847 protein-coding genes, 20 tRNA genes, 3 rRNA genes, 2 other RNA genes, 9 pseudogenes and 2 riboswitches (2 of these 883 cut by a window edge) are annotated in these 913,878 nt (G+C 71.6%); of the genes and pseudogenes, 532 read left to right on the forward strand and 349 right to left on the reverse strand.

All coding sequences use genetic code 11. The features are described 5' to 3' along the window. Positions 1–1,143: the 5' portion of a family 1 glycosylhydrolase gene (locus tag F4556_RS22695; RefSeq protein ID WP_184919004.1), read on the reverse strand. 48 nt of this gene lie to the left of the window's left edge; only the first 1,143 of its 1,191 coding nucleotides appear in the window; its start codon is at positions 1,141–1,143; the stop codon falls past the left edge of the window. A 119-nt stretch (positions 1,144–1,262) separates the two neighbouring features. Here F4556_RS22695 and F4556_RS22700 point away from each other — a divergent pair, with 119 nt between their 5' ends. Together F4556_RS22700 and F4556_RS22705 are read left to right on the forward strand one after the other, a co-directional pair. Beyond that, positions 1,263–1,880 (forward strand): TetR family transcriptional regulator, encoded by a 618-nt coding sequence (locus F4556_RS22700; RefSeq protein ID WP_184919006.1) that lies wholly within the window; start codon positions 1,263–1,265, stop codon positions 1,878–1,880. Positions 1,881–1,980: 100 nt separating this feature from the next. Then, on the forward strand, positions 1,981–2,766 hold the full coding sequence (locus F4556_RS22705; RefSeq protein WP_184919008.1) for a DeoR/GlpR family DNA-binding transcription regulator: 786 nt from the start codon (positions 1,981–1,983) through the stop codon (positions 2,764–2,766). A gap of 50 nt (positions 2,767–2,816) precedes the next feature. Here the strand turns inward: F4556_RS22705 and F4556_RS22710 are convergent, their stop codons facing one another. Continuing rightward, positions 2,817–4,814: an alpha-galactosidase gene (locus tag F4556_RS22710; RefSeq protein WP_184919010.1), complete on the reverse strand. Its 1,998-nt coding sequence runs from the start codon at positions 4,812–4,814 to the stop codon at positions 2,817–2,819. 295 nt (positions 4,815–5,109) lie between these two features. Here F4556_RS22710 and F4556_RS22715 point away from each other — a divergent pair, with 295 nt between their 5' ends. The 4 genes from F4556_RS22715 to F4556_RS22730 all read left to right on the forward strand — a co-directional run bounded on the left by F4556_RS22715 (position 5,110) and on the right by F4556_RS22730 (position 8,587). After that, positions 5,110–6,354 (forward strand): extracellular solute-binding protein, encoded by a 1,245-nt coding sequence (locus tag F4556_RS22715; protein ID WP_184919012.1) that lies wholly within the window; start codon positions 5,110–5,112, stop codon positions 6,352–6,354. Positions 6,355–6,629: 275 nt separating this feature from the next. Next, the gene (locus F4556_RS22720) at positions 6,630–7,184 is read left to right on the forward strand and encodes a DUF4262 domain-containing protein (RefSeq protein ID WP_184919014.1); all 555 of its coding nucleotides are present in this window, start codon (positions 6,630–6,632) and stop codon (positions 7,182–7,184) included. A gap of 255 nt (positions 7,185–7,439) precedes the next feature. Continuing rightward, positions 7,440–7,994 carry an SMI1/KNR4 family protein gene (locus F4556_RS22725; RefSeq protein WP_184919023.1) on the forward strand — a complete coding sequence of 185 codons (555 nt, stop codon included), beginning with the start codon at positions 7,440–7,442 and terminating at the stop codon, positions 7,992–7,994. 95 nt (positions 7,995–8,089) lie between these two features. Next, positions 8,090–8,587 carry a DUF4259 domain-containing protein gene (locus tag F4556_RS22730; protein ID WP_313068494.1) on the forward strand — a complete coding sequence of 166 codons (498 nt, stop codon included), beginning with the start codon at positions 8,090–8,092 and terminating at the stop codon, positions 8,585–8,587. A gap of 151 nt (positions 8,588–8,738) precedes the next feature. Here the strand turns inward: F4556_RS22730 and F4556_RS22735 are convergent, their stop codons facing one another. The 5 genes from F4556_RS22735 to F4556_RS22755 form a co-directional block, all read right to left on the reverse strand. After that, positions 8,739–9,275, reverse strand: a complete 537-nt coding sequence (locus F4556_RS22735; RefSeq protein ID WP_184919025.1) for a hypothetical protein — start codon at positions 9,273–9,275, stop codon at positions 8,739–8,741. 173 nt (positions 9,276–9,448) lie between these two features. Beyond that, complete coding sequence (locus F4556_RS22740) at positions 9,449–10,609, reverse strand: TniB family NTP-binding protein (protein WP_184919034.1); 1,161 nt, start codon at positions 10,607–10,609, stop codon at positions 9,449–9,451. A gap of 3 nt (positions 10,610–10,612) precedes the next feature. Continuing rightward, positions 10,613–12,754, reverse strand: a complete 2,142-nt coding sequence (locus tag F4556_RS22745) for a DDE-type integrase/transposase/recombinase (RefSeq protein WP_184919036.1) — start codon at positions 12,752–12,754, stop codon at positions 10,613–10,615. Next, entirely contained in the window at positions 12,751–13,515 is a 765-nt protein-coding gene (locus F4556_RS22750; RefSeq protein WP_313068495.1) for a TnsA-like heteromeric transposase endonuclease subunit, read from the reverse strand. Before F4556_RS22750 ends, F4556_RS22745 begins: the two co-directional genes overlap by 4 nt. Then, positions 13,512–15,434: a TniQ family protein gene (locus F4556_RS22755; protein ID WP_246511068.1), complete on the reverse strand. Its 1,923-nt coding sequence runs from the start codon at positions 15,432–15,434 to the stop codon at positions 13,512–13,514. Before F4556_RS22755 ends, F4556_RS22750 begins: the two co-directional genes overlap by 4 nt. Positions 15,435–16,007: 573 nt before the next feature. Between F4556_RS22755 and F4556_RS22760 the strand changes: the two genes are divergently transcribed. The 5 genes from F4556_RS22760 to F4556_RS22780 all read left to right on the forward strand — a co-directional run bounded on the left by F4556_RS22760 (position 16,008) and on the right by F4556_RS22780 (position 25,244). After that, the gene (locus tag F4556_RS22760) at positions 16,008–16,661 is read left to right on the forward strand and encodes an HAD family hydrolase (RefSeq protein ID WP_376775740.1); all 654 of its coding nucleotides are present in this window, start codon (positions 16,008–16,010) and stop codon (positions 16,659–16,661) included. A 92-nt stretch (positions 16,662–16,753) separates the two neighbouring features. Beyond that, entirely contained in the window at positions 16,754–18,379 is a 1,626-nt protein-coding gene (gene pruA, locus F4556_RS22765; protein WP_184924986.1) for an L-glutamate gamma-semialdehyde dehydrogenase, read from the forward strand. 273 nt (positions 18,380–18,652) lie between these two features. Beyond that, positions 18,653–23,593, forward strand: coding sequence for an NAD-glutamate dehydrogenase (locus F4556_RS22770; protein ID WP_184919042.1), 4,941 nt, complete (start codon positions 18,653–18,655; stop codon positions 23,591–23,593). A gap of 89 nt (positions 23,594–23,682) precedes the next feature. Then, a complete protein-coding gene (locus F4556_RS22775; protein WP_184919044.1) occupies positions 23,683–24,303 on the forward strand; it encodes an RNA polymerase sigma factor in 621 nt (206 codons plus the stop codon). Further along, positions 24,300–25,244, forward strand: a complete 945-nt coding sequence (locus tag F4556_RS22780) for a CU044_5270 family protein (protein ID WP_281403660.1) — start codon at positions 24,300–24,302, stop codon at positions 25,242–25,244. Before F4556_RS22775 ends, F4556_RS22780 begins: the two co-directional genes overlap by 4 nt. A gap of 144 nt (positions 25,245–25,388) precedes the next feature. On the opposite strand, the gene F4556_RS22785 is transcribed toward F4556_RS22780, so the two are convergent. Then, complete coding sequence (locus F4556_RS22785; RefSeq protein ID WP_184919048.1) at positions 25,389–28,136, reverse strand: FtsK/SpoIIIE domain-containing protein; 2,748 nt, start codon at positions 28,134–28,136, stop codon at positions 25,389–25,391. A 262-nt stretch (positions 28,137–28,398) separates the two neighbouring features. Here F4556_RS22785 and F4556_RS22790 point away from each other — a divergent pair, with 262 nt between their 5' ends. From F4556_RS22790 to prfB, 3 genes are all read left to right on the forward strand, one after another. After that, a complete protein-coding gene (locus tag F4556_RS22790) occupies positions 28,399–30,234 on the forward strand; it encodes a serine/threonine-protein kinase (protein WP_184919050.1) in 1,836 nt (611 codons plus the stop codon). A gap of 165 nt (positions 30,235–30,399) precedes the next feature. Further along, positions 30,400–31,689, forward strand: coding sequence for a serine/threonine-protein kinase (locus tag F4556_RS22795; protein WP_184919052.1), 1,290 nt, complete (start codon positions 30,400–30,402; stop codon positions 31,687–31,689). A gap of 9 nt (positions 31,690–31,698) precedes the next feature. Beyond that, complete coding sequence (gene prfB, locus F4556_RS22800) at positions 31,699–32,808, forward strand: peptide chain release factor 2 (protein WP_184919054.1); 1,110 nt, start codon at positions 31,699–31,701, stop codon at positions 32,806–32,808. A 59-nt stretch (positions 32,809–32,867) separates the two neighbouring features. Here the strand turns inward: prfB and F4556_RS22805 are convergent, their stop codons facing one another. After that, positions 32,868–33,062, reverse strand: coding sequence for a hypothetical protein (locus tag F4556_RS22805; RefSeq protein WP_184919057.1), 195 nt, complete (start codon positions 33,060–33,062; stop codon positions 32,868–32,870). A 442-nt stretch (positions 33,063–33,504) separates the two neighbouring features. On the opposite strand from F4556_RS22805, the gene ftsE reads away from it, so the two are divergent. The 9 genes from ftsE to ssrA all read left to right on the forward strand — a co-directional run bounded on the left by ftsE (position 33,505) and on the right by ssrA (position 40,099). Continuing rightward, the gene (ftsE, locus tag F4556_RS22810; protein WP_184919059.1) at positions 33,505–34,194 is read left to right on the forward strand and encodes a cell division ATP-binding protein FtsE; all 690 of its coding nucleotides are present in this window, start codon (positions 33,505–33,507) and stop codon (positions 34,192–34,194) included. A gap of 58 nt (positions 34,195–34,252) precedes the next feature. After that, the gene (gene ftsX / locus F4556_RS22815; protein ID WP_184919061.1) at positions 34,253–35,158 is read left to right on the forward strand and encodes a permease-like cell division protein FtsX; all 906 of its coding nucleotides are present in this window, start codon (positions 34,253–34,255) and stop codon (positions 35,156–35,158) included. A 35-nt stretch (positions 35,159–35,193) separates the two neighbouring features. Then, a complete protein-coding gene (locus tag F4556_RS22820) occupies positions 35,194–36,300 on the forward strand; it encodes a S41 family peptidase (RefSeq protein ID WP_184919063.1) in 1,107 nt (368 codons plus the stop codon). Positions 36,301–36,382: 82 nt separating this feature from the next. Continuing rightward, complete coding sequence (locus F4556_RS22825; RefSeq protein ID WP_184919065.1) at positions 36,383–36,682, forward strand: DUF6317 family protein; 300 nt, start codon at positions 36,383–36,385, stop codon at positions 36,680–36,682. Between the two features lie 9 nt (positions 36,683–36,691). Beyond that, positions 36,692–37,894 (forward strand): hypothetical protein, encoded by a 1,203-nt coding sequence (locus tag F4556_RS22830; protein ID WP_184919067.1) that lies wholly within the window; start codon positions 36,692–36,694, stop codon positions 37,892–37,894. Beyond that, positions 37,891–38,466, forward strand: a complete 576-nt coding sequence (locus F4556_RS22835) for a hypothetical protein (protein ID WP_184919069.1) — start codon at positions 37,891–37,893, stop codon at positions 38,464–38,466. Before F4556_RS22830 ends, F4556_RS22835 begins: the two co-directional genes overlap by 4 nt. Then, on the forward strand, positions 38,463–39,092 hold the full coding sequence (locus F4556_RS22840; RefSeq protein WP_184919071.1) for a hypothetical protein: 630 nt from the start codon (positions 38,463–38,465) through the stop codon (positions 39,090–39,092). Before F4556_RS22835 ends, F4556_RS22840 begins: the two co-directional genes overlap by 4 nt. 60 nt (positions 39,093–39,152) lie before the next feature. After that, a complete protein-coding gene (gene smpB, locus F4556_RS22845; protein WP_184919072.1) occupies positions 39,153–39,632 on the forward strand; it encodes an SsrA-binding protein SmpB in 480 nt (159 codons plus the stop codon). 90 nt (positions 39,633–39,722) lie between these two features. Then, positions 39,723–40,099: a transfer-messenger RNA gene (gene ssrA / locus F4556_RS22850) on the forward strand. Between the two features lie 85 nt (positions 40,100–40,184). Here ssrA and F4556_RS22855 read toward each other — a convergent pair. Then, a complete protein-coding gene (locus F4556_RS22855) occupies positions 40,185–41,537 on the reverse strand; it encodes a ricin-type beta-trefoil lectin domain protein (RefSeq protein ID WP_184919074.1) in 1,353 nt (450 codons plus the stop codon). 481 nt (positions 41,538–42,018) lie between these two features. Between F4556_RS22855 and F4556_RS22860 the strand changes: the two genes are divergently transcribed. The 5 genes from F4556_RS22860 (at position 42,019) to F4556_RS22880 (ending at position 49,823) form a co-directional block, all read left to right on the forward strand. Then, positions 42,019–43,398 carry a nitrate/nitrite transporter gene (locus F4556_RS22860; RefSeq protein ID WP_184919076.1) on the forward strand — a complete coding sequence of 460 codons (1,380 nt, stop codon included), beginning with the start codon at positions 42,019–42,021 and terminating at the stop codon, positions 43,396–43,398. 174 nt (positions 43,399–43,572) lie between these two features. Beyond that, the gene (locus F4556_RS22865) at positions 43,573–44,748 is read left to right on the forward strand and encodes a uroporphyrinogen-III synthase (RefSeq protein ID WP_184919078.1); all 1,176 of its coding nucleotides are present in this window, start codon (positions 43,573–43,575) and stop codon (positions 44,746–44,748) included. 213 nt (positions 44,749–44,961) lie between these two features. Further along, the gene (locus F4556_RS22870) at positions 44,962–47,244 is read left to right on the forward strand and encodes a HelD family protein (protein WP_184919080.1); all 2,283 of its coding nucleotides are present in this window, start codon (positions 44,962–44,964) and stop codon (positions 47,242–47,244) included. Between the two features lie 307 nt (positions 47,245–47,551). After that, positions 47,552–49,027 (forward strand): NAD-dependent malic enzyme, encoded by a 1,476-nt coding sequence (locus F4556_RS22875; protein ID WP_184919081.1) that lies wholly within the window; start codon positions 47,552–47,554, stop codon positions 49,025–49,027. 514 nt (positions 49,028–49,541) lie between these two features. Continuing rightward, on the forward strand, positions 49,542–49,823 hold the full coding sequence (locus F4556_RS22880; protein ID WP_057237508.1) for an HU family DNA-binding protein: 282 nt from the start codon (positions 49,542–49,544) through the stop codon (positions 49,821–49,823). Between the two features lie 74 nt (positions 49,824–49,897). Here F4556_RS22880 and murA read toward each other — a convergent pair whose 3' ends face one another. After that, complete coding sequence (gene murA, locus F4556_RS22885; RefSeq protein WP_184919083.1) at positions 49,898–51,238, reverse strand: UDP-N-acetylglucosamine 1-carboxyvinyltransferase; 1,341 nt, start codon at positions 51,236–51,238, stop codon at positions 49,898–49,900. A gap of 271 nt (positions 51,239–51,509) precedes the next feature. Between murA and F4556_RS22890 the strand changes: the two genes are divergently transcribed. The 11 genes from F4556_RS22890 (at position 51,510) to F4556_RS22940 (ending at position 63,234) form a co-directional block, all read left to right on the forward strand. Further along, on the forward strand, positions 51,510–52,079 hold the full coding sequence (locus tag F4556_RS22890; protein WP_184919085.1) for a YqgE/AlgH family protein: 570 nt from the start codon (positions 51,510–51,512) through the stop codon (positions 52,077–52,079). Between the two features lie 44 nt (positions 52,080–52,123). Further along, a complete protein-coding gene (locus tag F4556_RS22895) occupies positions 52,124–52,402 on the forward strand; it encodes a DUF3039 domain-containing protein (protein ID WP_184919087.1) in 279 nt (92 codons plus the stop codon). Between the two features lie 51 nt (positions 52,403–52,453). Then, on the forward strand, positions 52,454–54,055 hold the full coding sequence (locus F4556_RS22900; RefSeq protein ID WP_184919089.1) for a beta-N-acetylhexosaminidase: 1,602 nt from the start codon (positions 52,454–52,456) through the stop codon (positions 54,053–54,055). A 412-nt stretch (positions 54,056–54,467) separates the two neighbouring features. Then, positions 54,468–55,334, forward strand: coding sequence for an FAD binding domain-containing protein (locus tag F4556_RS22905; protein WP_184924992.1), 867 nt, complete (start codon positions 54,468–54,470; stop codon positions 55,332–55,334). Next, the gene (locus tag F4556_RS39760) at positions 55,331–56,323 is read left to right on the forward strand and encodes a (2Fe-2S)-binding protein (protein WP_376775741.1); all 993 of its coding nucleotides are present in this window, start codon (positions 55,331–55,333) and stop codon (positions 56,321–56,323) included. The genes F4556_RS22905 and F4556_RS39760 overlap by 4 nt, the downstream gene beginning before the upstream one ends. Further along, positions 56,320–58,662 carry a xanthine dehydrogenase family protein molybdopterin-binding subunit gene (locus F4556_RS22915; protein WP_184919091.1) on the forward strand — a complete coding sequence of 781 codons (2,343 nt, stop codon included), beginning with the start codon at positions 56,320–56,322 and terminating at the stop codon, positions 58,660–58,662. Before F4556_RS39760 ends, F4556_RS22915 begins: the two co-directional genes overlap by 4 nt. Positions 58,663–58,745: 83 nt before the next feature. Then, positions 58,746–59,045, forward strand: coding sequence for a hypothetical protein (locus tag F4556_RS22920; RefSeq protein WP_184919093.1), 300 nt, complete (start codon positions 58,746–58,748; stop codon positions 59,043–59,045). Between the two features lie 109 nt (positions 59,046–59,154). Beyond that, entirely contained in the window at positions 59,155–59,745 is a 591-nt protein-coding gene (locus F4556_RS22925) for a DUF3558 family protein (RefSeq protein WP_184919095.1), read from the forward strand. A gap of 172 nt (positions 59,746–59,917) precedes the next feature. After that, a complete protein-coding gene (locus F4556_RS22930; protein ID WP_246511069.1) occupies positions 59,918–61,282 on the forward strand; it encodes a S8 family serine peptidase in 1,365 nt (454 codons plus the stop codon). 148 nt (positions 61,283–61,430) lie between these two features. After that, entirely contained in the window at positions 61,431–61,757 is a 327-nt protein-coding gene (locus F4556_RS22935; RefSeq protein ID WP_184919097.1) for a DUF2563 family protein, read from the forward strand. A 1-nt stretch (position 61,758) separates the two neighbouring features. Continuing rightward, positions 61,759–63,234, forward strand: coding sequence for a WXG100 family type VII secretion target (locus F4556_RS22940; protein WP_184919099.1), 1,476 nt, complete (start codon positions 61,759–61,761; stop codon positions 63,232–63,234). Positions 63,235–63,402: 168 nt separating this feature from the next. Here F4556_RS22940 and F4556_RS22945 read toward each other — a convergent pair. Then, positions 63,403–63,474: transfer RNA gene (locus F4556_RS22945), tRNA-Cys, on the reverse strand. A 280-nt stretch (positions 63,475–63,754) separates the two neighbouring features. Then, a riboswitch (guanidine-III (ykkC-III) riboswitch) is annotated at positions 63,755–63,817 on the forward strand. A gap of 35 nt (positions 63,818–63,852) precedes the next feature. Between F4556_RS22945 and F4556_RS22950 the strand changes: the two genes are divergently transcribed. Together F4556_RS22950 and F4556_RS22955 are read left to right on the forward strand one after the other, a co-directional pair. After that, complete coding sequence (locus F4556_RS22950) at positions 63,853–64,167, forward strand: DMT family transporter (protein WP_184919101.1); 315 nt, start codon at positions 63,853–63,855, stop codon at positions 64,165–64,167. An 88-nt stretch (positions 64,168–64,255) separates the two neighbouring features. Continuing rightward, the gene (locus F4556_RS22955) at positions 64,256–65,713 is read left to right on the forward strand and encodes an MFS transporter (protein WP_246511070.1); all 1,458 of its coding nucleotides are present in this window, start codon (positions 64,256–64,258) and stop codon (positions 65,711–65,713) included. 23 nt (positions 65,714–65,736) lie between these two features. On the opposite strand, the gene F4556_RS22960 is transcribed toward F4556_RS22955, so the two are convergent. Next, complete coding sequence (locus tag F4556_RS22960; protein ID WP_184924997.1) at positions 65,737–67,011, reverse strand: polysaccharide deacetylase family protein; 1,275 nt, start codon at positions 67,009–67,011, stop codon at positions 65,737–65,739. A 248-nt stretch (positions 67,012–67,259) separates the two neighbouring features. Here F4556_RS22960 and F4556_RS22965 point away from each other — a divergent pair, with 248 nt between their 5' ends. The 4 genes from F4556_RS22965 (at position 67,260) to F4556_RS22980 (ending at position 74,403) form a co-directional block, all read left to right on the forward strand. Beyond that, positions 67,260–69,818 carry a phosphatidylglycerol lysyltransferase domain-containing protein gene (locus F4556_RS22965; RefSeq protein ID WP_313068502.1) on the forward strand — a complete coding sequence of 853 codons (2,559 nt, stop codon included), beginning with the start codon at positions 67,260–67,262 and terminating at the stop codon, positions 69,816–69,818. A gap of 90 nt (positions 69,819–69,908) precedes the next feature. Continuing rightward, on the forward strand, positions 69,909–70,559 hold the full coding sequence (locus F4556_RS22970; RefSeq protein ID WP_184919104.1) for a class F sortase: 651 nt from the start codon (positions 69,909–69,911) through the stop codon (positions 70,557–70,559). Then, complete coding sequence (locus F4556_RS22975; RefSeq protein ID WP_184919106.1) at positions 70,559–71,881, forward strand: alpha/beta hydrolase-fold protein; 1,323 nt, start codon at positions 70,559–70,561, stop codon at positions 71,879–71,881. The genes F4556_RS22970 and F4556_RS22975 overlap by 1 nt, the downstream gene beginning before the upstream one ends. Beyond that, entirely contained in the window at positions 71,878–74,403 is a 2,526-nt protein-coding gene (locus tag F4556_RS22980; protein WP_184919108.1) for an MprF family protein, read from the forward strand. Before F4556_RS22975 ends, F4556_RS22980 begins: the two co-directional genes overlap by 4 nt. 20 nt (positions 74,404–74,423) lie before the next feature. On the opposite strand, the gene F4556_RS22985 is transcribed toward F4556_RS22980, so the two are convergent. Further along, on the reverse strand, positions 74,424–74,867 hold the full coding sequence (locus F4556_RS22985) for an SsgA family sporulation/cell division regulator (protein WP_184919110.1): 444 nt from the start codon (positions 74,865–74,867) through the stop codon (positions 74,424–74,426). Positions 74,868–75,210: 343 nt separating this feature from the next. Here F4556_RS22985 and F4556_RS22990 point away from each other — a divergent pair, with 343 nt between their 5' ends. From F4556_RS22990 to F4556_RS23005, 4 genes are all read left to right on the forward strand, one after another. Beyond that, a complete protein-coding gene (locus tag F4556_RS22990) occupies positions 75,211–77,034 on the forward strand; it encodes a DEAD/DEAH box helicase (RefSeq protein ID WP_184925004.1) in 1,824 nt (607 codons plus the stop codon). Continuing rightward, positions 77,022–77,180, forward strand: coding sequence for a hypothetical protein (locus F4556_RS22995; RefSeq protein ID WP_184919113.1), 159 nt, complete (start codon positions 77,022–77,024; stop codon positions 77,178–77,180). The genes F4556_RS22990 and F4556_RS22995 overlap by 13 nt, the downstream gene beginning before the upstream one ends. Positions 77,181–77,513: 333 nt before the next feature. Next, on the forward strand, positions 77,514–78,164 hold the full coding sequence (locus tag F4556_RS23000) for an IclR family transcriptional regulator (RefSeq protein ID WP_057237549.1): 651 nt from the start codon (positions 77,514–77,516) through the stop codon (positions 78,162–78,164). 55 nt (positions 78,165–78,219) lie between these two features. Further along, positions 78,220–79,026 (forward strand): hypothetical protein, encoded by an 807-nt coding sequence (locus tag F4556_RS23005; RefSeq protein WP_376775742.1) that lies wholly within the window; start codon positions 78,220–78,222, stop codon positions 79,024–79,026. 57 nt (positions 79,027–79,083) lie between these two features. Here the strand turns inward: F4556_RS23005 and F4556_RS23010 are convergent, their stop codons facing one another. Together F4556_RS23010 and F4556_RS23015 are read right to left on the reverse strand one after the other, a co-directional pair. Continuing rightward, the gene (locus tag F4556_RS23010) at positions 79,084–79,845 is read right to left on the reverse strand and encodes an IclR family transcriptional regulator (protein WP_184919115.1); all 762 of its coding nucleotides are present in this window, start codon (positions 79,843–79,845) and stop codon (positions 79,084–79,086) included. A 153-nt stretch (positions 79,846–79,998) separates the two neighbouring features. Then, entirely contained in the window at positions 79,999–80,481 is a 483-nt protein-coding gene (locus F4556_RS23015) for an Lrp/AsnC family transcriptional regulator (protein WP_184919117.1), read from the reverse strand. 180 nt (positions 80,482–80,661) lie between these two features. Between F4556_RS23015 and F4556_RS23020 the strand changes: the two genes are divergently transcribed. Next, positions 80,662–81,192 carry a VOC family protein gene (locus F4556_RS23020; RefSeq protein WP_184919119.1) on the forward strand — a complete coding sequence of 177 codons (531 nt, stop codon included), beginning with the start codon at positions 80,662–80,664 and terminating at the stop codon, positions 81,190–81,192. A 10-nt stretch (positions 81,193–81,202) separates the two neighbouring features. On the opposite strand, the gene F4556_RS23025 is transcribed toward F4556_RS23020, so the two are convergent. Beyond that, positions 81,203–81,712: a hypothetical protein gene (locus tag F4556_RS23025; protein ID WP_184919121.1), complete on the reverse strand. Its 510-nt coding sequence runs from the start codon at positions 81,710–81,712 to the stop codon at positions 81,203–81,205. A 156-nt stretch (positions 81,713–81,868) separates the two neighbouring features. On the opposite strand from F4556_RS23025, the gene F4556_RS23030 reads away from it, so the two are divergent. From F4556_RS23030 to F4556_RS23045, 4 genes are all read left to right on the forward strand, one after another. Continuing rightward, the gene (locus tag F4556_RS23030; protein ID WP_184919123.1) at positions 81,869–82,579 is read left to right on the forward strand and encodes a response regulator transcription factor; all 711 of its coding nucleotides are present in this window, start codon (positions 81,869–81,871) and stop codon (positions 82,577–82,579) included. 80 nt (positions 82,580–82,659) lie between these two features. Continuing rightward, positions 82,660–84,024: a sensor histidine kinase gene (locus tag F4556_RS23035; RefSeq protein WP_184925010.1), complete on the forward strand. Its 1,365-nt coding sequence runs from the start codon at positions 82,660–82,662 to the stop codon at positions 84,022–84,024. 331 nt (positions 84,025–84,355) lie between these two features. After that, positions 84,356–85,903 (forward strand): cellulose binding domain-containing protein, encoded by a 1,548-nt coding sequence (locus tag F4556_RS23040; protein ID WP_184919125.1) that lies wholly within the window; start codon positions 84,356–84,358, stop codon positions 85,901–85,903. A 155-nt stretch (positions 85,904–86,058) separates the two neighbouring features. Next, positions 86,059–87,441, forward strand: coding sequence for a glycosyltransferase 87 family protein (locus tag F4556_RS23045; RefSeq protein ID WP_184919127.1), 1,383 nt, complete (start codon positions 86,059–86,061; stop codon positions 87,439–87,441). 199 nt (positions 87,442–87,640) lie between these two features. Here F4556_RS23045 and F4556_RS23050 read toward each other — a convergent pair whose 3' ends face one another. Further along, positions 87,641–88,057 carry an SsgA family sporulation/cell division regulator gene (locus tag F4556_RS23050; protein WP_057237567.1) on the reverse strand — a complete coding sequence of 139 codons (417 nt, stop codon included), beginning with the start codon at positions 88,055–88,057 and terminating at the stop codon, positions 87,641–87,643. Between the two features lie 228 nt (positions 88,058–88,285). On the opposite strand from F4556_RS23050, the gene F4556_RS23055 reads away from it, so the two are divergent. Both F4556_RS23055 and F4556_RS23060 read left to right on the forward strand, forming a co-directional pair. Then, entirely contained in the window at positions 88,286–89,548 is a 1,263-nt protein-coding gene (locus F4556_RS23055; protein WP_184919130.1) for an RDD family protein, read from the forward strand. A 92-nt stretch (positions 89,549–89,640) separates the two neighbouring features. After that, a complete protein-coding gene (locus F4556_RS23060; RefSeq protein ID WP_184919132.1) occupies positions 89,641–90,357 on the forward strand; it encodes an RDD family protein in 717 nt (238 codons plus the stop codon). A 69-nt stretch (positions 90,358–90,426) separates the two neighbouring features. Here F4556_RS23060 and F4556_RS23065 read toward each other — a convergent pair whose 3' ends face one another. Further along, positions 90,427–90,675 carry a hypothetical protein gene (locus F4556_RS23065; RefSeq protein ID WP_184919134.1) on the reverse strand — a complete coding sequence of 83 codons (249 nt, stop codon included), beginning with the start codon at positions 90,673–90,675 and terminating at the stop codon, positions 90,427–90,429. A gap of 183 nt (positions 90,676–90,858) precedes the next feature. On the opposite strand from F4556_RS23065, the gene F4556_RS23070 reads away from it, so the two are divergent. From F4556_RS23070 to F4556_RS23090, 5 genes are all read left to right on the forward strand, one after another. Continuing rightward, a complete protein-coding gene (locus F4556_RS23070) occupies positions 90,859–91,542 on the forward strand; it encodes an endonuclease V (RefSeq protein ID WP_184919136.1) in 684 nt (227 codons plus the stop codon). Positions 91,543–91,704: 162 nt separating this feature from the next. Next, the gene (locus tag F4556_RS23075) at positions 91,705–92,178 is read left to right on the forward strand and encodes a DUF2563 family protein (RefSeq protein ID WP_184919138.1); all 474 of its coding nucleotides are present in this window, start codon (positions 91,705–91,707) and stop codon (positions 92,176–92,178) included. A gap of 46 nt (positions 92,179–92,224) precedes the next feature. Then, entirely contained in the window at positions 92,225–93,610 is a 1,386-nt protein-coding gene (locus F4556_RS23080; RefSeq protein ID WP_184919140.1) for a WXG100 family type VII secretion target, read from the forward strand. A 98-nt stretch (positions 93,611–93,708) separates the two neighbouring features. Continuing rightward, complete coding sequence (gene mycP, locus F4556_RS23085) at positions 93,709–95,085, forward strand: type VII secretion-associated serine protease mycosin (RefSeq protein ID WP_184919142.1); 1,377 nt, start codon at positions 93,709–93,711, stop codon at positions 95,083–95,085. Between the two features lie 103 nt (positions 95,086–95,188). Then, complete coding sequence (locus F4556_RS23090) at positions 95,189–95,392, forward strand: hypothetical protein (RefSeq protein WP_184919144.1); 204 nt, start codon at positions 95,189–95,191, stop codon at positions 95,390–95,392. On the opposite strand, the gene F4556_RS23095 is transcribed toward F4556_RS23090, so the two are convergent. Further along, positions 95,385–95,960, reverse strand: coding sequence for a GNAT family N-acetyltransferase (locus tag F4556_RS23095; protein ID WP_184919146.1), 576 nt, complete (start codon positions 95,958–95,960; stop codon positions 95,385–95,387). The genes F4556_RS23090 and F4556_RS23095 overlap by 8 nt on opposite strands. A gap of 72 nt (positions 95,961–96,032) precedes the next feature. Here F4556_RS23095 and F4556_RS23100 point away from each other — a divergent pair, with 72 nt between their 5' ends. The 3 genes from F4556_RS23100 to F4556_RS23110 all read left to right on the forward strand — a co-directional run bounded on the left by F4556_RS23100 (position 96,033) and on the right by F4556_RS23110 (position 97,721). Further along, positions 96,033–96,533, forward strand: coding sequence for a GNAT family N-acetyltransferase (locus F4556_RS23100; protein WP_246511071.1), 501 nt, complete (start codon positions 96,033–96,035; stop codon positions 96,531–96,533). 64 nt (positions 96,534–96,597) lie between these two features. Beyond that, a complete protein-coding gene (locus tag F4556_RS23105; RefSeq protein WP_184919148.1) occupies positions 96,598–97,110 on the forward strand; it encodes a GNAT family N-acetyltransferase in 513 nt (170 codons plus the stop codon). Positions 97,111–97,187: 77 nt separating this feature from the next. Next, positions 97,188–97,721 carry a DinB family protein gene (locus F4556_RS23110; RefSeq protein ID WP_184919150.1) on the forward strand — a complete coding sequence of 178 codons (534 nt, stop codon included), beginning with the start codon at positions 97,188–97,190 and terminating at the stop codon, positions 97,719–97,721. Positions 97,722–97,728: 7 nt separating this feature from the next. Here the strand turns inward: F4556_RS23110 and F4556_RS23115 are convergent, their stop codons facing one another. Together F4556_RS23115 and F4556_RS23120 are read right to left on the reverse strand one after the other, a co-directional pair. Beyond that, a complete protein-coding gene (locus F4556_RS23115; RefSeq protein ID WP_313068510.1) occupies positions 97,729–98,796 on the reverse strand; it encodes a DUF2332 domain-containing protein in 1,068 nt (355 codons plus the stop codon). A 142-nt stretch (positions 98,797–98,938) separates the two neighbouring features. After that, positions 98,939–99,343: an RNA polymerase sigma factor gene (locus tag F4556_RS23120; protein WP_184919152.1), complete on the reverse strand. Its 405-nt coding sequence runs from the start codon at positions 99,341–99,343 to the stop codon at positions 98,939–98,941. A gap of 221 nt (positions 99,344–99,564) precedes the next feature. Between F4556_RS23120 and F4556_RS23125 the strand changes: the two genes are divergently transcribed. After that, on the forward strand, positions 99,565–100,581 hold the full coding sequence (locus tag F4556_RS23125; RefSeq protein ID WP_184919154.1) for a cation diffusion facilitator family transporter: 1,017 nt from the start codon (positions 99,565–99,567) through the stop codon (positions 100,579–100,581). A gap of 172 nt (positions 100,582–100,753) precedes the next feature. Here F4556_RS23125 and F4556_RS23130 read toward each other — a convergent pair whose 3' ends face one another. Further along, a complete protein-coding gene (locus F4556_RS23130) occupies positions 100,754–101,185 on the reverse strand; it encodes a hypothetical protein (protein ID WP_184919156.1) in 432 nt (143 codons plus the stop codon). A 318-nt stretch (positions 101,186–101,503) separates the two neighbouring features. Between F4556_RS23130 and F4556_RS23135 the strand changes: the two genes are divergently transcribed. Next, a complete protein-coding gene (locus F4556_RS23135; protein ID WP_184919158.1) occupies positions 101,504–102,538 on the forward strand; it encodes a hypothetical protein in 1,035 nt (344 codons plus the stop codon). Positions 102,539–102,591: 53 nt separating this feature from the next. Here F4556_RS23135 and F4556_RS23140 read toward each other — a convergent pair whose 3' ends face one another. Next, entirely contained in the window at positions 102,592–103,182 is a 591-nt protein-coding gene (locus tag F4556_RS23140; protein WP_184919160.1) for an isochorismatase family protein, read from the reverse strand. A gap of 98 nt (positions 103,183–103,280) precedes the next feature. Next, positions 103,281–104,597: a nicotinate phosphoribosyltransferase gene (locus tag F4556_RS23145; RefSeq protein ID WP_184919162.1), complete on the reverse strand. Its 1,317-nt coding sequence runs from the start codon at positions 104,595–104,597 to the stop codon at positions 103,281–103,283. A gap of 128 nt (positions 104,598–104,725) precedes the next feature. Here F4556_RS23145 and clpS point away from each other — a divergent pair, with 128 nt between their 5' ends. From clpS to F4556_RS23175, 7 genes are all read left to right on the forward strand, one after another. After that, positions 104,726–105,019, forward strand: a complete 294-nt coding sequence (clpS, locus tag F4556_RS23150; RefSeq protein WP_057237597.1) for an ATP-dependent Clp protease adapter ClpS — start codon at positions 104,726–104,728, stop codon at positions 105,017–105,019. Between the two features lie 79 nt (positions 105,020–105,098). After that, entirely contained in the window at positions 105,099–105,662 is a 564-nt protein-coding gene (locus F4556_RS23155) for a DUF2017 domain-containing protein (RefSeq protein WP_184919164.1), read from the forward strand. A gap of 171 nt (positions 105,663–105,833) precedes the next feature. Then, positions 105,834–107,276, forward strand: coding sequence for an amino acid permease (locus F4556_RS23160; protein ID WP_184919166.1), 1,443 nt, complete (start codon positions 105,834–105,836; stop codon positions 107,274–107,276). Between the two features lie 44 nt (positions 107,277–107,320). After that, complete coding sequence (locus F4556_RS23165) at positions 107,321–107,752, forward strand: M67 family metallopeptidase (RefSeq protein WP_184919168.1); 432 nt, start codon at positions 107,321–107,323, stop codon at positions 107,750–107,752. 149 nt (positions 107,753–107,901) lie between these two features. After that, positions 107,902–108,018, forward strand: coding sequence for a putative leader peptide (locus tag F4556_RS39525; protein WP_313068514.1), 117 nt, complete (start codon positions 107,902–107,904; stop codon positions 108,016–108,018). Between the two features lie 91 nt (positions 108,019–108,109). Continuing rightward, positions 108,110–108,382 carry a MoaD/ThiS family protein gene (locus F4556_RS23170; protein ID WP_057237604.1) on the forward strand — a complete coding sequence of 91 codons (273 nt, stop codon included), beginning with the start codon at positions 108,110–108,112 and terminating at the stop codon, positions 108,380–108,382. Positions 108,383–108,437: 55 nt separating this feature from the next. Then, positions 108,438–109,406, forward strand: a complete 969-nt coding sequence (locus F4556_RS23175) for a PLP-dependent cysteine synthase family protein (RefSeq protein ID WP_184919170.1) — start codon at positions 108,438–108,440, stop codon at positions 109,404–109,406. A gap of 55 nt (positions 109,407–109,461) precedes the next feature. Here F4556_RS23175 and F4556_RS23180 read toward each other — a convergent pair whose 3' ends face one another. Next, on the reverse strand, positions 109,462–109,863 hold the full coding sequence (locus F4556_RS23180) for a type II toxin-antitoxin system PemK/MazF family toxin (protein ID WP_184919171.1): 402 nt from the start codon (positions 109,861–109,863) through the stop codon (positions 109,462–109,464). A 184-nt stretch (positions 109,864–110,047) separates the two neighbouring features. Here F4556_RS23180 and F4556_RS23185 point away from each other — a divergent pair, with 184 nt between their 5' ends. Continuing rightward, complete coding sequence (locus F4556_RS23185) at positions 110,048–110,242, forward strand: helix-turn-helix transcriptional regulator (RefSeq protein WP_184919173.1); 195 nt, start codon at positions 110,048–110,050, stop codon at positions 110,240–110,242. A 185-nt stretch (positions 110,243–110,427) separates the two neighbouring features. Next, positions 110,428–111,177: an MBL fold metallo-hydrolase gene (locus F4556_RS23190; RefSeq protein ID WP_184919175.1), complete on the forward strand. Its 750-nt coding sequence runs from the start codon at positions 110,428–110,430 to the stop codon at positions 111,175–111,177. A gap of 60 nt (positions 111,178–111,237) precedes the next feature. Here F4556_RS23190 and F4556_RS23195 read toward each other — a convergent pair whose 3' ends face one another. The 3 genes from F4556_RS23195 to F4556_RS23205 form a co-directional block, all read right to left on the reverse strand. Then, entirely contained in the window at positions 111,238–112,503 is a 1,266-nt protein-coding gene (locus tag F4556_RS23195) for a PTS transporter subunit EIIC (RefSeq protein WP_184919177.1), read from the reverse strand. Between the two features lie 288 nt (positions 112,504–112,791). Further along, positions 112,792–114,039: a PTS transporter subunit EIIC gene (locus F4556_RS23200; protein WP_184919178.1), complete on the reverse strand. Its 1,248-nt coding sequence runs from the start codon at positions 114,037–114,039 to the stop codon at positions 112,792–112,794. A gap of 242 nt (positions 114,040–114,281) precedes the next feature. Further along, entirely contained in the window at positions 114,282–115,571 is a 1,290-nt protein-coding gene (locus F4556_RS23205; protein WP_184919179.1) for a PTS transporter subunit EIIC, read from the reverse strand. Positions 115,572–115,917: 346 nt separating this feature from the next. Here F4556_RS23205 and F4556_RS23210 point away from each other — a divergent pair, with 346 nt between their 5' ends. The 4 genes from F4556_RS23210 to rdgB all read left to right on the forward strand — a co-directional run bounded on the left by F4556_RS23210 (position 115,918) and on the right by rdgB (position 118,193). Further along, positions 115,918–116,151: a PTS sugar transporter subunit IIB gene (locus F4556_RS23210; RefSeq protein WP_030060521.1), complete on the forward strand. Its 234-nt coding sequence runs from the start codon at positions 115,918–115,920 to the stop codon at positions 116,149–116,151. Between the two features lie 136 nt (positions 116,152–116,287). Then, complete coding sequence (rph, locus tag F4556_RS23215) at positions 116,288–117,013, forward strand: ribonuclease PH (protein ID WP_184919180.1); 726 nt, start codon at positions 116,288–116,290, stop codon at positions 117,011–117,013. A 164-nt stretch (positions 117,014–117,177) separates the two neighbouring features. Further along, positions 117,178–117,564 (forward strand): DUF8711 family protein, encoded by a 387-nt coding sequence (locus tag F4556_RS23220; protein WP_184919187.1) that lies wholly within the window; start codon positions 117,178–117,180, stop codon positions 117,562–117,564. Positions 117,565–117,584: 20 nt separating this feature from the next. Further along, a complete protein-coding gene (gene rdgB, locus F4556_RS23225) occupies positions 117,585–118,193 on the forward strand; it encodes an RdgB/HAM1 family non-canonical purine NTP pyrophosphatase (protein WP_184919189.1) in 609 nt (202 codons plus the stop codon). A 66-nt stretch (positions 118,194–118,259) separates the two neighbouring features. Here rdgB and F4556_RS23230 read toward each other — a convergent pair. Further along, positions 118,260–118,334 (reverse strand) — tRNA-Leu (locus F4556_RS23230). Further along, positions 118,312–118,869: an HNH endonuclease signature motif containing protein gene (locus tag F4556_RS23235; protein WP_184919191.1), complete on the reverse strand. Its 558-nt coding sequence runs from the start codon at positions 118,867–118,869 to the stop codon at positions 118,312–118,314. Before F4556_RS23235 ends, F4556_RS23230 begins: the two co-directional genes overlap by 23 nt. Positions 118,870–119,235: 366 nt before the next feature. On the opposite strand from F4556_RS23235, the gene F4556_RS23240 reads away from it, so the two are divergent. The 4 genes from F4556_RS23240 to F4556_RS23255 all read left to right on the forward strand — a co-directional run bounded on the left by F4556_RS23240 (position 119,236) and on the right by F4556_RS23255 (position 126,828). Beyond that, positions 119,236–121,638 (forward strand): chitinase C-terminal domain-containing protein, encoded by a 2,403-nt coding sequence (locus tag F4556_RS23240; protein ID WP_313069245.1) that lies wholly within the window; start codon positions 119,236–119,238, stop codon positions 121,636–121,638. Between the two features lie 186 nt (positions 121,639–121,824). Then, entirely contained in the window at positions 121,825–122,421 is a 597-nt protein-coding gene (locus F4556_RS23245; protein WP_184919195.1) for a WXG100-like domain-containing protein, read from the forward strand. After that, on the forward strand, positions 122,418–126,368 hold the full coding sequence (locus tag F4556_RS23250; RefSeq protein ID WP_184919197.1) for a DUF6531 domain-containing protein: 3,951 nt from the start codon (positions 122,418–122,420) through the stop codon (positions 126,366–126,368). Before F4556_RS23245 ends, F4556_RS23250 begins: the two co-directional genes overlap by 4 nt. Positions 126,369–126,393: 25 nt before the next feature. Next, positions 126,394–126,828, forward strand: a complete 435-nt coding sequence (locus F4556_RS23255; RefSeq protein ID WP_184919199.1) for a hypothetical protein — start codon at positions 126,394–126,396, stop codon at positions 126,826–126,828. Between the two features lie 42 nt (positions 126,829–126,870). Here F4556_RS23255 and bcp read toward each other — a convergent pair whose 3' ends face one another. Then, positions 126,871–127,347, reverse strand: coding sequence for a thioredoxin-dependent thiol peroxidase (gene bcp, locus F4556_RS23260; RefSeq protein ID WP_184919201.1), 477 nt, complete (start codon positions 127,345–127,347; stop codon positions 126,871–126,873). 154 nt (positions 127,348–127,501) lie between these two features. Here bcp and F4556_RS23265 point away from each other — a divergent pair, with 154 nt between their 5' ends. Both F4556_RS23265 and F4556_RS23270 read left to right on the forward strand, forming a co-directional pair. Continuing rightward, positions 127,502–127,840, forward strand: coding sequence for a DUF3618 domain-containing protein (locus F4556_RS23265; protein WP_184919203.1), 339 nt, complete (start codon positions 127,502–127,504; stop codon positions 127,838–127,840). Between the two features lie 167 nt (positions 127,841–128,007). Further along, the gene (locus F4556_RS23270; protein WP_184925018.1) at positions 128,008–128,310 is read left to right on the forward strand and encodes a GroES family chaperonin; all 303 of its coding nucleotides are present in this window, start codon (positions 128,008–128,010) and stop codon (positions 128,308–128,310) included. A gap of 135 nt (positions 128,311–128,445) precedes the next feature. Here F4556_RS23270 and F4556_RS23275 read toward each other — a convergent pair whose 3' ends face one another. After that, entirely contained in the window at positions 128,446–130,701 is a 2,256-nt protein-coding gene (locus F4556_RS23275) for a transglycosylase domain-containing protein (RefSeq protein ID WP_184919205.1), read from the reverse strand. A 299-nt stretch (positions 130,702–131,000) separates the two neighbouring features. On the opposite strand from F4556_RS23275, the gene F4556_RS23280 reads away from it, so the two are divergent. The 7 genes from F4556_RS23280 to F4556_RS23310 all read left to right on the forward strand — a co-directional run bounded on the left by F4556_RS23280 (position 131,001) and on the right by F4556_RS23310 (position 138,261). Continuing rightward, positions 131,001–131,801, forward strand: coding sequence for an ABC transporter permease (locus tag F4556_RS23280; protein ID WP_184925021.1), 801 nt, complete (start codon positions 131,001–131,003; stop codon positions 131,799–131,801). Next, positions 131,794–132,621 carry an ABC transporter permease gene (locus tag F4556_RS23285; protein WP_313068521.1) on the forward strand — a complete coding sequence of 276 codons (828 nt, stop codon included), beginning with the start codon at positions 131,794–131,796 and terminating at the stop codon, positions 132,619–132,621. Before F4556_RS23280 ends, F4556_RS23285 begins: the two co-directional genes overlap by 8 nt. A gap of 23 nt (positions 132,622–132,644) precedes the next feature. After that, positions 132,645–133,604, forward strand: coding sequence for an ABC transporter ATP-binding protein (locus F4556_RS23290; RefSeq protein ID WP_184919207.1), 960 nt, complete (start codon positions 132,645–132,647; stop codon positions 133,602–133,604). 138 nt (positions 133,605–133,742) lie between these two features. After that, positions 133,743–134,861 carry a DegT/DnrJ/EryC1/StrS family aminotransferase gene (locus tag F4556_RS23295; RefSeq protein ID WP_184919210.1) on the forward strand — a complete coding sequence of 373 codons (1,119 nt, stop codon included), beginning with the start codon at positions 133,743–133,745 and terminating at the stop codon, positions 134,859–134,861. A gap of 58 nt (positions 134,862–134,919) precedes the next feature. Then, complete coding sequence (locus F4556_RS23300; protein WP_184925027.1) at positions 134,920–135,864, forward strand: Gfo/Idh/MocA family protein; 945 nt, start codon at positions 134,920–134,922, stop codon at positions 135,862–135,864. Then, positions 135,861–136,958 (forward strand): glycosyltransferase family 2 protein, encoded by a 1,098-nt coding sequence (locus F4556_RS23305; protein ID WP_184919212.1) that lies wholly within the window; start codon positions 135,861–135,863, stop codon positions 136,956–136,958. The genes F4556_RS23300 and F4556_RS23305 overlap by 4 nt, the downstream gene beginning before the upstream one ends. 13 nt (positions 136,959–136,971) lie before the next feature. Then, a complete protein-coding gene (locus tag F4556_RS23310; protein ID WP_313068525.1) occupies positions 136,972–138,261 on the forward strand; it encodes a nucleotide sugar dehydrogenase in 1,290 nt (429 codons plus the stop codon). A 7-nt stretch (positions 138,262–138,268) separates the two neighbouring features. Here the strand turns inward: F4556_RS23310 and F4556_RS23315 are convergent, their stop codons facing one another. Beyond that, positions 138,269–139,267, reverse strand: a complete 999-nt coding sequence (locus F4556_RS23315) for a Gfo/Idh/MocA family protein (RefSeq protein ID WP_184919214.1) — start codon at positions 139,265–139,267, stop codon at positions 138,269–138,271. Between the two features lie 114 nt (positions 139,268–139,381). Here F4556_RS23315 and F4556_RS23320 point away from each other — a divergent pair, with 114 nt between their 5' ends. Further along, positions 139,382–140,689 carry a DUF445 domain-containing protein gene (locus F4556_RS23320; RefSeq protein ID WP_376775798.1) on the forward strand — a complete coding sequence of 436 codons (1,308 nt, stop codon included), beginning with the start codon at positions 139,382–139,384 and terminating at the stop codon, positions 140,687–140,689. A gap of 12 nt (positions 140,690–140,701) precedes the next feature. Then, positions 140,702–141,778 (forward strand): adenosine deaminase, encoded by a 1,077-nt coding sequence (locus F4556_RS23325; protein WP_184919216.1) that lies wholly within the window; start codon positions 140,702–140,704, stop codon positions 141,776–141,778. A 2-nt stretch (positions 141,779–141,780) separates the two neighbouring features. On the opposite strand, the gene F4556_RS23330 is transcribed toward F4556_RS23325, so the two are convergent. The 4 genes from F4556_RS23330 to F4556_RS23345 form a co-directional block, all read right to left on the reverse strand. Beyond that, complete coding sequence (locus tag F4556_RS23330) at positions 141,781–142,464, reverse strand: YidC/Oxa1 family membrane protein insertase (RefSeq protein ID WP_184919218.1); 684 nt, start codon at positions 142,462–142,464, stop codon at positions 141,781–141,783. Positions 142,465–142,577: 113 nt separating this feature from the next. Continuing rightward, positions 142,578–142,871 carry a DUF6412 domain-containing protein gene (locus F4556_RS23335; RefSeq protein ID WP_221503679.1) on the reverse strand — a complete coding sequence of 98 codons (294 nt, stop codon included), beginning with the start codon at positions 142,869–142,871 and terminating at the stop codon, positions 142,578–142,580. A 131-nt stretch (positions 142,872–143,002) separates the two neighbouring features. Beyond that, positions 143,003–144,091, reverse strand: coding sequence for a Gfo/Idh/MocA family oxidoreductase (locus tag F4556_RS23340; RefSeq protein ID WP_184919222.1), 1,089 nt, complete (start codon positions 144,089–144,091; stop codon positions 143,003–143,005). Positions 144,092–144,147: 56 nt separating this feature from the next. After that, on the reverse strand, positions 144,148–145,053 hold the full coding sequence (locus F4556_RS23345) for a lytic polysaccharide monooxygenase auxiliary activity family 9 protein (protein ID WP_184919223.1): 906 nt from the start codon (positions 145,051–145,053) through the stop codon (positions 144,148–144,150). Between the two features lie 297 nt (positions 145,054–145,350). Between F4556_RS23345 and F4556_RS23350 the strand changes: the two genes are divergently transcribed. Together F4556_RS23350 and F4556_RS23355 are read left to right on the forward strand one after the other, a co-directional pair. After that, positions 145,351–146,130, forward strand: a complete 780-nt coding sequence (locus F4556_RS23350) for an HAD-IIA family hydrolase (RefSeq protein ID WP_184919225.1) — start codon at positions 145,351–145,353, stop codon at positions 146,128–146,130. Between the two features lie 156 nt (positions 146,131–146,286). Then, positions 146,287–146,997: a uracil-DNA glycosylase gene (locus F4556_RS23355; RefSeq protein ID WP_184919227.1), complete on the forward strand. Its 711-nt coding sequence runs from the start codon at positions 146,287–146,289 to the stop codon at positions 146,995–146,997. Positions 146,998–147,138: 141 nt separating this feature from the next. Here F4556_RS23355 and F4556_RS23360 read toward each other — a convergent pair whose 3' ends face one another. Further along, the gene (locus tag F4556_RS23360; RefSeq protein ID WP_184919229.1) at positions 147,139–147,801 is read right to left on the reverse strand and encodes a 3-oxoacid CoA-transferase subunit B; all 663 of its coding nucleotides are present in this window, start codon (positions 147,799–147,801) and stop codon (positions 147,139–147,141) included. A gap of 3 nt (positions 147,802–147,804) precedes the next feature. Then, positions 147,805–148,584, reverse strand: coding sequence for a CoA transferase subunit A (locus F4556_RS23365; RefSeq protein ID WP_184919230.1), 780 nt, complete (start codon positions 148,582–148,584; stop codon positions 147,805–147,807). 285 nt (positions 148,585–148,869) lie between these two features. Here F4556_RS23365 and F4556_RS23370 point away from each other — a divergent pair, with 285 nt between their 5' ends. The 6 genes from F4556_RS23370 to F4556_RS23395 all read left to right on the forward strand — a co-directional run bounded on the left by F4556_RS23370 (position 148,870) and on the right by F4556_RS23395 (position 154,936). Further along, positions 148,870–150,207, forward strand: a complete 1,338-nt coding sequence (locus F4556_RS23370) for a substrate-binding domain-containing protein (protein WP_184919232.1) — start codon at positions 148,870–148,872, stop codon at positions 150,205–150,207. 5 nt (positions 150,208–150,212) lie between these two features. Then, positions 150,213–151,088, forward strand: a complete 876-nt coding sequence (locus F4556_RS23375) for an ABC transporter ATP-binding protein (RefSeq protein WP_184919234.1) — start codon at positions 150,213–150,215, stop codon at positions 151,086–151,088. An 89-nt stretch (positions 151,089–151,177) separates the two neighbouring features. Further along, the gene (locus F4556_RS23380) at positions 151,178–151,987 is read left to right on the forward strand and encodes an ABC transporter ATP-binding protein (RefSeq protein WP_184925036.1); all 810 of its coding nucleotides are present in this window, start codon (positions 151,178–151,180) and stop codon (positions 151,985–151,987) included. Further along, entirely contained in the window at positions 151,987–152,853 is an 867-nt protein-coding gene (locus F4556_RS23385) for a branched-chain amino acid ABC transporter permease (protein WP_184919236.1), read from the forward strand. The genes F4556_RS23380 and F4556_RS23385 overlap by 1 nt, the downstream gene beginning before the upstream one ends. 95 nt (positions 152,854–152,948) lie before the next feature. Further along, positions 152,949–154,049 (forward strand): branched-chain amino acid ABC transporter permease, encoded by a 1,101-nt coding sequence (locus F4556_RS23390; RefSeq protein WP_313069248.1) that lies wholly within the window; start codon positions 152,949–152,951, stop codon positions 154,047–154,049. Continuing rightward, entirely contained in the window at positions 154,046–154,936 is an 891-nt protein-coding gene (locus F4556_RS23395; RefSeq protein WP_184919238.1) for an alpha/beta fold hydrolase, read from the forward strand. Before F4556_RS23390 ends, F4556_RS23395 begins: the two co-directional genes overlap by 4 nt. Before the next feature lie 138 nt (positions 154,937–155,074). Here F4556_RS23395 and F4556_RS23400 read toward each other — a convergent pair whose 3' ends face one another. The 3 genes from F4556_RS23400 to F4556_RS23410 form a co-directional block, all read right to left on the reverse strand. Next, positions 155,075–155,761: a VC0807 family protein gene (locus F4556_RS23400; RefSeq protein ID WP_184919240.1), complete on the reverse strand. Its 687-nt coding sequence runs from the start codon at positions 155,759–155,761 to the stop codon at positions 155,075–155,077. A 184-nt stretch (positions 155,762–155,945) separates the two neighbouring features. After that, positions 155,946–157,211: a polysaccharide deacetylase family protein gene (locus tag F4556_RS23405; RefSeq protein WP_184919242.1), complete on the reverse strand. Its 1,266-nt coding sequence runs from the start codon at positions 157,209–157,211 to the stop codon at positions 155,946–155,948. A gap of 299 nt (positions 157,212–157,510) precedes the next feature. Beyond that, the gene (locus tag F4556_RS23410) at positions 157,511–158,110 is read right to left on the reverse strand and encodes a DedA family protein (RefSeq protein ID WP_184919244.1); all 600 of its coding nucleotides are present in this window, start codon (positions 158,108–158,110) and stop codon (positions 157,511–157,513) included. Between the two features lie 570 nt (positions 158,111–158,680). Here F4556_RS23410 and F4556_RS23415 point away from each other — a divergent pair. Further along, entirely contained in the window at positions 158,681–159,814 is a 1,134-nt protein-coding gene (locus tag F4556_RS23415) for an LLM class flavin-dependent oxidoreductase (protein ID WP_184919246.1), read from the forward strand. 23 nt (positions 159,815–159,837) lie between these two features. On the opposite strand, the gene F4556_RS23420 is transcribed toward F4556_RS23415, so the two are convergent. Both F4556_RS23420 and F4556_RS23425 read right to left on the reverse strand, forming a co-directional pair. After that, a complete protein-coding gene (locus F4556_RS23420) occupies positions 159,838–161,883 on the reverse strand; it encodes a putative bifunctional diguanylate cyclase/phosphodiesterase (protein ID WP_221503680.1) in 2,046 nt (681 codons plus the stop codon). Positions 161,884–162,275: 392 nt separating this feature from the next. Continuing rightward, positions 162,276–162,704: an OsmC family protein gene (locus F4556_RS23425; RefSeq protein WP_184919248.1), complete on the reverse strand. Its 429-nt coding sequence runs from the start codon at positions 162,702–162,704 to the stop codon at positions 162,276–162,278. Positions 162,705–162,929: 225 nt separating this feature from the next. On the opposite strand from F4556_RS23425, the gene F4556_RS23430 reads away from it, so the two are divergent. Then, the gene (locus tag F4556_RS23430; RefSeq protein ID WP_184919250.1) at positions 162,930–163,316 is read left to right on the forward strand and encodes a chorismate mutase; all 387 of its coding nucleotides are present in this window, start codon (positions 162,930–162,932) and stop codon (positions 163,314–163,316) included. Positions 163,317–163,559: 243 nt separating this feature from the next. Beyond that, entirely contained in the window at positions 163,560–164,327 is a 768-nt protein-coding gene (lepB, locus tag F4556_RS23435) for a signal peptidase I (RefSeq protein ID WP_184919252.1), read from the forward strand. A gap of 59 nt (positions 164,328–164,386) precedes the next feature. Here the strand turns inward: lepB and F4556_RS23440 are convergent, their stop codons facing one another. From F4556_RS23440 to F4556_RS23455, 4 genes are all read right to left on the reverse strand, one after another. Then, positions 164,387–165,397 carry an EamA family transporter gene (locus tag F4556_RS23440; RefSeq protein WP_184919254.1) on the reverse strand — a complete coding sequence of 337 codons (1,011 nt, stop codon included), beginning with the start codon at positions 165,395–165,397 and terminating at the stop codon, positions 164,387–164,389. 90 nt (positions 165,398–165,487) lie between these two features. Next, positions 165,488–167,779 carry a transglycosylase domain-containing protein gene (locus F4556_RS23445; RefSeq protein WP_184919256.1) on the reverse strand — a complete coding sequence of 764 codons (2,292 nt, stop codon included), beginning with the start codon at positions 167,777–167,779 and terminating at the stop codon, positions 165,488–165,490. 161 nt (positions 167,780–167,940) lie between these two features. Beyond that, entirely contained in the window at positions 167,941–168,300 is a 360-nt protein-coding gene (locus F4556_RS23450) for a DUF427 domain-containing protein (protein WP_184919258.1), read from the reverse strand. Positions 168,301–168,415: 115 nt separating this feature from the next. Next, a tRNA-Lys gene (locus F4556_RS23455) sits at positions 168,416–168,489 on the reverse strand. Between the two features lie 97 nt (positions 168,490–168,586). Here F4556_RS23455 and F4556_RS23460 point away from each other — a divergent pair. Continuing rightward, positions 168,587–169,288, forward strand: a complete 702-nt coding sequence (locus tag F4556_RS23460; protein WP_184919260.1) for a DUF998 domain-containing protein — start codon at positions 168,587–168,589, stop codon at positions 169,286–169,288. After that, complete coding sequence (locus F4556_RS23465; RefSeq protein WP_313068532.1) at positions 169,285–170,142, forward strand: alpha/beta fold hydrolase; 858 nt, start codon at positions 169,285–169,287, stop codon at positions 170,140–170,142. The genes F4556_RS23460 and F4556_RS23465 overlap by 4 nt, the downstream gene beginning before the upstream one ends. Here the strand turns inward: F4556_RS23465 and F4556_RS23470 are convergent, their stop codons facing one another. From F4556_RS23470 to F4556_RS23485, 4 genes are all read right to left on the reverse strand, one after another. Then, the gene (locus F4556_RS23470; RefSeq protein ID WP_184919262.1) at positions 170,143–170,805 is read right to left on the reverse strand and encodes a methionine ABC transporter permease; all 663 of its coding nucleotides are present in this window, start codon (positions 170,803–170,805) and stop codon (positions 170,143–170,145) included. Next, positions 170,802–171,797 carry a methionine ABC transporter ATP-binding protein gene (locus tag F4556_RS23475; RefSeq protein WP_184919264.1) on the reverse strand — a complete coding sequence of 332 codons (996 nt, stop codon included), beginning with the start codon at positions 171,795–171,797 and terminating at the stop codon, positions 170,802–170,804. Before F4556_RS23475 ends, F4556_RS23470 begins: the two co-directional genes overlap by 4 nt. Further along, positions 171,794–172,675: a MetQ/NlpA family ABC transporter substrate-binding protein gene (locus tag F4556_RS23480; RefSeq protein ID WP_184919266.1), complete on the reverse strand. Its 882-nt coding sequence runs from the start codon at positions 172,673–172,675 to the stop codon at positions 171,794–171,796. Before F4556_RS23480 ends, F4556_RS23475 begins: the two co-directional genes overlap by 4 nt. 121 nt (positions 172,676–172,796) lie before the next feature. Continuing rightward, a complete protein-coding gene (locus F4556_RS23485; RefSeq protein ID WP_246511072.1) occupies positions 172,797–175,067 on the reverse strand; it encodes a Dyp-type peroxidase in 2,271 nt (756 codons plus the stop codon). 233 nt (positions 175,068–175,300) lie between these two features. Here F4556_RS23485 and F4556_RS23490 point away from each other — a divergent pair, with 233 nt between their 5' ends. From F4556_RS23490 to F4556_RS23515, 6 genes are all read left to right on the forward strand, one after another. Continuing rightward, positions 175,301–177,223 carry a galactose oxidase early set domain-containing protein gene (locus F4556_RS23490; RefSeq protein ID WP_184919268.1) on the forward strand — a complete coding sequence of 641 codons (1,923 nt, stop codon included), beginning with the start codon at positions 175,301–175,303 and terminating at the stop codon, positions 177,221–177,223. 278 nt (positions 177,224–177,501) lie between these two features. Continuing rightward, entirely contained in the window at positions 177,502–178,998 is a 1,497-nt protein-coding gene (locus F4556_RS23495) for a sensor histidine kinase (protein ID WP_184919270.1), read from the forward strand. Continuing rightward, on the forward strand, positions 178,995–179,402 hold the full coding sequence (locus tag F4556_RS23500) for a roadblock/LC7 domain-containing protein (RefSeq protein ID WP_184919271.1): 408 nt from the start codon (positions 178,995–178,997) through the stop codon (positions 179,400–179,402). Before F4556_RS23495 ends, F4556_RS23500 begins: the two co-directional genes overlap by 4 nt. Beyond that, positions 179,399–179,758, forward strand: coding sequence for a DUF742 domain-containing protein (locus F4556_RS23505; protein WP_184919273.1), 360 nt, complete (start codon positions 179,399–179,401; stop codon positions 179,756–179,758). Before F4556_RS23500 ends, F4556_RS23505 begins: the two co-directional genes overlap by 4 nt. Next, positions 179,739–180,341 carry a GTP-binding protein gene (locus F4556_RS23510; RefSeq protein WP_184919275.1) on the forward strand — a complete coding sequence of 201 codons (603 nt, stop codon included), beginning with the start codon at positions 179,739–179,741 and terminating at the stop codon, positions 180,339–180,341. The genes F4556_RS23505 and F4556_RS23510 overlap by 20 nt, the downstream gene beginning before the upstream one ends. Before the next feature lie 46 nt (positions 180,342–180,387). Next, a complete protein-coding gene (locus tag F4556_RS23515; protein ID WP_184919277.1) occupies positions 180,388–181,803 on the forward strand; it encodes a cytochrome P450 in 1,416 nt (471 codons plus the stop codon). A gap of 48 nt (positions 181,804–181,851) precedes the next feature. Here F4556_RS23515 and F4556_RS23520 read toward each other — a convergent pair. The 8 genes and pseudogenes from F4556_RS23520 to F4556_RS23555 all read right to left on the reverse strand — a co-directional run bounded on the left by F4556_RS23520 (position 181,852) and on the right by F4556_RS23555 (position 188,255). Next, positions 181,852–181,925 (reverse strand) — tRNA-Lys (locus F4556_RS23520). 79 nt (positions 181,926–182,004) lie between these two features. Further along, positions 182,005–182,358 (reverse strand): DUF6755 family protein, encoded by a 354-nt coding sequence (locus tag F4556_RS23525; protein ID WP_184919279.1) that lies wholly within the window; start codon positions 182,356–182,358, stop codon positions 182,005–182,007. Further along, entirely contained in the window at positions 182,355–182,939 is a 585-nt protein-coding gene (locus tag F4556_RS23530; RefSeq protein ID WP_184919281.1) for a QcrA and Rieske domain-containing protein, read from the reverse strand. Before F4556_RS23530 ends, F4556_RS23525 begins: the two co-directional genes overlap by 4 nt. A gap of 137 nt (positions 182,940–183,076) precedes the next feature. Beyond that, positions 183,077–183,640: pseudogene (locus tag F4556_RS23535) on the reverse strand (4Fe-4S dicluster domain-containing protein); the annotation flags it as partial. 1 nt (position 183,641) lies between these two features. Next, positions 183,642–185,933: a molybdopterin oxidoreductase family protein gene (locus F4556_RS23540; RefSeq protein ID WP_313068536.1), complete on the reverse strand. Its 2,292-nt coding sequence runs from the start codon at positions 185,931–185,933 to the stop codon at positions 183,642–183,644. Beyond that, the gene (locus tag F4556_RS23545; RefSeq protein WP_313068537.1) at positions 185,930–186,979 is read right to left on the reverse strand and encodes an MFS transporter; all 1,050 of its coding nucleotides are present in this window, start codon (positions 186,977–186,979) and stop codon (positions 185,930–185,932) included. The genes F4556_RS23540 and F4556_RS23545 overlap by 4 nt, the downstream gene beginning before the upstream one ends. A gap of 100 nt (positions 186,980–187,079) precedes the next feature. Further along, positions 187,080–187,841, reverse strand: a complete 762-nt coding sequence (locus F4556_RS23550) for a bestrophin-like domain (protein ID WP_313068538.1) — start codon at positions 187,839–187,841, stop codon at positions 187,080–187,082. Between the two features lie 123 nt (positions 187,842–187,964). After that, entirely contained in the window at positions 187,965–188,255 is a 291-nt protein-coding gene (locus F4556_RS23555; protein ID WP_184919285.1) for a hypothetical protein, read from the reverse strand. Positions 188,256–188,456: 201 nt separating this feature from the next. Between F4556_RS23555 and F4556_RS23560 the strand changes: the two genes are divergently transcribed. Beyond that, positions 188,457–189,227, forward strand: a complete 771-nt coding sequence (locus F4556_RS23560; RefSeq protein ID WP_184919287.1) for a sirohydrochlorin chelatase — start codon at positions 188,457–188,459, stop codon at positions 189,225–189,227. Here F4556_RS23560 and F4556_RS23565 read toward each other — a convergent pair. From F4556_RS23565 to F4556_RS23580, 4 genes are all read right to left on the reverse strand, one after another. Beyond that, the gene (locus tag F4556_RS23565; protein ID WP_184919289.1) at positions 189,217–191,304 is read right to left on the reverse strand and encodes a phosphocholine-specific phospholipase C; all 2,088 of its coding nucleotides are present in this window, start codon (positions 191,302–191,304) and stop codon (positions 189,217–189,219) included. The genes F4556_RS23560 and F4556_RS23565 overlap by 11 nt on opposite strands. Before the next feature lie 172 nt (positions 191,305–191,476). Further along, positions 191,477–192,127 (reverse strand): pentapeptide repeat-containing protein, encoded by a 651-nt coding sequence (locus F4556_RS23570; RefSeq protein ID WP_184919291.1) that lies wholly within the window; start codon positions 192,125–192,127, stop codon positions 191,477–191,479. A gap of 34 nt (positions 192,128–192,161) precedes the next feature. After that, positions 192,162–193,343, reverse strand: a complete 1,182-nt coding sequence (locus F4556_RS23575; RefSeq protein WP_246511073.1) for a low temperature requirement protein A — start codon at positions 193,341–193,343, stop codon at positions 192,162–192,164. 362 nt (positions 193,344–193,705) lie between these two features. Beyond that, positions 193,706–195,406 (reverse strand): ABC transporter family substrate-binding protein, encoded by a 1,701-nt coding sequence (locus tag F4556_RS23580; protein ID WP_184919293.1) that lies wholly within the window; start codon positions 195,404–195,406, stop codon positions 193,706–193,708. A 363-nt stretch (positions 195,407–195,769) separates the two neighbouring features. Between F4556_RS23580 and F4556_RS23585 the strand changes: the two genes are divergently transcribed. The 5 genes from F4556_RS23585 to F4556_RS23605 all read left to right on the forward strand — a co-directional run bounded on the left by F4556_RS23585 (position 195,770) and on the right by F4556_RS23605 (position 203,193). Continuing rightward, entirely contained in the window at positions 195,770–196,753 is a 984-nt protein-coding gene (locus tag F4556_RS23585) for an ABC transporter permease (RefSeq protein WP_184925060.1), read from the forward strand. Further along, positions 196,753–197,646, forward strand: coding sequence for an ABC transporter permease (locus tag F4556_RS23590; RefSeq protein ID WP_184919295.1), 894 nt, complete (start codon positions 196,753–196,755; stop codon positions 197,644–197,646). The genes F4556_RS23585 and F4556_RS23590 overlap by 1 nt, the downstream gene beginning before the upstream one ends. Further along, positions 197,643–199,646 carry a dipeptide ABC transporter ATP-binding protein gene (locus tag F4556_RS23595; protein WP_184919297.1) on the forward strand — a complete coding sequence of 668 codons (2,004 nt, stop codon included), beginning with the start codon at positions 197,643–197,645 and terminating at the stop codon, positions 199,644–199,646. Before F4556_RS23590 ends, F4556_RS23595 begins: the two co-directional genes overlap by 4 nt. A 447-nt stretch (positions 199,647–200,093) precedes the next feature. Continuing rightward, on the forward strand, positions 200,094–200,798 hold the full coding sequence (locus F4556_RS23600; protein ID WP_184919299.1) for a DUF3800 domain-containing protein: 705 nt from the start codon (positions 200,094–200,096) through the stop codon (positions 200,796–200,798). A 124-nt stretch (positions 200,799–200,922) separates the two neighbouring features. Next, positions 200,923–203,193: a hypothetical protein gene (locus tag F4556_RS23605; RefSeq protein ID WP_184919302.1), complete on the forward strand. Its 2,271-nt coding sequence runs from the start codon at positions 200,923–200,925 to the stop codon at positions 203,191–203,193. A 3-nt stretch (positions 203,194–203,196) separates the two neighbouring features. Here F4556_RS23605 and F4556_RS23610 read toward each other — a convergent pair whose 3' ends face one another. The 4 genes from F4556_RS23610 to adhE form a co-directional block, all read right to left on the reverse strand. Continuing rightward, positions 203,197–203,994: a phosphoribosyl-dephospho-CoA transferase MdcG domain-containing protein gene (locus tag F4556_RS23610; protein ID WP_184919304.1), complete on the reverse strand. Its 798-nt coding sequence runs from the start codon at positions 203,992–203,994 to the stop codon at positions 203,197–203,199. 28 nt (positions 203,995–204,022) lie between these two features. Further along, on the reverse strand, positions 204,023–204,790 hold the full coding sequence (gene pflA / locus F4556_RS23615; protein WP_184919306.1) for a pyruvate formate-lyase-activating protein: 768 nt from the start codon (positions 204,788–204,790) through the stop codon (positions 204,023–204,025). Positions 204,791–204,792: 2 nt separating this feature from the next. Continuing rightward, positions 204,793–207,060: a formate C-acetyltransferase gene (gene pflB, locus F4556_RS23620; RefSeq protein ID WP_184919308.1), complete on the reverse strand. Its 2,268-nt coding sequence runs from the start codon at positions 207,058–207,060 to the stop codon at positions 204,793–204,795. A gap of 110 nt (positions 207,061–207,170) precedes the next feature. Beyond that, positions 207,171–209,810: a bifunctional acetaldehyde-CoA/alcohol dehydrogenase gene (gene adhE, locus F4556_RS23625; RefSeq protein WP_184919311.1), complete on the reverse strand. Its 2,640-nt coding sequence runs from the start codon at positions 209,808–209,810 to the stop codon at positions 207,171–207,173. A 285-nt stretch (positions 209,811–210,095) separates the two neighbouring features. On the opposite strand from adhE, the gene F4556_RS23630 reads away from it, so the two are divergent. After that, positions 210,096–210,293: a hypothetical protein gene (locus tag F4556_RS23630; RefSeq protein WP_184919312.1), complete on the forward strand. Its 198-nt coding sequence runs from the start codon at positions 210,096–210,098 to the stop codon at positions 210,291–210,293. 68 nt (positions 210,294–210,361) lie between these two features. Here the strand turns inward: F4556_RS23630 and F4556_RS23635 are convergent, their stop codons facing one another. Beyond that, entirely contained in the window at positions 210,362–213,583 is a 3,222-nt protein-coding gene (locus tag F4556_RS23635; RefSeq protein WP_313068542.1) for a S41 family peptidase, read from the reverse strand. A gap of 269 nt (positions 213,584–213,852) precedes the next feature. Here F4556_RS23635 and F4556_RS23640 point away from each other — a divergent pair. After that, positions 213,853–215,530 (forward strand): annotated as a pseudogene (locus F4556_RS23640) (chitinase). Positions 215,531–215,584: 54 nt separating this feature from the next. Here the strand turns inward: F4556_RS23640 and F4556_RS23645 are convergent. Then, positions 215,585–215,658: transfer RNA gene (locus tag F4556_RS23645), tRNA-Lys, on the reverse strand. Between the two features lie 46 nt (positions 215,659–215,704). Continuing rightward, positions 215,705–216,622 (reverse strand): NADP-dependent oxidoreductase, encoded by a 918-nt coding sequence (locus tag F4556_RS23650; protein WP_184919314.1) that lies wholly within the window; start codon positions 216,620–216,622, stop codon positions 215,705–215,707. Positions 216,623–216,788: 166 nt separating this feature from the next. On the opposite strand from F4556_RS23650, the gene F4556_RS23655 reads away from it, so the two are divergent. After that, positions 216,789–218,369: a Na+/H+ antiporter gene (locus F4556_RS23655; RefSeq protein WP_184919315.1), complete on the forward strand. Its 1,581-nt coding sequence runs from the start codon at positions 216,789–216,791 to the stop codon at positions 218,367–218,369. Positions 218,370–218,579: 210 nt separating this feature from the next. Beyond that, positions 218,580–220,232: a glucose-6-phosphate isomerase gene (gene pgi, locus F4556_RS23660; protein WP_184919317.1), complete on the forward strand. Its 1,653-nt coding sequence runs from the start codon at positions 218,580–218,582 to the stop codon at positions 220,230–220,232. 90 nt (positions 220,233–220,322) lie between these two features. Here the strand turns inward: pgi and F4556_RS23665 are convergent. From F4556_RS23665 to F4556_RS23690, 6 genes are all read right to left on the reverse strand, one after another. Continuing rightward, a tRNA-Lys gene (locus tag F4556_RS23665) sits at positions 220,323–220,396 on the reverse strand. Between the two features lie 53 nt (positions 220,397–220,449). After that, positions 220,450–220,989, reverse strand: coding sequence for a bifunctional DNA primase/polymerase (locus tag F4556_RS23670; protein WP_184919319.1), 540 nt, complete (start codon positions 220,987–220,989; stop codon positions 220,450–220,452). A 126-nt stretch (positions 220,990–221,115) separates the two neighbouring features. Continuing rightward, positions 221,116–221,433, reverse strand: coding sequence for a DUF8844 domain-containing protein (locus F4556_RS23675; protein WP_184925066.1), 318 nt, complete (start codon positions 221,431–221,433; stop codon positions 221,116–221,118). A gap of 414 nt (positions 221,434–221,847) precedes the next feature. Then, the gene (locus F4556_RS23680) at positions 221,848–223,218 is read right to left on the reverse strand and encodes a DEAD/DEAH box helicase family protein (RefSeq protein ID WP_184919321.1); all 1,371 of its coding nucleotides are present in this window, start codon (positions 223,216–223,218) and stop codon (positions 221,848–221,850) included. A gap of 8 nt (positions 223,219–223,226) precedes the next feature. Next, on the reverse strand, positions 223,227–224,801 hold the full coding sequence (locus tag F4556_RS23685) for a hypothetical protein (protein ID WP_184919324.1): 1,575 nt from the start codon (positions 224,799–224,801) through the stop codon (positions 223,227–223,229). Further along, a complete protein-coding gene (locus F4556_RS23690; protein ID WP_184919326.1) occupies positions 224,798–225,991 on the reverse strand; it encodes a hypothetical protein in 1,194 nt (397 codons plus the stop codon). Before F4556_RS23690 ends, F4556_RS23685 begins: the two co-directional genes overlap by 4 nt. A 162-nt stretch (positions 225,992–226,153) precedes the next feature. Here F4556_RS23690 and F4556_RS23695 point away from each other — a divergent pair, with 162 nt between their 5' ends. Continuing rightward, entirely contained in the window at positions 226,154–226,801 is a 648-nt protein-coding gene (locus tag F4556_RS23695; protein WP_184919328.1) for a histidine phosphatase family protein, read from the forward strand. Between the two features lie 151 nt (positions 226,802–226,952). Here the strand turns inward: F4556_RS23695 and F4556_RS23700 are convergent, their stop codons facing one another. Beyond that, positions 226,953–228,314, reverse strand: coding sequence for an NsdA family TPR-like regulatory protein (locus F4556_RS23700; protein WP_184919330.1), 1,362 nt, complete (start codon positions 228,312–228,314; stop codon positions 226,953–226,955). A gap of 343 nt (positions 228,315–228,657) precedes the next feature. Here F4556_RS23700 and F4556_RS23705 point away from each other — a divergent pair, with 343 nt between their 5' ends. Both F4556_RS23705 and F4556_RS23710 read left to right on the forward strand, forming a co-directional pair. Then, positions 228,658–229,077, forward strand: a complete 420-nt coding sequence (locus F4556_RS23705) for a hypothetical protein (RefSeq protein ID WP_221503682.1) — start codon at positions 228,658–228,660, stop codon at positions 229,075–229,077. Positions 229,078–229,161: 84 nt separating this feature from the next. Next, positions 229,162–230,085, forward strand: coding sequence for a spermidine synthase (locus F4556_RS23710; RefSeq protein ID WP_376775743.1), 924 nt, complete (start codon positions 229,162–229,164; stop codon positions 230,083–230,085). Positions 230,086–230,122: 37 nt separating this feature from the next. On the opposite strand, the gene F4556_RS23715 is transcribed toward F4556_RS23710, so the two are convergent. The 5 genes from F4556_RS23715 to F4556_RS23735 form a co-directional block, all read right to left on the reverse strand. Further along, complete coding sequence (locus F4556_RS23715; protein WP_184919334.1) at positions 230,123–230,893, reverse strand: hypothetical protein; 771 nt, start codon at positions 230,891–230,893, stop codon at positions 230,123–230,125. 46 nt (positions 230,894–230,939) lie between these two features. Next, the gene (locus F4556_RS23720) at positions 230,940–232,379 is read right to left on the reverse strand and encodes a GH1 family beta-glucosidase (protein ID WP_184919336.1); all 1,440 of its coding nucleotides are present in this window, start codon (positions 232,377–232,379) and stop codon (positions 230,940–230,942) included. A gap of 42 nt (positions 232,380–232,421) precedes the next feature. Continuing rightward, on the reverse strand, positions 232,422–233,336 hold the full coding sequence (locus F4556_RS23725) for a carbohydrate ABC transporter permease (RefSeq protein WP_184919338.1): 915 nt from the start codon (positions 233,334–233,336) through the stop codon (positions 232,422–232,424). Positions 233,337–233,339: 3 nt separating this feature from the next. After that, positions 233,340–234,278 (reverse strand): carbohydrate ABC transporter permease, encoded by a 939-nt coding sequence (locus F4556_RS23730; RefSeq protein WP_313068546.1) that lies wholly within the window; start codon positions 234,276–234,278, stop codon positions 233,340–233,342. A gap of 129 nt (positions 234,279–234,407) precedes the next feature. Then, complete coding sequence (locus F4556_RS23735; RefSeq protein ID WP_184919340.1) at positions 234,408–235,736, reverse strand: ABC transporter substrate-binding protein; 1,329 nt, start codon at positions 235,734–235,736, stop codon at positions 234,408–234,410. A 263-nt stretch (positions 235,737–235,999) separates the two neighbouring features. On the opposite strand from F4556_RS23735, the gene F4556_RS23740 reads away from it, so the two are divergent. Further along, the gene (locus F4556_RS23740) at positions 236,000–237,145 is read left to right on the forward strand and encodes a LacI family DNA-binding transcriptional regulator (protein ID WP_246511076.1); all 1,146 of its coding nucleotides are present in this window, start codon (positions 236,000–236,002) and stop codon (positions 237,143–237,145) included. A 69-nt stretch (positions 237,146–237,214) separates the two neighbouring features. Here F4556_RS23740 and F4556_RS23745 read toward each other — a convergent pair whose 3' ends face one another. From F4556_RS23745 to F4556_RS23760, 4 genes are all read right to left on the reverse strand, one after another. Then, complete coding sequence (locus F4556_RS23745; protein WP_184919342.1) at positions 237,215–237,661, reverse strand: DUF4442 domain-containing protein; 447 nt, start codon at positions 237,659–237,661, stop codon at positions 237,215–237,217. Between the two features lie 138 nt (positions 237,662–237,799). After that, positions 237,800–237,875 (reverse strand) — tRNA-His (locus F4556_RS23750). 99 nt (positions 237,876–237,974) lie between these two features. After that, positions 237,975–238,577: an oligoribonuclease gene (gene orn, locus F4556_RS23755; protein WP_184919345.1), complete on the reverse strand. Its 603-nt coding sequence runs from the start codon at positions 238,575–238,577 to the stop codon at positions 237,975–237,977. 4 nt (positions 238,578–238,581) lie between these two features. After that, positions 238,582–240,066: a helix-turn-helix domain-containing protein gene (locus F4556_RS23760; RefSeq protein WP_221504433.1), complete on the reverse strand. Its 1,485-nt coding sequence runs from the start codon at positions 240,064–240,066 to the stop codon at positions 238,582–238,584. A 933-nt stretch (positions 240,067–240,999) separates the two neighbouring features. Between F4556_RS23760 and F4556_RS23765 the strand changes: the two genes are divergently transcribed. Continuing rightward, complete coding sequence (locus F4556_RS23765) at positions 241,000–241,827, forward strand: GNAT family N-acetyltransferase (protein WP_184919348.1); 828 nt, start codon at positions 241,000–241,002, stop codon at positions 241,825–241,827. Here the strand turns inward: F4556_RS23765 and F4556_RS23770 are convergent. Beyond that, the gene (locus F4556_RS23770) at positions 241,808–242,671 is read right to left on the reverse strand and encodes an HAD family hydrolase (RefSeq protein ID WP_184919350.1); all 864 of its coding nucleotides are present in this window, start codon (positions 242,669–242,671) and stop codon (positions 241,808–241,810) included. The two genes, F4556_RS23765 and F4556_RS23770, sit on opposite strands and share 20 nt — an antisense overlap. Positions 242,672–243,557: 886 nt before the next feature. Between F4556_RS23770 and F4556_RS23775 the strand changes: the two are divergent. Next, a pseudogene (locus F4556_RS23775) lies at positions 243,558–243,989 on the forward strand (universal stress protein); the annotation flags it as partial. A 553-nt stretch (positions 243,990–244,542) separates the two neighbouring features. Here F4556_RS23775 and F4556_RS23780 read toward each other — a convergent pair. After that, positions 244,543–244,743, reverse strand: a complete 201-nt coding sequence (locus F4556_RS23780) for a hypothetical protein (RefSeq protein ID WP_184919352.1) — start codon at positions 244,741–244,743, stop codon at positions 244,543–244,545. 844 nt (positions 244,744–245,587) lie between these two features. Here F4556_RS23780 and F4556_RS23785 point away from each other — a divergent pair. Then, positions 245,588–245,818 (forward strand): hypothetical protein, encoded by a 231-nt coding sequence (locus F4556_RS23785; protein ID WP_184919354.1) that lies wholly within the window; start codon positions 245,588–245,590, stop codon positions 245,816–245,818. A gap of 61 nt (positions 245,819–245,879) precedes the next feature. Further along, entirely contained in the window at positions 245,880–246,653 is a 774-nt protein-coding gene (locus F4556_RS23790; protein ID WP_184919356.1) for a bestrophin-like domain, read from the forward strand. Between the two features lie 93 nt (positions 246,654–246,746). On the opposite strand, the gene F4556_RS23795 is transcribed toward F4556_RS23790, so the two are convergent. The 4 genes from F4556_RS23795 to F4556_RS23810 all read right to left on the reverse strand — a co-directional run bounded on the left by F4556_RS23795 (position 246,747) and on the right by F4556_RS23810 (position 253,003). Further along, complete coding sequence (locus F4556_RS23795; protein WP_184919358.1) at positions 246,747–247,937, reverse strand: acyl-CoA dehydrogenase family protein; 1,191 nt, start codon at positions 247,935–247,937, stop codon at positions 246,747–246,749. 89 nt (positions 247,938–248,026) lie between these two features. Then, positions 248,027–249,025 (reverse strand): hydroxymethylglutaryl-CoA lyase, encoded by a 999-nt coding sequence (locus F4556_RS23800; RefSeq protein WP_184919360.1) that lies wholly within the window; start codon positions 249,023–249,025, stop codon positions 248,027–248,029. Continuing rightward, on the reverse strand, positions 249,022–251,205 hold the full coding sequence (locus F4556_RS23805; protein WP_184919362.1) for an ATP-binding protein: 2,184 nt from the start codon (positions 251,203–251,205) through the stop codon (positions 249,022–249,024). The genes F4556_RS23800 and F4556_RS23805 overlap by 4 nt, the downstream gene beginning before the upstream one ends. Before the next feature lie 79 nt (positions 251,206–251,284). Continuing rightward, on the reverse strand, positions 251,285–253,003 hold the full coding sequence (locus F4556_RS23810) for a carboxyl transferase domain-containing protein (protein ID WP_246511077.1): 1,719 nt from the start codon (positions 253,001–253,003) through the stop codon (positions 251,285–251,287). A gap of 144 nt (positions 253,004–253,147) precedes the next feature. Here F4556_RS23810 and F4556_RS23815 point away from each other — a divergent pair, with 144 nt between their 5' ends. The 4 genes from F4556_RS23815 to F4556_RS23830 all read left to right on the forward strand — a co-directional run bounded on the left by F4556_RS23815 (position 253,148) and on the right by F4556_RS23830 (position 260,869). Beyond that, positions 253,148–253,765 (forward strand): SACE_7040 family transcriptional regulator, encoded by a 618-nt coding sequence (locus tag F4556_RS23815; protein ID WP_184919364.1) that lies wholly within the window; start codon positions 253,148–253,150, stop codon positions 253,763–253,765. Between the two features lie 115 nt (positions 253,766–253,880). Continuing rightward, positions 253,881–255,092: a 4-hydroxybenzoate 3-monooxygenase gene (locus tag F4556_RS23820; protein WP_184919366.1), complete on the forward strand. Its 1,212-nt coding sequence runs from the start codon at positions 253,881–253,883 to the stop codon at positions 255,090–255,092. Positions 255,093–255,252: 160 nt separating this feature from the next. Further along, positions 255,253–256,971: a methyltransferase gene (locus F4556_RS23825; protein ID WP_184919368.1), complete on the forward strand. Its 1,719-nt coding sequence runs from the start codon at positions 255,253–255,255 to the stop codon at positions 256,969–256,971. Between the two features lie 184 nt (positions 256,972–257,155). Further along, a complete protein-coding gene (locus F4556_RS23830) occupies positions 257,156–260,869 on the forward strand; it encodes an ABC transporter ATP-binding protein (RefSeq protein ID WP_184919369.1) in 3,714 nt (1,237 codons plus the stop codon). Positions 260,870–260,876: 7 nt separating this feature from the next. On the opposite strand, the gene F4556_RS23835 is transcribed toward F4556_RS23830, so the two are convergent. Further along, positions 260,877–262,139, reverse strand: a complete 1,263-nt coding sequence (locus F4556_RS23835) for a methyltransferase (RefSeq protein ID WP_184919371.1) — start codon at positions 262,137–262,139, stop codon at positions 260,877–260,879. Further along, positions 262,136–263,110 (reverse strand): hypothetical protein, encoded by a 975-nt coding sequence (locus F4556_RS23840; RefSeq protein WP_184919373.1) that lies wholly within the window; start codon positions 263,108–263,110, stop codon positions 262,136–262,138. The genes F4556_RS23835 and F4556_RS23840 overlap by 4 nt, the downstream gene beginning before the upstream one ends. Positions 263,111–263,188: 78 nt before the next feature. Between F4556_RS23840 and F4556_RS23845 the strand changes: the two genes are divergently transcribed. The 3 genes from F4556_RS23845 (at position 263,189) to F4556_RS23855 (ending at position 264,870) form a co-directional block, all read left to right on the forward strand. Continuing rightward, on the forward strand, positions 263,189–263,857 hold the full coding sequence (locus F4556_RS23845; RefSeq protein WP_184919376.1) for a TetR/AcrR family transcriptional regulator: 669 nt from the start codon (positions 263,189–263,191) through the stop codon (positions 263,855–263,857). A 102-nt stretch (positions 263,858–263,959) separates the two neighbouring features. Continuing rightward, positions 263,960–264,418: an RNA polymerase sigma factor gene (locus F4556_RS23850; RefSeq protein ID WP_184925077.1), complete on the forward strand. Its 459-nt coding sequence runs from the start codon at positions 263,960–263,962 to the stop codon at positions 264,416–264,418. Further along, positions 264,415–264,870: a hypothetical protein gene (locus F4556_RS23855; RefSeq protein ID WP_184919378.1), complete on the forward strand. Its 456-nt coding sequence runs from the start codon at positions 264,415–264,417 to the stop codon at positions 264,868–264,870. Before F4556_RS23850 ends, F4556_RS23855 begins: the two co-directional genes overlap by 4 nt. 7 nt (positions 264,871–264,877) lie before the next feature. Here F4556_RS23855 and F4556_RS23860 read toward each other — a convergent pair whose 3' ends face one another. Then, positions 264,878–265,756, reverse strand: a complete 879-nt coding sequence (locus tag F4556_RS23860) for an alpha/beta fold hydrolase (RefSeq protein WP_184919380.1) — start codon at positions 265,754–265,756, stop codon at positions 264,878–264,880. A gap of 299 nt (positions 265,757–266,055) precedes the next feature. On the opposite strand from F4556_RS23860, the gene F4556_RS23865 reads away from it, so the two are divergent. Beyond that, on the forward strand, positions 266,056–267,219 hold the full coding sequence (locus F4556_RS23865) for an MFS transporter (RefSeq protein ID WP_184919382.1): 1,164 nt from the start codon (positions 266,056–266,058) through the stop codon (positions 267,217–267,219). Here the strand turns inward: F4556_RS23865 and F4556_RS23870 are convergent. Beyond that, entirely contained in the window at positions 267,206–268,078 is an 873-nt protein-coding gene (locus F4556_RS23870) for an ATP-grasp domain-containing protein (protein ID WP_184925079.1), read from the reverse strand. The genes F4556_RS23865 and F4556_RS23870 overlap by 14 nt on opposite strands. A gap of 77 nt (positions 268,079–268,155) precedes the next feature. Between F4556_RS23870 and F4556_RS23875 the strand changes: the two genes are divergently transcribed. Beyond that, positions 268,156–268,659, forward strand: a complete 504-nt coding sequence (locus F4556_RS23875; protein ID WP_184919384.1) for an NUDIX hydrolase — start codon at positions 268,156–268,158, stop codon at positions 268,657–268,659. 45 nt (positions 268,660–268,704) lie between these two features. Here F4556_RS23875 and F4556_RS23880 read toward each other — a convergent pair whose 3' ends face one another. Further along, positions 268,705–269,811 (reverse strand): ABC transporter substrate-binding protein, encoded by a 1,107-nt coding sequence (locus F4556_RS23880; RefSeq protein ID WP_313068551.1) that lies wholly within the window; start codon positions 269,809–269,811, stop codon positions 268,705–268,707. A gap of 277 nt (positions 269,812–270,088) precedes the next feature. Here F4556_RS23880 and trpS point away from each other — a divergent pair, with 277 nt between their 5' ends. The 14 genes from trpS to F4556_RS23950 all read left to right on the forward strand — a co-directional run bounded on the left by trpS (position 270,089) and on the right by F4556_RS23950 (position 286,255). After that, a complete protein-coding gene (gene trpS / locus F4556_RS23885) occupies positions 270,089–271,096 on the forward strand; it encodes a tryptophan--tRNA ligase (protein ID WP_221503684.1) in 1,008 nt (335 codons plus the stop codon). A gap of 64 nt (positions 271,097–271,160) precedes the next feature. After that, positions 271,161–272,132 (forward strand): S66 peptidase family protein, encoded by a 972-nt coding sequence (locus F4556_RS23890; protein ID WP_184919386.1) that lies wholly within the window; start codon positions 271,161–271,163, stop codon positions 272,130–272,132. A gap of 10 nt (positions 272,133–272,142) precedes the next feature. Continuing rightward, the gene (locus F4556_RS23895; protein ID WP_184919388.1) at positions 272,143–272,868 is read left to right on the forward strand and encodes a nucleoside/nucleotide kinase family protein; all 726 of its coding nucleotides are present in this window, start codon (positions 272,143–272,145) and stop codon (positions 272,866–272,868) included. 513 nt (positions 272,869–273,381) lie between these two features. Next, positions 273,382–274,905 (forward strand): 16S ribosomal RNA (locus F4556_RS23900). Between the two features lie 277 nt (positions 274,906–275,182). Further along, positions 275,183–278,304 (forward strand): 23S ribosomal RNA (locus F4556_RS23905). An 88-nt stretch (positions 278,305–278,392) separates the two neighbouring features. Beyond that, a 5S ribosomal RNA gene (gene rrf / locus F4556_RS23910) occupies positions 278,393–278,509 on the forward strand. Together the 16S, 23S and 5S rRNA genes form the textbook arrangement of a ribosomal RNA operon. Before the next feature lie 109 nt (positions 278,510–278,618). Further along, on the forward strand, positions 278,619–279,326 hold the full coding sequence (locus F4556_RS23915) for a SigE family RNA polymerase sigma factor (RefSeq protein ID WP_184919390.1): 708 nt from the start codon (positions 278,619–278,621) through the stop codon (positions 279,324–279,326). A 16-nt stretch (positions 279,327–279,342) separates the two neighbouring features. Further along, on the forward strand, positions 279,343–280,224 hold the full coding sequence (locus F4556_RS23920; RefSeq protein ID WP_184919392.1) for a hypothetical protein: 882 nt from the start codon (positions 279,343–279,345) through the stop codon (positions 280,222–280,224). A gap of 505 nt (positions 280,225–280,729) precedes the next feature. Then, positions 280,730–281,746: an ABC transporter substrate-binding protein gene (locus F4556_RS23925; RefSeq protein WP_184919394.1), complete on the forward strand. Its 1,017-nt coding sequence runs from the start codon at positions 280,730–280,732 to the stop codon at positions 281,744–281,746. Positions 281,747–281,750: 4 nt separating this feature from the next. After that, positions 281,751–282,557 carry an ABC transporter ATP-binding protein gene (locus F4556_RS23930; RefSeq protein WP_184919396.1) on the forward strand — a complete coding sequence of 269 codons (807 nt, stop codon included), beginning with the start codon at positions 281,751–281,753 and terminating at the stop codon, positions 282,555–282,557. Next, positions 282,554–283,402 (forward strand): ABC transporter permease, encoded by an 849-nt coding sequence (locus F4556_RS23935; protein WP_184919398.1) that lies wholly within the window; start codon positions 282,554–282,556, stop codon positions 283,400–283,402. The genes F4556_RS23930 and F4556_RS23935 overlap by 4 nt, the downstream gene beginning before the upstream one ends. A gap of 10 nt (positions 283,403–283,412) precedes the next feature. After that, a complete protein-coding gene (locus F4556_RS23940) occupies positions 283,413–284,978 on the forward strand; it encodes an FAD-dependent oxidoreductase (RefSeq protein ID WP_184919400.1) in 1,566 nt (521 codons plus the stop codon). Then, the gene (locus F4556_RS23945; RefSeq protein ID WP_184919402.1) at positions 284,975–285,310 is read left to right on the forward strand and encodes a 4Fe-4S dicluster domain-containing protein; all 336 of its coding nucleotides are present in this window, start codon (positions 284,975–284,977) and stop codon (positions 285,308–285,310) included. The genes F4556_RS23940 and F4556_RS23945 overlap by 4 nt, the downstream gene beginning before the upstream one ends. A 60-nt stretch (positions 285,311–285,370) precedes the next feature. Beyond that, a complete protein-coding gene (locus tag F4556_RS23950; protein ID WP_184919404.1) occupies positions 285,371–286,255 on the forward strand; it encodes a TauD/TfdA dioxygenase family protein in 885 nt (294 codons plus the stop codon). Between the two features lie 69 nt (positions 286,256–286,324). Here F4556_RS23950 and F4556_RS23955 read toward each other — a convergent pair whose 3' ends face one another. Together F4556_RS23955 and F4556_RS23960 are read right to left on the reverse strand one after the other, a co-directional pair. After that, positions 286,325–287,647, reverse strand: a complete 1,323-nt coding sequence (locus F4556_RS23955; RefSeq protein WP_184919406.1) for an LLM class flavin-dependent oxidoreductase — start codon at positions 287,645–287,647, stop codon at positions 286,325–286,327. 105 nt (positions 287,648–287,752) lie between these two features. After that, the gene (locus F4556_RS23960) at positions 287,753–288,955 is read right to left on the reverse strand and encodes an ROK family transcriptional regulator (protein ID WP_184919408.1); all 1,203 of its coding nucleotides are present in this window, start codon (positions 288,953–288,955) and stop codon (positions 287,753–287,755) included. Between the two features lie 274 nt (positions 288,956–289,229). On the opposite strand from F4556_RS23960, the gene F4556_RS23965 reads away from it, so the two are divergent. The 4 genes from F4556_RS23965 to F4556_RS23980 are packed head-to-tail and all read left to right on the forward strand — an operon-like array spanning position 289,230 to position 293,665. Further along, complete coding sequence (locus tag F4556_RS23965; RefSeq protein WP_184919410.1) at positions 289,230–291,788, forward strand: DUF4118 domain-containing protein; 2,559 nt, start codon at positions 289,230–289,232, stop codon at positions 291,786–291,788. Continuing rightward, a complete protein-coding gene (locus F4556_RS23970; protein ID WP_184919412.1) occupies positions 291,785–292,465 on the forward strand; it encodes a response regulator in 681 nt (226 codons plus the stop codon). The genes F4556_RS23965 and F4556_RS23970 overlap by 4 nt, the downstream gene beginning before the upstream one ends. A gap of 55 nt (positions 292,466–292,520) precedes the next feature. Beyond that, a complete protein-coding gene (locus F4556_RS23975) occupies positions 292,521–292,925 on the forward strand; it encodes an OB-fold nucleic acid binding domain-containing protein (protein WP_057238435.1) in 405 nt (134 codons plus the stop codon). A gap of 2 nt (positions 292,926–292,927) precedes the next feature. Next, positions 292,928–293,665 (forward strand): DUF3159 domain-containing protein, encoded by a 738-nt coding sequence (locus F4556_RS23980; RefSeq protein ID WP_313068552.1) that lies wholly within the window; start codon positions 292,928–292,930, stop codon positions 293,663–293,665. 51 nt (positions 293,666–293,716) lie between these two features. Here F4556_RS23980 and F4556_RS23985 read toward each other — a convergent pair whose 3' ends face one another. Both F4556_RS23985 and F4556_RS23990 read right to left on the reverse strand, forming a co-directional pair. Further along, positions 293,717–294,388 (reverse strand): potassium channel family protein, encoded by a 672-nt coding sequence (locus F4556_RS23985; RefSeq protein WP_184919414.1) that lies wholly within the window; start codon positions 294,386–294,388, stop codon positions 293,717–293,719. Then, complete coding sequence (locus F4556_RS23990) at positions 294,388–295,056, reverse strand: potassium channel family protein (protein ID WP_184919416.1); 669 nt, start codon at positions 295,054–295,056, stop codon at positions 294,388–294,390. Before F4556_RS23990 ends, F4556_RS23985 begins: the two co-directional genes overlap by 1 nt. Before the next feature lie 244 nt (positions 295,057–295,300). Here F4556_RS23990 and F4556_RS23995 point away from each other — a divergent pair, with 244 nt between their 5' ends. Together F4556_RS23995 and F4556_RS24000 are read left to right on the forward strand one after the other, a co-directional pair. Next, on the forward strand, positions 295,301–297,358 hold the full coding sequence (locus tag F4556_RS23995) for an APC family permease (protein WP_184919418.1): 2,058 nt from the start codon (positions 295,301–295,303) through the stop codon (positions 297,356–297,358). Between the two features lie 302 nt (positions 297,359–297,660). Continuing rightward, positions 297,661–299,016 (forward strand): class I SAM-dependent RNA methyltransferase, encoded by a 1,356-nt coding sequence (locus tag F4556_RS24000; RefSeq protein ID WP_376775799.1) that lies wholly within the window; start codon positions 297,661–297,663, stop codon positions 299,014–299,016. 128 nt (positions 299,017–299,144) lie between these two features. Here the strand turns inward: F4556_RS24000 and F4556_RS24005 are convergent, their stop codons facing one another. Together F4556_RS24005 and F4556_RS24010 are read right to left on the reverse strand one after the other, a co-directional pair. Further along, the gene (locus F4556_RS24005; RefSeq protein ID WP_184919420.1) at positions 299,145–299,324 is read right to left on the reverse strand and encodes a hypothetical protein; all 180 of its coding nucleotides are present in this window, start codon (positions 299,322–299,324) and stop codon (positions 299,145–299,147) included. An 82-nt stretch (positions 299,325–299,406) separates the two neighbouring features. Further along, positions 299,407–300,111 (reverse strand): hypothetical protein, encoded by a 705-nt coding sequence (locus F4556_RS24010; protein WP_184919422.1) that lies wholly within the window; start codon positions 300,109–300,111, stop codon positions 299,407–299,409. A gap of 344 nt (positions 300,112–300,455) precedes the next feature. On the opposite strand from F4556_RS24010, the gene F4556_RS24015 reads away from it, so the two are divergent. From F4556_RS24015 to F4556_RS24060, 10 genes are all read left to right on the forward strand, one after another. After that, positions 300,456–301,082, forward strand: coding sequence for a KpnI family restriction enzyme N-terminal domain-containing protein (locus F4556_RS24015; protein WP_313068553.1), 627 nt, complete (start codon positions 300,456–300,458; stop codon positions 301,080–301,082). Positions 301,083–301,168: 86 nt separating this feature from the next. Further along, positions 301,169–302,584, forward strand: a complete 1,416-nt coding sequence (locus F4556_RS24020) for a transcriptional regulator (RefSeq protein ID WP_184919423.1) — start codon at positions 301,169–301,171, stop codon at positions 302,582–302,584. Further along, complete coding sequence (locus F4556_RS24025; RefSeq protein ID WP_184919425.1) at positions 302,581–304,413, forward strand: DEAD/DEAH box helicase; 1,833 nt, start codon at positions 302,581–302,583, stop codon at positions 304,411–304,413. The genes F4556_RS24020 and F4556_RS24025 overlap by 4 nt, the downstream gene beginning before the upstream one ends. Before the next feature lie 276 nt (positions 304,414–304,689). Continuing rightward, the gene (locus tag F4556_RS24030) at positions 304,690–305,745 is read left to right on the forward strand and encodes a calcium:cation antiporter family protein (RefSeq protein WP_246511746.1); all 1,056 of its coding nucleotides are present in this window, start codon (positions 304,690–304,692) and stop codon (positions 305,743–305,745) included. Positions 305,746–305,883: 138 nt separating this feature from the next. Next, entirely contained in the window at positions 305,884–306,120 is a 237-nt protein-coding gene (locus F4556_RS24035) for a toxin-antitoxin system HicB family antitoxin (RefSeq protein ID WP_057238448.1), read from the forward strand. Further along, complete coding sequence (locus F4556_RS24040) at positions 306,117–306,548, forward strand: fic family toxin-antitoxin system, toxin component (protein ID WP_184919427.1); 432 nt, start codon at positions 306,117–306,119, stop codon at positions 306,546–306,548. Before F4556_RS24035 ends, F4556_RS24040 begins: the two co-directional genes overlap by 4 nt. A 43-nt stretch (positions 306,549–306,591) precedes the next feature. Further along, complete coding sequence (locus F4556_RS24045; protein ID WP_184919429.1) at positions 306,592–307,419, forward strand: putative RNA methyltransferase; 828 nt, start codon at positions 306,592–306,594, stop codon at positions 307,417–307,419. Positions 307,420–307,529: 110 nt separating this feature from the next. Then, positions 307,530–308,810 carry an AAA family ATPase gene (locus F4556_RS24050; RefSeq protein WP_184919432.1) on the forward strand — a complete coding sequence of 427 codons (1,281 nt, stop codon included), beginning with the start codon at positions 307,530–307,532 and terminating at the stop codon, positions 308,808–308,810. A 2-nt stretch (positions 308,811–308,812) separates the two neighbouring features. Beyond that, positions 308,813–309,133: a nucleotide pyrophosphohydrolase gene (locus F4556_RS24055; protein WP_184919434.1), complete on the forward strand. Its 321-nt coding sequence runs from the start codon at positions 308,813–308,815 to the stop codon at positions 309,131–309,133. A 184-nt stretch (positions 309,134–309,317) separates the two neighbouring features. Next, on the forward strand, positions 309,318–310,196 hold the full coding sequence (locus F4556_RS24060) for a DUF6099 family protein (RefSeq protein ID WP_184919436.1): 879 nt from the start codon (positions 309,318–309,320) through the stop codon (positions 310,194–310,196). A gap of 330 nt (positions 310,197–310,526) precedes the next feature. Here the strand turns inward: F4556_RS24060 and dapD are convergent, their stop codons facing one another. After that, on the reverse strand, positions 310,527–311,516 hold the full coding sequence (gene dapD / locus F4556_RS24065; protein WP_376775744.1) for a 2,3,4,5-tetrahydropyridine-2,6-dicarboxylate N-succinyltransferase: 990 nt from the start codon (positions 311,514–311,516) through the stop codon (positions 310,527–310,529). A 170-nt stretch (positions 311,517–311,686) separates the two neighbouring features. Between dapD and F4556_RS24070 the strand changes: the two genes are divergently transcribed. The 3 genes from F4556_RS24070 (at position 311,687) to argF (ending at position 317,050) form a co-directional block, all read left to right on the forward strand. Further along, the gene (locus F4556_RS24070) at positions 311,687–313,276 is read left to right on the forward strand and encodes a 3' terminal RNA ribose 2'-O-methyltransferase Hen1 (RefSeq protein WP_184919440.1); all 1,590 of its coding nucleotides are present in this window, start codon (positions 311,687–311,689) and stop codon (positions 313,274–313,276) included. Next, positions 313,276–315,891: a polynucleotide kinase-phosphatase gene (locus F4556_RS24075; protein WP_184919442.1), complete on the forward strand. Its 2,616-nt coding sequence runs from the start codon at positions 313,276–313,278 to the stop codon at positions 315,889–315,891. Before F4556_RS24070 ends, F4556_RS24075 begins: the two co-directional genes overlap by 1 nt. A gap of 157 nt (positions 315,892–316,048) precedes the next feature. After that, complete coding sequence (argF, locus tag F4556_RS24080; RefSeq protein ID WP_184919444.1) at positions 316,049–317,050, forward strand: ornithine carbamoyltransferase; 1,002 nt, start codon at positions 316,049–316,051, stop codon at positions 317,048–317,050. A gap of 34 nt (positions 317,051–317,084) precedes the next feature. Here the strand turns inward: argF and F4556_RS24085 are convergent, their stop codons facing one another. Both F4556_RS24085 and F4556_RS24090 read right to left on the reverse strand, forming a co-directional pair. After that, a complete protein-coding gene (locus F4556_RS24085) occupies positions 317,085–317,606 on the reverse strand; it encodes a superoxide dismutase (RefSeq protein ID WP_184919446.1) in 522 nt (173 codons plus the stop codon). Between the two features lie 144 nt (positions 317,607–317,750). Next, positions 317,751–318,149, reverse strand: a complete 399-nt coding sequence (locus F4556_RS24090) for a type II toxin-antitoxin system VapC family toxin (protein WP_184919448.1) — start codon at positions 318,147–318,149, stop codon at positions 317,751–317,753. Positions 318,150–318,521: 372 nt separating this feature from the next. Here F4556_RS24090 and acnA point away from each other — a divergent pair, with 372 nt between their 5' ends. The 4 genes from acnA (at position 318,522) to F4556_RS24110 (ending at position 324,978) form a co-directional block, all read left to right on the forward strand. Further along, on the forward strand, positions 318,522–321,167 hold the full coding sequence (gene acnA / locus F4556_RS24095) for an aconitate hydratase AcnA (protein WP_184919451.1): 2,646 nt from the start codon (positions 318,522–318,524) through the stop codon (positions 321,165–321,167). 437 nt (positions 321,168–321,604) lie between these two features. Continuing rightward, a complete protein-coding gene (gene ngcE / locus F4556_RS24100) occupies positions 321,605–323,005 on the forward strand; it encodes an N-acetylglucosamine/diacetylchitobiose ABC transporter substrate-binding protein (protein ID WP_184919453.1) in 1,401 nt (466 codons plus the stop codon). An 82-nt stretch (positions 323,006–323,087) separates the two neighbouring features. Next, on the forward strand, positions 323,088–324,020 hold the full coding sequence (locus F4556_RS24105) for a carbohydrate ABC transporter permease (protein ID WP_184919455.1): 933 nt from the start codon (positions 323,088–323,090) through the stop codon (positions 324,018–324,020). 13 nt (positions 324,021–324,033) lie between these two features. Next, positions 324,034–324,978, forward strand: a complete 945-nt coding sequence (locus F4556_RS24110) for a carbohydrate ABC transporter permease (RefSeq protein ID WP_184919457.1) — start codon at positions 324,034–324,036, stop codon at positions 324,976–324,978. A 63-nt stretch (positions 324,979–325,041) separates the two neighbouring features. Here F4556_RS24110 and pepN read toward each other — a convergent pair whose 3' ends face one another. After that, positions 325,042–327,606 carry an aminopeptidase N gene (gene pepN, locus F4556_RS24115; RefSeq protein ID WP_184919459.1) on the reverse strand — a complete coding sequence of 855 codons (2,565 nt, stop codon included), beginning with the start codon at positions 327,604–327,606 and terminating at the stop codon, positions 325,042–325,044. Between the two features lie 169 nt (positions 327,607–327,775). On the opposite strand from pepN, the gene F4556_RS24120 reads away from it, so the two are divergent. Beyond that, on the forward strand, positions 327,776–328,411 hold the full coding sequence (locus F4556_RS24120) for a mycothiol-dependent nitroreductase Rv2466c family protein (RefSeq protein WP_184919461.1): 636 nt from the start codon (positions 327,776–327,778) through the stop codon (positions 328,409–328,411). A 65-nt stretch (positions 328,412–328,476) separates the two neighbouring features. Here the strand turns inward: F4556_RS24120 and F4556_RS24125 are convergent, their stop codons facing one another. Next, on the reverse strand, positions 328,477–329,793 hold the full coding sequence (locus tag F4556_RS24125; protein WP_246511750.1) for an amino acid permease: 1,317 nt from the start codon (positions 329,791–329,793) through the stop codon (positions 328,477–328,479). Positions 329,794–330,163: 370 nt separating this feature from the next. Between F4556_RS24125 and F4556_RS24130 the strand changes: the two genes are divergently transcribed. Together F4556_RS24130 and F4556_RS24135 are read left to right on the forward strand one after the other, a co-directional pair. After that, positions 330,164–330,763, forward strand: coding sequence for a biotin transporter BioY (locus F4556_RS24130; protein WP_184919464.1), 600 nt, complete (start codon positions 330,164–330,166; stop codon positions 330,761–330,763). Between the two features lie 50 nt (positions 330,764–330,813). Then, positions 330,814–331,299 (forward strand): ribose-5-phosphate isomerase, encoded by a 486-nt coding sequence (locus tag F4556_RS24135; RefSeq protein ID WP_057238497.1) that lies wholly within the window; start codon positions 330,814–330,816, stop codon positions 331,297–331,299. Between the two features lie 63 nt (positions 331,300–331,362). Here the strand turns inward: F4556_RS24135 and F4556_RS24140 are convergent, their stop codons facing one another. Next, a complete protein-coding gene (locus tag F4556_RS24140; RefSeq protein ID WP_184919466.1) occupies positions 331,363–332,643 on the reverse strand; it encodes a GNAT family N-acetyltransferase in 1,281 nt (426 codons plus the stop codon). Between the two features lie 270 nt (positions 332,644–332,913). Here F4556_RS24140 and F4556_RS24145 point away from each other — a divergent pair, with 270 nt between their 5' ends. Together F4556_RS24145 and F4556_RS24150 are read left to right on the forward strand one after the other, a co-directional pair. Beyond that, positions 332,914–334,062, forward strand: coding sequence for a PP2C family protein-serine/threonine phosphatase (locus tag F4556_RS24145; protein ID WP_246511751.1), 1,149 nt, complete (start codon positions 332,914–332,916; stop codon positions 334,060–334,062). A 343-nt stretch (positions 334,063–334,405) separates the two neighbouring features. Then, on the forward strand, positions 334,406–334,600 hold the full coding sequence (locus tag F4556_RS24150; protein WP_057238501.1) for a hypothetical protein: 195 nt from the start codon (positions 334,406–334,408) through the stop codon (positions 334,598–334,600). A 40-nt stretch (positions 334,601–334,640) separates the two neighbouring features. On the opposite strand, the gene F4556_RS24155 is transcribed toward F4556_RS24150, so the two are convergent. Beyond that, the gene (locus tag F4556_RS24155) at positions 334,641–335,378 is read right to left on the reverse strand and encodes a DUF6348 family protein (RefSeq protein WP_184919470.1); all 738 of its coding nucleotides are present in this window, start codon (positions 335,376–335,378) and stop codon (positions 334,641–334,643) included. A gap of 333 nt (positions 335,379–335,711) precedes the next feature. After that, positions 335,712–335,885, forward strand: a riboswitch (cyclic di-AMP (ydaO/yuaA leader). Positions 335,886–335,893: 8 nt separating this feature from the next. Here F4556_RS24155 and F4556_RS24160 point away from each other — a divergent pair. After that, a complete protein-coding gene (locus F4556_RS24160; protein ID WP_184919472.1) occupies positions 335,894–336,907 on the forward strand; it encodes a M23 family metallopeptidase in 1,014 nt (337 codons plus the stop codon). Positions 336,908–336,969: 62 nt separating this feature from the next. On the opposite strand, the gene F4556_RS24165 is transcribed toward F4556_RS24160, so the two are convergent. After that, positions 336,970–337,043 (reverse strand) — tRNA-Gly (locus F4556_RS24165). Positions 337,044–337,219: 176 nt separating this feature from the next. On the opposite strand from F4556_RS24165, the gene F4556_RS24170 reads away from it, so the two are divergent. The 5 genes from F4556_RS24170 to clpX all read left to right on the forward strand — a co-directional run bounded on the left by F4556_RS24170 (position 337,220) and on the right by clpX (position 342,240). Then, positions 337,220–337,293: transfer RNA gene (locus tag F4556_RS24170), tRNA-Pro, on the forward strand. A 463-nt stretch (positions 337,294–337,756) separates the two neighbouring features. Beyond that, positions 337,757–339,133 carry a trigger factor gene (tig, locus tag F4556_RS24175; protein ID WP_184919474.1) on the forward strand — a complete coding sequence of 459 codons (1,377 nt, stop codon included), beginning with the start codon at positions 337,757–337,759 and terminating at the stop codon, positions 339,131–339,133. 262 nt (positions 339,134–339,395) lie between these two features. Further along, the gene (locus tag F4556_RS24180) at positions 339,396–340,013 is read left to right on the forward strand and encodes an ATP-dependent Clp protease proteolytic subunit (protein ID WP_376775800.1); all 618 of its coding nucleotides are present in this window, start codon (positions 339,396–339,398) and stop codon (positions 340,011–340,013) included. A 55-nt stretch (positions 340,014–340,068) separates the two neighbouring features. Continuing rightward, positions 340,069–340,716 (forward strand): ATP-dependent Clp protease proteolytic subunit, encoded by a 648-nt coding sequence (locus F4556_RS24185; protein ID WP_184919476.1) that lies wholly within the window; start codon positions 340,069–340,071, stop codon positions 340,714–340,716. Between the two features lie 234 nt (positions 340,717–340,950). After that, complete coding sequence (gene clpX / locus F4556_RS24190) at positions 340,951–342,240, forward strand: ATP-dependent Clp protease ATP-binding subunit ClpX (RefSeq protein ID WP_057238515.1); 1,290 nt, start codon at positions 340,951–340,953, stop codon at positions 342,238–342,240. Positions 342,241–342,319: 79 nt separating this feature from the next. Here the strand turns inward: clpX and F4556_RS24195 are convergent, their stop codons facing one another. Continuing rightward, entirely contained in the window at positions 342,320–343,348 is a 1,029-nt protein-coding gene (locus F4556_RS24195) for a hypothetical protein (RefSeq protein ID WP_184919479.1), read from the reverse strand. A 159-nt stretch (positions 343,349–343,507) separates the two neighbouring features. Between F4556_RS24195 and F4556_RS24200 the strand changes: the two genes are divergently transcribed. The 3 genes from F4556_RS24200 (at position 343,508) to F4556_RS24210 (ending at position 348,042) form a co-directional block, all read left to right on the forward strand. Beyond that, complete coding sequence (locus tag F4556_RS24200; RefSeq protein WP_184919488.1) at positions 343,508–346,147, forward strand: valine--tRNA ligase; 2,640 nt, start codon at positions 343,508–343,510, stop codon at positions 346,145–346,147. Between the two features lie 191 nt (positions 346,148–346,338). Continuing rightward, positions 346,339–347,385, forward strand: coding sequence for a rod shape-determining protein (locus F4556_RS24205; protein ID WP_184919490.1), 1,047 nt, complete (start codon positions 346,339–346,341; stop codon positions 347,383–347,385). A 144-nt stretch (positions 347,386–347,529) separates the two neighbouring features. Continuing rightward, positions 347,530–348,042 carry a hypothetical protein gene (locus F4556_RS24210; RefSeq protein WP_184919492.1) on the forward strand — a complete coding sequence of 171 codons (513 nt, stop codon included), beginning with the start codon at positions 347,530–347,532 and terminating at the stop codon, positions 348,040–348,042. Positions 348,043–348,057: 15 nt separating this feature from the next. Here F4556_RS24210 and F4556_RS24215 read toward each other — a convergent pair whose 3' ends face one another. From F4556_RS24215 to F4556_RS24225, 3 genes are all read right to left on the reverse strand, one after another. After that, a complete protein-coding gene (locus F4556_RS24215; protein WP_184919494.1) occupies positions 348,058–349,569 on the reverse strand; it encodes a chitinase in 1,512 nt (503 codons plus the stop codon). Positions 349,570–349,668: 99 nt separating this feature from the next. Then, positions 349,669–350,817 (reverse strand): non-hydrolyzing UDP-N-acetylglucosamine 2-epimerase, encoded by a 1,149-nt coding sequence (gene wecB / locus F4556_RS24220; RefSeq protein WP_184919496.1) that lies wholly within the window; start codon positions 350,815–350,817, stop codon positions 349,669–349,671. A gap of 13 nt (positions 350,818–350,830) precedes the next feature. Continuing rightward, positions 350,831–352,252 carry an XrtP-associated glycosyltransferase gene (locus F4556_RS24225; RefSeq protein WP_184919498.1) on the reverse strand — a complete coding sequence of 474 codons (1,422 nt, stop codon included), beginning with the start codon at positions 352,250–352,252 and terminating at the stop codon, positions 350,831–350,833. Between the two features lie 170 nt (positions 352,253–352,422). Between F4556_RS24225 and folC the strand changes: the two genes are divergently transcribed. The 20 genes from folC (at position 352,423) to F4556_RS24325 (ending at position 375,844) form a co-directional block, all read left to right on the forward strand. Then, entirely contained in the window at positions 352,423–353,820 is a 1,398-nt protein-coding gene (gene folC, locus F4556_RS24230; protein WP_184919500.1) for a bifunctional tetrahydrofolate synthase/dihydrofolate synthase, read from the forward strand. 1 nt (position 353,821) lies between these two features. Next, on the forward strand, positions 353,822–354,157 hold the full coding sequence (locus F4556_RS24235; protein WP_184919502.1) for a DUF4233 domain-containing protein: 336 nt from the start codon (positions 353,822–353,824) through the stop codon (positions 354,155–354,157). 127 nt (positions 354,158–354,284) lie between these two features. Beyond that, on the forward strand, positions 354,285–354,698 hold the full coding sequence (gene ndk / locus F4556_RS24240; RefSeq protein WP_184919504.1) for a nucleoside-diphosphate kinase: 414 nt from the start codon (positions 354,285–354,287) through the stop codon (positions 354,696–354,698). Between the two features lie 302 nt (positions 354,699–355,000). Then, positions 355,001–356,026, forward strand: coding sequence for a rod shape-determining protein (locus tag F4556_RS24245; protein WP_073927935.1), 1,026 nt, complete (start codon positions 355,001–355,003; stop codon positions 356,024–356,026). 85 nt (positions 356,027–356,111) lie between these two features. Further along, positions 356,112–356,993, forward strand: a complete 882-nt coding sequence (mreC, locus tag F4556_RS24250) for a rod shape-determining protein MreC (RefSeq protein ID WP_184919508.1) — start codon at positions 356,112–356,114, stop codon at positions 356,991–356,993. 2 nt (positions 356,994–356,995) lie between these two features. Beyond that, positions 356,996–357,637 (forward strand): rod shape-determining protein MreD, encoded by a 642-nt coding sequence (mreD, locus tag F4556_RS24255; protein WP_184919510.1) that lies wholly within the window; start codon positions 356,996–356,998, stop codon positions 357,635–357,637. Positions 357,638–357,650: 13 nt separating this feature from the next. Further along, positions 357,651–359,861 (forward strand): penicillin-binding protein 2, encoded by a 2,211-nt coding sequence (gene mrdA, locus F4556_RS24260; protein WP_184919512.1) that lies wholly within the window; start codon positions 357,651–357,653, stop codon positions 359,859–359,861. After that, positions 359,858–361,051: a rod shape-determining protein RodA gene (gene rodA, locus F4556_RS24265; RefSeq protein WP_184919515.1), complete on the forward strand. Its 1,194-nt coding sequence runs from the start codon at positions 359,858–359,860 to the stop codon at positions 361,049–361,051. Before mrdA ends, rodA begins: the two co-directional genes overlap by 4 nt. 60 nt (positions 361,052–361,111) lie before the next feature. Next, positions 361,112–363,040 carry a TIGR03960 family B12-binding radical SAM protein gene (locus tag F4556_RS24270; RefSeq protein WP_184919516.1) on the forward strand — a complete coding sequence of 643 codons (1,929 nt, stop codon included), beginning with the start codon at positions 361,112–361,114 and terminating at the stop codon, positions 363,038–363,040. An 81-nt stretch (positions 363,041–363,121) separates the two neighbouring features. Next, the gene (locus F4556_RS24275) at positions 363,122–363,715 is read left to right on the forward strand and encodes a hypothetical protein (protein WP_184919518.1); all 594 of its coding nucleotides are present in this window, start codon (positions 363,122–363,124) and stop codon (positions 363,713–363,715) included. Positions 363,716–363,846: 131 nt separating this feature from the next. Continuing rightward, the gene (locus tag F4556_RS24280; protein WP_184919520.1) at positions 363,847–364,611 is read left to right on the forward strand and encodes a TIGR03936 family radical SAM-associated protein; all 765 of its coding nucleotides are present in this window, start codon (positions 363,847–363,849) and stop codon (positions 364,609–364,611) included. A 420-nt stretch (positions 364,612–365,031) separates the two neighbouring features. Further along, the gene (locus F4556_RS24285; protein ID WP_184919522.1) at positions 365,032–368,478 is read left to right on the forward strand and encodes an Rne/Rng family ribonuclease; all 3,447 of its coding nucleotides are present in this window, start codon (positions 365,032–365,034) and stop codon (positions 368,476–368,478) included. Between the two features lie 218 nt (positions 368,479–368,696). Next, the gene (gene rplU / locus F4556_RS24290; protein ID WP_184919524.1) at positions 368,697–369,014 is read left to right on the forward strand and encodes a 50S ribosomal protein L21; all 318 of its coding nucleotides are present in this window, start codon (positions 368,697–368,699) and stop codon (positions 369,012–369,014) included. Positions 369,015–369,026: 12 nt separating this feature from the next. Beyond that, positions 369,027–369,284, forward strand: a complete 258-nt coding sequence (gene rpmA / locus F4556_RS24295) for a 50S ribosomal protein L27 (RefSeq protein WP_057238555.1) — start codon at positions 369,027–369,029, stop codon at positions 369,282–369,284. A gap of 106 nt (positions 369,285–369,390) precedes the next feature. After that, positions 369,391–370,875 carry a GTPase ObgE gene (gene obgE / locus F4556_RS24300; protein ID WP_184919526.1) on the forward strand — a complete coding sequence of 495 codons (1,485 nt, stop codon included), beginning with the start codon at positions 369,391–369,393 and terminating at the stop codon, positions 370,873–370,875. A 143-nt stretch (positions 370,876–371,018) separates the two neighbouring features. Beyond that, entirely contained in the window at positions 371,019–372,155 is a 1,137-nt protein-coding gene (gene proB, locus F4556_RS24305) for a glutamate 5-kinase (protein WP_184919528.1), read from the forward strand. 64 nt (positions 372,156–372,219) lie between these two features. Then, positions 372,220–372,672, forward strand: coding sequence for a DUF8830 family protein (locus tag F4556_RS24310; RefSeq protein ID WP_184919530.1), 453 nt, complete (start codon positions 372,220–372,222; stop codon positions 372,670–372,672). A 64-nt stretch (positions 372,673–372,736) separates the two neighbouring features. Further along, positions 372,737–374,050, forward strand: coding sequence for a glutamate-5-semialdehyde dehydrogenase (locus tag F4556_RS24315; protein ID WP_184919532.1), 1,314 nt, complete (start codon positions 372,737–372,739; stop codon positions 374,048–374,050). Positions 374,051–374,146: 96 nt separating this feature from the next. Continuing rightward, the gene (locus tag F4556_RS24320) at positions 374,147–374,728 is read left to right on the forward strand and encodes an SCO2584 family spore wall biosynthesis protein (RefSeq protein WP_184919534.1); all 582 of its coding nucleotides are present in this window, start codon (positions 374,147–374,149) and stop codon (positions 374,726–374,728) included. An 87-nt stretch (positions 374,729–374,815) separates the two neighbouring features. Further along, positions 374,816–375,844, forward strand: coding sequence for an SCO2583 family membrane protein (locus tag F4556_RS24325; RefSeq protein ID WP_184919537.1), 1,029 nt, complete (start codon positions 374,816–374,818; stop codon positions 375,842–375,844). Positions 375,845–375,990: 146 nt separating this feature from the next. Here the strand turns inward: F4556_RS24325 and F4556_RS24330 are convergent, their stop codons facing one another. Then, complete coding sequence (locus tag F4556_RS24330; RefSeq protein WP_184919539.1) at positions 375,991–377,028, reverse strand: M48 family metallopeptidase; 1,038 nt, start codon at positions 377,026–377,028, stop codon at positions 375,991–375,993. 184 nt (positions 377,029–377,212) lie between these two features. Here F4556_RS24330 and F4556_RS24335 point away from each other — a divergent pair, with 184 nt between their 5' ends. The 8 genes from F4556_RS24335 (at position 377,213) to F4556_RS24370 (ending at position 381,439) form a co-directional block, all read left to right on the forward strand. Next, positions 377,213–377,359, forward strand: a complete 147-nt coding sequence (locus F4556_RS24335; RefSeq protein ID WP_184919541.1) for a hypothetical protein — start codon at positions 377,213–377,215, stop codon at positions 377,357–377,359. A 130-nt stretch (positions 377,360–377,489) separates the two neighbouring features. Further along, the gene (locus F4556_RS24340) at positions 377,490–377,648 is read left to right on the forward strand and encodes a hypothetical protein (protein WP_184919542.1); all 159 of its coding nucleotides are present in this window, start codon (positions 377,490–377,492) and stop codon (positions 377,646–377,648) included. A gap of 67 nt (positions 377,649–377,715) precedes the next feature. Beyond that, on the forward strand, positions 377,716–378,345 hold the full coding sequence (gene nadD / locus F4556_RS24345; RefSeq protein ID WP_184919545.1) for a nicotinate-nucleotide adenylyltransferase: 630 nt from the start codon (positions 377,716–377,718) through the stop codon (positions 378,343–378,345). Beyond that, a complete protein-coding gene (locus F4556_RS39530) occupies positions 378,342–379,970 on the forward strand; it encodes a LytR C-terminal domain-containing protein (protein ID WP_184919546.1) in 1,629 nt (542 codons plus the stop codon). Before nadD ends, F4556_RS39530 begins: the two co-directional genes overlap by 4 nt. Before the next feature lie 103 nt (positions 379,971–380,073). Continuing rightward, positions 380,074–380,511, forward strand: coding sequence for a ribosome silencing factor (gene rsfS / locus F4556_RS24355; protein WP_184919554.1), 438 nt, complete (start codon positions 380,074–380,076; stop codon positions 380,509–380,511). Then, positions 380,508–381,155 carry a histidine phosphatase family protein gene (locus F4556_RS24360; protein WP_246511755.1) on the forward strand — a complete coding sequence of 216 codons (648 nt, stop codon included), beginning with the start codon at positions 380,508–380,510 and terminating at the stop codon, positions 381,153–381,155. The genes rsfS and F4556_RS24360 overlap by 4 nt, the downstream gene beginning before the upstream one ends. 101 nt (positions 381,156–381,256) lie before the next feature. Continuing rightward, positions 381,257–381,329, forward strand: a tRNA-Ala gene (locus F4556_RS24365). A gap of 37 nt (positions 381,330–381,366) precedes the next feature. Then, a tRNA-Ala gene (locus tag F4556_RS24370) sits at positions 381,367–381,439 on the forward strand. Positions 381,440–381,493: 54 nt separating this feature from the next. Here F4556_RS24370 and F4556_RS24375 read toward each other — a convergent pair. After that, positions 381,494–382,393: a helix-turn-helix transcriptional regulator gene (locus F4556_RS24375; RefSeq protein ID WP_184919558.1), complete on the reverse strand. Its 900-nt coding sequence runs from the start codon at positions 382,391–382,393 to the stop codon at positions 381,494–381,496. Between the two features lie 96 nt (positions 382,394–382,489). Here F4556_RS24375 and F4556_RS24380 point away from each other — a divergent pair, with 96 nt between their 5' ends. From F4556_RS24380 to leuS, 4 genes are all read left to right on the forward strand, one after another. Next, on the forward strand, positions 382,490–383,935 hold the full coding sequence (locus F4556_RS24380; protein WP_184919560.1) for an MFS transporter: 1,446 nt from the start codon (positions 382,490–382,492) through the stop codon (positions 383,933–383,935). Between the two features lie 61 nt (positions 383,936–383,996). Further along, positions 383,997–384,069: transfer RNA gene (locus tag F4556_RS24385), tRNA-Ala, on the forward strand. A 100-nt stretch (positions 384,070–384,169) separates the two neighbouring features. Continuing rightward, on the forward strand, positions 384,170–385,453 hold the full coding sequence (locus F4556_RS24390; protein ID WP_184919562.1) for an NsdA family TPR-like regulatory protein: 1,284 nt from the start codon (positions 384,170–384,172) through the stop codon (positions 385,451–385,453). A 278-nt stretch (positions 385,454–385,731) separates the two neighbouring features. After that, positions 385,732–388,608, forward strand: coding sequence for a leucine--tRNA ligase (gene leuS / locus F4556_RS24395; protein WP_184919564.1), 2,877 nt, complete (start codon positions 385,732–385,734; stop codon positions 388,606–388,608). Between the two features lie 53 nt (positions 388,609–388,661). Here the strand turns inward: leuS and F4556_RS24400 are convergent, their stop codons facing one another. After that, a complete protein-coding gene (locus tag F4556_RS24400) occupies positions 388,662–389,273 on the reverse strand; it encodes a TetR/AcrR family transcriptional regulator (protein WP_221503687.1) in 612 nt (203 codons plus the stop codon). 107 nt (positions 389,274–389,380) lie between these two features. On the opposite strand from F4556_RS24400, the gene F4556_RS24405 reads away from it, so the two are divergent. The 5 genes from F4556_RS24405 to F4556_RS24425 all read left to right on the forward strand — a co-directional run bounded on the left by F4556_RS24405 (position 389,381) and on the right by F4556_RS24425 (position 395,110). Next, on the forward strand, positions 389,381–389,959 hold the full coding sequence (locus F4556_RS24405; protein ID WP_184919566.1) for an alpha/beta fold hydrolase: 579 nt from the start codon (positions 389,381–389,383) through the stop codon (positions 389,957–389,959). 203 nt (positions 389,960–390,162) lie between these two features. Continuing rightward, positions 390,163–390,849 (forward strand): hypothetical protein, encoded by a 687-nt coding sequence (locus tag F4556_RS24410; protein ID WP_184919568.1) that lies wholly within the window; start codon positions 390,163–390,165, stop codon positions 390,847–390,849. A gap of 60 nt (positions 390,850–390,909) precedes the next feature. Next, positions 390,910–391,755, forward strand: coding sequence for a DegV family protein (locus F4556_RS24415; RefSeq protein ID WP_184919569.1), 846 nt, complete (start codon positions 390,910–390,912; stop codon positions 391,753–391,755). Positions 391,756–391,859: 104 nt separating this feature from the next. Next, positions 391,860–392,669 (forward strand): ComEA family DNA-binding protein, encoded by an 810-nt coding sequence (locus tag F4556_RS24420; protein WP_184919572.1) that lies wholly within the window; start codon positions 391,860–391,862, stop codon positions 392,667–392,669. Beyond that, on the forward strand, positions 392,666–395,110 hold the full coding sequence (locus F4556_RS24425) for a ComEC/Rec2 family competence protein (RefSeq protein WP_184919574.1): 2,445 nt from the start codon (positions 392,666–392,668) through the stop codon (positions 395,108–395,110). The genes F4556_RS24420 and F4556_RS24425 overlap by 4 nt, the downstream gene beginning before the upstream one ends. A 4-nt stretch (positions 395,111–395,114) precedes the next feature. Here the strand turns inward: F4556_RS24425 and F4556_RS24430 are convergent, their stop codons facing one another. Then, a complete protein-coding gene (locus F4556_RS24430) occupies positions 395,115–395,969 on the reverse strand; it encodes a helix-turn-helix transcriptional regulator (RefSeq protein WP_184919576.1) in 855 nt (284 codons plus the stop codon). A 95-nt stretch (positions 395,970–396,064) separates the two neighbouring features. Continuing rightward, positions 396,065–396,322, reverse strand: a complete 258-nt coding sequence (locus F4556_RS24435; protein WP_184925100.1) for a hypothetical protein — start codon at positions 396,320–396,322, stop codon at positions 396,065–396,067. A gap of 80 nt (positions 396,323–396,402) precedes the next feature. Here F4556_RS24435 and holA point away from each other — a divergent pair, with 80 nt between their 5' ends. Next, positions 396,403–397,398 (forward strand): DNA polymerase III subunit delta, encoded by a 996-nt coding sequence (gene holA / locus F4556_RS24440; RefSeq protein ID WP_184919578.1) that lies wholly within the window; start codon positions 396,403–396,405, stop codon positions 397,396–397,398. Between the two features lie 50 nt (positions 397,399–397,448). On the opposite strand, the gene F4556_RS24445 is transcribed toward holA, so the two are convergent. The 3 genes and pseudogenes from F4556_RS24445 to F4556_RS24455 form a co-directional block, all read right to left on the reverse strand. Next, on the reverse strand, positions 397,449–398,621 hold the full coding sequence (locus F4556_RS24445; RefSeq protein ID WP_184919580.1) for an MFS transporter: 1,173 nt from the start codon (positions 398,619–398,621) through the stop codon (positions 397,449–397,451). A gap of 57 nt (positions 398,622–398,678) precedes the next feature. Further along, positions 398,679–399,209 (reverse strand): GNAT family N-acetyltransferase, encoded by a 531-nt coding sequence (locus tag F4556_RS39765; RefSeq protein ID WP_376775802.1) that lies wholly within the window; start codon positions 399,207–399,209, stop codon positions 398,679–398,681. After that, positions 399,183–400,478, reverse strand: a pseudogene (locus F4556_RS24455) (DUF6271 family protein); the annotation flags it as partial. The pseudogene F4556_RS24455 and the gene F4556_RS39765, both read right to left, overlap by 27 nt. A 234-nt stretch (positions 400,479–400,712) precedes the next feature. Here F4556_RS24455 and F4556_RS24460 point away from each other — a divergent pair. Both F4556_RS24460 and F4556_RS24465 read left to right on the forward strand, forming a co-directional pair. Further along, a complete protein-coding gene (locus F4556_RS24460) occupies positions 400,713–401,777 on the forward strand; it encodes an ATP-binding protein (protein ID WP_184919582.1) in 1,065 nt (354 codons plus the stop codon). Further along, a complete protein-coding gene (locus F4556_RS24465; RefSeq protein ID WP_184919584.1) occupies positions 401,774–403,546 on the forward strand; it encodes a vWA domain-containing protein in 1,773 nt (590 codons plus the stop codon). Before F4556_RS24460 ends, F4556_RS24465 begins: the two co-directional genes overlap by 4 nt. Before the next feature lie 14 nt (positions 403,547–403,560). Here the strand turns inward: F4556_RS24465 and F4556_RS24470 are convergent, their stop codons facing one another. From F4556_RS24470 to F4556_RS24480, 3 genes are all read right to left on the reverse strand, one after another. Continuing rightward, positions 403,561–404,298 (reverse strand): hypothetical protein, encoded by a 738-nt coding sequence (locus F4556_RS24470; RefSeq protein WP_184919586.1) that lies wholly within the window; start codon positions 404,296–404,298, stop codon positions 403,561–403,563. Between the two features lie 286 nt (positions 404,299–404,584). Next, positions 404,585–404,842, reverse strand: a complete 258-nt coding sequence (rpsT, locus tag F4556_RS24475) for a 30S ribosomal protein S20 (RefSeq protein ID WP_184919588.1) — start codon at positions 404,840–404,842, stop codon at positions 404,585–404,587. A gap of 132 nt (positions 404,843–404,974) precedes the next feature. Further along, a complete protein-coding gene (locus F4556_RS24480) occupies positions 404,975–405,280 on the reverse strand; it encodes an antibiotic biosynthesis monooxygenase family protein (RefSeq protein ID WP_184919590.1) in 306 nt (101 codons plus the stop codon). 188 nt (positions 405,281–405,468) lie between these two features. Here F4556_RS24480 and lepA point away from each other — a divergent pair, with 188 nt between their 5' ends. Beyond that, positions 405,469–407,340 (forward strand): translation elongation factor 4, encoded by a 1,872-nt coding sequence (lepA, locus tag F4556_RS24485; RefSeq protein WP_184919592.1) that lies wholly within the window; start codon positions 405,469–405,471, stop codon positions 407,338–407,340. 51 nt (positions 407,341–407,391) lie between these two features. On the opposite strand, the gene F4556_RS24490 is transcribed toward lepA, so the two are convergent. The 3 genes from F4556_RS24490 to F4556_RS24500 are packed head-to-tail and all read right to left on the reverse strand — an operon-like array spanning position 407,392 to position 409,942. Then, entirely contained in the window at positions 407,392–408,465 is a 1,074-nt protein-coding gene (locus tag F4556_RS24490) for an NAD(P)/FAD-dependent oxidoreductase (protein WP_184919594.1), read from the reverse strand. 55 nt (positions 408,466–408,520) lie between these two features. After that, positions 408,521–409,417, reverse strand: a complete 897-nt coding sequence (locus F4556_RS24495) for a sigma-70 family RNA polymerase sigma factor (RefSeq protein ID WP_313068566.1) — start codon at positions 409,415–409,417, stop codon at positions 408,521–408,523. A gap of 18 nt (positions 409,418–409,435) precedes the next feature. Beyond that, complete coding sequence (locus F4556_RS24500; RefSeq protein ID WP_184919596.1) at positions 409,436–409,942, reverse strand: MarR family winged helix-turn-helix transcriptional regulator; 507 nt, start codon at positions 409,940–409,942, stop codon at positions 409,436–409,438. Positions 409,943–410,003: 61 nt separating this feature from the next. On the opposite strand from F4556_RS24500, the gene F4556_RS24505 reads away from it, so the two are divergent. After that, positions 410,004–410,933 carry an EamA family transporter gene (locus F4556_RS24505; protein ID WP_184919598.1) on the forward strand — a complete coding sequence of 310 codons (930 nt, stop codon included), beginning with the start codon at positions 410,004–410,006 and terminating at the stop codon, positions 410,931–410,933. A 72-nt stretch (positions 410,934–411,005) separates the two neighbouring features. Here the strand turns inward: F4556_RS24505 and F4556_RS24510 are convergent, their stop codons facing one another. Then, positions 411,006–413,000: an ABC transporter ATP-binding protein gene (locus tag F4556_RS24510; RefSeq protein WP_184919600.1), complete on the reverse strand. Its 1,995-nt coding sequence runs from the start codon at positions 412,998–413,000 to the stop codon at positions 411,006–411,008. Continuing rightward, positions 412,997–414,730 (reverse strand): ABC transporter ATP-binding protein, encoded by a 1,734-nt coding sequence (locus tag F4556_RS24515; RefSeq protein WP_184919602.1) that lies wholly within the window; start codon positions 414,728–414,730, stop codon positions 412,997–412,999. Before F4556_RS24515 ends, F4556_RS24510 begins: the two co-directional genes overlap by 4 nt. Positions 414,731–415,009: 279 nt before the next feature. Between F4556_RS24515 and F4556_RS24520 the strand changes: the two genes are divergently transcribed. The 3 genes from F4556_RS24520 to F4556_RS38445 all read left to right on the forward strand — a co-directional run bounded on the left by F4556_RS24520 (position 415,010) and on the right by F4556_RS38445 (position 418,424). Beyond that, positions 415,010–416,905: an AMP-dependent synthetase/ligase gene (locus F4556_RS24520; protein ID WP_184919604.1), complete on the forward strand. Its 1,896-nt coding sequence runs from the start codon at positions 415,010–415,012 to the stop codon at positions 416,903–416,905. A 49-nt stretch (positions 416,906–416,954) separates the two neighbouring features. Beyond that, positions 416,955–418,184, forward strand: coding sequence for a radical SAM family heme chaperone HemW (gene hemW, locus F4556_RS24525; protein WP_184919606.1), 1,230 nt, complete (start codon positions 416,955–416,957; stop codon positions 418,182–418,184). A gap of 75 nt (positions 418,185–418,259) precedes the next feature. Next, the gene (locus F4556_RS38445) at positions 418,260–418,424 is read left to right on the forward strand and encodes a hypothetical protein (RefSeq protein ID WP_313068568.1); all 165 of its coding nucleotides are present in this window, start codon (positions 418,260–418,262) and stop codon (positions 418,422–418,424) included. A 106-nt stretch (positions 418,425–418,530) separates the two neighbouring features. Here the strand turns inward: F4556_RS38445 and F4556_RS24535 are convergent, their stop codons facing one another. The 3 genes from F4556_RS24535 to htpX are packed head-to-tail and all read right to left on the reverse strand — an operon-like array spanning position 418,531 to position 420,930. Beyond that, complete coding sequence (locus F4556_RS24535) at positions 418,531–419,358, reverse strand: DUF3097 domain-containing protein (RefSeq protein WP_184919608.1); 828 nt, start codon at positions 419,356–419,358, stop codon at positions 418,531–418,533. Between the two features lie 55 nt (positions 419,359–419,413). After that, positions 419,414–419,998, reverse strand: coding sequence for a PspA-associated protein PspAB (gene pspAB / locus F4556_RS24540; protein WP_184919610.1), 585 nt, complete (start codon positions 419,996–419,998; stop codon positions 419,414–419,416). Between the two features lie 14 nt (positions 419,999–420,012). Continuing rightward, a complete protein-coding gene (gene htpX, locus F4556_RS24545) occupies positions 420,013–420,930 on the reverse strand; it encodes a zinc metalloprotease HtpX (protein WP_184919612.1) in 918 nt (305 codons plus the stop codon). A gap of 220 nt (positions 420,931–421,150) precedes the next feature. Here htpX and hrcA point away from each other — a divergent pair, with 220 nt between their 5' ends. The 14 genes from hrcA (at position 421,151) to era (ending at position 435,249) form a co-directional block, all read left to right on the forward strand. Then, positions 421,151–422,182: a heat-inducible transcriptional repressor HrcA gene (gene hrcA / locus F4556_RS24550; protein WP_184919614.1), complete on the forward strand. Its 1,032-nt coding sequence runs from the start codon at positions 421,151–421,153 to the stop codon at positions 422,180–422,182. Positions 422,183–422,239: 57 nt separating this feature from the next. Then, positions 422,240–423,379 (forward strand): molecular chaperone DnaJ, encoded by a 1,140-nt coding sequence (gene dnaJ, locus F4556_RS24555; protein ID WP_184919616.1) that lies wholly within the window; start codon positions 422,240–422,242, stop codon positions 423,377–423,379. A 40-nt stretch (positions 423,380–423,419) separates the two neighbouring features. Continuing rightward, positions 423,420–424,169: a 16S rRNA (uracil(1498)-N(3))-methyltransferase gene (locus tag F4556_RS24560; protein ID WP_184919619.1), complete on the forward strand. Its 750-nt coding sequence runs from the start codon at positions 423,420–423,422 to the stop codon at positions 424,167–424,169. A 184-nt stretch (positions 424,170–424,353) separates the two neighbouring features. Then, positions 424,354–427,545 (forward strand): S41 family peptidase, encoded by a 3,192-nt coding sequence (locus F4556_RS24565; protein ID WP_184919621.1) that lies wholly within the window; start codon positions 424,354–424,356, stop codon positions 427,543–427,545. Positions 427,546–427,647: 102 nt separating this feature from the next. Continuing rightward, positions 427,648–428,001: an HIT domain-containing protein gene (locus tag F4556_RS24570; protein ID WP_184919622.1), complete on the forward strand. Its 354-nt coding sequence runs from the start codon at positions 427,648–427,650 to the stop codon at positions 427,999–428,001. Between the two features lie 4 nt (positions 428,002–428,005). Then, positions 428,006–428,923: a ribonuclease Z gene (locus F4556_RS24575; protein ID WP_184919624.1), complete on the forward strand. Its 918-nt coding sequence runs from the start codon at positions 428,006–428,008 to the stop codon at positions 428,921–428,923. A 167-nt stretch (positions 428,924–429,090) separates the two neighbouring features. Further along, positions 429,091–430,197, forward strand: a complete 1,107-nt coding sequence (locus F4556_RS24580) for a PhoH family protein (protein WP_184919626.1) — start codon at positions 429,091–429,093, stop codon at positions 430,195–430,197. Positions 430,198–430,211: 14 nt separating this feature from the next. Beyond that, a complete protein-coding gene (ybeY, locus tag F4556_RS24585) occupies positions 430,212–430,706 on the forward strand; it encodes an rRNA maturation RNase YbeY (protein WP_184919628.1) in 495 nt (164 codons plus the stop codon). 13 nt (positions 430,707–430,719) lie between these two features. Beyond that, a complete protein-coding gene (locus tag F4556_RS24590; RefSeq protein ID WP_184919630.1) occupies positions 430,720–432,051 on the forward strand; it encodes a hemolysin family protein in 1,332 nt (443 codons plus the stop codon). 47 nt (positions 432,052–432,098) lie between these two features. After that, a complete protein-coding gene (locus F4556_RS24595) occupies positions 432,099–432,611 on the forward strand; it encodes a DUF4383 domain-containing protein (RefSeq protein ID WP_184925108.1) in 513 nt (170 codons plus the stop codon). A 93-nt stretch (positions 432,612–432,704) separates the two neighbouring features. After that, entirely contained in the window at positions 432,705–433,706 is a 1,002-nt protein-coding gene (locus tag F4556_RS24600; RefSeq protein ID WP_184919632.1) for an aldo/keto reductase, read from the forward strand. Positions 433,707–433,726: 20 nt separating this feature from the next. Further along, positions 433,727–434,083, forward strand: coding sequence for a cytidine deaminase-like protein (locus F4556_RS24605; protein WP_184919634.1), 357 nt, complete (start codon positions 433,727–433,729; stop codon positions 434,081–434,083). Between the two features lie 44 nt (positions 434,084–434,127). Continuing rightward, on the forward strand, positions 434,128–434,283 hold the full coding sequence (locus F4556_RS24610) for a hypothetical protein (protein WP_184919636.1): 156 nt from the start codon (positions 434,128–434,130) through the stop codon (positions 434,281–434,283). Between the two features lie 36 nt (positions 434,284–434,319). Continuing rightward, positions 434,320–435,249: a GTPase Era gene (era, locus tag F4556_RS24615; protein ID WP_184919638.1), complete on the forward strand. Its 930-nt coding sequence runs from the start codon at positions 434,320–434,322 to the stop codon at positions 435,247–435,249. A gap of 179 nt (positions 435,250–435,428) precedes the next feature. On the opposite strand, the gene F4556_RS24620 is transcribed toward era, so the two are convergent. After that, positions 435,429–436,442, reverse strand: a complete 1,014-nt coding sequence (locus tag F4556_RS24620; RefSeq protein ID WP_184919640.1) for a LacI family DNA-binding transcriptional regulator — start codon at positions 436,440–436,442, stop codon at positions 435,429–435,431. 130 nt (positions 436,443–436,572) lie between these two features. Between F4556_RS24620 and F4556_RS24625 the strand changes: the two genes are divergently transcribed. The 13 genes from F4556_RS24625 to F4556_RS24690 all read left to right on the forward strand — a co-directional run bounded on the left by F4556_RS24625 (position 436,573) and on the right by F4556_RS24690 (position 454,806). Next, positions 436,573–437,814 carry an MFS transporter gene (locus tag F4556_RS24625; protein WP_313068572.1) on the forward strand — a complete coding sequence of 414 codons (1,242 nt, stop codon included), beginning with the start codon at positions 436,573–436,575 and terminating at the stop codon, positions 437,812–437,814. 26 nt (positions 437,815–437,840) lie between these two features. Further along, the gene (locus tag F4556_RS24630) at positions 437,841–438,554 is read left to right on the forward strand and encodes an alpha/beta fold hydrolase (protein ID WP_184919643.1); all 714 of its coding nucleotides are present in this window, start codon (positions 437,841–437,843) and stop codon (positions 438,552–438,554) included. A 26-nt stretch (positions 438,555–438,580) separates the two neighbouring features. Continuing rightward, on the forward strand, positions 438,581–441,037 hold the full coding sequence (locus tag F4556_RS24635) for a beta-glucosidase family protein (protein WP_184919645.1): 2,457 nt from the start codon (positions 438,581–438,583) through the stop codon (positions 441,035–441,037). Between the two features lie 164 nt (positions 441,038–441,201). Then, positions 441,202–441,567: a hypothetical protein gene (locus F4556_RS24640; protein WP_184919647.1), complete on the forward strand. Its 366-nt coding sequence runs from the start codon at positions 441,202–441,204 to the stop codon at positions 441,565–441,567. Continuing rightward, a complete protein-coding gene (gene pstC / locus F4556_RS24645; protein ID WP_184919649.1) occupies positions 441,564–442,565 on the forward strand; it encodes a phosphate ABC transporter permease subunit PstC in 1,002 nt (333 codons plus the stop codon). The genes F4556_RS24640 and pstC overlap by 4 nt, the downstream gene beginning before the upstream one ends. Next, positions 442,562–445,381 carry a phosphate ABC transporter permease PstA gene (gene pstA, locus F4556_RS37615; RefSeq protein ID WP_221503690.1) on the forward strand — a complete coding sequence of 940 codons (2,820 nt, stop codon included), beginning with the start codon at positions 442,562–442,564 and terminating at the stop codon, positions 445,379–445,381. The genes pstC and pstA overlap by 4 nt, the downstream gene beginning before the upstream one ends. After that, positions 445,378–448,026, forward strand: a complete 2,649-nt coding sequence (locus F4556_RS24660) for a hypothetical protein (protein WP_184919651.1) — start codon at positions 445,378–445,380, stop codon at positions 448,024–448,026. Before pstA ends, F4556_RS24660 begins: the two co-directional genes overlap by 4 nt. Positions 448,027–448,169: 143 nt before the next feature. After that, positions 448,170–449,177 (forward strand): substrate-binding domain-containing protein, encoded by a 1,008-nt coding sequence (locus F4556_RS24665; protein WP_221503691.1) that lies wholly within the window; start codon positions 448,170–448,172, stop codon positions 449,175–449,177. Between the two features lie 49 nt (positions 449,178–449,226). Beyond that, positions 449,227–450,819 (forward strand): Ig-like domain-containing protein, encoded by a 1,593-nt coding sequence (locus F4556_RS24670; RefSeq protein WP_184919652.1) that lies wholly within the window; start codon positions 449,227–449,229, stop codon positions 450,817–450,819. 134 nt (positions 450,820–450,953) lie between these two features. After that, the gene (locus F4556_RS24675) at positions 450,954–452,639 is read left to right on the forward strand and encodes a WxL protein peptidoglycan domain-containing protein (protein WP_184919656.1); all 1,686 of its coding nucleotides are present in this window, start codon (positions 450,954–450,956) and stop codon (positions 452,637–452,639) included. After that, entirely contained in the window at positions 452,636–453,577 is a 942-nt protein-coding gene (locus tag F4556_RS24680; RefSeq protein WP_221503692.1) for a sortase, read from the forward strand. Before F4556_RS24675 ends, F4556_RS24680 begins: the two co-directional genes overlap by 4 nt. A gap of 37 nt (positions 453,578–453,614) precedes the next feature. Continuing rightward, positions 453,615–454,436: a phosphate ABC transporter ATP-binding protein gene (locus F4556_RS24685; RefSeq protein WP_184919658.1), complete on the forward strand. Its 822-nt coding sequence runs from the start codon at positions 453,615–453,617 to the stop codon at positions 454,434–454,436. A 55-nt stretch (positions 454,437–454,491) separates the two neighbouring features. Continuing rightward, positions 454,492–454,806, forward strand: a complete 315-nt coding sequence (locus tag F4556_RS24690; protein ID WP_184919660.1) for a hypothetical protein — start codon at positions 454,492–454,494, stop codon at positions 454,804–454,806. 66 nt (positions 454,807–454,872) lie between these two features. On the opposite strand, the gene F4556_RS24695 is transcribed toward F4556_RS24690, so the two are convergent. The 4 genes from F4556_RS24695 to F4556_RS24710 form a co-directional block, all read right to left on the reverse strand. Further along, a complete protein-coding gene (locus F4556_RS24695) occupies positions 454,873–455,271 on the reverse strand; it encodes a PPOX class F420-dependent oxidoreductase (protein WP_184919662.1) in 399 nt (132 codons plus the stop codon). 25 nt (positions 455,272–455,296) lie between these two features. Further along, a complete protein-coding gene (locus F4556_RS24700; RefSeq protein ID WP_184919664.1) occupies positions 455,297–456,733 on the reverse strand; it encodes an MFS transporter in 1,437 nt (478 codons plus the stop codon). A gap of 88 nt (positions 456,734–456,821) precedes the next feature. Continuing rightward, on the reverse strand, positions 456,822–457,304 hold the full coding sequence (locus F4556_RS24705) for a MarR family winged helix-turn-helix transcriptional regulator (RefSeq protein WP_184919666.1): 483 nt from the start codon (positions 457,302–457,304) through the stop codon (positions 456,822–456,824). Between the two features lie 48 nt (positions 457,305–457,352). Beyond that, positions 457,353–457,637 (reverse strand): protealysin inhibitor emfourin, encoded by a 285-nt coding sequence (locus F4556_RS24710; protein WP_184919668.1) that lies wholly within the window; start codon positions 457,635–457,637, stop codon positions 457,353–457,355. Between the two features lie 369 nt (positions 457,638–458,006). Here F4556_RS24710 and leuA point away from each other — a divergent pair, with 369 nt between their 5' ends. The 4 genes from leuA to F4556_RS24730 all read left to right on the forward strand — a co-directional run bounded on the left by leuA (position 458,007) and on the right by F4556_RS24730 (position 462,498). Continuing rightward, a complete protein-coding gene (leuA, locus tag F4556_RS24715) occupies positions 458,007–459,788 on the forward strand; it encodes a 2-isopropylmalate synthase (protein ID WP_184919670.1) in 1,782 nt (593 codons plus the stop codon). A gap of 213 nt (positions 459,789–460,001) precedes the next feature. Then, positions 460,002–460,667: a TerB family tellurite resistance protein gene (locus tag F4556_RS24720; protein ID WP_184919672.1), complete on the forward strand. Its 666-nt coding sequence runs from the start codon at positions 460,002–460,004 to the stop codon at positions 460,665–460,667. Positions 460,668–460,924: 257 nt separating this feature from the next. Continuing rightward, on the forward strand, positions 460,925–461,671 hold the full coding sequence (recO, locus tag F4556_RS24725; RefSeq protein ID WP_184919674.1) for a DNA repair protein RecO: 747 nt from the start codon (positions 460,925–460,927) through the stop codon (positions 461,669–461,671). A 2-nt stretch (positions 461,672–461,673) separates the two neighbouring features. Next, positions 461,674–462,498: an isoprenyl transferase gene (locus F4556_RS24730; protein WP_184919676.1), complete on the forward strand. Its 825-nt coding sequence runs from the start codon at positions 461,674–461,676 to the stop codon at positions 462,496–462,498. A 55-nt stretch (positions 462,499–462,553) separates the two neighbouring features. Here the strand turns inward: F4556_RS24730 and F4556_RS24735 are convergent, their stop codons facing one another. The 4 genes from F4556_RS24735 to F4556_RS24750 form a co-directional block, all read right to left on the reverse strand. Next, a complete protein-coding gene (locus tag F4556_RS24735) occupies positions 462,554–462,961 on the reverse strand; it encodes a Fur family transcriptional regulator (protein WP_184919678.1) in 408 nt (135 codons plus the stop codon). 35 nt (positions 462,962–462,996) lie between these two features. Continuing rightward, the gene (locus F4556_RS24740; protein WP_376775745.1) at positions 462,997–463,917 is read right to left on the reverse strand and encodes a metal ABC transporter permease; all 921 of its coding nucleotides are present in this window, start codon (positions 463,915–463,917) and stop codon (positions 462,997–462,999) included. Positions 463,918–464,002: 85 nt separating this feature from the next. Next, a complete protein-coding gene (locus F4556_RS24745) occupies positions 464,003–464,818 on the reverse strand; it encodes a metal ABC transporter ATP-binding protein (protein WP_184919680.1) in 816 nt (271 codons plus the stop codon). A 17-nt stretch (positions 464,819–464,835) separates the two neighbouring features. After that, positions 464,836–465,783 (reverse strand): metal ABC transporter substrate-binding protein, encoded by a 948-nt coding sequence (locus tag F4556_RS24750; protein ID WP_184919682.1) that lies wholly within the window; start codon positions 465,781–465,783, stop codon positions 464,836–464,838. A gap of 211 nt (positions 465,784–465,994) precedes the next feature. On the opposite strand from F4556_RS24750, the gene F4556_RS24755 reads away from it, so the two are divergent. Continuing rightward, a complete protein-coding gene (locus F4556_RS24755) occupies positions 465,995–467,377 on the forward strand; it encodes a glycine--tRNA ligase (RefSeq protein ID WP_184919684.1) in 1,383 nt (460 codons plus the stop codon). 49 nt (positions 467,378–467,426) lie between these two features. Here the strand turns inward: F4556_RS24755 and F4556_RS24760 are convergent, their stop codons facing one another. Further along, positions 467,427–468,602: a hypothetical protein gene (locus F4556_RS24760; protein WP_184919686.1), complete on the reverse strand. Its 1,176-nt coding sequence runs from the start codon at positions 468,600–468,602 to the stop codon at positions 467,427–467,429. Between the two features lie 100 nt (positions 468,603–468,702). Continuing rightward, a complete protein-coding gene (gap, locus tag F4556_RS24765) occupies positions 468,703–469,710 on the reverse strand; it encodes a type I glyceraldehyde-3-phosphate dehydrogenase (RefSeq protein ID WP_184919688.1) in 1,008 nt (335 codons plus the stop codon). A gap of 148 nt (positions 469,711–469,858) precedes the next feature. Here gap and F4556_RS24770 point away from each other — a divergent pair, with 148 nt between their 5' ends. Beyond that, entirely contained in the window at positions 469,859–470,401 is a 543-nt protein-coding gene (locus F4556_RS24770) for a CGNR zinc finger domain-containing protein (protein WP_184919691.1), read from the forward strand. Between the two features lie 209 nt (positions 470,402–470,610). On the opposite strand, the gene ybiA is transcribed toward F4556_RS24770, so the two are convergent. From ybiA to F4556_RS24815, 9 genes are read right to left on the reverse strand one after another with little or no spacing between them, the layout of a single operon-like run. Continuing rightward, positions 470,611–471,183 carry a riboflavin biosynthesis intermediates N-glycosidase gene (ybiA, locus tag F4556_RS24775; protein ID WP_184919693.1) on the reverse strand — a complete coding sequence of 191 codons (573 nt, stop codon included), beginning with the start codon at positions 471,181–471,183 and terminating at the stop codon, positions 470,611–470,613. Then, positions 471,180–472,223: a PfkB family carbohydrate kinase gene (locus F4556_RS24780; protein ID WP_184919695.1), complete on the reverse strand. Its 1,044-nt coding sequence runs from the start codon at positions 472,221–472,223 to the stop codon at positions 471,180–471,182. The genes ybiA and F4556_RS24780 overlap by 4 nt, the downstream gene beginning before the upstream one ends. Positions 472,224–472,241: 18 nt before the next feature. Continuing rightward, positions 472,242–473,324: an LLM class flavin-dependent oxidoreductase gene (locus F4556_RS24785; RefSeq protein WP_184919697.1), complete on the reverse strand. Its 1,083-nt coding sequence runs from the start codon at positions 473,322–473,324 to the stop codon at positions 472,242–472,244. 9 nt (positions 473,325–473,333) lie between these two features. Further along, entirely contained in the window at positions 473,334–474,332 is a 999-nt protein-coding gene (locus F4556_RS24790; protein WP_184919699.1) for an LLM class F420-dependent oxidoreductase, read from the reverse strand. Positions 474,333–474,357: 25 nt separating this feature from the next. Next, on the reverse strand, positions 474,358–475,983 hold the full coding sequence (locus tag F4556_RS24795) for an ABC transporter substrate-binding protein (protein ID WP_184919701.1): 1,626 nt from the start codon (positions 475,981–475,983) through the stop codon (positions 474,358–474,360). A gap of 10 nt (positions 475,984–475,993) precedes the next feature. Continuing rightward, positions 475,994–476,761: an ABC transporter ATP-binding protein gene (locus F4556_RS24800; RefSeq protein WP_184919703.1), complete on the reverse strand. Its 768-nt coding sequence runs from the start codon at positions 476,759–476,761 to the stop codon at positions 475,994–475,996. Between the two features lie 53 nt (positions 476,762–476,814). Then, the gene (locus F4556_RS24805) at positions 476,815–477,618 is read right to left on the reverse strand and encodes an ABC transporter ATP-binding protein (protein ID WP_184919705.1); all 804 of its coding nucleotides are present in this window, start codon (positions 477,616–477,618) and stop codon (positions 476,815–476,817) included. Continuing rightward, a complete protein-coding gene (locus tag F4556_RS24810) occupies positions 477,615–478,457 on the reverse strand; it encodes an ABC transporter permease (RefSeq protein WP_184919707.1) in 843 nt (280 codons plus the stop codon). The genes F4556_RS24805 and F4556_RS24810 overlap by 4 nt, the downstream gene beginning before the upstream one ends. A 2-nt stretch (positions 478,458–478,459) precedes the next feature. Next, positions 478,460–479,404: an ABC transporter permease gene (locus tag F4556_RS24815; RefSeq protein WP_184919709.1), complete on the reverse strand. Its 945-nt coding sequence runs from the start codon at positions 479,402–479,404 to the stop codon at positions 478,460–478,462. Positions 479,405–480,026: 622 nt separating this feature from the next. On the opposite strand from F4556_RS24815, the gene F4556_RS24820 reads away from it, so the two are divergent. From F4556_RS24820 to F4556_RS24850, 7 genes are all read left to right on the forward strand, one after another. Further along, positions 480,027–480,914 carry a LuxR C-terminal-related transcriptional regulator gene (locus tag F4556_RS24820; RefSeq protein WP_184919711.1) on the forward strand — a complete coding sequence of 296 codons (888 nt, stop codon included), beginning with the start codon at positions 480,027–480,029 and terminating at the stop codon, positions 480,912–480,914. Positions 480,915–481,197: 283 nt separating this feature from the next. After that, on the forward strand, positions 481,198–481,977 hold the full coding sequence (locus F4556_RS24825) for a hypothetical protein (RefSeq protein ID WP_184919713.1): 780 nt from the start codon (positions 481,198–481,200) through the stop codon (positions 481,975–481,977). Then, on the forward strand, positions 481,977–483,806 hold the full coding sequence (gene asnB / locus F4556_RS24830) for an asparagine synthase (glutamine-hydrolyzing) (protein WP_184919714.1): 1,830 nt from the start codon (positions 481,977–481,979) through the stop codon (positions 483,804–483,806). The genes F4556_RS24825 and asnB overlap by 1 nt, the downstream gene beginning before the upstream one ends. Next, positions 483,803–484,327: a flavin reductase family protein gene (locus tag F4556_RS24835; protein ID WP_184919716.1), complete on the forward strand. Its 525-nt coding sequence runs from the start codon at positions 483,803–483,805 to the stop codon at positions 484,325–484,327. Before asnB ends, F4556_RS24835 begins: the two co-directional genes overlap by 4 nt. After that, positions 484,324–485,802, forward strand: a complete 1,479-nt coding sequence (locus F4556_RS24840; protein WP_184919718.1) for a 4-hydroxyphenylacetate 3-hydroxylase family protein — start codon at positions 484,324–484,326, stop codon at positions 485,800–485,802. The genes F4556_RS24835 and F4556_RS24840 overlap by 4 nt, the downstream gene beginning before the upstream one ends. After that, a complete protein-coding gene (locus tag F4556_RS24845) occupies positions 485,799–486,650 on the forward strand; it encodes a class I SAM-dependent methyltransferase (RefSeq protein ID WP_184919720.1) in 852 nt (283 codons plus the stop codon). Before F4556_RS24840 ends, F4556_RS24845 begins: the two co-directional genes overlap by 4 nt. Before the next feature lie 54 nt (positions 486,651–486,704). Then, complete coding sequence (locus F4556_RS24850; RefSeq protein ID WP_184919722.1) at positions 486,705–487,562, forward strand: helix-turn-helix transcriptional regulator; 858 nt, start codon at positions 486,705–486,707, stop codon at positions 487,560–487,562. Between the two features lie 53 nt (positions 487,563–487,615). On the opposite strand, the gene F4556_RS24855 is transcribed toward F4556_RS24850, so the two are convergent. Continuing rightward, positions 487,616–488,821 (reverse strand): MFS transporter, encoded by a 1,206-nt coding sequence (locus tag F4556_RS24855; RefSeq protein WP_184919724.1) that lies wholly within the window; start codon positions 488,819–488,821, stop codon positions 487,616–487,618. A 202-nt stretch (positions 488,822–489,023) separates the two neighbouring features. On the opposite strand from F4556_RS24855, the gene F4556_RS24860 reads away from it, so the two are divergent. Beyond that, positions 489,024–492,818 carry a wHTH domain-containing protein gene (locus F4556_RS24860; RefSeq protein ID WP_446684979.1) on the forward strand — a complete coding sequence of 1,265 codons (3,795 nt, stop codon included), beginning with the start codon at positions 489,024–489,026 and terminating at the stop codon, positions 492,816–492,818. A 125-nt stretch (positions 492,819–492,943) separates the two neighbouring features. Here F4556_RS24860 and F4556_RS24865 read toward each other — a convergent pair whose 3' ends face one another. Together F4556_RS24865 and F4556_RS24870 are read right to left on the reverse strand one after the other, a co-directional pair. Continuing rightward, positions 492,944–493,207: a CopG family transcriptional regulator gene (locus F4556_RS24865; protein WP_184919728.1), complete on the reverse strand. Its 264-nt coding sequence runs from the start codon at positions 493,205–493,207 to the stop codon at positions 492,944–492,946. Between the two features lie 17 nt (positions 493,208–493,224). After that, positions 493,225–494,640 carry an MFS transporter gene (locus F4556_RS24870; RefSeq protein WP_313068586.1) on the reverse strand — a complete coding sequence of 472 codons (1,416 nt, stop codon included), beginning with the start codon at positions 494,638–494,640 and terminating at the stop codon, positions 493,225–493,227. A gap of 102 nt (positions 494,641–494,742) precedes the next feature. Between F4556_RS24870 and F4556_RS24875 the strand changes: the two genes are divergently transcribed. The 10 genes from F4556_RS24875 (at position 494,743) to F4556_RS24920 (ending at position 505,289) form a co-directional block, all read left to right on the forward strand. Continuing rightward, the gene (locus F4556_RS24875) at positions 494,743–495,585 is read left to right on the forward strand and encodes a helix-turn-helix transcriptional regulator (protein WP_184919732.1); all 843 of its coding nucleotides are present in this window, start codon (positions 494,743–494,745) and stop codon (positions 495,583–495,585) included. Between the two features lie 37 nt (positions 495,586–495,622). Next, positions 495,623–496,786 carry a tRNA dihydrouridine synthase DusB gene (dusB, locus tag F4556_RS24880; RefSeq protein WP_184919734.1) on the forward strand — a complete coding sequence of 388 codons (1,164 nt, stop codon included), beginning with the start codon at positions 495,623–495,625 and terminating at the stop codon, positions 496,784–496,786. Between the two features lie 562 nt (positions 496,787–497,348). Next, positions 497,349–500,057, forward strand: coding sequence for a pyruvate, phosphate dikinase (gene ppdK, locus F4556_RS24885; RefSeq protein ID WP_184919736.1), 2,709 nt, complete (start codon positions 497,349–497,351; stop codon positions 500,055–500,057). A gap of 184 nt (positions 500,058–500,241) precedes the next feature. Beyond that, positions 500,242–500,634, forward strand: a complete 393-nt coding sequence (locus F4556_RS24890; protein WP_184919738.1) for a guanyl-specific ribonuclease — start codon at positions 500,242–500,244, stop codon at positions 500,632–500,634. Between the two features lie 67 nt (positions 500,635–500,701). Beyond that, entirely contained in the window at positions 500,702–501,163 is a 462-nt protein-coding gene (locus F4556_RS24895) for a hypothetical protein (RefSeq protein WP_184919740.1), read from the forward strand. Further along, complete coding sequence (locus F4556_RS24900) at positions 501,160–501,468, forward strand: transcriptional regulator (RefSeq protein WP_184919742.1); 309 nt, start codon at positions 501,160–501,162, stop codon at positions 501,466–501,468. The genes F4556_RS24895 and F4556_RS24900 overlap by 4 nt, the downstream gene beginning before the upstream one ends. 43 nt (positions 501,469–501,511) lie before the next feature. After that, positions 501,512–502,798: a phospholipase D-like domain-containing protein gene (locus F4556_RS24905; RefSeq protein WP_184919744.1), complete on the forward strand. Its 1,287-nt coding sequence runs from the start codon at positions 501,512–501,514 to the stop codon at positions 502,796–502,798. 61 nt (positions 502,799–502,859) lie between these two features. Next, on the forward strand, positions 502,860–503,693 hold the full coding sequence (locus F4556_RS24910) for an alpha/beta fold hydrolase (RefSeq protein WP_184919746.1): 834 nt from the start codon (positions 502,860–502,862) through the stop codon (positions 503,691–503,693). 27 nt (positions 503,694–503,720) lie between these two features. Further along, positions 503,721–504,599, forward strand: a complete 879-nt coding sequence (locus tag F4556_RS24915) for an ADP-ribosylglycohydrolase family protein (protein WP_184919748.1) — start codon at positions 503,721–503,723, stop codon at positions 504,597–504,599. A gap of 42 nt (positions 504,600–504,641) precedes the next feature. Next, entirely contained in the window at positions 504,642–505,289 is a 648-nt protein-coding gene (locus F4556_RS24920; RefSeq protein WP_184919751.1) for an MOSC domain-containing protein, read from the forward strand. Here the strand turns inward: F4556_RS24920 and F4556_RS24925 are convergent, their stop codons facing one another. Continuing rightward, on the reverse strand, positions 505,290–506,009 hold the full coding sequence (locus tag F4556_RS24925; protein ID WP_184919753.1) for a GNAT family N-acetyltransferase: 720 nt from the start codon (positions 506,007–506,009) through the stop codon (positions 505,290–505,292). 645 nt (positions 506,010–506,654) lie between these two features. On the opposite strand from F4556_RS24925, the gene F4556_RS24930 reads away from it, so the two are divergent. After that, on the forward strand, positions 506,655–507,599 hold the full coding sequence (locus F4556_RS24930) for a proteasome assembly chaperone family protein (RefSeq protein ID WP_184919755.1): 945 nt from the start codon (positions 506,655–506,657) through the stop codon (positions 507,597–507,599). After that, complete coding sequence (locus F4556_RS24935; protein WP_184919757.1) at positions 507,599–508,456, forward strand: SGNH/GDSL hydrolase family protein; 858 nt, start codon at positions 507,599–507,601, stop codon at positions 508,454–508,456. Before F4556_RS24930 ends, F4556_RS24935 begins: the two co-directional genes overlap by 1 nt. A gap of 75 nt (positions 508,457–508,531) precedes the next feature. Here the strand turns inward: F4556_RS24935 and nirD are convergent, their stop codons facing one another. The 3 genes from nirD to F4556_RS24950 are packed head-to-tail and all read right to left on the reverse strand — an operon-like array spanning position 508,532 to position 512,771. Further along, complete coding sequence (gene nirD / locus F4556_RS24940; RefSeq protein WP_184919759.1) at positions 508,532–508,879, reverse strand: nitrite reductase small subunit NirD; 348 nt, start codon at positions 508,877–508,879, stop codon at positions 508,532–508,534. Beyond that, positions 508,876–511,500, reverse strand: coding sequence for a nitrite reductase large subunit NirB (nirB, locus tag F4556_RS24945; RefSeq protein ID WP_246511080.1), 2,625 nt, complete (start codon positions 511,498–511,500; stop codon positions 508,876–508,878). Before nirB ends, nirD begins: the two co-directional genes overlap by 4 nt. Then, positions 511,497–512,771: an NAD(P)/FAD-dependent oxidoreductase gene (locus F4556_RS24950; RefSeq protein ID WP_184919761.1), complete on the reverse strand. Its 1,275-nt coding sequence runs from the start codon at positions 512,769–512,771 to the stop codon at positions 511,497–511,499. The genes nirB and F4556_RS24950 overlap by 4 nt, the downstream gene beginning before the upstream one ends. 185 nt (positions 512,772–512,956) lie before the next feature. Here F4556_RS24950 and F4556_RS24955 point away from each other — a divergent pair. After that, positions 512,957–513,232, forward strand: a pseudogene (locus tag F4556_RS24955) (MarR family winged helix-turn-helix transcriptional regulator); the annotation flags it as partial. Positions 513,233–513,252: 20 nt separating this feature from the next. On the opposite strand, the gene F4556_RS24960 reads toward F4556_RS24955, so the two are convergent. The 3 genes from F4556_RS24960 to F4556_RS24970 form a co-directional block, all read right to left on the reverse strand. Further along, positions 513,253–514,242, reverse strand: coding sequence for a ParB/RepB/Spo0J family partition protein (locus F4556_RS24960; protein ID WP_184919765.1), 990 nt, complete (start codon positions 514,240–514,242; stop codon positions 513,253–513,255). Beyond that, the gene (locus F4556_RS24965) at positions 514,239–515,393 is read right to left on the reverse strand and encodes a ParA family protein (protein WP_184919767.1); all 1,155 of its coding nucleotides are present in this window, start codon (positions 515,391–515,393) and stop codon (positions 514,239–514,241) included. The genes F4556_RS24960 and F4556_RS24965 overlap by 4 nt, the downstream gene beginning before the upstream one ends. A gap of 123 nt (positions 515,394–515,516) precedes the next feature. Beyond that, positions 515,517–516,482 carry a GlxA family transcriptional regulator gene (locus tag F4556_RS24970; protein ID WP_184919769.1) on the reverse strand — a complete coding sequence of 322 codons (966 nt, stop codon included), beginning with the start codon at positions 516,480–516,482 and terminating at the stop codon, positions 515,517–515,519. A 120-nt stretch (positions 516,483–516,602) separates the two neighbouring features. Here F4556_RS24970 and F4556_RS24975 point away from each other — a divergent pair, with 120 nt between their 5' ends. After that, a complete protein-coding gene (locus tag F4556_RS24975; RefSeq protein WP_184925126.1) occupies positions 516,603–517,532 on the forward strand; it encodes an NADP-dependent oxidoreductase in 930 nt (309 codons plus the stop codon). Between the two features lie 160 nt (positions 517,533–517,692). On the opposite strand, the gene F4556_RS24980 is transcribed toward F4556_RS24975, so the two are convergent. Next, entirely contained in the window at positions 517,693–519,765 is a 2,073-nt protein-coding gene (locus F4556_RS24980; protein ID WP_184919771.1) for a molybdopterin oxidoreductase family protein, read from the reverse strand. Between the two features lie 162 nt (positions 519,766–519,927). Between F4556_RS24980 and F4556_RS24985 the strand changes: the two genes are divergently transcribed. The 4 genes from F4556_RS24985 to F4556_RS25000 all read left to right on the forward strand — a co-directional run bounded on the left by F4556_RS24985 (position 519,928) and on the right by F4556_RS25000 (position 525,138). Further along, positions 519,928–520,698, forward strand: coding sequence for a sirohydrochlorin chelatase (locus F4556_RS24985; RefSeq protein WP_184919773.1), 771 nt, complete (start codon positions 519,928–519,930; stop codon positions 520,696–520,698). Positions 520,699–520,753: 55 nt separating this feature from the next. Continuing rightward, positions 520,754–522,031 carry a deoxyguanosinetriphosphate triphosphohydrolase gene (locus F4556_RS24990; protein ID WP_184919775.1) on the forward strand — a complete coding sequence of 426 codons (1,278 nt, stop codon included), beginning with the start codon at positions 520,754–520,756 and terminating at the stop codon, positions 522,029–522,031. Between the two features lie 9 nt (positions 522,032–522,040). Continuing rightward, on the forward strand, positions 522,041–523,942 hold the full coding sequence (gene dnaG, locus F4556_RS24995) for a DNA primase (protein ID WP_184919777.1): 1,902 nt from the start codon (positions 522,041–522,043) through the stop codon (positions 523,940–523,942). Positions 523,943–524,034: 92 nt separating this feature from the next. Continuing rightward, positions 524,035–525,138, forward strand: a complete 1,104-nt coding sequence (locus tag F4556_RS25000) for an RNA polymerase sigma factor (RefSeq protein ID WP_376775746.1) — start codon at positions 524,035–524,037, stop codon at positions 525,136–525,138. 2 nt (positions 525,139–525,140) lie between these two features. On the opposite strand, the gene F4556_RS25005 is transcribed toward F4556_RS25000, so the two are convergent. Next, positions 525,141–526,574: an FGGY family carbohydrate kinase gene (locus F4556_RS25005; RefSeq protein ID WP_184919781.1), complete on the reverse strand. Its 1,434-nt coding sequence runs from the start codon at positions 526,572–526,574 to the stop codon at positions 525,141–525,143. A 94-nt stretch (positions 526,575–526,668) separates the two neighbouring features. Next, a complete protein-coding gene (locus F4556_RS25010) occupies positions 526,669–526,962 on the reverse strand; it encodes a hypothetical protein (protein ID WP_184919783.1) in 294 nt (97 codons plus the stop codon). A gap of 311 nt (positions 526,963–527,273) precedes the next feature. On the opposite strand from F4556_RS25010, the gene F4556_RS25015 reads away from it, so the two are divergent. Both F4556_RS25015 and F4556_RS25020 read left to right on the forward strand, forming a co-directional pair. Next, positions 527,274–527,346, forward strand: a tRNA-Asn gene (locus F4556_RS25015). A gap of 35 nt (positions 527,347–527,381) precedes the next feature. Continuing rightward, positions 527,382–527,454: transfer RNA gene (locus F4556_RS25020), tRNA-Asn, on the forward strand. Between the two features lie 96 nt (positions 527,455–527,550). On the opposite strand, the gene F4556_RS25025 is transcribed toward F4556_RS25020, so the two are convergent. Beyond that, positions 527,551–528,309, reverse strand: coding sequence for a trypsin-like serine peptidase (locus tag F4556_RS25025; protein ID WP_184919785.1), 759 nt, complete (start codon positions 528,307–528,309; stop codon positions 527,551–527,553). Between the two features lie 83 nt (positions 528,310–528,392). Further along, entirely contained in the window at positions 528,393–529,265 is an 873-nt protein-coding gene (locus F4556_RS25030; protein ID WP_184919787.1) for a trypsin-like serine peptidase, read from the reverse strand. A 223-nt stretch (positions 529,266–529,488) separates the two neighbouring features. Between F4556_RS25030 and F4556_RS25035 the strand changes: the two genes are divergently transcribed. Next, positions 529,489–529,562, forward strand: a tRNA-Ile gene (locus F4556_RS25035). A gap of 274 nt (positions 529,563–529,836) precedes the next feature. Next, the gene (locus F4556_RS25040; protein ID WP_184919789.1) at positions 529,837–531,240 is read left to right on the forward strand and encodes a hypothetical protein; all 1,404 of its coding nucleotides are present in this window, start codon (positions 529,837–529,839) and stop codon (positions 531,238–531,240) included. Between the two features lie 64 nt (positions 531,241–531,304). Here F4556_RS25040 and F4556_RS25045 read toward each other — a convergent pair whose 3' ends face one another. Then, positions 531,305–532,930, reverse strand: coding sequence for a site-specific integrase (locus F4556_RS25045; protein WP_184919791.1), 1,626 nt, complete (start codon positions 532,928–532,930; stop codon positions 531,305–531,307). A 290-nt stretch (positions 532,931–533,220) separates the two neighbouring features. Between F4556_RS25045 and F4556_RS25050 the strand changes: the two genes are divergently transcribed. Both F4556_RS25050 and F4556_RS25055 read left to right on the forward strand, forming a co-directional pair. Then, positions 533,221–533,478 (forward strand): DNA-binding protein, encoded by a 258-nt coding sequence (locus tag F4556_RS25050; RefSeq protein WP_246511081.1) that lies wholly within the window; start codon positions 533,221–533,223, stop codon positions 533,476–533,478. A gap of 75 nt (positions 533,479–533,553) precedes the next feature. Further along, on the forward strand, positions 533,554–534,558 hold the full coding sequence (locus F4556_RS25055; protein ID WP_184919793.1) for a recombinase zinc ribbon domain-containing protein: 1,005 nt from the start codon (positions 533,554–533,556) through the stop codon (positions 534,556–534,558). 18 nt (positions 534,559–534,576) lie between these two features. Here the strand turns inward: F4556_RS25055 and F4556_RS25060 are convergent, their stop codons facing one another. Together F4556_RS25060 and F4556_RS25065 are read right to left on the reverse strand one after the other, a co-directional pair. Further along, positions 534,577–535,350 carry a hypothetical protein gene (locus tag F4556_RS25060; RefSeq protein ID WP_184919794.1) on the reverse strand — a complete coding sequence of 258 codons (774 nt, stop codon included), beginning with the start codon at positions 535,348–535,350 and terminating at the stop codon, positions 534,577–534,579. A gap of 43 nt (positions 535,351–535,393) precedes the next feature. Further along, the gene (locus tag F4556_RS25065; RefSeq protein WP_184919796.1) at positions 535,394–535,918 is read right to left on the reverse strand and encodes a hypothetical protein; all 525 of its coding nucleotides are present in this window, start codon (positions 535,916–535,918) and stop codon (positions 535,394–535,396) included. 251 nt (positions 535,919–536,169) lie between these two features. Here F4556_RS25065 and F4556_RS25070 point away from each other — a divergent pair, with 251 nt between their 5' ends. From F4556_RS25070 to F4556_RS25105, 8 genes are all read left to right on the forward strand, one after another. After that, on the forward strand, positions 536,170–536,373 hold the full coding sequence (locus F4556_RS25070; RefSeq protein ID WP_184919798.1) for a hypothetical protein: 204 nt from the start codon (positions 536,170–536,172) through the stop codon (positions 536,371–536,373). A 166-nt stretch (positions 536,374–536,539) separates the two neighbouring features. After that, positions 536,540–537,637 (forward strand): ParB/RepB/Spo0J family partition protein, encoded by a 1,098-nt coding sequence (locus F4556_RS25075; protein WP_184919800.1) that lies wholly within the window; start codon positions 536,540–536,542, stop codon positions 537,635–537,637. A 1,236-nt stretch (positions 537,638–538,873) separates the two neighbouring features. Continuing rightward, entirely contained in the window at positions 538,874–539,128 is a 255-nt protein-coding gene (locus tag F4556_RS25080; protein WP_184919802.1) for a hypothetical protein, read from the forward strand. Between the two features lie 157 nt (positions 539,129–539,285). Then, positions 539,286–539,561, forward strand: a complete 276-nt coding sequence (locus tag F4556_RS25085) for a hypothetical protein (RefSeq protein ID WP_184919804.1) — start codon at positions 539,286–539,288, stop codon at positions 539,559–539,561. A 105-nt stretch (positions 539,562–539,666) separates the two neighbouring features. Next, on the forward strand, positions 539,667–540,338 hold the full coding sequence (locus tag F4556_RS25090) for a ParB N-terminal domain-containing protein (RefSeq protein WP_184919806.1): 672 nt from the start codon (positions 539,667–539,669) through the stop codon (positions 540,336–540,338). Beyond that, complete coding sequence (locus F4556_RS25095) at positions 540,331–541,743, forward strand: ParB N-terminal domain-containing protein (protein ID WP_184919808.1); 1,413 nt, start codon at positions 540,331–540,333, stop codon at positions 541,741–541,743. The genes F4556_RS25090 and F4556_RS25095 overlap by 8 nt, the downstream gene beginning before the upstream one ends. A gap of 69 nt (positions 541,744–541,812) precedes the next feature. Next, positions 541,813–542,478 carry a hypothetical protein gene (locus F4556_RS25100; protein ID WP_184919810.1) on the forward strand — a complete coding sequence of 222 codons (666 nt, stop codon included), beginning with the start codon at positions 541,813–541,815 and terminating at the stop codon, positions 542,476–542,478. Positions 542,479–542,699: 221 nt separating this feature from the next. Then, a complete protein-coding gene (locus F4556_RS25105; RefSeq protein ID WP_184919812.1) occupies positions 542,700–543,269 on the forward strand; it encodes a site-specific integrase in 570 nt (189 codons plus the stop codon). A gap of 97 nt (positions 543,270–543,366) precedes the next feature. Here F4556_RS25105 and F4556_RS25110 read toward each other — a convergent pair. From F4556_RS25110 to F4556_RS25140, 7 genes are all read right to left on the reverse strand, one after another. Next, positions 543,367–543,446: transfer RNA gene (locus F4556_RS25110), tRNA-Tyr, on the reverse strand. Position 543,447: 1 nt separating this feature from the next. After that, positions 543,448–543,542: transfer RNA gene (locus F4556_RS25115), tRNA-Ser, on the reverse strand. 20 nt (positions 543,543–543,562) lie between these two features. Continuing rightward, positions 543,563–543,647: transfer RNA gene (locus tag F4556_RS25120), tRNA-Ser, on the reverse strand. A 10-nt stretch (positions 543,648–543,657) separates the two neighbouring features. Beyond that, positions 543,658–543,730 (reverse strand) — tRNA-Gln (locus tag F4556_RS25125). Positions 543,731–544,338: 608 nt separating this feature from the next. Continuing rightward, positions 544,339–545,010, reverse strand: a complete 672-nt coding sequence (locus F4556_RS25130) for a hypothetical protein (RefSeq protein WP_184919814.1) — start codon at positions 545,008–545,010, stop codon at positions 544,339–544,341. 178 nt (positions 545,011–545,188) lie between these two features. Continuing rightward, positions 545,189–545,539: a hypothetical protein gene (locus F4556_RS25135; RefSeq protein WP_184919816.1), complete on the reverse strand. Its 351-nt coding sequence runs from the start codon at positions 545,537–545,539 to the stop codon at positions 545,189–545,191. A gap of 304 nt (positions 545,540–545,843) precedes the next feature. After that, entirely contained in the window at positions 545,844–546,863 is a 1,020-nt protein-coding gene (locus tag F4556_RS25140; RefSeq protein ID WP_184919818.1) for an SRA domain-containing endonuclease, read from the reverse strand. Between the two features lie 265 nt (positions 546,864–547,128). On the opposite strand from F4556_RS25140, the gene F4556_RS25145 reads away from it, so the two are divergent. Continuing rightward, entirely contained in the window at positions 547,129–547,680 is a 552-nt protein-coding gene (locus F4556_RS25145) for a hypothetical protein (protein WP_184919820.1), read from the forward strand. Beyond that, a complete protein-coding gene (locus F4556_RS25150) occupies positions 547,677–549,209 on the forward strand; it encodes a terminase large subunit domain-containing protein (protein ID WP_184919821.1) in 1,533 nt (510 codons plus the stop codon). The genes F4556_RS25145 and F4556_RS25150 overlap by 4 nt, the downstream gene beginning before the upstream one ends. 64 nt (positions 549,210–549,273) lie before the next feature. Here the strand turns inward: F4556_RS25150 and F4556_RS25155 are convergent, their stop codons facing one another. Then, complete coding sequence (locus F4556_RS25155; RefSeq protein WP_184919823.1) at positions 549,274–549,843, reverse strand: hypothetical protein; 570 nt, start codon at positions 549,841–549,843, stop codon at positions 549,274–549,276. A gap of 246 nt (positions 549,844–550,089) precedes the next feature. Next, positions 550,090–551,340 (reverse strand): IS110 family RNA-guided transposase, encoded by a 1,251-nt coding sequence (locus F4556_RS25160; RefSeq protein WP_184919825.1) that lies wholly within the window; start codon positions 551,338–551,340, stop codon positions 550,090–550,092. Between the two features lie 349 nt (positions 551,341–551,689). On the opposite strand from F4556_RS25160, the gene F4556_RS38450 reads away from it, so the two are divergent. Continuing rightward, a complete protein-coding gene (locus F4556_RS38450) occupies positions 551,690–551,911 on the forward strand; it encodes a helix-turn-helix domain-containing protein (RefSeq protein WP_246511771.1) in 222 nt (73 codons plus the stop codon). A gap of 54 nt (positions 551,912–551,965) precedes the next feature. Next, the gene (locus tag F4556_RS25170) at positions 551,966–552,319 is read left to right on the forward strand and encodes a hypothetical protein (RefSeq protein ID WP_184919829.1); all 354 of its coding nucleotides are present in this window, start codon (positions 551,966–551,968) and stop codon (positions 552,317–552,319) included. A gap of 57 nt (positions 552,320–552,376) precedes the next feature. Here F4556_RS25170 and F4556_RS25175 read toward each other — a convergent pair whose 3' ends face one another. Then, a complete protein-coding gene (locus tag F4556_RS25175; protein WP_184919831.1) occupies positions 552,377–552,634 on the reverse strand; it encodes a hypothetical protein in 258 nt (85 codons plus the stop codon). After that, positions 552,631–553,032 carry a hypothetical protein gene (locus tag F4556_RS25180; RefSeq protein ID WP_184919833.1) on the reverse strand — a complete coding sequence of 134 codons (402 nt, stop codon included), beginning with the start codon at positions 553,030–553,032 and terminating at the stop codon, positions 552,631–552,633. Before F4556_RS25180 ends, F4556_RS25175 begins: the two co-directional genes overlap by 4 nt. 296 nt (positions 553,033–553,328) lie before the next feature. On the opposite strand from F4556_RS25180, the gene F4556_RS25185 reads away from it, so the two are divergent. From F4556_RS25185 to F4556_RS25215, 7 genes are all read left to right on the forward strand, one after another. Beyond that, positions 553,329–555,140 carry a hypothetical protein gene (locus tag F4556_RS25185; RefSeq protein ID WP_184919835.1) on the forward strand — a complete coding sequence of 604 codons (1,812 nt, stop codon included), beginning with the start codon at positions 553,329–553,331 and terminating at the stop codon, positions 555,138–555,140. Between the two features lie 432 nt (positions 555,141–555,572). Continuing rightward, on the forward strand, positions 555,573–556,196 hold the full coding sequence (locus F4556_RS25190; RefSeq protein WP_184919837.1) for a hypothetical protein: 624 nt from the start codon (positions 555,573–555,575) through the stop codon (positions 556,194–556,196). Between the two features lie 129 nt (positions 556,197–556,325). Next, a complete protein-coding gene (locus F4556_RS25195; protein ID WP_221503694.1) occupies positions 556,326–556,748 on the forward strand; it encodes a head decoration protein in 423 nt (140 codons plus the stop codon). A 1-nt stretch (position 556,749) separates the two neighbouring features. After that, complete coding sequence (locus F4556_RS25200) at positions 556,750–557,805, forward strand: major capsid protein (RefSeq protein WP_184919839.1); 1,056 nt, start codon at positions 556,750–556,752, stop codon at positions 557,803–557,805. Continuing rightward, positions 557,805–558,077: a hypothetical protein gene (locus tag F4556_RS25205; RefSeq protein ID WP_184919841.1), complete on the forward strand. Its 273-nt coding sequence runs from the start codon at positions 557,805–557,807 to the stop codon at positions 558,075–558,077. Before F4556_RS25200 ends, F4556_RS25205 begins: the two co-directional genes overlap by 1 nt. Positions 558,078–558,152: 75 nt before the next feature. Continuing rightward, the gene (locus F4556_RS25210) at positions 558,153–558,482 is read left to right on the forward strand and encodes a hypothetical protein (protein ID WP_184919843.1); all 330 of its coding nucleotides are present in this window, start codon (positions 558,153–558,155) and stop codon (positions 558,480–558,482) included. Further along, on the forward strand, positions 558,479–559,273 hold the full coding sequence (locus F4556_RS25215) for a hypothetical protein (RefSeq protein ID WP_184919845.1): 795 nt from the start codon (positions 558,479–558,481) through the stop codon (positions 559,271–559,273). Before F4556_RS25210 ends, F4556_RS25215 begins: the two co-directional genes overlap by 4 nt. A gap of 52 nt (positions 559,274–559,325) precedes the next feature. Here the strand turns inward: F4556_RS25215 and F4556_RS25220 are convergent, their stop codons facing one another. Continuing rightward, entirely contained in the window at positions 559,326–560,648 is a 1,323-nt protein-coding gene (locus F4556_RS25220; protein ID WP_313068599.1) for an NsdA family TPR-like regulatory protein, read from the reverse strand. Between the two features lie 163 nt (positions 560,649–560,811). Here F4556_RS25220 and F4556_RS25225 point away from each other — a divergent pair, with 163 nt between their 5' ends. From F4556_RS25225 to F4556_RS25265, 9 genes are all read left to right on the forward strand, one after another. Further along, positions 560,812–562,707 (forward strand): nucleotidyltransferase domain-containing protein, encoded by a 1,896-nt coding sequence (locus F4556_RS25225; protein ID WP_313068601.1) that lies wholly within the window; start codon positions 560,812–560,814, stop codon positions 562,705–562,707. Beyond that, entirely contained in the window at positions 562,704–563,804 is a 1,101-nt protein-coding gene (locus F4556_RS25230) for a hypothetical protein (RefSeq protein WP_184919847.1), read from the forward strand. The genes F4556_RS25225 and F4556_RS25230 overlap by 4 nt, the downstream gene beginning before the upstream one ends. A 2-nt stretch (positions 563,805–563,806) precedes the next feature. Then, positions 563,807–564,598, forward strand: coding sequence for an SDR family NAD(P)-dependent oxidoreductase (locus F4556_RS25235; protein ID WP_184919849.1), 792 nt, complete (start codon positions 563,807–563,809; stop codon positions 564,596–564,598). 29 nt (positions 564,599–564,627) lie between these two features. Beyond that, positions 564,628–565,065 carry an NUDIX hydrolase gene (locus F4556_RS25240; RefSeq protein WP_184919851.1) on the forward strand — a complete coding sequence of 146 codons (438 nt, stop codon included), beginning with the start codon at positions 564,628–564,630 and terminating at the stop codon, positions 565,063–565,065. Positions 565,066–565,173: 108 nt separating this feature from the next. Beyond that, a complete protein-coding gene (locus tag F4556_RS25245) occupies positions 565,174–565,479 on the forward strand; it encodes a DUF6087 family protein (protein WP_184919853.1) in 306 nt (101 codons plus the stop codon). A 131-nt stretch (positions 565,480–565,610) separates the two neighbouring features. Then, entirely contained in the window at positions 565,611–565,949 is a 339-nt protein-coding gene (locus F4556_RS25250; protein WP_313068603.1) for a hypothetical protein, read from the forward strand. Continuing rightward, positions 565,873–566,391 carry a DUF6879 family protein gene (locus F4556_RS25255; protein ID WP_184919856.1) on the forward strand — a complete coding sequence of 173 codons (519 nt, stop codon included), beginning with the start codon at positions 565,873–565,875 and terminating at the stop codon, positions 566,389–566,391. Before F4556_RS25250 ends, F4556_RS25255 begins: the two co-directional genes overlap by 77 nt. Positions 566,392–566,426: 35 nt before the next feature. Beyond that, positions 566,427–567,281, forward strand: coding sequence for a helix-turn-helix domain-containing protein (locus F4556_RS25260; protein WP_184919857.1), 855 nt, complete (start codon positions 566,427–566,429; stop codon positions 567,279–567,281). A 130-nt stretch (positions 567,282–567,411) separates the two neighbouring features. Next, positions 567,412–567,858, forward strand: coding sequence for an ASCH domain-containing protein (locus F4556_RS25265; RefSeq protein WP_246511083.1), 447 nt, complete (start codon positions 567,412–567,414; stop codon positions 567,856–567,858). Between the two features lie 157 nt (positions 567,859–568,015). On the opposite strand, the gene F4556_RS25270 is transcribed toward F4556_RS25265, so the two are convergent. Together F4556_RS25270 and F4556_RS25275 are read right to left on the reverse strand one after the other, a co-directional pair. After that, positions 568,016–568,915: an aminoglycoside phosphotransferase family protein gene (locus F4556_RS25270; RefSeq protein WP_184919858.1), complete on the reverse strand. Its 900-nt coding sequence runs from the start codon at positions 568,913–568,915 to the stop codon at positions 568,016–568,018. Positions 568,916–568,948: 33 nt separating this feature from the next. Then, entirely contained in the window at positions 568,949–570,334 is a 1,386-nt protein-coding gene (locus F4556_RS25275) for a helix-turn-helix domain-containing protein (RefSeq protein WP_184919859.1), read from the reverse strand. Between the two features lie 248 nt (positions 570,335–570,582). Between F4556_RS25275 and F4556_RS25280 the strand changes: the two genes are divergently transcribed. From F4556_RS25280 to F4556_RS25315, 8 genes are all read left to right on the forward strand, one after another. After that, a complete protein-coding gene (locus F4556_RS25280) occupies positions 570,583–571,170 on the forward strand; it encodes an ATP-binding protein (RefSeq protein ID WP_184919860.1) in 588 nt (195 codons plus the stop codon). Positions 571,171–571,352: 182 nt separating this feature from the next. After that, positions 571,353–573,431: a B12-binding domain-containing radical SAM protein gene (locus tag F4556_RS25285; protein WP_313068604.1), complete on the forward strand. Its 2,079-nt coding sequence runs from the start codon at positions 571,353–571,355 to the stop codon at positions 573,429–573,431. Positions 573,432–573,466: 35 nt separating this feature from the next. After that, complete coding sequence (locus F4556_RS25290; RefSeq protein ID WP_184919861.1) at positions 573,467–574,561, forward strand: aldo/keto reductase; 1,095 nt, start codon at positions 573,467–573,469, stop codon at positions 574,559–574,561. Then, positions 574,558–575,229: a dTMP kinase gene (locus F4556_RS25295; protein WP_184919862.1), complete on the forward strand. Its 672-nt coding sequence runs from the start codon at positions 574,558–574,560 to the stop codon at positions 575,227–575,229. The genes F4556_RS25290 and F4556_RS25295 overlap by 4 nt, the downstream gene beginning before the upstream one ends. A gap of 11 nt (positions 575,230–575,240) precedes the next feature. Next, positions 575,241–576,434, forward strand: coding sequence for a DegT/DnrJ/EryC1/StrS family aminotransferase (locus F4556_RS25300; RefSeq protein ID WP_184919863.1), 1,194 nt, complete (start codon positions 575,241–575,243; stop codon positions 576,432–576,434). Continuing rightward, complete coding sequence (locus F4556_RS39160) at positions 576,431–577,717, forward strand: formyltransferase family protein (RefSeq protein ID WP_184919865.1); 1,287 nt, start codon at positions 576,431–576,433, stop codon at positions 577,715–577,717. The genes F4556_RS25300 and F4556_RS39160 overlap by 4 nt, the downstream gene beginning before the upstream one ends. Continuing rightward, entirely contained in the window at positions 577,714–578,385 is a 672-nt protein-coding gene (locus F4556_RS25310) for a hypothetical protein (RefSeq protein ID WP_184919867.1), read from the forward strand. Before F4556_RS39160 ends, F4556_RS25310 begins: the two co-directional genes overlap by 4 nt. After that, positions 578,382–579,200 carry an endonuclease/exonuclease/phosphatase family protein gene (locus F4556_RS25315; RefSeq protein WP_184919869.1) on the forward strand — a complete coding sequence of 273 codons (819 nt, stop codon included), beginning with the start codon at positions 578,382–578,384 and terminating at the stop codon, positions 579,198–579,200. Before F4556_RS25310 ends, F4556_RS25315 begins: the two co-directional genes overlap by 4 nt. Positions 579,201–579,212: 12 nt before the next feature. On the opposite strand, the gene F4556_RS25320 is transcribed toward F4556_RS25315, so the two are convergent. After that, positions 579,213–579,899 (reverse strand): nucleotidyltransferase family protein, encoded by a 687-nt coding sequence (locus tag F4556_RS25320; RefSeq protein WP_313068606.1) that lies wholly within the window; start codon positions 579,897–579,899, stop codon positions 579,213–579,215. 190 nt (positions 579,900–580,089) lie between these two features. Here F4556_RS25320 and F4556_RS25325 point away from each other — a divergent pair, with 190 nt between their 5' ends. The 12 genes from F4556_RS25325 to F4556_RS25380 all read left to right on the forward strand — a co-directional run bounded on the left by F4556_RS25325 (position 580,090) and on the right by F4556_RS25380 (position 591,508). Then, positions 580,090–580,437 (forward strand): hypothetical protein, encoded by a 348-nt coding sequence (locus tag F4556_RS25325; RefSeq protein WP_184919871.1) that lies wholly within the window; start codon positions 580,090–580,092, stop codon positions 580,435–580,437. 7 nt (positions 580,438–580,444) lie between these two features. Then, positions 580,445–581,071: a response regulator transcription factor gene (locus tag F4556_RS39535; RefSeq protein ID WP_184919873.1), complete on the forward strand. Its 627-nt coding sequence runs from the start codon at positions 580,445–580,447 to the stop codon at positions 581,069–581,071. After that, positions 581,068–581,592, forward strand: a complete 525-nt coding sequence (locus tag F4556_RS25335; RefSeq protein ID WP_184919874.1) for a hypothetical protein — start codon at positions 581,068–581,070, stop codon at positions 581,590–581,592. Before F4556_RS39535 ends, F4556_RS25335 begins: the two co-directional genes overlap by 4 nt. Positions 581,593–581,605: 13 nt before the next feature. Continuing rightward, positions 581,606–582,517: an endonuclease/exonuclease/phosphatase family protein gene (locus F4556_RS25340; RefSeq protein ID WP_184919876.1), complete on the forward strand. Its 912-nt coding sequence runs from the start codon at positions 581,606–581,608 to the stop codon at positions 582,515–582,517. 41 nt (positions 582,518–582,558) lie between these two features. After that, positions 582,559–583,827, forward strand: coding sequence for a hypothetical protein (locus F4556_RS25345; RefSeq protein ID WP_184919878.1), 1,269 nt, complete (start codon positions 582,559–582,561; stop codon positions 583,825–583,827). 130 nt (positions 583,828–583,957) lie between these two features. After that, on the forward strand, positions 583,958–584,773 hold the full coding sequence (locus tag F4556_RS25350) for a protein-L-isoaspartate O-methyltransferase family protein (RefSeq protein WP_184919880.1): 816 nt from the start codon (positions 583,958–583,960) through the stop codon (positions 584,771–584,773). Then, positions 584,770–585,837 carry a phosphotransferase gene (locus F4556_RS25355; RefSeq protein WP_184919882.1) on the forward strand — a complete coding sequence of 356 codons (1,068 nt, stop codon included), beginning with the start codon at positions 584,770–584,772 and terminating at the stop codon, positions 585,835–585,837. The genes F4556_RS25350 and F4556_RS25355 overlap by 4 nt, the downstream gene beginning before the upstream one ends. Then, positions 585,834–586,850 (forward strand): phosphotransferase enzyme family protein, encoded by a 1,017-nt coding sequence (locus tag F4556_RS25360; RefSeq protein ID WP_184919884.1) that lies wholly within the window; start codon positions 585,834–585,836, stop codon positions 586,848–586,850. Before F4556_RS25355 ends, F4556_RS25360 begins: the two co-directional genes overlap by 4 nt. Beyond that, positions 586,847–587,566, forward strand: coding sequence for a hypothetical protein (locus F4556_RS25365; RefSeq protein ID WP_184919886.1), 720 nt, complete (start codon positions 586,847–586,849; stop codon positions 587,564–587,566). Before F4556_RS25360 ends, F4556_RS25365 begins: the two co-directional genes overlap by 4 nt. Next, on the forward strand, positions 587,563–588,597 hold the full coding sequence (locus F4556_RS25370; RefSeq protein ID WP_246511084.1) for a serine hydrolase domain-containing protein: 1,035 nt from the start codon (positions 587,563–587,565) through the stop codon (positions 588,595–588,597). Before F4556_RS25365 ends, F4556_RS25370 begins: the two co-directional genes overlap by 4 nt. Positions 588,598–588,884: 287 nt before the next feature. After that, positions 588,885–590,843, forward strand: a complete 1,959-nt coding sequence (locus F4556_RS39165) for an ATP-binding cassette domain-containing protein (protein WP_313068609.1) — start codon at positions 588,885–588,887, stop codon at positions 590,841–590,843. Positions 590,844–590,905: 62 nt separating this feature from the next. Beyond that, complete coding sequence (locus tag F4556_RS25380) at positions 590,906–591,508, forward strand: 3'-5' exonuclease (RefSeq protein WP_184919888.1); 603 nt, start codon at positions 590,906–590,908, stop codon at positions 591,506–591,508. 161 nt (positions 591,509–591,669) lie between these two features. Here F4556_RS25380 and F4556_RS25385 read toward each other — a convergent pair whose 3' ends face one another. After that, positions 591,670–591,912, reverse strand: a complete 243-nt coding sequence (locus F4556_RS25385) for a hypothetical protein (RefSeq protein ID WP_184919890.1) — start codon at positions 591,910–591,912, stop codon at positions 591,670–591,672. Positions 591,913–591,983: 71 nt separating this feature from the next. Between F4556_RS25385 and F4556_RS25390 the strand changes: the two genes are divergently transcribed. The 4 genes from F4556_RS25390 to F4556_RS39170 all read left to right on the forward strand — a co-directional run bounded on the left by F4556_RS25390 (position 591,984) and on the right by F4556_RS39170 (position 593,545). Next, positions 591,984–592,430 carry a DUF6093 family protein gene (locus F4556_RS25390; RefSeq protein ID WP_184919892.1) on the forward strand — a complete coding sequence of 149 codons (447 nt, stop codon included), beginning with the start codon at positions 591,984–591,986 and terminating at the stop codon, positions 592,428–592,430. Then, on the forward strand, positions 592,427–592,858 hold the full coding sequence (locus F4556_RS25395) for a DUF6093 family protein (RefSeq protein ID WP_184919894.1): 432 nt from the start codon (positions 592,427–592,429) through the stop codon (positions 592,856–592,858). The genes F4556_RS25390 and F4556_RS25395 overlap by 4 nt, the downstream gene beginning before the upstream one ends. A gap of 291 nt (positions 592,859–593,149) precedes the next feature. Beyond that, a complete protein-coding gene (locus F4556_RS25400; RefSeq protein WP_184919896.1) occupies positions 593,150–593,335 on the forward strand; it encodes a hypothetical protein in 186 nt (61 codons plus the stop codon). A 78-nt stretch (positions 593,336–593,413) separates the two neighbouring features. Further along, positions 593,414–593,545 carry a hypothetical protein gene (locus F4556_RS39170; protein WP_281403664.1) on the forward strand — a complete coding sequence of 44 codons (132 nt, stop codon included), beginning with the start codon at positions 593,414–593,416 and terminating at the stop codon, positions 593,543–593,545. Here the strand turns inward: F4556_RS39170 and F4556_RS25405 are convergent. Further along, a complete protein-coding gene (locus tag F4556_RS25405; protein ID WP_184919898.1) occupies positions 593,542–594,480 on the reverse strand; it encodes an HNH endonuclease signature motif containing protein in 939 nt (312 codons plus the stop codon). The two genes, F4556_RS39170 and F4556_RS25405, sit on opposite strands and share 4 nt — an antisense overlap. 62 nt (positions 594,481–594,542) lie before the next feature. Between F4556_RS25405 and F4556_RS25410 the strand changes: the two genes are divergently transcribed. From F4556_RS25410 to F4556_RS38480, 61 genes are all read left to right on the forward strand, one after another. Further along, complete coding sequence (locus F4556_RS25410; protein WP_184919900.1) at positions 594,543–594,950, forward strand: hypothetical protein; 408 nt, start codon at positions 594,543–594,545, stop codon at positions 594,948–594,950. Next, on the forward strand, positions 594,950–595,354 hold the full coding sequence (locus F4556_RS25415; RefSeq protein WP_184919903.1) for a hypothetical protein: 405 nt from the start codon (positions 594,950–594,952) through the stop codon (positions 595,352–595,354). The genes F4556_RS25410 and F4556_RS25415 overlap by 1 nt, the downstream gene beginning before the upstream one ends. Continuing rightward, positions 595,351–595,617: a hypothetical protein gene (locus F4556_RS25420; protein ID WP_184919905.1), complete on the forward strand. Its 267-nt coding sequence runs from the start codon at positions 595,351–595,353 to the stop codon at positions 595,615–595,617. Before F4556_RS25415 ends, F4556_RS25420 begins: the two co-directional genes overlap by 4 nt. 21 nt (positions 595,618–595,638) lie before the next feature. After that, positions 595,639–596,055, forward strand: a complete 417-nt coding sequence (locus F4556_RS25425; RefSeq protein ID WP_184919907.1) for a hypothetical protein — start codon at positions 595,639–595,641, stop codon at positions 596,053–596,055. Positions 596,056–596,230: 175 nt separating this feature from the next. Continuing rightward, complete coding sequence (locus tag F4556_RS25430; protein ID WP_184919909.1) at positions 596,231–596,722, forward strand: phage tail tube protein; 492 nt, start codon at positions 596,231–596,233, stop codon at positions 596,720–596,722. An 11-nt stretch (positions 596,723–596,733) separates the two neighbouring features. Continuing rightward, positions 596,734–597,342, forward strand: a complete 609-nt coding sequence (locus tag F4556_RS25435; RefSeq protein WP_184919911.1) for a hypothetical protein — start codon at positions 596,734–596,736, stop codon at positions 597,340–597,342. A 26-nt stretch (positions 597,343–597,368) separates the two neighbouring features. Next, a complete protein-coding gene (locus F4556_RS25440) occupies positions 597,369–597,671 on the forward strand; it encodes a hypothetical protein (RefSeq protein WP_246511085.1) in 303 nt (100 codons plus the stop codon). A gap of 10 nt (positions 597,672–597,681) precedes the next feature. Then, on the forward strand, positions 597,682–601,848 hold the full coding sequence (locus F4556_RS25445) for a phage tail tape measure protein (RefSeq protein WP_184919912.1): 4,167 nt from the start codon (positions 597,682–597,684) through the stop codon (positions 601,846–601,848). Further along, entirely contained in the window at positions 601,848–602,756 is a 909-nt protein-coding gene (locus F4556_RS25450) for a phage tail family protein (protein ID WP_184919914.1), read from the forward strand. Before F4556_RS25445 ends, F4556_RS25450 begins: the two co-directional genes overlap by 1 nt. Before the next feature lie 26 nt (positions 602,757–602,782). Continuing rightward, a complete protein-coding gene (locus F4556_RS25455) occupies positions 602,783–603,715 on the forward strand; it encodes a hypothetical protein (protein ID WP_184919916.1) in 933 nt (310 codons plus the stop codon). Then, positions 603,715–604,809, forward strand: coding sequence for a hypothetical protein (locus F4556_RS25460; protein ID WP_184919918.1), 1,095 nt, complete (start codon positions 603,715–603,717; stop codon positions 604,807–604,809). The genes F4556_RS25455 and F4556_RS25460 overlap by 1 nt, the downstream gene beginning before the upstream one ends. Positions 604,810–604,811: 2 nt before the next feature. Further along, a complete protein-coding gene (locus tag F4556_RS25465; protein ID WP_184919920.1) occupies positions 604,812–606,821 on the forward strand; it encodes a hypothetical protein in 2,010 nt (669 codons plus the stop codon). Positions 606,822–606,961: 140 nt separating this feature from the next. After that, positions 606,962–607,321: a hypothetical protein gene (locus tag F4556_RS25470; protein WP_184919922.1), complete on the forward strand. Its 360-nt coding sequence runs from the start codon at positions 606,962–606,964 to the stop codon at positions 607,319–607,321. 56 nt (positions 607,322–607,377) lie between these two features. Further along, on the forward strand, positions 607,378–608,163 hold the full coding sequence (locus F4556_RS25475) for a peptidoglycan recognition protein family protein (protein ID WP_184919924.1): 786 nt from the start codon (positions 607,378–607,380) through the stop codon (positions 608,161–608,163). A 65-nt stretch (positions 608,164–608,228) separates the two neighbouring features. Beyond that, complete coding sequence (locus F4556_RS25480) at positions 608,229–609,086, forward strand: peptidoglycan-binding protein (RefSeq protein ID WP_184919926.1); 858 nt, start codon at positions 608,229–608,231, stop codon at positions 609,084–609,086. Positions 609,087–609,115: 29 nt separating this feature from the next. Further along, on the forward strand, positions 609,116–609,367 hold the full coding sequence (locus tag F4556_RS25485; RefSeq protein ID WP_184919929.1) for a hypothetical protein: 252 nt from the start codon (positions 609,116–609,118) through the stop codon (positions 609,365–609,367). 308 nt (positions 609,368–609,675) lie between these two features. Then, positions 609,676–610,236, forward strand: coding sequence for a hypothetical protein (locus F4556_RS25490; protein WP_184919930.1), 561 nt, complete (start codon positions 609,676–609,678; stop codon positions 610,234–610,236). 211 nt (positions 610,237–610,447) lie between these two features. After that, positions 610,448–610,810, forward strand: coding sequence for a hypothetical protein (locus F4556_RS25495; protein ID WP_184919932.1), 363 nt, complete (start codon positions 610,448–610,450; stop codon positions 610,808–610,810). A gap of 30 nt (positions 610,811–610,840) precedes the next feature. Further along, a complete protein-coding gene (locus F4556_RS25500) occupies positions 610,841–611,956 on the forward strand; it encodes an AAA family ATPase (protein ID WP_184919934.1) in 1,116 nt (371 codons plus the stop codon). 302 nt (positions 611,957–612,258) lie between these two features. Continuing rightward, positions 612,259–613,398 carry a hypothetical protein gene (locus F4556_RS25505; RefSeq protein ID WP_184919936.1) on the forward strand — a complete coding sequence of 380 codons (1,140 nt, stop codon included), beginning with the start codon at positions 612,259–612,261 and terminating at the stop codon, positions 613,396–613,398. A 49-nt stretch (positions 613,399–613,447) separates the two neighbouring features. After that, positions 613,448–614,350, forward strand: a complete 903-nt coding sequence (locus F4556_RS25510; protein ID WP_184919938.1) for a helix-turn-helix domain-containing protein — start codon at positions 613,448–613,450, stop codon at positions 614,348–614,350. Between the two features lie 97 nt (positions 614,351–614,447). Then, positions 614,448–614,837, forward strand: a complete 390-nt coding sequence (locus tag F4556_RS25515; protein WP_184919939.1) for a hypothetical protein — start codon at positions 614,448–614,450, stop codon at positions 614,835–614,837. Between the two features lie 87 nt (positions 614,838–614,924). Continuing rightward, complete coding sequence (locus F4556_RS25520) at positions 614,925–615,329, forward strand: hypothetical protein (RefSeq protein ID WP_184919941.1); 405 nt, start codon at positions 614,925–614,927, stop codon at positions 615,327–615,329. A 48-nt stretch (positions 615,330–615,377) separates the two neighbouring features. Next, the gene (locus tag F4556_RS25525) at positions 615,378–616,202 is read left to right on the forward strand and encodes a hypothetical protein (RefSeq protein ID WP_184919944.1); all 825 of its coding nucleotides are present in this window, start codon (positions 615,378–615,380) and stop codon (positions 616,200–616,202) included. After that, positions 616,195–616,398 (forward strand): hypothetical protein, encoded by a 204-nt coding sequence (locus tag F4556_RS25530; protein ID WP_184919946.1) that lies wholly within the window; start codon positions 616,195–616,197, stop codon positions 616,396–616,398. Before F4556_RS25525 ends, F4556_RS25530 begins: the two co-directional genes overlap by 8 nt. Further along, positions 616,395–616,517 (forward strand): hypothetical protein, encoded by a 123-nt coding sequence (locus F4556_RS39175; RefSeq protein ID WP_281403665.1) that lies wholly within the window; start codon positions 616,395–616,397, stop codon positions 616,515–616,517. The genes F4556_RS25530 and F4556_RS39175 overlap by 4 nt, the downstream gene beginning before the upstream one ends. 89 nt (positions 616,518–616,606) lie before the next feature. Then, on the forward strand, positions 616,607–617,041 hold the full coding sequence (locus F4556_RS25535; RefSeq protein WP_184919948.1) for a hypothetical protein: 435 nt from the start codon (positions 616,607–616,609) through the stop codon (positions 617,039–617,041). A gap of 59 nt (positions 617,042–617,100) precedes the next feature. Further along, on the forward strand, positions 617,101–617,577 hold the full coding sequence (locus tag F4556_RS25540) for a hypothetical protein (protein ID WP_184919950.1): 477 nt from the start codon (positions 617,101–617,103) through the stop codon (positions 617,575–617,577). Positions 617,578–617,638: 61 nt separating this feature from the next. Further along, entirely contained in the window at positions 617,639–618,184 is a 546-nt protein-coding gene (locus tag F4556_RS25545) for a hypothetical protein (RefSeq protein ID WP_184919952.1), read from the forward strand. A gap of 11 nt (positions 618,185–618,195) precedes the next feature. Then, positions 618,196–619,689, forward strand: coding sequence for a DNA cytosine methyltransferase (locus F4556_RS25550; RefSeq protein WP_184919954.1), 1,494 nt, complete (start codon positions 618,196–618,198; stop codon positions 619,687–619,689). A 124-nt stretch (positions 619,690–619,813) separates the two neighbouring features. Next, positions 619,814–620,254 (forward strand): hypothetical protein, encoded by a 441-nt coding sequence (locus F4556_RS25555; RefSeq protein ID WP_184919956.1) that lies wholly within the window; start codon positions 619,814–619,816, stop codon positions 620,252–620,254. Positions 620,255–620,369: 115 nt separating this feature from the next. After that, entirely contained in the window at positions 620,370–620,717 is a 348-nt protein-coding gene (locus F4556_RS25560) for a hypothetical protein (RefSeq protein WP_184919958.1), read from the forward strand. 140 nt (positions 620,718–620,857) lie between these two features. Next, the gene (locus F4556_RS25565) at positions 620,858–621,484 is read left to right on the forward strand and encodes a hypothetical protein (protein WP_246511086.1); all 627 of its coding nucleotides are present in this window, start codon (positions 620,858–620,860) and stop codon (positions 621,482–621,484) included. Between the two features lie 72 nt (positions 621,485–621,556). After that, positions 621,557–621,925 (forward strand): hypothetical protein, encoded by a 369-nt coding sequence (locus F4556_RS25570; protein ID WP_184919962.1) that lies wholly within the window; start codon positions 621,557–621,559, stop codon positions 621,923–621,925. Positions 621,926–622,016: 91 nt separating this feature from the next. Then, complete coding sequence (locus F4556_RS25575) at positions 622,017–622,385, forward strand: hypothetical protein (RefSeq protein ID WP_184919964.1); 369 nt, start codon at positions 622,017–622,019, stop codon at positions 622,383–622,385. Between the two features lie 159 nt (positions 622,386–622,544). Continuing rightward, positions 622,545–622,889: a hypothetical protein gene (locus F4556_RS25580; RefSeq protein ID WP_184919966.1), complete on the forward strand. Its 345-nt coding sequence runs from the start codon at positions 622,545–622,547 to the stop codon at positions 622,887–622,889. Between the two features lie 44 nt (positions 622,890–622,933). Continuing rightward, positions 622,934–623,287, forward strand: coding sequence for a hypothetical protein (locus tag F4556_RS25585; protein ID WP_184919968.1), 354 nt, complete (start codon positions 622,934–622,936; stop codon positions 623,285–623,287). 152 nt (positions 623,288–623,439) lie between these two features. Beyond that, a complete protein-coding gene (locus F4556_RS25590) occupies positions 623,440–623,736 on the forward strand; it encodes a hypothetical protein (protein WP_184919970.1) in 297 nt (98 codons plus the stop codon). A gap of 260 nt (positions 623,737–623,996) precedes the next feature. After that, entirely contained in the window at positions 623,997–624,296 is a 300-nt protein-coding gene (locus F4556_RS25595) for a hypothetical protein (RefSeq protein WP_184919972.1), read from the forward strand. 81 nt (positions 624,297–624,377) lie between these two features. After that, positions 624,378–624,935 carry a hypothetical protein gene (locus F4556_RS25600; protein WP_184919974.1) on the forward strand — a complete coding sequence of 186 codons (558 nt, stop codon included), beginning with the start codon at positions 624,378–624,380 and terminating at the stop codon, positions 624,933–624,935. Beyond that, positions 624,932–625,426: a hypothetical protein gene (locus F4556_RS25605; protein WP_184919976.1), complete on the forward strand. Its 495-nt coding sequence runs from the start codon at positions 624,932–624,934 to the stop codon at positions 625,424–625,426. Before F4556_RS25600 ends, F4556_RS25605 begins: the two co-directional genes overlap by 4 nt. Before the next feature lie 19 nt (positions 625,427–625,445). Continuing rightward, complete coding sequence (locus F4556_RS25610; RefSeq protein ID WP_184919978.1) at positions 625,446–625,586, forward strand: hypothetical protein; 141 nt, start codon at positions 625,446–625,448, stop codon at positions 625,584–625,586. Between the two features lie 31 nt (positions 625,587–625,617). After that, positions 625,618–626,748 carry a PP2C family protein-serine/threonine phosphatase gene (locus F4556_RS25615; RefSeq protein ID WP_184919980.1) on the forward strand — a complete coding sequence of 377 codons (1,131 nt, stop codon included), beginning with the start codon at positions 625,618–625,620 and terminating at the stop codon, positions 626,746–626,748. Between the two features lie 128 nt (positions 626,749–626,876). Next, complete coding sequence (locus tag F4556_RS25620) at positions 626,877–627,158, forward strand: hypothetical protein (RefSeq protein ID WP_184919982.1); 282 nt, start codon at positions 626,877–626,879, stop codon at positions 627,156–627,158. Between the two features lie 62 nt (positions 627,159–627,220). Beyond that, entirely contained in the window at positions 627,221–627,568 is a 348-nt protein-coding gene (locus F4556_RS25625; protein ID WP_184919984.1) for a hypothetical protein, read from the forward strand. 55 nt (positions 627,569–627,623) lie between these two features. Then, positions 627,624–628,064, forward strand: coding sequence for a hypothetical protein (locus F4556_RS25630; protein WP_184919986.1), 441 nt, complete (start codon positions 627,624–627,626; stop codon positions 628,062–628,064). Positions 628,065–628,124: 60 nt separating this feature from the next. Next, positions 628,125–628,475 (forward strand): hypothetical protein, encoded by a 351-nt coding sequence (locus tag F4556_RS25635; RefSeq protein ID WP_184919988.1) that lies wholly within the window; start codon positions 628,125–628,127, stop codon positions 628,473–628,475. Between the two features lie 66 nt (positions 628,476–628,541). Further along, positions 628,542–628,895, forward strand: a complete 354-nt coding sequence (locus F4556_RS25640; protein WP_184919990.1) for a hypothetical protein — start codon at positions 628,542–628,544, stop codon at positions 628,893–628,895. Between the two features lie 20 nt (positions 628,896–628,915). Then, the gene (locus tag F4556_RS25645; protein ID WP_184919992.1) at positions 628,916–629,572 is read left to right on the forward strand and encodes a hypothetical protein; all 657 of its coding nucleotides are present in this window, start codon (positions 628,916–628,918) and stop codon (positions 629,570–629,572) included. Then, a complete protein-coding gene (locus tag F4556_RS25650; RefSeq protein WP_184919994.1) occupies positions 629,569–630,168 on the forward strand; it encodes a hypothetical protein in 600 nt (199 codons plus the stop codon). The genes F4556_RS25645 and F4556_RS25650 overlap by 4 nt, the downstream gene beginning before the upstream one ends. A gap of 92 nt (positions 630,169–630,260) precedes the next feature. Further along, complete coding sequence (locus tag F4556_RS25655) at positions 630,261–631,346, forward strand: N-6 DNA methylase (RefSeq protein ID WP_184919995.1); 1,086 nt, start codon at positions 630,261–630,263, stop codon at positions 631,344–631,346. 169 nt (positions 631,347–631,515) lie between these two features. Further along, positions 631,516–632,460, forward strand: coding sequence for a hypothetical protein (locus tag F4556_RS25660; RefSeq protein ID WP_184919996.1), 945 nt, complete (start codon positions 631,516–631,518; stop codon positions 632,458–632,460). Between the two features lie 30 nt (positions 632,461–632,490). Continuing rightward, positions 632,491–632,703: a hypothetical protein gene (locus F4556_RS25665; RefSeq protein ID WP_184919997.1), complete on the forward strand. Its 213-nt coding sequence runs from the start codon at positions 632,491–632,493 to the stop codon at positions 632,701–632,703. A gap of 74 nt (positions 632,704–632,777) precedes the next feature. After that, on the forward strand, positions 632,778–633,653 hold the full coding sequence (locus F4556_RS25670; protein ID WP_184919998.1) for a hypothetical protein: 876 nt from the start codon (positions 632,778–632,780) through the stop codon (positions 633,651–633,653). After that, the gene (locus F4556_RS25675; protein WP_184919999.1) at positions 633,650–634,003 is read left to right on the forward strand and encodes a hypothetical protein; all 354 of its coding nucleotides are present in this window, start codon (positions 633,650–633,652) and stop codon (positions 634,001–634,003) included. Before F4556_RS25670 ends, F4556_RS25675 begins: the two co-directional genes overlap by 4 nt. A 4-nt stretch (positions 634,004–634,007) precedes the next feature. Continuing rightward, positions 634,008–634,427, forward strand: a complete 420-nt coding sequence (locus F4556_RS25680; RefSeq protein WP_184920000.1) for a hypothetical protein — start codon at positions 634,008–634,010, stop codon at positions 634,425–634,427. A 60-nt stretch (positions 634,428–634,487) separates the two neighbouring features. Further along, a complete protein-coding gene (locus F4556_RS25685; protein ID WP_184920002.1) occupies positions 634,488–635,039 on the forward strand; it encodes a hypothetical protein in 552 nt (183 codons plus the stop codon). Continuing rightward, positions 635,036–635,596, forward strand: a complete 561-nt coding sequence (locus F4556_RS39180) for a hypothetical protein (protein WP_184920004.1) — start codon at positions 635,036–635,038, stop codon at positions 635,594–635,596. The genes F4556_RS25685 and F4556_RS39180 overlap by 4 nt, the downstream gene beginning before the upstream one ends. Beyond that, positions 635,565–636,206, forward strand: coding sequence for a hypothetical protein (locus tag F4556_RS25695; RefSeq protein WP_184920006.1), 642 nt, complete (start codon positions 635,565–635,567; stop codon positions 636,204–636,206). The genes F4556_RS39180 and F4556_RS25695 overlap by 32 nt, the downstream gene beginning before the upstream one ends. Further along, positions 636,203–636,649, forward strand: a complete 447-nt coding sequence (locus F4556_RS25700) for a hypothetical protein (protein WP_184920008.1) — start codon at positions 636,203–636,205, stop codon at positions 636,647–636,649. The genes F4556_RS25695 and F4556_RS25700 overlap by 4 nt, the downstream gene beginning before the upstream one ends. 17 nt (positions 636,650–636,666) lie before the next feature. After that, positions 636,667–637,566: a DUF6349 family protein gene (locus F4556_RS38480; protein WP_184920010.1), complete on the forward strand. Its 900-nt coding sequence runs from the start codon at positions 636,667–636,669 to the stop codon at positions 637,564–637,566. 779 nt (positions 637,567–638,345) lie between these two features. Here F4556_RS38480 and F4556_RS25710 read toward each other — a convergent pair. After that, a complete protein-coding gene (locus F4556_RS25710) occupies positions 638,346–639,575 on the reverse strand; it encodes a hypothetical protein (protein ID WP_184920012.1) in 1,230 nt (409 codons plus the stop codon). Further along, positions 639,565–640,149, reverse strand: a complete 585-nt coding sequence (locus tag F4556_RS25715) for a SigE family RNA polymerase sigma factor (RefSeq protein WP_184920014.1) — start codon at positions 640,147–640,149, stop codon at positions 639,565–639,567. Before F4556_RS25715 ends, F4556_RS25710 begins: the two co-directional genes overlap by 11 nt. 87 nt (positions 640,150–640,236) lie before the next feature. Here F4556_RS25715 and F4556_RS25720 point away from each other — a divergent pair, with 87 nt between their 5' ends. Beyond that, positions 640,237–641,118, forward strand: coding sequence for a 1-aminocyclopropane-1-carboxylate deaminase/D-cysteine desulfhydrase (locus F4556_RS25720; protein ID WP_184920016.1), 882 nt, complete (start codon positions 640,237–640,239; stop codon positions 641,116–641,118). A gap of 134 nt (positions 641,119–641,252) precedes the next feature. Then, positions 641,253–641,765: a DUF3995 domain-containing protein gene (locus F4556_RS25725; protein ID WP_184920017.1), complete on the forward strand. Its 513-nt coding sequence runs from the start codon at positions 641,253–641,255 to the stop codon at positions 641,763–641,765. Between the two features lie 165 nt (positions 641,766–641,930). Here the strand turns inward: F4556_RS25725 and F4556_RS25730 are convergent, their stop codons facing one another. The 3 genes from F4556_RS25730 to F4556_RS25740 all read right to left on the reverse strand — a co-directional run bounded on the left by F4556_RS25730 (position 641,931) and on the right by F4556_RS25740 (position 646,281). Further along, positions 641,931–644,021, reverse strand: a complete 2,091-nt coding sequence (locus F4556_RS25730; protein WP_184920019.1) for a hypothetical protein — start codon at positions 644,019–644,021, stop codon at positions 641,931–641,933. 165 nt (positions 644,022–644,186) lie between these two features. After that, positions 644,187–645,641 (reverse strand): LCP family protein, encoded by a 1,455-nt coding sequence (locus F4556_RS25735; RefSeq protein WP_184920021.1) that lies wholly within the window; start codon positions 645,639–645,641, stop codon positions 644,187–644,189. 169 nt (positions 645,642–645,810) lie between these two features. Next, positions 645,811–646,281, reverse strand: coding sequence for a MarR family winged helix-turn-helix transcriptional regulator (locus tag F4556_RS25740; RefSeq protein ID WP_184920023.1), 471 nt, complete (start codon positions 646,279–646,281; stop codon positions 645,811–645,813). A gap of 101 nt (positions 646,282–646,382) precedes the next feature. Between F4556_RS25740 and F4556_RS25745 the strand changes: the two genes are divergently transcribed. Further along, on the forward strand, positions 646,383–647,408 hold the full coding sequence (locus tag F4556_RS25745) for an NADP-dependent oxidoreductase (RefSeq protein ID WP_184920025.1): 1,026 nt from the start codon (positions 646,383–646,385) through the stop codon (positions 647,406–647,408). Between the two features lie 401 nt (positions 647,409–647,809). Further along, complete coding sequence (locus F4556_RS25750; RefSeq protein ID WP_184920027.1) at positions 647,810–648,304, forward strand: DUF3145 domain-containing protein; 495 nt, start codon at positions 647,810–647,812, stop codon at positions 648,302–648,304. A 74-nt stretch (positions 648,305–648,378) separates the two neighbouring features. Here the strand turns inward: F4556_RS25750 and fabF are convergent, their stop codons facing one another. The 5 genes from fabF to F4556_RS25775 all read right to left on the reverse strand — a co-directional run bounded on the left by fabF (position 648,379) and on the right by F4556_RS25775 (position 653,331). Beyond that, positions 648,379–649,644 (reverse strand): beta-ketoacyl-ACP synthase II, encoded by a 1,266-nt coding sequence (fabF, locus tag F4556_RS25755; protein ID WP_184920030.1) that lies wholly within the window; start codon positions 649,642–649,644, stop codon positions 648,379–648,381. A gap of 114 nt (positions 649,645–649,758) precedes the next feature. After that, complete coding sequence (locus F4556_RS25760; protein WP_184920032.1) at positions 649,759–650,004, reverse strand: acyl carrier protein; 246 nt, start codon at positions 650,002–650,004, stop codon at positions 649,759–649,761. 74 nt (positions 650,005–650,078) lie between these two features. Beyond that, entirely contained in the window at positions 650,079–651,110 is a 1,032-nt protein-coding gene (locus F4556_RS25765) for a beta-ketoacyl-ACP synthase III (RefSeq protein WP_184920034.1), read from the reverse strand. Next, positions 651,107–652,045, reverse strand: a complete 939-nt coding sequence (locus tag F4556_RS25770; protein WP_184920036.1) for an ACP S-malonyltransferase — start codon at positions 652,043–652,045, stop codon at positions 651,107–651,109. The genes F4556_RS25765 and F4556_RS25770 overlap by 4 nt, the downstream gene beginning before the upstream one ends. Positions 652,046–652,134: 89 nt before the next feature. Next, positions 652,135–653,331, reverse strand: coding sequence for a PucR family transcriptional regulator (locus F4556_RS25775; RefSeq protein WP_184925161.1), 1,197 nt, complete (start codon positions 653,329–653,331; stop codon positions 652,135–652,137). Between the two features lie 230 nt (positions 653,332–653,561). Here F4556_RS25775 and F4556_RS25780 point away from each other — a divergent pair, with 230 nt between their 5' ends. After that, complete coding sequence (locus tag F4556_RS25780; protein WP_184920038.1) at positions 653,562–654,338, forward strand: pirin family protein; 777 nt, start codon at positions 653,562–653,564, stop codon at positions 654,336–654,338. A 144-nt stretch (positions 654,339–654,482) separates the two neighbouring features. Here F4556_RS25780 and F4556_RS25785 read toward each other — a convergent pair whose 3' ends face one another. Next, on the reverse strand, positions 654,483–655,313 hold the full coding sequence (locus tag F4556_RS25785; RefSeq protein ID WP_184920040.1) for a serine hydrolase domain-containing protein: 831 nt from the start codon (positions 655,311–655,313) through the stop codon (positions 654,483–654,485). A gap of 101 nt (positions 655,314–655,414) precedes the next feature. Here F4556_RS25785 and F4556_RS25790 point away from each other — a divergent pair, with 101 nt between their 5' ends. Continuing rightward, entirely contained in the window at positions 655,415–655,939 is a 525-nt protein-coding gene (locus F4556_RS25790; protein WP_376775803.1) for a MerR family transcriptional regulator, read from the forward strand. Beyond that, positions 655,897–656,901 (forward strand): aldo/keto reductase, encoded by a 1,005-nt coding sequence (locus F4556_RS25795; protein WP_184920042.1) that lies wholly within the window; start codon positions 655,897–655,899, stop codon positions 656,899–656,901. Before F4556_RS25790 ends, F4556_RS25795 begins: the two co-directional genes overlap by 43 nt. A 175-nt stretch (positions 656,902–657,076) precedes the next feature. Here the strand turns inward: F4556_RS25795 and F4556_RS25800 are convergent, their stop codons facing one another. From F4556_RS25800 to F4556_RS25835, 8 genes are all read right to left on the reverse strand, one after another. Then, entirely contained in the window at positions 657,077–657,514 is a 438-nt protein-coding gene (locus tag F4556_RS25800; protein WP_184920044.1) for an RICIN domain-containing protein, read from the reverse strand. Positions 657,515–657,539: 25 nt separating this feature from the next. After that, entirely contained in the window at positions 657,540–658,751 is a 1,212-nt protein-coding gene (locus F4556_RS25805) for an alpha/beta hydrolase (RefSeq protein WP_184920046.1), read from the reverse strand. Positions 658,752–658,856: 105 nt separating this feature from the next. Further along, a complete protein-coding gene (locus F4556_RS25810) occupies positions 658,857–659,219 on the reverse strand; it encodes an MmcQ/YjbR family DNA-binding protein (protein ID WP_184920048.1) in 363 nt (120 codons plus the stop codon). Between the two features lie 34 nt (positions 659,220–659,253). After that, positions 659,254–660,471 (reverse strand): acyltransferase family protein, encoded by a 1,218-nt coding sequence (locus F4556_RS25815; RefSeq protein ID WP_184920050.1) that lies wholly within the window; start codon positions 660,469–660,471, stop codon positions 659,254–659,256. 21 nt (positions 660,472–660,492) lie between these two features. Beyond that, a complete protein-coding gene (locus F4556_RS25820; protein WP_184920051.1) occupies positions 660,493–661,608 on the reverse strand; it encodes an alpha/beta hydrolase in 1,116 nt (371 codons plus the stop codon). 106 nt (positions 661,609–661,714) lie between these two features. Beyond that, positions 661,715–662,389, reverse strand: a complete 675-nt coding sequence (locus F4556_RS25825; protein WP_184920053.1) for a response regulator — start codon at positions 662,387–662,389, stop codon at positions 661,715–661,717. After that, the gene (locus F4556_RS39185; protein WP_184920055.1) at positions 662,386–663,705 is read right to left on the reverse strand and encodes a sensor histidine kinase; all 1,320 of its coding nucleotides are present in this window, start codon (positions 663,703–663,705) and stop codon (positions 662,386–662,388) included. Before F4556_RS39185 ends, F4556_RS25825 begins: the two co-directional genes overlap by 4 nt. Before the next feature lie 213 nt (positions 663,706–663,918). Then, entirely contained in the window at positions 663,919–664,584 is a 666-nt protein-coding gene (locus F4556_RS25835; RefSeq protein ID WP_184920057.1) for a TetR/AcrR family transcriptional regulator, read from the reverse strand. A gap of 245 nt (positions 664,585–664,829) precedes the next feature. Here F4556_RS25835 and F4556_RS25840 point away from each other — a divergent pair, with 245 nt between their 5' ends. Continuing rightward, the gene (locus F4556_RS25840) at positions 664,830–666,440 is read left to right on the forward strand and encodes an MFS transporter (RefSeq protein ID WP_184920059.1); all 1,611 of its coding nucleotides are present in this window, start codon (positions 664,830–664,832) and stop codon (positions 666,438–666,440) included. Positions 666,441–666,467: 27 nt separating this feature from the next. Here F4556_RS25840 and F4556_RS25845 read toward each other — a convergent pair whose 3' ends face one another. Both F4556_RS25845 and aceE read right to left on the reverse strand, forming a co-directional pair. Beyond that, a complete protein-coding gene (locus F4556_RS25845; RefSeq protein ID WP_184920061.1) occupies positions 666,468–667,775 on the reverse strand; it encodes a cryptochrome/photolyase family protein in 1,308 nt (435 codons plus the stop codon). Between the two features lie 103 nt (positions 667,776–667,878). Beyond that, a complete protein-coding gene (aceE, locus tag F4556_RS25850; protein WP_184920063.1) occupies positions 667,879–670,629 on the reverse strand; it encodes a pyruvate dehydrogenase (acetyl-transferring), homodimeric type in 2,751 nt (916 codons plus the stop codon). Positions 670,630–671,157: 528 nt separating this feature from the next. Here aceE and F4556_RS25855 point away from each other — a divergent pair. The 5 genes from F4556_RS25855 to F4556_RS25875 all read left to right on the forward strand — a co-directional run bounded on the left by F4556_RS25855 (position 671,158) and on the right by F4556_RS25875 (position 674,974). After that, a complete protein-coding gene (locus F4556_RS25855) occupies positions 671,158–671,595 on the forward strand; it encodes a DUF3052 domain-containing protein (protein ID WP_184920065.1) in 438 nt (145 codons plus the stop codon). A 219-nt stretch (positions 671,596–671,814) separates the two neighbouring features. Next, on the forward strand, positions 671,815–672,273 hold the full coding sequence (locus F4556_RS25860) for a peroxiredoxin (RefSeq protein ID WP_057238818.1): 459 nt from the start codon (positions 671,815–671,817) through the stop codon (positions 672,271–672,273). A gap of 165 nt (positions 672,274–672,438) precedes the next feature. Then, on the forward strand, positions 672,439–673,014 hold the full coding sequence (locus F4556_RS25865; protein ID WP_184920067.1) for a TerD family protein: 576 nt from the start codon (positions 672,439–672,441) through the stop codon (positions 673,012–673,014). A 260-nt stretch (positions 673,015–673,274) separates the two neighbouring features. Beyond that, positions 673,275–673,850: a TerD family protein gene (locus F4556_RS25870; protein ID WP_184920069.1), complete on the forward strand. Its 576-nt coding sequence runs from the start codon at positions 673,275–673,277 to the stop codon at positions 673,848–673,850. Positions 673,851–673,897: 47 nt separating this feature from the next. Further along, complete coding sequence (locus F4556_RS25875) at positions 673,898–674,974, forward strand: DUF475 domain-containing protein (RefSeq protein WP_184920072.1); 1,077 nt, start codon at positions 673,898–673,900, stop codon at positions 674,972–674,974. 63 nt (positions 674,975–675,037) lie between these two features. Here the strand turns inward: F4556_RS25875 and F4556_RS25880 are convergent, their stop codons facing one another. Further along, positions 675,038–676,108: a DUF2637 domain-containing protein gene (locus F4556_RS25880; RefSeq protein WP_184920074.1), complete on the reverse strand. Its 1,071-nt coding sequence runs from the start codon at positions 676,106–676,108 to the stop codon at positions 675,038–675,040. A gap of 277 nt (positions 676,109–676,385) precedes the next feature. Between F4556_RS25880 and F4556_RS25885 the strand changes: the two genes are divergently transcribed. After that, positions 676,386–677,123, forward strand: a complete 738-nt coding sequence (locus F4556_RS25885) for a TerD family protein (protein WP_184920076.1) — start codon at positions 676,386–676,388, stop codon at positions 677,121–677,123. Between the two features lie 9 nt (positions 677,124–677,132). On the opposite strand, the gene F4556_RS25890 is transcribed toward F4556_RS25885, so the two are convergent. Next, on the reverse strand, positions 677,133–677,966 hold the full coding sequence (locus tag F4556_RS25890) for a TerD family protein (protein WP_184920078.1): 834 nt from the start codon (positions 677,964–677,966) through the stop codon (positions 677,133–677,135). A gap of 336 nt (positions 677,967–678,302) precedes the next feature. Between F4556_RS25890 and F4556_RS25895 the strand changes: the two genes are divergently transcribed. The 3 genes from F4556_RS25895 to F4556_RS25905 all read left to right on the forward strand — a co-directional run bounded on the left by F4556_RS25895 (position 678,303) and on the right by F4556_RS25905 (position 682,897). Then, entirely contained in the window at positions 678,303–679,478 is a 1,176-nt protein-coding gene (locus F4556_RS25895) for an HpcH/HpaI aldolase/citrate lyase family protein (RefSeq protein WP_184920080.1), read from the forward strand. 75 nt (positions 679,479–679,553) lie between these two features. Next, entirely contained in the window at positions 679,554–682,025 is a 2,472-nt protein-coding gene (locus F4556_RS25900) for a phosphoribosyltransferase (RefSeq protein ID WP_184920082.1), read from the forward strand. Next, entirely contained in the window at positions 682,025–682,897 is an 873-nt protein-coding gene (locus F4556_RS25905; RefSeq protein WP_184920084.1) for an HAD family hydrolase, read from the forward strand. Before F4556_RS25900 ends, F4556_RS25905 begins: the two co-directional genes overlap by 1 nt. A gap of 43 nt (positions 682,898–682,940) precedes the next feature. Here F4556_RS25905 and F4556_RS25910 read toward each other — a convergent pair whose 3' ends face one another. The 3 genes from F4556_RS25910 to F4556_RS25920 form a co-directional block, all read right to left on the reverse strand. Next, positions 682,941–683,159: an FmdB family zinc ribbon protein gene (locus F4556_RS25910; RefSeq protein ID WP_184920087.1), complete on the reverse strand. Its 219-nt coding sequence runs from the start codon at positions 683,157–683,159 to the stop codon at positions 682,941–682,943. A gap of 34 nt (positions 683,160–683,193) precedes the next feature. Next, the gene (locus F4556_RS25915; protein WP_246511087.1) at positions 683,194–683,664 is read right to left on the reverse strand and encodes a DUF4442 domain-containing protein; all 471 of its coding nucleotides are present in this window, start codon (positions 683,662–683,664) and stop codon (positions 683,194–683,196) included. Positions 683,665–683,725: 61 nt separating this feature from the next. Continuing rightward, positions 683,726–684,982, reverse strand: coding sequence for a coiled-coil domain-containing protein (locus tag F4556_RS25920; protein ID WP_376775747.1), 1,257 nt, complete (start codon positions 684,980–684,982; stop codon positions 683,726–683,728). 181 nt (positions 684,983–685,163) lie between these two features. Between F4556_RS25920 and F4556_RS25925 the strand changes: the two genes are divergently transcribed. Next, a tRNA-Val gene (locus F4556_RS25925) sits at positions 685,164–685,235 on the forward strand. A 466-nt stretch (positions 685,236–685,701) separates the two neighbouring features. On the opposite strand, the gene F4556_RS25930 is transcribed toward F4556_RS25925, so the two are convergent. Further along, a complete protein-coding gene (locus tag F4556_RS25930; protein ID WP_184920089.1) occupies positions 685,702–685,911 on the reverse strand; it encodes a hypothetical protein in 210 nt (69 codons plus the stop codon). Between the two features lie 155 nt (positions 685,912–686,066). Between F4556_RS25930 and F4556_RS25935 the strand changes: the two genes are divergently transcribed. Further along, complete coding sequence (locus F4556_RS25935) at positions 686,067–687,068, forward strand: helix-turn-helix domain-containing protein (protein ID WP_184920091.1); 1,002 nt, start codon at positions 686,067–686,069, stop codon at positions 687,066–687,068. A 339-nt stretch (positions 687,069–687,407) separates the two neighbouring features. Here F4556_RS25935 and F4556_RS25940 read toward each other — a convergent pair whose 3' ends face one another. Genes F4556_RS25940 through F4556_RS25965 form a run of 6 tightly spaced genes read right to left on the reverse strand, consistent with a single transcriptional unit; the run spans position 687,408 to position 688,840 of the window. Next, positions 687,408–687,656, reverse strand: coding sequence for a hypothetical protein (locus tag F4556_RS25940; protein ID WP_184920093.1), 249 nt, complete (start codon positions 687,654–687,656; stop codon positions 687,408–687,410). After that, positions 687,653–687,826 carry a hypothetical protein gene (locus tag F4556_RS25945; protein WP_184920094.1) on the reverse strand — a complete coding sequence of 58 codons (174 nt, stop codon included), beginning with the start codon at positions 687,824–687,826 and terminating at the stop codon, positions 687,653–687,655. Before F4556_RS25945 ends, F4556_RS25940 begins: the two co-directional genes overlap by 4 nt. Further along, positions 687,813–688,040 (reverse strand): hypothetical protein, encoded by a 228-nt coding sequence (locus F4556_RS25950; protein ID WP_184920096.1) that lies wholly within the window; start codon positions 688,038–688,040, stop codon positions 687,813–687,815. Before F4556_RS25950 ends, F4556_RS25945 begins: the two co-directional genes overlap by 14 nt. Continuing rightward, the gene (locus F4556_RS25955; protein ID WP_184920098.1) at positions 688,033–688,338 is read right to left on the reverse strand and encodes a DUF7848 domain-containing protein; all 306 of its coding nucleotides are present in this window, start codon (positions 688,336–688,338) and stop codon (positions 688,033–688,035) included. Before F4556_RS25955 ends, F4556_RS25950 begins: the two co-directional genes overlap by 8 nt. Positions 688,339–688,367: 29 nt before the next feature. Continuing rightward, on the reverse strand, positions 688,368–688,613 hold the full coding sequence (locus tag F4556_RS25960; protein WP_184920100.1) for a hypothetical protein: 246 nt from the start codon (positions 688,611–688,613) through the stop codon (positions 688,368–688,370). Then, the gene (locus tag F4556_RS25965; protein ID WP_184920102.1) at positions 688,613–688,840 is read right to left on the reverse strand and encodes a hypothetical protein; all 228 of its coding nucleotides are present in this window, start codon (positions 688,838–688,840) and stop codon (positions 688,613–688,615) included. Before F4556_RS25965 ends, F4556_RS25960 begins: the two co-directional genes overlap by 1 nt. A gap of 186 nt (positions 688,841–689,026) precedes the next feature. On the opposite strand from F4556_RS25965, the gene F4556_RS25970 reads away from it, so the two are divergent. Continuing rightward, positions 689,027–690,451: an NsdA family TPR-like regulatory protein gene (locus F4556_RS25970; protein ID WP_184920103.1), complete on the forward strand. Its 1,425-nt coding sequence runs from the start codon at positions 689,027–689,029 to the stop codon at positions 690,449–690,451. Here the strand turns inward: F4556_RS25970 and F4556_RS25975 are convergent. Then, positions 690,423–690,980, reverse strand: a complete 558-nt coding sequence (locus F4556_RS25975; protein ID WP_184920105.1) for an NUDIX domain-containing protein — start codon at positions 690,978–690,980, stop codon at positions 690,423–690,425. The genes F4556_RS25970 and F4556_RS25975 overlap by 29 nt on opposite strands. A 74-nt stretch (positions 690,981–691,054) precedes the next feature. Here F4556_RS25975 and F4556_RS25980 point away from each other — a divergent pair, with 74 nt between their 5' ends. Next, on the forward strand, positions 691,055–691,369 hold the full coding sequence (locus tag F4556_RS25980) for a hypothetical protein (protein ID WP_184920107.1): 315 nt from the start codon (positions 691,055–691,057) through the stop codon (positions 691,367–691,369). Positions 691,370–691,396: 27 nt separating this feature from the next. Here the strand turns inward: F4556_RS25980 and imuA' are convergent, their stop codons facing one another. The 14 genes from imuA' to F4556_RS26055 all read right to left on the reverse strand — a co-directional run bounded on the left by imuA' (position 691,397) and on the right by F4556_RS26055 (position 704,186). After that, positions 691,397–692,128, reverse strand: coding sequence for a DnaE2-dependent mutagenesis accessory factor ImuA' (imuA', locus tag F4556_RS25985; protein ID WP_184920109.1), 732 nt, complete (start codon positions 692,126–692,128; stop codon positions 691,397–691,399). After that, the gene (locus tag F4556_RS25990; RefSeq protein WP_184920111.1) at positions 692,125–692,736 is read right to left on the reverse strand and encodes a hypothetical protein; all 612 of its coding nucleotides are present in this window, start codon (positions 692,734–692,736) and stop codon (positions 692,125–692,127) included. Before F4556_RS25990 ends, imuA' begins: the two co-directional genes overlap by 4 nt. A 128-nt stretch (positions 692,737–692,864) precedes the next feature. Further along, on the reverse strand, positions 692,865–694,049 hold the full coding sequence (locus F4556_RS25995; protein ID WP_221503700.1) for an XRE family transcriptional regulator: 1,185 nt from the start codon (positions 694,047–694,049) through the stop codon (positions 692,865–692,867). After that, entirely contained in the window at positions 694,018–694,650 is a 633-nt protein-coding gene (locus F4556_RS26000; protein ID WP_184920113.1) for a hypothetical protein, read from the reverse strand. Before F4556_RS26000 ends, F4556_RS25995 begins: the two co-directional genes overlap by 32 nt. Positions 694,651–694,827: 177 nt before the next feature. Further along, positions 694,828–695,094, reverse strand: coding sequence for a hypothetical protein (locus F4556_RS26005; RefSeq protein ID WP_184920115.1), 267 nt, complete (start codon positions 695,092–695,094; stop codon positions 694,828–694,830). Further along, complete coding sequence (locus tag F4556_RS26010) at positions 695,091–695,333, reverse strand: hypothetical protein (RefSeq protein ID WP_184920117.1); 243 nt, start codon at positions 695,331–695,333, stop codon at positions 695,091–695,093. The genes F4556_RS26005 and F4556_RS26010 overlap by 4 nt, the downstream gene beginning before the upstream one ends. Before the next feature lie 35 nt (positions 695,334–695,368). Further along, positions 695,369–696,172 carry a peptidoglycan recognition protein family protein gene (locus F4556_RS26020; RefSeq protein ID WP_246511088.1) on the reverse strand — a complete coding sequence of 268 codons (804 nt, stop codon included), beginning with the start codon at positions 696,170–696,172 and terminating at the stop codon, positions 695,369–695,371. Positions 696,173–696,289: 117 nt separating this feature from the next. Next, positions 696,290–696,673 carry a hypothetical protein gene (locus tag F4556_RS26025; protein WP_184920120.1) on the reverse strand — a complete coding sequence of 128 codons (384 nt, stop codon included), beginning with the start codon at positions 696,671–696,673 and terminating at the stop codon, positions 696,290–696,292. Positions 696,674–696,739: 66 nt separating this feature from the next. Next, complete coding sequence (locus F4556_RS26030) at positions 696,740–697,471, reverse strand: hypothetical protein (protein WP_184920122.1); 732 nt, start codon at positions 697,469–697,471, stop codon at positions 696,740–696,742. Further along, entirely contained in the window at positions 697,471–698,571 is a 1,101-nt protein-coding gene (locus F4556_RS26035; protein WP_184920124.1) for a hypothetical protein, read from the reverse strand. Before F4556_RS26035 ends, F4556_RS26030 begins: the two co-directional genes overlap by 1 nt. Then, complete coding sequence (locus F4556_RS26040; RefSeq protein ID WP_184920126.1) at positions 698,568–699,722, reverse strand: hypothetical protein; 1,155 nt, start codon at positions 699,720–699,722, stop codon at positions 698,568–698,570. The genes F4556_RS26035 and F4556_RS26040 overlap by 4 nt, the downstream gene beginning before the upstream one ends. A 16-nt stretch (positions 699,723–699,738) precedes the next feature. Continuing rightward, positions 699,739–700,656: a phage distal tail protein gene (locus F4556_RS26045; protein WP_184920128.1), complete on the reverse strand. Its 918-nt coding sequence runs from the start codon at positions 700,654–700,656 to the stop codon at positions 699,739–699,741. A gap of 6 nt (positions 700,657–700,662) precedes the next feature. Next, entirely contained in the window at positions 700,663–703,986 is a 3,324-nt protein-coding gene (locus F4556_RS26050; protein WP_184920130.1) for a phage tail protein, read from the reverse strand. A gap of 32 nt (positions 703,987–704,018) precedes the next feature. Then, positions 704,019–704,186 (reverse strand): hypothetical protein, encoded by a 168-nt coding sequence (locus F4556_RS26055; RefSeq protein WP_184920132.1) that lies wholly within the window; start codon positions 704,184–704,186, stop codon positions 704,019–704,021. Here F4556_RS26055 and F4556_RS26060 point away from each other — a divergent pair. Then, positions 704,181–704,450: a hypothetical protein gene (locus F4556_RS26060; RefSeq protein ID WP_184920134.1), complete on the forward strand. Its 270-nt coding sequence runs from the start codon at positions 704,181–704,183 to the stop codon at positions 704,448–704,450. The genes F4556_RS26055 and F4556_RS26060 overlap by 6 nt on opposite strands. Here the strand turns inward: F4556_RS26060 and F4556_RS26065 are convergent. The 13 genes from F4556_RS26065 to F4556_RS26125 form a co-directional block, all read right to left on the reverse strand. Beyond that, a complete protein-coding gene (locus tag F4556_RS26065) occupies positions 704,402–704,740 on the reverse strand; it encodes a phage tail assembly protein (protein ID WP_184920136.1) in 339 nt (112 codons plus the stop codon). The genes F4556_RS26060 and F4556_RS26065 overlap by 49 nt on opposite strands. A gap of 68 nt (positions 704,741–704,808) precedes the next feature. Then, entirely contained in the window at positions 704,809–705,372 is a 564-nt protein-coding gene (locus tag F4556_RS26070; RefSeq protein WP_184920139.1) for a phage tail tube protein, read from the reverse strand. Positions 705,373–705,386: 14 nt separating this feature from the next. Further along, positions 705,387–705,812 (reverse strand): phage tail termination protein, encoded by a 426-nt coding sequence (locus F4556_RS26075; RefSeq protein WP_184920141.1) that lies wholly within the window; start codon positions 705,810–705,812, stop codon positions 705,387–705,389. Next, complete coding sequence (locus F4556_RS26080) at positions 705,809–706,096, reverse strand: DUF5403 family protein (RefSeq protein WP_184920143.1); 288 nt, start codon at positions 706,094–706,096, stop codon at positions 705,809–705,811. Before F4556_RS26080 ends, F4556_RS26075 begins: the two co-directional genes overlap by 4 nt. A 2-nt stretch (positions 706,097–706,098) precedes the next feature. Further along, positions 706,099–706,416, reverse strand: coding sequence for a hypothetical protein (locus F4556_RS26085; RefSeq protein WP_184920145.1), 318 nt, complete (start codon positions 706,414–706,416; stop codon positions 706,099–706,101). Between the two features lies 1 nt (position 706,417). Further along, a complete protein-coding gene (locus F4556_RS26090) occupies positions 706,418–706,813 on the reverse strand; it encodes a Gp19/Gp15/Gp42 family protein (protein ID WP_184920147.1) in 396 nt (131 codons plus the stop codon). Then, entirely contained in the window at positions 706,810–707,820 is a 1,011-nt protein-coding gene (locus F4556_RS26095) for a glycosyltransferase family 4 protein (RefSeq protein ID WP_184920150.1), read from the reverse strand. The genes F4556_RS26090 and F4556_RS26095 overlap by 4 nt, the downstream gene beginning before the upstream one ends. After that, entirely contained in the window at positions 707,820–708,773 is a 954-nt protein-coding gene (locus tag F4556_RS26100; RefSeq protein WP_184920152.1) for a phage major capsid protein, read from the reverse strand. Before F4556_RS26100 ends, F4556_RS26095 begins: the two co-directional genes overlap by 1 nt. Positions 708,774–708,801: 28 nt before the next feature. Then, the gene (locus F4556_RS26105; RefSeq protein WP_184920155.1) at positions 708,802–709,323 is read right to left on the reverse strand and encodes a hypothetical protein; all 522 of its coding nucleotides are present in this window, start codon (positions 709,321–709,323) and stop codon (positions 708,802–708,804) included. Between the two features lie 49 nt (positions 709,324–709,372). Continuing rightward, positions 709,373–710,353, reverse strand: a complete 981-nt coding sequence (locus F4556_RS26110; protein WP_184920157.1) for a VG15 protein — start codon at positions 710,351–710,353, stop codon at positions 709,373–709,375. Then, a complete protein-coding gene (locus F4556_RS26115) occupies positions 710,343–711,797 on the reverse strand; it encodes a phage portal protein (protein ID WP_184920158.1) in 1,455 nt (484 codons plus the stop codon). The genes F4556_RS26110 and F4556_RS26115 overlap by 11 nt, the downstream gene beginning before the upstream one ends. Positions 711,798–711,819: 22 nt before the next feature. Next, on the reverse strand, positions 711,820–713,484 hold the full coding sequence (locus F4556_RS26120) for a terminase large subunit domain-containing protein (protein WP_184920160.1): 1,665 nt from the start codon (positions 713,482–713,484) through the stop codon (positions 711,820–711,822). 1 nt (position 713,485) lies between these two features. After that, positions 713,486–714,007, reverse strand: coding sequence for a phage terminase small subunit (locus tag F4556_RS26125; protein WP_313068634.1), 522 nt, complete (start codon positions 714,005–714,007; stop codon positions 713,486–713,488). A 68-nt stretch (positions 714,008–714,075) separates the two neighbouring features. Here F4556_RS26125 and F4556_RS26130 point away from each other — a divergent pair, with 68 nt between their 5' ends. Beyond that, positions 714,076–714,846: a hypothetical protein gene (locus tag F4556_RS26130; protein ID WP_184920170.1), complete on the forward strand. Its 771-nt coding sequence runs from the start codon at positions 714,076–714,078 to the stop codon at positions 714,844–714,846. Positions 714,847–714,973: 127 nt separating this feature from the next. Here F4556_RS26130 and F4556_RS26135 read toward each other — a convergent pair whose 3' ends face one another. Continuing rightward, complete coding sequence (locus F4556_RS26135) at positions 714,974–715,258, reverse strand: HNH endonuclease (protein WP_184920172.1); 285 nt, start codon at positions 715,256–715,258, stop codon at positions 714,974–714,976. Beyond that, entirely contained in the window at positions 715,258–715,434 is a 177-nt protein-coding gene (locus F4556_RS26140) for a hypothetical protein (protein ID WP_221503701.1), read from the reverse strand. The genes F4556_RS26135 and F4556_RS26140 overlap by 1 nt, the downstream gene beginning before the upstream one ends. A 227-nt stretch (positions 715,435–715,661) precedes the next feature. Here F4556_RS26140 and F4556_RS26145 point away from each other — a divergent pair, with 227 nt between their 5' ends. Next, positions 715,662–715,883 (forward strand): hypothetical protein, encoded by a 222-nt coding sequence (locus F4556_RS26145; protein WP_184920174.1) that lies wholly within the window; start codon positions 715,662–715,664, stop codon positions 715,881–715,883. A 332-nt stretch (positions 715,884–716,215) separates the two neighbouring features. After that, positions 716,216–716,812, forward strand: coding sequence for a hypothetical protein (locus tag F4556_RS26150; protein WP_184920176.1), 597 nt, complete (start codon positions 716,216–716,218; stop codon positions 716,810–716,812). A 114-nt stretch (positions 716,813–716,926) separates the two neighbouring features. Here F4556_RS26150 and F4556_RS26155 read toward each other — a convergent pair whose 3' ends face one another. The 14 genes from F4556_RS26155 to F4556_RS26220 form a co-directional block, all read right to left on the reverse strand. Then, positions 716,927–717,136, reverse strand: coding sequence for a hypothetical protein (locus tag F4556_RS26155; protein ID WP_184920178.1), 210 nt, complete (start codon positions 717,134–717,136; stop codon positions 716,927–716,929). Between the two features lie 20 nt (positions 717,137–717,156). Continuing rightward, positions 717,157–717,315, reverse strand: coding sequence for a hypothetical protein (locus F4556_RS26160; RefSeq protein WP_184920180.1), 159 nt, complete (start codon positions 717,313–717,315; stop codon positions 717,157–717,159). Between the two features lie 24 nt (positions 717,316–717,339). After that, positions 717,340–717,918, reverse strand: coding sequence for a hypothetical protein (locus F4556_RS26165; protein ID WP_184920181.1), 579 nt, complete (start codon positions 717,916–717,918; stop codon positions 717,340–717,342). Between the two features lie 83 nt (positions 717,919–718,001). Then, on the reverse strand, positions 718,002–718,985 hold the full coding sequence (locus tag F4556_RS26170) for a C1 domain-containing protein (RefSeq protein WP_184920183.1): 984 nt from the start codon (positions 718,983–718,985) through the stop codon (positions 718,002–718,004). 2 nt (positions 718,986–718,987) lie between these two features. Continuing rightward, positions 718,988–719,200: a hypothetical protein gene (locus F4556_RS26175; RefSeq protein WP_184920185.1), complete on the reverse strand. Its 213-nt coding sequence runs from the start codon at positions 719,198–719,200 to the stop codon at positions 718,988–718,990. A 3-nt stretch (positions 719,201–719,203) separates the two neighbouring features. Further along, positions 719,204–719,419 carry a hypothetical protein gene (locus F4556_RS26180; protein ID WP_184920187.1) on the reverse strand — a complete coding sequence of 72 codons (216 nt, stop codon included), beginning with the start codon at positions 719,417–719,419 and terminating at the stop codon, positions 719,204–719,206. 217 nt (positions 719,420–719,636) lie between these two features. Beyond that, entirely contained in the window at positions 719,637–719,921 is a 285-nt protein-coding gene (locus F4556_RS26185; RefSeq protein ID WP_184920190.1) for a hypothetical protein, read from the reverse strand. A gap of 11 nt (positions 719,922–719,932) precedes the next feature. After that, on the reverse strand, positions 719,933–720,814 hold the full coding sequence (locus tag F4556_RS26190; protein ID WP_184920192.1) for a hypothetical protein: 882 nt from the start codon (positions 720,812–720,814) through the stop codon (positions 719,933–719,935). A gap of 86 nt (positions 720,815–720,900) precedes the next feature. Beyond that, positions 720,901–721,539 carry a hypothetical protein gene (locus tag F4556_RS26195; protein ID WP_184920194.1) on the reverse strand — a complete coding sequence of 213 codons (639 nt, stop codon included), beginning with the start codon at positions 721,537–721,539 and terminating at the stop codon, positions 720,901–720,903. After that, positions 721,536–721,676 (reverse strand): hypothetical protein, encoded by a 141-nt coding sequence (locus tag F4556_RS26200; protein ID WP_184920196.1) that lies wholly within the window; start codon positions 721,674–721,676, stop codon positions 721,536–721,538. Before F4556_RS26200 ends, F4556_RS26195 begins: the two co-directional genes overlap by 4 nt. After that, complete coding sequence (locus tag F4556_RS26205) at positions 721,673–722,137, reverse strand: hypothetical protein (RefSeq protein ID WP_184920198.1); 465 nt, start codon at positions 722,135–722,137, stop codon at positions 721,673–721,675. The genes F4556_RS26200 and F4556_RS26205 overlap by 4 nt, the downstream gene beginning before the upstream one ends. After that, a complete protein-coding gene (locus F4556_RS26210) occupies positions 722,134–722,466 on the reverse strand; it encodes a hypothetical protein (RefSeq protein WP_184920200.1) in 333 nt (110 codons plus the stop codon). Before F4556_RS26210 ends, F4556_RS26205 begins: the two co-directional genes overlap by 4 nt. Before the next feature lie 101 nt (positions 722,467–722,567). Next, positions 722,568–722,816 (reverse strand): helix-turn-helix domain-containing protein, encoded by a 249-nt coding sequence (locus F4556_RS26215; RefSeq protein WP_184920202.1) that lies wholly within the window; start codon positions 722,814–722,816, stop codon positions 722,568–722,570. Next, the gene (locus F4556_RS26220) at positions 722,813–723,019 is read right to left on the reverse strand and encodes a helix-turn-helix domain-containing protein (protein WP_313068639.1); all 207 of its coding nucleotides are present in this window, start codon (positions 723,017–723,019) and stop codon (positions 722,813–722,815) included. The genes F4556_RS26215 and F4556_RS26220 overlap by 4 nt, the downstream gene beginning before the upstream one ends. Before the next feature lie 190 nt (positions 723,020–723,209). Here F4556_RS26220 and F4556_RS26225 point away from each other — a divergent pair, with 190 nt between their 5' ends. From F4556_RS26225 to F4556_RS26235, 3 genes are all read left to right on the forward strand, one after another. Further along, the gene (locus F4556_RS26225; RefSeq protein WP_184920206.1) at positions 723,210–723,734 is read left to right on the forward strand and encodes a helix-turn-helix domain-containing protein; all 525 of its coding nucleotides are present in this window, start codon (positions 723,210–723,212) and stop codon (positions 723,732–723,734) included. Between the two features lie 112 nt (positions 723,735–723,846). Then, complete coding sequence (locus tag F4556_RS26230; RefSeq protein WP_184920207.1) at positions 723,847–724,026, forward strand: hypothetical protein; 180 nt, start codon at positions 723,847–723,849, stop codon at positions 724,024–724,026. A 78-nt stretch (positions 724,027–724,104) separates the two neighbouring features. Next, positions 724,105–725,382: a hypothetical protein gene (locus tag F4556_RS26235; RefSeq protein WP_184920209.1), complete on the forward strand. Its 1,278-nt coding sequence runs from the start codon at positions 724,105–724,107 to the stop codon at positions 725,380–725,382. Between the two features lie 199 nt (positions 725,383–725,581). On the opposite strand, the gene F4556_RS26240 is transcribed toward F4556_RS26235, so the two are convergent. Continuing rightward, positions 725,582–725,881: a DUF3303 domain-containing protein gene (locus tag F4556_RS26240; RefSeq protein ID WP_184920211.1), complete on the reverse strand. Its 300-nt coding sequence runs from the start codon at positions 725,879–725,881 to the stop codon at positions 725,582–725,584. Between the two features lie 1,203 nt (positions 725,882–727,084). On the opposite strand from F4556_RS26240, the pseudogene F4556_RS26245 reads away from it, so the two are divergent. The 4 genes and pseudogenes from F4556_RS26245 to F4556_RS26255 all read left to right on the forward strand — a co-directional run bounded on the left by F4556_RS26245 (position 727,085) and on the right by F4556_RS26255 (position 732,926). Next, a pseudogene (locus F4556_RS26245) lies at positions 727,085–728,278 on the forward strand (IS110 family RNA-guided transposase). Between the two features lie 128 nt (positions 728,279–728,406). After that, positions 728,407–728,760, forward strand: a pseudogene (locus F4556_RS39770) (dsDNA nuclease domain-containing protein); the annotation flags it as partial. Next, positions 728,761–731,757 (forward strand): tetratricopeptide repeat protein, encoded by a 2,997-nt coding sequence (locus tag F4556_RS26250; protein WP_344369657.1) that lies wholly within the window; start codon positions 728,761–728,763, stop codon positions 731,755–731,757. It abuts the pseudogene before it with no gap. Positions 731,758–731,966: 209 nt separating this feature from the next. After that, positions 731,967–732,926: a transposase family protein gene (locus tag F4556_RS26255; protein ID WP_184920215.1), complete on the forward strand. Its 960-nt coding sequence runs from the start codon at positions 731,967–731,969 to the stop codon at positions 732,924–732,926. 289 nt (positions 732,927–733,215) lie between these two features. On the opposite strand, the gene F4556_RS26260 is transcribed toward F4556_RS26255, so the two are convergent. From F4556_RS26260 to F4556_RS26275, 4 genes are read right to left on the reverse strand one after another with little or no spacing between them, the layout of a single operon-like run. Then, positions 733,216–733,422 (reverse strand): hypothetical protein, encoded by a 207-nt coding sequence (locus F4556_RS26260; protein ID WP_184920217.1) that lies wholly within the window; start codon positions 733,420–733,422, stop codon positions 733,216–733,218. Further along, positions 733,415–733,720 (reverse strand): DUF7848 domain-containing protein, encoded by a 306-nt coding sequence (locus F4556_RS26265; protein ID WP_184920219.1) that lies wholly within the window; start codon positions 733,718–733,720, stop codon positions 733,415–733,417. Before F4556_RS26265 ends, F4556_RS26260 begins: the two co-directional genes overlap by 8 nt. Positions 733,721–733,749: 29 nt before the next feature. Beyond that, the gene (locus F4556_RS26270) at positions 733,750–733,995 is read right to left on the reverse strand and encodes a hypothetical protein (RefSeq protein WP_184920221.1); all 246 of its coding nucleotides are present in this window, start codon (positions 733,993–733,995) and stop codon (positions 733,750–733,752) included. Next, positions 733,992–734,168 carry a hypothetical protein gene (locus tag F4556_RS26275; RefSeq protein WP_184920223.1) on the reverse strand — a complete coding sequence of 59 codons (177 nt, stop codon included), beginning with the start codon at positions 734,166–734,168 and terminating at the stop codon, positions 733,992–733,994. Before F4556_RS26275 ends, F4556_RS26270 begins: the two co-directional genes overlap by 4 nt. Positions 734,169–734,373: 205 nt before the next feature. On the opposite strand from F4556_RS26275, the gene F4556_RS26280 reads away from it, so the two are divergent. After that, complete coding sequence (locus F4556_RS26280) at positions 734,374–735,651, forward strand: NsdA family TPR-like regulatory protein (RefSeq protein ID WP_184920225.1); 1,278 nt, start codon at positions 734,374–734,376, stop codon at positions 735,649–735,651. Here the strand turns inward: F4556_RS26280 and F4556_RS26285 are convergent. Next, entirely contained in the window at positions 735,632–736,294 is a 663-nt protein-coding gene (locus F4556_RS26285) for an HAD family hydrolase (protein WP_184920227.1), read from the reverse strand. The genes F4556_RS26280 and F4556_RS26285 overlap by 20 nt on opposite strands. A 251-nt stretch (positions 736,295–736,545) precedes the next feature. Here F4556_RS26285 and F4556_RS26290 point away from each other — a divergent pair, with 251 nt between their 5' ends. Continuing rightward, positions 736,546–736,713 carry a hypothetical protein gene (locus F4556_RS26290; RefSeq protein WP_184920229.1) on the forward strand — a complete coding sequence of 56 codons (168 nt, stop codon included), beginning with the start codon at positions 736,546–736,548 and terminating at the stop codon, positions 736,711–736,713. 198 nt (positions 736,714–736,911) lie between these two features. Here the strand turns inward: F4556_RS26290 and F4556_RS26295 are convergent, their stop codons facing one another. The 3 genes from F4556_RS26295 to F4556_RS26305 form a co-directional block, all read right to left on the reverse strand. After that, positions 736,912–737,346, reverse strand: coding sequence for a DUF7878 domain-containing protein (locus F4556_RS26295; RefSeq protein WP_246511089.1), 435 nt, complete (start codon positions 737,344–737,346; stop codon positions 736,912–736,914). A gap of 138 nt (positions 737,347–737,484) precedes the next feature. Continuing rightward, on the reverse strand, positions 737,485–738,108 hold the full coding sequence (locus F4556_RS26300; protein WP_184920231.1) for a YoaK family protein: 624 nt from the start codon (positions 738,106–738,108) through the stop codon (positions 737,485–737,487). Positions 738,109–738,294: 186 nt separating this feature from the next. After that, positions 738,295–739,092, reverse strand: a complete 798-nt coding sequence (locus F4556_RS26305) for a trans-aconitate 2-methyltransferase (RefSeq protein ID WP_184920232.1) — start codon at positions 739,090–739,092, stop codon at positions 738,295–738,297. Positions 739,093–739,293: 201 nt separating this feature from the next. Between F4556_RS26305 and F4556_RS26310 the strand changes: the two genes are divergently transcribed. The 3 genes from F4556_RS26310 to F4556_RS26320 are packed head-to-tail and all read left to right on the forward strand — an operon-like array spanning position 739,294 to position 741,564. Further along, a complete protein-coding gene (locus tag F4556_RS26310; RefSeq protein ID WP_221503702.1) occupies positions 739,294–739,695 on the forward strand; it encodes a VOC family protein in 402 nt (133 codons plus the stop codon). A gap of 49 nt (positions 739,696–739,744) precedes the next feature. Further along, a complete protein-coding gene (locus F4556_RS26315) occupies positions 739,745–740,671 on the forward strand; it encodes a pseudouridine-5'-phosphate glycosidase (RefSeq protein WP_184920234.1) in 927 nt (308 codons plus the stop codon). Next, a complete protein-coding gene (locus F4556_RS26320) occupies positions 740,668–741,564 on the forward strand; it encodes a carbohydrate kinase family protein (RefSeq protein WP_184920236.1) in 897 nt (298 codons plus the stop codon). The genes F4556_RS26315 and F4556_RS26320 overlap by 4 nt, the downstream gene beginning before the upstream one ends. 7 nt (positions 741,565–741,571) lie before the next feature. Here F4556_RS26320 and F4556_RS26325 read toward each other — a convergent pair whose 3' ends face one another. Continuing rightward, on the reverse strand, positions 741,572–741,946 hold the full coding sequence (locus tag F4556_RS26325; protein ID WP_184920238.1) for a MerR family transcriptional regulator: 375 nt from the start codon (positions 741,944–741,946) through the stop codon (positions 741,572–741,574). A gap of 59 nt (positions 741,947–742,005) precedes the next feature. Here F4556_RS26325 and F4556_RS26330 point away from each other — a divergent pair, with 59 nt between their 5' ends. Both F4556_RS26330 and F4556_RS26335 read left to right on the forward strand, forming a co-directional pair. After that, positions 742,006–742,806 (forward strand): alpha/beta fold hydrolase, encoded by an 801-nt coding sequence (locus F4556_RS26330; protein WP_184920241.1) that lies wholly within the window; start codon positions 742,006–742,008, stop codon positions 742,804–742,806. A gap of 213 nt (positions 742,807–743,019) precedes the next feature. Next, positions 743,020–745,020 (forward strand): NADPH-dependent 2,4-dienoyl-CoA reductase, encoded by a 2,001-nt coding sequence (locus F4556_RS26335; protein ID WP_184920243.1) that lies wholly within the window; start codon positions 743,020–743,022, stop codon positions 745,018–745,020. A gap of 16 nt (positions 745,021–745,036) precedes the next feature. Here F4556_RS26335 and F4556_RS39190 read toward each other — a convergent pair whose 3' ends face one another. Then, positions 745,037–745,171 (reverse strand): hypothetical protein, encoded by a 135-nt coding sequence (locus F4556_RS39190; RefSeq protein WP_281403667.1) that lies wholly within the window; start codon positions 745,169–745,171, stop codon positions 745,037–745,039. 272 nt (positions 745,172–745,443) lie between these two features. On the opposite strand from F4556_RS39190, the gene gcl reads away from it, so the two are divergent. Further along, entirely contained in the window at positions 745,444–747,231 is a 1,788-nt protein-coding gene (gene gcl, locus F4556_RS26340) for a glyoxylate carboligase (RefSeq protein ID WP_184920245.1), read from the forward strand. A gap of 57 nt (positions 747,232–747,288) precedes the next feature. Here the strand turns inward: gcl and F4556_RS26345 are convergent, their stop codons facing one another. Together F4556_RS26345 and F4556_RS26350 are read right to left on the reverse strand one after the other, a co-directional pair. Next, positions 747,289–748,470, reverse strand: a complete 1,182-nt coding sequence (locus F4556_RS26345) for an alginate lyase family protein (protein ID WP_184920247.1) — start codon at positions 748,468–748,470, stop codon at positions 747,289–747,291. Positions 748,471–748,492: 22 nt separating this feature from the next. Next, positions 748,493–749,899: a chitinase gene (locus F4556_RS26350; protein ID WP_184920249.1), complete on the reverse strand. Its 1,407-nt coding sequence runs from the start codon at positions 749,897–749,899 to the stop codon at positions 748,493–748,495. A 263-nt stretch (positions 749,900–750,162) separates the two neighbouring features. Between F4556_RS26350 and F4556_RS26355 the strand changes: the two genes are divergently transcribed. Beyond that, positions 750,163–752,013, forward strand: a complete 1,851-nt coding sequence (locus F4556_RS26355; protein WP_184920251.1) for a ricin-type beta-trefoil lectin domain protein — start codon at positions 750,163–750,165, stop codon at positions 752,011–752,013. A 109-nt stretch (positions 752,014–752,122) separates the two neighbouring features. After that, a complete protein-coding gene (locus F4556_RS26360; RefSeq protein ID WP_184920253.1) occupies positions 752,123–752,965 on the forward strand; it encodes a trypsin-like serine peptidase in 843 nt (280 codons plus the stop codon). Positions 752,966–753,014: 49 nt separating this feature from the next. Here the strand turns inward: F4556_RS26360 and F4556_RS26365 are convergent, their stop codons facing one another. Continuing rightward, positions 753,015–753,380, reverse strand: coding sequence for a DoxX family protein (locus F4556_RS26365; RefSeq protein ID WP_313068645.1), 366 nt, complete (start codon positions 753,378–753,380; stop codon positions 753,015–753,017). A 218-nt stretch (positions 753,381–753,598) separates the two neighbouring features. Here F4556_RS26365 and F4556_RS26370 point away from each other — a divergent pair, with 218 nt between their 5' ends. From F4556_RS26370 to F4556_RS26405, 8 genes are all read left to right on the forward strand, one after another. Then, positions 753,599–753,970, forward strand: coding sequence for a hypothetical protein (locus F4556_RS26370; RefSeq protein WP_184920255.1), 372 nt, complete (start codon positions 753,599–753,601; stop codon positions 753,968–753,970). Continuing rightward, positions 753,951–754,619, forward strand: a complete 669-nt coding sequence (locus tag F4556_RS26375; protein WP_184920257.1) for a class F sortase — start codon at positions 753,951–753,953, stop codon at positions 754,617–754,619. Before F4556_RS26370 ends, F4556_RS26375 begins: the two co-directional genes overlap by 20 nt. A 98-nt stretch (positions 754,620–754,717) precedes the next feature. After that, positions 754,718–755,494 (forward strand): hypothetical protein, encoded by a 777-nt coding sequence (locus F4556_RS26380; RefSeq protein WP_184920259.1) that lies wholly within the window; start codon positions 754,718–754,720, stop codon positions 755,492–755,494. A 134-nt stretch (positions 755,495–755,628) separates the two neighbouring features. Next, positions 755,629–756,282, forward strand: coding sequence for a response regulator (locus F4556_RS26385; RefSeq protein ID WP_246511799.1), 654 nt, complete (start codon positions 755,629–755,631; stop codon positions 756,280–756,282). Next, complete coding sequence (locus tag F4556_RS26390) at positions 756,279–757,499, forward strand: ATP-binding protein (protein WP_184920263.1); 1,221 nt, start codon at positions 756,279–756,281, stop codon at positions 757,497–757,499. The genes F4556_RS26385 and F4556_RS26390 overlap by 4 nt, the downstream gene beginning before the upstream one ends. A gap of 78 nt (positions 757,500–757,577) precedes the next feature. Continuing rightward, complete coding sequence (locus tag F4556_RS26395; RefSeq protein WP_184920265.1) at positions 757,578–758,225, forward strand: TetR/AcrR family transcriptional regulator; 648 nt, start codon at positions 757,578–757,580, stop codon at positions 758,223–758,225. Continuing rightward, a complete protein-coding gene (locus tag F4556_RS26400) occupies positions 758,209–759,846 on the forward strand; it encodes an acyl-CoA dehydrogenase family protein (RefSeq protein WP_184920267.1) in 1,638 nt (545 codons plus the stop codon). The genes F4556_RS26395 and F4556_RS26400 overlap by 17 nt, the downstream gene beginning before the upstream one ends. Next, entirely contained in the window at positions 759,839–760,714 is an 876-nt protein-coding gene (locus tag F4556_RS26405) for an amidohydrolase family protein (RefSeq protein ID WP_184920269.1), read from the forward strand. The genes F4556_RS26400 and F4556_RS26405 overlap by 8 nt, the downstream gene beginning before the upstream one ends. Before the next feature lie 5 nt (positions 760,715–760,719). On the opposite strand, the gene F4556_RS26410 is transcribed toward F4556_RS26405, so the two are convergent. Further along, positions 760,720–761,208, reverse strand: coding sequence for a DUF2269 family protein (locus F4556_RS26410; RefSeq protein ID WP_184920271.1), 489 nt, complete (start codon positions 761,206–761,208; stop codon positions 760,720–760,722). Between the two features lie 207 nt (positions 761,209–761,415). Here F4556_RS26410 and F4556_RS26415 point away from each other — a divergent pair, with 207 nt between their 5' ends. Next, positions 761,416–762,825 carry a choice-of-anchor A family protein gene (locus F4556_RS26415; RefSeq protein WP_184920273.1) on the forward strand — a complete coding sequence of 470 codons (1,410 nt, stop codon included), beginning with the start codon at positions 761,416–761,418 and terminating at the stop codon, positions 762,823–762,825. A 54-nt stretch (positions 762,826–762,879) separates the two neighbouring features. Here F4556_RS26415 and F4556_RS26420 read toward each other — a convergent pair whose 3' ends face one another. Next, positions 762,880–763,377 (reverse strand): F0F1 ATP synthase subunit B, encoded by a 498-nt coding sequence (locus F4556_RS26420; protein ID WP_221503704.1) that lies wholly within the window; start codon positions 763,375–763,377, stop codon positions 762,880–762,882. A gap of 154 nt (positions 763,378–763,531) precedes the next feature. Between F4556_RS26420 and F4556_RS26425 the strand changes: the two genes are divergently transcribed. From F4556_RS26425 to F4556_RS26440, 4 genes are read left to right on the forward strand one after another with little or no spacing between them, the layout of a single operon-like run. Then, the gene (locus F4556_RS26425; protein WP_184920275.1) at positions 763,532–763,879 is read left to right on the forward strand and encodes a CU044_2847 family protein; all 348 of its coding nucleotides are present in this window, start codon (positions 763,532–763,534) and stop codon (positions 763,877–763,879) included. 9 nt (positions 763,880–763,888) lie between these two features. Then, positions 763,889–765,703, forward strand: a complete 1,815-nt coding sequence (locus tag F4556_RS26430) for a VMAP-C domain-containing protein (RefSeq protein ID WP_184920277.1) — start codon at positions 763,889–763,891, stop codon at positions 765,701–765,703. Positions 765,704–765,719: 16 nt separating this feature from the next. Beyond that, a complete protein-coding gene (locus F4556_RS26435) occupies positions 765,720–766,727 on the forward strand; it encodes an AAA family ATPase (protein WP_184920279.1) in 1,008 nt (335 codons plus the stop codon). Beyond that, positions 766,717–769,263: an SAV_2336 N-terminal domain-related protein gene (locus tag F4556_RS26440; RefSeq protein ID WP_184920281.1), complete on the forward strand. Its 2,547-nt coding sequence runs from the start codon at positions 766,717–766,719 to the stop codon at positions 769,261–769,263. Before F4556_RS26435 ends, F4556_RS26440 begins: the two co-directional genes overlap by 11 nt. A gap of 6 nt (positions 769,264–769,269) precedes the next feature. Here the strand turns inward: F4556_RS26440 and kynU are convergent, their stop codons facing one another. Beyond that, positions 769,270–770,508 (reverse strand): kynureninase, encoded by a 1,239-nt coding sequence (gene kynU / locus F4556_RS26445; RefSeq protein ID WP_184920282.1) that lies wholly within the window; start codon positions 770,506–770,508, stop codon positions 769,270–769,272. Beyond that, on the reverse strand, positions 770,505–771,338 hold the full coding sequence (locus tag F4556_RS26450) for a tryptophan 2,3-dioxygenase (RefSeq protein ID WP_184920285.1): 834 nt from the start codon (positions 771,336–771,338) through the stop codon (positions 770,505–770,507). Before F4556_RS26450 ends, kynU begins: the two co-directional genes overlap by 4 nt. A gap of 154 nt (positions 771,339–771,492) precedes the next feature. Here F4556_RS26450 and F4556_RS26455 point away from each other — a divergent pair, with 154 nt between their 5' ends. After that, entirely contained in the window at positions 771,493–771,927 is a 435-nt protein-coding gene (locus F4556_RS26455; RefSeq protein ID WP_184920287.1) for an Lrp/AsnC family transcriptional regulator, read from the forward strand. 7 nt (positions 771,928–771,934) lie between these two features. Here F4556_RS26455 and F4556_RS26460 read toward each other — a convergent pair whose 3' ends face one another. The 4 genes from F4556_RS26460 to F4556_RS26475 form a co-directional block, all read right to left on the reverse strand. Then, complete coding sequence (locus F4556_RS26460; protein ID WP_184920290.1) at positions 771,935–772,561, reverse strand: MarC family protein; 627 nt, start codon at positions 772,559–772,561, stop codon at positions 771,935–771,937. 62 nt (positions 772,562–772,623) lie between these two features. Beyond that, entirely contained in the window at positions 772,624–773,022 is a 399-nt protein-coding gene (locus tag F4556_RS26465; protein ID WP_184920292.1) for a RidA family protein, read from the reverse strand. Then, on the reverse strand, positions 773,019–773,786 hold the full coding sequence (locus F4556_RS26470; RefSeq protein ID WP_221503705.1) for an IclR family transcriptional regulator: 768 nt from the start codon (positions 773,784–773,786) through the stop codon (positions 773,019–773,021). The genes F4556_RS26465 and F4556_RS26470 overlap by 4 nt, the downstream gene beginning before the upstream one ends. Then, positions 773,783–774,808 carry a sugar kinase gene (locus F4556_RS26475; protein WP_313068650.1) on the reverse strand — a complete coding sequence of 342 codons (1,026 nt, stop codon included), beginning with the start codon at positions 774,806–774,808 and terminating at the stop codon, positions 773,783–773,785. Before F4556_RS26475 ends, F4556_RS26470 begins: the two co-directional genes overlap by 4 nt. A 127-nt stretch (positions 774,809–774,935) precedes the next feature. On the opposite strand from F4556_RS26475, the gene F4556_RS26480 reads away from it, so the two are divergent. The 3 genes from F4556_RS26480 to F4556_RS26490 are packed head-to-tail and all read left to right on the forward strand — an operon-like array spanning position 774,936 to position 778,404. Then, complete coding sequence (locus F4556_RS26480; RefSeq protein ID WP_184920294.1) at positions 774,936–776,183, forward strand: alanine racemase; 1,248 nt, start codon at positions 774,936–774,938, stop codon at positions 776,181–776,183. Further along, positions 776,183–777,781: an N-acyl-D-amino-acid deacylase family protein gene (locus tag F4556_RS26485; RefSeq protein WP_184920296.1), complete on the forward strand. Its 1,599-nt coding sequence runs from the start codon at positions 776,183–776,185 to the stop codon at positions 777,779–777,781. The genes F4556_RS26480 and F4556_RS26485 overlap by 1 nt, the downstream gene beginning before the upstream one ends. Next, positions 777,778–778,404 (forward strand): bifunctional 4-hydroxy-2-oxoglutarate aldolase/2-dehydro-3-deoxy-phosphogluconate aldolase, encoded by a 627-nt coding sequence (locus tag F4556_RS26490; protein WP_184920298.1) that lies wholly within the window; start codon positions 777,778–777,780, stop codon positions 778,402–778,404. Before F4556_RS26485 ends, F4556_RS26490 begins: the two co-directional genes overlap by 4 nt. Positions 778,405–778,407: 3 nt before the next feature. Here the strand turns inward: F4556_RS26490 and F4556_RS26495 are convergent, their stop codons facing one another. Next, entirely contained in the window at positions 778,408–778,701 is a 294-nt protein-coding gene (locus F4556_RS26495; protein WP_184920300.1) for a barstar family protein, read from the reverse strand. Positions 778,702–778,801: 100 nt separating this feature from the next. Between F4556_RS26495 and F4556_RS26500 the strand changes: the two genes are divergently transcribed. After that, positions 778,802–779,359 carry a DoxX family protein gene (locus F4556_RS26500; RefSeq protein ID WP_184920302.1) on the forward strand — a complete coding sequence of 186 codons (558 nt, stop codon included), beginning with the start codon at positions 778,802–778,804 and terminating at the stop codon, positions 779,357–779,359. A 21-nt stretch (positions 779,360–779,380) separates the two neighbouring features. On the opposite strand, the gene F4556_RS26505 is transcribed toward F4556_RS26500, so the two are convergent. The 5 genes from F4556_RS26505 to F4556_RS26525 form a co-directional block, all read right to left on the reverse strand. After that, positions 779,381–780,001, reverse strand: coding sequence for an L-threonylcarbamoyladenylate synthase (locus tag F4556_RS26505; RefSeq protein ID WP_184920304.1), 621 nt, complete (start codon positions 779,999–780,001; stop codon positions 779,381–779,383). Positions 780,002–780,032: 31 nt separating this feature from the next. Continuing rightward, positions 780,033–781,034 (reverse strand): C40 family peptidase, encoded by a 1,002-nt coding sequence (locus F4556_RS39195; protein ID WP_281403670.1) that lies wholly within the window; start codon positions 781,032–781,034, stop codon positions 780,033–780,035. An 86-nt stretch (positions 781,035–781,120) separates the two neighbouring features. Then, the gene (locus F4556_RS26515) at positions 781,121–781,855 is read right to left on the reverse strand and encodes a hypothetical protein (RefSeq protein ID WP_184920306.1); all 735 of its coding nucleotides are present in this window, start codon (positions 781,853–781,855) and stop codon (positions 781,121–781,123) included. Between the two features lie 97 nt (positions 781,856–781,952). Continuing rightward, positions 781,953–782,828, reverse strand: a complete 876-nt coding sequence (locus tag F4556_RS39540; protein WP_184920308.1) for a M56 family metallopeptidase — start codon at positions 782,826–782,828, stop codon at positions 781,953–781,955. After that, the gene (locus tag F4556_RS26525; RefSeq protein WP_184920310.1) at positions 782,825–783,208 is read right to left on the reverse strand and encodes a BlaI/MecI/CopY family transcriptional regulator; all 384 of its coding nucleotides are present in this window, start codon (positions 783,206–783,208) and stop codon (positions 782,825–782,827) included. The genes F4556_RS39540 and F4556_RS26525 overlap by 4 nt, the downstream gene beginning before the upstream one ends. Positions 783,209–783,305: 97 nt before the next feature. Here F4556_RS26525 and F4556_RS26530 point away from each other — a divergent pair, with 97 nt between their 5' ends. The 3 genes from F4556_RS26530 (at position 783,306) to F4556_RS26540 (ending at position 788,841) form a co-directional block, all read left to right on the forward strand. Continuing rightward, the gene (locus F4556_RS26530) at positions 783,306–783,797 is read left to right on the forward strand and encodes an FxLYD domain-containing protein (RefSeq protein WP_184920312.1); all 492 of its coding nucleotides are present in this window, start codon (positions 783,306–783,308) and stop codon (positions 783,795–783,797) included. Positions 783,798–784,142: 345 nt separating this feature from the next. Beyond that, positions 784,143–785,948, forward strand: coding sequence for a glycosyl hydrolase family 18 protein (locus F4556_RS26535; protein WP_184920314.1), 1,806 nt, complete (start codon positions 784,143–784,145; stop codon positions 785,946–785,948). 187 nt (positions 785,949–786,135) lie between these two features. Continuing rightward, the gene (locus F4556_RS26540; RefSeq protein WP_184920316.1) at positions 786,136–788,841 is read left to right on the forward strand and encodes a right-handed parallel beta-helix repeat-containing protein; all 2,706 of its coding nucleotides are present in this window, start codon (positions 786,136–786,138) and stop codon (positions 788,839–788,841) included. Between the two features lie 86 nt (positions 788,842–788,927). On the opposite strand, the gene F4556_RS26545 is transcribed toward F4556_RS26540, so the two are convergent. Continuing rightward, the gene (locus F4556_RS26545; protein WP_184920318.1) at positions 788,928–789,488 is read right to left on the reverse strand and encodes a MarR family winged helix-turn-helix transcriptional regulator; all 561 of its coding nucleotides are present in this window, start codon (positions 789,486–789,488) and stop codon (positions 788,928–788,930) included. Positions 789,489–789,610: 122 nt separating this feature from the next. On the opposite strand from F4556_RS26545, the gene F4556_RS26550 reads away from it, so the two are divergent. The 5 genes from F4556_RS26550 to F4556_RS26570 all read left to right on the forward strand — a co-directional run bounded on the left by F4556_RS26550 (position 789,611) and on the right by F4556_RS26570 (position 795,577). Continuing rightward, a complete protein-coding gene (locus F4556_RS26550; RefSeq protein ID WP_313068654.1) occupies positions 789,611–790,906 on the forward strand; it encodes an MFS transporter in 1,296 nt (431 codons plus the stop codon). A 124-nt stretch (positions 790,907–791,030) separates the two neighbouring features. Further along, positions 791,031–792,404 (forward strand): FAD-binding oxidoreductase, encoded by a 1,374-nt coding sequence (locus F4556_RS26555; RefSeq protein ID WP_184920319.1) that lies wholly within the window; start codon positions 791,031–791,033, stop codon positions 792,402–792,404. Positions 792,405–792,478: 74 nt separating this feature from the next. After that, positions 792,479–794,026, forward strand: coding sequence for a dolichyl-phosphate-mannose--protein mannosyltransferase (locus F4556_RS26560; protein ID WP_184920328.1), 1,548 nt, complete (start codon positions 792,479–792,481; stop codon positions 794,024–794,026). Then, positions 794,026–794,769, forward strand: coding sequence for an ABC transporter permease (locus F4556_RS26565; RefSeq protein ID WP_184920330.1), 744 nt, complete (start codon positions 794,026–794,028; stop codon positions 794,767–794,769). Before F4556_RS26560 ends, F4556_RS26565 begins: the two co-directional genes overlap by 1 nt. Before the next feature lie 223 nt (positions 794,770–794,992). Continuing rightward, the gene (locus F4556_RS26570) at positions 794,993–795,577 is read left to right on the forward strand and encodes a TMEM165/GDT1 family protein (protein ID WP_184920332.1); all 585 of its coding nucleotides are present in this window, start codon (positions 794,993–794,995) and stop codon (positions 795,575–795,577) included. A 2-nt stretch (positions 795,578–795,579) separates the two neighbouring features. On the opposite strand, the gene F4556_RS26575 is transcribed toward F4556_RS26570, so the two are convergent. Both F4556_RS26575 and F4556_RS26580 read right to left on the reverse strand, forming a co-directional pair. After that, complete coding sequence (locus F4556_RS26575; RefSeq protein ID WP_184920334.1) at positions 795,580–796,557, reverse strand: BUD32 family EKC/KEOPS complex subunit; 978 nt, start codon at positions 796,555–796,557, stop codon at positions 795,580–795,582. 5 nt (positions 796,558–796,562) lie between these two features. Beyond that, positions 796,563–797,561 carry a peptidoglycan-binding domain-containing protein gene (locus F4556_RS26580; protein WP_184920336.1) on the reverse strand — a complete coding sequence of 333 codons (999 nt, stop codon included), beginning with the start codon at positions 797,559–797,561 and terminating at the stop codon, positions 796,563–796,565. Positions 797,562–797,809: 248 nt separating this feature from the next. Between F4556_RS26580 and F4556_RS26585 the strand changes: the two genes are divergently transcribed. Continuing rightward, on the forward strand, positions 797,810–799,861 hold the full coding sequence (locus F4556_RS26585; RefSeq protein ID WP_184920338.1) for an MFS transporter: 2,052 nt from the start codon (positions 797,810–797,812) through the stop codon (positions 799,859–799,861). Positions 799,862–799,873: 12 nt separating this feature from the next. Here F4556_RS26585 and F4556_RS26590 read toward each other — a convergent pair whose 3' ends face one another. Next, a complete protein-coding gene (locus tag F4556_RS26590; RefSeq protein ID WP_184920340.1) occupies positions 799,874–800,305 on the reverse strand; it encodes a helix-turn-helix domain-containing protein in 432 nt (143 codons plus the stop codon). Positions 800,306–800,358: 53 nt separating this feature from the next. Beyond that, positions 800,359–801,213 carry a GNAT family N-acetyltransferase gene (locus tag F4556_RS26595; protein ID WP_184920342.1) on the reverse strand — a complete coding sequence of 285 codons (855 nt, stop codon included), beginning with the start codon at positions 801,211–801,213 and terminating at the stop codon, positions 800,359–800,361. A 199-nt stretch (positions 801,214–801,412) separates the two neighbouring features. Here F4556_RS26595 and F4556_RS26600 point away from each other — a divergent pair, with 199 nt between their 5' ends. Beyond that, positions 801,413–801,748: an antibiotic biosynthesis monooxygenase family protein gene (locus tag F4556_RS26600; RefSeq protein ID WP_184920344.1), complete on the forward strand. Its 336-nt coding sequence runs from the start codon at positions 801,413–801,415 to the stop codon at positions 801,746–801,748. A 35-nt stretch (positions 801,749–801,783) separates the two neighbouring features. Here F4556_RS26600 and F4556_RS26605 read toward each other — a convergent pair whose 3' ends face one another. The 5 genes from F4556_RS26605 to F4556_RS26620 are packed head-to-tail and all read right to left on the reverse strand — an operon-like array spanning position 801,784 to position 807,391. Continuing rightward, positions 801,784–802,647, reverse strand: coding sequence for an ECF transporter S component (locus F4556_RS26605; RefSeq protein ID WP_313068656.1), 864 nt, complete (start codon positions 802,645–802,647; stop codon positions 801,784–801,786). Next, a complete protein-coding gene (locus F4556_RS26610) occupies positions 802,644–804,251 on the reverse strand; it encodes an ABC transporter ATP-binding protein (protein WP_184920346.1) in 1,608 nt (535 codons plus the stop codon). Before F4556_RS26610 ends, F4556_RS26605 begins: the two co-directional genes overlap by 4 nt. Further along, complete coding sequence (locus tag F4556_RS38500) at positions 804,248–805,384, reverse strand: energy-coupling factor transporter transmembrane component T (protein WP_376775748.1); 1,137 nt, start codon at positions 805,382–805,384, stop codon at positions 804,248–804,250. The genes F4556_RS26610 and F4556_RS38500 overlap by 4 nt, the downstream gene beginning before the upstream one ends. Before the next feature lie 10 nt (positions 805,385–805,394). Further along, on the reverse strand, positions 805,395–806,039 hold the full coding sequence (locus tag F4556_RS37625) for an SCO2322 family protein (RefSeq protein ID WP_313068657.1): 645 nt from the start codon (positions 806,037–806,039) through the stop codon (positions 805,395–805,397). Continuing rightward, on the reverse strand, positions 806,036–807,391 hold the full coding sequence (locus F4556_RS26620) for an SCO2321 family membrane protein (RefSeq protein WP_184920350.1): 1,356 nt from the start codon (positions 807,389–807,391) through the stop codon (positions 806,036–806,038). Before F4556_RS26620 ends, F4556_RS37625 begins: the two co-directional genes overlap by 4 nt. 244 nt (positions 807,392–807,635) lie before the next feature. Between F4556_RS26620 and F4556_RS26625 the strand changes: the two genes are divergently transcribed. Continuing rightward, on the forward strand, positions 807,636–808,382 hold the full coding sequence (locus F4556_RS26625; protein WP_184920352.1) for an SGNH/GDSL hydrolase family protein: 747 nt from the start codon (positions 807,636–807,638) through the stop codon (positions 808,380–808,382). A 30-nt stretch (positions 808,383–808,412) separates the two neighbouring features. On the opposite strand, the gene F4556_RS26630 is transcribed toward F4556_RS26625, so the two are convergent. Next, positions 808,413–809,003 (reverse strand): TetR family transcriptional regulator, encoded by a 591-nt coding sequence (locus tag F4556_RS26630; RefSeq protein ID WP_184920354.1) that lies wholly within the window; start codon positions 809,001–809,003, stop codon positions 808,413–808,415. Between the two features lie 334 nt (positions 809,004–809,337). Between F4556_RS26630 and F4556_RS26635 the strand changes: the two genes are divergently transcribed. The 3 genes from F4556_RS26635 (at position 809,338) to F4556_RS26645 (ending at position 812,531) form a co-directional block, all read left to right on the forward strand. Next, positions 809,338–810,657 (forward strand): glycosyltransferase family 4 protein, encoded by a 1,320-nt coding sequence (locus tag F4556_RS26635; RefSeq protein WP_184920356.1) that lies wholly within the window; start codon positions 809,338–809,340, stop codon positions 810,655–810,657. 84 nt (positions 810,658–810,741) lie between these two features. Then, positions 810,742–811,476: a class I SAM-dependent methyltransferase gene (locus F4556_RS26640; protein WP_184920358.1), complete on the forward strand. Its 735-nt coding sequence runs from the start codon at positions 810,742–810,744 to the stop codon at positions 811,474–811,476. Next, positions 811,473–812,531 carry a prenyltransferase gene (locus tag F4556_RS26645; protein WP_313068658.1) on the forward strand — a complete coding sequence of 353 codons (1,059 nt, stop codon included), beginning with the start codon at positions 811,473–811,475 and terminating at the stop codon, positions 812,529–812,531. The genes F4556_RS26640 and F4556_RS26645 overlap by 4 nt, the downstream gene beginning before the upstream one ends. 61 nt (positions 812,532–812,592) lie before the next feature. On the opposite strand, the gene F4556_RS26650 is transcribed toward F4556_RS26645, so the two are convergent. From F4556_RS26650 to F4556_RS26665, 4 genes are all read right to left on the reverse strand, one after another. Then, the gene (locus F4556_RS26650; protein ID WP_184920360.1) at positions 812,593–813,543 is read right to left on the reverse strand and encodes a hypothetical protein; all 951 of its coding nucleotides are present in this window, start codon (positions 813,541–813,543) and stop codon (positions 812,593–812,595) included. Between the two features lie 142 nt (positions 813,544–813,685). Beyond that, positions 813,686–814,612, reverse strand: a complete 927-nt coding sequence (locus tag F4556_RS26655; protein WP_313068659.1) for an N-acetylmuramoyl-L-alanine amidase — start codon at positions 814,610–814,612, stop codon at positions 813,686–813,688. A gap of 7 nt (positions 814,613–814,619) precedes the next feature. Then, a complete protein-coding gene (locus F4556_RS26660) occupies positions 814,620–815,882 on the reverse strand; it encodes a hypothetical protein (RefSeq protein ID WP_184920362.1) in 1,263 nt (420 codons plus the stop codon). Between the two features lie 207 nt (positions 815,883–816,089). Beyond that, positions 816,090–816,725, reverse strand: coding sequence for a class I SAM-dependent methyltransferase (locus tag F4556_RS26665; RefSeq protein ID WP_184920364.1), 636 nt, complete (start codon positions 816,723–816,725; stop codon positions 816,090–816,092). Between the two features lie 196 nt (positions 816,726–816,921). Between F4556_RS26665 and F4556_RS26670 the strand changes: the two genes are divergently transcribed. Beyond that, positions 816,922–817,998 carry a Zn-dependent alcohol dehydrogenase gene (locus F4556_RS26670; RefSeq protein WP_184920366.1) on the forward strand — a complete coding sequence of 359 codons (1,077 nt, stop codon included), beginning with the start codon at positions 816,922–816,924 and terminating at the stop codon, positions 817,996–817,998. 60 nt (positions 817,999–818,058) lie between these two features. On the opposite strand, the gene F4556_RS26675 is transcribed toward F4556_RS26670, so the two are convergent. The 6 genes from F4556_RS26675 to lanL all read right to left on the reverse strand — a co-directional run bounded on the left by F4556_RS26675 (position 818,059) and on the right by lanL (position 826,691). Continuing rightward, a complete protein-coding gene (locus tag F4556_RS26675) occupies positions 818,059–818,214 on the reverse strand; it encodes a hypothetical protein (protein ID WP_184920368.1) in 156 nt (51 codons plus the stop codon). Positions 818,215–818,301: 87 nt separating this feature from the next. Continuing rightward, positions 818,302–820,047: an ATP-binding cassette domain-containing protein gene (locus F4556_RS26680; protein WP_184920370.1), complete on the reverse strand. Its 1,746-nt coding sequence runs from the start codon at positions 820,045–820,047 to the stop codon at positions 818,302–818,304. Next, positions 820,044–821,648 (reverse strand): ATP-binding cassette domain-containing protein, encoded by a 1,605-nt coding sequence (locus F4556_RS26685; RefSeq protein WP_221503706.1) that lies wholly within the window; start codon positions 821,646–821,648, stop codon positions 820,044–820,046. The genes F4556_RS26680 and F4556_RS26685 overlap by 4 nt, the downstream gene beginning before the upstream one ends. A 101-nt stretch (positions 821,649–821,749) precedes the next feature. Continuing rightward, complete coding sequence (locus F4556_RS37630) at positions 821,750–821,884, reverse strand: VenA family class IV lanthipeptide (RefSeq protein ID WP_200948492.1); 135 nt, start codon at positions 821,882–821,884, stop codon at positions 821,750–821,752. Positions 821,885–821,965: 81 nt separating this feature from the next. Next, on the reverse strand, positions 821,966–823,930 hold the full coding sequence (locus F4556_RS26690; RefSeq protein WP_184920372.1) for an alpha/beta hydrolase family protein: 1,965 nt from the start codon (positions 823,928–823,930) through the stop codon (positions 821,966–821,968). Between the two features lie 55 nt (positions 823,931–823,985). After that, positions 823,986–826,691, reverse strand: a complete 2,706-nt coding sequence (gene lanL / locus F4556_RS26695) for a class IV lanthionine synthetase LanL (protein WP_184920374.1) — start codon at positions 826,689–826,691, stop codon at positions 823,986–823,988. A 399-nt stretch (positions 826,692–827,090) separates the two neighbouring features. Between lanL and F4556_RS26700 the strand changes: the two genes are divergently transcribed. From F4556_RS26700 to F4556_RS26710, 3 genes are all read left to right on the forward strand, one after another. Continuing rightward, positions 827,091–827,921 carry a Nif3-like dinuclear metal center hexameric protein gene (locus F4556_RS26700; protein WP_184920382.1) on the forward strand — a complete coding sequence of 277 codons (831 nt, stop codon included), beginning with the start codon at positions 827,091–827,093 and terminating at the stop codon, positions 827,919–827,921. A gap of 67 nt (positions 827,922–827,988) precedes the next feature. Continuing rightward, a complete protein-coding gene (locus tag F4556_RS26705) occupies positions 827,989–828,732 on the forward strand; it encodes a zinc ribbon domain-containing protein (protein WP_184920384.1) in 744 nt (247 codons plus the stop codon). 4 nt (positions 828,733–828,736) lie between these two features. Further along, entirely contained in the window at positions 828,737–829,885 is a 1,149-nt protein-coding gene (locus F4556_RS26710; protein WP_184920386.1) for a bifunctional RNase H/acid phosphatase, read from the forward strand. Between the two features lie 43 nt (positions 829,886–829,928). Here the strand turns inward: F4556_RS26710 and F4556_RS26715 are convergent, their stop codons facing one another. Beyond that, positions 829,929–830,435, reverse strand: coding sequence for a DinB family protein (locus tag F4556_RS26715; RefSeq protein WP_184920388.1), 507 nt, complete (start codon positions 830,433–830,435; stop codon positions 829,929–829,931). A 56-nt stretch (positions 830,436–830,491) separates the two neighbouring features. Continuing rightward, positions 830,492–831,292 (reverse strand): peroxide stress protein YaaA, encoded by an 801-nt coding sequence (gene yaaA, locus F4556_RS26720; protein ID WP_184920390.1) that lies wholly within the window; start codon positions 831,290–831,292, stop codon positions 830,492–830,494. A 99-nt stretch (positions 831,293–831,391) separates the two neighbouring features. Between yaaA and F4556_RS26725 the strand changes: the two genes are divergently transcribed. The 4 genes from F4556_RS26725 to F4556_RS26740 all read left to right on the forward strand — a co-directional run bounded on the left by F4556_RS26725 (position 831,392) and on the right by F4556_RS26740 (position 835,984). Further along, the gene (locus F4556_RS26725; RefSeq protein WP_184920392.1) at positions 831,392–832,843 is read left to right on the forward strand and encodes an RNB domain-containing ribonuclease; all 1,452 of its coding nucleotides are present in this window, start codon (positions 831,392–831,394) and stop codon (positions 832,841–832,843) included. Then, positions 832,843–834,297 carry an MFS transporter gene (locus tag F4556_RS26730; protein ID WP_184920394.1) on the forward strand — a complete coding sequence of 485 codons (1,455 nt, stop codon included), beginning with the start codon at positions 832,843–832,845 and terminating at the stop codon, positions 834,295–834,297. The genes F4556_RS26725 and F4556_RS26730 overlap by 1 nt, the downstream gene beginning before the upstream one ends. Before the next feature lie 13 nt (positions 834,298–834,310). Then, positions 834,311–834,713: RNase P RNA component class A (rnpB, locus tag F4556_RS26735), an RNA gene on the forward strand. 143 nt (positions 834,714–834,856) lie between these two features. Continuing rightward, positions 834,857–835,984 (forward strand): hypothetical protein, encoded by a 1,128-nt coding sequence (locus tag F4556_RS26740; protein ID WP_184920396.1) that lies wholly within the window; start codon positions 834,857–834,859, stop codon positions 835,982–835,984. Positions 835,985–836,156: 172 nt separating this feature from the next. Here F4556_RS26740 and F4556_RS26745 read toward each other — a convergent pair whose 3' ends face one another. Beyond that, on the reverse strand, positions 836,157–836,747 hold the full coding sequence (locus tag F4556_RS26745) for a TetR/AcrR family transcriptional regulator (RefSeq protein ID WP_184920398.1): 591 nt from the start codon (positions 836,745–836,747) through the stop codon (positions 836,157–836,159). A gap of 161 nt (positions 836,748–836,908) precedes the next feature. On the opposite strand from F4556_RS26745, the gene F4556_RS26750 reads away from it, so the two are divergent. Further along, a complete protein-coding gene (locus F4556_RS26750; protein ID WP_184920400.1) occupies positions 836,909–837,640 on the forward strand; it encodes a hypothetical protein in 732 nt (243 codons plus the stop codon). A 17-nt stretch (positions 837,641–837,657) separates the two neighbouring features. Here the strand turns inward: F4556_RS26750 and cutA are convergent, their stop codons facing one another. Then, entirely contained in the window at positions 837,658–837,984 is a 327-nt protein-coding gene (gene cutA, locus F4556_RS26755) for a divalent-cation tolerance protein CutA (RefSeq protein WP_184920402.1), read from the reverse strand. A gap of 93 nt (positions 837,985–838,077) precedes the next feature. On the opposite strand from cutA, the gene F4556_RS26760 reads away from it, so the two are divergent. From F4556_RS26760 to F4556_RS26770, 3 genes are all read left to right on the forward strand, one after another. Further along, positions 838,078–838,755 carry a VC0807 family protein gene (locus F4556_RS26760; protein ID WP_184920405.1) on the forward strand — a complete coding sequence of 226 codons (678 nt, stop codon included), beginning with the start codon at positions 838,078–838,080 and terminating at the stop codon, positions 838,753–838,755. Between the two features lie 106 nt (positions 838,756–838,861). After that, the gene (locus tag F4556_RS26765) at positions 838,862–840,604 is read left to right on the forward strand and encodes an immunity 49 family protein (RefSeq protein ID WP_184920407.1); all 1,743 of its coding nucleotides are present in this window, start codon (positions 838,862–838,864) and stop codon (positions 840,602–840,604) included. 166 nt (positions 840,605–840,770) lie between these two features. Beyond that, positions 840,771–842,147, forward strand: coding sequence for an MATE family efflux transporter (locus F4556_RS26770; protein ID WP_184920409.1), 1,377 nt, complete (start codon positions 840,771–840,773; stop codon positions 842,145–842,147). Here the strand turns inward: F4556_RS26770 and F4556_RS26775 are convergent. Both F4556_RS26775 and F4556_RS26780 read right to left on the reverse strand, forming a co-directional pair. Continuing rightward, positions 842,073–843,452, reverse strand: a complete 1,380-nt coding sequence (locus F4556_RS26775) for an MFS transporter (RefSeq protein ID WP_184925215.1) — start codon at positions 843,450–843,452, stop codon at positions 842,073–842,075. The genes F4556_RS26770 and F4556_RS26775 overlap by 75 nt on opposite strands. Before the next feature lie 50 nt (positions 843,453–843,502). After that, entirely contained in the window at positions 843,503–844,066 is a 564-nt protein-coding gene (locus tag F4556_RS26780) for a TetR/AcrR family transcriptional regulator (protein ID WP_184920411.1), read from the reverse strand. A gap of 313 nt (positions 844,067–844,379) precedes the next feature. Here F4556_RS26780 and F4556_RS26785 point away from each other — a divergent pair, with 313 nt between their 5' ends. Next, positions 844,380–846,668, forward strand: coding sequence for a glycosyl hydrolase family 18 protein (locus tag F4556_RS26785; protein ID WP_184920413.1), 2,289 nt, complete (start codon positions 844,380–844,382; stop codon positions 846,666–846,668). Positions 846,669–846,907: 239 nt separating this feature from the next. Beyond that, positions 846,908–848,140, forward strand: coding sequence for a serine hydrolase domain-containing protein (locus F4556_RS26790; RefSeq protein WP_184920414.1), 1,233 nt, complete (start codon positions 846,908–846,910; stop codon positions 848,138–848,140). 58 nt (positions 848,141–848,198) lie between these two features. On the opposite strand, the gene F4556_RS26795 is transcribed toward F4556_RS26790, so the two are convergent. The 5 genes from F4556_RS26795 to F4556_RS26815 form a co-directional block, all read right to left on the reverse strand. Beyond that, entirely contained in the window at positions 848,199–849,296 is a 1,098-nt protein-coding gene (locus F4556_RS26795; RefSeq protein WP_184920415.1) for a glycoside hydrolase family 19 protein, read from the reverse strand. 371 nt (positions 849,297–849,667) lie between these two features. Next, positions 849,668–850,066 carry an ACT domain-containing protein gene (locus F4556_RS26800; RefSeq protein WP_184920416.1) on the reverse strand — a complete coding sequence of 133 codons (399 nt, stop codon included), beginning with the start codon at positions 850,064–850,066 and terminating at the stop codon, positions 849,668–849,670. Positions 850,067–850,120: 54 nt separating this feature from the next. Beyond that, positions 850,121–851,089, reverse strand: a complete 969-nt coding sequence (locus F4556_RS26805) for a hypothetical protein (protein ID WP_184920417.1) — start codon at positions 851,087–851,089, stop codon at positions 850,121–850,123. Between the two features lie 129 nt (positions 851,090–851,218). Beyond that, positions 851,219–851,566 (reverse strand): DoxX family protein, encoded by a 348-nt coding sequence (locus F4556_RS26810; protein ID WP_184920418.1) that lies wholly within the window; start codon positions 851,564–851,566, stop codon positions 851,219–851,221. Between the two features lie 142 nt (positions 851,567–851,708). Then, complete coding sequence (locus F4556_RS26815; RefSeq protein WP_184920419.1) at positions 851,709–851,924, reverse strand: DUF8847 domain-containing protein; 216 nt, start codon at positions 851,922–851,924, stop codon at positions 851,709–851,711. Positions 851,925–852,314: 390 nt separating this feature from the next. On the opposite strand from F4556_RS26815, the gene F4556_RS26820 reads away from it, so the two are divergent. Then, on the forward strand, positions 852,315–853,019 hold the full coding sequence (locus tag F4556_RS26820; RefSeq protein WP_184920420.1) for a bifunctional DNA primase/polymerase: 705 nt from the start codon (positions 852,315–852,317) through the stop codon (positions 853,017–853,019). An 18-nt stretch (positions 853,020–853,037) separates the two neighbouring features. Here F4556_RS26820 and map read toward each other — a convergent pair whose 3' ends face one another. After that, positions 853,038–853,883 carry a type I methionyl aminopeptidase gene (gene map, locus F4556_RS26825; protein ID WP_184920421.1) on the reverse strand — a complete coding sequence of 282 codons (846 nt, stop codon included), beginning with the start codon at positions 853,881–853,883 and terminating at the stop codon, positions 853,038–853,040. A 97-nt stretch (positions 853,884–853,980) separates the two neighbouring features. On the opposite strand from map, the gene F4556_RS26830 reads away from it, so the two are divergent. Beyond that, positions 853,981–854,202 (forward strand): hypothetical protein, encoded by a 222-nt coding sequence (locus tag F4556_RS26830; RefSeq protein ID WP_184920422.1) that lies wholly within the window; start codon positions 853,981–853,983, stop codon positions 854,200–854,202. A gap of 7 nt (positions 854,203–854,209) precedes the next feature. On the opposite strand, the gene F4556_RS26835 is transcribed toward F4556_RS26830, so the two are convergent. Together F4556_RS26835 and F4556_RS26840 are read right to left on the reverse strand one after the other, a co-directional pair. Then, on the reverse strand, positions 854,210–855,529 hold the full coding sequence (locus F4556_RS26835; protein ID WP_313068668.1) for an MFS transporter: 1,320 nt from the start codon (positions 855,527–855,529) through the stop codon (positions 854,210–854,212). Positions 855,530–855,593: 64 nt separating this feature from the next. Next, entirely contained in the window at positions 855,594–856,166 is a 573-nt protein-coding gene (locus F4556_RS26840; protein WP_184920423.1) for a hypothetical protein, read from the reverse strand. 47 nt (positions 856,167–856,213) lie between these two features. Between F4556_RS26840 and npdG the strand changes: the two genes are divergently transcribed. Further along, positions 856,214–856,900: an NADPH-dependent F420 reductase gene (gene npdG, locus F4556_RS26845; RefSeq protein WP_184920424.1), complete on the forward strand. Its 687-nt coding sequence runs from the start codon at positions 856,214–856,216 to the stop codon at positions 856,898–856,900. A 6-nt stretch (positions 856,901–856,906) separates the two neighbouring features. Here the strand turns inward: npdG and F4556_RS26850 are convergent, their stop codons facing one another. Further along, entirely contained in the window at positions 856,907–858,550 is a 1,644-nt protein-coding gene (locus tag F4556_RS26850; RefSeq protein ID WP_184920425.1) for a transposase, read from the reverse strand. Positions 858,551–858,760: 210 nt separating this feature from the next. Here F4556_RS26850 and F4556_RS26855 point away from each other — a divergent pair, with 210 nt between their 5' ends. The 3 genes from F4556_RS26855 to F4556_RS26865 are packed head-to-tail and all read left to right on the forward strand — an operon-like array spanning position 858,761 to position 860,743. Further along, positions 858,761–858,946: a hypothetical protein gene (locus F4556_RS26855; RefSeq protein WP_184920426.1), complete on the forward strand. Its 186-nt coding sequence runs from the start codon at positions 858,761–858,763 to the stop codon at positions 858,944–858,946. 55 nt (positions 858,947–859,001) lie between these two features. Next, on the forward strand, positions 859,002–859,652 hold the full coding sequence (locus tag F4556_RS26860) for a ThuA domain-containing protein (protein WP_184920427.1): 651 nt from the start codon (positions 859,002–859,004) through the stop codon (positions 859,650–859,652). Beyond that, entirely contained in the window at positions 859,637–860,743 is a 1,107-nt protein-coding gene (locus F4556_RS26865) for a Gfo/Idh/MocA family protein (protein WP_184920428.1), read from the forward strand. The genes F4556_RS26860 and F4556_RS26865 overlap by 16 nt, the downstream gene beginning before the upstream one ends. Here the strand turns inward: F4556_RS26865 and F4556_RS26870 are convergent. Beyond that, on the reverse strand, positions 860,740–861,555 hold the full coding sequence (locus F4556_RS26870) for a site-2 protease family protein (protein ID WP_184920429.1): 816 nt from the start codon (positions 861,553–861,555) through the stop codon (positions 860,740–860,742). The two genes, F4556_RS26865 and F4556_RS26870, sit on opposite strands and share 4 nt — an antisense overlap. A 147-nt stretch (positions 861,556–861,702) precedes the next feature. On the opposite strand from F4556_RS26870, the gene F4556_RS26875 reads away from it, so the two are divergent. Then, positions 861,703–865,008 (forward strand): AfsR/SARP family transcriptional regulator, encoded by a 3,306-nt coding sequence (locus F4556_RS26875; protein WP_184920430.1) that lies wholly within the window; start codon positions 861,703–861,705, stop codon positions 865,006–865,008. 7 nt (positions 865,009–865,015) lie between these two features. Here the strand turns inward: F4556_RS26875 and F4556_RS26880 are convergent, their stop codons facing one another. Both F4556_RS26880 and F4556_RS26885 read right to left on the reverse strand, forming a co-directional pair. Then, the gene (locus F4556_RS26880; protein ID WP_184920432.1) at positions 865,016–865,846 is read right to left on the reverse strand and encodes an ABC transporter permease; all 831 of its coding nucleotides are present in this window, start codon (positions 865,844–865,846) and stop codon (positions 865,016–865,018) included. Next, positions 865,843–866,862 (reverse strand): ATP-binding cassette domain-containing protein, encoded by a 1,020-nt coding sequence (locus F4556_RS26885; protein WP_184920434.1) that lies wholly within the window; start codon positions 866,860–866,862, stop codon positions 865,843–865,845. The genes F4556_RS26880 and F4556_RS26885 overlap by 4 nt, the downstream gene beginning before the upstream one ends. Before the next feature lie 196 nt (positions 866,863–867,058). On the opposite strand from F4556_RS26885, the gene F4556_RS26890 reads away from it, so the two are divergent. Next, positions 867,059–867,487: a hypothetical protein gene (locus F4556_RS26890; RefSeq protein WP_184920437.1), complete on the forward strand. Its 429-nt coding sequence runs from the start codon at positions 867,059–867,061 to the stop codon at positions 867,485–867,487. A gap of 67 nt (positions 867,488–867,554) precedes the next feature. On the opposite strand, the gene panB is transcribed toward F4556_RS26890, so the two are convergent. Then, on the reverse strand, positions 867,555–868,430 hold the full coding sequence (gene panB / locus F4556_RS26895) for a 3-methyl-2-oxobutanoate hydroxymethyltransferase (protein WP_184920439.1): 876 nt from the start codon (positions 868,428–868,430) through the stop codon (positions 867,555–867,557). Positions 868,431–868,648: 218 nt separating this feature from the next. On the opposite strand from panB, the gene F4556_RS26900 reads away from it, so the two are divergent. The 3 genes from F4556_RS26900 to F4556_RS26910 all read left to right on the forward strand — a co-directional run bounded on the left by F4556_RS26900 (position 868,649) and on the right by F4556_RS26910 (position 872,094). Continuing rightward, positions 868,649–870,241, forward strand: a complete 1,593-nt coding sequence (locus tag F4556_RS26900; protein ID WP_184920441.1) for an MFS transporter — start codon at positions 868,649–868,651, stop codon at positions 870,239–870,241. A gap of 51 nt (positions 870,242–870,292) precedes the next feature. Continuing rightward, a complete protein-coding gene (locus F4556_RS26905; RefSeq protein WP_184920443.1) occupies positions 870,293–870,967 on the forward strand; it encodes a TetR/AcrR family transcriptional regulator in 675 nt (224 codons plus the stop codon). 119 nt (positions 870,968–871,086) lie between these two features. Next, entirely contained in the window at positions 871,087–872,094 is a 1,008-nt protein-coding gene (locus F4556_RS26910) for an endonuclease/exonuclease/phosphatase family protein (RefSeq protein WP_184920445.1), read from the forward strand. Positions 872,095–872,101: 7 nt separating this feature from the next. Here F4556_RS26910 and F4556_RS26915 read toward each other — a convergent pair whose 3' ends face one another. Beyond that, positions 872,102–873,841 carry an NAD+ synthase gene (locus tag F4556_RS26915; protein WP_184920447.1) on the reverse strand — a complete coding sequence of 580 codons (1,740 nt, stop codon included), beginning with the start codon at positions 873,839–873,841 and terminating at the stop codon, positions 872,102–872,104. Positions 873,842–874,039: 198 nt separating this feature from the next. Between F4556_RS26915 and glnA2 the strand changes: the two genes are divergently transcribed. The 5 genes and pseudogenes from glnA2 to F4556_RS39775 form a co-directional block, all read left to right on the forward strand. Next, complete coding sequence (gene glnA2 / locus F4556_RS26920; protein ID WP_184920450.1) at positions 874,040–875,401, forward strand: gamma-glutamylpolyamine synthetase GlnA2; 1,362 nt, start codon at positions 874,040–874,042, stop codon at positions 875,399–875,401. 138 nt (positions 875,402–875,539) lie between these two features. After that, positions 875,540–875,926, forward strand: a complete 387-nt coding sequence (locus F4556_RS26925; RefSeq protein ID WP_184920452.1) for a type II toxin-antitoxin system RelE/ParE family toxin — start codon at positions 875,540–875,542, stop codon at positions 875,924–875,926. Further along, positions 875,923–876,255 carry a helix-turn-helix domain-containing protein gene (locus F4556_RS26930; protein WP_184920453.1) on the forward strand — a complete coding sequence of 111 codons (333 nt, stop codon included), beginning with the start codon at positions 875,923–875,925 and terminating at the stop codon, positions 876,253–876,255. Before F4556_RS26925 ends, F4556_RS26930 begins: the two co-directional genes overlap by 4 nt. Positions 876,256–876,279: 24 nt before the next feature. Next, positions 876,280–876,644, forward strand: a pseudogene (locus F4556_RS26935) (IS110 family transposase); the annotation flags it as partial. Positions 876,645–876,815: 171 nt separating this feature from the next. Beyond that, a pseudogene (locus F4556_RS39775) lies at positions 876,816–876,893 on the forward strand (glutamine synthetase); the annotation flags it as partial. Positions 876,894–877,453: 560 nt separating this feature from the next. On the opposite strand, the gene F4556_RS26940 reads toward F4556_RS39775, so the two are convergent. The 3 genes from F4556_RS26940 to F4556_RS26950 all read right to left on the reverse strand — a co-directional run bounded on the left by F4556_RS26940 (position 877,454) and on the right by F4556_RS26950 (position 880,357). Next, positions 877,454–879,145, reverse strand: a complete 1,692-nt coding sequence (locus F4556_RS26940) for a serine/threonine protein kinase (RefSeq protein ID WP_184920455.1) — start codon at positions 879,143–879,145, stop codon at positions 877,454–877,456. 175 nt (positions 879,146–879,320) lie between these two features. Beyond that, positions 879,321–879,704 (reverse strand): carboxymuconolactone decarboxylase family protein, encoded by a 384-nt coding sequence (locus F4556_RS26945; protein ID WP_184920457.1) that lies wholly within the window; start codon positions 879,702–879,704, stop codon positions 879,321–879,323. Continuing rightward, positions 879,701–880,357: a class II aldolase/adducin family protein gene (locus tag F4556_RS26950; RefSeq protein ID WP_184920459.1), complete on the reverse strand. Its 657-nt coding sequence runs from the start codon at positions 880,355–880,357 to the stop codon at positions 879,701–879,703. The genes F4556_RS26945 and F4556_RS26950 overlap by 4 nt, the downstream gene beginning before the upstream one ends. Before the next feature lie 105 nt (positions 880,358–880,462). Between F4556_RS26950 and F4556_RS26955 the strand changes: the two genes are divergently transcribed. Continuing rightward, positions 880,463–880,843: a MerR family transcriptional regulator gene (locus tag F4556_RS26955; RefSeq protein ID WP_184920461.1), complete on the forward strand. Its 381-nt coding sequence runs from the start codon at positions 880,463–880,465 to the stop codon at positions 880,841–880,843. 54 nt (positions 880,844–880,897) lie between these two features. Here F4556_RS26955 and F4556_RS26960 read toward each other — a convergent pair whose 3' ends face one another. Continuing rightward, positions 880,898–883,654, reverse strand: a complete 2,757-nt coding sequence (locus F4556_RS26960) for a PKD domain-containing protein (RefSeq protein ID WP_184920463.1) — start codon at positions 883,652–883,654, stop codon at positions 880,898–880,900. Positions 883,655–884,071: 417 nt separating this feature from the next. Here F4556_RS26960 and F4556_RS26965 point away from each other — a divergent pair, with 417 nt between their 5' ends. Further along, positions 884,072–885,280, forward strand: coding sequence for a hypothetical protein (locus F4556_RS26965; RefSeq protein ID WP_246511091.1), 1,209 nt, complete (start codon positions 884,072–884,074; stop codon positions 885,278–885,280). Here the strand turns inward: F4556_RS26965 and F4556_RS26970 are convergent. Further along, a complete protein-coding gene (locus F4556_RS26970) occupies positions 885,244–886,377 on the reverse strand; it encodes an acyltransferase family protein (RefSeq protein ID WP_184920464.1) in 1,134 nt (377 codons plus the stop codon). The two genes, F4556_RS26965 and F4556_RS26970, sit on opposite strands and share 37 nt — an antisense overlap. Before the next feature lie 124 nt (positions 886,378–886,501). Here F4556_RS26970 and F4556_RS26975 point away from each other — a divergent pair, with 124 nt between their 5' ends. Beyond that, complete coding sequence (locus tag F4556_RS26975) at positions 886,502–889,504, forward strand: bifunctional [glutamine synthetase] adenylyltransferase/[glutamine synthetase]-adenylyl-L-tyrosine phosphorylase (protein WP_184920466.1); 3,003 nt, start codon at positions 886,502–886,504, stop codon at positions 889,502–889,504. 130 nt (positions 889,505–889,634) lie between these two features. Here the strand turns inward: F4556_RS26975 and F4556_RS26980 are convergent, their stop codons facing one another. Further along, entirely contained in the window at positions 889,635–890,585 is a 951-nt protein-coding gene (locus tag F4556_RS26980) for a phosphatase PAP2 family protein (RefSeq protein WP_184920467.1), read from the reverse strand. Between the two features lie 289 nt (positions 890,586–890,874). On the opposite strand from F4556_RS26980, the gene pulA reads away from it, so the two are divergent. The 4 genes from pulA (at position 890,875) to F4556_RS27000 (ending at position 901,077) form a co-directional block, all read left to right on the forward strand. Next, positions 890,875–896,403 carry a pullulanase-type alpha-1,6-glucosidase gene (gene pulA / locus F4556_RS26985; RefSeq protein ID WP_313068675.1) on the forward strand — a complete coding sequence of 1,843 codons (5,529 nt, stop codon included), beginning with the start codon at positions 890,875–890,877 and terminating at the stop codon, positions 896,401–896,403. 505 nt (positions 896,404–896,908) lie between these two features. Beyond that, a complete protein-coding gene (locus tag F4556_RS26990) occupies positions 896,909–899,236 on the forward strand; it encodes a M4 family metallopeptidase (RefSeq protein WP_184920469.1) in 2,328 nt (775 codons plus the stop codon). A gap of 198 nt (positions 899,237–899,434) precedes the next feature. Further along, positions 899,435–900,742 (forward strand): ammonium transporter, encoded by a 1,308-nt coding sequence (locus tag F4556_RS26995; RefSeq protein WP_184920471.1) that lies wholly within the window; start codon positions 899,435–899,437, stop codon positions 900,740–900,742. After that, positions 900,739–901,077, forward strand: a complete 339-nt coding sequence (locus F4556_RS27000) for a P-II family nitrogen regulator (protein ID WP_184920473.1) — start codon at positions 900,739–900,741, stop codon at positions 901,075–901,077. Before F4556_RS26995 ends, F4556_RS27000 begins: the two co-directional genes overlap by 4 nt. 7 nt (positions 901,078–901,084) lie before the next feature. Here F4556_RS27000 and F4556_RS27005 read toward each other — a convergent pair whose 3' ends face one another. From F4556_RS27005 to F4556_RS27015, 3 genes are all read right to left on the reverse strand, one after another. Then, the gene (locus F4556_RS27005; RefSeq protein WP_184920475.1) at positions 901,085–901,915 is read right to left on the reverse strand and encodes a hypothetical protein; all 831 of its coding nucleotides are present in this window, start codon (positions 901,913–901,915) and stop codon (positions 901,085–901,087) included. A gap of 30 nt (positions 901,916–901,945) precedes the next feature. Continuing rightward, positions 901,946–902,440: a SigE family RNA polymerase sigma factor gene (locus tag F4556_RS27010; RefSeq protein WP_184920477.1), complete on the reverse strand. Its 495-nt coding sequence runs from the start codon at positions 902,438–902,440 to the stop codon at positions 901,946–901,948. Positions 902,441–902,519: 79 nt separating this feature from the next. Then, entirely contained in the window at positions 902,520–903,164 is a 645-nt protein-coding gene (locus F4556_RS27015) for a TNT domain-containing protein (RefSeq protein ID WP_184920479.1), read from the reverse strand. Positions 903,165–903,531: 367 nt separating this feature from the next. Here F4556_RS27015 and F4556_RS27020 point away from each other — a divergent pair, with 367 nt between their 5' ends. Further along, on the forward strand, positions 903,532–905,613 hold the full coding sequence (locus F4556_RS27020; protein WP_184920481.1) for a carbohydrate binding domain-containing protein: 2,082 nt from the start codon (positions 903,532–903,534) through the stop codon (positions 905,611–905,613). 96 nt (positions 905,614–905,709) lie between these two features. On the opposite strand, the gene F4556_RS27025 is transcribed toward F4556_RS27020, so the two are convergent. Continuing rightward, on the reverse strand, positions 905,710–906,453 hold the full coding sequence (locus F4556_RS27025; RefSeq protein ID WP_184920483.1) for an SDR family oxidoreductase: 744 nt from the start codon (positions 906,451–906,453) through the stop codon (positions 905,710–905,712). A gap of 233 nt (positions 906,454–906,686) precedes the next feature. Between F4556_RS27025 and F4556_RS27030 the strand changes: the two genes are divergently transcribed. From F4556_RS27030 to F4556_RS27045, 4 genes are all read left to right on the forward strand, one after another. After that, positions 906,687–907,943 carry an ROK family transcriptional regulator gene (locus F4556_RS27030; protein WP_184920485.1) on the forward strand — a complete coding sequence of 419 codons (1,257 nt, stop codon included), beginning with the start codon at positions 906,687–906,689 and terminating at the stop codon, positions 907,941–907,943. A gap of 281 nt (positions 907,944–908,224) precedes the next feature. Further along, positions 908,225–909,238, forward strand: a complete 1,014-nt coding sequence (locus F4556_RS27035; RefSeq protein ID WP_184920487.1) for an alpha/beta hydrolase — start codon at positions 908,225–908,227, stop codon at positions 909,236–909,238. 162 nt (positions 909,239–909,400) lie between these two features. After that, positions 909,401–910,129, forward strand: coding sequence for a hemerythrin domain-containing protein (locus tag F4556_RS27040; protein ID WP_184920489.1), 729 nt, complete (start codon positions 909,401–909,403; stop codon positions 910,127–910,129). Positions 910,130–910,154: 25 nt separating this feature from the next. Then, positions 910,155–911,117 (forward strand): DUF1152 domain-containing protein, encoded by a 963-nt coding sequence (locus F4556_RS27045; RefSeq protein ID WP_184920492.1) that lies wholly within the window; start codon positions 910,155–910,157, stop codon positions 911,115–911,117. Here F4556_RS27045 and F4556_RS27050 read toward each other — a convergent pair. Next, positions 911,114–911,665: a DUF1697 domain-containing protein gene (locus tag F4556_RS27050; RefSeq protein ID WP_184920493.1), complete on the reverse strand. Its 552-nt coding sequence runs from the start codon at positions 911,663–911,665 to the stop codon at positions 911,114–911,116. The two genes, F4556_RS27045 and F4556_RS27050, sit on opposite strands and share 4 nt — an antisense overlap. 51 nt (positions 911,666–911,716) lie before the next feature. Here F4556_RS27050 and F4556_RS27055 point away from each other — a divergent pair, with 51 nt between their 5' ends. Continuing rightward, positions 911,717–912,190: a pyridoxamine 5'-phosphate oxidase family protein gene (locus tag F4556_RS27055; RefSeq protein WP_184920495.1), complete on the forward strand. Its 474-nt coding sequence runs from the start codon at positions 911,717–911,719 to the stop codon at positions 912,188–912,190. A gap of 28 nt (positions 912,191–912,218) precedes the next feature. On the opposite strand, the gene F4556_RS27060 is transcribed toward F4556_RS27055, so the two are convergent. Continuing rightward, positions 912,219–912,578 carry an arsenate reductase family protein gene (locus F4556_RS27060; protein ID WP_184920497.1) on the reverse strand — a complete coding sequence of 120 codons (360 nt, stop codon included), beginning with the start codon at positions 912,576–912,578 and terminating at the stop codon, positions 912,219–912,221. Between the two features lie 117 nt (positions 912,579–912,695). Between F4556_RS27060 and F4556_RS27065 the strand changes: the two genes are divergently transcribed. Next, a protein-coding gene (locus F4556_RS27065; RefSeq protein WP_184920499.1) for a cytochrome P450 crosses the window boundary here: on the forward strand, positions 912,696–913,878 show its 5' portion. 35 nt of this gene lie beyond the right edge of the window; the window shows 1,183 of its 1,218 coding nt (coding positions 1–1,183); its start codon is at positions 912,696–912,698; its stop codon lies beyond the right edge, outside the window.

Raw genomic sequence — 913,878 nt, forward strand, 5'->3', positions numbered from 1 at the left:
CGCCGACGGCTTGGGCACCCGCAGGAAGCTCTGCGGGTCGACGGTGATCAGGCCGAAGGTCGGCCGGTACGAACCCCACTCGTACCCGTCGAGTGCGCTCCGGTGCAGGTAGCCGCGGATGTCGAGGCCGTCGGCGAGTGCCGCCGCGAGGTCGCGGAGGGCCTGGTGGGTGTAGCTGATGCGGCGGCTGTCGTCGCGGGTGGCGAGGCCGTTCCCGGTGACGATGACGGGGACGTCGCCGACGACCTCGGCGGTGTGCCGGACGGCTTCGCCGAGCGCTTCCGGGTAGAACTCCCGGCCGGTGAGGGTGAGTTCGGCTCCCTCGCGGACCGGGAGAGGACCGCGCGGGCCGATCCGGGTCCGGGTGTACGCCTGCACGCCTACCCAGTCGTCGGCTCGGGCGGCCTCCAGGAAGACGTCCTCGCGGGGGTGACGGTAGGCCGCCGTCACCTCCTCGGCGCCGGGGACGGCCTGGTAGCACTGGTTGGCGACCGACCAGCCGACCTGGATCCGGGGCGAGACCGCCCGGACGGCCGCGGCGGCGGCCCGGTGCGCCGCGATCAGGACGGCGGTCAACTCCGGGTCGGGGAGCGGGAGTCCGGGTGCAGACGGCGGGTCGGCGGCGGTCAGGGTGTGCAGGGCGGCCACCGTGTTGGGCTCGTTGATGGTGCACACGTGCCGTACGCCGTCGGTGATCACCGGCGCGGTGGCGGCGACATAGCGGGCGAAGCGTTCGACGGCGTCCGGGGCCCGCCAGCCGCCGCGTTCGGCGAACCAGCGCGGCAGGGTGAAGTGGTGCAGGGTGACCATCGGGCGGAGGCCGCGTTCCAGGGCGCCGTCGACCATCCGGCGGTAGTGGGCCAGCGCGGCGCGCGAGAAGTGGCCGGGTTCGGGTTCGATCCGGGCCCACTCGATGCCGAACCGGTAGTCCGTGAAGCCGAGTTCGGCGAGCAGGTCCATGTCGACGGGCCAGCGGTGGTAGCTGTCGGCGGCGTCGCCGCTGGGCTCGGGGATCCGTCCGGTGCGGTGTTCGAGCTGCCACCAGTCGCTGGTGGTGTTGCCGCCCTCGGTCTGGTGGGCGGAGGTCGAGGTGCCGAACAGGAATCCGTCCGGGAACGCGATGCCTTTGGCGCAGGCGAGCATGGCAGGGCCTTTCGGGTGGGACGGGCGGGTGTGGGCACCGCCCGGTCCTGCCAAAGGTAAATCTCAAAACCTTGAGAGGCAAGGTTTTGGGAAATCCGCCGCCCGGCTAGATTGCCCGGATGAGCACTCGTGGCCCCCGGGGGCCGTACGCGAAGAGCGCGGCGAAGCGGCAGCAGATCATCGAGGCCGCGCTGGCGGCCTATGCCGAGGCGGGCAGCCGGGGCGTCTCGGTCCGGGAGATCGCCGAGCGGGTCGGCATGACGGACGCCGGCGTCCTGCACCACTTCGGTGGCCGGGAAGCGCTGCTCACCGCCGTGCTGGAGGCCCGCGACGTGGCCGCCGCCGAGCGGCACGGTGAGGAGGGGACGCTGTGGCGTCCCGAGCTGCTGGCGGAGAACGTCGCGACGCCGGGCCTGGTGAAGCTGTTCGTGGACCTGGCGGCGGCCGCGGCGGAGCCGGGGCACCCGGCGCACGCGTACTTCACCGAGCGGTACGCGACGCTGCGCGAGCGCGTCGCCCGTGCGCTCACCGAGGGCCGCCCGGACGGCGGGGCCGAGCCCCCGGCCCGCCCGGACGTCGACGCCGACTGGGCGGCCCGGGTGCTGCTGGCCGCCACCGACGGCCTCCAGCTGCAGTGGCTGCTGGACCCGTCCGTCGACATGGCGGCGGACCTGCTCCGACTGCGCGATGTGGTGCTCGGCGCCCTGGACGACGCCGGGTCGCGCGGAGACAACTGAAGCCGCGCCGTATCCGGCCTGTCGAGTCATCAGGATGGGGCAGTGCCCGGCTGTCTACGCGCGATACGCTCGGGCTCTGCGCAGGATGCAAGGAGCGGTGATGAGCACGCACGAACGGTGGACGCGGCTGCTGGAGATCCTCGGCGAGCAGGGGCGGATCGAGGTCGTCGAGGCCGCGGAGGCGCTCGGGGTGTCCACGGCCACCGTCCGCCGGGACATGGAGGAGCTCGCCCGGCAGCAGCTGCTGACGCGTACGCGGGGTGGAGCGGTGCTGAGCGGGGTGGCCTACGACCTTCCGCTGCGCTACAAGACGGCGCGTCAGGCGGACGAGAAGCACCGGATCGCCCGGGCGGCGGCCGGGCTCGTCCCGCCGGGCGCCGTGGTCGGGCTGAACGGCGGGACCACCACCTCGGAGGTGGCGCGGGAGCTGGCGTCCCGGGCCGACCTGGCCGGCCACGGCCACGCGGTGGCGCTGACCGTCGTCACCAACGCCATCAACATCGCGCACGAGCTGGCGGTGCGGCCGTACGTGAAGACCGTGGTCACCGGCGGTGTGGCCCGGCCCAGCTCCTACGAGCTGACCGGGCCGCTGGCCATGACGGTGCTTCAGGGGATCTCGCTCGACTACGCGATCATCGGGGTGAACGGGATCGACCCGAAGTTCGGTGCCACCGCCCATGACGAGGGCGAGGCCGACGTCAACCGGGCGATGGTCGAGCGGGCCGAGAAGGTGATCGCGGTGGCCGACTCCACCAAGATCGGGAAGCGGGCCTTCGCGCAGGTCTGCGCGCTGAGCGGGATCTCGACGCTGGTCACCGACAAGGACGCCCCCGACGAGCTGGTGGAGCAACTCGCCGCTCACGGCGTCGACGTGCTCTGCGTGTGACTGCTCCGCGGTGAGCCGGACGACGGCTCACCGCGGAGACCGATGGTGCGTCAGGCGGCAGGCGGGGTACGGAACGGGGCGGCCCAGGTCTGGTTGGCCTGGATCGCGTTCGGCGCGGCGCCGCAGGTGTAGAGGCTGACCGGGGTGCCGGAGGTGGTGGTGGCGCCGTTGAAGACGTCGAGGCACTTGCTGGTGCCGGCGAGCTTCAGGTTGCCGTCACGGTTGTAGGTCCAGGTCTGCCAGCCGGGGGCGGAGCCGCAGGGCGCGACGCCGACCCACTGGCCCTGCTGACCGTTGATCACCCCGGTGGTGACGGTGCTCTGCGCGGTCAGGCAGAGGTTCGACGCCCCGGCCTGGAGCAGCTGGACCGAGCCGTCGTCGTTGCGCTGCCACTGCTGGTTGGAGCCGCCGGAGCAGGGGTAGACGTCGACGGCCGTGTTGCTGGTGCGGGACTGGTAGTTGTCCAGGCAGAGGGACGCCTTGGCCCAGTTGTCGCGGGAGGCGGTGATCTGGCCGCGCGGGGTGGTGGTCGAGCCGCTCGGCGGGGTGATCCTCAGCATGGCGCTGTCGTGCGAGCCGATGGTGAGCGCGACGGTGCCGGTCGAGGTGCCAGTGGTGTGCGCCCAGAGGTCGCGCACGGTGTAGCTGCCGCCGGTGGTGTTGAAGCCGGCCGCCTTCAGGTCGAGGGTGTAGTTCGCCGTCGCGGCACCCTTGTTGAGCACCACCACGGCACGGCCGCCGTCGGCCAGCGGCTTGACGACCACGTCCAGGCCGGCGGTCGAGGCCGGGCTGCCGTCCGCGTTGGCGGCGCCGCCCGAGACGCGCTGGCCACCGGCGCCGAGCGGGTCCTGGTCGACCGCGATCACCTCGCTGTTGCCGAGGATCCCGATCGAGGCCCTGAGGTGGGCGGCCTCGGCGGGGTGCGAGTCCAGGTACGCGGGGGAGAACTTGCGGGCGTCGGTGGAGATCACCAGCGGCGCGGCCAGCGCGGAGAACAGCGACAGCTGGCTGCGCTCCTCGGCGGTGGTCATGCCGTTGTCGCCGATCAGCAGCATGTCGGCGTCGTTCCAGTTGCCGGGCCCCTGGTAGCGGCTGAGGTCCACGGCGGCGTCGAAGCTCTGGTACGCGCCGAAGTTGTACGAGGACTGCACGCCGAGCGGCTGGCTCCACGGGTCGGTGGTGCCGTTGTCGCGGTCGTTCCAGATGTCCGGAGCGATCCGCCAGAGCTGGCCGAGGCCGCGCACCCAGTTCATCGCCGCGGACTTGGTCGAGCCGTTGTTGTACGCGGCGGGCGCGGAGATGTTGAACATCACGTTCGGCCGGGGCGTCCCGGCGTTGTTGGCGTTGGTGACGGCCGTGTTGAGGGCGTTCGCCATCCGGGTGTCGAGGGTCTGGAGCGGCTCCTCGGTCCCGCAGTTGTCGTACTTGAGCGCGTCGACGCCCCAGGCGACGAAGGAGTTGGCGTCGGCCTGCTCGTGGTACTCGCTGCCGTTGGCCAGGCTGGGCGCGACCGGCGCGTAGGTGGAACAGGTGTGGGTGCCGGAGGTCTCGTAGATGCCGAACTTGGCGCCGAGGCTGTGCAGGTAGGCGCCGTACGCGGTCAGCTCGTGGTCGAAGCCGGGCTGCTTGGCGGCGTCGCGGACGTCGGTCCTGGCGTCCCAGTTGAGCGCGCCGTGCAGGTAGCCGGCGCTGTTCCGGTACATCCAGCAGTCGTCGACGGTGACGGTGCGGTAGCCCGCACCGATCAGGCCGGCGTCGTACAGGCCCTTGGCGTTGTCCTGCATGTACTGCTGGAACGAGTAGTTGATCCGGGGCGAGCCGTCGAGCGGAGCCTGCGGACGGCACTCCGCACGGGCCCAGTTGTTGAAGCCCATCGGCGGGGCGGCGGCGATCGCCCCGCCCGGCGAGGCGGCGGTGGAGTAGTTGGCGGCCGTCTGGTTCACGCCGTCGTTGGCGGCGGCCGACGGTGCCACCAGGGCGGAGCCGGCGGCGACCAGGACGGCGCTGAGCAGGAGCGGCGCGGCCCGGTGGAGGAGGCGATTGGTCATGAGGGTCCTTCCAGGTCTGATTGATATTGCGCTAATCACCCGTTGATCGCGCATCTTCAATCACGTGCGGGCATAGCTTCGATCCCGGGGGCTCGAAGCGTCAAGCACTTGGCACCAGCCGTTTCTGGCGGCTTCCTGCCGCGCAACGCTTCGATAACGCCCGCTGTCCGCCGCGGGGCGGCGGGTGCACACTGCCGGGGATGCCTGCGCGCAACTGCGTTAATCAGCTTGTTTCACTCATGTCCGAGCAGGCTCGGCATGCTTCCGGTCACCCTCACGGACGGTGGTTCTCCTGATGGCTCCGCGCGCCCTCGCCCTCACGGCCGCCGCACTGAGCGCCGTGCTCGTCCTGTCCGGCTGCGGTGGCGGTCCCGAGGCGGGTGACGTCGCCACCATCAGGTTCGTCGCCGCGGACTACGGGGCCAACGGGCAGCACCCTTCCGAGGCGTACTGGCGCGAGGTGATCTCCGCCTTCGAGCGGCAGCACACCGGGATCAAGGTCGACCTCAGGGTGATCGGCTGGAACGACCTCGACACCCAGGTCAGGGCCATGGTGCGGAGCGGCGACCAGCCGGACCTCCTGCAGACCGGCGGCTACGCCGACTTCGCCCGGGACGGCCTGCTCTACCCGGCCTTTGACGTGCTGTCAGGACCGACGGCGATCGACTTCCTGCCCAGGATGGTCCGGGTCGGCGAGCAGAACGGCGTCCAGTACGGCATCCCGTTCGTCTCCAGCGCCCGGATGTTCCTGATCAACAACACCCTGTTCCGAAGAGCGGGCCTCGACCCCGCCAAGCCCCCGAAGACCTGGGCCGAGGTCACCGCCCAGGCCACCGCCCTGAAGAAGGCGGGGGTGGAGATCCCGCTCGGCATCCCGCTGGGCAAGGAGGAGGCCCAGGCCGAGTCCTTCCTCTGGATGCTGGAGAACCACGGCGACTACCAGGACTCCAGCGGGCACTACACCATCGACTCACCCGCCAACATCGAGACGTTCACCCAGCTGCGGAGCTGGGTGACCGCGGGCCTGACCGAGCGGAACCCGGCCACCGTCGACCGCACCGAGCTGGCCAAGGACTTCGCGGCCGGCAAGGTCGGCATGCTCAACGGCTTCCCCGGCCAGCTCGCCGACCTGAAGGGCATGGACGTCAGCTGGACCGCCATGCCCAGCAAGGACGGCGTCACCAGCGCCACCCTGGGGGTCGGCGACTGGATGATGGCCTTCAAGAAGGGCGGTCACCGGAAGCAGATCAGGGCCTTCCTCGACTTCGCCTACGCCCCGGAGAACACGGTGCGGTTCGCCAAGGAGTACAACCTCCTGCCGGTCACCCAGTCCGCGCTCGCGGCACTCGCGGCCGACCCGGAGGCGAACGACCTGCAGCCCTTCCTGCGGATCCTGCCCACCGCCGGCTTCTACCCGCTCAGCGACCCGACCTGGCCGGCCGTCTCCGCCCAGATCAAGGCCCGGATCGGCGCCGCCGTGACCGACCCGGAGAAGACCCTCGAAGCCCTCCAGCGGACCGCCGAGCAGACCGGCCGGTGACCCGAGGCCCGTCCGACAGACCCCTGTCGAGCGGCGCTGCAGGTTGCAGTAGCCAGGCCTGTGAGCTGGGAGCTGAAATCTTCTGTGCGGCGACAATCCGGGCGGCTGCCGCACGGAAGATTTCAGTCGGGTGGGCCTGCGACGCTGACTGCATCAAGGTGTGACTACTGCGTGTGATGGCAGGGCACGTCGGGGTACACCTCTGGATGGCCCTGGCAACGCATGGGTAGTGGGTGGCAACACGCGCGGTGGCATGGCCGGGTACCGTCGCGGGCATGCATAGTGATCGTCCTGCCTGCCGCTGCGTGATCTGCCATGACTACGGGGACCGTCATGAGGCCGGTCGCTTGGACGTGCGGACGGTTGAACAGGTCCATGAGCACGGCTGGAGCGTGGTGATGGTTCCGGCCGACGACGAGGGACCGGCGTTCGCCTACACCATTGGGTTGTGGCACTCCCACGGATCGCCGGAGCTGGCCATGTTCGGTCTGGATGTCCGCACGATGCAGGCAATGCTCAACATCATCGGCCACCAGGTTGCAGCAGGAGCATCGCTTGCGGCCGGCCAAGAGCGCCACGATGTCGCCAAGGGCTACCCGGTCGTGCTCAAGGACGCCGATCTCCGCTGGTACCGGACGTTCTTCGGGCGGGCGATCGCCTTCTACCGGCGGCCCCCGTTCCCGGTCCTGGAGGTGGTGTGGCCCGACGGCGACGGTTTCTTCCTGTGGCAATCCGAGAGCGACGAGCGCTACCGGCAGTCCCAGCCGCAACTGTGGTTGACGCCTGCTCAGCACCCGGCAGGGGTCTGGACCGCACTCGCGGACTCCTGACCGAGGTAAGACGATCTCCGGCTACGAAAACCCGGCCAGAGCCACATTCATGTGTGCGCCCGCATGGGGAGGCCCTCCCCATGCGGGTCGGCGGTCGTTGGTGGCTCGCCGGGGTCTGTGGTCGGTGACTATGGGCTACGGTGCGAACCTCCTGGAAGGCCGGTCCCAGCAGAGGGCTTGGCGTCGTCGCCGTCGGTGGCACAGGTGAATATGTGCTGGATGGGCTCAACCCGAGCCGCGATGGAAGGACTCCTGATGCATCCGAGTGTGGCCAGGCTTGTCGAGCTGATGCCGCCGCATCCCGATGCCGGCGATGCGCTCGACTGGGACGAGGCGACCCGGAGGTGGGGCACGGACTTCCCTACGGACTACCGCGACTTCGTGTCCCTCTACGGCGGCGGTTCCATCGGCTTCGGCTTCCACATAGGACTACCGTTGGCGGTCGCCACCGGAGTCCGAGGCCCGATGACGTTCGAGGGGCTGAACGAGTACGGATACGGCCTGCTGAACCTGGAACCGGATGAGGATCCCGAACTTCGCGGCCGGATCTCCTGGGCCACCGACTGCAGTGCCAACCACGCCTTCTGGAACACGTCTGATCCGGATCCAGACAGGTGGACCACCCTCGTACTGAGCGGGTACGGGGAGTGGACCGATCACGGCTGCGGCATGGTCGACTTCCTTGTCGGCCTCATGACCGAAGAGATCACCGGCATGGGAGGCTTCTCTCCCGAGCGGCCGATCTTCCTGAACTGGCGCGAAGAACGGCGCCTCAGGGAGGCAGGAATCGACCCCTGGCCTCACACCTGACCCTGCGAATTCGGGATCAGCTGGCCAGCAGAACCCGTTTCCGCAGAAGGCCGAAGCTGGCTCAGCCTTCTGCGGAAACGGGTCCTGCTCGCATCGTGACCTCGCTGACGGTGGCCAGTGCGAAGATCCCAGAACAGCGACACGAGGAGATCAGCATGGGCACCTGGGGCATCGGCCCTTTCGAGGACGACACGGCGGCGGATTTCGCCGACACCCTCGACGAGACGGCCCTGGACGAGCGCGCGAACCTCATCCGGAGCACACTGAACCGCGCCGTCCAGGCCCAGGACTATCTCGACTTTTCAGAGGCCGTGGAGGCCGTCGCTGCCGCCGCCCTCATCGCCGCGCAGTGCCCCGACGGCGAGCCGGTCATCACCAGCTTCGGCCCCGACCAAGCGTTGCCGATCTTCGCCGCCGACCTTCGGACACTTGCCGCCGAGGCGCTCGACCGAGTCCTCGCCGACGAATCCGAGCTCGCCGAACTCTGGGACCAGACCGCCGATGGCCCACGATGGCGTCAGAGTGTCAGTCGCCTGCGAGGAATCCTTGATCCCCGGAGCGAGCCTCAAGAAGACCCGCTGTTCGAGATCTAACCTGCTGACTCAGTGTCACCGACCACAGAAATGATGCTGTTTGTGATCTTCAGGGTTGATGCCTCAGTACGGCGGTTTCATAACAGGCGCTGGCACCATCAAGATCACGCCGGAACGCCGCCGAGACGCGGCCTGGATCCGGCACATCTGGTCATGGGCCTGTGTTTCCCTCGAACGCGCCCAGGTTGATCAGGCTCACTCGGTGGTCCCAGGCGTCCCACCTCACATGCTTCTGCGCGCCCCAGTAGTAGTTGTCATAGCCCATGAGGTCGCCGTATGCCTCGTCTTCGTGCGCCTGGTCCGGTCTGCCGAACGCGGCCAGGAGTTCCTCGTACGAGGTCAGGTGGGCGAAGTGGGACAGATGCGGGCCGTAGATCGTGAAGCCGACGACCGTCCCGGCTCGAACCTTGTAGGTGAGCTTGTCGGCGCAGTACAGGAATCCGTCTGACCGGGCAGCATGGTTGACGACCTCGTCGAGGGTCAGCCGCCGTCCGTCGGCGTCGTAGTACTCGCTGCCGATGTCGGTCCCGCCGCGGTACTGGGCGACTACGGAGGAGTGGGCCTGGATGATGCTCCGGCGCGGGACGCTGGTGGCTGGCGCCCCCAGGGCTATGCCGTCCATCTCGACAGTCGTGAGGTCGAGGTGTGGCTGGGACAGCACATCCAGGTTGTCGAGGATCTCGATCATCGGCAGAGTCTAGGCTCAGATGTGGTCGCTCAGCTTGTCTTGATGCCCTCTGGTATCGAACGGCATGCTGCTGTGGCGCTGATGAAGATCATCAACAGCATCCAGAAATTGAGCCAGAACCCCAGGGAACCTGCCACCGACAGACTTCGCCAGTTTCTCTTCCGAGTAGGTGCTCAGCTGGCCATGCGGTCGTTGGAGCCTGGTTCTTGGCCGGTGTGCTTGGTGTGGTCGTGGGGTGTGCTGGCGTAGGTGGTCTGGGCATGTTCGTTGATCTCGATGCGGTTCATGACTGTGCGGTTGATCGTTTCGGTGCCGGTCAGGACGGCTTCGGTGGCGGCTTCGCGGACAAGTTCGGCGAGGGAACTGATGTTGCCGCCGGTGCGCTGGTGGAGGTACTTCCATGCGCGTTTGAGGGTGCCGGGCTGGTGGCGGTGGAGGATCAGGGCGTCTTCCATGGCGCTGATGACGCTGATCCAGGTCTGTTTGTCCTCGCGGGTTGCGGCGGTGAACGGCTGCATGCGGATCAGGGTGTTGCGGCCTGAGGTCTGGGTGACGCGGGAGCCGCCAGTTCCTTCGAGGAACAGGCCCGAGTGCTTGAGGTCGACGCCGGTGTAGATGAACGTCGCGGCGGTGTGGTTGGCGATGTACTTGAGGTGGTCGTTGACGACTTTGCCCTCCTTGAGGGACAGGTCCATGAAGTGGGCGTCATCGATGATCACCAGCTGGACACCACAGCGGCGCATCTCGGCCAGGACACGGTCGGTGATGTCGCTCTTGGTGGCGCCGGGCCGGTAGGCCATGCCCATGTAGTTGGCGAGGGCGATGGAGAGGTCCTTGGGGGTGGCCTGGGAGGGGATGTTGACGTACACGACGGGCGTGTAGTCGATGGTGTGACTGTCGATGCGGTAGGTGACCTCGAACCGTTCGGGGTGTTCGCGCCGGAGTTGGTGCTCGAAGTCGGCGGCGAACATCTTGACCATGGTGGACTTGCCGACGGTGGCGGGCCCGTCGACGACGATGCCGCGCCGGGCGCCGGCCGGCTGGTGAGTGTTGGTGAGCATGCGGCGTCGCATCTGGTGGTGGACGGCCTGCATGTGGGCGGTGCGGACGATCACGAGGGCGCTGTGATGCGCCAGTCGTGCCTGGTCGTACCGAGTCTTCTGCCCGGCGGCGAGCCGCAGGTACTCGGCGGTGGTGAGCGCGGCCGGTTTCCCCGGGGGGAGGGTGTGGAGGTAGGTGCGCCATTCGAGTTTGGTGCGGGGCTCGGCGAGCCCGGGGTGTTCGAAGTACTCGGGGCGCTCACCGTCGTCGGGGAAGGCGGTGGCTGACGGCACGGGTCAGCGCTCCTGGGCGGTGGGCAGGGTCCACACGGGAGCTGCCTCGATGGAGTCGAGGTCGAGGTCCTCGTCCGTGGCCTCCGTGGCCTCCGGGACCTGGGCGGTGGGCAGAGGGGTGTGTTCGGCGGTGCCCCGTCTGGTGGTTGTGGTCGGGGGCGTGGCGGGCTGGGCGGGGGTTGAGCGCTGGGCATCGCTCTGCTGGGCGCGGGCGCGGTGGTCGTCGCGGTGCCAGCGCTTGCGGGCGGTCTTGGTCCAGGTCTCGGGCGCGTCGGTGCGGTTTTGCAGTTTCCGCAGTGCTTCGGCGATCTGGGCCTGGTCGCCGGGGTCCTTGCCGCGTTGGAGGAGCAGGCGTTTGGCTTCGCGCAGGGTGATGTCGGTGAACGGCTGCAGGTCGTTGAGGGCGTGGGTCCAGCGCAGGGTGTACCAGCGGCTGTCGTGGGGGTTGTGGAAGTAGGCGTGCAGGAGGTTGCGCGGGTCGTAGCGGATGGGCCAGCGGCCGTTGGGATAGGGCGACTTGGTCTTGCGGAACTGGTAGAGGATGTCGGCGTTGTAGACGAGATGGTTCAGGTCGACGCCGTAGGGGTGGATGACGCGGCCGGGTTCCGCGATGGGCAGGAGCTCGTAGTACAGGTCGGGGTTGCGGGGGCAGTCGACGTAGCCGGCCGCGCCGAGGGCCATGGCGTAGGCCTCGTTGGGGCTGACGGACAGGTCGGGGAAGCCGTGGAGGTGGAGGCCACGGTGGTGCTGGCGCTGGTAGACGGCGACGACGTACTCGGCGAAGAATTCGGCGATCTCGGCGATGCTCCAGCGGGCCTGGTCCTCGGCGGTGCGGCCGCGGTGGGCGACGTTGAAGCTGGTGTAGCCAGCGACGTGCATGGAGAACTGTTCGCGGATGCGGCCGAAGAGCCGTTCGATCTGGGGTTTGTCGGTGGGTTTGAGTTTGCGGGCGTCCTGGATGTCGATCTTCCATGAGCGGCAGGCCCGTCGGACGACGTCGGACTGGTAGGGCTTGCCGTGGTCAAACAGGAGGGTCTCGGGGTAGATGACGGGGCGGGCGGCGGCCTCGGCGAGGCGTTCGTCGACGCTGAGCATGCGCTCGTGCGGGATGCGGAGCATCGAGTGGCGCAGGGCGTCGTCCCAGGCCGGGCGCATGGGTTCGGGGGTCATGACGTCGGCCAGCAGAAGGCCGATGTCGATGGCCTTGGTGCCCGCCGGGGTGAGGCGCCAGGCGAGGATGGAGCGGGTGGCGACGTCGAGGGCGATGGTGAGTTCGGCGCGGGTCATGGCCTTGGTCTCGGGATCGAAGGCCAGGACGTCGAGTGGGGTGGTGTCGAGCATGACGACCTGGCCGGGCCGGTGGGCGATGACGTTGCCGTAGGTGCGGTCGGGCTGGGTGGTGACCTGGGCCCGCTGGTGGGCGGGGTCGGAGGGGCTGCGGTCGAGCAGCAGCCGGACGGCGCGGCGGAAGGTGTCGTCGTTGGGTAGCGTGACGATGCCGGGGCCGTGGTCGGCGTCGAGGCGGTTCTGGGTGCGGCGGCTGAAGCGGGTGGTGACGGCCGAGGAACTGTCGAGGGCCTCCGCCTTGGCCTGCTCGCGGATGGCCTGGACGACGCGAGGGTCGATGTTCTTGAGCGGGTTGCGGATGCGGGCCTTGCGCCGGTCGACCAGTGCCCACACGCCGTGGGTGTCCCAGGCGTCGAGGAGCTGCCAGATTCGCCGGGCGGTCATGCCCAGTTCGCCGGCCTTGGCCTCCACGCGCGCGGTTCGGGGAAGGTCGGGATGGTACTGGGGGCGCGGCTCACCGGGCAGCGCGCCCAGCGGGTCTCCGCCGCGGTAACCGGTGGTGGCCTCCTGCAGGTGTCCTTCCAGCTTCAGGGCGGCGTCGCGGACGGTCCCGGGCAGGGTGGCGAGCACGCCACCCGGGTCGAGACCGAGAGCGGTGTCGTCGTACCCGGCGCCGTCCGGGGGTTGGGCGTGGGAGCGGAAGGAGGGGTCCGTCAGGAGCTCGGACAGCATGATTGTCAGGCGGTGGCCTGTGACGGACCGCAAACGCACGTGGGAGCCGTCGATGGCGGTGACCTGGTGGCGCTCGTCCTCGAACTCGACCCAGTCTTCGACGGTGATACGGCTGTAGTGGTTCATGGCGTGTTCCCTCGGTGGGCGGTCCACACCGGGGTGTGGTCGCGCAGCGGGCGGGTGAGGTCGAAGCGCAGGCGGTGGTGCCACATCAGGTGGTAGACGACCGGGCGTGCCAGTTCCGGGTCGAGGAAGCTCACCAGGGCGCCGATGGGGACCGGGTCGGTGGCGAGGTCCAGCAGGGGGCCGATGAGGTCGGCGGTGGCATTCAACGGACGCCGGTATCCGCCGAGCCACTCGACGGTTGCCCACAGCTGGGGGTCGGGTTCACCGACCATCTGGTAGTCCCAGCCCATCAGTTCGCAGGCCGAGGCGGTGCGGCGGGCCTGGTGCAGCACGCGCGGTGTCTGGATCCGCAGGGGGTTCTTCACGTCCAGCAGCAGCGCGGAGCCGTCGGTGCGGCGCACGAACAGGTCCGGGGTGTGCCTCCACTTGCCTGACCTGTCGGCTCCCTCGAAGAGGAACGGCTGAGCGGAGAGAGCCTTGACTTGGTGGTCGAAGTCGAGCAGGCGCATCCACTTGGACTCCAGGTAGCTCTCGTAGTCCAGCACGGCATCGCAGCACGCGGCCCAGTACGAGCCCGGGGTGTGCCGGATCCCGGGGTAGGAGGGCAGGTCGCGTGCGGGAAGGCAGTCCTCGAAGGGGACTGTGGTGGCGTCTGCGGCGGGGACGAGGTGTTCGGTGCCCGTGGCGTCGTAGTAGCGGAGGAACAGTGGTGCGGGAGTGTGGGGGAGGGGCTGCAGGGTGCGGGTTCTCGTCGCTCTCACGCGCATCCTTTCTGGCGGAGGAGCTCGGTGCTGAAGGCTGTGAGGGACTGCGGGAGAGCCGGGGTTTCGAGGAGGGTGAAGCGGTGCCAGCTGCGGTGGATCGAGGCGATCTGGAAGCCGGCCCACTGGGTGGGTTCGTGGGCGGGCGCCTCGCGGATGTCGCCGCTGGTGAGGTGCCGCCACAGCCAGGCGGCGCCGTGCCGGAGCCGGGCGGCGGTGGGCTCGCAGCCGGGCGGCAGCAGCGGCGCCAGGACGCCGGCGGGCATGGTGGTGAGGCCGGCAAGGGCGCGGCGTCGGGCCTGGTAGTCGATGAGCCCGCGCTCGGTGAGGGCGTGGGCGGTGCGGTCGATGTCGTACCAGAAGGCGTCGGGGTCGGCGATGCGTCCCGCGAGCGCGCCGGTCAGATAGACGGCCCGGTTTGGATCCCTCAGGCCGAGGTCCTCGGCGGCCTGCTTCCAGGTGGCCGACCCGGTGCGGCGGGCGAGCGCGAGGGTTGCGAAGCGACGGCCCCGCACGGGCGTGGTGTCCGGCAGGTGTGCGGTGAGCGGGGCGTAGTCGTCCTCGCTGACCAGGTGCGGGATATGCCGGGTCTCTAGCAGGTGGGGCGGTTCGAGGGCGGGCAGGAGGCCGACGATCCTGGGTGCGCTCGGAGCGGCGACGGCGATCAGCGAGGCCAGGCACGGTGGCTGCGGGATCTGCCGCAGGAGGGCGTTCTTCCCGCTCTCGCGGCGTTGCCTGGCCACTTCCCCCACCCACGGTTGGAGCATCTGCCGGCACGTGCCCTGGTCGGGGGCGGCCAGGACCGGCTCGACGAGGGCCAGCAGCGCACCGGCGTGAGCCGAGCTCGGCGGGCTGGTGCCGAGCTTCGCGGACGAGCCGGCTGACCGCTGTCGGCGCCGCTCGGCCACATCCGCCCCGAAGACACCAGCGACCACTGGCGGAATCCGGGCGAGGTCGGCTGCCGAGACGCACACGCGGGCCAGCGCCGTCAGGTACTTGAACGCGGCGAAGTACTCCGTGGCCGCGACGGCGCGGCCACCGACCTGCGCCTGGCCGCTGTCCACCGCGGCCAGGACCCGGGACTGGCTTTCGGCGAGCGAGCGGGGTACGGCGGAGGCTGGGATCTCCCCGAGGACCTGGTCGCACATCCAGGCCGTGCGGTCCCTGGTCGGGAGACGGGCGTTGCACAGACGCGGGTCCAGTGAACGGCCGCGGGTCGGCAGTGTCCGCGTGCCCGTGCCGGTGCCACGCTGCAGCCGTACCTCGCAGCGCGGGCACACATCCACCAGCAGGACCCGGTGCTCGGGGCAGACGGCCGCCAGGCCAAGACGCCACCACAGCGGCCACACCGGCGATGCGGCCAGGCACGGCGGGCAGCCGCGGCTGGAGTCGAACAGGGCCCACTCGCGCAGGCTGACCGGCTGTACGGAGCGTTCGAAGGCCAGGTCGAGGCCGGTCATGTCCAGTACCCGCCCGTCGAACGCGGACAACTGCATCGCCTGGAGCTCCGCCGCCTCCAGGCCGGTCACCGCCCGGATCCGCCCGGCATGTGTCGCCGTCAGGGCGGTGCCGAAGAACGGCGGTTTCATGTAGCCCGTGTTCCCACGCGGTTCGAATCCGAGCAGACGCGCCGCCTGCCCCGGCGGCACGTCCAAGTCGGCCGCCAGCCGATCCAGCCAGGAGGGAAACGACTCCCCGGCCGCCGGGATCAGCACCGACGGAAACCGCACCGGTGACACCCAGTCCGACACCTGTTCCCCACCCCGTGATCCGGCCTCGCAGGAGGCTTCCTGCCGAGGGAACGTATTGCCCTTCGCAGCCCGGTGAGGCGAACCCCTGGAGCAGCTGACCGCCCCGGTGCGGACACGGCGGTCACAACGCCCTTGCGGCGGAGGGGAATCCGTGTCACCGGGGCACATACCGGTACGGCAGCCGGTCCGGGAAGATCATCTGTTCTATGTCGGGTCGAAGCTGCCCGGGGCGGCGCTGCTGCCGGGGCCGTCGCCAAGATGGAGGACGGTCAGGACGGTGCCCGGAGCGGCGTGTGGCAGTACAGGACGAGGGGTGGCCGGTTCATCGCCGCCTCATGCCTGCTGTCGCGGGCACGAGGCCACGGACTCTCGGAGCGTCCGGATCCCATGGTGTGGGAACTCCGCCAGTCTGCGCCAACTACATTCCGCTGCACGGGATTTCATGCCATGGCGCTTGGACTGCTGCGGCCTGCCGGCAGTTGGCTGTCCGAGGCGCTGCACCAGCAGCGCCGCAATCCGGAGCCCCCGGAATCGTCGCGCTCTGTCCACAGGTCGACGGCAGCACAGTGACTGCCTGTCCGACCGCCTCCGCAGCGGCCGGGTCTGCTCGGTGACGTCACGCTCCGTGGCGGCTATCCGGCTACTGAAATGTCTGCTGCGGTACTGAAGAAACGACTGAAAAGAATCATGCGCTACCGAAATCTTCCGAGCCGCTCGACACCCCTCGGGTACCGTTCCCGGGTGCGTACTCACATCGTCTGGGACTGGAACGGCACCCTGCTGCACGACATGGCAGCGGTGGTGGCGGCCAGCAACGCCGCCTTCGCGACGCTCGGGGTGGCGCCGATCACCGTGCAGCAGTACCGGGAGCTGTACTGCTTCCCGATACCGAAGTTCTACGAGCTGCTGCTCGGCCGGGAGCCGAGCGCGGACGAGTGGCTGGTGCTGGACGCCGCCTTCCAGGACCGGTACGAGGAGCTCAGCGACGCCTGCGGTCTGACCGAGGGCGCGGCCGAACTGCTGACGGGGTGGCAGGCGGCGGGCCGCAGCCAGTCGCTGCTGTCGATGCACGAGCACCACCGGCTGGTGCCGCAGGTCAGGGCCCGGGGGATCGAGCAGCACTTCGTCCGGGTGGACGGCCGGGTCGGCGAGTCGTACGGCACCGGCAAGACCGACTACCTGCGGCAGCACCTGCTGGCCCTCGGCACGGACCCGGCGCGCACCGTGCTGATCGGCGACGCGGCGGACGACGCGGTGGCCGCCAGGAACGCCGGGGCGCACGCGGTGCTCTACACCGGCGGTTCGCACACCCGGGAGAAGCTGGAGCCGCTCGGCGTCCCGGTGGTGGACTCGCTGGCCGAGGCCGTGGAGCTGGCCGGGCGGATCGTGGTGTGAGCCACGTCGCTCACCGCGTGTCAGCTGCGGCGATTCGGTTGACGGGTGGTCAGGCTGGGGGCTGAGCGGAAGAGAGTGAGCCAGCCATGCCCATCGACGCAGTCACCCAGGTCCCCGAGCCGGTCAACGAGCCCGTGCACGGCTACGCCCCGGGCAGCCCCGAACGAGCCAGGCTGGAGCGCAGGCTGGACGAACTGGCGGCGGAGCAGATCCCGCTGCCGATGACCATCGGCGGCGAACAGCGGTTCGGCTCCGGCGAGCGGATCGACGTGGTGCAGCCGCACCACCACGCGGCCAAACTCGGCCTGCTGGGCAACGCGACCCGGGAGGACGGCCGGCTCGCGGTGGACGCCGCGCTGGCGGCGGCGGCCGACTGGCGCTCGCTCTCCTTCGACGACCGGGCCGCGGTCTTCCTGCGGGCCGCCGAGCTGCTGGCCGGGCCGTGGCGGGAGACGGTGGCGGCGGCCACCATGCTGGGGCAGTCCAAGACCGTCCAGCAGGCGGAGATCGACGCGCCCTGCGAACTGGTCGACTTCTGGCGGTTCAACGTGCACTTCGCCCGGCAGATCCTGGCCGAGCAGCCGAAGTCCTCGCCGGGGGTGTGGAACCGCACCGACCACCGCCCGCTGGAGGGTTTCGTCTACGCGGTCACCCCGTTCAACTTCACCGCCATCGCCGGCAACCTGCCGACCGCGCCCGCGCTGATGGGCAACACCGTGGTCTGGAAGCCCGCGCCCACCCAGACCCTGGCGGCCCACCACCTGATGCGCCTGCTGGAGGCGGCCGGGCTGCCGCCGGGGGTGATCAACCTGGTGACCGGCGACGGCCAGGCGCTCTCCCAGGTCGCGTTGGCCGACCCGGCGCTGGCCGGGCTGCACTTCACCGGCTCGACCGCCACCTTCCAGTCGCTCTGGCGCACCATCGGCACCAACATCGGCTCGTACCGGACCTACCCGAGGATCGTCGGCGAGACCGGCGGCAAGGACTTCCTGGTCGCGCACCGCTCGGCCGACCCGGAGGTGCTGCGCACCGCGCTGCTCCGCGGCGCCTTCGAGTACCAGGGCCAGAAGTGCTCGGCGCTGTCCCGGGCCTACCTGCCGCGCAGCCTCTGGCAGAAGATCAAGGACGAGTTCCTGGCCGAGGTGGACGCGCTCACCGTCGGCGACGTCAGCGACCTGTCCAACTTCATGGGCGCGCTGATCGACGCCAAGGCGTACGCCCGGGTGACCGCCGCGATCGACCGGGCGGTGGCCGACCCGACGGTGGAGCTGGCGGCCGGCGGCCAGTACGACGACGCGATCGGATGGTTCGTCAGGCCGACCGTGCTGGTCAGCTCGGACCACCGGAACGAGATCTTCAGCCAGGAGTACTTCGGCCCGGTGCTGGCCGTGCACGTCTACGAGGACTCGCGCTGGGACGACGTGCTGCACCGGGTGGACTCCGGCGCCCCGTACGGGCTGACCGGCGCGGTGATCGCCACCGACCGGCACGCGATCGCGCAGGCGATGGAGCGGCTGCGGTTCGCGGCGGGCAACTTCTACGTCAACGACAAGCCGACCGGCGCGGTGGTCGGACAGCAGCCGTTCGGTGGCGGCCGGGCTTCGGGCACCAACGACAAGGCGGGGGCCGCGCAGAACCTGCTGCGCTGGACCTCGGCCCGGTCGATCAAGGAGACCTTCGTGCCGCCGACCGGGTACCGCTATCCGCACATGGGCTGAGGACGGATTGGACATGGTGTCCAGGACGGCCCGATCTTCCTACGGGTTTGCTCCTCCCTGTCCCCTGACACCTTCGTTTCCTCCGGTTAGGCTGACTGGCGTCGTCGGGTTTCGGCCGCAGGCCAATGTTTCGTGATACCCGGACGAACGTCGCGTCATGCGTGCCATGACCGTCTTTCTTCCGGGCGATGCGGAAGGATTGCGGGTGGACCCGGCGATGGACCCGAACCATCACCGAGTCACGCAACGGCGCGCGACAGGAGCCAAACAGCCATGCAGACCAAGCTGGACGCAGCCAAGGCCGAACTGCTCACCAAGGCAGCCCAAGCCGCTGAGAACAGCCAGGTGGGGGGAGCGGCGCCAGGGGAAGGTCTGAGCAACGGCGCTCTGGCCGCGTACCTGCACCACTACTACCTCCACACCGCCCCCGAGGACCTGGTGGACCGGGACCCGGTCGACGTCTACGGCGCGGCCGCCTCCCAGTACCGGCTGGGCCTGAAGCGGCCCCAGGGCACCGCCGAGGTCCGGGTGTACACCCCGACCGTCGAGGAGAACGGGTGGTCCTGCGGCCACACCGTGGTCGAGGTGGTCACCGACGACATGCCGTTCCTGGTCGACTCGGTCACCAACGAGCTGACCCGCCAGGACCACGGCATCCACGTGGTGATCCACCCCCAGCTCGCAGTGCGCCGTGACATCACCGGCAAGCTGCTGGAGATCCTCGACCTGGACGCCTGCTCGCGCAGCCAGGCGGCCGGCGCCGAGTGGCCCGCCGACGCCACCGTCGAGTCCTGGATGCACATCGAGATCGACCGGGAGACCGACCGCGAGGACCTGCGCGTGATCGAGACCGGTCTGCGCCGGGTGCTGGGCGACGTCCGCGAGGTGGTCGAGGACTGGGGCAAGATGCGCGACTCCGCGCTGCGCCTGGCCGACGAGCTCGCCGAGGTGCCCCCGGCCCACCTGTCCGAGCAGGAGGTCGGCGAGGCCTGGGAGCTGATGCGCTGGCTGGCCGACGACAAGTTCACCTTCCTCGGCTACCGCGAGTACGACCTCGCCGAGCACCAGGGCGAGGAGGTGCTGCGGGCCGTCCCCGGCACCGGGCTCGGCATCCTGCGCTCCGACCCGCTCAGCCACGACACCGACCACCACCCGGTCGCCGAGGCGTTCGGCCGGATGACCGCCCCGGTCCGGGCCAAGGCGCACGAGAAGAAGCTGCTGGTCCTCACCAAGGCCAACAGCAAGGCCACCGTGCACCGCCCCGCGTACCTGGACTACGTCGGCGTGAAGAAGTTCGACGCCCAGGGCAACGTGATCGGCGAGCGCCGCTTCCTCGGCCTGTTCTCCTCCGCCGCGTACACCGAGTCGGTCACCCGGATCCCGGTGGTCCGCCGCAAGGTGCAGGAGGTGCTGGCCGGTTCGGGCTTCTCCAGCGAGAGCCACGACGGCCGCGACCTGCTGCAGATCCTGGAGACCTTCCCCCGGGACGAGATCTTCCAGACCCCGGCCGAGCAGCTGCTCTCCATCGCCACCAGCGTGCTCTACCTGCAGGAGCGCCGCCGGCTGCGGCTGTTTCTCCGTCAGGACGAGTACGGGCGCTACTTCTCCGCGCTGATCTACCTGCCGCGCGACCGCTACACCACCCGCATCCGGCTCCGCCTGATGGAGATCCTCAAGCAGGAGCTGAACGGCGACAACATCGAGTACTCGGTGTGGTCCACCGAGTCGGTGCTGACCCGTCTGCACTTCGTGGTCCGGGTCGCCAAGGGCAGCGAGCTGCCCAGCCTGACCGATGCCGAGATCGAGCGGATCGAGTCCAAGCTGGCCGAGGCCGCCCGGTTCTGGATGGACGGCTTCAACGACCAGCTGCACATCGAGCTGGGCGAGGAGCGCGCCGCCGAGCTCGGCCGCCGCTACGGCAACGCCTTCCCGGACGGCTACCGGGCCGACTTCCCGCCGCGTACCGCGGTCGCCGACCTCAAGCAGATCGAGTCGCTGAGCGGCGAGGGCGACTTCCGCCTGAACCTCTACCAGCCGGTCGGCGCGGGTGACGACGAGCGCCGGTTCAAGATCTACCGGGTCGGCGGCCCGATCTCGCTGACCGAGGTGCTCCCGGTGCTCCAGCGCCTGGGCGTCGAGGTGCTGGACGAGCGCCCGTACGCGCTCGCCCGCGAGGACGGCACCAAGGCCTGGGTCTACGACTTCGGCCTGCGGCTGCGCGAGGCCGTCGCGCTCACCGACGAGGCGCGCGAGCGCTTCCAGGACACCTTCTCGGCCACCTGGACGGGCAAGGCGGAGAACGACGGCTTCAACGAGCTGATCCTCAGCGCCGGGCTGACCTGGCGTCAGGCCGTGGTGCTGCGCGCCTACGCCAAGTACCTCCGGCAGGCCGGGAGCACCTTCTCCCAGGACTACATGGAGGACGCGCTCCGCAACAACATCCACTCCACCCGGCTGCTGGTCAACCTCTTCGAGGCCCGGCTCAGCCCGGCGCACCAGCTCGGCGCGGCGGAGAACACCGAGGCGATCCTGGAGGAGCTGTCCGGCGCCCTGGACGAGGTCGTCTCGCTGGACGAGGACCGCATCCTGCGCTCCTTCCTGCACCTGATCAAGGCCACCCTGCGGACCAACTTCTTCCAGCGCGCCGCGGACGGCGACTGGCACTCCTACGTGTCGATGAAGTTCGACCCGAAGGCCATCCCGGACCTGCCCGCGCCCCGCCCGGCCTTCGAGATCTGGGTCTACGCGCCCCGGGTCGAGGGCGTGCACCTGCGCTTCGGCAAGGTCGCCCGCGGCGGTCTGCGCTGGTCCGACCGGCGCGAGGACTTCCGGACCGAGATCCTCGGCCTGGTCAAGGCCCAGATGGTCAAGAACACCGTGATCGTCCCGGTCGGCGCCAAGGGCGGCTTCGTCGCCAAGCAGCTGCCGGACCCGTCGGTGGACCGGGACGCCTGGTTCGCCGAGGGCATCGCCTCGTACAAGACCTTCATCTCGGCGCTGCTCGACATCACCGACAACCTCAAGGCCGGCGAGGTCGTGCACCCCGTCGACGTGGTCCGCCACGACGAGGACGACACCTACCTGGTGGTCGCCGCCGACAAGGGCACCGCGACCTTCTCCGACATCGCCAACGGCGTGGCCGAGGAGTACGGCTTCTGGCTGGGCGACGCGTTCGCCTCCGGCGGCTCGGCCGGGTACGACCACAAGGGCATGGGCATCACGGCGCGCGGCGCCTGGGAGTCCGTCAAGCGCAACTTCCGCGAGCTGGGCGTCGACACCCAGACCGAGGACTTCACCGTGGTCGGCATCGGCGACATGTCCGGTGACGTGTTCGGCAACGGCATGCTGCTCAGTGAGCACATCCGGCTGGTGGCCGCCTTCGACCACCGGCACATCTTCCTCGACCCGAACCCGGACGCGGCGGTCTCCTACGCCGAGCGCCGTCGGCTGTTCGACGTGCCGCGCAGCTCCTGGGACGACTACGACAAGTCGCTGATCTCGGCCGGCGGCGGGATCTTCCCGCGCAGCGCCAAGTCGATCCAGCTGACCGCCCAGGTCCGCGAGCGGCTCGGCATCACCGAGTCCAAGCTGACCCCGGCCGAGCTGATGAAGGCGATCCTGCAGGCCCCGGTGGACCTGTTCTGGAACGGCGGCATCGGCACCTACATCAAGGCCACCGCCGAGACCAACGCCGAGGTCGGCGACAAGGCCAACGACGCGATCCGGGTGAACGGCGGTCAGGTCCGGGCCCGGGTGGTCGGCGAGGGCGGCAACCTCGGCTGCACCCAGCTCGGCCGGATCGAGTACGCGGCGGTCGGCGGGCCCGAAGGCACCGGCGGCTGGATCAACACCGACGCGATCGACAACTCGGCCGGCGTGGACACCTCGGACCACGAGGTGAACATCAAGATCCTGCTCAACCAGGTGGTCGCCGACGGCGACATGACGGTCAAGCAGCGCAACAAGCTGCTCGCCGAGATGACCGACGAGGTCGGTCACCTGGTGCTGCGCAACAACTACGCGCAGAACGTGGTGCTGGCCAACGCGGTCGCGCAGGCCGCCTCGATGGTCGACGTGCACGCCCGGATGATCAACCGGCTGGAGGCCGACGGCCAGCTCGACCGGGCGATCGAGTTCCTGCCGACGGACCGTCAGATCCGGGAGCGCCAGCAGGCCGGGCGCGGGCTCTCGCAGCCCGAGCTGTCGGTGCTGCTCGCCTACACCAAGATCACCCTGGCCGACGAGCTGCTGGCCACCGAGCTCCCCGACGACCCGTACTTCCGCGCCGCGCTGCACGAGTACTTCCCGAGCGCGCTGCGGGTGAAGTTCGCCGAGGCGATCGACAACCACCCGCTGCGCCGCGAGATCATCACCACCCTGATCGTCAACGACACGATCAACCGCGGCGGTTGCACCTTCGCGTTCCGGCTCCGCGAGGAGACCGGCGCCACCATGGAGGAGATCGCCCGCACCCACGCGGCGGCGCGCGCGGTCTTCGGCCTGGAGCGGATCTGGGGCGAGATCGAGGGCCTGGACAACGCGGTGCCGGCCCGGGTGCAGACCAAGATGCGGCTGCACACCCGGCGCCTGGTCGAGCGGGCCACCCGGTGGATGCTCAACAACCGCCGCCAGCCGCTGGACATCGCCGAGAACATCGCGTTCTTCCAGGGCCGGGTCAACCAGGTCTGGGACAGCCTGCCCAAGCCGCTCCGCGGCGAGGACCTGGCCTGGTTCGACTCCATCCAGCGGGAGCTGGCCGCCGCCGGCGTGCCCGACGAGCTGGCCGGCCGGATCGCCGGGCTCTCCTCGGCCTTCCCGACCCTGGACATCGTCGGTGTCGCCGACCGCAACGGCGGCGAGGTGACCGACGTCGCCGAGCTCTACTACGACCTCGCCGACCGGCTCCAGATCACCCACCTGCTGGACCGGATCATCGAACTGCCGCGCACCGACCGGTGGTCCTCGATGGCCCGCGCGGCGATCCGCGAGGACCTGTTCGCGGCACACGCGGCACTGACCGCCGACATCCTCTCCTGCGGCCCCGAGGGCGCCTCCCCGGAGGAGCGGTACGCGGCCTGGGCGGAGCTCAACTCCACCCTGCTGAGCCGGGCCAAGACCACGCTCGACGACATAAGGGGTTCGGACAAGTACGAGCTGTCCAGCCTCTCGGTCGCGATGCGGGTGATCCGCACGCTGCTGCGCAGCACGCGCTGACCGGTAGCTGAGTGCGGGCGGGACCGTTTCGGTCCCGCCCGCACTTTTTTGTGACTGGAACTCAGGGGCGCGAGCGGACAGGTAGGGGCGTGGAACTGTCACTGCGGTCCCGGCTGCGCGCCGGTGACCAGAGCGCGTTCGGGGAGCTCTTCGATGACCATGCACAGGCTGTGTACGGGTACGCCGTACGGACATTGGGGGACTGGGCCGCCGCCGAGGACGCCGTCTCGCTGACCTTCCTGGAGGCCTGGCGGCTGCGGGCCGCGCTGCACGAGGACGGCGAGTCGGTGCGGCCCTGGCTGTTCGGCATCGCCACCAACGTGCTCCGCAACACCGCCAGGGCGGCCCGCCGGCACCGCGCCGCACTCGCCCGGCTGCCGGCCCGGGACGTGGTGCCCGACTTCGCCGACGAGCTGGTCGGGCGGCTGGACGACAGCGCCCGGCTGGCCGCCGCCCGGCGCGCGCTGGCCCGGCTCCGGCGCGGCGAGCGGGAGGTCTTCCACCTCTGCGTCTGGGTCGGCCTGGACTACGTCTCGGCGGCCCAGGCCCTCGGCGTACCCGTCGGCACCGTCCGCTCCCGGCTCTCCCGGGCCCGGACGCGACTGCGGTCCCTGGCGGCGGAAGAACTGATGGAACCCGGCCCGGGTGCCGGACAGGTAGGGGATGACCGCATCGAAGCGGTCCGGTCGAACCAGGGGAAGAACCGATGAACCGTGAGCAGGAACCGTTGCTCCCCGCCGACCGCCACCAGCTGTTGAGGGGACATCTGATGAGCGAGATCAGCCGCGAGAACGTCGTCGCGCGGAAGCGGCCGGCCCGCCGGTACGGGTGGGTGGCGCTGCCCGCGCTGGCCGGCGGACTGGCCCTGGCCGTGGTGCTGAACACCTCCGGCGGGGGTACCCCCGACGGTCCGTCAGGGGCCGTCGCGCCGGTCGGGGCGGTGCAGTTGCTCGACCGGGTCGCCCAGGTCGCGGCGGCCAAGCCGGTCGCGAAGGCGGACGGCAAGTTCGTCTACACGAAGTCGCTGGTCGCCTTCGCGAGCACGAACCTGGCGACCGACGAGACCACCGTGCCGGCCCCGCACCTGCGGGAGAACTGGCAGTCGGTGGACGGCAAGCAGCCCGGCCTGGTCACCGAGGAGGGCTGGAAGGCCCCGTCCGTCACCAAGCCTGGCGACCCGTACCCGGCCAACCCGGACGGCAGCCGCCCGACCGAACCGAACACCGCCCCGACGGTGAACAGCCCGACCTACCAGTTCCTGGCCACCCTGCCGACCGACCCGGACGCGCTGCTCGCCGCGCTGTACGGGCAGCCCTCCGGGGGCAAGTCCCTGCCGGTCGACCAGCGGGCCTTCGGCACCATCGGAGACCTGCTCCGGGAGCAGATCGCTCCACCGGCCGTCACTGCCGCGCTGTACCGGGCGGCGGCCAAGCTGCCGGGGGTCCAGCTGGTGGATGACTCGGTGGACGCCTCCGGCCGCCACGGCTGGGGCGTGGCCCGGACGGACGACGGCATCCGGAAGGAGTGGATCTTCGACCGGACCAGTTACGAATTCCTCGGCGAACGCTCCGTCGAGGTCGCCTCCGGCACCGTCCTCGGCCAGAGCGCGATGCTCACCCACGCCCTCGTCGACCGCCCCGGCCAGCGCTGAGGCACACGCTGCGGCAGCCAGGGGCTCGGGGAACTGCGAGGAGGTCTGGCGCCGGGGTCACTGCGAAGGTGCCTGACCGCCTACGCACGGATCACCTTGTAAGGGTCGGCGTCGCAGTTCCCCGAGCCCCTGATGGCTGATGCCTCAGGCCTGGGCGGCCCGCTGCAGGGCACTCGCCAGCAAGGCGAGGTCGGTCGGCCCGTTGCCCAGCTCGCGGACCGGCCGCCGGGTCGGCGGTGCGCCGAGCTGGGCGGGGTCGATGGCGACGACGGTGGGGCGGAGGGTGGCGGTGCGGGGGATCCGGCCGCTGACCCGGGCGGACTGAAAGGCCGTCACCCCGCCGTCCGGCCGCCGGAGGTACGCGCGGCCGGGCGTGTCCTCCGGCAGCGCCGCCGCGTCGGCGAGGTGGATCAGCTGGTCGGAGTCGGCCGGGTCAGCCGTCCGGAGGGCGATCCGGAGCTGGGCGACCTCGTCCAGCTCGGTACCGGCCGTCTGTTCGGGGGAGCCGGTGGCGGCCACCAGGTGGACGCCGAGCCGGCCGCCGCGTTCGGCGACGGCGGCCAGCGCGCGGCCGAGCGGCCGGCCGGCCGGGGAGGTGGGGGCGAGCAGGGCGTCGTAGTCGTCGACCACCACGACCAGCCGGGCCGGGACGGCGGTCAGCACGTCGGGTGCCTTGCGCGGGGCGGTGACCCGGACGGTGGCCTCGGGCGGGGCGCCGCCGCCGGCCGTGACCAGGGACGGGACGGGGGTGCCGAGAGCTCGGGCGGTGTGCCAGCCGGTGAAGTCCTGATCGCCGAAGAGCGCTTCGCGGTGCGCCAGTTCGTCCAGCAGGGTCTCGGCCGCGAGCATCGCCCGGCGGGGGTCGGCCCCGGCGTCGATGTGCTCGGTGACCTGGGGGAGGTCGGTGCAGCCGCGCAGGCTGGACGGGGCGTCGGGGGCGGAGCCGCGGCCCTCGACGATGGTGATCCGGAGCCGTTCGGGCTGCTCGGAAACGGCGAGCGAGGCGACCAGGGTGCGGAGCAGCTCGGTCTTGCCGGTGCCCCGGGCGCCGCCGACCAGGACGTGCGGGCCGTTCGGCTCGTCCGGGTCGGCGAGGTCGATCAGGCAGGGTTCGTCCCTGGTGGTGCCTAGCAGGGCGGTGGCGGTGCCGGGGCCCGAGGGCAGGGCGGCCCAGCGGGCCGAGAGCTTGGCGGGGGTGACGGTGTCGAGGCGGAGCAGGTCGAGCAGCCGGAGCTGGTCGGGCAGCGGGCCGCGGGCCACCGGGGTGGCCTCGCTGAGCGGGGCGAGGGCCCGGGCGAGGCGCTCGGCCCAGGCGGGGGAGACCGCGTCCACCGCGATCTCCTCGATCCGCTCGCGGCCGCCGCCGCCGAGCGGGCGGTCCAGGGTGAGCTGGGTGGCGACCTCGCCGGTGAGGACGGCGGTGGCGCCGAGCCCCTCGGGCAGGGCGGTGCTCTGCTCGGCCAGGCAGATCGGGAAGACGCCGAGGGCGGGGCCCTGCTCCAGCAGGACGGCCAGCGCGGCCCGGCCCTCGGGGGTGCCGGGGGTGCCGTCCAGCAGCAGCACGGTGGCGGGCGGACCTGACAGGCCGTCACTGGGGCCGTTGGCCAGCTCGGTGAGCCGGGCCTCGGTCTGCTCGGGGCCGAACCCGACCAGCAGGCGGCAGGCCTGACCGTGCGTCGGCTGGAGCTGCGGCAGCCAGAACGACCAGGACCAGTCGGCGGTCTGCTCCTCGGCGGTGCCGACCACCACCAGGCTGAGCGCGCTCGGCGGGTGCAGCACGGCGAGCTGGGCCAGGACGGCGCGGGCGAGCGAGGTCAGCCGGGCCCGGGGGCCCGCCAGGCCGAGGCTGCCGGCGGTCTGCAGGTCGACGGTGACCGGGACGGCGGGCAGCACGGTGCCGGGGGTGGTGCCGGGGCCGCCGGGCCGGTCGGCGGTGCCGAGCCGCAGGGTGAGCGAGTCGGGGTGGGCCTGGCCGCGCTCCCAGAGCCGGGGGCCCGGGCCGAGCGCGGTGAGCAGCACGGTGGCCAGGTCGGGCCAGCGCTCGCGCTGGGCGGCGGCCTGCCGGAGCCGGACGGCGGCGTGCTGCTGGGCCGGGTTCGGCGCGGTGGGCTCGGGACGGGCGCGGCGGCGGGACAGCAGGGCGCGGGCCCGGCCGCCGGTGGCCGGTGGTTCGGGGGTGGCCGGCTCGGGCTCGGGAGCGGCGGCCTGCCGGGGCGAGGGGGTGACGGTGAGCTGGAGGTGGCCGAGCCCGTCCGGGCTGGTCCGCGACCCGGAGCTGTCCCTGAGATCGGAGCCGGCCCGGAGATCGGTGCGGACCACCTGGAGGGTCGACTCGCCGATCCGGACCAGCCCGCCGTCGGCCAGCTCGACCGCCTCGTCGCGGAGGAAGCGGCCCTCCAGGCCGGTGCCGTTGGTCGAGTTGAGGTCACGGACCGTCACTCGGCCGTCGGCGCCCAGGTTGAGCGAGAGGTGCAGGCGGGAGACGTCGGGGTCGTCGAGCGGGACGTCGGCGGCGCTGGAGCGGCCGACGTGGATCCGGTCCCCGTGCAGGCGGTGCACGCCGCCCGCGTCGGGGCCGCCGGTGACCCGCAGTTCGGCGGGGGCGGGCGGGCCGTCGTCGTCCGCGTCCGGATCGGGCTCGTTGAGCGAGAGCACGGCGCCGTCCAGCAGCGGCGGATGGCCGAGCAGGGTCTGCTCGTCGATCCGCTCGGCACCGGCGTACAGGTGCACATGGGTGGCGGAGCGCGGGCCGCGCACGCCCACGGCGCCCGCGAGCGCCCCCGCGACTGCGCCGAGCGCCGTACCGACCGGGGCGGTGACCAGGACGTCGGTGGCCGTTCCGACGGCTGCCGGGCCGCTGCGCGGTCGGAGGACAGTGAGCCGGATCTGCATCGCCCCCGCACTCCCCTTCAGTGATGCCGTTGGGCCACAAGAGTGGTGCCTGTCATCCTGCCACCCCGGACCGACACCGCGCGCCCGGCACCGGATTTGACGATCTTGCGATGATCGCCATGGTGGAGCCGACGAACCGTCAGGTCAACCTCCACTCATCCCCAGGTCGGACAGCCCCCTACGGGACGCGGTCCGGGCACCTCGGAAACCTGAGCGGGCACCGTTAGAGTTGCCGAAAACACGGCGGCGCGAGGAGTCGTAGGTGCGGCCAGTCGGCAGCAAGTATCTGCTTGAGGAAGCCCTCGGGCGCGGGGCCACCGGCACCGTCTGGCGGGCCAGGGTGCGCGAGGACGTCGTGGTGCCCGGGATCGAGCCCGGGCGGCCGGTGGCGATCAAGATACTGCGCGAGGAACTGGCCGCCGACCCGGACGTGGTGATGCGCTTCCTGCGCGAGCGCTCGGTGCTGCTCCGGCTGAGCCACCCGAACATCGTCCGGGTCCGTGACCTGGTGGTCGAGGGCGAGCTGCTGGCCCTGGTGATGGACCTGGTCGACGGCCCCGACCTGTTCCACTACCTGCGCGGCAACGGCCCGTTCAGCCCGATCGCCGGGTCCCTGCTGATGGCCCAGATCGCCGACGCGCTGGCGGTCAGCCACGCCGACGGCATCGTGCACCGCGACCTCAAGCCCGCCAACGTGCTGCTCGCCAGCAGCACCGTGGACGGCGCCGAGCAGATGCACCCGATGCTGACCGACTTCGGCATCGCCCGCCTCGCCGACTCCCCGGGCATCACCCGCACCCACGAGTTCGTCGGCACCCCCGCGTACGTCGCCCCCGAGTCCGCCGACGGCCGCCCGCAGACCTCCGCGGTGGACGTCTACGGCGCCGGAATCATGCTGTACGAGCTGGTCACCGGCCGGGCGCCGTTCCAGGGCGACAGCCCGATCGCGATCCTGCAGGCCCACCTCCAGCAGGACCCGGAGCGCCCGCGCACCATGCCCGAGCCGCTCTGGACGGTGGTCGAGCGCTGCCTGCGCAAGGACCCGGCCGAGCGGCCCGGCGCGGTCGCGCTGGCCCAGGCGCTGCGGGTGGTCGCGGCCGGTGTCGGCGTGCACGCCTCCCCGGCCCAGGCCGAGGCGGCCTTCGAGGTCGGCGCCCTGCTGCTGCCCGACCCGCGGCCGACACCCGAGTACGTCGCGCCGACCGAGCCCGGGGTGCCGGTCTCCGCGCAGTTCGCCGACTCCGCCTTCGGCGGTGCCGACCCGACCCAGGTGCTGCCCTCGGGGCAGTACGACGCGGCCGCCGCCACCCAGTTGATGACCCCTCAGGGCGCCGCCGACCGGACCTCCGTGCTGCCGCCGATGCCGCCGGCGGGCCCGCCGCCCGCCGCCCCGTCGGCCCCGCCCGTCCCGTCGGCCCCGGAGCAGCCGCACCCGTGGCAGACCCAGCTCCGGGCCGCCCGGGACCGCAACCAGCAGACCGAGGTCAGCTACTTCGACCCGGCCGACTTCGACGAGCCGCAGATCGCACCGCAGCCGTACCAGGCCCGGCCGCAGCAGCAGCGCCCGCCGCAGGGCTACCAGCAGGCACCCCCGCCGCAGCCGTACCAGCCCTACCGCCCGCAGCAGCCCGGCCAGCCGCAGCAGGGCCGGCCGCAACAGGGTCAGCAGCGCCCGCAGCCGCCCGGCGGCTACAACCAGCGCCCGCCGGTGGCCCCGCCGCCGTACCAGGCGCAGCAGCAGCCCCAGGGGTACCCGCAGCAGGGCTACCCCCAGCAGGCCCCGCAGCCGCAGCCGTACCAGCAGCAGGCCCCCGCCCCGGCCCGCCGTCCCGAGCCCGCCCCGCCGCGCCGCCAGGAGCCCCCGGCCCCGCAGCAGCGCGAGCCGGAGCCGGCCCGGGAGCCGCGCCGTCGCAGCCGGAACCGGATGTACATCCCCGGCCTGGGCTGCCTCAAGGGCTGCCTGATGGTCATCGTGGTGCTGGCGGTGGCCGCCGTGGCGCTGTGGAACTTCACCGACCTGCCGATCTGGTGGCAGAACGTCCAGGACTGGTTCACCAGCGCCAGCGACTGGGTGAGCAACCTGACCGGCAGTCAGTAATAGGTATTTGTCGACACTTCACGATTTTTCCTGTCCCCGGAGGGCTTACAGGGCCGTTCGGCGTCCCCCGAACGGCCGTCGGGCGCGTAGGTTGGTGGGCTGAAGCACCGACCTACCGAGCGCGCAGCACCACCGTGCGCTCCCGCCGCCTACGGAGCAGCAGCATTGGCACGCAAGATCGGCAGCCGGTACACCGTCCACCAGGTGATCGGCCGGGGGTCCGCCGGGACCGTCTGGCTCGGCGAGGGCCCGGACGGACCGGTGGCAGTCAAGCTGCTGCGTGAGGATCTGGCGTCCGATCAGGTACTCGTGGGGCGGTTCATCCAGGAGCGCACCGCGCTGATGAGCCTGGACCACCCCCGGGTGGTCGGGGTCCGCGACATGGTGATGGACGGCGACGACCTGGCCCTGGTGATGGAGCTGGTGCAGGGCGCCGACCTGCGCTCCCGGCTGGACCGGGACGGCCCGCTGACCCCGCTGGCCGCTGTCTCGGTGATCGCCGACGTGGCCGACGGCCTGGCCGCCGCCCACGCCGCCGGGATCGTGCACCGGGACGTGAAGCCGGAGAACGTCATGCTCGACCTGGCCGCCCCGGCCGGGCCCGGCGGCGCCCCCCGCGCCAAGCTCACCGACTTCGGCATCGCCCGCCTGGTGGACGCCCCGCGCCGGACCAGGGCGACCAGGATCATCGGCACCCCCGACTACCTGGCCCCCGAGATCATCGAGGGCCTGGAGCCGCGCGCCGCCGTCGACATCTACGCGCTGGCCACCGTGCTGTACGAGCTGCTGACCGGCTTCACCCCGTTCGGCGGCGGCCACACCGGCGCGGTGCTGCGCAGGCACGTCACCGAGACCGTGCCGCCGATCCCCGGCCTTCCCGACGGACTGTCGAGGATCATCGGCGAGTGCCTGGCCAAGGCCCCGGCCTCCCGGCTGCGCGCCGCCGAGCTGGCCGACCGGCTGCGCGAGCAACTGCCGTACCTGGCCGGGCTGCCCGCGCACGTCCCGCCGCAGGGCAAGGCCCCGGCCGAGGAGCTGATCACCCCGGGCGAGGCGGTCTACGCCGAGGTGGACGCGGGCCCCGGCACCCACCGCCGTCGCCGCGGCCCGGCCGTCCCGCTGGTGCCGGCCCCCTCGCCGGACTCCACCCGGGACACCCACACCAGCCTGCGCCGCCCGTCCGCCCAGGAGCTGGCCTCGTACGCGGCCGAGTCCCAGGCCCAGCGCCGCGAGGCGGCCCCGGCGAGCGGCCACCGGAAGGGGCGGCGGGCCCTGGTCCGGCGCCGCCGGCTGTACGCGGTGCTGCTCGCCGTGGTGCTGCTGTTGGCGGGTGCGGCGGCCGCGTACTCGGCCTTCGCCGCCTCGTCCCCCGGCACCCGTGCCGGGGCCTCCGCTCCGTGGTCGACCGACCCCGGCGCGGATACCCATGCACGGTCGGCGGCCCCGAACCATTAGGCTGGTGGCGTGGCAGCCGTCGATCCTTCCGAAGAAATCAAGTCCCTCGAAACGACCATGGGGTCCATCGAGGCCGTCCTCGACCTGGACAAGATCCGGGCCGACATCGCCGTCCTTGAGGAGGAGGCAGCCGCCCCCAACCTGTGGGACGACCTGGCGAACGCGCAGCTGGTGACCAGCCGGCTCTCCTTCCTGCAGGGTGAGCTGCGCAGGGTGCAGACCCTCCGCGGCCGGGTGGACGACCTCTCGATCATGTTCGAGCTGGCCGAGGACGAGGACGACGCGGACACCCTCGCCGAGGCGCTGTCCGAGCTGACCTCGGTGCAGAAGGCGGTCGAGGAGCTCGAGGTCCGCACCCTGCTCTCCGGCGAGTACGACTCCCGCGAGGCCCTGGTCAACATCCGGGCCGAGGCCGGTGGCGTGGACGCCGCCGACTTCGCCGAGCAGCTGATGCGGATGTACCTCCGCTGGGCCGAGCGGCACGGCTACCCGACCGAGGTCTACGACACCTCGTACGCGGAAGAGGCCGGCATCAAGTCCGCGACCTTCACCGTGAAGGTGCCGTACGCCTACGGCACGCTCTCGGTCGAGCAGGGCACCCACCGCCTGGTCCGGATCTCGCCGTTCGACAACCAGGGCCGCCGGCAGACCTCGTTCGCGGGCGTCGAGGTGCTCCCCGTGGTCGAGCAGTCCGACCACGTCGACATCGACGAGGGCGAGCTGCGGATCGACGTGTACCGCGCCTCCGGCCCCGGCGGCCAGGGCGTCAACACCACCGACTCCGCGGTCCGGATCACCCACCTGCCCACCGGCACCGTGGTCTCCTGCCAGAACGAGCGCTCGCAGATCCAGAACAAGGCCTCGGCGATGAACGTCCTCCAGGCCAAGCTGCTCGAGCTGCGCCGGCAGGAGGAGAAGGCCGCGATGAACGCGCTCAAGGACAGCGGCAGCTCCTGGGGCAACCAGATGCGTTCGTACGTCCTGCACCCTTACCAGATGGTCAAGGACCTCCGGACGGAGTTCGAGGTCGGCAACCCGCAGTCCGTGCTGGACGGCGACATCGATGGCTTCATCGAGGCCGGTATCCGCTGGCGCAAGCAGCGTGAGACCGCCGCGTAAGACGGCATGAGGAAGGGCCCCGGGACATCGTCCCGGGGCCCTTCTCGTCGTTCGGTTGGTCAGGCCAGGGCCTGTCGGGCGATCAGTGCCACGGCCAGCAGGCCGACCAGCAACGCGAGCAGCGTGGCGGGTGTCAGCGCGGCGAACGGACCCTGCTGCCCCTGCAGCCGGGCTCGGTTGGCGCGGCAGACCGGGCAGCGGCCGTCACTCACGCGGCCGTTGCAGTTGGCGCACACCAGATGGTCGCACGTCATGCGATCTCCTCCTTGCTGCTTACAGCAACGCGCCGGGAGGGCTTCCGGTTCCTTCGGCTGCCCCATACGGCCGCTCTCTGCCTACCACTGTGCCAGGTTCCGGACGATCCGGCCCGTGCGTGGTGGCCGACGGCCGCTCAACCGCATGCGGAGCTGTGACATGGCTCGCATTTATCCGGTCAAAACGGAACATTGTCCACCAATTCTCAGGCCGTTGGGGCGGCCGAGCCTGCGGGCCCGGATGAGCTTCGCGTATGGTCCGAGACCGGAGAAGTGGCAGTCGGCCACTTCCGCCGCCGCTTCCGGCCTGTCGCGGAAGTGGAACCGACCGAGGAACGGTGCCGTCCGGCCAGCCCTCCGGAAGCCCGAAGTAACGATCGGGTCACGGAAGTTCGGCCGAAGCGGTCGCCATTCCACCTAGGATGGCCCCCGTGATGCAGCCGTGATCAGATTCGACAACGTCTCCAAGACCTATCCCAAGCAGAACCGTCCGGCCCTGGACAACGTCTCGCTGGAGATCGAGAAGGGTGAGTTCGTCTTCCTGGTCGGGTCCTCCGGCTCGGGCAAGTCGACCTTCCTCCGGCTCTGCCTGCGCGAGGAGCGGCCGAGCGTCGGCGAGGTGCACGTCCTGGGCAAGGACCTCGGCAAGCTGTCCAACTGGAAGGTGCCGCACATGCGCCGCCAGCTGGGCACCGTCTTCCAGGACTTCCGCCTGCTGCCGAACAAGACGGTGGCGCAGAACGTCGCCTTCGCCCTCGAGGTGATCGGCAAGCCGAAGAGCGCCATCAACAAGGTCGTCCCCGAGGTGCTCGACCTGGTCGGCCTCGGTGGCAAGGAGGACCGGATGCCCGGCGAGCTCTCGGGTGGTGAGCAGCAGCGCGTGGCGATCGCCCGTGCCTTCGTGAACCGTCCGATGCTGCTGATCGCCGACGAGCCGACCGGAAACCTCGACCCGCAGAACTCGGTCGGCATCATGAAGCTGCTCGACCGGATCAACCGCACCGGCACCACGGTCCTGATGGCCACCCACGACCAGGCCATCGTCGACCAGATGCGCAAGCGGGTGATCGAGCTCGACAAGGGGCTGCTGGTCCGCGACCAGGCCCGTGGCGTCTACGGCTACCAGCACTGAGCCTGACGCCCCGTCCGCCTGCCCGCCCTACCGCAAATCCCTGGAGTGAGACAAAGCCATGCGCGCCCAGTTCGTTCTGTCCGAGATCGGCGTCGGTCTCCGCCGCAACCTGACCATGACCATCGCGGTCGTGGTCAGCGTCGCGCTGTCGCTCGCCCTGGCCGGAGCCAGCCTGCTGGTGCGTGACCAGGTCAACTCGATGAAGGACTTCTGGTACGACAAGGTCGAGGTGAGCATCTACTTCTGCACCAAGGCCGACTCCAAGTCGGCCCAGTGTGCGGCGGGTGCGGCCACCGACCAGCAGATCGCCGACGTGAAGGCGAAGCTGGAGAAGATGCCGCTGGTGCAGAACTTCACCTTCGAGAGTTCGCAGGAGGCGTTCAAGCACTGGAAGGACCTCAACCCGGACAACCCGCTGATCGTCGCGGTGGGCGCGGAGGCGATGCCGCAGTCCTGGCGGGTGAAGCTGACCGACCCGACCAAGTACGACGTGATGCAGAGCGCCTTCGCGGGCAACGCGGGCGTCAAGTCGGTGCAGGACCAGAAGAAGATCCTGGAGAACCTGTTCGGGCTCTTGAACGGTCTGCAGACGGCCGCGTTCGTGATCATGGTGTTGATGCTGTTCGTTGCGCTGTTGCTGATCGTCAACACCGTCCGGGTGTCGGCGTTCAGCCGACGGCGTGAGACCGGCATCATGCGCCTGGTCGGTGCTTCGAACTTCTACGTCCAGATGCCGTTCATCGCCGAGGCCGCGTTCGCCGCGCTGCTCGGGGCGGCGCTGGCCTCCGGGCTGCTGGTCGGCGGGCACTTCTTCGTGCAGGGCTTCCTGGCGAAGAAGGTGGAGTTCATCCACTTCATCGGCCTCTCCTCGGTGCTGTCGGTGATCCCGCTGCTGGTCGTGGTCGGCATGGGGATGGCCGCGATCGCGGCGTTCTTCACCCTGCGGAAGTACCTGAAGGTCTGACGCAGGCCCGAGGACCGCGCCTAGACTCCGGTGCCATGCCGGTGACACTGCGCAGTGGGGTACGCCAGGGGGCCATGCTCTCGCTGGTGTTCGGCGCCGTGCTGCTCGGCGGTGCGATGACCGGCGCCTGGAGCGAGCCTCCGGAGTACGCCCAACTCGCCACCTCCTCGGACGCGCTGGCCGGCCGGCCGCTGGCCGGGGCCGAGCTCTCCCGGCAGCAGGCCGAGCAACTGCTGGCCGGGGGCGGCGATCCGTGGGCCGCGTACTACAGCCAGGAGGCGTACACCGACCTCACCCAGGGCCGCTACCACGGCGTCGGCCTCTCGGTCCGCCGTACGCCCGACGGGGTCACCACGGTGGCCCAGGTGACCCCGGCCGGGCCGGCCGAGCAGGCCGGGATCGCGGTCGGGGACCAGCTGTTGCGGATCGACGGCACCCCCGCCGACCGGCTGCCGGTCACCGAGGTGGTGGCCGGGCTGCGCGGCGCGGCCGGTTCGACGGTCGCGCTGGCGCTGCGCGGACCCGGCGGCGAGGAGCGTGAACTCACCCTGCGGCGGGCCGAACTGGCGGCCCGTGACGTGACGGTGGACCACCCGCGGGCCGGGGTGGTCCGGATCGCGGTGCACGGCTTCACCGCCGGGGTGGCCGAGCAGGTCAGGACGGCCGTCCAGGGCGCCCGCGGGGTGCTGCTCGACCTGCGCGGCAACTCCGGCGGGCTGGTCGACGAGGCCGCCGCCACCGCCGCGCTGTTCCTGGACGGCGGCCCGGTCGGCTCGTACCTGGAGCACGGCGAGCGGCGCCAACTCACCGCCGCACCCGGCGGCGACACCGGCACCCCGCTGGTGGTGCTGGTGGACGGCGGCACCATGAGCGCCGCCGAACTGCTGGCCGGAGCGCTCCAGGACCGCAGCCGCGCCGTCCTGGTCGGCTCCCGGACCTTCGGCAAGGGCACCGTCCAGCAGCCCAGCCGGCTGGCCGACGGCGCCGTGCTCGAACTGACGGTGGGCCGGTACTTCACCCCGGCCGGCCGCTCCCCGGACGGCACCGGCCTGACCCCCGACGTCCCCCGCCCGGCCGGCGCCACCCCCACCGACACCCTCCGGCTCGCCGACACCGTGCTCTCCGGCCTCGGCCGTAAGTAACCCCCAGGCTCGGCCGTGTCGGAGCGTGTGACTACCATGACCGAACGCCACGACGGGTGGCCACGCGCTGGGGGGCGAAGAAGTGACATCTGATTTCCGCGTCGACGTGGGGCAGCTGGACCAGCTGGCACGTCAACTGGGCGAGAGCACCGGCGCTATGGGCGCCGCCATGCGCGCGATGGAGACCACCGGGCCGAAGACCACCGGCAGCAAGCGGCTCGACCACGCCTGCGACGACTTCCAGGAGAAGTGGGAGTACGGCCTCAAGCAGCTGACCCAGACCGTCCAGGCCGTCACCAAGGGCCTGGACCAGACCGTCGCCGCGTACCGGCAGACCGAGGCCGCGCTGACGGCCGTGTACCAGGGCGCTTCGGCGAGCTGAGGGAGCACCATGTTCGAACGTGACTTCCCCGCGCTGGGGTTCGACCCCGCGCCCGGCGACCCGGGCCGGATCGACGCCCTGGTGCTGCAGCTCACCACCTCCGCCAAGTACCTGGAGGACGCGCACGCGACGCTGACCCGGGCCGTCTCCGGCGACGCCGGGTGGCAGGGTGACGCGGCGTCGGGTTTCGCCGCGAAGATCCAACCGCTGCCCCGGCAGCTGGAGATCGCCCGGCAGTCCTTCGACCGGGCCGCCCGGGAGCTGGACCGCTGGGGCGCCGACCTGGCGGGCCTGAAGTCCAAGGCCCACGCGTACGAGGACTCGGCCCAGGCGGCCAAGGCCCGGCTGAAGCGGGCCAAGGACAACCCCGACCTCGACCTGGCCAACGTGCTGTTCACCGACGGCGACCAACTGGCTGACGCCGAACGGCGGCTGGCCGCCGCGGCCCACGAGGTGGACAGCGCCGAGGACGAACTCGCCGGCCTGCGGCGGCAGGCCGCCGAGCTCTCGGCCCTGCACGAGGACCTCTCCGAGAAGTGCGCGGCAGCCCTGCGGGCGGCCGCCGAGGAGGCCCCGGACGGCCCCGGGCTGCTGGCCCGGCTCGGCGAGTCCATCGAGCAGGTCGCCATGCTGCAGATCAAGGCCGGCCAGGAGGTGGTGAAGTTCGTCCAGGACCACGCCAACTCCATCGCGGCGGTCGGCGACGTGCTCTCGAGCGTCAGCGCGGTCACCGGGCTCGTCGGGGCGGGCCTGGACGCCATCCCGGGCGGCGCGATCGTCGGCGGGCCGTTGGGAGTGATCTCGGGTGTCACCGGGCTCGGCGCGTTCGGCCTGCACGGGGTGGCCAAGGCCGGTGGCGCGGACGTCTCGTGGGGGAAGCTCGGCGAGGACGCGCTCAGCAGCCTGACCTTCGGGGTCGGCAGGGCCGCGGAGGCAGGCGGGCAGGTGTCGGCGGGGGTGGTGGCCGTCGCCGTCGGGGCCAAGCCCGCGTCGGACGGTATCGGCGCGATCCTCGACTTCAAGGAGCTGCTGGGCGGAGCCGAGACGCTCGAGTACTTCGTGCCGCAGAACAACCGGCAGAAGGCCGAGCTCGGATTCGGGCTGATGCCCGTGGTCGGGACGGGCATGCTGCTCGCCCCCGCTTTCGAGAACGCCTGGAACGCGGGCGCCGAGAAGGACCGCCAGGCCGCCGCCGAGAGGGGATCACGATGAGTCACGCCGAAAAGGTGCCGGCCCTCGCCGACGGGCGCCCCGAGTTCTCGATCACGTACACCGCGGGGGTGCCGGGGGATGTGGTCTGGGTGGCGCACCTCTACGGCTACGCACTCGCGGGCATGTCGGCCGGGGACAGTTCGACGAGCATTCGGTTCGTCCGCGACGACAGCCCGCCGGCCCGCCGCCGGGCGGCGTACATGTGGAACCCACAGGCGGACCCGTCCTTCGCGCCGCCGTTCAGCTGGCGGACGGACACTCCCTTCGGCTTCAACCCGCCCGGCTGGCACCCGGCGGTACGGATCTCGGGGATGACGCCGCAGGACGCCAAGGACGTGCAGATGCTGGCGGGCCTGACGCGCGCGTCCAGGTTCAGTGTCCTGGCGATCGTGCTGATCTTCGGAGGGGGTCTGGCCTGGGCCCTGCTCAAGTCGACCGACAACTGGGAGTGGAAGACCGCGCTCGCGCTCGGTCTGTGCGCCCTGTTCGTCGCGCTCCGCACGTTCGGCTACCGGACTTCCCACCGGGCAGCGGCTGCCCGCGCTCAGAAGAAGTGGGGGCCCGGCGGATGAGCCCCGAGTACCGGATCCGTTTCGAATTGCCGCCCGACTTCCGGGAGATCCCGGTCGGGGCGGACCTGGCCGAGCTCACCGACGACCTGCGCGGGCGGATCGGCGAGGACCGGGTCGAGGACACCGATCCCGTCCTGCTGAAGCAGCTGCTGATCGGTTACCGGCGGACGTCCTGGCAGCTCGCGGAGACCGGCGCGTACTACGCGGCCTCCTGCTTCGGGCTGATCGACGAGGGCCGTCCGTCCGCCGCCTCGCTGCTGATCTCCCATCAGGAGGTGGACTGCTCCGATCCGGAGACCGCCGTAGCGGGGATCATCGAGATCCGCCGACGTGGCTCCGACCGACGGCAGCTTCAGCGGTACGAACTGCCCTGCGGTCCCGCCGCCGTGGAGATCGAGCTGGACGAGCCGCTGATGGTCCCCGCCGCTGTCTCGCCGACCGGCGCCGACGTGCCGATCCCGGTGGCCACCCTGCAGGCGTGGATCCCGGTGCCGGCCGAGGCCGACCCGACCCGCCGGAGTCTGACGGTGGTGACCTTCAGTACGCCCTCGGTGCAGGACTGGGAGACGTACTGCCCGGTGGTGGTGGAGCTGCTGCGCACGGTCTCCTTCGATGCCGCGGCCTGACGCACCCGCCGGTAAAGGGGCTGCCGGTGGGTCGTCCGAGGTGCGAGAATGATCGGCGCTATGGCTAAAGAAACCGGAAAGAAGCTGATCGCGCAGAACAAGAAGGCGCGACACGAGTACACCATCCTCGACACGTACGAATGCGGTCTGGTGCTGACCGGCACCGAGGTCAAGTCGCTCCGCGAGGGGCGGGCCAACCTGGTGGACGGCTACGCCTACGTCCAGGCGCGTGAGGTGTGGATCGACAACGTGTTCATCCCCGAGTACACCCAGGGGACCTGGACCAACCACTCGGCGCGGCGGAAGCGCAAGCTGCTGCTGCACCGGATGGAGATCCACAAGATCGAGTCGAAGACCAAGGAGACCGGCCACACCCTGGTGCCGCTCTCGCTGTACTTCAAGGACGGCCGGGTGAAGCTCGAACTGGCCCTCGCGGTCGGCAAGAAGCTGCACGACAAGCGGCAGACCCTGCGTGAGAAGCAGGACCGCCGTGAGACGGACCGGGCGGTCGCGGCGGTCCGCCGCCGCCAGCAGGGTTAATCTGCTTGGCCAGGCCGGTCGCTGCGCGTAGTATGGGCGCAGCACCAACCGGAGGGTCCGCCCGCCGGGAGCTGTTTCTCAACAAAACATGGGGATGATCGGTTTCGACAGGGGAAGTCGAAACAGGAGAAGCGAGCCGAGGAACGCGGCAATGATCTCGTTAACCATCTGCCGCAAAACAATAATCGCCAACTCTAAGCGCGATGCCCAGCAGTTCGCTCTCGCTGCCTAAGCGAAAGTGAACGGGTGTCAGACCGGGGAGTTCCCGACCCGGACCCTGGCATAATTTAGGGAACTCAACCTTCCACCCCGGTCACGGGGGTCGGCGGGGAAATCAAACAGTGACTGGGCCTGTTGGCGGCTTGTCCGCGTGACTGCCAGGGCCGAGAAACTCACAGCGGACTGCGCTCGGAGAAGTCCTGAATCCACTCCACTGGACCCGGGTTCGATTCCCGGCATCTCCACCACCCCATGTGTATCGAAGGCCACCCTCCACACCGGAGGGTGGCCTTCGTGCTTCCCGGCCTCGCACGTACTGTCAGGCGGCCCCGGTCAGCTCTGCAGTCGCCACTGCTGGTTCGACCCGCCCGAGCAGCTCCACAGCTGGATCTTCGTACCGTTGGCCGTGGCCACTCCGGTCGCGTCCAGGCACAGCCCCGACTGGACTCCGGTGATCGTGCCGTTGGAGTTGACGGTCCACTGCTGGTTGGTCTGGCCGTTGCAGTCCCAGATCACCACGGCGGTGCCGTTCGCGGTGCCCTTACCGGACGCGTCCAGGCACTTGTTGCCGTAGATCGTGAGCTGCTTGCCCGCGGTGTAGGTCCACTGCTGGCCGGCGGCGCCGTTGCAGTCCCACAGCTGGGCCTGGGTGCCGTTGGTGGTGGTGGAGTTGTTGATGTCGACGCACCGGCCGGACTGCTGCCCCACGAGCCGCTGGGCGGTGGGCGTCGGAGTGGGAGGGGTGCTCGAGTCGAACTGGCTGAAGAACTTCCACACCTCGCCCGAGGTCCAGGTGCGCCAGCCGTCACCGGTGGAGCCGTCGATCGGGCCGGGGTCGTGGCCCGCTCCGTCGAAGGCCGCCCAGACCACGGGATATCCGGCGCGGCAGCCGGAGTAGGTGGTGACGATGTGGGTCAGGCTGCCGTTCGCCGGCTCCGGCGGGTTCTGCGCGGTGCAGCCGTTGTTCCGGACGAAGGTGTCCCGGAGCGAGCGGCCCGAGGCGATGGGCAGGACGTTGTCCCGGAGGCCGTGCAGGCCCATGTACGCGATCGGCTGCGTTCCGCCGGCACACCCGCTGAGGTTCGCGCCGGCGTAGACCGCGACCGCCCGGAAGACGGTCGGCCGGGCGCAGGCGAGCGCGTACGACATGGCGCCGCCGTAGCTGAAGCCGGCGGCGAACAGCTGCGTGCTGTCGACGCAGAGCCCCGCCTCGAGCTGGCGGGTCAGGTCGTCGACGAGGGTCACGTCCTGGCCGTTGTTGTTGGCCCAGCCGTTGTCGAAGCCCTGGGGGGCGACGAAGATGGTGCCGTTGTTCGCGCCGTCCGCCAGTCGCCGGAGGCCGTAGTAGGACCAGTTGTATCCGTCGGTTCCGCCCGAGTCGACGTCGTTCGCGGTGCCGCCCCGCCAGTGGAACCCGAAGACCAGGCGGTAGGGGCGGTTGCTGTCGTAGTTGGCGGGGACCCTGAGGATGTAGCTGCGGTTCTGGCCGCTGCTCTGGATCGTGTGGGCGCCGCTGCTCAGCGTCGGGGCCTTGCCGCAGCCGGCGGTCGGCGCGGCGGCCGCACTGACGGCCGCGGGTGCGGCGGTCACGCCGGGGGTCTGGCTCTGTGCGGTGCCGGTCCCGGCGATCCCGAGCACGAGGAGCGCGGCGGCGGTGACGGACGCTAAGAAGGTGGTGGGCTTCATCGGGTCGTCCTTCGTTGTGGGGGAGGGGCGCGACCCCGGGCCGATGGGTGGCAGCCGAGGGGTCGGAGGTGACGGCGGGTCAGCCGTTCGGCGGGCTTCTGACGTTCACGCAGGTCTCCTGGCGGGGGCGGCAGCCAAGTGCGACACGCACAAGTCATGTGAGCGTTAACACGCCGCCCCGTGGGAAAGGGCGGCGGTTGTCGTCGGAATGACGGCAGCGTGCTCCCCTGCGCGTGCACTGTCAACCCTTCTCACACCCGGAGGCGGCGGAGAGAAATAGCCCAACGGGGCGATGGAAATCCGTGGCGGCCGAGGCCATCCTGTTCCCCGGCGGCCTGATCGACCCGCTCGGCTGCCCTCACAACGCCGCCGTCCGTCGGGTGAGAGGACGGTTCCTCCGGCGTCACAGGCCACAACGAGGGCGAAATCACCGCCTCCTAACGTCAGTTGGCACAGGGCACCGGCAGGCAAGGGGAGCGCGATGGGCACGGACACGGCAGCGCAGGGCAGAGCGGGCGGTCGCTGGATCCAGGAATGGCAGCCGGAGGACGCCGGCTTCTGGGAGCGGACCGGACGGAAGACCGCGAACCGCAATCTGGTGTTCTCGATCATCTCCGAGCACATCGGTTTCTCGATCTGGAGCCTCTGGTCGGTGATGGTCCTCTTCATGGGGCCGAAGTACGGCGTGGACCCGGCCGGCAAGTTCTTCCTGGTCGCGGTGCCCACCCTGGTCGGCGCGTTCGTCCGGATCCCGTACACCGTCGCGGTGGCCCGGTTCGGCGGGCGGAACTGGACCGTGATCGCGGCGCTCCTGCTGCTGCTGCCGACCCTGGCGGCCGCGTACGTCATGCACCCCGGGACCTCGTACACCACCTTCATGCTGGTGGCGGCGCTGACCGGGCTCGGCGGCGGCAACTTCGCCTCCTCGATGACCAACATCAACGCCTTCTTCCCGCAGCACCGGAAGGGCTGGGCGCTCGGCCTGAACGCGGGCGGCGGCAACATCGGCGTCCCGGTGATCCAGCTGGTCGCGCTCGGCGTGATCACCTGGGCCGGGGCCACCCACCCGCGGCTGGTGCTGGGCATCTACCTGCCGCTGATCATCGTCTCGGTGACCTGCGCGGCGCTGTTCATGGACAACCTGGCGCCGATGAAGAACGACACCGGTGCGCTGGCCGAGATCGTGAAGCAGAAGCACACCTGGCTGATGTCCGTCCTCTACATCGGCACCTTCGGCTCCTTCATCGGCTTCAGCTTCGCCTTCGGTCTGGTGCTGCAGAACCAGTTCGGCCGCACCCCGCTGCAGGCCGCCCAGCTGACCTTCGTCGGCCCGCTGCTCGGCTCGCTGATCCGGCCGGTCGGCGGCTGGCTGGCGGACCGGCTCGGCGGTGCCCGGATCACCCTGTGGAACTTCGCCGCGATGGCGGTCGCCGCCGGGGTGGTCACGTACGCCTCCTCGATCAAGTCGCTGCCGGTCTTCCTGACCGGTTTCATCGCCCTGTTCGTCTTCGCCGGACTGGGCAACGGCTCCACGTACAAGATGATCCCGGTGATCTTCGAGGCCAAGGCGCAGGACCGGATCGCCCAGCTCGGCGACACCGTCGAGCAGGCCGCCGCCTGGTCCCGCCGGATGTCCGGCGCGGCGGTCGGCGTGATCGGCGCGGTCGGGGCGCTCGGCGGCCTGTTCATCAACCTGGCGTTCCGGCAGTCCTTCCTGGTGGCCAAGACCGGTACGCCGGCCTTCGTCTCCTTCCTGGTGGCGTACGCGGTCTGCTTCGCGCTCACCTGGGTGGTGTACCTGCGCCGGCCGAGCGCCGCCCCCGGCGAGGCGGTACCGAGCCCCGCGCTGGCCCGGGCCTGACCTGGGGCCTGCTCCGCGACCGGCCGTCCACCCCTTGGACGGCCGGTCCGACCTGCGAAACAAGCCGGAAATCGGACCGACCCCGCTGCGACACCGCCGGGGGAGACGATTTCCGTCCACCCACCCTTTCGGCCTGCCGCAGCCGTGAGGGGCACCACCGAAGGACCAACAGCCATGGACGATCTGACGAGCAGTCGCCCCACCGACCGCACCGAACCGGTACCGCCACTGGCCGGGTTCACCATCGGCATCACCGCCGCCCGGCGGGCCGACGAACTCGCCGCGCTGCTCCAGCGCCGGGGCGCCGCCGTGCTGCGGGCCCCCGCCCTGCGGATCGTGCCGCTCACCGACGACACCGAACTGCTCGCCGCCACCCGCGCGTTGGTCGCCGACCCGCCGGACATCGCGGTGGCCACCACCGGCATCGGCTTCCGGGGCTGGATCGAGGCCGCCGAGGGCTGGGGGCTCGGCGACGACCTGATCGACCGTCTTGGCAAGGCCGTGGTGCTGGCCCGCGGCCCCAAGGCCAAGGGCGCGATCCGGGCCGCCGGCCTGCGCGAGGAGTGGTCGCCCGAGTCGGAGTCCTCGGTCGAGGTGCTCGAACGGCTGCTGGAGCAGGGCGTGGACGGTCGGCGGATCGCCGTCCAGCTGCACGGCGCCCCGCTGCGGGACTTCGTCGAGTCGCTGAAGGCGGCCGGCGCGGAGGTGGTGGAGGTCCCCGTCTACCGCTGGCTGCCGCCCGCCGACCTGAACCCGCTGGACCGACTGCTGGACGCCTGCTGCGCGGGCGCCCTGGACGCGGTCACCTTCACCAGCGCCCCCGCCGCGATCAGCCTGCTCGACCGGGCCGAACAGCGCGGCCTGACCGCCGAGTTGCTGCACGCACTGCGCCGGGACGTGCTGCCGGTCTGCGTCGGCCCGGTGACGGCGGCCCCGCTGGAGGAACTCGACGTCGCCACCGTCTGGCCGGAACGGATGCGGCTCGGCGCGATGGTCCAGACGCTCACCGCCCAGCTGCCGGGCCGCGCGCGACGGCTCTCGGTGGCCGGGCACCTGCTGGAACTGCGCGGCCAGGCCGTGCTGGTGGACGGCGAGCTGCGACCCGTACCGCCGGCCGGGATGGCCCTGCTCCGCGCGCTCGCGAAGCGGCCGGGGTGGGTGGTGCCGCGGGCCGAGCTGCTGCGGGCGCTGCCGGGGAGCGGGAACGACGAGCATGCGGTGGAGACGGCGATGGCGCGGCTGCGCTCCGCGCTCGGCGCCCCGCGCCTGGTGGCCACCGTCGTCAAGCGGGGGTACCGGCTGGCGCTCGACCCGGTCGCGGACCCGGGGGAGAAGTACGGCGCGGCGTAGCTGAGGCGGGCCCCGCAGGGGCTCGGGGAACGGCGACGGTTCGTGGCTGGTGGGTATCACTGCGAAAGTGCCTGACCATTTACGGACGGATCACCTTTTTCGAGGTCGGCGTCGCAGTTCCCCGAGCCCCTGTTGTGGTCGCCCATGTGCCTTGGGGCGTAGGATCATCCGTCCGTCTCTTTTCCGAGGTCCTTCGCCGCACCCCCCGAGGCCATGCACAGCAGCTCTGACTCAGACACCATCCGCGACCGCGAGATCGCGGGCGAACAGCGCCATCTCGACACGGTGTACCACCGGCTGGAGGAGAAGCTCGCCGAGGCCGAGTACATCCTGGAGGACGCCGCCAAGCGCGTGCAGGTCGGTACGCCCGGCGCGCTCGCCGAGCGCGATGCCCAGGTGTACCGCGCGGGCGCGCACCTGCACCGGCTCAACGCCGAGTTCGAGGACTTCCTGTTCGGCCGGATCGACCTCCAGCAGGCCGACGCTCCGGAGGAACACGGCATCCCGTCGCAGACCCCGCTCGACCCGGCCGACCCGGCCGTCGCCGAGACGTTGCACATCGGGCGGCTCGGCGTGCTCGACGCCGAGTTCGGGCCGCTGGTGATCGACTGGCGGGCGCCGGCCGCCGCGCCGTTCTACCGGTCCACCCCGCTGGAGCCGGGCCGGGTGATCCGACGGCGGGTCATCCGGTCGAAGGGCCGCAAGGTGCTCGGGGTCGAGGACGACCTGCTGCGCCCGGACCTGACGCCGACCCTGGACGGCCAGGAGCTGGCGGTGGTCGGCGACGGTGCGCTGATGGCCTCGCTCGGCCGGGCCCGCAGCCACTCGATGCGCGACATCGTCTCCTCGATCCAGCGCGAGCAGGACGAGGTGATCCGGGCCCCCGCGCCGGGCGCCACCCTGGTGACCGGTGGTCCCGGTACCGGGAAGACGGCGGTCGCGCTGCACCGGGCCGCGTTCCTGCTCTACCAGGACCGCCGTCGGTACGCTGGCGGCATCCTGGTGGTCAGCCCGACCGCGCTGCTGGTCTCGTACACCGAGGGCGTGCTGCCCTCGCTGGGCGAGGAGGGCCAGGTCGCGATCCGGGCCGTCGGCAGTCTGGTGGACGGCATCGAGGCGGGCCGGTACGACACGCCCGAGGCCGCGCACGTGAAGGGCTCGGCCCGGATGGTGACGCTGCTGCGCCGGGCGGCCAAGGCCGCGCTGGAGCTGGGCGCGCCGACCGAGCTGAAGGTGTTCGCCAAGGGCGAGGCGCTCCGGCTGGACGCCAACAAGCTCCGTACGGTGCGCGGCAACGTGATCGGCAGCGGCGGCACGCCGCTCAACCTGCTGCGCCCGCGGGCCAGGCGGCTGCTGCTGGACGCGCTCTGGCAGGAGGCGATCAGGCACCAGCCGCGCCCGAGCGACCACTACGCCAGGGAGCAGCGCCAGGAGGAGAAGGAGGCCTTCGACGAGTACGTCTCCGACGAGGCGGTCTTCCTGGACTTCCTGGACGCCTGGTGGCCCGCCCTGACGCCCCGTCGGGTGCTGGCCACCCTCAAGCAGTCCCGGCACACCAACCGGATCGCCCGCCGGGCCGTCACGCCGGACGAGGCGCGCCTGCTGGCGTCCTCCCTGAGCGGGCTGACGGACCGTGGCGAGGGCCCGCTCTCGGCGCACGACGTGGCGATGGTGGACGAGCTGCAGCTGCTGCTCGGCGAGGCGGCCAGGCGGGTGGTCCGCGAGGTGGACGCGGTCGACATGCTGACCGGTCTGGACGAGGTCACCACGTACGCGGACCGGTCGTCCCGGCAGCGCGACCGGGTGCCGGTCGAGCGGGTCGAGTACGCGCACGTGATCGTGGACGAGGCGCAGGACCTCACCCCGATGCAGTGGCGGATGGTCGGCCGGCGTTCCCGGATGGCGACCTGGACCATCGTCGGCGACCCGGCGCAGTCCTCCTGGCCGTTCCCGCAGGAGGCGCAGGCGGCGATGGACGAGGTGCTGGCGGGCAAGCCGCGCCGTCGGCACACGCTGACCGTGAACTACCGCAACCCGTCTGAGATCGCCGAGGTGGCGGCCAAGGTGCTGGCGCTGGCCGCGCCCGGCACCCCCTCGCCGACGGCGGTCCGCTCGACCGGTCTGGCGCCGCGCTTCGCGGCGGCGGCCTCGGCCGACCCGGCCGTCTTCGCGGCGGCCGCCCGGGCCGAGCTGACCCGGCTGCTGGCCGAGGTGGACGGCACCGTCGCGGTGGTGGTCCCGATGGACCGCCGGGCCGAGGCGGCCGGCTGGATCGAGGGTCTGGGCGAGCGGGCGGTGGCGCTCGGCAGCCTGGAGGCCAAGGGTCTGGAGTACGACGCCACGGTGGTGGCCGACCCGGTCGGCATCGCGGGGGAGTCCGAGGCCGGCCTGCGGGTGCTGTACGTGGCGCTGACCCGGGCGACCCAGCGGCTGACCGTGCTCTCCGGCCCGGACGACCTGCCGGACGTGGACGGGGTGCCGGCGCTGCTGCGCTGACGGACCGACACGAAGAAGGCCCCTCACCAGTGGTGAGGGGCCTTCCGACGTTATGACACCGACCCGCCATGCTCGCCTCGCGGCAAGTGGTCGCTCGTAGCGACGAAGGTTGGGCCCGGGGGCTTGGATCGAGTCGGTGCCTTGTCCAATGTAACGCATCGCCCGTGAAGGGCAAGAAACCTTGTCGAGTCCGGACACTCAATGAACGTTATTTCTGGCAGGCCCTTGGTTGGTGCGACGATCGAGGTCTAGCATGCCCAAGGCGTGAGATTTTCAACAAAGTGTTGATCCAGGAAGAAGGACGTCGATGGCGACGGTGCCCAGTGTCTCGAACTCGATCACGGTGCGGCTGGAGGTCCCGGCCACCGGAAACGCGGTGAGCTCGATCACCACCGCGGTCGAGTCCTCCGGCGGTTCGGTCACCGGTCTCGACGTCACCGCCTCGGGCCTGGAGGCGCTCCGGATCGACGTGACGGTGGCCGCCTCCTCGGTGGCGCACGGCGAGGAGATCGTCGAGAAGCTGCGCGCGATCGACGGCGTGGCGATCGGCAAGGTCTCGGACCGTACCTTCCTGATGCACCTCGGCGGCAAGATCGAGATGTCCTCCAAGCTGCCGATCCGCAACCGTGACGACCTCTCGATGATCTACACCCCCGGTGTGGCCCGGGTTTGCATGGCGATCGCCGAGAACCCCGAGGACGCCCGCCGCCTGACCATCAAGCGCAACAGCGTCGCGGTGGTCACCGACGGCTCCGCCGTGCTGGGTCTGGGCAACATCGGCCCGATGGCCGCGCTGCCGGTGATGGAGGGCAAGGCCGCGCTGTTCAAGCGGTTCGCCAACATCGACGCCTGGCCGATCTGCCTGGACACCCAGGACGCCGACGAGATCGTCGCGATCGTGAAGGCGATCGCCCCCGGCTTCGCGGGCATCAACCTGGAGGACATCTCCGCGCCGCGCTGCTTCGAGATCGAGGCCCGGCTGCGCGAGGCGCTGGACATCCCGGTCTTCCACGACGACCAGCACGGCACCGCGATCGTGGTGCTGGCCGCGCTGACCAACGCGCTGCGGGTGGTCGGCAAGGAGATCTCCGAGATCCGGGTGGTGATGTCGGGCGCCGGCGCCGCCGGTACCGCGATCCTCAAGCTGCTGCTGGCGGCCGGTGTCGAGCACGCCACCGTGGCGGACGTCCGCGGCGTGGTGCACAGCGGCCGGGACGACCTGAACGACTCGCTGCGCTGGATCGCCGAGCACACCAACCGCTCGGGCCGTACCGGCACGCTCAAGGAGGCGGTGGCCGACGCCGACGTCTTCATCGGCGTCTCGGCCCCGAACCTGCTGGACGGCGACGACCTGGCCACCATGGCCGAGAACTCGATCGTCTTCGCGCTGGCCAACCCGGACCCGGAGGTCGACCCGGCGGTGGCCCGGCAGACCGCCGCCGTGGTGGCCACCGGCCGCAGCGACTTCCCGAACCAGATCAACAACGTGCTGGTCTTCCCCGGCGTGTTCCGCGGCCTGCTGGACGCGCAGAGCCACACCGTCAACACCGAGATGATGATCGCCGCAGCCCGGGCGCTGGCCACCACGGTCGCCGACGACCAGCTGAACGCCAACTACATCATCCCCAGCGTCTTCCACCCCGACGTGGCCAAGACCGTGGCAGCGGCCGTCCGGGAGGCCGCCCTGGCGGCCCGTGGCGGCGCGGAGCCCGCCCCGTCGAAGCCCACCCCGGGCATCGTCGGCACGCTCGACACCGCGGCTTTCCCGGCCGTTCGGCTGTAGGTCGCACGCCTGCTCGGGGACGGCCCGGGACTCGGGCAAATGCCCGGTCGGCGGCCTTACCCATCCACACATGCCCCGAACCCTTGCGACACAAGGGGAAGGGGCGTGTTTGGGCTTGTCGGTGCCAGGGCGTACGGTAGCCCTGCACGGGGCAGGCGTGTCCGACAAGTACGGAACGTCCCCCTGGGCTCTCGGCGTGTCCTCCGGACCGTCGCCCGATCCGGTCCGCCGGAGCCGACGGAGCGTCACAACTCCGGTGGGCGGGCGCTGTTCGGGTCAACCGCGCCGGGGTCCGATTGGCTTTCTCAGTGCCGGTCGGGGCAGGATTCGTACCCAGGCAGTGCGGTTTGAGGCGCTTCGGGGTGCAAGCCCGACCCCTGACCAACCCTCGCCTGAATGAGCACAGTGTGCGGACCAGCGGCCCGTCCGGTCATCCTCCAGAACATGGGGGCCCCGGGAGGGACGACCGATGGGCCCCCGCACACCGCAACGCGAACAGACCACAGGAGTACACATGAACCGCAGTGAGCTGGTGGCCGCTCTGTCGGAGCGCGCCGAGGTGACCCGCAAGGACGCCGACGCTGTTCTGGCCGCCTTCGCCGAGGTTGTCGGCGAGGTCGTCGCCAAGGGCGACGAGAAGGTCACCATTCCCGGCTTCCTGACCTTCGAGCGCACCCACCGTGCCGCTCGTACGGCCCGTAACCCGCAGACCGGCGACCCGATCCAGATCCCGGCCGGTTTCAGCGCCAAGGTCAGTGCCGGTTCGAAGCTGAAGGAAGCCGCCAAGGGTAAGTAACCCCGAAGCAGCTGTAGACGACCGTGGCCGGTCTCCCTGAGGGGAGACCGGCCACGGTCGTCTGTACGTGCGGATCAGGCGGGGACGAGCTCCTCGTTGGGCAGCTCGACCTGGGCGCCGAGGTCGCGGAGCTTCTCCATGAAGTTCTCGTAGCCCCGGTTGATCAGGTCGATGCCGTGCACGGTCGAGGTGCCCTCGGCCGCCAGCGCCGCGATCAGGTACGAGAACCCGCCGCGCAGGTCGGGGATGACCAGCTCGCCGCCGATCAGCTTGGACGGGCCCGAGACCACCGCGGAGTGCTGGAAGTTGCGGGCGCCGAACCGGCAGGGGGTGCCGCCCAGGCACTCGCTGTAGAGCTGGATGTGCGCGCCCATCTGGTTCAGCGCGCCGGTGAAGCCGAGCCGGGACTCGTACACCGTCTCGTGCACGATCGAGAGGCCGTCGGCCTGGGTCAGCGCGACCACCAGCGGCTGCTGCCAGTCGGTCTGGAAGCCGGGGTGCACGTCGGTCTCCAGGGCGATCGCCTTGAGCTCGCCGCCCGGGTGCCAGAACCGGATGCCCTCGTCGTCGATCTCGAAGGCGCCGCCGACCTTCCGGAAGGTGTTCAGGAAGGTCATCATCGGGATCTGGTCGGCGCCGCGGACGTAGATGTCGCCCTTGGTGGCCAGTGCCGCGCAGGCCCAGGAGGCCGCCTCGAGGCGGTCCGGCAGGGCGCGGTGGTTGTAGCCGGAGAGCTCGTCCACGCCGGTGATCAGGATGGTCCGGTCGGTGCCCAGCGAGATGATCGCGCCCATCTTCTGCAGCACGCAGATCAGGTCGACGATCTCCGGCTCGACGGCCGCGTTCCGCAGCTCGGTGACGCCCTCGGCGAGCACCGCGGTGAGCAGCACCTGCTCGGTCGCGCCGACCGACGGGTACGGCAGCTCGATCTTGGTGCCCTGCAGCCGCTGGGCCGCCACCAGGTAGGTGCCCTGCGGGTGCTTCTCGATGGTCGCGCCGAACTGGCGGAGCACCTCGAAGTGGAAGTCCACCGGCCGGCCGCCGATGTCGCAGCCGCCCAGGCCCGGGATGAAGGCGTGGCCGAGGCGGTGCAGCAGCGGGCCGCAGAACAGGATCGGGATCCGCGAGGAGCCCGCGTGCGCGTCGATGTCGGCGACGTTGGCGCTCTCCACGTGCGAGGGGTCGAGGATCAGCTCGCCCTCCTCGTCACCGGTGCGCACCGTCACACCGTGCAGCTGCAGCAGCCCGCGGACCACCTTGACGTCACGGATGTCCGGGACGTTGCGCAGTCTGCTGGGGCCCGTGCCGAGCAGGGCGGCGACCATGGCCTTGGGGACCAGGTTCTTCGCACCACGGACGCGGATCTCGCCTTCGAGCGGGTTTCCGCCGTGGACCAGCAGTACGTCGTCGGTCATCGTTCTCGCAATCCGGGAGGCCATAGGGGGGTGAGTCGGCTGCGGAGCAGGGCAGACGCAAGTGGAAGGATCTTCCACCGGAGTAGAAGGCCCTTCCACCACCTATAGATGGTAAGGGGCGGACGATTGGTTCCCTTGCGCCCTATTGGTGATCATGCTCTCCCGGTGGTCGACACGGCGGGCCGGTACGTCCGTTCGGGTGGTGCCGGACCCGGCACGGCTTTCGTGTTGGACCTCCCGGGCCGGGGCGGACTGCGGGATCATGTGAGGCATGACCCCGGCCTCCTCGTACACCGGCCGACTCCTGGTCGCCACGCCGATGCTCACCGACCCGAACTTCGCCCGCTCCGTGGTCCTGCTGCTGGACCACGACGAGCAGGGCGCGCTCGGCGTGGTGCTCAACCACCCGACCCCGATCGAGGTGGCGGCGGTGCTGGACGGCTGGTCAGAGCTGGCCGGCCGCCCGGCCGTGCTGTTCCAGGGCGGCCCGGTCGGCCTGGACTCGGCGCTCGCGGTCGCCGTGGTCCCGGGTGAGCCCGGTCACGCCGAGCCGCTCGGCTGGCGGCGGCTGCACGGCGCGATCGGGCTGGTCGACCTGGAGGCCCCGCCCGAGCTGCTGGCCGGGGAACTGGGCGGGCTGCGGGTCTTCGCCGGGTACGCGGGCTGGTCGCCCGGCCAGCTGGAGGCCGAACTGGCCGAGGGCGCCTGGTACCTGGTGGACTGTGAGCCAGGTGACATTTTCTGCCCGGACCCGGAACGGCTCTGGCGCGCGGTACTGCGGCGCCAGCGCGGCCCGCTCGCGGTGCTGGCGACGTACCCGGACGACCCGACGCTGAACTGAGGCAGGCTCCCGCACGGGCCCCGGGCCCCATAGACTTGGCCCCTATGAGCACTCTTGAGCCCGAGCGCGGTCTCGGTACCGGCACCCTGGTCGAGCCCGTCCCCCAGGTGTCCAACGGCGACGGCGACCACGAGCGCTTCGCGCACTATGTCCAGAAGGACAAGATCATGGAGAGCGCGCTCTCCGGCTCCCCGGTGGTCGCGCTCTGCGGCAAGGTCTGGGTTCCCGGGCGCGACCCGAAGAAGTACCCGGTCTGCCCGATGTGCAAGGAGATCTTCGAGGGCATCGGCAAGCCGCAGGGCGGGGATGACGACAAGAAGTAGGCAGGACGATTGGTCTATGCCACTGGTGGTCCGGCGGGGCAGGATGAGGTCATGGATCTCATTCCGGCCCCGCTGAGTGTCACCCGTCCCGAGACCGGCGAGTACGTGCTGGACACCGGCACGACGCTGACCGCCGAACCCGGCCTGGAGGGCGTCGAGTCCTGGCTCCGCGCCACTCTCAACGCCGCCACCGGCCTCCCGCTGCGCCCCGGCGCGGGCGGTGTCGAGCTGCGGCTCGACGAGTCGCTCGCCCCGGAGGCGTACCGGCTCTCGGTCGGCCCCGGCGGCGCCCGGCTGGCGGCGGGCGCCGCGGCCGGCGCCTTCCTCGGCGCCCAGACCCTCCGTCAGCTGCTCGGCCCCGACGCCTACCGCCGGGCCCCGCTGCGCCGCACCGGCTGGGCGCTGCCGTACACCGAGATCGAGGACGCGCCCCGGTTCGGCTGGCGTGGGGTGCTGCTGGACGTCTCCCGGCACTTCCTGCCCAAGGCGGACGTGCTGCGCTTCCTGGACCTGATGGCCGCGCACAAGCTCAACGTGCTGCACCTGCACCTGACGGACGATCAGGGCTGGCGGATCGAGATCAAGCGCTACCCGAGGCTCACCGAGGTGGCCTCCTGGCGGGATCGTTCGATGGTCGGCTTCCGGGCCGCCGAGCGCCGCAACGACGAGCCGCACGGCGGCTTCTACACCCAGGACGACCTGCGCGAGATCGTCGCGTACGCGGACGCCCGGCACATCACCGTGGTCCCGGAGATCGACCTGCCGGGCCACTCGCAGGCCGCCATCTCGGCCTACCCCGAACTCGGCAACACCGATGTGGTGGACACCGCCGGGCTGTCGGTCTGGACGGACTGGGGGATCAGCGAGAACGTGCTGAACGTCTCCGAGCAGACCCTGCGGTTCTTCGAGGGGGTGCTCGAGGAGGTGCTGGAGATCTTCCCCTCGCAGTTCGTGCACCTCGGCGGCGACGAGTGCCGCAAGGAGCAGTGGAAGCTCAGCCAGGCCGCGCAGAACCGGATCAAGGAGCTCGGGGTGGCCGACGAGGACGGGCTGCAGAGCTGGTTCATCGGCCACTTCGACAGCTGGCTGGCCGACCGCGGGCGGCGGCTGATCGGCTGGGACGAGATCCTGGAGGGCGGTCTGGCGCCCGGCGCCGCGGTCTCCTCCTGGCGCGGCTACGAGGGCGGGGTGGCGGCCGCGAAGGCGGGCCACGACGTGGTGATGTGCCCCGAGCAGCACGTCTACCTGGACCACCGGCAGGCGGCCGGGGAGGACGAGCCGATCCCGGTCGGGTTCGTCCGCACCCTGGAGGACGTCTACCGGTTCGAGCCGATCCCGGCCGAGCTCGACGCGACTGCGGCCGCCCGGGTGATCGGGACCCAGGCGAACCTGTGGACCGAGTTCATGAACGACGCCCGGGACGTCGACTACCGGGCCTTCCCCCGGCTGGCCGCGTTCGCCGAGGTGGCCTGGTCGGACCTGCCGCGCGAGCCCGCCGCCCGCGACTGGGCGGACTTCGAGCGCCGGATGGCCACCCACTACGCCCGGCTCGACGCGCTCGGCGTGGAGTACCGCCCGGCCGCCGGGCCGCACCCGTGGCAGCGCCGCCCCGGGGTACTCGGTCGTCCGTCGGAGGGCCCCGGGAACTCATAGAGGTTCCGCCGGTGGGGGGCCGGCGTCGCGACGCCCGGGCTCTCGCCTGGACGGCTTCTCCTCGGTCGCCGATGCTCCGCATGGACTCCCTCGTCGGCACCGCCCAGACTCGGCCCGGACGCCGCTCCTTCATCCGGCCCCCCACCGGCGGAACCTCTGAACCCGGCTCGTACGTCAACAACAGGTGAAGATCCGATCCGGTCCGACCGGATCGGATCGTTCGCTGCCTGGATTCGTCCGGGATTCTCCCCGCCTGTCCGTCCCCCGGGAAATGATCACCAGGCTTTGTGTGCCAGAGTTGCCCAACCCGCCCCGATCGCCCGTACCCTACGGGCCAGGCCGCACCGCCGGGAGACGGCGGGCAGTTGATGAGCAAGTGGAGCACGGTGGATTCCTGGTGAACCGGACGATCATGCTGCCGGCCTCGCTCGACGAGGCCGTCGAGGCGCTCGCCGCCACTCCCGGCGCGGTGCCGGTGGCCGGCGCCACCGACCTGATGGAAGCGGTCAACGCGGGCCGGCTCCGTCCGGCCGCGCTGATCGGCCTCGGCCGGATCACCGAACTGCGCGGCTGGCGCTACGAGGACGGCGGCACCGCCGTCCTCGGCGCCGGGCTGACCCACGCCCGGATGGACCGGCCCGACTTCGCCGCGCTGATCCCCGCGCTGGCCGACGCGGCCAGGACCGCCGGGCCGCCGCAGATCCGCAACGTCGGCACGCTGGGCGGCAACATCGCCACCGCGGCCCCGGCCGGGGACACCCTGCCGGTGCTCGCCGCGCTGGAGGCCACCGTCACGCTGGCCCGGGCCGGCGGCACCCGCGAGGTGCCGGTCAGTCACCTGCTGACCGGCCTGGACCCGGTCCGCCCGGGTGAACTGCTCACCTGGGTAAGGGTCCCGCTGCTGCACGCCCCGCAGGTCTTCCTGAAGGCCACCGGCCGCAGTGGCCCGTCCCGCGCCACCGCCTCGGTCGCCCTGGTGCTCGACCCGGCCCGGCGGGCCGTCCGGTGCGCCGTCGGCGCCGTTGCCCCCGTACCGCTGCGCCCGCTGGAGGCCGAGTCCTGGGTGGCCGGCTGCATCGACTGGGACGCCCGCGGCGACCAGGCCGCCAGCGCCATCGACCCGGCCGCGGCCGCCGCGTTCGGCGAGTACGTGGCCGCCGCCTGCGTGCCCGACGGCATGACGGAGAGCGGCCCCGGGGGGGCGCACGCGGCCGCGCTGAGGCTGCGGCGTACGGTATCCGTGCTGGCCCGCCGGGCACTGGGAAGGGCGCTGAAGTGACGGACGACCTCATGGGCGCCGACGTGCGTCCGACCGCCTCGTACACGCTGCGGGTCAACGGCTTCGAACGGCCGGTCAGCGACGCGTGGATCGGCGAGAGCCTGCTCTACGTGCTGCGCGAGCGGCTCGGCCTGGCCGGCGCCAAGGACGGCTGCGAGCAGGGCGAGTGCGGGGCCTGCTCGGTGCAGGTGGACGGCCAGTTGGTGGCCGGCTGCCTGGTGCCCGCCGCGCTCGCCTCGGACAGCGAGATCGCCACCGTCGAGGGCCTGTCGGCCGGCGGCGCGGCCAGTGACGTGCAGCAGGCGCTCGCCGACTCCGGTGCCGTGCAGTGCGGTTACTGCACCCCCGGGATGGCGATGGCCGTCCACGACCTGCTCCAGCGCAACCACCGGCCCAGCGAGGTGGAGGCCAGGCAGGCGCTCTGCGGCAACCTCTGCCGCTGCACCGGCTACCAGGGCGTGCTGGCCGCCGTGCAGGCCGTCGCCGAGGCGCGCGGGGTGGTCGAGGAGGAGCCCGCCGCCGAGCCGGCCGCCGCCGCCCCGTCGGTCCCGCTGGTCCCGCAGGTCCCGGCGCAGGCCACCCAGTCCGCGGCCGACCTGCCGCTGGCCGGGGAGCACCCGCTGTACGCCGACTCCGAGGTCTGGGTCGAGGCCGAACCGCAGCCGGCCGTCCGCGAGTACGCCGCCACCACCCACCAGACCGGCGTCTACGAACCCGAGTACCCCGCCCCGTACTACGATCCGCCGCCGTACGACCCGGGCTTCGAGGCCCCGTACGAAGCCGGCCGGCACGAGGCCACCCCGGCCCACGGCACCGCCGCGGACGGCCCGGTCGGGACCCCCGCGCACGGCACGCCGTACTACCCGACGCCCGCGCACGGCACGCCCTTCGACGGTCCGGTGTACGGCGGGGCCGCCGACCAGCAGCCGGTCTACGACGGCAACACCCCGCCCCACGGCATCCGGCTCCCCGAGGACGATCGCGCATGAGCTCGCCCACCGACCTCACCGCCCCGCTGGCGCCCTCGGCCGACGAACTGCCGGACGGCGCCGAGCCGTTCGGCCTCGGCAGCTCCGCCCCGCGCACCGACGCGCTGCCCAAGGCGCTCGGCATCTACCCGTACGCCGCCGACCTGTGGGCCGAGGGGCTGCTCTGGGGCGCGGTGCTGCGCTCGCCGCACCCGTACGCCCGGATCGTCTCGATCGACACCAGCGCCGCGCTGGCGCTGCCGGGTGTGCACGCCGTGATCACCGCCGCCGACCTGCCGCCGGTCCCCGAGGGCACCCCGGAGGGCACTCCCGAGGCCGCTTCGGACGGCCGCGGTTCCGCGGACCGGCCGGTGCTGGCCTCCGGCGTGGTCCGCCACCACGGCGAGCCGGTGGCCGCGGTGGCGGCCGACCACCCGGACACCGCCCGGCTGGCCGCCGCCTCGATCGTGGTCGAGTACGAGCCGCTGGAGCCGGTCACCGACCCCGAGCAGTCCTTCAACGTCCCGCCGCTGCACCCCGACGGCAACCTGTTCCGCCACCTGCCGCTGCGCAGCGGCGACCCGGAGGCGGTCGGCGAGGTGATCGTCGAGGGCCTGTACCAGGTCGGCCGGCAGGACCCGGCGCCGATCGGTGCCGAGGCCGGGCTGGCCGTGCCGCGCCCGGACGGCGGCGTCGAGCTGCACCTCTCCTCCACCGACCCGCACGGCGACCGGGACCGCACCGCCGCCGGCCTCGGCCTCGACCCGGACCGGGTCCGCCTGGTGGTCACCGGAGTGCCCGGCGCCACCGCCGACCGCGAGGACCGCTCGTTCCAGGTCACCCTCGCGCTGCTCGCGCTGCGCACCGGCCGCCCGGTGAAGATGACCCTCACCCGCGAGGAGTCCTTCCAGAGCCACACCAGCCGGCACCCCGCGCTGCTGCGCTACCGTCACCACGCCGACGCCGAAGGCAAGTTGGTCAAGGTCGAGGCGCAGATCCTGCTGGACGGCGGAGCCTACGCCGAGGTCTCCGCCGAGGCGCTGGCCGCCGCCGCGGCCTTCTCGGTCGGCCCCTACGTCTGCCCGAACGTCTTCGTCGACGCCTGGGCGGTGCGCACCAACAACCCGCCCGCCGGGCGGATGCGCGGCGAGGGCGCGCTGCAGACCTGCTTCGCGTACGAGTCCCAACTCGACCAGCTGGCCGCCCAGTTGGGGATCGATCCGCTGGAGATCCGGCGCCGCAACGCGCTCGCCACCGGTGACCCGATGCCGACCGGACAGGCCGTCACCTGCCCCGCCCCGGTCGCCGCGCTGCTCGACGCGGTCTCCACCGCGCCGCTGCCGCCGCTCCCGCTGGACGACCCGGACAGCGAGTGGCTGCTGCCCGGCGGCCCGGGCGGCGCCGGTGACCCGGCCGCCGTCCGCCGGGGGATCGGCTACGCGGTCGGCATGGTGCACATGCTCGGCGCGGAGGGCGAGGACGAGGTCTCCACCGCCACCGTCCGGGTCAGTGGCGACCACGCCACCGTGATCTGCGCGGCGGTCGACTCCGGGCAGGGCTTCGCCACCCTGGCCCGGCAGATCGTGCAGTCCGTGCTGGGCGTCTCCGAGGTCTACATCGCCCCCGCCGACAGCGACCAGTCCTCGGCCGGACCGTCCGCCCGCGGGCGGCACACCTGGGTCTCCGGCGGGGCGGTGGAGCGGGCCGCGCTGATGGTCCGGCACCAGCTGCTGCAGCCGATCGCGGCCAACTTCGGGATGTCCGTCGAGCTGCTCACGATCGCCGACGGCAAGATCACCTCGTACGACGGCGTGCTCGGCATGCCGGTCACCGAGGCGCTGGAGGGCAAGGAGCTCTGGGCCACCGCCCAGTGCCGGCCGCACCCCACCGAGCCGCTGGACGAGGCCGGTCAGGGCGACGCCTTCGTCTCGATCGCGTTCTGCGCGATGCGGGCCGTGGTGGACGTCGACATCGAGCTCGGCGCCGTCCGGGTGGTCGAGATGACGGTCGCCCAGGACGTCGGCCGGGCGCTGAACCCGCGTCAGATCGAGGACCGGATCGAGGCCGCGGTCGCCCAGGGCGTCGGCCTCGCACTGCTGGAGGACCTGCGCACCGAGGGCGGCCGCCTGGTCAACCCCTCGCTCACCGGGTACCGGCTGCCCACCGCACTGGACACCCCCGAGGTCCGGATCGCCGCCCTGATCGAGGACCGCGACGTGGTCGCCACCTTCGGCGCCAAGGCGGTCAGCGCCGTCCCCGCCGTGGTGGCCCCGGCCGCCGTGGCCGCCGCCGTCCGGGCCGCCACCGGGCTGCCGGTCGGGCGGCTGCCGATCCTGCCCGAGGACGCGACGGTCGGCTGACGGGTCGTCGGACGGCGTGGTTAGGGTGGTCCCCGGTAAAGCCGATTTTTGGCGGGGGACGGGCGGGGGTCCGGATGCAGGGCGTGAACATCACCACCAGCGGGGTGCGCGGGGCGGGCGACAGCAGCTCGGCGAACGAGTACGACGCGGTCGACGCCGACCTGAAGGACATCGCCGACCGGCTGGAGGCCGGCGCGGACATCATGCGCGGCGTCACGATGGTGCCGATGACGCTCCGTCGGGCTGTTGCCTGGCCCGGTCTCCTCGGCGTGGCAGCGGCTGTCCGCGAGTTGCCGGCCAACGGCGGTATGCGGGTGGGGGCTTGGGGTGCGCCGACGTTCGGGCTGTCGGCCGCGGGGCCCTCGTGGGAACCGGCGCCGTGATGATCTCCGACACGCTCGAGCAGCACAGTGGGCGGCGGCTCTGCACCGGTGCCGCGCCGTTGCGGTGAGCCGCGCCCGAAACCCCTATCCGTCTCCGAATCGAGGACATATGCAGCTCCGACGCTTGACCGCCACCCTGGCACTGCTGGCACTCCCGCTCACGCTCGCCTCCTGCTCCAAGATCAGCCAGGCGACCGGCCACCCCACCTCGGTGGACCTGCCGGTCGAGTCCGAGACCCCGGACACCTCCCCGAACGCGGCCCCGGTGAAGGTGCAGAAGCGCACCCAGACGATCCAGGTGTGCTCGGTGTTCACCGCCGAGGACATCAACGCGGCCACCGACGACGAGATGGAAGGCCAGAAGGACCCGGGCAACTACTGCGTGGTTTCCACGAAGAAGTCGATGCTGGCGATCTCGGTCCAGGCCATCCGCTACGAGCAGGGCGTCCAGAGCCAGGAGGGCGGCGGCACCAAGCTCCGCTTCGGCGGCAACCGGGCCTCCCAGAAGCTGACCAAGGCCAGCGGCAAGGAGCTCGACTCCTGCGACATCGTGGTCCAGCTCAACAGCATCAACGAGTTCGGGGACAACTCGGTCGACATCAAGATCACCAACTACGACAAGGCGACCAAGCCCGACGTCTGCGGGGTGGCACGGAAGATCACTCAGATGATCTTCGACAAGATCCCGAACGCGTCCTGATGGCCCGCTCGGGGAACGCCGTAATTCGGCTGTGGTGAAGGCGTGCAGAGGCGTGGGGTTCTGCCCATGTCAGGTAGTCGGGCGATACGATCGAGCGGTGCGTGCCTCCAAGGCACGCGCCGCAGTCTCCAACTGACGGGGTAACGGGGTAGGGATGACGCTCACCAGGACCATGCGCGCGCTGGGCGCCACCATGCTGGCCTCCGGGTTGTTGCTGGCCACCGTACCGATTGCCTCGGCGGACCAGGTGCGCGACGGCCAGTGGGCCATCAAGCAGTTCGACGTGGAGAAGGTGTGGTCGGTCACCCGAGGCGAGGGGATCAAGGTCGCCGTCATCGACGACGGGGTCGACGCCAGTAACCCCGATCTCGCGGGACAGGTGCTCCCGGGGTTCGATCCGGGTGGCAAGGGTCGTGAGGCCAAGTCCGAATCGGGGCACGGGACCAGCATGTCGGCCCTGATCGCGGCCAAGGGTCACGGAGCCGGCGGCGGTGACGGGGTGACCGGCCTGGCCCCGGGCGTGAAGATCCTGCCGATCTACAAGAACAGCGCCTCCAACAGTGACGCCATCCCTGAGGGCATCCGCTGGGCAGTGGACAACGGTGCCAAGGTCATCAACATCTCGCAGGCCGGCAAAGTCGGTAACAGCAAGTGGGTGCTGGAGGCGATCGCTTACGCGGCCTCGAAGGACGTGCTGATCGTGGCGGGCGCGGGCAACGACGGCGCAGGGCTCGCCAGTCCGGCGAGCGCGCCCGGTGTCCTGGCGGTCGGTGCGGTCGACCAGTCGGGCAAGGTCTGGGCGAAGTCGAACTTCGGGCCCGGTCTTATGCTCACCGCGCCGGGGGTGGAGATCGTCAGCGCGGGATCCTGCTCGGGCAGTCAGTACTGCATGGCGAGCGGCACCTCGGACGCAACCGCGTACGTCTCTGCGGCCGCCGCGCTGGTCCGCGCCAAGTACCCGAACCTGACAGCAGGTCAGGTGGCGAACCGACTCGTGAAGTCCGCCAAGGCGCCGTCCACGTCTGCTGCGCCGAAGCTACCCGACGACCGGTACGGCTACGGGACGATTCGTCCGTACGAGGCGCTGACCCAGGACATCCCGGCCGGTCCCGCGCAGGGTCCGCTGACCAAGCCGGATGCTGGCGGGGCATCGGGCAGCAGCGCCCCGAGTGCCGCTGCCACGGCGCCCGGAGGGACGCTGCCGGGTGGGACGGACCCCGGGCAGCAGGCGATGGAGGATCCGGGTGACTTCTCCATTGTCGGCAAGGGCCTCGTTGTGGCGGCCGTGATCCTGGTGGTCCTGGCAGTTCTGGCCATCATTGTGATCGTTGTCCTGGTGAAGGCGTCCAAGCGCCGCCGGGCGGCTCGCGCGGGACAGCCGCCGGTACCGCCGTACGGATACCCGCAGGCCCAGCCGCCGTACCCGAACCAGCCCTACGGTAACCAGCCTCCGCCGCAGGAGTACCCGCCGTACGGCAGTCAGCCTCCGCAGCAGCCGCCGTACCAGAATCCTTACGGTTCCGGTGGCAACCAGTGACGCTGAGGGAGTGTCAGCACACCTTCAGGAAGCGATACGATCGAACGCCCTGACCAGTTGGCAGTAACCTGCCGCGCGGGGCGAGTTCAGGCCCGGACGAGGACAGCGTCGGACGGGGAAGCAGCGACACTCCAGGGGGAGGAGCCGTATGTCGGACGGATATCAGGTCAACACCGACGAGTTGGAGGCGGTCGTTAAGCGACTGCGGGCGCTCCAGCAGAACATCGGTCAGACCGCGGACAAGACCAAGTACAACACCGTCGTCAAGCGCGAGGACTTCGGTGGCAATTTCCCCGAGGCGTCGGCACTGTTCACAGCGCACGATGGCATGCAGGCGTTCCTCGCCAAGACCATCGCTGATCTGAACTCGCTGATCAACGACTTCGGTGACAAGACCAAGATGGTCACTGAGAACTACCGGGGCCTCGAGGAAGACCAGAAGTCGGTCATGAACAGCCAGCAGAGGGCGGTCTGACATGGCACGGAACCCGTACTTCGAGAGCAAGGCACTGATCCCGCTCAAGGGGATGCTTGAGGTCTCCAAGCCCGAGCGGCTGAAGGAGGTCAGCGAGCACTGGAAGAACGTGGAGGCTGAACTCCGCAGTGCCGCCGACGATTTGAAGAAGGCAGTGGAGCACGCGACCCAGAACTGGCAGGGGGTCGCAGCTCAGGGGTTCGCCACCCGGGCAGGGGTCATCCACACCAGCATGTCGAACACGGCCGCGCACGCCGTGCAGACCTCCAGCGCGATGAACTACGCCAGCCAGGCGCTGAGCCAGAGCAAGTCGGCCATGAACGGTATCGACGTGCCCAGCTCCTTCGAGAGTGGCATGAAGTGGGCCAGCGACCTCGGCCAGCGCTCGGACGCTCAGTTCAAGGCTGACGTCGCCGGTGGTATGGACCGTGTCAGCGCAGTCAACAAGAACTATGACGAGCTGTCGGCCACCGAGATCGCGCACCAGTACGCGATCGGTGTCATGGAAGACCTCGCGCCCCACTACGAGGAGGCTGCGAAGTACATGCAGCCGCCGAACGAGAATGTCGAAGACCCGAGCAAGCCGTACCCGCCCGCGCCCGACAAGCAGTGGACGCAGCCGCCGCCCAAGGACCGCACGGGCGACATCCGCAACCCCCAGGTGCCGCCGGGCTCGGGTGACTCGGGCGACAAGCCCAGGCAGATCGACCCCAACACGCCGAGGCACCCGGGGCCGGATATCCCGGTGCACCCGGGGCCGACCCTGCCGCCCGGGCCGGGTGGGCCGGGGCACACGTTGCCGCCGGTGACGACGTTGCCGCATCCGGGGCTTGACCTGGACAGTGTCAAGCCGCCCGTGACGGGTACTCCGCTGCCGTCGACGCACAACCCGCTGCCGGGTGGTCCCGGTATCGGTGGTGGGCACCAGCCGGGTGGCGGGCCTGGGCTCGGGTTGCCCGGGTTCGGTGGCGGGCCGGGGCTCGGTGGTGGTGGCGGTGGCCGCGGTGGTGGCCTCGGTGGGGGCAGTGGCCGCGGTAGCGGTGGGCTGTCCGGCAGTGGTGCCGGTGGTGGTGCGGGTGGCCGGGCCGGTGGCGCGGGTGCCGGTGCCGGTGCTGGTGCGGCCGGTGGGGCTGCCGGGCAGGGCCGTGGGGGTGCGCCCGGTATGGGTGGCATGCCCGGTGGCGGTGCGGCCGGTGGCAAGGCCGGTGCCGGTAAGCCGAGCCTGGTCCGGCGTGAGGGCGGTACGGTCGGTGGCGCGAAGGCGGGCGGCGCGAGCGGCCGGGCCTTCACCCAGGGCGGTTCCGGTCTCGGCCAGGGTGGCCAGGGCCGTGGCGGTGCGGCCGGTGCGGGCGGTATGCCCGGGGCCGGCGGCAGCGGCGGGAAGAAGAAGGACAAGGGCAACCGTCCCGACTACCTGGTCGAGGACGAGGACACCTGGCGTTCCGGCGGCCGGGCCAACCCGCCGGTGATCGAGTAGCGGGTGGTCCGGTCCGAGTGACGGCCCGGCCATGGGGGAGACCCCGTGGCCGGGCCGTTCCCGTTGCGGGGGCCGAAGGCAGGACCGAAGGACCAAAGGGCCGAAGGAAAAGAAAAAAGAATGCGCCGAATTCCCCCCGCGCAGGGGAATTCGACGCATCCGGTAAAGAGGCCATGACGGGAATCGAACCCGTGTAAACCGCTTTGCAGGCGGTTCCCTAAGCCACTCGGGCACACGGCCGTGAAGGTGTGGAAGGGTGAAAAAAGGGTGCAGAAGATCTGACGGCAGGTCAGTGCCCGCCGCCGGCAAGGGGGAGAACGTCAGCGACAGGACGGACAACAGGGAGCGGCACAGGTGCGGGGCATCGAGATCGCCACCGTCTTCCTGCTCATGGCCTGCTCCTGTCGTCGTGGCCCCCGGATCGACCGGGCGCGCTGTTCGTGAATTCATGGTGCCCGAATAAGCGGCCCCGCGTCAATGCCCGAATATGAATTCCGTGTGTCGCGCGTGCTAGCCTCGATGGCAGGCGAGCTGATCGCCCCGGACGAGGCGCGTCGTACCCGGTCTGACAAGACGGCGCAGTAGTGAACTGACACCTACTGCGAGGGAGTGCTCGTCATGGCCTGGGTTGTTCTGATCATCGCCGGTGTGCTGGAGACGGTGTGGGCGGTCGCCCTGGAGGCGTCCAAGGGGTTCTCGCGGCTGGTGCCGAGCGTGGTGTTCGGGGTCGCGCTGGTGCTGAGCATGGGCGGGCTGGCGTACGCGATGAAGTCGATCCCGCTCGGTACGGGGTACGCGATCTGGGTCGGCATCGGGGCGATCGGGACCGCGCTGTACGGCATGGCGGTGATGGGGGACGCGGTGACGGCGGTCCGGATCACCTGTCTGGTGCTGATCCTCGGCGGTGTGGTCGGGCTCAAGGTGCTGCACTGACGCACCAGCGGTCCTAGGACCAGGGGTGGAGCGGGACAGGACCGCAGGTCAGGAGTAAAAGGTTGCCACGGCACTTACGATGGCGGTCATGACCACAGCCTCCCCCACCTCGGTCGATGCCGTCCGCCCGGAAGACCCGCTCCCGGAAGAGGAGAGCGGCGGCGTGCTGAGCGGCCCGTACCGTGCGCTCACCCTCGGGATCGTCTCGGTCGTCCTGCTGCTCGCCTTCGAGGCGACGGCGGTGAACACCGCGATGCCGGAGGCGGCCAGGCAGCTGCACGGGTTCGGGCTGTACGCCTTCGCCTTCTCGGGGTACTTCACCTCGACGCTGTTCGCGCTGGTGGTCTCGGGGCAGTGGGCGGACCGGCGTGGGCCGATGGGGCCGCTGTTCACCGGGATAGCCGTGTTCGGGGTCGGCCTGGTGGTGGCCGGGGCGGCGGTGAACATGTGGATGTTCGTGGCGGGCCGGGCGGTGCAGGGACTCGGTGGCGGGCTGGTGATCGTGGCGCTGTACGTGGTGGTCGGCCGGGCGTTCCCGGAGCGGCTGCGGCCGGCCGTGTTCGCGGCCTTCTCGGCGGCCTGGGTGCTGCCCTCGATCCTCGGGCCGCTGATCTCGGGTGCGGTGACCCAGCACCTGGGCTGGCGCTGGGTGTTCCTGGCGGTGCCGGTGCTGATCCTGCTGCCGCTGGCGGTGATGGGCCCGGCCCTGCGCCGGGCCGAGCGGGCCCAGCCGCCGCGGCTGGGTGCGGAGTTCGACCTGCGGCGGACCGGACTGGCGGCGATGGCCGCGGTCGGCGCGGCACTGTTGCAGTACGCGGGGCAGCGCCGGGACCTGCTCGGGCTGATCCCGGCGGCGGTGGGGGCGGCGCTGCTGGTGCCGGCCGTGCTGCGGCTGCTGCCGGCCGGGGCGCTGCGGGCGGCCCGCGGGCTGCCGACGGTGATCGTGCTGCGCGGGGTGGCGGCGGGGGCGTTCTTCACCGCCGAGCTGTTCATCCCGCTGATGATGGTCACCCAGCGGCACCTTTCGCTGACCATGGCGGGGCTGACGCTGACCAGCGGCGGGCTGTCCTGGGCGCTGGGTTCCTGGCTGCAGGGGCGGCCGGCGGCGGACCGGCACCGGGAGGCGCTGATCCGGCTGGGCTTCCTGCTGACGGCGGTGTCGATCGCGGGGGCGGCGCTGGTGCTGATACCGGCGGTGCCGGTCTGGGTGCCTGCGGTGGCCTGGGCGGTCGGCGGGATCGGGATGGGGCTGGCGGTGGCCAGCATCAGCGTGCTGATGATGAAGCTCTCCACGCCGGAGGAGGCGGGGATCAACTCCGCCTCGCTCCAGCTCAGCGACGCGCTCGGGAACGTCGCGCTGGCCGGTCTGGCCGGCGTGCTGTTCGCCGCGCTCGGCGGTGGCTCGATGGCGGTGTCGGACGTGGCCGCCGACGCGGTGGCGGAGGCGGCGAGCGTGCCGGTCGCGCCGTTCGCGGTGATCTTCGCGGTGATGACGGGCGTGGCCCTGCTGGGTGCCGCCCTCACCAGCCGGGTGAAGGCGGCCTGAAGCTGGCCTGACGGCCCCGGCGGTCAGCCCGCCGCCGGGCTCGCGGCGGCGGCCGCCGGGGTGCCGAGGAAGGTCTCCCAGCCGCCGGTCGGCGCCTGGCCGGGGGTGAGGGTCTGCAGCTTGCGGAGCACCGCCGGGTCCTGAACCTCCAGCCACTCGACCAGCTGACGGAACGACACCAGCCGGACCTCGGGCTTGCCCGCGATGGTCTTGATGGTCTGTTCGACGGCGTCCATGTAGATGCCGCCGTTCCACTGCTCGAAGTGGTTGCCGATGTAGAGCGGTGCCCGGTTGGAGTTGTACGCCCGCTCGAAGCCGGCCAGGTACGACCCGGCGGCCTGGGTGCGCCAGGCGTCGTACGAGCCCGAGCTGCCCTTGGTGTTGTTGCCGGACTGGTTGTACATGATGTTGTAGTCCATCGAGAGCACCTGGAAGCTGTGCCCGGGGAACGGGACGGACTGCAGCGGCATGTCCCAGAGCGCCCCGCCCTGGAACTTCTGCGGCCAGACCTGGGTGCCGCCGGGGCCGCTGCTGTCGTACTTCCAGTTCCGCTTGACGGCGGTCGGCAGCAGGCCGCGCTGGCCCTCCAGGCAGGGGGTGCGGCCGCCGATCAGCTCCTTGCGGTAGTCGAAGGGCAGCGCGGGCAGGTCGGTGAAGCCGGTGTTGGTCTTCCAGTTCATCACGAAGGACATCGCCTGCTCGATCTCACTGTCCCACTCCTCGGGGGACCACCGGCCGCCGCCGTTGGCGCCGCAGAAGTGGCCGTTGAAGTGGGTGCCGATCTCGTGGCCCTCCAGCCAGGCGGCGCCGATCTGCTCGATGGTGTCGTGGATGTGCTGGTCCGTCAGGTAGCCGATGTCGCTGGCGCCGACCCGGTGCTGCGGCGGGTGGTAGAGGTCCTTCTTGGCCTCCGGCAGGGTGTAGATGCCGGACAGGAAGAAGGTCATCGAGGCGTTGTTGTCCTTGGCCAGCTGCCGGAACCGGGTGAACAGGCGGTTGTCCAGCTCGCCCGCGCCGTCCCAGGAGAAGACCACGAACTGCGGCGGCCGCTCACCGGGCTTGAGCTTCTCGGGCGCGGGCTGGTGGGGCTGCGGTCCGGTGTCCGAGGTGGAGCCGTCGCCGATCAGGGTGGCCGGGGGCTTGGCCGGGACGCTGGAGTGGGCTCCCGGGCTGCCGGCGGCGGCCGGGGCACCGGCCTGCTCGCCGTCGCTGCCGGTCGAGCTGCCGCAGCCGGCCGCCAGTGTGGCGGCGGTGGCGGCCCCGGCGGCCAGCAGTGTGCGGCGGGAGAGTGCGTCCATGGTCACGTCCGTTCCTGAAAGGGCCGTGCGGTGCTGCCGGGCCGAGGCCGTCGGGAGCGGCCGATGATTAGTCCGATAAGTGCACGGATGTGGCTAATGGGCCACAGCCTGCCACGGCGCGCGCCCTCCGGCGGGTAAGGCGGGGCGGTGGCGGGGGTGATCCTCGGGGCGTCGGGGCGACGCTCGCCCGTTCGGAGTACCCGGCTGGCGACCGGGCCTGACCCGGCGTCAGATGGGAGCCCCGGACCGTGGAGGCAGACCCGTCCATGTGGCAGTCGGTGCTCGATGCCTACCACGAGCGGATCGTCGACCCCGGTCGGCAGCCGCTCTTCCTGCTGCTGCTCGGGCTGATCGGCTCCTTCCTGTTCATCCGGTTCAGCGTCCGGATGATCCGGCGCGGCACCTCCTGGTGGCCCGGCAACGTCACGCCCGGCGGCCTGCACATCCATCACGTGGTGTTCGGCCAGGGGCTGATGGTGATCTGCGGGGTCGGCGCCTTCGCCGTCCGGGGTGACGGCGGGGCGCTTCGCGAGGTGCTGGCGGCCGGGTTCGGGATCGGTTGCGGTCTGGTGCTGGACGAGTTCGCGCTGGTGCTGCACCTGGAGGACGTGTACTGGAGCGAACAGGGCCGGACCTCGGTGGACGCGGTGATCCTGACCGTGTCGCTGATCGGGCTGCTGCTGCTCGGCGAGGTGCCGCTGGGCGGCTTCGTCGGCGGGGTGACCGGCAGTCAGCTGCTGGGTGCCGGGCTGCTGCTGGTCCCGGTGCTGGTCAGTCTGTTCAAGGGCAAGATCTGGACCGGTCTGCTGGGCGTGATGCTGCCGCCGCTGGCGTTCGTCGGCATGCTCCGGCTGGCCCGGCCGCGCAGCCCCTGGGCCCGCTGGCGCTACCACGCCCGCCCGCGGCGGCTGGCCAGGGCGGAGCGCCGGGAGGAGCGGATCCACCGGCGGCTGGTGGCGGCCAAGACCTCGGTCTACGACGTGCTGGCCGGCGCCCCCGACCCCAGCCCGCGCCCGGAGCACCCGGAGCCGGTGGCTGAAGCACCGTCACCCCCGCCCATGCCGGTCGAGGTGCCGCCCTGGCGCGGTCGTTGCGCCACCGCGGCCGAGTGGTACCTGCGGGTCGCGGCGGCGCTCAACCTGCTGGCCGGGCTGATCGCGCCGTTCCGGGACCGGGTGCACCGGGCCAACAGCGGCGAGTTCTTCACCCCGGTGCTGATGACCGCGGGCTTCACGGCGGCGCTGTTCGCCGCGCTGCTCGCGGTGATGCTGCGCCGCCGCAAGCGGGCCGCCTGGGTGGTGGCCACCGTCGTGGTGGCGCTTTACACGGCGCTGTTCTCGATCGCGCTGGCCGTCCTCCCGGAGGACCGCGCGCACCCCTTCAACTGGGTCTCGGCCGGGCTGACCCTGGCCGTGCTGCTCGCCCTGCTGCTCGGCCGTCCGGCCTTCCGGGCCCGCGGCGAGCCGGGCAACCTGCCGCTCGCGCTGGCCTTCCTGGTCGGCGGCGGCGCGCTGCTCACCGGCCTGGGCGCGATCCTGCTGCGCCTCGCCGACCAGGGCACGGCACCGGACTGGGGCGAGAGCGCGACGTACGTGGCGCTCCGGTTGGTCACCCTCTCCGGCATCGGCGAGTACGCCGACCTGGCGGTGCCCGGCTGGTTCGACCTGCTGCTGAACGTGCTGGGCGCGGGGCTGCTGCTGGTCGCCGTCCGGCTGCTGTTCCGCTCGCCGCGCGGGCTGGTCCGGCTGGAGCCCGAGGACGAGGAGCGACTGCGGGAGCTGCTGGCCCGGCACGGCGAGCGGGACTCGCTCGGCTATCTGGCGCTCCGTCGGGACCGCTCGGTCTGCTGGTCGCCCTCGGGCAAGGCGGCGGTGCTGCACCGGGTGGTCAACGGCGTCACCTTCGCCACCGGCGATCCGATCGGCGATCCGGAGGCCTGGCCGCAGGCGATCGAGGTCTGGCGGCAGCAGGCCAGGCAGTACGCCTGGATCCCGGCGGTGCTGGGCGCGGGGGAGCGGGCCGGACAGGCGTACCGGCGGTCCGGGCTGCGGGCGCTGGAGTTCGGCGCCGAGGCGGTGGTCGAGGTGGCGGGCTACCGGCCCGTCGAGGAGCTCCGGCAGGTCCGCGAGCGGGTCACCGCGGCCGGGTACCGGGTGCTGGTGCGCCGTCACCGGGACGTCCCGGCCGCCGAGTCGGCCGAGCTGGTCCGGCTCGCCGACGCCTGGCGGCACGGCCGGGGCGAGCGCGGTCTGACGATGACCCTGGGACGGCTCGGCGACCCGGCGGACGGCGACTGCCTGCTGGCCGAGTGCCGGGACGAGTACGGCCGGGTCTGCGCGCTGATCAACCTGGTGCCCTGGGGCACCGACGGTCTGACCCTCGACCTGGTCCGCCGGGACCGCGAGTCCGACGACGGTCTGGTCGACCTCCTGCTCACCGAACTGCTGCTGCGGGCCGGGGAGTTCGGGGTGGCCAGGGTCTCGCTGAACTTCGCGATGTTCCGGCACGTCTTCGAGCGCGGCGACCGGGTCGGCGCGGGCCCCGTACTCCGGCTGGCTCGGGCCGGGCTGGGGTCGCTGGCCCGCTGGTGGCGGCTGGAGGAGCGGTACCGGGCGAACGCCAGGTACGGCCCGCGCTGGGTGCCGAGGTTCCTGCTGTACGAGAAGTCCGCCGAGCTGCCCGCGATCGTGCTGGCCGGCGTGAGCACCCAGGGGCTGCTGTCCAGGCGCAGGCTGCCGGGCGGTGCGGTCACTCGTTCGGGGCAGGCCGGGGTCACCGCCGGTGCTGAGCCGTCGTCAGGGCGCTGACCTGCGGTCATCTTCCGTACGGCGGCCGCCGTACGGGCCGGCTCGCCGTGCGGTGCGGCGGAGGCGGCGATTGACTGGCACGGATCACGGATGGATGGACGAGGGGAGTCGGGAGTGACCGGGCAGGTCTCCAGGAGCCCGTGGCCGGGCTCGCTCGCGGCGGGCGGGGCCCTGCTGCTCGGCGCGTGGCTGCTCTCCGGCGGGCACGGCGGCCCGCTCGGCCCGGACCGTAGCCAGGCGATGGACGGCGCCACCACGGCCGCCCTGCTGGTGCCGCCCAGGGCGTACGCGGTGCCGACCCGGATCAGGATCCCCGCGCTCCGGGTGGACGCCCCGGTGGCCGCGCTCGGCCTGGACGGCGGCGGCCGGCTGGAGACCCCGGCCGAGCGGGACCGCAACCTCGCGGGCTGGTACCGGGAGGGCGTCACCCCCGGCCAGCGCGGCACCGCGATCATGGCGGGGCACGTCGACATCGCGACCGGACCGGCCGTCTTCTACGGCCTCGGCACCCTGCGCAAGGGCGACCAGGTGGAGGTGGACGGCGCCGACCGGGGCACCGCGTTCTTCACGGTGGACGGCGTGGAGAGCTTCGCCAAGAAGGACTTCCCCGACGCCCGGGTGTACGGCCAGGGCGCCGACTCCCAGCTGCGGCTGATCACCTGCGGCGGCGGGTTCTCGTCGGCGCACGGCTGGGACGCCAACGTGGTGGTCTTCGCCCACCTGGTACGGAGCGCGACCTGATGAGCCGTCACACGGAGCTGGCCGGCTGGAACCCGCTGGACTGGCCGCTGACCACCGGGGTGATCCCGTCCCTGGTGCTGGCGGTCGGCTCGGCCGCGCTGCTCGGGCTCGCGTACTCCCGGAGCAAGCACTGGTGGACCAGGCGACTGCCGTGCGCCGTGGTGCTGGCGGCCGCGCTCACCGTGCTGCTGCGGTTCGTGGTGGACGACTGGTGGGTGCCGTTCCCGGACGGCCTGCCCAGGCCGACCCTGTTCTGGATCGGGGTGGCGGTCCTCGGGCTCTGCCTGGCCGCGCTGCGGATGCCGCCGCTGCGCTGGCGCGGACGGGCGCTGGCCGCGCTGGCCGCCGCGCTGGTGGTGCTGATGGCCTCCTCGGAGATCAACCGGCAGTTCGACCAGTACCCCACCCTGCGGGTGCTGCTGGCGCCGTGGATCGGCAAGACCGACGCGCTGACCACCGGTCAGGTCACCCCGGTGCACGTACCGGAGGGCAAGACCCTCGCCGAGGTCTGGCACGCCCCCGCCGGGCTGCCCGCCAAGGGCACCGTGTCCACCACCCCGATCCCGGGCGTCAAGTCCGGCTTCAACACCATGGACGCCTACGTCTACCTGCCGCCCGCCTACCAGGCGGACCCCCGGCCGCTGCTGCCCGTGCTGGTGCTGCTGACCGGCCAGCCGGGCTCACCGGTGGACTGGATCGGCACCGGGCAGGTGCCGGAGCAGCTGGACGCCTTCGCCGCCGCGCACCAGGGCCTGGCCCCGATCGTGCTGGTGGTCGCTCAGAACGGTTCCCAGTGGGGCAACTCGCTCTGCATGAACTCGAAGATCGCCCAGGCCCAGACCTACCTGGCCGAGGACGTGCCGGACTGGGCGCACAGCCACCTGCAGACCGCCACCGGCCGCAAGTCCCTCGCGATCGGCGGGCTCTCCCAGGGCGGCACCTGCTCGATCCAGCTGGCCGTGAACGCCCCGGAGGTCTACGGCACCTTCCTGGACATCTCCGGCCAGGAGGAGCCGACCCTGGGCAGCCGTCAGGAGACCGTGCAGAAGGCGTTCGGCGGTGACCAGGCGGCCTTCGAGGCGGTCGACCCGCTGCACGTGATGGCCCGGAAGAAGTTCCCGGACACCGCCGCCGCCTTCGTGGTCGGTGACGGCGACGGCGAGTACGGGCCGCAGCAGCGGAAGGTCTACCAGGCCGCGCAGGCGGCCGGCATGCAGGCCCATTTCCAGACCGTCCCCGGCGGCCACGACTGGAACACCTTCCGGGCCGGACTGGGCGTCAACATCCCATGGCTGGCCCAGCAGGCGGGACTGATCCGATGACCGAGAACCGCTCTGCGGCGGAGGCCGCCCCGATCGCCCCCGAGCCCGAGCGCGGCTGGCACCGCTGGCTGCGGCTGCTCGGCCTGCTGGCCGGGCGGCTGCGCACCGCGCCGCTCACGGTGACCCTGTTCGTCGCGCTCTGGGCGGTCGGCGCGGCCACCGGCAGCCTCGGCGACGGTCCTGACCAGTCGCTGCTCGAACAGGTCGGGGTCGGCCTGCCGAGCCTGCGGGAGGGCCACTGGTGGGCCCTGGTCGGCTCGCTGCTCTGGTGCCCGGGCATCGGCGCGTACGTGTCCACCAGCCTGCTGCTGCTGGTGCTCGGCCCGGTGGCCGAGCAGCGGCTCGGCACCCCGCTGACCGCCGGGGCGCTGATCGTCTGTCAGGTGCTCGGCTCGCTGCTCGGCACCGGGCTGACGCGGCTCGGCGTGGCCGCCGACCTGGACTGGCTGAACTCCATCCAGGACCAGATCGCCACCGGCCCCGGCGTCGGCCTGCTCGGCCTGGCGGCGGTGCTCAGCTACCGGCTGACCGCGCTCTGGCGGCGCCGGGTGCGGTTGCTGGCCGTGCTGGTGCCGCTGGTGGCGATGCTCTACATCGGCCACCTGGAGAGCGTGCAGCGGTTCGCGGGCGTGCTGGTCGGCCTGCTGCTGGGCGCGCTGCTGCACCACCGCAGGCCGGTGCTGCCGCGCGGGATCTCGCACACCGAGGCCCGCGTGCTGGTCGCGCTCTGCCTGCTGGCCACCGCGCTGGGCCCGTTGGTCGCCTCGCTCTACCGGGACGCGATCGGGCCGTTCAACACCATGAGTGAGCTGTACTTCTCGCACGTGCCCTCGGCCGAGGAGGTCACCGAGGCCTGCGCGGAGTCGGCGAAGGCCTGCGCCCGGGCGCACTCCACTCAGCGGTTCTTCGACTCGCCCGGGCGGCTGATGGCGGCCCTGGTGCCCGGGCTGCTGGTGGTGCTCGCCGAGGGCCTGCGCCGGGGCCTGCGATCGGCCTGGTGGATCACCGTCTGCACCGAACTGCTCTGGACCGGCCTGCTGGCCTGGGTGCTGGCGGACAACTACGACGACTTCGCCCAGAGCGGCGGCGCGGGCTACCTGATCCAGCTGATGGGCGAGGCGATGCTGCTGCCGGTGGCGATGCTGGTGCTGCTGCTGATCACCCGTCAGCGCTTCGACCAGCGGCTGCCCGGGCGGGACCTGCGCCGGCTGGCGCTGGTGATCGGCTCGGCGCTGCTGCTGAGCTGCGGGGCGTACGTCGGGATCGGCTGGCTGGTCCGGGAGCAGTACGAGCCGGACGCCACCCTGGGCGAGCTGTTCGCCGGGCTGCCCTCGGAGCTGCTGCCGCCCGCCTACAACGACCTGGTGCCGGACTATCCGATCGCGGCCGGCGGCACCGCGCAGGCGCTGGAGATCTGGTGCGGGGTGCTGTTCTGGGCGGTCGCGCTGGTGGCGCTGCTGCTCGCGTTCCGCCGCCCGGTGGTGCACGTGGACGCCGAGGACGCGGCCCGGGCCCGGGAGCTGCTGATCCGGTACGGCGGCTCGACGCTCTCCTTCATCTCCACCTGGGACGGCAACCACTACTGGTTCGACGAGCGCGGCGAGGCGGCCGTCCCGTACCGGGTGATCGCGACCGTGGCGCTGACCACCGGCGACCCGTTCGGCGAACCCGAGGCCCGGCGCCGGGCGGTGGCCGGGTTCGCCCGGTATTGCGACGAGCGCGGCTGGACCCCGTGCTTCTACTCCGTCACCGCCGACACCCGGCAGGCCGCCGACCAGCTCGGCTGGCGCTCGCTCCAGGTCGCCGAGGACACCGTGGTGCCGCTGCCCGACCTGGCCTTCACCGGCAAGAAGTGGCAGGACATCAGGACCTCGCTGAACAAGGCGGGCAAGGAGGGCATCACCGCCGAGTGGTGGACCTGGCAGGACGCCCCGATCGCGATCCGGGACCAGATCCGCTCGATCTCGGAGGAGTGGGTCTCGGACAAGGGCCTGCCGGAGATGGGCTTCACCCTGGGCGGCCTGGAGGAGCTGGCCGACCCGGCGGTCCGGGTGCTGGTCGCGGTGGACGCCGACCGCACCGTGCACGGGCTGACCAGCTGGATGCCGGTCTACCGGGACGGCGCCCCGGTGGGCTGGACGCTGGACTTCATGCGGCGGCGCTCGGAGGGCTTCCGGGGCGTGATGGAGTTCCTGATCGCCTCCGCCGCGCTCGGCTTCAAGGAGGAGGGCGCCGAGTTCCTCAGCCTCTCCGGCGCCCCGCTGGCCCGGGCCGAGCGCGGTACCGAACCGAGCACGCTGGACCGGACCATGGACTGGCTGGGCCGGAGCATGGAGCCGGTGTACGGCTTCCGCTCGCTGCTCGCCTTCAAGGCCAAGTTCCAGCCCGAGTACCGGCCGATGTACATGGTCTACCCGGACCCGGCCGCGCTGGGCAGCATCAGCCGGGCGATCGGCAAGGCCTACCTGCCGCACCTGACGCCGGCTCAGGGGGTCCGGTTGATGCGCAAACTGTCCGGCTGACGGGCCCCCGGTCGAGCACCTCAGCCGAGCAGCTCGGCCAGTGCCCGGTCCGCGTCCAGGAGGCTGAACTCCTGGCCCTCGGGCACCGCGAGGTAGCTGCGCCAGAGGAAGCGGCGCAGCTCGGGCTCGTCGAACTGGAGCAGCGCGACGCCCTCGGGGGCCCGCAGCTCGACCATGGTGCGCCGGCCGAGCGCGGGGCGGACGTGCACGTCGCCGTCGCCGGTCGGCAGGTCGAGGCCGGTCGCCAGCAGCTGCCGGGCGAACACCCACTCGACCTCGGGCTGTGGCTGCGGGGTGTCCAGCAGCTCGGGCTCGACGTCCAGCGAGTACTCGGCGGGGAAGCCCATCCGCACCGCCAGCGGGTCGTCGGCCCGGTACCGCAGGGTGACGCGGAGCAGGGCGGAGCGGTGGGTGCTGACGATGAGCCGGGCCTGCACGACCTGCTCGACAACGGCGGCGGACATGGGTTCCTCCCGATCGGGCGCGGCCCGGTTGTTCGGGTCCGCACCAGTGAGAGGTGGGGGACCCCTGGGGCTTACGTCACTTTTGGCAGAAAATGGCGTGATCCACGTCACATTGCCCATGTCCTTTCCGTCGAAACCGCCCGGTCAGCTCGGGTTGAGCCCTGCCGAGATCCACCGTCCGGACGGTCCCGCGGACCTCGTGTCGGGCGGCCGACCGGGGCGGCTGCCGGTAGGCTAGGCGGGTTGTCCGACCGCTGCCCGACTGCGGGACGGGCCTGCCGCATAGGCCCTGACCTGCGATGATCCCCCTTCGGAGACCGTGAGTACTGCCGCTTCCTCCGCCATGGCCCCGCTCTTCTCGGACGCCGCCGACCCGCATGCGCCGGTCCGCGCCGTCGCCGCGGGCTCGCACCACCTGTCCCCGGCCTTCCCGAGCCGCGCCGCGTACGGCACGGCGGGCAAGCTCCGGGCTTGGCAGCAGGGTGCGCTGGACAAGTACGTCGAGAAGCAGCCGCGGGACTTCCTTGCGGTCGCCACCCCCGGCGCCGGTAAGACCACCTTCGCGCTCACGCTGGCCTCGTACCTGCTGCACAACCACCTGGTGCAGCAGATCACCGTGGTCGCCCCGACCGAGCACCTGAAGAAGCAGTGGGCCGAGGCCGCCGCCCGGATAGGCATCAAGCTCGACCCGGCGTACTCCTCGGGGCCGCTGTCGAAGGAGTACCACGGCATCGTGGTCACCTACGCGGGCGTCGGGGTCAACCCGATGCTGCACCGCAACCGCACCGAGGCCAGGAAGACCCTGGTGGTGATGGACGAGATCCACCACGCCGGTGACTCCAAGTCCTGGGGCGAGGCCTGCTTCGAGGCCTTCGAGCCGGCCACCCGGCGGCTCTCGCTGACCGGTACGCCGTTCCGCTCGGACACCAACCCGATCCCGTTCGTCCAGTACGAGCAGGACACCGACGGGCTGCGGAAGTCGGTCGCCGACTACACCTACGGGTACGGGCACGCGCTGGCCGACCACGTGGTCCGCCCGGTGATCTTCCTCTCGTACAGCGGCAACATGCGCTGGCGGACCAAGTCCGGCGACGAGCTGGAGGCCCGGCTCGGCGAGCCGATGACCAAGGACCTGATCGCGCAGGCCTGGCGGACCGCGCTGGCGCCGCAGGGCGAGTGGATCCCGAGCGTGCTGCAGGCCGCCGACAAGCGGCTCACCGAGGTCCGCAAGGCGATCCCGGACGCCGGTGGTCTGGTGATCGCCACCGACCAGAACGTGGCCCGGGCCTACGCCAAGATCCTGCGCGAGATCTCCGGGGAGAAGGTCACCCTGGTGCTCTCCGACGAGACCGAGGCCTCCCAGCGGATCTCCGACTACGCGGCGGGCACCTCCCGCTGGATGGTCGCGGTCCGGATGGTGTCCGAGGGCGTCGACGTGCCCCGGCTCTGCGTCGGGGTGTACGCCACCTCGATCTCCACCCCGCTGTTCTTCGCCCAGGCGGTCGGCCGTTTCGTCCGGGCCCGCAAGCGCGGGGAGACCGCCTCGGTCTTCCTGCCCACCGTGCCCACCCTGCTCGGCTTCGCCAACGAGATGGAGCTGCAGCGCGACCACGTGCTGGACCGGCCGAAGAAGGAGGGCGACGGTCTCTTCGACGAGGAGGACCGGCTGCTCGCCGAGGCCGAGCGGGCCAACGACGGCCCGGACGGCGCGGGCGGCGACGAGTTCAGCTACGAGGCGATCGGCTCCGACGCGGTCTTCGACCGGGTGCTCTACAACTCCATGGAGTTCGGGATGCAGGCGCACCCGGGCAGCGAGGAGGAGGACGACTACCTCGGTATCCCCGGTCTGCTGGAGCCGGACCAGGTGCAGATGCTGCTGCAGAAACGTCAGACCCGGCAGATCCAGCGCTCCAAGGGCAAGCCGGCCGAGGAGGCCGACCTGCTGGAACTCCCGGCCGAGCAGCGCCCGGTGGTGACCCATCAGGAGCTGCGTGACCTGCGCAAGGAGCTGAACGGGCTGGTCGCCGCCTGGCACCACCGCACCAACCAGCCGCACGGCACCATCCACAACGAGCTGCGCCGGCAGTGCGGTGGTCCGCTCACCGCGCAGGCGACGGCCAACCAGCTGAAAGCCAGGATCGCCAAGGTCCGCGAGTGGGCGAACTGACCGTTTCGGGCCTGTTTCGTCCGATCGGTCGACGAATCGTCAGAAATCACCCCGGCCGGGGTTCCGGCCTGTCCTGCCCCGGCTGCGGCTCGGCCGCCGTGCTGACCGTCGCGGTGCTCTGGACGGTCGGTCGTAACCTCTGGTGACTGTCCGCTCTCCGGACTCCGTTCGAACAGACAGTCGGAAAAGGCCCATTCGAATGGGCTTGTTGTCCGGATTTGCGGTCTGTTCGATAACAGATCTTGCCCGAATTTTGGACAGACCCTTCCGCAGCGTGCCCCTCCTTCACTACTTTCTCCACACGCTCTCTCGAACGACCCACCCCAACCCGAGACGGGCACCGCAGGGCTGTCCGTTCGTCGACGACGCCGACGGACCGCTCCAGGGCGGAAACCCCACCTGCGCGTAGAAACCCGGACCCCGGGTCAGGCCCCGTCCTGCCCGCAAGCCGGTGACCACCGCAGAAAGGAATGCGCGTCGTGACTGCCGAGACCTCCCAGACCCTGGACCGTGGTGTCCGGGTCCTCAAACTGCTGGCCGACTCCGAGCGCGGCCTGACCGTCACCGAGCTGGCGGCCCGCCTGGCCGTCAACCGGACGGTCGTCTACCGGCTGCTGGCCACCCTGGAGCAGCACGGGCTGGTCCGCCGCGACATCGGCGGCCGGGCCCGGGTCGGGCTCGGCGTGCTGCGGCTGGCCCACCGGGTCCACCCGCTGCTCCGGGAGGCCGCGCTGCCCGCGCTGCGCAGCCTGGCCGAGGATCTCGGCGCCACCGCCCACCTGACCCTGGTCGACGGCGCCGAGGCACTCGCGGTGGCCGTGGTGGAGCCGAGCTGGACCGACTTCCACGTCGCGTACCGGACCGGCCTGCGGCACCCGCTGGACGAGAGCGCGGCCGGCCGGGCGATCCTGGAGGCCCGCAACTTCCCCGGTCAGCGACGGCCCGAGCAGGGCTTCGTGATCACCCGGGCGGAGGAGCAGTCCGGGGCCAGTGGTGCGGCGGCGGCCCTGCTCGGGCTGAGCGGCATCGAGGGCAGCGTCGGCGTGGTGATGCTCAACGGGCTGGTGCCCGAACGGGTCGGCCCGCGGGTGGTGGAGGCCGCGACCGAGGTGGCGGACGCCCTCCGGTAGTCGGTGCTTGGTCGAGGCGCCGCCGCCCGGCGGGGTTGCCCCGTACGATTCCGGTGTGTCCGATGCGAAGCTTCCCCCGGTGCTGACCCGTCCGAAGACCCGCGCGCTGGCCCTGTGCGGGGTGCTGGTCGCGGGGCTGTTCGGGACGGCGGCCTTCGTGCCGCTGCCGTTCACCCTGACCATGCCGGGGACCACCGCGGACGTGCTCGGCTCGTACGAGGGGCAGCCGGTGCTGACGGTCACCGGGGCGCCGCTCCGGCAGACCGACGGGCAGCTGCGGATGGTGACCATCGCGGCCACCAACCCGGGCGAGCGGACCAGGCTGTTCACCGCGCTGGACGCCTGGCTGAACCCGGACGAGGCGGTGCTGCCGTCCGAGGCGGTCTACCCGCAGCGGGATCCGGCCAAGGCCGAGCAGGTGACGGCGGAACAGATGACGGAGTCCCAGGACAGCGCCACTGTCGCGGCGCTGAACTACCTGAAGCTCTCGCCGACCCAGGTGAAGGTGAAGGTCGACCTGGGCTCGATCGGCGGCCCGAGCGCGGGCCAGCTGCTGGCGCTCGGCATCGTCGACAAGCTGGCCGGTGACGGCAAGGGCGGTGACCTGTCCGGCGGCAAGGTGATCGCGGGTACCGGCACCATCGACGACCAGGGCAACATCGGCGCGGTCGGCGGCGTACCGCTGAAGACCCAGGCGGCCGCCCGGGACGGCGCGACCGTCTTCCTGGTGCCGAGGAGCGAGTGCTCGTCGGCCAAGGTGAACACCCCGGCCGGACTGCGGCTGGTGCCGGTGGAGACCCTGGCGGGCGCGGTCGCTGCTCTGACCGCGTTGAACACCGGTGGTTCGGTGCCCGCCTGCTGACGCTCCTTCGACCTGCTCAGATCCGTCCGGCCCGTGCTGCTTGCCGGGCCGGTCGGGTCACAGTCCGAACGCGACCGACGCGAAGTCGTCGCTCAGCCTGGTCCGCAACTGGGCGGCGATCTGCGGTAACCGGTGCGCCTGGGTCATCGGCAGCGAGACCGAGACCGCGGCCAGCCCGCTGCCGGCCACGATCGGCACCGCCGCCGCCGCGGTGCCGAGCACGAACTCCTGGTACTGGGTGATCGGCGCGGCCCGCTGCGGCCCCTGCCGGGGCAGCAGCGGCAGCTGGGCCGGGTCGCGCAGGGTGTACGGGGTGAACGCGACCATCGGGTACCTGGCCAGGTAGGACCGGCGCTCCTCGGCGGACATCAGCGCGAGCAGGGTCTTGCCCGCCGAGGTGGCGTGCGCCCCGGCCGGGAAGTCCGCCAGGTCGACGGTGGGCGCGCCGGGCGCGGCCTGGGCCGCGACCAGCACCACCTCGCCCTGGTGGTACCGGGTCAGGTAGACGGCGGCGGCCAGGTCGTCGCTGAGCCGGCGCAGCAGCCGGTCGAGCCGCCGGTGCCCGGCGGCCGGGCTCTCCTCCCGACAGAGCCCGGCGACCGCGGGACCGGTCAGGTAGCGGCCCTCCCGGCGTTCCAGGTAGCAGTCGTGCACCAGGGTGCGGAGTAGGTGGTACGCGGTGCCCAGTGCCAGCCCGGTGTCCCGGGCGAGCTGCTTGGCGGTGGCCCCGCGCGGGTAGCGGGCGACCGCCTCCAGCAGCCGCAGGGCGCGCTGGGCGGAGGCGATCAGGGTGGGCGGACCGCCGATCTCGGGGCTCACCGTGCTCCTCCGGGCGGGTGGGGGGCGGGAGCTGACGGAATGGCAGGTGATGGGTATTCACACCACGGTATGGATCTCATGCTTGTGATCTTTACGCGCACGAGCCGTTGGCATATGCCAATTCGGGTCTGTGTTGCCCGCTGCCGGCGGGTACTACTCCCGGGCGGCCTGATCCACCAGCGGCATGATCCGGAACGGCACCGGATTCTCCAGCGCGATCGCGGTCGAGGCCCGGACGATCCCGTCGAAGCCCACCACCCGGTCGATCACCCGCTGCAGATCGGCGTTCGACCGGGCCACGATCCGCACCAGCATGTCCCCGTGCCCGGTGATGGTGTGCAGCTCCAGCACCTCCGGAACGGAGGTCAGATGGGCCCGGACGTCCACCCCCTGACCCTGCGAGATCTCCAGCGTGGCGAAGGCCGTGACCGGGTAGCCGATCGCCGCCGGGTCCACCTGGGGACCGAACCCGCCGATCACGCCCCGGGCCTGCAGCCGGTCCAGCCGGGCCTGCACGGTGCCCCGGGCGACCTGGAGCCGGCGGGAGCACTCCAGTACCCCGATCCGGGGCTCCTCGCTGAGAAGTCTGATCAACTTGCCGTCGAGCGCGTCGATGGCGTCGTTCGGGGTGTGCACGGCCGCTCCGTCCGGTGGGCAATCTGTCCAGCTGCGCCTGTCATTGTCCGGCCCGGTCGCACAGCTTGCCCAGCGGAAAACGGAACAGTTGCGCAACGCCGGTCCGGACGGCACGCTCCCCCCACCGCCTCGTGGTGCGGGCCCCCACACCGCGCCACGAGGCCAACCGGGGAGGTTCTCTTGACCGACGTCTCCATGGCACCGCTCGCCCTCCACCCGGACGAGAACGGTCCGCTGCCGGCCCTGCGCACCGATGCCTTGCTCGCCGTCCGGGACGCCCGCCGCACCGCCCGCTACTACTGCTCCGCGCTGGCCATGCGGTGCACCGCGTACGCGGGCCCCGAGACCGGCCGTCCCGACACGCTCTCCTTCGTCCTGGAGTCCGGGGCGACCCGACTGATCGTCAGCTCCGCCCTGCACCCCTTCACCGAGCGGGCCGAACGGATCGCCCGGCACGTCTCCCGGCACGGCGACACCATCCTCGACCTGGTCATCGAAGTGCCCGACGCCTACGCCGCGTACGACTACGCGGTCGACCGCGGCGCCCTCTCGGTGGCCGAACCGTACGAGCTCACCGACCGCTACGGCACCGCCGTACTGGCCACCCTGGGCACCCCGGGGCCCGCCCACCACGTGCTGGTCGAGCGCACCGCCTACCCGGGGCCCTACCTGCCGGGCTACCTCGCGCCGCCGCCGGGCATCCTGGGCTGACCGCGGTCTCTCAGCGCACCACGGTCTGCACGTCGGGGTGGTGACCGTTCCAGGTCGCGAACACCGAGTTGGTGCTGCCGTCCTTGGTGAAGTCCACCCGGAGCCACTGGTCGCCCTGCCAGAGCTGCATCTGCCAGCCCTGGTCGGGCGTCGCGGAGACCAGCTCGGCGGTGGTCGGCTGCATGTCCAGCGCGACCCGCCCGCCCGGGACCCGGAAGCTCTTCACCGAAGCCGTTCCCGCGGTGGCGGTGGGCTTCTTGCTCACCTTGGCCACCGGGGTGGTCGCGGCCGCCGGCGTCGGGCTGGCCGGACTCGTCGTGGGGGCGGGCGTGCTCGCGGGCGGCGACACCGGAACTGACGGTGCGTCGGAGGTCCGGACGGCCGCCGACGGGAGCGGCAGGGCCGAGGGCTGCTCGAACGCGGCGTCGGTCAGCACCGCGTGCACGCCGAGCCAGGACAGCGCCACCGCTGCCCCCGTGGCCGCCGTCCAGGCGCCGAGCTGTACCAGTCCGTTCCGCATCGCGTGCACATCCTGCCGTACCGCCGGGACCGGTAGGAGTGCAGGTCAGCGAATCGGCAGGGAAGTTGCACAAATGACACCGGAGCGGTCGACGACTGTTCCGGAACCGCCCCGCGGTACAGACCAATGCACCCGAATGGCGTACCCTGCGGCCCCATGGCAACAGTGCTCGTGGTCGAGGACGACCCTTTCGTACGCTCCGCCCTCATCCGGCACCTGACCGAGTCCGGCCACGCGGTCCGCAGCGTCGGCACCGCGTTGGAAGCCCTCCGTGAGGTCGCCCAGGTCGGCTGCGACCTGGTGATCCTCGACCTCGGCCTGCCCGACCTGGACGGCAGCGAGGCGCTCAAGATGATCCGGGGGCTGACCAACGTCCCGGTGATCATCTCCACCGCCCGGGACGACGAGGCCGAGATCGTCCGGCTGCTCAACGACGGCGCCGACGACTACCTGGTGAAACCCTTCTCCGTCGAGCACCTGACGGCCCGGATGACCGCCGTGCTGCGCCGCTTCGGCAGCGGCACCGCCCCGGTCGCCCAGGTGCTCCGGGTCGGTGGGCTGGCCATCGACGCCCAGCGCCGCGAAGCCGTCCTGGACGACCGGCCGCTGGACCTGACCCGGCGTGAGTTCGACCTGCTCGCCTTCCTGGCCGCCCGGCCCGGCGTCGTGGTGCCGCGCAAGGAGATCCTGGCCGAGGTCTGGCGGCAGACCTACGGCGGCGACCAGACCATCGACGTGCACCTGTCCTGGCTGCGCCGCAAGCTCGGCGAGACCGCCTCCAAGCCGCGCTACCTGCACACCGTCCGGGGCGTCGGGGTCCGGCTGGAGGCCCCTGCGGCGGGGCTCGACGGCGGGGAGCCGACGTGAGGCGTCGCAGCCGCTCGGCCGCCGGCTCCGGGGGGAACGGGCAGTCGCTGCGGCCGGCCGCGGGCCGGAGTGGGCAGTCGCTGCGCTGGGCTCTGATCAAGGCGGCGGTGGCCGGCACCACGATGGTCGCGCTGGCGTTCCTGATCCCGCTCGGCCTGATGGTCCAGCAGACCGCCAGGGACCGCGCCTTCACCTCCGCCGAACGCCAGGCCGCCGCCCTCGGCCCGGCCCTGGCGATCACCACCGAACAGGACGCCATCGCCCGCGCGCTGGCCAGCACCGACGCGGGCGCCCAGGAGAAGATGGCCGTCCACCTGCCGGTCACCGGCTTCGGCCCCGGCACCGTGGTCGGCCACGGCCGGGCCTCCCAGCTCGCGGTCGCCACCGCGGCCGGCCAGGGCCAGTCCTTCATCGACCGGGCACCCGGCGGCTTCGTACTGCTCCAGCCCGTCGCGGTGGACGCCCACCGGGTCGCCGTGGTCGAGGTGTACGTCGCCGGGGGAGACCTCACCCGGGGCGTCGGCACCGCCTGGCTGGTGCTCTCGCTGGTCGCGCTCGCCCTGGTCGCCATCTCGGTCCTGGTGGCCGACCGGATGGGCGCCCGGATCGTCGGCTCCGCCCGCCGACTGGCCGCCGCCGCCCGCTCGCTCGGCAGCGGCAACCTCGCCGTCCGGGTCCCGGTCGAGGGCAGGCAGGCCGACGGCGCCCCTGAGGAACTCCAGGAGGCCGCCCTCGCCTTCAACGCGATGGCCGACCGGGTGGTCCACCTGCTGGCCGCCGAACGCGAACTCGCCGCCGACCTCTCGCACCGCCTGCGCACGCCCCTGACGGTCCTTCGGCTGAACACCGCCTCGCTCGGCACCGGCGACGCCGCCGACGCCACCCGGCACGCCGTCGCCCAACTGGAGCGCGAGGTCGACCAGATCATCCGGACCGCCCGCCGCGCGCCCGAGGACGTCCCCTCGGTGGCCTTCGGCTGCGACGCCGCCGAGGTGATCCGGGAGCGGGTCGGCTTCTGGTCCGCCCTCGCCGAGGACGAGGGCCGCCGCTGGCAGCTCGCCGGCGCCGAGGGCGCGGCGCCCGTGCCCGTCCAGCGGGGCGACCTGGCCGCCGCCGTGGACGCGCTGCTCGGCAACGTCTTCCGGCACACCGGCATCGGCACCGCCTTCTCGGTCGACGTCCTGGTCACCGAGGGCTCGGTGATCGTCCTGGTCGGCGACGCAGGCCCCGGCTTCGCCGACCCCGACGCCGCCCTCCGCCGCGGCGAGGGCCAGGGCGGCGAGGGCTCCACCGGCCTCGGCCTCGACATCGTCCGCAAGCTCGCCGAAACCACCGGCGGCGACCTCGCCCTCGGCCGCTCCGCCGTCCTCGGCGGCGCCGAACTCCGGCTCCGCCTGGAGACCCGGCCGGCCCTGCCCCGGCTGTCGCGCAAGCGGCGCAGCTAGACCCTCCGGGCTCAGCCACCAGGGGCTCGGGGCTCTGCTGATGTGCGGCTCCGCCGCGCGGGCGACGCCGACCCTTGCAAGGTGATCGTGCGTAGGTGGTCAGGCACTTTCGCAGTGACCCGAACGCCAGATCTCCTCGCAGTTCCCCGAGCCCCTGGATAGTGCAACCTTGCGCCGTGCCGACAGCGCAGACCCCTTGCCTTAAGTGATCCCTAACAGAGGTGTTCGGGTGGCTGAGGCGGGCCCCGAGGCCCGCGGGGCGGCGCTAGCGTCGGCCGGGCCGGTGGCGTGGGGCCCCGGTTGACGGTCACTCAGCCGGAGGTCTCAGCCCATGACGAACCAGCCCACCCGCCGCTCCGGGCACCGCCGCCGCAGCCGCAAGGGCACGGTGATCGGCGCCTCCGCCATCGCCACCGCGATCGTCGCGGGCGCGGTGGTGACCTTCGCCGCCTCCGCCAGCGCCGCCTCCCCGGGGGCGGTGTACAGCCGGACCAGCGCCTGGGAGACCGGGTACACCGGCCAGTACCTGGTGACCAACCCGGACAGCAAGGCCATCGACGGCTGGACCCTCAGCTTCGACCTCCCGGCCGGCGCCCGGATCGACTCGCTCTGGAACGCCACCTTCACCGCCACCGGCCAGCACGTCACCGTGAAGCCGCAGGACTGGAGCAAGCGGATCGAGCCGGGCAAGTCCCTGGACGTCGGCTTCGTGGTGCAGGGCAGCGGTGCCGCCCAGGCCGAGCCCGCCAACTGTCTGATCAACGACGCCCCGTGCACGGCGGGCTCCACCACCCCGCCGACCCCCTCGGGCCGCCCGACCACCGCGGCCCCGAGCACCGCGCCGACCGCGTCGGCCAGCCCCACCGTGGCTCCCACCACGGCGAAGCCCACTCCGACCCCGACCCCGACGCCGACGCCGACCCCCACCGCGTCGGCCAGCACGCCGCCGCCGGTGGTGACGAACGGTCACTTCGCCCCGTACGTGGACACCTCGCTCTACCCGCCGTTCGACCTGGTGGCCACCGCCAAGGCGACCGGCGTGAAGAACTACACCCTCGCCTTCGTGGTCTCCGGCGGCGGCTGCACCCCGAAGTGGGGCGGCGTCAGCGACCTCGGTGCCGACGCGGTGGCCGCGCAGATCGGTGCGCTGCGGGCGATCGGCGGCGACGTCCGGGTCTCGTTCGGTGGCGCCAACGGCAGCGAACTGGCCACCGCCTGCTCCTCGGTGGCCGAGCTGACGGCCGCCTACCAGAAGACCGTGGACGCGTACGGCGCGACCAAGGTGGACTTCGACGTCGAGGGCGGTGCGCTCGGCGACGCCGCCGCCAACACCCGTCGCGCCCAGGCCATCGTCCAGCTGCAGAAGAACGCCGCGGCCAAGGGGAAGACCCTGGACGTCTCCTACACCCTGCCAGCCCTGCCCAGCGGGCTGACCCAGGACGGCGTGAACCTGGTCGCCAACGCCAAGAGCAACGGCGTCGCGATCGGCGCGGTGAACATCATGGCGATGGACTACGGCGACGGCGCCGCCCCCAACCCGCAGGGCCGGATGGGCAAGTACGCGATCGACGCGGCCACCGCGACCCAGGCGCAGCTCAAGAGCGTGCTCGGCCTGGCCGACGCCGCCGCCTGGGCCAAGGTCGCGGTCACCCCGATGATCGGCGTGAACGACGTCGCCAGCGAGGTCTTCACGGTGGCCGACGCCACCCAGCTCGCCGAGTTCGCCAAGACCAAGCACCTGGCCTGGCTGGCGATGTGGTCCGGCACCCGGGACAAGGCCTGCGCGGGCGGCGCCAAGCCGTACGCCGACGCCACCTGCAGCAGCATCGCCCAGCAGCCGCTGGACTTCACCCGGGCCTTCGGCGCCTACACCGGCTGACGTTCCGTCGGGGTGCCCCTGCCCAACGGGGGGTCAGGGGCACCCCTTCTCTCCGTGTGGTGCCCGCGCCCGGATTGCGGGCCGGGCGCCAAGTCGCGGGTTTCCGGTGGTCCGGTAAGGTCGCTAGCTGGTCTACCGGCGGACGGAGCTATCACGTGACAACGGCGCAAGAGCAGCGCAGGGCCCCCCAGGAGCCCGCCCCCGCTGCCCCTGTCACGCCCGGACGGCGGGTCACCGCCGCCCTCGGCGCCCCCGTCCGGGCGCTTCGGGAGGCTCCCCGCCGTCCGCTGGCGATCGCCACGGCGGTGGCGCTGTTCTCGCTGCTGACGTACGCGACGGTGCGGCACTTCGTCGGTACCTCGATGGTCGACATGATCGTCTACCGGGCCGAGGGCGCCGCCGTCGCGAAGGGCCAGGACCTGTACGGGCTCAGGGTGACGGAGTGGAACCTGCCCGCCACCTACCCGCCGTTCGCGGCGATGCTGTTCGTGCCGACCACCTGGTTCGGCATCGGCTTCCTGCGGGTGGCGATCACGGTCGGCAACGTCGGGCTGCTGGCCCTGCTCGCGCACCTCTCCTTCAAGCTGGTCGGCTGGCCCCGCCGGGACCTGCGCGCGGTCGGCGTGGTGCTGGTGGCCGGGCTCGGCGTCTGGCTGGAACCGGTCTTCACCACGCTCCGGTACGGGCAGATCAACCTGGCGCTGGCCTGCCTGGTCCTCTGGGACCTGACCCGGCCGGACGGCCGCCGCTCCAAGGGCATCGCGATCGGCATCGCGGCCGGGATAAAGCTCACTCCCGGCCTGTTCGCCGTCTACCTGCTGATCACGGGCCGGATCAAAGCCGCCTTCGTGGCCGGGGCCACCTTCCTCGGCACCTTCCTGCTCGGCGCGCTGATCCTCCCCGACGCGACCTGGGGCTTCTGGACCAAGTACCTCTACGACTCCTCGCGGGTCGGCAAGACCGAGATCGTCGACAACCAGTCGATCAGCGGCGCGGTCGCCCGGCTGCTGCACACCGCCCACCCGGGGGCCGTCGCCACCGCGGTCGCGGCGCTGGTCGCGATCGCCGGGCTGGCCACGGCGGCCTGGGCGTTCCGCAGCGCCCGCTGGCTGCCCCGGGCCGACGCCTGGGGCGTCTGCTGCGCGGCCGTCACGGCGGTGCTGATCTCACCGATCAGCTGGACCCACCACTGGATCTGGTGCGTGCCCGTGCTGGTGCTGCTCGCGGCTGAGGCGGCGCACGAGCGCTCCCGGCCGGCTGCGGTCCGGCGGCTGCGGTGGCGGCTGATCTTCGCTGCCACGCTGCTCGCCTTCCTCTCCTTCGGCATGTGGCTCGTCCCGCACAAGGGCGACCTCGACCTGCACCTCTCACCGCTGGCCCAGCTCCCGGCGGGGGTCTACCCGCTCACCGGTCTGTGCTTCCTGCTCGTCGCGGCGCTGCGGATCCGCTCCCGGCGGCGGGCGGCGGGGGCGCCGCTGATCCGCCTGCCGCGGCAGCGTACGTCTGCCGGGGTGGCCGAGCCGCTGCGGCAGCGCTGACGGTTGCTGGTGCGGGGGTTCACGTTGGCGTGAACGCTCATGCTGGCGTGAGCGTTCATGGCGGGGGTGACGTTCGCGTTCGGGCCGACGTTCGCGCCTGGGGTGGCGTTCACGTCGGGGGCAGCATTCACGTTCGGGTCGACGTTCGCGTCAGGGTTGATGTTCGCGCCTGAGTTGGCGTTCACGTCTGCGTTTATGTTCACGCGAGCAGTTCCGCCAGCGAGTGGTCGAGGTCCAGCGCCGCCAGCTCGGCGCCCGGCGGCACCAGGCGGTGCGCCCGCTCCAGCCAGGCCGCCACGGCGGGCAGCGGTGCCTCGAGGAGGGCGTCCCCGGCCGGAGAGCTGAGCGCCATGCAGAGCACGCTGCGCCGCCCGGACCTGGTCGGCCAGATCCGCACGTCCCCCTGGCCGCACGGCCGGAAGGTCCCCTCGACCAGCAGCTCGCGGGCGAACACCCAGGTCACCGGGGTGCCGGTGTCCAGGTGGAAGGTGATGTGCACGGCGAACGGGTCGTGGCTGCCGTACGACAGCCGGGCCGGGACCGGGACGCTGCGCTCGGGGGACAGCACCAGGTTGAGTTCGAGTTCGTGCTCGATGACGCTCGTGGACCGCTCCATGACGGGATTCCTCTCGATGTCGTGGGGCCCGCCTCCGAGCCCCTGCATCAGGAGAGAGTGAGCTCCGGCGAAGCTCTTACACGCATTCGCCCAACGTCCTGGAATTGACCAACTGCCCGCCGTCGGGCCCCCGAGGCACTACCCTTTGTGACTGCTCGACGACTGTCCGCCCGCATGCGGGTGCTGACGGGTCGTCCGCTCCACGGTGCTGCCAGGAAAGAGATCCCCATGACGGAACGGCCCCTCGCCGGTGACCTGGACACAGCCCTCGACCCGGCGCCGGGCTACTACCCCGACCCGTCCGTCCCCGGCTTCGTCCGCTACTGGGGTGGCTCCGCCTGGGTGCCGGGCACCAGTCGCCCGGCCCCGCCCGCCGGTGAGTCGCTGGCGCCGCCCCGGGGGGCCACCCATCGGGCGGCCGCCACGTTCGCCCCGGCCGCGCCGCCGCCCCGGCCGGTGGTCGGGTCACCTGGCCGGGTGGAGCCGTCGCTGTCCGCCCTGGCCGCCCCGCCCGCTCCGCTGGCCCCGTCCGCGCGGTCCGTCCCGGCGGCCGAGGAGACCGGTCCGGTCTTCTTCGATCAGACCTCGGGTGGCGCGTCCTTCGTACTGGCGCCGTACGTGGAGCGGGAGTTGCAGCAGACGGTTCAGGAACCTCCCGTGGCCACCGCGTGGCAGGCCATGCCCACCCCGCAGCCGGAGGTGGTCTCCTGGGGTGCGCCCGCCGCGACCTTCGCCGAGCCGACGTTCCGTTCCGAGCCCGCGCCGGCCCCGGAGCCGACCCCCGTTACGCCGCTGCCCGCCCCGCAGTCGGCGCCGCCGGTCGCGGTCGCCGTGCAGCCGCCCGCCGTCGCGAAGCCGGCGGCCGCGAAGCCCGCGGTCGTGAGGCCCGCCGTGGTGAAGCCGGTCGCGGTGAAGCCGACCGCACCCGCGCAGGCGCCCGCCGGCGCCACCACGCGGCCCCCCGTGCCGCGTCGGGCCGGCTCCCGCAAGCCGCCGACACCGCTCCCCGCCGGTCTCGGCCGTCGCGCCGTGGCCCGGCTGGTCGACACGGTGGCGCTAGCCGTCGTCGCCGTCGCGGCGGGTGTGCCGATGATCGGCTCCGTGATCACCCACATCGAGGACAAGGTCCGCCTGGCCGAGGCGGCGAGCGCAGGCCGCGCCGGTCAGCAGGTACGGGTCTGGCTGGTGGACGGGTTGGTGCTCGGCCGGGTGGCGGCGCTGCTCGGCGTCCTGGTGCTGGCCGCGCTGCTGTACGAGGTGCTGCCGGTCTCCCGGACCGGACAGACCTTCGGCAAGCGGCTGGCCGGCATCCGGGTCGCCGACATGACGCGGGCGGCTCTCGCGCCGACGTTCGGCCGTTCGATGGTGCGGTGGCTGGTCCGGCAGGTGGCGGTGCTCTCGGTGGTCGGACTGTTCGCGCCGTTGTGGGACCGTTCCGCCCGGCGGGGTTGGCCGGACCGGGCGGCGCGGACCCGAGTGGTGCGCGCCTGACTGGCCTTCAGTGCGCCGGAGTGGACGGCCCGATGGGGCAAAACGGACTAAATATCCCAACATCGTAGTATCCGTGATGTTCTACTCGGGTCATGAGCACCCATGACCCCTCGTCAGACCCCGCGCCGGAGGGGGGCGACAAGCCCTCCTTCGACAAGCAGCCCCCGCAACCGGGCGGGCAGCAGGGTGCGCCGTCCGATCCCTACGGCGCACCGTCCGATCCGTACGGCGCCCCGCCCCCGCCGGCGGCCCATCCCTACGGCACGCCGCCCCCCGGCGGCCCCTACGGTGCGCCCGGCGGCTACGACGGGAGCCCGTACGGCGCGCCGCCCCCGCCGCCCGCCTACGGTGCCCCGTACCAGGCGGGTGCCGGCCCGGTTCCCGGGATGCCGCCGCTCGGTGGTTGGGGCGCCCGGATCGTGGCCCGCCTGATCGACTTCCTGCTGGTTCAGGCCGTCGCGGTGGTGGTGGTGCTCCCGTTCGCCAACCTCGGCAACCAGGGCGGCTGGGTCGGCGCGGCCTGGCTCGGCTACGCCCTCTACCTGATCTACGAGGGCATCATGCTCAGCCGGGACGGCCAGACCGTCGGCAAGAAGCTGATGAAGATCCGGGTCGCGATGCTGGTCGACGGCAGCGCCCCGACCGGTTCGGCCGCCTGGACCAGGGCGGCGACCTTCGTACTCCCGGCGGTGATCTGCTGCGGCGGGCTGTGGTGGCCGGTGAACGGCCTGTTCGGCGTCTTCGACAAGCCGTACCGCCAGTGCATCCACGACAAGGCCGCCAAGACCGTGGTCGTCTCCACCGTCTGAGCCGCCTGGCGATGTGTCAGGGCCCGTGAGCTGTACCCCGGCTCGCGGGCCCCGGCGCGTGGTTCATCGTCAGCGCTGCGTCGCGTACTCCGGGGTTGTCGTCGGCCGGGCCTGTGGCCGGTGCGAGCCGGCCGCCCGCCGCTGTGCCGAGACCGTCACCAACAGCGCGGTCGCCAGGGTGCCGAGTGCCACCGCGAAGGCCACCAGGACCGCGATCTCGAACACCCCCCGCGACCCGGAGACGGCGAGCAGCACCGCGGCCGCGGCCACCACGGTCAGGGTGCCGGTGAGGAGTTGGGCGATGGTGGGACGCGACATGACAGGACCGTCCTTCGCACGAGTCTTGCGCCGCCGGGAGAAGCCTTGCCTTACCAAGGTGTACCCAGCGCTCGGTCCGGACAAGTACGCCTTCGGCCGACAGCGGGGGCGCAGGGGCGCACGGGCTCACTCGCGTGCTCGGTACGGTGGCATCGAACAGCCGTAGTCACCTGGGGGAAGTCCATGCCCATGCCCGCCGATTGGCCCACCACCGAGGCCGAGGCCCTCGCCGTGCAGCAGCGCCTGCGGGGCCTGGTCGAACCGTCCGGCCCCGGCCCGGCCCCCGACGCCCTGATCGCCGGTGTGGACGTGGCCTACGACGACGACCGGGACGTGGTGGTCGCGGCGGCGGTCCTGCTCTCACTGTCCACCCTGGCCGTCGTGGAGGAGACCACCGCGACCGGGCGGATCAGCTTCCCGTACGTCCCCGGACTGCTCGCCTTCCGCGAACTGCCCACCGTGCTGGACGCCTTGGCCGACCTCCGGCACACCCCCGACCTGGTGGTCTGCGACGGGTACGGTCTCGCCCACCCACGCCGCCTCGGGCTCGCCAGCCACCTGGGCGTACTCACCGGCCTGCGCACCCTCGGTGTCGCCAAGACGCCGTTCACCTTCGTGTTCGACCAGCCCGGTCCCGAACGCGGCGCCACCGCGCCGCTGCTCGACCCCGAAACCGGCGAGCAGGTCGGCGCCGCACTCCGCACCCGGGAGGGCACCAAGCCGGTCTTCGTCTCGGTCGGCCACCGCATCGGCCTGGCCGAATCGGTCGCCACCACCCTGAACCTGACGGCCGGTTACCGCCAGCCCGAGACCACCCGCCGGGCCGACTCGCTCTGCCGCCGGGCGCTGGCGGCGGCCGTGTCCTGATTCGGTACCAATCGCTTCCACGGTGTCACGTCGCCGTTCAGGCCGACGGCGGTATGTGTTAGACATGAGGGTTGTAGGCCCGTGTCCTCAAGACCGGGTCGTACCGGAACAGTTGATACCAGGGCAGAGAGTCGAGTCCTGGCTCCATGGGGGAGGACAGTCGTGAGCACGGGGAACGGCGGCGGTGCCGGCTACCGCGTCGAGGTCGACAACCTACGGGCGTTCGCGTCGCAGGTACGGGGGCTGCTGGACGAGTTCCAGGCACGTGCGGACGGCAGCCGGACGCACGGGCAGAGCGGGGTCGGGCGGGCGGCCTTCGGGACGTTTCCTGAGGCGCAGGCGCTGTTCGACAAGTACGAGGTCATGCGGGACAGCCTTCGGGGCGTCATGGACTTCCTGCAGAACGCCATCGACGAGGCCCAGCGTAAGGCTGATCTCACCGCGGCCAACTACGAAGAGCAGGAGAGCGAAACCGTCCACAGCCTGAAGGTCAACTCGGATGGCTGGTCGGTAGGGAGCGCCACGCCTGCTGTCTACACCTCGCCCGCATCGCGTTCCGGTGCCAGGCAACCCAGTCCGACGGCACCTGCGGGCGCGACTCCGGTCGGTAGCGGTGAGCCTCAAGCGACATGGTGAGCACTCGAGGACCTAGGACTTCGCAGCGGACAGGAGGCACCTACTCATGAGCGATTTCACGAACTTCAACGGCTACAGCCACGGCGATCTCCGTCGCATGGTGAACAGCATGGATTCCGGCGGCATCATGTCGGCGGCGGACCCCTGGCGCCGCGCCACCGATACGCTGAAGCAGATCCGGACCTCTCTCACCACTGCCTCAGGTGATGCCACGGCTAGTTGGGAAGGCTCCACCAGCGAGGCTTTCCACACCAAGATGACCAAGCTGGCCGCCAGTATCAACAATGCGGCGGCTTACGCCAATGATGCTGCGGTGACCCTTGAGCTGATGTCTGCGGCCATCGACGAAGCCAAGCGGACGATGCCGGAGGAACCGAGTTTCTGGTCCAAGGCCGCCGATGCCGTTGGCGACACTGTCGCATCTGCCGCCGGCTCGGAGAGCGAAGACACCCAGACTGCTGTCACGGACGAGAAGAAGTCTCAGGCAGTGGCGGTCATGAACCTGCTGGCAAGTCGCTACCGTGCAGGTACCAACTACCTCAAGCCGCCGCCACCCCCTCCGCACGGCGAGGACTTCGACGTCATCGCCCCTGATTCTTCCGGTCCGGCAGCGCTGACCGGTTTGATCATGGGTGGTGGCGTGGGGTTTGCGGGTGCCAACGGCTCTGGGGGTACGGCGACCAAGGCTCGCTCCACCAGCTCCGTCGGTAGTGTCGGCGCACAGTCTCCGAAGAAGATTCAGCCCAGTGGTCCTACGGATTCCGGTATCAAGGGTGGGACTGCGAACCCGCTTCCCAAGCCGCAGTCTCCGACGCCCTACGGGCCGGTAACTGGGATTGATGGCGTGACAGGGGTCGCTCCGAAGCCGGGAACGGCCTCGCCTGCCGGCCCCGGAGGACCCGGCAGCGGTAATGCCGGGGCGGGTGCCGGATCTGGCCACGGCCAAGGTGGCACCAGTGTGATCGGCGGTGGCACGACGGGTGGTGTGCCCAAAACTGCCACGGTAGGTGGAGCCGCAGGGGCACAGGGGTCGAATGCATTCAGCTCTCGAAGCGGTGGTGCGGCCGGCGGCCGCGCCGGAGCCGCTTTCGGAGCATCCGGAATGCCTGGGACGGGTGGAGGTGCTGCCGGAACTGGTGGCAGCGGCGCCCACGGTGGGTCGAGTTCGAGTTCTGCCCGTCGTGCCGGAGGTACGGCTGGTGCGCTCGGATCCGGTGGTGCAGGCCGTGGTGCTTTCACCGAGGGCGGGTCCGGGCTCGGTCGCGGCCGTGGTCAGGCTGGGCAAGGTTCAGCTGGTCAGGGCGGGGGCATGCCCAGCGCTGCGCAGGCCGGAAAGAAGGACAAGAACGACAAGCGGCGCCCGGATTACCTTGTCGAGGACGAGGAGACCTGGGCGTCCGGTCGGCCGACCAATCCGAACGTGGTGGAGTGACGATCACCAGCTCAGGGCTGGGCCAGGTCGGCGATCGCTGACCTGGCCCAGCCCGAAAAGTACGGCAACGGTTCCAGTGAGCGGAGTAGTCAGTCTTGATGTCCAGCCGGCAGGTTCGGGGAGCAGCTGTTCTTGTTCTGGGGTCCCTGCTGTGGGGCACCACCTATGGCCCGGCTGCTGCGGACAACATCCGCACTGGGCAGTGGGTCATTGACAAGTACGAAGCTGAAACCAAGGTTTGGCCCATCAGCCAGGGCGACAACGTCGTGGTGGCGGTGATCGACAGCGGTGTGTCGGCCACGCACCAAGATCTTGTAGGACAGGTCCTGCCTGGCGCTGACTTCTCCGGGGAGCAGAGCGACGGCAGAGTTGACAAGATCGGCCACGGAACAAGCATGGCGAGCCTGATCGCCGGTCGAGGACACGGTGCCAAGGACGGGATTATCGGTCTTGCGCCGCACGCCAAGATTCTTCCCGTCAGAGTCAACATGTCCCCCCTGGGTGAGGTGGGAAGCGGCGGCGAAGATCGCATTCCGGAGGCTATTCGCTACGCCGTGGACAAGGGCGCCAAGGTCATCAACATGTCCCTGGGAGGTGGTGCTGACAAGAAGGTCCGAGAGGCCATCCAGTACGCCATCGACAAGGATGTGGTTGTGATTGGGGCCTCGGGGAACACCGGAAATCGGGGAACCCCGGTGGACTACCCCGCAGCTGTTCCCGGCGTCGTTGCCGTGGGTGCCGTGGACAGGGACGGGAAGGTCTGGGAAAAGTCGAACCGTGGCCCCGAAACGACACTGGTAGCGCCCGGAGTCGACATCTACTCGGCCGGCCACCAGTCGGCGACGGACTATCGCACGGGCAATGGGACTTCTGATTCGACCGCATACGTCTCCGCGATCGCGGCGTTGGTGCGCTCGAAGTACCCGGAGCTGTCGGCCGGTCAGGTCATCAACCGGCTGATCAAGTCGGCGGTGGTCCCGGCAGGTCAGCAGGTGCCGAACGACAGCTACGGCTACGGCATCGCCTCGCCGCAGAAGGCGCTGGCGGCCAACCCGGCAGTGGACAGCGGGCCGAAGGAGAATCCGCTCCTGTCGCGGGCCGAGTCGCAGCGTCAGCCGTCGTCCGCGTCGTCCGCCGCGCCGCAGCCGTCCGCTCCCGCGAGTGGGGCCACCGCTGGTGGCAACCAGGCGGCGGAGGCGAAGAGTGACGGCGGGGTCCCGGTGTATGTCTGGGCCGGCGTCGGGTTGTTGGCGGTCGTGGTGGTCGGTGGCGTGATCGTGTTGGTGCGGCGGAACAAGGGGGGTGGCGGTGGTCAGCCTCCGTACGGGGGTGGGGGTGCGCCGCAGCAGCAGTTCCCGCAGTACCCGCCGCAGCAGCCGTACGGCGCTCCGCAGCCGCCGCAGCCGCCCTACGGCGGTCACCAGCAGTACCCGCCCCAGCCCGGTGGTGACGGTGGTGGCAACCCGTACCGCTGACACGCCCACGAACGGCGCATAATCCCCGCTCAGGGGGCGGCCCTTCGGGTACTGATGGCCCGTCAGTAAGCCATCGCACCTGAAGGGCCGTCCTGTTATGCGCATGCGTAGCCGCCGTCTGAAGTTCGTCCTGCCCGTTGTCGTGCTCGCGGTGAGCCTCGGCTCGCCGGTGGTGGCCGGTGCCACCGAGGGGCACCCGCCGGCCAATGCCGAGGAGGCGAAGGTCTGTTCGGAGTTGCTGGGGTGGGCGCAGTCGATCGTCGGGCTGCCGGGCACGTCGGTCGACTCGAGTTGCACGGTCAAGTAGCGGCGGGAGTCGGGGTGGCCGCCCGCCATTCGGTGGCCAGGGCGGCCATCAGCAGGGTGTCGTGCCACTGGCCGTTCCAGTGGTGGGCTTGGCGGAGGCGGCCTTCGAGGGTGAAGCCGGCGTTTTGGTAGGCGCGTTGGGCGCGGGTGTTGAAGTCGTAGACCTCCAGCTGGACGCGGTGCAGGCCGATGGCGGTGAAGGCGTGGTCGAGCAGCAGGCGGGTGGCTTCGGTGCCGATTCCCCGGCCGGTGGCGGTCGGGACCAGCGCGATCCGGAAGGCGGCGGACCGGTTGTCGCGGTCCAGGTCCGTCAGGGCGAGTTCGCCGAGGTAGTGGCCGTCGAGGTCCTCGATGGCGAGGTCGAGGCGGTCGGGCTGGTCGGCGCGGGTGGCGCACCAGTGTTCGATGTCGGCGAGGGTGAACTCCCGGCGGGTGCCGGTGAGTCGGCGGTCCTCGGGGTCCTGGGTGGCGCGCCAGGAGTCCTCGGCGTGGCGGGGTGAGAGCGGGACCAGGCGGAGGTGTGCGCCGGTCAGGGTGGGTTTGCGGAGCAGGGCTGCGTCGTTGATCACCTGGTAGTTCTATCGGCGGGCGGTCACCAGCGCCACCGGTAAATGCGTTGCCGCCGCCGGGAGAATGGCGGCATGAGCACAGCACCCCTGACCTGGACCGTCTCCCTGACCGCCGTGGACCACCCGGAGGCGGCCACCGTCCTGTACGAGTACATCGACGAGCTCGCCAGCCGCTACTACGGGCGCCAGGCGACCTCCGAGGAGATCGTGGCGGCGCTCGGGGACGGGGCGGATCTGCGGGAGCCCCGAGGGGCCTTGCTGGTCGCCAGGGACGGGGCGGTGCCGGTGGGCTGCGTCGGGCTGCGCTGGCAGGGGGCGGGTCTGGCGGACGGCGATGCGGAGCTGACCCGGATGTTCGTCCGGAAGGCGGCCCGTCGGGGTGGGGCGGGGGCCCGACTGGTGGGCGCGGCCGAGGAGTTGGCCCGGGCGTGCGGGGCGGGGCGGATCAGGTTGAACACCAGGAAGGACCTGGTCGAGGCGATCGCGCTGTACGGCAGGCTGGGCTACCGGCCGATCGATCCGTACGGGGACGACCCGTACGCGGAGGTCTGGTTGGCGAAGTCCCTCGGCTGAACGGCGCGGGGCCCGGCGCGAAAATCCGTTGGTCCGGAGCGGCCGGGCGGGGCAGACTGCCGGGGTGATCATTCGTGAGGCGACCGCGGCCGACTGGCCCGCCATCTGGCCCTTCCTGCACCGCATCGTCGCGGCCGGCGACACCTTCACCTGGCCCAGGGACATCTCCGAGGAGTTCGCCCGGGAGATCTGGATGAAGAAGCTGCCGGGCCGGACGGTGGTCGCGGTGGCGGAGGACGGCACGGTGCTGGGCACGGCCGAGACGCACCCCAACCAGATGGGGCCGGGGTCGCACATCGCCAACGCCGGTTTCATGGTGGACGAGGCGCACGCGGGCCGGGGCGTCGGCCGGGCGCTCTGCGCGCACGTGATCGAGCAGGCGCGCGCGGACGGGTACCGGGCGATCCAGTACAACGCGGTGGCGTCGAGCAACTCCCGTGCGGTGGCGCTGTGGAAGTCGTTCGGGTTCACGGTGCTGGCGGCCGTGCCGGAAGGGTTCCTGCACCCGGAGCTCGGCTATGTCGACCTGCTGGTGATGTACCTCCCGCTGAAGGCCACCGACCCGGCCGAGGTCTAGCAGCCTGGCGGTATCTCGGCGGCGGCTGGCCGTTCCGGCCCTGGCAGGGGCCGGTGCGCGGCCAGCATCCTGGAGCCATGATCACTCCTGACACCAAGGACTGGACCTGGGTCCTGCACCGCCCCTGCCCCGACTGCGGCTTCGACACGCCGGCGGTCGTCCGGGAGGAGGTCGCGGGACTGGTCCGGGCCAACGCCGCGGCCTGGGCCGCCCTGTTGACCGAACGCCCGGCGGCGGAGCTGCGTCGGCGGCCCGCCCCCGAGGTGTGGTCCGACCTCGAGTACGCCTGCCATGTCCGGGACGTCTTCCGGGTGTTCGACGTCCGGCTGCGGCTGATGCTCGACCAGGACGGTCCGCTCTTCCCGAACTGGAACCAGGACGAGACCGCGGTCGCCGAACGCTACGGCGAGCAGGACCCGGCCCTGGTGGCGGCCGAACTGGTGCCCGCCGCCGAACAGTTGGCGCAGGGCTTCGAGTCGGTGAGCGGGGCGCAGTGGCAGCGCACCGGGGACCGCAGCGACGGCGCCCGGTTCACCGTCGAGTCGTTCGCCCGGTACCTGATCCACGACCCGGTGCACCACCTGTACGACGTCACCGGCGGCAAGCGGTAGTCGGCGGCTACCAGGCCCGTGCGGGCAGCCCGTGCGGTACGGCTTCGGCGAGCACCTGCGCGGGGCCCGTCCCGGTCCGGACGGTGAGCACGAACCGGTGCCGGTCCGAGCCGGCCACCCGGCTGGGCTCGAACGCCAGGTGCGCGAACGGCGCGGTGGGGGTGGCGGCGGCCGCGAGGCGCGCCAACTCGGCCTCCACCTGGGCCCATTCGGCGGCCGGGACGTACTGCCGCATGATCGAGTGCCAGACCACGGTGAGCGCGCCTTCGGCCACCGTCACCCCGCCGAGGAACTCGGCCGCGCCGAGCCGCTCGACCGTCACCGGGTGCTTGGCGGCCAGCGCCAGCGCGCCGTCCAGCCGGGCGGCCCGCTCGGGGCGGTCGGCCCAGACGTACGAGCGCAGCGCGAGGGCGCCCTCCGGCGAGAGCGGGTCGATCGGGGTCGGGTCGCAGCCGCGCCGTTCGGTGAACTCCAGGTCGGGCAGCGGCCGGTCGAGCGGGAACACCGGATCGCCGCGCCAGGCGTCGGTCAGCCGGACGGGGGAGTCGGCCGGGCCGTGGGCGCCGCCGGACCACTCGCAGCGGAACCGGTCGGCGAGCAGGTTGAGGCCCGCGCTGGCCCCGAGTTCGAACAGCCGGACCGGCCGCGGGGCGTCCGCCAGGACGTGCAGCAGCCCGGCGATCAGCAGGTTGGCCCGGCCGGTCTCGTTGGTCTGCGGGGGCCTGGTGAGCCAGTTCCTGACCCAGTCCAGGTGCTCGGCGACGGTGGCGCGGAAGACCGTCCAGGCGGCCTCCGGGACGGGCACGGTGAACGCCCCGCCGGCGCTCGGGTAGTACGCCGCCAGGGCCGGGGCCCGGCCGGTCAGCACCAGCGCGTGCACCCCGCCGAGCAGCCGCAGGGCGATCGCGTCCGGTCCTGGGGCCTGCTCGTGTCCCACGATCGCCGCCGCGCACGGGCCGCCCGCCGCCACGTCCAGTGCCGCTCGGCGGAGCAGGAACTCGTAGAGCGGGGAGCCCAGTTCACCGCAGGCGTCGGCCTGCCGGTCGAACATCGCGGCGGCGTGGGGGAGTGGCACCGGCGGGCTCCTCGGTCGAGTGACCACCCGTCAGGGGCGGCGCCTCCCATCATTCGCCCGTCTGGAGCCGAGGTGAAGGTGCCACGGGGGTGACGACGATCACCGGCGGGCGGGCCGCCCGGCTGGGGCGGTCACCAGTCGGTCACCAGTCGGCCGCCTCGCGCAGGGCGTGCCGGAGCTGGCTGGCCACGTTCGCCGTGTCGGTGCCGACCACGTCGGCGATCTCCGGGGTGGCCAGGCCGACCACGTAGTGCAGGATGGCCAGATCCTCGTCGGCGGCGGTGACCCGCTGGGTCGGCACCCGGGCCGGGTCGAAGCGGGCGGCGACGGTGGCTCGCAGGATCCGCCAGGCGGCCGCCGTCGGGTTGGGACTGCCCAGGATCTCCGCCCAGCCCGCCGCCATCACCGCGAAGGCCTCCTCCACCACCGACGCGGCCAGCCCGCCCTCGCGGAACCAGACCCGGGCGTAGCTCAGGTACCGGGGGTGGTGAAGCTCGCGGAAGGCAATGAACTCCACGGAGGAGAGCGGGTCATGACGATTGGTCACATCAGCCTCTCGATCCGGTGGGTGGGGTGGCGGGTGACGGGTGGTCCATGCTCACTCTAGGGCCTTGCGCGGCTGCTTTGAGTGACAAGTCCCATCAGCTGCCCGGGAAGGGTGCGATTGAGCCGTTGTATGACGGTGTGTCAGTTGCGAGCGCTGCGCACCTGGTCAAGGTGGGTAGAACGGCAGTGGCTGCAAGGGAGTTGGTGTGCCACCGTACCTCCATGGAGCCGCACGGACACTCGCACGAGCACCGGAACGAGCACCACCACGGGCACGAGCACGAGCACGGGCACGGGCATCCGCAGGGGCACTGGTCGTCGCTCAGGCACCTGCTCCGGCCGCACTCGCACGACGCCGCCGACCGCCTCGACAGCACTCTGGAGACCTCCGCCGAGGGCCTGCGCACGCTCTGGATCTCGCTGGTGGTACTGGCGCTCACGGCGGGCGTGCAGGCCGTGGTGGTGGCGCTCTCCGGTTCGGTCGCGCTGCTCGGCGACACCGTGCACAACCTCGCCGACGCACTGACCGCGGTGCCGCTCGGGCTGGCCTTCCTACTCGGCCGCCGGGCGGCCAACCGCCGCTACCCGTACGGCTACGGCCGGGCCGAGGACCTGGCCGGGGTGGCGGTGGTCGCCGTGGTCGCCGCCTCGGCGGTGTTCGCGGCGGTCACCGCCGTGCACCGGCTGCTGCACCCGCAGCCGGTCGGCCAGCTGTGGGCGGTGGTCGGTGCGGCGCTGGTCGGCTGCCTGGGCAACGAGTGGGTGGCCCGCTACCGGATCGGTACCGGGCGGCGGATCGGCTCCGCCGCGCTGGTCGCCGACGGTCTGCACGCCAGGACCGACGGGCTGGCCTCGCTGGCCGTCCTGCTCGGCGCGGCGGGCAGCGCGGCCGACTGGCGGCTGGCCGACCCGGTGGTCGGGCTGGTGATCACGGGAGCGATCCTGCTGGTGCTGCGGAGCTCCGCGCGGGAGGTCGGGCGGCGGCTGATGGACGGTGTCGATCCGGCGCTGCTGGACGTGGCGGAGCGGGAGCTGCGGGCGGTTCAGGGGGTGTACGGGGTCGGTGCGCTGCGACTGCGGTGGATCGGGCACTCGTTGCGGGCCGAGGCCGACGTCCTGGTCGACGGCAGCCTCACCGTGGCGGCCGGGCACCAGGTCGCCGAAGCGGCCGAACACGCCCTGATCCGGGCCGTCCCCCGCCTCCGCGCGGCCACTGTCCACCTGGATCCGTACACCTGATGCTTCCGCAGGCGCCCAGCCGGTTACGGTCCAGGGGCTCGGGGAACGGCGACGGTTCATGGCTGGCGGGGCAAAATGCGAAAGTGCCTGACCATCTACGCACGGATCACCTTGTACGAGGTCGGCGTCGCAGTTCCCCGAGCCCCTGGTGGCGCGGCCTTGCGAGCCGCCGTCAGCAAGTGCGGTTGGGTTCCTCGGGTTTGCTGCGGGCGCGCTTCGCGGCTGCGCCGGCGGCGGTGGCCGCCGCGGCGGCTGCGGCGGAGGCCGCGGCGCGGCGGTTCGGCTGCTCGGGGATGCCGGCGGCCTCGGCGGCCTCCCGCGCTTCGAGGTAGGCGTGCACGGCGGCGATGCCGTAGACCGGCTGGATGAGCTGGTTGCCCTTGAAGAACGGGCGGGCCGGGGCGAAGCCGGCCGCGATGACCAGATCGCGGATCTCGGCTATCTCCTCCTCGGTCCGCGCGGTGAAGCGGACCTCCCAGCCCTTCTTGTACATGTGGCCGTCGTCGCCGCTGCGCCGGGCCAGGTCCGGCTGGCGGACGTAGCCGGGCAGGCGACCGAGGCGCAGCTGGGCAGCGCGCAGGGCGGCGGATTCGTCACGTGGCATGAAGCGATGTTAGGCAATCCTGAGGGGCGGCCGTGACCCCCGGACGGCGGGGGAGCGTATGGCGCTCGTCACTCTGGGTCAGCCATCGCAGGTGACGGGGTGTTCGAGTGGGTCGAGGTGGCCGTACAACCGCCGTGCGGAAAATCGGATGGTACAGGCCAAGTCCGATCGATACCGGCATTCGGTTGAACATCAATTGGTCCGAATGGGTGAGGGTATGGGGACTTTAGTGCGGGCGAGTCCCGGTTTCGCGACGGTTGCGTAACGGTGCGTCAGGTCGTGGGTGCGGAGCGGGGCCGGATGGGGAGGGTTGTCGGCATGAGCAGCTACCAGATTCCGTCGCAGTCGCCCTCCCTCGAGGAGCTGGCCCGCCGCCAGCAGAACGTGATCACCGCCAGCCAACTACGTGCTCGCGGGGTGCCGACCAGGGTGGTCAGCGGCCACTGTCGCGAGGGCGGTCCGTGGCAGCGGCTGTTGCCCCGGGTCTACCTGCTGCAGGGTGGTGAGCCGACGCCGGAGCAGCGGATGTGGGCCGCTCTGCTGTACGCCGCGCAGAACGGGCGGGAGGAGGGCCGCCGGGACGGCGCGGTGATCACCGGCGCGGCGGCGCTCGCGCTGTACGGATTCAGCTCGGCGCCCCGGCTGCCCGCCGTGACCGGGGTGGAGGTGCTGGTGCCCCGGCAGCGACGGCTGAAGGACGCGGGGGAGGTCCGGATCCGGCGTACGGAGCGGGAGTTGGTGGCCCGGTCGGTGCACGGGCTGGCCTGTGCCCCGGTGGCCAGGGCGGTGGCCGACACGCTCCGGGAGTGGACCGACGCGGGTGCCTTCGACACCGGCGCGGTGCCGGCCGGGCAGCTCAGGGCGGTGCTCCGGGAGGCGCTGGCCAAGACCGAACCCGGCTGCACGCTGCGGGAGTTGCTGGCCGAGCTGCGGGAGGCCGACCTGCTCGGCGAGGACCGGGTGCGGGCCGCGGTGGACGAACTGCTGGCGGCGGAGCGGGAGTCGGTGCTCGGCCGGATCGGCGAGCTGGTGGACGAGTGGCTGCTGCCGGCGCCGCTGGTCGGGCCGGAGCTGCGGATGCGCGGCGGCACTTTCGTGGCCGTGCCCGACCTGTACTGGCCGGCGGCCGCGGTCGCGGTCGAGGTGGACTCGGAGCTGCGCTGCGTCAGTGAGGGCGAGGCGGCCTGGGTGCGGGGCGGCCAGCACCGGATGGAGTACCTGGGGGTCCGGGTGGTGTACGTGTCGGGGGAGCGGCTCGCCGCCGAGCCGGACGTGGTCGGCGGCGAGCTGCGGGAGGAGTTCCTGGCGGGCGGCACCGATGTGGTCGAGCTGCTGGTGACCAGTGACGACTGAGCGCGCACGCGGCGGGGGTGGACCGGGAGCCGAGTGGTCGGGCTCCCGGTGGATCAGCCGCGGACGATCGGCGTGCCGGTCAACTCCACGCCGGATTCCCGGAGTTCGGTCAGCGCGGTCTCGGTGGTGGTGGCCGCGACACCTGCGGTGAGGTCGAGCAGGACCCGGGTGGTGAAGCCCTCCCGCCGGGCGTCCAGCGCGGTGGCCCGGACGCAGTGGTCGGTGGCGATGCCCACCACGTCCACCTCGGTGACGTCCCGCTCGCGCAGCCAGTCGGCCAGCGTCGCCCCGTTCTCGTCGAAGCCCTCGAAGCCGCTGTAGGCGGCCGAGTGCGCGCCCTTGTCGAAGACCGCCTCGATCGCGCCCGAGATCACCGCGGGCGAGAAGTTCGGATGGAAGCCCACCCCCTCCGTCCCGGCCAGGCAGTGCACCGGCCAGGAGCTGACGTAGTCCGGCTCGGCGGAGAAGTGCGGCCCCGGGTCGATGTGGTGGTCCCGGGTGGCGCAGATGTGCGCGTAGCCGGGGGTCGACTCGGCGATCAGGTCGGTGATCGCGGCGGCCACCTCGGCGCCGCCGGCCACGGCCAGGCTGCCGCCCTCGCAGAAGTCGTTCTGCACGTCCACGACGATCAGTGCCCGATGCATGGGGTTGCTTCCTTCTCCGCCACCGGGGGCGGTGTGGTGGGCCTCGATGGTGGCCACTGTAGGGAGTTACGCGCGTAGGCGGAAGGGGTGACGCCCTGTCAAGGGGCCAGTCGCAGCTCGGTGGGCAGCACCGGCTCGCCCTTGGAGAGCTGGGTGGCCGAGAGCGGCAGCGAGTCCCGGACCCGGAGGTGCCGGTCGCGGGCGGCGGCGAGCGGTTCGCGGCCGACCACCTTGCCGCCGCGGATCAGCGGGACGTGCAGCAGGTACGGCTCCAGCTCGGCCGGCACCGGCCCGGTGCCGACCACCTCGGCCGCCGCCACGCCCTCGGCGTCGGGCTGCCGGGCGGCCCACTTGCGGCCGCCCACGCTGGACTTGGCGCCGGCGGAGCGCTTGGCGACCGAGACCAGCGGCCCGTCGGGCGCGGTGGCCCGGGCGACCAGCTTGTAGACCATCGCGCAGGTCGGTTCGCCGCTGCCGGTGACCAGGCTGGTGCCGACGCCGTAGCCGTCCACCGGGGCGGCGGCCAGGGCGGCGATGGCGTACTCGTCCAGGTCGGAGGTGACGATGATCCGGGTGCCGGTGGCACCGAGTTCGTCCAGCTGGCGGCGGACCCGGTGGGCCAGCAGGGTGAGGTCGCCGGAGTCGATCCGGACCGCGCCGAGCCCGGGCCCGGCCACCTCGACGGCGGTGCGCACCGCCTCGTTCAGGTCGTAGGTGTCGACCAGCAGGGTGGTGCCCCGGCCCATCGAGTCGATCTGCGCGGTGAAGGCGTCCCGCTCGCTGTCGTGCAGCAGGGTGAAGGCGTGCGCGGCGGTGCCGGTGGTCGGGATGCCGTAGGTGAAGCCCGCCGCCAGGTCCGAGGTGGCGCCGAAGCCCGCGACGTACGCGGCCCGGGCGGCCGACACGGCGGCGTCCTCGTGCGCCCGGCGTGCACCCATCTCGATGCACGGCCGTCCGCCCGCCGCGCTGGTCATCCGGGAGGCCGCGGCGGCGATCGCCGAGTCGTGGTTGAGGATCGACAGGATCAGGGTCTCCAGGATCACCGCCTCCGCGAAGCTGCCCTCCACGGTGAGCAGCGGCGAGCCGGGGAAGTAGACCTCGCCCTCGGGGTAGCCGTGGATGTCACCGGAGAACCGGTAGTCGGCGAGGTACCGCAGGGTGGTCTCGTCGACCACCTTCTGGTCGGCCAGCCAGTCCAACTGCGGGGTGGTGAAGCGGAAGTCCTCGACCGCGTCCAGCACCCGGCCGACCCCGGCCAGCACGCCGTAGCGGCGGCCGTTCGGCAGTCGTCGGGTGAACACCTCGAAGACCGAGCGCCGGTGGGCGGCGCCGCTGCGCAGGGCGGCCTGCAGCATGGTCAGCTCGTAGCGGTCGGTGAGCAGCGCCGTGGAGCGGCGCACGGTGTCGGCATCCATGGGGATGATGCTACTGGACTTAGCGTCACTTTGACGATTTCTCGCGCCGATCGACCCGGATTCGCTCGTGAGTCCCCCGGATGGAAGCATGAGAGGCGGTAAACCGTGTCCCGACGAGGAGTGCAGCCGTGAGTGTCGCGCCCGTGGAGATCGAGCGCCCGGAGGTCGAAGGCATTCCAGCGGTGGAGCCCGACACCCCCTGGGTCACGATCGTCCACAACGACCCGGTCAATCTGATGAGTTACGTGCAGTACGTCTTCCAGGCCTACTTCGGCTTCCCGAAGGAGAAGGCCAGGACGCTGATGATGGAGGTGCACCAGAAGGGTCGCGCCGTGGTCTCCAGCGGCTCCCGCGAGGAGATGGAGCGGGACGTCCAGGCGATGCACGGCTACGGCCTGTGGGCCACGCTCCAGCACGACTGACCGACCGCGACCGACCGACCGGGATCGACCACCACGACCGAGCAATCACTCCACCACGACGACGGGTTGACGACTAATCATGGTTCGGCTGTTCGAGAGCACGGGCGACGGCGGCGCGCGGGCCGCGCTGGACGAGGGTGACGCCGCTCTGCTGCGCTCGCTGTTCGTGCAGGTGCTGGAGATGATCGGCCCCGGTCCGGCCGCGAGTGCCGACCCGCTGGCCGCGCTGTTCGCCGAGGGGCCGAGCAAGCCGCCCGCCGACCCGGCGCTGGCCCGGCTCTTCCCGGACGCCTACGGCGACCCCGAGAAGCCGGTGGACCAGGAGGCGACCGCGTTCTCGGCCGAGTTCCGCCGCTACACCGAGCCCGACCTGCGGGCCCGCAAGCGGGACGACGTGCTGGCGGTGATCCGCAGCCTGGACGGGCTCGACGCGGGCGAGGAGCTGACGGTGCCGGCCGAGGAGTGCCCGCGCTGGCTCGGGGCCACCAACGACCTGCGGCTGATCCTCGGCACCCGGCTCGGGGTCACCGAGGAGGACGACTTCTTCGGGCTGCCGGACGACGACCCGGCCAAGCCGCTGGCGATGGCCTACCTGTGGCTCGGCGCCCTGCAGGAGTCCCTGCTGGAGGCGATGGCCGACTGACCCGGCCGCCCCTGAGTCCCCGTCCCACACCGTGGGACGGGGGCTCCGGCATTTCCGGCATCACGCCACCAAACCTGACATCACATGCTCAAATATCGCTCAGATACGCACCGGTATCCGGGCGCCGCGTGGTACGACTGCCACTCCCCACGAGTCAAGGACGGTGGCCCGATGACCCAGCAGCAGTACGACGAGGTGACCGACCCGGTACCGGACGAAGAGGGCTACGCCCGAGGTCTGGGCAGCCGTCAGATCCAGATGATCGCGATCGGCGGCGCGATCGGCACCGGCCTCTTCCTCGGCGCGGGCACCGCCATCTCCAAGGCGGGCCCGAGCCTGATCCTCAGCTACGCCGTGGCCGGCCTGGTGATCTTCGCGATCATGCGGGCGCTCGGCGAGCTGCTGACGTACCGTCCGGTCTCCGGCAGCTTCGCCGAGTACGCCCGCGAGTTCCTCGGCCCGTTCGCGGGCTACGTGACCGGCTGGACGTACTGGCTTTTCTGGGTGGTCACCGGCATGGCCGAGACCACCGCCGCCGCCGTGTACGTGAAGTTCTGGGCGCCGGACATCCCGCAGTGGATCTCCGCACTGGTCTTCCTGGTGATCCTGTACGGCGCCAACCTGATCTCGGTGAAGCTGTTCGGCGAGATCGAGTTCTGGTTCTCGATGATCAAGGTGACCGCGATCATCGGCATGATCCTGATCGGCATCGGGGTGCTCACCCTCGGCTTCAGCGACGCCGGTGACACCGCCGCGCTGAGCAACCTCTGGTCGGACGGCGGCTTCTTCCCCAAGGGCATCGGCTCCACCGTGATGACCCTGCAGATCGTCATGTTCGCCTACCTCGGCGTCGAGCTGGTCGGCGTCACGGCGGGGGAGAGCGAGAACCCGCAGAAGACCCTGCCGCGCGCGATCAACACGCTGCCCTGGCGGATCGCGCTGTTCTACATCGGCGCGCTGGTGGTCATCCTGGCCGTGGTGCCGTGGCGGGAGTTCTCCCCGGGCGTCAGCCCGTTCGTGGCCGCGTTCGAGAAGATGGGCATCCCGGCGGCGGCCGGGATCATCAACTTCGTGGTGCTCACCGCCGCGCTCTCCTCCTGCAACTCCGGGATGTACTCCACCGGCCGGATGCTCCGCGACCTCGCGCTGCGTGGCCAGGCCCCCGGGCAGCTCACCTCGCTCAACCGGCAGAAGACCCCGGCCGCCGCGATCACCGTCTCCTGTCTGCTGATGGGCCTCGGCGTGGTGCTCAACTACCTCGCCCCGGCCAAGGCGTTCGAGTACATCACCTCGGTCGCCACCGTCTGCGGCCTGTGGACCTGGGCGATGATCCTGATCTGCCAGATCCGCTACCGGACCGCCTGGAAGGCCGGTCACCTGCCCGCGCCGACCTTCAAGGCGCCGGGCGGCGTGGTGGCCAGCTGGGCCGCGCTGGCCTTCCTGGTGATGGTGATCGTGCTGATCGCGATCGACGAGGACAGCCGGATCTCGCTGTACGTCTTCCCGTTCTGGGCGCTGCTGCTGGTGGTCGGCTACCAGGTGCTCAAGCGCCGCAACCCGGCGGCCGTGGTGCCGCACGGGCACGACCACGTCCACGCCAAGTCCGGCAACTGAGACGGCTGATGGGGGCGGCGCGGACGGCTGGCTATCCTGACCGGATGCTGACCATCACCCGAGAGCTGCACGACGCGATCGTCGCCCACGCCCGTGCCGACCACCCGGACGAGGCCTGCGGCGTGGTCGCGGGCGCGGCCGGCAGTGGCCGCCCCGAGCGGTTCATCCCGATGCTCAACGCGGCGCGCTCGCCCACCTTCTACGAGTTCGACTCCGGTGACCTGCTCAAGCTCTACCGCGAGATGGACGACCGGGACGAGGAGCCCGTGATCGTCTACCACTCGCACACCGCCACCGAGGCGTACCCGTCGCGGACCGACGTCAGCTACGCCTCCGAGCCGAACGCCCACTACGTGCTGGTCTCCACCGCCGACGGCACCGAGCCGGGCGACCCGTTCCAGTTCCGCTCGTTCCGGATCGTGGACGGCGTGATCACGGAGGAAGACGTCGAGATCGTCGAGGCGTACGCCGCCTGACCGGCTCCCGGCCCGCCGCACCGCCTGACCAGGCCGGTACGGCGGGCCGCGGCGCGTCCGGACCCCGCCATCTCACCTGTAGATACGGAAACATCCGGATGTCGAGACGGAGATGTCGGAGCGGGGGCGGGAATCTATACGATGAGCCCATGCGTTCCGTCGATGTGAGCAACCAGGCCCCGGGCATCCGCCTCGTGGCGCGCCTGCACGTCGACCTGTGCCGGCTCGCCAGCGCGATCTGTCCCGGCCCTGCCGACGCCCGCTGACCTCGGCACCATCCGCTTTTCCCGGCCCCCGGGGCCACCCTCCCCTGCCGCGCCCGCGGCCACCCGAACCCTTCCGATCAGGAGCGCAGCCATGGCCATCGAGGTCCGCATCCCGACCATCCTCCGCACGTACACCGACGGCCAGAAGGCCGTCGAGGGCGCCGGCGCCAACCTCGGCGAGCTGTTCGCCGACCTGGACGCCCGGCACCCCGGCATCGCCGCCCGTCTGCTGGACGGCGGCGAGCTGCGCCGCTTCGTCAACGTCTACCTGAACGACGAGGACGTCCGCTTCCTGGAGGGCATCGGCACCGGCCTGACCGACGGCGACAGCGTCACCATCCTCCCGGCCGTGGCCGGCGGCTGAGCCCCGAGATCCGCCGCACCACGTCCCGCTCCTCGACTGCCGGAGGCTCCGTCAGATGAAGTACGACAGCCCGCTCGAAGCCGTCGGCAACACTCCGCTGGTCCGCCTGCCGCGGATCTCCGCCGCCGTGCCCGGCAACGGGGACGGGCTGGTGACCCTGTGGGCCAAGCTGGAGGACCGCAACCCGACCGGTTCGATCAAGGACCGGCCGGCTCTGCACATGATCGAGCGGGCCGAGGCGGCGGGGCTGCTCACCCCCGGCTGCACCATCCTGGAGCCGACCAGCGGCAACACCGGCATCTCGCTCGCCATGGCGGCCAAGCTCAAGGGCTACCGGATGGTCTGCGTGATGCCGGAGAACACCAGCGAGGAGCGTCGCGAGCTGCTCCGGATGTGGGGCGCGGAGATCATCCCCTCGCCCGCCGCCGGCGGCTCCAACACCGCCGTCCGGATCGCCAAGGAGATCGCCGCCGAGCACCCGGACTGGGTGATGCTCTACCAGTACGGCAACCCGGACAACGCCGGCGCGCACTACGCCGGCACCGGCCCGGAGATCCTCGCCGACCTCCCCGGCATCACCCACTTCGTGGCCGGTCTGGGCACCACCGGCACCCTGATGGGCGTCGGCCGCTACCTGCGGGAGAAGTCCCCGGGCGTCCAGATCGTCGCGGCCGAGCCGCGCTACGACGACCTGGTGTACGGGCTGCGCAACCTGGACGAGGGCTTCGTGCCCGAGCTGTACGACGCCGAGGTGCTCACCACCCGGTTCTCGGTCGGCTCGGCCGACGCCGTCCGCCGCACCCGCGAACTGCTCCAGCAGGAGGGCATCTTCGCGGGCGTGTCGACCGGGGCGATCCTGCACGCGGCGATCGGGGTGGGCCGCAAGGCCGCCCAGGCCGGGGAGCGCGCGGAGGTGGTCTTCGTGGTCGCCGACGGCGGCTGGAAGTACCTCTCCACCGGCATCTACACGGCCGAGTCGACCGAGGCCGCCGTCGAGGCGCTGCAGGGTCAGCTCTGGGCCTGACGGCCGGTCGGCCCGGTACGGCGCGGTCCCCGAGGGGGCCGCGCCGTCCGTCGTTTCAGCGCAGGGCCCGCTGGGCCTTCGCCCAGGTCGGCGCGTCCAGCGGGCCGACCCGGCGGCGGAACGCGCGCAGCGGCACCTCGCGCAGCTCGTCCGTCTCCAGCCAGCTGGCCCGGCCCTGCCGGTCGCCGACCGCGCCCGGCGGCAGGGCCAGCACGCCCAGGCGGTCGTCGCGCCGCTTGCTGGTGATCTTCGCGACGGTGGCGGTCCGCCGGTTCACCCGCAGCACCAGGCACGGCCGGTCCTTCGTGCCGGGCCCGTCCTCGAACGGCACCTCGGCCCACCACACCTCGCGGGCCACCGGCCCGCCGGCCGGGGCGGGGGTCCGTCGTCGGCGGACCGCGACCAGCACCGCGAGCAGGACCAGTACGACCAACGCCGCTATCAGCCACTTCTCCATCCGCAGACCGTACAACCACGTCCCGGTACAGCTGTGACAGTTGAGCATTTATCCGTTTGGTGCTGCTGATTTGTCACGGAACGACCACGGAGTCCCTTCTGCACTAAAGATTCTCGTTGGGCCGGAAAAGCTGATCGCGAGCTCCCGACAGCAACCCTCGGAACCCTCCCTGAAGGTGGCCCAGATGTCCTCACGCAGCGACGAGTTGTGGTCGTACACCGAGATCGCCCGGCACATCAACGTGCAGGCCGACACCGTGCGCAACTACCGGCGGCACGGCCTGCTGCCGGATCCGGACATGATCGACGGCAGTGGCCATCCACGCTGGTTCGCGGGCACCATCCGCGCCTGGGCCCGGAACCGCCCCGGCAACCGCTGAGGCTCCCCGCCCCCGTCTCCCGCACCGCCGTCCGGCGCGCCCCGTTCTGGTGACATCAGCCACAGCACGGCACGGAGACGGGGGCAAAGTGCCTCCCGGCCCTTACTCTCATCTGGCAGCCGGCCGCTACCACCAGGTAGCTCCGCAGGCACGGACCATGACCCATCGGGGTGGAGGGGCTCGGCATGAAACTGACCGTGGTGGGGTGCTCGGGAAGCTTCCCGTCCGCCGAGTCGCCCTGCTCCAGCTACCTGATCGAGGCCGACGGCTACCGGGTGGTGCTGGACCTCGGGAACGGCGCGCTCGGCGCGCTGCAGAAGTACTGCGGTCTGTACGACATCGACGCGGTCCTGCTCAGCCACCTGCACGCGGACCACTGCATCGACCTCTGCGCCTACTGGGTCGCCCGGAACTACCGGCTGGAGGGCTGCCCCGAGCCCGTCCCGGTGTACGGACCCGCGGGCACCGCCGACCGGCTGGCCCGGGCGTACGACATGCCCGAGCAGCCGGGGATGACCGAGGTCTTCGACTTCCGCACCCTCACCGAGGGCAGCTTCCGGCTCGGTCCGCTGACCGTCACGACGGTCCGGGTCAGCCACCCGGTGGAGACCTTCGCGTTCCGGATCGAGCACGGCGGCCGCAGCCTGGTGTACTCCGGCGACACCGGCGAGTGCGCGGCACTGGTCGAACTCGCCCGGGGCGCCGACCTGTTCCTCTGCGAGGCGGCCTACACCCACGGCAAGGAGACCTTCACAGCCGTCCACCTGAACGGCCGGGAGGCGGGCGAACATGCCGCCGCGGCCGGGGTCGGCCGCCTGGTGCTCACCCACATCCCGCCGTGGACCGACCCCGAGGTCAACCGCCGGGACGCCGCTGCGGTGTACGCCGGCCCGGTCGAACTCGCCCGCCCGGGCGCCACGTACGAGCTCCGCTAGCACAACGAGCGGACCCCGCCCGGCAGTTGCCGGGCGGGGTCGTCAAGTACGGGTGGCGGATCAGGCCTTGGTGAGCTCCTCGAGCTCCTCGTCGGTCTCGCGACCGGGAGTCGGCAGGTTGAACTTGGTGATGGCGAAGCGGAAGACCCCGTAGTAGACCGCCGCGAAGACCAGGCCGATCGGGATGATCAGCCAGGGCTTGGTGGCCAGGTTCAGGTTCAGCAGGAAGTCGATCGCACCGGCGGAGAAGGTGAAGCCGTCGTGCACACCGAACGCCCAGGTGACCATCATCGAGACGGCGGTCAGCACCACGTGCACCACGTACAGCAGCGGTGCGATGAACATGAACGAGAACTCGATCGGCTCGGTGATGCCGGTCATGAACGAGGTCAGCGCGAGCGACAGCATCATGCCGGTGACGGCGGCGCGACGCTCCGGGCGGGCGCAGTGCGCGATCGCCAGCGCGGCGGCCGGGAGGCCGAACATCATGATCGGGAAGAAGCCGGACATGAACTGACCGGCCGTCGGGTCACCGGCGAAGAAGCGGTTCAGGTCACCCTGCCAGACCTTGCCGGCCCCGTCGGTGAAGCTGCCGGACTGCTGGTAGAAGAAGGTGTTCACGAACTGGTGCATGCCGACCGGGATCAGACCCCGGTTCGCCAGGCCGAAGATGCCGGAGCCGACCGCGCCCAGGCCGATCGCCCAGTTGCTGAAGCTGTCCAGCGCGCTGCCGATCGGGCCCCAGGCCAGGCCGACCACGATGCCGGTCAGGGTGCCGACGAAGGCCATGATGATCGGGACGAGCCGACGGCCGTTGAAGAAGCCGAGCCAGTCGACCAGCTTGGTGCGGTGGTACTTCTGCCAGAGGACCGCGCTGAGCAGACCGATGATGATGCCGCCGAGCACGCCCGGGTTCTGCGGCTTGCCCGCCGGGAGGGCGGCGGTCACGCTGCCGTCCACCGGGAAGACGGTGAGGACCTGCTTGAAGACCAGGTAACCGACCAGCGCGGCCAGCGCGGTGGAGCCGTCCGCCTTCTTGGCGTAGCCGATCGCGATGCCGACGCAGAACAGCAGCGGCAGGTTGTCGAAGACCGCACCACCGGCGGCCCCGAAGGTGGCCACCAGCTTCGCGGGCAGGTGCAGCTTCTCCTGCAGGTCCGGCTGGCCGAGGCGGAGCAGGATGCCGGCGGCCGGGAGGACGGCGATCGGGAGCTGGAGGCTGCGGCCGATCTTCTGCAGGCCCTGGAGCAGGTTCTGCCCGAACTTCTTGGCCCGAGACGGCGTCGGTGCCGCGGCAGGCGCCGGTGCCGGTGCGGTCGTGGTCATGGGGGTGGTTCCTAACGGCAGGGCGGATCGGTCGGGGGAGGAGCATCGGGGGCCGAACCGCGAACTGGTCTACACCACTAGTGGTGTAGACCAGTTTTCTAGCACGCCGGGAAGAGAGCCGGAACCCCTGGAAGGCGTGCAGGTGGGAAGCGCTATGAAATCGAAACCTTCTTTTGGATTAATGATCATGGCTACCCGCCGTAATCGCTGTTTTGGCGAGTTGCGCAACAAAAGGCCCGCCCCCGGCGGCGGGTGCCGTCGGGGACGGGTTTTCGGATTGACCGGGCGTCAGGCCTTGGTGATGTCCTCGATCTCGTCCTCGGGCTCACGGCCCGGGGTGGTGAGGTTGAACCTGAGGATCGCGAACCGGAAGAGCGTGTAGTACAGCGCCGCGAAGCAGAGCCCGATCGGGATGATCAGCCAGGGCTTGGTGGCGAGGTTCCAGTTCAGCAGGTAGTCGATCAGTCCGGCCGAGAAGCTGAATCCGTCGTGCACGCCGAGGGCCCAGGTGAGCGCCATCGAGAGGCCGGTGAGCAGGGCGTGGATCACGTACAGCACCGGGGCGATGAACATGAAGGAGAACTCGATCGGCTCGGTGACGCCGGTGATGAAGCTGGTCAGCGCGACCGAGACCATCATCCCCATGACCGCCTTGCGGCGCTCCGGGCGGGCGCAGTGCGCGATCGCGATCGCGGCGGCGGGCAGGCCGAACATCATGATCGGGAAGAACCCGGACATGAACTGACCGGCCGTCGGGTCACCGTGGAAGAAGCGCGGGATGTCGCCGATCCAGGTCTGGCCGGAGGTGTCGGTGAAGCTGCCGACCTGCTGCTGGAAGAAGGTGTTCAGGAACTGGTGCATGCCGATCGGGATCAGCAGCCGGTTGGCCACGCCGTAGATGCCCGCGCCGGCCGAGCCGAGGCCGACCAGCCAGTCGCTGGCGTTGGTCAGGCCGGTGCCGATCGGGCCCCAGGCCAGGCCGACCACCACACCGACGGCGGTGCCGACGAAGGCCATGATGATCGGGACGAGGCGGCGGCCGTTGAAGAAGCCGAGCCAGTCGACCAGCTTGGTGCGGTGGTACTTCTGCCAGAGGATCGCGCTCAGCAGGCCGATCACGATGCCGCCGAAGACGCCGGGGTTCTGCGGCTTGCCGGCGGGCAGCGCCTCGGTGACCGTCCCGGCCACCGGAAAGGCCGTCAGCACATTGTGGAAGACCAGATATCCGACCAGCGCGGCCAGCGCGGTCGAGCCGTCGGCCTTCTTGGCGAAGCCGATCGCCACGCCGACGCAGAACAGCAGCGGCAGATTGCTGAAGACGGCGTCACCGGCGGTGGCGAAGACGGTGGCGACCTTGCCCCAGCCGAGGCCGTCCTTTCCGAACACGTCGTCCTGCCCCAGGCGCAGCAGGATGCCGGCCGCGGGCAGTACGGCGACCGGCAGCTGCAGGCTGCGGCCGATCTTCTGGAGGCCCTGCAGCAGGCCGGCACCCGGCTTCTTGGCGGGGGCCGCCGCAGGGGCGGTCGTCGTACTCATGGGCTGTCCTTCGGCGGTGGGCGACTCTGCGCACCGATCGGCGGGCTGGCCGATTGGTCTACACCAGTTGAGGTGCAGCCCTTTTCTAACACGCTGCTGACACGGAACTGAAAAAATTCCGACACCGAATATGTGGTGAGTGTTTCGCGGAATTCCGACAGGGGCGTTGGTCCTGTTCGGGGCATGCCGAAAGGCCCCCGGGCCGGTGGGTCCGAGGGCCTTTTCCGGGAATTGTCGGAGCGTCAGGCCTTGGTGACGTCCTCGATCTCGTCCTCGTCCTCGCGGCCGGGGGTCTTCAGGTCGAACTTGGTGATGATGAAGCGGAAGAGCGCGTAGTAGACCACCGCGAAGCAGAGTCCGATCGGGATGATCAGCCAGGGTTTGGTGGCCAGGCTCCAGTTGATGACGTAGTCGATCAGACCGGCCGAGAAGCTGAAGCCGTCCTTCACGCCGAGCGCCCAGGTGACCGCCATCGAGACGCCGGTCAGCAGCGCGTGCACGCCGTACAGCGCGGGGACGATGTAGGCGAAGGAGTACTCGATCGGCTCGGTGACACCGGTGACGAAGGAGGTCAGGCCGACCGAGAGCATCAGGCCGGTGATCTCCTTGCGCCGGTGCGGCTTGGCGCAGTGCGCGATGGCCAGGGCGGCGGCGGGCAGCGCGAACATCATGATCGGGAAGAAGCCGGAGGTGAACTGACCGGCCGTCGGGTCGCCGGCCAGGAAGCGCGGGATGTCGCCGTGCACCACCGAGCCGTCCGACTTGGTGAAGTCGCCGAACTGGAACCAGAGGAAGGTGTTCAGCAGCTGGTGCATGCCGATCAGCAGCAGGGCGCGGTTGGCCAGACCGAACAGACCGGCACCCCAGGCGTCCAGGTCGGAGAGCCACTGGCTGAAGTCGGTCAGCGCGTCGCCGATCGGCGGCCAGACCCAGAGGCAGAGGCAGGCGAACGCCAGGCCGAACAGGGCGGTGATCATCGGGACCAGGCGGCGGCCGTTGAAGAAGCCGAGCCAGTCGACCAGCTTGGTGCGGTGGTAGCGGACCCAGAGCCAGGCCGACACGAAGCCGATCAGGATGCCGCCGAGCACGCCGGGGTTCTGGTAGACGGCGTTCGCCGCCTTCTTCGAGCTGTAGTCCACGCACTGGTTCCCGACCAGGGTGGTGGTGCCCGCGCAGTCGACCGGGAAGGCCTGGAGCACCTTGTAGTAGACGAGGAAGCCGACGACCGCCGCGAGCGCGGTCGAGCCGTCGGCCTTCTTGGCCATCCCGATCGCCACACCGATGCAGAACAGCAGCGGCAGGCCGAGGTTGGAGTCGAGCAGGGCGCCGCCGGCGGCGGCGAAGACCTTCGCCACGTTGTCCCAGCCGAGGCCGTCCTTGCCGAAGACGTCGTCCTGGCCGAGCCGGTTCAGGATGCCGGCGGCCGGCAGCACCGCCACCGGGAGCTGGAGGCTGCGGCCCATCTTCTGGAGGCCGCCGTAGAAGCCGTGCCACCACTGGGCCTGTGGAGCCGTGGCGCCTGCCGAACTCATCATCGTCCTCCGAGTGCCGGATGTGTCCGGGCCCGGAACACCGGCGGGCGTTTCCGCGTTGTCCGAAGTGCACCTAATATTGGTGTAGACCACTTGCGGGGCAGTGTGGACGCGCCGGGTCCAAGGTCCTGCTGATCGTCATCCTGTGATGAAGATCGGCAGCGCGCGCGTCCTGCTGGGCCAAAAGTGAACTAACGTGGCAAGTCGGTCGAACTCGGGCGATGCTGGTCGCGCGCTGTTGTGGGCGCGGCAACTGAGTCCGTGTCACCTTCCGACGACAGCCATCAGCACCGAGCGGTACGGCACCGGGCAGAGCTGCCGGGAGCCGAGACAGAGGGAGAAAGACATGGCCAGCAAGGCTGAGAAGATCGTCGCCGGTCTCGGCGGCATCGACAACATCGAAGAGGTCGAGGGCTGCATCACCCGCCTGCGCACCGAGGTGAAGGACGCCTCCCTGGTCGACGAAGCCGCGCTGAAGGCCGCCGGCGCCCACGGCGTCGTGAAGATGGGCACCGCGATCCAGGTCGTGATCGGCACCGACGCCGACCCGATCGCCGCGGACATCGAGGACATGATGTGAGCTGAGACCTCATCGGTCTCACCGCTCCGGCCCGTCACCCCGTCAGGGGGTGGACGGGCCGCAGTGTTTCCCGAACGTCTTTCCCGACCGGCGGTGTTTCCCGCCGCTTCGTTCGGAGCGGCTAGGCTCGGTGCCTATGTCACGCATCGACGGCCGCACCCCCGAACAGCTCCGCCCGATCACCATCGAACGAGGCTGGAGCAAGCACGCCGAAGGCTCCGTCCTGGTGTCCTACGGCGACACCAAGGTGCTCTGCACCGCCAGCGTCACCGAGGGCGTCCCCCGCTGGCGCAAGGGCACCGGCGAGGGCTGGGTCACCGCCGAGTACTCCATGCTCCCGCGCGCCACCAACACCCGCGGCGACCGCGAGTCGGTCCGCGGCAAGATCGGCGGCCGCACCCACGAGATCAGCCGCCTGATCGGCCGTTCGCTGCGCGCGGTGATCGACCACCGGGCGCTCGCCGAGAACACCATCGTGCTCGACTGCGACGTGCTCCAGGCCGACGGCGGCACCCGCACCGCGGCCATCACCGGCGCGTACGTGGCGCTGGTGGACGCGGTCTCCTGGGCCCGCGACAAGAAGCTGCTCCGGGCGAAGGGGCAGCCGATCACCGGCGGCGTCAGCGCGGTCAGCGTCGGCATCATCGACGGCGTCCCGATGCTCGACCTCCGCTACGAGGAGGACGTCCGGGCCGAGACCGACATGAACATCGTCTGCACCTCCGACGGCCGCTTCGTCGAGGTGCAGGGCACCGCCGAGGGCGCGCCGTTCGACCGCGCGCTGCTCGACCAGCTGCTCGACCTGGGCACGCTGGGCTGCGCCGAGCTGGACGAGATCCAGCGCAAGGTGCTCGAGGGCTGACCGGGCGTCAGACCGTACGGGCTCCGGGAGTGGCCGCTGTACAGGCGGGGCCCGGAGCCCGTACGGTTCGGGCCGTCAGCGCGGTACGGGAACCGGCGGCGGCCGTGCCGTCGTCCTCCTGACCGTCGGACCCGCCCCAGCGTCTTCACATCGGAGGACCTTCGATGCCCCTCAGCATCAACCGTTCCGCCACCCTGTCGGTGGCCGCGCTCGCGCTCCTGCTGCCGCTCGGCGTGGGGTGCTCGGCCGCCCAGAAGGCGCTCGACTGCGGCAACACGGCGGTGCGGATCAGCAGCGACTTCGCCGCGGTGAGCCAGGCCTGGGGCAACGCGGGCAACGACCCGCAGGCCGCCGGGCAGGCGCTGCAGACGCTCAAGAACGACCTCGACGAGCTGGGCCGCAACTCCAGCGACACCGACGTCAGCAAGGCGATCACCGACCTGCAGACCCAGGTCGAGAAGACCCAGCAGGCGATCAACGCCAAGCAGGTGCCCGACCTCAAGCCGCTCGGCGACGCGGCCTCCAACCTGAGCAAGGCCTGCACCGGCTGACGGCGAATAGGGTGGTCGGCATGACTACCCGACGCCTCGTCCTCGCCACCCGGAACCAGCACAAGGTCGCGGAGCTGCACGCCATCCTCGGCGCGGCCGGACTCGACGTGGAGCTGGTCGGCGCCGACGCCTACCCGGAGATCCCGGACGTCCCCGAGACCGGCGTGACCTTCGCCGAGAACGCCCTGCTGAAGGCGCACGCGCTGGCGCGCGCCACCGGCCTGCCCGCCGTCGCGGACGACTCCGGTCTCTGCGTCGACGTGCTGAACGGCGCGCCCGGCATCTTCTCCGCCCGCTGGGCCGGCAAGCACGGCGACGACCGGGCCAACCTGGAGCTGCTGCTCGCCCAGCTCGGCGACATCGCCGAGCCGCACCGGGGCGCGCACTTCGCCTGCGCCGCCGCACTCGCCCTCCCGGACGGCACCGAGCGGGTGGTCGAGGGCCGGCTGCTCGGCACCCTGCGCACCACCCCGGAGGGCGACGGCGGCTTCGGCTACGATCCGATCCTCCAGCCCCTCGGCGAGACCCGCACCTGCGCCGAACTCACCCCCGCCGAGAAGAACGCCATCAGCCACCGCGGCCAGGCCTTCCGCGCCCTCGCCCCGGTGGTGCGCGAGCTGCTGGGCTGACAGTCCGTCGGCCGACGGGACGGCAGGAGCCCCGACTGCGTTCGGCAGTCGGGGCTCCTGTGCGTGTGCGCCCGGTGGGACTCGAACCCACGACAATGCGGACCTAAACCGCACCCCTCTAGCCAGCTGGGGTACAGGCGCTCGGCATCGTCAGCCTACCGCGTGCCCCGCACACGGAGGTATCGAGAATCGGGGAGGCCGGCTCGCGGCGCTTCTGGTTCCGGCCGCAGTACGTGGGTGTGATGGAGTGACAGTTCGGGCAGAGCAGGCGCAGGTTCTCCGCCCGGTTGTCGAGCCAGTTGCCGTCGATGTGGTCGACCTCCAGGGTCAGCTCGCAGCCGAGCCAGCGGGGGCCGGTCCCGCACGACTCGCAGGCCAGCGGCTGCCCGATCCGGACCAGCGCGGCCCGGAGCCGGCGACCGGGCACGCGCGGGCCGCCGGGCGGGCGCACGGTCAGCACCTCGGACGGCTCCCGCCGGGGCCCGAGCTGCTCGCCCCGGTTGTGTGCCTGGCCCGTGACGTGGCCGGTGTCGATGCCGTAGTGCCTGAGCCGGCCGCTGAGGTAGCTGTGGGTGCCGCCCGCCAGCGGCACGTCGAGTCGGCGCAGCATGGCGTTGACGCTGTCGCACTCGGCGGCCAGCGCGGTCAGTAGCTCGCGGGTGTACTTGACTGTCATGTCCGCCCCTTCCGGGTCGCGTTGCTGCGCCCGTCCCCACGGATACGAACGAGTGTTGGGGCCCAAGGGCACGGGGCGTGCGGAAGATGAACGGGTGATGAGGATCACCTGACGAAGCATGTCTCGGATGACTACCGATTGGTACAGACCTATTGACCTATGTGGTTCAGACCACATAGCTTCGCGCCAATCTGCAGCGCGGCAGCCGGGGTGTTGACCGGTCGTCAGCTGTGGTGTGTCCGACCTCCCCCACTGCGCGCCCCCACAGCGCGCGCCGGCACTCTCCCCCTGGAGGACCGAGTGTTGATCCGATCCACGACGGAGCAGCGTCCCACCGCTGCGGGCCGTCAGACGTCCGGCAAGCGGGTGGCCTTCGCCACCGCTGCCGCCGCCGGGTTGGCCGGTCTGCTGGTCGCCACGCTCGGTACGGCGCCCTCGCAGGCGGCGGCCGCTGTCGACAACCAGTCCTGTCGCCCTGACGGTATGTACACCACGCCCGGCGTGGACGTGCCCTACTGCAGCGTGTACGACACCGAAGGCCGCGAGAAGATGGGCGCCGACCACCAGCGCCGCATCATCGGGTACTTCACCGGCTGGCGTACCGGCAAGGACGGCACCCCCGCCTACCTGGTGAACAACGTCCCCTGGGACAAGGTCACCCACCTGAACTACGCGTTCGGGCACATCGACGGCAGCAACAAGCTCTCGGTCGGTGACGACACCCCGACCAACGAGGCCACCGGGATCACCTTCCCGGGCGTGGCCGGCGCCGAGATGGACCCGACGCTTCCGTACAAGGGTCACTTCAACCTGCTGACCAAGTACAAGAAGCAGTACCCGAACGTCAAGACCCTGATCTCGGTGGGTGGTTGGGCCGAGACCGGTGGCTACTTCGGGGCCGACGGCAAGCGCGTCAACTCGGGCGGCTTCTACTCCACCACGGTCAACGCGGACGGTTCGGTCAACCAGGCCGGCATCAACACCTTCGCGGACTCGTCGGTCGACTTCATCAAGAAGTACGGCTTCAACGGCGTCGACATCGACTACGAGTACGCCACCTCGATGAAGGACGCGGGCAACCCGCTCGACTGGACCACCGCGAACGCCAAGCGCGGCTCGGTGGTCAAGGCGTTCGACGCCCTGCTGAAGACCCTGCGCGAGAAGCTGGACCGGGCCGGGGCCACCGACGGCAAGCACTACATGCTGACCGTGGCCGCGCCGTCCTCCGGGTACCTGCTCCGCGGCATGGAGACGTACCAGATGGCGAAGTACCTGGACTACGTCAACATCATGTCGTACGACCTGCACGGCGCCTGGAACAAGTACGTCGGCCCGAACGCCTCGCTGTTCGACGACGGCAAGGACGCCGAGCTGGCGGCCGCCAACGTGTACGGCACCTCGCAGTACGGCGGCATCGGCTACCTGAACACCGACTGGGCGTACCACTACTTCCGTGGCGCGATGACGGCCGGCCGGATCAACGTCGGTCTGCCGTACTACACCCGTGGTTTCAAGAACGTCACCGGTGGCACCAACGGCCTGTGGGGCACCTCCTCGACCAACACCTGCCCGGCGGGCTCCGGTCTGACCACCTGCGGTGACGGCGCGAGCGGCATCGACAACATCTGGAACGACAAGGACACCAACGGGGTCGAGTCCCCGGCGGGCTCCAACCCGATGTGGCACGCCAAGAACCTGGAGAAGGGCATCGTCCCGGACTACCTCTCCAAGTACGGCGTGACCGACACCGCGCTCCAGGGCAGCTACACCCGCAACTACGACTCGACCCTGGTCGCGCCGTGGCTGTGGAACGCCACCAAGAAGGTCTTCCTCTCCACCGAGGACGAGCAGTCGGTCGGCGCCAAGGCCGACTACGTCGTGAACAACGGCATCGGTGGCGCGATGATCTGGGAGCTCGCGGGCGACTACCAGTGGGACGCCGCGAAGGGCCAGTACGTCCAGGGCTCGACCCTGACCTCGCTGATGTACGACAAGTTCAAGGCCGCCTCGGCGTACGGTGCGAAGCGCTCCACCATCGCGCTGCCGCAGCAGACCCTGCCGATCGACATCCAGTTCAACAACTTCGCGCTGGGTGACTCCAACTACCCGATCAGCCCGAAGATGCAGATCACCAACAACTCCACGGTGACCCTGCCGGGCGGTACCGAGTTCCAGTTCGACTACTCGAGCTCGGCCCCGGGCAACGCCAAGGACTCCTCCGGCTTCGGTCTCACGACGATCCGTCAGGACCACACCGGCAACAACGTCGGTGGTCTGAAGGGCATCTACAACCGGGCCTCGGTCAAGCTGCCGAGCTGGCAGTCGCTGGCCCCGGGTGCGTCGCTGACCATGGACTTCACCTACTACCTGCCGGTCTCGACCCCCTCCAACTGGACGGTCAACGTCGGCGGCACGCTGTACGGCCTGACCGGCGACCTGACCCGGGGCGGCAGCGGCGCGACCTCCTCGCCGTCCTCGTCCCCGAGCGGCAGCCCGTCGAGCAGCCCGAGCAGCAGCCCGTCCTCCTCGCCGAGCAGCTCCCCGTCGAGCAGCCCGTCGTCGAGCCCGAGCAGCAGCCCGAGCACCAGCGCCAGCCCGTCCACCGGGACCTGCACCGCTCCGAGCTGGAGCGCGGGCGCGGTCTACGCCACCGCCGGCACCAAGGTGTCCTGGAAGGGCCACCACTACACCAACAAGTGGTGGACCACCGGCGAGGACCCCTCGACCACCGGTCAGTGGGGTGTCTGGAACGACCTCGGGGTCTGCTGACCTGACGAGGTGAGAGACGGCGGTGGCGGTGCACCCGGTCGGGGGGTGCACCGCCACCGCTCTGTTGTCCCCGCAACCACCCCGGGACTTGTTCGCGTCCGAGGTTGCGGAACTTCCTTCGGACACGGGTGAGTTCACGTAGCCTTCCGGGGAATTGATCCAAACCTGCCAAGGGGGGGGCTTGTTGTGGGTGTGGTGCTGCCGGACGAACTGGCCTGGGTGCTCGATCTGATCGGGGTGAACTGGCCGAACGTCGACGAGGATGACTATCGCGAAATGGCCGATGCCATGCGGGAGTTCGCGAGCGAGATCGACGGCGGGGTGGCGGATGCCCACTCGGCGGTGCAGGACATGCTGGGAGCCAATGCCGGCCTGGCGGTGGAGGCGTTCGAAGCGCACTGGGGGAAGGTCTCCGGTGAGCATCTGCACCAACTCGCCGAGGGCGGGCGGTTGGTGGCCGTCTGTCTGGACGGCGTGGCGGTGGTCATCGAGGGCGCGAAGATCGCCGCGATCGTGCAACTGGGCATCATGGCGGCCGAGGTGATTGCTGCCCAGGCGGCGGCGCCGTTCACCTTCGGGCTGTCCGAGGTGGGTGCGCTGGGCGCGACCCAGGTGACCAGGGTGATCGTACGGCGGCTGTTGAAGGAGGCTGAGCAGCAGATCATCGACGAGCTGATCTCGATGGCGACCGGGCCGGTGATCGAGGCGCTGGGCGACATGGTGGGCAAGTTGGTGGTCAACCTGCTGGAAGGTGCGGCGGCGGACGGGGGCAAGGCGGCATGAGCGACGGCTTCAAGCACGACCCGGACTCGATGGAGAGTCTGGCCAAGAAGTTCGACCGGCACTCCGACGACCTGGCGGACTCGCACCGGAAGCATCACGGCAAGGCCCGGGCGGCATTCGGCCGGACCCGGGGCAAGGGCGGCCTGGCGTCTGCTGCGGAGCAGGGCATCGGCCAGTTGATGGACGTCATGGAGCAGGGGCAGAAGGCGCTCCGGAAGCACCTCAAGGACATGGGGACCGGTCTTCGGCAGACCAGCGCCAACCACAAGGCCACCGAACAGCGGATCGTGGACGCCCTCAAGGGCAAGGACGGCGGCCGTGACCCGGGCCGTAGTCCGGGCAAGGGCAACGGCTCCGGCAACGGGCCGGGTGGGCGACCGGGGCCACGTCGGCTGCGGGACAACGTGGCCGAGCCGCGGAAGGTGGCCGTGCCGCCCTCACGGCGCAAGTGCCGCAGCGATCCGATCGACATCGCGACCGGGGAGATGCTGCTGGAGCACGAGGACGTCCGGCTGCCGGGTGTCCTGCCGCTGATCCTGCGGCGTACCCACCTCTCCTCGTACCGCAGCGGCGGCTGGTTCGGCCCGTCCTGGGCCTCGACCCTGGACCAGTGCCTCGAACTCGACGCCGAGGGCGTGGTGTTCGCGGCGGAGGACGGGACCTTGCTGGTGTATCCGGCACCGGAGCCGGGTGAGTCGGTGCTGCCGCTGGAAGGTTCCCGGCTCCCGTTGCGTCGGACCGACTCCGGGTACCGGATCGGCCTTCCGGGGAGTGGTCAGGTACTGCACTTCGACGGGCCTGAGTCGGCGGCCGCGGACGGGGTGCGGTTGCCGCTCCGGGAGATCACCGACCGGAACGGTAACCGGATCGAGGTGGTGCGGTCCGCGGCCGGTGTGCCCGTCGAGCTTCGGCACAGCGGTGGGTACCGGGTGGCGGTCGAGGTGACGGGCCGTCGGATCACCGGCTACCGGTTGGTGGGGGCCGGGGCGGCGGACGACCCGAGGGGCGCCTTTCTGGCCGCCTTCCGCTACGACGGCAACGGCAACCTCTCGGAGATCCTGGACGCGGCCGACCGGCCGTTGCGGCTCGGCTACGACGAGGCCGGGCGGATCACCTCCTGGACCGACCGGAACCAGTTCCGCTACCGGTACCTCTACGACCGGGCCGGGCGGTGTGTCCAGACCAGGGGTGACAGCGGCTCGCTGGACGCGGTGTTCGGCTACGACCCGGCGAATCGGCTCACCACAGTGCGTGACTCGCTCGGGCGGGTGACGGTCTACCAACTCAACGAGTTGGGCCAGACGGTGACCGAGACCGACCCGAGCGGTGCCGTGGTCCGCTCGGAGTGGGACCGGTACGACCGCCTGCGGTCACGGACCGACGAGTTGGGCCGGACCACGTCCTACGAGTACGACGTGGACGGGAACCCGGCGTCGGTGACCCTGCCCGATGGGGCACTGGCCACCGCCGTGTTCGACCGGCACGGCAAGCCGCTCCAGGCCACCCAGCCCGACGGAACGGTCTGGCGCTACGAGTACGACGAGCGCGGCAACCTGCTACTGGCCGTCGACCCGATGGGCGCCGAAACCCGGTGCAGCTACGGTGACTTGGGGCACCTCCGGTCGGTGACCGACGCCTTGGGCGGTACCACCCGGTACACCACGGACGCCGCCGGGCTGGTGCTCTCCAGCACCGATCCGCTCGGTGCGGTGAGCACTTGCACCAGGGATGCGCTCGGCCGCCTGGCCACCGCGACGGACGCGGTGGGCGGTGTCACGTCCTACGGCTGGACGGATGACAGCCTGCCTGCCTGGCGGACCGATCCGGAGGGGCGTACCGAGCGCTGGAGTTACGACCCGCGCGGCGATCTGACGGAGTACCTGAACGCGGACGGCCGGGCCACCCGGTTCGAGTACGGCCCGTTCGGGACGACCAAGGCCCGGACCGGCCCGGACGGCACCAGGTACGAGTTCCGGCACGACACCGAGCTGCGGTTGGCCGAGGTGGTGAACCCGAAGGGCCTCCGGTGGAGTTACGAGTTCGGCCCGGCCGGCGAGCTGCTCTCCGAGACCGACTTCAACGGCCGTACGGTCCGTTATGTCAGTGATGCAGCCGGGCAGTTGACCGAGCGGACCAACGGCGCCGGGCAGTCCGTGACGTTCATCCGGGACGCAGCGGGCCGGGTAGTGGCCAGCCGGGCCGACGGAGGTGCGCAGACCTCCTTCGAGTACGACCCGGCAGGTCGGTTGGTCCGGTCGCTCGGGACTGACTGCACGGTTGAGTTCAGCCACGACCCGGCGGGCCGGATCATTGCCGAGACGGTCGACGGGCACCGCACGACCAGCGAGTACGACCTGCTCGGCCGGCAGGTCCGCCGGACCACACCGACCGGCGCGGTCTCCCGGTGGAGCTACGACGCCAACGGCCTGCCGACGGCGCTGTCCACCGTCGGGGGCGAATTCACCTTCGGGTACGACCCGCTGGGCCGTGAGACCGCGCGGCACTTCGGTGGGGCCGTGGCACTGACCCAGAGCTGGGACGGTTCGCACCGGCTGGTCGGCCAGGCGCTCTGGCGTGCCGACGAAGGAGTGGAAGGCACCGGGTACCGGCAGCTCCAGGGGCGTGGTTACGGCTATCGGGCGGACGGCCACCCGGAGATGGTCACCGACCAGTTGGGTGGGGACCGCCGGTTGGAGCTGGACCCGGCCGGGCGGGTCACCGCCGTGCGGGCGGAGCACTGGAGCGAGAGCTACGCCTATGACGCGCTGGGCAATCTGGCCGGGGCGAGCTTCCCCGGCCGGGACGACTCCGGTCAGGGCGAGCGCGAGCACGAGGGGACGCTGGTCCGCCGGGCTGGTCGGACCACCTACCGGCACGACGGCCAGGGCCGGGTGGTGCAGGCGGTCCGCCGGACCCTCTCCGGCCGGGAGCGCGAGTGGCGGTACAGCTGGGACGCGGAGGACCGCCTGGTCCAGGCGGTCACGCCGGACGGCGCGGTCTGGCGTTATCGCTACGACGTGCTGGGACGCCGGGTGGGCAAGACCCGGTTGGCGGACGACGGCAGGGTCGTGGAGCACACCCGGTTCAGCTGGGACGGGACGACCCTCGCCGAGCAGTGCACGACTTCCCCCGGCAGCGAACGGGCCGTCACCTGGGACTGGGAGCCCGAGGGCTACCGGGCCGTCAGCCAGCTGGACCGGTCCTGGCGGATCGAGGGCACCGAGCGGACGGAGACCGACCGGCGGTTCCACGGCATCGTCACGGACCTGGTGGGTGCTCCGGCCGAACTGGTCACCGCCGAGGGCGAGATCGCCTGGCGGGCTGTCGGCACGCTCTGGGGCCATCGATCCGGAGCTCCGGGCGCGATGGCCGACTGCCCGCTGCGGTTCCCCGGGCAGTACCACGACGCCGAGACGGGCCTGCACTACAACCTCGCCCGGTACTACGACGCCGACACCGCGAGCTACCTCTCGCCGGACCCGCTCGGACTGGCCGCGGCGCCCAACCACCATGGCTACGTGGGGAACCCGCTCTGGTGGGCCGACCCGCTCGGCCTCAAGGGCAAGAAGATCAGGCGGGTCTACGACGACTCGGAGTACGACAAGCACGGCAGTTCGTCCGGCTCTTCCGGCAAGGGCGAGGTCAGCCGGGCACCCTCCAACGGCCAGGCGGCGCTGGACCGTTCGATCGACATGGACCCGGACAACCCGAACGTCACCCGGCGCCTCGGGGTGGACCACGAGAACGACGAGATCGTGGTCCTGGACCGGCACCGCGAGATCAGCGACCCTCATGGCAACGTGACCGAGTACTACCACGGGCACGTCCAGTCCAAGTACCCGTCGAAGAGCGTGACCCAGGGCGATCTGACCAAGCTGAAGAAGGCTGGGATGATCGACAACATCAAGAAGCAGCGGGTGCTGCCGCCGCCGCCGTGCGAGAGCTGACGGGTCGCGCTGAGAGGTTGACGAGATGACTGGAGCGGCCGAAGGGGCGCTGACCGGGGTGGATGCCGCGTTCGAGCGAGGGGACCCCGAGGTGGGGACGGCGGTGGTCAGGCTGGTGTTCAGCGGGGCCGGGGTCGAGGAAGTGGCGCCTCGGGTGGTGCGGGCGCTGGGGTCGGCGGATGCCGGGGTCCGGCGGCTCGGCGGAGTTGCGGCGGGAGACCTCGCCAGGACTGCCGGGCGGCTGACGCCGCAGCTGTACGAGGTGCTTCGGGCGGAGGGGTTCGGCGGGGTGGCGGACACGGCGATCAAGGACGTCCTGACCTTCGTGCCGTTCCGTCGGCTGCCGGGCTGGTACCGGTGGCAGTGGCTGCGGCTGACGGTGCGTGACACCGTGCAGGGGTGGTGGCTGCGCCTGGTGGACCTGGCGGAGACGGGTTGGGCGGCCCTCCGACGGAGGTGACGGGGTGGTGGGCCGGAGAAGCCCACCACCCGTGACAAGGGGTCAGGCGGTCTCGACCTTGAGGTCGCGGAGCAGCTTGGCGACGTGGCCGGTGGCCTTGACGTTGTAGAGGGTGCGCTCGACCTTGCCCTGTTCGTCGACGATCACGGTGGAGCGGATCACGCCGACGTAGGTGCGGCCGTAGTTCTGCTTCTCGCCGTAGGCGCCGTACGCCTCCAGCACCGCGTGGTCCTCGTCGGCCAGCAGGGTGACCTTGAGGTTCTCGGTCTCGCGGAACTTCTCCAGCTTGGCCGGCTTGTCGGGGGAGATGCCGATCACGTCGTACCCGGCGCCCGCGAAGACCTCCAGGTTGTCGGTGAAGTCGCAGGCCTGCTTGGTGCAGCCGGGGGTGAGCGCGGCGGGGTAGAAGTACACGATCACCTTGCGGCCGAGGTGGCCGGCGAGGGAGACCTGGTTGCCGTCGGCGTCGGGCAGGGTGAAGGCGGGGGCGGTGTCGCCGGGCTGAAGGCGCTCGCTCATGGTGGGGCTTCTCCTCGTGCGGACTCGTTGGTCGTACCAGCGGCCAACCTACCCCCGTTGGTGGGTGGCACTGCGCGAGCCGGGCGGCGAGCTGACAGACTGACACCTGTCGTAACGGACACTGACGGACGCAACCAGTGAAGGGGTGGCCCGAGTGGGCAAGGCCGGGACAGACAAGGCGGCGCGGACGACCGCCCAGATCGAGGCGGACATCGCGCGGACCCGCACCCAGCTCGCGACGACCCTGGACGAGCTCGCGGTCCGGGTGCACCCGAGCACCATCGCGGCCCAGACCAAGGCCAAGCTGCTCGGTTCGGTCGAGGAGAAGGCCGGGCGGGCGTACGTCGCCGCGAGCGGTGCGGTGGAGCAGCTGAAGGCGCAGTTCACCGACGAGAAGGGGCAGCCGCGCAAGGAGCGGATCGTCCCGGCCGCGCTGGTCGGCGTCGGGGTGCTGCTGCTGGTGGCCTCGGTGCGCAGGCGCAAGCGCGGCTGACCGCCGTTCGTTCGGGAGGGGCCGGATCCGTCCGGCCCCTTTCGGCTGCCGGGGCAGCGTCACACCGACCGGGTCGGGCGGGTACCGTCGGGAGCGTGAACGAAGAGCGGAACGAACAGCACGAGGAGACCCGGCACGACCGGCTGGGCGCCAAGCTGCCGATCAAGATGCTGCACGACCGGGTGCTGGTGAAGACCGAGGGCAGCGAGGGCGAGCGCCGCTCGACCGGCGGCATCCTGATCCCGGCCACCGCCGAGCTGAGCAAGCGATGCACCTGGGCGGAGGCCGTCGCGGTGGGTCAGAGCGTGCGCTCGGTGGAGCCAGGTGACCGGGTGCTGTACGACCCCGAGGACAAGCTGGAGGTCGAGGTCCGCGGCGCGACGTACGTGCTGCTGCGCGAGCGCGACCTGCACGCCGTGGCGGCGACGCGGTTCGGCGACACGGAGGGTTCGACCGGTCTCTACCTGTGAGACCTGTGAGACCCGTGGGCTTCAGGCTTCGTCCGGGAGCAGGTCGACCTGCTCGAGGAACTCCAGCTGGTCGAAGTAGAGCCGGTAGCTGACGATCCGCGGCCCGGTGTTCTTGCCGCCATTGTCCCACCGGGGCTAGGGGCTCGGCAGCGGGGAACCGCTCGGGCTCGGGCTGGGGGAGGGGGAGCTGCTCGGGCTGGGCGTCGGGCTCGGGGACGGCGAAGGCGACGGCGACGGCGAGGGGGTGGGCGTCCGGAACGGCGTCGGGCTCGGGGTCGGGGTGGGGGTGACGGTGGGTGAGGCCGGGGTGCTGGGCTGGGTGTTGCCCCGGCTGGGCCGGAGGTCGAAGGTCTGTACCGGGGTGCCGCGGAGGGCGGCGGTCATGTAGCTGGTCCAGATCTCGGTGGGGAAGGCGCCGCCGTTGATCCGGCTGAAGCCGGCCGTGCCGGCCAGCGAGAGCTTGGCGTGGGTCTTCGGATCCTCCCGGAACAGGCCCACCACGGTGGCCAGTTCGGGGGTGTACCCGGCGAACCAGGCCGAGCGGTTGTTGTCGGTGGTGCCGGTCTTGCCGGCCGCCGGGCGGCCCAGGCCGAGGGCCCTGGCACCGGTGCCGGCGGGGCTGATCACGTCCTGCAGCACGTCGGTGACGGCATCCGCGGTGCCCCGGCCGACGGCGTTGCGGGCCGGGTGGGCGGGCAGCTCGGGCAGGTCGGAGTAGCCGCCGGAGCGTTCCAGCTTGAGCACGGCCCATGGGGTGAACGCCTGGCCGTGGTTGGCCAGTGTGGCGTACGCCGAGGCCAGGTCGATCGCGCTCGGGGTGGCGGTGCCCAGGGTCATCGAGCTGTTGGCCGGGTCCATGCCCGGCACGGTGTCCGGGAGGCCGAGCCGGATCGCGGTCTGCCGGACGTGGTCGAGGCCGGCGTCCACGCCCTCCTGGGCGTAGACCGAGTTCACCGACTTCACCATGGCGTACCGCAGGGTCACCGAGCCGTAGTCGACGTCGTCCTCGTTGGGCGGGGCGTAGGCGGTGGGCCCGCCGGCCACCGGGCGGCGGCTGGTGCCCTCGTACAGGGTCTGGGTGGTGATCGGGCGGCCGTCCTGGGTGGTGTGCTCGCCGTCGAGTCCGGCCGCCAGGTCGATCGGCTTGAAGGTGGAGCCGACCTGGTTGTCCTGCCGGACCGCGTCGTTGTACTGCTGCTTGGCGTAGTCGGGGCCGCCGTAGACCGCGACGATCTTCCCGCTGGCCGGTTCGACCGAGGCGCCGGAGACCCGGACCGCGGTGTCGGTCTCCGGCCGGGCGGCCGGGTCGAGCTCGGCGGTCAGCTCCTGCTGGACGGCCTGCACGAAGGCGTCCTGCCTGGGCTTGTCGAAGGTGGTGGTGATCTTCCAGCCGCCCGCCTTCAGGGTGGCCGCGTCCAGCACGTTGGTGCTGGTCAGGTAGTCGTCGGCGATGTCCACCAGGTACCCGGCCTGGCCGCTCAGGCCGGTGGCGGGCTGCGGGTCGATCGGTTCGGGGAAGGTGGTGGCGGCCCGGGTGGCGGCGTCCAGGAAGCCGAGCTGGACCATGCCGTCCAGGACGTAGTTCCAGCGGGCCAGCGCCTTGGCCTGGTTGGCCGGGGTGCTGTTCTTCACGTCGTAGGCGCTCGGGGCCTGCAACAAGGCGGCCAGGTAGGCGCCCTGAGCAAGGGTCAGCCGCGAGACGTCCACGCCGTAGTAGGCCCGGGCGGCGGTCTGGATGCCGTACGCGTTGCGGCCGAAGTAGCTGGTGTTGAGGTAGCCGGCCAGGACCTCGTCCTTGCTCTGCTGCTGGTCCACCTTGAGGGCGATGAAGAGCTCCCTGACCTTGCGGGCGACGGTCTGGTCCTGGGTCAGGTAGTAGTTCTTCACGTACTGCTGGGTGATGGTGGAGCCGCCCTGGGTGCCCTTGCCGGTGGCCGTGTTCCAGGCGGCCCGGACCATGCCGCGCAGGTCGACGCCCTTGTTCCGGTAGAAGCTGCGGTCCTCGGCGGAGACCACCGCGTGCTGGGTGTCCAGCGGGACCTGGCGGATCGTCACGTCCTGCCGGTTGACCGAGCCGGTACGGGCCAGTTCGGTGCTGCCGTCGGCGTAGTAGTAGACGTTGCTCTGCGCCACCGCCTGGGAGTTGGCGTCGGGCACCGGGACGATCAGGTAGAGCGTGACGAAGCCCGCGAGGGCGAGCAGGACCAGGCCGAGCAGCCCGCCGACCGCCATCCGCCAGGTCGGCACCACCCGCCGCCACCAGGGCAGGGCCCGGCGCCGGGCCTTGCGGGCGGCCCGCCGGGCCCGGCGGCGGCCGCGCCGGGAGCCCTCGGCGCGGTCCTCCCACTCGAGGCTGTCGGGCGCGGGCGGCAGGTCCGGCTGCTGGCTCATGGGGGGAATTATGTGGGATCTGATCCACCATCAGACCGGTTTGACGATGCGTGGCCCTCGGTAATTCGGCTGCGCGGGAACCGGGTCGGCGCTACGTTGAAAGGTGACAACCACATAGCGCAGCAGGACAGACGCAGCTCCGCCCGCAATCCCCGGTACCCCCGGGGGTCAGCCGGTCGGGGCCGTTCGGGGCTGCCCCCGAGGTCTTTTCGGCTGTGCCCTCCTGCCTGCCAAAAAGTCGACAAGGAGACAAAATGCAGCTCGCTCAGCGGCTCCGGCCACCCGGAGGGACCGGCCCGGTGCGCCTCTACCTCGCGGTCGCCGCCGGCTCGTTCCGCCGCTACTCCACCTACCGGGCCGCCACCCTGGCCGGGGCCTTCACCAACACCGTCTTCGGCTTCATCCTGGCGTACACCTTCCTCGCGCTCTGGCAGGCCAGGCCGGGGGTCGGCGGGTACGACACCAACCAGGCGGTGACCTACATCTGGGTCAGCCAGGCGCTGCTGATCACCGTCGCGGTCTGGGGCGGCGGCTTCCAGGACGACGTCCAGGAGCGGTTCAGGAACGGGGACATCGCCGTCGACCTGTACCGGCCGGTGGACTTCATGGGCTGGTGGCTGGCCGCCGACCTGGGCCGGGCCGCGTTCCAGCTGATCGGGCGCGGCGTGGCACCCACGGTGGCCGGGGTGCTCGCCTTCGACATCCGGCTGCCCGCGCACCCGTACACCTGGGCGGCCTTCCTGGTCTCGGTGCTGCTGGCCGTGCTGGTCAGCTTCGGACTGCGCTACCTGGTCTCGCTCACCGGCTTCTGGCTGCACGACTCCGAGGGGGTGCGCTCGGTGATGGTGGTGGTCGCGCTGTTCTTCTCCGGGGCACTCCTGCCGCTCACCCTCTTCCCGGGCAGGCTGGGCGAGTTGGCCCGGCTGCTGCCCTGGTCCGCGCTGATCCAGCTGCCGACCGACGTCTTCCTGGAGCGCCGCTCCGGCACCGCCCTGCTCGGCGGGCTGGGCTTCCAGGCGGCCTGGGCGGTGCTGCTGCTGGCGGCCGGCCGGCTGGTCCAACTGCTGGCCACCCGCAAGGTGGTGGTGCACGGTGGCTGACACAATGACGGCCCGGACGGCCTGGGCACTGCGCTCCTGGTGGCTGATGGCCGGGATGTGGACCCGCTCGACGATGGCCTACCGGGCCTCGTTCGTGATGATGCTGGCCGCGAGCACCACGGTGACCGCGCTCGACTTCGTGGTGCTGCTGCTAATGTTCCAGCACACCGAGCAGCTCGGCGGCTGGTCGCTGGGTGAACTCGGCTTCCTGTACGGGACGTCGAGCTTCGCGCTCGGGATGGCCAACCTGCTGGTCGGCAGCGTGGACGCGCTCGGCGAGCGGATCCGTACCGGGACCCTCGACACCATGCTGATCCGGCCCGCGCCGGCGCTGGCCCAGGTCTGCGCCGAGCGCTTCTCGCTGCGCCGGGTCGGCCGCCCGGTGCAGGCCGCGGCGATCCTGGCCTGGTCGCTGACCCGGGTCGAGGTGCACTGGACGGCCGACCGGGTGCTGCTGCTGGCCGTGCTGCTGCTCTGCGGCAGCGTCATCTTCTGCGCGATCTTCATCGGCTTCGCCACCGTGCAGTTCTGGTGGGGCGAGGCGGGCGAATTCCAGAACGCCTTCACCTACGGCGGCGCCACCATGCTCCAGTACCCGCCGACGGTCTTCGCCAAGGAACTGGTGGCCGGGACGGTCTTCGGCCTGCCGATCGCCTTCGTCAACTGGCTGCCCGCGCTGCACATCCTCGGCAAGCCCGACCCGCTCGGCCTGCCGGCGGCGTTCCGGTTCGCCTCGCCGCTGGCCGCCCTGCTCTGCGTGCTGGCCGCCGGACTGGCCTGGCGGGCCGGACTGCGGGCCTATCGCGGCACCGGCAACTGAACACTCGTGACAAGGAGTTGGACATGGCACTGATCGAACTCGAAGACGTCCGACGGGACTTCACCATCCGGACCAGGGCCGGGCGGCTGCGCCGGGAGAAGCGGGTGGTGCACGCGGTGGACGGGCTGAGCTTCACCGTCGGCGCGGGCGAGTGCGTCGGCTACATCGGCCCGAACGGCGCGGGCAAGTCCACCACGATCAAGATGCTCACCGGGATCCTGGTGCCCACCGCGGGGCGGCTCCGGGTGGCCGGGGTCGAACCGGCCAGGGAGCGGGTCGGGCTGGCCCGGCGGATCGGCGTGGTCTTCGGCCAGCGCACCACCCTGTGGTGGGACCTGCCGCTGCGCGACAGCTACGAACTGGCCCGCAGGATCTACCGGATCCCGCCCGACCGGTACCGGGCCAACCTGGCGCGTTGTGTCGAACTGCTCGACCTGGGCGCCCTGTTGGACACCCCGGTCCGGCAGCTCTCGCTCGGCCAGCGGATGCGCGGGGATCTGGCGGCGGCGCTGCTGCACGACCCGCAGGTGCTCTACCTGGACGAGCCCACCATCGGTCTGGACGTGGTGAGCAAGGCGAGGGTGCGGGAGTTCCTGCGCGAGGTGAACCGGGCGGAGGGCACCACGGTGCTGCTCACCACCCACGACCTGACCGACATCGAACAGCTCTGCGGCCGGGTGATGGTGATCGACCATGGCCGGGTGGTCTACGACGGCAGCCTGGACGGGCTGCACACCGCGGGCCGCAGCGAACGCACCCTGGTGGTCGACCTGGCCGAGCCGCGGCCTGCGATCGCCGTGCCGGGCGCCCGGGTGGTCAGGGTGGACGGCCCCCGGCAGTGGCTGGCCTTCCCGGCCGAGCAGAGTGCCGCCCCGCTGGTCGCGGCGGTGGCGGAGCGCTATCCGCTGGTGGACCTGTCGGTCCGGGAGCCCGCCATCGAGGACGTGATCGCCCGGATGTACGCGGAGGTGGCGATCGGCTGAGCCGGCGGTCGTCGTGAGGCCGAGCCGTCGGTTGCCGTTCGGCCGCGGTCACTCGTCCGGGTGAAGCCGGTGACTCCGGGGTGTCGTGGACAGTTGACACTCCGGATCACCGGACAGGCTTGTGAGGGGTGCGCGCGGATGGCTCAGCTGGTCGGGGAGTCGGTGCCGCCGGCCCGCTCCGGCACCGGGACGGTGCCGGTGGCGCGGCCGGTGATCGGGGAGGCGGAGATCGCCGCCGCCGTCCGGGTGCTGCGCAGCGGTTCGGTCGTCCAGGGACCCGAAGTGGCCGCCTTCGAGCGGGAGTTCGCCGAGCTGGTGGACGGCAGGCACTGCGTGGCCGTCAACTCCGGTACGTCCGCGCTGCAGTTGGCGCTGACGGCGCTCGGGATCGGGCCCGGCGACGAGGTGGTGGTGCCGTCCTTCTCGTTCGCCGCCACCGCCAACGCCGTCCGGCTGGTCGGCGCCGAGCCGGTCTTCGCCGACATCGACCCGGACAGCTTCTGCCTCGACCCGGCGGCGGTGCTGGCCGCGATCGGCCCGCGCACCGCCGCGCTGCTCCCGGTCCACCTCTACGGGCACCCGGCCGCGATGGCCGAGCTGACCCGGCTGGCCGCCAGGGGCGGCCTGGCCGTGGTCGAGGACGCCTGCCAGGCGCACGGCGCCACCCTGGACGGCCGCCCGGTGGGCTCGTTCGGCGCCGCCGGGTGCTTCAGCTTCTACCCGACCAAGAACATGCACGCGCTGGAGGGCGGCATGGTCACCGTCGCGGACCCGGCGCTGGCCCGGAAGCTGCGGCTGCTCCGCAACCAGGGGATGGAGCAGCCCTACCGGAACGAGATCGTCGGGGCCAACCTCCGGATGACCGACGTCTCGGCGGCCGTCGGCCGGGTCCAGCTCGGCCGGCTGCCGGGGGCGACCGAGGGCCGCCGGGCCAACGCGGCCGTACTGGACCGGGAGTTGGCCGGCACCGGCCTGCGGACTCCGCCGGTGGCGCCCGGCGCCCGGCACGTCTACCACCAGTACACCGTCCGGGTGCCGGGCCAACGGGAGGAGTTCCGCCGGGAGTTGGCCGCGGCCGGGGTGGGGACCGAGGTGTACTACCCGGTGCCGATCCACCGGCTGCCGCCCTTCCCGGGGCGGTGGGAGCTGCCGGAGACCGAGCGGGCGGCGGCCGAGGTGGTCGCGCTGCCGGTGCACCCCACCCTGTCCGAGGCCGAACTGGCCCTGGTGGTCGAGGCGGTGCGGCGTGCGGTCTGACGGTCGGTCGGCGGGTCGTGGGCGGCCGCTGCGGGCCGGGCTGATCGGCCTCGGCGCGATGGGACGCAACCACGCCCGGGTGCTGGCCGCGCTGGCCGGGGTCGAACTGGTCGGCGTGGTGGACCCGGCGGGCGGCACCGCCCCCGGCGGCGTCCCGGTGCTGGCCGAGCTCAACGACCTGCTCGCGCTGGGTGTCGACTACGCGGTGGTGGCCTGCCCGACCGCCCAGCACGAGAGCGTCGGCCTGCGGCTGGCGGTCGCCGGGGTGCCCGCGCTGATCGAGAAGCCGCTCGCGCACGACGCCCGGGCTGCCCGCCGACTGGTGGACGCCTTCCGGGGTCAGGTGGCCGGGGTCGGCCACGTCGAGCGCTACAACCCGGCCCTCCAGCAGCTCAGGGCCAGGCTGGCGAGCGGCGAGATCGGCGAGGTCTACCAGGTGTCGACCCGCCGTCAGGGGCCGTTCCCGCGCCGGATCGCCGACGTCGGGGTGGTCAAGGACCTGGCCACCCACGACATCGACCTGACCGGCTGGATCACCGGCCAGAGTTACGCCTCGGTGGCCGCCAGGACGGTGCGCAAGAGCGGCCGCCCGTACGAGGACATGGTGGCCGCGGTCGGCACGCTGGCCGACGGCACCATGGTCAGCCACCTGGTGAACTGGCTCAGCCCGCAGAAGGAGCGCTACGTCGCGGTGACCGGCGAGCGCGGCTGCCTGGTCGCCGACACGCTGACCGCCGACCTGACCCTGCAGGTGAACGGCGCGGTGGCCACCGAGTGGGACACCGTCCGCACCTTCCGGGGAGTGACCGAGGGCGACGTGATCCGGTACGCCTTCCCGAAACGGGAGCCGCTGATGAGCGAGCACGAGCAGTTCCGCGAGGCGGTGGCCGGGCGCCCGGCCGAGACCGTCGCGCTGACCGAGGGCCTGCACACCGTGGAGGTGGCCGAGTCGGTGCTGGCCGCCGCCGGACGGCAGAGCCTGCTGGGGGTGACGGTCCGATGAGCACGCCCGACGTCACCGTGGTGGTCGCGGTCTACAACACCATGCCGTACCTGACGACCTGTCTGACCTCGCTGGTCGAACAGTCCATCGGCCAGGGCCGGTTGGAGGTGGTCGCGGTCGACGACGGCTCCACCGACGGCAGCGGCGCCGAGCTGGCCCGGTTCGCCCGCGAGCACCCCGGTCTGTTCCGGATCGAGCGGCAGGCCAACTCCGGCGGCCCGGCCGCGCCCACCAACCGGGCGATGGAACTGGCCAGGGGCCGCTACGTGTTCTTCCTCGGCGCCGACGACTGGCTCGGCCCGCAGGCGCTGGAGCGGCTGGTCGCGATGGCCGACCGGTACGAGTCGGACGTGGTGCTCGGCAAGATGGTCGGGGTCGGCGGCCGGCACGTCCCGCAGGGCATCTTCGACCGCACCGAGCCCTCGGTGGGCTTCACGGACTCCGCGCTCGCCTGGGCGCTCTCGGACACCAAGCTGTTCCGCCGCGAGCCGCTGGTCCGGCACGGACTGCGCCGCCGGGAGGACCTGCCGGTCTACTCCGACCAGCCGTTCACCCTGCAGGCACTGCTGCGGGCCCGGCGGGTCTCGGTGCTGGCCGACTACGACTGCTACCACGCGGTGCTGCGCGCCGACCGGGCCAACGCCACGGTGCGCTCGGGACACCGGGACCGGCTGCGCGGGCTGACCGAGATCCTGGCCGTCACCGACCGGCTCACCGAGCCCGGCAGCGAGGTTCGCCTCGCCCTGCACCGGCGCCACTTCGGCTGGGACGTACCGCAGTTGCTGCAGGCCGAGCTGCTCGGGAAGCCCGAGGCCGAGCAGCGCCACGTGGTGGCCGAGGTGGGCCGGCTGGTCCGGGCGCACTGCGACGTGCTGGCCGAACTGGGTGAGCCCGAACGGCTCCGGCTCGAACTGGCCCGCGGCGACCGGTTCCGGGCGGTCCGGGGGCTGATCGAGGACGAACTCGGCCGGGGCACACCGCGGTTCGAGCTGCCCCGGCAGCTCTGGCGCGACATGGTCCCGGAACGGGCCCGGCGCGAACTGCGCCGACGGCAGGGCTGGCGGAGCTTCGCCAACCGGATGACACGGGGCTGAGGGGGAGTTGACGGTGGGTCGGACGATCTGTGTGGTCGGTCTCGGGAAGATCGGGCTGCCGCTCGCGGTGCAGTGTGCCGGAAAGGGGCACCGGGTGCTCGGCGCGGACACCGCGCCCTTGGTGGTCCGCCAGGTGAACGACGGTCAGGCGCCGTTCCCCGGTGAGGCGGACCTGCCCGAGCGCCTCAAACTCGCTGTCACCGCTGGGCAGTTGACGGCACACTCGGACACCTCGGCGGCGGTCGCCGAGGCGGACGCCGTGCTGGTCGCGGTGCCGCTGCTGACCGGCGAGGACGACCAGCCGGACTTCACCCTGCTGGACGCCGCCACCCGCGCCGTGGCGGCCGGGCTGCGCCCCGGCACGCTGGTCGGTTACGAGACCACGCTGCCGGTCGGCACCACTGCCGGGCGGCTGGCCGGCCTGTTGGCCGAGGGGTCGGGGCTCCGGCCCGGGGCGGACTTCGCGCTGGTGTTCAGCCCCGAACGGGTCTCCTCCGGACGGGTCTTCGCCGATCTGCGGCGCTACCCGAAACTGGTCGGCGGGATCGACGAGCGCTCCACCCGGCAGGGCGTCGAGTTCTACCGCGAGGTACTGGACTTCGACCCGCGCCCGGACCTGCCCCGCCCGAACGGCGTCTGGGCGCTCGGCTCGGCCGAGGCGGCCGAGTTCGCCAAGCTGGCCGAGACCACCTACCGGGACGTCAACATCGGCCTGGCCAACCAGTTCGCCCGGTACGCCGACCGGATCGGGGTGGACCTCGCCGAGGTGATCGAGGCCTGCAACTCGCAGCCGTACAGCCACCTGCACCAGCCGGGCGTCGCGGTCGGCGGCCACTGCATCCCGGTCTACCCGAGGCTCTACCTGGCCGGCGACCCGACCGCGACGGTGGTCGAGGCCGGGCGGGTGGCCAACCTGGCGATGCCGGAGTACGCGGTCGGACGCCTGGCCGACGCGCTCGGCGGTCTGACGGACCGTGCCGTGCTGGTGCTCGGTGCCGCCTACCGGGGCGGGGTCAGGGAGACCGCGTACTCCGGCGTCTTCCCGCTGGTGGCCGCGCTCCGGGCGGCCGGGGCGCGGCCGTACGTCGCCGATCCGCTCTACGACGCGGCGGAGCTGACCGCCCTGGGCCTGCCGCCGCACCGGGGCGAGCCGGTGGTGGCGGCGGTGGTGCAGGCCGACCACGCGGAGTACCGCACGCTGGGGGCGGCCGACCTGCCGGGCGTCCGGGTGCTGCTGGACGGGCGCCGGGTCACCGACCCGGCGCGTTGGGCGGGCGTGCGGCGGATCGTGCTCGGCGCCTGACGGTCCGTCACTCGCCCGGGTAGCGCACCCCGACCTGGGCCCGGACGGCGTCCAGCGTGCGCATCACCGCGAGCGTGCCGTCCAGCGGTACCAGCGGCGACTCGGTCAGCCCCGCCCGCAGGCAGCGGACCACCTCGGCGGCCTCCAGGCCGAGCCCGTGGCCCGGGCCGCGGTCGAGCACGTACTCCTCGGCGGGCTTCCCGTCCTGGTGCAGCACGAAGCTCGTGGCGTGGAAGAAGTCGGCGGGCAGCTCGATCCGGCCGGTGGTGCCGTGCACCGAAGCCCGCTGGCCGTAACCGGCCACCAGCGAGCAGCTGAGCAGCGACAGTGCTCCGCCGGGGTGGCCCAGCACGATGCCCGTGTGCTCGTCCACGCCGTCCGGCGACAGCGTGGCCACCGCCTTGACCTGCTCGGGCTCACCCAGCAGCAGGTGGGCGAAGGAGACCGGGTAGACGCCGAGGTCCAGCAGGGCGCCGCCGCCCACCGCCGGGTCCCAGAGCCGGTGGGCGGGGTCGGCCGGGGCCGGGAAGCCGAAGTCGGCGTGCACCGCCCGCACCTCGCCGATCGCGCCGTCCCTGACCAGCTCGACGATCCGGCGGACCGCCGGGTTGAGGTACATCCACATCGCCTCCATCAGGAAGCTGTTCCGCGCCCGGGCGGTGGCGACCAGCTCCTCGGCCTGACGGACGTTCAGCGTGAACGGCTTCTCGCACAGCACCGCCTTCCCCGACTCCAGCATCAGCGTGGTGGCGGCCAGGTGGGCGACGTGCGGGGTGGCCACGTACACCACGTCGACCCCGGGGTCGGCGGCCAGTTCCGCCCAGGAGCCGTACGCCCGGGGGATGCCGAAGCGGTCGGCGAAGGCGCGCGCCGAGGGCTCGCTCCTGGAGGCCACGGCGGCCACCTCGGCGCCGGGGACGGCGAGCAGGTCCTCGGTGAAGGCGGCGGCTATCCCGCCGGTGGCGAGCACGCCCCAGCGGATCGGTCGGTCGGAGCTGGTCGTCATGCGTGACACCCTTCGGAGGTCCGGTCCCTCGCGGGCCCGGAGCGTGCTGCGTCCCTGATCTGTCCCGGAGAAGAACGTGGCTACGTCGGATGATCGGGCCGGGCGGGGCAGACTATCCAGGTGAGCGTCGATCAGAAGGTCAGGCCGGTGACCGGTTTGGGCGTCAGCTTCACGGCGGCCGACGAGGAGAAGCGCCGGGGCGTCCGGCGGATGAAGCTGTTCGCCACCGGGCTGCTCGGGCTGGCCACGGTGGTGTTCGCGCTGGCCACCTGGGCGGACGCGGCCGGTGCGGGAGCCTGGGCCGGGTACGTCGCGGCGGCGGCCGAGGCGGGGATGGTGGGTGCGCTGGCGGACTGGTTCGCCGTCACCGCGCTGTTCCGCCGCCCGTTCGGACTGCCGATCCCGCACACCGCGATCATCCCGACCAAGAAGGACGCCTTCGGCCAGTCGCTGGGCGACTTCGTCGGCGACAACTTCCTCTCCGCCCCGGTGGTCCGGGACCGGCTGGGCCGGATCGGCATCGCCCGCCGGCTCGGCGAGTGGCTGGCCGCGCCGGGCAGCGCCGAGCGGGTCACCAGCGAGGCGGCGGCCGCGCTGCGCGGAGTGCTCGCGGTGCTCAACGACGACGACGTGCAGGCCGTGGTGGCCGAGGCGGTCACCCGGCGGGCCGCCGCCACCTCGGTGGCCGAACCGGCCGGGCGGCTGCTCGGCAAGGTGGTCGCCGACGGCGGGCACCACGGGGTGGTGGACCTGATCGCCGTCCGGGTGCACGACTGGCTGACGGAGCATCACGAGGATGTGGTCCAGCGGGTCACCCAGAAGACTCCGGGCTGGACCCCGAAGTTCATCGACCATCAGGTCGGTGAGCGGGTCTACAAGGAACTGATGCGCTTCGTCACCGACATCCGGGACGACCCGCAGCACCCGGCCCGGGGCGCCGTCGACAACTTCCTGGCCGACTTCGCCACCGAACTCCAGCAGGACCCGGCCACCATCGCCCGGGTCGAGCGGGCCAAGGCCGACCTGCTGGCCCGCCCCGAGGTGCAGGAGCTGATCGCCTCCTCCTGGTCGGCCGTCCGAACGTTGATGCTGTCCGCCGCCGAGGACGAACAGAGCGAGCTGCGCCGCCGGATCAGGGACGGGCTGCGCTCGTTCGGCCGGCGGCTGGCCACCGACGCCAGGCTGCAGGCGAAGACCGACGGCTGGCTGCAGGACGCCGCCCAGTACGTGGTGGAGACCTACCGGGCCGAGATCACCGCGCTGATCTCGGAGACCGTGGCGGGCTGGGACGCGGACGACGCCTCCCGCAAGATCGAGGCCAACGTCGGCCGGGACCTGCAGTTCATCCGGATCAACGGCACGGTGGTCGGCGCGCTGGCCGGACTGCTGATCCACACCGTGGCTCTGGCCCTGGGCGGTTGAGTGCGGGTTAGCATGGCGCGTCTGCAGCGTACGAAGGAGAACGAAGTGGTGGCTCAGGGCAAGCGCGGCATCGAGGCGTTCATCGCGGGGATGCCCAAGGCCGAACTGCACGTCCACCACGTCGGTTCCGCCTCCCCGCGGGTGGTGGCCGAACTGGCCGCCCGGCACGCCGGGCAGAGCAAGGTGCCGACCGACCCGGCCGCGCTGGCCGAGTACTTCAACTTCACCGACTTCGGGCACTTCATCGAGGTCTACCTGAGTGTGGTGGACCTGATCCGCGACGCCGAGGACGTCCGCTCGCTCACCTTCGGGGTGGCCGAGGACATGGCCCGGCAGAACATCCGGTACGCCGAACTGACCGTCACCCCGTACTCCTCGGTCAGCCGGGGCATCCCGGACGTGGCCTTCATGGAGGCGATCGAGGACGCCAGGATCAGGGCCGAGAAGGAACTCGGCGTGGTGCTGCGCTGGTGCTTCGACATCCCCGGCGAGGCCGGTCTGGCCGCCGCCGAGGAGACCACCCGGCTGGCCGTCGACCTGGCGCCCGAGGGTCTGGTCAGCTTCGGGCTCGGCGGCCCCGAGATCGGCGTGCCGCGCCCGCAGTTCAAGCCGTACTTCGACCGGGCCCGCGCGGCCGGCCTGCGCAGCGTCCCGCACGCCGGTGAGACCACCGGACCCGAGACGGTCTGGGACGCCCTGCGGGTGCTCGGCGCCGAGCGGATCGGCCACGGCACCCAGGCGGTCAAGGACCCGTCGCTGCTGGACTGGCTCGGCGAGCACCGCATCCCGTTGGAGGTCTGTCCGACCTCCAACATCGCCACCCGCGCGGTGCAGCGGATGGAGGAGCACCCGATCCGTCAGATGGTCGACGCCGGCCTGCTGGTGACGGTCAACAGCGACGACCCGCCCATGTTCGGCACCGACCTGAACACCGAGTACGCGGTCGCCGCCCGGCTGCTTGACCTGGACGAGTCCGGGGTCGCCGCGCTGGCGCGGAACGCGGTCGAGGCGTCCTTCCTGGACGCACCCGGCAAGGCCCGGATCATCGGTGAGATCGACCAGTACCTTGCCGGGTGGGACCAGGGCTGAGGTCAGCCCGCCTGCGGTGAGCTCTGGGTAGTGCGCTCGCGGTGCAGCCAGGCCCGCTCCGCGAGCGTCCAGGCGGTGGTGGTGAGCAGGTAGAGCGCGCCGGCCAGTGGTAGCAGGACCGCGAACAGCGCGGTGCCGTACGAGAGGTACGGCATCAGCGCGGCGCCGGGTGCCGAGGGGTCGACGATGCTGCGGCGCCCCCGGCGGAAGCCGACCCAGCCGAGCGCGGCCAGGGCGGCGAACAGGGCCCCGAAGACGAGCAGTTCGGCGGGGGCGTGGGCGCCGGCCGGGTGCAGGCCGAGCGGGACGCCGAACACGGTCGCGCCGAGCAGGTCGTTCGGCGTGGTGAAGAGCCGGTACATCACGGTGAAGAACGGCAGTTGGACCAGCATCGGCAGGCAGCCGGTGAACGGCGAGGCGCCCTCGGCACGGTAGAGCTCGGCGCTGGCGGCGCGGAGCTTCTCCGGCTGCTTGCCGTGCTTCCGCTTCAGCTCGGCGAGCTGGGGTGCGAGCCGGATCCTGGCCCGTTCTCCCCGGGCGGCGGACCGGGACAGCGGGTGCAGCAGCAGCCGGACGCCGATGGTGAACAGCACGATCGCCAGGGCGGTCGGCAGCGGCTGGGCCAGGGCGGCGACGGCGTCGTGCGCCAGGCCGACGGCGGGGTCGAGCAGGGTGAAGACGGACATGACGGGGTGAGCCCTCCGGGGTCTCGGATACGAGAGGTCGGCGGAGGACGGCCGGTGAGCCGTAGCTGTTGCTCGGTGTGGTGGCGCGCGATGGGTGTGTCGGCGCGGTGGGCTCAGGCGGCCGTCAGGGCCGCGCCCGGTGCCCTGGGGCGACGACGGCCCCGGGCGTCCGGATCACGCTGGGGCAGGAAGGCGGACCGGAACGCGCGCCTGCGCAGCGCCCGGTCCCGCACCGCGCTCGGAGCCTGCGCCCCGAGCAGCCGGGCCGTCGACAGCGCGGCCGCCGCCACCCCGGCCAGCAGGACCAGGGTGGCAGCGGCGGCGACGACGCCGAGGCCGCCGGAACCGGCCAGTTGATCACCCGTCAGCACCCGGACCAGGCCGAGGAGTACGGCGAGCAGTGTCATGGCCGGACCTCCTCCGGTGCGGGGCGAGAGCTTCGGCGTCATCTTACGCCGACGGGGTGACGGGTTGGCCGGGCGGGTTCAGGTCAGCGGTCCGGTCAGCGGTCCGGTTGGTGGGCCGGTTGGTGGGCCGGTCAGTGGCCCGGGCCGGGCAGTCGGACGGTGCTGCCGGTGGCGGCCGAGCCGCGGGCGGCCTCCAGCACGGCGAGGGTGGCGACGGCGTCGCGCGGGTCGACCGGGGGCGGCGTGCCGTCGGCGAGGGCGGTGGCGATGCCCGCGTAGTAGGCCGGGTAGTCGCCGGGTGCGGTGGGGCACGGGGCTGACGACTCGTCGGTGCCGAGCGTGCCGTGCTGGGCCGGGTCGTCCGCGCCCCACGGGGTGCCGGTGCCCGGGCGGCGTCCGGCCCTGAGGTCGGCCTCCTGCGGGTCCATGCCGAACTTCACGTACCCGGCGGCGTCGCCGAGCACCCGCAGGCGGGGGCCGCCGAGGGCGGCGATCGCGCTGGTCCACAGGTGCGAGCGGACGCCCGAGGCGTGGGTGAGGGCGAGGAAGGCGTCGTCGTCCACCGCCGCGCCGTCCCGGCGGACGTCGATCTCGGCGTAGACCGACTCGACCGGGCCGAACAGCGTGAGGGCCTGGTCCACCAGGTGGCTGCCCAGGTCGTAGAGGGTGCCGCCGACCTCGGCGGGGTCGGCCAGTTCGCGCCAGCCCGCCTTGGGCTTGGGCCGGAACCGCTCGAACCGGGACTCGAACCGGTGCACCCGGCCGAGCGAGCCGTCCTCGACCAGCCGACGGGCGGTCAGGAAGTCGCCGTCCCAGCGGCGGTTCTGGAAGACCGACAGCAGGGTGCCGGTGCGCTCCGCGAGCCGGCACAGCTCGGCCGCCTCGGCGGCGGTGGCGGCCAGCGGCTTGTCCACCACGGTGGGCAGCCCGGCGGTCAGCGCGGTGCGGGCCAGCGGTACGTGAGTGCGGTTCGGGGAGGCGATCACCACCAGGTCGAGCCGGCCCTCGGCGGCCTGGTCGAACAGCTGCTCGGGCGTGCCCAGCGGGCGGGCGTTCGGGTGTTCGCGGTGCAACTGGGCGCGGCGGTCGGGGTTGGCGGTGACCACCGCGTCCAGCTGCAGTCCGGGGGTGGTGGCGATCAGCGGGGCGTGGAAGGCGGAGCCTGCCAGGCCGTAGCCGACCAGGCCGACACGGAACGGGGGGCGGGGCGTGCTGCTCATGCCCTTACTCAACCACGACCCCCGCTCCGGGCCGGTGCGGCGCGGTTGCCCCGGCGTCAGCGGGCGGTCCGGCCCTCGATCCGGCGACGGCGGTGCAGGACGGCGACGGCGCCGCCGGCCAGGACGAACGAGCTGCCGACGGCGGCCATCAGGCCGGTGGAGCGGTCGGTGCCCGTTTCGGCCAGCTGCTGGGCGGTGGCGGGGGCTGCTGCGGGTGCGGCGGCCGGGGCGGCTGCGGGTGCGACGACCGGTGCTGCGGCGTGGTCGTGGTGCGCGGAGGTGTCCGAGGCCGGGACCACGGCGGCCGGGGCGGCGGCCGTACCGCTGCCGTCGAAGGCCACGTCGGAGCAGGTGTAGAACGCCTCCGGGCTGTCCGAACGCTGCCAGATCGCGTAGACCATCTGACGGCCGGTCTTGCCGGTCGGGATGGTCACCGGGAACGAGTAGTAGCCGTTCACCACCTGCGGGTCGGTGATGCTGGCGAACGGTGTGGTGTCCAGGTTCGACCAGCTCAGCGGGAGGTTCGGGTTGTAGCTGCTGTTGGTCATGAAGAGCTGGAAGGTGCCCCGGTGCGGCGCGGTGGCCCGGAACTTGAACGTGGTGCTCGCACCGGCGGTCAGGTTGGTGGCCGGCCAGTCGTTGCGGGCCAGGTCGAGCCCGACGAACTCGGCGGCGTTCGCGCTGCACAGGCGGCCGTCCGGGATCAGCTGGCGGTGCCGGCCGGCCGCGTCGCCGATCCGGACGCCGTTCCAGTCGTACATGGCCTGGGTGCCGCCGACGGCGATGGCGGCCTTGCAGGCGGCCGACTTGGGCTGCTCCGGGTTCTCCAGATAACAGCCGTACACCCGGCTGAGCGGGTTCTGCAGGGAGCCGTGGGCCGTGGCGGTGCCGGCGCCGAGCGCGGTGGTGGCCAGTGCGGTGCCGGCGAGGGCGACGACGACGGCGGTGCGACGAAGAGACATGGTGGGGGTGCTCCTTCAGCGGTGGGGGTCGCTGAGAAGTACGCTAGCCAGGCGCCGCTTGGCAGTTGACGGGCACTCAGATCTGTTAGGAACCCTTTAAGCCTGCCTTGAGGTGGCCATGAGGATCGATCCGAGAGGCGGAGCCGGCCGTCCGGTGGGCGGGACGTGCTCCCGTCGGGCAGGCGTGCGGATTAGGCTGTGCCCCGTTGGGGCAGCGCAGTATCCCTGGTGGGGCTCTCCGGGGCACCACTCTCACCGCTATCCGCACGACCTCGCACGACTTCGGGAGACACGCACGTGGCAGAGCGCAAGCCCATCGAGTCCTGGCTGACCGACATGGACGGCGTCCTCATTCACGAGGGCACGCCGATCCCCGGCGCGGAGGAGTTCCTCCGCCGCCTGCGGGAGTCCGGCAAGCCGTTCCTGGTGCTGACCAACAACTCCATCTACACCCCCCGGGACCTCAGCGCCCGGCTGGCCGGTATGGGCCTGGAGGTGCCGGAGGAGTGCATCTGGACCTCGGCCCTGGCCACCGCCAAGTTCCTCAAGGGCCAGCGCCCGGGCGGCACCGCGTACGTCATCGGCGAGGCCGGTCTGACCACCGCGCTCTACCAGGCCGGCTACGTGCTGACCGACAAGGACCCGGACTACGTGGTCCTCGGCGAGACCCGCACCTACAGCTTCGAGGCGCTGACCAAGGCGATCCGCCTGATCAACGCCGGGGCGCGGTTCATCTGCACCAACCCGGACGAGACCGGCCCGTCCCCCGAGGGCGTGCTGCCGGCCACCGGCTCGGTCGCGGCGCTGATCACCAAGGCGACCGGTGTCGACCCGTACTTCGTCGGCAAGCCCAACCCGCTGATGATGCGCGAGGCGCTGAACAGCGCGGGCGCCCACTCCGAGACCGCCGTGATGATCGGCGACCGGATGGACACCGACATCGTCGCGGGCATGGAGGCCGGCATGGAGACCATCCTGGTGCTCACCGGTCTGACCGCCGAGGCGGACGTGGAGCGCTTCCCGTACCGGCCGACCCGGGTGGCCAAGTCGATCGCCGACCTGATCGAGCTGATCTGATCGGGTCGTCTGATCGAGTTGCTCTGACCTCTGCTCGACTCCTGTGCCCCTTCGGTCCGGCTGGTAGCCGGTGGCCGGAGGGGCGCTGTCGTGTCGGTACGGGTGTGTAGCGTTCGGGGTGTCAGATGACGTTGTGCGGTGAGAGGCAGTGGGGCTGTGACGGAGCTGGTGGAGACGGTGGCCGGGTTCGAGGTGCCGGAGTCCTGGCGCGGGGCGCTGGCGGGGGAGTTGGCCAAGCCGTACTTCGGTGAGCTGGCGGCCTTCGTGGCGGAGCAGCGGGCCGAGCACCAGGTCTTCCCGCCCAGCGGGCAGGAGTTCGCGGCGCTGGCGGCCACGCCGTACGAGAAGGTCCGGGTGCTGGTGCTCGGCCAGGACCCGTACCACGACGACAACCAGGCGCACGGGATGAGCTTCTCGGTGCAGCCCGGCGTCAAGACCCCGCCCTCGCTGCGGAACATGTTCAAGGAGCTGGACGCCGACCTCGGCATCCCCGCCCCCGACAACGGCTACCTGATGCACTGGGCCGAGCAGGGCGTGCTGCTGCTCAACGCGGTGCTCACGGTGCGCGCGCACGAGGCCAACTCGCACAAGGGCAAGGGCTGGGAGAAGTTCACCGACGCGGTGATCACGGCGGTCAGCGACCGACCCGAGCCGTGCGTCTTCGTGCTCTGGGGTAACTACGCGAAGAAGAAGCTGCCGCTGATCGACACCTCCCGGCACGTGGTGGTGCAGGGGGCGCACCCCTCGCCGCTGTCGGCCCGGCTGTTCTTCGGCAGCCGTCCGTTCTCGCAGATCAACGAGGCGCTGACCGGGTTCGGCAGCGAGCCGATCGACTGGCGGGTGCCGAACCTGGCCGAGCAGGGCTGACGAGGCGTCCGGTCACCCGGGCCCGGCCTGTCGAGGTGGGCCGGGCCCGGCATGACCGGTTGAGGGTGGGTCAGCTGGTCGGTAGATGGCCGGTCAGATGGTGTGTCGGATAGTGTGTCGGATGGTGTGTCGGATGGTGTGTCAGAGCAGCTTCGGGCCGGTGGCGGCCTGCACCTCGTCGAAGGTGTGACCGGGGGCGACCTCGACCAGGCGGAGGCCCTCGGGGGTGACGTCGATGACGGCCAGGTCGGTGACGATGCGGTGCACCACGCCCCGGCCGGTGGCGGGCAGTGACAGCTCGTCAACGATCTTGGGGGAGCCGTCCCGGGCGGTGTGCTCCATCACCACGATCAGCCGGCGGGCGCCGTGCACGAGATCCATCGCACCGCCCATCCCCTTGACCATCTTGCCGGGGATCATCCAGTTGGCCAGATCGCCGGCGGCGGAGACCTGCATCGCGCCGAGCACCGAGACGTCGATCCGGCCGGCCCGGATCATGCCGAACGAGAACGCCGAGTCGAAGTACGCGGCGCCGTCGGCGACGGTGACCGTCTCCTTGCCCGCGTTGATCAGGTCGGGGTGCTCCGCGCCGTCGTACGGGTAGGGGCCGACACCGAGGATGCCGTTCTCCGAGTGCAGCACCACGTGCACGCCGGGCGGCAGGTGACCGGGGATCAGGGTGGGCAGGCCGATGCCCAGGTTGACGTACTGGCCGGCGCGGAGCTCGCGGGCCGCCCGGGCGGCCAGAGCGTCGCGCGGGTCGAGCGCGGTTGTGGTGGCGGTGGTGGTGCTGTCGGCGGTCATGGCTCAGCTCCCCTGGGGGGTGGTGGAGTTGGTGGGCAGGGCCCGGACGGTGCGGCGTTCGATCCGGCGGTCGGCGGGGTCGGCGGCGACCACCCGGTCGACGTAGACGCCGGGCAGGTGGATCGCGTCCGGCGGGAGCTGGCCGGGCTCGACGATCCGGTCCGCCTCGACCACGGTGGTCCGGCCGGCGGTGGCACAGAGCGGGTTGAAGTTGCGCGCGGCGGCGTTGAAGACGCAGTTGCCGTGCCGGTCGGCCACCTCGGCGCGGACCAGCGCGTAGTCGGCGGTGATCGCCTCCTCCAGCAGGTACCGCCGACCGCCGAACTCCCGGACCTCCTTGGGCGGTGAGGCCAGCGCGACGCTCCCGTCGGCGGCGTACCGCCAGGGCAGGCCGCCCTCCTCGACCTGGGTGCCCACCCCAGCGGGGGTGAAGAAGGCGGGGATGCCCGCACCACCCGCGCGCAGCCGCTCGGCCAGTGTGCCCTGCGGGGTGAGCTCGACCTCCAGCTCGCCGGACAGGTACTGCCGGGCGAACTCCTTGTTCTCACCCACGTAGGAGGAGGTCATCCGGGCGATCCGGCCGGCCCGGAGGAGCAGGCCGAGCCCCCAATCGTCCACCCCGCAGTTGTTGGACACCACCCGCAGACCGGAGGTGCCGGCGCCGACCAGGGCGCCGATCAGCGTGCTCGGAATGCCGCAGAGACCGAAGCCGCCGACGGCGAGCGTCGCGCCGTCGGGGATGTCCTCGACCGCGCGGGCGGGGGAGTCCAAGACCTTGTCCAAGGGAGTCACCTCATGAGGGGGTTGGGACGGTGCCGCAGGAGGTCGGGACCTTGCTGCGCCCACCACCTTCTCCGCAGCCGACCGGGGCTTTCCATGGCGGCCGTGGCCATGGGAGTGGCCCGTCCCATGTCGATCAGGCACATGAGCCGGGGTGATGGCCGGGGATATGGCGGTCCGGCACATATCGACAGCTGACGCTGCGTCGTCCCGTCACATGTCGCCCACCCGACGCCGCACCTACGGTTCCGGAATCCACCACCGCCGTGTCGTCAGGAGTCGGCCATCATGCGCAGTTCCACCAACAGCCCCAGACCCGCAGCTCAGGCCGTGAGCTCGACCGTTTGTCCCGCCGCGCGATCGACGGCTCCCTCGACGGCTCCCTCGACCGCTCGCCCGACCGCGCGCCGAGGGAGTCGGCGCCTGCTCGCCGCCGCGCTGGGTGGCCTGCTCGCGGTGACCGTGGTCGGCTGCGCCAAGGCCGGGACGGCGGGCAGCACGGCGGCCGACGCGGGTGGCAGCAAGACCCCGGTGAAGGTCGGGCTGGTGTACTCGAAGACCGGTCCGCTGGCGGCCTACGGCAAGCAGTACCTGGAGGGCTTCAAGGCGGGGCTCGACTACGCGACCAAGGGCACCGGCACGGTGGACGGCCACAAGATCGAGCTCGCCGAACAGGACGACGCGGGCGACCCGGCCAAGGCTGTCTCCGCCGCCAAGGACCTGATCGGCAAGGGGCACAAGATCCTGGCGGGTTCGACCGCCTCGGGCGTGGCGCTCCAGGTGGGCCCGATCGCGGCGCAGAACAAGGTGCTCTTCATCAGCGGCCCGGCCGCCACCGACAAGGTCACCGGGCTGAACAAGTACACCTTCCGTTCGGGTCGGCAGTCGTACCAGGACATTCGTACGGCGGCCTCGTTCATCGGGGACGCCAAGGGCAAGAAGGTCACGGTGCTGGCCCAGGACAATGCCTTCGGGCAGGGCAACGTGGCGGCCGTGAAGGCGGTGCTGGGCGGTCAGGGCGCGATGGTGGACGCGGTGCTCGCTCCGCCGAGCGCGACCGACCTCACCCCGTTCGCCACCCAGGCGAAGTCCGCCAAGCCCGACCTGCTGTACGTCGCCTGGGCGGGGGAGACCGCTTCCGCGCTCTGGACCTCGCTCAACCAGCAGGACGTCTTCGCCTCGACCAAGGTGGTGACCGGCCTCGACCTGGCGGCCTCCTACCCGCTGTTCGGCCCGGCGGCCGAGAAGATCTCCTTCCTGAACCACTACTTCGACGGCGCGGCCGGCACCGAGGTCGAGAAGGCGATGACCGCCGCCGTCGGCAAGGCCGGCGCCAAGTCGGACATCTTCACCCCTGACGGCTTCACCGCCGCGCAGATGGTGGTGCACGCGATCGAGGCCAATAAGGGCTCGGCCGACGACACCGACGCCCTGGTGAAGGCGCTGGAGGGGTGGAGCTTCGACGGGGTCAAGGGCAAGCTGACCGTCCGGGCCGAGGACCACGCACTGCTGCAGCCGATGTTCCAGGTGAAGCTCACCGGGTCCGGCGCAGACGCGAAGCCGACGGTGGAGAAGACCCTCCCCGCTGACCAGGTGGCACCCCCGGCCACCCCGATCGCGGGCTGATCCACATGTCGAACCGTGCAGCCGCAGCCGCCTCCTCGGCCACGGCGGGAGCCTCGGCCGGGGTGGTGGGAGCCTCGGCCGGGGTGGTGAGTGCCCCGGTGGAGGTGGTGGGAGCCTCGGCGGAAGCCTCGGTCGATTCGGTGCTGCGGCTGCGCGGGGTGGGCTGGTCCGTCCGTGGCGTGCCGATCGTCGAGGAAGTCTCCTTCGACGTGCACGAAGGCGAGTTCATCGCTTTCATCGGCCCGAACGGCGCGGGCAAGACCTCCTTGTTCAACCTGATCTCCGGGATCTACCCGGCGACGCACGGGGTCATCGAGCTCGACGGTGCGGACATCACCACCGAGTCGGTGCACGGCCGGGCCCGCCGCGGACTGGGCCGGACCTTCCAGACCTCCTCACTGTGGAACGGGATGACGGTGGCCGACCACGTCCGGCTGGCCGCCCAGGCGGCGGCCGGGCCGGGCGCCTCGTACCGGATCTGGCGCCGGGCCGGCCGGTACGCCGGGCAGGTCGCCGAGACCCTGGAGCGGACCGAACTCGCCCACCGGGCCGACACTTTGGCGAGTGCGCTGTCGCACGGCGAGAAGCGCAAGCTGGAGCTGGCCGTCCTGCTGGTCTCCGACCCCCGGCTGATCCTGCTGGACGAGCCGATGGCCGGAGTCAGCGCGGAGGAGGTCCCGGCCCTGACCGCGCTGATCCGCTCGGTGCACCGGGACCTCGGCCGCACCGTGCTGATGGTGGAACACCACATGGACGTCCTGCTCGGCCTCGCGGACCGGCTCGCCGTGATGCACCACGGCACGCTGCTCGCGCTCGACACCCCTGCTGCCGTGATGGCCGACGCCACCGTGCAGCAGGCCTACCTGGGAGAGGGACTGTGACGGACTCCTCCTTCCTGACCTCCGGTCAGACCGACGAGGCTGCCGCTGGTGCTGCTGTCGCCGCCGTTGACCCGGAGGCGTTGCTGACGGTGCGTCACCTGCGGGTGGTGATCGACGGGTTGCACATCCTGCACGGGGTGGACCTGGACGTCGCGCCGAGCGGGGTCACCGCCCTGCTCGGGCGCAACGGCGCGGGGAAGACCACCACGGTCAAGGCGATCATGGGGCTGGTGCCGCGGACCGGGAGCCTGCGGTTCGCTGGGGCCGAACTGGTGAAGCTGCCGACCCACCTGGTGGTCCGTCAGGGCATTGGCTATGCCCCGGAGGACCGGGGGATCTTCGCCGGCCTGACCGTGGCCGAGAATCTCCGACTCGCCGAACGGGACGGCTCCCCGGCGTACGACCTGGTCCACGAGCTCTTCCCGGAACTCAAGCAGCGGGCCGGGCAGTTGGCCGGGACGCTGTCCGGCGGTCAGCAGCAGATGGTGGCGATCGGACGGACCCTGCTCAACGGCAACCGCCTGATCATCGCCGACGAGCCGACCAAGGGCCTGGCGCCGAAGATCGTGTCCGAGGTCGCCGACGTGCTGGAGCGGGCCGCCGCGACGGTACCCGTCCTGCTGGTCGAGCAGAACCTCGCTCTGGTCCGCCGGTTGGCCGGCACCTGCGTCGTGCTGGCCGACGGCCGGACCGCCCACCGGGGCGGCACGGCCGAGTTGCTCGCCGACGAGGAGGCCGCCCGCCGACTGCTCGGCGTCGGCCGCCCCGCGCCCGGTCCTGCTGCTGGTCCTGCTGGCGGTCCTGCTGCTGGTTCCGGCTCGGCGCCCGCGTCGTCGACCGTTGCCGTACCTCCTCCCGTCGCTCCGACTGCCGCTGTCACCACGGAGGTGGCTCCCTGATGGACACTGTCGTCCTCCTCACCTGTACCGGTCTCGGACTGGGTGCGCTGTACTTCCTGGTCGCCTCCGGGCTCTCGCTCATCTTCGGTCTGATGGACGTGCTCAACTTCGCCCACGGGGCGCTGCTCTCGGTCGGTGCGTACGCCACCTGGTGGGCGGGCACCGAGGGCGGGATGAGCTTCTGGCTCGCGGTCGTCTTCGGTACGGCGGTCGGGACGGTCGCGGCCGTCCTGCTCGAACTGGTGCTGATCCGTCCTCTCTACAACCGCCCCCGGGACCAGATCCTGGCCACGGTCGGTGTCGGTCTCGCGGTGCCCGCGCTGCTGATGGGGATCTGGGGAGCGGACTCCCGTCCCTTCCCCCAACCCGCCGCGCTCTCCGGCACGGTGGGGTTGTTCGGCGCGATCGTCCCGGTCAATCGCTTCGTCCTGCTCGCGGCGGCGGCCCTCGTCCTGGTGGCGCTGCGGCTGTTCCTGAGTCGGACCCGGTACGGCCTGGTGGTCCGGGCCGGCGTCGAGGACCGCGCGATGGTCACGGCCCTGGGTATCGACGTCCGCAAGGCGTTCACGCTGGTCTTCGCGATCGGTGGCGCGGCCGCCGCGCTCGGCGGGGCGCTGAGCGGCCTCTACTTCGGCTCGGTCCACCCCGGCCAGGGGACCAGCCTGCTCATCTTCGCCTTCGTCGTGGTCGTGATGGGAGGCATGGGCTCCGTCACCGGAGCGGCAGTGGCCTCCGTCGCGGTGGGCCTCGTCCAGCAGTTCGCCAACTACTACACCGCTGCCGGGCTCGGCGACCTCTCGGTCGTCGTGCTGCTGGCCGTACTGCTCCTGGTGCGACCGCGCGGACTCACCGGGAGGCTCGCGTGAGCACTGACACCTCAACCACGAGCACCGGAAGCGCCGCTGACGACAAGTCTGCTGCACCGGGGGGCGATCGCACCATCCCTCGAACAGGTGAATCAATCACAGAACGCTCGACACTCATATACAGAGCGCTACGCTGGTGGCCGATCGCTCTGCTGATCCTGTTCCTTGTCGCCCCATATAGTGCGCTTCCGCTTCCCGGACTCCTCGACGGCCCGCTCGGCAGTCCCGGAAGCCTGCAGCTCATCGCCCTCTGCCTGGTCTACGGCGCGCTAGCCACCGGCTACGACCTCCTGCTCGGCCGCACCGGTCTGCTCTCCTTCGGGCACGCGCTCTACTTCGCCACCGGTCTCTACGCGACCGACCTCGCGATGCTCGAACTCCAACTCCCCTTCGCCGCCGCCGCACTGTTCGGCATCGGCTGCTCCATCAGCCTCGCGCTGCTGCTCGGCTCGGTCAGCCTGCGGGTGACCGGCATCGGCTTCTCCATGGTGACGCTCGCGTTCGCCCAGGCTGGCTCGATCCTGGTCCAGCGCAACCCCGGCGGGGTGACCGGCGGCGAAGAGGGTCGGGCCGCGCCGGTCGAGATGCTGCCCGACAGCCTGGTCGGCATCGAGAACACCGCCAACCTCTACTGGATCGCCCTCGGCTATCTGGTGCTGACCCTGGCCGTCGTCCACTGGACCGTCAACTCTCCCACCGGCCGGGTCTGGGAGGGCATCAAGGAGAACGAGCGCCGGGTCGAGGTGCTAGGCCTGCGCCCCTACGGCTTCAAGTTGGTGGCCTTCGTCATCGCCGGCGGCCTGGCCGGTGCCGGCGGGGTGGTCTACCTGCTGCTGACCGGCGGCGCGACCCCGCAGGCAGCCACCTCGGACGCGACCCTCGCGCTGCTGGTGATGGTCGTGCTGGGCGGTTCGGGTACTCGATGGGGCCCGCTGCTCGGCGGCGTCCTCTACACCTGGGCGGGCCACCGGCTGGGTGACCTGGCGAACTCCGCGGCCATCGCGGACCTCCCGGCTGTGCTCCGAGTACCGCTGTCGCAGCCGCTCTTTTTGCTCGGTGCACTCTTTGTCGCGGTGGTCTATCTGCTCCCCGGTGGCCTGGCTAAGCTGCCAGCTCGTATCCGGGCCGGCCGTTCCAACGCCGACAAGGTCGGGGTTCCCGGCCCGGCCCACTCCCTGGAAGGTGGCACCACGTGAGCTCCGGATCCGCCCGCTACGAAGAGCTGACCGTCCCCGTCCCGGGTGGTGACCTGACGGTCCTTCGGTGGCCGGCCACCGACCCCGACGCCCCGACCGTGGTGGCCCTGCACGGCATCACCGCGAACGCCCTGGCCTGGAGCGAGGTGGCCCGTCAGCTCGCCGGCCGGGCCACCCTGATAGCTCCCGACCTGCGCGGTCGGGCAGCCAGCCGTACAGTCGCCGGGCCGTACGGTCTGGCCCGGCACGCCGACGACGTGGCCGCCCTGGTGGCGGCGCTCGGCCTCGGCCCGGTCCGCCTCACCGGGCACTCGATGGGCGCCTGGATCGCGGCGCTCGCCACCGTCCGGCACCCCGAGCTGGCGTCCTCGCTGCTCCTGGTGGACGGGGCGGTCAGCTTCCCGCTGCCGGTCGGGGTGACCGAGGACGCCGCGCTGGCCGCCGTGCTCGGCCCGGCACTGGCCCGGCTGTCGATGACCTTCCCGAGCCGGGACGCCTACCGCGCGTTCTGGCGGCAGCACCCGGCCTTCGCCGGAGCGTGGACGGCCGAGTTCGAGGCCTACATCCAGCGGGACCTGGTCGGCACCGAGCCCGAACTCCGGTCCTCCTGCGTGCCGGAGGCGATCCGCCAGGACGGCGGCGAGGTCCTGCTCGACAAGGACGCCGCCGGGGCGGTCCACCGGCTCCCACTGCCCGCCGAGCTGCTCTGGGCCGAGCGCGGCCTGATGGACGAGCCGCAGGGGCTGTACGACGTGAACCGGATCGAGCTCGCGGGGCTCGACCTGGAGCGGGTCAAGGCCACCCCGGTGCCGGACACCAACCACTACACGATCGTGGCCGGTGCGGCCGGAGCCGAGCAGATCGTGCTGCGGCTGCTCGCGAGCTGACCAGGGCCACCTCCGATCGGTAGCAGTCGTCGTGGTGACGACGTATCAGCTCCGTCCGAGCAATGCCTCGAGCCCTTCCGGAGGGCGCCCGGAAGGGCTCGAGACAGCAGGGGAGGGGCAGTCGGGCCGGTGCCGAGGTCAGACCGTCTCGGTGCCGATGCGCTCGGCCATCCGTCCGGCGAAGACATTGCCAACGGCGATGCCGCAGGTGATGGCCGCGGAGAGCATGACCGGGCCCAGCCACACCATGGTCTCGACGGGGAAGGTGTAGGCGCCGACGACCTTGGCCGCGCACTCGACGAGCAGGACGGTGCCCCAGGCGAGGGAGAAGTTCCGCTCGTTGCGGCGGAAGACGGCGTCCCCGGCGGAGAGCCGCAGCCAGGCCGCCTCCCGGTCGGCGCTGTTCTTGACCAGGAAGGGCCGCAGCCCGGCGCTCATCGCCGGTCGGCCGAGCAGTGCCGAGATCACGATGGCGCCGCCGATCACGCTGGAGACCGCACCGTCCTTGGCGATCATCAGCCGGGCGTCACCCGCCACGGCGGACAGCGCGATCCCCACCACGTTGACGGCCAGCATCAGCAGCGCGAGCGCGTTCACCGGCTGCCGCCGCACCAGGCTCGCCACTGTCCGCACAGCCGGCACCGCACTGCCGAGGCCGAGCGCGGTGACCAGTCCGAGCCCGAGCAGCGAGTGGGCCGCGAAGTACACCGCCAGCGGCAGCGCCACGTCGACGGCGAGCGGGGCGAGCCCGGCGATCCTCGGGTCGACTCCGGTGCCGCGGTTGATCCGGGTGCCGCTGGTCCGAGTGCTGGTGATGAGTGCCATCGCTGTGTCCCCTGTCCGATGATTCCCTGGCGGCTGTCTGCTGCCTCATCGAGAATCCCGCGACCGGGGTACCGCCCGGCAGTGCCGCCGGTGATGACATCCGAATGACGGATGTCATGGCCTGCCGCACCACTGACCCACCGTCAACTGTCCGCCATCACCTGGGCGGCACCCCTCGGGGGTGTCAGCCCGCCGAGCCGAGGAAAGCCGGCCAGCCCTCCGCGGGCGCCTTGCCCACGCCGAGGGTCCGCAGCTTCCGCAGCGTCGACTGGTCCTGGACCTCCAGCCACTCGACCAACTGACGGAACGACACCAGCTGGACCTCGGGCTTGCCCGCGATCACCTTGAGCGCCTCCTCGACGGCGTCCATGTAGATACCGCCGTTCCACTGCTCGAAGTGGTTGCCGATGAACAGCGGCGCGCGGTTGGAGTTGTACGCGCGGTCGAAGCCGGCCAGGTAGGCGTCCTTGGCCTGGGTGCGCCAGGCGTCGTACTTGGCCGGGTCACCCTTCGTGCTGCCCGCGGACTGGTTGGCCAGGATGTTGTAGTCCATCGAGAGCACCTGGAAACCGTGCCCGGGGAAGGGGACGGACTGCAGCGGGAAGTCCCAGATCTTCCCGTCCTGCACCTTCTGCGGCCAGATCTGCAGACCGCCCGGCGAGCTGGCGTCGTACTTCCAGCCCAGCTTGACCGCCGTCGGCAGCAGCGCCTTCTGCCCCTCCAGGCACGGGGTCCGACCGCCGATCAGCTCCTTCTTGTAGTCGAAGGGGAACGGATCGACGTCGGTGAAGCCGGTGTTGGTCTTCCACTGGGTGACGAAGGAGATGGCCTGGTCGATCTCGCTCTGCCAGTCGTCGGGGCTCCACTTGTTGACGCCGTTGCCGTCGGAGCGGGTGGAGCAGAAGTGCCCGTTGAAGTGCGTGCCGATCTCGTGCCCGGCCAGCCAGGCCTGGCTGATCAGCTTGATGGTGCTCTTCACCGCGTTGTCGGAGAGGAACGGGATGTCGGACGCGCCGACCGAGTGCTGCGGCGGGTGGTAGAGGTTCGACTTGCTCTTCGGCAGCGTGTAGATGCCGGAGAGGAAGAAGGTCATGTTGGCCTTGTACTGCTCGGCCAGCTTGAGGAACCTCGGGAACTGGTTGTCGTCGGTGCCGCCGGCACCGTCCCAGGAGAAGACCACGAACTGCGGCGGACGCTCACCGGGCTTGAGCTTCTCGGGCTTCGGCTGGTTGGGCTGAGCCCCGGTGTCCGAGGTGGAGCCGTCTCCGATCGGCTTGCCCTTCACCGGCGCGGTGCTCGAACTCCCGCTGCTCCCCGGGCTTCCCGACGCGGACGTGCCGCCTCCCGAACCGCCGCTCCCGGATCCGCTGTCGCCACAGGCGGCCACCGCTCCGAGGGCCGCGGTCGCGGCGGTGGCACTGAGTACGGTCCTGCGCGAGATGCTGCCCATGGTCTCCCCAGCCGTAGTGCATCCGACAGTCCGTGCGGAAAAATCGGATATTGATGGATATTTCAGCGCCAGCATGCCATGTGGGACGAGAGCACTTCAAAAGCCCCTTCGCTGCGGAACAACACGCAGCCAAGGGGCGTCCGGCTCCACGATAGGAGCACTGTTGCAGTCTTGGGACAGTTCGCCGGAACAGTCGTCAGCGGGGCGCCGGTCGACGAGACACCGCCCGGCGGGGAGCCCGGCCGGAGCGTCGAACTGGGGGAGTGTCAGATGGGCGTTGGGCCGGCGTCGGGCGGACGTCAGGTGAGCGCGAGCTCGCGGCGCCGACGGCGGACCAGCCGGGCCACCGCGGTGCTGATCGCGGTCGCCGCGACGCAGGAGACCGCCAGGCTCAGCCAGTCGGTGTTGAACCAGTGGCTGTTCAGCCAGCCCAGGCTCACGATGTACGAGGCCCAGATCAGCGCGGCCAGCGCCGACATCCGGAGGAAGCGGCGCGAGGAGGAGGAAGAGTGGCCGACCGCCAGGTCGAGGACGGTCCGTCCCGCCGGGACGAAGCGGGCCACGATCACCACTGCGGCGGCCGTCCGGCTGGTCTGCCCGGTGAAGTACTGCTGGAGCCGTTCGACGCTGGCCGCAAGTTCTGGGCGGTCGTCGAGTCGGCGCTGCACCCGCGGCGAACCGCGGCGGGCGAGATTCAGCAGAACGAAGTCACCCAGGAAGGACGCCACCGCGACACCGGCCGCGAGCAGCAGCGGCGCACCGTCCACCTCGGTGGTGTTCAGGACGGCCAGGATCACCAGGGTGCCACTCGGCAGGAAAGGCAGGAAGGCGTCACCGAGTACGGCAAAGAGCGCCAGTACGCAGATCCATACCGGCCCTACCAGCGCTGCGGCGTCCAAGGCGATGCTCCCTCAACAAGTCTCCGAGAGGTGTCCCGGTGACTACGGGGGTAACGCTAGCGGGTAGACGTTTCATGCCATGAAGCACCCCCGTGTGTCGCGCATCACGATACGTCCCTGGCGAGCCGGTTGCCGGACGAAGAGGGTGCTGCGGATTGACGTGAGCCCCTGAGGCGGGGTGCCGCTCCAGGGGCTCACAGGGGTCCAGCGGAACTGGTCCAGCCCGCCGACCTTGCAGGTGGGAGTAGGGACGCCGGTGCATTGCCCTACCGATCGGAAAGCCTGCCCGAAGGGGTGTGGGCGGCGCGAGTCCTACGGCTGGCGACTTCTGGCGCTGGCGTCAATTCGCCACCCCCTGACTTGACCCCTAATCCACGTCCAGGTGAAGGCTCCTGTCGGATCGTCAGCTAAAAGCGGGCGGCCGGATCAGAGAGTCGGTGGCGTCCGGCGCGGCCCGGTCGACGGCCACCACGCCCGACCGCCGGGAACAGGAGGCCGCCCGGCTCGGTTGATTGAGTCCCGACGGCAGGAACGGACAACCCGCATCCCGCCAGAAGGGAGAACCCCGGCATGACCTCCGAGGACGAGCAGCAGGCGAGCACCCCGCCGGCAGCAGCCGCAGACCCCATCCGTGGCGTGGCCCGGGGCACCGCCCCGGCCCCGCTCTCCATCCTCGACCTCGCGACGATCGGCGTCGGTCACTCGCCCACCGAGGCGCTGGCAGCCACCACCGAGCTGGCCCGCAATGCCGAGCGCTGGGGCTACCACCGCTTCTGGGTCGCCGAGCACCACGGGATGCCCGGCGTCGCCAGCTCCACCCCGGCCGTGCTGCTGGCCCACCTCGGCGCGCACACCCGCACCCTCCGGCTCGGCTCCGGTGGCGTGATGCTGCCCAACCACGCGCCGCTGGCGATCGCGGAGCAGTTCGGCCTGCTGGAGTCGCTGCACCCGGGCCGGATCGACCTCGGCCTCGGCCGGGCGCCCGGCACCGACCAGGCCACCGCCCGCGCGCTGCGCCGGGGTGTGGCGGAGAGCCCGGACGACTTCCCGCAGCAGCTCTCCGAGCTGCTGCACTTCATGGACGGTGACTTCCCGGACGGGCACCCGTACGCCCGGCTCAGCGCCGTCCCCCAGGGCGACGGGCGGCCGCCGGTCTGGCTGCTCGGTTCGTCCGGCTTCAGTGCGCAGCTGGCGGGGCGGCTCGGCCTGCCGTTCGCCTTCGCGCACCACTTCAGCGCGGCCAACACCGTCCCCGCGCTCGACCTCTACCGCTCGTCCTTCCGCCCCTCGGCCGTCCTGGACGAGCCGTACGCGCTGATCGGGGTGAGCGCGGTGGCGGCCGACGACGAGGACCGGGCCAGGCGGCTGGCCCGCTCGGCGGGGCTGGCCATGCTGCGGCTGCGGCGGGGCACACCCGGGCTGATCCCGACCCCGGAGGAGGCGGAGCAGTACCCGTACAGCCCGGCCGAGGCCGAGTTCCTGGACAGTTGGCTCGCCAATGTCGTACTCGGTTCCCCCGGAGAGGTGGCCGACGGGCTGGAGGCCCTGCGCAAGCGGACGGGCGCCCAGGAGCTGATGGTCACCTCGCACATCCACGGGCACGAGGCGAGGCAGCGTTCGTACGGACTGATCGCCGAGGCGTACGGCCTGACCGTCGACAGCGGGGCAGCCGGAAAGCCGGAGAGCACTGACGGAGAGTCCTGACGGACAGTGAGTGCGACGGCCCGTCAGGCCGAGCGGACGCGACCCTCGCGCAGTATGGCCGCGATCCGCTCGGCCTCGCCGGGTCGGGCGAAGTACCAGCCCTGGGCGGTGTCGCAGCCGGTGAGCCGGAGGCGTTCGGCCTGGGAGGCGTTCTCGATGCCCTCGGCCGTCACGGTCAGGCCGAGTGCGTGCGCCAGCTGGACCATCGCGCCGACGATCTGCTCGTCCGCGTCGGTGCGCCGGAAGCGGCTGTCCGGGCGTCCGCCCGGAGCCGGGTCGCGGAAGCCCTCGATGAAGCTGCCGTCCAGCTTGAGCACGTGCACCGGCAGCCGGGACAGGTAGGCGAGGTTGGAGTAGCCGGTGCCGAAGTCGTCGATGGCGATCCGGATGCCCATGTCGGCCAGGGCCTGGAGCGCCTGGACCGGGCGGCCGCCGGGGCCGAGCACCGCGCTCTCGGTGATCTCCAGTTGGAGCAGTCGGGCAGGCAGACCGGTGAGCTTCAGCGCGGCGGCGACGTCGGCGACCACGTCGGAGTCCCAGATCTGACGGGCCGCCAAGTTGACGCTGACGAAGGTCTCGGCTTCGGGGAACTCCTGCAGCCAGCGCTTGGCCTGCCGGCAGGACTCCTCCAGCACCCACTTGCCGAGCGGCACGATGGCGCCGGACTCCTCGGCGAGCGGGATGAAACGGTCGGGGGAGAGCGTCCCGTACCGGGGGTGCCGCCAGCGGACCAGGGCCTCGGCGCCGTGCACGGTGCCGTCGGCCAGCCCGACCAGCGGTTGGTACTCGACGGTGAACTCGCCGCGTTCCAGCGCCGGGCGCAGCGCGGTGGCGAGCCGCTGCCTGGTCAGCTGGTGGGCGCCGCGGTCCGGGTCGTAGAGCGTCCAGCGGGCCCTGCCGTCGGCCTTGGACCAGTAGAGCGTGGCGTCGGCGTCCTTCAGCAGGTCGGTCGGAGTGGTCTCGACGATCCGACGCTCGACGACTCCGACGCTCGCGGTCACCACCAGCTGCTGGCCGGCCACGTCGAACGGCTCCTCCAGCATCTTGATCAGCTCGGCGGCAAGCGTGGTCAGCTGCTCGCTTCCGTCGCTGTCGCAGACCAGTACGGCGAACTCGTCCCCGCCCAGCCGGGCCACCAGCCGCCCGTCGCCCCGGGCGAAGCCGTGCTCCAGCCGGGCGGCCACCGCGACCAGGAGCTCGTCGCCGACGTGGTGCCCGAGGGTCTCGTTGATCGCCGCGAAGCCGTCCAGGTCCACGTAGCAGAGGCCGACCCGCTTGCCCTGGCCACCGAGCTCACTGAGTCCGTCGAGCTCGCCGAGCCCGCCGAGCTCGGTCAGTCCGGCGAGCCCGGAGAGTCCGTCCAAGCCGTCGAGGCCGTCCAAGCCGTCGAGTCCGTCCAGACCGTCGAGCCTCGCCGACCCGTCCAGTTCGACGAGGTCGACGGCGTCCGCCGAGTCGAGCAGGGTGGCGTCGGCGGGTTCGCCCGCGCCCGGCCCGAAGACCGCGTTGAGTCGCTCGAAGAACAGGGTGCGGTTCGGCAGCCTGGTCAGCGGGTCGTGCATCGCCTGGTAGGCGAGCTGGTCGCCGAGCAGCCGCTGCTCGGTCACGTCCTCGACCATGGCGAGGGTGTACATCGGGTGTCCGGCGCCGTCCCGGATCAGCGAGATGGTCACGTTGCTCCACACCACGCGACCCTCGCGGTGCTTGAGCTGCTTCTCCACCCGCAGTCGGTCACGCTCGCCGCGGAGCAGCTCCAGGTAGAGCTGCCGGGGGGAGTCCTCGGGGTCGATGATCTCGTGGATGTGCGTTCGCACCAGGTTCGGCGCCTCGTGGCCGATCATGGCGGCGAAGGCTGGATTGGCCTCGATGATCCGGTCGTCGGCGCCGATCAGGGCCATCCCGATACCGGCGTCGGCGAAGGCCGCGCGGAAACGGGATTCGCTGGCCTGGAGCGCGTCGACGAGTGAGTCCGGGCTGTTGTCACCGCTGCTGTCACTGCTGTCACCCAGGCCCAGCGGTCCGGAGCAGACCGGGCAGACGCGGTCGGGCCCCTCGTTCCGACCCGGCACGGCATGCTCCCGTCCGCTGCTGATGCTGCTCCCGCCGACCGCACCGCAGTGGCCGGCTCACCGCTCCGTGAGGCCCTCGACGTTCGGTCGACGTTCGGTGCGGAGAACGCCGGGTGGAGGGCGTTCGGCAAGGAAGCAGGGCACTGCGGTGATCATAGGACGCGCGCAGTTGCAACGGCGACCGCCGCCAGGGTGATTCGTCAGGTTTCGCAGCAACCGTGCCGGTACGTGACGGCGCCCCCGGTACGCATCGTGAGATGCATACCGGGGGCGCACGCGCCCCCTTCCGCACCTCTCGTCAGACAGCATTACCGGTCCGACGAGAGCGGGCCGACGGAGAGTCAGCCGGACGGAGGGTCAGGGAGCGGGGAGAACGGAGCCGACGAGCGGCGTCAGGCGAGCTTCGCGGTCAGCGTGATGGTGGTGCCGGTCAGCGCCTTGCTCACCGGGCAGTTGGCCTTGGCGTCCTCGGCGGCCTTCACGAAGGCCGCCTCGTCGAGACCGGGGACCTGGCCGACGACGGTCAGGTGGATGCCGGTGATCCCGGCGCCCGGCTGGAAGGTGACGTCGGCCTGGGTGTCCAGTGTGGTGGGCGGGGTGCCCGCGCCGGCCAGGGCGTGCGAGAACGCCATCGAGAAGCAGGCCGAGTGCGCGGCCGCGATGAGCTCCTCGGGGCTGGTCCGCCCGTTCGCCTCCGCGTCCGTGCGGGCGGGCCAGGAAACCGGGAACTGGCCGATGCCGGAGGAGGCGAAGGTGACCTCGCCCTTGCCTTCGAGCAGGTTGCCTTCCCAAGCGGTGCGAGCGGTACGGGTGGCTGCCACGATCAGGTACCTCCTGTGTTGGGGGTGTACTGCGGACTGCTGGTCCGTCAGTTCCGGTCCTGCCGCGTTCAGCCTACGTGCCGTGCGCCACACGGAGTCCCGAAACCGGCCACTGGTCCGCCGGAGCGTCCACATGGCGGGACGAAGGTGACATACTCCGGGATCGCCAGGTGGCCGCCCTGTTAGATTGCCAGGGCCAAGTCAGCTAGCTCCGGAGCCACCCCGATGACGGATCAGCCCACGAACTCCGCCGCCCCAGCCGCCGCCAGCACGGCCGGTTCCACGGCCGCCACCGGCGCCGCAGCCGACGGGAACGGCGGGATCGCCGAGTCGGTCCGGGCCGAGCTGGTCAGCCTGCGCGAGAGCATCGACAACATCGACGCCGCCGTGGTCCACATGCTGGCCGAGCGGTTCAAGGCGACCCAGCGGGTCGGCCGGCTCAAGGCCGAGCACAAGCTGCCGGCCGCCGACCCGGCCAGGGAGCGGGCCCAGATCGCCCGGCTGCGTGAGCTCGCCGCAGGCGCGCACCTGGACCCGGTGTTCGCGGAGAAGTTCCTGAACTTCATCATCGCCGAGGTGATCAGGCACCACGAGGCGATCGCCCAGTCCTGAGGCGGCCCTGGCCCCCGTAGCGGCCGCGTGGCGGCCCCGCTCGGCGCCCGCTCCGTCGGTGGTGGCTAAATGTCTGATTTCGCGACAGTTCCAGTGCGGCGTTAGCGTGCTGTTCTCCCCGGATCCCCGGAAAGGCAGGACAGCGCGATGGCCAGGAAGTCCCAGCCCCAAAAAGCCCAGCCCCGGTCCAAGCAGCAGGACGCCCGGTCCGCACTGGGCTTCGGCCTGCAGGCGGCCTGATCCGTGACCCTTCCTCAGTCCGGCCCGGCGGTCGAGATGTCGACCGGTGCCGCCGAGTACCACGCACAGCACCACCTCACCGGAAGCACCGGGAGTGCCGAGACCGGCGCCAAGGCCGGCGGACGTCGCCGACGGCTGCCCTGGTGGGCCGAGTTCCCCGCGATGATCGTGCTCGGCCTGGCGATCGCGCTGGCCGTCAAGACCTGCCTGTTCCAGGTGTTCAGCATCCCGTCCGGTTCGATGGAGAACACCCTGCGGATCGGCGACCGGGTGGCCGTCAACAAGATGGCGCCGCTGCTCGGCTGGGAGCCCAAGCCCGGCGAGCCGGTGGTCTTCAAGGACCCGGGCGGCTGGCTGCCGGTGCAGCCCGCCAGTGGCAACGCGTTCTCCGACGCCGTCGGCAGCGCGCTCAGCTTCGTCGGCCTGCTGCCGCCGAAGGACGACAACTACCTGGTCAAGCGGGTGATCGCGACCGGCGGTGAGACCGTCCGGTGCACCGGCAAGACCCTTACGGTGAACGGTGCGCCGATCGCCGAGCCGTACCTGCACCCGGGCGACGACTCCTGCTCGGGTCTGGACTTCGGCCCGGTCACCGTCCCGCAGGGGTACATCTGGGTCGAGGGTGACCACCGCAGCGACTCCGCCGACTCCCGCTACCACCAAGGCGGCCCGGGGGCCGGTGCCGTCCCGGTGTCCGACGTGGTCGGGCCGACCTCGGCGGTCGTCTGGCCGCTGGGTCACCTGGACTGGTTCGGCTGGGTCGGCAAGTGACACCCGACCGGTAGCTGACCCCCCATCAGCTCCCGGTCAGTGTCCCGATCAGCTCCCGTTCAGTGCGGGCGACCGCTCGTGACGATCCGGTCGGCGGGCGGCTCGGCGGGCGGCTCCGCCGTCTCCGGAGCGGGCTCGGCGGGTTGGCGGGTCTGGGCGGTGAAGGCGCCGATCAGCACCAGGACGCCGCCGACCAGCTGCCAGCCGCCGAGCCGTTCGCCGAGCAGGAACCAGGCGGCGACGGTGGCGACCACGGCCTCCAGGTTGGCCACCACGGCGGCCACCGCCGGTGAGAGGAACTGCACCGAGACCACCCCGGTCAGGTAGGCCAGCACGGTGGCGATCAGTACCATCCAGCCGGCCGCCAGCGCGGCGGGCAGCACCCGCCCGTTCATCACCACGTCGCCGCCGAGCACGCTCCAGTCCGCCGTCCACGGCTGCGTGAACGCGGTCAGGGCGACGGCACCGATCAGCAGGCCGTACGCGCTGATCGCCATCGGGTCGACCGGGTTGTCGCCCTGCCGTCCGGCGTCGGCGAGCAGGAAGTAGCCCACCTGGCAGCAGGCGGCACCGAGCCCGAACAGGACGCCGAGCGCGTCGAACGCCAGCCCGTGCCAGACCTCGACCACGCAGGCCAGGCCCGTCACCGCGACCCCGGCGCCGATGGTGGCGGCCCGGGAGACCGGCTTGCGCTGGACGAACTTGAGGTAGCCGAGCAGCAGCAGCGGCCCGAGGTACTCGATCAGCAGCGCTACCCCGACCGGGATCCGGGAGATCGAGGCGAAGTAGCAGGCCTGCACTCCCGCCACCGCGAGCAGCCCGAAGCCGACCATCAGCCGCGGCCGGCGCCGCACCGCGTCCCGGTGCTTGTACGCGAGCGGGAGCAGCACCACCGCCGCGCCGGTGACCCGGAGCCAGACCACGTGCAGCGGTGAGAGCCCGGCTTCGATCAGCGGTTTGGCCGCCGTGCCTGAGCCGCCGAAGGCGAGCGCCGAGACCAGGGCGAGCGAGAGGCCGAGCGTCCGGGGGGAGAGCCAGGAGACCTGAGGGAGCGGTGATGAGCTGTGCACCGACGCATTGTGCCAGTCCGAACCACTTCTCGGTAAGGGGTGTCCATGCCTGACGGTCCTGCCACCCGAAGCCCGTCCGAAGAGCTGCGGTCAGCCCGTCGGTACCGCCTGCTGTGAGGCGGCGCCGCCGCCGGAGGTCGGCTCCCGGCTCGGGTCCGGCGGCGTCGGGGTGGGCTTCGGCTTGGGCGTCGGGGTGGGCGTGGGCGTCGGGGTGGGCTTCGGCTTGGGCGTCGGGGTGGGCGTGGGGGTCGGCGTCGGGCTGGACCGGTCGGGGTCGGCCGGGGTCGACGACTGCTCGGCCGGCGTCCAGGGCGCGCTGCTCGGTGCGCTCGGGGAGTCGGACGGCGTCGAGGATGGGGTCGACGACGGCTCGGCGGCGGAGCTCCGGCCGCCCTTCGGCTCGGGGAAGTCGGCGACCGGCTGACCGTCCAGCGCCGCCGACATGTAGGCGGTCCAGATCCGGGCCGGGAAGTTGCCGCCCGCCGCACCGGCGACGCCGCCGGTGCCGTCCAGCGAGACGTGCTTGCCGCTGCCCGGTTCCTGGCCGAACAGCGCGACGGTGGTGACCAGTTCGGGGGTGTAGCCGGCGAACCAGACCGACCTGAGGCCGTCGGTGGTGCCGGTCTTGCCGGCGGCCGGCCGGTCGAGCTCCTTGGCCCGGTACCCGGTGCCGCCCGGGTCGCTCACCACGCCCTGGAGCATCGAGGTGACCGTCCGCGCGGTCTCCTCGCTGATCGCCTGGGTGGTCTTCGGCGCGGGCAGCGCGACGTTCTCGCCCTCGTGCTCCAGCGACTTCACCAGCCAGGGGGTGATCTGCTTGCCGCCGTTGTCCAGGGTGGCGTACACCCCGGCCATGTCCAGCACGCTCGGCGTGGAGGAGCCGAGCGCGATCGAGCCGTTCGCCTCGAGACCGGGGGTGGCGGCGGGCAGTCCGAGCGCGACGGCGGTCTCCCGGACCTTCTCCAGGCCGGTGTCCTGGGCGAGTTGGGCGAAGGCCGAGTTCACCGACCAGTCGGTGGCCTGCTGCAGGGTGATCTGACCGTAGCTCTTGTTGCCGTCGTTCGGCGGCGCGTACGGCTTGCCGCGGCCGCCCACCACCGGGCGGTTGCTCCGGCCGTCGTACACGGTCTGCGGGGTGATGGTCTGTCCGGACTGGGTCTCCGCACCGCTCTCCAGCGCGGCGGCCAGCGCGATCGCCTTGAAGGTCGAACCGGCCTGGTAGTCCTGCCGGGTGGCGTTGTCGATCCAGTGCTTCGTGGCGTCCTGGCCGCCGTACAGGGCGACCACCGCGCCGGTCTTCGGGTCCAGCGAGACGGCTCCGGCCTGCGCGGCGGCGTCCACCGGGCGGCTGTCCGGCTTGAGCCGGTCGGTGAGCTGCCCGCGGACGGCGGCGTCCAGGTCCTGCTGGCGCTTCGGGTCCACGGTCAGCTTGATGGTGTAGCCGCCCTGGGCGAGCTGGGCGTCGGTGAGCACGTTGTGCGCGGTGAGGTAGTCGGTCGCGGCGTTCACCAGGTAACCGGCCTGGCCGGCCAGGCCGGGGGCGCTCTTCGGCTCCTTCACCTCGGGGAAGGTGATCGCGGCGCGGTCGGTGGCGGAGAGCCAGTTCTCCTGCACCATCGCGTCGAGCACGTAGTTCCACCGGTTGGTGGCGTTCTGCTTGCCGGTGGGGGTGGCGGTCGAGACGTCGTACGCGCTGGGCGCGTTGAGCAGGGCGGCCAGGTAGGCGCCCTGGGCGGCGTTCAGCTGGGTGGCGTCGATGCCGTAGTACGCCTGGGCGGCGGCCTGGATGCCGTACGCGCCGCGACCGTAGTAGGAGGTGTTGAGGTAGCCGGCCAGCACCTCGTCCTTGGTCTCGGTGGCGTCCACCTTGACCGCGATGAACAGCTCCTTCACCTTGCGGGCGACGGTCTGCTTCTGGTTCAGGTAGGTGTTCTTGACGTACTGCTGGGTGATCGTCGAGCCGCCCTGGGTGCTCCCGCCGGTGGCGGTGGCGAACGCCGCCCGGGTCAGGCCCTTCAGGTTGACCGCGCCCTCGTGGTAGAAGTTCCGGTCCTCGGCGGCGAGCGCGGCGTGCTGGGCGTCCTGGGAGATCTTGTCCAGGCCGACGGTCTGCCGGTTGGTCTGCCCGGTCCTGGCCAGCAGCGTGCCGTCCTGGTAGAGCCAGGTGTTGCTCTGCGCGGTGGCCTGCGCGTGCGCGTCCGGCACCTTCACCAGCAGCAGCCCGAGCGCGAACAGGCCGACCCCGAGCACCGTGCAGACCAGCGTGCCGACCAGGGTGAACCGCCAGGTCGGTATCAGCCGGCGCCAGCCGGTCCGGCGGGGCCGGGACCTGCCGGGCTTCGGCGGGCGGGGACGGGAACCGTTCGGGGCACTGCGGGGCAACGGGAGGCCTTTCCTGCGAGACCTGTGACAGTTGCTCACGCGGTCGGGATCAGATGATCTGCCCCAGTCTGCCCCGAACGGTATGGGTGATGTCAGGGACCTATGTCCTGTTTTATCTCACATCGGGTTTACGCCCGCCGACTTCACCACGCGTCGGCCCCCTACTCGGGGAGGGCGCCCTCCACGCTCAGCTCGGCCACGGTGTCGTAGAAGCAGACGTACCCGGCGATCGGCGCCACCGAGTCGATCGGCTCCGGGTAGTACCAGGCCACGTCGGCCCGCTCGCCGAACGACCAGTAGGAGGCCTCGCCCTTGAACGGGCAGGTGGTGTGCGTCTCGCTCGGCCGGAGCTGCGCCAGGTCGACGTCCTCCGGAGGCAGGTAGTAACGGACCGGCAGCCCGGTCTCGAACAGCGCCAGCGGGCGGCTCGACTTGGCGACCTGGGCGCCGTCGATCTGTACCGTCACGGTCTGCTCGGGGAAGACCAGGTCGATCCGGTGGCCCTGGGCGGGGTTCGGCATGGGGTGCTCCTCTGGTGGGGTGTCCTCTCCCTTCCATTGGACAGCGCGGCCGGCCGTTCCGGAGCGGAAACGCCGGAAGGCCCCTCACCGAAGTGAGGGGCCTTCCGACCGTCTGTGCGCCGCCAGGGACTCGAACCCCGGACCCGCTGATTAAGAGTCAGCTGCTCTAACCAACTGAGCTAGCGGCGCCTGTCTGACCCCGAGAACAATACACGGTCCGGCGGGAAGCTCCGAATCGGTTCCGGCACACAGCCGGTACGGGCCGCGCGGTGATTACGCTGGCCTGGTGCCCAGCTCCGCAGCCCGCCGCCCCGGCCGGACGACCACGGCGACCGCCGTCCTCCTGCTGCTGAGCGCGCTCGCCTACACGGCGTGGGTGCTGGAGGTGGTGATCGGCACCGGGCTGGACCCGGTGCAGACGTACGTCAGCGAGCTGGCCGCCGAGGACCAGCCGCTCGGCGGTCTGTTCCGCGCCACCGACCTGGTCGCCGGGCTGGCCGTGCTGGCGGCGGCGGGCACCGCGCTGTGGCGGCTGGAGCGTCGCCCCTGGGCGGTGGCCGGCTGGTCGGCGCTGGCGCTGTTCGGCGCGGCCACGGCGGTGGACTCCCGGTTGCCGCTGAGCTGTACGCCGACCGCCGACCCGGAGTGCGCGGCCCGTGAGACGGCCGGTCTGGTCCCTGCCACCCACACCGCGCACGCCGTCAGCAGCAGCCTGGCCATGGTCGGTGCGATCGGCGCCGTGACGCTGCTCACCGTCGCCGCCCGCCGGTATGGCTGGTGGCCGCCGCTGGCCAGGTACGGCCCCTGGCTGGTGGCTGCCGAGCTGGCCGCCACGGTCTGGAGCCTCGCTGCGATCGCCGCCTTCGAGGCCGGGCACGGCACCTGGACGATGGGCGCGGGGCAGCGTTCGCAGATCCTGCTGATCGCGGTCTGGCTCGCGGTGCTGGCCCGCGGGGTCGCCGCCGGGCAGCGAACGGTGGAGCGGTGAACGGCGGAGCGGTGAACGGCGCGCGGTTCGTCCGGGTCGGCGGCCGGGCGGTGCACACCGTGGTCTCCGGCCGGGGGCCGGTGGTGGTGCTCAGCGGTGGTCTCGGCTGCTGCTGGTTCGACTGGGACCGGGTGGTCCCGCTGCTCGAACCGCACCGGACGGTGGTCCGCTTCGACCGCCCGGGCTTCGGCCTCAGCGAGCCCGTTCCCGGTCCGCCCACCGCCCGGGGCGAGGCGGACCGGATCGCCGCCCTGCTGGACGCCCTCGCGGTGGACACCCCCGTCACCGTGGTCGGCCACTCGATCGCCGCCTTCCACGTCGAGGCCTTCGCCCGGCTGCACCCGGCCAGGACCGCCGCGCTGGTGCTGCTCGACGGCAGCACCGAACCGGCCGCCCGGCCATCCCGGGCCCAGGCCCTGCGCGAACTGACGGTCCGTACGCTCGGCGGGCTGGCCACCGCCACCGCCGTCCCGTACCTGCTCGGCCCGGTCGCCCGACGGGCGGCGGGGGCGGCGAACACCCTCGGGCACCGCGATCCGGCACCGGCCGAACTGGTCCGGCGCTGCTACCGGACCAGCCGGTCGTTCCGGGCCTTGCTCGCCGAGAACACCCACTACCTGGACGTGGCAGCCGAGTTGAACGAGCTGCGCCGTACGCGGCCGTCGGCCGACGCCCCGGCGATCGTGCTGGCCGCCTCGACCGGGCGGGGCGGCCGGGCCTGGCTCGCGCGGCAGCGGGAGCTGGCGGCGGTGCTGGACGCGGAGTTCCGCCTCGCCGTCCCGTCCGGCCACCTGTTGATGGAGGACCGGCCGGGCGACGTGGCCGCCGCCGTACTGGACGCGCCCGGGCCGTAGTCAGCGCCGAAGGACCTTGCGGGCCAGCAGGTTCCCGGCCAGCTGGGCGATCTGCACCAGCACGATCAGCACGGCCACCGTCACCACCATCACCGAGGTGTCGAAGCGCAGGTAGCCGTACGTCATGGCCAGGTTGCCCACCCCGCCGCCGCCCACCGTGCCGGCCACCGCCGAGAAGTCGATCAGTGCCACCAGGATGAAGGTCAGCCCGAGGATCAGCGGGCCGAGCGCCTCGGGCACCAGCACGGTCAGGATGATCCGCACCGGCCCCGCTCCCATCGCCCGGGCCGCCTCGATCACTCCGGGCTCGACCGCGACCAGGTTGTTCTCGACGATCCGGGCCACCCCGAAGGTGGCGACCACCACCATCGGGAAGATCGCCGCCTCGGTGCCGATCATCGAGCCGGTGACCGCGCGGGTGAGCGGGGCCATAGCGACGATCGCGATGATGAACGGCACCGGCCGGACCAGGTTGATCAGCAGGTTGAGCAGGGAGAAGACCGCCCGGTTCTGCAGCAGGTTGCCCTTCCGGGTGGCGTACAGCAGCAGGCCGAGCACCAGTCCGAGGGCCGAGGAGAGCAGCAGGGTGACCAGCACCATGTAGACGGTCTGGCCGGTGGCGTCGGCCAGCTTGGGCCAGAAGACGTTCCAGTCGACCTTCACGCGGCCAACACCTCCGCGCGCTCCCAGGCGGCCAGAAAGGCCGTCAGATCGGCTTCGTCGCCGTGCAGTTCGACGGTCAGGCTGCCCAGTGGCAGCGAGCCGACCTCGCTGATCCCGCCGTGCACCAGGGAGAAGTCGAGCCGGTGCTCCCGGAGCAGCCGGGAGAGGCCGCGGCCGAGGTCGCCGTCGTGGGTGAACGGCACGGTGAGCAGTTGCCCGGTGTGCCGTCCGCGCAGTCGCGTCAGAGTGGCGCCCGCCGGGCGGTCGGGCAGCACGGAGCGGACGAACGCGGCGGTGGTGGGGTGTTGGGGGTGGGCGAAGACCCGGTAGGCGTCGCCGGTCTCCACCAGCCGCCCGCCGTCGAGCACCGCGACCCGGTCGCAGATCCGTCGCAGCACGTCCATCTCGTGCGTGATCAGCACGATGGTGACGCCCAGTTCGGTGTTGATCCGCCGGAACAGGTCGAGCACCTCCAGGGTGGTCTCCGGGTCGAGCGCCGAGGTGGCCTCGTCGCTCAGCAGCACCTTGGGGGAGTTGGCCAACGCCCGGGCGATGCCGACCCGTTGGCGCTGTCCGCCGGAGAGCTGCTCCGGGTGGCGCTTGGCGTACTCGCCGAGGCCGACGAACTCCAGCGCCTCCAGGGCCCGTTGCCTGACCACCGGGCGGGGGAGCCCGGCCAGCCGGAGCGGGTAGGCGACGTTGCCGAGCACGGTGCGCGACTTGAACAGGTTGAACTGCTGGAACACCATGCCGATCTCCCGCCGGTGCGCGCGCAGTCGGCGCTCGCTCAGGCCGGTCAGCTCGGTCCCGTTCAGCCGGACCGAGCCGGCCGTCGGCCGTTCCAGCTGGTTGATCAGCCGGAGCAGGGTGCTCTTGCCCGCCCCGCTGTGGCCGATCACGCCGAAGATCCCGCCGTCCGGCACGGTCAGGCTGACCCGGTCCAGGGCGCGGAAGTCCCCGTACTCCTTGCTGACCTCGACCAGCTCGATCACCTGCCCTTCACCTGCTTGGCCAGCCGGTCCAACTCGGCCTGCAGGGCGGGCCGGTCGAGGTCGCTGGGCACGCTGGCGCCCTTGGACTCCTCGGCCGCGGCGGCCTGTACCTCGGGGGAGTGGTAGAGCTCGGCGATCTTCAGGTAGGTGGGGTTGTCCCGGTCGGTGGCCCGGGCCGCGATCACGTTGACGTACGGGCGGGTGCCCGGGTTCTTCGGGTCGTCCCGGAAGATCGCCTGCTTGACCTCGTACCCGGCCTGGCCCGCCACGCCGGAGTTGATCACGGCGGCGGCGGTGTCCTGCAGGCTGCGCGGGGTCTGCTGGGCGTCCACCGGCACGATGGTCAGGTGCTTCGGGTTGCCCGAGATCGACTCCGGGGTGCCGTACAGGCCGGTGTCGGCCTTCAGCTCGATCAGCTTGGCCTGTTCCAGTACCCGCAGCGCCCGGCCCTGGTTGGACGGGTCGTTGGGGACGGCGATCTTCGCGCCGTCCGGGATCTGGTCGACGCTCTTGTGCTTGAGCGAGTACAGCCCGAGCGGGGAGACCGAGGTGGCGCCGATCGGCACGATGGTGGTGCCGTTGTTGGCGTTGAACTGACTGAGGAAGGCCAGGTGCTGGAAGGCGTTGAGCTCGATGTCGCCGGCCGCCAGCGCCTTGTTCGGCAGGGCGTAGTCGTCGAAGGTGACCAGCTCGATCTCGATGCCCTCGGCCTTGGCCTTCTGCTTGAGCACGTCCCAGTCGGAGCTGGCCCCCGAGATGCCGATCCGGACCTTTCCCGAGCCCGCGCTGTCGGTGGAGCAGGCGGTCAGCAGGGTGGTGGAGAGGGCGATGGCAGCGGCGGTGGCCGCGAGCCGGACAGGGAAGGAGGGGTGATCCATGCCTTTAATCCAAGCATGGGAAAACCTGATGACCTTCAAATCGAAGGCATATTTCACATCAGTTCAAGAGATTGAAACATCCCGTGCGAGCCCCGGTGGGGTCGCACGGGATGACCCACCGTCAGCTGGTGAGCGAGGTCCAGAGCGTCAGCGCCCGGTCGGCGACCGACTCCTGATCCGGGTGGCCGGCCCCGCTCCTGATCGAGATGATCCGGTACTTGTCCTGGTGGAACACCCAGAACAGGCTGAAGCCGTTGACCAGTTGGAGGTCCGGGACGGCCAGGAACTCGTCCACCTTGCTGATCCCGGCCAGCGACTGCCACTGCGACAGCGAACGGTCACCGCGCTCGATCACATCGGTGTGCGCGTTCCCGTCGGCGATCGAGATCAGCCGGTAGACCTGCTGGCCCATGAAGGTGTGGAAGACCCAGAACCAGCTCTTGCCGTTCTCCCGCTGCTGGTCGGGCACCGGGAGGAAGGCGTCCACCTGCTGGATGCCGTCGAACGAGGACCAGGCCGTGAGCGCCCGGTCGCCGCGGTCGACCGTGCCGGCCTGGTCCGGCGGCAGGCCGGACTCGGCCCGGTCGGCGATCGAGATCAGCCGGTAGACCTGGCGGCCCTCGGTGGTGTGGAACAGCCAGAACCGGCTGCGCCCGTTCTTCCGCTGCTCGTCCGGCACCGGGAGCACCGCGTCCACCCGGTCGACCCCGGTGTAGATCTGCGGCCAGGTGGAGAGCGGCCGGTCGGGCCGCTCCACCTTGTCGTGGTGCTCGCTGCCGTCGGCGATCGAGATGGTCCGGGCGACCGGGCCCGAACTGCCCGTCCCGTACGCCCAGAACCAGCTCTTGCCGCCCTGCCGGTAGAGGTCGGGGACGGCCAGGAAGGCGTCGGTCGGCCGGACGGCGCTGGGCAGCTTGTCGGTCAGCCGCCCCTCGCCGAGCAGCCGCAGCGTGGTCAGCGACGGCGCGAAGCCGTACACCGAGCCCTCGGTGGTGACGAACTGGTTGAACGTCAGCTTGGTCGAGGCGCCGGGCGACTCCCAGGTCACCGTGCCGGTCGGGCCGACGTCCGGGTCGGGGCCGGGCTTGTTGGGCCGGTTCGGCGGGAAGTCCACGTTGTTGATCCAGGACTTCTGAATGAACTCGAACTGCTCGACCAGGTCGGACTGGTAGCTGACGAACAGCAGCCCGCGCGGGTCGTCCGGACCGCCGGGACCCTCGGAGGCCGGGTCGAAGGGCGCGCCGTACGGGGAGCCGCGGCGCATGATCCGCCGACGGTCCATCACCGGGTTCTCCGGGAACGGCTCGGCGCCCGGGCGCTCCTGCAGACCGTCCCGGGGGTTGGTCTTGCGCAGGTGGGAGAAGAGCGGGGTGGTGAAGCCCTCGGGGTCGTTCTTGAAGCCGAAGTCGTTGTCGTCGCCGGACAGCGCGTTGAACGGCCGGTCCGCGTTCGGGCACTTGGCCACCGGGGTGCCCGAACGCCAGCGGCCGACCACCCGGGCGGCCAGCCACTCGGGGGTGGCCTCCTCCGGCACCGCCTTGGCCTCCTTCAGCACCTTGAGCTGAACGGAGATCTGGGCCCACCAGCCGGGGACGTCCTGGGCCAGCCGGCGGACCACGTGGAAGCTGCCGTTCTCCGCCCACTCCGGCATCGGGTCGTAGGTGATGCCGCCGATTCTGGGATGCCCGATCACGAACTCGCCGGCCGGGATCAGCCGGGTGCCCGGCTTGCCCTTCTCGTACTCGGGCTTCTCCGGGTCGGGCTCGTCGAAGCCCTGGACGGCGGGCTCGCTCACGCCGTCCTTGAAGCCGAAGTGCTCCTTGCCCCGGCGGGTGCCGGTGAGGGTGGCGCCGTTCTGCTGGAAGACGATTGAGATCCCGGCCTTGGCGGTCGCCTCGCGCTGGGCGGTGACGGCGGCCTGCAGGTCCACCAGGGTGTCCGAGGCGATGGTCAGCACCGCGTGCACGGTCTGGCCGTGACCGTCGCCGAACAGCCACTTGTCCGGCCGGCTGCCGTCGACGTCGCCCAGCGAGCGCTTGTCCGAGCCCTGCTTGAACGCCTCCAGCGTGCCGCCCGCGGGCACCGTGGGCAGCGGCTCCTTGCCGACCAGGTGCTTGAGGCCCTCGTAGCTGAAGCTGACGTTCATCCAGGTCGCTTTGAGCTTCTGCGGGTCGTCGCCGCCCGAGGACTTCCGGGCTTTGCTGAACGCAGCGTTGAAGGCCGCGACCTGTCTGGTGGTGGAGATCTGCGGCTCCAGCTGCCGCACCCACGTCCGTGCCCTGGCCGCGTCCTCGAACTTGAGGAACAGCAGGGTCATCTGGTCCTTCTTGAAACCGGCGATCACGTCGCCCTGGATGTCTTCGCTCTCACGCAGTTTCAGCTCAGTCGGCATGATGCCTCCCGTGGTCATGTGGTTACACAGAGCATCGGTGACGCTACGGTATGCATGCGAACGGCAACAGGGCCGGCGGCCGGAATGACTCGACCGGACGAATAGTCAGACCGGCTCACCCGGCTGCCCGCCCCGGAGTGACAGTCAGTCGTGCGCGACTCAACACTGAGTGACGGTGCGTCCGCCGTGCCGATGTCCCCGGTTCACCCAGTCCCAGCTTCGCTAGGAGTCCCATGTCCCGCAGGAATCCGCCCGTCCCCCGGCGGCTGCTCGCGGCCGCGGTGGCGGTCTGTGCCGCCTCCGCGCTGACCGTCTCGGTGGCCGGCCCGGCGCTCGCCCACGATCACGACCGGACCGCCGACACCCAGACCAGCGCAACGGCTGCCGACCCGGTCAAGGCCGACCCGGACGAGGCGGCGGTGCTCGGTGAGGAGCACGCCGAGGAGCACGCCCTGACCAGGAAGCTGCTGGCCGCGGTCGGCGAGTACCCGCAGTCCACCAGGACCGAGCGGCTGAAGGCGCTGGGCGAGTCCCAGGCCGCCGCCAACACGGGCTTCGACCCGAGCGAGTCGGGGCGGTTCCGGGAGTACTTCCCGTCCCCCGACTTCGCCGCGCACATCGCCCAACTGCCCACCGGCAAGGTGCTGCTGTTCTCCTTCGAGCGGATCGAGAAGAACCCGCAGAAGGAGCCCGCGCCGACCGACACGATCGGCAAGGAGAACGCCGGCCGGGCGTACCTCTGGGACCCGGCCAAGGGCACCGGCACCGCCGCCTTCACCAAGGTCACCCCGCCCGTGGTGAACATGCCGGACGGGCTCAACCAGCCGCGCCCCGCGCCGTTCTTCTGCGCCGGGCACTCCTTCCTGCCCAACGGCATGCTCGGCGTCTTCGGCGGCAACCTGGGCGGCAACGGCGGCAGTGGCGCCAAGCTCTCGCTGGTCTTCGACCCCTGGCAGGAGGTCTGGTACCAGAACAAGGACATGGCGGTCGGCCGCTGGTACCCGAGCGTGGTGACCGGCATGGACGGCCGACAGCTCATCATGTCCGGCCAGTCCGAGCTGGGTTGGGGCACGCCGACCGCGATCGTCGAGCGCTTCCCGGCGCTCGACAAGTCGGTGCCGGTGGCCAAGACCGACAAGCCGGAGGGCTGGTCGATCGGCAGGTTCAAGGCGGACGCCCCGTTCAAGCGGGACTACCCGCACCTGTTCTCGCTGCGCGACGGCAGGATCTACGGGCTCGGCCGCAGCCCCGAGCAGCAGTGGACCTTCGACATCAACACCGAGACCAGGACCAGCCTGCCGGCCCGGCCGGACAACCCGCCGGGTCCGGGCGCGATGGCCCCGCCGCAGGGCTTCGGCCGCAACTACGGTTCGGCCGTCCCGCTCCCGGCCGGCTTCCGCGGCCCGGACTCGGTGCTGGTGCTCGGCGGTGACCGCGACGACCCGAACACCTATCAACTGGTCGGCGGGCAGTGGAGCAAGCAGCAGCCGCGCGCCTTCGGCCGCACCCAGGACGACACCCTGCTGCTGCCGGACGCCACCCTGCTCACCGTGAACGGCGCCTTCGACATCCGCGACTACGGCAACGGCACCTACAACCCGAACGCCGACCTGAAGTACCGGCAGACCGAACTCCGGGACGCGAACGGCAACTGGAAGCTCGGCCCGGCCCAGCGGCTGCCGCGCGGCTACCACTCCAACGCGGTGGTGCTGCCGGACGGCCGGGTGATGGTGACCGGTGACGAGCTCCAGCAGCTCGCCAACGACCCGGACATCAACGACGACATGAACGGCAGCATCGAGATCTACGAACCGGCCTACCTGCACCAGGGCAGCCGGCCCAACCTCGGCCTGGTGTTCAACCCCTCGGTCACCTACAACGAGAAGATCACCGTCAGCAGCAGCACCGCCAACGACGTGACCCGCGCGGTGCTGCTCGCCCCGACCACCGCGACCCACTCGGTCAACACCAGCCAGCGGCACCTGGAGTTGCGGATCAAGAGCCGCTCGGGCAACTTCCTGGAGCTGCAGGCACCGCCCTCGGCGGCCGCCGCGCCGCCCGGCTACTACATGCTCTTCCTGCTGAACGAGGAGGGTGCGCCGAGCACCGCGGGCTGGGTCCAGCTGAAGCCCGCCTCGGGTGGCCTGACCCCCTGAGCAGCCCCCCGAGATGCGCGGCCCGCCGTCCCCGACGGCGGGCCGCAGTCGTGCGGTCCGGATGTGATCTGCACCCAAAAGGCCACGTGAAAGGCCCAAGTGTGATAGCTGATCGGCATGTTGAGCACCCGTCAGGGTGATCCGAAAAACCGGCTATGCTACTCCCGCCCAGCCCCGCCCACCCCGTGCCGGTCACGGTGGGCGAGGACCGGAAAGGCCCCTACCGGGCCGGTACGCGACGCGTAAGTCCGTACACCTTCCGACAGTTGAGGACGCTGATGCTTGGTGCTGGAGAGACGCCCGGAGATCTGCGCCCCGCGCGCACGCTGGGATGGCTCCTGCCCACGGTGTTGACCGCAGCCGCGGCCGTGGTCGCCACCTTCCTGATCGCCAAGGAAGCCAGGGCGGCCGTCGGCTGGTGCGGCGCGGTGGCCACCCTCGCGGTCGCCCTGGTGGCGGCCGAGGCGGCCCGCCGGGGCCGTGCGCTGACCGCGCTGCGCGAGCGCTCGGCCCGCCAGGAGGCCGAGCTCAGAGGCCAGTTGGCGGCTCAGGAGGCGGAGACCGCGGAGCTCGCCGAGGTGCTGCCGCAGGCGGTGGCCCGGCTGCAGGCCGGCGAGTTCCTGGACGACGTGCTGCGCGAGCTGTCCCCCGGGGCGGGCTCGCCCGGCTTCCAGCAGGCCAGGCAGGCCGTGCTGCGGACGGTGCTCGAGGCGGTCGACGCCGAGGAGGGCCTGCGCGAGTCGGCCCAGCGGGCGTTCGTGAACATCGCCCGCCGGGTGCAGGCGATCGTCCACCGGCAGGCCCAGGACCTGCGGGAGATGGAGGACCGGCACGGCACCGACCCGGCGGTCTTCGACGACCTGCTCCGGCTGGACCACGGGAACGCCCTGGTCGGCCGGCTGGCCGACTCGATCGCGGTGCTCGGTGGCGCGCGCCCGGGCCGCCAGTGGAGCAAGGGAGTTCCGCTCTACAGCGTCCTGCGCGGTGCGATCTCCCGGATCCTGGACTACCAGCGGGTCGAGCTGCACCCGGTCTCCGAGGTGGCCGTGATAGGCACCGCGGTCGAGCCGCTGATCCACGCGCTCGCCGAACTGCTGGACAACGCCACCCGCTACTCGCCGCCGCACACCAACGTCCACCTGACGGCCGTCGAGGTGCAGACCGGCATCGCGATCGAGATCGAGGACGGCGGCCTCAGCCTGAGCGAGGAGGGCCGGGCCCGGGCCGAGCGGATGCTCCGCGAGGCGCAGGAGGGCATCGACCTGAACGACCTCGGCGAGACACCCCGGCTCGGCCTCGCCGTGGTCGGCCGGCTGGCCCAGGCGTACGGCTTCCAGGTCTCGCTCCGCCCGTCCGCCTACGGTGGCGTGCGCGCGGTGCTGATCGTTCCGCAGGACCTGCTCACCGCCACCCCGGCGACCACCGAGCGGGCGCACGGCATCGGCGTGGCCTCGGGACCGCGCCGGGCGGCGCCGGCGATAGCCCGGCCGGCCCTGACGGCCCGGCACGCGGTGACCGCCCCGGCGGCGATCCGGCCGCCGTCCGGGCCGCAGCCCTGGGAGAGTGAGCAGAACCCGGCAGTGACCGAGCGGGCCGCCAACGGCCTGCCGCAGCGCCGCCGGCACGCCGCGGCGAGCCGCCCGGTGCCGACCCCGCAGGCCGCCCCGGCGGCGGAGCCGGAGCAGCCCGGGATGTGGCTGGCGGCGTTCGCCAACGGTGTGAACGGCCGGCCGGGCGACCATAGTGACGAGTCCTCAGGTAAGGGTGAGCAGTGATTCAGCAGCGGGCCAACATGGACTGGATGCTCAAGGAACTGGCCGAGGGCGTACCGCAGACCCGGCACGTGGTGGTGCTGTCCTCGGACGGGCTGCGGATGGCGCAGTACGGCACGGACACCGACACCGCGGACCGGCTGTCCGCCGCCTGCGCCGGACTGCAGAGTCTGGCCACCGCGATCGGCTCCGAATTCCCGCACGGGGACGGCCGGATGCGGCTGGTGGTGATCGAGACCACCGGCGGGTTCTTCTACCTGATGGCGGCCGGCGCCCGGGCCTACCTCGCGGTGCTCGCCGACCAAGGCGTGGACGCCGGACTGATGGGCCAGCGGATGCGCGACCTGGTGGCCCGGATCGGTGAGCATCTGAGCACCCCTCCGCGCCATGGTGAGCAGGTCGCATGACCGACCCCGGCGCGGACTGGGAGGCGGGTAACCCGGAGCGGCTGTACGTGATCACGCGTGGACGCAGCGGGCTGACCGAGCGGGTCGTACTGGACCTGGTCACCCTGATCGTCGCCAAGTCCCGCCCGCAGCCCGCGATGCAGCCGGAGCAGGCGGCGATCCTGCGGCTCTGCGAGTCGCCGCTCTCGGTCGCGGAGGTGTCCGCCCACCTCAACCTGCCGATGAGCGTGGTCACCGTGCTGATCGCCGACCTGCTGACGGACGACCGGGTCGAGGCCCGGGCCCCCGTCCCCAAGGCCGAACTCCCCGACCGTGCCCTGATCGAAGCGGTGATGAATGGACTTCAGAAGCTCTGAGCCCGGGGGCCCGAGCGGCTCCGATCTGCTGCCCGCCACCGCCGCCACCGCCGTCAAGGTGGTCATCGTCGGCGGCTTCGGGGTCGGCAAGACCACCCTGGTGGGCTCGGTCAGCGAGATCCGTCCGCTGACCACCGAGGAGACCATGACCCGGGCCGGGGCCGAGGTGGACGACGCCACCGGCGTCGAGCGGAAGACCTCCACCACGGTCGCGATGGACTTCGGCCGGATCAGCATCTCCGACGAGCTGGTGCTCTACCTCTTCGGCACCCCGGGCCAGCAGCGGTTCTGGTTTCTCTGGAACGGCCTGTTCGAGGGCGCGCTGGGCGCGGTGGTGCTGGTCGACACCCGCCGCCTGGAGGTCAGCTTCGACGTGATCGGACGGCTGGAGGAGCGCGGCGTGCCCTTCGTGGTGGCCGTCAACACCTTCCCGGAGTCGCCGAGTTACCCGATCGACGAACTGCGGGCGGCGCTCGACCTGCCGGACGAGGTGCCGATCGTGGCCTGCGACGCCCGCAGCCGGGGGGCCAGCCGCGACGTGCTGCTCGCCCTGATGCGCTACCTGTACACGCTCAGCTCCTGAGCCGCTCCACCTGACGCCTGCTCACACTCACTCCCGGAGACAACCCGTGACCACCCCCGACGGCCAGCTCACCCCGCCGCCCGGCTGCCCGGCCCACGGCCTCGGCACCGACCAGATACGGCGGCTGTACGGCCCGGAGGCCGAGGCCGACCCGAGCGGCCTGTACGAGAAGCTGCGCGCCGAGCACGGCTCGGTCGCGCCGGTGCTGCTGCACGGTGACCTGCCGGCCTGGCTGGTGGTCGGCCACTCGGCCAACCTGACCGTGATGCGCAACCCGTCCAGGTTCTCCCGGGACTCCCGCCGCTGGACGGCGTTCCAGCAGAACCAGGTGGCGATGGACTCGCCGCTGATGCCGGTGCTGGCCTGGCAGCCGCTCTGCCTGTTCGCGGACGGTGCCGAGCACCGCCGGCTGCGCGGCGCGGTCACCGACGCGCTGAACCGGTTCGACCGCCGCGGCATGCGACGCTACGTCACCCGGTTCGCCGACCAGCTGATCGACGGCTTCACCGGCCGCGGCACGGTCGACCTGGTGGGCGAGTTCGCCGAGCACCTGCCGATGCTGGTGATGACCCAGCTGCTCGGTGCGCCGGACGAGTACGGCCCGCAACTCGTGGTCGCCGCCCGGGACATGATGCTCGGCACCGAGACCGCGATCGCCAGCAACGAGTACGTGGCCACCACGCTCCGTCAGCTGGTCGCCCGCAAGCGGACCGAGCCGGGCAACGACCTGGCCAGCTGGCTGATCCAGCACGAGGCCGGGCTCTCCGACGACGAGCTGATGGAGCACCTGCGCCTGGTGCTGCTGATGGCCAACGAGTCCACCGTGAACCTGATCGCGGACACCCTGCGGATGGTGCTCACCGACAGTCGGTTCCGCGCCAACCTCTCCGGCGGTCACATGACCCTGCCGGACGCGCTGGACCAGGTGCTCTGGGACAGCCCGCCGCTGTCGATGATCCCCGGCCGCTGGGCCACCATCGACACCGAGCTCGGCGGCCAGCAGATCAAGGCCGGCGACATGCTGCTGCTCGGCCTGGCGGCCGGCAACGTCGACCCCGAGGTCCGCCCCGACCTGGACACCCCGCTCTACGGCAACCGCTCGCACCTGGCGTTCAGCGGCGGCCCGCACGAGTGCCCCGGCCAGGACGTCGGCCGGGCGATCGCCGAGACCGGCATCGACATCCTGCTCACCCGCCTGCCCGACCTCCAGCTCGCGGTCGCCGAGGAGGACCTGCGCTGGAGCGGCGCCTGGCTGGCCCGCCACCTGACCGGCCTCCCGGTTCGCTTCACCCCGGGCCGCCCGAAGCCCGCGCCCGCACCGGCCGGCGCACCCGCTGCAGCCGTCCCGGCCCAGGCCACCGCCCCGACGGTCACCCCGGCCGCCGCGCCGATCGCCGCCGCGCCCGCCCCGGCCCCGCGCCGCAGCTGGTGGCGCCGGATCTTCGGCCGCCGCCAGGGCTGAGCACGAAGGAAGGCCCCCACCGTGAGGTGGGGGCCTTCCTGGTGTCTGTGCGCCGCCAGGGACTCGAACCCCGGACCCGCTGATTAAGAGTCAGCTGCTCTAACCAACTGAGCTAGCGGCGCCTGTCTGACGTCGAAGACTGTACGCGACATCAGCGGGAAGTCCGAAATCGTGACCGCGCGGTCACGGTCGGCTCCTGGTTCAGTGATCGTGCGGCGAGATCCGCCAGGCCAGCAGGACGACCAGGAAGGAGGCCGCCGAGAAGCCGGTGCACCACCAGGCGGTCGTGGTCTCGCCGCGCATCCAGGCGTCGGTGGCCACGGTCAGGGCCCAGAGCTGGCCGATCACCACGGTGATCGCCAGCACCAGCCGGGCGGTCAGGATCGCCGAGCGCTCCGGCTGCTGCTCACCGCCCGCGCCCGGCCCGGGACCGGTACGGCGGATGCGCGGGTCGGCGTAGCCGCTGGTGGCCCGGATCTGCGGATAGCGTTCCGGGACAGGGCGGTTGAGCCGCGGTTCGTCGCTGCCGGGGTGGTAGTTCTCCGGGTACGTCATGACGCTCCCTCGGCGGCGCAGCCGGCCCGTTCGGCCAGCACCGGGTTGGACTCCTCCAGGCCGCGGCAGAGCCCGGCCCGTTCGCTCTCGCCGGAGCGGGCGGTGCCGATCGCCCAGACCGCGCCCTGGTCGTCCTCGACCATCACCACCCGGGGCAGCGGCCGGGGCGGCGGTCCGGCCGTCACCTCGCCGGTCCGGGCGCTGAACACCCCTTCGTGGCAAGGGCAGTAGAGCTCGCCCTCGGCGCCGCGCTCCTTGCGCCAGAGCACCCCGCAGGCCAGGTGGGTGCAGACGGTGGAGTACCCGACCACCGAGCCGTCGGTGAGCCGGATCGCCATCGCCCGGTCGTGCTCGCCCGGGTAGTTGAAGGTGACCGCCTGCCCCTTGGGCAGGTGTTCGGCGACCTTGAGCGGGGGAGCGGTGCCGTCGCCGTGCCGGTGCAGCACCCCGGCCGAGACCACGGTGGAGCCGACCACCAGGCCGCCCGAGACGGTGGCCACGATCCGCAGGTAGTCCCGCCGGGTGGTCAGGGAGTCGGCGCTGATCCGGTCGATCAGTTCGTCCTGCTCGGTACCGGTCATGCCGGTGCTCCGTTCCCGGGCGTGGGGCGCCCGTTGACCTCGATCACTCTCAGCAGGCCGCCCGCCGCAATCCCGTCCGAGCGGGTGGCCGCCGACCCGGCGTCCACCAGTACGTCCCCCACCAGCACCCCGCCCGCCGGCAGCCCGCCGGGGACGGCGGCCCGCTGCTCGGCCGGCACCACCATCGCGACGCCGGTGGACACCGTCACGTCGCCGAAGGCGAACATGGTGGAGACGTCCACGTTCGGCCGCTCGGCTTGGAGCTCCTCCAAGGTGCCGTAGAACAGCGCCCCGGTCGGGCAGACCGTCGCGCACATCGGCGCCAGGCCGTAACTGGTGCGGTCGTAGCAGAGGTTGCACTTCATCTGGAGCTTGGCGTCCAGGTCGATCTTCGGCACACCGAACGGGCAGGCGTTGACGCAGTTCGCACAGCCGATGCACCTGGTCGGGTCGGCCTCCTGCACCACGCCGTCGGCGGTGATCAGGATGGCGTCCGCCGGGCAGACCTCGGCGCACGGGGCGACCGGATCCTCGCAGTGCATGCAGACGGTCGGCAGCGAGGCCACCGAGTGGCCCTCGTCCGGGTAGTCCAGGTGGATCATCGACTTGCCGCGGTGCGAGTCGCACTCCCGGCAGGCCGAGACGCAGGCCTGGCAGCCGATGCAGCGGCCGGGGTCGATGAAGATCGTCCTACCGAGCACGTCAGCCCCTCTCGGAGGTGCCGCGCCCCTGCGGGGAGGTCGGCGGCAGCGGGTCGGTCCGGGACGCCTGGGCCTCGGGGTACGCCTCCCGGCCCGGCGGGGTGGGCGGTGCGGGCACCTCGTCGAGCGCGCTCGCCCGTTCGATCCGGACCGCGCAGACCTTGTACTCGGGGATCTTCGAGCGCGGGTCCAGCGCGTCGATGGTGAGCGCGTTGGCGGCCACCGGCGAGGGCCAGTGGTACGGCACGAAGACGTGGTCGGCCCGGATCGCCTCGGTCACCAGCGCGGGCAGTACCGACACCCCGCGCCGGGTGACCACCCGGACCGGGTCGCCGGTGCGGAAGCCGTGCGAGGGGTGCACCTCGACCCAGGGGCGTGGGGTCTGTTCCACCAGCGCGCCGAGCCGCCGGGTCTGATTGCCCGACAGGAAGTGCGCCACCGTCCGGCCGGTGGTCAGCGTCATCGGGTACTCGTCGCTGTACGGGTCGGCCGGCGGGTGCCACTCGACCACCTGGAGATGCACCTTGCCGTCCGGGTGGTAGGTCTTCCCGCCCTCGAACAGCCTTGGCGTGCCCGGGTGTTCGAGGTCCGGGCAGGGCCAGGCGATGCCGCCGGTCTGCTCCAGCCGCTCGTACGTGATGCCGTAGTAGTCGATCACGGTGCCCTTGGAGGCGGCCCGGAGCTCGTCGAAGACCTGCCGCGAGCCGGGGAAGTCGAACTTGTCGCCCACCCCGAGCCGCCGGGCCAGCTCGCACATCACCCAGGTGTCGGTGCGGACGCCCGCCGGGGGCTCCTGGGCCTTGTTGTGCTTGACCACCCGGGCCTCGGCGTTGGCCATCACGCCCTCGTCCTCGGCCCAGGTGGTGACCGGGAAGACCACGTGCGCGTTGGCGGCGGTCTCGGACAGGAAGAAGTCGAACTGGGCGTGGAACTCCAGGGTGTCGTAACCGTCCTTCACCACCGCGTAGTTGGGCAGTGAGACGAAGGGGTTGTTGCAGATCCCGATCAGGCCGCGGATCTCCTGGCGCTGCATCTGCCAGACCATCTCCATCATCGACGTTCCGGCGAGCGGGAGTTCGGCCTCGTCGATGCCCCAGATGCCGGCGATCTGCCGCCGGTGCTCGGGGTCGTTGATGGAGCGTCCGCCGGGCAGCAGGTCGGACTTCTGGCCGTGCTCGCGGCCGCCCTGGCCGTTGCCCTGGCCGGTGATGGTGCCGTAGCCCGCACCCGGCTTGCCCAGATTCCCGGTGGCCGCACAGAGGTTGATGACGGTCAGGCAGTTCTCCACACCCTGGGTGTGGTGCTCGATGCCGCGCGCGTGCCAGGCCATCGCCTTCCCCGCGCCGCCGAACATCCGGGCCACCTCGACCACCTGTTCGGCCGGGATGCCGCAGATCCCGGCGGCCCGCTCCGGGGTGTACTGCTTGACGGTCTGCTTCAGCTCGTCCCAGCCGGTGGTGTGCGCGGCGACGAACTCCTCGTCCACCAGGCCGTCCTCGATCACCACGTTCAGCACCGCGTTGAAGAAGGCCGCGTCGGTACCGGACTTGAGCGCCACGTGCACGTCGGCGGTGCGGGCGATCGCGGTCTCCCGGGGGTCCACCACGATCAGCTTGGCGCCCCGGTCCCGGGCGCCCCAGACGTACTGGGTCATCACCGGGAAGCACTCGCCGACGTTGGACCCGGCGATCAGCAGGCAGTCGGTCCGCAGGATGTCGGAGAACGGGTTGCCCGCCCGGTCGATCCCGAACGCCAGCTTGTTGGCCCCGGCGGCGCTCACCATGCAGAGCCGGCCGTTGTAGTCCACGTGCCGGGTCTTCAGCGCGACCCGGCCGAACTTGCCCACCAGGTAGGTCTTTTCGGAGAACAGGCTGGCCCCGCCGAGCAGGCCGAAGGCGTCTGCCCCGTGCTCGCCCTGGATCCGGCGGATCTCCTCCACCGTGTGGCTCAGCGCCTCCTCCCAGCTCACCTCCCGGAACGGCTCGTCCCGGCTGCGCCGCATCAGCGGCGCGGTCAGCCGGTCCGGGTGGTTGACCTGCTGGTACGCGTTGATGCCTTTCGGGCAGAGCCGCATCCGGTTGATGTCGTGGTTGCGTGGCTCGACCCCGAAGACCTTGCCCGCGCTGTTCACCCGCAGGTACATCCCGCACTGCACGCCGCAGAAGCAGCAGTGTGTCGGCACCAGGGTCTGCTCGGTCTGGTCGGCCCGCCAGGCGGCGGCCGGCAGCCCGCCCGCGTCCCGGAAGTCGCCGGTGCCGCGCGGGGCGACCGTCGGGTCCACACGCTCGCTCACTGGAAGCCCTTCTTCACCTGGGAGAGGTAGGCGCTGCCACGCAACACCCGCTTGCAGCGCGGGCAGTACTCCGCCCACTGGTCGAAGCCGAGGCTGAGGTCCTGCATGGTGCCGCGCAGGTTCGCCACGTACTCGGGGGTGTCGATCGGCTCGCCGCACTTGCGGCAGGCGAACAGGTCGTCGGCGGCCTCGGGGATCTTCCGCTTCGTCGTGTACTTGAACAGCTGCATGCCGACCGCGGCCGGGCGCTGGACGATGTGGAAGAACTTGCCGAACGGCAGGTAGACCAGGGTCAGCACCACCGAGGCCATGTGCAGGATGGCGAGGAACTCGTAGCCGCCGCCGTGCAGGAAGACCGAGGAGAAGGTGAGCAGCAGGCCGGTCACCGAGATGGTGATCAGCGCGAGCAGCGGGACGAAGTCGTAGCCGAAGCGCTGCCCGGTGGTGGCCGCGCGGTCCCGCATCCGGCGCCAGAGGAAGTAGCCCGCCCCGCCGATCACCATCACCGCCGCCAGGTCGAGCCCGTGGTACATCGCCCAGCCGAAGAAGCTGCCGGAGTCGAAGCCGAGCACCTTGAAGCCCCAGATCCGCATCTCGTAGCCGGGTCCGGCCGCGCTCGAGGCGGTGAAGGTGAACCAGCCCCAGGTCAGCGGGAAGGTGATCGCGGCGGCCAACAGGCAGCCCCAGAACATCAGTTGGTGCGCCGCCCAGCGGGAGTGCGAGCGGGCGCCGAGGAACTTCTGGAAGCCCAGGTAGGTGACGATCAGCCGGGGCAGCGCGGTCGGCGCGGAGCGCAGGTTCCGCCAGGACAGCGCCGAGCGCCAGCCCTGCCTGAACAGCCGCCGGGCGGCGGGGGCGGAGATCCAGACCACGTAGCGGTAGACCACCCCGAAGGTCAGGAAGACGGTGGCCACCGCGTACGGGACCAGCGCGGAGTCGAAGTCCCTGAGGCCGCGGCTGCCGAGCACGATGGCGAGGACCAGGAGCAGCGACGCCCCCGTGGCCACCGCCGTCGCCCGGACAGCCGTGGACTGTCGTTGTGCCACCTGCGCGCTCCGTTCGGTCGACTGATTCGCAAATTACTGACGGGCCGTCGGCCGCGCGCGCGGGGAGGTCCGAGTGGGTGAGCGCGGGGGTGACGGAGGCTCAGCGCACCGGAGGGAGCCGGGAGAGGAAGACCCGGAAGGCCTCGGGGTCGATGCCGTACAGGCCGTCGAACGGGTAGTCCATCTCCTTGATGGTGACCAGCAGCAGGGCCATCAGCCCGGTCATGGTGACCACCATGACGATCTGCACCAGCAGATTGGGCAGGCCGAAGAAGAAGGTGAAGCCGACCGTCACCACGGCGCCGATGATCAGCGCGACCCAGAGCAGGTTCGGCACCACGTCATCGGTCTGGTTCAGCCGGGCCCGGCGCTCGCTGGCCAGCTGCTCCACGTCCGCGACCAGCTGCTGGTAGACGCCCTGCAGCCGGGTGTCCTCGCCGGGCTGGAAGCTCAGCGCGGACTCCCTGATCCGGTAGATCAGCGCGGTGGAGGCCGGATCGGAGTGGTGCCGGGTCATCATCGGCCACTCCACGGTGATCACCTCGTGGGCGTAGTCCAGAGTGAGCCGCTCCAGCTCGGGGCCCTCCGGCAGCGGCATCTGCCGGGACAGCCAGTAGACCCCCGCCAGGGCGTCGGCCTCCTTGAAGGTGGTGGCCTTGGCCGCCTCGGTGTTCTCCCAGACCACGATCACCACGAACGCCAGCAGGACCGCGTACAGGACGCCGACCATCGAGAACAGCACGCCGCCGACCTCGTTGAACGGCATCCGCCGCCCGTTCGGCACCAGCCGGTGGGTCAGGTACAGGCCGAAGGCCACCAGCACCATCGGTCCCACCAGCAGTGCGAGGTCCGCGGCGCTCACCGGGGCAGCCGGGGTGACTGGGCGTCAGGGGGTTTCCACATGAGGTCATTCTGTGCACGGAGTGCCACCGGCCCGCGCGGCGGGCTGCTCCAGCCGGTGTGCGCTCCGTCCCGGCGGGCCGGGTCAGGCGGGCCTGCGGTGCCGTCCCGCCGCCTGCTCCTCGTGCCGCCGGCCCAGCCAGCCCATCAGGGCGAACATGGTGGTGAGCCAGACCAGGCTGAACACCGACATGGCGATCGCGTTGTCGGTCTGCACCGCGACCAGCACCAGGCCGATCGACACGGACAGCAGCAGCACCAGGGTCATCCCGCTGACCTGCTCCAGCAGCTGCCAGGCGCCGCGCGGCCCGCCGACCTTACGGGGCTTGGCGTACCGGTCCGGGCCGAACCCCTCTTCTTCGGAATCCATCGCCATCCCACTCACCTCCGGGAACGGCCGGGCGGCGGGTGACCGACCGGCTCGATACCTCCAGCCTGCGCCGATCGCCCGCCGGCTGCGCGCCGGTGTACGGAAAGGCCCGACCGGTGCGGACCTTCGGCCCGTGCGCGGGTGGCCTCGGGCCGGTCCGGACACACCGTCGCGGTGCCTAGCGTGGAGGCGACAAGGGAGGAGCCGATGACCATCTTCGCGCCGGTGCTCGAACCGGGACCACTGCCCGAGGCCGGGCGGCCGACGCCGCCGCTGGTGCTCGCGGTGCGCGGCAGCGCGCGGCCCGAGGCGGCCCGGGCCGTCGACCGGTTGCGGGCGAGCCTCACCGCGCTGGCCGGGGCCGAACCGCTGGTCGGCCGCCTCGATCGGCGGTCGCCCTCGCTGGGCGAGGCACTGGCGGCGGCGGGGCAGCGGGCCGTGGTGGTGCCGCTGCTGCTCGGCGACGGCCGCCACCGCTCGGTGGACCTGCCCACGGCGGTGGCGGCGGCCACCGGCCTGCGGGCGGTGGTCACCCCGGGGCTGAGCGGCGCCGCCGCCTCGCTCGGGCTGGCCCTGTACGGGCGGCTGCGCGAGGCCGAGGAGCGGGCCGGCGGCCGGGCCGACGCGGTGGTGCTCGCCGCGGCGGGCTCCACCCGCCCCGGCGGCAACCAGGGCGCGTCGGCCGCGGCCGCCCGGCTGCGCGAACTGCTCGGCGACGTCCCGGTGGTGCCCGCGCACTGCGCGGCCACCGGGCCGACCGTGCCGGCGGCGCTGGCCGCGCTGCGGGCCGAGGGGTACCACCGGGTCGCGGTCGCCACCCACCTGCTCGCCCCCGGACGGTTCACCGACGCGCTGGCGGACACGGCCGCTTGGGCCGTGTCCGCACCGCTCGCCGACCACCCGCTGGTGGCCCGGATCGTGCTCCGCCGTTACGCGCTGGGCCAGTTGGAGCCGGCCGGACCCGGGCTCAGCCGCTGATGCTCGGCGCGCCGGTCTCGATGTGCCCGGTGAACCGCTGCGACCAGCTCGGGTCGGAGCTGACCGTGACCGTGAAGTCGTACCAACCGTTCTGGTACGCAACGGCGTTGAAGTAGTCGCTGGTGTTGCCGCCGGGCTGCACGGTGTACGTCCAGGGGCCGTCGGCGCGGTAGTTGTTCGGGGTGACCGTGAAGGTCACCGCGGCGGTGCCCGCGTTGGCCAGCCGGAACCAGAGCGCCGCCTTGCCGGTGTCGGGCGCGTTGGCGTACGAGGCGGTCACGGTGACGGTCTTGCCGGGCTTGGTGGCGTCGCCCTTGAAGCGGCGCAGGAAGCGGTTCGGGCCGGTCACGCTCAGGTCGTACGGGCCGTTGCCGAAGTTGGTGCCGCAGTTGAAGAAGTCGCTGGTGCTGCCGCCAGGGTCGATGGTGTACTGCCACGGCCCACCGCTCCGGTAGGCGTTCGCGTACGCCGCGAGGTGCGTCGAACGAGTGGCCACGGCACCCTCGTTGGCCATCTTGATCCAGACCTTCATCACGCCGTTGGCGCCGAACTCCAGGTGGTCCAGGTTGGCGTTCGGCTGGTACGGCAGTGCGCGGGCCGGGCGGGTGCCGGCCTCCTGCAGCGGCAGGGCGTTGTTGGTCGGCGCGGGGTTGGGCAGCGGGCCGCAGGTGGACTGGCCGATCACGAAGGAGGTGTCCGGCAGCGCGGGCATCCCGTACACCGGGTTGGCGAAGTCGAAGGCGCCGGTCAGGTCGCCGGTGACCTTGCGCCGCCAGGCGCTGATGTTCGGACAGCTGGCGGGCTTGCCGAGGGCGGCCGTCCAGGTCTCCAGGAAGCGCAGCACCGAGGTGTGGTCGAAGACCTCGGAGCTCACCCAACCGCCGCGGCTCCAGGGCGAGATGGCGATCATCGGGACCCGGAAGCCGAGGCCGATCGGCTGGCCGTTGTAGAACTCCCCGGCGGTGCCGGCCACCGGGACCGGCGGCGGGACGTGGTCGAAGAAGCCGTCGTTCTCGTCGTAGTTCAGGAACATCACGGTGGAGTTGAAGACCGCAGGATCGGCGTTGAGCGCGTCCATCACCAGGTGCACGAAGTGCGCGCCGTCGTTCGGCGGCGCGTAGGGGTGCTCGGAGGAGGCTTCGTCGGCGACCACCCAGCTGACCTGCGGCAGTGTGCCGTTCAGCACGTCGGCGCGGATCGCGGCGGCTATGTCCTCCGGGGTCTTCCCGGTGACCTTGGGGACCGAGCCCATGCCCTTGACCTTGAGCGGACTGCCGGCCGGGGCGCTGGTGAACTGGGTGAAGTAGGCGAGGGCGTTGTCGCCGTAGTTGTCGGCGGCGTTCTGGTAGAGCTTCCAGCTCACCCCGGCGTTCTCCAGCGCCTCGGCGTAGGTCTGCCAGCGCAGGCCGGACTCGTCGCCGCCGTTGTAGGCCGGGCCGCCCGCCTTGCCGTCGGGGTCGATCTGGCCGCTCCAGTGGAAGGTCCGGTTCGGCCCGGTGGCGCTCAGCGTGGAGCAGAAGTAGGCGTCGCAGACCGTCCAGTTGTCGGCCAGCGCGTAGTGGAACGGGATGTCCTTGCGGTTCAGGTAACCCAGCGCGCGGACACTGGACTTGGCGGCCACCCAGTTGTCCATCTTGCCGGTGTTCCAGGCGCTGTGCTGGTCGTTCCAGGAGTGCGCCAGGTCGCCGCTGCACTGGGCCAGCCGCTCCGGGGTCTGGCCGCCGGCCGGGTTGGTGGCGCTGAACGCCCACGGGTACTGGCGGCCAGTGCCGTTCGGCTGGTTGAAGACGCTGTGCCCGCCGGGGATCTGGATCGCGGCCCGGTCGGCGAAGCCCCGGACGCCCTTGAGCATGCCGAAGTAGTGGTCGAAGCTGCGGTTCTCCTGCATCAGCACCACGATGTGCTTCGCGTCGGTGATCGTCCCGGTCGCGTCCAGACCGAGCGCGGCAGCCTCGGCCGTGCCTCCGGCCACGGTGGCCGCGGCGCTGACCTCGGCTCCCGCCGAACCGACCACCGCCGCCCCGGCCGCCGCGCTCGCCGACAGTGCCATGAACTTCCTACGACTCAGCTCGGACATGCCGCCTGCCCGTCCCTTCGGTAGCGATGTTGTGCACACACGTTGTGTCCACGCCATCGTTCAGGCGGCATCTTTGTGCAGGTCCCGGCTCCGGTCCAGGACTTTCCATCAAGGCTTGTTGGATTGTTCAACTCGGACCGGCAGAGCGAAGGCCGGGTGAACGGCCGGGGGCTCAGTCCCGCACGATGATCCCCAGGGCCTGGGCGAACTGCGGTGCCAGCTCGAAGAGTTGGGTGCTGCCGAGAATCGCGCCGCGCAGCCCGTTCGGCCCGTCGGCCAGGCCGAGCCGGGTGGCGCCGCGCAGGTCGACCTGACGGAGCGTCGCCCCGCCGAGGCGGACCTCCTCCAGGGTGGAGCCGGGGAAGGAGAGCTCGGTCAGTTTGGCGTCGCCGAAGTCCACGTCCCGCAGCAGGCAGTCCTCGAAGACCACGTCGCGCAGGGTGGCCCCGCGCAGGTTGACCGCCTCCAGCTTGCACTGCCGGAACACCACCCGGCGCAGCGCCGAGCCGTAGGCGGTCAGCCCGGCCAGCACGGTGCCGACGAAGCCGGCGTCCTGCCACTCGGTCTCCGCGCAGTCCACCGCGACCCAGCGGCTGCCCTGCACCCAGACCTCGTTGAACCGGGCCTGCCGGAGCTTGGTCCCGCTCAGCTGCACGCCGGTGAAGGCGCACTCCAGGAAGGTCGCGCCGTTGGCCGGCCCGGCCAGCTCCGGGCCCTCGAAGTGCACGGTGTCGTACCGCTCGTCCCGCCGGAGCGGCCCGCTGTGCGGGGCGAGCAGGTGCGCGTACGGCAGGTCGGCGAGCTGGTCGGGGACGGACGGCATGCGGGACTCCAGACGTAGCGGGGTCCGCCCATCCTCACACCTGGGACTGACGGGAGTGCAGCGTGACGCCCACCGCCACCGCCGCCGCGCAGACCAGCCCGGCCGCCAGGACGCCGGACTCGCCGAACAGGGTGCAGAGCAGTACGGCGACCGCGGCGACCGGCAGCAGCACCTGGGCCGGGCCGCGCTTGGAGTGCCGGGCGTGCAGCAGCCAGACGGTGAACAGGTAGAGCGCGGCCGGCACGGTGACGGCGGCGGTGGCCGCCTTCGCGCCGATGTGCGCCTCGCCGGTGGCGTACTCGATCGCGACCTCCATCCCGGCACCGATCGCGGCGGCCGAGCCGAGCACCAGGTAGTGGCCGTAACCCCAGAGGAAGGAACGCCGGTTGGAGGTGAGGATGTGGTGCACCGGCCGGGCGAAGTAGATCCACCAGGCGGCGAAGCAGATCAGGATGCCGCCGGCCGCGAGCGGGATCAGTTCGCCCAGCGCCTCGTGCTCGTCGAGCGCGGCCTGCATCGCCAGGGTGGCGGCGGAGACCGTCTCGCCGAGCACGATCAGGGTGAACAGGCCGTACCGCTCGGCGATGTGGTGCGGGTGCCAGTTGCTCTGGGTGTGCAGCTCGGCCAGTGCGGGCACCGAGAGCTCGGCCACGATGCCGAGCGGCAGCACCCAGACCCGGGCGCTCTCCGGCACCAGCAGCACCAGGCCCCAGCCGACCTGGCAGACCGTGATGCCCGCCGCGTAGCGCAGCGCCATGGTGCGCGCGCCGCCGCTCTCGCAGGAGGCGGCGCGCAGCCACTGGGTGACCATGGCCAGGCGCATCACCACGTAGCCGACCACCGAGAGGGTGAGGTCCTGGTCGGCGAAGATCCGGGGCACCCCGGCGGCCAGGATCAGCACCCCGGTGATCTGCACCAGTGTGGTCAGCCGGTACGGCACGTCGTCCACGTCGTAGGCGGAGGCGAACCAGCTGAAGTTCATCCAGGCCCACCAGATCGCGAAGAACGCGAACGCGTAGCTGTAGAGCCCGTGGCCGAGGTGACCCGCCGCCAGGTCGTGGGCGAGCTGGGAGCCGGCCTGGGCGACCGCCACCACGAAGCAGAGGTCGAAGAAGAGCTCCAGGGGAGTGGCGGCCCGATGGCTCTCCGCCTTGCTCCGGGGCACCATCCGGCGGAACGGCGCCGGTTCGGTCGGGACGGCTTCACTACTGGTCATACCGCGATCCTGACAGCCCGTCAGCCGTGGCGCACGTACCGGTGCGGCACGCCGTATGTCCGACTTACGCCTGTTCTGACCCGTCGTCAGCGAGAGTTGACGACGTAGTGCGCGAACCGGGTGACAGCGGCCGGGTCCACTGGCGTGCCCCCTTGATGCTGTCCGGCGTGTCCGGTTTCGACCGGATAGATTCCTCGGCAGTGCAACGACGACGCGGGCGGTCTGCGAGCAACGCGGAAGGTCAAGGCCGGTGGTGGTACACGGGGGCGGGCTCATCGCTTGCCCCCGTGCCACCGGTCTCGTGATCACCGCGCTGCTCGTCAGTGCCGTCTGTCGTCCGTCAGTCCGGATCTTTCAGGGGGTCACTTCTCCCAGCCGACCTTGGTGATGTCGGTGTCCGCCAGGCTGCCGGCCCCGAAGTTGGCCAGGCCCTTGCGGACCGCCAGGATGCTCGGCCGCTGGTACAGCTCCAAGGTGTGCCCCAGCTCCCAGATCTGCGCGTCGGCCTTGTTGTAGAGCTTGACCGCCTCGGCCGGGTCGAGGGTGGCGGCGGCGGTGCGCAGCAGCTCGTCGATCTCCGGGGTGGCCAGCTTGGAGTAGTTGCCGAACACGTTGTCACCCTGCGGCGCACGGTAGTTGGCCACACCCGCGGAGAGCGGGAAGGAGTCGGTGTTGCGCCAGCTGGCCAGGTCGAACTTGCCCTGGTTGACGTACTTGCCGAAGTACTCCTTGCTCGGCACCTTGTCGACGGTGAGCTTCACCCCGACCTGCAGGAGCATGTTCTGTACGGCGGTGGCCATGTCGATCTGGGCCTGCGCCGAGCCGTCGCTGAGCACGTAGTGCAGCTCCAGCGGCTGCCCGTCCTTGGTGCGCGGCTGGCCGGCCGCCGCCTCCTTCCAACCCGCCTTCTCCAGCAGCTCCTTGGCGCCCGCGACGTTGTACTTGGCCCAGTCGCCGGAGTTGTCCTGGTAGCCGCTCTGGTTGGTCATGAAGAGGTGGTTGCCGAGCGGCTTGAACTCCACCGGCACGCCCTGGTTGACGATCTTGATCAGGGCGGCCCGGTCCAGTGCCAGCCCGAGCGCCTGCCGGAGCGACTTGTCGGCCAGCGGCCCGTTGCCGCCGAAGGAGATGTGCACCTCGTCCCACGGCGTGCCGGTCCGGATCACGCCGTCCTTGGCGTCCTTGAGCTGGCCGTATGCGGTGGCGCTGCCCGCCGAGGCGTAGTCCACCTCGTTGTTGAGGAACGCCTGGGTGATCGCCGGGATGGCCAGCACCCGGTAGGTGATCTTGTCCAGCTTGGGCTTCGGGCCCCACCAGTCCGGGTTGGGTACCAGGGCGATGGTCTGCGCGGTCTTGTCGATCGTGCCGATCTTGAACGGCCCGCCGAAGATCGGCACCTTCTCGATCCAGCCCTGGTTGAACGCCTCCGGGGTGGCGATCCCGGCCGCCGGGATCAGCGGGTCGAACAGGTTCTGCCAGTCCGCGTACGGCTTGTCGAAGGTGACCTTCACCTCCTGGGCGTCGGCGCCCTGCTCGACCGAGGAGATCTGCTCGTAGCCGGAGGAGTCGGCGATGTTGTAGGCCGGGTTCTTGCCGTTGGTGGACTCCCAGACCGCCTTGAAGTCCTGGACGCCGATCTGCTTGCCGTCCGACCACTTGGCCTTCGGGTTGATCTTGTAGGTCACCACCTGCGGCGACTTGGAGGTGACCTCGGCCGAGACCAGGTACTCCGGCACCGGCTTGAAGACGCCCTTGGCGTCGGTGCGGAACAGCTTGGCCTGGGTGTACTCCATGATCGAGACCGCGTCGCCGTACCGGCCGTCCACCTGGTACGGGTTCCACTGGGTGATCCACTGCTGGAGCGGTGGCCGGAACTCGCCGCCGTCCTTGATTCTGTCCAGCGGTTGCGGGTTGTTGTCCTCGGCGTCCTGGGTCGGCACCACGTTCTTGGTCACGTCCCCCGAGCCCGAGCCGGCCGAGCTGCACCCGGTGACGGCCAGCGTCAGTGCGATCGCGAGGACGGCGGCGCGGCGCAGGCCGCGGGCGGTGGTGAAGGCGTCCATCAGGGGTTCCCCCGGGAAGAGTTGGAGGCCGCCAGGTGTGGCGACGCTTGAGCATGGGCAGCCAAGTCGGTGTCCGGCCGAGCAGAACGTAACAGCGGATCAGTTCACGTACCAGGGGGTCCTGTTCACACCTGATCGAATCGAAACGGGCCGCAACACTGCGGCAATACGCCGTCAGCAACTCGCTGAAACACTCTGACCTGCTGCTTCGCCCACCGGCTGGAGCGGCGCGTGCCAGAACTATGGACGGCCGACCGGCCATGCCGTAGAACTGCTGCGCGCGAAGCTGCTCCAAATACCCCTAGAGCGAAGGCAATTCGTCATGCTGACCAGGTGTACGAACCTCCGGACCGGCGGTGCGGGGTGATCCGGTACCTGGCCAAACGCCTCGGCTACTACGTGGTCCTGCTGATCGTCGCGGTCTTCCTGGCGTACGCCCTCTCCAGCACCGCGCTCGGGCCCCGGAGCTACTTCGAGGCCAAGCAGCCCCGGCCCTCCGCCGCCTCGGTGGACCGGCAGTTGACCGCGCTGAACATCAACGACCGCACCCCCGTGGTGGAACGCTTCGGCACCTGGGCCGAGGGCCTGGTGCTGCACGCCGACCTCGGCCGGACCATCCACGACACTTCGGTGAACGAGGAGTTCGGCCGCCGGATCTGGGTCTCGCTGCGGCTGCTGCTGGTCGGCAGCCTGCTCGGCATGGTGCTCGGCGTGGCGGTCGGCGCCTGGGGAGCGGTGCGGCAGTACCGCTTCTCCGACCGGGCCACCACACTGACCTCCTTCGTGCTGCTCTCCACCCCGGTCTTCCTGCTCGCGCTGCTGCTGAAGAACGGCGCGATCGCCGCCAAGGACGCGGCCGGCCACGAGGTGATCCCGTTCACCGGCTACGAGACCCCGGGGCTGGCCGGCGGGCTCGGCGCCCACCTGGCCGACTGGGGGCTCCATCTGCTGCTGCCCACCCTGTCGTTGGCGCTCGGCGGGATCGCGGTCTACAGCCGCTACCAGCGCGCCACCATGCTCGACGTGCTCGGCTCCGACTACCTGCGCACCGCCGAGGCCAAGGGCCTGACCAGGAACCGGGCGCTGCTCAAGCACGGACTGCGCACCGCGGTGATTCCGATGGCCACCATGTTCGCGTACAGCTTCCTGGGCATCTTCACCGGCGCGGCCTTCACCGAGACCATCTTCGGCTGGCACGGCATGGGGGAGTGGTTCATCCAGGCGATCAACGAGCAGGACATCAACTCGGTGGTCGCGGTCAACCTGTTCGCCGCGGTGGTGGTGCTGGCGTCCGGCTTCCTGGCCGACCTGCTGACCGCCGCCCTCGATCCCCGGGTCAGGTCCTGATGACTGCCGTCCTGCCGCTGCCCACCGCCGAACTCCCGGCCCCCACCGGACGGTTGCGCCTGGTCACCGGGCGCCTGCTGGCCGCCAAGGGCGTGCTGATCGGTGCGGTGACCGTGCTGCTGCTCTTCCTGCTGGCCTTCGTCGGCCCGTTCCTGACGCCCTGGGACTACGCGACGCCCGACTATCTGGCGCTGCGTCAACCCCCGTCCGGCACCCACTGGTTCGGCACCAACGGGCTGGGGCAGGACGTCTTCGCGCAGACCGTCCGGGGGCTGCAGAAGTCGCTGGTGATCGGGCTGCTGGTGGCGCTGTTCTCCACCGTGCTGGCCGGGCTGGTCGGCGCCTGCGCCGGGTACTTCGGCGGCTGGGCGGACCGGGGCCTGACCTTCCTGGTCGACCTGATGCTGGTCTTCCCGAGCTTCCTGATCATCACCATCATCTCGCCCCGGCTCAAGGGCTCGGGCTGGATCGCCTTCGTGGTGCTGCTGGCCGCCTTCAACTGGATGATCACCGCCCGGGTGGTCCGCTCGATGACCCGCTCACTGCGCGAGCGCGAATTCGTCCGTGCCGCACGGTTCATGGGCGTCCATCCGCTGCGGATCATCCTGCGGCACATCCTGCCCAACGTCGCCTCCTTCCTGATCACCGACGCCACCGTCGCGGTCGGCGGCGCCGTGATGAGCGAGGCCGCCCTCTCCTACTTCGGCTTCGGCGTCCGCGCCCCCGACGTCTCGCTCGGCACCCTGCTCGCCGCCGGGACGGACCAGGCGCCGGTCTTCCCCTGGCTGTTCTACTTCGCGGCCGGACTGCTGGTGCTGTTCGTGCTCGCCGTCAACCTGATCGGGGACGGCCTGCGGGACGCCCTCGACCCGACCTCCGGGAGCCGACCGTGACCACCCCGCTGCTCGAAGTGGCAGACCTGGCCGTGGACTTCGGCTCCCAGCCGGCCGTCCGCGGGGTGGACCTGGCGCTCCGGCGCGGCGAGACCCTGGGCATCGTCGGCGAGTCCGGCTCCGGCAAGTCGGTCACCGCACTGGCCGTGCTCGGGCTGCTGCCCGGCACCGCGCGGGTCCGCGGCTCGGTGAAGCTGGAAGGCCGGGAACTGGTCGGCCTGCCGGGCCGGGAGCTCGCCGGACTGCGCGGGCGCAAGGTCGCGATGGTCTTCCAGGACCCGCTCTCCGCCTTTACCCCGGTCTACCGGATCGGCGACCAGATCGTCGAGGCGATCCGGATCCACCAGCGGCTGGACAAGGAGGCCGCTCGCAAGCGTGCGGCCGAACTGCTCGACCTGGTCGGCATTCCGGACCCGTCCCGCGCCCTGGACGCCTACCCGCACGAGTTCTCCGGCGGCATGCGGCAGCGCGCGATGATCGCCATGGCGATCGCCAACGACCCCGACATCCTGCTCGCCGACGAGCCCACCACCGCGCTCGACGTCACCATCCAGGCCCAGGTGCTGGACGTGCTGCGCACCGCGCAGCGCGAGACCGGCGCCGCGTTGGTGCTGGTCAGCCACGACCTCGGGGTGATCGCCGGGATGGCCGACCGGGTCGCGGTGATGTACGCGGGCCGGGTGGTGGAGACCGCCCCCGTGGACGAGCTGTTCGCCCACCCCCGGCACCCGTACACCCTCGGCCTGATCGGCGCCGTCCCCCGGCTGGACGCCGACGGCGGTCCGCTGGTGCCGATCCCCGGTCAGCCGCCGGCGCTCGGCTCGGTCGGTCCCGGCTGCCCGTTCGCCGACCGCTGCCCGCTGGTGCAGGACCGCTGCCGGCAGGCCGAACCCGAACTGACCGGCACCGGTGACCACTTGGCCGCCTGCGTCCGGGCCGACGAACTGGCCGAGCGCCGCCCCCGGCCGGAGGAGGTCTACCCCGTCCCGCCGCTGCCCGCCGCCGATCCGACGCCCCGCGCTGAGCGGGAACCGGTGCTGCGGGTGACCGGGCTGACCAAGACCTTCCCGGTCCTGAAGGGCACCGTCTTCAAGCGCCGGGTCGGCTCGGTCTACGCGGTGGACGGGGTCGAGCTCGACATCCGCCGGGGCGAGACGCTCGGGCTGGTCGGGGAGTCGGGCTCGGGCAAGTCGACGACGCTGTTCGAGCTGCTCAACCTCGGCAAGCCCGAGGGCGGCCGGATCGAACTGCTCGGCCAGGACACCGCGAAGCTCGACCGGGCCGGAGCGCACCGGCTGCGCGGTGAGGTGCAGATCGTCTTCCAGGACCCGATGGCCAGCCTCGACCCCCGGCTGCCGATCGGCGACGTGATCGCCGAACCGCTGCTCGCCCAGGGCGCGGCCCGCGAGCTGATCAACCGTCGGGTCCCCGAACTGCTCCGGCAGGTCGGGCTCGACCCCGCGTACGCCGCCCGCTACCCGCACCAGTTCTCGGGCGGCCAGCGGCAGCGGATCTCGATCGCGCGGGCGCTGGCGGTGCAGCCCCGACTACTGGTGCTGGACGAACCGGTCTCCGCGCTGGACGTCTCGGTGCAGGCCGGCGTGCTCAACCTGCTGCAGCAGCTCAAGGCCGACCTCGGCCTGGCCTACCTGTTCGTCTCGCACGACCTCTCGGTGATCCGCCACCTCTGCGACCGGATCAGCGTGATGTACCTAGGCCGCACCGTCGAAGCCGGCGCGGCAGCCGAGGTCTTCGCCCACCCCCGCCACCCGTACACCCAGGCCCTCCTCTCGGCCGTACCCCTCCCCGACCCGGCAGCCGAACGGGCCCGCACCCGCGTCCTCCTCCCGGGCGACCCACCCTCGCCGACCGAACGGCGGACCGGCTGCGCGTTCCGCACTCGGTGCCCGTTGTACGCCACCCTCGACGCCGGCCGACAGGGTCACTGTGAGTCGACAACACCAGTTCTGGAGAGCGGAGTTGCCTGCCATCACGGTTAGCCCTTGGGGGCGATGCCGGTTGCGGTCGTCGGCGCCCGTGGGCGGTGGTGATGGCTAAATCCCGTCATGCGAAATGAAGTTGGCGTGATCTGGCCCCAAGTCGAGGTTTAGGAGGTGGATTTGTATGACGTTGGAGTTGGGATCCGTTTATAGTTGCGGGTGAACGTAGTGCGAAAACACGCTGAGGTGTATGGGTCCGAGGGTTGCCTCGGAGGCTCCGGTGCCGGACTATCGACCGGTCAGAGCCGTTGCCGGTGATGAGGTGCGACGCAAGGCGTCTTCACCCACGCGCGGCGGCGACCGCGCAGGCCGACATCGCGAGGCGTCGCGCGTGGTGTATGGGACTCCCACCGCCCTGTTACGTCGGTTTGCCGACGGCATCAGGAAGATAGCCCGGCGCGTTGCCGAACTTGGCTAGCGGTGGTCCCAGTACGGAGTTTGGTCACGGTGACCATCACACCGCAGCCGTCCAGCGTCTACTTCGTGGATGACAGCGGCGACTCGCGCAAACTGGCCGTCCTGGGCTGGGTCGAGGTCGACTTAGACAGTTCCCCGAGCGGTCTCGATACCGTTCTCAGCGGCTGGCAGACGTTCCGTGCGGAACTCCAGGCCGACCCCTATCTCAATATCCTCCCGAGCGATGGCCTGCACGCGGTCGACCTCGCGGCGGGACGCGGTCGCCCGGTCTACGGGGTCGTGCGACCTCTTGGTAGCTCTGCGAAGCAGCCGTATCGCGACGTAATCCGCCGGGCGCTGGTCGCTATCGACTCGCTGGTCGGCGTCCGCGTCGGCAGCGCGTATCGGGTTGGCGAGCCGGGAGATTCGTTCGGACGGACCAAACAGGATCTTTACGAAGCGCTGGTGCAGCACCTCAACGACCGGCACGCGGCCGCGGGCACCTATGCGTCGGTCGTCTTCGACGGCAACGGAACCGAGTCCGGTCTGCGTGGCGCGCACCGCCGCCTGCGCGGTCCCCGCCACATCATCGGCGGGCCGCACCTGATCCCGGCCCGCGACCATGATCTGCTCCAGATGGCGGACCTGGTTGCCTACGTCGCGTTCCAGGAGCTGACCCGCGACGAGCGCCGCCGGTTCCTGTGGGACCTGCTCACGGGCCTCATTCGGGAGGCTGAGGGACCGCTCCGACTTTGAGACTCCACAGTCCGGGCCCCGGCATCGCTGCCGGGGCCCGGTATGCGGACCTGGTGCCCCGGTCAGACCGGGCCAGGACCGCCGCTCACAGTTTCCCACATCAGTGAACTCACGACGGAGCATCATGACCAGTCCTGCACCGCACCCTGTTCTCACTGTCGACTGGGCAGGCGAAACCATCATCGTGTCGAATGTCGACCGCGAGCTGCCGGCATCACCGGTGGGCGACGATCGCTCGGAAGTCGTCACGGTGGCTGCCTCAAACCCCCTGACTCCGCTGCCCGTCGACGCTTGGCACGCCGTGGCGCGCGCCGTTGTGACGCCCGGGGCGGTGTCTGCCCAGCTCCGTCCGGCGAAGACCGTGAACGGCAGCCTTCTCATGGAGGAGCATGTCGAAGGCGCGACGCTGCGGTCGGTCCTCTCGAAGACCTGGTTGCTGGAGCTGTTTCCCGGGATTCAGCCGCGCACCAGCATGGAAGCCATGCAGACCCCCGACCCACGGGTGGAAGGTGTCACGGACAACGGCCGGGCATCGACCCTGCTGCGTTACACCTACCGGGACCTTGACCATCTCAAGAAGCATGTGTGGCAGACGATCCAGGGCACTCTGGCACAGAACAACTACGCGCCCTCCATCGTCAGCCGGAAGGTGACTCGCGCGCTGATCACGCACCCGGTCGAGTTCGCCTTCGAGGACGGTACCGACTCCGTCTACGCCCTAGTGGTGCGAGATGGGATCACCCGATTGGCCAGTGCCTGGAAGGTGCTGGCGGGTCCAACGGCGACCGAGGCGGAGGCAGCGGACATGGCGGTGGCGGCCTTGTTCGGGTCGGTTGCCCCGTCCAAGCCTGGGGAAGGCCGGCCGCTGACCCAGCGGATGGCCATCAGCCGGGAGGCCAAGCGGCTGGATCTCGCTGGGGAGTTCGCCCGTGATTGGGCGGGCGCCGAGCCGGGGATGCGAGCGGTCCAGATCGCGCAGACGTACGTGATGCCTGCTCAGATCGCGGTCGGAGCACAGCAACACCCCGGGGGGCTTGCCGCCGGTGACCTCTTTGATGACGCGATGCGGTCGATCCTGGCCTCGGTGCACCTGGAGTTCAAGGAGTGGGATTCGGCGGCGCAGAACGTCGAGGTGGCCACCCGTGCCCTCAAGCGAGTCATGCAGCTCGGTCTTGGCGGTTGGGACAAGGACGAACTGCAGGTGGTCTACGGGTTGGCCGTCGGCCGTACCCCTGTGGCGGACCTTCCAACTGAGTACGGTGACGACACCATCCCCGGCACCGCCCTCTGGCGTGCCGTCTATCTGGTGCACGCCCTGACACACCCGGATCTCTATGGGCCGATCAAGGAACAGTCCAAGGCGATCAAGGGCGAACGCCGAATGGCGGACAAGGGCTTCGCCGGCCTGCTCGGCCCCATCGTGGACCAACCGTGGCGTAGCTCGAAGAAGGACGTCACCAAGCAGGCGCGTAACGCCTGGGCGAATGGCGGTGTGCTGACCAAGGACATCCTCACCGTGCCGTGGAAGCCTCTCCCGACCCGCGACTTCACCTCCCTGGTGGATCTTGCGAGGGCTGGTGACGAGGACGCGCGCGGCACCCTGGCAGTAGCAGGCGGCATCGCCCTGATCGCTGACAAGTTGCTGACCAGGAACGTGGGTTCGGCCTTGATGGCGCCCAAGGACAAGGGCGGGGTCCCGTTTCGCGCCGACGTCAACGTCGTCATCGGTGATCTGGCCATGGCGGACAATGAAGCGGGACTGTGGACGCTTGCCCTGGCGGCGCAGCGGTTTGAAGCGGACCGGCTGCCCCGCAACTCCGTGACCACCCGACAGATCGTCCGCAAGCCGACGGCTGTTCCTGACAGCGACTACGTCCATGTGGTAGTGGATCTCTCCCGCCCTGACCGGATAGCTCGTGACGCGGCTGGGCAGCCGGTTGCCCTCACCCAGTGGGACGTCGTGTGGGCGTCCGATGAGCGGCGTGCCCGTCGAGACACCGCCGCCAGGCCCTCTCCGGTCACGTACTTTCTGCCGCAGGTGGGTGGTGCGGTTTTGCCGCAGGACACCGTCGGCGGAACGGGAGCCGACACCTCCGACGAGGATTCCCCGGGGGTGTCGGCACCAGCCCTGTCCACAGCCCAGCTGGCCGCCGACGAGTGCAGGGCGCTCAAGGAGGCGCTTGACGATGCCCGTCGCGCCCTCGACGCACTGGGAGTCCTGGAGCCCGAGCTTGGCACCTGGCCGCCACTTTTCACCATCGAGTCGCTTGGTGCCCTGCACTCGGCCGCCCAGGCGCTTGAGCACGAGCTGTACCAGCGGCTCAAGGCGCAGACCGACGAGCTCGAACAGGAAGAGGACGAGAAGCTGGAGGCCGAAGAGGAGGCCGAGGACTGAGCCTCAGGCGGTGCGCGGGAACCATGGGTCGCCGACGATGCGGGGGCCGTCCGGGGTGTGGAGGGTGAGGGACTGGGGGGAGGTGGAGTACTCGGCGAGGGAGACGGCGCCGTGGCGGGTCTCCAGTTCGGCTTCGAACCGGACCGGGAGTTTGCGGAGCCTGCGGCGCAGCAGCAGTGCGTCGCGGCGGCTGAACGGCAGCGGGCTGCGGAGCAGCAGTCGGAGCGGGCTGTCGGGGGCGGTGACCGGGACGCCGGTGGCGAGCTCGCAGCCGACGGCGCCGATCGGGCCCCAGGTCAGGTTGTAGCTCTCGACCGCCGCGGCGGCCTCCGGCAGGGCGGCCAGGGCGGGGACCGCCAGCCGGGAGGTGTCCAACTGGGCGAGGCGGACCGGGAGTTGCTCGGGCTTGAGGGTGACCGCGACGGCGGAGCGTGGGGCGTAGCCTTCGGCCCGCTGGTCGAGGCGGGGGCCGCGCAGGGAGACCGGGAGCCAGGATTCGGGGGCGGCCGACGGGTCCCGGGTGCAGCGGATCCGGTCGGGGGCGAAGCCGGCCAGGACGGGGGCGCGCCGGACGGTCACCCAGGGGTTGCCGCGGAGCACCGCCCGGGCCCAGTTCTGGAGTGGTTCGCCGCCGGAGACGGTCTGCCGCAGGGAGCTGGGGCAGTGCAGCAGGAGCAGGTCGTGCGCGGTCGGCGTCCGGCCGTCCATCGCGGGGACCGGGCCGACCATCCGCCGGGGGCGGCCGGGGTGTTCGTCCTGCTCGTGGGACCGGCTGCGGCGGCGGGGTGCTGCGGTGGTCATGGTTACCGTGCTCCTGCGTGAGGGGTGGTCAGATGGCGTTCAGGCCGTGCCGGGCGAAGACGGCGCGTGTGGCGGCCACCTGGTCCGGGGTCGGCGACGGGGTGTCGGCGAGCGCGAAGTCCTGGCCCAGGGCCTCGTACTTGGCGGCGCCCAGCTTGTGGAACGGCAGCACGTCGACCCGGGAGACGTTGCCGAGCGAGGCGGCGAAGGAGGCGACGCCCGCCACGTTCTCCGCCGGGTCGGTCAGGCCGGGCACCAGGACGAACCGCACCCAGACCTCCTTGCCGAGGTCGGCGAGCCGCCGGGCGAAGTCCAGGGTCGGGTCCAACTGCCGTCCGGTGACCTTGCGGTAGAGCTCGCGGTCCCAGGACTTGATGTCCAGTAGCACCAGGTCGACGTCGGCGAGCAGCGCGTCGGTGGCCCGGGCGCCGAGGAAGCCGGAGGTGTCCAGCGCGGTGTGCAGGCCGAGTTCGTGCTTGAAGCGGTGGAACAGCTCGCCGGCGAAGACCGGCTGGAGCAGGGGTTCGCCGCCGCTGACGGTGGCGCCGCCGCCGGAGGCCCGGATGAAGGTGGTGTACTTCGCGGCCTCGGCCAGCACCTCGTCGGCGCCGGTGCGCTTGCCGTTGCGCATCTTGATGGTGTCGGGGTTGTGGCAGTACAGGCAGTTCAGCGGGCACCCGGCGAGGAAGGTGACGAAGCGGGTGCCGGGGCCGTCCACTCCGGTGGAGAGGTCCCAGGAGTGCACCGAGCCCGCGGGCGGGCCGACCGGGATGTCGGTGCCGAGCAGGACGGCCATGGCTACAGCGCGCCGTGGAAGGTGCGGTTGAGCACGTCGAGCTGCTGCTCGCGGGTCAGCCGGACGAAGTTGACCGCGTAACCGCTCACCCGGATCGTCAACTGCGGGTAGTTCTCCGGGTGTTCCATGGCGTCCAGCAGGGTGTCGCGGTTCAGCACGTTGACGTTCATGTGGAAGCCATTGGAGGCCATGTAGCCGTCCAGCACCCCGGCCAGATTGCGAATCCGCTCCTCCGGGGTCCGGCCGAGCGCGTCCGGCGTGACGGTGTTGGTCAGCGAGATGCCGTCCTCGGCGTCCTGGTACGGCAGTTTGGCGACCGACAGGGCGCTGGCCACGTAGCCGTGGCTGTCCCGGCCGTTCATCGGGTTGGCGCCGGGGGAGAACGGTTCGCCGGCCCGGCGGCCGTCGGGGGTGTTGCCGGTCTTCTTGCCGTAGACCACGTTCGAGGTGATGGTCAGCACCGACTGGGTGTGCTCGGCGTTCCGGTAGGTCGGGTGCTTGCGCACCTTCTTCATGAACTCCTCGACCAGCCACACCGCGAGCTCGTCGGCCCGGTCGTCGTTGTTGCCGTACGCCGGGTACTCGCCCTCGATCAGGTAGTCGGTGACCAGGCCGGTCTCGTCCCGGACCGGGCTGACCCTGGCGTACTTGATGGCGGAGAGCGAGTCGGCGGCGACCGACAGACCGGCGATGCCGCAGGCCATGGTGCGGCGGACGGCGCGGTCGTGCAGCGCCATCTCGATCCGCTCGTAGGCGTACTTGTCGTGCATGAAGTGGATGACGTTCAGCGCGTGCACGTAGGTGGCGGCCAGCCAGTCCATCTGCTGGTCGAAGCGGGCCATCACCTCGTCGAAGTCCAGGACCTCGGAGGTGATCGGGCCGGACTCCGGGCCGACCTGGGCGCCGGACTTCTCGTCCCGGCCGCCGTTGACCGCGTAGAGCAAGGTCTTGGCGAGGTTCACCCGGGCGCCGAAGAACTGCATCTGCTTGCCGACCGTCATCGCCGAGACGCAGCAGGCGATCGCGGTGTCGTCACCGAACCGCGGGCGCATCAGCTCGTCCGACTCGTACTGCACGCTGGAGGTGTCGATGGACACCTGGGCGCAGAACTCCTTGAAGCCCTGCGGCAGCCCGGGCGACCAGAAGACCGTCATGTTCGGCTCGGGGGCCGGGCCGAGGTTGTACAGGGTCTGCAGGTAGCGGAACGAGCTGCGGGTCACCAGCGGGCGGCCGTCCTCGCCGATGCCGCCGATCGACTCGGTCACCCAGGTCGGGTCGCCGGAGAACAGCTCGTCGTACTCGGGGGTGCGCAGGAAGCGGACGATCCGCAGCTTGATGATGAAGTCGTCCACCAGCTCCTGGGCCTGCTCCTCGGTCAACAGCCCACTGTCGAGGTCCCGTTGGAGGTAGACGTCGACGAAGGTGGAGGTCCGCCCGAGCGACATCGCCGCGCCGTTCTGCTCCTTCACGGCCGCCAGGTAGGCGAAGTACAGCCACTGGATCGCCTCGCGGCCGGTGCCCGCCGGTCCCGAGATGTCGTATCCGTAGGCGGCTGCCATCTGCTTGAGCTCGCCCAACGCCCGTACCTGCTCGGCGAGTTCCTCGCGCTCGCGGATGGTCTCCTCGAGCAGCGCCGGGTCGCTCGGCAGCCGGTCCAGCTCGGACTTCTCGGCCAGCTTGGCCTCGATCAGCCGGTCCACGCCGTACAGCGCGACCCGGCGGTAGTCACCGATGATCCGGCCACGCCCGTAGGCGTCCGGCAGGCCGGTGACGATGCCGGCCTTGCGGGCGGCCCGGATCTGGGGGGTGTAGGCGTCGAAGACGCCCGCGTTGTGGGTCTTGCGGTACTCGGTGAAGACCTTCTCCAGCTCGGCGGAGACCGGGTAGCCGTACGTCTCCAGCGCACCGGCCACCATCCGCCAGCCGCCGTAGGGCATGATCGCCCGCTTCAGCGGGGCGTCGGTCTGCAGGCCGACGATCAGGTCCCGGTCCCGGTCGATCCAGCCCGGCGCGTGCGCGGTGATGGTGGAGGGGATGTCGTGCGCGACGTCGTACACGCCCTTGGCGCGCTCCTCGGGGAACCGGTCGGTGATCTTCTTCCAGACCGCGGTGGTGCGCTCGGTCGGGCCGGCCAGGAAGGAGCTGTCACCCAGGTACGGGGTGTAGTTCTGCTGGATGAAGTCCCGGACGTCGACGCTGTCCCGCCACAGCCCGCCCTTGAAGCCCTCCCAGGCTCCGGCGGCCGTCTTCTCGATGTGCTGGGTGCTCATGGTCTGCTGCTCCCGCTCTTCGGTTCCTTGCCCCACGGATATATTGTGAAACGATTCACAAAGTCACACGGGCTCGAAAAGTCCTGATTCGAAGGGACCTTCGTCCCCGCTCAGATGTGGTCCCCGTAGTACGCCTGCCGCATCAGCTGCTGCATGTCGGCCAGCATCGGCATCCGGGGGTTGGCCGGGGCGCACTGGTCCTCGTAGGCGTACATCGCCTGCTGCGGCAGGGCGTCCAGGAAGGCGGTCTCGTCCACGCCCGCGTTCTTGAAGGACTGCGGGATGCCCACCTTGTCGCGCAGCCGCTCGACCGCCACGGCCAGCGACTCGACGCCCTGCTCGGGGGTCTCGGCGGCCAGGCCGAGCATCCTGGCGATCTGCTGGAAGCGCTCCGGTGCCACGTAGCTCTGGTACTTGGGCCAGCTGGTCACCTTGGACGGGGCCGCGCCGTTGTAGCGGATCACGTGCGGCAGCAGGATCGCGTTGGTCCGGCCGTGCGCGACGTGGAAGGTGGCGCCCAGGGTGTGCGCCATCGCGTGCACCACGCCGAGGAAAGCGGAGCCGAAGGCCATGCCGGCGATCGTCCCGGCGTTGTGCATCTTCTCCCGGGCCACCGGGTTGTCCGGCCCGTTGACGACGGCCTCCTCGAGGTTCTCGAAGATCAGCCGGATGCCCTGCAGGGCGAGGCCGTCGGTGAAGTCGTTGGCGTAGACCGAGACATAGGTCTCGATGCAGTGCGTCAGCGCGTCGAAGCCGGAGTCGGCGGTGACGGCCTTCGGCAGGTCGGTGGTCAGCGCCGGGTCGCAGATCGCCACGCTCGGGGTGAGCGCGTAGTCCGCCAGCGGGTATTTCTGGCCGGTCTCCGAGTCGGTGATCACCGCGAACGGGGTGACCTCCGAGCCGGTGCCCGAAGTGGTCGGGATGCAGACCAGCTTGGCCTTCTCGCCCAGGTCGGGGAAGGTGAAGGCGCGCTTGCGGATGTCGAAGAACTTCTCCTTCAGGTCCGCGAACACCGTCTCCGGGTGCTCGTACATCAGCCACATCACCTTGGCCGCGTCCATCGGGGAGCCGCCGCCGAGCGCGACGATGGTGTCCGGCTGGAAGCCGCGCATCAGCTCGGCACCCTTCTCCACCGTGTCGATGCTCGGATTCGGCTCGACGAAGTCGAGCACCCGGATCTCGACCGGCTCGCTGCGCCGGTTCAGGATCGACCTGACCCGCTCCAGGTGCCCGATCTCCACCATCGTCCGGTCGGTGACGATCACCACCCGGTGGGCACCGCGCATGTCGGCCAGGTACTTGACGGAGTTGCGCTCGAAGAAGACCTTCGGCGGGATCTTGAACCACTGCATGTTGGTGTTGCGCCGCCCGATCCGCTTGATGTTGACCAGGTTCAGCGCGGTCACGTTGCCGGAGACCGAGTTGGCGCCGTAACTGCCGCAGCCCAGCGTCAGCGAGGGCATGAAGGCGTTGTAGACGTCGCCGATGCCGCCCTGCGAGCTGGGCGCGTTCCAGATGATCCGGCAGGCCTTCACCGCGTGGCCGAACTCCTCGGCGAAGGCCGCGTCCTCGGTGTGCACGGCGGCCGAGTGGCCCAGGCCGTGGAACTCCACCATCTCGGTGGCCAGCTTGAGACCCTGCTTGCGGGTGTCCGCCTTCAGCACCGCGAGCACCGGGCAGAGCTTCTCCCGGGTCAGCGGCTCGTCGGGGCCGACGAAGTCGACCTCGGCCAGGATGATCGAGGTGTCCGCCGGGACCTCGAAGCCGGCCGCCTCGGCGATCGCCACCGGGGACTGCCCGACCACGGCCGCGTTCAGCTTGGCGCCCGCGCAGTTGCGGTCCTCGCCGACCCCGAAGATGTACTGCTCGAGCAGCGCCTTCTCGGCCTTGTCGGCCAGGTACGCCTTGAGCCTGCGGAACTCGCCGAGCGCCGGACCGTAGATCTCCTGATCCAGGATCACCGCCTGCTCGGAGGCGCAGATCATGCCGTGGTCGAAGGACTTGGACACCACCACGTCGTTGACCGCGCGCTTGAGGTTCGCGCTCTTCTCGATGTACGCGGGCACGTTGCCCGCCCCGACCCCAAGGGCCGGCTTGCCGCAGCTGTACGCCGCCTTGACCATCGCGTTCCCGCCGGTGGCCAGGATGGTGGCCACGCCCGGGTGGTTCATCAGCGCCCCGGTGGCCTCCGTCGAGGGCGTCTCGATCCACTGCACGCAGTGCGCCGGGGCGCCGGCCGCGACCGCCGCGTCCCGGACGATCCGGGCCGCCTCGGCCGAGCAGCGCTGCGCGGCCGGGTGGAAGCCGAAGACGATCGGGTTGCGCGTCTTCAGCGCGATCAGCGCCTTGAAGATGGTGGTGGAGGTCGGGTTGGTCACCGGGGTGACGCCCGCGACCACGCCGACCGGCTCGGCGATCTCCACGATGCCGTCGATGTCGTCCCGGCGGATCACCCCGACCGTCTTCATGTCGGCCATCGAGTGGGTGACGTGCTCACAGGCGAAGATGTTCTTGACGGCCTTGTCCTCGAACACCCCCCGCCCGGTCTCCTCCACCGCCAGCACCGCCAGCCGGGTGTGCGCCGCCAGTGCGGCCAGCGAGGCCTTCTTGACGATGTGGTCGACCTTCTCCTGGGTGAACCCGGCGTACTCCTGCAGGGCCTTCCGGCCGTTGCCGACCAGGATGTCCACCGCTGTCGCGGCGTCGGACGGGGCCGGGGTCCCGGTTGCTGCGGCTTGCTGGCGGGCCATCTCGCTCACCTCGGGGAACGGTGCTGCGCGGCGCTCCGGCGGCGCTGCCGGAGCGGCTGACAAGCTCCACCCTCCGTCGGGAGCGGATGCGTCGGCCATGGCCCTACGATCGAAGTCGAGGGGGACCAAAGCCCCAACGACCGGGAGTCGTAAGGGCTGAGAGAGGAACGGCCGCGGCCGCGCCCACTCCGCCGTCCGGGTGAGCGGCCCGCCTCGGGGTGCGGAGCGTCGTGGCCGGTGAAAGATTGGTGGCAGTCCGTCATCCGACCGATCGGAGGAGGAGACATGGGCATTCTGGACAGACTCCGCCACAAGGCCCACGAGACCGTGGACCCGGCCGAGCGGCAGCGGCTCGCCCACGACGAGGCAGCCGACGCCTTCCCCGACACCGCCCAGCGCAGCGCCATGCACAAGGCGGAGCCCACCGAGGAGGACCGCCGGGCAGCCGAGGAGATGACCGCCGAAGGTGATCCCTGGGACTGAGGTACCGCACCGCAGGGGCGTATCCGCCAACGGATGCGCCCCTTCTGCGCGACTCCTTCGTGCCGGGCTCAGCGCGGCGGCAGCGGCGGGCGGCGCAGGTCGGGCCGGGGCGCGTCCGACGGCGGGGGAGTGGCCGCCGGGTGCTCGGCCAGCAGCTCCAGCGCCAGCCGGACGGCCGCCTCCAGCTCGGTGTGCAGCGAGGCGGCCCACTCGTGCGGGCCGCGCACCACCCGGACGTCCGGTGCCACGCCGTGGTTCTCCACCGACCAGCCGATGCCGCCGGTGAACCAGGCGGCGTTCTTCGGCACCGAGATCTGGGTGCCGTCGCCCAGGGTGTGACGGCCGGTCATGCCGACCACCCCGCCCCAGGTCCGGCTGCCCACCACCGGGCCGAGGCCGAGCAGCCGGATGGCGGTGATGATCACGTCGCCGTCCGAACTGGTGGCATGGTCGGCCAGCGCCACCACCGGACCGCGCGGCGCGTCCTTCGGGTAGCGGACCGGGTGCCGGCCCCGGCTGTGGTCCCAGGCCAGCACCCGGCGGCTGAGCTTCTCCAGCACCAGCTCGGAGACGTTGCCCCCGGCGTTCCCCCGGACGTCCAACACCAGCGCGGGGTGGTCGAGTTCGCGCCGCAGGTCGCGGTTGAACTGGGCCCAGCCCGAGCCGCCGAGATCCGGGATGTGCAGATAGCCGCACCGGCCGTCGCTCAACTCCCGTACCAGGGCGCGCCGTCGGGTCACCCAGTCCTGGTAGCGGATCGGCCGCTCGTCGGTCAGCGGGGTGACCGCGATCCGCCGCAGGGTGCCCTCGGCGGCGGTCCGGAAGGTGAGTTCGACGGTGGTGCCGCCGGTGCCCACGAGCAGCGGGGCGGGGCCGAGCAGCGGGTCGGGCGGGCGGCCGGAGACGGCCACGAACTCGTCGCCGTCGCGCAGCCCGTACCCGGCCAGCGGGGCGCGGGCGCGGGGGTCGGAGGACTCGCCGGGCAGGATCCGGTCGACCAGCCAGCGGCCGTCCGGGGCGCGGTGGATGTTGGCGCCGAGCAGGCCGAGCGGCTGGCCGGTCGGGGCCGGGCCCTCGCCGCGGCGGGACGGGGAGACGTAGGCGTGCGAGGTGCCGAGCTCGCCGAGCAGCTCCCTGAGCAGGTCGGCGAAGTCGTCGGGGCTGGCCACCCGGTCCACCAACGGGGCGTACTGCTCGACCAGTTCGGGCCAGTCGAGGCCGCACATCCCGGCGTCCCAGAACTGGTCCCGAACGATCCTGGCCGCCTCGTGGTACGCCTGCCGCCACTCCTGGGCCGGGTGCACGGTGTGCGTGATCCGGCGCAGGTCGACAGTCAACGGCTGGCTGCCGGAGGGGAGTTGGAGCAGGCGCAGGGTGCCGGCCGAGAACGCCAGGACCGAGCGGCCGTCGCCGGAGACCGAGTAGCCGTCCAACTGCTCGGCGACCATGGTCCGGGTGCCGTGCGCCAGGTCGAAGTACTCCAGCGACGGACGGCCCGAGGTGTCGGCCGGGTTGGCGAAGGTCTGGCCGAGCGCGCCCGCGATCGGCCAGCGCAGCCAGAGCAGACCGCCCCGGGCGGCGGCGGTGGCCGAGTACTTGGAGGCGATCACCGGGAACGGCACCAGCCGGGTGGAGAGCCCCAGCGGGTCGACCGTCACCGTGCCGTCGCCGCCGGTCTGGTCCGGATCCAGGCCGACCGGGGGGCGTCCCTCGGCGGGGGCGGCGAAGGGTGACGGAGTGTCGGCTGCCAGCGGCACCAGGTACGGGCGGCAGCCGAGCGGGAAGGACATGTCGCCGGTGTGCACGTCGTGCACCGGGTCGAAGCCGCGCCAGGAGAGGAAGACCAGGAAGCGGCCGTCCCGGGTGAAGACCGGGTGCTCGTCCTCGAACCGGCCGCCGGTCACGTCGATGGTGTGCGCCGGATCGGCCACCCGGGCCAGCTGGATCGAGCGCAGCGAGCGGCCCGCCACCGGCTGGGACCAGGCCAGCCACTGCGAGTCCGGCGAGAAGGCCGCGCTGCCGACCGGCCCGTACCCGGAGCTGGCCGCCTCGGTGACGGTGCCGTCGGCGGTGGCCACCAGCAGCAGCCGGCCGTCCGAGGTGACCACCGCGAGGGTCTGGCCGTCGGGTGCGGCGGTCAGCTCCAGCACCCGGCCGAGCTGCCCGGCGGCGATCCGGCGCGGCGGGGCGTCCGGGCCGCCCCGGCTCGGGACGGGGGCCAGCTCGATCGCGTCGGCGCCCTCGGCGTCGGTGACCCAGGCGAGCTGGCCGCTGTGGCCGAGCAGGACCGGCAGCCTGGTCCGCACCCCGGGGGTGTCGGCCAGCACCCGGGCCGGGCCGTCCCGGTGGGCGAGCCAGTACAGGCTGCCGCGCACCGTGACCGCGCTGGCCCGGCCGGTGGAGTCGCAGGCCAGGTCCTTGACCTGACTGGCCGTCGGCACCTGGTACGGGCGGCGCCCGGAGCGCGAGCCGCCGAGCGGGACGTCCAGTCTGCGCGGGTGCGGATGGTCCAGGCTGTCCAGCAGCCAGAGGTCGCCCGCGTGCTGGTAGACGATCCGGGTGCCGTCGCCGGCCGCCTCGCGGGCGTAGTACGAGGCGTGGTCGGTGTGCCGGCGCAGGCCGGTGCCGTCGGGGCGGCAGGAGTAGAGGTTGCCGACGCCCTCGTGGTCGGACAGGAAGGCGATCCTCGGGTGGTCGGGCCCGCCGACCGGCATCGGGGAGGACAGGTGGCCGGGGTGGTCGGGGAGCAGCTGGGTGGTGTCGAGCCAGAGCCGGCCGGTGGCGCCGCCCCGGTAGCGCTTCCAGGCGGCCGGTTCGTGCGGGGCGGCGGAGGTGAGCAGCACGGTGTGCCGGGCGTCCATCTGGGCGTCGCTGACCGGGCCCCAGGGCATCCGGCGGCCGGGGGAGCCGTCCGGCGGCAGCGCCCAGGCCCAGGTGTAGTGGGCGAACGGCTCGTGGTACGAGGTCAGCGCGAGCAGTTCGCCGTCCGGCAGCCAGCCGCGGACCCGGGTGTCCTGGCTGCCCCAGTACGTCAGCCGGGTGGCCCGGCCGCCGTCCGAAGGGGCGGTCCACACCTCGGGGCTGACGGTGAGCCAGCTGGTCCAGGCGATGGTCGTGCCGTCCGGGGAGAGCCGGGGGTGGCTGACCCGGGTCCGGTCGCAGCTCACCCGCCAGGCCCGGCCGACGGTGCCGTCGCCTGCCAGCGGGGCGGCCCAGACGTCGTCCTCGGCGGTGAACGTGAGCAGGCCGCCGCGCAGGTGCGGGTACCTGAGATAGCCGGGCTCGGTCACCCCTTCATGCAACGGGCCCGCTGGGCGGGTCGCAACTTGGACGGACCGTCAGAACGCCGTGCCTGACCGGTTCTGCGACTGTGACGCTCCTGGGGTCGGCGTCGCAGTTCCCCGAGCCCCTGACGGGGCTCGGTTGCTGTGGTTCAGACCATTGACACTCGTGCGCCGGAACCGCTTCAGTGGTCCAGTCCAATCTGGTTTCCCCGCACCGTGCCTTCCCCAGAGGCGAGTTGGACAACCCCCACAGATCGAGGCAGGAGCATCCCCACATGCGAACTCCCCGAACCACCAGAAGGGTGGTCGCCGCCGCGACCGCCTGGAGCACGGCCGCGGCAGGTGCCGTCGCGCTCAGCTTCACCCTGGCGCCGACCGCGAGCGCCGGCGAGTTCCTCAGCAACGGCGGCTTCGAGACCGGCAGCGTCTCCCCGTGGAGCTGCACCGGCGGGCTAGGCAGCGTCACCGGCCAGTCCAGGAGCGGCGGTTACGCCCTCGCGGCGGCCGCCAGCGCGAGCGACAACGCCAAGTGCAGCCAGACCGTCACGGTCAAGCCGAGCACCACGTACCAGCTGACCGGCTGGGTCAAGGGCGCGTACGTCTACCTGGGTGTGGACGGCGGCACCAGCACCTGGACCCCGGGCACCGGCGGCGCCTTCCAGAAGCTCTCGGTCAGCTTCACCACCACCGCCTCGCAGACCAGCGCCACCGTGTACACCCACGGCTGGTACGGGCAGGGCACCTACTACGCCGACGACCTCTCGCTGGACGGCCCCGGCGGGCCGAGCCCCTCGCCGAGCTTCACCGTGATCACCGACCCGCCGCCTTCGCCGTCGGTCTCCGCCTTCGCCGTCGGTCTCCGCCTCGCCGTCCGCCTCCGCGTCGGCCTCGCCGTCCCCGTCCCCCTCGGTCTCGACCCCGCCGCCGAACGGTCTGCCCGCGCACGCGTTGGTCGGCTACCTGCACGCCAGCTTCGCCAACGGCGCCGGCTACACCAAGGTCGCCGACATCCCGGACTCCTGGGACGTCATCAACCTCTCGTTCGGCGAGCCGACCTCGGTGACCTCGGGCGACATCCGGTTCAACCGCTGCCCGGCCACCGAGTGCGCCGGGGTGGAGTCGGACGCCGACTTCAAGGCGGCGATCGCGGCCAAGCAGGCCAAGGGCAAGAAGGTGCTGATCTCGATCGGCGGCCAGAACGGGCAGGTCCAGCTCACCACCACGGCCGCCCGGGACACCTTCGTCAGCTCGGTCTCGGCGATCATCGACAAGTGGGGCCTGAACGGCCTGGACATCGACTTCGAGGGCCACTCGCTGTCGCTGAACACCGGCGACACCGACTTCAAGAACCCGACCTCGCCGGTGGTGGTCAACCTGATCTCGGCGCTGAAGACGCTCAAGGCCAAGTACGGCCAGAACTTCGTGCTGACCATGGCGCCGGAGACCTTCTTCGTCCAGCTCGGCTACCAGTACTACGGCTCGGGCCCCTGGGGCGGCCAGGACCCGCGCGCGGGCGCCTACCTGCCGGTGATCCACGCGATGCGCAACGACCTCACCCTGCTGCACGTCCAGGACTACAACTCCGGCTCGATCATGGGCCTGGACAACCAGTACCACTCGATGGGCGGCGCCGACTTCCACGTCGCGATGACCGACATGCTGCTCAAGGGCTTCCCGGTGGCGGGCAACACCGCCAACATGTTCCCCCCGCTGGCCGCCTCGCAGCTCGCCATCGGCATGCCGGCCACCACCAACGCCGGTAACGGCTACGTCGGCCCGGCCGAGGTGAACAAGGCGCTGGACTGCCTGACCAAGCTCACCAACTGCGGCACGTACGTCCCGCGCAGCGGGGCCCAGCCCAACCTGCGCGGCCTGATGACCTGGTCGATCAACTGGGACCAGTACAACGGCACCCGGGAGTTCTCGAAGAACTTCGACAGCTACTGGCCGTGAGCCGGTGAACGACGGAAGGCCCTCCACCGAGGTGGAGGGCCTTCCGACTGTCTGTGCGCCGCCAGGGACTCGAACCCCGGACCCGCTGATTAAGAGTCAGCTGCTCTAACCAACTGAGCTAGCGGCGCCTGCTGACGAAGAGAACATTACCTGGTCAGCAGCGGAAAGCAGAAATCAGTCCGCCCAGGGGGTGATGACCGCCTTGCCCCGGACGTGTCCGTCCTCCACCAGCCGGTGGGCCTCGGCCGCCCGCGCCAGCGGGAAGGTCGCGGCGATCTCCAGCCGGAGCGCGCCGGACTCCCAGACCTCGGTCAGCTCGGCCAGCCGGGCGGCGGTGCGCGGGCCGCGCAGGGCGGTCAGGCCGAGCCGCTGGGCGCCGGCGTAGTCGACGATGGTGCCGATCCGCGCCTGGTCGGGGACCAGCTCGACCGAGACCTCCAGCGCGCCCCGCCCGGCCGCGTCCAGCGCGGCGTCCACCCCGTCCGGCGCCAGCTCGCGGACCCGGTCGGCCAGGCCCTCGCCGTACGTGACCGGGATCGCGCCGAGCTCGCGCAGGTAGGCGTGGTTGCGCTCGCTCGCGGTGCCGATCACGGTGGCGCCCCAGGCCCGGGCCAGCTGGACGGCGACCGTGCCGACCCCGCCCGAGGCGCCGTGGATCAGCACCGTGTCGCCCCGGCCGACCTTCAGCTCGGTCAGCGCGACGTGCGCGGTCTGCGCGGAGGCGGAGAACGAACCCGCCTCGGCCCAGCTCATCCCGGCGGGCTTGGGCACCAGCTGGGCGCCGTCCACCGCGACGTGCTGGGCGTGGCAGTTCAGCAGCCGGAAGCCGAGCACCTCGTCGCCCACCTCCCAGCCGAAGCTGCCGGGGCCGAGCTGCTCGACCACCCCGGCGAACTCGTTGCCCGGGACCGCCGGGTACGTGATCTCCGCGCCCGGCGGCGACCAGCCGGACCGGACGGCGGTGTCGGCCGGCTGGATGCCGGCCGCCAGCACCCGGACCAGCACCTCGCCCGGGCCGGGCACGGGCACCGGCAGCTCCCCCACGTACAGCACCTCGGGGCCACCGGGTTCGTTGAACATCGACGCCAGCATGGGACCGCTCCTCTTGGCTCTCGGCTTCTTCCGTCCACTCTGGATGTTCAAGCGCGCTTGAAGTCAAGTACCCGACGGCGAGCCGGAGCGTGGCCTGGCGCATTGTCAGATTTATCCTGGCCCGAGGGATCGTCAGAATCGTTCAGAACCGAGAGGACCTCACTCCGTGGGCCAGCTGTCACTGCTCTTCCTGGTGCTGCTCGCCTCGGTGGTGACCATCCCGATGGCCCGGCTCACCCGGGTGCCGCAACCGGTGCTGATGACCGCGATCGGGATGCTGTTCGCCTGGCTGCCGCAGGTGCCGGACGTGACCATCGACCCCGAGCTGATCCTGCCGCTGGTGCTGCCACCGCTGATCTTCGCGGTGGCCCGGCGCTCCTCGGTCCGATACTTCCGGGCCAACATCCGCTCGATCCTGCTGCTCGCGGTCGGCCTGGTGATCGTCACCACCACGGTGGTGGCCGGGGTCTTCCACTGGCTGGTGCCCACCCTCCCGCTGGCCGCCGCCGTCGCCCTCGGTGCGCTGGTCTCGCCGCCCGACCCGGTCGCGGCCGTCGCGGTGGCGGGCAGCGTCGGACTGCCCCGGCGGCTGGTCGCGGTGCTGGAGAGCGAGGGCCTGTTCAACGACGTGACCGCGATCGTCATCTACTCGGTGGCCGTCCAGGCGGTGGTGACCGGGGACTTCTCGGCGGGCGGCGCGGCGCTGCGGTTCGTGCTCTCGGCGGTGCTCGCGGTGGTGATCGGGGTCGCGCTGGGCTGGCTGAACGCGAAGCTGGCCGGCCTGCTGGACGACCCGACCCAGCAGGTCGCGCTCAACCTGCTGGTGCCGTTCGCCGCGTACGTGCTGGCCGAGGAGGTGCACGGCTCGGGTGTGCTGGCCGTGGTGGTCTGCGCGCTCTACCTGGCCGACCGGGCCGCCGACGCCGACGACGTGGCGTACCGGCTGGTCGGCAACGCCTTCTGGGAGATCGTCGAGATCCTGATCACCGGGGTCGCGTTCGGGCTGATCGGCCTGGAGCTGGCGCCGCTGCTGGCGGAGGTGAAGGACCGCTGGCACGGCATGGTCGGCGACGCGGCCTGGGTGATCGGCGCCCTGGTGCTGGTCCGGCTGCTCTGGCTGCTGCCGGCCGCCTGGATCTCCAAGCGGGTCAGCCGGGCGGACGAGGACACCCCGATCAGCTGGCGGGAGACGCTGGTGCTCTGGTGGTCCGGGATGCGCGGGGTGGCCACCGTCGCGCTGGCGCTCGGCATCCCGCTCACCATCGACGGCGGTGCGTCCTTCCCCGGCCGGGAGGAGATCGTGGTGGTCGCCTTCGCGGTGGTGCTGTTCACCCTGCTGGTCCAGGGTCTGACGCTGCCTCTGGTGGTCCGGCTGCTCGGCCTCGGCGGCGCGGCGGACGCGCACGAGGAGGCGGTCAAGCGGATGTGGTGGCGGGCCGCCAAGGCCGGACTGACCCGGCTCGGCGAGCTGGAGGACGAGCGCGACCTGCAGCCCGAGGTGGTCGAGCGGCTGCGGGAGCGTCAGCACGACCGGCTGGCCAGGCTCTGCCCGGAGAAGTACGCCGAGGAGGAGGCGCAGGAGGCCAGGGAGCGGTTCGTCCAGTGGCAGGCCGCCGCCGACATCGAGCAGGAGATGATCGCCGCCTCCCGCCGCGAGGTGCTGGCCGCCCGGGGCGAGCCAGGCGGCGATCCGGAGATCGCCGACCAGGTGATGCGCAAGCTCGACCTGCGCTCCCGGCGGGTCTGAGCTGGTCAGGTGACCTGCGGGTGTGGAACCGGCGAAGTGTCCGTGACCGCAGGTGGCGGCGCGGGTGACGGCCCGCCAGGACGCGTAGGCTGGCCCGGGCAGGCCGTCAACGGAGTCGGCGCACCCCACCCTGTACTACCGCCGGACCTCGCGTCACCCTCCCGCTGGGCCTGCCGGTAATCACCACCGGATGACTTCGAGGAGCAACCGATGACGGCGCTGAACCGTACCCCCCTGGACCGGCTGCCGCAGTGGACGGCACTGGCCAAGCACCGGGAGGAGTTCGGTGACACCCACCTGCGCGAGCTGTTCGCGGCCGACTCCGGCCGCGGCGCCGACTACACGCTGCGGGTCGGCGACCTGCTGGTGGACTACTCCAAGCAGCTGGTGACCGACCAGACCCTGGGCCTGCTGCGGGAGTTGGCGGCCGCCACCGGCGTCGCCGAGCTGCGCGACGCGATGTTCCGCGGCGAGAAGATCAACATCACCGAGGACCGGGCCGTCCTGCACACCGCCCTGCGCGCCCCGCGCGGCGCGGTGGTCGAGGTGGACGGCGAGAACGTGGTGCCCGCCGTGCACGCGGTGCTCGACAAGATGGCGGCCTTCGCCGACCGGGTCCGCTCCGGCGCGTGGACCGGGCAGACCGGCAAGCGGATCAGGAACATCGTCAATATCGGCATCGGCGGCTCCGACCTCGGCCCCGCGATGGCGTACGAGGTGCTCCGCTCCTACGCGCAGCGCGACCTGACGGTCCGTTTCGTCTCCAACGTGGACGGCGCCGACCTGCACGAGGCGGTCCGCGACCTGGACGCCGCCGAGACGCTGTTCATCGTCGCCTCCAAGACCTTCACCACGATCGAGACCATCACCAACGCCACCTCGGCGCGGGAGTGGCTGCTCGGCGAGCTGGGGGCCGGTCAGGAGGCGGTCGCCAAGCACTTCGTGGCGCTCTCCACCAACGAGGCCGGCGTCGCCGACTTCGGCATCGACGTGGCCAACATGTTCGAGTTCTGGGACTGGGTCGGCGGCCGCTACTCGTACGACTCCGCGATCGGCCTCTCGCTGATGATCGCGATCGGCCCGGACCACTTCCGCGAGATGCTGGACGGCTTCCACCTGGTCGACGAGCACTTCCGCACCGCGCCCGCCGAGGAGAACGTCCCGCTGCTGCTCGGCCTGCTGGGCGTCTGGTACGGCGCGTTCTTCGACGCCCAGGCGCACGCGGTGCTGCCGTACTCGCACTACCTGGCGCGCTTCACCGCCTACCTCCAGCAGCTCGACATGGAGTCCAACGGCAAGTCGGTCGACCGGGACGGCAATCCGGTGGCGTGGCAGACCGGCCCGGTGGTCTGGGGCACCCCCGGCACCAACGGCCAGCACGCGTACTACCAGCTGCTGCACCAGGGCACCAAGGTGATCCCGGCCGATTTCATCGGCTTCGCGAAGCCGGTCGCCGAGCTGAGCCCGGCGCTGGCCGCGCAGCACGACCTGCTGATGGCCAACTTCTTCGCCCAGACCCAGGCGCTGGCCTTCGGCAAGACCGCCGAGGAGGTCGCCGCCGAGGGCGTGCCCGCCGAGCTGGTCCCGCACAAGACCTTCCAGGGCAACCACCCGACCACCACCGTGCTGGCCGCCGAGCTCACCCCGTCGGTGCTCGGTCAGCTGGTCGCGCTGTACGAGCACAAGGTGTTCGTCCAGGGCGCGGTGTGGAACATCGACTCCTTCGACCAGTGGGGCGTCGAGCTCGGCAAGGTGCTGGCCAAGCGGATCGAGCCGGTGCTGCTGACCGGTGAGGGCACCGCCGCGCTGGACAGCTCGACCGCCGCGCTGGTGGCGAACTACCGCTCGCTGCGCGGGCGCTGACCCGTCGGTGGCCCCCGCTCCGGCGGGGGTCACCCGGCCGGGGAACGCAGGAAGGCCCCCACCGTGAGGTGGGGGCCTTCCTGGTGTCTGTGCGCCGCCAGGGACTCGAACCCCGGACCCGCTGATTAAGAGTCAGCTGCTCTAACCAACTGAGCTAGCGGCGCCTGTCTGACGTGGAAAACATTAGCAGCGTGGTCGGGCGGAACCAAAATCGGTTTCAGGCTTCCGAAACCTCGGGCTGCGTTTTGGCCCGGGAGGCCCGGACGCAGGCCCAGAGCACCGTGGCGGCGCCCGGCAGCCAGGGCTCCCGGGAGTCCGGTGCGACGATCCAGCGGCCGGCGCCCTGGCCCGGCGAGACCGGGGCGTCCACCATCCGCTGGATCGGTGGCACGGTCACCGCGTCGCCCTGCCCGTGGCAGAGCAGCGGCGGCACCTCGCGGGCCCACTCCTCCCAGGCCAGCAGGGTACGCAGCCGGGGCGCCGCGCCCGGCTGGACGAACAGCAGGGTCCGGCCCCGGAAGGAGGCGACCGGGCCGCAGCCCGGCCCGGAGGCCCAGAGCTCGTCCAGCACGGCGCGCCCGAACACGGCCGGCATGCTGATCACGTCGAAGACCCGCCCGCAGGGCAGGACGGTCGGCGCCCACGGGCGTGACTCCCAGAGGGCGCGCATACTGCGCGGGTACTCACTCGCGGAGGCCAGCCAGGACTCCCCGGCCACGGTGACGTACTCCACGGATTGATACGTCCAGATGTCCACGGGCAGCAGACTGGCCCGGTCGGGGCGGGCTGCGCCGGGAAAGTCGGGTTCGGCGGACAACGGGCGGGGGAGGGGCGTACCCTTCCCGCCTGCATATGCCAGAGGCGTGTCGGCGGGTGCGGCGGCTCAGTGCTCGCCGCTGTGCTGCTGCCGGATCAGCGTGTGGCCGTACTCGACCATCCGGGCCGCGTAGTCCGGCGTCCAGTCGATCCGGGCGGCGATCTCGGCGGGCGAGAGCGCGTCGAACCGGCGGGTGTCGGCGAGCTGGGCGGCGGCGATCGCCTGGAAGTCGGCGGCCCGCTCGGCGGCGACCCGGAAGGCCAGGGTCAACTCGGTGGCGCGGCGGAGCAGTTCGGCCGGGTCGTCGATCGACTCCAGGTCGAAGAACCGTTCCTCCTCGGGCTCCTCGGCGGGCGGCTCGAACAGCAGCTGGGCCGGCCGCAGGCGGCGCGGCGGCGGGGTCTCGGCCGTGGTGGGCGGGGTGCTGCTCGGCTCGCCAGCGGAGGGGCCGGCCTGCGCCGGGAGCGGCGCCACGGCTTCGCGGTCGACCGGCTGGGCGGACACCGGCGGATGGCGGTCGGGCATGGGGGGACACCTCCGAGGTGGCGGGTGAGGGGACTGCCGTCCATTGTCGCGCGGGAACGGCCGGTAACGGAACGGTGCGCGTGCGGGCGCTATTCCCCCGGCGCGCGCCCCCTAGGCCCTGCGTCGGTTGGGGGGCGGCGTCGCGTCGCCGGGGCACGCACCTCGCCGGCTTCTCGTCAGTCGCCGATGCTCCGCATGGACTCCCTCCTCGGCACCGCCGAGGCACGCACCCCAACGCCGCTCCTTCACCCACCCCCCAACCGACGCAGGGCCTTAGCGCAGCTGCACCCGGTGTTCGTTCAGCTGGGCGAGCACCGCGTGGTTGGCCTCCCAGCCATCCGGGAACTTCATCGTCACCCCGAGCTGGACCGGCTCGGTCGCCGGGTGCTCGTCCAGCAGCTCGGGGATGCCGGCCCTGGCCACCACGATGCAGGCGTGCCGGTGCCGGGAGGCGAGGACGCAGAGCCGCCCGGTCTCCAGGTGGAAGGCGGTGGCGTCCGGGCGGCCGGAGAGCGGGTGCAGCACGACGGTGACGTCGTACTCGCGGCCCTGCAGCCGGTTCGCGGTGTCCACGGTGACCGCGGGGCCGACCGAGCCGTCCACCGGCACGCCGAGCCGCAGCAGCGCGGCCCGGACGGCGGCCGCCTGGTCCCGGTGGGCGGTGCCGACCGCGATCCGGTCGGCGGTCAGCGGGGTGCTGCCCTGCTCCGAGTGCGCGGTCAGCCCCCGGGTGAGCAACCGGTGCACGGTGGCGGCGGTGGCGGCCACCGCCTGCGGATCCGTCCGGACGGTGTGCCGGGCGGGCAGCTCCAGCAGCGCCCAGCCGTGCTCGGCCGCCTCGTCGATCGCGGCGTCCAGCGCGGAGCCGTCCGGGGCGGTGCCGGTGGTCAGCCGCCGGTCGTCGGGCCCGGTGCCGGAGCGGAACGGGGTGTACGGGTAGAAGGCGGCCGAGATCAGCGGCGCGGCGGAGTACGGCAGCCGCCAGGAGACCGGCAGGCGGTGCGGCCGGATTTCCGGGTTGTGCGCGAGCAGGGTGACCACCGCGCTGCTGGACGGGTCGTAGGACAGGCCCGCCCACTGGTCGGTGCCGACCACCGTGAACGGGTCCAGCTGGCCCGGGTCGCCGACGAACAGGGCCCGGTCGAACAGCCCGGCCACGGCGAGCAGCGCGTCCGAGCGCATCTGGTACGCCTCGTCCACGATCGCGTGCCGCCAGCGCGCCTCGGTCTTGACCCACTGCCACTTGGCCGCCGTGGAGATCACCACGTCCTGCTCCAGCAGGTCGCCGACCTTGGCGGCGGCGGTGACGTTGGCGTACCGGGACAGCTCGGCGGCGGGCTTGCCATCGGAGGCGTGCAGCCGGCCGATCGTCAGATCGGGACCCTTCTCGGCCAGCCGGCCGACCAGGTCGTCCACCTGACTGTTCGTCTGGGCCACGATCATCAGCTTCTCGCCGCCCGCCACCAGCTCCCGGGCGGCCCGCACCACCAGGGTCGACTTGCCCGCGCCCGGCGGCGAGTCGACCACCACCCCGCGCGGCGCCCCCGGGGCGGGGTGGACGGTGGCGGCCAGGATCGCGGCCACGGCGGAGTCGGCGGCGGCACCGGGGTGCTCGGGGGCCGGGCTGGTCTGACTGATGGTCATGCCGGTGGTCATTCCCACTCTTCGGTGGCGGTAGGCGAACGATCGCTGCCGCCGGGCGGTCCGCCGTGCGTCCACGGCGTGTCGTCCGGCTCGGGGAGCGGGGCGGACTGGCGGGGCGTCAGCTCGAACAGGGTCAGCACGATCCGCTCCCCGGGCTCCGGCAGGCTGCCCGGCTCCGGCTCCTTCTTCCGGCCCATCCCGTTCAGCACCCGGACGGTGACGGTGCCCGCGGCCTGGTCCGACCCGACGATCACCGCCTCCTGGGCCGAGCTGTGGTTGGCCCGGTACACCTTGCGGCCCGGGTCGGCGTGCGGGCGGTCGGTGGTCCGGATCACCAGCAGCGGGCGGGGCTTGGGGGAGCGGCCCGAGGTGTCGTACTCCGGGACCACCTCGGTGACCACCCCGGCGAACGCCTCGCCGGACAGCCGGTGCCCGGCCATCGCCAGCGGGTCGTCCAGCGCCTCCTGGACGTCCAGCCGGGCCTGCTCGCGCTCGCGCTGGGCCAGTTTGCGGGCGGCGGTGACCGCGTCGTCCTGCTTGGGCTGCGGCGGCTCGCCGGCCGCCAGCCGGTCGCGGTGGCCGGTGTAGGACCAGCGGTCGCCCTCCCAGCGCTCGGCCAGGTGGGCGGCCGGGGGGAGGGTGCGGAGCAGGTCGAGGCCGCGCCAGACGTCCTGCCAGGTGGGCAGCAGCACCCGGAGCAGCGCGGCGTGCAGCTCCTCGGCGGTCTGCTTGACCCGGAGCCTGGCCGGGTCGTCCTGGGCGGCGGCCAGCGCGGCGAGCGCCGTGTCGTGCCGGGTGATCGCCGGGGCCAGCACCCGGGCGTCGAAGGCCGGGTCGGTGGCCGGGCCCGCCGGTGGGTGCAGCAACTGGCCGGCGGCGTCCCGCTCGGTCTCCACCCGGGTGGCCAGCTCGGCCCCGCCGACGCCGGACGGCGGTTCGTGCCAGGCGAGTTGGGCACCGAGGTGCTGGTCCTCCAGGTGGCTCTGACCGGTCGCCCAGTGCCGGGCCAGCAGCCCGGTCATCGGCAGCAGCAGACTGGATCCCGGGACCTGGGCCCGCTCGGTCAGATGCGTCAGCCAGCGGCCCAGCAGCGGCACCCTGGTCGGTGCCGGGTAGGGCCCCGGATCCGGGTCCTCGGCGGTGCGGCGGAACCGGGTGGACCGGCCGAGCAGCGCCAGGTGCTGGACCGAGCCGCTGTTCGGCACGATCAACTGCGGGGCGTCGGCGCAGAGTTCGCGGAAGGTCTGGGTCTTCTCGCCGGTCTCCGGATCCTTCTCGGTGCGCTCGATCTGCTCGACCTCGGCGCCGTACGACTCCAGGTAGGGCACCAACTCGGCGGCGAAGTCGGCCAGGAACTCGAAGCGCTGACCGCGGTTCAGCGGCTGCGGCACCAGGTGCAGCCGGGGCGCATCCCGCTCGGTGCCGAGCAGCACCGCGAGCGGGGCACCGGCCTCACCGGCGGCGGCCAGCGGGATCAGCACCATCGGCCGGTCGGACAGGTGCCGGTGCCGGACGGTGGCCAGCGGCTCGGCGTGCCCGCTGCGGACCGCCTCCAGCCGGGCCAGCGTCGAGAGCAGGCTCACTGGTCGGCTCCCGGGGCTTCTGCTGCGAGTGCCTCGGCGCGCAGGGCGGCCGCGTACGACAGGCGGGCGGCGGCCTCCTGGTCGGCCTGCGGGGCCTGGTCGGTGGCGGCCGCCAGGGCAGCGGTGACCGTCCGGAGGCTGCCCAACTCGCCCCGGACGCCCCGGCCGAGCTGCTCCACCGCGTCCGCGCAGCGGGCCTGTGCCCGGCAGTGGAAGCCCAGCTCGCAGGTGGAGAGGCAGTCCGGACTGTAGGCGGCCGGAACGGCGGCGACGGACTCGGTCAGCTCGGCCACCGGACGGGTCGGCACCCCGGCCTGATCCGGCGCCAGATCGAAGCTGGTACCGACCGGGAGGGCGTCGAGCAGCTGCTCGATCCCGGTCAGCCGGGCCAGCTGCCGACGGGTGGTGGCCAGCTCGCGGCGGACGTCCACCACGGTGGCGGTCGGCCGGTTGGAGAAGTCCCTCGGGCAGACCAGCAGCACGCTCAGCTCCGGGCTGCCGGGGAACTCGTCGGTGGCGTACGGGGACTGATCGGCCGTCGTACCGGCCAGCCCGGCCGCCGTCTCCTGCAGCGCCAGCACGTACACCGCGGCCTGCCGGGCGGCCGCCCCGACCTTGGCCGGGTCGGCCGAACCGTCGATGATCGGGAAGGACTTGATCTCCACCACCGTGCAGCGGCCGCCGTGCACCACCACCGCGTCCGGCTCCAGGTAGGCCGGGCTGCCCGCCACGGTGAGCCGGAACATCGGGTGGTCGAGCAGCGTCCAGCGCCCGGGATCGGCGGCGGCCTCGGCCAGCGCCTGGGCCGTCCGCTCGGCCCGGGTCGCGGGGGCCGAGCGCGGCAGCAAGCCGGGCACGGCCAGCTCGACGCCCTCGGGCGGCGCGCCGAGCAGCCGGCGGAGCGGCTCCAGCAGCGCCGCGTAGCCGTCGTCCTTGAGGCGGGCCTCGAAGACGTTCCCCCGGGTGATCGCGAACGGGGACTGCCCGAACGGCGCCGGGTGCCCGAGCCGCTCGGCGACCGCCCCCTTGTCGACCCCCGCCGCGTCCAGCACCGCGCGACGGCGGCACCCCGGATTGGCGGCGAGCGCGGCCAGCGCCCGGGCGTCGAGGCTGCGCTGCGGCGCCGGGCCGCGCAGATCACGGAGCCGCCGCGCGACCGGCTCCGCCTGCCCGTAGGTCAAGACGTTCATGGTGCGGCCAAGTCTCGCACCCGGCACCGACAAACCACCCCGGAACGCGCTCCCCGGACCTTCCGGGGCCATCCGGACCCTGGACGGCCACGCCGGAGTACCCGGCCGGTGAGGGATCATGGGGAGGTCGAATCAGCACCCTTGTCTGCGAGGAGTTCGCTCATGCCCGCCCGTATCGTGCTTGTCCGGCATGGCGAGACCGCCTGGTCGGCCAGCGGCCAGCACACCGGCCGTACCGACATCCCGCTCACCGAGGAGGGCCGCAGGATGGCCCTGGCCCTCGGGGCCCGGCTGGCCAAGGCACCGTGGAACGGCCTGCCGGACGCCCTCGTCTACACCAGCCCGCTGTCCCGGGCCAAGGAGACCTGCGAGCTGGCCGGTTTCGGCGACCGGGCGGTCGAACGGGACGAACTGCTGGAGTGGGACTACGGCCAGTACGAGGGCCGCACCGGCCCCGACATCCGGGCCACCGACCACCCCGGTTGGCTGATCTGGCGGGACGGCGTCCCCGGCGGCGAGAAGCTCGCCGACGTGGCGGCGCGGGTGGACGCCTTCCTCGCGGAGCTCAACTCCGCACACGGGACGCCGGATCCGGACACCACCACCATGCACTGCGCCGACCGCGACGTGGTGCTGTTCGCGCACGGGCACCTGCTGCGGATCCTGACGGCGCGGTGGCTGGGGCTGCCGCCCGAGTTCGCGCAGCGGTTCAAGCTCGGGACGGCGGCGCTTTCGGTGCTGTCGTGGGAGTACGGGGCGCCGGCGGTGGAGATCTGGAACGACACCAGTCACCTTGTGCACTCTGACTAGGCATCTACGGTCAGGGGCTCGGGGAACTGCGAGGGTTCGTGGCTGGCGGGTATCACTGCGAAAGTGCCTGACCAGTTACGTACGTTGAACGCTCCTGAGGCTGGCGTCGCAGTTCCCCGAGCCCCTGGTTTCAGATGGCTGAGCGCCTGCGTCAGGCGGCGTCGTACGTGGTGAAGAACGCGGCGACCTCCGGGACGGTGCGGTGTGGGCGCAGCCGGTCTGCGGTGGTGGCGAGCATGCTGCGGATGCGGGCCGAGCGGACCTGGCCGAGCAGGGTGGCGGCGGCCGTGCCGTGGACCGCTGCGCCGGCCAGGTCGCCGAGGCCGAGGCGGTCGTGGGCGAGTTCGGCGGTGTAGAGGACCCGGTTGCGGACGAAGTGCGGTTCCTGCAGGGAGATCGCCCGGCTGACCCGGTCGGTGGCCCGGTCGAACTCGCCGAGGGCGGACCAGCACTGGGCCTCCAGGCCGGCGATCTCCGCCTCGCCGAAGAAGCTCATCCACTCCGGGTCGGCCTCCGACTCGCCGCGGTCGAAGAGGGTGTGGGCCCGGCCCAACGCCCGTTCGCAGGCGGCCCGGTCGCGCAGCAGCGCCCAGGCCCCGGCCTCCCGCATGACCAGCAGCGAGAGCAGCCGGTCGGAGTCCAGGTGCCGGGCCGCGGCCTGCCCGGCCTGGGCGGCCCGGAGGGCTTCCCTGGCCCGGCCCGCGTCCCGCGCCAGGAAGGCGCTGTTGGAGAAGACGTGCGCCTCCAGGGCCGCGTCGTTGGCCATCCGGGCGGTGGCGAGCGCCTCGGAGTAGAACGAGCGGGCGTCCGCCAGGCGGTTCGAGTCGTGGGCCAACCACCCGACCGAGATGGCCAGTTCGCCCGCCCCGGACTGCAGTCGGCGCTCGGTGGCGGCGCTGTACTCGCCGTCGTTGAGCATCACGTACGCGCCGCGCAGCGACTGCCCGGCCAGCTCGAACAGGGCGTCCGCGCCGTGCACGTCGTCCAGCAGCCGGATGTCGCGGACGGCCTGCTCGACCCCGAGCACCTCGGCCGCGCCGACCCGGCGCGGGGGCGGGACGGCCGGCGTCGCGGCCTGCGCGGGCAGGTCGAGGCCGAGCGCGGTCACCAGGGCGGTGGAACCGCCGTTCAGGAATGTACGGCGACGCACGTCGTCGTTCTCCTCGTCGGGATGGTACGAGTCGTCGAGCCGGTTCGGCCCGCCCGGCCCGAGCCTGGGGGCCGGGACCGACGGCGGGTCGGCCGCGCGGCGGCGGACCGCCGTACGCGGGGTGAACCCGAGCTCGGACAGGGAGCGGTCCGGCCACATGTGCCGGAACACCCGCTCGTAGGCGTAGTTGGGACAGCGGATCTCCCCGGCCTCCACCCGGCCGATGTAGCGGGCGTCGCAGGAGACGTGTTCGCCGATCTCCCGGGCGGCCCGGCGGATCGCCACCGCGAACTCGCCGGGGGAGAGGTCGCCGCGCAGGGCTCGCATGGCGGCGTTGGGGGTGAGGGGCCTCTTGGCTGCCATCTGGTGCGCTCCGAGCTGGTGCGTCGGGGGTCGGTCCGTGGTGCGTCCGTGATCGGTGGTGCCGGTGGCCCGGGCGGGCCTCGATCCAGCGCAGAGAGTACTCGCCGTCACGGACCGAACACGTCCGGTTGTGGGGTGATCTACGGTCAATTGGCATCAAATCGGGCGCTGTTGCCGAGATCCGCCATGAAATGCCATGCCTTGCTGTACGTCGCCCCGTGGCCTTTCGGGGCCGCCCGGCGTTGTCCTGATACGTGGAAGCCCACCGTCGTGCCCCCACCGATCCGGTCCTTCGATCGAGCGACTCCAGGCTTCCGACCTGACGAGGTGACAGGAGGGCCCCATGGCCACCGGACTTCCGCAGTACCGACGCATCGCGGCCGGGGCAGGCCGGAGCCTCCCCGGCCCGGCGCCGGCCCCGATCCCCGCCCAGGTGGGCTTCGACACCGTCACCGTCCCGGTCCGGCACGGCCTGGAGACGGTGGACATCCTCCGGCTCCGCCGGGCCTGCGGCACGGTGCACCAGACCGGCGGCGGATCGGCGATCGCATTCCTGGTCCCCGCCGGGGTCGCCGGGCAGTGGCACCTGCCCGGCACCAGCTGTACGGCGGGGGCCAAGCAGCTCCCCGCGACCGACCCGCGCTGGGTGATGCCGCCCGCCGGTCCGGCCGCCTCGGCCCGGGCGACCGACCCGTGGGTGCTCCGCTCGGCGCTCTGCGAGGCGGCCTGCACCCTGACGGCGAGCGGCCTCGGCCCGCTCTGACCTGCGCCCTCGTCCTGCCGCCGTCCCCCCGTCACCGCGCCGCCCGGGGCGGTCGGCCCGCCCAACCCGGCGATAATGGGCCCCATGGGACGCAGCAACCGGGCCGGTCGGGCTCGCACCGAGGCCGAGCCCGCCACGACGGCCCCCGCCGGGTCGCCCGGCGGCCGTACGCACGCACAGGGGTCGCTGGCCCGCCCGGTCGGCTCCGGCCTGGCCGAGCTGATCCCGGACCGTGACCGCCCCAGTGCTTGGACGCTGCTGCTCGACGGAGCTCCGCAGTCCCTGGTCGACCTGGCCGACCCGAGCCACCTGGGCTTCGAGTACCAGCGCCGCCTCGGCCACCTGATCGACCTCGCGGCCCCGCCCGGCAAGCCGATCACCGTGCTGCACCTGGGCGGTGGCGCCCTGACGCTGGCCCGCTACACCGCCGCGACCCGGCCGAGGTCCCGTCAGCAGGTCGCCGAGATCGACCCCGAGCTGACCGAACTGGTGCGCGCCGAACTGCCGTTGGAGCGCACCTGGCAGATCAAGGTGCGCGGTGCCGACGCGCGTGCGGTGCTCGAACGGACCCCCGAGGGCACCGTCGACCTGGTGATCGCCGACATCTTCTCGGGCGCCAGGACCCCGGCCCACTGCGCCACGACCGAGTTCGCCGCGCTGGCCGCCCGGGCGCTCGCCCCCGGTGGCCGGTACGCCGCGAACATCGCCGACGGCGGGACGCTGGGCTTCGCCCGCTCCCAGGTCGCCACCCTGCTGGCGGTTTTCCCGGAGGTCTGTCTGACGGCCGATCCGGCGGTGCTGCGGGGCAAGCGGTTCGGCAACCTGATCCTGACCGCCGCTCACCAGCCGTTGCCGCTGGACGAGTTGGGCCGCCGGGTGGCCTCCGACTCCTACCTCGGCCGGATCGAACACGGCCGCCCGTTGGCCGACTTCACCGCCGGCGCCGTCCCGGCCACCGACGCCACGGCGGCACCCTCCCCGGCGCCCCCGCCGGGCGTCTTCCGCTGACCCTGGCTCAACTGGCCCGACATCAGCTGACCCGACGTCAGTGCCCGCTGGGGATGCCCCGGTGCTTGTACATCGCCGCCCCGGTGAGCAGCAGTCCGGCCGCGATCGGGACCAGCACGGCGGTGAGCTTGCCCTCGGTCTCCACCGGCGCGGCGGTGGCCACCGTCGGCTCCGGCTGGACGGCCTCCCAACTGCCCTGCACCAGCTGGACGTCGGTGGCCCTGGCGACCGCCGCGGACCGGCCGGGAGCGGCGGTGGTGACCGCCGACGCCGACTCGGCCACCGTCGGGCGCAGCGCGGCGCCGACGGCCAACGGGGTGTCCGCCGGCGCCGTCTCGGCACCCCCGGTGGACCGGGAGGCCCTGGGCTCGCCGTCCCCCCGGGGCTGCGGCGGCACGGCGGGCAGCAGGACCGCCGCGATCGCGAAGGCGTCCGGCACCGTGGTGGCCTGGCCGGGCAGCGGCAGCCCGTCGGTCCTGATCCGGTCCTGCAGGGCGCGGGCCACCGAGGCGGTCTGCTGCTCCAGTACGGGCACCGTCGCCCCGGTCAGGCGGCCCAACAGCTCAGGGGCGTCGGCCTGGTTGACCAGGTCGGTGACGGCCGGGCCGTCACTGGCGTACGCGCTGGTCACCCCGAGGCCGATCCCCCAGACGTGGGCGAGCACCGCGCCGGCGGCGAGTGTCCGGGCCCGGGGGCGGGGCAGCCGTCCTCGGCCCCGCTCCCCTCGCTCCGGGCCCGGACGCTCCTGACACTCCGGGTCGCCGCTCGGGCCCTCGACTCGCGGCCGGGCCGCGTGATTTGCTCGCACGACAAGAGAGAACGACCGGTCGGGTGGTCAGGTCACGCCGCCGTCGTCACCCCTGTCCCGGCAGGGTTCCGGTACGGATCACCTCGGCGTACCAGCGGGCGCTGGCCTTCGGGGTGCGGGCCAGCGTGGCGTAGTCGACGTGCACGGCACCGAACCGCTTGGCGTACCCGTACGCCCACTCGAAGTTGTCCAGCAGCGACCAGAGGTAGTAGCCCCGGACGTCGGCCCCGGCCGCCACCGCGTCGGCCACCGCGGCCAGGTGGCCGTGCAGGTAGGCGATCCGGTCCTGGTCGTCCACGGTGCCGTCCGGACCGACGACGTCCTCGAAGGCGGCGCCGTTCTCGGTGACCAGCATCGGCAGCCCGGGGTGCGTCCGGTGCACGTCGAGCAGCAGGTCGGTCAGGCCGGTCGGGTCGATCGGCCAGTCCATCGCGGTGCGTTCGCCGGCGGCGAGGTGGAAGGCGACGTCCTCGGCGCCGGGCCAGGGCGACTGGTCGCCGCCGCCGTGGCCGTCGTGGCGGGGGAGGTCCTTGGCGTTCTCGGCGCTCGAAACCACGGTCGGGGTGTAGTAGTTGATGCCCAGCAGGTCGATGGGCCGGCCGATCTCGGCCTGGTCGCCGGGCTGGACCAGGGTGTCCCAGTCGACCAGGTGGGCGGTGTCGGCGAGCAGGTCGGCGGGGTAACCGCCGTTCAGCATCGGGCCGGTGAAGACCCGGTTGCCGACGGCGTCGATCCGGCGGGCGGCCGCCAGGTCGTCCGGGTGGTCGGTGAGCGGCCGGATCTGGTGCAGGTTGAGCGAGACGGCCAGCTGGGCGGTGCGCGGCAGGGCGGCGCGCAGGGCGCCGACCGCCAGGCCGTGGCCGAGGTTGAGGTGGTGGGCGGCCTTGAGCGCGTCGGCAGGGTCGGTCCGCCCCGGGGCGTGCACGCCGGAGCCGTAGCCGAGGAAGGCGCTGCACCAGGGCTCGTTCAGGGTGGTCCAGGTGGCGACCCGGTCGCCGAGCGCCTCGGCGGCGAGTGCGGCGTAGTCGGCGAACCGGTACGCGGTGTCCCGGGCCGGCCAGCCGCCGAGCTCCTCCAGGTGCTGGGGCAGGTCCCAGTGGTAGAGGGTGGCGACCGGGGTGATGCCGTGGGCCAGCAACTCGTCGGTCAGCGCCCGGTAGAAGTCCAGCCCGCTCTCGACGGCCGGGCCGCGCCCGGTCGGCTGGATCCGCGGCCAGGACAGCGAGAACCGGTAGGAGGTCAGGCCGAGTTCGGCCATCAGCCGGACGTCCTCGCGGAACCGGTGGAAGTGGTCGACGGCGATGTCGCCCGTGTCGCCGCCGGCCACCTTGCCCGGGGTGTGGCTGAAGGTGTCCCAGATCGACGGGGTGCGCCCGTTCTCGGTGACGGCACCCTCGATCTGGTAGGCGGCGGTGGCCGCGCCCCAGGCGAAGCCGGACGGGAAGGCCGGGCCGGTGTGGATGGTGCTCGGTTCGGTCACGGTCATTGCGGGAGCGCTCCCATGGTGAGTGTGGACGCTGACGTGTGATCAGCTCTTGACGGCACCGGCGGTGATGCCACCGACGATGTGCTTGCCGAGCACGGCGAAGATCAGCAGCAGCGGCAGGGTGCCGACCAGCGCACCGGTCATGATGACGGCCTGGTTGATGTCGTACGCGCTGCCGCCGCCGATCGCGGAGAGCGCGACCTGCACGGTCGGGTTCTGCTGGGTGAGCACCACGAAGGGCCAGAAGAAGTCGTTCCAGGACTGCACGAAGACCAGCATGCCCAGGACCGCCATGGCGGGACGGGCGATCGGGAAGACCACGTGCCAGATGATCCGCAGACTGTGCGCGCCGTCCACCCGGGCGGCCTCGATCAGCTCCACCGGCAGTGCCTCGGCCAGGAACTGCCGCATGAAGAACACCCCGAAGGCGGCCACCAGCGAGGGCAGGATCACCGACTGGAGCTGGTTGCCCCACTCCAGGTCGGTGATGATCTGGTACAGCGGGATGACGCTGAGCTGGGGCGGGATGGTCATGGTCGCCACCACCAGGGTGAGCAGGATGTTCCGCCCCCGGAACGGGAGTTTGGCGAAGGCGAAGCCGGCCAGCGTGGAGAACAGCACGGTGGAGAGCGACACAAGACCGGCCACGATGGTCGAGTTGAGCAGGGCCTGGCCCATCGCGGCCTGGTTCCAGACGGTGGAGATGTTGGTCCACAGCTCCCCGCCCGGCAGCAGCGGCGGCGGCGACTGGGCCACCCGCTCGCCGGTGTGACTGGCCGCCACGAAGGTCCAGTAGAGCGGGAAGAACGAGATCACGGCGGCCAGGCCGAGCAGCACGTACGTGACCGGGCCGGCCTTGTCGTGGTCGCCGGCCCCGGCCCGGAACCACCGCCGGGTGGCCACCGGCCGTGCGGTGCCCGGGACTTCGGCCGGTCGGGGCGTGGTCAGGGTGCTCATGGCTCAGCCTCCCAGCTTGGCGCGGTTGCGACGGGCGATCAGCAGATTGACCGCGCCGACCAGCAGCAGGATCAGCAGCATCGTCCAGGCCACCGCCGAGGCGCGGCCCAACTGACGGCTGGGCCAGCCGAGTTCGTACAGGTAGAGGCTCAGGGTCTGGTACTGGTGCGCGGAGCCGCCGCTCACCCCGACCCCGCCGCCGAACAGCATCGGCTCACCGAACAGCTGGGTGGCGCCGATGGTGGAGACGATGATGGTGAACAGGATGGTCGGCCGGATCGACGGGATGGTGATCCGGGTGAACTGCTGCCAGCGCGAGGCACCGTCCAGGCTCGCCGCCTCGTACAGGTCCTTCGGCACGGCCTGCATCGCGGCCAGGTAGATCAGCGCGTTGTAGCCGGTCCAACGCCAGGTCACGATGGAGGAGATGGCGATCTGGGAGGGCCAGGTGTCGGCGAACCAGTCGGTGCGCTCGACGCCCACCGCGGAGAGCGCCCAGTTGATCATCCCGTAGTCCGGGTTGTAGAGCTGGACGAACACCAGGGTGGCCGCGGCGATCGAGGTCGCGTACGGGGCGAGCACCGCCACCCGGAAGAAACCCCGGGCGCGCAGACGGTAGTTGAGCAGGTGGGCCAGGCCGAGGGCCATCAGCAGCTGCGGGACGGTGGAGAGCACCCCGATGGTGAAGGTGTTCCGGAGCGCGGTCCAGAACTGCTCACTGTCCCAGAGCCGGGTGTAGTTGCCCAGGCCGCGCCACTCCATGACGTCCGGCGTGAGCAGGTCGACCTGGTGCAGGGACAGCCAGCCCGTCCAGACCAGCGGGATCAGCCCGAAGGCGGCGAAGCAGAGGAAGAACGGGGCGATGTAGGCGTAGGGGGAGGCCTTCAGGTCGAGGCGGTAGAGGCGCGAACGCCAACTGGTGGGCGGGGCTGGGGTGGCCACGGGGTGTCCTCCCGGAAGGGCTGCTGATGGTGCCGCCCGGCCGATGCGTCGTCAGGCCTCGGCCGGGCGGGTACTGGGGTTGGTACGGCGGCAGTCGGCGGGGGGAGGCCGCCGACTGCCGTGAAAGCCTTAGCCGTTGACCTTGTCCGCGATGCCCTTGAGCACGGTCTGCCAGGCCTTGGCCGGGTCGGTGCCGTGCTCCTCGATGTCGAGGATGCCGTTGTCGGTGATGATGGTCTTGGCGGTGCCGTCGTCCGGGCCGATCTTGGCGGGCTTGATGGACGAGGCGGCGGCCGCGTAGATCTGGCCGGTCGGGGTGTCACCGAAGTAGTCCAGCTTGGCCGACTGCACGGCGGGCAGCTGGAGGCCGGCCGAGGTCGAGGGCAGGTTGCCGACCTTGGTGAAGACCTTGGCCTGCTGCTCCGGCGCGGTCAGCCAGGCGGCCAGCGCCGCGGCCGCCTTGGTGTGCTTGCCGGCCTTCGGGACGGTCAGGAAGGCGCCGCCCCAGTTGGCGGCGACCGGCGCCTTGGCGATGTCCCACTTGCCCTTGCCGGCCTCGCCGGACTGCTTGCTGACGATGCCGGTCATCCAGGACGGGCAGGCCACGGTGGCGAACTTCGCGTTGGCGAAGGCCGCTTCCCACGGCTTCTGGAACTGCCGCAGCCCGGCGCTGATCTTCGCCTGCGAGGCGGCGACCGAGAGGTCCCAGGCCTTCTTCACGGCCGCGCTGTCCTTGACGTTCAGCTTGCCGGAGGAGTCGGAGTACTGCTCGGACTCGCCGGAGATCACGGCGTTGAACAGGCCGCTCGCCGAGTCGGTGAAGAAGGTCCCGGCCGGGGCCTTGGCCTGGAACGCCTTGCCCTGCTCGATGAACTTGCCCCAGTCGCCGGCCCAGAGCTGGCCGACCGCCTCCCGGTCGGTCGGCAGGCCGGCCTGCTGGAACAGGTCCTTGCGGTAGCAGATCGCCATCGGGCCGATGTCGGTGCCGAGGCCGATCAGCTCGCCCTTGGCGGTGGTGGCCTGCGTGGACTTCCAGGGCAGCCAGGCGCCGGCGGTGATGCCCTCGGTCTTGCCGAGGTCGACGAACTTGTCGCCCAACTTGCTGGTCGCCTGGGCGATGTAGCCGACCTCGACGGCCTGGATGTCGGTCAGGCCGCTGCCCGCCGCCAGGTGGGTGGTCAGGGCGTCCCAGTACTTCTGGCCGTCCTGTGCGGTCTCGGCCTTGATGGTGATGTTCGGGTGGGCCGCCATGTACTCGGTGTAGAGCCCGGCCTCCTGGTAGCCGAAGGTGCCGAAGTCGCCGACGGTGAGGGTGATCTTCTCGTTGGTGTCCCCGCCCTTCGCGTCACCGGAGCCGGAACCGGAGCTGGAGCAGCTGGTGAGCAGCAGGGCGGTGGCGGCCACCGTGGCGGTGGCGAGGGCGGCAGCTCTGCGGGGGCGGGTGGTGCTGCGGCGCATGACGTTCTCCTTGGTCCGGGGTGGGGCAGGGGTGCTGTGTGCGCGGTGATTGGCCAGTAGAGTGTGGGAGCGCTCCCACGGAAGGCATGCCGGAAGGTTGCTCGGTCGCGGGGGTGAGTGTCAAGAGCAGAAGTCGGAACCGTTGCCGGAGTGTGTCCTGAGTGGCCTCCCGCCGGCCGTACGGACACCGGCCGGTCGGCCCACGCCCGAACCGGCCACAATGAGCGATGACGACCACGACGACCTGTCCCACGAGGTGAGCGATGAGCCAGACCGCACAGCGGCCGACGGGGCCGAACGGGCCGCAGAGGTCGCAGAACCCGCAGGGCTCGCAGGGCTCGCAGGGCTCGCAGGGAGAGCCGGGTGGTTCCGGCCGCGCCTCGACCCGGGTCCCCGCAGGGGCGGCGCGGCCGACCCTGGAGGAGGTGGCCGCGCTGGCGGGCGTCGGGCGCGGGACGGTCTCCCGGGTGGTGAACGGGTCGCCCCGGGTGAGCGAGAAGGCGCGGGAGGCGGTGAACGCCGCGATCGCCGAACTCGGCTACGTCCCGAACCGGGCCGCCCGCACCCTGGTCACCTCGCGGACCGATTCGATCGCGCTGGTGGTGCCCGAGGCGGAGACCCGGCTGTTCTCCGAGCCGTACTTCTCCGACATCATCAGCGGCGTCTCGGCCGAACTCGCCGAGACCGACATGCAGCTGCTGCTGATCCTGGTCCGCAACCAGCGCGAGCGGGAACGACTTTCGGCCTATCTGACCGCCCAACGGGTGGACGGCGTACTGCTGGTGTCGGTGCATCAGGACGATCCGCTGCCGAGCCTGCTGGAGAGCCTGGAGATTCCCTCGGTGCTGGCGGGGCGGCGGGGGGACCTGGAGCCGCTGAGCTACGTCCACGCGGACAACGCGGGCGGGGCCAGGATGGCCGTCCGGCACCTGCTGCGGCGCGGCTGCCAGGAGGTCGCGACCATCACCGGGCCGCTCGACATGGAGGGGGCCAGGGCCCGGCTGTCCGGGTACCGGCAGGCCCTGGAGGAGGCCGGGCGGCCGTACCGGGAGGAACTGGTGGGGCCGGGCGACTTCACCGAGGCGGGCGGACGGCTGGCGATGCGCGAGCTGCTGGAGCGCCGGCCCGGGCTGGACGCGGTGTTCTGCGCCTCGGACGTGATGGCGGCGGGCGCGCTGCAGGTGCTCCGGGCCGCCGGGCGGCGGGTGCCGGACGACGTGGCGGTGATCGGCTTCGACGACTCGATCGTGGCCCGGCACACCGACCCCCCGCTGACCAGCGTGCGGCAGCCGATCGAGGAGATGGGGCGGACGATGGCCCGGCTGCTGCTGGAGGAGATCGCCGAGCAGGGGCGGGCGCGGCGGCAGGTGGTGCTGGCCACCGAGCTGGTGGTGCGGGAGTCGGCGTAGGGCCGCCTGCGGGGCGGTGGGTTGGTGCGGGGCCCGGGGTGGCCGGACCCCGCACCGGGTGACCGCGCGTCAGGAGTTGGGGCGCAGGGTCCAGGTGATGGTCATCACGCCGGTGACGTCGCCGTCGGCGCGGGTGATGTCGACCGTGACGGTGAACTCCGGGCGCTCGCCCTTGTCCAGCTCGGCGACCACGTCGGCGGCCGGGCGGTCCAGGGTGGCGGTCGCGGTGACCACGCCCTTCGCCAGCTTCTTGTACGCGATCTCGGCCTTCACGGCGAGCGGCACGGCCCGGTGCAGCTGGTCGCCGAACGCGGCGAGCACGATGCAGCCGCTGGCCGACTCGGCCAGCGTGAACATCGCGCCGGCGTGCGGGCCGCCGACGTGGTTGTGGTACGCGGGCTGGTCCGGCAGCCGGAGCACCGCGCGCTCGGGACTGGTCTCCAGGTACTCGAGGTTGAGGGTGTGCGCCATCGGCACCGTGGAGTCGAGCAGCTGGCCGATCGAAGGTGTGGTCATGGAGGAGATGTTACTAGTGAGTAGGTTCCGGGGGTAGTGCCGCACCGGTGCGCTCGCCACGGCGGGCTGGACAGGCAGTGAGGGAACGCGAAAAGCCTTGAGGGCCCGATCTCCAGGAGATCAGGCCCTCAAGGCTGTTGGGGTGAGTAACGGGACTCGAACCCGCGGCCACCTGGACCACAACCAGGTGCTCTACCAACTGAGCTATACCCACCATCTGCCGGTGCGTTCCCGCTCCGACAGGAAGAACTCTACAGGATCGGAACGGGTGCTCGCGCCAGGATTTCGGCGACCGGAGGGAGGGGCTGGCTGGTCAGCTGGTCGGCAGCTGGTACTTGGCCGCGATGGCGCGAGCGGCGTCGGTGTCCGGACCCGGCTGGGCGACGAACACCGCCTCGCGGTAGTAGCGGAGTTCGGCGATGCTCTCCCGGATGTCCGCGAGGGCGCGGTGGCTGCCACCCTTCTGCGGGCTGTTGTAGTAGGCGCGCGGGAACCAGCGACGGGCCAGTTCCTTGATCGAGGAGACGTCCACGATGCGGTAGTGCAGGTGGCTTTCGAGCGCGGGCATGTCCCGGGAGAGGAAGCCGCGGTCGGTGGCCACCGAGTTGCCGCAGAGCGGCGTCTTGCCGGCCTCGGCCGCGTGCTCCCGGATGTAGGCGAGCACCCGCGCCTCCGCCTCGGCGAGCGTGACGCCGTTCGCCAGCTCGTCGAGCAGGCCGGAGGAGGTGTGCATCTGGCGCACCACGTCCGGCATGGTCTCCAGGGACTCGGCGGGTGGACGGATGATGACGTCCACGCCCTCCCCGAGGATGTTCAGTTCGGAGTCGGTCACCAGAGCGGCGACCTCGACCAGGGCGTCCCGGCCGAGGTCGAGCCCCGTCATTTCACAGTCGATCCATACCAGGCGGTCATTCACACACTCACCCTACGGCGCGATCACGGGAGCCGGACAGCTGTCGGCCCGTCCGTCCGTCCGTGGCTTCGCCCGCGGCGGTGTCCTGCGCCTTGCCGGAGGTGGCCGCGGCACCGCCGTGGCCCGGGCGGGGCGCGGACGCCGGTGCGCCGTCCGGACGGTGACCCTGGCCCAGATCACGGGCCGTCGGCTGGCCGTAGCCCTCCTCGGTCGCGGCGGCGTGCGCGTGCTCCACGGCGCGCTCGGCGGTGTTGGTGCTGGTGTGGCTGTCGGCGCCGGAGTGTCCGGGGTGCCCGGGGTGGGCGCCGCGGGCGGCCGGGCGGGCGGCGCCGCCGGACTGCGGGGGCACCAGTGGACGGACCGGACCCGCCGTCAGATGCGTCGCCCCGCCGGGAGCACCAGCGGACCGGTCGGCCGGGTGCGCCTGGGCCGGCACGGTCGGGTTCGGCCCGGTGGGCAGCGCCGGACCGGCGGTCGACTGGGGAGCCGGACGCCGGGCGCGGTAGCCCGTCCGGTACGCGGCGGGGGAGACCCCGAGCTGGCGGCGGAAGTGCCCGCGCAGCGCGACCGGGGAACGGAAGCCGCAGCGGCGCGCGACGTCGTCCACCGAGAGCTCGGACGCTTCCAGCAACCGCTGTGCCTGGAGCACCCGTTGGGTGATCAGCCACTGCAGCGGGGCGCTGCCCGTGAGGGTGCGGAACCGCCGGTCGAACGTACGGCGGCTCATGTAGGCGCGGGCGGCCAGGACCTCGACGTCGAACTGCTGGTTGAGGTTCTCCAGGGCCCAGGTCACGACCTCGGCGAGCGGGTCGTTGCCGATCTCCTCAGGTAAAGACTGATCGATGTACTGGGCCTGACCGCCGCCGCTGCGCCGGCTCGGCACCACGAGGCGGCGGGCCAGCGCGTTGGCGGCCTCGGCGCCGTGGTCGCTGCGGACCACGTGCAGGCAGAGGTCGATGCCCGCGGCCGTACCGGCCGAGGTGAGGACGTCGCCGTCGTCGACGAACAGCTCGCGCGGATCGACGTGCACCTTGGGGTAGCGCTTGGCCAGGGTCGGCGCGTACATCCAGTGGGTGGTGGCCGGGCGGCCGTCCAGCAGGCCGGCCGCGGCGAGCACGAACGCGCCGGTGCAGAGGCCGATGATCCGGGCCCCCTCGTGGTGGGCCTTGCGCAGCGCGGCGATCGCCTCCGGCGGAGGGGGCTGCGAGATCGACCGCCAGGCCGGGACCACGATGGTGCCGGCCCGGGCGAGCGTCTCCAGGCCGTACGGCGCGGTGAGGGTCAGCCCGCCGGTGGTCGCCAGCGGGCCGTCCTCGCCCGCGCAGACCAGCAGGCGGTAGCGCGGTACGCCGGCGTCCTGGCGGTCGACGCCGAAGACCGAGAGCGGGATCGAGCTCTCGAAGATCGGGGCGCCACCGAAGATCAGCACGGCCACCGTCTCGCGACGGCGTCGGCCGGAGAGCTTGCGCGGTGTGGTGGCGTGGCCGAGCAGGGCGGAGTTCGACGCCGCGGAGGAGGCCGGGGCCGGGAGGGTGGCCGTCGCCGAACCGGCGGCGAACTGGCCCTGGGTCACTTGCCCGGCACCGGTGCTGTTCTGACTGACCGCCAGGCTGGCGGAAGAAGAGATTCCGCGTCGGGGCGTGGAGTTGGCGGACTGCTGGTGCTGCTGCTGTCCGGCCGGGTGGCCCGCTTGGTGTCCGGCGGGATGCCCGGCCTGCTGCCCGGGCTGATATCCGAGGGGTGGGGCGGAGGAGTGGCCCTGGTGCTGATGTGACTGGTGGGGCGCGTTGTCTCTCGAAGCGCGGTTCGTGAAGCCGGCCGACGACTGGCCGCCGTCAGGACCCGTGTCGCTCCTGCTCACCCTGCTCAAGGCGCTCCAGCCCCCTCGGTGGTGTGTGTGGTGGTGCCGTGGTGCCGAACTGCTCGCCGTGATCGCCGAATCGTCCTGCAGATCGCCCTGTTCGCCAAGATCGAATCTACTGGTTGGACCGTTGCCGTTGTGACAAGTTCACCATCCGACGCTATGTCGACATGGCAATTTGGCGTGATGCATTCGATCACGAAGCGTGGCAGTCGTCGACCCCCCTGTGAAGAGGGCCGGAGGATCGATGGCTGGTTGCCGCACGACCTACCTGTCGGCCGCACGGAAGAATGAGCCGCGCCGGGCGCCCTGGGCTGCGGCTTTGCCGAACGGGACGGACGGGCACTGAGATTGACCGAAAACAGCCGGTCCGTACCAGGGGCGCTCGCGGTAGAGGCGCGCGCCTGCGTGCGCCCTCCGGGCCGGGGCGCGGCGGAGCGCGGCGGGCGTGAGCGGCGGGCGTCCGGCCGGACCCGGTCGGACCTGGTCGGACCTGGTCGGGGGAGTGGGCGGGAGGTGGGACCGGGCTGGGGCAGGTGTCCGGCCGCTGACTAGGGTCGAGTCATGACGAATCGGGGTCGGCTCGAACAGGCCAATGACAATGCGGCAGCCTTCTGGCTGGCCCAGGCGCGGGTGCACGGCTGGGAGTTCACCAGCCGCCCCGGCTTCACGGCGGTCCGATGTGCGCGGGACCCCGCCGACACCCACCGGGTGGTGCTCACCCGCCCGTACGGGCCGGACGGGATCGAACCGCTGCTCGCCGAGCTGGCCGAGCTGCGCAAGGAGTGGAACACCGAGCACCTCATCCTGGAGGACCCGTACAGCGGGCTCGACCTGACCGGTGAGGGGCGGGAGTCCGGGCTCGGCATGGCGGTGATGGTCCGCGAACCGGACGCGCCGTCGATCGCGGAGCTGCCGCCGTCGCTGCGGCTGGCCGGGACGCCGGAGGCGGCCTCGGTGGAGGGAGCCACGGTCGGCGGAGTCTCGGCGGAGGGGGTCTCGGTCGCGGAGGTACGCGGAGCCGACGAACTGGCCGACCTGGAGCGGGTCGTGGTGGACGGCTTCCCGATCGCGCCGAGGCAGCCGTGGCAGCGGGGCGTGCACCTCCCGCCCGGGCTGCTGGCGGAACCCGGCTACCGGGCCTGGCTGGGACGCGTGGACGGTGCGCCGGCCGCCGCCTGCATGACGTACGACAACGGGGAGACGGTGGGCGTCTACTGGGTGGCGGTGCTGCCCGAGTACCGCTCGAAGGGGCTGGGCCGGGTGGTGCTCTCGGCCGCCCTGGCGGCGCAGCCCGGCAGGGTGACCACCCTGGTGGCCACCCTGCTCGGCGAACCGCTCTACCGGCGGCTGGGGTTCGTGGAGCGGGGCGTCACGCGCTGGTGGCGGTAGCGGCAGCGGTGGCTGGAGTGCTGGTGGCCGGGCCGGGGGGCACGGAGGCGAACCGGGGTGGCGTGGAGCCGAGGACGGCGCCCGGGTGGCGCGTCGGCTTGGCGGTGGAAGCGGCTCCGGCTCCCGTTGTGGTCGCGGCCCCGGTTGCGGTCGTGCGGCGGGGGCTCGGGGCGGAGCGGGCGGACAGGATCAGGCCGACGGCCTCGGGGATGCCGGCCGCGCTGAGGGTCGGCCGGTAGCCGAGCTCGGCCCAGGGGCGGCCGTGGTGGAGCCAGACGCTGCGCAGGCCGGTCAGTTCGGCGCCGGCGATGTCGGCGGGGGCGTGGTCGCCGACCATCCAGGTGTGGGAGGCCCAGTCGCCGGTTGGCGGGACTCCACAGCGTTGGGCGGCGATCTCGAAGATCCGTGGGTCGGGCTTGAGGTACCGGGCTTCTTCGGAGATCACCCAGCCGTCGACCAGTGAGCCGAGCCCCACCCGACGGATCTTCTCCAGCTGGGGCCGGGTGCCCCCGTTGCTGACGATGCCGAGCGACCAGCCGGCCGATCGGGCCGCATTGAGTGCCTGGATATGTGAACTGGGGCAGTGGATATGTGAGTTGATGCCACGCCGGTAGTGGGCGAGCAGGAAGTCCATCGACCGGTCGAGCCCGTAGCGACGCTTCGCCGCCCCGAGTACCGTGCTGCGCGGGACGTGCCCGCTGCCGTCGATGGTGGTGAACCAGTCCAGGTCCCCGGCCGGAAGCCGGTGTTCGGCCAGGAAGTCCTCCGCCCAGGCGCGGAACGCGGCGTCCCGGGGCAGCAGGGTGTTGTCGAGATCGAACAGCAGCAGCGGCATGCGCTGCATGCTGCCAGTGGACTGGCGTATGCAGCAGGCATTTGCCCGGTCGCGTTCCGTAGCGGACCGAATTGGCCGGAAGCGGCCGGTCTGCCGACTTTCGGGGTTTGGGGCGTGGTCGGACGGGTGCGGAGTGTGCCGGAGGGTGGAAGCGGGGGAGTCGGCGAGGCGCCGGCCGCCGATTGGGCGGGCTCGTGACGTGGGCGTATTCGCGGGCGTATATAGGGGACAGGAACAGACAGACCGGCCGGTCGGGTCGGCTACCGGACGATGACAGTCGGGTCACGTTGTGTGGCGGCACTGTTGCGTCCCGGGGCTTCCTCGGGGAAGCTCCAGGGAACCTTCTCGTCGGGCGGCGCGCGGCCTCAACAGAGGGGCGCGAAAGCCACGGCGCGCGCATCCTCCGTTAGCGGGATCGTCGCCGTTTCAGGGCTCCGCAGCTGGGCGGGGGCCTGGGCCCGTCGTACTCTGAGAGGAACAGGTCACATTCGGTGGTGCTCGGCAGAGACCGACTCGGTGTCGGGGGTGGGCCTGTTGCCCGGGCATCCGTGCCCCTTCCTGTCGGCCCATCTCACTCGAAGAGCTTTGAGCCATGGTCGGTTTTGAGCCCCCCAGATCCGCTGCCACCGACGATGCGGTCGGCGCGCGGATGGCGGTTGAGTTGTCGCCCGGTCTGCCGGGCCACCGACGTTCGCCGTTCGTCCTCGCGCGCGAGGTGGTCCGCCGCGGCTGGCCACGACCGCGTCAGCGACGGGCCGGACAGCGGGGCGAGGGTGTGGTGGGGGACGCCATGACGGACGGCATGATCGCGGACGGCGCCGGTGCGAACTCGGGTGCAGCGGGGTCCCGAGCCAAGCGGAGCGACGAACCCACGCCGCAGGAGCAGGCGGTACCTGCCTGCGACCCGGCCTTCCAGCACGGTGTGGTGGTCGGCTTCGACGGTTCCCTCTCCAGCGAGCGGGCGCTCGCCTACGCGGTGGGCATGGCCCGCCGCTCGCGTTGCGGACTGGTCATCGTGCACGTGGCGAACCGGTTGCCCGCCACGGTCTGGGCCGGCTGCGAGCCGCCCGTGTTCGTCGACATGCCGGACCATCGGACCGAGCTCCTCGGCCTGGAACTGGCCTGCGCCGACTACCTGGCCGGTGTGCCGTGGATCCTGGTCGAGCGGGGTGGGGACATCTGCCACGAGATCGAGGAGGTCGGCCGTGAGTACGCCGCCGACGCGATCGTGGTCGGCAGTACCCACGGACTGCTCGGCAAGCTCTTCGGTTCGGTCTCCGGGCGACTGGCCCGCCGGGCGAACCGGCCTGTCATCGTCATCCCCTGACCGACCCCGATGAGCTGCTTCGGCCCCGGAGAGCGGCCGATGCCCGGGGCGATTCGATGGCCATTGGTACGTATTCGCACGGCTGTTGCGGCGGGAGTGCCGCGCCGAAGCGGCGTGGGCCGATCGAGTCATCTTGATCGCTGATGCGGCGTCAGGGTGCAGAGTGGCCGGACGAACCGGGCAGACATGACAACATGATCATTCGACCAGAGGCCGAAGCTGTCCGTCGACGCCCCGGTGCCGCAGTGCGGAACTGGGGCGTACGCATGGCAGTCGTGGCACTCGCCGGCCTGGTGCCGGGGGTCGTCGGATCGGGTGGCGAGGTGGCTCAGGCCGCCGCCGTCCCGGCCGGAGCGCAGCGCGGTGGAGAGGCCCGTGATGCGTTGCGTCTGAGTGTCCGTACCAACGCCACGGAGGGAGCTGCCGTCCGAGTCCGGGCGGGGGAGCAGGTGCTGCGGAGCTATCGGATCGTCAACCGGGCCGAGTACGGGCTGAGTGCGGTGATCAGTGATCAGCAGGTGCCGGGTGGGCAGGCCCGCTGTGGTCAGGGCGGTCAGGGTGTGGCGATCGCGGTGCCGCCGCTGGGGACGGTGGAGTGCAGCGTCAGGTTCGTGGCCGGGGCCGGTCCGCAGGAGACCACGGTGACCGTGAACGGGGCAGCTCCGGACGGTCTGCCGAAGGCGGTGGCGACCGCCCGCGCCGGGTACCAGGGGATCGCCTCGGGGCTGGTGCTGCGATCGGTCGGACGGCCCACCGGAGCCGGGGTGGCGGGGCGGTCGAGGCTGGTCGAGGCGCCGCCGGTCCGGCTGGTGCAGGCCGGTCCGGCAGCTGGGGCGGTTGAACTCCACGTTCAGGTCGAGGTGTTGGGTGAACTGCCGGTCAGCGGGATGAAAGTGGCGTCCGAGCTGCCGGGAGTGGGGTCGGTCTCCTGCGCCGGCTTGTCCGAGGGCGGGCTGCTGGTGCCGGGGCGTCCGGCGGAGTGTGTGCTGAGCGGATCCGCTCGCCCTGGCCGGCAGGCGGGAGCCGTCCGGGGCGAGGGGTATGCGGACGACAGCGTGGTCGGGGAGAGCGGGCAGCGACTGACCGCACGTCGGCTGACGGCCGAGGTGGCCGCCGGATATGACGGTGCATCGGGAAGCCAGGGCGGCGGTCAGAGCGGTGGCGGTGGCGGCACCGGATCGGGCGGTGGTGGCGGCAGCAGCAACGGTGGTGGCGGGACCGGGCAGGGCGGTGGAGCGAGTGGCGGAAGCGGGAGTGGCGGGAGTGGCGGAGGCGGGAGTGGCGCCGGGCAGGGTGGCGCAGCCACCGGTGCGGGTACAGGGGGCGGAGCAGCGTCCGGCGCAGTCGGAGTCGGTGATGTGGGTACGAGCACCGGCCAGGCCGGTGGCCCGGTGGCGAGTTCGGACGGGCTGACGGTAGGTCAAGCCGCCGGAGGGCTGGTCGTGCCGTACCGGCCGGGTGTCGGTCCGCTACCCGGGTTCGGCAGCCCGTTCCGTGCGGTGATTGCCGGACGGAGTCAGCCAGGATCGCGCGGGCCGGGGGCGGATGCCCTCGGAGGAGCCGCACCAGGGGCGGCCGGGGTCGGGGTTGGCAGTGGAGTGCCCGCGGACAGTGCGCAGGCGCCAGGAGCGGGGTCGAAGGCAGCGGCCGAGGCGAACCTGGGCCACCCGGTGGCCGCCGAAGCGCTGTCGCCGGACGGCCGGCCCGACTCGGAGGACGACAGCGAGCCCTGGGAGGTGGACGAGGTGATGGTGCTTCTGCTCGCGATGATGCTCCCGGTGTTGTGCGCCCTGGCCGCCGCCTTCGCCGTTCGCGGGCGGCGCCCATAGCGCGGAGAGGAGCGGGCGAAGTGACCGGCGGCGGAGGTGTTCGGAGGAGGAGTGGCAACTGATGTGGATGATCGGTCTGGTCTGCCTGGCGGGCGCCGCTCTGGCGCTGCTGTTCGGTCTGCTCTTCGGACGGACGAAGCGCTCCCGGGAGGGGACGACCTCCCCTCAGGCCCTGGCCTTCGCGGGCGCGACGGTGCTCGGGTTCTTCGCTCTCTTTACCGGCTTCAGCGTGGCTGGGGCGTGGCAGCAGCTGAACTCCGCCCGCCAGCAGACGTATGCGGAGAGCCGGGCGCTGACAGAGGTGTACTGGGTGGCGAAGGGGCTCCCGGATCCGGACCGTGCGGCGGTGCGGCAGAAGGTCCGGGAGTACACCAGGGACGTGGTGGGCGACGAGTGGGCGCAGATGCAGAAGGGGCGCGGCAGCGCCGTGGCCTGGCAGGCGCTCGACCAGGTCAGGATGGCGGCGGACGGGGCCAAGATCGCTTCGCCTGCCGAGGTCACGGCGAAGAACGATGTGATGCGGAATCTGACCGACGCCTACGCCAGGCGGAACACCCGCCTGGCCGACGTCAAAGCGGTGGTGCCGGAGGTGGTGTTGGGCGGCTTGTTCGTCGGGGCCGTCTTCGTGGTGGCGACACCGCCGGTGATCGGGCTCACCGTCAACGCGCGGAATCTGGTGCTGATGGGCTTTCTCGGGGCGTGCGTCGCGTTCGGAGTGAGCCTGGTGGTGGAGCTGAGCGGGCCGTATTCGGGGTTGGTGCGGCTGCAGCCGACCGCGTTCGAGCTGGCCCAGGTCAGGTACGACCAGATCGACGCTCAGGTGACGGGGAGTTGATGTGGTGTCAGGAAGGTCCGGGCGGTGCGCACCACCCGGAACCCCCAGACGCTCGGTGACGGAAGCCCGGTCAGCCCGCCGTCCCCGCCGGGATCAGACGTTGACCCCCAACTCGCGTGCGATGAGCATCCGCTGGACCTCGGAGGTGCCCTCCCCGATTTCCAGGATCTTGCAGTCGCGCCAGAACCGGGCGACCGGGAACTCGTTCATGAAGCCGTAGCCGCCGTGGATCTGGGTGGCCTCGCGGGCGTTGTCGACGGCGGCCTCGGAGGAGAACAGCTTGGCGATCGCGGCCTCCTTCTTGAAGGGCTCGGCGTGCAGCAGCCGGGAGGCGGCGTCCCGCCAGGCCAGGCGGGAGGTGTGTGCGCGCATCTCCATGTCGGCGAGCTTGAACTGGATGACCTGGTTGGCGCCGATGGGCCGCCCGAAGGCGCGGCGGGTGCCGGCGTAGCTGACTGACTGGTCGACACATCCCTGGGCCAGGCCGGTGGCCAGGGCTGCGATGGCGATGCGCCCCTCGTCGAGGATGCGCAGGAACTGGGCGTAGCCGCGGCCTTGGGCGCCGAGCAGGTTGGCCGCGGGGACTCGGCAGTCGGTGAAGGACAGTTCTCGGGTGTCGGAGGCGTTCCATCCGACCTTGGAGTATTTCTTCGAAACCGTGAAACCACTGGTACCAGTGGGCACGATGATGGAGGAGATCTCCCGGCTTGGCGAGGGGTCCGAGCCGTCTTCACTCGAACGAGCGATCGGTTCGGTCAGTGCCGTCACCGTGACCAGACCGGTCATCTCCGTGCCGGAGTTGGTGATGAAGCACTTGGTGCCGTTGATCACCCACTCGTCGGTGGCCTCGTCGTACCGCGCGGTGGTCCGGGTGGCGCCCGCGTCCGAACCGCCCTCCGGCTCGGTCAGGCCGAAGGCGCCCAGCAGCTCGCCCGAGGTCAGCCGGGGCAGCCACTCGCGCTTCTGCTCCTCCGTGCCGAACCGGTAGATCGGCATCGCGCCGAGCGAGACCGCGGCCTCCAGCGTGATCGCCACCGAGGAGTCGACCCGGGCCAACTCCTCCAGTGCCAGGCCGAGCGCGAAGTAGTCGCCGCCCATGCCGCCGTACTCCTCGGGGAAGGGCAGGCCGAACAGGCCCATCTGCCCCATCTCGCGGACGATCTCGTACGGGAACTCGTTCTGCTCGTAGTAGTCACCGATCTTCGGGGCGACGACGTCGTTGGCGAACTGTTCGACGGTGCGCCGAAGTTCCTCGTACTCACTGTCCAAGCGGTGATCGAGCATGGTGATCCTCCTGGATCGAGGCGGCTGCGGAGCCGAAGAAGGGGGATGGGGGCTCGACCGGGCCGCAGCCCGGTCGAGAGGGGGACGGCTCAGACGGGCCGGCCGGCCAGGGCCTGGACCGCCCGGGACGGGCTGGGGCGGCCGAGCTGCCCGGCCATCCAGGCGCTGGTGGAGACCAGTGCCCGCAGGTCGACGCCGGTCTCGATGCCGAGGCCGTGCAGCATCCAGACCAGGTCCTCGGTGGCCAGATTGCCGGTGGCGCTCTTCGCGTACGGGCAGCCGCCCAGGCCGCCCGCCGAGGCGTCGACCGTGGTGACCCCGGCGCGCAGCGCGGCCAGCGTGTTGGCCAGCGCCTGGCCGTAGGTGTCGTGGAAGTGGACGGCGATCCTGGCCATCGGGACCCCGGCCTCCGCGAAGCTCTGGAGCAGTGCGCCGACCTGACCCGGGGTGGCCACCCCGATCGTGTCGCCGAGGCTCAGCTCGGTGCAGCCGAGCTCGAGCAGCCGGACCCCGAAGTCGACCACCTGGGCGGTCGGGACGGGCCCCTCCCACGGGTCGCCGAAGCACATCGACAGGTAGCCGCGGGTCGGCACGCCGACCGCACCCGCCCGTTCGACGACCGGCCGGAACATCTCCAGGGCCTCGCCCGCCGTCCGGTTGAGGTTCCGGCGGGCGAAGGTCTCGGTCGCGCTGGCGAACACGGCGATCTCGGTGGCGTGGTGGGCGAGCGCGCGGTCGAGGCCGCGCTCGTTCGGCACCAGGACCGGCAGCCGCAGCCCGGGGTACTGCTCGGGCAGTCCGGTCAGCCGCGGCATCAGCTCCTCGGCGTCCGCCAACTGCGGTACCCACTTGGGGTGCACGAAGCTGGTGGCCTCCACCGTGCGCAGCCCGGCGGCGGCGAGCCGGGCGATGAACTCGGCCTTCACCGTCACCGGTACGAGTGAACTCTCGTTCTGGAGACCGTCACGAGGCCCGACTTCGTGGATACTGACCCGACCGGGCAGGCCGGGTTCCGGTACGGGGGCGGGCAGTCCCAGTTCGAGTGCGTCGGGCTCATGGGTGGCCGGCGTTCCGGTGGGCTGGCTCATGACGCAGCCCCGGTGGGCTCCTCGACGGTGTCCTCGACGGGCTCCACCACGACCAGCAGTTCCTCCATCGCCACGGTGGCCCCGGCGCTGGCCCGCAGCTCGCTGACGGTGCCGTCGTGCGGTGCGGTGATCACGTGCTCCATCTTCATCGCCTCCAGAACCAGCAGGGGTTGCCCACGGCGGACCAGTTCGCCGAGGGCGGTCTTGACCACGGTGACCGTGCCCGGCATCGGTGCGGTCAGGCCACCGTGGTGGGCGGCGCTCGCGCCCGCCCGGTCGACCACCGGGTCGTACGGGTGCACCGCCCAGGCGTCCCCGTCCACCCCGAGCCACTGCGCCGGTCCGGTGCCGGTGTCAGTGGTGTAGGCGAAGGTCGTCCGCAGGCCGTCGACGGTGAGGTGCAGCCGTCCCGGCGTCAGGGTGACGCGGGCGAGCCGTACTTGGCCCTGATCGCCGATCCGGATCTCGAACTCCGGCCCGAACTCCGGCCCGGCCTCCGACGGGGTGTCGACGGTGGCGGGGCGGACCAGGACGGTGACCGGGTCGTGCCCCGGGAGCCTGAGCCGGTGCGTGGTCCAGGCGGTGCCGCCGCCGAGCCGCCAGCCGGACGGTACGGCGAACGGGTCGGTCCAGCCGTCGGGGGCGGTGGCGGGGGTCAGGCCCAACTGCCGTGCCAGCGCGGCCGCGTAGTACAGACTCTCGGCCGATTCGGCGGCGGGGTCAGACAGCTCACGCAACAGAGGGGAGGCCAGTGCCTCGGGCGTCCGCTCCACGGTGCGCTCGACCAGCCCGGTGTCGAGTCGGCCTGCCACCACGTCGGGGTGGGCGAGCAGGCGTCGGAGGAAACCGGTGTTGGTGGTGACACCGAGCACCCGGGTGTCCGCCAGGGCGGCCCGCAGGCGGCGGAGCGCGGTCGGGCGGTCCGGCCCGTACGCGATCACCTTCGCCAGCATGGGGTCGTACAGGCTCCCGATCTCGGTGCCCGGCTGGATGCCCGAGTCGACTCGGATGCCCTCGCCGGTCGGCTCGTCCAGCAGCAGGATCCGCCCGCCGGTGGGCAGGAAGTCGCGCTCGGGGTCCTCGGCGCAGATCCGGGCCTCGATCGCGTGGCCCAGGAAGGAGATCTCCGACTGATCGAACGTCAACTCCTCACCGGCGGCGACCCGCAGCTGCCACTCGACCAGGTCGAGCCGCTCGGGGGCCGGGGTGTCGGCCCGGACGGCCACGGCGAGTTCGGTGACGGGGTGCTCCACCTGGAGCCGGGTGTTCATCTCCATGAAGAAGAAGTCCAGGACACCGTCCGGAGCCGGCCCGTCGGGGTCGATGCCCGGCACGATGAACTCCACCGTCCCGGCGCCGGTGTAGCCGCAGGCCTGGGCTGCCCGGACGGCCGCCAGACCCATCGCCTCCCGGGTCTCCGGGTTCAGCAGAACGGAGGGCGCCTCTTCGATCAGCTTCTGGTGCCGGCGCTGCAGGCTGCACTCGCGCTCGCCGAGGTGCACCGTCCGGCCGTGGGTGTCGGCCAGGACCTGTACCTCGATGTGCCGAGGGCGGTCGACCCAGCGCTCCAGCAGCAGGGTGTCGTCGCCGAAGGCCGTCCGGGCGACCCGTCGGGCGGCGGCCAGCTCACCGGCCAGCTCGGCCGGGTCGTGCACCAGGCGCATGCCCTTGCCGCCACCACCGGCCGAGGGCTTGAGCAGCACGGGGTAGCCGATCTCGGCCGCGGCGGCGGTGAGTTCGGCGTCGGTCGGCGAGCCGCCCTGGCTGCCGGGCACCACCGGTACGCCGGCGGCCCGGACCGCCTGCTTCGCGTTGATCTTGTCGCCCATCAGCTCCACCGCGGCCGGCGGCGGGCCGATGAAGACCAGACCGGCCTCGGCGCAGGCCCGGGCGAAGGCCGGGTTCTCGGCCAGGAAACCGTACCCGGGGTGGACGGCCTGCGCCCCGCTGCGGCGGGCGGCGTCCAGCAGCAGGTCGGTGCGGAGGTACGTCTCCGCCGCCGAGCTGTCGCTGCGCCCCGGCGGGCCGAGCCGGACGGCCAGGTCGGCCGCCCGGGTGTGCGGTGCGTCGGCGTCCGCGTCGCTGAACACCGCGACCGAGCGCACGCCGAGACGGCGGAGGGTGCGGATCACCCGCACCGCGATCTCGCCTCGGTTGGCGACCAGAACTGTGTCGAACATGGGAGGTGTTCCTCCGAGTCGGAAGATCAAGATCAGGAGAACAGCAGGGCGGGCCGAGCGGCGGGCAGCCGACCGGGCGTCACATCCGGAAGACCCCGTACGGCTTGGCCGGGGCCAGCGGGGCGTTGGCGCAGGCGGTCAGCGCGAGGCCGACCGCGGTACGGGTGTCCAACGGGTCGATCACGCCGTCGTCCCAGAGCCGGGCGGTCGCGTAGTAGGCGTTGCCCTGCCGCTCGTACTGCTCCCGGACGGGCCGCTTGAACTCTTCCTCGGCCTCGGCCGGCCACTCCTCGCCCTGGGCGTCGAACTGGTCCCGGCGGACGGTGGCCAGCACCGAGGCGGCCTGCTCGCCGCCCATCACCGAGATCTTGGCGCCCGGCCACATCCACAGGAAGCGGGGTGAGTACGCCCGGCCGCACATCGAGTAGTTCCCGGCGCCGTACGAGCCGCCGATCACCACCGTCAGCTTGGGCACCCGGGTGCAGGCGACGGCGGTGACCATCTTGGCGCCGTGCTTGGCGATGCCGCCCGCCTCGTACTGGCGCCCGACCATGAAGCCGGTGATGTTCTGCAGGAAGAGGAGGGGGATGCCGCGCTGGTCGCACAGTTCGATGAAGTGCGCGCCCTTCATCGCCGACTCGGCGAACAGCACGCCGTTGTTGGCGACGATGCCGACCGGGTGACCGTGGATCCGGGCGAAGCCGGTGACCAGGGTGGCGCCGTACTCGGCCTTGAACTCGGCGAACCGGCTGCCGTCCACCAGCCGGGCGATCACCTCGCGGACGTCGTAGGGCGTCCGCGGGTCCACCGGCACCGCGCCGTACAGTCCGGCCGGGTCCACCGCGGGGGCCTCGACCGGCGAGAGCGGCCACGGCTTGGCGGGCCGGGCGCCGAGCCCGGCCACGATGGTCCGGACGATGGCCAGGGCGTGCGGGTCGTCCTCGGCCAGATGGTCCGTCACGCCCGAGGTACGGGAGTGCAGGTCGCCGCCGCCCAGCTCCTCGGCGGTGACCACCTCGCCGGTCGCGGCCTTCACCAGCGGCGGGCCGCCCAGGAAGATGGTGCCCTGGTTCCGGACGATCACCGCCTGGTCGCTCATCGCCGGGACGTACGCGCCGCCCGCCGTGCAGGAACCGAGCACCGCCGCGATCTGCGGGATGCCGGCGGCGGACAGTCGGGCCTGGTTGTAGAAGATCCGGCCGAAGTGGTCGCGGTCCGGGAAGACCTCGTCCTGCATCGGCAGGAAGGCGCCGCCGGAGTCGACCAGATAGATGCAGGGCAGCTGGTTCTCCAGCGCCACTTCCTGGGCCCGGAGGTGCTTCTTGACCGTCATCGGGTAGTAGGTGCCGCCCTTGACGGTGGCGTCGTTGGCGACCACCACCACCTCGCGCCCGGCCACCCGGCCGATGCCAGCGATCACGCCCGCCGCCGGGGCAGCCCCGTCGTACAGGCCGTCCGCCGCGAGCGGGCTGAGCTCCAGGAAGGGGGAGCCGGGGTCGAGCAGGGTGTCCACCCGGTCGCGCGGCAGCAGCTTGCCCCGCGCGGTGTGCCGGGCGCGGGACTTGGCGCCGCCGCCGAGGGCCGCCGCCGCAAGCTTCTCGCGGAGTTCGGCGACCAGGGCTCGGTGGGCGGCGGTGTTGGCCCGGTACGCCTCCGAGCCGGGGTCGGCCGCGCTGGTCAGCCGGGGTGCGGGCGCCGCAGCCGGATCGACGGGTGCGGCCGACGGCTGAGCAGCAGCAGGCCCGGCGAACGGGCCCGCAAACGGACCGGCGAGCGGACCGACGGTGGAGATGGCCATCCCAAGAGCTCCCTTGCCCTCGGAGAGCGGACGGGACGGGCGGTCGAACGGGTAGCCCGACACCCGAATCCGCCCAAGGTTAATGAGCGTTAACTCGTGGGCTCAGGTTAACCATGGATAACCCCACTGTCTACGATGGGTGGCATGCCGAACGTCCCAGCAACCCCCGCAGTCCCGCGTCGCGACCAGATCCGCAAGGAAGCGGCCCGGCTGTTCGCCGCGCGTGGCTTCCTCGGCGTGGGCGTGGACGAGATCGGCAAGGCGGTCGGGATCAGCGGTCCCGCGCTCTACCGCCACTTCTCCGGCAAGGACGCGATGCTCGCCGATCTGCTCATCGGCATCAGCGAGCGTCTTCTGGAGGAGGGCCGCCGCCGGGCGGGTGAGGCGACCGCCCCGGACGGCGCACTGGACGCCCTGATCGTCGGGCACGTCGACTTCGCGCTGGACGACCGCGACCTGATCACCCTGCACGACCGCGAGCTGCTGCACCTCAAGGAGGAGGACCGCCGCCGGGTCCGCCGCCTCCAGCGCGCCTACCTCGAGCTGTGGGTCGAGGTGGTCCGGCGGACCTACCCGGCCCTGGCCGAGCCGACCGCGGAGCCCACCGCCCGGACCGCCGTGCACGCCGTCTTCGGTCTGCTCAACTCCACCCCGCACAGCGCCGACCGCACCGGCCTGTCCCGGCCGGCCATGGCGGGCCTGCTGCGCGGTCTGGCCCAGGGCGCGTTCACGGCCGCCGCCGAGCAGGGCGCAGCGCAGTAGGAGGGCGCAGCGGAGTGGGGCGCGGCCGTCCGCCAGAGCGGTCTGCGGATCCGGTGCGTGCATACGGGTGAACTTTCCCGTTGGCCGACTTGGCGATTGCCTATGATCCACTTTCATGACGGAGAGTCAGATCATCGGAGCTGTGCGCCACGCGGCTGACGTGGTCATCCTCGGAGCCGGGCCCGCCGGGCTGGTGCTGGGCAACCTGTTGCTCGCGGCCGGGGTGGACTGCGTCATCCTCGAACGCGCCACCCGGGCCCAGTTGACCGCGAGGTCCCGGGCCGGGTTCCTGGCCGCCAACACGGTGCGGGTGCTGGATCGGCACGGCCTCGCCGAGGGCCTGCGCCGGCACGGCAAGGAGCACGCGGTCTGTGAGTTCCGTACCGAGGACGGCCGGTTCCGGCTGGACTACGGCGGGCTCGGCCTGGGCGAGCGGCACACGGTCTACCCGCAGCACCTGCTGGTGGCGGACCTGCTGACGCACTACCAGCAGGCCGGTGGGCAGATTCGTTTCGGCACCGAGGCACAGGCCGTCGCCGACATCGGCACCAGCCGCCCCCGGGTCACCGTCCGCGAGTCCGGCGGCCGGGAGGAGACCTGGCAGGCCCGGTACGTGGCCGGCTGCGACGGGCGGCACGGCGCGGCCCGCCGCTCGCTCCCACCGGGCAGCTTCCGCCACCACCGGCACGACCACGGCATCTCCTGGCTCGGTCTGCTCGCCGAGGCGCCGCCGAGCCTGGATGCCGTGGGCTACGCCGTTCACCCCCAGGGCTTCGCCGGACACATGGCGCGCACCCCCTCGGTCACCCGGTACTACCTCCAGACCGAGCGCGGCAGCGCGGCCGAAGCCTGGTCCGAGGAGCGGATCTGGGCGGAGTTGGAGCTGCGGATGCGGGCCACCGAGCACGGTCCGCTGCACCGGGGCCCGATCGTCCAGCGTGCCGTGGTCGACCTGGAGTCCGACGTGCTGGAACCGCTGCGCCACGGCTCGCTGATCCTCGCCGGTGACGCCGCGAGCCTGCTCAGCCCGTCGGCGGCCAAGGGGGCCAACCTGGCTGTCCTGGAAGCGGAGTTGCTGGCCGAGGCGCTCGTCGCGGACCTGATGCACGGCGATGGCGGCGGGCTGGCCACCTACTCGGAGCGGTGCCTCCGGTACATCTGGCGCGCGCAGGAGTTCTCGAACTGGATGGTCCGCCTCCTGCACACCACGCCCGGCCACGACGCCGGAGCACCGTTCCAGGACGCCCTGCGGCGCTCACGCCTGGACTCCCTGCGCACCTCGCGCAGCCACCAGGACTGGTTTGCCGAGCACTACGTCGGCGTCTGACGTCGGCGTCTGACCCTCCGTCCGGAGAATCGTTTCCCCCGAACCACCACCTCCGTGGCACCGCCATGCCCGAAACCGGCGCCCCGAGGGCCGGCGCCCCCCAGAAGTCGCGCCCCACCCCAGAAGTCGCGCCCCACCCCAGAAATGAGGACCCGTCACCATGACCACCACCACCTACCCCACCGACCTGGACCAGTTAAACGAGACGGTCGGCTTCGTCCGGGCGCAGGACACCGCCACCCTGCTGCCGCTCCTCCTCCCCGGGCTCGACGCCCTCGAGCTGCGCGCGCTGATGGACCGCTGCCGGTTCTCCCACGCGGCCCTGCTGGTCTTCCCGTCCTCCACCGAGGCGCTGCGCGCCCTCCTCGCCGACAGCGGACTGCCTCCCGACGCGACGGCGCGCCCCAGCGTGGTCGTCCGTGACCGCCTGGCCGCCCGGCACGGGTGTGATCCGGCCGAGCTGGACGTGCGGATCCTCCGCCCACGGGTGTCCGGATCGGACCGTACGGTCGAGGTGTTCGCCCTGCTCGTCCCGCCGGGCTCGGACCTCACCGACCTGGCCGAGCACGAGCGCAGCCGGGACCACGAGGCCCATCTCGCCCTGGAGGTCGAGCAGTCGGACCCGCTGGTGCTGCGCGGACTGTGCGCGCTGCTCACCCGGCACGGCGCCGCCGCCGACGGTGGCGGCTACAACCCGCACGAGGACGGCACCGTCCTCTACTTCACGGCGCCCGCCGACTCCAAGACCGGGTACCGGCGGCTGGAGCTGTACGTTCCCGGGGAACACCCCGACGTGCTCGCCGCCCACCTGGCCCGCTACCGAGCCGGCCGGCCCGCCGAATCGCTTCTGCGCCTGCTGACCGGGGCGTGGACCACCCAGGCGCTGGCCGTCTCCGCCGAACTCGGGCTGCCCGACGCCCTCGACACCGACACCGCGCTCGGCGCACCGAAGCTGGCCCGGGCGGTCGGTGCCGACCCGGACACCCTGGTCTCCCTGCTGCGCTACCTCGCGATGCTCGACGTGGTGTCGGCCGACGGGGACGGCTACCGGCTCACCGAGACCGGCGCCCTGCTGCGCACCGACGTCCCGGCCTCGATGCGTCCGCTCGCGCTGCTGTACGGCGGGCCGTTCTACCGGTCGTTCGCCGCCCTCGGACACACGGTGCGGACGGGCGAGACCGCCTTCGACCACCTGCACGGCGAGAACCACTTCGACCACTTCGCCCGGGATCCCGAGCTCGCCGCGCTCTTCGACGAGTCGATGGCCGCGAGCTCGCGGATGTTCGACCCGCTCCCCACCCACCCCGTCGTCACAGCTGCGGCCCGGGCATCCGCCCCCGCCACCGTGGTCGACGTCGCGGGCGGGAACGGGGAGCTGCTCGGCCGCCTGCTCGCCGCCCACCCCGGGTTGAAGGGGGTACTGCTCGAACGTCCGCACGCGGTCGAGGCCGCCCGCCGCGCCCTGGACGCGGCCGGCCACGGCGACCGGTGTGGGTACGTGGCGGGCGACTTCGCCGACGTCCCGGCGGGCGGGGACGTCTACCTGCTCTCCCGGATCCTGCACGACTGGGACGACGATCGGTGCCGGGAGATCCTGCGGCACTGCGCCCGCGCGATGGCCGCCCACGCCGACCTGCTCGTCGTGGAGCGGATCCTCCCCGCCGACGACTCGCCCTCCCTCGCCACCGCCTGGGACCTCCACATGCGCTGCAACGTCGGCGGCCGCGAACGCCGGGCCGACCACTACGCCCGCCTGTTCGCCGACGCGGGCCTCACCCTGGTGGACACCTCCCCGCTCCCGCTGGACGCCACCGTCCTGCACGTCCGCAAGGCCGGGGCTCCCCTCCCGAGTCAGGCAGCCCGCCCGAGCGGCGCCTAGCACCGCTGCGGTACTAGGTCCAATGGAGGGCTGGACAGAGTCCGCTCGCCTGGTCCGGCCGGGTGCCCCGGAGGGGCATCCTGGTCGGGACGGGAAGCAGCTCGGCCGGAGAGCTGTTCGGTCCGATACGTGCCCGTCGAAAAGCGATGGGGGGCGGACGATGAAATGGTTAGTATCCCTAAATATGTCTGAGACTCACGGATCGCACGGAGCACCCAGAGAGCACGGAGCACCCAGAGAGCACGGAGCCCCCGGATCTGACGAATCCACAGCCGGGCAGGGCTGGCTCCGCCGGCTGGTCGGCTACAGCTGGCGGCACCGCCGTAACGTGCTGCTCTCCTTCGGCGCCTCGCTGGTCGGCATGGCCGTCACCGCCACCGTCCCGCTGATCACCAAGGTGATCATCGACGACGTGATCACCACCCACACCCGGCCGCTCACCCCGTGGGCCGTGGCCCTGCTGGTGGCGGCCGCGCTGGTCTTGGTCTGCACCCAGGTCCGCCGCTACTACGGCGGGCAGCTGGCCGTCGACGTCCAGCACGAGATGCGGTCCGACCTGTTCCGTTCGCTCACCCGGCTGGACGGTGACCGGCAGGACCGACTGGACACCGGTCAGGTGGTCGGCCGCGCGACCTCGGACCTGCAGCTGATCGTCGGCCTGCTGTCGATGCTGCCGATGATGACCGGCAACGTCCTGATGTTCGGCATGTCCGTGCTGGTGATGCTCTGGCTCTCGCTGCCGCTGACCCTGGTCGCGCTGGTGATGGGCCCCGCGCTCTGGTGGTTCGCCACCCTCAGCCGGAAGCGGCTGTTCCCCGCGACCTGGGCCGCCCAGCAGGAGGCGGCGGCAGTCGCCGGGGTGGTGGACGGCGCGGTCGGCGGCGTCCGGGTGGTCAAGGGCTTCGGCCAGGAGGCCCAGGAGCGGGGCAAGCTGGAGCGCGCCTCGCGCGAGCTGTTCGGCGCCCGGCTCCGCTCGATCCGGCTGAACAGCCTCTACACCCCGGCGATGCAGGCCATCCCGGCCCTCGGCCAGGTCGCGGTGCTGGCGCTCGGCGGCTGGCTGGCCGTCCGGGGCCAGGTCACCCTGGGCACCTTCGTCGCCTTCTCCACCTACCTGGCGCAGCTCACCGGCCCGGTCCGGATGCTGACCATGGTGATCACGGTCGGCCAGCAGGCCAGGGCCGGGGTCGAGCGGGTGCTCCAACTCGTCGACCAGCGTCCGAAGGTGCAGGAGCGTCCGGACGCCGTCGACCTGACCACGGCAGCACCGAACCCCGCCCCCGCCATCGAGTTCGACCAGGTCGACTTCGCGTACGGCGAGGCCACTCCCGTCCTGCACAAGCTGAGCTTCCGGCTCGCCGAGGGCGAGACGCTGGCGCTGGTCGGCGGCTCCGGCTCGGGCAAGTCGACCGTGGCGCAGCTGCTGCCGCGCTTCTACGACGCCACCGAGGGCGCCGTCCGCCTCTACGGTCACGACGTCCGGGAGCTGACGCTCGATTCGATCCGGGCCACCGTCGGCATCGTGCCCGAGGACAGCTTCCTGTTCTCCGACACCGTCGGCAGCAACATCGCGTACGGCCGCCCGGAGGCCACCGAGGCCGAGATCGAGGCCGCCGCCCGGGCCGCGCAGGCCGACGGGTTCATCCGCGAACTCCCGGACGGCTACGCCACCAAGGTCGGCGAGCAGGGCCTCACCCTGTCCGGCGGCCAGCGGCAGCGGATCGCGCTGGCCCGGGCGATCCTGAGCGACCCGCGCATCCTGCTGCTGGACGACGCGACCTCGGCGGTGGACCCGCAGGTCGAGGCGGAGATCCACCAGGCCCTGCGCGGGGTGATGGCCGGCCGCACCACGCTGCTGATCGCGCACCGCCGCTCCACCCTGCAACTCGCGGACCGGATAGCAGTGCTGGAGCGCGGCCGGCTGGTCGACCTCGGTACGCACGAGGAGCTCGACGCCCGATGTCCGCAGTACCGGGCCCTGATCAGCGACCCCGACGCGATCGTCGACGCGGTCCCCGAGGAGGAGACCCCCGAGCAGGCACCCGAGGCGGCGAGCGGCACCGACCCGGCGCTGCTCGCCCAGGTCGCGGCGCTGCCCCCGGCCACCGACACCCCCGACATCCCAGTCGAGCAGGCCGAGGCCGGTGACCCGGACTTCAGCCTCCGCCGGCTGCTCGCCCCGTTCCGCGCGCCGCTCACCGTCGCCCTGCTGCTGGTCGCGCTGGACGCCGCCGCCGGGCTGACCCTGCCGATCCTGATCCGGCACGGCATCGACGACGGCGTCAGCAAGGCCGCGATGGCCGGGGTCGCCACCGCCTCGCTGCTCGCCCTGACGATCGTGCTGCTGGACTGGGTGGTGCAGACCGCCGAGGCCCGGGTCAGCGGCCGGACCGGCGAACGGGTGCTCTACACCCTGCGGTTGAAGATCTTCGCGCACCTCAACCGGCTCGGCCTGGACTACTACGAGCGCGAGCTGTCCGGCCGGATCATGACCCGGATGACCACCGACGTCGACTCGGTGTCGAGCTTCCTGCAGACCGGTGTGGTCACCGCCGTGGTCAGCCTGTTCACCTTCTTCGGCATCTTCGCCGCGCTGCTGGTGATCGACGCGGGCCTGGCCCTGATGGTCTTCGCGGTGCTGCCGGTGCTGGCGGTCGCCACCCTGGTGTTCCGCCGCAAGTCCAGCACCCAGTACCAGGTCTCCCGGGACCTGATCAGCACGGTCAACGCCGAGCTGCAGGAGAACGTCGCGGGCATGCGGATCGTCCAGGCGTTCCGCCGGCAGACCGTCAACACCGACCGGTTCGTGGCCAGCGGGCTGGCCTACCGGCACTCGCGGGTCAAGGCGCAGTGGTACATCTCGCTGTACTTCCCGTTCGTGCAGTTCCTGTCCAGCGCCGCCGCCGCGCTGGTGCTGATCGCCGGTGCCGCCCGGGTCGAGTCGGGCACCCTGACGATCGGCGCGCTGGTCGCGTACCTGCTCTACATCGACCTGTTCTTCGCCCCGGTCAACCAGCTCTCGCAGATCTTCGACGGGTACCAGCAGGCCGCCGTCGGCCTCGGCCGGATCCGCGACCTGCTGCGCACCCCGACCAGCACCCCGGATACGGCGGATCCGCTGCCGGTGAAGAAGCTGCGGGGCGAGATCACCTTCCAGGACGTCAGTTTCGCCTACCACGGCGGTGCTGACGGGCACTCCGACGTGCTGACCGGCATCGACCTGCACATCCCGGCCGGGCAGACGGTGGCGCTGGTCGGCGAGACCGGCGCGGGCAAGTCCACTCTGGTCAAGCTGGTCGCCCGGTTCTACGACGCGACCGGCGGCACCGTCCGGATCGACGGCACCGACATCGCCGCGTACGACCTGGCGGAGTACCGGCACCGGCTCGGCGTGGTCCCGCAGGAGGCGTACCTGTTCGCGGGCACGGTGCGCGAGGCGATCGCGTACGGCCGGCCGGAGGCGAGCGACGCGGAGGTGGAGGCGGCCGCGAAGGCGGTCGGCGCGCACGAGATGATCATCCGGCTGACGGGTGGTTACGCTCATCGGGTCGCCGGCCGGGGCCGCAACCTCTCCGCCGGGCAGCGGCAGCTGATCGCGCTCGCCCGGGCCGAACTGGTCGACCCGGACATCCTGTTGCTGGACGAGGCCACCGCCGCGCTCGACCTGGCCACCGAGGCCGCCGTCAACCGCGCCGCCGACCGGATCAGCGGCGGCCGCACCACCCTGGTGATCGCCCACCGCCTGACCACCGCGGAGCGCGCCGACCGGGTGGTGGTGCTGGACCACGGCCGGGTGGTCGAGGACGGCACGCACGCCGGCCTGCTGGCCGAGGACGGCGCGTACGCCCGGCTCTGGCGGGCCTTCGTCGCGGACAGCCACCAGGAACAGCGGGTCTGACGGCGGGTCAGCGCCCCGCCGGTGCCCGCAGTTCGCGCGGGCCACCGGCGGTGGCGTCGGCGACCAGCTGGGCGAACCAGGCCAGCCCGGGGATCAGCAGTACCCAGCCGAGCAGTGCCCAGCCCAGGTGGAAGTGCTGCAGCGCCCGGCCGAGCGCGGCCACGCCCTCCGCGCGCTCCAGGCCGTCCGCCGACTCGTAGGTGATCCGGCGCAGTCCGGCCGGGTGCTCCTCGGCCGGGCGGACGGTGAGGGCCACCGGCGAGCGGGCGATGATCCAGCGGCCGACGCCGCTGCACACCCCGCAGGTCTGGGCGACGTGGATCTCGGCCGGAGCGGTGCCCGGCCACGGGCGCAGCCGGGGCAGCCAGGAGCGGACCCCGGCGGTGTACTCGGCCCAGGCCGGCCCGTACCGCAGCCCGAGCTCGGCCCCCTCGTGCCAGGCGGCCAGCCCGGCGCTGTAGGCGAGGCTGACCCCGGCCGCCAGCAGCAGCCAGGCGTTGCAGGTGAACGCCGCCAGCACCAGGTGACAGAGCACCAGCGAGACCTGGATCGGATTGCGCACGTACGCGTACGGCCCGCTGGTCACCAGCCGGTGCGGCGGGTCGTACGGCAGCGGGGTGCCGCCGCCGCGCACCACGAACTCCCGTACGGCGGCGACCCCGAGCAGCATCGGCACGGCCAGTACCTGGAGACCGGAGCTGAGTGCGGCACCGTGCGGGAGCCGCGCCCCGGCCGCGACCACGGGCAGGGCGAGCATCAGCAGGGCGGCCAGCAGGACCTGCCCGGCGGCGCGCAGCCGAAGCCGTTCGGCGCGGGCGGTCCAGCGGGCCAGCAGCAGTCCGGGCAGCAGGCAGAGCGCGATGGCCACCGACTCGCCGGTCAGCCAGTGCCCGCCGAGCCGGACCACCGGGTCGAGCAGCGGCATCGCGGCCAGGTCCAGCCAGCCGAGCAGGGCGGCGGTGAGCGGCCACGGCAGCCGGTCGGCGGCCAGCGGCGGCAGGACGCCCCAGAGCAGGACCCAGCCGAGCAGCAGGTCGACCGGCAGTCCGGCGACGGTGCCGCCCTCGGTCTGGAAGCTCCACCAACCGAGCTGCCCGGCCAGCAGGTTGACGGCGGGCAGCAGGGCGAGCTGCCAGGCCCCGCCGACGATCGCGGCCGCGATGCCGGCCCGGCTCGGCCGCCGGACGGCGGCCGCCAGCACGACCGCGAGCAGCGGTCCGAACAGGCAGGCGGCGCGGATCAGGGCCGGACCGGTGTCGACGGTGGTCATGATCCGGGGGCGAAGGTGTCGGCGAGGTAGTTGGCGGCCTGCTCCATGCCGTAGTTCTGGATCGGGTCGAAGTACCAGCCCGGGTCGAAGGTGCGCTGGTAGCCGAGCTTCCAGGAGACCTGGGTGCCGCCGTCGGCGGTCGGCTGCCAGCGCACCTCGGAGGTCTGGAAGTTCAGCCAGCGGGCGGTGGTGGAGTCCTGCTCGATCCGGAACAGCACCCGGCCCTGGTCGCTTTCGGCGATCCGCAGCGTCATGGACCGTGGCGTGGGGGTGGCCCCGATGCCCAGCGACTTGCGCGGGTTGAAGGTGATCAGACGCCCGTCGCCGACCGCCAGGCCGCTGCCGGTGACCTGCTGCGGCCGGGGGAACGGGACCTTGAGGAAGACCGGGCGGGGGGTGCCGAAGACCGGCGGCGCGGCCAGCGCGGCGGCGAACTGATCGGGCGTCACGGACAGCGTGCGGGTGACCGTCACCGTGCTGTCGCGCTCCACCGTGCCGTCGGCGCCCTGGAGGGCGACCAGTCCGAGCAGCGGGGCCAGTGCGAAGGCGTTCAGGCGCTGCCGTCCGCCGGGCTCCTTGGCCGGCCGGCGCGAGTAGTCGACGGCCCAGCCGATGCAGGCCGCCACCAGGTAGAACAGCGGCGCGGCGATCAGCAGGCAGATGATGCCTTCGTTGAGCAGCGGACCGGCCAGCGCCAGCCCGATGGTGACCGAGGCCATCGCGGTGCCGGTGGCGCTCTTCGGTCGAGCACTCAGCGCCACGGTGATCGCGATCACGGCGGGCAGGCCGACGTAGAACAGGGCGGTCTGCTCCAGGCCGCCCGCGTGCAGCACCTTGTAGCCGAGCATCGCCAGGAAGAGCGCGGCCAGCACGACCGCCAGTCGGCGGCGGGCCGAGTGCTGGGCCTTCCGCTCCGGCTCACCGTAGACCGGTATGTCCTGATTGTCGCCGTCGTTCTGACCCTCGGTCATGTCCCACCCCTTGATCGGTCGGTTTAATCACCTGATTAAACCGTATGATGAACGAACCTAGCGACGGGGGGTAAGTGCATGGCGGCGACTGCGGACAGCGGGGCGCAGACCAGGGAACGGCTGATCGAGGCCGCGACGCGGGTCCTCCGGACCCACGGCTACGCGGGGTCCAGCGCCCGGGTGATCGCGAAGGAGGCGGGCGTCAACTCCGCCCTGGTCTTCTACCACTTCGGCGGCGTGGACCCGCTGCTGCTGGCCGCCTTCGACCGGGTCTCCGAAGCCCGGATGGCCCGGCACGTGGTCACCGTCGCGGAGGTCCGCACCCTGGAGGAGCTCACCGCCGCCGCCGAACAGATCTACCGCGACGACCTCGACGGCGGACACCTCACGATGTTCTCCGAACTGGTCGGCGCCGCCCTGGCCCGGCCCGAGCTGCGCACCGCCGTCTCCGAACGCGCCGAACCCTGGCTGAACTTCGTCGAGACCACGCTCGAGCGGGTGATCGGCGGCACCCCGCTGGCCAGGCTCACCCCACCCCGGGACCTCGCCAACGCCGCCATCACCTTCTACCTCGGCGTCAACCTCTTCACGGTGCTGGACGCCGACCGGAGCCGCACCGAGTCGCTGTTCGCGATGGCCCGGCGGCTCGCCCCGCGCGCCCGGCTGCTCACCATGCGGCTGCCCGGCCGCCGTCGCCCCACCGCGGCCGCACCCGCGCAGCTGGAGGCCGGACCGGCCGAAGGCTGACGGACGGTCAGGAGTACGGTTCCGACCGTGGACGACGACCTGCGGCCCTGGGACGTGGCGGCGCCGCTGGTGCGGGCGGCGCAGCGCGGCGACGCCCTGGCCATGGACGATCTGCTGAAGCTGATCACCCCGTACGTCACCCGGCTGTGCGCGTCGATCGCCCCGGCCGACACCGCCGACGCCGTGCAGGAGTCGCTGCTCGCCGTCTTCCGCGGTCTGCGCGGGCTGCGCGACCCGGTGGCGGTCTACGGCTGGGTGCGCGCGGTCACCGTCCGGGAGGCGGTCCGGGTGGCCCGGCGGACCGGCGCGGAGACCCCGGCCGAGCCCGAGCAGATCGCCCGGCTCCGGGACCTGCTGCCCGCCGCCGGCACCGACCTGACCACCGAGGTACGGGACCTGCTGGCCCGGCTGCCCGTCCAGCACCGCACCGTCCTGGTGCTGCGCGAGCTGGAGGGGCTGGACGAGCGCACCATGGCCGAGCTGCTCGACGTACCCGAGGGCACCGTGAAGTCACGGCTGAGCAGGGCCCGTTCCTCCTTCCGGAAGGCGTGGACGCGGTGAACGGACCGGATCGGATCGCCCGGCTGCGGGTCCTGGCGGCCGGGCTGCGCGCCCCGCTGTACGCCGAGCGGCGGCTCGACCTGCCCTTCGAGCAGGTCTGGGCGGTGGTCGCCGACCTGGAGGGCGAGCTGCCCCATCTGATCCCCTTCGTCCGGGAGTTCCGGGTGCCGGCCGGGGACAGCGAGCTCAAGCAGGCCCGGGCCGTGGACACCCTCGGGTTCCGGGGACGGTTCGAGGTGCGGCTCGGGCCCGGCTGGTGCCTGATGCAGTCCCGGCTGGTGACCATGGGCATGGCCGCCGAGTCCGAGGGGGAAGGCACCCGGTTCGCGGTCTGCGGCGCGCTCCGGCCGGCCGCCCTCGGGCCGGTGCAGCGCGGGTACCGACGTCTGATCGGCGAGCGCCGGGCCCGCGCCTTCCTCCGCGAGGTGGAGCGCCGGGCCCGGCTGCGCTGACCCTCCGTCAGCCCGTCCGGGCGATCAGCTCCCGCAGGGCCCGGGCCACCTGTTCCGGGCACTCCTCGGGCAGATGGCCGCCCACGCCGGGCAGCACCGACACGGTCAGGTCGTCGGCGTTCGGCTCACCGCGCAGCAGGGCCGGCGGGATCACCGGATCGTGCTTGCCGCCCAGCACCACGGTGGGGACGGCCAGCCGACGCCGGCGGTGCGTCCCGCGCAGCCCCGCCGGGATGTCCCGCAGCACGTACTGCCAGAACAGCGACTGCCCGGCCCGGGCGGAGCACCGGGTCGCCTCGGTGAACTCGGCCAGCTCCGCCGCCGACCAGCAGTCCGGGTCGGGGGCGCCCCGGCGCAGCAGGTAGCGGGTGAAGGCCGGCCAGTGCCGCAGCACCAGCCGCCCGACCACCGGGTACTCGATGAACGCGGTGAACCACATCCGCCACAGGTTGGGCAGCACCTGACGGTGCTCCGTCCAGGGGTGGGCCATGTTCAGCGCCAGGAACGCGCGGAACCGCTCCGGGGCCTGCTGGCAGATCCGGAAACCCACTCCGGCGCCCCAGCTGTGCCCGACCAGCGTCACCCGGTCCAGGCCGAGCGCGTCCAGCAGCGCGAGCACGTCCGCACCGAGGGCGTCGGTGTCGTAGCCGCGCCGGGTCTGCTCGGACCAGCCGAAGCCGCGCAGGTCCACGCAGATCAGCCGGTGGTCGGCCGCGAGCAGCGGCACCAGTCGCCGCCAGGCGTACCAGTGCTGCGGGAAGCCGTGCAGCAGCAGTACGGGCTCGCCGCTGCCGAACTCGGCGAGGTGGAACCGGGCGCCCCGGACCTCCACCCAGCGGTGCTCCGCACCTTCCAGGTGCGGCATCGGACGGTTGCTGACGGTCATGCGGTTCTCCTTCGCGGGATGCGGTCGTCCTGCCAGGAGGGGCGCGATCCGGCAAAGGTTCCACGGAGTTCCGAGTCGGGGTCGTTCGATCACGGAGCGATCTCGGGCCGGACGCAACTGTGCAGCCCGGCGATTGCGAAGCGGCTCTGACGGGACGTCACCCGAGGTGCGGCTGATAGACAGACCGGGCGACCGGGCACGAGGCCGGGAGCGACTCCCCGGTCCACCCTGGTCGAGAGGCCATGCCCATGTCTTCGCGGACGGGGCGCAGCTCTGCGCGCCTTGCCGTCACCGCTCTGGTGACCCTGTTCTCCGCCGGATACCTGCCCGCCTACCTGCTGCCGACCGTGGTCGGCCGGCTGGTGACCGGCTTCGGCCTGACCACCCCTCAGGCCGGGGCGGTCGGCAGCGCCCTGCTGCTCGCCTCGGCCGGGACGGGCCTGCTGCTGGCCGGCCGGGTCCGCGCTCTCGGGTCGGTCCGGCTGGCCAGGGCCGGGCTCGGGCTGCTGATCGCCGGCGCGCTGCTGGCGTCCGGTGCCACCGCCCTGCCGCAGCTGCTGGCCGGCTGCCTGCTGACCGGCGCCGGCGCGGGGGCCGCGACGGCGGTGGCGGCGGTCGGGGTGGCCGCCTCGGCCGACCCGCACCGCAGCTCCGCGCTCGGCCTGCTGGCCACCTCCTGCGTGGCCGCCGCGCTCTTCCTGCTGCTGCCCCGGCTCGGCGCCGGGCACCCGCCGCCGTTCGCTGCACTGGCCTGCTGGGCGGCCCTGGCCTGGCTGACGGCGGGTCGGCTGACGCTGGATCGGGACCCGGCTCCGGCCAGGGCCCGGACCGCGTTGCCCCGGCGGTCGGCGGGGCTGGTGCTGGCGGGCGGCATGATGCTCTGGTCGATGGCGCAGAACGCCCTCTGGGGCGTCAGCGGACAGATCGGCCTGGGGCGGGTCGGGCTCTCCGAGCAGACCATGGGCCTGGTCTTCGCGCTCGCGCTGGGCGGCGGACTGCTCGGTGTGACGGTGGCCGGCGCCGTCGGTGCCCAGTTCGGCCGGGCCCTGCCGGTCGGCGTCGGCACGGCGGTGATCGCGCTCTGCGTGCTGCTGACCGGCAGCGCCGAGTCGGTCGGCCCGTTCGCCCTCGGCGAGGTGCTCTGGAACACCTGCTACCCGCTGGTGCTCACCTACCTGATCGGCCTGGCGGCCACGCTCGACCAGGGCGGCCGGTGGGCGGTGCTGGCCAGTTCGGCCTCCTCGCTCGGGGTGGCCTGCGGCCCGGTGGTCGGTACGGCGCTGTCGGCGGCCGCCGGGTTCCCGGCGATGGGCGCGGTGCTCGGCGGGCTGCTCGCCGCGGTCGCGGTGCCGCTGGTGTTGGTCGCCCGGCGGCGGCCGGCCACCCGGGTCTTCGTCCCGGCCCAGCGGACCGGCACCGCCGAGCTGTCGACCGTGGACTACCGGACCCTCAGCCCCCGCTGACCGCGAGCAGCGAGGACAGCAGCCGCCCGAGGTCGGCCCCCCGCGGCAGGTCGCTGACCTGGCCGTCGCCGACCTCGACCACCCGCCAGGCACCGCCGTCCGCGGCTTGCGCCAGGTCGGTGGTGACGAACCGGCAGCCCAGGGCCCGGACCAGCTGCCTGATCCCGTCGAGCTCCGGCCGGACGTCCGCGTCGGGGCAGTCCGGGTGCGGCCCGACCAGCACCGGCTCGCCGTCCAGCCACCAGACCCGGGCCTCCACCGCCCGCCCGCTGGTGTCCTTCCGGAACTCCTCGAACCGCCGCAGCACCACCCCGCCGGTCAGGAATTCCCCCTGGAGCTCCACGAACCGCCCCACCACCCGCGCCAGCCCGGCCCGATCGCCCAGCTCGGGTACGTAACAGGCCTCGGCCCACTCGTGCTTGCGCGACTTCACGTAGTCCTTGACGATCGCGGGCCCGTGCCCGCCCAGCTGCCGGGCCGCCTCGGCGAGCTGCTCCGGCGTCGGCCCCGCCAGGCCCGGCACCCAGACGCTGTCCGGCGTGCACCCCTCGAAGACCGGGTACCAGCCGGGCAGTTCATGGGCGTCCGCGTACGAGGCCGGTGAGGTCAGCAGCGGCCGACCGCGCTCGGCGAGCGCCTCGGCCAGCGCCGCGTACGCGGGGACCGGCACCATCCAGCCCCGGTACCAGAGCGGCCCGCCGCCGGCCGGCACCCGGCGGACCGCCGCCCGGACGTCCCCCGCGAGCAGTGCGTCGTGGTCGAGCAGCACGAACCCGCCGCTCAACTCCTCCACCCGGCGCGCCTCCGGGAGGTAGTGCGGGTCCGGGCGGCCGGGGGTCAGCGGGTCGGCAGGCAGCATGATCACCGGCTCAGGGTAGAACCTGTCCACCGGAATTCCAGTGGTTTGACGCGAGGACGTTCTGCCAGGGTGACCGGATGCGAACCCCACGACGCGCGGCCAGGACCGCCGTACTGGAACCCGGCGGCGCGGTCTTCCTGCTGCGTTCCGACAACAGCGAGGTCGGTGTCCACTGGAACATGCCGGGCGGCGGCATCGAGGACGGCGAGTCCCCGACCACCGGGGCCCGGCGGGAGCTCTGGGAGGAGACCGGCTGGACCGACCTCGAGCCCGGCCCGCTGCTCTGCACCTGGGAGCACGACTTCACCTGGCACGGCATCCCGGTCCGGCAGTCCGAGCACATCTACCTCGGCCGCGGCCCGCGCCGCGGCCCGGTCGGTGACGTCAGCGAGATGCACCGCGCCGACGGGATCCTGGACTGGCGCTGGTGGACGCCCGAGGAGCTGTCCGCCCCGGCGGCCGACCCGTTCTGGCCGCCGAAGCTGCCCGAGCTGCTGGCCGGCGTCCGGGACGACTGGCTGGCCGGGCGGGACGCGGTGACGCCGGTGCACTTCGGCTACGTACCCAACCAGCCGCGCTGACCCGGTCCGGTGGGGGTGACGCCCCGTCACCTCCACCGGCGGGCACTACGGGGCGACGAAGCCCTGAAGGTCCTTCAGCACCGCGTTGGCCGCCATCACACCGAGGCCGAGGAACCAGGTCTCGTCCGCGACCGGCCTGGCCTGGCCGGACTTGACCGCGCCCAGGGTCTTCCAGAGCGCGCCGCCGAGCACCGCGTCCTGGCTGGTCGCGCTCGGCGAGCCGTACACGCCGTAGAACACCCAGTCGGCGTCGGCCTTGTCGATCTGCTCGGCGCTGACCTCCACCGCCAGCTCCTTGACCTGCTCGATCTTCGGCTGCGGCAGCGGGATGTCGGCCAGCATGGTGCCGATGAAGGAGAGCTCCGCGTACAGCCGGATCTTGCCCGGCATGAAGCGCAGCGGTGTGATGGTCGGCAGTTTGCCGCCGGTCCGCGCGCTCACCTTGGCGCCGATCTCCTTGGCCGCCGCCTGGTACGCCGTCAGCTGGGCCCTGGCCTCCGTCTCCAGGCCGAACGGTGCGGCGTTGAGGACGAAGTTCTCCTTCCACGGGTAGCCCGGGCGGATCGAGAACACCGTCGGGGCGATCTTCGAGAGCGCCGCGTACTGGTCCTGCGCGCGCAGCTGGCTGCCGAGGATCAGGTCCGGCTTGAGGGCGGCGATCGCCTCCAGGTTGAGGCTGGAGATGGTGCCGACACTGGCCGGGGTGCCGGCCTGTCCCTTGAGGTAGCCGGGCATGGTCTTCGACCCGTCGGTGAACGCGACGCCGACCGGCTGGATGCCGAGCGCCACCACGTTGTCCAGCTCGCCGGTGTCCAGCACCACCACCCGGACCGGCTTTTTCGGGATCTCGGTGCTGCCCATCGCGTGCCGGACGGTGCGGGGGAAGACCCCGGCCGCCGCGTCGGTGCCGAAGCCCTTCATCTTCCCGATCACCGTGGCGTAGTCGTCACCGCCCTGGGTGACCGACTTCTGGTTCACGCCCGCCCCCGCCGAAGGGCTCGCCGACCCGCTGCCGCCCGACCCGCCACCCGAGCTGCCGCAGGCGGTGAGCAGCCCGCCGAGACCGAGCACGGCACCGCCGGTCAGTCCGACGGCGAGGAAGCCGCGCCGGGAGGAACGGAAGGGGGTCCGGTCGGCGGGGGAGGGGGCCACGGGCTGCTCCTTGTACGAATCGGGATTAGGTAAGGCAAACCTATCCGATCGCTCGAAAGGAAAGGTGCCACCCCCGAAAACCCGTGCCACCGCCCGCCCCCGGCCGCTACGCTGGACGGCATGAAGCAGCAGCCGTGCCTGAACTGGTGGCCGTCCTAGGGCGGCCATCCCTTCACGCACGACTCCAGGGCCGTCCGACCGGACGGCCCTGTTGCGTTCCCTCAGGGCACCCCGGCGGACCGGTCCGACCCACCGTCAGCCACCGAGGAGCCCCCTGATGCAGATCGAGACCGTCCAGCAGCACCCCGACCGGTACCGCGTCCTGACCGGCGACCGCCCCACCGGCCCGCTCCACCTCGGCCACTACTTCGGCACCCTGCACAACCGCGTCCGACTCCAGCGGATGGGCGTCGAACTCCTGCTGGTGGTCGCCGACTACCAGACCCTCACCGACCGGGACCGGGCCGACCGCCCGGCCGAACACGCGGAGAACCTGGTCCTCGACTACCTCGCCGCGGGGATCGACCCGGAGCGGACCACGATCTTCAAACACAGCTCCGTCCCGGCACTCAACCAACTGCTGCTCCCCTTCCTCAGCCTGGTCAGCGTCGCCGAACTCGGCCGCAACCCCACGGTCAAGGACGAGATCGCGCACTCCAGCCAGGCCACCGTCAGCGGGCTGATGTTCACCTACCCCGTCCACCAGGCCGCCGACATCCTGTTCTGCAAGGCCAACCTGGTACCCGTCGGCCGTGACCAGCTCCCGCACCTGGAGACCACCCGCACCATCGCGCGCCGGTTCAACGACCGCTACGCCACCTCGCTGTTCCCCGAACCGCAGCCGCTGCTCTCCGACGCACCGCTGCTCCCCGGCACCGACGGCGGCAAGATGAGCAAGAGCCGCGGCAACGCGATCGCCCTGGGCGCGACCGAGGACGAGACCGCCCGGCTGATCAAGGGCGCCACCACCGACACCGACCGGCACATCACGTATGACCCGGAGCGCCGACCCGGAGTTTCCGGCCTGGTCCAGCTCGCCGCGCTCTGCGAGGACCGCGACCCGGCCGAACTCGCCGCCGAGATCGGCGACGGCGGCGCGGGCGCCCTCAAACGCCGGGTCACCGAGACGGTCAACGAGTACCTCCGCCCACTCCGCGCCCGGCGGACCGAACTCGCCGCCGACCGGGCCCTGCTGCGGGCCGTCCTGGCCGGGGGAGCCGAGCGGGCCAATGCCATCGCGGAAGCCACCCTGGGGGAGGTCAGGTCCGCGATGGGCATGGGGTAGGACTGTCGGCAGGCGCGCGGATCCGGGTCGCGCGCCTGCCCTGCCCTCGGAGTAAGGACTGACGATGCCTCAGCAGAACCCGCCGACCCCGCCGACCCCGTCGACCGCGTTGCGCCGCGCCCGCCGACTCGTGCCGGGCGACCGGGTCGCCCTGGTCGCCACCAGCGGCGCCATCGACCTGGACCAACTCACCGCGGGCACGGCGATCCTGCGTTCCTGGGGACTGGACGTCGTCCCCGGCGAACACCTGACGGACCGCCACCTCGGCTACCTGGCCGGCACCGACGCCGACCGCGCCGCCGACTTCCAGCGCGCCTGGCTCGACCCCACCATCGCCGCCGTCATCTGCGCCCGCGGCGGCTACGGCGTCCAGCGGATGGTCGACCTGCTCGACTGGGACGCGCTGCGCACCGCCCCGCCGAAGGCACTGGTCGGCTTCAGCGACATCACCGTGCTGCACGAGACCGTCGCCCAACGCCTCGGCGTCCCCACCCTGTACGGCCCGATGGGCACCGGAGCCACCTTCATCGCCGACCCGCCCACCGCCGAACACCTGCGCCGCACCCTCTTCACCCCGGACACCACCCTGGTCGTCGGCACCCCCGGCGCCGGACCGCTCTTCCCCGGCACCGCCCACGGCGTCACCGCGGGCGGCTGCGCCCACCTGCTCGCGGCCGAACGCGGCACCGCCACCGCCCGCCCCTCCTTCGCCGGCACCATCCTGCTGCTGGAGGACATCAGCGAGCACCCCTACCAACTCGACCGCATCGTCACCCAGCTGATCCGCTCCGGCGCCCTGGACGGCGTCGCCGGGATCGCACTCGGTTCCTGGGAAGGCTGCGAACCCCTCGACCAGGTGCGGGCGGTGCTCGCCGACCGGCTCGCCCCGCTCGGCGTCCCGGTCGCCTGGGAGCTCGGCTTCGGACACTGCCCCTCCACCCTCACGGTGCCGCTCGGCCTGCCCGCCACCCTGGACGCCGACGCCGGGACGCTCACCTTCGACGTACCGGTTCTCACGACCGAACTCGCTGAGTAGGGTGCCGCCCATGCACGAGGAAGCCCGAGCGGCTCGCACCACTGACCCGGCCCCCACCACCGACCCCACCGCACTCGTCGAACTGGCGGCCCGGCTGCTGAACGGACGCACCGTCCACAAGGGCCGCTCACTCCTCGGCCTGACCGGCCCGCCCGGCGCGGGCAAGTCCACCCTGGCCCGGCACCTGGTCACCGAGCTCAACCGCACCGAGGGCCCCGGCACCGCCGCGTACCTCCCGCTCGACGGCTTCCACCTCGCCAACGCCCAGCTCGACCGCCTGGACCTGCGCAGCCGAAAGGGCGCACCCGCCAGCTTCGACTCGCTCGGCTACCTCGCCCTGCTGCGCCGGGTCACGGTGGAACGCTTCAACGACATCTACGCCCCCGGCTTCGACCGCCGCCTGGACGAGCCGGTGGCCGGCCGCCACGTGATCCAGCCGCACACCCGCCTGGTCATCACCGAAGGCAACTACCTCGCCAATGACGAGCCCCCGTGGAGCTCGGTCCGCGCCCTGCTGCACGAGCTCTGGTACATCCAGGCCGAGGACGCCGTACGGGACGAACGCCTGATGCGACGTCACGTGGCCGGCGGCCGGACCCGGGAAGCGGCCCGGGACTGGATCACCAGCAACGACGACCCGAACGGCGAGTACGTGAAGCTGGGCCTGACCGCCTGCACCAGGGTGGTGTGCGCCGGTGATTTGCGGCAGGTCCCTGGCGGGGGTAGTGTTCTCTAGTCGCTCGGCAGGGAGCACCGGACACGCATCGGCGCGGACGGTCCCGGGGTGGCCAATCCTCTGAACACATCTTCTGATCGAACTGTTCTGCGCTTCTGCGTGGGGTGGGTTTATTTGTCGTGTGCGTTTATATGGGTTGCGGCTGGATTCGCTTTTCGGAGCGGGGATCGGCTAGAGTTTGAAACGTCGGAAGGGGCCGCGAGGCCAATGAAGACAAGAGCTAGTCGGAAAAGCCGAAAAGCGGATCTGATAAGCTCGGAACACGAAAGAACGAACGAAGCGCCCGGAGGGTCCGCCTGATAAGCGGCTCGAAGGAAGTGTCCGTTCCTTGAGAACTCAACAGCGTGCCAAAAGTCAACGCCAGATATGTTGACATCCCCGGCCTCACCTTTTGGTGGGGTTGGAGATTCCTTTATGAAGTAAAACACTAGCGAGGACGCAGTGCGCGGGACCGCCTATTCCGGTGGTTGCCGTGCCGCTCTTCCGAAGTGGTTACCCGATTACGGGTAGACATTCACGGAGAGTTTGATCCTGGCTCAGGACGAACGCTGGCGGCGTGCTTAACACATGCAAGTCGAACGATGAAGCTCTTCGGAGTGGATTAGTGGCGAACGGGTGAGTAACACGTGGGAAATCTGCCCTGCACTCTGGGACAAGCCTTGGAAACGAGGTCTAATACCGGATATGACCTTCCTCTGCATGGGGGTTGGTGGAAAGCTCCGGCGGTGCAGGATGATCCCGCGGCCTATCAGCTTGTTGGTGGGGTAATGGCCTACCAAGGCGACGACGGGTAGCCGGCCTGAGAGGGCGACCGGCCACACTGGGACTGAGACACGGCCCAGACTCCTACGGGAGGCAGCAGTGGGGAATATTGCACAATGGGCGAAAGCCTGATGCAGCGACGCCGCGTGAGGGATGACGGCCTTCGGGTTGTAAACCTCTTTCAGCAGGGAAGAAGCGCAAGTGACGGTACCTGCAGAAGAAGCACCGGCTAACTACGTGCCAGCAGCCGCGGTAATACGTAGGGTGCGAGCGTTGTCCGGAATTATTGGGCGTAAAGAGCTCGTAGGCGGCTTGTCGCGTCGGTTGTGAAAGCCCGGGGCTTAACCCCGGGTCTGCATTCGATACGGGCAGGCTTGAGTGTGGTAGGGGAGATCGGAATTCCTGGTGTAGCGGTGAAATGCGCAGATATCAGGAGGAACACCGGTGGCGAAGGCGGATCTCTGGGCCATTACTGACGCTGAGGAGCGAAAGCGTGGGGAGCGAACAGGATTAGATACCCTGGTAGTCCACGCCGTAAACGTTGGGAACTAGGTGTTGGCGACATTCCACGTCGTCGGTGCCGCAGCTAACGCATTAAGTTCCCCGCCTGGGGAGTACGGCCGCAAGGCTAAAACTCAAAGGAATTGACGGGGGCCCGCACAAGCAGCGGAGCATGTGGCTTAATTCGACGCAACGCGAAGAACCTTACCAAGGCTTGACATATACCGGAAACGGCTAGAGATAGTCGCCCCCTTGTGGTCGGTATACAGGTGGTGCATGGTTGTCGTCAGCTCGTGTCGTGAGATGTTGGGTTAAGTCCCGCAACGAGCGCAACCCTTGTTCTGTGTTGCCAGCATGCCTTTCGGGGTGATGGGGACTCACAGGAGACTGCCGGGGTCAACTCGGAGGAAGGTGGGGACGACGTCAAATCATCATGCCCCTTATGTCTTGGGCTGCACACGTGCTACAATGGTCGGTACAAAGGGCTGCGATGCCGCGAGGCGGAGCGAATCCCAAAAAGCCGGCCTCAGTTCGGATTGGGGTCTGCAACTCGACCCCATGAAGTTGGAGTTGCTAGTAATCGCAGATCAGCATGCTGCGGTGAATACGTTCCCGGGCCTTGTACACACCGCCCGTCACGTCACGAAAGTCGGTAACACCCGAAGCCGGTGGCCTAACCCGTAAGGGGAGGAGCCGTCGAAGGTGGGACCAGCGATTGGGACGAAGTCGTAACAAGGTAGCCGTACCGGAAGGTGCGGCTGGATCACCTCCTTTCTAAGGAGCACATAGCCGGATGTGAGCGAATGTCTCACACGGTTGCTCATGGGTGGAACGTTGACTATTCGGCACACACAGACGCGTCTCTTAGTACTGCTTCGGCGTGGAAAAGGGTCTGGGTTTGGGTGTGTCGGGCACGTTGTTGGGTCCTGAGGGAACGGCCGTATGGTCGTTGCTTCAGTGCCGGTCCTACTTGAGGACATCCCGATAAGGGGTGCCGAGGGTGGGTGTCTGGTCGTTGTTTGAGAACTGCACAGTGGACGCGAGCATCTGTGGCCAAGTTTTTAAGGGCGCACGGTGGATGCCTTGGCACTAGGAACCGATGAAGGACGTGGGAGGCCACGATAGTCCCCGGGGAGCCGTCAACCAGGCTTTGATCCGGGGGTTTCCGAATGGGGAAACCCGGCAGTCGTCATGGGCTGTCACCCGCACCTGAACACATAGGGTGTGTGGAGGGAACGAGGGGAAGTGAAACATCTCAGTACCCTCAGGAAGAGAAAACAACCGTGATTCCGGGAGTAGTGGCGAGCGAAACCGGATGAGGCTAAACCGTTTTGGTGTGAGACCCGGCAGGGGTTGCCAGAGCGGGGTCGTGGGAAAGTTCTTGATTGGTCTGCCGGCCGGTCGGTGAGTCAGAAACCGTATGGATAGTCGAAGGACATGCGAAAGGTCCGGCGTAGAGGGTAAGACCCCCGTAGACGAAATCTGTGCGGCTCACTTGAGCTTCTCCCAAGTAGCACGGAGCCCGAGAAATTCCGTGTGAATCTGGCGGGACCACCCGCTAAGCCTAAATATTCCCTAGTGACCGATAGCGGATAGTACCGTGAGGGAATGGTGAAAAGTACCGCGGGAGCGGAGTGAAATAGTACCTGAAACCGTGTGCCTACAAGCCGTGGGAGCGTCGGATGTGAGGCTTGCCTTACGTCTCGTGACTGCGTGCCTTTTGAAGAATGAGCCTGCGAGTTTGCGGTGTGTAGCGAGGTTAACCCGTGTGGGGTAGCCGTAGCGAAAGCGAGTCCGAATAGGGCGTCTGAGTTGCATGCCCAAGACCCGAAGCGGAGTGATCTAGCCATGGGCAGGTTGAAGCGGAGGTAAGACTTCGTGGAGGACCGAACCCACCAGGGTTGAAAACCTGGGGGATGACCTGTGGTTAGGGGTGAAAGGCCAATCAAACTCCGTGATAGCTGGTTCTCCCCGAAATGCATTTAGGTGCAGCGTCACGTGTTTCTTGCCGGAGGTAGAGCACTGGATAGGCGATGGGCCTCACCGGGTTACTGACCTTAGCCAAACTCCGAATGCCGGTAAGTGAGAGCGTGGCAGTGAGACTGTGGGGGATAAGCTCCATGGTCGAGAGGGAAACAGCCCAGAACACCGACTAAGGTCCCTAAGCGTGTGCTAAGTGGGAAAGGATGTGGAGTCGCAGAGACAACCAGGAGGTTGGCTTAGAAGCAGCCACCCTTGAAAGAGTGCGTAATAGCTCACTGGTCAAGTGATTCCGCGCCGACAATGTAGCGGGGCTCAAGTACACCACCGAAGTCGTGTCATTGCAGCTATAGGGCCAACGCCCGCTGTGATGGGTAGGGGAGCGTCGTGTGCCGGGTGAAGCAGCGGAGGAATCCAGTTGTGGACGGTTCACGAGTGAGAATGCAGGCATGAGTAGCGATACAAGAGTGGGAAACTCTTGCGCCGATTGACCAAGGGTTCCTGGGTCAAGCTGATCTGCCCAGGGTAAGTCGGGACCTAAGGCGAGGCCGACAGGCGTAGTCGATGGACAACGGGTTGATATTCCCGTACCCGCTTTGAAGCGCCAACGTCGAACCAGGTGATGCTAAGGCCGCGAAGCCGGCCCGGAGTCTTCGGACAATGGGACGTGGTGGAGCCGCTGAACCAAGTCTGTAGTAGGTGAGCGATGGGGTGACGCAGGAAGGTAGTCCAGCCCGGGCGGTGGTTGTCCCGGGGTAAGGGTGTAGGCCGAGTGATAGGCAAATCCGTCACTCATTAAGGCTGAGACCTGATGCCGAGCCGATTGTGGTGAAGTGGATGATCCTATGCTGTCGAGAAAAGCCTCTAGCGAGTTTCATGGCGGCCCGTACCCCAAACCGACTCAGGTGGTCAGGTAGAGAATACCGAGGCGTTCGGGTGAACTATGGTTAAGGAACTCGGCAAAATGCCCCCGTAACTTCGGGAGAAGGGGGGCCGGAACTGGTGATGAGTCTTGCACTCTGAGCTGGGGCCGGCCGCAGAGACCAGCGAGAAGCGACTGTTTACTAAAAACACAGGTCCGTGCGAAGCCGTAAGGCGATGTATACGGACTGACGCCTGCCCGGTGCTGGAACGTTAAGGGGACCGGTTAGTCAATCTTCGGGTTGGCGAAGCTGAGAACTTAAGCGCCAGTAAACGGCGGTGGTAACTATAACCATCCTAAGGTAGCGAAATTCCTTGTCGGGTAAGTTCCGACCTGCACGAATGGCGTAACGACTTCTCGACTGTCTCAACCATAGGCCCGGTGAAATTGCATTACGAGTAAAGATGCTCGTTTCGCGCAGCAGGACGGAAAGACCCCGGGACCTTTACTATAGCTTGATATTGGTGTTCGGTTCGGCTTGTGTAGGATAGGTGGGAGACTTTGAAGCAGCAACGCCAGTTGTTGTGGAGTCGTCGTTGAAATACCACTCTGGTCGTGCTGGATGTCTAACCTGGGTCCGTGATCCGGATCAGGGACAGTGTCTGGTGGGTAGTTTAACTGGGGCGGTTGCCTCCTAAAGAGTAACGGAGGCGCCCAAAGGTTCCCTCAGCCTGGTTGGCAATCAGGTGTTGAGTGTAAGTGCACAAGGGAGCTTGACTGTGAGACCGACGGGTCGAGCAGGGACGAAAGTCGGGACTAGTGATCCGGCGGTGGCTTGTGGAAGCGCCGTCGCTCAACGGATAAAAGGTACCCCGGGGATAACAGGCTGATCTTCCCCAAGAGTCCATATCGACGGGATGGTTTGGCACCTCGATGTCGGCTCGTCGCATCCTGGGGCTGGAGTAGGTCCCAAGGGTTGGGCTGTTCGCCCATTAAAGCGGTACGCGAGCTGGGTTTAGAACGTCGTGAGACAGTTCGGTCCCTATCCGCTGTGCGCGTAGGAATATTGAGAAGGGCTGTCCCTAGTACGAGAGGACCGGGACGGACGAACCTCTGGTGTGCCAGTTGTTCTGCCAAGGGCATGGCTGGTTGGCTACGTTCGGGAGGGATAACCGCTGAAAGCATCTAAGCGGGAAGCCTGCTTCGAGATGAATATTCCCACCTCCTTGAGAGGGTAAGGCTCCCAGTAGACGACTGGGTTGATAGGCCGGATGTGGAAGCCCTGTAAGGGGTGGAGCTGACCGGTACTAATAGGCCGAGGGCTTGTCCTCAGTTGCTCGCGTCCACTGTGTTGTTCTGAAACAACGACCCCACACCGTTTGGTCACGGGTGTGGTGCGGTCATACAGTTTCATAGTGTTTCGGTGGTCATAGCGTGAGGGAAACGCCCGGTTACATTCCGAACCCGGAAGCTAAGCCTCATAGCGCCGATGGTACTGCAGGGGGGACCCTGTGGGAGAGTAGGACGCCGCCGAACAATCATTCACAGAAAGCCCCTCCGGGTCTCCCGGAGGGGCTTTCTGCATTTCCGGCCCTTGACCCTATCCAGTTGCCTCGGCGTTCCGTCCACGGCACACTGACCCGTCATGGGCGGTGACCGAGGGCACGAGGCGGAGAGCGACTTCCGGGCGTTCTACGAAGGTGCGTACGGTCAGTTGGTTGCTCACCTCTACGCCCTGACCGGGGATCTTGGCGATGCCCAGGACGCCGCGCAGGAGGCGTTCGTGAGGGCCTGGAGCCACTGGGGCCGGCTCAGCGCGTACGAGAACCCGGTGGCCTGGGTGCGGTTGACCGGTCAGCGGATCGCGATCAGCCGGTGGCGGCGGGCCAGGACGGCTTTGCGGAGCTGGGTGCGGCACGGCGAGGGGAGTCCGCTGCCGGGGCCCGGGCCGGAGTCGGTGGCGTTGGTGGAGGCGTTGCGGCGGTTGCCGGAGGCGCAGCGGTCGGCCCTGGTGCTGCATCACATGGGTGGCCGGGCGGTGGCCGAGATCGCGGCCGAGGAGGGCGTCCCGGTCGGGACGGTGAAGGCGCGGCTGCACCGTGGGCGGCAGGCGTTGGCCGAGTTGCTGGGGGAGGAGGACGGTGAGGGTGGTCTGCGAATGCCGCTCCGTCAGCCGGAGGTGCCGTCGGGCCCGAAGTCCGCGTCGGCCCCGAAGCCCGGGCAGCCGCCGCGGCCGCGCTCGGAACCAGAACAGCAGCGGGGTGCGGCCGAAGCCGGACCCGCTCCTGCGGTACCGGAGCAACGCAGCGGCCGGGAGCGTAACTTGAAGAGGACGCTGAGCGCTCGTGGCTGAGAGGACGACGATCACCGTGGACGATCAGGATCGTCCGGCCATCACCACCGCGCGGTTGGACGGCCTGTTCGACGGCCTGCGCGGGGAGTTGAGCGGGCTGCGGGTGCCCGAGCCCGAGGAGTTGCTGGGCCGGGCGTTGCGTCGGCGGCGTTGGCGACGGATCGAACTCACCTTGGTCGCCGGGGTGTTGGCCTCGGCCGGGGTGTGGGGTCTGGCGAAGATGTCGGACGGCGGCGGCGGGATCGCCGCCGAGCTGGTGGGGCCGCCGTCGTTGCGGACCATCACGCCGACCCTGGTCCTGCCCGGCCCCGGCAGTCCGTTCGGCTCGGTGGAGACGATGATGCCGGTGGACGCGACGGGTGGTCAGTTACTGCTCGGCCGGGAGCAGTTGCCGGTGAGCCCGGGGCGGTACGGCCCGTGGGGGTCACAGCTGGTGGCGGCTTCGGCGTTCGCGCTGCCCACCCTTCAGGGCTGTGTGCCGGAGCTGGTGGACTCGTTGGGGGCCCTGCGCCGCTGGGAGCTGGTGCACGGGGACGTCGCCCGGGCCGATGTGACGGCGGTGCAGTACCTGCTGGAGTTCGAGGCGGAGCCGCAGGCGGCGCAGGCGGCGACCCGGTTGCTGGGCACGGCGGAGTGCACGGGTCTTGGCTGGCCGGCGGGGGAGCGGGCGGAACGGGCGGCGGCGGTCGGTTCGACCGGGCGGCCGGGCCGGGTGGAGGAGTTCACCACCCGGCTGAGTGGCCGTCAACTGGCGGTGCTGACGGTGCAGTACAGGGCCGACAAGTCCGCCGAATCGGTGGTGCTGGACCCGGAGTTCCGGGTGGCGGCGGAGCAGTTCGGCGAGGTCGGAACGGGTGCTGCGGGCCCGGTGGCCAGGGGTCTGCCCAGCCGCGGCTGACGGCGGTGGGGCTCCGGAAGTCCTGCCGAAGTTTTTCCGGATTTCGATGCAACCTGTTCTCGTCGAGCGGCGTGTCCTGTACGAGCCGAGGGCGGGCCAGCGATCGCCCGGTCCCGGCCAGGTGGGTGCTGTGGAGAACAGGGGACTCCACAGCACCCACGCCGCACATCGCCCGACCGGGGTTTCTTCCGGCGGGGGAACATTCGTTGACCGGGCCCCGCAGCGCTGGAACGCTGAGGGACGTGAACCGAGCCGTGAGCCTTGTGGGCCGCCTGCACGTCGATCTCCGACGGCACGCGAGCGCGATCTGTGCCGTCTGTCGCTGACGACGACGCACCGCCCGCCCATGCCCGGCCGCCGTTCTCCCGGCGCTCCGTAACGCCGAAACCGCTGACCGCGTACCCGAGTCCGCCCGTCTCCCGGGCGGGCCGTTCGACGACCCCGTAGCCTCGCGACCGCCCTCGGCGGCCGGGCGCTCCCCGCTGCCCCGAAAAGGACCACACCCATGGCCTCGACCACCTCCAGGCGCACCTTCCTCGCACTGGCCGCCGTCGGCGCGGCGTCCGCGGTCACGGCCTGCGGCCGGGCCACCGCCAGCGAGGGCGGCCGCGAGACCGGGAAGCTCCGCTACCAGGGCTGGGCCGGGCAGGTCACGCTGCCCGAACTGGCCGAGGACCTCGGCTACTTCGGCGAGGTGAAGCTGGAGTGGGTCGGCAACACGATCAGCGGTCCGCAGGACATCCAGTCGGCGGCGACCGGCCAGACCGACTTCGGCGGTGCGTTCAACGGCGCGGTGGTGAAGCTGATCGCGGCCGGTGCCCCGGTGAAGGCGGTGATCAGCTACTACGGCGTGGACGAGTTCACCTACAGCGGCTACTACGTGCTGGCGGACAGCCCGATCCGGTCGGCCCGGGACCTGCAGGGCAAGAAGGTCGGGATGAACACCCTGGGCGCGCACAGCGAGGCGCTGCTCGACATCTACCTGCAGCGCAACGGGCTGACGGCGGCGGAGATCGCCAAGGTCGAGCCGATCGTGATCCCGCCGGTGAACGGCGAGCAGACCCTGCGGCAGAAGCAGATCGAGGTCGCGGTGCTGGGCAGCATCCTGCGCGACAAGGCGCTGGCGACGGGCGGGATCCGGCCACTGTTCAGCGACTACGACCTGCTCGGCAAGTTCAGCGCGGGCACCTTCGTGCTGACCGACCGCTTCCTGAAGCAGAACCCGAACACCTCCCGGATCTTCGTCACCGGCGTGGCCAAGGCGATCGAGTGGGCCAGGACCACGCCGCGCGAGGAGGTGATCGCCCGCAGCACCGCGATCATCAAGAAGCGGGGCCGGAACGAGGACACCGCCGCCCTCCAGTACTGGCGCTCCACCGGCGTGGCCGAGACCGGTGGCCGGATCAACGACCAGGAGTTCCAGCTCTGGATCGACTGGCTGGTCGCGCACGGCGACATCAAGGCCGGCCAGGTCAAGCCGGGCGACCTGTACACCAACGCGTTCAACACGTACGGGGGTTGAGAGCATGACGAGTGGGATCAGCTTCGAGCAGGTGACCAAGACCTTCCCCGTCAGGAACGGCGCCGAGTTCACCGCGCTGGACCGGGTGGACCTGGACGTCGCCGCCGGTGAGTTCGTGGTGATCGTCGGGCCCAGTGGCTGCGGCAAGTCCACCCTGCTGGACCTGGCGGCCGGCCTGACCAGGCCGAGCGGTGGCCGGATCCTGCTGGACGGCCGGCCGGTCACCGGGCCGGGGCTGGACCGGAGCGTGGTGTTCCAGCAGTACGCGCTGCTGCCGTGGCGCACCGCGCAGGGCAACGTCGAGTTCGGCCTGGAGGCGACCGGGGTGCCGCGCCGTCAACGGGCCGCGCTGGCACGGGAGTACCTCGGTCTGGTCGGCCTGACCGGCTTCGAGGACCGGCATCCGCACGAGCTGTCCGGCGGGATGAAGCAGCGGGTGGCGATCGCCCGCAGCCTGGCGTACGACCCGGGGGTGCTGCTGATGGACGAGCCGTTCGCGGCGCTGGACGCGCAGACCAGGGAGCTGCTCCAGGACGAGCTGCTGCGGATCTGGGAACGCACCGGCAAGACCGTCGTGTTCATCACGCACGGCATCGAGGAGGCGGTCTACCTCGGCCAGCGGGTGGCGGTGCTGACCTCCCGTCCGGGCCGGGTGAAGGAGGTGGTCCCGATCGACCTGGGCGAGCGGACCAAGGCGCAGGACCTGCGCTCCGCACCGGAGTTCGCCCGGTACCGGCACGAGATCTGGAGCCTGCTGCACGACGAGGTCAGCCGGGCCCAGCAGTTGGAGCGAGAGGTGGCCCACGTATGAGCACCGACCTGCGGTCCGCGCCGTCGATCAGCCTGCCGGTCCCGAAGCCGCTCGCCCCGGCCCGCCGTCCGTCCCGGCTGCCGGGTCTGCTGTTCACCGCCGTCACCAAGTCGGTGGCGATCGCCCTGCTGCTGGTGCTCTGGGAGCTGGCGCCGCGCTTCGAGCTGGTGGACCGGACCTTCCTGCCGCCGGCCAGTGAGGTGCTGGACGCCTGGCTCGGCCTGCTGGACAACGGCCAGTTGGGCGTCAACACCTGGGCCAGCCTGAACCGTTCACTCAGCGGCTTCGGTCTGGCGGTGCTGATCGGGGTCCCGCTGGGGCTGCTGATCGGCTGGTACCGCCCGGTGGCCAACCTGCTCAGTCCGCTGCTCGAACTCTTCCGCAACACCGCCGCGTTGGCGTTGCTGCCGGTCTTCGTACTGATCCTCGGGATCGGCGAGACCTCGAAGATCTCGATCGTGCTGTACGCCTGCCTGTGGCCGATCCTGCTGAACACCATCAGCGCGGTGCGCAGCGTCGACCCGACCCTGCTGCGACTGGCCCGTTCGCTGGACCTGTCGCCGGTGAAGCTGTTCCAGAAGGTGATCCTGCCTGCCTCGGTGCCGGTGGTGTTCACCGGCATCCGGCTGGCGGGGGCGGTGTCGATCCTGGTGCTGGTGGCGGCCGAGATGGTCGGCGCGAAGGCCGGTCTGGGCTATCTGATCAACGCTTCGCAGTACAACTTCGCGATCCCGCAGATGTACGCGGGCATCGTCACGATCTCGGTCATCGGGGTGGTGTTCAACCAGCTGCTGGTCCGGCTGGAGCGCCGCTTCACCGCCTGGCGGGCCCCGCTCAACAGTTGAGGAGAGAGTCGTGCAGGAGCTGAGTACGGACGTCCTGGTGGTCGGCGGCGGTCCGGCCGCCACCTGGGCCGCGCTGGACGCGGCCCGGGCGGGCGCGGACGTGGTCCTCGCCGACAAGGGCTACTGCGGTACCAGCGGCGCAACTGCCGCCGGTGGCACCGGAGTCTGGTACGTGGAGCCCGAACCGGCGGCCCGCGAGGCCGCGATGGCCAGCCGGGAGGCGCTCGGCGGCTACCTGGCCGACCGGCGCTGGATGGGACGGGTGCTGGACCGGACCTACGCCAACATCAACGAGCTGGCCGAGACCCGGGGTTACCCCTTCCCGACCGGTCCGGACGGGCGGCAGCTGCGGAACGGTCTGCAGGGGCCCGAGTACATGCGCCGGATGCGGATCCGGGTGAAGCGCGCGGGGGTCCGGGTGCTCGACCACAGCCCGGTGACCGAACTGCTGCGGGCCGCCGACGGATCGGTGGCCGGGGCGGCGGGCCACCGGCGGCAGGAGGGCCACGACTACCTGTTCCGGGCCGGGGCGGTGGTGCTGGCCACCGGTGGCTGCGCGTTCCTGAGCAAGGCGCTGGGCACGGACACCGACACCGGGGACGGTGCGCTGTTCGCGGCCGAGCTGGGGGCGGAGCTGTCCGGGATGGAGTTCTCCAACGCGTACGGGATCGCGCCCGAGCACACTTCGGTGACCAAGACCGCGTTCTACTCCTTCGCCACCTTCTACCGGGAGAACGGCGAGGAGTTGGAGGGCGCGGCCAGCCAGGGCGGGCGCTCGGTGATCGCCCGGGAGCTGCTGACCGGCAAGGTGTACGCCCGGCTCGACCGGGCGGACCCGGCGGCCAGGGCGGCGATGCGGCTGGCCCAGCCGAACTTCTTCCTGACCTTCGACCGGCTCGGCATCGACCCGTTCACCGAGCGGTTCGCGGTCACCCTGATCGCGGAGGGCACGGTGCGCGGCACCGGTGGCATCCGAATCGTCGGGGACGACTGCCGGACCACGGTGCCCGGCCTGTTCGCGGCGGGGGACGCGGCCACCCGGGAGGAGATCTGCGGCGGGTTCACCGGCGGCGGCAGTCACAACGCGGCCTGGGCGATGTCCTCCGGCAGCTGGGCCGGACGCGGTGCGGCCGGGTACGCGCTGGCGCTGGGGGCCGGTGCGGCCCGACGGTCCGTCAGCGCGGCCGGCGGCGCCGGGTTGCGGCCGCTCGGCGCCCGGGACGTCGACGCCCGCGAGGTGATCCGCGCGGTGCAGGGCGAGGTGCTCCCGTACGAGAAGAACTACCTGCGGCACGGCGAGGTGCTGACCGGGGCGCTCGCCGTGCTGGACGAGACCTGGACGCGGCTGCGGAGCGGGCTGCACGGCACCGGCCGCGACGCCGTGGTGGCCCGGCAGGCGGCGGCGCTGACCGCCAACGCCCGCTGGATGTACCGCTCGGCGCTGGCCAGGACGGAGAGCCGGGGGATGGCCAGGCGGCTGGACTTCCCCGGGCAGGACGCGGCCCAGCACCACCGGATCGCCTCCGGGGGTCTGGACGAGGTCTGGACCCGGCCGCTGACGGCGGTGGCGGCGTGATCGAACTGGTCTCGCCGGAGCGCTGCATCGCCTGCGACAAGTGCATCAGGGTCTGCCCGACCGACGTCTTCGACCGGGGCGCCGACGGCCTCCCGGTGATCGCCCGCCAGAGCGACTGCCAGACCTGCTTCCAGTGCGAGGCGAACTGCCCGACGGACGCGCTGTTCGTCGCCCCGCACACCCACCCGCAGCCGGCCCAGGACGAGCGCGAGCTCGCCGAGTCCGGCCTGCTCGGCAGCTACCGGGCCCAGATCGGCTGGGGCCGGGGCCGGACCCCGGGCGCACTGCGCGCGGTCGGCCCGGCGTTCGGCGCCGCCCCGATCACTTCCTGAGCCCCGATCACTTCCTGGCCCAATCATTTCCTGAATACCCGTCAAGAGGGGACACGAGTCATGAGCCTGGAGATCCACAAGGTCGGCGGCCGGATCGGCGCCGAGATCACCGGAGTCGACACCTCGAAGCCGCTGGACGCGGACACCGTGGGCCGGCTGAACGCGGCGCTGGTGGCACACAAGGCGCTGTTCTTCCGGGAGCAGCACCTGGACGACGAGGGCCAGTTGCGGTTCGCCGCCAACTTCGGCGCGCTGACCACCGCGCACCCCACCGTCCCGTCCCTGGCGGGGCAGCCGAGCGTGCTGCCGGTGGACAGCGAGGACGGCGGCCGGGCCAACCGCTGGCACACCGACGTCACCTTCGTCCGTACCCCGCCGAAGGCCAGCACGCTGCGCGCGCTGGTGGTGCCGCCCTACGGCGGCAACACGCTGATCGCCGACTCCCAGGGGGCGTACCGGGACCTGCCGGACGCCCTGCGCGAACTGGCCGACCGGCTCTGGGCGGTGCACACCAACGACTACGACTACGCCCAGGGCAAGGAGCTGGACGAGGCGGACGCCGAGCGCCGCCGGGTCTTCACCGCGGTCAAGTACCGGACCGCCCACCCGGTGGTCCGGGTGCACCCCGAGAGCGGCGAACGCGGACTGTTCGTCGGCGGGTTCGCGCAGAGCGTCATCGGTCTGCCGTCCGCCGAGTCGCACGACCTGCTGCGCAGCCTGCAGGCGTACGTGACCCGGCCGGAGAACGTGGTGCGCTGGCGCTGGTCGGTCGGTGACCTGGTGCTGTTCGACAACCGCTCGACCCAGCACTACGCGCCGGACGACTACGACGACCTGCCGCGTCGGCTGCACCGGGTGACGGTGGCGGGGGACGTGCCGGTCGGGGTGAGCGGTGAGGCGAGCTACCTGATCGAGGGGGACGAGGCTCCGCACTACACCTCCTGACCCAAGGCCGAAGGGGCGCCCACCAACCGGTGGGCGCCCCTTTCGCGTTGGGTCAGTCGGTCAGTCAGGTCAGGAGAAGCGCCCGGCCGGGCGCGGCAGGCCGTAGTGCTCGCGCAGGGTGCGGCCGGTGTAACCCTCGCGGAACAGGCCGCGCTTGCGCAGGATCGGCAGCACCTGCTCGACGAAGTCGGTCAGGCCGTCGGGGAGGATCGGCGGCATGATGTTGAAGCCGTCGGCGGCGCCCTGGGTGAACCAGGTCTCGATGTGGTCGGCGAGCTGCTCGGGGGTGCCGACGACGACCTGGTGGCCGCGGCCGCCGCCGAGCCGGCCGACGAGTTGACGCAGGGTCAGGCGGTCGCGTTCGGCCAGGTCGCGGATCAGCTCGAACCGGCTCTTGGCGCCGTTGATCTCGGTCACCGGCGGCAGCGGGGGCAGCGGCTCGTCCAGCGGGTGGTCGGTGAGGTCGACGCCGAGCACGGTCGAGAGCACGCCCACCGCGCGGGCGGGGTTGATGAGTTCGTCCAGCTCGCGGTCCAGGCGGTGGGCCTCCTCCTCGGTGGAGCCGAGCACCGGCACCACCCCGGGCAGCACCACGAGCTGTTCGGGGGCCCGGCCGAAGCCGGCCGCCTGCCGCTTGAGGTCGGCGTAGAAGGACTGCCCCTCGGCCAGGGTCTGCTGCGCGGTGAACACCGCTTCGGCCCAACGGGCGGCGAACGCCCGGCCGTTGTCGGAGGAGCCGGCCTGCACCAGCAGCGGGTGGCCCTGCGGCGGGCGGGGGATGTTGAGCGGTCCGCGGACCTGGAAGTGCTCGCCGACGTGGTCGATCTCGTGCACCCGGTCGGCGTCGGCGAAGGCGCCGGTGGCCCGGTCCAGGGTGAGCGCGCCGTCCTCCCAGCTGTCCCAGAGCGCGGTGACCACGTCGAGGAACTCGGCGGCCCGCTGGTAGCGGACGCCGTGTTCCTGGTTGGCGGAGCGGCTGAAGTTCTGCGCGGAGCGTTCGCCGGCCGAGGTGACGATGTTCCAGCCGGCCCGGCCGTGGCTGATGTGGTCCAGCGAGGCGAACTGCCGGGCCAGGTTGTACGGCTCGCTGAAGCCGGTGGAGACGGTGCCGATCAGGCCGATCCGTTCGGTCACCACGGCCAGCGCGGTGAGCAGCGTGAACGGTTCGAAGTGGCTGATCAGGCCCCAGCCGCCGTCCGAGCGGGCCTCCACGCCGTCGGCGAGGAAGACCGAGTCGAAGGAGGCGGCCTCGGCGGTCTGCGCGAGGCGCTGGAAGTGCGCGATGTCGGCGGCCTGCTGCGGGTCGGTGCGCGGGTGGCGCCAGGCCGCCTCGTGGTGGCCGACGCCCATCAGGAAGAGGTTGAAGTGCAGTTGCCGGTCGGCAGTGGGCATGGTGAGGTGCTCCGGATCCGGAGGAGACAGGGGATTGTCCCCAATTCTCCTTCCGGGCAAGGGAGTCGGACAGTGATTCGCCCGCTGACGGAATTAATCCGCCCGTCATGAGCTGCGCGCGGTGCGCAGCTCCATCGGCCGCTGGTACGCGCTGTCCAGTACGCCCGCGCAGGCCGCCACCGCCAGCACGTCGGTGCCGAAGGAGGCGGCCGTCACCAGCTGGCCGGGCTCCACCGGACCGTGCCGGGCGACCTGTTCGTACAGGTAGCCGGCCAGGTCCGGACGGACCGTCAGCCCGGCTTCGCTGACCACCAGGACCTCGGGGTTGAGGACGTTGAGCAGCAGCGCGGCGGCCGGTGCGGCCAGCCGCAGCCGCTCCCGGAGCAGCGCCTCGGCCCGTTCGTCGCCGGCCCGGGCCAGGGCCAGCAGCAGTTCGAAGTCCGGTGCGGGAACGAGACCTTGGGCGTGCGCGCGGCGGGCGATGGTGCGTTCGGAGACGGTGGCCTGGAGGCAGCCGGTGCGGCCGCAGACGCAGGGTTCGGTGGAGCCGGGCACGGGCAGGTGGCCGACGTTGCCGGCCCGGGAGCGGCGGCCGCGCAGGACGGTGCCGCCGGTGGCGAAGGCGGCGTCGACCACGTTGCCGACGAAGAGCTGGACGAGTTCGGTCGATCCGCTGCCCGCGCCGAACAGCAGCTCGGCCTGGGCCAGGGCCCGGGCGTGGCTGTCGACGTGCACCGGCAGCCGGGTGGCGCGGGCGAGTTCGGCCCGGACGGGGACGTCCCGCCAGCCGAGCGGGCCGTGCTCGACCACGGTGCCGCGGTCGGAGTCGACCCAGCCGCCGGTGACCACCCCGAGGCCGAGCAGCGAGCGGCCGGCCGCCCGGCGGGCCAGGAAGCCGGGCAGGTGGTCGCGGATGGTGGCCAGCACGGTGGCGGCGTCGCCCCGGCGGGGCAGCCGCTCGTGCGCGACCACCCGGCCGCGCAGGTCGAGCAGCGCGAAGGTGAGGAAAGGGACGCCGATGTGCACCCCGCAGGCGAGGTGGTGGCGGCTGTCCACGTCGAGCGGCAGCTGCGGGCGGCCGGCCCGGGGCGGTCCGTCCGGGGCGGGCAGTTCGCGGACCAGGCCGAGGCCGATCAGGTCGGCGGTGTGCCGGGAGACCGCCGCCGGGCTGAGCCCGGTGGCCCGTCCGACGGCGCCCCGGGCCAGCGGCCCGTCGGCCAGTACGGCCCGCAGCACCGCCCCGGCACCGCCGCCCTCGGCGGGCTGCGGCGCCCGGGCCGTCGTGGGGGGAGCGACCAGAGAGAGCATGCGGTCGATGCTCCCAGCGGGGTGTTGCACGGGCGTGGCCGCGGCGTGAAGCGGCGCCGGAGCGGCGGCCCGGCGCAGCGGTACCAGCACGCCGAGGAGTTCCGGGCGGCGCTGGAGTCCGTTCCCGAATTCGCCGACCCGCCGTCAAGAGCTCGCTAAGACTGGCCGGACGGATCACCTGATCAGCGGATTCCCGGCCGGACGGCCGTACGCTCGGGGCAGACGAACAGGTGTCCGGGGGCGTGGCCCGCCCGGCTGACCAAGAATGGTGCGCATGGCACGCGGCAGGCTGCGGATCTACCTCGGGGCGGCACCCGGCGTCGGCAAAACGTACGCCATGCTGGCCGAGGCGCACCGGCGCGTGCGGCGCGGCACCGACGTGGTGGTCGGCTTCGTCGAGCACCACGGGCGGGACCGGACCGCCGAGCTGATCGAGGGTCTGGAGCTGGTCCCACGGCGGGAGCTGACGTACCGGGGGGTGACCCTGGGCGAGCTGGACCTCGACGCGGTGCTGGCCCGGCGCCCGGCCGTCGCCCTGGTGGACGAGCTGGCCCACACCAATGTGCCGGGCAGCCGCAACGCCAAACGCTGGCAGGACGTCGAGGAGCTGCTGACGGCCGGCATCGACGTGGTGTCGACCGTCAACATCCAGCACCTGGAGTCGCTCGGCGACGTGGTCGAGGGCATCACCGGGGTCCGCCAGCGCGAGACGGTGCCGGACGAGGTGGTCCGGCGGGCCGACCAGATCGAGCTGGTCGACATGTCACCCCAGGCGCTGCGCCGCCGCCTGGCGCACGGCAACGTCTACCCGCCGGACCGGATCGACGCCTCGCTGGCGAACTACTTCCGGCCCGGGAACCTCACCGCGCTGCGCGAGCTGGCGCTGCTCTGGACCGCCGACCGGGTGGACGAGTACCTCCAGCGCTACCGGGCCGAGCACGGTATCGAGGGCACCTGGCAGGCCCGCGAGCGGATCGTGGTCGGCCTGACCGGCGGCCCCGAGGGCGCCACCCTGATCCGGCGCGCCGCCCGGATCGCCGACCGGGCCTCCGGCGGCGAGCTGCTCGCCGTGCACATCGCCCGCTCGGACGGACTGGCCGGGGCGGGCAGCTCCTCGCAGACCCTGATCGAGCAGCGCGCCCTGACCGAGAGCCTCGGCGGCACCTTCCACACCGTGCTCGGCGACGACCCGGCCGCCGCCCTGCTGGACTTCGCCCGCGGGGTGAACGCCACCCAGATCGTGCTCGGCAGCAGCCGCCGCCGGGCCTGGCAGTACCTGTACGGCCCCGGGGTCGGGGCCACCGTCACCCGGGGCAGCGGCGACATCGACGTGCACACCGTCACCCACGAGCAGGTCGCCAAGGGCCGGGGCCGGGTGCCGCTGCGCAAGGTCACCGACCTGGGCCGGACCAGGACGCTGCTCGGCTGGCTGATCGGGGTCGGCGGCCCGCCGCTGCTGACCCTGCTGCTCACCCACGTGAACGGCCTCGGGCTCTCCACCGACATGCTGCTCTTCCTCTGCCTGACCGTCTGCGCGGCGCTGGTCGGCGGGCTCGTCCCGGCGATCGCCTCCGCGCTGGTCAGCTCCTCGGCGCTGAACTACTACTTCGCGCCGCCGATCCACACCTTCACCATCTCCGAGCCGCAGAACATCCTGGCCGTGGCGATCTTCACGGCGGTCGGCATCGCGGTCGCCTCGGTGGTCGACCTGGCCGCCAGACGCACCCAGCAGGCCGCCCGGGGCCAGGCCGAGGCGCAGTCGCTGAGCGCGCTGGCCGGCACCGTGCTGCGCGGCGCCCCCGGCGGCGACGGGATGCTGTCCGCCCTGCTCGACCAGGTCAGGGAGACCTTCCAGCAGGACTCCGCCGCCCTGCTGGAGCGAGCCGACGACCACGCGCCCTGGCAGCCCGCCGCAGCCCGCGGCCCGCACCCGCCGGCCCGGCCCGAGGACGGCGACGTGGACGTACCCGTCGGCGAGCACCTCGCCCTGGTGCTGCGCGGCCGGGTCCTGCCCGCCGCCGACCGCCGTCTGCTCGGCGCGTACGCCGCCCAGGGCGCGGCCCTGCTGGAGCGCCGCCGGCTGGCCGGGGAGGCCGCCGCCGCCCGCCGGGAGGCCGAGGGCAACCGGATCCGCACCGCCCTGCTGGCCGCCGTCTCGCACGACCTGCGCACCCCGCTGGCCGGGATCAAGGCAGCCGTCAGCTCGCTGCGCGCGGACGACGTCGAGTGGAGCCCGGAGGACGAGGCCGAGTTGCTGGCGGGGATCGAGACCGGCGCCGACCGGCTCGACCACCTGATCAACAACCTGCTGGACATGAGCCGCCTGCAGACCGGCACGGTGGCCCCGCTGATCCGCGACACCGACCTGGACGAGGTGGTCCCGTACGCGCTCGGCGGGGTGCCGCCCGGCTCGGTCCGCCTCGACGTGCCTGAGACGCTCGCCATGGTGCGGGCCGACGGCGGACTGCTGGAGCGGGCGCTCGCCAACCTGGTGGAGAACGCCGTCAAGTACAGCTCCGACGTGCTGGTGCGGGCCGCCGCGATCGACCGCCCGGGCGCCGCCCGCCAGGTCGAGGTGCGGATAGTGGACCGCGGCCCCGGCGTGCCGGAGGACGCCAAGGAGCGGATCTTCGCCCCGTTCCAGCGCCACGGCGACGCCCCGCGCGGCGCCGGCGTCGGGCTCGGCCTGGCCGTGGCCCGGGGCTTCGTCGAGGCGATGGGCGGCACGCTGGCCGCCGAGGACACCCCGGGCGGCGGGCTGACCATGGTGGTCGTGCTGCCCGCCGCCGTACCCGAACCCACTTCCTCCAACGGAAAGGCGGAGCCCGTATGACCCGGGTCCTCGTCGTGGACGACGAACCGCAGATCGTCCGCGCCCTGGTGATCAACCTCAAGGCCCGGAAGTACGAGGTGGACGCCGCCCATGACGGCACGTCGGCCCTGGAACTGGCCGCCGCCCGGCACCCCGACGTGGTGCTGCTCGACCTCGGCCTGCCCGACCTGGACGGCGTCGAGGTGATCCGCGGCCTGCGCGGCTGGACCAGGGTGCCGATCATCGTGCTGTCCGCCCGGCACAGCTCGGACGAGAAGGTCGAGGCGCTGGACGCCGGGGCCGACGACTACGTCACCAAGCCGTTCGGCATGGACGAACTGCTGGCCCGGATGCGGGCCGCGATCCGCCGGGCCGAACCGGTGGTCGGCGAGGACGAGTCGACCGTGGTCACCGAGGGCTTCACGGTCGACCTGGCCGCCAAGAAGGTCAACCGGGACGGCACCGACGTCCGCCTCACCCCGACCGAGTGGCACCTGCTGGAGGTGCTGGTCCGCAACGCGGGCCGGCTGGTCAGCCAGACCCAGCTGCTCCAGGAGGTCTGGGGCCCGGCCTACCGCACCGAGACCAACTACCTGCGGGTCTACCTGGCCCAGCTGCGCCGCAAGCTGGAGGCGGACCCGAGCCGGCCCAGGCACTTCATCACCGAACCCGGCATGGGCTACCGCTTCGAACCCTGACCCCGGAGGCTGCTGGTACTGACGTTCGGCAAGCTGAAACCGGTACCCTTCCGACATGAGTGGTGACAACAGCAGCGAGCAGCCGCAGGGCCGTTTCCGCCGCATGATCAGCCGCCTCACCTCCTCCTCCGAGGAGCTGGACGCGGAAGAGCTGCGGCAGGACACGGCGGAGTCGGGCTGCACTCCGATCGCCAGCTGCGGGGACCGCGAGGTGGTCACCGTGGCCGGGACCCTGCGCACCGTTACCCTCCGCCCCCGGGCCGGGGTCCCCGCCCTGGAGGCCGAGCTCTTCGACGGCAGTGACGCGCTGGACGTGGTCTGGCTCGGCCGCCGTTCGATCATCGGTATAGAGCCGGGCCGTCGGCTCATCGCGACCGGCCGGATCAGTCACGCACGCGGGCGCCGCGTGCTGTTCAACCCCCGCTACGAACTGCGTCCGGCCGGACACGGGAGCGAGTGAGTGTGACCAACCTGCCCGGCGGCGACCCCGCCGCCCAGCTCGACCTGGCCAAGCCCGTCCCCCCCGCCCTGACGGCGGAGGAGGAGCGGGCCGGTCGCGAGGCTGCCTCCAAGGAGGCGGCCGACACGGTGCTGAAGGCCTTCGGCGGTGTCCGGGGCATGATCGACATGACCCTGCCCGGTCTGGTCTTCATCATCACCTTCAACATCACCCACGAGGTGGCCCCAGCCGCCTGGGCAGCGCTCGGGCTGAGCCTGCTGTTCGTGGTGGTCCGGCTGTTCCGCCGGGAGACCGTCCAGCACGCCTTCAGCGGCGTGTTCGGGGTCGCGCTCGGCGCCTGGATCTCGATGAAGACCGGCAAGGCGGAGAACTTCTACCTGCCCGGCTTGCTCTGGAACGTCGGCTACTGCGTCGGCCTGGCCGTCTCCGCGCTGGTCCGCTGGCCGCTGATCGGCGTGATGCTCGGCCCGATCACCGGTGAGATGTTCACCTGGCGCAAGCAGAACCCGGGCCGGCTGGCCGCGTACACCAAGGCCACCTGGGCCTGGGTGGTGATCATGGGCATCAAGCCGGTGATCCTCTTCCCGCTCTACTTCACCGGGAACGTCAACCTGCTCGGCTGGCTCAAGGTCGCGCTGGGCATCCCGCCGCTGCTGCTGGCGATGTACGTGACCTGGCAGATCCTGCTCAAGGCGCCGCCGCCGATCAAGGCGGAGCTCGAGGACGAAGAGCCCAAGTAACGCCGAAGGGCCCCACCGCACGGTGGGGCCCTTCGTCAGTTCCCGTACCCGCTACTGGGCGCCGGAGCCCGCCGACAGGAGCTCCTCGAGCTCCTCCTCGCGCTCCTGGGCCGCCACGAAGAGCAGCTCGTCGCCGCCCTCCAGGGTGTCGTCCTTGCCCGGCACCAGCACCCGGCCCTCGCGGATGATGGTCACCAGCGCGGTGTCCGGCGGCCAGGCCACGTCCCCGACCCGGGTGCCGACCAGCTCGGTGTCGGCCGCCAGGGTCAGCTCGACCAGGTTGGCGTTGCCCTGGCTGAACCGCATCAGGCGGACCAGGTCGCCGACGCTCACGGCCTCCTCGACCAGCGCCGACATCAGGCGCGGGGTGGAGACGGCGACGTCCACGCCCCAGGACTCGTTGAACAGCCACTCGTTCTTCGGGTTGTTCACCCGGGCGACCACCCGGGGCACCCCGTACTCGGTCTTGGCCAGCAGTGAGACGACCAGGTTGACCTTGTCGTCACCGGTGGCGGCGATCACCACGTGGCAGCGCTGCAGGGCGGCCTCGTCCAGCGAGGTGATCTCGCAGGCGTCGGCCAGCAGCCACTCGGCCATCGGGACCCGCTCGACCGAGATGGAGTTCGGGTTCTTGTCGATCAGGAGGACGTCGTGGCCGTTCTCCAGCAGCTCGCCCGCGATCGAGCGGCCGACCGCGCCGGCTCCGGCAATGGCGACTCTCATCAGTGCTCATCCTCCTGCGGGCCCTGCGCGAACGCGGCCTCGACGGTGTCCAGGTCGGCCCGGCGCAGCATCACGTGCACCAGGTCGCCCTCCTGGACCACGAGCTGAGGGGTCGGCAGGACGCCCTCGCCCAGCCGGGTCAGGAACGCGATCCGGGCCCCGGACGCCTCCTCCAGCGCGGTCAGCTTGTGGCCGACCCAGGCCGGCGCGTACGCCACCTCGGCGAGCTGCACGCCGCCGCTGGGGTCCTGCCAGAGCGGCTCGCCGCCGCTGGGCAGCAGCCGGCGCAGCATCTGGTCGGCGGTCCACCGGACGGTGGCCACGGTCGGGATGCCCAGGCGCTGGTAGACCTCGGCCCGGCGGGGGTCGTAGATCCGGGCCGCGACGTTCTCCACGCCGAAGTTCTCCCGGGCGACCCGGGCGGCGATGATGTTCGAGTTGTCACCGCTGGAGACCGCGGCGAACGCCCCGGCCTCCTCGATGCCGGCCTCGCGCAGGGTGTCCTGGTCGAAGCCGACCCCGGTCACCCGCCGGCCGTTGAACCCCGAACCGAGCCGCCGGAAGGCGGTCGGGTCCTGGTCGACCACGGCGACCGAGTGACCCTGTTTCTCGAGCGCGCGCGCAAGGGCGGAACCCACCCGGCCGCAGCCCATGATGACGATGTGCACGGGACTACCTCACCCGGTCCGTTGGGATCATGACCTGCGCAGACACCGCTCATCATCCTTCCGCCCCCGACTCCGGGGGGACAGTTCGCCGACTCCTCGGCACCGTGTGGCGCGGGGTGTTCTCGATGTTTCCCGCGCACTCATCATCCGACACGCTAGTCCCTCCACCGAACACAGTCCCGACAAAGGGGCCACCAGAGGGCGTCGTTCCGGAGGCGACCCCCTACGATTCCTTAACGTGCCTATGCCTGCTGACCTACCGAAACGCATTCTGATCGGCCGCGCACTGCGCAGCGACAAGCTCGGGGAGACCCTGCTCCCCAAGCGGATCGCCCTGCCGGTGTTCGCCTCCGACGCCCTCTCCTCCGTGGCGTACGCGCCCGAGGAGATCCTGCTCACCCTGTCGGTGGCGGGTGTCTCGGCGATCCACTTCTCCTGGCAGATCGGCATCGTGGTCGCCGTCGTGATGCTCGCGGTGGTCGCCTCGTACCGGCAGAACGTGCACGCGTACCCGAGCGGCGGTGGCGACTACGAGGTCGCCACCGTCAACCACGGGCCGAACTCCGGCTTGGTGGTGGCCAGTGCCCTGATGGTCGACTACGTGCTCACCGTGGCGGTGTCGACCACCTCGGGCGTGGCCAACGTGGTGTCCGCGGTGCCGTCGCTGCGCGGGCACGAGATGGGCATCTCGATCACCCTGGTGATCCTGCTGATGGGGATGAACCTGCGCGGGGTCCGGGAGTCCGGCGGCGCGTTCGCGGTGCCGACGTACGCGTTCATGTTCGGCATCACGGGCATGATCGGCTACGGCCTGGTCCGGGACGTGTTCTTCGGTTCCGACATGCCGGCCGAGAGCGCCGGGTTCCAGCTGCAGGCGCTGCCGGGTGACGAGGGGCTGGCCGGGTTCGCGCTGGTGTTCCTGCTGCTCAAGGCGTTCTCCTCGGGCTGTGCCGCGCTGACCGGGGTCGAGGCGATCAGCAACGGTGTGCCCGCCTTCCGCAAGCCGAAGAGCAAGAACGCCGCGACCACGCTGCTGATGATGGCGGTCTTCGCGGTCGTGATGTTCATGGGCATCATCTACCTGGCCCGGCTGACCGGCGCCCAGATGGCGGAGGAGCCGAGCCAGCTGGTCGGCGCCCCGGCGGACTACCACCAGAAGACCGCGCTGGCGCAGATCAGCGAGGCGGTGTTCTCCAACTTCACCCCGGGCTTCTACTTCATCGCCGCCGTCACCGGGCTGATCCTGGTGCTGGCCGCGAACACCGCCTTCAACGGCTTCCCGGTGCTCGGCTCGATCCTGGCGCAGGACCGCTACCTGCCCCGGCAGCTGCACACCCGCGGTGACCGGCTGGCGTTCTCCAACGGCATCATCCTGCTGGCGGGCGCGGCGATCCTGTTCATCGTGGCGTTCAACGCCGACCCGACCCGGCTGATCCAGCTGTACATCGTCGGCGTCTTCGTCTCCTTCAACATGAGCCAGTCCGGCATGATCCGGCACTGGACCAGGCTGCTGCGCACCGAGCAGGACTCGAAGAAGCGCGCGCAGATGCAGCGCAGCCGGGCGATCAACGCCTTCGGCCTGGTGATGACCATGGCGGTGCTGATCGTGGTGCTGGCCACCAAGATCGGCCATGCCTGGATCGCGATCGCCGCGATGGTGGTGCTGTTCGTGATGATGAAGGCGATCCGCAAGCACTACGACCGGGTCTCCCGCGAGCTGGTCGCCGCCGAGGAGCCGGACGACGTGGTGCTGCCCACCCGGGTGCACGCCATCGTGCTGGTCTCCAAGCTGCACAAGCCCGCCCTGCGCGCGCTGGCGTACGCCCGGCTGACCCGGGCGCACACCCTGGAGGCGGTCACCGTCAACGTGGACCCCTCGGACACCGAGGCGCTCCGCCGCGAGTGGGACGAGCGCGGCATCGAGGTGCCGCTCAAGGTGCTGGACTCGCCGTTCCGCGAGGTCACCGGGCCGGTGCTGGACTACGTGAAGAACCTGCGCCGCAGCAGCCCGCGCGACGTGGTCGCGGTCTACATCCCCGAGTACGTGGTCGGGCACTGGTACGAGCACCTGCTGCACAACCAGAGCGCACTGCGGCTCAAGGGACGGCTGCTGTTCAAGCCCGGAGTGATGGTGACCTCCGTACCCTGGCAGTTGGAGTCCTCCGAACGGCGCAAGCCGCAGAAGGCCTGGTCCGCTCCCGGCGCCGTCCGGCGCGGTGAGCCCCGGCCGCAGCGCGTAGAGTCGAGGACTTCCGCATCCGCCAGTAACGCCAGCAACCCCAGCAAGGACGCCGACTCGTGACCCCCAACAACCCGCCCCGCTCCTCCGGCTCCGGCCGTACCGGCAAGGGCAAGGGCAAGTCCGGCAGCAAGCCGGGCCAGGTCGCCCGGCCCCGCTGGGGCGCCAAGCCGGTCCGCCCGGAGGCGACCGACCGCGACGGCTTCACGGCGCAGACCGCGCCGCTCGCGCCGGGTGAGCCCGAGGTGCGCCCGCAGTCCAAGCGCGCGGCCGGCGCCGCTGCCGCCAACGCCGCGAAGAAGCAGACCGCGCGCCCCCCGAAGACCGCCCGCACCGGCACGCCCGCCGCCCGGGCCGCCCGTCCGGTGAAGACCGAGCGTTCGACCAAGGCACCGTCCACCCCCCGGGTGCCGGCCGGTGACCCGCTGGTCGGCGAGCGCTACGAGGTCGAGGTCGGCGCGGTCGCGCACGGCGGCGGCCACTGCGTCGCGCGGCACGAGGGCCGGGTGCTCTTCGTCCGGCACGCGCTGCCCGGCGAGAAGGCGATCGTCCAGGTCACCGAGGGCACCACCAAATCCCGCTTCCTGCGCGCCGACGCGGTGGAGATCCTGGAGCCCGCCAAGGACCGGATCGCCGCCCCCTGCCCGTTCTCCGGCCCCGGCAAGTGCGGCGGCTGCGACTGGCAGCACGTCACCCCCGGCGGCCAGCGCAAGCTCAAGGTCGCGGTGCTCACCGAGCAGCTCGCCAAGCTGGGCGGTCTGACCCCCGCCGAGGCCGGCTGGGACGGCACCGTCGAACCGGTCGGCGGCAAGCTCCCGGCCGGCGAGGTCCCGGCCTGGCGCACCCGGATCCAGTACGCGGTGGACCCGGCGACCGGCAAGGTCGGCCTGCGCCGGCACCGCTCGCACGAGCTGGAGCCCGTCGACCGCTGCCTGATCGCCGCCGAGGGTGTCACCGAGCTCGGCGTCGAGGCCAGGACCTGGCCCGGCATCAGCTCGATCGACGTGATCGCCGCGGCCGGCTCCTCCGACCGTCAGGTGATCATCACCCCGACGCCCGGCTCCCAGCTCCCGATCGTCGAGCTCGACAAGCCGGTCTCGATCTCCCGGGTCGACGAGCAGGACCTGATCCACAAGGTGCACGGCCGCTCCTTCGTCCGTGAGCGGGCTGCGGGCCGCACCTGGCGGGTCTCCAACGGCGGCTTCTGGCAGATCCACCCGGAGGCCCCCGACACCCTGGTCGGCGCCGTCCTGGACGGCCTCGACCCGCAGTGGGGCGAGAGCGCGCTCGACCTCTACTGCGGCGTGGGCCTGTTCGCCGGCGCGCTGGCCGACCGGGTCGGCGAGGAGGGCGCCGTCCTCGGCATCGAGTCCAGCAAGCAGGCCGTCGTCGACGCCCGCCACAACCTGGCCACCCTCGACAACGTCCGGATCGAGCACGACCGGGTGGAGACCCTGCTGCCCCGCACCGGCATCACCTCCACCGACCTGATCGTCCTCGACCCGCCCCGCGCGGGCGCCGGCCGCGAAACCGTCGCCCACCTGGCCGGCCTCTCCGCCCGCCGGATCGCCTACGTCGCCTGCGACCCCGCCGCCCTCGCCCGCGACCTCGCCTTCTTCCGCGAGGGCGGCTACCAGCCGGTCTCGCTCCGGGCGTTCGACCTCTTCCCGATGACCCACCACTTCGAGTGCGTGGCCATCCTGGAGCCGATCGGCGAATAGGCCAGTGTGGCAAAAGGGGCGGTGCGCACACCTGTGCGCACCGCCCCTTTTGCCACACTGAAGGCACCGTTGCCTCCGGCCGGCCTGAGGGCCAACCGAGCCGGCCCGAAAGCCGATATGACGCTGAGTCAGGACGCCTTGTCCGTGGGGTTGGTATCGGCGCTTCCGCTCCGCGTCACGGTCAGTGTGGTGCGCTCGATGATGGACCAGTCCCCGTCAGCGTAGATCGTGGGTTCGACACTCTGGGTCTGCTCAAGGCGAGCCGTGATCTCGATCCAGCTCTCGGCCTGACGGTCGGCGTTGCTCATCGGTTCTGATTCTCCTGACAGGGAAGATGGAAGTGAATGTTCGACCGGCATACGGATGAACGATTTCTTGCCTTTGGGCTGGTCAGTGCGCCAGCGTGGGCAGGACTGCCTGCATGAGCTGCTCAGCGGCTGGGGCCAGCCCCTGGTCGATCAAGGCCAGGGCCAGACGCATCGTGTCTGCGGTAGAGCGGTCCCGGCCGCCGAGCAGGACGGCCTCGGCGAGGTCGGCATCACCATCGGCGTGCAGGGTGGTCACGACCGTGCCGATCTCGCCTGGTGTCAGGGTTTTGTTGGCGGACCAGGCGATGGTGATGACGCTCCGCCGGTCTCCGGCGGCGTGTGCTGTGCCCAGATCGGCAAGAACCTGGCGGATGCTGGCGTCTGCCGCGCCCTGCCGGTCCTGCGCCGGTCCTGCGCCGGTGCTTGCCGTGGAGACGGAAGGTGCGGCGTCCTTCGGCGCTGGGGTGGCCGTCACCGAAGAGAACCTTCGCTGAGCGGCAGTGATCCGGCGCTGTTCGAGCTCCTGGAGGGTGACGGGCACGTTGGCGTGCCCGACGGATGCGGTGACTGCAGCGTGGAGCCCCCGGAGCGTCGCAAGGTTGGGAACCCGGCGCCCGCTCCAGTAACAGGACAGCGTGCTGGTGGGGATGGCGAGAATCTGAGCCCGCTTCTCGTGCTTCTTATTTTCCAGTACATCGATGAGCCCCCTGAGCCCGTCGACAAAGGCGATGCGGGCAGGGGTGCACCCCTCCCAGTAATCCGTTTTGGCGCGCCCAAAAGCGCCCATGGAACCCCCTTAGCCTGCAGTGCTTCCCGATCCGAACCAGTATCCCGCACAGTCCTGCACTTTGAGCAAGCCCGGACGGCCGGTCATGCCGATTTGTCCTCGAAAAAGTGTTTGCATCTCGATGCCGGGGTGTTTGCGTTTGGGTCGCCGCCTGCGCTACTTGTTTGCGTTTGGCTGCGCAAGGGGGATCCGCCTTGCGGATGCGCCGATTTTATGGTTCCAATGGGCGCACTGTGCGCTGCGCCGCTATGCGAGGAGAGGTGGATAAAAAAGTGACAAATGGGGAAATTCCGTCCTGGCGGGATGCCGGCCGGGGGACGATGGTCCGCTGTGCCCTCTGGTTGGTGGCTGAAGTAGGGGTCGGGGAGGTCTTCACGAAGACCGACCTCAGGGAGGCGTTCCCCGAGGTGTCCCAGATCGACCGTCGCATGCGAGATCTCAGGGATCGAGGTTGGAGAATTGCCACCAATAGGGAGGATCCAACCCTGACCTCGAGCGAGCACCGTTTTGTCGAGATGGGTGCTGAGGTCTGGAAGCCCGGTCAGTCGCGGGCCAAGACGCCGGCTGCCGCCATCACGGCCACCCAGCGTCGTGAGATCTTTGACGTGGACGGCCATCTCTGCCGCATCTGCGGTATCGCGGCCGGCGAGGCGTACGACGGCGGGGTGGAGACCGCTCAGCTGGACATCGCTCGCCGTGACGTCCGCAAGCCTGGTGTGGGCGTGGTGACCGAGATGGTCACTGAGTGCCGCCGATGCCGGGTGGGCGGTCGGGGCGGAGTAGTGGACTTGGAGGCTCTTCTGGCTGGTCTGAGGCAGATGAGCCGGATCGAGCGGGACCATTTCGGCCAGTGGATGGCGGCTGACCACCGGGACTTCAGCATGATGGAGCGGCTGTGGGGTGAGTACCGTACTCTGCCGGCTGAGTCGCGTCAGGTGGTTCGAGACGCGGTCAGCTCAGCGCAGGGGTGAGTTTGGGCGTTCTTGCGCCCGAAGGGCCTGACAGGCCGGTGGTGAAAGGTCCGGGAGCGGGCCGGGTACAGAGGAGAAGTGTGACCATGCTGAAGTTCGCGTCCCCGCCGAACGCGGCTGAGAACGCCGAGTTCGTAGCACGGCGGCTCAAGGAGGCTGTCGATGGCGACGGGCCGAGGGAGACGGTCACGGTTGAGTGGAATGGCCGTCCGCTTCATGTCGGAGTGATTGACGTACCGCTGCGGATCCTCTACTACAATCCCGCCACTCACCGGATCCGGGCGCAGATGTCCCATGACCCGGTGCTTGCCGAGGGTCTGGCGACTCAGCCATGGGCTGATGAAAGCCAGCAGTACCTGCACCGCCTGCTGGTCGGCAAGCCGGCCAGTCCGGACGAAACAGATCCTGAGTTCGAAGCACTGCGGGCCAGTCTGGAGACGGTGGATCAGCAGGAGCCGGGGCTTATCACCCACGAGGGCATCCTGGTGAACGGCAACACCCGTGCTGCCGCCCTGAGAAACCTGAACAGGCCGTCGATCCGGGTTGGTGTCCTGCCGCAGTCATTCACCTGGGACGACATCAATGCTGTCGAGCTGGCGCTGCAGCTTCGACCGGACAAGAGGCGCGATTACTCCTATATCAACCGCCTCCTGGCAATGGAGGAGCAGGAGCTGAGCGGAAGGGCCGCGGTCGATATTGCCCGCTCCTTCCATATCCAGCTCAAGACGTTCAGGCAAGAGCGTTGGATCCTCGGGGTGATCCAGGAGATGATCACGCGCAGTCGGACGCCTGAGGGAGTTCAGCTGAGTCTCGCCGACTTTGAGGGTCACCAGGAGAACCTCAAGGAGCTGCACCGGAACTACGTCAAGGCAGAGGCCACCAGCCGGGAGATGGCCGAGCAGATCAAGGAGAACAGGATGGCTGCCATCGTTCTCGACTTCGCGAAGACAAGGACCCGGCTGATCAGTGACGGCTTTCAGGGGGACTACCTGGACAAGGTGCTCCCCGAGAGCTTCTCTCAGAATGGCGCTCGCCCGGACGCTGCGCCTATCGCGATCGCGGGTCTGAGCGTCTCAGTGGCGGCTCCTTCCGGATTTGTGGTGCAGGCCCGGAGCGTCACGGACCGCATCCTGCAGGCCAAGGCCGCAGAGTCGGCCCGCCACCTGCCAGTCGAGATCCGCGAAGCCGCTCGCCAGGAGGTGGTGACCGCCCGGAAGGCCATGCGGCGTGCTCTGGACGCGGCAGACCGGGACGACCGGCTCAAGCGGGTGCAGCAGACCACGGCGGAAAGGCTCGACGATGCGACGGCGGCTATCGATCAGAGCGTCCACGACCTGGCACAGGCGCTGGCGAGCGGCAGCCTGGACCAGGACGGGTTCGACAAGGCGTTGTTGCGGATGAGGTCCAGTCTGGTCAAGCTGGCACGGCAGGCCAGCCGCGGTGTCTCCCGGTCGGGTGACGGCATGACGTGGCTGATCCGGGCCAGCGAGGACCAGACGTGACTTCTTCCGCACCATCCCCGCTGCGCCTCGGTTTCGACGAGACCCGGACCAAGGTCGTGCTGAGGACGGATCAGGCGAGCTACTCGGATTTGGTCAAGCTGGCTGCCCGGTACAGCTCCGGCAGCCAGCGGGGGAAGCTCGCCGCCGAGGTCGATCTTGAGGATTTCCTCGCCCATCTGACGCTCGTCAACGAGTGGCCTGACCTGGCGGCAGTCTCCTTCGACGCTGACTTGAGAGCGCTGGCCGAGGGATCGGTGCGGGATGCGCAGGCTGTTGAGAGCCGTCTCGATGCCGGCCGCCAGGGCATGGAAGTGGCGGGCGAGGTCAGCCCGCACGAGGTGGCGCCCCGGCTTGGTGCTGCCTGGCAGGCACCGCTCACCGAGTTCCAGACGCGCGACATCGCGAAGCTGTTGTCGATCAGGCACGGAGCGAACTTCAGCGTGCCCGGGGCGGGCAAGACCCGTACAGCGATGGCGGTTTACGCTGCCCTGCGGGAGGAGGGGAAGGTCAGACGTCTTCTCGTTGTCAGCCCCAAGTCTGCCTATGAGGCATGGCGGGAGGAAAGCGAGGGCTGCTTCACGGTGCCGCTCCGGATCAGCCTGTTCGAGCGCCGGCCGGACCAGGGGGCTGAGGTCCTGCTGGTGAACTACGAGCGGCTCTACCGCTATCAGGCGGAACTCGCGGACTGGATGAGCGCCGTACCTACGCTGATGGTCCTGGACGAGGCGCACCGGATGAAACTCGGAGTAAGAGGCACCTACGGCTCTACGTGCATGGCGCTTGGCCCGCTTGCCCATCACCGGCTGATCCTGACCGGGACACCAGCGCCGAATGGTGCCAAGGATCTTGAGAGTCTGCTCTCCTTCGTCTGGCCTGGCCACGGTCGGCGGGCGGTCGACAAAGCAGTGGCCGGCGGCGATCTGGTGCACGCGAGCAAGGTGCTCCGGCCGCTGTTTACCAGGACAACGAAGAAGGAGCTCGGCCTGCCGCCGGTCGATATCCGGGCTCGTTACGTCGACCTTCCGGCGGCTCACCGCAAGCTGTACTCGGCACTCCGCGGCGAGGCGGTGGGGGGAGACCTCGCCGAGCAGGAGGAGCTCGCCCGGCTCGGAAAGGTACTCGTCTACCTCATGATGGCGAGTACGAGCCCGGCACTGCTGGCCAAGGGGCTGGACCGTTTCGAGCCGCTGCCCTTCCAAGTGCCGCCGCTCAGGCTGCCCATTGACAGCCGGCTGAGTGAACTCCTGCGGGACCTACCGCAGTACGAGACGTCACCGAAGTACGAGGCCGTGCTCAGGACGGTTGCGGAGAATGCTCGAGAAGGGCGCAAGACGCTGGTTTGGTCGACGTTTGTCCGGAACCTCACGACACTCGGCGGGGCGCTTGCCAAGTTCAACCCCGCGATCGTGCACGGCGGAACAGCAGACCGTGACGAGCAGATTCGCAGGTTCCGCCAGGACCCTGACTGCATGGTGCTGTTGTCCAACCCCGCGACGCTGGGAGAGGGGATCAGCCTCCATCACGTCTGCCACGACGCGATCTACGTGGATCGTGACTTCGCGGCAGGCCGCTTCCTGCAGAGTCTTGACCGCATCCACCGACTCGGTCTCACTGCCGACACCCATACGCGGATCACCGTGCTGGTTGCCAGCGGGACGATTGATGAGGTCATTCATGAGCGCCTTGGACACAAGCTGAACTTCATGGCCAGCATCCTGGATGACCCGTCGGTGCGCGAGCTTGCCGATCCGGAAGAGGAGGTGGCCCCGTGGGGGATGGACAGAGCTGATCTCAACGCTCTTATGGACCATCTGAGGGGCCCCGGATGAGGTGTACTCGCCTCAGGGTGAGCCCGATCGGGTAGAGGTCGCCTTCTGCCCGGGCCGTTGGGCGCCGGGTGAAAGACGCACACCCTAGCCTGCGGGGATGGTCTCCGATCCGCCGTCAGCCGTTCCGCCGTCCGTGCGGATCACCGTTCTGCGGCTCGGGGCGGCCGGGGCGGGGCCGCGCCCGCTGTGGTGTTGCGGGTGGCGGGGGTGCATTCGGAGCCGGTGGTGGGGATGGCGGTGTTCGGGCTGGGGGTGCTGTCGGCGGCGTTGCTGTTGATGTGGGCGGCGGAGACGGCGCGGGCGGACATCGCGGGGCCGTTGGCGCTCGCGTTGCTGGCGTTCATCGCGGTGTTGCCGGAGTACGCGGTGGATCTGTGGTTCGCGTACACGGCGGGCAGCAGGCCGGAGTACGCGGCGTACGCCGCTGCCAACATGACCGGCGCGAACAGGCTGTTGGTGGGCGTGGGGTGGCCGCTGGTGGCGCTCGCCGCGTACTTCGCGGCGCGGCGGGCGGGCGTGCGCCCCGGGGTGGTGCTGCGGGAGCACCGGCGGATCGACGTGGCGTTCCTCGGGGCGGCGGCGCTGCTCGCGTTCGTGATGCCGCTGACCAGGGAGATCTCCTGGGCGGTGGCGGTGGTGCTGATCGCCTGGTACGCCTACTACCTGTTCCGGATCGGGCGGTGCAGCGAGACCGACGAGGAGGAGCTGATCGGGGTGCCGGCCCGGTTGGCCCAACTGCCCACCCGGCGGCGCCGGATGACGACGGTGCTGGTGTTCGCGGCGGCCGCGGCGGTGGTGTTGGCGTGTGCGGAGCCGTTCGCGACCTCGCTGGTGGACGCGGGGGCCTCGCTCGGGATCGACCGGTTCCTGCTGGTGCAGTGGCTGGCCCCGCTGGCCTCCGAGGCGCCGGAGTTGATCGTGGCGGTGGTGTTCGCCTGGCGGCTGCGCGGCGACGACGGCCTCGGTGCGCTGCTCTCCAGCAAGGTCAACCAGTGGACCCTGCTGATCGCCTGTCTGCCGCTCGCGTACGCGGCGGGCGGTGGCAGCTGGTCGTTGCCGCTGGTGGAGCGTCAGGTGGACGAGGTGATGCTGACGGCGGCGCAGACCGTGCTCGCGGTGGTGCTGCTGCTCGACCTGCGCTTCCTGCCGTGGAAGGCGGGGCTGCTGTTCGGGCTGTTCGTGGTGCAGTTCGTGCTGCCCGGCGAGAACGCCCGCCTGCTGCTCGGCTACGTCTACCTCACGCTGGCGCTCGCCCTGCTGACCCGCCACTGGCGCGAACTCGCCCCGACCGCGCGGGCGCTCGGCGGCCGGATCGAGGGCGACCAGCACTGAGCCACCGACGGGCCTGACCTCATACCGAGCTCGGAAACACCGGGCCGTCGGGGTGCCAACCGGCCCGCGCGCGGGTAAGGGAGTGCGGAGACCGGAATGCGCCCTTGTTGTGCTAGCACATCGGCGCTAGCGTGAAGCATGGCCAAAAAGCAGCTGAACGTCAGGGTGGATGCCACGACCGCCGAAATCGCCCGGGAGCGGGCCGAGCAGCAGGGGATCAGCATGAACCAGTACATCGAACGGCTCGTACAGCAGGACATGGGTGAGGCCGGGCGACTGTTCGTCGACACCGCCGCGCAGTTCATGAAGGAGTACGAGACCGCCTTCCTCGCCGAGTTCGAGCGCGGCGCCGAGCTTCAGGACGTGCGCCGTTGAAGCTTGAGGTAGACCTGTCCTGGCTGCTCATGACAGCCGAGCAGTACACCCCGGGCGACCCGCAGGTGACCGACTACGGTTCGCTGCTCGCCTCGGTTGCCCGGCACCAGGCCGAGATCTTCGACATCGCCGTCTACCCCGAGCCGCAGGACCGCGCCGCGGCCCTGATGCACCAACTGATCCGCGTTCCTGCCCTGGAGCGGACCAACGAGCTGTTCGCCACCGCCGTCGCCTACTCCTACCTGGTGGCCAGCGGCTGCACCGTCGCCACCACCGCCCGCGAGGTACGCAGCCTGGCCCGGGCCATCCGGGAGGGCAAGCTCGGCGTCAGCGGAGTCGCCGAGCGGCTGGCCGGCTGGATCGTCGACGACCCCGAGGACGAGGAGGTCAGCGGCGAGGACGACGGCGAAGAGGGCGAAGCTGATTGAGTAGCCTGGTGGTCCACCCCCACTCCGGCGAGGACCACCCACGTTGTTGCAGGACATCGAGCGCTACCTGGCCTGCCCGCACTGCGTCCGGCCGTTGACCCTGGACGGCCGGACCTTGCGTTGTGCGGCGGGCCACAGCTTCGACCAGGCCAAGCAGGGCTACGTCAGCCTGCTCGCCGGTGACGCGCACACCGGTACCGGCGACACCGCCGGGATGGTCGCCGCCCGGGGGGACTTCCTGGCCGCCGGCCACTACCGCCCGATCGCCGACGCGCTGGCCGAGGCGGCCGCCGGCGCCTTCCGGGGCGACGGTCTGGTCGCCGACCTCGGTGCGGGCACCGGCTACTACCTGGCCCACGTACTGGACCGGACCGGTGGGGTCGGTGCAGCGCTGGACATCTCCAAGTTCGCACTCCGGCGCGCGGCCAAGGCGCACCCCCGGATCGGCGCGCTGGTCTGCGACGCCTGGCGCCCGCTGCCGCTCCTGGACGGCTCCGCCGAGCTGCTGCTCAACGTCTTCGCGCCGCGCAACGGGCCCGAGATCCGCCGGGTGCTCCGCCCGGGGGGCCGGATGCTGCTGGTCTCGCCGACCTCCCGTCATCTCCGGGAACTGGTGGACGCGTTGGGGCTGCTCTCGGTGGACGAGGACAAGGAGCGCCGGACCGACGAGAAGCTCAGCCCCTGGCTGACCCGTACCGACCGGACCGAGGTCGAGTTCCGGCTGCGGCTCTCGCACGCCGAAGCCCACGAGGTGGTCGCGATGGGCCCGAACGCCTGGCACACCGACCCGGCCCGGCTGGCCGCCGCGCTCGCCGAACTGCCCGACCCGGTCGAGGTGACGGGCTCGGTGCACCTCACCACGTACCGCTGAGCGAGCGCCTGTTCTCGCCCGGTTACCGTCGGACCCGGCCGGGACTCGTTGGGATGAAGATGCGCCGCAGGCACGTTTCGCCACCTCCGACGGCGGCTAACGTCCCCCGAGTGACCAGCGAAGTCGTCCGTCCCGCCGCCGTCCGCCCCGTCCTCCGCCCCACCGTGGAGGAGCTGCGCCTCACCTCCTTCAAGTCCTATCGCCGGACCACCCTGCCGCTCTCGCCGCTGACCGTCCTGCACGGCCCCTCGGGCGTCGGAAAATCGAACGCGCTGGACGCGCTGGCCACCCTCTCCCGGCTCTCCCTCGGCGAGCCCATCGGCCCTTCGCTGGACGGGCTCGGCGGCATCTCGGGGCCGCTCGCGCTGCCGATCCGGGGCGGCCTGCTCGGCTGTGTCCCGCACGGCCGGAACGCGATCATCCTCGGCTGCACCGTCCGCTCCGCCGCCGGGCCGATCCGGCTCGAACTGGTGGTCCGCACCGACGGCCCGGTCCGGGTCGCCCGGGAGTGGCTCACCTGCGCCGGGCAGACCCTGGTGGAGACCGGGGAGCAGGACGTCGCGCACGGCAGGGTGAACGTCACCTGGCACAACGACACCCGGCAGGGCGACATCCGGGCACCGTTCCCCAACGACAGTCTGATCACCGCTCAGATCCCGCTCCGGGTGGCGGGCTCCTCGAACGGCGAGCGCCAGGTGCTGGCCGCCGCCGAGCAGCTCCTCACCGCCCTGCGCGAGGTCTTCCCGCTGCACCCGGTGCCCGCCCTGATGCGCGACTGGGCCGAGCCCGAGGAGGACGCGCGGCTGCTCGCCTCGGCCGCCAACATCTCACCCGTACTGGCCCGGGTGAAGCAGCAGTGCACCCGCCGGTACGGCCGGCTGCTGAAGGCCGTCCAGCAGGCGGCCCCGCACCCGTTGCTCGGCCTGGACGTGGCCCGGCGCGGCCCGGAGGCCCGCGAGCAGCTGCTCGCCGTCTTCGACGAGGGAGTGCTCGGCCGGACGGGCGCGGACCAGGCCTCGGACGGCATGCTGCGGCTGCTCGCCTTCGCCACCGTGCTGCTCACCGGCGCCGGGGTGCTGGACGTCGATCCGGCCGTCGAGGTCCCGGCGGCGCACCGTCAGCTCACCGTCCTGGCCGAGGATCTGGCCGCCGGGCTCGGGGCGGAGCAGGTCTCGGCGCTGCTCCGGCTGGCCCGGGAGGTGTGCGAGAAGGAGGACATCCGGCTGCTCGGTGCGGTGCAGGACGCGGCCCCGGCGCGCGAACCGGGCCTCGGCGTCGAGCTGATCGAGTGCCGGCGCGATCCGGCCAGCGGGCACAGCGTGCTGCGGCCCGAGTCGGCCCGGGTGCCGCTGCAGGGCGCCCGCAGCGGCACCGATGGGGTAGACCTGTAGTCGTGACGGACAAGACCTTCGACGAACTTCAGCAGCGGCTCACCGACTTCGCGGCCGCCCGGGGCTGGGAGCCCTTCCACACCCCGAAGAACCTGGCGGCGGCGCTCAGCGTGGAGGCGGGCGAACTGCTGGAGATCTTCCAGTGGCTGACCCCCGAGCAGGCGGCGACGGTGATGGCCGATCCGGACCGCGCGCACCGGGTCCGGGACGAGGTCGCCGACGTGCTGGCCTACCTGCTCCAGTTCTGTACGGCGGTCGGCGTGGACCCGGCGGCCGCGCTGGCGGCCAAGATCGAGCGCAACGAGATCCGCTTCCCGATCTGACCGTCAGTCTGACCGCGAGCTGACCCGTTGGTCCCTCGTGTGGGTGACGGAAGTTGTCCACAGGGGGCGGGTTGTCCACAGCTTTCCGGCTGTTTCGGCCACAACACCCGGACCCGCCGCACTCTTGCCGCGTGACACACCGTCAGAGACGACGGTCGGACGCGAGTGAGGGGAGCGGCGAGGCATGGACGCGCTGCGATTGATCAAGACGGCCCGGCACGCCCTGGCGGAGGCCCGGAGTGCGTCGGACGCGCTGGTGGAGGCCTGGCAGGCGGGGCTGCTCACCGAGGCCGTCGGGGCCGGGATCGCCGGGCGGGAGAGCGGGGAGCTGGCCGCCCTCGGGCAGATGCTCTGCGATGCGGGCGCACACGCAGTCAGCTGCCTGGAGGAGCCAAGCCCGGCCGAGAGCGCGCAGGAGACCGCGGACGCGGAGTGGCACCGGGCCGACTGGGGCGGCAACGGCCGGGCCGCCCGGCTGGACGAGCTCGGCGAGCTCGAGCCGGTGCTGACCGAACTCGGCCTGCTGCTGCACGACATGGCCGAGGCCCTGGTGGTGCTGGCCTGCGGAGCGGACGGGGAGAGCCTGTACTGGCGCTGCATCGACGGCGTGGACGCGGGCTCGGAGTGCAAGGACGTGGTGGTCGAGCTGCTCCGGACACTCCGCCGGGAGGCGGCGGAGGCGGCGGAGCGGGAGCCCGAGACCACGGCCGAGCCTGGCCGCGGAGCGGTGACCGGGGCCGGACCGGCGGAGAGCCAGGGGGTGCCGACCTTGGTCGTACCGCTGGGGCCGCCGGCCACGGCGCGGGGCGGTCAGCCCCGGCCGGCGGACTCGGTGGACCGGTCGTCCGCGTCGCGCTGCTCGCCGGTCCGTCCGGCCGAGGACTGCAGGTCGGCGTCCAGCCCCGCGAGGTTGGCGTTCAGGTCGGCGAGCATGCGCTGCATCTGCTCCAGCAGAGTGCCGGGGGAGGCCGCCGGGGCGGGCGCGTCCTGCTGCGGTGTAACGGGTGCCTCGGACCAGGGCTCGGACATGAGCGGACCCCTCCAGCTCGGTAGTGCGGTGTGAACCGACGGGCGTCGGTGGCAGAGCCGCCGCTCGGGCAAGCGGCCCCGCCGGTCCAACGACCTCTGCCGACGCCCGGTCACCACAGACCACTCGTAGAGGTCCAACACCCGCCCCCGGTCAGCCTCAGGGGTGATCCCGGTTTGCGGCTCGCCCGGCCGCTGGGCTAAACGGTCCTGCCCGCGCCACCGCCCCGAGCCCACCGGCGTCGGGGAGAGCACCGGAAATGCCGGAGGCGCGGCGCCGGTTGCCCGGCCCCGCGCCTCCACCGCCCTGCCGGTCGGCTCAGTCCTGTCCGCCGACCGATGTCCTCCGACCGACCCTGACGGGAGATCAGTTGTGAGCGTGCAGCTCCGCGTTGAGGCCGCCCCACGAGCCGGACCGCGCGATGACCTCGACGGCGCCGCTCTGCGAGTTGCGGCGGAACAGCAGGCTGTCCTGGCCGGACAGCTCCACCGCCTTGGCGATCTTCCCGTCCGGGGTGGTGACCCGGGTGCCGGCCGTCACGTACAGACCGGCCTCCACCACGCAGTCGCTGCCCAGCGAGATGCCGATGCCGGCGTTGGCGCCGAGCAGGCAGCGCTCGCCGACCGAGACGACCTGCTTGCCGCCGCCCGAGAGGGTGCCCATGATCGAGGCGCCGCCGCCGATGTCGCTGTGGTCGCCGACCACGACGCCCGCGCTGATCCGGCCCTCGACCATCGAGGTGCCCAGGGTGCCCGCGTTGAAGTTGACGAAGCCCTCGTGCATCACGGTGGTGCCGACGGCCAGGTGCGCCCCGAGCCGGACGCGGTCCGCGTGCGCGATCCGGACCCCGCTCGGCGCGACGTAGTCGGTCATCCGGGGGAACTTGTCGATCCCGTACACGGCCAGCTGCCCGCCCTGCGCGCGGACGGCGAGCCGGGCCCGCTCGACCTGGTCCACCGGCACCGGGCCGATGGAGGTCCAGGCGACGTTGGCGAGCAGGCCGAAGAGGCCGTCCAGGTTCTGGCCGTGCGGCTGGACCAGACGGTGGCTCAGCAGGTGCAGACGGAGGTAGGCGTCGTGCGCGTCGATCGGCTTCTCGTCCAGCGAGGCGATGGTGGTGCGCACCGCGACGACCTCGACGCCCCGGCGGGTGTCGGCGCGCAGCGCCTCGGCGGCGCCCGCACCGAGCGCGGCATCGGCCTCCTCGGCGGTCAGCCGGACGGTGCCGGCCGGGCCGGGGGCGGCGGCCAGCTCCGGGGCGGGGTACCAGGTGTCGAGGATGGTGCCGTCGGCGGCGATGGTCGCCAGGCCGACGGCCACGGCACCACTTACGAGGGAGGAGGTTTCAGCAGTCACATCGAGCACGTTAACGAATCACCGCCCGGGCTGACGAACACGCTCACCGTGCGGACATCAGGCCACCCCTCCGAACGGCGGCCGGGCAGCCCTCCACCTCGGGAAACGGCCGGCTCAGCGCCGGGAAAACCCGGTGCCCCCCGCATCCGCCGTCAGCAATACTCGGACGGGTGTTCATCTCGATCTCCACCACAGGCACGGCTGAACGCCCGGCTTCCGACCTGGGCTTTCTGCTCCACAAGCACCCCGACAAGGTGCAGCGCTTCTCCACCTCGCACGGTGTCGCCCACGTCTTCTACCCGGAGACCGGCACCGAGTCGTGCACGGCGGCGATGCTGCTGGACGTCGACCCGATCGCACTGGTCCGCAAGGGCCGGGGCAAGGGTCGCGGGGGCTCACCCAACTTCGCGCTCGCGCAGTACGTCAACGACCGCCCCTACGCGGCCTCCTCGTTGCTCGCGGTCGCGCTGCGGACGGTGTTCCGGACGGCGATGAAGGGTGTCTGTGAGCAGCGTCCCGGTCTGGCGGAGCAGTCGCGGCCGGTGCGGATCTCGCTGCCCGCGGTGCCCGCCAACGGCGCGGGGGAGGAGGGCGGCCCGGCCATGGTGCGGCGGCTGTTCGAGCCGCTGGGCTGGCAGGTCGAGGCCACCGCGATCCCGCTGGACGAGACCTTCCCGGAGTGGGGCGACTCCCGCTACGTCCGGGTGGAGCTGTCCGCCGAGATCCGGCTGGCCGACGCGCTGCAGCAGCTCTACGTGCTGCTGCCGGTGCTGGACGGTGCCAAGCACTACTGGGTCGCGCCCGACGAGGTGGACAAGCTGCTGGCCGCGGGGGAGGGCTGGCTCGGGGCGCACCCGGAGCTGGCGCTGATCACCCGTCGGTACCTGGCCCGCCGCTGGTCGCTGACCAGGACGGCACTGGAGCGGCTGGAGCTGGCCCGGCTGGCCGAGGCCGACGACCGGGAGGCCGAGGAGGTGGACAACGCGGTCGACGACGCACCGGAGTCCGACGACGCACCGGAAGCAGCCGAGCAGCGGGTGGACCCGACGTCCGACCCGACGACGGCTCAGGAGCCCAAGCCGGTCAGTCTCGGGGTCCGCCGCCGGGAGGCGATCCTGGCTTCCCTGACCGAGGTCGGCGCCGCCCGGGTGCTCGATCTCGGCTGCGGCCAGGGCGAGTTGGTGGAGGCACTGCTGAAGGACGTCCGGGTCACCGAGGTGCTCGGTGTGGACGTGTCCTCCCGCGCCCTCACCGCCGCCGCCCGCAAGCTGCGGCTGGACCGGATGTCGGAGCGTCAGGCGGCCCGGGTCCGGCTGGTCCAGGGCGCGCTCACCTACACCGACGACCGGCTCAAGGGCTACGACGCCGCGGTGCTCTCCGAGGTGATCGAACACCTCGACCTGCCGCGGCTGCCCGCGCTGGAGTACGCGGTGTTCGGCGCGGCCCGCCCCGGTGCCGTGGTCGTGACCACCCCCAACGTCGAGTACAACGTCCGCTGGGAGACCCTCCCGGCCGGTCACGTCCGGCACAGCGACCACCGGTTCGAGTGGACCAGGGCGGAGTTCCTGGCCTGGTCCGAGCGGATCGCGGCCGACTACGGCTACTCCGTCACCGTCCGCCCGGTCGGCCCGCTGGACGAGGAGGTCGGCGCGCCGACCCAGCTCGCCCTGTTCCGCCGCGCCTCCGAAGCAACTGTGGCCGAAGCAACCGCGGCCGAAGCCACCGCACCGACCGTCACCACCGAAGGGAGCGCAGCCTGATGACCGACGACACCGACACCAGCAGCACCGACGCCGGCACCCCGGCCGAGCGCCCGTCCACCCGCTCCCTCCCCGTCACCGACGTCTCGCTGGTGGTCCTGGTGGGCACCAGCGGCTCCGGCAAGTCCACCTTCGCCCGCCGCCACTTCCGCCCGACCGAGGTGGTCTCCTCGGACTTCTGCCGCGGCCTGGTCGCCGACGACGAGAACGACCAGTCGGCCTCGGCCGACGCCTTCGACGTGCTGCACTACATCGTCGGCAAGCGCCTGGCGGCCGGCCGGCTCACCGTGGTGGACGCCACCAACGTCCAGCCGGAGAGCCGCAAGCAGCTCGTCAAGCTGGCCCGCGACCACGACGTGCTGCCGGTCGCGATCGTGCTCGACCTCCCGCAGGAGGTCTGCGTCGAGCGGAACAAGGCCCGGCCGGACCGCCAGTTCGCCGCGCACGTGATCCCCCGTCAGCAGCGCGAGCTGCGCCGCTCGCTGCGCGGGCTGGAGCGCGAGGGCTTCCGCAAGGTGCACATCCTGCGCGGTGTGGCCGAGGCCGAGGCGGCCGAGGTGGTCACCGAGAAGCGCTACAACGACCTGCGAGAGCTCACCGGACCGTTCGACATCGTCGGTGACATCCACGGCTGCCGGTCCGAGCTGGAGACCCTGCTCACCACCCTCGGCTACACGCTGGCCAGGGACGAGCGGGGCCGCCCGGTCGACGCCGTGCACCCCGAGGGCCGTACCCCGGTCTTCGTCGGTGACCTGGTCGACCGCGGCCCGGACAGCCCGGGAGTGCTGCGCCTGGTGATGGGCATGGTCGAGGCGGGCCACGCGATCTGCGTGCCCGGCAACCACGAGAACAAGCTCGGCCGCTGGATGGACGGCCGCAAGGTCACCGTCTCGCACGGTCTCCAGGAGAGCATCGACCAGCTGGCCGAGGAGAGCGAGGAGTTCCGCGCCCGGGTCCGCGCCTTCATGCGCGGTCTGGTCAGCCACTACCTGCTGGACGGCGGCAACCTGGTGGTCTGTCACGCCGGTCTGCCGGAGAAGTACCACGGCCGCAACTCCGGCCGGGTCCGCTCGCACGCGCTGTACGGCGACACCACCGGCGAGACCGACGAGTACGGTCTGCCGGTCCGTTACCCGTGGGCGGAGGAGTACCGGGGCCGGGCCCTGGTGGTCTACGGCCACACCCCGGTGCCGACCGCGAGCTTCGTCAACAACACCATCTGCCTGGACACCGGCTGTGTGTTCGGCGGCAGCCTGACCGCGCTGCGGTACCCGGAGCGCGAGCTGGTCACGGTCGAGGCGGAGCAGGAGTGGTACGCCCCGGTCCGGCCGATGCACACCGACGCGCCGGGCGCCCGGGAGGGCCGTCCGCTCGACCTCCAGGACGTCGCGGGCCGCCGGATCGTGGAGACCGCCCAGCACGGCCGGGTCTCGATCCGGGAGGAGAACGCGGCCGCCGCGCTCGAGGTGATGAGCCGGTTCGCGCTCGACCCGCGGCTGCTCGCCTACCTGCCGCCGACCATGGCGCCGGTCGCCACCTCGCGCCGGGAGGGGTTCCTGGAGCACCCGGAGGAGGCCTTCCTGGGCTACCGCAACGACGGGGTCCAGCAGGTGATCTGCGAGGAGAAGCACATGGGTTCCCGCGCGGTCGTGCTGGTCGCCCGGGACGCCGCCGCGCTGGAGCGCCGGTTCGGCCTGGCCGGTTCGGGCGCGATCTGGACCAGGACGGGCCGGGCCTTCCTGAACGGCCAGGAGCTCACCGACGCCGTGCTGGAGCGGCTCCGGGCCGCGGCCGAGCGGGCCGGGCTGTTCGAGGAGCTGGGCACCGACTGGCTGTTGCTGGACGCGGAGCTGATGCCCTGGTCGCTCAAGGCGGTCGAGCTGCTGCGCCGTCAGTACGCGGCGGTCGGCGCGGCGGCCGGTGCCGCGCTGCCGGAGGCGCTCGCCGCGCTGGAGCTCGGTGCCGCCCGCGGGCTGCCGCTGGACGAGCTGATCGGGCGTCAGCGGCAGCGGTCGGCGGACGCGGCGGCGTTCACGGTCGCGTACCGGCGCTACTGCTGGCCCACCGAGGGCCTGACGGGTCTTCGGCTGGCCCCGTTCCAGGTGCTGGCGGCCGAGGGGGCGAACCTCGCGGTCCGTTCGCACGACGAGCACCTGGGCTGGATCGACCGGCTGGTGGCGGCGGACGACCCGGCGGCCCCGATCCTGCACCGGACGGGCCGGCTGCTGGTCGACACCTCCGACGCGGCCTCGGTCGCGGCCGGTGTCGCATGGTGGGAGGAGCTGACCGGCGCGGGCGGCGAGGGCATGGTGGTCAAGCCGCTGGCCTCGCTGGTCCGTGGCGGTGCCGGCGGCCGGGGCGGTCTGGTCCAGCCGGGGGTGAAGGTCCGTGGCCGGGAGTACCTGCGGATCATCTACGGTCCGGACTACACCGAGCACCTCAGCGAGCTGCGGCAGCGTTCGCTCGGCCACAAGCGTTCGCTCGCGCTGCGGGAGTACGCGCTCGGCCTGGAGGCGTTGGACCGGCTGGCCGGGGCCGAACCGCTCTGGCGGGTGCACGAGGCGGTCTTCGCCGTCCTCGCCCTGGAGTCGGAGCCGGTCGACCCCCGGCTCTGACACCGGCCCGGGCGGGCCACCTACGCGGGCGGGCCACCCACGCGGGCGGGCCACCCGCATGGACGGGTGGCCCGCCACGCTCGGCTCCTGCTGCATAAGAATTCTGGAAGTCGTATACACTTCCCGTCTCACTGTCCCCGCAACCCAGGAGCCCGGCATGGCCTTCAACCTCCGGAACCGGCACTTCCTCAAGGAGCTGGACTTCACCGCGCAGGAATTCCGTTTCCTGCTGGACCTGTCCGCCCAGCTCAAGGCCGCGAAGTACGCGGGGACCGAGCAGCCCCGACTGACCGGCAAGAACATCGCGCTGGTCTTCGAGAAGACCTCCACCCGCACCCGCTGCGCGTTCGAGGTGGCCGCCCACGACCAGGGTGCCAGCACCACGTACCTGGACCCGTCCGGCTCGCAGCTCGGCCACAAGGAGTCCATCAAGGACACCGCCCGGGTGCTCGGCCGGATGTTCGACGGCATCCAGTACCGGGGTCACGGTCAGGTGCTGGTGGAGGAGCTGGCCACCCACGCGGGCGTCCCGGTCTGGAACGGGCTGACCGACGAGTGGCACCCCACCCAGGCGCTGGCCGACATCCTCACCGTCGTCGAGCACGGCACCAAGCCGCTGGAGCAGACCACCCTGGTCTACCTCGGCGACGCCCGCTACAACATGGGCAACTCACTGCTCGTCACCGGAGCGCTGCTCGGGATGGACATCCGGATCGTCGCGCCGAAGCAGCTCTGGCCGACGGCGGAGGTACAGAAGGCGGCCCAGACGCTGGCCGAGACCAGTGGCGCCCGGATCACCCTCACCGAGGACGTCGCCGAGGGCGTGGCCGGGGCCGACTTCCTCTACACCGACGTCTGGGTCTCGATGGGCGAGCCCAAGGAGGTCTGGGCGGAGCGGATCGCGCTGCTGAAGCCGTACCAGGTCTCGATGGAGACGGTCCGCGCCACCGGCAACCCGTCGGTGAAGTTCCTGCACTGCCTGCCGGCCTTCCACGACCTGGGCACCGAGGTCGGCCGCCAGCTCTTCGAGGTCTCCGGCCTCAGCGAGCTGGAGGTCACCGACGAGGTCTTCGAGTCCGCCCACTCGGTGGTCTTCGACCAGTCCGAGAACCGCCTGCACACCATCAAGGCGATCCTGGTGGCGACGCTCGGCTCCTGAGCAGCCCTCAGCAGCCCTCAGCAGTCCAACCCCGTCAGAAGCCCACGTTGACGCAGCCCACCCGCTGCGCCAAGGCGTGCCCGTGCCCGTCCTGGCCGGCGTGCAGCACCAGCGAACCGGCCGCACCGTCCCGGAACTCCCACTCCACGGTGCTGCTCGCGGTGGCGCGGCCGGTCTCGTCGGTGCGCAGGGTGAGCCAGAGCTCGTTCCGGTCGTTGGCGTAGGCGGGGTCGGTGGAGGGCTGCACCGGGTCAGGCCGGTCCTGGTAGTGCGGGCCCGAGTCGGCCGGGACGGTGCCGCAGCCCCGCGCGTGCGCGTGCACGGGGTAGACGTGACCGGGTGTCAGCCCGTCCACCGTCATCGCGACGGTGGTGTGGCCCTCGGCCCGGTGCACCACGATCCGGACGCCCGCGCCGTACGGGACGACGTCCGGGGCGAAGCTGACGGCGGTGGCGGGCGCGATGCCGTTCGTCCTGTCGAAGGTGGCCTCCACCGTGCAGGCCGGCGGGAGGAGCGGCTGCAGCAGGGCGAGCGCCAGGACGGGGGCGGCGTACATGAGTGGGCCTTTCCGGAGGGTTCAGCCCCAAGCTGCCAGTTCCGGCGGGGCCTGGGCGCACCCCGGCCCGGGAAGTCACCCGTACGGGGCGTCCGCCATGAGCCCGTCCGTGCGGCTCACCTGACCGGACCAGCCACTCACCCGTCAGCCGCCGATGCCCCGGATCTCGCAGCGCGGCCCGCTGGCCCGCATCAGCCGCAGGTCCGCCGTCACCAGCGGCACCCCGAGCTGCTCGGCCACCGCGACGTACGCCGCGTCGTCCGGCGTCAGGTTGTCCTTGAGCTCCCAGACCCGTCCGAGCAGCGGGGCGACCGAGATCTTGCGGATGGTCAGCCCGGGCAGTTCGGCGGCCAGTTGGCCCACCCGCTCGGCCGGTACCTCGCGGGCCAGGTAGAGCCCGCGCAGGGACTGCATCACCTCGATGAGCACGTGCTCCGGCGCGGCCCACTCCCGGTCCGCCGCCAGCTCGGCCCGGGCGGCCTCGCCGCGGGGGCCCTGATCGGCCAACGCCAGTACCAGCGCGGAAGCATCGACGACGATCACGGGAACACCCTCCGACCGGACCACAAACCGACCACAAACCGAACACGAACCGGCCCCACCGTAGCCTGACGGCGGATCAGCACCCCCGCCCCGGGGCCCTGCCGGGGGCCGCCGTCCGAGCGGCGAAGTTGCGTGACGGCAGCGGGGGCGGAAGTTTGGAGAAGTATCGCGGCCGGAGCGTCGAACAGGGGCCTGCCTGACGCGGGGCTCACCCGGGCATGCACTATGGTTTATCTCGACATCGAGATAACTCCGCGCTATGGTTTATCTTGACGTCAAGATAGTTGCCGAGAGGCGTACGCCCCCACCGGAGGCCGGGCGGGCCCAAGTTAGGGTCACCTTACCACCGGGTGGATCCAAAAGGAGTCAGTCGTGTCCGCGAACAGCTTCGACGCCCGCAGCTCGCTGCAGGTGGGCGACGAGTCGTACGAGATCTTCAAGCTCTCCGCCGTCGAGGGTTCCGAGCGGCTGCCGTACAGCCTCAAGGTGCTGCTGGAGAACCTGCTCCGCACCGAGGACGGCGCGAACATCACCGCCGACCACATCCGGGCGCTGGGCAACTGGGACGAGAACGCCCAGCCGAGCGAGGAGATCCAGTTCACGCCCGCCCGCGTGATCATGCAGGACTTCACCGGTGTCCCCTGTGTGGTCGACCTGGCCACCATGCGCGAGGCCGTGAAGGAGCTGGGCGGCGACCCGGCGAAGATCAATCCGCTGGCGCCGGCCGAGCTGGTCATCGACCACTCCGTCATCGCCGACAAGTTCGGTACCCAGGACGCGTTCACCCAGAACGTCGAGATCGAGTACGGCCGTAACAAGGAGCGCTACCAGTTCCTGCGCTGGGGCCAGACCGCGTTCGACGAGTTCAAGGTCGTCCCGCCGGGCACCGGCATCGTGCACCAGGTCAACATCGAGCACCTGGCCCGCACCGTCATGGTCCGCAACGGCCAGGCGTACCCCGACACCTGCGTCGGCACCGACTCGCACACCACCATGGTTAACGGCCTGGGCGTGCTGGGCTGGGGCGTCGGCGGCATCGAGGCCGAGGCCGCGATGCTCGGCCAGCCGGTCTCCATGCTGATCCCGCGCGTGGTCGGCTTCAAGCTGAGCGGCGAGCTGCCGGCCGGCACCACCGCCACCGACCTGGTGCTCACCATCACCGAGATGCTGCGCAAGCACGGTGTGGTCGGCAAGTTCGTCGAGTTCTACGGCGCCGGCGTCACCGCCATCCCGCTGGCGAACCGCGCCACCATCGGCAACATGTCGCCGGAGTTCGGCTCCACCTGCGCGATCTTCCCGATCGACGCCGAGACGATCAGCTACCTGAAGCTGACCGGCCGTTCCGCGCAGCAGCTCGCGCTGGTCGAGGCGTACGCCAAGGAGCAGGGCCTCTGGCACGACCCGTCGGTCGAGCCGGTCTACTCCGAGTACCTCGAGCTGGACGTCTCCACCGTCGTCCCGTCGATCTCCGGCCCGAAGCGTCCGCAGGACCGGGTCATCCTGGCCGAGGCCGCGACCAAGTTCGCCGAGGCGCTGCCGGTCTACTCGGCCGAGGCCTCGAAGCCGACCGCGGTGACCGCCCCCGACGGCTCGCAGTACGAGATCGACAACGGCGCGGTCGTGATCGCCTCGATCACCTCCTGCACCAACACCTCCAACCCCTCCGTCATGCTGGGCGCCGCCCTGCTGGCGAAGAAGGCCGTGGAGAAGGGCCTGCACGTCAAGCCCTGGGTCAAGACCACCCTGGCCCCCGGGTCCAAGGTCGTCATGGACTACTACGAGAAGGCCGGCCTCGTCCCCTACATGGAGAAGCTCGGCTTCAACCTGGTGGGCTACGGCTGCGTCACCTGCATCGGCAACTCGGGCCCGCTGCCCGAGGAGGTCTCGGCGGCCGTCAACGAGGCCGACCTCGCGGTCGTCTCGGTGCTCTCCGGCAACCGCAACTTCGAGGGCCGGATCAACCCCGACGTCAAGATGAACTACCTGGCCTCGCCGCCGCTGGTGGTCGCCTACGCGCTCGCGGGCAACATGAACATCGACATCACCCGGGACGCGCTCGGCCAGGACCAGGACGGCAACGACGTCTTCCTCGCCGACATCTGGCCGACCGAGAAGGAGGTCGCCGACACCGTCGCGAGCTCCATCGACGAGGCGATGTTCGACAAGGGCTACCAGGACGTCTTCGCCGGTGACCACCGCTGGCAGTCGCTCCCGATCCCGACCGGCAACACCTTCGAGTGGGACGCCGAGTCCACCTACGTCCGGAAGCCCCCGTACTTCGAGGGCATGGCCAAGACCCCGAGCCCGGTGAACGACATCACCGGCGCCCGCGTGCTGGCCAAGCTGGGCGACTCGGTCACCACCGACCACATCTCCCCGGCCGGCAACATCAAGCCGGGCACCCCGGCCGCGCAGTACCTCACCGAGAACGGTGTGGAGAAGCGCGACTTCAACTCGTACGGCTCGCGCCGTGGCAACCACGAGGTGATGATCCGCGGCACCTTCGCCAACATCCGGCTGCGGAACCAGATCGCCGAGGGCACCGAGGGCGGCTACACCCGCGACTTCACCCAGGCCGACGCGCCGGTGTCGTTCATCTACGACGCCTCGCAGAACTACCAGGCCGCCGGCATCCCGCTGGTCGTCCTGGCGGGCAAGGAGTACGGCTCCGGCTCGTCCCGTGACTGGGCCGCCAAGGGCACCGCGCTGCTCGGTGTGAAGGCCGTCATCGCCGAGTCCTACGAGCGCATCCACCGCTCGAACCTGATCGGCATGGGCGTCCTCCCGCTGCAGTTCCCGGAGGGCCAGACCGCCGAGTCGCTGGGTCTGACCGGCGAGGAGACCTTCTCCTTCACCGGCGTGACCGAGCTCAACGAGGGCCGCACCCCGAAGACCGTCAAGGTCACCGCGGGCGACGTCTCCTTCGACGCGGTGGTCCGGATCGACACCCCCGGTGAGGCGGACTACTACCGCAACGGCGGCATCCTGCAGTACGTGCTGCGCAGCCTGATCGGCTGACCTGCCTGAAAACGAAGGGCCCGGACCGCACGGCGGTCCGGGCCCTTGTGCGTTCCGACGTCCTGATGGATGCTCAATCCGCCCCAAAAGCCGCGCGCAGCTTGATGTGTCACTGTTCTGTGATGCGCAAAGCTGCGCGTTTCTATGTTCAAACGAACACTAGCGCGCTAGATTCTCCTCCATCGACGGGCCAGATGGGGAAATATGCAGGCCCCCTGCACATTGCACATGCTGCATCGCCGACAACGCTTTGGCCCCCAGGGGCCGCTTCGAGCGGTTCGGCTATTGCTGCCAGATGAACAGTGGACTATACCTTTGCCCATCACAGAAACCGCCTCTGACCGGCCCCTTGGCCGCTGGGCGCGCCTCACTGGCAGGAATTGACGATCCGTCAGTACCTGTACGCATCTTCTGGACACCGAGGGGTTAGGGCACTCATGGGCTCTGCAACCGAGTACAACCGCCGTGACATCTTCAAGCGGGCCGCGGCCATCACCGTGCTCGCGGCCGGCAGCGGCTCGCTGCTCGCCGCCTGCGCCGGCGGCAGTGGCAGCAGCGACAGCAAGAAGGCCGGCGAGTACAACCTGAAGGACGCCAAGAACCCGTTCGGGGTGGACCCGAAGGCGGGCCTCGAGGCCTTCATCTTCGACGGTGGCTACGGCAAGGACTACCTGGCCGCGTTCGCCGCGATCTACTCCAAGACCTACCCGGACGCCAAGGTCAACCAGCAGGCCGACAAGGACATCACCGGCAAGCTGCAGCCGCGCTTCAACGCCGGCTCCCCGCCGGACGTCATCGACGACTCGGGCAACAAGCAGATCAAGCTGGACGTCCTGGTCAAGGACAAGAGCCTGGTCGACCTGGCCCCGCTGCTGGACGCGCCGTACATCGACGACCCGTCGAAGAAGGTCCGCGACGTCCTGATGCCCGGCACCATCGAGTCCGGCACGATCGACGGCAAGGTCTACAACCTGTCGTACGCGTACACGATGTGGGGCCTCTGGTACTCCGGCAAGCTCTTCAAGGACAACGGCTGGACCGTGCCGAAGACCTGGGCCGAGTTCATCACCGTCTGTGAGCAGGCCAAGGCCAAGGGCATCGCCCCGCTCGCCCACCAGGGCAAGTACCCGTACTACATCAACGTCGCCATCCTGGACATGATCGCCAAGCAGGGCGGCCTCGACCTGATGGCCCGGATCGACAAGCTCGACCCGACCGCGTGGGACGACCCGGCCGTGAAGACCGCCGTCGAGGCGTTCTTCCAGGTGGTGGAGAAGGACTTCCTGCTCCCCGGCACCAACGGCATGACCCACACCGAGTCGCAGACCGCGTGGAACCAGTACAAGGCGGTCTTCATCCCGTCCGGTTCCTGGCTGGAGAACGAGCAGCTCACCTCCACCCCGGCCGACTTCGAGATGACCTTCCTGCCGATGCCGTCGCTGCCCGGCGACAAGCTTCCGTTCGAGGCCATCCGGGCCGGCTCCGGCGAGCCGTTCGTGGTGCCGACCAAGGCCAAGAACGTGGCCGGCGGCCTGGAGTTCCTCCGGATGATGCTGACCAAGGAGGCGTCGGGCAAGTTCGCCCAGGCCGCCAACAGCCTCACCTGCCTCAAGGACGGTGTCGGCCCGGAGGTCCAGCTGAAGCCGGGCACCAAGTCGACCGTGGTGGCGCTGAAGGCGGCGGGGGCCAACGTCTTCAACTTCCAGTACCCGAACACCGCGAGCAAGTTCGACGAGGACCTGCAGAACGCCTCGGGCGAGCTCCTGGCCAAGCGCATCACTCCGGCGGAGTGGATCAAGCGCGCCAAGGAGTCGGCCACCAAGAACAAGACCGCCTGACCGGCGAAGTGACACCGCGCACCGGGGGGCTCCCGCACCAGTCCCCCGGTGCGCTCACGCCTGACGGACAGGAGATGTGACCATGCGTCACGGCAAGTACCCCTTCATCGTGGGGTTCCTCTTTCTTCCGATTTTGCTGTACGTGGGCTTGGTGCTCTGGCCCTACGCGCAGACCTTCGGATACTCCCTGACCGACTGGTCCGGGCAGAGCCAGGAGATGAACTTCGTCGGCCTGGACAACTACACCAAGCTCCTCGGTGACGAGGTCTTCCTCGGCGCGCTCTGGCACAACCTGCTCCTGCTCGCCGTGCTCCCGGTCGCCACCATCCTGATCGCGCTGTTCTTCGCCTTCATGCTCAACGTGGGCGGCAAGGGCGGCACCGGCGGGGTCCAGGGCGTGGCCGGCGCCGCGTTCTACAAGGTGGTCTTCTTCTTCCCGCAGGTCCTGTCGATCGCGATCCTCGCGGTGCTCTGGCAGGCCGTGTACCGCAGCGACGCCGCGGGCCTGGCCAACGGCGCGCTGATCAAGCTCGGCCTGGTCGACCCGCAGCATCCGATGGAGTGGCTGAACAGCCCGAACCTGGTGCTCTGGTGCATCATGGGCGTCCTGGTCTGGGGCGGTGTCGGCTTCTACCTGGTGCTCTTCTCGGCGGCCATGCAGTCGATCCCGAAGGACATCTACGAGGCGGCGCTGCTGGACGGCGCCAAGCGCGGGCAGACCTTCTTCAAGATCACCCTGCCGCTGCTCTGGGAGACCATCCAGACCGCCTGGGTCTACCTCGCCATCGTGGCGATGGACGCCTTCGCGCTGGTCGCCAGCATGACCCCGGGCCGCACCTACGGCGGTGGCCCCGACCACCACAGCGAGTTGATGTCGACGTACCTGATGCGCAACTTCCTCGCCTTCGGTGAGGCGGGCTACGCCTGCGCGATGGGTGTTGTGATCTTCTTCTTCACCCTCATCCTGTCCGTCGTCTCGCTGCGGGTCACCCGGCGCGAGCGCATCGAGTACTGAGCGGGGCCATGGCATGAGTACCAGCATCGACAAGACCGGGACCGTTCCCGCCCAACGCTCCGTCAAGCCCCGGCCGCCGGTCAAGGAGGCCCGCTTCGGCGACGGCGGCGGTGTGCTGAACGTGTTCTCGCACGGCTTCCTGGCCATCTGGGCCGTGATGATCATCTTCCCGCTGGCCTGGGTGGTGCTCGGGTCGTTCAAGACCGACTCCCAGATCAACACCAGTGCCTGGAGCTGGCCCACCGAGTGGAGCTTCAAGAACTTCGGCACCGCCTGGGAGAAGGGCATCGGCGGCTACTTCGCCAACACCCTGATCGTGCTCGCGGGTTCGCTCACCCTGACCATGCTGCTCGGTGCGATGGCGGCCTACGTGCTGGCCCGCTACGAGTTCAAGGGCAACCGGCCGATCTACTTCCTGTTCGTCGCGGGCGCGATGTTCCCCGTCTACCTCGCGCTCGTCCCGCTGTTCTTCATGGTCCGCAACCTCGGTGAGATCAGCCCCTACCTCGGTCTGAACAGCTACGCGGGCCTGATCCTGGTGTACACGGCGTACTCGCTGCCGTTCACCGTGTTCTTCCTGCACTCGTTCTTCCGCACCCTGCCGACCGCGATCCACGAGGCGGCCATGCTGGACGGCTGCTCGCACTCGCGGGCGTTCTTCCGGGTGATGGTGCCGATGGCCAAGCCCGGCCTGATCAGCGTCGGCATCTTCAACGTGCTCGGGCAGTGGAACCAGTACATCCTGCCGGTCACCCTGATGCAGCCGACCTCGGCCGGCGAGGCCGACCACTCGATGCTGGCCCAGGGTCTGGTCAACCTCGCCCTGCAGTCCGGCTACAAGAGCGACGCCCCGGCGCTGTTCGCGGGCATGACCATCGCGATGCTGCCGGTGCTGGTGGTGTACCTGTCCTTCCAGCGTCAGGTGCAGTCGGGTCTGACCTCGGCCACCCTGAAGTAGCACCCCCGGACAGACCGAAGGGGCCGCCCACTTGAAGACAAGTGGGCGGCCCCTTCGGCGTGTTCAGGCCTGGTCGACCGCCTGCGCGCGCAGCGCGCGGGCCAGGTCGTCCCGGCACTCCAGCACCAGGCGGCGCAGCGCGGGCGCGGCGCCCTGGTGCTCCGTCAGCCAGGCGTCGGCGGCGGCCAGGGTGGCCGGGTCGGTCTGGAACCGCGGGAAGAAGCCGCCGACGATCCGCATCGCGATCTCGATCGACCGCTGGGCCCAGACCGCCTCGATGACCTCGAAGTAGGTGTCGGCGTAGCCGGCGGTCAGCTCGCGCTGGCCGGGCTGGGCGAAGCCCGCGATCTGGGCCTCCACCAGCGCGTTCGGCAGCTCGTCGGAGTCCACCACGGAGGCCCAGGCGGTGGCCTTGGCACCGGGGGTGGGCAGCGCGGCCAGACTCTGCGTCAGGTGCTGACGCCCGCTCGCGGTGTTGTCCAGCTCCAGCTCGCCGCGCAGCTGCTCGGGTGTCGCCCGCCCGGTGGCGGCGAGCGCCAGCCAGAGCGCCCAGCGCAGCTCCTGGTCCACCACCAGACCGTCGATCCGGGCGGTGCCGGCCAGCAGGCCCTCGACCAGCTGGAGGTGCTCGGCCTCGTGCGCGGTCAGCGCCAGGAACCGGGCCCAGGCCAGCTGGTGGTCGCTGCCCGGCTCGGCGGCGCGCAGCTCGCGCAGCGCGCAGGCGGCCAACTGCCGTGCGCCCGCCGCCCGGTGCTCCGGCGCGGCGTACAGGTCGAGCGCGCCCTTGGCCTGCTGGTGCAGCGACTGCAGCACCCCGATGTCCGACTCCGGGCCGGCGAACCGGTCCACCAGGTCGAGGTAGTCCCGGGTGGGCATCAGCCCGTCCCGGGTCAGGTTCCAGGCGGCGGACCAGGCCAGCGCGCGGGACAGCGGTTCGGTGATGTCGCCGAGGCCCTCGCGCAGCGTCTCCAGCGAGTGGTCGTCGAACCGGATCTTGCAGTACGTCAGGTCGTCGTCGTTCAGCAGCACCAGCGCCGGGCGCGGCTTGCCGGCCAGCTCGGGCACCACGGTGCGGGCGCCGTCCACGTCCAGCTCGACCCGCTCGGTGCGCACCAGCGCGCCGTCGGCGTCCCGGTCGTAGCAGCCGATCGCGATCCGGTGCGGGCGCAGCGTCCCGCCGTCCTGGAGCACCGCGAACTCGGTGATCCGGCCGTCGGCGTCCACGGTGAGCTGCGGGGTGAGCGAGTTGACCCCGGAGGTCTGCAGCCAGGCGGCGGCCCAGGAGGTGAGGTCCCGTCCGCTGGTGCCCTCCAGCGCGCCGAGCAGGTCGCCGAGCACGGTGTTGCCGAAGGCGTGCCGCTTGAAGTAGTGCCGGGCACCCTCGAAGAACGCCTCCGCGCCGACGTACGCCACCAGCTGCTTGAGCACCGAGGCGCCCTTGGCGTAGGTGATGCCGTCGAAGTTGAGCTTGGCGTCCTCCAGGTCACGGATGTCGGCCGTGATCGGGTGGGTGGTGGGGAACTGGTCCTGCCGGTACGCCCAGGCCTTGCGCCGGTTGGCGAAGGTGATCCAGGCCGCCTTGTACTTGGTGCCCGCGCCGATCAGCCCGTACGAGCCCATGAAGTCGGCGAACGACTCCTTCAGCCAGAGGTCGTCCCACCACTTCATGGTGACCAGGTCGCCGAACCACATGTGCGCCATCTCGTGCAGGATGACGTTGGCCCGGCCCTCGTACGCGGCCTCGGTGACCTTCGAGCGGAAGACGAACTCCTCGCGGAAGGTGACGCAGCCCGGGTTCTCCATCGCGCCGATGTTGTACTCGGGGACGAAGCACTGGTCGTACTTGCCGAACGGGTACGGGTAGTCGAACTCGGTGTGGAAGAAGTCCAGGCCCTGCTTGGTGACGGTGAAGATCTCGTCGGCGTCGAAGTGCTTCGACAGCGACTTGCGGCAGGTCGCCGCGAGCGGGATCTCCAGCGTCGAGCCGTCGGCCAGCTTCCGGCTGTAGTGGTCGCGTTCGACGTGGTACGGGCCGGCCACCACGGCGGTCAGGTAGGTGGAGATCGGCTGCGTCGGCGCGAACTCCCAGACCCGGGCGGTGCCGTCCTCGGTGATCGCGGTGTGCACCCCGTTGGCGTACACGTCCCAGGCGGCCGGGGCGGTCACCGTGAAGGTGAACGGGGCCTTCAGATCGGGCTGCTCGAAGTTGGCGAACACCCGCCGGGAGTCGGCCGGTTCGAAGTGCGTGTAGAGGTAGGTCTCGCCGTCCACCGGGTCGACGAAGCGGTGCAGGCCCTCGCCGGTGCGGCTGTAGGCGCAGTCCGCCTCGACCACCAGCAGGTTCTGCGCGGCCAGCTCGGCCAGCGCCACCCGGGTGCCGTCGAAGACCTCGGCCGGGTCCAGCTGACGCCCGTTCAGGGTGACGGACCTGACCTGCGGGGCCAGCAGGTCGGCGAAGCTCGCCGCTCCTGCCTCGGCGGAGCGGAAGGCGATGGTGGTGGTCGACCGGAAGGTGGCGGCCGTCGGATCGACGGCCGAGGTGAGGTCGAGGTGGACGCGGTAGCTGTCCACCGAGAGGATGGCGGCCCGCTGCTGGGCTTCCTCGCGGCTCAGGTTCTTGCCCGGCACGGGCGGTACTCCTTTGTCCGGCTCGCACGGTCTCTGTCGGGAGGTCGTCCCAGGCGCATCCTTTCATGGGCGTCCCGCGGTGCCATTGCACCAGTCGGCCGGAATCAGCGGTGGCCCGCCGCTGTTGCTGACCGTGGAACCCGCCCGTACCGAGCGAAGGACGCCGTCAGTGACGACCGCAGACTCCAAGAAGATCGCCGACTTCTGGTTCGACCCGACCTGCCCGTGGGCCTGGATGACGTCCCGTTGGATGCTGGAGGTGGAGCAGCTCCGCCCGGTGCAGACCCGCTGGCACGTGATGAGCCTGTCGGTGCTGAACGAGCACCGCGAGGACCTGCCGCAGCAGTACAAGGACTTCGTCGCCAAGGGCTGGGGCCCGGTCCGGGTCCTGATCGCCGCCGCCCAGGCGCACGGTGACAAGGTGCTCGGCCCGCTCTACACCGAGCTCGGCACCCGCTTCCACAACCAGAAGCTGCCCAACGAGCGGGCCACCATCGAGGCGGCCCTGGTCGCGGCCGGCCTGCCGGTCGAGCTGGCCGACGCGGCCGACTCCACCGAGTACGACGAGGCGCTGCGCGCCTCGCACGCCGAGGGCATCGGCCTGGTCGGCGAGGACGTCGGCACCCCGGTGATCGCGGTGGACGGCCCGGAAGGCGGCCGGGTCGCGTTCTTCGGCCCGGTGGTCACCCCGACCCCGCGCGGCGAGGCCGCCGCCCGGCTGTGGGACGGCACCCTGCTGGTGGCCGGTACCCCCGGCTTCTACGAGATCAAGCGCACCCGCACCGCGGGCCCGTCCTTCGAGTGACGGCACGCCGGAGGCCCCGTACCCGCGTCGGCGGGTCCGGGGCCTCCGGGCTGTCGAAGGGCTGATCAGGCGTCGGCGCGGGTGGCGTCCCGGCGCTGCTTGAACCAGCCGGCCAGCGAGAGCGCCAGGGTGAGCGCCGCGGTGAAGTAGAGCTGGACCCGGTTGTCGTGATCCAGCGTCATCAGCCCGAGCACCGTGACGATGCCCGCCAGTGCCACCCAGGTCAGGTACGGGAAGGCCCACATCCGCACGGTGAGCAGCTCGGGGGCCTCCCGCTCCAGCCGCCGCCGCATCCGCAGCTGGGCCACCGCGATGAAGCCCCAGACCACCAGCACCGCCGCGCCGACCATGTTGAGCAGCCAGGCGAACACCGTCTCCGGCCAGATGAAGCTGAGCAGCACCGCGAAGAAGCCGAAGGCCGAGGAGGCCAGCACCGCGAGCCGCGGCACCCCGCCGCTGACCTTGGCCAGCACCCGCGGGCCCTGGCCGCGCTGGACCAGCGAGTACGCCATCCGGGAGGAGCCGTAGATGTTGGCGTTCATCGCGGAGAGCAGCGCGATCAGCACCACCACGTTCATCAGCTGCGCGGCGTTCGGGATGCCGATGACGTCCAGCACCGCGACGTACGGGCCGCTGCTGACCACCTCGGGGTCGTTCCACGGGACCAGCGTGACGATCACGGCCATCGAGCCGACGTAGAACAGCGCGATCCGCCACATCGCGGTGCGCACGGCGATGCTCACGCTGCGCCGGGGGTTCTCGGACTCGGCGGCGGCGATGGTCACCGTCTCGAGCCCGCCGTAGGCGAAGACCGAGGCGAGCAGACCGGTGACCAGTCCGCTCAGCCCGTTCGGGAAGAACCCGCCCTGGCCGGTCAGGTTGGCGGTGCCGGGGGCCGAAGTGCCGGGCAGCAGACCGAGGATGGCGAGCACGCAGATCACCAGGAAGGCGACGATCGCCGTCACCTTGATCGCGGCGAACCAGAACTCGAACTCGCCGAAGTTCTTCACGGCGGCCAGGTTGGTGGCGCAGAAGAAGGTCATGAACAGCGCGACCCAGGCCCAGCTGGGCACGCCGGGCAGCCAGCCGTGCACGATCCCGGCGGCGGCGATCGCCTCGGCGGCCACCCCGACGCAGAGCAGGGTCCAGAACACCCAGCCGGACGCCACCCCGGCCCAGGGGCCGATCTCCTTCTCGGCGTGCACCGAGAAGGAGCCGCTGGCCGGGCGGGCCGCCGACATCTCGCCGAGCATCCGCATCACCAGCATGACCAGCAGGCCGGAGGCGGCGAACGCCAGCACGATGGCCGGACCGGCCGCGGCGATGCCCGCCCCGGAGCCGACGAACAGCCCGGCACCGATCACGCCGCCGAGCGCGATCATCGACAGGTGACGCTGCTTCAGGCCGTGGGTGAGGCCGCTCGGCGCGGCGGTGGCCGACCGCTCGGTGGGCTCCAGCGTCGGCTGGGGGGTGGGGGAGGACATCAGGCAGGTCCAGACCTTGTACGGATAGCGGGAGGGACCGTCCACTATTCGGTACAAACGGTGGGCATGCCAATATCCGGGGCCGGTAGACCGCCATCCGGACGGTCATCTGACGGAAAGTGATCGCTTCCTCACTCCAGCTGGCCGAAATGCGCCGAACACGACAAGCCAGGGCAGCGGCCCTTGGCCGGATCCGACGCCCTCACCGGCCCGGGCGACGACATAGGTTCACAAGTGATCACCCAACGAGTCGTCAGGAGACCCGCCCATGGCCATCGCCACGCCCGCCGCCGCCACCCCGGTCCTGGCCGACCTGCTCCCGCAGGCCGGTTCCCGGTTCGGCGCCCAGGCCCGTGAACTCGCCCTGGTCGCCGGGGGAGCGGCCGTCACCGGCCTGGCCGCCCAGCTCTCGGTGGCCGTGCCGGGCTCGCCCGTCCCGGTCACCGGCCAGACCTTCGCCGCCCTGCTGGTCGGCACCGCGCTCGGCACCCGGCGCGGCATCGCCGCCCTCGGCCTCTACCTGCTGGCCGGGATGGCGGGCCTGCCCTGGTTCGCCGGCGGCAGCTCCGGCTTCGCGATGCCCAGCCTCGGCTACGTGATCGGCTTCGTGCTGGCGGCCGGCCTGGTCGGCGCGCTGGCGCGGCGCGGCGCGGACCGCAGCCCGCTGCGGACGGCCGGCGCGATGCTGCTCGGCACCCTGGCGATCTACGCCGTCGGCGTCCCGTACCTGGCCGCCTCGCTGCACGTCCCGTTGGCCCGCGCGGCCGAACTCGGGCTCTACCCCTACCTGGTGGGCGACGCGCTGAAGCTGGTGCTGGCGATGGGCGCGCTGCCGCTGGCCTGGAAGCTGGTCCGGCGCGCCTCCTGATCCGACCTGTCGACGGCGGTCCGGGTACCCGCGCATGCCACAATCTGCGCATGCGCGTGTACCTGGGTTCCGACCATGCCGGATATGACCTCAAGAACCACCTCGTCCAGTGGCTGAAGGAGAACGGCCACGAGCCGGTCGACTGCGGCCCGCACATCTACGACGCGGTGGACGACTACCCGCCGTTCTGCCTCCGGGCGGCCGAGCGCACCGCCGCGGACCCGGAGTCGCTGGGCGTCGTGATCGGCGGCTCCGGCAACGGCGAGGCGATCGCCGCCAACAAGGTCAAGGGTGTCCGGGCGGCGCTGGCCTGGAGCGAGCAGACCGCCTCGCTCGGCCGCGAGCACAACAACGCCAACGTGATCAGCGTCGGCGGCCGGATGCACACCGAGGCCGAGGCCACCCGCTTCGTCGAGATCTTCCTCAACACCCCGTACAGCGGCGAGGAGCGGCACACTCGCCGGATCGAGATGCTCTCCGAGTACGAGACCACCGGCGAGCTCCCCCCGATCCCCGCCCACCACCCGCAGGTCTGACCTTCCCGATCCGCCGGGGGCAGGGGCCGACGCCCCTGCCCCCGGCGTTTTCGTGTCGTGCCGTCAGAAGCCGTGCGGCAGCCAGGGGGCGAGGTCCGAGGCGAAGGCCCGGTCGGCCTCGGCCAGCGCACCGTCGCCCAGCTCCCGCACCAACCCGGCCCGCCCGAGCGCCGCGAGCCTGACCCCGCCCAGGTAGGCGGCCCCCAACTCCCGTACGTCCAGCACCAGATCGGCCGGATCGTCGGTGCGCACGCAGCTCGCGCCCTTGCCGGGCCCGCCGCTGCGCAGCCGCCAGCGTCCGGTGTTCCACGGACAGAAGCCGTCGGTCACCTCCAGCACCACGTCCAGCGCGGTCGCGTACTCGCGCAGCTCCAGCGCCTCGCCGAGCCGGACCAGCCGGACGTGCAGCGCGTCGCCGAGCCGGGGCTCCAGCCGGCGCGGGTCGTCGACCAGGTGCAGCACCGGGTCGTCCACCGGGCGGTTGGCGACGGTCACCCGCTCGACCAGGTCCAGGTTCAGCAGGTAGTCCCAGAGCGTCGCGTACACCTCGGGCGTGCGCGCCTCGATGTCGCGGACCCGGACGGTGCCGTCCGGGAGGTCCTCGGTGCCCCAGGCGACCGAGACCGAGTACCGGGCGTAGCCCAGCAGCCGGCCGCTCTCCCGGTCCTCGGCGAGGACGCACTGCCGGGGCGAGGCGCCGTCCCGCCCGGCCGGCGGGTCGAGCAGCGGGAGCTTCTCCCAGCCCGGCCGGCGCTCCAGCATGCCGGGACGCCCGGCCACCAGCCCGGCGTACAGCTCCTCGCAGGCCGGGCCGCTCTCGACCGGGTCGGCCAGCCGCAGCCGGACACCGCGGTCCACCGGGGTCCGCACCGCGACCTTGCCGGTCGGCACGGTCAGCGCCATCCGCCAGCTGCCCAGGCCGTAGCCGAACCGGCCGTAGATCCCGGACTCCGAGGCGGTCAGCACCGCCACCGCCTCGCCGCCGTCCCGCAGCTCCGTCAGCTGACGCCGCATCAGCCCGGTGAGGATGCCGCGCCGCCGGTGGGTCGGCAGCACCCCGACCATGGTGACCGCCGCGACCGGGACCACCACCCCGCCCGGCACGGTCATCCGCAGCGAGAACGCCCCGGCGCAGGCCACCGGTGCGGCGCCGTCCCAGACGCCCAGCGAGCGGGCCGGCTCGGTCAGCTCGCGCCAGAGCGCGCGCTCCTCGGGGTGCTCCTCCTGGCCGCCGAAGGCGACCTCCAGGGTCCGGTACCAGCCGTCCCACTCCTCGCCCGTCAGGGTGCGTACCGTCAGGCCGTCGACTGTCAGGTTGTCAAATGTCTCGGTATCAGCGGTCATATGCCAACAGCTATCACCGAGTTGCATCGTGCGCGACTGACATTCGGCGGCTTGACCGCACGGGTTCCGGCGGCGGGTGGGCGCCTCCGGCGGCCGAAATCCGCGCGTTCCGCGCGGAACGGTGCGCCCGGCGGCGCCCCAACCGTCGACGGCGGGCCGCGCCGGTGGATAAGGTCAGAGCCCATGGCTGGCAGCACGCCGGGTCTCACACCCCGGCCGACTGAGACGGGCCCGGCCGCACAGGCGGCCGACACCCCGTGGACGGCCCGGTTGCGCGGCAGGCTCTACCGGGTCCGCCGAGTGCTGCGCCGGACCGGAGTGGACTACTTCCGCGGCGACGCCTCCGACTGGCTCGCCTTCGCGGTGCTGTTCGCGGCCGTCCCGCTGCTGGTGGTGCTCAACGTCCTGATCCCGGCCTGGGCCCCGCCCACCGCGCTGGTGCTGCCGATCCTGGCCGGCGCGCTGCTGCTGCGGCCCGGCACCCTGGTGCTGCTCTACGCGGCCGCCGCGCTCGGGCTCTCGGTCGAGTCGCTGATCCACACCGGCGAGCGGGTGGCCAGCGACCGCCCCGACACGTACGTCTACGGCGTCACCCCGGGCGCCGCCCTGGTGGTCGGCGCGGTCGGGGTGGCCGGGCTGCTGCTGGCCCAGTTCCGCAGCCGGGTCGGCGTGCCGTGGCGCGGCGGCGGCTCGATGCTGTTCGACCTGCGCGAGCGGCTGCGGGTGCAGAGCAGGGTGCCCGCGCTGCCCGCGGGCTGGTCCGCCGACATGGCGCTCCGCCCGGCCGGCGGCCAGTCCTTCTCCGGCGACTTCGTGGTGGCCACCCGGACCGGCCCCGGCCGGCGGACCCTGGAGGTGGTCCTGGCCGACGTGTCCGGAAAGGGCATGGACGCGGGCTCCCGCGCGCTGCTGCTCTCCGGCGCGTTCGGCGGGCTGCTCGGCTCGCTGCCGGCCCAGCAGTTCCTGCCCGCCGCCAACGGCTACCTGCTCCGGCAGGACTGGGACGAGGGCTTCGCGACCGCCGTGCACCTGGTGCTGGACCTGGAGACCGGCGAGTACGAGCTGCTGTCGGCCGGGCACCTGCCCGGGATGCAGCGGCACGCGGGCACCGGCCGCTGGGAGATCAAGGAGTCCACCGAGGGCGCGCTGCTCGGGGTCTACGACGGCGCGGTGTTCGAGGCGGTCCGCGGCCGGCTGGACCAGGGCGACGTGCTGATGCTCTGCACCGACGGCATGGTGGAGATCCCCGGCCGGGACCTGACCGAGGGGATGGACCGGCTGATGGGGGAGGCGGACCGGCTGATCGGCGGCGCCCCGTTCTCCCAACACGGCGGCCGGGGCTCGGCGGTGAGGCTGATCGAGTCGGTCGCCAAGGACGTGAACGACGACCGGGCGGTCCTGCTGCTCTGGCGTGGGTGACCGACCGGTAGCCGAAGTGTGTCAAGTCGGTGCACCGGTCTTCGGCCATTCCTGATCGCGGCCCGGTGCAGTGGATCTAGGTCCGGCCCCACCAGCCCGGGAGCGGTCAACTTCCAGTTAGGGGTACCCGTTCGACGGCCCGTCAGGTCGGCTGGGCTATCGTCTCGGTCGGCGGAAATTCGTCTCACATCGCAGGATCTTCGCGGCTGGCTTCCGGCAAGTCCTTTACGCAGTCGGCACGAACGACCACACTGAGTTCGGGTGGGACGGTCGGTTCTCGGGGGTCTCGGGGGATTGGGCCCGCCACGAAGCTCGCTACGAAAGAATGAGGAAGTGAGTCCTGGTGGCCTTCTCCGTCTCAGCGCTGGTCCTGTTCGGGATCATCGTGGTCATCTTCATCCGCAACAAGCAGTTGAAGACCAGTCACGCGGTCATGGCCGCACTGTTCGGCTTCATGCTCAGCCAGTCCACGGCGGCCAAGCCGATCCAGGACTTCCTCACCCAGCTCGCGCAGACCATCTCCTCGGTCGCCAGCTGACGACGCACGGCCTCGGGCGCGGCTGACCCGGGTCAGGCTTTCAGCGACGACTCCGCCACCAGCGGCCCAACCAGCGGCGCGGCGGCGGGGGTTCAGCCTGTCCCGGGTGCTCCGGCTGCGGGTGCTCGGCGACCAGCAGCAGGAACAGCCGGGCCCAGCAGAGCCGTTCGCCCCGTGGCCAGTCCAGTGCGCGCAGGGCGGCCGAAGCCGGCTCGCAGACCGTCCCGTTGATCCGGACCTCGGCGACGTCGTCGCCCGCCTTGCCGCCGAAGAACAGCTTCACGCCGTTGACCTGACGCTCGGTCAGCTTCGGCAGCACGGCGGCCGCCAGCACCGGGCCGAGGTCGCGCTCGGTGACCCAGTCGAACAGCGGGTCGGTGTCGGCGCCGAACACCGCGGCCGGGCCCTGCACCACGTGCCAGCCGGGGAACTCGGGGGCGTCGTAGTGGTCGCCCTCGCCGGTCAGCAGGCTCAGTACGGCGGTCGCCGTGGTGCCCGCCCACATCCGCACCGCGCTGTCCAGCCGCTCCACCTCGGTGCCGCCCACACCGGCCGCGCAGTCCCAGAGCACCGGTGCGTCGCCCTGGCCGAGCCGCAGGACGTAGCCGAGGTCGACATGGCCGGCGCCGGTGCCGTGCTCGTCGTGGTCGCGGAAGGCCACCGCCGTGGTGCCGGGGCCGCGCACCAGCGGGCCGTCGAGGGTGAACTCCTGACCGAGTCCGGCCATCTCGCGGATCACCGCGCGCTGGATGACGGCCAGCCGTTCCTCGGGGCGCACAGGCGGGGCTCCTTGCTCAGCGGCGCCTCGAACACCTGCGTTCGAGCTCGACCGTGGGCGAGCGTATCGGCCCGACGTGAGCGGTGTCACGGTGAACGCTGGCGGAGCGGGTCCGGCCGGGCACGGACGGCGATATCGGACACCCTCCGTAGAAAGGTCGGGGACGAAGCGTCGCCGATTCGGGGTGTCAGGGGCGCAAGTCCCGACCGGGACGTGACCTTCGTCCCTGATCATCCTTGTTCAGCGTTCAACCGGGGCTTGCCACTTCGCGACCGATCGGCTTTGCTTCGAGGCCTGTCCGGTGAACGACCGGACGGGCTCATCCGGGCGGAACGCCGAATCCTGCCGCCGCCCGGCGCCTCGTACAAGGCACGCATGGCAGGAGCGGGGGACCCAAGGTAAGTCGCCGAACCGGTGTGAACCGGGACGGCTTGGGGTTAAGCCGCATTCCTGCGGCCGGGCATCTCCAGTCCGCACCCGACAGCTCACCTCGTAGGCGTCGGAGAGGACCCCCCATGTCCGCACAGGGCAAGCACCGTCGCGTCCAGCTGTCCCACCTGACCCGGATCGCCGTCGCGACCGGCGTCCTCGGCGCCACCTTCGCACTCCCGGTCGCCGCCGCCAGCGCCCACCAGGGCCACGCCGCCGCCTCCGTGCCGCAGGCCGCCCCGGCCGCCGTGACCACCATCGCCACCGAGACCGCTCCGGCCGCCACCGCGGTGACCCCGGTCGCCGCCGCCACCCCGGCCGCGAGCAGCTACCAGGTCGTCAGTGGCGACACCCTCTCGAAGATCGCCTCCGCCAAGCAGGTGGACGGCGGCTGGGAGAAGCTCTACCAGGACAACCGCACCGTGGTCGGCGGCAACCCGAACCTGATCTACCCGGGTCAGCAGCTCTCGCTCGCCGGCAAGGCCGTGGCCGCCACGCCGGCGCCCGCCGCGGAGGCCCCGAAGGCCGTCGTCGAGGCGCCGAAGACCGAGACCAAGTCCTCCTCTTCCTCCTCCGCGAGCACCACGGACTCCACCAAGGCGTCCCGCTCCAAGGCGACCACCGCGGCCCCGAAGGCGAGCACCGCCCCGAAGGCTGCTGCGGCTCCGAAGGCCGAGTCGGCCGCCGTGGCGGCCGGCGGCTACGTCGCCCCGGTCAGCGGCGGCACCTCCACCGCGTACCACGCCTCCGGTTCCTCCTGGTCCAGCGGCTACCACACCGGTGTCGACTTCCGCGCCTCGACCGGCACCAGCGTCAAGGCCATCACCTCCGGCACCGTGGTCAAGGCCGGCAACGGCGGGTCCTACGGCAACGAGGTCGTCGTCAAGCACGCCGACGGCAAGTACTCCGAGTACGCCCACCTCTCCTCGATCTCCGTCAGCGTCGGCCAGTCCGTCTCGGCCGGCCAGCAGCTGGGCCTCTCCGGCGCCACCGGCAACGTGACCGGCCCGCACCTGCACTTCGAGGTCCGCACCGGCCCGGCCTACGGCTCCGACATCGACCCGGTCGCCTACCTGCGCGCGCACGGCGTCAACGTCTGATCCGACTGACTCGGCCTCAGACGACTTCGGCCCCCTGGTCATTGACCAGGGGGCCGAGGCGTTGGAGCGGGTGACGAGAATCGAACTCGCGTGACCAGTTTGGAAGACTGGGGCTCTACCATTGAGCTACACCCGCGTGCGGTGCCGGAGCGCACAGTGACCTCGGGGCCGTTGCCGGTCGCGAGGACAGGGTCAGCGTACCTGGTCGGGTCGGTTGCTCGCACACCGCTTTGGCGGTTCGGCCCGTTCGGTGGGTCTCCGATATGACCATGGGGGCGGCCGGGGCGGCGTGTACGCTTCCTCTCGGCACCACGGGGTGTGGCGCAGCTTGGTAGCGCGTCCGCTTTGGGAGCGGAAGGCCGTCGGTTCGAATCCGGCCACCCCGACAGTGCGGCAGGGTCTCGTCAACACGCGGGGCCCTGTTGGCGTTTCCGGGGGCGGATGCCCGAGCGGCGGGTACGCCAATGGCGAACCTGACGGTGTGCCAGGCGACCTTCCCGTTCGCCGGGGGCCGCCCCGTGCCACCGGGATTCGGAGGCTGCCGGGACCGTCCCGGGCCGTTCGGGGAGCCGGGTTCGGGGGTCGGTCGGGCCCTGTGGGTGACCCGAACAGCGGCGCCCTGGCGTCCGCCTTTCGTGCTACCGGTAGGATGGGCCGCTGGCGGTCGTCCCTGTGGCATGTGCACAGGTCAGACCGCCCGAGGGCGAGGAGTCACGCTCACCGTCCACCCCCGTACGGGAGATGCAGCTCCAACCGCCCATCACCCGTCTCGTCCGAACCCGATCGGCCCACGGCCGGTCGTCGGAGGGCGTAGACAACCTGACCGCAAGCCCCCAAGGAGACCCAACCGTGAAGAGCGCCGTCGAGACTCTGAACCCGACCCGGGTTCGACTCACCGTCGAGGTGCCCTTCGAGGAGCTCAAGCCGAGCCTCGACGCTGCTTACAAGAAGATCAACTCGCAGGTCTCGGTCCCGGGCTTCCGTAAGGGCAAGATCCCGAACCGCGTCATCGACCAGCGCTTCGGCCGTGCCGCCGTGCTGGAAGAGGCGGTCAACGACGCCCTGCCGCGCTTCTACACGCAGGCCGTCGACGAGGGCAAGATCGAGGTCCTCGGACAGCCCGACATCACCGACATCCAGGGTGTCGAGAACCTCGCCGACGGCGGTGACCTCAGCTTCGTCGCCGAGGTCGACGTGCGTCCCGAGATCACCCTCCCGGACTTCGCCGGCATCGAGGTCGTCGTCGACCCGATCGTGGTCGCGGACGAGGACGTCGAGAAGTCGCTGGAGCAGCTGCGCGAGCGCTTCTCCTCGGTCAAGGACGTCGAGCGCGCCGCCGCCGAGGGCGATGTCGTGGTCGTCGACCTCGAGGCCAAGGTCGACGGTGAGGTGCCGGAGGACGGCACCGCCACCGGCGTGAGCTACGAGATCGGCTCCGGCCGCCTGCTGGACGGCATCGACGAGGCCGTCATCGGCCTGTCCGCCGGCGAGACCAAGACCTTCACCACCGAGCTCAAGGGCGGCACCCAGGCCGGCCAGAGCTCCGAGGTCACCGTCACCGTGACCGCCGTCCAGGAGAAGGAACTCCCCGAGCTGGACGACGAGTTCGCCCAGATGGCGAGCGAGTTCGACAGCCTGGAGGAGCTGAAGGACGACTCCCGCAAGCGCCTCGAGCGGATGCGCGAGTTCGACCAGGCCACCCAGGCCCAGGAGCGGGTGCTCGACGAGCTGCTGAAGCTGGTCGAGATGGAGTACCCGGAGAAGCTCCTCAAGGACGAGGTCGAGACCCGCAAGCACAACCTCGAGCACCACCAGCTCGAGCCCATGGGCCTGACCCTCGAGACCTACCTCGCCACCCAGGACAAGTCCGTCGAGGACTTCGCCAAGGAGACCGAGGACCAGGCCAAGAAGGGCATCAAGACCCAGTTCGTGCTCGACGAGATCGTCGACAAGGAGAAGCTGGGCGTCAACCAGGAGGAGCTCACCGAGCACCTCATCCGCCGTGCGGCGGGCTCCGGCATGACGCCGGACCAGTTCGCCCAGCAGGTCGTCCAGGGCAACCAGGTGCCGCTGCTGGTCGGCGAGGTCGCCCGCGGCAAGGCGCTGGCGCTGGTCGTCGAGGCCGCCAAGGTCACCGACACCAACGGCGACGTCGTCTCCTTCGAGGACGACGAGGACGAGGCCACCGAGGGCGTCGAGGCCGCGGCCGAGACCACCGAGGCCTGATTTCCCCGGTAGTACCCGAGCTGTTCCGGACGGCCCGGACACCCCGTCAGCGGGGTGTCCGGGCCGTCCGTTGTTCCCGCTCCGACCCTGCGCTCACAGCGAACAGTTCTGCGTGGGGGATTCTGCGGCCGGGCCTGCGCGTTAGGGTCCTTAGACAGCGACATTCACGCAGTGATATCTAGCTGTGCGACAGAGCGGCGGCTGTAGCGCGGCCGTCCAATTCGACTGAGCAGGTGGCTAAGTGACGTTCCCGCAGATGCAGATGCCTGGCCTGATGGCGCCGCACGCCGCCGGTGGTGACGTGCTCGGCGGCCTGGGAGACCAGGTCTACAACCGGCTGCTCAACGAGCGCATCATCTTCCTCGGCCAGCAGGTCGACGACGACATCGCCAACAAGATCACGGCCCAGCTCCTTCTCCTCGCGGCCGACCCGGAGAAGGACATCTACCTGTACATCAACTCGCCCGGTGGCTCGATCACCGCGGGCATGGCGATCTACGACACCATGCAGTACATCAAGAACGACGTGGTCACCATCGCGATGGGCATGGCCGCCTCGATGGGTCAGTTCCTGCTGACCGCCGGTGCCAAGGGCAAGCGCTTCTCGCTGCCGAACGCCAACATCCTGATGCACCAGCCCTCCGCCGGTCTCGGCGGTTCGGCCACCGACATCCGGATCCAGGCCGAGCAGCTGCTCCGCACCAAGAAGCGGATGTCCGAGCTGATCGCCGCGCACAGCGGCCAGTCCTTCGAGCGGGTCACCGCGGACTCCGACCGGGACCGCTGGTTCACCCCGGAGCAGGCCAAGGAGTACGGCCTGATCGACTCGATCATGCACAGCGCCGCGGACGTTCCCGGCGGCGGCGGCACCGGCGCCTGACAGCAGCCGGCAGCAGACCCAACCGACCGTCACGCTTCGGAGGACCGAACACCCCATGAACACCGCGCGCACCGAGTTCACCGCCCCGAGGGCCGAGGGCCGCTACATCGTCCCGCGCTTCGTCGAGCGCACCTCGCAGGGCATCCGCGAGTACGACCCGTACGCCAAGCTGTTCGAGGAGCGCATCATCTTCCTCGGCTCCCAGGTGGACGACGTCTCGGCCAACGACATCATGGCGCAGCTGCTCTGCCTGGAGTCGATGGACCCGGATCGTGAGATCCAGATGTACATCAACTCGCCCGGCGGCTCCTTCACGGCGCTCACCGCGATCTACGACACCATGCAGTACGTCAAGCCGGACATCACCACCGTCTGCATGGGCCAGGCGGCCTCCGCGGCGGCGGTCCTGCTGGCGGCGGGCACCCCCGGCAAGCGGATGGCGCTGCCGAACGCCCGGATCCTGATCCACCAGCCGTACACCGAGACCGGCCGCGGTCAGGTCTCCGACCTGGAGATCCAGGCCCGGGAGATCTTCCGGATGCGCGAGCAGCTGGAGGAGATGCTGTCCAAGCACTCCAACAAGCCGGTCGAGCAGGTCCGCGAGGACATCGAGCGGGACAAGATCCTGACGGCCGAGGAGGCGCTGGAGTACGGGCTGATCGACCAGATCATCTCGACCCGGAAGTCCTCGCTGACCTCCTGAGCCCACTGGGTTCACCGGGCGGGGCATGGCAGTGAGCCGTGCTCCGCCCGTGCCGTCCGACGGCATCTGTTCGGTATCAATTCGCCCTGGGCGTACGGCAGAGCTGTCGAAGACGACGGAATTGGCGGCTCGGCAGAGTACCGTCGGATAGCGAGACCGATCGCTCGACGGCGACCGGTCCACAGCACCAGGCCCCGGACCCCCGCGGGGCCCCTGGCGAAGGGGAAGCACCTCGTGGCACGCATCGGAGACGGTGGCGACCTGCTCAAGTGCTCGTTCTGTGGCAAGTCCCAGAAGCAGGTGAAGAAGCTGATCGCCGGGCCAGGCGTGTACATCTGCGACGAGTGCATCGACCTGTGCAACGAGATCATCGAGGAGGAGCTCGCCGAGACCTCCGAGGTGCGTTTCGAGGAGCTCCCGAAGCCCCGCGAGATCTACGAGTTCCTGGACCAGTACGTGGTCGGCCAGGACACCGCGAAGAAGTCGCTGTCGGTCGCGGTCTACAACCACTACAAGCGCGTCCAGGCCGGCGAGGCCGGGCGCAGCGGTGGCAACGGCCGCGAGGACGCGATCGAGCTGGCCAAGTCCAACATCCTGCTGCTCGGCCCGACCGGCTCCGGCAAGACGCTGCTCGCGCAGACCCTGGCCCGGATGCTGAACGTGCCGTTCGCGATCGCCGACGCCACCGCCCTCACCGAGGCCGGTTACGTCGGTGAGGACGTCGAGAACATCCTGCTGAAGCTGATCCAGGCCGCTGACTACGACGTCAAGAAGGCCGAGACCGGCATCATCTACATCGACGAGATCGACAAGGTCGCCCGCAAGAGCGAGAACCCGTCGATCACCCGCGACGTCTCCGGCGAGGGTGTCCAGCAGGCGCTGCTGAAGATCCTGGAGGGCACCACCGCGAGCGTGCCGCCGCAGGGCGGCCGCAAGCACCCGCACCAGGAGTTCATCCAGATCGACACCACCAACGTGCTGTTCATCGTGGGTGGCGCGTTCGCCGGTCTGGAGCGGATCGTCGAGGGCCGGGCGGGTGGCAAGGGCATCGGCTTCGGTGCCAACATCCGCTCGAAGCGCGAGTCGGACAGCAGCGACCACTTCCGTTCGGTGATGCCGGAGGACCTGGTGAAGTTCGGGATGATCCCCGAGTTCATCGGCCGGCTCCCGGTGATCACCAGCGTGCACAACCTGGACCGCGAGGCGCTGCTGCAGATCCTCACCGAGCCGAAGAACGCGCTGGTCAAGCAGTACCGCAAGCTCTTCGAACTGGACGGCGTGGAGCTGGAGTTCAGCCGCGACGCGCTGGAGGCGATCGCCGACCAGGCGATCCTGCGCGGCACCGGTGCCCGTGGCCTGCGGGCCATCATGGAGGAGGTGCTGATGTCCGTGATGTACGAGGTGCCGTCCCGGCAGGACGTGGCCCGCGTGGTGGTCACCGGCGACGTGGTCTCCAAGCACGCGATCCCGACCCTGGTCCCGCGCGACATGATCAAGCGCGAGCGGCGCGACAAGAGCGCCTGACCCGCAGCGACAGGAAGGCCCCGCACCCTCCAGGGTGCGGGGCCTTCCTGCTGTCGCGGAGCTGGTGGACCTGGTGGACCTACTTGGCGACCACCAGGGCGTCCCGGATCGCCCGGGTCTGGTCGGCGGCCTGGGCCGGGGTGAGCGGGCTGCTCTTGCCGTCCAGCGAGACCTTGGTGAAGGTGACCGAGCCGGCCGTGGAGTGGTTGGCCCAGAGGCAGATCGGGATCTCGATCCCGCTGCTGCTGGCCACCCCGCAGGAGAGCTTGCCGCCCGCGTCCTTGGCGTCCTTGGCGTCGACCGAGGCCAGCGGGGTCTTCCAGGTCAGCGTGGACAGACCGGCGGCCTGCTTGTTGACCTGCTTGGTGATCGCCTCGGGGTCGGTGATGGTGCCCCAGGAGCCGCCGATGGTGAGGCTGTCGGTCGCGTCCTTGCCCTTCACGTAGGTCGCGACCAGCCCGCCGTCGTACGAGCTGTAGCCCTTGCCGGACTCCTTGGGGTCGCCCGGGGCGTCCTTGCTGGTCTTCAGGGTGTACCCGCCGGGCAGGGTGGCCGGGGCGGCCAGCTTGAACTTGCCGGTGGTGGAGCTGCCGGCGCCGACCGGCGAGTCCGAGGAGGTCAGCGCCCAGACCAGGCCGCCACCGCCGACCAGCACCACGGCGCCGACCACCAGGCCGATCACCAGACCGGTCCTGCTCTTCGGCTGCTCGGGCATCGGCCCGCCGAACTGCGGCTGGCCGTACGGCTGCGGCTGCTGCCCGTACGGCGGCTGCGGCGCGCCGTACTGCGGGGCCTGCCCGAACTGCGGCGGGGCGCCGAACTGGGGTGCCTGCGGCTGGCCGTACGGGGGCTGCGGCTGGCCGAACTGCGGTGCGGGCGGCTGCTCCTGGGGCTTGCCGAACTGCGGCGGGCCCGGCTGCTGCGGCGGCGCGCCGTACGGTCCGGCGGGCGGCTGGGCCTGGGGCGGGTAGCCGTAGCTCTGCGGCGGCTGGCCGTACGGGGGCTGCGGCGGCGCGCCGTAGGGCTGCTGTTGCGGCGGCTGGCCGTACGGCGGCTGCGGCTGTTGCGGCGGTTGGCCCTGCGGATACTGCTGCCCCGGCCCGTTCATCGGTCTCCCCCACGTCGGTTGTGACTGTTCGTCAGTGCGCGCCAAACGGGCGTGCGAGTATCGGGGCACGGTACCGCACCCGTCAAGACCGGCCCCGTCCGGGTGGTCGGCGCGGAATGCGGTCGAAGGCGGTCTCCAGGTTTACGTAAACTGTGTGTCGTGACCGACACGACGAACCAGCGCCCCGGAACCTTCGACGGGGACAACGCAGCCACCCTCCCGACGACCTACGCCCCGGCGGAGGTAGAGGGCGTGCTGTACGAGCGCTGGGAGGAGCGCGGCTACTTCACCGCCGACGCCAAGAGCGACAAGCCCGCGTACACCATCGTCATCCCGCCGCCGAACGTCACCGGTGCGCTGCACCTCGGCCATGCCTTCCAGCACACCCTGATGGACGCCCTGACGCGCCGTAAGCGGATGCAGGGTTTCGAGACGCTCTGGCTGCCCGGCATGGACCACGCCGGCATCGCCACCCAGAACAAGGTGGAGCAGCAGCTCGCCGAGTCCGGCCTGTCCCGGCACGACCTGGGCCGGGAGGCCTTCGTCGAGAAGGTCTGGGAGTGGAAGGAGAACTACGGCGGGCGGATCCTCGGCCAGATGCGCCGCCTCGGTGACGGGGTGGACTGGTCGCGCGAGCGCTTCACCATGGACGAGGGCCTGTCCAAGGCCGTCCAGACCATCTTCAAGAAGCTCTTCGACGACGGCCTGATCTACCGCGCCGAGCGCATCATCAACTGGTGCCCGCGCTGCCTCACCGCGCTCTCCGACATCGAGGTCGAGCACGAGGACGAGGCCGGCGAGCTGGTCTCGATCCGCTACGGCGACGGGGACGACTCGATCGTGGTCGCCACCACCCGGGCCGAGACCCTGCTCGGCGACACCGCCGTCGCGGTGCACCCGACCGACGAGCGCTACGCCCACCTGGTCGGCCGCACCATCAAGCTGCCGCTGACGGACCGTGAGATCCCGGTGGTCGCGGACGAGCACGTCGACCCGGAGTTCGGCACCGGCGCCGTCAAGGTGACCCCGGCGCACGACCCGAACGACTTCGCGATCGGCCAGCGCCACGGCCTGCCGAACCTGACCGTGATGGACGACCACGGTGTGATCACCGTGCACGGCCCGTTCCTCGGTCTGGACCGGCTGGAGGCCCGCTCGGCCGTGGTCGGCGCGCTGCGCGAGCAGGGCCGGATCGTCGCCGAGAAGCGCCCGTACATGCATGCCGTGGGCCACTGCTCGCGCTGCCACACCATCGTCGAGCCGCGCCTCTCGCTGCAGTGGTGGGTCAAGGTCGAGCCGCTGGCCAAGGCGGCCGGCGACGCCGTCCGCGACGGCAAGGTGGACATCCACCCGAAGGAGCTGGAGCGCCGCTACTTCGACTGGGTCGACAACATGTACGACTGGTGCATCTCGCGCCAGCTCTGGTGGGGCCACCGGATCCCGGTCTGGTACGGCCCCGAGGGCCAGGTCGTCTGCGTTGGCCCGGACGAGCAGGCGCCCACCGGCGAGGGCTGGCACCAGGACCCGGACGTCCTCGACACCTGGTTCTCCTCCGGCCTGTGGCCGTTCTCCACGCTCGGCTGGCCGGAGCAGACCCCGGACCTGGAGAAGTTCTACGCCACCGACGTGCTGCTCACCGGCCACGACATCATCTTCTTCTGGGTCGCCCGGATGATGATGTTCGGCCTGTACGCGATGGACGGTCAGGCGCCGTTCAAGACCGTCGCGTTGACCGGTCTGGTCCGTGACCAGTTCGGCAAGAAGATGTCCAAGTCCTCCGGTACCGCGGTCGACCCGCTGGACTGGATGGACGAGTACGGCGCGGACGCCGTCCGGTTCACCCTGGCCAGCGGCGCCAACCCCGGTGCGGACGTGCCGGTCGGCGAGGACTGGGTCAAGGGCTCGGGCAAGTTCTGCAACAAGATCTGGAACGCCACCCGGTTCGCCCTGATGAACGGCGCCACGGTCGAGGGCCCGCTGCCCGCGCCCGAGGAGCTCACCGCGGTCGACCGGTGGATCCTGTCCCGGCTGAACGCGACCATCACCCAGGTGGACGCGTTCTACGAGGAGTACGAGTTCGCCAAGGTCTCGGACGCCCTCTACCACTTCGCCTGGGACGAGGTCTTCGACTGGTACGTCGAGCTCTCCAAGACCACCCTGTTCGCGGGCGGCCCGCAGGCCGATGCCGCGCGCCGGGTGCTCGGCGAGGTGCTGGACAAGACCCTGCGCCTGCTGCACCCGATCGTGCCGTTCGTCACCGAGACCCTGTGGACCACGCTGACCGGCGGGGAGTCGCTGGTGATCGCCGAGTGGCCGGTCGCCGACGCCGCCCGGATCGACGCCGCCGCCGAGGCGGAGGTCGCCACCGTCCAGCAGGTGATCACCGAGGTCCGCCGGTTCCGTTCCGACCAGAACCTGAACCCGGGTCAGCGTCTGCCCGCTCAGCTGGAGCTGACCGGCAGCGCGCTGGTCGCGCACGAGGCCGCGATCCGTTCGCTGGCGCGGCTGACCGAGCCCGAGGAGGGCTTCACCGCCACCGCCTCGCTGCCGGTCGCCGGGATCACCGTGGCGCTGGACCTGTCCGGCACCATCGATGTGCCCGCCGAGCGCAAGCGCCTGGCCAAGGACCTGGCCGCCGCCGAGAAGGAGAAGGACCAGGCCATCGCCAAGCTCGGCAACGAGGCCTTCCTGGCCAAGGCGCCGGACAACGTGGTCGACAAGATCAAGGCCCGCCGGCAGGCGGCCGAGGCCGACATCGCCCGGATCACCGCGCAGTTGGCGTCGCTGCCGCAGGCCTGACGCCCGTTCACCGAGGGCCGTACCACCGCTTCGCGCGGGGGTACGGCCCTCGGCGTTTACCGGGAAAGGGAGTTGATTACCGATCGGATTCCCGTCGGCTCCGGATAACCCGTTCGGCCGAATTCCATCGCGTACGCTGGCAGGTGGCGGATGTGCACGAAGAGTTCGAAAGCGGAGAAGGCGGGCGGCCAATGGCGGGTACCGAAGCGCGGCGCGGGCAGGACATCGGCATCGATCTCGGAACGGCGAACACCCTGGTCTACCTCCGGGGCAAGGGAATTGTGCTGAACGAGCCCTCGGTGGTCGCGATGGACCGGAAGACCGGCGAGGTGCTGAGCGTCGGTGCCGAGGCCAAGCGGACGCTGGGCCGCACCCCCGCCGACGTGGTGGCCAGCCGGCCGCTCCAGGACGGCGTGATCGCCGACTTCGAGGGCACCCGGCACCTGCTGCGGTACCTGATGGCGAAGGCGACCGGCACCGGCGGCCGCTGGTTCCGGGCCAAGCCCCGGGTGGTGGTCTGCGTGCCGAGCGGGATCACCGGGGTCGAACGCCGGGCCGTGATCGAGGCGGTGGGCAGCGCCGGGGCCAGGTCGGTGCACCTGATCGAGGAGCCGATGGCGGCCGCGATCGGGGCCGGGCTGCCGGTCCAGGAGCCGACCGGCTCGATGGTGGTGGACATCGGCGGCGGCACCACCGAGGTGGCCGTGGTCTCGATGGGCGGCATGGTCGCCGCCCGGTCGATCCGGGTCGCGGGGGACCGGATGGACGCCGCGATCACCCGGCAGGTCAAGAAGGACCACGGCCTGCTGATCGGCGAACGGACCGCCGAGGAGCTCAAGCTGACGATCGGCTCGGCCGGTCCGGTGCCGGAGGACGAGGAGGGTCCGGCCGAGCACCTGGTCCGCGGCCGGGACGCCGTCGAAGGTCTGCCCAGGACGGCCACCGTGACGGCGGCTCAGGTCCGCGAGGCGCTGGACGAGCCGGTCGCCGAGATCGTGCTGGCGGTCCGCCAGACCCTGGACACGGTGCCGCCGGAGCTGGCGGGCGACGTGATGGGCCACGGCGTCATGCTCACCGGCGGCGGGGCGCTGCTGCGCGGCCTCGACCGGCGGATAGCCCGGGAGACCGGTCTGCCGGTGCGGGTCGCGGAGAATCCGCTGGACTGTGTCGCGGTCGGTTCCGGGAAGTGCGTGGAGGATCTCGAGGAGCTGCGGCGGACCTTCGCGCGGAGTGTCTGACCGTGAATCAGTAAATTCCTGAATTGGCGTTCGGCCGATCGGGTCTGGTTCTTTTGCGCGCGGGTTAAGGGGCGTTTGCAGTTCGACTGTGTACGGTAAGTGGGAGTTCTGGGCAGCGTATGTCGACTGACGGGAGGGCACGGCGTGGTGGTGACCAGGGAGTTGGCCGACGAACTGCCTGCGGAGGCGGTCGACGTGGCCAAGGCCAGGGCGGCGACGCTGCTGCTCGCCTTCCGGCACGGCAACCAACTCGCCTTCGACCGCGAGCTGGAGCGCCTGCTGGCCGACCAGGCCGAGCAGGAGGTGACCACCCTGCTGGTGTGGATCGCCGCCGAGGCGGTCCGCAAGGCGTACGCGCCCGAGGTCGGCGACCGGGTGCTGCGCGGCCTGGCCAGGCTCGCCCCGGTGGACACCTCCGGGGTCGCGGTGGACGAGGAACTCGTGGACGTGGCCGAGCTGGTGGAGGCGGTCGACGCCGGTGACGTGGGCACCGTCCGCTCGCTGGTCGCCTCGACCCCGGACACCACCTTCCTGGTCGGCGGTCTGCTCCAGGCGGTGGCGATGATGCTCCCCTTCCTCCCCGACGGGGAGTTGGGGGAGATCACCGCCGAACTCCGGCACCGGCACGGCTGCCGGAGCATCCCGCGCCAGGCCTAGACCGGCGCTGCTGTTTTACGGCATGGCGTGCAGGTGGCCGCCGACGGTGGAGGCGATGCCGCCGCCCGCCTTGGCGTCCCAGTTGGTCGACCAGGTCATCGCGCCGCCGATGCCGGGCCACTTGGTGTCCGGCTTGAAGGTGCCGCAGTTGGTGCCCTGGGCCAGGCAGTCGAGCGCGGCGTTCGCGACGCTCGGGCTGACGTAGCCGCCGCCCGCCGCGCTGGTGGAGGCCGGGACGCCGAGGCCGACCTGCCGGGGCTCCAGGCCGTTCTTGAGCTGGATGCAGGCCAGCGCGGTGAGGAAGTTGACCGTCCCCTGCGCGTGGACGTTGCCGTCGCAGCCGAGCATGGTGCCGGAGTTGTAGTACTGCATGTTGACGATGGTGAGGACGTCCTTCACGTTCAGCGCCAGCTTGAAGTACTCGGCTCCGGCCGACTGCATGTCGATGGTCTGCGGCGCCATGGTGAGCACGAAGCCGCTGCCGACCTTGCCCGCCAGCGTGTGCAGGGCCTGGCCCATGTACGTGGCGCTGACGCCGTTCTCCAGGTCGATGTCGATCCCGTCGAAGCCGTACTCCCGGATCACCGAGTACGCGGTGTCGGCGAAGTTGGTCGCGGAGGCCGAACTGTTCACCGAGACCGTGCCGTTCTGGCCGCCGACCGAGACGATCACCTTCTTGCCGGCCGCCCGCTTGGCCGCGATGTCGGCCTTGAACTGCGCGACGGTGTAACCGCCGAGGCGGCTCGCGAGCGTGCTGTCCAGGGTGAAGCTGATGCCGCCTGCGCTGCCGGTGGCGTCCGCGAAGGAGACCGCGATGATGTCGTACGCGGCCGGTACGTCGCTGATCTTCTGCACCGTGGCGCCGTTGTCGAAGTTCTGCCAGTAGCCGGTCAGCAGGTGCTTGTTGGCCGGCGGCGGAGTGCTGGTGCTGGTGCTCGGGCTGGGGCTGGGGCTCGGCGACGGGGTGACCGGCGCGCTGGTACTGGGCTTGGGCGTGGTCACGCTGGGGGACGGCTTGGGATCACCGGGGCCGATCAACGAGATGTCGTCCATCAGGAACGAGCTCTGGCCGTACCAGCCGTGCAGGTACACGGTGACCGCGGTGGTGCTCGCTCCGGTGGTGAAGGTGGTGCTCAGCTTGGTCCAACTGGTGCTGCTGGTCCAGGTGGAGGCAGTGGCGCCGCCCTCCACGCCGAGGTAGACGTACGGGCCGTTCACCCAGGCGCTCAGCGCGTAGGTGGAGTTCGGCTTGACGGTCACTCCGGTGGTGCACTTGCCGTTGTCGCTCGCGGTGGGGGTTACCCGCAGCGAGATGCCCCGGCCGCCCGTGGAGTCGGGTTGGCCGGAGCTGTTGGAGCAGGTCCACGGGTAGACGTGGTTGCCGCTCTCCAGGTTGCCGTTCTCGATCAGCTCCACGTCGCCGGGCGCCGCCGCTGCTCCTGGGGTGCTCAGCAGCAGGCCCACCAGGGCCAGGGCGGCGGCCACCAGGGCGACCAGGAACGTGTTCACCGTGCTTCTTGCGCGCATGCCATCTCCGTGTGGGGGAGTGAGGATGGTGCGGAGCAGTGCAGGGAGTCAAGTACCGGTCTGGACCAGTGACTTGGGACACACGGTGGAGTAGACCACTCAGGCTGTCAAGGGCTTGGCCAGCGCCAGGGTGAGTCTGGCGATCCGCTCGCTGGCCAGCCCGTCGCCGTACGGGCTCGGGGTGGCGGCCAGCCGGGCCAGCCGTTCGGGGGTGTCGGAGAGCCACTCGGCGGCCAGCGCGCCCAGCTCGGGGCCGGGCCGGACCAGGGCGGCGAAGCCCGCGGCCACCGACTCGGGGCGCTCGGTGGAGCGCCGGACCACCAGCAGCGGGCGGCCGAGCACGGTGCACTCCTCCTGCACGCCGCCGGAGTCGGAGACCAGCAGGGCGGCGTGCCTGGCCAGCCCGAGGAAGTCGCCGTAGCCGACCGGCTCGGTCACCGTCAGACGCTCCAACAGCCGTTGCAGGCCGCGCCGTTCGACCGCGGCGCGGGTCCGCGGGTGGATCGGGAACAGGACGGCGGTGCCCGCCGCCGCGAGCGCGTCCAGCTCGCCGAGCACCGCGCCGAGCGCCTCGGCGGTGTCGGTGTTCTCGGGGCGGTGCACGGTGGCCAGCACGTAGCCGTCGGCGCGCAGTCCGTACCGGGCCAGCAGGGCGGCCCTGGCCGCGGCGTCCGGCAGCTGACGGAGCACCACCTCGACCACGGTGTTGCCGGTCACCGCGATGGCCCGCTCGTCCAGTGCCTCGGTGCGCAGGTTGGCGGCGTTCTCCTCGGTGGCGGCGCAGAGCAGGTCGGCGATGTGATCGACCATCACCCGGTTGTGCTCCTCGGGCATCGCCCGGTCGTGGCTGCGCAGTCCGGCCTCGACGTGCACCAGCGGGATGCCGTGCGCGTTGGCGGCCAGCGCCCCGGCCAGGGTGGCGTTGGTGTCGCCCTGCACCACCACGGCGCCGGGGCGCTCGGCGGTGAAGGCGGCGTCCAGCTGCTCCAGCGAGGCGGCGATCTGCCCGGCCCGCGGCCTGCCGCCCACGCCGGAGAGCAACTCCGGTTCGGGCAGGTCGAGTTCACGCAGGAAGCGGCCGGACATCGCCTCGTCCCAGTGCTGGCCGGTGTGCAGCAGCCGGGCGGCCGGGCCCAGTTCGTGGATCAGCGGGGCGAGCTTGACCAGCTCGGGGCGGGTGCCCAGCACCACGGCGATCCGGTTGCCGGTGAAAGAAGCGAAAGGGGAGGGGAGGCAGGACACGGTCATCGGACGGTTCCGTTCAGGCTTCGAGCGCGGTCGGGGCACCGGCGGCGGCCTGCTCGGCGTTGCGGCGGGTCTTCGCCCAGCCGTTGCGGCCGAGCAGCAGCCGGACGGCCGCCCGGGTGGCCACCAGGAAGATGTGGTACGTGTACAGCCAGAGCGCCAACCCCCAGAGCAGGCCCAGCAGTCGGCTCCGGTTGGGGTACACGGTGCGGCGGTAGGCGAAGCCCCAGCAGACCAGCGGCAGCGCGGCGAGCACGAAGGCGAGCAGCATCAGCGGGCCGTACCTGGCCTCGAAGGTGGTCGCGTCCGCGCTGAAGAAGATCCGGGTGGCCAGCGAGATGCCGAGCGAGAGCGGGAAGAGCAGCACGAGCAGCACCGCGACCACCGGCTGCAGGAAGGTGTACATCACCTCGGCCTTGCCGCCGAGCGTGTAGTGCGGGGAGCGCAGCACCCGGCCGGTGTAGCGCAGGCACTGCATGTTGCCCTGTGCCCAGCGGGTCCGCTGGGTCAGGAAGCGGCGGCCGGAGACCAGGCCCTCCTGGGACACCCGGGTCTCCTGCACGTGCGTCAACCGGTAACCGGCCAGCCGGAGTTCGAGGCCGGACTCGTAGTCCTCCAGCAGCGCCCGCTCGGGCCAGGGGCGCTGCCCGCCGCCGGCCAGCGCGTCGAGGGCGGCGAGCCGGACGAACTGGCCGTTGCCGCCCAGGCCGACGCTGCCGGTGCGGCGGCGGAGCAGCTGCATCCCGGCGTTGCCGGCCTGGAACTCGACGTCCTGCATCCGGACCAGGGCCCTGGCGAAGGCGTTGGCGACCCGGCCGCGGTCAGGCAGCGGGCGCGGGTCGTCGGCGTTGCGCATCCGGACGCCGATCTGCACCGCGCCGGTGTCCGGGCGGCCGAACGCCTTCCCGCTGCTGACCAGGGCGAGGGTGTCGGTGGCCAGTTCGCCGTCGGCGTCCACCACGCCGAGCACCACCCGCTCGTGGTCGGTGCCGGCCGGCAGCCAGTCGGAGATCTGCCGGTAGGCGGCGTTCAGCGCGGCGCCCTTGCCGATCCGGGCGTCCGGGCGGCGGCGCTGCACCAGGTGGATCATCGGGTCCCGGTCGGCGGCGGCCAGCACCAGGTCGCGGGTGCGGTCCTCGCTGTCGTCGTCCACCACCCAGAGGTGCGCCTCGGGGGAGGACCGGCGCAGCCCGGTGAGGGTCTGGCCGACCACCGCCTCCTCGTCCCGGCAGGGGATCACCAGGTGCCAGCGGAAGGCGGCCGGATCGCCGGGTTCGGCGGGCCGGTTGCGTCGGAAGGCGTCGGCCGAGCCGGCCCAGTAGAGCAGGAACCGGCCGAACACGAAGAGCATGTAGGCCAGCAGGGCGAGCGAGAGCAGCTGGGCCGTCCACAGCACCTGGGTCCGGTGGCTCAGGAAGAAGGCGTGAACGGCATCCATCGCAAGGCTCCATCGGAAAATGATCTTTGATTCGATGGTGATCTTGTGAAATCAACATCCATTCACATGGTAGACCTTTGCCTTGGTGAACTGTTTGCCAAGTGAGGGCACTCACGTGAGTCATGGACCACCCGGACCGGAGTGGGGGAGCGGCTCCGTAGACTGGGCGCGTGAGCGACAAGGCCCCGCAGAACCCGTACACGATCCGCCCCGGCAACCCGGACCCCGCCGACCCGGCGGGTGAGTTGCGCGAGATCGAGACCGCCCTCTCCACCCGCTGGCCGGAGAACAAGCTGGAGCCGTCGCTCGACCGGATGGCCGCGCTGATGGACATCCTCGGCCAGCCCCAGCGGGCGTACCCGGCGATCCACATCACCGGCACCAACGGCAAGACCTCGACGGCCCGGATGATCGAGCAGCTGCTGCTCGCCTTCGAGCTGCGCACCGGCCGCTACACCAGCCCGCACGTCGAGTCGGTGACCGAGCGGATCAGCCTGGACGGCGCGCCGATCAGCGTGCAGAAGTTCATCGAGACCTACCGCGACATCGAGCCGTACGTGCAGATGGTCGACGCCCAGCAGCCGATCGCGATGTCCTTCTTCGAGGTGCTCACCGGCATGGCGTACGCCGTCTTCGCCGACACCCCGGTGGACGTCGCGGTGATCGAGGTCGGCATGGGCGGCTCCTGGGACGCCACCAACGTGATCGACGGCTCCGTCGCGGTGATCACCCCGGTCGGCCTGGACCACACCGACCGGCTCGGCGACACCACCGGCAAGATCGCCACCGAGAAGGCCGGAATCATCAAGCAGGGCGCGCTCGCCGTGGTCTCCCAGCAGCCGCTGGACGCCGCCGAGTCGATCCTGCGGCGCGCGGTCGAGGTGGACGCCACCGTCGCCCGCGAGGGCATGGAGTTCGGGGTGATCCGCCGTGAGGTCGCGGTCGGCGGGCAGCTGGTGACGATCCGTGGACTCGGCGGGGCCGAGTACGAGGACATCTTCCTCCCGCTGCACGGCGCCCACCAGGCACACAACGCGGCGCTCGCGCTGACCGCGGTCGAGGCCTTCTTCGGCGTCGGCGGCGCCCGCGGCGGCTCACTGGACGCGGAGAAGATCCGGGCCGCGTTCTCCGGCGTCAGCTCGCCCGGCCGCCTCGAGGTGGTCCGGCGCAGCCCCACCGTGATCCTGGACGCCGCGCACAACCCGCACGGGGCCGAGGCCAGCGTCGCCGCGATCAACGAGTCGTTCGCCTTCAGCAAGCTGGTCGGCGTGATCGCCACCAGCGGGGACAAGGACGCCTCCGGTTTCCTGGAGGCCTTCGAGCCGATCCTGGCCGAGGTGGTCATCACCGAGAACTCCACCCACCGGGCCACCCCGGTGGACCAGCTGGCCGCGATCGCGGTGGAGATCTTCGGCGAGGACCGGGTCCGGATCGAACCCCGGCTGGACGACGCGATCGACGCCGCCGTCACGATGGCCGAGGAGGAGGACCTCGGCGGCGCCGGGGTCGTCATCACCGGCTCCGTGATCACCGTCGGCGAAGCCCGCATTCTGCTCGGGAAGAAGTGACATGCGCGTCCTCTGCTCCTCCACGCTGATCGGCGAGGCGCTGCTGATCATGTTCGCGGCGCTGGTCGCGATGCAGCTCTCGGACGTCCCCACCGCGACGGTGTGGATCGTCAGCGGGATCGCGATGCTGCTCTGCGTGCTGCTCTGCGGCGCGATCACCCGGCCCGGGGCGGTGGCGGTCGGCTGGGCGCTCCAGACCGGACTGATCGTCAGCGGCTTCGTGCTGCCCACCATGTTCGGTCTCGGCCTGGTCTTCGCCGCGCTCTGGTGGTGCTCGGTGCACTACGGCCGCCGGATCGACGAGATCAAGGCCGCCCGGGAACTCGCCGAGGCGTGAGCCGACCGGGACGCGGGGCCGCAGCTGTGCGAGCCCCGCGTCCCCGGCAGCACGTACCTGCGGGTTCAGTCGAATACGCAAGGTAGCCTTTCGGGTGACCGACCCCTAGTCCCCAGGAGCCGTTACCGTGTCGCAGCGCACTCTCGTCCTGCTCAAGCCCGACGCCGTCAAGCGAGGCCTGGCCGGCGAGATCATCAGCCGGATCGAGCGCAAGGCCGGCTGGCAGCTCGCCGCGGTCGAGCTGCGCACCTTCGACCGGGAGACGCTGGAGCAGCACTACGCCGAGCACGTCGGCCGCCCGTTCTACGAGCCGCTGCTCGAGTTCATGACCTCGGGCCCGTCGATCGCGCTGATCGTCGAGGGCGAGAACGTCGTGCCCGGCATCCGCGCGCTGGCCGGTGCCACCGACCCGCTGCAGGCCGGCCCCGGCACCATCCGCGGTGACTTCGCCACCATCACCCGCGAGAACCTGATCCACGCCTCGGACTCCGAGGCGTCGGCCGAGCGCGAGATCAAGATCTTCTTCCCCGCCCAGGCCTGACCGGTCTGACGGGCCTTCACCTGGTCGGGCCGCGCACCGCCAGGCCCGACCAGGTGAATATCGACGTTTCATCCTCCTATACGGAACTCGAAGCCCCGACACGGCGTCCCAATCCTCGGAGATGCCGACGAGCCGCCGGAGAATGGGCAGCACGCCGTACCTCGCAGTCCGAGACGACCGGCGTGGCTACGATGGAGCACAACTCACGGGCTCGGTACGGCTGGTCAGCCGTCGTCCGCCCCCATCTCCCCGCCATCTGATTCCGAGCTCGGGAAGGCACCACACACCCCATGGCCAACAATCTGTCGTTCATCGGCCGTGACATGGCGATCGACCTGGGCACTGCCAACACGCTGGTGTACGTCAGGGGCAAGGGGATCGTCCTCAACGAGCCGTCCGTGGTCGCGGTGAACACCAACACCGGCGGCATCCTGGCGGTCGGGTCCGAGGCGAAGAAGATGATCGGGCGCACGCCCGGCAACATCGTCGCGATCCGCCCGCTCAAGGACGGTGTGATCGCCGACTTCGAGATCACCGAGCGGATGCTGCGCTACTTCATCCTCAAGATCCACCGCCGCCGCTACCTGGCCCGCCCCCGCGTCGTGGTCTGCGTGCCCAGCGGCATCACCGGAGTCGAGCGCCGCGCCGTGATCGAGGCCAGCTCGCAGGCCGGCGCGCGCCAGGTGCACATCATCGAGGAGCCGATGGCGGCCGCGATCGGCGCCGGGCTGCCGGTGCACGAGGCCACCGGCAACATGGTGGTGGACATCGGCGGCGGCACCACCGAGGTCGCGGTGATCTCGCTCGGCGGGATCGTCACCGCGCAGTCCATCCGGGTGGCCGGCGACGAGCTGGACAACGCGATCGTGCAGCACATCAAGAAGGAGTACAGCCTCCTGCTCGGTGAGCGCAGCGCGGAGCAGATCAAGATGAGCATCGGTTCGGCCTTCGCCCTGGAGGGCGAGAAGGACGAGCACGCCGAGATCCGCGGCCGCGACCTGGTCAGCGGCCTGCCGAAGACCGTGGTGATCTCCGCGGCCGAGGTCCGCGAGGCGATCGACGAGCCGGTCAACTCCATCATCGACGCGGTGAAGACCACCCTGGACCAGTGCCCGCCCGAGCTGGCGGGCGATGTGATGGACCGTGGGATCGTGCTCACCGGCGGCGGCGCCCTGCTGCGCGGCCTGGACGAGCGGCTCCGCCGGGAGACCGGCATGCCGATCCACATCGCGGAGAACCCGCTCGACTCGGTCGCGCTCGGCTCCGGCAAGTGCGTCGAGGAGTTCGAGGCGCTCCAGCAGGTACTGGACGCCCAGCCCCGTCGTTGAGCGGGAAAGAACACAAGTCAACTGAAGGGCCCTCAGCCGTCCACAGCGGGTGGGGGCCAGGCACCGAAGGGGCAGCTCCAGCATCGTGAGGGACACCCGAGAGAGCCGACTGCTGCTCGTCCTGCTGGTAGCGGTCGCCTTCGCCCTGATCACCGTGGACATCAAGGGCGGCGAGAGCTCTCCGCTCAGTGGTGCCCGTCGCGCCGCCGCGAGCGTGCTCGGCCCGGTCGAGCGCGGCGCGGCCGGCGTGGTCGACCCGGTGGCCGGCACCGTACGGGCCGTGCGGGACGCGGGCACCCACCAGGCCCGGCTGGACCAGATCACCCGGGAGAACACCGACCTGCGCCAGCGGGTCGCCTCCTCCGACACCGCGTCAGGCCGCACCAAGCAGCTGGACGAGCTGCTGCGCACCGCCGGGAACGGCGGATACACCGTCAAGGCCGCCCAGGTGATCGCGATCGGCGCCGCCCAGGGCTTCTCCTGGACCATCACCATCGACGCCGGCAGCGACGACGGCCTGACCCGGGACATGACCGTGATCAACGGTCAGGGCCTGGTCGGCCGGATCACCACCATCGCGCCCACCACCGCCACCGTGCTGCTCGCCTCCGACCCCGGCTTCAGCGTCGGGACCAGGATGGAGGGCACCGGCGAGATCGGCTTCGCCAACGGCCAGGGCACCGGCCCGATGAAGGTCTCGCTGCTGAACGGCAAGGCCCAGGTCAAGGCCGGAGACCGGCTGGTCACCTTCGGCTCGCAGAGCGGCCGCCCGTTCGTCCCCGGCGTCCCGGTCGGCAAGGTGGTCGAGGTGGAGGCGACGCCGGGTCAGCTCACCAAGACCGTGCTGGTCGAGCCGTACGTCCAGTTCACCCGGCTCGACCTGGTCGGCGTGGTGGTGGTCCCGCCGCGGACCGACCCGCGGGACGCCGTACTGCCGCCCGCCTCGACACCCGCAGGGGGGAACTGACCATGCGGATCAACCGCATCCTGCTCTCCGCCGTCCTGATCCTGCTCGCCCTGGTGATCCAGGTCAGCGTGCTCGGACGGCTCCAACTCCCGGGCGCCACACCGGATCTGCTGCTCCTCGTGGTGGTCGGCCTGGCCCTGGTCTACGGGCCCACCGGCGGCTGCCTGGTCGGCTTCTCGGCCGGCCTGCTGGCCGACCTGGCCCCGCCCTCCGACCACGCCATCGGCCGCTACGCCCTGGTGCTCTGCCTGCTCGGCTACGCCACCGGGCTGCTCCGCCCGGACGGCGCCCGGCAGCGCTCGGCGGTCAGCGCGCTGCTGATCGTGGCGGTCGCCGCGGTCGCCTCCACCCTGCTGTACGCGACGGTCGGCGCCCTGGTCGGCGACACCGCCGCCCGGCACGTCGGCCTGACCGGCCTGGTGTTCAGCGCCCTGCTGTACGACGTGCTGCTGGCCCCGTTCGTGGTGCCCGCCGTGATGATGCTGGCCCGCCGGTTCGACGGCGGCAGCGTGGTCACCGAGTCCGAGGACTCCAGCGGCTCGGGCCTGGGCACGCTGGCCCGCTACCGCACCACCCGCGAGGCGTCCCCGCTGCCCGGCTACGGCCGGAAGCGGCGGATTCCCGGCCTGGCCAAGCGCCCCTGAGGAGCGAGCACCGTTGAGCAACATCCCGGAGACCGGCCGCACCCAGCGGGTGACGATCCGTCTGATCGTCCTGCAGGTCCTGGTGCTGTCGCTGCTCGCCACCCTGGGCGGACGGCTCTGGTACCTGCAGATCCGCACCGGCCACGAGTACGTGGAGAAGGCGGCGGGCAACCACGTCCGCGAGGTGGTCGAGCCGACCGTGCGCGGCGAGATCCTGGACGCCTCGGGCCGGATCCTGGCCGGGAACGAGGCCAAGCTGGTGGTCTCGGTCAGCCGCACCTCGCTGCTCCAGCAGAAGGACCGCGGCAAGGCCGTGCTGGCCCGGCTCGCCGACGTGCTCGGGATGCCCGCCAAGGACGTCCAGGACAAGGTCAGGCTCTGTGACGCCAAGACCGCGCAGCCCTGCTGGAACGGCTCGCCCTACCAGCCGATCCCGGTGACCAAGGCGGCCACCACCCAGCAGGCGATGCAGATAATGGAACGTCACGAGGACTTCCCCGGCGTGACCGCCCAGCCCACCTCGCTGCGCCGCTACACCGGCGTCGAGGGCGCCAACCTCGCCCAGGTGCTCGGCTACCTCTCGCCGGTCACCGACGAGGAGGTCACCAAGTCCAAGGACAAGGAGGGCCGGGAGCGCCGGTTGCCGGTCGACCAGATCGGCCGGGCCGGCCTGGAGTCGGTGTACGACAACGACCTGCGCGGCACCACCGGCATCGACCGGCTCGAGGTGGACAACCTCGGCCGGGTGATCGGCAGCGCGGGCAAGACCCCGGCGGTGCCCGGCAACAACCTGGTCACCAGCATCGACGCCCGGGTCCAGAAGGCCGTCGAGGACAACCTCGCGCAGGCCATGGTGGACGCCCGCAAGGCGTGGGACAAGGACACCAAGCGCAACTACGAGGCCGACTCCGGCGCGGCCGTGGTGCTGGACGTGCACACCGGCCGGATCGTCGCGATGGCCAGCGCCCCGACCTACGACCCCAACCTCTGGGTCGGCGGCATCGCGGGCAAGGACTACACGAACCTGACCAGCAAGGAGTCCAACTACCCGCTGCTGAACCGGGCCATACAGGGTCAGTCCGCCCCCGGCTCCACCTTCAAGGTGGTCTCCGCCGCCGCCGCCGCGCAGGCCGGCTACTCGCTGAACAGCAACTACGACTGCCCGAGCAGCATGACCATCGGCGGCCGCGAGTTCAAGAACTTCGAGAGCAAGGGCTACGGCCCGATCAGCCTGGCCCGCGCCCTGGAGGTGTCCTGCGACACCGTCTTCTACGGCCTCGCCTACGACCAGTGGATGGCCGACGGCGGCATCAAGCCGAAGAAGGACGCGGCGGACTGGTTCTTCAAGACCGCCAAGCAGTTCGGCCTCGGCGCCAAGACCGGCATCGACCTGCCCAGCGAGGCCCCGGGCCGGATCCCGGACCGCCAGTGGAAGCAGGAGTACTACGACGCCAACAAGGACGCCTGGTGCAAGCAGGCCCAGTCCGGCGGCAACGACTACGGCACCCTGGTGGCCAAGGAGAACTGCGCCGACGGCAACCAGATGCGCGCCGGTGACATGGTCAACTACGCCATCGGCCAGGGCGACACCCTGGTGACGCCGCTCCAGATGGCCAAGATCTACGGCGCGCTGGCCAACGGCGGCACGCTCTACCGCCCGACCATCGGCAAGGCCGTGGTCAGCCCGGACGGCACGGTGATCCGGGAGATCGCCCCGCAGGTGGACGGCAAGCTGCCGACCGACCAGCGCACCCTGCAGTACATCGACCAGGCCACCAAGGGCGTCATCGAGCAGGGCTCCGCCGCGTGGAAGTTCACCGGCGCGGGCTGGCCGCAGGGCAAGATCGAGCTGCACGCCAAGACCGGCACCGCCGAGGTCTTCGGCAAGCAGACCACCTCGTACCTGACCACCTACAGCCGCGACTACGCGGTGGTCATGACGATGAGTCAGGCCGGTACCGGCTCCGGTGCCTCGGGTGACGCCGTCCGGCGGATCTACCAGGCGCTGTACGGCGTGGACGACAAGGGCAACATCGACACCGGCAAGGCCCTGCTCAGCAAGCCGCAGGCCGAGCTGCCGAAGTTCAACCCGGACGGCACGGCCGTCCACCCGGTGGCGCTCTTCCTCGACCCGCAGCCGCCCACCGCCCCCGCCGCGCCGGGCACGCTCACCCTGGCCGCGCTCGAACCCACCACCCGCACCGCCGGAAGGGGCCGGGCATGACCTCCTCGTACAGCCAGTACCGGCTGGCGCCGCAGCGCGGCACGGTCGGCCGGGCGCTGGCCAAGGGCTCCCCGCTCCGCCGGCTGGACTGGATCATGGTGCTGTCCGCCCTCGGCCTCTCGCTCGGCAGCTCGCTGCTGGTCTGGTCGGCCACCCGGGGGCGCGACTCGCTGACCCACGGCGACCCGCAGTACTTCCTGCTCCGGCACCTCACCAATCTGGCGATCGGTCTGGTGCTGTGCGGGATCGTGGTCCTGATAGGGAGTCGGCGCCTGCGCACCGCCGTGCCGGTGGTGTACGTGCTGACGCTGCTGATGCTGCTCGCGGTGCTCACCCCGCTGGGCTCGACCATCAACGGAGCCAAGGCCTGGATCCAGTTCGGCGGCGGATTCTCGATCCAGCCCGCCGAGTTCGCCAAGTTCGCGATCATCCTGGCGATGGCCGTGGTGCTGTCCGCCCGGGTGGACGCGGGGGAGCGGGAGTACCCGCCGAACCGCAGCGTGCTCCAGGCGCTCGGGCTGGCCGCGCTCCCGATGGCCGTGATCATGCTGATGCCCGACCTCGGCTCGGTGATGGTGATGGGCGTCATCATCCTCGGCATCCTGCTCGCCTCCGGCGCGGCCGACCGCTGGGTCTTCGGCCTGATCGGCGCCGGCGCGCTCGGCGCGGGCGCGATCTGGCAGCTCGGCGTGCTGAGCAAGTACCAGATCGACCGGTTCGCCGCCTTCGCCAACCCCGCGCTCGACCCGGCCGGGGTGGGCTACAACACCGCCCAGGCCCGGATCGCCATCGGCTCCGGCGGCCTGACCGGCATGGGCCTGTTCAAGGGCACCCAGACCACCGGCCAGTTCGTCCCCGAGCAGCAGACCGACTTCGTCTTCACGGTGGCCGGCGAGGAGCTCGGCTTCGTCGGCGCGCTCGGCCTGATCCTGCTGCTCGGCCTGCTGCTCTGGCGGGCCTGCAAGATCGCCCGGCAGGCCACCGACCTGTTCGGCACCATCGTGGCGGCCGGAGTGATCAGCTGGTTCGCCTTCCAGGCCTTCGAGAACATCGGGATGAACCTCGGCATCATGCCGGTCGCGGGCATCCCGCTGCCGTTCGTCTCCTACGGCGGTTCCTCGATGTTCGCGGTCTGGATCGGCGTCGGCCTGCTCCAGTGCGTCCGCACCCAGCGGCCGATAGGGATTTGACCGTAGCTGGTTCGGCTACCCTTGAGGGTCACCTTGTCCCCGCCGAAAAGGGCTCACCGCATGCCAGTCGAATCGGTCTTCCCACGCCTGGAGGCCCTCCTCCCGCACGTCCAGAAGCCGATCCAGTACGTCGGCGGCGAGCTCAACTCGACCGTCAAGGACTGGGACAGCGCCGACGTCCGGTGGGCCCTGATGTACCCCGACGCCTACGAGGTCGGGCTGCCCAACCAGGGCGTCATGATCCTGTACGAGGTGCTGAACGAGCGCGAGGGCGTGCTCGCCGAGCGCACCTACAGCGTCTGGCCGGACCTGGAAGCGCTGATGCGCGAGCACGGCGTCCCGCAGTTCACCGTCGACGCGCACCGGCCGGTCAAGGCCTTCGACGTGTTCGGGCTCTCCTTCTCCACCGAGCTCGGCTACACCAACATGCTGACCGCGCTCGACCTGGCCGGCATCCCGCTGAACGCCGCCGACCGGGGTCTGGACGACCCGATCGTGCTGGCCGGCGGCCACGCCGCGTTCAACCCCGAGCCGATCGCCGAGTTCATCGACTGCGCGATCATCGGTGACGGCGAGCAGGCCGTGCTCGACATGACCGAGATCATCCGGGCCTGGAAGGCCGAGGGCCGCCCCGGCGGCCGCGACGAGGTGCTGCTCCGGCTGGCTCGTACGGGTGGGGTCTACGTCCCGCGCTTCTACGACGTGGACTACCTGGAGGACGGCCGGATCGCCCGCGTGGTGGCCAACCGCGAGGGCGTGCCGTGGCGGGTCTCCAAGCACACCGTGATGGACCTGGACGAGTGGCCCTACCCCAAGCAGCCGCTGGTCCCGCTCGCCGAGACCGTGCACGAGCGGATGTCCGTGGAGATCTTCCGCGGCTGCACCCGCGGCTGCCGTTTCTGTCAGGCCGGCATGATCACGCGCCCCGTGCGGGAGCGAAGCATCACCGGCATCGGCGAGATGGTCGAGCGCGGCCTGAAGGCCACCGGCTTCGAGGAGGTCGGCCTGCTCTCGCTGTCCTCCGCCGACCACACCGAGATCGGTGACATCGCCAAGGGCCTGGCCGACCGCTACACCGAGGACAAGATCGGCCTCTCGCTGCCGTCCACCCGGGTCGACGCCTTCAACATCGACCTGGCCAACGAGCTGACCCGCAACGGCCGCCGGTCCGGTCTCACCTTCGCCCCCGAGGGCGGCTCGGAGCGGATCCGCAAGGTGATCAACAAGATGGTGTCGGAGGAGGACCTGATCCGCACCGTCGCCGCCGCCTACGGCAACGGCTGGCGCCAGGTCAAGCTGTACTTCATGGTCGGCCTCCCCACCGAGACCGACGAGGACGTCCTGCAGATCGCCACGATGGCCAAGAACGTGATCCAGAAGGGTCGCGAGGTCACCGGCCAGAACGACATCCGCTGCACCGTCTCGATCGGCGGCTTCGTCCCCAAGCCGCACACCCCGTTCCAGTGGGCGCCGCAGCTCTCCGCCGAGGACACCGACGCCCGGCTCGGCAAGCTCCGCGACGCGATCCGGAACGACCGCAAGTACGGCAAGAACATCGGCTTCCGCTACCACGACGGCAAGCCCGGCATCATCGAGGGCCTGCTCTCCCGCGGCGACCGCCGGGTCGGCGCGATCATCCGCGCGGTCTACGAGGACGGCGGCCGCTTCGACGGCTGGCGCGAGCACTTCTCCTACGACCGCTGGATCGCCGCCGCCGAGAAGGGCCTGACCGGCACCGGCGTCGACGTCGCCTGGTACACCACCCGCGAGCGCAGCTACGAGGAGGTGCTGCCCTGGGACCACCTGGACAGCGGCCTCGACAAGGACTGGCTCTGGGAGGACTGGCAGGACGCCCTCGAGGAGGTCGAGGTCGAGGACTGCCGCTGGACCCCGTGCTTCGACTGCGGCGTGTGCCCCCAGATGGACACCTCCATCCAGATCGGCCCGACCGGCGTGAAGCTGCTGCCGCTCACGGTCGTCAACTCATAGTACCGATCCACAACCTGACGGCCCCTCCCGTGCGTACTGCACGGCAGGGGCCGTCAGGCCATGTCGAGGGGGGAAACACCGATGGACCAGCAGGACGGACCGGGCGGCTGCCTGACCGGGGTGGCGAGGGTGATCGCGCTGGTGGTCGTGGTGCCGCTGCGGTTCCTCTGGGAGCTGTTGGCGCTGGTGCTGCGCGGGGTCGGCACCGTCCTCTACTGGGTGCTCCTCTGGCCGCTCGCCCAGCTCTGGCGGTACGTGGCCGAGCCGCTGCTGCGCTATCTGCTGGTGATCCCGCTGAGCTGGCTCTGGCAGCAGGTTCTGGCGCCGTCCGGCCGCTGGCTCTGGTCGTGGGCGCTGGCGCCCGTGGGCCGGGCCGCGGTGGTGGTGTTGGAGTGGGTGCTCACCTACCTGGTGATGCTGCCGCTGAAGTTCCTCTGGGAGTACCTGCTGTGGCCGGTGCTGCACTATCTGGTGCTGATTCCGCTGCGCTGGCTGTGGCGCTGGGTGCTGGCACCGGTGTTCCGGGTGCTCGGCTGGGCCTGGGGGATCGCGGGCCGGGTCGGGCGGTTCCTGGTGGTCCGACCGTGCCGTTGGGTGCGCCGGGAGGTCTGGTGGCCGGTCAAGGCGGAGGTCGCCCGAGTGCTGCGGGAGGTCCGGCGGGCGCTGCTGGGCTGAGCAGGCCGTACCCTTGAGCCTGACAGAGTCCGGCCGGAGCCCGTTGGTGCAGTGGCCGGACCGGCCTACTGACTAAGGACTGAGCGACCCTGGCACGCCGCACGCCTGACGGTCCGCCGCCCGCGCCGACGGTGCAGCGCATCCGTCTCCGGTACACCAAGCGCGGCCGTCTGCGCTTCACCAGCCACCGTGACTTCCAGCGGGCGTTCGAGCGCGCGCTCCGCCGCTCGGCCGTCCCGATGGCGTACTCGGCGGGATTCACCCCGCACCCGAAGGTCTCGTACGCCAACGCCGCCCCGACCGGGGTGGCCAGCGAGGCCGAGTACCTGGAGATCGGCCTGGCCGAGATCCGCGACCCGGAGGCGCTGCGCGCGCAGCTCGACGAGTCGCTGCCGGACGGTCTGGACATCACCGACGCCGTCGAGGTCCGCACCCCGAACTTCGTGGAGCGGCTGGAGGCCTCCGAGTGGCAGGTCCGACTGGACCGGGTCACGCCCGAGGAGGCGGGCCGCGCGATCGCCGCTTTCCTGGCCGCCGAACGGGTCGAGGTCGAACGCCTCACCAAGAACGGCGTCCGGGTCTTCGACGCGCGCGGTCCTGTCGCGGCACTCGAACTGCTTTCGCCGCAGGTCGGCGATGGTAACGAGACCGGCACGGACGGTACCGCCGATGTTCGTACCACCAATCCCTGTGCGATACTGCGGCTGGTAGTACGACACGCCACACCCGCCGTACGACCCGACGACGTTTTGTCCGGTCTCCGTGCGACGGCCGACCTGGCGCCGCCGGTCCCCGCTGAGGTGACCAGGCTGGCGCAGGGGCCGCTCGACGAGGAGACCGGCACGGTGACCGACCCGCTGGCGCTCGACCGCGCCGCGGCCCCGGCCGGCCTGTAGGCCGCCGGGCCGCGCGCACCTGCGTCCGCCTAGCGGGAGGAGGGCCGGCCTGGGTTTCCAGGCCGTGTCCCCTCCGGGCCGCCGCGGCTCCCCAGGGGAGCGAGCGCCGTCGAACGCAGGCCAGCCCCTTGTGGCCCGCCGCCCCGGATGGGCGGTGGGCCCGAGGACCCCTCCGGCAGCCATCCGGGACGGGGGACGGCACCGGCCCGGAAAAACTTGAAGACTGGTCAGAACCAGAAGACTTTCGACACCCCGCACTGTGCGGGGCGCCGAGCGAGACTACGAGCCCCTGTGCGGCATCGGCGTCCCGCACGGCGACGCCGTGGAGGTCGGCCCGCGAAGCTCGCGACCGACCGGAACCAGCGGCGTCGCGCCGTGCCCGGATGCGGAGCCCGGGGGCCTGACGGGAGATCCACCCGCATGCTCGAGAACGAGAACAACGAACCGCAGCAGCCCGCGGCCGACGACAGCGCGGCCCCGCCGCGTCGCCGCCGCCGCGCGGTGTCCCGCCCGGCGGGTACCCCGCAGGGCGCCGCCACCGAGACCGCCGAGACGGTCCTGCCGGCCGAGCCGCACGAGGCCCCGGCCGTTGCGGCCGCCGCCGAGGAGCCCGCGCCGGAGAAGCCCGTCCGGGCCCGCCGCACCCCCCGCAAGCGCGTCGAGTCCCCGGCCGGTGCGCCGGAGGCCGTCGCCGAGGCACCCGCGCCGGTCGAGGCCGCTGCCGAGGAGCCCGCGCCGGAGAAGCCCGTCCGGGCCCGCCGCACCCCCCGCAAGCGGGCCGAGGCCGCGCCGGTCGCCGTCGAGGAGGCCCCCGTGGTCGAGGTCGCGGCCGAGGAGCCCGCCCCGGTCGAGGACGCCGCCCCGCCGCGCCGTGCCCGCCGCCGCCGGGTGGTCGAGGCCACCCCGGTCGTGGTCGAGGAGCCGGTCGTCGAGGAGGAGCCCGAGGCTCCCGTCGAGGAGCCGGTGGCCGAGGCCCCGGTCGCCGAGCCCGCCCCGGTGGTCGAGGACGCCGCCCCGCCGCGGGCCCGCCGCCGTGCGGTCCGCCCGTCCACCGCGATCTTCCAGGCCCCGGTCTTCCAGGAGCCCGCGCCCTACGTCGCCCCCGCCGCACCGGCCGCCGCCGTGACCGCCGCGCCGGCCGCCGCCGCCCCGGTGGCCGCGCCCGCCGCCGCCAAGGCCGCCGCGCCGGTCGCCGCTCCGGCCGCGCCGCAGGAGGAGGACGAGTTCGAGTACAGCGGGGTCGGCCGTCGCCGCCGCACCAGCCGCCAGGTCCGGGTGCAGACCCCCTCGCGCCAGTCCCGCGGTGGCCGTCAGGAGGCCCGCCAGGAGGCTCGTCCGGAGCCCCGGGTGGAGCAGCCGGAGCCGGTCCGCGAGGTGCCCAAGGTCGAGGCGCCCAAGGCCGAGGCCCCGGCCGCGGTCGAGGAGGCGCCCGTCGAGGTGACCGCCGGTCCGGAGACCGAGGGCGAGTGGGAGGACGACCGTCCGTCCCGCCGTCGCCGCCGTGGTGGCCGTCGCCGCCGCCGTGGTGAGGCCGAGGAGTTCGAGGCCGAGCAGGGCACCGAGCCGACCGCGGCCGCCGTCGAGGAGCCCGAGGAGGACGTCGAGGAGGAGGACGAGGACGACCTGGCCGGTGGCCTGGCCTCGTCCCGTCGTCGCCGTCGCCGTCGTCGCCGCAGCGGTGACAGCGCTGGTGGTGTCGAGGTGGTCGCCGAGACCAACGAGGACGGCGTCCGAACCGTCGTCAAGGTCCGGGAGCCGCGCCGCCGTTCGACCGAGCCGGCCTTCGACCCGGACGAGGTGCAGTCCATCAAGGGCTCGACCCGCCTGGAGGCCAAGAAGCAGCGCCGTCGCGAGGGCCGCGAGCTGGGCCGCCGCCGGGTGCCGATCATCACCGAGGCCGAGTTCCTGGCCCGCCGGGAGTCGGTCGAGCGGGTCATGGTGGTCCGTCAGAACGGCCTGCGCACCCAGATCGGTGTCCTCGAGGACAACGTGCTGGTCGAGCACTACGTGAACAAGGAGCAGGCCACCTCGTACGTCGGCAACGTCTACCTGGGCAAGGTCCAGAACGTGCTGCCGTCGATGGAGGCCGCCTTCGTCGACATCGGCAAGGGCCGCAACGCGGTGCTGTACGCCGGTGAGGTCAACTTCGGCGCGCTGGGCGGCCACGGCGGCCCGCGCCGGATCGAGTCGGTGCTGAAGTCCGGCCAGTCCGTGCTGGTCCAGGTCTCCAAGGACCCGATCGGCCACAAGGGCGCCCGCCTGACCAGCCAGATCTCGCTGCCCGGCCGCTACCTGGTCTACGTGCCCGAGGGCTCGATGACCGGCATCAGCCGCAAGCTCCCGGAGAACGAGCGGGCGCGTCTCAAGCAGATCCTCAAGAAGATCGTCCCGGACGACGCGGGCGTGATCGTGCGCACCGCCGCCGAGGGCGCCAGCGAGGACGAGCTGACCCGCGACGTGCAGCGCCTGCAGGCGCAGTGGGAGGAGATCCAGAAGAAGGCCGCCACCGGCAACGCCCCGGCGCTGCTGTACGGCGAGCCGGACATGACCGTCCGGGTCGTCCGCGACATCTTCAACGAGGACTTCACCAAGGTCATCGTCTCCGGCTCGGAGGCCTGGAACACCATCCACGAGTACGTCACCAACGTGGCGCCGGACCTGACCGAGCGTCTGCAGCGGTGGACCTCGGACGTGGACGTGTTCGCGACCTACCGGATCGACGAGCAGCTGATGAAGGCGCTGGACCGCAAGGTCTGGCTGCCGAGCGGCGGTTCGCTGGTGATCGACCGGACCGAGGCGATGGTCGTGGTCGACGTCAACACCGGCAAGTTCGTCGGCCAGGGCGGCAACCTCGAGGAGACCGTCACCCGGAACAACATCGAGGCGGCCGAGGAGATCGTCCGTCAGCTGAGGCTCCGTGACCTCGGCGGCATCATCGTGATCGACTTCATCGACATGGTGCTGGAGTCCAACCGGGACCTGGTGCTGCGCCGACTGCTGGAGTGCCTGGGCCGGGACCGGACCAAGCACCAGGTGGCCGAGGTCACCTCGCTCGGCCTGGTGCAGATGACCCGCAAGCGGGTCGGCCAGGGCCTGCTGGAGTCCTTCTCCGAGTCCTGCGTGCACTGCAACGGCCGCGGCGTGATCGTCCACATGGAGCAGCCCACCTCGGTGGGCGGCGGCGGTGGCCCGGTCGGCACCGCGGGCGAGCTCGCGGCCGGTGGCTCCAAGCGTCGTCGCCGGGGCAAGGGCGGCACCGCGCTGGAGGAGTCGCACGCGGTCGCCGAGACCACCGAGGACGAGCACGACCACGAGGAGTTCGAGGTCATCCCGAACGGCGGCGAGCAGCTGGAGATCGCCGTTCCGGAGACCGTCGAGGTGGCCGAGGCCGTCGAGACCGTGGTCGAGGCGCCGGTCGCCGAGCCCGCTCCGCAGGTCGACCTGGTCGAGATCGAGGCGGCCCCGGCCGCTCCGGCCGGCCGGACCCGCCGCCGCGCGGTCCGCAAGGCGACGGCTCCGGCCGGTGCGCCGGGCGAGGCCGAGATCGTGGTGCTGCAGGCCCGTGCCGAGGCCGCGATGGAGGCCGCGCTGACGGCCGCCGCCGTGCCCGCGGTCGAGGAGCCTGAGGTCGTCGTCGAGGCGCCCGAGGCCGAGCCGGTCGCCGAGGAGCCCGCCGTCGAGGCCCCGGCCGAGGAGGAGCCCGCGCCGAAGAAGCGCGCGGCCCGCAAGGCTCCGGCCAAGAAGGCCGTCGCGGCCAAGAAGACCACGGCCGCGAAGAAGACCACCGCCCGCAAGACCGCCACCAAGCGGACGAGCGCGGCGGCCAAGAAGGCCGCGGCCGCCGAGGGTGATTCGGCGGCTGAGTAAGCCCTGGTGCGGGGGCGGTTCGTTCGAGCCGCCCCCGCTCCGGTAGGGCCCGGTTTGCCCAAGTGGGTGCCGGTCCGTATTCTTGACCCTTGGCGTGTCTGACGCCGCGCTCCCGAGCACATCACCTCTCGAAACTCGTTTCGGGGGAGGCCGCCTGTGTCCGTACCCAGGTGGCTGGCATCGAGAGTTCCGATCGAGTTAGAGAAAGCAGGTACCGCATGTACGCGATCGTTCGCGCAGGCGGCCGCCAGCACAAGGTCGCCGTCGGCGACGTGCTGGAGATTGACCGTGTTGACGTCAAGCCGGGTGACTCGGTGGAGCTCTCGACCATCCTGGTCGTCGACGGTGACGATGTCACCTCCGACCCGTGGGTCCTCGCCGGCGTGAAGGCTCACGCCGAGGTGGTCGACCACACCAAGGGTGAGAAGATCATCATCCTGCGCTACAAGAACAAGACCGGTTACCGTCGCCGCCAGGGCCACCGTCAGCGCCACACCGCTGTCCGGATCACCAGCATCGACTCCGTCAGCAAGTAAGGGGATAGCGAGATGGCACACAAGAAGGGCGCAAGCTCTACCCGGAACGGCCGTGACTCGAACGCCCAGCGCCTCGGCGTGAAGCGCTTCGGCGGTCAGGTCGTCAGCGCCGGCGAGATCCTGGTCCGCCAGCGTGGCACCCACTTCCACCCGGGTGCGGGCGTCGGTCGCGGTGGCGACGACACCCTGTTCGCGCTGAACGCCGGTGCGGTGCAGTTCGGCACCCACCGCGGTCGCCGCGTCGTGAACATCGTGGCCGTCGAGGCCTGATTCTGACCCAGCGTCGGAATTCCTGTGGAGGGTGGGCCGGAATTTTCCGGTCCACCCTCCATGCTTTGAAGCAGAGACTGTTTTTCCCTATCTGGAGGCACACCCCATGACCACCTTCGTGGACCGCGTCGAACTGCATGTCGCCGCGGGTAACGGAGGCCACGGCTGCGCCTCCGTTCACCGAGAGAAGTTCAAGCCGCTGGGCGGGCCCGACGGCGGCAACGGCGGTGAGGGCGGCAGCGTGATCCTCATGGTCGACGCGCAGGTCACCACGCTGCTCGAGTACCACCACTCGCCCAAGCGCAAGGCCACCAACGGCAAGCCGGGCGCGGGCGGTCACCGCACCGGCTCGACCGGTGGGGACCTGGTGCTGCCGGTGCCGGACGGCACCGTGGTGATGGACAAGCAGGGCAACGTGCTGGCCGACCTGGTCGGGCACGGCACCAGCTTCATCGCCGCGGCCGGCGGCCGTGGCGGTCTGGGCAACTCGGCGCTCTCCTCGGCCCGCCGCAAGGCCCCCGGTTTCGCCCTGCTCGGCGAGCCCGGCGAGGCCCGCGACATCGTGATGGAGCTCAAGTCCGTCGCCGACGTCGCCCTGGTGGGTTACCCGAGCGCGGGCAAGTCCTCGCTCATCTCGGTGATCTCGGCGGCCAAGCCGAAGATCGCGGACTACCCCTTCACCACCCTGATCCCCAACCTCGGTGTGGTCACCGCGGGCGAGACGGTCTACACCGTCGCCGACGTCCCCGGCCTGATCCCGGGCGCCAGCCAGGGCCGCGGTCTGGGCCTGGAGTTCCTCCGGCACGTCGAGCGCTGCACCGTGCTGGTGCACGTGCTGGACTGCGCCACCCTGGAGCCCGGCCGGGACCCGGTCACCGACCTGGAGACCATCGAGGCCGAGCTCTCCCAGTACGGCGGTCTGGAGGACCGGCCGCGGCTGGTCGCGCTCAACAAGATCGACGTGCCGGACGGCCAGGACATCGCCGACCTGACCCGGGCCTCCCTGGAGGAGCTCGGCTACCGCGTCTTCGAGGTCTCCGCCGCCTCCCGCGCGGGCCTGCGCGAGCTCAACTACGCGATGGCCCAGATCGTCGCCGAGGCGCGGGCCGCCAAGCCGCTGCAGGAGGCCACCCGGATCGTGCTGCGGCCCACCGCCGTGGACGACGCCGGCTTCACGGTCACCGAGGAGGACGGCGCGTACCGCGTGCGCGGCCTCAAGCCCGAGCGCTGGGTGCGGCAGACCGACTTCTCCAACGACGAGGCGGTCGGGTACCTGGCCGACCGGCTGGCCCGGCTCGGCGTCGAGGACCAGCTCTGGAAGGTGGGCGCCCAGGAGGGCGACACCGTCATCATCGGTCCGGACGAGAACGCCGTGGTCTTCGACTGGGAGCCGACCCTGGCCGCCGGTGCGGAGATGCTCGGCCGCCGTGGCGAGGACCACCGCCTGGACACCCAGCGCCCCGCGCTGGACCGCCGCCGGGACAAGCAGAAGCTGCGCGACTCGGCCGAGGACGAGTTCCTCGCCTTCGAGGCGCTGTCCAGCAAGCGGCCCGCGGCGCTGGACGTGGACGACTCGGGCGACGAGGAGTAACTCGCTTGCTGGCACAGGGGCGTGGGGAGCCGAGAGGCTGCCCGCGCCCCTGTGGCGTGTCCACGGGCTGAAAAGCCGTCGGGGGCGAGGGCCCGGATCGCGTAGATTACGACCCGTCGATTCTCGTGTGGAGGCAAGCCCGGATGACGGACCAGACCCTGCGTCAGGAGGTCCTGACCGCACGCCGCATCGTGGTCAAGGTCGGCTCCTCCTCGCTCACCACCGCCGCCGGCGGGCTCGACGCGGACCGGGTGGACGCGCTGGTCGACGCGCTCGCCAAGGCCCGCAGCCAGCCCTCGGCCCCCGAGATCGTGCTGGTCTCCTCCGGCGCCATCGCGGCCGGCCTGGCCCCGCTCGGTCTGGACCGCCGCCCGCCGGACCTGGCCCGCCAGCAGGCCGCCGCCAGCGTCGGCCAGGGCCTGCTGGTCGCCCGGTACACCGCCTCGTTCGCCCGGTACGGCGTCCGGGTCGGCCAGGTGCTGCTGACCGCCGAGGACGCCAGCCGCCGGGCGCACTACCGGAACGCCTACCGGACCCTGGACCAGCTGCTGGCGATGGGCGCGATGCCGATCGTCAACGAGAACGACACCGTCGCCACCGCCGAGATCAAGTTCGGTGACAACGACCGGCTGGCCGCGCTGGTCGCCCACCTGGTCCGGGCCGACCTGCTGGTGCTGCTCTCCGACGTGGACGGCCTGTACGACGGCGACCCGAGCAAGCCCGGCACCACCCGGATCGACCAGGTCAGCGGCCCGCACGACCTGGACGGGATCGAGATCGGCAGCACCGGCAAGGCGGGCGTGGGAACCGGTGGCATGGTCACCAAGGTGGAGGCCGCCCGGATCGCCACCGGTGCCGGCATCCCGGTGGTGCTGACCGCAGCCAGCCAGGCCGCCGACGCCCTGGCGGGCCGTCAGACCGGCACGCTGTTCCTGCGCACCGGCAGCCGCTCCGCCGACCGGCTGCTCTGGCTGGAGCACGCCAGCAGCCCGCGCGGTGCCCTCCAGCTGGACCCGGGCGCGGTCGAGGCGGTGGTCTCCGGCGGGAAGTCGCTGCTGCCCGCCGGGGTGACCCGGGTGGACGGGGAGTTCTCCGCCGGTGATCCGGTGGACCTTCTTGGCGAAAACGGCCACATCGTCGCCCGTGGGCTGGTCAACTTTGATGCGAGGGAGTTGCCCCGTCTGCTCGGCCGGTCCACCAGAGAGCTGGCCCAGGAGCTCGGTGCCGCGTACGAGCGCGAGGTCATCCACCGCGACGACCTGGTCATCCTGCGCGGCTGACGGGCCCGACCCCTAGGCCGTCCGCAGCGGCCACGACACGACGTCGCCGAACAGGAGGCCGCCGGTGGGACGAAGGCTGACCAGCATCGACGGCGGCCGGGGCGAACACGTACCCGAAGAACCCGGCGCCACCGTACGCCAGTTGCACGACCGGGCCGAGCTCCCCGAGGAGGAGCAGCCCCGGCTCTGGCACGTCGTGCTGAGCGTGGCGGGCAAGGTCACCCCGCTGGCCGAGCTGCGGGCCGGGCTCGAACAGCTGGCCCACGACCACTCGTTCTTCCTGACGGCTCGTTACGCCGCCGACCACGCCGAGATCCGCTACTGGGAACAGGCCAGGGACCTGCACGACGCCGCCGCGATCGCGCTCCGGCTCTGGGGCGAGCACAAGAGCTCGGCGAACTTACCGCCGTGGGAGATCGTCGGCCTCGAAGTGGTGGACCGTCCGACCTACCACAAGCGGATCTCCGAGGGCTTCGGCGATCCGCCGCCGCACCTGGGCGGGGTGCACCCGTACTAGCGCGCTGTCTCAGCGCTCGATCAGCGGCTCCGGGCGGTCGGGCGCAGTCGCTACCCTTGGCCGCATGACCAGCGACCAGACCACCGACAGCCCCGTCCTCGCCGTCGCGCGCCGTGCCCGTGAGGCGGCCGCCGTGCTCGCCCCACTGCCGCGTTCGGTGAAGGACGCCGCGCTGCTGGCGATCGCCGACGCGCTGCTCGCCCGGACGGCCGAGATCACCGCCGCCAACGCTGAGGACGTCGCGAAGGCCCGCGCGGCGGAGACCCCGGAGTCGGTGATCGACCGGCTGACGCTCGACGACGAGCGGATCGCGGCGATCGCCGCCGACGTCCGCTCGGTGGTCGGCCTGCCCGACCCGGTCGGTGAGGTGATCCGGGGCTACACGCTGCCGAACGGTCTGGACGTCCGTCAGATCCGGGTCCCGCTGGGCGTGGTGGGCATCATCTACGAGGCCCGCCCCAACGTCACGGTGGACGCCGCCGCGCTCTGCCTGAAGTCCGGCAACGCCGTACTGCTGCGCGGTTCGGCCTCCGCCTACCGCTCCAACACCGCCCTGGTCGGCGTGCTCCGGGACGCGGTGGCCGGGGCCGGGCTGCCCGCCGACGTGATCCAGCTGGTGCCGGGCGAGAGCCGGGAGTCGGTGCAGGAGCTGATGCGGGCCCGCGGCCTGGTCGACGTGCTGATCCCGCGCGGTGGCGCCTCGCTGATCAAGACCGTGGTGGAGGGCTCCACCGTGCCGGTGATCGAGACCGGCACCGGCAACTGCCACGTCTACGTGGACGCCGACACCGACCTGGCGATGGCGGTCGGCATCCTGCTGAACTCCAAGGCCCAGCGGGTCAGCGTCTGCAACACCGCCGAGACCCTGCTGGTCCACCAGGACGTCGCGGACGCCTTCCTGCCGCTCGCGCTGGCCGCGCTGGCCGAGGCCGGGGTGACCGTGCACGGCGACGACGCGGTGCTCAAGGCCGCCGAGGGCTCCGCCGCCACCGTGGTGCCGGCCACCGAGGAGGACTGGGAGACCGAGTACCTCTCGTACGACCTCGCGGCCGCCGTGGTGCCGTCGCTGGATGCCGCCGTCGCGCACATCCGGCGCTGGTCCTCGGGCCACACCGAGGCGATCGTGACCACCTCGCAGGCCGCCGCCCGCCGCTTCACCCAGTTGGTCGACTCCACCACCGTGGCGGTCAACGCCTCGACCCGGTTCACCGATGGGGGTGAGTTCGGTTTCGGCGCGGAGATCGGCATCTCCACCCAGAAGCTGCACGCGCGCGGCCCGATGGGCCTGCCCGAGCTGACCTCCACCAAGTACATCGTCACCGGTGACGGTCACGTCCGGGGCGGCGTCACGCCCACCGTGGGTGGTACGAACGGCTGACGCCGGCTCAGCGGCGGCGGTTCGTCCGGGGCTTCCGCTCCGGACGAACTGCCGGGACCCACAGACAAAAGCCCCGGCCGGTAATACATTGAATCCGTGGCTGAGGACTTGGGGGGCTCGCCGTACTCCGACGGCGCCGACCATGGTGGAGCGGACGACGAGTTCGCCACCGTGGTCCTTGACGAGGCATTCATCCGGTCCGCCGCCGTGCACGAGCCGAGCGCCGAGGAGCGGCAGCTGGCCGCCGCCGAGGCCAGGTTCGAGCCGGACACGGCGGCACTCGGCCGGGTCCCGGAGTTCACCGCGACGGACGGGGTGCCGCTCGAGCTGCGCCCGCACCCGAGCGGCCTGGACGACGACCGGCTCTACACCGACCCCTGGTCCGGCGGCCGGGCCGCCCGGCGGCTGCGCTGGAGCCGGGCCGACGGTTTCGACCCCGGCCGGGCGGGCGGCGGCCGGCAGGTCGCCCAGCAGCGCTGGCACCGTCCGGTCGCCTGGGTGCTCGCGGTGGTGATGGGCGTCAGCGTGGTGGCCGTCGCGGTGGCCGCGATCTACCGCGGCACGGGCGGCGGCGAGCAGCCGGCCAGCCGCCCGGAGACCGGCACCAGCACCAGCGGTGCGCCGCCACGTGGCGAAACCTCGCAGGCGCCACCGGTGACGGTTTCGATCAGCCGCTGAGCCGGTTACCGGCGGGTTCACCGGCAGCCACGAAGAAGTTACGCACAGCCTCTCGTGGCGCGCCAACACCGGCTCTACCCTTGAGTCATGGGTGACCCGGTCGAGCCTCCGGAGGGTACGCCCGACGGTGGTTCCGGTAACGAGGACGAGTACCGATCCGTCGTCTTCGACGAGTCGTTCGTCCGAGCTGCCCGGATCCAGGAGCTCTCGGCCCGGGAGCGGCTGGGTGGCAACTACCCTCGCGCGGTCCGTCGGCGCGGCCTCTTCGGCTCGCTGTCCCGGCAGGCGCTGGCCCTGTTGCTGCTGGTGGTGCTGGCCTTCGCGGCCGCGGTGTACTTCGGGATCTCCTCGCCCCAGTCGCAGTCCGGCCGGCCGAGCGGCAGCCAACTGACCGTCAGCCTGGTGGCGCTGGCCCCGAGTTCGGCCGTCACGCCGGTGGACGACCCGAACGCCCCGTTCGCCGGCCTGCCCGCGAGCTACCGGGACGGCATCGTCGGTCTCGGCACCCCGGGCGGCTCCGCCACCACGCACTTCACCCGCGCCGAGGTGATCCGCGCGCTCGACACCGTCCAGCGCTACCTGAACGCCTCCTCGCTGGCCCCCGGCACCCTGGTCCGCGGCGAGACCGCGGACGCCCGCCGCCTGATCACCCCCGGGCAGCAGACCCAGTACGACCAGAGCATGGCCACCCCCAGCGATGACCAGCACCACGAGGCCACCGGCTGGCTGGTCCGCTTCGACCCCGGCAAGGTCGCGCTGGCGGTGGACACCGTCAAGGCGGTCGGCGCGATGACGATCGACGAGGCGGGCGCGGGCGTGCTGGTGGTCGACACCGACCACACCTTCGTCTACGCGCTCCGGCCCGCCGAAGCTCCGGGCGGGCCGGTCACGTTGCACACCGTGCGGCGGGCGCTCCGCTTCGAGTTCGACCGGGCGGACCTGGCGGCGGGGCGGCTCCGCCTGGTGGACTCGGTGGTCCAGACGGGGCCGACCCCCTGCAACAGCCGGCTGGCGGCCTACCTGCAGCCGATCCTCACCGGCACCACCCCACCGGCCGTCACCGACCCGGGCGACCACTCGCGGTCGGCTTGGGCGATCTGCGCGGTCCTGAGGTGAAACGAGCCCCGCAGGGGCTCGGGGAACGGCGAGGAGATCTGGCGTTCGGGTCAAACTGCAAAGTGCCTGACCACTTACGTACGGATCACCCTTTACGAGGTCGGCGTCGCAGTTCCCCGAGCCCCTGTCTGCCGAAGCGTGTGCGATTACTCGCCGGTGTTACGGGGCCCCGTGAAGGTGTCGCGGAGTTTGCCGCCCATGGTGGCGGCGCCGCCTGCGACGTCGCGGATGAGGCCGATCAGCGGGTCCTTGGTCTCCTTCATGGACTTGGAGTAGGAGTCGGCCGCCGCCTTCCACTGCTCGCCGACCGAGGTGTCCGGGTCGTCGGCGCGGCGCGGGTAGGCGCCGGCCAGGATGGAGCGGTACTCGTCGCTGTCAGCCCACTTCTTGAGCTTGGCGACCCGGACCACCGCGAAGGGGTGGGTCTGCGGGAGGACCTGGAGCAGCTTGAGCACGCCGTCCCGGAGGTCGCCGGCCTTGTCGTACTCCTCGGCCTGCTCGAGGAAGGCGTCGACGTTCATCTCGGCCAGGTTGTGGCCGCCGGCCAGCTTCATCAGGCCGCGCATCGAGGCCTGCAGGTCCTGACCGGCCAGCAGGCCGGCCCGGTCGCAGGAGAGTTCGGCCTTGCGGAACCACTCCTTGAGGGCGGTGATCACGGCGGTGATGGCCAGGGTGCCGAGCGGGATCCAGGCGATCCGGGTGGCGATGTTGGTGAGGATCAGCAGCATCGTCCGGTAGACCGCGTGGCCGGACATCGCGTGGCCGACCTCGTGGCCGATCACCGCGCGGAGCTCCTCCTCGTCCAGCAGGTCGACCAGGCCGCTGGTGACCACGATGATCGGGGTGTCCATCCCGATGCACATCGCGTTCACGGTGGGGTCCTGGGTGACGTACAGGTCGGGGACCTGCTCCAGGTCGAGGATGTAGGCCGCGTCCCGCACCATCGCGTGCAGCTCCGGGAACTGACGCTCCGACGTGCGGACGGCGGTGGCCAGGAACATCAGCCGGACGCTGCGCTCGGAGACCAGGCCGGCCAGCTTCTTCAGGACGTCGTCGAAGCCGGACAGCTTCCGCAGGGCGACCAGCGCCGAGCGGTCGGCCGGGTGCTCCCAGGCCCGGGTGGAGATCCCGGGGAAGCGCTCACGGCGGCGGCTCGGCGTGTTGTCCTTGGTCATGTCCGTCATGTGCTGAGTACCTCCTGCTCGACGCCGGCACCGGCTCTGCCCGGCCCCCGCTGCTGTTCGCTACAACGTCTGTTCGCGTGTACTCGTCCCCGCCGCCCACAGTACGCCCGGGGGTGCCGTCCGATGTCCGGTACGTCCGGGTCTACGCTGGGCCCGAGCCGTACGGACCGAGGAGAGACCGCTGATGAACCCCGCCACCTTCGCCCAGCTGGCCGGACCGGTCTCCACCGAGCCGGGCCCCGGACTGTTCCTGCGGATCGTCCTGATCGGCTCCGTGGTCGGCATCGGCCTGCTGGTCTGGGTGCTGGCCCGGGCCGGGCGCGACAACTGACGGCACGTCCGAGTCCCCCACGCCGAGTCAGACGCGGTGGGGCGCCGCGCGGTTGCGCGTGCCACCCCCGTACGATGAGCGCGCAGACAAGCCCGAGCCCCCTCACCGAGTCGAGAAGGTCCTGCCGACCATGAGCACTTCCGCACTGCCCCTCCTGACCCAGCTGGCCGAAGGCGCCTCCGAGGGCGGCAACCACGAGAGCCTCAGCCCGTACCTGACCGGCGGCGCCGGTCTGGGCATCCTGCTGCTGCTGCTCTGGATCACCACCCGGTTCAACCGCGACCGCTGAGCTACTCCGTGGCAGCGGCCGGGCGGGCTTGCCCGGCCGCGATGCGGGTCGCGTAAGGTGTGGCGGCATGGGACAGCAGGCCGAGACCCCCGACGTGCGGGCACGCAAGCGCCTCGGCGTGATGGGTGGCACTTTCGACCCGATCCACCACGGACACCTGGTCGCCGCCAGTGAGGTGGCGAGTGCGTTCCACCTCGATGAGGTGATCTTCGTGCCGACCGGGCAGCCGTGGCAGAAGAGCGACCGGGTGGTCACGCCGGCGGAGGACCGTTACCTGATGACGGTGATCGCCACGGCGGAGAACCCGCAGTTCTCGGTCAGCCGGATCGACATCGACCGCAAGGGGCCCACCTACACCGTGGACACCCTGCGCGACCTGCGCGCGATGCACCCGGACGCGGACCTCTTCTTCATCACCGGCGCCGACGCGCTGGCCCAGATCCTGTCCTGGCGGGACTCCGAGGAACTGTTCTCGCTGGCCCACTTCATCGGCTGCACCCGCCCCGGCCACGTGCTCTCCGATGCCGGTCTGCCGGTCGGCGGGGTCTCGCTGGTCGAGGTGCCCGCGCTGGCGATCTCCTCGACGGACTGCCGGGCCAGGGTCGCCAAGGGCGACCCGGTCTGGTACCTGGTCCCGGACGGTGTGGTCCGGTACATCCACAAGCGGGCGCTGTACGCGCGGGGAGGTACGGCGTGACGGGTCCCGAGGAGCGCGGCAACCAGGAGTGGTACCCGCAGCAGGAGCCTTACCAGGAGTACCAGCAGCAGCCGCAGCCCCAGGTGTACTACGACGCCTACGGCCAGCCGCAGCAGTACGTCCAGGACCCCTACCAGCAGCAGCAGTACTACCAGCAGCAGCCGCAGCCCCAGGTGTACTACGACGCCTACGGCCAGCCGCAGCAGTACGTCCAGGACCCGTACCAGCAGCAGCCCGAGTACCAGCAGCCGCCGGCACCGCCCGTGCAGCCCGCCCCGGTGCAGCCCGTCCAGCCGGTCCGGCCCCCCGTGGCCGAGCCGCCGGTGGCCGCCGTGCCGCCGCAGGCCCGGAAGGCCGCTGCCCCCGAACCGGACTACCCGACCGGTGAGTTCACCTTCGTGGACGAGGAGGCGGAGCAGTCCGAGGACGTCATCGACTGGCTGAAGTTCGCCGAGTCCAGGACCGAGCGTCGGGACGAGCGCCGGCGCAAGCTGCGCAACCGGCTGGTCGGCGCGGCGCTCGTGTTGGTGCTGGCCGCGGGCGGCACGGCGGGCTACCTCTGGTGGCAGGGCGATCTCGGCGGGCCCGGCTCGGCGGCCAAGGCGGCCGGCGGCCGGACGGTGAACGTGGTGCACCTGAGGGACCTTCAGGGCAAGGTCACCAGCGCCCTGCTGGTGAACGACCAGTCCGGCCAGAAGGCCTCGGTGCTGCTGCTGCCGGACACCCTCAAGCTGCCCGGCTCCGGGGTCTCGGCCACCGAGCAGCTCGGCAAGTCGCTGGACGCCACCGGCGCCTCCGGCACCCGGGAGGGCCTGAGCACGGTGCTCGGCGCCCCGGTCGCCGGGACCTGGCGGCTGGACACCCCGTACCTGCTGCTGCTGGTGGCCCACCTCGGCGGGATCAGGGTGGACACCAACGTGGCGGTCCGCAAGGACAACCAGCCCGCCGGCAAGGAGCTGGCCCCGGCCGGCAAGGCCGTCTCGCTGACCGCGGAGGCCGCCGTGGCGTACGCCACGTACCAGGCGCCGGGGGAGACCGCGGACGCCCAGCTGGCCCGGTTCGGGCAGGTGCTGGACGCGATCCTCCGGGTGATGCCCACCGATCTCAAGGAGGCGCAGGACCTGGTGCACCGGGTCGGCGCGGTGCCGGACCCCTCGCTGCCGGAGCCGGCCCTGGCCGGGGTGCTGGTGCAGCTGGCCCAGTACACCAAGGACAGCCACCTGACCGTCGGCGCCCTCTCGGTGCAGCCGGACGGCACGCTGGACGAGGCCACCGCGGGCAAGCAGGTCAAGGACGTGCTCGGCGGCACGGTGAAGAGCGCCGCGGCGGCGAGCAAGTTCACCCGGGTCTCGGTGCTGAACGGCTCCGGCGTCGACGCCTCGGCCGACGCGGCCGGCAGCCAGGTCACCAACTCGGGCCTGGAGCTGCTGCCCAGCGGTACCAAGGTGCCGGTCCAGCCCGCCAGTGAGATCCGGTACACCGACGACGCGAAGCTGGCCGCCGCCCAGCAGCTGGCGATCAGCCTCGGGCTCAAGGACACCGCGGTGAAGAAGGTCACCACCGCGCAGAACGCGGACCTGGTGCTGGTGCTGGGCAAGGACTACCAGCCGCCCAAGCCGCAGTAGCGGACACCCGGCGGACCCGGGCCCCGGTTTTAACCGACCGGGGTCCGGGCGGGTTCGTGAGATCCTGGAAGGCGAATCTCATAGGACGAGCCGGAAGAACACCTTGACTGCCACCGAGTACAGCCAGGACCTCATCAACGTCGCCGCCCTCGCGGCGGCCGACAAGCTGGCCCACGACATCATCGCCTTCGACGTCAGCGACGTGCTGTCGATCACCGACGCCTTCCTGATCGCCTCGGCCAACAACGACCGCCAGGTGAAGGCGATCGCCGAGGAGATCGAGGAGCAGCTGCGCGAGAAGCTCGACATCAAGCCGGTCCGCCGCGAGGGCGAGCGCGAGGGCCGCTGGATCCTGCTGGACTACCTGGACATCGTGGTGCACGTCCAGCACTCCGAGGAGCGCTCCTTCTACTCGCTCGACCGCCTGTGGAAGGACTGCCCCGAGCTGCCCGTCCCGGCCGAGGCGATGGCCACCCGGAACCGCCCCGAGAACGCCGTCACCGACGCCGCGGGCAACGCGATCTCCGAGGACGAGAGCTGAGCGGCAAGGCGCGGGGTCCGCGCATCGTCTTCTGGCGGCACGGTCAGACGTCCTGGAACCTCGAGTCGCGGTTCCAGGGCAGCACCGACATCGAGCTGACCGACCAGGGCATCTTCCAGGCCCAGCGGGCGGCCAAGCTGCTCTCCGGTCTCCGGCCCGACCTGCTGATCTCCTCCGACCTCAAGCGCGCCCGGCGGACCGCCGCCGAGCTGGCCAAGGTCACCGGCCTCGAGGTGGACCACCACGAGGGCCTGCGGGAGACCTACGCCGGTGACTGGCAGGGTCTGACCAACGCGGAGATCCGGGCCCGGTTCCCGGAGCAGTACGACGCGTGGGCGCTCGGCGAGCCGGTCCGCCGCGGTGGCGGCGAGCTGAGCACCGAGGTGGCGGACCGGTCCGTCCCGGTGGTGCTGGCCGCGGTGGAGAAGCTGCCGGAGGACGGCACCCTGGTCGTGGTCAGCCACGGCGGGACGATCCGCACCATGCTCGGCCGGCTGCTCGATCTGGAGCCGGTCCAGTGGGAGCGGTTCGGCGGTCTCTCCAACTGCTGCTGGTCGGTGCTCGGTCAGGGCGCCCGCGGTTGGCGGCTGCTGGAGCACAACGCGGGCACCCTGCCGCAGCCGGTGATCGGCGACGAGACCTGAGCGGGGCCGGATTTCGCAGTTCCGGGCCTGACCAGCTAGAGTCTTCCTCGTTCGCAGGAAAGAACGCAGGCCGGAAGGCAGGCGGGAAAACCTTCGAGTGCGGGGCTGTAGCTCAGTTGGTAGAGCGCTTGCATGGCATGCAAGAGGTCCGGAGTTCGATTCTCCGTAGCTCCACTCCGCTTCGGCGGTCCGTCAGGACCGTGCGGCACGCGGGGCTGTAGCTCAGTTGGTAGAGCGCTTGCATGGCATGCAAGAGGTCCGGAGTTCAATTCTCCGTAGCTCCACAACACACCGAAGGCCGTCTCCCTCAGGGGAGACGGCCTTCGGCCGTTCCCGGCTCAGTCGTGCCGGTGGTCGGCGGGCGGGGAGTCCGGGTGGGCGGCCAGCCACTCCAGGCCGGCCCGGTCGGCCGGGCCCTCCGGGGTGTAGACCACCAGGTAGCACTCGGGCGCGGTCGGCATGGTCAGGTACGCGGCCTGGAACCGCAGGTCGCCGACGGCCGCGTGCCGGAACACCTTGAGCGAGGACCGCGGCGGCGCCACCTCCTGACGGGCCCACAGCTCGCGGAACTCGGGGCTGGCCGCCGCCAGGTCCCGGATGTACTCCTCCCAGGCGGGCTCGCCGACGTGCCGCCCGTACGCGCCGCGCAGCACGCCGACCATCCGGGGCAGCTCGGTCTCCCGGTTCAGGAACGGGTTGCAGCAGGACGGCACGGTGAACGCGCACCACATGCTGTTCCGCCGCCCGCTCGGCGACCTGGGGCGGGTCGCGCCGGGGAACAGCGTGTCGTACGCCGCGTTGTGCGCCAGCAGGTCGTAGCGGCCGTTGCTGACGGCGGCCGGCAGCGGGTTGAGCTGATCCAGGATCAGCTGGGTGGCCGGCTCGAGGGTCGGGAAGGCCGGGTCGCCGGTCCGGACCACGCTGAGCCCGGCCAGCCGGAACAGGTGGTCGCGCTCGGTGCCGTCCAGCCGCAGCGTCCGGGCCACCGCCTCCAGGACCTGTTCGCTGGCGTTGATCGGCCGCCCCTGTTCGAGCCAGGTGTACCAGGTGACCCCGACCCCGGCGAGCTGCGCCAGCTCCTCGCGGCGCAGCCCCGGCGTACGGCGGCGCGGGCCCGGCGGCAGCCCGACCGCCTCGGGGGTGATCCGGGCCCGGCAGGCCCGGAGGAAGGCGGCCAGCTCCGTCCGGCGCTTCTCGGGGGCCGGGGTGGTCGAGGTGCGTTCGTCGAGCACGGTCATGTCCCCATCCTGACGGATCGTCGGGAGCGGGGTGCTGCCAGTACCAGGATCCGCAGGCTCTAACCACCAGTACCGGGTCGGCCGCAGGCTGGTCCCATGACGGACCTTCAGACACCGCCCGTGGTCGCCGCACCGACCCCGGCCCCGACCCGTTCGGGGCCGCTGCTCGCCCTCGTCCTGCTGGGCCAGTTCATGGCCCTGCTGGACGTCTCCATCGTCAACGTCGCGGTCCCCGGCATCCGGACCGGCCTGGGCGCCTCGGGCGCGGCCCTGCAACTGGTCGTCGCGGGCTACACCATCGCGTACGCGGTGCTGCTGATCACCGGGGCCAGGCTCGGCGCCCGGCACGGGTACAGCCGGCTGTTCCGGATCGGCCTGGCGGCCTTCACCGCCGCCTCGCTGGCCTGCGGTCTCGCGCCGGGCACCGGCTGGCTGATCGGCTTCCGGGTGCTCCAGGGGGCCGGGGCGGCGCTGATGGTGCCTCAGGTGATGAGCCTGATCCAGCGGACCTTCACCGGGGCGGCCCGGGTCAGGGCGCTCGGGCTGTACTCGGCGGTGCTGGCGGGTGGGATGGCGGTCGGGCAGGTGCTCGGCGGGGTGCTGGTCAGCGCGGACCTGTTCGGCACCGGCTGGCGGCCGGTGTTCCTGGTCAACGTGCCGATCGGGGTGCTGCTGCTGATCGCCAGCCGACGGCTGCTGCCGGTGCTGCCGGGGGACCACGGCCGCCGGTTCGACCTGGTCGGTCTGGTGGTGCTGGCGGCCGCGCTCGGCCTGCTGGTGGTGCCGCTGGTGCTCGGGCACGAGCTGGGCTGGCCGGTCTGGGGCTGGGTGATGCTGGCGGGCAGCGCGGTGCTGTTCGGGGTGTTCGCCGTGGTGGAGCGCCGGATCGCGGCTCGGGGCGGCCAGCCGCTGGTGCCCGGCCGGGTGCTGCGGGCACCGGGTCTGCTGCCCGCCGCCGGGGCGGTCTTCCTGATCATGGCGGCGTTCGCCGGCTTCCTGTTCGCCTTCGCCCTGCACCAGCAGGCCGCGCTCGGTTACAGCGCGCTGCGGGCCGGGCTGCTCTCCGCCCCGCCCGCGCTCGGCTTCGGCCTCTCCAGCCTGTACTGGCAGCGGCTGCCTGCCCGGCTGCACCGGCCGCTGCCGCCGCTGGCGCTGGCCACCACGGCCGGGGCGTACCTGCTCTTCGGCGTACTGGTGAGCGACGGCGCCGACCTCGGCCTCGGCGCCGAACTGGCCCTCGCGGTGGGCGGCCTGGCGGTCGGGTGCGCGTACAGCCCGCTGTTCGCCGCCGCGCTCGGCCGGATCGACCCGGCGGACGCGGCGGACGGCAGCGGCGTGCTGGTGACGGTGATCCAGCTCGGCCAGGTGGTCGGGGTGGCCCTGCTCGGCACCCTCTTCCTCGGCCGGGCCGCGCTCCCGGCGCCGCCCGCCGAATCGGGCCGGGCGCTGCTGGTGACGGTCGTGGCGGTGGCCGCCGCCTTCGTGCTGGCCACCGGCTTCGCGCTGCGCACCCGGCGGGCGACGGCCGCCGGAAGGGATTAGGGGAGTAGGCCGGGGAGCGTGTAAAGTGAACGACGTCGCCGGGGGAAACGCCGGATGACGCGGGGCTGTAGCTCAGTTGGTAGAGCGCTTGCATGGCATGCAAGAGGTCCGGAGTTCAATTCTCCGTAGCTCCACAGTTCGAGAAGAGAGCCCCTCCCGGGTAACGGGAGGGGCCCTCTTCCGTTTCGGGGGTTCCCTGTCCGGCCGCCGGAGCGGCCGGATACCGTCGGTGCCATGGCCGACCTGGAGCGCAGACGGAACGAGGAGCTGGCCCGCATCCTGCACCAGCTCGGCTGGAGCCCGGAGCGGCTGGCCCGCGAGCTCAACGCCGCGCTCCCGCCCGCGCTGGCGATCAGCTCCACCGCCCCGTACAAGTGGCGCGACCGGGGCATGGTGCCGCGCAGCCCGCACGACCAGACGGTCTGCGAGGTGCTCAGCCGCACCGTCGGCATCGCGGTGACGTACGAACAGCTCTGGGGCCAGATGGGCAGCGGCCGCGGCGCCAAGATCCTCTCGCCCCGGCTGCTCACCGACCCGTGGACCGCCGACACCGCCCAGACCGCGCTGCGCGAGGCCGGCGCGGACGCCACCCCGGTCCGGCTCACCGACCTGTTCCGCGGCGACGAGCTCCAGCAGGCCGCCCGGCACTGGGCCTCCCCGGCACCCGAACTGACCGGCGGCGAGGGCGCCCTGCGGATAGCCACCGAGCAGCTCGCCGACCTCCGGCTCAGCTACGACAGCAAGCAACGGCTGGAGCGGGCGTACGGCGGCGGCCTGATCCTCGACCTGGCCAAGGCCGAGCTCGCCATGATCGGCAAGCTGCTCGAACTCGGCGCGTACGACGAGCCGCTCGGCCGCGAGCTGTACGGCGCGGCCAGCCGGCTCGCTCGGCTGGTCGGCTGGGCCAACTACGACCTCGGCAACGACGCGGCGGCGCAGCGCGCCTTCGTCGCCGCGCTGCGGGCGGCGCACGTCTCCGGTGACCCCCGGCTCGGCGTCAGCGTGGTCGGCTGCCTCGCCGTCCAGGCCACCCACAACTCCGGCGGGCGGGGGCTGGACGCGGTCGCCATGCTCTCCACCGCGCTGCGGGCGGCCGATGAGGTCCTGACGCCCCGTGAGCGGGCGCTCCAGCTGGGCCGGATCGCCCGGGCGCACGGCCGCAAGGGCGAGCAGATCAGTGCCGAAGCGGTCGCGGAGCGGGCCTTCCAGGCCCTGGGGGACGATGCTGAGCACAGTCAGGAACGGGCCGACCTGGAGGGCATGGTGGGGGAGGGCTACCTCTTCCTCGGCGACCACGAACGGGCCCAGCAGCTGCTCGCGGGCGCGATCGCCGTGCTCGCGCCCGAACGGGCCCGGGCCAAGGCGCTGCTGATGGTCCGGCTGGCCGACTCGTACCTGCGGACCGGCGAACGCGACGAGGCCAACCGGGTGGCGGACCAGGCCCGGCAGCTCGCGGCCGGCATGCAGTCGGCCCGAGTCGCCCGCGCCCTCCGGGAGTTCGACTCTGCGGCTCGATAAGGCACACGCAGCCGCGCCCGGGGTTGGCCGCTCCCGCACTTTGCCCCCGTCCCGGGGCTGGCGTCGCAGTTCCCCGAGCCCCTGTCTTCCGGAGCCGTCTGCCAAGAGCGGGTGCGGTACCCTGTTGGCCATGCGAACTGTGCGCCTGCTTCTTAGCCGGCCGCGCTGACCAGGACCGGCCGTGGGCCGGAGTCGGCGTGGCGTCCCCTCCTGCGAGGGGCTTTTTTGTTTTTCCCGCCGCCGTTCGCGAACTGACATCAGATGGAGCCCGAAGGACCATGAGCGAGACGACCCCCGCCGCGGCCGAGGCCGCTGCCACCGAGCCCTTCCGCTACGGCGCGACGCTGGCCGCCGAGATCGAGTCCCGCTGGCAGGACATCTGGGAGAAGGAGGGGACGTTCAACGCCCCCAACCCGGCCGGTGCGCTGGCCGACCCGAACGCCGGTGACGTCGTCTCGAAGCCGCACAGCTTCATCATGGACATGTTCCCGTACCCGTCCGGTGCGGGCCTTCACGTCGGCCACCCGCTGGGCTACATCGCGACCGACGTCTACGCCCGCTACCAGCGGATGACCGGTCACAACGTGCTGCACACCCTGGGCTACGACGCGTTCGGCCTGCCGGCCGAGCAGCACGCGGTGGCCACCGGCCAGCACCCCCGGATCACCACCGAGGCCGCGATGGCGAACATGCGGCAGCAGCTGCGCCGCCTGGGCCTGGGCCACGACCCGCGCCGGTCGATCGCCACCATCGACCCGGAGTACTACCGCTGGACCCAGTGGATCTTCCTGCAGATCTTCAACTCCTGGTACGACCAGGAGGCCGGCCAGGCCCGCCCGATCGCCGAGCTGATCGCGCAGTTCGAGTCCGGTGAGCGCGAGGTGCCGGGCCGCGCCTGGGCCGAGCTGTCCGCCGCCGAGCGGGACGAGCTGCTGGGCGAGTACCGGCTGGCGTACTCCAAGGAGGTGCCGGTCAACTGGTGCCCCGGTCTGGGCACCGTGCTGGCGAACGAGGAGGTCACCGCCGACGGTCGCTCCGAGCGCGGCAACTTCCCGGTCTTCAAGTCGAACCTGCGCCAGTGGATGATGCGGATCACCGCGTACTCCGACCGGCTGATCGCCGACCTGGACCTGCTGGACTGGCCCGAGGCGATCAAGCTGCAGCAGCGCAACTGGATCGGCCGCTCCGAGGGCGCCCGGGTCGACTTCGCGGTCTCGTCCGACGCGGCGATCACCGTCTTCACCACCCGTCCTGACACCCTGTTCGGCGCCACCTACATGGTGCTGGCCCCCGAGCACGCGCTGGTCGACTCGATCGTCCCGGCCGCCTGGCCGGCCGAGACCCACGAGGACTGGAAGGGTGGCGCCCCCACCCCCGCCGAGGCCGTCGCGGCCTACCGCGCCGAGGCCGCCGCCAAGTCGGACGTCGAGCGCCAGGTCGACGCGAAGGTGAAGACCGGCGTCTTCACCGGCGCGTACGCGACCAACCCGGTCAGCGGCGAGCCCGTGCCGGTCTTCATCGCCGACTACGTGCTGATGGGCTACGGCACCGGCGCGATCATGGCCGTGCCCGCGCACGACCACCGCGACTTCGCCTTCGCCCGGGCCTTCGCGCTGCCGATGCGCTGCGTGGTCGAGCCCACCGACGGCCGCAGCGAGGACCCGTCGACCTGGGACGACGCGTTCGACACGTACGACTCGGTGATCGTGAACTCCGCCCATGACGACCTGTCACTGAACGGCCTGAGCGTAGTCGACGCCAAGGCCGCCGCGACCGAGTGGCTGGCCGGGCGCGGCATCGGCGAAGGCACCGTCAACTACCGCCTGCGCGACTGGCTGTTCAGCCGTCAGCGGTACTGGGGCGAGCCGTTCCCGATCGTCTACGACGCCGACGGCGTGATGCACGCGCTGCCCGAGTCGATGCTGCCGGTCGAGGTCCCCGAGGTGGAGGACTACTCGCCGCACACCTACGACCCGTTCGACTCGACCTCCTCGCCGAAGACCCCGCTGTCCCGCAACGAGGACTGGGTCAACGTCGAGCTGGACCTGGGCAACGGCCCGCAGCTGTACCGCCGCGAGACCAACACCATGCCCAACTGGGCCGGTTCCTGCTGGTACGAGCTGCGCTACATCGACCCGGCCAACGGTGAGAAGGTGGTCGACCCCGCCAACGAGCAGTACTGGCTGGGCCCGACCGCGCAGAAGCCGGGCGGCGGCGCCGACCTGTACGTCGGCGGGGCCGAGCACGCGGTGCTGCACCTGCTGTACGCGCGCTTCTGGCACAAGGTGCTGCACGACCTGGGGCACGTCTCCTCGGTCGAGCCGTTCCACAAGCTGTTCAACCAGGGCATGATCACCGCCGACGTCTACCGCGACGAGCGGGGCTTCCCGGTGCCCGCCGCCGAGGTCGAGGAGCGCGACGGCCAGTACTTCTGGAACGGCGAGGCGGTCAAGCGCGAGGCCGGCAAGATGGGCAAGTCGCTGAAGAACGCGGTCGCGCCCGACGAGATCGCGGACGAGTACGGCGCCGACACCCTGCGCCTGTACGAGATGTCGATGGGCCCGCTGGACGTCTCCCGTCCGTGGGACACCCGCGCGGTGGTCGGCTCGTACCGCTTCCTGCAGCGGCTGTGGCGCAACATCGTCTCCGAGGCCACCGGCGAGCTGGTGGTGACGGAGGAGGAGCCCGACGAGGCGACCCTGCGCGCGCTGCACAAGGCGATCGACGGCATCCGCGGCGACATGGCCGGGCTGCGCTTCAACACGGCGGTGGCCAAGGCCATCGAGCTGAACAACTTCCTGGTCAAGCGCGGCTCCACGCCGCGTTCGGTCGCGGAGCAGATCGTGCTGATGGTCGCCCCGCTGGCCCCGCACATCGCCGAGGAGCTGTGGCGCCGGCTGGGCCACACTGAGTCGCTGACCTACACCGACTACCCCGTGGCCGACCCGGCCTACGCGGTGGACGAGGCGGTCACCTGCGTGATCCAGATCAAGGGCAAGGTGAAGGCCCGCCTGGAGGTCTCGCCGGCCATCTCCGACGCCGAGCTGGAGGCGCTGGCCCTGGCCGACCCGGCCGTGATCGCCGCCATCGGCGACGCCCCGGTCCGCAAGGTGATCGCGCGGGCGCCGAAGCTGGTGAACATCGTCACCGGCTGACGATCCGTCAGGCGAGCGGCCCCGTCCGGGATTCCGGGCGGGGCCGCTGTTTCCTAGTGCGCGCTGTTGAGCAGCTGGGCGACCAACTGGGGTGCGCGGGCCGGGTCCAGCGGGAGGTGGCCGACCAGCAGGCGGTACCAGAAGAGCCCGAACAGCTGGTCGGTGAGGGCCTCCAGGTCGGTGGCGCGCGGGAGTTCGCCCCGGTCGACGCCCCGGGCCAGCACCCGCAGGACCACGGCCCGGCGGCTCTGCACCCAGGCCCCGAACGGTTCGGCGAAGTCCGGGTCGAGCTGGGCCTCCGCCATCAGCCCGCGCAGCGCCCGGGCCCGTAGCGGACGCTCCGTCACCGAGTGCAGCGCGGCCACGAAGACGGTCAGGTCCTCGGCGGTGCTGCCGGTGTCGGGGTCGGGCATCCGCTGCTCGACCGTCTCCCGGTAGGCGTCCAGCACCAGGGCGGCCTTGGACTTCCACCAGCGGTAGATGGTGCTCTTGGCGACGCCGGCGCGGGCGGCGATGCGTTCGATGGTGACGGCCTGGTAGCCGATCTCCTCCAGCAGCTCGACGGCGGCGGCGAGCACCGCCGACCGGGCCTCCTGGCTGCGGGTCCGTCCGCCGGTGCGGGGTGGCCGCGGCGCGGGGTCGGCGGGGGGTTCCTGTGCGGGCATGGCAGTCACGGTAGCAGCGTGCTAGGTTAAATCGAAACGCGACGGATCGTTTCGATTTGGCGCCCGTCGTGATGCTGGTCCGATGCTCGGAATCATGGGGAGAGATCATGAGCAAGGTGGTTGTGTCGCACGGTTACGGTGCGAGTGATGACAGTGTCTGGTTCCCGTACCTGACAACGGAGTTGGCGAAGTCCGGCCACCAGGTGACGGTGCCCCGGCTGCCGGGGACGGCGGCGCCGCAGCTGGAGCCGTGGCGCAAGACGTACGGCGAGGCCGCCCTCGCGGCGGGCCCGGCGGCCGACACCGTGCTGGTCGGCCACAGCATCGGCGGGGTGAACCTGCTGCGCTTCCTGGAGCGGCACGACCCGGCCGTGGACGGGGTGTTCGCGGGGGTGCTGCTGGTGGCCGCCTCCGCCCACGAGGTCGGGTACGACGCGCTGGCGGAGTTCTTCGAGGAGCCCTTCGACTGGGCCAGGATCCGCCGGGCGGCCAGGGGTTTCCGGGTGCTCCAGGCCATCGACGACCCGGTCAACGCCCCCGATCCGGCCGCGCACGTCAGCGCGTTCGTGACCGGCCTCGGCGCGACCGCGCTGCTCACGCCGACCGGGGCGCACTTCGGTGCGACCCCGGACGACCACGTCGAGGTGCCGGAGGCCGTCCGGCTGGTGCTGGAGCTGCTGGGCTGACAGTCAGGGGGCGGGACTCGGGGACATCCCTGACCCCGCCCCCTATCTCTGCCTGATTCCTGCCCGCCCGGCCGTTCCGACGGGTGGTTCCGGCGATCGGTGCGGCTACCTTGGAACCCTGGGTGGTCGCACCGCCGTTCTCCGGGGGAGCGGTGGGCGTACGGCTGCGGTGGCCGACGTGGTGTGGTGGAAGGTGGCTCGCGATGGACGTGCTCGGCGTGGTTCTCGGTCTGGCCCTGTTGTTCGGTGTGGGGCTGCTGGTCATGCTCGGGGTCGGTGCCGTCAAGCTGGGGAAGGCCGCCGCCGCCAAGATCTCGCAGGAGGAGGCCAAGGCCCGCCGCGCCTTCGAGAACACCGCGCTGAAGGCCAAGTCCTTCGCCAAGCCGGGTGCCCACGGCCAGATCTCCACCGTCCGCCTCGCGCTCCGTTCCTCGCTCGACAGCACCCGCAAGGTGCTCGCGGCCGGGCTCGCCGAGGACTCCCAACTGGCCGAGTCGCTCCAGCTGTTGACCCGCCTGGACGCGCACGCCGCCGAACTGGACGGCGAGCTGCGGGCCCTGGAATTCGAGCCGGAGGCCGGCCGGGTCGCCGGCAAGCTCCCGGAGCTGCGCGAGCGGGCCGACCGGATCACGCACGCGGCCGAGTCGATGCGCTGGGCGGCGCAGGACCGGATGCAGCGCTTCGCCGACGACGAGCTCGCGCGGCTCGCGGAGGAGTGCGAGAGCGAGGCGGGGGCGCTCCGGCACTGGGACTCCGCCTCTTCGTCTGCCTCTGCCTCTTCGGCCCCGCAGGCCGAGCGGCCGGGCATCGCGGCCAAGCGCGGGGTGAGCGCCGAGGAACTGCTCGGACTGACCGACCTCGCCCAGCGACTGCGCAAGCGGTCCGCCTGAGCCGCCGCCGAACCGACCCGTGGTGTCCGCACCCGACGAGCGGGGAGTACCCTCCGGCTCATGTCCCACCGCCTCGCCCTCGTCACCGACTCCACGGCCTACCTTCCGCAGCAGGCCATCGACCGGCACCGGATCACGGTGGTCCCGCTCAGCGTGGTGGTCGGTGACACGGTCCTGACCGAGGGCGTCGAGATCTCCCCGAAGGACGTCGCCGAGGCGCTCCGCGGCAAGCAACGGGTGACCACCTCCCGCCCCAGCCCGGAGACCTTCGCCGCCGCCTACCGGGCCGCCGCCGAGGCCGGGGCCACTGGCATCGTCTCGGCGCACATCTCCGCCGAGCTGTCCGGCACCGGCGAAGCGGCCAGGCTGGCCGCCGCCGAGGCCGGGATCCCGGTCCGGGTGGTCGACAGCCGCCTGGTCGGCATGGCGCTCGGCCACTGCGTCCTGACGGCGGCTCAGGCCATCGAGGACGGGCTCGACCTGGACGCGGTGGCCGCCGCCGCGACCGCCAGGGCGGAGCGGACCAGCGGCTTCTTCTACGTGGACACCCTGGAGTACCTGCGGCGGGGTGGCCGGATCGGCGCCGCGCGGGCGCTGCTCGGCTCCGCGCTCTCGGTCAAGCCGCTGCTGCACCTCTCCGGCGGCCGGATCGAACCGCTGGAGAAGGTCCGGACGGCCTCCCGGGCGATCGCCCGGCTGGAGGAGATCGCGGTCGAGAAGGCGGGCACCGACGAGGTGGACATCACCGTGCACCACCTGGCCGCCGAGGACCGGGCCGAGCCGTTGGCGGAGCGGCTGCGGGCGCGGGTGCCGGGGCTGCGCGAGCTGTCGGTGGTGGAGGTGGGCGCGGTGATCGGCGCCCACGTCGGTCCCGGGCTGCTGGCCGTGGTGGTCGCACCGCGCTGAAACTCCCTCCTTCGAGGGACCAGGGTTGTCCACAACCCCAGGGTTTTCCACAGCTGATGGCTGGTTGGCCGGGCTTCTTGCCGGGCGCTCGTACCGTCTTCGGCATGAGAACGATGACCCCGGGCGCAGCCCGTCGCCAGGAGACCGCCGAGACCGTCCGTGGGCGGCTGACCTATCTCTTCCTGACACCGGCTCAGGCGGATCCGGCAGCTCGGGCGGCCCCGCCGATCGATCCTCCCGAGCCGTCCGAGGACGTGCTGCCGCCGCCCGCGCCGCCTCCGGCTGTGCGCGGTCTGCTGTTCGACCGGCGGGCGGTGCTCGGCCTGTCGGTGCTGCTGTTGCTCGCGGTCGGGTACGCCGTGCAGCACTTCTGGCTCGGCCGTCCCTCGGCGGTCGCCGTCCCGGCCACGGTGGCCGCGGGCTCCTCGGCATCGGCCCCGGCCTCGACCGGGCCGCGCTCGGGGGCAGGGCCGGCGTCGGGAGCGCCGCCGGGGCCGGCGTCGGGGCCGACCGTGGTGGTGGATGTCGCGGGGAAGGTCCGGCACCCGGGCCTGCGGACACTGCCGAGCGGAGCCAGGGTGGCCGACGCGCTCGTGCTGGCGGGCGGTCCGCTGCCCGACACGGCCACCGACGGGCTCAACCTCGCCCGGGTGCTCACCGACGGCGAGCAGATCCTGGTCGGCGCGGGAGCCGTCGCCGGGGCCGCGCCGGGTGCCCGGGCCGGGCCCGTCAGCGTCAACCTGGCCACCAGGGAGCAGCTCGACGCCCTGCCCGGGGTGGGCCCGACGCTGGCTCAGCGCATTCTGCAGCACCGTCAGGAGCACGGCCCGTTCCGCTCCCTCGACCAGCTCCGTCAGATCAGCGGCATCGGTGACCGGAAGTACGCCGAGCTCCGGGCGCTGCTGACGCTGTGACGGTTCACCCGGTCGCGCCCCACCCGGCCGAGCCCGCCGACCTCCGGCTGCTGGCGCCCACGGTCGCGGTCTGGGCGGTCACCGCCGCCGTGCTCGGCCTCGGTGCGCAGCACCGTCCGCTGCTGCTGGGTGCGGCGGCCCTGCTCGTCGTCACCGCCCTCGTCCTGCTGCACCGCACCGCTCCGTCCGGCGCCCTGATCGCCGCCACCCTGCTGGCCGCGGCCGCCGCGACGGCCGGCACCACCCTGCACACCGCCGACCTGCACCGGGGCCCGATCCCCGCGCTCGCCCGCTCCGAGGCCCCACCCCAGCTGACCGTCGAACTCACCGTCACCGGCGACCCCAAACCCCGTACCTCGCACGCCCGGGGCACCACCCCCGGGCAGTCCATGCTCACCCTCGCCGCCACCGTCGACCGGGTCGGCGCGGAGGTGGCCACCACGACGCCCGTCACCGTGGTGGTCCGCGCCCAGGACGTCGCCGCCTGGCGCGAGGTGATCCCGTCCACCCGGCTGCGGGCGGACGTCCGACTGCTGCCCGCCACCGAGGAGTACCGCAGCACCGCCGCCGCCCTGCTGGCGCAGGGGCCACCCCGACAGCTCGAAGCCCCCGGCCACGCCCAGCAGTTGGCCGCCCGGCTGCGGGCGGGCCTGCGGGCGGCCACCGACCACCTCGCCACCGACCCCCGGGGTCTGCTCCCCGGCCTGGTGGTGGGTGACACCACCCGACTGCCCGCCGATCTCGACCAGGCGTTCCGGGCCACCGACCTGGGGCACCTGACCGCGGTCTCCGGGGCCAATCTCGCCATCGTGCTGGCCGTCCTGCTCGGCACGCCCAGCCGGGCGGGCAGCACCGCCAGGGGCGGCCTGGCGGGCCTGCTCGGGCTGCCGCTGCGCACCACCGCCCTGGTCGGGGCCGCGCTCACGGTGGCGTTCGTGACGGTCTGCCGCCCGGAGCCGAGCGTGCTGCGGGCCGCCGCCACCGGGCTGGTCGGCCTGCTCGCACTGGCCACCGGACGTCCCCGGCAGGCGCTGCCCGCGCTCTGCTCGGCCGTCCTGCTGCTGCTCCTGTTCGACCCGTACCTGGCCCGGTCCTTCGGCTTCCTGTTCTCCGTCCTCGCCACCACCGGTCTGCTCACGCTCGGCCCGCGCTGGTCCGCCGCTCTGCGGGCCCGGGGCTGGCCCGAGTACCTGGCGGCCGCAGCCGGGGCCACCGCCGCCGCCCAGGCCCTCTGCGCCCCGGCCACCATCCTGCTGGCGCCCCGGATCAGCCTGGTCGCCATCCCCTGCAACCTGCTCGCCGAGGCGGCCGTCGCACCGGCCACCCTGCTCGGCTTCGCCACGCTCGCCGTCGATCCGCTGTCCCGCCCCGCCGCCCGGCTGCTGGCCGATCTGGCGGCCGTCCCCACCGGCTGGCTGGCCGCCGTCGCCCGGCACGGCGCGGCCCTCCCCGGGGCCCAACTCAATTGGCCCGGCGGCCTGTTCGGGGCCGCCCTGCTCGCGCTGGCCACCCTTGCGCTGGCCTGGTCCGCTCGCCCGCTCCGGGCCGCGAGCCGGTTCCGGCCGGTCGCCGCCACCCTCCTCACCCTGACCCTGCTGCTCGCCGTGCTCCGCCCGGCTCCGCTCGCCCGGCTCGCCACCGGTTGGCCGCCGCCCGACTGGCGGTTCGTCATGTGCGATGTGGACCAGGGCGACATGTCCGTGCTCCCGATCGGTTCGCCCGCCGACAGCGCGATCGTGGTGGACACCGGTCCCGACCCGCTCGCCGCCGACCGCTGCCTGCGCGAACTGGGCATCACCACCGTGCCGTTGATCATCCTGAGCCACTATCACGCGGACCATGTCGAGGGCCTGCCCGGTGTGCTGCGCGGCCGTACGGTCGGGGCCGTCCAGGTCACCACCCTGGACTCGCCGCCGGGCGAACGGGCCCGGGTGCTGGCCTGGTCCGCCGCCGCCCAGGTCCCGGTGCTGCCGGCCCGGCCGGACGAGCGGCGCAGCGCGGGCCCCGACCTCTCCTGGCAGCTGCTCTGGCCCACCGACCCGCTCGACCCGACCGCCCCGGGGGCCAACAACGCCAGCATCGCCCTGATCGCCACCGTCGGCCGACCACCCGACGTGCTCCGGATCGCCCTGCTCGGCGACCTCGAACCACCGGCGCAGGCAGCCCTGCGAGCCCGGCTGACGCCGCCTCAGGTGGAGGTCCTCAAGGTCGCCCACCACGGCTCGGCCCACCAGGACGAGGAACTCACCAGCGCCCTGCACCCCCGGCTGGCCCTGATCTCCTGCGGCCCGGAGAACCCGTACGGCCACCCGTCCCCGGCCACCGTCGACCGGCTCCGCTCGCTCGGCGCGACGGTGCTGCGGACCGACCGGTCCGGGGCGATCGCCGTCATCGGCAGCGCCACTACGCTGCACGCCGTCACCCAAGGAGCGGAGCCGTGACGCGCTACTCCCCGGCGCTGCTGAACTGCTCGCTGCCGATCACCCGGAGCAGTTCCAGGTGGTTGATGTCCGGGGTGCCCGGGGGCGGGGTGAAGATCAGCAGTCGCTGGTCCTCAGCCGGGGTGGCCAGGGTCTGGAGGTCCAGGTTGATGGGGCCGATGGCCGGGTGGCTGACGCGCATCCGGCTGGTCCGGCGGACGGCCACCTCGTGCAGTTCCCACAGGGTGCGGAACTCCTCGCTGGCGGCGGATATCCGCCGTACCAGCTCGGTCGACGCCGCGTCAGCGCCCCGCCGGGCCACGGCGGCCCGCAGGTCGGCGACCTGGACCCGGCTCAGCTGGTCGTGCTCCTCGGCGGGGTAGGCCGCGCGGAGCGAGGGGTCGGTGAACCAGCGTTCGATGACGTTGCTCTCGTTCGGCCGGAGCGAGCAGACGCTGCCGAACAGGGCGGTGGCCATGTCGTTCTGGGCCAGCAGCTGGCCCAGGTCGCTGATCAGCTGGGCCGGGGTCTCCTTGAGCCGGTCGAGCAGGTAGAGCAGGCCGGGCTCGATGTGCCCGCCGACCTGCCGCCCGGCCGGTGGGCGGTGGCCGGCGAGCAGGTAGAGGTGGTCCCGTTCGTCCTCGCTCAGCCGCAGGGCGCGGGCCAGCGAGGAGAGGATCTGCGGCGAGGGCTGGGGGCTGCGGGCCTGCTCCAGCCGGATGTAGTAGTCGGCCGACATCCCCGCCAGCTGGACCACCTCCTCGCGGCGCAGCCCGGGAGTCCGCCGCCGGGTGCCGGCCGACAGCCCGACGTCCTGGGGGCTGATCCGCTCCCGGCAGCGGCGGAGGAAGTCGGCGAGCTCGCGGCGGTCCATGTCCATGCGGATCATGATTCCGCAGTAGCTGACGCTCAGCCAGGGATTACCGATCCCAGTCAGCGCGGGACCCGGTCAGCCCAGGCTCCGGCCGGCCCCGGTCAGCCCTCCTCGCGCCAGCCGTCCTGCTCCGCGCTCAGCCGGTCCAGGGCGGCGAGCTGCTCCGCCGTCCAGCCGCCCTCCTCGGGCGCCTCCAGCACCACCAGCCACTGCGCGTCCTCCGCGTCGTCCTCCCCGGCCAGGGCGTCCCGGACGAGCTCGATCTCGCCCAGCTCGGGCCAGCGGGCGGACAGCTCCTCCGTCACCTCCTCGGCGGAGTCACGGTCGGGGAACACGAGCAGTTGGCGGGTGAGGTTCATGGTCACGGCACTATTGTCCACGGACCGCCGGGCACGCATTGGCGGGGTGCTGTCGGCGGCACGTGCGATCCTGGTTGGCGATGGCCAGGAAGAGTGCACCCGACGACCTGCTCGCCCCGCTGACCCTGGTGGTCGGCCAGGAGGAGCTGCTGCTCGACCGCGCGGTCGCCGCCGTGGTCGCCGCCGCCCGGGCGGCCGATCCGGACACCGACGTACGCGACCTCGCCCCCGGTGCCCTGCAGCCCGGCAGCCTGGCCGAGTTGACCACGCCCTCGCTCTTCGCCGAGCGCAAGGTGATCGTGGTCCGGGCCGCGCAGGACCTCGGGGCGGATTCGGTCAAGGAGCTCCGGGCCTACCTCGACTCGCCCGCCGAGGAGGTCATGGTGGTGCTGGTGCACGCCGGTGGTGCCAAGGGCAAGGGCCTGCTGGACGCCGGGCGCAAGCTCGGCGCCCGCGAGGTGACCTGCCCCAAGCTCACCAAGGCCGGGGAGAAACTGGCCTTCATCAAGGGCGAGTTCCGCACCCTGGGCCGGTCCGCCACCCCCGAGGCCTGCCAGGCCCTGCTGGACGCGCTCGGCAGCGACCTGCGCGAGCTGGCCGCCGCCTGCAGCCAGTTGACCGCCGACATCGAGGGTGCGATCGACGAGACCGCGGTCGCCCGCTACTACGGCGGCCGGGCCGAGGCCACCGGCTTCGAGGTGGCCGACCTGGCCGTCACCGGCCGGACGGCCGAGGCGCTGGAGCGGCTGCGCTGGGCCCTGGCGGTCGGTCAGCCGCCGACCGGTATCACCTACGCGCTCGCCTCCGGCGTCCGCAGCATCGGCCGGCTGGCCAGCGCGGGCCGGAACATGCGGCCGGGCGACCTGGCCCGGGAGTTGGGCATGCCGCCGTGGAAGGTGGACCGGGTCCGCCAGCAGATGCGCGGCTGGACGGGCGACGGGGTCGCCACCGCCCTCACCGCGATCGCCCGGGCCGACGCCGACGTCAAGGGCGGCTCCGGTGACCCGGCCTACGCCCTGGAGCGCGCCGTGGTCGCGGTGGCCAGGGCCTCCCGCGCGGGCGCCCGCTCGTACTGACGGGCACCCGGGCGGGCCGCCGGTACGAGCGGGCGGGTCTACAGTGCCGGTCACACCTCGGCGAGGGCCTGCCAGCGGATCCGGGTGCTGCACAGCGAGACCAGCCCGGCCGAGGCCGCGACGGCGGCCATGCCCCAGACCAGGCTGCTGCCGTCCGCGATGAAGCCGATGACCGCCGGGCCGGCCAGCAGGCCGATGGTGCCCATCGCGGCGACCAGCGCCAGCGCGTCCGGGCCCTGGCGGGCGGCGGCCACGTAGACGCACGGGGTGATCGCCGCGGTGCCCAGGCCGACGCAGGCGAAGCCGATCAGCGCGGGGACGACCCCGCCGACCAGCAGGGCGGTGGCGAGCCCGGCGCCGGCCAGCGCGCTGCCCGCGACCACGATCCGGCCGTCGCCCCAGCGGGCGCGCCAGCCGTCCGCGAAGATCCGGGCCAGCACCATCATCCCGGAGACCACGGCGATGCCCAGCGGTGCGACCTGGGCCGAGGCGCTGACCACGTCCTTGAGGTAGAGCGTCGACCAGTCGTTCATGGCGCCTTCGGTGATGGTGCCGAACACCATCGCCAGGCCCATCCAGACGGTCACCCGGGTCGGCAGCGTCAGCCCGCGCTTGGCGGGCTGCTCACCCGGCTCCGCGTCCTGCGCGGGCTGCTGATCACCCGTCAGCAGTCCGGACCGGGTGAGCCCGACCGCCAGGAGCAGCAGCACGGTGGTCACGCCGAAGTGCACGGCCAGCGCCGAGGTGAAGAAGGTGACGCCGGAGGCGACCAGCGCGGCGGCCAGCGAACCGGCGCTGAAGGTGGCGTGGAACCTGGCCATCGCGGTGCGCCGGTACTCGACCTCGAGGGCGGCGCCCTGGGCGTTCATCGCGACGTTCAGGAAGCCCACCGCCACCCCGTCCAGGCAGATCACCAGCAGGGTGACGGGGTAGTTCGGCGTCACGGCCAGCACCAGCAGGATCACGGCCAGCGCGAGGGCGGCCAGCAGCGACAGGCGCCGTGAGCCCAGCCGCCTCATCGCCGGCGCCACCAGCGGGTAGGAGGCCGCCGCGCCCACGCCGCCGGCCATCAGCAGCAGCCCGAGCTGCGCCTCGGTGAGGTCCAGCTCCGTCTTCAGCGCGGGGAGCCGGGAGACCCAGGTGGCGTACTGGAACCCGAGGAAGAAGAACAGCGCGGCGATCGCCAACTGGGCTCTACGGAAGGGGTCGTGAACGCGGAGCATGTGTGAATCAGCCTTCTTCGTCTTCGGTGGGGGTCTTCGAGCTCGGGGGCGGACCGGTCAGAGCGCCTTGGACATGTAGACCGCCTCCGCGCCGTAGCTCGCCGGGAGTTCGACCTCCCGGTGGGCGGTGTAGCCGAGCCGGGCCCAGAGCACGTGGCTGCGCTGCACGGCGACCATGGAGAGCCGCTCGAAGCCCCGGGCGCGCGCGGCCGCCTCGATCTGCCGGACGAAGTGCGGGGTCAGCCCCCGGCCGCGCAGTTCCTCGGTGATCACGAAGTCGTGCGCGTGCAGGTTCTCCGAAGCGAAGCCCGAGGTCTCCGCCAGGCTCAGGTCCGGGCACCGGCCCAGCGGGTACGGCAGGGCCAGCAGGTAGCCGCCGAACTCCCCCTCGTACTCCAGCGCGAAGCACGTGGCGGGGGAGACCGCGGCCCGCGACCGCAGCGTCTCGCCGCCCTCGGAGAGGCCGCTCTCGGCGTAGGCGCGGGCCTCCAGCGCCACCAGCTCGTCCCAGTCCCGCTCGACCAGCGGACGGATCCGGATGCCGTCGCCGGGCGCCCGCTCCAGCCCGACGGCCCGGGCGGCCGCCACCAGGGGACCCCAGGCGTCGATCAGCCGCGCGAAGGACTCGATGTCGGCCTGCGCCTCGTCCAGCAGGCGGTCCCGGAGCGGTGCCAGGTGGTCGGCGAACTCGGCGTACTTGCCGCCCAGTTGGCGGTAGCAGCGGTCGACCACGTCCAGCCGCCGGACGTTCTCCGCCCGGTCCGCCCCGGCGGTCTGCCGGGCGAACTCGGCGATGGCCGCGGCGCGCACGTGGTGCTCCGCGTCGAGCAGCGCGGGGCCGGCCGCCTCCAGGGCGAAGTAGACGGGGTGGAAGTAGAGCATCGACAGCAGGAACTTCACGAACCGCACCTGGTAGGCGAGGAACCCGTCGCCGGTCCGCCGTTCCGGGGTGTAGTAGTTGACGATGTGCCGGTTGTGCACGACCGCCGGGAGCGGGGCGTGCCGCACCACGTGCAGCAGGAAGTAGTCGCTGCCGATGGTGGCGGTCGCGGGCGGCAGCGGGACGCGCTCGTACAGCTCGCGGTCGAAGCCGATGTTGCACATGTCGATCCGCCAGATGTCGGGCACGTCCAGCACCGACACGTCGTGGGTGAACGGATCGGTGCCACCGCCGATGAAGGACTCCTCGACCAGGCCGTCGATCTCCTCCCGCGACCACTCGGGCGGGGCCCAGAGGCTGACCACCTCGTGGTAGATCGCGGGGTCCAGTTCGCGGATCTCGCCGACGTCCACGGACAGTTCGCCGATGAAGGAGCTGCCGACCATGGAGACCGGCTTGGCCCCGTGCGCCGGGTCGAGCGCGTTGTCCGTGACACCGTCGGCCGCGTCGGTGCCCGTCCTGCCGAGCGAGAGCAGCTCGTGGTGGATCGGGAACACCGGTTCGCCGTCCAGGAGTTGGTAGCCGCTGTCCGAGTCCCGGCGGTGGATCGAGGCGCAGCCGAGTGCGCCGGCGATCAGGAACGCCCGGTTGGTGCAGGCGCCGTAGGAGACGGCGTCCGGGAGCATCAGGTCAAGCAGCAGCTCCGGGTCGGCCGCGCCGGAGCGGTCGATCACCGTCCGCAGGAAGTCGCGCTGGGCGGCCTCGTCGAGGTGGTGCACGATCACGTGCGGCAGCACCGGCAGCTCGCCGACGGCCTTGGCGTGCTCGGTGAAGGTCGACTCGTCGGAGGAGTCGAGGATCAGCAGCCTGACCTCGACGCCGAACTGCTCGGCGGCGTAGGCGGCTTCCGCGCCGATGTCCGAAATCGTGGTGGTGCAGGCGCGGTTGGTGGGAAGGGTCAGGCAGATCCTGCGCAAGTCGGTGCTCCGCTTCACGTGTCGGGCGTTGCGCCAGTGTGCCAGAAATTGGACTAGACCAACTAGGCTCTTCGGCGGAACACTGCCCGGACGGTCCCCCCGGATCCGGCCAAAAGGGCAGACCGCGAAGGCCGGTGACCACGGATCGGACGCGCGGAAAACAAGGTGCGGCCCGTCGGGGCGTCCCGCAGACTGGCGCGGAATCCCCCCGAAAACTCCGAAGGAGTCCCCGCCTTGCAGGGTGCCGTCACCGTCTCGCCGTCCCAGGTCCCCGAGCTGCTGCTGGGCCTGGCCACCGTCAGGCCGGTGTTCCTGTGGGGCGCGCCGGGGATCGGGAAGTCCTCCCTGGTACGGGAGTTCGCCGACTCGCTCGGGCTGGAGTGCGTCAGCCTGATCGGCACCCAGCTGGCACCGGAGGACCTGATCGGCATCCCGCAGATCACCCCGGAGGGGCGGTCGCGGTTCTGCCCGCCGGAGTCGATCGCCCGGGACGAGCCGTACTGCCTCTTCCTGGACGAGCTCAACGCGGCCACCCCGGACGTGCAGAAGGCGTTCTACTCGCTGATCCTGGACCGCCGGATCGGCTCGTACGAGCTGCCGCCGGGCTCGATCGTGATCGGTGCCGGGAACCGGTCCACCGACGGGGCGCTGGCCCGGCCGATGGCCTCGGCGCTGGTCAACCGCCTGGTCCACGTCCACCTGCGGGCCAGCGCCACCGACTGGCTCGACTGGGCCGGGGCCAACGGCATCCACCCCTGGGTGGTCGACTACCTCACCGACCGCCCGGACCACCTGTGGTCCGCACCGCCGAAGACCGAGGAGCCGTTCTCGACCCCCCGGGCCTGGCACATGCTCTCCGACAGCCTGCACTCCTTCGGCCCGACCCTGGACGAGACGACCCTCAAGGTGCTCGCGCACGGGCTGCTCACCCCGCCGCACGCGGTGGCGTTCTGCGGCTACGCGAAGATCGTCCGCAACTCCTACGGCCTGGACGCGATCCTCAAGGGCGACGCCCGCTGGCCGCACCGGCTGGAGGACCGCGACCTGCTCTACTACCTGGCCGACTCGTTCCGCGGCCGGCTGGTCAAGGAGCTGCCGGCCCGCAAGGAGCACGCCTCCAACTCCCTGCGCCAGACCGCGTTCCGGGCCAAGACCCTGCTGGTCCAGCTGGCCGAGATCTCGGTCGAGGTGGCCCAGACGGTGATCGCGGACGGTCCGGACGGGAACCCGGTGCTGCCCGCCTGGTTCCTGATCGAGGCTGCCCGCGACCTGCCGCGCCTGGTCGAGGCCCGCCGGTGAAGCCCGCCACCCCGCAGCGGGACCCAGTGGCGGAGGCGTTCACCGAAGGGCTCGGGCTGCTCCGTGGCAACCACGCCTTCGCCGCCCTGAACTTCACGGTCTGCCGGGACCAGGACTGCGAGCAGGCCCCACCGGACGGCTGGGCCGTGGTCGACTCGGCCGGCACCGTGCACGCCAACCGCCGGCGCCGGGCCGAACCGGCCGAGTGGGCCTGGGTGTTGGCGCACTGCCTGCTCCACCTCGGCTTCGGCCACGTGCCCGCCGAGCGGGGCCGCCGAACCGCCCCGGACGCGTACCTGCGGACCGCCCGGTGCGCCGTGGTGAACCGCTTCCTGGCCACCTTCCCGACCGGCCGCGCCCCGTTCGAACTGCCGCCCGCCGTCCCGGCCGGTGACGAGGAGGAGCTGGCCGCCCGCTGGCGCCGGGACGGGCTGCCCCGGATCCCCGGCACGGGCGGCGGCAGCCCCGACCAACTGCTGGTGCCCTGGCCCAACTGGTCCGAACCCGAGGACTGGACCACCGCCTTCGCCGCCGCGCTCACCCGCACCATGTCCGCCGCGATGGACGTGGCGGGCGGCCGCCGCGAGGAGCTGACCGGCGAACGGCTGCCCGAGCGCCCGTGGACCAGGGCGCTCAACTGGTTCATCTCCTCCTACCCGCTGCTCGGCGGCATCGCGGCCGGGATCACCCTGGTCGCCGACGCCGAACTGGCCCGCGCCCAGGGCATCTCGGTGGCCGCCGTGAACGCCGAGGCCGGGGAGATCTACCTCAACCCGCTGCGCCACCACACGGACGGGGAGTGGCGGTTCATCCTGGCGCACGAGATGCTGCACGCCGCCCTGCGGCACGGCGAGCGCTGCGGAGCCCGCGACCCGTACCTGTTCAACGTCGCCGCGGACTACGTGATCAACGGCTGGCTGTTGGAGATGGGCATCGGCGAGATGCCCGAAGGGCTGCTGCACGACCCGCAGTTGGCGGGCCTGTCGGCCGAGGAGGTCTACGACCGGATCGTCCGCGACCAGCGCCGGATCCGCCGGCTCGCCACCCTGGCGGGCAAGGGGAAGTCCGACCTGATCGGCGAACCGCTGGGCCGCCCGCGCGACTACGTGGACCTGGACGACTTCTACCGGCGCGGCCTCCAGCAGGGTTTCGAGCTGCATCAGCGCGAACGCGGCCTGCTGCCCGCCGGGCTGGTCGAGGAGATCCGCGCACTGGCCCACCCGCCGCTGCCCTGGGACGCACAACTCGCCCGCTGGTTCGACGAGTTCGTGCCCTCCCCGCAGCCGGTCCGGAGCTACGCCCGGCCGTCCCGCCGACAGGCCGCCACTCCCGACATCCCGCGCGCCGGACGGTACTTCCCGCCGGAGGAGGTGGCCTGCTGCACCTTCGGCGTGCTGCTGGACACCTCCGGGTCGATGAGCCGTCAGCTGCTCGGCAAGGCGCTCGGCGCGATCGCCTCGTACGCCGCCGCCCGGGACGTCACCGCCGCCCGGGTGGTGTTCTGCGACGCGGCCCCGCACGACGCCGGGTACCTGCCCACCGACGAGATCGCCGGCCGGGTCCGGATCCGCGGCCGGGGCGGCACCGTCCTCCAGCCGGGCGTGGACCTGTTGGAGCGGGCCGAGGACTTCCCGCCCGGCGCCCCCGTCCTGCTGATCACCGACGGCGAGTGCGACGTGCTCCGGGTCCGCCGCGAGCACGCCTACCTGGTCCCGCAGGGCGCGGGGCTCCCGTTCACCCCGCGCGGCCCGGTCTTCCGGATGCGCTGACGGTCGACCCGGCGTCAGAGCCCGGCCAGCGCGCGGAGCACGTCCCGGCTGTCCATCAGCAGCGCCTGCCGCACGGTCTCCCGGTCGGGGGCGACGGCCTTGCCCTCCTGGTACGAGCCGGACCAGCTCAGGTAGTACGTCAGCCCGCCGTCCCGGACGTACAGCACCTGGGTGAGGTAGTGCCAGGTCCGGTCCGAGCTGCTCCGGTCGTCCAGGTAGCCGACGTACGCCTGGTCGCCCAGGTCGGGAACCTCGGTGATCAGGTACTTCCGCTGCCGCAGCCCGGACTGCTGGGCGTCGAACTCGGCCCGGGGGTTCACCTTCCGGTGCAGCTGCGCCTGCATGTAGAGCGAGGAGTACTCGGTCTCCCCGGCGCTCTTCTTCAGGTACTTGCTGCAGTACATGTCGTCCAGCGCCGCGTGCCGGGTCGAGTAGTGGTACGGCGTGCCGGACTGCGCGGGGTAGAGCTGGGTGAAGCGGCTCAGCTTGGCGGTGGCGCAGAGGTCCTCGACCACCCGGTAGTCGCCGATCTCGGGCGCGGGCCCGTCCGGGAGGACCACGATGCCCGGCACGGTCAGCACCGCGACGGCCCAGACCGCCGAGGTCAGCAGCGCGCTCAGCACCCCCCAGAGCAGCGGACGGCGGCGCCGGGGCCGGGCGGTGGCCCGGGGCGGCGGCCCGTACGGCAGCGGGGTGGGGAGGCCGGGGAACACCGGACCGGTGTCCGTCGGTGCCGGCAGCTGATGCGACATCTGATGAGCCCCCAACCGGGATGCGTGCTGGCCACGTCGGAGCGAACCCTATCGGTGAACGCAAGGTGGCAGAGGGTGAGGGCACACCCGTACAGACGGCGACAGGCGCCGTAGCCGGAGCTACGACGCCTGTCGTGTACCGCACCCGCGTGGCGAACGCAGGCCGCGTGCGGTACGGAGTCCTACGCCTCACGAGTTCCGGGTAGAGGGCCGGAAAGTTGACGTGAGGGCTGGTCGTCGGAGGCGGGTAGAGGGCCGCCGTGCCCGTCGACCGGGGGGCCGAACGTCAGGCCGCGGCACGCTTGGTGATCGCGGACTTCTTGTTGGCGGCCTGGTTCTTGTGGATGATGCCCTTGCTCGCGGCCTTGTCGAGCGCCTTGGAGGCGGCCCGGGCGAGCTCGGTGGCCTTCGCGGTGTCGCCGGCAGCGGCGGCCTCGCGGGCCTTGCGGATCGCGGTCTTCAGCGAGGACTTGACGGCCTTGTTGCGCAGGCGCGCCTTCTCGTTGGTCTTGTTGCGCTTGATCTGGGACTTGATGTTCGCCACGAAAATAGCCTCAGTCTTGAGTCGAGAGATTGAACGGGTTGCACCGGACGGCCGCCGGCAGGCTGAGAGGGCATGCCGGTGCCAGGTGCAGCGGCCAACGCTACCAAAGCCGACAGCCCCGGCCCAAACCGGCTACGCCGTGAGCAGCGCCTCGCTGTAGTGCTCGACCTCGGGGAAGGGCTCGTAGAAGCGGTGCAGCAGCTCGCGCCACCGCTGGTACTCGGCCGAACGGCGGAAGCCCTCGGTGTGGTCCTCCAGGGTCTCCCACTCCACCTGGAGCAGGAAGCGTGAGCCGCGGCCCTGGTCCAGGCAGCGGCGCAGCTCCAGCGAGCGGAAGCCGCGCTGGACCGCGATCAGCGGCCGGGCCTCGGTGAAGGCGGCCAGGAAGTCGTCTTCCAGGCCCGGGCGGACGTCGAGCAGTGCACTCTCCAAGATCATGGAAGCCGATCCTGCCGCAGCCGGGCCGCGCAGCGGAAGAGCTGGACACCGCGCCGGTCCGGGCTCGTGGGAAGATGGCAGGAACCATTTCGATCGGACGAGACCGTCCGGTCCCCGGGAAGCCGCTCGGCGCCGTCAGCGCCGGGCCGGAGCGCCCGGCCCCCGGACCCACGGAGAATCGGACCAAGGTGCCCGCGACCCCCAGCAATGTGCCACAGCCCAGCCGTACCGACCCGGCGCTGATCCGCAACTTCTGCATCATCGCCCACATCGACCACGGCAAGTCCACCCTCGCCGACCGGATGCTCCAGATCACCGGCGTGGTGGACCCCCGGCAGATGCGCGCCCAGTACCTCGACCGGATGGACATCGAGCGCGAGCGCGGCATCACCATCAAGTCGCAGGCGGTCCGCCTCCCGTGGGCGCCGACGGTCGGCGAGGGTGCGGGGAAGACCCACATCCTGAACATGATCGACACCCCGGGCCACGTGGACTTCACCTACGAGGTGTCCCGTTCGCTCGCCGCCTGCGAGGGCACCATCCTCGTGGTGGACGCGGCCCAGGGCATCGAGGCGCAGACCCTCGCCAACCTGTACCTGGCGCTGGAGAACAACCTCACGATCATCCCGGTCCTCAACAAGATCGACCTGCCGGCCGCCCAGCCGGAGAAGTACGCCGCCGAGATCGCGCACATCATCGGCTGCGAACCCGAGGACGTCCTGAAGGTCAGCGCCAAGAGCGGCCTGGGCGTCGCGGACCTGCTGGACCACGTGGTCGCCAAGGTCCCCGCGCCGGTCGGCGTCAAGAACGCCCCGGCCCGCGCGATGATCTTCGACTCGGTCTACGACACCTACCGCGGCGTGGTCACCTACGTCCGGGTGGTCGACGGCGAGCTCACCAAGCGCGAGCGCATCCAGATGATGTCCACCGGTGCGACGCACGAGCTGCTGGAGATCGGTGTCATCTCGCCCGAGCCGAAGATCTCCGACGGCCTCGGCGTCGGCGAGGTGGGCTACATCATCACCGGTGTGAAGGACGTCCGGCAGTCCAAGGTCGGTGACACCATCACCTCGATGCACAAGGGTGCGACCGAGGCGCTGGGCGGCTACAAGGACCCGCGTCCGATGGTGTTCTCCGGCCTGTACCCGCTGGACGGCAGCGACTACCCGCTGCTGCGCGACGCCCTCGACAAGCTCCAGCTGAACGACGCCGCCCTGGTGTTCGAGCCCGAGACCTCGGTCGCGCTGGGCTTCGGGTACCGCTGTGGCTTCCTCGGGCTGCTGCACCTGGAGATCGTCCGGGAGCGGCTGGAGCGCGAGTTCAACCTCGACCTGATCTCCACCGCCCCCAACGTGGTCTACCGCGTGGTGATGGAGGACGGCAGCGAGCACACCGTCACCAACCCGAGCGAGTTCCCGACGGGCAAGATCTCCGAGGTGCACGAGCCGGTGGTCCGCGGGTCCATCCTGGTGCCCAACGAGTTCGTCGGCGCCGTGATGGAGCTCTGCCAGAGCCGTCGCGGCAACATGCAGGGCATGGACTACCTCTCCGAGGAGCGGGTGGAGCTGCGCTACACCCTCCCGCTGGCCGAGATCGTCTTCGACTTCTTCGACATGCTGAAGTCCAAGACCCGTGGCTACGGCTCCTTCGACTACGAGCCGATCGGCGAGCAGACCGCCGACCTGGTCAAGGTCGACATCCTGCTGCACGGCGACCCGGTGGACGCGTTCTCCGCGATCGTGCACAAGGACAAGGCGTACAACTACGGCGTCATGATGGCCGGCAAGCTGCAGAAGCTGATTCCCCGTCAGCAGTTCGAGGTGCCGATCCAGGCCGCGATCGGCTCCCGGGTGATCGCCCGTGAGACGGTCCGCGCGATCCGCAAGGACGTCCTCGCCAAGTGCTACGGCGGTGACATCTCGCGGAAGCGGAAGCTGCTGGAGAAGCAGAAGGAGGGCAAGAAGCGGATGAAGATGGTCGGCCGGGTGGAGGTCCCGCAGGAGGCCTTCATCGCCGCACTGTCCACCGACGCGGACGCCCCCAAGGGCGAGAAGAAGTAACGGTGACACCGAAGGGCCCGGTCCAGGCGGACCGGGCCCTTCGGCGTACCGTCAGCGCAGCCCCCACAGGACACCGTTGACGATGAGGCCCTTGATCAGACGCGCGGTGGTGCCGGTCAGGACCTTCGGCTTCATCGAGTCGTCCTTGTGGACCAGCTGGACCAGGCCGTCCTTGCGGCCCAGGCTCAGGCAGTGGATCACGTACCCGAAGTCGAACGGCTTGTCGGTGCCCCCGGTCAGCAGCTTGCCCAGGTAGACGCCCATCGGCTGGGCGGTGGCGCAGCTCATCCGCAGCTCGCCGACGCCCTCGACCACGACCTGGGCCGCGTCGCCGATCACGTACACCTCGGGGTGCGAGACCGAGCGCAGGTGGGCGTCCACCACGGCCCGGCCGTCGGGGGTGACCGCGAGGCCGGCCTCGGCGGCCAGCTCGCGCGGCTCCATCGAGGCGGCCCAGACGACCAGGTCGGCGTCGATGGTGCCCTGGTCGGTGCGGAGCCCGGCCGCGGTCACGGCGGTGACGGCCGACCGGTCGTGCGCCTGGACCCCGAGCCGGCCGAACACCCGGTTTACGTGCGCCCGGCCGTTGGGGGAGAGCCAGCCGCCGACCTGGCCGGCCGCCACGATCCGGATCTGCCAGGCGGGGTGCGCCTCGGCCAGCTCGGTGGCCAGCTCGATGCCGGTCGGGCCGCCGCCGACCACCGCGACGGTGCCGGGCTGCGCGGCGGTGCGCATCCGCTCGGCCAGCTCGGCGGCCCGCTCGGCCGGGTAGGCGTGCTCGGCCGCGCCGGGGATGCCGTGCAGGGCGGTGCGGCTGCCCAGCGCGTACACCAGGGTGTCGTAGCTCAGCGCCTCGCCGGAGTCCAGGAAGACCTTGCGGCCGGCCAGGTCGAGCTCGGTGACCCGGGCCTGGCGGTGGGTCACCTGACGGCCCCGCAGCACCTTGGCCAGCTCGGGCCGCTGGGCGGGCCGGCCGGCCGCGGCCTCGTGCTCGCGGACCCGGTGCAGGAACCGGCTCTCCGGGGCGACCAGGGTGACCCGGTGCTGCTTGCCGATCCGGGCGGCCGCCGCCAGGCCCGCGTAGCCGGCGCCGATCACGACGATGTGCTGCTGCTGACCGGTCATCTCGTCCTCCTGCGAAGCGTGTTCGTTGCTTACGGGAGGTGGACGGCGCAGCCGCTCAGGATGTGACAGTGAGCTGGGTCACATGGGTCAGCTTCTCCGGATTGACCACCGTGTACGCGGCCGTGATCCGGCCGTCCTCGACCGCGAAGGCGATCACGCCCAGCACCCGGCCCTCGGCGTCGTGCCAGGCCAGGCCCGGTTCGCCGTTCACCAGGACGGGGCTGCCGGTGACGTTCGCCGGGCCGAGGAACTTGGCGTAGAGCCCGGCCACCAGACGGGAGACCTTGTCCGCGCCGAGGATCGGGCGGACGCCGGCCGAGACGATGCCGCCGCCGTCCGAGTGCCAGACCACGTCCGGGTCGAGCAGGGCGACCAGCCCCTGGAGGTCGCCCTCGGTGGCCGCCGTCGCGAAGGCGGAGACCACCTGGCGGTGCGCCACCTGGTCGACCGCGCCGCGCCGGCCGCCGGTCTTCACCCGGCGCCGGGCACGCGAGGCCAGCTGGCGGGTGGCGTCCGGGGTGCGGTCCAGCGAGCCGGCGATCTCCTCGAAGCCGATCGAGAACACGTCGTGCAGCACGAAGGCGGTCCGCTCGGCCGGGGTGAGCTGCTCCAGTACCGCGAGCAGCGCCATCGACACCTCCTCGCCGAGCTCGGCCAGGTGGGCGGGGGTGTCCTCCTCGGAGACCAGCGGTTCGGGCAGCCACTCGCCGTAGTACGCCTCGCGGCGCACCCGGGCCGAGCCCAGCTGGTCGTAGCAGAGCCGGGTCACCACGGTGGTCAGGAAGGCGCGCGGCTCCTCCACCTTGCTCCGGTCGGTGGACCGCCAGCGCAGCCACGCCTCCTGCAGTACGTCCTCGGCGTCGGCCACCGACCCGAGCAGCCGGTACGCCACCGAACCCAGGTAGCGCCGCAACGACTCGAAGACATCCACCCCTGATGCGTCGTCAATCACGTCCGGAACCGTACCCGGTCAGCTCCCGGCCGACGCCAGCAGGCGGCGGAGCAGGGCGTTCAGGGTGGCCGCCTCCTCGGGGGTCAGGGTGGCCAGCACCCCGTCGTAGACGCCGATGTTGGAGCCGATCATCCGGTCCGCCAGGTCGAGCCCCTCCGGGGTGAGGGTGATCCGCAGGCCCCGGCGGTCGTTCGGGTCGGGGGAGCGGGTGACCAGGCCGGCCCGCTCCAGCTTGTCCAGCCGGCCGGTCATGCCGCCGGTGGTGAGCATCAGGGTGGCGGTCAGCTCGCGCGGGGAGAGCGTGTACGGGGCGCCGGAGCGGCGCAGCGTGCCGATCACGTCGAACTCGCCGGTGCCGATGCCGAACGCGGCGTGGGCCTGGCCGAGCTGGTCGGTCACGGTGCGGGAGATCCGGAATATCCGGCCGAACACCTCCATCGAGTCGGTGGAGAGGTCGGGGCGGACCGTGTTCCACTGCGCGGCGATCGCGTCCACTGCGTCCGGGGGCGGAGGGCTCTGGCTCATGGCAAAAGTCTGCCACAGAAAAGAAGCTTGACGGCAAGTAGCTTAGTGCTAAGTTACTTACATGCTTCCGACCTCCAGGGGCACCCTGGCCCTCACCGCTCTGGCCCCGCTCGTCTGGGGCTCCACCTACCTGGTCACCACCGAGTACTTGCCGCCGGACCGGCCGCTGCTCACCGCCACGCTCCGGGCGCTGCCCGCCGGGCTGGTCCTGCTGGCCGTCACCAGGCGCCTGCCGAAGGGCGGTTGGTGGTGGAAGGTCGCGCTGCTCGGCACGCTCAACATCGGGCTCTTCCTCGCCCTGCTGTTCGTCGCGGCCTACCGGCTGCCCGGGGGAGTGGCCGGGGTGCTCGGCGCCGTGCAGCCGCTGCTCGCGGCCGGGCTGGCGATCCCGCTGCTCGGCGAGCGGCCCGGCGGGCGGGCCCTGCTGGCGGGGCTGGCCGGAGTCTTCGGGGTCGCGCTGGTGGTCCTCAAGGCCACCGCCCAACTGGACACCATCGGCGTCCTGGCCGGCCTGGCCGGGGCCGGGGCGATGGCGGTCGGCACCGTACTGACGAAGCGTTGGGGACGCCCGGAGGGCGTCGGCCCGCTGGCCATGACGGGCTGGCAGCTGACGGCGGGCGGGCTGCTGCTGCTTCCTGCGGCCTTGCTGGTGGAAGGCATGCCGCCGGCCCTGACCGGCACCAACCTGCTCGGCTACCTCTACCTCGCGGTGCCCAACACCCTGGTGGCGTACTGGCTCTGGTTCCGCGGCATCGGCAAGCTGCCCGCCTCCTCGGTCGCCTTCCTCGGCCTGCTCAGCCCGGTCTCGGCCACCGCGATCGGCTGGATCGCCCTCGATCAGGCGCTGACGCCCGTTCAGCTCCTCGGCATGGCCATTGCCCTGGGCAGCACGGCAGTAGGAGCACTCTTCGGCACCCGCGTTCGGCAGACAGGGGCTCGGGGAACTGCGACGCCGACCTCGCAAAAGGTCGCATCCCGCGTGCATGGCTAGGCACTTTCGCTCGTTGCCCCGCCAGCCACGAACCGTCGCCGTTCCCCGAGCCCCTGGGTAGTGCAACTTCCGTCAGTCGATTTCCGCGACCGCCTGGCTGAACTGCGCCGCGTAGAGCCGCGCGTACGCGCCCTTGGCCGCGATCAGTTCGTCGTGCGACCCCTGCTCGACGATCGAGCCGTCCTCCATCACCAGGATCACGTCCGCGTCCCGGATGGTGGAGAGCCGGTGCGCGATCACGAAGCTGGTGCGGCCGGTCCGCAGCCGGGCCATCGCCCGCTGGATGAGCACCTCGGTCCGGGTGTCCACCGAGGAGGTGGCCTCGTCCAGGACCAGGATGGACGGCTGGGCCAGGAACGCCCGGGCGATGGTGATCAGCTGCTTCTCGCCCGCGCTGACCCCGGCGCCCTCGTCGTCGATCACGGTGTCGTAGCCGTCCGGCAGGGTCCGGACGAAGCGGTCCACGTGCGCCGCCTTCGCGGCCTCGACCACGGCCTTCCGCGATGCGCCTTCGGCGCCGTACGCGATGTTGTCCGCGATGGTGCCGCCGAACAGCCAGGTGTCCTGCAGCACCATGCCGATCCCGGCCCGGAGTTCCTCCCGGGACATCGCCGCGATGTCCACGCCGTCCAGGGTGATCCGGCCGCCGGTGGTCTCGTAGAACCGCATCAGCAGGTTGACCAGGGTGGTCTTGCCCGCGCCGGTCGGGCCGACGATGGCGACGGTGTGGCCGGGCTCGACCTTCAGGGAGAGGTCGTCGATCAGCGGCTTCTCCGGGTCGTACCGGAACGAGACGCCGTCGAAGGAGACCAGGCCGCGGAGCACCTCGGGCCGCTCGGGGGCGAGCGGTTCGGCCGACTGCTCGGGGGCGTCCAGGAGTTCGAAGACCCGCTCGGCCGAGGCCACGCCGGACTGCACCAGGTTGGCCATGCTGGCGACCTGGGTGAGCGGCTGGCTGAACTGCCGGGAGTACTGGATGAACGCCTGCACGTCACCGATCGAGAGCGCGCCGCTGGCCACCCGGAGACCGCCGACCACCGCGACCAGCACGTAGTTGAGGTTGCCGATCAGCATCATCGCGGGCTGGATGATGCCCGAGATGAACTGGGCCTTGAAGCTCGACGCGAACAGCGCCTCGTTCTCCTGACGGAACGTCTCCGCGGCCTCCTGCTGCCGGCCGAAGACCTTCACCAGGGCGTGCCCGGTGTACATCTCCTCGATGTGCGCGTTCAGCGTGCCGGTGGTCTTCCACTGGGCGATGAACTGCGGCTGGGCCCGCTTGCCGACCTTGGTGGCGACCACCACCGAGACCGGGACGGAGATCAGCGCGATCAGCGCGAGCAGCGGGGAGATCCAGAACATCATCGCCAGCACACCGACGATGGTGAGCAGCGAGTTCACCACCTGGCCCATGGTCTGCTGCATGGACTGGCCGATGTTGTCGATGTCGTTGGTGACCCGGCTGAGCACCTCGCCGCGCGGCTGCTTGTCGAAGTAACTCAGCGGCAGCCGGGAGAGCTTGGCCTCGACGTCCTCGCGCAGCCGGTAGACCGCCCGGTTGATCGCGGTGGCGGCCAGCCGGCCCTGCAGGATGCCGAACACGGCGGAGCCGACGTAGAGCAGCAGGGCCCAGAACAGCACGGTGCCGATCGCGCCGAAGTCCATACCCTGGCCGGGGACGAAGTCGACCGCGCCGAGCAGGTCGGCGACGCCGCCCCGGTCGGTCTGCCGCAGGCCTTCGAGCACCTGGGCCTTGTCCATCCCGGCCGGGGTCTGCCGGCCCACCACGCCCGCGAAGATCAGGTCGGTGGCGTTGCCGAGCACCCGGGGGCCGGTCACCGCGAGGCCGATGCTGAGCACACCGAGCGTCAGCACGCCGAGCAGCAGCGGGCGTTCGGGGCGGAGCATGCCGATCAGGCGCTTGGCGGAGTTCTTGAAGTCGAGCGACTTCTCGGCGCCCTGGCCGCCCATGAACCGGCCCGGTCCGCCCGGACCGCGCCGGGCGGCGGCGGTCTGGGAGTCCGCCAGGGACTTCTTCGGGGTGTCCCCGCGGTCCGAGGTACTCATGCCGCCTCCTGCTCGGTGAGCTGGGAGAGCACGATCTCCCGGTATGTCGGGTTGTCGGCCATCAGCTCGTGGTGGGTGCCGCTGCCGACCACGGCGCCCTCGTCCAGCACCACGATCCGGTCGGCGTCCCGGATGGTGGAGACCCGCTGGGCCACGATCAGCACCGCGGCCTCGGCGGTCTCCCGGGCCAGCGCCTTGCGCAGTCTGGCGTCGGTCGCGTAGTCGAGCGCGGAGAACGAGTCGTCGAACAGGTACACCTGCGGACGGCTGACCAGCGCGCGGGCGATCGCCAGCCGCTGGCGCTGACCACCCGACACGTTCGAGCCGCCCTGGGCGATCGGGGCGTCCAGGCCCTCGGCCAGCTGCTCGACGAAGTCCTTGGCCTGGGCCACCTCGAGCGCGTGCCAGAGCTCCTCGTCGGTGGCGTCCGGCTTGCCGTAGCGCAGGTTGCCGGCCACCGTGCCCGAGAACAGGTACGGCTTCTGCGGGACCAGGCCGACCGTCTCGGCGATCAGCACCGGGTCGAGCTCGCGGACGTTCACCCCGCCCAGCAGCACCTGGCCGCCGGTGGCGTCGAACAGCCGGGGCACCAGGCCGAGCAGGGTGGACTTGCCGCTGCCGGTGGAGCCGATCACGGCGGTGGTCTGGCCGGGCCGGGCGATCAGGTCGATGCCGCGCAGCACCGGGGCCTCGGCGCCCGGGTAGCGGAACTCGACCGCGCGCAGCTCCAACTGACCCCGGGTCAGCAGCTTCGTCACCGGGTCGGTGGGCGGCACCACGCTGCTGTCGGTGGCCAGCACCTCCTGGATCCGCTCGGCGCAGACCTCGGCGCGCGGCACCATCATGAACATGAAGGTGGCCATCATGACGCTCATCAGGATCTGCATCAGGTAGGAGATGAAGGCGGTCAGCGCGCCGATCTCCATGTCGCCGGAGTCGATCCGGTGCGCGCCGAACCAGATCACCGCGACGCTGGAGACGTTCACCACGAACATCACGCTGGGGAACATGAAGGACAGCAGCCGGCCGACCTTGAGCGAGACGTCGGTCAGCTCGGTGTTGGCACCGGCGAAACGATCCTGTTCGTGACGGTCCTTCACGAAGGCCCGGATCACCCGGATCCCGGTGATCTGCTCGCGCAGCACCCGGTTCACCGTGTCGATCCTGGTCTGCATGGTGCGGAACTGCGGGCGCATCCGGCGGACCAGCACGGTCACCACGCCGCCCAGCACCGGCACCACGACCAGCAACAAGGCGGACAGCGGCACGTCCTGGTTGAGCGCCATCAGGATGCCGCCGAAGCACATGATCGGCGCCGCCACCATCAGCGTGAAGCCCATCAGCACCAGCATCTGGACCTGCTGGACGTCGTTGGTGGTGCGGGTGATCAGCGAGGGCGCGCCGAAGGAGTTCAGCTCCCGGGCGGAGAAGCTCTGCACCCGGTCGAAGACGGCGGCCCGGATGTCCCGGCCGATCGCCATCGCGGTCCTGGCACCGTAGAAGACGGCGGCGACCGAGCAGATCGCCTGCACCACGGTGACGCCGATCATCACCCCGCCGAGAGCCAGGATGTGTCCGGTGTCGCCCTTCACCACCCCGTTGTCGATGATGTCGGCGTTCAGGGCGGGCAGGTAGAGCGCTGCGAGGGTCGAGACGAGCTGGAGCAGCACCAGCAGGGTGATGGGCCGTGAGTACGGACCCAGATGGGCCCGCAGAAGTTTGATCAGCACCGTGACACTTTCGTAGTCGGCCGGGGGAGTCGCACCTCATTTTCCGGGTTCCGGCGCGCCGTGTGGGGGTTTACGGTGGCTCGACCAAGCGGTTTTGTACTGTCTTTGCACGGGATAACGGTCAGGGTGCCAGCTCCTTTCACCCCCTTACGGATCGGCCGTCGAGCCCCTAGGCTGCTGATTGCCAGCTTGTTACTCGCTGGTTAACCAAGCAGCCGGTCGGCAGGCCCCCACGCCACCGCGCTCCACCCTCGGCCACCCGCCCCCCGGAGGTCCTCGTTGAGTTCCGCGCAGTCCACGATCGACCGGCGTCCGCCCTCGGTGGCCCACCTCTTCCTGAGCCGTGTCGAGGCCACCCCGAATGGTGAGGCCTACCGGTTCCCCGTCCCCGTGGACGAGCACGCGGCCGACGGCGCCCCCGGCGCCGAGCAGTGGCGCTCGCTGACCTGGGCGCAGACCGCGGAGCGCGTGACGGCCGTGGCGGCCGGTCTGATGTCGCTCGGCATCGGTCCCGAGGACCGGGTCGCGCTCTCCTCGTCCACCCGGATGGACTGGATCGTCGCCGACCTCGGCAACATGTGCGCCGGTGCGGCGACCACCACGGTCTACCCGAGCACCAACGCCGAGGAGACCGCCTTCATCCTGGCGAACTCGGCCAGCCGCGCGATGTTCGCGGAGAACGCCGCCCAGCTCGCCAAGGTGGTCGCCCGCCGCGAGGAGCTGCCCGAGCTGCGTACCGTGATCCTGTTCGACGCCCCGAAGGGCGACGAGGAGACCGGCGGCCTCGAGGTCCTGTCGCTGGCCGAGCTGGAGCAGCGCGGCGCCGCACACCTGGCCGAGCACCCGGACGCGGTGACCAAGGCGGTCGAGGCGCTCGACCGCGAGCAGCTGGCCACGCTGATATACACCTCGGGCACCACCGGCCGCCCCAAGGGCGTCCGCCTGGTGCACGACTGCTGGGCGTACGAGGGCGTGGCCCAGCAGGAGAGCGGCCTGCTCCGCTCGGACGACGTGCAGTTCATGTGGCTGCCGCTGTCGCACGTGTTCGGCAAGACCCTGATCTCGGGTCAGATCGCCACCGGTCACGTGATGGCGGTGGACGGCCGGGTGGACCGGATCATCCACAACCTCCCGGTGATCCGGCCGACCATGATGGCCAGCGCCCCCCGGATCTTCGAGAAGGTCTACAACGGCATCGCCGGCAAGGCCCGGGCCCAGGGCGGCGCCAAGTACAAGATCTTCCTGTGGGCCGCCAAGGTCGCCCGGGACTACGCCCGGACCACCCAGGCCAACCGGATCGCCACCGGGCAGAACACCGCCCCGCTCGGTCTGACGATCCAGCACACGATCGCCGACAAGCTGGTCTACGCGAAGATCCGGGCGGCCTTCGGCGGCCGGATGCGCGGCGCCGTCTCCGGCAGCGCGGCGCTCGCCCCCGAGATCGGCTACTTCTTCGCCGGCGCGGGCGTGCCGGTGCTGGAGGGCTACGGCCTGACCGAGACCAGCGCGGGCTCCACGGTCAACCGCGAGGAGGACTACCGGGTCGGCACCGTCGGGCAGCCGCTGCCCGGCACCGAGGTCCGGATCGCCGAGGACGGCGAGATCCTGCTCAAGGGCCCCGGCGTGATGCGCGGCTACCACAACCTCCCCGAGCAGACCGAAGAGGTGCTGGAGGCCGACGGCTGGTTCCACACCGGCGACATCGGCGAGCTGGACGGCGGCTTCCTGCGGATCACCGACCGCAAGAAGGACATGTTCAAGACCTCGGGCGGCAAGTACGTCGCGCCCAGCGAGGTGGAGGGCAAGTTCAAGGCGGTCTGCCCGTTCGTCAGCAACATCCTGGTGATCGGCAACGGCCGGAACTACTGCACCGCGCTGATCGGCCTGGACGAGGCGGTCATCATGCCGTGGGCCGCCGAGCACGGCCTGGCGGGCAAGAGCTACGCCGAGGTGGTGGCCTCCCCGGAGGTGAACCAGCTGATCGAGGGCTTCGTGCAGCGCCTCAACGGCGAGCTGCAGCGCTGGCAGACCATCAAGAAGTTCACCCTGCTCCCGCGCGACCTGGACATCGAGCACGGCGAGCTGACCCCGAGCCTCAAGATCAAGCGCCCGGTGGTCGAGCGGACCTACGCCGACGCGGTCACCGAGATGTACGCGGGCACCGTCGAGGCGTGAGTCTTGTTGTCCGGTACGGTCCACCTGGGCCGTACCGGACAATGGGTACATGCCCTCCGCACTTCCCGACGGTGAACCGCTGCCGTCCGATGGTTCGCTGCCCGCCTCCGCCCTCGAAGGGCTGGGCGGGCGGCCGTTCGGTTTCTACCTGCACGTGCCGTACTGCGCCAGCCGCTGCGGCTACTGCGACTTCAACACCTACACCGCGACCGAGCTGCGCTCCTCCGGCGCGGTGGCCTCGCAGGAGACCTACGCCGACAACCTGGTGGCCGAGGTCCGGCTGGCCCGCCGGGTGCTCGGTGACGTGGACCTCCCGGTCGAGACGGTCTTCCTCGGCGGCGGCACCCCGACCCTGCTGCCCGCCGCCGACCTGGTGAAGGCGCTGGCCGCGATCCGGGACGAGTTCGGCCTGGCCCCCGGCGCCGAGGTGTCCACCGAGGCCAACCCGGAGTCGGTCGACCCCGCCTACCTGGCCGAGCTGCGCGAGGGCGGCTTCAACCGGCTCTCGTTCGGCATGCAGAGCGCCAAGCCGCACGTGCTCCAGCTGCTGGACCGGCACCACACCCCCGGCCGCCCGGAGGCCTGCGTCGCCGAGGCCCGCGCGGCGGGCTTCGAGCACGTCAACCTGGACCTGATCTACGGCACCCCCGGCGAGTCCGACGACGACTGGCGGGCCTCGCTGGACGCCGCGATCGGCGCCGGGCCCGACCACGTCTCGGCGTACTCGCTGATCGTCGAGGACGGCACCAAGCTGGCCGCCCGGGTCAAGCGCGGCGAGCTGCCGATGATCGACGACGACGTGCACGCCGACCGCTACCTGATCGCCGAGGAGGCGCTCTCCGCCGCCGGCTTCTCCTGGTACGAGGTCTCCAACTGGGCCACCTCGCCGGAAGGCCGCTGCCGCCACAACGAGCTCTACTGGACCGGCGCCGACTGGTGGGGCGCGGGCCCCGGCGCCCACAGCCACGTCGGCGGCGTCCGCTGGTGGAACGCCAAGCACCCCGCCGCCTACGCCCAGGCCCTCGCCGAGCAGCGCACCCCGGGTCAGGGCCGCGAGGTCCTCCCGGAGGAGGACCGCCGGGTCGAACGCATCCTGCTGGAGCTCCGGCTGCGCGAGGGCTGCCCGCTGGGCCTGCTGACCGCCGACGGCCTCCGCGCCGCCGAACGCGCGCTGGCCGACGGCCTGTTGGACGCCGACGCGTACGCTGACGGGCGGGCCGCGCTCACCCTGCGCGGGCGGCTGCTGGCCGACGGCGTGGTCCGCGACCTGGTGGACTGACCGTCAGCCTTTTGGGGACTGACCCCGGGGGCGGTCGCCCGATACCGTGGGAGCAGCCGTCCGAGGGAGCCAGTGATGACAGCCGTGGATGACCGGATGATAACGATCTTCGAGAACCTGGAGGTTCCGGAGGGCATCAAGGCTGAGCTCATCAAGGGGGAAATCGTGATGATGGCCGGGCCCGACCGGGTTCACAACTTCATCGTGGAGAAGGCGTCTGCGTACTGCTCACCGACCTGAGCAGCGACGACGTGCCGGACTACCGCTCCGAGGAGGTCAGCCGGTTCAAGGCTGCCGTCCCGGTCGAGGTGCTCGGGCTGACCCTGGAGACCGAGGAGTTCCAGACCTACTCGGACTGAGCGGTCACGAAGTCGATCAGTTCCTCGACCCGGCCCAGCAGGGCCGGGTCGAGGTCGCGGTAGGAGTCGACCGAGGCCAGGATGCGCTTCCAGGCGGCGGGGGTGTCCTCGGGCCAGCCGAGGCGGCGGCAGACGCCGAGTTTCCACTCCTCGCCGCGCGGGACGTCGGGCCAGGCGGGGATGCCGACGCTGGTGGGCTTCACGGCGGCCCAGACGTCGATGTAGGGGTGACCGACGATCAGGACCTCGGTACCGGTGACCTGTTGGGCGATCCGGTGTTCCTTGGTGCCGGGCAGCAGGTGGTCGACCAGGACGCCCAGGCGGCGGCCAGGGCCCGGGCCGAACTCGGCGACGATGGCGGGGAGGTCGTCGATGCCCTCCAGGTACTCGACCACCACGCCCTCGATCCGCAGGTCGTCGCCCCAGACCCGTTCGACCAGCTCGGCGTCGTGCCGGCCCTCCACGTAGATCCGGGACTCCCGGGCCACCCGGGCCCGCGCACCGGGCACCGCGAGCGACCCGGAGGCGGTCACCTTCGGCCGGGCCGGGGCCGCCGCGACCGGGCGGACCAGGGTGACCACCCGCCCCTCCAGCAGGAAGCCGCGCGGCACCAGCGGGAACACCCGGTGCTTGCCGAAGCGGTCCTCCAGCGTGACGGTGAACCTCTCCGCCGTCCGCTCGCAGCGCACCACCGCCCCGCAGAAACCGGTGGCCGCCTCCTCCACCACCAAGTCCCGCTCGGCCGCCACCTCGGGGGCGGGCTGCTGCCGCTTCCACGGCGGGGTGAGGTCCGGGCCGTACTCCCTGCTGCGCATTCCACCGAGTCTACGAGAGCTGACCGGCCGTCACCCGGCAGCGTGTGACTCCGGCTCAGCCGTCCATGCCCGGGGCGCCCCAGACCGGGAACCAGCGGGTGAGGTCCTGTTCCAGGCGGAGGTCGTTGCCGAGGAGGGCCTTGACCTGGAGCTCCAGGGGGTTGTCGCGCTTCTCGCCGGGGAGTGGGGCGAAGGGGTAGAAGGTGCCGCGTTTGTAGAGGTAGACCAGGCCGAGGGGGCGGTCGGTGTCGTTGTGGAAGCCGACGATGGAGCAGAGGAGTTGGGGGCCGAAGCCGTTCGCCTCCAGTTCGCTGTTGACCGCGTGCAGGTCGTTGACCAGGGCGGGGAGGTCGTCGGGGGAGTGGCGGGCGAGCAGCCAGGTGTAGCCGTAGGAGTCCTGGGAGACCTCGACCGGGATGCCGCCGCGTTCGGTGTCGGCGTCGAGCAGGGCGCGGATCCGGGTGGCCACCTCGGTGAAGGCGGCGCCCTCGACGGCGGCGAAGCAGACCGAGCCGAGGCCGGTGGGGCGGAAGCCGGCGGCGGCCTCCAGGGTGAGGGCGGCGGAGGGGACGCCGAAGAGCTGGTCGAGGTCGGGCCGGACCGGCTTGCTGCGGCCGAAGAGGGCGTTCAGGAATCCCATGGGGCGGTGGCTCCTCAGCGGCCGAGCTCGGCGGAGATCCGGCCGAGCTGCTCCAGCCGCTGCTCCAGCGACGGGTGGGTGGACATCAGTTGGCTCGCGGCCTCCCGGGCGCTCAGTGCCGGGGCGAAGTAGAAGGCGTTGTACGGCTGCGCCCGGCGCAGGTCCTCGCTCGGGATGGCGGCGATCTGGCCGGTCACCTTGGTCAGGGCGGAGGCCAGTGCGCTGGGCCGCCCGGTGAGCTGGGCGGCGGCCCGGTCGGCGGCCAGCTCGCGGTAGCGGGAGAGCAGCCGGGTGAGCAGGAAGCTGGCCGCGTAGACCACCATGCTGACCAGCGGGACCAGGATCATCGCGAGCGCCGCGTTGCTGTCGTTGCTGCGGCCGCGGCCGTTCATCAGGCCGCCGTACAGCGCGATCCGGGTGATCACCCCGGCCAGGACGCCGAGGAAGCCGGCGATGGTCATCACCGCCACGTCCCGGTGCGCGACGTGCGACAGCTCGTGCGCGAGCACGCCCTCCAGCTCCTCCGGCTCCAGTCGCCGGAGCAGGCCGGTGGTGACGCAGACCACGGCGCGTTCGGGGTTGCGGCCGGTGGCGAAGGCGTTCGGCATGTCGGTGACGGTGACCGCGACCCGGGGTTTGGGCATGTCGGCCAGGGCGCACAACCGGTCGATGGTGCCGTGCAGTTGCGGGTACTCCTCGGGCGTGACCTCGCGGGCGCCCATCGCCCGCTGGGTGATTTTGTCGCTGAACCAGAACTGGGCCACGAACAGCCCGCCGGAGATCAGTACGATCAGCGGCCAGGCCCCGCGGAGCAGCACTATCAGCAGTCCGGTGAAGCCGACGTAGAGCAGCCCGATCACGAACATCGTGGTGACCATCCGACCGGTCAGCCCGCGGTCGGGTGCGAAGCGGGAGTGCTGGCCTGACGACATGACTGCTCCTTATGTCCGGATCTGTCGCTTTCGATGCTGCCACTTGCCGAAGGCATTCGGCGGGCGGCACGGGTGGGACAGCGGCAAGGATCACCAGGCGGCACCGTTCCTGCCGCCGGAGTCGGGCCTTACACTGGCAGGTACTGTCCTGGCACTCTGCCCAGCTGAGTGCCAGGGGACGGACCGGATCAGGACGAAGCGAAGACGGAGGTGCGTGGCCATGTACAGCGAGCGGCCGTTGGACGACCGCAAGCTCGCGGTGCTGCGCGCGATCGTCCAGGACTACGTCGGCACCGAGGAGCCGGTCGGCTCCAAGGCCCTGGTCGAGCGGCACAACCTCGGCGTCTCCCCGGCCACCGTGCGCAACGACATGGCGGCCCTGGAGGAGGACGGCTACATCCACCAGCCGCACACCAGCGCGGGCCGGATCCCCACCGACAAGGGGTACCGGCTGTTCGTCGACCGGCTGGCCGAGGTCAAGCCGATGACCGCCCCCGAGCGCCGGGCGATCCGGCACTTCCTGGACGGCGCGGTGGACCTGGACGACACGGTGGCCCGTACGGTCCGGCTGCTCGCGCAGCTGACCCGGCAGGTCGCGGTGGTCCAGTACCCCTCGCTGTCCCGGTCGACGGTGCGTCACGTCGAGCTGGTGGCGCTGGCCCCGGCCAAGGTGATGCTGGTCCTGATCACCAACACCGGCCGGGTCGAGCAGCGGATGGTCGACTGCCCCGGGGCGGTCGGCGAGACGGTGCTGGCCGACCTGCGGGCCAAGCTCAACACCCAGGCGGTCGGCCGGCCGCTGCCCGAGGTGCCCGGTCTGCTGGAGGACCTGCCGGCGGCTTTCGAGCCCGCCGACCGGCCCACCGTCAGCACCGTGCTGGCCACCCTCTTCGAGACCCTGGCCGAGCAGAACGAGGAGCGGATCATGCTGGCCGGCACGGCCAACCTGACCCGCTTCGGCCACGACTTCCCGCTCACCATCCAGCCGGTGCTGGAAGCCCTGGAGGAGCAGGTCGTCCTGCTCCGTCTCCTGGGTGAGACGGCGGACGCGGGGATGACGGTCCGGATCGGCCACGAGAACGCCTACGAGGGGCTCAATTCCACCTCCGTGGTCTCGGTCGGCTACGGTTCGGGCGATCAGAGTGTCGCGAAGCTGGGCGTGATCGGACCGACCCGGATGGACTACCCGGGCACAATGGGGGCGGTGCGAGCGGTCGCACGGTACGTGGGTCAGATCCTGGCCGAGTCCTAACAGAGCACTGTCAGACCAGTCGCAGCACTTCTAGAGGCGGAACAAGCGGAGCATTTGGTGGCCACGGACTACTACGCGGTACTCGGCGTCCGACGGGATGCGGGGCAGGACGAGATCAAGAAGGCGTTCCGACGCCTTGCCCGCGAACTGCACCCGGACGTCAACCCGGACCCGAAGACGCAGGAGCGGTTCAAGGAGATCAACGCCGCCTACGAGGTGCTCTCGGACCCGGCCAAGCGCCAGGTCTACGACCTCGGCGGCGACCCGCTGTCGCCCAACGGCGGCGGCGCGGGCGGCTTCGGCGCGGGCGCGGCGGGCTTCGGCTTCTCCGACATCATGGACGCGTTCTTCGGCGCGGCCTCCGGTCAGCGCGGCCCGCGCTCGCGCACCCGGCGCGGCCAGGACGCGATGATCCGGCTGGAGATCACCCTGGAGGAGGCCGCGTTCGGCACCACCAAGGAACTCCAGGTGGACACCGCCGTCACCTGTACCACCTGCTCCGGCGAGGGCGCGGCCCCCGGCACCTCGGCGCAGACCTGTGACATGTGCCGCGGCAAGGGCGAGGTCTCCCAGGTCACCCGGTCCTTCCTGGGCCAGGTCATGACCTCCCGCCCCTGCCCGCAGTGCCAGGGCTTCGGCACCGTGGTCCCGACCCCGTGCCCCGAGTGCGCGGGCGACGGCCGGGTCCGGGCCCGTCGCACCCTGACGGTGAAGATCCCGGCCGGTGTCGACAACGGCACCCGGATCCAGCTCGCGGGCGAGGGCGAGGTCGGCCCCGGCGGCGGCCCGGCCGGCGACCTGTACGTCGAGATCGCCGAGACCAGCCACCCGACCTTCCAGCGGCGCGGGGACGACCTGCACTGCACGGTCACCATCCCGATGACGGCCGCCTCGCTCGGCACCCAGGTGCCGCTGCAGACCCTGGACGGTCTGGAGGAGGTCGACATCAGGCCCGGCACCCAGTCCGGCCAGTCGATCCCGCTGCACGGGCGGGGCATCACGCATCTGCGCGGCGGCGGCCGGGGCGACCTGATAGTGCATGTCGAGGTGCAGACGCCCACCAAGCTCGACCCCGAGCAGGAGGACCTGCTCCGGCGGCTGGCGGTGCTGCGCGGTGAGGAGCGGCCCTCGGGCACGTTCGCACCGGGCCAGCAGGGGCTGTTCTCCCGGCTGAAGGACGCGTTCAACGGCCGCTGAGCCGGTTCCGGTTACGAAAGTACGAAGGTAAGGCAAGCGCATGACCGCCCCCGTGTTCGTCGTGGAGACCGACCGTCTCGCCGGGATCGCCCCCGGCGGTCTGGTCCGGCTGGACGGGCCCGAGGGGCGGCATGCCGCCGCCGTGAAGCGGCTGGAGCCCGGCGAGGCCGTCACCCTCGCGGACGGGCTCGGTCTCGGCGTCGAGGGCACCGTGGCGGCCGTGCACGGCAAGGACGCGCTGGACGTCACCGTGCTGAGCGTCCGTCAGGAGCCCGCGCCCGCACCGCGGATCATCGTCGTCCAGGCCCTCCCGAAGGGCGACCGCGGCGAGCTCGCGGTGGAGACCATGACCGAGGTCGGCGTCGACGTGGTGATCCCCTGGGCCGCCTCCCGCTGCATCACCCAGTGGAAGGGCGACCGCGGCGCCAAGGCGCTCGCCAAGTGGCGGGCCACCGCCCGGGAGGCGGGCAAACAGTCCCGCCGGCTGCGGTTCCCCGACGTCCGCGAGCTGATGACGACGCGTCAGCTGGCCCCGGTGCTCGCTTCGGCGGCCTTCGCCGCCGTCCTGCACGAGGAGGGCTCCGCCCCGCTCGCCACCGCACCGCTGCCCGAGACCGGCGACCTGATCCTGATCGTCGGCCCCGAGGGCGGGGTCTCCCCGGACGAACTCGCGGCCTTCGCCGAAGCGGGGGCCGCTCCGCACCGGCTCGGGCCCTCCGTGCTCCGGACCTCCACGGCGGGCGTGGCGGCGGGGGCACTGCTGCTGGGGCGCACCGGCCGCTGGGGATAGGCACGCGCTGCGGCAGCCAGGGGCTCGGGGAACTGCGACGCCGACCTCAGGAGCGTTCAACGTACGTAAATGGCCAGGCACTTTCGCAGTGACCCAAGCGCCAGACCTCCTCGCAGTTCCCCGAGCCCCTGGATAGTGCAACTAACCCGTGTGCGGAAGCGCCCGCGCTGCATAAGGTGACTCGGTGACGACCTCTGCGAGCGCGTATCTGCGCCATCCCCACCTGCACGGCGACCTGGTGACCTTCGTGGCCGAGGACGACATCTGGCTCGCGCCGCTGGACGGCGGACGGGCCTGGCGGCTGACGGCCGATCAGGTGCCGGTCAGTCATCCGAGGTTCGCGCCGGACGGGCGGCACGTCGCCTGGACGTCGACCCGGGACGGTGCGCCGGAGATCCATGTCGCGCCCACCGAGGGCGGCCAGTCCCGGCGGCTGACGTACTGGGGTGCGCCGCGCACCAGGCTGCGGGGCTGGACCAAGGACGGCCGTCCGGTCGCGGTCTCCAGCGCCGGGCAGTCGACCCCGCGTCGCAGCTGGGCGTTTGCCGTCCCACTGGACGGCGGCGAGCCGACCAGGCTGCCGTACGGGCCGATCGGCGGCCTGGCGCAGGAGCCGGACGGCGACCGCACGCTGCTGCTCGCCCCGTTGACCACCGAGCCCGCGTACTGGAAGCGCTACCGGGGTGGCACGGCGGGCAAGCTGTGGATCGGCGAGCGCGAGTTCGAGCGGGTGCACGCCGGGCTGGACGGCAACATCGACTCGCCGCTCTGGGTCGGTGACCGGATCGCCTTCCTCTCCGACCATGAGGGCATCGGGCAGCTGTACTCCAGCCTGCCGGACGGCACCGACCTGCGGCGGCACAGCGATGGTGAGTTCTACGCCCGCAACGCCACCACCGACGGCACCCGGGTGGTCTGGCACAGCGCCGGTGACCTGTGGATCCTGGACGACCTGGTGGGCGCCGAGCCGCGCCGGCTTGAGGTCCTGCTCGCGGGGCCCCGGACGGGCCGTCAGCCCCGGCCGACCTCGGCCGCCGGGCAGCTGGAGACCGTGACGCCGGACCGTACCGGCCGGGCCAGCGCCGTGGTGGTGCGGGGCAGCGTGCACTGGCTGACCCACAAGGAGGGCCCGGCCCGGGTGCTGGCCGAGACCCCCGGGGTCCGGCACCGGCTGGCCCGGATCGTGCCCGGCCAGGACGGTGAGCAGGGCGCGGTGTGGATCACCGACGCCGAGGGTGACGACGCGGTGGAGTACGCCCCCGCCGTGCTCGGCGCCGAGCGCCGCCGGTTCGCGGCCGGGCAGCTCGGCCGGGTGCTCGGCCTGGCGGTCTCGCCGGACGGCGGGACGCTGGCGCTGGCCTCGCACGACGGCCGGGTGCTGCTGCTCACGCTCGCCGACGGCACCCTGCACCAGCTGGCCAGGAGCGGCCAGGGCGAGGTCACCGGGCTGGCCTTCTCGCCGGACTCGCGGCGGCTGGCCTGGTCGCAGCCGACCCTGGGGGCCGAGTCGCTGCGGCAGATCATGCTCGCTGACCTGACGGACCGTACGGTCGCCGAGGCCACCCCGCAGCGCTTCCTGGACTACTCGCCCGCCTTCACCGCGGACGGCAAGCACCTGGCCTTCCTGTCGGTGCGCAACTTCGACCCGGTCTACGACGCGCACGTCTTCGACCTGTCCTTCCCGACCGGTGCCCGGCCGTTCCTGATCACGCTGGCCGCCGACACCCCGTCACCGTTCGGCCCGCAGCGGGCCGGCCGCTCGCTCACCGGCGAGGACGAGGAGCCGAAGAAGAAGGACGAGGAGGCGGCCGAGGAGCCCACCGTCCCCGAGACTCGGGTGGATCTGGACGGGATCGCCGACCGGATCATCCCGTTCCCGGTCGAGGGCGGGCAGTTCGGCAGCCTGCGGGCGGCCAAGGACGGCGTGCTGTGGACCAGGCACCCGCTGCTCGGCATGCTCGGCGACAACGCCGCCTCGCTGGAGGACGACCACCCGCGCCCCGCGCTGGAGCGCTTCGACTTCAAGAAGCTCAAGGCCGAGCAGCTGGTCGAGGAGCTGGACGACTTCCGGGTCAGCGGCGACGGCAGCCGGATCGCGGTGCTCGACGAGGGCGGTCTGCGGATCCTCCCGGCGGACCACAAGGCCGGTGACGACGACGATCTGACGGTTGATCTGGAGCGGATCAGGGCCACCGTGGACCCCACCGCCGAGTGGCGGCAGATGTTCGACGAGAACGGCCGCCTGATGCGGGACAACTTCTGGCGGGCCGATCTCGGCGGCTTCGACTGGGCCGGCGCGCTGGCCAGGTACCGGCCGCTGGTGGACCGCGCGGGCACCCACGACGACCTGGTCGACGTGCTCTGGGAGACGGTCGGCGAGCTGGGCACCTCGCACGCGTACGTGATGCCGCCCGGGCGGGGCACCGAGGCGGCGCGCCGGCAGGGCCTGCTCGGCGCCGACCTGGCGAAGGACGGCGAGGTCTGGCGGGTGGCCCGGGTGCTGCCCGGCGAGTCCTCCGACCCGCGGGCCCGCTCGCCGCTGGCCGCGCCCGGCGCGGCGGTCCGGGCCGGGGACGCGATCCTGGCGGTGAACGGCCGCCCGGTGGACCCGGTGACCGGCCCCGCGCCGCTGCTCGCGGGCACGGCGGGCCAGCCGGTCGAGCTGACCGTGGCCGCCAAGGACGGCCCGGAGCGCCACCCGGTGATCGTGCCGCTGGCCGACGAGGAGGCGCTGCGCTACCACGACTGGGTGGCCGGGCGCCGGGCCGCCGTCCGGGAGCTGTCCGCCGGCCGGCTCGGCTACCTGCACATCCCGGACATGCAGAGCGTCGGCTGGGCCCAGCTGCACCGCGACCTGCGGGTCGAGATGGCCAAGGAGGGCGTGCTGGTCGACCTCCGGGAGAACCGGGGCGGCCACACCTCGCAGCTGATCATCGAGAAGCTCAGCCGGAAGATCGTCGGCTGGGACCTCGGCCGCGACCTGGACGGCGCCGCCCCGTACCCGGCGGACGCCCCGCGCGGTCCGGTGGTCGCGCTGGCCGACGAGTTCGCCGGTTCGGACGGGGACATCGTGAACGCCGCGATCCAGGCCCTGAAGATCGGCCCGGTGGTCGGCACCCGGACCTGGGGCGGTGTGGTCGGCATCGACGGCAAGTACAGCCTGGTCGACGGCACCGGCGTCACCCAGCCCAAGTACGCCTTCTGGCTGGAGGGTTACGACTGGGGCGTGGAGAACCACGGCATCGACCCGGACGTCGAGGTGGTGATCGCCCCGCACCAGTGGGCCAACGGCGAGGATCCGCAGCTCGCCGAGGGCGTCCGGATCGCGCTGGCCGCGCTGGCCGAGACCCCGGCCGTGACCGGCCCGGAGCTGTAACGCACCGTCAGCGGGGCGGCCCTGCACCGGGCCGCCCCGCTGCGGTGGGCCGTCTCCGTTAGGCTGCGGCCAGTAGCGACGATCACTGCGAAGGAGCGCGACATGGCCGGAGAGCCGCAGTCCGACTGCCTGTTCTGCAAGATCCTGGCGGGGGACATCCCCGCGACCGTGGTCCGGAAGACCGAGCGGACGCTGGCCTTCCGGGACATCCACCCGCAGGCGCCCACCCACATCCTGGTGATCCCGCACGTGCACTACCCGAACGCCGCCGCGCTGGCCGCCGCCGAGCCCGCGATCGCCGCCGAACTGCTCACCGAGGCGGGGGCGGTGGCGAAGGACGAGGGTCTCGACGACTACCGGCTGATCTTCAACACCGGTGCCAAGGCGGGGCAGACCATCTTCCACGCCCATGTGCACGTGCTCGGCGGCAAGCCGCTGCGCGAGGGCATGGTCTGATCCGGTGTCACAGCGCGAACTCGTCGTCCTCGGCACCGCCAGCCAGGTGCCCACCCGGCACCGGAACCACAACGGCTACCTGCTCCGCTGGGACGGCGAGGGCCTGCTCTTCGATCCGGGCGAGGGGACGCAGCGTCAGATGCTGCACGCCGGGGTCTCGGCCACCCAGCTGACCCGGATCGCGGTCACCCACTTCCACGGCGACCACTCGCTCGGCCTGGCCGGGGTGATCCAGCGGATCAACCTGGACCGCGTCCCGCACCCGGTGGACGCCTACTACCCGGCCAGCGGCCAGGTGTTCTTCGACCGGCTGCGGCAGGCCACCGCCTTCCACGAGACCGCCGAGCTGCGCCCGCACCCGATCGAGGAGCCGGGGCCGCTGCCCGCGCCGGGCGCCCCGTTCGAACTGGCGGCGGTCCGGCTCTCGCACCCCGTGGACTCCTTCGGGTACCGGCTCACCGAGCCCGACTCGACCCGGCTGCTGCCCGACCGGCTGGCCGAGTTCGGGCTGCGCGGCCCGGCGGTCGGGCAGCTCCAGCGGGACGGCCGGATCGAGCTGGCCGGACGGGTCGTCACGCTGGCCGAGGTGAGCGAGGTCCGCCGGGGCCAGCGGTTCGCGTTCGTGATGGACACCCGGCTCTGCCCCGGCGTCGGCGAACTCGCCGAGGGCGCCGACCTGCTGGTGATCGAGGCGACCTTCCTGGAGAGCGAGGCGCAGCTCGCCGAGGACCACGGCCACCTGACCGCCGCCCAGGCCGCCCGGGCCGCCGCCGAGGCGGGGGTACGGACCCTGGTGCTGACCCACTTCTCGCAGCGCTACCCGGACCTGAACGGCCACCTGGCCGAGGCCCGGAAGTACTTCGACGGCGAGCTGGTGGTGGCCGAGGACCTGGCCAGGGTCCCGGTGCCGGCCCGGCTCTGAGCGAAAAGCACTCGCGTCCCGGGGACAACTCCCGGACCATCGAACTCCGTCGCCCCGGCGGCGGGCCGCACCGCCGCAACGGTCCACGGTGCGGCGTACCCTGGTGACCCCGGAGAGACCGAGCGGCACCGAGACGGATGGGATGAGGCAGGCCACAGCGCCGACCCATGACTGAGACACCGCAGACCCGTACCAATGGACAGCCGCGTCCCGACGGGGACGCCGCCACCGCCAGGTTCACCATCCCCGAGAAGCACCCGATGGTCACCCTGCTCGGTGCCACCGACTCTCTGCTCCGGGTGATCGAGGAGGGGTTCCCGACCGCCGACATCCATGTCCGCGGCAACGAGGTGACCGCCACCGGCGCCCGCGCCGAGGTGGCGATGGTCCAGCAGCTGTTCAACGAGATGATGCTGGTGCTGCGCACCGGCCAACCCCTGACGGAGGACGCCGTGGAGCGCTCCATCGCCATGCTCAGGAGCGCCGCCGAGGACCCGGACCACCCGGCCCCGTCCGAGGTGTTCACCGCGAACATCCTGTCCAACCGGGGCCGCACCATCCGCCCCAAGACCCTCAACCAGCAGCGCTACGTCGACGCGATCGACAAGCACACCATCACCTTCGGCCTCGGTCCCGCCGGTACCGGCAAGACCTACCTGGCGATGGCCAAGGCCGTCCAGGCCCTGCAGGCCAAGGAGGTCAACCGGATCATCCTGACCCGGCCGGCCGTCGAGGCGGGGGAGCGGCTCGGCTTCCTGCCCGGCACCCTCTACGAGAAGATCGACCCGTACCTGCGCCCGCTCTACGACGCGCTGCACGACATGATGGACCCGGACTCGATCCCCCGGCTGATGGCCGCGGGCACCATCGAGGTCGCCCCGCTGGCGTACATGCGCGGCCGGACCCTGAACGACGCCTTCATCATCCTGGACGAGGCGCAGAACACCTCGCCCGAGCAGATCAAGATGTTCCTCACCCGGCTGGGCTTCAACTCCCGGGTGGTGGTCACCGGTGACACCACCCAGATCGACCTGCCGAGCGGCACCCGCTCGGGGCTCAAGGTGGTCCAGGAGATCCTGATGGACGTCCCGGACATCCACTTCTCCGTGCTCACCAGCACCGACGTGGTCCGCCACAAGCTGGTCGGCCGGATCGTCGACGCCTACGAGCGCTGGGACGCCCTGCAGGAGACCGACGCACCCGCCGTACCCCGCAAGCCCGTTCAGCGGAAGGGCGCCCGTGCCCCCCGCCAGTCCCATCGCACCGAAAGCTGAGTACCGACCCCGACATGTCGATCGACATCGCGAACGAGTCCGACTGGGAGGTTGACGAGGAGTCAATCCTCGACGTCGCCCGCTACGCCCTCGACCAGATGCGGATCCACCCGCAGGCGGAGCTCTCCGTCATCCTGGTGGACAGCGCCCAGATGGAAGAACTGCACATCCAGTGGATGGACCTGCCCGGTCCGACCGACGTGATGTCCTTCCCGATGGACGAGCTGCGCCCCGGCAAGGAGGGCGAGGAGCTGCCGCAGGGTCTGCTCGGCGACATCGTGCTCTGCCCCGAGGTGGCGAAGCGGCAGGGCGAGGAGGCTCCCTCGAAGCACTCCGTGGACGACGAGCTCCAGCTGCTCACCGTCCACGGGGTGCTGCACGTCCTCGGGTACGACCACGAGGAGCCGGAGGAGAAGGAGGTCATGTTCGGCCTCCAGAAGCGGATCCTGGACGACTGGCGGGCCGGCCGCGGGCTCTCGGGGATCTCCCCGGCGCCGACCACCCACTGAGGCCCGGCCGTCTGTGAGTGGTGACAGTACGAGCTTCCTGATCGGAGCTCTCCTGCTGGTCGGCTTCGGCTGGCTGGCCGCCTGTGCGGAGGCGGGGATCTCCCGGCTCTCCCGGTTCCGGGCCGAGGAGGCCGTGCGGGCCGGGCGGCGCGGGGCCGACCGGCTGCTGACGCTGGCCTCCGACCCGATCCGCTACCTCAACCTGGCCACCCTGATCCGGGTGGCCTGCGAGATGGCCGCGGCCGTCCTGGTCACCGTGGTCTGCGTGCGCACCCTGCACCAGACCTGGGAGGCCGTGCTGCTGGCGATCGGGGTGATGGTGCTGGTCTCGTTCGTCGCGGTCGGCGTCTCGCCCCGCACCATCGGCCGCCAGCACCCGCTGACCACGGTGACCGCCGCCTCCTTCGTGCTGCTGCCGCTGGCCCGGGTGCTCGGCCCGATCCCGCGGCTGCTGATCCTGCTCGGCAACGCGCTCACCCCCGGCAAGGGGTACCGCGAGGGGCCGTTCGCCTCCGAGGCCGAACTGCGGGCGCTGGTCGACCTGGCGGAGAAGGACGACCTGATCGAGGACGAGGAGCGCCGGATGGTGCACTCGGTCTTCGAGCTCGGCGACACCATCGTCCGCGAGGTGATGGTGCCGCGCACCGACCTGGTGATGATCGAGCGGCACAAGACGGTCCGTCAGGCGCTCACCCTGGCGCTGCGCTCCGGCTTCTCCCGGATCCCGGTGGTCGGCGACAACGAGGACGACGTGGTGGGCATCGTCTACCTCAAGGACCTGGTCCGCCGCACCCACATCAACCGGGACGCGGAGTCCGAGCCGGTCTCCTCGGTGCTCCGCCCGGCGGTCTTCATCCCGGACTCCAAGCCCGCGGCGGACCTGCTGCGCGAGATGCAGCAGATGCGCTCGCACGTGGCGATCGTGATCGACGAGTACGGCGGCACCGCCGGTCTGGTCACCATCGAGGACATCCTGGAGGAGATCGTCGGCGAGATCACCGACGAGTACGACCGGGAGCTCCCGCCGGTCGAGGACCTCGGCGACGGCTCGTACCGGATCACCGCCCGGCTGCTGGTCGAGGACCTCGGCGACCTGTTCGGCCTCCAGCTGGAGGATGAGGACGTGGAGACCGTCGGCGGTCTGCTCGCCAAGCACCTCGGCCGGGTGCCGATCCCCGGCTCCTCCTGCGACCTGCCGATCCCCGAGGACGCGCACACCGACCTGACCGCGATCCGGCTCACCGCCGAGAGCGCGGCCGGGCGGCGGAACCGGATCGGCACCGTGCTGGTGGCCCCGGTCCGGGCCGATTCGGGACCGGAGGAAGGCTCCGAACCGGAGGAGTAGCGTCGATTCCAGGGGGTTTGTGCTTGTGCCGCCTGGAGGACGTCATGCTGAAACTCAGGGACGAACTGCCGATGGACCACCGGCTGGCCCAGGTCTACCGCTTCGGTGCCGGTCTCGGCGGGGTGTTCCTGCTGGTCTTCGGCATCCTCGGTCTGGTCGGCCGCCCGGGCTTCCTGGACACCCAGGGGGACCGGGTGGTCGGCATGAGCAGCAACGGTCTGCTCGGTCTGCTGTCCGTGGTGGTCGGCCTGATCCTGATGGCCGGTGCGGTGATCGGCGGCACCATCGCGTCCTGGATCAACATGGTGGTCGGCACGGTCTTCGTGCTGGCAGGATTCGTCGGGCTGATGATCATCTCGACCGACGCGAACTTCCTCGCCTTCGGCATGAGCAACGTGATCTTCAGCTTCGTCTTCGGCCTGGCGGTCGCGACCTTCGGCATGTACGGCCGGGTCAGCGGCCACCTCCCGCACGACAACCCGTACTGGCGCGAGCGGCACGCCCGCTACGCCGCGGGCCTGCGCGGGCCCGCCGGGCCGCCGGTGGTGCTCAGGCACTGAGACGGGGCGGCGATCTTCCCGGATTCGCCTGACGGGGCGTCAGGGGGCGGGTAGGAAGGGATCTCCGGTGTACCCACACGCAGAGGAGATCCGATGGCAACCCGCACCCTGGGAGCCCTCAGCACCGCCCCGGTCGGCTTCGGGGCGATGGTGCTCTCGCCCGGCATGTACGGCGAGATCGACGACGAGCGCGGCGAGCGGGCCGTGCGCACCGCGCTGGACAGCGGGGTGACGCTGATCGACAGCTCGGACGGCTACGGCGCCGACGGCCACAACGAGCGGCTGATCGGCCGGGCGATCGCCGGGCGGCGGGACGAGGTGGTGATCGCCACCAAGTTCGGCTTCCGGATACCCGAGGGGGCCGCGGCGCACCGCTTCCCGGTCACCTACGCGTTCGGCGAGCTGGCCGTGAACGCCGAGCCCAAGTACGTCCGGGGCTACGCCGAGCAGTCGCTGCGCAACCTCGGCACGGACGTGATCGACCTCTACTACCCGCACTTCCCGGACCCGCAGGTCCCGCTGGCCGACACCGTCGGGGCGGTCGCCGAGCTGGTCGGGGACGGGCTGGTCCGGCACCTCGGGCTCTCCAACGTCACCGCCGCGCAGCTGCGCGAGGCGCACGCGGTGCACCCGGTGGCCGCCGTCCAGGTGCAGTGGTCGATGTGGCAGCCGGTGCAGCCGGAGCTGCTGGCCGCCGCCCGCGAGCTGGGCGTCGGCCTGGTGGCCTGGAGCCCGCTCGGCGGCGGCTTCCTGACCGGCACCGTGCAGCAGCTGGCCGAGGGCGACTTCCGGCAGCACCTGGAGCGCTTCGACCAGGCCAACCTGAAGGCCAACAACGACCGCTACGCGCCGATCCGGGCGATCGCCGCCGAGCTCGGCCTGACGCCGGGACGGCTGGCGCTCGCCTGGCTGCTGCACCAGGACGACCACGTGGTGCCGATCCCCGGCAGCCGGACGCCCGGGCACATCGAGGACAACACCGGGGCCGGGGCCATCGAGCTGTCGGCCGGCGACCTGGCCCGGGTCGACGCGGCGCTGGCCGAGTTCGCCCCGGCCGGGCGAGGCGGGCTGCTGGAGGACGCGGCCGGTTCCTGAGGGTCTCCGGGTGGACGCTTATGCTCGGCGGCATGAGTGAGCTGACTGAGCTGGACCCCGAGGACAAGAAGATCATCACGCTGGCCCGCTCGGCCCGCGCCCGCAACGGCGTGGCCGAGGGGGCGGCGGTCCGCGACGAGACCGGGCGGACGTACGTGGCGGGCACCGTGGCGCTGCCCTCGCTGGAGCTGAGCGCGCTGCGGACGGCCGTCGCGATGGCCGTCGCCAGCGGCGCCAAGGGCCTGGAGGCGGCCGCCGTGGTGACCGAGGCCCTGACGGTCACCGAGGCCGATCTGGCCGCCGTACGGGACCTTGGCGGCCCGGAGGCGCCGGTGCACCTGGCCGGTCCGGACGGGGTCCTGCGGCACAGCTTCTGAGACGCCGTACCCCGTCGGGCTCGGCGGTCGATAATCTGACCGGCATGGGTGCGTTCGCGTTCTTCGCCGGGGTGTTGCTGAGCCTGATGGGGTTGGGGCGGTGGCAGGAGACCGGGTCGCCGTACTGGCTGATCGGCTCCTTGGTGCTGTTCCTGCTGGTGCTGCTGGGCGCGCTGACGGGGAAGAAGAAGACCGGGTGACCGTTCCCGCTCGGTGGATCAGGGAGAATGGTCGGCATGACTGCCCCTTCCTCCCCGTACCGCTCCGGGTTCGCCTGCTTCGTCGGTCGTCCCAACGCCGGCAAGTCGACCCTGACCAACGCTCTGGTCGGGACGAAGGTCGCGATCACCTCGGACCGTCCGCAGACCACCCGCCACACCGTCCGCGGCATCGTGCACCGGCCCGACTCCCAGCTCGTCCTGGTCGACACCCCCGGCCTGCACAAGCCGCGCACGCTGCTCGGTGAGCGCCTCAACGACCTGGTCCGCTCCACCTGGGCCGAGGTCGACGTGATCGGCTTCTGCCTCCCCGCCGACCAGAAGCTCGGCCCCGGCGACAAGTTCATCGCCAAGGAACTCGCCGAGGTCAAGAAGACCCCCAAGGTCGCCATCGTCACCAAGACCGACCTGGTCGACTCCAAGAAGCTGGCCGAACAGCTCATCGCCGTCCAGCAGCTGGGCCAGGAACTCGGCATCGAGTGGGCCGAGATCATCCCGGTCTCGGCCGTCGGCGACCAGCAGGTCCAGCTGGTCGGCGACCTGATCACCAAGCTGCTCCCCGAGGGCCAGCCGCTCTACCCCGACGGCGACCTGACGGACGAGCCGGAGCTGGTGATGGTCGCCGAGCTGATCCGCGAAGCCGCCCTGGAGGGCGTCCGGGACGAGCTCCCGCACTCGCTGGCCGTGGTGGTCGAGGAGATGATCCCGCGCGAGGGTCGCCCGGCCGACCGCCCGCTGCTCGACATCCACGCCAACGTCTACATCGAGCGGCAGAGCCAGAAGGCCATCGTCATCGGCGCGAAGGGCGCCCGGCTGAAGTACGTCGGGACGACGGCGCGGAAGCACATCGAGGCGCTGCTCGGGACGCCGGTGTTCCTGGACCTGCACGTGAAGGTGGCGAAGGACTGGCAGCGGGATCCGAAGCAGCTGCGCAAGCTGGGGTTCTGACTTTTCTGCGGGACCCGAGGTTGCACTATCAGGGGCTCGGGGAACGGCGACGAGATCTGGCGTGTGGGTCACTGCGAAAGTGCCTGACCGCCTACGTACGGATCACCTTGTACGAGGTTGGCGTCGCAGTTCCCCGAGCCCCTGGGCCGTAGCCGGCTGGGCAGCTGCCTGAGGCGTCGTCAGGACGAGTCGCGGGGGATCAGGCGGACCGTCAGGAGGTTGCGGGTGGCCGGGGTGGTGGTGGGGTCGGCGATGATCTCGTCGATCAGGGTGGCGAGGGATTCGCCGCCGGGCAGGGTCATGTGGACGGTGCTGAGGCGGGGGCGGAGCAGGCGGCCGAGCAGGAGGTCGTCCGCGCCGACCAGGGCGACCCGGGCGGGGACGTCGAGGCCGAGGTCCTGCAGGGAGCGCAGCAGGAGCATGGCGTACTCGTCGTTGTAGCCGAACACCCCGTCCAGTCCGAGGTCGCGGCAGCGGGCCGCCGCGGCGGCTCCGGAGGCTTCGGTGAAGTCGAGTGGGAGGGTCTCCACCGGTCCGGCCAGGGCGGAGGCGGCGGCGGCCCGGAGGCCGGCCAGGCGGGGGGCGCTGAACTGGTCGAGGCCGGGGTCGGCGGGGATCACGACGCCGAGGCGGCGGCGGCCGGTGGCGAGCAGGTGGGCTCCGGCGGCGGCGCCGACCTCGCGTTGGTCCATGATCAGGGCGTGGGCGCCGGCGACCGGGGCGGTGCCGAGGGTGAAGACCGCCCGGGTGCCGGAGCGGTGCAGCAGGTCGACGCCGGCGGGGGTGAGGACCGGCTCCAGGCAGAGCACCGCCGCCGGCCTCAACTCGGCCCAGGCGCGGGCCGGTTCGTCGCCCTCGCCGGGGCTGGGGCCGTACAGCACGCTGGTGTAGCCGCGGCGGCGCAGGGCGCCCTGGAGCTCGCGGTAGAACTCGCTGAACAGTGGCCCGATCGGGGCCGAGGAGCCGCCCAGCAGGACCACACCGGTGCGGCCCGCGCGCAGTGAGCGGGCGGCGGCGTGCGGGACGTAGCCGAGTTCGGCGGCGGCCGCTCTGACCCGCTGTCGGGTCTGTTCGCCGACCCGGCCTCCGGCGGTGTCGTTGAGCACGAAGGAGACGGTGGCGCGGGACACCCCGGCCAGGCGCGCGACGTCGGCGCTGGTGGGTGGGGTGGCGGCGGCGGGTGGGTTGCTCATAACGGTTCGAATCTTTTCATGCCCGACCTCTGGCCGGGGTGCGGACGGAGCGGTTACATGGCTGCTTACACGAGTAAGCGTTACACGTGTAACCTCACCCATGACTTCCCCCGAGTCCTTGGAGGGCACTGTGGCCCTTTCCCCCACCCACCCCGGCGTCGGCGCCCCATCCGCCGACGGCCGCCGCACCACCCGCGGCCTGCTGCCGCTGCTGTTCACCGGCAACACCGCGATGTACGCGCTCTACCTCGGCGTCGGCGGCGTCCTGCTGCCGCTCCAGGTCGAGCAGTTGGACGCGGCGCACAAGGTGGCCAACCTCGGTCTGGTCAGCGGGGTCGCGGCGATCTTCGCGACCTTCTTCAACCCGCTCGCGGGCGCGCTCTCGGACCGCTCCGGGCGGCGCAACCCGTGGATCCTCGGCGGCGGCCTGGCCACCGTCGCCGCGATGGCGCTGCTCGGTAGCGTGGACACCGTGCTGCTGGTCGCGATCGCCTGGTGCCTCGGGCAGGCGGTGATGAACTTCTACCAGTCCGCGCTCACCTCGGTGGTGCCCGACCGGGTGCCGCTCGGCAGACGCGGCGCCGCCTCGGCGGCGGTCGGTCTGGGCCTGCCGGTCGGCTCCACGGTCGGGGTGCTGGTCGCCTCGGCCTGCTCCGACCACTACCGGACCGGCTACCTGGTGCTCGGCGTGCTGGTCGCGCTGGCGGCGGTGCTGTTCACCTCCGCCGCCCGGGAGCAGCGGATGCCCGCCAAGTCCCCCACCCCGCTGCGCGAGCAGGCCGCCGCCTTCCTCGGGGTGCTGCGCGAGCACGACTTCCGCTGGGCCTTCATCGGCCGCTGGTTGCTGGTGCTCGGGTACTTCGCGGTGGTCGGCTACCAGCTCTACATCCTGCAGGACCACATCGCGCTGCCGGCCGGCCTGGAGCCGACCGAGGCGGTGGCGGTCCTGACGCCCGTCTCGGCCGTCACCATGGCGCTCTCCACGGTGGTCGGGGGCGTGCTCTCCGACCGGCTGGACCGCCGCAAGCTGTTCGTCGGCGTCTCGGCCGCGCTCTCCGGGGTGGCCCTGCTGATCTCGGTGGTCAGCCCGACCTGGCCGGGGATGCTGGTCTTCGCGGCCGTCAACGGTCTGGCCTTCGGCTGCTTCATGGCGGTCGACACCGCGCTGGTCACCATGGTGCTGCCGAAGGCGGAGGACGCCGCCCGGGACATGGGCGTGCTGAACATCGCCAACGCCGGGCCGCAGATCCTGGCCCCGTTCGTGGCCTCCGCCGTGGTCGGCCTCGGCGGCTACACCCCGCTGTTCGTCCTCGGAGCCCTGCTCTCGGTGCTCGGCGCGCTCGCCGTGCGGCCGATCAGGAGCGTCCGGTGATCCACCGTCAGAAAGGTACCGAAGCAGTGAAGTTGAACACCCAGGAGTGGGGTACCGGCGACCGCGTGGCGCTGCTGGTGCACGGCATCATGTCCGACCACCGGACCTGGCGCCGGGTCGGCCCCGCGCTGGCCGAGCGCGGTTACCGGGTGATCGCGGTGGACCTGCGCGGTCACGGCGCGAGCCCGCGCGGCGCGGGGGAGACCCCGGCCGAGCGGTACGGGCCCGCGCAGTACGCCGACGACCTGGTGGACACCCTGCCGGCCGGTGCGGAGCTGGCGATCGGGCACTCGCTCGGCGGGCTCGCGCTGCGCTGGGCGGTGGATCGGCTGCGGCCGCGGCGGGCGGTCTTCTCGGACCCGGCCTGGCTGTTCGCCGACCAGGGCATCGACCCCGAGCTGTTCGTCGGCTTCGCCGCGCAGGCGACCGCCGAGCAGATCACCGTGATGAACCCGCGCTGGGAGCAGGCGGACGTCGAGGTCGAGCTGGCGACCCTGGCCGTCTGGGACCCGGACACCGCCAGGTCGCTCGGCTCGCACCACGGGTACGCGGGGCTGCCGGACGCTCCGGTGGTGCCCTCGCTGGTCCAACTCGCCGACCCCAGCTTCCTGGTGGGCCCGCTGGACGCCGAGCGGCTGCGGGAGCGGGGCTTCGAGGTGCGCACCGTCGCGGGTGCGGGCCACACCATCCACCGGGACGACTTCGCGGGCTTCATGGCCTCGCTCGACGGCTGGATCTGAGCAGGATGACCGAGAAGGAGACGCAGATGACCGAGCACGCCAGGGAAGCCGCCGTGCAGGCCGCACTCGCCGCGCTGGACCTGCCCGCCAAGGTGGCACTGCTGGCCGGTGCCGACATGTGGTCGCTGCCCGCGAACGAGGAGATCGGCCTCGGCCGGCTGGTGATGTCGGACGGTCCGGCCGGGGTGCGGGGCGAGCAGTGGACCCCGGACGACCCGTCCGTCTCGATCCCCTCGCCGACCGCGCTGGCCGCCACCTGGGACCTCGAACTGGTGCGCAGGGCCGGTCGGTTGCTGGCCCAGGAGGCCCGCCGCAAGGGTGCCCACGTGGTGCTGGCGCCGACCGTGAACCTGCACCGCAGCCCGCGCGGCGGACGGCACTTCGAGTGCTACTCGGAGGATCCGCTGCTCACCGGTGAGCTGGGCGCGGCGCTGGTCTCCGGGGTGCAGGACGGCGGGGTGGCCACCACGCCCAAGCACTTCGTCGGCAACGACTCGGAGACCGACCGCTACACGGTGGACGTCCGGCTGGACGAGCGCACGCTGCGCGAGCTCTACCTGGCCCCGTTCGAGATCATCGTGAAGAAGGCCAGCCCCTGGGGGCTGATGGCCGCGTACAACGCGGTGAACGGGCCGAGCATGACGGAGCACCAGGAGCTCAACAACCGCGTGCTGCGCGAGGAGTGGGGCTTCGACGGGGTGCTGGTCTCGGACTGGACCGGGGCCCGGGACACCGTGCGGGCCGCGCTGGGCGGGCTTGACGTGGCGATGCCGGGCCCGGCCACGGTGTACGGCGAGCACCTGGTGAAGGCGGTCCGCGAGGGTCTGGTGCCCGAGCGGACGGTGGACGAACTGGCCCGCCGGGTCCTGCGGTTGGCCGCCCGGGTGGGCCTGCTGGCCGGTGCCCCGGCGGCGGTGCCGGCCGAGCGGCTGCCCGCCCGGATCGACGGTGAGGCACTGGCCCGGGAGCTGGCGGCGCGCTCCTTCGTGCTGCTGCGGAACGAGGGCGGCGTGCTGCCGCTGGCCCCCGCCCCCGGTGCCAAGGTGGCGCTGATCGGCGCGGCGGCGGCCGAGGCCAGGATCGGTGGCGGCGGCAGTGCCCAGGTCTTCCCGACCCGGGTGGTCTCGCCGCTGGACGGGCTGAGCGCCGCGCTCGGCTCGGAGGTCGGGCTGAGCTACGCGGTCGGTGCCGACCCGCGCACCTTCGTGCCCCCGGCCGGGTTCCCCGGCCGCGCCGAACTGCTGGGTACGGACGGTGAGTTGCTGGGGACGGCGGCCACCGTGGACGGCAGCGTGCGCTGGCTCGGCACGCTGCCGGGCGGGGTCGCGTTCGACCGGCTGCGCCGGGTGGTGCTGACCACCACGGTGACTCCGGAGCGGTCCGGCGAGCACCTGGTGGCGATCCGCGGGGTCGGCCACTACCGGCTGGAGGCGGCCGGCGAGCCGCTCTTCGACGGCGTGCTGCTGCCCGAGGGCGAGGACCCGGCGGCGGCCTTTCTGAACCCGCCGGAGCGCCGGTTCGCGCTGGAGCTGACCGGCCCGGCCGAGATCCGGCTGACCTTCACGATGCCGGAGGCGAGCGCGTTCTCCGCCTTCGGGCTGGTCTCCTTCACCCTGGGCCATGCCGAACCGACCGCCTCCGCCGACGAGTTGATCGAGCAGGCGGTCGAGGCGGCCCGGGCCGCCGAGGTGGCGGTGGTGGTGGTCGGCACCACCGAGGAGGTGGAGAGCGAGGGGGTGGACCGGTCCTGCCTGCGGCTGCCGGGACGGCAGGACGAGTTGGTGGCCCGGGTGCTGGCGGTCAACCCGCGCACCGTGGTGGTGGTCAACGCCGGTGCCCCGGTGCTGATGCCGTGGCGCGAGCAGGTGGCGGCGGTGCTGCTGGCCTGGTTCCCTGGCCAGGAGGCCGGGGCGGCGCTGGCCGACGTCCTGCTCGGCCTGGCCGAGCCGGGCGGGCGGCTTCCCACCACCTGGCCCGCCGAGGAGGCCGACGCGCCGGTCTGGGAGGTGACGCCGACGGACGGCCGACTTGCCTACGAGGAGGGCCTGTTCATCGGCTACCGGGCCTGGCAGCGCCGGGCCGGGGCGCAGCCCGCGTACTGGTTCGGCGCCGGGCAGGGCTACACCGAGTGGGCGTACGAGGGGCTGGAGGCGCGGCGCGGCGAGCAGCCGGGCGTGCTGGCCGAGGTCTGCGTCCGGGTCCGTAACACCGGGGCCAGGACGGGCCGTGAGGTGGTGCAGGTCTATCTGGCCACCGACGGGGTGGACCGCAGCCGGCCGGACCGTCAGCTGGCCGGTTTCGCGGTGGTGGAGGCGGCGCCGGGGGAGTGCGTGACCGCGCGGGTGACGGTGCCGGAGCGGGCCGCGCAGACCTGGGCGGCCGGCCGGGGGTGGGTCACCAGGCCGGGTACGTACACGGTCGAGGCGGGCCGCAGTGCGGCCGACCGGCCGCTGGTGCTGGCCTTGGAGGTGGGGGGTATCTGACAGGTCGTCAGATTCGTACGTACGGTGTGTGATCCGTGGAGGAGTCGCGCACCGTTCGTTAAGCCGTCCCGTGTCCGGCGTTCATCCGGCCGCACCTGGGCGGTGTTTCTGAGCCGAGACGGTCTCTTCCGGCCAAGCAGCGCTGCGGAAGGGCGAGCACCGGCATGGGACACCCCAGATTTCTGATCGTCAGCAGACCGGCCCGCCCCGACCACGCGTCGGGCGGGACGGTCTGGCGACTGCTCGGTGCCAACAACCGGCACCTGGGGCAGAGTCAGGAGATCTTCCGGGACGCCGCCTCCTGCCGGGCCGCGATCGAGGAGTTCCAGCACCGGGTGGACCAGGGCCGGACCACCATCTGCTCCATGGAGCATGGTCAACTCTGGCTCTGGCGGCTTGAGTTGGACGGCCGGACGGTGGCCCACTCGGCCCGGGGCTACCGGCGGCAGCGCGAGTGCCAGTACAACCTCGCCCGTTTTCTGGCAGGTGCACGGAGTGCGGCCGACACCGCCCGTGGAGGTGTCGGATGAGTACGGATACTCCGACGGCGACCGACTCCCCGAGGGCACTGACCGTCAACCCCGGTCTGCCGGACCGGATCTTCCTGGCCTGGGCCAAGGCCAGCGGCGCGATCGTGCTGGTGGTGATGCTCGGGGTCGGTGGCTACCTGGCCGTCCGGGCCACCGACGCGCTCTCCACCGCCGGGCTCTCCTTCCTCACCACCGAGACCTGGAACCCGGACGGCGGCCGCGGCCAGTTCGGCATCGCGGCGGTGCTGATCGGCACGGTGCTGATCGGCGGGATCGCGGTGGTGCTGGCGGTGCCGCTGGCGCTGGCCAGCGCGCTCTACATCAGCGAGTACGCGCCCAGGCAGCTGCGCCGGACGCTGGTCAGCATGGTCGACCTGATGGCCGCCGTGCCCAGCGTGGTCTACGGGGTCTGGGGCTTCAAGCTGTTGCAGTACCAGCTCACCGGCGTGGCCAGGTGGCTCTCGGACTACTTCGGGTGGATCCCGCTGTTCAAGGTGAACGGGGCCGATCCGACCAACCCGCTGACGCCGCCGCTGGTCTACACGGCGTCGAGCCTGATGGCCGGTGTGGTGGTGGGCTTCATGATCACGCCGATCATGTGCTCGATCATGCGCGAAGTGTTCGACCAGGCGCCGGCCGGTGAGCGGGAGGGCGCCTACGCGCTCGGCTCCACCCGCTGGGGCATGATCCGCTCGGTGGTCCTGCCGTTCGGCCGGGGCGGGATCATCGGCGGCACCATGCTCGGCCTCGGCCGCGCGCTGGGCGAGACCATCTCGGTCTACCTGATCCTCTCGATGAACTTCGACATCCAGCCGCACGTGCTGCAGAGCGGCGGCAGCGCGGTCGCGCCGCTGATCGCGCTGCGCTACGGCGACTCGACCGACTTCTCGGTCTCCGCGCTGATGGCGGCCGGACTCTCGCTGTTCGTGCTGACCCTCGCGGTCAACTTCGCCGCGGCCGCCGTGGTCGCCCGCAGTCGCTCGGGGGCCAGCTCATGACCACCACCGCCCCGCCCCGCACCACCGTGGTCACCCGACCGGCCGTGCCCGCCCCGCAGCGCCGCCGCCGGATCAACGCCCGCCGCGCCTCCGACCACTACGCGTTCTGGGGCAGCCTGGCCGGCGCGCTGGCGACCTCCGCGCTGCTGTTCCAGCGGCTCACCCCGTTCAGCGGCGGGATCGGCTTCGTGGTCTGCGCCTGGCTCTGCTTCCTCGGCCTGTACGCGCTGCTGGTCTCCCGGGACGAGGGCAAGCTGACGGTCCGGGACCGGTTCGCCTCCGCGGTGGTGCACAGCCTGGCCGCGATGCTGCTCGGGGTGCTGGTCTGGGTGCTGTGCTACGTCTTCATGAAGGGCTGGTCGGCCCTCTCGCACAGCAACTTCTTCCTCCAGGACCTGTCCGACGCCGGGCCGACCGACCCGCTGGACCAGGGCGGCGCGCTGCACGCGGTGGTCGGCACCCTGATCCAGATCACCATCTCGCTGGGCATCACCATCCCGGTCGGGATCAGCTGCGCGGTCTTCCTGAGCGAGGTGCCGGGCCGGTTCAGCCGGCTGGTGCGCACGCTGGTCGAGGCGATGACGGCGCTGCCGTCGATCCTGGCGGGCCTGTTCATCTACGCGGTGATGGTGCTCACCCTGGGGTTGCCCCGGTCCGGCCTGGCGGCCGGGGTGGCGCTCTCGGTGATGATGCTGCCGATCCTGATCCGGGCCGCCGACGTGGTGCTCCGGCTGGTGCCCGCCTCGCTCAAGGAGGCGTCCTACGCGCTCGGCGCCGGACGCTGGCGGACGGTCTGGACGGTGACCCTGCCGAGCGCCCGCTCGGGCCTGGCCACCGCGGTGATCCTGGGCGCCGCCCGCGGGATCGGCGAGACCTCGCCGGTGCTGCTCTGCTCCGGCTACACCAAGAACCTCAACCTGGACCCGACGAAGGACCCGCAGACCTCGCTGCCGCTGATGGCCTTCACCCTGATCAAGTTCCCGTCCGAGCTCCAGGCCGCCCGGGCCTTCGGCGCGGCGGCGCTGCTGCTCGGCCTGGTGCTGCTGCTCTTCGTGGTCGCCCGGACCCTCGGCGGCCGGGGCCCGGGTGAGCTGAGCCGGCGTCAGCGCGAGAACCGGGCCCGGCAGTCCGCGGCCGACCTGGCCCGGATGACCAACCCCGTCGTTCCCCCCGCCCGGAAGGCGCCCGTGATCACCCGCACCCTGACCCTGCTCACCGCGATCGCGGTGTTCGCCACCTCGCTGCTGTTCGGCGCGGCCGAACGGGCCGAGGCCGCCGCCTACCTGCGGATCAGCGGCGCGGGTTCCACCTGGAGCTACAACGCGGTCGACGGCTGGATCAGGAACGTCCGCCAGTACGGCATGACCGTCGACTTCGACCCGCAGGGGTCCTCGTTCGGCCGGAACCAGTTCAAGAACGACGCCACCGACTTCGCGGTCACCGAGATCCCGTACGGGCTCACCGACGGCGGCCAGTACGACGCGCCGCCGCCGTTCCCCTCGGCCTACCTGCCGATCGTCGCGGGCGGCACCTCCTTCATGTACAACCTGAAGATCAACGGCAAGCGGGTGACCGACCTGCGGCTCTCCGGCGAGACCATCGCCAAGCTCTTCACCGGCGGCATCACCTGGTGGGACGACCCGCTGGTGAAGGCCGACAACCCGGGCCTGGAGCTGCCGCACGTCGAGGTGCACCCGGTGGTCCGCTCGGACGGCTCCGGTACCACCGCGCAGTTCACCACCTGGCTGAGCAAGCGTCAGCAGCCGATCTGGGACGACTACTGCCGCCGTACGCCGCGCGGTGCGGCCTGCGGGATGACCTCGTTCTTCCCGCTGCTCAAGGGCTCCACCTGGAAGGCGCTGGGCAGCTCGATCACGGTGGCCTCCTCGGTCGCCAACGAGGGCAACAACGGGGCCATCACCTACGTCGAGTACTCCTACGCCAAGGAGGCCAAGTTCCCGGTCGCCAAGGTGCTCAACCAGGCCGGCTACTACGTCGGGCCGACCGGGCAGAACGTCGCGGTCGCCCTGGTCAACGCCCGGATCAACCCGGACCTGACCCAGATGCTGGACGACGTCTACGACAGCCCGGCGCCGGCCGCCTACCCGCTCTCCAGCTACAGCTACATGGTGGTGCACACCAGCGAGACGACGAACTTCAAGCAGGACAAGGGCGCGGCGATGAGCGCCTTCGGCTACTACTTCCTCTGCGAGGGCCAGAAGAAGGTCGGCGACAACGGGTACTCGCCGCTCACCCCGCAGCTGGTCACCTCCGGCTTCGACCAGCTGGCGAAGATCCCGGGCAGCGAGAAGAAGGTCTTCGACCCGGCCGCCTGCAGCAACCCGACCTTCGGCAAGGACGGCACCAACCCGTACGTGGCCAGCGCCCCCAAGCCGCCCGAGTGCGACAAGAAGGGCGCGACGTCCCAGTGCGGGGGCACCGGCGCCAAGCCCACCGGCACCCAGTCGGGCACCGGCGGCGCGGCCGGCGGCACGGGGACGGGCGGTGCGGCGGCCACCGGTGGCGCGGCCGGCGGACCGGGTGCGGCGGACGGTGGAACGGCGGGTGCGGGAGCCGCCGGCGGGACGGGCGGCGGGGCGGCGGACGACCCCGCGCTCGGCGGCGGTGACGGCGGGGCCGCCGCCGGTGGCACCGGGCAGAGCGTGAGCGCCTCCGCGATCGAGGTGGCCTCCGCGGCGGGCAGTGGGCTGCGGTACTCGCTGATGGTGATCGCCGGGCTGCTGCTCGGTGCGGTCATCGTGCTGCCGCCGGTGATCGCGGGCCGGGCGGCTCGCAGGCGGGAGGGGGAGCTGTGAGCCGACGGACCGTCAACAGCGGTGCCCGGCGGGCGCTGCGTACCGCGGGGATACTCACCCTGCTGCTCGCCACCGCGGCCGGCGCGGCGCTCTCGGCCGGACCGGGCGACACCCCGGTCGGGGTGGCCGCCGGGACCTCGGCGAGGCCCGAGATCCCGGTCGACCCGGTCACCGGCGCGCCGGTGGGGATCGACCCGAAGAAGGCCCCCACCGGAGCCGCCGGAAAGGCGAGTACCGGTGCGAAGTCCGGTGCGCCGGTGGGTGGTTCGGCCGCGGTCCGGCCGGCCGCGAGCGCGGCGGGCCCGGGGGACACCGACCCGAAGCCGGTCACGGTCAAGGGCACCGGTGAGTTCGCCGACCTGGCGGTGACCGTCCCGCAGACCGACCACCTGGTGAACCAGGTGGTCGAGATCACCTGGAAGGGCGGCAAGCAGACCACGCCGAGCCCGCGCTCGTTCGGGCGCAACTTCCTCCAGTTCATGCAGTGCTGGGGCGACGACCCGACCGGACCTGACCGGGAGCAGTGCCAGTACGGGGCGACCAAGGGGGACTCCCGGATCTCGGCCGGTGACTTCGTGTCCCAGCGTCAGCTCAACTTCGGCCCCGCGCTGATCGACCCGGTCGAGCCGATCAAGCAGACCAAGCCGAACGAGAACGTCTTCGTCCCGTTCCGCTCCGCCACCGGCGCGGCTCCGGAGACCGGCGGCACCAGCTCGTTCTACAACGCGCAGACCACCAACGAGGTGCCGTTCGCCCCGACCAGGGCCGACGGCAGCGGGCAGCTCTTCTTCGAGATGCAGAGCGGTATGGAAGCCCCGGGCCTGGGCTGCGGGCAGCCGGTCAGCAAGGTGGCCGACGCACCGGTGCGTCAGTGCTGGCTGGTGATCGTGCCGCGCGGCGAACTGGACGTGGACGGCAAGGTGCCGACCAGCGGTGGCGGCAAGCTCCAGTCCACCCCGCTGTCCAGCACCAACTGGGCCAAGCGCCTGGTGGTCCCGCTCGGCTTCGAACGGGTCGGCCTGGCCTGCCCGATCGGCAGCGCCGAACGGCCCACGGACGGCAACGAGTTGATGTCCGAGGCGATGCAGCGCTGGCAGCCGGTGCTGTGCCAACAGGCCGGCGGCATCTTCAACTTCTCCCGGGCAAGCGACGACACGGCCAGGGAGCGGCTGCAGAGCGACAACCCCGGGCTGGACTTCCTCGGCTACCCGCTGGCGGTCGAGGAGCAGACACCCGGCCGGACCCCGGTCTACGCGCCGATCGCGCTGTCCGGCCTGACCATCGCCTTCGACATCGAGAACCAGTCCTCGATCCGGGCCCCGGAGGACGTCCGCAAGCAGGAGGGGCAGCGGATGCCGGACATGAGTCTGACGCCCCGTCTGGTCGCCAAACTGGTCACCCAGAGCTACCAGTACGCGGTCAACCCGGGCGACGAGGACGTGGCAACCACCAACCCGCTGGACCTGCTCAGCGACCCGGAGTTCCTGGAGCTGAACCCGCAGTTCAAGTACTTCTTCGGCGCCCGGGTGCCGGACCTGATGCTGCCGCTGGGCTCCAGCGACGCCGCCCAGCAGCTCTGGAAGTGGCTGCTGAACGACCCGGAGGCCAAGGCCTTCCTGAGCGGCGAGGTCCACCCGAAGTGGAAGGACCGGGTCAACCAGGCCTTCATCAGGCTCGAGACCAGCTACCCGCGCTCGAACTACCCCAAGCAGGACGACTACTGCCAGAAGTTCGACAAGTCCGAGAACCGCCCCGACTGGTGCAACTCGGAGTCGCACCCCTACCTCGCCTCGATGGGTGACGCCGCCCGGTTCGCCGCCCGCGGCGACACCACCGGCAAGTCGGTCTGGAGCGCGGACAGCATTCCGCCCTCGATGAAGAAGGACCCGCCGCAGCCGCAGGGCCTGCGGTCGCTGATGGCGCTGGCCACCACCGCCCAGGCCGCCCGGTACGGCCTGAGCACCGCCAAACTCCGCAACGGCGTCGGCGAGTTCGTCGCCCCGACCGACACCTCGCTGCTCATCACGGCGAACGCGGCGACCCCCGCGGACCCGGCCCGGATCGCGGTCATCCCGCCCGGCCTGCCGGTGGCCGGCGGCTACCCGCTGACCATCACCACCTTCGCCGCCACCGTCCCGTCGGCCCTCGACGCGGCCAGCGGCAAGGCGTACGCGGGCCTGCTCAGGTACGCGGCCGACACCGGCCAGGTGCACGGGGTCGCGCTCGGCCAACTACCGGACGGGTACGTGTCGTTGCCGGAGAAGATGCGGGTCCAGCTCCGGCGGGTGGCCGACCTGGTGCAGCAGAACGCGGGCGTGCCCGAGCCGGCGCTCAGCCCGACCCCGACGCCGCGGGACGTCCCGCCCGCCACCGAGGCCGCCGTCGCCCCGCCCGGGGCCGAAGCGGTCCCGCACCAGCCGCCGGTCGACACCGCGCCCACCGCCCCGCCCGCCCCCGGTCCGACGGCCGCGCACACCCCCGTCGTGCTCACGCCCAAGCCGGTCGCCCCGGTCGCCAAGACGGCCGAGAGCGACCTGGGTTCGGCCCGCTACCTGCTGCTCGGCGTGCTGATCGCCGGTCTGCTGGCCGGTGCCGCCGGGCTGTTCCTGCCGCGACTGCTCCGCAACCGGCGGTCCCGGCCCTGAGCGGGCCGGGGCCCGGCGGGGCTCACCAGACCACACCACCACCAGTACGTCACCACCACCCGTACCACGCCAACGCATGTGCGCCACGCGGCCGGAGAGCCCTCCGGCCGTGCCTGAGAGCTGCCCAAGAAGGACGAAGAACAGTGAAGAGTCTCACCAAGAGCAACCTCGCCAAGTGTGTGACCGTCGCCGCCGGCCTCGGCCTCGTGGTGGCCGGTACCGGGACCGCCCAGGCGGACCCGACCGGTGCCCCGCTCTACCGTCAGCTCGCCGGTGTCGGCTCCGACACCACCCAGGGCGTCATGAACGCGATGGCCGACGCCATCACCGGCCCCACCGGTGAGAAGCTGATCGGTTCGTACAACGCGACCGGCTCCGCGACCATCAACACCAAGGCCGCTGCCGCCTGCCAGAACCTCAACCGCCCGAACGGCTCCGGCGCGGGCCGCACCGCCCTGCTGAACGAGCTGAACAAGAACAACGGCTGCCTGGACTTCTCCCGCTCCTCCAGCCTCAACGTGACCGCCAGCACCCCGGGTCTGACCTATGTCCCGTTCGCCGTCGACGCCGTGACCTACGCGGTCGGCGCGGGCAGCGTGCTGCCGCTCGACCTCAGCACGGCCGACCTGCACGCCCTGTACACCTGTGACCCCGGCTTCGTCGGCACCGCCCCGAACTGGGACATCCGCCCGCTGCTGCCGCAGAGCGGCTCGGGCACCCGCTCGTACTGGCTGACCGTGGTCGGCATCACCGAGGGCGACCTGAGCGCCAACCGCTACCCCTGTGTCACCGACACCAAGGGCGGCAAGAAGATCGAGGAGCACGACGGCCGGGTGCTGGACAGCAAGACCCTGGTGCCGTTCTCGATCGCCCAGTACCTCGCGCAGAGCGCCAGCACCATCCCCGACATCCGCGGCGCGGCCCAGCTCGGCAACATCAACGGTGTCCCGTCGATGCTGCTGAACACCGGTGCCGCGGCCACCCGTGACGTCTACAACGTCATCCCGACCAGCAAGGTCGGCGTCAGCCCGTGGAGCGACGTCTTCGTCGGCAAGACCTCGAAGATCTGCTCGCGCGCCGACCTGATCAAGCAGTACGGCTTCGGCACCAACGACAACTGCGGTGACACCTCCCGCAACTCCGGCAACTGACCCTCCGTCAACCCTCCGCGTCTCTCTGCCTGAAAGGCACACCAGAACCGTGAGCATCCGTATTCCGCGCACTGTCGCAATCGGCGCCGCCACCCTCCTGGCCGCCGGCAGCATCACCATGGCCGGTACCACCGCGCACGCGGCCGAGACCGTCCCGACCGTCGGCACCCTGGCGCTCAACCCGGCGAGCGGCACCGACGAGGAACTGATCAGCCTGGTCAGCTCCGCCGCCTGCCCCGGTGGCACCAACCTGCAGGGCCTGGTCTTCGGTGCCGGCTTCCCGGCGGACGGCTTCGGTGTCACCACGAACCAGGCCCAGTCCAACTTCCCGGTCGACGCCCAGGGCCACCTGACCGTGCCGCTGAGCGACACCATGAAGGGCTTCGCCCAGAAGAACGGCTTCTCCACCCTCGCGGGCAAGTACGAGTTCCGGCTGCGCTGCCGCGCCAAGCTCGGCACCACGTACTTCGGTGACTTCGTCGGCGCGATCAACTTCAACACCCCCACCAGCTACACCACGGTGGACACCACGCCGGTCGCGACCGCCACCACCACCGCGCTGACCGTCACCCCGAACGGCTCCGCCACCCTCGGCGGCGACGTCACGCTGTCCGCCGCGGTCACCCCGGCCGCGCCGGGCACCGTCCAGTTCCTGGACGGCACCACCGCGCTCGGCGCCCCGGTGGCCGTGAACGCCGGCTCCGCCTCGCTGACCGTCAACACCCTGGCCCTGGGCGCGCACAACCTGTCCGCGGTCTTCACCTCGAGCTCGACCGCCTTCCTGGGCTCGACCTCGTCCGCGGTCGCCTACACCATCAGCCCCAAGGGTGCCGCCGCGACCACCACCGCGCTGGCCGTCAGCCCGGCGGGCTCCGCGGCCAAGAACACCCCGGTCGCGCTGAGTGCCACCGTGACCCCGGCCGGCACGCCCGGTGCGGTCGAGTTCCGTGACGGCGGCACGCTGCTCGGCACCCAGTCGGTGAACGCCGGCTCCGCCGCGCTGACCGTCGCCACCCTGGCGGAGGGCGACCACCTGCTGACCGCCACCTTCGTCCCGGCCGTCCCGGCCGACTTCGCGGCCTCGACCTCCCCGGTCGTGCCGTTCACCGTCACCCCGCCGGTGGTCGTCCCGAACCCGGGCGACCCGCTGCCGCCGTCGCCGGTCTTCGAGACCATCACCACCTCGGTCGCCCCCGGCGCTCTGGTGATCAGCGTGGCGGGCACCAACGTCACCCTGCCGCCGCTCACCCTGAACGGTGACAGCACCCTGTACTCCACCACCGGTGCGATCCAGACCGTCACCGTCACGGACACCCGTGCGGGTGCGCCGGGCTGGTCGGTCAGCGGCCGGGTGGACCAGTTCGCCTCGGGCGCCAACCAGATCAACGCGCAGAACCTCGGCTGGGCCCCGAACCTGGTCTCCAAGGGTGACGGCCTCAAGATCAACCTCGGTGGCGCGATCGCTCCGGCGAACGCCGTCGCGGCCGCCGACGCCGGTGTCTTCGGCCTGAAGTCCTCCCGGACCCTGGCCACCGCGACCGGCCTCGGCACCGCCAAGCTCGGCGCCGACCTCACCCTGCTCGCCCCGACCTCCACGCTGGCCGGGACGTACCAGGGCCTGCTCACCCTGACGGCGATCTGACACCGGTAGTTCACCGGGTCCCAGTGCGCCCTTAACCCGGCGGCAGGGCCGTCCGCGCGACACTGCGTCGAACCGCGGACGGCCCGGCCGCCGGTGCCCAACTCCCGTACCCGCAAGCAAGGATGACGCCGCCGATGCGCCGATGGTTCCTACTGCCCCTGCTGGTCGTCGCGCTGCTGACGACCGGTGGTACGGCGTACGCCGACGACCCGCCGGCCGCTCCGGCGGCACCCGCCGCGCAGACCTTCGGGATCCAGCCGTCGGGCGCCACCGAGCCGGACGCCCGGGGGACCTTCTCCTACGCGGCCACGCCCGGCGCGCTGGTCAAGGACCACGTCGCGGTCTGGAACTACAGCGAGCAGCCGCTCACCGTGCGGCTCTACCCCGCCGACGCCTTCAACACCGACAGCGGCGGCTACGACGTCCTGCCCGACGGCAAACCCTCGACCCAGGCCGGGAGTTGGATCCGGACCGCGGTCGACACGGTGACCCTGCCGGGGCGCAGCCGGCAGATCGTCCCGTTCACCCTGGCCGTCCCGGCGCAGGCCGCGCCCGGCGACCACGCGGCCGGCATCGTGGTCGCGGTCCGGGCCGAGAGCAAGGATGCCAAGGGCAACGCGGTCACGGTCGACCAACGGGTCGGCTCCCGGGTGAACATCCGGGTCTCCGGCGACCTGAAGGCCGAGCTCAAGGTGGAGAACGCCAAGGCGGTCTACCACCCGAGCCTGAACCCGCTGGAGACCGGCCGGACCACGGTCAGCTACACCGTCCGCAACACCGGCAACATCCGGCTCGGCGGCAAGCAGGCGGTCCGGGTCACCAACGTGTTCGGCTCGATCGCCACCGGCAACGCCCCCGCCGACCTGCAGGAGTTGCTGCCCGGCAACGCGGTCAACTACCGCTTCGACGTCGCCGGGGTCTACCCGACACTGTGGGGCACCGCCGGGATCACCATCGACCCGCTGCCGGTGGCCGGGGACAAGGACCCGAAGCTGGTCAGTGACGTCTCCAAGCACCGCTTCGCCCTGATCCCCTGGAGCACGCTGGCGGCGCTGCTGCTGCTCGCCCTGCTGACCGGCCGCTGGTGGCTGGCCAGGCGCCGCCGTCGCCGGCTCCCCGGAGCGGGCGCCAAGCCGCCGGTGCTGCCCGCCCCGGTGGCCGCCATCGCGCTGCTGGCCTTCCTGATGCTTGGTCAACTCCCGTACGCACCAAGGGCATCCGCCGCCGAGCCGGTCGGCACACTGACCTTCGACTATCCGAAGGGCCACGACGACGACGCGATAGACCTGCTCAGCTCCGGCCCCTGCCCCGACCCGGCCAACTATCTGGCGGTGCGGATCACCGGTGCCGGATTCCCGGCCGAGGGCGCGCCGCTGACCGGGACGGTGGCCGCCTCGGTCTACCGGACCGCACCCAACGGCGGCTTCATCCTGCCGCTGGCCAACACCCTCAAGGTGGTGGCCACCCAGGCGGGTTCGGGTCCGCTCAAGGGTGACTACACGATCACCGCCAGCTGCCGGCACAAGGTCAAGCCCGCCTCGGTCAAGGACTTCACCGCCGTCCTCACCTTCACCGACCCGACCAACTGGACCACCGCCGCGGTGGCCCCCGCGGGCATGCTGCACCAGGCCGTCTCCGCCGACCCGGTGCCCACCCAGGCCGCCGGCGCCAGGCCCGCCGCTGCCTCGGCCGCCGACTCCGGGGTGCCGCTGTACTCCTGGATCGCCGTCAGCGCCGGACTGCTGCTGACCGGCTGGCTGACCGTGCCGTACGTCCGCCGGATCCGGGCCCGCCGGACGGCCGAGGAGGCTGCCGAATGACCGCCGTCATGGCCGACGCCCCGGTCGGGACCCACACCGAGCCCCCCGTGCCGCCCGCCGCGCCCGCGGCCTCCCCGGTACGCCGACTCCGGCCGGACGGACCGCAGTTGGCCGGTGCCGCGCTGGCCATCCTGGCCGGACTGCTGTTCGGCCTGCTGTTCGACTTCGGCCCGCTCGGCGGGCTGCGCCACCTGCGCGACCACCAGAGCGGCTACGCCGAGTTGCGGCTCTCGCTGGCTCAGGGGACGGCGCCGATCGGCCAGTTGGACGCTGACGGCAAGCCGGTCCAACTGGGCACCCCGGTGGCCCTGTTGGAGATCCCGCAGCTCGGCCTGCGCGAGGTGATCCGGGAGGGCAGCACCGGTGAGGTGCTGGCGGCCGGTCCCGGCCACCGGCGGGACACCGCGATGCCGGGCCAGGCCGGGTCCAGCGTGCTGCTCGGCCGGCAGGCCGGGTTCGGCGGCCCGTTCGGCAGCATCGGCCAGCTGCGGACGGGGGAGACCTTCACCGTCACCACCGGCCAGGGCAGGCACACCTTCCGGGTGGTCACCGTCCGCCGGGCGGGCGACCCGGTGCCGCCCGCGCTCAAGAAGGGCGCGGGCCGGGTGGTGCTGGTCACCGCGGACGGCCCGCTGTACGCGCCGTCCGGTGTGCTGCTGGTGGACGCCGACCTGACCACCGAGGTCCAGGAGGCCAACGCCAGGCCGCTCACCACCGCCGCGCTGCCCGCCGCCGAGAAGGCGCTCGGCACCGAGGACGCCGCCTGGGTGCCACTGGTGCTCTGGGGCGAGGCCCTGCTGCTGGCCGCCGTCGGGCTGGCCCTGGCCTGGTCGCGCTGGGGCCGCCAGCAGAGCTGGATCGTCGGCGTACCGGTGCTGAGCGCGCTCGGCCTGGCGGTCGCCGACCAGGTCGCCCGCCTGCTGCCCAACCTGATCTGACTCCCTGTCACCACGTACCGAGAGAGGGGCCCGTACCGTGAGCCTCGACACCACGGCCGTCCTGCCGACCGTCACGCGGAGTTCGGCGGGCACCCTGGACGCCCGCGCGGTCTCGGCCTGGTTCGGCGACCGCAAGGTCCTGGAGCAGGTCTCGCTGCTGATGCCGGCCGGGCAGGTCACCGCGCTGATCGGCCCGTCCGGCTGCGGGAAGTCCACCTTCCTGCGGATCCTCAACCGGATGCACGAGCTGATCCCGAGCGCCGCGCTGGCCGGCGAGGTGCTGCTGGACGGCGCCGACATCTACGCCCCCGAGCGGCGGCTCACCACCGCCCGGCGGGACATCGGGATGGTCTTCCAGAAGCCCAACCCCTTCCCGGCAATGTCCATCTACGACAACGTGCTGGCCGGGCTCAAGCTCACCGGCGTCCGTGCCTCGCGGGCCGAGAAGGACCACCTGGTCGAGGAGTGCCTGACCAAGGCCGGTCTGTGGAAGGAGGTGCAGGACCGCCTCCGGCAGCCGGGCGGCGCGCTCTCCGGCGGCCAGCAGCAGCGCCTCTGCATCGCCCGCTCGCTGGCGGTCCGGCCCAAGATCCTGCTGATGGACGAGCCCTGCTCGGCCCTCGACCCAACCTCCACCCGCCGGATCGAGCAGACCATCCGGGAGCTGGTGGAGGAGGTCACCATCGTGATCGTCACCCACAACATGCAGCAGGCCCAGCGGGTCTCCGACCAGTGCGCGTTCTTCCTCGCCGAGCAGGGCACCTCGGGCGGCATCGTCGAGCACGGCCCGACCGACGCGATGTTCGGCGCCCCGGTGGACCAGCGGACCTCGGACTACGTGAACGGCCGGTTCGGCTAGCCGTGGCCGATTCTTCGGCTGCGGGCTGCGGGACGAGACCTTCCGCACCCTCGGGGTGACCCACCTGGTCGAGCACCTGGCGATGAGCACGCTGCCCCGGCTGCACCACGACCACAACGCCTCGGTCGACCTGGCGCTCACCCAGTTCACCTGCACCGGCCGCCCCGAGCAGGTGGTCGAGTTCCTGGCCAAGGTCTGCGCGGCGCTCGGCGCGATGCTGCTCGCCGTCCAGATCCTCCAGCAGCGGCTCACCGAGACCGTCCGCCACCGGCACGGACTCTCCAACGACGTCGGTGGCGGCGCCACCTTCGCCGGGCCCGGCGCGGGCGAGCGGACCATCTGCCTGGACGCCCGGGAGGGACAGGAGTAGCGGGTCGCCGAACTCCCGGCTGGTGGACGGGAGTTCCGGCCTCCGGCTTCCGGTCCGCCGACTGACTCAGACCGCGAAGCGGAGCACCTTCGCCGGGGTCACCCGGATGATCAGCCGGACCTCGTCGGGCTCGGCCAGCGGCGGGTCGGTGCCCAGGTAGCGGTGCGACAGTTCGTACGGCAGCTGCCGGTCCGGGTCGGGGAGCAGCTCGGCGGTGCCGCGCAGCTCGACCGAGGAGTAGGGGTTGGCGAGGTCGTAGACCGAGACGCTGATCCGGGGGTCGCGGGCCAGGTTGCGGGCCTTCTGGCGGCCGGCGGTGGTGGAGAGCAGGACGGTGTCGCCCTCGCGCTTCAGCCACATCACCGAGGACTGCGGGCCGCCGTCCGGGTTCAGGGTGGTGACGGTGGCGAAGTTCCGGGCGTCCAGCAGGGCGCGGACCTCGGGGCCGAGGGTCGGGGTGCTCATGGTGACGGCTCCTTGGGGGGTGAGTTCAGACCAGGGCGTGGACGGCGGCCGGGGCGTCGGCCCGGGCCGGGCGGCGCAGCAGGGTGGCGGCCAGGACGAAGGCCAGCACCAGCAGGCCGGTGCCGATCCCGAAGGCGAGCCGGAAGCCGTCGGTCAGGGCGGCCTGGGCTGACGCGCCGTCGGCCAGCAGGGTGTCGGCACGGCTGCCGGCCAGGGTGGCCAGCACGGCCACGCCGAGGGCGCCGCCGACCTGCTGGGTGGTGTTGAAGAGGCCGGAGGTGACCCCCGCGTCCTCGGGGCTCGCGTCGGCCATGGCGAGCGAGGTGAGGGCCGAGATGGCCAGGCCGAAGCCGCCCGCGAGCAACATGGTGGGGAGCAGGTGGACCGGGTAGGAGGCGTCCACCGGGAGCTGGGTCAGCAGGCCGATCGCGGCCACCAGCAGGGCCAATCCGCCGAGCAGCACGGCCCGTTCGCCGAACCGGGCGTTGAGCCGGGCGGACAGGAAGAGCGAGACCGCGCCGATGGTGAGGGCCGCCGGGAGCATCGCGAAGCCGGTGGCGGCGGCGCCGTAGCCGAGCACGTTCTGCAGGTAGAGCGCGATCAGCACCTGGAAGCCGAACAGGGCGGAGACCATCAGGATCTGCACCAGATTGGCCCCGGCGGTGGTGCGGGAGCGGAGCAGGCGGAGCGGCAGCAGCGGTTCGGCGGCCTGCCGCTGACGGAGCACGAAGCCGGTGAGCAGCAGGACGGCGACGGCGCCGAGCAGCAGGGCGAGCCGGCCGTGGCGGTCGATCGAGACGATCGCGTAGACGCCGGTCATCAGCCCGGCGGTGACCAGGGCGGCGCCGGGCAGGTCGAGGCCGCGGAGCGAGCGGGCCGGGCCGTCGGCGGCCAGCACCTTGAGCGAGAGCAGTACGGCGACCAGCCCGATCGGCAGGTTGACGAAGAAGATCCAGTGCCAGCCGACCGCTTCGGTCAGCACCCCGCCGAGCACCTGCCCGATCGAGGCCCCGGCCGCGCCGACGAAGCTGAACGCGCCGATCGCCCGGCCGCGCTCGCCCGGCTCCGGGAAGAGCGTGACGATCATGCCGAGGCTGACCGCGGAGGCCATCGCCCCGCCGATGCCCTGCAGGAACCGGGCGCCGATCAGGACTTCCTGACTGCCCGCCACTCCGCAGAGCAGCGAGGCCGCGGTGAAGATCACCAGCCCGGCGACGAACATCCGGCGTCGGCCGAGCAGGTCACCGAGCCGGCCGGCCAGCAGCAGGAGCCCGCCGAAGGCGATCAGGTAGGCGTTGACCGTCCAGGTCAGGTCCTCGGGGGAGAAGGCCAGGTCGGCCTGGATGGCGGGCAGCGCCACGGTCACGATGCTGCCGTCCAGGATGATCATCAGCATCCCGGCGCAGAGCACGGCGAGCGCGAACCAGCGTGCGCGGTCGGTGGATGGGGCGTGCGGGGTCATGGGGTCCCTCCCGTTCGGTGGCTACGGGTAGGACGCTATCAGATAGTCCCGTACGGGACTATCTTTTCTTGGATCGTCTTCTTCGGGGCTACCCACGCGCCCGCCGGGCCCGGCGGACCGGCCGGTCGCTCTCGACCGGCGTGGCGAGGTGCCCCTCCTGAAGGGTGGTCAGGGCGCGCAGCAGCGCGGCCCCGTCGGTGCCGGGCAGCGCGTCCAGTACGTCCTGGTGCACCCGGTCGACGATCTGCACGCCCGCGGCCACCGCCTCGGCGCCGCTCGGGGTGACCGAGATGATCCGGGCCCGCCGGTCGGTGCTGGACGGGCGGCGCTCGGCCAGGCCGAGGCGCTCCAGTTCGTCGACGGTGACCACCATGGTGGTCTTGTCCAGGTCGGCGATCTCGGCCAGCTGGATCTGGGTCCGCTCCGCCTCCTGTGCGTGCAGCAGCACGCAGAACCCGCGCGGGGTGATCTCCAGGCCGCTCTCGGCGAAGGCGGCCGACATCCGGGTCGCCAGTACGTGACTGGTGTGGGCCAGCAGGCCGGACAGGTCCAGAACGGTTCGAGTGGTCATACCCACAGTCTACAAACTGCGGCAAGCTCCGGATTATCCGGAAGCGGACTACTGCTGCGGATGCAGCGCCACGCCCTCGCGCAGCACCAGTGAGACCAGCTCGTGCTGCGAGTCGGTCAGCCGTGGGTCGGCGCAGTGCACCGTCCGCCCGTCCACTGTGATCGCGTAGTGGAAGCCGTCCGGCACCCCGTACGAGGGCGCGCGCAGGCCGCCCGCCACCGCCTCCCTGGCCAGCGCGTGCACATGGGGCGCGTCGGTTCGTTCGGCGGTGTCCAGCTCGGCTCGGAGGGGGTGGCCGGCCAGGCCGCCGGTCCGGGTCACCTGGATACGCATGGTTGCCAGTGTGCTACGCACCGCCGTCGGCGCGCTGCCGGTTTCGGTGAAAATGCCGTGCGGAGTCGGCGGGGGTTCCGGTCGGGCGAGCTGACGGAACGTCAGTTCGAGCCCGTCTCACAGGGTGGAATGGTGGTGCGGCTCACTGTGGGTACGGAGTGGCCTGGGTTACGCTGGGACACATCATGCGTTACGGGCTGCTTCTTCTTAGCTGCCGCGGCGAGGGCCTGTAGACCACTGAAGGCCGGCTCCCTCTCCGCGGGGGACTGTGCTGCACCCGCACCGATGCGGGGCAGTAGTCGGCCGAGTCGGGTGTCCATTCACCCCGACCAGCCCGCATATCGAGTTCGGAAGCCGAGAGTCTCCTCCATGACTGAGCAGTCCTCCATCGCTCGCGCGTTCAACGACCGCCCCACCCCGATCACCGCCGCTGCCACCCCGCAGAAGCCGTCCGGCATGCCGTTCGAGCGCTACGTACCCTTCGGCACCGTGGACCTGCCGGACCGGACCTGGCCGAGCAAGGTGATCACCCAGGCGCCGCGCTGGCTGTCCACCGACCTGCGGGACGGCAACCAGGCGCTGATCGACCCGATGTCGCCGGCCCGCAAGCGCAAGATGTTCGACCTGCTGGTCAAGCTGGGCTACAAGGAGATCGAGGTCGGCTTCCCGTCCTCCGGCGCCACCGACTTCGAGTTCGTCCGCTCGCTGATCAACGAGGGCGCGATCCCCGAGGACGTCACCATCTCGGTGCTGACCCAGGCCCGCGAGGACCTGATCGAGCGCACCGTGGAGTCCCTGGTCGGCGCCCCGCGCGCGACCGTCCACCTGTACAACGCCACCTCGCCGCTGTTCCGCCGGGTGGTCTTCAAGGGCAGCAAGGACGACATCAAGGCGATCGCCGTGGACGGCACCCGCCTGGTGATGGAGTACGCCGAGAAGATCCTGCGGGACGACACCGTCTTCGGCTACGAGTACTCGCCGGAGATCTTCATCGACACCGAGCTGGACTTCGCGCTGGACGTCTGCGAGTCGGTGATGGACGTCTGGCAGCCCGGCGAGGGCCGGGAGATCATCCTGAACCTGCCGACCACGGTCGAGCGCTCCACTCCGAACGTCTACGCCGACAAGATCGAGTGGATGTCGCGGAACCTGAGCCGCCGTGAGTTCATCGCGCTGTCCACCCACCCGCACAACGACCGGGGCACCGGCGTGGCCTCCGCCGAGCTGGCCATCATGGCCGGGGCGGACCGGGTCGAGGGGTGCCTGTTCGGGCAGGGTGAGCGAACCGGCAACCTGGACCTGGTCAACGTCGGGATGAACCTGTTCTCGCAGGGCGTCGACCCGATGATCGACTTCTCCGACATCGACGAGATCCGCCGCACCGCCGAGTACTGCAACCAGATGCCGGTGCCGGAGCGCCACCCCTACGCCGGCGACCTGGTGTACACCTCCTTCTCCGGTTCGCACCAGGACGCGATCAAGAAGGGCTTCGACGCCCTGGAGGCCGACGCCAAGGCGGCGGGCGTGCCGGTCGGCACGTACACCTGGGGCGTCCCGTACCTGCCGATCGACCCGAAGGACGTGGGGCGTTCGTACGAGGCGGTCATCCGGGTCAACAGCCAGTCCGGCAAGGGCGGCATCGCCTACGTGCTGAAGAACGACCACAAGCTGGACCTGCCGCGCCGTCAGCAGATCGAGTTCTCCCGGATCATCCAGGCCAAGACCGACGCCGAGGGCGGCGAGGTCACGCCGGCCGAGATCTGGAGCGTCTTCCAGGACGAGTACCTGCCCACTCCGGGCAACCCCTGGGGCCGGATCGCGCTGAGCGGCTCGCGCAGCCTGACCACCGAGGACGGCCGGGACGTGCTGTCCACCGAGGCCGTGCTGGACGGGCGACCGGTCACCCTGACCGGCACCGGCAACGGCCCGGTCTCCGCCTTCGTCAACGCGCTGGCCGGGATCGGCGTGGACGTCCGGGTGCTGGACTACGCCGAGCACGCGCTGAGCGAGGGCGGCGACGCCCAGGCCGCCGCGTACGTGGAGTGCGCGGTGGACGGCAAGGTGCTGTGGGGCGTCGGCATCGACGCCAACACCGTGCTGGCCTCGCTGAAGGCCGTGGTCAGCGCCGTCAACCGGGCGCAGCGCGCCTGACCCTTCCTCAGGGGGCCGCCGTCGGCGGCCCCCTGAGGCGTTTGCGGAATGTGTTCTGCGACACATTTTTACCCGTTCGGGGTGCTGACACCCGTGCGTAACCATGGCAGCATCGATCCACCGGAACCGGGGTCGGTGGGACGACCGCGGAGTCCGGTCGCGTGACCTGCCCATTGTTGTGCAGGCCGCCTGCCATGTCTGGGGAGTGGCGCCGTGACAGGGTTGTGGGGTGTCCGCCCGCGCTGGCGGACTGATGTCCTCGGTGATTTCTTCTGTCCGGGCTGTGGCGGGGACCGCAACTACCGTCGGCAACACGGTCGGCGGTGGCTGCGGCTGCTCGGCACCCCGGTCCTGCCCGTCGGCCCGGTCACCGGCTGCGTGCAGTGCACCTCCTGCCACCGCCGCTACGGCGTCGAGACCCTCGACCAACTCACCTGCGTCCGGCTGGCCGCGATGCTGCGGGACGCCCAGTACACCGTCGCGCTCGCCGTGCTCGCGGCCGGCGGCACCGGCAGCCGCTCGGCCCGGGACGCGGCCTGCGGCGTGATCCGCGAGGCCGGCTTCGAGGACTGCGGCGAGGCCCAGGTGCTGGCCGCGCTGGCCGCGCTCTCCGGGGTCGGCGGCGAGGCACCGCTCGACCTGGCCGGTGCCGGCAGCGGGCTGACCGTCGAACTGCACGCCGCGATCGAGCCGTTGGCCCCGCACCTGGCCCAGCCGGGCCGGGAGCGGCTGGTGCTCCAGGGCGCCTGGATCGCGCTGGCCGACGGGCGCTACCTCCCCCAGGAGCGCGCCGCCCTGGCGGCCGTCGGCCGCTGCCTCAAGCTCCCCGGCAGCCGGGTCGACGAACTGCTGGAGGCAGCCACCAACGCCCCCCACTGACCCCCACAGGCCGGGCCCGACTCCCCCCTCCGGGCCCGCCGTGACCCGCACCCAAGTGGTCCCCCCACGAGACCGGGTGCGGGGCCCACGGCTGTGTACGGGTCGCCTGCGGCGGGCTTTTTGGGCGGCAGGGGCGAGTTCGGCTCAGACAGCCCGCCGCAGGCGGCTTCTTTTTCGGCGGTCCCCCCTGAGCTCGCCGCAGGCGGTTGCGGCTTGCCCTGGGCGGGCCTGTCGGTGGCGTACGGGACAATGGGGGCATGAGTCTGTTCCGGGACGACGGCATCGTGCTCCGCACCCAGAAGCTGGGCGAGGCCGACCGGATCATCACCCTGTTGACCCGTCAGCACGGCAAGGTGCGTGCGGTGGCGCGGGGCATCCGTAAGACGAAGTCGAAGTTCGGGGCGCGGCTGGAGCCGTTCTCCCACGTGGACGTGCAGTTCTTCAGCCGCGGTGCGGACCTGATCGGCCGGGGCCTGCCGCTCTGCACCCAGGTGGAGACCATCGCGCCGTACGGCGGCACCATCGTCACCGACTACGGCCGCTACACGGCGGGCACCGCGATGCTGGAGACCGCCGAGCGGTTCGCGGAGAACGAGGGCGAGCCGGCCGTCCAGCAGTACCTGCTGCTGGTCGGCGGCCTGCGCACGCTGGCCGCCGGGACGCACCAGTCGCACCTGGTGCTGGACGCGTTCCTGCTCCGCTCGCTGGCCGTCAACGGCTACGGCGCCAGCTTCACCGACTGCGCGAAGTGCGGGCTGCCGGGCCCCAACCGGTTCTTCTCGCTGCAGGCGGGCGGGGTGCTCTGCGCTGACTGTCGCGTGCCTGGCTGTGCCGTACCCTCCCCTGAGACACTGGTACTGCTCGGCGCGCTGCTGTCAGGGGACTGGCGGACGGCGGACGGATGTGAGTCCCGGTACTGGCGGGAGGGCAGCGGCCTGGTCGCGGCCTACCTGCAGTGGCACCTGGAGCGGGGTATCCGCTCGATGAGATACGTGGAGAAGTGAGCATGGCAGCGCGACGGCTCTTCGGCAGCAAGCAGCGGGAGTACCTCCCCCCGACCCCGCACCCGAGCGGCGCCGTGCCGCCGAAGCTTCCGGGTGAGCTGGTGCCCGAGCACGTCGCGATCGTGATGGACGGCAACGGCCGCTGGGCCAAGGAGCGCGGGCTGCCCCGCACCGAGGGCCACAAGATCGGCGAGTCGGTGGTGCTGGACGTGCTCAAGGGCGCGATCGAGCTGGGCGTCAAGAACGTGTCGCTGTACGCCTTCTCGACCGAGAACTGGAAGCGGTCCCCCGACGAGGTGAAGTTCCTGATGAACTTCAACCGGGACGTGATCCGCCGCCGCCGCGACGAGATGGACGCGATGGGCGTCCGGATCCGCTGGGCCGGGCGGATGCCCAAGCTCTGGAAGAGCGTGGTGCAGGAGCTCCAGGTCGCCGAGGAGCAGACCAGGAACAACGACGCCGTCACCCTCTACATGTGCGTCAACTACGGCGGCCGGGCCGAGATCGCGGACGCGATGGCGGCGATCGCCCGCGACGTCGCCGACGGCCGGCTGGACCCGTCGAAGGTCAACGAGAAGACCATCGCCAAGTACCTCTACCACCCCGACATGCCGGACGTGGATCTCTTCCTGCGCCCGAGCGGCGAGCAGCGCACCTCCAACTTCCTGCTCTGGCAGAGCGCTTACGCCGAGTTCGTGTTCCAGGACGTGCTCTGGCCGGACTTCGACCGCCGCGACCTGTGGCGGGCCTGCGAGCAGTTCGCGATGCGCGACCGCCGGTTCGGCGGGGCCATCCCGAACGAGGTCGAGGTCCCGGCCCAGCGCTGACCACGGACCGAGGGCCCGTACGCGGATCGCGTACGGGCCCTCGGTGCGTGCGGGGTCAGGCCTTCTTGGTGCACTCCGCGCAGGTGCCGAAGATCTCCAGGGTGTGCGCGATGTCGCTGTAGCCGTGCTCGGCCGCGATCGAGTTGGCCCAGCGCTCGACCGCCGGGCCCTCGACCTCGACGGTGGAGCCGCAGCTGCGGCAGACCAGGTGGTGGTGGTGCCCGCTGCTGCAGCGGCGGTAGACCGCCTCGCCGTCGGCGGTGCGCAGCACGTCCACCTCACCGGCGTCGGCCAGCGACTGCAGGGTGCGGTAGACCGTGGTCAGGCCGACCGAGTCGCCCCGGTGCTTGAGCAGGTCGTGCAGCTCCTGCGCACTGCGGAAGTCCTCGATCTCGTCCAGGGCCGCCGAGACGGCGGCTCGCTGCCGGGTCGATCGGGCGCGCGACGGGCCTGCGGTGGTCACCGTGGGTCCTCCTGGTCGTGGGGTGGTCTGGCACCTCATTGTGCCAGCCCCCGACTGGTGACCGAATCCTCCGCGTCGCCCCGCTGCTGATCGGGCAGCCGGACCTCGCAGACCTCGGGGCCGCGGTCGTCCGCGGCCCGGTGCCGGCGCCTGGCCAGCGGGGCGGCGACCGCGCTGAGCACCGCGAAGACCACGATCGCCAGCAGCACGATGGTCGGTCCCGAGGGCAGGTCGGCCTGGTACGAGCCGGCCACCCCGGCCACCGCGACCGTGACGCCGACCCCGATCGAGGCGGCCTGGGTCATCGCGAACGAGCGGGTGAGCTGCTGGGCCGCCACCACCGGAACCACCATCAGCGCGCTGACCAGCAGCAGGCCGACCACCCGCATCGCCACCGTGACGGTGACCGCGGCCATCACCGCGAGCAGCAGGTTGAGCACCCGTACCGGCAGGCCGGTGACCCGGGCGAACTCCTCGTCCTGGCAGATCGCGAACAGCTGGCGGCGCAGGCCGATGGTGACCGCGATGACCACGCCGGCCAGCACCGTGATGGTGATCAGGTCGCTGGGCGCGACGGTCAGGATCGAGCCCCAGAGGTAGCTCTCCAGGCTGCCGTTGCCCGCCTGGGCGCTCATGCTGACCAGCATCTTTCCGCAGGCCATACCGCCGTAGAAGAGCATCGCCAGCGCGATGTCGCCGCGCTGGTTGCCGCGCGAGCGGACCAGCTCCATGACCACGGCGCCGAGCACGCAGACCAGCACGGCCATCCAGACCGGGCTGGTCTGGAAGAAGAAGCCGAGGCCGACCCCGGTGAGCGCGACATGGCCCATGCCGTCGCCCATCAGCGCCTGCCGGCGCTGCACCAGGTAGATGCCGACGGCGGGCGCGGTGATCCCGACCAGCACGGCGGCGATCAGCGCCCGCTGCATGAAGTCGTAGCTGAGCATCTCGGTCATGACGGCAGTCCAGGGGTCGTCAGGTGGTCGGGCAGCGCGCGCCTTACAGCACCACCCACCCGCCCGGAGGGCATCTGCATCTCGGTCATGCGAGCAGTCCAGGGGTCGTCAGGTGGTCGTCCTCGTGGGGATGCACGTGGTCGTGGCCGGGCAGCGCGTGCTGGCCGGTGCTGGGGATCGGCGGGCCGTCGTACGCGACGCAGCCGTCGCGGAGCACCACGGTGCGGTCGATCAGCGGCTCCAGCGGCCCGAGTTCGTGCAGCACCAGCAGGACGGCGGCGCCGCGGCCGACCTCCTGGCGCAGGGTGTCGGCGAGCACCTGCTGGCTGGTCACGTCCACCCCGGCCATCGGCTCGTCCATGATGAGGAGTTCGGGGGAGCCGACCAGCGCGCGGGCGATCAGCACCCGCTGGTGCTGGCCGCCGGAGAGCCCGGCCACACCGTCCTCGGCCCGGTCCAGCATGCCGACCTGGGCCAGCGCCCGGTCGACGGCGGCCCGGTCCTTGCGGCGGAACGGGAACAGGCCGTGCTGCGGCAGCCGTCCGGTGGAGACCACCTCGCGGACGGTGGCGGGCACCCCGCCGGCGGCGGTGGTGCGCTGCGGCACGTAGCCGATCCGGTGCCAGGCCCGGAACTTGGCGAACGGGGTGCCGAACAGTTCGAGGCCGCCCCGCTCCAGCGGGACGGCGCCGATCACCGACTTCACGGTGGTGGACTTGCCGGAGCCGTTGGCCCCGAGCAGCGCGACCACCTCGCCGGGGCGGACCTTGAGGTCCACGCCGCGCAGTACGGGGCGGCCGCCGAGCGAGGCGACGGCGTCGCAGAGACAGACGACCGCGGGCGCGGCACCCGCCTCACGGGGGTGCCGCGCCTTCGCCGCCGCGGGTATGACAGCGCTCATGGGTATCCGATGTCCCGTCAGCCGGTGATGCCGAAAGCGGTCTGGAGGTTGTGCAGGTTCTGCCGCATGACCGAGAAGTAGGTCTCCTTGGCCGGGTCCTTGACGCCCTCCAGCGGGTCCAGGACGGCGGTCTTCAGACCGAGGTCCTTGGCGACCGTCTCGGCGAGCTTGGGGCTGACCAGGGTCTCGAAGAAGATCGTGGTGACGCCGTGCTGCTTGGCGGCCTGCTGGACCTCGGCCAGCTTGGCCGGGGTGGGCTCGGCCTCCGGGTCCACGCCGTTGATGGCGATCTGGTTGATGCCGTACGCGTCGGCGAGGTAGCCGAAGGCGGCGTGGCTGGTGACGAAGGACTTGCCCTTGGCGTCCTTCAGGCCGGTCTTGAACTCCTGGTCCAGCGCGGCCAGATCGGCCACCGTCTGGTCGGTGTTCTTCTGGTAGTCCGCGGCGTGCGCCGGGTCGGCCTTGGCCAGCTCGGCGCCGACGCTCTTGGCGACGGTGGCGTAGCGGTTCGGGTCGAGCCAGATGTGCGGGTCGCCGGCGGCGCCCTCGTGCTCGTGGCCGTCGCCCTCGGCGTGGCCCTCGTCCAGGTGGTGGTCGACCAGCGGGGAGGCGGCGGTGGCGTCGATCACGTGCTTGGAGTCGGTCTGCGCGACGGCCTTGTCGACGGCCGGCTGGAGGCCCTTGAGGTAGACCACCGCGTCGGCCCCCTTGACCTGGGCGACCTGCTTGGCCGTCAGCTCCAGGTCGTGCGGCTCGACGCCGGCCTTGGTGAGGCCGGTCACCTTCACGTGCTCGCCGCCGATCTGCTGGGCGAGGTACTCCATCGGGTAGAACGACGCCACCACGTCCAGCTTGCCGTCGGTGCCCTTGGCGCTGCTCGAACCGCCGCAGGCGGTGAGGAGGAGGGCGCCGACGGCGGCGGTGGCGGTCAGGGCTATGGAGGTGGGGAGGCGTCGCAACATCATGACAACCATTCTCAACTTAACTGGAAATGATTGTCAACTCGATCGATCATCGAACAGGCCGATCATCGGTTCGACACACCGACCGGTCGCGGAATACCGATTTGAACCCCGCACCACCACGCCCGGTAACCTCTGGAGGTATTCGGGTGCGTGCAACCAGCCGCGCCTTGACCGTGCCGTCCTCCTGTGACGTCGTACTGAAGAGAGCACTGTGGCCGCCGACAAGATCGACACGATCGTCAGCCTGAGCAAGCGCCGTGGCTTCGTCTACCCCTGCAGCGAGATCTACGGTGGCACCCGCGCCGCCTGGGACTACGGACCGCTGGGCGTCGAGCTCAAGGAGAACATCAAGCGCCAGTGGTGGCGTTCGATGGTCACCGCTCGGGAGGACGTCGTCGGGCTCGACTCGTCGGTGATCCTGGCCCGCGAGGTCTGGGAGGCCTCGGGTCACGTCGCGACCTTCAACGACCCGCTGACCGAGTGCCTCTCCTGCCACAAGCGGTTCCGCGCGGACCACCTGGAGGAGGCGTACGAGGCCAAGCACGGCAAGGTCCCGGCCAACGGCCTGGCCGACATCAACTGCCCGAACTGCGGCAACAAGGGCGGCTTCACCGAGCCCAAGGAGTTCTCGGGCATGCTGAAGACGCACCTGGGCGTCACCGAGGACGCGGGTGGCCTGGCCTACCTGCGCCCGGAGACCGCGCAGGGCATCTTCACCAACTTCAAGGCGGTGCAGACGACTTCGCGCAAGAAGCCGCCGTTCGGCATCGCCCAGGTCGGCAAGAGCTTCCGGAACGAGATCACCCCCGGCAACTTCATCTTCCGCACCCGCGAGTTCGAGCAGATGGAGATGGAGTTCTTCGTCAAGCCCGGCGAGGACGAGCAGTGGCACGAGTACTGGCTCCAGCAGCGCTGGGACTGGTACGTCGACCTCGGCCTGCGGACCGAGAACATGCGCTTCTTCGAGCACCCGAAGGAGAAGCTGTCCCACTACGCCAAGCGCACGGTGGACATCGAGTACCGCTTCAACTTCGGCGGCAGCGAGTTCTCCGAGCTCGAGGGCCTGGCCAACCGCACCGACTACGACCTCACCGTGCACAGCGAGGCCAGCGGCCAGGACCTGAAGTACTTCGACCAGGAGTCCGGCGAGCGGTACTACCCGTACGTCATCGAGCCCGCGGCCGGTCTGAACCGCGCCATGCTGGCCTTCCTGATCGACGCCTACTTCGAGGACGAGGCGCCGAACGCCAAGGGCGTCATGGAGAAGCGGGTCGGCATGCGGCTCGACCCCCGGCTCGCCCCGGTCAAGGTCGCGGTGCTGCCGCTGTCGCGCAACGCCGACCTGTCGCCGAAGGCCCGCGGCCTGGCGGCCGACCTGCGCACCGCGTGGAACGTCGAGTTCGACGACGCGGGCGCGATCGGCAAGCGCTACCGCCGCCAGGACGAGATCGGTACGCCGTTCTGCGTCACGGTCGACTTCGACACCCTCGAGGACAACGCGGTCACCATCCGCGAGCGTGACACGATGGCGCAGGAGCGGGTCTCGCTCGACCAGGTGAAGTCCTACCTGGGTGCGCGCCTGATCGGCTGCTAGCGGCGTTTGGCGATGCCCCTGGCCTTCTGAGGTCGGGGGCATCGCGCGTTCACTGGACCGGCAGGCCGATGCTGCGCAGGGCGGCCAGCGCGGCCCTGGCCCGGCTCTCGTCCAGGGTGCCGACGGCCGTCAGCAGGGCTCGGTAGTGGCCGGGCGAGGCGGCCAGCCCGGTCGCGTAGTCGGCCAGGTCGGCGGGGGAGCGCAGCCGGGCCACCTGGTGGGTCAGCGCCTCGGCCAGCCGGTCGTCCAACCGGAGGGCGGTGTCGGCGAGTTCGTCGGTGCGGCGGCCCGCCGCCTGGTGCAGCAGGCGGTACGCGTCCTCGGTGCGGCCGGCCGCCAGCAGGTGGCCGGCCAGCGCGGCCAGGTCGGCGGGCGGGGCCGAGCCCCACTCCCAGAGCAGGGTGAGGCCGTCGGCGGAGAGCCCGGCCTGCTCCAAGGCGGCCAGCAGGGACGGGAGTTCGGCGGCCGGGTAGCCCCAGAGCGCGTGGAACAGCGCGGCCGCCTCCTCGGAGAGACCGGTCCTGCGCAGCGCGGCCAGGGTGCCGGCGGCCTGCCCGGCGGCGCCGTGGGCGACCGCCCTGGCCAGGTAGCCCGCCGAGCCGGCCGGGCCCTCGGCGCGCAGCAGCGCGATCAGCCGGGCCACATCGGCGGGAGCCAGCACCACCGCGGCCTGCGCGGTGACGGCGGCCGACTCCTGGGCCGCGCCACGGCCGTGCAGGGCGGTGATCCGGGCGGCCAGGGTGGCCAACTCGGCTGCGCTGCGCGGCTCGGGGGCTTTGGGGCGGGGCGGCTGCTGCGCGGCTTGTGGTTGCGGAGCCTGAGGCTGCGGCTCCGGGGTGCTGACTCCGGCGAACCGGGCGCCGCGCATCGGGGCGGCGGCCGGTGCCGGGGCGGGCTGCGGCGCGGGGGCCGCCTCGTACGCGCCGCCGAACCGGGCGCCGGTCGGGCGGTGCCGGGCCGGAACGGCGGTCTGCTCGCGCCGGTGGTCCTCCAGCGCGAGCAGACGTTCACTCAACTCCAGGTGGCGGGCGCCGAGTCCGTCCCTGAGGGTGCGGATCTGGGCCAGCTGGCGGTGCAGTTCGGGGTCGTTGGTGCTGGTCACGGCCTCGGTGAGGCGCTGTTCGCGCTGAGCCGCGTACCGGCGGGCCCGTAGCAGTTCGTCCAGCTCCGACCGCAGGGCCTGGACGTCCTCCGCCGCCCCGGGGTCGATTTCGCGCACCGTCATCGCACCGTCCTGAGTCTTCCGGCCGTCCCTGAAGGGTCATCCTGGCCGCAGAACAAGGCAGTTGTGTTACGGAGACGAGTCCGGCGTTTTTCGCGGCCGGTCAGGCGCCGAGCAGTCGGACCACGTCCACCACCCGGTGCGAGAAGCCGGACTCGTTGTCGTACCAGCCGAAGACCTTGACGTGCCGTCCGTTCCCGCCGACGGTGGTCAGCGGGGCGTCGAAGACGCAGGAGTGCGGGTCGCCGACGATGTCGCTGGAGACCAGCGGTGCCTCGGAGTAGCGGAGCACCCCGGCCAGCGGGCCCTCGGCGGCGGCCTTGGCGAACAGCGCGTTCACCTCTTCGACGGTGGTCGGGCGGGCCACGTAGACGGTCAGGTCGGTGATCGAGCCGACCGGGACCGGGACCCGCAGCGAGGAGCCGCTCAGCTTGCCGTTCAGCTGCGGCAGCACCAGGCCGATCGCCTTGGCCGCGCCGGTCGAGGTGGGCACGATGTTGGTGGCGGCGGCTCGGGCCCGGCGCAGGTCCTTGTGCGGGCCGTCCTGGAGGTTCTGGTCCTGGGTGTAGGCGTGCACGGTGGTCATCAGGCCGTGCTCGATGCCGAGCCCCTCGTCCAGCACCTTGGCCAGCGGGGCAAGGCAGTTGGTGGTGCAGGAGGCGTTCGAGACGATGTGGTGCACGTCCGGGTCGTAGCCGTCGTGGTTGACGCCGTAGGCCAGGGTGATGTCCTCGTTGGACGCCGGGGCCGAGATCAGCACCTTGCGGGCGCCCGCGTCCAGGTGGGCCCGGGCCTTGGTGGCGTCGGTGAATACGCCGGTCGACTCGACCACCACGTCCACGCCCAGCTCGCCCCACGGCAGTCGGGCCGGGTCGCGCTCGGCGAGCACCTTGATCCGGTGCCCGTTCACGACGATGGCGTCGCCGTCCACCTCGACCTCGCGCTCCAGCCGGCCCATGGTGCTGTCGTAGGACAGCAGGTGGGCCAGGGTGGCGGCGTCGGTCAGGTCGTTGACCGCGACGATCTCCAGATCCGCGCCCTGCTGGAGGGCCGCGCGGACGAAGCCCCGGCCGATCCGGCCGAATCCGTTGATCGCTACCTTGATCGCCATTCTCGACTCCCTTGCAGATGGGGTCACTTGGTGGGATGCCAGGCTCCGTCGACTGGTAACCGTGTTAAGTGGTTACTCGGTAGCCTACGGGGTGCCGATCACCGGTGCAACCGGTCTGAGGGGTTAGTTGGTTGGCTATGCTGGGGGGATGGAGTCCGAGTTCGTCTTTGTCGCCGGTGATCCCGCGCTCGATCTGGTCGGTACCGTGCAGCGGCGCCGCACGCTGGCCCGCGACCTGTTGCGGACGCCGGCCGACCTGGGGGCCTGGACGGCCGAGGCCGGGCTGGTCGACCAGCCGGTCCCGGCGGGCCCGGAGGACCTGGAGCAGGCCCGCCAACTCCGGGAGGCCGTCTACCGGTTGGGCCTGGCGGCGGTGGCCGGGCAGCCCTACCCCACGGCCGACCGCAGGCTGCTGAACCGGCTCGCCGACGGGCCGGTGGTCCGGCTGGACCTGCGGCCGGACGGCACTCTGCGCCGCACCGGCAGTGCGGCGGCCGTGCTGGCGGGGGTGGCCCGTTCGGCGCAGGAGCTGTTGGCGCTGCCGTTGGGGGCGCCGATCCGGGAGTGCGCGTGGGAGCCGTGCACGCGGCTGTACGTGGACCGGTCGCGGCGGGGGGTGCGGCGGTGGTGCGACATGTCCGCCTGCGGCAACCGGGCCAAGGCCGCAGCCTTCCGCGAGCGGCACCCTTAGGCACACGGCTTCGGCAGACAGGGGCTCGGGGCTCTGCTGATGTGCGGCTCCGCCGCGTGGGCGGCGCCGACCACGGGACGGGGTCAAAGTGCGGGAGTGGTAAACCCCGGGCGTGGCTCAGGCTTCAGGCGAAAGTGCCTGACCTTTTACGCGGCGATCACGCTTCCGAGGCTGGCGTCGCAGTTCCCCGAGCCCCTGGTGGTGCCTGATCAGGAGGAGAGCTGCTGGCGGGCCTCCATCAGGGCGAAGCCGAGCAGGTTGAGGCCGCGCCAGTCGGCCGGGCGGAGGGCCTGTTCGGCGTCGGCGGCGAGGCCGATGCCCCAGACCCGGTCGAGTGGGCTGGCCTCGACCAGGACGCGGTTGGCGGTGCCCAGCAGGTAGGAGCGGAGGGCCGGGTCCTGGCCGAACTTGGCGAGGTTGCCCGCGACCACCAGGTCGAACCGGGCGGCCGTCCAGCGTCCGTCGTCGAAGCCGCGGACCAGTCGTCCGAGCTTCTTCGCCTCGGCCGGGGTGCGGGCGGCCAGGATCCGTCCGAGGGTCTCCTCGTCGCCGAACAGCCGGGCCTTGCCCGCCATCATCCAGTGCTCGGCGGTGGAGTACCGGACGCCGTCCACGGTGAACGCGGACGGCCACCACTGGCTCAGCGAGCCGGGGCCGACGCTGCCGTCCCGCTCCGGCCGGTGGCCCCAGAACATCAGGTACTTCGGCCGCGCGCCGGCCGCCACCAGGGCGGCGAGGTCCTCGCGGGTGCGGGTGGTGGCGGGGTGCGGGGCATCGTTCATCCCGCCATGCTGTCACCCACCACCGACGACCGGCCTCCCGTTTTCGCCGCCACGTGCGGCCGCACCAGCTCGGCGGTCTCCCCGCCGTACGCCTCGGCGAGCCGGCGGAGGAAGTCCTCCGGCCGGTACACGTACTCCTGGGTCCCGACCGACTCCAGCGCCAGGGTGGCCAGCAGGCAGCCGACCCGGGCCGCGACCGGCAGCGGCAGTCCCCAGACCTCGCCGGCCAGCACGCCGGCCCGGAAGGCGTCGCCGACGCCGGTCGGATCGGCCCGGCGGAGCTCGCGTGGTGGGCGGACCTCGATCGGTGGTTCGCCCTGACGCTCGATCAGCACACCGTCCGCGCCGAGGGTGGTGAACCAGGTGCCGACCCGGGCGAGCAGTTCGGCTCCGGTCAGCCCGGTCCGCTCCAGCAGCAGACTGCGCTCGTACGCGTTGCTGAAGAGCCAGCGCGCACCGTCGACCAGGGTGCGGACCTGATCGCCGGTCAGCCGGGCGAGCTGCTGGGAGGGGTCGGCGGCGAACGGGAGGCCCGCCACTCGGCACTCCGCGGTGCGGCGCAGCATGGCGGCCGGGTCGTCGGCCCCGATCAGCACCAGCCGGGCCGGGCCGGTGCGGCCGAGCACCTCGGGGAGGCTGATGTCGGCGGCCCGGCTCATCGCGCCCGGGTGGAAGGAGGCGATCTGGTTCTGCGCCCGGTCGGTGGTGCACAGGAAGCGGGCGGTGTACTGGCCGGGGACGGTGAGCACGCCCCGGGTGTCCACGCCGTTGGCGCGCAGCCAGTCGTCGTACTCCCCGTGGTCGGCCCCGGCCGCCCCGACCAGCAGCGGCCGCAGGCCGAGCCGGCCGAGGCCGAGGGCGATGTTGGCGCCGACCCCGCCGCGCCGGATCTTCAGCCCGTCCACCAGGAACGAGAGCGAGACCTTGGTCAGTTGATCGGGCAGCAGCTGATCGGAGATCAGGCCGGGGAAGGTCATCAGGTGGTCGGTGGCGATCGAGCCGCTGATCACGATCTGCCCAGGTGTCGCGGGCTCAGTCATCGATGCTCCTGGAGGGTGTCACCAGCCGTGCCGGTGGCTGCCGGTCCGCAGCCGGGAGACCAACTCCCGCCGCAGCTCGCGGTCCTGGTCGGTCTCCACCGCCAGGTCGAGCTGGACGATGTCCACCCCGGCGGAGTGCAGCGAGCCGATCCGGTCGGCGACGGTGGCCGGTGATCCGACGTAGGCGGTGGCGAACGAGCGGCGGATGTACGCGGCCACCTGCTCGGCCGCCTGCTGGTCCGGCACCCGGCCGCGCTCGCGGTCGCGGTCCAGTGCGACGGCCTCGGCGAACCGGGGCCCGTCCGGACCGGAGGTGAGCCGCAGGGCGTCCCGGCGCAGGTCCTGGACCCGGCGCCGGGCGGCCTCGTCGGTGTCGGCCAGTACCAGGGTGAGGTGCCGCCAGATCCGCAGGCTCCGGCCGAACCCGGCGGCGGTGGCCCGGACTTCGCCGATCCGGCGCCGGGTGTCGGGCAGCGGGAGCGGTGGCAGGGCGTACACCTCGGCGTGCCGGGCGGCCAGTTCGACGCCGGCCGGGGAGGAGCCGCCGAAGGAGATCAGCTCACCGCCCGGCTCGGGCCGCAGTCCGGCCAGTGCGCCCGTGACCTGGTAGAACTCGCCCTTGTGGTCGAACTCCTGGTCATCCGTCAGGGAGCGCCGGAGCAGCCCCAGGTACTCGTCGGCCCGGCGGTAGCGGTCCGCCTTGCCCAGCGTGTCGCCGTCCCTGGCCACGTCCAGGTCGCTGGAGCCGACGATCACGTGGGCCGCTACCCGGCCGCCGGAGAGCCGGTCCAGGGTGGCGAGTTGGCGGGCTGCGACGGTCGGAGCGGTGGTGCCGACCCGGTGGGCGACGGCGATCCGCAGTCGACTGGTCGCGGCCAGGGCCCAACTGCCCACCAGCCACGGGTCCGGCCAGGAACTCGACTGCACCACCAGGGCGCTGTCGAGCCCGTCCTCCTCGTTCTCCCGGGCGGTCGTGGCCACGTGCCCGGGGTCGGCGGTGCGGTCCCGTGGGTCCGGGGCGAACCGTAGCGCCTGCCGTTCCCGAGGGGTCCGGCCGGTGACCGGGGCGGCCCGTACGCCGCCGCGCAGTTCGAGTTCCATCACGCCTCCTCAGCCTGCCGCCGGGCCGAGCCGGGCCAGGGTGTCGAGCAGCCGGGCCCGGCTGACGAACACCTCGGGCGGCAGCGACACGTACAGCTGGATGGTGGTGACGCCGGGGCGGTGGTAGCGCATGATCCGCTCCCGGCACTCCTCGGGGGAGCCGGAGATGAACAGGCCGTCCACCACCTCGTCGGGCAGGGCGGCCTGTGAGCCCTCCGGGTCGCCGTCGGTCCACAGCTTGTGCGCGTCGGCGAGCAACTCGCCGTGGCCCAGCCACTCGTGGAACTTCCGGTACGGCTCCCGGTTGAGGATCCAGGCCAGGAACGGGCGGCTGGCGCGGTGCGCGTAGTCGGTGTCCTCGGTCGGGCAGACGAAGACCTTGACCACCAGCTCCTTGCCGGGCGGCTGCGGGCCGACCGCGTCCAGCACCTTCGGCACGTCCTCGGGGAACAGCAGGTTGGTGATCGCGCCGTCCCCCTCGGTGAAGCCGAGCCGGAGCATGCCGGGGCGCAGCGCGCCGAGGATCACCTTGACCGGTTCGACCGGCGGGTGCGGCAGTCGGTAGCCGGTGATCGAGAAGGTGTCGAAGTCGCCGGCGATGTGCTCGCCGCGCAGCGCCCGGGTGACGAACCGCAGCACGTCCCTGGTCCGCTTGAACGGCTCGTCGAACGGGATGCCGTTGATGTCGGTGACGTGCGCCGGGACGGACGCTCCGATCCCCAGCAGCAGCCGCCCGGGCGCCAGTTGGGCCAGCGTGGCGGCGGTCTGCGCGAGCACCGCCGGGCCCCGGGTGTGCACCGGCACGATGCCGGTGCCGATCCGCAGGCTGGGCGACCAGGCGGCGGTCGCGGCCAGCGGGGTGAAGGCGTCGGTACCGCCGCCCTCGGCGCTCCAGACGTCGGTGTAGCCGAGGTCGGGGAGCCGCTCGACGATGAAGCGGTGCCGGTCGATGGTCAGGCCGGGCAGCGGCAGCGTGATGCCCCACTTGGGAGGTGCGGTGTCGGTCATCGGGTGGCCTTCCTGCGGGTGGGGGTCACGGCCGGACCGAGACCGTGGTGAGGTCGAGGAACCAGGACTGCGGCTGGACCAGCCCCTGCACCTTCGGCGAAAGGGCCCGGGGATTGCGGTCGTTGACCACGAACAGCCACGGCGCGTCCTCGGTCACCAGCCCGAGCGCCTGCCGGTAGTCGGCCTGCCGCTTGGTCTGGTCGGGCGAGGCGGCGGCCGACTTGAGCAGCTCGTCCACCTTCGGATTGGCGTAATGCCCGGTCCAGAACGGGCTGTTGGAGCCGACGAACAGCGGCAGCAGCGCCTCGGACTGGAACAGCGTGGTGGACTGCGCGATGGCGTCCGAGCCGAGCGCGACCTCGCCCTTGGCCTCGGCGCCGATCAGCGTCGACCAGTCGGTGGTGCGCAGTTCGACCTTGATGCCGACGGCCGCCAGATCGCGCTGGATCGCCTCGGCGATCGGCACCGGCACCAGGTTCCCGGAGCCCCCGGTGGGCACCGTGACCGAGCTGGCGAAGCCGCCGGAGAGACCGGCCTCGGCGAGCAACTGCTTGGCCTTGGCCGGGTCGTAGGAGTACGCGTCACCCGCCTTGTCGTACGCGGCGGTGGCCCGCGGCGCGGCCTGGTAGGCCGGGTCGGCGGTGCCGTGCAGCAGCTTGTCGGCGATCGCCTGGCGGTTGATCGCGAAGTTGGCCGCGCGGCGGACCCGGGGGTCGCTCCACGGCGCCTTGGTGGTGTCCAGGATCCAGTACCAGAGGTGGTCGTAGCTGTTGGTGAGGACCTGGACGCCGTCGGCCTTCAGGCTGTCGAGGTCGTCCGGGTTCGGGTACTCGATCCAGTTCACCCCGCCGGAGCGGAGCGCGGCGGTCCGGGCGGCGGCGTCCGGCAGCGGCTTGACCACCAGCTTGTCCAGCTTGGGTGCGCCGCGCCAGTACGTCTTGTTGGCGACCAGCTCGATCTGCTGGCCCTCGGTGTACGAGGAGAACGCGAACGGTCCGGTGCCGACCGGGTGTTGGGCGAACTTCGCGGAGCCGGTGCTCCGGACGGCGGCCGGGCTGGCGATCAGGACGTGCGCCAGGTCCTCCGGGAAGTGGCCGTTGGGGTCCTTGGTGACCAGCTCGACGTGGTCCGCGTCCAGCTTGCGGTAGCCGGTGATGCCGCCCGCGTACTCCTTGGCGGCGGCGCCGAGCGCGTCCGTCCAGTACTCGCTGCCCTTCTTCAGGTAGCGGTCCAGGTTGAACAGCACGGCGTCCGCGTCGAAGGCGGTGCCGTCCTGGAAGGTGACGCCCTTGCGCAGGGTGAAGGTCCAGGTCTTCGCGTCCGGCGCGACCTGCCAGGACTCGGCCAGTGCGCCGGTGACGGCCGGCGGCTTGTCGGTGACCGACAGGTCGTAGCGGGTCAGGCCCTCGTAGATCTGGAAGCTGACCAGTCGCTTGCCCTCGAAACCGGCCCCGCCGATCACGGTGTCCGGGTTGGGCAGCTTGCCGGTGGCACCGATCACCAGGGTGCCGCCCCGGCCCTTGCCGCCGGAGTCCGAACCGGGGCCGGTGGCCGGGCCGGAGGCGCAGCCGGCAGTGGTCAGCAGAAGGGCGGCGGCCGGCAGGGCGACGGCTCTGGAGCGGGTACGGGCGAGCGGGTGACGGTGCGTCATAGTGCGGTCCTCAGTGCGTGATCGGGTTGGGAAGCTGGTCGGTGGCGGCGTCCAACAGGGCGCGGGTGTACGGGTGTTGCGGGTCGGACCAGAGCTGTTCGGCCGGGCCCTGTTCGACCACCACGCCGTTGCGCAGCACCAGCACCCGGTGAGCGAGTCGGCGGACCACGGCCAGGTCGTGCGAGATGAACAGGAAGGCCAGGCCGGTCCGTTCCTGCAGACCGGTCAGCAGGTCGAGCAGCCGGGCCTGCACGCTGCGGTCCAGCGCCGAGGTCGGCTCGTCGCAGACCACCAGCTCGGGCCGGGTGGCCAGGGCCCGGGCCAGCGCCACCCGCTGGAGCTGCCCGCCGGACAGCTCGCGCGGGTAGCGCCGGGCCAGCTCCGGTTTCAGGCCGACCTGCTGGAACAGTTCGGCGACCTGCTCCGGGCGGTCCCGGCGTGGTGTGCCGTGCAGGCGCAGCGGGTCGGCCACCGCAGCGCCGGCGCGCAGCGCCGGGTTGAGCGAGCCACGCGGGTGCTGCGGGACGAACTGGAGCCGGGCCCGGACGGAGCGGGCGCTCCGGCCGCGCAGCCGGTACGGGTCTTGGTCGGCGAAGCGGACGGTGCCGCTGTCCGGCGCGAGCAGCCCGAGCGCGAGCCGGGCCAGGGTGGACTTGCCGGAGCCGGACTCGCCGACCAGGCCGACCGTCTCGCCGGGGGCCACTCGGAGGCTGACATCGGCCAGGGCGGTGCGGGGGCCGTACTTCTTGTGGACCGCTTCGATCGTCAGCAGAGGCAAGGTTGCACTACCTAGGGGCTCGGGGAACTGCGAGGGTTCGTGGCTGGTGGGTGTCACTGCGAAAGTGCCTGACCATTTAGGTACGTTGAACGCTCCTGAGGTCGGCGTCGCAGTTCCCCGAGCCCCTGATGGTGCAGCGTGTGCCGTTCGGTGGGGCCGGACTCGATCACCCGGCCGTCCTGCAGCACCACCACCGTGCCGCCGATCCGGCGGGCTGCCGTCAGGTCGTGGGTGACCAGGAGGAGGGCGATGCCGCAGTCCCGGCGCAGTTCGTCGAAGAGGTCCAGGATCCGGCCGCGCACCAGCGCGTCGAGCGCGGTGGTCGGCTCGTCGGCGATCAGGAGCTCGGGCCCGCAGCAGACCGCGATGGCGATCGCGGCCCGTTGCCGCAGGCCCCCGGACAGCTCGTGCGGGTAGCTCCGGGCGACCCGCTCGGGTTCGCCGATACCGGCCAGCTCCAGCAGTCGGGGCACCTCAGCCTTGGCGGCCCGCCGTCCGTCGGCCACGCCGTGTCGCCGGAGCACCTCGGCCAGTTGTGGGCCGATCCGGCGCAGTGGGTCCAGTGCGGCGGTCGGGTCCTGCGGCACGTAGCCGATCCGGCGGCCGCGCACCCGGGACCAGTCCGGACCGGTCAGCCCGCGCAGTTCGGTGTCGCCGAGCCGGACGCTGCCGGAGACCTCGGCGCCGCGTCCCGGCAGGCCGAGCACGGTGCGGGCGACGGTGGTCTTGCCGCTGCCGGACTCGCCGAGCAGCACCAGCGCCTCCCCGGCGCCGAGCTCGAACGAGACCCCGGCCACGGCCCGGACCCCGCCGGGGTAACCGACCGTCAGGTCGGTGACGGTGAGCGCCGCGCTCATCGGGTCACCGCCGGCAGCTGGGCACCGCTGTCGCCGAGGCGGCGGCGCAGGCGTTCGCCGAGGGTGTTGAAGAGCACCGAGACCAGCAGGATCACCACGGCGGGCTGGACCGCCACCCAGGGGTGGGTGAGCAGCGCGGGCCGCAGCTCGTCCAGCATCGCTCCCCACTCGGCGGTCGGCGGGGCCACCCCGAGGCCGAGGAAGGAGAGCCCGGCGGCGTACACCACGGCGAGCCCGACCAGGGAGGACGCGTACACCAGCACCACCGGTGCGACCACCGGCAGCACCTGACGCACCGCCAGTTCGAGGGCTCCCGCGCCGCTGACCCGGGCCGCCTCCAGGTACTCGGCGGTGCGGATCCGGCGGACCTCGGTGAAGCCGACCCGGGCCACCGCCGGGGTGAGCACCACGGACAGTGCCAGGACGGTCGCGCCCAGGCCGGGCCGCAGCAGGGTGGCCACCGCGATGGCCAGCAGGACGCCGGGGAAGGCGTACAGCACGTCCAGCGAGCGCAGCAGGCCCTGCTCGGTCAGCCGCCCGCCGAGGCCCGCCGCGATGCCCAGCAGGGTGCCGAGCACGGTGGCCAGCAGGACCGGTACCAGCCCGCCGACCAGCGAGGAGCGGGCCGCCCAGATCAGCCGGCTGAGCACGTCCCGGCCCTGGCCGTCGGTGCCGAGCAGGTGCCCGGCGGTGCCGGGGTCGAGCAGCCGGGAGTCGAGCGAGCCGGCCGCCGGGTCGTACGGGGCGACCAGCGGCGCGGCCACGGTCAGCAGGAGCAGCAGCAGTGCGGCGCCGAGGGAGAGCAGCAGGACGGGGTCCTGACGGAGGGTCGGCTTCATGGTCAGCTCCGCACCCGGGGGTCGACGGCCGCGTGCGCCGCGTCCACCAGCAGGTTGATGCCGACGAAGGCGACCGCCACCAGCAGCACCCCGCCCTGCACCAGCGGCAGGTCGCGGGCGGACAGCGCGTCGAACAGCAGGCGGCCGATGCCCGGCCAGGCGAACAGGGTCTCCACGAACACCACGCCCTCAAGGAGGTAGGCCAGTTGCAGGCCGCCGATGGTGAGCAGGGCGGGGGAGGCGTTGTGCACGCAGTGCCGCAGTACGGCCGCCCGGCTCAGGCCGCGGGCCCGCAGGCTGTCGGCCAGTTCACCCGCCAGCACCGCGGCCAGCGCGGCCCGGAACACCTTCGCGGTCAGCCCGAGCGGCACCAGCGCGGCGGCGACGGCTGGCAGCACCAGGTGCCGCAGCAGGTCGGCCGGGCCGCCCGAGCCGAACACGTCGTGGGTGCCACCGGCGGGCAGCCAGCGCAGCTGGACCGCGAACACCGCGATCAGCAGCAGCGCCACCGAGTACTGCGGCGCGGACACCGCGAGGGTGCTCAGCGCGTCGCAGACCTTGCCCGGCAGGCGGTCCGGCCGGACGGCGCCGAGCCCGCCGAGCAGCACCCCGCCGGCCAGCACCAGCAGGAAGGCCGCCCCGGTCAGCAGCAGGGTCTGGCCGAGCGCCGCGCCGATCAGCTCCTGCACCGGACGCTGGGCGGAGATCGACACCCCCAGGTCGCCGTGCAGCGCGTGGGCCAGCCAGCCGACGTAGCGCACCGGCAACGGCCGTTCCAGACCGAGCCGTTCGGACAGCTCGAGGCGGGCCTCGGGTGGCGCGCCGGGGCCGAGGAAGGCGGTCAGCGGATCACCCGGCACCAGGGCCACGGTGGCGAACACCACGACCGTCACACCCAGCAGCGTCGGCACCGCGAGCAGGACCCGGCGCAGCAGGAACCCGGTCATCCGCACACCCCGCTCGGCGGAGTGGTGGGCGGGGCGGCGGGCATGGCGGACTTCCTTCCGAGGATGCGGGGTGGGGCCGTCCGGATGGGCCGCGCAAGGGCGTTCGGGCCATGGCGAGGGGACGGGCGGACCAGGCTGGCAGCGCCGAGCCGGTGTCACGAAGGTTGCGGGTCCGGGCCGTTGACAGCCAGTCAGGAGTTCATGCGGATACCCCTGGTCATAGGACGAGCGGGCCCCGGCAGCACGCTGCCCCCGCCGCCGGACCGCAGTCCCGTCCTTGACCTGCTACGGGCCCCGACCTAGGGTGCCGGTATGGCAATCCGGCGGACCGACTTCACCCTGGTCGGGATCGGCGGCTCGTGGCACCGACGGTGTTTCGACGAGCTGTGTCCCCGCGCACCCCTGCGCTGACCGCCAACCACCCTCTCGGCAGCGCCCTCAACCTCCTGGCCTCGGTCCGGCCCGCCGCCCGTCCCCCACGGCTCGCGGCCGTCGTACCGAGCCCGCCGCAGTGCCGAGCCCCCGGGCCCGGCCCGCCACGTCCGAGGGGACCGCACGCCATGTCTCACCACGTCCTGTCAGCTCACCCCACCTCCCTCAGCCAGCGCCCGGACGGTGTGTGATGGCGGCTCTGACCAGCCGGAGCGCGCCGTCCACCGCGCGCGGCCACCGGGCCGGCCCGCGCCGCTACCCGCACATCGGCGGAGCCCCCGCCGTCGCGGTCGAGGCCCTGCACGCCGAGATCGACAACCCGCTCGACCTGATCGCCGGTCACCAGCTGCTCACCGATCCGGCCGGCCGCCGCCCGGCCGCGCCGTGCGACTGCGGCCACCCGGTGTGCGGCGGCCACCGCACGGAGCAGACCCGGATCTTCCTGATGGAGCGTCATCCGGTGGCCAGCGCCGGTCTGCGCTCGGTCCTGGCCACCGTGCCCGGCCTGGCGGTGGTCGGCAGCACCGGCGACCTGGTCGGCGCGGTGGCCGCGGTCCGCCGGGTCCGGCCGGACGTCATCCTGCTCGGCCGGGGTGGCTCGCTCGGCGACGACCTGGCGATGGTGGCCGCGCTGCGCGGTCCGGACGGTGCACCGGAGGCCCGGGTGCTGCTGCTGCGCCGGGCCGAGTCCACCACCGAGGCGGGCCGGATCCTGCTGGCCGGGGCCAGCGGCTGCTTCCCGCTCGACCTGTCCGAGGACCGGATCATCGGCGCGGTCCAACTCGCCGCCGCCGGCGGGTCGGTGTTCCTCCCCGCACCGCCACCGGCCCGGGTCCACCCGGCCAGCCTGGCCGGTCAGGCGGCCGAACCGCCGCTCCAGCAGGTCGGGTTGACCGGCCGGGAGCGGGACGTGCTGGCGCAGCTGGCCCGGGGCCTGAGCAACGCCGAGATCGGCCGCGAGCTGGCGCTCGCCGAGGCGACGGTGAAGAAGCACCTGACCCAGGCCATGCGCAAGATCGGCCAGTCCGACCGCCTACGGGCCGCCCTGTACGCCCACCGCCACGGCCTCGCGGGCTGAGGTTGCCTCCGGGCATCAGCCATCAGGGGCTCGGGGAACTGCGACGCCGACCCTTGCAAGGTGATCCGTACGTACCGGGTCAGGCACTTTCGCAGTGATACCCGCCAGCCACGAACCGTCGCCGTTCCCCGAGCCCCTGCGGGGCTCGTCTCGGAGGGCGACCTTCGGAGTAGTCCGGTGCTCCGATGGTCGCCCCAACCGGGTCCGTTCGGGGCTACTTCGGCAGGTCGCCCGGTTCCTAGCGTGGAGGCACACGCCAGGATCCGCCGAAGGGAGCAGTCCGTTGAGCGATGTGCCCGAGGGTGCCGCGGTGCCCGCGCAGCCCGCGCCGGCCACCGCCGTCCTTCCCCAGCCCGTGGCTGTCCCCGGCCCCGGCCGCTGGGACGAGCAGCCCAGATCGCCGTACCGCACCATGCCGGAGGCCGAACGCTCGGCGCTCTGGCGCCAGCGCCTGCACGAGGCCGAGGCCGGGCTGACCCGCTACCTGGTCTCCCGGGGGGACGGCATCCACCTGACCGACTGGTTCGCGTTGCAGTCCGCGATCTTCGCCGATCTGCCGGACGAGGCGACCGCCGGGGCGGCGGAGTGGCAGCGGGTGTTCTTCCGGGGCCAGGCGCTGATGGAGCGTTTCCTGGTGGGCCGGTACGGCGAGCCCGCCCTCGCCGAGTGGGCCAGGTCCAATGCCGACGTGCACCGTGAGGTGGAGCCGGACCACGGCCGGGGTGCCGCCGACCCGATCCACCGGATCGCCCGGCAGGCCGAACTGTACGGCTCCGACTACGAGTTCGACGACGACGTACCGCCGGGCGCCGACCGGGCCGCGCTCACCATCACGCACTGCGCGATCTGGGACTACCGCGAGCAGGCCCGCCGCACCGGCGTCCGGCTCACCCTGGCCTCGCCGTGCACCTACTGCACCGAGGCCACCTCCTCCAACATCCGGGCCAAGGGCTTCCGTCCGGAGTACCGGCTGCGGAGCGGCCCGACCGGGCACGGCTGCCGCTGGGAAGCCTCGGCGCCCACCGACCCCGACCTCGACCTCGACCCCCGCCAGGAGGCGTGATGTGCGGCCTGACCGGCTGGCTCGACTGGGACACCGACCTGCGGCACGCGGGCCGTACCGTCCGGGAGATGACCGGCACGCTGGCCTGCCGCGGCCCGGACGCCGAGGGCGTCTGGCTCTCCCGGCACCTGGCGCTCGGCCATCGCAGGCTCTCGGTGATCGACCTGGACGGCGGGTCGCAGCCGCTGGCCGACGCGGAGACGCCGCAGGCGGTGCTCGCCTACAACGGCGAGCTGTACAACTACCGGGAACTGCGCCGGGAGTTGGAGTCGTACGGGCACCGCTTCCGGACCGACTCGGACACCGAGGTGGTGCTCCGCTCGCACCTGCAGTGGGGGGCCGCCGCCCCGGAGCGGTTCAACGGCATCTTCGCGTACGCCGTCTGGGACACCCGGGGTGAGGAACTGCTGCTGGTCCGCGACCACCTGGGCATCAAGCCGCTGTACTGGCACCCGCACCGCACCGGGGTGCTGTTCGGCTCCGAGCCCAAGGCCCTGCTGGCCAACCCGCTGTTCCCGGCCGAGCTCGACGCGACGGGGGTGGCCGAGCTGTTCGCACTGCCCGCCGCCCCGACCGCCGGGCACGGGCTGTTCCGGGGGCTGAACGAGGTCCGCCCCGGCCACCTGCTCCGGATCACCCGGGGCGCCAGCACCGAAGTCCGGTACTGGCGGCTGGAGTCGGCCGTCCACACCGACTCGCCGGAGGCGACCCGGGCACACGTCCGGGAGCTGCTGGCCGACGCGGTGGAGCGCCAACTGCTCAGCGACGTACCGCTGTGCACGCTGCTCTCCGGCGGGGTGGACTCCAGCGCGATCACCGCACTGGCGGCGATCGCCCGGGAGCGGAACGGCCAGGGCAAGATCACCAGCTTCTCGGTGGACTTCCCCGGCAGCGCCGACCGCACCCCGGACGCCTGGCGGACCACCCTGGACGCCCCGTACGTGCAGGCCGCCGCCGAGCACATCGGCACCCTGCACACCTCGGTCCTGATACCCGACGACGACCTGCTGCTCGCCCGGGACGCCGTGCTGCGGGCCCGCGACCGGCCCGGCTGGGGCGAGATGGACGCCTCGCTGCACCTGCTCTTCCGCGAGGTGCGGCACCGCTCCACGGTCGCGCTCTCCGGTGAGGCGGCCGACGAGATCTTCGGCGGCTACCCCTACTTCCACGACGCCGCGGCGCTGGCCGCCGGCACCTTCCCCTGGCTGCACGGCCGGGCCACCCCGGCCGAGCTGCTCCGCCCCGAGGTCAGGGCCGAGGTCCGCCCCGAGGAGTACACCGCCGAGGCGTACCGCCGCTCGATCGCCGAAGTGCCGGTGCTGGCGGGGGAGTCGGCGGCCGACGCCCGGGTCCGCGAGGTGTTCCACCTGGCGCTGACCCGCTGGCTGCCGCCGCTGCTCGACCGGGTGGACCGGGTGTCGATGTCGGTCGGCCTGGAGGTCCGGGTGCCGTTCTGCGACCACCGTCTTGTGGAGTACCTGTGGAACGTCCCGTGGGCGCTCAAGGCACCCGAAGGGCGCGCCAAGGGCCTGCTCCGGGACGCCGTCCGGGACCTGCTGCCCCCGCAGGTGACGGACCGTCCGAAGAGCGGCTACCCCTCCACCCCGGCGGTCCGCTACACCGAGGTGCTCACCGAGCGGGCGCACGCGCTGCTGGCCGACCCGCAGGCCCCGGTCTTCGACCTGGTCGACCGCGCGCTGGTCCGTCAACTGCTGGCCGACGGACGGCCGTTGCCCAGTCCGCGGACCGCGCCCAACCCGGTCGGCGGTCTGGATCACCTGGTCCAGGTCGACGAGTGGCTGCGGGCCTACCGGGTGGGGCTGCGATGAGCCGGCCGCGGCAGTCGGACGCCCTCCGGGCCGCCGCCCGCCACTGGACCACCGGCGTCGCGGTGCTCACCGCCCGGGACGGTGACGAGGTGTTCGCCAAGACCGTCTCCTCCTTCACCACCCTCTCCCTGGACCCGCCGCTGATCAGCGTCGCGGTGGCCGCGCACAGCCCGTTGGCCGCCGCCGTCCGCAAGGAGGGCCGGTACGCGGTATCCGTGCTGGCGGCGGGTCAGCAGGCGGTCGGCCGCCGGTTCGCCACCCCCGGTGCGGGCCGCGCGCTCGGGATGTTCACCACCGTCCCGATGCACGCCGAGGTGACCGGAGCTCCGGTCCTCGACCACTGCCTGGCCTGGTTCGACTGCCGGCTCCAGGCCGCGCTGCCCGGCGGCGACCACGCCCTGCTGATCGGCGAGGTGCTGGCCGTGGACGGCAGCCCGGGCGCACCCCTGCTCTACCACGACGGCCAGTACCGCGAGTTGGCCGCAGACCACGCCATGACCTCGACAGGAGCCAACGCATGACCCTGCTGGACACGCCCGCCCTCGGACGGGGCCTGCTCACGGGCGAGCGGTACCTGGCCGAACTCGACGACGGCCGCGAGCTCTACCTCGACGGCCGCCGTGTCGACAACCCCGCCGAACACCCCGCCTTCCGGCCCGCCGCCGAGGAGCTCGCCCGGCTGCTCGACCTCCAGCACGACCCGGCCCACCGGGACCTGCTGACCTGGCAGGACCCGGACACCGGGCAGCGGATCGCCCGCGCGTACCAGCCGCCGCGCACCCTGGAGGACCTCCGGCTGCAGCGCCGCAGCGCCGAGTTCTGGCACGCCGAGGCGCTCGGCCAGCACGGCCGCTCCCCGGCCTTCATGGCCTCGATCGCGCTCGGCGTGTACGACTTCCGGCACCAACTGGCAAGCAGCGACGCCCGGTTCGGCGCCAATGCGGAGGCCTGGTACCGGCACGTGTCGAGCAACGACCTGGTGCTCTCGCACGCCCTCGGCGACCCGCAGATCGACCGCTCGGCCGACCCGGTGGACGACCCCGATCTCGCGCTGCGGGTGCTGGAGGAGAACGAGCACGGCATCGTGGTGCGCGGCGCCAAGCAGCTCACCACGCTGGCGCCGCTGGCCCAGGAGGTGCTGGTCTACCTGTCGGCCTCGTTCACCCAGCGGCGCGGCGAGCAGTTCGTGGTCTGGTTCGCGCTGCCGCTGAACACCCCCGGCCTGCTCACCCTCTGCCGGGAGCCGCTCGGCAGCTCCCCGTGGGGCCACGCCCACCCGCTCGGCGCCCGGTTCGACGAGCAGGACGCGATGCTGTTCTTCGACGACGTCCTGGTCCCCTGGGACCGCGTCTTCCTGCTCAGGGACGGCGAGTTGGCCCGAAAGGGTCTGGGCCGGATCAACGCCTGGAGCGCGTACATCGGCCACGTCCGCTACCGCGAACGGCTGCGCACCCTGCTGGCCACCGCGACCCTGGTGGCCGAGTCGATCGGCGTGGACGGCTTCCGCAACGTCCAGGAGGACCTGGGGCGGCTGGCCGGGTACGCCGAACTCACCGAGTACTTCCTGGACGCCGCCGAGGCCCGGGCCAAGGTCACCGACAGCGGACTGCTGGCGCCCGGCGACACCGCCGCCAGCCGGGTCTGGTCGGCCGAGGTCGCGGCGAGCGCGGTCGAGATCGTCCGCAAGATCGGTGCCTCCGGACTGCTGATGCAGCCCACCGCGGGCGACCTGGCCAACCCCCGGCTGCGCCCGCACCTGGACCGCTACATGCGCGGGCGCGGCATCGACGCCGAGCACAAGTCCCGGCTGTTCCGGCTGGCCTGGGAGCTGACCGGGGACGGCTTCGGCCAGCGGCAGGACCTCTACGAGTACGTCCATCGGGGCGATCTGACCCGCAACCGGATCAACATCTACCACCGCTACGACCAGAGCAGCGTCCGTGAGCGGCTGCTGCAGCTCATCGACACCCCCGCTCCCGAGGAGGCCCAGCAGTGACCACCGCGTCCGCCGTCGAGATCCAGGCCAGCACACTGGCCGGCTACGCCGACGCCAGCCGACTGCGCCAAGTCCTCGACCGGGACTGGGTGCTGGACCAGGTGACCGGCAGCCCCGAGACCCTGATCGACCTCGGCAGCGGCATCGGCCAACTGCTGGAGACCGCCCTGGACCGGCACCCGACCCTGCGGCTCGCCGTCGGCCTGGAGCGCTCCGAGCACCGGATCGCCGAGGCCGCCGAGCGGCTGAGCCGCTTCCCCGGCCGGACCGCCCTGCACCAGGCCGATCTGACGGACCCGCAGCCACTGCCGCTGAAGGCCGACGTGGTCACCATGACCTCCGTCCTGCACTGGCTGTACCCCGTGGAGGACCGGATCTTCTCCTGGGTGGCCGACCGGCTCACCCCCGACGGCAGCTTCCTGCTCACCACCTACCACCCGGCCCGGGACGCGTTCGGGCTCGGCGGCGAGGACGAGCTGGTGCGGGCCGCCCTGATCGCCACCGGTGTCGAACTCACCGACGTACCAAAGGTGTTCGAGCGCGGCGAGGTGCTGCCGATCGGCACCAGGACCAGGCCGGCCGAGGAGCTCGACGCGCTGCTGGCCCGGTACTTCACGGTGGACTCGTACCTGGAGCGGGACGCGGTGGTCACCGTCGAGGACGCCACCCAGTACGAGCACTTCCACGCCGCCACCTTCGGCGACTACTACAGCCGGCTGGTGCCGCCCGCGCTGCGGGCCGAGTTCTTCCGGGCGATCGGCGAGACCGCGCAGCGGCGGCAGGACGAACTCGGCTGGGTGAGCCACATGCCCGTCCGGCTCTGGCGGCTCAGGCCGCTCCAGGTCTGAGTCGCTCTAGGCTGGAGCACGACGGAACAACCATCCGCCCGAGGAGCTCACAGCATGTCAACTCCCCTCGTCAGCCAGGAACTCGGCGCCTTCCTGCGGGCCCACCGCGAGCAGCTCAAGCCCGCGGACGTCGGTCTGAGATCCACCGCCCGGCGCCGCACCCCTGGCCTGCGGCGGGAGGAGGTGGCCTCGCTCTCGGGGGTCGGACTGGCCTGGTACACCTGGCTGGAGCAGGGCCGGGTGACCGCCTCCCGACAGGTCCTGGAGGCGGTCACCCGGGCCCTGCAACTGGACGCCGCCGGCCTGCGGCACGCCATGCGGCTGGCCGGCTACCACGAGCCGGCCGGTCCCGCCCCGGTGGACGGCGGCCTGGCCGCCGCCGTCCAACCCGTGCTGGACTCCTGGCCGTTGAGCCCGGCGGTGCTGCTCGACCGGCACTTCGACCTGCTCGGCTGGAACACGCCCTGGTCCGCGCTCTGGGGCCCGCCCGAGGCGGTGCCCGCCGACCGGCGGAACCTGATGTGGCTGATGGCCGCCGACCAGCGGCTGCGGACGGTCCTGCACGACTGGGAGCCGCTGGCGATGAACGTCTTCCAGCACTTCCGCGCCCAGGCCGGACCCGCCCTCGCCGACCCGCGCACCGGCGAGGTCTACCGGCATCTGGACGAGGACGCGCCCGAGCTCCGGCACTGGTGGGGCTGCCACTCGGTGGCCGAACTCACCGCCCGGGCCGTGCTGGTGGAGCCCGCCGGGATCGGCCCGGTCCGGCTCACCCTCTCCTCGTTCCACCCGGTGGACGACCCGTCGGCGCTGGTGCTCCTGTTCACCCCGGCCGGTGCCGAGGACCGGGCCCGGATGACCTCGCTGGCCGCTCACCCGCTGCGGTCCGTACCCACCCGCGAAGCGGGCTGACGCCGAACAGCCGCCCGGGGCCTGTGGCCCCGGGCGGCTGCCGTTCCGCTGCTTCAGTTGCGCCGCAGGCCCGCGCTGACCAGCAGTCCGCCGAGCGCCGCGACCAGCGCCAGGACGGCGCCGACCAGCAGGGTGCCGTCCCCGACGTCCGAGAACGAGCCGACTGCCCAGGCGCCGAGCCCGGTCCCCGCGTACATGGTGGAGGTCAGCCAGGCGCTGGAGGTGGCCCGCAGTTCGGGCGCGACGGTGCCGGCCAGCGTCTGCTGGTCCGTCACGAACCCGCCGCTGGCGACGAACCAGACCACCACCCCGGCGAGCGCGACCACCAGCCCGGGACCACGCACCGTCAGCGCGATGCCGACCGCCAGCAGGACACCCCAGAGCGCCAGCAGTGGCAGGTTGTTCCGACCGGCCGCCCTGGCCCGGTCGCCGAGCCGACCGCCCAGCAGCGAACCGGCGATGCTGCCCGCGCCGACCAGGACGCCGACCAGCCCCAGCGCCTCCACCGACAGGTCGAAACGCTGCACCAGCACCGCCCCGAGGAAGGTGAACGCCCCCAGGTTGGCCGCACTGAACACGGTGTTCACCAGCAGCGCCCGCCGCAGCACCGGGTCACCCCAGCCCGCCAGCAGCGCCTTGACCGACCCGCCCGGCGCGGCCCCGACGGCGTCCGCACCGTCCTGCGCCGGGACCTGACGCAGCAGCAGCGGCAGCGCCGCCGCCGTCCCCACCGTCAGCGCCCAGAACGCCGACCGCCACCCCGCGGCCCCCGCCAACAGCCCACCCAACGGCACCCCGAGCACCTGCCCGGTGGAGAACAACGCCATCCCGAGCCCGAGCGCCCGCCCCCGGACCGCATCCGGCGCCGTCTCGGCGATGTGCGCCCAGATCGCCGGCCCGGCCGCCGCAGCCGCCAGCCCGGCCAGCCCCCGGGAGAGCACCAGCGTGGTCAGATCACTCGACAGCGCCGCCCCGGCGTTCGACAGCACGAACAGCACCGTCCCCGCCACCAACGCCCGCCGCCGCCCGAACCGGTCACTCAGCAGACCGAGGAACGGCGCGAACACCGCGTACACCAGCACGTACGCCGTCACGCTCGCGGCCGCCGCCGACTCGCTGACCGCGATCGACTCGGCAATGGTCGGCAACAGCGGCGAGATCAGAAACGTCTCGGTCCCGAACAGGAACAGCAAGACGAACACACCCGCATAGCGCAGGCGGTCGAAGGTCACGGTTGGCGCCTCGGAGACGCTGGTCATGGGGCATCACTGCTTTCGGTGTCACCTGCACGGAGGCTTCAGCCTCTGCCCCGTGCTGACGGACAGCCAGACAGCCAATCATCCTGTGACTCCAGCTCACAGGCACCGGTGCGCCTCCTAGAATTCGGGAACGAGGGACCGGGGAGGACAGCGCGTGACACAGGTGGGGAACAGGATCGACGGCGGGCAGTTCCAGGGGCCGGTGTTCCTGGTCGGGGGCGACGCGCACGTCTCGCTCCAGTCGGCCGGGGCACCGGTCGAGGAGGACCCCTGGGCCCGACAGGTCCGGCAGTCACGGGTGTGGGCACACACGGCACCGCGCGACTGCGAACCGTACCGGGAGCACGCGGTCGGGATCGTCCGGAAGCTGGCCGTCCTGCGCGACGCGGCAGAGGCAGCGCTCAAGGCCGACCCGTGGCGCGACCCCGGCTTCCCGGCGCGGTTCGCCGACCGGGTGGAGTGGCTGCTCGGCGAGCCGGGCGAGGGGGAGCCGCTGGACCTGTACCCGGCGGAGGCCGGGCTGCTGGTGCTCGTCCCCTATCTCCATGCCGTTCAGCAACTGACCTCGATGGCCGGGGCGTTGGACGTCGGGCCCGAGCTGCTCACCGTTCGGGCCGAGCGTGATGCGGCGCGGTCCTCGTACGAGTCCTTCCTCGGCGGGTACCAACTTCTGGTACACCGGGCCGAGTTGCGGCCCGAGGCGGCGCCGGTGATCGGGTGGTGGCTGTTCCGGCGATGGCTGGAGACCGACCGTGGGCTGGGCGAGCTGGTGAATGCCGTCGCCGAGCCGGAACAGCCGCTCACCGCGGCGCTCGACGCCGGGCGGCTGGCCAAGCTGCTGCACGGGACGCGACGAGGCCCGGACGTCTGCGGTCCGGAGCACCTGGCCCGGCTGGCGGCGGACGACGTCCTGCCAGGACCGGGGCGGCAGCGGGTCCGCGAGCAGCGGCTGAGCCTGTTGCTCGCACTCGCGCACGGGACGGCCCTGCCACTGGCCGCACTGCCCGACACGATCGTCGAGCACACCGGCATTCCTTACCCGGTCGGCCCGGCCGAGCTGGTCCGCACCCTCGAACGGGCCAGCTGGGGCGGTCATGCCGACTTGCCGGTGCTCAGGGCGGAGTGCGACCACGAGGCCGTGGTCGAGGCTCTGCGGGAGTACGTCGACCGCCTGGACGAGCTCCTGCACGCGGTCGGCCGGGTGGTTCCGGAGCGGATCACCAAACCGATGCCCCAGTTGCCCAAGCGACTGTCGGCCGACGGAGTGCTGCCGAGGGAAGGCGTGTTCAGCAGCGGGGCACGGTTCCGGCTCGACGACCGCCGGGTACGCGAGCTGTTGACGGGGACTCAGCTGTACCGGAATCCTGATCTGGCGGTCCGTGAGCTGTACCAGAACGCCCTCGACGCCTGCCGCTACCGGCGAGCCAGGACGGAGTACCTGGAACGGACCGGCCGGCCGGTGCACCCTTTCGAGGGGCGGATCGACTTCACCCAGGGGGTGGACGAAGACGGCCGCGCCTACCTGGAGTGCCACGACAACGGCATCGGGATGGGCGAGACCGAATTGCGCGGGGTCTTCTCGCACGCCGGGGCCCGCTTTGCCGAGCAGCCCGACTTCCTGCTGGAGCGGGCGGAGTGGCAGCGGCTCGACCCGCCGGTGGAGCTGTTCCCGAACAGCCGGTTCGGGATCGGGGTGTTCTCGTACTTCATGCTGGCCGACGAGATCCGGCTGACCAGTTGTCGGATGGGGCTGGACGGTCTGCCCGGGCCGGTGGTGGAGGCGCGGATCTTTGGCCCCGGGCATCTGTTCCGCATCGTGCAGCAGCCGGAGCCGGCCCGGGAGACGGGTACCCGGGTGCGGCTCTACCTGCGCGGGGATGCGGCCGAGTGGCGCTCCTGGTCGGCACCGGACACCCTGCGGCAGGTGCTGGGGATCGCCGAGTTCGCCACCACCGTCCGCCGGGGCGAGGAGGTGGCGAAGTGGGTGCCCGGTGTGCTGGCGGACACGTTCCGGCTGGAAAGGGTGGAGGAAATGCAGTTCGCGTTCGGGCCGGACGGGGCGGAGAGTTCGGCTGGAGCCAACCGCACAGTGGTGTGGCCCGGAGGGCCGGAGGGCACCCGGGTGATCTGGTGTGAGCGAGGTGGTGCGCTACTGGTGGACGGACTGCGGGTCGAACTCGGTGAGTCGAGCTGGGCCTTGCGTCATCTCCGAGGGGCTGTGGTCAGTCTCAGCGGCCGTCACACGCCTGGGCGGCTGTCCGTCGACCGGAGTCAGGTCCTCGACGACCTCTCGGAGCAACTGGAGGTTCTGCTGGCCGAAGCGGTTCCGGTCCTGGTCGGCGCGCCGGATTCGTTCCTGACACTCGAGTGGATGCGCAAGCTCGCCGAGGCCAGCCTGTATCTCGCGGACGTCGTCGCCACGGCGGCGGCCGAGCAGGCGGCGCCGTCCGCCGCTGTGGAGGCGGTCGTCGGCCGCCTCCCGGCGGACGGCAAGCTGCTGGGCGAGGAGGGCCGGGCGTTTGACGGAACCCCGTACCCCCTGCTGCTGCCGGATCAATTTCTGCTGTGGCGGTTGATGGCCACCGGGCCTCATCGGTTGCTCGACGAACTGACCTCCCTGGTGGCCGAGCTGGCTGATCAGGGGGAAGTTGTCACCGCCAGGCCGTCTGACGAGCAGTTGATTCCGCTGAGCCATGAGCCGTTGGTGTCGGAGAACGACCTCTACGTTCTCGCGGTGTTGACCCGCCGGAGTCCCCGCGAGCTCGCACTCCGGTGCCGCCTGTTGGGGGTGAGGACGGGAGACCCGGAAGTCTTCCCTGACGAACCCGGGCGGGTGTTCGCCCCTGCTGTCAAGGCCGCGATCGAGAGGGCCCACAGAGCGTACCGATTCCCGGGTGGGGTGCTGCCCTGGACCTTCCTGGTCCGTCAGGCGGGGGGAATCGCTCGGGCCGAGGAGCGGAGGGAATCCGGCGGTTGGCTGTCCGAGGTGCCGGACGAGCAGGACCGGCGGATCCTCTGCATCAACTGCGACAGCTCGGGGGGATTCCCGATTCGGTTCGACCAGCCGGTGGAACCCGGTCACGTCGTGCAGGCATCGCTGCGGACCGGCCTTTCCCCGGCCGAGGTCCGGCGGCGACTGGAGGCATTTCGGGTGACGGTCGAGGAGTTCGGCTTTCCCGTGGCCTTGGACGAGGAGATGCTGAAGTGGCTGAGCCTCGGCTGCACCGGCCACGGTCCCTGGTTGAGCCTCGGCAGGATGTTGTCACCCGCGCAGCTGCTCGCAGCTCAGCGTGAATGGCGTCTCCCGTATGACGAAGTGGTCGACGAGTACCGGCGGTTGGGATTTCTTCTGCCTCCTGTGCCAACCGGCCCGGAGCAGGATGATGACCTCCGTCTCCTCTCCGGCACAGACCAGTTCGGGCCGATCCCGGCGGACAAGGTGCCTGGCTACGGGGAGCTGTTCGCACTGGCACAGGGGTCGGGCCAGTCGCTCGCGCACGTGATCGAAAGGCTTGCCGTCTACGGGATTCGGGTCGAGCTGCGAGTGCCGCAGTACCCGACTTCCCTGGACGACGACCTGCTGGCAGACAGTTCCACTCCCCGGCTGGGGGCGAACTGGCACTCCGGCCTGACTGTCGGCCAGACCGTGCCGCTCTTCCGGGTCATCCTGGTAGCCCGTGGGCTTGCCGTGCCACTTGACGAGGTCGTGGCGCGCTTGCGCTCCTACGGTATTCCGCTCTCGCACACGGAACTTCCCGAGGGGCTTACGGAACGGGAAGCCCTGGGACTCCTCAGCACGAAGGTGGAACAGCTGCCGACCGTCTTCCAGCCGCCGATGCGCCTCGTCCAGCTGCTCGCGATCGCCCAGGAGGTCGGACGCCCGCTCGCCGAAACCGCGGACCTGTTGCAGAGGCTGGGCGTGAACGTTCCGGACCTCGCCTCGGCCGTCCGGGCCGCACTGGCCCGGGTGCCCAGGGAGCCGCAGCCGGCCGATTGACCGGAGCGCTGGAGGATCGCCAAGGTGCGTGGTCGGGCAGGCTTCAGACTTTGATCACCGTGATGCGATCGCCGCACAGGGCAGTGAGGTCCTCGGGGTGCCCGCGGGCACGACACAGCCGTGACTCAGGCCCCGCCCGTTCCCGGGTCGTTCTGCTCCTCACGTGAACGCCCCAGGCGGGCGCGGTTTCGCTGGATCTCCTCCGCCGTGATGGGGCCGTGCTCGGCCTCCGCGACCGCGATGAGCTCGCTGAGGTTGTCCCGTTCGATCTGACGGGCGACCGCTGCCACGACGTATGCGGAGAGCCCGGCTGGGCCGCTGCGAGCCCGTGCGGCCTCGGCGATCTCTCGGGACATGGTGATCGAGTACGTCTGGGTGGGCTCGCTCATGCCCTTCATCCTGCCTCTCAGGCCACCGAGCGCGGCAGCCGCAGGCTGAGCAGCAGGATCGCCACCGACCCGCAGGTCTGCACCCCGAGCACCACCGCCAGCGCCCGGCCGAAGCCGAGGGCGGGGGCCAGCGCGAGGTAGAGGGTGCCGAGGGTGGCCACGCCCAGGGCGAGGCTGGACTGTTGGGTGGTGGCGAGGACGCCGCTGCCGACGCCGGCTCGGGTGGTGGGGATGCGGGAGAGGACGACCCGGAAGAGGGGGGTGCCGATCAGGCCCTGGCCGATGCCCGCGAGGGCGATGCCGGGGAGCATCCGGAGCGGGGTGAGGTCGGTGGTCAGGGCGGTGGCGGCGAGGGTGGTGAGGCCGAGGGCCTGGACCACCGCTCCGGCCGTGATCACCCGGCTGCCGAACCGGCCGACCAGCCGGGGGCCGGCGAGCGAGGCGCAGAAGTAGCCGACGGCCATCGGGACCAGCGTCCAGCCCGCCGGCACCGGGCCGAGGCCGAGGCCCTGTTGGAGCAGGACGGCGATCACGAACATGAAGCCGCCGAAGCCGGTGAAGTAGGGGAGTGCGATGCCGAGGCCGCGCCGCATCTCGGGGAGCCGGAGCAGCGAGAAGGGCAGCAGCGGTACGGCTCCGGCCCGCTCGGTGCGCAGCTCGACCCGGACGAAGGCCCAGGCGAGGAAGGGGAAGGCGGCCAGCAGCAGCCGGCACCACACCGGCCACCCGAGCGCCCGCCCCTCGGTCAGCGGGACGAACAGCGCGAGCAGGGCGAGGGTGAGCAGCGCGGTGCCGGGCAGGTCGACCCCGGTGGCCCGGTCGGCGCGGCTCTCCGGGACGTGACGGAGCGCCAGCAGGGCGGCCAGCAGCGCGAACGGGACGTTCAGCAGGAAGACCGAGCGCCAGCCGGTACCGAACAGGTCGGCGGCGACCAGCAGCCCGCCGAGCACCTGGCCGGCCACCACCGCCACCCCGCCCGCCGCGCCGTACACGCTGAGCGCCCGGGCCCGGCGGTGGCCGTCGGTGGCGGCGGTGATGGTGCCGAGCACCTGTGGGATCAGCAGGGCGGCGGCCGCACCCTGGGCGGCCCGTCCGGCCACCAGGCTCCAGGCGTCCGGGGCCAGGCCGCAGACCAGCGAGGTGAGCGCGAAGGCGACCGCGCCGTACAGGAAGAGCCGGCGGCGGCCGATCGCGTCGCCGAGGCGGCCGCCGAGCACCAGCAGGACGGCGAACGAGATCCCGTACCCGGCGGCGATCAGCTCCAGCACGGCGGGCCCGGCGCTGAGGTCGTGCTCGATGGTGGGCAGGGCGACGTTGACGACGAAGAAGTCCAGCGAGGGGAGGAAGGCCCCGAGCAGGACGGTGGCGAGCCCGGCGGTGGAGAGCAGGGAACGGGACGGTGCGAGCTGGGGGAGCGTCAGTTGCTGAGTCACGTCCGCTACTCTGGCGCCGGGCCGAGCCGGGTACCAGATGGTCTTTATCCTGGTACCAGCAGCACCTGGCAACAGGAGAAGACCACCGGCATGCTGGTACCCATGACCACGACCACCACCGCCCGCACCGAACTGGCCGCCTTCCTGCGCAGCCGCCGCGAACGGATCTCCCCCGAGCAGGTCGGCCTCCCGGTGGTCGGCCGGCGCCGGACGCCGGGGCTGCGCCGGGAGGAGGTTGCGCTGCTCTCGGCGGTCGGGGTCACCTGGTACACCTGGCTGGAGCAGGGCCGCGACATCCAGGTCTCGGCCCAGGTGCTGGACGCGGTGGCCCGGGCGCTGCAGCTCGACCCGACCGAGCGGAGCCACCTGTTCGTGCTGGCGGGCAGCGAGGACCCGGTGGCGCGGCCGGAGTGCCCGACCGTCACCCCGGCGGTCCGGCTGCTGCTGGAGCAGCTGGCGCCCTACCCGGCGGCGGTGATCAACAGCAGGTACGACGTGCTGGCCTTCAACCGCTCCTACCACTGGCTGGCCGGTGATCTGGAGGAGCTCCCGTTCGAGGAGCGCAACCTGATGTGGCTGGTCTTCACGGGCGGCACCTTCGCTCAGCGGCTGGTGGACCAGGACACGGACCGGCAGGGAATGGTCGCCCGGTTCCGGGCCGCGATGGCCGACCACGGGGCCGAACCGGCCTGGAAGACGCTGCTGCACCGGCTGCGCACCGCCTCGCCGGACTTCGAGGAGCTGTGGGGCCGCCACGAGGTCGCGGCGGCGGGCAACGGGGTCAAGCGGTTCCTGGTCCCCGAGGCCGGGCTGATCCGGTTCGAGTACACCAGTCTCTGGCTCGGCCCCCGGCCCGGCAGCCGGCTGGTGACCTACACGCCGCGCGACCAGGAGAGCCGGGAGAAGCTGCTGCGGCTGGACGCTGAGCCGAGTGGGGGACAATGAAGAGTCCGTCCGCCGACCACCGAGGACCTGCCGCGCCATGACGACCACGCCCGTTGCACCGACGCCCGAGTTCAAGCCGTTGAACATCGGGCCGATGGAGGTCTGGCCGCCCGTGGTGCTGGCGCCGATGGCCGGGATCACCAACGCCCCGTTTCGCACCCTGTGCCGGGAGCAGAGCGGCGGCAAGGGCCTGTACGTGAGCGAGATGATCACCACCCGGGCACTGGTCGAGCGGAACGCCAAGACCATGCAGCTGATCCACTTCGACCCGAGCGAGAAGCCGCGCTCGATCCAGCTGTACGGGGTGGACCCGGTCACCGTCGGCAAGGCGGCCAAGATGATCGCGGCCGAGGGCCTGGCCGACCACATCGACCTCAACTTCGGCTGCCCGGTGCCCAAGGTGACCCGCAAGGGCGGCGGCTCGGCGCTGCCGTACAAGCGGAACCTGCTGCGCGAGATCCTCCGCGAGGCGGTGGCCAACGCGGGTGACCTGCCGGTCACCATGAAGATGCGCAAGGGCATCAACGACGAGCACCTGACCTACCTGGACGCCGGGCGGATCGGTGCCGAGGAGGGGGTGTCGGCGATCGCGCTGCACGGCCGGACCGCCGCCCAGCACTACGGCGGCACCGCCGACTGGTCGGCGATCGCCCGGCTGCGCGAGTCCGTCCCGGCGCACGTGCCGGTGCTCGGCAACGGGGACATCTGGGCGGCCGAGGACGCGATCCGGATGATGCGCGAGACCGGCTGCGACGGCGTGGTGGTCGGGCGCGGCTGCCTGGGGCGGCCGTGGCTGTTCAAGGACCTGGTGCAGATCTTCGAGGGCGAGGTCGACTACGCCCGGCCGGCCTTCGCCGACGTGGCCCGCGCGATGGTGCGGCACGCCGAGCTGCTGGGCGAGTGGATGGGCGACGAGACGCGCGGTGTGGTCGACTTCCGCAAGCACGTCGCCTGGTACACCAAGGGCTTCTCGGTCGGCTCCGAGCTCCGGGTGAAGCTGGCGATGTCGAGTTCACTGGCCGAACTCACCGAGACGCTGGCCCAGGTCGAGCAGACCCAGCTCTGGCCGGAGAGCGCCGACGGTCCGCGCGGCCGGACCAGCGGCAACAACCGGGTGGTACTCCCCGAGGGCTGGTTGGACGATCCGTACGACTGCGCCATCCCTAGTGCGGACGCCGAATCGGACACTTCCGGCGGCTGACCACTACGGAGTGGCCAAATGGGCCGCGAAGGCGCACAGGCCGCCCCGGCCGAGCCCTCTTGGACAACCTGGCCAAGAGGGCTCCTTTGTGGCAGATTTTGGTGACACAGTGGAGTCATGAGTAGACATAGGGTCACCGACCGTCCGTTCGGCGTACGGCCGACGGCTGAGATGCGCTCGTGACGCTGGCCACATACCGTGGCCCTGACGGCCGGTCAGGTGGGCCGGGCGGGCTCCGGAGGGGTGGAACGCTTCCCGAAGGGCCCGGGCACCGAACCGCCGGACTGGCTGCAGGAAATCAAGCCGGGGCAACACGGCAGACGATCTGCCGCTACTCTCCGTCCGGTTCGTGTGATCTTCACGTTTCATTGCGTTCAATACTTGAAGCATTGCTAGCGTCAGCCGGACGATTTCAACAACAGAGGTGAACGCCTGGGCGGGCATTCGATCTGTCGGGTCGGCTGCCACCCCCAGGCATGTTGGGCCTGTTGGGGGCGCGGCAGCGCCTTCGAAATGGGTATGTTCTCCGGCGTCAGGGCAACCGTGTGCGAGGAGACGACCCGTGCCGTCCGAGCAGAAGTTTGTTTACTCCTTCACCGAAGGAAACAAGGACCTCAAGGACCTTCTTGGCGGCAAGGGTGCGAACCTCGCCGAGATGACCAACCTGGGTCTCCCCGTCCCTCCGGGGTTCACCATCACCACCGAGGCCTGCAAGGTCTTCCTGGAGACCGGCAGCGAGCCCTCATCGCTGCACCGGGAGATCAGCAGCCACCTGGAGTCCCTCGAAGCCGAGATGGGCAAGCAGCTCGGCCAGGCCGACAACCCGCTGCTGGTGTCGGTCCGCTCCGGGGCCAAGTTCTCCATGCCCGGCATGATGGACACCGTCCTGAACATCGGCCTCTCCGACGCCTCGGTGCTCGGCCTGGTCGCGCAGTCCGGCAACGAGCGGTTCGCCTGGGACTCGTACCGCCGGCTGGTCCAGATGTTCGGCAAGACCGTGCTGGGCGTCGACGGCGAGCTGTTCGAGGAGGCCCTGGACGAGGCCAAGCAGGCCAAGGGCACCGAGAACGACCTCGACCTGACCGCCGAGGACCTCAAGGTGCTGGTGGAGACCTTCAAGGGCATCGTGCTCCGCGAGACCGGCCGGGAGTTCCCGCAGGAGCCGCGCGAGCAGATGGACCTGGCGATCCACGCCGTCTTCCACTCCTGGAACGGCGATCGGGCCCGGCTCTACCGCCGCCAGGAGCGCATCCCGAACGACCTTGGCACGGCGGTCAACGTCTGCTCGATGGTCTTCGGCAACCTCGGCGAGGACTCCGGCACCGGTGTCGCGTTCACCCGCGACCCCTCCACCGGTGCGGTCGGCGTCTACGGCGACTACCTCTCCAACGCCCAGGGCGAGGACGTGGTGGCGGGCATCCGCAACACCCTCCAGCTGGCCGACCTGGAGCAGCTCGACAAGAAGTCGTACGACGAGCTGATGGCGATCATGCAGAAGCTCGAACTGCACTACCGCGACCTGTGCGACATCGAGTTCACCATCGAGCGCGGCAAGCTCTGGATGCTGCAGACCCGGATCGGCAAGCGCACCGCCGCCGCCGCGTTCCGGATCGCCGTCCAGCTGGTCGACCAGGGCCTGATCGACCTGGACGAGGCGCTGCACCGGGTGACGGGCGGTCAGCTCTCCCAGCTGATGTTCCCGCGGTTCGCGCCGAACGCCGAGTCCAAGCAGATCTCCTGGGGCATCGCGGCCTCGCCCGGTGCCGCGGTCGGCAAGGTGGTCTTCGACTCCTACACCGCGGTCAAGTGGTCCCGCTCCGGCGAGAAGGTGATCCTGGTCCGCCGGGAGACCAACCCGGACGACCTCGAGGGCATGATCGCGGCCGAGGGCATCCTGACCTCGCGCGGCGGCAAGACCTCGCACGCGGCCGTGGTGGCCCGCGGCATGGGCAAGACCTGTGTCTGCGGCGCCGAGGAGCTCGAGGTCGACACCAAGCGCCGCCGGATGACCACCTCCGACGGCCTGGTGATCGAGGAGGGCGACCTGGTCTCGATCGACGGGGCGAACGGCCGGGTCTACCTCGGCGAGGTACCGGTGCTGCCGTCCCCGGTGGTGGAGTACTTCGAGGGCACCCTGCACGCGGGCGCCGACGTCCAGGGCGGCCTGGTGCAGGCCGTGCACCGGCTGATGTCGCACGCCGACGTCCGCCGCCGGCTCGCGGTCCGCGCCAACGCCGACAACGCCGAGGACGCCAACCGTGCCCGCCGGTACGGCGCGCAGGGCATCGGCCTGTGCCGCACCGAGCACATGTTCCTCGGTGAGGAGCGCCGCAAGGAGGTCGAGCACCTGATCCTGGCGGACAACGACAAGGACCGGGAGCTCGCGCTCTCCACCCTGATGCCGCTGCAGAAGGGTGACTTCCTGGAGCTGTTCCAGTCGATGGACGGGCTCCCGGTGACGGTGCGTCTGCTCGACCCGCCGCTGCACGAGTTCCTGCCGGACATCACCGAGCTGTCGGTGCGCGTCGCCCTCGCCGAGGCCCGCAAGGACCCGAACGAGAACGACCTGCGACTGCTCCAGGCGGTGCACAAGCTGCACGAGCAGAACCCGATGCTGGGTCTGCGCGGCGTCCGGCTCGGCCTGGTCATCCCCGGCCTGTTCGGGATGCAGGTCCGGGCGATCGCGGAGGCGGCGGCCGAGCGCAAGCTGGCCGGCGGCGACCCGCGCCCCGAGGTGATGATCCCGCTGGTCGGCACCGTGCAGGAGCTGGAGCTGGTCCGGGACGAGTGCGAGCGGGTACTCGCCGAGGTGGCCTCCTCCACCGGGGTGTCGCTGGACATCAAGCTGGGCACGATGATCGAGCTGCCGCGTGCGGCGCTGACCGCCGGTCAGATCGCCGAGGCCGCCGAGTTCTTCTCGTTCGGCACCAACGACCTGACCCAGACCGTCTGGGGCTTCTCCCGGGACGACGTGGAGGCCTCGTTCTTCACGGCCTACCTGGAGAAGGGCATCTTCGGGGTCAGCCCGTTCGAGACCATCGACCGGGACGGCGTCGGCGCGCTGGTCAAGCACGCCGTCGAGGCCGGCCGGGCCACCCGCCCCGACCTCAAGCTCGGCGTCTGCGGCGAGCACGGCGGCGACCCGGAGTCGGTGCACTTCTTCCACGAGGTGGGTCTGGACTACGTGTCCTGCTCCCCCTTCCGGATTCCGGTGGCGCGCCTGGAGGCAGGCCGCGCCGCCCTCGAGACCGCGGGCAGCGACTCGCGCTGATCCCTGATCAGCGCGGTCCCATCGCTGACCGCACCCCCTCCAACGGGGAGGGGCGTACGGCGGAGCTCGGCGCAGGAGAGCCGCCGTACGTAAGCAGCCGGGGCGGGTACGGACAATGGCGTCCGTACCCGCCCCGGCGGCGTTTTGTCCGCTTGCAGGGCGGGCGGGGCGGGATGCTGGGCGGATGAAACGCCGCCTGTTCGTCGTCCTGCTACTGGCTCTCGGGCTGTCCGGCTGTGGCGGTGGCGGGGACGCCGCCGCGCCGGCCTCCGGCTGGGTGCCGACCAGCGCCGCGTACGCCGATGTCTGCCGGACCAAGCTCCCGGTCCAGGCCAGGGACACCCTCGCGCTGATCGCCAAAGGCGGCCCGTACCCCTACCGCTCGGACGGGATCGTCTTCGAGAACCGCGAGGGCCGGCTGCCCCGGATGAAGGGCGACTACTACCACGAGTACACCGTGGTCACCCCGGGCTCGCCGACCCGGGGCGCCCGACGGATCGTCACCGGGTCGGTGGGGGAGCAGTACTGGACGGCGGACCACTACGACAGCTTCGAGGAGATCGACGCGCGCTGCTGAGAAACTACTTTCCAATCAGGAAAGTAAGTGTCATCATGGAACCACTTGCCGATCCGAGGGGGATTCCATGGACAAGCCGCTCACGCCTGCCGAAGCACTCGCACTGGCCGGCCGGGCCACCGCCGCCGCCGAGCGGCCGATACCGCTGCCCGACTGGTACGGGCCGGGGATCGGTGCCGTCTTCCTGGTGCAGGGGGTGCTCGTCGGGGCCGCGATCCAGTTCGAGGTGGAGTGGCTGCGGATCGTCGGCTGCGCGATGGCGGCCCCGCTGATCGGGATGCTGGCCGCGATCGCCGCCCGGTCCAGCGGGGTGGCCCAGCGGCCGCGGCCGGGTGTCGCCAAGCTGGCGGTGGTCACCGTGCTGGTGATCGCCGCGGCCTATCTGACGGTCGGCGGCCTGGGCTGGTGGGGCGGGCTGCCGATGCTGCCGGTCGGCCTGGTGGCGGGCGCCACCGCCGGTGGGGCGTTCTGGCTGGCCATGCTCCAGGTCAACCGGCAGATCCGCCGCGAGCTGGAGCAGGCCCGGTGACCGAACTGGACCCGAACCTGCACCACCCCACCCGGCTGACGGTGCTGGCCTTCCTGAGCGGGTGTCAGGAGGCCGAGTTCGGCGCGGTGCGGGACTACTGCCAGGTCTCCGACTCGGTGCTGAGCAAGACCGCCGCCACCCTGGAGGAGCTCGGCTACGTCAAGGCCAAGAAGGGGTACGTGGGCAAGCGCCCGCGCACCTGGCTGGCCGCCACCCGGGCCGGCCGGGCCGCGCTGGCCGGACACCTGACGGCACTTCAGCAGCTGGCGGCCGCCGCCGCGGAGGCGGCCGGCGCCGACCGCTAGATTGTCCCCTCGAACAAGATCGTTATTGATTCGAGGGGGAATCATGCGCATCCGTCGCACCGCGATGGCGGCCGTCCTGGCACTGGGGGTGTCGCTGCTCGGCGTGCCCGGCACGGCGGCGGCCGCCGAGGACGCCGTCACGCTCAGCACGACCTTCAACGACCCGATCGGGACCAGCAGCCGGATGAACGCGATCCGGGACCAGCTGATCTCGCTGATCAAGCGCACGCCGCCCGGGGAGGAGATCCGCGGCACCGTGTTCCTGTTCACCGACGACGCCGTCCGGAACGCCCTGCTGGAGGCGAAGAAGAACGGCGTCAAGGTCATGGTCATCCTGGACCACCAGTCCGACAACACCGCGGAGGGCGGGGAGTTCGAGCACCTCAGGGACGGGATGGACCCGGTCAACCACCCCGAACTCGGCCTCGGCGGCGCCGTGTTCTCCGAAGGCTCCTGGGTGATGACCTGCCCGGCGACCCGGGCCTGCATCGGTGACCGGGACCTGAACGGTGACGACGACGGGGGCGTCCCGATCAACCACAACAAGTTCTTCCTGTTCTCGAAGGTCGGCTCCACCCCGAACGTGGTCTTCCAGACCTCGGCCAACCTCACCGGCACCAAGAACGTCACCTACTACAACAACGCCGTCACCATCCCGGACGCCAAGCTCTACGCGTCCTACGCCGGGTACTTCCAGGACCTGCGGACGATGGGTAAGACCTGGAACGGGAACGACAACTACTACCGGACCGAGGACGTGGGCGCGTACAAGACGTACTTCTTCCCGCGCCACGAGACCGGCGGCACCTACAAGACCGACCCGGACACCGACACCGTCGTCTCGCTGCTCTCCAACGTCTCCTGTCCCAAGCAGGGGCCGAAGACCCAGGTCCGGGTGGCGATGTACGCCTTCACCCGGCCGCAGGTCGCCGACTCGCTGACCAGGCTCAAGAGCGAGGGCTGCCAGGTCGAGGTGGTCCAGCACGACGAGGTCGACCCGGAGACCAAGGGCAAGACGCTCGGCGACGCCGTCCGCGAGAAGCTCGGCGCACCCGGCGCCATCGACCACTTCGCGACCTGCTTCGGCCACGCCGACAACGCGGACGGCACCACCCGGCGGGTCGGTGTGCACTCCAAGTACCTGCTGGTCGAGGGGACTTACCGGGACGTCGCCGGGAGCAAGGTGGTCTTCACCGGGAGTCACAACTACACCTTCCCCAACCTGCGGTCCAACGACGAGACCCTGCTGAAGATCAGTAACAGCGCGGTCCACGACGCCTTCAAGGCCAACTTCGAGACCGTCAAGGCGAGCCGGATCTGCACCGGCTGACGGCCTGACCAGGGCTCAAACCACCTTGCCCACAGGCCCGGGGGCGGAGATGATCCCGTACATGTCGAACTTCTCCGCCCCTGACGGGACGTCGCTCAGCTACCACCGCTCCGGCCAGGGCGCCCCGCTGGTCTGCCTGCCCGGTGGCCCGATGCGCGATTCCGCGTACTTCGGCGACCTGGGCGGTCTCGACGCCCACCGCACCCTGATCCGGCTCGACCTGCGCGGCACCGGGGACTCCGCCGTGCCCGCCGACCCGGCGAGCTACCGCTGTGACCGCCAGGTCGACGACGTCGAGGCGCTCCGCGAGCACCTCGGCCTGGACACCTTCGACCTGCTCGCCCACTCCGCCGCCGGTGACCTGGCCGTGCTGTACGCCGCCCGGTACCCCGAGCGGATCTCCCGGCTGGTGCTGGTCACCCCGGCAGCGGGCTCGCTCGGGCTCGGCGAGGAGCCGGACGACCGGGCCGAGGCCGCCGCGCTGACGGCCGGTGAGCCCTGGCACCCCGCCGCACTGGCGGCCCTGGAGGCCACCAAGCAGGGCGTCTTCGACTTCGCGGGGTTCGCCCCGCTGATCTACGGCCGCTGGGGCGCCGCCGAACAGGAGCACGTCGCCCAGCGGGCCGTCCAGGCGCACCCCGAACTCGTCGGGCTCTACTACGCGGACGGCGCCTTCGACCCTTCGGTCACCGGGGCGGCGCTCGCTTCGCTGACCGCGCCGGTCCTGGTGCTCGCGGGCGCGTACGACGGCAGCCCGAACCCGGCCTTCGCGGCCCGGATCGCCGCCGCCTTCCCGGCCGGCGAGTCCGCCGTCCTGCCCGCGATCGGCCACTTCCCGTGGGTCGGCGAGTCGGCCGACTTCGTCCACGCCGTCCGGGAATTCCTCGACCGCTGAGCTCGGGGCCTGGCAGGATCGGTGGCAATGACTCCCTCCTACCAGGCCCTGCAGGGCCTCTCTGTCGGCGACGCCTTCGGCGCCCAGTTCTTCGTCCCCGCCAACCGCCCGTACCTGAACGACCGTCAGCTCCCGCCCGCACCGTGGCCGTGGACCGACGACACCGAGATGGCCTGTTCGGTGTACGCCTGCTGGACCGAGCGCGGGGCGCTGGACAGCTCCGACCTCATCCACTCCTTTGCTCGGCGGCACGACTTCGACCGGGGCTACGGCCCGGCCGCCAACCGGCTGTTGCGGCTGATCCGGGAGGGTGGGGACGCCCGGGCGCTGGCCGCCGGGTTGTTCGACGGGCAGGGTTCGTTCGGCAACGGTGCCGCGATGCGGGTCGCTCCGCTCGGGGCGGCCTTCGGCGCCGACCCGGCCGCCGTGGTCGGGCCCGCGACGGTCAGTGCCGTGGTGACCCATACCCATCCGCAGGGCGTGGCGGGGGCGGTCGCCGTTGCGGTGGCCGCCGCCTACGCGGTCCGGGCCAGGGTCGAACCCACCACCCCCGTACGGTTTCTGACGGATGTGCGGGGCCTGACGCCGCCCGGGGCGGTGCACGCCGGGATCGGTGAGGCGATCGCGCTGCTGGGCGAGCCCGACCACCGTACGGCCGCGCAGGTGCTCGGCAACGGGAGCCGGACCAGTGCCGCCGACACCGTGCCGTTCGCGCTCTGGGCGGCGGCGCGGAACCTGGGCGACTTCGAGGCCGCGCTCTGGGAGACCGTGTGGGCCGGCGGCGATGTGGACACCACGGCCGCGATCGTCGGCGGCGTCGTGGCCGCGCACACCGGCACAGCCGGTATCCCGGCCGCCTGGCTGGCCGCCGTCGAACCGCTGCCCGCCTGGGCCGGGGCGCGGTAATCGGGCTGCGGGTGGGCCGAGGGCGGTCGTACGCTGCCGCGCATGGGATATCTGCGCTCAGTGAACCTTGCCCACCCGCGACCGAACCCGGCGAAGCCGGAGGCCGGGAGTACCGGAATCGACAAGCGGCCGACCGATCAGCCGGTGGAGGTGCGGGCCCCGGGGGAGGTTGGGTCCGGGCTGGCCGGGGATGCGATCTTCGACGGTGCGAACCACGGGGGTGATCTGCAGGCGGTGTACGCGTACGCCAGGGAGGCGCTCGACGAGTGGGAGAAGGAGCTCGGGCGGGAGCTGACCGACGGGTGCTTCGGGGAGAACCTGACGACCCGGGGGATCGCGGTGGACGACGCGCTGATCGGGGAGCGCTGGCGGGTCGGGGAGCAGCTGCTGCTGGAGGTGACGGTGCCCCGGGTGCCGTGCTCGACCTTCGCCGACTGGCTGGTCGAGCAGCGCTGGGTGAAGCGGTTCACCCAGCGTGCGCTGCCCGGGGCCTACCTGCGGGTGCTGGAGCCCGGCGTGATCCGGGCCGGGGACGGGATCACCGTCGAGTACCGGCCGGCGCACGACCTCACCGTCGCCGAGACCTTCCGGGCCCTGACCACCGAGCCCGAACTGCTGCCGAAGCTGGTGGACGTGGCCGAGCTCCCGGAGAAGACCCGGGAGCTGGCCCGTCGGCGCACCAGCAAATGATCAGGCGGTGATCAGCGGCGCACCGTGCCGGAGGCACTCCGCCGGGACGGTCCGGTCCGGTGCGCTCGGTGAGGTGGCGGCGGCGATCCGCAGTTCGACGATGTCGCGGACGGCGGGCCACTCCTCGTCCAGGATCGAGTAGAAGGCGGTCGACCGGACCACCCCGTCCAGGCCGCGCGAGTGGGCCCGGCGGACGCCCTCGGAGGTGGCGCCGAGCCGCTCGATCGCGGACCGCGAGCGCAGGTTGCGCGCGTCGGCCCGGAGCGAGATCCGGCGCACCCGCCACTGCTCGAAGGCGTACCGGAGCATCAGCAGCTTGGCCTCGGTGTTGATCCCGGTGCCCTGGGCCCGGGCGGACAGCCAGGTGGCGCCGATCTCGGCCGCGTCCGGGACGGCACTGGCCGGGTCGCCGTACGGCACGCCGGGGGTCGGCGGCCAGACCACCGGGCCCTGCCAGTAGTCGAGTTCCAGGAACCGGGTGGAGCCCACCACCCGGTTGTCCGCCACCGCGACGGTGGCGAACGGGAGGGACCGTCCGACGGCCTGGTCGGCGAGCGCCCGCCCGATGTAGTCCCGGGCGGCTTCCAGGCCGTGCGGGACGGGCGTGAAGGCGTAGGTCGTACGGTCCTCGGCGCCGGCGTCGGCGAGTGCCTCGGCGTGGTGCTCGGCGAGAGGCTCCAGCCGCACGGTGCGGCCGATGAGGGTGACGGGTACGGGCACGGAACCTTCGGTCCTTCGGCAGTCGTAGGAGCCCGGGCACCGTGGTGCGGCGCTCGGGCAAGGGACTTTTCGCCCCGTCCCAGGGCCCGCCACCGGCCTCGGCGTACGCCGGAGGGACCCGGCGGTACGGAGGGACGGCGACAGCCCGGAGCCGGGCAGCGCGGTGCCGGAGCGGACACGGAACCACGGGGCCGGTCCGGCGAGGGATGAGCGAGGGGACAGTGTGCGTCCGCGAGATGGCCGAGAGAGGTACGAGAGCGCGAAGAGAAACAGGCGGCCAAGTGAAGGCAAGGTGCGGTGTGGGGGTGGCTGACCGCACCGGGCCGGGGCGTGACGACGGCGTGACGAACGACGTGACGACGACGCGGCGATGCGAGGCAGCGAGAGGACCATACCCGTCCGAGGGCGGTGCGTCACTTCGCGGCGCGTCATCCGTGGCGCGCAGTCTGCGGGCCCGCGCCGTCGCGGCCGCCCCGCGCTCCTCGGCAGGTCCCTCACCTGCGGTTTCGTACGGGGATGCGATGATTCTCGGACGTTCGCCACGCGCGTACACCCGCGGCCCGGCAGAGTGGGAATGCCGACGGTGCGGGGCGTGCTGGACTGAGCGACGAGACGAACGACTAGACGGACGGGGTTGGGTGCGCGGTGCGTGATGCCAAGGAGCTGTACCGGCTGGAGCAGCAGGGCGTGGACGCGTTGGCCGCCGCGAAGGCCGAGGCCGGTCCGGACGCCGCCGGGCTGGTGCTGCTGTACCACTTCGAGGGCTTCATGGACGCCGGTGAGGCCGGCGGGCAGGTGGTCACCCACCTGCTGGAGCAGGGCTCCCCGCAGGTGGTCGCCCGGTTCGACCACGACCGCCTGGTGGACTACCGGGCCCGGCGCCCCGCGATGACCTTCGACCGCGAGCGCTGGACCTCGTACGACCCGCCGGAGATCCTGCTCCAGCTGGTCCGGGACGCGGTGGGCACCCCGTTCCTGCTGATCACCGGCCCGGAGCCGGACACCGAGTGGGAGCTGTTCGCGGCCGCCGTACGGGAGTTGGTGGACCGCTTCGAGGTGCGCCTCGCGGTCGACTTCCACGGCATCCCGATGGGTGTCCCGCACACCCGCCCGGTCGGCCTCACCCCGCACGGCACCCGGCTCGACCTGGCCGCCGGGTACCCGAAGTGGTTCGACCAGGCCCAGGTGCCCGGCAGCGCCCAGGCGTTGCTGGAGTACCGGCTCGCCGAGTCGGGACACGACGTGCTGGGCTTCGCGGTGCACGTGCCGCACTACGTGGCGCGCTCGCCGTACCCCGCCGCCGCCGTGCTGATCCTGGAGGCGGTGCAGTCCGCCAGCGGGCTGGTGCTGCCCGGCACCGAGCTGCGCGACCGGGTCGGCGAGGTGTACGCGGACATCGAGGAGCAGCTGGCCCAGGGTGACGGCGAGCTGAGCTCGGCGATCCGGGGCATGGAGAGCCAGTACGACGCGGTGGCCGGGGCCGGGGACCGGGAGAGCCTGCTCGCGGAGAGCAGCGACCTGCCGTCGGCGGACGAACTCGGGCGCCGGTTCGAGGAGTTCCTGGCCGAGCACGAGCGCGGCGCGGAGTAGTGCGGCAGGTCCTGACCGGTCTGCTCGGTTTGGCCCTGCTGACCGGCTGTGGCGCGGCCCAGGTCTCCCCGGTCCCGCCGGTGGCCGGCCCGTACGTGGCGTTGGGGGATTCGTACACGTCGGGCCCCGGCATCGCGCCGCAGGCCGGGGATCCGGCCGGGTGCCACCGGTCGGCGGTCAACTACCCGGCGCTGGTGGCGAAGCAGCTCGGGGTGGCGGAGTTCACCGACGTCAGCTGCAGCTCGGCCACCACGGCCGACCTGACGGGGGCTCAGAAGCTGTCCGGCGGCGGGTCGAACCAGCCGCAGCTGGACGCGCTGTCGGCGGGCACCAAGCTGGTGACGGTCGGGATCGGCGGCAACGACGTCGGCTTCCTGGACGTGCTGAGCCGCTGCGCGATGGCCGGGCTGACCGGGTCGGGCTGCCGGAAGACCTTCGAGTCGGCCGACGGGACGGACCAGGTGAGCCGGCGGATCACCACGGCGGGGGAGAAGCTGGGCGCGGTGCTGGCCGAGACCGGGCGGCGGGCCCCGGCGGCGAAGGTCCTGGTGGTCGGCTACCCGGCGCTCTTCCCGGCCGACCCGGCGGGCTGCGCCAAGACGCTCGGGCGGGCGGCCGCCGCGGCCGACGTGAGCTATCTGACCCGGAAGGCCGAGGAGCTGAACGCGGAGCTGAAGCGCCGGGCGGCGGCGGCCGGTGCCAAGTACGTGGACACCACGGTGGCCGGGCACGACATGTGCGCGGCGCCGGACACCCGGTGGATCGAGCCGCCGTTCCCGGCGGAGGGGCTCACCCCGGTGCACCCGAACGCGGCGGGTCAGCGCGCGATGGCGGCGGCGGTGCTGGCGGCGCTGTGACGGCGGCGCTGTGACGGCGGGCCCGGTGGCCGTGGATCAGGGCGTTGTCCACGGCCACCGGAGTCTGAGGCGGGCTCAGCCCAGCCGGACGGTGTGCACGGCGATCGCGACCGCCGGGTCGTCCAGGCACTCGCCGGTGCTGAGGTCGAACCGCTGCTTGAGCAGCGGCGAGGCGACGTACACCCGGCCCTCGGCGGTGGAGCCGAGCAGGCCCCGGGAGAGTACGTAGGCGCCGGTGAACGGGTCCCGGTTGGCGACCGCGTAGAGGGTGCCCTGCCGGTCGGTGAAGACCGCGGCCTGGCTGCCGTCCGGGAGCAGGACGGCGACTCCCCGGCCCGGGGTGAGGCGGTCGCGGTCGCAGACCGCGACCCAGCCCTCGGGGGTCTGCAGTTCGACCCGGGCGGTGGCGGTGACGGTGGTCATCGGATCTCCAGGAGGTCGGCGGAGAGGGTGGCGAGCAGGTCCTCGGCGGTGGCCAGCACGCCGAGGTCGGGCTTGACCTGGTCGCGCTCGGGGGTGAACCGGATGCTCGGGTCCGGCACGCCGGGGGCGTTGACGAAGGAGACGAAGCGCTGCAGACGGTCCTGGTCGGCCAGGGTGGCGGCCCACTCGTCCTGGTAGTCCGTCACGTGATTGGCCATCAGGGCCTCCAGGTCGGCGGCGAGGCCGAGGCTGTCCTCGACCACCACCTGCCGGACGTGCTCCAGGCCGCCGTCGATCCGCTCCAGCCAGGCGGAGGTGCGCTCCAGGCGGTCGGCGGTGCGGATGTAGAACATCAGGAAGCGGTCGATCAGCCGGATCAGTTCCTCGTCGGTGAGGTCCTGGGCCAGCAGGTCGGCGTGCCGGGGGGTGGCACCGCCGTTGCCGCCGACGTACAGGTTCCAGCCGTTCGAGGTGGCGATCACGCCGAAGTCCTTGCCCCGGGCCTCGGCGCACTCGCGGGCGCAGCCGGAGACCGCCGACTTGAGCTTGTGCGGCGAGCGCAGGCCCCGGTAGCGCAGCTCCAGGTGGATCGCCATCGCCACCGAGTCCTGCACGCCGTACCGGCACCAGGTGGACCCGACGCAGGACTTGACGGTGCGCAGCGACTTCCCGTACGCGTGTCCTGACTCGAAGCCGGCCGCCACCAGGCGGGCCCAGATCAGCGGCAGCTGGTCGACGGCCGCGCCGAACAGGTCGATCCGCTGGCCGCCGGTGATCTTGGTGTAGAGCCCGAAGTCCCGGGCCACCTCACCGATCACGATCAGCTTCTCGGGGGTGATCTCGCCGCCCGGGATGCGCGGGACGACCGAGTAGGAGCCGTTCCGCTGGAGGTTGGCCAGGAAGTGGTCGTTGGTGTCCTGGAGCGCGGCCTGCTCGCCGTCCAGGATGTGCCCGGAGGCGGCCAGCTCGGGGGCCAGCGAGGCGATGATCGAGCCGACGGTGGGCTTGCAGACCTCGCAGCCCTCGCCCGCCAGCCGGCCGTGCTCGGCGAGCAGCTGACGGTGCGTCGCGATCCGCTTCACCCGGACGATCTCGTACAGCTCGGCGCGGGTGTGCGCGAAGCAGGGGCAGAGGCCCTTGTCGACCTCGACGCCGCTGGCCTCCAGCTCGTCGGTGACGATGGTGGAGAGCAGCTTGAGGCAGGAGCCGCAGCCGGTGCCAGCCTTGGTGCACTTCTTTACCTCGGGCACGGTGCCGCACTGGTGGTCCGTCACCGCCGCCCGGACGGCGCCCTTGGTGACGTTGTGGCAGTTGCAGACCACCGCGTCGTCGGGCAGCGCCGAGCTGCCGAGCGAGACCGGTGCGCCCAGGCCGGCCGGGAGCACCAGGGACTCGGCCGGGACGGGCAGCGGGGTGCCGGTGCCGGTCAGCGGGCGGAGCGAGGAGTACGCCTCCGCGTCGCCGACCAGGATGCCGCCGAGCAGCGCGCCCTCGGCGGTGACCACCAGCTTCTTGTAGATGCCGGAGCGGGAGTCGGAGTAGACCACGTCGAGCGCGCCCGGGGTGGTGCCGAAGGCGTCGCCGAAGCTGGCCACGTCCACGCCGAGCAGCTTGAGCTTGGTGGAGAGGTCGGCGCCGGTGAACTCCTTGGCGGCCTGCCCGGCGAGCTGGTGCGCGACGGTGGTGGCCATCTCGTAGCCCGGAGCGACCAGGCCGTAGACCCGGCCGTCCACCGCGAGGGCGCACTCGCCGATCGCGTAGACGGCCTCGTCGGAGGTGCGGCAGAGCGCGTCGACCGCGATGCCGCCGCGCTCACCGACCGTCAGACCGCAGTCCCTGGCCAGCTGGTCGCGCGGGCGGACGCCGGCCGAGAAGACCACCAGGTCGGTGTCGATCTGCTCGCCGTTGGTGAAGGTCATCCCGCTGGCGGCGCCCTCGGTGACCACGATCGCGTTGGTGCCGACCCCGGTGTGGACGGTGACGCCCATCTCCTCGATGGTCCGCCGCAGCGCTTCGCCGCCGCCCTCGTCCACCTGGACGGGCATCAGGCGCGGCGCGAACTCCACCACGTGGGTCTCCAGCCCGAGGCCCTTGAGCGCACCGGCCGCCTCCAGACCGAGCAGCCCGCCGCCGACCACCGCGCCGACCTTGCGGTCCGCCGCGTACGCCTCGATCGCGTGCAGGTCCTCGATGGTGCGGTAGACGAAGCAGCCGTCGGCGTCCTTGCCCTGGACCGGCGGGACGAAGGGGTACGAGCCGGTGGCCAGCACCAGGGTGTCGTACGCCACGGTGTGCCCGGCGGCGGTGGTGACGGTCCGTCCGGCCCGGTCGACCTCGGTGACCGGCGAGTTCAGGTGCAGCTCGAAGCCGTGGGCGTCCAGGAAGCCGGGCTCGCCGAGCAGCAGGTCCTCCGGGGTCCTGCCCGAGAAGTACGAGGTCAGCGCGACCCGGTCGTAGGCCGGGCGGGGCTCCTCGGCGAGCACGACGACGCGGAAGCGGTCGGCGGCACCGGTGTCGGCCAGGGCTTCCAGGAAGCGGTGGCCGACCATGCCGTAGCCGACCAGGACGACGGTGGGCTTGGTGGTGGTCATCGGGCTGGCCTTCATCTGGTTGGTCGTCATCGGGAGGGCCCTCCGGGGGTTGTGCTCCGGGTGGTGAGCAGGTGGAGCGGGTGGGCGGAGAGGGCCTCGTCGCCCTCCCAGGTGTGGGCGAGTTGCCCGACGGTGTCGAGATCGCCGAGCAGGACGCCGCCGACCAGCCGGTCGCCGGTCTCGTCCCGGCGGACGATCACCTTGCGGTAGCTGCCCCGGCCGGCGTCGGCGAGGCGGACCACCCGGTCCTCGGGGCTGGGGCTGGTGACGCCGAAGGCGGCGATGTCCAGCGGGCCCCGGGCGGGGGTGGCGGCCAGCGTGAGGCGGGTGAGCAGCCGGCTGCCCCGGTAGACGGCCGGCCGGCCGGTGAGCACCTGGGCCAGCACGTCGGCCTGCTCGAAGGCGGGCCCGGCCAGACCGTAGACGGTGCCGTCGTGCTCGGCGCAGTCGCCCAGCGCGTGGATGTGCGGGTCGTCGGTGCGCAGCAGGTCGTCGACCAGCACGCCCCGGCGGACCTTGATCCCGGCGGCCTGCGCCAGTCCGGTCCTGGGGCGGACGCCGACCGCGATGACCAGCAGGTCGGCCTCCAGCCGGAAGCCGTCGGCCAGTTCGACCCCGGTGACGGCCCGGTCGGTGGTGAGCACCGAGCGGACCCGGCACTCGGTGTGCACCTCGACGCCCAGCTCGGTCAGATGGGCCCGGAGCAGCTCGCCCGCCTCCGGGTCGAGGTGACGCTCCAGCAGGTGCTCGCCCTGGTGGGCCAGCACCACCGGGATGCCGCGCGCGGCCAGCGCCCGGGCGGCGCTCACCCCGAGCAGTCCGCCGCCGACCACCACGGCCTGCCGGGTTCCGGGCAGCCGGGCGTCGATGTCGGCGCAGTCCGCCATGGTGCGGAAGGCGAAGACCCCGGCGGGGAGTTCGTGGCGTTCGCGGCCCGCGAGGGAGTCGTCGAACAGGCCGCGCAGCGGGGGCAGCACCGGGTTGCTCCCGGTGGCCAGCACCAGGTCGCCGTACCCGAGCTCCGCGCCGTCGTCGCACAGCACCCGGCGCTGCTCGCGGTCGATCCGCACCGCCCGGGCCCGGCGCCGCTCGACCGTCGCCGGCAGCGCGGCCAGCTCGGCGATCTCCGGCGCGTACCGCCCGGCCAGCACCTCGGCGAGCAGCACCCTGTTGTACGGGCGGTGCTCCTCCTCGGCGAGCAGCAGCACCTCGCGCCCGCCGTGCAGCGCGAGCTGCTGGGCGAGTCGGTGACCGGCCATACCTGCGCCGACCACGACCACTCGGGAATCGGTTGCCGTCATGCCGATGAGCATGATTCGGCGGTGTTACCCGGCCGGGGCCGCGCTGTTTCACGGGCGGAACTTCGACCTCAAACGGCCGGGCGGGAGGGTGTGAGCCCTTCGGGCGGCTACCCGTCGCCCACCTGCGCAACGCGATGTGCCACCGCCCGCCGCACACGGGCTTCGAGATCCGCACGGTGGCTGACGGACCGGTGACCACGATGGGCATCTCCCGGCAGAGCGTGCAGCGGATCGCCGACCTGCTGGTCGCGGACGGCCTGGCCGAGTACCGCCCCAACCCGGCACACCGCCGGGCCAAGCTGCCCGCCCCGACCGAGGCGGGCCTCGCGGCCGTCCGCCGGATCACCCCGGGCCGCGCGGAGCTCGCCGCCCGGCTCAGCGAACTCCTGGGCGGCGAGGCGGAGTTCCGCCGGGTGGCGGACACCCTGGAGCGGCTCGGGCAGGCCCTCGACCGGCTCTGAGGGCCGGCTCTGATGCCGGGTCAGGCCAGGGCGCAGAGGGCGTCGAGCAAGGCGGTGAACGTCTGGTCGTCCAGCCCCTGCCGGAGGGTCGCGGCCTGCTCGGCCGGGGTGGCACCGAGCGTGGCCAGCAGCTCGGCCGCCGAGGGCCCGCCCGGCGTCGGGCTGTTTCCCTGGCGGGGGACGGGGCCGCTCCCGGCGGTGTTGTCCGCGGACAACATCCGTTCCTTGGCGACGCCGAGCAGCGCCCGTTCGTTCTCCCGCCTGGCCTTCTCGTCGCCCTTGAGCCTGGCTTCCAGGGCCAGCAGGTCACGGGCCGTCAGGGAGTCGTCCTCCTTGACGGCCCGGGCCAGCCGGCGGGCGTACCGCTCGGCCATCCGGCCCTCGATCAGCATCAGCTGGATCTCCTCGGGCAGGGTGAGCAGGGCGATCTGGTTCCCGACCCAGGAGCGGTCCCGGCCCCGGCGGCGGGCCACCTCGGCGGCGTTGCCCTCGCACTCGTCCAGCAGGTGCTTGACGCCCCGGGCCCGCTCGATGACGTTGAAGTCCTCGCGGTCCTCGTTCTCCAGCAGGAGGTTGTCGATGAAGTCCGCGCGGCTGGCCGCGAGGTCGTCCCGGACCACGAAGTCGAGCTGCGCGAGACCCACCAGCAGGGCGGCCCGGTACCGGCGCTCACCGTTCAGGATGACGTACTCGGCCGCGCCCAGCTGCGGCGCGATGAGCGGCCACAGCCGCAGGTACGCCTCCCGGGTGACCGCCACGCAGGCGGTCAGCTGCCGCTGGGCGAGGCTGTTCCCGAGCGCGACCTGGGAGTCGTGGCTGCCGAAGTCGAGCCGGGGGTTGGTGGCGGCCGGTACGACCTTCGCCAGCTCGAGCCGGCGCAGCTCGTAGGCGGGGATCAGGCCCTCGGTGACGGCCTTGGCCTGGCCCCGCTCACTGCGGGAGCCGCGCGGGGCGCGGGGGCCGAGGCTGCCGAAGGCGCCGGTGCCGAGGCGGTCGGCGGTGCTGGTCACGGGGCGATCCTCCGGGCGATCGTGCGCATGAGCTCGGCCTGCTCACTGTCGGGCGCGTGGGTCAGCAGCGGGAGCTTCATCCGGACGGCCTCGCGCTGGTCCTTGAGGTCGGGGACGACGGCGAGCACCGGCGGCGTGCCGATCGACTCCCAGCCCTCCAGGGCGGATTTGACGACGAAGCCCTTGCGGGAGTCGAAGAGGTTGACGATGAAGCCGAGGTCGGCGATGTCGATGTCGAGGTCGTCGCAGAGCGAGTCGATCTGCTCGCGGAGCAGCTCGTAGGCGTCGGCCGAGGAGTCCTCCGCCTGGACCGGGATGATGATGCCGGAGTCGGCCGCGTCCTCCGCTTCGCGGGTGCGGACGTAGTAGAGCGCGGTGTCCATGGCGTAGCCGAGGCTGGGCGGGCAGTCGACGATGACGAAGTCGAAGTCCCGCTCGAGGTCGGCGAGCGCCTTCTCGAGGGCGCTCTCCTTGACCCGGACGGTGCGCGAGGTGACCAGCTTGGCGTCCAGCAGGAAGCCGTCGGTGCAGGCCGGCAGGAGGTGCAGCCGGCCGCCGAGGCCCTCCCCGTCGATCCGGATCAGGATGCTGCGCAGGTCGTGCTCGCCCTCCCCGACCATGACCTTGGTGAGGCTGCAGCCCTTGATCGGGACGTGGCGGTGGCCGAGCTGCTTGGTCAGATGGCCCTGCGGGTCGAAGTCGACTAGGCAGACCCGGAAGCCCGTCTCGGCGAGGGCGGCGGCGATCCCGGCGGCGAGCGCGGTTTTGCCCACGCCGCCCTTCTGGTTGCCCAGCGCGATCCGGCGCGGGCCGAGGGCGGCCCGCCGACGCTGGGGGAGCGGGTGGCTGTCGAGCCAGAGCCGGATCGACTGGGCGAGGCCCTGGGTGTACTGGATGCCCCGCTCGGAGCAGTCCGCCCGGAAGCCCCGGTACAGCTCGGAGGGGACGTGGGTGGAGAAGGAGGTACCGCGGGTGGTGTCGACGGGCGTGAGCGGTCCGGCGGTCCGACGCCACGCCAGGATGCCCTGGGTGACGGCGTCCTGGATGGCGACGCCGACGGTCGCGGCCCGGATCTTCAGCTCGCGCCTGAGCTGCGGGGGGAGCCTGGTGACGACCTTGTCCCGGTCGTCGGACGGACTTTGCACGGTCATGGGGGGAGTTAACCCCTGAGGCGCCGTCAGATCCCGCGACACGACCGGAATGTACGAAATATCAATGATTGTCCGTTCTGTTCGGCCCACCCGCCGAGGGTGTTGTCCGCGGACAACACCCTGCTAGGCGGCCGCGCGGGTGCGGAAGGCGGTGCGGTAGGCGGTGGGGGAGACTCCGACGGTGCCGGTCAGGTGCTGGCGGAGCGAGACGGCGGTGCCGAAGCCCGCCTCGGCGGCGACCTGGTCGACCGGCAGATCGGTGGTCTCCAGCAGGCGGCGGGCCCGGTCGACCCGGCGCTGGGTCAGCCACTGGCCGGGCGGCATGCCGACCTCCTCGCCGAACCGGCGGCAGAAGGTCCGTACGCTCATCCGGGCGTGCTCGGCCAACTCGGCCAGCGGGAGCGGGCGGTGCAGCTGCTCCAGGGCCCAGACCCGGGTGGCGGCGGTGGACGCGGTGGCGGGTTCGGGCAGCGGGCGGTCGATGTACTGGGCCTGCCCGCCCTCGCGCCAGGGCGGCACCACGCAGAGCCGGGCCACCCGGTTGGCGATCTCGCTGCCGTGGTCGCGCCGGACCAGGTGCAGGCAGAGGTCGACCCCGGCGCCGACCCCGGCCGCCGTCAGCACCTGGCCGTCGTCGACGAACAGCACGTCGGCGTCCACCTCGATCTGCGGGAAGGTGCGCTGGAAGTGCGCGGCCTCGGTCCAGTGCGTGGTGGCCCGGCGGCCGTCCAGCAGGCCGGCGGCGGCGAGCACGTACGAGGCGGTGCAGATCGAGACGATCCTGGCCTGCGCGGGCAGCAGGGCCAGTGCCGCCGCCAGGTCGTCGGGCAGCCAGTCCAGCAGGCCGTCCGGACCGCAGGCGAACGGCGGGATCACCACGGTGTCGGCGGTCCGCAGCGCCTCGGCGCCGTGCGGCACGGTGATGGCGAAGTCGGCGGAGGTGCTCACCGGGCCGCCGTCCAGGCTGCAGGTGACCACCTCGTACAGCGGCTTGCCGTCCGGGTCCTCGGCGGTGCCGAAGATCCGGACCGGGATGCTCAGTTCGAAGGGGTAGACGCCGTCAAGGGCCAGGACCACGACACGATGCATGGCAGGATTCTTTCAGATATCGGCAATCTTGCCACTCGTTCCGCCCGCAATGCTGCGGGATCTTGGTGTCAGGCGGCCGGAGCGGCTGCCGAAAACCCTTGAGGAGCAGCGGAGATGACGATGCGTGCGATCGGTCAGGACGAGTTCGGTGGCCCCGAGGTGCTCAAGGTCGTCGAGGTGGAGCGCCCGGAGCCCGGCGTCGCCGAGGTGCTGGTGCGGGTGCACGCGGCCGGGGTCAACCCGACCGACTCGTGGCACCGGGGGAGCGGCGGCCTGCGGGAGGAGATCGTCCGGCTCGGCTGGGACGTCTCCGGCGTGGTCGAGGCGGTCGGCATCGGGGTGACCACGCTGGCCGTGGGCGACGAGGTGTTCGGTATGCCGCGCCACCCGGCGGTCGCCGGGACGTACGCCGAGTACGTCACCTCGCCCGCCAGGCACCTGGTCCGCAAGCCCGCCGGGCTCGACCACACCGAGGCGGCGGCCCTTCCGCTGACCGGGATGACCGCCTGGCAGGCCCTGGTGGACACCGCCGACGTGCGGCCCGGGCAGCGGGTGCTGATCCACGCCGCCGCGGGCGGGGTCGGCCACCTCGCGGTGCAGATCGCCAAGGCGCGCGGCGCGTACGTGATCGGCACCGCCCGGGCGGCCAAGCACGACTTCCTGCGCGGGCTCGGCGCGGACGAGCTGATCGACTACACCGAGGCCGACTTCGAGACCGCGACCGGCCCGGTGGACGTGGTGATCGACACCATCGGCGGCGAGTACGGGCCCCGCTCGCTGCGGGCGCTGCGCGAGGGCGGCATCCTGGTCTCGCTCGCCTCCCCGGCCGAGGCGTACCTGGCCGAGCAGGCCCGCCCGCTGGGCAAGCGGGCCGGCTTCATGGCCGTCGAGGCCGATCAGGCCGGCCTGCGGGAGCTGGTCGCGCTGGTCGAGGCCGGGCAGCTGCGGCCGGTGCTGGACACCGTCGTGCCGCTCGAACTCGCCTCCAAGGCGCACGAGTTGCTGGACACCGGGCGGGTCCAGGGCAAGATCGTGCTGACCGTGGTCTAGGGGCGGTCTCCCGATTCCCGCCGGGCTCGCGGCGCCGGAGCACGCACCTCGCCGGCTTCTCGTCGGTCGCCGATGCGCTGCATCAGGCTCCCTCCTCGGCGCCGCCGATGCACGCACTCCAACACCGCGAGCTGATCCGACGCGAATCGGGAGACCGCCCCTAGGCGACGGCCTCCAGCCGGACGGCGCAGACCTTGAACTCCGGCATCCGGGAGGTCGGGTCCAGCGCCGGGTTGGTGTGCACGTTGGCGTTGGCCTCGCCGGGCCAGTGGAACGGCATGAAGACGGTGTCGGGCCGGATCGCGGTGGTCAGCCGGGCGGGGGTGACGGTCCGTCCGCGTCGGCTCACCACCGCGACCCGGTCCCCGTCCGCCACGCCGAGCCGCTCGGCCAGCTGCGGGTGCAGCTCGACGAAGGCGCCCGGTGCGGCGGCGTTCAGGGCCTCGACCCGGCGGGTCTGGGCGCCGGACTGGTACTGGGCCAGTACCCGTCCGGTGGTCAGCCGCACCGGGTACTCGGCGTCCGGCTCCTCGGCCGCCGGGCGGTGCTGGACCGGGGTGAACCTGGCCCGGCCGTCCGGGGTGGCGAAGCGGTCCAGGAACAGCCGGGGGGTGCCCGGGTGGTCGCCGTCCGGGCAGGGCCAGAACACCCCGTCCTGCTCGGCGATCCGGCGGTAGCTGATCCCCGCGTAGTCGGCCGCGCCGCCGCTGGAGGCCCGCCGCAGCTCCTCGAAGACCTTCTCGGCGTCGGTGTCGAAACCCTCGCCGTGGCCCAGCCGTCCGGCCAGCGCGTGCAGCACCTCCAGGTCGCTGCGGACACCCGGCGGAGCGTCGACCGCCTTGCGGCGCAGGATGACCCGGCCCTCCAGGTTGGTCAGGGTGCCGGTCTCCTCGGCCCACTGGGTGACCGGCAGCACCACGTCCGCCAGCGCGGCCGTCTCGGAGAGCACCACGTCGCTGACCGCCAGGAAGTCCAGCGAGCGCAGCCGCTCGGCGATGTGCGTGGAGTGCGGCGCGGAGACCACCGGATTGGAGCCCATCAGCAGCAGCGAGCGGACCGAGGTGCCGAGCGAGTCCAGCAGCTCGTACGCGCTCGGGCCCGGGCCCGGCAGGCTGTCGGGGTGCACGCCCCAGACCGCCGCGACGTGCGCGCGGGCCGCCGGGTCGTCCAACTTCCGGTAGCCGGGCAGCTGGTCGGCCTTCTGGCCGTGCTCGCGGCCGCCCTGGCCGTTGCCCTGGCCGGTCAGGCAACCGTAACCCGCGTACGGGCGGCCCGCGTTGCCGGTGGCCAGGCAGAGGTTGATCCAGGCGCTCACCGTGTCGGTGCCCTTGGCCTGCTGCTCGGGGCCGCGCGCGGTGAGCACCATCGCGGTCTCCGCGGCGCAGAACATCCCGGCGGCCTCCCGCAGTTGGGGCAGCGGCACGCCGGTGACCGCCTCCACGTGCTCGGGCCAGTGCGCCATCGCCGCCGCCCGGGTCTCCGGCCAGCCGGTGGTGCGCTCGGCGATGAACGCCTCGTCGGTGCGGCCGTCCGCGACCACCAGGTGCAGCAGGCCGAGGGCCAGCGCCAGGTCGGTGCCGGGGCGCGGCGCCAGGTGCAGGTCGGCCAGCTCGGCGGTCCTGGTCCGGCGCGGGTCGACCACGATCAACGTGCCGCCGTTGTCCTGGAGTTCGCGCAGGTAGCGGACGAACGGCGGCATCGTCTCGGCCGGGTTCCCGCCGACCAGGATCACGCAGCCCGCCTTCGGGATGTCCGCCACCGGGAAGGGCAGCCCGCGGTCCAGGCCGAAGGCCCTGATCCCGCCGGCCGCCGCCGAGGACATGCAGAACCGGCCGTTGTAGTCGATGGTCGAGGTGCGCAGCACCACCCGGGCGAACTTGCCCAGCAGGTAAGCCTTCTCGTTGGTCAGTCCGCCACCGCCGAACACGCCCACGGCGTCCCGTCCGTGGGCGGCGGCGGTGGCCGACAGCTCGGTGGCGATCCGGTCCAGCGCCTCGCCCCAGCCCGCCGGGCGCAGCTCGCCGTCCACCCGCACCAGCGGGGTGGTCAGCCGGGCGCCGGGCGCGAGCACCGCGGCGGCGTTCGATCCCTTGCCGCACAGCGCGCCGAGGTTGACCGGGAAGCCGGGTCGCTCCACCACCTCCACCGGAACTGCGCCCCCCGTGCGGCGCAGGCCCATGCCGCACTGCAGGGCGCAGTACGGGCAGTGCGTGTCAGTGGCAGTCTCGCTCATGGCCGCCAGCTTGCTACGGCGCTGTTTCGGTTCGGGGCCCGCCCGGTTACAGCTGCTGTTCACGGCCCTCTCCCGGGCCGCCCGGGCCGCTGTGAGGACGGGTTCATCAATGGTGACGGTCGGGCAACGGGGCCGAAACAGCCGACGGGCAGGCTGGTCCGCATGACGACGACCCCCACCGTACGGGTGCTGCACGCCCGCCGCCGCCCGGCCCTGGTCCTGGTCGCGCACGGCTCTCGGGATCCGGAGACGTCGGCCGAGATCCACCGCCTGCTGGCCGTGCTGCGCGCCGCCCGCCCCGAACTCGACGTACGGCTCGCCCACTTGGGCCTGAACAGCCCGCTGCTCCCCGAGGTGCTGGACGGCCTGAGCGGCCCGGCCGTGCTGGTCCCGCTGCTGCTCAGCCGGGGCTACCACGTCAAGGTCGACCTGCCCGCCCTGCTCGCCGCCGCCCCCCAGGTGGCCGGGGTGATCGCCCCGCCGCTCGGGCCCGACCCGCTGCTCACCGACGTCCTGCACAGCCGCCTGCTCGAAGCCGGCTGGGGCCCGGACGGCGACGCCGTGGTGCTCGCCGCCGCCGGCTCCCGCGACCCGGACGCCGCCGTCGACACCGAGACCCAGGCCGCCCTGCTCGCCGCCCGCCTCGGCGTCCCGGTCCGCACCGGCGCCGTCACCGGCGGCCGCTCGGTCGCCGAGGCCGTCGCCCGGCTCACCGCCGAGGGCCACCGCCGGGTCGCCGTCGCCTCCTACTTCACCGCCCCGGGCGACTTCGCCCGCCTCGCCGCCGCCGCGGGCACCTGGATCACGGCCGCCCCGTTGGGCGCGCACCCCGCGATCGTGGACCTGATCCTCACCCGTTACCGGTTGTCGAGCCCCGCAGGGGCTCGGGGAACGGCGACGCCAACCTCAGGAGCGTTGCACACCGTTCGTTAACCCGTACCCCGCACCTCCTCCAGAATGTCCCCGCCCCGGCGTACGGTGCTCGTATATGAACGACACCACGTACGACCCCGCCGCCGAAGCCCGCTGGGTGCCCGAGCCCGACAAGCGGCCCGGCCGGACGGCGTTCCAGCGTGACCGCGCCCGCGTGCTGCACTCCGCCGCGCTCCGCCGGCTGGCCGGCACCACCCAGGTGGTCGCCCCGATGCGCAGCGACTTCCCCCGTACCCGGCTCACCCACTCACTCGAATGCGCCCAGGTGGGGCGGGAGTTGGGTGCGGCGCTGGGCTGCGACCCCGACCTGGTGGAGACCGGCTGCCTCGCTCACGACATCGGGCACCCGCCGTTCGGCCACACCGGCGAGGAGGCGCTCGACCAGGCCGCCGAGTCCTGCGGCGGCTTCGAGGGCAACGCCCAGTCGCTCCGGATCCTGACCCGCCTGGAGCCCAAGCGCTTCGCCCCGCTGGACGAGGAGCCGGCCCGGCTGGCCCCCTGGCCGGGCCGCAGCGTCGGTCTCAACCTGACCCGGGCCGCCCTGGACGCCGCCACCAAGTACCCGTGGCCACGCGGCGCGCACCCGACCGACCCGGGCTCCACCAAGTACGGGGTCTACGGCGACGACCTCCCGGTCTTCCGCTGGCTGCGCACCGGCGCGCCCGCCGACCGGAAGTGCTTCGAGGCCACCGTGATGGACTGGTCCGACGACGTGGCGTACTCCACCCACGACGTCGAGGACGGCATCCAGGCCGGCCACATCGACCTGGCCGCGCTGCGCTCCGCCGAGGAGCGGGCCGAGCTGTTCAAGATCGCCGAGCGGTACGCCGAGGCCGAGCCCGAGGAGTTCGGCGCCGCGCTGGACCGGCTGCAGGCCGAGGAGTGGTGGCCCCGGGCGTACGACGGTTCGGCCCGCGCCAGGGCCGGGCTGAAGGACCTGACCAGCAAGCTGATCGGCCGGTTCTGCCTGGCCGCCGAGCAGGCCACCCGGGCCCGCTACGGCCCGGGCCCGCTCACCCGGTACGCCGCCGAGCTGGTGGTCCCGACCGGGGTGCGGATCGAGTGCGCGGTGCTCAAGGCCGTCGCGGTCCGCTACGTGATGCAGCGCGACGAGCAGGCCCAGCTCCGCTCCCGGCAGCGGATCGTGATCGCCGAGCTGGCCGAGACGCTGACCCGCACCGCGCCGTACGGGCTCGACCCGGTGTTCGCCGCGCTGTACGAGGAGGCCGAGGACGACCGGGCCGCGCTGCGCGCGGTGATCGACCAGATCGCCACCCTCACCGACGCCTCCGCTCTCGCCCTGCACGGCCGCCTTGTCACGCCGGGGCCGTAGACTTCCGGGGTGGCCGGGCGGATCAGGGACGAAGATGTACAAGCGGTGCGTAACGCACTGCCGATCGACGCTGTCGTCAACGACTACGTCCAGCTGACCAACGGGGGCGGGGTCCAGCTCAAGGGCGTCTGCCCGTTCCACGACGAGAAGTCCGCCTCGTTCTACGTGCACCCGAGCAAGGGCGTCTTCCACTGCTTCGGCTGCGGCGAGAGCGGCGACTCGATCACCTTCCTGATGAAGATCGAGCACTTCTCCTTCGCCGAGGCCGTCGAGCGGATGGCCGCCCAGGCGGGCATCACCCTGCGGTACGAGGAGGGCGGCTACTCGCCCCGGCACCAGAAGGGCGAGCGGACCAGGCTGGTCGAGGCCCACAAGGTCGCCGCCGACTGGTACCAGGAGCAGCTGGAGACGCCCGAGGCCGAGATCGGCCGCACCTTCCTGGCCGAGCGCGGCTTCGACGCCGAGGCGGCCAAGCACTTCGGGGTCGGCTACGCCCCGGTGGGCTGGGAGCACCTGGTCCGCTACCTGCGCGGCAAGGGCTTCTCGGACAAGGAGATCCTGCTCGGCGGCCTGGCCTCGCAGGGCCAGCGCGGCGGCCTGATCGACCGCTTCCGGGGCCGACTGGTCTGGCCGATCCGGGACACCACCGGCGAGGTGATCGGCTTCGGCGCCCGCCGGCTGCGCGAGGACGACAACGGGCCGAAGTACCTGAACACCCCCGAGACGCCGATCTACAAGAAGTCCAACGTGCTGTACGGCCTCGACCTGGCGAAGAAGGAGATCGCCAAGTCCGGCCGGGCGGTGGTGGTCGAGGGCTACACCGATGTGATGGCCTGTCACCTCGCGGGCGTCACCAGCGCGGTGGCCACCTGTGGCACCTCCTTCGGTGAGGACCACATCAAGATCATCCGTCGGCTGCTGATGGACACCTCCCAGTATCGGGGCGAGACGGTCTTCACCTTCGACGGCGACGCCGCCGGGCAGAAGGCCGCGCTGCGGGCCTTCGAGGACGACCAGAAGTTCGCCGCCCGCACCTCCATCGCGATCACCCCGGGCGGTATGGACCCGTGCGAGCTGCGGCTCACCAAGGGCGACGACGCGGTCCGCGAGCTGATCGAGAATCCGGTCCCGCTCTTCGAGTTCGCCCTCCGCTCGGCCGTCGAACGCCACCGGGTGGACACCGCCGAGGGCCGGGCGGCGGCGCTGGAGGAGGCGTCGAAGATCATCACGAAGATCAAGGACCGCTCGATCCAGCACGAGTACGCCGTCCAGCTGGCCGGTCTGCTCGGCATCCTGGACGAGCAGTTCGTGGTCCGCCGGATCTCCCAGCTCGCCCGCTGGCAGCGCGACAACCCGCAGCAGCAGCGCCAGCAGCCGCGCCGCACCGGCGCCCCCGAGCCGACCCCGACGGTCCGCCCGCTGTTCCGCCTGGACCCCAAGGACCCGGCCCAGTTCGTCGAGCGCGAGCTGCTCAAGCTCGCCCTCCAGCACCCCGACCTGGTCAGCCCCGCCTTCGACAACTACGGCGACGAGGAGTTCCCCACCCCGCCGTACACCGCCGTCCGCCGGGCCATCCGGCAGGCCGGCGGTGCCGCGTACGGGGCCACCCTGCCGGACTTCACCTCCGCGGTCCGCGAGGCCTGCCCCGACGACCAGGTCCGCTCCCTGGTCACCGAGTTGACCGTCGAGCCGATCCGCACCCGGCGGGCCCCCGACGTCATCTACGCGGGCGAGTTCCTGGTCAAGCTCCGCATGCAGGCGGTCGACCGCCGGATCGCCGAGGTCCGCGCCCAGCTCCAACGCCTGGGCAACCGCGGCACCCCGGAGCAACTCACCGCCGTCCAGGGCGAACTCTGGGCCCTCCAGCAGTACGCCCAGACCCTCCGCACCCACGGCGCCGCGGGCCTCTAGGTCGGCACATGGTGCGGTAGCCAGGGGCTCGGGGAACTGCGACGCCAGCCTCAGGGGCGTTCAACGTACGTACCGGGTCAGGCACTTTCGCAGTGACCCGAGCGCCAGATCTCCTCGCAGTTCCCCGAGCCCCTGGTCTCACATGGCTGATCAGCTGCCTATGCGGGTACCCCCTTGCTGTGGCGCGGTTCCCCCACGAGCCGCGCGTCGGCCGAGAGAGGGATGCGCCTGTGGACCTTTCCGCTGCACAACCGGCCGTCGTGGGGCCGGAGTTCACCGAGTCGTCCGGGCCGGCGGCCGACCTGCTCCGGCAGTACCTGCGCGAGATCGGCCGGATCCGCCTGCTCACCGCCGTCGAGGAGGTGGAGCTGGCCCGGCAGATCGAGGCGGGCCTGTTCGCCGAGCAGGCGCTCGGCCGGCCGGGCCAGGAGGAGCCGCTGAGGCGGGAGTTGGAGCACCTGGTGCTGCTCGGCCGGCGGGCCAAGCGCCGCCTGATCGAGGCCAACCTCCGCCTGGTGGTCTCGGTCGCCAAGCGGTACGTCGGCCGCGGGCTGACCCTGCTCGACTTGGTCCAGGAGGGGAACCTCGGGCTGATCCGGGCGGTGGAGAAGTTCGACTACGCGCGCGGCTACAAGTTCTCCACGTACGCCACCTGGTGGATCCGGCAGGCGATGAGCCGGGCGCTGGCCGACCAGGCCAGGACGATCCGGGTGCCGGTGCACGTCGTGGAGCTGATCAACCGGGTGATCCGGGTGCAGCGCACCCTGCTGCAGGAGCGCGGCGCCGAGCCCAGCCCCGCCGAGGTGGGTGCGGTGCTGGAGCTGTCGGAGACCAGGGTGATGGAGGTGCTCCGGCTGGCCCAGGAGCCGGTCTCGCTGCACACCCCGGTCGGGGAGGAGGACGAGGTCGCGCTCGGCGACCTGATCGAGGACGCCGACGCGGCCTCGCCGGTGGAGACCGCCGCCTTCCTGCTGCTCCGCGAACACCTGGACGCGGTGCTGGCCACCCTCGGTGAGCGCGAGCGTCAAGTCGTCCAGCTCCGTTACGGGTTGGACGACGGGCACCCGCGCACGCTGGAGGAGATCGGCCACCTGTTCGGCGTCACCCGGGAACGCATCCGGCAGATCGAGGCCAAGACCCTGAGCCGCCTGCGCGCGCACTCCTTCACCGATCAGCTCCGGGCCTACCTGGACTGAGCTCAGTCGGCCAGTTCCGGGTGCACCTGGTCCCGGACCGTCCGGTACTGCTGGCGGACCGAGCTGCCGATCGCCAGGTCGTGGTCCTTGTCGGCGACCAGGGTGACCGCCTCCGGCAGCTCCCACTGCGGCGGCTCCGCCGTGCCGGCCAGCGCCCAGGCGGCCTGCCGGGCGGCGCCCCGGGCGGCGTGGTCCCCGGCGGGCGGTATCACCACGGGCAGGCCGAAGATCAGCGGAGCGGCGTCCCGGACGGCGGGCAGCCGTCCGACCGCGCCGAGCAGGAAGACCCGACGGACCGTCACACCGTTGTCGCGCAGCACGTCCAGCGCGTCCGCGACGTTGCAGAGCATGCCCTCCACGGCGGCCCTGGCCAGGTGCTGAGGGGTCATCGACTCGGCCCGAAGGCCCGTCAGGGTGCCTGCGGCGTGCGGCAGCCGGGGCGTCCGCTCCCCGTCCAGGTACGGCAGCAGCACCAGGCCGTACGAGCCGGGGGAGGACTGCAGGGCCAGCTCGCTCAGCCCGGCCAGGTCGGTGCCGAGCAGCCCGGCCATCGAGCGGAGCACCTGGGCCGCGTTCAGGGTGCCGACCATCGGCAGGTGGCGGCCGGTCGCGTCGGCGAACGAGGAGATCGCGCCGGTGACGTCCACCACGGCCTGGTCGTGCACCGCGAAGACGGTGCCGTTGCCGCCGAGCGAGACCACCGCGTCGCCGGGGCCGAGCCCGAGGCCGAGCGCGGCGGCCATGTTGTCGCCGGTGCCGGCCGAGATCAGCAGGCCCTCGGGGGTGTGCCCGGCGGGCTCGGCCGGGCCCAGCACGTCCGGCACCTGGAGCTGGTGCCCGAGGGCGAGCTCGATCAGGTCCTGACGGTACTCGCCGGTGACCGGTGACCAGTACCCGGTGCCGGAGGCGTCGCCCCGGTCGGTGGTCCGGCGCTTGGGGTGGCCGAGCAGCTGCCAGACCAGCCAGTCGTGCGGCAGCAGCACCTCGGCGATCCGCTTGGCCGAGGCCGGTTCGAACTCGGCCAGCCAGCGCAGCTTGGCCACCGTGTAGGTCGGCGCGGGCACCGAGCCGATCGCCCGCACCCACGGCTCGGGGCCGCCCAGCGCGTCGATCAGCTGCGCGGCGGCCCCCGCCGACCTCGGGTCGTTCCACAGCAGTGCCGGGCGGACCAGCACCCCGCCCGCGTCCAGCCCGATCAGCCCGTGCTGCTGGGCGGAGACCCCGATCGCCCGGACGCCCTCCAGCAGGCCCCCGGTGGCCGCCTCGCCGAGCGAGTGCAGCCACAGCTGGGGGTCGGTCTCGGTGGCCCGGGGGTCGCCGCCCTCGGGCACGGGATGCGGTGCCCGACCGTCCCGCAGGACGGCGCCGGTGTCGGCGTCGCACGCGACGATCCGGGTGCGAGTGGTGGAGCTGTCGATGCCCGCAACGATGGCCATGTCGAGATCATGCCTCAGCTCGGCACCCGGACGGAGCCGACCGGGCGAAGTGTTGCCCACTCACTGCCCGGATCCCCGGTACGGACGCCTGTCACTACGGGCGGTACGTACCCCAGCTGTCGTCCTCGGCGCCCTTGGCGCTGAGGTACGGGACTCGGTCGGTGAGCGCGTTCGGCAGCCGGTCGCCGACCTTGCCCGCCACCGCGCCGGCCGCCTTCCCGGCCACCAGACCGGCCTGGTGCTTGGCCTTGCCCGCCACGTCCTGCACCTTGGGGTTCTGCGCCACCTGCCGGGCCGCCCCGGCGATCTGCTCGTAACGCTTGCGGCCTGCCTTGGCGCCCAGGACGTAACCGACCCCGACCCCCACGACGAACGTCAGCTTCCACATGCTCGGTCTCCACCCTTCCTTGCGGACCCTGCCGCGTTGCCCTGCGTGCCCTACCCGTCCGGCCCGGCGGCGAACCGCCCGGCAGAAGGCGGGCCCGAGGCACCCGGGCCCGCCAGGCTCCAGCATCCCCGCCGGGCGCCCGGGTCGCCCGCCGGGCGCGCCGGGGGAGCCCCGACCGGCCGTGCTTCCGGTCCCTCCCGGAGGGCCGGGGCGAAAGCGATTGGCGGACCACCCCCCTGAGTGCGCTAATGTATGACCCGCAGCGAGCGCCGAAGCCCGGATCACCGATCCGGACCCGGTTGCAAGCTCGGTCCCCCATAGCTCAATTGGCAGAGCAGCCGACTGTTAATCGGCAGGTTATTGGTTCGAGTCCAATTGGGGGAGCGGTAAGGTTCCCACCTGATCCACCAGATATGCATTCCCCCATAGCTCAATTGGCAGAGCAGCCGACTGTTAATCGGCAGGTTATTGGTTCGAGTCCAATTGGGGGAGCTTCACCGGCAGTTGAGGTGAGTTGCGTAGAGCGAAGGCCCTTCGGATCGCCGAAGGGCCTTCGTGTTTCCCAGGTCCGTCCCGGGCTCTTCCCGGTCAGGCCGTGGCGCGGTGGTAGAGCTCACTCACCCGGTGGTCGAAGGTGATGCTGTACGAGGTCCGCTCGGTGGCCCCGCCCTCCTGGTAGCCGCCGATCACGCCGACCACCTCACCGGCCCCGGTCAGCCAGGGACTGCCGCTGGTGCCGTCGGTGTAGCCGTGGCAGTCGAACCGCTCCTGGGTGCTGCTCTGCTCGGTGGTCCGGTTGCTGCAGGTGATCGGCTCCTCGGCCTCGTTCGGGTAGCCGGTGACCGACACCGGCAGCCCGAACCCCAGATCCGTACCGAGCCGGAACCCGCCCAGCACGTCCGCGATCTCCCGCCCCCCGGCCGGCGCCACGGTGAGGAACGCCACGTCGTACTCCGGGTCCGCCCGGTCCGTCCACCCCGGATCGACCACCACCTGACTCACCCGCCAACTCCCGTACGGCAGCTGCCCGTTGCGGTACCCCGGGGCGAACAGCAGATTGTCCATCCGGCCGAACGACGGGTGCTGCACACAGTGCGCGGCGGTCACCAGCAGATTCCGCCGCGGGCTGTCCACCACGCTCGCGGTGCAGGCCCGGGGGCCGTGCTCGCTGCCGACGAACAGGGTGCCGATCCGGTCCCCGATCGGGCTCGACGGTGCGGGCCTGGCGGACGGCGTGCCGTCCGCCGCCGGTGCGGTGGCGGCGGGCGCCTGCGTGCAGCCGGACAGTGCCAGCGGCACCGCGAGTGCCAGCCCGAGGGCAGCGCCGTGCCGCCGTACGCGTGTCATGCGGTCCGTCCTCAGCTGCCGGGGGTGCCTGTCGGCAAGATCTACCAGCCCGGGCCGCCGAAGCGCCAGCCTGCAGGTCGGCGCTACCCCGTCGCGCGGTTGTACAGCGCCTGCACCTGGTCGCCGAAGTAGCTGCTGTACGAGACGTCGGGGGTGTCCCCGCCCTCCTGGTAGCCGCCGATCACGCCGACCACCGTGCCCGTCTTCGTGTTCGGGTCGAAGTCGGTGACCCAGGGGCTGCCGCTGGTGCCGCCGGTGTAGTCCGGGCAGGCGATCCGCAGCTGGGTCGGGCTCTGCTCGGAGGTCATGTTGCCGCAGGTGATCGGGACCTCGCCGCTGCTCGGGTACCCCGTCACCTTCACCGGCAGCTGGTACCCCTTGTTGACGCCCAGCCGGTTGGCGCCGAGCACCTGCTGCACCTGCTGCCCGTTCTGCGGCTTCACGATCGCGAACGCCACGTCCATGTCCTGGTTGCCGCCGTCCGTCCAGCTCTGGTCGACCGTGATCGAGGCCAGCGGCCAGACCCCGCTGGGCGTCTCCCCGTCCCGGTAGCCGGGCACGAAGACCAGATCGCTGCGCTGGCCCGCGAGCGGGTCATGGACGCAGTGCGCGGCCGTCACGATCAGGTTCTGCCCGGCGCTGTCGACCACGCTGGCGGTGCAGAAGTGGTCGCCGTCCGAGTTGTGCGTGAACACCGCGCCGACCAGGGCGTTCAACGGGGTCGGCTTGGCGGTGCGGGTGGTGCCCGCGTGCTTGGCGATGGCGGCCTTGATCCGGTCCTTGCTCCACCCGTGCGCGGCGGCGGCCGCACTCGCGCTGCTCAGGTCCGCACCGGCCGGGAGGCTCTGGCTGCTCGCGGCGCTGCTGCTCGGCGCACTCGGCGCCGCCGCCCCCGACCCGCAGCCCGCCACCGCCAGCCCGAGCACCACCACACCGGCCGCCCACCTGCTGCGCACCGCCACCACCGCCCCTCGCGACCGGACCGACGAGCCTCCAGTCTTCAGCGGCCGCCCACCCGGCGCCCACCGCAGCTCACCCGGACGGGGAGCGCACGGCCCGCGCACCCGGATGCGCCCCCGGCGAGCACCATGACGGACCGACCGGCTATGCTGCGGAGGACGGCCCTGATGGGCCGTCTGCTGCTGCTCAGGCCGTTCCCGGCCGCGGGCACGGCGAACCGGGGCGGTAGCTCAGCCGGTTAGAGCAGGGGACTCATAATCCCTTGGTCGTGGGTTCGAGTCCCACCCGCCCCACCCCCGGTCATTGACGGTTCGTCACATAAAAGGACCAACTGACCTGCGAAAACGCCTACAGATCCGATCGGAACTGTAGAGCATCCAGCCCCTCCGCCACCGCATTCCGCGCCGAAGTTCACCCTCCTAGCGGACATCCAGCGGACATGGCGGAGGAGAGCGGACTTCTGAAAAGCTGCTCCCCGCGAGCGTGTAGCACCATGCCCAACGCCCGCCGACATGAAGCCGCCCCGGCCGGAGTAGCCCCCTGGCCGGGGGAGGGGAGGAGCAGTCTGTGATCAACCTCGAAGAGCTCGTGACCCGGGTCCACACCCCAGAGGTCCGACAGTTCGTCCGTGACGCCTACCGGGCCTACGCCAGCGGGATCCACCGCGCCGCGATCGTGCTCACCTGGACCGCGGTCTGCGCCGACGTGATGGCCAAGGCTCTGGTGCTCGCGGACGACGGCGAGCCGGAGGCGAAGGAGATCACCAAGAAGGTGCTGGAGGCCCAGACGCTCGCGGCCAGCACCGACCCGAAGGACCGGAAGAGCAGCATTGAGATCATGGGCGCTGTCGAGCGGGGGCTAGTTGACACTGCGCTGAAGTTGGAGCTGATCGACGCCTCCCAGCGCATCCAGCTGGACCGCCTGCACGAGGACCGCAACCAGAGTGCCCACCCCTCACTTCGGCCCCTCGGCGAGCCGTACGAGCCGACCGGTGACTACGCCCGCGCCCACCTGATGGCGGCCCTGGACGCGCTGCTGATCCACCCGCCCAGCCAGGGCCGCAAGGTGCTGAACAGCTTCATGCACCACGTCGCCGACCCGGCGTTCATCCTGCACCGCGGCCACCTCGTCCACACCTACTTCGACCGTGTCCGCCCCTCCGCCCGCTTCCGCGTGGTCGAGTTCGCGGCGAAGTTCGCCGCCCTCCAGATCGAAGATCCCAAGCTTGTGGTGCCGGCCAGCGTGTTCGCCGATCGGATGGCCGACTGCCTGCGTTGCTTCGCAGACCAGGACGCCACTGTGGTGGAGGAGAGCCTGGCCAAGCAGATGGACAAGCTCGCAGCAGCCGAGCCCGGTATCCAACTGTCGGCGCTTGCCCGGCTGGGCGACGTGCCCGCCTTCTGGAAGGTGCTCCCCGAGACCCTGCGGGGCCTCTTCGAGGCCCGGATCGTGCAGATCGGGGAGAACGGCAAGGAGCTGACCGCCTCCCTCACGACCGCGGAGACCAAGATGCTTGGCCTGGTCACCTACCCTGAGCTGAGGAAGTCCCTCCCTGAGCTGGAGACGGCCTTCGCGCAGCTGGCCTACCGGAGCAAGGTCGAGGTGATCAGCCTTCGGCCGGACCCGTACTACGTCTCGTTCTTGGTCGACGTCATCGGCGAGGTTCACAGTTACGACTCCGGGGACCTCGTCACGAGGAGCGGGGTGCTGCCGTGTGCCCCGTTCCTGAACGCGGAATCGCTGCCCGCTGTCTTGCGAGCCTGGTGGGACAACAGCCAGTGCTGGGGGCGACGCGTCAACGGCGTCCTGGAGCAGGTCTACGAGGCGACCGCCCACCTCGGCCCGGATCGCGACGCGATGTGGAAGCCGTTCGTGGAGGAGCTGAGGGAGTACGACGTCCTCTACCGGGACATCCTCCGTCGCTTCAACTGGCCGGCCCCGGCTCCGGAGCCGACGGCCACCAGCGAGTAGTAGAAGCGCAGCATGCAGAGGGGGCGGTGACCACCAGGTCACCGCCCCCTCTGGCGATAGGGGGTCAGGCCGGAACCAACTCGGCGGTCTTCGCCGCGAGCTTCTTCTGCTGGGCGCGGCGCAGCGCGGTGAGTCGGCCGCCGGTCGGTGCCAGCACCGGCACCGGAGCCGGTGCCTCGACGGGGGCGGGCTCGGGTACCGGGGCCTCGACGGGGGCGGGGCGGCCGGCGCGGGGGACGACGGCGAGGGCGGCTTCGGCCTGGGCCTGCTTCGCCTCCTCCAGGGTGTTGGTGTAGGTGTCGGCGGTGATCTGGATGCCGGAGTGGCCGAGCTGGTCGCTGATGTCCTTCATGTCGGCGCCGCCGTAGTGTGCGATGCACGCCGCGCCGTGGCGGAGGCCGTGGAGGGTGATCGGCGGCAGGTCCGCCAGCTCGACCAGCTTCGCGAAGCGATAGGTGAGGTAGTCGGGGTGGTACGCCTCGCCGTTCTCCTTGGTGAAGACGAGGCCGGTCTCCTTCCACGCCCGTCCGGCCTTCTTCCGCTGGACAGCCTGCCGGTCGTGGCGGTCGGCCAGGAGGCGGGCGCTCTCGGAGTCGAGGTTGATGGTCCGCTCGGAGTCCGCCTTCGGGGCGGTCTGGTAGAGCTGGCTGGCGATGTAGACGAGCTGCTGGCTGATGGTGACCTGCATCTGGTCGAGGTCGACCTCAGACCAGGGAAGCGCGCACGCTTCACCGCGGCGCGGGCCTCGCAGGGCCATGAAGTGCCACAGGTCGAACAGCTCGTCGTCGACGTAGGTGTCGAGGAACTCGCCGAGGAGCTGCGGTGTCCACACCATCACCTTGCCGGGGACCTCGCCGGTTGCCCGCCAGTGGGCGACGCGGGCCGGGGTCCACAGCAGTGGCTTGGGGGCCTTGACCTTGGGCAGGGTGACCAGCTCTGCCCAGTTCTTGCTGATCTCCTCGGCGAGGAGGGCGTCAGCGAGGGCGCTGCGGAGCGTGGCGAGGATGCGGTGCTGCGTGGTGGGGCCGGTGACCCGCTTCTTCTTCTTGCGCTCGACGGCCAGTAGCTCGCGGGCCTCCATCCAGGCGGCGCGCAGGACCGGCCGGTCCGCCTTGGAGCCTTCGCGCCAGGCGGCGCGCTTGCGCTCGCAGTCGGCGGTGAGGAGGTCGACGTAGTCGCGGTGGAGTTCGATCTCCGTGTTCCGGTCGGCGATCGAGGCGAACATGCCTTCGATGTGGGCCTTGCGGAGGTCCTTGCGGTCGATGAGCCCGATGTACGGGTTGATGTGCAGGTCGATGTGCTCGCGGTACTTGTTGGCCGTCCCGAGCGCGATGTCCTTCTTGCCCGTGATCCACCGCGAGAGGAAGTCGCCGGTGGTCTCCCGCACGCCTACGTCCAGGCCGTCCTGGTGCTGCTTCCACAGCTTCTTGCACTCGGCGGCGGCCTTCTTCTGGGTGGGGAAGCCGCCGGGGCGGAACCGCTGGCGCTTGCCGTCGGGGCCGGCGGGCAGTTCCAGGAAGAAGTGCCAGGTCCCGTGGTTCCGCTCGCTCAGGCGGGGGCATCCGGTGCCTAGGTAGCCGATCTTCTGGACGCCCTGCTCGTCGAGAACAGGCTTCCCCTTGAGCTTGCCGCGCCGGTGCCACTGGGGACCCTTGCACATGCACTTCTTGTAGGTCTTCTCCTCGAACATGTGTCCGAGCCTTGCCTTTCGCTCCGCTTCTTCGCTGGCCGTGGGCTGCCACGGACAGTCACTCGCATACGTGTTCTATTATGCCTTAATTTACACCGACCGTACGCACAACGGCCCTTGTCGCCAAGGGACTTGGCGGCAGGGTAGGGGTTTCATGCGGGTCGGCCGATTGTTGTATGTCAACTGACTTTGGTTATCCTTAGTTGTCCGTCGTTACCTTTACCGGCCTTTCCGGCCCGGGTACGCTGGACTCAAGTTGGCGCGGGGGAGAACGCGACAACGAACTGAACATGAAGATCGACAAGCCTGATGAGCGGGTCGTGAAGACCGAGCGGGGCATGACGCTGCGCGAGGTCCTGAGTCTGCCCGTCACGATCAACGTGACGACGGCGGCGAGCGCACTCGGGATGGGCCCGAACAAGGCGTACGAGGCGATCAAGGCGGGGACCTTCCCGCTGGACCTGATCGTCGTGAGCGGCACACGGCGTGTGCTCACCGCGTCCTTGTGGAGGCTCCTCCAAGTCGACGGACTTGTCATGGACTCGTGACGGGCGTCACGTGATGGTGACACTTTGAAGTGTCGCCATCACGTGACGTCGGTGGCGCGATGGGATGGGATACCGGTGGCACCGAGAATCTTCGGCTTCGCGGACGCGGCCAAGCGCGCCTTGCTCGAAGACGAGGCACAGGCAGTGCAGTCGGTCGTAGAGCGCCGCACCGGCGGGGAGCCCTTCGCCGTAGGCGCGGCCTTCCTGCGCGACGCGGGCTTCGTCGGCACTCTCGGCTCCCCGTTCTCGGGCAAGACCCTGGCCCGGCTCCTGCGGAACCCGGCCATCGCCGGTCTCACGTACGACGCGGACGGCAACCTGGTCGACGCCGGCCACCCGGGCATGATCACCCCTGCCCAGTTCGCCAAGCTCCAGAAGCAGGACGCCATCGAGGCGGCGAAGAAGGACAAGGACGGCAAGCCCGCCGAGGCGGTGCCCGACTACGACTACCTCTTCGGCTCCACCGACCTGGTGACGTGCGGCATGTGCGGCGCCAGCACCCAGGGGCTGCGCACTAACGCGGGCCACCCCGGCTACTGCTGTCCGGACGGGCCCCGCGCCGACCGGCCGGGGGAGTGCGGCAAGGTCCGCATCTCCGCCGGACTCCTCGAAGACCATCTCGGCGAGCACATCGTCGCCCGCCTGATGCTGCCCGGCACCCAGGAGGCCCTGGAGGCCGCACGCGCCGAGGCGCAGCGGGAGCTGGAGGAGCACCGGGCCCGGCTGGCGGAGGTCCGCGAGACCGTCGACTCCCTCGGGACGATGGTGCTGCACCGGGAGATCACCGCTAAGAGCGCCGGGATCGCCAAGGCCGAGGCCGCACGGGAGACGAAGGCCCTCAACCGGGCAATTCGCCGCCTGGAGTGCGCTGCGTCGACGCCGGTCACCGGCAGCGTCGAGGAACTGGTCACATGGTGGAACACGGCACCGACGGAGGCGAAGCGCGGACTGGCCCTGCTGATGCTGTGGCGTGTCGACATTTTCCAGGGCGGGCGGGGGACGCGCACGATCAAGCCCGGCCGGGTGAAGCTGTGGTGGCGTCACCTACCGCCGCCGCCCGATCTGCGCACCGCCAAGTAGTCCACCGGGGCGAGCAGATCAGCGCCGGGTTCGCGCCGGGCGGATGGAGCAGGCCGCGATGCCGCTGAACAGGAACAGGCCGAACAGCCCCGCGCAGGTGGAGCTGACGGTGTCCTGCACGCTGACGTTCCACGCCTCACCGTGGATCTGTGTGACGGCGACGAAGGCTCCTTCGGTGGCGCCCCAGACTGCGGAAGCGACTCCACCGGCGGCTATCAGCGCCTGCGCGGCAGCGATGGAGCGATGCCCGGCGTGGGCGTTGTCGATGGCCAGCGGCACGCAGTCCCTGGCGATGGCCGCACCGGTGACCGCCCAGTACCCGTCGATGACCAGCAGGTAGTTGGCGGCCCCGTCGACGTGGGCGTACTCGTTGGTCAGGTCGATGCCGCTCGGCGTGGTGAGGGCGAACACGGTGAGGGCCGCGGCGACGGCCACAGCTGCCCCGAAGCGGATGCGCACGGCGCGGAACCAGGCCGCGGGCGGGTAGGTCCACGTGACGAGGAGAGCACGGACGCCAACGATGGCGAGGACGCCGAACAGGTGCGCCGCCAGCATGCCGAGGTTGTCCACTCCGGTGGCCGCTTCGAGTCGGCCGCCGATGGCAGGCAGGGAGATGAGGATCGCGGCCGCGCCGCCGGTCGCGGCGGTGTAGCGGCTCCAGCGAACCAGGCACCATCCGCCGGCTCTGGGCCGCCCGGCTCGTCGGCTCCTCACCGCCAGGCTGATTGTGGTTGCGGCGGTGGCGGTGGCGACGACCAGGGCTGCTCTTAGGAGCGGGGCCGCGAAGTCCACGTCGTTCTCGATTCGAGTCGTGCTGCCGCAGGCGGCGGCAGGTCTAGCTGAACAGCCCGTGAATCTCCTGGCGGCTCGCTTCGGCGGCTTCGGCGCGCGACAGTCTGCGCCTTGCGCGCCGGGGCTTGCCGGTGTCGGCCGTCGTACCGGGGGAGTCCTCCAAGCCGCGGGCTGCCCGCAGGGCGCGTGCCGCTTGAAGGAGCCCCTCGGCGCCGCTCTCGCCGAGATCGGCAATCAGGCGCAGCGCCTCGCGGGCCTGCTCGTGGCCGTAGTAGACCTCCAGCGATTCCAGGTCATCAGACCCAGGCAAAAGGAACGCCGGCGGGCAGTCGAATGCCTGAGCCAGCCCAAGAATGGTACGGCAGGGCGGGTTCGTTTTGCTCCCGCTCAGCGTGCGCTGAATCACGGTGTGGTCGAGGCTCGGTTTGCCGCTCTCGTCCGTTGTCCGCGATGCGAGATCACGCGTGGTGGGTTCCTTCCCCCCTTCGCGCGTGAGGCGCCCGCGCAGGAACAGAAGCTTCGCGGACAGGCTCCAGACACTGTCGGTGGTGGAGGCTAGCGTGGCCATCTTAGATCCCGGTGTGTTCGTGCCGCGATACGGTTTTCTTGTTGGCGATCGGCAACAGGTAGCCTATCCGCTTCGCGGCCTGTGAATCGAAGGTTTCACCTTTGACAGCTTGAAGAATCGCATGCAAGCTAATGCAGGCTGCGGGCCATCCAACCAGCTCAGCGGCATGATGGCCTGCGGTAACCCGTGCCGGGGCCAGGTTCGCGTGGGCTGGATGCCAGCCGCCTGCGCCCGCACAGGGGGATTGTTCGGTGGCTATCGACAGCGCAGGGGTGATGCGTGTGCTTGCAGAGCTGCGCCAGGCCGGAGTGGAATCCGAGCCCGGCGGAGGAAACCCCCTGGCTGGTCGTGCGGCGCTCGGTGCCCTTGCCATTCTCGCGACTCCGAAGGAAACCGGCCTGATGGCGCTGAATGCGCCGGCCGTGCGCCTTGAAATCCCGCTGCCCGTACAGTAGTTCGTGACTGGCGCGAGTATTTTCAGAGCGCCTCTATAGTCCCTCCGTTGGCCGGTGGGGAATCTCGATCTTGGCTGCCCAGGTGTTGTACCCTCATCCAAAAGAGTATAGAATCTAAAACAAGAGAGGGGGACAGGCCCCCTACCTACCGGATGGGAACAACACCATGGCCAAGCAGCTCAAGATGACCCAGATCCACGCCAACCCGAACCAGCCGCGCGAGTACTTCGACGAGACGAAGATGAAGGAGCTCGTCGCCTCCGTGAAGGAGCACGGCGTGATGACCGCGATCGAGGTCCGCCGGCGCCCCCAGGGCGGCTACGAGATCGTCATGGGCGAGCGCCGCTACCGTGCCAACCTGGTGGCCGGCAACCCCACCATCCCGGCCGAGATCGTCACCGTCGCCTCCGACATCAAGGCGTTCCGCCGGTCCATGGCCGAGAACGTCAACCGCGCCGACATGACGCCGCTGGAGGAGGGCCGGGGCTACCGGCGCATCCTCACCGAGGACACCAACGACGACGGCAGCGCGCTCACCGAGGCCGACGTGGCGAAGTCCTTCGGCAAGTCCGTCCGCTACATCAAGATCCGCCTCCAGCTGCTCGACCTGATCCCCGCCGTCCAGCACCACCTGACCCACGGCCACATCGGCACCGCCGCCGCCCACCGCATCTCCGAGCTCAAGCCCGAGAACCAGCAGGCCGTCATCACCAAGTGGGCCCAGGGCGGCGAGGGCGGCAAGCCGATGGACGAGAACACCCTGCTGCACTTCGCCCACCAGGTCCGCGAGCAGGAGCGCCAGCCCAGCATGTTCGACATCGCTGAGCTGAGCGAGGAGGAGAAGGCGGAGCGGGTCGCCGTCCAGAAGGGCACCCGCAACAAGCTCGACCAGATCGAGCGGGTCCGCGCCCTGCTGGAGGAGCTGGCCAAGACCCCCGTCGAGGACCTGGCCACCGCCCTGGAGGGCCAGCTGAGCACCCGCCTGGAGCAGCTGGAGCGCACCGCCAAGAGCCTCCAGGACGCCAAGTTCCAGATCCGGCAGGCCAAGGCCCTCGCGGACGCCAAGGAGATCGTCACCTCCAGCGCGGCCGAGGCCCCCAACCTGGCCGAGCCCGACGACGAGCAGGACCAGCCGCAGCCCGCCGACCTCGACGCCGAGTTCGCCGACATGCTGGCCCAGGTCGTGGCCGAGGGCGCGACCGCCGAGGCCGAGAACGAGGCCGACGCTCCCGCCGACGAGACCTCGGTGCCCGTCGCGGCCTGACAGCCGCCCCGCCGGCGGCCCCGCAAGGGGCCGCCCGGGGCCCGGGCCCCGCCGAAGTGCCCGCGGTGCGTGCCAGTGAGCCGACCGGCGCGCCTCGGAACCCCGGGGGTCCGTCCGCGTGCCGGCGGCCCCCGCTGCGCCCACAGGTGCACCCACTGCACAATGACCCGAACAACTTCGCTCAGGGAAGGAACGGACCGCATGCCTCGGCCCGACTGGATCCAGATGTCCCCCACCGCCTGGTATGGCAGGGGGAAGCCGGACGCCCTGTTCGCCCTGCCCGGTGATGACCCGGATACAGACGACTTCGGAACCACCCCGTTCGATGGCTGCACCGTGGAGGAGCTGGAGTCCACCGACATGCCTTAAACCCTCAACTTGTATGGGGACTCATTGATGGTACGGTCTGCATGTCACCGGGGAGCGGAACCGCCCCATCCGGAGCCGCCCCCGGTGACACGCGCCGTGACACCTCCCTCACGGTCCTGGAAGGCGGCACTCCCCCCGCGCCCCACCTCCCAGAACCGGGCCGCTCCCATGAGCAGGCCGCGAGGGGAAACGCCAGCCAGCACGTCACGACAAGGCCCGCCCGACCGCTCCGTGTCGGGCGGGCCTGCGCACACCCAAGGAGCAACCAGTGCCCGACACCTACCAGGCCGACGGCGCAGCAGACCCCGAGGCGTACGCCCGGCTGATGCAGGAACGGTACGGACCCCTCACAGCACTCTGTGCAGAACGGGACCTCCCCGGACCTCCCCAGCCGACGAAGCCCGGACCCCGCAGGCACAGCACCCGCTGGCCCGACCCGAACGCGGCCTTCCATCGCGAACTGCTGCTCCTTGCCCTCGACTCCCACCGCCAGAGGACAACACCGAAGTGACCGCCACCAGCACCACCGAGCCCGACCGAACCCCACCCTGGCCCGGAGCCGTCTGGTGCAAGGCGTGCGACTCCTGGTGCAACCCCATCTCCGCCCTCTGCCGGTGCAACAACCGATGACCAGCCCCCAGCCGGCGCCCGGCCAGGGGAGTACATCTCCTGCCACCCGCTCAACGAAGGACGCCGCATCCGGATCATCGCCCTCGGCGGCGGACGAGCCGAGATCGAAACCCTCGACGGCCCGCCCCGACGCCGCGACGTCCTCCTCGGCGTCCTCCACCCGACCGCGACCACCGCGACCGGGCACGTCCGACGGACCGGCTACCGTCTACTCGACCCAGCGGAACGGAGCCCGAAGTGACCGCCGATTGCCAGTGCCAGCCGGACCCGACCCTCCCCGTGGCGAAGCTCACCGCCAGCAACATCACCGACCCCGAGCTGGACCAGCTCCGAGACCGTGCCGAAGATGCCGAAGCCCGGCTCGCCGCAGCCGCTGAACTCCTCACCGCCGGCTACAGCGCCCCTGTCGAGCGCGCCGACATCGTCCGTCGCCTCTGCGCGGGGGAGATCACCCCGGAGCAGGCCCGCGCCGAGGATCGCCTCGGCCCATGACAGCAGCTACCGCTGAACGCCGAACGAGCCGAAGCGGTGAGCCCGCCCCGAAGACCAGCAGCACCCTCAACGCGCCCGGCCGGACCCACTGTCCGGCCGGGCGCACCCACACCCGCGGCACCCCCCAGGAGCCGCCCCGATCAGTAAGGCGACCCGCATGGCAGCCCAGTTCGACACGGTCGGCCCGTTCACCATCTACTCGCCCGCCGGCGCGGAAACGAACATCGGCTGGCTCATCTCCCTGGGCTCCGAGTTCCTGCCCGGCACGTACGACAACCGCGACGCTGCACTGCTCGCGATCGGCCTCGCCTGCGCTGGTGACCCCACCCTCCAGCTGTCCCGGCTCCGTCGACACGTCTCGACCGTGAACGGCCACCGCATCACCGTCGAGGACATCATCAACTACTCCGCCATCAAGGCCGAGACCAGCTGAGCCCCCGCTGCCCGGGGCAGCCACCAGCCGCTGGGGGCTTGGAATGATCGTCTAGGCTGGTTGCCGCGTAGGGCGCGGGGAATCGGCCTACGAAGGACCAGCTCCGTGCCTCAGCGCAAGCCCGTCGACCGGATCGTCGACTCCCTGCTGCCCCTCGCCGTCCCGATCGGCGACCTGATCCGCTACCACCGCAACCCGCGACGCGGCGACGTGAACTCCGTCGCCGACTCCCTGTACTGGCACGGCCAGTTCAAGCCCATCGTCGTCAACCGCGGCACCCTGACCGGCCGACCGTCCGAGATCCTGGCCGGCAACCACACCTGGGACGCCGCCGTACAGCGCGGCTGGGACCAGATCGCCGTCACCTGGGTCGACGTGGACGACGACGACGCCGCGAAGATCGTCATCGTCGACAACCGCACCTCCGACCTCGCCGGGTACGACACCGAACTCCTCGCCGACATCCTGTCCGCCCTGCCCGACCTCGACGGCACCGGCTACGACCAAGACGCCGTGGACGACCTCCTCGACTCGATCGAGCTGCCGTCCCAGCTCGCCGCCGAGACGACCGAGCGGGAGGGCGACAAGACCGCCGACGAACACCTCCAGTGGGGCTTCGTCCAGTGGGACACGACCCGCGTGCAGATCACCAAGGAGGAGGTGGAGCGGCTGAACAACGTCCACGACGCCTTCTACACCGCGCGCGGCACCGACACCGGCTTCGCCCACTACCTCCTCGACCAGCACGACGCGCAGCGGGAGCTGGCCGATGCCTGAGTTCATCGAGTCCTACCCGATCGGGCAGCTCAAGCCCGCCCCGTACAACCCGCGCCGCCTCACAGAGGAGGCGTTCGACCGGCTCCAGCGGTCCCTGGCCCTGTTCGGCTGCGTGAAGCCCGTCATCGTCAACGGCAACCACATCCTCGTCGCAGGCCACCAGCGAACCAAGTCGCTGAAGGCCATCGGGCAGACCCACGCCCCGGCGATCCTCCTCGACGGCCACGTCTCCACGCAGGACGAAGTGCAGTTCAACCTGCTGCACAACTCCATCGAGACGGACGGCTCCAAGGTCCGGGTGCCGGCGTCCGGGCCGGACGGGCACGGCTGGGAGTGGATCGCCCCCGAGGACGTGACCGCGGTGTCCCGCTCCAATCCGGCGATCCAGGCGGAGATCCGCCGCCTGGTCACCCGGTACGGCACCTGGGGCTCAGTCGTCGCCGACCACGACGGCCGGGTCATCCTGAACAACGACTACGCGGTGGTCGTGAGCGACCTCAAGCTGCCGCTGCTGTGCTACCGGCTGTCCGTGCAGGAAGCCGACGAGCTGGCCGTGTGGCTGGACGGCGACTACGGCGTCTACGACTACACCCAGCTCGGCATTCGCGCCTACAACCAGCACTGGTGCCAGATGCACCGCCTGGGCGGCGACGACGGCGACTCCAACAAGTCCACCACCTACGAGCAGCACGTCCTTCCCGCGCTGCGCCCCGGCCAGCGGGTCATGGACTTCGGCGCCGGAGAGCTCGCCTACATCAAGCAGATCAAGGACCAGGGCTTCGACGCGCACTGGTACGAGCCGCACGTCAAGGCCGCCGGCAAGCAGAACGCCTTGGATGTCGCGGCGACCGTCAGCCACATCCGGGACCTTCAGCGGGACATCCCAGCGAACGGCCTGTACGACGTCGTCGTGCTCGACAGCGTCATCAACTCGATCACGTCGCTGGAGTTCGAGGCGGCCGTCGTCATCGCCTGCAACTCGCTGCTCGCCAAGGGCGGCACCTTCTACACCGGGACGCGTTCCCTCGGCTCGGTCGAGCGCAGGGTCAGCGGCAAGAAGGCCCGCAACAACGGCCGCTACCGCCGGTCGATCGAGTTCCTGGACGAGAACGGCTTCACCGCGAGCTTCCGCGCCGGCGTCTGGACGATGCAGCGGTTCCACGATCCGGCGTCCTTGCGGAAGTTGATGGAGCGGTACTTCGAGGAGGTCGACATCCGGGGCAACCCCAACGGCGGCAACATCTACGCCGTGTGCCGGAAGCCGAAGGCCCTGCCGGAGGAGCAGCGGCGGGCCGCCCTGGAGTTGGAGTTCAACATGGAGTACCCGGGGGACTACCGGCACAACCGTCACCGGCCGCTGGTCGAGGCGCTGATGCGGGCCTGCCGGGAGCGCGACGGCGCTTAGGACAACCCCCCAAAGGAGTATAAAATAGAGATGTAAGCTTTCGTTCAACTAGCAGATGGGATAAGCAAGTTGCCATCCATTACCGTCCAAGTCGGTGACCGCAGGTACCGGCACCTGTGGCTCAAGTACGTCACGGGCATCGACCTCAGCAGGCACTGCGCGGTCGCACTCCACGGCCGCTACAGCCGCCTCGTCGACGAAACCACCAAGGAAGTCACCGTCCACCTGGACGAGTTCCCGCACGCACTCGCCTGGTACCTGTGCGGCGTCACCACCGCCCCCTACCGGTGGGAGGACAACCCGCACCTGGCCGTCCAGTCCGCCCCCGGCCACACCGAGACCCTGGACGTACAGGGCCTCACCGTCCACCTCGACGGCGTCAAGCCCATCGACTTCACCGCCACCGACAACGTCCCCGACGACGACCCGCACGCCAACGATCCGGCCTACTGGACCTGCCGCAACTGGCAGTTCGCCCACTACCTCCGAGCCCGCGGCGTCCCGGACGTGCACGGCGACCGGCCGCGCATCACCACCCTCCGGCCGGGCACAGGGCAGGTGGAACTCCTCCCGAGGCCACCTCGGGTGAAGACCACGGGGGGCCTGGGCGGCGAATCCCGCAACAACCGGTGGTCAAGGCCGGGCGCTCCCGAGCCCGCGCCAGCGGCCACGCCTCAACTCCCCCTCCCGATCTCCGGCAGCCAACCGACCGACATCGGACCGGCCAACCAGTAGCCCACCGCCCGCACCCGAACCCGCTCTCCCGGCCAGTGCCGGCCGGGAGAGCGGCCTTCAGCGCCACGCGACCGGTCGGCCGCCGGCGACAGCTCAGCAAGGCCGCCGCCGACGGGCTTTCACCCGCCGACGGCTCGCGGAGCCAACTTCGGCCGGCCAGGCCATCCAACGTCAGTGCCCTGCCCTACTCTCGCCCCAGCCGATATCCCCGAAGGACGCACGTGACCAAGAAGCACTCCTCCCTGATGCCCGAAGCCGTCGAGCCTGATGAGGTCGCAACTCTCCTCGCAGAGGCCCGGGAAGAGAGCGACCCCGCCGAGTTCGTCGTCCGGCTCGGCCTGTTCGCCGGTCTCCGGCCGAGCGAATACCCCGATCTGACTGCCAGCAGCATCACGGTCGACGACGGCTGCCACCGCCTGACGATCAACGGTGCCAAGGGGCCCCGCACCGTCGTGGTCGCGGCGACCGTGGCGGAGGCTCTGGAGGCAGCACGATCCGGCCTCAGCGGCGACGATCCGCTCTTCCCCGGATACGGAACCGAGCGCATCCAGGCGGACATCAGCGACCTCCTGGCCGACGCCGGCGCCACCGCCACCTCCTCCTTCGCCCTGCGCAGCTACCTCCTCAAGCGGCTCGCCGACCTCGAAGACCTGCCGAAGCACTACGTCCTGGCCTACCTGGGTGCGCTCGGCGTGACGGACGACGGCCAGCTGCCGCTGGGCTGGGACGTGGAGGTCGCCACCTGCATCGACCGGATCGTCACCGAGGACGCCGGGCTGCTCCACCGCTGACACCTTCACCCGTCGGATGGCTCAACCGCCGGTGGGCCCGCGCATACCCCTAGGGATACGCGCGGGCCCACCGGCGGTCTGTGGATGGCTGTCGGAGTGGGCGAGGCCGGAGTCGAACCGGCACAGCCGAAGCGGGGGTGTTACAGACCCTTGGGCTCTCCAATGCCCAGCTCGCCCTTGGCGGAGGAAGTGGGGGTCGAACCCACACGGATGCTCGCGCACCCCAACGGTTTTCAAGACCGAGGCCGGCGCCACCTGTCGGCTGGCTCCTCCGTGAACTGCCTTGTACTGCGCGGAGAGTGCGCGGATCGAACGCGCGCGGGCTTCCACCCGACTACGGCTTAGCAAGCCGCTGCCTTACCACTCGGCCAACTCTCCAGGTGCTGCGCTGCCGGACGAGGATTCGAACCCCGAACTTCCCGATCCAGAGTCAGGCGTGCTGCCAGTGGCACCATCCGGCACTGCGGGGGCGGCAACGAGAAGGCCGCCCGGAAGGGGTGATCCCCTCGGACGGCCTGGCACGTGAAGGTGCCGGTCTACCGCGCTGAGGGATACCCCTGGCTCTGCTGGGAGCTCGAAGAACGCTGATACGACTGGCTGCTGCTCATGACGTGCGTTCCTCTCCGTGGCGTTGGCGCCGGGCTGATGCGCCTACTCTGCGGCACGGCCGAGGGCAGGGGCAATCGAATTTCGCGCAAGCCGACTGCGCGCCGGAACCCGAGGCACTGGGCCGTCCGAGCGGGCGTTGTCCACAACCCCCGACTTATCCACAGCCTGTGAGGGACTTCCCCGAACCTCCCCGAAGATCCGGCACAGTCCTCTCTATCAGCCGCCGCCCGGCGGCCCCAGGAGAGGTAGAAGCCCATGAGTAGCGAGCGGCGCACCTGGCGGGCACTCCGAACCGGCCGACCCCGAGTACGGCGGACCACGGTGCGTAGGCCACGGGCAGTGGCCCTGCCGACACGGAGGCTGGGCGCGGGACGGTTGGCGGCCCGCCTTCTAGGCGAGCTGCTCGGCGGCCTTCTCGGGTCCTGATTCAGCGGGATGGAGCCGGTTCAGGGCCTACTGGTCAATCCACGCCTAGCTGGTGGTCAGCGGCATCGTGTGCAGCAGGAGGTCCGTCGTCGAAGTCCTCCAGGGGCCGCTTCCAGCTGCCGGTTGCTGAGAGCCAGTCCTCCAGCCGCGACAGGGCACTCTGGTAGTCCATGGCTGTGGCCATGTTGACCTGGCCCCCGGGACCTTGCTCGGCCAGGTAGCGGATGGCTGCAACCGAACCGCGGGTTCCCCCGCCGAGGTTGAAGTACCAGGTGGTGTCGGCCACGTACAGCTCACGAGGATCGACACCGCCCTCGAACAGGACGATCTGGTTCACTTTCCGGGCGTCGTTGGCCCGAGAAGCTCGGCTGCGATAGCGGACCATCTCGGGATGCCGAGTCCACGCCCTCAGTACGGGGTGAAGTGGAGGGTCTAGTCCTTCTGGCGCGACTCTGTTGACGAACAGCAGCCACCGCCTAACCGCCCGACGATGGGCATCAAGGTCAGGTTCGGCGTCCGGTCCGCCGTGATTGGACTCCGCAGGGGAGAGGGCCTTCCACGATTCGGTGTCCAGCTCCAGCGGATCAACGCCTCTGGCTACCGCGACCGCGCGCACTCGTTCAGCATCCTGCGCCGCACCGTCGTCGACCTGCTCATACCACGCGAGAAAGTCGTGCAACGTGGGACTGAGTGGCTGATCAGACATGGCACGAATCGTATCCGGGCAGTGCAGTACCTACAGCTCCGACCAGCCGTGGCGCCGGGCCCCGCGAGAGAGCAGAAGTGACTTGGACTGTCCGGTCTGTGGTGTCCGCCTGTAGCCCAGACGTCGGGTGGTCTGGCGCCCGCTGGGGCCGGACCACTCGACGTCTGGGGCTGGTCGACTACGACCGGCGGGTGCTCGGCCGGCGGCGGTTCGGGGTCCGGCGGCTCGCGGTGGCCGTCGGCCCGGTCACCGCGATGACCCGGACCATGGCGGTGGACTTGCCGGTCGTCGGGGTGTTGCGCCGGTGGCGTTCGACGGCGCGGTGCAGTTCGCCGACGCGGCGGGACGGGAAGAGGGGTGTGGGCGCGCTGACCTCGGCGGCCGCCGCCGCGTCGACCGCAGGCCGGTCGCGCCGGGTGCGGCGCTGGTCGAGGATCTGACGCAGCAGGTCCAGGGAGATGCCCAGGGCGAGCCCAAGCACCTTCCAGGCGGTCTCGTTGGTGATGAGCGAATGGACGACGTTGAGCACGTCGGAACCCCCAGGGTCGTAAGTCTCCACCGGGATGGCGGAGTTGTTGTCGGCTTGTCCGGCTGGCGGCCGGCGGTGCCTGTGCGCACGCGGTGCTGTCGGGTGACCGGGCCAGTGCTGGCCCGGTGGCGTGTGCGAGATGCCTCTAGTGCCACCTGGCCTGGGGTTTCCGCAGGCGGAAGTGGTCGGACATACTGGGGGTGCTCCTGTTCAGTGAGATGGGCGGCGAGCAGCACTCGCGGAGCCTGAGAAACCGCGCGAGTCGCTGGATGTGATCTGGGGCCGGGGGCGGGAACCCCTGGCCTCAGTGCTTGCTGGACGTGAACCCGCCGGTGTCCGGGACGGGCCAGATGACCTCGATGGACAGGCCGGTGCACAGGTCGATGAGGTCTGGGTAGGGCTCGGACGGGAGCACGACGCCGAGAGCGGGGGCGTCCAGGAACCGCTGGAAGTCGAGGAGTTGGCCGATCGCGGTACGGATCTCACCCCGTGACGCCGAGTTCTTCACCTCGTAGAGGGTGTTGGTGGTGTCGTCCATGAGGTCGGTGATGAAAGGGTTGCGAACGCCGGGCACGTTGATCTGGCGCCGCACAACCTGGTGGCCGAGGCGCTGGAGGTGAGCGGCGAACGCCGCAGTGAGGCTCGCTTCCCGGCGGACAATGGTCGTCCGAGGGCGCACGCGCTCCCCGTACGGCTCGGCGAGCCGGTGGATGCGGGCGGAGTCGACGTAGATCCCGATGTCGCCGAGGGGTTCGGAGTCGATCGGCTCCGCCAGGTAGGCGGTCATGCGCTCGGTCCTGGCCGGTGTCAGCAAGGTGGTGCTCGGGGGCGGGGTGATCTCCGGCAGTTGGGGGATGCCGTCGGCGTGCTCGCCGACCGGCTTGAGCCGGAACACGATGACGCGACGGGTTCCGCCGTTTGGGTCGGCGGCGTCGGTGAGGTAGTAGGGCTGCTCGGCGTCCAGTTCGAACTGGCCGATGTAGCGATAGGTCTTCCTGGAGCGGGTGCCGCTGATGGCGTGGAAGACCAGCACGACGCGACCCTCCGCCTTGGCGTTCAGCAGGGCCTTGTTGGCCTGCTTCATCTCCTGGTCGCCTCGGCTGCCCTCGCCGGTCAGGTGGAGGATGCCGTCGGGGGTGAAGCCGTCCACGGGGTGGGTGGGGTCGTTGAGCGGCCGGTGGCCGGTGAGCACTACGACGGTGGCCGTGGTGCGGGAAGGCGAGATCGCGCCCTGGGGGCGCCCGCCGAAGCGGTCGATGATCTGGGCGCGAGTCATCTCCATGCCCAGTTGCAGGGTCTCCTCGGGTGTCGGGTGGGCCATCATGGAGTCCAACCTACCAGGTCTTCGAACTAGCTGGAAGTGCGAGCTAGTTGCCCGAGGGCTTGGGGGGCGGATATGGACGGTGGATCACGGCATCATGGGCCTCTGGCCTGCAACGTTCTCCCATAGAGAACGCGGGAGGGGTGTGTCCGGGCTGCTAGATCGGCACCGGGGCCGCAGGTAGCTGGAGCCATCGCCGACGATCACTGCCGCGCGGTGGGGGATCATGGGTATCGGCGCGGGGGCGCACTCGAAGGACTCAGCGCCCATGCCCCGCCCCACCCGGGCCCAGCGCGCCGCCATCGCCCGGCGGCGGGCCGACGCCGTAGAACTGCGCCTTGCCGGCGCCGACCCGCTGACCGTCGGCCGGAAGCTCGCCGCCGACCCCATCATCAACTCCGACCGGATCGCGTACCCGCTCGGGTACGGCCACGAGCTGTACACCAAGGGGCGCCCCGCCCCGGACGACGAGACGCTGATCCGCTCAGTCAACAGGGACGTGACGCAGGCCCTCGAACACCGAATCACCGGGTCGCAGGCTGCGGTCGAGGAGCTGCGGGCGTTGGAGGACGCCCGCCTCGACCGGATGTTCCTCGTCGCCTACCGCAAGGCGGTGAAGGATGGGGACCTTCCGGCGATCGACCGGGCGCTTCGGATCATGGAGCGCCGGGCGCGGCTGCTCGGGCTCGACCAGCCGGCGAAGACGGAGGTCACCGGGCAGGACGGCGGCCCGATCGAGCTGACCGCGGATGCCACCGGCCACGAGCTGGCGGCACTGATCGCCCTGACCGACCCGGCCGTGGTCCGGGACGGCGAGTGAGCGCGACGGACGACCTGGTCGAGCAGTACCGGCGGCTTCCGGCGGAGCGGCGCCGGGCGATTGCCGAGCAGGCGTCGCCGGCGCTGCGCACCAGGCTGGCCAAGGTCGAGCGGGACATGGCGCTGCGGTACTCGCCCGGGTCGCTCGCCGCGGTGCTGACCGACGGCCGGGAGATGCAGGCGGCTCACCTGGACCTGATCGACGACGCGTTCCGGCGGATCGCTGCGGGGGAGACGGTCCGGCTGCTGCTGACGATGCCGCCCCGGCACGGCAAGAGCCGCCGTGCCGCCCGGTGGGCGCCCCTGTGGTACCTCCTCCAGCGGCCGGACCACCGGGTCATGATCGCCTCGTACTCGAGCGACCTGGCGGACGACCACGGCCGGTGGATCCGCGATGCGATCACCGAGTGGGGTGAGCAGCTCGGCATCACCCTCCACCCGGGGTCGAAGGCCGCGCACCGGTTCGACATCGCGGGCAGGGAGGGCGGCCTGTTCGCGGCCGGTGTCGGCGGTGGCCTCACCGGCAAGGGCGCCAACTTGGCGATCGTCGATGACCCGATCAAGGACGACGCAGAAGCCCAATCGCCCACTCAGCGGCGCAAGTTGTGGGAGTGGTGGCAGGCCGTCTTGCTGACCCGGGTGGAGCCCGGAGGGTCGGTGATCGTCATTCAGACGAGGTGGCACGAGGATGATCTTGCTGGGCGGATCCTCGCCGGGGAGACCGCGTCGGACTGGACGATCATCGACCTGCCTGCCATCGCGGACAGCCCGGACGACGCGCTCGGGCGGAAGGTCGGCCAGCCGCTGTGGCCTGCCCGGTACGGGCACAAGGCGCTGGCCGGCATCCGGCGTGCGGTCGGCGAGCGGGTGTGGTGGAGCCTGTTCATGCAGAAGCCCCGCCCGGTCGAGGGCGGGGTGTGGCAGCGGGCCTGGATCGACCGGGCCCGGGTGACGCCAGTGGAGTTCGCCGGCGCGGAGATGGCCCGGGTCGTCGTCGCGGTCGACCCCTCCGGCGGGGACTCCGCCGTCAACGACGAGACCGGCATCATCGGGCTCGCCTCCGACTTCCACGAGCAGCTGTACGTCGTCGCGGACGAGTCCGGCACGCTCGGGGCGAACGACTGGGGCCTCACCGCGTGCAGGCTGGCGCTCAGCCTGCGGGCCGACGCCATCGTGGTGGAGGCCAACTACGGCGGGAACATGGCCAAGCAGGTGCTCACGCAGGCGTGGGACCAGCTCGCCCGGGACGGTGAGGCCCGAGGTCAGCTGATGCCGATGATCGTGGAGGTCAACGCGAAGGTCGGCAAACGGCTCCGGGCCGAGCCTGTGGCGCAGCTGTACGAGCAGGGCCGTGTCCACCATGTCGGCCACTACCCGGAGTTGGAAGGTCAGATGGCGACGTGGGTCCCCGGGATGGACTCCCCGGACCGGATGGACGCCGCAGTCCATGGCCTGACGGAACTGGCCGGTGCCGGGCTCGACGCTCTGTCGCAGGGCCTGGACGACGGCCGACTTCGCGGCAGGCGCTGAAGGGTGCGGTGCGGGTGGCCTCCGGCGACGGATCGGAGGCCACTCGCGCCAGCAGGACCGGAACTCAGGCGGCCATCGCGGCGGTGAAGTCCCGGCTGACCTCGTACACCGGCGTCCACGACTCCTGCCCGTCAAGGGCGTGCAGCCAGTGCCCGGTCGGGTTGGTCGTCAGCTGCTGCGCGCGGCTGCTCCCGGCGACGGCGAACGCGAGCACGGCGACGGTGCGCAGGTCGACCACCGAGCCTCTGGCCCGTGCGGCGTCGTGGATGAGCCGGGACATGGCCTGCCGGCTGCCGTGCTCGATCGCCCGCATCGTCGCGATGGCGGTGATCTCCTGGGTCGTCCCGCGGCGGGGCAGGCCGCCGATCACCGTGCCGATGCTGGGGCCGCCCGGCACGTGGGCTTGCCCGCCGGGGGCGGTGGCGGTCATCACGGCGTACACCGCGAGCGTAGTTGCCAACGCGTTGTCCCGGGCGAGGAGTTGGTAGCGCGTAGACGAGTCGTACCCCAGGGGGAGAGGCAGTTCGGCGTCGGCCGCAGCCTGGTACAGAGCGCGGGTGGTGGCGGCGATCTTGAGGGCGGCACCGGGATGGTCGGAGCCAGGCGGTGCCGCCCACCCGCGGGCCCGGGTCACCCAGTCCCCGCCAGCGGGCGGCTTCTCCCGTAGGTGGTCGCAAAGAACGTTGAGGTAGGTCTCATCGAGCAGGCCGCGCATCGGAGTTGGTCCTTCCGCAAAGGGTTCGGAGGTGTGGTGAACGTGCTGTTTCAGGTGGGCGGAGAGGCGGCCGGGCACGGCACCGTTCCCGCTTCGGGGCTCGCGGCCCGGGGTGCATTCTCAGGCGTTGCTCCGGCCCGGCCGCCCGTCCGCCCACCCGAGGCGTCAGGCAGGGCCGGGAGGCCGTGGCCACGCCGCCTCCGGGTCGAACAGCTCGTCGTGGAGGAGACAGTGGTGCAGGGAGGCGAGCAGCTTCCCGAACAGGCGCCGCAGGGCGGCGTTGTGCCGGTCGCCGGCGGCCCGCCGCTTGTCGTAGTGGGCTCGGCACTGTGGGGACTTCGTCAGCGAGGTGAACGCCCAGTAGTGCCCGTACGCGGCCAGGCGCTTGTTCGCCGCGACCCTGCGGTGCAGGACGGTGCGGGAGGTGCCGCTCGCCCAGGTGAACGGTCGGGCTCCGGCGTAGGCGGCGAGGCCCTTCGCGGTGGCGAAGCGCGTGGGGTCGTCTCCGAGTTCGCTGAGCAGGCGCGCGCCGGTGAGCAGTCCGACGCCGGGGAAGGACAGGTAGATGCGGGACTGCGGGTGCTGGCTGAACAACTCGCCTGCTGCGGAGGTGAGTTCGTCAACGCTCAGGCAGGCTTCGCCGAGGAGCCGCAGAGTGGCGAGGACTTCTTGCCCGAGGGCGTCTTCCACTGCCGGGGGGTTGCGCAGGACCGGCTCGCGGAACAGGGTGAACAGGCGATCCGTCTCGGAGTCGAGGAGCCGGGTCCGGCCGGCGCGATCGAGTGCGGCGCGGATCTGCCTGCGGGTGAGACGGGCGGCTTGGCCGCTGCTCGGGGCGAGGGCGATCACCTCCCGCGCCTCGGGGCGAACGAGTCGGCCGTCCAGGTGCCCCCAGGCGGTCACGGCGGCCGGGTGCACCGCCCGCAGCTGCGAGCGCAGCTGGAGGTAGTGGTACTGGCGGGTCCGGGAGGCTCGGAGCTGGGCGCGGGTCAGGGCGCCGACCGCGTCGGCTTCCTCGGAGTTGGTGTGCAGCGGGCGGTGGGCGTGGCCGTCGGTGCGCAGGATGTTGGCGAGGAGCGCGGCGTCCCCAGCGTCGGACTTCTTCCGGTTGCCGGGGTTGAGACGGCCCCGGTACCGGGCGACGGTGGACGGGTGGATCGGGATCACGGTCTGGCTGTGGCGGCGCAGCGCGTTGACGAGCAGGCCGCGGCTGGCCTCGATCGCGACCGGCACCGACCGGCGCGAGAAGGTGTGACTGGTCCGTAGGCCGGAGAGCACCGCGAGGGCGTCGCGGACTCCGGCCGGGGTCGCCTCAAACCGTGTGCTGGCGATGACTTCGCCGGACCGGTCGACCACGGCGAGATCGTTGAGGTGCTCCGACCAGTCGACGCCGGCGAAGAACTTCGGCGATACCACAGCGCCCCCTCGGCCTGGTGCCGCCCGGGATGTCCGCCGACCCCACCGGTGAAGCCCGCTGGCCACGACACAGCTCGGGCACGCCGGCGGACACCCCGCCCGGGTGGCGCGAGAGTGCGCCACGAGTGGAAGTTAAACCTTCCAAGGGTGTTCGCGCAAGCAAGATCATCCGAAACGGGGCAGGATGAGGCGGTCACATCCCCGGAAGCCAGGAGTCGCGGTGCCACGCAACCATCAGGTGCCACGATCGTTCGTCGCGGAGGGGGAGTGGCCGGACGTCAAGCTGACTGCGGACGCTCCGCCGGAGGCGGTTGTCGGGTATGCCTTCGTGCTCAAGGTCCGAGCCGCGATGGATGCCCGGTCGTGGTCAGCGAGGTACACCGCCGAGAAGGCGGGCGTGAAGCACACGACACTCAACGACCTGCTGGCCGGACGGGCCCTACCCGGCCTGTCGACCATCGTCGGCCTGGAGATCGCCCTCCAGCTCGACCTGTACCCGGCCGGGCTGTGGGCCGAGATCGCGGAGAGCGGCGACCAGGCCCGAGGAGGCCGCGCCGACCTGGCCGGATGACAAGTGCGGGCCGCCGGGTGAGGCTGTTCGTGGGCGCTGCTATCTTCTCCGATCATGAACGTGGGTGGGATGCGGCAGGCTGCTGCCGTGGTGACGATCGTGCTGGTCGCGGGCCTGTCGGCCTGCACGTCGAAGAGCGGTGCGCCGACGGCGGCCACGGTGCCGTCGCCGACGGCGTCGGTGGTCGAGGGCAGCCCGGAGTGGGCCGCGAAGTCGCTCGGCGACCGCCAGCGCAACAAGGACGCCTCGAAGGTGGTCGGCCGGTACGCGCAGCTCGCCATCGTGCAGCGCGGCGACCGGCAGGGTGACCCGGAGCTGTGCGACGCCGAGTGGGAGAAGTTCACCCCGGCGCAGAAGGTGATGGTCGACCGGGACGGCTTCGACGCGGGCTGCCGGATCCCGGCGTAGGGACTCCGATCACGAAGGCGCGCCGGAGCGCCAACCGGCCGCGGCTGGCCCGGTCCGCTACACGCTCAGCAGTGGTGGGGTAGCGGGGCCTCGCTGCGCCTGCGGGGCGGAGAGGGTCTTCCAGTGGACCGCGACGTAGACGAGGCCGCGTTCGAGGTCGATCTGTTCGACGTGGCCGTGGCCGGCAAGGCCGCTCTCGGGCTCGTAGACCTCGACCTCAGCGTGCTCCTTGAGCTCGCCAGTGACATCGTCCAGTCCGGCATACGTGAGATTGCCTCGGACCCGGACATTAGGGTCGATTCTGATCTTGGTCATGACCAGCTCCCTCGGTAGCTGAACGCCTCGACGAAGAGATCCACGTGGCGGATGTCCAGTATGGGACGTTCCACGCCGATGTCCACAGAGTAGTGCTCCTCGATTTCGCCCGGGTTCCCGTCCTTCCAGAACGTGAAGCCGTGTCCGATTAGATCTGATGCTGCTGGACAGCGGAGATACCAAGGGTTCATGGCCTTGTTGATGTCGACCTCCGCGGCCCTCAGGAGCCGTTCGGTCGTTGCATCCAGGTCTTCGTCGTCCTTCGACGTATCGGCGAAGACGGACAGGCCGAAGCGTCCAGACTCTATCTTGGCGAGGTTCGCGTGGTACTCCAGTCGGTCACGGGCGATCGGCCTGAAGCGGATCACAACGGCGCTTGGGGATAGGGCTGCAAGCATGCTCTCAGGCTAGGTCGGCGGGTTGAAGGCCGCGCGTCAGTGGACCTCGTGACAGGCGTGCCAGGCCATGGGTCTAGGCCAATCTGCGGTCAGGCGGTGGGCGCCCAAGCCGGGCCGGAAACTGGCCGCCCGCCGCTGCGGTCTGATGCTGAGCGCGTAGCCGTCGAAGTCCAGGCGTCCCATCGTGATCCCCTTCTGTCGGTGAGCTGGCAGCCGCAGCGGGGCGGCGGAAGCCGTTCGATCTCCCCGTAGGCTGAGCGGTGGCGTGGGGCCTGGTTGCCTAGGAGGGCAGCATCGTGGGCCTGCGCGAGCTGATCATCGACGGCTGGTCGTGGCTGAACTACAAGCCGGTCATGGCCACCGTGCCCCGGCGGGGTATCGGCCCGTTCGGGGACCTCGCCTCCGGTTGGGTGCCGCCGGAGGACCTGCGGCGCCTCCAGGCGTACAAGCTCCTCGCCGCGTATGACCACAACCAGGCCGGGCAGCTCGCCTACGCGGCCGGCGACGAGTCCGGCCAGGACCGGCGGGAGCTGGGCGACCCGGCGAAGCTCAACTCGGCTGCGCTGAACTACCTCCTCGGCGCGTCGCAGAGCATCGTCGTGCCCGGGGCGGAGGGCGACGGCGGGAAGCCGACCCCGGAAGCCGTTCTTGCCCGGGACGTGCAGGACCGGCTTCGGGCGTGGGCCCGCAAGGAGCTGCTGCCGATGAGGATGCAGCAGAGCGAGCGGTCCGCGGTGCGCTACGGAGACGGCGTGTTCACCCTCGCCTGGGACGCGCAGGCCGCCCGGCCGGTGCTGCGGACGATGGACCCCGGGTTCTTCTACCCCGAGTGGACCGAGGACGAGGTCGACTCGGCGCAGTTCCCCGCCCGGGTGCACTTCGCGTGGGAGCTGCCGGAGGACCCGGTCACCGGACAGAAGGCGAGGCTGCGCCGCATCACCTACGAGCTGGGTCCGATCGGCGGGGCGACCGTGCCGGTGATCCCGGAGAAGGGCAGCCCCTACCGGGAGTGGGCGGCCGGGCCGGACGGGGAGCGTGTCCTGCTGCCCGGAGACCGGACGGACCCGGCCACGGGGCAGGTGACCCGCACCTACCCGTGGGCGCCGGACCACCCGACCGGCGTCACCTGCTACCTCACCGACGCGGAGTGGCTGCTCGAAGACCTCAAGGCCGCGCACAACGTGTACGCGCTGCCCGCAGACAAGGCGACCTACCGGGTGAGGCGGGACGGGCAGGTCCTCCAGGCGCTGGACCTGCAGATCGACTTCGTCCCGGTCGTGCACCTCACCAACTCGATCCCGGACGTGGGCGAGCACTGGGGGCAGCCGGTGATCTCCCGGGTGATGCAGGTCCTGGACGAGGTCGCCGCGACCGACACGGACTCCTCCGCCGCCTCGGGGACGACCGGCACGCCGATCGTCGCCCTGTCCGGGGTGCGACTGCCGAAGGACCGGACCGGGGTGCCGGTGCCGCTGCGCGTCGAGGCCGGCACGGTGTGGTCCCTGAACGAGGGCGGCTCGATGTCGACCCTCGACACCTCCCCACAGCTGCGGGAGCTGCGCGAGCGCACCGACCACCTCCTCGACCGGCTCGCGGGCAACAGCAGGCTGACCGCGTCCGGCCTCGGCACGGTCCAGCCGTCCGAGGTGCCGTCCGGGTACGCGCTGGCCCTCGCCCTGGGCCCGCTGGATGCCCTGGTGGGGGAGATGCGTCTCGCCCGCGCCCACAAGTACGAGATCCTGCTGCGCATGGTCGGCCGCCTCCACCAGGCCGGACAGGTCGGCTGGCCCACCGGTGAGCTGCCCGCCGCTGAACTCGTGTGGGGGCCGCACGTGCCCACCGACAAGGCGGAAGCCCTGGACCAGGCAGCGAAGGGCTACCAGGCCGGGCTGTTCTCCCTGGAGACGTGCGTGCGGATGCTCGCCGACGCCGGGTACCCGATCACGGACATCCCGGAGGAGGTGCAGCGCATCCAGGCCAGGGCCTTCGACGCCGCTGCCCGCCTCGCCGACGCCACAGGCGACATCGCCGCAGTCAGGGCCTTCCTCGGACTGCCCGCCGGAGGGCCTGCAATCCCCCCTGCGCCGCTCCAGAAGGTCGACCGGTAGAAGATCACTCCGCAAGGGCCTGACGGCCTCCCAGGGGCCCTCTGGGGCCTCTGGGCCCTTGCGGGGGCTTGTGGCGTCCGGGGGTGATCCTTCCGTCGTGACCAGGGCCTCCTGGCCCCCTGCGGCGACAGCCGTGGGGGGTTGGGGGGAAAGGTAGGAAGTAAGTAGGAACAAAGGAAAGAAAGGGGTTCCCCTGGCGTAACCCACAGGGTTCCCCTCGCGTAACCCATGGGTTCCCCCGGGGGAACCCTCGGGCCATCCTCTATGGGTTCCCCCGGGGGAACCCACTTCTGTGGCGGCGGTCTGCTGCCGGAATCGAGTGGGGCACGAGTTCAGCACGCAGCACCAGTTCGGCGTCTTTACCTCCGCGCCCCGGTCGAGGGAGTAGCTACACTGATCACTGGCGCGGGGGCGCTGTTGCGGAGGAATCCGATGACTGCCCCCCTGCCCCAGGCCGCCCCGCCCGCCGGAGACCCGGCCGCACCGCAGACCCCGGCCGCCACTGACCCCGGCAGCGCCCTCATCACTCAGGACACCCTGACGCGGCTCCTCGCCCGCGAGAAGGACCAGGGCTCCCGCGCCGGCGTGAAGAAGCTCGTCACCGACCTCGGCTTCGCCGACGGAGCCGCACTCCAGGCGTGGGTGGAGGCACAGCGCACCGCCGAGCAGGCCGCCCTCACCGAGATCGAGCGGCGGGAGCAGGCCGCCACCCAGCGCGAGCAGCAGGCCCAGCAGCGGGAGCAGCAGGCCCTCCAGCGTCTCCAGCAGGCCGTCCGTCACGCCGCGCTGAGCCGCCTCGGCGCGACCGGCGCGGCCCTGGACGACGCGATCCGTCTCCTCGACGTACCCGACGACGCCGACGACCAGGCCGTGGCCGACGCGGCGAAGGCCCTCGCCGACCGCCGCCCGGAGCTGTTCGGCCCGGCCGTGCCGCCCGCCACCCCGCCCGCGCCGAGCGGTTCCCCGGCCGGAGGCCCGCCGCCGCGCGGTCAAGCCCCCGCCACCAGCTCCTTCGGCACCGAGATGGCCAAGCGGCGCGGCTACCTCACGTCCTGACCGGACACCCCTCATCGTCTGACCCGGCAGTGAACCGGGACCAGGGGACCACGCCCCTCACCACCGACGTGGACGGCACCACCAGCAGGTGAGTGCGTGACCGCCAGCTCCAGAAGGCGATCACACCCCTTGACCGTCCAGCCGATCACCACCACGGCGAACCTCGCCCACGGCCGACCGTGGCTCGCCAGCCTCCACGGCACCGACCAGACCGAGACCGTCACCATCGACGCCTCGAAGCTCACCGCCGGCACCCACTACGTCGCGTCCACCGACCCCACCCAGCCCTACAGCCGCGTCCTGTCCGGCGTCCCCCTCGGCAAGATCACCGCGTCGGGCCTGTACGGGCCGTACGACCCGGCCGCCGCCGACGGCCGCCAGATCCTCGCCGGACTCGTCTTCGACGAAGCCCTGTTCGCGCCGGGCCAGCCGAAGATCCCCTGCGCCCTGCTGTGGCACGGCTCCGCCCGCGCCTCCAAGATCCCCGGTGGCATCGACGTCACCAAGATCACGGCCTCCCCCGCCGGCGCCCTGATCCGCTGGGGGGCCTGACATGTCCCTCCAGGACCTCATCAAGGGCGTCTCGTCGGCCGACCTGACCACCTTCGCCCGCGCCATCCCCACCCCGGCGGACTTCCTCCTCACCAGCACCGTCTTCCCGACCCTCGTCGTCCCCGAGGTGAAGTGGCGGATCAAGAGCAACGGCCGCCGCGTCAACACCGCCAAGTACCGCGCCTACGACGCCTCCGTGGCGTTCGCCGAGCGGACCGCGTGGGAGACCACCCGCGAAGGGCTGCTCCCTGCCCTGGGCCAGAAGCTCATCGTCGGCGAGCAGCAGCAGATCCTCCTGGAGCAGGCGCACGGCGCCGACCAGGACCGGCTGCTGGAGCTGCTGTTCGACGACGCCGAGCGGCACATCGAGGCGATCCGCTCGCGGCTCGAACTCGCCGCCGGTGACGTGCTGGTGGACGGCCGCTTCACTCTCGACGCGGCCACCGAGAACGGGCTGAGCATCGAGGTGGACTTCGGCGTCCCGGCCGGCAACATGCCGGTCGCCCCCAAGCCGTGGTCCGACCCGACCTCGGACCCACTCGCCGACGAACTCGGCTGGCTCCAGTACCTGGACGACCTCGGCGCACCCGAACCGGAGCTCGTCGTCACCTCCAAGCGGGCGTTCAGCTACCTCGCCCGCAACAACGCCTACCGGGCCGCCTACTACCGGAGCGTCAACCCCTCCAACACCCCGACCCGCACCCTCACCGTCTCCGAGGTCAACGCCGTCCGCAACGACTACGGTCTCCCCCCGGTGACTCTCTACAAGGCCCAGGTCAACGTGGACGGGACGGCGACCAAGGTCCTCCCGGACGACCGGTGGATCATGCTGCCGCCGGACCGGGCGAAGTGGGGCCAGACCATCTACGGGGTCACCGCCGAGGCTCTGGTCCTCGCGCGGGGCACCAACCCGGAGATCGTCAAGGAGGACGCCCCGGGCATCGTCCTCACCCGCGGTGTCCAGGACGACCCGGTGCAGATCTGGACCAAGGGCGGGGCGGTCGCCATGCCGGTCCTGCACACCCCGGACTGCCACATCGTGGCCAAGGTCCTGTGATGGCGCGCCGTCTCGCCTTCGCCGTCCACCTGGAGGACCCCGCCACCGGGGACCGCCTGGTGCTGCTGCCCGACGAGATCCCGGCCCGGGAACTCGCCGAGCTGATCACCCACCCCGGCGCCTGGCACCCCGACGACGGGGACGACACCAACCCGGAAGCCGACGACGAGCACGACCCGGACGACCACGGGGACGACTCCGCGCCCGACGCGGACGGCCCGCCGGCCACCAAGGCCACCCGCACCCGCAAGACCCGCACCGACACCGACTAGCCCCCGACCACGGCAGGACCGGCACCCCACCAACCCGGGGTGCCGGTCCTGCCGCCACGACGATCGGACCCGCACGTGGACCCCGCCGCCCTCGCCTGGCTGCGCGCCCAGCTCGGCCCCAGCACCGACACCGACGACCTCACCGCCCGCCACACCCGCCTCGGCACGGTGCGCGCCGTCGCGCTGGAAGTCCTCGCCGAACGCCGCGCCGCCCTGCTCGCCGACCCCCTCCGGCTCGTGGTCGACGGCGTCGTCACCATGGACCGCAGCGCCAACCTCACCGGCCTGGAACGCCAACTCGCCGAACTCCACGGCACGCTGGGGCCCGACGAGACCGCGCCCGGCGGCGACACAACCCCCCAGTTCGACATGAGCGTCCTGACCCCGGCCCGCCGAACCCGATGACCGACTCACCGCGCGCCGACGCCGAGCAGGCCGCCGACGACCTCGGCACGGCCTGGCAGCCCCTTGCCGCCGCACAAGCCGCCGTCCTCACCGCCCTCGCCGCGGGCCGCCGCACCGCCCGACTCGCGTCCGCCCTCGCCGAGTTCACCGAAGCGATCCGCACCTTCCACCACACGGTGGACGCGGTGATCGGCGACTTCGCGCACCGCGAGGTCGCCCGCCGCTACGAGGAAGCCGCCCGCGCCGCCACCGCCGGCATCGGCCGCACCTTCGAGTGGACACCCACCCACCAGGACACCCTGCGGGCCCTCACCGCCGACACCTACAGCGACCTCCTCCGGCGCGCCCAGGAGACCGTCCGCACCTCCGGGGCGTTCTACCGCGCCGCCCGCGCAGCCGCCCGGCACGACCTCCCGCTCCTCGCGGTCGGCCGCGCCACCGCACCGACCGGCGCTCGAGCACTTGCCGACCGACTCGCCTCCACCTACCAACTCGACCGCGTCGTCTACCGCAACGGCACCCGCATGCCCGTCCAGGCGTGGGCCGAAGCCGCCCTCCACACCCGGGCGGCCGTCGCCACCAACACCGGGACGCTGGCCGTCGCCCGCGAGCACGGCATCAGCCACGTCGAGGTGTCGGACGGCTACGACTGCGGCTGGACCAGCCACCCCGACCCCGACAAGGCCACCCGCACCCTGCGGAGCGTGGAGGAAGCAGCCGAGTGGCCGATCTCCCACCCCCGCTGCAACCGGGGATTTCGGTTGCAACCCGACATCAGCCCGGAAGCCTGACAGCCCCAGTCGGCCGCCGCTCCCGCGCAACCGGGAGGCGTCCGTGCCGGGATCACGCTGCTGATCGCACAGCGTCGATGAACTGGCCTACTCCTTCGACGTGTTGATGCCCGCTCAGTGCGGGCGCGAGGTCGCTGATCTGACGGATGCAGCGCGTGGACCCGGTGTGCCGGGCGAGGAGCAGTGCCTGATGTGCGGTGGACGCGCCCTGGTCGACCTCGCCCTGGCGCAGGAGGCTTTCGGCCTCGTAGGCGAGGAACACCGCGCGGGTCTTGTCACGGGCGGTGGGCAGCAGGGTGACGCCTTCGGTGATCTGGCGATGGGCGGGACCAGGTTCGCTGAGGTCGATGAGGCAGCGGCCGGAGTCGACGGCGAGGTCGGCGGGGCTCATCCACGAGCACCACGCGGGCGCGGCGGTGGTCGCCACGTTCAGGGAGTGTTCGGCGGCGTCGAGGGCGCGTCGGCAGGCTCGGGCCTCGCCGGTCATGGCGAGGGCGCGGGCGCGGCGCAGGTTCAGCAGGGAGCGGGCGGTGGAGTCCTGAGTGCGGGTCAGGGCATGGTCGAGGACTTCGACGGCGGGTGCGCCCTGGCCCAGCCACATGCTCTGGTAGGCGAGGTCGGAGAGGATGCCCGCGCCGCGGTCGGTGTCGCCGGCGTGGTGGGCGGCGTGGAGGGCTGCGGTCCAGTACCGGGCGGCGGCGGAGTGGTGCTCGTGGTCGAACTGGTGCCAGCCGATGGTTTGCGCGAGGGAGGAGGCGAGCAACTGGAGCCGCACACCGGTCTGTTCGCTGTAGGAGGCGCTCTCCAGAAGGCCCACGACCGTGTCGTAGTAGGAGTCCAGCAGGGGAGCGGTGTGCTGGCGGTCGGCGGTGGCCAGGGAGGTGAGCTGGTGGACGCTGGTCTCCAGCCAGCCGGCGAACTCCGGGTCGACGGTGCGTCCGTCGGTGGCCGTGGCGGCGAGGGCGGGGTCGAGGGTGGCCCACTGCTGGGAGAGGGTGATCATGGCGGCGGGCGCGAGGCCCAGCAGGGTGCGGCGGTTGAGCATGGCGCGGCGTTGGGCCTCTCTGAGGGCGGCGACCGTGGCCCCTGTGCCCAGGGGGAGCGGTGCTTCGGTTCCGGGCAGCCAGTACGGCCAGCCCAGGGCGGTGACGTGTTCGGGGTCGACGCCGAGGGCTTCGGCCATCAAGAGCTGGGACCACTCGCTCGGAGGGCGGGCGGTGGGCCGCTCCCAGGCGTACACCTGCTGCTTGGTGGTGCCGGCGCGGCGGTCGCGGCGGCGCGCGGCAGCTCTCATCGCCACCGCCAGGTCGGTCATCGACATGCCCCGCAAGGCCCGGGCGACGGTGATCGGGTGCTGGAAACTCTGCGCGTCCACGGACCCCATCTCAGCACCCGCCGGGTCCCGGGCGGGCCGAAACGAGCGGGTTCCATTACCCCTCCATGACGGCTGAACCCTGTTGTACCGCACGGAGGTTCGGTTGTACTCGCACCTCCGGGCCGATCGGCCCGCGTGATCGAACGACTGCGCGGAGGTTGTGGTGGACGACGTGGTGACCGTCGCGGTGAGCGGCGCGGACAACACCGGCAAGACCAAACAGCTGGGCATCATGGCCCGCCGCCTCGGCGCGGTGGCAGCCCACGCGGGTCCGCTGGACGCGCACGACGCCCGTTGGGCGGAGATCAAGACCCAGGGGATGGGCACCTGGTGGTGGCACGACGCCCCGGTGCAGGAGGTCGCCGATGTCCTCGCCGCCTCCTACCTCGCTCGCTCCCGCCACGCTGCCACCCTGCCGGGCGTGCGGCTGGTGGACCGCGGCCTGCCGATGCTGGAGGCATCGCTCGCGGCGACGGTCGCGGTGCGCGAGCAGCTCGACCCGAACAGGGCGGCCGACCGGGCCCGCCAGCTGCTCACCCCGTTCGCGGCCGAGCTGGCGGCGGCCGAGTCACGGGAGCAGGGCGTCCTGTTGCTGCACGACGAGGACCCCGAGGCTGGCACCCGCCTGAGCCTGTCCCACGAGGCGAGCGTCACCGACACCTACGCCGCCTACCAGCGGCACCTGCACCACCAGATCCACCGCCTCGCCGACGCGGGCCGCTTCGCCGAGGTGATCGTCGTCGCCGGGCGGCCGGTCGTCGCCGTCCAGGACGAACTGCGCCGCCTCCTCCACCCGCACGCCCCGGCCATCCCCGCCAGGTGCCTGCCCGGCCTCGGCGTCGTCGCGCTCGGCGGCCTGTCCGAGAGCGGCAAGAGCACCATGGGGGAGTACCTGCGCACCCGCCACGGCCACGACCGCCTCAAGATCGGCTACCTGATCGAGCAGGCCGCCGCCCACGCCGGCATCACCGACCCCTACGCCCTGCCCCCGGTGGTGCGCGCCGAACTGCTCCTCGACGGACTCGACCGCTACGCCGCCGCCCACCACTACCTCACCCGCATCACCATCGAATCCCTGCACGAGCACGACGTCACCGCCGAGCTGCGCCGGATGCTCGGAGGCCAGCTGACGGTGACCTACGTCGAGGCCGCCGTCGAGGTGCGCAAGCGGCGCGGCACCGCCGGGGCGGCCGACGTGGAGGTCCGCGACGAGATCAAGCAGGCGAGGGGCGCCGGGCGGATCAGGGAGATTGCCGACCTGGTGGTGTCCAACAACGGGACCAGGCTGGCGCTGGAGCGGCAGTTGGACCGGCTCGCGCTGGACGCCGCCTGGCCGGTCGTCGCCCCGGCCACCGCTCCGGTGAACACCCTCGGCCTGCCGCTCGCGTTGGAGGTCTTCCTCACCGCCCTGCTGGAGCGCACAACCGGCGGCGACCGGCCGGTGATCGACCTGCTCGCGGTCACCGGCTCCGGTGCCCGCGGCAAGTACCAGGCCGGCTGGAGCGACCTGGACATCTTCGTCATCGCCGAACCCGACCGCACCGAAGACCTGCGGGCCGCGCTGGCGGAGGCGCAGCAGACCCTCGGCGCGGTGAAGCTCGGCATCACGGTGCTCAGCAGGGCCGAGTGCTTCGCCGGCACGGTCACCTCCCGCCTGCTGCACGTCCTCACCCTCCTCGGCTCGGGCGCCCTGCTGCCGCAGTGGGTGCGCCCCGGGCTGCTGATCCCGGCACCGACCCTCGCCGACGATGTCACCGCGAGCATCAAGGCCGGTGTCCAGGCCGCAGTCGAGATCCGCCGCCAGCTCCTCAAGCCCGCGCCAGACCTGCGCGCCCTCTACAAGATCACCGCGCTGCTGGCCAAGATCCTGGCCCGCTTCGAGGACGTGGAGCGCGCTGGGGACGAGGAGGCGCTGTCGGACCTGGTGGCCCGCGTCGGCGCCCAGCCCGAGCTGGTCGCGGCGGCCCGCGACGGCCACGACGCCGCCCGCGAGCTGGCCGCCCTGGTCCTGGCCCAGTGGACAGCCACCCTGCCGCCCGCCGCCGTGGTGGCCGCGTGAGCGCGTTCGGGCGGCTGGTGTTCCGCAAGCGGATGCCCCGATCAGCCGCCACCGCAGAGGAGTTCGGATGGCGGCAGCTCGCCGGCCGCCTCCAGGTCCCGCACTTCCACGGCCGCACCCCGGCCGACGAGGGGTGCGACGTGCTCGCCTACGAGGACGTGTTCGCCTCTGGCCGATCCGGGCACCTGCTGGGCGACCTGATCGCGCTCGCCGACGAGGACCCGGCCGCCGCCGGTCCGGTCACCGCCCTGATTGACGCGGTCTGCGACGACCTGATCGCCGCCGTGGCCGGCAGCGGGCGCACCGCCGCCCTCGCCGAGTGCGTGCCCGGCCTGTACGCCGACCGCATCCGCCCCGCAGGCCGCATCGACACCTGGTGGCTCGACCCCACCCTCACCCTCAGCACCGGCACCGACGCCCTCCCGGCCGTGCGCGACCTCACCAACTGGACCATCACCGCCAACGGACACCACCTACCGCTGGACGTACCCGCCGCGATCCGCACCACCCGCACCGCCCTCGACCCGGCCACCCGCTGGACCACCGCCCTCACCCAAGGCGACCCCACCGAACCCAACATCACCAACACCCCTACCGGGCCCGGCGCGGTCTGGCTCGACTTCGAATACGCCGGCCGCAACACCATCGCCGGAGAAGCCGCCAACCTCCTCTGGTACCTCCTCGCCCTCGGCGGCTGGCTCGTCCCCCTCCACCAACGCGACACCTACATCCGCACCCTGCGCCTCCACCTGCCCCCGGCCGCGCACCCCACCGTCGAGCACGCCGGACTCTCCACCCCGCACCGCCACCTCGACCTCCGCTACACCTGGCCCACCGGCCCAGGCCGCCAAGCCGCCCTCCACCGACTCCTCGCCCGGCTGCGCACCGACCTCGGCGCAGCCGCCGACCTCCCGCCCGGCCGCGAACTGGATTACCTGCGACCGTTCCTGACCGCCCGAATCCTCGGGGTGATCGACCCCCGACGGCTCGGCGACACCGAACGGCTGCTCCTGCTGGCCAAGCTCGCCGAACTCCAGGCCGGTGAAGCCCAGTTCGCCCACACCGACCCGCTGACCACCCTCACCTCCGTGGAGTGACCGTGACCATCACCCTCCCCGAACTGCCGCTCGCCGCCCGGCCCCTCCAGGGCCGCACCGCCCTGGTGACCGGCGCGGCCACCGGCATCGGCGCCGCCACCGCGAAGGCCCTCGCCGCTGCGGGCGCCGCCGTAGCCGTCGCCCACCACGCCCAGATCGGCCAGGCCCGCACCGTCCTGGAGGCCGTCCGCCGAGCGGGTGCCGACGGCATAGAGATCAGCGCCGACCTCACCGACCCGGACGCCGTCGCCATGATGGCCGACCAGGTCCGCTCGGAGGTCGGCCCGGTGGACATCCTCGTCAACAACGCCGGCGCCTACCCCAGGATCAGGTGGGAGGACACCGACGAAGCCGCCTGGGCAGCCGCGTTGGAGATCAACCTCACCGCCCACTACCGCACCTGCCGCGCCGTCACCCCCGGCATGATCGACCGCGGTTGGGGACGGATCATCAACGTCTCCTCCGTCAACGCCCGAGTCGGGAGGGTCGGCCTGACCGCCTACAGCGCCGCCAAGGCCGGACTCCTCGGCCTCACACCCTCCCTGGCCAGGGAACTTGGCCCGCACGGCATCACGGTGAACACTGTCGTACCGGGGGCGATCCAGGTGAGCGCCGAGAACGACCTCCCGCCCCATCACCGTGCCCGCCCGGAAGACCAGATCGCCCGGCAGTGCGTCCCCCGCCGGGGCCAGCCCGACGACGTCGCCGCCGCCATCGCCTTCCTCGCCAGCCCCGCCGCATCCTTCATCAGCGCGCAGTCGTTGAGCATCGACGGCGGCTGGCAGCCCAACTGACCACCTTCCGAACCACTATGGAGACCACCATGCCGAAGCAGCGCGTCCGCGCCGTCCTCGTCACCCCGGCGGGCACCACTCTCGTGATCAAGCGCATCAAGCCCGGCGCTGACCCGTACTGGGTCCTCGTCGGCGGTGGCGTCGAGGACACCGACACCAGCAACGAGGCGGCCCTGCTGCGCGAGATCCGTGAGGAAATCGCCGGCGAGGCCGAGGTCCTGCGCCACCTCCACGAACTGACGAACAACGCGGGCGAGACGGAGCACTTCTACATCGCGCGGGTCACCACGTGGAACTTCGCCGATCGCTCCGGGCCCGAGTTCGAGCGGAACGACCGCGGCGAGTACCTCCTTGAGGAGATCCCCCTGACCCCCGAGGCCATCGCCGCCCTCAACTTGATGCCGCCGCAGATCAAGGACGTGTTGGCTGCCGCGACCGGCCCCGGCGGCCTGCTGGCCACGGCGTAGCGTCGCGGACTCCCACACGGGACCGGTGCGAGCCGCTGCCTCCAGCCGAGAGCGCCAGCCACGCACCCACGTCGTACAGTCAGGCCACCGATCACACGAGGACAGGACGTGCACGACCACGAAGAGGAACCGTTGGAGCAGTGGGCCGCGCGCCGCAAGGCCAAGGCCCGCCCGGTCGGGAAGCTGAAAGCCGTTCCCATGGGCGGCAGCGGCAGCGTCGGCGGTGCGCACGTCGGCCGGGACGAGCCCCGCCTGATCATGGGCTGGGACGGATATCAGTGGCTGCCCGAAGCAGTGGCCCCCGACTACCCGGCCGCGCAGCGCATCCTCAACGGGATTGAAGGTGACGGCGTGATGAGAGCGACCGTTGCACCGACGCTGAAGAAGCCCGGCCGACATCGCCGAACCACCTAGCGAATCATGGTCAACGGCTCTGGAGATTAACGAAGTTGGGAGAAATCGCGAGGGTCCAGTGCCGCCCCGAAGTGGAGGGATGTCGCTCGGTCTTCCTATGTACCTGACAGTCCGGCAATCGGTGGGAGACGATGGCGGCCGACGCAACTTCTCGCAACCGCTCGGTGAAGGGGATGACTATGCGGCTACGGTTCATCGCGAAGGACCCGAACAGCCCGGACGGCGACTCGCCGACCGTGTGGGTCGACGAGGACACCTCGGATCTGGTGATCCAGGGATGGAACGCCGACGCCGGCACTGTCGAGGAGTGCCTGCGCACCGGCCGAATTCCTGACCACGAGGGCGTGGTGCGAGTTCCCGCGCGGATGGTGCGGGCATTGAGGGAGGCGTGCGATGTCGCCGAGCGCGGCGCGGATCGACGAGCTGTTGAAGGCCACGGTGCGGACAGCAGTGCACCTGGAGATGCGTGACGGCTACACGCAGAACGATCCCGCACTCGACGCCTGGAAGGCCGGGCACCGGGCCGACCCGGGCGACCGCTCGTCCTGGTGGCGGCCGTGGCTCGACGTCATCGCCGAGGCCGTCGAGCGAGGCGTGGAGATCAGGCGGGCCCGCATCGTGTCGACACCGCCGAGCGAGTACATCCGGTACGAGTACGACGTGACCTTCCCGAACGTGGCAGCCGGCGAGCAGGTCCGCTGGCTGCCACGTCGGGACGCGTCCCTGATCCCGCTGCCCGGAAACGACTTCTGGCTGTTCGACGACCGCCTCGTGCGCTGGGGCCACTTCAACGGAGACGGCGACTCCCTCGGCGGAGAGCTGACCGACGACCCCGCCGCTGCGGCCCTGTGCTCGCGCGCGTTCGACGCGGTCTGGCACCGCGCCGTCCCCCATGACCAGTTCCACTTCTGACCGACGAGGACCATCCCCGCTACCAGCTGCTGACCATGTCCGCGTACACCCCGTCGTCCAGCGTCATCGCGGCCCGTAGAGCCCTGGCCGAGCAACTGCGCGACCTGCGCCGCGATGCGGGGATCACCGGCCGGGAGCTCTCCGCCCGCTGCGGATGGCACCCGGCCAAGACCTCCCGCATCCAGGACGGCAAGGCCGCACCCTCCGACGCCGACATTCGGGCCTGGTGCCAGGCGTGCGGGGTGCCCGAACGTGCTGAGAATCTGATCGCGGCGTCCCGCGTTGTGGACTCCATGTACGTCGAGTGGCGCCGCTTGGAGAAGACCGGGCTGCGCCAGGCCCAGGAGTCCGTCCTCGACCTGTACCGCCGCACTCGGCACTTCCGCGTCTACGCCCACCGCGTGGTGCCCGGCATGCTCCAGACCCGCGAGTACACCCGGGCGGTGCTCACCGCAGTACAGCGCGCCCGCGGCACGGAAGACGATGTCGACGCCGCACTCGACTCCCGCATGGATCGGCAGGCCATGCTGCACCGCAGCCGCCGTCGCACCTTCGCAGTCCTGATCGAGGAATCGGTCCTGCACACCAGCGTTGCCGACACCGAGACGATGGCCGGTCAGCTCGGCAACCTGATTGAGTTCAGCACCCGGCCCGCCGTGAGTCTGGGCATCATCCCCTTCCACGCCGGCCGACGACGCTCCCCGGCAGAGGACTTCTACATGTTCGACGACGTGCAAACCTCCGTCGAACTCGTCAGCGGATACCTGCGGTTGACGCAGCCCCACGAGATCGGCGCCTACGCCCAGGCGTTCTCCGACTACTCCGACATGGCGCTCTTCGGGCCCGACGCGCGCCGAAGGCTCGCCTCCGCACTCAAACGCTACCGGTGAGCGCGCGCAACTACTCGCAACTCTTCTACACCAACCGTGAGCACCCCACTACCGTCGAGCACATCCGGTTGTCGGCCCCTGCAACACCGGGCCGTCACCGCCCCGCCGACCAGCTCACTCGAGGAACACCATGACCACGGACACCCAACCGCACGGCCGCGTCCTCGCCGACGAGCACCTCGAACAGTCCGCCCGCCGCTCCCCGCCCGGCAGCCCCGGCCCGGCCGGAACGCACGACCTGCACCTGCTACCCGCCTACTACGCCCTCGTCGCCAGCGGATCCAAGACCGTCGAGGTGCGCACCGCCAGCCCGGCCAAGAACCTCATCCGCCCGGGCGACCGGATCGACTTCCGCACCGACCACCACCAGCCGGTCTCCTGCGAGGTGATCCGCGTCGCCCGCTACCCGGACTTCGCGGCCCTCGTCAACGCAGAGAACCCGGCCGCGATCAACCCGACCACCGACCGGCGCGGCATCCTCGCCGCTCTGCGCGGCATCTACCCGCCCACGAAGGAGAAGCTGGGCGCACTCGCCATCGAGATCGCCCTGTTGCCGGAGCGCCACTCCGACCGGTAGCCAGCTGGGCGGCGGCAGCACGGCCGGACGACCTGCCGAATGGAACGGACGCGCAGGGCACGCGCCCAGGGAGCAAGATCACGAGCAACGCCGCATCCGCCACCCAGCGGACCGGGCCGGTACAGCACTGCCGGAGTCGCCAACTCCCTTTCGGGTACTACAGGATGTTCCACCGAAGGTCATGGCGATCCCGGCGAAGGCCCTCGACGCGCGACACCACCTCGCCCAGCGTGCTGGTGCCAGCAGCCGCCCGCTTGGCGTTCGTGGTGATCATCCGAAGCTCGCGGAGGTCACGCAGCACCCCGTAGCCGGACCAGCCAGTCACGTCGAAGCCGTACCGCTCGGCGAACTGCTCGTAGTGGGCCCGGCCGTAGCCGAAGCGGCGGCAGTGGATCTCCACCGTGACGCAGTCCAACTCGGGCGGTCCGAAGCAGGCCGTGTCCCAGTCGCACAGCACCGCGGAACCGCCGTGGTGCAGCGCATTGCGATGCTGCGGATCTCCCTGGAGCAGGCCCGGACGAACTGCGTAGCGGACTTCGGCCAAGGCCGATTCGAGGTGATCGAGGCGCTGCGCCAGGAAGGACAGGTCCGCAGGCGGCAGCCCGGTGATTGCCGCGAGGGATCGGCGGATCGCGCCGACCGTGTCGAGCGTCCGGACATCAAACGGAGGAGGTGAGAGCCGGTGCAGGGTACGAAGCGGCTCCGCGAGGAGCGCGGCTGGCACGGGATCGGCGGGCTGCGGGAGGTACTGCCAGAAGGTGATGGCGTGCTCGCCGACGAGCACCGGCTGCTCCACCGGGAGCAGTTCGACGGTGGGGAAGTCCTGGCTGCTGAGCCACTGGACCAGCCGCACAGTGCGCTGGACGTCGGCCACCGGCGTGCCGGCCCGCGCGATCTTGGCCACCGCTCCGGCGCCTTTCAACCGGAACACCGCGTTGGTGTGGCCGCGCAGCATCTCGGCGCCAACCGGGTCGACCCCGATGCGGCGGCACGCCTCCTCGAGGACGGAGTGGACCTCGGATTCGGCGAAGCCGCCGATGACAACCGGAACAGTCATGCTCGTAAGGCTGACGGGAAGAGGCCGGTCCTGTCACATCCTGCTGGTCGGGAGGGCCAGAAGCTCGCCAAGGTCACGGACAGCCCGGGACGAGCGGACCTGCGCGGGCAGTATGGCGATCACCTCCTGCGCGCGAACCCCCAGAATCTCGGTGCGGTACTCCTCGGGGACCGTCAGGAACGTGTGAGCGGCCAGCTCGCACGCCTCGGTGACGCTCCGCTCCTGGACCAGGCACATCGCCTCTTCAAGGGCCAACAGAGCCGGGTCGATGCCGCTGTCGCCGACGTACAGCGCCAGGGCTTCCTGCTGAACGCGCCGTGCTTCCCGCAGGTCACCGAGAGCGGTGTGCGCGCCAGAGAGGTAGAACAGCAGGCGCCGGCGGGGGAACGCCCAGGCGTCGGTTTCGTCCGAGGGAGGGCACCGCTCGAACAGCTCGCGTGCCTGGACGATGGCCTCCCGGGCACCTTCGGCGTCGCCCTGGCGGGCGCGAGCGCGAGCCTCGGCAGCGGCGGCGAACGCCCCAGTGACGGTGGCTCGGCCGCGGTTCAGCAGGCGGGCCTCCCGGGTCAGCGCGACGGCTCGCTCCAGCGGGCCGTAGTAGTAGGGCAGCATCGCGGCCTGGACACGGACGCGGGCACGGAGGTCACCGCTGCCGCTATCGTCGGCGGCCGACCGGGCGGTTCCGTACCACAGCCGGGACTGGTCGAGTCGTCCCAGCTTCATCAGGGCGTCCGCGACGAGGGTCGCCAGCACGGCGATCATCTCGGACAGGCGGCTCTGGACGGTGGCGGGTTGGCGGTCAGCGGCCAGCAGCCGGACCTCTTCGAGGATCCGGACGAGTCGGCCCAGCATCTCGGTCGGCGGCGAGACGATGTAGGCGCGCCGAAGGTCCATGACCTGCTCGTCCAGGACCTCCAGCTGCGTCGCGCTGGCCGTTGTGCTGGCCAGGGTCCCTTCGACCGTGCGCCGGAACGTGTCGACCAAGTCGCCGAAGGGATCAGGGGCGGCGACGGGAACGACCTGCCGAGGCAGGCTCAGAGAGCCAATCCCCGGCCGTGCCGTACCAGCAGTCGCTGGGCCGGCCTCCGCTCGGTAGTCGCCGGCGACCCCGAGCCCTTGGGCATTGGTCTCGTACAACCGGCACAGCAGGTCGACGGTGCCGACCCTCGGCCTCCGGCCCTTCTCCCACGCCGCCAGTTGGTCTTCGTCCACGCCGGGGAGAGGCAGTCCCAGCCGCTCACACAACTGCACCAGCTCGGCGACGGCCTGACGCAGCGTCCAACCCCGCGCGAGGCGGTGCGCCCGGAGGAGGCTCACGCCACAGCAGGCCGCGATCTCCGCCACCGTGTCCGTGACGGTCCAGCTGCTCGCCGCGGCGCGTTCCCGGATGCGCGCCGCACACGACGGCTTGTGAGCCACAGCCCACCTCCTCGGTAGCCGAACTAGGGGTGATCGTAGCCACCGAGTTACTAGCCGGGAGCGGAAAACCGCAACTAGTTACGGCTCTTGCCCCATCGAAGCCGGAAATCCGCGACTTCGGGCGTCAACCAGCAAGAACTTCTGATTGCCGCTGATGAGGGGTTCCGAGACCCTCTCTGAACGCGCCGACCGCGTTGCCCTCAACGGCCCGGGAACACCTGCAGACCAGCACTACCCGGAGGATCGCCATGCCCGCCATCACGTTCAGTGCACCCGTCAAGCTCGACTCCGTCCCCCACCTCCGCAAGCGTCTACCCACCGAACTCGCGGCCAGCGGAGTCGAGCTGACGGACGACGAGGTCTTCGCCGTCAAGGTCTGCGTGACGGAGCTCGTCGCCAACTCGATCACCCACGGCTTCCAGGGGGAGGCCGGCAACGAGTCCGCCGAGCTGACCATCACGGCGGACACAGACCGCACCACCGGTACGCTGCGGCTCACCGCGTTCGACCCCGGCCGAGGAAGGCCGGTCGAACGCGCCAGCGGGCTGCACGAGTTGAACGGACGCGGGCTGACGATGATCCGCGCCTACGCCTCCGGCCTCGGCTGGGGCCCGGCACCCGACCCGGGCACGAACGTAGTCGGGCAGCAGGTCTGGTGCGAGCTGACGATCCAGTCGCTCACCGACCAGGCCGACACCGCCACGGCGGACGAGCAGCCGGTCAGCCGGTCGGACATCACTCTGCAGATCGCATCGCTGCTCGCCGCCTCGGCCGTGCCGGCGGCTCGACCCACGATCCGTGTCGGCAGCCTCCGAGCCACCCTCACCGCAGCCTGACCGCACTACGCCCTGGTCGCCCACATATTGGCCTGGCGGATTGGCCTGCCCTGGTGCCGTCTTCGGCCCGGGCCACTCTCTCCATCCGACCTACTCCGAGGAGGACACCCGTGATCGACAGTGCCACCTCTGCCGTCTTACCGCTTGCCGTCGAACGGCTCCGTGAAGCCCTTCGGCTCGCCGTGCCGGACCTCCCCGACACGGCGGCCGACGAGTCGGACTTCCTGCTCGTCGACCCGCCCGCCCTCCGAGCGCACCTCGAAGCTCACCTCGCCGACCAGAGCGGCCGAGTGCGGGTCACCGGCACGCTCGACCGCCGCCTGATCCTTGTCGAGCGCCTCGACGGGCGGTGGGTGATCGCCGACCTCTCCGGCGAACCCCACAACACCAGGAACTGGCCGACGCGCCTGACCGGGCACCTCGCTCTCGACGAGCACGACTCGTGGCTGACGCTCGCCGACCTGGACGACGCCGCCGCCCACTACTTCACCCGGCCTGCCGTCACCATCGCCGCGCTCTACCACCCCGAGACCTTCCCGCTGCCCCGCTTCCCCCTCGGCATCAGCGACCTCGCACGGGCCGCCCGCACCACCCTGCTCGGTGAAGTCCGTCTGCTGGACATGCAGCTCGGCGTCACCATGGCGGACCTGGTGAAGGACCTGGTCGACAACGCCCCGGACATCCTCGGCATCTCGGCGACCTTCGGGCAGCACGACCTGCTGCTCGAACTCCTTGACACCGCCTACCAGTTGCCTACCCCTCCGCTGGTCGTCGCCGGCGGCAGCCTGACCGTCCGCAACGAGGCCCTCCTCCTCGACCAGTACCCGGACCTGCTGATCGCCCGAGGTGCGGGCGAAGCCACCATCCAGGACGTCCTGGCCCACTGGCACGGCGAGTTGGAGCGGGAGGCGATCCAGGGGATCGGCTACACCGGGGCCGCCCGCGGCGGCGGCATGCAGCTCGCCCGTCGCCGCACCGCCACCGTCCCGAACCGGAACCAGACCGACATCCTCCCCGAACTGGACCTGCTCCCGGCCACGTTCGCCCACGACGGAGTCGCCCAACTGGAGTGCTCGCGGGGCTGCAAGAGCGCCTGCTCGTTCTGCCCGCGCGGGCACAAGGGTCAGTGGTCGGGGGCCGAGCCCGCGTCCCTGCCGTGGATGCTCGGCGAGATGAGCCGGATCTTCGACCGCTTCCCCGGCACCTCCCGCACCATCTACAGCGTCGACGAGGAGTTCATGGGCGGCGGACCCGACGCCGTCACCCGCGCCCTCGACCTCGCGCACATGTTCCACGACGCGGGCTTCAACTGGGAGACCAGCTGCCGCATCGAGCAGGTCTACCACCCCGACCACGACCTCGACTGGCACTTCGAGCGCGCCGCGATGTGGCGCAAGCTCACCGAACTCGGCCTCCGCCGCTGCCTGTTCGGCGTCGAGTCCGGAGTCGACTCGATCCTCACCCGCTTCAACAAGGACACCAGCGCGGAGCAGAACGCCCTGGCGATCCGCACCCTGTCGGCGCTCGGCGTATCCACTCGCCTGACCTACATCACCTTCGACCCGCTGATGACCCTGGCCGAACTCGAAGCCACCCACGCCTTCCAAGGCCGCACCGACCTGCTCCTCAACCCGCTGCCGCACCTGGCGGTCGAGGAGATAGTCGAAGGCGTCCGCGACCCCGACTTCGTCGCCGAGCACGCCACCGGCCGGCCGCTGCACTCCGGTATCTCCTACATGCTCGTCAGCATGGAGTGCCTGGTCGGCGCCGCCTACACCAAGATGGCCGAGCAGGCCGGACTGACGGGAGCGGCCAGGCCCTCCATGGGCCGGGTGGACTCCCGCTACCTGGATCCGCGCATCGGCGAGGCCAGCACCGCCGCCCAGCTGTGGATCGACCGCTCCTTCCCGCTCGACTACACCCTCAAGTCGCTGGAGAAGGTCCTCGACGGCCAGCCTCGGCACTCCGTCCGGGCCGCCCGCACCGTCCTCAAGGACTCCGCGTACACCGTCCTGACCGGCATGCTCCACGAGATCACCAGCACACCGCCCGCCGATGGCACCGATCAGCTCGCCGCCGGCATCGCCAGCATGCTCGACCGCGAGTTCGAGCACCTGCGCGCAGTCGTCGGCCCCGAAGTCCACACGCTCACCGCGACCCTGCCTAGCCGGCACGCCGAGCGCCTGCGCAACCAGCACGACCGCTGGACCAACTCCGACGGCTGGCAGCTGATCAACGCCGCCGACCCCTGCGGCACCTGAACCCACCTTCCCGACCAGCAAGAAGGGAGAACGGCATGGACACCCCCGCGCGCCCCGGCGGCACCCTCCCCCTCCCCAGCGGCACCACCTGCTCCCGCCTGGGCATCGGCTGCTGGCCGATCGGCGGACCCGCCCACAACCTCGGCATGCCCATGGGCTGGAGCACCGCCGACGACCACCAGGCCCTCGCCGGCCTGGAACGGGCCTTCGCCCTCGGGGCGAACCTGTTCGACACCGCCGACGTGTACGGCCACGGCCACTCCGAACAGCTCCTCGGCACCTTCCTGCGCGGCATCCCCCGCCACGAGTTCGCCGTCACCAGCAAGGTCGGCTACTTCACCGAGCCCGGCACCGGCCATGCCATGGAGCCCGCCCACCTGCGCCGCCGACTCGAAGGCACCCTGGGACGCCTGGGCGTCGACCACCTCGACGTCTACTCCCTGCACAACGCCGACTTCGGGCCCGGCGACGCCTTGCTGGAGAAGGCCGTTGCGACCCTGCGCGGCTTCCAACAGGAGGGGCTGATCAGGTCGGTCGGCATGCGCGGCCCGCACCGCTTCGCCCCCGAGCGGCTCACGACCGAGCCCGGCCAGCGCGAGGACAAGCACGCTCGGTTCCGCCGCCACTTCGCCGAGATCCGCCCGGACGTGCTGGCCGTCCGCGACAACCTCCTCACCCCGGCCTCGGCGACCGACGGCATCCGCGAGTTCAGCGCCGCCCACTCCGTCACGGTGATCGTGAACAAGGCGCTCGGGCAGGGCCTGCTCACCGGCAAGCACACCGCCGCGGCGCCCCCGGCCTTCGCTGACGGGGACCACCGCCAGCGCAAGGCGTGGTTCACTGAACCCGCCCTCGCCGTCCTCGGCCCGTACCTGGACGAGATCCGTCACCACCTCGGCGATGGCCCGGCCCCACTGGCGCACGCCGCGCTCGCCTACTGCCTGCGTCGCTGGCCCGGCGCTGCGGTCCTGGCCGGTTTCACCACCGCCTCCCAAGTCGAGCAGAACCTGACCTGCGACCCCGCCCGGCTCACCACGGACGACCTGCTGTTCCTCGCCGAGGTCGGCCAGCAGGCACAGCAGGCCCTCGACCAGCTCGGCGAGGTCTTCACCGACGAGGCGAACGGATGAGCGCCGCGCCGTTCATCGCCCTGGAAGGCCCCGACGGAGCCGGCAAGACCACCCTCGCCACCGGGGCGGCCGACGCCCTCGCCCACCTGGGCCTGCGGCACATCGACCGCCGCCAGGTGTCCACCAGTTCCGAGTACGCGGCCACCCTGATGGAACCCCTCGCCCGGATGCTCTGGCACAGCGGCGACGCCCCCGACCTCTCGGACAACTTCTGGGCCCACCTCCAGGCGAGCTGGTTCACCGCCCACGGCGAGCAGGTCATCACCCCGGCGCTCACCGCCGGTCCGGTCCTGGTCGACGGCTGGTACTTCAAGCTCGCCTCCCGCCTCACCGGCCAGGGCTGGAGCACCGACGAGATCACCCACCTGTTCAGCCGAGTCCGCCGCCCCGACCACACGATCCTTCTGGACGTCGACCCCACGCTGCTCTGGGAGCGCAAGGCCCACCAACTGCGGCCCGCCGAACTCGGCATGCACGGCACCTACACCACCCTCGGCCGGACCTCCTTCCTCGACTACCAGCAACGCGGCCTCCAACGCCTTCGCGAGATGGCCGCCGCAGACGGCTGGCACGTCCTCACCGTCCCGGCCGGCGAAGACCTGCCCACGACCACCGACCGCGTCAGCGCCCTGCTCACCGCCCTTCTCGCCAACTCGCCCTCCAGCTAAGGAGAACGCCCGTGAACACGCCCGCCCCCTACACCTGGCCCCACATCGACCAGCAGCTGCGCCAGGCCGTCGACCGGCAGCTCGACCGGTCGCTCTCCGACCGGGACGCCACCGGCGTGATCGGCGAGTTCGAGAAGGAGTTCGCCCGCTTCGTCGGCAGCCGCCACGCCATCGCCTACTCCTCCGGCACCTCCGCCCTGCACGCCATGTGCGTCGCCGCTGGCCTCGGCGAGGGAGACGAGATCATCGCCCCCGCCTACACCTTCTTCGCCACCGCGACCCCCTTCGCCTACGAGGGCGTGAAGGTGGTCTTCGCCGACGCCGACGGCTGGGGCAACCTCGACCCCGACGACCTGCCCGGCCTGCTCACCGACCGGACCCGGGCCGTCATCGTCACCCACATGTGGGGCAACCCCTGCGACATGACCGCCATCGCCCAGTTCTGCCGCGACAACGACCTGCTGCTGCTGGAGGACTGCTCCCACGCGCACTTCGCGTCCTGGGGCGGCCAGCGGGTCGGCACCTTCGGCGCGATGGCCGTCTTCTCCACCAACCAGAAGGCCATCACCACCGGCGAGGGCGGCGTCTTGGTCACCGACCACGACCAGTTCCGCGAACTCGCCCTCCTCCACGGCCACTACAACAAGCGGTCGTTCAAGGAGATCAGCCCCACCGCCCCGTACTACCAGTACGCCCTGACCGGGATGGGCCTCAAATCGCGGATGACCACCCTCAACGCGGCCGTCGGCCTCGACCAGCTCGGCAAGGCCGACGACATCGAAGAGCGCCGCCGCGGCATCCTCGACCGCTTCGCCGACGCCCTCGACGGCAACCCCGTCGTATCCCCGGCCACCGTCGATCCGCAGCACGGCGCCAACGGCCTGTACGTCCTCGGACTGCACTTCCACCAGCAGGCCGCCACGGTCACCGCCGCCGAGTTCACCGACCGGCTCACCCGGCTCGGGACCGAGTTCGACATGCCCGGCTCCACCGCCGTGATCGCCAACGAGCCCCTGTTCCACCGGCGCAGCCGCACGACCCCGTGGACGACCGTGCCCACCGTCGACCCGGCCACCTACGGCGGCGCGCAGCAGTTCATCGACTCCTTCATCAAGGCCCCGCTGTTCGGCTACCCCGGCGACGAGCAGGCCGTGGACCACCACATCACCACGCTCGCCGCCGTCAGCAAGGACGTGGCCCGGTGATCACCCCCGAGACCCTGACCGACGCGGCCCGCACCGACGGCGACACCATCACCGTTGCGGCTCTGCGGCACCTGCGCGGCCAAGCCCTCCAGCCCGCGCCCGTCCCTCCTGTCAGCGGCGCGACGGTCACCTCTCGCCCGCCGCTGCTCATCGCCCGGCCCACCCTCGCGGACCAGCAGATCCGAGCCGCCGCCCGCACCTGGCTCGCCTCCCGCGCCGGCCACCACCGGGCGAACGACCCGGCCGAGGAAGCCCTTCTGCATGCCGTCGAGACCTCCGCTCTGGCCCGACCGCCCATCGCGGACACTGCCAGCACGGTGGACGCCGATCTCGCCGACATCTACCTCACCCTCGCCCGGCACTGGCTGGAGTTGACGAAGAACAGCGCCGACCCGCGCTACCTGAACGCCGCGCTCAAGCTCCTCAGCATCAGCCTGGTCGCCCCCGTGCCGGCCACCGAACAAGGCGCAGCCGCCCTCGCCGCTGCGCTGGAAGCCCTGGACACCACCACCGTCCCACCGGCCCCGCCCGGCAGCAGCACCAGGCAGCACGCCTACACCGCCCCCGCCATCCCGGCGCCGACCGGGGCGGTGGAGCCCCGCATCGCAGTCCTCGCCGGCGCGGACTCCCGGGGGCTGCCGCAGTTCCTCGCCGCCGCCCACAGCCTCCCGATCACTGGCGTCGTCCTCCACGACGGCGGCCAGCGGCAGGAGCCGCCCGGCAGCGCCTACGGCGCGGCCTGGTACCCCGCACCCCGCGCCACCCACCCCCGGCTCGCCCTCGCCGCCTCGCCCCTGCCCCACCACCGGGTCGCGCACCGCGACTGGAGCGCCGCCGCCGCCCACCTGGCCGACTGGGGCACCGACCTCCTCGTCCTGATCGGCATGGACGTCATCCCGCCGACGGTCCTGGCCGTGCCCCGGCTCGGCACCATCAACGCCCACAACGGCGCCCTGCCTACCTACCGTGGCATGGACGCTGTCGCCTGGGCCGTCCTGACCGGCAGCCCGGTCGTGTGCAGCGTCCACCACGTCACCGAGCACGTCGACGCTGGCCACGTCCTCGCCACCAGCGACGTGCCCAGCGACGCACCCGACCTGCGCCAAGCCGTCAAGGACACGCAGCTTCGTCTCCTCGCCGACGTCTGCCGTCACGTCGCCACCACCGGGGCCCTGCCCGCTGGGCAGCCACAGGCCGGCCCCACCCGCCGCTACTACCGGATGCACCCGGCGCTGCGACGCCTCCTCGACGTGACGACGAGCCCGATCGGAGCCGCCTCGTGACCACCGGCCTCCTGCCCGGCCTCGACGGCCTCGACTGGGACGACCTCCCGGCGGTGGCCGCAGCCTCCGCCGATGCCTTCGACGCCCTCACCCGCGACAGCTGGGCTCTGCTGGCAGACCTCCTCGCGGCCCTTCCGGAGAACGCCGAACTCGCAGCGATGTGTGAGCAGTTCGACTTCCTCGACAAGCTCGTCCTCCACCTGGGTGACAACTACCGGGTCCGGCTCCACCGGTTCCGTCCCGGCTACTTCGACCGCCCGCACGACCACCGGTGGAGCTTCGCGTCGATGATCCTTACCGGCTCCTACCAGCACGTGCAGTACGGCACCAACGAGGGCTTCGAGACGATCGACCCCGCGGCCCTGGTGCCCCGCCAGATCCGCACCGAGCGTGCCGGCGACCACTACGTCCTCCACCACACCGCCGTGCACTCCGTCCACGCCGACGCCGGGACGATGTCGCTGGTGCTGCGCGGCCCCGCCGCCAAGGACGCCTTCCGCATCATCGACGCGCCCAGCGGAGGGTCCTTCACCGCCCGCGGCAGCCAGTTCGAGACCCCCGACCAGCGGGACGCCAAGCGCATGCCGCCCCAGGTCGTCACCGCCGCCATCGCCGACATCCTCGCCGCCCGGCCCACCGCCGCCGCAACCCAGGGAGCGACCGCATGACCAACGCCTCGGAGCAGGACTTCCTGTTCGGCAGCCCGGACGTCGTCGAAGACGGCGTCGCCGCAAAGGAGTTCAGGCTGCTCGCCCTCAACATCGAGAGCCCGTCGGCCGACCGGGTCCGCCGCCAACTCGACTGGCTGTACGGCACCGGCGCCAATGTGCTCGTCCTCACCGAGGTCAGGGTCAACGAAGCCGGTGACCTCCTGGCGCGGGAGCTCACCAGTTCCGGATTCGCGGTCACCCGTCCCCGCACCGGCCACGACGACCGGTACATGACGCTGATCGCCACCAAGGGCTACCAGAGCCGCCCCGTCCAACTCGTCGGCGAGAACGCCCGCTTCCACGCGGTGCGCCTGACCACCCACTTCGGCAGCCTCGACGTGATCGGCCTCTACTCCCTCACCAACGGGATGAGCGCCGAGAGCAGCGCCGCGCGCAGGGTCTTCCAGCAGCAGGTGACCCAGTCGCTGGCGGCCCGCGCCGCCGCTGAGCCGACCATCCCGCTCCTGGTCACCGGTGACCTCAACGTGGTCGAGCCCGGCCACGGCCCGGCCGCCAGCCGAGCCCTGTTCGAGGACCACGACTTCGACTTCTACCTGGACTTCGGCCGCCGACTCGGTCTGGTCGACTCCTTCCGGCAGACCCACCCGGATGCCGCCGACCTCACCTGGTACGGGCCCAAGGGCGGCCAGCGGCTCGACCACGTCTTCACCACGCCCGACGTGCACACCCGGGTCGTCTCGGTCGGCTTCGACCACGACGTGCGCACCAGTCGGCTCAGCGACCACTCCGCGCTCAGGCTGACCGTGACCTGAGCGCGGTCCCCCTCACCGGCAGCCGGTCGGCTCCACCCACGGCAGCTTCGTCAGCTGCGGCCACTCCTGCATCCACCGCTCCGCCTTCGCGTCGTACACCGCCTGCGGGGCGACGGTCAGCGGGTTGGGTCGCAGAACGAGGTTGAACAGGTCCACGAACCCGTGGGTGGAGTGCACGGTCAGCTTGCCGCTCGCGTCCAGGCTCAGCCCCACGCAGCAGCTCGTCGCCGCGAACGAGCTGATGGCGTCGGCCAGGTCGCGGTACGGGGCGATCTCCTTGCCCCACTTCTCCGGGTACCACAGATGCACCCTGGCCTGGTTGCGGGGCTCCAGCTCCACGCCGAGGTCGGCCACCGCCGCCAGGCACTTCTTGATCACGACGTCCTCCGCGTCCCACGAGGTGTCCGGGTCGAAGAAGAACAGGTCATGATCCCGAATCCCCGCCGCCAGATCAGTCCGGCCGGCAGCAGCGTTCCACACCGTCTGGAACAGGCTCCCTGCTGTCAAGTACCACTCGGGGAGATCGAGTTCCGCCAGCCGCTCCAGCACATCCCGCACCGAGGGGTTGCGCAACGCCGTCGCGGCGAACGCCGCCGCTTGCTCCTCGGGGCTTCCCGAGGCGGCCAGGTCCCGCAGGGTCCTGGCATCCAGGCGGTCAAAGTCGTGGTGATCGCGGGCAGCCGCGTAGTCCAACAGCACCTGCCTGACCCTGCCACAACCATCCCAGTGATCGCATCGTGAACCACCGCTTTCAGCCAGCCAGTTGACGCCAGCCGCCTGTGACCAGCAACTACTTTGCCCCAACCCTTCTCCCAGTCACCTGAACGACTGAGCATCCAGCCCCAGCAGCCGCGCCCCTTCCACCAACCGAACCGAACGGATCGCCCGCATGTCCCGCCCACCGCAGCTCGTCCTCAGCCCGCTCATAGGTGTCCGCCCGAAGCCGCAGTCCGACCCGGCGGCCTACAGCCCGGCGGTCCAGGGCCACTCGTTCCTGGTGGTCCCGCTCGCGGTGCTTCACCGCGCACCGGCCACCAGGCTCCCACTGCGCCAGCGCAAGCCCCCGTCCCAGGGGAGTGCCTCGTCCGGAGCGGTCTTCCCGGCTGGCCCGGTGCGCCGCACCCGCGCTGCCGGACTGGCCGCGTGGTTCAACGGGGCCAGTACCGCCAGGTCCCGAGGCAGCAGCGAACTGGCCGACGGCGACGGGCTGCCGACGCCACGCAACTCCATGGGCTAACCAGCCGGTGCCGCGTGATCACCCGCTGCCCCAACTCCCCTTCGACCGCGACACCCGCCTCCCGGAGACCCTGATGACCACCAACCCGCGCACCTTCGCCCATGCCGCGACCGGCAGCCCAGCGGGTCCCGACGACCCCGGACTCCGTGCGGCGGCAGCCGGGGTGACACCGGGCGAGGTCAAGGTGCTGCGCCTGTTGGCGGGAGCCCTCACCGACAAGGAGGTGGCCGGCCGCCTGGCAATGAGGGAGACGCAGGTGTCTGCCCACGCGCTGTCGGCGGCGCGGCGCCTGGGCGCACCCGACCGGACCACCGCCATCCTGCGCGCGATCCACCTCGGGATGATCTCCGCCGACGCGCTCCCGCCCGCAAGAGCGGACGGCCGACACCTGACCCGCCGCCAGCGGGACGTGCTCACCCTTATGGCGGCCGGGCTCACCTACCAGCAGATCGGCAACCGCCTGGGCATCGCCTTGGCCACCGTCAGCGGCCACGCCAGATCGGCCGTCTGGTGCGTGGGCGCGAGCACCCGCCACGAGGGCCTGCTGCTCGCGCTCCGAAGCGGTCTGGTGACGACAGCCGACGCCTGGCCGCCCGCGCGGCAGAGCAGCCCAGCGAAGGGGGAAGCGGCGTGACCTGGCCGATGGAGGAGGGCCTCCCGGCGCGGATGGTGCTCCCGGGAATCGCCGCCTTCGCCCGCGCGGACCGCCCCGAGACGCCGGTGCCGGACGACGGCAACGACTGGGTGCTCGGCCGGTGCTGGCTGTACTGCGGACGCGAGCAGCTGCCGGTGCTGTGGATCGGCCCGGTCACCGTCGTCTCCGCCACCGCCGCGATGCACGCCTGCGCGTCCTGCATCAGCCGCCTCAACGACCTGCTCTGGGACGAGCTGCTGGTCGGCTCCACTGCCCCCGCCCCCGAACTCGCCGTCCCAGCAGCCCCGCTGGTCACTGAGGTGACCCTGTTCCACCGGCCGCCGACCCGGCGGCCGGCGCTGCCCGCTCCCGCCCGGACCAGCCACCGGCGGCCCCGCAGACGCACTGAACTGCTCGACGCCGCCCTGCCCGGCTGGCTCTCCCGGCTCAGCCGCCGGACCCGTCCCCAGCTCCAGCCCGCCCCGTCCCCGCACACCCACGGGCCCACACCGGCCCGGTAGAGAAGGAGAGTTCATGAACGACCATGACGCCGACAACGACCTGATCACCGTGGCCAGTTGGAACATCGAGCACGACGGCTGGGAGAGCGACGGGAGGGGCGGCGGCAACCTCGACCGCTGGTACGCCGCCCACGAGTTCCTCGCCGGGTTCGGCCCGTTCGCGGCCGTCGCCCGGCAGGAGATGACGCACTCCCTCAACTGGCGGGGACGCATGGCCTGGCAGGCCGGCGGCGCGCTCGGCGGCCTGATCCCGTTCGTCCACCCGACCCCGACCCCGGCCAGCCGCAACCCCACCGGCCTGCTCCTCGACACCCGGGCGTTCTGGCCGGTGGGGGAGTGGCCGGAGGACAAAAACTGGTGGCACGGCCCCGCCGCCGTCGAAGCCCGGCTTGCGGGCTGCGCGCCGGACGCGGCGACGCTCGTGCTGGCCTCGGTGCACCTGTCCTCGCGCTCGCCCCGTACCCGCGAGGTCGAGGCGGACATGATCGTGGGCTGGACGACGCGCGGGCGGGCCCTACTGGTCACTGGCGACATGAACTCCTACTCCGCCCAGGATGCCGGGCTGCCCGACTTCGGCACGGTGACCGACCGGCCGTTCATCGCGCACCGGACGGTGGACGGCCGCACCCCGCACACCGTGCCGGACGAGATCCTGCGCACCGCCGGGCTGGTGGACCTGGCCCACTACGCGGCCGAGCACCTCGGCCAGGCGGAGGCGCTCGCGCCGACCGGCTCGATGCGCAGGCCCGATCAGGGCGGCGGCCAGCGCATCGACCGCGCGTACCTGAACGCCGAACTCGCCCCCGCACTCCGCGCCTTCGAGGTCCACACCGACCGGGACCTGTCCGACCACTCCCTGCTGCTCATGCGCTTCGACCGCCGGGAGCTGGCCGAGCGCCTGAACACCTTCGGCCAGGCAGCGTGAACCGCGTTTCCCCGTCCGACCCGAGACTCCTGGATCGCATCGTGTCCTCCTTCTCCGCTCCCCGGGACCTGCCCGAGGACCTCGCCACCGTGCTGGCGGTGGTGGCCGGTCTGCCGTTCGCCGTGCTGGAGCCGGGCTTGGTCGCCGCCGCGCTCGGCACCCGCCCGGACGCGGTGGCCGACGTCCTGCCCCGGCTCGCGGCTCTCCGGCTGCTCCGGGCACACCCGGCCGTCGAGGGCTTGTGGGTCTTCCCGGAAGGGCGCCGGGTGTCCCCGCTGCCCGCCCGCCGCACCGACCCCGCCGAACAACTCGACCAGCTCCAGCGGGCGGTGGCGTGGTGGCTGGCGGCAATGGTCGCTGCGGAACGGCACCTGGCCCCCTGGCACCGCCTGCTGGAAGCCGAGGCGGGTGAGGAGCCGTCCGTGGTGGAGCCGCTCGCGTTCGCCGGGCGCGAGCAGGCCCGGGCGTGGGTGTCCGGGCAGCGGGACAGTGTGGTTGCGGTGATCGCGGCCGGTGCCCTGCGCTGGGACTACCTCACCTGGCGCGGCACCCTGGCGGCTTCCAGGACGCTGTGGCGCCACCTGCCGGAGCCGGGCGTCCAACTGCTGTGCACCAACTGGGCGGTGCCGGCGGTGCAGGGCAACGGCGACCGGCAGCAGGTCCGGGCAGTCCTGCTCGCCCGCTCCGACGCCAACCGGCAGGCCAGCCGCTACTCGGACGCCTGCGACGCCGCCGACGCCGCCCTGTACTCCGCCGAGGAGGACGGGGACGAGCAGGACCGCGGCCAGGCCCTGCACGCCGGGGCCGCCGCGCTGCTGGCCGCCACGCGGACCGGGCCCGCCACGGAGCGGGCCGTCAAGGCGCTGGCAGTGCGCGAACGGACGGGCGACGAGCGGGCGGCGGCGCTCACCCGCCTGCTGCTGGGGCTGTGCCACCAGCAGGGCGGTGACCGGTGGCGGGCCCTGGCCGAACTCGACGCCGCCCGGGCGGTACTGGCCCGGGTGGGGGATGAGTTCGACCACGCGCGGGCCCTCGCCCACCTCGCCCGGGCCCGCGCCGTACTCAACGACGACGCCGGGGCCCTGGCCGACTTCGAGCAGGCAGCCGGTCTGTTCGCCGCCGTCGGCGCCGACCCGTGGCGGGGGCGCTGCCTCACCTGGTGGGCCACCACCCTCCCGAAGGAGCGGTGGGATGAGTCCTACGGCATGTTCACCGAGGCCCTGGAGTTGTTCGGCGACGCCTTCCACCCGGAGCGGGGCACGGCCACCGCCGCTCTCGTCGCCTACGGGAAGCGGCGCCCCCGGCCATGACCGCGCCCAGGCGGTGGCGTACGCGGCGGTCGACGGCCTGCCGGACCTGCCCACCGTCCTCGCGTCCCACCCGCCCGGCCCGGCGAACTTCCGCCGGGCCGGGCCCCACCCCGACTGGAGGAGAAAGACGTTGAGGACCAACGCCCTCGGAGAGCCCGTCGAGGCGCAGCGCCGCCGCATGCTGGCGCAGATGGAAGGACGGGTGCAGTTGGCCCTGTCGGTGAGGGCGGCGTTCGAGAATCTGGAGCGGCACTTGCTCCTGCCGGGCCGCTCCGCCGCCGACGCGTACGGACCCGATCCGGTGCCGGTGGTGGACGCGGGCGACACCGAGGGGTGCGCGACGACGCCCCCGCTCGTCCAGGGGCACCTGCTGAACCTCGCCGGGGTGCGGCTGGGTCAGCGGGTGCTGCTCGCCGGAGGCGCTCCGGGCATCACCGCGTCGCTGCTGGAGCACCTGGTCGGACCGACGGGTGAGGTCGTCGCGCTGGAGTCGAGCGGGATGCTGGCCGGCCGGACCCGGCTGATGCTGGCGGCCACCGGCCACGATCGCGTCCGCGTCCACCACCTCGACGCCACCGGCGAACTGCCCTTCGCGAAGGGTGAGTTCGACGTGGTCGTCTCGGCGGGCAGCGTGCCCGGAATTCCGCCCGAGTGGTGGAGGGTGCTGCGGGTGGGCGGGCGGATGGTGCTGCCGCTGCGGATCGGCGGCCACTGCCGGATCACCTCGTTCGTGCGGGAGGAGGACCGGCTTGTGGCCGGGGAGTGGGTGGCGTACGACGTCGCCCCGCTGCGGTGGAAGGAACTGCCGGGCGGCGGAGCGGACCAATTGGTCCCGCTCGCCGACGGCCGGCTGCTCCACCTCGACTGCACGGACGCGGCGCGAACCCTGCTGGCGGCCGAGACGGTCACCGACCTGCCCGGCGCACGGCTGGTGATCGGCCTGTGACCGCGCACCCGACCACCCGGACCGAACCCGCATCGCCCTCGACGCCCATCCCGTACACCCGGCCCGCCGCCCAGCCGCTGGACGCCCTCACCCTCCAGGCCCGCTACGCCCTCGACGTGACCTGCGCCCGCCGGGGCCACGACACCACCAGGGCCACCGTTCTGCAGAACGGCTTCAACCAGGTGGTGCGGCTGCCGCACGCGGCGGACGGCCAGGGCGTCGTGGCCAAGATCCACAAACCCGGCACCCGACGCGAAGCCGTGGACCGCCAGGTGCTGGCCGCCTCCTGGGCACTGGCGCACCGGGTGCCTACGGCCCGGCCGCTCGGCCGCCCGACGGCCGTCGGCGGCCTGCTGGTGTCCTTCACCGAGGACCTCGGACCGGGCCGCCCGGCCGACCCGGAGGAGCGGGCCGTCCTCCTCGCCCTGCTGCACGCCGCGCCCATCCCCGACCGCTGGCCCGACTACGTCCCCGCCGCCCGTCTGCTGCGCCGCTTGGCGGGCGTGCCGTCCACCGTCGTGCCGGACAGTGCCCGGAGGGAGGTCCGGCAGCGACTTGAGGAGGTCGGGCGGCGGTGGGAGAAGTCCGACCTGCTGACGCGCCGTCACCTGATTCACGGTGACGCCGGTGCGGCCAACACGGTGGTGGACCGGTTCGGCATCCCGCACCTGGTCGACTGGGAGACCGCGGCGGCAGGCCCGCCGGCGGTGGACCTCGCCGCAGCGGCCTGCCTGCGTGACCACTTCGGCCACGACCCGCGCGAGTACCGGCGGTTCGCCGCCGAGTACGGCACCGACATCACCCGGCATCCGGACATCTACCACGTGCTGGCGGTCCGTGCGGCGTGCGCGGGGGTGATCGTGGCGGCGGAGGCCGCTATCACCAGGCCGCAGTGGCAGCCGGAGTACCTGCGGCGGCTGGCCTGCCTGTCCGGGCTCGACACGTCGGGCAGCTCGTACCCGTGGTCGTGGCGGCCGGGAAGCCAGATCACCGCCCCTCACGAGGTCACGGGCCGCAGCCCCGAGACCGGTGGCCCGGCCGCTAACGGGGGGTGCGGACGGTGACGGCGACCCGCACCGGTCCGGGCACCGCCCACGCGCAGCCAGCCAGTCCAGCGGACTCCGCCCGGCCCACCGCCCGGGAGAGCGTGCTGCTGGCCGCCGCCTGCACCGGCCTGGGGCTGTGGCCGGACGGCGCCGAGGTGCTGTGCCGCCGCCGCAACCTGGTCGCCCGCCTCCCGCGCGCTGACGTGGGCGTTGCAGTGATCGTCAAGATCCACGAGGAGGGCACCAGTCGCGAGAGGGTGGCCCGGCAGGCGGGCCTCGCCCGCTGGCTGGCAGGTCAGGGCTTCCCGACTCCGGCCCCGGCCGGACGCCACCTGGTGGTCGGAGCCGGACACCGGTGGGCATCCGCCGTCCGCGACCTCGGACCCGGCGAGCCCGCCACCTACGCCCAACTCGGTGGACTGCTAGCCAAGTTGCATGCGATTCCAGCGCCCATGCACCTCGGCCTGCCGCTGGTCGACCCGGCCGCCCCTCTCCTCGCCCGCGTCTCACATCTGCCCGACGCCGTCCTCCCCGCCGCTGACCGCTCCTGGCTGACCGACCAGATACAGGCCGCCGGACGGCAGTTCGATGACCTCGCCTGGCGCGGGCGGCCGGTCCTGGTGCACGGCGATGTCCATCTGCCCAACACGGTCATCGGCCGGGACGGCGCCCCGTACCTGCTGGACTGGGAGACCGCCTGGCTGGGCCCGGCCGCAGCCGATCTCGCGTTCCCGGCCTGGCCGGTGGACGGCTTTGGCTGCGACCCGGCGGGCTACCAGGAGTTCTGCGAGGCGTACGGGGCCGACGTCACCGCCACGGACGGTGGCCGCCTCTACCGGGTGCTGGCGCGGGTGACCGCCGCCGTCGGCGTGGTGATCGCCTTGGAGGAGACCGTCCGGGACCCGGGCTGGGCGGAGGAGGCCGCGTTGCGGCTGCGCTGCTTCCGCCACCAGGACACCGGCGATCCCGACTACGCCTACCCCTGGCGGTGGAACGTCACCCCCACCGTCGCGAAGGGTGGGCCGCGATGACCGACCCTCGCCCCGAGTTGCTGCTGAGCCTGACCACCACCCCGACGGCGGAAGTCGCCATCGCCACCCACCACCGGCGCGGGCGATCCGCCCGCGCCGCCGCCACGGGCCACGCCTACCTGCACACCGGTGTGCTCTCCGCCGCCGTTGTCAACCGCGCGGCCTCCGCCGAAGACGACCGCCGCTGCGCAACCGAACTCGCTGATGCGGTGGCCCGCTTCGCGGCGGGCTCGGCTGAACCCGACGGGCGACAGCAGGCGGGACCGGATTGCGCCGCCGAGCGGCCTTGCCTGCGAGGCGTCGCCTGGCGGTGCGTGGTCGTGCTCCCCTCCAGCGGGGTCGAGGTCCACGGCACCGGCTGCCGTGCCTACGGCTGGAGTCCCGGCAATGGACTGCGCCTGCTGGCCGCTGTCGAAGGAGGGGCCGCCGACCAGTTGGTGATCATCAGCACCAGCCACCACGCCCTGACTCGGGTCGAGGAGGAGTGGGTGGCCGTGTTCGCCGACGATCCGGGCACCCTCGCCGCGACCCTGGCCACCACCGACACGAACGCGGCGGACACGAGCGTCATCGTCGTGCGCCGCTCCGCCGCCCACGATGTTGACCAGCAGGGCGGACGCACTCTCCCCGATGGCTTCGGCGTGGGCCCGCTGCTCGTCACCCGCCAGATCACCTACCACGCGACACCCGACCCCACCGCGCTGGAGCACCGTTGACCCTCACCACCCGTCCCTGGCGCCCCGAGCAGGTCGCCGCCCTGCGCGAGCACCTGGACCTGCTCACCGCCGCCGGCACCGTCCCCGGCGGCGTGATCGCCTGCGGAACCGCCAGAGCCGAGCCCACCTTCGTGGCCTCCGGCATCGTCGCCCCGGAGTGCGGCGACACCCGGCCCGGCCCCGACACCCGCTATGACCTCGCCTCACTGACGAAGGTGGTGGCGACCTGGGCGCTGGCCGGGCAGGCGCGGGCCGACCGGCGGATCACCCTCAGCGCCCCGATCCGCTCCCTGCTGCCGGAAGTGCCGGACGACGCACCCGGTGGTGGGGTGACGGTCGGCCAGATCCTCACCCACACCTCCGGCCTGCGCCCCGAAACCCGCCTGGACCTCTACCACGGACGGTCCGAACCGCTCGCCCAGCTCATCTGCTCCGAGCCCCTGACCGGCACTCCCGGGAAGGCCCACCAGTACATCAACCGGGGGTTCATCCTCCTCGGGCTCGCCCTCGCGCAGCTCCACCACCGCCCGCTGGAGACCCTGGCCGCCGAGCTGTGGACGGCACTGGGCATGACCGGCACCGCGTACGGGCCGCTCACCCGCACCACGACGGTTGCCCCGACCGTGCAGCGCCTGTCCGGCGCACCGCGCCTGCACGGCACCGTGCACGACGACGCCGCAGCCCTGCTCGGCGGGGTCGCCGGCCACGCCGGGGTCTTCGGAACCGCCGCCGACCTCGCCACCTTCGCCGACCGACTCCTCGACGCCGATGGCGAGTTGGGCAACTGGCTGGGCTTCAGCGCCCGCCCCCGGGCCCGGATCGAACCTGGCCTCGGGCGGGGCCTGGCGTGGATCGTCACCGACGACGGCAACGCCCTCTACCACCACGGGTTCACCGGCACCAGTCTCTACCTCGCCCCGGCCACCGGCCGCTACCTCGCCCTGTGCACGAACGCCGTCTACCACCGCCCCGACAACCGCGCCGCACTCGCCCAACTCCGGGCCCTCGCCCTGAAAGAGATCACCAACTGAACCCCTGCTGTCAGTGTGATCGACATCTACCAACGCGCCGATGCGGAAACGGATTTACCCGGATCGAGTGAGCCCGGCCCGGACACGCCGAACACGCCGACACGCCCCTGCCAGGATCAGGGACCCAGCCAGCAACCCGCACCTTCCGCAGCCTGCCGTCCGGCACCGCTGCCACCTGAGCACGCCCACCGCCGGATCACCCAGCCGCACCCACCGCGGCTGGGTGGCCCGGCGATCCGGCTTGCCCGAAGCCCACCTGCCGCCCAGCCGCCGAACCAGGGAGCAACGTGACCGAGACCCGCCAGAACACCCAGCAGCCAGCCGACACCGGCCTGGAAGACGAACCGAGCCAGCACGACGAGGAGCTGCGCTACAGCTTCCCCGGCGACAACCGGCGCACCGCCGGATCCTCCATCTCCACCCGCGCCATGGTGCGCCGACTGCCGCAGCTGCTCCGCCGCGCCCTCGCCCTCGCCTGGCACGCCGACCGCCGTTCCACCCTGCTGCTCTTGCTCGCCCAAGCCGCTTCCGGCGTGTTCGGCGCGCTTGCCCTGTACGCCACCACCGGAACCCTCGCCGCACTGCTCCGCCCCGGCCCGGTCTCCGGCCACCTCCGGGACGCGGCAGCGCCGTTGGCCGTCCTGACCGTCTCAGCCGCGCTGCGCTCCGCCCTCGGGATCGCCGTGATGACGCTGTCCGGCCGGGTCGGGCCCCGGGTCAACCGGGACGCCGACCTCGCGCTGATCGAGGCGGGCTGCTCCGCCGAACTCGCTGCCTACGACGAACCCGCCTACAACGAACGGTGGGAGTCCGCCGACCGGGGAGCCGCGACCACCCCCGACCTGCTGACAGCAGCTCAGGACGTCATCGCCTCCACCGTCTCCCTGATCGCCGCCGCCGGGGTGCTCGCCACCCTGCACCCGGCGCTGCTGCCGTTCCTGGTGCTCGGCTCGATCCCCGCCGGGCTCGCCGCAGTCCGCTCCGCCCGCATCCACTACCTCGCCACCGTCACCACCAACGAGGAGCGGGCGGCCCTGCGGATCTACCGCTGGTACCTCATCGACAAGCAGCGCGCCGACCAGGTCCGCTCCGACCAGGTCCTCCCGTTCATGATGGCCAAGTACCGGGCCGCCGAAGCCCGGATCGTCGCCGTCACCGACAAGGCGGGCACCGACGCCGCCCGCGTCTCCCTCTTCGCCGCACTCGCCACCGGCGCCGGAGCCGCCCTGATGTGGGGAGCCCTGCTCTACCTCGTCTCCACCGGCCACATCGGCCTCGCCGCCGCTGGCGCTGCCACCTTCGCCCTGCGCACCGCGGCGGGCGGAGTCCAGGGCATGGTCGGCAACGGCACCCGGCTCTACCGCATGGGCCTGTTCCTCGACGACTACTTCTCCTTCCTCGACGAAGCCGGCGGCCACCGCATCACCCGCGGCACCATCGAGCCCCCGGCACCCAAGCTGATCGAGGTCACCGGCCTGACCTACTCCTACCCCGGCGAGCAGCAGGCCCCGGCGCTGCGCGGCATCGACCTGACCCTGCGTCAAGACGAAGTCGTCGCCGTCCTCGGCCAGAACGGCTCCGGCAAGTCCACCCTGCTCAAGCTCCTTTCCGGCATCTACCTTCCGCAGCCGGGCGGCGGCCAGATCACCTGGGACGGCGTGCCGATCGAAGACCTCGACGCCCAGGCGATGTGGTCCATGGTGGCCCGCGTCCCGCAGGAGTTCGCCCGCTGGCCCCTCCAGGCCGCCGAGAACGTCCACCTCGGCCACCACGACGGCGACCCCGACCAAGCGGTGAAGGACGCCGCCGGGCTGACCGGCTTCGATGAGGCCGTCCACCGGCTGCGCTCGGGCTGGCGGACCCTCCTCGCCCAGGGCTGGCAGGGCGGCGCGGAACTGTCCGGTGGCGGCTGGCAGCGCGCTGCCGTCGCCCGAGCCTTCTACCGCACCCACCGCGAGCCCGGCCTGCTGATCCTCGACGAGCCGACCTCCGACCTCGACCCCCGCGCCGAGCACAAGATCCTCCACGCCCTCCGCGACCTCGCGAAGGGACGGATCACGTTGTTGGTCACCCACAACCTCGGCAACGCCAAACTCGCCGACCGGATCATCGTCGTCGACCAGGGCCTCATCGTGCAGGCTGGCACCTGGGACCAGCTCGCCGACCAACCCGACGGCCTGTTCAAGGAACTGCTCGACCTCCAGCAGGACCGGACCGTCCCCGCCCAGCGCACGAGCACCGAGTAGCGGCCCCCCTCCGGGGCGGGCACCGGCCGGTGCCCGCCCCGCCCCATCACGAGGAACAGCGCATGGACTTCACCACATGGCCGCCGAAGGTCCTGGTGGTCGACACCGAGGGTTCCGGGACGAGCCTGCCCGACCTGGTCGAACTCGCCGCAGTCCCGATCACCGCTGGCACGGTACGGGCTGACGCGATCCGTCAGAGCCTGGTCCGACCGCCCAACCCGGTCACGCCGAGAGCCGCAGCCCTGAACGGCCTGACCGACCAGATCCTCGCGCGCGCCCCCGCCTGGGAGACGATCGCCGAGCAGGTACGCGCGGACTTGGACTGCGCGTGGCTTGTCGCCCACAACGCCTCCGTCGACTACCGGCTCCTTGCCCGGCTGCTTCCCGGATGGGAACCCGCCGGGGTGATCTGCACCCTGCGGCTGGCCCGCGCCCTGCGTCCCGATCTTCCACGCCACACCCTCGACGCGCTCCTCGCAGCGATCCCGGTCCCCCCGGTCGGCGTGACCGGGCTTCGGCACCGAGCCGCCTACGACGCCCACGCCACCGCCCTGCTCCTCCTCGCGCTGGTCGACCCGCTGGACGCCTGGGCGGACGTGACTGCCATCGGTGTTCCGGCGGCGCTGCGCTCGGTGCAGACCGATCAGCAGAACGGGCTGTGGTGACGGGAACGGCGGCCCGGGTCGCCCCCGGGACGGCCGCGATCGTGCCCTCGCGGACGGGCGAGCGAGCCGGTCTGACGGGCGGTCGGATCGGGGCGCCTACTGTCCTCATAGGAAACTGTCCGAAACGCCGAGTTCGGACAGTTCTCCAGGTCGCGGGAAGGTCAGGTCAGCGGGTCCGCGTCGGAATCGAGACCGAGGGCGGCCCACCACGGCTGCTCGGGCTGCTCCTCCCACTCGTGCAACCGGTCGCGGTGGAGGACGGGGCCGGTGCCGTCCACCCGCTCGCGGTGGCCCGGTGGGCGCAGGCAGTGGCCAAGGCCGGGGCCGGTGCGGGTGTCGGCCGGGCCTTCGTGGCCGCACGCCGGCCACGTGCCGGTGACCGCCGAGTGCTCGCTGCTGCTCATGCCGCAGATGCTAGCCCTGGGCTGCTGCCGTCGGCGGTGGATTTGTCGGCCGTGGTTCCTAGGCTCGGATCATGACCACCCCCACCACCGAACCCGGCTCCGGCACGCCCGTGATCAGCGGCGTCCTTGCCTTCGTGGAGCGCCTGCTCCTGACCGAGGAGGTCCGGCTCAGCACTCCGGGCCCCCAGATTTTCGACCCGGCCACCGGCCAGTACGTGCCCGGCCCGGATGTTGTCGCCTACGAGGGGCCCGGACTGCACCGGGCCGCCGGTGGGCCCGGCGTTGTCCTCCGCCTGGAGGGCCAGCCGTACAAGGATGACGGTGACGGCCGCTACCTCCTCTTCACCCCGATGGCCGCGCCCGTCGCGGCGGAGGGCAACACGGTGACGATCGTGAAGAGCGGCGATCCGGCTGCTGCCGGTCGGATCTTCAAGATCCTCGACCCGGGGGAGACGGGCGCCCTGTCGGTCGTCCGGCAGACGTGGATGCGGATCGAGAAGATCGGCGGTGCGGCGTGAGTACCCCTACCGTGCCGGTGGACCTCGAAGCGGTCCGGCAGGTTCTGGAGAGCACCGTGATGGTGGACGAGGTGCGGATCAGCAGGCCGACCGGCATCCCCGTGCTGGACGTCGTCACCGGGCTGGTGGGGCCCGCGCCGACGACCACCGTGTGGCAGGGCTCAGGTGCCGTTCTCTCCGCGCACGGTCTCGCCGCGGTCGAGCACCTGGTGGGCGGCCGGTGGCTGGAGGACACCGCCTCCTGGTACGGGCTCGTCACCCCTCTGTCGGCACCGCTCCCGCAGCGCGGCGACCTGGTCACCGTCATAACCGCGAAGTCCCCGACTGCCGGCACGGTTGGCCGGACCTGGCAGGCCCTCGACCCGGGCGAGGCCAGCACTGTCGCCGTCGCACGAATCACCCGGCTGGACGAGGTAGTGATCATCTAGCCCTGCCGTGACTGGAAGAGGACGGGGCGCAGGGTGTCGTCATTGAACTGGGACGGCACTCTGCGATTTCGGTATTCGACGGATGATCAGAGAGGAACCGGCTGGTGGGCGATGAACCCCACTGGTCCGTGATCTCGTGCGAGGCGTCCATGCCGAATGGCGAGAGGGTCGGAACCTCAAGGGAAGCTCAAGATCATCCTCAACTTCCTTGGAAAAACGCTAGGTTCACGGCAGCACAATGGTGGAGGCTGGCGCCGGCCCCGCATCGGATTGCAACGAATGAGGGGCATCATGGTTCGTACGACGCGCATCAACCCGCAGTGCACCTTCCCCGACGGCCGAACCTGGCTGGCCGTCATCGTCATCGTCGTCGTCGTTGTGTCCGCCACCCCCTGGGTGGGGGAGGCGGTCGTTACGGCCGCACTCGGTGTCCTGGCGGCGGCGATTCCTGTCGCAGGGCGGCTCAGGGCGGAGTAGCCCAGCGACAGGCATCTGGAGAGCAGCGCCGCCAGTTGGTATGGGCTCGTCACACCGCTCCCGCAGCGTGGTGGCAGGGTGACCGTGATCGCCGCGAAGTCCCCGACCGGAGGCACGGTCGGCCGGGCCCGGCAGGCCCTTGATCCGGGCGAAGCCAGCACGGTGGCAGTCGCCCGGATCACCCGGCTCGACGAGGTCGTCAGTGCCTAGCTGGTGTGGAGCGGCAGGGTGAACTCCTGCCGCTCCAAGGGCTCGACGGGCGTCATCAGGTGGCGGAGAACTGGTTCCAGGGGAATCCACGGCCCCGGGGTGATCGGGTCCGTCGACTCCAAGAAGGCCGCCGCCCGGATCAGCGTCGGGGGTCGCCCGTGCTGCTCCTGCTGGACAAGGGCGCAGTGCGCAAGGTGTCGGGCCCCGGGCAGGCTCCACCAGGTTCGGCTGGCCTTCGACAGGACTCGGGCTCCGCCCTGATACCGCACAGTGTCCGGGAGTTGCAGGGCCATGGGAAACAACTCGTAGGAGTAGGGCGGTAGTTGCTGATCGCTCACTGCGAACTCGATGCCGACAGTGGCGATGGTCGCGCCGGCGAGGCCGCGATTGACGACATGAACGCCCAAGTAGCGTTCGCTATCGGCGAGTTCCATCCGGGTGGCGCCTTCGGATTCCAGTCGTGTGGGGATCATGAACTGCCCCTCCACAGTGAACCCGCCGAGCAGCTCGACCTCGAAGTCCGGAACCGTCAGGGCCTGGAGCTTCGCCTCGACCTGGCGGGTGATCTCGGCCATCGCGCTGGTCGACAAGACCTCCGGGGGGAGGCCAGGCTGCGCGACCTGGCGCCGCTTCCACTCGTCGCACAGCTCGATCGGGTACACCACCTCGCCGCGCTTCGGGTAGTCGATCATCCGGTGGTGCTTCTGGCAGGCGAGAAGCAGGTTGTCGAAGGAGTCAGTGTCCGTGTAGTCGGGGTCGTGGCGGGGGCCGTCCGGGCTGGCGGACCGGATGTGGGCGACGTCGACCGCCTTCGTGGGGTAGCCCTGCTCCCACTCGATGAGCGGCTGGGGGCAGGGGCGGCCGTCCGCGTGGATGAAGGCACAGTGGGAGGCGCTGCGGAACAGCAGGCCGATTACAGAACGTGTTGGACTCACTCCTTCACGCTACGGGATGGCGCCGACAGCCCACTGTCCGTCGCGACTCCTAGGCTCGGGACATGCCCCCCACAACCCCTTCCGAGCTGCGGCATGTCCGCATCCAGGCCACCGGGCCGACCGCCCGCCTCGAAGTCGACGGCCACGACATCGCCGACCAGGTCGCCTCCTACCAGCTACAGCACACCGCCGGGCAGCCCCCGGAGCTGCTTCTGCTGCTGCGCCCTACCGCCGACCCGGTGTGGGAGGGCGCGGCCCGGGTCGTGGTCGGCGCCGACCCCGACCCGGGTCCGGCCGCTGCCGCGTTCCTCGCCGCGCTCGACCCGGCGGAGACCGAGCGTGCCGTCCTCGACCGTCACGACCTCCAGGACGGCGGTCCGCACGAGTTCGTCCGGGCGCTGCTCCTCCAGCTCACGGAGTGGGCGTTGGGGAAGCGGCAGCCGGGCGAGCTGGAGAAGGTGGCGGGCTGATGGCCAGCGTGACGAGCAACGCGGCCGTCGTGGCCGCGCAGTTGGAGGCCCGCGCCGCCGTTGCGGTGCCGGCGGCCACGGCGGTGGTGCGGCACCACGCGATGCTGCTGGAGACCGCGATCCGCGCCGCCGCGTCCGGCCGCCCCGGTCCCGGCGTGCAGACCGGCGACTACCGGCGGTCGTGGACCACCGAGGTCCGGGCGACCGCGACCGGGGTGGAAGCGATCGTCGGGACCAGCCGACCGCAGGGGCCGCGCCTGGAGTACGGGTTCGTCGGGCCGGACAGCCTCGGCCGCGTCTACCATCAGCCGCCGTTCCCGCACGTCGGGCCGTCCGTCGAGCGCGTCGAGCCGCTGTTCCTCGCCGGGATGGGCCGCGTTGCCGAACAGGTGGTGGCCGGATGAGCCAGCTGACCGACGACATCCACCAGGCCGTCGCCGGGGCGCTGCGGGCGCACGGCGCGGGGCTGCTGTCGCGGATGGTCCTCGTGCTGGAGGTCGTGGACGAGGAGAGTGGCGAGCTGGGCCTGTACACGGAGGCGTCGCCGGCGGACATGCCCGCCTGGGACCGGGCCGGGCTGATCCGGTACGCCTCCCTCGACCTGGCCGGGCAGATCACCGCCTGCCGGGTCGCGGACTCGGGCGATGCTGATGGGGAGGGGGAGTAGATGCCCGTTCAGGGAAGGGTCGTGTCCCTCGCGCTCCGGGATGCCCTCGTGGCCGGCACCGGCCGCAGCTGTGGGTACGGGGCGGCGCCGGTCGCGGCGGACAAGCCGACCGGGAACACGATCCCGTACCAGGTGCTGTACCCGCTCGGCGGCACGTCGTCGGGGCCGCCGTTCGGTGACCAGGCCGGTGACGGCCGCATGGTCTACCAGGTCACGTCGGTGGCCTCCACCGCCGAGCAGGTCGAGTGGATGGCGGACAAGGTCCGCACGGCGCTGCTCGGCGTCGGGCCGAAGGGCGGCTTCGCGACGCCGATCCTCCCGGCCGGGCACACGGTGATCGGCCGGGAGGTCGACAAGGAGGACGGGGTCACCGTCACGTCGGGCGTATACAGTTACGTCACGCGGGTCGTGCTGCACGTGACGACACCTGACAGCTGACCCGCCCGCCAGCCCCTCGGGTTGGCGCATCTCACCGTGGAGACCCCCGCACGGACGCCCGACCGCCGGTACGGGCCGACTCCTCGACCACCCCTCGTAGTGGGTGGCCGTCAGGGGAACGGGTCTCCGGTGGTCATGAACCCCGGGTGCGGTGTTCCCCGGAAATGAGAGTCGCGTGGCTTCCACGCAGCAGCGGTACATGCGCCGCGGCGTCACCAAGATCTACTTCGTCAAGGCGATCGCCGCCGCGACGAACATCCCGACCCGGACCGAGCTGACGGCCGGCACCGACCTGTCGAAGCAGGTCGCGGACATCGAGGGCTGGAGTCTGGAGAACTCCCCGATCGAGACCCCAGACCTGGGGAATCGTTTCGCCACCTCGATCCCGGGCGAGGACAAGGCCGCGAACTCCAGCCTCACCTTCTACGAGGACCTGGGCAGCGACACGATCGAGGCCCTGCTGTCGAAGGACGCGGTCGGGTACGTCTGCATCCTGCGCAAGGGGGACGTTCCGCAGTCCAAGTCGCTGGACGTGTTCCCGGTCCGCGTCGGCTCCCGCGCGCCGAGCTACAGCACCGGCACCGAGCCCGCCAAGTTCAAGGTCAGCTTCTCCATCAGCGACCTGCCGACCCTGGACGCGCCGGTCCCGGCCGCCGCCGCGGGCTGAGGGGGCGGGCGATGACGACCACTCAGATCGAGCCGCCGGTGCAGGCGGTAGCCCGTGACGCCCACTGGCGGGCGAAGATGGCCCGGCTCAAGGCCCGGCGCCTGCCGGAGCGGACCGTGTCCATCTGTGACGACGACACGGCGAAGCTTGCCGTGACCGACGCGCAGATGAAGCTGGCCACCGCCCGCGCGGCGGCCCGGGTCGCCGCCGACGGGCAGGGCATCGACCCGGCCGACCGGGAGGCGTTCACCGAGGACCACCCGCAGGTCGTCATTGCCCGCTCGGTGCTCGCCACCGCCGAACAGGCCCTCGCCGACCAGACGGTGGAGCTCACCTTCCGGGCGCTGCCCCGCCCGGCGTGGGAGGCGCTGCTGAAGGAGCACGCCCCGACGGAGGAGCAGGCCGACCGCGGCATGGAGTACAACGTGCTCACTTTCCCGGCGGCGCTGATCGCCGCCTCCCACGTCGAGCGGGACGCGGTCGGCACCGAGGTCGACGGCATGACCGTTGAGGACGCCCAGCAGCTCCTGGACGACTGGTCCGACACCGACGCGAAGGTGCTGTTCACCGGGGCGCTCGCCGTGAACCAGACCCTCCGTGTGGATCTGGGAAAAGGCTGACGGCTGAGCCCGGCTTCCGCGCGGAGATGGAGCTGTGCGAGACCTACCGCATCCCGCACTCGCAGCTGATGGGCGCGAGTGCGGGAGGCCGGTGGACCGCACTGGACCGGGCGAAGGCCGCGGCGTGGGCCGCTTGGAAGGCGGACGTGTGCGACGGCTGCGGTACACGGAGCGCCGAGTGGGACGAGCAGCAGGGCGGTGACCGGTTCGCCTACGTGGCGCAGACCAGCCGCTGCCTCGGCTGCGAGCTGATCGAGCAGGAGCAAGAGCAGGTCCCGGACGGGGCCGAGGGGCGCGGGGTGCGCATCGGGCTGATCAAGCCCAGTTAGGAGCAGCCGGGTGGCCGGCGCCTACACCCTCTACGTGCAACTCGCCGCAGGCATGGGCCAGTTGACGACCGGCCTGCGCGGAGGCGCGCGGGAGCTTCGGTCCTTCGACGGACAGCTCGGAGCGACACGAGCCGAGTTGGAGCGGGTGGAGGCTGCCGCCGCCCGGCTCGGCCGCGCCCAGGTCGCCGCCGCCCAGCAGGCCGCAACCGCCCAGGTCGCGGTCCGGGAGGCCACCGAACGCTCCGCCACGGCGCAGCAGGCCGCGACCGCTGCCGCCGAACGCGCCGGGCGGGCCCAGGTCGTCGCTGCGCAGGCCGCGACCCGTGCGGAGGTCGAGCGGACGGCCGCGATCGAGGCCAGCACCCGGGCCACCCGCACCCAGGAGGTCGCCCAGACGACGGCCGCCCGCGCGCAGGCCACCGCCGGGGCCGGTGCCGCAGCGGCGCAGCGCACCGCCGACGCCGCCGCCCAGTCCGCGGCCCGGGCCGCCGAGGTACAGGCTGCTCAGGCCGTCCGGGCCGCCTCCGCGCAGGAGGCCGCCGCCCGGGCTGCGGGCCTGGCGGAGCGGACCAGTGCGACTGCCGCGCAGGCCGGTGCCGCCGCCGCGCAGGCGCGGGCCCAGCTCGCCAACACTGAGGAGCAGGCCGCCCGCCGGTCCGTCGCCGCAGCGGCCGAGCTTGGTCGCGCGCAGACCGAGGCCGCCGCCGCAGCTCAGGCCGCGACGGCCGCCCGGATGTCGAACTTCGTCACTGCCGGTCTCGCGCTCGGGGCGATCCTCGCGGCCGGGGCGATCGGGGCGATCCGCCTTGAGCGGGAGATGGCCAACGTCCTGACCATCTCGGAGCAGATCGACGGCCGCAACGTCGGTGCGTTCACCGACCAGATCATCCGGCTGTCCACCCAACTGCCGCAGACCGCGAGTCAGTTGGCGCAGGGCCTCTATCAGATCGTCTCGACCGGGTTCGACGGGGCGGAGGCCATGTCGATCCTGGAGGTGTCCGCGAAGGGCGCCTCCGCCGGCCTGACGACCACTGAGACCGCCGCGACGGCGCTCCTGGGTGTCCTGAAGGCGTACGGCATGCCCGCCTCCAAGGCGAGCGACGTCATGGACATCATGTTCCAGACGGTCAACAAGGGTGTCATCAGCTTCTCCGAGCTCGCGCAGCAGCTCGGCGACGTGGTGCCGATGGCCGCCGCCGCCGGCATCAGCTTCGAGGACATGAGCGCCGCCCTCGCGGCGATCACCCTGGCGGGCATCCCGGCGGCCGAGAGCGCGACGGCGTTGAACATGTTGTTCACGCGCCTGATGAAGCCGACCCGGGACCTGGCGGCGCTGATCACCGACCTCGGCTACGAGTCCGCGGCGTCCGCGATCCAGCAGGACGGCCTCTACACGGTCCTCGGCAAAATCAACACCGCCACCGGCGGCGCGGCCGAAGCAACTGTCAATCTCTTCAAGGACATTCGCGCCACCAGGGCGATGCTGGCTCTGGCAGCCGCCGACGGCAAGAACTACGCCGACACGTACGAGGGCATCACCCTCGCGGTGAATCGCGCGGAGGCTACGCAGAAGGCGTACGCCATCCAGATGGACACCGTCGGCGGCCAATGGGACCTGTTCAAGAACCGGGCCGCCGCCCTCGGCATGGACCTCGCCCGCGTCCTCCTCCCAGTCCTCCAGGAACTCGCCGAAGGCGCCTCCGTCGTCGCCAACACCTTCAACTCCCTTCCCGCCGGGGTGAAGGAGAGCATCGGCGTGCTCCTCGCGCTCGGAGCGGTCGCCCTCATCGCCCGCGCCGGCGTCGCCCAACTCTCCACCCAGCTCACCGCGTTCCGCGTAGCCGTGGCGGAGGCGCAGGCGGGCGGCGCGATGCTGCCCGCGATCCTGCGCGGCACCAGCCTCGCCGTCACCGGCCTGACCGGCCTCCTCGCCCTCGGAGTGCTCGGCTACTCCGCGTACTCCGCCAGCAAGGCGAAGGCCACCGCAGCGACCGCCGACCTCACCGCGGCGCTGCGCCAGGAGCGGGAGCAGCACGACGTGGGCGCTGGCATGCGGGCCCTCGCCGAGTCGCTGGCCAACTCCGACGACATGAAGAAGCTCAAGGCCGCCGGACTGGACATGAAGGAGGTCATCGACGGCCTCATGTCCGGCGGGGAGAAGCTGGCCGCCCTCAACGACAAGCTCGACCTCGGCAAGGCCAAGTCGTGGGACGCCGCAGTTGGCGGCTACGACGTGTCCTTCGACAAGGCGAAGAAGATCCTCAACGACCGCCACAAGACGTGGTCCGACGCGATCAAGGCCGACGCCGAGCAGGCCGCCGCCATGGACATCGTCAACGCCAAGGTCAAGGCGTCCGTCCAGCAGAACCTGGAGGTCTGGTCTCCGTCCATGGCCCTGCCGGTCGACAAGAACGGCAACCCCCGGTGGACGGAGGAGATGAAGGCCGTCGCGAAGACGATGGCCTCGATCGTTGAACCCGCCAACGCGTGGAAGGCCGCCCAGGACAAGGTCGCCGAGTCGTCCCGCGCCGGCTCCCTGCAACTCGACCTCGCCAAGACCTCCGTCTCCGGCTACATCAAGGCCCTCACCGAGCAGGCCGGAGCTCAGAAGAGCTTCCAGCGGGACCTGGAGGAGCTGACCGCGCGCGGCTACGGGCCGCTCGCCGCCCACTTCGGCAAGCTCGGCGACGCCTCCTCCGGCATGGTCCACCAGTTGGTGGAGAACCTGCGCGCAGGGAAGAGCGGTGCAGCCGAACAGCTCGCCGGGCTCACCCAGGTCGCCAAGGTCGGGCTCGACAACTACATGGGGGAGATGCGCCGCCAGCTCCAGACGCAGCGCGACTTCCAGAAGAACCTGTCCGACCTTGCCGTGCAGGGCCGACTGGACCTGGTCGACCACTTCGCGCAGCTCGGCGTGTCCTCCTCCGGGATGCTGTCCGAACTCGTTGGGCAGCTCAAGGCCGGACAGACCGGCGTGGCCGACGAGCTGGAGAAGATCGTCAGCGAGGGCACCGCCCGCTCCACCAACGCCTACCGGGCCGGTCTGGAGCAGGTGCCGCTCATCGCGCAGAAGTACGGCCAGGAGACCGCCCGGGCGTGGGCGTCAGCGGCGGAGACCGACGACGTCGCCCGCTTCGGGCAGCTGATGCAGCAGATGGCCGTCACTGACATGACCAACGCGGCCCGCGCCGGCGCCGCAGCGTCCAAGACCGAACTGTCGGCGGGCCTCGACCTGGTCACCCAGGTCGCTCAGGCGAAGGGCCTCGACTCGGCGAAGGCGTTCTCCGCCGCCCTACTTGCCGGGGACATCGACCAGGCGATGACCATGATCAAGTCGATCTGGGGCAGTAAGCAGCCCATTGACGCCCCTGACCTGTCGGCGGTGATCGGCGCGTTCAAGACCGCGGGCGGCTCGGCGAACGCGGAGTGGTCGGCGATGCTCACGCTCATCGGGCAGGTCTCCCAGACCAAGGGCGCCGCCGCCGCGCAGGCTCTCACCTCCGCCCTGCTGTCCGGCGACATGAAGAGCGTTGAGGCGCAGCTCAACGCGATCGGCATGTCCGTGAAGTCGATCCCGGGCTCCAAGACCATCAACGTCAACGTCAACGCGCCGAGCAAGATCGACATCCCGGTGGTGCTGACCCCGCAGGGCGCGAACAACTTCAACGGCGGCGTCTGGGACTCCCCGTTCGCCGCCCGCAAGGCCAACGGCGGCATCGTCGAGTTCTTCGCCAACGGCGGCATCCGCGCTCCGCGCGGCCCGGAGAACCACATCGCCGAGATCGTCCCCGCCGGCACGTGGAGGGTGATGGCGGAGCCGGAGACGATGGGGGAGTCCTACATCCCCCTGGCCCCGTCCAAGCGGGCCCGCTCGAAGCTGATCCTGGAGGAGACCGCCAACAGGTTCGGCGGCACCGTCCTGTACGGCGGCATCGGGAAACTCCACCTCGCCAACGGCGGCGTCGTCTCCACTCGGGCCGTGCCGACCCGGGCTGCCGCGGCCAAGCTCGTGCCCGCCCGCGCGACCGCGACGACCGTCATCGTCCGCGACAGCGCCCCCGCCCCCCTGGTCGGCTCCATGCCGATCACCGTCACCGGCTCCTCCGTCACCGGAGAGCAGGTCGCCGACGCGGTGATGAGCCGACTTCGCCGCATCCAGCGGGGAGGTCGTGCCTGATGGCCACCACCACGCCGCTCGAGGACTGGCAGATCGACGTCGCCGGAATCCGGATCGGAAACGGCACCCGCATCCCGATCGCGGACATCGACGGCCTCGGCACCCCCGACAAGCGCACCGGCGACCGGCCGATCCCCGCCGAGGACGGCTCCTACCCGGGCCGGGACACCCTCGCCCCGCGCGCCCTCGTCATCGACGCCGGCATCCGCACCCCCGGAGACCCGGCCGACGCCCTTGACCTGTTCGCCGAACTGGAACAGGCCGCCGCCAGCCCGCAGGTACGCCTCGTGCCCGGTGCGACCGACGTGCTGCGCGTGCAGCGCCCCGGCCGTCCGCCGCGCCGCCAGTACGGGCGGCTGATCGGCGTCGAAGCGATCAGCATGGACAGCGCCACGTACGGCTGGATCCCGATTCGGATCAAGTTCGCCGGGCTCGACCCCACCTGGTACGGCGACACCACCGAGGGCCTCACCCTGCCGCTCGACATCTCCGCGCAGTCCGGCCAGGGCTTCACCGCGCCGCTGCGCGCCCCGATGACAACCGGCACGGCCAGCCCGAGCACCCGGCCCGGCTGGGTCACCAACAGCGGCAACCAGCCGACCTGGCCGAAGATCCGCATCACCGGCCCGGTCGTCAATCCCCGGGTCTGGATCCAAGGCGCCGGCGCTGCACTGCAGTTCTCCATCGTGCTCGGCGCAGGCGAGACGCTCGACATCGAGACCCGGCCCGGCTCCCGCAACGTGACCCGCAACGGCGGGGGCTTCCCGGCCGGCGCGCTCAGCCGTGCCTCCCGCCTCGACCTGTTCCAGCTCCCGCCCGGCCGGTCCGAAGTCCGCTGGAGCGCCCAGGACGCCACCAACACCGCCCGCCTCGCCCTCACTTGGCGCGGCGCCCACTCCTCCATCTGACCCAACTCCCCGAAGGCACAAGAACGATGACGCTTATCCAGCCGCCCCTGATGGTCACCGGCGGCACCCACCCCGCGCGCGCCCTGCGCATGATGATCCGGGACCTGAGCCGAGGTTCCCAGGGCATCACCGAAGGCGGCGACCTGAGGGTCCGCGCCACCTTCACCCCTGGCCCCACGGTGCGCGTCGGCAACGGCTCCGCGATCATCACCGGGGCCACCTGGGGCCAGGGCTCCTACACCCAGGCCAACGCCGGTGACCACGTAGTCCCGATCGCGCCGACCGGCGGAACGGGCCGAACTGACCTTGTGTGCCTGCGAGTTGAAGACCCCGAGTATGAGGGGAGCCGGGATCCGGCCACGCAGGACATCGGGTACATCCACGTCATCCCTGGCGTCTCGGCGAACACCACCACCGTGCCGCCCGGGATGACTGCCATCCCGCTCGCCAGGATCACCCAGCCGCCGAACTGCGCGACAGTCACCGACAGCATGATCACGGACCTGCGGCGGATCGCCAACCCGCGCCGGGACAGGAAGCTCCACACCATCAACGGATTTCCGTACTCCGCGCTCCCGGAGCAGGCCGGAGTGTGGCAGGACGACTGGCCGCCGAACGCGAAGGTCATCACCGACGTGCCGATCTGGGCGACGACGGCCAACGTCGTGGCCACCCTCTCCGGCGTGCGCGTCTGGGGCGAGTCGTTCTTCGGCGTCCGCCTGCGCTGGGGTTCGGGCTGGCACGGAAACGAGTACCAGGTCGACACCGACACCATCACCTACATGTCGAAGATCAACGTCATCGCCTCCGACGCCCCGTACCTCGACTCGAACTTCCGGGGCCGCCCCCAGGAACTGCGTTTGCAGTGCGGCCGGTACAACGAGGCCAAGGGCGGCGGCGACGTGTCGGCAAGCACCGCACTGATCTTCGACGTTGAGTTCATCGAAGGTGTCTACTGATGCCCGCGCCGGCCTACCGGTACTTCACCACACACGCCCTCACGGGTGAGGTCCTGGCCCGCGACCTGCCCCTGTCCGGGGTGAGCTTTGGCCCCGAGCTCAACGGCCCCGGGCAGATGCGCGCCACCTTGGCCCCCCGCTTCGCGCACCTCGCGCCGAGCCAGGCCGACGCCGGCAACACCCTGCTGTGGGCCGAGCGAGACCAGCGCCTGATGTGGGGCGGACTCACCTGGCGCTGCAAGCCCGAAGGCGCGCTGTTGCCGATCGAAGCGTCCGGGTTCGGCTCGTACCCGAGCAAGCGGCGCGACCTGCACGGCAACCTCGGCGGGCGCGGCCCGTACCCGGGAGTTGACCCGTGCCGGATCATCGCCGACGCCTGGGCCTACCTCCAGGAGCAGCCCGACGGAGACCTCGGCGTGCGCGTCGACCTGCCGCCTGGAGGCTGCCCGGCCCGGCTCGGCACCGCCGAACAGCCCTACGCCACCAAGGAGTGGGAGTTCCCGCAGCTGTCCTCGGTGATCCGGGACGCCACCTCGCTGGACGGCGGCCCAGAGTGGACGGAGACCGTCGCCTGGGAAGGGGAGCGGCCCGGCCGGCGCATCACAGTCGGATGGCCGCGCCTGGGCACCCGCCGCGATGACCTGCTGTTCGCGGACGGCATCAACATCGTCGACCTCACCCCGATCGTCTCCGACGCCGACGACTACGCGCAGGTCGTCATCGCGGCCGGGGCGGGGGAAGGCTCCGCGACGATCCGCACCGTGGACGCCGTCCGTGACGGCCGCTTGAGGATGGAGCACCTTCTCGACCGTCCGTCCGTCACCGACATCGGCACCCTCGCCCTGCTCGCCCGAGCCGAGCGGGCCCGCCGCCAGCGCACCGCCCGGGTCGAGGAGATCACCGTCACCGACCACCCCGCCGCACCGATCGGCTCCTGGGCCGTGGGTGACGACGTGCGGGTGGTCGTCCACGGCGAGTGGGGTGACTTCGACGGCTGGGCCCGCGTCATCGCGTGGACGCTCCACCCCGCCGAGGGCGAACAGCCCGAGACCGCGACCTTGCGCCTCGCCGCCCCCTACACGACAGGAGCCTGACCGTGCCCACTCCCCTCGATGACCTTGCCGCCCGCATCGCCGCCCTCGAACGGGCCCTGCCGGAACTGTCCCGCTCCTCCCGCCTCGCGTACTCCTCCATCGACGACGGGGCGCTGACCGTCACCGCGGACGGGCAACTGCGCGCCATCATCGGCCAGCAGCCCGACGGCACCACCGGCGTCAACCTGGTCAACGGGCCGGTGCCGCCCGCCCCGGCCGTTCCGTCCGCTACGCCGACCCTCGGCGGGGTGCGGGTCGGCTGGGACGGCCACTTCGCCGGCAACGCGCCCAGCCCCCTCGACTTCGCCCGTGTGGAAGTCCACGCGGCGACCGCCGCCTCGTACACCCCGAGCCCGGCAACGCTGATCACCACCATCGACACCCCGCAGGGCGGTGTCGCCACCGTCCCGACCAGCACCCCCGTGTGGGTGGTCCTCGTCGCCCGCTCGACCTCCGGCAAGGCGTCCACGCCGTCCCCGACCGCGTTCGCCGGTCCCGCGCCCGTCGTCGCCCAGGAAGTCCTGGCCGGCATCGTCGGGGAACTTCAGCTCGCCGACGACGCGGTCACCGCGGCGAAGGTCGCCGCCGCCGCGATCACCGCCGACTCGATCGCGGCGGCGGCCGTGACCGCCGTGAAGCTCGGCGAGGCCGCCGTCGTCGCCGGGAAGATCGCCGAGAACGCGGTCACCCCGGGCACGGTCGCCCCCGACGCGATCACCGCCCGGGAGATCACCGCCGGGGCCATCACCACGGCCGAACTCGCCGCAGGCGCCGTGAGCACGGCGAAGCTCGCCGCTGGGGCCGTCACCGCCTCCGAGATCGCCGCCGGGGCCGTCACCGCGGCGAAGCTGGCCACCAACTCGGTCACCACCGACAAGCTCGCCGCTGGGTCGGTGGCGGCCGGGAAGCTCGCGGCCGACTCCGTCACCGCCCGAGAGATCAAAGCCCTGTCGGTCACCGCCGACAAGCTCGCCGTGAACTCCGTCACCGCCGACAAGATCGCCGCCGGAGCGATCACCGCCACCCAACTTGCCGCCGACGCGATTGACGGCCGCACCATCAAGGGCGTCACCATCGAGGGCGGAACCGTCACCGGCGGCGTCCTACGGACCGCAGCGTCCGGCCGACGAGTGCAGCTGTCACCGACCGACCCGGTCGACGGCAGCGCGGCCCCCTCCGCGCTGCTGTACTCCGGAGCGGTCGCCGAGCAGCAGCCCGCCCGGCTCACTGCGGAAGTCCGTTCCACGCCGGACGGCAACATCCCGATGACGCGCCTGACCGGCCCCCAGCTCACCGCCGACGGCAACCACACCCCGCGGCTGTGGCTCAACTCCGGCTGCCCCGGATCGGCGTACCCCGCCCGTGGCAACTGGACGCTCGGCGTGGCCGGCGAGTACGGGATGGCTGGCGAAGCGGTGGTGTCCGGGACGGCTGGCGACACGACCTCCGGCGCAGCCATCCAGATGAGCGTGCGACGCGCGACCGGCGGCTACAAGACGTCGCTCACCTACCTGACCTCAGAGTCATGGATGATCCAGACCGCCGACCAGATCGCCAACATGTACCTCGACAAGGGCGGTCTGGTCATCAAGGCCCTCCTCGGGGAGGTCCTTCTCCAGACCAGCACCGGCCTGCGCGTCCAGGGCGGCAACGTCGATGTCGGCTACGGGCTGGTGAAGAACTCGAGCACTTGGTCCCCGGTCACGTTCAAACAGGGCTGCTCCCAGCTCGGCGGCTGGCAGTCCGTCACCGTGAAGAAGCGGCCCGACGGCATGGTCGCCCTGCGCGGGATCGTCTCCGTCCCGGCCGGCGTCACCAGCGGCACCATCGGCACCATCGACGACCCGAACCTGCGGCCCAAGGCGGGCGAGGTCTTCCCCGTCGCCACCCCCAGCAACGCGAACGCGAACCTCTTCGTGCAGCCCAACGGCAACCTCGAAGTCTGGAACGCGACCGGGCAGTTCGGCGGGTGGCTGTCCTTCGGGAACGTGGAGTGGAGCAGCGTCGACTGACCAGAGGCTGCCAGGCAGAAGTGGAGGGCCGGTCGTTCGTGACCAGCCCTCCACCCGCGCCCGCTGCCGGTCAGCAGAGGACTTGGCAGACGTAGGCCGTACGATGATCCTGGCGCGGGGAACGCCTGTTCGGAGTTGCAGTGAGCGTCCCGCCGACCGCCGAGCCCACTCTGTGGGAGCTCCAGCGTGCCCTCCTCCAACTCCGCGAGGACCAGCGTGACGGCATCGCCGGACTCCGGGACGACCTTCGCGGCGACTTCCAGGTCCTCGCAGGCCGGATCGAGCAGGCCGTCACCAAGGATGTCTACTCGGCTGACCAGAGGCTTTCCGACCAGCGGCTCGCCGTGGTCGAACGCGACCTGGCGGCGGAGGTCCGGGCCCGCGAGGCAGCCGAGGACGCTACGGCCGCCGCCCGGCGCTGGCTGATCGGCGCCTTCATCGCACCCGTCGTCGTCGCGGCACTCCAGCTGTGGCTGCTCTCGAAGGGCGGCCACACGTAGGCGCTGGCTGACCAGGAGAAACACACAGGTAGGCGCGGGGGAGAAGTGCGCAGACCGTGCAGCTCATCAGCAGGGACCAGTGGGGCGCCCGCCCCCCGAAGTCAGCGTTCACCTACGTCGGCTCCACTCAGGGAGTCAAGATCCACTACGAGGGTACGCACGTGCCCTCCGACCTGGCGTCCGCCGACCAGCACGGCCGGTGCGCCGGGCGGATGCGCGATCTCCAGGCGTCGCACCAGGCCAACACGCAGGAGAAGTACATCTGCGTGGCCTACTCAGCCGTCGTGTGCCCGCACGGCGCGGTGTTCGAGGGTCGGGGCCTGCACCACCTCCAGGGCGCGAACGGACCGGGCCTCAACTCGGCGGACTACAGCGTGTGCGCGATGGTCGGCGACTCCGGCCTCACGCAGCCAACTGACGCGCAGCTGAACGGAATCCGGGACGCGATCGAGTGGCTGCGCGCCTCTGGCGGCGCCGGTGACCGGATCCTCGGCCACCGCGATGGCTTCCCGACCGACTGCCCGGGCGGACCCCTCTACGAGTGGGTGAAGGCCGGTGCACCTCGCCCCGGCGCCGGCACCGGGCCGGTCGCCCCGCCGCCGCCCATGGGCGGGTTCCCGGCGTGGCCCGGCCGCTACCTGCGCAACTACACGTCCGGTGAGGACGTGCGGGCGTGGCAGCAGCGGATGGCGCAGCGCGGCTGGCGGATCGGCGTCGACGGCGAGTTCGGCCCCGCGTCGGAGAAGGTCTGCCGCGCCTTTCAGGCCGAAAAGGGCCTCGGCCAGGACGGTGTCGTTGGGCCCGCGACGTGGTCGGCAGCGTGGTCGGCCCCGGTGACCTGACCGGGGCAGCTGGCTGGGCAGTAGTACATCGTCACTTGGTGCGCGGGGGAGAAACGCGAACCATCTTGGCTACACCACTGAGCGCCGACGGCTTCCTCAACTCCCTTCGTGGAGAGGGTCTTTCGGTCGCCGAGGTCGGTGACTGGCGCACCCACAACCGCAACCACAAGGGCGCGTGGGGGCCGGTCCACGGCATCGTGATCCACCACACCGCCACCTCCGGCACCGACGCCTCCGTGGCAATCTGCCGTGACGGCTACGCCGGGCTGCCCGGCCCGCTGTGCCACGGCGTCGTCGCCCGTGACGGCGGCGTGCACCTGGTCGGCTTCGGCCGGACCAACCACGCCGGCGCCGGAGACGGCGACGTGCTCGCGGCGGTCATCGCCGAACGGAACCTGCCCCCGGCCGACCAGGCCGACACCGACGGCAACGCCCGCTTCTACGGCTTCGAGTGCGTCAACACCGGTACCGGCTCCGATGGTTGGCCGGACGTGCAGGTCGAGGCGATGGTGCGGGCCGCCGCCGCGATCTGCCGGGCGCACGGCTGGACCGAGCAGTCCGTCATCGCCCACAAGGAGTGGCAGCCGGGCAAGCCGGACCCCCGCGGCATCGACATGGGCGAGTTCCGGGCCCGCGTTGCCGCCCGCCTCGGCAACCGGCCCACCCCGCCGCAGCCGTCCGGCCCGCCGGTGTTCCCCGGCCGGGACGTCTTCGGGCCGGGCCGGGAGAACGACTCGATCCTCCAGCTCGGCCAGCAGCTCGTCCGCAAGGGCTTCGGCGGCGCCTACAAGGTCGGGCCGTCCCGTTCCTGGGGCGAAGCCGACCGGCTCAACGTCGCCAGCTTCCAGCGGTCCCAGGGCTGGTCCGGCGCGGATGCCGACGGCTTGCCGGGCCCGGCCACCTGGAGCCGACTGTGGTCCTGACCAACACCACTGCCAATTCAAGGAGTTCAGTGAACCTCTACGCCTCTCTCGTGCGCACCGGTGTGCCTGCCCTGGTGGGCTGGCTCGTCGTCACCGCTGCCCGGTACGGCCTCGACCTCGACCCGACTGCGCTCGCCGGGGTGCTGCTCCCGGTCGTCTCCTTCGCGTACTACGCGCTGTTCCGGCTCGCGGAGCACTTTGTGTCGCCGCGCTGGGGCTGGCTGCTCGGCTACGCGAAGCCGCCGGCATACCCGGGCGGAAAGGCCGTCCTGCCGCAGTGACCCTCGCGGCCGGGTGGATCGCTGCTCGGTGATCCGCCCGGCCGCGCTCGCCGGGGTGTGCCGCCCACGAGTAACCCGCCTTCCGCAGTCGCGGGGCGAGCCGAAAGGGGTCGCAAGACCGTACTTCCCCGGAGACAAGTTGGGCCCCCGTTCCGTATGGAATGGGGGCCCGACCTCTTGGACCTTCGACTCTAGCACCCCGAATTCGGCGCCTGGTCTCCGAGACCCTGCCGCATAGACTTAATACTCACATGTCGGAGAGTGTAGGGAGTGGCGCAGTGGGTGGTACTGGATGGAAGCCGGTGATCGTGGGCGGGCAGGAGCTCGCGGCGATCTACGACGGGCCGCCGCGCAACACGGCGCAGTGGCTTCAGCGGGGATCGCTGGACTACGAGGACGCGAAGATCATCAGCGGCCGGGCCTACTGGACGCTCCAGTTCGCGGTCGCGCTTGGCGAGCGGTTCACGCGCCCGAAGGAGCCGAACATGGCGGTGGTCGAGGAACTGCTGCGGGAGCAGGCCCCGGGGCGGAGTCTGGTGTCGGCCCTTGCCGTGCATCTGGCGGACCTGCCGCCGATCGTGGGCAAGCAGGAGTTCGTCGCCATGATCGTCGACGAGGACGCGATGCACGGCCTGCCGAGGCTGGACCACGCGCTCAAGACGGGGACGTTTCCCGCGCCGGACTGGAAGCTGTCCGGCTCCCCGCTGTGGCTGCTGGACACTGCCCTTGAGGGGGCCGCTCGGATGAACGCGGCGCCGAAGGCCAAGCCGCTGGTCATCGACGCAGAGGTGGAGAAGAGCCTGCGTGAGGGCACTTACGCCGGGCCCGGTTCGGTGATCTTGACCAGGGGTGTCGCGAAGAAGAGTTGACCATCCCATGGAGAGAGTATAGAATCTAGGCATGAGGTGAGCGACGGGCTCGCCGATCGAGACTGGGAGGTTTCCATGACAGTGCGACCTTCGCCTCGCTGAGACATCGAGGGCGGCGCCCGCCGGCTCCCCGCGAGGGGGTGTCGGCAAGGGATTCGACTTGTATGGGGAATCTTCGTAGTATCCCCATCACGTCGAGGGGAGAGAGCACGTGCTTGCCGTCACGCAGGACCACCTGCCCGGCCTGGAGGCCGTCCGCCAAGTCGTCCTGCCCGGCCCGCAAGAGCCTCGGCACGGCACGATCCAGGAGCGGTTCGAGCAGTTCCACGACCTCAACCCGTGGGTGCTCACCGAACTGGAGCGGCTGACAGCCGAGTGCATCGAAGCGCGCTTCTCGAAGATCAGCCTCGGCATGCTCTTCGAACTGGTCCGCTACAGCTACGGCCGCGCCACCCTCAGCGCCGACGACTTCGCTCTGAACAACGACTACAGGTCGCGCTACGCCCGCCTGCTCATCGAGCGCCACCCCGAGTGGGCCCCACATATCGAAGTCCGCGCCCTGCGCACGGACTGACGCACCACCTGACCTCTTGGAGAAGTCACCGTGCCACCGAAGATCAAGTCCCGTAAGCCCACCTGCGTCATCCCCTACCCGTTCCTCCTGATCGAGGGCGAGGAAGGCGCCGGCAAGACGTACTCGGCGTTCGCGCTCTCCGCCTCGGAGCGGATCGGCCAGATGTACGTCATCGACCTGTCCGAGGGTTCCGCCGACGAGTACGGCGCGATACCCGGAGCCCGCTACGAAGTCATCGACCATGACGGCACCTACCAGGACATCGCCGAGCAGGTCGAGGCCATCCGGGAAGAGGCCCAACGGGCCGCCGCAGCCGGAGAGAAGCCCGTCGTCCTGGTCATCGACTCCGGCACTGCCCTGTGGCGGATGCTGTCCAACTGGGCGAACGAGCGGGCCAAGCGCACCGCGCGCAACCGCGACAAGCTGCGCAACGACCCGGACGCCAACGTCGATGTGACCCGCAACCTCTGGAACGACAGCACCAACCGCTGGTACCGGATCATCCAGGCGATGCAGACGTTCCCCGGCATCGCCATCATCCTCGCCCGCGGCAGGGACATCTCGGCGACGGGCGAGGACGGGCAGCCGCTGCTGGACGACCGGCGCCGCGTCGTGCGGGAGTGGAAGGTCGGCGCGCAGAAGGACATCGGCTTCGACGTGTCCGCCTGGGTCCGGATGCGGCGAGACCAGACGCCCGAGCTGGTCAAGGCCCGCACGCTCAGGTTCCGCGTGGAGAGCGGCAAGCCGATGCCGCTGCCCGGCTTCTCCGTCGAGCGGCTGGTGTTCGACCTGCTGGGCTGCTCCACTGCCAGCCAGCCCCGCGACATGCCGGTGCTGGTCGGCGATCGCACCGGCCCGTGGATGGAGCGGATCACCGCTGCGACGAGCCGCGACGACTGCCTCGCCCTGTGGACCGAACTGGACGCCGGGGCGGAGACGGGCCTGACCGAACCGGAGTGGAACACCGTCCGGGGGGCCGTCAGGGCGCGGGTCGCCGAACTCGCAGCCCCCAAGCCGGGCATGGACGACGCCCCGGACAGCGACGCCGCCCGGCTGCGGGCCGCCGCCGAGGCTCAGCAGGCCGAAGCCGACGCCGAAGTCCTCGGCGACCCGCCGACCTCGACGCCGGCACCCGCCGCCGCGTAGCGGAGCCGTGCCGGGCCGCCCCGAACAGGGCGGGCCCGGACCTGCCCGTACGAGCCATGAACAGCGACTTCCGCTCGGCGCCCCTGTGCCACGGCGCGGCCTGCCATGCCCGCTGCGACTGCTGCACCGAATGCGGCTGGCCTCCCGAGGACTGGTGCCCAGGCTGCGCGGGCTGCGCCTGTGTCGGCGGCTGCGACTGCCCGCCGCTCGCCTCGGGCCTGCGGTAGAGCCGTCCCCTCTCCGGGGCGGGGCCCCGACACGGGGCCTCGCCTCGCCCCTTGACCTCTTGGAGCAGTACACCCATGTCCACCCCCGTTCTGGAACGGCCTGAGTCGCCGTCCATTTGGGTCGCGGCCGACGCCGCCGATCAGGCCCGGCCCCGGTCCCGGCAGCGCCAGCTCGGCGCCTCCGACCTCGTGTGCGAGCGCCGGGCCGCGTACATCTACCACGGCTGGGAGCGCACCGACCACGTCGTCAGCCCCGCCGCGATGCTCGGCACCTACATCCACGAAGGGCTGACGACCGCCGCCCGCCGGGAGTTCGGCTGGCTGGTGGAGAAGAAGGTCGCCGACGCGGCGATCCGCGGCAGCATCGACGTGGTTCAGCTCGACCGGGTCACCGCCCGCCAGCTCCCGCGCCGCCTGCGCCCCAAGGTGCCTGCCGACGTGATCACCGTCGAGGACATCAAGACCCGCACCATCTACCGCTGGGACGAGGTGCTGCGGTACGGGGCGACCGCCGGTGAGCTGCGCCAGGTCATGACGTACGCCCGGCTCCTGTCCACCGGAGGGTTCTCCGACGACGGCGGGCAGCGGGTTCTGGCCCGGCTCGGCCCGCTGCGCGTCGAGCGGATCCGGCTGCGCTTCATCTGCCGCGACAACGGCGAGGAGTACATCCAGGAAGTCCCGTACGACCCGGAGATCGCCGAAGAGGCCGTGTGGTGGCTGGAGCGGATCGCTGACACCGAGCACCCCGAGGAAGCGCACCGCACGTTTCTTGGGCCCGGCATCGACGCGCAGTGCGACTTCTGCCCGTTCGCCACGGCCTGCTGGGGCCAGCCGGCGGGCGGGCGGCCGGTGCAGGCCAACATCGTCCACAACGACGCCGACGTGGCGATGCACCTGGCGGACTACGTCAACGCCCACCGCGAGTGGGCGGACGCCGACCGCGTCAAGAAGTTCGTGCGCCGGGCCGTCGACGGCGTGAAGGCGGGCCCGTACGGCCGCAACGTCCTGGCCTGGCAGGGCGAGGACAAGAAGGCGGAGGAGCCCGATATCCGGGCCATGATCGAGATTTTCGACAGCCTCGACGCACCCATCCCCACCGTCCCGGACACGGACCGGATGGTGAAGGCCCTCGTCTCCGCTGGCATCGCCGTGCCGCTGCGCACGGTCACCAAGAAGGCGTCCCGCCGGATCGACGTACGGGCGGCCCGGGAGTGAGCAGGGCTCGCCACCGCACCGCACCGCGCCACCGAGGGGGAAGGCCCGCATGTCGATTCACCTGATGCTCATCGCGGCCTACCTGCCGCCGGACATGGTCACGCCGACGGAGAAGCTCGCGCTGATGAAGATCTGTGACAGCGCCGACGAGGAGACCCGCATATCGCGGCCGGGCCTGCACCGGCTGGCGGCCTGGACCGGGATCAGCGAGAAGCGCACGATCACACTGGTCACCCAGCTGGTGAAGAAGGGCTTGGTGGAGCGGATCGAGGTCGGCAAGATCGGCCGGACGGCGGTGTACCGGGTGTTCCCGCTGGTGCTGCCGACGCTGCCGCAGACGGATGAGCTGCACGAGCGGCGCAAGGCGGCCTCCACGGCGCCGCGCAACCCCCGGCTCGCCCGGCCGGGTGTCGCCCGCTCCAAGCCGGCGGCCCCGGCGCGCACCTACGTGGATGTCGAGAAGCGGGAGGCGCGGGCCGCCGAGCGCGGTGGGTTCCCCCAGGGCGACCCATCACCGGACCGGTCCTGGGTTCCCCCGGGGGAACCCAGTCAGTTCCCCCAAGGGAACCCAGTCAGTTCCCCCGGGGGAACCCCTTTCTTTCCTTCTGTTCCTACCTCTGTCGTTCCTACCCCCCTACCCCCCACGGCTGACGCCGCAGGGGAAGGTCCGCCACGCGAGGGGAGGCCGGGCCGGGCGTGCCCACGGCACAAGCGGGTGGCGAAGAACTGCCGGGCGTGCGGGACCAGCGCCCGGGTGGAACGGGAGGTGGAGGAGAGGCATCGTCGCGAGGAGGCGCACCGCGCCGAGCAAGCGCGGATGGAGGAGTTCCTGCGTGATGGCGCGGCGCAGCGCCGACAGGCCGAGGAGCGGCCGGAGGAGGTGCAGAGCGCGAAGGCGAAGGCGCTGGAAGTTGCACGGGGAGCCCGCCAACGCAGCAAATATTACGAGTAGATAACGGGAGTCCGAGAGTTGTGCCACCCCTGCGAGAGAGTATAGAATCTAATCACGAGATGGGGAGAGGCCCCCTCGGTCAGGAAAGGACATCGAGATGCTGCCCGCGCTCATCACCACCAACGACTCCCACGGCCGCTGGACCTACGCCCTCGACTACAGCAGCATCCTCGACCCGCTCGTCCGGGCTATCGCCATCGAGCGCGCCGGCAGTGAGGACGTCGACCGCGACCTCGACGAAATCGCCCAGCTGGCCGGTCGCGTGAAGGCCGCGCCGGACGAGGATGCCGCCGACAGCGATGCCGCCGAACTCTCCTGGCGGGTCGACCAGTTCGTGGCCTCCCTCGGCCACGGCCGCCGCGACCTGCCCGCCGAGCCGAACCGCTTCGACATCGGGAACGCCCGGGTCGCCGCGCTCAACATGCGCGCCATGGCCGACGCGCTCACCGCCTGGGCCGACCGGCACACCGCCGCGCAGGCCGCCTGACCCCCGTGGCCGGGGGGCCGCAGTCCCCCCGGCCACGACTTGTATGGGAACTCAATCAAGAGTCCCCCGCTTGACTGGAGATCCGCCGTGACGCCGCCCAACCACCTCGTCCTCGCCCCCTGGTACAGCCCGATCGTCGACCTCGCCCGCCACCGCGGCGTCACCTTCCACATCGCCACCAGCCGCCAGCACGCCAGCCTCCACCTCCACCTGCCCGACGGCTCCCTCCTCGCCATCACCGACGACGGAGTCGGCGGAGCCACCGCCCGCAAGCCCAGCGGCACCACCGGCTGGAAGGCCATCCGAACCCTGCCCACCGGCCACCGCACCGCCCTCTACGACTCCACCCTCCTCGGCCGGTACCACCACCTCGGAACCGACCCCGACCCCCTGCTCGGCGTCCTCGCCCGCTACCTCCCGCCCCCACCCGCCATGCCGGACCCGCGCACCCGCCGCAGCCACCTGCTGCGCCGCCTCCTGCGCCTCACCTGACCCACCCGACCACCAGCACCACCGCCCGACGACCTCTTGGAGAACCCCGTGCCACTCGCAGCCGTGCCCGACCACAACCGCGTCAGCGACCCCGCCTGGCTTGCCCTCTATGCCATCTACGAGCCCCTGATCACCCCGCTTCGCCGCCGGGGCCTCGTCACCGACATCGACGGCTGCGGAGGCCAGGACCTGATCCTCGCGAAGCTGCCCGACGGCACCCACCTGGCGATCGGCCCCGGCGCCGAAGCCGGCGGGCTGCCCAGCCACATCGACAGCATCACCGAGTGGCTGGTCGTCCGCGAGAGTGACGACAACCCGACCGTCCACCACGTCGTCTACGACTCCACGCCCACCGGGCCCGACGCGCCGCACGGGGCGTTCCTCGCCCCGCTCATGGTCTCCATCGACGCGTTCCTCGTCAGCCGCGGCATGCTCCCCGAGCCCGTTCCCCACTCGGCCGTCGTCACCCTCACCACCGTCCACGAGTACGGCCCTGCCGCCTACGCCCCGACCCAGCCCCTCGGCTCCGTGACGGAAGCCGCGCAGCGCGCCGCCGAGATCGCCGAGAGCTTCCCCGGCGACATCATCCAGCACCACGCCAGCCGCGACTGGCCTCGCTACGTCCTCGCCGACGGAGACCGCCTCGTCGTCGTGCAGGTCACCCTCGCCGAGCTGATCCCCGGTGACCACAGCCTCGGCGTCCGCTGCTACTGCCCCTTCGCCCACCCCGAGACGGAAGAGGACGAGCGGCGCCTGCGCGAGGGCATCGAGTACCTCCACCGGATCGGCGACGCGAAGGGCCTGTACATCGCCATGGTCCGCTTCTACACCGCCCGCGACTGCCCGGCCCGGAAGGCCAACCGGCATGCCTGACAACACCCCCGGCCCGCCGCCCGACCGCGTACACCCGGCCCTCCAGCGCGTCTCGGACCTCCTGTGGGCCTCCCCGGAGCTGCGGCCCCTGCCGGCGGCGGCCGGGCCCCGCCGGCGGGCGGCCGACCGGCTCGGCCACGCCGACCTGGACACCACGACCGCCACGTACACCGCGACCCCGGAAGAGACCGAATGAACGCCGTAGAAGCAGCCGCCCTCGCACTCGCCGTGCTCGCGCTGCTGGGCGGCGTGTACGCCCTCTGGATCGCCGTCCGCATCCCCAGGTCCGTCCGGCAGACCCGCACCAAGTTCTGAACCCGGCGAACAGCCACCACGCCCCGGCCCGCGAACGCGGGCCGGGGCCACCCCTACAGACCTCCACCACGCACACGAAAGGCACCTCGATGGGCAGGGCCTACCGCCTCAACGGCAACGAGTACTCCGCCGTCTACTTCCTCGACCACTTCACCCACGCGGCAGTCCTGCGGGCCATGGACGGCTTCGGCATGATCCAGGACCTGGACGTGCTGCGCCTCGCCGAGACGGCCTTCGACAGCGCCTTCCGTGAGGGCCGCCCCGTGGACGACTCCGCCACCAAGGCCCTCGTCGAAGCCCTCCGCGAGGCGGGGGCCGCCGAGCCCGCCGGCATCCCCCGGCACAAGCTCTCCACCGGTGAGGGCTGGCTGATCACCCCACGCGAGATCACCGCCGCCCTCAACGCCTACCAGCAGGCCCCGCGCGACGAGCGGGCCGCAGCCGTCGCCCGCATCGACGACTGGGGCGGGTGGATCGACTTCCTCCACACCGCAGGCGACTTCCTCGGCCTGCGCAGCCACTGACCACCACGACCTACCGGGCGGGCCGCAACGGCGGCCCGCCCCGAACGGAGACGAACCTGATGGGCTTCGAGTTCAACATCGAGAAGACCGACGGCACCGACGACCGCACCTGCTGGCACTTCTTCAGTACGGGGCAGACGGCCGTGATCCGAACCGTCATGAGGGACTTCGGGATGCTCACCGATCCGCCGGTGCCCGACCACGTCCTGCTCAGCACCTTCGACCTGACGGCCGGGGACTTCACCGGCCCGGATCAGGTCGTGCCGGGCAAGGAAGCCAACCTCGCCGCCATCCAGGCCGCCTTCTCCGCGAGGATGAGCGCCACCGAAGCGGAGATCCGGGGCATCCCGCACTACAAGGTCAACGGCAACGACGGCTGGCTGATCGCACCGGCCGAGGTCACGGCGGCGCTCGCCGCCTACGACGCCGCTCCGGCCGGACAGCGGGCCGACATCGAGGCCACCTACAGGGACTGGGTTCCCTGGCTGGCCTTCCTCCGCCGGTCGGTCGAGCACACCGGCATCCGCGTTTACTGACCCACACCCTCAACTTGCCTGGGGACACTTCAAGTGTCCGACCTGACCTCTTGGACTTCCGATGACCGACCACCACAACGCCGAACCCGCACCGTCCGACGACGACCTCCTCGCCCGGCTCGGGTTCCGCGCCCTGCCCGTAATCCAACCCGTCACCTCGCCCCACGACGACCTCCTCGCCCGGCTCGCCCACCAGGCCCTCCACGGAGTCCGGCCCGCCAGTGCCGTTGTCGGCGACATCGAGATCGTCATGGGCCCCAACCACTGGGCGAAGGCGATAGAGCCCTACCGCGACGAGCTGTACGACACCGCCGACAGCCAGGACGCCGCCAGCCGCGTCACGCCCGCCGCCGTCCGGACCCAGGTCCCGCTGGCGGACGAGGTCACGCTCCTGCGCGAGCGCATCCGGGACGCCGTGGTCTCGCTGGAGAACATCCACGACCGGCTGATCTTCGACAACCCGGACGCCGCCGACGCCATCGCGGCCGTCACCTGCCGTCTCAGTCCCTCCGGCGAGGAGGACAGCGAGCACCTGGAGCAGGGCGACGCCCCCGGCAGCCAGGCACCCCCGCCCTCCTGCCCCCTGTCCGGCCGCAACGAGAGCTGAGGGGAGTCACCGTGTCCGTCAAGTTCATCGACTTCCTCTGCGGCGCCGGCGGCTCCAGCACCGGTTTGGTCGAAGCCGGGCTCGAACTCGTCCTGGGGGTCAACCACTGGGCGCTCGCCCTGGAGACCCATGCCGCCAACCACACCAAGGCCGACCACCTGCGCATCGACGTCAGTGCCCTGCCGATGCGCTATCTCCCGAAGGCCGACGTGCTGTGGGCCAGCGTCATCTGCACCGAGATCAGCCCCGCCGGAGGGCGGCCCCGCGAGAACCAGACCTTCGAACTGCCAGACGGCGACGACGAGTTCAAGACCCTGCCCGACGCCGCCTTCGAGAAGACCAGGGTCACGGCGTGGTGCGTCGTGCGAGCCGCCGAGGTGCACAAGTACCGGGCGATCGTCGTGGAGAACGTCACCGAGTTCGCCACCGACTGGGTGCTGTTCCCGCAGTGGATCGCCGCCATGCAGGCCCTCGGCTACAACTACCAAGTAACGTCCGTCAGTTCGGCCCACATTGGAGACGCCGACAACCTCCACGCCCCGCAGTGGCGGGACCGGATCTACGTGACCTTCACCCGCCGCGGGATGCGCAAGCCCAACCTCACCCCCTCGCCGGCCGCGTTCTGCTTCGAGTGCGGCGAGCACGTCAACGCCGTCCAGACGTGGCGGGACCCGGCGGTGACCATCGGCAAGTACGGCGTCAAGTACGACTACAGGTGCCCCAACTCCCGCTGCAACCAGGCGCTGGTCGAGCCGTTCGTCCGTCCCGCCTCGGCCGCGATCGACTGGACCGACCTCGGCAAGCGCATCGGGTCACGCCGAAAGCCGCTGGCCGACACCACCATGGACCGCATCCGCGCCGGCATGGCCCTGTTCCCCCACGTCCCGTACTCCGTCACCCTCACCCACGGCAAGGACGGCGGAGACCGCGCCTACGCCCTGCACGAGCGGCCGATGCCCACCCGCTCCACCAAGCAGGGCGAAGCCCTCCTCGTCCCGACCGGCGGCTCGTGGAACACCACCCCGTACCCGGTCGGCCAGCCGCTGCGGACCCGCACCACTCGCGAGTCCGAGGCACTGCTGACCCCGCCGTCGCCGTTCGTCGTGGAGTACCGCAACCACTCCACGGCCTCCAGCGTGCACAGCCCGCTGGCCGCCGTCACCGCGCAGGGCAACCACCACGGCCTGGTCCTGCCCGGCGGCCACATCGACCCGCGCGACCGCAACACCCTGGTCGTCCCGTACCGCAAGGCCGCGCCCAAGCACGCCGGGATGCCCTTCCACACCCTGTCCACCAAGCAGTCGGCGGCGATCGTCGTCACCGAAGAGTCCATCGCCGACTGCTGGTTCAGGATGTTGAAGCCCAAGGAGCAGCTCGCCGGACAGCGGTTCCCGGACAGCTACATCGTGCTCGGCAACGGCGCAGAACAGACCATGCAGGCAGGCAACGCCGTCAGCGTGAACGTCGCCCGCTGGATCGGCCGCCAACTGCTGGAAGTCCTGTGACCGGCCCCCCGGCCCCCTCGCCGTCCCGGCCGCGTCGGCGCCCCACCTCCTGACCACCACCACCTTCGCCGTCCGCGCCCCGACCGGGGCGCGGACGGCCACCACCGAGAAAGCCCCCCGACCTGTGTTCACCGCCCTGCCCGACACCGACCTGTTCATGCCCGCCTGCTTCCGCGACCCCCGCTACAGCCCCGCCGAGGGGAAGTGGAAGACGAAGGACGGCCTCACCAGGATCTGCGCGCCGGTCCTGCCGAACTGCACGCCCTGCCCGCACCGCGCCCAGTGCATCAGCCAGGTCGCACCCCACGCGCGGAAGTTCGATGGCGTGTGCGGAGGCCGAATCTGGCTGGACGGCGAGGTCATCGTCACCGCGGACGGCGTGGACGAGGAGGACCTGCCGCTGCCCGGGAAGGCCCGCGACACCTGCGGCACCACCGCCGGCGTCGACAAGCACCACGTCTTCGGTGAGCAGAAGTGCGAGGGGTGCCGGGCAGTTGCCGAGGCGACCGCCGAGCAGCAGCCTGCCGAGGCGGAGGGGCAGCTGACCCTTGCCTTCGCCGCCTGAACGGCCTGCGCCCGCCGCTCGAGCGCGCTCCCCGAGCCACTGGCTGCCGCCGCCCACCTCCCAACCCCCTGAACGGAGAACCGTCACCTTGCCGTACGACCAGACACTCGCCGACATGGCGGCCCACGCCCTCGCCGCAGAGCGGACCGAGCAGCGCCACGACGACCGGACTTCCGCCGCCGACGCCGAACGCTACGCCCACAGCCACGCCTCGAACGTTCTCGGTGCCGACCCGGCCGCGTTGCTGAGCTGGGAGCACACCTTCACCACTCCCGGTGAGCTCTACGCCGCCCGGGCCGCTCTCCACGGCACCCCGGGCTGGTACCTGCGATGGGCGACCGACGAAGAGGGCGACACCATCACGTTCGACCTGCACCGGCCCTGCGCCGAAGGCGGCCACAACGATCCGATCGGCCGCCTCGCCGAACTCGGCGAGTTCATGGAGCAGCTGAACAACCGCTGACCCGCCGTCGTGGGTCCGCACCGTGCTGGCACCCGGCGGACGCCGGGAACGATGCGGGCCCTCGACCTCAACCCGACCCACCAGCAGACACACCCGCGGCCCGGATGGGGCGGCCACGGGTGGCCACCCGAAGGATTCTGATGAGCACCACCAGCACGGCCAGGGGCCCCGTCCCCCTGGTCATCGGCCTCGACCTGTCCCTCACCTCCACCGGCGTGGCCGGACCGGACTGGGCGGACGCCCTGCGCCCCAAGACCGGGATGCGCGGCCACGCCCGCCTGGACTGGCACCTCGAAGCGATCACCGACCGGGTCCGCCGCGCCGACCTCGTCGTGGTGGAAGGCGCAGCGTACGGACACGGCGCCCAGGCCGGGCACCACGAACTCGCCGGACTGTGGTGGATGGTCACCCAGGAGCTGTGGCGCCGGCACATCCCCTATGCGCAGGTCCCGCCTGTCCAGCGCACGATCTACGCCTGTGGCGTCGCCAACCCCGCGAAGGAGCACCCGAAGACGGTGCGCGCCCGCGTCGCCAAGGGCATGGTTCGCGACGCCGTCGCCGAGAGGTACGGCCTGGAGTGCGACGGCGCCGGACGCTACGACAAGGCCGACGCCTGCATCCTCGCGCACATGGGCCGGGACTGGCTCGGCCACCCGGTGGTCGACCTGCCGGAGCAGTACCGCCGAGCCCTCGCCGGAGTCAGCTGGCCCGCACCCCTTGGGGCTGGAAGCGTGAAAGCCAACTTGGTTGAAAATAAAGGCAATTAGACCTCCCCGGAGTGGACCCATCAACAGGAGTGAGTATAGAATCTAACTACAAGGTCAAGGGGAGGGAACCCAGTGAGTCTGTACCGCGAGAACGTCACCTGGCAGAGCCAGAACGGAACTTGGTCGATCGGCTTCTACGCCTTCGAACCCGACGGCGACGAAGATGCAGAGGACTTCGACCACGAGTGGGGCGTCCGCTACGACGAAAACACCTTCTGGTTCCTCTCTGCCGGCCACCCCGACCCGGACGCCGCTCTCGACGCCTACCTCAAGGAGGAGCCCAACCCGGGCGGCGGACTCATCCTGCGCTGGGAGCCGGAGAACCAGCGCGAAATCGCCCGGCTGGACGCCATTGCCGCCGCACACCCGGCCCGCCTCGCGGCCGAAGCCGCGGCGGAGGAAGCCAGGTGGGCCGCGATCTTCGCCAGCTGGAACCAGTAGGCCGAGCGCCCGTCGGCCGGGGATGCCCCGGCCGACGGGCCCCGGGTCGACCCGCCGAACCCGTCCGAACAATCGCCTGACAGGAATCCTCGTGGCCACCACCCGCGTCACCGCCTACCGCACTGCCGCCGCCCAGGAGTACGCAGCCCTGGGCGCTGCCGGGGCCGTCGACCTGAACAACTGGCAAGCCGGCATCCGCGCCCTCGAACTCGCCCTGGAGGCCATGCGCGCGACGGGCGCGGCGTGGAGGGCCCTGTCCCCGGCCGAGCGCAGCGAACTGGGCCGGGAAGACTGGCTCGCCGGACAGGAACGCCAGCGGTGCGAGGCGAGTGCCCGCGCACGCCTCGCGGACCGCCAGGCGCACATCCAGGCGGCCCGCAACGCGCATGCCGCCGCCGCTGTCCGTGCGAGCACCTGCCCCGCCTGCTTCATGGTCAAGGCCCCGGTCTGCGGCTGCTGACCGCCCCTCGCACCCGGGGGCGGTAGCGCGGGTGCTCGTGGAAGTGCCACAACTTCCCTTTCTTCCATGGGGATTGAATCACCGGGGAGTGGACACCCACTCGCTTGAGAGTATAGAATCTAGATATAGGGATCAGGGAAACCGGCAGTAGGGAAGATCATGACCATCACCACCGACACCGCCCAGGCCGCGTCGAGCCTCCACACCCACCTGCTCGACGGCACCCTCACGGCCTGGATCGGCCAGCACTACGACCTCGCCGCCGACGAGGCCGCAATCGCCGCCGAAGCCGCGAGCGCCGCCCTCCGCGACACCTGGAGCCAGACCGCCGGCGGCCAGTCCTTCACTCCCTGGCTCGCTGACGTGAGCCCCGCTCTGCTCCTCCTGCTCGCCGACGGCGCAGCCCGGACCATCGTCAACCCGTGGGCGGGCGCCAATCAGCTGCGCACCGCCCGCCTCAGCCTCGGCCTCCTTGCCACCGACCCCCGCCTCGACGCCCGCTGACCGCCCCGGGCGGCCCCTCGGCGGGCCGCCCACCTGGGAGAACCATGACCACCGCCACCGCCACCGCCACCGCCACCGCTCCGGCCGCCCTTCGGGCGCTCCTCGGCGCCCCCGACCTCACCCCCCTCGCCGCCCGCCTCGCCCGCTCGCACGACCTCGCCGCCATGCCTGCCGCCTACGCCGCCGCGGTCGCCGAATGCGCCACCCATGCCGCATGGGAGGGCGTCGGCGGATCGGTCCCGTACGCCCAGTGGCTCGCGGCGGTGCCCGAGTCGGTGATCGCCGCCGCCGTCGACCTCGCCGTCGCCGCCGCCCGCGACGGGCACGAGGCGGCACTGCTCCACCTCGCCTGCGCCGGGGCCGTCCTCGACGCCATCGCCACGCAGCTCGGCCACTGAGGGCCCGGCCCTCGCGCGGGCACGCGGATGCAGCCAACTCGACTTCATGCAAGCCGAGTTGATGAGATCGGAGTTGGACACCAACTCTGAGAGAGTATAGAATCTAGAATGTAAGGCAGGGGGAGACGCCCCCGCTTGAGAAGGGAAAGCCCATGTACACCGGCCTCGCCACCATCGTCGCCGCCCGCATCCACAACCCGGGCATCCAGGCCCGCGCCGTCCTCAACTCCGTCTTCGTCGACGTCACCCCGGAGGACGACCGCACGGTGAAGATCGCGTTCGGCGACAGCTTCGAGCAGGGCCGCGTCCGCGTCGACCTCACCCTTCTCGATGCCCGGAAGGCCCGCCTGGACATGGTGACCGGGATCTTCCCGGCCGACCAGGCCGCAGGCGGCGCCTACGGGGCCCTCTTCGACGTGATCGACGCCTGGTACCCGCCGGTCTCCTGAATCGCCCCAGCCCGGGGGTCGCGCCGCGCGGCCCCCGGGCGGCCGGTCCCGCGTCGGGGGTGGGGCCGCCGACCGTCGGCGGAGTCCCCCGCCTCGGCCCGGCGCGCTCCCGCGCATCCCAGGCGGGGTGCCCATGGCCCTCGGGCAACTCGGGCGTCCCATACGGAAGTTGCTGCTCTCCGAGTGGATACGCCATCTCAATGAGTATAGAATCTAAGTAGGAGGTGGGGGAGACACCCCCACTCAAGAAGGGAAACCCCGTGTACGCCCAGCTCGCCGAGAACACCGCGACGTTCATCCACAACCCGGGCGTCCAGGCCCGCGCCGTCCTCAACTCCGTGTTCGTGGACGTCACCCCGGACGACGACCGCACCGTCAAGATCGCTTTCACCCCCAGCGGCCAGCCGGGCGAGGTCCGCATGGATCTCACCCTCCTGGACGCCCGCAAGGCCCACCTCGACACCGTGACCGGGACCTTCCTGGCCGGCGGCCACATCCCGGGCAGCGCCCACAAGGCCCTCTACGAGGCCATCGAGGTCTGGTACCCGCCGGTCTCCTGAACCCGCCCAGCCCGGGGGCCGCACAGCGCGGCCCCCGGGCTGAGCGGCCCGACACCACCATCACCAGGCAGGAAGACCGACATGCCCACCACCGCAGTGCCCGCAGGCCGACGAGTCCGGATCACCGCAGGAGAACACGAAGGCCGACTCGGGACGGTGCTCGGCGGGCCGGAAGGCAGCTGCACCGTACGGGTCGACGACGACCCTGCGGGCAAGCCGCTGCCCTACCAGGCGCACGAGTTCACCGCAGCCGAGCCCAATGCCCTGCTCGTCGGGCCGAATGGAACCGCCCGGCCGGTGAACCTCCCGGTCGGCCGCCCGCAGCGCCAGGCCGCAGCCTCCCAGACCCTCGAAGGTGAAGTCGAGTACGTCGGCCTGGCCGCATGCGTCCACGGAGTGTCGGTCCTCAGCCTCGCGGTCCTCCGGCATGGTGCCGACCGCCCGGTCAACGACTACGCCTCGCTCCTCGCCGAGGTCCTGCCGGGCGGCCCCGCCCTCGACCTCCGGGGACCGGTCCTGTTCTTCGGCGCGGCCGACGACGACGGGTGGCCCACCGACCTGGACGCCGGGCGCCGCCAGATCATCGAGAGGTTCGTCGGGGTGCTGCGTACTGAGTTCTCCGACCCCCTTCGGCCGTGAAGATCCGCATCGACCTGCACGTCAGCCTGCACGCGGGCCTGTGGTCGGAGGCAGCTGGCCTGGACCCGGCGGACGCGGCCCGCGATGCCTGCTGGTACCTGAGCGACGCGGCCTGCAGCATCCCGCACCTCGGCGAGGACGGCTGTCCGGCAGACCTGTACGCCCTGCCTGGCTGGACCGAGGAACAGGACCTGCTCGGCACGGTCGACATCGGCACACGCTGGAACGTCGAGTGCCCGGCGGCCGACTGGATCACCTGGCGCGCGAACCCCGCCTTCCACACCGGCCTGCACGCCGTCCCTCCGGGGAAGGCCCGCCAGGACCTCGCCCGGACTGTGATCGACGGACTCGCCGGCATGGCCCTGATCGCGGACTCCGGGGCCGTCGTCACGGTCACCCGCCCGTGGCGAGAGGTCCACGATCACCGCCGGCGGGCGCGGCCCGAGCTGTACCGCAGGGGCCACGAGCGCGTCGTGCGGCAGCCCATCTGACCGGAAAGGGGTCGAAGCCGTGCTCGTCGCCCAGCACGACATCACCTGCGCCCGCTGCGAGTTCACCGTCGAACCCGGCGACTTCGTCGACTGGGTCTTCGGCGAACTGTGCTGCGAGGACTGCGTCTACGCCCACGAGGCGCTGATCACCCTGACCTGAACATCCCCGAACGACAAGAGAGTTGAACGACATGATCAAGACCTTCGCCTTCGCGGTCGACCCGGACGGCACTCAGGACGAACTCAGCGGCCACGTCGGCCGCCCGGTGGTCGTCCACACGTCGGCCGAACAGTCCGTGCTGAAGTCGAACCTGGGACCCGGCTACTCCTCGCTGCCGATCGGCCCGTACATCCTGCACCACGCCAACGGGCCGTTCGAGGAGGAGAGCAACCGCTACGCCCAGCAGCTGTGGACGGGCCTCGCCGGCGGCGGACGGGCCCCGCTGTTCCGGGGCTCGGTGTTCGTCACCGGCCGACGCCGGGCTGACGGCACCTACCAGGACCTCACCCGGCACGAGATCACCCGGTTGTCCGTCCTCGCCGACTCCACCCGGTGGGTGCACCCGGGCGGCCCGGTCGTCTCCGCGGCGCAGTCGCGGGGCCTGCGCAACGAGCAGTGCGACGCCTTCGCCGTCCACCGGAACCGGGCCAGCGGAGTTTGGGCGTTCGTGGTCTGCGATGGCATCGGGGACGACGAGGAGGTTGCCGAGTTCGTCCAGCACTTCGCGCCGTTCCTGGCCCGCTCCGCGGCGGCCACCGGCACGCCCGGCCACGCGATCAGGCTCGGGCGGGACGCGGTGCCGGGCTGGATGGAGAGCACCGGCAGCTGGGTGGCGGGCACGACGGCGGTCGTCGTGACCTGGCACCCCACGTGGACGGGCCTGCGCGTCGGCTGGGCGGGCGACTCCCGGGCCTACGCGATCAGCCCGACCGGCCTGGGCGAGCTGCTGACCACCGACCACAACCTGGCCCAGAGGAAGAGGTCCCGGAACCAGCCCGTGGGCCCCCACGACCACCACAACCTGCTGTCGGACCTCGGCTACGGGGAGATCGGCGAGCTGACGGTCAGCCGGGACCGCGTGGACCGTCTCCTGCTGTGCAGCGACGGTGCCTACCAGCCGATGGAGGAAACCGGCGGGCGGCTGGCCGGAGGGTTCGGTGCCTACCCGGCGACGGTCCTCGACCAGTACCCGGCGAAGTCCGCCGCGGGGGTGCTGGTCAGCGACGCGGTCGAGCGGGCTCGGACGATCAGCCGGCGGGGCCCGGGAGACGAGCACGCCGACAACGCGACCGCCCTCGTTGTTGCCCTTCCGAAGCTCTGACCTGCGAAAACGCTCGACGTCCACCGGTTGAGAACTTCCCGGCGAAGTGGACCCCCAATCTCAATGAGTATAGAATCTAAATCAAGAGGGAAGGGGGGAGGCCCCAACCCGAAGAGGGAGGAACCACCGTGAACGCCCTGACCGCCGCTGCCGCCGCCGAAGCCCGCCACTACGCCAGCGTCGCCCGGTCCCGAGCGGCCCGCGCCGAGCAGGACATCCACCGACTCACCCTCTCCGCCGCCGCCCTCGCCCTCGACTCCGTCGCCCGGCTCATGTCCCGGCCCGACCGGGAGGCCGCAGTCCTCGACGCTCTCGACATCGCCGAGAACTACGCCACCAGCACCGACGCCGGACCCGGCGCACTGCCCCGGGGCTTCTCCCTCGCAGTCCTCGACTACCTCACCGCCTGACCCGCCCCGCCGGCGGCTCGGCCACCCGGCCGAGCCGCCCGCCCCACCCGGAGGAACATCCCATGACCGTCGCCGCCCTCGGCTCCCTCAACTTCTCGATCATCGAGATGCGCTGCCCCGAGAGCCACATCGACGCCGTCATCAACACCCTCAACGACACCGACCCCACCCCCGCCGTCATCAACAACGCCTTCAACATGGTCGCCACCGCCAGCACCGTCGCCTGGGTGATGCGCCACGCCGACAGCCAGGCCCTCACCTACCACCAGTTCCACGACCTGGTCCGCGCCCGCTACTTCGGCGACCTCTTCCGCCACGCCATCTCGATCGGCGCCGACTTCGACCAGATCGCCGACCTCGCCGAGCGAATCACCTCCGCGCTCGCCGAGGACCCGCAGCTCAACTCCTGACCCTCCCCGACCGCCCGGCCCGGCCGGACCGCGCCCACCCTGAAACGAGACCGCGATGCCCGACACCCGAACCGACCAGCCGGCTAGCCAACTCGACACCGGCGCAACCGACTTCGACCTCCAGGACCTGGCCGACGCCACCGCGAAGGCCCTCGGCCCTCAGTGGCGCGCCGAACGCCTCACCGAGGAGCTGGGCACGGCCCTCGGCCTCAACGAGGAACTTCCCGCGATCCGCCACAGCGACGGCTTCGCCGTCACCTTCGAGGGCCTGCCCCCCGACTACGTCACCGACATCGAACCGGTCGTCCTGGCCGCGAGCGTCCACGACGACCTGTCCGTCCCCAGCGCCCTCTTGGAACCCGCCCACGGCATCTCCCTCGCGGACTGCGCCGCGCAGACGGCGACTGCGGTGCGGGCCCTGCGCGCACAGCACCCGGCACGCCTGGAGCGAGGCGCCACCGACGGCGACCCGACCCTGTTCGGCACGAACACCTAGACCGCCCAGTCCACTTCACCGACACACCATCCCGACCCCGCACACCGACAGGAGCACACCATGAGCGTTGAGATCGGCCCCGACCTCTCCGTCTGCATCGCCGAGATCCGCGGCCCCAAGCACCACCTCCTCGACATCCTCAACATCATCAACTCCGCCGACTGCATCAGCGCGGGCATCATCGCCAACGGCTTCGCCATGGTCGAGCACGCCATCTCCGTGGGCTGGGGGATCCGGCCTGACGGCTTCCACGCGCTGACGTTCAAGCAGTTCCACGAGCTCGTCCGCCACCGCTACTACACCGACCTGTACTGGCACGCCATCGAGATCAAGGCCGACTACGACCGGATCGGCGGGGTCGTCACGGACATCACGGTCGCACTCCTCAACGACCCGCAGCTCAACTCCTGAAACCTCACTCCTCCCAGCCCGGCCGCTCCGGCGGCCGGGCCCCCTTCCGAAGGAACACGCCCCGTCATGACCCACACCCCGAGCCCCGACCCGTCCGCCCCGCTCCGCGACCAGCTCGCCTACGTGCCCGAGCACCACCTGCCCGCCGTCGTCTCCCAGGTCGTCGGCCACAGCCTGCCCCCTGCCGAGGTCCAGGCCGCCGGCGCCCTGGTCGATCACGCCATCACCGTCGCCTGGGCCAACCGCCTCCCCGGCCACTACCGCCTCGACCTCGGCCAGTACCGGCACCTCATCCGCCACTTCCACTACGCCGAGCTGTTCCACGCGGCCATCCACCAGCACGGCGACCTGCGCAACGTCGCCGCCCTGGCGGCCCTCGCCTCGACCTGCGTCCTCAATAGCAGCGACCTGCACCACTGAGCATCGGACCGGAGACGCCCATGAACACCCCAGCGCCGAACGTGCCCCAAGCGGTGGTCAGCACCCTGGCCTCGGTCACCAACATCGCCGCAGCCAGCTCGATCCTGTGCGGAACGCCGGGGCGGGTCGACCTCGTCATCGACCGGAACTCCCTGACGGGTGGCACCCATGTCCTCGGCTATGCCGACGGTCGGCTCCTCGCCCGGGAGCGTGTTCCGTTCAACCCCGACGAACTCCGCCTTCACCTCCATGCCCTGGACTCCGGGCCGGTCAGCGCCGAACGGAGCCACACGTGGTTCAAGGCCGTCGAGGAGGCCGCCGCCGACGCGCCGGCGCCCGTCGCCGAGACGCTCACCGACAGGGCCCGCGCCTACCACCGCCCCCACCGGTGCGAGCACTGCGAAGCCCTGGATCCTCTGCGGGAAGCCCCACGGTGGGCGGTCATCCTCGACAAGGACTGGGAGATCACGGGCATCACCGCAGGGGACCTGACGGAGGGCGCGAAGCGAGCCGTCCTCGACTCCGGCGGCTTCGCGTTCGTGATCAACGCCTACTCCATCCCCTCGGCCTACGACCGGGCCCTCTCCGTGCTCGACGCCCACCTGGACGGCGACCGGGACCTTAGCGACAACGAGCTGGTGCTGTCCCTGACGGCCCCCCGCAGGGAGGGCCGGTGAGCACGCCCCTGCCCGCCGCGCTGCGTGCCGTGAGCGTCCGCCTCGGCCTCCAGCCGCACATCGAGCGGACCGCCCACGAGACAGTGGACGCCGCAATCGCCGGTGCCTACGGGCACCGCCCGCGCGAGTACCGGGGGCTGACCCCCGGGCAGCACCGCGAACGCCTCACCACCACGGCGGGCCCGGCCTTCTTCGCCTACACCGCACTCCACCTGAGCGGGGAGTACGGACGGGCCGCCGCCCACCTGCTGCACACCCTCGACGCCCAGGCGGGCGGAGATGCCGCCCAGCCCGACCGCTCCCCGGAGCCGGCACGCCACCAGTACCGCGTCGGGGCGCCGCGCCGACCCCATGGCGGCGTCTTCCAGAACGGCCCCGGGCTGGCGGACACCCTGATCGGCCTCCAAGCGGAGATCACCGCCGCCGCCGAGTACCTGAACAGCCTGGAGCACGAGGGCGCCGACACCGCCACGCTCGCCATCGCCGCCCGCCTCACCGGCGCAGGCACCATCAGCAGCCGGTTCGCCACGGCCATCGCCCGCCACCTCGTCGAGACCGAGGCGCAGCGCCTGACCGAGGCACCGCCCTCCGGCTGACCCCTCCCTCTCCTGCCATCCCTGCGGCCCGGCCGGTCGCCCCCCGTGACCGGCCGGGCTTCTTCATGCCCAAAATCCGAGGACAAACCGTCATGAAGCGGACCCAGCAGCTCAACCTCTTCGCCCCGGCCGTCGTGGAGGACGACGAGGACGAATACGACTTCTTCCAGCCGAGGGACGAGCCCCGCCCGCGCCCGATGCGGACGCCGCCGGCGGCCCCCGCAGTCGCGAGCACGCCCAAGCCCGTCACGAAGCCCGCCCCCAAGCGGGCGACCCGCCGGTTCCCCGTACCCCGAGGCACCAGCCCGCACGACGCGGCCCGCCGCATGGCCGAGGCCGTTGCCGACGCCTGGCACCGCCACCACGGCGGCAGCCGGATGGAGATACCCGTCGGCGCGGTCGCGGCCCTGGCGCTGTGGCCGATCAAGGGCGAGGACGCGCACCTGCAGACCGACTGGATACTCGGCCTGGACGCCAAGGACCTCCTCCAGCTGATGCGCGAGAGCTGGTCCTACTGGTGGCTGCGCCGTCCCGACCTGGTGAACCGGGCCCTGCCGATCTACACCTGGATGGAGGAGTCGCTGAGCGACCACGAGTTGGCTTGCGTCAAGGCGGTCGCCCACGCCGCGATCACCAACAGTCTGCTGGAGCTCACTGGCTCCATGGACCCCTACGACCTCGCCGAGTGCGACCTGATGTCCTGGATGATCACCGGACTGCGCAGCCACGGCGCCCGCGAAGGGCTGGGGGAGTACCACACCCCGCCCGAGGTCTGTGAGCTGATGGCGCGGATGCAGCTCGGGGACTGCTCCCAGATCGAGCCCGGGTTCAGCATCTGCGACCCGTCCGCCGGCACCGGAGGGCTGGTGCGCGCCGCCGCCCAGCTGATGCGGGAGCACCGGATCGACCCCCGGACGTGCCGCTGGCACCTGTGTGACATCGACCCGATCGCCGCCGCCGGGGCCGCGACGAACATGATCCTTTGGGATCTGGGCCCGCGGACCACGGTCTGGTGTGGGGACACGCTCGCGCAGGCGGACACCGAGCGGCTGGCGCTGGAGGAGAAGGCCGCGATCTTCAAGCACCGGGACGGTGTGGTGCGCGACATGACCATGCTGGCGGCGATCGGCGGGGCCGAGCGGATGGTGGCCGGTGCGGTGGCGGCGCAGGCCGCCTGACCTGGGAAGGCGAGTGGACACCCAGCCCAAAGAGAGTATAGAATCTAAACATAAGCCAAGGGGAACGGGTCGAAGTCGAACCTGCCCCTTTCTGGCCTCAATGAGTATTGAATCTAATCCAAGTGGGGGTGGGTCGGCGATGGGCCGACCCACCCCGGAGGAGCCAGCCGTGATCATCACCGCCACCACCCTCGCCATCGCCTTCGACGACCTCGCCAAGATGCTCGACGGCTACTGCCCCGCCCCGCAGCCCGGCGACGACCTGACCGTCCAACGCCTCACCAACCCCGCAGGCCGCACCATCAGCGCCCGGACCCGCACCGAGGGAACGACCCTCCAGCTCTGGATCACCGCCCCCCGCACCCCGGCCGCGGCACCGAGCCCCGACCGGCCGCGCCCGCTCCGCCCCGGCCGCAACTACCACACGGTCCTGAACCTCGTCGGCCTCGACGGCGACCCCGCCCAGACCATCCACGGCGTCCTCACCGACAACCTTCTGCCCGTCTTCGACGCCAAGCCCTACTACGTCGGCCACCGTCCCTGGGACGCCGCCGCAGCTGCCACCCGCCGCCCCAACTGGGAGACGACCGACGACACCGACGACGAGCCGGGCCAGAACGACGCCGCCGCCGACCTCATCGAGGTCGAGGCCGAGGCCGGCACCGACGCCGCACAGCCGACCCAGGCGGCACCGTCAGAGCCGACCGGCCCCGCCGAGACCAACACCGACCCGGTCCAGCCGTCCGTCGCCGAGATCACCCAGCCCGCCCGCACGCCGGAGCCGACCCCGGCCCCGGCCCCGGCCGTGAAGAAGACCACCCCCGCGAGGAAGGCCGCCCCCGCCAAGAAGGCCACGCCGACGAAGACGGCCTCCGCGAAGAAGCCTCCGGCCGCCAAGAAGGCCACCCCCGCCAAGAAGGCCACCCCTGCGAAGAAGGCCGCCCCCGCCAAGAAGGCCACCGCCGCGAAGCCGAACCCGGCGCCCGCCAAGAAGGCCCCGGCCGTGAAGAAGCCCGGCCCGGCCCGGCCGTCGACCCGCGCCACCAAGACAGACACCCCCACCGCCGGCACCCGCCCCCGCAAGTCCACCGCCAAGACCACCAGCCCGAGCTGACCGCCAGCCAACCCGCCGAAGGAGCCGACCGTGGCCCGCCTGCTGGCCGACGCCAACCCCGACTACCGCCGCAAGTGCCGCTCCGCCCAACGCGGCTGCACCTGCTACCGCTACGCCGGCACCAGCACCGCCACGAAGAAGCTCCGACGCCGAGCACAGCGACACACCGAGGCCCGGCAAGTCGCCCGCGACACAAAGCACTTGGCCGCCACCTCGCACAACCGCCGAACCTTCACCCCCTGAACCACCAGGCCCTCCCGCAACCCCGGGGGCGCACCCCGCGCCCCCGGCACCCGGACTACCAGAAGGGATATCCCGTGCACGACACCACCGTGGGCCAGCTCACCAGCCTCGCCCTCCACCGCCGCAAGGTCACCACCAGCAACGGCGGCAACGCACCCTGGCTCACCATCACCTTGCCCGGCGGCACTGAGATCTGGATTTCCGACGACCACGCCGACATCACCATCACCCCCGACAAGCTCACCGGCCTCACCGCGATCCACCACTTCGGCGACCCCTACACCAACCCCGACCACTCGGTCACCATCCACAGCCGCCGACTCGGCGACACCACCCCGGCCGACGCCATCGAAGCCCTTGCCCACGACGTGGCCACCTACATCACCCACTGGAGCGTCACCCCAGCCGCCCGCCACCCCGAACGCCCGATCGACGAGTACGGCGTCATGGACCTCCCCAGCCGCTGGCTGCGCCCCGGTGACGTCATCGTGCACACCGCCACCGGCCACGCATCCGTCATCACCAACATCCGCCACCTCGGGCGCAGCGAGTACCGCCGCACCGCCCGGACCATCACCCCGCCCACCGGCGGCAGCATGACGGCCCTCCCCGACACCTGGTGGCAGTTCCCCACCACCCTGCGCCCCACCGGCAACACCCCCGTCACCGTCTACGCGCACCGCCACCTCGACCCCAACAGCCTCCCGCCGATCCCGTACCCGCCCGTGCCAGCGCACCTCGCCGACGGCGACCACATCGTCCACGACGGCGTGATCTGGGAGCGCACCGACGGCTTCTGGTTCAGCCAGCACCACAGCTCCCGCCCCGCCCCGCCCGTCAGCGACGAGGCCGTCCGGCGCTGGTTCACCGACGACGGGTACCTCCGCAAGGGCATACCGGTCCACCAGCCCGCCCACCCGGCGGCCACCGCCCGGGCGGTGACCGCGTGAGCGACATCGACCGCCTCCTCCGAGACGGCACGCCGATGGCAGGCCACGCCCTCTACCAGGCGCTCCACGCCAACGCCATCCCCGCCGAACTCCTGGACACCGCCGGAAGCTACTGGGTCCTGGTCCTCTACCTCGACACCGGCGAGGTCTGGATCAGCGACACCGAATCGCACACCACCAAGCCCATCGCCGACCACCCGGGCTGGATCGCGAACTTCTACCAAGAGGACGACGAGGAGCGCGAACACCCCATCCCGATCTACGAGCCCTCCGGTCTCCCGTACGCCGCCGACACCGAAGCCTGCGTCCGAGCCGTCCGTGACTGGCTCGCCGACCACCCCAAGGACTGACCTGATGCCGCTCAACCTGACCACCCGCCGCAACGCCGAGTCCGCAACTACGGCCGTGGACCGCCTCGATGACCTCGAACTCCACTCGCCCCGGCCCTACCCCGGCTCCGACGTTCTCTGGGAGGAGCTGGCCTGCGGCCGGACCGGATGCGACTGGACCGGAGCCCTCTTCTACTCCCACCTCCGGGCCAGCCGCGGCCACAACCGCCGGCACGTCGGCTGCACCGGAACCCCCGGCACCTACCGCGTCCACCGCCCCGACTCCGAGATCACCCACAGGCTCGCCGAAGCCTTCCCCGGCATCGACTTCACGCTCAGCACCGGCCCCGACGGCCGGACCATCACCTGGACCGGCGGCCCCGAACCCCTCCACGTCACCGCCCGGCTCGGAACCCACCAGGGCACCTGCAACCGCCTCCCGTAGCTGGCACCCCACCCGGCCGGGCGGCGCTGGCCGCCCGGCCCCAACCCCTGGACTCCTCCCGTGGAGATCGACCTCACCGACCTGCCCCTCGACCTTGTCCCCGTGATCATCGCCCGCACCCGCCGCGAACTCGAACAGGCCGCCCCCTCCCTCCCCGGAGCCCACGCCCGAGACGCCACCCGCATCACCCACCGCCCGTTCGGCAACGGCTGGGCCTACGTCCGCTGGACCAACCTCCACCACAGCGGCACCACCATCCACAACGCCCGCCACATCCTCACCAGCGACCCCGAACACCGCTGGTGGTCCATCCCCGTCCACCCCCGCTCCCCGTACTACCTCTTCAACCCCGCCAACGGGCACCCCGTCGACGGCTCCGCCCGCCCCTACCCCCACCCCGTCACCCCCGACGACACCGACCCCCTCGGCCTGTGCCCCCACTGCGGATCACGCGCCCGCTACCCCGTCCGCTGCACCCCCGACGACCGCGACCGCCACGACGAACACCACCGCCACCCCGCCGGCCGCCCCTGGAAGTACACCCCCTGCCCCGAGAACTGCCAGCCCATCACCGACACCCGCCGCCTCTTCACCCCGGAGCGCCAACCGTGACCAGCCACACCTACACCGGCCCCACCGACTACTGCACCGACGACGGCTGGTTCCCCGGACCCCACGTCACCGACGCCCCGATCCTCACCGTCACCCCCATCACCTTCGAGGCCCCCACCCAGCCCGCCGTCCGCCTCACCATCGCCAACCCCCGCCCGACCGGCCCCCGCGAGCTGACCACCGCCCAGTGGGGAACCCCCACCACCTGGCAGCCCCACCGCCACCCCGACCACGACCGCGCCACCGACATCGTGACCGCCCTCACCACCGCCGGCATCCCCGCCCACCTCCACCACACCCCGGACGGCCAACCCGGCGCGCTGCTCCACATCCGCTACCGGCGCGACCGGTACGCGCAACTCGTCATCACCGCCACCACCACCCTCACCTGGACAGTCCACCGCCCGACCAACACCCGACCCACCGCCCACCCCTGGCTCGACACCCAGCCCGCCGACGTACCCGCCCGCGTCCGGCAACTGTGCCTCCTCCTCAACGCCCGAATACTCCGAACGAGCCCCACCGATGCTGTACCTCGCCAACCCCTCCACCCCTGAGATCCGCCACGCCATGACCGTCGGCGACCTCGGCTGCATCACCACCCCGCTCCAGGGCAACACGATCCCGCCCGGCGCGTGGTGGGCCGCCGACAACGGACGCTTCGGCAAGGGCTGGCCCGGCCCCGAACGGTGGTGGACCTGGCTCACCCGCCAGGTCCACCACTACGGCCCCCAGAACTGCCTGTTCGCCGTCGCCCCCGACCGCCCGTTCGACGCCGCCGGAACCTTCACCGACTCCACCCCCTGGCTCCCGCGCATCCGATCCCTCGGCATCCCCGCCGCCTACGCCGCCCAAGACGGCTGCGACACCAACGACCTGCTCCCGTGGCCGGACTTCGACGTCCTCTTCCTCGCCGGCACCACCGAATGGAAGACCGGCCCCGTCGCCGAACGCCTCGCCCGCCAAGCCCACCAGCTCGGCAAGCCCGTCCACATGGGCCGCGTCAACTCCCGCAAGCGCCTCCGCCTCGCCGACTGGTTCGGCTGCGCCTCGGCGGACGGCACCTACCTCACCTACGGCCCCGACCAGAACCTGCCCCGCCTACTCGACTGGCTCAACGACCTCGACCACCAGCCCACCCTGCTCACCCCCGAGAGGACCCCATGATCACCGTCCGCAGCCGCCACCGCGGCACCGTCCGCATCACCCGCTACCCGGGCGTCACCCACTACAAGCTCGGCGGCCACCACGACACCACCACCTGCGCCGACTGCGGCACCACGACCCGCAGCGTCTTCCGCCTGTGGGAGCGAACCGACCGGCTCTGCCCGCCCTGCACCGGCCGACACCTCCACCAGAACGTCGGCACCTCCACCCCGACCCAGCCCGGCCGAACCCTCCAGCGCGGCGAACGCCTCCGCAGCCCCCACTGCTTCTGGACGGTCATCGCCGTCCGCCGCGTCGAACTCCCGATCTGCGGGCCCGGCAGCCAGTACACCGCCTACGTCCTCCGCTGCGACGACGGCCACTACCAGCTGTGGCGCGGCGCGCTCCTCGCCGCCGCCGACTTCCACCTCCTCCCGCCCACGCAGCAGCCCACCCCCGCCTGACCGACAAGGACCACCACGTGACCACCCTCGCCGACCTCCGCCAACTGATCGCCACCCGTACCGACCAGGAACCCGACCCGGACCGACCCGCCGCCGGATACCTCCTCTGGGACACCCTCATCGCCGCCGGCATCACCCCCTCCATCAACCGGAGCAGCGCAGGGCGCGCCATCCTGATCGACCTCCCCGACAGCACCTGCATCTGGATCACCGAACAGGCCGACGTCTCCCACCACCCCGACGACCACGAAGCCTGGACGGCCCTCCACTACTACGACACCGACGACCCCATAGGCCCCTACCACCTGATCTACGAGGGCCCCGGCGACCTCGGCCACACGGCCGACACCGCCGCCTGCGTCGGCGCGATCACGGCATGGATCACCGCGCACACCGCCGTCGGCGCCGTCGCCCGCCAGAACGCCTACGTCGCCCTGCCCAAGGGCGTCCCGCGCGAGGCCCGCCGAGCCGCCTGGATGATCGGCTACGCGAAGCCCGGCTTCAACGGCCGCCACCCCGCCACCCCGACCACCCGCCACACCCCCACCCACCTCGACCGGCACCTCGACACCCACACCGAACGCCGAGGCGCCTGCCTCGCCTGCACCTGGGAAGGCCCCATCCGACGCCACCAGAACCCGGCGATCGAAGACGCACTCGACCACACCCACCCCGGCTGGCGAGACCTCCCCACCCTCCCCCCGACCGCCGGCGGCAAGAACGCCACCCTGCTCCGCGCCCACCGCGACGCCACCTTCCCGTCCGGCTGGTTCGACACCGGCGGCCCCCTCAAGGTGTGGACCACCACCGCCAACGACTGGCACCAGCACGGCCAGGCCCCGGGCGGCGGCTACCTCATCAAGGTCCACCGCCCCACCCACGAACCGGCCCACCACGAACAGCAGACCATCCTCTGACCGACCCACCTGCAACGAACCTGACCACGGACTCGAACCGCCCCTCCACCGTCCTGGAGGAGGGGCGTACGTCCGGCCCGCCCCAGGCCACGGCCCCTCACCGAGACCTACGCCCCCAGAACTGCGCAGCCGTCCTGCGCCCGGGCGAGCCGTGCTGCTACCTTGATCGGCAGGACCCGGAAGGCGCCAACTACCTGGACGACGAGGGCTGAGGGCGCGGTCTGGTCGGCGGAGGCGTCGAGCTTCGGTTGGGGAGTCTCTTGTCGGCTGCTTCGAACCAACGCATCGCCGCAGGCCAGCACCGGCATCCTCGGAAGGGCCTGCGGGACCTCGGTTTTAGCGGACATTCAGCGGACGTGGCGTTGGTGAAAGGCCGTGAAAGCTAGTGAACGCCGACGAAGGGCAAGAGTCAGAAACGGCCTTTGACCTGGGGAAACGGGGAAGGGCAGAGTAAGGCAGTGAAGACCAGGTGAGTTCTTCGGAGGACTCATAATCCCTTGGTCGTGGGTTCGAGTCCCACCCGCCCCACCCATTCGGCTGTGCGGTAGTCCAGCCTTTACCTCGCCCTTACCTGCGAGAACTCTAGAGCACTTCCTCGCACATCCAAGGGCCCCGCAGAGAAGTTCACCCCGTTAGGGGACAGCGTTGCTGCGCGCGTGAACTGCGGGGCGGCATGCCCGCCATGAGGGACCGTCACCTGACAGGCACCCAGTGCACCTGACAGCGCCCGCGGGCGGCCCCGGAAGCTCCGGTGGCCGCCCGCGGGCGCGTGGGGTGTCCTACGGGCGCCAGGCCGGGGCCGTGACGATCGTCTTGAGCTGGTCGAGGTCGAGGGCCGGTGTGCCGGGGCGGAAGGTGTAGCCGTTCTCGCCGTTCCACAGGGTGGCGGTCACACTCCGGCCGTCCGGGTAGTACACGGCCGCCGTCCAGTGCAGGACGGGGGTGGTCGCGGTCTTGCCGTTGCCGAAGCTGTTGGTGACGACGGTGGAGCCGTCCGCCTGCAGTCCCCGTACCTCCAGGGGGCCGGGCGGGCTCGACTCGGCGTACTCCTTGTCCTCGATCCCCCGCTTCCCCGCCGGGCCGGTGATCACCACGAGCATGCTGGTGCGACCCTCGAAGGTCACGGTGAAGGGGGTGCCGCTCGTGCCCTCCGTTCCGGAGAGCACGGCCCCTTGTGGGAGCAACGGCAGCAGCGTCGGGCGCAGGTCCGGTGCCGCCGGTTCGGGGGCGGGCGGTGTCGGAGCGTTCTTCCTGCTGGGCAGCGCGTCGAAGATCTGCTGCCAGCCCGGGGCGGCCACCAGCGCGCGCAGCTGCTCGGTGTCGAGCGGTGGGTCCGTCCGGTTGGAGGCGCTGGCTTCCCCGTTGTGCTCGATGATCAGTACCCGACGGCCGTCCGGCGCGGCCCAGGTCGCCCGCCACTCCTTGTGGGTCGCCAGGTTGGTGTCGCGCAGCTTGTCGATCACCACCATGGAGCCGCTGGGGAGCGTCGTGCGCTCGCAGGAGTCCTGCGGCATCTGGAGCGGGTCCATGCAGACGGCGGCCACCGCCGGGACCAGCTCGGTGCGCTCGACGGTGTACGAGATGATGCTCGGGCCCTTGCCGTCGTCGAAGAGGAGCGCGCCGTCGGTGCGGTACGGGTCGCCGGTCGGCCCCGGCGTACCGGGTGTCTGGGCGTGCAGCACCTGCGACGACCCGGGTGGCAGCAGCCCGATGACCGCCTGCACCGCCTCTGTGGAGGTCAGTGGGCGCTTCGGCCGGTGCGCGGGATCGATCGTGCCCGTGCCGCGGCCGAACGCCGTGAGGCTCCCGGCCAGGGCCAGCACCGCCAGCCCGCCCGCCAGGCCGGCCCGCCGCCGGTTGCGCCGACGTCGGCCGATCCGCTCGGCCCGGGTGGCGAGGCTGTGCAGCGCCTGGTCCGGCGCCAGCGCGGCCGCGCCGTGCAGGGCCAGCGTGAAGCCGTCCGCGAAGCCGTCCGGGCGACCGCCCTCGAACTCGTCATCAACGGGCATGGCGAAGCACCGCCTTCTCCAGGCTGGGGACCGGCTTGGCCGGACCCGGACGGACGGCGCCGAGGTCGGCGCCGAGGGTGTCACGCATCCGGGCCAGCGCCCGGCTGCTCCGGGACCGCACCGCCGTACTGCTCAGGCGCAGCGCGGCCGCCGTCTCCTCCACGCTGCGGTCCTCCCAGAACCGGAGCACGAGCACGGCCCGGTCCGGAGCCGACAGCTCTCCCAACGCTCGCAGCAGCGTCAGCCGCAGCGCGGGATCCGGGTCGTCGACGGCGACGTCGGGCACCGCGCCGGTGGCTCGCTCGCCGCTGCTGCGCTTGCGCCGGTGCGACAGGAAGGTGTTGACCAGCACGGTCTGGGCGTAGCCGCTCGGGTTGTCGAGCCGGGAGACCTTGCGCCACTTCACGAAGAGGCGGCTGAGCGCCTCCTGCACGAGGTCCTCGGCGAGATGCGCGTCACCACCCGTCAGCAGGAAGGCGGTGCGGAGCAAGTGCCGGCCCCGGGACGCCACGAAGGCCGGGAAGTCGGGCGGCGCCGGTTCGGCGGGTTGCTCCGGGCTCAGTACTTGGTCCATGCCCTTCTAACGCCGTTGACCCACTGTCATGTGGCAGGTCTTCGGTAGGAAATCCGGCGCCGGATGGCCGGTGGGTACGCTGGGCGGATGCTGTTGCCCGCCGACCTGCCGACGCCGCTCCAGGTGCTCGACGACCCCGACTTTGCGCGGGCCGGCGTGGAGCTGCGGCTGAAGCGGGACGACCTGGCGCACCCGACCGTCCCGGGCAACAAGTGGCGCAAGCTCGCGCCCAACCTGGCGTACGCGGTGGAGACCGGCGCCCGGGGGCTGTACACCTTCGGCGGGGCGTACTCCACGCACCTGCGGGCGGTGGCGGCGGCCGCGCAGGCGCTCGGGCTGCCCAGCATCGGCGTGGTGCGCGGGGACGAACTCGCCGCCGCCCCGCGCAACTGGTCGCTGCGGGCGGCCGAGGGGTGCGGGATGGAGCTCCGCTTCGTCTCCCGGGCCGACTACCGCGCCCTCCTGACGGATCACCAGCCGCTGGCGCCCGGCTGGCTGGTCCTCCCCGAGGGCGGCTCCAACCCGCTCGCCGTCCAGGGGGCCGCCGCCGTCCCGGCCGAGATCCCCGACCTGGGCCCGTCCGACCTGCTGGCCTGCCCGGTCGGCACCGGCGGCACCCTGGCCGGTCTCGCCGCGGGCCTCCCACCCGGCGCCCGGGCCCTGGGCGTCGCCGTCCTGCGCGGCGAGGGCTACCTGGAACGCGAGGTCGCCACCCTCCACCAGGCCACCTACGCCCGCCAGTTCGACAACTGGCGGATCGCCCACACCCACCACGGTGGCGGCTACGGCCGCCTCACCCCCGAACTCACCGCCTTCGCCGAAGAGTTCGAGCAACGCCACGGCCTGGCCCTGGAACGTCGCTATGTCGCCAAAACCCTCCACGCCGTCCACCACGCGGCCACCACCGGGCAGTTGACCTCCGGCACCCGTGTCACCGTGGTCGTCACCGGCTTGCCCGATCCGCTCTGAGGGGCACGGCTCTCCCTCCCGCGGGGCAGGCCGGGATCGTGCGGGCGAGCGATCCTCGCGGGAGGGCGTTCGGCCAGACTTTCGCCAGGCGGGAGGCAGCGGCCCCCGCCGGGTACGAGATCTCGGGGGACACCATGACGACGACGACGGCGGTACGGAGCGGACGGCGGCACGGCCGGGCGGGGTACGTTGCTGCGGCGGTGGCCCTCGCCTACGCGGCACCGCACTTCTGGTGGGGTGCCGGGATCGGTGCCACCTTCCCCGGCGACTTCGCCGACGCCCCGCACGGCACCTGGGAGGCGGCGATCGGCTACTGGGGGATGGGCGGCGTCGCGGTACTCGGCGCGGTCGTCGCACTCGCCCTGGTCCGCCCCTGGGGCCGCCGCCTCCCACGCCGACCGCTCGCCGTCGCGGCGGCTGTCGCCTCGGTCGGCATGACGCTCTGGGGTCTCACCTATTTCGCCCTGCAATATCTGCTCGCCGCCGGCCGGGTCGTCTCGGCCCCGGCCTTCGCCGCCAAGGCCGCGCACCCGCAGGCCGCGTGGGGGCTCTTCTGGTACGCCCTGTTCGTGACGTGGGGCGTCATGCTCGGCACCGCCGCCTGGAGTCGGCTGCGCGGCGGGCGGGCCGGCTGCGCATGCGGCTAGGCAGCGTCCTGGAGATCAGATGAGTGTTTGATCGCTGCCGGAACTCCGTCTCGCTGCGTGCACCAAGGCGCCGGGGCAGGGGACTCACAATCCCTTGGTCGTGGACAACACACTGATGGGGGGTCACCGCCGAACAGCGGTGACCCCCCATCAGGTTGCCGAGCCTCAGCCCAGGGCGATGCGTTCGGCGACGCGCTTGCTGCCGCCGGCCGGCTTGATCAGGTAGAGGTCCAGGCGGAGGTTCTTGGTCCTGGGGGCGAGCTTCTTGACCTCGTCGGCGAGCTTCGGGTCGTCGAGGAAGAGGCGGACGGGGTCGGGGGAGGCGGCGGCGTAGTCCAGCATCTGCTGGGGGGTGCGGGCGAAGAGGGCCCACTCCCAGGTCTTCCAGGAGCGGCCCTGGTCCTGGTTGAGGACGCTCAGCCAGAGGTTGTCCTCGCCGGAGCCCCAGTCGCTGCCGTGGTCGCCCATGGCGCGGGTGCCGGCCAGCGAGATGGTCAGGGCCTTGTCGTGGTCGGGGCGGACGGCCTCGATCGCGGCGATCCGCTGGGCCACGTCCGTCCGGGCGCCGTCGCCGCGGAGCATGGCGCGGCCGGGGCTGGCCGTCCAGCCGGCCTCGCCGCCACCGCCGGGCTGGCCGCTGCTGAGGACGGCGAACAGCAGGCAGCCGGTGGTGACCAGGACGGTGGTGCCGGAGCGGAGCAGGCCGCGGGCACCGGCGTCCGGACGGGTGCCGGCCAGCAGGCGGCGGCCGAGCAGCGGGAGCAGCGCGGCGGCGAAGCAGACCAGGCCGACCACCAGCAGCTGGTGGAGCAGCTTCTCGTAGAAGTACGAGGTGCTGCCGGCCGTCTTCAGCTGGTACTCCATCACGCCGACCACGATCGTGACCATCGCGGCGCTGCTGATCAGGGCGACCCGGCGCGGGCGGTTGGCCCGGGAGGCGCGGGTGAGCAGGGCGGCGACGGTGCCGGCCACCAGCGGGAAGAGGATGTGCCGGCCGACCGGCCCTATCCCGCCCGGGATGGTCAGGACGCTGGCCTCGCCGGCCTGCTTGAGGTTGACGTAGACCGGGAACAGCGCGAGCACGCCGGCCACGGCGCCGGTCAGCAGCAGGCCGATCCAGTGGCTGCGCCAGTCGCGCCAGTGGACCACGGCCCAGGCGAACACCACGGCCCCGGCGGCGGGCAGCAGCAGGTAGTGGCCGAAGGAGATGCCGACGGTCAGCGCGGCGAGCACGACGATCTGCTCACCGGTCCGGGTGAGCGGACGGATCGCCAGGCCGACCAGGACGGCGAGCAGTCCGAGCGCGAAGATCTCGCTGAGGAAGCCGCGTCCGTGCATCTGCGGCAGCTCGGCGACGGCCAGGTAGGCGGCGGTCGGCAGGTAGAGCGCGAGGCCGCGCCAGCCGCGCAGGGCCGGGCCGGCGGCGCGGTGCATGGCCCACAGGATCGCCACCCCGAGGCCGGCCGTGACCAGGGCGTTGAGCAGGACGAACAGCCCGAGCTCGGCCATCGAGCCGGTCGGCGCGGCGCCGCCGTTGACGAACTTGGTGAGCACCGCCAGGATCAGGTGGCTGCCCTGCGGGTAGGTCTGCATGCCCTTCTGCAGGGTGGTCGCCGCGTCGGCCTGGTGCATCGAGGCGAGGCCGCCGACCCGCAGCACGGTGTCGTAGAGCGCGGCGTGCCGGCCGAGGTCCTCGGCCGAGACGATGGTGGCCAGCCGGCCGATGTCGGTGCGGCGCAGCAGCGGGTACAGGAAGAACGCGGCGGTCAGCCCGGCGGAGAGCAGCACGGGGTGGTCGCGGGTGGGCACCAGGCGGCGGACGGTCTCGCCGAACGGGAGCTTCGGTGTGGCGGGGTCGGGCCGGTGCACGGCCCGGATCACCACCAGCAGGACGGCGGTGGCCTCGGCGAGCGCGACCGGGTGCAGACCCCAGGGCCAGCGGCTGGCCAGGATGCCGAGGGCGCAGGTCCAGCCGATCAGCGCGCTGCCGGAGATCATGAACCGGTCGAACGCGGTGGCGCGCGAGCGCACCAGGGTGGCGGCGGCGAACCAGAGCACCACGAAGGTCAGCAGGTCGGCCGAGACCAGGTGGGCCACGGGAGGCAGCACCAGCAGGACGGCCGCGAAGCGGAGCAGCCCGGCGTCCGGCCGGAGCCGGCCGCGGCTTCGGCGGCCGGAGGCCCGGCTCCCGCCGGTGGTCTCCGGATCGCCCTGTATTGAGGCGCCCGCAGCCGTACTGGGTGTCGCTGTCGACACGATTCCCCCGCAAGTGGTTCGACCGATTCTGGATGGAGCCGGCCCCCTGAGCGGAGAAATTCGGCCGCCCCAAGTCTGAACCATCCCCTGTACTGCTACGAAGTCGGGGTGCCTCGCGCCGCCGCGGACGGACCCGATCCGGTTCCCGTCAGACCGCCGGACGGCCTAACCGAACGTCAGGTTGGAGCAGAGGTCGGCGTCGGCCGTGCGGGTGTTGTCGGCGATGCCGGTCGGGACGCCGGTGCCCGAGGGGGTCGGGGTCGGGGTGCCGGCCGGCGTGGTGGGGGAGAGGTCGCGGCCGAGGGTGACGGTGAGGCCGGTGGCCGTGCGGTCGGGCTGCAGGTCGGCGGTGGGGAAGTAGCGGGCCAGGGCCTCGGCCGCGTCGAGCTGGGCGGGCGGGTAGCCGATCACGGTGGTCTTGCGGGTGCTGGTGGGGGTGGGGCCGACGGTGACGTCGGTGTAGCCCTGGGCCCTGAGGGTTTCGGCGGTCTTGGCCGCGAGGTCCGCCGTCCTGGTGGCGTTGAGCAGCACCACGGGAGTGGTGACGGCGGGGATCGAGGGGGTCTCCGAAGGGGCGGCGGTGACCAGGCCGGTCGACTGGCCGTCGAGGGTGCGGTCCTGGCGGAGCAGGTTCCAGAGCTGGTCGACGTCGGGGTGGACCAGGGCGACCCGGTCGCCCTGGTAGCGCCAGGGGACGGTGACGAACTCGATGTCGGCGAGCTTGATGTCCTGGAGCGACTGGGCGAAGTCGACCAGCTTCATCGGGGTGCCGAGGCCGGGGTCGACGGTGAGCGACTTGCTCGCGGCGTCGGCCAGCGGGAGCAGGGTGGTCAGGTTGAAGCCCTGGTCCTGCACCTTCTTGATGAGTGAGGAGAGGAAGGCCTGCTGACGCTTGATCCGGCCGATGTCGGAGCCGTCGCCGAAGCCGTGCCTGGCTCGGACGTAGTCCAGGGCGAGCTGCCCGGAGAGGGTCTGGCGGCCCTTCTCCAGGTGTATGCCGTAGGAGTCGACGGCGTTCGGCACGCAGACGTCGACTCCCTTGACCGCCTCGGTCATCGCGGCGAAGCCCTTGAAGTCGACCACGATGGTGTGGTCGATCCGCAGGCCGGTGAGGGCCTCGACGGTGTTCTGCGAGCAGGCGGGGTTGCCCTGGTCGGAACCGCCGATGGTGAAGGCCGAGTTGAACATCTGGTTGGTGCGCGCGGTGGTCCACTTGCCGTCGGCCTGCTTGCAGGGCGGGATGGTGACCAGGGTGTCCCGGGGTATCGAGACCGCGACCGCGTGCCTGCGGTCGCTGTAGACGTGCAGCAGGATCGCGGTGTCGGAGTGCCCGACGCCCGCGTCGCCGCCGCCGAGGTTGTCGTTGCCGTCGTTGCGGGTGTCGGAGCCGAGCAGCAGGACGTTGACCGGGAGCCCGCCGCCCACCTTGGTGGGGGTGGGGGCCGGCGGGCGGCTGGTGGCGATGCCGCCGGCGTCGAAGGTGGTGATCTGGCCGTCGAGGCGGTGGTAGTACCAGGCTCCGGTGCCCGCGGTGGCCAGCACCAGGACAGCGGCCGTCGCGCCGGCGAACTTGGCCAGCCGCTTTCGGCGGGAGGCAGGCCGGATCTTCGGGTCGCTCATGGGGTCTCAGGCACTCTCTGCTGCGGCCGCTCGGTGCGAGCCGTCGGGGTGCGGCCCGGTCGGGGGCCCTCACTACACAGACGGCTCAGGCACGGCAGTCGGTTACACGAATGCGCAATCTAACCCGGAAGATTTGTACGAGCCCCATCGCCCCCCCCCCGAGCGGGGGTCAGGCCCGGGCCTCGTCCTCGCCCGCGTGCTCGAGGATCCGGCGGAGCAGGTCGCGGAGCTGGGTGCGCTCCTCGTCGTCGAGCGCGGCGAGCGGCTCGCGGGCGAAGTTGAGCGACTCGCGGAGCTCCTCGGAGGCGGCGCCGCCGGAGTCGGTGGCGGCCACCAGCTTGACCCGACGGTCCTGCGGGTCGGCCTCCCGGGTGACGAAGCCGCGGCCCTCCAGCCGGTCCACGATGCCGGTGATGTTGGACGGCTCGCAGCTCAGCGTCTGGGCGATGTGCCGCATCGGCATCGGGCCGCGCCGGAGCAGGGCGAGCACCTTGGCCTGCGCGCCGGTGAGCGAGCGGGCGGCGGCGGCTTCCTCGTACTCGCGGTGGAAGAGCGCGACCAGGCCGGCCATGAGGTCGACGACCTCGCGGGTGATCGCGTCGGTGGGCGCGGCGGCTTCCTGGGTGGGCTTCGTCTCCATGGTGCCCAGTCTAGCTGAATATTTGACAAGGTGAACCTTTCATGTCCACGATTGCTTCAGTAGGTCAACCTTTCAGGCTCGGCACGACGAGGAGTACCGCCATGGCAGAGCAGGCGACGCCCACCACCGGCCGCGAGTGGCAGCTGGCCGCCCGCCCGGACGGCTGGCCCAAGCCGTCCGACTTCGCGCTGGTCGAGGCGCCGGTCGGGCAGCCCGGTCCCGGCCAGATCCTGGTCCGCAACGAGTACCTCTCGGTCGACCCCTACATGCGCGGCCGGATGAACGACGTGAAGTCGTACGTCCCGCCGTTCCAGCTCGGGCAGACCATGGACGGCGGCGTGGTCGGCTACGTGGTGGCCTCCGAGGCGGACGGCTTCCAGGTCGGCGACGCGGTGCTGCACGGGTTCGGCTGGCGCGAGTACGCGACCCTGGACGCCAAGCACGCGGTGAAGGTGGACGCCGAACTCGCCCCGCTCTCCTACTACCTGGGCGTGCTCGGGATGCCCGGCCTGACCGCCTACGCGGGTCTGCTGGAGGTCGGGAGCCTGCAGGAGGGTGACACCGTCTTCGTCTCCGGCGCGGCCGGCGCGGTCGGTTCGCTGGTCGGCCAGATCGCCAGGCTCAAGGGCGCGAAGCGGGTCATCGGCTCGGCCGGTTCGGCGCAGAAGGTGGCCACCCTGGTGGACGGCTACGGCTTCGACGCCGCCTTCAACTACAAGGACGCCCCGGTCCGCGAGCAGCTCGCGGCCGCCGCCCCGGACGGGATCGACGTCTACTTCGACAACGTCGGCGGCGACCACCTGGAGGCCGCGATCGGTGCGCTCAACGTGCACGGCCGGGCCGTCCTGTGCGGGGCCATCGCGCAGTACAACGACACCACCGCGCCGGCCGGACCGCGCAACCTCGCGCTGGCGATCGGCAAGCGGCTGCGCCTGCAGGGCCTGCTGGTCCGTGACCACGCCGCGCTCCAGGGGCAGTTCGTCGCCGAGGTGGCCGGCTGGCTGACCGACGGGAAGCTGCGCTACGACGAGACAGTGGTGGACGGCGTGGAGAACACCGCCGACGCCTTCATCGGCATGCTCGGCGGAGCCAACACCGGCAAGATGGTGGTCCGGCTCGCGCACTGACGGCTGCCCCACTGACGGCTGTTGACGAACGCCCCTGCGACGCCCGCCCGTTGCGCACCGCCCCCGCCCTCCCCGGGCGGGGGCGGTTTGGGTACGGGCGCGTACCGGCGGCCGCGCGGCCCCGATCCGACGGACCGTCATACGGGGCCCTGGAGTGGGCGCTACGGTGGAACCGTCCGGGATGGGGCCGTTCGGGGGAGAGATCCCGACGAGGGGTAGACCTCGGGGTGGATCGGGCTAGCATTGGGTGAAAGCTTGTCCGTTTTGCTCAACTTAATTACCTATATGTCGAATAAGTTGGGCACGGCAGGGGCAGGACCGAAAAGACAGAAGCGGCGCAACCGGCGACGGGCACGAGGCAGCTGGGGAAGGCGACCCTCGTCCACAGCCTGGAGGTCCCGGTGACGACACGTGGAGTCCTGTACATCCACTCCGCGCCCCGCGCGCTGTGCCCGCACGTCGAGTGGGCGGTGGCGGGCGTGCTCGGCGTGCGGATCAGTCTCGACTGGATCCGCCAGCCGGCCGCGCCCGGCCACTGGCGGGCCGAGCTCTCCTGGCAGGGGGAGCCCGGCATCGCCTCGCGGCTGGCATCCGCCCTGCGCGGCTGGCAGTTGATCCGTTTCGAGGTCACCAGCGAGCCCACCACGAGCACCGAGGGCGAGCGCTACAGCTCCACCCCCACGCTCGGCATCTTCCACGCCGTCACCGGCATCCACGGCGACATCCTGATCCCCGAGGACCGGCTGCGGGCCGTGCTGCTCCGGGCCAGGAACGAGGGCACCGACCTGGAGGCCGACCTGTGCCGGCTGCTCGGCAAGCCCTGGGACGACGAGCTGGAGCCGTTCCGCTACGCCGGTGAGGGTGCTCCGGTCCGCTGGCTGCACCAGGTGGTCTGACGATCCGACGAACGCCACGGGCCCGGTACGCGGAAGAACTCGCGTACCGGGCCCGCGGCGTGAACGACGGTGCGTCAGATGGTGCGGAAGGCCAGCACCACGTTGTGGCCGCCGAAGCCGAACGAGTTGTTCAGCGCGGCGATCCGGCCCTCGGGGAGCTTGCGCGGCTCGCCCTGGACGATGTCGGCCTCGACCTCGGGGTCGGCGTCGTCCAGGTTGATGGTCGGCGGGGCCAGCCGGTGGTACAGGGCCAGCACGGTGGCGACGGTCTCGATGCCGCCGGCGCCGCCGAGCAGGTGACCGGTCATCGACTTGGTGGCCGAGACGGCGACGTGGTCGAGGTGCTCACCGAGCTCCTTGCGGAGCGCCTTGAGCTCGGCGACGTCACCCTGCGGGGTGGACGTGGCGTGCGCGTTGACGTGCACGATGTCGGCCTTGTCGAGGTCGTTCTGCTCGAAGAGCTGAGCGATCGCGCGGGCCACCCCGGAGCCGGTCGGCTCGGGCTGGGCGATGTGGTGGGCGTCCGAGGAGAGACCCTGGCCGACCGCCTCGCAGTAGACCCGGGCGCCGCGCGCGGCGGCGTGCTCGGCCGACTCCAGCACGACCACGCCCGCGCCCTCGCCGAGCACGAAGCCGTCGCGGGCCTTGTCGTACGGGCGGGAGGCCGCCTGCGGGTTCTCGTTGTTCTTGGACATCGCCATCATGTTGGCGAAGGCCACGATCGGCAGCGGGTGGATCGCCGCCTCGGTGCCACCGGCCACCACGACGTCGGCGCGGCCGGTACGGATCATCTCGATCGCGTAGCCGATCGCCTCGGCGCCGGAGGCGCAGGCGGAGACGGGGGTGTGCACACCCGCGCGGGCGCCGACCTCCAGGCCGACGTTGGCCGCCGGGGAGTTGGGCATCAGCATCGGGACGGTGTGCGGGGAGACCTTGCGGACGCCCTTCTCCTTCAGTACGTCGTACTGGTCGAGCAGGGTGGTCACGCCACCGATGCCGGAGGCGATGACGGCGCCCAGGCGCTCGGGGGCGAGCTTGGAGGACTCGTCGGTGGCGGGCGTCTCGTAGCCGGCGTCGGCCCAGGCCTCGCGGGCCGCGATCAGCGCGAACTGCGCCGAGCGGTCCAGCTTGCGGGCCAGCGGGCGGGGCAGCACGTCGCCGGGCTCGACCGCGGTGCGCGCGGCGATCCGGACGGGCAGGTCGGCGGCCCACTCCTCGGTCAGCGCTGCCACCCCGGAACGGCCTTCCATCAGGCCCTCCCAGAACGAGGCGGCGTCGCCGCCCAGCGGCGTGAAGGCGCCGATACCCGTGACGACCACGGTGCGGTTTTCAGCGGTCACTGGTTTCTTCTTCTCTCACGTGTGGCAGGTGGCGGCGGTGCCGGGGGAGGGGTGACCGGGCGGCCGGGGTGTGCACTCCGGCCGCCCGGGCGGTCAGTTCGAACTGACCGTGGATCAGGCGGCGTTCTTGAGGATGTAGTCCACGGCGTCGCCGACGGTCTTGAGGTTCTTGACCTCGTCGTCCGGGATCTTCACGTCGAACTTCTCCTCGGCGGCCACGACGACCTCGACCATGGAGAGCGAGTCGACGTCCAGGTCGTCGGTGAAGGACTTGTCGAGCTCGACGTCCTCGGCCGGGATGCCGGCGATCTCGTTGACGATCTCGGCAAGACCGGTCAGAACCTCGTCCTTGGTAGCCATTCTGGCTGCTCCTCTTCGGTGTTGACAGCGACCACCCGGCGGGCCGTCGCAGGTTTGTGATGGGGCGTAGATGCCTAGGGGAGAGTAACGACTGCGGCGGCGTACACGAGACCCGCCCCGAAGCCGATGATCAGCGCGAGGTCGCCGCTGCGGGCCTCGCCGCTCTCCAGCATGCGTTCCATGGCCAGCGGGATGGAGGCCGCGGAGGTGTTCCCGGTCTCGGCGATGTCGCGGGCGACCGGCACCGTGGCGGGCAGCTTGAGCGCCTTGATCATGGCGTCGGTGATCCGCATGTTGGCCTGGTGCGGGATGAACGCACCGAGCTGGTCCGCGGTGATCCCGGCGGCGTCCAGCGCCTGCTGGGCCACCTTGGCCATCTCCCAGACCGCCCAGCGGAAGACCGACTGACCCTCCATCCGCAGGGCCGGCCACTTCACCTCCTCGCCCGTCCCGTTCACCGCGTCCGCCTTGGCGAACGCGGTGTCCCAGGCCTGGGTCTGCGAGATGACGTCCTTCTGCGCGCCGTCCGAACCCCAGATCACCTTGCCGATGCCGGGCGTGTCGGACGGGCCGACGATCGCGGCGCCCGCGCCGTCGCCGAAGATGAACGCGGTCGACCGGTCCGAGGTGTCGGTCAGGTCGCTGAGCCGCTCGACGCCGATCACCAGCACGTACCCGGCGCTGCCGCCGCGCACCATGCCGTCGGCCAGGCTCAGGCCGTAGCCGAAGCCCGCGCAGGCGGCCGAGATGTCGAAGGCCGGGGCGGTGCCGCAGCCGAGCCGCTGGGCGATCTCGGTGGCGATCGCCGGGGTCTGCTTGAGGTGCGAGACGGTGGCCACGATCACGCCGCCGATCTGCTCCGGGTCGATGCCGGCCTGGGCGATCGCCTTGCCGGCGGCCTGCACCGACATCTCGGCGACGGTCTCCTCCGGGCCGGCCCAGCGGCGCTCGGTGATCCCGCTGCGGGAACGGATCCACTCGTCCGAGGAGTCGATCCAGTTCAGGACCTCGGAGTTGGGGATCACCCGAACGGGGCGGTAGCCGCCGACACCGTGGATGCGGGAGTACGTGGCACCGGTGGTCGGCTGGATCTGAGGCGAAGTCATGCGTCCTGCTCCTGCCCGCCGTGCTCCTCGATCAGGGCACGCGCCTTGTCGAGGTCGGCCGGGGTCTTGAGGGCCAGCGTCGCGACACCCTTGACGTTGCGCTTGACCAGGTTGGTGAGGGTTCCGGCCGGGGAGAGCTCGATGACGGCGGTGGCACCGAGCTGCTGCAGGGTCTCCATGCAGAGGTCCCAGCGGACCGGGTTGGAGACCTGGGAGACCAGGCGGTCCAGTACTTCGGTACCGGACTGTACGACCTCACCGTCCTTGTTGGACAGGTAGCCGACCTTCGGGTCGTGGACCGTCAGGGTCGGCGCGAGCTTGGCCAGCCGCTCCACGCCCGGGGCCATGTGCTCGGTGTGGAACGCCCCGGCCACCTTGAGCGGGATCACCCGGGCGCCGGCCGGCGGGTCCGCCTTCAGCGCCGCGAGCTGGTCCAGCGTGCCGGCCGCGACCAGCTGGCCGCCGCCGTTGTTGTTGGCCGCGGTCAGACCGTGCTCGGCCAGCTTCGCGGCGACCACCTCGGGGTCGCCGCCCAGCAGGGCGGTCATCCCGGTGGCCGTCACGGTGGCGGCCTCGGCCATCGCCAGGCTGCGCTCGCGGACGAACACCAGCGCCTCCTCGACGCTGAGCACACCGGCCAGCGCGGCGGCGGTGATCTCACCGACGCTGTGCCCGGCGACCGCGGCGAACGGGCCGCCGGTCGGGGCGCCGAACAACTCGGTGGCGGTGAGCAGGCCCGCGGCGACCAGCAACGGCTGGGCGACGGCGGTGTCCTTGATCTCCTCCTCGGAGCCCTCGGTGCCGTACCGGACCAGATCGAGCCCGGCCACGTCGGACCAGGCCTTCAGCCGGTCGGCAGCGCCGTCCAGCTCAAGCCAGGGGTTGAGGAATCCGGGGGTCTGGGCACCCTGTCCAGGGGCGACGATTACGAGCACGGTTCAACCCTCTCTCGCCAGGCACCCGAGGGCGGGTAGGCGACGGTAACGAAGAAAAGCACGCCGGATTGTGGAGTCCCTACAGCGTGTCAGTCATGATTGGCGGCCGAGCCGAGTCGGCCCAGGGCCAGCGCGATCCGCAGTGTGAAGGCCGAACGCACGTCGGACGGAGCATATCCGGTGACGTCGGTCACACGACGAAGCCGGTAGCGCACGGTGTTTGGGTGGACGAAGAGCATCCGGGCGGCACCCTCCAGCGAGGAGGCCTGCTCCAGATAGACACTCAACGTCTCCAGGAGTGCCGACCCGGCCTCGTCCAGCGGTGTGTAGATCTCCTCCACCAGCTGCCGCCGGGCCGCCTGGTCGCCCGCCAGCGCCCGTTCGGGCAGCAGGTCGTCGGCCAGCACCGGGCGCGGGGCGTCCGGCCAGGCCGCACAGGCCTTCAGCCCGGCCGCCGCCGCGTGCGCGGACCTGGTCGCCGAGAGCAGGTCGCCGACCGTCGGGCCGACCACCACCGGGCCTGGCGCGAACTGCCCGATCAGCGCCCGGGCGGCGTGCACCGGCTCCTTGTCGCCACCGACCACCACCACCAGACGCTTGCCCAGCACCCCGGTCAGCACGTGCAGCTTGGCGTATCTGGCGGCCCGTCGGATCGCCTCCACCACCAGCTCGCTGTCCCCGTCCGGGGCGCTGCCCATCACCACCCGGACCTGGCTGGGCTGGCCCCAGCCGAGCGCGGCGGCCCGGGACAGCACGCCCTCGTCCGCGTCGCCGGAGAGCAGCGAGTTGACGACCAGGGCTTCCAGCCGGGCGTCCCAGGCGCCGCGCGCCTCGGCCGCCTGGGCGTACACCTGCGCGGTGGCGAAGGCGATTTCCCGGGCGTAGACCAGCACCGACTCCCGCATGCCCGCTTCGTCGCCGGGCGCGGCCACCTCGTCGATGGCCTCCTCCATCACCTCGATCGTGGTGCGGATCAGCTCCACGGTCTGCCGGAGCGTGATCGCCCTGGTCAGCTCGCGCGGGGCGGTGCCGAACACGTCGGTGGAGATCGCCTGCGGGGCGTCCGGGTGCCGGTACCACTCGGTGAACGCGGCGATACCGGCCTGGGCGACCAGGCCGATCCAGGACCGGTGCTCCGGCGGCATCCGCCGGTACCAGCCCAGCTGGTCGTCCATCCGGGCGATCGCGGCGGTGGCCAGCTTGCCCGAGGACTTCTCCAGGCGCTTGAGCGTGGCAGCCCGCAGCTCGGCCCGCTCGGTGGCCAGCCTGCGCTCCTGCGCGGTCAGCCGACCACCCCGGCGGGGCTTCGGCTGCTCGGGCTGCTTGGCAGCCGCGGTGGCCTGCTCGGCCGCGGTCTTCTTGTCGGAACTCGCTGAAGCGGATGGCACAGGGACAAGACTGCCTCACGTACGGCGCGCCTCGTACCCGCCCCCGCCGATCGGGCCGGTGGCCCACGTCACACCGGCCTCCCGTCGGCCTCCCGGAAGCCGGGTCGTTCGGGCACTACGGTGGCCTGGTGACCGAAGCCGCCACCCGCGCCCGCGCCGACCTGCGCCGGGCCTCCGAACGCTACGAATCCACCCCGGCCGAGGGCATCGAGACCCGGCACGCCTTCTCCTTCTCCGGCCACTACGACCCGAAGAACGTCCACTTCGGCGCCCTGCTGGCGGTCAACGAGGAGACCCTCGCCCCCGGCGCGGGCTACGACGACCACAAGCACCGGGACACCGAGATCCTCACCTGGGTCCTCTCCGGCGCCCTCGCCCACCGGGACGGCCACGGCCACGCGGGCGTGGTCCGCCCCGGCATGCTCCAGTGGCAGAGCGCCGGCTCGGGCATCACCCACACCGAACGCAACGTCGGCGGCGCGGCCGAACCGGTCCGCTTCGTCCAGATGTGGCTGCAGCCGGACGTCTTCGACGCACCCCCGGCGTACGGCCTGCGGCGGGTCGAGCGCGCGGCGGACGGGCTGACGCTGCTCGCCTCCGGCCTGACGCGGGACGCCGCTTCGGAGGCGCTGCGGCTGCGGCGCGGTGACGCGGCGCTCTGGCTGGTCACGGCCGGGCCCTGGGAGCCGCTGCCGCCGCTGCCCGAAGCACCGTTCCGCTACGCGCATCTGACGGCGGGTTCGCTGGGGTACCGCACCGTGCCAGGCCCGCAGGGCGGCGGCCGCTCGATGGAGCCCGGCGACAGCGTCCGCGCCACCGGCGACGCCTTCGCCGACCCCACGGCGGGGGCCGACGGCGTGGAGCTGCTTTTTTGGGAGATGCACTCACCCGTCACATACGGCTGACCCTAAGTGGCTACGGTCAGGGGCTCGGGGAACTGCGAGGAGATCTGGCGTTCGGGTCACTGCGAAAGTGCCTGACCACCCCTGTACGGATCACCTTTTCCGAGGTCGGCGTCGCAGTTCCCCGAGCCCCTGGTGGTGGTTGCCCTAGCGGAGTTCGTTCAGCACCGCGTCGGTGAAGACCGGCCAGACCTCCGCCGCCCACGGGCCGAAGTCGCGGTCGGTGAGGGCGATGCAGGCGACGCCCGCGGCCGGGTCGACCCAGAGGAAGGTGCCGGACTGGCCGAAGTGGCCGAAGGTGGCGGGGGAGCTGTGGGTGCCGGTCCAGTGCGGGGACTTCTCGCTGCGGATCTCGAAGCCGAGGCCCCAGTCGTTGGGCCGCCGGTGCCCGAAGCCGGGGAGGACGCCGCCCAGGCCGGGCCAGGCCACCTCGCGGGTGGCGGCGTGCACGGTGGAGGGGTCGAGCAGCCGGGGGGCCTGCAGCTCGGCGGCGAACTTGGCCAGGTCGGCGACGGTGGAGAGGCCGCCGGCCCCGGCGGGGGTCCGGTGGGCGGTGTTGATCAGGGTGGAGGTCATCCCGAGCGGGGCGAAGACCGCCTCCTGGGCGTACTGGGCGAAGTTGATCCCGGACGCCTTGGTCAGGGTGTCCGCCAGCACGTCGAACCCGGCGTTGGAGTAGAGCCGCCGCTCACCGGGCGGGGCCATCACCCGGTGCTCGTCGAAGGCCAGCCCGGAGGTGTGCGCCAGCAGGTGACGGACCGTCGAACCCTCGGGACCGGCCGGGTCGTCCAGCTCGAAGACGCCCTCCTCGACCGCGACCAGCACCGCGTACGCGGTGAGCGGCTTGGTCACCGACGCCAACGGGAACAGCTGGTCCTGCGGCCCCGCCGCACCCAGCACCACCCCGTCACTACCCCGCACCACCGCGGCCGCAGCGGTGGGCACCGGCCAGTCCTCGATCATCCGCAAGCTCTGCATGGGCCCGACTCTAACGACTCACCCGGTCGCCCCGGAGTGCCGGGCTTGCCTAGAGTGCGCTCCAACTCAGTAGCTTCGTGAACGTCACTTCCACCGGGGGTATCACCGTGACCACGACCGCAGCACCGAACCTGCTCAACTGCGGCGCCTACTCCGGCGTCGCCGTCGAGACCGCCGACCGCACGGGCCGGCACACCATCAGCGAGATGGTGGCCAGCACCGGCCTGAGCGCGCACACGCTGCGCTGGTACGAGCGGATCGGCCTGCTCGATCCGGTCGACCGTTCGCACTCCGGGCAGCGCCGGTACAGCGATGCCGACGTGCGGAGGCTGGAGTTCCTCGGCCGGCTGCGGCTGACCGGGATGTCGGTCGCGGACATGCTCCGGTACGTCGAGCTGGTCCGGGAGGGTGAACACACCCTGGCGGACCGCCGGGACCTGCTGGTGGCCCACCGCGAGGAGGTCCGGCTGAAGCTGGCGGACCTGCACGCGACCCTGGTGGTCCTCGACTACAAGATCGACCTCTACGGCGACACCCTCGAATCCATCGAAGCTCTCGAAGTTCGCGAAGGCAGGAGCACCGAATGCGTCTCCCCACCGTCCCCCTCGGCCGCAGCGGCGAGCTGATCGGAGCCCAGGGCCTCGGCTGCATGGGCATGTCCGAGTTCTACGGCCCGACCGATACCGCCGAGGCCCTGGCCACCCTGGACGCCGCGCTGGAGGCGGGCGTCACCCTGTTCGACACCGCCGACATCTACGGCTCCGGTGCGAACGAGGAGCTGATCGGCCCGTTCGTCCGGGCCAACCGCGACCGGGTGGTGCTGGCCACCAAGTTCGCCATCGAGCGCCGTGCCGACGACCCGACCTACCGGGCCGTCCGGAACGACCCGGCCTACATCCGCACCGCCGTGGACGCCTCGCTGCGCCGCCTCGGCGTGGACGTGATCGACCTCTACTACATGCACCGGCGCGACCCGGCGGTCCCGCTGGCCGAGTCGGTCGGCGCGATGGCCGAGCTGGTCCGGGCCGGCAAGGTCCGGGAGCTGGGCCTCTCCGAGGTGACCGGGGACGAGCTGCGCGAGGCGTACGCGGTGCACCCGATCGCGGCGCTGCAGTCCGAGTGGTCGCTGTTCTCCCGCGACGTCGAGCGCACCGCCGTCCCGGCCGCCGCCGAACTGGGCGTCACCTTCGTGCCGTACTCCCCGCTCGGCCGGGGCTTCCTGACCGGCTCCTTCGCCGCCGCCGAACAGCTGACGGAGGGTGACTACCGGCGCTACCACCCGCAGTTCAGCGGCCCGAACGCCGCCGCCAACGCGGCCCTGGTCGCCCCGATCCAGAAGGTCGCCGCGGACCGCGGCGTCACCGCCGCCCAGATCGCCCTCGCCTGGGTCCACCAGCGCGCCGAGGTGCACGGCCTCACCGTGGTCCCCATCCCCGGCACCCGCAAGCGCACCCGCCTCGCCGAGAACACCGCTGCGGCGAGCCTGCGCCTCACCCCCGCCGAACTCGCTGTCCTGGAGCCCATCGCCGGCCAGGTCACGGGCACCCGCTACGCCGACATGAGCTCCACCTCGGCGGGCCGGGAGTAGAAGGCACATGCTGCGGCAGCCAGGGGCTCGGGGAACTGCGACGCCGACCCTTGCAAGGTGATCCGTGCGTAGATGGGTAGGCACTTTCGCAGTGACCCGAACGCCAGATCTCCTCGCAGTTCCCCGAGCCCCTGGATAGTGCAACCGAGCCCCCTGCAAAAGTCGCAGCCCCTGGTTACTCCGCCAAGTCCAGGTGCCACCACTGCGTCGGCGCGTCCAGGTCCTCCCACTGCCGGGCGGTGCCGTCCTCGGCGACCTCCAGGGTGAGGCCGCTGACGAAGCTGACCAGGTTGTAGGTGTCGGGGGCGTCGACGTGCCGTTCCAGCAGCCATTCCTGGGCGCCGAAGCCGTTCGGGCCCCAGAGCTGGAGCGGTACGCCGTTGTCGGTGCGGGCGCCGGTGACGTCCAGGCGTCTGCCGCTGCCCTCGCTCTCGAGGTGGTACAGGCCACCGCCGGCGTGTACGGCGGTGATCCGCCAGAGCTGCCCGGCCGAACCGTCTTCCGGCCCCTGCCGGATCTTCGCACCGCTGCGCTGCTTGCCGCCCGCGACCTCGAGCAGCAGCCCGCTGCCGGCGTTGCGCAGCCGGTACAGCCCCTCCTGAATCACCGTCATGGCATCACCGTACGGCCGGCCACCGTCAGCTCCGGGCGGCCCGGGTGACGTCGGCGTAGTCGCCGAGGGCGACGTCGGCGAAGTTGCGCAGGCTGGCGGTGCCGTCGGCGAGGTAGCCGGTGTGGCCGTCGGCGCCGGCCGAGGAGAGCCGGATGGCGCCGAAGGCGGCGGAGGTGGGGTCGGCGCCGTGGCCGAGGCCGCCGACCTCGAGGTAGGGGACGTTGCCGATCCAGTCGGTGGGGTTGCGGGTGGCCCAGACCCGGACGCCGGTGCCGAGGTCGGCGGCGTCGGCCACGCCCATCCCGGGGCTGCCGAAGACCACCAGGTCGGTGGGGGCGGAGTCGTGGATGGCGGGGGCGGCGGTGCCGCAGACCACGGTCCCGTACGAGTGGCAGAACAGGGCGGGCGGCGCGGTGGGGTCGCTGGTGACGGCGAGGCCGGCCAGCAGGCGGGTGAGCCGGGGGGCGGCGGCCTGGGCGAGGCGGTCGGTGACCGCGTCGGGGCCGAGGCCGGCGGGGGTGACGTAGCCGGTCCAGGCGATCACGGCGGTACGGGTGCCGACCGCCTGGCGCTGCTCCTCCGCGTACAGCGCGCGGCCCATTCCGGCGGGCGAGCGCAGCGGGTCGACGGCCTGGTCGAAGTGGCCGAGGTCGGCGTCCGAGCCGGGCACCAGGACGGCCACCCGCTGAGCGGTCGTCAGATCGCCGTACACCTCGCTGACCAGGCCCCGGCCGCGCGGGTCGAAGGCCAGGATCTGCCGCTCGGGGGCGAGCAGGTGGTCGCTGTCGTTGGCCCTGGCCTCGGCCCGGGCGCGGGTGTCGGCGTCCAGCCGCCGGTCGGCGGCGCGGGCCCTGGCCCGGTCGCGTTCGGCGGCGATCGCCAGCCGGTTGGCCCGGTAGCGGAGCTGCAGCGGGGCACCGTCCAGGTTGCCGACCACCAGCGGGTAGTCGGTGACCAGGCGGGCGGTCTGGGCGGCGGTGAGCGTGGCGAAGAAGGCGGCCACGTCGCGGGCGTCGGCGGTCGCGGGGTCGGGCAGGTCGCGGCCGAGCGAGTGGTCGGCGGCCCACTGGGCGCTGCCGGCCGGGGGTGTGGTGATGGCGAGCTGCTCGCTGCCGACGGCGGCCTGCGCGGCCGCCGCGCCGGTGTCGACCAGCACCACGGTGGTGGCGAAGAGGCCTATCAGCACCCGCTTGATCCGCCTGCGGCGCTGCACGGAGCGCGCGTTCTGCTGCGGCAACTGGTCACCATCCTTCGGGCCTGCGGGGTGGTACCACCGCCGGCAACTCCCAGCCAGCGTATGGGCTGGGGAGGCGGGGTGTGCCCGGCTAAACTGTGGGATGGGTCACAGGGTTTCGGGGGTGGACCCGGTTGCCTCGAACTCCCTGACCAGCTTCTTCGGCGCGATGCTCCGCCAGGCATCGGTGAGCAGGTCGCGCAGCTCGTCCGGATCCACTCCGGCCAGCTGGACCAGCACCCAGCCGTGCCGCCCGACGTACGGCGCCGAGGAGTACACCTCGGGCTCGGCGGCCAGCAGTTCGGCCTGGTCCTCCTTGCTCGCCTTGACGATGGCCGCCCCCGATCCCGGCGTCCCCATCGCGAAGATCTTCTCGCCGACCCGCAGGGTGACCGTGCTCTCCCAGGTCAGCCGCTCGGTGGCCCGGGGGAGTGCCAGGGCCGTGCTCAGGAACTGATCGAACGTCACCATGCGGTCAGGGTAAGCGGTACGACTGTCGGACACCTCAGACCACCCCCAGCGCGTACACCGCGAACAGCCCCGCACCCGCGCCCAGCGCGGCCTTCCAGCCCCGGCCCAGCTGCCACGGCGCGTCGAACCGCCGGGCGTACCGGCCGATCAGGGTCAGCGCCAGACCGAACACCGGCAGCCAGGCCAGCCGGGCCAGCACCCAGCCGAGCGAGTCCGGCGCGGTGGTCAGGCCGGGTACGGCGCCCAGCGCGCTGCCGAGCGCGCCGACCGAGAACATCGCGGTCTGGTGCCAGCAGAAGATCGTCATCGCCGAGAGGTTGACCACCACGACCGGCAGCCAGAGCAGCGGCCGCCGCAGCGCCCGGCCGATCCGATCGCGCAGCAGCATCGCCGCGCCGCACTGCACCGAGGCCAGCGCCAGCACCAGCAGGGACGGCGGGTGCGAGTTGGTCCTGGCCACCCCGGGCACGCCGACCATGCTGGCCGGGTAGTGAAAGACCGTCAGCAGTACGGCGAACAGCGCGGCCCCGCCGAACAGCAGCAGCTTCGCGCCGGCCTTGCGGAGCGTGCCCTGCGCCCAGGAGATGCCGAGCTGGTAGGCGAACATCCAGCCGGGCAGCAGGTTGACCAGCGCCAGCCAGGACGGCACCGAGTCGGCCCAGGGGCCGTACCGCAGCACGTCCACCACCGCGACCACGCCGAGCAGCGGGGCCGCCGCCCAGCCGCCGAGCCGGCGGCCGATCCGCAGGCACCAGGGAGTGAGCGCGGTCAGCACCAGGTAGATGCCGATGTACCAGAGCGGCTGCACCACCAGCACGCTCCCGGTCCTGACCGTGCCCTCGGGTACACCGAGCGCACCCAGCAGCGGGATCAGCAGCGCCCAGACCGCCGCCACCCCCAGCACCGGACGGAGCAGCCGGACGGTGCGCTGCCGCAGCCAGTCGACAGTGCTCGCACCGCGTTCCTGCGAGCGGGCCAGCGACTTGGCCGAGGCGTAGCCGCCGACCAGGAAGAACACCCCGAGCATCTGCAGCACCCAGCTCAGCGGGGCGAAGAAGCCGAGCGAGGCGAGCGGGCTGGCGTTGTGCAGCACGCCGTCCGGCGAGGTGGTGAAGCCGCCGAGCAGCCAGTGCCCGACCGGTACGGAGAGCAGGGCGAGGGCGCGCAGTCCGTCCAGCGCGCGGTCGCGGGTGGCGGGGGTCCTGGCGTCCACGGTGGCCGCGCTGCGGCGGAGGTTCGCGACGATCTTCATGGCGGGGCTCCTCACGGGAGATCAGGTGACCTGGTCGGTGCGGCCGAGCGAGATCGCGGCGAAGTTGGCCAGCGAGGCGGTGCCGGGGGCGAAGTAGCCGCTGTGGCCGTGCGAGCCGGTGGAGGCGACCGGCCGGGCGCCGAAGGCGGGGTCGTCCGGGTCGGCGCCGTGGCCGAGACCGAGGAAGGAGACGTTCGGGACCTGGTCGATCCAGTCCTCGTCGTTGCGCTGCGCCACCCAGACCGGGATCCGCAGGTCGGCGGCGCGGTCCACGTCCATGCCCGGCGAGCCGATCGCGACCAGGCCGGTGGCCTGTTCGGGGCCGAGGTCGGCGAGCGAGCAGAGGGCGGTGCCGTAGCTGTGGCAGAGCACGGTGACCGGGCCCGTGGTGGGCACCAGGCCGTTCAGGAAGCGGCTCAGCCGAGGGGCACCGGCCCGGGCCAGCCGGGCGGTGGCGGCGTCCAGGCCGATCTTGACCGGGGTGGTGTAGCCGGTCCAGGCGACCACGGCCAGCCGGTCACCGGCCTGGGCGCGGAGCGCCTTCGCCATCCCGGTCGGCGTGCCGTACGGGGCGGAGGCCCGGTCGACGGTCATCAGGTCGATGTCGGCGCCCGGCACGATCACCGCGGTCCGCTCGGCGCCGGCCAGGTCGCCGAAGACCTCGGCCAGCTGGCCCCGGCCGCGCGGGTCGAAGGCCAGCAGCTGACGGCCGGTCAGCGCGGCGTACCGGTCGGCCTTCGCCCGGGCGGCGGCCCGGTCCCGCTCCGGCAGGCCGCCGTCGGCAGCCACGGCCAGCTGACGGTCCCGCTCCTCCCGCAGGGCCAGCGAGTTGGCGAAGTACCGGAGGGTGATCGGCGCACCGTCCAGGTTCCCCACCACCAGCGGGTGACGGACCGCCAGCGCCCGCTGCTGCGCCAGGGGCAGCTCCTCGAAGAACGCCGCCACCTCGGCCGCACCCGCCCGGCCGGGCTCCGGCAGCCGGAGCCCGAGGGTGGTGTCGGCGGCCCAGGCCGCGCTGCCGGGCGGCGGCCCGGTGACCGCCTGCTGGCCGTCGGCCGCCGCCCAGCCGCCGACCCCGCCGACCGCCAGTACCGCCAGGAGCCCCCCGGCCAGTGCCCGCCCGAATCGTGCTCGCATCCGCTCCAACCCTCCGTCGTTCCGCTGCTGACGGAGAGGAAGGTACGAAGCGGAAGGCCCCGCGATCGTCACACCGCGGGGCCAACCAGGGGGTCGTACCTGGGTACTACTGACCCGGCGTCACCAGGCCCGACTCATACGCCAGGACTACCGCCTGGGCCCGGTCGCGCAGGTCGAGCTTGGCCAGGATGCGGCCGATGTGGGTCTTCACGGTCTGCTCGGCGACCACCAGCCGCTCGGCGATCTGCTGGTTGGACAGGCCGCGGGCGATCAGCTCCAGCACCTCGGTCTCGCGCGGCGTCAGCCCGTTCAGCCGCAGCCGGGGGTCGCGGCGCGGGGCCGGGCGGTTGCGGGCGAAGTCCTCGATCAGCCGCCGGGTCACCGAGGGGGCCAGCAGCGCGTCCCCGGCCGCCACCACCCGGACGGCGGCGATCAGGTCGGCCGGCGGCGCGTCCTTGAGCAGGAAACCGCTGGCCCCGGCCCGGAGCGCCTCGTAGACGTAGTCGTCCACGTCGAAGGTGGTCAGCATCAGCACCTTGGGCCGGTGCACCACGCCGACGGGCGGGTCGAGCAGCCGCCGGGCCGCCTCGAGCCCGTCCATCTCGGGCATCCGGACGTCCATCAGCACCACGTCCGGGTGGGTCCGCCCGCTGACCTCCAACGCCTGCTTCCCGTCGGCGGCGTCGCCGACCACGTCGATGTCGGTCTGCGCGTTGAGCAGTGCGGCGAACCCGGCCCGGACCATCGCCTGGTCGTCGACGATGATTACGCGGATGGTCATCGGGGGGTCTCTCCCAGGGGGTTGACGGGCAGTTCGACGGGCAGCTCGGCGGCGACCAGGAAGCCGCCCGCGGGTGTGCCGCCGGTCTCCAGCCTGCCGGACAGCAGGCGGACGCGCTCGCGCATTCCCACCAGGCCGTGCCCGGTGCCCTCGCCGCCCTCCACCCCGGGGCGGCCGCCCGGTGAGTTCTCCACCGTCACCCGCAGCGTCCCGCCGACGGCGGTCAGCCGGACCTCGGCCCGCGCCCCCGGTGCGTGCCGGACCACGTTGGCCAGCGCCTCCTGCACGATCCGGTACGCCGACAGGCTCACCGCCTGCGGCAGTTCACCCAGTTCGGCCACCTCCGGAGCCACCGTCAGCTCGGCCCGCACCCCGGCCTGACCCACCGTCTCCACCAGCCGTCCGAGCTGCGCCAGCCCCGGCTGCGGCAGCCGGTCGGGCTCGGCCCCGTCACTGCGCAGCACTCCCAGCAGCCGCCGCATCTCGGTCAGCGAACTCCGGGCCGCCGTCGCGATGGTGCCGAACTCCTCCACCGCCTCCGGCGGCAGGCCGCCGATCCGGTACGGAGCGCTGTCCGCCTGCACCGTGATCACCGACATGTGGTGCGCGACCACGTCGTGCAACTCCCGGGCGATCCGGGCCCGTTCCTCCAGCAGCGTGCTGCGCTCGCGCTCGGCCTCGCTGATCTGCTCCTGCTCGGCCAGCAGCCGCTGCGCCTCGCCCCGGCCGCGCACGCTCCAGCCCAGCAGCAGCACCGCCCCCGAGATCGCCACCGTCACGGCGGCGGTCTCACCCGCCCGGTCCTGGTGCAGATCGGAGGCCACGATGCTGGCCGCCAGCGTGACCAGCCAGACCGCGAGCAGGGTCCGCCCCCGCTCCCGCAGCGCCAGCGCCGGCATCAGGAACACGTAGCAGAGCACGGTCGTGATCGGCCACGGCCACGCCCCGGCCGTCGCCGGACTGCCCGCCGTCAGCGCCGCCCCCGCCACCACCCCGGCGGCCATCACCCACCACGCCTGCAACGGCCGGGTCACCGCCAGCAGCAGCGGCCCGGACTGCACCAGCGCGAGCCCACCCGCGACCCCGCCCGGCAGCTCGTAGTGACCGGCCAGCACCACCGTGCCCACCGGCAACAGCGTCGCCACCGCCGAGAACGCCAACAGGTACGGCAGCCAGCGCACCCACGCCCGCCGCGAGGTGGACATCAGCGCGGACCGGCCCTCCACGGGGGTGAGCAGCGCCCGGCCGAGATCGGCCAGCTGGTCACCCGCCTGTTGCAGGCGGTCCAGGACGGGAGAGGGGAGTTGAGGCTTCATCCCGGCCCAGCCTAGGCAACTCCCGAGGCTGCACTATCCAGGGGCTCGGGGCATCAGCCATCAGGGGCTCGGGGAACTGCGACGCCGACCTCAAGAAAGGTGATCCGTGCGTAGGTGGTCAGGCACTTTCGCTTGTGACCCGCACGCCAGACCTCCTCGCAGTTCCCCGAGCCCCTGGATAGTGCAACCGAGCGCCCTGCAAAAAAGTGAGCCTCAGCGCCAGTCGGCGGCCAGCGCCGGGCCGAGCTGGTCGAAGTGCGACTCGATGACGGCGATCATGCCCTCGGGGCCGGGCGCCGACTGGCCGCTGCTCCAGGCCAGGTGGGCGGAGCGGAGCACCCCGCCGAACACGGCGGCGAGCACCCGCGGCCGCAGGTCGACCGCCGGGTCGAGTCCTTCCCGACGGGCGATCAGTTCGGCGATCAGCCGCTCCTGTTCGGTGATCCGCCGGAGGTGGGCAGCGAGCAGGACGGGGGTCTCCTCGATCAGCTGGATGAGTTCGAGGGCGGCGGTCACCCCGGTGTCCGACCCCGTGTCGGACAGGTCGCGCCAGGCCAGCACGATCGAACTCCGCAGCGCCTGCAGCGGATTCTCCGAGGCGGGCCGCTCCCGCAGGGTGGCGACGAAGTAGTCCTCGGCGTCGGCCAGGACGGCGAGCGCGACCTCCTCCTTGTTGGAGAAGTACCGGAAGAAGGTGCGCTGCGAGACGTCGACCTCGGCGGCGATCTCGTCGACGGTGGTGCGTCCGTACCCCTGGCTGAGGAAGAGCCGGTGGGCGGCGGAGACCAGGGCGTCCCTGGTGCGCTGCTTCTTCCGCTCGCGCAGGCCGAGCACCCGGCAGGCGGCCGGTTCGGCGGACGGGAGGGGCTGCGCGGCCATGGGTGGGGCCTTCCGGGAAACAGGGCGGGACTGTGCGGATCGGGACTGTGCTCGTAACGATAGCGCGCTGACAAATGGCAGATCCCAGCAGAAGTCAGCCAACAGCACAAGGCAGTGTTTGCCGAATGTCAGCAGCTGACATAATCTCATCCGGCAGTGGCGCCCGTCAGGCCGGACGACTCGTGGGGACGGGTGGGCCGGGGCGCCACCGCCATGCCTTGTCCCAGCCCCGGAGGGTCCGTCAGATGAGTCAGCCCCTAACCAAGACCGCCAAGGCGGCCGTGCCGCCGCAGCGCAGCGCACCGCCCACCGGTCTCGCACGGTTCCAGGGTCACCCCTGGCTGACCCTGCTCACGGTGGCGGTCGGCGTGATGATGGTGGCGCTGGACGGCACCGTGGTGGCGATCGCCAACCCGGTGATCCAGTCCGATCTGGGCGCCTCGCCCGCCGACATCCAGTGGGTCACCAGCGGCTACCTGCTGGCGCTCGCGGTCTTCCTGATCACGGCCGGCAAGATCGGCGACCGGTTCGGCCACAAGTCCACCTTCCTGGTCGGCGCGGCCGGCTTCGCGGCCACCTCCGCCGCGATCGGCTTCGCGGGCAACATCCAGCTGGTGATCGCCTGTCGCGTGCTCCAGGGCCTGTTCGGCGCGCTGCTCCAGCCCGCCGCGCTCGGCCTGCTGCGCGGCGCCTTCCCGGCCGAGAAGCTGAACATGGCGATCGGCATCTGGGCCGGCGTGATCGGCGCCTCCACCGCGGCCGGTCCGATCGTCGGCGGTCTGCTGGTCGAGCACGTCAGCTGGCAGTCGGTCTTCTTCATCAACATCCCGGTCGGCATCGCCGCCGTGGCGCTCGGCCTGTGGATCCTGCGCGACGTCCGGGTCGAGAACGCCGCCAAGTCCTTCGACGTCCCCGGCATCGCGCTGCTCTCGGTGGCGATGTTCGCGCTGGTCTGGGGCATCATCAAGGCCCCGACCTGGGGCTGGAGCGACAGCAGCACGCTGCTCTTCCTCGGCGGCGCGGTGCTCGCCCTGGTGCTGTTCGCGTTCTGGCAGACCAAGGCCAAGGAGCCGCTGATCCCGCTCAGCCTGTTCCGCTCGGTGCCGCTCTCGGCGGGTGCCCTGCTGATGGTGCTGATGGCGTTCGCGTTCTTCGGCGCGATCTTCTTCGTGACCTTCTACCTGCAGAACGTCCACGCCATGACGCCCGTTCAGGCGGGCGTCCACCTGCTGCCGATGACCGGCATGATGATCGTCGGCGCCCCGGCGGCCGGCGCCGCGATCGGCAAGGTCGGCCCGCGGATCCCGATCGTGGTCGGCATGGTGCTCACCACCGTGGCGATGTACGGGATGTCCACGCTGACCTCGGACTCCGGCACCGGCGTGATGTCGCTCTGGTTCGTCCTGATGGGCCTGGGCATCAGCCCGGTCATGGTCGGCGCCACCGAGGTCATCGTCGGCAACGCCCCGCTGGAGCTCTCCGGCGTCGCGGGCGGCCTCCAGCAGGCGGCGATGCAGGTCGGCGGCTCGCTCGGCACCGCCGTCCTCGGCGCGGTGATGGCCGCCAAGGTCACCGACGTGCTGCCCGGCAACTGGGCCGCCGCCGGCCTCCCGCCGGTCGACCCGGCCCAGCAGGCCGGTCTCGACCAGGCCGCCCAGCTCGGCATCGCCCCGCCCGCCCCGGCCGGCACCCCCGAGCAGGTGGTCCAGGGCATGGCCACCGCCGTCCACGAGTCCTTCGTCAGCGGCATGTCGCTGGCCTTCGCGGTCGCCGCCGCCGTCGCCTTCGCGGCGGCCCTGCTCGGCCTGCTCACCAAGCGGGGCGCGACGGACGCCGGTCCGGCCGTGCACATCTGAGCAAGTGTCACCCCGGTGGGGCGCCGTTCATCCGAGCGGTGCCCCACCGGCACGTCCGGCGGCGAACCGGTCCGCCGTCAGCTCGACCACCGGCGCCGGGTAGTCGGGCCGCTCGGCCAGCAGCCAGGGCCGGTGCACGGCGCCGCCCGGTACGTGCGCGAGCTCCGGGACCCAGCGGCGGACGTACGCGCCCTCCGGGTCGAAGCGCTTGGCCTGGGTGAGCGGGTTGAGGATCCGGTTGGGGCGGGTGTCGGTGCCGGTGCCCGCCACCCACTGCCAGTTGAGCTGGTTGTTGGCCACGTCGCCGTCGACCAGCAGGGAGAGGAAGTGCGCGGCCCCCTCCCGCCAGTCGTGGTGGAGCGTCTTGGCCAGGAAGCTGGCGGTGAGCAGCCGGGCCCGGTTGTGCATCCAGCCCTGCGCGGCCAGCTGCCGCATCCCGGCGTCCACGATCGGATAGCCCGTCAACCCGGCCCGCCAGGCGGTGAGTTCGTCCTCGTCCCGGTGCCAGCGGTCGCCGCGCGGGCGGTAGTCCTCCCGCGCGACCGAGGGCCGGGCGGCCAGCACCTGGTGGTGGAAGTCCCGCCAGACCAACTGCCGGACGAAGTCCTCATCCTCGGTCCTGGTGGCCAGTTCGGTGGCCGAGAGGCAGCCGAAGTGCAGGTAGGGGGAGAGATGTGACGTGCCGTCGGCCGCGAGCACGTCCCGGGAGCCCGGGGTCCAGCGCTTCCAGCGGGCCCGCCCGGCGCGCTCGCCGCCGGGCGGCAGCTCGGGGGAGTCGGGGCGTACGAGCGGGACGGGCAGGCTGTCGACGCCGTCCGGCACCGGCACCCGCCGGGGCGCCGCCAGCGGCTTCCGTCGTGGGGCGGCCTGCCAGGCCCGCAGGTAGGGCGTGAAGACCGCGTAGTGGTCCTTGCCCGCCGGGGTCACGGCGCCCGGCGCCAGGGCGGTCAGCACCGCCTCGTGCACCACCAGCCGGCCCCCGAACTCCGCCCGCAGGCGGCCCTCCCGCCGCTGGGCGAAGGCGCTCACCCCGGCCGCGACGTGCACCGACCCGGCGCCGGTCTCCGCCGCCACCCGGGCGGTCTCGGCGACCACGTCACCGCGCCGCAGCACCAGGTACCCGCCGCGTGCGCGCAGCCCGGCGTCCAGGTCGCGCAGGCAGTCGGCGAGGAAGGCGGCTCGGTTGGGCACCGCGAAGCCGGTGGCGGCCACCCCGTCGTCGAGCACGAACAGCGGCACCACCTCGGAGGCGGAGGCGGCGGCGAGCGCGGCGTGCAGCACGGGGTTGTCGTGCAGCCGGAGGTCCTGGGTGAAGAGCGCGATGGCGACGGGCACCCGCCATGGTCCCGCCCTCCCCGCCCGGCCGGCGGCCGACGCGCCGTCCGGGAAAGGCCGAAGGGCCGCCCTCGACGAGGACGGCCCTTCGGTCAACCGGTGATCAGGCGTCGCCGCCCGCCGCACCCGGGTCGGCGGCGGCCACGTCCAGCAGCTGGTAGCGGTCGATCGCCTCCTTGAGCGCGGAGCGGTCGATCTTGCCCTGCTTGGCCAGCTCGGTCAGCACGGCCAGCACGATCGACTGCACGTCGATGTGGAAGAACCGGCGCGCCGCACCACGGGTGTCGGCGAAGCCGAACCCGTCGGCGCCGAGCGACTGGTACTGGCCCGGCACCCAGCGGGAGATCTGGTCCGGCACCGCACGCATCCAGTCGGAGACCGCGACGAACGGACCCTCCGAGCCGGACAGCTTGGTGGTGACGTACGGGACCCGCTGCGGCTCCTCCGGGTGGAGCAGGTTGAACTCCTCGGCCTCCACCGCGTCGCGGCGCAGCTCGTTCCAGGAGGTCGCGGACCAGACGTCGGCCTTGACGTTCCACTGCTCGGCCAGGATCTGCTGGGCCTGCAGGGCCCACGGCACCGCCACACCCGAGGCGAGGATCTGCGCCGGGATCGTGCCCGCCGTGCCGGGGGCGTACTTGTGGATGCCCTTGAGGATGCCCTCGACGTCCACGTTCTCCGGCTCGGCCGGCATCTTGATCGGCTCGTTGTAGACCGTCATGTAGTAGAAGACGTCCTCGCCGTGCGGGAACTCCGCTGACGAGCCGTACATCCGCCGGATGCCGTCCTGCATGATGTGCGCGATCTCGAAGCCGTACGCCGGGTCGTACGCGACGACGCCGGGGTTGGTCGAGGCGAGCAGCTGCGAGTGGCCGTCCGCGTGCTGCAGACCCTCACCGGTCAGCGTGGTGCGGCCCGCCGTGGCGCCGATCACGAAACCGCGGGCCAGCTGGTCGGCCATCTGCCAGAACTGGTCACCCGTGCGCTGGAACCCGAACATCGAGTAGAAGACGTAGACCGGGATCAGCGGCTCGCCGTGCGTCGCGTAGGACGAACCGGCGGCGATCAGCGAGGCGGTGCAACCGGCCTCGGAGATGCCGTCGTGCAGCATCTGGCCGGTCTTGGACTCCTTGTACGCCAGCAGCAGCTCGCGGTCGACCGACTCGTAGGTCTGGCCGAGCGGGTTGTAGATCTTGGCGGACGGGAAGAGCGAGTCCATGCCGAAGGTGCGGTACTCGTCGGGGGCGATCGGCACGAAGCGGTTGCCGATGCCCTTGTCCCGCATCAGGTCCTTCAGGACGCGGACGAAGGCCATCGTGGTCGCGATGGTCTGGTTGCCCGAGCCCTTCTTGACCGCCTTGTAGGCGTCGTCGCCCGGCAGCTCCAGCTTGCGCGGGCGCACCTTGCGGGTCGGCATGTAGCCGCCCAGCTCGCTGCGCCGGTCGTGCATGTACTGGATCTCTTCGGAGTCCTTGCCCGGGTGGTAGTAGGGCGGGTAGCCCTCGTCGAGCTGCTTGTCCGTGATCGGCAGGTGCAGCCGGTCGCGGAAGCGCTTGAGGTCCTCGGTGGTGAGCTTCTTCATCTGGTGGGTCGCGTTGCGGCCCTCGAAGTTCGGACCGAGGGTCCAGCCCTTGACGGTCTGGGCCAGGATCACGGTCGGCTGGCCCTTGTGCTCGCGGGCCGCCTTGTACGCCGCGTAGACCTTGGCGTGGTCGTGACCGCCGCGGCCCAGGTGCTGGATCTGCTGGTCGGTCATGCTCTCGACCATCTTGCGCAGCCGCAGGTCACCGCCGAAGAAGTTCTCGCGGATGTACGCGCCGGTCTCGGTCGCGTAGGTCTGGAACTGGCCGTCCACCGTGGTGTTCAGCTTGTTCACCAGCACGCCGTCGCGGTCCTGGGCCAGCAGCGGGTCCCAGCTGCGGTCCCAGACCAGCTTGATGACGTTCCAGCCGGCGCCGCGGAACTGCGACTCCAGCTCCTGGATGATCTTGCCGTTGCCGCGGACCGGGCCGTCGAGGCGCTGCAGGTTGCAGTTCACCACGAAGGTCAGGTTGTCCAGGCCCTCACGGGCGGCCAGCGAGAGCTGACCGAGCGACTCGGGCTCGTCCATCTCGCCGTCGCCGAGGAAGGCGTAGACGTGCGAGGACGAGGTGTCCTTGATGCCCCGGTGCTCCAGGTAGCGGTTCATCCGGGCCTGGTAGATCGCACCGAGCGGGCCGAGGCCCATCGAGACGGTGGGGAACTCCCAGAAGTCCGGCATCAGCCGCGGGTGCGGGTAGCTGGAGAGGCCGTACGGCGCCTTGGACTTCTCCTGGCGGAACGCGTCGAGCTGGGTCTCGCTCAGTCGGTCCAGCAGGAAGGCACGGGCGTAGATGCCGGGGGAGGCGTGACCCTGGAAGAAGATCTGGTCACCGGACTCGCCCTCGGCGTCCTTGCCGCGGAAGAAGTAGTTGAAGCCCACGTCGTAGAGCGACGCGGAGGAGGCGAAGGTGGCGATGTGGCCACCGACTCCGATGCCCGGGCGCTGGGCCCGGGAGACCATCACGGCCGCGTTCCAGCGGGTCGCGTTCAGGACCTTGCGCTCGATCTCCTCGTTACCGGGGAAGAACGGCTCGTCCTTGGTGGCGATCGTGTTGACGTAGTCCGTGCTGCGCATCTCGGGCACGGCGACACGCTTCTCGCGGGCGCGCTCGATCAGACGGAGCATCAGGTAGCGGGCGCGCTCGCGGCCCCGCTCGTCGATGGCCGCATCAAGCGACTCGAGCCATTCCGCGGTCTCCTCGGGATCGAAGTCCGGGACCTGACTCGGAAGGCCGCCAATGATGATCGGGTTGCGATCTGCTCCGGAAGCCACGCTGTTCCTTCACTGTCGGTCGAAACTGAGGTGTGTCGCGCCGCCTCCATCGTGTACCGCAACTCGGAGATCCGTCATATCTACCGATGGGTAACCGTTCCGCCTGGTGAGCGGTCCGATCGGATGGTGCGCTGGGCGTCGTTGCCCGTCACGCGCCATCGGGTGGTACGAAGAGGTGGACCGACCTTGGACCTGAAATCTCTTCCAGGCTTCCCGGGGGTCCGATGGCGGACTTCCGGGACGAGGGCCAACAGGAGACTTTACGCCCGCACGGGTGTGTAGCCCGAATGCCGTTCGCATCTCGGTCATTCTCTCGGGTCACCCCTGTTGCAACCGGCAGCATCAGGGGTCCGTACAGAAAAGGGCAAATCGGTGTGATTCCTGACACGCCAGCCGGGCGTGTCCCCGCCCGAGACGTCAACCTTTGGGTGGGATCGAGGTGCGGGTACTTGCGCGAACCGCCGGTCCCGTGTGGACTACGGCCAAGCCTCGGCAAGGATGTCGAGCCGAATACTGGAGGTTATTCCCGTGAGCGCGACCGCGGACCCCGCGGACAAGTCCAACCCGGCGCACCGTCTCGGCTTCGAGCCGGGCCAGATCGTCCAGGAGCTCGGGTACGACGAAGACACTGACCAGGATCTCCGCGAGGGAATCGAGGAGATCACCGGTACTGAACTCGTCGACGAGGACTACGACGACGTCGCCGACGCCGTCCTGCTGTGGCACCGCGAGGAGGACGGGGATCTGACCGATGCCCTCGTCGACGCCCTGGAGTACCTCGCAGAGGGCGGCCTGGTCTGGCTGCTGACGCCCAAGACCGGCCGGGACGGGCACGTGGAGGCGCACGAGATCGCCGACGCCGCCAAGACCGCCGGCCTCTCCCAGACCAGCTCGGTGGCCCTCGCCAAGGACTGGGCGGGCACCCGTCTGGCCACCCCGAAGTCGGCGAAGACCGGCAAGCGCTGACCCTCGGAACATCTCGGAACGGGCCCCGCTGGAGTTTTCTCCAGCGGGGCCCGTTCGTTTCCGCGGGTGGCCTGTAGGTGCCGCCGGTGACCTTGTTCACCCAGGGCGAAATCGGGGACGGATCGGGCAACTGCCCTCACCCGTTCGGCGGAACGCCCCCGATCGGATGCGAGGATGCCTGAGGCACCCGACCACAGGCACCGACGCAGGAGGACCAGCATGGCGATCGAGGTAGGCACCGAGGCTCCCGACTTCGAGCTGAAGAACCAGCACGGCGAGCTGGTCAAGCTCTCCGACTTCCGGGGTGAGAAGAACGTCGTCCTGGTCTTCTACCCGTTCGCGTTCACCGGTGTCTGCACCGGCGAGGTCTGCGCGATCCAGAAGGAGCTGCCGCGCCTGCAGAACGACTCGGTGCAGGTGCTCGCGGTCTCCAACGACTCGCCGTTCACCCTCCGGGTCTTCGCCGACCAGGAGGGCCTGGACTACCCGCTGCTCTCGGACTTCTGGCCGCACGGCGAGGTCTCGAAGGCGTACGGCGTGTTCGAGGAGGAGAAGGGCTGCGCGGTGCGCGGCACCTTCGTGATCGACAAGGCCGGCGTGGTCCGCTGGTCGATCGTCAACGGCCTCCCGGACGCCCGGGACGAGCAGGCCTACCTGGCCGCCGTCGACGCGCTCTGAGTCACCCCTGAGAGACCCTCCGGCGGTCCGCCGGAGGGTCTCCGCGCGCGCTGGTGGACATTCGTACGGTCGGCCGGGCCGGGTCACTGCCCACGGTGGGGAACCCGGCACTACGATCGGGCCGTTGGGCAGAGTGAAACACCATCAGCGCTTTTGGAGGACCAAGTGGGTGTCAGCCTCAGCAAGGGCGGCAACGTCTCGCTCACCAAGGAGGCCCCGGGCCTGACCGCGGTCATCGTCGGCCTCGGGTGGGACGTCCGGACCACCACCGGCTCGGACTTCGACCTGGATGCCAGCGCGCTGCTCCTGAACGCCGAGGGCAGGGTCGGTTCGGACGGCAACTTCGTCTTCTTCAACAACCTGAAGAGCGCGGACGGCTCGGTCGAGCACACCGGTGACAACACCACCGGTGAGGGCGAGGGCGACGACGAGCAGATCAAGGTCAACCTGGCCGCCGTGCCGGCCGACGTGCTGCGGATCAACTTCCCGGTGTCGATCTACGACGCCGAGAACCGCCAGCAGAACTTCGGCCAGGTCCGCAACGCGTTCATCCGGGTGGTGAACCAGGCGGGCGGCGCCGAGATCGCGCGCTACGACCTCTCCGAGGACGCCTCGACCGAGACCGCGATGGTCTTCGGCGAGCTGTACCGCAACGGCGAGGAGTGGAAGTTCCGGGCCGTCGGCCAGGGTTACGCCTCCGGCCTGCGCGGCATCGCCCAGGACTTCGGGGTCAATGTCTGACCTCTGGTCAGGGTGAATAGGCTTGGGGCCGGGGTCGGCCGGAGCGTTCGCGCTTCGATCGGCCCCGGCCTTCGCCGTTCTTCGGCGTGGGTCGAGTTCAGGAAGTTCAGCGGGCCGGTAAGGGCCCGGAGAGCGTCGCGGGGGCGTACACCTGGGAGGTCGATCGCCCGGGGAGGGCGACCCGCGGCACCGTACGGCACACGTGACCGGGTGCGGTACGGACGGGAGCCCCGGCGACGGGGGGAGCTGGAGGAAGCATCATGAGTGTCACGCTCGCCAAGGGCGGCAACGTCTCGCTGACCAAGGCCGCGCCGAATCTGACGCAGGTGCAGATCGGTCTGGGCTGGGACGCCCGTTCCACCACGGGCGCCGCCTTCGACCTGGACGCCAGCGCGCTGCTGTGCAGTGGCGGCCGGGTGCCGGACGACAACCACTTCGTCTTCTACAACAACCTGCGCAGCCCGGAGGGTTCGGTCGAGCACCAGGGCGACAACCTGACCGGTGACGGCGACGGTGACGACGAGACCGTGGTGGTCAACCTCGAACTGGTGCCCGCCACCATCGACAAGGTGGTCTTCGCGGTCTCGATCTACGACGCCGAGACCCGGCTGCAGAACTTCGGCCAGGTCAGCAACGCGTACATCCGGGTGGTGAACCTGGCGGACGGTCAGGAGATCGCCCGCTACGACCTCTCCGAGGACGCGTCCACCGAGACTGCGATGATCTTCGGTGAGCTCTACCGCTACCAGGGCGAGTGGAAGTTCCGCGCGGTCGGCCAGGGCTACGCCTCCGGCCTGCGCGGCATCGCCCTGGACTTCGGCGTCAACGTCCAGTAGCCCCCCGCCCCTCCTGCCCCCTGTCACCTGAAAGGTAAACAACTCCCGTGGTCCTCCGTACATTCGGCTGGTCGTTCGGCATCACCGCCGCCGGCCTGATCGCCGCCGGCCTGCTCTGGGGGTGGGAGGGCTTCGGCATCGTGCTGATCCTCTCGATCCTGGAGATCTCGCTCTCCTTCGACAACGCGGTGGTCAACGCCACCGTGTTGAAGCGGATGAACCCGTACTGGCAGAAGATCTTCCTGACCGTCGGCGTGCTGATCGCCGTCTTCGGCATGCGGCTGATCTTCCCGCTGCTGGTGGTCGGCCTGACGGCGCACCTGAACCCCGCGACCGTGATCGACCTGGCGCTCAACGAGGGCAAGGAGTACGCCGGGCACACCTACGGCGATTACCTCGAGCTCGCCAACCCGGCGATCGCGGCCTTCGGTGGCATCTTCCTGCTGATGATCTTCCTGGACTTCATCCTGGAGGAGAAGGACTTCAACTGGCTCTCCTGGCTGGAGCGTCCGCTGGAGAAGGTCGGCAAGCTGGACGCCTTCTCCTCGGTGATCGCCCTGGTGACCATCGCCGTGGCGGCCAACGTGTTCGCCGGTGACAACGCCGAGACGGTGCTGCTGGCCGGTCTGCTCGGCCTGGCCACCTACCTCGCGGTGAACGGCCTCTCCAGCGTCTTCGAGCACCGCCTCGAGGAGGACGCCGAAGCCGAGGAGGAGGCCGAGAAGTCGGGCAAGACCCTGATCCAGGTCGGCGGCCGGGCGGCCTTCTTCCTGTTCCTCTACCTCGAAGTCCTGGACGCCTCGTTCTCCTTCGACGGTGTGGTCGGCGCGTTCGCGATCACCCAGAACATCTTCATGATCATGCTCGGCCTGGGCATCGGCGCGATGTACATCCGCTCGCTGACGGTCTACCTGGTCCGCAAGGGCACCCTGGACGACTACGTCTACCTCGAGCACGGCGCGCACTACGCGATCGGCGTGCTGGCGGTGATCCTGCTGGTCGGGATCAAGCACCACGTGCCGGAACTGGTCACCGGTCTGGTGGGCGTCGGCTTCATCGCCGCCGCCTTCGCCTCCTCGGTGCTGCGCAACAAGCGTGAGCAGGCCCTGGAGGGCGGCAGCTGACCTCGGGTCAGGAACGCGGAAGGGCCCCCGACCTGAGGTCGGGGGCCCTTCGTGCGTCGTGCGTCAGCCGAGGCGCTGCTCGATCGCCCGGAGCTTGCGCTCCAGGGTGTCCAGCGAGTCCAGCTTGGGCAGCGACTGGGTGTCGTCGTCCACGGTCAGGTCGACCGTGGAGCCACCGCCGACGGCGGCCCGCGGGCGGCGGCCCGCGTTCAGCGCGGCCGGCTCCAGTGCGGACGGGCCGACCTTGGCCATCGGGTCATCCGCTAGCGCAGGCTCCGTAGCGGACTGTCCGTCGCCGGACCCCGCGGTCAGGGCCGGCACCTGGCGGCCGCCGCGGCCGCGGCCGAGCACCCCGCCGCCGGCCCGGGAGATCGCCTTCAGCTCGGCCCGCTCGCGCCGGTCCGCACTGCGGGCCCGGGTCTTGGCGTCCATCTTGGCCTGCCGCTCCTCGCGCACCTCGTCGACCGCCTCGTCCAGGCTGCGGACGTTCTCCAGCAGCATCAGCGACCAGGCCGCGTAGGTCTCGCGCGGGGCGCGCATCCAGCGGACGATCCGGATCTGCGGCAGCGGGCGGGGCACCAGGCCCTGCTCGCGCAGCGCGGCCTTGCGGGTCTGCTTCAGCGCCCGGTCGAACAGGATCGCCGCCGAGATGGACATCCCGGAGAAGAACTCGGGGGCACCGTCGTGGCCGCCACCGCGCGGCGCGTGCACCCAGTTGAACCAGGCCGAGGCGATCGCGAAGACCCAGACCAGCAGGCGGGAGCCGAGCGCGGCGTCACCGTGGCTGGCCTCGCGGACGGCGAGCACCGAGCAGAACATCGCGGCGCCGTCGAGACCGAACGGGACCAGGTACTCCCAGCCGCCGGACAGGCCGAGGTTCTCCGTACCGAAGCCGACCAGGCCGTGGAAGGAGAGCGCGGCGGCCACGCCCGCGCAGCAGAACAGCAGGACGTACGAGGAGATGCCGTAGACCAGTTCCTTACGGCGGCGGCGCTCCTCGCTGCGTTCCCAGGAGTCTTCGGTGGATTCGACCTTGCTGTTCTTGAACCGCAGGGCGGCCACCAGCAGAGCGGTGAACAACAGGGCCGAACCACCTACTACGGTCCAGACCAGCTGTATGGAGGTGAGGTTCATCGCGGCGTGGGCCTCGGCTTTCCGCAGTTCGGGGCAGCGGCGGGTGCGTCGGACCGGGCGGCGCGTCGACGGCGCCGCGGCAGGAGGTCCGAGCGTACCCGTACGTGACGGCAGGTACACATGTGCGGCTAGACGATATCGCGTCCGGGAGGCGTGCATGCTACGGGAGGTGACTATCCATCTGCCGTCGTGACACGCCCGGTATCTGACGGTGACTCGGCCCCCCGGCTGGGTAGGGGTCCGGTACGGTGGGCTGGCCGATCTGGGGAGGGAAGCGATGGTCTCGTTCTGGGATTACCTGCGCAGGGATCGTGACAGCTTCGACACCGGGAGCCAGTACAAGATCACCCTGACCAAGTCCCAGCCGCAGCACGCCCTGACCGGCCCGGCGGCCACCACCGGCTACCTGTACGTCAACCTGCACTGGACCACCCGCACCGCCGAGTCCACCGCCCCGGGCGCCTCGCTCAAGCGGCTGCTCAGCCCGCGCATCCTGCGGCCGATGGAGCCGGACAGCTACTCCCGCCCGCAGGTCAACGTCGACCTCGACCTGGCCTGCATGTACGAACTCGCCGACGGCACCACGGGGGTGGTGCAGCCGCTCGGCAAGTACTTCGGCGACCTGCAGCGGCCGCCGTACATCAAGCTCAGCGGGGACGACGTCTACGGGGCGCCGTCCGGCGAGACGATGTACATCAACCTGGAGAAGAAGGACCAGTTCCGGCGGCTGCTGATCTTCGTCTACATCTACGACGACACCCCGGCGTTCGACCGTACGCACGCCACCGTGACGATCGTGCCGCAGACCGGGCCGCGGCTGGAGATCGCGCTGGACCAGCGGGCCGCGACGGCCCGTTCGTGTGCGGTGGTGCTGATCGAGAACACCGGGGACGGGCAGTTGACGGTCCGTCGGGAGGTTCGGTACGTGCACGGGTTCCAGTCCGACCTGGACCGGCTGTACGGCTTCGGGATGCAGTGGCAGCGCGGCTACAAGGCCAGCACGCCGGAGTCCTGAGCGGGCCCGTCAGCGTGGCTGGAACTGCGGGCCCTGCGGCGGCAGCGCGAACGGCGGCTGGGCGACCGGGGGTTGGTAGGCGGGGGGCTGCGGCGGGTAGCCGTACCCGGGCTGTGCCTGGGGCTGTGGTTGCGGTTGGGGCTGGGGTGCCTGCTGCGGCTGGTAGGGCGGGGGCGGCGGGATCGGGCGCGGTGCGGCCGGGGTCAGTGTGTAGCTCTCCGGCTCCAGGGCGAGCGGGGTGATCGGGGTGGCCGGGGTGATCGGGACCACGGTCGGCGGGGCCGAGGGCGCGTGCGCGGCGTCGTCCTCGACCGTGATGCCGTAGTCGGTGGCCAGCGCGCCCAGACCGTCCGCGTACCCCTGGCCGATCGCGCGGAACTTCCAGCCACCGCCCCGGCGGTAGAGCTCGGCCACCACCAGCGCGGTGACCTGGCCCGCGTCGGTGCAGGCGAACTGGGCGATCGGCGCGGTGCCGTTCGGCGCGGCGGCGTCGTGCAGCACCACCCGCAGGTCGGTCAGCGCGGGGAAGGCACCGCCCTCGGCCGAGCCGGCCAGCACCACCCGGTCCACCTCCGGCGGCAGCTTGTCCAGCTCCACCTCGACGGTGTCGGCGACCTCGGCGCCGCTGCGCTGCTTCGGCAGGTGGCGGACCAGGCCGGACGGATGGCGGGGCTGGTTGTAGAAGACGAAGTCGGCGTCCGTGCGGACCTTGCCGTCGGTGCCGACCAGCAGCGCCGAGGCGTCCACGTCCGGTGCGCCCGCCGTGGCCGTCCACCGCAGCACGGCACGGACGGCGGCGGCCGTCAGCGAGATGTTGGCGCCCTTGGCCATCACGTGCGTCATAGCGGACCATCCTGCCGGTTCCCGACCACTCCGGACAACGCGGAGTCCGGCTCCGTCCGCCTGTGCTCGGCCTGCACTCTTCCTCCGCACCCGCTCCACCGGTGCTGGACGGCGAACGCCTCCTTTGTGACGCGGACGGTAATCTTCCGAGAAATCGACGTTTCAGGTGTTCGGAGTGGCCGAAATCGACCGTACGATGGCCGCTTGCGGCGTCGGCCACCAACTCACCCGACCCCAACCGTCTTTCCTACCCCACCGAGCCGTCCCGCGAACCTTCGGGACGGCCCGTCCGTCTATCCAGAGACAGCCCACACTCCGACCTCCCGGGAGAGCACCATGCGCCACTTCGGCCATCTCGCTGCAGCCGACCGCAGCCGCCTCTTCCTGGAACAGCCGGGTGAGTTCCACCGGGACAGCCCCGCCGAGCTGCTCTCCACCGCGCTGGGCGCCACCCTCTACAGCCCCGCCACCCGGAGCACCCTGCTGGTGGACGTCCGCAAGCAGGCCGCCCGGGGCGTGGTGTCGATGGTGCTCTGCCTGGAGGACGCGATAGCCGACCACGAGGTTCCGGCCGCCGAGGCCAACCTGGTCACCCAGCTCACCGAGCTGTACGCGGCCGGCCCCGGCGACGACCTCCCGCTGCTCTTCGTCCGGGTCCGTACGCCCGGGCAGATCACCGAGCTCACCGACCGGCTCGGCCCGGCGGTCGGGCTGCTCACCGGCTACGTGCTGCCGAAGTTCACCGAGGAGAGCGGCGGCCCGTTCCTGGAGGCGCTGACCGCCGCCGAGGAGACCAGCGGGCACCGGCTGTTCGCCATGCCGGTGCTGGAATCGCCCGAGCTGGCCCACCTGGAGACCCGGCGCGAGCAGCTGTTCGGCATCGCCCGGCTGCTGGAGAAGTACCGCAAGCGGGTGCTCGCCGTCCGGCTCGGGGTGACCGACCTGTGCTCCGCGTACGGGCTGCGCCGCTCGCCCGACCTGACCGCCTACGACGTGGCGCTGGTCGCGGGCGTGATCGGGGACGTGGTGAACGTGCTTGGCCGGGCCGACGGCACCGGGCACACCGTGACCGGGCCGGTCTGGGAGTACTTCCCGGTCCAGGAGCGGATGTTCAAGCCCCAGCTGCGCCGGACCCCGTTCGCCGAGGCCCACCCGCCGGCCGAGGGGCTGCGCCAGCGGATCATCGACCACGACCTGGACGGCCTGATCCGCGAGATCGAACTCGACCGCGCCAACGGCCTGTTGGGCAAGACCTGCATCCACCCCAGCCACGTCCCCGCGGTGCACGCGCTCTCCGTGGTCACCCACGAGGAGTACTCGGACGCCCGGGACATCCTGCAGCGGCACGAAGGCGGCGGCGGGGTGCTGCGCTCGGCGTACACCAACAAGATGAACGAGGCGAAGCCGCACCGGGCCTGGGCGGAGCGGGTCATGCTGCGCGCCCAGGTGTTCGGGGTGGCCCGCGAGGACGTCAGCTTCGCCGAGCTGCTGGGTGCCTGCCTCTGCACCTGAGTTACCGTCGACAGTTCGCGCCGTTCGAGGCGTTCGAGGGTTTTTGAGGGCGTTCGTACCGAGAAAGCAGGAGTTTTGGCAGTTCAGGACGTATCAGGGACGTGGTCCGGCGGTTGGGTCACCGAGCGGCTCGGTCTCCGGCTCACCGGCTCGCCCGAACTGCCGGAGCTGATCGGGCTCGCGCTGCGGGAGAACAAGAAGCGGGCCCACCTGCTGGTCTCCCAGGTGCTCGGCAAGCACGTGCCGCAGCGGCCCGCCGTGGTGCACGGCGCCGGGGTGGAGCTGGGCCGCCGGGTCCGCGAGCTGCTCGGCCCGGACGCGGCGGACGCGGTGGTGCTCGGGTACGCCGAGACCGCCACCGCGCTCGGGCACAGCGTCGCCGACGGCCTCGGCGCGCCCTACCTGCACTCCACCCGGCGGCCGGTGGCCGGGGTCGCCCCGGTCGGCGGCTTCGAGGAGGAGCACTCGCACGCCACCTCGCACCTGCTGCTGCCCACCGACCCGGACTTCCTGGCCGGGGACGGGCCGCTGGTGCTGGTGGACGACGAGTTCTCCACCGGCACCACCGTGCTCAACACCATCCGGGCGCTGCACGCCCGCCACCCGCGCCCGCGCTACGTGGTGGTCGCCCTGGTCGACCTGCGGACCGAGGCGGACCGGGCCAGGCTGACCGAGGCCGCCGCCGAGCTCGGCGCCCGGCTCGACCTGCTGGCCACCGCCACCGGCGGCGTCGAGCTGCCCGCCGACGTACTGGACCGGGCCGCCGAGCTGATCGCCGCGGCCCCGGCCCAGGCCCCGCCGGACGGCCCGTCCGCGCCGCTCCAGCGGGTCGAGCTGCCCTGGCCCGCCGGGCTGCCCGAGGGCGGCCGGCACGGCTTCTCCACCGCCGACGCGGGCCGGCTGGACGCCGCGCTGCCGGAGCTCGCGGCCCCGCTGGCCGAGGCCCTGGCCGGGCGGCGCAACGTCCTGGTGCTCGGCTTCGAGGAGCTGATGTACGCGCCGCTGCGGATCGCCGGCGCACTGGGCGAGCTGATCGGCGAGGACAAGGTCCGGTTCTCCACCACCACCCGCTCGCCGGTGCTGGCGGTCGACCACCCCGGCTACGCGATCCGGACCCGGCTGGCCTTCCCCGCGCACGACGACCCGGCCGACGGGCCGGGGGAGCGGTACGCCTACAACGTCGCGCCCGGCGAGGACGCCGGGCGGCGCTTCGACGCCGTGGTGCTGGTGGTCGACCAGCCCGCCGACACCCCCGCCCTGCACGAGGGCGAGCGGGCGCTGCTGCGTCAACTCCGCCGGGTCACCGACCTGGTGGTGCTCGCCGTGCTGCCGTCCGTTTCTGTGAGCCCGCTGCCGCCCGTTCCCGTGAGCCCGCTACCGTCTGTGAGTCCGATGAGCACTCCCGCCCCGCTGCACGGCCCCGCCTTCTCCTCCTACCCGGCCGAGGACGTGAGCTGGCTGCTCACCGACCTCTCCGAGGTCGCGCTGGAGGCGCCCACCGAGGAGCGCGAGGAGGCGGTCCAGTCCGGTGGTGCGCACTACGCCGAGTCGCTGCCGGTCGAGTACCAGCCGAGCCCCGAGTATCAGGAGCTGTTCCAGCAGGCGCTGACCACTTCGGTGGACCGGATCGCGCTCGCGGTCGGCACCGTGGCCGAGACGCTGCGCCGCGAACGCCTGGGGGCTGGAAGCGAGTTGGTGTTCGCCTCGCTGGCCAGGGCCGGTACGCCGGTCGGCATCCTGCTGCGCCGCTGGTTCGCCTTCGCGCACGGTCTGGACACCCCCCACTACGCGGTCTCGATCATCCGCGGCAAGGGCATCGACCCGGTCGCGCTCCGCTACCTGGCCGAGCGGCACGACTCCCGCCAGGTGGTCTTCGTGGACGGCTGGACCGGAAAGGGCGCCATCACCCGGGAGTTGGCCGCCGCGCTGGAGGGCATGCCGTTCGACCCCGAGCTCGCGGTGCTCTCCGACCCGGGTCGCTGCGTGCGTACGTACGGCACCCGGGACGACTTCCTGATCCCCTCCGCCTGCCTCAACTCCACGGTCTCCGGCCTGATTTCGCGCACCGTGCTGCGGTCCGACCTGATCGGCCCGAACGACTTCCACGGCGCCAAGTACTACCGCGAGCTGGCCGGGGCGGACGTCTCGCGCGGCTTCGTCGAGGCGGTGGCCGGCCGATTCACTGCTGTGCACGCCGACGCGGTGAAGGCCGCCGACGAGCTGGCCGTGGTCGACCGGACCCCGGACTGGGCCGGCTGGGCCGCGATGGAGCGGATCAGCACCGAGTACGGCATCGACAGCGTCAACCTGGTCAAGCCCGGGGTCGGCGAGACCACCCGGGTGCTGCTGCGGCGGGTGCCGTGGCGGATCCTGGCCAAGCGCGGCACCGGAGCCGACCTGGACCACGTCCGTCTGCTCGCCGCCCAGCGCGGCGTGTTCGTCGAGGAGGTGGACGACCTGCCGTACTCCTGCGTCGGGCTGATCCACCCCCGTTTCAGCCGCGGCGCGACCGGCGCCGACGGCACGGCAGTCAAGGTGGAGCACTGATGGACCGTCAGTTCATAGTCGCCAGCGATCTGGACCGTACCCTCATCTACTCCAACCGGGCCCTCGCCCTGGACGTGCCCGACCGGCTGGCCCCCCGGCTGCTCTCGGTCGAGGTGCACGACGGCAAGGCGCTCTCCTTCATGACCGAGCAGGCCGCCGAGCTGCTGGTCGAGCTGGTCCAGCGAGCGGTCTTCGTGCCGGCCACCACCCGGACCAGGGCCCAGTACGAGCGGGTCAACCTGCCAGGCCCGACGCCCGGTTGGGTGCCGCCGTACGCGATCTGCGCCAACGGCGGGCAGCTGCTGGTCGGCGGCGTCCCGGACAAGGACTGGCAGTCCGAGGTCAAGTCCCGTCTGAAGAGCGGCAGTTCGCCGCTGGCCGAGGTGGTCGAGCACCTCGCGGTGAGCGCCGACCCGGAGTGGACCCACAAGCGCCGGGTGGCCGACAACCTGTTCGCCTACCTGGTGGTCGAGCGGGCCATGCTGCCCGCCGGCTGGGTCGAGGAGCTCACCGGCTGGTGCGCCGAGCGCGGCTGGTCGGTCTCACTGCAGGGCCGCAAGGTGTACGCGGTGCCCACCCCGCTCAGCAAGAGCTCGGCCCTGGCGGAGGTCGAACGCCGGGTCGGCGTGGCGTCCGGCCGTCAGGCCACCGTGCTCTCGGCCGGTGACTCGCTGCTGGACGCGGACCTGCTGCTGGCCGCCGACCACGGCTGGCGCCCCGGTCACGGCGAACTCGCCGACGCGGGCTGGACGGCGCCCGGGGTGACCGCGCTGACCCAGATCGGGGTGGCGGCGGGGGAGGAGATCGTCCGGCAGTTCCTGGCGGCGGTCGGCGTGGTGACGCCCGCTGGGGTGGCTCAGGCGGGTTCGTGACGTAGGGGCCCGCGTTTCTTGCGCGGGCCCCGCATCACTTCAGCTAGCCGCAGCAGCCACCGCCGCAGCAGCCGCCACCCGAGGGCTGCTGCGGCGCGCTGCCTGCACTGCCGCCGGCGCCGGTCACCGCGACGGCGGAGAGCAGCTTGACGGTGTCGGTGTGCCCCTGCGGGCAGAGGGCCGGGTCGTTGGCCTGGGCCATGGCGCGGCGGAGTTCGAACGTGGCGCCGCAGGTGCGGCAGCGGAAGTCGTAGCGAGGCATGCCCGCAGCGTACCCAGTGCCGGCCGACTTGGTGTCAGTCGGACTTGCGCTTCTCCCGGACGTACACCTGCTTGCGCAGCTTGGCGACCACCGAGCCGTCCGCCGCCAGCACCTCGGTGTGGAACCAGACCAGCGCCTTCTTGCCCTCCGCCGTGAGCTCGCGGATCTCGGTCAGCCGGTCCTCGGTGAGCACGAACTCGGCGAAGACGTCGCCGCGCCCGGGGGAGACGAACTCGATCTCGGCGGCGGCGTCCCAGACCACGTAGCCCGGGCCCAGGTTCTGCATCACCAGCAGCATCCAGAACGGGTCGGTCATCGCGAAGATCGAGCCGCCGAAGTGGGTGCCGACCCAGTTCCGGTTGAACCAGCGCAGCCGCAGCCTGACCTTCGCGGAGCGGAAGTCCGGCGAGACCGCGAGGACCCGGATGCCCGCGAACAGGAACGGCGGCCAGAGGTTGATCCCGCGCCGGAAGGTGGTGGCGCTCAGGGTGCGCTTGCGTGCCATGGGGCGACTCTAGCAAGGAAGTTACCGGTGGGTAATGTGATCGCCGTCACTTCCCCTCCGGCTAGCTGTGCGTGCCCCGGATCAGTGCGACCACCTCGGCGGCGGTGTCCCGGACCGCGGTCAGCTCGGTCAGGAAGTGCCAGTAGTCGGGGTGCCGCCCGGCCTCCTCGAGCGTCGCCACCGCCCGGTCCAGCCGGGCCACCGCGGCGTCCAGCGGGGCCGCGTGCCGCGGGTCCGGCGTCTGCCGTCCGGCCATCGCCAGCCGCTGGGCGTCCCGGACCGCGAACCTGGCCCGCTCGATCTCCTGGTGCGGGTTGTGCGAGACCTCGTTGAGCTGCCGCAGCCGCCCGTGCACCGCCGCGATCGCCTCGTCCGCACTCTCCAGCAGCGCCCGTACCGTCCCGATCGCCCCGGTCGCGTCCGGCCAGCGCTGCTCGTCCCTGGCCCGGACCGCCTCGGTCAGCTTGGCCCGGGCGGCGCCGACCGCCTGGGTCGCCTGCTCGGGTACGTGCTGCAGGTCCTGCCAGCAGGCCAGGCTGAACCGGCGGCGCAGCTCGCTCAGCGCGGGCTCGATGCTCTCGCTCTTCGTCTCCAGCGCCTGGATCCTGGTCCGCAGGCTGCCGACCCTGCGGTCGATCTCCTTGGCCTTCTCCGGCCGTTGCTCGGCCGAGATCCGGATCGCGTCGGCGCGCAGCGCCACGTCCTCGGCCCGCTTGAGCGTCGGCGCCACGCCGTGCCGGCCCGCGCCCTCGTTCAGCCTGGTCAACTCCGGTGCCAGCTCGGCCAGTCGGGCCGCCAGGTCGTCCGCCTTCAACCCCGCCGAGCGCACCGCCTCCAGCGCGGTGGTCGCCCCCAACAGTGCCCGCTTGGCCCGCTCCACCGCCGGGGTGACCCGGATCAGCTGGGCCTCGGCGTGCTGGAGCAGCGGCTGCAACCGGGTCAGGAAACCGGTCAGCTCGGCCTGCGTACCGGTTAGCTTCTGCTTGGCCTGATCCAGTTGCCGGCGGGCCTGGCCTGCGGCCGCCGCGTCCAGCTCCTGGTCCTCCAGGTCGTGCGCGTCCAGCGCGGCCAGGTACTCGACGCTGACCTCGTTGACCCGGCCGGAGAGCCGCTGGAAGTCGGTGAGCGCCTGACGGGCCGTCCGGTCGTCCTCGGCGGCGCGGACCGTCTCGACCGCGAGCTCGACCTCCCGCTGGGTGGAGTCCAGCTCGTAGAACGCCTGCTGCGCCGCATCCCTGGCGGCCACCGCCTCCGCCCGCTGCGTATCGGCCCGCCGCCACCAGCCACCCCGCCCGCCGCCGCCACCGGCCACCCTCACGCCCACGCTCCCAGTCCGGTCCGCTCGCCTCGCCCCATTCTCACCGATCCCCCCACGATCCCGGCACCCCCTTCGGTCCCAGCTTGCCCCCACCCCCCGAATACCTGCGGCGGAGCACTCCCGGGACCAGGTACTCTTGGCTCTCGTCGTACGCCGCCGGACCTCCGGCGCGCCGCGACGGGGGCGCATAGCTCAGCGGTAGAGCGCCGCCCTTACAAGGCGGATGTCGGCGGTTCGAAACCGTCTGCGCCCACCCCTCGCGAGCAGCGAAGATGACGCAAAGGCCCAGGTCAGGACGTAAGTCCGAGCCTGGGCCTTCTGCTTGACTCCCGGTCTGTCTACAGTCCCTCTCGGTCTGAATACGGGACTGCTACACGACTTTGCCCACTAAATTCCCACTAAATGATCTAGGGGAACGTGCAGGTGAGCCGACTTGTGGGCAAGCGAGAGCCCCCAGGCGTGAGTGGGCGCCTGGGGGCTCATCGGCACCAGGGGTGGAGGGGGGTCAGGTCGCCTCCCCGGTGCCGCGTCGCCAAGTTCCCGCCGGGTGACGGGTATGCGGCGAGCGCGAGGTCAGTAGGATGCGAGCACCCTTGCGGGATGGCACCCTCGGACCTCAGGTTCCCGATGCCAGCGCCTGTTCCTAGCGGGCACTGCCATCGGGGGTACAGGGCCCGGCCGGTCAGCATGGTCGTGCTGGCCGGCCGGGTTGATTCTGGTCAGCCGCCCCAGCTGGAGTCGCTGCCGAGCGCGACGATCTGGGTGCTGGTCGGCGTCGGGCTCGGCTGCGGGGCGACGATGCCACCCCAGCTGGAATCGGCGACCGCCGGCGGCGTGGACGTAGTGGTGAGAACCGCTGCCCCGCCGACGAGCGCGGCTCCAGCGAGGAGCGCCGCGGCGGCTTGGGCGAGCGATCTGCGAACGAGCATGGGTGACCCCTTTCACTGCGTCAGCAGTTGTGGCGGGAGGGACGGTTGGTCACTCCCCGTACGCACCAGTGTTCGGGTGGGCCGTTGTCATTTCAAGGACTCCTGATCCAGACTTTGGAAGGCTCCGAATTCGGCAAGGATCAAAGGGGGGCGAAATGCCCAAGTCGGACAACTTGAATGCTGAAGCGTTGCTGAAAAAGGAGACTCGGCAGCTCTACCTCGACATCCTCGCTGGGAACTCGGCCGCGCCGGCCGGGTCCGATCTGGACCATCTGATGAGCCTTCGGCTCGTAACGCCCGACGTCAGTCGCCCTGGGCATTACCTCCCACTTGACCCGGAGCCCATTGGCCACCACTGGCAGACCACCATGCAGGCCGTGGCGAGCACCATGCTGGAACAGGCCACCTTTCTTCCGAAGCAGCTCCGCGAGCTGTCCACCGCCTACAGGCGGGCTCAGCGGTCTGACCACGGTGGTGGCTACGAGTACCTGACAGGTCTTCAGGTCATCCAGGATCGACTCACCCCGCTCCTTGCCGGTTGCGCGGAAGAACTGCTGACGGCCGTGCCCCGGAACTCCCGGCCACACGAACTGCTGGCCCTGTCCTACCGCCGCGACCTCGAAGTGCTGGCCGGTGGCGCCCAGATGCGCACCGTCTATCCGACTGCTGCTCGGGCCGACGAACCCATGGGCATGTGGACCGCCACGATGACCACGGCTGGCGCGCAGATCCGGACAAGCGCCTCGCCGTTCGCCCGCGCAACGGTGATCGATCGCCAGGTAGCGGTGGTCGACGTACTCACACCGTGGACAGGCGAGGGTGAGGTGCCCGTCCGCGCGTTCTTCCTCTATGACGAGGGCTTGGTCGCGCACGTGGTCGACAGCTTCGAACGCACGTGGGCGGCGGCGACGCCGTGGGACGGCAAGCAGGCCCTCCCGCTCCTCACCCCAATGCAGCAGCGGGCTCTTCGCCTTACGGCTGACGGGCTTGATCAGGCTGCGGTGGCCGCGCGAATCGGGATATCCACTCGGACGGTGGTGCTCCAGCTCAAGCTGGCGCGGGAGGCGGTGGGGGCTGGATCGCTGCCGCAGTTGATGCACTGGTGGGGGAAGAACGACCTGGTCTTCCAGGACGGCTTGGTGGATCAGGTCGAGTAGGAGATCACGATGGTGTGCTCCCGGCCTTCGGACGCGTAGGTCAGGGAGTACTTGCCGTCGCGCCGGACGAAGCTGGCCACAAGGCTGCGGCCGTTCTCGGTGCCGAGCAGGGTGGCGTACGCGACCCGCTGTGCGCGGTCGAGCGGCAGGTGAGCGAGGTGTTCCTCGACTGCTGTAATCGCCGCGTCGAGGGTGTGGTGTGGCTTCGGGGCGGGGACTCCGTCGAGGGTGACGGTGCAGGTGCTCAGGACGTGCTCCAGTGCTTACTTCTGAATTATGGGCGGGTCAGGTTGGTTGGACGCGGAGCGCCCGGCCGGTATGCGGCCGGGCGCTCGTGCCCTACTCGGCGGGCTGCGTCGGGGGTGTCGGCTGGGACGGGCCGGCGGGCGGTGCCGTGGGGCCGCCGTCGGGCCGGGGCTGGCTCGGGTCACGCTGGCCCTGGTCCACCTGGTCCTCCTCCTGCTGGTCGATCTGTGGCTCGCACGGGTGTCGGACCGTCAGGCGCGGGTGCGCGCGGGTCGGGCCACGGGTGCCGCGCCGGGGCTCGTGCCAGCCCCGGGCCTCCCCGCCGGGAACGGTGCCGCTCACTTGCCGGTCCGGTCGACGGACGGCAAGGAGTCGAGGAAGCCGAGCGCGGCCTGCTGCTGCTCGGGGGTGGAGTTCGGATCGGTCGCGGCGTTCGCTGCGGAACCGAGAGCGGCCGCGAGGTCCAGCAGCGGGTCGGGCTCCCACAGGTCATCGGGCTCAGGTGTGGACACGGGTGCTCCTCTTCTTGGTGGTGGGTGTGGTGTCGGTCTGCTGGGCGATCCAGAGCTCAACCCGGATTTCGGAGGTGAACGGTTCGGGCTCGCCGGTCCCGGCGCCGGTCCCGATTCGGCGGACCCAGTCGCGGTGCTGGTGGTCCCATACGCCCCACATCTGCAGCGCGCGCCCCAGCCCGGGCAGCGGGCGCGGCTCGTACCGGTCAGCCACAGGCCGTCTCCGACAGCGGGACGATCGGCTCCGGGTCAGGTTCGATCTCGGGGATCATCCGCCACGGCCGGGACAGCACGTGGCTGTAGCTGCGGTGGTCCGGATTCGCCTGTAGGTGCTGGAACGACCAGCTGCGGGCGGCCTCGAAGTCCTCGCCAGCGGCGGACTGCTGGCCGCAGAGGATGCCCTGCTCGTTCTCGCCGTTGCACTGGAAGAGGTGCAGGGTGGGCGGGGCGTCCGGCTCGAGGTCGGGGGTGGTGGTCCAGTTCATGTGCCGGTACCGGCGGGTGATGCCCATGGCTCGCCTCTCGTCTGGGTGGCGGGTCGTCAGGTGGAGGGGACCAGGTGGAGCCGCAGCGGTCGGCAGCACGCGCAGGTGCTCACCGGGCAGTCGCAGACCAGGGCCGGGCTGCCGGCCGTCTCGCGGATGCCGCCGGGGCAGCCGTGGTGGGCGCCGGCCTGGCACTCGACGGATATGTACTGGCCGTCCCGGCGGCAGTCGACGGTGAAGGCGACCCCGGGAAGCGCGAACTCGCCGTCGACTCGGTAGTTCGGGAGCGAAACGGCGGTCATCAGTCGGCCGCCATGCACGGTGCGCACGACCTCACGGCCCAGCCGAGGGGCGCTTCCCCGGTCGGGGTGTAGACGTGGCCGGCGTCGACCAGCTGGTGGTCGGTGCCGCAGCCGATGCAGCGGCGGCCGTGGAGCTGCTCGCTGGTGATCTCGATCTCGCACTCGTCCCCGGTGAGGGGCCGGAGCGTGACGAGCACGGCCGCCGGGGCGGGGGACGCAGATGTCATGGGAGGAGCATCGGCGGGCCTGCCCTGCCGCACCATGACGACCTATTCATGATGAGCAGCTTCGTTCATACGGAAGTCGTGATGAGCAGGCAGCTCATCACGAGTGCGTCGTGATAGCCGAGTTCAGATGCCAGTCGGACCGCTACCGTGGTGAGACACCGTCAGGCCCACAGCTCTGGAGCCACCGTGTCCCGCATCAACCCTCGCCCCGCCGCCGCCCGCCTTCGCGCAGAGGCATCTGCGAGCGGCTGGGAATCGTGGCAGCTCGTTCAGCGCATCAGCACCACCTGTGAGGTCTCGCTGCTGCAGAGCCATCGGCTCGCCCGAGGCTGGACCCTGGACGCTGCGGTCACCGCATACGCGCTGCTGCGAGGCCGCCTGACGGTGCAGCAGCTCTCAAGCTGGGAGGCCAGGACCGCACGCCCCGGTCCCGCGCACCTCGACGGGCTCTGCGCTCTGTACGAAACCCGGCCTGACCGGCTCGGCTTCGCTGTCGACTACACGCCTGCTGCCGCTGCCGACTCCGTTTCCCTGGAGGAGGAAGCTCCGGGCCCCCGACCGGCCCGAGGGCGCGATCCGCGCCAGGAGGAGCGGCAGCAGATACTGCGATCTCTCCTCCACGGCGCTGGAGTTAGCCTGTCTCAGCCAGTCCTCGCCACCCTCGCCGGTGTCCGCCAGAGCCTGGCCGAGGCCCTCACCGAGAGCGTGAGCGAGCTAACGATGGAGCAGTGGGAGCGCTCGGCCGCTGAGTACGGGCACGCCTACCAGATGCGGCCGCCGCGCGAGCTGCTGGCCGAGTCGGTCCTGGACTTCGTGGAGGTGCAGCAACTTCTCGAACAGCGACAGGCCGCCGACTACCGGACACGGCTGTGCCACGTGGCCGCTCAGCTGGCCGGCACCGCAGGAATCGCGTTGGTGGCGCTCGGCGAACAGCGCGAGGCGAGGAGCTGGTTCCGGTGCGCGCAGCTGGCCGCAGAAGAGACCGCCGACCGCGGCCTGCGGGCATGGCTGATCGCCCGAGAGGCGGTCATCCCCTTCTACTACGGCTCGCCACGGGCGGCCGCAGACCTCGCAGAGCGGGCCCGAATGGTGGCCGGCGGGACCCCGAGCGCAACTGCCGCGTGGGCACCGTCGTTGGAGGCCCGGGCGCTCGCTCGGCTCGGCCGCGCCGACGACGCCCGGCAGGCCATGCGCCTCGCCGAGCAGGCGTTCGCGAGACTGGACCACACCCAGACCGACGACACGGCTTACGGCTACACCGCCCGCCAACTGCAGTGGCACATCGGCAGCATGCACACCACGCTCGGCGACACCCGCCGGGCGCAGGCGGCCCTCGACACGGCACTGACGATGTACGCCCCCGCCGAGTACCTCGACCGGGCACTGATCGCCCTGGACCAGGCGGCTGGCCTGATCAACGTTGGTGAGGTCACCACCGCCGCGCAGGTCGGGCTCCAGACGCTGGAGCGGCTGCCCGCAGAGCACCGAACCGGCATCGTGGTGACCCGGGCGCGGGAGATCGCCGCAACAATCCCGGCCCGGGCCGGCCGGACGGCCGCTGTGCGTGAACTGGCCGAGGCAGTCAGGGCGCCTCGGGTGCTGACGGCGTAGGGCGCCGGGCGAGGAGCTGGAGGAGGCCGGTGACAGCGACTCCGGCGACGATCTCGCGGCGGTCGATCATGTCCTGGATGCGATCGAGGGGGATCCACTCGATACGGTCCGCTTCGTGGGTGTCGACGGGTGGGGCGATGTACTCGGCGCCGTGGGCAAGGAAGACGTGGTGCTCTGCGTTGCTCATCCCGCCAACGGGCTGGTTGTAGGCCAGAGGCTCCACGGAGTCGACCCGCCAGCCGGTCTCCTCTTCGACCTCGCGGGCGGCGGCGGCCTCGAGGGCCTCGCCGTCCTCCACGATGCCGGAGGGGATTTCCCAGTTCCAGGTGTTGGTGGCGAAGCGGTGGCGCCACATCATGAGCACTCGGAGCTGGTCGTCCAGGACCACGGTCGCCGCTACCGGGGCCCACTTCACCAGATGGTGTTCGTACCTGGGCTGCCCTGGGGGCTCGACGTCCACCAGGTCAAGCTCGACCCAGGGGCTGGTGTAGATGGTCCGACTGCCGTGAACGGCCCACTCGCTGGTCATGCGCGTGATCTTGTCATAGCAGTCTCGCGCGCCGGTCCGTCGGGCTGTCGGTGGCCGGGCCTACGATCGCGCACGTGAGCGACACACCCATCGAGATCCCCGCAGACCTGATCGACCTGCACCGCCAATGGGCCGCCGCCGACCAGGCGGTCCACGAGCGGATCGCCCAGATCGAGCAGCACGAAGCCGAACACGGCCGGCCCCCGCTCCCGACCACCCCGGACGACCCCGGACGCGCGGACGACCAGCTCGCCAAGCTCAGGCAGGCCCGCGGCGAGGCGGCCGCCGAAGTTCGCGCCCGAGTGGCCGAGGTGGCCGGAGACCCGTCCCGCCGCTGGGCCGTTCAGGCAGCGCTCCTCGAGGCGGCCGCCGAGCCCGCTGCGGTGTAGCGAGCGACTGCGTAGCTTCAACGGGGCCTACAGGCTCCGGGCCAGGTCGTCCCGGAGGCCGGTGCGGGCCTGTGCCCTGCCGAGGTGAACGACCCGGCCGTCCTCGGTTGGCAGGGCGAGCCGGTGTGCTGAGCCCGCGCCGGCGCTGCCGCGGCCGCTGACCAGCACGGTGATGTCGCGGCCGGTGATCTGTCCGTGCCCGTCACCGATGCCGTGCCACACCGGGTCGACGACGTCGAGCCGCAGGTGCTGGCCGGGCCACGGCGCGGCGGTCACCAGGGTGCAGTGGTGGCGCCGCAGGAGTGCGGTCAGGCGCCGGGCGAGCACCGGGTCCGGGGCGTCGTCGCCCTCGACCAGGATCAGCGGCACCGCGGGCGCAAGCGCGGAAATCACCTCGGCCGTGGCCGCCCCGGCCCGGTCCACGAGCAGGATCCGGTCCAGCTCCGCGCCGAGGCCAGCGAGCGCGGCGAGCCCGACGTCCACGCCGTTGAGGATGGCGAGCCAGTCCGCTCCGTGCTCGTCGGCGGCGTGCATCCCGGCTACCAGCGCCAGTCGCAGCCCCGGATCGGTGGACTGCACCACCTGACCCGGCACCAGCGCACCGGCGGGTAGCAGCGGCCGCAGCGCGTCCAGCACCGGCACGGTCTGCAGCTGTCCGGCGTGGGCGCGGTGCGTGGGTGAGGTGACGGCGAGCAGCTCGGCCAGCCGCTCGTGCTCCTCGGGTAGCGGGGCGGTCGGCCGGCGGTCGGTCAGGCTCACTGCGCGCGCCCTGTGGCCGTGTCGGTCAGGGCGGCGGTGTCAGGGTGGTCGGGGACGGGCCGGACGGTGACCGGGTCGTAGACCACGTAGTGCGAGCGCGCCCTGTACTCGCCGGTCAGAACCTCGGACGTCGCCTGAACCTCGGCGATCCAGGGCCCGCCGAGCAGCTGGTGCCAGGCGAGCTGCCGGACCCCGATCCAGCGCCCGACCCGGCGGACCCACAACAGCCGCCAGCCCGTCCGGACGGTGCGCCCGGTCCCGGGCTCCGGCCGGTCGGTCAGCACGGTGTCCGCCGCCGGCGAGTCCTCCGGCACGGGGACGGGCACCACCGCGGCGGGGTCGTACTGGTACCAGCCGCTCTCGTAGCCGGGGACGTCGCCGAACTGGATCGTCACCTGCCACTGCGGATCGTCCTGGTACTGCCGCCAATACAGCAGCAGGCCGGTCCGCCACTGGCCGCCGGCGCGCAGCCACACCGGGGTGAAGGCCGTCCGGTCGCGGCGCGGGTCCGGGCCGCTCACTGGCCGGGCCGGGCTCTCCCGCGCGTCACCCGGCTCGTACGCGGGGAGAAGCGAGCCAGAGAACGGCGCAGGTGGGGGACGGTTCACATCTCCCACCATACGAACCTTTGTTCGACTAGGCCAGCGGCAGGAGCCCTCGCCGTCGGGGCCACGCAGAGCCAGGGGTGCAACGAAGCCGCCCCGCCCCTCCCGAAGGAGAAGCAGGGCGGTGGCATTCAGTGGGCCAGTCGGCTCGGACCGTCAGAGGCGCTCAGATTGGGGTGCCTGCGGCGGAACTCCACCACCGAGCCTCCCCCACGAGACGGAGGTTGAGCATTCGACGAGCTGCTCCCAGGCGTTGGAGCAATCGACCTGAGCACCGTCGGATGAATCGCCAACTCCTCGGCCGCCGGCACATACGGCTTCTCCCCGAACCGCCTGGTTAGCAGGTTCCAGATCAGCAGTGGCTCTTCCTTGCCGACCGGAACTGGTTCCTCCTTGCGCCAGCCGCGCTGAGTCAGCTGCACGAAGAGGGAGCGCTTTCGGCTTTCGTTGATCGTGCCGACCACTGCCCCACGCATGATCAGCGCTTGGATCGAGACGCCCCACGTGGCCTTCAATCGGGCATACCCATTCAAGGACAGCCGATCGGTGATCTCCGTGACTGCGCGCTCATACGGCACCAGGAAAGCCCCGGCGAATCGGTTCGCCTCCCCCTCGGGGTCGACTGCCTGCGGCCGGAAGGTGTGCAGTACTAGGTGGCCGAGTTCGTGGGCCAAGGTGAACCGGTCCCGGTCCCCGCTCGACCCGGGGAAGTACCCGACCAGGGCCCCCTCGCCAATCCCGCCCCAGTACGACACGCCGAAGTGGTTAGTGGTCGCGCGCTGCTGTTCCCCAGCTGGGTCGGTGAGCACGATCGGGGCGACCGCCACCCCCGACCGCTCCAGTGCGCGCGTCATGTGCGGGATCGGCTTGTCCGGCGCCAGGCGAAGTGCCTGTCGGGTGGCCGCGGCGAACTGCTCGATGTCCTCGTCGTCCAGCAACTCGTTCGTCGCCATCGGCAGCGGCGGTGGCGGGTACCCCTGGAACTCCAGCAGGTGTTCGGTGACCCGGTAGCTCTCGCTGTAGAACGCAGTGATCCGCTTGGTGACGGTCCGACTGGCGCCTGCCGTCTTCCGGAACCGCAGTGAGTCCAACGGCACGGTTGACGGCGCTGCGGAGAAGAACGACATCGGGGTACCGGTGCCGCTGGCGATGGCACGCAGGCCGTCTTCCGTCGCCTCACGGGCCTGCGTTTCGACACTGGAGATCCACGCGGGACTGAGGCCAGCCATCGTGGCCATCTCGCCCTGGGTGAGGCCCAACATCTCCCGCAGGGTGCGCAGGCGCTCAGCCGGAGAAGCCCCTGGCACCGTGACCATGACCCGGTTCCTCCTTCGGAAGTTCAAGTTCCAGCTCATCGTCGTGCGGCTGGAAGTACAGTTCATGCAGCTCAGATGCGGTCTCTGGCAGCAGGAAGTCTAGATCGGTCTTGGCGGTGGCGCCGAACTTCCAGAGGCCGACCGGCCGCACCACACGGAAAAACGGGGCACCGCTGCCAGGATCGATCCGCCAGAGGGTGAGAAGTTGGTCATTGACCGGTCCGAACAGCGGCTCCTCGGAGTACTCCGCCAGCGGCGGGTTCAGGTAGAAGGCGCGCCGCTGGAGATTATTGCCGGGGGCGGGCACGGCATCCTCGTCCGCGGAGTGGAGGACGCGGACTCGGTAGTCTCCGTCGCCGAGCCAGAGCTCGCCATTGCGGGAGTGCTTGCCCGTGAGCGACCACACCCCCAAGTCGGCTTTGGATAGCCGATGGTGAGCGAAACCGCGGATCAGGTGGGTGCCGAGCCAGCGATAGGAAGGGTCGGTCAGTTCACGCAGGCGTCGGCGGCGCTTCTGCTCCGCCCAGGCGAACGCATCGTGCAGGGGCTCGCACAGGTCTGCCATGGCAGCCCGAACCCGCTCAACATCGACATTAACCATAGGCGTGAAAATATCACGTCAATAGCTAAGGTTGAAGCATCCGGAGGCCCCGTGTTGAAGTTCGCCCCCACGCGCTCGCGATCTTAGAGGCAATCGGACTTGTGTTCGATGATCTGAGTTCCTGAGTATGCCGACGCCTCCCCCGCCCAGCCCATAGGCCAGGCGGGGGCTCGGTGTTCAGCGGCCGAGTGCGCCGTACGCGGCGATGGCCAGAGCTGCCAGGCTGACGAGGGCGCCAAGCGCAGGCAGTGGCCAGCGGCCAGCCTCAAGACGACGGAGCCGGACCTCATGGTCCGCAGTCGTCTCCCGGTGCTCGCGTTGATCGTCGATCCACCGGTCTAGCTTGCTCTCCATCCGGATCTGCCCGTCCGCGATCCGCCTCACCTCCGCGTGAGTCTGGGCAGGGGAGATGTAGACGCCGGGGTCGGCGCTCGTCGAGGTCACCGGTTGCCGCCCGGCAGCTGGTCGTCAGGGTGAGCGGATCGCAGCCAGTGCGGCAGGATCCGGTCGATCAGGGGCAGCGCCATCACTCGCGTGACGCCAGCGGCCACCGCGAGGGTGACACCGAGGCCGGGCAGTGTGCCGGGGACCCCGGCGGCGTCCACGATCAGCGGCAGGCCGGCGGCCAGAGCGAGGCCGGTCTGGCAACTGGTTCGGATGGTGCGACGGGTGCTGTCCTTCATGGTGAACTCCTCGTTCAGGTTGCGGTGTTGGGCGTTCAGCTGATGGGCCGGTTCCAGGAGGCGGCCCAGGTGGCCGGGCCGACGACGCCGTCTGCGTCGAGCGGCCAGCCGTGCGCGGTGGAGTCCTGCTGGAAGCGCCGGGCCGTCTCGGCGGAGGCCGGGCCGAACCAGCCGTCCACGTCGATCGGCCAACCGCGTTCACGCATCCGCTGCTGCCAGATCCGGGCGGCCTCGTGGTGGGTGGTGGCGCGCAGGTACACGCCGGGCCAGTCCGGGCCGGACGGCGCCGCAGACGGGGTGGGCCGCGGGGCCGGTGCGGTGCTGCCCGGCCGCGGGGCACCGGCCTGCACCCAGGCGTAGAGCGGGCCGCCCGGGCAGCTGGTGGCGTAGCCGTCCCGGTGGCCCTTGATCTCCGGGCCCGCGCCGCCGTCGCGCTGGAACCACTCGACCGCGTCGCGCAGGCCGTGCAGCTGGGCGTCCGTGGGCTCGGTCAGCCCGGAGTCGCCGAGCATCGCGCACACGGAGTAGTGCTGCGAGTTAAGGCCCGGTCCGTTGGCGGCCTGGAGATGGTGGAGGCCGCGGCCCTCGTACACGGTGCCGTGCGGGCACACCATCGCGCTGTAGGCGATCGAGATGTAGTTCTCGGTGGGGTGGTTGAGGTGGGACTGCTCGATGGCGTTGACGCGGGCCGCACACTGGCCGTGCTGGTCCGGGGCGGCGAGGCCGGCGGGGACCTCGGTCCCCTCGTAGTGGACCTTCACGCCACGCGTGCTGTCGATGTTGGTGAAGTCGCGCTTCGGTGCCGGAGCGCCGCGCTCGGCTCGGGATACGTACTGCATGGTGCCTCCTGGGCATGACGAAGCCCCCGGCCGGAGCAGCGCGGGGGCGAGTTGAGGAGCTGTTGAGTCGGACAACTGTCGGCTGACGCGGGTACCGTCGGGGGCACACCAACTGACTTAGGGGGAGCGCGTGTTGAAGCGGCAGACGTGGGCGATCATCGGGGCGGCGGGGGTGATCGTGGCTGGTTCTGCCACGGCAGCGGCACTCAGCGCGCGCGGGGACGACAAGCAGGAGACGCAGACGGTGGTGCAGGTCGCCGACCTGTCGAGCAGCGCGCCTACCACCCCGAGCGCGAGCCCGTCGGCCAGCCCCACCACGGTGCCGACCGCCGCGCCGAGCCCCACCCCGACGGCCGCCAGCTCGCCGAGCCAGGCCGTCAAGCCGAAGACCACCGCGAAGGAGACCAGCAAGGTGACCACCCAGCAGGAGCCCACCACCCCGCCGACCACCACGCCCCCGCCCGGCGGCCAGAACCCCGGAGGGACCGGAACCGCTGACAACGGGACGCCTCCGTCGATCGTTCCGGACCCCAATGCGCCGACGGGCCCGCCGCCGTACGCCACCAGCTAGGACTGCACGCCCCAGGTGGACAGGCCGCGCACGCCCACGGTGCCCGGTCCGGCGGTCACGCGAGCCTGCCAGGTCAGGAACTGGTCGCCTCCGAGCGTGCCGGTGACGCTGCCCGTGACGCTGCTGACGGTGTAGGCCCCGGCTGCCAGGGTGGCCTGTCCAATGACCGACCCGGACCCGTCAACCAGCCTGATCTCGCCCGACGTTGACGCGTCCGAGCAGCGGGCCAAGTAGGAGCCCTGCACGCGCGGATGCCACTTCTTCCAGGGCAATGACATGCAGGTCACGAACGACGTTGAGCTGGTGGTCCAGGCGGGCGCCTCGGTGACGCCGTACCATGCATCGCTGCCGAAGTTGGGTGCGGCCAGGCCTCCGCCGACCAGGTCCTCGGCGAAGATGCCCTTCCCGTTGTGGTCCCAGATCACTACCGGCTGCACGCCGCTGCCGGCACTGGTCCACACGCTGATCGCCACCGTTCCGTCCTCGCGACGGACGATGAGACCCTGCTGGTCGGAGCCGTCGGGGTGATCGGGGTCGATGCGGCCGATGTAGAGGATCGTCTGCCCGCCCGGGGTCTTGACGATCAGCCTCCCGCCTTCGCCGATCGTGACGTCGCCGAGGATCTGGGACAGTGCCGGCCGGATCTGGGCCCGGCCCTCGACCATCCTCAGGCGGTCGTCCATCTTGCGGATCTGGTCGAGCAGGTCCTGCGGCACGTTGGGGGACATCAGGCGGCCTCCAGGTAGAGATCGGTCGCCTCGGGCCGGCCGCGCTCCTCAGGGGCGACCCGTAGGCCGACCACGCGGTAGCGGGCGTCCAGGCCGGGCGCGGGGTGCCAGTCGTCGGTGATCCGCAGCCGTACGTAGCTGCCGAGTTGGGGCTGCTCGACCCGGGCGGTGACGTACTGGACGGACGGGATGATGACGGTGCCGGCCGCTCGGTTGAGGTCGGCGAGCGCGTGTTGGTCGAGCGTCGCCTGCACCTCGACCGAGCTGTAGTCGCTCGTGCCGTCCAGCCGCGGCCAGCCCGCCGAGATCAGGTCAGGCCGGGTCAACAGCGACGACATCAGCGGGTAACTCGCGGACGCCTGATTGCTGTTGACGGATGCGCCCCGGGACTGCCAGGCCGTGGCCATCGGGCTCGCGTCCTCCGGCAGCGCGTACGCCCCCACCGGTCCCGGCGAGTCGAGGATGACCGGCGTCGAACCGACCGCCAGCCGCGGGTATCCGAGCCGCAGGACCCGGTGCCGGGCCCCGGAGGAATCCGCGTAGATCTGGATTCTCCACTCGAAACCGTCGGCAGTGGCCGCGAGTTGGTCAATCAGGCCGCCGATGGAGGGCAGGTCATAGCGGCTGTATGTGCGGTCCCGGAGCACCCCCGACACCTGCGTGTAGTCGATCTCGATGCCGAGGTCTCCGCCGGCCTGGGCGGCGGCGTAGGTGATGAGCTGGCGGGCGATGTCGAGCTGGTCGACCCCTGCGGCGGTGAGGGTGTCGACCAGCAGACGGTGGCCTCGGTAGTAGCCCTCCAGGCCGCCGGCCTGGATCGGACAGGAGAGGTACCCGTGCGTGTCCCGGGTCGGGGTGCGGGTCCACAGGGCGCCGCCCCACGCGATCTGGCCGCCGCGCTCCAGATACAGCATCGTCCGGCCGGGCAGCAGCACCGAGCGTGCCCGGGCGGCGATCTGCCGGTTCGGGATGGGGATCGTGCCAGACATGCTGCCGGTCTTGCCGATGTAGTCGTCGAACCCCACGTCCTGGACGGGCAGGATGTCGAGGGTGCGGTCGGTGCGCAGGTCGCACACCCGCAGCTGGTACGGGGCCGTCACGTGGCGGCCTCGTAGGTGATGTTCCAGGACAGCCGGGTGGCGGCAGAGGCATTGACCGGGACAACGTTGGAGACGTTGGCGGTGCTGGAGGTGGTGGCGCCGGTCTTGACCGGGAACACCATCGTGGTGCCGCCGGGGTCGATCTCGACGGCGCCGAGGAAGTTGTTCGAGGCGAGGACGGTGTAGTCGCAGCTGCCGATCTCGTAGATGCCGACGGAGGCCGCGGCGACCGGCAGGCTGAGGAACCAGGTGCCGGCGCCGCCGTTGCTGGTCGACCCGAGCTGGAGCGTGCCGCGGTAGTTGATCTGACGCCCGATCCGGCAGTACCTTGCGGCCAGCGTGCCGTTGTTGAGCGTGGGGTTGGTGGTGCTGGCCGTCCACGTCGGCGTGTAGGCCTGGTACTCGCCGAGGCCCTTGGCCCAGGCCGAGCCGGACCAGCGCTCCAGGCCGATCGCGCCGTCGCGCCACTGGCCGGCGTAGCTGCCGGACACCAGCGAGGCGGGGGCGATCCCGCGAAGGGCCGAGGGCCACGGCACCCAGGCCGAGCCGGACCAGCGCTCCAGCACGCCGGCGTTGTCGCGGTACTGCCCGCTGTAGGCGCCCGCGATGGCGTCGCTCGCCGGGGTGATCCCGCCGACCCCGACGGTGTAGACCCGCTGGTCGGTGATCTTGTTGGGCCAGTCGATCGGGTTGCCCGCTGAGCTGTTCACCTCGACCCGGATGTCCCAGAGCTTGAGGTAGGCGGTGCAGGAGGGGACGGAAGTCGGGGCGACGGGGCTGGAGTTGGGGGTGCCCTGGACGATCACGATGTCCGGCTTCGTGAAGCCGGAGGCGTCGTAGGCGGTGTCGTAGGCGACGATGAACACGCTGTCGATGCGGGGCAGGCTGGCGTGGCCGTTCGCCACGGTGAAGCTGTGTGCGGCGGTCACCACCACCGGGTAGGCGCCCTGGTTGGCGGTGCCCTGGATGGTGGCGCGCCCGAGCGCGATGGTGCCGGTCATGCCAGTGCCGGTCAGCAGCAGGGCGGTGCCGCCCGGGTCCACGCCGGAGCGGACGGTGGTGGATCCGGTGGGGGTCAGCGCGGCCAGCGCGAGCCTCGTGTCTTCCCTGGTCTGCCCGGGGTTGAGGAGCCAGGCGGAGCGTACGGTCATGTGGATGTCCTCCTGGTCACCAGTGGGCGGAGCGCCAGCGCAGGACTGCGCCGGCGGACGGGGACGGCACGGCGTCGCCGGAGCGGAACGAGATGGTGCTGGTGCTGCCGGCCGGGAGGGTGAACAGCCCTTCCGGGACCGAGCGGTTGGTGGCGGTGCCGATACGCGACTGGCCGCCGAGGGTGACGGTGCCTGCCCCGGTGTCGATCACCAGCGTGTCGGCGGCGGTCAGGACGAGGTCGTACTCGAGGACGGTGTTGTCGGCGAGCCGGGTGAGGGACGGCCGGGTCGCCGGGCCGGTGATCTCGATCACCGGGTTCGTGTCGGCCGTCCCCGAGTTGGTGCAGGTGATGTCTCCGCTGGAGCCTGATGTGCCCCAGGCCAGGCCGGTCTCCGCCGGGCTGCCCCAGGCCAGGCCGGTCTCGGTGGGGCTGCCCCAGGGCAGGCCTGATTCCGGGGCGGGCAGGCCGGTGCCGGCGCTCTGCAGCAGGACGTCGTAGAGCCGGGGGTCGCTGGCCTCCCACTGGAGCGCTCCGGCCGGGTAGCCGCGGGTGAACGCCTGGTCGGCGGGGATGGCGCGGCGGGTGATCCGGGCGAAGGCGAGCAGCCGTTGCCCGGCGAGCTGCACCACCAGGGGCTGCTCGTCCTGGCGGACGGCGGTGGCGGTCCGCAGGGCGGTGAGGTACTGCGGCCAGAGCACGTCGTCGGCCGGGTTCTCGGGAATCAGCTCGAACTCGAAGGTGATGACGCGCCGTTGGGCCAGGAGGCGCCCTGGGTAGGCGCCGTGCTCCTGGGCTCGGGGGGTGGTGCCGTCGTCCAGGTCGGGGAGGTCCTGCCACCCGGTGAGGCTGCGGCCCGCGTACGGGCTGCGTTCACCGAGCAGCAGGCCTGCCCACTGGATCTGGCCGTCGGTGGTGATGAGTTCACCGGCCAAGCCGACTCACCTTCCCCTCCCCTTGGCCGCCCACAGCAGGCTGCGGGCGATCGCGTCCGGGGACTGGCCGCCTTCGGCGACGAACGTGCCGATGCTGACCGCGGGCCCGGCCGGGCCCGTGAGGGGTGCTGGCGTGGTGGCTGCGGCGAGCGTGGCCGGGCCCGCCGCCAGGGTGGTGATGTTGCTGCGGGCGGTGGCGCTGATCTCACCGGTGAGCGACTGGAGTTCGCTCCGCACGGCCGGTGTCCGGTCGGTGATTCCGGAGATGAGGCCGTCGATGATGGACCGGCCGGCCGGGGTGAGCAGGCGCCGGTCGCGCGACGGCGGGCCCTTCCAGGACGGCAGCATGTCCGTAAGATCGGACAGGACCCCCTTCACGTCGGGGATCTTGTTCTTGATGCCCTTGATCAGGCTGATGATGATGTCGTTGCCCGCGTTGAACAGGCTGATCGCCAGCTCGCCGAGGACCTTCCCGATCTCGCCGGGCAGCTCGGTGAACACCCTCATCAGGTGCTCACCCCAGCCCTTCGCCGCTTCCTTCCCGGACTCCCAGGCGCCCTTCACGTCTCCGCTCAGGAGCTGGGTCAGCGTCCGCAGAGCGGGGACCACGACGGTGGTCACCACCTTGGCCAGCTCGCCCGAGAAGATGCCCGCGAGCTTGCCGACCGTGTCGATGATCGGGGTCAGGATCGGCATCAGCATCTTCAGGTAGTCGCCCAGCAGCACCGCGAGTTGGGAGATCAGCGGGCCGAGCGCCACCATCACCTCGGCGAACGAGGTGGCCAGCTGCTGGAGCGACGGCGCGAGCGCGGTGAGCAGGTCGCCAAGGACGGGCAGCAGAGCGCCGGTCAGGGTCGTGAATACCTGCATCAACGGGCCGATGATGGAGGGGAGTTGCGCCAGGATCGGCGCGAGCACGGCGGCGAGGACCGCCGCGACCTTGGCCACCACTGGGGCGAGTTGCACAAAGACCTGGCCGAGCGCCGCCACGATCGGGACCAGGACCGGGCCGAGGCCCGCAATCAGCTGCCCGATCACCGGCAGCAGCGGCGCGAACGCCACTACCAGCTCGCCCACGGTCTGAGCGACCGTCAGCAGCAGCGGCCCGAGAGCGGCGATGATCGGCGACAGTGCCTGACCGAGCGCGTTGATCAGGACCTTCGCGGGCGGCCCGAGAGCGGTGAGCACTGGGCCGAGCACCCCGAGGGCCTGGCCCAGCAGTGGGGCGGCGACCTTGCCGATCTCGGCGATGGTGGTGAACAGGGCGCTGAGTGCGCTCTGGACCTCCGGGGTGGCGGTGACGCGGCCGAGCTCGGCGGTGATCTGCTGCAGGACGCCGAGGAACCCGCCTCCCGCGGCAGCGGCTGGGCCCAGGATGTTGCCGAGGATCGTGCCGACGTTGCCCAGGACGTCGAACAGCTGGCTGCCGAGCCTCAGGGCCTGGTCGATCGCGGCGGTGAGCTTGCCGCTGGCCAGCCCATCGGTGATCTTCTGGGTGAGGCTGCCCGCGCCCTGGGCGATGCCCTGGGTGAGGCGGGCGAAGGCCGGGGCGGCGGCCGCGCCGATCGACACCAGGCCGGTGACGACCTGGCCGGGCAGCGCGGTGAGGTTGCGCAGGCCGGTGGTGGCACCGGCCAGCGCGGTGCCGAACACTCCGCTGCCGGCCAGGTCCCGCGCGGCGCTGCCGGCGCCCTTCGCCATGGCGTTGAGGACTCCGGCAGTGGCGGTCAGCTCACCGCGCAGGGTCGGCAGCAGGGCGCCGGCGGTGGTCTTGAGCTCGGCGTCGAGACCGGCGAACAGCTCCTGTTGGACGGCCTGCTGGACGTCGCGGAAGGCGGGGCCGAGCTCGCGGACCGCGAGGACGAACGACCGGGCGGAGGGCGCGAGCTTCGCCATCGCGGCGCCGAACGCGTCGATTCCTCCCGCCCCGCCACTCCCGGCGGCGGACGCGTCCGCGATGGCCTGGGCAGCGTCGGCGACCGCGCGCTGTGCGTCGGCGACCTGCCGGGCTCCGTCGAGGGCGGCCTGGGCGGCGCTCTCCCGGGCGTCGGCGACGTCGCGCTCGGCGTCGCCCACGTCGCGGGCCGAGGCGGCGACCTTGTCCTGGGCGGCGGCGACCTGGGCGGCGCCCTGGACTCCGGCCCGGGCGGCGGCGGCCTGCTCGTCGGCGAGCCGCCGGTTCTCCTTCTGCTGCTCGCGCAGCGACTGGACGGCCTCGTCGTAGGCGAGCTGGGCCTCGTCCAGCTGCCGCTGCTGGCCGGGCTGCTGCCGGGCGGCGTTCAGCGCGTCGGTGGCGTCGGCGAGCTGGAGCGCGGCGGAGCGCTCGGCGAGCTGGCCGGAGGTGACGCGGTCGGCGAGGTCCTCGGAGTCGAGGGCTGCCTGGCGCCGCGCGTCGTCGAGGTCCTGCTGGGCGCGCAGTGCCGAGCGCTGGGCGTCGGCGAGGTTGCGCTCGGCGTCCCCGATGTCGCGGTTGGCGCGGACCACCCGGGCGGCGGCCTCCTGCGTGGTGCGCGCCAGGGCGTCCTTGCTGTCGGCGAGCTGGCGGGTCGCGGCGGCGACCTGCTTGGCGGTGGACGCCGCCGCGGCGCCGCCACCGGCGGCGGGAGCGAACGCTGCCTTGAGCGCGGGGCCGACCCCGATCGCGCCGAGGCCGAGCGCGGACAGCGCACCGCCGAGGCTGAGAACGCCGGGCACTGCGACCAGGGCGGCCGGGCCGATCTGGGCCAGGCTCACCCCGAGGGAGGCGATCGCCGGCGCGCCGAGGGTGCCGAGCGCGATCAGGGCACCCCGAAGGGAGTTGACCTGCGGCAGCAGCGCGCCGGGGTTGAGGCCGCTCAGCGCGGAGCGGGCCGAGGAGGAGTCGGCGCGGACCTCGATGCGGGAGGTGCGGTTGCGGCCGAGGGCGTCGAGTGCCGCGCTGACCCGGGCCCGGGCGCCGTTGTCCAGGCGGGGGACGACCGGGACCCGGATCTCGTCGTAGATCTGGTCGAGGGAGGCGACCACCGCGCGGGCCGCGCCCCGGTCCAGGACCGGCCGGATGGGGACGTCGATGCGCTCGGTGAGCGCGACCAGGTAGGCCTTGATCTGCCGGGCGGCCGGGCGGTCCAGGACCGGGCGGATCGTGACATCGGCAGCCTGGACCGCCCGGCGGAGCGCGGCGTCCAGGCGCTCGGCGAAGCCGGTGGTGTCCGGCGTGATGGTGATGTCGAGCTGGGCGCGCTGCTGGACGCGGTCGAGATAGGTCTGCAGCTTCCCCGCGAAGCCGGAGGTGTCGGGCAGAACCTTGATGGAGAGGCGGTCGACTTCGCGCCCGCCGGGGGATCCGGCCACCGGCCATCACCCCCTCACCCGCTGTGGAGCTGTCAGCCGCTGCGGTACTTCTCCGGCAGCGGCTGGGCGTTCGGGTGGAGGGAGAGGTCGGGCATCCGGCGCCGGGCCGGTTGCCGGTCGCCCGGGCGGGGCAGCCGCTCGGGAGGCTTCACCGGGCGGCGGGACTTGACCTGCACGATCGTCCAGGCGGTGAGGTGCATCGCCTCGACCAGGTCGGCGAGCAGGTGGGTGTGCGCGTTCCACCCGAAGTGGGCGCGGCCGCCGGCCAGGGCGGCGGGCAGGTGGCGGCCCGGCGGGAGGTGCTCGGCCAGGTCGAGGACGCGGCGGGGGGCGAGGGTGCCGCGCCAGAGGTCGGCCAGGTCCAGGCCGTATACCTCCTGCAGGTCCGCCCGCAGGGCGCCGCCGTGATCCTCGATCAGTTGGACGAGCGCGAGGCTTCCCCCAGCTGGGTGGCCTCCAGGTAGTGCTCGACCAGCATGAGCTGGGCGACGGCCGGCCAGCCGTTGACCTCGGCCCGCACCGCGTCGCTCTCCTCCGCGACGGCCACCAACAGTTCGATGACGGCGGCCAGTTGCTCCTGTTCGTCGCTGGACGCATCGACGCTGGCGACCAGGTCCTGGGCGGCCCGGCGTTCCTCGTCGGGCAGCATCATGATGTTGCGCAGGCGGGCGGTGGTGCCGTCCGCGAGTTCGAGCTCGACGTCGGTGTAGCGGGTCTTCGCCTCGGTCATGAGGCTGTTCAGGCTGACGCCCACGATGGGCTCCTCTCGGTGTCGGGTCCGGCCCAGGGGCGGGCGCGGCGGGGGCTTGGTTCGGGGCGGGGTCAGGATCCGGCGCCGAGGGCGGTGGCCCACTCGCCGATCGCGCCGCCGATCAGGTTGGAGGCGAGGAACGTGCCGGCGATCGGCAGGGAGAACCAGTTCTCCGCGTCCAGGCTGACCGCGTCGGAGCCGAGCAGGGAGACGCGCGGGTGCCACAGCGGCACGTAGTGCGAGCCGTCGACCAGGATCATCAGCAGGGCCTTGATCTGCGGGACCGGCTGGACGGGGATGCGGATCGACCCGTCGGCCTGCATCGCCTCGGGCCCGGCGCCGAAATACAGCTGCAGGCTGGTGGCGTCGGCCTGGATCGACTGGAAGGTCAGCCCGTACTCGACGTCCGGGCTGGTCTGCCGCAGCTTCGAGTTCTGCCAACTCCCCAGGGTGGTGGGGCTGTCGCCTCCCCGGGTGAACTCCGGCATGTTGTCGCGGGAGGTGTGGCCGAGGTTCACCCACGGCGAGCCGGGGGCGAGCGGGTCGGTGATGGTGACGGGCTTGGCGGTGTCGGCAGGGGCGAGGTAGATGTAGCCGGTGCCGGGGATGATCGCGGCGGCGGCGTTCATGGTCATGGGTGTTCTCCAGATCAGGTCAGGGGTCGGGCGGTGACGCGGTACGTCGCCTGGAACCGGAACATGTCCGGCCCGGCTGCCGGGCTGCCGGTGCGGATCTCGGCCGGGCCTGACACGTCGTCACCGAAGTGCGAGAGGTAGCCGCCCGCGGCGGGGTCTGGCCACTGGGCGGTGCACGCGTCGAACAGCGCGGCGCCGGCCTGGCGGGCCAGCAGGGAGGCGGCGCTGCGGTCGGCGGCCGCGCACTGCACGTCGATGACGGCGGCGTCCAGGCCGCGCGGGTCGACGGCCGAGCCGCCCACCCTGCGGGCGACGACCAGCGGCAGCCAGCTCGTCCAGTCGTCCGGCCACAGGGTGAACACCTGCGCGCCGGTGGCGGCCAGGCCTGCGGCGAGCGCGCCGCGCACCAGGGCGTCGGTGTCGGGCAGGGGCACTGTCACGTGATCCCCGCCTCGATCGCGTGGATGCCCTCGACCCAGGTCCCGTCCGGGGCGTGGTGGCCGTAGTTGATGGCCAGGACCGCCGGGTCGGCGATGGAGACGGTGGAGTCGACGCGGTCGGTGACGACCTTGAGGGAGGCGGCCAGGGCCCCGGTCGCGGTGTGCGCGGCGACCACCGCCTGCACCCGGGCCGCCCGTTCCTCCAGTTCGGCCCGCACCGCTCGGCGGACCGACGGCAGGTGTGCGATACGGGAGTTGACGGCGCGGGGGTCGGGGTGGGCCACGGTCACCTCCGGCGGATCAGGGCGGTGTCGTGCCGGGTGCGGGCCGAGCCGTTGTGCCGCTTGGGCTCGCCCACCACCAGCCAGTCCCGCCCGGCCCAGGTCAGCCGGGACCAGGGTCCGGCGGGCAGGGAGCGGGCCAGCACCCGGTACAGGGTGTTGTCGAGGTAGCCGAGCTCGGCGGCCTCCTGCGAAGTGGAGGGCTGCACCCGGCACTTGAGGGTGACGGGCGCGCCTTCGGGGCCTCGGGTGCCGTCCGGTTTCACCGGTCCGGCCGGGTAGACGGTGACGGTGTCGGGCCCTCGGTCCAGCAGCGACGCCACGTCACCACCAGCTCGGGTCGCCGCCGGGCACGGTGACGGTGCGGGCGGAGTACGGGGTGATGGTGAACGCCCCGGTTCCGGCCGTGATCATGTCCTTCTCCTCGGGCAGGAGGGTGAGGTAGCCGGCGGCCGCGGCGGCGGACAGCTGGTACTGGTAGTCGCCGTCCATCTCCATCCGCAGCCCCTCGGGGTTGCGGGCGATGCGGGCCACCATGGACGCCTCGACCAAGTCGACGGTGTCCTGCGTGATGGTGCCCGCCGCGATCCGGCCCGGCAGGGCCGGGTAGCGGGCGAACAGGTACAGCTCGGCCATGCCGATCAGCGCGAGGATCTGCTCGTCGGTCAGCTCGGTGCCCTGCGGAACAAGGGCCTTGACCTGGGCGACAGTTGCCGTCACGAAGCCTCCTCCCCCGGCTTGGCGAGTGCTTCCACCGCCTCGCACCAAGCGGTGAGGTCGGCGGCCGGATCGAGCTCGGCGGAGCGGGCCAGCGCTGCGGCCGACGCTGCGGCGTACGTCTTGGGTTCCAGCAGGCGCCGGATGGCCTTCTCCCAGGCGTCCGGGTCGTTGCGGTCGGCGAAGTGGCCGGCGTCGCCGAGAGATTCCACCAGGCCGGGGGTGGGGTGGGCGATCACCGGGATGCCGGAGGCCATCGCCTCCACTCCGGCCCGGCCCCAGCTCTCGTACGCCGAGGGCATCAGCAGCAGGCGGGTGCGGGCGTAGACCTGGTCGCGCATCATGGCGCCGGCCTGCTGCGGCAGCACGACGGCATTGGGCGGCAGGTGACCGGGGACGACCTGGTCGCCGTAGGCGCCCTGCACCCCGAGGAATTCCAGGTCCGGCATCCGCTCCGCCAACTCCCAGAACAGGGCGCCGCCCTTGGACTCGTTCAGGTTGACCAGCGTCACCCGGTCCCCGGGGGTGGTGGCGTAGTCGACGGCCAGCACCGGCGGCCGCACCACCAGATGCGCGGGCACGGGGAGTTCGGCGGAGGTGTAGTGCTCCCCCGCCTCGTCCGCCGTCCACTCGGCGTTGTAGACCGCGAGGCCGGCGCCGGCCGCGTCGTCGAACGAGGCGGGGTGGGTGTTGTGGACCAGCACCACCGAGGGCACCGACCACTCCCGGCCGAAGGCGACGGCGGCCGCCGCGCCCTCGAGGTGGCCGATCAGCACGTCCGCGTCCCGGCCCGCGTCCACGAACGTGGTCCGACTCTCCAGCGGGTGCACCGTGATGCCGTCGAGGTCGTAGCGGCCGGGCATCGCGCCGTAGCGGTGCAGGTGCACCGAGACGGCGTGCCCGCGCTCGGCGAGGGCCCGCAGCAGGGTGTGGAGCATCCACTCGGCGCCCGCGTTGTGGGTGGGTGGGTAGCCGTGCACCCGGGCGACCACCCGCAGCGGACGGCCCATCAGCTGCCGCCGGGGGTGCCGGTGTACTTCACGAACGCGTTCTCGTCGCCGATGACGAACCCGAAGTGAGCCTCGCACAGCAGCAGCACGAGGTTCTCCTGGAACGCCGAGTGCCAGTTCCCGTCGGCGTCCTTGTAGTTCGCCTCGGTGGACAGCTTCATGGTGATGTCCATGCCGACGCCGTACGCGGCCTGCGACCAGTCCCCGCCGATCATCCGCAGCCCGGTGTCGGTGCTGGTGGAGGCTCGCACGAGCTTGCCGGAGATCCCCCGGGAGTAGGCCATCGGGACGCCCTGCAGGGAGCGGGACCCGGCCGCGCCGGGGCCCAGCGACGCGGCGGTGTCCACGAAGATCGGGCGGCCGTTGGTGTCGGTGGCGCCCAGCAGCATCGGCCGCAGTCGCGGGTCAGCGACGTAGCCGGTGACGTCGTAGTTGTCGTCGATCACCTTCGCCTCGCCGTCCACGAGGTCCTTCCAGATGCCGCCGTTGGCCTTGGTGGCGGTGCCGAGCACCACCGAGTTGGTGGTCTCGGCCAGGTAGTCGTCGAACGGGCCGGCCGCCCCCGAGGGCGACTTGCCGTGGATCGCGGCCAGGTCGAAGGCCCGGGAGAGGGCGACGGGCAGGTCCTGCTGCAGCTGCGTGAAGAGGCCGGCCGCATTGGAGCGGGCGACCTCCTCGGAGACGGGGACGAGCACGGCGACCTTCTTGCCGGCCATCGTCTTGACGTTCATCGACTCGGTACCGGTGGGCTTGGAGCCGCCCTCGTTGACCCACCCGGCCTGGGGAATGTCCATGCTGACCGGGATGGCGGTCTGCGCGGTCATCGACAGCGGGATGCGGCGGGCGAGCTGCATCACCGCCGACGTCTCGGCCGTCCGGTTGAAGATCGGCTCGGTGATGGTCGGCGGCAGCAGGGTCGCGTTGATGTTGCTGAGCTTGACGGGTTCCGCCATGACTGGCCCTCCAAATGGGCTTCGGGCGCTACTTGTTGAGGGCGCTGGTGATGAGCTGGGCGAACTGGTCCTGCGGGCTGAGCGGCGCGGGCTGCCCGCCGCCCTGCAGCGGGTCGGGGCCTGGCAGGCGCACGCCGGGGGCGGGCGCGAAGGCGGCCAGGGCCTGGGCGTCGGCCTCCATCGCGGCCGCGTCCGCGCCCTGGATACGGGAGACGAGGGCGTCGGGCAGCTTGTACTGGCGGCCCAGGCGCTCGCGGGTGAGCTGGGCCTCGGTGGCGGCGAGCTTGTCGGCGGCCTCCCGGATCGCGGCCGCCGCGACGGCCGGGTCCTGCATGCCGCTCAACTTGGTGGTGAGGTCGCGCAGCTCGACGGCCCGTGCGTCGGCCTCCTCGCGGGCCCGGGTGGTCTCCGAGGTCAGGGTGTCGACGTGGGCGCGGGCCCAGTCGGGCAGCGCGGCCAGCTCCTCGGCGGACGGCACCCCGGGCGGTGCCGGAGCGGGGACCGGCGGGACGGGGGGAACCGGCGGCGGGGTCGGGGCCGGTGTGGTCATGGGGCGCCTCCAGGGCAGGGTGAAGTCCCGGACCTGCCGGGAGAGTTGGTCAGCGTCCGCTGCTGCGGCGGCGCAGGGAGCGGCTCCGGGCCGCGACGGCCCGGTCGAAGGAGCGGCGGGCGGCCTGGCCGGACAGGCCCTTGGTGGACTCCGACCACAGGTCGCGCCAGCCCCCGGACTGCTCCGGCATCCACCCGTCTCGGGAGTAGACGGGGACGATCTGGCAGTGGCACATGTCGTGGTACTTGGTCAGGTCGTCCAGGTTGCTGACGTCGCCGCCGGCCAGCACCGCGATGTCGCGGCTCTTGTAGACCGCGCCGCGGGAGGCGAGCATCGCGCAGAACGCGCACGGGTCGAGGTCGGTGACGCGGGCCCAGCCGATCACCCGCTTGTCCCGCGCGGTGGCCTGCTTGACCAGCTCGCGTCCGCCGCGCAGGACTTCGCGGTCGGCGGCGCCGGCGGCGGTCGAGGAGGCGGCGGCCATCATCTGGTCGAGCTCGGCGAGGAACCCTGCGTCGTCCAGGCGCCCCCGGGCCCGGTCGTCCTCCGCCTCTGCCAGGCGGCGCTCGGCGTGGACGGGGCCGGTCACCCACAGGCTGGTGCGGGCGGCGGCGTCCATCGACTCCTCGTCCAGGTCCGGCCACTCGAAGTCCTCGTCGACGTCCACCGGTTCGTCGTCATCCGGTTCGGGCCGGTGGGGCGTGCCGGACAGTTCGGCGTAGTCCGACCACAGCGCGCCGAGCGGCACCGTGCGCTCCGGCGGGCCGCCGGTGAGCGGCGGCAGGGTGTGACCGGTGGCCAGGGCGCGCTGCAGCCGCAGGTAGGACCCGGCGAGCTGCTCGGATTCGGCGCGGTGGACGGCCACGTCCGCCAGGGCCTCGGTGAGCCAGGGGCCAGCCGAGGCGGCGGGGGCGAGCGGGCGGATCCGGCGCCGCCAGGAGGACATGACCTTGGCCGCGACGCGGGCGCCGAGGCGCCCCTGTGCGATGCGGTGGCCGTTCACCAGCGCGCCGATCCGGTCAGCCGCCACCGACGGCCACCTCGGCGGCAGTCGGCGCGGGCGCCGGTGCGGGCAGCTGGGTGGCGCGGTCCAGGGACGCGGCCAGGCGGGCAGAGGGGTCCTGTTCCTGCCACAGCTCGGTGATCCGGTCCTGCTCGGCGACCGACAGCCCGAGCGCCTCGGGCCCGTACGTGGACGGGAACACCTTGGTGGCGACCATCTTGGACACGTAGTCGGCCTTGGCCGCCATGGTCGGGGTGGACGGGTCGCGCCACACGGTGGCCAGGCGCTCCAGCCCGGAGGGGAGTTGGCCGCGGTAAGTGATCCACAGGGCCAGGCGCATGACCTGCTCCCACGCGCCGGAGAACGCGCGCATCCGGCGTTCGCAGTTCTTCACCAGCCGGGCCTCCTCGGCCCGGATGCTGTCCGCGGAGGTGGGGTTGTCCGCGCCGGCGGCGAAGTAGGACAGCGGGACGCCCTGCAGGGACGCGGCGATCTTGCCGTAGACGGTGATCGCGACATCGAAGTTGCGGAGCTCGGCGGCCGGGAACTGCCCGGCCTTCGCCTGGTCGTTCGCGAGCGCCCAGACCTTGCCGAGGTAGGCCTCCCAGGCCGGGATCTGGTTGCCGGCCGCGTCCTGGAAGTCCTCGCGAGTCGCGCCGAGGACATAGCGCTGCGGGACGGCCTGGAACTCGGTCGCGATCTGCAGGTTCGTCAGGGCCCGGCAGCAGGCATCCGCGACGGGGATCACCCGCAGCATCTCGGAGCGGCCCGACCGGTCGGAGATGCGCGGCCGGTTCACCAGCGGCACCACCGGGATCAGCGGCATGTCGTGCGCGGAGCGGTCCAGCACCACCCAGGCGCCGCCGTCCGGCTCGCGGATCAGCTGGATCGTCATGCCCGGCAGGAACAGGGTGGCGGCCGCCACCCGGCCGGCCTGCCGGTACTGCGGCAGGTCCACCTCCTCGGCGGCCTGCACGAACCGGGCGGCCGCGGTGACCTGCCGCGTCGCAGCGGAACGCTCGTGGGTCATCCACAGCGGCGACTCCACCGTGATGACCGGGTCGCCGAAGACGTCGGCGCCGACCACCGCGTACGAGCGGGCGTAGTTGAGGGCGTCCAGGTGGGCCATCTGTGAGCCCTCGTCCAGGCCGTTGGCCTGCCACAGGTCCCACAGGTCCGAGCTCGGGGCGTCCGTGGCGGAGGCGCGGAACCCCTCGATGTCCAGGCGCTCCTCGATGGTGTCGCAGGCCTGCGCCGGCCAGGCGATGACGGTCTGCAGACTCTCGTACCCGGGCGGCACGTTGAGGCCGATCGAGCGCATGTACCGGTCGGCGTCGTAGTAGCGCCCCAGCACGTCCAGGCCGCCCTCGTGGACGGGCGCGGTGCGGGAGTTCTGCAGGCGCTGCCACAGCCGGTCAAGGACCCGGCGTTCCTCGGCGGTGAGCTGGTCGGACGCCACGAGGGTGACCACCAGGGACCACCCCCTCTCCGGTTCAGCGCAGGATGAGGACGGTTCGGTCCTTCTTGGTGGCGCCCTTGGCGATGGCGTCCAGGCGGCACTGCCAGGCGAGGATCGAGGCCACCGCCGCGTCGATCTTGCGGGGGCTGTCGGGGTGTTCCTTGCCGATCTGGATGCCCGAACGGGACTCGCGGCGGCGGGCGTTGAGCATGTGCCGGGTCAGCGCCGAGGCACCTGAGTGGGTGAGCTCGCCGTCGGTGACCGCGTCGTGGAAGGCCTGGGTGGCGCGCACGATCATTAGGGCCCGGCCGCCGGTCATCCACCAGTGGATCGGGTGCGGGGCCGAGGACTTGACCCGCAGTTGCTTGCCGTACTTCGCCTCCCAGCCGACCAGGTGGGACTCCCACTTGGCGGGGTCGGCGTACATCCCGGCGACGTCCCAGCGGGCGAACGCCGCGTCGACCTCGGCCAGGACCTCGGCGACGGGCACCTGCCAGTTCACTCCGGCCGGGCCGTCGGGCTGTTCCCAGACCCGGATCTCGAAGAGGTGGCCGTCGGAGACGCGGCAGCCGATCAGGGCGGTCGCGTCGGTAACGCCTCGGTTGCGGCGCCGGGAGCCGTCGAAGCCGAGCACGATGGTGTCGCCGTCGGCGACGACGGTGTCCGGCTCGGCGCACGCGGCCCACTCCGGCTGGGACAGCCAGGAGTCGGTGGCGTGGGTGACCTGGTTGAGGTAGTAGCGGCGGGCGTCCTGTGGGTCGGTGTCGGGGTCCCAGTACTCGGCCAGCAGGCGGCGCAGGTTCACCCAGCCGCCGGCCGCGTCCGCCGAGCCCCCGTAGGCTTCCGCCAGCCCGGCCAGCAGTGACGCCTCGTCGGCCGGGTCGGTGTCGGCGGAGGCCTCGCGGTGGTCGAACAGCAGGCCCTCGTCCAGCTTGAGGCGGCCCTCGTTCTGCTTCTTCCACGCCTCGAACGAGCGCTCCGCCACGGAGCCTTCGCCGGGGATGAACGCGTTCGGCGTCTCCACCGAGCAGCCGTTGACCTTGCCGAGGTTGCGGCGGATCGTCGCGGCGAGCTTGCGGCCGCCGTTGGACGGTGTCCAGGACTCGGTCTGGTCCATCACCGAGAACACCGGACGGAAACCCTCGCGGCTGGTGCCCGAGCTGGTGACGTACTCGACCCGCCCCCTGGGCACGTTGACGAACGACTCCATCGGCTCGATGTCGTAGTTGTCGCCGACGGGGCCGTTTCGGGCCATCTCCAGCAGCGGGTCCCAGGTGTTCGCCGTCTGGTCCTCGGAGACCGCGACCAGCTGCACCTTCGCCTTAAACCCGAGCGAGGTCCACTCGCGGCCGACCGGCTCGCCGTCGGCGTCCCAGCCGTCGGGGACGACCGGGGCGAGCGCCTCGGCCAGGCACAGCGCCGCGAGGATCGGCGACTTCCCCCAGCCCTTCGGGCGGGACAGCACCCCGCGGCGGATCCGGCGGCCGTTGTTCAGCGCCCGGCCGCGGATCGCCGGACCGGCGAACGTGGGGTTGATCGCGTAGAGCTGGAGGACGAACTGGGCCTGCTCGTCAGTGAAGTAGAGCGGATCGCCGGCGGCCGGGCCGTCGGGGACGATCAGGTTCTCGCCGATCCAGCCGAGCACCTGATAGCCGAGGGTGGGCAGCTCACCGGGGTAGGACGGTCCACGCCAGGGCATGTCACCCCCCGGGAGGAACCTCCGTCGCGGTCGGCGGGCCCGGCTCGCCGGGCTTGAGCACGCGGAGCCTGGCGTACCGCTCGCGGGCCGCGGCCGCTCCCGAGGAGCCCTTGCCGTCGTCGGCCTCGTCCGCCTGGGCGAACGCCATCCGCAGGCGGGCCCTGTCTTCCATCGTGGCGCCGAACTTGGCGACCCGGAGCCGGAGTTCGGGGGCTGCGGCGGTGTCGCCGTTCCACACCTTGGCATGGATCAAGGCGGTGTCGAGGAGGAACTCCCAGTCAGTGCTGGCGAAGTGCTCGGCCTGCGGGGAAGCGACCCAGGTGTCCCACCACTCGCGGGTGCGCTCGGGCCAGACGAACTCGACCAGGCCGTCGTCGCCGCCGGCGTTGATCCGGAAGTCGGGCAGCTCGGGGGCTTCGGCGTGCTGGAACCGCAGGACGGTCTGCGGGGTGGGGCCCTTGTTGCGGCGGGCGCGGGAGGCGGGGTCCTTCGGGGCGGGGCCGATGCCGGCCACAGCAATCACCTCCCAAGGATCAGTACTGCTTTGATCAGTCGTCAGATCAGCTCGATCGCCTGAACTAGGGTTCCGTCATGACTCCCTGGTTCTCCAACCGCCGAGCAGCTCGGCAAGAGGGTGGTGCTGGCCCGGATGCCAGCATGTACCCCCGATGGGCCCGCTGGGTTCTCTCTGTCCTGGGTACATCGATGCTGGCGGCTGGCGCGTACGCCGTGTTCACCCGCGATGTCGAGGCAGGCCCGACGGCGCTGATCACGATTGGGGCATTTCTCGTGCTCATTGGCGTTGTTGGTCGCAGGATCACCTCGGTGGAGCTGGCGTCGGGCCAGATCGGCTGGGAGCAGCGCGAGCAGGTGAAGGAAGAGGTCGAGGCGGCCCGCACGCCCGAGCAAGCTCTTACGGTCGTTGATACTGCTGCGACCTACGATCCTCGGATTCGCCAGGACCCTCAGCTGGTTAGCCTCGCGCGAGCGGCGTACGACGTGGTAATTCGCAACAGTCTCACTGCTGCCTTGCCGCCTGGTGCCACCTTGACGCCTGTGAGGGACTCGCTTGCCGACTTCGTGGTCCGAGTGCAGGACAAGTCAGTTGCCGTCGTGGTCAAGTACGGCGACCCGGACTCCGTGTTCGATTCGGTCCGGCTGCGCAGGGTGCTGGAACAAATGGCCAATAGCGACTTCTCAGCGGTGGTCCTTGTCAGCAACATGGGTGAGCCGAGGGGGCGGGTCCGGCAGCTCGCCAACGAGCGAACAGCGGCAATGGGCAAAAGCCTTGCGTACGTTCAGTGGCGGGATGGGGCAGACGACCTAGCGCTCTGGCAGACGGTCGCTGCTCAGGCTCGGTAGTCCTCACTGCGGGTCCGGGGGGCCGGGACTCCCAGACCCGTACAGATGGCGAGCACCTATACGCGTAGCGGGCGGCGAGGCCGGGGGGAGGGGCATCCCCCCCACCCCCAGGCGGTCGGTCAGGTGCTCAGCGCAGGCCCGGGTGGCGCTCGTCGGGGCGCCGGCGCCGGGGCGGGCGGCGCCACCGGGTCGCCTGGCCGCCCTCGCGCGAGCTCTTGGTGCGGTGGCAGGGTGTGCAGATCGCACCGAGGTTGGCGTCGCTGTGGTCGTCGCCGCGCTGCTTGTGGTCGACCTCGGTAGCGGGCCTGCCGCACCGGTAGCAGCGGTGGCGGTCGCGGGTCAGGATGCGGGCCCGGATCGCGGGCCAGTCCTTCGGCAGGCGGGACCTGCGGTTGCTCGTGGACCAGGTCATCAGCTCGCCCCCTCACGCCGCTCGCGTCCGTCCAGGGAGTGGTGCACGATCAGCCAGCCGACCGAACCGTCGTCTCGCTCGACGGGCTGGACCCGCGGTCCGCAGACACAGGTCGCCTCGGTGGTGCTGGTGTCGTGCTCCACCGAGTCGTCCACGGGGTGGATGTGCCCGTGCATGGTCGCCTCCAGCGCGCGATGCTGGTCAGGTGATCGCGTACCTGATGGGCGGCCCGCACCGCTACCGGCAGGGGGGAGTCCGTGACGACCAGTTCGCGCTGTGGCTGTTCTCGCCCAGGTAGGGGCACAGCCAAGATCCGTGCAAAACGGGCCATCACCCGATCTTGGTATCTGCCGGTCCTGCCCGCCAGACTGGCCGGACGCATCGATCGGCAACGGAGGTTGTGATGGGCAGCGATACGCCTCAGTGGATCAAGGTCGGGGACGAATGGACGGTGACGGTCAACGGCACCGTCTACACCGCTGTCTTCAGCCCGGGACAGTGGGGCAAGGAGGAGTACTACGTGCAGCGAGATGGGCAGTCGTTCATGCGCAGCAGCGGCAGTGACTGGCCGTCTCTGGCACTCGCTCTGGACGCCATCGTGAAGCACGAAGCGGATAAGGGGTAATCCGGGTTGCCTCGGTTGGGTTCAGCCAAGGTACGGGCGATCGGTCCATGGTCCCCATCGCACGTACCTTGGCTGAACCCCAGGTACGGGCTGTACAGCGTCTAGGAGGCGCGGCCGGACGATCCGCCGTGGCGGCCGAGCGAGAAGTACGAGTTCGGTCGCCGGTTCTGGTACCGGGGCGACACGGACTGGGAAGGGGTGCCGTACTGAGCGGCGGTGCGGGCAGGTGCGTGGTCTGCGTTGTCCGGACGTTGCGTCAGCTGGTCCGCGTCGCTGGTCTGGTGCGGCCCGCCGCCGGAGGATGAGCGGCAGGCCGGGTCTAGGGTGCTGCCATGAATCTGGCAGGGATCGACTGGGGCGATGCCCCGACATGGTGCGGCGTCGTCGCGGCCTCGGTGGCCGGGGTGTTCGCGGTGAGGTCGTTCGGAAAGCTCAAGGAGCAGGTCGAGGACCAGCGGCAGGCGCTTGCGGAACAGCGGGCGTTCATCGCCGATCAGCGGACCCTGATGACTGATCAGGTGGCCACCATGGCGGCAGAACGGGCGGAGCTGTCAGCCGTGGCTGATGCGCGCAAGAGCGAGCAGGCCCGTCAGATGAGATTGGCGGTCCAACCGGGCTCCGGGACGACGATCGCTGACGTCATGAACAACAGCGGCGGGCCGGTGCGGGATGTCGCCGTGAAGTTCGGTGCCTACCATGCGAATCACGCCATTGAGGTGCACCCAGCTCAGCCGTATCAGACGCGCGGCCAGCAGCGAACGTCCCCGGTCGACCTGGTGGGGCCCGGTCGGCGGTTCCATTTTGTGTCTTCGGCGCTGTCGGAGACGACGCTGGCGAACTCTCGGCCGATGCTGACCTTCAAAGACTCAGCTGGTGTGGGCTGGAGTCTCGACGAGAACGGCGAGTTGCTCTGCACGGACGAGGTCTAGGGAATGGCGAGAGCCCCGCGGCTGCTGCTCGGCTGCGGGGCTCTCGTGAGGTTCTGTGTCCGGGCACGCCGAACTTGGGGTCAGTTTGGATCACCCGGTGGCGATCCGTCAACCTCAGTGGCCGAGGAGGCCGCCAGGGACAGCGTGGCCAGCCTTCTTGAGCTCCGCGGCGTACCGCTCCCTGGCCACCTTGTTGCGCCTCTCCAGGGGTTCGGCGAGCGCGGGCGTCAGGGTGCCGTTCGGGTGGCTGCGGTGCAGCTCCTGGAGGGCTTCCTCGGACTTGGTGTACTCCAACGTGGCAGCTTCGAGCGCATTGTTCGACATGGAGGAAGCCTGACAGTTCGTCAAGATCCTCTCAAATCCATACTGGTGAGACCCTGCACCCACTCACCCAGGACGGTGTCCTCGTGCTGGTCACCGGGGTGGCCAGCGGGCAGGTTGCAGATGGTGGCGTAGGTCTGGCCGTCGAGCTGGGTGGTGCCGGTGGCGGTGCAGTCGTCCATGACGACCATCCTGGCCGTCCCAGGTCAGGCCGACCGGGTAGCCGCGCCCGCGTCGCCGGATCGGGTGAGCGCCGAGATGGACGCCTTCGACAGCCCCGTGCGGGCGACCAGTACAGCAGGCTGAACACGGTTGCCGATCCGCTGGAGCAGGGTGTTGCGGGCGTTCAGTGCGGTGTCCGCCAGCTCGCGGTGCAGGACGGCATCGGCGATCTCGCGTTCCAGCGCGGGCACTGCCTCGACACCGAGGGGCTCGTCCGGGCGGGCAGCGGCGATGTGCGGGGCGAGGGCGTGCAGCGCGGTGGAAGCGGCCCGGGCGACCGCGTCCGGGTTGCTGAACGTACTGACGGTGCTGGTCAGAACTATGCGGGTGGGCCGGAGTCCGGTGGTGATCAGGCCGGTGATCACCGGCCTGTCGTCGCGGGGCAGTTGGGTGAGGGTGCCGGTGGCGAAGAACTGGTCCTGGCCGGGGCGGGATCGGACGGAGAGCAGAGCGGTGCGGCCGTCGGTGTCCAGGAGGGTGGAGAACGCGGCGAGGGTCCAACCGTCGAGGCCGGGGAGGCCGTGCAGTTGGGTGTCGTACAGGGTGCCGACGGTCGGGGTCACGGGATGCTCCTGATGGTGGTGTTCAGTGCGGTGAACAGGTGCGGTTGGCCCGCCAGTTGTCGGCCGGCGGGCCAACGGGTACGTCAGGCTGCGGTGATCCGGTCGAGGAGGGAGGCGACCGTGAAGCCGGTTCCGCATCGGTCGCACTGCACTGCCGCGTCCGCTCCGCCTGCGTGGGCGACGACGTCGTACTTGCCGCCGCAGTCGCACTCTCGGCCGGTCGGGGAGCGGCGCGGTGCGTCGCCGAGCGCGCTGTCGAAGCGGCGCCGGACCGAGCGGGCGACGGTGGAGACCTGGGCGTGCTCGGTGTCGTTGAGGGCGCGGAACGGTCCGGCGGGGCCGGTGAGGCGGTCGGCGAGCCAGGACGCGGCGTGCTGCCCGTCCCGGTTCGGGGTCATGTTGAAGCGCCACCTCCTCGGGTCGGCAGCGTCGCGCGCACCCATCAGCGCGACTGAGCGGGCAACCTCGTCCAGCGGAGACGCGCTGCGGATGGTGAACGCCGGCCGCTGCACGGCTCCGGCGATCTGGTCGGCCAGCTCGAGGAGCTGGGTCTCCAGCACGGTGATCGTGTCGAGCACGGAGACGCGGAGGGGTGCCGGCCGAACGCCCGGGGCCGCCGCGGTGCGCTCGGCGTGCTCAACGGCGGCGGTCTGTTGGTAAGCGACCAGGGCGTCCTCGTCGGGCCCGTAGTGCTGCATGCCCATGGTGGGGGGCCAGGTGTCGGCGGGGCGGGTGGTGAGGAGGTCGCGGAGGTCGGTCCAGTGGGTGGCGATGTGGCGGAGGTGCTGCTGGGGGGTGGTGGGCGCGCTGGTCAACGGGAGCTCCTCGAGGTGGTGTTGGCGGGCGTCAGTGAGTGAATGACGGGGCGTCAGCGGGTGAGCGGTCGTCCTCGGCCTGCCGGTCGGCTCGGGCGGCGGCACAAAGCGCTCGCAGGCGTACGCCGGGATGGCGGTGCAGTCCTCGCACCTGCAGCCGGTCGCGGTGTGCTCCGTCAGCAGCCCACCGCAGTCGTCGCACCAGCAGTGCGGGCAGCGGTCCGGCAGGTCGGCGGCGGGCTGCCGGTCCACGGTCAGGAGTTGGCGCTGTGGGCGCCGGTCAGGGTGTTGGTCCAGGACAACCAGGTCAGGCGGTAGCCGTGCCCCAGCCCGGACGGGCACCCGAGCTCGACCTGCCGGGAGATCGGCGGGTTGCGGAGCAGGAGCGAGCAGCCGCAGGTGAGAGCGATGGTGAAGTGCCGGCCGCCGGTACGGCTGGATCTGGAGTACGCGCGGGTGTAAGCCACGGGTCAGCGCTCCTGGGGCGGTCGGTGGACGTCGGCGCGGGGGTCGATGGTGATGTGCCAGCCGTCGCGGTTCAGCTGGTGCAGGATCCGGCCGGTGGCCTCGGCGGCGTAGTCGCCGAGCTCCTCCAGGAGGACTCCGGCGAGCGCGGCCCGGGCGGCGGGTGACGTCGTGGCGGCGGTCAGCGGGGTCCGGCCGACCCGGGGGCGGGTGGTGGTCACGGGATCCTCCGGGGCTGGGTGGCCTGTTGGACGAGCCATGTGTCCAGGCGGGTGGGATGGCTCCCAGCGGCGAGGGTTCGACCCATGGGGGTGCGGCAAGACGCGTTGGGCCGGGCGCAGCAGTTCGGGACAGGGCAGGGGATCGCCCACTCGGGCGGTCGCTGCTTGGGAGTCCAGCCGAACAACCCGGTGGGTGCGGGGCGGGGGCGGGCGGCCATCAGGCGGCGGCCTGGTGGGTGCACTCGCCGAGGAGGCAGGCGCGGACGGTGGCGGTCCACTCGTCGGGGCTGACGAGGCGGTAGATCACGCCGCGGCGGTGCTCCCGGGCGCGGTCCCGGGCGGCCGGGGTGAAGTGCGCGGCTGCCGCTGCGGCGTCGGTGGCGCTGGTGCCGTAACTGCTGCCGGTGGCACAGCCGTTGGGCAAGTAGCGGACCCAGCGGCACGATACCAAGGGCCAGTTGACGCCGTCGAGGGTGACGAACAGCAGCGGGGTGGTGGGCATGGGTGCTCCGTTCAGGCGGCGTCAGTGGGCTGGCGGCGTTGGTGCTGGCGCTGGTGCCAGGCGTCGATGCGCGAGGGGTGGGACTGGGGCTTCACGCGGAGGGTGGGGCCGGTGCCGGTGCAGGCAAGTCCGATGCCGCCTCGGCAGCCCGGGACCTCACAAGCGATCGCACGTTCCGGCTGTGCTTGAGGGCTGGGATGATCGTTTTCAGGATCGTCGCGCGCGCGGACCTGTGGCTGATGTGAAAGGCCGACCGGTGTGTGGTGGTTCTCTGGGTCCCTACCGTAGGTAGGTGTACTGGTACCCCCCGCCTGGGACGGTGTCCGGAACCCGTCCTGCGACGGGTTCCGGGGGCGTCCTAGGACGGGTTCCGGACCGTCGGATCCCGTCCTGGGACGGGATCCGGAAACCCCGCCTAGGACGGTGTCCGGAAACCCCGCCTGGGACGGTGTCCGGATACCGTCCTGGGACGGCGTCCGGGACGCCATCAACTCCTCGGCGATCCGGGCCTTCTGAGCTTCCCGGGCCCGCTTCTGCCGAGTCTCCGTGTACAGGTGCATGTGCGTTTCCCAGTCGAGCTGCCGCCCCACCGGCATGAGCAGTTGGTACATCGCAGAGGCGTTTGGCCGCCGCTTCTGCCGCAGCACACCGACCGCGACGAGTACCTTCACCGCCCGGGCGACGGCCTCGTCCGTTCCGCCGACGAGGGCGGCGAGGGTGTCTTGGCCGGGGAAGGCGTTGCCGCCGTCGGCGTCCGCGTACGTGGCGATCATGTGTCCGACGTGCGCGACCCTGGCCATCTCCGGTGTCCTGATGCGCAGGGTCTCGTCGCGGAGCGCGTTGATCCACGCGTTCCGGACGGACTGGATGCGGTCGGGACGGTCAGTGGCCACGGTGTGGTTGTCTCCAGTGGTGCGAGGGATGGGGGCTGGTGGCCCGGGGCGGAGGCTGGTGCCTCTCCGCCCCGGGCGGCTGATGGTTAGGTGGCGGCGCTCTCCTTGGCGGCGCCGGCCGGGCGCAGGCCGATCAAGGTGGTGCGGACTGCGGTGCGGTAGTCGGCCTGGCCGAGCTCGCCGCTGGCGGCGCGGTAGGTCTGCAGCTGCCGGATGCGCTTCGGGTCAACGCCGGTGATCTGCACCCAGGCGGTCCACTCGGTGTCGTCGGCCGGGCTGATGGTGATGGTGATGTGGTTGCGGTCGACTTCGAGTGACCAGCCGTCGGCCTCGAGCATGAGCCGCCGGTAGAAGTGGGCCAGCTGGGCGGCGGCGGGCTTCACCCCGGGGTGGAGCGGCCCGGGCGCGTACCGGGGCCGGGCCGGGCAGTCCATGTCGTGGCGCAGCTCGGTGCCGGTGGAGTGCGGGGAGCCGCAGACCGGGCACCACGGCGGCGGCCCGAGCACCTCGTCCTCGGCAGGGTCCAACCAGATGTGGTCGTCCTCGGTGGCGATGCGCGTCCCGATGCTGCACAGCGCGTCGACCTGGTCGCCGCGGCTGGTGAACTCCCAGGGCTCACCGGCGACGTAACGCAGGGCCTCGGCGTGCGTGGCCGCCTCGATCCAGACTCGGGTGACCGTGGTGGACTCGATGAGGACCGGGAACTCCCGGGTGTCGGTGCTCACTTGCTGCCCTTCTGGCGGGGGAAGCGGGCGGGGGCGGTGCGCTCAGCCTCGCGCCGGCGCTCGGTGATGCGGTCCTCCGACCAGGCCGCGGCCAGGGCGAGGAGGATCACGACGGCGAAGAACAGGAGCCAGCTCACAGCTCACCGCCGGACCGCATGTGCGCGATCGTCGCGGCGTACGCCTTGTGCACGTCCGGCGCCCAGTCGGTCGGGTCGTCCCCGTGCTCCCGCATCCACCGCTCCATCACGGCGGTCTCGGCGCTCTCATCGATCACCCGGACCGGCAGCGGCTCCGGCCGGTCGAGCAGCGTCCAGAGCACCACCGGGATGTCGGCGATCGACAGGACGAGCTCCCAGTACTCCCGGCCGTCGGAGCGGGGCTTCAAGGTGAGCTCGCCGCCGAGCTGGCTGTGCCAGACCCGCAGCGCCGCGAGGTCGAGGTGGGCGTACCCGCGGATGTCGACCTCGTCCGGCGAGTAGGTGTGGCAGCTGATCTCGATGCTGGTCGGCTGCGGGGAGATGGTCGCCAGGAGCCGCGACGCGGCGGCCAGGGCGGCGACGTACTGGGTGTGGCGCTGGTCCATGCCGTTGGCGATCACGCGGCCACCGCCAGCACACGGTCGGGGTGGGCGTAGACCCGGACGCGCATCTCGGCGTACTCGCCGAACGCCTCCAGGCGCTCGTGCTGCTCGTCGTGCAGCTGGAACCGCAGCGGCGGCATGATGTCCAGCCCCAGCTCGTCCACCCACGCGCCGAACGCCTCGGCGTCGGCGTGGTGCAGACGGATGGTCAGCTGCCGGCCGGTGGCCTCGATGCTGGTCGCCGCCAGGTGGGGGAAGATCCGGGCGAGGGTGAGCGCGGCGGTCAGCGGACCGGCCGACGCCCGGAGGGGGTGCGGTGCAGTCTTCGCGGTAGGCTCGTGGATCACGGCCTGCCTCCTTCTCGTTGATCGGGATGGTGTTCTCGGTGGGCCTCGGGCCGTCCCTGGTTTGGCGCCAGAGGGGCGGCCCGACCCATGTCTGGGGTCGGTCAGGCGGCGTGACGCTGGCCGCGCGTGGCCGGGTCGACGTCACCGGCCAGCTGGATTTTCAAGATGTGGTCGAGACGGAACATGACCTTCCCGGCACTCCTCGTGTGCGGGATCTCCCTGGCGTAGGCGAGGTCCTTCAGGGTCCGGACGCTGTGCGCGAGGAGCTTCATCCCGATCACCTCCTCCGGCGTGTAGAGCCGGAGCCGGTCGGCGGCAGTAAGAACCGGGGGCTCGGCGAGCTCGGTCACGGCGCTTCCTCTCTGTTGATGGCTGCAACGGGCACCTCAAGTGCCTCGGCGATGCCGCGAAGTGTGTGGTCACTGGCGCCGGCCAGGCGTCGCTCGACTCGCGAGAGGTACCCCCGGTTGTAGCCAGTGATGACGGAGAGCTGCCGAAGGCTCATTCCGCGAGCCCTGCGGAGGCTTCGGATTGCGGAGCCGTTCGGTGTCACAAGAGAAGAGAATCACAGCAAGGCTCACTGAGCAAGCATTTAGGCTCGCTTGAACCACACCCATGCACGCTCGCTGAACAAGCAATGAGCGCACCATGCAACCCGTGCGCCCCCTTCGTGAGCCTTAAGCGCAGGTCAAAAGGCTTGATCTGGGTGCCGTTGGTTGCACGGAATGGGGCATGATGTGGCCATGGACTTGGACTGGGTGCGCTTCGGCGGTGCGGTGAGAGACGCGCGCCGTTCTGCCGGGATGTCGCAGCTCGACCTCGCGGAAGCTGCTGGCGTAGGCCGCAGTGCCGTGCAAGGGATCGAACGAGGCCGGTCCTACGACGCCCCCCAGCTGTCACATCGCGTGGTCGCTGCCGCGCTCGGCTGGGCGCCCACGTCCGTGGAGTCCGTTCTCGGCGGGGGGGACCCGAGTCGGGTGAGGGCACCAAGCCGGCCGGGCACAACCACGGCGCCGCGCTCGGAGGCAGACGAGTTCCTCGACGACCTGACGGAGCGAGTGAAGCTGGCCCTGCTCGGCGGGACCGTAGTCGACTCCGACGTCGTGGAGCTCGGCGACGAAGACGGCGACGAGCCGTCCGAAGTGGTGATGATCTGGAAGCGCGGCGAGCGGCCGGACATGACGCCGGCCCAGCGGCGGGCCCAAGCTCGGAAGTGGGCGAAGCTCCAGGCAGCTGCCCGCGAGATCTTCGCGGAGGATGCCCAGTAGGGCGCGTGCTGACGACACGCCGAGCACAATTCCACGCACTCTGAGTGAGAGTGTGGAAGGATGTCAGCACCTGCGAGGGGGGTCACCCAACACAGGTAGGGGGCCTCCGCGCATGCGGATCGAGCGCGTCATCATGCTATCCACCGACGACCCAGTGGCCGTCGTCCGGCGTCCCGGGCTTGGCCCGGTCGTCCTGTTGAACGCCGCCCGCGTGACCGAGGCTGCTGCAGCCCGGTTCGAGCAGCGTCTGCGCGCTGACCGCACGCTCCTCGATCTCTTCCCCAGCGCGTAACCCACACTGCACACCCAGTCCAACTGGCGGGTGCCTGCGGTGTCGTGGGCGCCCGCCCCCACCAAGGGGGTCATCACCTTGGCAACTGCCGAGAAGGTCTACAAGGTCAGGAACGGCCAGAAGACCAAGCAATTCAGCTGGAGATGCGTCTACATCAAGCCCGATGGCAACCGCGGCTTCAAGCCCGGTTTCCCAACGTTGAGGAAGGCGAAGGACTGGGGCAACGCCGAGGAGGCGAAGGTCAAGGCCGGTACCTGGATTGACCCTGATCTCGCGACCCTGCAGTTCGGGACGTGGGCCCGGGAGTGGATGGGGGAGAAGGCGCCGCGCGGGCGCACCACCACGACCCGATGGGAGAAGCTGGAGGCCCACATCCTGCCCCGATGGGAGCACGTTCCGCTGCGACAGATCAACTGGTTCGACGCAGAGAACTGGGCCAACCGCGTGGGGGAGGCCGCCGACGACGGAACCGCCTCGAAGTGCCTGACGATCATGTCGCAGATGCTGACCGGCGCGGTGGACGCGAAGAAGCTGGAGTCCAACCCTCTCGCCGGGCGCCGCCGTTCACGTACGGCGGCGATCAAGGCCAAGAACCAGGTCAAGCAGGCCGCCAAGTCGAAGGCGCCAGCCACTCCCGAGCAGGTGCTGCTCTTGGCTCGCCGGGTCGGTCCGCTGGACGGCATGCACGTGCTGACGACCGGCTTCCTGGGCCCACGCTGGGGAGAAGGCATCGCCTTCATCCGGGCCAGCCGTGGCACCCGGGAAGAGGCCCACCGTGGCGGGATCTGGACCTGCCCGACGCTGATGGTCCGTGATGAGGTGGCAGAGTATCAGATTCGCGACCCGAAGACGGGGAAGAAGGGCCCCATATTCTTCGGTCTGGAGCCGGTGAAGACCGACGGCTCGCTGCGGGACATCGACGTTCCGCCATTCCTCGATGCCCTCCTCGACGAGCACGAGGCACGGCTGCCAGCGCACATCGACACGCTGTTCTGTACGCGCTCCGGGGTGTGGTGGCGGAACTCCAACTTCGGCCGGCAGGTGATGAGGCCTGGCGCGGACGGCCGGGAGCCGCTGCCGAAGGTGAAGGGGCACCGCCCACGGGAGGGCTGGGACCCGATCGTGCCGGGCCTGACGATGGACTTCCTGCGGCACCTGCACGACTCGCTGCAGGCCGAGTTGAAGGTGGCGGAGCCGCTGGCCTACGAGCAGGCCGGTCATGTCCGAGCCGGGATCAAGGCGGTGTATCAGCACCCGACCGTGGAGTCGAGGATCGAGCGCCTGGCGGGGCTGCAGGGTATCTTCGAGAAGGCGATGGCGACGCTCGGGTGGGACCGGATCTGGGAACAGAGTTGATCCCCTAAATTTCCACTAAATGATCTTCGAAGGTGACGACTTGCCAGGTGACAGGCAGTCTGAGCGCCGCCCTTACAAGGCGGATGTCGGCGGTTCGAAACCGTCTGCGCCCACCCCTCAGAGCAGTGCAGATACGCCGAAGGCCCAGGTCGGGATGCAAATCCCGGCCTGGGCTTCGATGTTTCTGCGGTCCCAGCGGTCAGCTCTGCGCCTGCCAAGCCGCAAGGCCCTTCTTCAGGTCTTCGGCAGTCATCACCGGCTGAACCTCGAACTCCGCGCCGAGCTCCTGGAAGAGCGGTTCCGCGATGCTGGGGAGCTGAGAGCTGTCCTGCATGTCGAAGACGAAGGTGCAGTGCCTGCCGCCTTCCCCGGGGCCGAAGTAGGCCGCTTCGGGCTTGAGCCGTTCGATCATCGATTCCACGATCTTCGCCAGTGTGCCGTCCTTGATCGCCTCGTTCGAGGCCTGGGTGTCGAGGCGGGCTCTCAGCATGACCCTCATTGCACTCGCTCCTTCCGTGCACCACGACCGGCACGGTTCTGACCGTGCTCGCTTGGACTTGGTGACGTCCCGCTCAGGCCCGCCTCGGGCGGCAGAGGCGGCAACATCTCGTCCTCCATCAGTGCTGCCGCGACTCCTGGCGGTGCTACGTCCGGCTGTCGGTCACCAGGCAGCCGTCTGAGCCAACTCCGGGTGCATCCAGTTGCCCCCACCGGGCCTCTCCAGCCCGCTTGCTGCAACAGCCACGCACTGCCGCTGAGCGCCATCGGCAGCCTGCTCGCCGGCGCCTCCGCTGCCTTGCCGTGTACCTGCGGGAGCCCGAGGCCGCTGGAACGGCTACCCAGGTCAATCCCGTTGCGGCTTCAGCCGCACGGGGCCGACCATGACAGCCATGTTCGAGGTTCTTCCAGGAGTCGGTCTTGCGCTACCGCACCGGGCGGGCGTGCTCCGGTACGGAATGTCCGAAGCCAAGGCCGCGTGGGTGGTGTCCACCGTGGCGGACGTCCGGCCGGGGTCAGCGCCCCGAGCACCACGGCGGCGATCGTCACGAGCTGGGTGATGGTATCCACGGGCCCCCGCACAGGATGTGAAGCACAGTCAGATCAAGCTGCCGAGCCTAGCGGCGGGCGGGCCGGAAGTGCAGGGGAGGGTGAGGAAGGGGGAGTGATGAGAGGGAGTGCGTAAAAATCTTCTCTACGGGTTCAAGGCTCGCGGCGCTGGCCCGCCGCTCGCCGTCGCTCCTGTCTTCGCCCCGCTTCGGCGGCGCCGGCCGCGCCAGCTGCTGGCGGCCATGTGCCGAGTGGAGGTTCAGACCCCGCCGTGGCTGGCGGCGGGCGGTTCCACGGTTTTACCCACCTGTCAGGACCGGGACCCGCACCGAGCAAGACCGGGGGGCCACTCGGCCAGATTGCGGGCAGGCGAGGAGCCTGCCCGATTCGCGGGTGAGCTTACGGCCCCCCGATCATGCTCGGACCCAGACCAGACAGGACACCGGCCAAAACCGCTCCGTAAGTTGGTGGGTGGCCCGGGAGGGGTGGGTGTGGCTCAAAACCGCTTGCCTGCAGTGGTTCTGGTGGAGTGGCCGCCCGCCCCTTCGGGGCACCCTGGCTGCTGATTGAGATGTGCGCGCTGGTCGCTGTTTACGGAGCTGCGGTGGGGTGTTCTTCGGGCCGACGATGGATGGTTCGGCGTGGGGAGCATCGGATGGAGCAGGGGCGGGCCCGGATCTGGGTGGGGATCGACGCGGGAAAGGGGCACCACTGGGCGGCGGCTGTGGACGAGTCGGGGTTCCAGGTCTGGTCGAAGAAGATCGACAACGACGAGGCAGCGATTCTGGAGGCGGTCGCAGAGGCGCTGACGATGGCCGAGGCGGTCGACTGGGCGGTCGACCTGTCAGGCACGGCTTCTGCGTTGCTGCTGGCGCTGTTGGCGTCGCACGGACAGAAGCCCGTCTAAGTTCCGGGCCGCACCGTGAACCGCATGGCGGGTGCTTACCGGGGCGAAGCCAAGACTGATGGCCGCGATGCCTTCGTGATCGCGGAGACCTCGCGCCTGCGCCGGGACTTCGTCGTCGTGGACGTGCCCGCGCAGCTGGTCGCGGACCTCGCTCTGCTGGTCGCGCACCGAACCGACCTGGTCGCCGACCGGGTCCGGATGATCAACCGGCTGCGGGATGTGCTCACCGGCATCTTCCCCGCGCTGGAGAGGGCCTTCGACTGGTCCAACCACAAGGGCGCGCTGACCTTGCTGACGCACTGCCAGACCCCGGCAGGGATACGGAGGATCGGCCGGTCCCGCCTGGAGTCGTGGCTTCGCAGGCGAGGCGTGCGCGGAGCCGAACAGGTCGCGGTCAAGGCGTTGGAGGTCGCCCAGGCCCAGTCCAGCATGCTGCCCGGCGAGAACATCGCCGCCGGGATCGTCGCGGATCTCGCCACTCAGCTCCTGGCGCTCGACGAGCGGATCAAGCGGCTGGAACGGCAGATCCGTGACACCTTCCACGCTCACCCGCAGGCGCACATCATCGAGTCCATGCCGGGCATCGGTCCGATCCTGGGCGCCGAGTTGGTCGTTGCCGCGGGCGACCTGTCCGCCTACGCCGATGCCGGCCGACTCGCCTCCGCGGCCGGGCTGGTCCCCGTGCCACGCGACTCCGGACGCCGCACCGGAAACCTGCACCGCCCCAAGCGCTACAGCCGACGCCTGCGCAGAGTGTTCTACATGTCCGCGCAGACCAGCATCATCCAGGACGGGCCCAACCGAGACTTCTACCGTAAGAAGCGAGCCGAGGGCTGCGGACACGTCCAAGCCCTCATCGCCCTCGAGCGCCGCCGAGTCAACGTGCTGTGGGCACTACTCCGCGACGGACGGGAGTTCACCCCCGCCCAGCCGACGGCTTGACTCAGTCATTGAGACTCCACCACCCGCAGTGGGCATGTACTGGCCAGCATGGTTGCGGCACGGAAGTCCGCTGCGAGACCATTGCGCAGACACACGGTTGAGCATTTGTGAGGCCAGGGAGAACTTAATTGACCGATAAAGGAACCCGCGAAGGGCCGTCGCTTCTCACTGATCGCCCCTCGGAGGACTCGGGTACCGAGACGGCATCCCGATACTTCTTCCAATATCAATGCGCAGCCAGGCATTGCTTCAGCCTGCTTTCCGACGACTCGATAAAATCGATCATATGCGAATGGTACACAGACTATGCCATTGAATATTCAAATGGTGCGCTGCATATTTTTTCTGTGAAGCATCGCGAGCCCGACAGGGGTCCTTGGCCGTTCGTTGAGCTATGGGAATTGGGTGGGCTGTCTACTCTTTTTAAGAGATGGGTGGCAGGTTCAAGAGAAGGAAGATGTCGGCTTGTTACCAATGCACCCATGAAGGGAGGGAAAGACCGGGCGGCGGCTTTCGACGCTGCATGCAAGAGTGGCAGCCTCGAGCAGTTGGCTGGCTTCATCCCAGAAGTTGCAGTCAGGCTGGCGTGCTCCACATCGGACGCTGCCGAATTCCTGGCAGCGCTCGATATTGAGCATGGAGTTCCCGATCGTACTACGATCCGTTCCCATTCTATCCTTAGCATAGCCGAACCAACTCTTGTCGAGGCTGGGTTGCCGGACCTTGATCCCAAGTATGCCTGGGATTCGGTTGTAAACTTGGTGGCGGTTTCGTCACGCAATGGAGATGCCAGGGACTCCCTCGATCGGCTAAGAATTTCAAGCCCTGACGGTATCAGGGATCGCCAGTTGATATCCATCAATGTCCGACGGCGCACAATCGCAAGGGAGGATGTTTTTCGGGCTTTGGAACCTGAAAGGCCGGGACGCGGACCGGCCTGGCGGCACGTATCAAACCTGAGCACTCGACCTCCGACTCCTATATTTCATGGGCGCACTCAAGAACTCTCTTCGCTTGTTTCTCTCGTCTCAAAAGAAGCGGACGAGAAACCGGGTATTGCGGTTTTGGGGATGAGCGGAATTGGGAAAAGCGAGCTAGTTGCTCAGTATGCCGCACGAGAGTGCGAAGACTTCGACGTTGCATGGTGGGTGTCCGGTGAGTCCTGGCCGTCGACAGTCGCCGGCCTAACTCAACTGGCTGCAGAGCTCGGAATTTCAGGCGAATCGCCGGGAGCGTCCCTGCAGAACTTGGCCGGGTTCCTTAAGCAAAATCGAGCGCTCGTCGTTATCGACGGGGCAGATGCCTCGCCTGATCTCATCCGGTTTATTCCGCGAGGCGGACATTCCCGCTTCCTTATATCAAGTACAGACCAAGCCTGGTCGAGCCATATGCCTGCAGTGCAACTACGCCCATTGTCGATCGAATTTTCCGTAGAGCTTCTAGAGAAATTTCTACCGGCAGCGAGGCGCAGAGATCTTGAGGCGATCAATAAGGCGCTTAGCGGGCATCCGCTGGCTTTGCGTCAGGCGGCTAGTTTCATCGCAGTTTCGGGTATGCCGGCACAGCAGTATGCTGAGATGCTCCGTGATAGAACACGAGAAATTCTCACTCGAGGAACTCCGCCGGAACACATTGGGATGGCTGCCGCATGGGACATTACCGTGGGGGCGCTGAAGAGCCAACTTCCGGAGGCTCTTTTCTTCCTTCAGATCATGTCAAGCCTTTCAGATCACGAATTCCCTAAAGATCTGTTTCAAGCTCGAGTGGTCGATCCATCGAAGTCGAATCGGCAAGACAATAATCATAGATACCCAATCGACCGAGAAAGTCTGGCTATCGGCGCCGCCGAGAGCTGTCGCACGCTAGTCTCCGATGCGGGCCCATTTCTAGACAAGCTTGCTGATCCAATGGAGCTCCATGATCTAATTTACGCCCTCCGCAGATATTCACTTCTCGAGGTGGAAGATCACGGCGTTAGGTGCCACTCCCTGATTCAGGCACTAGCGCGACAGTCATGCGAACCAGGGGCGGAGGTTTTGGCATGCGCCGCAGCCTCACATCTCCTGTATAAGGTAATTAACTTTCCACCTTCTGATTCGGACAGCTGGCCGCATTACGCATTCATGCTGCCTCACTTTGAGGCGATCATCGAGCGGCTGTCATCCTTTGAGATGTTCAATTTCTATAGGGCTCTATTTTCGTCCTCCATATCGTCGTATCTTGGCGTCATCGGCCTCCGATCGGAAAGTCTGCGCTATGCTGAGCTTGCCAATATTTTGGCAGAGGGCTTGGATTTCAGCAGACTGGAGCCTGTCCTGTACGTCAAAAGTGTTCTCGTTGACGCCCTCACCCGGTCGGACAACTACGACGCAGCTCTGGAACATGCGACCGCGGCCCTTGATGTAGCCGGCGCAAGAAGTGCCGAACCGCTTGCTCTTGCGATTGTTCACAGCAAAAAGGCTGGAGTGCTTCATCTCAAGGGGGATCTCGGGTTGGCCATGGCGGAGCTAGATTTGTGCGATGAACTTATCGCCAGTGACTCTGGCGCAGAGAATCAGGGCTCTGTAATTGCTATCCGATCTAACAAGGCAAATTTGGCTCGAGAAATGGGCGACCCTCGCCGTGCTATTGGCGAGCTTCTGCAGTGCATCGAGATGTCTTCAGACCTCGGATCAAAGGATGCGCTGGCTACGCTGTATTGCGGTCTCGCCTTGTCATATCTCGAAGCAGGCGACCTTCAGTCATCCCTGGAGTCATCCCTTGCCGCACTGGAAATCGATGGTGAGATATCCCATGACCCCGGAGCTGCTCGAGATTGGAATAATGCAGGCCTGGCTTGGCTCGCGTTGGGCATGTATGGCGATGCAGCCATGGCATTCCAAAAGTCAGTTGAAATCTACGGGCGCTTCAATGGCATGAATTCCCTAAATTCCCTCATTTCGGAAATGAATTTCGGGCGGGCGCTCATGGCCCAGGGGGAGTATGAGGATGCTCGCAGGACTCTAGAGAAGGTTCTCCATGCTCAGGAGTCCATTCTTGGGTTGACTCACCGGGATGTGGCGTCTACTCTCGTGAATCTTTCCAGTGCCTACAACTTCATCGGGCTCCACGGCAATGCAGTAAAGGCCGCCAAGCGGGCAGTATCAATCGATATATATGTTTATGGTGAGAATCATCCCGAGCTGATTGCAGACTACAACAATCTCGCTATGGCGTTGGCTGCCCTTGGCCAGATCAAGGCTGCTTCAAAGTGGCTGGGCGTCGCACTTTCAATTGCCAGGGGCGCCTATGGAACCTGTGACGCTCGTACTGCAAAATGCTTGCAGAATATCGGCGCCATGGAGGCTCTTTTGGGTAAGGTCTCGTCCGCTATATCGACTCTGGAAGAGTCGGTATCTGCTTTTCGTGATTCTGTCGGGCTAGAGCATCCTGAAGCCCTGGATACTCTGCGGATGCTTAATGGCTTGAAGGAATCGTAGCTTGGCGTCCCTGATGCAATTTGGGAGTAGTCATGCCGCAACCGTGCCAGATTGGACGGGCGGCGGTGAATCGGAGGCGCCAGCACGGTGAGCTTGAGGTCTCCAGTTCAGCAACGGGCAGGGCAGCCCGGTTCCCGCCGTTCCGCCGTCCTAACGACCTCGTGCATGGTTAGCCGTGGCCTGTGAGCGAGTTGCTCGTTGGACCAGACGTGGTGGGGACTGCGGCACGTGCGTTGATCGTCTCGGAGCGTCGGATCACCGGCCTGTCGCAGGTGGTGATCGCTGACCTGGTAGCCGAGTTGGGCCCGGTGTGGCAGGCCCGGCGTGACGCCGAGTTGTGCGACCGGCCGCGGCGGCGGGCCGTCGGCGCCGGAGCGAAGTACAAGCTGGTCTTCGTCGACCGGCTCCTGGCCACGCTCGTCCACCTGCGACACGGCATCACCCACGACGTTCTGGCCTGCTGGTTCGGCGTGGACCGCTCCACGATCACCCGCGCGATCGGCGAGATCCGGCCCCTGCTCGCCGGCCGCGGCTGCCGCATCGCACCGGGCCTGCGGCTTCGCACCCTCGCCGACGTGATCGCCCACCTCGGCGCCACCGGGCAGACCGGGATCATCGACGCCACCGAGATCCGGGTCCGCCGACCGGCCGCCCACCGACGCGGCCGCAACCGCTTCGTCTCGGGCAAGAGCCGCACGAACGCGATGAAGGCGCTGGTGGTCACCGATGATCGCGGCAGGCTGCTGTTCTGCGGCGAGGTCCGGGCCGGCTCGGTTGCCGACATCACCCAGGCCCGCGACGCCGGCCTGGTCGACCTGCTCGCCGACACGGTTCACCTGGAGATCCTCGCGGACGCCGGCTACCAGGGACTGGCCGCCCAGACCTACGGCCAGGTCGTCACCCCGCCCCGAAAACGCCGTGGCAAGAACCTCGAGCAGGTCCAGTGGCTGATGGCCCATCACGAACAGGCCCGCTTCGAACACTCCTCACGCCGCATCCCGGTCGAGCACGGAATCGCCCACCTGAAGAACTGGCGCGCCCTCGCCCGCCATCACGGCCACCGCCACCACCTGCCGGACACCATCCGAGCAGTAGCCGGACTCCTGTCAGACCAACAAGCCACCCACAAAAGGAAGTTGGCAGCCCTACCGACAGGCCAAAGCAGGTGATCAGTGACGTCAGACCTCACCCAAACACAGGCCACGGCTAACCATGCACGAGGTCATAAGCGATTATGGGGAACATGCAGGTCAGGCCAGGCACGAGTATGCGTGAGCCCCCAGGAGTGGGAGGACGCCTTGGGGCTCGTCAGCACCGGGATGGAGTTGAGGGCGTCCGCTGCGGCCTGGCGCTCCGCCGGGCTGGCGTTCGGGTCGGTGGCGGTGTTCGGGGCGTCCCCAAGGGCTGCTGCGAAGTCCAGTCGGGTAGTTGTCGAAGAAGCCGTCGGGCAGGGACTGGTCAACTGGTGCTCCTTCTGGCGGTGGGTGTGGTGTCGGTCTGCTGGGCGGCCCAGAGCTCGACCCGGAGTTCGGAGGTGAACCGCTCGGGGTGCTGGTCCGGTCCGGGGGTGCGCACCCAGTCGCTGTGTTGGTGGTCCCACGCGCCCCACATCGGTGGGGCCGCGCCGACCGGCGGCAGCTTGCGGGCCTCGTACTGGTCAGCCATGGGCCGTATCCGACAGCGGGACGATCGGCTCCGGGCCGGGCTCGATCTCGGGGAGCATCCGCCACGGCCGGGACAGCACGTGGCTGTAGCTACGGTGGTCCGGGTTCGTCTGGAGGTGCTGGAACGACCAGCCGCGGGCGGCCTCGAAGTCCTCGCCGGCGGCGGACTGCTGGCCGCAGAGGATGCCCTGCTCGTTCTCGCCGTTGCACTGGAAGAGGTGCAGGGTGGGCGGGGCGTCCGGCTCGAGGTCGGGGGTGGCGGTCCAGTTCATGTGCCGGTACCGGCGGGTGAGGCCCATGGCTCGTCTCTCGTCTGGGTGGCGGGTCGTCAGGTGGAGGAGGCCAAGTGGAGCCGCAGCGGTCGGCGGCACGCGCAGGTGATGACCGGGCAGTCGCAGACCAGGGCCGGGGTGCCGGCCGTCTCGCGGATCCCGCCCGGACAGCCGTGGTGCGCGCCGGCCTGGCACTCGACGGATATGTACTGGCCGTCCCGGCGACAGTCGACGGTGAAAGCGACCCCGGGCAGCACGAACGGGCCAGTCGCGCGGTAGTCCGGAAGTGCCGCGGTGGTCATTTGCCGAACTCCAGGTCCGCAGTGCAGACCACGGTGACGATCTGTTGGACCACGCCGGGTGAGTACGGCACTTCGACCGTCTGATCAGGGTGGAGCGGCGACGCCTGGGATCCGCAGTGCCTGCACGCGGTCCCGGCTGCCTGCTCGGGGGTGAGCTGTACCCGCTCGGTCATGATCGTCCCCCCACAGTGAGTAATCTTTTGGCCACCTGGTGTGTTGGATTCATCGTCGACCCCAGGATGGACGCCCTAAAGGCCGCATCGAGGACGCTTGGAGGACTCCTTGCGGACTGATCGGACGCATCATCGAGTCATGAGGCCCCTAACTGTCCGCTCGGCCAGTACGGTTGAGTGACCGTCAGTCTCACAGGAGGCCACCGTGACCCGACCCTCCGGAAACATCGCTCTCAAGGCAGCTCGCCAGGCCGCAGGGCTGAGCTCCCAACAGGCGTTCGCAGACGCGCTCAGCGCAGCCGCTCGCCAACTCGGCATGGGACACATCGTGGTGAGCACCCGTCAGATCCGACGCTGGGAGTCCGAGACGCCGCCCTGGCCGCAGGATGACTACCAGCGGCTCCTGACTCACGTACTTCACCTGCCCGTTGAGCAGCTCGGCTTCCGACCGCCGTGGGACCCAACTCCCAAGTCAGTGCAGCCCCAGCCGTCGGCGATCCCACTGCCTCACGGTGGGTCCGCCCTGCGTGCGACCCTGCCCCGACCGACCCAGTCATCCCCGCAGCAGCCACCGACGATCGGCGCGGACTACGCCGTAGTCACCGAGGCACACCGGCGTCTGTACTGGAGTGTCGCCCCAGCGAACCTGGTGCAGGCTGTCATCGAGCACGCCGCTCTCGGCACCACCCTCCTGGGCGAGACCAGCGGCGTGGCCCGCCGGGTGCTCGCCACCGCCCTCGCCGAGTCGCACCTCCTGGCCGGCCGCATCCAGTTCTTCGACCTTCGGCAGGCCGATCAGGCGGACACCATGTATCTCCGGGCTCTCCAGGCCGCAGGCGAAGCGGACGACGCGCTCCTCGGGACGGCTATCCTCGCCCATATGGCGTTTATCCCGGGCTGGGCCGGGCGGCGGGATGAAGCGGTGGAACGGATGGTGGCTGCCCGGACCTACGCTCGTCGGGGGCCTGCTTCTGCGGAGTTGCTCGCGTGGCTGGACGCGGTGGAGGCGGAGTGCCTCACCCGCTGCGGTGACCAGCGCGGCGCGCTCGCCCTGCTTCGCCGGGCCGAGGACACCCTGGCGGTCGGCAGCGAGCACCTGTCCCCGGACTGGTTCACCTGGTTCAGCCCGGTCCGGCTCGCGGCGTTCAAGGGGAACACCGAGTTGGCGGCGGGGCACCTTCCGCAGGCTCACACCACTCTGCGCCGAGTTCTGGACGAACTGCCCGCGACGGACGGCAAGCAGCGCATCGTGGTGCTCGCCGACCTCGCGGCCGTCGAGGCAGCGAGCGGGGACTATCTGACGGCCTGCGGGCTGGCCGAGCAGGCGCTCGACCAGCTCGCGGCGACCTGGTACGCCACCGGTATGGACCGGGTCCGGGATGTCCGCCGGGCGCTGGCCCGGTGGCAGGACTCGGCAGAGGTGCGACGGTTGGACGACCGGCTCTACAGCTGGGGTGCGACGCTCAGTTCTCTGCAGCGTTGAACTTGGCGATCAGCTCGGGTAGTTCGGCGAGCGAGTCGATGCGGAACGTCGACCGGTCGGTGGCCGGGTCGTGCTGCTGGATCCAGCCCCACGGTCCGCGCCGGATCAGCGCGGTGCGCATTCCGGCTTCGAGCGCGGGGAGCACGTCGTTGTCGAGGCGGTCGCCGACATAGAGGATCTCGTCCGGGGCGGCCGGGACGACCTCGGCGACCCGCTCGAAGAACAGCGGGTCCGGCTTGCTGGCGCCCCAGTCGTCCGAGGTACCGATCAGGTCGACGTCGCCGGTGAAGAGCTCGCGCAGCAGGCCGCCGGCGCGGACGGTCTGGTTGCCCGCGATGGCGAGCCACAGACCATCGGCGCGGAGCCGAGCGAACGCGGTGCGCACGTCGGGGTAGACGTCGTCCTCACCGAACCACTCCGGCTTGCCTGCGGCCGCGCGGGCCTCGCGCTGCTCGTAGAGATCGAAGCCGGGCTGGAAGATCTGGAAGGTCTCGCGATAGTCGAGACCGCGCGCGATGGTCGCACCGAAGGCGGAGACGAAGGTGTGCCGCGGCACGCCGAGCCAGTCGGCCCAGGTGCCGTACTCGCGGGTCTCGTCCACGAGGCATTCGCCGACATCGAACACCACAGCTCTGATCGTCATGGCGGCAGCCTAGTAGGGGGAGGACGTCCTGCGGACGGCCGGCTTTGGTCAGCGTCTGCGAGAGGAACGCCGCTCATGGCTCCCCCTTTGTGGACGTCGTCGGCCGCTTGGCACCCAGCTGCGATACCTGCTCGGCCAAGCCCGGCGAGTGACTGTCAGTCAGAGTCGTGGGCATCGACCCGCACATCTGTTTCCGGCTCGCTCCGGAGGAGGGGGTGCGTACGCTGCTGCCCAGCGACAGAAGGTGACCCATGGATTGGATCAACCCGAAGTACGCCGGACTTGTGGCTGGCTACCGCGAGCCCCTGGACCCGGAGGCCGAGACGTTCGGCGCGCCGCAGCCCCAGCTCAATGCGCCGATCAGAGTCCAGCCTTCCCGGGCTTTCATCATGGTTCCGCTCGACACCTTGGAAGGCTGACTCGCACACGCCGCGAGCAGCACGAACTGCCCCCGCTGGGACGAAGTCGAGCGGGGGCAGGCCTGCGGGGAGGCGTCGAGGACAGCAATAGCTGAGGACGACGATCGACGGCGGTGTCATTGGTCAGACCAGGACAGCTTCGGCGCAGTGATCACACCAGCCACGCCGAGATCGTCAGACCTGGTGTCAGGAGGCCGTTCAGGGTTCGGGGATGAAGTCGGGATTGATCCCGATCGCCGCCACTCCGTGACGGACCTCGTCCACGAACTGGACAAGATCCGTCACGAGACGATCCCAGGCCATGGGTGAGGTCCAGGTATCTGCGGCGAACACAGACCCGACCTGCCACCCTTGCTCGGACCTCGTGATGAGGACCGCCCCCGGCTCGTCGTACGTCATCGAGTCGAACGCGAAGTCTCCCCGCTCGCCGTCCGGGGTGCGGAGCCAGTCCATGAGTTCGCAGGCCAGCTCAGCTACGGGGAACAGCTTCTCCGCCCAGACCACTTGGCCTGTGTCGCTGATGGTCAGATCCGCCTCGATATCCAGAAGGAGCACATATACGGGCGCCGACTCCGGGGAGAGCCCCCGACGAGGCAGGTCCGCTGCGGCAAGGTTCCGAAAGACGAGCTCCATCGCCGACTCACTCCGCATCAGACTGACCAGCCCTTGGACAGGGCGCCCAAATGCGGACAACTCTACCAACGCCCCTTGAGTAGGGATGTGGGGAGCCGGGGTCGCGTTGGTTGGGGGCCGCGCTCCGGCTGCGCGCGCTCACGTTGCACCGTCGGTCGGTCCACGGGCCACAGCCATGGCCAGGATCACCAGCGCCACCGGGGCCAGCCCCGCCGCCGAGGTGTGCCAGCGCAGCAGGGCGGCCACCAGCAGTGCCCCGGCGACCACGGCGGCGAGCCGGCCCGCTGCCCAGCGTTCTTCGGTGCCCAGCCCGAACTGACCGGCCAGGCCGGTGAGGGTGCCGGTGAAGTAGGTGGTCGGGGTGCCCCAGGTGCGGGCCTGCAGGCCCATCGCCAGGGCGTTGGTGACGAGTAGGGCCCACAGCAGGGTGCCGGAGCGGTCGGTGGCCAGCGCCCAGCAGGTCGCCGAGAGGGTCAGCAGCACGGCCTCCCCGGCGAGTACGGTCCGGCGAGGGAGGCGGTCGGCGATCAGGGCGGCGGTGGCCACCCCGGCGCAGTAGCCGGCCAGGGCGGCCAAGGCCCGGATCGCCTGGGTGCCGTCGGACGTCGCGACGGACACCCCGATCAGCACCAGGTTGCCGGTCATCACGCCCGCGAAGACCTTGCCCAGGCAGAGGAAGGTGAAGGTGTCCACGGCCCCGGACGCGGCTGAGAGGACGAGCAGCGCCAACCGTTCCGCCTGCTGGGCGGCGGTCCCGGTCATCGGTCGACGTGCTCCCAGTCGCACCGGGTGAGCTCGCCCGGTCCGCTCCCTTTCTCCTGCACGTCAGCCTCCCAGGCCGTCTGAGTCGTCGTCACTCCAGGAAAGCGAAGGCCTGTCACCCAGGGATCACGACTGGCGGACGGACCGGGCGCGCCCACCCGAACGGTCCCGTCCCCTGACCACTCGTCAGTCCTCCTTCACCGCCACCGCGAAGATCCGGCGGAACGGAAAGACCGTGCCGTGCGCCCCGGCCGGGTAGGCCTCGCGCAGCAGGGCGCCGTACTCGGCGAGGAAGGCGGCCCGTTCGGCAGGGTCGGTGAGCAGGGTGAGGACGGGCCGGAGCGCGGTGCCTTTGACCCACTCCAGGACGGGGTCCTCGCCCGTGAGCAGGGTGGAGTACGTGGTCTCCCAGACGTCGGCGGCGCAGCCGGCGTCGGCGAGGGCCTGGAGGTACTCGCCGGGCTCGTGGACGCCTGCGCGGGTGGCCCGGTCCCCGAGGGTGGTGCGCCAGCGGGGGCTGCGGCGGAGTTCGGCGAGCAGGGTGTGGCTGGGGGAGTCGAAGTTGCCGGGCACCTGAAAGGCGAGCACTCCGCCGCGCGGCAGGGCCGCGATCCAGCGCGGGAGCAGGCTCAGGTGGCCGCCGCCGTCGAGCTGGATCCACTGCAGGGCGGCGTTGGAGACGATCAGGTCGGGGGCGGCCGGTGCCGGGTCGTAGTCGCGGGCGTCGGCGAGCAGGTAGTCCGCGGTGGGCTCGCCCTCGGTGCGGGCGATGGCGAGCATCTCGGCGGAGTTGTCGATGCCGGTGATCCGCGCGGCGGGCCAGCGCGCGCGCAGTACCGCGGTGGAGTTGCCGGGGCCGCAGCCGATGTCGACGATCGTGGTGGCTAGCTCGTTCGGTACGCGGGCCAGCAGATCACGTAGCGGGCGGGTGCGTTCGTCGGCGAAGCGCAGGTACTGCTCGGGGTCCCAGACGGGTACGGACATCGTCGGCCTCACAAGTATCTCGACATCAAGATATCTACTCCCACCCTCGGCCCCAAATCTCTTGATGTCAAGATATTTCTTGTCACCCGATCGGCGTGAGATCGACACCCTCGGACCGCGGGCTCCGCACGGCGACCCGCTCCGGGCGGGACACCTGGCTAGGGTCGGGATCGATCAGGGCCAAGAGGAGTGGGTGACGCGGTGTCGGCTTTCCCGACCGAGGACATGGAACTGACCCGGCTGCTGGTCGTCACCGACGTCGGCCGGTCGCGCCAGTGGTACGAGCGGGTGCTCGGCGCGACGGTGGAGCGCGAGTACGGGAGCGCGTGCGTGCTGAGGCTGCTGGGCAGTTGGCTGTTGCTGGTCACCGGCGGTGGGCCGACCGAGGACAAGCCGACCGTGACGTTCGCGGCTCCGGACGATCCCGACCGGGTGAGCGCTGAGTTGATCTTCCGGGTGCCCGACTGCCGTGGGGCGTACGAGACTCTGCGTGCGCGGGGTGCGGAGTTCCTCACGCCTCCGGTGGACCGGGGGTACGAGGTGCGGGCGTTCTTCCGCGATCCGGACGGTCACCTCTTCGAGATCAGCGAGGTCCCGGGCTAGAGCAGCCCGGGAACGTTTGAAGTGGTCACCCGTGCGCCAGAGATGGGGGATGACGGAACCTGCACTGCGCCTCTCCGACGAGGTCCGTGACGCGCTCGTGAGCCGCCGGACGCCCGTGGTCGCGCTGGAGTCGACGATCATCGCGCACGGCCTCCCCAGGCCGCGGAACCTGCTGGTGGCAAGGGAGTTGGAGGAGATCGTCCGCGCGGCGGGCGCCGTCCCGGCGACCATCGCCGTACTGGACGGCGTGCCGCACATCGGGCTCGGCAAGAGCGAGTTGGAGCGGGTCGCGAACGATCCCGACCTGCGCAAGTTCGGCTTCCGGGATCTCCCGCCGGCCCTGGCGACCGGTGCGAGCGGGGCGACCACGGTGTCGGGGACGGCGTTCCTGGCCGCGCGGGCCGGGATCCGGGTCTTCGCCACCGGCGGGCTCGGCGGGGTGCACCGGGAGTGGGTGACCACCCAGGACGAGTCGGCCGACCTCGGGCTGCTCGCCCGGACCAGGATCACCGTGGTGTGTGCGGGGGTGAAGTCGATCCTGGACGTGCCGGCCACCCTGGAGCGGCTGGAGACACTGGGGGTTGCGGTGCTCGGGTACCGGACGGCGGAGTTCCCGGGGTTCTACCTGTCGAGCTCGGGGCAGCCGGTGGACTGGACCGTACGGGACGCGTCCGAGGTCGCGGGTGTGATGCGGGCTCAGGACGCGCTCGGGGGACTCAACTCGGCGTTGGTGGTGGCCAATCCGGTACCGGAGGCCGAGCAGCTCGACCCCCGGCTGCACGACCGGGTGCTCGCCGAAGCGCTCGCGGCGGCCGACCGTGCGGGTGTCACCGGACAGGCCACCACGCCCTTCCTGCTGGCCTACCTCACCGAGCACACCGAGGGCGCCTCGCTGGAGGCCAACTTGGCCGCCGTACGCGGCAACGTCCGGCTCGCCGCCGAGATCGCCGCCCGCTGGGTGGAGCCGGTGGAGTGACCGGCGCGCTGCTGGTGATCGGCGACGTCGTCACGGACGTCGTCGCGCTGCACGACCGGCCGCTCGCGCCGCACACCGACACCGCCGCCCGGATCGCTGTCCTGCCGGGCGGGTCGGCCGCCAACTCGGCTTCCTGGGCGGCGTATTCGGGCGCGGAGGCGCGGCTGCTGGCCCGGCTCGGAGCCGACTCGGCGGCCTGGCACCGGGCCGAACTGCTCGGCGTCGGAGTCCGCCCGCACCTGGTGGTCGACCCGGAGTTGTCGACGGCCGTGGTGATCTGCCTGGTGGATGCCGAGGCCGAGCGGACCTTCGTCACCGACAGCGGAGCCGCGGCCCGGCTCGGCCCGGCCGACTGGGATCCGGCGCTGCTCGACGGCGTCGCGCGTCTCCACCTCTCCGGGTACCTCTACTTCGCCGATCAGGGGCGGCAGTTGGCGGCACAGGCAGCCACGGCGGCCGAGGCGAGGGGCATACCGGTCAGCGTCGACCCGGCGTCCACGGGCTTCATCGAACGGCTCGGCCTCGCCCGTTTCCTGGCCTCGATCGACGGCACCGACCTGCTGCTGCCGAACCTGGCGGAGGCCCGGCTGCTGGCGGGGACGGACGATCCGGTGGCGGCGGCCGAGCGGCTCAGCGCGGTGCACGGCGAGGCCGTCGTGAAGCTCGGCCCGCAGGGTGCGCTGGCCGCCCGCGAAGGGAAGGTCGTGGCCAGGATCTCCGCCGTCCCGAGTACGGCGGTGGACAGCACCGGCGCCGGTGACGCCTTCACCGGCGCCTTCCTGGCGGCCCGGCTCCGGGGCGCCGACCTCGCCGAGGCGACGGCCGCCGGCTGCGCGGCGGGGGCCGTGGCCGTCAGCCGTACGGGCGGCAGGCCCCCATCCAGGCGAGCCTGAGCAGTCGTCAGGAGTGATCGGCCGCCGTTTCGCGTGCGAGGGTGGCGCCGCGCTGGTCGGTGAGCAGTGCGCGCTGAGTGAGGAGCTGTTCGATCCTGGCGTCCAGTTCGCCCAACTGGCCGTCCAGGATGTCGAGGGAACGCGAGCACGGCAGCACCCCGGGGGCGTCGTCCTGAGCACACGGGAGCAGGTCACGGATGGTGTCGGTGTTCATGCCTGTGGAGAGCAGCTCGCGGATCCGGGCCACGGTGGCTGGGGCGTCGGCGCCGTAGGTGCGGTAGCCGTTGGTGCCGCGCTCGGGGTGGAGCAGCCGTTGCTCCTCGTAGTAGCGCAGCAGTCGGGGGCTGACTCCGGTGCGGTGGGCCAGTTCGCCGATCAGCACGGGCTTTTCTCCTTCTCGGGTTGACCTTCACATCAGTGTGAATACCTAGCGTTGGCGGCATGACAGCTCATTCCGCAGACGCCCTTTCCCTGACCACCACCCTGACCACCACCCTGGCCACCACCGTGACCGGCGCGGGCCCCGGCCTGGTCCTCGCCCATGGTGCCGGGGGTTCCGTCGCCGACAACTTCGGCCCGCTGATTCCGGTGCTGGCCCGGGACCACACCGTGGTCGGCAGTGACTATCCGAGCACCGACGAGGAGTTGAGCCTGGACGGTCTGGCCGACGCGGTGGTGGCCGCCGCGGTGGCGGCCGGGGTCGAGCGGTTCACCGTGATCGGCTTCTCGCTCGGTTCGGCGGTCGCGGTGCGCGCGGCGACCCGGCACCCGGATCGGGTGCGTGGGCTGGTGCTGGCGGCCGGGTTCGCCCGCGCGGACAACCGGTTCGGGCTGGCGATGGAGTTGTGGCAGGAGGCGCTGGGCCGGGGCGACCGGGAGACCTTCGCCCGGTTCGCCCTGTCCAGCGGGTTCGGCGCGGACTTCGTCAACGCCCTGCCGGGGGAGCAGCTGCCCGGGCTGGTCGGGCAGGTCGCGGCGGGGGTGCCGGGCGGGACCCGTCGGCAGGCGGAGCTGGCCGCCCGGGTCGACACCACCGCCGAGCTGGCCGCGCTGGCGGTGCCCGTGCTGGTGGTGAACGCGACCCGGGACCTGCTGGTCGATCCGGCCAACTCGCGGGAGCTGGCGGCGGGGATACCCGGTGCCGAGTACGTCGAGATCGACGCCGGGCACGTGTTCATGGCCGAGCGGCCCGACGAGTGGGAGACGCGGGTGGTCACGTTCCTTCGGGAGCGGGGGCTGTAAAGGCGGCGGGGAGGGCCGTCCGCCGGACGGCCCTCCCCGTTACCTGCTCACCCTGCCACCTGTGCTGCCCATCTCCTTGAGTGTCACCAGAAGGGGTACCCCGGGAAACGGGCCAATGGGGTGACGGGCGAAGCGGGAGGTCGGCTGTGACGGGCCGCACAGATGATGTGCAATTTGTTGCATAGGGGGCGGAGCGGGCCCTACCTTGGCGCCATGACCGCGTACCCGAACCTTTTGCGTCCGCTCGACCTCGGCTTCACCACGCTCCCCAACCGGGTGCTGATGGGCTCGATGCACGTCGGCCTGGAGGAGGCCGAGAACGGCTTCGAGCGGATGGCCGAGTTCTACGCGACCCGGACCAGGGCCGGCGTCGGCCTGATCGTCACCGGCGGCATCGCGCCCAACGAGGCGGGTCGCCCGTGGGAGGGCGGCGCCAAGCTGACGACCGATCAGGAGGCCGCCGAGCACCGGGTGATCACCGGGGCGGTGCACGCGGCGGGCGGCAAGATCGCGCTCCAGCTGCTGCACTTCGGCCGGTACGCGTACCACGCCGAGCTGGTCGCGCCGAGCGCGATCCAGGCGCCGATCAGCCCCTTCCCGCCGCGCGCGCTGACCGAGGACGAGGTCGAGCAGACCGTCGAGGACTTCGCCCGGGCCGCCGAGCTGGCCAAGTCGGCGGGGTACGACGGCGTGGAGATCATGGGCAGCGAGGGCTACCTGATCAACGAGTTCATCGCCGCGCCGACCAACCGGCGCGAGGACCGCTGGGGCGGCAGCTACGAGAACCGGATGCGCTTCCCGGTCGAGATCGTCCGGCGGGTGCGCGAGCGGGTCGGCGCCGAGTTCATCGTGATCTACCGGCTCTCCATGCTCGACCTGATCCCCGGCGGCTCCACGCTGGCCGAGGTGGTGCAGCTGGCCAAGGCGGTCGAGGCGGCCGGGGCCACCATCATCAACACCGGGATCGGCTGGCACGAGGCCCGTATCCCGACCATCGCCACCTCGGTCCCGCGCGCGGCGTACGCCTGGGTGACCAAGCGGCTGATGGGCGAGGTGTCCGTGCCGCTGGTGACCAGCAACCGGATCAACACCCCCGAGCTGGCCGAGCAGCTGCTCGCCGACGGGCACGCCGACCTGGTCTCGCTGGCCCGGCCGCTGCTCGCCGACCCGGAGTTCGTGGCCAAGGCCGAGGCCGGCACCCCCGAGGCGATCAACACCTGCATCGGCTGCAACCAGGCCTGCCTGGACCACACCTTCAGCGGGCGGATCACCTCCTGCCTGGTGAACCCGCGCGCCTGCCACGAGACCGAGCTGGTGCTCGCCCCGACCCGCCGCCGCAAGCGGATCGGCGTGGTCGGCGCCGGACCGGCCGGCCTCGGCTTCGCGGTGGCCGCCGCCGAACGCGGTCACACGGTCACCCTGTACGACGCCGCGGACCGGATCGGCGGGCAGCTGAACGTGGCCCGGCAGGTGCCGGGCAAGCAGGAGTTCGACGAGACCCTGCGCTACTTCCGGCACCAGCTGGCGGAGCGTCAGGTCGAGGTACGGCTCGGTACGGCCGTCACCGCGGCCGGGCTGCTGGCCGAGGGGTACGACGAGGTGGTGCTCGCCACCGGCGTCACCCCGCGCGTCCCGGAGATCCCCGGGGTGGATCACCCGAGCGTGGTCGGCTACCTGGACCTGCTGCGCGGCGACGCGGTGGCCGGTGAGCGGGTGGCGGTCATCGGCGCGGGCGGGATCGGCTTCGACGTGGCCGAGTTCCTGACCGACCAGGACGGCGACTTCTACGCGAGCTGGGGCATCGACACCGAGCACCGCGAGCCCGGCGGGCTGCGTACCCCCGAGCGGCCGAAGCCGCCGCGCACCGTGCACCTGATCCAGCGCAAGCCCGGCAAGGTCGGCGCGGGCCTCGGCAAGACCACCGGCTGGATCCACCGGGCCGAGCTGGCCCACCGGGGTGTGCGCACCGTCTCCGGCGCGAGCTACCGGCGGATCGACGACGAGGGCCTGCACCTGACCGTGGACGGCGAGGACCGTACCGTCCCGGTCGACACCGTGGTGCTGTGCGCCGGGCAGGAGCCGCGCCGGGAGCTGCACGCCGAGCTGCTGGCCGGTGGCGCCTCGGTGCACCTGATCGGCGGCGCGGACGTGGCCGCCGAGCTGGACGCCAAGCGGGCGATCGACCAGGGCACCCGGCTCGCGGCCGAGCTCTGACCGACGGCTCCCCGGGTCAGCGCCAGCTGCCCGGACCGTCCCCGACCTCGGTGAACGCGGCCAGCGCCAGCGCGCCGATGAACAGCGCGGCCATCAGCAGCAGGATCAGACAGCCGGCCGCGTCGGCCCTGGTCTTGCCCTGGCTGCGCATGCCGCCCCCTAGTCCGCCGCCGTGGTCGTCGGCGGCGGGGGACCCACGATAGCGACGGACCCCTGCTCTGCCCAGACCACACCTCTCGAAGGCCCCCGGCTGCTGCCGGGGGCCTTCGTCGTGCCCGGCCGCTGCCCGGTGGTGCGTGGCCGGTGCAGGGCCCACCCCGTGGACCGGCCTTGACGTTTTGTTGAAAGCGACTTACTTTTCTTTTCGCATACCAGAATCATCCTTCCGTATCGTGGAAGTCTGACGGACGCAGGAGTAAGCCGATGCCTCGAATGACAGCCGCCCGCGCGGCAGTTGAGATCCTCAAGCGCGAGGGCGTTGACGTCGCTTTCGGCGTGCCGGGCGCCGCGATCAACCCCTTCTACAAGGCCCTCAAGGAGGGTGGCGGCATCCGCCACACCCTCGCCCGCCACGTCGAGGGTGCCTCGCACATGGCCGAGGGTTACACCCGCACCAAGGCCGGGAACATCGGTGTCTGTATCGGTACGTCCGGCCCGGCCGGCACCGACATGATCACCGGCCTGTACTCGGCGATCGCGGACTCCATCCCGATCCTGTGCATCACCGGCCAGGCGCCGGTCTCCAAGCTGCACAAGGAGGACTTCCAGGCGGTCGACATCGCCTCGATCGCCAAGCCGGTCACCAAGAAGGCCACCACCGTGCTGGAGGCCGCGCAGGTCCCGGGTGTCTTCCAGGAGGCGTTCCACCTGATGCGGTCCGGCCGTCCCGGCCCGGTCCTGATCGACCTGCCGATCGACGTCCAGCTGACCGAGATCGAGTTCGACCCGGACACGTACGAGCCGCTGCCGGTCTACAAGCCGGCCGCCACCCGGGCCCAGATCGAGAAGGCGCTGACCTTCCTGCTGGCCTCCGAGCGCCCGCTGCTGGTCGCCGGCGGTGGCATCATCAATGCCGACGCCTCCGACCTGCTGGTCGAGTTCGCCGAGCTGACCGGCGTCCCGGTCATCTCCACCCTGATGGGCTGGGGCGTCATCCCGGACGACCACGAGCTGAGCGCGGGCATGGTCGGGGTCCAGACCTCGCACCGCTACGGCAACGCGACCTTCCTGGAGTCGGACTTCGTCCTCGGCATCGGCAACCGCTGGGCCAACCGCCACACCGGCTACAACCTGGACGCGTACACCAAGGGCCGCAAGTTCGTCCACGTCGACATCGAGCCGACCCAGATCGGCAAGATCTTCCCGCCCGACTACGGCATCGCCTCCGACGCCAAGGCCGCGCTGGAGCTCTTCCTCGAGGTCGCCAAGGAGCTCAAGGCCGCGGGCAAGCTGCCGGACTTCACCGCCTGGGCGGACTCCGCCCAGGAGCGCAAGGCCACCCTGCTCCGCCGCACGCACTTCGACAACATCCCGATGAAGCCGCAGCGCGTCTACGAGGAGATGAACAAGGCGTTCGGCCCGGACACCCGCTACGTCACCACCATCGGTCTGTCCCAGATCGCCGGTGCGCAGATGCTGCACGTCTACAAGCCGCGGCACTGGATCAACTGCGGCCAGGCCGGCCCGCTCGGCTGGACCATCCCGGCCGCGATCGGTGTCGCCACCGCGGACCCGGAGAGCCCGGTCGTCGCGCTCTCCGGCGACTACGACTTCCAGTTCATGATCGAGGAGCTGGCGGTCGCCGCCCAGCACCGGATCCCCTACGTCCACGTCCTGGTGAACAACGCCTACCTCGGCCTGATCCGCCAGGCGCAGTCCGGACTGGACATCAACTTCCAGGTCAACCTGGAGTTCGAGAACATCAACGCCCCCGAGCTCGGCGTCTACGGCGTCGACCACGTCAAGGTCGCCGAGGGCCTGGGAGTCAAGGCGATCCGGGTCACCGACCCGAACGAGCTGGGCGCCGCCTTCGAGGAGGCCAAGAAGCTCGCCGCCGAGTTCCAGGTCCCGGTCGTGGTCGAGGCCATCCTCGAGCGCATCACCAACATCTCGATGAGCCGCACCGTCGACATGAGCGACGTCACCGAGTGGGAGGACCTGGCCACCGAGCCGGAGCACGCTCCCACCGCGATCAAGACCCTCAAGGTCTGATCCGACCCGCAGGAGGCCCGGCACCGCCCAACGGCGGTGCCGGGCCTCGGCGTTGGCTCAGGCCGGGTTGTCGGCGTGGGTCAGGGTCTCCCAGGCGGTGAAGAGATTGTTGGTGCCGGCCGGGCGTTGCTGCTCGGTGAGCAGCCGGGTGTTGGTCATGCCGTAGCCGAGGCGGTTGGCCAGGGCGTTGTAGCCGACCTCGGTGACCGGGCCGAGGGACTGGTTCAGGGTGCCGCCGCAGAGCCAGGACGGGACGGCGGTGCCGAGTTGGTACTTGGACTGGAAGCCCAGGGCGTGCCGGAGGCGGTCGGCGATCTCGGGGTAGAGGTCCTGGCCCTGGAGCCGGCTGGTCTCCGCGACGTGCGAGATGGCGGAGAGGCCGTAGCCGGTGTGGGTGAGGTCGCGGCAGGTCTCCTGGGTCAGGCCGTCGACGAAAGTGCCCTGGCCCTGCCAGTAGTTGACGATCTCGTCCCGGGTGTCCAGGCCGCTGCCCGGGACGGTGCGGGGAAGCGGGCCGTCGGAGGCGAGGTAGATGTAGGCGGGGACCCGGTTGCGGAAGAGCGCGACCGCCTTGTCGTAGACGGCGCGGTCGTTCAGGAAGACGCCGATGCCGATGCCCGCCTCGACCATACTGAGCTCCCAGTTGCCGTTGGAGCGCGAGCCGTTGGCCACCTCGGGGAGGTAGACGGTGCGCAGCATGGTGGCGAACCGGGTGACCCGGGCGGCGGGCCAGTTGCCGTAGCCGTAGCGGATGATCTCGGCGGCCCGGGGCCAGACCGAGCCGGCCCAGGCGGTCTGCAGCGGGGCGTTGCTGTTGGTGTGGTCGGTGATGGTGCCCGACCAGGCGTCCATCAGCTGGATCGCCTTCTCGGCGTACCGGCTGTCCCGGGTGATGTACCAGTCCAGGGCCAGGGTGTACGCCGCGATGGCGTCCTCGCGCTCGTCGGTGCAGCCGTTGTTGGGGTTGGAGTAGGAGCCGCACTCGACCACCGCGCGCGGCTTGGCGGTTCGGGTCAGCGAGGCGTACTTGCTGGTGTGCAGCTGGTCGTAGGCGGCCTTCCAGGGCTGCGCCCCGGTCTGCACCTTGGCCCGGACGAAGTCCAACTGCCCGGTGCCGACCAGGACTCCGGGGTGGGTGAAGGTGGCGGGGGCGGCCTGTGCGGTGGTGGGGGCGACGGCCGGGAGGAGGCCGAGGGCGGTGGCCAGCACGGCGGCCCCGGCGAGAGCTCTGCGGATCACGACGGTTCCTTCCGAGGGACGGTCAGGCGGGCAGCAGCCACTGCTGGTTGGCGGCGCCGAAGCAGTCCCAGATCTGCAGCCGGGTGCCGTTCGCGGAGCTGGGCCCGGTGGCGTCCAGACAGCGGCCGGAGACCGGGTTGACCAGGGTGCTGTTGGCGCCGGTCTGCCATTGCTGGGCGGCGGTGCCGTTGCAGTCCCAGAGCTGGACCTTGGTGCCGTTGGCCGTCCCGGCGCTGGTGACGTCCAGGCACTTGCCGAGCGCCTGGAGCGAACCGTCCGCCGCCACCGTCCAGTTCTGCGCGGCGGTGCCGTTGCAGTCGTAGAGCTGGACGGCGGCGCCGTTGGCGCTGCTCGCCGCCGCGACGTCCACGCACTTGCCGCCGTAGCCGCTGATCCGGCCGGTCGGACGCGGTGAAGTTCCGCCGCCGGTGATGGAGTTGAAGGTGCGGGCGAACTGGTACGGGCTCTGCGAGGTGCCGCTGCAGGAGTCCGAGAGGGTGCCGTTGCCGGCGCACGCCTTGTCCCGGCCGAGCGCCCAGAAGGCGAGCAGCTGGATGCCCTTGGCGGCGGCGAAGTTGGCCAGCGTGGTGGCGTTGCCGGTGCTGAACACCTCGGCCTGGGTGTCGTTGACCCCGATCATCGGGGTGTTGCCCTCCATCGCCCAGAGCTGCTGGTCGGTCTTGCCGGTCCAGATGTTCCCGAGCTGGCCGCGCAGGGCGGTGGCGGCGTCGGTGGCGGCCTTGCCCATGTCCATCGCGGGGCCGTAGTCCATGGTCATGATGTTGACCACGCCGACGTCCAGCCCCCGGCTCTTGGCGTTGCCCAGCAGGCTGAGCGAATTCGCTTCCAGGCCAGTCGGGTTGACCGGCAGGGTGTAGTGCACGGCGAGTCTGCGGCCGGCTGCCGCGTACTCCTGCTGGAGCTGGGCGAGGGCCTGGTTGCGACGGTCGTTGGCGGCGGTGTCGTTGAGCGAGCCGCCCTCGATGTCGAGGTCGATCTTCGTCAGGTTGAGGGTGTCGACCACCCGCTTGTACTGGGCCTTCAGGCCGCTGACCGAGGTACAGGCCTGGCCGAGTTCGGTGCCGGCCGCGCCGCCGAAGGAGGCGATCACGTCGCCGCCGGCCGCCCGCAGGCTGTTGATCGCCGACTGCCAACCTCCGTCGGTGATCGGAGTGTTGCCATTGAAGGTGGCGTTGCAGCTGCCGTCGCTGATCACGAATGCCAGGGTGAAGTACTTCAGCCCGGTGGCGGCCCGGGCGTCGGCCATCGCGGTCGGCGACTTCCAGGTCTCCACGTAGGGGGCGGCGTACTGAGCGGGGAAGCCGGGGCCCGGGTTGGCGGCGGCGTGTGCCGCGGTGGTGGCCAGGCCGGTGGGGAGCAGGGCGAGCAGCGCGGCCAGGGCAGGCAGGCGCCAGGAGGTACGGGACATGGGGGTTCTCCAGGGGGCTTTGTGGGGGGAGCGCTCTCCGGGGAGGGTGGCACGGAGTCAACTAGAGCCGTACGGCGTCGTCAAGAGTTCGGCTGGAAGGTTTCCTTACTGATCAGGCGTCAACTGTCGAATCATGGCTGTGACGTGCAAGGCAGTCTGTGTTCAGTAGTTGACGAACATTCAGCGAATGGTCCAGACCTTGACGCCGCCCAGCCTCCAGGAGTTGAATCAGCGGCCATCCCCCACCCCACAAGGAGTTCACCGTGCTCCGAATCCCCCGCGCCGCCACCGGCCTGCTCGCCGGGGCCCTGGTCGCCACCGGCCTGCTGGCCGCCGCCCCCACCGCCACCGCCGCCGGAGAGTCCGTCGCGGTCTGGCTCACCACCACCGACGACGCCGGCGGCCGCCACGTCACCCGCGGCCTCCAGCCCCAGGCCGCGGTCGCCTTCGCGGCGGGCGGCGGCGCGGGCCAGCAGATCACCGTGGACGAGAGCGTCCGCTACCAGCAATTCACCGGTGGCGGAGCCTCGTTCACCGACACCGCCGCCTGGCTGCTGAACAGCAGCGGCGCGCTCTCGGCGGCCACCCGGGACGCCACCATGCGCAAGCTGTTCTCGCCGACCGAAGGCATCGGCCTGTCGCTGACCCGCAATCCGATGGGCTCCTCCGACCTGGCCCGGTTCGGGTACACCTACGACGACCGCCCGGCCGGGCAGACCGACCCGACCCTGGCGAACTTCTCCGTCGCGCACGACCTGGCGGACGTCCTGCCGCTGACCAGGCAGGCCAAGCAGCTCAACCCGGCCCTCACCACGATCGCCAGCCCCTGGACCGCCCCGGCCTGGATGAAGGACAGCGGCAGCCTGAACGGCGGCTGGCTGAAGTCCGAGTACTACGCCGCGTACGCCCAGTACTTTGCCAAGTACGTGCAGGCGTACCAGGCCCAGGGCGTGCCGGTGGACTACCTCACCGTGCAGAACGAGCCGACCTGCTGCGGCGGTTACCCCTCGATGAGCTGGAACGGCGCGGGGCTGGCGTACTTCACCAAGAACAGCCTGCTACCCGCCCTGCAGGGTGCCGGGCTGACCAGCAAGGTGCTCGCGCTGGACTGGAACTGGGACCAGTACACGGGCTACGGCGCCCCGGTGGTGGACGACCCGGCGATCCGCAGTCACCCCAACTTCGGCGGCATCGCCTGGCACGGCTACGGCGGAGACGTGGCGACCCAGACCACCGTGCACAACCAGTACCCGGCCGTGGACGCGTTCGGCACCGAGCACTCCGGTGGTACCTGGATCGCCGACCAGCAGCGCGAGGACATGCGCAACATCATCGACTACACCCGCAACTGGGCGAAGTCGGTGACCAAGTGGAGCCTGGCGGTGGACCAGAACATGGGCCCGCACTACGGCGGTTGCGGCACCTGCACCGGGCTGGTCACGGTGCAGAACGGCGGCAGCCGGGCCGGGCAGGTGGACTACACGGTGGAGTACTACACCATGGGTCACCTGACCAAGTTCGTCCGCCCGGGCGCGTACCGGATCGCCTCCACCGCCAACTCGGCGGTGCCGAACGTGGCCTGGCAGAACCCGGACGGTTCGAAGGCGCTGATCGCGTACAACGACAGCGGCTCCGCGCAGAGCGTCCGGGTCAACTGGGGTGGCCAGAGCTTCGGTTACCAGCTCCCGGCGAAGACCTCGGCGACCTTCACCTGGAACGGCGGGCAGAGCAGCGGCGGCGGCCGGATCACCGGCCTGGCCGGCAAGTGCCTGGACGTGGCGGGCGCGAGCAGCGCCAACGGCACCGCCGTCCAGCTCTGGGACTGCAACGGTACCGCCGCGCAGACCTGGACGGCCGGGGCGGACGGCACCGTGCGCGCGCTCGGCAAGTGCCTGGATGTGGCAGCCGCGAACAGTGCGGACGGCGCCAAGGTCCAGCTCTGGGACTGCAACGGCAGTGCGGCGCAGAGCTGGTCGCCGAACGCCGACGGCACGCTGCGGGCGCTCGGCAAGTGCCTGGACGTGACCGGGAACAGCTCGGCGAACGGTACGCCGACCCAGCTGTGGACCTGCTTCGGCGGGGCCAACCAGCGCTGGACGATGCCCGCCGCCTGACCGGCCGGTGCGGGGGTGGGCCGTCAACTGGCGTGACGCAAAGAAGCATTGACAAAAGGGGCATGTGCACGCCAGCTTGGTTCCACCCCCACACCGAGAGGCAGTTCTCATGAAGAAGCCGCTCATCGGAGCGTCCTGCTCGCTCCTGCTCGCCGGCGCCGCCGGGCTCACCGGCATCACCCCCGCCTTCGCCGCCCAGACCCCCACCGCCACGGTCGCCGCCGTGGACTTCGCGGGCACCGTGGCGCTCAGCAACTGCTCCGGATCGCTGATCAGGATGCCGAGTTCGGTGGCCACCGACCCGGCGCTGATCCTCTCCAACGGTCACTGTCTGGAGACCGGCTTCCCGGCCGCCGGCCAGGTGCTGACCAACCGCAGCTCCAACCGGTCCTTCTCGCTGCTCAACTCCTCGGGCAGCAAGGTCGCCACGCTGCGCGCCAACAAGATGGTCTACGGCACGATGACCGACACCGATGTGTCGATCTACCAGCTGAACACCACCTACGCGGCGATCAAGAGCTCGTACGGGATCAACCCGCTGACCGTGGCCGCCACCCACCCGGTCGCGGGCACCGCGATCAAGGTGGTCTCCGGCTACTGGAAGCGGATCTACTCCTGCAACGCCGACGCCTTCGTCTACCGACTGAAGGAGGGCGCGTGGACCTGGAAGGACTCCATGCGCTACACCTCCAGCTGCAACACCATCGGCGGCACCTCGGGCTCCCCGGTGGTCGACGTCGCCACCGGGCAGGTGGTCGCGGTGAACAACACCGGCAACGAGGACGGCGCGAGCTGCACCGACAACAACCCCTGCGAGGTCGACCAGAACGGCACGGTGACGGTCCGTCAGGGCATCAACTACGCCCAGCAGACGTACTGGATACCCGGCTGCTTCGGTACCGGCAACAAGCTCGACCTCGCCAAGGCGGGCTGCGCGCTCCCCAAGCCGTGACACCCGGCCCGGCCGCCCTCGCGGGGGCGGCCGGGCGCCTCAGCGAACGTCAGGAAGCGTTCCGCCGCACCCGCAGCGCCCACAGCACCAGCGGGATCTGCCCGGGGACCCGGGCCAGCGCGGCGCCCCGCAGCGCGGCCGGGCGGTTCCGCCAGTCGTACGCCATCTGGATGTTGGCCGGCAGGACGGCGGCGAACAGGCCGGCGGCCGCCAGCGCGCCCACCCGCCGGGTCCGTGGCAGCGCCACCGCGGCGCCAACGGCGAGTTCCGCCACGCCACTTGCGTACGTCCACTGCCGGGGCGTCCCCGGCAGGGCGCGCGGCACGATCGCGTCGAACTGACGCGGCACCACGAAGTGGGCGACACCGGCGCCGAGCAGCAGCCCGCTCAGCAGCTTGGCGGAACGCGTGGACACGGGGCCTCCCGGCGGGATTTCCGGCGCCGGACGGCGCCGCGACTGTTACCGGAGAGTAGCCGTCAGGGGTGCTCCGGCGAAAGGAGCGGCGGCTGTTACAGAGTCGCCCGGTGACCGTTACACGACCGGCCGGGCACCGTGAGGTCGGGTTCCTAACGTCTGCCGTACCAACTACCGGCCACCGGGCCGGGAGTGGTGAGCATTCGGGAGGAACTCTCATGGCAGGTACCACGACCGTCCGGCGCGCGGTGCGCCTCGCGCTGGTCTCCGCAGGCGTCGTCGGCGCGCTGGCCCTCTCCGGTTCGGCCGCCTTCGCCGACGGTACGCCGAGTGTGGCCCCCTCTGCCGTGGCCTCGGGCCCGGCGGTCTCGGCTCCGGCCGGCAGCGGTGTCAAGCCTTCGGTCGCGCCGACCACGCCCGCCAAGGGGGACGCGCAGGTGAAGGTCACGCCCAAGGGCGGGGCGCAGACCGGCGAGGCCGACAGCGGCAGCTCCACCGGCACCCTGGTCATCGGCTCGGGCCTGGCCGCCGTGGGCGCGGCCGGGATCGGCTTCGCCATCGTGCGTCGCCGTGCCGGCGCACAGGGCTAGCCGCCGCCGAGGCCGTCGGCGCCCCTCGTGGGCGCCGGCGGCCACGGCCGGCGCCCTCGCCCTCACCAGCGGGATCGTGCTGCTCGGCGGCTCCGCCGAACCGCCGCCGGTGCGGATCAACACCGTTCTGTCGACCCCGGCCGACCTCCCGCCGGCCACCGCCCCGCCGAGCACCGCCCCCGGCCGGGCGGCCACCGGGCCGGTCGCACCGCCGGTCCGGCTGACGATCCCGCGGATGGGCGTGGACGCACCCGTCGAACCGAGCGGGCTGAACGCCGACGGCACGGTGGAGGTCCCACCGATGGACCGCCCCGGCCAGGTCGGCTGGTACCGCAACGGCCCGGCCCCGGGCCAGACCGGCCCGGCCGTACTGCTCGGCCACCTGGACACCCGCAAGGGCCCGGCGGTCTTCAACCGCGTCCGCGAACTCAGGCCGGGCGACCGGATCGACATCCGCCGCCAGGACGGCAGCGGCGTCTCGTACCGGGTGCGCGAGCTGCGGCAGTTCCCCAAGAGCGGCTTCCCCACCGAGCTGGTGTACGGCGACACCGACACCCCGCAGCTGCGGCTGATCACCTGCGGCGGCTCGCTGTCCGGCAACGGGCACTACACCGACAACATCATCGTCCTCGCCGACCTGATCCCTTAGCGGGGCCAACAGGCTGCTGACGGACCGTCGGGCCGGGCCGGTCCGGCGGTCAGGCAGACTGGACCACCGACCCGAGGCTTCCGAAAGGCGCATCCGACGTGACGAGATGGCTCAGCCGCACCGTCCTGACCTGGGGCGTCGTCGTGCTCGCGGCGGTCGCGGCCGTCTCCGGCTGCGGCGCCGCCGGGCAGCTGCACGACGCCGGCCCGGCCCGTCCGATCGCCGCCCGTCCGATCGCCCAGCCGCTCTGGGCCGCCGAGACATCCGCCGCGGCGGCTTCCGAGGCGACCGTCCCGGCGCCGGCCCCGCTGCCAGGCATCACCGTGTCGGGCGACGACATCCGCACCGTCGAGGTCCGGAGCGTCCTGGAGAAGGACCCGGCCCTGCGGGCCGAGGAGCAGAAGGCGCTGACCGGGTGTCAGGGGTGCACGGTGCGGCCCCCGGAGTACCGGGACGTCAGCGGGGACGGCCGGGTGGAGCTGATCACCGCCGTGCTGACCGGCTCGGAGACCGGCTACCTGCACGTCTACACCCTGCGGGACGGCCGGCTGTACGCGGCGCTCGCCCAGCGGGTGGTGTCCGGCTTCACGGCCGAGACCGTGGGCCAGGACCTGGTCGTGCGCGAGCCCAACGGCTCGCAGGTGCGGACCGCCACCACCTACCAGTGGACGGACCTCCGGCTGGCGCCGCTCACCGGTCCTGCGGCGGACGCCACCCTCTGCGAGCCGACGCCGGCGCCAGCGCCCACGGCCGTCCCGAGCGTCGATCCGAAGGCGGGCCGTCCGAAGACCGGCAGCCCCGGGCCGCAGGTCTCGATCGCCCCGTCCCTCCCACCGGGCAAGAGCTCCGGACCCGTACCGGTGAAGCCGAGCTGATGAGCGGCCCCGTGAGCAACCTCGTGAGCAGGTCAGTGAGCAACCAGGTGAGCAACCCCGTGAGTACCGTCGTACCCGCCACCCCGCGCATCCTGCTGGTCGAGGACGACGAGGTGATCCGCGAGGCCACCCGGATGGCGCTGGAGCGCTACGGGTTCCCGGTCGACACCGCCGCCGACGGTCTTGAGGGCCTGGAACGGTTCCGCGCGCAGCGGCCCGACATCCTGCTGCTCGACGTGATGCTGCCGCTGCTCGATGGCGTCGGGCTGTGCCGCCGGATCCGGGAGGAGAGCCAGTTGCCGATCCTGATGATGTCGGCCCGCACCGAGCCGATCGACGTCGTCTCCGGCCTGGAGGCCGGGGCCGACGACTACATCACCAAACCCTTCGAGACCGCTGTCCTGGTGGCCCGGATCCGCACTGTGCTGCGGCGCACCAGGACGGTGCCCGAGCCGCCCGCCGAGGCGCCCGCGCAGCCCGCGCCGGAGCCGCCGCGCTCCGTACGGGTGATCGACGGCCTGGAGGTCGACACCGATGCGATGGAGGTGCGAGTGGCGGGCCGTCAAGTGCCGCTCACCCCGACCGAGTTGCGGCTGCTGCTGGAGTTCACCGCCGCGCCCGGCATCGTGCTGGAGCGGCAGACCCTGCTGGAGCGGGTCTGGGACTACTCCTGGGGCGCCGACAGCCGGGTGGTGGACGTGCACGTGCAGCGCCTGCGCGCCAAGATCGGGGCGGCCAGGATCGAGACCATCCGGGGCTTCGGCTACAAGCTGCGGCGGTCCGGATGAACCTGCGCCGTCAGATCGCCGCGACCGTCGCGCTGGTCTCCTTCCTGGTCGCCATCACGGTCGGGCTGCTGGTGCACCGCGCTTCGGTCGCCCAGCACGTCGAGCAGGCCAGGAAGTCGGCCGAGAACGCGCTCGACTCGGTGCTCACCGGGTACGCCCGCAACGGTGAGCTGGTCGGCTGGAAGGCCGACACCGACGATGTCGAACTCCCTTCGGAGCTGCGGCGGTTGGCCGAGCGGGGCCGCCGCGGCTCGCTGCTCGGCCCCAGCCGGGACGGCACCGCGATGTGGGCCGCCGCGGGCATCGGCACCGGCCTCCCGCCCGCGCAGGTGATCTCCGTCCGGGTGGACTACGCAGACGACGAGCAGGCCATCGCCCAGCTCGACCGGACCATCCTGATCTCGGCCACGCTGTCCGTCGCCGTCACCGTGCTGGCCGGGGTGTTCGCCGCCGACCGGATCAGCAGCCGCCTGCGCACGGCGGCCCGCAGCGCCCGCAGCATCGCCCAGGGCGATCTGACGGCCCGGATCGGATCGCTCGGCCGTCCGCGCGACGAGGTGGCCGAACTCGCGGCGGCCGTCGACTCGATGTCGGCCGTGCTGAGCAGCAAGCTGGCCAACGAGCAGCGGTTCACCGCCGACGTCGCGCACGAGCTGCGCACCCCCTTGACCGGGCTGCTGACCGCGGCCGAACTGCTGCCGCCCGGCCGTCCGACCGAGCTGGTGCAGGGCCGGGTCCGGGTGCTGTGCAGCCTGACCGAGGACCTGTTGGAGGTGTCCCGGCTGGACGCCGGGGCCGACCGCCTCGAGCTCTCCGTCGTACCGCTCGGGTCGGTGGTGGCCCGGATGGTCGCGGCCGCCGGGGCGCCGACCGAGCTGCTGGTCGACACCGACGCCGAGGTCACCACCGACGTCCGCAGGCTCGACCGGATCGTCTCCAACCTGGTCGCCAACGCCCACCGGCACGGCGGTGCCCCGGTCCTGGTCCGGGTCGACGGCGCCACTCTGACGGTCCGTGACCACGGCCCCGGCTTCCCGGAGGCGGTGCTGAGCGAGGGCCCGCAGCGCTTCCGGACCGGCGCCCGCGAGCGGGGGCACGGCCACGGCCTCGGCCTCACCATCGCCCAGGGCCACGCCGAGGCGCTCGGCATCACCCTGCGGCTGCGCAACGACCCGGCCGGCGGCGCGGTCGCCGAGCTGCGGCTGCCGACCGGCTGACCGGTCGCCGTCCGAATGTACGGGTGACACGGGGCCCGGCTCTGTTCGAAGCAGTGAATCAGTGCTTCAATCCTTGCTGTGGCATACCGACGCACCCCCGCCGTACAGGCCAGGCTGGACGCCCAGCGCGTGATCGTGCTGGCCGCCGCCGTCGACCTGCTGGCCGAACGCGGCTACGCGGGCTGCTCGATGGCCGCCGTCGCGGACCGCGCCGGGATCGCCACCGGCAGCATGTACCGGTACTTCTCGGGCAAGGCCGAGCTCTCGGTCGAGCTGTTCCGGACGGTGGTGCTCCGCGAGGTGGCCGCCGTCGAGACGGCCGTCGCCAAGGCCGAGGCCGACGGCGCCGGGCCGCACGGGCGGGTCGCCGCCGTGGTGCGGACCTTCGCGGCCCGGGCGCTCAAGGCGCCCCGGCTGGCCTACGCCCTGCTGGCCGAACCGGCCGACCAGGTGGTGGACGCCGAGCGGCTGGTGTTCCGGCAGGCCTTCCGCGACCTGATCGCCGCCCAGATCGCCCCGGCCGTCGCCGACGGCCGACTCCCGGACCAGGACGCCGGGTTGACCGCTGCCGCCCTGGTCGGCGCGATCGGCGAGGCCCTGGTCGGCCCGCTCGCAGCCGGCCGGGCCCAGGACGACCTGATCCCAGCCCTGGTCACCTTCACCCAGCGCGCCCTCGGGGGCGTCAACGCCGATGCCCTGGGAGGGCACAGTGCCGATCACGCATGAGGTCACCAACCAGGTGCCCGACCTGTACGGCCACGACGTGGCCGCCGACCCGACCCTGCTGGCCGCCCTGCACCGGGCCGGCGCCGGCTGGGCCGAGTCGCGGCTGCACGAGCTCGGCCGGCTCGCCGGGACCGAACAGGCCGCCGACTGGGGCCGGTTGGCCAACGACAACCCGCCGGTGCTGCGCACCCACGACCGGTACGGGCACCGGATCGACGAGGTGGAGTTCCACCCCGCCTGGCACCAGCTGATGACCGTCGCGGTGGAGCACGGCCTGCACGCCGCCCCCTGGGCGGACGCCCGGCCGGGCGCGCACACCGCCCGGGCCGCCGGGTTCTACGTCTGGGGCCAGGTCGAGGCCGGGCACAGCTGCCCGGTCTCGATGACCTACGCCTCGGTGCCCGCCCTCCGTGCCACCCCCGAACTGGCCGCGCGGTACGAGCCGTTGCTCACCGCCACCACGTACGACTTCGGCCTCCGCGAGCCGCACGGCAAGCGCGGGCTGATCGCGGGCATGTCGATGACCGAGAAGCAGGGCGGCTCGGACGTCCGGACCAACACCACCACCGCGACCCCGCACGCCGACGGCACGTACCGGATCACCGGCCACAAGTGGTTCACCTCGGCGCCGATGTCGGACGTCTTCCTGACGCTGGCTCAGGCCCCGGGCGGGCTGAGCTGCTTCCTGCTGCCGCGGGTGCTGCCGGACGGCAGCCGGAACCGGCTGCTGATCCAGCGGCTCAAGGAGAAGCTCGGCAACCGCTCGAACGCCTCCGCCGAGCTGGAGTACGACGGGGCGGTCGGCTGGCTGGTCGGCGAGGAGGGCCGGGGCGTGCCGACCATCATCGAGATGGTCAACATGACCCGGCTGGACTGCACCCTGGGCGCCGCCTCCGGGATGCGGCTCGGCGCGGTCCGGGCGCTGCACCACACCACCCACCGCCGGGCGTTCGGCGCCGCGCTGGTGGACCAGCCGCTGATGCGCAACGTGCTGGCCGACCTGGTGATCGAGTCCGAGGCGGCCACCGCCGTCGCCCTGCGGCTGGCCGAGGCCACCGACCGGGCGCTAACCGGGGACCAACAGGAGGTGCTGGTCCGGCGGTTGGGCCTGGCGGCGGCCAAGTACTGGGTCTGCAAGCGCGGTCCGATGCACGCGGCCGAGGCGTTGGAGTGCTTCGGCGGCAACGGCTACGTCGAGGAGTCCGGCATGCCCCGGCTCTACCGGGAAGCCCCGCTGGTCTCGATCTGGGAGGGCTCGGGCAGCGTCGCCGCGCTGGACGCGCTGCGGGCGATGGCCCGTCGGCCGGAGACCGTCCAGGCCCTGTTCACCGAACTGGAGGCCGCCGCCGGGGCCGACCACCGGCTGGACGCCGCCGTGACCGCGCTGCGCAAGCAGCTCGGCGATACGGCCGAACTCGAGTACCGCACCCGGCGGCTGGTCGAGCGGATCGCGCTGGTCTTCCAGGGCTCGCTGCTGGTCCGGTACGGCGATCCGGCGGTGGCCGACGCGTTCTGCGCCTCCCGGCTGGGCGGCGACCACGGCGGCGCCTTCGGCACCCTGCCGACCGGGGTGGACACGGCGGCCGTACTGGCCCGGGCGGAGGCCGTGCCGGGTGTCTGAGGCGGCGGAAGTCCGGGCGTTCTGGCAGGAGTTGGGCCTGCCGGGGCTGGTCGACGTGCACACCCACTTCATGCCGGAGCGGGTGCTCGCCAAGGTCTGGGCCTACTTCGACGCGGCCGGACCGCTGACCGGCCGGCCCTGGCCGATCTCGTACCGCCAGGAGGAGCAGCAACGGCTGGACCGGCTGCGGGAGTTCGGGGTGCGGGCGTTCACCGCGATGCTCTACCCGCACAAGCCCGGGATGGCCGCCTGGCTGAACGCCTGGGCCGCCGACTTCGCCGCCCGCACCCCGGACTGCCTGCACACCGCGACCTTCTTCCCCGAGCCGGGCGCCGAGCAGTACGTGACCACCGCGCTGGACGCGGGCGCCCGGGTCTTCAAGTCCCACCTCCAGGTGGGCGGTTACCACCCGGCCGACCCGCTGCTGGACGCGGTCTGGGGGCAACTGGCGGAGGCCGGAGTCCCGGTGGTCACCCACTGCGGCTCGGGACCGGTCCCCGGCAAGCACACCGGCCCCGGCCCGATCGGCGAGGTGCTCGAACGGCACCCCCGGCTCCGGCTGGTGGTCGCCCACCTGGGCCTGCCCGAGTACGACGAGTTCCTCGGCCTCACCGAGCGCTTCCCGGAGGTCCGGCTGGACACCACCATGGTGTTCACCGACTTCACCGAGGAACTCTCGCCGTTCCCCCGGGAGTTGCTGCCCCGGCTGGCCGCCCTGGGCGACCGGGTGCTGCTCGGCACCGACTTCCCCAACATCCCCTACCGCTACCTGCACCAGCTGCACGCGCTGGCCGGGCTCGGCCTGGGGGAGGACTGGCTACGGGCGGTCTGTCACCACAACGCGGCCCGGCTGTTCGGCCTCGACTGAGCGGGTCAGGCGCCGGTGGTCGAGCCCGGGCGGATCACCATCAGGACGACGACCACGGCCCACAGGAGGTTGAAGACGCCGGCGGTCATCGGCAGCAGCCGCAGGCCCTTGTCGGCGCGGGTCCGCTCCTCGGCGTTCCCCGGAGCGTCCAGGGAGTCGATGGTGGCCTGCTGGCCCGGCACCACGAAGAGCAGCATCAGGGCAGCCGCGACGGCGGTCAGCACGATCGAGGTGATCAGCCAGGGGTCGCCCATCACGTCCATCGCCTGGGCCGTGCCGACGCCCAGCAGCGGGACGGCCAGGCCGAGCAGCGCGTAGACCTGGGTGATCCGGTGCAGCAGCCGGGTGGCGGCGGCCTGCAACTGTTCGGCGCCTCCGGTGCTTTCGGTCAGCGCGGCCCGCGCCCGGCGCGGGAACATGCTCACCGCGACGGCCACCGGGCCGATGAACAGCACCGAGGCCAGCACGTGCAGGCTCAACAGCAGCTTGGCCATGGGGGAGTTCCTTCCGAAGACCGATCGGTTCAGAACCTAACACCCGGCCGGCGCAGCCCCGCCGGGTGGGTCGGCGGCCCCGAGGCGGCCGTCCGGAGGATGCGGTGCGGCCCACCGGCGTGGCGGAACAGACCGGGACGAAACGGGCTGTTCACTAGGTCGGTCGAGCCGCCTTACGGCGGGACCACAGCCGATCGGAGCAGTCACGTGCGCCACGTCCCGGGCCGGCCGGCCCAGCAGCGCTCGCCCCTGGGCCGTCGGCTGACCCTGGTGGCCGCCGCCGCGGTGCTGCCGGTGGCGGCGCTGAGCGTGCTGGTGACCGCCGCCCCGCTGTCGCCGCCGCTCGGACCGTGCAGCGGGCCGAACTGCCCGAGCACCTGGCCGCCGCCGCACAACGGTGACGTGGTCGGCCGGGACGCGACCATCAACGTCTTCGTCGGCGGCAACTACACCGTCCAGGGCCGGGCTGCCGAGGCCGAAGGCAAGGTGGTCACGCTCGGCGACCTGACGGTGAACAAGACCGGCGGCGGACTGTTCAACATGGCCGTGGCCGGGGTCGGTTCACGCGTCGTACCGCCGGACGGCACCGACTTCGTCACGGTCGGCGGCAACGTCACGGTGCACCCCACCAACACCGTGGAGGTCGGCGGGGCCGCCAACACCTCCGGCGCCCTGGCCTACGGCAATCTCCGCTACGGCGGCACCCTGACCGGCACGGTGAACGTGGTCCCGACCGGCCAGGCGATCCAGGACGCCAACGCCAAGAGCCAGTACGCCGGACTGCCCGCCCAGATCGCCGAACTCTCCACCTGCGCGGGCACCGCGACCGCCAACGGCACGGTGACCGTCTCGGGCAACCAGGTCGCCTTCACCGGCGACGGCACCAGCGCCCGGCAGATCTTCAACGTGCCGGGGAACATCGGGTCGTTGACCAGCGCGGCCGACCTGAGCATCACGGGCATCCCGGCCGGGGCGACCGTGGTGATCAACATGCTCGGCACCGCCCCGGTCATCAACACCAACACCGGTACCGGGCTGGCGGGTGACCCGTTCACCGACCTGCGCTCGCGGCTGATGTGGAACTTCCCGAACGCCACCACCTCGACCATCATGGGCGGCGCCCAGTTCCAGGGCTCGATGATGGCGGCTCAGCCGACCGGGACCACCAGCATCAGCACGCCGGGCTTCAACGGCCGGGTCTACCTGGCGGGCAACCTGATCCAGCTCGGCAGCTCCGGCAGCGAGGTGCACAACTACCCGTTCGACGGCGACCTGCCGGAGTGCGCCACGCCCACCCCGACCCCGAGCCCCTCGGACAGCCCGACGCCGACGCCGACACCCACGCCGTCGCCCAGCCCCTCGGAGAGCACGACGCCGTCCCCGAGCCCCTCCGGGAGCACCCCGGCACCCAGCAGCAGCACCCCGGCGCCGGAGAGCTCCAGCGCCGGGCCGACCACCTCCGCCCCGGCGAGCGCCAGCGCCAGCGCGAGCGGCGGCTCCCAACTCCCGGACACCGGAGTCGGATCGGCCGCCCCGCTCGGCCTGGCGGCCGGTGGGCTGGCCACCGCGGGCGGGGTCGCCTTCTGGGTCGCCCGCCGCCGGGGCCGCCACAGCTGACGCTGCCACAGCTGGCGCCACGACAGCTGACGCGGCCCGAGCACCCGCAAGGGCTCAGTGCTCGGCGAAGAACCGTTCCACGCTGTCCCGCCGGTCGGCGAACTCACCGAGGGGTTCGCCGACCACCCGGCCGGCCAGCTCGACGGCCAGCATGCCGACGTCGGCCCGGAGTTCGAGCTCGGCCAGCTCGCGGTCGACCGCCAGCGTCGCCCGGGCCGCCGTCACCAGGGCCTCCCGTTCGGCCAGGCCCTCGGCCCGGGCCGCCGCGACCAGGGCGGCGCCCTCCTCCGCGGCTCCCTGGCGGATCCGGGCGGCTTCGTGGTGCGCCTCGTTGAGCACCCGGCGGTACTCCGCGAATATCTCCCGGGCCTCGGCCTGGAGCCCCTCGGAGTAGTCGAGCCGGCCTTCGATGGCGTCGTGGCGATCGGCCAGGGTGCGTTCCAGGCGCGGGAACAGCACCCGCCCGAGCACGATCGTGATCACGGCGAACAGGGCGAGGCCGAAGAGCATCGCGGGCAGGTCGGGCTGGAGCGGTCCGATGTCCAGTTTCATGCCGTGACTGTACGAGCTGACGTCAAGTCATGTCCGGTGAGTGGCGGTTCCAATGCGCAATCGCTCCGTCGGAACCGCTGCGCGCGAAGCCGTGCTGTGCGACGATCTCGGGACGTTCGTACGGTGATCCGGCCAACGCTCGGTGGGGGAAGTCTTGTCGGAGTACACGGAGTTCGTGACCGCCGACGGTGCGGTGGTCCGGGTCGAGCTGCAGCAGCCGCCCGCCGGCCAGGACGAGTACGGGATGCGGCCGGTCGGCCGGGGCGCGGCCGCCGCCGGGGTCGAGCGTGCCGGCGAGACCTTCGAGCAGGCGCTGGCCGGGGTCAGGGCGGCCGCCGGAGCGGCGCTCGCGGTCTTCCGGGACGGCAGCCTGAAGCCGGACGAGGTGGAGATCGAGTTCGGCGTCAAACTCACCACCGAGGCAGGGGCGTTGATCGCGCGGACCGCCGCCGAGGCCCATCTCACCGTCAGACTCAGCTGGGCCCCCGGACGCTCGGCCTGAGCCCGCCCGATGGCGAACCCGTACTGGCTGGCCCGGATCAGCGTCGGCGGCCCTGAACCGACCGTGGGCGCGGGGGTGTTGGTCACCGACCGGCTGGTGCTGACCTGTGCCCACGTGGTGCACGGCCGGGCCACCGCCGAGGTCCGGCTGGTCAACCGCCCCGACCACCCCGGGCTGTCCGCCACCGTGCTGCGCCGGGGCCCCTGGCCGAGCGGGCGGCACGGCCGGGACGGCACCGGAGATGTCGCCGTGCTCGAACTCGCCGAGCCGGTGCCCCAACGGGTGGCCCGGCCGGCCGAGTTCGCCCCGCTGCACCACTGGGACCGGCCGCCCTACCCGGGGCTGACCGCGCACGGCTTCCCGCTCGACCACGAGGCCGGGCGGAGCAGCGAGATCCGGCCGACCCGGGGCGGCATGCTGATCGGCGGCGAGCTGGTGCAGCTGGAGCACGACACCCACGGCATGCCGCTCTCACCGGGTTTCAGCGGCGGCCCGGTGGTGGACTCCGAGAGCGGCGAGCTGATCGGCATCGTGACGGCGGCTCAGGACACCCTGGACCGCCCGCCGGTGCCGGGCCGGGACGGCAGGATCCGACCCGCCGTCCGGCTCGGCCAGATGCTGCCCGCCGGGGCGCTGGCCCGGTACGTCCCCGAGCTGGCCGACCTGATCCCCGGCGCCGCTCTCCCGGCCGACCAGGTACGGGAGTTGCGCACCCTGGTGACCGCGGCCGGGCCGGTGGCCGACCCGCTGGAGCTGTACCGGGCGGCCACCGCCGCGCAGGGCCTGCTGGATCCGCCGACCCGGCCCGCCACGCTCTGGGAGACCTGCTGGTTCCTGCTCTCCGAGGTCACCGAGGCGCCGGGCACCGCGCACCACCCGGTTCGCGAGTTCGCCGGGCTGCTGGCCGCCTCGGCCACCGACCCGACGCAGCGCGAGCGGCTGGACCGGCTGGCGGCCGGCGCCGACAGTGGCCGAACGACCGGCGAGCGGTGGCGGCCGATCCTGGTCGAGATCGGCCACAGCGGCTCCGGCCGGGGGAAGTTCACCGTCGGGGTGCGCACGGTGCGCGGCGGTGAGTACGGGCCGCCCCGGCTGCGCACGCTGGGCCGGTCGGCGCTGCAGGGCGAGGTGCTGGCCGAGATCGACCGGCAGCTCGGCCTGCTGGCGGCGGACGGCGCCGAGCTGATCGTCTTCGTGCTGCCGCGCACCCTGCTCACCGTGCCGGTGCACGGCTGGACCGGCAAGCGGTCGTTCGGCCCGCTGGGCGCCGACCACGCCGTGGTGGTGGTGGACCGGCAGCGCCGGGACAGCGCGGTGGACCGCCGCAAGCTGGAGATGAACTGGGCGCTGCGGCAGACCGAACGGCGCACGGTGGTGCACGGGGTGGACTGCGCCGAGCCCGGCGAGCCCCGGGCGCTCTACCACCTGCTCGGCCCGGTCGAACGCCCGCACCTGCCCGCCCTGCCGGGCCTGCCGAAGGGCCGCCCGTACGGCCCGCTGCTGGACGCCGCGCTGAGCGCCGGGGCGCACGCGGTGATCTGGCCGGAGTGGACCTGCGGTGAACGGCACCACCCCGGACGGAACTGCCGGGGCAGCCGCTTCACTGCCAAACTGGCAGTGGAACTGGCCGGCAGTCCACCTGGAGAACTGCCGTCCCGGATCAAGGAGTTGCGCCACCAGGCGGAGGAGAGCGGAGACCCGGCCGGGCACTGGGCGGCCGGCCTGGTCCTGCTCTGGGAGGATCCGCAGCTGCTGCCCAGCCCGCACCGACCGTACCCGGTCGCCCCGACCGTCCGTCAGTCCCGCCCCGGCGCGGGTCAGTAGCAGGAGAATCAGCACGATGCCGCTGCAACGGATCTACCGGGGCGCCGAGCAGCCCCACGACGGCCTGGCCGACCTCCCAGCGCCGCCGCCCTGGCGCGCCTTCGACGGCGGCCCCGCGCTGCCCACCCCCGAGGCCGCGGCCGATCCCGGCGCCGCCTCGGCCGGGCACCGGGCCGCCACCTTCCGCCCCACCCCGGAGACCGTCGAGCTGGTGAACGCCGCCCTCCACCTGCGCCGCCCGCTGCTGGTCACCGGTCCGCCCGGCAGCGGCAAGTCCAGCCTCCCGTACGCGGTGGCCCGGGAGTTGGGCCTCGGCCCGGTGCTCCGCTGGAACATCACCAGCCGCAGCGCGCTGCGCGACGGCCTCTACCAGTACGACCCGCTGTCCCGGCTCTACGCCGCCAACCAGGCGGGCCCGGACGGCGCGGGCGCGGGCCTGGAGGAGCACCTGCGGCTCGGCCCGCTGGGCACCGCGCTGCTCCCGTACCGGCGGCCCCGGGTGCTGCTGATCGACGAGATCGACAAGGGCGACCTGGACCTGCCCAACGACCTGCTGCACGTGCTGGAGGACGGGCAGTACGAGATCGACGAACTGGTCCGGGCCGCACCGCAGTTGCCGGAAGCCGAGGTACTCACCGCGGACGGGCTGAGCCGGGCGCCGGTGCGCGGCGGGCGGGTGCGCTGCCGGGCCTTCCCGTTCACCGTGCTGACCAGCAACGCCGAGCGGGAGTTCCCGGCCGCCTTCCTGCGCCGCTGCGTGGTGCTGGAGCTGCGCCGCCCCGAGGGCGGTGAACTGGAGGAGATCGTCCGCTCGCACCTCCCGTCGGCGGACCACACCCTGGTGGCCGAGATCCTCCAGGTCTTCCTGGACCGGCGGGCCGAGGGCGAGTTGGCCACCGACCAGCTGCTGAACGCGATCTACCTGACCGCCCGTCCCGAGCTCGCCGACCAGGCCGACCGGGCGGCGCTGGCCGCCCGGGTGATGCCCTATCTGAGCAGAGGCCGGGACGACGATGACTTCTGAGCGGCGGGGAGCCCTGGACCGGCTCGCCGCCCTGCTCACCGGCCTCGGCCGCCCCGAGCCGGACCCGGTGGAGCTGGCCGAGCTGCTCTGGTTGGCGGCCCGGAGCGAGAGCACCCCGGACGGCGTGCCCGCCGACCGTCCCGGTGGCCGGGCCGCGCCGGGCGCGCTCGGTGCTGACAGACCGTCAGCGGACTTCCGGGCCGAGCCGGTCGGCCCACTGCTGCCGCTGCACCTGCCGGCCGCCGACCCGGCCGACGGGACGGCCGCCGCCGGTACGGTGGCCACCCCGAGCGCGCCGATGCTGGCCCGGCCGCTCGACCTGCAGCGCGCGCTGCGCCCGCTCAAGCGCCAAGTGCCGGACCCGCGGCGTGCGTTGCTGGACGAGGACGCCACCGCCAACCGGCTGGCCGAGGCGCTCCGCGGCCCCGATCCGGTGCACTGGCTGCCGGTGCTGCGGACCGGTGCCGAGCGCTGGCTGAGCCTGCGGCTGGTGCTGGACTGCGGCCCGACCATGGCGCTCTGGCGCCCGCTGGCCCGCGAACTCGCCCTGCTGCTGCGGCAGACCGGCGCCTTCCGCCAGGTCGGCTCGGCCCGACTGACCGCCGACGGCGTGCTGACCGGGGCGCAGCCGGGCCCCCGGGTGGTCACCCTGGTGCTCAGCGACGGCATGGGTCCGCAGTGGCGCCCTGGCCCGGCGGGCGAGCGCTGGTACCGGACGCTGGGCGCGCTGCTGCGGCGCGGCCCGGTGGCGGTGCTCCAGCCGCTGCCCGAGCGGCTCTGGCCGCTGACCGCGCTGCCCGCCGTGCCCGGGGTGCTCGGCGCACCGGAGGCCGGGGTGGCCAACTCCGGGTACGGCTTCCGGCCGCTGGACCGCCCGGTCGGCCCGGGGTTGGTGCTGCCGGTGCTGGAGGCCGATCCGGAGTGGGTGGCGAACTGGGCCGCCCTGGTGGGAAGTCCGGGCGGCGCGGAGGTGGTCGGCGCGGCGCTCCGGATCGGTCAGCTGCCGGTCGGCGTCGAGGAGGCCCCGGCGGCCGGACCGGCCGGGCAGGACGCCGAGGAGCTGGTCCGGCGGTTCCGCGCGGTCGCCTCCCGGGAGGCGTACACGCTGGCCGGGCTGGCCGCGCTCACCACGCCCGCGCTGCCGGTGCTGCGGCTGCTGCAACGGGCCGCGCTGGCCCGGCCCCGGCCGCAGCAGCTGGCCGAGCTGGTGGTCAGCGGGCTGCTGACCGAACGGCCCGGCCACCAGGACAGGTTCGAATTCCGGCCGGGTGTACGGGAGTTGCTGATCCACACGCTGCCCAGATCGGTCACCCACCAGGCGGTCGGCCTGCTGATCCGGGTCGGCGAGCAGATCGCCGCCCGGGCCGGGCTGGTGCCGAACGAGCTGGCCGCGATTGCCGCCACCGACACCGAGGGCGCCCCGCTCACCGCCGAGACCCGTCCGTTCGCGCTGGTCAGCCCGGCGGCCCTGGGCATCGTCGGCCTCCGGGAGCCGGTCGCCGCGGTGGCCGAGACCGCCCGGATCGGCCCGCGCGGCGCCCGGGCGGTCCTGGTGGCGCTGAACCCGAGCCGGGCCGAGGCGGCGCAACTGCGCGAACTGGTGGCCGCCCTGGGCGATCCGGAGCTGGTCGGGATGCGCCCCGAGCACATCAGGATCGGACTGGACACGGCGGAGGACTTCCGGTCCGTGCTGCGCCGGGCGGACCGGGAGGCGGACGGCATCCTGCTGGTCTACCTGTCGGGCTGGTGGGCCGAGGTCGACCGCTTGCTCGGTGAGCTGCTGGGGCTGCGGCGCCCTCCGGTGCTGATGCTGGATCTGATCGGCGGGAGCCCGCCGGAGCTGCCCTACCCCCGGGTGGTGATGATCCGTCGGCAGTCCGACCGCTCACTGGCCGCGCTGTGCGCCGAGGTGCTCAGGACCGGCCGGTTCGGCGGGCCGCCGGAGCTGGACCTGCGGGACTTCGCGGCCGAGCTGGCCGACCGCGCCGACCCCGGTGTCCGGCTGCAGGTCCAGCTGCCCGAGCCGATGCTGTTCACCCGGAACCCGGCCGGGCAGCGCTACTGCTACCTGGGCCGAGCGCCGGGGGAGGACCCAGCGGTGGACCGGTTCGTCGCCGATCTCGGCGAGGAGGTCTGGCAGTTGACCGACCTGGCGGTGGCGACCCGGCAGCCGGGCGCGGTGGCCCGGTGTGAGGTATTCGTCCCGCTGTACGAGCGGGAGTACTTCCGCAGCGCCCGGTGCGGCCGGGAGTGGGCGGCCTTCACCCGCCGCACCGACCTGTCCCGGGGCTTCGTCCCGGTCTTCGGACGGCCCCTGCCGTACCTCGAACTTCCCTACACCGCGCGCCAGTTGCACTACCGCGACCACCAGTACGGGGACGACTACGCCCGACTGGGCCTGTTCGGCCTGCCGCCGCAGAGCTACGAGCTCGCCGTGCACCGGATCGCCGCCCGGATCGTCGAGGTGGCCGAGCGGCACCGCATCCCGCCCGGCCACCCGGTCGACCTCGCCGCGCTGCCGAACGCGTTCCGCTGATCCGGGTCAGGTGACCTCGCCGCGCCGCCCGAACTGCTCCTCGCGCCACTCCTCGGACTCCAGCACCTCGGCCAACTGCCGGGCCGCGTCCCAGACTTCGGTGTACGAGAGGTAGAGCGGGGTGAAGCCGAACCGCATCAGGTCCGGCGCCCGGAAGTCACCGACCACGCCACGCGCGATCAGCGCCTGCACCACCGGGTACCCGTCCGGGTGCCGCAGCGCGACCTGGCTGCCGCGCCTGGCCCGCTCGCGCGGCGTGACCACCTCGACGCCGTACTTGGCCAGCGGATCGACCAGCTCGATGAACAGCTCGGTCAGCGCCAGGCTCTTGGCCCGCACCTCGGCCAGGTCGACCTGCTCCCAGATCTCCAGGCTGGACTCCAGCGCGGCCTGCCCGAGCAGCGACGGCGAGCTGGTGAGGAACCGGCCGATGCCGTCCACCGGCCGGTAGCCCGGCTCGAAGTCGAACGGCTTCGCGTGGCCGAACCAGCCGCTGAGCGGCTGCTCCGCGGCGGCCAGGTGACGCTCCGCCACGTACAGGAAGGCGGGTGAACCGGGGCCGCTGTTCAGGTACTTGTAGGTGCAGCCGACCGCGAAGTCGACGCCGTTCGCGTCCAGCTCGATCGGCAGCGCGCCGACCGCGTGGCAGACGTCCCAGACCATCAGCGCGCCGGCCGCCTGCACCTGGCGGGTGATCGCGGGCAGGTCGAGCAGCTCGCCGGTGCGGTAGTCGACCAGCGAGAGCAGCACGACTGCGGTGTCGGGGCCGAGCCGGTCGGCCAACTGGTCGGCGGAGTCCAGCAGTTCGGTCCGGGCCCCGCCGCCGGCCAGCGCGCTGACGCCCTCGGCGATGTACAGGTCGGTTGGGAAGGCGGCCCGCTCGGCCAGCACGGTGGAGCGGCCCGGACGCAGCCCGAGCGCGGCGGCCAGCACCTTGAAGAGGTTCACCGAGGTGGTGTCGCAGACCACCACCTGCCCGGCGGCGGCACCGAGCAGCGGGGCCACCCGGGCGCCCAGGGTGTGCGGCTTGGCGAACCAGCCCGCCTCGTTCCAGCTGCGGATCAGCTGCTGCCCCCACTCCTGCTCGACCACCTGCCGCACCCGTTCGGGGGTACGGGCGGGCAGCACGCCCAGCGAGTTCCCGTCCAGGTAGATCAGGCCCTCGGGCAGTACGAACTCGGCCCGGAAGGGCGCCAGCGGGTCGGCGGCGTCGAGTGCGGCGCACTCCTCACGCGTAGTGGTCACAGTGCGTTCCTCACGGTCCACAGCTCGGGGAAGACATCCTGGTCGGCCGACTCCTTGAGCCAGCTCAGGCCGCTGGAGCCGCCGGTGCCCGGCTTGGCGCCCATCGAGCGCTTCACGGCCGAGTAGTGCCGCTGACGCCAGCGGGTCACCCGCTCGGCGGTGTCCAGCAGCGATTCGCCGAGCCGGGCCAGGTCGGCCAGCGCCGGGTCGGTGTAGACCTGCCGCCAGGCCGCCTCGACCTGCTCGGTCGGCCGGTAGCGGGCCGGGCCGCCGGTCACGTCCACGGTCAGGCCGCGCCGGGAGAGCAGTGCCAGCACCTCGTCGTACAGGCTCGGGCTCTCCAGCGCCGCGGTCAGCTCGGCGTGCACGGCGGGCACGCCCTGATACATCGCCAGCAGCCGTTCGCTCTTGTTGCCGAGCAGGAACTCCAGCCGCAGGAAGGCCGAGGACTGGAAGCCGCTGGCCTCGCCGAGCACCGGGCGGAAGGCGTTGAACTCCAGCGGGGTCATGGTGGCCAGCAGGTCCCAGGAGCTCACCAGCACGTCCTGGGTGTACTGCCCGCGCCGCAGGGCGGCCAGCGCGGAGGTCAGGTCGTCCTCGCGCAGGGCGTGCTGGGCGGTCGTCCAGTCGTGTCTGAGCAGGTCGAACAGCAGCTCCATCACCTGGGTGCTGATGATGAACGACAGCTCGGCGTCCACCTTGCTGCGCGGGTGCTGGAGGCTGTGCAGCACGTCCAGCCGGACGTACTTGGCGTAGGGGGTGCCGACCTCGGGCTCGTCGGCCGGACCGAAGCTGAGTTTGGGCGTACTGACCTCGGACTGACCCGGCATGGTTCCTCCTGTGCTCACCACCCGCCTTCGGGCGGCCCCCATTGTGCGGCGGGCGGGCCGCCGGATTGAATGGGCGACGGATGCGGGATCGGCCGGTCGGCCTTTCGGACGGAAGGTCTTTTCCGGCTCGGCCTGCCGAACGGAAAGGACCGCCATGGACGCCGTGGACCGACTGCTGCTGGCCGAACTCCAGGCTGATGCCAGGCTCTCCTACAACGAGCTCTCCCGCCGGGTCAGGCTCTCCTCGCCGGCGGTCGCCGAGCGGGTCCGGCGGCTGGAGGCGGACGGGGTGATCAGCGGCTACCACGCCCATATCGACCTGGACCGGGCCGGGCTGAAGGTCACCGCCCTGGTGCAGATCCAGTGCTACGGGCCGCGCTGCGTGCTGCGCGACCCCGAGGTGGCGGCCTGGCCCGAGGTGCTCCAGCTGCACCGGGTGACCGGCGGGGCCTGCTGCGCGCTGCTGGTGGCGGTGGCCGGGATGGCCGAGTTCGAGCGGCTGATCGACCGGCTGGCGGGCTACGGGCAGCCGTCCAGCTCGATGATCCTCTCCAGCCCGGTGCCCTGGCGCCCGGTCCAGCTGCCCTGACGCCGGGTCAGTGCAGGCCCTGGGCGGAGAGCTCGCCGAGCCCCGCGATGAACAGCTCCACGCCCACCGCCGCGAGCAGCAGGCCGAGCAGCCGGGACATCACCTCCAGCACCGTCTGGTGGCTGTGCCGCAGCGGCCGGGAGAGCAGCAGGACGCAGACGCAGTTGATCGCCACCACCCCCACGTAGGCACTGGCCAACGTGGTCCGCCAGCCCCAGTCCTCCCGTTCCAGCGCTCCGACCATCAGCGCGGTCATCGCGAGCGGGCTGGCGATGTAGGGGAGCAGCAGTTCCCGGATGCCCTCCATCAGCGGGTTGGGAAACTGGCCGCCGTCCTCGGTGCTGCCGCCGAGGTGGATGCCGAGCACCAGCGCGACGGCGTAGATGAAGAAGATCACCCCGCCGGCCAGCTGGAGCGACCAGTCGTCGATGTGGAAGAACGTGGTGAGGAAGGCCGCCGAGTACTCCACCGCGACCCCGACCACGGCCGCCAGCCCGGTGGCCACCAGGGTCAGCTGCACCAGCTCCCGGTGCGAGCGGGTCCGGGCCAGCTGCGCGAAGGCCAGCAGGACCTTGGGTGGTCCGACCACGGCGAACAGGGTGACGAAGGTGCTGGTCAGGTCGAAGTCGTGCATGGCTCCCAGCATGCGTCAGCGGGGGCGCAGCCCCGTGGCGCCGCGCCCCCGCTGACGACGGTTCAGCCGATCACGGCCTGGGCGTCGATCTCCACCAGCATCGCCTCGTGCGGCAACTCGACGAAGATCGTGGTCCGGCACGGCTTCACGCCGCCCTGCACGTGCTTGTCGATGAACTCGCCGTAGACCTCGTTCATCAGCCCGAAGTCCGCCCGCTTGGTCAGGTAGACCCGGAACATCACCACGTCCTCGACGGTGGCGCCGCCCGCCTCCAGCACCGCGCGGACGTTCTCCAGCGTGCGCAGGGTCTGCGCCTTCACGTCACCCGGGTAGAGGTACTCGGAGGTCTCCGGGTCCTGCGGCCCCTGGCCGGAGACCTGGAGGATCGGGCCCTTGCGGACCCCCTGGGAGAACACCCAGGCGGGCGCGGGGGCGCCGGTGGTACGGACTTCGGTCTTCATGCTTCCCGTCCTAGGGGGGTTGGGGTCCAGCCGCAGTCGGCGGAGATCGCGGCGGTGGCGGCCCGGAGCCGCGGCAGCAGCGCCAGCACCTGTTCGTACGGCAGCAACATGTCCGGCACCGACACCGAGACGGCGGCGACCACCCGCCCGGAGGCGTCCCGGACCGGTGCGGCCACGCAGTTGATGAACGACTCGTGCTCGGCGTGGTCCCGCGCCCACCCCTGCGCCGCCACGGTGTCCAGCTCGGCCAGCAGCGCGGCCGGGGTGGTCAGGGTGTGCGCGGTGTACGGGGTGTACTCCAGCCCCTCGGCGATCTGCCGGCGTTCGGACACCGGCAGGTCGGCGAGGAGCACCTTGGCCACCGCCGCGCAGTGCAGGGCGGCCCGCAGGCCGATCCGGGAGTACATCCTGACGGGGTGTCGGGAGTCGTACTTGTCGATGTAGACCACCTCGCCGCCCTCGTACGCCGCCAGGTGCACGGTCTGGCCGGTGGCCGCGTTCAGCTCGCGCAGGTGCGGGGCGGCGACGGTGCGGATGCCGCGCTGCTCCAGCGCCTGCCCGGCCAGCGCGAACAGCTGCGGCCCGAGCCGGTAGCGGTGGGCGGCGTCCCGCTGGACGATCCGCTCCTCCTCCATCGGGCGGAGCAGTCGCAGTGCGGTGCTCTTGTGCACGTCCAGCACGCCCGCCAGCTGCTCCAGACTGCGCTCGCCCTCGCCGAGTTCGGCCAGCAGGCGCATCGCGCGGGCGACGGTGGAGCTGCTCATCCGAGCGCCGTTCGGAAGCCGTCCTGATCGACCTCGGTGGCGGCCCAGCCGGCCTCGTCGGCGGCCAGCAGGGCGTCGATCACGGCGGTGGGCGGCAGCACGCCCAGGTCGCCCCGGACGGTGAGCGCGGCGGCGGCGGACAGGTGGCCGAGCCGCAGCCGCTGACGCTCCGGCAGCTCCCGCAGGGTGCCCGCGTGGTAGCCCGCCGCGAACGCGTCGCCCGCGCCGGTCGGCTCCACCACCGAGACCCGCAGGGCGGGTTCGGCGAGGGTCGAGCCGTCCGGGGCGATCGAGGTGGAGCGGTGCGCGTCGTCCTTGAGCACGATCACGCCGGGGCGGGGGAGCAGCTTGCGCAGCCCGGCCGGGTCGTCGGTGCCGAGCACCTCGCGGGCCTCGTCGGCGCCGAGCAGCACGATGGTGGCGGCGTTCATCAGGAACCGCAGCGCCTGCCGGTCCCGCCCGGCCCAGAGCGCGGGGCGCCAGTTCAGGTCGAAGCTGACGGTCTTTCCGGGCGCGCCGAGCAGGGTACGCACCAGGCGGTGGCAGCTGTCCGAGAGCGCCGGGGTGATGCCGGTCAGGTGGATCAGTGGCGCGGCGGCCAGCAGCGGGGCGGCGGCGGGCTCGGCCAGCAGCTCGGGGCCCATCGCGGAGGCGGCCGAACCGCGCCGGTAGTAGTGCAGCCGGCTGCGCCCGGCGCCCAGGTCGTACGGGTGGTCCAGGCCCGCGCCGGTCTCCTTGACGTACAGGCCGGTCGGCCGGGCCGGGTCGGCGGTGACGGCGGAGGTGTCCACCCCGTGCGCGGCGATCCGCTCCACCAGGTGGCGCCCGAAGCCGTCGGCGCCGACCCGGCTGACCCAGGCGGCGGGCACGCCGAGCGCGGTCAGCCCGCAGGCGACGTTGGACTCGGCGCCGCCGAAGCTGCGGCGGAAGCCGTCGGCGTGCTCCAGCGGGCCCGGGTTCTCGGGGATCAGCACGGTCATCGACTCGCCGAGGCAGACGGCGGGCGCGGGCGGGAGTGTCACGCGGGGCCTCTCGATCGGCGGGTCCGTTGACCAGTGGTCTGGACCTGATGTTAGATCAGGCTCGGCAGATATCGCAACGACCGTTGCACATAGTGCAACGAGGGAACGGTGGGCCGTGGTGGAGCTGATGGACCGTGGACGACTGGCGGAGCTGGCGGACGAGCGGCTGGACTGGCGCTTCAAGGCCGTCCCGGCCGGGGCCTGGGGCCTGACCGTCGCCGAGTACCTGGCCGGGGCGCCGACCCTGGACGACCTCGGCACCCCGCTGGTGACCCTGGACGCGGGTGCGCTCGACCACAACCTCGCCACCATGGCGGCGTACTGCGCCAAGGGCGAGGTCGGCCTCGCCCCGCACGGCAAGACCACCATGGCCCCGGTGCTGTGGCAGCGTCAGCTGGACGCCGGGGCGGACGCCATCACGCTGGCCAACCTCCCGCAGGTCCGGGTCGGCCGGGCCTTCGGCCTGCGCCGGATCCACCTGGCCAACGCGCTGCTCGACCCGGCCGGGCTGCGTTGGCTGGCCGGTGAGCTGGCCGCCGACCCGGAGTTCCGGTTCGCCTGCTGGGTCGACTCGGTGCGCTCGGTCGAGCTGATGGCCGAGGCCCTGCGCGGCGCCCCCGCCCCGGTCGACGTCTGCGTCGAGCTCGGCGCCCCCGGCGGCCGGACGGGCTGCCGCACGGTGGATGAGGCGGTCGAGGTGGCCCGCGCGGTGGCCGCCGCCGGCGAACTGCGACTGGTCGGCGTGAGCGGCTACGAAGGCGCGCTGGCCCACGACGCGAGCGCCGGATCGCTCGGCACCGTGGCCGGCTATCTGCGCGAACTCGGCCGCCTCTACCGCCTGTTGGACGACCTCTTCGACCCGACCGCCGAGCAGATCTGGCTCACCGCCGGCGGCAGCGCCTACTTCGACACCGTGCTCGAGGAGCTGGGCGCCGTGGTCGAGGGCCGGGGGCGGCTGGTGCTCCGCTCCGGCGCCTACCTCGCGCATGACGACGGCTTCTACCGGGGCATCTCGCCGCTGGCCCGGGCCGGCGGCGCGGGCTTCAGGTCGGCCCTGCACGGCTGGCTGCGGGTGGTCTCCCGGCCGGAACCCGGGCTCGCCCTGCTGGACGGCGGCAAGCGCGACCTGTCCTTCGACGAGGGCCTGCCGGAGCCGCAACTCGTCCGTGGGCGCGGCCCGTTGGGGGGCAGGATCACCGCGCTGAACGACCAGCACGCCTTCCTCCGGGACGCCGAGGTCCAGGTCGGCGAGGTGGTCCGGGTCGGCCTCTCACACCCGTGCACGGTCTTCGACAAGTGGTCGCTGCTCCCGGTGCTCGACTCCGCCGACGCCGAACTCCCGCGCGTGGTGGACCTGGTGCGGACGTACTTCTGATGGCGGCCGACCTGCTGATCAAGGGCGCCTGGGTGATCGACGGCACCGGGGCGCCCCGCCGCCGGGCCGACATCGCGGTGGAGGACGGCGTGATCGTCTCCGACGCCGCCACCGCCGCCCGGGTGATCGACGCCGAAGGACTGGTGCTGGCCCCCGGGTTCATCGACATGCACGCCCACTCCGACCTGGCCGTGCTCACCGAGCCCGACCACCTGGCCAAGCTCAGCCAGGGCGTCACCTGCGAGGTGCTCGGCCAGGACGGCCTCTCCTACGCCCCGGTGGACGACCGGTCGCTGGCCGCGCTGCGCCGCCAACTCGCGGGCTGGAACGGCGATCCGGCCGGCTTCGACTGGAACTGGCGGACCGTCGGCGAGTACCTGGACCGGCTGGACCGCTCCCAGCTCGCCGCCAACGCCTGCTACCTGGTCCCGCACGGCACCCTGCGCGCCCTGGTGGTCGGCTGGGACGACCGCCCGGCGACCGCACAACAGCTCGACCGGATGCGGGAGTTGCTCTGCCAGAGCCTCGCCGAGGGCGCGGTCGGGATGTCCACCGGACTGACCTACACCCCCGGCATGTACGCCGACTCCGCCGAACTGGCCGCGCTCTGCGAGGTGGTGGCCGCCCGCGGCGGCTACCACTGCCCGCACACCCGCTCGTACGGGGCGGGCGCGCTGGAGGCGTACGCGGAGGTGATCGAGCTGTCCAGGCGGACCGGCTGCGCGCTCCATCTCACCCACGCCACCATGAACTTCGGGGTGAACGAAGGCCGGGCGGGCGAGTTCCTGGCCCTGGTCGACGACGCGCTGGCGGCGGGCGTCGACGTGACCCTGGACAGCTACCCCTACCTCCCCGGCTCCACCACGCTGGCCGCCCTGCTGCCGTCCTGGGCCACCGAGGGCGGCCCGGCCGCCACGCTGGCCCGGCTGCTGGAGTCCCCCGCCCGGGAGGCGATCCGGGTCGCGGTGGAGGAGACCGGCAGCGACGGCTGCCACGGCGTGGTCGCCGACTGGCGGACGGTGCAGATCTCCGGCGTACGCAACCCCCAACTGGCTGACACCGTCGGCCTGACGGTGCAGCAGATCGCCGACCGCTGGGGGAGCACCGGCACCGCCGCCTTCCTGGAGCTGCTGGTCCGCGACGAACTGGGTACCGGCATCCTCCAGCACGTCGGCCACGAGCAGAACGTCCGGGAGATCATGCGCCATCCCGCACACTGCGTGGGCAGCGACGGCCTGCTGGTCGGCGCCCGCCCGCACCCCCGGGCCTGGGGCACCTTTCCACGCTATCTCGGGCACTACGCCCGGGAGTTGGGCGTGCTGACGCTGGAGCAGACGGTGGCCCGGATGACCGGCCGCCCGGCCCGGCGGCTCGGCCTGACCCGGCGCGGACTGGTCCGGGACGGCTACGCGGCCGACCTGGTGCTGTTCGACCCGGCGACGGTGCGGGACACCGCGAGCTTCGACCAGCCCCGGCAGCAGGCCGAGGGCATCCCCTGGGTCTGGGTCGGCGGGGTCGGCGTGATCGAGGACGGCAAGGCGACCGGCGCCCGCCCAGGACGGGCGCTGCGCCGGCAGGCGGACGGAGGAGTACGTTGAGCAGCGGTCTCGAAGGGTTGGCACAGGACCGGGTGATCGCGGTGGTCCGCGCCCCGGTGATCCCCGACGCGGCGGAGCTGTGCGCCGCGCTGGTGGCCGGCGGCATCCGGTGGATCGAGTTCACCTGGACCACCCCCGGCGTGGAGGAGCACCTGCGGCGGGCCGCCGAGGTGGCGGACCGGCTCGGCTGCCGGGTCGGCGTCGGCACCGTACTGACCGCCGAGCAGGCGCGGCGCGGGGTCGCGGCGGGAGCGCAGTACCTGGTCACCCCCGGCGTACGGCCCGGCCTGGCCGAGGCGGCGGCCGGGGTGCCGGTGGTGATGGGCGCCCTGACGCCCAGTGAGGTGGCCACCGCCGTGGACCTCGGGGCGGCGGCCGTGAAGATCTTCCCGGCCCGGGCCTTCGGGGCGTCCTACTTCCGCGACCTGCGCGGCCCGTACCCGCTGGTGCCGCTGGTCGCCTCCGGCGGCGTCAACGCGGGCAACGCCGCCGAGTTCCTGGCGGCGGGCGCGCTGGCGGTCTGCGCCGGGAGCGAGGTGGTGGCCCCGGCGGTGGTCGCGGCGGGCGGCTGGAGCGGGGTCGAGCTGCGGGCCCGGGAGTTCGTCGCCGCTGTCGCGAGGTGACCGCTACCGCAGGGTGACGGTGACCCCGCCCTCGCGGAGCACCTCCAGCAGCGCGTCGAAGTACCGCTGCTCGCTCCCGGGCAGGCGCCGGGTGAGTGCCGCCCGGGCCTGCCCGGCGTCGTGCCAGACCAGGCCGAACGGCGCCTCGGGGCCGTAGCCGCCGCGCAGGCAGTCGGCCAGCGCGTCCAGGTTGCGGCCGTAGTAGCCGTCCGGGGCGTCCAGCGCGTCGGCCAGCGCGGTGTAGAAGGACGGCTCGTCGGTGATCTCGGCGCCGCGCAGGTGGTAGGTGGTCGGCATCGGGCTACCTTCGCTCGGATGGCGCGCCCGGGGTGAGGGCGTACCGGGTCTGGGGTGGGATGGGGAGGCCGGTGTTTCTCCCGAGAGCTGAGGCCCCATCATGACCTGTTGGAACCGTAAGGACCTAGGCCTGCTCGCACTGCGCGCGGCGGTCGGCGGCGTCCTGGTGGCGCACGGCACGCAGAAGCTGTTCGGCTGGTTCGGCGGCGGCGGTCTGGAGGGCACCGCCGGCGCGATGGAGCACATGGGCTTCGAACCGGGCCGGCAGAGCGCGATCGCCGCCGGGCTGGGGGAGACCGGCGGCGGCGCCCTGCTGCTGGCCGGCCTGGCCACCCCGGCGGCCGGCTCGATCGTCGCGGGCACCATGGCCGGAGCCATCTCGGTGCACGCCCCGGGCGGCTTCTTCGCCACCGCCGGCGGCTACGAGTACCCCGCCGTGCTCGGCACCTGCGGCCTGGCCCTCGGCGTGGCCGGCGCCGGCCGCTACTCCCTCGACCACCTGGTCGGCCACCGCTTCGACGGCGCGGCCCTCGGCCTGCTCGCCTTCGTCGCCAGCGCCCTCGGCGCCGCCGCCGTGGTGACCCGCCGTCAGGACGTGGTCCGCCGCCGCGAGGCCAGGGCCGCCGACGAGGAGGCGGGCATCGGCGGGCTGGCCTGACGGCCGGTCAGCCGGGCAGCGCTACTCGAAGGGCGTGGGGTCGCCGGCCCCGTACCGGACGATCTCCGGTGCGCCGCCGGAGAAGTCGACGACCGTCGTCGGGACCGTACCGCAGTCACCGGAGTCCATCACCGCGTCCAGTACGTGGTCGAGTCGCTCCTTGATCTCCCATCCCTGGGTCAGCGGCTCCTCCTCACCGGGCAGCAGCAGGGTGCTGGAGACCAGGGGCTCGCCGAGCTCGGCGAGCAGCGCCCGGGTGACGGCGTGGTCGGGGATCCGGACCCCCACGGTCTTCTTCTTCGGGTGCATCAGCCGCCGCGGCACCTCCTTGGTGGCGGGCAGGATGAAGGTGTAGCTGCCCGGCGTCGCAGCCTTGACGGCGCGGAAGACGGCGTTGTCGATCTGGACGAACTGCCCCAGCTGCGCGAAGTTCTCGCACATCAGGGTGAAGTGGTGCCGGTCGTCGAGCTTACGGATCGACCGGATTCGTTCCAGGCCCTCCTGATTGCCCATCCGGCAGCCCAGCGCGAAGCAGGAGTCGGTCGGGTACGCGATGAGCGCTCCGGAGCGGAGGCTGTCGGCCACGGTGCTGATGGTGCGGGCCTGCGGGGTCTGCGGGTGCACGTCGAAGTACTTCGCCATTGGCCGACCATACGGGATCCACCCGCCCCGTTCAGTAGCGCATCGCCCCCGCGAAGGGCATCACGTCGTACGGCACGATCTCGACCGTCTTGCCGGTGCGCGGGGCGTGCAGCAGCTGGCCGTTGCCGATGTAGATGCCGACGTGGTGCAGGTCGTCGTAGTAGAACACCAGGTCGCCGGGCTGGAGTTGGTCCCGGGCGATCTTCTTGCCGGCCGCGTACTGGGCCTGTGAGGTGCGGGGGAGCGAGATGCCGCCCGCCGCGAAGGCCCGCAGGGTGAGGCCGGAGCAGTCGAAGGAGTTGGGGCCGGCCGCGCCGTAGACGTACGGCTTGCCGAGCTGGGCGTACGCGAAGGTCAGGATGTCCTTGACCCGGCCGGTGGCGGGGCCGGTGTACGGCATCCGGGCGGTGACGCTGCGGGAGGCGGCGGCGCCCCCCGCGTTCCCGGCCACCACCTTGGCGCGGTCCTCGGCCTTGAGGCCGTTCAGGATGGACTGCACCTGGGCGAGCTTGGCCTGGACCTCCTGCTTCTTCGTGGCGGCGGACCGGCGGGCCTGGTCGAGGCCGGCCAGCTGGGCGGCGGTCTCCTCCCGCAGCTGGTCGAACCGTTTCTGCTGGGCCGTCAGCAGGCGCAGGGTGTCCGCCTGGGTGGCCGTGGCCACGTCCTGCAGGCTCGCGCCGTCCAGGTACTCGGTGGCGTCGGCGGTCAGCATCAGCCGCAGCGTGGGGTCGAGCCCGGCCGAGCGGTACTCCTCGGCGGCCACCGCGCCGAGCGTCTCGCGCAGCCGGTTGAGCTGGTCCTGCTGGGTGGCCACCTGCTGCTGGAGGGTGCCGGCCCGGGCCTGCAGCTGCTCCTGCTTCTCGTTCAGCCCGTTGTACTGCTCGGTGTCGGCCTCGGCCTCCTCGTAGAGGTCGTCCACCTGCCGCTGGACCTGCTCCAGCGAGGGCTTCGGCTCCGCCAGGGCAGGCGTCGAGGTGAGCAGCAGCGCGGCCCCCGCGGTGAGGGTCAGGGCGGTCAGACGGCGGGCGGCCAAGGCGTGCTCCCGAGCTGGACGACTAATCTCCTAAGGAAATTAGTACGAGAATCACCGGGAGGGCAAGTGGCGGACCTGACGCGTGCTCAGCCCGGGCGGTGTCCGGTGGTGTGCTGCCAGCGGTTGTGGGCGGCGGTCAGCTCGGCGCGCGCCTCGCGCAGGGCCCGGTCCTCGCGCTGCTGCTCCAGCAGCCGGTCCCGGTCCGCCCGGGCGGTCTGCTGGGGGATGGTGTTGGACCGGGCCAGCTCCAGGGCGCGGCGGGCCTTGACGGTCCGTTCGTCCCGGTGCAGCAGGAAGTCGTCCTCGGCCGCGACGGCCGCCTCCAGCCGGACCACGAACTCGTGCACCTGGTCCGACTCCAGGCCGCTGAACTCCACCCGCCGGACGTTCCCGTTCGGCCGCGTCAGCAGCACCCGGTGCTGCTCCGACCCCAGGTCGAGCCGGACCCGGAGCCGGGCCAGCGGGATGTTCTCGCTCCGGTACCTGACCAGGTGCTGGTGCAGCGTCAGCTCGCCGAGCGACTCCAGCACCGCCCCGGCGCCGGGCTCCGCCAGCTCGGCCACCCGGTTCTGCAGCTCGGTGATCCGGCGGCGGTACTCGGCCTCGGTGGCGCGGATCTCCTGCTCGGCGGCGGAACGTTCCTGCGCCCGGCTGCGCTCCACCTCGCGGACCCGGCTACGGCCCGCCGCCAGCTCCGCCCGCTCGGCGGCGTACGCGCGGGCGAAGGCGTAGGCCCAGCCGCCCGGATAGCTGTGCAGCCGGTTCCCGACCCAGACGGCGACCGCCGCCAGGACCAGCAGTGCCGACATGACGAACGCCATGTCCCCTCCCCGTATTCGATCGACGTACGGAGACCTGCCCGGGGACGGGGCTGGTGACACGCGGATCGGGGTCGGGTCAGGGCCGGGCCAGGACGGATCAGGCCAGGTGCGGCAGGCAGACCAGCAGCAGCGGCAGCCCGGCCAGCCCCGCCGGGGCGGCCGCGGTGAGCGCCAGCAGCGAGCGCGGGGCCGGACGGTGGTCCGCCAGCCGTTCGATCCTGGCCAGCGCCTGGTGGCCCGCGGTCAGCGCGGTGACGGGGGCCAGCCCGCCGGCCACCACGCCCATCGCGGTGGCCAGCGCACGGGGGCTGTGGCCGCGCAACGCCCGGTCGTCGGCCGCCATCTCCAGCAGGGTGCGGACCTCGGCCGAGACCAGCCGGCCGAGCGGCAGCCGGGCGAAGGTGCCGGCCAGCGCCTCGGCGGCGCAGGCGGCCAGGTGGTGACGGCCGGTCAGGTGCGCCCGTTCGTGCGCCAGCGCGGCGGCCAGCTGCGGCGGGGTGAGGGCGGCCAGCGCGCCCCGGCTGACCACGATCCGGGAGTGCCGGCCGGGCAGGCAGTAGATGGTGGGCGTCGGGTGGTCCAGCAGCAGGGCGCCGGGCACCCGGCCGCGGTGGGCGGCCAGGTCGAGCAGGGCGCGGTGCCGACGGCGACCGCGGTGGGCGCTGCCCAGGCTGCGCAGCAGCCGGCCGGCCGGGTAGAGCAGCACCAGGGCGGCGGCGGCCGGAGCGGTACCGGAGACCGCCTCGGGGGAGAGACCGCACAGGTGCAGCAGGCCCGCGTGGTGGTGCGGGGCCGGGTCGATCAGCTGACGGACGGTCAGGGCGACCGAGCTGACGGCGGAGAGCCCGAGCGCGAGCCAGGTGAACACGCCGAGCAGCGGCGCCCGCCTGGTCCAGCGTGCGCCGGCCAGCAGCGGCGGCAGCGCTACGGCGATCAGCACGGCCCAGAGCCCGAGCAGCGCGGCGGCGCTCACTGCTCCTCCCCTTGGGTGGCCCGGTCCAGGGCGGCCAGTGCCCGGCGGAGGGCGGCGACCTCGTCGGTGCTGATCTGCTCGACGAAGTGGGCCAGCGCGGCCGGGGTGTCAGAGGTCGAGCCGAGCGCCTCCTGCATCAGCGTGGCGGTGTACGAGTCGCGGCTGCGAGCCGGTTCGTAGACCCAGGCGCGGCCCGATTTGTGACGGTTCAGCAGGCCCTTGGTGTGCAGGATGCCGGCCACCGTCATCACGGTCGTGTAGGCGACCGGCCGCTTGGCGTTGAGGTCGTCGACCACCTCCCGGACGGTGGCCGGGCGGCCCCAGCTCCAGAGCCGGTCCATGATTTCGGCTTCGAGTTCGCCGAGGCTGCGTACCACCATGCGGCCAATCGTAGTCACCCGGATGCCGCGCCCTGGTGGCCCCGGGCAAGCGGCCCCAGAAGGGTGGGGGAAAGGTCCGGACGAGTGGAGGTCCCTGATGCGTCGGTTGGTCGTGGGTGCGGTGGTGGCGGGTGGACTGGTACTGACCGGCTGTTCCTCGGACGGGGGTTCACCCTCCTCGGCGGTCCAGTCGGGCGCGTCCGCGCTGGCCTCGGCGGCGAACAGCGCGGCGAACAGCTTCGCCTCCTCGGCCTCCTCGGCCGCCGCGTCGGCGGAGGCGGCGGCCTCCTCGGCGCTGGCGAGCGTGAAGGGCGGCTTGGACGCCAAGGGCGACGTCACCCTCGGCACCGTGGTGACCGACTCGGACGGCAAGTCCAGCGTCCCGGTCACGGTCACCAACAAGACCTCACAGCCGTACAAGTACACGATCCAGGTCAGCTTCCAGGACGGCTCCGGCAACCTCCTGGACGCCGCCGTGGTCACCGTCCCCGAGATCGCGGCCGGCGGCACGGCCCAGGCCACCGCGAAGAGCAACCGCAAACTGGACGGCACGGTCACCGCCAAGGTGGGCAGCGCCCTGCGGTACTGACCTCCCCGGTCGACCTGGATCTGACCGAAGTTGACGAGATGTGATCAGACGTTTCAGCCGGCCCCGCTCCGTGCGGGGCCGGCTTTGTGCTGGTCAGGGGTCGGTCGAACCTTAACGGGAGCTCAAGGTCCAAGAAGGGCTCTTGACGGGGGAGTTGGTCTAGTCCATTTTTATGGCCAGGTGCAGGGAGCCCCCGGCCGGCATCGGTGGTCCAGACCTCCGGTGCCGGTTCGGCATCCCCCGCTGCTCGACCTCCACTGACGTGCCTCTCCGGTTGTGCGGCCCCACCCCGCGCGTCCGGTCGACGTGGCCCGGCAGTTCCCCCACGACCTGGAGGGTCACGACATGACTCGAGTTTCCCTGGAGCCGACGCACCGTCGGCGTCCGAAGGGCCTGGCCGCGCTCGCGGTCGGCACGGCGGCCTCGCTGCTGCTGGGCGCCGGTCTCGCGCTGAGCGCGGGCACCACGGCCTCGGCCGCGGCCGGCAACACCACGGGCGCCCCGGCGACCAGCGGTGGCATCAAGGTGGCCTACTTCGACCAGTGGTCGATCTACGGCAACGCGTACTACCCGAAGACCATCCAGGACACCGGCGTCGCCAAGAACCTGGACTACATGATCTACTCGTTCGCCAACATCCACCCGACCAACCTCTCCTGTTTCGAGGCCACCAAGGCCGCGTCCCAGGACGAGAGCAACACCAGCGCGGGTGACGGTGCGGGCGACGCGTTCGCCGACTACCAGAAGACCTTCGACGCGAACACCGCGGTCGACGGTGTCGCGGACGTCTGGGGCCAGCCGATCGCGGGCAACTTCAACCAGCTGAAGAAGCTGAAGGCGAAGAACCCCAACCTCAAGGTGCTGCTGTCGATCGGTGGCTGGACCTACTCCAAGTACTTCTCCGACGCGGCCGCCACGGACGCCTCGCGGAAGAAGCTGGTCTCCTCCTGCCTCGACATGTTCATCAAGGGCAACCTGCCGGTGGACGCGGGCTACGGCGGGGCCGGTTCGGCCGCGGGCATCTTCGACGGCATCGACATCGACTGGGAGTACCCGGGCGGCGGCGGCCACGCGGGCAACCACGAGAGCGCGGCCGACAAGCAGAACTTCACCCTGCTGCTCAAGGAGTTCCGCACCCAGCTGGACGCCCAGGGCGTGACCGACAACAAGACCTACGCCCTCGCGGCGGCGGTCGGCGCCGGCCAGGACAAGGTCAAGAACATCGAGACGGACAAGGTCGGCCAGTACCTGACCTTCCTCGACGTCATGACCTACGACATGCACGGTGCGTGGGACGCCCAGGGCCCGACCAACCACCAGGCCCCGCTGTACTCCGGTGCCAAGGACCCGATGACCCCGGTCAAGCCGGGCACCGGCAAGTACTCGATCGACGCGGCCATCAAGGCCTGGACCGTCGGTGACGCCGAGTACGGCATCCCGGGCGGCTTCCCCGCCAAGAAGATCAACATGGGTATCCCGTTCTACTACCGCGGTTGGACCGGCGTTCCCAACAACGGCGTGAACGGCCTGTTCCAGAGCGCGACCGGCCCCGCCGCCGGTGCCGCGATGTCCGGCAACGTGCCCGGTATCCAGATGTACAAGGAGCTCGCGGGCTTCGTCGACAACCCGGCCAAGACCTTCTGGGACGACGAGGCGAAGACCACGTACTTCTACGACGGCTCCACCTTCTGGACCGGCGAGGACGCCCGCTCGATCCAGGCCAAGGTCGACTACGCGCACTGCAACGGCCTGGGCGGCTCCTTCGCCTTCTCGCTGTACGACCTGGGCACCAAGACCGCGCTGTTCGACAAGATGGTCTCGGCCACCAACGGCTCCGCCGCCAACTGCCCGGCCGCGCCGACCAGTTCGCCGTCGCCCAGCCAGTCGGCCAGCCCGTCCGCCTCGGCTTCGGCCTCGCCGACCGCGTCGACCTCCCCGTCGGCCTCGGTCAGCCCGAGCACCTCGGTCAGCCCGTCCGCCACGGCGACCGGCTGCACCGTGCCGAGCTGGAGCGCCACCGCCGTCTACGCGACCGCCGGCACCAAGGTCTCGTGGAAGGGCCGGGTCTACACCAACAAGTGGTGGACCACCAACGAGGACCCCTCGACCACCGGTCAGTGGGGCGTCTGGGCCGACGCGGGCGCCTGCTGAACCACCCGTGAGCTGAGCTCCTGAGCTCCGCAGCACTTCGCCCCGCCGGGCTGTGGCCGGCGGGGCGAAGTCGTGCGCGGGGCCCGGAGGTTGATCATCGCCCCCCCTGTGGGGCGGGTGGTGCACGCACGCTAGGCTCGGCGCACTCCGCGTTCGCGCACCGCCCGATTCAAGGACTGGAGGGTCGGTGTCCCGTCGCCGCCTCACCCTGACAGCCGGTCTGCTGACCGCTGTCTCCCTGCTGATACCCGGCCCCGCCCAGGCCGCCGACGCCCCGCCGTCCGGCATCGGGCAGCAGATCGACACCGCCGCGCTGAACGCCGCCAAGGCGGCCGGCCTGGAGACCTTCAGCAGCCCCGCCGAGAAGTCGTACCGCATCCCCCGGGCCACCGGCCAGGGCGAGCTGAACAGCCGTCAGACCACGGCCGGCCGGACCATCTGGGCCGCCGCCACCTACTGCGGGGCCGAGGTCGGCGCCGGGACGGAGGCCTCGCCGTACTGCAAGCTGCAGAGCGCGGTGGACGCCGCCGTGCCGGGCGACACCGTACGGGTCAAGTCCTGGACCAACTCGACCGGGGCCTGGGAGGCGGCGACCGTCCGCACCTCCGGGATCACCATCATCGGTGAGGGCGACCCCGAGTTCGCCGCCGTCAACCAGTACGCGGGCAGGCCCGCGCTGACCCTGGACGGCGTCACCGACGTGACGGTCCGGAACCTGGTGCTCACTGCGGGCAGCGCCCCGGCGGTCCGGATCACCAAGTCCGCCAGGGTCACCCTGGACGGCAGCTACGCCTCCTCCTGGGAGTCCAGCGGCGTCACCATCGACGGCGCCTCCAGCGACATCACGGTGAGCCGGACCTACGTCAACACCGGCCGCTGGACGCCCGGCGTGCCCGGCATCGCGGTGGCGTCCGGCGCCACCCGGATCACGCTGGCCGCCGACGCGCTGGCCGCCAGCGGGATCGTGGCCGACGGCGTGCACGGTCTGGACATCGCGGGCAACACCATCCAGCGCGGCTGCTCCCCGGCCGTCGACGTCACCGGTGACTCCACCGCGGTCAACGTCCAGAACAACGTGATCCTGGACGCCAACCCGGTCACCGACAGCTCGCTGGGCGGGTTCAAGGAGAACTGCGCCGAGCACCAGCCGGCCCAGCCGTGGGACCCGAGCGTGCGGATCGCCGCCCCGGCGAGCGCGGGCACCTCGCTCGACTACAACACCTTCCACCTGCAGGACGGCTACGGCACCCTGCCGATCAGTGTGTCCGGCGCCCCGTACACGGGTGCCCACGACAACCTCGACCCGACGCTGGGCGGCGCGACGGGCGTCCGCAAGGACAAGTACGGCGCCATCAACCTGGCGCTGGTGAAGGGCTCGACGGCGATCGGCACGGCCAACCCGGCCGCGCCCGGCCAGCTGGCCTCGGACTTCTACGGCACCACCCCACGGGTCAGCCGGGGCGCCGCCGAGTACCTCGGCACCGACCCGACGCTGGCCGTCGCACTGACGGCCAAGCTCACCACCGGCCGCGCCGTCCAGGTCACCCCGGCGGTCACCAGCAGCCGGACCTGGGTGCCGGTCTACCTGGACTGGGGCGACGGCACCACGACCTACGTCAGCCCGAACGGCACCCCGGTCACCCCGCACACCTACGCCAAGCCGGGCAGCTACACCGTCACCGCCACGGCGGTGATCGAAACCGGTGACCAGGTGGCCAACTCGGTGAAGATCACCACGCTCGGCTCGCACTACACCGCCTACGGCCCGACCCGCCTGCTGGACACCCGTACCGGTCTCGGCGCGGCGGCGGTCAAGGTGGCGCCGTACTCCTCGGTCAAGGTCAAGGTGGCCGGCGGCGCCCTCCCCACCTCGGTCACGGCGGCGGTGCTGAACATCACCGTCACCGAGGCGGTCAACGGCGGCTTCATCACGGCGTACGCCTCCGGCAAGGACCGGCCCAGCACCTCGAACGTCAACTTCACGGCCGGTCAGACCGTGCCGAACCTGACGGTCACTCCGGTCGGCTCCGACGGGCAGGTGGAGCTGTTCAACGGCAGCGGCGGCCCGGTGCACCTGATCGCGGACATCGCCGGCTACTTCACCCGCTCGGCGTCCAGCGGCTACACCGCGACCGCGCCCGGCCGGCTGGTGGACACCCGGGAGGGCACCGGCACGGCCCGGGGCCAGATCGCGGGCAAGTCCTCCTTCTCGGTTCAGATCGCGGGCAACCCGACCGGTCCGCTGCCCGGTTCGGGCATCACGGCGGTGGCGCTGAACGTGACCACGGTCGGTTCGCGCGGCGCCGGGTACCTCACGGTGTACCCGAGCGGCGGGCAGACCCCGGTGGCCTCGAACCTCAACTTCGGCCAGGGCCAGGTGGTCGCCAACTCGGTGATCACCCCGGTCGGCGCGGACGGGAAGATCGAGATCTACAACGGCAGCGGCGCCCCCACCGACGTGGTGGTCGACGTGGTCGGCTACTACAGCCCGGACGGCGCCAGCTCCTACCGCCCGGTCACCCCGACCCGCCTGCTGGACACCCGCTCCTGGGGCAAGGGCGCACTCGCCAGGGACAACTACATCTACATGCCCCTGGGCGCCGGCTACCCGGAGGAGACCGGCTACGTGATGAACGCGACCGTCACCGAGCCGGTCGGCGCGGGCTTCCTGACCGTCGCCCCCGACCCGAACGCGCTGGGCCACTACCAGTCCAACGTCGCCGTCTGGCCAACCCGTCCGCTGGTCTCCGCGCTGAACTGGAAGTCCGGCGAGACCGTCCCGAACCTGGTCCAGGCGACCCCGGGGCCGTACGGCGTCATCGACTTCTGGAACGGCGGTGGCGGCAACATCCACCTGGTGGTGGACGTCTTCGGCTACTACGACAACAGCTGACGCACCGTCGCACAGCAGCACAGCGGGCCCCGTACTCCTTCGAGTACGGGGCCCGCTGTCATGCCGGCCTGCTGTCGTACGGGGCGTCAGGCCAGGTCGTCGGTGCGGCCGAGGGCGTCAGGCTGGGTGTCCTCGATGCGGCGGAGCATCCGGCCGAGCATCTCGGAGAGGGCGGGGCGTTCGGCGGCGGTGATGTCCTGGAGCAGCTCCTCCTCGAAGACCGCGGCCATCCGCATCGACTCCAGCCACTTGGACCGGCCGTTGGCGGTCAGCTCGATGATCACCCGGACCCGGTTGGCCTCGTCCCGCTCCCGGGTGACCAGGTCCTCGGCCACCATCCGGTCGATCCGGTGGGTCATCGCGGCCGGGGTCAGGCCGAGCCGCTTGGCCAGCTCGCCCGGGCCGAGCTGGTAGGGGCTGCCCGCGACCACCAGGGCCTTGAGCACCTCCCACTCGGCGGATGTGATCCCCAGCACGGTGAGCTGTCGTCCGTAGGCGACGCTCATCCGCCGGGCGACCCGGGAGAGGGTCCCCACGATGGTCTCCACCTGGGGGTCGACCAAGGGGAATTCCCGCTGGTAGACGGCCACCTGCTCGGCGATGGCCAGCTCGCCCGGGTTCGGTGACGCGGGTCTGGGAGTGCTCATGCTCCCCATTCTCCCACGGACTGATGCAGGGGTTAAGGCTTTGACAGCGAAGGCTTCCGATCCTTAGAGTTTAGCTCTGAAATCTTCTGAGCTTAAAAGTATCCAGTGAAAGGGTGTGCACGGTGGCCGGCACGGTGAAGCAGCAGGGCAGGCGTCTCGGGGCGGGAGGTCCGCTGCGCCGCGTCCAGATCGGGAACGCGCTCAGCGCGTTCGGCAGCGGCTTCACGATGCCGTACATGTTCGTCTACGTGGACCAGGTGCGCGGCCTGGGCTCGCTGGCCGCCGGGATGGTCTTCACCGTCTTCGCGCTGGCCGCGCTCGCCGTGCTCCCGTTCACCGGCCGGGGCATCGACCGGTACGGGCCGCGCCCGGTGCTGCTGATCGGCGCCGCGCTGGCCGCCACCGGCGCCTTCGCGTTCGGTCACGCCACCGGGACGCCGGCGCTGCTGGTCTCCTCCTTCCTGTTCGGCGCCGGGGTGACGACCTGTCAGCCGGCCCTGGCCACGATGATCGTGCGCTGCTCCACCAAGGCCACCCGCTCGCGGGCCTTCGCGCTCCAGTTCACCCTGGTCAACCTGGGCATGGGCATCGGTGCGCTGGTCGGCGGGCAGATCGTGGACGTCGCCGACCCGGCCAGCCTGACCCGGCTGTTCACCATCGAGGCGCTCACCTTCCTCGGCCTGGCCCTGGTCACCGGCACCGCCCGGATCCCGGCCGCCGCCCCCGTCCTGGTGGCCGCGACCGGCCCGACCGGGCTGCGCGCGCTGGTCGCCGACAAGGCGATGCTGCGGCTCTGCCTGCTTGCCGGGCTGATCTTCTTCACCTGCTACGGCCAGTTCGAGTCCGGCGTGGCGGCCTTCGCCACCGACACCGTCGGCACCGCGCCGTCCACCCTGGGCCTGGCCATCGGCGCCAACGCGCTGACCATCGTGGTGCTGCAGATGTTCATGGTGAAGCTCACCGAGCGCCGCCGCCGCACCACCGCGATGGCCGCCGCCGGACTGGTCTGGCTCGGCGCCTGGACGATGGCCCTGGTGGCCGGTCTGGTCCGCTCGGAGGCGCTGGTCGCCACCATCGCGATCGTGGCCGTCTACGCCCTGTTCGGCGTCGGCGAGTCGCTGCTCGCGCCCACCCTCGGCCCGATCGTCGCCGACCTGGCCCCGGCCCGGCTGCTCGGGACGTACAACTCCGGCTACGCGCTGGTGAAGCAGATCGCCATCGCGGTCGGCCCGGCCGTCGGTGTGCTGCTGGTCGGCTCCGGCACCTGGCCGCTCTACCTGGCGGCGATGGCGGCCTGCACGCTGCTGATCGTGGTTCTCGCCCTGCGCCTGCGGCCGCATCTGACGGCGGCTCAGGACAACGCGGGCCCGGCCGTCCCGGTGGCGGTGCCGGTCCGGGAGCTGGAGACCGCGGCCTGACGCACCCCGGCGCGCGGCCCCGGCGTGGGGTGCGTCGGCTGGTGGCCGGGGCTACGCTCAGAAAAGCGCGAAGCGCGCCGGAGCGGGCCTCGCGCCGGAGCGGCCCTGGAGAAGGGCGGACACCATGGCTGCCGCACTGCACCCCACTCTGCTGACGGACCTGCGGGCCGGATTCGCCGGGGAGGTCCTCACGCCGGGAGACGGTGAGTACGACCAGGCGCGGACGGTCTTCAACGCGATGATCGACCGCCACCCCCAGCTGATCGCCCAGTGCGCGAACCCGGCGGACGTGGCGGCGGCGATCGCCTTCGGCCGGGAGCAGGGCCTGGAGATCGCGGTCCGGGCCGGTGGGCACGCGGTGTCGGGGGCCTCGGTCAACGACGGCCTGGTGATCGACCTGCGGCGGATGAACTCGGTCGTGGTGGACCCGGAGGCCGGGGTGGCCCGGGTCGGCGGCGGCGCCCTGATGAGCGACCTGGACCGGGCCACCCAGCCGTACGGCCTGGCCACCACCGGTGGGCGCGACTCCAGCACCGGCGTCGCCGGGCTCACCCTCGGCGGCGGCTCCGGCTGGCTGGAGCGGAAGTGGGGACTGGCCTGCGACAACCTGCTCTCGGTCAAGCTGGTGACCGCCGACGGCGAGCTGGTGGCGGCGGACGAGGACCGGCACCCCGAGCTGTTCTGGGCCCTGCACGGCGGTGGCGGCAACTTCGGGGTGGCCACCGAACTCACCTTCGAGCTGCACGAGTTGCCGGCCGTCACGGTGGCCATGCTGGTCTGGCAGCCGGAGGCCGGGCCGCGCGTGATGCGGCACTTCGTGGATTTCATGGCGACCGCGCCCGAGGAGGTCGGCGGCGGTTTCGTCTACTTCACCGGCCCGCCGGAGGATTTCGTCCCGGCCGGGCTGGTCGGCCGGCTCGCGGCGGCCGCGCTGCTCACCTACACGGGGGGCGAGGCGGCGGCCCGCGAGGTGTTCCGGCCGATGCTGGCGTACGGGCACGCCGGGGAGATGATCGCCGAGCTCCCGTACGCGGACTTCCAGTGCATGCTGGACGACCCGCCCGGCGAGCGGAACTACTGGTCCGCCGAGTACCTGAACGGCTTCCCCGCCGAGGCCGTCGACCTGTTCTGCGCCCGGGCCGCCGACATGGTCGTGCCGTCCGCCTCGATGCACGCGTTCTTCCCGATGGGCGGTGCGGTGGCCCGCGGCGAGGACTACCCGGTGCCCTGGCGGGCCGCGCCCTGGGCGGTGCACCCGTTCGGCGTCTGGGCGGATCCGGCCGACGACGCCCGGGGCCGGCAGTGGGCGCGCGACGTCCGGAGCGATCTGCTGCCCTGGTCGATCGGCGCGGTGTACCTGAACTTCATCGGCGACGAGGGCGCGGACCGGGTCGCGGCCGGGCTCGGCACCGGCAACGCCCGGCGGCTGGCGGCGGTCAAGTCGGCCTACGATCCGGAGAATGTCTTCCACCTGAACCACAACATCGTCCCGGCCTGAGCCCGCGTCAGAGCTAGGATTCCCGGCAAAGACGACAAATCTGTCGGGCAATCAGGCGATGAATCGGCGAGGTCATGACGCAAGCGGTGGTGGGCGGGACCGTCGTCGAAGAAGAGGTGCGGCCCCGGCCGTGGGTGGTCCGGCATGGCGGCTGGCTCGGGCCGCTGGCGGTCGCGCTGTTCGCGGGGCTGCTGCGGTTCTGGAACCTGGGCTACCCGAACGCCCTCGTCTTCGACGAGACGTACTACCCCAAGGACGCCTGGTCGCTGCTCCAGCAGGGCTACGAGGGGACCTGGCCGGACAACGCCAACGAGCAGATCCTGGCCGTGCCGCAGGTGATCCCGCTCAGCTCCGCCCCCGAGTTCGTGGCGCACCCGCCGGTCGGCAAGTGGGTCATCTCGCTGGGCGAGTGGGCGTACGGGCTGCACCCGTTCGGCTGGCGGGTGATGGTCGCGCTGCTGGGCACCGTGACGGTGCTGATGGTGGCCAGGATCGGGCGGCGGCTGTTCGGCTCGACGCTGCTGGGCTGCGTGGCCGGGCTGCTGCTGGCGGTGGACGGGCTGCAGCTGGTGATGAGCCGGGTCGGGCTGCTCGACGGCGTGCTGATGTTCTTCGTGCTCGGCGCCTTCGGCTGCCTGCTGGTGGACCGCGACCACGCCCGGGGCCTGCTGGCGGCCGCCCGGGCGGAGGGCGGCCGGGCCGGTGACCAGCTCAAGCTTGGCCTGCGCCCCTGGCGACCGGCGGCCGGGCTGCTGCTCGGCCTGGCCTGTGCGACCAAGTGGAACGGCGCGCCGGTGCTGGCCGCCTTCGGCCTGCTGACCGTGCTCTGGGACCAGGCAGGACGCCGCTGGGCCGGCGCGTACCGGCCCTGGCGGAGCATGCTGCGGCGGGACGCGCTGCCCGCCTTCCTCTCGCTGGTCGGCGTCGCGGTGGTGGTCTACCCGCTCAGCTGGGCCGGCTGGTTCCTCACCGGCGGCGGCTACGACCGGCAGTGGGCCGACGACCGGTCCGGCGCGATGAGCTGGGTGCCCGCGCCGCTGCGCAGCTTGTGGCACTACCAGGTGCAGATGTACGACTTCAACACCGGCCTGTCCACCCCGCACAAGTACCAGTCCGAAGCCTGGAGTTGGCTGGTCCAGGGACGTCCGGTCAGCATGTACTGGGAGCAGGTGCCGAACGGTCAGCGGGGCTGTACCGCCCCGGACGGCTGCGGCTCGCAGATCCTCGCGCTCGGTACGCCGCTGCTCTGGTGGACCGCCTGCTTCGCGCTGCTGTACGTGCTCTGGCGGTGGTTCTTCCGGCGGGACTGGCGCTCGGGCGCGGTGCTCTGCGCGGTGGCCGGGATCTACCTGCCCTGGTTCCGCTACCAGGACCGGACCACCTTCTCGTTCTACATGGTGGTGCTGGTGCCGTTCCTCTGTCTGGCGGTGGCCCAGATGCTCGGGGCGATGCTCGGCCCGCCCGGCTGCTCGGCCGAGCGGCGCCGGTGGGGCGCGGTGGGCGCGGGGCTGATCGTGCTGGCGATCGTCGGCTGCTTCGCGTTCTTCTACCCGTTGTACACGGCGGAGGTGATCCCGATGTCGTCCTGGCAGGACCGGATGTGGTTCACCAGCTGGATCTGATGGCCGCTCAGCAACTGCTGCCGGTCGGCCCCGGGCTGTGGGCGGCGACCGCGCTGCTGCTGGCGGCCGGGGCGGCGGTGGCCGGGTGGGGGCTGCTCGGGCACGGCTGGGCGGTGCTGCGGGCGGGGGCGCGGGCGGCCGTCCAGCTCGCGGTGGTCGCGCTGGTGATCGCCTGGGTGGTCGGGTCGATGTGGACCTCGGCGCTGTTCGTGCTGGTGATGTTCGCGGTCGCGGTCCGGACGGCCGGGCGGCGGATGACCGCCGGGCCCGGCTGGTGGTGGGCGGCGGTGCCGATCGGGGCCGGGGTGCTGCCGGTGCTGGCCCTGCTGGCCGGCTCCCGGCTGCTGCCCTGGCAGGGGCTGTCGGTGATCCCGGTCGCGGGCATCCTGATCGGCGGGGCACTGACCGCCACCTCGCTGTCCGGACGGCGGGCGCTGGACGAGCTGCGGCAGCGCCGGGGCGAGGTGGAGGCCGCGCTCGCGCTCGGCCTGGAGGAGCGCGACGCCCGGCTGGAGATCTGCCGGACGGCCGCCGCCACCTCGCTGGTGCCGGCCCTGGACCAGACCAGGACGGTGGGCCTGGTCACGCTGCCCGGGGCGTTCGTCGGCATGCTGCTGGGCGGGGCGAGCCCGGTGGAGGCCGGGGCGGTGCAGCTGTTCGTGCTGGTCGCGCTGCTGCTGGTGGAGGCGGTGGCGGTACTGCTGGTGCTCGAGCTGGTCGGCCGTGGCGCGGTCGCCGGGTAGACTGGGCGGCTGTTGAAGGGGAGTAGCCCTCCACCGGAGCGTCGACATACTGGCTGCGCCTTGCGCGCGAGCCCGGTGCCCGGGACATCCGTTTGCTTGCGGGTGTTGGCGAGACCTTCGGCCGCAGTGCTGTGATCATTTACCAGTGCTGTCGGGCCGGAGTGTCCCCTGACGGGTCATCATCGGCCGGGCAGCCCGGACCCGATGAAGGGCTTCTTCCCCGATGAGTCTGACCATTGCCGCGATTACCTTCGGCATCGTCTTCCTGGCCGAACTGCCGGACAAGACCGCGCTGGCCAGCCTGGTGCTCGGCACCCGGTACAAGGCGAGCTACGTCTTCGCCGGGATCGCCGCCGCCTTCGCCCTGCAGGTCGGCCTGGCGCTGGCGGCCGGCAGCCTGCTGGCGCTGCTGCCGCAGCGCGCGGTGGAGGGGGTCACCGGTGTGCTGTTCCTGGCGGGCGCGGTGATGCTGCTCTGGCCCAAGGGCGACGAGGAGGAGGACGGCGAGGCCAAGGAGCCGTCCTCGGGCAGCTTCTGGAAGGTCGCGGGCGCCAGCTTCCTGGTGGTCGCGGTGGCCGAGTTCGGCGACCTGACCCAGATCATGACGGCCAACCTGGCGGCCAAGTACGCCGACCCGCTCTCGGTCGGCATCGGCGCCTGGCTGGCGCTCTGCGCGGTGAGCGGGATCGCCATCCTGGGCGGGCAGAAGCTGCTGCAGTACGTGCCGATGAAGGTGATCGTGCGGGTGGCGGCGAGCATCATGCTGCTGATGGCGGGCTTCAGCCTGTTCAAGGCGGCCACCGGCTGAGCTCAGTCGAGTGGGTAAGGGGTGGACTTGTCGGTCCGCAGGCGGTCGAGGAAGCCCCGCATCCGGACGGCGGTCCCGGCGTGCCGGTCCAGCAGGGCGGCCAGCTCCGGCGCGGTGCCGGCCGGGCGCCGCCCGTCGGCCCAATCGGCTGCCAGGCCCGCCGGGAGGTACTGGGTGAGCAGGTGGGCCACCGTGTACGCCGCGTCGTAGCCCCGGTGGCGGTCGAGGAACTCCCGCTCGGTGCGGGTGAGTTCGAAGCTCTCACCGAGGGCGAGACCGAAGTCGGTGAAGTACAGGCGGTGACCGTCCGTCAGCACGTTGCGGAAGTGCGCGTCGAAGTGGACCAGGCCCCGGTCCCGCAGGAAGGCCGTGGTGTCGGCCAGTTGACCGGCCACCCACGGGACGGCACCGGTGTCCTGCTCGGCCAGCCAGCTGCCCAGGGTGTGCGGGACGTACTCCAGGAAGAGCACGACGGCCGCGTCGGCGGCCAGGATCGCGCGGAGCCGCTCGCCGATCGCGGCCGAGCCGCCCCAGTACGCGACCGCGCCGTCCAGCCCGCCGAGGAAGCCGACCAGGCCCTCGGCGGGCGGCGGTTCGGCGGGCAGCACCCGGGCGTGGTGGAGCAGTGGGAAGCTCTGCTGCGCGCCGTCGAGCACCCAGCCGGTGGTCAGCTCGTGCACCGCCAGCTCGCGCCAGGCGCCGAACCCGGCCGAGCCGACGCCGTACTGGTAGTGCGAGGGCAGGTCGAACAGGTTGGCGGTGGAGCGCAGGTGCTCGGGGCGCTGTTCCAGGGCGGTCAGCGGGACCCGCTTGACGAAGACCTGGGCGCCCTCGATCTCCAGCAGGGAGGTCACGCCGCCGATCCCGGAGCCGAGCGGGGCCGCCGCGTCGAGCAGTGCGGCCAGCCGGTGGTCGCTCAACCGGGCGAGGTGGCCGGCGACCCGGTGGTGGGCGGCGAGACGGTCCTGACGCGGTGTCATGGGCGTCAGTCGGTCATCTCTTCGAGGGCCCGGCGGGTGCTGGGGCCGTAGACGCCTGGCGGGTCGTCGAGCCGGGCGCTGCCGTAGTAGTTCTGGAAGTCACGGACGGCCTTCTCGGTCCTGCTGTCGAAGTCCCCGGTGGCCAGTGAGGAGTTGTACTTCCAGAACAGCACGTCGGCGATCCGGCTCTGCATGTCCTTGACGTCGGCGCCCTGCATGTCCTTCTTGAGGGTCCGGGGCCCGGTCGGTGTCGGAGCCGCGGTGGTCGGGGTGGCCGACGGGGTCGGGGTGGGCGACGGGGTGGGAGTGGGCGTGGGCAGGGCGGAGCTCGCCGAGGGGCTGGGCTTCGGCTTGGCGCTGCTGCGGCTCGCGGACGGGGTGGGGGTGTCCGAGGGCGGCGGGGACTGCACGACGGCCACGGCCGGGGGCGAGCTGGTGGGCTGGTAGTTGCCGACCGGGAGGGGCTGCGCCAGGTCGTGGTCGCCCCCGTCGTCACCGGGGGAGAGCACCAGGGCCAGGCCCGCGCCGATCGCGGCGACGCCCAGTCCGGCCGCGATGATGACGGTCCGTCGGCGCCCGGCCGAGACCTGCTGCTGCACCCGTCGCTCGGCCCGGCCGCCGGGGGCCGGTTCACCGGGGGCGGGGCGGAAGCCGAAGACGCCGAGGTCCGGCGTCGGAGCCTGGGTCGGGGCCGGCTCGGGGGTCCACTGCGGCGGGGTGGGTATCAGCTGCAGGCTGGGCACGGTCTGCGGCGGCAGCGGCGGTGCGGGCGGCGGTCCGACCGGGGGCGGCGGGACGGGTGGCATCAGCTGGGTGGCGAAGCCGTCCGGGGGCACCGTGTGGGTGGCGAACGGGTCGGTGGGCGCGGGGGCGCTCACGTACGGGCGGACCAGCTCGGGGGAGTCGATCGCGGGCAGGACGGCGGTGGCGTCCGAGGGGCCACAGGAGGGACAGCCGTCGGCGTCGACGACGGTGCCGCAGACGGGGCAGTGCGCTCCCGGCATGGGCCGGTCCTCCTCGGTGACGGTGGCGAATGGGCCTGATTATGCAGCAGGTTCCAGTGGGTGGACAGGCGCGTGGTGGGGCTTGTCCGGATTGGTGGTGATACCGGAGATGTGAAGGATCGATGACCGTCAGAGGTGCGGATGGCGCAAGCAGTTGACGGCAAATCGGACATAGCTGACTTATGGTGAGACTGAACGATCATCAGTCCGGGCGCTGGCCAGGCCCGTCGTCCCACCGAGGAGCAGGAATGGCGGAGGCCGCCGCGCCGGAGGACGTCCAGGAGCAGCAGCCTCCGGAAGTGACGGTCCACAAGCTCTGGGTCCCGATCGGCGCCCTGCTGCTGGCGATGCTGCTGGCCGCGCTCGACCAGACCATCGTCTCCACCGCGCTGCCCACCATCGTGAGCGACCTCGGCGGCATGGAGCACCTGTCCTGGGTGGTCACCGCGTACATGCTGGCCTCCACGGCGGCCACCCCGCTCTGGGGCAAGCTGGGCGACATGTACGGCCGCAAGCGGCTGTTCCAGACCTCCATCGTGATCTTCCTGGTCGGCTCCGCGCTCTGCGGACTCTCGCAGAACATGGGGGAGTTGATCGCCTTCCGGGCCCTCCAGGGCCTCGGCGGCGGCGGCCTGATGGTGCTCTCGCAGGCGATCGTCGGCGACCTGGTGGCGCCCCGGGAGCGGGGCAAGTACCAGGGGCTGTTCGGCGCCGTCTTCGGGGTCACCAGCGTGCTCGGGCCGCTGCTCGGCGGCGTCTTCGTGGACAACCTGAGCTGGCGCTGGGTGTTCTACGTCAACCTGCCGATCGGGGCCGTCGCGCTGGCGGTGATCGCGGCGGTGCTGCACGGCAGCGAGGTCAAGCGCGAGCACACCATCGACTACCTGGGCACCCTGCTGATCGCCTCGGTGGCCACCTGTCTGGTGCTGATGACCTCGCTCGGCGGGGTGACCTGGCCGTGGGGCTCCTGGCAGGTCATCGGGCTCGGGGTGCTGGGCGTCCTGCTGCTGGGCTGGTTCATCGCGGTGGAGCGCAGGGCGGCCGAACCGGTGCTGCCGCTCAAGCTGTTTGGCTCCAGGACCTTCAGCCTGGTCGCGGTGATCTCCTTCGTGGTCGGCTTCGCGATGTTCGGCGCGCTGACCTACCTGCCGACCTTCCTCCAGGTGGTCATGCAGGTCTCGCCGACCATGTCCGGCATCCACATGCTGCCGATGGTGCTCGGCATGCTGTTCACCTCGATCGGCTCCGGCCAGATCGTCGCCAGGACCGGCCACTACCGGGTCTTCCCGATCGCGGGCACCGCCGTCACCGCCGTCGGCCTGCTGCTGCTCTCCCGGCTGACCGAGCACAGCTCCACCACCGAGATGAGCCTCTACTTCCTGGTCTTCGGGCTCGGGCTGGGGCTGGTGATGCAGGTGCTGGTGCTGATCGTGCAGAACTCGGTCGGGTACCAGGACCTCGGCGTGGCCACCGCCGGGGCCACCTTCTTCCGTTCGATCGGCGCCTCCTTCGGCGTCTCGATCTTCGGCACCATCTTCGCGAGCGGCCTCAACCGCCGGCTCGCCGAGGATCTGGTGGGGGCCGACCTCCCGGCCGGCTTCCGGCCCGACAGCATCGCCCAGGACCCCCGCTCGATCAGTACTCTGCCGCCGTCCGCCCAGGCCGGGATCTACCACGCGTACGCGGAGTCGATCACCCAGGTGTTCCTGTACGCGGTGCCGATCGTGGTGATCGCCTTCGTGCTCTCGCTCTTCCTGCGCGAGCAGAAGCTCCGCTCCACCGTCACCGCCCCCGACCTCAGTGAGTCGATCGGCCTCAACCCGGTGGAGCGCTCCTCGCTGGACGAGATCGCCCGCGCGCTCGCGGTGCTCGGCTCCCGGGACGCCCGCCGCGACCTGTTCCGCCGGATCACCGCCGAGGCCGGGCTCGACCTGCTGCCCGCCTCCAGCTGGCTGATCCTGCAGATGCAACGGCACGGCAGCGTCGAGCCCGCCGAACTGGCCGAGCACCGGATCGTCCCGATCGCGGTGATCGAGGCGGCCGTCCGGGAGGTGGAGGGCCGGGGGCTGGCGGTCCGCAACGGCCTGCCGCTGCGCCTCACCGAACCGGGCGCCGAGGTGGCCGTCCGACTGGTCGCCGCCCGGCGGGCCCAACTCGCCCAGCTGCTGGGCGACTACGACGAGGAGCAGTTCGGCGAACTGGCCGACCTGCTCACCCGCCTCAGCTCGCAGCTGGGCGGCGACCGCCCCGACCGGACCGGCCCCGAACAGCCCCAGCGCGGTGAGGGACGGACGTACTGACGTCCGCGGCCGTCATTCGGTGCGCCGGGGCCCGGCCTCGCGGCGGGCGATGGCCTCGATCATGTCGCTGATCGTGCCGAGCCCTTCGGGGGAGAGGGTCACGGCGCGCAGCGCGACGTCCCGGACCCCGGCGTCCCGGAGCGCCCCGAGCAGCACCAGCTCCTCGGCGATCCGCTCGCTCTGCCCGTCCTCGAAGAAGTAGGCGGGCGGGACCTGGAAGAACCGGGCCAGGGCTTCGAGGTGACGCTTGGTCGGGTTGTCCCGCCGCCCGGTGCGCAGCTGCCAGAGGTAGGTGGTCGAGAAGCTCTCGCCGGTCGCCTCCCGGCAGGCCCGGGCGACCTCCTCGTTGCTGTACGGCTCCCGGTCGGGCCGGCGGACCGTCCGGAAGAGCCGCTCGATCCGGCCCGCCAGGCCGGTGGCCGTTGCCGACTCGTCCGCCGTCACTGTCGCCTCCCCCGGCTGTCGTGCCTGCGGGGCATCGTACCGATCCGGTCGGTCTAAGGGAGCTCGAGGAAGCGGAACTCGTCCAGGACGGCGAAGCCGGTGCTGTCGTACAGGTTCATCGCGACCTCGTTGCCGCCGAAGACGTTGAACATCATCGCCTCGTCGCCGCCCTGCCGGGTGGCCCACTCGCCGACGGTCATCGCGGCCCGGCCGTAGCCCTTGCCGCGGTGCTCCTCGTGCACCAGCAGGGAGAAGCCGAAGGTGACGCCCGGCAGGAAGCCGTGGTTGACCCAGCCGGTGCCGATCAGCTCGCCGCCGGCCTCCATCGCGTAGAAGGCGTGACCCGGGGTCAGGAAGCCCTCCGGGAGGTAGCGGGCCATGTCCTGGTCGGACTTCAGTTTGGCCTGCTCCGGGGTGAGCGCACCGGCCCGGACGATGTCGGCGATGTACTCGGCCTCCTCGCTGGCGTACCAGGCGGGGTACTCCTGCTCGGTCAGCCGGCGGACCGTCAGCTCCGGCGGCAGCTCGGGCCGCTCGGCCGCCGTGCGGATCCGGTTCTGGCCCAGGACGGCGTAGTCGGCGAACGGCCCCGGGCCGCCGGTGCGCCGGACCTCCACCCGCCGTGCGCCCTGCTCGGCGCACCAGCGCTCGGCCCACGCCCGTCCCTGCGGCACCGTCAGGTCGTGGATCCGGCCGACGGTCGTGCCCTTCTCCTCGCTCACCCCGACCGCGATCCACCCGGTGCCGTCGGTGGCCACCGTCCAGTCCTCGATCCCCTTCAGCGCCCGCTCCAGCAGCGCCAGGGCCAGCGGCTCCGAGCACCCTGCCGCCCGGTACGCGGCCAGCACCCGCTGCTCGAAGCCGTCCCGCCACTCGCTCCGGTCGGTCACCACCGTTATCGCGCTCATCCGCTCAGCCTAGGCGGGGGCCGGGAGGGGGGACGCGGCATTTTTCCCGGGCGCCCGCCGACGGGCGGCCCCGTCATGGTGGCCGACTCCGGGCCCCCGGGGCGATGAGCCGTCCGGGCCGGCCGATGTAGGAGACTGCTGACACCTGATCAGGCTCAGGCCGCCAGCCGGGGCGGCCGTGGAACGTACGAGGTGTCAGATGGCCAGTGTCGTGAAGATCAACGTGTTGACGGTGCCCACCGAGATGCGGGAGACCCTGGAGCAGCGGTTCGCCTCCCGGGCCGGGGCGGTGGAGGGGTCGGACGGGTTCGAGTGGTTCGAGCTGCTCCGGCCGGTGGAGGGGACGGACCAGTACCTCGTCTACACCCGGTGGGCCAGCGAGGAGCACTTCAAGGCCTGGATGGAGGGGCCGATGCAGGCCGCGCACCGTCAGGGGCCGCCGAGCGCCGAGGGCGGACAGCCGAAGCCGGCCGCCTCCGGGTCGACGCTGTGGTCCTTCGAGGTGGTGCAGTCGACCGGCCCGAAGCAGGGCTGAGCCCGGCGGGGACGCCTGACCCCCTGCCGTGGGGGTCAGGCGTCCTTGAAGGTGACCGGGGCGTCGAAGGCCGCGCGGCGGACCGAGCGGCGCAGGGCGCGCAGGATCGGGCCGCCGACGGTGAGGCAGAGCACGGCGGTCAGTACGGCCCGGGGGAGGTCCCAGCCGAGCGAGGTGGCCAGGCAGTAGGCCAGGAAGTGGCCCAGGTTGGTGCCGAGGTCGGCGCCGGCGTCGAAGGAGAGCCCCGGGGGCAGGCCGACGCCGAGGTAGGGCCAGAACTGAAGGTTCATCACGGTGCCGTACGCGACCGAGGCGAGGGCGCCGTAGCCCGCCAGCAGCAGGAGCTCGCCCCGGCCGCGCAGCCGGGCCGGGCCGGGCAGCAGACCGGCGCCGAGGCAGACCCAGCCCATGCTGAGCATCTGGAACGGCAGCCAGGGCCCGATCCCGCCGGTCAGCAGGGCGGAGGCGAACATGGTGACCGAGCCGAGCACGAAGCCGAAGCCCGGGCCGAGCACTCGCCCGGCCAGCACCATCAGGAAGAACATCGGCTCCAGCCCGGCCGTCCCCGCGCCGAGCGGGCGCAGCGCCGCCCCGGCGGCCGCCAGTACGCCGAGCAGCGCCACCGACTTGGCGTCCAGACCGGCGCCGCCGTCCGAACGCCCTTCGGAGATCTGGGCGATGACCACACCGAGCAGCAGCGGCATCAGCAGCGCGAACAGCCAGGGCGCGTCGGTGGAGTGCCCGGCCAGTGCCGAGGACGGGTCGGCGAGCAGTGGCCAGCCGAAGGCGACCGCGCCGATCGCGGTGATCAGCAGGAGGAGGACGATCGAGCGCAGGCCGAGCGGCACCGGCCGCGTGAGCGCCTTCACGCCGGGTCCCTTCACGCCGGGTCCCTTCACGCCGGGTCCCCCAGCGCGGCGGCGACCTGGGAGACCGTCAGCCACGGCAGTGGCGCGAGCACCTTGGCCACCTGCGGGGCGAACACCGGGGAGGAGACCACCACTTCGGCGCTCGGACCGTCCGCGACGATCTCGCCCTCGGCCAGGATCACGGTGCGGTGGGCGAGTTCGGCGGCCAGCTCGACGTCGTGGGTGGCCAGCAGGACGGCGTGGCCGTCGGCGGCCAGTTCGCGCAGTACGGTGACCAGCCGGGCCTTGGCGGCGTAGTCCAGGCCGCGGGTCGGCTCGTCCAGCAGGATCAGATCAGGGCGGGCGGTGAGCACCACGGACAGGGCGAGGGTGAGGCGTTGGCCCTCGGAGAGGTCGCGCGGGTGCAGCGCGTCGTCGATGCCGGGCAGCAGCCGGGCCACCAGTGCGCGGCAACTGCCGGGCGCCGCACCGGAGTCGTGGTCCGCGCCCGCGCACTCGGCGGTCACCGTCTCGGCGTACAGCAGGTCGCGCGGCTCCTGCGGGACCAGGCCGACCCGGCGGATCAGCTCCTTCGGCTTCGACCGGTGCGGGGTCAGCCCGGCCGCGTCGACCGTGCCGGAGTCCGGTTTGTACAGGCCGGCCAGGGCGCCGAGCAGGGTGGACTTGCCCGCGCCGTTGCGGCCCATCAAGGCGGTGATCTCGCCTGGGTGCAGGGCGAGTTCGACCCCGCGCAGCACCGGGTTCGGGCCGCGCCGCAGGGTCAGGCGCCCGACCGTGGCGACCGGTTCGGTGGTGACCGGGGGGACGACGGGCGGGGTCCGGCCGTCCAGCGCGGCCCGCAGCGGGGCGGCCCGGCGGCGGGCGTCCCGGACCGACAGCGGCAGCGGCGACCAGCCGGCCGCCCGGCCGAGCCCGACCACCGGCGGGTAGACCGGGGAGACCGCCATCAGTTCGGCGGGGTCGCCGAACCTGGCCGGCCCGTCCGGGGTGAGCAGCAGTACCTGGTCGGCGTACTGGACCACCCGCTCCAGCCGGTGCTCGGTCATCAGTACGGTGGTGCCCAGGTCGTGCACCAGCCGTTGCAGCACCGCGAGCACCTCCTCGGCGGCGCCGGGGTCGAGCGCGGAGGTGGGCTCGTCCAGCACCAGCACCTTGGGGTGGCTGGTCAGCACCGAGCCGATGGCGACCCGCTGTTGCTGGCCGCCGGAGAGGGTGGAGAGCGCCCGGTCGCGCAGCTCGGCCAGGCCGAGCAGGTCGAGGGTGTCCTCGACCCGGCGCCGCATCACCTCCGGGGTGATGCCCAACGACTCCATGCCGTAGGCGAGTTCGTCCTCGACGTTGTCGGTGACGAAGTGTGCCACCGGGTCCTGGCCCACCATGCCGACCAGGTCGGCGAGTTCGCGCGGGCGGTGCTCGCGGGTGTCCCGGCCGTCGACGGTGACCCGGCCGTGCAGCACGCCGCCGGTGAAGTGCGGCACCAGGCCGTTGACCGTGCCCAGCAGGGTGGACTTGCCGACCCCGGACGGGCCGACCACCAGGCAGAGTTCCCCCTCGGGGACGGTCAGGTCGAGGCCGCCGAGCACGGGCGCGGCGGCGTCGTGGTACTGGACCGAGACCTGTTCGAAGTGGATCACTTGGGGGCTCCGGGGCGGGGCGGGGCAGGGGCGACGAAGGCGGGCAGCAGGCCGATCAGCACGGCCAGCGCGGGCAGCAGCGGGAGTTCGGGCACGGTGGGCGGTACGGCCGGCGGGTTGAAGGCGGCGGGGTCGCGGCCGGAGAGCCAGATCAGCAGGGCCGCGACGGCCAGGCCGGAGCCCGCCACCAGCCACTCCCGCCAGGCCCACGGGTCAGGCCGGTAGCGGGTCCTGACCGAGCGTCGGCCGCCGAGCAGCAGCCCGGCGCCGAGCGCGGCCAGACCGGCCAGCAGCACCGGCAGCGCCCAGTGCGCGGTGCCCTCGGTGAGCAGGCCGTAGCAGGCCACGCAGACCGCGAGCAGGCCGGCCAGGGTGAGCGCGCCGATCGACCGGGTGACCCGGCGCGGGACGTCGGCGGCGCGGCCGAAGCCCCGGCTGTCCATGGTGGCGGCCAGGCTGACGGACCGTTCGAGGGCCGACTCCAGTACCGGCAGACCGACGCTGAGCAGCGAGCGCAGGCCCTTGTCGGAGCGGCCGCGCAGACGGCGGGCGGACCTGATCCGCTGGACGTCCGCGACCAGGTTGGGGGTGAAGGTGAGCGCCACCACGGCGGCCACCCCGGCCTCGTACAGCGCGCCGGGCAGGGCGCGCAGCAGCCGGGCCGGGTTGGCCAGCGCGTTGGCGGCGCCGACGCAGATCAGCAGGGTGGCCAGCCGCAGGCTCTGGTAGAGCGAGTAGAGCAGCCCCTCCAGGGTGACGGCGCCGCCGATCCGTACCCCCTGCGCCCAGTCCGGCAGCGGGAGTTGGGGCAGCGTGAAGAGCACGTGGGTGCCGCCGACGCCGGAGCCGAGGAAGACCGTGAAGAGCAGCCGGATGCCGAGCACCGCCAGCGCCAGCTTGACGAAGGCGGTGTAGGAGCGGGCCCAGGGTTCGGTGCTGCGCCGCGCCGCGACCACGTAGCCGGAGACCGCCACGATCAGCAGGAGCAGCAGCGGGTTGGTGGTGCGGGAGGCCGCCGCGCCCAGCCCGATCGCCCACAGCCACCACGCGCCGGGGTGCAGGTGGCGCGGGCCGATCGCGGAGCGGGTCGAGCGGACGGGGCGGGGCCGCCGGGTGCGGCTGGGCGTGGGCACGGGTGACACCTCAGGAGTCGCGGCGGCGCCGGGCCTGCCAGACCGCGCCGGCGGCGAGCACGGCGACCAGCGCGCCGCCCGCCAGCAGGCCCACCGACGGGCCCGAACTCTCCTTCTGCTCGGTGGAGTTGCCGACGGTGTCGCCACAGCCGGTACGGGGGTAGCCGACGATGGCGCACAGGATGCCGGCCGAGTCGTAGCGCAGCGGCGGGGCGACCGCCGCCAGCACCTCGGCCGAGCTCGCGGCGGTCGGGACCGCCGCGCAGGCGGTCCGGGCCGGCGGCGGGGTCTCGCCGCCCGGGGCGTCGGCGGCGGTGCCGAAGTCCAGTACGACGGCGATCCGCTTCTTGCCGGCCTGGGCCGGGGTGGCGGCGCAGACCGTGGCGAAGTCGCCGGCGGCGGTGGGCCGGGCGGCGTCCTTCCCGCCGTCGGGGCTGACCGCGAACCGCCAGCCGTCCACCGCGCCGTCCGGCGGGACGTACACCGCGGGGCCCTGTTGCTGGTACGCCCAGGCGCTGCCGGACCACTTCCAGAACGACCAGTAGCGGTAGCCGGTGGCGTGCGCGGGCGTGGCGAGCAGGAACGGCAGCAGCAGCGCCAGGACGGCGGCGACGGCCGGGGCCGTCACCGCCGCCCGGGCGTGAGGGGAGGTCACTTCTGCTCGTCGCCCTCGGACTTGGTGGGACCGGCGGCCTTCTTCGGGGCGGCGGTCGGGCCGTCGGTGGCGTGGGCGCCGCGCTTGCGCTGGAGGCTGAGCAGCAGACCGCCGCCGATGCCGATCAGCAGGCCGATGCCGACCAGCCAGACCGGGGAGAAGCCGCTGTTGTCGTCGGCCTCGGTGACGCCGGAGCCGGGCGCCCTGGTGCCCTCGGGGTCGGCCGCGGTGGCGGCCGCCGGGACGGACTTGGGCGCCGGGCCCGCGTCCATCAGCAGCTGCACCACGTTGGTGCCGCCGAAGTTGTACGGGTCGAGCTGGGCGGCCTGCGCGGTCAGCAGCATCAGCGCGGCGGCCGAGGCGTCGGTGCCGGACTTGCCCTTGGCGGCCCAGTCGTAGCCGTTGCCGGCCAGCCAGTCGGCGGCCGGGGCGGCCTGGTTCGGGTGCCCGGACTGGACCAGGCCGAGCACGGTCCAGGCGGTCGCGGCGTAGTCGGGGGTGGGGGTGGCGCCGGGCATGCTCTGCATCAGGTGCTGCCCGTTGGCGCCCAGTTGGGCGACCAGGTAGGCACCGGCCGCCTCGGCGGAGTTCGCGTGCGGCACGGTGGCCGCGGCGGTGGCGCAGTCCAGCGGCTTGGGCGCGGTGTCCACCCGGTTGGTGTTGGTGACCGGCAGCTTGCCGCCCGCCGCGGCCAGCAGGGCCTGGGCGCCGGCCAGGTCGTTGGCCTTGAGCGCGCCGTCCGGGGCCGGCTGGTAGGCGAAGGCGCCGCGCTGCTCGGCGGGCGCGGCGCAGCCGAGCTGGTACAGCGCCAGGCCGTCGTAGGCGTTCTTGCCGTTCTTGACGACCGAGGCCGGGTCGATGCCGGTGGCGACCAGCGCGTTGACGGCCAGTCCGGTGGAGTTGGCGTCGCCCGGGGTGCCGGGGTTGACGGGCCAGCTGCCGTCCGCGTTCTGAACGGTCTTCAGCCAGTCGGTGCCCCGGGTCACCGCGTCCTGGTGCCCGCCGAGCAGCTTGAGCGCCTGGATCGCCAGCGCGCCGGCGTTGCTGTCCTCGGCCTTGGGGTCACAGGCGATCGAGGGGTCGGACCGGAACGGGGCCCAGCCGCCGTCCGCGCACTGCTGGCCGGTCAGCCAGACCACGGCCGCGTCGGACGGGACGACCTTGGCGGCGCCCAGCGCGGTGAGCGCCAGCGACTGCCGCCAGACGCCGTCGTACGTCGGGTCGCCCTTCCCGTAGAGCGCGGGCGGGGCGGCGGCGGGGGACGGGGTGTCCGCGAGGGCGGGGGCGGCGGCGCCGATCAGCAGGGCGGCGGCGGCCAGCGCGGCGGCGCCCGTGCGGGCGGTGGTGAGCATGAGGGTCGACGTGCCTTTCGATGAGCGGAGCAGCGGCCCGATGGTCCTGATCCTGCGTCCAAGACTCTAACCGGCCGACCGGACCGCCCCCGATCGGACACGGTGGGGACGGCAGTGCGCCCGGAAACTGGAACGGGTATCAGGTTTGCGGGGTCACGACAGCAGGCCGGCGCGCTGACCCGGCGTCACCCGGGTGCCGGAGCAACACGCGCGGTGCTTCGGCCCGGGTGCCGAGCATGGGGGCATGACGAGCACCGAACCCCTCCTGATCATGATCGTCGGCGACTCCATCAGCCACGGCAGCAGCGGCGACTGGACCTGGCGCTACCGGTTCTGGAAGCACCTGGAGGCGCACCGGGTCGCCGTGGACCTGGTGGGACCGAAGAACACCCTGGACAACATCCGCACCGCCGAGGTCGGGGACGACGACGACACGTACGCGGACCCGGGCTTCGACACCGACCACGACGCCCAGTGGGGGCGGCCGTACGTGACGGAGAAGGAGGAGATCGAGGCCAAGGTGGCCGAGCACCGGCCGGAGTACCTGCTGGTGCTGCTCGGGATCAACGACCTGTTCTGGTACGGGGTCGAGCCGCCGGAGTTCGAGGCCAACCTGCGGGAGTTCGTGGCGAACGCGCGGCGGGCCGAGCCGGGGCTGCGGATCGTGCTCGGGCGGATCCTGCCGACCGTGAAGGCGGCGGAGGACCGGGAGTTCGCGGCCCGGGTGGCGGCCTGCAACGGGCGGATCGAGACGGTGGCGAAGGACCTGGACCGGGCCGACGCCCCGGTGCTGACGGCCAGGACCGACGCCGAGTTCGTCGCCGCCGCGCACACCTGGGACGGGACGCACCCGAACCCGGCGGGGGAGTTCCGGATCGCGGCGGCCTTCGCCGACGCGCTGGCGGACCGCTTCGGGGTGGGTGCCAGGTACGCCCGTCCGTTCCCGGACGTCGCGGAGATCTCGCAGGCGGCGAAGGCCTCGATCGACTGAGACCGGGCGGTCCGAGCGGCGGACGGAGCGTCAGAGGACGAGGAGCCGGGCCGCGGTGTGCAGGTCGCCGCGGACCTCGGCGAGGGAGGCGCGGCCGGAGAGCCAGGCGAGCAGGGTGGCGTGCCAGGTGTGGCCGATCACCCGCAGGGCGGCCTGCTGGCCGGGGGAGGGGGTGGGGCCGAGTTGGGCGGCGTCCAGCACGATGGCCGAGGTGACGGCCGAGACGGCGTCCACCTCGGCGCCGACCGAGCGGTCGGCGAAGGAGAGCGCGCGGACCATCGCCTCGGCGAGCCGGGGTTCGCGCTGGAGCGCGTGGAAGGCCTGGGTCAGGGTCTCGGCCACCCGCCCGGCCGGGTCGTCGCCGGTCGGCGGGTGGCGGCGGACCTGCTCGTGCAGGTGCTGGAGCTGCTCCTGCATCACCGCCACCAGCAGGTGCACCTTGGACGGGAAGTAGCGGTAGAGGGTGCCGAGTGCGACCTCGGCGGTCTCCGCCACCTCGCGCATCTGGACCGCCTCGTACCCGCCCCGGGCGGCCAGCGTGGTGGCGGCCCGCAGGATCCGGCGGCGGCGGTCGGCCTGCCGGGGGGTGAGCCCGGTTCCGAGGGCGGCGGTGGTGGTCAAGGGGGCTCCCAGAGCGCGCGCGTGGGTGACCGGATCGAGGTGATTCAACCACGGGGTGGGAGGTGAGGATATGTCAGCGGACGGGCGGTCCGAGAGTTATGTCACAGTGAACGCCGGGTGAGCGGGCTTCCCGGACGGGTCAGAATGGATGCCTCCGGTACTGACGTACTCGTCAGTAGCATTCCTCGGGGGCGATCTGCCGCCCCCGGGTGCGGGCCGGTATCGTCAAGGTCTCTCATTGTTCGAACTGCCCAATGACGAGCTCCACCATCATGAAACGTGATCTACTTTCCCGCCGCCGCGCAGGCCGGGTGGTAGGGGACAGGAGCCCCGGATGACCGCGCTGCCGCCGCGACCGCTGCGGATCGCCCTGCTGTCCTACCGGGGCGACCCGTACTGCGGCGGCCAGGGCGTCTACGTCCGGCACCTGTCCCGCGAGCTGGCCAGGCTCGGGCACCACGTGGACGTGGTCGGCGCCCAGCCCTTCCCGGTGCTCGACCCGGTCGAGGGGCCCGGCAGCGTCCGGCTGGTGGAGCTGCCCAGCCTGGACCTGTACCGCGCCGACGACCCGTTCCGCACCCCGGCGCTCGCCGAGTACCGCGGCCTGGTGGACGTGCTGGAGGTGGCCGGGATGCGCACCGGCGGCTTCCCCGAGCCGCTCACCTTCTCGCTCCGGGCCCGGAAGTACCTGGCCGCGCACAAGGGCCGCTACGACGTGGTGCACGACAACCAGACCCTCGGCTACGGCCTGCTGGGGCTGGCCAGGCACGGCTTCCCGCTGGTCACCACCGTGCACCACCCGATCACCGTGGACCGCCGGCTGGAGATCGACGCCGCCGCCACCCGGTTGGAGCGCCTCGGCAAGCGCCGCTGGTACGCCTTCACCCGGATGCAGCGCCGGGTGGCCGCCCGGCTCGAGCACGTGATCACCGTCTCGGAGAGCTCGAAGGCCGAGATCGCCGAGCAGCTCGGCACCCCGGCCCGCCGCATCGCCGTGGTCCCGATCGGAGCCGACACCCGGCTCTGGTCACCGTCTGCGGAGATCGCCCAGGTGCCCGGCCGGATCGTCACCACCTCCAGCGCGGACGTGCCGCTCAAGGGCCTGGTCCACCTGGTCGAGGCGCTGGCCAAGCTGCGCACCGAGCGGGACGCGCACCTGGTGGTGGTCGGCAAGCCGCAGCGCGGCGAGGGGCCGGTGGCCGAGGCGGTCCGCCGGTTCGGTCTGGAGCGCTGGATCGAGTTCCGCACCGGGCTGACCGATCAGGAGCTGGTCGACCTGTACCGCTCGGCCGAGGTGGCCTGCGTGCCCTCGCTGTACGAGGGCTTCTCGCTGCCCGCCGCCGAGGCGATGGCCACCGGCACCCCGCTGGTCGCCACCACCGGCGGCGCGATCCCCGAGGTGGCGGGGCCGGACGGCGAGACCTGCCTGGCGGTGCCGCCCGGCGACGCCGGTGCGCTGGCCACCGCGCTCGGCCGACTGCTGGACGACCCCGAGCTGCGGGCCGAGCTCGGCGCGGCCGGGCGGCAGCGGGTGCTCGCCCGGTTCACCTGGCAGCGGGCCGCCGAACTCACCGCCGACCGCTACCGGGCGGCGATCGCCACCGGGGCCGGACAGCGGGCCAGGGCCGGCGCGGGCTGGCGCTACGTCGCCTGACCGCCGCCCGGCCCGACGAGCAGCCCCGCCTGACGGCTGATCAAACGTTTTTTCGCCGAGTACCAAACGAATGGGAGCCCCGCAGTGCTGACCGTCGATTTCTCCCGCTTCCCGCTCGCCCCCGGCGACCGGGTGCTCGACCTGGGCTGTGGCGGGGGCCGGCACGCCTTCGAGGCATACCGGCGCGGCGCGAACGTGGTCGCCCTGGACCAGAACGGCGAGGAGATCGCCGAGGTCCGCAAGTGGTTCGCCGCCATGGAGCTGGCCGGGGAGGCCCCGGCCGGTGCCTCGGCGGTGGCGATGGAGGGCGACGCGCTCAACCTGCCGTTCGACGACGACACCTTCGACAAGATCATCATCTCCGAGGTGATGGAGCACATCCCGGACGACAAGGGCGTGCTGGCCGAGATGGTCCGGGTGCTCAAGCCGGGCGGCCTGCTGGCCGTCACCGTGCCGCGCTACCTGCCGGAGAAGATCTGCTGGGCGCTCTCCGACGAGTACCACGAGGTCGAGGGCGGCCACATCCGGATCTACAAGGGCGACGAGCTGGTCGAGAAGGTCCGCGAGTCCGGCCTGGAGCCGTACGCCGAGCACCACGCGCACGCGCTGCACTCGCCGTACTGGTGGATCAAGTGCGCGGTCGGCGTCAACAACGACAAGGCGCTGCCGGTCCGGGCCTACCACCAGCTGCTGGTCTGGGACATCGTCGGCACCCCGGTGATCAGCAGGATCACCAAGGCCGCCGAGAAGGCGCTCAACCCGGTGCTCGGCAAGAGCTTCGTGGTGTACGCCAGCAAGCCCCGGCGGGCGGGCTCGTGACGGCCGCCATCCCGGAGGCGCTGCTGCTGGACGGCGTGCTGAACGCCCGTCAGGCCGCCGACACGGTGCGCTCGATCCTGGCCGACCAGCAGCCCGACGGCGCCATCCCGTGGTTCGGCGGCGGCCACCTCGATCCGTGGGACCACACCGAGGCCGCGATGGCCCTGGACACGGCGGGCGAGCACGCGGCCGCCGAGGCGGCGTACCGCTGGCTGGCGGGCAGTCAGAACCCCGACGGCTCCTGGTACGCGGCGTACGTGGACGGCGAGGTGACCAACCGCGCCAAGGAGACCAACTTCTGCGCGTACCTGGCGGTCGGCGTCTGGCACCACCACCTCTCCTCGGGCGATGACGCCTTCCTGGACTGGATCTGGCCGACGGTCCGCCGGGCGCTGGACTTCACGGTCGGGCTGCGGCTGCCGGGCGGCCCGATCGCCTGGCGGCAGGACGAGGACGGCAGCGCGCCGCAGGAGGCGCTGCTGACCGGCTCGTCCAGCATCCTGCACGCCCTGCGGTGCGGGCTCGCCATCGCGGACTACCTCGAAGAGCCGCAGCCGGACTGGGAGTTGGCGGCCGGCCGGCTCCGGCACGCGATCACCCACCACCCGGAGCGGTTCCTCGACAAGGACCGCTACTCGATGGACTGGTACTACCCCGTGCTCGGCACCGCGCTGCGCGGCCCCGAGGCGGTGGCCCGGATCGAACGGGACTGGGAGCGCTTCGTGGTGCCCGGCCTCGGCGTGCGCTGCGTCAGCGACCGGCCCTGGGTGACCGGCGGGGAGAGCGCCGAACTGGCGCTCGCGCTCTGGGCGGTGGGCCAGTCCGACCGCGCGGTGGAGATCCTGCGCTGGATCCAGCACCTGCGGCACCAGGACGGCTCGTACTGGACCGGGTACGTCTTCGAGGACGACGCGATCTGGCCGGAGGAGCGCACCACCTGGACGGCCGGGGCGCTGCTGCTCGCGGTGGCGGCGCTGGGCGGCGACCACGCGACGGTGGCGGTGTTCGGCGGGGAGCAGCTGCCGGCCGGACTGGTCGTCAGCGACTGCTGCTGAGTCGACAAGCGAGAGGGGCCCGGGGACCTGATGGTCCCCGGGCCCCTCTCTGCTGTGGTGCTCAGCCGCGCTGGATGCCGGAGGCGTCGTTCAGCAGGCCGTGCGAGCCGTCCTGGAGCTGGGCGACCAGCGAGTTGCCGCGCTGCTCGACCGCCAGGTACCAGGTGCCGGGCACCAGTTCGCCGACCGGCGGGCCGACCGGGTTGTCCTTCGGCGCGAGCTGACGCGGCGCCGGGACGGCGAACCAGAACGGCGCGAAGTCCGCGGCCGGGGCGGCCGGGGCCGGCACCGCGACGGCGGGCTGGACCTGGGTCGGGTCCTGGTGCGCGGGGGCCGGCTGGCCGGCGGCCTGACCCGGCGTCGGGTAGCCGTAGCCGTGCTGCTGCTCGGGCGCGGCGGCGTAGCCGGGCAGACCGCCCTGGCCGGGCTGGGCCTGCGCCAGGCCCTGGTCGGCCGGGTAGCCGTACTGGCCGGGCTGACCCTGGCCGGGCTGCCCGGGACCGGGCTGGAAGCCGCCGACCGGGGCACCGGCGTACGGGGCCTGGGTGACCGGGGGCTTGTCGGTCAGCAGCGGGGCCTGCAGCGCGGGCACCAGCGGACCGGCCGCGGCGGCACCGGTCAGCACCAGCAGGGCGAGCACGCCCAGCCAGGCGCCGAAGCCGTGGCCGATGCCCTCGGGGCCACCGGCCAGCGACCAGAGGCCGGACCACAGCGCGGCGGCGGCCAGCGCGATGCCCCACTGGTCGAGCCGCAGGCCGAGCACCTGGCGCCCGGCGACGGCCTCGCCCTGGAAGCGCTGCACCAGGATCAGGGCCGCGGCGGCGATGCCGAGCAGGTAGATCGAGGGCAGCACCGGGAAGAGGTTGGCCGACCAGGCGTTCTGCGAGAAGGAGGAGCAGATCTTCAGGGCGCAGCTGTCGGCGGTGAAGTACGGCAGGAAGGAAGAGATGAACAGCAGGACGGCCGCACCTGCGACGGCGGCGTCTCCCCTGGTGAGAGCGCGCAGATTCACTAACGTTCCCCTCGTCGGTGTATGTCGTGGACGGCAGTGTGGTTCGGACGGTGCAAAAGCCTAGGGCCAAGCCGTTCGGGAGTGCACGGCGGGATCCCGAAACGGGGGGTGTCGTGGCAAAACACCCGCGATCGGCCCCCGGTCAGCCCGCGGGTGTGGTGAGGTAGGCGGTCAGCGCGTCGGCGATGCCCTGGGCGGCCTGCTGGCGCCACTGAGGGTCCGTCATCCGCTTGGCATCGCCCGAGTTTCGCATGTTGCCGCACTCGATGAACACCTTCGGCACCTTCGAGAGGTTGAGCCCGCCGAGGTCGCTGCGGGTGTCCAGGCCCTGGTCGCCGATGTAGTCGGCGTACGGCTCGCCGGTGGCCGCCTTGAACTGCTCGCGCAGCAGCAGGCCGAGCCGGCGGGACGGCGCGACGATCGCCTCGGTGTCCGCCTTCCCGGCCTTCACCTTGGCGGGCATGATCACGTGGAACCCCTGGCCGGCGGCCGGCGCCCCGTCCCCGTGCACGGAGACCGCGGCGTCCACCTTGCCCTCGTTGCCGATCCTGGCCCGCTCGTCGATGCACGGCCCCCACGCGCGGTTGCCGTCCTGGGTGAACAGCACCTTGGCGCCGCGCTCCTCCAGCACCGCGCGGGCCCGGCGGGAGACGTCGAGCGAGTACTCGGCCTCGCTGTAGCCCGCGTCGGTGGAGGTGCCGGTGGTGTCGCACTCCTTGCGGCCGTTGCCGATGTCCACCTGACGGTTGATCTCGGTGGTGTGCTTGTTGTTGCTGGTGTTGTGCCCGGGGTCCAGCAGTACCGTACGGCCCGTCAGCGGGCGGGCGGCGGCGGTGTTCCCGGGGCCGGCGGCCGGGGCGGAGGACGCGGACGGCTCCGGGGTGGGCCAGAAGCTGGGCATGACCGGCAGCTCCTCGGCCGGGGAGACGGCGGCCAGCGGCCGGGCCGCGTCCGCGCCGGGGGACGCCGGGCCCGCGCAGCCCGCCGCGCCGAGCGGCAGGACGGCGCAGACCAGTGCGGAGATGCGGAGCAGGGGAGAGCGACGCGGGGCGCCGGTGGTGCCGGTCACGAGTGGTTCAGATCCTGTCCCAGGTACGGGCCGTCAGGCCGAAGGTGTTGGCCAGTGAGTTCCACTTCGCCACGAAGTCCTTCTTCGCCTGAGTCGCCTGCGGGTTGAGCTCGTTGGCCCGCTTCAGGTCGGCGCCGCCGGGGGCGCTGCCGTTGCTGCAGCCCTGACTGCCGACGCCACGGGCCCAGGCCGCGTACGCCCGGTCGATGTCGCCGGAGGTCTGCCAGGCGGTCTTCAGCAGCGCGACCGCCTCGACGCCGGCGGGCAGGTCGCCGAAGTTCAGCTTGGCCAGGTCGGCCACCAGTTGGTCGCGCTGGGTCGCCCCGGTCTCGAACACCGTGACGGCGCCGTCGATCTCGGGCTTGCCCGGGCAACTGTTCACCTTGGCCACCGCGTTGCCGATCGGCGCCTTGGCGCCCTCGCCCCGGGTGAGCAGCTCGTCCAGCGCCTTGGCCTGGGCGGCGGCCTGCGGTCCGTTCGAACTGGCGGACGGGGAGGGTGAGTTGGTGCCAGAGGGCGGGGCGGCCGGGGTGCTCTGGGCCGGCGCAGCCTGCGGGGCGCCGGAGGAGACGGTGGCCGGCCCGGGCGCGGCCTGGCCCGAGGGCTTGTCACCGTTGCGGACCGCCCAGGCCACGCCGACGCCGACCACCACGACCAGCACCACGCCGATCGCGACCAGCAGCGGGACCCGGCGACGGGGCTCGTGCTGGGGGAGCTCCTCGTACTCGGGGTACGGGCGTTGCGGGGCGAGCTGCTGGTAGCCGGGGAAGGTGCCGGGCTGCTGAGGGTGCTGCGGCTGCGGGCCCGGGAACGCGCCGGGCTGCTGATGCTGTTGCTGCTGCGGGCTGGGGAAGCCGGGGAAGGTGTCGGTCGGCGCGGGCGGCGGGAACCCGTACCCGGACGGCGGCGCCGGGGGTCCGCCGAACGGCGGTGGCGGGGTGGGTGGGCCTTGCGGGCCGGGCGGGCCCGGCTGCGGCAGGTACGGGCGGGCGCCGAGCGGCGGGCCGTGGTCACCGACGGCGCCGGGCTGGGGCTGCTGCTGGTACGCCTGCTGGGGCTGCTGCTGCGGCGGGGCGAGCGGGAAGATCTCGGTGCCCGGGTCCTCCCGGGGCGGCTGCGGGACCGGCGGGTACGGGGCGGGCTGCTGCTGCGTGGGCGGCTGCGGCGCGGGCGCGGCCGGCTGGGTGTTCTGCGGGCGGACCCAGCCACCGGCGCCCCCGCGCGCGGTCGGGTCCCACACCGCGGGTGCGGTGTTGTCGTGCTCGGTCATGCCTGGCCTCGCCCCCGCTGTGGTGTGGTGCGTCCTGGGTTCACGTCGTCCGGTCGTCCGGCGACACCGTACCGGCAGTTTCCGGGCGCACCAACGGTGGCCACCCGGTCGGCCCGGCATGTGGGATGACGTTAGAGCATCCCGGAACGTGCCCGCAGGACCACGACGATCTTCGGGTGTCGGCAGGACGATCGGCCCCAGGACCCGTCAGCGGCGGCGCAGCACCCGCAGCGAGCCGGTGACCGAGACCTCCCCGAAGCCCTCGGCCAGCGCGCGCAGGTAGACCCGGTACGGGGCCTGGCCGCCGTCGGCGGGGTCCGGGAAGACGTCGTGGATCACCAGCAGCCCCTGGGCGGCCAGGTGCGGGGCCCAGCCCTCGTAGTCGCCGGTGGCGTGCTCGTCGGTGTGGCCGCCGTCGATGAAGACCAGCGCCAGCTGCCCGCCCCAGACGGCGGCGATCTGCGGCGAACGGCCGACCAGGGCGACCACGTGGTCCTCCAGGCCCGCCCGGAAGAGGGTGCGGCGGAAGGTCGGCAGGGTGTCCATCAGCCCGACCGCCGGGTCGACCAGCTCCGGGTCGTGGTACTCCCAGCCGGGCTGCTGCTCCTCGGAGCCGCGGTGGTGATCCACCGTCAGGGCGACCGTCCCGGCGGCCCGGGCCGCGTCGGCCAGCAGGATCGCCGAGCGCCCGCAGTAGCTGCCGATCTCCAGCAGCGGCAGGCCGGTGGCGGCGGCGGCCTGGTGTGCGGCGGCGTACAGGGCGAGACCCTCGTCCACCGGCATGAAGCCGGTCGCGGACTCGAAGGCCGCGAGTACCCCGGGGGCCGGGCGGGCGTCCGTCATCGTGCTGCTCCTGTTCGCGGGGCCCGGTCTGTGGGCCTGGTCTGTGCCTGGACCCTACTGGACGGTAGGAGGGGTTCCCGCAGGCCGGGGGATGGGGTATACCTGGACCAGTTTCTAGAACTCGTTCTAGATGAAGGCCCGCGGAGCGGTTCTGTACGCTGCTCCGACCCACTGGCGAATCCCGGGAGAAAGCCACATGCGCGCAGCGATCCTGCACGAGACCGGCCAGGACACACTGGACGTCCGCGACGACGTCGAGGCGGTCGGTTTCGGTCCCGGGAAGGTCCGGGTCCGGCTCCGGGCCGCCAGCCTGTGCCACTCGGACCTGTCGGCGATGAGCGGCGTGCTGCCGCAGCCCGCGCCGTTCGTGCCGGGCCACGAGGGGGCCGGCGACGTGATCGAGACCGGTGAGGGCGTCACCGGCGTCGCGGTCGGCGACCGGGTGGTGCTCTGCTGGATGCCACCCTGCGGCAGCTGCCCGCACTGCCACCGCGGTCAGGGCCACCTCTGCGTCGCCAGCCTGCGGCGGCTCGGCTCGGCCGGGTTCCGGCAGGGCGACACCGAGGTCTTCGGCTTCTACAGCACCGGCACCTTCGCCGAGGAGCTGGTGGTGCCCGCCGACAGCGTGATCGTGCTGCCCGCCGACATGCCGTACGAGCTCGCCGCGCTGATCGGCTGCGGGGTGACCACCGGTCTCGGCGCGGCGGTGAACACCGCCCGGGTGGAGCCCGGCAGCTCGGTCGCCGTGATCGGCGCGGGCGGGGTCGGCATCGCGGCCGTCCAGGGCGCCCGGATCTGCGGGGCGGCCCGGATCACCGTGGTCGACCCGGTGGAGTCCCGGCGGACCCGCGCGCTCGCCTTCGGCGCCACCGACGCCATCGCCCCGGAGGAGCTGAAGGGCGCCGCCAAGAGCGTGGCGGGCGGCGGCTACGACTACGTCTTCGAGGCGGTCGGCCGCTCGGCCACCGTACGGGCGGCCTACGACGCGGCCCGGCGCGGCGGTGCGGTGGTGGTGATCGGCGCGGGCGCCCAGGACGACCTGGTGCAGTTCAGCATGGGCGAGCTGTTCTTCAACGAGAAGCGCGTGCTGCCCTCGATGTACGGCGGCGGCGACATCCGGCGGACCACCGCCCGGGCGATCGAGCTCTGGCGGGCCGGGCGGCTGGACCTGGCGGGCATGATCACGCACCGGGTCGAGCTGGCCGACGTGAACGAGGCGATCGCCCAGATGCGCAGTGGCGAGGCGCTGCGCACGGTCATCACCCTGGGCTGACGGCTGACGGTCCGGCAGACCCGCTGCCCGCGGGTGCCGGACCGTCAGCGGACGAACGGGTCAGCGGCGGTGACGGCCGTGCGGGTCCGCGTCGGGCCGGTCGTCGGGGGCGGTGTCGCCCCGGTGGCGGCCGTGCACGGCGCTCTCGGAGCGGTCCGTGCCGGAGGCGGGCCCGGTGCCGTCGTGCTGGGTGGTGTCGGTACGGGTCTCGGACATGTCTTTGCTTCTCCGTGCGAGGGTGCGGTTCTGCGGGGTACGCGAGTCACCATATCCAGCGATTCAGCGGCCTACCCCTTGACACGATCACGGCCCGGGCACGATTGCCAGTCCGTCCGGCTGCGGCAGGGCCGAGCCCAGCCAGTGGCCGACCAGCTCGCGGTAGAGCGGGGAGAGCACCTGGAGGTCGCCGTGACGGGCGGTCAGGCCCCGGCCCGCGTCGAGCAGGAGCACCCGGTCGGCCCGCAGGGCGGAGCCGATCCGGTGCGCGATCACCACCAGGGTGCCGGGCCGGGCGGCGAACGCGGCCTCGGCCACCGCCTCGGCCTGGGCGTCCAGGTGGCAGGTCGCCTCGTCCAGCACCACCACGGGCGCGGGGGAGAGGTACGTCCGGACCAGGGCCAGCAGTTGGCGCTCCCCCGCGGAGAGGGTGGCCGGGTCGGGCAGCTCGGCCGCCGGGCCGCCGAGCCGTTCCAGCAGCTCCGCCGCGCCCAACAGCTCGGCGGCCTCGGTGAGTTGACGGTCGGTCGCGTCCGGGCGGAGCCAGCGCAGGTTCTCCCCGACGGTGCCCGCGAACAGGTACGCCTCCTGCGGGAGCAGCGCGACCAGCCCGGCCCTGGCCCGGTCCGGCAGGGTGTGCGGGGCGGCGCCGCCGACGGTCACGGCCCCCTGCTGGGGCGGGAGCAACCCGGCCAGCAGGGCGGCCAGGGTGGACTTGCCCGCGCCGCTCGGGCCGACCACGGCGAGGTGCTCGCCCGGCGCCAGGGTCAGGTCGAGCGCGCTGAACACCGGCTCGGCCGCCGCACCGTGGGCGTGGTGCAGTCCCCGCACCCGGACTACGGCATCCTCGGCGGGCTCCTGGCCCACGGCCGGCCGACCGATGGGGCGGGGCAGCGTGGCCAGCCGGTCGAGCACCACGGCGAGCTCCAGCAGCCAGCTGCCGACCATGCCCGCCAGGCTGCGGACGGCCGGTTCGAGCTGCTGCACCAGGTAGGCCGCGACGCCGAGCAGTTGACCGGTGGTCAGATACCGGTGGCCGAGCAGCCAGGGCGCGGCCGCGACCACCAGGAGCAGCGGCAGCCGGCCGCCGACCGCCACCGTGAGGGTACGGAGCGCGGCGGCCCGGCCGAGCGCGCGGACCGCCGCGCCCTGGGCCAGTACGGCGGCACCGACCGCACGCTCCACTCGGGCCTGCGCGCCGCAGGCGGTGATGTCCCGGACCCCGGCGAAGGCCAGCCCCGCTTCGGCGGCCACTCGTTCGTCGGCCAGCACCACCGCGCGCTGACGGGCCACCAGCGGACCGAGCAGCCGGGCGAACAGCAGGCCGCCGACCAGCAGCGGCGGCAGCACCAGCGGCAGGGTGACCGGCGCGAGCACGGCGAGGCCGAGCACGGCCGCCAGCACGGTGATGCCCACGCTGCGCAGCGTACGCAGCAGGGTGGCCGTCAACTGTCGGGCGGACTCCACCTGTTCGGTCAGCCTGGCCACCTCGGCGGGGCCGTCGCCGGTCGGCTCGGCCCGGCCCAGGGCACTGCGCACCACCCGGCGGACCAGGGCGTCCCGCAGTGGCTCCACCACCGCCGCCACGTACGGGAAGGCGGCCCGGGCCGCGTACGCGCGGACCCCGACGGCGGCCGCGAAGGCGGCCAGCCAGGCGAAGCCGACGGCGGGCCGGCCGGCCAGGAAGCCCCGGTCGGTGGCGGCGGCGATCAGCAGGCCGGAGAGCAGCGAGGGTAGCGCCTCCGCCGCCGACCAGACCAGCACCCGCACCAAGGCCGTTCTGGTGGTGGCGAGTTGGGTGCGCAGCAGGGCCCAGCCGGGCGAGCGGTTCATGAAGCGCTCCTCGGCGCGGGGACGGTGCTCAGGCAGGCCAGGGTCGCGCGGTAGTCCGGATCCTTGACCAGGGTGGTGTGCGGGGCCAGTGCGCGCAGTCGGCCGCCGTCCAGCCAGGCGACCAGGTCGGCGCGGGCGGCGGCGCCCGGGCGGTGGGCGACCAGCAGCCGGGTCCGGCCCGCCGTGGCGAGGGTCAGCGCCTCGGTCACCTGGTGCTCGGTGGCCAGGTCGAGACTGGAGGTGGCGTCGTCCAGGATCATCACCCGGGGCCGCTGGGCGAGCAGTCTGGCCAGCCCGAGGCGCTGCAACTCGCCGCCGGAGAGCCGGAGTTCTGCGGTCGGAGTGGCGTCGCCGCGGGGCAGACGGGCCAGGAAGCCGTCGGCCCGGGCGGCCCGGGTCTCGGCCGGGCCCGCACCCTCCAGGGCCTCGCCCACGGTGGCGCCGACCAGCGCCGGGCGCTCGAAGGCGTACCCGACGGCCGATCGCCGCTGCCCGGGGGCGAGTTCGGCGATCGGGACGCCGTCGATCAGCACCAGCCCGCTGTCGGGGGTGCGCAGCCCGCCCGCGACGGCGGCGAGCAGGGACTTGCCGGAGCCGGAGCGGCCGACCAGCGCGACCGTCCGGCCGCCCGGGACGGTGAGGTCGAGCGGGCCGAGCAGACCCGCGACGCTCACTCCGATCAGGGTCAACTCGCCAGGACCGTCCGGCAGATCGCGGAAGCCAGGAGGCGGTGCCGGCAGGGCGAGCAGCTCGGCCACCCGTTCCCGGCCGGCCCGGGCGTGCGCCACTCCGGCCAGGGCCTCGACCTGCTCGAAGAAGCCCAGGCCGAGCGCGGCCCAGCCGGCCGCGGCGGCCAGTTCGCCGGGGCGCAGCGTCCCGTTCGAGAGCTGCAGGCCCGCGGTGGTCAGCACGCTCAGCTCGACCAGGGCGACCAGCAGGGTGGCCTGCCAGACCGTCCGGCGCTGGGTCTGCCAGAGGGCGTGCCCGGCCTCGGCGAGCCGGGGGAGCGGGGCCAGCACCCGGGCGGTCTCGGTCTCCCGGGCCCCGGCGGCGTGGATGCTGCGCAGTCCGGCCAGCGCGCCGGTCAGCCGGGCCGCCAGCTCGGACTGGACCTGCTGGTAGCGGGTGAACGCCTGGGCCGCGTCGCGCAGGAACAGCCGGATCAGCACCACCCCGGGCAGCACCCCGGCGAAGAACGCGGCGGCCAGCCAGGGCGAGAGCAGCGCGAGGCCGAGTACGGCCCCGAGTGAGGTGAGCAGTGCGGTCGCGGCGGTGATCCGGGACGGCAGCGCGCCGCCCGCGTCGGCGGCCGAGCCGACCAGCCGGGCGGTCAGGTCACCGGTGGCCGGTCCGTCCGGGTTCGGGCCGAGGGTGAGCACCCGGCGCAGCAGGCGCTGCCGCAGCTCGACCGTGGTGCCGGCGGCCACCGCCGGGCCGGACAGCGTGGCGAACGCCCCCGCCAGGGCGCCGACCAGCAGCACCGCGCCGAGCAGCAGGGCGGGCCCGCCGTCGATCGCCCGGCCCACCGCACCGGGCAGCGCGAGGGTCGCGGCCGCCTCGACCGGTACGGCCACCGAGAGCACGATCACCCAGCCGCGCATGGCGCCGCCTCCTGACGGTGTGAAAGGGGTACGTACGGCCGGAGCCGTGCCCGCTCCCCCCGGGAGGGAGCGGGCACGGCCCCGTGCGAACTGCCGACCTACTAGCTGATGGTGAAGATCAGGCAGGTCAGGATGAGACAGGTGAACTGGCAGCCGCCGCCGTGCCCGCCCAGCTCGACGGCCTCGGTCTCCGGCAGGTCCTGCAGAGCGGCCAGGTCGGTCTCGAAGTTCTCCATGGTGGGTCCTCCCCTTGATGGTCCGTCACCCGCACTGCGCGGGCGACGTCGCCCCTGGCCCGGTCGGGCCAGGGAAGTCTGTTAGGTGGGCCGGCCGGTGCGCAGGAAGGCGGCCAGCAGCTCGTGCAGCACGGCCGCGCCCTCCTCGGCGAGCACCTCGTGCCCGGCCCCGGCGGCCTCGACGTAGCGGAAGTCCGATCCCTCCGCGCGGCCCAGCCGCAGCAACTCGTGCCGCAGTGCCCGGGACTGACTGACCGGCACCACCTCGTCCCGGTCGCCGTGCACGATCAGCAGCGGTGTGCCGATCCGGTGCGCCAGCTGGAGCACGTCCCGGGGGCCGCGCTGGTCGTCGATCGGATCGCCGCCGCCCAGCCGGGTGGTGAGCGCCCGGACCGGGGCGGCCGCCTCGGCCAGCAGCCGGGCGCCGGACAGGAACGGGGCCACCACCGCACACCGGGCGACCTGCCCGGCCGGCGCGTGGGCGGCGGCCAGCAGGGCCAGGAAGGCGCCGTAGCTGACCCCGAACAGCGCGGGCGGCTCCAGCCCGAGCGCCGCCCGCTGGCCCGCCACGCCCTCCAGCAGGTGCAGCACATCGGCCAGATCGGGACCGCCCCAGGCACCCCGGACGGCCATCGCGTGCTCCGTCCCGTAACCGGTGGAACCGCGCTGATTGGGCGCCAGCACCGCCAGGCCCTCGGCCGCCATCCGCTGCAGCGCCGGGTCGAACTCCAGCCGCCAGGCATCGGCCGGTCCGCCGTGCAGCGCCAGTACCAGGTGCGGAGAGCTCAGCCAGGCGTCGCCGCCGTAGACCACCGCTTCGATCGGCCCGGCGGGGCCGGCCAGTTCGAGGCTCTGGGCCGAGTGCCAGCGGCCGCCGTCGCCGGGCCCCGTACTGCCGTCCAGCCGCCAGCCCACCGGTCCGCCCGTACCCCAACTGGGGTGCGCCGGACGGTCGTTGCCGCTGCCCAGCGGGGCGAGCTGCAACGGCAGCGGTACGGCCGCCGCCTGGGTCGGCTGTCCGAGCTCCACCAATACGTCCACCTCCATGGTGGCCAGCGCGGCGGGGTGATCGGGGGCGGAGTACGGCATCCGCAGGCCCGCCGCCGACCAGTGGCCGATCGCGCCGAGCCGCCCGGGCGGTACGGGAAGCGGGGTGAGCCGGTTGAGTTCGGGGTGCCAGAGGGTGAGGGCGGAGGAGGCGCCGTGGTCGACCTGCAGGACCACCCGTCGGCCGTCGGGGCCGGAGTGCCGGTCCAGGGCGATCGGCCGCAGGAAGACGCCAGGCACGTGCAGGGAGTCGGGGAACCGCAGCGGCTGCTGTCCGCCGAGCAGGCCCCAGCCGAGCCGGTCGGAGCCGGTGGCGTCGCTGCGCACCATCGCGAAGCGGGTGTCCGGGTCGTACAGTGCCAGCCGGTCGTTGCTCTGCTCGCCGATCTCCAACAGCGGTGTGACCTGGCCGAGTTCGAGATCCAGCACCACCGTGCGGACCTTCCCCTGCTGCACCCGGTCGAGGGCCAGCAGGCGGCCGGTGTGATCCAGCCAGACCCCGCCGCCGTGCAGCCCGGGCAGCTCGGCGACCTCTATCGGCGCCGTACCGTCGGCCGGGACCAGCCAGACCGTGGTGACCGGCCGGGTGTCGGTGCCGAGGGCGACCGCGACCGGCGCACCGGCCGGCCGCTGCCCGCCGGGCATCGCCAGCAGCCGCAGGCCGGGGCGCCGGATCGTGGCCAACTCCTGTTCGAAGGTGGGGTGTTCGGCGGTCGGCGCGGAGAGCAGCAGCAGCGTGTGCCGGTCCCCGTCGTGGCGGCAGACCAGCACCCGGCCGTCCGGCAGGCTGATCAGCTGCGAGTGCAGGCTCTCCGAACGGTTGCCCGGCAGCGGGAGTGCGGTCGGCTCGGCCGGGCCCTCGGCGGGCAGCCGCCAGCTCTCGGCGTACCAGCCGCCGTCCGCCCCGGCGGCCAGGCAGGCCGCGTGCGAGCCGTCGAGGGCGAAGGTGAAGCTCAGACGGCGCAGTGCCTGGGCGGTGGTGCGAGTGGCGGTGTTCATCCGGGCTCACCTCCTCGGGTGGGTCGGTCCTGGTCGGTCGGTCAGTGCTGGTCGGTCAGTGCTGGAGGGCGGGCGGCTGCGGGTCGAGCCAGAGCCGGGGGCCGCCGTAGCGCAGGCGGAGCAGGAAGGCGAGCGGTCCCGAAGTGCCCGTCCCGTACGCGGGGGTGGAGCTCAGCCCGGTCTCGTCGGGCAGCACCAGCCGCCCGTCCCGGCGTACCGCGCGGGCCGCGATCAGCCCGGCCAGCTCCTCGGCGCCGGTGCGGAACCGCTGCTCACCGGTGGCCTCGGCCAGATCGAGCAGGTACTCGCCGTTCCCGGCCAGGCCGTGACAGGCACTCACCCCGCTGTGCCAGCGGGCGTCCAGCACCGCCTGCCCGGCGGCCAGCGCCAAGCGGTGCGCGGTCTCGTCCCCGGTGGCCCGCCAGTACCGGACCAGGAAGCTGCCCACCCCGGAGGACCCGCTGCACCAGTGCGCCAGCCGTACGTGCGGCGGGTCGCCCGCGCCCTGCGGCCACCAGGCGGCGGCACCGTCCTGACGGACCGTCGCCGCCAGCGTCCGGACCGCCTCGGCCGCCCCGTCGAGGATCCGCTGATCACCCGTCACCTCACCGGTGGCCAGCAGGAAGGCACCCACCCCGGCCACACCGTGGGCGTAGCCGAGCTGACCGGCCCCGGCGAAGACCGAGTCGAACCCCTTCGGCACCGGCCAGGTCAGCCCGTACGGCTCCCGCTCGGCCGAGGCCAGCAGGGTGGCGGCGCAGTCGGCCGCCCGGCCCAGATACGTCGCGTCACCGGTCGACCGGTGCAGTCGCAGCTGCAGGAAGCCCGCCCCGGCCGCCCCGTGGCAGACATCGGGATTGGGCCAGCGGATCGGGACATCCTGGGCCAACTTGACGGCCCGTCGGGCCAGTTCGGCATCGCCCAGCGCCTCGGCGGCGTCCAGCAGCGCCCAGGCCACCCCGGACCGTCCGAAATGCAGCCCCGGCAACACCGTCGGCTCGGCCGCCACCCGCCGCTCGATCCACCCGGCCGCCACCGCCGCGGTCTCAGCCGCAGGCAGCCCGACCACCACGGCCCGCGCCAGCACCGCCAGCACCCCGGCCGCCCCGTGCTGCACATTGCACGGATCGGTCAACTGCCCCCCGGGCACCGTCGCCCACAGCCGGTCGGCCCGCTCGGGCGTCGCTGTGGCGGCCAACTGCGCCAAGCCATCTACCACCAGGGGCTCGGGGAACGGCGACGCCGACCTCAAGGGCGTTGCACCAACAAAACTGGTCAGGAACGGTTCCGTAGACGGAAGTTGCCTGAGCGCTGGATCCATCGAACGAAGCCCCAAGACCAACGGGGCCAGCCGCCGCGCCGTCTCCCCCTCCCGCCCCGCAGCCGCCAGCCACTGCTCCAACGACCCTTCCCCCGGCGGCAACAGCGGATCGTGCCCCGTCGCCAACAGGAAGAACAACCCACCCAGCGCATACAGATCGGCACCGAACCCGGCCTGACATACCGCCGGCTCCTGCTCGGGCGCCCGATACCCCGGCGTCCCGGCCGTCCCTACCGTCGCCCCGACCGCCGCGGCCAGCTCAAGATCGACCAGCCGCAATGACCCGTCAGGCCGCACCATCACGTTCCCGGGCGAAAGATCCCGCAGCACCAGCCCCCGCGCATGGACCTCCGCCACCAGCGAGACCAGCCCGAGCGCGACCCCCCGCGCCTCCTCCCACGGCACGTCAGGAGTCCCGTCCCGCCGCAGCCGCCCCGCCACCCAGGACCCGAGCGCCACCCCCGGCACCCGCTCCTGGACCAGGTAGACCGCGTCCCCCTGCTCGATCAGGTCGATCACCCCCGGCGCCAGCTCCGCCCCGGCCAGCAGGCCGAGCAGCTCGGCCTCGTGCCGCAGCGCCGCCCTGGCGTCCGTACCGGACCGGTCCACCTCGATGTGGGCCCGGGCCTGCTTCACCACCACCTCGGCGCCACCCTCGCCGCCGCCCTCGGTGTCCCGCCCGAGGAAGACCCCGCCCTTGGTGCCGTGCCGGACGGCTGCCGTCAGCGCGTACCTGCCCCCCAGCAGGACGCCCCCGGTGCGCCGTTCACCCGTGGCCGGCGTCGACCCCCTCCCCTCGACGGGGTCGGTCAGCCAGGGCGGACATCGGTAACTCGCGGTCCGGACGTCCTCGACCCGGGTGCCGTCCGGTGCGTGCAGCATCGAGCGGTACGCGCCGTCGTTGCCCAGCTCGGCCCGGCGGGTGAAGACCCCGTACCGGTAGTGCACCCGGCTGCCGGGGGCGTACGGACGGTCGGAGAGCACCGACGGGCCGGGGAATTCCGCCGTGGCCAGGTGTAATTCGGCGGCCAGCCGCCGGAACTGCTCCTCGTCCACCGGATAGACCGTGATGAATTTCCCGGCCGAGCCGCGCTCGCTGTTCCGGGAATTGACCTGGTGGAGCTTTTCCAGGTCGCCGGCGAACTTGAACACACAGGCGTCCCGGGCGATCACCCCGGCCACCGCGGCGAGCACCGAGGCCGCCGCCTCGCCCGCCGCGCTGATGTGCAGCTTCCACCCCTGCTCGGGGGTGGCGACCCCGGCGGGCCGGGCCGTGCACCAGAGCGCCTCGGCGGTGAACTCCCAGTCGCCGCCGCCTCCCCGGCGCCCGGTGCCGGCCACGGCCGACCGGGCCACCTCCGTCAGCGAGCCGTCGACAGCCGGCCCGACGTCGACCGACGTCGTCCCCCCGGCCGTGCGCAGCGGTGTGACCGCCCCCATCTGCTCCACACCCCTTCTCTCTCGCGGCATCGGTTTTCACGGACGTCCGGAAATTCACCCCGGCACACCGTCAGGCAATTCGACGGTGCGCCCACAAGACCCCCGGTCGGGGTAACTCCCGTTCGCAACACCGAAGTTACTTTCGGTGGCCGACCGACTCAACGCGGAACGGGTCACTTCACTCGTAAGGGTGATCTCGAATCGTTTTCGAATGCGTGCGACCGGGGCGATGTGACCAGTACCCGCCCGCCGAGGGCGGCCCGTACCCCTTCCGTTCACCTCGCACTGCCCCCGCACGCCGGTTGACGAGCAGCAGTACGGCCCGACCGGCCCACCTGCGAGCCAGGCCCGGCAGCGCCCGGGGCCGGGGGAGCCGCCCGCGCGCGGTAGTCTCGACAGGTGCCGAAACTGTCCGACGTCATCAACGCGCTCGAAGAGCTGTACCCGCCGAGGTGGGCCGAGTCCTGGGATGCCGTGGGCCTGGTGTGCGGTGACCCCGAGGCCGAGGTCGGCCGGGTGCTGTTCGCCGTCGACCCGGTGCAGGCCGTGGTGGACGAGGCCGTCGAGTGGGGTGCGGACCTGGTGGTCACCCACCATCCCCTCTATCTGCGTGGCGTCACCAGCGTCGCGGCCACCGGCTTCAAGGGCCGGGTGGTGCACGGGCTGATCCGGGCCGGGATCGGGCTGCACGTCGCGCACACCAACGCCGACCACGCCGACCCGGGCGTCTCCGACGCGCTCGCCGAGGCCGTCGGCCTGCGGGTACTCGGACCGCTGATCGCCGACCCGACCGACCCGGCGGGCCGCCGGGGCAGCGGACGGATCGGCGTGCTCGAACCGCCGCTCACCCTCTCCGCCTTCGCCGCCCAGGTGGCCGCCGGACTGCCGGCCACGGCCGCCGGGGTCCGGGTGGCCGGGGACGGCGACCGGGTGATCACCCGGGTCGCGGTCTGCGGTGGCTCGGGCGACAGCTTCCTCGCCGAGGTCCGGGCCGCCGGGGTGGACGCCTACGTCACCGCCGACCTGCGGCACCACCCGGCCTCGGAGGCCACCGAAGCCTCCCCGGTCGCGCTGGTGGACGCCGCGCACTGGGCCACCGAGTGGCCCTGGCTGCGGCTGGCCGAGCGCGGCCTGACCGAGGCGGCCGCCGGGCACGGCTGGCAGCTGGAGACCAAGGTCTCGCACCTGGTCACCGACCCGTGGACCGCGCACGCCCCGATGAACCCCTAGCTTCGGCCGCCCGAAGCCTCCCGCCCGACCGACTTGCCGACAGACAAAAAAACAGGAGCCCCCAGCCTTGAACGCCGCGCCCGCCGACCAGATCCGCCTGCTCGACCTCCAGGCCCTCGACTCCCGCCTCGACCAGCTGGCCCACCGGCGCCGCAGCCTGCCCGAGCACGCCGAGATCGACAAGGCCACCGCCGACCACACCGCCCTCAAGGACCTGGTGATCGCCGCCCAGGCACAGCTCGGCGACACCGAGCGCGAGCTGACCAAGGCCGAGGGCGACGTCGAGCAGGTCCGCGCCAGGACCGCCCGCAACCAGCAGCGGATGGACTCCGGCGCGGTCGGCTCGCCGCGTGACCTGGAGAACCTCCAGCACGAGATCGGCTCGCTGGCGAAGCGTCAGTCCGACCTGGAGGACGTCGTCCTGGAGGTCATGGAGCGGCTGGAGTCCGCGCAGACCCGGGTGACCGAGCTGTCGGCCCGGCTCGACCACTCCACCGTGGTGCTCAAGGAGGCCGAGGAGCGCCGGGACGCGGCCTTCGCCGAGATCGACGCCGACGTGGAGAAGGTCAAGCGGGACCGCGAGGCCGTGGCCGTCGTGCTGCCGGCCGACCTGATCAAGCTCTACACCCGGCTGCGCGAGCAGCAGGGCGGCGTCGGCGCGGCCCGCCTGTTCCAGCGCCGCTGCGAGGGCTGCCGGGTCGAGTTCGCCGCCGCCGACCTGAACAGCATCAAGGCCGAGCCCAAGGACGCGGTCGTCCGCTGCGACAACTGCGGCCGGATCCTGGTGCGCACCGCCGAGTCGGGCGTCTGATCCGATGGCCGGGCGCAGGTTCATCGTCGAGGCGGACGGCGGCTCCCGGGGCAACCCGGGCCCGGCCGGTTACGGCGCGGTGGTCCGGGACGGGGATACCGGCCAGATCATCGCCGAGGCGGCCGAGTTCATCGGGCGCGCGACCAACAACGTGGCCGAGTACAAGGGCCTGATCGCGGGCCTGCGGGCGGCGCACGAGCTGGACCCGGACGCCAAGGTGGATGTCCGGATGGACTCCAAGCTGGTGGTCGAGCAGATGTCCGGCCGCTGGAAGATCAAGCACCCCGACATGCAGCCGCTGGCGGCGGAGGCGGCCACCGTCCTGCCGCGCTCGCAGGTGAAGTACAGCTGGATCCCGCGCGAGAAGAACAAGGACGCGGACCGGCTGGCCAACGAGGCGATGGACGCGGGCAAGGCGGGCCGGCAGTGGGAGCCCAAGGTCCGCCCGGCCGCGCCGCTCGCCCCGGTGGACGAGCCGCTGCCCGCGCCCGCCGCACCGAAGGCGGGCTGGGCGGGACCGGCCGACCTCGGGACGCCGACCACCTTCGTGCTGCTCCGGCACGGCGAGACACCGCTCACGCCGGAGAAGCGTTTCTCCGGCAGCGGTGGCACCGACCCGGCGCTCTCCGAGCGGGGCCTCTGGCAGGCCGCCCGGGCCGCCGAGTCGCTGGCCGCCCGGGGCACCATCCAAGCCATCGTCAGCTCGCCGATGCAGCGCACCCGGCAGACCGCCGAGGCGGTCGCCATCCGGCTGGGCCTGGAGGTCCGGTTCGAGGAGGGTCTGCGCGAGCTGGACTTCGGCGACTGGGAGGGGCTGACCTTCGCCGAAGTGCAGCAGCGTCACCCCGAGGACCTGGCCGCCTGGCTCGGCTCGGCCAAGGCCAAGCCGACCGGCAGCTCGGAGAGCTTCACCACGCTCACCCACCGGGCCGGTGTCGCCCGGGACAAGATCCTGGCCCGGCACTCCGGGAAGACGGTGCTGGTGGTCTCGCACGTCAGCCCGATCAAGACCCTGGTCCGGCTCGCCCTCGGCGCCCCGCCGGACTCGCTCTACCGGATGGAGCTCTCGGCGGCCTCGTTCTGCGCGGTGCAGTACTACGCGGACGGCAACGCCTCGCTCCGGCTGCTGAACGACACCTCGCACCTGCGCTGACACTCCGGGGAGGGGGCGGCCTGCCGCCCCCTCCCCGGTGGTGTCACTCCCCGGTGCTGCCGTCGATCAGCTCGCGCAGCAGGTCGGCGTGGCCGTTGTGCCGGGCGTACTCCTCGATCATGTGGGTGAGCACGTAGCGCAGCGAGTACGGCTGCCCGTCGAAGTGCGTCACGGCGTCCAGCGAATCGACCCCGGCCACCACCGCGCGGGCCTGCTCGCAGACCTCCCGCCAGATCGCGAAGGCCCGCTCCGGGTCGGCCTCGGCCACCTCGAACTCGGCGCGCGAGCCGTCCGGCGTGCGCCCCCAGTAGCTCGGGACGCCCTGGTCGGCGACCACGTTGAGGAACCAGCCGCGCTCGACGTCGGCCAGGTGCCGGACCAGCCCGAGCAGCGACATCGCCGACGGTGGTACGGCCCGGGTCCGCAGCTGATCGGGGGTCAGCCCGGCGCACTTCATCGCCAGGGTCTGGCGCTGGTAGTCCAGAAATTCGGTCAGCGAGGCGCGCTCGTCGGCCACCCGGGACGGTTCGGTCCTGATCTGCTCATCCATCAGATGATCATCCCAGCGCCGCCCCGGCCCGGTACGGGTATTTCGACCCGTGGACATCAGTGGATCTCGGTGACCACCACATCGAGCTGCCACGCCTTGCGCGCGGACCCCTCGGCGGAGACCTCGACCCGGTAGCCGAGCCCGGCCAGCGCGTCCACCAGCTCACCCGGCGAACCGGGCTCCAGCCCGGCGTTCAGCAGGTCGCGGACCAGCCGGCCCTTGGTCGCCTTGTTGAAGTGGCTCACCACCGAGCGCTTCAGCTCCCCGTTCACCTCGCGCTCCTGGAGCACCCGCACGGTCGCGGTCCGCGCCGCGGTCTCCCCGGCCGGCTTCCAGGCCGCCGCGTACGCCGCGCTCCGCAGGTCCAGCACCAGCCCCCGGCCCGCCACCGCCGGCAGCACCTCGGCCATCTCGCGCCGCCAGTACGCCCCGAGCGCCCCCAGCGGGGGGAGTTTCACCCCCATCGAGCACCGGTACGGCGGAATCCGGTCACCGACCCGCACCGCCCCCCACAGCCCGGAGAACACCAGCAGCGAGCGCTCGGCCAGCGCGTACGCCGCCTCGTGCAGCTTCGCCAGCCCGAGCGCGTCGAACAGCACCCCGGTGTACACCTCACCCGCGGGCAGCGCCCCGGCCGTCCGCAGCCCGGCGTTCTTCGCCACCTCGCCGCGCAGCCCCTCGCTCAGCCCGAGCACCCCGCGCGCCGTCTCCTCGTCCCCGGAGCAGAGCCCGACCAGCGCCTCGAACACCGCCCGGCGCCCCGCCGTCAGCCCGGGCAGCGACAGCTCCTCCAGCACCAGCGGCACCCCGGCCTCCGCAGCAGCCTTCCCCTCCGACGGCGGCAACAGCACCAGCACGGCGACACCCCTTCAACATTCTGTGGCAGCGAACCCTCCCACTGTACGTGCCGCCCGGTCCGACAGGCCGTCAGCTCCCGGCCGCCGTACGCTGCCAGCATGCCGCGTCAACAGCTGAGGGTCAGGGCCGCCGACACCGCTCGGATCAACCGTGAGCTGGCGGAGCTGCGGGAGGGGCTCGGGCTGCGGAGCGACTGGCCGGCCGAGGTGCTGGCGGAGGCGGACCGGGTGGCCGGGGTGCCGAGGCTGCCGGAGTTCGACGCCACCGACCTGGCGCTGTTCACCCTGGACCCGCCGGGATCGATGGACCTGGACCAGGCGATGAGCCTGAGCCGCCGGGGGAGCGGCTACCGGGTGCACTACGCGATCGCCGACGTGGCCGCCTTCGTCCAGCCGGACGGGGCGATCGACACCGAGGCCCGGCGCCGGGTGCAGACCCTCTACTTCCCCGACGCCCGGATCCCGCTGCACCCGCCCCGGCTCTCCGAGGCCGCCGCCAGCCTGCTGCCCGGTGAGCTGCGGCCCGCGCTGCTCTGGCAGCTCGACCTGGACGCCGACGGCGCGGTGCTGCTGGCCGACGTCCGCCGGGCCCTGGTCCGCTCCCGCCGCAGGCTCGACTACGAGGGCGTGCAGGGCGCGATCGACTCCGGCGGGGCGGACGAACAGCTCCGGCTGCTGGCCGAGATCGGCCGGCTGCGGGAGGCCAGGGAGGCTGATCGCGGCGGCGTCAGCCTGCCGATCCCCGAGCAGGAGGTGGAGCCGGTGGACGGCGGCTACCGGCTGGCGTACCGGGCGCCGCGCCCCGCCGACGGCTGGAACGCCCAGATCTCGCTGCTCACCGGCATGGCCGCCGCCGAGCTGATGCTGGACGCCGGGATCGGCCTGCTGCGCACCCTGCCCGCCGCCCCCGAGACCGCGTACGCCCGGCTCCGGCGGACGGCCGTGGCGCTGGAGGTGGACTGGCCGCAGGGCACCCCGTACCCCGAGCTGATCCGCTCGCTCGACCCGGGCCGGTCCAACCACGCCGCCTTCCTGAAGGAGTGCGCCGGGCTGCTGCGCGGCGCCGGGTACCATGCCTTCGACACCGCCCAGGGCGTCGCGCCGCCGGCCGACCCGGGGCACGCCGCGCTGGCCGCCCCGTACGCGCACTGCACCGCCCCGCTGCGGCGGCTGGCCGACCGGTACGCGCAGGAGATCTGCGTGGCGATCGCCGGTGGCACCGACGTCCCGCACTGGGTGAGCGAGCAACTGCTCGGCGTTCCGGCCCTGATGGCGACCGGTGACCGGCGGGCCCACGAGGTGGAACGGGCCTGTGTAGACCTGGTCGAGGCCGAGCTGCTGCGCGGCCGGGAGGGCGAACGGTTCGACGCGGTGGTGATCGACATCGACGAACGGCGGCCCACCACCGGCACCGTCCAGCTCCGGGAGCCCGCCGTGGTCGCCAGGTGCGAGGCGGCGGAGGCCGCGCAGCTGCCGCTCGGCGAGCGGATCAAGGTACGGCTCACGCTGGCCGACCCGGCCGCCAGGACTGTCCGCTTCGCGCCGGCCTGATGGGCACTCAGGGGGAGCTGGACCGGCGGGGGCGGCTGCTGGTGCTGGGCATCTGCTGCCTGAGCCTGTTCATCGTCGGGCTGGACAACACCGTGGTGAACATCGCGTTGCCCGCCATCCAGCGCGAGTTCGACGCGCCCGCCTCCGGCCTCCAGTGGATCATCGACGCCTACACCCTGGTGCTCGCCTCGCTGCTGATGCTCTCGGGCTCGGTCGCCGACCGGATCGGCCGGCGCCGGGTGTTCCGGGCCGGGCTGCTGCTGTTCGTGCTCGGCTCGCTGCTGTGCAGCCTGGCGCCCTCGTTGGAGTGGCTGGTGCTGTTCCGCGCACTCCAGGCGGTGGGCGGCTCGATGCTCAACCCGGTGGCCATGTCGATCATCACCAACACCTTCACCGACCCGCGCGAACGGGCCCGGGCGATCGGCGTCTGGGGCGGTGTGGTCGGCATCAGCATGGCGCTCGGCCCGCTGATCGGCGGCTTCCTGGTGGACAACGCGGGCTGGCAGTCGATCTTCCTGATCAACGTCCCGATCGGCCTGACCGCCTGTCTGCTGACCTTCCGTCACGTCCCGGAGTCCCGGGCGCCGAGGCCCCGGCGGCTCGACCCGGTCGGGCAGCTGCTGATGGTGTTGCTGCTCGGCACCGGCACCGCCGTGATCATCGAGGGCCCGGGGCAGGGCTGGACCTCGCCGCTGATCCTCCTGCTGGCGGCGATCGCCGCTGCCGCCCTGCTGGCGCTGCCCTGGTGGGAGCGGCGGGTGCCCGAACCGCTGATCGACCTGCGGTTCTTCCGCAGCGCCCCGTTCACCGGCGCCACCGTCACGGCGGTCTGCGCCTTCGCCGCGCTCGGCGGCTTCCTCTTCGTCAACACCCTCTACCTGCAGGACGTCCGCGGCTACAGCCCGGTCGAGGCCGGGCTGTGGACCCTCCCGATGGCCGGCCTGACCCTGATCGCCGCCCCGATCTCCGGCCGGATCGTCGGACGGTACGGGCCCCGGTACCCGCTGCTCGGCGCGGGTGCGGCGCTGGCCGCCAGCGGGCTGCTGCTCACCCGGCTCTCGGCCGACTCGTCGGCCGCGCTGCTGCTCCCCGCGTACGCCCTGTTCGGGCTGGGCTTCGGCCTGGTCAACGCCCCGATCACCAACGCCGCCGTCTCCGGCATGCCCCTCGCCCAGGCCGGGGTGGCCGCCGCCGTCGCCTCGACGAGCCGTCAGATCGGGCAGTCCCTCGGCGTCGCGGTGATCGGCACCGTGGTCACCACCGCCGTGACCGGCACCGTCGGGCTGGCCGCGGCGAGCCACGCGGGCTGGTGGATCGTCACGGGCCTCGGCCTGACCGTCCTGCTGCTCGGCTGGGCCACCACCACCCCGTGGGCGGTCGGCACCGCCGCCCGGGTGGCGGTCCGGCTCAACCCGGTGGCTGTCCCGAACGCCGCCCCCGACCGGCTACGATGACCAGTACGGCGGACGAGCCGGCCGGGCGGTCGCGTCGGGTCCCTTCGGGGGCTCGCCGAGGAACGTCCGGGCTCCACAGAGCAGGGTGGTGGGTAACGCCCACCCGGGGTGACCCGCGGGACAGTGCCACAGAGAACAGACCGCCTTCGGCCTCGGCCGGAGGTAAGGGTGAAACGGTGGTGTAAGAGACCACCAGCGACCGAGGTGACTCGGCCGGCTTGGTAAACCCCACCTGGAGCAAGGTCAAGATCGGCGCCTTCGGGCGCCGTGCGCGGATGCATGAGGGCTGCTCGCCCGAGTCCGCGGGTAGACCGCACGAGGCTGTCGGCAACGGCAGCCCTAGATGGATGGCCGCCTCCCCGGGCCGCGCAAGCACCCCGGGAGACAGAACCCGGCGTACAGGCCGCGCTCGTCCGTCGCCATCTGCGGATTAGTTCGGGAAGGGCCTCTGACCTGCGTCGGAGGCCCTTTCCGATCTTTCGGGGACCTGCCGTGTTCGGGATGATCATCCGACTGCTAGCTTCTGGGGGCCGTCCGGCCGATCCCAGGGGAGTCCGCAGTGCGACAGAACGTCAGAACCCCCCTCGTGCTGGCCGCTGCCGTCACGCTGGCCGTCTCGGCCTGCACGAGCTCGGCGCCGCAGGCCGCCGACCCGGCCGCGTCGGCCGGCCCTTCGCTCGCCGGCCGCGGCAGTGTCGTCATCGCCCGGTGCGACCGGTTCGCGGCCCGGTCCGCGACCTCTCCCGACACCAAGGTCCACGTGGTCACCGTCGCCGCACACTCGGCAGCGGACGGGACCCGGCTCGCCGAACGGTCGGCCGCCCTCCCGGACGGCGCCTCGGTCGAACCGCTCTGCGGGCAGCCTCGACGTACGGCGGCCTCCGCCGACCGGCAGCTCTTCGACTCCGGGTTCGGTCTGATCGCCGGTACGGTCCCGGGCCCCGGCGGGACCGGTACGGTCGCGACCGCCTTCACCCTCCCGGGCGGGCTGCCGGTCGCGGGGAAGGCGGCCGAGGGCCGCGCCCCCGCGTTCCAGGCGGGCACCTCCGTGCTCTGGTACGAGACCGCCGCCCGGCAGGTGGTCAGCCACGACCTGGCCCGGCCCGGGGCGGCCCCGCAGGCCCAAGGCACCGCCCCGGGGCCGGACTTCGCGCTCGTCGACGGCAAGGTGTGGCCGACCCGGCCGATGGAGACCAAGGCCGATCAGGTCGTCGCGGCCCCCGGGGGTGCCGTCGCCGCCGGGACCGGGTTCTGGCACCGGAGCGCCCCCGCCGCGAGCTACGGAGCCGAGTACGTCGAACCGCTGGTGATCGGCCCGCCCACGAACGGCAGGTCCGCCCTGCCCGGCTCCGAGCAGGTGCCCGCCTGCGCCCCGCGACTGTGGACCGACGCGAAGACCCTGCTCTGCGACAGCAACGACAACCTGCTGCTGCTGGGCTTCGCGGACGACCACAGCCGGGTGGACACCGTCACGACGCTGCTGCCGCCGGAGCAGCGGTTCATCGAGAGTGCGGTCCTCTCCCCCGACGGCCGGGCGCTGGCCTACCTCTCCACCTGGGACGACAAGACCGAGCTCTACCGGATCGACCTGGCCGCAGGAACCCGGCCCGTGAAGGTCGGCCCCGTCCCGACCTCGAAGGACGCTGGACCGGACGTCGGCGCTCCGCAGCTGGTCGCTTGGCAGTAACCCGTTCTCACCAGGTACCGGATCGTCAGGCGCGAAGCGCCGTCCGGAGGAGGTCGCCGAACCCGGCGGGGTGGGTGGTCAGGCCGGTGTGTCCGCTCGGCGCGTGCCGCCGCCTGCGGTGGGAGGTCGACGTCGGCGCTCGGTGCGGTGGTGTTGCCGTCCTTGACTCGGATCAGGAGTCTCCTTCTCGGGACGGGGGCCAGTGCTCCAGGAGGGTGTGCAGGGCGTCGAGGGCGCGGACCCAGGAGTGTTGCGACGAACGCTCGTGGGCGAACCCGCCCGCGGCCTCCAGGGCGACGAAGCCGTGGAACGTGCTGCGCAGCAGCCGGACCGCGTCGGTCAGGTCGGGCTCGGCCAGTCCGTAGCCGCGCAGCATCCCGTAGGTCAGCTCGATCGCGCGCCGCGGTCCGGGCGCGTTCGCGGCCAGCTCGGGATCGATCCGGATCGGGATCTGCGTCGCCAGGTAGCGGCCCGGGTGCTCGCGGGCGTAGTCCCGCCAGGCATTCGCGAACGCGACCAGCGCGTCCCGGCCCGCCCGCCCAGCAGTTGCCTCCGCGATACGGATGGTCTTCTCGTCCGCAGCCAGCAGGGCGATCCGCCCGCGCAGGTCCTCCAGGCCGCGGACGTGCGAGTAGAGGCTCGCGTCCTTCACGCCGAGCCGCCGCGCCACCTGAGACATGGTCACCTGGTCGAGCCCGGCCTCGTCCGCCAGCTCGGCGCCCGCGATCGTCACTCGCTCCGCCGTCAGTCCTGCCCGTGCCATGCGCTCTCCTCGTGATCCTAGGAGGCTTAGGTATAACCTAGGGATCCTAGGAAGGGCAAGTGGGAGAGCTGACGGGGGATCGGATAGCCTCCGGCGGACAGTGGCCAACGGGGAGGGTGCAGATCGTGAAGGTGGGACGGCGAAGACTGGTTGCCGCGGGTGTGGCGGTGGCGGTGGGCGGGGCGCTGCTGTCCGGGTGCGGGCCGCTCCGTGCGGAAGGTGGGCGCGGGAGCTCCGCCGAGTCGGTGGAGGCGGCTGCCAGTGCCCTGATCGCCGAGGTGTCGCTGTCCTTCCACTACGTGGCGCAGTCCGGTGAGAACCAGACGATGGATCAGCAGCTGGAGATCAAGAACATCGCTCGGGGTTCGGTGGCCCCGGTCCTGGCCTTCACGGCTCTGGACAGGAACGGCCAGGCGATGCCTCAGATCACGGTGGGCACGGTGTACGGAAGCGACCGGGGCAACCTGGTGGTGCCGTACGGGACGAGCATCGACATCCTGCGGTTCTCGGGCGCCGGCGAGCAGGACGTGGCGGATGTCCGGGTGACGCTGCGGAGTGCGGCCGCCGCCCGGATATCCGCCGGCCAACACGACGTGAAGGCTCAGGCGTTGGACAGCCAGGGCCACGAGGTCACCAGGTTCGAGCGCTTCTCGGCGGTCCGGCTCACCAACGAGGACGACTTCCCGGTCGCCGTACGGGTCGCGTACATCCTCTGGGACAGGCCGCCGAAGGGCGTGACCCAGCAGGCCGTCGAGGTCACGCCGGTCGGCGGCCTGACGGAGGTGCCGGCGCACGGCAGTGCCGTCGTACCGGTGACCGGGGATGCGGCCGCTGCGGTGGCGCGCAATGCCGACGGTCCGGCAGTGAGCCTCAAGGCCTACAGCTCGCAGTAACTTCGAGCAGACCCAGCTCAGTCGGTGGTGGTCTCGGCGTTCACCCAGTCCAGGTATGCGGTGGAGCCGGTGACGACCGGGACGCCGATGATCTCCGGGGTGTCGTAGCTGTGGTGCTCGCCGATGAACGCGGCCAGCCGGTCGGAGAGTTCGGCGCGGGTCTTGAAGTCGATGCGCCACTCGGGCTCGGACCGCACTTCGCCCTCCCATCGGTACACCGAGCTGATCGGGTAGACCTGGGCGCAGGCGGCGAGGCGTTCGCGTACCACGGCGGTGGCCAGGTCGCGGGCTCGAGTCTCGTCGTCGTGGGTCGTGGTGACCACGAGGATGTCACGGTGCGTCATGCGGGAAACGCTACCGACCGACCGCTGGCGCGGCTGACAGCTGGTCAGCTAGGGTCCCCTCCGGCACATTCGGAAGATCATTTGGGGGAGACCGTGTCGGAGCAAGTTCCTGCCCGGAAGGGCGGATCGGCGGCGATCGGCTGGGCGCTGACCATCGGGTTCAACATCGTCGCGCCGATCATCACGTACAACCAGTTGGTCGAGCACGGCTACAGCGAGGTCTCCGCCGTGCTGGTATCGGCGCTCTGGCCGGTTGTCGACATGGCGATTTACCTGGCCTGGCACCGTCGGATCGACGAGTTCGCCGCGATGTCGCTGGTCTTCCTCGGGCTGACCGCGCTGGTGGCCGTGGTCGGGCCGCAGTCGGCTCAACTGCTGCTGGTGAAGGAGTCGTTGGTCACCGGACTGTTCGGGGTGGTCTGTCTGGCGACGCTCGCCGCGCCGCGGCCGCTGATGTTCTACTTCGGCCGCAAGTTCGGTACGGACGGGACGGCGGAGGGAATCGAGCGCTGGAACGCGCTCTGGGAGCTGCCCGGCTTCCGTACGGTCCAGCGCAATCTGACCATCGGCTGGGGCGTCGTCTACGTCCTCGAGGCGGCCGTCCGGGTCGCGCTCTCGTACGTGCTCAGCACCGGCGCCATGGTGACGCTCAACTCCGTGCTCTCCTATGCGGTCACGGCCGCGCTGATCACCTGGACCCTGCTCTACGCCAAGCGCGCCCGGGCCCGCGGGCGGGCGGCGACCGAGGCGGCAGCAGCGGTGGCGGTGTAGTAGCGCAGCGCCCCTGGCCTGCCCGGGGTCGGCTGATGCCCAGTCAGTTCGTCTGCCTATGCTGGAGAAGCCCGATCGACGGGGTGCACAGCACGGGGGTGGGACGGTGCGGATCGAGCGTCACCTGGTGGGCGAGGCTGCGCTGAGCAGCGCGGTGGAAAACTTCGCCGAGCGGGCCGGGGGTGAGGTGCACCGGATGCAGAACGACGAATCTCCGGCCCGCGGTTGGGAGATGGTGGCGGATTCGTTCCTCGACTACCTCGGTGCGCGGTCGGTCGGCAACCCGGAGCTGGCGGGCAAGGACGCCCGGATCGCCTGCGAGTCGGCGGCCGCCGCCGCAGTGGGTGCGCTGGCGCTGAACGTCGGCCGGGCCGGTCACCCGCACGTGTTCGTCGAGTACACCGGCACGGGGGTGCCGTACGGCGAAGGCCGGCCGGCGGAGCAGCCGGACGGGGTCGTCGCGCACTCCTGGCTGGACTCGTTCTTCCTGGCCTTCGTGGCCAAACTGTCGGACGAGCACGGCGAGTTGTTCCTCGCGGCGGCCCCGCCCCTGCGAGGGTGCGAGCACCGGGCGGACGTGGTGCTGGTGCACGCGCTGATCGCGTACGTCTACGGCGAGGCTGGGCAGACGGACGGCTTGTCGGCGGACGGCCGGGTGGCGGTGATCGACGCGCTGGTCGAGGGCCTGGGGGACGGCACGGACCGGCCCGGCCACCGGGCCGCCCTGGCCACGCTGCGCGCGGTGGCGGCCGGGGACCGGGAGGGCTTCCGGCGGGCGCTGGCCGCGCAGTTGGAGCACTACCGGCAGCGGTCGGCCGTCGGTGATCCGGCGCCGCGCACGCTGCTCCCGTTCGACGCGATAGCGCTCGCGGCGATGGCCGCGCGGTGGAACAGGTGGCCGGTGGAGGTCGAGTCGGACTACCTGCCGGCCGCGCTGGTGGAGGGTTTCCGGCTGCCCGGTCCGCGGGTGCTCGGCTTCGGGCGGCAGAAGCGGGCCGAGGCGTTGGCGGCGTTGGCGGCCGGGCCGTTGGTGGTGGAGCGGCCGGTGCATCCGTACGCCGAGGAGGCCGGCAGGTTGGTCCAGGGAGCTTGTGCGGAGCGGGAGTTGGCGAAGTTCCGGGATCCGGAGCAGCGGCCCCTGCATGTGACGCGCAGGCTGACCGGGCTGATGCGCGGGCAGGTGATGAGCTTCCTGGAGCGGTCCGCGCTGGACCCGGACGGACGGGATCCGCAGCAGTGGGAGACGTTGCGGATCGGTGCCGAGGCGGGCGGGGCGACGTTCCGGCTGGCGCGCAGTGTGCCGGGTGCGGAGCACGAGGTGACCGTGGCCGGTACCACCCGGGTGCTGCCGGCCTGCGGTGGTTCGTACGGTCCCGGGGCGGGGCACTGGAAGCAGGCGGTGGCCCTGGCGCTGATCACGGGGGAGCGGCGGCAGTTGGCGGACTGTGTGCTGGTGACCCCTGAATTCTTCACCGTGGGCTGCTACTTCGGCCCGGTCGACGCCTACGGCGCGGCGCTGCACGACTACCTGCGCGGGGTGGACCCGGTGCCCGCGGTGACCAAGGCGTTCACGGTGTGCGCGCAGCACGAGCGCGGCCTGTACCTCGCCCCGCCGGTCAAACTGCTGTCGCAGCTGGTGGAGGGCGACCGGGCGGGCTTCGCGCTCGCGCTGGCCGACGCGCTGGAGGCGCACCGCGAGCACTACACGGTGGGCGAGCTGCCCGCCGAACCGGACGCCCTGGTCGACCTCGACATCCTGGCGTTGGCCTGTCATGCGCACCGGATGGGCTGGCCGGTGCCGGTCCGCTCGCCGTACCTGCCGGCGGGGCTGTTCGGCCGGTCGGGCTGACCGGCAGTCAGTTGACCGCCGGGCCACGGATGGCCAAGTTCGGTACCGGCCCGCACATTCGATCTTGTACTTTCGTACCTTGGCGGCTCCCGCCCTCCACCGATACCTCTAGTCAAGGTGCCCTCGTCAGAGGCGCATTGACGTTGTTTCGGGGGAAGAGAAGTCGTTGCGGGGACATGTTTCACGGCTGGCCGGGCTCGCCTGGCCGGTCTACGTCGAGCTGCTTTCGGGCGTGATCGCGTCGATCATCACCACGTTCTGGGTGGCCCGCCTCGGCGGTCCCGCGGTCGCGGCGGTCACGCTGGCCACCGGGATCGAGCACCTGCTGCTCGGGCTGGTCCTGGTGGTCAGCTCCGGCACCAGCCTCCGGCTGTCCCGGGCTCGCGGCGCCGGGGATGCCGCCGAGGCGGGCCGGGTCGGCACGACCGCCTGGTGGCTGTGCGGTCTGGGCTCGGTGGCCCTGGCCGTCCCTGGGGCGCTGTACCGGGAGTCCGTGGCCGGGCTTTTCCTCGACGGGCAGGCGGCCCAACTGGCCGCCGGGTACCTGGCGGTGGCGTTCCCGGGACTGGTGGTCTTCTTCGCCCAGAAGGTGGCCGACGACCTCTTCAAGGGCTCGGGTGACACCCGGACGCCGATGCGGACCGCCCTGCTGGGCAACCTCCTGCTGTTCCCCCTCGACCCGTTGCTCATCTTCGGCGCCGGACCGGTGCCCGCGCTCGGGGTGAGCGGCGCCGCGCTGGCGCTGGTCGCCTCGCGGGCCGTGGCACTGGCCGTGGCCCTGGCGCTGCACCGCCGGGTGCGGGTGCCTGGGCGGGTATCGGTACGGACGGCACGTCAAATCATGGCTGCAGGGCTCTCGTTCGGCGTGGACTTCACCGCTCGGATGGCGGTCGGCATGGTGCAGCTGGGCCTGGTGGCTTCGTTCGGCGTCGCGGCGGTGGCGGGGTACGGCATCGGGTACCGGATCCTGCTGGTGGCGACCATGGCGTTCTACGCCATCCGGCAGGTCGCCGGGATCGAGGCCGCGCGGCGCGCGGGGGCCGGGCGGGCGGACCAACTCCCCGCGCTGGCCCTGGACACCGCCATCCTGGCCGCCTCGGTGGGCGCGGCGGCCACCGCACTGTGCGCCACCGCCGGCGGGCCGCTCACCGAGTTGTTCACCCGGGACCCGGCCGTGGTGGCGCAGTCCCTCGCGTTCCTCCGCCTGATGTGCCTCTATCTGCTCCCGTACGCGCTGGTGGTCGGCCTCGGCGGCGTGCTCCAGGCGGCGGGGCGCGGCCGGGCCCTGGTGCTGGCCACCGCGCTGGGTTTCGCGGTCCAACTCCCGTCCGGGTACGGGCTGTCCCGGCTGATCGGCGTCAACGGCGTGTGGACGGCGATGGCCGCCGGGGCGCTCACCCAGCTCGCCGCGTACCGCCTGCTGCGGATCGTCCCCCGGAAGGCGCCGGGCGCGCACCGGCGGCCGCGCTCACCCCGGTCGACGCTGCGCAGGTCGGTCCCGCTCACGGTGCACCGGACGGTGGAGCGATCCGGCGCGGCCTGACGGACGGTCGGACTGCTGGTCCGTCGGCCCCGGCAGCCGGGTGGCCAGGGCGGCGGCGGTCAGGGTGGCCAGGGCGGCGAAGGTCAGCAGGGCGGGGCCGGTGGCCAGGCCGAGGGTGGTGAGGGTGGTCGCGCCCGCGACGCCGAGGGTGGGGCCGAGGTTCATCGCGGTCTGCTGGAGGCCGCCCGCGACCCCGGCGTTGTCCAGGGCGGCACGGCGCACGATGACGGCGGTCGCGGTGACCATCACGCTGCCGAAGCCCGCGCCCAGCAGCAGGAAGCCGCCGGTGGTGTCGAACCAGCCGGAGGTCCACCCGGAGGACCAGCCGGAGGACCGGTCGAGCCGGGCGAGCAGCAGGATGCCGAGGCCGATCAGCAGCAGGCCCGAGACCGCGGTCCGGCGGGCGCCGTGACGGCGCATCAGCACGGCGGCGGCCGGGGCGGCCAGCACCATCAGGACGGCCAGCGGCAGGGCGCGCAGGCCGCTGCCCAGCGGGTCCAGGCCGAGCACGTCCTGGAGGTGGTAGGTGGCGAGGAAGAGCGTCCCGAACATCGCGGCCGAGGCGCCGACCAGCACCCCGAGGGCCGGGCCCGCAGCCGTCGGGCGGAGGATGCCAACGGGCAGCAGGGGATTGGGGGTCCGGCGTTCGTGCCGGACGAAGAGGGCGGCGGCGGCCACACCGAGGGCGGCGCTCGGCAGGCTCGGGGCGGGCAGCGTGGTGAGGGCGTGCACCAGGCAGGCCAGGGTGAGGGCGAGCAGGGCGGCGCCGGGGAGGTCCAGGCCGACCCGGCGGGTGGGTTCGGGCAGGCGGACCAGGAGGGCGAGCAGGCCGACCAGCAGGGCGGGCGCGACGCCGAGGAAGAAGACCGCCCGCCAGCCGAAGTGGGTGGTGAGCGCGCCGCCGACCACCGGTCCGGCGGCGGCCGCCAGGCCGATCGCACTGGTGCGCAGGGCGATCGGCATGCCGAGCCGGTCGGCCGGGTAGGCGGCGCGCAGCATGCCGAGGGTGGCGGGTTGCAGCAACGCCCCGAACACGCCCTGGAGCACCCGCAGACCGATCACCCAGCCGATGCCGGGGGCCAGGCCGATGGCCGCCGAGGTGGCGGCGAAGCCGAGCACCCCGACGGCGAAGACCCGGCGGTGGCCGTACCGGTCGCCGAGGCGGCCCGCGAAGACCAGCAGCGCGGCGACCGCGATCAGGTACCCGGTGCTGGTCCACTGGACCTGGGCGAACGAGGCGTCCAGGTCACGCTGCAGGGTGGGCTGGGCAACGGTCAGCACGGTGCCGTCCAGGGCCACCACCATGGCGCCGGTGATGCTCCCGGCCAGGGTCAGCCGCTGTCGGCGGCGGGGGTTCACCGGGTCTCCGGGCCGAGGTGGGCGTCCAGGGCGGATCGCAGAACGGGCTCGAAGTCCTCGGTACCAGTGGCGAGTTGGAGACTGCCCCAGCGCCGGAGCTGCGCCAGTCCGTGCAGGTTGGCCCAGAGCGCGCCCGCGACCACGGCCGGTTCCGGACGGAGCTGCGCGACCAGCCGGACCAGCTGCTCGAACAGCGGCAGGCTGGTGTCGCGCAGGCCGAGCTCACCGCTCTCCAGCAGGTCGTGACGGAACATCAGCTCGTACATGCCCGGGTTGCTCCGGGCGAACTCGAGGTAGACCCGGGCCAGTTCGGCGACGTGGGCCCGGGGCGTCGGCCCGGCGGCGCCGGCGGTCAGCGCGCCGAGCTGCCCGAAGCCTTCGCGGGCGATCGCGGAGAGCAGGGTGAGGTGAGTCGGGAAGTACCGGCGCGGGGCGCCGTGCGAGACCCCGGCCCGGCGGGCGATCTCGCGCAGGGAGAGTGCCGCCAGGCCTTCTTCGGCCAGCAGCTCGACTCCGGCGGCCACCAGCCGGGTACGCAGGTCGAGGTCTTCGCTTGTCATAGACACTGTCTACCAGGGCGTGTAGACAGTGTCTACTCGGTGACTGTCGCGAAAGGATGGAAACTTTCTTTACCTTTTGCGGCGGCCACCGTACTGACCAGCGCGGATGGCGCAGAGCGCGGGTAAAGAAGGTCTGCTGACGTCGGGTCAGTCCGCACGCAGGCTATTGACGGCCCCATTGGTCCAGTCCAATCTGTCACCTGTCGTGCTCAGGTACGGCCCCGAGGGCTCCCCATCCCCCACCGGGCGCCCCGTCTCCCAGCCGGGTCGCTTGCACCGCCGGAAACCCCACTCCTCCGGAGGAACGTCACCCATGCTCGAACGAGCCCTGCCCGGGCGCCCTGTCGCGCCCCGGGCCACTTCGCGGCGGAGAGCGGGCGCTCTCGCGCTCGCCGCCGCGCTCTCCACCGGCAGCGTCGCGGTGGTCGCCTCACTGGACTCGGCCTCCGCCGCCACGGTCAACCTGCTGTCCAACGCCGACTTCGAGACCGGGTCGCTGGCCGGCTGGAGCTGTGCCGGTGGTAGCGGGTCGGTGATCGGCAACCCCGTGCACGGCGGCTCGTACGCGCTGAGCGCGGCGGCCACCGCCGGTGCCACCGCGCAGTGCCAGCAGACCGTCACCGTCCAGCCCAACACCACGTACACGCTGGCGGGTTGGGTCCAGGGCAGCTACGTCTACCTGGGTGCCACCGGCACCGGGGTGAACGCGCAGACCTGGACCCCCTCGGCCACCGGCTGGAGCCAGCTCTCCACCAGCTTCAAGACCGGCGCGAGCACCACCTCGGTGACCGTCTTCACACACGGCTGGTACGGCCAGGGCACCTACCGGGCCGACGACCTGACGCTGACCGGACCGGCCGGGTCCAGCCCGTCGCCGAGCGTCACCCCGTCCAACAGCGCCAGCCCCAGCGCGAGTTCGAGCGCGAGCCCGAGCGTCACGCCGTCCAGCAGTGCCAGCCCCAGCCCGAGCGGCAGCCCGTCCGGCCCGGTCGGCGACGGCAAGGTCAGCACGCCCGCCGGCCTGAAGGTCGAGCAGGTCACGCACAACGCGGTGGTGCTCTCCTGGCAGCCGTCCACCGACCAGACCGACAACGTCCCGGCCTACAAGGTGTACCGCCAGGGGCAGTTGGTGGCCACCTCGATGGGCACCAGGGTCACCGTCAGCTCGCTGCTGCCCGGCACCACCGCGAGCTTCAGCGTGCAGGGGTACGACGGCGCGGGCCACGCCTCCGGCCAGTCGACGCCGGTCACCGTGACCACGGCGGTGGCCCCGGCCACCGGCCCGTACCGCTCGGCCTACTTCGACCAGTGGGGCGTGTACGAGAACACCTACTTCGCGAAGAACGTCGACACCACCGGCTCGGCCGCCAAGCTGGACGTGATCACCTACGCGTTCGCCAACATCCACCCGACCTCGCACACCTGCTTCGAGGCCGTGAAGGCCTCCGACGCGACGCACGAGGACAACCCCAACGCGGGTGACGGCGCTGGCGACGCGTACGCCGACTACCAGATGGACTACACCTCGGCGACCAGCGTGGACGGCTCCACCGACGTCTACGAGCAGCCGATCAAGGGCAACTTCAACCAGCTCCGCCAGCTCAAGGCCAAGTACCCGAACCTGCGGCTGACCATCTCGATCGGCGGCTGGACCTACTCGAAGTACTTCTCCGACGCGGCCGCCACGGATGCCAAGCGGAAGGCCTTCGTCTCCTCCTGCCTGAACATGTTCCTCAAGGGCGACCTGCCGAAGAACGTCGCGGGCGACCCGTCCGGCGGCGTCGCGGCGGCGGCCGGTCTGTTCGACGGCATCGACCTGGACTGGGAGTACCCGGGCTCGGCCGGCGGCCACGTGGGCAACCACACCTCGACCGCCGACAAGCAGAACTTCACCCTGCTGCTCAAGGAGTTCCGCGAGCAGCTGGACGCGTACGGCGCCCCGCTCGGCAAGCGCTTCCTGCTCACCGCCGCACTGCCGGCCGGGCAGGACAAGATCCAGTACCTGGAGACCGACAGGATCGGCGCCTACCTGGACTACGCCGACGTGATGACCTACGACATGCACGGCGCCTGGGACGCCAAGGGCCCGACCAACCTGCAGGACCCGCTGCACGACAGCCCGGCCGACCCGGCCACGCCGATCACCCCGGGCAACCGCAAGTACAACGTGGACACCGCGCTCACCGCGTACACCACCGGCCTGCCGGAGTACGGCATCGCGGGCGGCTTCCCGGCCAACAAGCTGGTGCTCGGGATCCCGTTCTACTGGCGGGGCTGGACCGGTGTCCCGGCCGGGGCCAACTTCGGTCTCTACCAGACCGCGACCGGCCCGACCCCGGCCAAGCCGCTCAGCCAGGAGGCCGGTCTGGCCGCCTGGCGGGAGCTCACCCCGACCGCGGCCAACACGCACTGGGACCCGGTGACGGAGAGCTCCTGGATCTACGACGGCACCAACTTCTGGACCGGTGACACCCCGCAGGCGATCCAGGCCCGCGGCGCGTACGCCAAGTCCAAGGGGCTGGCCGGAATGTTCGCCTTCGCCCTGGAGAACGACGACAACGCCGGCAGTCTGCTCAACGCCATGGCAGGCAGCCTGAATTGACCCCTGCTCCAAGCGGCCCGCATCCCCTTCCCGGGGGTGCGGGCCGTCGGCGTCCCTGATCGGTTTTCGGCCAGCACCCTCAGGCGGGTAGGGGTGGTGCCCCCCGGCAGGGGGAGAACCGGTTCGGTCTCCGGGACGACAGGGGGTGGACCTGCGGTGGACGCGTCGGCCCGGCGCAGGCTGTGAGAGTGGGGCAGCCGGAAGGGACTCCGGCCGAACTGATCGAGGGGAACTGACTGATGCTCAACGGACGCGGGCGCACGGCACTCCGGGCAGCGGCGGTGGCACTGGCCGCCGCGACGGTGGTCGCGGTGGTGGCACCGGTCGCGGGAGCGGCCGACGTACCCCGGCAGGCGGTCACGGTGGCGGCGGGCGTTCCCACCGACCGGGTGGCGCTCGACCGGGCGCTGCACGACGTGGTCGAGGCCGGCGGCGCCAGCGCCGTGCTGGGCCGGGTGGTACAGGACGGCCGGACGGTCTGGCAGGGCGCGGCCGGGCAGTCCGATCTGGACACCGGAGCGCCGGCCCGGGCGGACGGCCGATTCCGGATCGGCAGCACCACCAAGACCTTCGTGTCCACCGTGGTGCTCCAGCTGGTGGCCGAGCGGAAGGTGAAGCTGGACGATCCGATCGAGCGCTACCTGCCGGGCACGGTGCCCAACGGCGCGAACATCACCGTCCGTCAGATCCTCAACCACACCAGCGGGCTGTACAGCTACACCGGTGACGAACAGCTCGGCATGAGCAGCCCGGAGGGGCTGCGGGCCTGGGCCGAGGGCGGCCGGGCGACCACCTACCGGGCGCAGGACCTGCTGGCGATGGCCTTCCGGCACGAGCCGCTGTTCGCCCCCGGCGCCGACTGGTCCTACTCCAACACCAACTACATCGTGGCCGGGCTGCTGATCGAGAAGGTCACCGGCCGGGGCTGGGCGAAGGAGGTGGAGCGGCGGATCATCCAGCCACTCGGTCTGCACGACACCTCGATGCCGGGCACCTCGATGGCGGTCCCCGGGCCGCACGCCAAGGGCTACCTGAAGTTCGACGACACCCGGATCGACGTGACCCGGCTGAACCCGTCGATGGCGAGCTCGGCGGGTGCGGGCATCTCCACCACGGCGGACCTGACCCGGTTCAACGCGGCGCTGCTCGGCGGCCGGCTGCTGCGCCCGGCCGAGCTGGCCGAGATGAAGACGCCCTCGCCGCAGGCACTCGAGCGCGGGGTGGGGTACGGCCTCGGGTTGTGGCGGACCACCCTGCCCTGCGGTGAGTTCTGGGGTCACGACGGGGGCATCCCCGGGTACTCCACCATGCTGATGGGCGATGTGACGGGCCACCGGCAGATCAGCTACTCGGGCAACCCGTTCAACTCCTCGGCGGAGACCGCCCGGACGGCCCAGGCGCTGGTGAGTGTGATGGCCTGTGGTCCGGGCACCCCGAGCGCCCCGACCGCGCAGCTGATGAAGCTGGGCTGAGGCCCGGGGCCGGGAGAGCGGGTGCGTCCAACGGGGGTGCGCACCCGCCCTTTCGGGGTCAGCAGCTCAGGTTCGAGCCGGCCACCGTGCCGAGGATCTGCACGAAGCTCTGGTACGCGTTGATCCGGCTCTGCACCTGGGCGGGGTTGCCGCCGTTGCACTCCAGCGAGCCGTTGATGCTGCGGATCGTCTCGCCGAAGCCGTAGCCGTTGACCATCGCGTTGTGCGGGGTCATGGTGCCGGGGCCGTTCTGGGTGTTCCAGTACCAGAGGGCGGTCTTCCAGGCGACGGCCGCGTCGGTCTGCACCAGGTTGGGGTTGTTCAGCAGGTTGATGCCGAGCGCGTCACCGGCCGCCTTGTAGTTGAAGTTCCAGCTGAGCTGGATCGGGCCGCGCCCGTAGTACGCGGCCTGTCCGGCCGGGCAGCCGTACGACTGCGAAGTGTCGCAGTAGTGCGGGTAGTTGGCGGTGTTCTGCTCGACCACGTAGACCAGGCCACCGGTCTCGTGGCTGACGTTGGCGAGGAAGGCGGCGGCCTCCTGCTTGCGGACGGTGTCGCTGCCGGTGCCCGTGAACGCCGGGTAGGCGCTGAGCGCGGCGGTCAGCCCGCTGTAGGTGTAGAACGAGTTCCGGCTCGGGAACATCTGGTTGAACTGGGCCTCGCTGACCGGGAATCCGCCCGGGGTGGCGGTGGCGGTGGGCGTGGGGGTCGAGCCGCCGCCGCAGGTGTACGGGTCCCAGTACCAGGTGCTGATCACCGGGTCGTAGCCCGGGTTGTCGTGCTCGGCGACGTAGTACTTGCCGTCGGTGTACTTGACGATGCTGCCGGTGGTGTAGGTCTGACCGGCCACCCAGGCGGGGTAGTTGCAGCTGCCGGAGGTGGCGGTCGGGGTCGGGGTCGGGGTCGGCGTGCTGCCGCCGCAGGTGCCCTGGTCGGCCCAGACGCCCGAGCTGCCGCCCGGGGTCTCGTTCTGGGTCCACCACTTGGCGGACCAGTTGTGGCCGTTGTACGAGGCGGTGTTGCCGCCCACGTAGACGGCGGAGGAGCTCCAGGCGGTGGCGCAGCTCGCGGCCGAGGCGGCGGCGGGCAGCAGGACGGCCAGGCCGACCGCGATGACCATCGCGGAGAGCAGGGCCAGGAGTCGTTTTGTCGACACTTCATCACCCCTACGTGCGGTGGGGGCCGCACGATCGACTACAGATACGTCCGGTGGGGGCCCGCCGGGAAGCGGGGCCGGTACGGGACTGTGTGAGGGGACTCAACCGCAGTGGTCTACACCTGTCAAGGGCTCCGGGGCGGTTCGGGCACGCCCTGATCCATCGCACTGACGGGTCGTCAGAGTACGTACTGGCGCAGCACGGCAGTACTCCTACGACGTCGGCACCTGGCACATCGTCACGCTGAACTCCAACGCATGTCGGCGGGCTCGGCCCGGGAGCAGTGGCTGCGCGCCGACCTGGCCGCTCTACCAGGCGCTCCAGCTTGATCAGGGGCACGGGGGAGCCGGTCGGTCGGCTCTCCCGCGCCTCAGCGCTGTTCGGCGGCGAGCTTCTCCAGGGTGGCGACGGCCCGTTCGGCATCGGCGGCCTCGACGAACAGGTGGTCGTGGTGGAAACCCGCCACCACGTTGCAGCTGATGCCCTCCGCCGCCAGCCGGGTGGCCACCGCGGCGGTCAGGCCGACCGCCTCCAGCGCCGAGTGGATCCGCAGCGTGATCCAGGCGGCCACGTACTCGTACGGCAGCCCGAGCGCGTCCGCCTCCTCCTGCGCCACCACCACGGTGGGGCCCTCGGGTTCGGCCACCGTGACGATCGGCTGCAGTCCGACCGGCACCCGGGCCGCCAGCGTGCAGTACACGTACCGCCCGGGGTTGAGCTCCGGGCGCATCCCGCTCAGCAGCTTCCGCAGATCACTCTCACCAGCCATGGCCGCCACGGTAGTCGGTACGGGTGGCCCGGGCCGCGGGCGACACGGCCCGGATCAGCCCGTCCCGGCCCGGAGCCGGGCCCCGGTCGGATCGTGGCAGCCGATCTCCACTCCGACCTCGCCGACCTTGGAGCGCGCCGACCTGTCCGCCATCACCACGGCCCGGGCGTGCACCAGACCGGTCACCTCGAAGACGTGGTCGTCGTAGGAGCCGTGGACCACCCCCTCGGCGTGCAGGTCCCCGGTGACGTGCACCGAGCCCCAGGAGACCAGGTGGCGGACCGTCAGGTCGCCGAGCACTACCAGCAGCCCGAGCCCGGAGGAGCTGTCGTCCAGGAAGCCGTGCACCGTCAGGTCGCCGTCCACCACCAGCGCGACGTCGTGGTCGAGGTCCGCCGGGGCGACCAGGTCGCCGGAGTGCAGGTACCAGCCGATGCGCGGGTCCGTCAGGTACTCGGTGATGTTGCCCTCGACCCGGTCGGCGATCGCGGCGGCGCCGTCCCGGTCGAGCCGGTCGAACCGGGCCCGCCAGTCGGAGGTGGCCGGTACGGGGGCCGGCCACCGGTCCGGTTCGGCGGTGGGCCGCCGGGCCATCGTCTGCCGTACCTCGGCCGCCGGATCGTCGAGCAGGACGGGCACCACCCGGCGGGGCAGCCTGTCCCTGGCCGCCACCGCGCAGCGGACGCTCACCGCGCTGTCCGCGGCCAGCGCCCGGACGGTCGGCTTGGGGGTCGACCGGTGCGCCGCGACCGCCCGGCGCACCAACTCGTCGGGATGCACGGAGAACAGCGCCAGCCACTCGGAACCGGTGGCCGGCTGGGCGGCCAGCGCCCGCAGCACCCCGACCCCCGCCCGGTCACCGGCCCACCGCACCGCCAGCTCCTCGGCCAGCGCCGGCGTCAGCCCGATCCGGGCCGCCACCGCCCGCGCCACCTCCGGCTCCCCACCGACGAGTTCGCGCAGCCGGGCCACCGTCGTCCCGGCCCGCCGGACCTCCCTGACGAGCGCTCCCGCCGTCCCCATCCGCCCCCCCTTTTCCCGAAGGTCCCCCTGCGGGCGCCAGCCTGGCACGTCCCACTGACACACCGTCAAGACGGCGTCGACCCCGTGCCGCCGGGCGGCACGGGGTCGGACGGAGCGCCCGCGGGCGGATCAGGCGGCGAGGCCGAGGCCGCAGGCGACCAGGGCCGGGGCCAGGTAGATCAGCGGGAACGCGGCGTGGGCGTAGGAGCGGGCCCGGACGCAGGTGATCACGGCGCCGAGGTAGTAGAGCGCCAGGCCCACGGTGGCGGCGATGCCGATGAAGGGGACGAACAGGCCGACCACCAGGCCGAGCGCACCGGCGGCCTTGGCCAGGCCGAGCGGGGTCCACCAGCTCCGCGGTACCTGGTACTGGACCATCGACTGGACGACGAAGTCGGCCCGGCGCAGCAGGGAGAAGGCCGAGAAGCCGGTCATGGCGGCGGCGAGCACGGTGACGACGACGTAGGCGGTGTTCATCAGGGGGTCTCCTCAGCGGGCGGGCTTCGGAGCGGGCTTGCTCCGTCGCGTCTCACTGCATTGACCCGGCGGGGTGCGCGAGTGTGACAGCGCTGAGAAAAAACTTTTCGGCGCCGGGCAAACCACCCCGACTGAGGGGACGTCAGCCCTCGGGGGCGTACTCGTAGCGCCAGCGCCAGCGGCCCTTGGGGTCGTACTCCTTGGCCCGGTGGTAGACCAGCGTGGTGGCCGGGGTCTCACCGTGGGCCGGGACCGGCACCCGGTAGGTCTTCGGGACGTTGTTGAACGGGGTCAGCGCGATGGGCAGCACCCGCCCGTCCAGCGGGCCGCCATGGAATTCGGTGTCCGTGCTTCTCACGGCTCCACCCTACGGCGGCGCTGGGACCAGGATGTGAAGGAGATCGGGAGCCGGTGTGACCAGCGCAGCACCGCCCCCGGTCGGAACGGCCCCCCCGACACCCTTATCCTGCTCTGTACGCCCTCGGGGTTTCCCGGGTCGGCGGGCCCTCGTACGGGCCGGGTGGGGTGTGCACGGTGCGCCTGCCCGCCGAGCCTCAACTCTCGTGGTCCGTACCGTGCCCCCGGGCGTTCGGCCGTCCGGCACCACCGGCTCCGGCCTTCGGCAAGGCTGCCGGACCAACCGCGCTCCCGGGAAGTAACGGGGCGGGCTCCGGCGTTGCGTCGGATGTTGCGTCGGTCGCTGTGTCACACCAGGCACGGCAGCTACAGCAGGTGCGGAAGGGGCCCGATGGAAGCCAGCAGCAGCAGGTGGACCAGTTGGTGGCAGCGACGAGAGCGCGAGCGTGCCACCGCCGCGACCGGGGTGGACGCGGCGGGTCGACTGGATCTGCTGCTCGGTGCGGTGCGCGCGGGCTTCCCGCTGGCGCCGGCCGCGCACCCGGCGGGGCACCGTTGTTCGTGTGACCGGGTCGGCTGTCCGGCGCCGGCCCAGCACCCCGTCTCGTTCGCCTGGCAGTCCCAGGCCACCGTCGATCCGGAGCAGCTGGCCCGCTGGCTGTCCCGCGATCCGCAGGCCAACTTCATCACCGCCACCGGCCGCGCCCACGACGTGCTGGACGTCCCGGCCGAGGCAGGCAGGCTGGCGCTGGAGCGGCTCGACGCGCTCGGCGTGCACGGCCCGGTGGCCGCCGTCGGCGAGGACCGCTACCTCTTCTTCACCGCGACCAGGGGCACCCCGGTCGACGAGGACGAGTGGTGGCCGAGCGTGCTGGACAGCACGCCCGACACCATGTCCGAACACCCCGGCCTGCGCTGGCACTGCCGCGGCTCGTACACCCTGCTGCCGCCGGCCTCGCTGCCGGACGGCTCCGAGGTGCGCTGGCTGCGCGGCCCGGAGCACGCCCTGCCGGACGCGCTCCGGGTGCTCGACGTGCTGACCGACGCCTGCACCGAGGTGGGCGCGGTCGCCGAGGAGCAGTGGCTGATCGGCTGACCGCGCCCACCTGATGAGCTAAGGCAGCGTCAGGATCTCGGCGCCGTTGGCGGTGACCACCAGGGTGTGCTCGAACTGGGCGGTGCGCTTGCGGTCCTTGGTGACCACCGTCCAGCCGTCGGCCCAGATGTCGTAGTCGTACGTGCCCAGGGTGAGCATCGGCTCGATGGTGAAGGTCATCCCGGTCTTGATCACCTCGGTGGCCCGCTCGCTGTCGTAGTGCGGGACGACCAGGCCGGAGTGGAACGAGGTGTTGATCCCGTGGCCGGTGAAGTCGCGGACCACGCCGTAGTCGAACCGCTTGGCGTAGGACTCGATCACCCGGCCGATCACGTTGATCTGCCGGCCCGGCTTGACGGCCTTGATGGCCCGGTCGAGTGACTCCCTGGTGCGCTCGACCAGCAGCCGGGACTCCTCGTCCACGTCGCCGCAGAGGTAGGTGGCGTTCAGGTCGCCGTGCACGCCGTGGATGAAGGCGGTGGCGTCGATGTTGACGATGTCGCCGTCCTGAAGGACCGTCGAGTCCGGGATGCCGTGGCAGATCACCTCGTTGATCGAGGTGCAGACCGACTTGGGGAAGCCCCGGTAGCCGAGGTCGGACGGGTAAGCGTCGTGGTCGCACATGTACTCGTGGGCGACCGCGTCGAGTTCGTCGGTGGTCACGCCCGGGGCGATCAGCTTGGCGGCCTCCGCCATCGCCTGCGCCGCGATCCGCCCGGCGATCCGCATCTTCTCGATGGTCTCCGCGGTCTGCACCTCGGGGCCGGTGTACGGGGTCGGCTTGGGCTTGCCGACGTACTCCGGGCGCGGGATGTGCGCGGGGACCTTGCGGATGGGGGACTGGATGCCGGGTACGAGAGCCATGGCCGCGAGTCTATCGGCCGGTCCACCGAGGACCCGGCTGTGCGTGCGAAGCCGCGTGCGGGGCATGATCGTCACAGGACGACGGAGGGAGCAGTCGATGGTGTTCGGCAGGAGCAAGCCGACCGGCAAGCCCGGCGAGTGGTTCTGGTGCATCAAGCACGCCAAGGTCGAGGAGGGCCCGGAGTGCCCGGCCAAGGACCGGCTCGGCCCGTACGCCACCCGGGAGGAGGCGGGCCGCGCGCTGGAGACCGCCGCCGAGCGGAACCAGGAGTGGCGCCAGGACCCGCGCTGGAACGACGGGCAGGAGCCGAAGGGCTGACCCGGCGTCAGACGGCGGCCGCCTCCCGGGCGGCCGCATCGGCCTCGTGCTGGGCCTCGTGTTGGGCCCGGACCAGCGCGACGTGCTCGTCCGTCCGGTCGTCGTAGCGCAGCAGGCTCGGCACCGCGGCGGCCAGCCCGAGCACGCCGACCACGCAGGCCAGACCGCCCATCCAGACCGAGCCGCGGACGCCGACCAGACCGGCCATGCCGCCCGCCCTGACCTGGCCGAGCTGCGGGCCGACCGAGTAGCTGAGCAGCTCCACCCCGGCGAGCCGGCCGCGCAGCTGGTCCGGGATCGACTGGTTCCAGATGGTCGACCTGGCCACCCCGCTGATCTGGTCGGCGCCACCGGCGACGGCCAGGCAGAGCAGCACCAGCCAGATGTTGCCGACCAGCCCGGCCAGCGCGATCGCGACACCCCAGCCGAGCGCGGCCAGCACCAGCATCCGGCCGTGCCGGTGGATCCCCGAGGTCCACCCGCTGGTCGCCGAGACCACCAGCGCACCGGCGGCGGTCGCGCCGTACATCAGGCCGAGCGCCCAGTCGGCGCGCAGGTCCGAGGCCCAGAAGGCGTAGATCGCCACCGGGTAGGCGAACAGCATCGCGCAGGTGTCGATGACGTACGTGCTCAGCAGGTCGCGGCGGCTCCAGGCGTACTTGATGCCGGTGACGATCGCGCCCAGCGAGGGCTTCTCCGCGCCGGTGGACGGCGGGACGGCCCGCATCCGGGCGAGCAGCAGCAGCGAGACGCCGAAGGTGAGCACGTCCAGCCCGTACGCGACCTGCACCCCGGCCACCGCGACGATCACCCCGGCCAGGGCCGGGCCGGCCACCGAAGCGGCGTTGCGGTAGAGCGAGTTGAGCGCGAAGGCGGCGGTCAGCTGGTCGTGCGCGACGATCCGAGGGGTGAGCGAGTCCAGCGCCGGGCGCTGGAGTCCGTCCAGGGCGGCGACCAGGGCGGCCACCAGGTAGATCGGCCAGAGCAGCGGGTTTGGCAGCAGCGCGTTCAGCAGCAGCAGGCCGGAGAGCAGCAGCAGACCGGCCTCCGAGCGGAGCACCAGCTTGCGCCGGTCCAGCGCGTCGGCGAGCGCGCCGCCCCAGAGGCCGAAGACGATCAGTGGCACCAGTTCGAACGCGCCGATCAGGCCGACCGCGAAGGTGGAGTCGGTCAGGTGCTTGATCTGCAGCGGCACCGCGACATAGGTGAGGAAGCTGCCGAAGGCCGAGACGCAGCCCGAGCTCCAGAGCAGCCGGAAGTCCCGGGAGGACCGCCACGGGGTGAGGTCGGGACGGATGCGCTGCCAGCGCGAGGGTTGCTTGGTCACGGGGCATGGTGCGATTTCCGGCCGAACGGCTGCAACCGAATTACCGACGCGACCACCGGTGCGCCTACCAGTGCGCGACGGGCGACCCGGTCAGGCGCTCGGCCAGCCTGGCCAGCCGAGAGGCGGGCGCCCCGGCGGCCGAGCTGACGAGGTGTTGGATCAGGTCGAAGGGCTCCGGCTCGGCGGCCGGCACGGTCAGCCGTTCGTGCGCGAGCGCGGCCAGCTCCGGGTCACCGGTGTCCAGCGCGAGCACGGTGGCCCCGCCGCGCCTGGCGTCCTGCACCCGCTCCAGCAGACGGGCCTCCGCCGAGGCGGGCGCCACCAGCAGCACGGTCGCACCCCGCCGAGCCTCCGTCAGCCCGCGCAGCCCGTACGAGAGATGGGCGGGGGCGCCGGGCTCGACCCGGTGCCGCAGCAGGGTGGGGGCCAGCCGGGGGACCCCCGAGCGGGTGGCTTCCTCGTCCAGGTGGGCGGCCAGGTGCCAGGGTTCGTACGCCTCGGTGCCGACCAGCAGCAGGCCCCGCGCGGTGCGGCGGCCCACCGAACGGCGCAGCGCCCCGGCGAAGACCAGCGCGGACTCGGGCCAGCCGGTACCGGCCAGCCGCTCGCGTAGTGCTGAAACTCTCACCGCGTCCATGGAGCAGAGGATGGAGCAGGCCGGGGGGCTTTGGCAGGATCTTCGACATGACTACCCACGATTCAGTGACCCCGCCCGCGCTTCCCGACGTCTCCGGTCTGGTGGTCGGCGTCCTCGGCGGCACCGGCGACCAGGGGCGTGGGCTGGCCCTCCGGCTGGCCAAGGCCGGCCAGCAGGTGGTGATCGGTTCCCGGACGGCCGAGCGCGCGGAGGCCGCGGCCGCCGAGATCGGCCTCGGCGTACGGGGCGCGGACAACGCCGACTGCGCCCGGCAGAGCGACATCGTGATCGTCGCGGTGCCGTGGGACGGCCACGCCGCCACCCTCTCGGCACTGCGCGAGGAGCTGGCCGGGAAGATCGTGGTGGACTGCGTCAACCCGCTCGGCTTCGACAAGCAGGGCGCCTACGCGCTCAAGCCGGAGGAGGGCAGCGCCGCCCAGCAGGCCGCCGCCCTGCTGCCGGACTCCCGGGTGACCGCCGCCTTCCACCACCTCTCGGCGGTGCTGCTGCAGGACGAGTCGATCGAGCGGATCGACACCGACGTCCTGGTCCTCGGCGAGGACCGCGAGGCCACCGAACTGGTCCAGGCCCTGGCCGCCCGGATCCCCGGCATGCGCGGCATCTTCGCGGGCCGCCTGCGCAACGCCCACCAGGTCGAGTCCCTGGTCGCCAACCTGATCTCGGTGAACCGCCGCTACAAGGCCCACGCGGGCATCCGGATCACCGACGTGTGACCGTTCCTAACCAGTGGGCAGGAGTGGGTCTTGGACCCACGTCCTGGCACTGCGCGGATCCCGAACGGTTTTGGGTGCGCTGGTCGCCCGCGTTCTCGTTGTCCCCGTCCGGCTGCGTGCATCGTGTGCACGCTCCGTGGTGGGGTGGCGGGTTTCCTCACGCCCTCGGGTGCCTGGTTGGGCCTGGACGGTCCGATGCCCGTGCGCATCGCTCTGGTGCGCACGGGGCGGTGTCGTCCGTCGCCGGACCGGGTGTCCGAGGGCGCGTCGTCCGATGGCGACAGCGGCGCTGTCGTGTCGGGTGGTGGTGCGCCGTGGGGTGGCGAGTGGCTTCTGCCAGTGCTGTGCGCCCCAGACGCTGGTGTAGGCGGGATCGACCGCGACGATGGCCAGGCCGCTCTCGGCGGCCATCGACACGAGCCGGGCCTTGAGCTTGCCGGTCGGTATGCCGGAGATCAGCTGGCGGAACCGCTTCTTGCGGCCGTGCTTCTCCCGGGTGGTCTCGGCGGTGAAGTCGAGGTTCTCCAGGCCGATGGCGTTGACGCCGCAACGTTTGGCCCAGTGGAGGAGGCGGGTGATGGCGTGTCGGATCTGCGCGTCGCGGTGATCGGCCGACCCGCTCAGGTCGTAGGGGAAGCGGTGCGGGTTGCCGACGGGGTTGCCGTGGACGTCGAGGTGCCAGGCGGCGAGGTGGTCGGCGTTGGTGTCCACGCCGACCATGCCTTGGGCGCGGGCGGTGGCCAGCTGCATGGTCTGGACGACGGGCCTGGTCCATGCCGCGTCGAGGTACCAGCGACCGCGAGCGGCGTCGTAGTGGATGCGGTAGGCGACCGCCCGGTTGCCCTCGATCCGGTCGGCCCACTCGGTGCCCCGGTGCGGGAAGGACACCTTCGCGGCGAGGATGTACCGGCCGTGCCCGGCATTGGCCAGGTCGCCCAGCGGGGCGGGCAGCTTGATGCTCACCTCGCCGTCGGGTGTGACCCGGATCGTCTCGTTGCCATAGCGTTTGCCCGACTCCCCGTCAGCGGACAGGAACCACCGCGAGACCTCCCAGCGCTGGCGCCACCGGGCTTCCGTCAGGTCCGCGGCGGCGAGGTTGTGCCGGGTGTTGAGTAACTTCCGTCCGCCGCGCACTACATGCACGACACCGGCCTCACGATCGGCGGCGACTCGAGCGCGCCGCTCCTGAAGCGCCGCGAGACGGCGGCACTTGACGAACCACTCGTGCCTGGAGCGGTACCCACCGGGCGCCCGCTTGGTGCCCTTCTCCCCGACCGGCAGCGACAGGCGGTGCCGCAGCATCCCGATGCCCGCGTCCAACGAGTCCAGGTGCACGGCCTGGCAGCGACGCGACAGCGCCCACTGGTCGTGCGTGGCCTTGGTGACACTCCCGGCCCACCGCGACGACGACCACACGGTCAAGTCACGCTTCCGCCCGGCCCACGTCCCATTGTCGTGATCCAGGCCGTCTGCACAGCGCACCTTCAGGTCCCTCGACGCCAGAGCCCCCATATGCGCGCCGACCAGCCGCAGCACCTTCTCATCCTCGGGAGTCAGGCCCTTGAGCCGGTCACGGACCGTCACACCCGGCGGGCCGAGGGAAACGAACGGCGCGTCGATCCGCCGGAGCTTCTTCTTCGGACGAGTCACGTCATCCCCCTCCCAGTCGGTGCCCCAACCCTCACACACACCACCGACAGCCGACCCAACGACTCAACAGGCCGGGACGAAAACGCACACGTGGGTACCTGCGTGCACCAAAACACCCTCAATCCCAGTAGTTCATAGCCCCGTCGGGAGCGGTCGGAACGGTCGGCGAGAATGGGGGCCGACCGTTCCCGGCCCTAGGAGTCCCGCGTCATGCCCCGCAACGCCCTCTTCGCTCTGATCATCTGTGTGCTCGCGCTGACCGCCGCCGTGGTGTCGCTGGTCCAGGGCCGCTGGCTGGGCCTGATCTGGGTGCTGATGGCCGGTGTCTTCAGCAACATCGCCTGGTACCACCTGCGCCGGGCCCGGCAGGCGAAGGCCGCGGCGTCGGAGGGCTAGCCAATCGGGCTGTGCCATGTAACATTTTACCAACGGTCCGACGGGGGGACGCCGCATGTCCGGTACGGCTCTGGTGGTGCGCGGCGGCTGGGCGGGGCACGCGCCCGTCGAGGCGACCGGGCACTGTGTCCGGCTGCTCGAGCAGGACGGCTTCGGGGTGACGGTCTCCGACACCCTGGACAGCTACCTCGATGACCGGCTGCTGGCCGGCACCGACCTGGTGGTGCAGTGCTGGACCATGGGCCGGATCACCGACGGGCAGGCCGCCGGGCTGTCCCGGGCGGTCCGGGCCGGGACCGGGCTCGCGGGCTGGCACGGTGGGATCGTCGACGCGTTCCGGGACTGTACGGACTACCAGCTGATGATGGGCGGTCAGTTCGTCCACCACCCGCGCGAGTTTGTCCGCTACCGGGTCGATCCGGTGGCGCCGGGGCACCCGGTGATGGCCGGGGTCGGCCCGTTCGAGGTGACCACCGAGCAGTACTACCTGCACGTCGACCCGGCGATCGAGGTCCTGGCCACCACCACGTTCACCGAGGACCCCGACCACCCCGAACTCGCGGGCACGGTCATGCCGGTGACCTGGACCAGGCGGTGGGGCGCGGGCCGGGTGTTCGTCACCACCATCGGCCACACCCCGGCCGACCTGGCCGTCCCCGAGGTCGAGCTGATGCTCAGGCAGGGGATGGCATGGGCGAGCAGGTGACGGACAGCCACGTGACGGACCTTCGGGTCGGCGTGGTCGGCGCGGGGAAGATCAGCGCGGTCTACCTGGACACCCTCACCCGTCTCCCCGGCACCCGCGTGACGGCGGTCGCCGACCTGGACCCCGCCCGGGCCGAGGCCGCCGCCCGCACCGTGCCGGGCGCCCGGGCCGCCGGGCTCGACGAACTCTGCGCCGCCGCCGACGTCGACCTGGTGCTCAACCTGACCGTCCCCGCCGCGCACGCCGAGGTCGCCCACCGCGCGATCGCGGCCGGCAAGCACGTGTACGGGGAGAAGCCGCTGGCCGCCACCACCGGCCAGGCCCGCGAGCTGCTGACCGCCGCCGCCTCGGCCGGGGTCCGGATCGGCTGCGCGCCCGACACCGTGCTCGGCACCGGGCTGCAGACCGCCCGGGCGGTGCTCGACTCGGGCCGGATCGGCACCCCGCTGGCCGCCACCGCCTTCATGACCACGCCGGGCCACGAACTCTGGCACCCCGACCCGGACTTCTACTACCGCCCCGGCGGCGGCCCGTTGCTCGACATGGGCCCGTACCATCTGAGCGCCCTGGTCACCCTGCTCGGTCCGGTCCGCCGGGTCACCGGCCTGGCCGCCACCCCGCGCCCGGTGCGCACGATCGCCACCGGACCCCGGGCCGGCACCCGGGTCGAGGCCGAGGTGGCCACCCACGTCACCGGCGTCCTGGAGCACGCGGACGGGGCGCTGACCACCCTGCTGATGAGCTTCGACGTCTGGGCCGCCCGGCTGCCGCACATCGAGGTGTACGGCACGGCCGGTTCGCTCTCGGTCCCCGACCCGAACCACTTCGACGGCCAGGTCCGCCTGCACGGCGCCGACGAGGCGGGCTGGTCGACGGTGCCGCCGAGCGCGGGCTACCGGGACGCGGCCCGCGGTCACGGCGTGGCCGACCTGGCCCGCTCACTCGCCCTCGGCACCCCGCACCGGGCGGGCGCCGAACTGGCGTACCACGTGCTCGACGTCATGGAGTGCCTGCTGACCGCCACCACCGAGGGCCGCCAGGTCGAGGTGACCAGCACCTGCGAGCGGCCCGAGGCCGTCCCGTTCGGCTAGTTCTCCCAGAACCGGAACAGGTAGCCGCCGAGCTGGCTGAGCGCCGGGTTGGCGCCGAACAGCTCCATCACCGAGTAGACCAGGTCGAAGAACCAGCGGTTCACCTCGGACTGCCAGAGCAGGATGAAGACCGCCAGCAGCCCGTACGGGGCGAACGGCTCGACCGCGCGGCGGGTCTTGAGGGAGAGCCACGGCTCGACGATGCCGTAGCCGTCCAGGCCCGGCACCGGCAGCAGGTTCAGCAGGGCCGCGCTGATCTGGAGCAGGCCGAGGAAGCCGAACGCGGCGGCCAGCGGGGAGACCGAGAGCTGCCGGCCGTCGAGCTCGACGAACACCGACGGGTCGTCCAGCCAGCCGGCCCCGATCGGGATCAGCAGGGCGGCCGCGCAGAGCAGGTTCACCAGCGGGCCCGCCGCCGAGATCAGGCTGTGCTTCACCCGGCCCTGGATGCGGTGCCGCTCGATGTAGACCGCGCCGCCGGGCAGGCCGATGCCGCCCAGGATCACGAAGATCACCGGGAGCACGAAGCTCAGCAGGGCGTGCGTGTACTTGAACGGATTGAGGGTCAGATAGCCCTTCGCCCCGACCGAGATGTCGCCGCCGTGCAGCGCGGTGCGGGCGTGCGCGTACTCGTGCAGGCAGAGCGAGACCACCCAGCCGGACACCACGAACAGGAAGATGCCGAACCGCGCGCTGCCGTAGCCGGTGGCCACCGCCCAGCCCGCCGTGCCGAGGGTCGCGAGCAGTACCCAGAACACCGGACTGATCCGGCGGTCCTCGCTGCGCGAGCGCTGGGTTTCGGCGAAGGTCATGGCGGGGTGGCTCCGATGCAGGGAGGACGGTACGACGGTCGATCATGCCGGGTCGGGACCGGCCCGGACAAGGCGTGTCAGGTGAACGGACCGTCCGGCGCCGGGGTTCCGGGCGTGGACGGTCCTGGCGTCACCCAGAATGGTCGCGTGCACTACGGCATCCTCGGAACCACCACGGCCCACCACGACGACGGCACCCCCGTACCGCTCGGCGGCGCCCGGCTGCGCGCGCTGCTCACCGCGCTGGTGCTGCGCCAGGGCCGGCCCGTCCCGGCCGACCTGCTGGTGGACGAGGTCTGGGGCGCCGACCCGCCGCAGGACTCGGCCGCCGCGCTGCAGACCCTGGTCGGCCGGCTGCGCCGCACCGTGGGCCGGGAGCAGATCGGCTCCGGTCCCGCCGGGTACTGGCTGACCGCCGCGGGCAGCGACCTGACGAGCTTTCAGCGCCTCGCCGCCGAGGGCCGCCGGGCCGCCGAGCAGGACGACCACGCGCTGGCGGCCGAACGGCTGACCGCCGCGCTCGCGCTCTGGCGCGGCCCGGCCCTGGCCGACCTGCCGGACCGGGGCGGCTCCGCCACCCGGCTGGAGGCCGAGCGGGACGAGACCCGGCGGCACCGGATCACCGCCGAACTCGCGCTCGGCCGGGCCGCCGAGGTGACCGCCGAACTCGCCGAACTCTGCGAGATACGGCCGCTGGACGAGCCGCTCGCCGCCCTGCTGATCCGCGCGCTGCGCGACGGCGGCCGCACCGCCGAGGCCCTCCAGCGGTACGAGCTCACCCGGCGCGCGCTGGCCGACCAGCTCGGCGCCGACCCGGGCGAGCCGCTCCGCGCTCTGCACCGGGACCTGCTGAACGGCGCCGAGCCCGCCCCGGCGGCCCCCGTACGCCCCCGGACGGCCGGCAACCTGCGCCCGCGGCTGACCAGCTTCGTCGGCCGGGGCGAGGACCTGGCGGCGGTCCGGGCCGCGCTGGCCACCGGCCGGCTGACCACGCTGACCGGCCCCGGCGGCTCCGGCAAGACCAGGCTCTCGGTCGAAGCGGCGCTGGCCGAACAGGCGGACGGCAGCTGGCCGGACGGCGTCTGGCAGGTCGAGCTGGCCTCGCTGGACGACCCGGCCGCCACCCCCGGTGCGGTGCTCTCCGCCCTCGGCCTGCGGGAGATCGTGCTGCACACCGGCGGCGCGGTCGGCGAGGCGGCCCGGGTGCACGACCCGGTCCGCCGACTGGTCGAGCACTGCGCCCCGCGCCGGATGCTGCTGGTGCTGGACAACTGCGAGCACCTGATCCAGGCCGCCGCCGAGCTGGCCGACCAGCTGCTCGCGGAGTGCCCCGGGCTGACCGTGCTGGCCACCAGCCGGGAGCCGCTCGGCGTCCCCGGCGAGGCGCTGCTGCCGGTCGAACCGCTGCCCGGCGAGGTCGCGCTGCGGCTGCTCGCCGAGCGCGGCGCCGCCGCCAGACCCGGCTTCGACCCGGCCGAGGACCCGGCCGCCTGCGCCGAGATCTGCCGCCGCCTGGACGGCCTGCCGCTGGCCATCGAGCTGGCCGCCGCCCGCCTGCGCGGCCTGACCCCGCGTCAGCTCGCCGACCGGCTGGACAGCCGGTTCGCCCTGCTGACGGCCGGTTCGCGCACCCTGCTGCCCCGTCAGCAGACCCTGCGCGCGGTGGTGGACTGGAGCTGGGACCTGCTGGACAAGCGCGAGCGCGCGATCCTGCGCCGGCTCGCGGTCTTCGCGGGCGGCTGCACCCTGGAGGACGCCGAACAGGTCTGCGCCGACGAGGCCGAGGTGCCCCGGGAGGAGGTCGCCGATCTGCTGCTCTCGCTGGTGGACAAGTCGCTGCTGGTGGCCGGCCTCGGCGCGCACCCGCGCTACCGGATGCTGGAGACCATCCTGGAGTACGCGGGGGAGCGGCTGGTCGAGGCGGACGAACCCGAGGTGACGCTGCGTCATGTCCGGCACTACCGCGAGCTGGTGCGCACCGCCGAACTGCGGGTGCACGGCCCCGAACAGCTGTACTGGCTGGACGTACTGGAGCGCGAGCAGGGCAACATCCGGGCCGCGCTGCGCCGGGCGATCGACCGGGGCGAGGAGCAGGAGGCGCTGGTCCTGGCGCTCGGGATGAGCTGGTTCTGGCAGCTGCGGGACTACCGGAGCGAGGCCCACGCCTGGTACGACGAGATCGTCGCGCTCGGCCCCGACGTCTTCGCCGAGGGTGCCCGGCGGCCCGTACCGCTCACCGAGGGGCCACTGGACGTCCCGCTGCCGATGTCCGAGGACATGCTGGACGAGGCCAGGCGGCAGGTCCAGCTGTTCCGGCTGGTCACCATCTTCACCGGCAACATGGAGGACCTCGGCGGGACCGGAGCGGTCGAGCTGGCCCGGCGGGTGCTGGCCGTCTACACCCCGGACCTGCCGCAGTCGTACCGCTTCCCAGTGCTGATGCGGGTGTTCGCCGCCTTCCTGGCCGGGCAGATGGACAGCATGAAGGCACTGCTGGACGACGCGGTGGCGGGGGCCAGGGAGCACGGCCGCCCGGGCGACCTGGCGTTCGTGCTGCAGATCCGGGCCCGGATGCTGAACGACTGGGTCGGCGGCCTGCCGCAGGCAACCCTGGACAGCGCGGAGGCGCTGGAGATCTTCACCCGGATCGGCGACAAGTGGGGTCGCTCGGAGGCGCTGGCCGCGCAGGCGGAGGCGATGGGCAACACCGGGGACGCCGCCGGAGCGGCCGAGACGTACCGTCAGTCGATCCGGCTGGCCGAGGAGTTGGGCGCGCACCACGAGGTGCCGATGCTGAAGGTCCGGCTGGGCGAGGCGGTGCTGCAGAGCGACCCGGAGCTCGGCGAGGCGCTGGTGCGGGGCGCGCTGGCCGAGGTGGCGCCGGGCAGCCAGTCGGCGGACGGGGCCCAGCTGTTCGGCAACCTGGTGCTCTGCTCGGTGCACGCGCGCCGGGGCGAGTACCCCGAGGCGCTGTCCAGGCTGGACCACCTGATGGCGAGTCGGCAGCTGCTCGGCCCGCTGGTGCCCGAGGTGTTCACCGGTCTGCTGCTCTGCGTCCGGAGCTGGGTGGTGGCCCGGGCGGGTGATCCGGTGCAGGCGATGGAGCTGCTCCGGCAGGGCCGGCGGCAGATGCGGCAGGCCCCCGGCGCGGCCGGGGTGTTCGCCGAGCACATGACGGTGCTGCTGCTGCCCGCGTTCACCGGCACCCTGCTGATCATCGCCAGGCTCCGTGACGACCTGCGGATCGCCCGGTTCAGCGCGGTGCTGCTCGGCGCTCACGACCGGCTGCACGGCCCGCGCGGCACCTTCATCGAGCGGAAGGAACTGCTGGAGGCCCAGCAGGCCGCCCGGGAGCTGCTCGGCGAGGCCGAGTACCTGGCCGCACACGCCGAGGGCGGCTGCCTCGGCCTGGCCGAGACCGCCGCCCTGATGGACGAGGTGGAGCGGTTCTGATGAGCCGTCAGGTCCGCTTGCGGAACCGGGCCACCGCCAGCGGGGCGGTGATGGCGGTGATCCCCACCGACCAGATCACCACGATCAGCACCGAGTGGGTGAGCGCCCCGCCGTTGATCAGGTTGCGGCAGGCGTCGGCCAGCGCGGAGAGCGGGTTGTAGTCGGTGAAGGTCTGCAGCCAGCCGGGCATGGTGCCGGTCGGGGCGAAGATCGAGCTGCCGAACTGGAGCGGCATGATGACCAGCATCGAGACCCCCTGGACGGCCTGCGCGCTCTGCAGTGACATGCCCAGCAGCATCGAGATCCAGACGATCGACATGCCGAACATCAGCGACAGGCCGACGGCGGCGAGCAGTTGCAGGAAGTCGGTCTTGATCTCGAGACCGAGGATCATCGCGAAGCCGATCAGGATGGTGAAGGACACCAGCCCGCGCAGCGTCTCGGCGGCGATCTTGGAGATCAGCACCGCGGACCGGCCGATCGGCAGGGTGCGGAACCGGTCCATCACGCCGGTCTGGAAGTCGCTGTTCAGCCCGGTGCCGACGGCCATCGCCAGGTTCAGCCCGGTGGTGCCGAGCAGGCCCGGGATCATGTACTGGATGTACTCCTGCCGGGTGGGGAACAGCGCGCCACCGAAGACGTAGACGAACAGCACGGTGAAGATGATCGGCACCAGCACCGCGTCGAGCATCGACTCCGGGTCGGCCTTGATCCGCATCAGGTTGCGGCGGGTCAGCGCGCCGATGTGCCGCAGGGTGGCCCGGGGGCCGATCCGGACGTCGTCGGCGGACAGGGTGGCGGGGCTCACGGTGGTGGGGCTGAGGGTGGCGGCGCTCATGCCACGGCCTCCTTCTCCAGGGTCGGGGCGGCGTCGGCGGGGGCGGACTTGCCGGTGATGGTCAGGAAGACCTCGTCCAGGCTGGGCAGTTTGGTGTCGATCCCGGCGATGCCGAAGCCGCGCGAGCCGAGCACCCCGACCACCGAGGTGAGCTGTTCGTCGTCGGTGAGCTGGACCGAGAGCAGCGAGGTGTCGGTGGAGATGGTGACCCCGGTCAGGCCGGCCTCGTGCAGGCAGCGGGCCATCTCCGGCAGCTCGGCCGGGTGCACCGGGCGAACCTGCAGGGTGCGGCCGCCGACCTGGGCCTTGAGCTCGGCGACCGCGCCGTTGGCGATCACCTTGCCCTTGTCGATCACGGTCAGCTCGTCCGCGAGCTGCTCCGCCTCCTCCATGTACTGGGTGGTGAGCAGCACGGTGGCCCCCTCGGACACCATCCGCTGCACCTCGTCCCAGACCTCGTTGCGGGTGCGCGGGTCGAGGCCGGTGGTGGGCTCGTCCAGGTAGAGCACCTTGGGGTTGCCGATCATCGAGGCGGCCAGGTCGAGCCGGCGGCGCATGCCGCCGGAGTAGGTCTTGGCCGGGCGCTTGGCCGCGTCGGTGAGCGAGAAGCGCTCCAGCAGCTCGGTGGCCCTGGCCTTGGCCCGCTTGGCGGGCAGGTCCAGCAGCCGGCCGATCAGGTAGAGGTTCTCGTAGCCGGAGAGCAGCTCGTCGACCGAGGCGTACTGGCCGGTCAGGCCGATGGTGCGGCGCAGCTGCTTGGGCTGGCGCAGTACGTCGTAGCCGCCGACGAAGGCGGTGCCCGCGTCCGGCTTGATCAGGGTGGAGAGGATCCGGACCAGGGTGGTCTTGCCCGCGCCGTTCGGGCCGAGCACGCCGAGCACGGTGCCCTGACGGACGGTCAGGTCGACCCCGTCCAGGGCCTTGGTCTCCCCGTAGTGCTTGACGATGCCTCGTACCTCGACGGCGTTCGTGCCGCTGAGCCCCCGGTCGTTCGGGGCGATGTCGTTTCGGTTCATGGCAGCAGCCTGTCGGGGTCCGCTGTCACGGTGCTGTCAGGTCACTGTCGCCGCTCACAGGCCGCTGTCAGGCGACTGTCGAAGCAGATCATCTGTTCAACCTGACGATGCCTCAGATTCATGAGTATAGTGAAATATCACATTGCAGTAGCGCTCGGCGTGGGGCCGGACGCACTGCTCAGAGGGAGGGACTTCCATGTTCCGCAAGCTTCTCGTCGCCGCCGGTGCCGCCGGCCTGGCGCTCGCCGCCACCCCGGCCTCGGCCGCCACCACCACCGTCACCTGCGGCTACTCCGGCCTGCAGTCCGGCCTGCAGACCAAGGTCTGTGCCGAGGTGACCGGCGACCAGGTGCAGCTGTACGGGCAGATCTCGCTGGCCGGCCCGCCGAGCCCCGGCACCCAGCTGCAGCCGAAGGACCTCATCGTGAACCTGGCCGGTGAGATCGTCGGCGGCGCCTCGCTCGGCAGCGTCCAGGGCTACCGCACCTTCACCGCGTCCACCATCCAGGTGCGCGGCGTGGGCGGCACCGTGCCGTGCGGCGCGACCGTGCACGCCTCGTTCTCGGTCTCGTCCTACCCGTGGTTCAACACCCCGGTGACGCTGGACCTGCCGATCGCCTGCTGATGACGCGTCAGTGAGACGCGGAAGGGCGGTACCGGGGCCCCGGTACCGCCCTTCCTTGCCGCTGTGACTACTTGAAGGTGTGCTCCGGCGCCGGGAAGGTGCCCGCGCCGACCTCGGCCGCGAACTCCTTGGCGGCGTTGCCCAGCACGGTCCGCAGGTCGGCGTACTGCTTGACGAACTTGGGCACCCGGCCCGCCGTCATCCCGGCCATGTCGGTCCACACCAGCACCTGGGCGTCGGTGCCCGCCCCGGCACCGATGCCGACGGTCGGGATCGCCAGCTGCTCGGTGACCTGCGCGGCCAGCTCGGCCGGTACGGCCTCCAGTACGACGGCGAAGGCGCCCGCCTGCTGGACCGCCTTGGCGTCCCGGAGCAGCTGGTGCGCGGCCTCGTCGCCGCGCCCCTGCACCGGGTACCCGCCGAAGGCGTGCACCGACTGCGGGGTCAGCCCGATGTGTGCCATCACCGGGATGCCGGCCTCGACCAGCAGCTCGATCGAGCGGGCGCTGCGCTCGCCGCCCTCCAGCTTGACCGCGCCCACCCCCGCCTCCTTCATCAGGCGGGCCGCGTTGTGCATGGCCTGCGCCGGCGACTCCTGGTACGAGCCGAACGGCATGTCGCCGATCACCAGGGCGCGCTTGGTGCCGCGGACCACGGCGGCGGACAGCATCACCATCTGATCCATCGTCACCGGGACGGTGGTCTCGTAGCCCAGGTGGCAGTTGCCGGCCGAGTCGCCGACCAGCAGCACCGGGATGCCGGCCTCGTCGAAGACCCCGGCGGTGAGCGCGTCGTAGGCGGTGAGCATCGCCCACTTCTCACCGCGCTGCTTGGCGGCGGCGATGTCGCGGACGGTCACCCGGCGGTTGGTGACCCCGCCGTAGAGCGTCTGGCCCTGGCCGTGGTCCTGGCCCTGGGCAGGCTGAAGCGGAGAAGCGTTCATGGAACAGGCTCCTGAAGGTTGTCGTCTCGTGGCGCCGTACGGCGTCCCCGGATCTGCTCCCATGCTTGCACGCCGACCCCGCTTGGCAAAGGGCGGGCGCGTCCTCGGTTCTTTGCCCAGAATTTACGATACGGGCCCGTCTCGTATCGTAAAGCTCGCTACTCTGATTCCGAGACGCTTCCGACTCGTAAAGCCCGCTCTCTGGGGGAGACCCACTCATGACCACCGCCGCACCGCCCCGGATCCCCGAGGCCGTCCACCGCCGCCGCTGGGCGATCCTGGGCACGCTGGTGCTCGCCCTGCTCGTCGTCGTCCTCGACAACTCGATCCTCAACGTCGCGATGAAGACCATCGCCTCGCCGGCGCCCACCGGCCTCGGGGCCAGCCAGAGCGATCTGGAATGGTCCATCAACTCGTACACCCTGGTCTTCGCCGGGCTGCTGTTCACCGCGGGCCTGCTCGGTGACCGGCTCGGCCGCAAGTGGTCGCTGCTCGGCGGCATGGTGGTCTTCGGTCTCGGCTCGCTGCTCTCCGCACTGGCGAGCTCGCCCGGCGAACTCATCGGCTACCGCGCGGTGATGGGCCTGGGCGGCGCCTTCGTGATGCCCGCCACGCTGGCCATCATCATGAACGTCTTCGAGCGGCACGAGCAGCCCAAGGCGATCGGCATCTGGGCCGGCGCGGTCGGCCTGGCCATCGCGATCGGCCCGATCACCGGCGGTCTGCTGATCGAGCACTTCTGGTGGGGCTCGGTCTTCCTGGTGAACGTCCCGATCGTGCTGATCGCCCTGGTCGCGATGGCCCTGCTGGTGCCCAACTCCAAGGACCCGAACCCGGGCCGGCTCGACCCGGTCGGCGTGCTGCTGTCGATCGTCGGCCTGGTCGCGCTGATCTACGGCATCATCAAGGGCGGCGAGCTGGCCGACTTCACCGCGCCGGCGGCCTGGGTGCCGACCCTCGGCGGCGTGCTGGTGCTGGCCGGCTTCGTGCTGTGGGAGAAGCACACCGACCACCCGGCGATGAACGTCGGCTGGTTCCGCAACAAGGTCTTCAGCGCCTCCGTCACGGTGATCGGCCTGGTCTTCTTCGCGCTGATGGGCGTCTCCTTCTTCGGCGTCTTCTACATCCAGAGCGTGCGCGGCTACAGCGCCCTGGAGGCCGGTGTGCTGATGCTGCCGCTGGCCGTCGCCCAGCTGGTCTTCGCCCCGCGGGCCCGGCTGGTGGTGGACCGCTTCGGCGTCCGGGCCACCTGCGCGGCCGGCATGGCCCTGATCGTGGTCGCCTTCCTCGGCTACCTGCTGCTCGGCCAGACCACCCCGATCTGGCTGCTGGTGGTGCTCGGCTTCCTGATGGGCGCCGGCATGGCGCACGTGATGCCGCCGGTCACGGTGGCCATCATGGGCTCGCTGCCGCGCGAGAAGGCCGGCGCGGGCTCCGCCCTCAACAACACCTTCCGCCAGGTCGGCGGCTCGCTCGGGGTGGCCGTGCTCGGCGCGGTGCTCTCCACCGTCTACCGGGACGGCGTCTCCGACTCGCTCGGCCAGCTGCCGCCCGCGCTGCGGGACAAGGCTGGCGAGTCACTGGAGGCCACGCTGGCGATCGCCGAGCGGACCGGCGCCACCGCGCTGGTCGGCCAGGCCGAGGAGTCCTTCATCCACGCCATGCACGTGGTCGCCGGGCTCTCCGCGGGGGTGACCGCGGTCGGCGTGCTGCTGGCCTGGTTCCTGCTGCCCGGTAAGGTCGCCGCCCCGGGCGGCCCGGGTGAGGCTCCGGTGGCGGAACCGGCCGCTTCGCAGGCCGAGCGGGTCTGAGCGGTCGTCATGACTGATCAAGGTGGCGGCCGGGGCAGGCAGAATGGCTGCATGCAGACCGAGACCACCGTGCCCGCCCCCGACGGGGAGCTCTGCGCTCCCCGCCGGGGGCGGCCGCGCAGCGAAGCGGCCGAGCAGGCGATCGTGGCCGCCGTCGAGCGGCTGATGGAGGAGGGCGCCAGCCTGCCCGAGCTCTCCATCGAGCGGATCGCCGCCGCCGCCGGGGTCGGCAAGGCGACCATCTACCGCCGCTGGCCCAACAAGGAGGCCCTGCTGGTCGACGTGGTGGCCCGGCTGGAGGGGGAGCCGGCACCGTTCGACCTCCTGCAGGGCACCGTCCGCGAGTGCCTGATCGCGATGGTCGACGACATCCGGCGCCGGGCGCTGGCCAAGCGCTCCCGCTGGGTGCTCAAGTCCGCGATCGGCCAGCTCGAAGGCTGGCCCGAGCTGCGCGCCCTCTACAAGGAACAGATCATCAAGCCGCGCCGCGAGCTGGCCCGGCAGATCATCCGGCGCGGCGTCGAGGAGGGCGAGCTCCGTGACGACATCGAGCTGGAGCTGCTCACCGAGATGCTGATCGGCCCGATCCTGGTCCGCGCCGTGCTCTGGGACGAGTCCCCGCTGGACGACGACGGCCTGGCCGAGCAGATGGTCGACGCCGTCCTGACCGGGGCCGGCGTGCGGCCGCCCGCCGAGGTGCCGCCGTCCGGTGGCGAATCTCACTGACCGGGGCGCGCCGGAACCCGGCGCGACTCCGGTGGCGTCTGTCCCGTCATAGGCTGAGCCGAGAATCCGACTAAATCGGACGCGGCCCGACGAAGCGGAACAGCACGGAGGATCGGTTCATGGCACAGACGGACGAGGCAGCGGCACCGGCCGAAGGTGGGCAGCCCGCGGCTCGTCGGTTCTGGCGGGCCAGCTGGCGGGTCGGTACGTGGCGCCGTGGCTGGGTGCTTGCCCTCCTAGCCGTCCTGACGGCCGGTCTGCTCGCCTTCCACTCCTGGGTGCCCAACGCGATCGGCAACCTCGGCAGCCTGCTGGAGACCTTCCTGCCCTGGCTCGGCCTGGCCGTCCCGGTGCTGCTGGTGCTCGCGCTGCTGCGCCGCTCGGCGCTCGCGCTGGTCGCCGTCCTGCTGCCCGCCGTGGTCTGGCTCAACCTGTTCGGCGGTCTGCTGACCGACAAGAGCAGCGGCAAGGGCGACTTCACGGTGCTCACCCACAACGTCGCCGCGGCGAACTCCGACCCGGCCGGCACGGTGCGGATGCTGAACGGCTCCGGCGCGCAGATCATCGCGCTGGAGGAGCTCGCCTCGAACGCCGTCACCACCTACCGCAACGGTCTGGCGGCCGGCTACCCGTACCACGTGGTGGAGGGCACCGTCGGCCTCTGGTCCAAGTACCCGATCAGCGACACCCGGGTGGTGGACATCAAGATCGGCTGGACCCGGGCGTTCCGGGCCACCGTGACGACCGGTCAGGGCCCGCTCGCGGTGTACGTCGCCCACCTGCCGTCGGTCCGGGTCAAGTTCGACGGCGGCTTCACGGCCGGGCAGCGCGACGTCAGCGCGCAGGCGCTCGGCGACGCGATCGAGGCCGAGCCGCTGAAGAAGGTGCTGCTGCTCGGCGACCTCAACGGCACCATGAACGACCGCTCGCTGGCCCCGGTCACCTCGCAGCTGCGTTCCGCCCAGGGCGCCGCCGGGGACGGCTTCGGCTTCAGCTGGCCGGCCGCCTTCCCGATGGCCCGGATCGACCAGATCCTCAGCAAGGGCGGCCTGAAGCCGACCGACTCCCGGGTGCTGCCCGCCGACGGCAGCGACCACCTCGCGGTCGCCGCCGACTACCGGTACTGACCGGCCGTCAGCCCCGGCGCCAGCGGTTGGTGACGGGGAGGCGGCGGTCCCGGCCGAAGCCCTTGCGGGAGATCTTCGGGCCCGGCGGGTACTGCCGGCGCTTGTACTCGGCGGTGTCCACCAGCCGGACGATCCGGTCCACCACGGCCGGGTCGAAGCCCTGCGCCACGATCGCGTCCCGGCCCTGGTCACCCTCGATGTAGAGGTCGAGCACGGTGTCCAGCAGGTCGTAGTCCGGCAGCGAGTCGGTGTCCACCTGATCCGGCCTCAGCTCGGCCGACGGCGGCTTGCTGATGGTGTTCGCCGGGATCGGCGGCACCTCGCCGCGCTCCTCGGCCAGCTCGTTGCGCCAGGTCGCGAGCCGGAAGATCAGCGACTTGTAGACGTCCTTGATCGGCCCGTACGCGCCCACCGAGTCGCCGTACAGGGTCGAGTAACCCACCGCCAGCTCGCTCTTGTTGCCCGGCGCGAGCACGATGTGCCCCTCCTGGTTGGAGATCGCCATCAGCAGCGTGCCGCGCAGCCGGGACTGCAGGTTCTCCTCCGCCAGCCCGGTCAGCCCGAGCGCCTCCATGTAGGCGTCGAACATCGGGGCGATCGGCACCGTACGGAAGTTGAGGCCGGTCCGCTCGGCCAGCTCGGCCGCGTCGTCCCGGGAGTGCTGCGAGGAGTACCGGCTCGGCATCGAGACGCAGTACACGTTCGCCGCCCCGATCGCGTCCACCGCGATCGCCGCCACCAGGGCGGAGTCGATGCCGCCGGACAGCCCGATCAGCACCGAGCGGAAGCCGTTCTTGCGGACGTACGCCCGGGTGCCCTCGACCAGCGCGCCGTAGATCTCCGCCTCGTCGCTCAGCCGGGGCGCCGGCTCGTAAACCGGCTGCTTGCGCTCCTCGGGCTCGCCGCCCAGCTCGGTGCGGACCAGCTGGAGACCGTCCACCAGCGGCAGGTCTTTCGTTTCCCCGTCGGCGGCCGCCAGCTCCAGATCGACCAGCAGCAGAGCCTCCTCGAACTGCGGCGCCCGGGCGATCACCTCACCCTCGGCCCCCACCACCAGCGAGTCGCCGTCGAAGACCAGCTCGTCCTGCGCGCCGACCATGTTGACGTACGCCAGCGGGCAGCCCGCCTCGGCCGCCCGCCGCCGCGCCAGTTCCAGCCGGGCGTCGTCCTTGTTCCGCTCGTACGGCGAACCGTTGATCACCAGCAGCAGCCCGGCCCCGGCCTCGCGGGCCGCGCTCACCCGGCCGCCGTCCTGCCAGATGTCCTCGCAGATGGCCAGCGCCACGTCCACACCGTGCAGCCGCAGCACCGAGAGCTGGTCACCTGGCACGAAGTAGCGGTGCTCGTCGAAGACCCCGTAGTTGGGCAGGTAGTGCTTGGCGAACCGGTTCACCACCTCGCCCCGGTGCAGCACCGCGGCACAGTTCTGCGGCGACCCGGCCGGCCGGTTCGGCACCGCCCGCTCGGACCGCCCCAGATACCCGACCAGCACCGGCAGCTCACCCAGCCCCTCGGCCGCCAGCCGCCCCGCCAACTCGACCAGCGCCTCCCGGGACGCCTCCACGAACGAACTCCGCAACGCGAGGTCCTCGACCGGATACCCGGTCAGGACCATCTCGGGGAACGCGACCAGCTGGGCGCCGGCCTCGGCGGCCTCCCTGGTCCAGCGCACCACCTCATCGCAGTTGCGCGCGATGTCACCGACCCAGGGGTCGGTCTGGCTCAGGGCGAGACGGAGATTGGGCATGGCTCCGAGTGTAATCGTCTAACTGACGCTATGTCTCCTGGATCCGTTCGACCGGGCCGTTTCGGGCTGCCCCGGCGATGTCCGGGGGTGGACTCCGGACGAAGATCCGACATGATGGGGTCAGTTGTCGCCAGGCCGCTTCCGGCGGGCCTCCCCGGGCGTAACACGAACGTAAAGAGCAGAGGTGAGACTGTCCCCATGGGCAAGCAGCAGGAGTTCGTGCTTCGTACGCTCGAAGAGCGTGACATCCGTTTCGTCCGGCTGTGGTTCACCGACGTGCTCGGGTTCCTCAAGTCGGTGGCCGTGGCACCGGCCGAGCTGGAGCAGGCGTTCGAGGAGGGCATCGGCTTCGACGGCTCCGCGATCGAGGGCTTCGCCCGGGTCTACGAGTCCGACATGATCGCCAAGCCGGACCCGACCACCTTCCAGATCCTGCCCTGGCGCTCGGAGACCCCCGGCACCGCCCGGATGTTCTGCGACATCCTGATGCCCGACGGCTCGCCCTCGTACGCCGACCCCCGGTTCGTGCTCAAGCGCACCCTGGAGAAGGCGTCCAGCCTCGGCTTCACCTTCTACACCCACCCGGAGATCGAGTTCTTCCTGCTGAAGAACCTCCCCGGTGACGGCACCCCGCCGATCCCCGCCGACCAGTCCGGCTACTTCGACCACACCCCGCGCGGGGTCGGCCACGACTTCCGGCGCCAGGCCATCACCATGCTCGAGTCGATGGGCATCTCGGTGGAGTTCTCCCACCACGAGGGCGCCCCCGGCCAGCAGGAGATCGACCTCCGCTACGCCGACGCACTCTCCACCGCCGACAACATCATGACGTTCCGTCTGGTCATGAAGGAGGTCGCGCTGGAGCAGGGCGTGCACGCCACCTTCATGCCCAAGCCGTTCTCCGACCACCCCGGCTCCGGCATGCACACCCACCTCTCGCTCTTCGAGGGCGACCGCAACGCCTTCCACGAGTCCGGCGCCGAGTACCAGCTCTCGAAGGTCGGCCGCTCCTTCATCGCCGGCCTGCTCCGCCACGCCGCCGAGACCGCCGCCGTCACCAACCAGTGGGTCAACTCCTACAAGCGCATCTGGGGCGGCTCCCAGCGCACGGCCGGCGCGGGCGGCGAAGCCCCCTCGTACATCTGCTGGGGTCACAACAACCGCTCCGCCCTGATCCGCGTCCCGATGTACAAGCCCGGCAAGCAGGGCTCCACCCGCGTCGAGGTCCGCTCCCTGGACACCGGCTGCAACCCGTACCTCGCGTATGCGGTCACGCTGGCGGCGGGGTTGAAGGGCATCGAGGAGGGCTACGAGCTCCCCGCGGGCGCCGACGACGACGTCTGGGCGCTCTCCGACGCGGAGCGGCGGGCGATGGGGATCCAGCCCATGCCGCAGAACCTCGGCGAGGCCATCGACCTGATGCAGCGCAGCGAGCTCGTCGCGGAGACGCTGGGCGAGCACGTCTTCGACTTCTTCCTGCGCAACAAGCGCCAGGAGTGGGAGGAGTACCGCTCGGAGGTCACGCCGTTCGAGCTGCGGAAGAACCTGCAGGTGCTGTAAACGCTGGTCAGCAACGGCCCGGTTCCCGACGGCTTCCACGCCGACGAGGACCGGGCCGAGCTGTTCCCAGGACCGCCGGGCCTCCAGTCGCGCCGTGGATGCTTGCCCATATACTTGACTGTCTATACAGTCAGCTATATGGATGCTGGCTGGGAGATCGAGCTCGAGCCCGAAGTCCGGCACTGGCTGGACAACCTGTCCGACCGCGACTATCTCCAGGCGGAGCACGCCGCCGAACGCCTACTCGACGCCCCAACCACCCTCGCCGAGCCATATGCCCGGCACCTTGGTGACGGTCTGCGCGAACTTCGGTTCATGCTTGGCCACGACAGTCAGGCCATCCGCCTGACCTACTGGCTCGCACCCGGCCGTCGAATCGTCCTCCTGACCGTCTTCCGCAAGACCAAGATGCGCGAGGATGCCGAAGTGGCTCGCGCCAAACAGGCCAGGAAGGCCTGCGAGGTCGAACGGCACACCGCACACGACGAGTTCAACCGCACAATCACGAGGGGAGAAGCCCGATGAGCCACACTCGCTGGAAGCTCGCCCGCGAGCGCGCGATCACCGAAGGCCAGAACGAGCTGCCTGAAGTCGAAGCCATGCGCACGGAGATCCGTATGGCCTTCGACCTCGGACAGGCGGTCTACGACCGCCGGACAGCGCTGGGCATCTCCCAGACGGAACTCGCCAAGCTGGCCAACATGACGCAGCCGCAGATCTCGAAACTCGAGCTCGGTGGAACGGTCCCCACGCTGCCTCTGCTGGCGCGCCTAGCCAAAGCACTGGACGCCTCGCTGAACATTGCCCTGGATGGCGACACCTCCACTGTCGCCTTCACTCCGCACGCCGCCTGAGCCCATTTCTGTCACCACGACGCCGTGCACTGGCCGGCTACGCGAAGGCGGGCTTCGTCCTGGAGCAGGGGCAGGCAGGCCCGGATCTGGGTGGGGAGCGACGCTGGCAAGGGGCAGCACTGGGCGGCGGCTGTGGACGAGTCGGGGTTCGAGGTCTGGTCGAAGAAGATCGACAATGACGAGGCAGCGATTCTGGAGGCGACCGCAGGGCGCTGACGATGGCCGAGGCGGTCGACCTGCCAAGCAGGGCTTCTGCGTTGCTGCTGGCGTTGTTGGCGTCGCACGGGCAGAAGCCCGTCTACGTTCCGGGCCGCATGGTGAACCGGATGGCCGGTGCCTACCGGAGCGAAGCGAAGACTGATGCCCGCGATGCCTTCGTGATCGCGGAGGCCTGTGTCCCTACCCGCAGTTCGGCATGTGACGACGGCTACTGTCTGGGCCGTCTGTGGGCTGTGCGAGGCGAACCGAGGGCAACCGGCGACGACGGTTTCCGACGGCTCGATCCCAGATCAGGAGCGGGCGGCCAGGTAGAGCCGCAGGTGGACCGGAGGCCTCGTCAGTTCCTGCGCAACAAGCGCCAGGAGTGGGAGGAGTACCGCTCCGAGGTCACGCCGTTCGAGCTGCGGAAGAACCTGTAGGTGCTGTAAACGCTGGTCAGCAATGGCCGGTTCCCGACGTCTTCGACGCCGATGGGAACCGGGCCGTTCTGCTTCCCGGGGTGCTGCGGGGCCACTCGGCCAGATTGCGGGCAGATGAGGAGCCTGCCCGATTCGCGGGTGAGCTTACGGACCCCGATCATGCTCGGACCGAGACCGGACAGGACACCGGCCAAAAACCGGTCCACTCCCGCGCACACAAGTTAACCCCACCCTGGCCCGGCTCGAACACGGCTGGTCCCCTCCACAACGGACCGGTGCTTAGGGGTTGGGCTCCGGTCGACGCAGGGTACTGGCAGCCTAACCCGTGCCAGATCGCACAGTAGGTGACGGTTGCTCAGGAGGTCGAAGCCCGCATCTGGCGCAAGGCGCGGAAGGCGCGGGTGCCGGAGCGCAGGGCGGATGGCGCTACGGGTTCAATTGCCGGCAGGAAACGGGGCTGCTGGACGGGCTGGTGCGCATCCAGGATCGGCTTCATGATGCCGCGAAGGTCGGATGCCGCGCAGGGCCCCGTGCTTGGTGCGCGCCGGACCTGGATGCCGTTACTTCGGCTGGAAGGTGTTCAGCACGGTGGTGAACTGCTGCCGGGCAGTGGTCCAGTCTCCCTCCGGTGCGGCCAGGTAGATCGCGTACTCGGTGCCGTTCGTCGCGACGAACGCCTGGTCGGAGGCGTGCCGCGGGCCGCGTTTGGTGTCGGTCCAGCTGAACTCCCACAGGGCACCAGGACTGCCCCGGTAGACGTTCGGCTGCAGAGTGATCTGCTGGTAGCCGGTCTGCTGGCCGACGGTCTGTTCCAGTTCCAGGAAGTGGGCCTCGGAGCTCTGCGCCGCGCCGGGGCTGATGCCGAACCGGAGCAGGTGGAGTCCACCGTCGGGCGAGTAGTCGATCTGGCCGCCGGTCTCGGTGCGGGTCCAGTTCTGCGGGACGGCGACGCGGAAGCCGGCCGGATCGTCCACCCATCGGAAGCCGGTCGGTGCCGGCCGGACGGTCTGCGCGGGAGAGGTCAACGGTGAGGTCGTGGGTGGGTTGGACGGTGGTTGTGAGGTCGGCGGCTGAGAGGTGGGGGCCTGGGTTGTCGGGGCCTGGGTCGCAGGCGGCTGAGAGCTCGGCGGAGTAGTGACCGGGGCGATGACGGTGGTGGTCTGTGGGGGCTTCTGCGAGCCGCTGTTGACCACCGCGAACACCACACCACCGGTCAGGAGCGCTACCAGTACGGCGCAAGCGACGATCAGCAGGTTTCGTCGGCGGTGACCGTCGCCGGGCGGGGCCGGTGGACTCGGGGTCGGCGCGGTGGGGACCGGTGCCGAGGGCGGCGCGGGCTGCGGGATCGGCGTCGGCAGTGGGATCGGGGTGGGCGGTGTGGTCTGGGTCGGGGCGTGGGGCTGGGTCGGGCCGGTAGTGGTGCGTGCGGCCTCGGCGAGCATGGTCAGCGCCTGGTCCGCCGTCGGACGCTCGGCCGGGTCCTTGCGCAGCAGCGCCTCGATGACTGGAGCGAGGGCACCCGCGTGCCGGGGCTCGGGGAGCGGATCGGCGATCACCGCCTGGAGGGTGCCCATGGTGGTGGTGCGGTGGAACGGCGACTGGCCCTCCACCGCCGCGTACAACGTGGCGCCCAGGGACCACAGGTCGGACTCGGGGCCGGGGCGGTGGCCGCTGACCCGCTCCGGGGCGACGTAGTCCGGCGAGCCGACGATGTCGCCGGTCCGGGTGAGTCCGGGTGCACCCTCCAGCAGCGCGATGCCGAAGTCGGTGAGCACCGCCCGTCCGCCACGCTCCAGCAGGACGTTGGCCGGCTTGACGTCCCGGTGCAGCACGCCGTGCCGGTGTGCCTGGTCGAGTGCCGCCAGTACCTGTTCACCGACCCTGGCGGCGTCGCGCGGGAGCAGGGTGCCCTCGGAGTCGATCACGTCGGCCAGGGAACGGCCGTCGATCAGCTCCATGACGATCCACGGCCTACCGTCCTGTTCCAGCACGTCGTAGACCGTGATCACCCCGGGATGCTTGATCTTCGCCGCCGCCCGGGCCTCCTGTTGCATCCGGGAGTTGAGCGTGGGCAGCTCGCGCTCCGGGATGCCGCTGACACTCAGTTCCTTCACGGCGACCGAGCGTTCCAGTTTGGTGTCCCGGGCCATCCAGACGGTGCCCATCCCACCGCGGCCCAGCTGCTCCTGCAGCAGGTAGCGGTCGGCGATCACTCGGCCGACGTCGGGCGCACCGTCGTCCTGAGAACTCATGCCGAACCCACTGTCCGTCCCTGTGGTGTCCCCGAGCTGCTGCTCCCAGTCTCCCGCCGCACGCCGTCCGGCGCGCCCCGGGCACACGGCGCCGACCGGGCTGCCCGCTGAACGGATCGTGCGGAGGGGAGGCCCTGGTTGAGTGGTCGTCAGACCGTGGGGCCAGAAGGGTTGTTCAGGGCAGCTCGGCCGCGAGGAGTTCGGTGATGATCTCGGTGCCGAGGGCGTAGGCCGGGACGCCGGCGGTGATGAGGGCGGTTTCGGTGACGCCGATGAGGTCGGTGAGGGTGGCGCCGGTGTGGAGGGCGCCTTGGGCGTGGATGCGGGCCGGGGTGGGGTGGTTGAGGGCGAGGAGTTGGCCGAAGTGGACGAGTTGTTGGACTCGGGGGCCGAGGGGGTTGTCGGTCAGGACGATGTGGCGGAGGGTGGCGAGGGCCTCTTCGGTGGGGAGGCGGTCGAGGTGTTGGGCCAGCTGGAGGCGGTCTTCGACGCCCTTGGGGACGGTGCCGAGGGTGGTGCGGTAGCGGGCGCGTACGGCTTCGGCGCGGGAGTCGGTCATGAGGCGGCCCGGGCGATCGAGGCCTGGACGGCGGCCAGGGCGCCGGCGGGGAAGTCGACGGCTCCGCCGAGGGCCACGGCGGCGAGTTCGGCTTCGGCGCTCTCCTCGATGGCGACTACGAGGTGGGCGGTGGCGGCCGAGTCGGGGCCGAAGACCAGGAGGCCGTGGTTGGCGAGGAGGACGGCGGAGGTTGTGGGGCGCTCGGAGAGGACCGCGGCGATGCCGCGGACGGAGACGTCCGACCCGCGCGGCCCCCACGGCACGACCGGGACGTCCTCGGGCTGGCCGAAGCGGAGCATCGGCTCGGTGCGGCACGGCAGTGGCCGGTGGGCCACGGCGAAGGCGGTGGCGGCGGGGGAGTGGGTGTGGATGATCGCGCCGACGTGGGGGCGGGCGCGGTAGACGGCGCTGTGCATGGCGATGATCTCGGTGCTGACGGAGCGGAGTTCGCCTTCGAGCAGCCGGCCGTCCAGGCTGACGATCGCGAGCTGTTCGGGCCGGAGGTCGCGGACGAAGCCCGGGGTGAGCAGGAAGCGGTCGTCGTCGAGCCGGGCGCTCAGGTTGGCGTGTCCGGAGTGGGACATCACCCCGGCCGTGAAGAGATCGGCGGCGGCTTCGACGAGTTGCCGGCGGACGAGTGCTGTGTCGGGCATGGCGGAGTACCTCCGAGGTCGGTCGGCAGCGGTTGCTGTCCGGACGCCGCCCACTCTTCAACTTGCACTAAGGTTTAAGTCAAGCGAGGAAGAGGGGGCTGGGGCGTGCGGTTGACGATCGGTCAGCTGGCCGAGGCCACCGCCGTGCCCGCCTCGGCCATCCGGTTCTGGGAACGGCACGGCCTGCTGCCCGAGCCCGAACGCCAGGGCGGCCAGCGGCGCTACCCGCCGGAGGCTGCCGAGCGGATCGTGGTGCTGCGCAAGTGCCAGCAGGCCGGTCTGACCCTGGCCGAGATCCGCGAGTTCCAGCTGGAGCAGGAGGCGCGGCAGGCGATGATCCGCAGCAAGATCGCCGAGGTCGAGCAGCGCATGGTCGACCTCGAACACGCCCACCAGCTGCTCACCCACGCCCTGCAGTGCGGGGAAGAGGACATCGTCCGCTGCCCGAAGTTCCGCGAGCAGATGGCGAGTTGGCGGACACCGTAGGACAAGTGAGAGGGCCCCGGTTCGATGGAACCGGGGCCCTCAGCCACAGAAGGGTCAGGCGGCGGTGAACCAGCCGAGCAGGTCGGCGATGGCGTGGGTGGGGGAGCCCGGGTTGTCGATGGTGAAGCGGCCGGTGGCGTCGACCGGGGTGGTGGTGTGGTTGGAGAGGGTGGCTCCGGTGGTGAAGTTGAGGTTGGAGACCGGGGGCCGGGGGGTGCCGGTGGCGTGGGTGGTGAGGTAGCCGGGGCCCTCGGGCTCGGTGACGGTGAGGTTGAGGACGGCTGCGGTGGCGCCGGTGGGGGCGGCGGCCGGGCTGACGGTGAGTGAGGTGTTCTGGGTCAGCTTGCCGGTGGTGCGGGTGTCCGCGACCCGGGTGGGGGTGAGCGGGGTGAAGAGGCTGGTGCCGCTCGGGCCGTAGGAGCCGAAGACGTCGACGATGACGTGGGTGAGGCCGCTGGGGTTGTAGACGGTAATGGTGCCGTCGGTGGCGATCGGGATCAGGGCCTGGTTGGAGACCGTCTGGCCCGGCAGGAAGTTGAGGTTGGAGACGGCCGGTCGGGTGATGTCGCTCGGGTACGCGGTGAGGTAGCCGCCGGTGGTGGGCTGAGTGGCCGTCAGGTTGACCAGCACGGCCTTGGCGTCGGCGGGCACACCGGCCTGGCCGGTCACCTGGACCTTGCGCGGGGTGGTGTCGAGGGCGCCGCCGGTGGTGCGGGTGTCGAGCAGACGGCCGGGCTGGACGGGGGCGAACTTCTCGCCGTACTTGGTGCCGTCGCCGTCGTAGTAGCCGACGATGTCGCCGATCACGTCGACCTGGCCGCCGCCGGAGTTGTAGATCCGGATCCGGTTGCTGGTGCCGGTCGGGACGGTGACCAGGTTGGCGACGGTCTGTCCGGCCCGGAAGTTGATGCTGGAGGCGAGCGGCCGCGCGGCGCCGTCCGGGTAGACGGTCAGGAAGCCGTCCTGGGTGGCGCCGGTGACGGTGAGGTTGAGGACCACGGCGACGGGGCGGTAGTACGGCACGTTGCCGGTGTTGTGCGGCCAGATGTTCAGCGTCTCGCCCGCGGTGAGCTTGCCCTGGTGGTCGCCGAGGGCGGTGCGGGTGTCGAGGAAGCGCTCCGGTGAGAGGGGCAGGTACCCGGCCGGCGCGTAGCGGACCTTGACCGTCTTGGTGACGGATTCGGTGCGGCCGCCCGCGTCGGTGACGGTCAGCTTGACCTGGTAGTCACCGGGGACGGCGTACAGGTGCGAGAAACCAGGATTGACCGTGGGTTCGCTGCCGTCGCCGTAGTCCATCACCTGCTTGGTGAGCTGCCAGGAGCTGGTGGTGGAGGCCGGGTCGAAGGAGTACGCGAGCGGCTCGAAGCCGGCTTCGATGCTGAAGTCGGGTACCAGCGGGGCTGGTTCGGTGACCTCGACCGCGTTGTTGTAGTCGGGGCTGACGACCCTGCCGCCGAGACCGTCGGTCACCGTGACCACGACGGAGAAGCGGCCGGTGGTGGGATAGGTGTGCTTGGCGGAGGGCGCGGTGGTGATCACGGGGGCGCTGCCGTCGCCGAAGTCGTAGCTGTAGCTCAGCTGGGTCGGCCAGAGGTTCCGCGCGGTGGCGGTGGCGGTGAACTCCAGCGGGTGCGGGCCCTTGTTGACACTCAGGCCGAGGTCCACCCTGCCCAGGCCGTGGAACTCGTGCGCGCCGATGTCGTACGCGGTGCCGCCGGGGCCGGTGTTGGGCATGGTCGGGTCGTCGATCAGGCCCTTGCCGAACACGTCCTCGGGCAACCGGGGCGCGGTCGGGTCGGCGGCGTCGATGGCGGGGGAGCGGCTCAGCAGCTTGAGCCGGTCGGGAGCGCCGTCGGTCGGTGTCGTCCTCGGGTCGGCGCTCAGGTCGCCCGCGCCCTGGGCTGAGGCCTGCTGGAAGGCCGCGGGAGTGCTGTACTGCGCGCCGCCCCAGCCGACCAGGTAGGGGAAGAGCAGGTTGTGGCCGAGCGTGCTGCCGGTGGCCGAGCCGGTGGCCACCGAGATGCCGTTCTGGGGCTGGCTGCAGGGCCAGGAGCCGGGCTTGGTGGCGACGATGTTGTTCTTCAGCACGGAGCCGGCCGAGGCCCCGGCGAGGCTGATCCCGGTGCCGCAGCCGACGGTGAGGGAGTTGTGGGTGATCACGGTGCCGGGGGCGTCGGTGGCCGAGATGCCCGGGCCGGTCGCGTCGACCAGGTCGTTGCCGGTGACCAGGGTGTTGCGTACCCCGGCGCCGATCGCGATGCCCTTGGAGTTGTAGAAGGCGGACCGGCTCACGGTCAGGTCGGTGGAGCTGCCGCGCAGCGCGACGGCGGGCGGGGCGTCGGTGGCGGCGACCACCAACAGCCCGTCCAGGGTGACCCGGGCGGAGTCGGTGACCACCGCCTTCTCCTGGCTCGACGACAGCCGGAAGTTCCGGACGACGACGTCGTGGACCCCGGTGGTGGTCAGGGCGGTGGGACTGTTGGTGACACCGAACCCGGCGGTGGGCCACCGGTCCCGGAAGCTGCCGGCGAAGACGATCGGCTGCTCCGGGGTGCCCGAGCGGGTCAGGGTCACCGACTCGGGGTAGCTGCCCTCGACCTGGACGGTCTGGCCGGGCTCGACCACCCGGGTGGCCGCGCCGATGGTGCAGTACGGCCGGGCGGCGGTGCCGGTGCCGGCGTCGGAGCAGTTCGCCGACGCGGCGTTGTTGACGTACAGGGTGGTGACGGCGGCCGAGGCCGCGGGTATGGGCAGGCCGAGCACGGCGAGGGCCGTGGCGGCGGAGATGCCGACGAACTGTCTGAGACGCAAGAGTGGTTCCCCCGTGTGATGTGGAGCAGGCGCCGCCCGCAGACTGCGAGGCGATCAGGAGCATTGTGACGATGACGACCTGTCATGTCAGTGCATTTCTTCGCCTTCCGGGCCGGCCCGCGGACTCCGTGGACGATCGAGCCGGGCGGGGTGCGGAGGCGGCGGATGACGGCCTTCCGAACCGGTGCGCGGAAGCGGAGCGGTCGCCCGGTCGGGGCGGTGGTGCGAACGCTCCGTTCCGGGCTCCGGCGCACGCCCCGGACGGGCTGACGGGGGGTCAGTCCAGAGGTTGGCCTCACGCTCACTGATGGCGGTATGTGTTTAGCCAGTCACGGAGGGTTGTGTTCCGATGGATCCTGTCCACCCTCACTGGCAGGCCGCGACGGAACGCGTGGCCCCCTGATCCGAGAGGTACACATGCCCCCCACCGTTAGTCGCGCCGCCGGCGCCCGTCGGCTGGCGCGTCGCGTCGGCATCGCGGGTGCGGCCCTGGTCGCCGTCGCGGCCCAGCTCCTGACCAGCCCGATCGCGGATGCCCGTGGCGGGGGTCAGCACCGGGTCGGCGACGACGTGATCCAGGCAAACCCTCTTCCGTTCACGACCAGGTTCGAGGGCGACTTCCACGGCTCGATCACCCGGATCAGCAACTCGCTGATGACCTGTGACGAGACCAAGCCCCCGCTGGACCCGGCGCAGCCGCCCTGTGAGCAGGCCCGGACGGGTGAGGGCACGCGGCCGATCAACAACAACTACCAGATGAAGTACGTCAACATCGATCCCGGCACCATCGGCCCGTTCGGCGACGCGATCTACTCCGCGAGCTCCGCCGACCTGGGTCTGATCGAGGGCTCGACGGTGAAGTACGCGCGGCTGTACTGGGGCGGCACCCGCGGCATCGAGGACGTGGTGCTGCCGGAGAGCCAGATCGACGAGGTCTACCTCAAGCTGCCGGGCGACACCACCTACACCAATATCGCCAACCAGCAGCCGTCCATCGGCTACATCACCACCGAGGCGGAGAGCAGCTACCAGGCCTCGGCGGACATCACCGACATGGTCAAGGCGAAGGGCAACGGCACCTACACCGTCGCCAACATGGACTCGGTGGTGAAGCCGCACAGCTGGGGCGGCTGGACGATCGTGGTCGCGTACGAGAACCCCTGCAAGCCGCTGCGCCACATCCACCTCTGGGACGGCTTCCAGGTGGAGCTGCCGGACAGCCCGCCCCGGGAGCTGAAGCTGACCGGCCTGCAGACCCCGCCGGTCGACGATGACGTCATCGGAAAGCTGGGCTTCGTGGTCTACGACGGTGACCTGAAGTGGACCGGTGACACCCTCGCCGTGCAGTCCACCAACGGCCCGCTGGCGAACTTCGTCGACCCGAACCACAAGGCCGACGACGCCTTCAACTCCACCATCGAGGAGCTGACCCCGGCCGACCAGTTCAACCGGGTGCCGTACAACCGGAACAACTTCGGCTACGACTCGAACCGTTGGGACATCTCCGACTTCCTGCGGGCCGGCGACACGGACATCACGGTGAAGTTCGACACCGACAAGGACGGCTACGACCTCGGCGTCTTCTACGCCTACGTGAACCTGGACTCGGCGGTGGAAGAGGGCTGACCCTCCGTCACCTGCCGCGCCCCCGCCTGCCGGGGGCGCGGCAGTCGCGTTCCCGGGCCCGGGCCGCCGCGCAGGCGGCGCTCCAACGGCCGTTCCACCCAACGGAACAGGGCTCCCGCCAGCGCGAGACTCACGCCGGCCAGCAGCAGCCACACCGCGAGCGTGGCGAACCCCGGCGCCGGGCGGCCGTAGAGCGCCAGCCAGGCCCGGAAGCCGATCTCGTGCACCAGGTACCAGGCGAACGACCAGTCACCCAGCCGGACCGACACCCGGTGCCCGAATCCGCTGCCGCCGCGCAGGTCGGCCTGGGCGGCGGCGGTGATCAGCAGTGCGAACAGCGGCGCGGAGAGCAACTGCGCGGCGGAGTACGGCCCGTACCAGAGGCTGTCCGGCACGGCTCGGTGCCAGGGGATCAGGGCCGCGTGGAAGCCGATCACCGCGAGCACGACGGGGCGCAACGGCAGCGGGCGGACCAGGCCGCGCCGGACGGCCAGCGCGGCGGCCGCGCCGAGCACGAACTGCGGGGTCCGGCTCAGCGGCAGGTAGTCCAACAGCCAGCTGCGCAGCGCCGGTTCGGACACCAGGGCACCGGCGAGCCAGAGCAGCGCGCCGAGCAGGACGCAGGCCGCCAGCACCGGCCCGGGCCGACGCCGGGTCAGGATCGGCAGCAGCAGGGGGAAGAGCAGGTAGAACCAGGCTTCGTCGCCGAGCGACCAGCCCGCTGGGTTGCCGCCCATCACCATCCCGTGCAGCCACGGGTGCAGCAGCGGCAGCGACCAGAGCGCGGCCGCCAGCGGGACGGCGGCGCCGATCGCCGCGTACACCGCCAGCGACAGGCCGGTGGTGAGCACGTGCAGCGGCCAGATCCGGGCCAGCCGACGGCGGTAGAACACCCGCGCGGGCACGGGCGAGTCGGCGTACGTCCAGGCCAGCACGAAGCCGGAGAGCACGAAGAAGAAGGTCACCCCGCTGCGGCCGTACCAGACCAGCGGGGAGAGCAGCGGCAACTCACCCAGCTGGCGGGAGAGGTGATAGAGCACCACCAGCAGGGCGGCCCAGAAGCGCAGCCCGGTGAGGGAGGGGAGTCGGATGGGCACACCGGGGTTAACGGGGCACCGGGCGACGGGGTGACGGGGCGGGGTGACGGGACGTCGGCCACGGCCGCCGGGCGCTCGCACACGTACGCTCGTACCGAACGGATGTGGCGGCAGAGAGGCGACCGTGGTGGCGGAGCGGAGCAGTCGGCTGGAAGTGCGCCTGGTGCGGCGGGGGTTCTCCGACCCGCAGGTCGCCGTCGGGCTGCTCGAGGAGCCCTGGCTGCACGGGCTGGCGGACGATCCGCTGCTGCTGGACGCGCTCGGCGCGACCGCCGACCCCGACCTCGCGCTGCTCGGCCTGGCCCGGCTGCTGGAGGCGCTCGACCCGGCCGAACGGCACACCCTGCGGGACACCCTGACCAGCTCCAAGCCGCTCCGCGACCGGCTGCTCTCGGTGCTCGGCGCCTCCACCGCGCTCGGCGACCACCTGGCCAGGCACCCCCGGGACTGGCACGCCCTGGTCACCTTCGAACTCCGCGACATCCACCCCGGCACCGAGGACTTCCGGCGCGAGCTGCACCGCCGGATGCGGACCGCGGGCACCGACCGGGCGGACGCGCTGCGGATCGCCTACCGGCGCTGCCTGCTGACCATCGCCGCCCGCGACCTGAGCGGCACCACCGACCTGCCGCAGACCGCCGCCGAACTGGCCGACCTGGCCGGCGCTACCCTGCAGACCGCGCTGGAGATCGCCGCCGAGGAGGACCCGGAGTCGGCCGGACGCTGCCGGCTCGCGGTGATCGGCATGGGCAAGTGCGGCGGCCGCGAGCTCAACTACGTCTCCGACGTGGACGTGATCTTCGTCGCCGAACCGCAGGAGGGTGTCGAGGAGCACCTGGCGATGCAGGCCGGCACCCGGCTGGCCGCCCGGCTGACCCGGCTCTGCGCGGACACCACCGGCGAGGGCACCATCTGGCCGGTGGACGCCAACCTGCGCCCCGAGGGCCGCAACGGGCCGCTGGTCCGCACCCTGGCCAGCCACCTGGCGTACTACCAGCGCTGGGCCAAGACCTGGGAGTTCCAGGCCCTGCTGAAGGCCCGTCCGGTGGCGGGCGACGCCGAGCTCGGCGCCGCGTACGCCGAGGCCACCGCCGCGCTGGTCTGGCAGGCCGCCGAGCGGGACAACTTCGTCGCCGACGTCCAGCAGATGCGCCGCCGGGTGGTGGACGCGATCCCCGCCCGCGAGGTGGACCGGCAGCTCAAGCTCGGCCCCGGCGGGCTGCGCGACGTCGAGTTCGCGGTGCAGCTGCTGCAGTTGGTGCACGGCCGCACCGACCTCCGGCTGCACAGCCCCACCACCCTGCAGGCGCTGGAGGCACTCAGCGCGGGCGGCTACGTCGGCCGGGCCGACGCCGCCTCACTGGACGCCGCGTACCGCTTCCTGCGCGCGATGGAGCACCGGATCCAGCTGCACCGGCTGCGCCGCACCCACCTGATGCCCACCGACCCGGCCGACCTGCGCCGACTGGCCCGCTCGCTCGCCGCGCACATCAACGACGACACCAACGCCGACCCGGTGGCCGCGCTCCAGCGGGAGTGGAAGCGGCACGCGGTCGAGGTCAGGCGGCTGCACGAGAAGCTGTTCTACCGCCCGCTGCTGGACGCCGTGGCCGAGCTGCCGGCCGGTGTGATCGGGCTCTCCAACGAGGCGGCCAAGGCCCGGCTCGAGGCTCTCGGCTACGCCGATCCGGCGGCCGCGCTGCGCCACCTGAGCGCGCTCGCCTCCGGGGTGAGCCGCAAGGCCGCGATCCAGCGCACCCTGCTGCCGGTGCTGCTCGGCTGGTTCGCCGACTCGGCCGACCCCGACGCCGGGCTGTTGAACTTCCGTCAGGTCTCCGACGCGCTCGGCCGCACCCCCTGGTACCTGCGGCTGCTGCGGGACGAGAGCGCGGCCGCCGAACAGCTGGCCCGGGTGCTCTCGGCCGGCCGACTGGCCCCCGACCTGCTGCTCCGGGCCCCCGAGGCGGTGGCCATGCTCGGCGACCCGCAGGGCCTCCAGCCGCGCGGGCGGGTGGCACTGACCCAGGAGATCCAGGCCGCCGTCGGCCGGGCCGGATCGGCCGCCGCCGGGGTCGCCGCGGCCCGCGCCGTCCGCCGCCGGGAGCTGTTCCGGACCTCCGCCGCCGACGTGCTGGGCCGCTTCGACGAGGAGCCCGGCGCCGCCGTGGACGCGGCGGGCGAGGCGCTCACCGTCCTGAACGCCGCCACCCTGCAGGGTGCGCTGCAGGCCTGCGTGGCCGAGTGGGAGGCCGCCAACGGCGAGCTGCCGACCAGGCTCGCGGTGATCGCGATGGGCCGGTTCGGCGGACGCGAGATGGGCTATGGCTCGGACGCGGACGTGCTCTTCGTGCACGAGCCGCTGCTCGGAGTGCTGGACCAGGACGCCGCCAAAGCCGCATTCACGGTCTGCAACCAGCTGCGGACGCTGCTCGCCTCGCCGTCCACCGAACCGCCGCTGCTGGTCGACGCCGACCTCCGGCCGGAGGGCCGGCAGGGCCCGCTGGTCCGGACGCTGGGCTCGTACGAGGCGTACTACCGGCGCTGGTCGCACGTCTGGGAGTTCCAGGCCCTGCTGCGGGCCGAACCGGTCGCGGGCGACCCCGGGCTGGGGGAGCGGTTCCGGGCGCTGATCGACCCGCTGCGGTACCCCGGGGCCGGGGTGCCCACCCAGGACCTGCTGGAGATCCGCCGGATCAAGGCCCGGATCGAGGCCGAGCGCCTGCCGCGCGGGGCCGACCCGACCACCCACACCAAGATCGGGCGGGGCGGTCTGGCGGACGTGGAGTGGACGGTGCAGCTGCTCCAGCTGCAGCACGGGCACGTGGTGCCCGGCCTGCGGACCACCCGGACCCGGGCCGCCCTCGCGGCGGCGGTCGACGCCGGGCTGGTCGGGGCGGAGGACGCGGCGGTGCTGGACGCGGCGTGGGTGCTGGCGTCGCGGGTACGCAGTGCGGTGATGCTGGTCCGCGGCCGGCCGGGGGACAGCTTCCCCGGGGAGGCCCGCGAACTGGCCGGCGTGGCCCGCTACCTCGGCTACGGCTCCGGCCACACGGGCGAGCTGGTCGACGACTACCGCCGCACCACGCGGCGGGCCCGAGCCGTGGTGGAGGACCTTTTCTACGGTTAAAAGTTGCACTGTCCAGGGGCTCGGGGAACTGCGAGGAGATCTGGCGTTCGGGTCACTGCGAAAGTGCCTGACCATCTACACAGGTGCAACGCTCCAGAGGTCGGCGTCGCAGTTCCCCGAGCCCCTGGTCTCAGTGGCTGACCTTCGTGAGAGTCCACTGTTCCGGGACCGTCAGGTCGTCCGTGGGGGCGCCCTTGGTGCGGGGGAGTTGGTAGACCCAGACGTGGTAGAGCAGGCGGGCGGCCGTGAAGCCGAGGGCCAGGCAGAGGGCGCCGCCGACCGCGTCCATCCAGAAGTGGTTGGCGGTGGAGACGATGACCAGCAGGGTGAGGGCGGGGTAGAGCAGGCCGAGCGCCCGGACCCAGGCCGCGCGGGCCAGGAAGAAGATGGTCAGGCCGCACCAGAGCGACCACCCGATGTGCATCGAGGGCATCGCCGCGTACTGGTTGGAGACGCTGGCCGCCGCGCCGGAGGCCATCGAGCCCCAGGTGTCGTGCACCTTGACGGTGTCGATGAAGCCGCCGCCGGTCATCAGGCGGGGCGGGGCGAGCGGGTAGAAGTAGAACCCGATCAGGGCCAGGCCGGTGGTGACGAAGAGCACCGTGCGGGCGGCCGCGTAGCGGCCGGGGTGGGAGCGGTAGAGCCAGACCAGCACGCCTATGGTCACGATGAAGTGCAGCGTGGCGTAGTAGTAGTTCATCCCGACGATCAGCCAGCCGACCGAGTCGACCGCGTGGTTGATGCCGTGCTCGACCGCGACGCCGAGGCGCTGCTCGAGGTCCCAGATCCAGGTCGCGTGCCGCTGGGCGATGACGTCCTGCTCGGGCACCGCGTTGCGGACCAGGGAGTACAGCCAGTAGCTGACCCCGATCAGGGCGAGTTCGAACCAGAGCCGGGGCCTGGCCGGGGAGCGGCGCTGGTCCCGGATGCGGCTGCGGACGGCTGCGCCGGTGGACTGGGCGGCGCGGGTGGCTCCGTCCGGTCGGTGGCCGGTACGGCCTTCGCCCGGGACGGAACCGGCCTGCGCCGCCGCCTGGCCGCCTGCGGCGTCGGCTGCGAACTGCTCGGTCGATTCCCCCATGGGCGAGAAGTCTGCCAGACGGCTCGTGGCCGTCTGCTCATCCTGCGGTAGTGGATTCTTCACCGCCTGTCCCCCTTCCGGGGTACGGGGCTGGGTACCGGGGTCTGACATGGGGTCCATTGTGACTCGTTCGGGGGCGGCCGGTCGACGCGACCCCCGGCCCGGCGGTCGGCAGGCAACGGTTCGGTCAAGACCACGACTGCAACCTTTTCTGCATCTTGCTGAAACATTTTGCAGCCGCTAGCGTCCAGCCACCCAACGACGACGAGCCGCCTCAAGGGAGCCCGCAGTGGCCGAAGCCCAGCCCCGCCGCCCACGGAGCACGACCCCCTACCGACGCCCCGGCCGTACGGCCGTGCTGATCGCGGCCTCGCTGCTGGCGACCGGGCTGGGGGCCGCCCCGCTGGCGATGGCCGCCCCGGCCGGGCCGCCGTCCGACCAGGCGATGGCCGCGCAGGCGGACCGGCACGACCTGACCCGGGAGCAGTTCTACTTCGTGCTGCCGGACCGGTTCGCCAACGGTGAGCCGAAGAACGACACGGGCGGCCTCACCGGCACCCGGCTGGAGACCGGCCTCGACCCGGCCGACAAGGGCTTCTACCACGGTGGTGACCTGCAGGGCCTGATAGACAAGCTGGACTACGTCCAGGGCCTGGGCACCACCGCGATCTGGATGGCCCCGCTGTTCAAGAACCGCCCGGTGCAGGGCACCGGCGCGGACGCCTCGGCCGGGTACCACGGCTACTGGATCACCGACTTCACCCAGGTCGACCCGCACTTCGGCACCAACGCCCAGCTCAAGGAGCTGATCGCGAAGGCGCACAGGAAGGGCATCAAGGTCTTCTTCGACGTCATCACCAACCACACCGCCGACGTCGTCGACTACACCGAGGGCAAGTACGACTACCGCTCGGCCGGCGCCTACCCGACGCTGGACGCGGACGGGAACCCGGTGGACGAGACCGCCGTCGCCGACGCGGCCGCCCAGTGGCCGAAGATCGGCGCGAACTCGTTCCCCTACACGCCGTCCTTTCGGAGCGAGGCGGACAAGAAGGCCAAGACCCCGTCCTGGCTGAACGACCCCGCGCTCTACCACAACCGGGGCAACTCGACCTTCGTCGGCGAGTCCTCGACCGAGGGCGACTTCTCCGGGCTGGACGACCTGGACACCCAGAACCCCCGGGTGGTCGAGGGCATGAAGCAGATCTACCAGACCTGGGTGAAGGAGAGCGGGGTCGACGGCTTCCGGATCGACACCGTCAAGCACGTCAACATGGCCTTCTGGTCGCAGTGGGCGCCCGCGCTCAAGCAGTACGCCGCCGAGCGGGGCAACAAGGACTTCTTCATGTTCGGCGAGGTCTACTCCGGCGACCCGTCGGTCACCGCGCCGTACGTGACCAAGGGCAAGCTGCAGGCCACCCTGGACTTCGCGTTCCAGGAGAGCGCCCGCAAGTACGTCTCGCAGGGCGGCTCGGCGAAGGCGCTCGCCGAGCTGTACGCGCAGGACTTCCGCTACACGACGGCCGACACCAACGCGTACGAGCTGCCGACCTTCCTCGGCAACCACGACATGGGCCGGTTCGGCAGCTTCCTGCAGAGCGACAACCCGGGAGCCTCGGCCGAGCAGCTGCTGCAGAAGGACCGGTTCGCCAACGAGCTGATGTTCCTGACCCGGGGTCAGCCGGTGGTCTACTACGGCGACGAGCAGGGCTTCACCGGCGCGGGCGGCGACAAGGACGCCCGGCAGGACATGTTCGCCTCGAAGACCGGCTCCTACAACAGCGACACCGTGATCGGCGGCAGCAAGGGCTCGGCCGACCGGTACGGACAGGACGGCGCGCTGTACCGGGGGATCAGCACCCTGGCCGCGCTGCGCAAGGCGCACCCGGCGCTGGCCGACGGCGCGCAGGTCGAGCGGTACGCGGCGGACGGCGCGGGCGTGTACGCGTTCTCCCGGATCGACGCGAAGCAGCAGGTCGAGTACCTGGTCGCGGTGAACAACTCGGCCGAGCAGAAGACCGTCACGCTGGACACCTTCTCGGCGGGCATGGAGTTCCAGCAGCTCTACCCGGCCGCCGGGACGAAGACCACCAGCGGCGCCGACCGCAAGGTCACCGTGACCGTGCCCGCGTACTCCTCGGTGGTGCACCAGGCGGCGGGGAAGCTCGCCAAGCCGGCCGCCGCGCCCCAACTCGCCCTGAAGGCACCCGAGAACGGCTCGACCGGCACCGTCACGATCGGCGCCGAGGTGCCGGGCGGCGGCTTCAACCGGGTCTCGTTCGCCGCGCAGGTCGGTAACGGCCCCTGGCAGCAGCTCGGTTCGGCCGACAACGGTACGTACCGGGTCACCCAGGACCTGACCGGGGTCGCGCCCGGCACCGTGGTCCGGTACAAGGCGGTGGTCAAGGACTCCGGCGGCAACCTCCGTTCCGCCGGCGGGAGTTTCACCACCGGCACCCCCGCGCCCAAGCCGGTGCCGAGCGCCACCTCGCGCCCGTACGCGGTCGTGCACTACCAGCGGAAGAACGCCGACTACGACGGCTGGAACATGTACGCCTGGGGCGACCTGGCCGACGGCGAGTCCACCCCCTGGCCGGACGGGCACGGCTTCACCGGGCGGGACGCCTACGGGGCCTTCGCCTACGTGAAGTTGAAGAGCGGCGCGGCCGACGTCGGCTTCGTGGTGGAGAAGGGCGGCAGCAAGGACGGCGAGGCCGACCGGCACATCGACCTGGGTGCCACCGGTGAGGTCTGGGTCAAGGAGGGCGACCCGAACGTCTACACCAAGAACCCCGACCCGGCCGTCCCGGTGCCCGCCGACACGGCGGTGATCCACTACCAGCGGGCCGACGGCAAGTACGACGGCTGGGGCCTGCACGACTGGACCGGCGCGGCCACCCCGACCGACTGGGGCAACCCCCTGATGCCGGCCCGCAAGGACTCCTACGGCGCGGTCTTCGAGGTGCCGCTGGCGGCGGGGGCGACCAGCCTCAGCTACATCCTGCACAACGGCAACGACAAGGACCTGCCCAACGACCAGTCGCTGAACTTCGCCACCAGCGGCCGGGAGATCTGGATCATCGGCGGCCGGGAGGGCCACCTGCTGCCGCAGGCGGCCGGCAGCTCCGCACAGCTCGACCTCACCTCGGCCCGGGCCCAGTGGATCGACGCGAGGACCGTACTGGTTCCGGCCAACTACGGTGCGGGGGACAGCGCGTTGGCGGGTGGCACCAGCGCCCAGCTGATCTACGACGCCGAGGGCGGCCTCAGCGTCGACAAGGGCGTGCTGAGCAAGCCGGGCCAGTGGATCCGACTCAACCCGGGCACCCTGACGGACGCTCAGAAGGCCAAGTACCCGCACCTGGCGGGCTACCGGGCCTTCACCGTGGACGGCCGGGACGCCGGGCGGATCGGCAAGGCGCTGCGCAGCCAGCTGATCTTCACCGAGCACCTGCCGAGCGGCGCGGCGCTGGCCGCCACCGGCGTACAGATCCCGGGCGTGCTGGACGACCTGTACGCGGCCAAGGCCGCCAAGGCCCAACTCGGCCCGGTCTACCGGAAGTCCGAGGGCTGGGGCTGGTGGGGCGACGACCGCACGGTGACCCTGTCGCTCTGGGCGCCGACCGCCACCGAGGTCTCGGTCCAGCTCTTCGACCAGGCCACCGGCGGTACACCGAGGACGGTGCCGCTGCGCCGGGACGAGGCGACCGGGGTCTGGTCGCTGACCCGGGACGCCGACGAGCTGGACGGCAAGTACTACCTGTACCAGGTCAAGGTCTGGGCGCCGAGCGTCCGGCAGAACGTCACCAACCTGGTCACCGACCCGTACTCGGTGGCGCTCTCGGCGGACTCCAAGCGCAGCCTGGTGGCCGATCTGACGGCCCGTGACACCAAGCCGCGCGGCTGGGACGCGCACCGCTCGCCGCAGGCGGTGCCGGCGAACCGGCAGCAGATCCAGGAGCTGCACGTCCGGGACTTCTCCTCGGCGGACGCCACCGTGCCCGCCGCCGAGCGGGGCACCTACAAGGCGTTCACCGAGTCGAAGTCGGCCGGGATGCAGCACCTGCGCGAGCTGGCGAAGGCGGGTGTCACCACCATCCACCTGCTGCCGACCTTCGACATCGCCACCGTCCGGGAGAACCGGGCCGACCAGAAGCTGCCCGCCTGCGACCTGAACTCCCTTGCGGCGGACAGCGAGCAGCAGCAGGAGTGCGTGGCGGCGGTCAAGGCCGAGGACGCGTACAACTGGGGCTACGACCCGCTGCACTACACCGTCCCGGAGGGCTCGTACGCCACCGAGGCGACCGGCACGGCGCGCACCGTGCAGTTCCGCGAGATGGTGCAGGCGATGCACGAGGCGGGTCTGCGAGTGGTGCTGGACGTGGTCTACAACCACACCGCGGCGGCCGGTCAGGCCGAGCACTCGGTGCTCGACAAGGTGGTGCCCGGCTACTACCAACGGCTCAGCGACGCGGGCGCGGTGACCACCGACAGCTGCTGCGCGGACACCGCGCCGGAGCACGCGATGATGAACAAGCTGGTGGTCGACTCGGTGCTGACCTGGGCGAAGGAGTACCGGGTCGACGGCTTCCGGTTCGACCTGATGGGCCTGGACCCGAAGCAGACCATGCTGGACGTCCAGTCGGCGCTGCACGGGCTGAGCAAGGAGCGCGACGGGGTCGAGGGGAAGGACGTCTTCCTCTACGGCGAGGGCTGGAACTTCGGCGTGGTGGCCAACAACTCCCGCTTCGAGCAGGCGAGTCAGCTCAACATGGCGGGCACCGGCATCGCCACCTTCAACGACCGGGTGCGGGACGCGGCCCGGGGCGGCAACTTCATGCTGAACTCGGCGCCCCAGCAGGGCTTCGCCTCCGGCCTGTACACCGATCCCAACGGGTCGGCGGCGAACGGGACTTCGGCCGAGCAGAAGGCCCGGCTGCTGCACCAGATGGACCAGATCAAGGTCGGTCTGACCGGCAACCTGGCGGGCTACGCGTTCACCGACAGCAGCGGAACGGCCGTCACCGGCGCGGGAGTCGACTACAACGGCGCCCCGACCGGCTACGCGGCCAACCCCGGTGAAGCGGTCGAGTACGTCGACGCGCACGACAACACCGACCTGTTCGACGCGCTGGCCTACAAGCTGCCGACCACGACCGCCCCGGCGGACCGGGCCCGGATGCAGGCGCTCGGCCTTTCGCTGACCGCGCTGAGCCAGGGGCCCGGCTTCGCCCAGGCCGGCAGTGACCTGCTGCGTTCCAAGTCGCTGGACGCCAACTCCTTCGACTCCGGTGACTGGTTCAACTCGATCCAGTGGGACTGCACCAAGGGCAACGGCTGGGGCCGGGGCCTGCCGATGGCGGCCGACAACAAGGAGATGTGGCCGACCGCCAAGTCGCTGCTGGCCGATCCCCGGCTGACCGTGGGCTGCAACGAGATTCAGGCCACCGGCGCGCAGTACCGGCAGTTCCTCCGGATCCGGCAGTCCTCGCCGCTGTTCGCGCTGAACAGCGCGGCCGAGGTGCAGAAGCGGCTGTCCTTCCCGCTGTCGGGCACGGCGGCCGAGACGCCCGGGGTGATCACCCTGCACCTGGACGGCACCGGCCTGCGCGGCGCGGAGCAGGGCATCACCGTGGTGTTCAACGCCACCCCGACCGCTCAGCAGCAGACCGTGGCCGGCCTGAAGGGCACCCGTCAGTCGCTGCACCAGGTGCAGGCGCAGGGGGCCGATCCGGTGGTGAAGGGGGCCTCCTTCACGGCTCCCACCGGCACCTTCACCGTTCCCGCCCGTACGGTCGCGGTGTTCGTACAGGGTTAGTTGGCTTGAAACAGTCGCCCGGCGGCTTCGGTGGTGACACCGGAGCCCCGGGCGGCGCTGTTTCCGGCGGCCCTCCGGGTGGGGTACGGACAACCGACCGACCGTCCGGACGGGGCAGGACTGGCGCACTGTTCAGCACCGATGGGGCGGATGCGAAGCGCGGCCGGGAACATGACAACCATCGCCACGAGGGTCTTGCGGGCCCGTCGGCCTGACACTCCGTCAGCGCACGGGTGCCTGGGTCGGTTATCGGCCAAACCGTGGCATGCATCTGTCATTCATCACTCGTTTGCTGCCACGATTCCCCCGGCTGCAGACGAGCAGGGCCCCAATCCCCCCGCTGCAGCAGTTCCAGCGCAGGCAAGGCGCTACCAAGCACCACTCCTTTGTACGCACCGACCTGGGCCGCGCACCAGTGGCCTGGGGCCCCCGCTGTGCCGCAACCCCGCGGCCAGGTTCTCTCCACCGTTCGTGAACCCCGCGACCGGTCGGAAAAGGAGTCCGCATGTCCCGCTACACCCATGCCCGGGTGACGATGGCCGCCCTCGCGGCCACCACCGCGATGGTGGTGACCGCACTGCCCACCATGGCGCAGGCGGCCCCCCAGGCCCCCGCACCGGTCAGCCAGGCGGCTGCCGGCAAGGCTCAGCTGCTGTCCGACGCAGGTCAGAAGAGCGCCGGCCTGGTCCAGGCGCTCGGCCTGTCCGGCCAGGAGAAGCTGATCGCCAAGGACGTCGTGGTCGACGCCGACGGCTCCCGCCACCTGCGCTACGAGCGCACCTACGGCGGCCTGCCGGTGCTCGGCGGCGACATGGTGGTCCACCAGACCGCGGGTGGCGTCACCAAGGGCCTGGACCGGGCCTCCACGGCCTCGCTGGCCGGCGTCTCCACCACCCCCGCCCAGGCCGCCCCGAAGGCGCAGGCCGCCGCGCTCGCCGCCGAGCAGGGCTCCAGCCTGGACACCGCGCCGCGGCTGGTCCTCTGGGCCACCGGCGATGCGCCGAAGCTGGCCTGGGAGACCGTGGTCTCCGGCGTCGAGGCGGATGGCACCCCGATGCGCACCCACGTCGTGACGGACGCTCAGTCCGGCGCCGTGCTGCACAAGTTCGAGGGCATCCAGAAGGGCACCGGCCAGGGCGTCTTCGTCGGCAACGTCACCATCGGCACCACGCTGTCGGGTTCGACGTACCAGATGAAGGACACCGCCCGTGGTGGGATGTACACCACGAACATGAACAACGGCACCTCCGGCAACGGCACCCTGTTCACCAAGGCCACCGACGCCTGGGGCAACGGCCTGGCCAGCAACAAGGAGTCGGCCGCTGTCGACGCGCACTTCGGTGCGGCGGCCACCTGGGACTTCTACAAGAACGTCCTCGGCCGCAACGGCATCCGCAACGACGGTGTCGGCGCCTTCAGCCGCGTGCACTACGGCAGCAACTACGTCAACGCCTTCTGGGACGACACCTGCTTCTGCATGACGTACGGCGACGGCTCGGGCAACAACGCCCCGCTGACCGAGCTGGACGTGGCGGGCCACGAGATGACGCACGGCGTCACCTCCAACACGGCGGGCCTGAACTACTCGGGTGAGTCCGGCGGTCTGAACGAGGCCACCTCGGACATCTTCGGCTCCATGGTGGAGTTCTACGCGAACCTCCCCTCGGACAACCCGGACTACCTGATCGGCGAGCTGATCAACATCAACGGAAACGGCACGCCGCTCCGTTACATGGACAAGCCCTCCAAGGACGGCAGCTCGGCCGACGCCTGGTACTCCGGTGTCGGCAACCTCGACGTCCACTACTCCTCGGGCCCGGCGAACCACTTCTTCTACATGCTGTCCGAGGGCAGCGGCGCCAAGGTCATCAACGGCGTCAGCTACAACAGCCCGACCTCCAACGGTGTCACCGTCACCGGCATCGGCCGGGACAAGGCCGCCAAGATCTGGTACCGCGCGCTGTCGGTCTACATGACCTCCACCACCAACTACGCGAGCGCCCGCACCGCGGCGGTCAAGGCCTCCGACGACCTGTACGGCGTGAACAGCGCCGAGTCGATCGCGGTCGGCACCGCCTTCGCGGCGATCAACGTCGGCACCGTGCCGCCGAACCCGGGCGCCGTGACCGTCACCAGCCCGGGCAACCAGTCCACCAAGATCAACACCGCGGTGAGCCTCCAGGTCAACGCGAGTGGTGGCACCGCCCCGCGCACCTTCACCGCCACCGGCCTGCCGGCCGGCCTGTCGATCTCGTCCTCGGGCCTGATCACCGGCACCCCGACCGCGCTCGGCACCTCGAACGTGACCGTGACCGCCAAGGACGCCGTCAACGCCACGGGCTCGGCCAGCTTCACCTGGACCGTGACCGACACCACCAGCACCTGCACCCCGGCGCAGCTGCTCGGTAACGCGGGCTTCGAGTCCGGCGCGACCACCTGGACCACCACGTCCGGTGTGATCGACAACGGCACCAGCAAGCCCGCGCGCACCGGCTCCTACAAGGCCTGGCTGAACGGTTACGGCTCCGCCCACACCGACAGCGCCACCCAGACCGTCTCCATCCCGGCCGGCTGCAAGGCGACCCTCGGGTTCTACCTGCGGATCGACACCGCCGAGACCGGCACCACCGCCTACGACAAGCTCACCGTGACGGTCAACGGCACCGCGCTGAAGACCTACTCCAACGTGGACGCGATCGGCAGCTACACCCTGCGCACCTTCGACCTCTCGGCCTACGCCGGCCAGAGCGTCACCCTGAAGTTCAACGGTGTCGAGGACTCCTCCCTCGCCACCAGCTTCCTGATCGACGACACCTCGATCACCACCAGCTGACCCCGCGTCAGTAAGTGAACTCCGGACCCCGGCTGCCGTGAGCAGCCGGGGTCCGGCCATGTGAGCTGTTCGAAACGGCCGTGCAACACGAAACGCCGCCGAAACACGTACGTCCGCAACCGGTAATCCGCTCCGTCCAGACTCCCTCCCACCAGCGCACACACCCCACCCACGGTGCGCGGTTCGGGAAGGCTCCACATGCTCCTCGCTGACACCCCCGCCGGGCTCGACACCGGTGACACCGCCTGGCTGTTGGCCAGTACCGCGCTGGTCCTGCTGATGACCCCTGGTCTGGCGCTGTTCTACGGCGGCATGGTCCGCACCAAGAGCGCGCTCAACATGATCATGATGAGCTTCGTCTCGATCGCGGTGGTCACCGTGGTCTGGCTGCTCGCCGGGTACTCGCTGGCCTTCGCCCCCGACCTCGGCGGCCTCGGTCTGATCGGCGGCCCGGACCACCTCGGGATGGCCGGGATCACCCCCGCCTCGCTGACCGGCAAGGTGCCCACCCTGCTGTTCGCCACCTTCCAGCTGACCTTCGCGATCATCACCGCGGCGCTGATCAGCGGCGCGGTGGCGGACCGGGCGAAGTTCGGCGCCTGGGTGCTCTTCACGGCGGTCTGGACCCTGCTGGTCTACGTCCCGGTCGCGCACTGGGTGTTCGCCCCCGACGGCTGGATCCTGTCCCGGCTGGGCGCGCTGGACTTCGCCGGCGGCCTGGTGGTCGAGGTCAACTGCGGGGCCAGCGGCCTGGCCCTGGCCCTGGTGCTCGGCCCCCGGCTGGGCTTCAGGAAGGAGGCCATGCGGCCGCACAACCTGCCGCTGGTGCTGCTCGGCGCGGGCCTGCTCTGGTTCGGCTGGTTCGGCTTCAACGCGGGCTCCGCGCTGGGCGCCAACGGCACCGCCGCCGCCGTCCTGCTGAACACCCAGGCGGCGGGCTGCACCGGCCTGTTGGGCTGGCTGCTGGTGGAGAAGAAGCGGGACGGCCACGCCACCACGCTCGGCGCCGCCTCCGGCGCGGTGGCCGGACTGGTCGCGATCACCCCGTCCTGCGGCAGCGTGGACCTGCTCGGCGCGCTGGTGATCGGCCTGGTGGCCGGGGTGGTCTGCTGCTACGCGGTCAGCTGGAAGTTCCGCTTCGGTTATGACGACTCGTTGGACGTGGTCGGCGTGCACCTGGTCGCCGGGGTGATCGGCACCGTGCTGATCGGCGTCTTCGCCTCCGCCGTGATGACGGGCGGCGCCACCGGCCTGCTGCACGGCGGGTTCACCCAGATCGGCAAGCAGCTGCTCGCGGTGCTGGTGGTGGGCGGCTACGCGTTCGGCGTCACGTACGGGATCGGCAAGGTGATCGACCGGGTGATGGGCTTCCGCGCCCCGGCCGAGCACGAACTGACCGGCCTGGACCTCGCCGTGCACGCCGAGACCGCGTACGATCACGGCGTCCTGGGCCACGGCAGCGCCGCGTCCCACGCTCCCACTGCTGTGAAGGCCCCCGTCGCATGAAGCTGATCACCGCCGTCGTCAAGCCGTTCAAGCTGGACGAGGTCAAGAACGCGCTCCAGGCTCACGGCGTGCACGGACTGACCGTCACCGAGGCCAGCGGCTACGGCCGTCAGCACGGTCACACCGAGGTCTACCGGGGTGCCGAGTACCGGATCGACCTGGTGCCCAAGGTCCGGATCGAGGTCGTGGTGGAGGACGAGGAGGTCGACGTGGTGGTCGACGCCATCGTCGAGGCCGCCCGGACCGGGAAGATCGGCGACGGCAAGGTCTGGGTGGTTCCGGTGGACGGCATCGTCCGCGTCCGGACCGGGGAGCGTGGCCCGGACGCGGTCTGACGACCGGTCAGTCGTGGGGGGCCGGGGTCGCCGGGCGGGCGAGCCGGCGGTCGACCAGTGCTCGGCCCTCCTCGGCGGTGGCGTGCTCCACGGTGAGCTGCCAGGCGGGGTCGGCCGCCATCGCCTCCAGGCGCAGCACCCCGAGCGGTGGCTTGGGGCGGGTGACCCCGCCCTTGTAGCCGGTCTTGCCGTTCGCCGCGGAGATCCAGACTCGCACCCCGTCCGGGCGGTACGCGTGCACGGTGATGCCGTACAGCGCCGTGCGGCCGTCGCCGCCGGTCAGGGTCTGCAGCTTCGTGCCGTCCGGCAGCTCGCGGGTCGTGCAACTCGGCGGTGGGGTGCCCGGGGCCTGGAGGCCCCGGTATCCGTCGCAGCTGAGATCCGGGTTCGGGTCCCGCTGCGGCTGCATGCCGACGGTGAGCTCCGACGCCCCGTTGCCGTCGTCGTACACCACGCTGAACGCGGCGGGATGCCCGGACTCGGGGACGAACTCGGTCAGTTGCCCGCCGGAGGGCAGCATCTCCACCAGAATCTGCAGCATCGCCTCCGGGGTGACCTGTTCGCGCGGCGGTGAGGGGGCCGGCCTCTCCGGGAACACCGAGGTGGCGCCCGATGCCACGGTGCGGCGGGCGTCCCCCTCGCCCGAACTCCACTGGGTGGCCGCGCCGGTGGTGGCCAGGGCCGCCACCACCAGGGACGTGCCGGCGATCCGCAGCCGCCGGTGCAGTCGTTGGCGCCGCCCGAGTCGCATGCTCCCGGCCACGAGTTCTCCCACCGGGACGTCGATCCGGTGGACGGCGTCCTCGAACAGCCCGCCCAGCACGGGGTCACGCTCCATGTCGCTGCTCCTGGTTGTCGGTTGGCCGGTTCACGGGCGGAGCAGGAGTTCGCGGTCGTGGCCGAGGATCTCGCGGAGCTTCGCCAGCGACCGGGTGCTCAGGCTCTTCACCGCACCCGGGGAGACCTCCAGCAGCTCGGCCACCGCCTCCACGCTGTGGTCCTCCAGGTACCGCAGGACCACCACCGCCCGGTTGCGGGGCGGCAGTTGGGCCAGCGCGGCGACCAGCGTGAGCCGCAGATCGGTGGTCGGGTGCCCGGCCGCCTGTTCCGGCAGCTCGGCCGAGACGATCTCGCCGGAGCGGCGCAGCCGCTTGTGCGAGAGGTACATCCGTAACAGGACCTTGCGTGCGTACGCGTCCAGCCCCGGCTCGTCCCGGCCGCGCCGCAGCCGCCCCCAGACGGTGAACATCTTCGCGAGCGTGTTCTGCACCAGATCCTGCGCCTGGTGCCAGTCGCCGCACATCAGATAGGCGATCTGGAACAGTCTCCTGCTTCTGGTACTCGCGAACTCCTCGAACTCCATGCCCCGCCCCGACCGGTGGTTCCTGTTGACGTCACAGACCCTGACGCTCCGACAGCCGGATTGGTATCACCCGGATTCCTCAGGCCCGGGCCAGGTACCCGTTGTCGATCAGCCAGAGCACGTTCAGCCGGGTCGGTGCACCGGGGACGTGCCGGGCGTCCAGCTGGAACTGCCAGCCGTAGCCGGGCTGTCCGAACCACGGGGCGATCGGGCCCGCGTCCACGGTGAACGGCCGGAGCACCTTGTAGACGTGGTAGTTGCAGGGCGCGGCGGGCTCGCTGTCGAGCGACTGCGGGGGGATCGCCCGGGTCGCGTACGGGAGACCCTCGGGGGCCAGGTAGGAGCCGTACTCGCTGCCGTAGCGGTCGATCCGCTGGCCGGTGCCGAGGGTCTGCTGGATCTCCAGCGGGGTGCCGTCGGGGGTGGTGACGTAGCCGTCGGCGGGCGGGTAGCGCCAGGAGTTGGTGGTGGCGTCGTAGTAGCGGTCGAGGAACTGCTGCTCGGTCAGGCCGCCGGTGCGCTGGTAGCCCCAGAGCTGGCGGCCGACCGGGCCGGTGCTCGGGAGCTGCTCGGGGCCGAGCCGGCGGTCGCCGTGGAAGTCGGCGGTCGAACACTCCGAGGAGGTGACGGCGGCGGCGGTGCCGGCGCCGACGCCGGTCAGGACGGTGCCGGTGAGCAGGGTGGCGGTCATGCCGATGGCGGCCAGGGTCTGACGGATCCTCATGCGGGCGCGCTCCAGGGGTGATCGAGTGGATACGGAACGTGATCATCGAAGCGGCGGCGGTGGTTCCGCGTCAACCGGGACGCGCGGATCTGGCCGAGAGCCGATCAGAGTGACCGATCTGTTGCCTTGGGGAGTCTTGACGGAGGTTCGGGGCAGCCGTAGGTTCAGCGCGTTGCAAGTTTCCAGCAAGTTTCAGTGGTCTTGCAGCAAGTGACATCGCTCACGCTGACGGTGCATCACCGGCGCGTCCCCGGAGCGGGATCGGCACCCCACACGGCCGTCCCGGCTCCGCCCCACCCCCCTGCCGTGCCCACCCGCGCCCCCCGCGGGTGAACCCAGGCTGCCCACCCAGCCCCCTGGAGACACCGTGGTCACCACATCCCCCCGCCGCCGCGCCGTCGGCGCGGCCGCCGCCTCGGCCGCCCTCGCGCTCTCGATCGGCACCGGCCTCTCGCTGGCGCCGACCGCCCAGGCCACCCCGCCGGGCACCAAGGACGTCACCGCCACCCTCTTCGAGTGGCGCTTCGACTCCGTCGCCAAGGCCTGCACCGACACCCTCGGCCCGAAGGGCTACGGCTTCGTCGAGGTCTCGCCGCCCCAGGAGCACATCCAGGGCGGCCAGTGGTGGACCTCCTACCAGCCCGTCAGCTACAAGATCGCCGGCCGGCTCGGCGACCGCACCCAGTTCCAGGCGATGGTGAACACCTGCCACGCCGCGGGTGTGAAGGTGATCGCCGACTCGGTGATCAACCACATGTCGGCCGGCTCCGGTACGGGCACGGGCGGCACCACCTACACCAAGTACAACTACCCCGGCTACTACGGGGACCAGGACTTCCACTCCTGCCGCACCGCGATCAGCAACTACAGCGACCGCTCCAACGTGCAGAACTGCGAGCTGGTCAACCTCTCCGACCTCAACACCGGGTCCGCGTACGTCCAGCAGACCATCGCGAACTACCTGAGCGACCTGCTCTCGCTGGGCGCGGACGGCTTCCGGATCGACGCCGCCAAGCACATGGCCGCCACCGACATGGCCGGCATCAAGGCCAAGATGAGCAACCCGAACGCCTACTGGGTGAGCGAGGTCATCTACGGCGGCGGCGAGCCGGTCCAGCCGAGCGAGTACACCGGCCTCGGCGACGTGGACGAGTTCCGCTCCGCGACCTGGCTGAAGAGCGCCTTCAACGGTGGCAAGATCTCCGACCTCGGCACCTGGGGCAGTGGGCTGCTGGGCAGCTCGCAGGCCCGGACCTTCGTCGACAACTGGGACACCGAGCGCAACGGCTCGACCCTCACCTACAAGAACGGCTCCGCCTACACGCTGGCCAACGTCTTCCTGCTGGCCCACCCGTACGGCTCGCCGAACGTCTACTCCGGCTACGCCTTCGACAACAACGACGCCGGCCCGCCGAACGGCGGCACCGTCAACGCCTGCTACAGCGACGGCTGGAACTGCACCCACGCCTGGCGCCCGGTGGCCAACATGGTCGGCTTCCGGAACGCGGTGAGCGGCACCGGCATCACCAACTGGTGGTCCAACGGCAACAACGCGATCGGCTTCGGCCGGGGCGACAAGGGCTACGTGGCGATCAACCGGGAGAGCGGCGCGGTCACCCAGACCTTCCAGACCTCGCTGCCGGCCGGCGTCTACTGCGACGTCCAGCACGGCGACTTCGCGGGCGGCAGCTGCTCCGGCGTGACCTACACGGTCGGCTCGGACGGGAAGTTCACCGCCACCGTCGGTGCGGGTGACTCGGTCGCGCTGCACGTCAACGCCAAGGGCGGCGCCACCGTGACGCCCACGCCCACCCCGACGCCGACCGGCACCAACGCGGCCACCGTCTTCTACAGCACCAACAAGAACTGGGCCGCGTACAACCTGCACTACGCCCCCACCGGCGGCAGCTGGACCACCGCGCCCGGTGTGGCGATGGACGCCGCCTGCACCGGCTGGGTGAAGAAGACCGTCGCGCTCGGCAGCGCGACCGGCCTGACCGCCACCTTCAACAACGGCTCGGGCACCTGGGACAACAACAACAGCGCCAACTACGCGCTGGGCACCGGGAACGTCACGGTCAAGGACGGGGTGGTCGGCAGCGGCGACCCGTGCGCCTCCGCGACCGCCTCCCCGACCGCGTCGCCGACCTCCGCCACCTCGGGCGCGTCCTTCGCGGTGACCGCCACCACGGCGACCGGTCAGAACATCTTCGTGGTCGGCAACAACGCGGCCCTCGGCAACTGGGACACCTCGGCGGCGCTGCCGCTCTCCTCGGCGGGCTACCCGGTCTGGAAGCTCGACGTCACGCTGGCCGCCGGCACCTCGTTCGAGTACAAGTACATCCGCAAGGACGCCGCAGGCGCGGTGACCTGGGAGAGCGGGGCCAACCGCACCGCCACCGTCCCGGCGAGCGGGAAGGTCGCGCTGAGCGACACCTGGCGGAGCTGACCCCCTCTCTCCTGACCCGCCGTCAAGACCGGCCGGCCGCTCCCACCCCCAGCGCACGGGGGAGGGAGCGGCCGGTCACGGTTGTAGCCGCTGGGATCAGCCGCGGCCGATGTACGGCATCGTGGTGGCCAGCACGGTGGCGAACTGGACGTTGGCCTCCAGCGGGAGTTCGGCCATGTGCCGGACGGTGCGGGCCACGTCGGCGACGTCCATGGTGGGCTCGGCGGCGATCCGGCCGTCCGCTTGGCGGACGCCGGTGGACATCGCGGCGGTCATGTCGGTGGCGGCGTTGCCGATGTCGATCTGGCCGCAGGCGATCCGGTACGGGCGGCCGTCCAGCGAGAGGGACTTGGTCAGGCCGGTGACGGCGTGCTTGGTGGCGGTGTAGGCGATGCTGCCGGGGCGCGGGGTGTGGGCGGAGATCGATCCGTTGTTGATGATCCGTCCGCCCTGCGGGTCCTGACGCTTCATCAGGCGGAAGGCGCCCTGCGCGCAGAGGAAGGCGCCGGTCAGGTTGAGGTCCACCACCGCGCGCCAGTCGGCGACCGTGAGGTCCTCCAGCGGGACCGAGGGGCCGAAGGTGCCCGCGTTGTTGAAGAGCAGGTCGATCCGCCCGAAGTGCTCGGCCGCGGCGGCGAACAGCGCGTCCACGGCGGCCGGGTCCGTCACGTCGGTGGGGACGGCGAGCGCGCCGGCCCCGGCCTCGGCGGCGACCGCGTCGAGCGGCTCGGCCCGGCGTCCGGCCAGCACCAGCCGCCAGCCGTGCGCGGCCAGCTCCAGGGCGACGGCCCGGCCCACGCCGCTGCCTGCTCCGGTGACGACGGCGACCTGCTGCGACATCTGCGGCTCTCCTCGACTGGGACCGGCCTCGACTGACTGGGACGGGCTCCTCGATGATCGCGCACGGACGGACCCGCCGTCACTTGTCGGAGCATCCAGCGGGGGAGTGGAGCAGGGGCCTCCGGCTGAGCGGAACCGCCGGGACAAGACCCGTTGAGCAGCGGCAGCAGTTACTTGGCGGCCGAAACCAAGGGTGCCGGGCTCGCTAGAGTGTCCGAGAGGAGGCAGTCATCGTGGAGAACCCGAACGGCCGGCCGCAGGGCCTGGTCACGGCAGGCCAGCGGGCCCAGCTGATGCGGCAGGGCAACGCCTCCGCGGTGCTGCGCGCGGTGCTCGCGCACGGCCCGGTCTCCCGGGCCGAGATCGCCCGGCACACCGGACTGTCCGCCCCCAGCGTCACCAAGCTCACCGCCTCCCTGATCGAGGTGGAGCTGCTCAACGAGCTCGCGCCGGTGGAGCCGACCCAGGGCCGCCCCCGGGTGCCGCTCCGGGTGGACGGCGACCGGATCGTGGCGCTCGGCCTGCACATCGGCCTGCTGCGGACCACCTTCGGCCTGGTCGGTCTGGACGGCAGCGTGATAGCCGAGCGCGAACTCCCGCACCACGAACTGCCGGACCTCTCGCCGGCCACCGTCACCGAGCAGGCCGTCCGCGGCGTCGAGCGCTTCCTGGCCGAGAAGCTGGCCGACCGCCGCCTGGTCGGCACCGGCGTCAGCATCGGCGGCTGGGTGGACGGTGCCAGGGGCAGGGTGGTCGAGCACGGCCCGCTCGGGTGGCGGGACGTCAACCTGCCGGCCCTGCTGGCCGACCGCCTGCCCGGGCCGCTGGTGCTGGAGCAGACCGTCCGCGCCATCGCCCGGGCCGAGTTGTGGTTCGGCGCGGGCCGCGAGGTCGACGACTTCGTCCTGGTCATGATCGGCAACGTGCTCGGCGCCGCGATCGTGGTCGACCGCACCGTGCACCGGGGCCCCGGCGCCGCGGCCGGCGCGATCGAGCACCTGCTCGCCGCCGACGACCCCGAGGTGCGCTGCCCGGTCTGCGGCGCGGGCTGCCTGAACGCCACCGCCTCCGACACCGCCCTGGTGGCCAGGGCCCGCGAGCTCGGGGTGATCCCGGACGACCCGGCGGACGGCGCCGCCCTCGCGCTGGAACGCCTGGTCGCGGCGGCCCGCCCGGCCGGCTCCGGCACCGGCGACGAGCAGGCGCAGGAGCTGCTGCGCACCCGGGCCCGCCGGGTCGGGCGCGCGGTCGCCACCATCGTGGACCTGATCAACCCCAGCCGGGTGGTGCTGGCGGGCGGCATCCTGGTCGCCGACGAGTACCTGGACGAGCTGCGCACCGAGGTGGGCCGCCGCAGCCACCGCGGCCTGGCCGTCGCCGACGACATCGTCCCGGCGGTGTTCGGGGCCCGCACGCTGGTGCGCTCCTCGGCGGTGCCGGTGCTGGAACGGGTGATCACCGAACCGTTCACGGCGCTCGGACTGTTGTGAGAGTGGTCACGGGCCCGTACCCGCGCCGCTGGTCCTGAGCGGGCGACCCGTCGTCCGGCGGGGGCCAACCCCCGCCGTACGACGGGATGTCGGTGCCGGGGGCGGAAGATCGCAACCGCTCCTCCCCACGCCCGCGTCGTAGGATTCCGGACGGCGCACTCACCCCTTCGGGCCGATGGCGCTGACCTGGGCCGACACCTCTGGTGCCGCGTCCCCGGCCTCACCTCGGGGCCACCGTCCTGGCCGGTCCGCCCGGACGAGAGACCGGTCGGAGAGAGACCTTGCCGCTCAAGCGCAGCCGTACCGCCCTGTCCGCCGTGAGCGTGCTCGCGCTCGCCCTCGGCCTGGCGGCCTGTGGCAGTGAGCCCGGCTCGCCCGGCTCGGACAAGCAGCCGGCCGCCGACGGGGCGAAGTCGCCGTCCGCCGCGCAGAGCAGCACGCCGCCGCCCAAGCCGACCAAGGTGCTGATGCCCACCGGTCCGGCGGCCGACCTCAAGAAGGTCAGGGACACCGCGGCCGGGCCGATCACGATGACCACGCTGACCGGCCCGAAGTCCGGGGTCAGCGGCAAGGTCTGGGTCTGGCTGCCGCCGGAGTACAACGACCCGAAGTTCGCCAAGACCGGCTTCCCGGTGCTCACCCTGTACGCGGGCGGCCAGAGCGCGGGCTACAACACCTGGACCGACAACCAGCTGCCGATCGAGGAGATCGGCGCGGAGCTGTCGAAGCAGGGCAAGTCCCACCCCTTCATCATGGTGATGCCGGTGCAGAACCTGGACTCCAACGAGGCGAAGGCGCTGGAGTGCAGCGACATCCCGGGCCAGCCGAAGATCGGCACCTGGATGTCGCAGGACATCCCGGACTTCGTCCGGGCCAACTTCCGCACCGTCAAGGGCCGGGACGGCTGGGGCCTGATGGGCGCCTCCACCGGTGCGTTCTGCAGTGCCAAGCTGGCGCTCCAGCACCCGGACGTGTTCAAGGCCGCGGTGCCGATCGACGGCTACTTCAACCCCGACTCCCCGCTCTGGAAGGGCCACGACGCGGAGCGCCTCGCCAACAGCCCCGACGAGCTGGTCGGCAAGGGCGCCGACGTCCGGCTGCTGGCCACCGCGGGCGGTGCCAACGCGTACGAGCTCAAGCTGGTCAAGAAGTGGGTGGCCAAGGCGGCGGCCCCGACCACTATCGAGTACTACGAGCAGCCCGGCGGCAAGCACCTCACCTCGGACTTCAAGAAGATGATCCCGGTGACCCTGGAGTGGCTGACCAAGAACCTCGCGGGACCGGAGAGCGACTGAGAACCCGGCCTGGGCGAAAGGGCCGGGCAGGGCGCTGACCTGCACGTCAATCAGACATTGATTCGACTCTGATGGTCTGTCACCACCCTGGAGACCCGAGCCGGGGCGCCGCGACTGCGACGCCGCACCGGCCCTGTCTCAGCCAGTCGTGAAGAGAGTGCCATGCCCAGCCACCTGCTGCCCGTCGAATCCCCCAAGGTCCCCGCCCAGCCGGGCGAGGGACGCAAGGTGCAGCCTGCCGCCGAGGCGATCCCGTTCGCCGGGCTGCGTCTGGTGCACGCCGCGCTCCGCCGCGATCTGGTCCGGCTGCCCAACGCTCTGCGACTGCTCCAGCCCGAGGACACCGTCACCGCCGAGGCGATCCAGCGGCACTGGGACTTCGTCACCGCGATGCTCACCTGCCACCACGAGCAGCAGGACACCCGGATGTGGCCGCTGCTGCGCCGGTTCGCGCCCGAACTCCGGCTGCTGCTCAACTGGTTGGAGTCCGACCACCACAACCTCGACCACTCCTTCACCCGGATCACCACGCTGGTCCGGATCGCCACCAGGGATCCGGCCAGCGCCTGGTCGGTGGCGTACGCGGTGGAGGAGCTGGCGGCCCGGCTGGAGACCCATCTCCGGATCGAGGAGCGGCAGTTGCTGCCCCGGCTGGACGGCGTCTTCCCGGCCGGATCGCGGATCGGCACCCTGCCCGAGCTGCTCGACCTGCTCCGCGCGGCGGACGGGCCCGGCACCTCGGACGCGCTGGTCTGGCTGCTGGAGGGCGTGGACCCGGTGCAGATCGACCGGCTGCTGGCCGACTGCGACGACGCCACCGCCCGGCACTGGCCGCACTGGCGGGACACCTACGCCCGCTGCACCGACGAACTCTGGGGCCCGCAGGCCTGACGCGGGGTGCTGGTAGCGTCCACGGATGCCTCCGCTCTTCGAACCGCAGCTGCTGACCCGCCTCGGCCAGGCCCGCAAGATCCTGATCGCCGGGGCGGGCGGCGGCTTCGACGTGTACGCCGGTCTGCCGCTGGCCCTCGCGCTGCGCGCGGACGGGCGTGAAGTCCACCTGGCCAACCTGTCGTTCAGTCACCTCTACGGTCTGGACACCGGGGTCTGGCTGAAGCCCGAGGTGGCGGAGATCCGCCCCGACACCCGCTCGGCCGAACCGTACTTCCCCGAGCGGACGCTGGCCCGCTGGCTGCGGCTGCACGGCATGCCCGACACCGTCTGGGCGTTCGGCTCGGTCGGGGTGAAGCCGCTGCGGGCCGCCTACCGGGCGCTCTGCGCGCACCTCGGCATCGACGCGATCGTGCTGGTCGACGGCGGCACCGACATCCTGATGTGCGGCGACGAGGCCGGCCTCGGCACCCCCGAGGAGGACATGGCCAGCCTGGCGGCGGTGGCCGGGATGCCGGAGATACCCGTCCGTCTGGTCAGCTGCCTGGGCTTCGGCGTCGACGCCTACCACGGCGTCAACCACTCGCTGGTGCTGGAGAACCTGGCCGCCCTCGACCGGGCCGGCGGCTACCTCGGCGCCTTCTCACTGCCCCGGGACAGCCGGGAGGGTCGGCTCTACCTGGACGCCGTCGAACACGCCAGGGCCGCCTTCCCCGAACACCCCAGCATCGTCCACGGCTCGGTCGCGGCCGCACTGCGCGGTGAGTTCGGCGACGTCCGGTTCACCGACCGGACCAAGGGCGTCCAGCTCTTCGTGAACCCGCTGATGACGCTGTACTTCTCGGTCACCGTGGAGGCGCTGGCCGCCCGCAACCGCTACCTGGACCGGATCGAGCGCACCGTGTTGATGCGTCAGATCAGCACCGCCATCGAGGAGTTCCGGGACACCCTGCCGCAGCAGCGGCCGTCCCGGATGTTCCCGCACTAGACCTTCCGGGCGGCCGCCAGGATCTTGACGATGGTGTGGAAGAAGCGCGAAGTGGCCTGGCCCTGATAGGACTTGGGGAAGCAGGTGGCCGGGTTGACCGTCCGGCCGTCGCGCAGGTGCAGGACGGTGAAGGCGGTACCGGGGGTGGCGCTGATGATCTCCCAGTCGCCCTTGGGGGAGCTGACCGGGAACTCCAGGTCGGTGGGCAGCGGTTCGGACAGGAAGACCGCGCAGAGCCGGACCTCGGGGGTGACCTCGACGCCCGCGAAGGGGTCGGCGTCGACCAGCTCGGCCACCTCCTCGACGGTGCGCAGCATCACCGGGACGGCGTAGCCGAGGGCCTGCTCCAGGTGCTGCTCGATCCGGGCGGTCAGCGCCGCGCGGTCGGTCTCGGCGGTGCTGAAGAAGACGTTGCCGGTCTGGATGTACGAGCGCACCTGGTCGAGCCCGAGCTCGGCGAAGAGCGCCCGCAGCCGCTCCATCTTCACCGTCCGCCCGCCGACGTTGACGGCTCGTAGGAACGCGATGTACGTGGTGGTCCCGGTCATGCCGCCAGTGTCGCAGCCGCCACTGTCAGCGGCCGCTGGGACACTGGTCGGATGACGACCTGGCAGGATTTCGAGCAAGAGGCACCGGACTTGGCGCCCGCGGTACGCGCCCGGTTCGAGGCGAACCGGCACCATGTGCTGGCCACCCTGCGCAAGGACGGGGCGCCCCGGGTGAGCGGCACCGAGGTGCAGTTCATGGGGGCGGATCTGACCATCGGCTCGATGTACGGCGCGCTGAAGGCCCTCGACCTGCGCCGGGACGGCCGGTTCGCGCTGCACAGCAATCCGTCCGACCCGACCATGGTCGGCGGTGACGCCAAGATCTCCGGCCTGGCCCGCGAGCTGACCGACGAGGTCGAGCTGAGCTGGTACGTGTCGGAACTCCCGTCGGCGCCGCCGCCCGGGCCGCTCCACGCCTTCCGGCTGGAGCCGACCGAGGTGGTGCTGACCGAGGTCGAGGGCGACCAGCTGGTGATCCGCTCCTGGCGGCCGGGGCAGGACGTGCGGACGGTCCGGCGGAGCTGACCCGGAGTCAGCCCGAGCCGTCCCGGGGTCAGCCCGGCAGGACGGCGCGCACCGCCTCCGGCGTCCGGGCGACCACCGCGTGACCGTCGTCGGCCGTGATGATCGGCCGCTGGATCAGGATGGGGTGCTCGGCCATCGCCGCGATCCAGCGGCCCCGGTCGTCGGCGGTCCGGCTCCACTGCTTCATGCCCAGCTCCTTGGCCACCGGCTCGTCCAGCCGGGTGATGTCCCAGGGCTCGAGCCCGAGCCGGCCGAGCACCTGCTCCAGCTCGGCGACGCTCGGCGGGTCCTCCAGATAGCGGCGGACGGTGTACTCGGCCTTCGCCGCTTCCAGCTCGCCGAGCGCGCTACGGCACTTCCCGCAGCGCGGGTTGATCCAGATCTCCATCCGGCCAGCCTACTCACGAAGCCGGGGCCGACGAGCCACCACGACGCTGCCGCGGTCCCGGGAACTCGGCGGCCCGCCGGGCGGTTGAGTGGGCAGTGCCTGCGGGAGGGGTGGGGGATGGACGGCGAGGAGATCATCGGTCGGCTGCTCGACGCGGAGGGCCGGGCCGATCCGTACCCGCTCTACGCCCGGGCGCACGAGCTCGGCCCGGTCAGCGAGGCGGGGCCGAACATGGTGCTGGCGGTCGGCCACCGCGAGGTCAACCAGGTGCTCCGCTCGACCGCCTTCCACGTCCCGGACGCGGCGCTGCGCGAGCGCTGGGAGGACGGCTACCTGGAGCACAGCTCCAAGGTGCTGCTCGGCGCGTCGATGCTGGAGACCAACGCGCCCGACCACGGGCGGATGCGCTCGCTGATCGCCTCGGTGTTCACCGCCCGCCGGGTGGCCGCGCTGGAGCCCGCCGTGGTGGCGGCGGTCGACGGGCTGCTGGACGAGCTGGCCGAGGCCGGTGCCGACGGCTCCCCGGTCGACTTCATGGACGCCTTCGCCTACCGGCTGCCGGTCGGGGTGATCTGCGAGCTGCTCGGCGTCCCGGCCGCCGACCGGGCCCGGTTCCGGCCGCTGGCGGACGACCTGACGGCCGCGCTGGAGCTGCTCCCGACCGATCCGGAGCTGGCGGCGGCCGACGTGGCCGCCGACGAACTCTCGGACTACTTCACGGAGTTGGCGGCCCGTCGGCAGGCCGAGCCGGCCGACGACCTGGTCAGCGCGCTGGTGCAGGCCGCCGCGGCCGACCACGGGCGGCTGTCCGGGCGGGAGCTGCTGGCCAATCTGGTGCTGCTGCTGGCCGCCGGATTCGAGACCACCACCAACCTGCTCGGCAACGGACTGGCGCTGCTCTTCGGCCACCCCGCCGAGCGGGCCGCCCTGCGGTCCGGCCAAGTCACCCCGGGCGGCCTGGTCGAGGAGGTGCTCCGCTACGACTCGCCCGTTCAGCTCACCTCGCGGATCTCGCTCAGCGACGAGCTCTCCGTCGGCGGCGTGCCGACCCCGTACGGCACCGGCATCTACCTGCTGCTCGGAGCCGCCAACCGCGACCCGGCCCGCTATCCGGACCCGGAGCGCTTCGACCCGCGCCGCACCGACAGCCAGCCGGTCAGCTTCGGCGGCGGCCCGCACTTCTGCCTCGGCGCCCAACTCGCCCGGCTGGAAGCCACGGTGGCACTGCCCGCGCTGCTCGACCGGTTCCCCGGCCTCGCCCCGGCCGGGCCGCCGACCCGCCGCGACCGGCTCGTCCTGC

It is taken from the genome of Kitasatospora gansuensis (assembly GCF_014203705.1).
In the GTDB taxonomy this organism is placed as follows: domain Bacteria; phylum Actinomycetota; class Actinomycetes; order Streptomycetales; family Streptomycetaceae; genus Kitasatospora; species Kitasatospora gansuensis.

Excerpts from the sequence above, each read along its gene's own strand:
- F4556_RS22700 (WP_184919006.1), top strand. The coding sequence starts at position 1,263 with ATGAGCACTCGTGGCCCCCGGGGGCCGTACGCGAAGAGCGCGGCGAAG.
- F4556_RS22705 (WP_184919008.1), top strand. The coding sequence starts at position 1,981 with ATGAGCACGCACGAACGGTGGACGCGGCTGCTGGAGATCCTCGGCGAG.
- F4556_RS22710 (WP_184919010.1), bottom strand. The coding sequence starts at position 4,814 with ATGACCAATCGCCTCCTCCACCGGGCCGCGCCGCTCCTGCTCAGCGCC.
- F4556_RS22715 (WP_184919012.1), top strand. The coding sequence starts at position 5,110 with ATGGCTCCGCGCGCCCTCGCCCTCACGGCCGCCGCACTGAGCGCCGTG.
- F4556_RS22720 (WP_184919014.1), top strand. The coding sequence starts at position 6,630 with ATGCATAGTGATCGTCCTGCCTGCCGCTGCGTGATCTGCCATGACTAC.
- F4556_RS22725 (WP_184919023.1), top strand. The coding sequence starts at position 7,440 with ATGCATCCGAGTGTGGCCAGGCTTGTCGAGCTGATGCCGCCGCATCCC.
- F4556_RS22735 (WP_184919025.1), bottom strand. The coding sequence starts at position 9,275 with ATGATCGAGATCCTCGACAACCTGGATGTGCTGTCCCAGCCACACCTC.
- F4556_RS22745 (WP_184919036.1), bottom strand. The coding sequence starts at position 12,754 with ATGAACCACTACAGCCGTATCACCGTCGAAGACTGGGTCGAGTTCGAG.
- F4556_RS22755 (WP_246511068.1), bottom strand. The coding sequence starts at position 15,434 with ATGTGCCCCGGTGACACGGATTCCCCTCCGCCGCAAGGGCGTTGTGAC.
- F4556_RS22770 (WP_184919042.1), top strand. The coding sequence starts at position 18,653 with ATGCAGACCAAGCTGGACGCAGCCAAGGCCGAACTGCTCACCAAGGCA.
- F4556_RS22780 (WP_281403660.1), top strand. The coding sequence starts at position 24,300 with ATGAACCGTGAGCAGGAACCGTTGCTCCCCGCCGACCGCCACCAGCTG.
- F4556_RS22785 (WP_184919048.1), bottom strand. The coding sequence starts at position 28,136 with ATGCAGATCCGGCTCACTGTCCTCCGACCGCGCAGCGGCCCGGCAGCC.
- F4556_RS22805 (WP_184919057.1), bottom strand. The coding sequence starts at position 33,062 with ATGACGTGCGACCATCTGGTGTGCGCCAACTGCAACGGCCGCGTGAGT.
- ftsX (WP_184919061.1), top strand. The coding sequence starts at position 34,253 with ATGCGCGCCCAGTTCGTTCTGTCCGAGATCGGCGTCGGTCTCCGCCGC.
- F4556_RS22820 (WP_184919063.1), top strand. The coding sequence starts at position 35,194 with ATGCCGGTGACACTGCGCAGTGGGGTACGCCAGGGGGCCATGCTCTCG.
- F4556_RS22830 (WP_184919067.1), top strand. The coding sequence starts at position 36,692 with ATGTTCGAACGTGACTTCCCCGCGCTGGGGTTCGACCCCGCGCCCGGC.
- F4556_RS22835 (WP_184919069.1), top strand. The coding sequence starts at position 37,891 with ATGAGTCACGCCGAAAAGGTGCCGGCCCTCGCCGACGGGCGCCCCGAG.
- F4556_RS22840 (WP_184919071.1), top strand. The coding sequence starts at position 38,463 with ATGAGCCCCGAGTACCGGATCCGTTTCGAATTGCCGCCCGACTTCCGG.
- smpB (WP_184919072.1), top strand. The coding sequence starts at position 39,153 with ATGGCTAAAGAAACCGGAAAGAAGCTGATCGCGCAGAACAAGAAGGCG.
- F4556_RS22855 (WP_184919074.1), bottom strand. The coding sequence starts at position 41,537 with ATGAAGCCCACCACCTTCTTAGCGTCCGTCACCGCCGCCGCGCTCCTC.
- F4556_RS22860 (WP_184919076.1), top strand. The coding sequence starts at position 42,019 with ATGGGCACGGACACGGCAGCGCAGGGCAGAGCGGGCGGTCGCTGGATC.
- F4556_RS22865 (WP_184919078.1), top strand. The coding sequence starts at position 43,573 with ATGGACGATCTGACGAGCAGTCGCCCCACCGACCGCACCGAACCGGTA.
- F4556_RS22870 (WP_184919080.1), top strand. The coding sequence starts at position 44,962 with ATGCACAGCAGCTCTGACTCAGACACCATCCGCGACCGCGAGATCGCG.
- F4556_RS22875 (WP_184919081.1), top strand. The coding sequence starts at position 47,552 with ATGGCGACGGTGCCCAGTGTCTCGAACTCGATCACGGTGCGGCTGGAG.
- F4556_RS22880 (WP_057237508.1), top strand. The coding sequence starts at position 49,542 with ATGAACCGCAGTGAGCTGGTGGCCGCTCTGTCGGAGCGCGCCGAGGTG.
- murA (WP_184919083.1), bottom strand. The coding sequence starts at position 51,238 with ATGACCGACGACGTACTGCTGGTCCACGGCGGAAACCCGCTCGAAGGC.
- F4556_RS22890 (WP_184919085.1), top strand. The coding sequence starts at position 51,510 with ATGACCCCGGCCTCCTCGTACACCGGCCGACTCCTGGTCGCCACGCCG.
- F4556_RS22895 (WP_184919087.1), top strand. The coding sequence starts at position 52,124 with ATGAGCACTCTTGAGCCCGAGCGCGGTCTCGGTACCGGCACCCTGGTC.
- F4556_RS22900 (WP_184919089.1), top strand. The coding sequence starts at position 52,454 with ATGGATCTCATTCCGGCCCCGCTGAGTGTCACCCGTCCCGAGACCGGC.
- F4556_RS22905 (WP_184924992.1), top strand. The coding sequence starts at position 54,468 with ATGCTGCCGGCCTCGCTCGACGAGGCCGTCGAGGCGCTCGCCGCCACT.
- F4556_RS22915 (WP_184919091.1), top strand. The coding sequence starts at position 56,320 with ATGAGCTCGCCCACCGACCTCACCGCCCCGCTGGCGCCCTCGGCCGAC.
- F4556_RS22925 (WP_184919095.1), top strand. The coding sequence starts at position 59,155 with ATGCAGCTCCGACGCTTGACCGCCACCCTGGCACTGCTGGCACTCCCG.
- F4556_RS22930 (WP_246511069.1), top strand. The coding sequence starts at position 59,918 with ATGCGCGCGCTGGGCGCCACCATGCTGGCCTCCGGGTTGTTGCTGGCC.
- F4556_RS22935 (WP_184919097.1), top strand. The coding sequence starts at position 61,431 with ATGTCGGACGGATATCAGGTCAACACCGACGAGTTGGAGGCGGTCGTT.
- F4556_RS22940 (WP_184919099.1), top strand. The coding sequence starts at position 61,759 with ATGGCACGGAACCCGTACTTCGAGAGCAAGGCACTGATCCCGCTCAAG.
- F4556_RS22950 (WP_184919101.1), top strand. The coding sequence starts at position 63,853 with ATGGCCTGGGTTGTTCTGATCATCGCCGGTGTGCTGGAGACGGTGTGG.
- F4556_RS22955 (WP_246511070.1), top strand. The coding sequence starts at position 64,256 with ATGACCACAGCCTCCCCCACCTCGGTCGATGCCGTCCGCCCGGAAGAC.
- F4556_RS22960 (WP_184924997.1), bottom strand. The coding sequence starts at position 67,011 with ATGGACGCACTCTCCCGCCGCACACTGCTGGCCGCCGGGGCCGCCACC.
- F4556_RS22970 (WP_184919104.1), top strand. The coding sequence starts at position 69,909 with ATGGATGGACGAGGGGAGTCGGGAGTGACCGGGCAGGTCTCCAGGAGC.
- F4556_RS22975 (WP_184919106.1), top strand. The coding sequence starts at position 70,559 with ATGAGCCGTCACACGGAGCTGGCCGGCTGGAACCCGCTGGACTGGCCG.
- F4556_RS22980 (WP_184919108.1), top strand. The coding sequence starts at position 71,878 with ATGACCGAGAACCGCTCTGCGGCGGAGGCCGCCCCGATCGCCCCCGAG.
- F4556_RS22985 (WP_184919110.1), bottom strand. The coding sequence starts at position 74,867 with ATGTCCGCCGCCGTTGTCGAGCAGGTCGTGCAGGCCCGGCTCATCGTC.
- F4556_RS22990 (WP_184925004.1), top strand. The coding sequence starts at position 75,211 with ATGGCCCCGCTCTTCTCGGACGCCGCCGACCCGCATGCGCCGGTCCGC.
- F4556_RS23025 (WP_184919121.1), bottom strand. The coding sequence starts at position 81,712 with ATGCGGAACGGACTGGTACAGCTCGGCGCCTGGACGGCGGCCACGGGG.
- F4556_RS23030 (WP_184919123.1), top strand. The coding sequence starts at position 81,869 with ATGGCAACAGTGCTCGTGGTCGAGGACGACCCTTTCGTACGCTCCGCC.
- F4556_RS23040 (WP_184919125.1), top strand. The coding sequence starts at position 84,356 with ATGACGAACCAGCCCACCCGCCGCTCCGGGCACCGCCGCCGCAGCCGC.
- F4556_RS23050 (WP_057237567.1), bottom strand. The coding sequence starts at position 88,057 with ATGGAGCGGTCCACGAGCGTCATCGAGCACGAACTCGAACTCAACCTG.
- F4556_RS23055 (WP_184919130.1), top strand. The coding sequence starts at position 88,286 with ATGACGGAACGGCCCCTCGCCGGTGACCTGGACACAGCCCTCGACCCG.
- F4556_RS23060 (WP_184919132.1), top strand. The coding sequence starts at position 89,641 with ATGAGCACCCATGACCCCTCGTCAGACCCCGCGCCGGAGGGGGGCGAC.
- F4556_RS23065 (WP_184919134.1), bottom strand. The coding sequence starts at position 90,675 with ATGTCGCGTCCCACCATCGCCCAACTCCTCACCGGCACCCTGACCGTG.
- F4556_RS23070 (WP_184919136.1), top strand. The coding sequence starts at position 90,859 with ATGCCCATGCCCGCCGATTGGCCCACCACCGAGGCCGAGGCCCTCGCC.
- F4556_RS23080 (WP_184919140.1), top strand. The coding sequence starts at position 92,225 with ATGAGCGATTTCACGAACTTCAACGGCTACAGCCACGGCGATCTCCGT.
- mycP (WP_184919142.1), top strand. The coding sequence starts at position 93,709 with ATGTCCAGCCGGCAGGTTCGGGGAGCAGCTGTTCTTGTTCTGGGGTCC.
- F4556_RS23090 (WP_184919144.1), top strand. The coding sequence starts at position 95,189 with ATGCGTAGCCGCCGTCTGAAGTTCGTCCTGCCCGTTGTCGTGCTCGCG.
- F4556_RS23100 (WP_246511071.1), top strand. The coding sequence starts at position 96,033 with ATGAGCACAGCACCCCTGACCTGGACCGTCTCCCTGACCGCCGTGGAC.
- F4556_RS23110 (WP_184919150.1), top strand. The coding sequence starts at position 97,188 with ATGATCACTCCTGACACCAAGGACTGGACCTGGGTCCTGCACCGCCCC.
- F4556_RS23125 (WP_184919154.1), top strand. The coding sequence starts at position 99,565 with ATGGAGCCGCACGGACACTCGCACGAGCACCGGAACGAGCACCACCAC.
- F4556_RS23130 (WP_184919156.1), bottom strand. The coding sequence starts at position 101,185 with ATGCCACGTGACGAATCCGCCGCCCTGCGCGCTGCCCAGCTGCGCCTC.
- F4556_RS23135 (WP_184919158.1), top strand. The coding sequence starts at position 101,504 with ATGAGCAGCTACCAGATTCCGTCGCAGTCGCCCTCCCTCGAGGAGCTG.
- F4556_RS23140 (WP_184919160.1), bottom strand. The coding sequence starts at position 103,182 with ATGCATCGGGCACTGATCGTCGTGGACGTGCAGAACGACTTCTGCGAG.
- F4556_RS23145 (WP_184919162.1), bottom strand. The coding sequence starts at position 104,597 with ATGGATGCCGACACCGTGCGCCGCTCCACGGCGCTGCTCACCGACCGC.
- F4556_RS23155 (WP_184919164.1), top strand. The coding sequence starts at position 105,099 with ATGGTTCGGCTGTTCGAGAGCACGGGCGACGGCGGCGCGCGGGCCGCG.
- F4556_RS23160 (WP_184919166.1), top strand. The coding sequence starts at position 105,834 with ATGACCCAGCAGCAGTACGACGAGGTGACCGACCCGGTACCGGACGAA.
- F4556_RS23165 (WP_184919168.1), top strand. The coding sequence starts at position 107,321 with ATGCTGACCATCACCCGAGAGCTGCACGACGCGATCGTCGCCCACGCC.
- F4556_RS39525 (WP_313068514.1), top strand. The coding sequence starts at position 107,902 with ATGCGTTCCGTCGATGTGAGCAACCAGGCCCCGGGCATCCGCCTCGTG.
- F4556_RS23170 (WP_057237604.1), top strand. The coding sequence starts at position 108,110 with ATGGCCATCGAGGTCCGCATCCCGACCATCCTCCGCACGTACACCGAC.
- F4556_RS23175 (WP_184919170.1), top strand. The coding sequence starts at position 108,438 with ATGAAGTACGACAGCCCGCTCGAAGCCGTCGGCAACACTCCGCTGGTC.
- F4556_RS23180 (WP_184919171.1), bottom strand. The coding sequence starts at position 109,863 with ATGGAGAAGTGGCTGATAGCGGCGTTGGTCGTACTGGTCCTGCTCGCG.
- F4556_RS23185 (WP_184919173.1), top strand. The coding sequence starts at position 110,048 with ATGTCCTCACGCAGCGACGAGTTGTGGTCGTACACCGAGATCGCCCGG.
- F4556_RS23190 (WP_184919175.1), top strand. The coding sequence starts at position 110,428 with ATGAAACTGACCGTGGTGGGGTGCTCGGGAAGCTTCCCGTCCGCCGAG.
- F4556_RS23195 (WP_184919177.1), bottom strand. The coding sequence starts at position 112,503 with ATGACCACGACCGCACCGGCACCGGCGCCTGCCGCGGCACCGACGCCG.
- F4556_RS23200 (WP_184919178.1), bottom strand. The coding sequence starts at position 114,039 with ATGAGTACGACGACCGCCCCTGCGGCGGCCCCCGCCAAGAAGCCGGGT.
- F4556_RS23205 (WP_184919179.1), bottom strand. The coding sequence starts at position 115,571 with ATGAGTTCGGCAGGCGCCACGGCTCCACAGGCCCAGTGGTGGCACGGC.
- F4556_RS23210 (WP_030060521.1), top strand. The coding sequence starts at position 115,918 with ATGGCCAGCAAGGCTGAGAAGATCGTCGCCGGTCTCGGCGGCATCGAC.
- rph (WP_184919180.1), top strand. The coding sequence starts at position 116,288 with ATGTCACGCATCGACGGCCGCACCCCCGAACAGCTCCGCCCGATCACC.
- F4556_RS23220 (WP_184919187.1), top strand. The coding sequence starts at position 117,178 with ATGCCCCTCAGCATCAACCGTTCCGCCACCCTGTCGGTGGCCGCGCTC.
- rdgB (WP_184919189.1), top strand. The coding sequence starts at position 117,585 with ATGACTACCCGACGCCTCGTCCTCGCCACCCGGAACCAGCACAAGGTC.
- F4556_RS23235 (WP_184919191.1), bottom strand. The coding sequence starts at position 118,869 with ATGACAGTCAAGTACACCCGCGAGCTACTGACCGCGCTGGCCGCCGAG.
- F4556_RS23250 (WP_184919197.1), top strand. The coding sequence starts at position 122,418 with ATGAGCGACGGCTTCAAGCACGACCCGGACTCGATGGAGAGTCTGGCC.
- F4556_RS23255 (WP_184919199.1), top strand. The coding sequence starts at position 126,394 with ATGACTGGAGCGGCCGAAGGGGCGCTGACCGGGGTGGATGCCGCGTTC.
- bcp (WP_184919201.1), bottom strand. The coding sequence starts at position 127,347 with ATGAGCGAGCGCCTTCAGCCCGGCGACACCGCCCCCGCCTTCACCCTG.
- F4556_RS23270 (WP_184925018.1), top strand. The coding sequence starts at position 128,008 with ATGCTGCACGACCGGGTGCTGGTGAAGACCGAGGGCAGCGAGGGCGAG.
- F4556_RS23275 (WP_184919205.1), bottom strand. The coding sequence starts at position 130,701 with ATGAGCCAGCAGCCGGACCTGCCGCCCGCGCCCGACAGCCTCGAGTGG.
- F4556_RS23290 (WP_184919207.1), top strand. The coding sequence starts at position 132,645 with ATGGCACTGATCGAACTCGAAGACGTCCGACGGGACTTCACCATCCGG.
- F4556_RS23295 (WP_184919210.1), top strand. The coding sequence starts at position 133,743 with ATGGCTCAGCTGGTCGGGGAGTCGGTGCCGCCGGCCCGCTCCGGCACC.
- F4556_RS23300 (WP_184925027.1), top strand. The coding sequence starts at position 134,920 with ATGGGACGCAACCACGCCCGGGTGCTGGCCGCGCTGGCCGGGGTCGAA.
- F4556_RS23305 (WP_184919212.1), top strand. The coding sequence starts at position 135,861 with ATGAGCACGCCCGACGTCACCGTGGTGGTCGCGGTCTACAACACCATG.
- F4556_RS23315 (WP_184919214.1), bottom strand. The coding sequence starts at position 139,267 with ATGACGACCAGCTCCGACCGACCGATCCGCTGGGGCGTGCTCGCCACC.
- F4556_RS23325 (WP_184919216.1), top strand. The coding sequence starts at position 140,702 with ATGGCGCGTCTGCAGCGTACGAAGGAGAACGAAGTGGTGGCTCAGGGC.
- F4556_RS23330 (WP_184919218.1), bottom strand. The coding sequence starts at position 142,464 with ATGTCCGTCTTCACCCTGCTCGACCCCGCCGTCGGCCTGGCGCACGAC.
- F4556_RS23335 (WP_221503679.1), bottom strand. The coding sequence starts at position 142,871 with ATGACACTGCTCGCCGTACTCCTCGGCCTGGTCCGGGTGCTGACGGGT.
- F4556_RS23340 (WP_184919222.1), bottom strand. The coding sequence starts at position 144,091 with ATGAGCAGCACGCCCCGCCCCCCGTTCCGTGTCGGCCTGGTCGGCTAC.
- F4556_RS23345 (WP_184919223.1), bottom strand. The coding sequence starts at position 145,053 with ATGTCTCTTCGTCGCACCGCCGTCGTCGTCGCCCTCGCCGGCACCGCA.
- F4556_RS23360 (WP_184919229.1), bottom strand. The coding sequence starts at position 147,801 with ATGACCGCCGACAGCACCACCACCGCCACCACAACCGCGCTCGACCCG.
- F4556_RS23370 (WP_184919232.1), top strand. The coding sequence starts at position 148,870 with ATGCGCAGTTCCACCAACAGCCCCAGACCCGCAGCTCAGGCCGTGAGC.
- F4556_RS23375 (WP_184919234.1), top strand. The coding sequence starts at position 150,213 with ATGTCGAACCGTGCAGCCGCAGCCGCCTCCTCGGCCACGGCGGGAGCC.
- F4556_RS23385 (WP_184919236.1), top strand. The coding sequence starts at position 151,987 with ATGGACACTGTCGTCCTCCTCACCTGTACCGGTCTCGGACTGGGTGCG.
- F4556_RS23400 (WP_184919240.1), bottom strand. The coding sequence starts at position 155,761 with ATGGCACTCATCACCAGCACTCGGACCAGCGGCACCCGGATCAACCGC.
- F4556_RS23405 (WP_184919242.1), bottom strand. The coding sequence starts at position 157,211 with ATGGGCAGCATCTCGCGCAGGACCGTACTCAGTGCCACCGCCGCGACC.
- F4556_RS23415 (WP_184919246.1), top strand. The coding sequence starts at position 158,681 with ATGACCTCCGAGGACGAGCAGCAGGCGAGCACCCCGCCGGCAGCAGCC.
- F4556_RS23430 (WP_184919250.1), top strand. The coding sequence starts at position 162,930 with ATGACGGATCAGCCCACGAACTCCGCCGCCCCAGCCGCCGCCAGCACG.
- F4556_RS23450 (WP_184919258.1), bottom strand. The coding sequence starts at position 168,300 with ATGCCGAACCCCGCCCAGGGCCACCGGATCGACCTGGTCTTCCCCGAG.
- F4556_RS23480 (WP_184919266.1), bottom strand. The coding sequence starts at position 172,675 with ATGGATCACCCCTCCTTCCCTGTCCGGCTCGCGGCCACCGCCGCTGCC.
- F4556_RS23485 (WP_246511072.1), bottom strand. The coding sequence starts at position 175,067 with ATGCCGACTGAGCTGAAACTGCGTGAGAGCGAAGACATCCAGGGCGAC.
- F4556_RS23490 (WP_184919268.1), top strand. The coding sequence starts at position 175,301 with ATGTCCCGCAGGAATCCGCCCGTCCCCCGGCGGCTGCTCGCGGCCGCG.
- F4556_RS23495 (WP_184919270.1), top strand. The coding sequence starts at position 177,502 with ATGCTTGGTGCTGGAGAGACGCCCGGAGATCTGCGCCCCGCGCGCACG.
- F4556_RS23505 (WP_184919273.1), top strand. The coding sequence starts at position 179,399 with ATGACCGACCCCGGCGCGGACTGGGAGGCGGGTAACCCGGAGCGGCTG.
- F4556_RS23510 (WP_184919275.1), top strand. The coding sequence starts at position 179,739 with ATGGACTTCAGAAGCTCTGAGCCCGGGGGCCCGAGCGGCTCCGATCTG.
- F4556_RS23525 (WP_184919279.1), bottom strand. The coding sequence starts at position 182,358 with ATGACGTACCCGGAGAACTACCACCCCGGCAGCGACGAACCGCGGCTC.
- F4556_RS23530 (WP_184919281.1), bottom strand. The coding sequence starts at position 182,939 with ATGACCGGTACCGAGCAGGACGAACTGATCGACCGGATCAGCGCCGAC.
- F4556_RS23555 (WP_184919285.1), bottom strand. The coding sequence starts at position 188,255 with ATGGCGATGGATTCCGAAGAAGAGGGGTTCGGCCCGGACCGGTACGCC.
- F4556_RS23560 (WP_184919287.1), top strand. The coding sequence starts at position 188,457 with ATGACCATCTTCGCGCCGGTGCTCGAACCGGGACCACTGCCCGAGGCC.
- F4556_RS23565 (WP_184919289.1), bottom strand. The coding sequence starts at position 191,304 with ATGTCCGAGCTGAGTCGTAGGAAGTTCATGGCACTGTCGGCGAGCGCG.
- F4556_RS23570 (WP_184919291.1), bottom strand. The coding sequence starts at position 192,127 with ATGCCGTCCGTCCCCGACCAGCTCGCCGACCTGCCGTACGCGCACCTG.
- F4556_RS23575 (WP_246511073.1), bottom strand. The coding sequence starts at position 193,343 with ATGACCAGTAGTGAAGCCGTCCCGACCGAACCGGCGCCGTTCCGCCGG.
- F4556_RS23580 (WP_184919293.1), bottom strand. The coding sequence starts at position 195,406 with ATGGACGCCTTCACCACCGCCCGCGGCCTGCGCCGCGCCGCCGTCCTC.
- F4556_RS23590 (WP_184919295.1), top strand. The coding sequence starts at position 196,753 with ATGACTGCCGTCCTGCCGCTGCCCACCGCCGAACTCCCGGCCCCCACC.
- F4556_RS23605 (WP_184919302.1), top strand. The coding sequence starts at position 200,923 with ATGACCAGTCCTGCACCGCACCCTGTTCTCACTGTCGACTGGGCAGGC.
- F4556_RS23610 (WP_184919304.1), bottom strand. The coding sequence starts at position 203,994 with ATGACCACCGCAGCACCCCGCCGCCGCAGCCGGTCCCACGAGCAGGAC.
- pflA (WP_184919306.1), bottom strand. The coding sequence starts at position 204,790 with ATGGCCGTCCTGCTCGGCACCGACATCCCGGTCGGCCCGCCCGCGGGC.
- pflB (WP_184919308.1), bottom strand. The coding sequence starts at position 207,060 with ATGAGCACCCAGCACATCGAGAAGACGGCCGCCGGAGCCTGGGAGGGC.
- adhE (WP_184919311.1), bottom strand. The coding sequence starts at position 209,810 with ATGGCCCGCCAGCAAGCCGCAGCAACCGGGACCCCGGCCCCGTCCGAC.
- F4556_RS23630 (WP_184919312.1), top strand. The coding sequence starts at position 210,096 with ATGGGCATTCTGGACAGACTCCGCCACAAGGCCCACGAGACCGTGGAC.
- F4556_RS23650 (WP_184919314.1), bottom strand. The coding sequence starts at position 216,622 with ATGCTGGCGTCGATGTTCAACGAACCCGGTGGCCCCGAGGTGCTGTAC.
- pgi (WP_184919317.1), top strand. The coding sequence starts at position 218,580 with ATGACGGCGCTGAACCGTACCCCCCTGGACCGGCTGCCGCAGTGGACG.
- F4556_RS23680 (WP_184919321.1), bottom strand. The coding sequence starts at position 223,218 with ATGACCATCAGTCAGACCAGCCCGGCCCCCGAGCACCCCGGTGCCGCC.
- F4556_RS23690 (WP_184919326.1), bottom strand. The coding sequence starts at position 225,991 with ATGAACGTCTTGACCTACGGGCAGGCGGAGCCGGTCGCGCGGCGGCTC.
- F4556_RS23695 (WP_184919328.1), top strand. The coding sequence starts at position 226,154 with ATGCCCGCCCGTATCGTGCTTGTCCGGCATGGCGAGACCGCCTGGTCG.
- F4556_RS23700 (WP_184919330.1), bottom strand. The coding sequence starts at position 228,314 with ATGGCAGCCAAGAGGCCCCTCACCCCCAACGCCGCCATGCGAGCCCTG.
- F4556_RS23705 (WP_221503682.1), top strand. The coding sequence starts at position 228,658 with ATGGCCACCGGACTTCCGCAGTACCGACGCATCGCGGCCGGGGCAGGC.
- F4556_RS23710 (WP_376775743.1), top strand. The coding sequence starts at position 229,162 with ATGGGACGCAGCAACCGGGCCGGTCGGGCTCGCACCGAGGCCGAGCCC.
- F4556_RS23720 (WP_184919336.1), bottom strand. The coding sequence starts at position 232,379 with ATGACCGTGACCGAACCGAGCACCATCCACACCGGCCCGGCCTTCCCG.
- F4556_RS23725 (WP_184919338.1), bottom strand. The coding sequence starts at position 233,336 with ATGAGCACCCTGACCACGCCCCGACCGGCCGAAGTCCCGGGCACCGCA.
- F4556_RS23735 (WP_184919340.1), bottom strand. The coding sequence starts at position 235,736 with ATGCGCCGCAGCACCACCCGCCCCCGCAGAGCTGCCGCCCTCGCCACC.
- F4556_RS23740 (WP_246511076.1), top strand. The coding sequence starts at position 236,000 with ATGAGCCAGACCGCACAGCGGCCGACGGGGCCGAACGGGCCGCAGAGG.
- F4556_RS23745 (WP_184919342.1), bottom strand. The coding sequence starts at position 237,661 with ATGACCACACCTTCGATCGGCCAGCTGCTCGACTCCACGGTGCCGATG.
- F4556_RS23765 (WP_184919348.1), top strand. The coding sequence starts at position 241,000 with ATGACGAATCGGGGTCGGCTCGAACAGGCCAATGACAATGCGGCAGCC.
- F4556_RS23770 (WP_184919350.1), bottom strand. The coding sequence starts at position 242,671 with ATGCAGCGCATGCCGCTGCTGCTGTTCGATCTCGACAACACCCTGCTG.
- F4556_RS23790 (WP_184919356.1), top strand. The coding sequence starts at position 245,880 with ATGTGGATGATCGGTCTGGTCTGCCTGGCGGGCGCCGCTCTGGCGCTG.
- F4556_RS23795 (WP_184919358.1), bottom strand. The coding sequence starts at position 247,937 with ATGCTCGATCACCGCTTGGACAGTGAGTACGAGGAACTTCGGCGCACC.
- F4556_RS23800 (WP_184919360.1), bottom strand. The coding sequence starts at position 249,025 with ATGAGCCAGCCCACCGGAACGCCGGCCACCCATGAGCCCGACGCACTC.
- F4556_RS23805 (WP_184919362.1), bottom strand. The coding sequence starts at position 251,205 with ATGTTCGACACAGTTCTGGTCGCCAACCGAGGCGAGATCGCGGTGCGG.
- F4556_RS23810 (WP_246511077.1), bottom strand. The coding sequence starts at position 253,003 with ATGGCCATCTCCACCGTCGGTCCGCTCGCCGGTCCGTTTGCGGGCCCG.
- F4556_RS23815 (WP_184919364.1), top strand. The coding sequence starts at position 253,148 with ATGCCGAACGTCCCAGCAACCCCCGCAGTCCCGCGTCGCGACCAGATC.
- F4556_RS23820 (WP_184919366.1), top strand. The coding sequence starts at position 253,881 with ATGACGGAGAGTCAGATCATCGGAGCTGTGCGCCACGCGGCTGACGTG.
- F4556_RS23825 (WP_184919368.1), top strand. The coding sequence starts at position 255,253 with ATGACCACCACCACCTACCCCACCGACCTGGACCAGTTAAACGAGACG.
- F4556_RS23830 (WP_184919369.1), top strand. The coding sequence starts at position 257,156 with ATGTCTGAGACTCACGGATCGCACGGAGCACCCAGAGAGCACGGAGCA.
- F4556_RS23835 (WP_184919371.1), bottom strand. The coding sequence starts at position 262,139 with ATGACCACCGTCGACACCGGTCCGGCCCTGATCCGCGCCGCCTGCCTG.
- F4556_RS23840 (WP_184919373.1), bottom strand. The coding sequence starts at position 263,110 with ATGACCGAGGGTCAGAACGACGGCGACAATCAGGACATACCGGTCTAC.
- F4556_RS23845 (WP_184919376.1), top strand. The coding sequence starts at position 263,189 with ATGGCGGCGACTGCGGACAGCGGGGCGCAGACCAGGGAACGGCTGATC.
- F4556_RS23850 (WP_184925077.1), top strand. The coding sequence starts at position 263,960 with ATGGACGATCTGCTGAAGCTGATCACCCCGTACGTCACCCGGCTGTGC.
- F4556_RS23860 (WP_184919380.1), bottom strand. The coding sequence starts at position 265,756 with ATGACCGTCAGCAACCGTCCGATGCCGCACCTGGAAGGTGCGGAGCAC.
- F4556_RS23870 (WP_184925079.1), bottom strand. The coding sequence starts at position 268,078 with ATGCTGCCTGCCGACCCGCTGACCCCCGGCCGCCCGGACCCGCACTAC.
- F4556_RS23875 (WP_184919384.1), top strand. The coding sequence starts at position 268,156 with ATGCGAACCCCACGACGCGCGGCCAGGACCGCCGTACTGGAACCCGGC.
- trpS (WP_221503684.1), top strand. The coding sequence starts at position 270,089 with ATGCAGATCGAGACCGTCCAGCAGCACCCCGACCGGTACCGCGTCCTG.
- F4556_RS23890 (WP_184919386.1), top strand. The coding sequence starts at position 271,161 with ATGCCTCAGCAGAACCCGCCGACCCCGCCGACCCCGTCGACCGCGTTG.
- F4556_RS23895 (WP_184919388.1), top strand. The coding sequence starts at position 272,143 with ATGCACGAGGAAGCCCGAGCGGCTCGCACCACTGACCCGGCCCCCACC.
- F4556_RS23915 (WP_184919390.1), top strand. The coding sequence starts at position 278,619 with ATGGGCGGTGACCGAGGGCACGAGGCGGAGAGCGACTTCCGGGCGTTC.
- F4556_RS23925 (WP_184919394.1), top strand. The coding sequence starts at position 280,730 with ATGGCCTCGACCACCTCCAGGCGCACCTTCCTCGCACTGGCCGCCGTC.
- F4556_RS23930 (WP_184919396.1), top strand. The coding sequence starts at position 281,751 with ATGACGAGTGGGATCAGCTTCGAGCAGGTGACCAAGACCTTCCCCGTC.
- F4556_RS23935 (WP_184919398.1), top strand. The coding sequence starts at position 282,554 with ATGAGCACCGACCTGCGGTCCGCGCCGTCGATCAGCCTGCCGGTCCCG.
- F4556_RS23950 (WP_184919404.1), top strand. The coding sequence starts at position 285,371 with ATGAGCCTGGAGATCCACAAGGTCGGCGGCCGGATCGGCGCCGAGATC.
- F4556_RS23955 (WP_184919406.1), bottom strand. The coding sequence starts at position 287,647 with ATGCCCACTGCCGACCGGCAACTGCACTTCAACCTCTTCCTGATGGGC.
- F4556_RS23960 (WP_184919408.1), bottom strand. The coding sequence starts at position 288,955 with ATGCTCTCTCTGGTCGCTCCCCCCACGACGGCCCGGGCGCCGCAGCCC.
- F4556_RS23965 (WP_184919410.1), top strand. The coding sequence starts at position 289,230 with ATGGCACGCGGCAGGCTGCGGATCTACCTCGGGGCGGCACCCGGCGTC.
- F4556_RS23970 (WP_184919412.1), top strand. The coding sequence starts at position 291,785 with ATGACCCGGGTCCTCGTCGTGGACGACGAACCGCAGATCGTCCGCGCC.
- F4556_RS23975 (WP_057238435.1), top strand. The coding sequence starts at position 292,521 with ATGAGTGGTGACAACAGCAGCGAGCAGCCGCAGGGCCGTTTCCGCCGC.
- F4556_RS23985 (WP_184919414.1), bottom strand. The coding sequence starts at position 294,388 with ATGAGAGTCGCCATTGCCGGAGCCGGCGCGGTCGGCCGCTCGATCGCG.
- F4556_RS23995 (WP_184919418.1), top strand. The coding sequence starts at position 295,301 with ATGCCTGCTGACCTACCGAAACGCATTCTGATCGGCCGCGCACTGCGC.
- F4556_RS24005 (WP_184919420.1), bottom strand. The coding sequence starts at position 299,324 with ATGAGCAACGCCGACCGTCAGGCCGAGAGCTGGATCGAGATCACGGCT.
- F4556_RS24010 (WP_184919422.1), bottom strand. The coding sequence starts at position 300,111 with ATGGGCGCTTTTGGGCGCGCCAAAACGGATTACTGGGAGGGGTGCACC.
- F4556_RS24020 (WP_184919423.1), top strand. The coding sequence starts at position 301,169 with ATGCTGAAGTTCGCGTCCCCGCCGAACGCGGCTGAGAACGCCGAGTTC.
- F4556_RS24030 (WP_246511746.1), top strand. The coding sequence starts at position 304,690 with ATGTGGGCGGCGGAGACGGCGCGGGCGGACATCGCGGGGCCGTTGGCG.
- F4556_RS24035 (WP_057238448.1), top strand. The coding sequence starts at position 305,884 with ATGGCCAAAAAGCAGCTGAACGTCAGGGTGGATGCCACGACCGCCGAA.
- F4556_RS24060 (WP_184919436.1), top strand. The coding sequence starts at position 309,318 with ATGGACGCGCTGCGATTGATCAAGACGGCCCGGCACGCCCTGGCGGAG.
- F4556_RS24075 (WP_184919442.1), top strand. The coding sequence starts at position 313,276 with ATGACCGACGACACCGACACCAGCAGCACCGACGCCGGCACCCCGGCC.
- argF (WP_184919444.1), top strand. The coding sequence starts at position 316,049 with ATGGCCTTCAACCTCCGGAACCGGCACTTCCTCAAGGAGCTGGACTTC.
- F4556_RS24085 (WP_184919446.1), bottom strand. The coding sequence starts at position 317,606 with ATGTACGCCGCCCCCGTCCTGGCGCTCGCCCTGCTGCAGCCGCTCCTC.
- ngcE (WP_184919453.1), top strand. The coding sequence starts at position 321,605 with ATGGGCTCTGCAACCGAGTACAACCGCCGTGACATCTTCAAGCGGGCC.
- F4556_RS24105 (WP_184919455.1), top strand. The coding sequence starts at position 323,088 with ATGCGTCACGGCAAGTACCCCTTCATCGTGGGGTTCCTCTTTCTTCCG.
- F4556_RS24110 (WP_184919457.1), top strand. The coding sequence starts at position 324,034 with ATGAGTACCAGCATCGACAAGACCGGGACCGTTCCCGCCCAACGCTCC.
- F4556_RS24125 (WP_246511750.1), bottom strand. The coding sequence starts at position 329,793 with ATGATCGCGCTCGGCGGCGTGATCGGTGCCGGGCTGTTCGTCGGCTCC.
- F4556_RS24130 (WP_184919464.1), top strand. The coding sequence starts at position 330,164 with ATGGCCATCGCCACGCCCGCCGCCGCCACCCCGGTCCTGGCCGACCTG.
- F4556_RS24135 (WP_057238497.1), top strand. The coding sequence starts at position 330,814 with ATGCGCGTGTACCTGGGTTCCGACCATGCCGGATATGACCTCAAGAAC.
- F4556_RS24140 (WP_184919466.1), bottom strand. The coding sequence starts at position 332,643 with ATGACCGCTGATACCGAGACATTTGACAACCTGACAGTCGACGGCCTG.
- F4556_RS24160 (WP_184919472.1), top strand. The coding sequence starts at position 335,894 with ATGTCCGCACAGGGCAAGCACCGTCGCGTCCAGCTGTCCCACCTGACC.
- F4556_RS24180 (WP_376775800.1), top strand. The coding sequence starts at position 339,396 with ATGCCTGGCCTGATGGCGCCGCACGCCGCCGGTGGTGACGTGCTCGGC.
- F4556_RS24185 (WP_184919476.1), top strand. The coding sequence starts at position 340,069 with ATGAACACCGCGCGCACCGAGTTCACCGCCCCGAGGGCCGAGGGCCGC.
- F4556_RS24195 (WP_184919479.1), bottom strand. The coding sequence starts at position 343,348 with ATGAACGGGCCGGGGCAGCAGTATCCGCAGGGCCAACCGCCGCAACAG.
- F4556_RS24205 (WP_184919490.1), top strand. The coding sequence starts at position 346,339 with ATGGCGGGTACCGAAGCGCGGCGCGGGCAGGACATCGGCATCGATCTC.
- F4556_RS24215 (WP_184919494.1), bottom strand. The coding sequence starts at position 349,569 with ATGCGCGCAAGAAGCACGGTGAACACGTTCCTGGTCGCCCTGGTGGCC.
- wecB (WP_184919496.1), bottom strand. The coding sequence starts at position 350,817 with ATGACCGTGTCCTGCCTCCCCTCCCCTTTCGCTTCTTTCACCGGCAAC.
- F4556_RS24225 (WP_184919498.1), bottom strand. The coding sequence starts at position 352,252 with ATGGATGCCGTTCACGCCTTCTTCCTGAGCCACCGGACCCAGGTGCTG.
- F4556_RS24235 (WP_184919502.1), top strand. The coding sequence starts at position 353,822 with ATGCGCGTCCTCTGCTCCTCCACGCTGATCGGCGAGGCGCTGCTGATC.
- mreD (WP_184919510.1), top strand. The coding sequence starts at position 356,996 with ATGCGGATCAACCGCATCCTGCTCTCCGCCGTCCTGATCCTGCTCGCC.
- rodA (WP_184919515.1), top strand. The coding sequence starts at position 359,858 with ATGACCTCCTCGTACAGCCAGTACCGGCTGGCGCCGCAGCGCGGCACG.
- F4556_RS24270 (WP_184919516.1), top strand. The coding sequence starts at position 361,112 with ATGCCAGTCGAATCGGTCTTCCCACGCCTGGAGGCCCTCCTCCCGCAC.
- F4556_RS24275 (WP_184919518.1), top strand. The coding sequence starts at position 363,122 with ATGGACCAGCAGGACGGACCGGGCGGCTGCCTGACCGGGGTGGCGAGG.
- F4556_RS24285 (WP_184919522.1), top strand. The coding sequence starts at position 365,032 with ATGCTCGAGAACGAGAACAACGAACCGCAGCAGCCCGCGGCCGACGAC.
- rplU (WP_184919524.1), top strand. The coding sequence starts at position 368,697 with ATGTACGCGATCGTTCGCGCAGGCGGCCGCCAGCACAAGGTCGCCGTC.
- rpmA (WP_057238555.1), top strand. The coding sequence starts at position 369,027 with ATGGCACACAAGAAGGGCGCAAGCTCTACCCGGAACGGCCGTGACTCG.
- obgE (WP_184919526.1), top strand. The coding sequence starts at position 369,391 with ATGACCACCTTCGTGGACCGCGTCGAACTGCATGTCGCCGCGGGTAAC.
- proB (WP_184919528.1), top strand. The coding sequence starts at position 371,019 with ATGACGGACCAGACCCTGCGTCAGGAGGTCCTGACCGCACGCCGCATC.
- F4556_RS24315 (WP_184919532.1), top strand. The coding sequence starts at position 372,737 with ATGACCAGCGACCAGACCACCGACAGCCCCGTCCTCGCCGTCGCGCGC.
- F4556_RS24325 (WP_184919537.1), top strand. The coding sequence starts at position 374,816 with ATGGGTGACCCGGTCGAGCCTCCGGAGGGTACGCCCGACGGTGGTTCC.
- F4556_RS24330 (WP_184919539.1), bottom strand. The coding sequence starts at position 377,028 with ATGACGGACATGACCAAGGACAACACGCCGAGCCGCCGCCGTGAGCGC.
- F4556_RS24335 (WP_184919541.1), top strand. The coding sequence starts at position 377,213 with ATGAACCCCGCCACCTTCGCCCAGCTGGCCGGACCGGTCTCCACCGAG.
- F4556_RS24340 (WP_184919542.1), top strand. The coding sequence starts at position 377,490 with ATGAGCACTTCCGCACTGCCCCTCCTGACCCAGCTGGCCGAAGGCGCC.
- nadD (WP_184919545.1), top strand. The coding sequence starts at position 377,716 with ATGGGACAGCAGGCCGAGACCCCCGACGTGCGGGCACGCAAGCGCCTC.
- F4556_RS24375 (WP_184919558.1), bottom strand. The coding sequence starts at position 382,393 with ATGACCGTGCTCGACGAACGCACCTCGACCACCCCGGCCCCCGAGAAG.
- F4556_RS24380 (WP_184919560.1), top strand. The coding sequence starts at position 382,490 with ATGACGGACCTTCAGACACCGCCCGTGGTCGCCGCACCGACCCCGGCC.
- F4556_RS24390 (WP_184919562.1), top strand. The coding sequence starts at position 384,170 with ATGGCCGACCTGGAGCGCAGACGGAACGAGGAGCTGGCCCGCATCCTG.
- leuS (WP_184919564.1), top strand. The coding sequence starts at position 385,732 with ATGAGCGAGACGACCCCCGCCGCGGCCGAGGCCGCTGCCACCGAGCCC.
- F4556_RS24400 (WP_221503687.1), bottom strand. The coding sequence starts at position 389,273 with ATGCCCGCACAGGAACCCCCCGCCGACCCCGCGCCGCGGCCACCCCGC.
- F4556_RS24405 (WP_184919566.1), top strand. The coding sequence starts at position 389,381 with ATGAGCAAGGTGGTTGTGTCGCACGGTTACGGTGCGAGTGATGACAGT.
- F4556_RS24410 (WP_184919568.1), top strand. The coding sequence starts at position 390,163 with ATGGACGTGCTCGGCGTGGTTCTCGGTCTGGCCCTGTTGTTCGGTGTG.
- F4556_RS24415 (WP_184919569.1), top strand. The coding sequence starts at position 390,910 with ATGTCCCACCGCCTCGCCCTCGTCACCGACTCCACGGCCTACCTTCCG.
- F4556_RS24420 (WP_184919572.1), top strand. The coding sequence starts at position 391,860 with ATGAGAACGATGACCCCGGGCGCAGCCCGTCGCCAGGAGACCGCCGAG.
- F4556_RS24430 (WP_184919576.1), bottom strand. The coding sequence starts at position 395,969 with ATGGACATGGACCGCCGCGAGCTCGCCGACTTCCTCCGCCGCTGCCGG.
- F4556_RS24435 (WP_184925100.1), bottom strand. The coding sequence starts at position 396,322 with ATGAACCTCACCCGCCAACTGCTCGTGTTCCCCGACCGTGACTCCGCC.
- holA (WP_184919578.1), top strand. The coding sequence starts at position 396,403 with ATGGCCAGGAAGAGTGCACCCGACGACCTGCTCGCCCCGCTGACCCTG.
- F4556_RS24445 (WP_184919580.1), bottom strand. The coding sequence starts at position 398,621 with ATGCTCCGCGTTCACGACCCCTTCCGTAGAGCCCAGTTGGCGATCGCC.
- F4556_RS24470 (WP_184919586.1), bottom strand. The coding sequence starts at position 404,298 with ATGTCGCATCAGCTGCCGGCACCGACGGACACCGGTCCGGTGTTCCCC.
- F4556_RS24480 (WP_184919590.1), bottom strand. The coding sequence starts at position 405,280 with ATGATCTTGGAGAGTGCACTGCTCGACGTCCGCCCGGGCCTGGAAGAC.
- F4556_RS24490 (WP_184919594.1), bottom strand. The coding sequence starts at position 408,465 with ATGACCGGTCAGCAGCAGCACATCGTCGTGATCGGCGCCGGCTACGCG.
- F4556_RS24500 (WP_184919596.1), bottom strand. The coding sequence starts at position 409,942 with ATGAGCCAGAGCCCTCCGCCCCCGGACGCAGTGGACGCGATCGCCGCG.
- F4556_RS24505 (WP_184919598.1), top strand. The coding sequence starts at position 410,004 with ATGCTTCCGACCTCCAGGGGCACCCTGGCCCTCACCGCTCTGGCCCCG.
- F4556_RS24510 (WP_184919600.1), bottom strand. The coding sequence starts at position 413,000 with ATGAGTACCTCGGACCGCGGGGACACCCCGAAGAAGTCCCTGGCGGAC.
- hemW (WP_184919606.1), top strand. The coding sequence starts at position 416,955 with ATGCCCTCCGCACTTCCCGACGGTGAACCGCTGCCGTCCGATGGTTCG.
- F4556_RS38445 (WP_313068568.1), top strand. The coding sequence starts at position 418,260 with ATGACAGCCGTGGATGACCGGATGATAACGATCTTCGAGAACCTGGAG.
- F4556_RS24535 (WP_184919608.1), bottom strand. The coding sequence starts at position 419,358 with ATGCGCAGCAGGGAGTACGGCCCGGACCTCACCCCGCCGTGGAAGCGG.
- pspAB (WP_184919610.1), bottom strand. The coding sequence starts at position 419,998 with ATGGGATTCCTGAACGCCCTCTTCGGCCGCAGCAAGCCGGTCCGGCCC.
- htpX (WP_184919612.1), bottom strand. The coding sequence starts at position 420,930 with ATGTCGTCAGGCCAGCACTCCCGCTTCGCACCCGACCGCGGGCTGACC.
- hrcA (WP_184919614.1), top strand. The coding sequence starts at position 421,151 with ATGTACAGCGAGCGGCCGTTGGACGACCGCAAGCTCGCGGTGCTGCGC.
- F4556_RS24560 (WP_184919619.1), top strand. The coding sequence starts at position 423,420 with ATGACCGCCCCCGTGTTCGTCGTGGAGACCGACCGTCTCGCCGGGATC.
- F4556_RS24570 (WP_184919622.1), top strand. The coding sequence starts at position 427,648 with ATGGCCGGAGAGCCGCAGTCCGACTGCCTGTTCTGCAAGATCCTGGCG.
- F4556_RS24580 (WP_184919626.1), top strand. The coding sequence starts at position 429,091 with ATGACTGAGACACCGCAGACCCGTACCAATGGACAGCCGCGTCCCGAC.
- ybeY (WP_184919628.1), top strand. The coding sequence starts at position 430,212 with ATGTCGATCGACATCGCGAACGAGTCCGACTGGGAGGTTGACGAGGAG.
- F4556_RS24600 (WP_184919632.1), top strand. The coding sequence starts at position 432,705 with ATGGCAACCCGCACCCTGGGAGCCCTCAGCACCGCCCCGGTCGGCTTC.
- F4556_RS24605 (WP_184919634.1), top strand. The coding sequence starts at position 433,727 with ATGCTCGGCGGCATGAGTGAGCTGACTGAGCTGGACCCCGAGGACAAG.
- F4556_RS24610 (WP_184919636.1), top strand. The coding sequence starts at position 434,128 with ATGGGTGCGTTCGCGTTCTTCGCCGGGGTGTTGCTGAGCCTGATGGGG.
- era (WP_184919638.1), top strand. The coding sequence starts at position 434,320 with ATGACTGCCCCTTCCTCCCCGTACCGCTCCGGGTTCGCCTGCTTCGTC.
- F4556_RS24620 (WP_184919640.1), bottom strand. The coding sequence starts at position 436,442 with ATGAGCAACCCACCCGCCGCCGCCACCCCACCCACCAGCGCCGACGTC.
- F4556_RS24635 (WP_184919645.1), top strand. The coding sequence starts at position 438,581 with ATGACCGAGCACGCCAGGGAAGCCGCCGTGCAGGCCGCACTCGCCGCG.
- F4556_RS24640 (WP_184919647.1), top strand. The coding sequence starts at position 441,202 with ATGGGACACCCCAGATTTCTGATCGTCAGCAGACCGGCCCGCCCCGAC.
- pstC (WP_184919649.1), top strand. The coding sequence starts at position 441,564 with ATGAGTACGGATACTCCGACGGCGACCGACTCCCCGAGGGCACTGACC.
- pstA (WP_221503690.1), top strand. The coding sequence starts at position 442,562 with ATGACCACCACCGCCCCGCCCCGCACCACCGTGGTCACCCGACCGGCC.
- F4556_RS24675 (WP_184919656.1), top strand. The coding sequence starts at position 450,954 with ATGCGCCGATGGTTCCTACTGCCCCTGCTGGTCGTCGCGCTGCTGACG.
- F4556_RS24680 (WP_221503692.1), top strand. The coding sequence starts at position 452,636 with ATGACCGCCGTCATGGCCGACGCCCCGGTCGGGACCCACACCGAGCCC.
- F4556_RS24695 (WP_184919662.1), bottom strand. The coding sequence starts at position 455,271 with ATGAGCACCCCGACCCTCGGCCCCGAGGTCCGCGCCCTGCTGGACGCC.
- F4556_RS24700 (WP_184919664.1), bottom strand. The coding sequence starts at position 456,733 with ATGACCCCGCACGCCCCATCCACCGACCGCGCACGCTGGTTCGCGCTC.
- F4556_RS24705 (WP_184919666.1), bottom strand. The coding sequence starts at position 457,304 with ATGACCACTCGAACCGTTCTGGACCTGTCCGGCCTGCTGGCCCACACC.
- F4556_RS24710 (WP_184919668.1), bottom strand. The coding sequence starts at position 457,637 with ATGCGTATCCAGGTGACCCGGACCGGCGGCCTGGCCGGCCACCCCCTC.
- leuA (WP_184919670.1), top strand. The coding sequence starts at position 458,007 with ATGACTGAGCAGTCCTCCATCGCTCGCGCGTTCAACGACCGCCCCACC.
- recO (WP_184919674.1), top strand. The coding sequence starts at position 460,925 with ATGAGTCTGTTCCGGGACGACGGCATCGTGCTCCGCACCCAGAAGCTG.
- F4556_RS24730 (WP_184919676.1), top strand. The coding sequence starts at position 461,674 with ATGGCAGCGCGACGGCTCTTCGGCAGCAAGCAGCGGGAGTACCTCCCC.
- F4556_RS24740 (WP_376775745.1), bottom strand. The coding sequence starts at position 463,917 with ATGACCGAGATGCTCAGCTACGACTTCATGCAGCGGGCGCTGATCGCC.
- F4556_RS24745 (WP_184919680.1), bottom strand. The coding sequence starts at position 464,818 with ATGAGCGCTGTCATACCCGCGGCGGCGAAGGCGCGGCACCCCCGTGAG.
- F4556_RS24750 (WP_184919682.1), bottom strand. The coding sequence starts at position 465,783 with ATGATGTTGCGACGCCTCCCCACCTCCATAGCCCTGACCGCCACCGCC.
- F4556_RS24760 (WP_184919686.1), bottom strand. The coding sequence starts at position 468,602 with ATGACGGTGCGCGAAATCGACCCCGGGGCGGCGGAGGACGTCCAGGCC.
- gap (WP_184919688.1), bottom strand. The coding sequence starts at position 469,710 with ATGGCGATCAAGGTAGCGATCAACGGATTCGGCCGGATCGGCCGGGGC.
- F4556_RS24770 (WP_184919691.1), top strand. The coding sequence starts at position 469,859 with ATGGAGTCCGAGTTCGTCTTTGTCGCCGGTGATCCCGCGCTCGATCTG.
- ybiA (WP_184919693.1), bottom strand. The coding sequence starts at position 471,183 with ATGAACGATGCCCCGCACCCCGCCACCACCCGCACCCGCGAGGACCTC.
- F4556_RS24780 (WP_184919695.1), bottom strand. The coding sequence starts at position 472,223 with ATGACTGAGCCCGCGACACCTGGGCAGATCGTGATCAGCGGCTCGATC.
- F4556_RS24785 (WP_184919697.1), bottom strand. The coding sequence starts at position 473,324 with ATGGAACTCGAACTGCGCGGCGGCGTACGGGCCGCCCCGGTCACCGGC.
- F4556_RS24790 (WP_184919699.1), bottom strand. The coding sequence starts at position 474,332 with ATGACCGACACCGCACCTCCCAAGTGGGGCATCACGCTGCCGCTGCCC.
- F4556_RS24795 (WP_184919701.1), bottom strand. The coding sequence starts at position 475,983 with ATGACGCACCGTCACCCGCTCGCCCGTACCCGCTCCAGAGCCGTCGCC.
- F4556_RS24805 (WP_184919705.1), bottom strand. The coding sequence starts at position 477,618 with ATGAGCGCGGCGCTCACCGTCACCGACCTGACGGTCGGTTACCCCGGC.
- F4556_RS24810 (WP_184919707.1), bottom strand. The coding sequence starts at position 478,457 with ATGAAGCCGACCCTCCGTCAGGACCCCGTCCTGCTGCTCTCCCTCGGC.
- F4556_RS24815 (WP_184919709.1), bottom strand. The coding sequence starts at position 479,404 with ATGACCGGGTTCCTGCTGCGCCGGGTCCTGCTCGCGGTGCCGACGCTG.
- F4556_RS24820 (WP_184919711.1), top strand. The coding sequence starts at position 480,027 with ATGGCGGCTCTGACCAGCCGGAGCGCGCCGTCCACCGCGCGCGGCCAC.
- asnB (WP_184919714.1), top strand. The coding sequence starts at position 481,977 with ATGTGCGGCCTGACCGGCTGGCTCGACTGGGACACCGACCTGCGGCAC.
- F4556_RS24835 (WP_184919716.1), top strand. The coding sequence starts at position 483,803 with ATGAGCCGGCCGCGGCAGTCGGACGCCCTCCGGGCCGCCGCCCGCCAC.
- F4556_RS24840 (WP_184919718.1), top strand. The coding sequence starts at position 484,324 with ATGACCCTGCTGGACACGCCCGCCCTCGGACGGGGCCTGCTCACGGGC.
- F4556_RS24850 (WP_184919722.1), top strand. The coding sequence starts at position 486,705 with ATGTCAACTCCCCTCGTCAGCCAGGAACTCGGCGCCTTCCTGCGGGCC.
- F4556_RS24855 (WP_184919724.1), bottom strand. The coding sequence starts at position 488,821 with ATGACCAGCGTCTCCGAGGCGCCAACCGTGACCTTCGACCGCCTGCGC.
- F4556_RS24865 (WP_184919728.1), bottom strand. The coding sequence starts at position 493,207 with ATGAGCGAGCCCACCCAGACGTACTCGATCACCATGTCCCGAGAGATC.
- F4556_RS24875 (WP_184919732.1), top strand. The coding sequence starts at position 494,743 with ATGACCACGACCACCACCGCCCGCACCGAACTGGCCGCCTTCCTGCGC.
- dusB (WP_184919734.1), top strand. The coding sequence starts at position 495,623 with ATGACGACCACGCCCGTTGCACCGACGCCCGAGTTCAAGCCGTTGAAC.
- F4556_RS24890 (WP_184919738.1), top strand. The coding sequence starts at position 500,242 with ATGAAACGCCGCCTGTTCGTCGTCCTGCTACTGGCTCTCGGGCTGTCC.
- F4556_RS24895 (WP_184919740.1), top strand. The coding sequence starts at position 500,702 with ATGGACAAGCCGCTCACGCCTGCCGAAGCACTCGCACTGGCCGGCCGG.
- F4556_RS24905 (WP_184919744.1), top strand. The coding sequence starts at position 501,512 with ATGCGCATCCGTCGCACCGCGATGGCGGCCGTCCTGGCACTGGGGGTG.
- F4556_RS24910 (WP_184919746.1), top strand. The coding sequence starts at position 502,860 with ATGTCGAACTTCTCCGCCCCTGACGGGACGTCGCTCAGCTACCACCGC.
- F4556_RS24915 (WP_184919748.1), top strand. The coding sequence starts at position 503,721 with ATGACTCCCTCCTACCAGGCCCTGCAGGGCCTCTCTGTCGGCGACGCC.
- F4556_RS24920 (WP_184919751.1), top strand. The coding sequence starts at position 504,642 with ATGGGATATCTGCGCTCAGTGAACCTTGCCCACCCGCGACCGAACCCG.
- nirD (WP_184919759.1), bottom strand. The coding sequence starts at position 508,879 with ATGACCACCGTCACCGCCACCGCCCGGGTCGAACTGCAGACCCCCGAG.
- nirB (WP_246511080.1), bottom strand. The coding sequence starts at position 511,500 with ATGACGACCAACCAGATGAAGGCCAGCCCGATGACCACCACCAAGCCC.
- F4556_RS24950 (WP_184919761.1), bottom strand. The coding sequence starts at position 512,771 with ATGACGGCAACCGATTCCCGAGTGGTCGTGGTCGGCGCAGGTATGGCC.
- F4556_RS24965 (WP_184919767.1), bottom strand. The coding sequence starts at position 515,393 with ATGACCGTGCAAAGTCCGTCCGACGACCGGGACAAGGTCGTCACCAGG.
- F4556_RS24970 (WP_184919769.1), bottom strand. The coding sequence starts at position 516,482 with ATGCATCGTGTCGTGGTCCTGGCCCTTGACGGCGTCTACCCCTTCGAA.
- F4556_RS24975 (WP_184925126.1), top strand. The coding sequence starts at position 516,603 with ATGCGTGCGATCGGTCAGGACGAGTTCGGTGGCCCCGAGGTGCTCAAG.
- F4556_RS24980 (WP_184919771.1), bottom strand. The coding sequence starts at position 519,765 with ATGAGCGAGACTGCCACTGACACGCACTGCCCGTACTGCGCCCTGCAG.
- F4556_RS24985 (WP_184919773.1), top strand. The coding sequence starts at position 519,928 with ATGACGACGACCCCCACCGTACGGGTGCTGCACGCCCGCCGCCGCCCG.
- F4556_RS24990 (WP_184919775.1), top strand. The coding sequence starts at position 520,754 with ATGAACGACACCACGTACGACCCCGCCGCCGAAGCCCGCTGGGTGCCC.
- F4556_RS25005 (WP_184919781.1), bottom strand. The coding sequence starts at position 526,574 with ATGGCCATCGTTGCGGGCATCGACAGCTCCACCACTCGCACCCGGATC.
- F4556_RS25010 (WP_184919783.1), bottom strand. The coding sequence starts at position 526,962 with ATGTGGAAGCTGACGTTCGTCGTGGGGGTCGGGGTCGGTTACGTCCTG.
- F4556_RS25025 (WP_184919785.1), bottom strand. The coding sequence starts at position 528,309 with ATGACACGCGTACGGCGGCACGGCGCTGCCCTCGGGCTGGCACTCGCG.
- F4556_RS25045 (WP_184919791.1), bottom strand. The coding sequence starts at position 532,930 with ATGTTCGAGGAGAAGACCTACAAGAAGTGCATGTGCAAGGGTCCCCAG.
- F4556_RS25050 (WP_246511081.1), top strand. The coding sequence starts at position 533,221 with ATGAAGATCGACAAGCCTGATGAGCGGGTCGTGAAGACCGAGCGGGGC.
- F4556_RS25065 (WP_184919796.1), bottom strand. The coding sequence starts at position 535,918 with ATGGCCACGCTAGCCTCCACCACCGACAGTGTCTGGAGCCTGTCCGCG.
- F4556_RS25075 (WP_184919800.1), top strand. The coding sequence starts at position 536,540 with ATGGCCAAGCAGCTCAAGATGACCCAGATCCACGCCAACCCGAACCAG.
- F4556_RS25085 (WP_184919804.1), top strand. The coding sequence starts at position 539,286 with ATGGCAGCCCAGTTCGACACGGTCGGCCCGTTCACCATCTACTCGCCC.
- F4556_RS25095 (WP_184919808.1), top strand. The coding sequence starts at position 540,331 with ATGCCTGAGTTCATCGAGTCCTACCCGATCGGGCAGCTCAAGCCCGCC.
- F4556_RS25130 (WP_184919814.1), bottom strand. The coding sequence starts at position 545,010 with ATGTCTGATCAGCCACTCAGTCCCACGTTGCACGACTTTCTCGCGTGG.
- F4556_RS25140 (WP_184919818.1), bottom strand. The coding sequence starts at position 546,863 with ATGATGGCCCACCCGACACCCGAGGAGACCCTGCAACTGGGCATGGAG.
- F4556_RS25145 (WP_184919820.1), top strand. The coding sequence starts at position 547,129 with ATGCCCCGCCCCACCCGGGCCCAGCGCGCCGCCATCGCCCGGCGGCGG.
- F4556_RS38450 (WP_246511771.1), top strand. The coding sequence starts at position 551,690 with ATGGATGCCCGGTCGTGGTCAGCGAGGTACACCGCCGAGAAGGCGGGC.
- F4556_RS25170 (WP_184919829.1), top strand. The coding sequence starts at position 551,966 with ATGAACGTGGGTGGGATGCGGCAGGCTGCTGCCGTGGTGACGATCGTG.
- F4556_RS25175 (WP_184919831.1), bottom strand. The coding sequence starts at position 552,634 with ATGACCAAGATCAGAATCGACCCTAATGTCCGGGTCCGAGGCAATCTC.
- F4556_RS25180 (WP_184919833.1), bottom strand. The coding sequence starts at position 553,032 with ATGCTTGCAGCCCTATCCCCAAGCGCCGTTGTGATCCGCTTCAGGCCG.
- F4556_RS25190 (WP_184919837.1), top strand. The coding sequence starts at position 555,573 with ATGACTGCCCCCCTGCCCCAGGCCGCCCCGCCCGCCGGAGACCCGGCC.
- F4556_RS25200 (WP_184919839.1), top strand. The coding sequence starts at position 556,750 with ATGTCCCTCCAGGACCTCATCAAGGGCGTCTCGTCGGCCGACCTGACC.
- F4556_RS25205 (WP_184919841.1), top strand. The coding sequence starts at position 557,805 with ATGGCGCGCCGTCTCGCCTTCGCCGTCCACCTGGAGGACCCCGCCACC.
- F4556_RS25215 (WP_184919845.1), top strand. The coding sequence starts at position 558,479 with ATGACCGACTCACCGCGCGCCGACGCCGAGCAGGCCGCCGACGACCTC.
- F4556_RS25240 (WP_184919851.1), top strand. The coding sequence starts at position 564,628 with ATGCCGAAGCAGCGCGTCCGCGCCGTCCTCGTCACCCCGGCGGGCACC.
- F4556_RS25250 (WP_313068603.1), top strand. The coding sequence starts at position 565,611 with ATGGCGGCCGACGCAACTTCTCGCAACCGCTCGGTGAAGGGGATGACT.
- F4556_RS25255 (WP_184919856.1), top strand. The coding sequence starts at position 565,873 with ATGTCGCCGAGCGCGGCGCGGATCGACGAGCTGTTGAAGGCCACGGTG.
- F4556_RS25260 (WP_184919857.1), top strand. The coding sequence starts at position 566,427 with ATGTCCGCGTACACCCCGTCGTCCAGCGTCATCGCGGCCCGTAGAGCC.
- F4556_RS25265 (WP_246511083.1), top strand. The coding sequence starts at position 567,412 with ATGACCACGGACACCCAACCGCACGGCCGCGTCCTCGCCGACGAGCAC.
- F4556_RS25270 (WP_184919858.1), bottom strand. The coding sequence starts at position 568,915 with ATGACTGTTCCGGTTGTCATCGGCGGCTTCGCCGAATCCGAGGTCCAC.
- F4556_RS25280 (WP_184919860.1), top strand. The coding sequence starts at position 570,583 with ATGCCCGCCATCACGTTCAGTGCACCCGTCAAGCTCGACTCCGTCCCC.
- F4556_RS25290 (WP_184919861.1), top strand. The coding sequence starts at position 573,467 with ATGGACACCCCCGCGCGCCCCGGCGGCACCCTCCCCCTCCCCAGCGGC.
- F4556_RS25295 (WP_184919862.1), top strand. The coding sequence starts at position 574,558 with ATGAGCGCCGCGCCGTTCATCGCCCTGGAAGGCCCCGACGGAGCCGGC.
- F4556_RS25315 (WP_184919869.1), top strand. The coding sequence starts at position 578,382 with ATGACCAACGCCTCGGAGCAGGACTTCCTGTTCGGCAGCCCGGACGTC.
- F4556_RS25325 (WP_184919871.1), top strand. The coding sequence starts at position 580,090 with ATGTCCCGCCCACCGCAGCTCGTCCTCAGCCCGCTCATAGGTGTCCGC.
- F4556_RS25340 (WP_184919876.1), top strand. The coding sequence starts at position 581,606 with ATGAACGACCATGACGCCGACAACGACCTGATCACCGTGGCCAGTTGG.
- F4556_RS25365 (WP_184919886.1), top strand. The coding sequence starts at position 586,847 with ATGACCGACCCTCGCCCCGAGTTGCTGCTGAGCCTGACCACCACCCCG.
- F4556_RS25380 (WP_184919888.1), top strand. The coding sequence starts at position 590,906 with ATGGACTTCACCACATGGCCGCCGAAGGTCCTGGTGGTCGACACCGAG.
- F4556_RS25385 (WP_184919890.1), bottom strand. The coding sequence starts at position 591,912 with ATGAGCAGCAGCGAGCACTCGGCGGTCACCGGCACGTGGCCGGCGTGC.
- F4556_RS25390 (WP_184919892.1), top strand. The coding sequence starts at position 591,984 with ATGACCACCCCCACCACCGAACCCGGCTCCGGCACGCCCGTGATCAGC.
- F4556_RS25400 (WP_184919896.1), top strand. The coding sequence starts at position 593,150 with ATGGTTCGTACGACGCGCATCAACCCGCAGTGCACCTTCCCCGACGGC.
- F4556_RS25410 (WP_184919900.1), top strand. The coding sequence starts at position 594,543 with ATGCCCCCCACAACCCCTTCCGAGCTGCGGCATGTCCGCATCCAGGCC.
- F4556_RS25415 (WP_184919903.1), top strand. The coding sequence starts at position 594,950 with ATGGCCAGCGTGACGAGCAACGCGGCCGTCGTGGCCGCGCAGTTGGAG.
- F4556_RS25420 (WP_184919905.1), top strand. The coding sequence starts at position 595,351 with ATGAGCCAGCTGACCGACGACATCCACCAGGCCGTCGCCGGGGCGCTG.
- F4556_RS25435 (WP_184919911.1), top strand. The coding sequence starts at position 596,734 with ATGACGACCACTCAGATCGAGCCGCCGGTGCAGGCGGTAGCCCGTGAC.
- F4556_RS25440 (WP_246511085.1), top strand. The coding sequence starts at position 597,369 with ATGGAGCTGTGCGAGACCTACCGCATCCCGCACTCGCAGCTGATGGGC.
- F4556_RS25450 (WP_184919914.1), top strand. The coding sequence starts at position 601,848 with ATGGCCACCACCACGCCGCTCGAGGACTGGCAGATCGACGTCGCCGGA.
- F4556_RS25455 (WP_184919916.1), top strand. The coding sequence starts at position 602,783 with ATGACGCTTATCCAGCCGCCCCTGATGGTCACCGGCGGCACCCACCCC.
- F4556_RS25460 (WP_184919918.1), top strand. The coding sequence starts at position 603,715 with ATGCCCGCGCCGGCCTACCGGTACTTCACCACACACGCCCTCACGGGT.
- F4556_RS25505 (WP_184919936.1), top strand. The coding sequence starts at position 612,259 with ATGTCCACCCCCGTTCTGGAACGGCCTGAGTCGCCGTCCATTTGGGTC.
- F4556_RS25510 (WP_184919938.1), top strand. The coding sequence starts at position 613,448 with ATGTCGATTCACCTGATGCTCATCGCGGCCTACCTGCCGCCGGACATG.
- F4556_RS25515 (WP_184919939.1), top strand. The coding sequence starts at position 614,448 with ATGCTGCCCGCGCTCATCACCACCAACGACTCCCACGGCCGCTGGACC.
- F4556_RS25530 (WP_184919946.1), top strand. The coding sequence starts at position 616,195 with ATGCCTGACAACACCCCCGGCCCGCCGCCCGACCGCGTACACCCGGCC.
- F4556_RS39175 (WP_281403665.1), top strand. The coding sequence starts at position 616,395 with ATGAACGCCGTAGAAGCAGCCGCCCTCGCACTCGCCGTGCTCGCGCTG.
- F4556_RS25535 (WP_184919948.1), top strand. The coding sequence starts at position 616,607 with ATGGGCAGGGCCTACCGCCTCAACGGCAACGAGTACTCCGCCGTCTAC.
- F4556_RS25540 (WP_184919950.1), top strand. The coding sequence starts at position 617,101 with ATGGGCTTCGAGTTCAACATCGAGAAGACCGACGGCACCGACGACCGC.
- F4556_RS25545 (WP_184919952.1), top strand. The coding sequence starts at position 617,639 with ATGACCGACCACCACAACGCCGAACCCGCACCGTCCGACGACGACCTC.
- F4556_RS25560 (WP_184919958.1), top strand. The coding sequence starts at position 620,370 with ATGGCGGCCCACGCCCTCGCCGCAGAGCGGACCGAGCAGCGCCACGAC.
- F4556_RS25565 (WP_246511086.1), top strand. The coding sequence starts at position 620,858 with ATGAGCACCACCAGCACGGCCAGGGGCCCCGTCCCCCTGGTCATCGGC.
- F4556_RS25580 (WP_184919966.1), top strand. The coding sequence starts at position 622,545 with ATGACCATCACCACCGACACCGCCCAGGCCGCGTCGAGCCTCCACACC.
- F4556_RS25585 (WP_184919968.1), top strand. The coding sequence starts at position 622,934 with ATGACCACCGCCACCGCCACCGCCACCGCCACCGCTCCGGCCGCCCTT.
- F4556_RS25590 (WP_184919970.1), top strand. The coding sequence starts at position 623,440 with ATGTACACCGGCCTCGCCACCATCGTCGCCGCCCGCATCCACAACCCG.
- F4556_RS25600 (WP_184919974.1), top strand. The coding sequence starts at position 624,378 with ATGCCCACCACCGCAGTGCCCGCAGGCCGACGAGTCCGGATCACCGCA.
- F4556_RS25615 (WP_184919980.1), top strand. The coding sequence starts at position 625,618 with ATGATCAAGACCTTCGCCTTCGCGGTCGACCCGGACGGCACTCAGGAC.
- F4556_RS25625 (WP_184919984.1), top strand. The coding sequence starts at position 627,221 with ATGACCGTCGCCGCCCTCGGCTCCCTCAACTTCTCGATCATCGAGATG.
- F4556_RS25630 (WP_184919986.1), top strand. The coding sequence starts at position 627,624 with ATGCCCGACACCCGAACCGACCAGCCGGCTAGCCAACTCGACACCGGC.
- F4556_RS25635 (WP_184919988.1), top strand. The coding sequence starts at position 628,125 with ATGAGCGTTGAGATCGGCCCCGACCTCTCCGTCTGCATCGCCGAGATC.
- F4556_RS25640 (WP_184919990.1), top strand. The coding sequence starts at position 628,542 with ATGACCCACACCCCGAGCCCCGACCCGTCCGCCCCGCTCCGCGACCAG.
- F4556_RS25645 (WP_184919992.1), top strand. The coding sequence starts at position 628,916 with ATGAACACCCCAGCGCCGAACGTGCCCCAAGCGGTGGTCAGCACCCTG.
- F4556_RS25655 (WP_184919995.1), top strand. The coding sequence starts at position 630,261 with ATGAAGCGGACCCAGCAGCTCAACCTCTTCGCCCCGGCCGTCGTGGAG.
- F4556_RS25680 (WP_184920000.1), top strand. The coding sequence starts at position 634,008 with ATGCCGCTCAACCTGACCACCCGCCGCAACGCCGAGTCCGCAACTACG.
- F4556_RS25695 (WP_184920006.1), top strand. The coding sequence starts at position 635,565 with ATGCTGTACCTCGCCAACCCCTCCACCCCTGAGATCCGCCACGCCATG.
- F4556_RS25700 (WP_184920008.1), top strand. The coding sequence starts at position 636,203 with ATGATCACCGTCCGCAGCCGCCACCGCGGCACCGTCCGCATCACCCGC.
- F4556_RS25710 (WP_184920012.1), bottom strand. The coding sequence starts at position 639,575 with ATGCCCGTTGATGACGAGTTCGAGGGCGGTCGCCCGGACGGCTTCGCG.
- F4556_RS25715 (WP_184920014.1), bottom strand. The coding sequence starts at position 640,149 with ATGGACCAAGTACTGAGCCCGGAGCAACCCGCCGAACCGGCGCCGCCC.
- F4556_RS25720 (WP_184920016.1), top strand. The coding sequence starts at position 640,237 with ATGCTGTTGCCCGCCGACCTGCCGACGCCGCTCCAGGTGCTCGACGAC.
- F4556_RS25725 (WP_184920017.1), top strand. The coding sequence starts at position 641,253 with ATGACGACGACGACGGCGGTACGGAGCGGACGGCGGCACGGCCGGGCG.
- F4556_RS25735 (WP_184920021.1), bottom strand. The coding sequence starts at position 645,641 with ATGAGCGACCCGAAGATCCGGCCTGCCTCCCGCCGAAAGCGGCTGGCC.
- F4556_RS25740 (WP_184920023.1), bottom strand. The coding sequence starts at position 646,281 with ATGGAGACGAAGCCCACCCAGGAAGCCGCCGCGCCCACCGACGCGATC.
- F4556_RS25745 (WP_184920025.1), top strand. The coding sequence starts at position 646,383 with ATGGCAGAGCAGGCGACGCCCACCACCGGCCGCGAGTGGCAGCTGGCC.
- F4556_RS25760 (WP_184920032.1), bottom strand. The coding sequence starts at position 650,004 with ATGGCTACCAAGGACGAGGTTCTGACCGGTCTTGCCGAGATCGTCAAC.
- F4556_RS25765 (WP_184920034.1), bottom strand. The coding sequence starts at position 651,110 with ATGACTTCGCCTCAGATCCAGCCGACCACCGGTGCCACGTACTCCCGC.
- F4556_RS25785 (WP_184920040.1), bottom strand. The coding sequence starts at position 655,313 with ATGCAGAGCTTGCGGATGATCGAGGACTGGCCGGTGCCCACCGCTGCG.
- F4556_RS25795 (WP_184920042.1), top strand. The coding sequence starts at position 655,897 with ATGCGTCTCCCCACCGTCCCCCTCGGCCGCAGCGGCGAGCTGATCGGA.
- F4556_RS25800 (WP_184920044.1), bottom strand. The coding sequence starts at position 657,514 with ATGACGGTGATTCAGGAGGGGCTGTACCGGCTGCGCAACGCCGGCAGC.
- F4556_RS25810 (WP_184920048.1), bottom strand. The coding sequence starts at position 659,219 with ATGGTGACGTTCGATCAGTTCCTGAGCACGGCCCTGGCACTCCCCCGG.
- F4556_RS25815 (WP_184920050.1), bottom strand. The coding sequence starts at position 660,471 with ATGAAGATCGTCGCGAACCTCCGCCGCAGCGCGGCCACCGTGGACGCC.
- F4556_RS25820 (WP_184920051.1), bottom strand. The coding sequence starts at position 661,608 with ATGCGAGCACGATTCGGGCGGGCACTGGCCGGGGGGCTCCTGGCGGTA.
- F4556_RS25825 (WP_184920053.1), bottom strand. The coding sequence starts at position 662,389 with ATGACCATCCGCGTAATCATCGTCGACGACCAGGCGATGGTCCGGGCC.
- F4556_RS39185 (WP_184920055.1), bottom strand. The coding sequence starts at position 663,705 with ATGAAGCCTCAACTCCCCTCTCCCGTCCTGGACCGCCTGCAACAGGCG.
- F4556_RS25835 (WP_184920057.1), bottom strand. The coding sequence starts at position 664,584 with ATGGCCGCGCAGCCCCTCCCGTCCGCCGAACCGGCCGCCTGCCGGGTG.
- F4556_RS25840 (WP_184920059.1), top strand. The coding sequence starts at position 664,830 with ATGAGTCAGCCCCTAACCAAGACCGCCAAGGCGGCCGTGCCGCCGCAG.
- F4556_RS25860 (WP_057238818.1), top strand. The coding sequence starts at position 671,815 with ATGGCGATCGAGGTAGGCACCGAGGCTCCCGACTTCGAGCTGAAGAAC.
- F4556_RS25870 (WP_184920069.1), top strand. The coding sequence starts at position 673,275 with ATGAGTGTCACGCTCGCCAAGGGCGGCAACGTCTCGCTGACCAAGGCC.
- F4556_RS25880 (WP_184920074.1), bottom strand. The coding sequence starts at position 676,108 with ATGAACCTCACCTCCATACAGCTGGTCTGGACCGTAGTAGGTGGTTCG.
- F4556_RS25885 (WP_184920076.1), top strand. The coding sequence starts at position 676,386 with ATGGTCTCGTTCTGGGATTACCTGCGCAGGGATCGTGACAGCTTCGAC.
- F4556_RS25890 (WP_184920078.1), bottom strand. The coding sequence starts at position 677,966 with ATGACGCACGTGATGGCCAAGGGCGCCAACATCTCGCTGACGGCCGCC.
- F4556_RS25895 (WP_184920080.1), top strand. The coding sequence starts at position 678,303 with ATGCGCCACTTCGGCCATCTCGCTGCAGCCGACCGCAGCCGCCTCTTC.
- F4556_RS25905 (WP_184920084.1), top strand. The coding sequence starts at position 682,025 with ATGGACCGTCAGTTCATAGTCGCCAGCGATCTGGACCGTACCCTCATC.
- F4556_RS25910 (WP_184920087.1), bottom strand. The coding sequence starts at position 683,159 with ATGCCTCGCTACGACTTCCGCTGCCGCACCTGCGGCGCCACGTTCGAA.
- F4556_RS25915 (WP_246511087.1), bottom strand. The coding sequence starts at position 683,664 with ATGGCACGCAAGCGCACCCTGAGCGCCACCACCTTCCGGCGCGGGATC.
- F4556_RS25930 (WP_184920089.1), bottom strand. The coding sequence starts at position 685,911 with ATGCTCGTTCGCAGATCGCTCGCCCAAGCCGCCGCGGCGCTCCTCGCT.
- F4556_RS25935 (WP_184920091.1), top strand. The coding sequence starts at position 686,067 with ATGCCCAAGTCGGACAACTTGAATGCTGAAGCGTTGCTGAAAAAGGAG.
- F4556_RS25955 (WP_184920098.1), bottom strand. The coding sequence starts at position 688,338 with ATGGGCATCACCCGCCGGTACCGGCACATGAACTGGACCACCACCCCC.
- F4556_RS25960 (WP_184920100.1), bottom strand. The coding sequence starts at position 688,613 with ATGACCGCCGTTTCGCTCCCGAACTACCGAGTCGACGGCGAGTTCGCG.
- F4556_RS25965 (WP_184920102.1), bottom strand. The coding sequence starts at position 688,840 with ATGACATCTGCGTCCCCCGCCCCGGCGGCCGTGCTCGTCACGCTCCGG.
- F4556_RS25975 (WP_184920105.1), bottom strand. The coding sequence starts at position 690,980 with ATGACCAGCGAGTGGGCCGTTCACGGCAGTCGGACCATCTACACCAGC.
- F4556_RS25995 (WP_221503700.1), bottom strand. The coding sequence starts at position 694,049 with ATGGTCACGGTGCCAGGGGCTTCTCCGGCTGAGCGCCTGCGCACCCTG.
- F4556_RS26000 (WP_184920113.1), bottom strand. The coding sequence starts at position 694,650 with ATGGTTAATGTCGATGTTGAGCGGGTTCGGGCTGCCATGGCAGACCTG.
- F4556_RS26010 (WP_184920117.1), bottom strand. The coding sequence starts at position 695,333 with ATGAAGGACAGCACCCGTCGCACCATCCGAACCAGTTGCCAGACCGGC.
- F4556_RS26020 (WP_246511088.1), bottom strand. The coding sequence starts at position 696,172 with ATGCAGTACGTATCCCGAGCCGAGCGCGGCGCTCCGGCACCGAAGCGC.
- F4556_RS26030 (WP_184920122.1), bottom strand. The coding sequence starts at position 697,471 with ATGTCCCCCAACGTGCCGCAGGACCTGCTCGACCAGATCCGCAAGATG.
- F4556_RS26040 (WP_184920126.1), bottom strand. The coding sequence starts at position 699,722 with ATGACCGTACGCTCCGCCTGGCTCCTCAACCCCGGGCAGACCAGGGAA.
- F4556_RS26055 (WP_184920132.1), bottom strand. The coding sequence starts at position 704,186 with ATGCACCTCACCGCCTGGACGATCGTGCAGGTCAAGTCCCGCCGCCCG.
- F4556_RS26070 (WP_184920139.1), bottom strand. The coding sequence starts at position 705,372 with ATGACCATGAACGCCGCCGCCGCGATCATCCCCGGCACCGGCTACATC.
- F4556_RS26095 (WP_184920150.1), bottom strand. The coding sequence starts at position 707,820 with ATGGGCCGTCCGCTGCGGGTGGTCGCCCGGGTGCACGGCTACCCACCC.
- F4556_RS26100 (WP_184920152.1), bottom strand. The coding sequence starts at position 708,773 with ATGGCGGAACCCGTCAAGCTCAGCAACATCAACGCGACCCTGCTGCCG.
- F4556_RS26105 (WP_184920155.1), bottom strand. The coding sequence starts at position 709,323 with ATGACCACACCGGCCCCGACCCCGCCGCCGGTTCCCCCCGTCCCGCCG.
- F4556_RS26120 (WP_184920160.1), bottom strand. The coding sequence starts at position 713,484 with ATGCCCTGGCGTGGACCGTCCTACCCCGGTGAGCTGCCCACCCTCGGC.
- F4556_RS26130 (WP_184920170.1), top strand. The coding sequence starts at position 714,076 with ATGACTCCCTGGTTCTCCAACCGCCGAGCAGCTCGGCAAGAGGGTGGT.
- F4556_RS26135 (WP_184920172.1), bottom strand. The coding sequence starts at position 715,258 with ATGACCTGGTCCACGAGCAACCGCAGGTCCCGCCTGCCGAAGGACTGG.
- F4556_RS26140 (WP_221503701.1), bottom strand. The coding sequence starts at position 715,434 with ATGCACGGGCACATCCACCCCGTGGACGACTCGGTGGAGCACGACACC.
- F4556_RS26145 (WP_184920174.1), top strand. The coding sequence starts at position 715,662 with ATGGGCAGCGATACGCCTCAGTGGATCAAGGTCGGGGACGAATGGACG.
- F4556_RS26150 (WP_184920176.1), top strand. The coding sequence starts at position 716,216 with ATGAATCTGGCAGGGATCGACTGGGGCGATGCCCCGACATGGTGCGGC.
- F4556_RS26155 (WP_184920178.1), bottom strand. The coding sequence starts at position 717,136 with ATGTCGAACAATGCGCTCGAAGCTGCCACGTTGGAGTACACCAAGTCC.
- F4556_RS26160 (WP_184920180.1), bottom strand. The coding sequence starts at position 717,315 with ATGGACGACTGCACCGCCACCGGCACCACCCAGCTCGACGGCCAGACC.
- F4556_RS26185 (WP_184920190.1), bottom strand. The coding sequence starts at position 719,921 with ATGCCCACCACCCCGCTGCTGTTCGTCACCCTCGACGGCGTCAACTGG.
- F4556_RS26225 (WP_184920206.1), top strand. The coding sequence starts at position 723,210 with ATGGACTTGGACTGGGTGCGCTTCGGCGGTGCGGTGAGAGACGCGCGC.
- F4556_RS26230 (WP_184920207.1), top strand. The coding sequence starts at position 723,847 with ATGCGGATCGAGCGCGTCATCATGCTATCCACCGACGACCCAGTGGCC.
- F4556_RS26240 (WP_184920211.1), bottom strand. The coding sequence starts at position 725,881 with ATGAGGGTCATGCTGAGAGCCCGCCTCGACACCCAGGCCTCGAACGAG.
- F4556_RS26250 (WP_344369657.1), top strand. The coding sequence starts at position 728,761 with ATGAAGGGAGGGAAAGACCGGGCGGCGGCTTTCGACGCTGCATGCAAG.
- F4556_RS26260 (WP_184920217.1), bottom strand. The coding sequence starts at position 733,422 with ATGGCTGACCAGTACGAGGCCCGCAAGCTGCCGCCGGTCGGCGCGGCC.
- F4556_RS26265 (WP_184920219.1), bottom strand. The coding sequence starts at position 733,720 with ATGGGCCTCACCCGCCGGTACCGGCACATGAACTGGACCGCCACCCCC.
- F4556_RS26270 (WP_184920221.1), bottom strand. The coding sequence starts at position 733,995 with ATGACCACCGCGGCACTTCCGGACTACCGCGCGACTGGCCCGTTCGTG.
- F4556_RS26275 (WP_184920223.1), bottom strand. The coding sequence starts at position 734,168 with ATGACCGAGCGGGTACAGCTCACCCCCGAGCAGGCAGCCGGGACCGCG.
- F4556_RS26285 (WP_184920227.1), bottom strand. The coding sequence starts at position 736,294 with ATGACGATCAGAGCTGTGGTGTTCGATGTCGGCGAATGCCTCGTGGAC.
- F4556_RS26290 (WP_184920229.1), top strand. The coding sequence starts at position 736,546 with ATGGATTGGATCAACCCGAAGTACGCCGGACTTGTGGCTGGCTACCGC.
- F4556_RS26295 (WP_246511089.1), bottom strand. The coding sequence starts at position 737,346 with ATGGAGCTCGTCTTTCGGAACCTTGCCGCAGCGGACCTGCCTCGTCGG.
- F4556_RS26300 (WP_184920231.1), bottom strand. The coding sequence starts at position 738,108 with ATGACCGGGACCGCCGCCCAGCAGGCGGAACGGTTGGCGCTGCTCGTC.
- F4556_RS26305 (WP_184920232.1), bottom strand. The coding sequence starts at position 739,092 with ATGTCCGTACCCGTCTGGGACCCCGAGCAGTACCTGCGCTTCGCCGAC.
- F4556_RS26315 (WP_184920234.1), top strand. The coding sequence starts at position 739,745 with ATGACGGAACCTGCACTGCGCCTCTCCGACGAGGTCCGTGACGCGCTC.
- F4556_RS26330 (WP_184920241.1), top strand. The coding sequence starts at position 742,006 with ATGACAGCTCATTCCGCAGACGCCCTTTCCCTGACCACCACCCTGACC.
- F4556_RS26335 (WP_184920243.1), top strand. The coding sequence starts at position 743,020 with ATGACCGCGTACCCGAACCTTTTGCGTCCGCTCGACCTCGGCTTCACC.
- F4556_RS39190 (WP_281403667.1), bottom strand. The coding sequence starts at position 745,171 with ATGCGCAGCCAGGGCAAGACCAGGGCCGACGCGGCCGGCTGTCTGATC.
- gcl (WP_184920245.1), top strand. The coding sequence starts at position 745,444 with ATGCCTCGAATGACAGCCGCCCGCGCGGCAGTTGAGATCCTCAAGCGC.
- F4556_RS26350 (WP_184920249.1), bottom strand. The coding sequence starts at position 749,899 with ATGTCCCGTACCTCCTGGCGCCTGCCTGCCCTGGCCGCGCTGCTCGCC.
- F4556_RS26360 (WP_184920253.1), top strand. The coding sequence starts at position 752,123 with ATGAAGAAGCCGCTCATCGGAGCGTCCTGCTCGCTCCTGCTCGCCGGC.
- F4556_RS26370 (WP_184920255.1), top strand. The coding sequence starts at position 753,599 with ATGGCAGGTACCACGACCGTCCGGCGCGCGGTGCGCCTCGCGCTGGTC.
- F4556_RS26385 (WP_246511799.1), top strand. The coding sequence starts at position 755,629 with ATGGCGCTGGAGCGCTACGGGTTCCCGGTCGACACCGCCGCCGACGGT.
- F4556_RS26390 (WP_184920263.1), top strand. The coding sequence starts at position 756,279 with ATGAACCTGCGCCGTCAGATCGCCGCGACCGTCGCGCTGGTCTCCTTC.
- F4556_RS26410 (WP_184920271.1), bottom strand. The coding sequence starts at position 761,208 with ATGGCCAAGCTGCTGTTGAGCCTGCACGTGCTGGCCTCGGTGCTGTTC.
- F4556_RS26420 (WP_221503704.1), bottom strand. The coding sequence starts at position 763,377 with ATGAAACTGGACATCGGACCGCTCCAGCCCGACCTGCCCGCGATGCTC.
- F4556_RS26430 (WP_184920277.1), top strand. The coding sequence starts at position 763,889 with ATGGCGAACCCGTACTGGCTGGCCCGGATCAGCGTCGGCGGCCCTGAA.
- F4556_RS26435 (WP_184920279.1), top strand. The coding sequence starts at position 765,720 with ATGCCGCTGCAACGGATCTACCGGGGCGCCGAGCAGCCCCACGACGGC.
- F4556_RS26440 (WP_184920281.1), top strand. The coding sequence starts at position 766,717 with ATGACTTCTGAGCGGCGGGGAGCCCTGGACCGGCTCGCCGCCCTGCTC.
- F4556_RS26450 (WP_184920285.1), bottom strand. The coding sequence starts at position 771,338 with ATGCCGGGTCAGTCCGAGGTCAGTACGCCCAAACTCAGCTTCGGTCCG.
- F4556_RS26455 (WP_184920287.1), top strand. The coding sequence starts at position 771,493 with ATGGACGCCGTGGACCGACTGCTGCTGGCCGAACTCCAGGCTGATGCC.
- F4556_RS26460 (WP_184920290.1), bottom strand. The coding sequence starts at position 772,561 with ATGCACGACTTCGACCTGACCAGCACCTTCGTCACCCTGTTCGCCGTG.
- F4556_RS26465 (WP_184920292.1), bottom strand. The coding sequence starts at position 773,022 with ATGAAGACCGAAGTCCGTACCACCGGCGCCCCCGCGCCCGCCTGGGTG.
- F4556_RS26470 (WP_221503705.1), bottom strand. The coding sequence starts at position 773,786 with ATGAGCAGCTCCACCGTCGCCCGCGCGATGCGCCTGCTGGCCGAACTC.
- F4556_RS26480 (WP_184920294.1), top strand. The coding sequence starts at position 774,936 with ATGGACCGTGGACGACTGGCGGAGCTGGCGGACGAGCGGCTGGACTGG.
- F4556_RS26485 (WP_184920296.1), top strand. The coding sequence starts at position 776,183 with ATGGCGGCCGACCTGCTGATCAAGGGCGCCTGGGTGATCGACGGCACC.
- F4556_RS26495 (WP_184920300.1), bottom strand. The coding sequence starts at position 778,701 with ATGCCGACCACCTACCACCTGCGCGGCGCCGAGATCACCGACGAGCCG.
- F4556_RS26500 (WP_184920302.1), top strand. The coding sequence starts at position 778,802 with ATGACCTGTTGGAACCGTAAGGACCTAGGCCTGCTCGCACTGCGCGCG.
- F4556_RS26505 (WP_184920304.1), bottom strand. The coding sequence starts at position 780,001 with ATGGCGAAGTACTTCGACGTGCACCCGCAGACCCCGCAGGCCCGCACC.
- F4556_RS26515 (WP_184920306.1), bottom strand. The coding sequence starts at position 781,855 with ATGGCGTTCGTCATGTCGGCACTGCTGGTCCTGGCGGCGGTCGCCGTC.
- F4556_RS26525 (WP_184920310.1), bottom strand. The coding sequence starts at position 783,208 with ATGGTGGTACGCAGCCTCGGCGAACTCGAAGCCGAAATCATGGACCGG.
- F4556_RS26530 (WP_184920312.1), top strand. The coding sequence starts at position 783,306 with ATGCGTCGGTTGGTCGTGGGTGCGGTGGTGGCGGGTGGACTGGTACTG.
- F4556_RS26535 (WP_184920314.1), top strand. The coding sequence starts at position 784,143 with ATGACTCGAGTTTCCCTGGAGCCGACGCACCGTCGGCGTCCGAAGGGC.
- F4556_RS26545 (WP_184920318.1), bottom strand. The coding sequence starts at position 789,488 with ATGAGCACTCCCAGACCCGCGTCACCGAACCCGGGCGAGCTGGCCATC.
- F4556_RS26555 (WP_184920319.1), top strand. The coding sequence starts at position 791,031 with ATGGCTGCCGCACTGCACCCCACTCTGCTGACGGACCTGCGGGCCGGA.
- F4556_RS26560 (WP_184920328.1), top strand. The coding sequence starts at position 792,479 with ATGACGCAAGCGGTGGTGGGCGGGACCGTCGTCGAAGAAGAGGTGCGG.
- F4556_RS26565 (WP_184920330.1), top strand. The coding sequence starts at position 794,026 with ATGGCCGCTCAGCAACTGCTGCCGGTCGGCCCCGGGCTGTGGGCGGCG.
- F4556_RS26570 (WP_184920332.1), top strand. The coding sequence starts at position 794,993 with ATGAGTCTGACCATTGCCGCGATTACCTTCGGCATCGTCTTCCTGGCC.
- F4556_RS26575 (WP_184920334.1), bottom strand. The coding sequence starts at position 796,557 with ATGACACCGCGTCAGGACCGTCTCGCCGCCCACCACCGGGTCGCCGGC.
- F4556_RS26580 (WP_184920336.1), bottom strand. The coding sequence starts at position 797,561 with ATGCCGGGAGCGCACTGCCCCGTCTGCGGCACCGTCGTCGACGCCGAC.
- F4556_RS26585 (WP_184920338.1), top strand. The coding sequence starts at position 797,810 with ATGGCGGAGGCCGCCGCGCCGGAGGACGTCCAGGAGCAGCAGCCTCCG.
- F4556_RS26595 (WP_184920342.1), bottom strand. The coding sequence starts at position 801,213 with ATGAGCGCGATAACGGTGGTGACCGACCGGAGCGAGTGGCGGGACGGC.
- F4556_RS26600 (WP_184920344.1), top strand. The coding sequence starts at position 801,413 with ATGGCCAGTGTCGTGAAGATCAACGTGTTGACGGTGCCCACCGAGATG.
- F4556_RS26620 (WP_184920350.1), bottom strand. The coding sequence starts at position 807,391 with ATGCTCACCACCGCCCGCACGGGCGCCGCCGCGCTGGCCGCCGCCGCC.
- F4556_RS26625 (WP_184920352.1), top strand. The coding sequence starts at position 807,636 with ATGACGAGCACCGAACCCCTCCTGATCATGATCGTCGGCGACTCCATC.
- F4556_RS26635 (WP_184920356.1), top strand. The coding sequence starts at position 809,338 with ATGACCGCGCTGCCGCCGCGACCGCTGCGGATCGCCCTGCTGTCCTAC.
- F4556_RS26660 (WP_184920362.1), bottom strand. The coding sequence starts at position 815,882 with ATGACCGAGCACGACAACACCGCACCCGCGGTGTGGGACCCGACCGCG.
- F4556_RS26665 (WP_184920364.1), bottom strand. The coding sequence starts at position 816,725 with ATGACGGACGCCCGCCCGGCCCCCGGGGTACTCGCGGCCTTCGAGTCC.
- F4556_RS26670 (WP_184920366.1), top strand. The coding sequence starts at position 816,922 with ATGCGCGCAGCGATCCTGCACGAGACCGGCCAGGACACACTGGACGTC.
- F4556_RS26675 (WP_184920368.1), bottom strand. The coding sequence starts at position 818,214 with ATGTCCGAGACCCGTACCGACACCACCCAGCACGACGGCACCGGGCCC.
- F4556_RS26680 (WP_184920370.1), bottom strand. The coding sequence starts at position 820,047 with ATGAACCGCTCGCCCGGCTGGGCCCTGCTGCGCACCCAACTCGCCACC.
- F4556_RS26685 (WP_221503706.1), bottom strand. The coding sequence starts at position 821,648 with ATGCGCGGCTGGGTGATCGTGCTCTCGGTGGCCGTACCGGTCGAGGCG.
- F4556_RS37630 (WP_200948492.1), bottom strand. The coding sequence starts at position 821,884 with ATGGAGAACTTCGAGACCGACCTGGCCGCTCTGCAGGACCTGCCGGAG.
- F4556_RS26690 (WP_184920372.1), bottom strand. The coding sequence starts at position 823,930 with ATGAACACCGCCACTCGCACCACCGCCCAGGCACTGCGCCGTCTGAGC.
- lanL (WP_184920374.1), bottom strand. The coding sequence starts at position 826,691 with ATGGGGGCGGTCACACCGCTGCGCACGGCCGGGGGGACGACGTCGGTC.
- F4556_RS26710 (WP_184920386.1), top strand. The coding sequence starts at position 828,737 with ATGGCCGGGCGCAGGTTCATCGTCGAGGCGGACGGCGGCTCCCGGGGC.
- F4556_RS26715 (WP_184920388.1), bottom strand. The coding sequence starts at position 830,435 with ATGGATGAGCAGATCAGGACCGAACCGTCCCGGGTGGCCGACGAGCGC.
- F4556_RS26725 (WP_184920392.1), top strand. The coding sequence starts at position 831,392 with ATGCCGCGTCAACAGCTGAGGGTCAGGGCCGCCGACACCGCTCGGATC.
- F4556_RS26730 (WP_184920394.1), top strand. The coding sequence starts at position 832,843 with ATGGGCACTCAGGGGGAGCTGGACCGGCGGGGGCGGCTGCTGGTGCTG.
- F4556_RS26745 (WP_184920398.1), bottom strand. The coding sequence starts at position 836,747 with ATGGCACGGGCAGGACTGACGGCGGAGCGAGTGACGATCGCGGGCGCC.
- cutA (WP_184920402.1), bottom strand. The coding sequence starts at position 837,984 with ATGACGCACCGTGACATCCTCGTGGTCACCACGACCCACGACGACGAG.
- F4556_RS26775 (WP_184925215.1), bottom strand. The coding sequence starts at position 843,452 with ATGGTGGTGGCCCTGGACGGCACCGTGCTGACCGTTGCCCAGCCCACC.
- F4556_RS26780 (WP_184920411.1), bottom strand. The coding sequence starts at position 844,066 with ATGACAAGCGAAGACCTCGACCTGCGTACCCGGCTGGTGGCCGCCGGA.
- F4556_RS26785 (WP_184920413.1), top strand. The coding sequence starts at position 844,380 with ATGCTCGAACGAGCCCTGCCCGGGCGCCCTGTCGCGCCCCGGGCCACT.
- F4556_RS26790 (WP_184920414.1), top strand. The coding sequence starts at position 846,908 with ATGCTCAACGGACGCGGGCGCACGGCACTCCGGGCAGCGGCGGTGGCA.
- F4556_RS26800 (WP_184920416.1), bottom strand. The coding sequence starts at position 850,066 with ATGGCTGGTGAGAGTGATCTGCGGAAGCTGCTGAGCGGGATGCGCCCG.
- F4556_RS26805 (WP_184920417.1), bottom strand. The coding sequence starts at position 851,089 with ATGGGGACGGCGGGAGCGCTCGTCAGGGAGGTCCGGCGGGCCGGGACG.
- F4556_RS26810 (WP_184920418.1), bottom strand. The coding sequence starts at position 851,566 with ATGAACACCGCCTACGTCGTCGTCACCGTGCTCGCCGCCGCCATGACC.
- F4556_RS26820 (WP_184920420.1), top strand. The coding sequence starts at position 852,315 with ATGGAAGCCAGCAGCAGCAGGTGGACCAGTTGGTGGCAGCGACGAGAG.
- map (WP_184920421.1), bottom strand. The coding sequence starts at position 853,883 with ATGGCTCTCGTACCCGGCATCCAGTCCCCCATCCGCAAGGTCCCCGCG.
- F4556_RS26830 (WP_184920422.1), top strand. The coding sequence starts at position 853,981 with ATGGTGTTCGGCAGGAGCAAGCCGACCGGCAAGCCCGGCGAGTGGTTC.
- F4556_RS26840 (WP_184920423.1), bottom strand. The coding sequence starts at position 856,166 with ATGGACGCGGTGAGAGTTTCAGCACTACGCGAGCGGCTGGCCGGTACC.
- npdG (WP_184920424.1), top strand. The coding sequence starts at position 856,214 with ATGACTACCCACGATTCAGTGACCCCGCCCGCGCTTCCCGACGTCTCC.
- F4556_RS26855 (WP_184920426.1), top strand. The coding sequence starts at position 858,761 with ATGCCCCGCAACGCCCTCTTCGCTCTGATCATCTGTGTGCTCGCGCTG.
- F4556_RS26860 (WP_184920427.1), top strand. The coding sequence starts at position 859,002 with ATGTCCGGTACGGCTCTGGTGGTGCGCGGCGGCTGGGCGGGGCACGCG.
- F4556_RS26865 (WP_184920428.1), top strand. The coding sequence starts at position 859,637 with ATGGGCGAGCAGGTGACGGACAGCCACGTGACGGACCTTCGGGTCGGC.
- F4556_RS26870 (WP_184920429.1), bottom strand. The coding sequence starts at position 861,555 with ATGACCTTCGCCGAAACCCAGCGCTCGCGCAGCGAGGACCGCCGGATC.
- F4556_RS26880 (WP_184920432.1), bottom strand. The coding sequence starts at position 865,846 with ATGAGCGCCGCCACCCTCAGCCCCACCACCGTGAGCCCCGCCACCCTG.
- F4556_RS26885 (WP_184920434.1), bottom strand. The coding sequence starts at position 866,862 with ATGAACCGAAACGACATCGCCCCGAACGACCGGGGGCTCAGCGGCACG.
- F4556_RS26890 (WP_184920437.1), top strand. The coding sequence starts at position 867,059 with ATGTTCCGCAAGCTTCTCGTCGCCGCCGGTGCCGCCGGCCTGGCGCTC.
- panB (WP_184920439.1), bottom strand. The coding sequence starts at position 868,430 with ATGAACGCTTCTCCGCTTCAGCCTGCCCAGGGCCAGGACCACGGCCAG.
- F4556_RS26900 (WP_184920441.1), top strand. The coding sequence starts at position 868,649 with ATGACCACCGCCGCACCGCCCCGGATCCCCGAGGCCGTCCACCGCCGC.
- F4556_RS26905 (WP_184920443.1), top strand. The coding sequence starts at position 870,293 with ATGCAGACCGAGACCACCGTGCCCGCCCCCGACGGGGAGCTCTGCGCT.
- F4556_RS26910 (WP_184920445.1), top strand. The coding sequence starts at position 871,087 with ATGGCACAGACGGACGAGGCAGCGGCACCGGCCGAAGGTGGGCAGCCC.
- F4556_RS26915 (WP_184920447.1), bottom strand. The coding sequence starts at position 873,841 with ATGCCCAATCTCCGTCTCGCCCTGAGCCAGACCGACCCCTGGGTCGGT.
- glnA2 (WP_184920450.1), top strand. The coding sequence starts at position 874,040 with ATGGGCAAGCAGCAGGAGTTCGTGCTTCGTACGCTCGAAGAGCGTGAC.
- F4556_RS26925 (WP_184920452.1), top strand. The coding sequence starts at position 875,540 with ATGGATGCTGGCTGGGAGATCGAGCTCGAGCCCGAAGTCCGGCACTGG.
- F4556_RS26930 (WP_184920453.1), top strand. The coding sequence starts at position 875,923 with ATGAGCCACACTCGCTGGAAGCTCGCCCGCGAGCGCGCGATCACCGAA.
- F4556_RS26940 (WP_184920455.1), bottom strand. The coding sequence starts at position 879,145 with ATGAGTTCTCAGGACGACGGTGCGCCCGACGTCGGCCGAGTGATCGCC.
- F4556_RS26945 (WP_184920457.1), bottom strand. The coding sequence starts at position 879,704 with ATGACCGACTCCCGCGCCGAAGCCGTACGCGCCCGCTACCGCACCACC.
- F4556_RS26950 (WP_184920459.1), bottom strand. The coding sequence starts at position 880,357 with ATGCCCGACACAGCACTCGTCCGCCGGCAACTCGTCGAAGCCGCCGCC.
- F4556_RS26965 (WP_246511091.1), top strand. The coding sequence starts at position 884,072 with ATGCCCCCCACCGTTAGTCGCGCCGCCGGCGCCCGTCGGCTGGCGCGT.
- F4556_RS26980 (WP_184920467.1), bottom strand. The coding sequence starts at position 890,585 with ATGGGGGAATCGACCGAGCAGTTCGCAGCCGACGCCGCAGGCGGCCAG.
- F4556_RS26990 (WP_184920469.1), top strand. The coding sequence starts at position 896,909 with ATGTCCCGCTACACCCATGCCCGGGTGACGATGGCCGCCCTCGCGGCC.
- F4556_RS26995 (WP_184920471.1), top strand. The coding sequence starts at position 899,435 with ATGCTCCTCGCTGACACCCCCGCCGGGCTCGACACCGGTGACACCGCC.
- F4556_RS27000 (WP_184920473.1), top strand. The coding sequence starts at position 900,739 with ATGAAGCTGATCACCGCCGTCGTCAAGCCGTTCAAGCTGGACGAGGTC.
- F4556_RS27005 (WP_184920475.1), bottom strand. The coding sequence starts at position 901,915 with ATGGAGCGTGACCCCGTGCTGGGCGGGCTGTTCGAGGACGCCGTCCAC.
- F4556_RS27010 (WP_184920477.1), bottom strand. The coding sequence starts at position 902,440 with ATGGAGTTCGAGGAGTTCGCGAGTACCAGAAGCAGGAGACTGTTCCAG.
- F4556_RS27015 (WP_184920479.1), bottom strand. The coding sequence starts at position 903,164 with ATGAGGATCCGTCAGACCCTGGCCGCCATCGGCATGACCGCCACCCTG.
- F4556_RS27025 (WP_184920483.1), bottom strand. The coding sequence starts at position 906,453 with ATGTCGCAGCAGGTCGCCGTCGTCACCGGAGCAGGCAGCGGCGTGGGC.
- F4556_RS27040 (WP_184920489.1), top strand. The coding sequence starts at position 909,401 with ATGCCCAGCCACCTGCTGCCCGTCGAATCCCCCAAGGTCCCCGCCCAG.
- F4556_RS27045 (WP_184920492.1), top strand. The coding sequence starts at position 910,155 with ATGCCTCCGCTCTTCGAACCGCAGCTGCTGACCCGCCTCGGCCAGGCC.
- F4556_RS27050 (WP_184920493.1), bottom strand. The coding sequence starts at position 911,665 with ATGACCGGGACCACCACGTACATCGCGTTCCTACGAGCCGTCAACGTC.
- F4556_RS27055 (WP_184920495.1), top strand. The coding sequence starts at position 911,717 with ATGACGACCTGGCAGGATTTCGAGCAAGAGGCACCGGACTTGGCGCCC.
- F4556_RS27060 (WP_184920497.1), bottom strand. The coding sequence starts at position 912,578 with ATGGAGATCTGGATCAACCCGCGCTGCGGGAAGTGCCGTAGCGCGCTC.